The organism is Chitinophaga sp. RCC_12 (assembly GCF_041360695.1).
Taxonomy (GTDB): Bacteria; Bacteroidota; Bacteroidia; order Chitinophagales; family Chitinophagaceae; genus Chitinophaga.
Genome location: NZ_JBFUPS010000001.1, coordinates 1 through 922,746 on the forward strand (window position 1 = coordinate 1; position 922,746 = coordinate 922,746).

At 46.7% G+C, this 922,746-nt stretch carries 727 protein-coding genes, 8 tRNA genes and 4 pseudogenes (1 of these 739 only partly in view); 296 read left to right on the forward strand and 443 right to left on the reverse strand.

Annotated elements, in window-relative coordinates; translation table 11 throughout:
* Positions 1–179: 179 nt before the first annotated feature.
* The 4 genes from AB6805_RS00005 to AB6805_RS00020 are packed head-to-tail and all read right to left on the reverse strand — an operon-like array spanning position 180 to position 6,660.
* A complete protein-coding gene (locus AB6805_RS00005) occupies positions 180–932 on the reverse strand; it encodes a class I SAM-dependent methyltransferase (RefSeq protein ID WP_370907402.1) in 753 nt (250 codons plus the stop codon).
* Between the two features lie 16 nt (positions 933–948).
* Positions 949–4,122 (reverse strand): efflux RND transporter permease subunit, encoded by a 3,174-nt coding sequence (locus AB6805_RS00010; RefSeq protein ID WP_370907403.1) that lies wholly within the window; start codon positions 4,120–4,122, stop codon positions 949–951.
* Between the two features lie 21 nt (positions 4,123–4,143).
* Complete coding sequence (locus tag AB6805_RS00015) at positions 4,144–5,277, reverse strand: efflux RND transporter periplasmic adaptor subunit (protein ID WP_370907404.1); 1,134 nt, start codon at positions 5,275–5,277, stop codon at positions 4,144–4,146.
* A 36-nt stretch (positions 5,278–5,313) separates the two neighbouring features.
* Positions 5,314–6,660, reverse strand: a complete 1,347-nt coding sequence (locus AB6805_RS00020; protein WP_370907405.1) for a TolC family protein — start codon at positions 6,658–6,660, stop codon at positions 5,314–5,316.
* A 174-nt stretch (positions 6,661–6,834) separates the two neighbouring features.
* Between AB6805_RS00020 and AB6805_RS00025 the strand changes: the two genes are divergently transcribed.
* Together AB6805_RS00025 and AB6805_RS00030 are read left to right on the forward strand one after the other, a co-directional pair.
* Positions 6,835–7,539 (forward strand): TMEM175 family protein, encoded by a 705-nt coding sequence (locus AB6805_RS00025; RefSeq protein WP_370907406.1) that lies wholly within the window; start codon positions 6,835–6,837, stop codon positions 7,537–7,539.
* 11 nt (positions 7,540–7,550) lie between these two features.
* Positions 7,551–8,591, forward strand: a complete 1,041-nt coding sequence (locus AB6805_RS00030; protein ID WP_370907407.1) for a hypothetical protein — start codon at positions 7,551–7,553, stop codon at positions 8,589–8,591.
* 78 nt (positions 8,592–8,669) lie between these two features.
* On the opposite strand, the gene AB6805_RS00035 is transcribed toward AB6805_RS00030, so the two are convergent.
* Positions 8,670–9,644 (reverse strand): hypothetical protein, encoded by a 975-nt coding sequence (locus AB6805_RS00035; protein WP_370907408.1) that lies wholly within the window; start codon positions 9,642–9,644, stop codon positions 8,670–8,672.
* A gap of 205 nt (positions 9,645–9,849) precedes the next feature.
* Complete coding sequence (idi, locus tag AB6805_RS00040) at positions 9,850–10,383, reverse strand: isopentenyl-diphosphate Delta-isomerase (RefSeq protein WP_370907409.1); 534 nt, start codon at positions 10,381–10,383, stop codon at positions 9,850–9,852.
* Positions 10,384–10,562: 179 nt separating this feature from the next.
* Between idi and AB6805_RS00045 the strand changes: the two genes are divergently transcribed.
* Entirely contained in the window at positions 10,563–11,033 is a 471-nt protein-coding gene (locus tag AB6805_RS00045; protein WP_370907410.1) for a GAF domain-containing protein, read from the forward strand.
* A gap of 47 nt (positions 11,034–11,080) precedes the next feature.
* The gene (locus AB6805_RS00050) at positions 11,081–11,821 is read left to right on the forward strand and encodes a tyrosine-protein phosphatase (protein ID WP_370907411.1); all 741 of its coding nucleotides are present in this window, start codon (positions 11,081–11,083) and stop codon (positions 11,819–11,821) included.
* 2 nt (positions 11,822–11,823) lie between these two features.
* On the opposite strand, the gene AB6805_RS00055 is transcribed toward AB6805_RS00050, so the two are convergent.
* From AB6805_RS00055 to AB6805_RS00170, 24 genes are all read right to left on the reverse strand, one after another.
* Positions 11,824–13,449, reverse strand: coding sequence for a gliding motility-associated C-terminal domain-containing protein (locus AB6805_RS00055; protein ID WP_370907412.1), 1,626 nt, complete (start codon positions 13,447–13,449; stop codon positions 11,824–11,826).
* Between the two features lie 180 nt (positions 13,450–13,629).
* Positions 13,630–14,166 carry a hypothetical protein gene (locus AB6805_RS00060; protein ID WP_370907413.1) on the reverse strand — a complete coding sequence of 179 codons (537 nt, stop codon included), beginning with the start codon at positions 14,164–14,166 and terminating at the stop codon, positions 13,630–13,632.
* Between the two features lie 2 nt (positions 14,167–14,168).
* On the reverse strand, positions 14,169–15,116 hold the full coding sequence (locus AB6805_RS00065; RefSeq protein ID WP_370907414.1) for a glycosyltransferase family 4 protein: 948 nt from the start codon (positions 15,114–15,116) through the stop codon (positions 14,169–14,171).
* The gene (locus tag AB6805_RS00070; protein WP_370907415.1) at positions 15,113–16,033 is read right to left on the reverse strand and encodes an NAD-dependent epimerase/dehydratase family protein; all 921 of its coding nucleotides are present in this window, start codon (positions 16,031–16,033) and stop codon (positions 15,113–15,115) included. The genes AB6805_RS00065 and AB6805_RS00070 overlap by 4 nt, the downstream gene beginning before the upstream one ends.
* Positions 16,023–17,252 carry a glycosyltransferase family 4 protein gene (locus AB6805_RS00075; RefSeq protein ID WP_370907416.1) on the reverse strand — a complete coding sequence of 410 codons (1,230 nt, stop codon included), beginning with the start codon at positions 17,250–17,252 and terminating at the stop codon, positions 16,023–16,025. Before AB6805_RS00075 ends, AB6805_RS00070 begins: the two co-directional genes overlap by 11 nt.
* A complete protein-coding gene (gene wecB, locus AB6805_RS00080; RefSeq protein WP_370907417.1) occupies positions 17,252–18,403 on the reverse strand; it encodes a non-hydrolyzing UDP-N-acetylglucosamine 2-epimerase in 1,152 nt (383 codons plus the stop codon). The genes AB6805_RS00075 and wecB overlap by 1 nt, the downstream gene beginning before the upstream one ends.
* 24 nt (positions 18,404–18,427) lie before the next feature.
* Positions 18,428–19,546, reverse strand: a complete 1,119-nt coding sequence (locus AB6805_RS00085; protein ID WP_370907418.1) for an NAD-dependent epimerase/dehydratase family protein — start codon at positions 19,544–19,546, stop codon at positions 18,428–18,430.
* A 41-nt stretch (positions 19,547–19,587) separates the two neighbouring features.
* The gene (locus tag AB6805_RS00090; RefSeq protein WP_370907419.1) at positions 19,588–20,028 is read right to left on the reverse strand and encodes a WxcM-like domain-containing protein; all 441 of its coding nucleotides are present in this window, start codon (positions 20,026–20,028) and stop codon (positions 19,588–19,590) included.
* Between the two features lie 26 nt (positions 20,029–20,054).
* On the reverse strand, positions 20,055–21,203 hold the full coding sequence (locus AB6805_RS00095) for a right-handed parallel beta-helix repeat-containing protein (RefSeq protein ID WP_370907420.1): 1,149 nt from the start codon (positions 21,201–21,203) through the stop codon (positions 20,055–20,057).
* A gap of 38 nt (positions 21,204–21,241) precedes the next feature.
* Positions 21,242–22,285, reverse strand: a complete 1,044-nt coding sequence (locus AB6805_RS00100; protein WP_370907421.1) for a polysaccharide biosynthesis protein — start codon at positions 22,283–22,285, stop codon at positions 21,242–21,244.
* A gap of 1 nt (position 22,286) precedes the next feature.
* Positions 22,287–23,180: a glycosyltransferase family 2 protein gene (locus AB6805_RS00105; protein ID WP_370907422.1), complete on the reverse strand. Its 894-nt coding sequence runs from the start codon at positions 23,178–23,180 to the stop codon at positions 22,287–22,289.
* A 1-nt stretch (position 23,181) separates the two neighbouring features.
* Complete coding sequence (locus AB6805_RS00110; protein WP_370907423.1) at positions 23,182–23,775, reverse strand: DapH/DapD/GlmU-related protein; 594 nt, start codon at positions 23,773–23,775, stop codon at positions 23,182–23,184.
* Positions 23,762–24,874, reverse strand: coding sequence for a glycosyltransferase (locus AB6805_RS00115; protein WP_370907424.1), 1,113 nt, complete (start codon positions 24,872–24,874; stop codon positions 23,762–23,764). Before AB6805_RS00115 ends, AB6805_RS00110 begins: the two co-directional genes overlap by 14 nt.
* Positions 24,852–26,294 (reverse strand): O-antigen polysaccharide polymerase Wzy, encoded by a 1,443-nt coding sequence (wzy, locus tag AB6805_RS00120; RefSeq protein ID WP_370907425.1) that lies wholly within the window; start codon positions 26,292–26,294, stop codon positions 24,852–24,854. The genes AB6805_RS00115 and wzy overlap by 23 nt, the downstream gene beginning before the upstream one ends.
* A gap of 49 nt (positions 26,295–26,343) precedes the next feature.
* Positions 26,344–27,858 carry a lipopolysaccharide biosynthesis protein gene (locus tag AB6805_RS00125; protein WP_370907426.1) on the reverse strand — a complete coding sequence of 505 codons (1,515 nt, stop codon included), beginning with the start codon at positions 27,856–27,858 and terminating at the stop codon, positions 26,344–26,346.
* A gap of 147 nt (positions 27,859–28,005) precedes the next feature.
* Positions 28,006–29,043, reverse strand: a complete 1,038-nt coding sequence (locus AB6805_RS00130) for an SDR family oxidoreductase (protein ID WP_370907427.1) — start codon at positions 29,041–29,043, stop codon at positions 28,006–28,008.
* A 103-nt stretch (positions 29,044–29,146) separates the two neighbouring features.
* Positions 29,147–30,454: a nucleotide sugar dehydrogenase gene (locus AB6805_RS00135; RefSeq protein WP_370907428.1), complete on the reverse strand. Its 1,308-nt coding sequence runs from the start codon at positions 30,452–30,454 to the stop codon at positions 29,147–29,149.
* Between the two features lie 33 nt (positions 30,455–30,487).
* A complete protein-coding gene (locus AB6805_RS00140; RefSeq protein ID WP_370907429.1) occupies positions 30,488–32,890 on the reverse strand; it encodes a GumC family protein in 2,403 nt (800 codons plus the stop codon).
* A 3-nt stretch (positions 32,891–32,893) separates the two neighbouring features.
* Complete coding sequence (locus AB6805_RS00145; protein ID WP_370907430.1) at positions 32,894–33,652, reverse strand: polysaccharide biosynthesis/export family protein; 759 nt, start codon at positions 33,650–33,652, stop codon at positions 32,894–32,896.
* Positions 33,653–33,785: 133 nt separating this feature from the next.
* Positions 33,786–35,573: a polysaccharide biosynthesis protein gene (locus tag AB6805_RS00150; RefSeq protein WP_370907431.1), complete on the reverse strand. Its 1,788-nt coding sequence runs from the start codon at positions 35,571–35,573 to the stop codon at positions 33,786–33,788.
* A gap of 982 nt (positions 35,574–36,555) precedes the next feature.
* Positions 36,556–37,128, reverse strand: coding sequence for a lactate utilization protein C (locus AB6805_RS00155; protein ID WP_370907432.1), 573 nt, complete (start codon positions 37,126–37,128; stop codon positions 36,556–36,558).
* Complete coding sequence (locus AB6805_RS00160; RefSeq protein ID WP_370907433.1) at positions 37,125–38,501, reverse strand: lactate utilization protein B; 1,377 nt, start codon at positions 38,499–38,501, stop codon at positions 37,125–37,127. Before AB6805_RS00160 ends, AB6805_RS00155 begins: the two co-directional genes overlap by 4 nt.
* Positions 38,482–39,237, reverse strand: a complete 756-nt coding sequence (locus AB6805_RS00165) for a (Fe-S)-binding protein (RefSeq protein WP_370907434.1) — start codon at positions 39,235–39,237, stop codon at positions 38,482–38,484. The genes AB6805_RS00160 and AB6805_RS00165 overlap by 20 nt, the downstream gene beginning before the upstream one ends.
* 368 nt (positions 39,238–39,605) lie before the next feature.
* A complete protein-coding gene (locus AB6805_RS00170; RefSeq protein ID WP_370907435.1) occupies positions 39,606–41,846 on the reverse strand; it encodes a helix-turn-helix domain-containing protein in 2,241 nt (746 codons plus the stop codon).
* 120 nt (positions 41,847–41,966) lie between these two features.
* Here AB6805_RS00170 and AB6805_RS00175 point away from each other — a divergent pair, with 120 nt between their 5' ends.
* Positions 41,967–42,920 carry a nitrilase family protein gene (locus AB6805_RS00175; RefSeq protein WP_370907436.1) on the forward strand — a complete coding sequence of 318 codons (954 nt, stop codon included), beginning with the start codon at positions 41,967–41,969 and terminating at the stop codon, positions 42,918–42,920.
* Positions 42,921–43,378: 458 nt separating this feature from the next.
* Here the strand turns inward: AB6805_RS00175 and AB6805_RS00180 are convergent, their stop codons facing one another.
* Positions 43,379–44,098, reverse strand: a complete 720-nt coding sequence (locus AB6805_RS00180; protein ID WP_370907437.1) for a hypothetical protein — start codon at positions 44,096–44,098, stop codon at positions 43,379–43,381.
* 199 nt (positions 44,099–44,297) lie between these two features.
* A complete protein-coding gene (locus tag AB6805_RS00185) occupies positions 44,298–44,489 on the reverse strand; it encodes a cold-shock protein (protein ID WP_079472790.1) in 192 nt (63 codons plus the stop codon).
* Between the two features lie 261 nt (positions 44,490–44,750).
* Here AB6805_RS00185 and AB6805_RS00190 point away from each other — a divergent pair, with 261 nt between their 5' ends.
* Positions 44,751–46,034 (forward strand): MFS transporter, encoded by a 1,284-nt coding sequence (locus AB6805_RS00190; protein ID WP_370907438.1) that lies wholly within the window; start codon positions 44,751–44,753, stop codon positions 46,032–46,034.
* Here AB6805_RS00190 and rpiA read toward each other — a convergent pair.
* From rpiA to AB6805_RS00215, 5 genes are read right to left on the reverse strand one after another with little or no spacing between them, the layout of a single operon-like run.
* Positions 46,000–46,701 carry a ribose-5-phosphate isomerase RpiA gene (gene rpiA, locus AB6805_RS00195; RefSeq protein ID WP_370907439.1) on the reverse strand — a complete coding sequence of 234 codons (702 nt, stop codon included), beginning with the start codon at positions 46,699–46,701 and terminating at the stop codon, positions 46,000–46,002. The genes AB6805_RS00190 and rpiA overlap by 35 nt on opposite strands.
* A 27-nt stretch (positions 46,702–46,728) precedes the next feature.
* Positions 46,729–47,973: an NAD(P)/FAD-dependent oxidoreductase gene (locus AB6805_RS00200; RefSeq protein ID WP_370907440.1), complete on the reverse strand. Its 1,245-nt coding sequence runs from the start codon at positions 47,971–47,973 to the stop codon at positions 46,729–46,731.
* An 11-nt stretch (positions 47,974–47,984) separates the two neighbouring features.
* Positions 47,985–48,986, reverse strand: a complete 1,002-nt coding sequence (locus AB6805_RS00205) for a 4-hydroxyproline epimerase (protein ID WP_370907441.1) — start codon at positions 48,984–48,986, stop codon at positions 47,985–47,987.
* Positions 48,987–49,000: 14 nt separating this feature from the next.
* Complete coding sequence (locus tag AB6805_RS00210) at positions 49,001–50,590, reverse strand: aldehyde dehydrogenase (NADP(+)) (RefSeq protein WP_370907442.1); 1,590 nt, start codon at positions 50,588–50,590, stop codon at positions 49,001–49,003.
* Positions 50,587–51,510 (reverse strand): dihydrodipicolinate synthase family protein, encoded by a 924-nt coding sequence (locus AB6805_RS00215; protein WP_370907443.1) that lies wholly within the window; start codon positions 51,508–51,510, stop codon positions 50,587–50,589. The genes AB6805_RS00210 and AB6805_RS00215 overlap by 4 nt, the downstream gene beginning before the upstream one ends.
* A gap of 205 nt (positions 51,511–51,715) precedes the next feature.
* Here AB6805_RS00215 and AB6805_RS00220 point away from each other — a divergent pair, with 205 nt between their 5' ends.
* The gene (locus tag AB6805_RS00220) at positions 51,716–53,335 is read left to right on the forward strand and encodes a M28 family metallopeptidase (RefSeq protein WP_370907444.1); all 1,620 of its coding nucleotides are present in this window, start codon (positions 51,716–51,718) and stop codon (positions 53,333–53,335) included.
* 29 nt (positions 53,336–53,364) lie between these two features.
* Positions 53,365–54,126 (forward strand): zinc-dependent peptidase, encoded by a 762-nt coding sequence (locus AB6805_RS00225; protein WP_370907445.1) that lies wholly within the window; start codon positions 53,365–53,367, stop codon positions 54,124–54,126.
* Between the two features lie 1,322 nt (positions 54,127–55,448).
* Here the strand turns inward: AB6805_RS00225 and AB6805_RS00230 are convergent.
* From AB6805_RS00230 to AB6805_RS00240, 3 genes are all read right to left on the reverse strand, one after another.
* Complete coding sequence (locus AB6805_RS00230; RefSeq protein ID WP_370907446.1) at positions 55,449–56,033, reverse strand: hypothetical protein; 585 nt, start codon at positions 56,031–56,033, stop codon at positions 55,449–55,451.
* 2 nt (positions 56,034–56,035) lie between these two features.
* Positions 56,036–60,256 carry a DUF6443 domain-containing protein gene (locus AB6805_RS00235; RefSeq protein WP_370907447.1) on the reverse strand — a complete coding sequence of 1,407 codons (4,221 nt, stop codon included), beginning with the start codon at positions 60,254–60,256 and terminating at the stop codon, positions 56,036–56,038.
* A 337-nt stretch (positions 60,257–60,593) separates the two neighbouring features.
* Complete coding sequence (locus tag AB6805_RS00240; RefSeq protein WP_370907448.1) at positions 60,594–63,653, reverse strand: hypothetical protein; 3,060 nt, start codon at positions 63,651–63,653, stop codon at positions 60,594–60,596.
* Here AB6805_RS00240 and AB6805_RS00245 point away from each other — a divergent pair.
* On the forward strand, positions 63,652–63,780 hold the full coding sequence (locus tag AB6805_RS00245) for a hypothetical protein (protein WP_370907449.1): 129 nt from the start codon (positions 63,652–63,654) through the stop codon (positions 63,778–63,780). The genes AB6805_RS00240 and AB6805_RS00245 overlap by 2 nt on opposite strands.
* Positions 63,781–63,975: 195 nt before the next feature.
* On the opposite strand, the gene AB6805_RS00250 is transcribed toward AB6805_RS00245, so the two are convergent.
* The 10 genes from AB6805_RS00250 to AB6805_RS00295 form a co-directional block, all read right to left on the reverse strand.
* The gene (locus AB6805_RS00250; RefSeq protein WP_370907450.1) at positions 63,976–65,064 is read right to left on the reverse strand and encodes a hypothetical protein; all 1,089 of its coding nucleotides are present in this window, start codon (positions 65,062–65,064) and stop codon (positions 63,976–63,978) included.
* Between the two features lie 136 nt (positions 65,065–65,200).
* Positions 65,201–66,622, reverse strand: a complete 1,422-nt coding sequence (locus AB6805_RS00255) for a hypothetical protein (RefSeq protein ID WP_370907451.1) — start codon at positions 66,620–66,622, stop codon at positions 65,201–65,203.
* A gap of 14 nt (positions 66,623–66,636) precedes the next feature.
* Complete coding sequence (locus AB6805_RS00260) at positions 66,637–67,686, reverse strand: hypothetical protein (RefSeq protein WP_370907452.1); 1,050 nt, start codon at positions 67,684–67,686, stop codon at positions 66,637–66,639.
* A gap of 296 nt (positions 67,687–67,982) precedes the next feature.
* Entirely contained in the window at positions 67,983–71,339 is a 3,357-nt protein-coding gene (locus AB6805_RS00265; RefSeq protein ID WP_370907453.1) for a DUF1080 domain-containing protein, read from the reverse strand.
* Between the two features lie 19 nt (positions 71,340–71,358).
* Complete coding sequence (locus tag AB6805_RS00270) at positions 71,359–72,636, reverse strand: Gfo/Idh/MocA family oxidoreductase (RefSeq protein WP_370907454.1); 1,278 nt, start codon at positions 72,634–72,636, stop codon at positions 71,359–71,361.
* A 165-nt stretch (positions 72,637–72,801) separates the two neighbouring features.
* Complete coding sequence (locus AB6805_RS00275; protein WP_370907455.1) at positions 72,802–74,400, reverse strand: RagB/SusD family nutrient uptake outer membrane protein; 1,599 nt, start codon at positions 74,398–74,400, stop codon at positions 72,802–72,804.
* Positions 74,401–74,417: 17 nt separating this feature from the next.
* A complete protein-coding gene (locus AB6805_RS00280; protein ID WP_370907456.1) occupies positions 74,418–77,690 on the reverse strand; it encodes a TonB-dependent receptor in 3,273 nt (1,090 codons plus the stop codon).
* Positions 77,691–77,810: 120 nt separating this feature from the next.
* A complete protein-coding gene (locus tag AB6805_RS00285; RefSeq protein WP_370907457.1) occupies positions 77,811–78,932 on the reverse strand; it encodes a FecR family protein in 1,122 nt (373 codons plus the stop codon).
* Positions 78,933–79,003: 71 nt separating this feature from the next.
* Entirely contained in the window at positions 79,004–79,621 is a 618-nt protein-coding gene (locus AB6805_RS00290; RefSeq protein WP_370907458.1) for an RNA polymerase sigma factor, read from the reverse strand.
* A 200-nt stretch (positions 79,622–79,821) separates the two neighbouring features.
* Positions 79,822–80,700, reverse strand: coding sequence for an ROK family protein (locus AB6805_RS00295; RefSeq protein WP_370907459.1), 879 nt, complete (start codon positions 80,698–80,700; stop codon positions 79,822–79,824).
* 516 nt (positions 80,701–81,216) lie between these two features.
* Here AB6805_RS00295 and AB6805_RS00300 point away from each other — a divergent pair.
* Both AB6805_RS00300 and AB6805_RS00305 read left to right on the forward strand, forming a co-directional pair.
* A complete protein-coding gene (locus tag AB6805_RS00300) occupies positions 81,217–83,127 on the forward strand; it encodes an SPFH domain-containing protein (RefSeq protein WP_370907460.1) in 1,911 nt (636 codons plus the stop codon).
* A 130-nt stretch (positions 83,128–83,257) separates the two neighbouring features.
* The gene (locus AB6805_RS00305; RefSeq protein WP_370907461.1) at positions 83,258–83,662 is read left to right on the forward strand and encodes a winged helix-turn-helix transcriptional regulator; all 405 of its coding nucleotides are present in this window, start codon (positions 83,258–83,260) and stop codon (positions 83,660–83,662) included.
* Here AB6805_RS00305 and AB6805_RS00310 read toward each other — a convergent pair.
* Positions 83,659–84,546: an NAD(P)-dependent oxidoreductase gene (locus AB6805_RS00310; protein WP_370907462.1), complete on the reverse strand. Its 888-nt coding sequence runs from the start codon at positions 84,544–84,546 to the stop codon at positions 83,659–83,661. The two genes, AB6805_RS00305 and AB6805_RS00310, sit on opposite strands and share 4 nt — an antisense overlap.
* 137 nt (positions 84,547–84,683) lie before the next feature.
* On the opposite strand from AB6805_RS00310, the gene AB6805_RS00315 reads away from it, so the two are divergent.
* Both AB6805_RS00315 and AB6805_RS00320 read left to right on the forward strand, forming a co-directional pair.
* Entirely contained in the window at positions 84,684–90,437 is a 5,754-nt protein-coding gene (locus AB6805_RS00315; RefSeq protein ID WP_370907463.1) for an alpha-2-macroglobulin family protein, read from the forward strand.
* Between the two features lie 65 nt (positions 90,438–90,502).
* Positions 90,503–90,964 carry a DUF962 domain-containing protein gene (locus tag AB6805_RS00320; protein ID WP_370907464.1) on the forward strand — a complete coding sequence of 154 codons (462 nt, stop codon included), beginning with the start codon at positions 90,503–90,505 and terminating at the stop codon, positions 90,962–90,964.
* A gap of 5 nt (positions 90,965–90,969) precedes the next feature.
* Here the strand turns inward: AB6805_RS00320 and AB6805_RS00325 are convergent, their stop codons facing one another.
* The 5 genes from AB6805_RS00325 to AB6805_RS00345 form a co-directional block, all read right to left on the reverse strand.
* Entirely contained in the window at positions 90,970–91,542 is a 573-nt protein-coding gene (locus tag AB6805_RS00325) for a hypothetical protein (protein ID WP_370907465.1), read from the reverse strand.
* Between the two features lie 136 nt (positions 91,543–91,678).
* Positions 91,679–93,256, reverse strand: coding sequence for a DHA2 family efflux MFS transporter permease subunit (locus AB6805_RS00330; RefSeq protein ID WP_370907466.1), 1,578 nt, complete (start codon positions 93,254–93,256; stop codon positions 91,679–91,681).
* A gap of 174 nt (positions 93,257–93,430) precedes the next feature.
* Positions 93,431–94,519 carry an HlyD family secretion protein gene (locus AB6805_RS00335; RefSeq protein WP_370907467.1) on the reverse strand — a complete coding sequence of 363 codons (1,089 nt, stop codon included), beginning with the start codon at positions 94,517–94,519 and terminating at the stop codon, positions 93,431–93,433.
* Positions 94,520–94,589: 70 nt separating this feature from the next.
* Positions 94,590–95,951, reverse strand: a complete 1,362-nt coding sequence (locus AB6805_RS00340; protein ID WP_370907468.1) for a TolC family protein — start codon at positions 95,949–95,951, stop codon at positions 94,590–94,592.
* Positions 95,941–96,573 carry a TetR/AcrR family transcriptional regulator gene (locus tag AB6805_RS00345; protein ID WP_370907469.1) on the reverse strand — a complete coding sequence of 211 codons (633 nt, stop codon included), beginning with the start codon at positions 96,571–96,573 and terminating at the stop codon, positions 95,941–95,943. Before AB6805_RS00345 ends, AB6805_RS00340 begins: the two co-directional genes overlap by 11 nt.
* A gap of 274 nt (positions 96,574–96,847) precedes the next feature.
* Here AB6805_RS00345 and AB6805_RS00350 point away from each other — a divergent pair, with 274 nt between their 5' ends.
* A complete protein-coding gene (locus AB6805_RS00350; RefSeq protein WP_370907470.1) occupies positions 96,848–97,315 on the forward strand; it encodes a hypothetical protein in 468 nt (155 codons plus the stop codon).
* A 32-nt stretch (positions 97,316–97,347) separates the two neighbouring features.
* On the opposite strand, the gene AB6805_RS00355 is transcribed toward AB6805_RS00350, so the two are convergent.
* A complete protein-coding gene (locus tag AB6805_RS00355; protein ID WP_370907471.1) occupies positions 97,348–98,265 on the reverse strand; it encodes a hypothetical protein in 918 nt (305 codons plus the stop codon).
* Between the two features lie 199 nt (positions 98,266–98,464).
* Between AB6805_RS00355 and AB6805_RS00360 the strand changes: the two genes are divergently transcribed.
* Both AB6805_RS00360 and AB6805_RS00365 read left to right on the forward strand, forming a co-directional pair.
* Entirely contained in the window at positions 98,465–99,895 is a 1,431-nt protein-coding gene (locus AB6805_RS00360; RefSeq protein WP_370907472.1) for a sensor histidine kinase, read from the forward strand.
* A 4-nt stretch (positions 99,896–99,899) separates the two neighbouring features.
* Positions 99,900–100,592, forward strand: a complete 693-nt coding sequence (locus AB6805_RS00365) for a response regulator transcription factor (RefSeq protein WP_370907473.1) — start codon at positions 99,900–99,902, stop codon at positions 100,590–100,592.
* A 412-nt stretch (positions 100,593–101,004) separates the two neighbouring features.
* Here the strand turns inward: AB6805_RS00365 and AB6805_RS00370 are convergent, their stop codons facing one another.
* Positions 101,005–102,948 (reverse strand): hypothetical protein, encoded by a 1,944-nt coding sequence (locus AB6805_RS00370; protein ID WP_370907474.1) that lies wholly within the window; start codon positions 102,946–102,948, stop codon positions 101,005–101,007.
* A gap of 21 nt (positions 102,949–102,969) precedes the next feature.
* Positions 102,970–104,829: a family 16 glycoside hydrolase gene (locus tag AB6805_RS00375; RefSeq protein ID WP_370907475.1), complete on the reverse strand. Its 1,860-nt coding sequence runs from the start codon at positions 104,827–104,829 to the stop codon at positions 102,970–102,972.
* 99 nt (positions 104,830–104,928) lie between these two features.
* Here AB6805_RS00375 and AB6805_RS00380 point away from each other — a divergent pair, with 99 nt between their 5' ends.
* Positions 104,929–105,129: a hypothetical protein gene (locus tag AB6805_RS00380; protein ID WP_370907476.1), complete on the forward strand. Its 201-nt coding sequence runs from the start codon at positions 104,929–104,931 to the stop codon at positions 105,127–105,129.
* A gap of 294 nt (positions 105,130–105,423) precedes the next feature.
* On the opposite strand, the gene AB6805_RS00385 is transcribed toward AB6805_RS00380, so the two are convergent.
* Both AB6805_RS00385 and AB6805_RS00390 read right to left on the reverse strand, forming a co-directional pair.
* Positions 105,424–106,044, reverse strand: a complete 621-nt coding sequence (locus AB6805_RS00385) for an HAD family hydrolase (protein ID WP_370907477.1) — start codon at positions 106,042–106,044, stop codon at positions 105,424–105,426.
* 416 nt (positions 106,045–106,460) lie between these two features.
* Positions 106,461–106,982, reverse strand: a complete 522-nt coding sequence (locus tag AB6805_RS00390; RefSeq protein ID WP_370907478.1) for a DUF4251 domain-containing protein — start codon at positions 106,980–106,982, stop codon at positions 106,461–106,463.
* Between the two features lie 135 nt (positions 106,983–107,117).
* On the opposite strand from AB6805_RS00390, the gene AB6805_RS00395 reads away from it, so the two are divergent.
* From AB6805_RS00395 to AB6805_RS00415, 5 genes are all read left to right on the forward strand, one after another.
* Positions 107,118–108,878 carry an ABC transporter ATP-binding protein gene (locus AB6805_RS00395; RefSeq protein WP_370907479.1) on the forward strand — a complete coding sequence of 587 codons (1,761 nt, stop codon included), beginning with the start codon at positions 107,118–107,120 and terminating at the stop codon, positions 108,876–108,878.
* 91 nt (positions 108,879–108,969) lie between these two features.
* Positions 108,970–109,806 carry an ankyrin repeat domain-containing protein gene (locus AB6805_RS00400; RefSeq protein WP_370907480.1) on the forward strand — a complete coding sequence of 279 codons (837 nt, stop codon included), beginning with the start codon at positions 108,970–108,972 and terminating at the stop codon, positions 109,804–109,806.
* 71 nt (positions 109,807–109,877) lie between these two features.
* Complete coding sequence (locus tag AB6805_RS00405; protein ID WP_370907481.1) at positions 109,878–110,780, forward strand: NAD(P)/FAD-dependent oxidoreductase; 903 nt, start codon at positions 109,878–109,880, stop codon at positions 110,778–110,780.
* Between the two features lie 95 nt (positions 110,781–110,875).
* Positions 110,876–111,187 carry a hypothetical protein gene (locus tag AB6805_RS00410; RefSeq protein ID WP_370907482.1) on the forward strand — a complete coding sequence of 104 codons (312 nt, stop codon included), beginning with the start codon at positions 110,876–110,878 and terminating at the stop codon, positions 111,185–111,187.
* A 330-nt stretch (positions 111,188–111,517) separates the two neighbouring features.
* Positions 111,518–111,925 carry a contact-dependent growth inhibition system immunity protein gene (locus AB6805_RS00415; protein ID WP_370907483.1) on the forward strand — a complete coding sequence of 136 codons (408 nt, stop codon included), beginning with the start codon at positions 111,518–111,520 and terminating at the stop codon, positions 111,923–111,925.
* Between the two features lie 21 nt (positions 111,926–111,946).
* Here AB6805_RS00415 and dinB read toward each other — a convergent pair whose 3' ends face one another.
* Positions 111,947–113,065, reverse strand: coding sequence for a DNA polymerase IV (gene dinB / locus AB6805_RS00420; protein ID WP_370907484.1), 1,119 nt, complete (start codon positions 113,063–113,065; stop codon positions 111,947–111,949).
* Positions 113,066–113,188: 123 nt separating this feature from the next.
* Here dinB and AB6805_RS00425 point away from each other — a divergent pair, with 123 nt between their 5' ends.
* The 6 genes from AB6805_RS00425 to AB6805_RS00450 all read left to right on the forward strand — a co-directional run bounded on the left by AB6805_RS00425 (position 113,189) and on the right by AB6805_RS00450 (position 121,870).
* On the forward strand, positions 113,189–113,773 hold the full coding sequence (locus AB6805_RS00425; protein ID WP_370907485.1) for a pentapeptide repeat-containing protein: 585 nt from the start codon (positions 113,189–113,191) through the stop codon (positions 113,771–113,773).
* Positions 113,774–114,303: 530 nt separating this feature from the next.
* Positions 114,304–115,185 (forward strand): helix-turn-helix domain-containing protein, encoded by an 882-nt coding sequence (locus AB6805_RS00430; protein WP_370907486.1) that lies wholly within the window; start codon positions 114,304–114,306, stop codon positions 115,183–115,185.
* 76 nt (positions 115,186–115,261) lie between these two features.
* Positions 115,262–118,000 (forward strand): DUF1553 domain-containing protein, encoded by a 2,739-nt coding sequence (locus tag AB6805_RS00435; protein WP_370907487.1) that lies wholly within the window; start codon positions 115,262–115,264, stop codon positions 117,998–118,000.
* Positions 118,001–118,006: 6 nt separating this feature from the next.
* Complete coding sequence (locus AB6805_RS00440) at positions 118,007–119,494, forward strand: DUF1501 domain-containing protein (RefSeq protein ID WP_370907488.1); 1,488 nt, start codon at positions 118,007–118,009, stop codon at positions 119,492–119,494.
* Between the two features lie 7 nt (positions 119,495–119,501).
* Complete coding sequence (locus AB6805_RS00445) at positions 119,502–120,434, forward strand: sugar phosphate isomerase/epimerase family protein (protein ID WP_370907489.1); 933 nt, start codon at positions 119,502–119,504, stop codon at positions 120,432–120,434.
* Positions 120,431–121,870, forward strand: coding sequence for a c-type cytochrome domain-containing protein (locus tag AB6805_RS00450; RefSeq protein ID WP_370907490.1), 1,440 nt, complete (start codon positions 120,431–120,433; stop codon positions 121,868–121,870). Before AB6805_RS00445 ends, AB6805_RS00450 begins: the two co-directional genes overlap by 4 nt.
* Before the next feature lie 21 nt (positions 121,871–121,891).
* On the opposite strand, the gene AB6805_RS00455 is transcribed toward AB6805_RS00450, so the two are convergent.
* Positions 121,892–122,902, reverse strand: a complete 1,011-nt coding sequence (locus tag AB6805_RS00455) for a helix-turn-helix transcriptional regulator (RefSeq protein WP_370907491.1) — start codon at positions 122,900–122,902, stop codon at positions 121,892–121,894.
* 241 nt (positions 122,903–123,143) lie between these two features.
* On the opposite strand from AB6805_RS00455, the gene AB6805_RS00460 reads away from it, so the two are divergent.
* From AB6805_RS00460 to AB6805_RS00470, 3 genes are all read left to right on the forward strand, one after another.
* Positions 123,144–123,260, forward strand: a tRNA-OTHER gene (locus AB6805_RS00460).
* Between the two features lie 78 nt (positions 123,261–123,338).
* Complete coding sequence (locus tag AB6805_RS00465) at positions 123,339–125,567, forward strand: hypothetical protein (protein ID WP_370907492.1); 2,229 nt, start codon at positions 123,339–123,341, stop codon at positions 125,565–125,567.
* A gap of 133 nt (positions 125,568–125,700) precedes the next feature.
* Positions 125,701–126,855, forward strand: a complete 1,155-nt coding sequence (locus AB6805_RS00470; RefSeq protein WP_370907493.1) for a BamA/TamA family outer membrane protein — start codon at positions 125,701–125,703, stop codon at positions 126,853–126,855.
* 191 nt (positions 126,856–127,046) lie between these two features.
* Here the strand turns inward: AB6805_RS00470 and xseB are convergent, their stop codons facing one another.
* Positions 127,047–127,250 (reverse strand): exodeoxyribonuclease VII small subunit, encoded by a 204-nt coding sequence (xseB, locus tag AB6805_RS00475; protein WP_370907494.1) that lies wholly within the window; start codon positions 127,248–127,250, stop codon positions 127,047–127,049.
* Positions 127,228–128,667 carry an exodeoxyribonuclease VII large subunit gene (gene xseA, locus AB6805_RS00480; protein ID WP_370907495.1) on the reverse strand — a complete coding sequence of 480 codons (1,440 nt, stop codon included), beginning with the start codon at positions 128,665–128,667 and terminating at the stop codon, positions 127,228–127,230. Before xseA ends, xseB begins: the two co-directional genes overlap by 23 nt.
* A 166-nt stretch (positions 128,668–128,833) precedes the next feature.
* On the opposite strand from xseA, the gene AB6805_RS00485 reads away from it, so the two are divergent.
* From AB6805_RS00485 to AB6805_RS00505, 5 genes are all read left to right on the forward strand, one after another.
* Complete coding sequence (locus tag AB6805_RS00485) at positions 128,834–129,427, forward strand: RNA polymerase sigma-70 factor (RefSeq protein WP_370907496.1); 594 nt, start codon at positions 128,834–128,836, stop codon at positions 129,425–129,427.
* Between the two features lie 116 nt (positions 129,428–129,543).
* The gene (locus AB6805_RS00490; RefSeq protein WP_370907497.1) at positions 129,544–130,608 is read left to right on the forward strand and encodes a FecR family protein; all 1,065 of its coding nucleotides are present in this window, start codon (positions 129,544–129,546) and stop codon (positions 130,606–130,608) included.
* Between the two features lie 255 nt (positions 130,609–130,863).
* Positions 130,864–134,334, forward strand: coding sequence for a SusC/RagA family TonB-linked outer membrane protein (locus AB6805_RS00495; RefSeq protein ID WP_370907498.1), 3,471 nt, complete (start codon positions 130,864–130,866; stop codon positions 134,332–134,334).
* A gap of 24 nt (positions 134,335–134,358) precedes the next feature.
* Positions 134,359–136,155, forward strand: coding sequence for a RagB/SusD family nutrient uptake outer membrane protein (locus AB6805_RS00500; RefSeq protein ID WP_370907499.1), 1,797 nt, complete (start codon positions 134,359–134,361; stop codon positions 136,153–136,155).
* Positions 136,156–136,163: 8 nt separating this feature from the next.
* Positions 136,164–137,057, forward strand: a complete 894-nt coding sequence (locus AB6805_RS00505) for a metallophosphoesterase (RefSeq protein WP_370907500.1) — start codon at positions 136,164–136,166, stop codon at positions 137,055–137,057.
* Positions 137,058–137,111: 54 nt separating this feature from the next.
* Here the strand turns inward: AB6805_RS00505 and AB6805_RS00510 are convergent, their stop codons facing one another.
* From AB6805_RS00510 to lgt, 3 genes are read right to left on the reverse strand one after another with little or no spacing between them, the layout of a single operon-like run.
* Positions 137,112–137,984, reverse strand: coding sequence for a DUF4846 domain-containing protein (locus tag AB6805_RS00510; protein ID WP_370907501.1), 873 nt, complete (start codon positions 137,982–137,984; stop codon positions 137,112–137,114).
* Between the two features lie 46 nt (positions 137,985–138,030).
* Entirely contained in the window at positions 138,031–138,972 is a 942-nt protein-coding gene (locus AB6805_RS00515; protein ID WP_370907502.1) for a GTP-binding protein, read from the reverse strand.
* A complete protein-coding gene (gene lgt / locus AB6805_RS00520) occupies positions 138,965–139,795 on the reverse strand; it encodes a prolipoprotein diacylglyceryl transferase (RefSeq protein ID WP_370907503.1) in 831 nt (276 codons plus the stop codon). Before lgt ends, AB6805_RS00515 begins: the two co-directional genes overlap by 8 nt.
* Positions 139,796–139,897: 102 nt before the next feature.
* Between lgt and AB6805_RS00525 the strand changes: the two genes are divergently transcribed.
* The 4 genes from AB6805_RS00525 to AB6805_RS00540 all read left to right on the forward strand — a co-directional run bounded on the left by AB6805_RS00525 (position 139,898) and on the right by AB6805_RS00540 (position 142,760).
* Positions 139,898–140,698 (forward strand): MBL fold metallo-hydrolase, encoded by an 801-nt coding sequence (locus tag AB6805_RS00525; protein WP_370907504.1) that lies wholly within the window; start codon positions 139,898–139,900, stop codon positions 140,696–140,698.
* Positions 140,699–140,830: 132 nt separating this feature from the next.
* The gene (locus AB6805_RS00530) at positions 140,831–141,292 is read left to right on the forward strand and encodes a PA2169 family four-helix-bundle protein (protein ID WP_370907505.1); all 462 of its coding nucleotides are present in this window, start codon (positions 140,831–140,833) and stop codon (positions 141,290–141,292) included.
* Positions 141,293–141,400: 108 nt separating this feature from the next.
* Positions 141,401–142,009, forward strand: a complete 609-nt coding sequence (locus AB6805_RS00535) for a Crp/Fnr family transcriptional regulator (RefSeq protein WP_370907506.1) — start codon at positions 141,401–141,403, stop codon at positions 142,007–142,009.
* Positions 142,010–142,070: 61 nt separating this feature from the next.
* Positions 142,071–142,760, forward strand: coding sequence for an alpha/beta fold hydrolase (locus AB6805_RS00540; RefSeq protein ID WP_370907507.1), 690 nt, complete (start codon positions 142,071–142,073; stop codon positions 142,758–142,760).
* Here the strand turns inward: AB6805_RS00540 and AB6805_RS00545 are convergent.
* Positions 142,757–143,623 carry a DUF4349 domain-containing protein gene (locus AB6805_RS00545; RefSeq protein WP_370907508.1) on the reverse strand — a complete coding sequence of 289 codons (867 nt, stop codon included), beginning with the start codon at positions 143,621–143,623 and terminating at the stop codon, positions 142,757–142,759. The genes AB6805_RS00540 and AB6805_RS00545 overlap by 4 nt on opposite strands.
* 123 nt (positions 143,624–143,746) lie before the next feature.
* Here AB6805_RS00545 and AB6805_RS00550 point away from each other — a divergent pair, with 123 nt between their 5' ends.
* On the forward strand, positions 143,747–144,157 hold the full coding sequence (locus AB6805_RS00550) for a helix-turn-helix domain-containing protein (protein ID WP_370907509.1): 411 nt from the start codon (positions 143,747–143,749) through the stop codon (positions 144,155–144,157).
* Here AB6805_RS00550 and AB6805_RS00555 read toward each other — a convergent pair.
* The 5 genes from AB6805_RS00555 to AB6805_RS00575 form a co-directional block, all read right to left on the reverse strand.
* Complete coding sequence (locus tag AB6805_RS00555) at positions 144,125–144,610, reverse strand: hypothetical protein (RefSeq protein WP_370907510.1); 486 nt, start codon at positions 144,608–144,610, stop codon at positions 144,125–144,127. The two genes, AB6805_RS00550 and AB6805_RS00555, sit on opposite strands and share 33 nt — an antisense overlap.
* Before the next feature lie 212 nt (positions 144,611–144,822).
* Positions 144,823–145,632: a hypothetical protein gene (locus tag AB6805_RS00560; protein WP_370907511.1), complete on the reverse strand. Its 810-nt coding sequence runs from the start codon at positions 145,630–145,632 to the stop codon at positions 144,823–144,825.
* 14 nt (positions 145,633–145,646) lie between these two features.
* Positions 145,647–146,732 (reverse strand): Gfo/Idh/MocA family protein, encoded by a 1,086-nt coding sequence (locus tag AB6805_RS00565; RefSeq protein WP_370907512.1) that lies wholly within the window; start codon positions 146,730–146,732, stop codon positions 145,647–145,649.
* 69 nt (positions 146,733–146,801) lie between these two features.
* Entirely contained in the window at positions 146,802–147,260 is a 459-nt protein-coding gene (locus tag AB6805_RS00570) for a YhcH/YjgK/YiaL family protein (RefSeq protein ID WP_370907513.1), read from the reverse strand.
* Positions 147,261–147,331: 71 nt separating this feature from the next.
* Positions 147,332–147,997 (reverse strand): GDSL-type esterase/lipase family protein, encoded by a 666-nt coding sequence (locus AB6805_RS00575; RefSeq protein ID WP_370907514.1) that lies wholly within the window; start codon positions 147,995–147,997, stop codon positions 147,332–147,334.
* Positions 147,998–148,063: 66 nt separating this feature from the next.
* Between AB6805_RS00575 and AB6805_RS00580 the strand changes: the two genes are divergently transcribed.
* Positions 148,064–148,471, forward strand: coding sequence for a YrdB family protein (locus tag AB6805_RS00580; RefSeq protein ID WP_370907515.1), 408 nt, complete (start codon positions 148,064–148,066; stop codon positions 148,469–148,471).
* On the opposite strand, the gene AB6805_RS00585 is transcribed toward AB6805_RS00580, so the two are convergent.
* The 5 genes from AB6805_RS00585 to AB6805_RS00605 form a co-directional block, all read right to left on the reverse strand.
* Positions 148,468–149,451 carry an ABC transporter ATP-binding protein gene (locus AB6805_RS00585; RefSeq protein WP_370907516.1) on the reverse strand — a complete coding sequence of 328 codons (984 nt, stop codon included), beginning with the start codon at positions 149,449–149,451 and terminating at the stop codon, positions 148,468–148,470. The two genes, AB6805_RS00580 and AB6805_RS00585, sit on opposite strands and share 4 nt — an antisense overlap.
* 249 nt (positions 149,452–149,700) lie before the next feature.
* Positions 149,701–150,774: a dipeptidase gene (locus AB6805_RS00590; protein WP_370907517.1), complete on the reverse strand. Its 1,074-nt coding sequence runs from the start codon at positions 150,772–150,774 to the stop codon at positions 149,701–149,703.
* A 21-nt stretch (positions 150,775–150,795) separates the two neighbouring features.
* The gene (locus tag AB6805_RS00595; RefSeq protein WP_370907518.1) at positions 150,796–151,266 is read right to left on the reverse strand and encodes a RidA family protein; all 471 of its coding nucleotides are present in this window, start codon (positions 151,264–151,266) and stop codon (positions 150,796–150,798) included.
* 132 nt (positions 151,267–151,398) lie between these two features.
* A complete protein-coding gene (locus AB6805_RS00600; RefSeq protein ID WP_142688030.1) occupies positions 151,399–151,611 on the reverse strand; it encodes a hypothetical protein in 213 nt (70 codons plus the stop codon).
* A 14-nt stretch (positions 151,612–151,625) separates the two neighbouring features.
* Positions 151,626–152,114: a DinB family protein gene (locus AB6805_RS00605; RefSeq protein ID WP_370907519.1), complete on the reverse strand. Its 489-nt coding sequence runs from the start codon at positions 152,112–152,114 to the stop codon at positions 151,626–151,628.
* Between the two features lie 143 nt (positions 152,115–152,257).
* Here AB6805_RS00605 and AB6805_RS00610 point away from each other — a divergent pair, with 143 nt between their 5' ends.
* Positions 152,258–153,232: a GlxA family transcriptional regulator gene (locus AB6805_RS00610; protein WP_370907520.1), complete on the forward strand. Its 975-nt coding sequence runs from the start codon at positions 152,258–152,260 to the stop codon at positions 153,230–153,232.
* Here AB6805_RS00610 and AB6805_RS00615 read toward each other — a convergent pair.
* The 8 genes from AB6805_RS00615 to AB6805_RS00650 form a co-directional block, all read right to left on the reverse strand.
* Positions 153,227–153,754, reverse strand: a complete 528-nt coding sequence (locus AB6805_RS00615) for a DinB family protein (protein ID WP_370907521.1) — start codon at positions 153,752–153,754, stop codon at positions 153,227–153,229. The genes AB6805_RS00610 and AB6805_RS00615 overlap by 6 nt on opposite strands.
* 105 nt (positions 153,755–153,859) lie before the next feature.
* Positions 153,860–155,263, reverse strand: coding sequence for a glucuronate isomerase (gene uxaC, locus AB6805_RS00620; protein WP_370907522.1), 1,404 nt, complete (start codon positions 155,261–155,263; stop codon positions 153,860–153,862).
* A gap of 19 nt (positions 155,264–155,282) precedes the next feature.
* Complete coding sequence (locus tag AB6805_RS00625; protein ID WP_370907523.1) at positions 155,283–156,938, reverse strand: UxaA family hydrolase; 1,656 nt, start codon at positions 156,936–156,938, stop codon at positions 155,283–155,285.
* 17 nt (positions 156,939–156,955) lie between these two features.
* Positions 156,956–158,419 carry a tagaturonate reductase gene (locus AB6805_RS00630; protein ID WP_370907524.1) on the reverse strand — a complete coding sequence of 488 codons (1,464 nt, stop codon included), beginning with the start codon at positions 158,417–158,419 and terminating at the stop codon, positions 156,956–156,958.
* Positions 158,420–158,426: 7 nt separating this feature from the next.
* Positions 158,427–159,599 carry a glycoside hydrolase family 105 protein gene (locus tag AB6805_RS00635; protein ID WP_370907525.1) on the reverse strand — a complete coding sequence of 391 codons (1,173 nt, stop codon included), beginning with the start codon at positions 159,597–159,599 and terminating at the stop codon, positions 158,427–158,429.
* Positions 159,589–161,820 (reverse strand): glycosyl hydrolase family 28 protein, encoded by a 2,232-nt coding sequence (locus AB6805_RS00640; protein ID WP_370907526.1) that lies wholly within the window; start codon positions 161,818–161,820, stop codon positions 159,589–159,591. The genes AB6805_RS00635 and AB6805_RS00640 overlap by 11 nt, the downstream gene beginning before the upstream one ends.
* A complete protein-coding gene (locus AB6805_RS00645; protein ID WP_370907527.1) occupies positions 161,820–163,460 on the reverse strand; it encodes a RagB/SusD family nutrient uptake outer membrane protein in 1,641 nt (546 codons plus the stop codon). The genes AB6805_RS00640 and AB6805_RS00645 overlap by 1 nt, the downstream gene beginning before the upstream one ends.
* An 18-nt stretch (positions 163,461–163,478) precedes the next feature.
* The gene (locus tag AB6805_RS00650; protein ID WP_370907528.1) at positions 163,479–166,436 is read right to left on the reverse strand and encodes a SusC/RagA family TonB-linked outer membrane protein; all 2,958 of its coding nucleotides are present in this window, start codon (positions 166,434–166,436) and stop codon (positions 163,479–163,481) included.
* A 223-nt stretch (positions 166,437–166,659) separates the two neighbouring features.
* Here AB6805_RS00650 and AB6805_RS00655 point away from each other — a divergent pair, with 223 nt between their 5' ends.
* Entirely contained in the window at positions 166,660–167,679 is a 1,020-nt protein-coding gene (locus AB6805_RS00655; protein ID WP_370907529.1) for a LacI family DNA-binding transcriptional regulator, read from the forward strand.
* 6 nt (positions 167,680–167,685) lie between these two features.
* On the opposite strand, the gene AB6805_RS00660 is transcribed toward AB6805_RS00655, so the two are convergent.
* Positions 167,686–169,299 (reverse strand): glycoside hydrolase 43 family protein, encoded by a 1,614-nt coding sequence (locus tag AB6805_RS00660; RefSeq protein WP_370907530.1) that lies wholly within the window; start codon positions 169,297–169,299, stop codon positions 167,686–167,688.
* 145 nt (positions 169,300–169,444) lie between these two features.
* On the opposite strand from AB6805_RS00660, the gene AB6805_RS00665 reads away from it, so the two are divergent.
* Together AB6805_RS00665 and AB6805_RS00670 are read left to right on the forward strand one after the other, a co-directional pair.
* Complete coding sequence (locus AB6805_RS00665; RefSeq protein ID WP_370907531.1) at positions 169,445–169,906, forward strand: GNAT family N-acetyltransferase; 462 nt, start codon at positions 169,445–169,447, stop codon at positions 169,904–169,906.
* A 66-nt stretch (positions 169,907–169,972) separates the two neighbouring features.
* Positions 169,973–170,440 (forward strand): hypothetical protein, encoded by a 468-nt coding sequence (locus AB6805_RS00670; RefSeq protein ID WP_370907532.1) that lies wholly within the window; start codon positions 169,973–169,975, stop codon positions 170,438–170,440.
* 89 nt (positions 170,441–170,529) lie between these two features.
* On the opposite strand, the gene AB6805_RS00675 is transcribed toward AB6805_RS00670, so the two are convergent.
* A complete protein-coding gene (locus tag AB6805_RS00675; protein WP_370907533.1) occupies positions 170,530–170,895 on the reverse strand; it encodes a winged helix-turn-helix transcriptional regulator in 366 nt (121 codons plus the stop codon).
* A 98-nt stretch (positions 170,896–170,993) separates the two neighbouring features.
* Here AB6805_RS00675 and AB6805_RS00680 point away from each other — a divergent pair, with 98 nt between their 5' ends.
* Both AB6805_RS00680 and AB6805_RS00685 read left to right on the forward strand, forming a co-directional pair.
* A complete protein-coding gene (locus tag AB6805_RS00680) occupies positions 170,994–171,662 on the forward strand; it encodes an NAD(P)H-dependent oxidoreductase (RefSeq protein ID WP_370907534.1) in 669 nt (222 codons plus the stop codon).
* A gap of 2 nt (positions 171,663–171,664) precedes the next feature.
* Complete coding sequence (locus AB6805_RS00685; RefSeq protein WP_370907535.1) at positions 171,665–172,267, forward strand: short chain dehydrogenase; 603 nt, start codon at positions 171,665–171,667, stop codon at positions 172,265–172,267.
* Positions 172,268–172,270: 3 nt separating this feature from the next.
* Here the strand turns inward: AB6805_RS00685 and AB6805_RS00690 are convergent, their stop codons facing one another.
* Positions 172,271–172,651, reverse strand: coding sequence for a winged helix-turn-helix transcriptional regulator (locus AB6805_RS00690; protein WP_370907536.1), 381 nt, complete (start codon positions 172,649–172,651; stop codon positions 172,271–172,273).
* A gap of 78 nt (positions 172,652–172,729) precedes the next feature.
* On the opposite strand from AB6805_RS00690, the gene AB6805_RS00695 reads away from it, so the two are divergent.
* Both AB6805_RS00695 and AB6805_RS00700 read left to right on the forward strand, forming a co-directional pair.
* Positions 172,730–173,773: a zinc-binding alcohol dehydrogenase family protein gene (locus tag AB6805_RS00695; protein WP_370907537.1), complete on the forward strand. Its 1,044-nt coding sequence runs from the start codon at positions 172,730–172,732 to the stop codon at positions 173,771–173,773.
* Between the two features lie 27 nt (positions 173,774–173,800).
* Complete coding sequence (locus AB6805_RS00700) at positions 173,801–174,889, forward strand: mechanosensitive ion channel family protein (protein ID WP_370907538.1); 1,089 nt, start codon at positions 173,801–173,803, stop codon at positions 174,887–174,889.
* Here AB6805_RS00700 and AB6805_RS00705 read toward each other — a convergent pair.
* The 4 genes from AB6805_RS00705 to AB6805_RS00720 form a co-directional block, all read right to left on the reverse strand.
* The gene (locus AB6805_RS00705; protein ID WP_370907539.1) at positions 174,881–175,354 is read right to left on the reverse strand and encodes a GNAT family N-acetyltransferase; all 474 of its coding nucleotides are present in this window, start codon (positions 175,352–175,354) and stop codon (positions 174,881–174,883) included. The genes AB6805_RS00700 and AB6805_RS00705 overlap by 9 nt on opposite strands.
* A 156-nt stretch (positions 175,355–175,510) precedes the next feature.
* Entirely contained in the window at positions 175,511–178,135 is a 2,625-nt protein-coding gene (locus AB6805_RS00710; RefSeq protein WP_370907540.1) for a glycoside hydrolase family 2 TIM barrel-domain containing protein, read from the reverse strand.
* A 163-nt stretch (positions 178,136–178,298) separates the two neighbouring features.
* Positions 178,299–178,742: an SRPBCC domain-containing protein gene (locus AB6805_RS00715; RefSeq protein ID WP_370907541.1), complete on the reverse strand. Its 444-nt coding sequence runs from the start codon at positions 178,740–178,742 to the stop codon at positions 178,299–178,301.
* A 2-nt stretch (positions 178,743–178,744) separates the two neighbouring features.
* Complete coding sequence (locus AB6805_RS00720; protein WP_370907542.1) at positions 178,745–179,737, reverse strand: GlxA family transcriptional regulator; 993 nt, start codon at positions 179,735–179,737, stop codon at positions 178,745–178,747.
* Between the two features lie 122 nt (positions 179,738–179,859).
* On the opposite strand from AB6805_RS00720, the gene AB6805_RS00725 reads away from it, so the two are divergent.
* Complete coding sequence (locus AB6805_RS00725) at positions 179,860–180,279, forward strand: VOC family protein (protein ID WP_370907543.1); 420 nt, start codon at positions 179,860–179,862, stop codon at positions 180,277–180,279.
* A gap of 4 nt (positions 180,280–180,283) precedes the next feature.
* On the opposite strand, the gene AB6805_RS00730 is transcribed toward AB6805_RS00725, so the two are convergent.
* A complete protein-coding gene (locus AB6805_RS00730) occupies positions 180,284–180,760 on the reverse strand; it encodes a VOC family protein (RefSeq protein WP_370907544.1) in 477 nt (158 codons plus the stop codon).
* A gap of 321 nt (positions 180,761–181,081) precedes the next feature.
* The gene (locus AB6805_RS00735) at positions 181,082–182,239 is read right to left on the reverse strand and encodes an MFS transporter (RefSeq protein WP_370907545.1); all 1,158 of its coding nucleotides are present in this window, start codon (positions 182,237–182,239) and stop codon (positions 181,082–181,084) included.
* Between the two features lie 118 nt (positions 182,240–182,357).
* Here AB6805_RS00735 and AB6805_RS00740 point away from each other — a divergent pair, with 118 nt between their 5' ends.
* Together AB6805_RS00740 and AB6805_RS00745 are read left to right on the forward strand one after the other, a co-directional pair.
* On the forward strand, positions 182,358–183,245 hold the full coding sequence (locus tag AB6805_RS00740) for a LysR family transcriptional regulator (protein WP_370907546.1): 888 nt from the start codon (positions 182,358–182,360) through the stop codon (positions 183,243–183,245).
* 54 nt (positions 183,246–183,299) lie between these two features.
* On the forward strand, positions 183,300–184,133 hold the full coding sequence (locus tag AB6805_RS00745; protein WP_370907547.1) for a ThuA domain-containing protein: 834 nt from the start codon (positions 183,300–183,302) through the stop codon (positions 184,131–184,133).
* Between the two features lie 40 nt (positions 184,134–184,173).
* Here the strand turns inward: AB6805_RS00745 and AB6805_RS00750 are convergent, their stop codons facing one another.
* Positions 184,174–185,340 carry a hypothetical protein gene (locus tag AB6805_RS00750; RefSeq protein WP_370907548.1) on the reverse strand — a complete coding sequence of 389 codons (1,167 nt, stop codon included), beginning with the start codon at positions 185,338–185,340 and terminating at the stop codon, positions 184,174–184,176.
* A 771-nt stretch (positions 185,341–186,111) separates the two neighbouring features.
* Positions 186,112–188,493 carry a glycoside hydrolase family 2 protein gene (locus AB6805_RS00755; RefSeq protein ID WP_370907549.1) on the reverse strand — a complete coding sequence of 794 codons (2,382 nt, stop codon included), beginning with the start codon at positions 188,491–188,493 and terminating at the stop codon, positions 186,112–186,114.
* Between the two features lie 306 nt (positions 188,494–188,799).
* Between AB6805_RS00755 and AB6805_RS00760 the strand changes: the two genes are divergently transcribed.
* The 4 genes from AB6805_RS00760 (at position 188,800) to AB6805_RS00775 (ending at position 193,615) form a co-directional block, all read left to right on the forward strand.
* Complete coding sequence (locus tag AB6805_RS00760; protein WP_370907550.1) at positions 188,800–190,248, forward strand: circularly permuted type 2 ATP-grasp protein; 1,449 nt, start codon at positions 188,800–188,802, stop codon at positions 190,246–190,248.
* Between the two features lie 16 nt (positions 190,249–190,264).
* Positions 190,265–191,200, forward strand: a complete 936-nt coding sequence (locus tag AB6805_RS00765) for an alpha-E domain-containing protein (RefSeq protein ID WP_370907551.1) — start codon at positions 190,265–190,267, stop codon at positions 191,198–191,200.
* A gap of 13 nt (positions 191,201–191,213) precedes the next feature.
* The gene (locus AB6805_RS00770; protein ID WP_370907552.1) at positions 191,214–192,197 is read left to right on the forward strand and encodes a transglutaminase domain-containing protein; all 984 of its coding nucleotides are present in this window, start codon (positions 191,214–191,216) and stop codon (positions 192,195–192,197) included.
* Positions 192,198–192,394: 197 nt separating this feature from the next.
* Positions 192,395–193,615: a glycosyltransferase family 87 protein gene (locus AB6805_RS00775; RefSeq protein ID WP_370907553.1), complete on the forward strand. Its 1,221-nt coding sequence runs from the start codon at positions 192,395–192,397 to the stop codon at positions 193,613–193,615.
* A 39-nt stretch (positions 193,616–193,654) separates the two neighbouring features.
* Here the strand turns inward: AB6805_RS00775 and AB6805_RS00780 are convergent, their stop codons facing one another.
* The 3 genes from AB6805_RS00780 to AB6805_RS00790 form a co-directional block, all read right to left on the reverse strand.
* Positions 193,655–194,239 (reverse strand): PhnA domain-containing protein, encoded by a 585-nt coding sequence (locus tag AB6805_RS00780; protein WP_370907554.1) that lies wholly within the window; start codon positions 194,237–194,239, stop codon positions 193,655–193,657.
* Between the two features lie 95 nt (positions 194,240–194,334).
* Entirely contained in the window at positions 194,335–195,273 is a 939-nt protein-coding gene (locus tag AB6805_RS00785; protein ID WP_370907555.1) for an alpha/beta hydrolase, read from the reverse strand.
* Positions 195,274–195,374: 101 nt separating this feature from the next.
* On the reverse strand, positions 195,375–196,481 hold the full coding sequence (locus AB6805_RS00790; RefSeq protein ID WP_370907556.1) for a calcium:proton antiporter: 1,107 nt from the start codon (positions 196,479–196,481) through the stop codon (positions 195,375–195,377).
* A gap of 121 nt (positions 196,482–196,602) precedes the next feature.
* Between AB6805_RS00790 and AB6805_RS00795 the strand changes: the two genes are divergently transcribed.
* Positions 196,603–197,589 carry a metallophosphoesterase gene (locus AB6805_RS00795; RefSeq protein WP_370907557.1) on the forward strand — a complete coding sequence of 329 codons (987 nt, stop codon included), beginning with the start codon at positions 196,603–196,605 and terminating at the stop codon, positions 197,587–197,589.
* Positions 197,590–197,634: 45 nt separating this feature from the next.
* Here AB6805_RS00795 and AB6805_RS00800 read toward each other — a convergent pair whose 3' ends face one another.
* From AB6805_RS00800 to AB6805_RS00830, 7 genes are all read right to left on the reverse strand, one after another.
* Positions 197,635–197,997 carry a response regulator gene (locus AB6805_RS00800; RefSeq protein WP_370907558.1) on the reverse strand — a complete coding sequence of 121 codons (363 nt, stop codon included), beginning with the start codon at positions 197,995–197,997 and terminating at the stop codon, positions 197,635–197,637.
* A 126-nt stretch (positions 197,998–198,123) separates the two neighbouring features.
* The gene (locus AB6805_RS00805) at positions 198,124–202,635 is read right to left on the reverse strand and encodes a CheR family methyltransferase (RefSeq protein WP_370907559.1); all 4,512 of its coding nucleotides are present in this window, start codon (positions 202,633–202,635) and stop codon (positions 198,124–198,126) included.
* Positions 202,636–202,749: 114 nt separating this feature from the next.
* Entirely contained in the window at positions 202,750–203,802 is a 1,053-nt protein-coding gene (locus AB6805_RS00810) for a chemotaxis protein CheB (RefSeq protein ID WP_370907560.1), read from the reverse strand.
* Between the two features lie 110 nt (positions 203,803–203,912).
* The gene (locus AB6805_RS00815) at positions 203,913–204,647 is read right to left on the reverse strand and encodes a hypothetical protein (RefSeq protein ID WP_370907561.1); all 735 of its coding nucleotides are present in this window, start codon (positions 204,645–204,647) and stop codon (positions 203,913–203,915) included.
* A gap of 10 nt (positions 204,648–204,657) precedes the next feature.
* A complete protein-coding gene (locus AB6805_RS00820; protein ID WP_370907562.1) occupies positions 204,658–205,632 on the reverse strand; it encodes a hypothetical protein in 975 nt (324 codons plus the stop codon).
* A gap of 64 nt (positions 205,633–205,696) precedes the next feature.
* Positions 205,697–206,020, reverse strand: coding sequence for a S24 family peptidase (locus AB6805_RS00825; RefSeq protein WP_370907563.1), 324 nt, complete (start codon positions 206,018–206,020; stop codon positions 205,697–205,699).
* Positions 206,021–206,367: 347 nt separating this feature from the next.
* Positions 206,368–207,339: a DUF1080 domain-containing protein gene (locus AB6805_RS00830; RefSeq protein WP_370907564.1), complete on the reverse strand. Its 972-nt coding sequence runs from the start codon at positions 207,337–207,339 to the stop codon at positions 206,368–206,370.
* A gap of 163 nt (positions 207,340–207,502) precedes the next feature.
* Here AB6805_RS00830 and AB6805_RS00835 point away from each other — a divergent pair, with 163 nt between their 5' ends.
* Positions 207,503–208,768: an LVIVD repeat-containing protein gene (locus tag AB6805_RS00835; protein WP_370907565.1), complete on the forward strand. Its 1,266-nt coding sequence runs from the start codon at positions 207,503–207,505 to the stop codon at positions 208,766–208,768.
* 14 nt (positions 208,769–208,782) lie between these two features.
* On the opposite strand, the gene AB6805_RS00840 is transcribed toward AB6805_RS00835, so the two are convergent.
* Positions 208,783–209,685 (reverse strand): hypothetical protein, encoded by a 903-nt coding sequence (locus AB6805_RS00840; RefSeq protein ID WP_370907566.1) that lies wholly within the window; start codon positions 209,683–209,685, stop codon positions 208,783–208,785.
* Positions 209,686–209,717: 32 nt separating this feature from the next.
* Positions 209,718–210,056 carry a winged helix-turn-helix transcriptional regulator gene (locus AB6805_RS00845; RefSeq protein WP_370907567.1) on the reverse strand — a complete coding sequence of 113 codons (339 nt, stop codon included), beginning with the start codon at positions 210,054–210,056 and terminating at the stop codon, positions 209,718–209,720.
* A gap of 137 nt (positions 210,057–210,193) precedes the next feature.
* Here AB6805_RS00845 and AB6805_RS00850 point away from each other — a divergent pair, with 137 nt between their 5' ends.
* The gene (locus AB6805_RS00850; protein WP_370907568.1) at positions 210,194–210,625 is read left to right on the forward strand and encodes a hypothetical protein; all 432 of its coding nucleotides are present in this window, start codon (positions 210,194–210,196) and stop codon (positions 210,623–210,625) included.
* Here the strand turns inward: AB6805_RS00850 and AB6805_RS00855 are convergent.
* Positions 210,603–211,274 carry a class I SAM-dependent methyltransferase gene (locus tag AB6805_RS00855; protein ID WP_370907569.1) on the reverse strand — a complete coding sequence of 224 codons (672 nt, stop codon included), beginning with the start codon at positions 211,272–211,274 and terminating at the stop codon, positions 210,603–210,605. The genes AB6805_RS00850 and AB6805_RS00855 overlap by 23 nt on opposite strands.
* A gap of 328 nt (positions 211,275–211,602) precedes the next feature.
* Here AB6805_RS00855 and AB6805_RS00860 point away from each other — a divergent pair, with 328 nt between their 5' ends.
* Together AB6805_RS00860 and AB6805_RS00865 are read left to right on the forward strand one after the other, a co-directional pair.
* Complete coding sequence (locus AB6805_RS00860) at positions 211,603–211,980, forward strand: hypothetical protein (protein WP_370907570.1); 378 nt, start codon at positions 211,603–211,605, stop codon at positions 211,978–211,980.
* 236 nt (positions 211,981–212,216) lie between these two features.
* On the forward strand, positions 212,217–212,972 hold the full coding sequence (locus AB6805_RS00865) for a hypothetical protein (RefSeq protein WP_370907571.1): 756 nt from the start codon (positions 212,217–212,219) through the stop codon (positions 212,970–212,972).
* A gap of 100 nt (positions 212,973–213,072) precedes the next feature.
* On the opposite strand, the gene AB6805_RS00870 is transcribed toward AB6805_RS00865, so the two are convergent.
* The 3 genes from AB6805_RS00870 to AB6805_RS00880 form a co-directional block, all read right to left on the reverse strand.
* Positions 213,073–213,744 carry a succinate dehydrogenase cytochrome b subunit gene (locus tag AB6805_RS00870; RefSeq protein ID WP_370907572.1) on the reverse strand — a complete coding sequence of 224 codons (672 nt, stop codon included), beginning with the start codon at positions 213,742–213,744 and terminating at the stop codon, positions 213,073–213,075.
* A 30-nt stretch (positions 213,745–213,774) separates the two neighbouring features.
* Positions 213,775–214,782, reverse strand: a complete 1,008-nt coding sequence (locus AB6805_RS00875; protein WP_370907573.1) for a bestrophin family protein — start codon at positions 214,780–214,782, stop codon at positions 213,775–213,777.
* Positions 214,783–214,875: 93 nt separating this feature from the next.
* Entirely contained in the window at positions 214,876–215,052 is a 177-nt protein-coding gene (locus tag AB6805_RS00880) for a hypothetical protein (protein ID WP_370907574.1), read from the reverse strand.
* A gap of 285 nt (positions 215,053–215,337) precedes the next feature.
* On the opposite strand from AB6805_RS00880, the gene AB6805_RS00885 reads away from it, so the two are divergent.
* Together AB6805_RS00885 and ppsA are read left to right on the forward strand one after the other, a co-directional pair.
* Positions 215,338–215,793, forward strand: a complete 456-nt coding sequence (locus AB6805_RS00885; protein WP_370907575.1) for a MarR family winged helix-turn-helix transcriptional regulator — start codon at positions 215,338–215,340, stop codon at positions 215,791–215,793.
* Between the two features lie 6 nt (positions 215,794–215,799).
* On the forward strand, positions 215,800–218,412 hold the full coding sequence (gene ppsA / locus AB6805_RS00890; RefSeq protein ID WP_370907576.1) for a phosphoenolpyruvate synthase: 2,613 nt from the start codon (positions 215,800–215,802) through the stop codon (positions 218,410–218,412).
* A gap of 41 nt (positions 218,413–218,453) precedes the next feature.
* Here the strand turns inward: ppsA and AB6805_RS00895 are convergent, their stop codons facing one another.
* Positions 218,454–218,963, reverse strand: coding sequence for a dihydrofolate reductase family protein (locus AB6805_RS00895; protein WP_370907577.1), 510 nt, complete (start codon positions 218,961–218,963; stop codon positions 218,454–218,456).
* A gap of 223 nt (positions 218,964–219,186) precedes the next feature.
* On the opposite strand from AB6805_RS00895, the gene AB6805_RS00900 reads away from it, so the two are divergent.
* From AB6805_RS00900 to AB6805_RS00925, 6 genes are all read left to right on the forward strand, one after another.
* Entirely contained in the window at positions 219,187–220,047 is an 861-nt protein-coding gene (locus tag AB6805_RS00900) for an alpha/beta fold hydrolase (protein ID WP_370907578.1), read from the forward strand.
* A 12-nt stretch (positions 220,048–220,059) separates the two neighbouring features.
* Positions 220,060–220,446: a hypothetical protein gene (locus tag AB6805_RS00905; protein WP_370907579.1), complete on the forward strand. Its 387-nt coding sequence runs from the start codon at positions 220,060–220,062 to the stop codon at positions 220,444–220,446.
* 255 nt (positions 220,447–220,701) lie between these two features.
* Complete coding sequence (locus tag AB6805_RS00910; protein ID WP_370907580.1) at positions 220,702–221,886, forward strand: epoxide hydrolase family protein; 1,185 nt, start codon at positions 220,702–220,704, stop codon at positions 221,884–221,886.
* Between the two features lie 68 nt (positions 221,887–221,954).
* On the forward strand, positions 221,955–224,861 hold the full coding sequence (locus AB6805_RS00915) for a glycosyl hydrolase 115 family protein (protein WP_370907581.1): 2,907 nt from the start codon (positions 221,955–221,957) through the stop codon (positions 224,859–224,861).
* 90 nt (positions 224,862–224,951) lie between these two features.
* Positions 224,952–225,518 (forward strand): DUF4256 domain-containing protein, encoded by a 567-nt coding sequence (locus AB6805_RS00920; protein WP_370907582.1) that lies wholly within the window; start codon positions 224,952–224,954, stop codon positions 225,516–225,518.
* A gap of 176 nt (positions 225,519–225,694) precedes the next feature.
* Positions 225,695–226,081: a VOC family protein gene (locus tag AB6805_RS00925; RefSeq protein ID WP_370907583.1), complete on the forward strand. Its 387-nt coding sequence runs from the start codon at positions 225,695–225,697 to the stop codon at positions 226,079–226,081.
* A 108-nt stretch (positions 226,082–226,189) separates the two neighbouring features.
* Here AB6805_RS00925 and AB6805_RS00930 read toward each other — a convergent pair whose 3' ends face one another.
* From AB6805_RS00930 to AB6805_RS00945, 4 genes are all read right to left on the reverse strand, one after another.
* Entirely contained in the window at positions 226,190–226,717 is a 528-nt protein-coding gene (locus AB6805_RS00930) for a hypothetical protein (RefSeq protein WP_370907584.1), read from the reverse strand.
* 159 nt (positions 226,718–226,876) lie between these two features.
* A complete protein-coding gene (locus AB6805_RS00935) occupies positions 226,877–227,470 on the reverse strand; it encodes a dihydrofolate reductase family protein (RefSeq protein ID WP_370907585.1) in 594 nt (197 codons plus the stop codon).
* Between the two features lie 62 nt (positions 227,471–227,532).
* On the reverse strand, positions 227,533–228,348 hold the full coding sequence (locus tag AB6805_RS00940; protein WP_370907586.1) for an alpha/beta fold hydrolase: 816 nt from the start codon (positions 228,346–228,348) through the stop codon (positions 227,533–227,535).
* A gap of 234 nt (positions 228,349–228,582) precedes the next feature.
* Positions 228,583–229,149, reverse strand: coding sequence for a DinB family protein (locus AB6805_RS00945; RefSeq protein ID WP_370907587.1), 567 nt, complete (start codon positions 229,147–229,149; stop codon positions 228,583–228,585).
* A 121-nt stretch (positions 229,150–229,270) separates the two neighbouring features.
* Between AB6805_RS00945 and AB6805_RS00950 the strand changes: the two genes are divergently transcribed.
* Positions 229,271–229,825: a hypothetical protein gene (locus tag AB6805_RS00950; protein ID WP_370907588.1), complete on the forward strand. Its 555-nt coding sequence runs from the start codon at positions 229,271–229,273 to the stop codon at positions 229,823–229,825.
* 162 nt (positions 229,826–229,987) lie between these two features.
* Here the strand turns inward: AB6805_RS00950 and AB6805_RS00955 are convergent, their stop codons facing one another.
* The 3 genes from AB6805_RS00955 to AB6805_RS00965 form a co-directional block, all read right to left on the reverse strand.
* A complete protein-coding gene (locus AB6805_RS00955) occupies positions 229,988–230,827 on the reverse strand; it encodes a haloalkane dehalogenase (RefSeq protein WP_370907589.1) in 840 nt (279 codons plus the stop codon).
* Positions 230,828–230,984: 157 nt separating this feature from the next.
* On the reverse strand, positions 230,985–232,634 hold the full coding sequence (locus AB6805_RS00960) for a RagB/SusD family nutrient uptake outer membrane protein (protein ID WP_370907590.1): 1,650 nt from the start codon (positions 232,632–232,634) through the stop codon (positions 230,985–230,987).
* 27 nt (positions 232,635–232,661) lie between these two features.
* Entirely contained in the window at positions 232,662–235,673 is a 3,012-nt protein-coding gene (locus AB6805_RS00965) for a SusC/RagA family TonB-linked outer membrane protein (RefSeq protein ID WP_370907591.1), read from the reverse strand.
* Between the two features lie 1,163 nt (positions 235,674–236,836).
* Between AB6805_RS00965 and AB6805_RS00970 the strand changes: the two genes are divergently transcribed.
* Entirely contained in the window at positions 236,837–237,100 is a 264-nt protein-coding gene (locus AB6805_RS00970) for a hypothetical protein (RefSeq protein ID WP_370907592.1), read from the forward strand.
* Between the two features lie 210 nt (positions 237,101–237,310).
* Here the strand turns inward: AB6805_RS00970 and AB6805_RS00975 are convergent, their stop codons facing one another.
* The 3 genes from AB6805_RS00975 to AB6805_RS00985 all read right to left on the reverse strand — a co-directional run bounded on the left by AB6805_RS00975 (position 237,311) and on the right by AB6805_RS00985 (position 241,755).
* Positions 237,311–239,710 (reverse strand): ABC transporter permease, encoded by a 2,400-nt coding sequence (locus AB6805_RS00975; RefSeq protein ID WP_370907593.1) that lies wholly within the window; start codon positions 239,708–239,710, stop codon positions 237,311–237,313.
* Between the two features lie 239 nt (positions 239,711–239,949).
* Positions 239,950–240,621 carry a hypothetical protein gene (locus tag AB6805_RS00980; RefSeq protein WP_370907594.1) on the reverse strand — a complete coding sequence of 224 codons (672 nt, stop codon included), beginning with the start codon at positions 240,619–240,621 and terminating at the stop codon, positions 239,950–239,952.
* Between the two features lie 162 nt (positions 240,622–240,783).
* Positions 240,784–241,755 carry a GlxA family transcriptional regulator gene (locus tag AB6805_RS00985; RefSeq protein WP_370907595.1) on the reverse strand — a complete coding sequence of 324 codons (972 nt, stop codon included), beginning with the start codon at positions 241,753–241,755 and terminating at the stop codon, positions 240,784–240,786.
* A 96-nt stretch (positions 241,756–241,851) separates the two neighbouring features.
* Here AB6805_RS00985 and AB6805_RS00990 point away from each other — a divergent pair, with 96 nt between their 5' ends.
* From AB6805_RS00990 to AB6805_RS01000, 3 genes are read left to right on the forward strand one after another with little or no spacing between them, the layout of a single operon-like run.
* The gene (locus AB6805_RS00990; RefSeq protein WP_370907596.1) at positions 241,852–242,772 is read left to right on the forward strand and encodes an NmrA family NAD(P)-binding protein; all 921 of its coding nucleotides are present in this window, start codon (positions 241,852–241,854) and stop codon (positions 242,770–242,772) included.
* 6 nt (positions 242,773–242,778) lie between these two features.
* Complete coding sequence (locus AB6805_RS00995; RefSeq protein WP_370907597.1) at positions 242,779–243,084, forward strand: antibiotic biosynthesis monooxygenase; 306 nt, start codon at positions 242,779–242,781, stop codon at positions 243,082–243,084.
* Complete coding sequence (locus tag AB6805_RS01000) at positions 243,081–243,635, forward strand: dihydrofolate reductase family protein (protein ID WP_370907598.1); 555 nt, start codon at positions 243,081–243,083, stop codon at positions 243,633–243,635. The genes AB6805_RS00995 and AB6805_RS01000 overlap by 4 nt, the downstream gene beginning before the upstream one ends.
* Here AB6805_RS01000 and AB6805_RS01005 read toward each other — a convergent pair.
* Positions 243,621–246,302, reverse strand: a complete 2,682-nt coding sequence (locus tag AB6805_RS01005; RefSeq protein WP_370907599.1) for a glycosyl hydrolase-related protein — start codon at positions 246,300–246,302, stop codon at positions 243,621–243,623. The genes AB6805_RS01000 and AB6805_RS01005 overlap by 15 nt on opposite strands.
* 187 nt (positions 246,303–246,489) lie before the next feature.
* Positions 246,490–247,185, reverse strand: a complete 696-nt coding sequence (locus tag AB6805_RS01010; protein WP_370907600.1) for a hypothetical protein — start codon at positions 247,183–247,185, stop codon at positions 246,490–246,492.
* A 453-nt stretch (positions 247,186–247,638) separates the two neighbouring features.
* On the opposite strand from AB6805_RS01010, the gene AB6805_RS01015 reads away from it, so the two are divergent.
* Together AB6805_RS01015 and AB6805_RS01020 are read left to right on the forward strand one after the other, a co-directional pair.
* The gene (locus AB6805_RS01015; RefSeq protein ID WP_370907601.1) at positions 247,639–248,124 is read left to right on the forward strand and encodes a hypothetical protein; all 486 of its coding nucleotides are present in this window, start codon (positions 247,639–247,641) and stop codon (positions 248,122–248,124) included.
* Positions 248,125–248,259: 135 nt separating this feature from the next.
* Positions 248,260–248,742, forward strand: a complete 483-nt coding sequence (locus AB6805_RS01020; RefSeq protein ID WP_370907602.1) for a hypothetical protein — start codon at positions 248,260–248,262, stop codon at positions 248,740–248,742.
* A gap of 92 nt (positions 248,743–248,834) precedes the next feature.
* Here the strand turns inward: AB6805_RS01020 and AB6805_RS01025 are convergent, their stop codons facing one another.
* Positions 248,835–249,569 carry a hypothetical protein gene (locus AB6805_RS01025; protein ID WP_370907603.1) on the reverse strand — a complete coding sequence of 245 codons (735 nt, stop codon included), beginning with the start codon at positions 249,567–249,569 and terminating at the stop codon, positions 248,835–248,837.
* A gap of 201 nt (positions 249,570–249,770) precedes the next feature.
* On the opposite strand from AB6805_RS01025, the gene AB6805_RS01030 reads away from it, so the two are divergent.
* Together AB6805_RS01030 and AB6805_RS01035 are read left to right on the forward strand one after the other, a co-directional pair.
* A complete protein-coding gene (locus tag AB6805_RS01030) occupies positions 249,771–250,046 on the forward strand; it encodes a hypothetical protein (RefSeq protein WP_370907604.1) in 276 nt (91 codons plus the stop codon).
* Positions 250,046–250,189, forward strand: a complete 144-nt coding sequence (locus tag AB6805_RS01035; protein ID WP_370907605.1) for a hypothetical protein — start codon at positions 250,046–250,048, stop codon at positions 250,187–250,189. The genes AB6805_RS01030 and AB6805_RS01035 overlap by 1 nt, the downstream gene beginning before the upstream one ends.
* Positions 250,190–250,355: 166 nt before the next feature.
* On the opposite strand, the gene AB6805_RS01040 is transcribed toward AB6805_RS01035, so the two are convergent.
* From AB6805_RS01040 to AB6805_RS01060, 5 genes are all read right to left on the reverse strand, one after another.
* Positions 250,356–251,168: an alpha/beta fold hydrolase gene (locus AB6805_RS01040; RefSeq protein ID WP_370907606.1), complete on the reverse strand. Its 813-nt coding sequence runs from the start codon at positions 251,166–251,168 to the stop codon at positions 250,356–250,358.
* Between the two features lie 316 nt (positions 251,169–251,484).
* Positions 251,485–251,904, reverse strand: coding sequence for a hypothetical protein (locus AB6805_RS01045; RefSeq protein ID WP_370907607.1), 420 nt, complete (start codon positions 251,902–251,904; stop codon positions 251,485–251,487).
* Between the two features lie 157 nt (positions 251,905–252,061).
* The gene (locus AB6805_RS01050) at positions 252,062–252,607 is read right to left on the reverse strand and encodes a hypothetical protein (protein ID WP_370907608.1); all 546 of its coding nucleotides are present in this window, start codon (positions 252,605–252,607) and stop codon (positions 252,062–252,064) included.
* Positions 252,608–252,620: 13 nt separating this feature from the next.
* Positions 252,621–252,812, reverse strand: a complete 192-nt coding sequence (locus AB6805_RS01055; protein WP_370907609.1) for a hypothetical protein — start codon at positions 252,810–252,812, stop codon at positions 252,621–252,623.
* Between the two features lie 358 nt (positions 252,813–253,170).
* A complete protein-coding gene (locus AB6805_RS01060) occupies positions 253,171–254,343 on the reverse strand; it encodes an FAD-dependent monooxygenase (protein ID WP_370907610.1) in 1,173 nt (390 codons plus the stop codon).
* An 87-nt stretch (positions 254,344–254,430) separates the two neighbouring features.
* Here AB6805_RS01060 and AB6805_RS01065 point away from each other — a divergent pair, with 87 nt between their 5' ends.
* The 13 genes from AB6805_RS01065 (at position 254,431) to AB6805_RS01125 (ending at position 264,133) form a co-directional block, all read left to right on the forward strand.
* Entirely contained in the window at positions 254,431–255,393 is a 963-nt protein-coding gene (locus AB6805_RS01065; protein ID WP_370907611.1) for a helix-turn-helix transcriptional regulator, read from the forward strand.
* Positions 255,394–255,664: 271 nt separating this feature from the next.
* On the forward strand, positions 255,665–256,072 hold the full coding sequence (locus AB6805_RS01070; RefSeq protein WP_370907612.1) for a 4-oxalocrotonate tautomerase family protein: 408 nt from the start codon (positions 255,665–255,667) through the stop codon (positions 256,070–256,072).
* A gap of 218 nt (positions 256,073–256,290) precedes the next feature.
* The gene (locus AB6805_RS01075; protein WP_370907613.1) at positions 256,291–256,815 is read left to right on the forward strand and encodes a cupin domain-containing protein; all 525 of its coding nucleotides are present in this window, start codon (positions 256,291–256,293) and stop codon (positions 256,813–256,815) included.
* 52 nt (positions 256,816–256,867) lie between these two features.
* Complete coding sequence (locus AB6805_RS01080) at positions 256,868–257,038, forward strand: hypothetical protein (RefSeq protein ID WP_370907614.1); 171 nt, start codon at positions 256,868–256,870, stop codon at positions 257,036–257,038.
* On the forward strand, positions 257,031–257,258 hold the full coding sequence (locus AB6805_RS01085; protein WP_370907615.1) for a hypothetical protein: 228 nt from the start codon (positions 257,031–257,033) through the stop codon (positions 257,256–257,258). Before AB6805_RS01080 ends, AB6805_RS01085 begins: the two co-directional genes overlap by 8 nt.
* A gap of 62 nt (positions 257,259–257,320) precedes the next feature.
* Complete coding sequence (locus tag AB6805_RS01090; RefSeq protein WP_370907616.1) at positions 257,321–257,788, forward strand: SDR family oxidoreductase; 468 nt, start codon at positions 257,321–257,323, stop codon at positions 257,786–257,788.
* A complete protein-coding gene (locus tag AB6805_RS01095; protein ID WP_370907617.1) occupies positions 257,701–258,162 on the forward strand; it encodes an SDR family oxidoreductase in 462 nt (153 codons plus the stop codon). The genes AB6805_RS01090 and AB6805_RS01095 overlap by 88 nt, the downstream gene beginning before the upstream one ends.
* Before the next feature lie 55 nt (positions 258,163–258,217).
* Positions 258,218–258,364 (forward strand): hypothetical protein, encoded by a 147-nt coding sequence (locus AB6805_RS01100; protein WP_370907618.1) that lies wholly within the window; start codon positions 258,218–258,220, stop codon positions 258,362–258,364.
* 70 nt (positions 258,365–258,434) lie between these two features.
* Positions 258,435–259,406, forward strand: coding sequence for a helix-turn-helix domain-containing protein (locus AB6805_RS01105; protein ID WP_370907619.1), 972 nt, complete (start codon positions 258,435–258,437; stop codon positions 259,404–259,406).
* A 25-nt stretch (positions 259,407–259,431) separates the two neighbouring features.
* Entirely contained in the window at positions 259,432–260,337 is a 906-nt protein-coding gene (locus tag AB6805_RS01110) for an alpha/beta hydrolase (RefSeq protein ID WP_370907620.1), read from the forward strand.
* Positions 260,338–260,735: 398 nt separating this feature from the next.
* Positions 260,736–263,105, forward strand: coding sequence for an ABC transporter permease (locus AB6805_RS01115; RefSeq protein ID WP_370907621.1), 2,370 nt, complete (start codon positions 260,736–260,738; stop codon positions 263,103–263,105).
* Positions 263,106–263,240: 135 nt separating this feature from the next.
* On the forward strand, positions 263,241–263,507 hold the full coding sequence (locus tag AB6805_RS01120; RefSeq protein ID WP_370907622.1) for a thioesterase domain-containing protein: 267 nt from the start codon (positions 263,241–263,243) through the stop codon (positions 263,505–263,507).
* 152 nt (positions 263,508–263,659) lie between these two features.
* Positions 263,660–264,133, forward strand: a complete 474-nt coding sequence (locus tag AB6805_RS01125) for a tetratricopeptide repeat protein (RefSeq protein ID WP_370907623.1) — start codon at positions 263,660–263,662, stop codon at positions 264,131–264,133.
* Between the two features lie 330 nt (positions 264,134–264,463).
* Here AB6805_RS01125 and AB6805_RS01130 read toward each other — a convergent pair.
* Positions 264,464–264,536 (reverse strand) — tRNA-Lys (locus AB6805_RS01130).
* Between the two features lie 114 nt (positions 264,537–264,650).
* Here AB6805_RS01130 and AB6805_RS01135 point away from each other — a divergent pair.
* Positions 264,651–265,229, forward strand: coding sequence for a YdeI family protein (locus AB6805_RS01135; RefSeq protein WP_370907624.1), 579 nt, complete (start codon positions 264,651–264,653; stop codon positions 265,227–265,229).
* 24 nt (positions 265,230–265,253) lie between these two features.
* Here AB6805_RS01135 and AB6805_RS01140 read toward each other — a convergent pair whose 3' ends face one another.
* The 3 genes from AB6805_RS01140 to AB6805_RS01150 form a co-directional block, all read right to left on the reverse strand.
* The gene (locus tag AB6805_RS01140; RefSeq protein ID WP_370907625.1) at positions 265,254–265,928 is read right to left on the reverse strand and encodes a nuclear transport factor 2 family protein; all 675 of its coding nucleotides are present in this window, start codon (positions 265,926–265,928) and stop codon (positions 265,254–265,256) included.
* Between the two features lie 245 nt (positions 265,929–266,173).
* Positions 266,174–266,374 (reverse strand): hypothetical protein, encoded by a 201-nt coding sequence (locus tag AB6805_RS01145; RefSeq protein WP_079472574.1) that lies wholly within the window; start codon positions 266,372–266,374, stop codon positions 266,174–266,176.
* A 63-nt stretch (positions 266,375–266,437) separates the two neighbouring features.
* Entirely contained in the window at positions 266,438–266,806 is a 369-nt protein-coding gene (locus tag AB6805_RS01150) for a YccF domain-containing protein (RefSeq protein WP_370907626.1), read from the reverse strand.
* A 135-nt stretch (positions 266,807–266,941) separates the two neighbouring features.
* On the opposite strand from AB6805_RS01150, the gene AB6805_RS01155 reads away from it, so the two are divergent.
* From AB6805_RS01155 to AB6805_RS01195, 9 genes are all read left to right on the forward strand, one after another.
* The gene (locus AB6805_RS01155; protein ID WP_370907627.1) at positions 266,942–267,535 is read left to right on the forward strand and encodes a 2OG-Fe(II) oxygenase; all 594 of its coding nucleotides are present in this window, start codon (positions 266,942–266,944) and stop codon (positions 267,533–267,535) included.
* 552 nt (positions 267,536–268,087) lie between these two features.
* Complete coding sequence (locus AB6805_RS01160) at positions 268,088–269,377, forward strand: hypothetical protein (protein ID WP_370907628.1); 1,290 nt, start codon at positions 268,088–268,090, stop codon at positions 269,375–269,377.
* A 45-nt stretch (positions 269,378–269,422) separates the two neighbouring features.
* A complete protein-coding gene (urtA, locus tag AB6805_RS01165) occupies positions 269,423–270,730 on the forward strand; it encodes an urea ABC transporter substrate-binding protein (RefSeq protein WP_370907629.1) in 1,308 nt (435 codons plus the stop codon).
* Positions 270,731–270,779: 49 nt separating this feature from the next.
* On the forward strand, positions 270,780–272,423 hold the full coding sequence (urtB, locus tag AB6805_RS01170) for an urea ABC transporter permease subunit UrtB (RefSeq protein ID WP_370907630.1): 1,644 nt from the start codon (positions 270,780–270,782) through the stop codon (positions 272,421–272,423).
* Positions 272,424–272,434: 11 nt separating this feature from the next.
* A complete protein-coding gene (gene urtC, locus AB6805_RS01175) occupies positions 272,435–273,514 on the forward strand; it encodes an urea ABC transporter permease subunit UrtC (protein ID WP_370907631.1) in 1,080 nt (359 codons plus the stop codon).
* A 1-nt stretch (position 273,515) separates the two neighbouring features.
* A complete protein-coding gene (gene urtD / locus AB6805_RS01180; RefSeq protein WP_370907632.1) occupies positions 273,516–274,271 on the forward strand; it encodes an urea ABC transporter ATP-binding protein UrtD in 756 nt (251 codons plus the stop codon).
* A complete protein-coding gene (urtE, locus tag AB6805_RS01185) occupies positions 274,268–274,981 on the forward strand; it encodes an urea ABC transporter ATP-binding subunit UrtE (RefSeq protein ID WP_370907633.1) in 714 nt (237 codons plus the stop codon). Before urtD ends, urtE begins: the two co-directional genes overlap by 4 nt.
* Before the next feature lie 36 nt (positions 274,982–275,017).
* The gene (locus AB6805_RS01190) at positions 275,018–276,418 is read left to right on the forward strand and encodes an ATP-binding protein (RefSeq protein WP_370907634.1); all 1,401 of its coding nucleotides are present in this window, start codon (positions 275,018–275,020) and stop codon (positions 276,416–276,418) included.
* A 2-nt stretch (positions 276,419–276,420) separates the two neighbouring features.
* Positions 276,421–277,080, forward strand: coding sequence for a response regulator (locus tag AB6805_RS01195; protein ID WP_370907635.1), 660 nt, complete (start codon positions 276,421–276,423; stop codon positions 277,078–277,080).
* A gap of 31 nt (positions 277,081–277,111) precedes the next feature.
* Here the strand turns inward: AB6805_RS01195 and AB6805_RS01200 are convergent, their stop codons facing one another.
* Entirely contained in the window at positions 277,112–278,986 is a 1,875-nt protein-coding gene (locus tag AB6805_RS01200) for a M1 family metallopeptidase (protein WP_370907636.1), read from the reverse strand.
* A gap of 186 nt (positions 278,987–279,172) precedes the next feature.
* Here AB6805_RS01200 and AB6805_RS01205 point away from each other — a divergent pair, with 186 nt between their 5' ends.
* Entirely contained in the window at positions 279,173–281,542 is a 2,370-nt protein-coding gene (locus tag AB6805_RS01205) for an ABC transporter permease (protein ID WP_370907637.1), read from the forward strand.
* Positions 281,543–281,545: 3 nt separating this feature from the next.
* Here the strand turns inward: AB6805_RS01205 and AB6805_RS01210 are convergent, their stop codons facing one another.
* Positions 281,546–282,529, reverse strand: a complete 984-nt coding sequence (locus AB6805_RS01210; protein ID WP_370907638.1) for a GlxA family transcriptional regulator — start codon at positions 282,527–282,529, stop codon at positions 281,546–281,548.
* 133 nt (positions 282,530–282,662) lie between these two features.
* On the opposite strand from AB6805_RS01210, the gene AB6805_RS01215 reads away from it, so the two are divergent.
* Entirely contained in the window at positions 282,663–283,508 is an 846-nt protein-coding gene (locus AB6805_RS01215; RefSeq protein ID WP_370907639.1) for a DUF899 domain-containing protein, read from the forward strand.
* The gene (locus tag AB6805_RS01220; protein ID WP_370907640.1) at positions 283,505–283,828 is read left to right on the forward strand and encodes a hypothetical protein; all 324 of its coding nucleotides are present in this window, start codon (positions 283,505–283,507) and stop codon (positions 283,826–283,828) included. Before AB6805_RS01215 ends, AB6805_RS01220 begins: the two co-directional genes overlap by 4 nt.
* Here the strand turns inward: AB6805_RS01220 and AB6805_RS01225 are convergent.
* Entirely contained in the window at positions 283,817–284,335 is a 519-nt protein-coding gene (locus AB6805_RS01225; RefSeq protein WP_370907641.1) for a GNAT family N-acetyltransferase, read from the reverse strand. The genes AB6805_RS01220 and AB6805_RS01225 overlap by 12 nt on opposite strands.
* A gap of 183 nt (positions 284,336–284,518) precedes the next feature.
* Between AB6805_RS01225 and AB6805_RS01230 the strand changes: the two genes are divergently transcribed.
* A complete protein-coding gene (locus AB6805_RS01230; protein WP_370907642.1) occupies positions 284,519–285,676 on the forward strand; it encodes a BamA/TamA family outer membrane protein in 1,158 nt (385 codons plus the stop codon).
* On the opposite strand, the gene AB6805_RS01235 is transcribed toward AB6805_RS01230, so the two are convergent.
* From AB6805_RS01235 to AB6805_RS01265, 7 genes are all read right to left on the reverse strand, one after another.
* Positions 285,673–286,155 carry a hypothetical protein gene (locus AB6805_RS01235; protein ID WP_370907643.1) on the reverse strand — a complete coding sequence of 161 codons (483 nt, stop codon included), beginning with the start codon at positions 286,153–286,155 and terminating at the stop codon, positions 285,673–285,675. The two genes, AB6805_RS01230 and AB6805_RS01235, sit on opposite strands and share 4 nt — an antisense overlap.
* A 33-nt stretch (positions 286,156–286,188) precedes the next feature.
* Positions 286,189–287,280: an AI-2E family transporter gene (locus AB6805_RS01240; protein ID WP_370907644.1), complete on the reverse strand. Its 1,092-nt coding sequence runs from the start codon at positions 287,278–287,280 to the stop codon at positions 286,189–286,191.
* Between the two features lie 47 nt (positions 287,281–287,327).
* The gene (locus tag AB6805_RS01245; RefSeq protein ID WP_370907645.1) at positions 287,328–287,705 is read right to left on the reverse strand and encodes a hypothetical protein; all 378 of its coding nucleotides are present in this window, start codon (positions 287,703–287,705) and stop codon (positions 287,328–287,330) included.
* A 77-nt stretch (positions 287,706–287,782) separates the two neighbouring features.
* Entirely contained in the window at positions 287,783–288,733 is a 951-nt protein-coding gene (locus tag AB6805_RS01250; RefSeq protein WP_370907646.1) for a hypothetical protein, read from the reverse strand.
* A 292-nt stretch (positions 288,734–289,025) separates the two neighbouring features.
* Positions 289,026–289,238: a hypothetical protein gene (locus tag AB6805_RS01255; RefSeq protein ID WP_370907647.1), complete on the reverse strand. Its 213-nt coding sequence runs from the start codon at positions 289,236–289,238 to the stop codon at positions 289,026–289,028.
* Between the two features lie 96 nt (positions 289,239–289,334).
* Positions 289,335–291,698, reverse strand: a complete 2,364-nt coding sequence (locus AB6805_RS01260) for an ABC transporter permease (protein ID WP_370907648.1) — start codon at positions 291,696–291,698, stop codon at positions 289,335–289,337.
* Between the two features lie 164 nt (positions 291,699–291,862).
* A complete protein-coding gene (locus AB6805_RS01265) occupies positions 291,863–293,287 on the reverse strand; it encodes an arabinose isomerase (RefSeq protein WP_370907649.1) in 1,425 nt (474 codons plus the stop codon).
* Between the two features lie 172 nt (positions 293,288–293,459).
* Between AB6805_RS01265 and AB6805_RS01270 the strand changes: the two genes are divergently transcribed.
* Both AB6805_RS01270 and AB6805_RS01275 read left to right on the forward strand, forming a co-directional pair.
* Positions 293,460–294,344: an AraC family transcriptional regulator gene (locus AB6805_RS01270; RefSeq protein ID WP_370907650.1), complete on the forward strand. Its 885-nt coding sequence runs from the start codon at positions 293,460–293,462 to the stop codon at positions 294,342–294,344.
* A gap of 16 nt (positions 294,345–294,360) precedes the next feature.
* Entirely contained in the window at positions 294,361–295,857 is a 1,497-nt protein-coding gene (locus tag AB6805_RS01275; protein WP_370907651.1) for a family 43 glycosylhydrolase, read from the forward strand.
* On the opposite strand, the gene AB6805_RS01280 is transcribed toward AB6805_RS01275, so the two are convergent.
* Positions 295,835–296,650 (reverse strand): trans-aconitate 2-methyltransferase, encoded by an 816-nt coding sequence (locus AB6805_RS01280; protein ID WP_370907652.1) that lies wholly within the window; start codon positions 296,648–296,650, stop codon positions 295,835–295,837. The genes AB6805_RS01275 and AB6805_RS01280 overlap by 23 nt on opposite strands.
* A gap of 130 nt (positions 296,651–296,780) precedes the next feature.
* Here AB6805_RS01280 and AB6805_RS01285 point away from each other — a divergent pair, with 130 nt between their 5' ends.
* From AB6805_RS01285 to AB6805_RS01295, 3 genes are all read left to right on the forward strand, one after another.
* On the forward strand, positions 296,781–297,725 hold the full coding sequence (locus AB6805_RS01285) for a hypothetical protein (protein WP_370907653.1): 945 nt from the start codon (positions 296,781–296,783) through the stop codon (positions 297,723–297,725).
* Between the two features lie 115 nt (positions 297,726–297,840).
* A complete protein-coding gene (locus AB6805_RS01290; protein ID WP_370907654.1) occupies positions 297,841–298,554 on the forward strand; it encodes a hypothetical protein in 714 nt (237 codons plus the stop codon).
* Between the two features lie 93 nt (positions 298,555–298,647).
* The gene (locus tag AB6805_RS01295; RefSeq protein WP_370907655.1) at positions 298,648–299,211 is read left to right on the forward strand and encodes a hypothetical protein; all 564 of its coding nucleotides are present in this window, start codon (positions 298,648–298,650) and stop codon (positions 299,209–299,211) included.
* Here the strand turns inward: AB6805_RS01295 and AB6805_RS01300 are convergent.
* Positions 299,208–299,843, reverse strand: a complete 636-nt coding sequence (locus tag AB6805_RS01300; RefSeq protein WP_370907656.1) for a MarR family winged helix-turn-helix transcriptional regulator — start codon at positions 299,841–299,843, stop codon at positions 299,208–299,210. The two genes, AB6805_RS01295 and AB6805_RS01300, sit on opposite strands and share 4 nt — an antisense overlap.
* A 122-nt stretch (positions 299,844–299,965) precedes the next feature.
* Here AB6805_RS01300 and AB6805_RS01305 point away from each other — a divergent pair, with 122 nt between their 5' ends.
* Positions 299,966–300,430: a hypothetical protein gene (locus AB6805_RS01305; RefSeq protein WP_370907657.1), complete on the forward strand. Its 465-nt coding sequence runs from the start codon at positions 299,966–299,968 to the stop codon at positions 300,428–300,430.
* Between the two features lie 14 nt (positions 300,431–300,444).
* Positions 300,445–300,822 (forward strand): DoxX family protein, encoded by a 378-nt coding sequence (locus AB6805_RS01310; protein ID WP_370907658.1) that lies wholly within the window; start codon positions 300,445–300,447, stop codon positions 300,820–300,822.
* Positions 300,823–300,878: 56 nt separating this feature from the next.
* Here the strand turns inward: AB6805_RS01310 and AB6805_RS01315 are convergent, their stop codons facing one another.
* Positions 300,879–301,565, reverse strand: a complete 687-nt coding sequence (locus AB6805_RS01315; protein ID WP_370907659.1) for a type 1 glutamine amidotransferase domain-containing protein — start codon at positions 301,563–301,565, stop codon at positions 300,879–300,881.
* 203 nt (positions 301,566–301,768) lie between these two features.
* Between AB6805_RS01315 and AB6805_RS01320 the strand changes: the two genes are divergently transcribed.
* From AB6805_RS01320 to AB6805_RS01335, 4 genes are all read left to right on the forward strand, one after another.
* On the forward strand, positions 301,769–302,335 hold the full coding sequence (locus tag AB6805_RS01320; RefSeq protein ID WP_370907660.1) for a Crp/Fnr family transcriptional regulator: 567 nt from the start codon (positions 301,769–301,771) through the stop codon (positions 302,333–302,335).
* Positions 302,336–302,406: 71 nt separating this feature from the next.
* A complete protein-coding gene (locus AB6805_RS01325) occupies positions 302,407–302,844 on the forward strand; it encodes a MarR family winged helix-turn-helix transcriptional regulator (protein WP_370907661.1) in 438 nt (145 codons plus the stop codon).
* A 15-nt stretch (positions 302,845–302,859) separates the two neighbouring features.
* Entirely contained in the window at positions 302,860–304,089 is a 1,230-nt protein-coding gene (locus AB6805_RS01330) for an MFS transporter (RefSeq protein WP_370907662.1), read from the forward strand.
* Between the two features lie 36 nt (positions 304,090–304,125).
* Complete coding sequence (locus tag AB6805_RS01335; protein ID WP_370907663.1) at positions 304,126–305,019, forward strand: hypothetical protein; 894 nt, start codon at positions 304,126–304,128, stop codon at positions 305,017–305,019.
* Between the two features lie 40 nt (positions 305,020–305,059).
* Here the strand turns inward: AB6805_RS01335 and AB6805_RS01340 are convergent, their stop codons facing one another.
* A complete protein-coding gene (locus AB6805_RS01340) occupies positions 305,060–306,514 on the reverse strand; it encodes an aminoacyl-histidine dipeptidase (RefSeq protein WP_370907664.1) in 1,455 nt (484 codons plus the stop codon).
* Positions 306,515–306,627: 113 nt separating this feature from the next.
* On the opposite strand from AB6805_RS01340, the gene AB6805_RS01345 reads away from it, so the two are divergent.
* Together AB6805_RS01345 and AB6805_RS01350 are read left to right on the forward strand one after the other, a co-directional pair.
* On the forward strand, positions 306,628–307,011 hold the full coding sequence (locus AB6805_RS01345) for a response regulator (protein ID WP_370907665.1): 384 nt from the start codon (positions 306,628–306,630) through the stop codon (positions 307,009–307,011).
* A 140-nt stretch (positions 307,012–307,151) separates the two neighbouring features.
* Entirely contained in the window at positions 307,152–307,628 is a 477-nt protein-coding gene (locus AB6805_RS01350) for a group II truncated hemoglobin (RefSeq protein WP_370907666.1), read from the forward strand.
* Here AB6805_RS01350 and AB6805_RS01355 read toward each other — a convergent pair.
* From AB6805_RS01355 to AB6805_RS01365, 3 genes are read right to left on the reverse strand one after another with little or no spacing between them, the layout of a single operon-like run.
* On the reverse strand, positions 307,625–308,104 hold the full coding sequence (locus AB6805_RS01355) for a hypothetical protein (protein WP_370907667.1): 480 nt from the start codon (positions 308,102–308,104) through the stop codon (positions 307,625–307,627). The two genes, AB6805_RS01350 and AB6805_RS01355, sit on opposite strands and share 4 nt — an antisense overlap.
* A gap of 42 nt (positions 308,105–308,146) precedes the next feature.
* Complete coding sequence (locus AB6805_RS01360; RefSeq protein WP_370907668.1) at positions 308,147–308,776, reverse strand: trans-aconitate 2-methyltransferase; 630 nt, start codon at positions 308,774–308,776, stop codon at positions 308,147–308,149.
* A 45-nt stretch (positions 308,777–308,821) separates the two neighbouring features.
* Positions 308,822–309,523 (reverse strand): DUF2461 domain-containing protein, encoded by a 702-nt coding sequence (locus AB6805_RS01365; RefSeq protein ID WP_370907669.1) that lies wholly within the window; start codon positions 309,521–309,523, stop codon positions 308,822–308,824.
* 146 nt (positions 309,524–309,669) lie between these two features.
* Here AB6805_RS01365 and xth point away from each other — a divergent pair, with 146 nt between their 5' ends.
* The 5 genes from xth (at position 309,670) to AB6805_RS01390 (ending at position 313,846) form a co-directional block, all read left to right on the forward strand.
* The gene (xth, locus tag AB6805_RS01370) at positions 309,670–310,446 is read left to right on the forward strand and encodes an exodeoxyribonuclease III (protein WP_370907670.1); all 777 of its coding nucleotides are present in this window, start codon (positions 309,670–309,672) and stop codon (positions 310,444–310,446) included.
* 56 nt (positions 310,447–310,502) lie between these two features.
* Complete coding sequence (locus AB6805_RS01375; RefSeq protein ID WP_370907671.1) at positions 310,503–310,751, forward strand: DUF4342 domain-containing protein; 249 nt, start codon at positions 310,503–310,505, stop codon at positions 310,749–310,751.
* Positions 310,752–310,833: 82 nt separating this feature from the next.
* Positions 310,834–312,135 carry an esterase-like activity of phytase family protein gene (locus AB6805_RS01380; RefSeq protein ID WP_370907672.1) on the forward strand — a complete coding sequence of 434 codons (1,302 nt, stop codon included), beginning with the start codon at positions 310,834–310,836 and terminating at the stop codon, positions 312,133–312,135.
* A 167-nt stretch (positions 312,136–312,302) separates the two neighbouring features.
* Entirely contained in the window at positions 312,303–313,073 is a 771-nt protein-coding gene (locus AB6805_RS01385) for a carbonic anhydrase family protein (protein ID WP_370907673.1), read from the forward strand.
* A 23-nt stretch (positions 313,074–313,096) separates the two neighbouring features.
* On the forward strand, positions 313,097–313,846 hold the full coding sequence (locus AB6805_RS01390) for an AAA family ATPase (RefSeq protein WP_370907674.1): 750 nt from the start codon (positions 313,097–313,099) through the stop codon (positions 313,844–313,846).
* On the opposite strand, the gene AB6805_RS01395 is transcribed toward AB6805_RS01390, so the two are convergent.
* On the reverse strand, positions 313,843–316,089 hold the full coding sequence (locus tag AB6805_RS01395) for a DUF2961 domain-containing protein (protein WP_370907675.1): 2,247 nt from the start codon (positions 316,087–316,089) through the stop codon (positions 313,843–313,845). The genes AB6805_RS01390 and AB6805_RS01395 overlap by 4 nt on opposite strands.
* A gap of 34 nt (positions 316,090–316,123) precedes the next feature.
* Here AB6805_RS01395 and AB6805_RS01400 point away from each other — a divergent pair, with 34 nt between their 5' ends.
* Positions 316,124–317,002 carry an AraC family transcriptional regulator gene (locus tag AB6805_RS01400; protein WP_370907676.1) on the forward strand — a complete coding sequence of 293 codons (879 nt, stop codon included), beginning with the start codon at positions 316,124–316,126 and terminating at the stop codon, positions 317,000–317,002.
* Here the strand turns inward: AB6805_RS01400 and hisD are convergent.
* The 14 genes from hisD to AB6805_RS01470 form a co-directional block, all read right to left on the reverse strand.
* A complete protein-coding gene (gene hisD / locus AB6805_RS01405) occupies positions 316,999–318,276 on the reverse strand; it encodes a histidinol dehydrogenase (protein WP_370907677.1) in 1,278 nt (425 codons plus the stop codon). The two genes, AB6805_RS01400 and hisD, sit on opposite strands and share 4 nt — an antisense overlap.
* 5 nt (positions 318,277–318,281) lie before the next feature.
* On the reverse strand, positions 318,282–319,331 hold the full coding sequence (locus tag AB6805_RS01410) for a family 43 glycosylhydrolase (RefSeq protein ID WP_370907678.1): 1,050 nt from the start codon (positions 319,329–319,331) through the stop codon (positions 318,282–318,284).
* A gap of 27 nt (positions 319,332–319,358) precedes the next feature.
* Positions 319,359–320,513: a glycoside hydrolase family 172 protein gene (locus AB6805_RS01415; RefSeq protein ID WP_370907679.1), complete on the reverse strand. Its 1,155-nt coding sequence runs from the start codon at positions 320,511–320,513 to the stop codon at positions 319,359–319,361.
* Positions 320,514–320,523: 10 nt separating this feature from the next.
* Positions 320,524–321,927: a sialate O-acetylesterase gene (locus AB6805_RS01420; protein ID WP_370907680.1), complete on the reverse strand. Its 1,404-nt coding sequence runs from the start codon at positions 321,925–321,927 to the stop codon at positions 320,524–320,526.
* A gap of 4 nt (positions 321,928–321,931) precedes the next feature.
* Positions 321,932–324,067, reverse strand: a complete 2,136-nt coding sequence (locus AB6805_RS01425; RefSeq protein WP_370907681.1) for a hypothetical protein — start codon at positions 324,065–324,067, stop codon at positions 321,932–321,934.
* Entirely contained in the window at positions 324,064–325,275 is a 1,212-nt protein-coding gene (locus AB6805_RS01430; RefSeq protein ID WP_370907682.1) for a hypothetical protein, read from the reverse strand. The genes AB6805_RS01425 and AB6805_RS01430 overlap by 4 nt, the downstream gene beginning before the upstream one ends.
* Positions 325,275–326,093, reverse strand: a complete 819-nt coding sequence (locus AB6805_RS01435) for a glutamine amidotransferase (protein WP_370907683.1) — start codon at positions 326,091–326,093, stop codon at positions 325,275–325,277. The genes AB6805_RS01430 and AB6805_RS01435 overlap by 1 nt, the downstream gene beginning before the upstream one ends.
* A gap of 10 nt (positions 326,094–326,103) precedes the next feature.
* Positions 326,104–327,933 (reverse strand): hypothetical protein, encoded by a 1,830-nt coding sequence (locus AB6805_RS01440; protein WP_370907684.1) that lies wholly within the window; start codon positions 327,931–327,933, stop codon positions 326,104–326,106.
* Between the two features lie 5 nt (positions 327,934–327,938).
* Positions 327,939–329,138: a glycoside hydrolase family 172 protein gene (locus AB6805_RS01445; protein WP_370907685.1), complete on the reverse strand. Its 1,200-nt coding sequence runs from the start codon at positions 329,136–329,138 to the stop codon at positions 327,939–327,941.
* A gap of 13 nt (positions 329,139–329,151) precedes the next feature.
* The gene (locus tag AB6805_RS01450) at positions 329,152–330,957 is read right to left on the reverse strand and encodes a RagB/SusD family nutrient uptake outer membrane protein (RefSeq protein WP_370907686.1); all 1,806 of its coding nucleotides are present in this window, start codon (positions 330,955–330,957) and stop codon (positions 329,152–329,154) included.
* An 18-nt stretch (positions 330,958–330,975) separates the two neighbouring features.
* A complete protein-coding gene (locus AB6805_RS01455; protein ID WP_370907687.1) occupies positions 330,976–334,314 on the reverse strand; it encodes a TonB-dependent receptor in 3,339 nt (1,112 codons plus the stop codon).
* A gap of 199 nt (positions 334,315–334,513) precedes the next feature.
* A complete protein-coding gene (locus tag AB6805_RS01460; RefSeq protein ID WP_370907688.1) occupies positions 334,514–335,707 on the reverse strand; it encodes a FecR domain-containing protein in 1,194 nt (397 codons plus the stop codon).
* A 168-nt stretch (positions 335,708–335,875) separates the two neighbouring features.
* Positions 335,876–336,475: an RNA polymerase sigma factor gene (locus AB6805_RS01465; RefSeq protein WP_370907689.1), complete on the reverse strand. Its 600-nt coding sequence runs from the start codon at positions 336,473–336,475 to the stop codon at positions 335,876–335,878.
* 176 nt (positions 336,476–336,651) lie between these two features.
* The gene (locus AB6805_RS01470; protein WP_370907690.1) at positions 336,652–336,909 is read right to left on the reverse strand and encodes a hypothetical protein; all 258 of its coding nucleotides are present in this window, start codon (positions 336,907–336,909) and stop codon (positions 336,652–336,654) included.
* Between the two features lie 141 nt (positions 336,910–337,050).
* Here AB6805_RS01470 and AB6805_RS01475 point away from each other — a divergent pair, with 141 nt between their 5' ends.
* The gene (locus AB6805_RS01475; RefSeq protein WP_370907691.1) at positions 337,051–338,139 is read left to right on the forward strand and encodes an acyltransferase family protein; all 1,089 of its coding nucleotides are present in this window, start codon (positions 337,051–337,053) and stop codon (positions 338,137–338,139) included.
* A gap of 11 nt (positions 338,140–338,150) precedes the next feature.
* Here AB6805_RS01475 and AB6805_RS01480 read toward each other — a convergent pair whose 3' ends face one another.
* A complete protein-coding gene (locus AB6805_RS01480; RefSeq protein ID WP_370907692.1) occupies positions 338,151–339,302 on the reverse strand; it encodes an epoxide hydrolase family protein in 1,152 nt (383 codons plus the stop codon).
* Between AB6805_RS01480 and AB6805_RS01485 the strand changes: the two genes are divergently transcribed.
* Positions 339,285–339,740 carry a helix-turn-helix domain-containing protein gene (locus tag AB6805_RS01485; RefSeq protein WP_370907693.1) on the forward strand — a complete coding sequence of 152 codons (456 nt, stop codon included), beginning with the start codon at positions 339,285–339,287 and terminating at the stop codon, positions 339,738–339,740. The genes AB6805_RS01480 and AB6805_RS01485 overlap by 18 nt on opposite strands.
* A gap of 202 nt (positions 339,741–339,942) precedes the next feature.
* Positions 339,943–340,314, forward strand: coding sequence for a hypothetical protein (locus AB6805_RS01490; protein ID WP_370907694.1), 372 nt, complete (start codon positions 339,943–339,945; stop codon positions 340,312–340,314).
* A gap of 95 nt (positions 340,315–340,409) precedes the next feature.
* On the opposite strand, the gene AB6805_RS01495 is transcribed toward AB6805_RS01490, so the two are convergent.
* The 12 genes from AB6805_RS01495 to AB6805_RS01550 all read right to left on the reverse strand — a co-directional run bounded on the left by AB6805_RS01495 (position 340,410) and on the right by AB6805_RS01550 (position 366,097).
* Positions 340,410–342,686, reverse strand: a complete 2,277-nt coding sequence (locus AB6805_RS01495; protein WP_370907695.1) for an FAD-dependent oxidoreductase — start codon at positions 342,684–342,686, stop codon at positions 340,410–340,412.
* Between the two features lie 32 nt (positions 342,687–342,718).
* Entirely contained in the window at positions 342,719–344,677 is a 1,959-nt protein-coding gene (locus tag AB6805_RS01500) for a glycoside hydrolase family 2 protein (protein ID WP_370907696.1), read from the reverse strand.
* Positions 344,678–344,679: 2 nt separating this feature from the next.
* Positions 344,680–346,365, reverse strand: a complete 1,686-nt coding sequence (locus AB6805_RS01505; RefSeq protein WP_370907697.1) for a hypothetical protein — start codon at positions 346,363–346,365, stop codon at positions 344,680–344,682.
* 2 nt (positions 346,366–346,367) lie between these two features.
* Entirely contained in the window at positions 346,368–349,208 is a 2,841-nt protein-coding gene (locus AB6805_RS01510; protein WP_370907698.1) for a hypothetical protein, read from the reverse strand.
* Positions 349,195–351,066, reverse strand: coding sequence for a glycoside hydrolase family 97 catalytic domain-containing protein (locus AB6805_RS01515; RefSeq protein ID WP_370907699.1), 1,872 nt, complete (start codon positions 351,064–351,066; stop codon positions 349,195–349,197). The genes AB6805_RS01510 and AB6805_RS01515 overlap by 14 nt, the downstream gene beginning before the upstream one ends.
* Before the next feature lie 153 nt (positions 351,067–351,219).
* Positions 351,220–352,632, reverse strand: a complete 1,413-nt coding sequence (locus tag AB6805_RS01520) for an SGNH/GDSL hydrolase family protein (protein ID WP_370907700.1) — start codon at positions 352,630–352,632, stop codon at positions 351,220–351,222.
* A 7-nt stretch (positions 352,633–352,639) separates the two neighbouring features.
* Entirely contained in the window at positions 352,640–356,041 is a 3,402-nt protein-coding gene (locus tag AB6805_RS01525; RefSeq protein ID WP_370907701.1) for a hypothetical protein, read from the reverse strand.
* Positions 356,022–358,625 carry a glycerophosphoryl diester phosphodiesterase gene (locus AB6805_RS01530; RefSeq protein ID WP_370907702.1) on the reverse strand — a complete coding sequence of 868 codons (2,604 nt, stop codon included), beginning with the start codon at positions 358,623–358,625 and terminating at the stop codon, positions 356,022–356,024. The genes AB6805_RS01525 and AB6805_RS01530 overlap by 20 nt, the downstream gene beginning before the upstream one ends.
* 12 nt (positions 358,626–358,637) lie before the next feature.
* Complete coding sequence (locus tag AB6805_RS01535) at positions 358,638–360,356, reverse strand: sodium:solute symporter family protein (protein ID WP_370907703.1); 1,719 nt, start codon at positions 360,354–360,356, stop codon at positions 358,638–358,640.
* Between the two features lie 30 nt (positions 360,357–360,386).
* Positions 360,387–361,277: a DUF5017 domain-containing protein gene (locus tag AB6805_RS01540; RefSeq protein WP_370907704.1), complete on the reverse strand. Its 891-nt coding sequence runs from the start codon at positions 361,275–361,277 to the stop codon at positions 360,387–360,389.
* A gap of 23 nt (positions 361,278–361,300) precedes the next feature.
* The gene (locus AB6805_RS01545) at positions 361,301–362,908 is read right to left on the reverse strand and encodes a RagB/SusD family nutrient uptake outer membrane protein (RefSeq protein ID WP_370907705.1); all 1,608 of its coding nucleotides are present in this window, start codon (positions 362,906–362,908) and stop codon (positions 361,301–361,303) included.
* Positions 362,909–362,929: 21 nt separating this feature from the next.
* Positions 362,930–366,097, reverse strand: coding sequence for a SusC/RagA family TonB-linked outer membrane protein (locus AB6805_RS01550; protein ID WP_370907706.1), 3,168 nt, complete (start codon positions 366,095–366,097; stop codon positions 362,930–362,932).
* A 335-nt stretch (positions 366,098–366,432) separates the two neighbouring features.
* Here AB6805_RS01550 and AB6805_RS01555 point away from each other — a divergent pair, with 335 nt between their 5' ends.
* Entirely contained in the window at positions 366,433–367,446 is a 1,014-nt protein-coding gene (locus AB6805_RS01555; protein WP_370907707.1) for a LacI family DNA-binding transcriptional regulator, read from the forward strand.
* A 7-nt stretch (positions 367,447–367,453) separates the two neighbouring features.
* Here AB6805_RS01555 and AB6805_RS01560 read toward each other — a convergent pair whose 3' ends face one another.
* The 10 genes from AB6805_RS01560 to AB6805_RS01605 form a co-directional block, all read right to left on the reverse strand.
* Entirely contained in the window at positions 367,454–368,404 is a 951-nt protein-coding gene (locus AB6805_RS01560; protein WP_370907708.1) for a sugar phosphate isomerase/epimerase family protein, read from the reverse strand.
* 299 nt (positions 368,405–368,703) lie between these two features.
* A complete protein-coding gene (locus AB6805_RS01565; protein WP_370907709.1) occupies positions 368,704–369,168 on the reverse strand; it encodes an LEA type 2 family protein in 465 nt (154 codons plus the stop codon).
* A 7-nt stretch (positions 369,169–369,175) separates the two neighbouring features.
* Positions 369,176–370,153, reverse strand: coding sequence for a thioredoxin-like domain-containing protein (locus AB6805_RS01570; RefSeq protein ID WP_370907710.1), 978 nt, complete (start codon positions 370,151–370,153; stop codon positions 369,176–369,178).
* 101 nt (positions 370,154–370,254) lie between these two features.
* Positions 370,255–371,412 carry a redoxin family protein gene (locus AB6805_RS01575; protein WP_370907711.1) on the reverse strand — a complete coding sequence of 386 codons (1,158 nt, stop codon included), beginning with the start codon at positions 371,410–371,412 and terminating at the stop codon, positions 370,255–370,257.
* A gap of 68 nt (positions 371,413–371,480) precedes the next feature.
* The gene (locus tag AB6805_RS01580; protein ID WP_370907712.1) at positions 371,481–373,613 is read right to left on the reverse strand and encodes a carboxy terminal-processing peptidase; all 2,133 of its coding nucleotides are present in this window, start codon (positions 373,611–373,613) and stop codon (positions 371,481–371,483) included.
* Positions 373,614–373,656: 43 nt separating this feature from the next.
* Positions 373,657–374,472, reverse strand: a complete 816-nt coding sequence (locus tag AB6805_RS01585; protein WP_370907713.1) for a hypothetical protein — start codon at positions 374,470–374,472, stop codon at positions 373,657–373,659.
* Between the two features lie 26 nt (positions 374,473–374,498).
* A complete protein-coding gene (locus AB6805_RS01590; RefSeq protein ID WP_370907714.1) occupies positions 374,499–375,989 on the reverse strand; it encodes a RagB/SusD family nutrient uptake outer membrane protein in 1,491 nt (496 codons plus the stop codon).
* Positions 375,990–376,013: 24 nt separating this feature from the next.
* A complete protein-coding gene (locus tag AB6805_RS01595) occupies positions 376,014–379,658 on the reverse strand; it encodes a SusC/RagA family TonB-linked outer membrane protein (protein ID WP_370907715.1) in 3,645 nt (1,214 codons plus the stop codon).
* A 75-nt stretch (positions 379,659–379,733) separates the two neighbouring features.
* Positions 379,734–380,843 (reverse strand): FecR family protein, encoded by a 1,110-nt coding sequence (locus AB6805_RS01600; RefSeq protein ID WP_370907716.1) that lies wholly within the window; start codon positions 380,841–380,843, stop codon positions 379,734–379,736.
* 48 nt (positions 380,844–380,891) lie between these two features.
* A complete protein-coding gene (locus AB6805_RS01605; RefSeq protein ID WP_370907717.1) occupies positions 380,892–381,443 on the reverse strand; it encodes an RNA polymerase sigma-70 factor in 552 nt (183 codons plus the stop codon).
* Between the two features lie 326 nt (positions 381,444–381,769).
* Between AB6805_RS01605 and AB6805_RS01610 the strand changes: the two genes are divergently transcribed.
* Together AB6805_RS01610 and AB6805_RS01615 are read left to right on the forward strand one after the other, a co-directional pair.
* Positions 381,770–382,612, forward strand: a complete 843-nt coding sequence (locus AB6805_RS01610) for an SDR family NAD(P)-dependent oxidoreductase (protein ID WP_370907718.1) — start codon at positions 381,770–381,772, stop codon at positions 382,610–382,612.
* A gap of 12 nt (positions 382,613–382,624) precedes the next feature.
* On the forward strand, positions 382,625–383,425 hold the full coding sequence (locus tag AB6805_RS01615) for a helix-turn-helix domain-containing protein (RefSeq protein WP_370907719.1): 801 nt from the start codon (positions 382,625–382,627) through the stop codon (positions 383,423–383,425).
* Here the strand turns inward: AB6805_RS01615 and AB6805_RS01620 are convergent.
* The 19 genes from AB6805_RS01620 to AB6805_RS01710 form a co-directional block, all read right to left on the reverse strand.
* Complete coding sequence (locus tag AB6805_RS01620; protein WP_370907720.1) at positions 383,422–384,195, reverse strand: hypothetical protein; 774 nt, start codon at positions 384,193–384,195, stop codon at positions 383,422–383,424. The two genes, AB6805_RS01615 and AB6805_RS01620, sit on opposite strands and share 4 nt — an antisense overlap.
* Before the next feature lie 91 nt (positions 384,196–384,286).
* Positions 384,287–385,282 carry a S41 family peptidase gene (locus tag AB6805_RS01625; protein ID WP_370907721.1) on the reverse strand — a complete coding sequence of 332 codons (996 nt, stop codon included), beginning with the start codon at positions 385,280–385,282 and terminating at the stop codon, positions 384,287–384,289.
* Positions 385,279–386,022, reverse strand: a complete 744-nt coding sequence (locus AB6805_RS01630) for a hypothetical protein (RefSeq protein WP_370907722.1) — start codon at positions 386,020–386,022, stop codon at positions 385,279–385,281. The genes AB6805_RS01625 and AB6805_RS01630 overlap by 4 nt, the downstream gene beginning before the upstream one ends.
* 61 nt (positions 386,023–386,083) lie before the next feature.
* Positions 386,084–387,487, reverse strand: coding sequence for a hypothetical protein (locus AB6805_RS01635; RefSeq protein WP_370907723.1), 1,404 nt, complete (start codon positions 387,485–387,487; stop codon positions 386,084–386,086).
* 91 nt (positions 387,488–387,578) lie between these two features.
* On the reverse strand, positions 387,579–389,012 hold the full coding sequence (locus tag AB6805_RS01640; RefSeq protein WP_370907724.1) for a hypothetical protein: 1,434 nt from the start codon (positions 389,010–389,012) through the stop codon (positions 387,579–387,581).
* A gap of 188 nt (positions 389,013–389,200) precedes the next feature.
* On the reverse strand, positions 389,201–392,494 hold the full coding sequence (locus tag AB6805_RS01645; RefSeq protein WP_370907725.1) for a TonB-dependent receptor domain-containing protein: 3,294 nt from the start codon (positions 392,492–392,494) through the stop codon (positions 389,201–389,203).
* 27 nt (positions 392,495–392,521) lie between these two features.
* Complete coding sequence (locus AB6805_RS01650; protein ID WP_370907726.1) at positions 392,522–393,514, reverse strand: FecR family protein; 993 nt, start codon at positions 393,512–393,514, stop codon at positions 392,522–392,524.
* A gap of 87 nt (positions 393,515–393,601) precedes the next feature.
* Entirely contained in the window at positions 393,602–394,150 is a 549-nt protein-coding gene (locus tag AB6805_RS01655) for an RNA polymerase sigma factor (RefSeq protein WP_370907727.1), read from the reverse strand.
* Positions 394,151–394,317: 167 nt separating this feature from the next.
* A complete protein-coding gene (locus tag AB6805_RS01660; protein ID WP_370907728.1) occupies positions 394,318–394,836 on the reverse strand; it encodes a hypothetical protein in 519 nt (172 codons plus the stop codon).
* A 478-nt stretch (positions 394,837–395,314) separates the two neighbouring features.
* Positions 395,315–395,806, reverse strand: coding sequence for a hypothetical protein (locus AB6805_RS01665; protein ID WP_370907729.1), 492 nt, complete (start codon positions 395,804–395,806; stop codon positions 395,315–395,317).
* Positions 395,807–395,932: 126 nt separating this feature from the next.
* On the reverse strand, positions 395,933–396,436 hold the full coding sequence (locus AB6805_RS01670; RefSeq protein WP_370907730.1) for a DinB family protein: 504 nt from the start codon (positions 396,434–396,436) through the stop codon (positions 395,933–395,935).
* An 18-nt stretch (positions 396,437–396,454) separates the two neighbouring features.
* Positions 396,455–397,426 (reverse strand): peptidoglycan DD-metalloendopeptidase family protein, encoded by a 972-nt coding sequence (locus tag AB6805_RS01675; protein ID WP_370907731.1) that lies wholly within the window; start codon positions 397,424–397,426, stop codon positions 396,455–396,457.
* Positions 397,427–397,544: 118 nt separating this feature from the next.
* Positions 397,545–401,618, reverse strand: a complete 4,074-nt coding sequence (locus tag AB6805_RS01680) for a DUF5977 domain-containing protein (RefSeq protein ID WP_370907732.1) — start codon at positions 401,616–401,618, stop codon at positions 397,545–397,547.
* 63 nt (positions 401,619–401,681) lie between these two features.
* Positions 401,682–402,248, reverse strand: a complete 567-nt coding sequence (locus AB6805_RS01685) for a hypothetical protein (protein ID WP_370907733.1) — start codon at positions 402,246–402,248, stop codon at positions 401,682–401,684.
* A gap of 11 nt (positions 402,249–402,259) precedes the next feature.
* On the reverse strand, positions 402,260–406,675 hold the full coding sequence (locus AB6805_RS01690; protein WP_370907734.1) for a DUF6443 domain-containing protein: 4,416 nt from the start codon (positions 406,673–406,675) through the stop codon (positions 402,260–402,262).
* 133 nt (positions 406,676–406,808) lie between these two features.
* Positions 406,809–408,260: a hypothetical protein gene (locus tag AB6805_RS01695; protein WP_370907735.1), complete on the reverse strand. Its 1,452-nt coding sequence runs from the start codon at positions 408,258–408,260 to the stop codon at positions 406,809–406,811.
* Between the two features lie 541 nt (positions 408,261–408,801).
* Positions 408,802–410,607 carry an OmpA family protein gene (locus tag AB6805_RS01700; protein ID WP_370907736.1) on the reverse strand — a complete coding sequence of 602 codons (1,806 nt, stop codon included), beginning with the start codon at positions 410,605–410,607 and terminating at the stop codon, positions 408,802–408,804.
* 18 nt (positions 410,608–410,625) lie between these two features.
* Positions 410,626–411,627: a type IX secretion system membrane protein PorP/SprF gene (locus AB6805_RS01705; protein WP_370907737.1), complete on the reverse strand. Its 1,002-nt coding sequence runs from the start codon at positions 411,625–411,627 to the stop codon at positions 410,626–410,628.
* A 37-nt stretch (positions 411,628–411,664) separates the two neighbouring features.
* Positions 411,665–437,809, reverse strand: coding sequence for a Calx-beta domain-containing protein (locus AB6805_RS01710; RefSeq protein WP_370907738.1), 26,145 nt, complete (start codon positions 437,807–437,809; stop codon positions 411,665–411,667).
* Positions 437,810–438,671: 862 nt separating this feature from the next.
* On the opposite strand from AB6805_RS01710, the gene AB6805_RS01715 reads away from it, so the two are divergent.
* Positions 438,672–439,313, forward strand: coding sequence for a response regulator (locus AB6805_RS01715; RefSeq protein WP_370907739.1), 642 nt, complete (start codon positions 438,672–438,674; stop codon positions 439,311–439,313).
* Here the strand turns inward: AB6805_RS01715 and AB6805_RS01720 are convergent.
* The 8 genes from AB6805_RS01720 to AB6805_RS01755 form a co-directional block, all read right to left on the reverse strand.
* Entirely contained in the window at positions 439,303–442,350 is a 3,048-nt protein-coding gene (locus AB6805_RS01720; protein ID WP_370907740.1) for a two-component regulator propeller domain-containing protein, read from the reverse strand. The genes AB6805_RS01715 and AB6805_RS01720 overlap by 11 nt on opposite strands.
* A gap of 217 nt (positions 442,351–442,567) precedes the next feature.
* A complete protein-coding gene (locus tag AB6805_RS01725; protein WP_370907741.1) occupies positions 442,568–443,506 on the reverse strand; it encodes an alpha/beta fold hydrolase in 939 nt (312 codons plus the stop codon).
* Between the two features lie 160 nt (positions 443,507–443,666).
* The gene (locus tag AB6805_RS01730) at positions 443,667–445,490 is read right to left on the reverse strand and encodes a RagB/SusD family nutrient uptake outer membrane protein (protein WP_370907742.1); all 1,824 of its coding nucleotides are present in this window, start codon (positions 445,488–445,490) and stop codon (positions 443,667–443,669) included.
* 12 nt (positions 445,491–445,502) lie between these two features.
* Entirely contained in the window at positions 445,503–448,901 is a 3,399-nt protein-coding gene (locus tag AB6805_RS01735; RefSeq protein WP_370907743.1) for a SusC/RagA family TonB-linked outer membrane protein, read from the reverse strand.
* Positions 448,902–449,074: 173 nt separating this feature from the next.
* A complete protein-coding gene (locus AB6805_RS01740) occupies positions 449,075–450,064 on the reverse strand; it encodes a FecR family protein (RefSeq protein ID WP_370907744.1) in 990 nt (329 codons plus the stop codon).
* A 94-nt stretch (positions 450,065–450,158) separates the two neighbouring features.
* Positions 450,159–450,749 (reverse strand): RNA polymerase sigma-70 factor, encoded by a 591-nt coding sequence (locus tag AB6805_RS01745; protein WP_370907745.1) that lies wholly within the window; start codon positions 450,747–450,749, stop codon positions 450,159–450,161.
* A gap of 148 nt (positions 450,750–450,897) precedes the next feature.
* Positions 450,898–451,815 carry an AraC family transcriptional regulator gene (locus AB6805_RS01750; RefSeq protein ID WP_370907746.1) on the reverse strand — a complete coding sequence of 306 codons (918 nt, stop codon included), beginning with the start codon at positions 451,813–451,815 and terminating at the stop codon, positions 450,898–450,900.
* 71 nt (positions 451,816–451,886) lie between these two features.
* Positions 451,887–452,660: an SDR family NAD(P)-dependent oxidoreductase gene (locus AB6805_RS01755; RefSeq protein ID WP_370907747.1), complete on the reverse strand. Its 774-nt coding sequence runs from the start codon at positions 452,658–452,660 to the stop codon at positions 451,887–451,889.
* 223 nt (positions 452,661–452,883) lie between these two features.
* Here AB6805_RS01755 and AB6805_RS01760 point away from each other — a divergent pair, with 223 nt between their 5' ends.
* Together AB6805_RS01760 and AB6805_RS01765 are read left to right on the forward strand one after the other, a co-directional pair.
* Positions 452,884–453,342: a hypothetical protein gene (locus tag AB6805_RS01760; protein WP_370907748.1), complete on the forward strand. Its 459-nt coding sequence runs from the start codon at positions 452,884–452,886 to the stop codon at positions 453,340–453,342.
* Between the two features lie 179 nt (positions 453,343–453,521).
* On the forward strand, positions 453,522–453,851 hold the full coding sequence (locus tag AB6805_RS01765; RefSeq protein ID WP_370907749.1) for a hypothetical protein: 330 nt from the start codon (positions 453,522–453,524) through the stop codon (positions 453,849–453,851).
* A 10-nt stretch (positions 453,852–453,861) separates the two neighbouring features.
* Here AB6805_RS01765 and AB6805_RS01770 read toward each other — a convergent pair whose 3' ends face one another.
* A complete protein-coding gene (locus AB6805_RS01770) occupies positions 453,862–454,221 on the reverse strand; it encodes a VOC family protein (RefSeq protein WP_370907750.1) in 360 nt (119 codons plus the stop codon).
* A gap of 85 nt (positions 454,222–454,306) precedes the next feature.
* Positions 454,307–454,933 (reverse strand): hypothetical protein, encoded by a 627-nt coding sequence (locus tag AB6805_RS01775; protein WP_370907751.1) that lies wholly within the window; start codon positions 454,931–454,933, stop codon positions 454,307–454,309.
* A gap of 255 nt (positions 454,934–455,188) precedes the next feature.
* Between AB6805_RS01775 and AB6805_RS01780 the strand changes: the two genes are divergently transcribed.
* Positions 455,189–456,736, forward strand: a complete 1,548-nt coding sequence (locus AB6805_RS01780; RefSeq protein WP_370907752.1) for a glycoside hydrolase 43 family protein — start codon at positions 455,189–455,191, stop codon at positions 456,734–456,736.
* A 129-nt stretch (positions 456,737–456,865) separates the two neighbouring features.
* Positions 456,866–459,337 carry a hypothetical protein gene (locus AB6805_RS01785; protein ID WP_370907753.1) on the forward strand — a complete coding sequence of 824 codons (2,472 nt, stop codon included), beginning with the start codon at positions 456,866–456,868 and terminating at the stop codon, positions 459,335–459,337.
* Between the two features lie 14 nt (positions 459,338–459,351).
* Here the strand turns inward: AB6805_RS01785 and AB6805_RS01790 are convergent, their stop codons facing one another.
* The gene (locus AB6805_RS01790; protein WP_370907754.1) at positions 459,352–460,224 is read right to left on the reverse strand and encodes an AraC family transcriptional regulator; all 873 of its coding nucleotides are present in this window, start codon (positions 460,222–460,224) and stop codon (positions 459,352–459,354) included.
* 196 nt (positions 460,225–460,420) lie between these two features.
* Between AB6805_RS01790 and AB6805_RS01795 the strand changes: the two genes are divergently transcribed.
* From AB6805_RS01795 to AB6805_RS01810, 4 genes are read left to right on the forward strand one after another with little or no spacing between them, the layout of a single operon-like run.
* Positions 460,421–461,539 (forward strand): alcohol dehydrogenase catalytic domain-containing protein, encoded by a 1,119-nt coding sequence (locus tag AB6805_RS01795; protein WP_370907755.1) that lies wholly within the window; start codon positions 460,421–460,423, stop codon positions 461,537–461,539.
* Positions 461,540–461,549: 10 nt separating this feature from the next.
* Positions 461,550–462,389, forward strand: coding sequence for an alpha/beta hydrolase (locus AB6805_RS01800; RefSeq protein WP_370907756.1), 840 nt, complete (start codon positions 461,550–461,552; stop codon positions 462,387–462,389).
* Positions 462,390–462,403: 14 nt separating this feature from the next.
* On the forward strand, positions 462,404–463,834 hold the full coding sequence (locus AB6805_RS01805; protein ID WP_370907757.1) for a hypothetical protein: 1,431 nt from the start codon (positions 462,404–462,406) through the stop codon (positions 463,832–463,834).
* A 21-nt stretch (positions 463,835–463,855) separates the two neighbouring features.
* Positions 463,856–464,905: an FAD-binding oxidoreductase gene (locus tag AB6805_RS01810; RefSeq protein WP_370907758.1), complete on the forward strand. Its 1,050-nt coding sequence runs from the start codon at positions 463,856–463,858 to the stop codon at positions 464,903–464,905.
* 4 nt (positions 464,906–464,909) lie between these two features.
* Here the strand turns inward: AB6805_RS01810 and AB6805_RS01815 are convergent, their stop codons facing one another.
* The 5 genes from AB6805_RS01815 to AB6805_RS01835 all read right to left on the reverse strand — a co-directional run bounded on the left by AB6805_RS01815 (position 464,910) and on the right by AB6805_RS01835 (position 469,998).
* On the reverse strand, positions 464,910–467,042 hold the full coding sequence (locus AB6805_RS01815; protein WP_370907759.1) for a hypothetical protein: 2,133 nt from the start codon (positions 467,040–467,042) through the stop codon (positions 464,910–464,912).
* A gap of 273 nt (positions 467,043–467,315) precedes the next feature.
* Complete coding sequence (locus AB6805_RS01820; protein ID WP_370907760.1) at positions 467,316–467,987, reverse strand: response regulator; 672 nt, start codon at positions 467,985–467,987, stop codon at positions 467,316–467,318.
* A gap of 11 nt (positions 467,988–467,998) precedes the next feature.
* Entirely contained in the window at positions 467,999–468,793 is a 795-nt protein-coding gene (locus tag AB6805_RS01825; protein WP_370907761.1) for a sensor histidine kinase, read from the reverse strand.
* On the reverse strand, positions 468,772–469,419 hold the full coding sequence (locus AB6805_RS01830) for a hypothetical protein (RefSeq protein ID WP_370907762.1): 648 nt from the start codon (positions 469,417–469,419) through the stop codon (positions 468,772–468,774). Before AB6805_RS01830 ends, AB6805_RS01825 begins: the two co-directional genes overlap by 22 nt.
* Before the next feature lie 3 nt (positions 469,420–469,422).
* Entirely contained in the window at positions 469,423–469,998 is a 576-nt protein-coding gene (locus AB6805_RS01835; protein ID WP_370907763.1) for a hypothetical protein, read from the reverse strand.
* Positions 469,999–470,319: 321 nt separating this feature from the next.
* On the opposite strand from AB6805_RS01835, the gene AB6805_RS01840 reads away from it, so the two are divergent.
* The 6 genes from AB6805_RS01840 (at position 470,320) to AB6805_RS01865 (ending at position 473,985) form a co-directional block, all read left to right on the forward strand.
* Positions 470,320–470,712, forward strand: a complete 393-nt coding sequence (locus tag AB6805_RS01840) for an ACT domain-containing protein (RefSeq protein WP_370907764.1) — start codon at positions 470,320–470,322, stop codon at positions 470,710–470,712.
* Between the two features lie 205 nt (positions 470,713–470,917).
* Entirely contained in the window at positions 470,918–471,487 is a 570-nt protein-coding gene (locus tag AB6805_RS01845; RefSeq protein WP_370907765.1) for a Crp/Fnr family transcriptional regulator, read from the forward strand.
* 78 nt (positions 471,488–471,565) lie between these two features.
* Positions 471,566–472,072: a cupin domain-containing protein gene (locus AB6805_RS01850; protein ID WP_370907766.1), complete on the forward strand. Its 507-nt coding sequence runs from the start codon at positions 471,566–471,568 to the stop codon at positions 472,070–472,072.
* 639 nt (positions 472,073–472,711) lie between these two features.
* Positions 472,712–472,915, forward strand: coding sequence for a hypothetical protein (locus AB6805_RS01855; RefSeq protein WP_370907767.1), 204 nt, complete (start codon positions 472,712–472,714; stop codon positions 472,913–472,915).
* Positions 472,916–473,083: 168 nt separating this feature from the next.
* Positions 473,084–473,587, forward strand: coding sequence for a DUF1016 N-terminal domain-containing protein (locus tag AB6805_RS01860; RefSeq protein WP_370907768.1), 504 nt, complete (start codon positions 473,084–473,086; stop codon positions 473,585–473,587).
* Entirely contained in the window at positions 473,572–473,985 is a 414-nt protein-coding gene (locus AB6805_RS01865) for a PDDEXK nuclease domain-containing protein (RefSeq protein ID WP_370907769.1), read from the forward strand. Before AB6805_RS01860 ends, AB6805_RS01865 begins: the two co-directional genes overlap by 16 nt.
* A 140-nt stretch (positions 473,986–474,125) precedes the next feature.
* On the opposite strand, the gene AB6805_RS01870 is transcribed toward AB6805_RS01865, so the two are convergent.
* The 3 genes from AB6805_RS01870 to AB6805_RS01880 all read right to left on the reverse strand — a co-directional run bounded on the left by AB6805_RS01870 (position 474,126) and on the right by AB6805_RS01880 (position 477,877).
* A tRNA-Lys gene (locus AB6805_RS01870) sits at positions 474,126–474,201 on the reverse strand.
* A gap of 81 nt (positions 474,202–474,282) precedes the next feature.
* Entirely contained in the window at positions 474,283–476,709 is a 2,427-nt protein-coding gene (locus AB6805_RS01875) for a penicillin acylase family protein (RefSeq protein ID WP_370907770.1), read from the reverse strand.
* Positions 476,710–476,761: 52 nt separating this feature from the next.
* The gene (locus AB6805_RS01880; RefSeq protein ID WP_370907771.1) at positions 476,762–477,877 is read right to left on the reverse strand and encodes an aminotransferase class I/II-fold pyridoxal phosphate-dependent enzyme; all 1,116 of its coding nucleotides are present in this window, start codon (positions 477,875–477,877) and stop codon (positions 476,762–476,764) included.
* 78 nt (positions 477,878–477,955) lie between these two features.
* On the opposite strand from AB6805_RS01880, the gene AB6805_RS01885 reads away from it, so the two are divergent.
* Positions 477,956–478,552, forward strand: coding sequence for a tRNA-(ms[2]io[6]A)-hydroxylase (locus AB6805_RS01885; RefSeq protein WP_370907772.1), 597 nt, complete (start codon positions 477,956–477,958; stop codon positions 478,550–478,552).
* A 221-nt stretch (positions 478,553–478,773) separates the two neighbouring features.
* Here AB6805_RS01885 and AB6805_RS01890 read toward each other — a convergent pair whose 3' ends face one another.
* Positions 478,774–481,044 (reverse strand): patatin-like phospholipase family protein, encoded by a 2,271-nt coding sequence (locus AB6805_RS01890; RefSeq protein ID WP_370907773.1) that lies wholly within the window; start codon positions 481,042–481,044, stop codon positions 478,774–478,776.
* A 161-nt stretch (positions 481,045–481,205) separates the two neighbouring features.
* Here AB6805_RS01890 and AB6805_RS01895 point away from each other — a divergent pair, with 161 nt between their 5' ends.
* Positions 481,206–482,666: an MFS transporter gene (locus AB6805_RS01895; protein ID WP_370907774.1), complete on the forward strand. Its 1,461-nt coding sequence runs from the start codon at positions 481,206–481,208 to the stop codon at positions 482,664–482,666.
* A 35-nt stretch (positions 482,667–482,701) separates the two neighbouring features.
* On the opposite strand, the gene AB6805_RS01900 is transcribed toward AB6805_RS01895, so the two are convergent.
* The 12 genes from AB6805_RS01900 to AB6805_RS01955 all read right to left on the reverse strand — a co-directional run bounded on the left by AB6805_RS01900 (position 482,702) and on the right by AB6805_RS01955 (position 491,966).
* Entirely contained in the window at positions 482,702–483,673 is a 972-nt protein-coding gene (locus AB6805_RS01900; protein ID WP_370907775.1) for a GSCFA domain-containing protein, read from the reverse strand.
* A gap of 9 nt (positions 483,674–483,682) precedes the next feature.
* Complete coding sequence (locus AB6805_RS01905) at positions 483,683–484,534, reverse strand: hydroxymethylglutaryl-CoA lyase (protein WP_370907776.1); 852 nt, start codon at positions 484,532–484,534, stop codon at positions 483,683–483,685.
* 37 nt (positions 484,535–484,571) lie between these two features.
* Positions 484,572–485,393, reverse strand: coding sequence for a 23S rRNA (guanosine(2251)-2'-O)-methyltransferase RlmB (gene rlmB, locus AB6805_RS01910; RefSeq protein WP_370907777.1), 822 nt, complete (start codon positions 485,391–485,393; stop codon positions 484,572–484,574).
* A 20-nt stretch (positions 485,394–485,413) separates the two neighbouring features.
* Positions 485,414–485,980: an NUDIX domain-containing protein gene (locus tag AB6805_RS01915; RefSeq protein ID WP_370907778.1), complete on the reverse strand. Its 567-nt coding sequence runs from the start codon at positions 485,978–485,980 to the stop codon at positions 485,414–485,416.
* A 328-nt stretch (positions 485,981–486,308) separates the two neighbouring features.
* A complete protein-coding gene (locus AB6805_RS01920) occupies positions 486,309–486,749 on the reverse strand; it encodes a GNAT family N-acetyltransferase (RefSeq protein ID WP_370907779.1) in 441 nt (146 codons plus the stop codon).
* Positions 486,750–486,878: 129 nt separating this feature from the next.
* Positions 486,879–487,799: an EamA family transporter gene (locus AB6805_RS01925; protein WP_370907780.1), complete on the reverse strand. Its 921-nt coding sequence runs from the start codon at positions 487,797–487,799 to the stop codon at positions 486,879–486,881.
* Positions 487,792–489,210 (reverse strand): aspartate aminotransferase family protein, encoded by a 1,419-nt coding sequence (locus AB6805_RS01930; RefSeq protein WP_370907781.1) that lies wholly within the window; start codon positions 489,208–489,210, stop codon positions 487,792–487,794. The genes AB6805_RS01925 and AB6805_RS01930 overlap by 8 nt, the downstream gene beginning before the upstream one ends.
* Positions 489,211–489,321: 111 nt before the next feature.
* Positions 489,322–489,807: a methylated-DNA--[protein]-cysteine S-methyltransferase gene (locus tag AB6805_RS01935; RefSeq protein ID WP_370907782.1), complete on the reverse strand. Its 486-nt coding sequence runs from the start codon at positions 489,805–489,807 to the stop codon at positions 489,322–489,324.
* A 9-nt stretch (positions 489,808–489,816) separates the two neighbouring features.
* Positions 489,817–490,725 (reverse strand): DNA-3-methyladenine glycosylase, encoded by a 909-nt coding sequence (locus tag AB6805_RS01940; protein ID WP_370907783.1) that lies wholly within the window; start codon positions 490,723–490,725, stop codon positions 489,817–489,819.
* A 59-nt stretch (positions 490,726–490,784) separates the two neighbouring features.
* Entirely contained in the window at positions 490,785–491,057 is a 273-nt protein-coding gene (locus tag AB6805_RS01945) for a hypothetical protein (protein ID WP_370907784.1), read from the reverse strand.
* Between the two features lie 98 nt (positions 491,058–491,155).
* Positions 491,156–491,596 (reverse strand): carboxymuconolactone decarboxylase family protein, encoded by a 441-nt coding sequence (locus AB6805_RS01950; RefSeq protein ID WP_370907785.1) that lies wholly within the window; start codon positions 491,594–491,596, stop codon positions 491,156–491,158.
* 22 nt (positions 491,597–491,618) lie between these two features.
* Positions 491,619–491,966, reverse strand: a complete 348-nt coding sequence (locus tag AB6805_RS01955) for a SnoaL-like domain-containing protein (protein WP_370907786.1) — start codon at positions 491,964–491,966, stop codon at positions 491,619–491,621.
* Positions 491,967–492,063: 97 nt separating this feature from the next.
* Between AB6805_RS01955 and AB6805_RS01960 the strand changes: the two genes are divergently transcribed.
* On the forward strand, positions 492,064–493,485 hold the full coding sequence (locus tag AB6805_RS01960; RefSeq protein WP_370907787.1) for a PLP-dependent aminotransferase family protein: 1,422 nt from the start codon (positions 492,064–492,066) through the stop codon (positions 493,483–493,485).
* Between the two features lie 287 nt (positions 493,486–493,772).
* Complete coding sequence (locus AB6805_RS01965) at positions 493,773–495,200, forward strand: PLP-dependent aminotransferase family protein (protein ID WP_370907788.1); 1,428 nt, start codon at positions 493,773–493,775, stop codon at positions 495,198–495,200.
* A gap of 420 nt (positions 495,201–495,620) precedes the next feature.
* Here the strand turns inward: AB6805_RS01965 and AB6805_RS01970 are convergent, their stop codons facing one another.
* The 4 genes from AB6805_RS01970 to AB6805_RS01985 all read right to left on the reverse strand — a co-directional run bounded on the left by AB6805_RS01970 (position 495,621) and on the right by AB6805_RS01985 (position 498,497).
* A complete protein-coding gene (locus tag AB6805_RS01970; protein ID WP_370907789.1) occupies positions 495,621–496,370 on the reverse strand; it encodes an SDR family oxidoreductase in 750 nt (249 codons plus the stop codon).
* 19 nt (positions 496,371–496,389) lie between these two features.
* Positions 496,390–497,145: a glucose 1-dehydrogenase gene (locus tag AB6805_RS01975; protein WP_370907790.1), complete on the reverse strand. Its 756-nt coding sequence runs from the start codon at positions 497,143–497,145 to the stop codon at positions 496,390–496,392.
* A 152-nt stretch (positions 497,146–497,297) separates the two neighbouring features.
* Complete coding sequence (locus tag AB6805_RS01980; protein WP_079473476.1) at positions 497,298–497,567, reverse strand: helix-turn-helix transcriptional regulator; 270 nt, start codon at positions 497,565–497,567, stop codon at positions 497,298–497,300.
* A 15-nt stretch (positions 497,568–497,582) separates the two neighbouring features.
* A complete protein-coding gene (locus tag AB6805_RS01985) occupies positions 497,583–498,497 on the reverse strand; it encodes a helix-turn-helix domain-containing protein (RefSeq protein WP_370907791.1) in 915 nt (304 codons plus the stop codon).
* Between the two features lie 370 nt (positions 498,498–498,867).
* Here AB6805_RS01985 and AB6805_RS01990 point away from each other — a divergent pair, with 370 nt between their 5' ends.
* The gene (locus tag AB6805_RS01990) at positions 498,868–499,338 is read left to right on the forward strand and encodes a hypothetical protein (protein WP_370907792.1); all 471 of its coding nucleotides are present in this window, start codon (positions 498,868–498,870) and stop codon (positions 499,336–499,338) included.
* A gap of 42 nt (positions 499,339–499,380) precedes the next feature.
* On the opposite strand, the gene bla is transcribed toward AB6805_RS01990, so the two are convergent.
* The gene (bla, locus tag AB6805_RS01995) at positions 499,381–500,280 is read right to left on the reverse strand and encodes a class A beta-lactamase (protein WP_370907793.1); all 900 of its coding nucleotides are present in this window, start codon (positions 500,278–500,280) and stop codon (positions 499,381–499,383) included.
* A gap of 117 nt (positions 500,281–500,397) precedes the next feature.
* Here bla and proB point away from each other — a divergent pair, with 117 nt between their 5' ends.
* A complete protein-coding gene (gene proB / locus AB6805_RS02000) occupies positions 500,398–501,432 on the forward strand; it encodes a glutamate 5-kinase (RefSeq protein WP_370907794.1) in 1,035 nt (344 codons plus the stop codon).
* A 12-nt stretch (positions 501,433–501,444) separates the two neighbouring features.
* Positions 501,445–502,692 carry a glutamate-5-semialdehyde dehydrogenase gene (locus tag AB6805_RS02005; RefSeq protein WP_370907795.1) on the forward strand — a complete coding sequence of 416 codons (1,248 nt, stop codon included), beginning with the start codon at positions 501,445–501,447 and terminating at the stop codon, positions 502,690–502,692.
* 28 nt (positions 502,693–502,720) lie between these two features.
* Here AB6805_RS02005 and AB6805_RS02010 read toward each other — a convergent pair whose 3' ends face one another.
* Both AB6805_RS02010 and AB6805_RS02015 read right to left on the reverse strand, forming a co-directional pair.
* The gene (locus AB6805_RS02010; protein ID WP_370907796.1) at positions 502,721–503,794 is read right to left on the reverse strand and encodes a class I fructose-bisphosphate aldolase; all 1,074 of its coding nucleotides are present in this window, start codon (positions 503,792–503,794) and stop codon (positions 502,721–502,723) included.
* Between the two features lie 64 nt (positions 503,795–503,858).
* Positions 503,859–504,026, reverse strand: coding sequence for a hypothetical protein (locus AB6805_RS02015; protein WP_370907797.1), 168 nt, complete (start codon positions 504,024–504,026; stop codon positions 503,859–503,861).
* A 273-nt stretch (positions 504,027–504,299) separates the two neighbouring features.
* On the opposite strand from AB6805_RS02015, the gene AB6805_RS02020 reads away from it, so the two are divergent.
* Positions 504,300–506,036: an ATP-binding protein gene (locus AB6805_RS02020; protein ID WP_370907798.1), complete on the forward strand. Its 1,737-nt coding sequence runs from the start codon at positions 504,300–504,302 to the stop codon at positions 506,034–506,036.
* Positions 506,037–506,049: 13 nt separating this feature from the next.
* Here the strand turns inward: AB6805_RS02020 and AB6805_RS02025 are convergent, their stop codons facing one another.
* Positions 506,050–507,183, reverse strand: a complete 1,134-nt coding sequence (locus AB6805_RS02025; protein ID WP_370907799.1) for a hypothetical protein — start codon at positions 507,181–507,183, stop codon at positions 506,050–506,052.
* A 242-nt stretch (positions 507,184–507,425) separates the two neighbouring features.
* Between AB6805_RS02025 and AB6805_RS02030 the strand changes: the two genes are divergently transcribed.
* The 5 genes from AB6805_RS02030 (at position 507,426) to AB6805_RS02050 (ending at position 511,600) form a co-directional block, all read left to right on the forward strand.
* Positions 507,426–508,001, forward strand: a complete 576-nt coding sequence (locus tag AB6805_RS02030) for a histidine phosphatase family protein (protein ID WP_370907800.1) — start codon at positions 507,426–507,428, stop codon at positions 507,999–508,001.
* Between the two features lie 17 nt (positions 508,002–508,018).
* Complete coding sequence (locus tag AB6805_RS02035; protein ID WP_370907801.1) at positions 508,019–508,735, forward strand: response regulator transcription factor; 717 nt, start codon at positions 508,019–508,021, stop codon at positions 508,733–508,735.
* A complete protein-coding gene (locus tag AB6805_RS02040) occupies positions 508,719–510,077 on the forward strand; it encodes a sensor histidine kinase (protein ID WP_370907802.1) in 1,359 nt (452 codons plus the stop codon). Before AB6805_RS02035 ends, AB6805_RS02040 begins: the two co-directional genes overlap by 17 nt.
* Before the next feature lie 110 nt (positions 510,078–510,187).
* Positions 510,188–510,673 (forward strand): hypothetical protein, encoded by a 486-nt coding sequence (locus AB6805_RS02045; RefSeq protein WP_370907803.1) that lies wholly within the window; start codon positions 510,188–510,190, stop codon positions 510,671–510,673.
* A gap of 12 nt (positions 510,674–510,685) precedes the next feature.
* On the forward strand, positions 510,686–511,600 hold the full coding sequence (locus AB6805_RS02050) for a bestrophin family protein (protein ID WP_370907804.1): 915 nt from the start codon (positions 510,686–510,688) through the stop codon (positions 511,598–511,600).
* An 89-nt stretch (positions 511,601–511,689) separates the two neighbouring features.
* Here AB6805_RS02050 and AB6805_RS02055 read toward each other — a convergent pair whose 3' ends face one another.
* Positions 511,690–512,367, reverse strand: a complete 678-nt coding sequence (locus AB6805_RS02055; protein ID WP_370907805.1) for a tetratricopeptide repeat protein — start codon at positions 512,365–512,367, stop codon at positions 511,690–511,692.
* 165 nt (positions 512,368–512,532) lie between these two features.
* Between AB6805_RS02055 and AB6805_RS02060 the strand changes: the two genes are divergently transcribed.
* The 5 genes from AB6805_RS02060 to AB6805_RS02080 all read left to right on the forward strand — a co-directional run bounded on the left by AB6805_RS02060 (position 512,533) and on the right by AB6805_RS02080 (position 518,619).
* On the forward strand, positions 512,533–512,820 hold the full coding sequence (locus AB6805_RS02060; RefSeq protein ID WP_370908396.1) for a DUF2459 domain-containing protein: 288 nt from the start codon (positions 512,533–512,535) through the stop codon (positions 512,818–512,820).
* A gap of 112 nt (positions 512,821–512,932) precedes the next feature.
* On the forward strand, positions 512,933–513,781 hold the full coding sequence (locus AB6805_RS02065) for a helix-turn-helix domain-containing protein (RefSeq protein WP_370907806.1): 849 nt from the start codon (positions 512,933–512,935) through the stop codon (positions 513,779–513,781).
* 82 nt (positions 513,782–513,863) lie between these two features.
* Positions 513,864–514,769, forward strand: coding sequence for an AEC family transporter (locus AB6805_RS02070; RefSeq protein ID WP_370908397.1), 906 nt, complete (start codon positions 513,864–513,866; stop codon positions 514,767–514,769).
* Between the two features lie 168 nt (positions 514,770–514,937).
* Positions 514,938–516,455 (forward strand): glycoside hydrolase family 43 protein, encoded by a 1,518-nt coding sequence (locus tag AB6805_RS02075; protein ID WP_370907807.1) that lies wholly within the window; start codon positions 514,938–514,940, stop codon positions 516,453–516,455.
* Positions 516,456–516,471: 16 nt separating this feature from the next.
* The gene (locus AB6805_RS02080; protein ID WP_370907808.1) at positions 516,472–518,619 is read left to right on the forward strand and encodes a GH92 family glycosyl hydrolase; all 2,148 of its coding nucleotides are present in this window, start codon (positions 516,472–516,474) and stop codon (positions 518,617–518,619) included.
* Between the two features lie 58 nt (positions 518,620–518,677).
* Here AB6805_RS02080 and AB6805_RS02085 read toward each other — a convergent pair whose 3' ends face one another.
* The 3 genes from AB6805_RS02085 to AB6805_RS02095 all read right to left on the reverse strand — a co-directional run bounded on the left by AB6805_RS02085 (position 518,678) and on the right by AB6805_RS02095 (position 521,151).
* A complete protein-coding gene (locus tag AB6805_RS02085; protein ID WP_370907809.1) occupies positions 518,678–519,286 on the reverse strand; it encodes a sugar O-acetyltransferase in 609 nt (202 codons plus the stop codon).
* A 25-nt stretch (positions 519,287–519,311) separates the two neighbouring features.
* Complete coding sequence (locus tag AB6805_RS02090; protein ID WP_370907810.1) at positions 519,312–519,989, reverse strand: terpene synthase family protein; 678 nt, start codon at positions 519,987–519,989, stop codon at positions 519,312–519,314.
* A gap of 511 nt (positions 519,990–520,500) precedes the next feature.
* Entirely contained in the window at positions 520,501–521,151 is a 651-nt protein-coding gene (locus AB6805_RS02095; RefSeq protein ID WP_370907811.1) for a DUF2306 domain-containing protein, read from the reverse strand.
* 134 nt (positions 521,152–521,285) lie between these two features.
* Between AB6805_RS02095 and AB6805_RS02100 the strand changes: the two genes are divergently transcribed.
* Positions 521,286–521,651 carry a winged helix-turn-helix transcriptional regulator gene (locus AB6805_RS02100; protein WP_370907812.1) on the forward strand — a complete coding sequence of 122 codons (366 nt, stop codon included), beginning with the start codon at positions 521,286–521,288 and terminating at the stop codon, positions 521,649–521,651.
* Positions 521,652–521,704: 53 nt separating this feature from the next.
* Here AB6805_RS02100 and AB6805_RS02105 read toward each other — a convergent pair whose 3' ends face one another.
* Together AB6805_RS02105 and AB6805_RS02110 are read right to left on the reverse strand one after the other, a co-directional pair.
* Complete coding sequence (locus tag AB6805_RS02105) at positions 521,705–522,727, reverse strand: LLM class flavin-dependent oxidoreductase (RefSeq protein ID WP_370907813.1); 1,023 nt, start codon at positions 522,725–522,727, stop codon at positions 521,705–521,707.
* 152 nt (positions 522,728–522,879) lie between these two features.
* Positions 522,880–523,482 (reverse strand): FMN-dependent NADH-azoreductase, encoded by a 603-nt coding sequence (locus tag AB6805_RS02110; RefSeq protein WP_370907814.1) that lies wholly within the window; start codon positions 523,480–523,482, stop codon positions 522,880–522,882.
* Between the two features lie 188 nt (positions 523,483–523,670).
* Here AB6805_RS02110 and AB6805_RS02115 point away from each other — a divergent pair, with 188 nt between their 5' ends.
* A complete protein-coding gene (locus tag AB6805_RS02115; RefSeq protein ID WP_370907815.1) occupies positions 523,671–524,048 on the forward strand; it encodes a winged helix-turn-helix transcriptional regulator in 378 nt (125 codons plus the stop codon).
* A 42-nt stretch (positions 524,049–524,090) separates the two neighbouring features.
* Here the strand turns inward: AB6805_RS02115 and AB6805_RS02120 are convergent, their stop codons facing one another.
* The 5 genes from AB6805_RS02120 to AB6805_RS02140 form a co-directional block, all read right to left on the reverse strand.
* Positions 524,091–525,248: a serine hydrolase domain-containing protein gene (locus AB6805_RS02120; protein WP_370907816.1), complete on the reverse strand. Its 1,158-nt coding sequence runs from the start codon at positions 525,246–525,248 to the stop codon at positions 524,091–524,093.
* A gap of 238 nt (positions 525,249–525,486) precedes the next feature.
* Entirely contained in the window at positions 525,487–526,056 is a 570-nt protein-coding gene (locus AB6805_RS02125) for a dihydrofolate reductase family protein (RefSeq protein WP_370907817.1), read from the reverse strand.
* A gap of 88 nt (positions 526,057–526,144) precedes the next feature.
* Complete coding sequence (locus AB6805_RS02130) at positions 526,145–526,999, reverse strand: alpha/beta fold hydrolase (RefSeq protein ID WP_370907818.1); 855 nt, start codon at positions 526,997–526,999, stop codon at positions 526,145–526,147.
* Between the two features lie 60 nt (positions 527,000–527,059).
* Positions 527,060–527,647, reverse strand: a complete 588-nt coding sequence (locus AB6805_RS02135; RefSeq protein ID WP_370907819.1) for a TetR/AcrR family transcriptional regulator — start codon at positions 527,645–527,647, stop codon at positions 527,060–527,062.
* Between the two features lie 247 nt (positions 527,648–527,894).
* Positions 527,895–527,979 (reverse strand) — tRNA-Ser (locus AB6805_RS02140).
* 190 nt (positions 527,980–528,169) lie between these two features.
* Here AB6805_RS02140 and AB6805_RS02145 point away from each other — a divergent pair.
* Positions 528,170–528,604 (forward strand): thioesterase family protein, encoded by a 435-nt coding sequence (locus AB6805_RS02145; RefSeq protein WP_111579096.1) that lies wholly within the window; start codon positions 528,170–528,172, stop codon positions 528,602–528,604.
* A 149-nt stretch (positions 528,605–528,753) separates the two neighbouring features.
* Here the strand turns inward: AB6805_RS02145 and AB6805_RS02150 are convergent, their stop codons facing one another.
* The 6 genes from AB6805_RS02150 to AB6805_RS02175 all read right to left on the reverse strand — a co-directional run bounded on the left by AB6805_RS02150 (position 528,754) and on the right by AB6805_RS02175 (position 534,797).
* Positions 528,754–529,269, reverse strand: a complete 516-nt coding sequence (locus AB6805_RS02150; RefSeq protein ID WP_370907820.1) for a hypothetical protein — start codon at positions 529,267–529,269, stop codon at positions 528,754–528,756.
* A gap of 252 nt (positions 529,270–529,521) precedes the next feature.
* The gene (locus tag AB6805_RS02155) at positions 529,522–529,788 is read right to left on the reverse strand and encodes a hypothetical protein (RefSeq protein WP_370907821.1); all 267 of its coding nucleotides are present in this window, start codon (positions 529,786–529,788) and stop codon (positions 529,522–529,524) included.
* Positions 529,789–529,892: 104 nt separating this feature from the next.
* Complete coding sequence (locus AB6805_RS02160) at positions 529,893–530,342, reverse strand: VOC family protein (RefSeq protein WP_370907822.1); 450 nt, start codon at positions 530,340–530,342, stop codon at positions 529,893–529,895.
* 69 nt (positions 530,343–530,411) lie between these two features.
* Positions 530,412–531,221: a DUF6597 domain-containing transcriptional factor gene (locus AB6805_RS02165; RefSeq protein ID WP_370907823.1), complete on the reverse strand. Its 810-nt coding sequence runs from the start codon at positions 531,219–531,221 to the stop codon at positions 530,412–530,414.
* A 20-nt stretch (positions 531,222–531,241) separates the two neighbouring features.
* Positions 531,242–532,018: a GLPGLI family protein gene (locus AB6805_RS02170; protein ID WP_370907824.1), complete on the reverse strand. Its 777-nt coding sequence runs from the start codon at positions 532,016–532,018 to the stop codon at positions 531,242–531,244.
* A gap of 4 nt (positions 532,019–532,022) precedes the next feature.
* The gene (locus AB6805_RS02175) at positions 532,023–534,797 is read right to left on the reverse strand and encodes an outer membrane beta-barrel protein (RefSeq protein WP_370907825.1); all 2,775 of its coding nucleotides are present in this window, start codon (positions 534,795–534,797) and stop codon (positions 532,023–532,025) included.
* Positions 534,798–535,025: 228 nt separating this feature from the next.
* On the opposite strand from AB6805_RS02175, the gene AB6805_RS02180 reads away from it, so the two are divergent.
* Both AB6805_RS02180 and AB6805_RS02185 read left to right on the forward strand, forming a co-directional pair.
* Positions 535,026–536,744, forward strand: a complete 1,719-nt coding sequence (locus AB6805_RS02180; RefSeq protein WP_370907826.1) for an IlvD/Edd family dehydratase — start codon at positions 535,026–535,028, stop codon at positions 536,742–536,744.
* 10 nt (positions 536,745–536,754) lie between these two features.
* Entirely contained in the window at positions 536,755–537,513 is a 759-nt protein-coding gene (locus AB6805_RS02185; protein ID WP_370907827.1) for an SDR family NAD(P)-dependent oxidoreductase, read from the forward strand.
* A 1-nt stretch (position 537,514) separates the two neighbouring features.
* Here AB6805_RS02185 and AB6805_RS02190 read toward each other — a convergent pair whose 3' ends face one another.
* Entirely contained in the window at positions 537,515–541,540 is a 4,026-nt protein-coding gene (locus AB6805_RS02190) for a DEAD/DEAH box helicase (RefSeq protein ID WP_370907828.1), read from the reverse strand.
* Between the two features lie 158 nt (positions 541,541–541,698).
* Here AB6805_RS02190 and AB6805_RS02195 point away from each other — a divergent pair, with 158 nt between their 5' ends.
* Positions 541,699–542,583 (forward strand): hypothetical protein, encoded by an 885-nt coding sequence (locus AB6805_RS02195; protein ID WP_370907829.1) that lies wholly within the window; start codon positions 541,699–541,701, stop codon positions 542,581–542,583.
* A gap of 87 nt (positions 542,584–542,670) precedes the next feature.
* Here the strand turns inward: AB6805_RS02195 and AB6805_RS02200 are convergent, their stop codons facing one another.
* Positions 542,671–543,402 (reverse strand): GntR family transcriptional regulator, encoded by a 732-nt coding sequence (locus AB6805_RS02200; RefSeq protein WP_079473525.1) that lies wholly within the window; start codon positions 543,400–543,402, stop codon positions 542,671–542,673.
* Between the two features lie 246 nt (positions 543,403–543,648).
* Between AB6805_RS02200 and AB6805_RS02205 the strand changes: the two genes are divergently transcribed.
* From AB6805_RS02205 to AB6805_RS02245, 9 genes are all read left to right on the forward strand, one after another.
* Entirely contained in the window at positions 543,649–544,959 is a 1,311-nt protein-coding gene (locus tag AB6805_RS02205; protein WP_370907830.1) for a hypothetical protein, read from the forward strand.
* A 183-nt stretch (positions 544,960–545,142) separates the two neighbouring features.
* The gene (locus AB6805_RS02210; RefSeq protein WP_370907831.1) at positions 545,143–548,211 is read left to right on the forward strand and encodes a SusC/RagA family TonB-linked outer membrane protein; all 3,069 of its coding nucleotides are present in this window, start codon (positions 545,143–545,145) and stop codon (positions 548,209–548,211) included.
* 56 nt (positions 548,212–548,267) lie between these two features.
* The gene (locus tag AB6805_RS02215; RefSeq protein ID WP_370907832.1) at positions 548,268–549,770 is read left to right on the forward strand and encodes a RagB/SusD family nutrient uptake outer membrane protein; all 1,503 of its coding nucleotides are present in this window, start codon (positions 548,268–548,270) and stop codon (positions 549,768–549,770) included.
* A gap of 104 nt (positions 549,771–549,874) precedes the next feature.
* Positions 549,875–552,838 (forward strand): glycoside hydrolase family 38 C-terminal domain-containing protein, encoded by a 2,964-nt coding sequence (locus AB6805_RS02220; protein ID WP_370907833.1) that lies wholly within the window; start codon positions 549,875–549,877, stop codon positions 552,836–552,838.
* A 4-nt stretch (positions 552,839–552,842) separates the two neighbouring features.
* A complete protein-coding gene (locus tag AB6805_RS02225; protein WP_370907834.1) occupies positions 552,843–554,639 on the forward strand; it encodes a class I mannose-6-phosphate isomerase in 1,797 nt (598 codons plus the stop codon).
* A gap of 2 nt (positions 554,640–554,641) precedes the next feature.
* Complete coding sequence (locus AB6805_RS02230; protein WP_370907835.1) at positions 554,642–555,931, forward strand: MFS transporter; 1,290 nt, start codon at positions 554,642–554,644, stop codon at positions 555,929–555,931.
* A gap of 179 nt (positions 555,932–556,110) precedes the next feature.
* On the forward strand, positions 556,111–556,482 hold the full coding sequence (locus AB6805_RS02235) for a hypothetical protein (protein WP_370907836.1): 372 nt from the start codon (positions 556,111–556,113) through the stop codon (positions 556,480–556,482).
* A 10-nt stretch (positions 556,483–556,492) separates the two neighbouring features.
* The gene (locus tag AB6805_RS02240) at positions 556,493–558,694 is read left to right on the forward strand and encodes a hypothetical protein (protein ID WP_370907837.1); all 2,202 of its coding nucleotides are present in this window, start codon (positions 556,493–556,495) and stop codon (positions 558,692–558,694) included.
* A gap of 22 nt (positions 558,695–558,716) precedes the next feature.
* Positions 558,717–559,490, forward strand: coding sequence for an SDR family oxidoreductase (locus AB6805_RS02245; protein WP_370907838.1), 774 nt, complete (start codon positions 558,717–558,719; stop codon positions 559,488–559,490).
* Positions 559,491–559,547: 57 nt separating this feature from the next.
* Here the strand turns inward: AB6805_RS02245 and AB6805_RS02250 are convergent, their stop codons facing one another.
* Positions 559,548–559,787: a hypothetical protein gene (locus tag AB6805_RS02250; RefSeq protein ID WP_332003899.1), complete on the reverse strand. Its 240-nt coding sequence runs from the start codon at positions 559,785–559,787 to the stop codon at positions 559,548–559,550.
* Between the two features lie 393 nt (positions 559,788–560,180).
* Here AB6805_RS02250 and AB6805_RS02255 point away from each other — a divergent pair, with 393 nt between their 5' ends.
* Positions 560,181–560,570, forward strand: coding sequence for a DUF6766 family protein (locus AB6805_RS02255; protein WP_370907839.1), 390 nt, complete (start codon positions 560,181–560,183; stop codon positions 560,568–560,570).
* 15 nt (positions 560,571–560,585) lie between these two features.
* Here AB6805_RS02255 and AB6805_RS02260 read toward each other — a convergent pair whose 3' ends face one another.
* The 3 genes from AB6805_RS02260 to AB6805_RS02270 all read right to left on the reverse strand — a co-directional run bounded on the left by AB6805_RS02260 (position 560,586) and on the right by AB6805_RS02270 (position 564,550).
* Positions 560,586–561,290, reverse strand: coding sequence for a DsbA family protein (locus AB6805_RS02260; protein ID WP_370907840.1), 705 nt, complete (start codon positions 561,288–561,290; stop codon positions 560,586–560,588).
* Positions 561,259–562,248 (reverse strand): manganese catalase family protein, encoded by a 990-nt coding sequence (locus AB6805_RS02265; protein ID WP_370907841.1) that lies wholly within the window; start codon positions 562,246–562,248, stop codon positions 561,259–561,261. The genes AB6805_RS02260 and AB6805_RS02265 overlap by 32 nt, the downstream gene beginning before the upstream one ends.
* 244 nt (positions 562,249–562,492) lie before the next feature.
* The gene (locus tag AB6805_RS02270; protein ID WP_370907842.1) at positions 562,493–564,550 is read right to left on the reverse strand and encodes an endonuclease/exonuclease/phosphatase family protein; all 2,058 of its coding nucleotides are present in this window, start codon (positions 564,548–564,550) and stop codon (positions 562,493–562,495) included.
* A 126-nt stretch (positions 564,551–564,676) separates the two neighbouring features.
* On the opposite strand from AB6805_RS02270, the gene AB6805_RS02275 reads away from it, so the two are divergent.
* Entirely contained in the window at positions 564,677–565,639 is a 963-nt protein-coding gene (locus AB6805_RS02275) for an MBL fold metallo-hydrolase (RefSeq protein WP_370907843.1), read from the forward strand.
* Here AB6805_RS02275 and AB6805_RS02280 read toward each other — a convergent pair.
* Positions 565,617–565,967 carry a DUF1264 domain-containing protein gene (locus tag AB6805_RS02280; protein ID WP_370907844.1) on the reverse strand — a complete coding sequence of 117 codons (351 nt, stop codon included), beginning with the start codon at positions 565,965–565,967 and terminating at the stop codon, positions 565,617–565,619. The genes AB6805_RS02275 and AB6805_RS02280 overlap by 23 nt on opposite strands.
* Before the next feature lie 54 nt (positions 565,968–566,021).
* On the opposite strand from AB6805_RS02280, the gene AB6805_RS02285 reads away from it, so the two are divergent.
* The 3 genes from AB6805_RS02285 to AB6805_RS02295 all read left to right on the forward strand — a co-directional run bounded on the left by AB6805_RS02285 (position 566,022) and on the right by AB6805_RS02295 (position 568,064).
* Positions 566,022–566,609 (forward strand): DUF4142 domain-containing protein, encoded by a 588-nt coding sequence (locus AB6805_RS02285; protein ID WP_370907845.1) that lies wholly within the window; start codon positions 566,022–566,024, stop codon positions 566,607–566,609.
* Between the two features lie 66 nt (positions 566,610–566,675).
* Positions 566,676–567,365 carry a DUF421 domain-containing protein gene (locus AB6805_RS02290; protein WP_370907846.1) on the forward strand — a complete coding sequence of 230 codons (690 nt, stop codon included), beginning with the start codon at positions 566,676–566,678 and terminating at the stop codon, positions 567,363–567,365.
* A 9-nt stretch (positions 567,366–567,374) separates the two neighbouring features.
* Entirely contained in the window at positions 567,375–568,064 is a 690-nt protein-coding gene (locus AB6805_RS02295) for a DUF421 domain-containing protein (RefSeq protein WP_370907847.1), read from the forward strand.
* 1 nt (position 568,065) lies between these two features.
* Here AB6805_RS02295 and AB6805_RS02300 read toward each other — a convergent pair whose 3' ends face one another.
* The 3 genes from AB6805_RS02300 to AB6805_RS02310 form a co-directional block, all read right to left on the reverse strand.
* Positions 568,066–568,599, reverse strand: coding sequence for a DUF4142 domain-containing protein (locus tag AB6805_RS02300; protein ID WP_370907848.1), 534 nt, complete (start codon positions 568,597–568,599; stop codon positions 568,066–568,068).
* A 133-nt stretch (positions 568,600–568,732) separates the two neighbouring features.
* Positions 568,733–569,077 (reverse strand): nuclear transport factor 2 family protein, encoded by a 345-nt coding sequence (locus AB6805_RS02305; protein WP_370907849.1) that lies wholly within the window; start codon positions 569,075–569,077, stop codon positions 568,733–568,735.
* Between the two features lie 91 nt (positions 569,078–569,168).
* On the reverse strand, positions 569,169–569,732 hold the full coding sequence (locus AB6805_RS02310) for a Crp/Fnr family transcriptional regulator (RefSeq protein WP_370907850.1): 564 nt from the start codon (positions 569,730–569,732) through the stop codon (positions 569,169–569,171).
* Positions 569,733–569,962: 230 nt separating this feature from the next.
* On the opposite strand from AB6805_RS02310, the gene AB6805_RS02315 reads away from it, so the two are divergent.
* The 4 genes from AB6805_RS02315 (at position 569,963) to AB6805_RS02330 (ending at position 572,741) form a co-directional block, all read left to right on the forward strand.
* A complete protein-coding gene (locus AB6805_RS02315; protein WP_370907851.1) occupies positions 569,963–570,412 on the forward strand; it encodes an Hsp20/alpha crystallin family protein in 450 nt (149 codons plus the stop codon).
* Between the two features lie 161 nt (positions 570,413–570,573).
* Entirely contained in the window at positions 570,574–570,972 is a 399-nt protein-coding gene (locus AB6805_RS02320) for a hypothetical protein (RefSeq protein WP_370907852.1), read from the forward strand.
* Between the two features lie 183 nt (positions 570,973–571,155).
* Positions 571,156–571,863 carry a hypothetical protein gene (locus AB6805_RS02325; RefSeq protein ID WP_370907853.1) on the forward strand — a complete coding sequence of 236 codons (708 nt, stop codon included), beginning with the start codon at positions 571,156–571,158 and terminating at the stop codon, positions 571,861–571,863.
* A gap of 200 nt (positions 571,864–572,063) precedes the next feature.
* Complete coding sequence (locus tag AB6805_RS02330; RefSeq protein WP_370907854.1) at positions 572,064–572,741, forward strand: DUF2625 domain-containing protein; 678 nt, start codon at positions 572,064–572,066, stop codon at positions 572,739–572,741.
* Between the two features lie 122 nt (positions 572,742–572,863).
* On the opposite strand, the gene AB6805_RS02335 is transcribed toward AB6805_RS02330, so the two are convergent.
* Both AB6805_RS02335 and AB6805_RS02340 read right to left on the reverse strand, forming a co-directional pair.
* A complete protein-coding gene (locus AB6805_RS02335) occupies positions 572,864–573,409 on the reverse strand; it encodes a dihydrofolate reductase family protein (RefSeq protein WP_370907855.1) in 546 nt (181 codons plus the stop codon).
* Positions 573,410–573,474: 65 nt separating this feature from the next.
* Positions 573,475–574,209 (reverse strand): DUF6597 domain-containing transcriptional factor, encoded by a 735-nt coding sequence (locus AB6805_RS02340; protein WP_370907856.1) that lies wholly within the window; start codon positions 574,207–574,209, stop codon positions 573,475–573,477.
* Positions 574,210–574,388: 179 nt separating this feature from the next.
* Between AB6805_RS02340 and AB6805_RS02345 the strand changes: the two genes are divergently transcribed.
* Genes AB6805_RS02345 through AB6805_RS02355 form a run of 3 tightly spaced genes read left to right on the forward strand, consistent with a single transcriptional unit; the run spans position 574,389 to position 577,150 of the window.
* A complete protein-coding gene (locus tag AB6805_RS02345; RefSeq protein ID WP_370907857.1) occupies positions 574,389–575,279 on the forward strand; it encodes an SDR family oxidoreductase in 891 nt (296 codons plus the stop codon).
* A gap of 6 nt (positions 575,280–575,285) precedes the next feature.
* Entirely contained in the window at positions 575,286–576,212 is a 927-nt protein-coding gene (locus AB6805_RS02350; RefSeq protein ID WP_370907858.1) for an NAD(P)H-binding protein, read from the forward strand.
* Positions 576,213–576,229: 17 nt separating this feature from the next.
* On the forward strand, positions 576,230–577,150 hold the full coding sequence (locus tag AB6805_RS02355) for a helix-turn-helix domain-containing protein (protein ID WP_370907859.1): 921 nt from the start codon (positions 576,230–576,232) through the stop codon (positions 577,148–577,150).
* A gap of 56 nt (positions 577,151–577,206) precedes the next feature.
* Here the strand turns inward: AB6805_RS02355 and AB6805_RS02360 are convergent, their stop codons facing one another.
* The 3 genes from AB6805_RS02360 to AB6805_RS02370 all read right to left on the reverse strand — a co-directional run bounded on the left by AB6805_RS02360 (position 577,207) and on the right by AB6805_RS02370 (position 579,295).
* Entirely contained in the window at positions 577,207–577,755 is a 549-nt protein-coding gene (locus AB6805_RS02360) for a dihydrofolate reductase family protein (protein ID WP_370907860.1), read from the reverse strand.
* A gap of 159 nt (positions 577,756–577,914) precedes the next feature.
* Entirely contained in the window at positions 577,915–578,478 is a 564-nt protein-coding gene (locus AB6805_RS02365; RefSeq protein WP_370907861.1) for a T6SS immunity protein Tdi1 domain-containing protein, read from the reverse strand.
* 82 nt (positions 578,479–578,560) lie between these two features.
* Positions 578,561–579,295 carry a hypothetical protein gene (locus tag AB6805_RS02370; protein ID WP_370907862.1) on the reverse strand — a complete coding sequence of 245 codons (735 nt, stop codon included), beginning with the start codon at positions 579,293–579,295 and terminating at the stop codon, positions 578,561–578,563.
* A gap of 615 nt (positions 579,296–579,910) precedes the next feature.
* Between AB6805_RS02370 and AB6805_RS02375 the strand changes: the two genes are divergently transcribed.
* From AB6805_RS02375 to AB6805_RS02410, 8 genes are all read left to right on the forward strand, one after another.
* Positions 579,911–580,054, forward strand: coding sequence for a hypothetical protein (locus tag AB6805_RS02375; protein WP_370907863.1), 144 nt, complete (start codon positions 579,911–579,913; stop codon positions 580,052–580,054).
* 108 nt (positions 580,055–580,162) lie between these two features.
* Positions 580,163–581,839, forward strand: coding sequence for a tetratricopeptide repeat protein (locus AB6805_RS02380; protein WP_370907864.1), 1,677 nt, complete (start codon positions 580,163–580,165; stop codon positions 581,837–581,839).
* Positions 581,836–582,501 carry a response regulator gene (locus AB6805_RS02385; RefSeq protein ID WP_370907865.1) on the forward strand — a complete coding sequence of 222 codons (666 nt, stop codon included), beginning with the start codon at positions 581,836–581,838 and terminating at the stop codon, positions 582,499–582,501. The genes AB6805_RS02380 and AB6805_RS02385 overlap by 4 nt, the downstream gene beginning before the upstream one ends.
* 102 nt (positions 582,502–582,603) lie before the next feature.
* Positions 582,604–582,813, forward strand: coding sequence for a hypothetical protein (locus AB6805_RS02390; protein WP_370907866.1), 210 nt, complete (start codon positions 582,604–582,606; stop codon positions 582,811–582,813).
* 284 nt (positions 582,814–583,097) lie between these two features.
* On the forward strand, positions 583,098–583,499 hold the full coding sequence (locus AB6805_RS02395) for a hypothetical protein (protein WP_370907867.1): 402 nt from the start codon (positions 583,098–583,100) through the stop codon (positions 583,497–583,499).
* A gap of 8 nt (positions 583,500–583,507) precedes the next feature.
* Positions 583,508–584,071: a hypothetical protein gene (locus AB6805_RS02400; RefSeq protein ID WP_370907868.1), complete on the forward strand. Its 564-nt coding sequence runs from the start codon at positions 583,508–583,510 to the stop codon at positions 584,069–584,071.
* An 11-nt stretch (positions 584,072–584,082) separates the two neighbouring features.
* Positions 584,083–585,075, forward strand: coding sequence for a DUF4407 domain-containing protein (locus AB6805_RS02405; protein ID WP_370907869.1), 993 nt, complete (start codon positions 584,083–584,085; stop codon positions 585,073–585,075).
* A gap of 32 nt (positions 585,076–585,107) precedes the next feature.
* Positions 585,108–586,193 (forward strand): type I restriction endonuclease, encoded by a 1,086-nt coding sequence (locus tag AB6805_RS02410; protein ID WP_370907870.1) that lies wholly within the window; start codon positions 585,108–585,110, stop codon positions 586,191–586,193.
* Positions 586,194–586,292: 99 nt separating this feature from the next.
* On the opposite strand, the gene AB6805_RS02415 is transcribed toward AB6805_RS02410, so the two are convergent.
* The 6 genes from AB6805_RS02415 to AB6805_RS02440 all read right to left on the reverse strand — a co-directional run bounded on the left by AB6805_RS02415 (position 586,293) and on the right by AB6805_RS02440 (position 595,413).
* On the reverse strand, positions 586,293–587,525 hold the full coding sequence (locus AB6805_RS02415) for a TlpA family protein disulfide reductase (protein ID WP_370907871.1): 1,233 nt from the start codon (positions 587,523–587,525) through the stop codon (positions 586,293–586,295).
* 33 nt (positions 587,526–587,558) lie between these two features.
* Positions 587,559–588,890: a RagB/SusD family nutrient uptake outer membrane protein gene (locus AB6805_RS02420; RefSeq protein ID WP_370907872.1), complete on the reverse strand. Its 1,332-nt coding sequence runs from the start codon at positions 588,888–588,890 to the stop codon at positions 587,559–587,561.
* Between the two features lie 10 nt (positions 588,891–588,900).
* A complete protein-coding gene (locus AB6805_RS02425; RefSeq protein ID WP_370907873.1) occupies positions 588,901–592,464 on the reverse strand; it encodes a SusC/RagA family TonB-linked outer membrane protein in 3,564 nt (1,187 codons plus the stop codon).
* Between the two features lie 233 nt (positions 592,465–592,697).
* A complete protein-coding gene (locus tag AB6805_RS02430; protein ID WP_370907874.1) occupies positions 592,698–593,861 on the reverse strand; it encodes a FecR family protein in 1,164 nt (387 codons plus the stop codon).
* Positions 593,862–593,983: 122 nt separating this feature from the next.
* Entirely contained in the window at positions 593,984–594,577 is a 594-nt protein-coding gene (locus tag AB6805_RS02435; protein ID WP_370907875.1) for an RNA polymerase sigma factor, read from the reverse strand.
* Positions 594,578–595,056: 479 nt separating this feature from the next.
* The gene (locus AB6805_RS02440) at positions 595,057–595,413 is read right to left on the reverse strand and encodes a winged helix-turn-helix transcriptional regulator (RefSeq protein WP_370907876.1); all 357 of its coding nucleotides are present in this window, start codon (positions 595,411–595,413) and stop codon (positions 595,057–595,059) included.
* A 106-nt stretch (positions 595,414–595,519) separates the two neighbouring features.
* Here AB6805_RS02440 and AB6805_RS02445 point away from each other — a divergent pair, with 106 nt between their 5' ends.
* Complete coding sequence (locus tag AB6805_RS02445; RefSeq protein ID WP_370907877.1) at positions 595,520–596,278, forward strand: SDR family NAD(P)-dependent oxidoreductase; 759 nt, start codon at positions 595,520–595,522, stop codon at positions 596,276–596,278.
* Between the two features lie 46 nt (positions 596,279–596,324).
* On the opposite strand, the gene AB6805_RS02450 is transcribed toward AB6805_RS02445, so the two are convergent.
* From AB6805_RS02450 to AB6805_RS02460, 3 genes are all read right to left on the reverse strand, one after another.
* Positions 596,325–597,230, reverse strand: a complete 906-nt coding sequence (locus tag AB6805_RS02450) for a helix-turn-helix domain-containing protein (protein ID WP_370907878.1) — start codon at positions 597,228–597,230, stop codon at positions 596,325–596,327.
* Between the two features lie 20 nt (positions 597,231–597,250).
* Positions 597,251–598,021, reverse strand: a complete 771-nt coding sequence (locus tag AB6805_RS02455; RefSeq protein ID WP_370907879.1) for an SDR family oxidoreductase — start codon at positions 598,019–598,021, stop codon at positions 597,251–597,253.
* Positions 598,022–598,137: 116 nt separating this feature from the next.
* Positions 598,138–599,925, reverse strand: coding sequence for a hypothetical protein (locus AB6805_RS02460; protein ID WP_370907880.1), 1,788 nt, complete (start codon positions 599,923–599,925; stop codon positions 598,138–598,140).
* 302 nt (positions 599,926–600,227) lie between these two features.
* Here AB6805_RS02460 and AB6805_RS02465 point away from each other — a divergent pair, with 302 nt between their 5' ends.
* Positions 600,228–601,745: a DUF5060 domain-containing protein gene (locus AB6805_RS02465; RefSeq protein WP_370907881.1), complete on the forward strand. Its 1,518-nt coding sequence runs from the start codon at positions 600,228–600,230 to the stop codon at positions 601,743–601,745.
* An 86-nt stretch (positions 601,746–601,831) separates the two neighbouring features.
* Here the strand turns inward: AB6805_RS02465 and AB6805_RS02470 are convergent, their stop codons facing one another.
* The 9 genes from AB6805_RS02470 to AB6805_RS02510 form a co-directional block, all read right to left on the reverse strand.
* Positions 601,832–602,455 carry a YdeI family protein gene (locus AB6805_RS02470; RefSeq protein ID WP_370907882.1) on the reverse strand — a complete coding sequence of 208 codons (624 nt, stop codon included), beginning with the start codon at positions 602,453–602,455 and terminating at the stop codon, positions 601,832–601,834.
* A 10-nt stretch (positions 602,456–602,465) separates the two neighbouring features.
* Positions 602,466–602,873 carry a VOC family protein gene (locus tag AB6805_RS02475; protein WP_370907883.1) on the reverse strand — a complete coding sequence of 136 codons (408 nt, stop codon included), beginning with the start codon at positions 602,871–602,873 and terminating at the stop codon, positions 602,466–602,468.
* Positions 602,874–602,956: 83 nt separating this feature from the next.
* Entirely contained in the window at positions 602,957–603,850 is an 894-nt protein-coding gene (locus AB6805_RS02480; protein ID WP_370907884.1) for a helix-turn-helix domain-containing protein, read from the reverse strand.
* Between the two features lie 477 nt (positions 603,851–604,327).
* Positions 604,328–604,412: transfer RNA gene (locus tag AB6805_RS02485), tRNA-Ser, on the reverse strand.
* Positions 604,413–604,629: 217 nt separating this feature from the next.
* Entirely contained in the window at positions 604,630–606,051 is a 1,422-nt protein-coding gene (locus AB6805_RS02490; RefSeq protein WP_370907885.1) for an efflux transporter outer membrane subunit, read from the reverse strand.
* 42 nt (positions 606,052–606,093) lie between these two features.
* Positions 606,094–609,258 carry an efflux RND transporter permease subunit gene (locus tag AB6805_RS02495; RefSeq protein ID WP_370907886.1) on the reverse strand — a complete coding sequence of 1,055 codons (3,165 nt, stop codon included), beginning with the start codon at positions 609,256–609,258 and terminating at the stop codon, positions 606,094–606,096.
* A 139-nt stretch (positions 609,259–609,397) separates the two neighbouring features.
* Positions 609,398–610,591 (reverse strand): efflux RND transporter periplasmic adaptor subunit, encoded by a 1,194-nt coding sequence (locus tag AB6805_RS02500; protein WP_370907887.1) that lies wholly within the window; start codon positions 610,589–610,591, stop codon positions 609,398–609,400.
* A 345-nt stretch (positions 610,592–610,936) separates the two neighbouring features.
* Complete coding sequence (locus AB6805_RS02505; protein WP_370907888.1) at positions 610,937–611,821, reverse strand: helix-turn-helix domain-containing protein; 885 nt, start codon at positions 611,819–611,821, stop codon at positions 610,937–610,939.
* Between the two features lie 125 nt (positions 611,822–611,946).
* A complete protein-coding gene (locus AB6805_RS02510; RefSeq protein WP_370907889.1) occupies positions 611,947–614,067 on the reverse strand; it encodes an endonuclease MutS2 in 2,121 nt (706 codons plus the stop codon).
* A gap of 431 nt (positions 614,068–614,498) precedes the next feature.
* On the opposite strand from AB6805_RS02510, the gene msrA reads away from it, so the two are divergent.
* From msrA to ygiD, 4 genes are all read left to right on the forward strand, one after another.
* Positions 614,499–615,146, forward strand: a complete 648-nt coding sequence (gene msrA, locus AB6805_RS02515; protein ID WP_370907890.1) for a peptide-methionine (S)-S-oxide reductase MsrA — start codon at positions 614,499–614,501, stop codon at positions 615,144–615,146.
* Between the two features lie 235 nt (positions 615,147–615,381).
* Positions 615,382–615,801, forward strand: a complete 420-nt coding sequence (locus tag AB6805_RS02520; protein WP_370907891.1) for a hypothetical protein — start codon at positions 615,382–615,384, stop codon at positions 615,799–615,801.
* A 57-nt stretch (positions 615,802–615,858) separates the two neighbouring features.
* Positions 615,859–616,269, forward strand: a complete 411-nt coding sequence (locus tag AB6805_RS02525) for an Rrf2 family transcriptional regulator (RefSeq protein WP_370907892.1) — start codon at positions 615,859–615,861, stop codon at positions 616,267–616,269.
* Between the two features lie 41 nt (positions 616,270–616,310).
* On the forward strand, positions 616,311–617,132 hold the full coding sequence (ygiD, locus tag AB6805_RS02530) for a 4,5-DOPA dioxygenase extradiol (protein WP_370907893.1): 822 nt from the start codon (positions 616,311–616,313) through the stop codon (positions 617,130–617,132).
* Positions 617,133–617,173: 41 nt separating this feature from the next.
* On the opposite strand, the gene AB6805_RS02535 is transcribed toward ygiD, so the two are convergent.
* Complete coding sequence (locus tag AB6805_RS02535) at positions 617,174–619,567, reverse strand: ABC transporter permease (protein WP_370907894.1); 2,394 nt, start codon at positions 619,565–619,567, stop codon at positions 617,174–617,176.
* A gap of 155 nt (positions 619,568–619,722) precedes the next feature.
* Positions 619,723–624,354, reverse strand: coding sequence for a DUF3320 domain-containing protein (locus AB6805_RS02540; RefSeq protein WP_370907895.1), 4,632 nt, complete (start codon positions 624,352–624,354; stop codon positions 619,723–619,725).
* 326 nt (positions 624,355–624,680) lie between these two features.
* Between AB6805_RS02540 and AB6805_RS02545 the strand changes: the two genes are divergently transcribed.
* The 3 genes from AB6805_RS02545 to AB6805_RS02555 are packed head-to-tail and all read left to right on the forward strand — an operon-like array spanning position 624,681 to position 627,950.
* A complete protein-coding gene (locus AB6805_RS02545) occupies positions 624,681–625,778 on the forward strand; it encodes a hypothetical protein (protein WP_370907896.1) in 1,098 nt (365 codons plus the stop codon).
* A complete protein-coding gene (locus AB6805_RS02550; RefSeq protein WP_370907897.1) occupies positions 625,775–626,872 on the forward strand; it encodes a S8 family serine peptidase in 1,098 nt (365 codons plus the stop codon). Before AB6805_RS02545 ends, AB6805_RS02550 begins: the two co-directional genes overlap by 4 nt.
* A gap of 4 nt (positions 626,873–626,876) precedes the next feature.
* Complete coding sequence (locus tag AB6805_RS02555) at positions 626,877–627,950, forward strand: hypothetical protein (RefSeq protein WP_370907898.1); 1,074 nt, start codon at positions 626,877–626,879, stop codon at positions 627,948–627,950.
* 57 nt (positions 627,951–628,007) lie between these two features.
* Here the strand turns inward: AB6805_RS02555 and AB6805_RS02560 are convergent.
* Positions 628,008–628,081: transfer RNA gene (locus tag AB6805_RS02560), tRNA-Arg, on the reverse strand.
* A gap of 135 nt (positions 628,082–628,216) precedes the next feature.
* On the opposite strand from AB6805_RS02560, the gene ung reads away from it, so the two are divergent.
* Together ung and AB6805_RS02570 are read left to right on the forward strand one after the other, a co-directional pair.
* On the forward strand, positions 628,217–628,888 hold the full coding sequence (gene ung, locus AB6805_RS02565) for a uracil-DNA glycosylase (RefSeq protein ID WP_370907899.1): 672 nt from the start codon (positions 628,217–628,219) through the stop codon (positions 628,886–628,888).
* A gap of 11 nt (positions 628,889–628,899) precedes the next feature.
* Positions 628,900–629,643 carry a lysophospholipid acyltransferase family protein gene (locus tag AB6805_RS02570; RefSeq protein WP_370907900.1) on the forward strand — a complete coding sequence of 248 codons (744 nt, stop codon included), beginning with the start codon at positions 628,900–628,902 and terminating at the stop codon, positions 629,641–629,643.
* Positions 629,644–629,685: 42 nt separating this feature from the next.
* Here AB6805_RS02570 and AB6805_RS02575 read toward each other — a convergent pair whose 3' ends face one another.
* Positions 629,686–632,394, reverse strand: coding sequence for a putative LPS assembly protein LptD (locus AB6805_RS02575; protein ID WP_370907901.1), 2,709 nt, complete (start codon positions 632,392–632,394; stop codon positions 629,686–629,688).
* 248 nt (positions 632,395–632,642) lie between these two features.
* Between AB6805_RS02575 and AB6805_RS02580 the strand changes: the two genes are divergently transcribed.
* The 8 genes from AB6805_RS02580 (at position 632,643) to AB6805_RS02615 (ending at position 644,062) form a co-directional block, all read left to right on the forward strand.
* A complete protein-coding gene (locus AB6805_RS02580) occupies positions 632,643–633,875 on the forward strand; it encodes an N-acetylmuramoyl-L-alanine amidase (RefSeq protein ID WP_370907902.1) in 1,233 nt (410 codons plus the stop codon).
* Between the two features lie 125 nt (positions 633,876–634,000).
* Entirely contained in the window at positions 634,001–634,999 is a 999-nt protein-coding gene (locus tag AB6805_RS02585; protein WP_370907903.1) for an MlaD family protein, read from the forward strand.
* 9 nt (positions 635,000–635,008) lie between these two features.
* Positions 635,009–636,892: an OstA-like protein gene (locus AB6805_RS02590; RefSeq protein WP_370907904.1), complete on the forward strand. Its 1,884-nt coding sequence runs from the start codon at positions 635,009–635,011 to the stop codon at positions 636,890–636,892.
* Between the two features lie 88 nt (positions 636,893–636,980).
* Positions 636,981–638,192, forward strand: a complete 1,212-nt coding sequence (nhaA, locus tag AB6805_RS02595; protein WP_370907905.1) for a Na+/H+ antiporter NhaA — start codon at positions 636,981–636,983, stop codon at positions 638,190–638,192.
* A gap of 84 nt (positions 638,193–638,276) precedes the next feature.
* Positions 638,277–638,804 (forward strand): hypothetical protein, encoded by a 528-nt coding sequence (locus tag AB6805_RS02600; protein WP_370907906.1) that lies wholly within the window; start codon positions 638,277–638,279, stop codon positions 638,802–638,804.
* Positions 638,805–638,903: 99 nt separating this feature from the next.
* Positions 638,904–640,421 carry an NAD(P)H-hydrate dehydratase gene (locus AB6805_RS02605; protein ID WP_370907907.1) on the forward strand — a complete coding sequence of 506 codons (1,518 nt, stop codon included), beginning with the start codon at positions 638,904–638,906 and terminating at the stop codon, positions 640,419–640,421.
* Positions 640,422–640,601: 180 nt separating this feature from the next.
* Positions 640,602–642,815: a sodium-translocating pyrophosphatase gene (locus AB6805_RS02610; RefSeq protein WP_370907908.1), complete on the forward strand. Its 2,214-nt coding sequence runs from the start codon at positions 640,602–640,604 to the stop codon at positions 642,813–642,815.
* Between the two features lie 617 nt (positions 642,816–643,432).
* Positions 643,433–644,062: an NAD(P)-dependent oxidoreductase gene (locus tag AB6805_RS02615; RefSeq protein ID WP_370907909.1), complete on the forward strand. Its 630-nt coding sequence runs from the start codon at positions 643,433–643,435 to the stop codon at positions 644,060–644,062.
* 48 nt (positions 644,063–644,110) lie between these two features.
* On the opposite strand, the gene AB6805_RS02620 is transcribed toward AB6805_RS02615, so the two are convergent.
* Positions 644,111–645,109 carry a helix-turn-helix transcriptional regulator gene (locus AB6805_RS02620; RefSeq protein WP_370907910.1) on the reverse strand — a complete coding sequence of 333 codons (999 nt, stop codon included), beginning with the start codon at positions 645,107–645,109 and terminating at the stop codon, positions 644,111–644,113.
* 108 nt (positions 645,110–645,217) lie between these two features.
* Between AB6805_RS02620 and AB6805_RS02625 the strand changes: the two genes are divergently transcribed.
* The 7 genes from AB6805_RS02625 to AB6805_RS02655 all read left to right on the forward strand — a co-directional run bounded on the left by AB6805_RS02625 (position 645,218) and on the right by AB6805_RS02655 (position 654,056).
* Positions 645,218–645,430: a hypothetical protein gene (locus AB6805_RS02625; protein ID WP_079473379.1), complete on the forward strand. Its 213-nt coding sequence runs from the start codon at positions 645,218–645,220 to the stop codon at positions 645,428–645,430.
* A gap of 183 nt (positions 645,431–645,613) precedes the next feature.
* Positions 645,614–647,995, forward strand: coding sequence for a carboxypeptidase-like regulatory domain-containing protein (locus tag AB6805_RS02630; RefSeq protein ID WP_370907911.1), 2,382 nt, complete (start codon positions 645,614–645,616; stop codon positions 647,993–647,995).
* A gap of 21 nt (positions 647,996–648,016) precedes the next feature.
* Positions 648,017–648,880, forward strand: a complete 864-nt coding sequence (locus AB6805_RS02635) for a DUF4249 domain-containing protein (RefSeq protein ID WP_370907912.1) — start codon at positions 648,017–648,019, stop codon at positions 648,878–648,880.
* Between the two features lie 120 nt (positions 648,881–649,000).
* Positions 649,001–649,864 (forward strand): sterol desaturase family protein, encoded by an 864-nt coding sequence (locus AB6805_RS02640; RefSeq protein WP_370907913.1) that lies wholly within the window; start codon positions 649,001–649,003, stop codon positions 649,862–649,864.
* A gap of 303 nt (positions 649,865–650,167) precedes the next feature.
* Positions 650,168–650,557, forward strand: coding sequence for a BlaI/MecI/CopY family transcriptional regulator (locus tag AB6805_RS02645; RefSeq protein ID WP_370907914.1), 390 nt, complete (start codon positions 650,168–650,170; stop codon positions 650,555–650,557).
* A gap of 10 nt (positions 650,558–650,567) precedes the next feature.
* The gene (locus tag AB6805_RS02650; protein ID WP_370907915.1) at positions 650,568–652,811 is read left to right on the forward strand and encodes a M56 family metallopeptidase; all 2,244 of its coding nucleotides are present in this window, start codon (positions 650,568–650,570) and stop codon (positions 652,809–652,811) included.
* Positions 652,812–652,925: 114 nt separating this feature from the next.
* Entirely contained in the window at positions 652,926–654,056 is a 1,131-nt protein-coding gene (locus tag AB6805_RS02655) for a C1 family peptidase (RefSeq protein ID WP_370907916.1), read from the forward strand.
* 157 nt (positions 654,057–654,213) lie between these two features.
* Here the strand turns inward: AB6805_RS02655 and AB6805_RS02660 are convergent, their stop codons facing one another.
* The 15 genes from AB6805_RS02660 to AB6805_RS02730 all read right to left on the reverse strand — a co-directional run bounded on the left by AB6805_RS02660 (position 654,214) and on the right by AB6805_RS02730 (position 668,181).
* On the reverse strand, positions 654,214–654,501 hold the full coding sequence (locus AB6805_RS02660) for an acylphosphatase (RefSeq protein ID WP_370907917.1): 288 nt from the start codon (positions 654,499–654,501) through the stop codon (positions 654,214–654,216).
* Between the two features lie 449 nt (positions 654,502–654,950).
* On the reverse strand, positions 654,951–655,550 hold the full coding sequence (locus tag AB6805_RS02665; RefSeq protein ID WP_079473373.1) for a 2'-5' RNA ligase family protein: 600 nt from the start codon (positions 655,548–655,550) through the stop codon (positions 654,951–654,953).
* 131 nt (positions 655,551–655,681) lie between these two features.
* Positions 655,682–656,443: a triose-phosphate isomerase gene (gene tpiA / locus AB6805_RS02670; protein WP_370907918.1), complete on the reverse strand. Its 762-nt coding sequence runs from the start codon at positions 656,441–656,443 to the stop codon at positions 655,682–655,684.
* 9 nt (positions 656,444–656,452) lie between these two features.
* Positions 656,453–657,631 (reverse strand): putative sugar nucleotidyl transferase, encoded by a 1,179-nt coding sequence (locus tag AB6805_RS02675; RefSeq protein WP_370907919.1) that lies wholly within the window; start codon positions 657,629–657,631, stop codon positions 656,453–656,455.
* A 70-nt stretch (positions 657,632–657,701) separates the two neighbouring features.
* Positions 657,702–657,953 carry a type B 50S ribosomal protein L31 gene (locus AB6805_RS02680; protein WP_079473370.1) on the reverse strand — a complete coding sequence of 84 codons (252 nt, stop codon included), beginning with the start codon at positions 657,951–657,953 and terminating at the stop codon, positions 657,702–657,704.
* Positions 657,954–658,027: 74 nt separating this feature from the next.
* A complete protein-coding gene (locus tag AB6805_RS02685; RefSeq protein ID WP_370907920.1) occupies positions 658,028–658,519 on the reverse strand; it encodes a YajQ family cyclic di-GMP-binding protein in 492 nt (163 codons plus the stop codon).
* A 93-nt stretch (positions 658,520–658,612) separates the two neighbouring features.
* The gene (locus AB6805_RS02690) at positions 658,613–659,347 is read right to left on the reverse strand and encodes a head GIN domain-containing protein (RefSeq protein WP_370907921.1); all 735 of its coding nucleotides are present in this window, start codon (positions 659,345–659,347) and stop codon (positions 658,613–658,615) included.
* 47 nt (positions 659,348–659,394) lie between these two features.
* A complete protein-coding gene (locus AB6805_RS02695; protein WP_370907922.1) occupies positions 659,395–660,477 on the reverse strand; it encodes a hypothetical protein in 1,083 nt (360 codons plus the stop codon).
* A complete protein-coding gene (locus AB6805_RS02700; protein WP_370907923.1) occupies positions 660,461–661,018 on the reverse strand; it encodes a hypothetical protein in 558 nt (185 codons plus the stop codon). Before AB6805_RS02700 ends, AB6805_RS02695 begins: the two co-directional genes overlap by 17 nt.
* Positions 661,018–661,584, reverse strand: a complete 567-nt coding sequence (locus tag AB6805_RS02705) for an RNA polymerase sigma factor (RefSeq protein WP_370907924.1) — start codon at positions 661,582–661,584, stop codon at positions 661,018–661,020. The genes AB6805_RS02700 and AB6805_RS02705 overlap by 1 nt, the downstream gene beginning before the upstream one ends.
* A 338-nt stretch (positions 661,585–661,922) precedes the next feature.
* Complete coding sequence (locus tag AB6805_RS02710; protein ID WP_370907925.1) at positions 661,923–664,400, reverse strand: TonB-dependent receptor domain-containing protein; 2,478 nt, start codon at positions 664,398–664,400, stop codon at positions 661,923–661,925.
* A gap of 388 nt (positions 664,401–664,788) precedes the next feature.
* Positions 664,789–665,724 (reverse strand): DUF2167 domain-containing protein, encoded by a 936-nt coding sequence (locus AB6805_RS02715; RefSeq protein ID WP_370907926.1) that lies wholly within the window; start codon positions 665,722–665,724, stop codon positions 664,789–664,791.
* Positions 665,725–665,895: 171 nt separating this feature from the next.
* Positions 665,896–666,327 (reverse strand): hemerythrin domain-containing protein, encoded by a 432-nt coding sequence (locus tag AB6805_RS02720; RefSeq protein ID WP_370907927.1) that lies wholly within the window; start codon positions 666,325–666,327, stop codon positions 665,896–665,898.
* A gap of 9 nt (positions 666,328–666,336) precedes the next feature.
* Positions 666,337–667,551: a prolipoprotein diacylglyceryl transferase family protein gene (locus AB6805_RS02725; protein ID WP_370907928.1), complete on the reverse strand. Its 1,215-nt coding sequence runs from the start codon at positions 667,549–667,551 to the stop codon at positions 666,337–666,339.
* A gap of 216 nt (positions 667,552–667,767) precedes the next feature.
* Positions 667,768–668,181 (reverse strand): BrxA/BrxB family bacilliredoxin, encoded by a 414-nt coding sequence (locus AB6805_RS02730; RefSeq protein WP_370907929.1) that lies wholly within the window; start codon positions 668,179–668,181, stop codon positions 667,768–667,770.
* A gap of 242 nt (positions 668,182–668,423) precedes the next feature.
* Here AB6805_RS02730 and AB6805_RS02735 point away from each other — a divergent pair, with 242 nt between their 5' ends.
* Both AB6805_RS02735 and AB6805_RS02740 read left to right on the forward strand, forming a co-directional pair.
* Positions 668,424–668,876, forward strand: a complete 453-nt coding sequence (locus AB6805_RS02735) for an Hsp20/alpha crystallin family protein (protein WP_370907930.1) — start codon at positions 668,424–668,426, stop codon at positions 668,874–668,876.
* 159 nt (positions 668,877–669,035) lie between these two features.
* Positions 669,036–669,869 carry a hypothetical protein gene (locus AB6805_RS02740; RefSeq protein ID WP_370907931.1) on the forward strand — a complete coding sequence of 278 codons (834 nt, stop codon included), beginning with the start codon at positions 669,036–669,038 and terminating at the stop codon, positions 669,867–669,869.
* Positions 669,870–670,250: 381 nt separating this feature from the next.
* Here the strand turns inward: AB6805_RS02740 and AB6805_RS02745 are convergent, their stop codons facing one another.
* Together AB6805_RS02745 and AB6805_RS02750 are read right to left on the reverse strand one after the other, a co-directional pair.
* Positions 670,251–671,651, reverse strand: coding sequence for an arginine decarboxylase (locus tag AB6805_RS02745; protein WP_370907932.1), 1,401 nt, complete (start codon positions 671,649–671,651; stop codon positions 670,251–670,253).
* 261 nt (positions 671,652–671,912) lie between these two features.
* The gene (locus tag AB6805_RS02750; protein ID WP_370907933.1) at positions 671,913–672,539 is read right to left on the reverse strand and encodes a WbqC family protein; all 627 of its coding nucleotides are present in this window, start codon (positions 672,537–672,539) and stop codon (positions 671,913–671,915) included.
* Between the two features lie 416 nt (positions 672,540–672,955).
* Between AB6805_RS02750 and AB6805_RS02755 the strand changes: the two genes are divergently transcribed.
* Positions 672,956–673,411, forward strand: coding sequence for an LEA type 2 family protein (locus tag AB6805_RS02755; protein ID WP_079473358.1), 456 nt, complete (start codon positions 672,956–672,958; stop codon positions 673,409–673,411).
* Between the two features lie 329 nt (positions 673,412–673,740).
* On the opposite strand, the gene AB6805_RS02760 is transcribed toward AB6805_RS02755, so the two are convergent.
* Positions 673,741–674,115, reverse strand: coding sequence for a heavy-metal-associated domain-containing protein (locus AB6805_RS02760; RefSeq protein WP_370907934.1), 375 nt, complete (start codon positions 674,113–674,115; stop codon positions 673,741–673,743).
* A gap of 52 nt (positions 674,116–674,167) precedes the next feature.
* A complete protein-coding gene (gene pyrE / locus AB6805_RS02765; RefSeq protein ID WP_370907935.1) occupies positions 674,168–674,803 on the reverse strand; it encodes an orotate phosphoribosyltransferase in 636 nt (211 codons plus the stop codon).
* A 135-nt stretch (positions 674,804–674,938) separates the two neighbouring features.
* Here pyrE and AB6805_RS02770 point away from each other — a divergent pair, with 135 nt between their 5' ends.
* Entirely contained in the window at positions 674,939–675,559 is a 621-nt protein-coding gene (locus AB6805_RS02770) for an NUDIX hydrolase (protein WP_370907936.1), read from the forward strand.
* Positions 675,560–675,609: 50 nt separating this feature from the next.
* Here the strand turns inward: AB6805_RS02770 and AB6805_RS02775 are convergent, their stop codons facing one another.
* The 4 genes from AB6805_RS02775 to AB6805_RS02790 are packed head-to-tail and all read right to left on the reverse strand — an operon-like array spanning position 675,610 to position 677,980.
* Complete coding sequence (locus tag AB6805_RS02775) at positions 675,610–676,041, reverse strand: hotdog fold thioesterase (RefSeq protein ID WP_370907937.1); 432 nt, start codon at positions 676,039–676,041, stop codon at positions 675,610–675,612.
* 18 nt (positions 676,042–676,059) lie between these two features.
* Positions 676,060–676,536 carry a pantetheine-phosphate adenylyltransferase gene (gene coaD, locus AB6805_RS02780; RefSeq protein ID WP_370907938.1) on the reverse strand — a complete coding sequence of 159 codons (477 nt, stop codon included), beginning with the start codon at positions 676,534–676,536 and terminating at the stop codon, positions 676,060–676,062.
* 29 nt (positions 676,537–676,565) lie between these two features.
* On the reverse strand, positions 676,566–677,120 hold the full coding sequence (locus AB6805_RS02785) for an RsmD family RNA methyltransferase (protein ID WP_370907939.1): 555 nt from the start codon (positions 677,118–677,120) through the stop codon (positions 676,566–676,568).
* The gene (locus AB6805_RS02790; RefSeq protein WP_370907940.1) at positions 677,111–677,980 is read right to left on the reverse strand and encodes a DUF3822 family protein; all 870 of its coding nucleotides are present in this window, start codon (positions 677,978–677,980) and stop codon (positions 677,111–677,113) included. Before AB6805_RS02790 ends, AB6805_RS02785 begins: the two co-directional genes overlap by 10 nt.
* Positions 677,981–678,120: 140 nt before the next feature.
* Here AB6805_RS02790 and AB6805_RS02795 point away from each other — a divergent pair, with 140 nt between their 5' ends.
* The gene (locus AB6805_RS02795; RefSeq protein WP_370907941.1) at positions 678,121–679,452 is read left to right on the forward strand and encodes an MATE family efflux transporter; all 1,332 of its coding nucleotides are present in this window, start codon (positions 678,121–678,123) and stop codon (positions 679,450–679,452) included.
* A gap of 88 nt (positions 679,453–679,540) precedes the next feature.
* Here AB6805_RS02795 and AB6805_RS02800 read toward each other — a convergent pair whose 3' ends face one another.
* The 5 genes from AB6805_RS02800 to AB6805_RS02820 all read right to left on the reverse strand — a co-directional run bounded on the left by AB6805_RS02800 (position 679,541) and on the right by AB6805_RS02820 (position 683,653).
* Complete coding sequence (locus AB6805_RS02800; protein ID WP_370907942.1) at positions 679,541–680,296, reverse strand: hypothetical protein; 756 nt, start codon at positions 680,294–680,296, stop codon at positions 679,541–679,543.
* 88 nt (positions 680,297–680,384) lie between these two features.
* Positions 680,385–680,735, reverse strand: a complete 351-nt coding sequence (gene folB / locus AB6805_RS02805) for a dihydroneopterin aldolase (RefSeq protein WP_079473347.1) — start codon at positions 680,733–680,735, stop codon at positions 680,385–680,387.
* Positions 680,736–680,813: 78 nt separating this feature from the next.
* The gene (gene trxB / locus AB6805_RS02810; RefSeq protein ID WP_370907943.1) at positions 680,814–681,764 is read right to left on the reverse strand and encodes a thioredoxin-disulfide reductase; all 951 of its coding nucleotides are present in this window, start codon (positions 681,762–681,764) and stop codon (positions 680,814–680,816) included.
* Between the two features lie 20 nt (positions 681,765–681,784).
* Positions 681,785–682,660: a DUF4249 domain-containing protein gene (locus AB6805_RS02815; RefSeq protein WP_370907944.1), complete on the reverse strand. Its 876-nt coding sequence runs from the start codon at positions 682,658–682,660 to the stop codon at positions 681,785–681,787.
* 135 nt (positions 682,661–682,795) lie between these two features.
* A complete protein-coding gene (locus tag AB6805_RS02820; protein ID WP_012793808.1) occupies positions 682,796–683,653 on the reverse strand; it encodes an RNA polymerase sigma factor RpoD/SigA in 858 nt (285 codons plus the stop codon).
* 328 nt (positions 683,654–683,981) lie between these two features.
* Between AB6805_RS02820 and AB6805_RS02825 the strand changes: the two genes are divergently transcribed.
* The 3 genes from AB6805_RS02825 to AB6805_RS02835 all read left to right on the forward strand — a co-directional run bounded on the left by AB6805_RS02825 (position 683,982) and on the right by AB6805_RS02835 (position 688,260).
* Complete coding sequence (locus tag AB6805_RS02825) at positions 683,982–684,998, forward strand: low specificity L-threonine aldolase (RefSeq protein WP_370907945.1); 1,017 nt, start codon at positions 683,982–683,984, stop codon at positions 684,996–684,998.
* Between the two features lie 83 nt (positions 684,999–685,081).
* Complete coding sequence (locus AB6805_RS02830) at positions 685,082–687,733, forward strand: valine--tRNA ligase (protein ID WP_370907946.1); 2,652 nt, start codon at positions 685,082–685,084, stop codon at positions 687,731–687,733.
* Between the two features lie 59 nt (positions 687,734–687,792).
* Positions 687,793–688,260 carry a hypothetical protein gene (locus AB6805_RS02835; RefSeq protein ID WP_370907947.1) on the forward strand — a complete coding sequence of 156 codons (468 nt, stop codon included), beginning with the start codon at positions 687,793–687,795 and terminating at the stop codon, positions 688,258–688,260.
* A 9-nt stretch (positions 688,261–688,269) separates the two neighbouring features.
* On the opposite strand, the gene AB6805_RS02840 is transcribed toward AB6805_RS02835, so the two are convergent.
* From AB6805_RS02840 to groES, 6 genes are all read right to left on the reverse strand, one after another.
* Complete coding sequence (locus AB6805_RS02840) at positions 688,270–691,080, reverse strand: hypothetical protein (RefSeq protein ID WP_370907948.1); 2,811 nt, start codon at positions 691,078–691,080, stop codon at positions 688,270–688,272.
* Between the two features lie 130 nt (positions 691,081–691,210).
* On the reverse strand, positions 691,211–692,638 hold the full coding sequence (locus AB6805_RS02845) for an L-serine ammonia-lyase (RefSeq protein WP_370907949.1): 1,428 nt from the start codon (positions 692,636–692,638) through the stop codon (positions 691,211–691,213).
* 104 nt (positions 692,639–692,742) lie between these two features.
* Positions 692,743–693,219 (reverse strand): FKBP-type peptidyl-prolyl cis-trans isomerase, encoded by a 477-nt coding sequence (locus AB6805_RS02850; RefSeq protein WP_370907950.1) that lies wholly within the window; start codon positions 693,217–693,219, stop codon positions 692,743–692,745.
* Between the two features lie 65 nt (positions 693,220–693,284).
* Positions 693,285–693,764 (reverse strand): FKBP-type peptidyl-prolyl cis-trans isomerase, encoded by a 480-nt coding sequence (locus AB6805_RS02855; protein WP_370907951.1) that lies wholly within the window; start codon positions 693,762–693,764, stop codon positions 693,285–693,287.
* Positions 693,765–693,890: 126 nt separating this feature from the next.
* The gene (gene groL / locus AB6805_RS02860; RefSeq protein WP_370907952.1) at positions 693,891–695,528 is read right to left on the reverse strand and encodes a chaperonin GroEL; all 1,638 of its coding nucleotides are present in this window, start codon (positions 695,526–695,528) and stop codon (positions 693,891–693,893) included.
* 50 nt (positions 695,529–695,578) lie between these two features.
* Positions 695,579–695,860, reverse strand: coding sequence for a co-chaperone GroES (gene groES / locus AB6805_RS02865; RefSeq protein WP_079473337.1), 282 nt, complete (start codon positions 695,858–695,860; stop codon positions 695,579–695,581).
* 458 nt (positions 695,861–696,318) lie between these two features.
* Between groES and nusB the strand changes: the two genes are divergently transcribed.
* From nusB to AB6805_RS02890, 5 genes are all read left to right on the forward strand, one after another.
* Positions 696,319–697,248 (forward strand): transcription antitermination factor NusB, encoded by a 930-nt coding sequence (gene nusB / locus AB6805_RS02870; RefSeq protein ID WP_370907953.1) that lies wholly within the window; start codon positions 696,319–696,321, stop codon positions 697,246–697,248.
* Positions 697,249–697,285: 37 nt separating this feature from the next.
* A complete protein-coding gene (locus tag AB6805_RS02875; RefSeq protein ID WP_370907954.1) occupies positions 697,286–697,726 on the forward strand; it encodes a DUF1573 domain-containing protein in 441 nt (146 codons plus the stop codon).
* Between the two features lie 31 nt (positions 697,727–697,757).
* Positions 697,758–698,102 carry a preprotein translocase subunit YajC gene (gene yajC, locus AB6805_RS02880; protein WP_079473333.1) on the forward strand — a complete coding sequence of 115 codons (345 nt, stop codon included), beginning with the start codon at positions 697,758–697,760 and terminating at the stop codon, positions 698,100–698,102.
* A gap of 131 nt (positions 698,103–698,233) precedes the next feature.
* The gene (gene coaE / locus AB6805_RS02885) at positions 698,234–698,830 is read left to right on the forward strand and encodes a dephospho-CoA kinase (RefSeq protein ID WP_370907955.1); all 597 of its coding nucleotides are present in this window, start codon (positions 698,234–698,236) and stop codon (positions 698,828–698,830) included.
* Between the two features lie 152 nt (positions 698,831–698,982).
* A complete protein-coding gene (locus AB6805_RS02890; RefSeq protein ID WP_370907956.1) occupies positions 698,983–699,285 on the forward strand; it encodes a HesB/IscA family protein in 303 nt (100 codons plus the stop codon).
* Between the two features lie 91 nt (positions 699,286–699,376).
* Here AB6805_RS02890 and secDF read toward each other — a convergent pair whose 3' ends face one another.
* Entirely contained in the window at positions 699,377–702,526 is a 3,150-nt protein-coding gene (secDF, locus tag AB6805_RS02895) for a protein translocase subunit SecDF (RefSeq protein WP_370907957.1), read from the reverse strand.
* Positions 702,527–702,739: 213 nt separating this feature from the next.
* Between secDF and AB6805_RS02900 the strand changes: the two genes are divergently transcribed.
* The 4 genes from AB6805_RS02900 to AB6805_RS02915 all read left to right on the forward strand — a co-directional run bounded on the left by AB6805_RS02900 (position 702,740) and on the right by AB6805_RS02915 (position 706,729).
* Positions 702,740–703,957, forward strand: a complete 1,218-nt coding sequence (locus AB6805_RS02900) for a serine hydrolase (protein ID WP_370907958.1) — start codon at positions 702,740–702,742, stop codon at positions 703,955–703,957.
* A gap of 24 nt (positions 703,958–703,981) precedes the next feature.
* A complete protein-coding gene (locus AB6805_RS02905) occupies positions 703,982–704,707 on the forward strand; it encodes a DUF4397 domain-containing protein (RefSeq protein WP_370907959.1) in 726 nt (241 codons plus the stop codon).
* 154 nt (positions 704,708–704,861) lie between these two features.
* A complete protein-coding gene (locus AB6805_RS02910) occupies positions 704,862–706,055 on the forward strand; it encodes a pyridoxal phosphate-dependent aminotransferase (protein WP_370907960.1) in 1,194 nt (397 codons plus the stop codon).
* Between the two features lie 140 nt (positions 706,056–706,195).
* A complete protein-coding gene (locus AB6805_RS02915) occupies positions 706,196–706,729 on the forward strand; it encodes a hypothetical protein (RefSeq protein ID WP_370907961.1) in 534 nt (177 codons plus the stop codon).
* Here the strand turns inward: AB6805_RS02915 and AB6805_RS02920 are convergent, their stop codons facing one another.
* Entirely contained in the window at positions 706,730–707,713 is a 984-nt protein-coding gene (locus AB6805_RS02920) for a M23 family metallopeptidase (protein WP_370907962.1), read from the reverse strand.
* Between the two features lie 22 nt (positions 707,714–707,735).
* On the opposite strand from AB6805_RS02920, the gene AB6805_RS02925 reads away from it, so the two are divergent.
* Both AB6805_RS02925 and AB6805_RS02930 read left to right on the forward strand, forming a co-directional pair.
* Positions 707,736–709,283, forward strand: a complete 1,548-nt coding sequence (locus tag AB6805_RS02925) for a methylmalonyl-CoA mutase (protein WP_370907963.1) — start codon at positions 707,736–707,738, stop codon at positions 709,281–709,283.
* A 25-nt stretch (positions 709,284–709,308) separates the two neighbouring features.
* Positions 709,309–710,202, forward strand: coding sequence for a class I SAM-dependent methyltransferase (locus AB6805_RS02930; RefSeq protein WP_370907964.1), 894 nt, complete (start codon positions 709,309–709,311; stop codon positions 710,200–710,202).
* A gap of 195 nt (positions 710,203–710,397) precedes the next feature.
* On the opposite strand, the gene AB6805_RS02935 is transcribed toward AB6805_RS02930, so the two are convergent.
* Positions 710,398–712,560, reverse strand: a complete 2,163-nt coding sequence (locus tag AB6805_RS02935; protein WP_370907965.1) for a S46 family peptidase — start codon at positions 712,558–712,560, stop codon at positions 710,398–710,400.
* A 66-nt stretch (positions 712,561–712,626) separates the two neighbouring features.
* On the opposite strand from AB6805_RS02935, the gene AB6805_RS02940 reads away from it, so the two are divergent.
* Positions 712,627–713,820, forward strand: a complete 1,194-nt coding sequence (locus AB6805_RS02940; RefSeq protein ID WP_370907966.1) for a sensor histidine kinase — start codon at positions 712,627–712,629, stop codon at positions 713,818–713,820.
* A 3-nt stretch (positions 713,821–713,823) separates the two neighbouring features.
* The gene (locus AB6805_RS02945) at positions 713,824–714,531 is read left to right on the forward strand and encodes a LytR/AlgR family response regulator transcription factor (protein ID WP_370907967.1); all 708 of its coding nucleotides are present in this window, start codon (positions 713,824–713,826) and stop codon (positions 714,529–714,531) included.
* Between the two features lie 104 nt (positions 714,532–714,635).
* Here AB6805_RS02945 and AB6805_RS02950 read toward each other — a convergent pair whose 3' ends face one another.
* From AB6805_RS02950 to AB6805_RS02960, 3 genes are all read right to left on the reverse strand, one after another.
* A complete protein-coding gene (locus AB6805_RS02950) occupies positions 714,636–715,127 on the reverse strand; it encodes a hypothetical protein (protein WP_370907968.1) in 492 nt (163 codons plus the stop codon).
* Position 715,128: 1 nt separating this feature from the next.
* Entirely contained in the window at positions 715,129–715,842 is a 714-nt protein-coding gene (locus AB6805_RS02955; RefSeq protein ID WP_370907969.1) for an intradiol ring-cleavage dioxygenase, read from the reverse strand.
* Positions 715,843–715,997: 155 nt separating this feature from the next.
* The gene (locus AB6805_RS02960) at positions 715,998–716,822 is read right to left on the reverse strand and encodes a M57 family metalloprotease (protein WP_370907970.1); all 825 of its coding nucleotides are present in this window, start codon (positions 716,820–716,822) and stop codon (positions 715,998–716,000) included.
* 618 nt (positions 716,823–717,440) lie between these two features.
* Here AB6805_RS02960 and AB6805_RS02965 point away from each other — a divergent pair.
* The gene (locus AB6805_RS02965; protein ID WP_370907971.1) at positions 717,441–720,218 is read left to right on the forward strand and encodes a S8 family serine peptidase; all 2,778 of its coding nucleotides are present in this window, start codon (positions 717,441–717,443) and stop codon (positions 720,216–720,218) included.
* Between the two features lie 98 nt (positions 720,219–720,316).
* Here AB6805_RS02965 and lpdA read toward each other — a convergent pair whose 3' ends face one another.
* The 7 genes from lpdA to AB6805_RS03000 form a co-directional block, all read right to left on the reverse strand.
* Entirely contained in the window at positions 720,317–721,723 is a 1,407-nt protein-coding gene (gene lpdA / locus AB6805_RS02970) for a dihydrolipoyl dehydrogenase (RefSeq protein ID WP_370907972.1), read from the reverse strand.
* Positions 721,724–721,881: 158 nt separating this feature from the next.
* Positions 721,882–722,541, reverse strand: a complete 660-nt coding sequence (locus AB6805_RS02975) for an outer membrane lipoprotein carrier protein LolA (RefSeq protein ID WP_370907973.1) — start codon at positions 722,539–722,541, stop codon at positions 721,882–721,884.
* A 132-nt stretch (positions 722,542–722,673) separates the two neighbouring features.
* Positions 722,674–725,307 carry a DNA translocase FtsK gene (locus AB6805_RS02980; protein ID WP_370907974.1) on the reverse strand — a complete coding sequence of 878 codons (2,634 nt, stop codon included), beginning with the start codon at positions 725,305–725,307 and terminating at the stop codon, positions 722,674–722,676.
* Positions 725,308–725,328: 21 nt separating this feature from the next.
* Positions 725,329–726,753: an alpha/beta hydrolase family protein gene (locus AB6805_RS02985; protein ID WP_370907975.1), complete on the reverse strand. Its 1,425-nt coding sequence runs from the start codon at positions 726,751–726,753 to the stop codon at positions 725,329–725,331.
* 13 nt (positions 726,754–726,766) lie between these two features.
* On the reverse strand, positions 726,767–727,159 hold the full coding sequence (locus AB6805_RS02990; RefSeq protein ID WP_370907976.1) for a DUF423 domain-containing protein: 393 nt from the start codon (positions 727,157–727,159) through the stop codon (positions 726,767–726,769).
* Between the two features lies 1 nt (position 727,160).
* Positions 727,161–727,655 carry a shikimate kinase gene (locus AB6805_RS02995; protein ID WP_370907977.1) on the reverse strand — a complete coding sequence of 165 codons (495 nt, stop codon included), beginning with the start codon at positions 727,653–727,655 and terminating at the stop codon, positions 727,161–727,163.
* Between the two features lie 33 nt (positions 727,656–727,688).
* A complete protein-coding gene (locus tag AB6805_RS03000; protein WP_370907978.1) occupies positions 727,689–728,309 on the reverse strand; it encodes a 4'-phosphopantetheinyl transferase superfamily protein in 621 nt (206 codons plus the stop codon).
* Positions 728,310–728,433: 124 nt separating this feature from the next.
* Between AB6805_RS03000 and dcd the strand changes: the two genes are divergently transcribed.
* The gene (dcd, locus tag AB6805_RS03005; protein WP_370907979.1) at positions 728,434–728,970 is read left to right on the forward strand and encodes a dCTP deaminase; all 537 of its coding nucleotides are present in this window, start codon (positions 728,434–728,436) and stop codon (positions 728,968–728,970) included.
* A 29-nt stretch (positions 728,971–728,999) separates the two neighbouring features.
* Here dcd and AB6805_RS03010 read toward each other — a convergent pair whose 3' ends face one another.
* Positions 729,000–730,124: an AAA family ATPase gene (locus tag AB6805_RS03010; protein WP_370907980.1), complete on the reverse strand. Its 1,125-nt coding sequence runs from the start codon at positions 730,122–730,124 to the stop codon at positions 729,000–729,002.
* Complete coding sequence (locus AB6805_RS03015) at positions 730,093–730,803, reverse strand: RNA ligase family protein (RefSeq protein ID WP_370907981.1); 711 nt, start codon at positions 730,801–730,803, stop codon at positions 730,093–730,095. Before AB6805_RS03015 ends, AB6805_RS03010 begins: the two co-directional genes overlap by 32 nt.
* Positions 730,804–731,002: 199 nt before the next feature.
* Between AB6805_RS03015 and AB6805_RS03020 the strand changes: the two genes are divergently transcribed.
* Complete coding sequence (locus AB6805_RS03020; RefSeq protein WP_370907982.1) at positions 731,003–732,757, forward strand: DUF885 domain-containing protein; 1,755 nt, start codon at positions 731,003–731,005, stop codon at positions 732,755–732,757.
* 241 nt (positions 732,758–732,998) lie between these two features.
* Here the strand turns inward: AB6805_RS03020 and AB6805_RS03025 are convergent, their stop codons facing one another.
* Positions 732,999–734,219: a DUF4272 domain-containing protein gene (locus AB6805_RS03025; RefSeq protein WP_370907983.1), complete on the reverse strand. Its 1,221-nt coding sequence runs from the start codon at positions 734,217–734,219 to the stop codon at positions 732,999–733,001.
* Positions 734,220–734,449: 230 nt separating this feature from the next.
* Entirely contained in the window at positions 734,450–735,304 is an 855-nt protein-coding gene (locus AB6805_RS03030) for a DUF1080 domain-containing protein (protein ID WP_370907984.1), read from the reverse strand.
* 101 nt (positions 735,305–735,405) lie between these two features.
* On the opposite strand from AB6805_RS03030, the gene AB6805_RS03035 reads away from it, so the two are divergent.
* Both AB6805_RS03035 and AB6805_RS03040 read left to right on the forward strand, forming a co-directional pair.
* The gene (locus tag AB6805_RS03035) at positions 735,406–736,044 is read left to right on the forward strand and encodes a hypothetical protein (RefSeq protein ID WP_370907985.1); all 639 of its coding nucleotides are present in this window, start codon (positions 735,406–735,408) and stop codon (positions 736,042–736,044) included.
* A 167-nt stretch (positions 736,045–736,211) separates the two neighbouring features.
* Positions 736,212–736,943, forward strand: a complete 732-nt coding sequence (locus AB6805_RS03040; RefSeq protein ID WP_370907986.1) for an SRPBCC family protein — start codon at positions 736,212–736,214, stop codon at positions 736,941–736,943.
* 72 nt (positions 736,944–737,015) lie between these two features.
* Here AB6805_RS03040 and AB6805_RS03045 read toward each other — a convergent pair whose 3' ends face one another.
* From AB6805_RS03045 to AB6805_RS03060, 4 genes are all read right to left on the reverse strand, one after another.
* The gene (locus AB6805_RS03045) at positions 737,016–737,318 is read right to left on the reverse strand and encodes a YtxH domain-containing protein (RefSeq protein ID WP_370907987.1); all 303 of its coding nucleotides are present in this window, start codon (positions 737,316–737,318) and stop codon (positions 737,016–737,018) included.
* 658 nt (positions 737,319–737,976) lie between these two features.
* Positions 737,977–739,233, reverse strand: a complete 1,257-nt coding sequence (locus AB6805_RS03050; RefSeq protein ID WP_370907988.1) for a TlpA disulfide reductase family protein — start codon at positions 739,231–739,233, stop codon at positions 737,977–737,979.
* Between the two features lie 4 nt (positions 739,234–739,237).
* Complete coding sequence (locus AB6805_RS03055; RefSeq protein WP_370907989.1) at positions 739,238–739,927, reverse strand: YggS family pyridoxal phosphate-dependent enzyme; 690 nt, start codon at positions 739,925–739,927, stop codon at positions 739,238–739,240.
* Positions 739,928–740,145: 218 nt separating this feature from the next.
* On the reverse strand, positions 740,146–741,285 hold the full coding sequence (locus AB6805_RS03060) for an acyl-CoA dehydrogenase (RefSeq protein WP_370907990.1): 1,140 nt from the start codon (positions 741,283–741,285) through the stop codon (positions 740,146–740,148).
* 237 nt (positions 741,286–741,522) lie between these two features.
* Between AB6805_RS03060 and AB6805_RS03065 the strand changes: the two genes are divergently transcribed.
* The gene (locus AB6805_RS03065) at positions 741,523–742,470 is read left to right on the forward strand and encodes an arginase (RefSeq protein WP_079473296.1); all 948 of its coding nucleotides are present in this window, start codon (positions 741,523–741,525) and stop codon (positions 742,468–742,470) included.
* Between the two features lie 6 nt (positions 742,471–742,476).
* Here AB6805_RS03065 and AB6805_RS03070 read toward each other — a convergent pair whose 3' ends face one another.
* The gene (locus AB6805_RS03070) at positions 742,477–743,559 is read right to left on the reverse strand and encodes a DUF3810 domain-containing protein (RefSeq protein WP_370907991.1); all 1,083 of its coding nucleotides are present in this window, start codon (positions 743,557–743,559) and stop codon (positions 742,477–742,479) included.
* 15 nt (positions 743,560–743,574) lie between these two features.
* Between AB6805_RS03070 and AB6805_RS03075 the strand changes: the two genes are divergently transcribed.
* Complete coding sequence (locus AB6805_RS03075; RefSeq protein ID WP_370907992.1) at positions 743,575–744,453, forward strand: fructosamine kinase family protein; 879 nt, start codon at positions 743,575–743,577, stop codon at positions 744,451–744,453.
* On the opposite strand, the gene AB6805_RS03080 is transcribed toward AB6805_RS03075, so the two are convergent.
* The gene (locus tag AB6805_RS03080) at positions 744,454–746,868 is read right to left on the reverse strand and encodes a PAS domain S-box protein (protein ID WP_370907993.1); all 2,415 of its coding nucleotides are present in this window, start codon (positions 746,866–746,868) and stop codon (positions 744,454–744,456) included.
* Between the two features lie 245 nt (positions 746,869–747,113).
* Between AB6805_RS03080 and AB6805_RS03085 the strand changes: the two genes are divergently transcribed.
* Genes AB6805_RS03085 through plsX form a run of 3 tightly spaced genes read left to right on the forward strand, consistent with a single transcriptional unit; the run spans position 747,114 to position 748,878 of the window.
* A complete protein-coding gene (locus tag AB6805_RS03085; protein WP_370907994.1) occupies positions 747,114–747,656 on the forward strand; it encodes a DUF177 domain-containing protein in 543 nt (180 codons plus the stop codon).
* Between the two features lie 12 nt (positions 747,657–747,668).
* Positions 747,669–747,863 (forward strand): 50S ribosomal protein L32, encoded by a 195-nt coding sequence (gene rpmF / locus AB6805_RS03090; RefSeq protein WP_079473289.1) that lies wholly within the window; start codon positions 747,669–747,671, stop codon positions 747,861–747,863.
* Between the two features lie 52 nt (positions 747,864–747,915).
* The gene (gene plsX, locus AB6805_RS03095) at positions 747,916–748,878 is read left to right on the forward strand and encodes a phosphate acyltransferase PlsX (RefSeq protein ID WP_370907995.1); all 963 of its coding nucleotides are present in this window, start codon (positions 747,916–747,918) and stop codon (positions 748,876–748,878) included.
* Positions 748,879–749,250: 372 nt separating this feature from the next.
* Here plsX and AB6805_RS03100 read toward each other — a convergent pair whose 3' ends face one another.
* Together AB6805_RS03100 and mazG are read right to left on the reverse strand one after the other, a co-directional pair.
* Positions 749,251–753,066: an ATP-binding protein gene (locus AB6805_RS03100; protein WP_370907996.1), complete on the reverse strand. Its 3,816-nt coding sequence runs from the start codon at positions 753,064–753,066 to the stop codon at positions 749,251–749,253.
* Between the two features lie 22 nt (positions 753,067–753,088).
* Positions 753,089–753,859 (reverse strand): nucleoside triphosphate pyrophosphohydrolase, encoded by a 771-nt coding sequence (gene mazG, locus AB6805_RS03105; protein WP_370907997.1) that lies wholly within the window; start codon positions 753,857–753,859, stop codon positions 753,089–753,091.
* Positions 753,860–754,111: 252 nt separating this feature from the next.
* On the opposite strand from mazG, the gene AB6805_RS03110 reads away from it, so the two are divergent.
* On the forward strand, positions 754,112–756,397 hold the full coding sequence (locus AB6805_RS03110) for a Tex family protein (protein ID WP_370907998.1): 2,286 nt from the start codon (positions 754,112–754,114) through the stop codon (positions 756,395–756,397).
* A 41-nt stretch (positions 756,398–756,438) separates the two neighbouring features.
* On the opposite strand, the gene AB6805_RS03115 is transcribed toward AB6805_RS03110, so the two are convergent.
* The 3 genes from AB6805_RS03115 to AB6805_RS03125 all read right to left on the reverse strand — a co-directional run bounded on the left by AB6805_RS03115 (position 756,439) and on the right by AB6805_RS03125 (position 758,874).
* Positions 756,439–756,963 (reverse strand): hypothetical protein, encoded by a 525-nt coding sequence (locus AB6805_RS03115; protein ID WP_370907999.1) that lies wholly within the window; start codon positions 756,961–756,963, stop codon positions 756,439–756,441.
* 141 nt (positions 756,964–757,104) lie between these two features.
* Positions 757,105–757,884 (reverse strand): enoyl-CoA hydratase-related protein, encoded by a 780-nt coding sequence (locus AB6805_RS03120; protein ID WP_370908000.1) that lies wholly within the window; start codon positions 757,882–757,884, stop codon positions 757,105–757,107.
* Positions 757,885–757,893: 9 nt separating this feature from the next.
* The gene (locus tag AB6805_RS03125) at positions 757,894–758,874 is read right to left on the reverse strand and encodes a DUF3667 domain-containing protein (RefSeq protein ID WP_370908001.1); all 981 of its coding nucleotides are present in this window, start codon (positions 758,872–758,874) and stop codon (positions 757,894–757,896) included.
* A gap of 143 nt (positions 758,875–759,017) precedes the next feature.
* Here AB6805_RS03125 and AB6805_RS03130 point away from each other — a divergent pair, with 143 nt between their 5' ends.
* The 4 genes from AB6805_RS03130 (at position 759,018) to AB6805_RS03145 (ending at position 761,089) form a co-directional block, all read left to right on the forward strand.
* Positions 759,018–759,851, forward strand: a complete 834-nt coding sequence (locus AB6805_RS03130; protein WP_370908002.1) for an RHS repeat domain-containing protein — start codon at positions 759,018–759,020, stop codon at positions 759,849–759,851.
* 116 nt (positions 759,852–759,967) lie between these two features.
* Positions 759,968–760,040 (forward strand) — tRNA-Gly (locus tag AB6805_RS03135).
* A gap of 17 nt (positions 760,041–760,057) precedes the next feature.
* A tRNA-Leu gene (locus tag AB6805_RS03140) sits at positions 760,058–760,143 on the forward strand.
* A gap of 121 nt (positions 760,144–760,264) precedes the next feature.
* Positions 760,265–761,089: a Fic family protein gene (locus AB6805_RS03145; RefSeq protein WP_370908003.1), complete on the forward strand. Its 825-nt coding sequence runs from the start codon at positions 760,265–760,267 to the stop codon at positions 761,087–761,089.
* Between the two features lie 753 nt (positions 761,090–761,842).
* Here the strand turns inward: AB6805_RS03145 and AB6805_RS03150 are convergent.
* The 4 genes from AB6805_RS03150 to AB6805_RS03165 form a co-directional block, all read right to left on the reverse strand.
* Positions 761,843–762,229 (reverse strand): hypothetical protein, encoded by a 387-nt coding sequence (locus AB6805_RS03150; RefSeq protein ID WP_370908004.1) that lies wholly within the window; start codon positions 762,227–762,229, stop codon positions 761,843–761,845.
* On the reverse strand, positions 762,189–762,644 hold the full coding sequence (locus AB6805_RS03155) for a hypothetical protein (RefSeq protein ID WP_370908005.1): 456 nt from the start codon (positions 762,642–762,644) through the stop codon (positions 762,189–762,191). Before AB6805_RS03155 ends, AB6805_RS03150 begins: the two co-directional genes overlap by 41 nt.
* Positions 762,645–762,801: 157 nt before the next feature.
* On the reverse strand, positions 762,802–763,635 hold the full coding sequence (locus tag AB6805_RS03160; protein WP_370908006.1) for a hypothetical protein: 834 nt from the start codon (positions 763,633–763,635) through the stop codon (positions 762,802–762,804).
* Positions 763,636–763,645: 10 nt separating this feature from the next.
* Complete coding sequence (locus tag AB6805_RS03165) at positions 763,646–764,164, reverse strand: hypothetical protein (protein ID WP_370908007.1); 519 nt, start codon at positions 764,162–764,164, stop codon at positions 763,646–763,648.
* 317 nt (positions 764,165–764,481) lie between these two features.
* Between AB6805_RS03165 and AB6805_RS03170 the strand changes: the two genes are divergently transcribed.
* The 7 genes from AB6805_RS03170 to AB6805_RS03200 all read left to right on the forward strand — a co-directional run bounded on the left by AB6805_RS03170 (position 764,482) and on the right by AB6805_RS03200 (position 776,284).
* Positions 764,482–765,081, forward strand: coding sequence for an RNA polymerase sigma factor (locus AB6805_RS03170; protein ID WP_370908008.1), 600 nt, complete (start codon positions 764,482–764,484; stop codon positions 765,079–765,081).
* An 84-nt stretch (positions 765,082–765,165) separates the two neighbouring features.
* Positions 765,166–766,407 (forward strand): FecR domain-containing protein, encoded by a 1,242-nt coding sequence (locus AB6805_RS03175; protein ID WP_370908009.1) that lies wholly within the window; start codon positions 765,166–765,168, stop codon positions 766,405–766,407.
* Positions 766,408–766,749: 342 nt separating this feature from the next.
* Complete coding sequence (locus AB6805_RS03180) at positions 766,750–770,058, forward strand: SusC/RagA family TonB-linked outer membrane protein (protein WP_370908010.1); 3,309 nt, start codon at positions 766,750–766,752, stop codon at positions 770,056–770,058.
* Positions 770,059–770,069: 11 nt separating this feature from the next.
* Entirely contained in the window at positions 770,070–771,473 is a 1,404-nt protein-coding gene (locus AB6805_RS03185; protein ID WP_370908011.1) for a RagB/SusD family nutrient uptake outer membrane protein, read from the forward strand.
* Positions 771,474–771,494: 21 nt separating this feature from the next.
* The gene (locus AB6805_RS03190; protein WP_370908012.1) at positions 771,495–773,660 is read left to right on the forward strand and encodes a redoxin domain-containing protein; all 2,166 of its coding nucleotides are present in this window, start codon (positions 771,495–771,497) and stop codon (positions 773,658–773,660) included.
* A 226-nt stretch (positions 773,661–773,886) separates the two neighbouring features.
* Positions 773,887–775,653, forward strand: coding sequence for an ATP-binding protein (locus AB6805_RS03195; RefSeq protein WP_370908013.1), 1,767 nt, complete (start codon positions 773,887–773,889; stop codon positions 775,651–775,653).
* Positions 775,643–776,284 (forward strand): response regulator, encoded by a 642-nt coding sequence (locus tag AB6805_RS03200; RefSeq protein WP_370908014.1) that lies wholly within the window; start codon positions 775,643–775,645, stop codon positions 776,282–776,284. Before AB6805_RS03195 ends, AB6805_RS03200 begins: the two co-directional genes overlap by 11 nt.
* Here AB6805_RS03200 and AB6805_RS03205 read toward each other — a convergent pair.
* Entirely contained in the window at positions 776,273–776,494 is a 222-nt protein-coding gene (locus AB6805_RS03205) for a hypothetical protein (RefSeq protein ID WP_370908401.1), read from the reverse strand. The two genes, AB6805_RS03200 and AB6805_RS03205, sit on opposite strands and share 12 nt — an antisense overlap.
* On the opposite strand from AB6805_RS03205, the gene AB6805_RS03210 reads away from it, so the two are divergent.
* Genes AB6805_RS03210 through AB6805_RS03220 form a run of 3 tightly spaced genes read left to right on the forward strand, consistent with a single transcriptional unit; the run spans position 776,390 to position 777,787 of the window.
* Positions 776,390–776,713 carry a zinc-ribbon domain-containing protein gene (locus AB6805_RS03210; RefSeq protein ID WP_370908398.1) on the forward strand — a complete coding sequence of 108 codons (324 nt, stop codon included), beginning with the start codon at positions 776,390–776,392 and terminating at the stop codon, positions 776,711–776,713. The genes AB6805_RS03205 and AB6805_RS03210 overlap by 105 nt on opposite strands.
* A 5-nt stretch (positions 776,714–776,718) precedes the next feature.
* Positions 776,719–777,144: a hypothetical protein gene (locus AB6805_RS03215; protein ID WP_370908015.1), complete on the forward strand. Its 426-nt coding sequence runs from the start codon at positions 776,719–776,721 to the stop codon at positions 777,142–777,144.
* Between the two features lie 34 nt (positions 777,145–777,178).
* On the forward strand, positions 777,179–777,787 hold the full coding sequence (locus AB6805_RS03220; protein ID WP_370908016.1) for an SIMPL domain-containing protein: 609 nt from the start codon (positions 777,179–777,181) through the stop codon (positions 777,785–777,787).
* A 262-nt stretch (positions 777,788–778,049) separates the two neighbouring features.
* Here AB6805_RS03220 and AB6805_RS03225 read toward each other — a convergent pair whose 3' ends face one another.
* From AB6805_RS03225 to AB6805_RS03345, 25 genes are all read right to left on the reverse strand, one after another.
* Positions 778,050–781,253 (reverse strand): carboxypeptidase regulatory-like domain-containing protein, encoded by a 3,204-nt coding sequence (locus AB6805_RS03225; protein WP_370908017.1) that lies wholly within the window; start codon positions 781,251–781,253, stop codon positions 778,050–778,052.
* Between the two features lie 173 nt (positions 781,254–781,426).
* Complete coding sequence (locus tag AB6805_RS03230; RefSeq protein WP_370908018.1) at positions 781,427–782,893, reverse strand: redoxin domain-containing protein; 1,467 nt, start codon at positions 782,891–782,893, stop codon at positions 781,427–781,429.
* A gap of 22 nt (positions 782,894–782,915) precedes the next feature.
* A complete protein-coding gene (locus AB6805_RS03235; protein ID WP_370908019.1) occupies positions 782,916–784,349 on the reverse strand; it encodes a RagB/SusD family nutrient uptake outer membrane protein in 1,434 nt (477 codons plus the stop codon).
* Positions 784,350–784,362: 13 nt separating this feature from the next.
* Positions 784,363–787,695, reverse strand: a complete 3,333-nt coding sequence (locus tag AB6805_RS03240; protein WP_370908020.1) for a TonB-dependent receptor — start codon at positions 787,693–787,695, stop codon at positions 784,363–784,365.
* Between the two features lie 120 nt (positions 787,696–787,815).
* Positions 787,816–788,949 carry a FecR family protein gene (locus AB6805_RS03245; protein ID WP_370908021.1) on the reverse strand — a complete coding sequence of 378 codons (1,134 nt, stop codon included), beginning with the start codon at positions 788,947–788,949 and terminating at the stop codon, positions 787,816–787,818.
* Between the two features lie 81 nt (positions 788,950–789,030).
* The gene (locus tag AB6805_RS03250) at positions 789,031–789,621 is read right to left on the reverse strand and encodes an RNA polymerase sigma-70 factor (RefSeq protein WP_370908022.1); all 591 of its coding nucleotides are present in this window, start codon (positions 789,619–789,621) and stop codon (positions 789,031–789,033) included.
* A gap of 141 nt (positions 789,622–789,762) precedes the next feature.
* Positions 789,763–792,663 (reverse strand): discoidin domain-containing protein, encoded by a 2,901-nt coding sequence (locus AB6805_RS03255; protein ID WP_370908023.1) that lies wholly within the window; start codon positions 792,661–792,663, stop codon positions 789,763–789,765.
* A 9-nt stretch (positions 792,664–792,672) separates the two neighbouring features.
* The gene (locus tag AB6805_RS03260; protein WP_370908024.1) at positions 792,673–794,073 is read right to left on the reverse strand and encodes a DUF5005 domain-containing protein; all 1,401 of its coding nucleotides are present in this window, start codon (positions 794,071–794,073) and stop codon (positions 792,673–792,675) included.
* Between the two features lie 6 nt (positions 794,074–794,079).
* The gene (locus AB6805_RS03265; RefSeq protein ID WP_370908025.1) at positions 794,080–797,142 is read right to left on the reverse strand and encodes a SusC/RagA family TonB-linked outer membrane protein; all 3,063 of its coding nucleotides are present in this window, start codon (positions 797,140–797,142) and stop codon (positions 794,080–794,082) included.
* Positions 797,143–797,178: 36 nt separating this feature from the next.
* The gene (locus AB6805_RS03270) at positions 797,179–798,885 is read right to left on the reverse strand and encodes a RagB/SusD family nutrient uptake outer membrane protein (protein ID WP_370908026.1); all 1,707 of its coding nucleotides are present in this window, start codon (positions 798,883–798,885) and stop codon (positions 797,179–797,181) included.
* 22 nt (positions 798,886–798,907) lie between these two features.
* Positions 798,908–801,988, reverse strand: coding sequence for a SusC/RagA family TonB-linked outer membrane protein (locus AB6805_RS03275; protein ID WP_370908027.1), 3,081 nt, complete (start codon positions 801,986–801,988; stop codon positions 798,908–798,910).
* Positions 801,989–801,990: 2 nt separating this feature from the next.
* Entirely contained in the window at positions 801,991–802,950 is a 960-nt protein-coding gene (locus tag AB6805_RS03280) for a DUF4961 domain-containing protein (RefSeq protein WP_370908028.1), read from the reverse strand.
* Positions 802,951–802,971: 21 nt separating this feature from the next.
* Positions 802,972–803,409: a DUF5004 domain-containing protein gene (locus AB6805_RS03285; protein ID WP_370908029.1), complete on the reverse strand. Its 438-nt coding sequence runs from the start codon at positions 803,407–803,409 to the stop codon at positions 802,972–802,974.
* Between the two features lie 11 nt (positions 803,410–803,420).
* The gene (locus AB6805_RS03290; protein WP_370908030.1) at positions 803,421–805,130 is read right to left on the reverse strand and encodes a RagB/SusD family nutrient uptake outer membrane protein; all 1,710 of its coding nucleotides are present in this window, start codon (positions 805,128–805,130) and stop codon (positions 803,421–803,423) included.
* Between the two features lie 186 nt (positions 805,131–805,316).
* Positions 805,317–807,629, reverse strand: a complete 2,313-nt coding sequence (locus AB6805_RS03295; protein WP_370908031.1) for a GH92 family glycosyl hydrolase — start codon at positions 807,627–807,629, stop codon at positions 805,317–805,319.
* Positions 807,630–807,631: 2 nt separating this feature from the next.
* Positions 807,632–809,008: an SGNH/GDSL hydrolase family protein gene (locus AB6805_RS03300; protein WP_370908032.1), complete on the reverse strand. Its 1,377-nt coding sequence runs from the start codon at positions 809,006–809,008 to the stop codon at positions 807,632–807,634.
* Between the two features lie 8 nt (positions 809,009–809,016).
* Positions 809,017–811,473, reverse strand: coding sequence for a glycoside hydrolase family 38 C-terminal domain-containing protein (locus tag AB6805_RS03305; protein ID WP_370908033.1), 2,457 nt, complete (start codon positions 811,471–811,473; stop codon positions 809,017–809,019).
* Positions 811,474–811,480: 7 nt separating this feature from the next.
* Complete coding sequence (locus AB6805_RS03310; RefSeq protein WP_370908034.1) at positions 811,481–812,965, reverse strand: RagB/SusD family nutrient uptake outer membrane protein; 1,485 nt, start codon at positions 812,963–812,965, stop codon at positions 811,481–811,483.
* Between the two features lie 16 nt (positions 812,966–812,981).
* Entirely contained in the window at positions 812,982–816,308 is a 3,327-nt protein-coding gene (locus tag AB6805_RS03315; RefSeq protein WP_370908035.1) for a TonB-dependent receptor, read from the reverse strand.
* Positions 816,309–816,347: 39 nt separating this feature from the next.
* Positions 816,348–817,331 carry a FecR family protein gene (locus tag AB6805_RS03320; RefSeq protein ID WP_370908036.1) on the reverse strand — a complete coding sequence of 328 codons (984 nt, stop codon included), beginning with the start codon at positions 817,329–817,331 and terminating at the stop codon, positions 816,348–816,350.
* Positions 817,332–817,380: 49 nt separating this feature from the next.
* The gene (locus AB6805_RS03325) at positions 817,381–818,001 is read right to left on the reverse strand and encodes an RNA polymerase sigma-70 factor (RefSeq protein ID WP_370908037.1); all 621 of its coding nucleotides are present in this window, start codon (positions 817,999–818,001) and stop codon (positions 817,381–817,383) included.
* Between the two features lie 85 nt (positions 818,002–818,086).
* The gene (locus AB6805_RS03330; RefSeq protein ID WP_370908038.1) at positions 818,087–820,426 is read right to left on the reverse strand and encodes a GH92 family glycosyl hydrolase; all 2,340 of its coding nucleotides are present in this window, start codon (positions 820,424–820,426) and stop codon (positions 818,087–818,089) included.
* A gap of 76 nt (positions 820,427–820,502) precedes the next feature.
* Positions 820,503–821,222 (reverse strand): hypothetical protein, encoded by a 720-nt coding sequence (locus AB6805_RS03335; protein ID WP_370908039.1) that lies wholly within the window; start codon positions 821,220–821,222, stop codon positions 820,503–820,505.
* A 79-nt stretch (positions 821,223–821,301) separates the two neighbouring features.
* Positions 821,302–822,159 (reverse strand): helix-turn-helix domain-containing protein, encoded by an 858-nt coding sequence (locus AB6805_RS03340; protein WP_370908040.1) that lies wholly within the window; start codon positions 822,157–822,159, stop codon positions 821,302–821,304.
* 65 nt (positions 822,160–822,224) lie between these two features.
* Positions 822,225–822,509, reverse strand: a complete 285-nt coding sequence (locus AB6805_RS03345; RefSeq protein ID WP_370908041.1) for a DUF3817 domain-containing protein — start codon at positions 822,507–822,509, stop codon at positions 822,225–822,227.
* A 446-nt stretch (positions 822,510–822,955) separates the two neighbouring features.
* On the opposite strand from AB6805_RS03345, the gene AB6805_RS03350 reads away from it, so the two are divergent.
* Positions 822,956–823,690: a M48 family metallopeptidase gene (locus tag AB6805_RS03350; RefSeq protein WP_370908042.1), complete on the forward strand. Its 735-nt coding sequence runs from the start codon at positions 822,956–822,958 to the stop codon at positions 823,688–823,690.
* Positions 823,691–823,745: 55 nt separating this feature from the next.
* On the opposite strand, the gene AB6805_RS03355 is transcribed toward AB6805_RS03350, so the two are convergent.
* Both AB6805_RS03355 and AB6805_RS03360 read right to left on the reverse strand, forming a co-directional pair.
* Positions 823,746–824,615: an SDR family NAD(P)-dependent oxidoreductase gene (locus AB6805_RS03355; protein WP_370908043.1), complete on the reverse strand. Its 870-nt coding sequence runs from the start codon at positions 824,613–824,615 to the stop codon at positions 823,746–823,748.
* A gap of 70 nt (positions 824,616–824,685) precedes the next feature.
* Positions 824,686–825,546 (reverse strand): helix-turn-helix domain-containing protein, encoded by an 861-nt coding sequence (locus AB6805_RS03360; RefSeq protein WP_370908044.1) that lies wholly within the window; start codon positions 825,544–825,546, stop codon positions 824,686–824,688.
* Positions 825,547–825,783: 237 nt separating this feature from the next.
* Here AB6805_RS03360 and AB6805_RS03365 point away from each other — a divergent pair, with 237 nt between their 5' ends.
* The gene (locus AB6805_RS03365; RefSeq protein ID WP_370908045.1) at positions 825,784–826,497 is read left to right on the forward strand and encodes a 3-keto-5-aminohexanoate cleavage protein; all 714 of its coding nucleotides are present in this window, start codon (positions 825,784–825,786) and stop codon (positions 826,495–826,497) included.
* Here the strand turns inward: AB6805_RS03365 and AB6805_RS03370 are convergent, their stop codons facing one another.
* From AB6805_RS03370 to AB6805_RS03380, 3 genes are all read right to left on the reverse strand, one after another.
* Positions 826,498–826,992 carry a PPC domain-containing DNA-binding protein gene (locus tag AB6805_RS03370; RefSeq protein ID WP_370908046.1) on the reverse strand — a complete coding sequence of 165 codons (495 nt, stop codon included), beginning with the start codon at positions 826,990–826,992 and terminating at the stop codon, positions 826,498–826,500. It abuts the gene before it with no gap.
* A 17-nt stretch (positions 826,993–827,009) separates the two neighbouring features.
* On the reverse strand, positions 827,010–827,900 hold the full coding sequence (locus AB6805_RS03375) for a glycoside hydrolase family 43 protein (RefSeq protein ID WP_370908047.1): 891 nt from the start codon (positions 827,898–827,900) through the stop codon (positions 827,010–827,012).
* Between the two features lie 77 nt (positions 827,901–827,977).
* Complete coding sequence (locus tag AB6805_RS03380; RefSeq protein WP_370908048.1) at positions 827,978–828,544, reverse strand: hypothetical protein; 567 nt, start codon at positions 828,542–828,544, stop codon at positions 827,978–827,980.
* An 808-nt stretch (positions 828,545–829,352) separates the two neighbouring features.
* On the opposite strand from AB6805_RS03380, the gene AB6805_RS03385 reads away from it, so the two are divergent.
* Positions 829,353–830,786, forward strand: coding sequence for an amino acid permease (locus AB6805_RS03385; RefSeq protein ID WP_370908049.1), 1,434 nt, complete (start codon positions 829,353–829,355; stop codon positions 830,784–830,786).
* Between the two features lie 8 nt (positions 830,787–830,794).
* Here AB6805_RS03385 and AB6805_RS03390 read toward each other — a convergent pair whose 3' ends face one another.
* Positions 830,795–831,979, reverse strand: coding sequence for a hypothetical protein (locus tag AB6805_RS03390; protein WP_370908050.1), 1,185 nt, complete (start codon positions 831,977–831,979; stop codon positions 830,795–830,797).
* A 23-nt stretch (positions 831,980–832,002) separates the two neighbouring features.
* On the reverse strand, positions 832,003–832,440 hold the full coding sequence (locus AB6805_RS03395; protein ID WP_370908051.1) for a hypothetical protein: 438 nt from the start codon (positions 832,438–832,440) through the stop codon (positions 832,003–832,005).
* A 153-nt stretch (positions 832,441–832,593) separates the two neighbouring features.
* Here AB6805_RS03395 and AB6805_RS03400 point away from each other — a divergent pair, with 153 nt between their 5' ends.
* Positions 832,594–833,007 carry a VOC family protein gene (locus AB6805_RS03400; RefSeq protein ID WP_370908052.1) on the forward strand — a complete coding sequence of 138 codons (414 nt, stop codon included), beginning with the start codon at positions 832,594–832,596 and terminating at the stop codon, positions 833,005–833,007.
* A 43-nt stretch (positions 833,008–833,050) separates the two neighbouring features.
* On the opposite strand, the gene AB6805_RS03405 is transcribed toward AB6805_RS03400, so the two are convergent.
* Complete coding sequence (locus tag AB6805_RS03405; RefSeq protein ID WP_370908053.1) at positions 833,051–834,421, reverse strand: glycoside hydrolase family 140 protein; 1,371 nt, start codon at positions 834,419–834,421, stop codon at positions 833,051–833,053.
* 87 nt (positions 834,422–834,508) lie between these two features.
* A complete protein-coding gene (locus AB6805_RS03410; RefSeq protein WP_370908054.1) occupies positions 834,509–835,948 on the reverse strand; it encodes a hypothetical protein in 1,440 nt (479 codons plus the stop codon).
* Positions 835,949–836,066: 118 nt separating this feature from the next.
* On the opposite strand from AB6805_RS03410, the gene AB6805_RS03415 reads away from it, so the two are divergent.
* The 4 genes from AB6805_RS03415 (at position 836,067) to AB6805_RS03430 (ending at position 839,432) form a co-directional block, all read left to right on the forward strand.
* Positions 836,067–837,203, forward strand: a complete 1,137-nt coding sequence (locus AB6805_RS03415) for a hypothetical protein (protein WP_370908055.1) — start codon at positions 836,067–836,069, stop codon at positions 837,201–837,203.
* Between the two features lie 172 nt (positions 837,204–837,375).
* Entirely contained in the window at positions 837,376–838,173 is a 798-nt protein-coding gene (locus AB6805_RS03420; RefSeq protein ID WP_370908056.1) for a hypothetical protein, read from the forward strand.
* A gap of 10 nt (positions 838,174–838,183) precedes the next feature.
* Positions 838,184–839,083 carry a LysR substrate-binding domain-containing protein gene (locus tag AB6805_RS03425; RefSeq protein ID WP_370908057.1) on the forward strand — a complete coding sequence of 300 codons (900 nt, stop codon included), beginning with the start codon at positions 838,184–838,186 and terminating at the stop codon, positions 839,081–839,083.
* 79 nt (positions 839,084–839,162) lie between these two features.
* A complete protein-coding gene (locus AB6805_RS03430) occupies positions 839,163–839,432 on the forward strand; it encodes a hypothetical protein (RefSeq protein ID WP_370908058.1) in 270 nt (89 codons plus the stop codon).
* 43 nt (positions 839,433–839,475) lie between these two features.
* On the opposite strand, the gene AB6805_RS03435 is transcribed toward AB6805_RS03430, so the two are convergent.
* The 13 genes from AB6805_RS03435 to AB6805_RS03495 form a co-directional block, all read right to left on the reverse strand.
* Positions 839,476–840,552 carry an NADH:flavin oxidoreductase gene (locus AB6805_RS03435; protein ID WP_370908059.1) on the reverse strand — a complete coding sequence of 359 codons (1,077 nt, stop codon included), beginning with the start codon at positions 840,550–840,552 and terminating at the stop codon, positions 839,476–839,478.
* Positions 840,553–840,617: 65 nt separating this feature from the next.
* Positions 840,618–841,196, reverse strand: coding sequence for a Crp/Fnr family transcriptional regulator (locus tag AB6805_RS03440; protein ID WP_370908060.1), 579 nt, complete (start codon positions 841,194–841,196; stop codon positions 840,618–840,620).
* 64 nt (positions 841,197–841,260) lie between these two features.
* The gene (locus tag AB6805_RS03445) at positions 841,261–843,807 is read right to left on the reverse strand and encodes an outer membrane beta-barrel protein (RefSeq protein WP_370908061.1); all 2,547 of its coding nucleotides are present in this window, start codon (positions 843,805–843,807) and stop codon (positions 841,261–841,263) included.
* Positions 843,764–846,574 carry a M16 family metallopeptidase gene (locus AB6805_RS03450; RefSeq protein ID WP_370908062.1) on the reverse strand — a complete coding sequence of 937 codons (2,811 nt, stop codon included), beginning with the start codon at positions 846,572–846,574 and terminating at the stop codon, positions 843,764–843,766. Before AB6805_RS03450 ends, AB6805_RS03445 begins: the two co-directional genes overlap by 44 nt.
* A 28-nt stretch (positions 846,575–846,602) precedes the next feature.
* The gene (locus tag AB6805_RS03455; protein ID WP_370908063.1) at positions 846,603–848,225 is read right to left on the reverse strand and encodes a SusD/RagB family nutrient-binding outer membrane lipoprotein; all 1,623 of its coding nucleotides are present in this window, start codon (positions 848,223–848,225) and stop codon (positions 846,603–846,605) included.
* Positions 848,226–848,243: 18 nt separating this feature from the next.
* The gene (locus AB6805_RS03460) at positions 848,244–851,702 is read right to left on the reverse strand and encodes a SusC/RagA family TonB-linked outer membrane protein (RefSeq protein WP_370908064.1); all 3,459 of its coding nucleotides are present in this window, start codon (positions 851,700–851,702) and stop codon (positions 848,244–848,246) included.
* Positions 851,703–851,888: 186 nt separating this feature from the next.
* Positions 851,889–853,064, reverse strand: coding sequence for a FecR family protein (locus AB6805_RS03465; protein WP_370908065.1), 1,176 nt, complete (start codon positions 853,062–853,064; stop codon positions 851,889–851,891).
* An 83-nt stretch (positions 853,065–853,147) separates the two neighbouring features.
* Positions 853,148–853,753: an RNA polymerase sigma factor gene (locus tag AB6805_RS03470; protein ID WP_370908066.1), complete on the reverse strand. Its 606-nt coding sequence runs from the start codon at positions 853,751–853,753 to the stop codon at positions 853,148–853,150.
* 83 nt (positions 853,754–853,836) lie between these two features.
* The gene (locus AB6805_RS03475; RefSeq protein WP_370908067.1) at positions 853,837–855,429 is read right to left on the reverse strand and encodes a hypothetical protein; all 1,593 of its coding nucleotides are present in this window, start codon (positions 855,427–855,429) and stop codon (positions 853,837–853,839) included.
* 27 nt (positions 855,430–855,456) lie between these two features.
* Positions 855,457–856,476 carry a type IX secretion system membrane protein PorP/SprF gene (locus AB6805_RS03480; RefSeq protein ID WP_370908068.1) on the reverse strand — a complete coding sequence of 340 codons (1,020 nt, stop codon included), beginning with the start codon at positions 856,474–856,476 and terminating at the stop codon, positions 855,457–855,459.
* A gap of 379 nt (positions 856,477–856,855) precedes the next feature.
* Positions 856,856–857,572 (reverse strand): TIGR00297 family protein, encoded by a 717-nt coding sequence (locus tag AB6805_RS03485; RefSeq protein WP_370908069.1) that lies wholly within the window; start codon positions 857,570–857,572, stop codon positions 856,856–856,858.
* 41 nt (positions 857,573–857,613) lie between these two features.
* Positions 857,614–858,102 carry a DUF5946 family protein gene (locus AB6805_RS03490; protein ID WP_370908070.1) on the reverse strand — a complete coding sequence of 163 codons (489 nt, stop codon included), beginning with the start codon at positions 858,100–858,102 and terminating at the stop codon, positions 857,614–857,616.
* Positions 858,103–858,193: 91 nt separating this feature from the next.
* Positions 858,194–858,949, reverse strand: a complete 756-nt coding sequence (locus tag AB6805_RS03495; protein ID WP_370908071.1) for an MBL fold metallo-hydrolase — start codon at positions 858,947–858,949, stop codon at positions 858,194–858,196.
* A 94-nt stretch (positions 858,950–859,043) separates the two neighbouring features.
* Here AB6805_RS03495 and AB6805_RS03500 point away from each other — a divergent pair, with 94 nt between their 5' ends.
* Positions 859,044–859,877 carry a phosphatase PAP2 family protein gene (locus AB6805_RS03500; RefSeq protein WP_370908072.1) on the forward strand — a complete coding sequence of 278 codons (834 nt, stop codon included), beginning with the start codon at positions 859,044–859,046 and terminating at the stop codon, positions 859,875–859,877.
* A 65-nt stretch (positions 859,878–859,942) separates the two neighbouring features.
* On the opposite strand, the gene AB6805_RS03505 is transcribed toward AB6805_RS03500, so the two are convergent.
* Genes AB6805_RS03505 through AB6805_RS03515 form a run of 3 tightly spaced genes read right to left on the reverse strand, consistent with a single transcriptional unit; the run spans position 859,943 to position 865,932 of the window.
* Entirely contained in the window at positions 859,943–861,277 is a 1,335-nt protein-coding gene (locus AB6805_RS03505) for a sulfatase (RefSeq protein ID WP_370908073.1), read from the reverse strand.
* Positions 861,278–861,286: 9 nt separating this feature from the next.
* A complete protein-coding gene (locus AB6805_RS03510; RefSeq protein ID WP_370908074.1) occupies positions 861,287–862,864 on the reverse strand; it encodes a RagB/SusD family nutrient uptake outer membrane protein in 1,578 nt (525 codons plus the stop codon).
* Between the two features lie 20 nt (positions 862,865–862,884).
* Positions 862,885–865,932, reverse strand: a complete 3,048-nt coding sequence (locus AB6805_RS03515; protein WP_370908075.1) for a SusC/RagA family TonB-linked outer membrane protein — start codon at positions 865,930–865,932, stop codon at positions 862,885–862,887.
* Between the two features lie 490 nt (positions 865,933–866,422).
* Between AB6805_RS03515 and AB6805_RS03520 the strand changes: the two genes are divergently transcribed.
* Both AB6805_RS03520 and AB6805_RS03525 read left to right on the forward strand, forming a co-directional pair.
* A complete protein-coding gene (locus AB6805_RS03520) occupies positions 866,423–867,166 on the forward strand; it encodes a hypothetical protein (RefSeq protein WP_370908076.1) in 744 nt (247 codons plus the stop codon).
* Positions 867,144–867,962 carry an SUMF1/EgtB/PvdO family nonheme iron enzyme gene (locus tag AB6805_RS03525; protein WP_370908077.1) on the forward strand — a complete coding sequence of 273 codons (819 nt, stop codon included), beginning with the start codon at positions 867,144–867,146 and terminating at the stop codon, positions 867,960–867,962. Before AB6805_RS03520 ends, AB6805_RS03525 begins: the two co-directional genes overlap by 23 nt.
* Here AB6805_RS03525 and AB6805_RS03530 read toward each other — a convergent pair whose 3' ends face one another.
* Positions 867,963–869,789, reverse strand: coding sequence for a hypothetical protein (locus AB6805_RS03530; protein ID WP_370908078.1), 1,827 nt, complete (start codon positions 869,787–869,789; stop codon positions 867,963–867,965).
* Positions 869,790–869,834: 45 nt separating this feature from the next.
* Positions 869,835–871,094 carry an NRAMP family divalent metal transporter gene (locus tag AB6805_RS03535; RefSeq protein WP_370908079.1) on the reverse strand — a complete coding sequence of 420 codons (1,260 nt, stop codon included), beginning with the start codon at positions 871,092–871,094 and terminating at the stop codon, positions 869,835–869,837.
* A gap of 89 nt (positions 871,095–871,183) precedes the next feature.
* Between AB6805_RS03535 and AB6805_RS03540 the strand changes: the two genes are divergently transcribed.
* The 3 genes from AB6805_RS03540 to AB6805_RS03550 all read left to right on the forward strand — a co-directional run bounded on the left by AB6805_RS03540 (position 871,184) and on the right by AB6805_RS03550 (position 876,683).
* Positions 871,184–871,480, forward strand: a complete 297-nt coding sequence (locus tag AB6805_RS03540; protein WP_370908080.1) for a hypothetical protein — start codon at positions 871,184–871,186, stop codon at positions 871,478–871,480.
* A 546-nt stretch (positions 871,481–872,026) separates the two neighbouring features.
* Positions 872,027–875,179 carry a SusC/RagA family TonB-linked outer membrane protein gene (locus AB6805_RS03545; RefSeq protein ID WP_370908081.1) on the forward strand — a complete coding sequence of 1,051 codons (3,153 nt, stop codon included), beginning with the start codon at positions 872,027–872,029 and terminating at the stop codon, positions 875,177–875,179.
* A 25-nt stretch (positions 875,180–875,204) separates the two neighbouring features.
* Complete coding sequence (locus AB6805_RS03550; protein WP_370908082.1) at positions 875,205–876,683, forward strand: RagB/SusD family nutrient uptake outer membrane protein; 1,479 nt, start codon at positions 875,205–875,207, stop codon at positions 876,681–876,683.
* 72 nt (positions 876,684–876,755) lie between these two features.
* Here AB6805_RS03550 and AB6805_RS03555 read toward each other — a convergent pair whose 3' ends face one another.
* The 12 genes from AB6805_RS03555 to AB6805_RS03610 all read right to left on the reverse strand — a co-directional run bounded on the left by AB6805_RS03555 (position 876,756) and on the right by AB6805_RS03610 (position 898,200).
* The gene (locus AB6805_RS03555) at positions 876,756–878,909 is read right to left on the reverse strand and encodes an IPT/TIG domain-containing protein (protein ID WP_370908083.1); all 2,154 of its coding nucleotides are present in this window, start codon (positions 878,907–878,909) and stop codon (positions 876,756–876,758) included.
* 20 nt (positions 878,910–878,929) lie between these two features.
* The gene (locus tag AB6805_RS03560) at positions 878,930–882,166 is read right to left on the reverse strand and encodes a carboxypeptidase regulatory-like domain-containing protein (protein WP_370908084.1); all 3,237 of its coding nucleotides are present in this window, start codon (positions 882,164–882,166) and stop codon (positions 878,930–878,932) included.
* Positions 882,167–882,168: 2 nt separating this feature from the next.
* On the reverse strand, positions 882,169–883,146 hold the full coding sequence (locus tag AB6805_RS03565) for a fasciclin domain-containing protein (protein WP_370908085.1): 978 nt from the start codon (positions 883,144–883,146) through the stop codon (positions 882,169–882,171).
* A gap of 13 nt (positions 883,147–883,159) precedes the next feature.
* On the reverse strand, positions 883,160–884,353 hold the full coding sequence (locus AB6805_RS03570) for a fasciclin domain-containing protein (protein ID WP_370908086.1): 1,194 nt from the start codon (positions 884,351–884,353) through the stop codon (positions 883,160–883,162).
* A 10-nt stretch (positions 884,354–884,363) separates the two neighbouring features.
* Positions 884,364–885,425 carry a fasciclin domain-containing protein gene (locus AB6805_RS03575; RefSeq protein ID WP_370908087.1) on the reverse strand — a complete coding sequence of 354 codons (1,062 nt, stop codon included), beginning with the start codon at positions 885,423–885,425 and terminating at the stop codon, positions 884,364–884,366.
* A 50-nt stretch (positions 885,426–885,475) separates the two neighbouring features.
* Positions 885,476–886,654: a hypothetical protein gene (locus AB6805_RS03580; RefSeq protein ID WP_370908088.1), complete on the reverse strand. Its 1,179-nt coding sequence runs from the start codon at positions 886,652–886,654 to the stop codon at positions 885,476–885,478.
* 7 nt (positions 886,655–886,661) lie between these two features.
* The gene (locus AB6805_RS03585; protein ID WP_370908089.1) at positions 886,662–888,371 is read right to left on the reverse strand and encodes a hypothetical protein; all 1,710 of its coding nucleotides are present in this window, start codon (positions 888,369–888,371) and stop codon (positions 886,662–886,664) included.
* Positions 888,372–888,387: 16 nt separating this feature from the next.
* Positions 888,388–891,831 carry a TonB-dependent receptor domain-containing protein gene (locus tag AB6805_RS03590; protein ID WP_370908090.1) on the reverse strand — a complete coding sequence of 1,148 codons (3,444 nt, stop codon included), beginning with the start codon at positions 891,829–891,831 and terminating at the stop codon, positions 888,388–888,390.
* A gap of 79 nt (positions 891,832–891,910) precedes the next feature.
* Positions 891,911–892,819 carry a FecR family protein gene (locus AB6805_RS03595; RefSeq protein WP_370908091.1) on the reverse strand — a complete coding sequence of 303 codons (909 nt, stop codon included), beginning with the start codon at positions 892,817–892,819 and terminating at the stop codon, positions 891,911–891,913.
* A 71-nt stretch (positions 892,820–892,890) separates the two neighbouring features.
* Positions 892,891–893,451, reverse strand: a complete 561-nt coding sequence (locus AB6805_RS03600) for an RNA polymerase sigma factor (protein WP_370908092.1) — start codon at positions 893,449–893,451, stop codon at positions 892,891–892,893.
* An 803-nt stretch (positions 893,452–894,254) separates the two neighbouring features.
* Complete coding sequence (locus AB6805_RS03605) at positions 894,255–895,265, reverse strand: IS256 family transposase (protein ID WP_370908093.1); 1,011 nt, start codon at positions 895,263–895,265, stop codon at positions 894,255–894,257.
* A gap of 271 nt (positions 895,266–895,536) precedes the next feature.
* Complete coding sequence (locus AB6805_RS03610; RefSeq protein WP_370908094.1) at positions 895,537–898,200, reverse strand: outer membrane beta-barrel protein; 2,664 nt, start codon at positions 898,198–898,200, stop codon at positions 895,537–895,539.
* A gap of 750 nt (positions 898,201–898,950) precedes the next feature.
* Here AB6805_RS03610 and AB6805_RS03615 point away from each other — a divergent pair.
* The 4 genes and pseudogenes from AB6805_RS03615 (at position 898,951) to AB6805_RS03630 (ending at position 902,791) form a co-directional block, all read left to right on the forward strand.
* Positions 898,951–900,534, forward strand: coding sequence for a hypothetical protein (locus AB6805_RS03615; protein WP_370908095.1), 1,584 nt, complete (start codon positions 898,951–898,953; stop codon positions 900,532–900,534).
* Positions 900,535–900,568: 34 nt separating this feature from the next.
* Positions 900,569–901,111, forward strand: a complete 543-nt coding sequence (locus AB6805_RS03620) for a TlpA family protein disulfide reductase (RefSeq protein WP_370908096.1) — start codon at positions 900,569–900,571, stop codon at positions 901,109–901,111.
* Between the two features lie 142 nt (positions 901,112–901,253).
* Positions 901,254–901,514: a hypothetical protein gene (locus tag AB6805_RS03625; protein WP_370908097.1), complete on the forward strand. Its 261-nt coding sequence runs from the start codon at positions 901,254–901,256 to the stop codon at positions 901,512–901,514.
* 362 nt (positions 901,515–901,876) lie between these two features.
* Positions 901,877–902,791, forward strand: a pseudogene (locus AB6805_RS03630) (IS481 family transposase).
* Positions 902,792–902,917: 126 nt separating this feature from the next.
* Here AB6805_RS03630 and AB6805_RS03635 read toward each other — a convergent pair.
* Positions 902,918–903,172 (reverse strand): annotated as a pseudogene (locus tag AB6805_RS03635) (transposase); the annotation flags it as partial.
* 1,415 nt (positions 903,173–904,587) lie between these two features.
* Here AB6805_RS03635 and AB6805_RS03640 point away from each other — a divergent pair.
* Positions 904,588–905,685 (forward strand): annotated as a pseudogene (locus AB6805_RS03640) (transposase).
* Between the two features lie 197 nt (positions 905,686–905,882).
* Positions 905,883–906,083 (forward strand): transposase, encoded by a 201-nt coding sequence (locus tag AB6805_RS03645; RefSeq protein WP_370908098.1) that lies wholly within the window; start codon positions 905,883–905,885, stop codon positions 906,081–906,083.
* A 126-nt stretch (positions 906,084–906,209) separates the two neighbouring features.
* Here AB6805_RS03645 and AB6805_RS03650 read toward each other — a convergent pair.
* From AB6805_RS03650 to AB6805_RS03665, 4 genes and pseudogenes are all read right to left on the reverse strand, one after another.
* Positions 906,210–907,124, reverse strand: a pseudogene (locus AB6805_RS03650) (IS481 family transposase).
* A gap of 362 nt (positions 907,125–907,486) precedes the next feature.
* Positions 907,487–907,747 (reverse strand): hypothetical protein, encoded by a 261-nt coding sequence (locus AB6805_RS03655; protein WP_370908097.1) that lies wholly within the window; start codon positions 907,745–907,747, stop codon positions 907,487–907,489.
* Between the two features lie 142 nt (positions 907,748–907,889).
* Complete coding sequence (locus AB6805_RS03660; protein ID WP_370908096.1) at positions 907,890–908,432, reverse strand: TlpA family protein disulfide reductase; 543 nt, start codon at positions 908,430–908,432, stop codon at positions 907,890–907,892.
* Positions 908,433–908,466: 34 nt separating this feature from the next.
* Positions 908,467–910,050, reverse strand: a complete 1,584-nt coding sequence (locus AB6805_RS03665) for a hypothetical protein (RefSeq protein WP_370908095.1) — start codon at positions 910,048–910,050, stop codon at positions 908,467–908,469.
* A gap of 750 nt (positions 910,051–910,800) precedes the next feature.
* Between AB6805_RS03665 and AB6805_RS03670 the strand changes: the two genes are divergently transcribed.
* On the forward strand, positions 910,801–913,464 hold the full coding sequence (locus AB6805_RS03670; protein WP_370908094.1) for an outer membrane beta-barrel protein: 2,664 nt from the start codon (positions 910,801–910,803) through the stop codon (positions 913,462–913,464).
* Between the two features lie 271 nt (positions 913,465–913,735).
* A complete protein-coding gene (locus AB6805_RS03675; RefSeq protein ID WP_370908099.1) occupies positions 913,736–914,176 on the forward strand; it encodes a transposase in 441 nt (146 codons plus the stop codon).
* 270 nt (positions 914,177–914,446) lie between these two features.
* Here AB6805_RS03675 and AB6805_RS03680 read toward each other — a convergent pair whose 3' ends face one another.
* Positions 914,447–917,191 (reverse strand): alpha/beta hydrolase family protein, encoded by a 2,745-nt coding sequence (locus tag AB6805_RS03680; protein ID WP_370908100.1) that lies wholly within the window; start codon positions 917,189–917,191, stop codon positions 914,447–914,449.
* A gap of 357 nt (positions 917,192–917,548) precedes the next feature.
* Between AB6805_RS03680 and AB6805_RS03685 the strand changes: the two genes are divergently transcribed.
* From AB6805_RS03685 to AB6805_RS03695, 3 genes are all read left to right on the forward strand, one after another.
* Positions 917,549–920,884, forward strand: coding sequence for a SusC/RagA family TonB-linked outer membrane protein (locus AB6805_RS03685; protein ID WP_370908101.1), 3,336 nt, complete (start codon positions 917,549–917,551; stop codon positions 920,882–920,884).
* Positions 920,885–920,911: 27 nt separating this feature from the next.
* Entirely contained in the window at positions 920,912–922,357 is a 1,446-nt protein-coding gene (locus AB6805_RS03690) for a RagB/SusD family nutrient uptake outer membrane protein (RefSeq protein ID WP_370908102.1), read from the forward strand.
* Between the two features lie 81 nt (positions 922,358–922,438).
* A protein-coding gene (locus AB6805_RS03695; protein WP_370908103.1) for a sugar-binding domain-containing protein crosses the window boundary here: on the forward strand, positions 922,439–922,746 show its beginning. It continues 2,371 nt past the right edge of the window; the window shows 308 of its 2,679 coding nt (coding positions 1–308); its start codon is at positions 922,439–922,441; the stop codon falls past the right edge of the window.

Here is a 922,746-nt window from a genome sequence, read left to right on the forward strand (position 1 = left end):
TTAAATGGCTTGAGTCCAATACAATATCGAACTCAAGCCGCCTAATCAAAAAAGTCTAAACTTTGGGGAGCAGTACATATATCCGCTTCTATCTCCCATAATCCTTTATAAAATCAAAAAAGTAAAAATCCAGGTAATCAGTATAATCAGCGTAATCCTGAGCCAAGACAAAATCCGCGTTATACCCGTCCCACATAAAGTTTCGTTTCGTAGTGGAATTTCACCATCCCCTGCTCCTTGTATTTTCCGAAGAGGTCTTCGAATGCTCGCATCATGGGGATATGCGACGGGTGGTCTTGTTCGGGGACGTAGGAGGAGGAGAGTAATCTTCCTTTGAGGGCAGGGAAATCGAATAGCTGGGCGTTCTGAAATACTTTTTCCTGCATGGTGCCGGGCTGAAAAAAGCCTGCTAACTGCGACGCCCCAACGTTTCTGTGCTGCATATCTTTATAGTCGGTGCCGTATTGATGGAGGAGTTTTTCATAACCTTTTTCAAACGGCAGGTCGGCCTGGCGTACATTCCACATCAGTACTACCTTTGTATTTTCGCGGCCGATGCGGCGGAATTCTGCGACGGCGGCCTGCTGATCAAACCAATGAAAAGCGGTGCCGGCCACCACCAGGTCTACCGAGGCATCCGGGAGGGTGGTATGTTCTGCGCTGCCGTTAATGGCGGTGAAATTCGGATACCGGTTCAGCAATCTTTCAGCGGCCTCCCTCATTTCTTTGTTGGGTTCCACGGCGTATACCTTGTTGCCATTGTCGAGGAATGGCTGCGCAGAAATGCCGGTACCCGCACCGATGTCGGCCACAATAGTATGGCGTGTTAAGCCGGTTTCGGCTTCGAGATAAGGGATAATGGCCACAGGATAATGTGGCCGGTATTTGATATAGTTATCTACGCGGGTGCTGAAGCGTTCAGTATTTTTCATCGTAATGAAGTTAGGGTTATTCTCCTAATCCTTTTGGCTTTTTCTCTTCATTACCATGGGCTTCGAGGTCAGCCAGTTTCTTTTTACCGTAAGATAATTTCGTGATCAGCACATACAAAACGGGTACGGTAAAAATTCCCAATAAGGTAGCAGCAAGCATCCCTCCCACTACGGTAAAGCCTATATTAACACGGGAAGCCGCGCCGGCGCCCTGTGCCAAACACAATGGCAACACCCCTAGTATGAATGCGAAGGAAGTCATCAGGATTGGACGTAAACGCAGTTTTACGGCCTCCAGTGTGGCGTCTAACAATGGCATGCCCCTGTCTACACGCTCTTTACAGAACTCTACGATCAGGATGGCATTTTTTGCCGCCAAACCGATCAGGGTGATCAAACCAATCTGGGAGTATACGCTATTGGATTGTTTCGTTAACGACAGCGCCAGGATAGACCCGAACAACGCGATGGGTACAGCCAGCAATACGGAGAACGGCACCGACCAGCTCTCATACAGCGCGGTGAGCAACAGGAATACAAACAGGATAGACAATCCAAAGATGAGCACACTACTGTTACCCGCTTCAATTTCCTGCAGGGATACGTTCGCCCATTCGAAAGAGAAGTTCTCCGGCAGCACCTGTGCAGCCACTTCTTTCAGCGCATTGATACCATCACCGCTGCTGTAACCGGGCTTGGTGTCACCGTTGATTTCAACGGAGCGGTACAGGTTAAAGTGGTTGATTACCGGGGCGCCGGATGCTTTCTTGGTGGTGATCAGTGCGCTGAGCGGCACCATCTGCCCCGTGGCATTGCGGACATAATAAGTGTTAAGATTATTGATGCTGGTACGGTAGGTAGAATCTGCCTGCAGTACTACGCGGAAGCTCCTGCTGAATTTGGTGAAGTCGTTTACATACAATCCTCCGAGGAAAGTTTGCAATGCATTGAACACATCGCTGACGGCTACACCGAGTTGTTTACATTTGTCGCGGTCCACCTCCACGTTGAATTGCGGGGTGTTGGCGCTGAAGAAAGCATATGCCCTCGCTATTTCCGGCCGCTGGTTGGCAGCCATCAGGAACTGTCCCATTACCTGCAGGAACTGGTTGATATCGGGATTCGTCCGCTGCTCCAGCATAAAGGAGAACCCACCGGTATTACCTAATCCACGCAGTGTGGGTGAAGGGATACAGATGATATTGGCCCCGATGATACGACTGGTCGCCATTTGAATTCTTCCCAATACGGTCCCCATATTATCCCCGTGCTTGTATCGCTCATCCCATGGGCGGAGGCTCACGAAGAAGGTGCCGGAGTTAGGCTTGGTGGCATTCGCCACGAAGTTGATCCCTGTTATACCAAAAAAGTGCAGCACGGCACTGTCCTTCAGCAGGATATCGCTGATCTGTGCCACCACTTCTTTTGTTCGCTGGGAAGAAGACGCTTCCGGCAGTTCCAGTGCAATGAACATGGCGCCCATATCTTCCTGGGGAACAAAGGTGGTGGGTGTTTTCTTAAAGAGATAAAATGCCGCGGCAAACAATACGGCCATAATCACCAGTACTGCCGGCGTTTTACGGATGCTGAACATCACGCCTTTACCGTAGCGGTTAGTAAATCTTTCAAACCATTGGTTAAATTTGAAGAAGAGTTTATTCAGTCCTGTTGACTTCTGGGTAAGATGCGCGGGCCTCAAAAGAATAGCCGTGAGTGCAGGCGTTAACGTTAGTGCCAGGAATGCCGACAACAACACCGAAAAGGCGATGGTTAAGGCAAACTGCTGGTATAGCCGTCCGCTTACACCGGGAATAAAGGCTACCGGCACAAACACCGCTGCCAGGATGAGGGCGATGGCAATTACCGGTCCCTGTACTTCCGACATCGCTTTGAAAGTGGCTTCACGCGGCGACATCAGGTTTGCATCGATATGATGCTGCACGGCCTCCACCACCACAATAGCATCATCCACCACAATACCGATGGCCAGTACAAAACCGAACAGCGTGAGGGTATTGATGGAGAAGCCAAGTAACTGGAAAAATATAAAGGTACCTATCAGTGAAATCGGGATTACCAGGATGGGGATGATGGTGGCCCGCCAGTTCTGCAGGAATACAAATACCACGATCACCACCAGTATCAGGGCTTCTACAAAGGTTTCTATTACTTCTTCGATAGAAATTTTAACGAAAGAGGTAGATTCAAACGGCACCAGCCATTTCACATCTTCCGGGAAACGTTTGGACATTTCCTCCATTTTGGCCATTACCAGGTCGTTTACGTCCAGTGCATTTGCACCAGGCGCCAGGTAAATAGCCATACCACTGCCGGTTTTACCATCTGCTTTTGCTTCGATGGCATAGGTAAACGAGCCGAGGTCGATCCTGGCTACATCACGGAGACGAACAAGGCTACCATTCTGACTGGTAGCTACTACCACGTTGCCAAATTCTTCGGTGGTAGCCAAACGGCCTTTTACACTCACCGTATATTCAAAAGCCTGCGTACTGCGCATAGGTGCGGCGCCTACACTACCAGCCGGCACCTGTTGGTTCTGTTCTGTGATGGCCCGGGCAATATCGCCGGCGGTTAATCCGAGGGCGGCCATTTTATCCGGGTTCAGCCAGATACGCATACTATAATCCTGGGAAAAGGCATTTACGTCACCTACACCGGACACACGGGCCAGCTCGGGTTTCAGGTAAATATTCAGGTAGTTATCGAGGAATTCGCGCGAGTGTTTTCCTTTGGGAGAGTTCAGCGCGATTACCATCAACATATCATTGGAACGTTTCTTAACGGTTACCCCTACACGACGTACTTCATCCGGGGTGCTTGGCAGCGCGAGACTTACCCGGTTCTGCACATCCAGGGTAGCGATATCCGGGTTGGTACCCAGTTTAAAGCTGACGGTAATACTCATGGAACCATCATTTGCACTTACGGATTGTATGTACATGGCGCCTGGTGTACCATTCACCTGGTTTTCTATGGGGGTGGTCACTGTTTCCTCTACCGTTGTGGAGTTGGCTCCCACGTAGTTGGCCCTTACATCCGTTACCGGCGGTGCAATATCCGGCAGCTGTGCAATCGGGAGGTTAAACATACAGATGAGCCCTACAATCACAATAATGATAGCAATTACGATCGTAGTATTCTTTCGCTCTATAAATGTTTTTGAGATCATACTGTGATGGTGATTTAGGATTTATTGTTTTGCCCCTGCTCCTGCTCCGGCGATATTCACGGTATCTCCCGGTTTCACCCGCTGGATGCCGTCCACCACGACCCTGTCGCCGGCTTTCAGTCCGCTGGTAACCAGCTGCATGGTATCTGTAACCGGGCCGGGAACAATGTCCGTAGCGCCAACTACATTGTCTTTTGAAATAGTATATACACTGGTTTCCGACAGGTTCTGGATAATTGCTTTAGCCGGAATTGCCAGCTGGGTGGCGGGAGTGCCGTATTGCATTACAATGACGATGCTCATACCCGACTTCAGCATATTTTCCTTGTTTTCAAAAACGAGTCGTACCCGTACGGTACCGGTTTGCGGATCCACAATATTATTGATGGTTAACACTTTGCCTGCTTCGCCGTAGCGGGTGCCATCACCGAACTGGATGTAAAATTTCTGATCACCGCCTTTGCCTTGCTGAATGCGCAGGAATTCCGGCAGGCGGGCCTGTGGAACGTCCATATCCGCAAACATGGGGTGTTCATTTACGATGGTGTTGATGAGGGTTTGACCGGCATTAATCACGTCTCCCACTTTTATTTGTGCGATACCGATTTTGCCGGTTACGGGCGCCCGCACCACGGCATGGTTTACATCGGTACCGGCCCTTGCCACGGAAGCTTTTGCCGCAGCCACATTGGCCTGGGCGGTTAACATAGCCGTGTAAGCCTGATCTACCGTTTGTTTGGAGATCGCATCATGGTCCAGGAGGGATTTATATCTTTCGTAGTCGCGTTGCCGTTGTGCCAGGTCGGCTTCGGCCTGTTGCTGGGTAGCGGCTACCTGTCCGTAGGCGGCGGCATAGCGGCTTCTGTCAATATCATACAGGGGCTGGCCTTTTGTTACATTACTGCCGTCGGCCACCCGGATGGCTTCCAGGTAACCGGAAACATCCGGCTTCAGCTGCACAACATCATGGGCCATGAGGGTAGCAGGGAATTTCTCCGACACGGTATATACGGCCGGTACTACTTCAACAGCTACCACCGTTGGCTTCATCTTCCCCATCATAGCAGCCTGTTGTTGCTTTTTGCTGTTGCCACAGGCCACACAGAGTATCATTCCTGCCACATAAAAGGTCCGCTTGTAATTTATTAGATACATATGAGAAATTGATTGCGAATTACGAATGCTGATACTTTATTTGATTTTGCCCATGGCTTTATCCAGTTCTGTTTTGCTGATCAGGGTGTTTAACAGGGCCTGCACATAATCTACTTGTGCCTGTTTCAGTTCACTTTCTGCGGAGATCACATCAAGACTGCTGGCTACTCCCTGTTCAAATTTGAGCACAATACGTTCATAAATGCCCTGGGTGAGTCCCATATTTGTTTTCTGGGTAACGAACCTGGACTTGTTATTAAGGTATTGCGTATTGGCGTTGGTAACTTCCAGTTTAATCTGCTGGGACAGGTAACTGAGGTCGTTCTCTGATTTCTCTAAAGTAATTTTGTTCTGCCTGATCTGGTGTATTCTTTCCGTACCAGTAAAAATGGGCCATGCGAGGGTAAGTCCGAGAGCCGAGGCGCCGAAACCGGTTTTATACAAATCCCCGAAATCCGAGGAGAAATAGTTCCAGCCATAGTTCACAAAACCATTTAATGATGGCAGGAAGCTCATCTTTTTACTTTTCAGGTTCAGTTCATTCAATGCAATCTGGGTGGTTTGTATCCCGTATTCTACGCGGTCCTGTACCTGGTAATCAACGGTATCACTGATAAACGATTCCACGTTGAGGTCCTGAACGGTTTGTGTAAGATCCAGTTTTGCTTCCTGGGGCATGCCCATCTGGAACTTTAATAACTGGGTCGTATATACGAGTAAACGGATCTGGGTTTCGATATCGGTTACCACATTATTGTAAGACACCTGGATCCTGTCTACATCTACTCTTTCTGCCACACCTACATCATAGCGGGCCCGGGTATCTTTCAGGGTTTTCTCCAGCTGGTCCATATTGGCTTTGGAGAGGCGGATACTTTCTTCGTTGGCCAGCACGGCGTAGTAGGCTTTTGTAATAGCCACGCGGGTGTCGATCTCCGTTCTTTTATAGGATTTCTCTGCCAGGCCGCCATATACTTTTGCGGCTTTCAGCCCGAGGAAGTAGTCGCTGTTAAAAATGGTCTGGTTTACCTGTCCTGTTACAGCAGAGGCAAACCGGGTTCCAAACTGAACGGGGATTCTTACACCGGAAGTCGGGTTGGTCAGATCGGGTATCAAAGAGGTGGCCAGTTTCAGGTTATCTGTAAAGCTGGCATTGACATCTGCGTGGGGTAACAGCTTCCCGGTGGCTTCCTTGATCTGTTCCTGGGAGAAATTGATATCCAGCCGGGCATTTACGACATCGTTCTGATGAGCCAGGCCGTACTGTATGCAATTCGCCAGATTAAAAGCAAAGGGTCCCTGCTGCGCTGTATCTGTTTGCCCGTAAGCTCTTGTTATCCCTGAAAGTAAAACAAAGGTGAATAGAAAAAGACGACAATGCATACGTATTACTTTGAAAGTATATGATGATTGATAAATACTTAACAACAAACAGGTAAAAAGGTTCTGTTGACGAGCCGGCTATTACAAGGCTCCGGAAAATGAACAACATGCCTAATAACTGCCGGCTAAAAGCTATTTTCGTATCTTTCGGAAAAGTTATTGTTAACTATGTCTATGTCTGTTATAAAAGAACCCAAACCGTTTCATCGTGAGTTTGAGCTGGATCGATTGATGTTTTTCAGTGATGCGGTGTTTGCCGTTGCCATTACTTTACTGATCATCGGAATAAAACTGCCTGCCCTTCCGGGAAAAATGCCTGCCAACGGTTACTGGGATTTTTTTGAGCCTACTGCTATTGAGTTTTTAACTTTCGTAGTGAGTTTTGTGTTTATTGGAAACTTCTGGGTACGGCATCTTCAATTATGCCGGTTTCTCCAAAATTACAATGAAGGATTGATTCATCGTCATCTTTTCTTTTTATTTTTTATTGTGACGTTTCCTTTTTCTACTTCTGCCTTGCTGCATACGAGTTCCCACTTTATGCTTCCTTTCTTTATCTACCTGTGTAACCTGGCGGGTTGCCTGGCGGCTTTGTTCTGGATCAGCTATTATGTATTCCAGAAAAATCCGGACCTGGCCATTGCCGGTCATCATACGGAAAAAGAACTGTTATACCAGCGGTTTAAATACGGGTTTCTCACTATGGCAACTGGTTTCACCTGTATAGCGATGACTTATTTCCTGTATCCGGAAAATACGGCGTACCAGCGTGTCAGTTATATGCTGATACCTGCGCTGGCTTTGTTTAATTATTTCCGTTTAAAGATAAAAAAACGTAATACGCTCCGCCTGGTACACAAAATGGGGGCAAACAACTGAAAAAGCGGCCTATGTTAGAACTAGACAAAAAGGAAGCACAGATAGTACAACGGGCGATTCAGTCGTGGCAGCGCGACCGGCTCATCAGCGATGAGCAGGCCGGCGAGCTGCAGAAAAGCTACAAGGTGGTGAACACCGACTGGCAAACGCTTACGCTTTATATTTTTATTGCGGCCATATCCTGTGCGCTGATGGCGTTTGGATCGCTGGTGCTGGATGAGAAGTGGATAGAGATTATCCGGAAGAAGTTTTCGCTGACCGATAGCGTGATTGCCCTGGTATTTGGTGCGCTGACCATTTTTCTTTGTTATGAAGGCTGGCGGCGCAATAAACATCAGCCGCTGTTTTCGTTTAACCGGGAGCTTTTCTGGCTGCTGCCGGTGCTTAGTATAGGCGTGAGCGTGGTTTACCTGGGTAAAAGCGTTAACTACCTGGAAGGTAATTATGGCGCGTTCTGGTTGCTGGCTACGGCCTGCTACGGCGTGCTGGGCATTACGCTTCACTCCCGCCTGTTATGGATTGCCACCCTGCTTTGCCTGATCCCGGCTTATGTAAAGCTCACTTATTTCCTTACCGGCGATGCCGCTTATTTCCTGGGCATGAATCTTCCCTGCCGCATGGCCCTGCTGGGGGTGCTGCTCACGGGCGTGGCCTGGATACTCCGTCAATTCAAAGTATATGCGCCCATCAAAGACATTACGTGGAGCGGAGGCTGGCTGCTGCTGCTTATTTCCGGCTGGCTGATCTCTATTTTTGGGAATTGTGGTACCTGGGACGAATGGCAGCAATTGCGGCAGGTTCATCTGTTGCAATGGGTAATCGTTTACACCGCGCTGTGTGCAGGTGTATTGCTGCTGGGGCTGCGGTTAAAAGACGACCTGCTGCGCGACCTGGGTGTTGCCTTTCTGTTGCTGGACCTGTATACCCGCTACTTTGAATACCTCTGGGACTTCACCAACAAAGGACTCTTCTTCGGCATCCTGGCGTTATCCTTCTGGTGGGTAGGGCGGCTCATTGAAAAACGGATGAAACAGGGAACTGAACGAAAATAAAAAAGGCCTGCGGCAGTATACTTCTTTCTGAAAAAACAGATGCTTCTTTCTGAAAAAGCAAATGCCGCAGGCGCTCTTCTAGGCTGCTACTACCTCTCCTACGGCCATACCATACCGGCCGGTATCTTTCACACTCCAGTCGTAATTTCCTGTAATCCAGGACCGGAGCACCGACACGTACCGCAACAGTTCATAATCGGTTTCCATACCTTTCAGGGGAAGGAGTTTTTCCAGGGTAACAAAAATGGCTACTTCTTCATTGTGCATCCGGACCGCTTCGTTAATTGCCTCCTGGAGGCTGCATTGCCGGGCATGTTGTAATACCAGCACCAGGTTGTGCACGTCGCCCTGCTTCGCTTCCTTCGTACAGGAAAACAGGTCGTTTGCCCAGCAAACAATATTGTTGCAGGCCTGGATCATGCGCTGGATCAGGGGTTGTTCGACCACTTCCCGGCTGAGATACACTTTTTCGATGATTTCTATGGCTTCAATATCCGCCAGGAGTGCGCCGGTAAAGGGCCGCATGTGCACATAATCCGCCACAGAGGGAACAATACCGGCTTCCCGGTTTTCGGCTTCCCAGATACAGGACGTAAAATAATCGTCCATGCTGCGGATAAAACGAAGGCGCCAGGCGGGGCTGCTGATGGCGCGCATGCGCTCCCATATGCTGCTCAGGGCCGCCGGCAGCGGGCCACCGGCTTCCGGGGTTACCACGCGGTTGTGATGCAGGATGTCCATTAATCCCGCCATCATGCTTTTGAGATAGTCGGCTTTGCGGCCCATGGAGGCTTCGTCGCACTGATCATCAAGGATAAACAGCCAGGTGTTGAAATCCGCGATGATGCAAAGCTCGTGCAAAGCGGCATCAGGAAAAGCCCTGGCAGCCAGCCAGGCGAACCGGGCTTTCTCAAAGCGCCGCCAGGCCAGCTCAGAAGTGATCAGACCATAAGCTTGTACCCAGGAAACAATGTGTTGCTGGGCTTCATCTGCGTGTTGGTTAACGCCGGAAGGGAAAGGGTAACTGACAGTTGGCATTTGGATGGTTGTCATGTGTCTTTGGATTTAATAGTTAACTATGGTGGGTAATAAAAACGACGTTGGCATTACCGGGCGGGAATCCCGGAAAAAGTGTGAAGGAGCGGGCACAGGGAAGCAACCGCTACTTAAAGCAGTAAATAAGGCAGGTAGGTGCTATCATCTTTTAATTAAATGATCCGGTTAACAGCAAAATTGGCATAGTAAAATAAAAGTTTAATTATACAGCGCTGATCGGCGTACCCAGGTATTGTAATACCATTGGCAGTGCACGATGAAACCAGATGGTAAATGCAGCCGGTTCTTTTTTCATTAATTCCAGTATCTCGCCGGGAGACAGGTAGCGGTAATCACACACTTCGGATGCTTCGGGAAATATGTTGCCGTTATAGGTACCCAGCAATACATGATCAAATTCGTGTTCGGTTAACCCGTTATCAAAACCGGTTCTGTAAGTAAAAGAAAAAATCTCCTGCAGATCGCAATCGAAACCCATTTCTTCCCGTAAACGCCGGTGCGCGGCAACAGCAGTATCTTCACCTGGATACGGGTGGCTACAACAGGCGTTGGTCCATAGTCCGGCAGAATGATATTTCTCCAGCGCCCTGCGCTGCAATAAAATCTCGCCTGCATCATTGATGATAAATACAGAAAAAGCGCGATGAAGTAATCCTTTCTCGTGGGCTTCCATCTTCTCCATCGTTCCAATAGCCTCATCCTGTTCGTTCACTAATATTACGTCCGGTGATTTCATAGACTGTCAAAGATATTTGATTTACGCTTCCGGCAGATAAAAAATAGGACAAAGAATCAAAAAACTATGCTTAAACAAATAATAATTGGTTGAGTGGTTAACAGCAATACTTTAACGGTTACTTAGATAAATATAATATAAATTTTCCGGACTTTTGCAATATTAACAACCACAAAAAAATGGCAGAAGACTTACAAATCATCAAAGGAAATAAAGCGGAGCAATACACTTCCCTTCTTCCCCAGATAAAAGGATTACTGGACGGGGAAACCGATCTGGTGGCCAATATGGCCAATGTAGCCGCTGCGCTGAAAGAGCAGTTTGGATGGCTTTGGGTAGGTTTTTACCTGGTAAAAGAAGATGAACTGGTACTCGGTCCGTTTCAGGGCCCGGTAGCGTGTACCCGTATCCGTAAGAACCGGGGTGTTTGCGGCAGCAGCTGGGCACAGGCCAGAACACTCATTGTACCTGATGTGGAAGCCTTCCCCGGGCACATTGCCTGCAGCAGCTTATCGAAATCTGAGATCGTGGTGCCACTGATCCGTAACGGCGAAGTAACGGCCATACTGGATGCAGACAGTGAGCATCTTTCTCATTTTGATGTTACTGACCAGCAATACCTGGAGGAAATTGTGGCACTGATTGTGTGATAGCAAAGCGGATTTTCGTATCATCGCTTTATTGAGGGACCATTATTATGCTTTTCTTCAGAAAAAAAAATACCGAAACAACGCCGCCTGCAGACCTGCTGGCGTTCATGGCTACAGATATCCACTCCCACCTGGTGCCGGGAGTGGATGATGGCGTACCTGACGTGGCTACGTCGTTACATTTTATTGAACAGCTGCAGGCGATGGGGATCCGGAAAATTATCACTACCCCGCATATTATGATGGACCGGTACCCTAATTCCGCCGGTACATTAACCGATCCATATCAACAGGTACAACAGGAGTTGCTCCGGAAAAATAGTCCCCTTCCTTTTCACTTTGCTGCAGAATACTATCTTGATGAACAGTTTGTGCCGCTGATGCAGCAACCTTTGCTCACCATCTCCGGGAACAGGGTGCTGGTGGAAATATCGTTTATGTCGGCCCCGCCGCAACTGGCGCAATGGCTGTTTGATATACAGGCCGCCGGCTATCAGCCCGTGCTGGCCCACCCCGAGAGATATGGCTACTATCACGCAAACATACCGCAGTACGAACAACTGAAACAACAGGGCTGCCTGTTGCAGCTTAACCTGCTGTCGCTCACCGGTTACTACGGAAAACATGTACAGCAGGCCGCTGAAAAGCTGATGGCGGCTGGTTTACTTGATCTTATCGGTACCGATCTTCATCATGAAAAACACCTTCGTGCCATTGCCGGCATAGCCAAAAATACGAAGCTCCGCAAGGCATTGGAAGCCTATCCCTTTGGCAACGCCGCATTATAATATCATTGGATCAGCATCACCGTACCGGTTTGCTTTCTCGCCTGTTGCTTGCTATCAGTATACAAAAGTACCCACACATAAGCGGCCGTAGGTAACATTTTCCCTTTGAAAAGGCCGTCCCATGCGCCATCGGGACTATTGGTACTGAATACTGTTTGTCCCCAGCGGGTATATACTTCCAGCTTGTAGTCAGTTACATCGTCGTGTACTTTTGCACGGAACAGGTCATTCTGGCCGTCGCCGTTGGGGGAGAATGCGGTGGGAACGAAAACGGCGCACTGGCGGATGTTTTTATCAACATCTGCAGATCCTTTCACCTCACAGTCGTTTTTATCTTTTACCTGAAAATAATACCTGCCTTTGTCAAGGTGTCCAAGTATACTGTCCATCTGCCATTCAGTGCCTTCCAAACGATACGCATAGGGCTGGGTACCACCGTTTGCCTGTAAAAAGATCCTGCCATCAGTTGTTTCGCTGCAACTGGCTGCTTTCGTGGTAACGCTCAACAGTTGCAGTTTCGGTGGTTCTTTCAAATCTATTTTTTCATACGGATCTTCACATCCCTGTTCATCCTTTACCATCACGCGGTAAGTACCGGGATGCAGCTGATTAAATGCAGGTGTGTAACTGGGTTGCGTATCGTCATTTAAATAATAACGGTAAGGAGGAACCCCGCCGCTGGTTGTGAGCGCAATTCCATTTTCGTTATCCCCGTTACATTTTGAGATGATGGTGTTTACAACGCTTTTCAGATCCGTTTCTTTAATGACCACATCTACAGTAACCGAAGCGCCATTAAGCGCAGTAACGGTCAACTTATAAGTGCCGGCAGACAAGCCACTGACATGAGAGGTCGTTTGCCCGCCAGGCATCCATAAATAGGTGACCGGATTATGGGCACTGAGCAGCTTCACGGATGCTTCGCCGGTACCGGCATTTTTACAGGTGGTGGTAGTGGTTACTGATACCTGTGGCACCTCGCGGATAGTAGGAGAGAAATTATCCACCAATACAGCCGCATAACTTCTCTCTTTACATTTAAATATTGAATTAGGTCCGAAAATGATCTGCCGGTAATCTTTTTTAGGCGTAAAAACCGGAGCGTAACGTTTCCAGGTGGTGTGATTAAAATTACCGGACTCCCAGAGCAATTCGGGTTGTTCGCCGGGATTACATCCATAAATAGCGAAAGAGCCATTACAAATATCTCTCGTATAAAATGTGGTAGAAGCAAGGTCTACTGAAAGCGTATATGTTTTACCTGCTTTTAGCGGACTGCGAAGATTTTGTCCAAAAAGTTCCTGCCAATCATTTGTAAGCACTGCGCCAATATAAAAATCTCCGGCTGACGCAGGAAAAGAAAAACCGGCAATTCCCGGTTGCTGATCCGGCGATTGGCTTATCACCAGCCAGGGTTTGGGTAAACGTCCTGACACCGTTACTTTTCCTTCCAATGAGGGATTATCTATTACAATATCCTGTGCAGCAGTATCAAAGGCGGATGTTAAGAAAAGGGAAAGGAAAGTTGCCACACAAACAACTTTCCTTAATAAGCTATTGCTTATTAAAGAAGTGTCTGCACGGGCTTTCAATAATGCGATATGCACTATACAGGATATGGTCTTCATAGATAATACTAATTTCAAAAACAGGATACTGATCACATGTACATTCTCCCGGTTGAGGGAATAACGGTTGAAAAGTATTTATATTATCCACCATGACTAATGTAACGAATACTTCATTGATATCCGTGCAGTTTTTTTCCAGCGTACACAGTGGTATAAGGATTCAGCATAAAAACAGGATTAATCACCTACCACTGTTAGTGGTGGTACCACATCGCCCTGTGCAATAACGGTATTTCTCATTATAACGGCACCCTGGCCTATCAGTGCGCCATTACCAATAACAGCGCCTCCGCCTATATAGGCATTACCTGCAATATGAACATAGTCACCTATCACCGCGTCGTGATCCACAACAGCCCCGGCATTGATGATGGAGTGATTTCCAATAACACTGTTGGCCTGCACTACCGCATTGGCCAGTACAACACTGCCTTCACCCACCACCGCATTGCCGGCTACATAAGCAGCCGGATGCACTAAAGCGGTAAAACGGTGCGATACCTTTTCAGATAAATGCCGCCGGACTTCGTTATTACCAATCCCCAATACAAGCGGCGCCTCCGGAAAAAGTGAAGGCTGATATGCCTGTATCAGGGGGCTTTCACCTGTTGCCTGATCCGTGAACATTACGGGAACGGATCCGCCTGACAACATGACCAGATCAGCCAGTACATTTGCATGGCCACCAGCACCATAAATAAGACACGACTCCATTGTTAAACAGTTTTATGCATCAGTTTTGATTTTGCAATAACATATACCAGCACAAGCGGCAAACATACCACTAAGATATTTACCATCAGGTTAGTGGCATTGCCGATTACAAAAAAATTAACCAGCAACTGGGCCGCTGCATATAAAGACGTTACTACCAGGTGTGGTATTTTTCTTTCATTAGCCAGTATCTGGTAAAAATGCAAACGGTGTGCTTTAAAAATATTCTGGCGTAATGACAACCGGTGAATGATCGTTAAAATAGTATCCACCCCATATACAGAAAGGAACAGAAGATACTTCCAGTCGCCGGTAGTAAATATCAGTTTCAGCAACATGGTAACGATCCAGAAGGCAATGGTAACGCTTCCTACATCGCCGGCGAAACATGCTGCTTTTTTTCTGAAATTAAAGAACAGAAACACAACGCATGCCAATGCCGGTAACCAGATAAGATCTTCACTGATAAAAGCCTGTTGCCGGATATTTACATACTGCATCGCCGCCAGTACTACCAGGCTGTATAAGCCGGTGATACCATTGATGCCGTCCATAAAGTTATAGGCATTAATAATACCTATAACAAGGATATACAACAGGACCACCATAAAAATATTTACGTTGGCGAATACCTGCAGGTAGTACAGCATCATGGTTACGGCGGCCACCTGGAATATCATCCGGACGCGGTTAGGAAGGCTGTTGATATCATCCAGGAAACTAACGGTACCAATAATCAGCATACCCAGTACGGGCAGCCAGTATTCATCAAAGTGCCACACCAGCGCTGTCAGGGCGGCCACAACAAAGATGATACCACCACCCCGGATAGTAAGGGTGGTATGGGAACTGCGTTCGTTTGGTTTGTCGATAATGTTATAATGCGCGGCTATTTTAAAATATACTTTAATAGTAAGAAAGAAAACCAGCGCTAAAACAAGGTAGATCATACAACAAATCGTATTTTTTCTGCAACCGGCGATGGCCTCCAGTTAAGCGAAGATTTCGCCCTGGCGTCATCAAATGTCAGCGTTGCTGTTATTTTTTTTAATTTATCCGTATTAATAGGAAATCTGTCTCCCATTACATCTCCGGCTAGAGCCAGCAGTTTTGCCAGTGGAAGCGGAATTGTCAGCGGAGCTTTTCTACCCAGGCCTTCGGCTATTTTATATTCCAGCTCCCTGAAGGAAGGATGCCGGCTATCGGTCAGATTATAGATACCTCCCCTTTGCGCAACTGCAGGTATAACCATTGCCACATCGTATGCCCATACCATGCTTTTGCGGGCATCTGCCTTACCGATGCTCAGGTACCGACCAGTACGGATGCCATTTATCATTGCCTGAAGGTTGCCGGGAGGAGTAGGTCCCGCTATCAGCGGCAGTCGTAATATGCCCAGTTTAACGTTGTTAACGGCCGCCCATTCCTGCAGGTATTCTTCTGCCATAATTTTACTCTTTGCATACGGACTGGTGCCGTCCAACGGATCATCCTCGCTGATAAGCACTCCTTCTTCTTTCCCGTAAACTGCCACCGTACTGATAAAAATAAAGGACCGGGGAACTTTACCTTCCTGTTGCAGCGACTGACACAAGTTTACTGTTCCGCGATAATTTACCTGGAAGAAGCTTTCCTTTTCCTCTTCCGTTTTTGGCACACTATGGGCCTTCCCTGCACAATGAATTACACAATCAACATCAGGCAGGCCGGTAATCAGTTCCTTTGAAAAATCGGCGGTCAGATGCCCGCCGTTTGCTACAGCAGGTCCTCTTCCCACAGTGGTAATGAGGTGCTGCGAAGAAAGAACCTCGTATATCACCTTTCCAAGAAAACCGGATGCCCCGGTCAATAGAATATCAGTTTTCACTCATTGTCAGTTTTACATATTTATCCAAAATGATGTCCTGTGCATATTTATTAACTGCCAGGGTTCTTGCATTCTTACCTTTCTGTGTAAGCTGTGCTACATCAGTAACGGATAATCCATTGAAAAAATCAAGCAGGGCCGCTGATTCAGACACATCAAAAGTCCACCCTACATTGTGTTCATTTATCATGAGTGAAATCTCGCTGTTGGCATTGCCAATAAACAATATGGGCTTGCCTGCAGCCAGAATATTATATGACTTCGACGGTACTCCCAATCCGGCCATTCCTTCCTGTAAAGACACGATACCAACATCAGTTGCGTTCAGAAACTCCTGCTGTTTGCTCCTGGAGAAAGAATCCAGCATAGATACGTTACTCAATTGATGCGTTGCTATAAACTGCAGCATTTCCTTTTTTACGGCGCCTTCGCCTATAAATATAAAATGCAGCAACGGATTCCGGATATCTTTGATGATATGACATAATTCCATTAATCCTTGTACCCTGCCCAGGTTACCGGCAAACTGGAAAATGATCTTATCGGCAACACCCAGTTTCCTGATGACAGGGTTTTCATCTTTCGCTGTTGGAGCAATAGATACCGTATCCGCCCAGTTCTCTACAATCTTTATAACAGGTTGCTTTTTATACCCCTGCAATTTGGATTCAAACACCGCTTTCATATCCCTGCCGAGCACAAATAGCACCGCCATATTACTATAAGCCTTGTTAAAAACTGATTTCAACAGACGATATGGCAAGCTTCCCGGCTTCATTATTTTTGCCGCCACCAGGTTCTCCGGAAACACATCATGTACAATGGTAAAGCACTTCAGGGATTTCCACCTGCACACCCATGTTACCAGTGGCACTACGGGAGCGGGATTGGTTACGATCAGCACGTTGTCGCCTCTACCGGCTTTTCTCCATAATTTATACGTTAACTGAATACTTAGCAATGCCATCCGCAACGCACGTTGCAACAATTTATCTTTATTCAGCCCGGGCGTTTTCACCCGCGTAATTGTTATGTTAGCGTTAAGCGCTTCCGTGGCTACCAGGTTTGACTTCTGATAGGCAGCCGGCCCGCATATAACATGTACTTCCGTATCCCTGGCAAAATGCTCGCTGATCTTTGTCATGATATACGCGGTGGAAGTTTCTTCCGGGAAAAACAACTCAGTAACTACCCATAATTTCCGTTTGTCTTTTTTCATTAGTCGTTTATTTTCCAGACAGTCCTTCTCACATAATCCACATAAGAAATAATGATTCTGACTACTTTATCGGAAACATTTGGCATGGAATAGTCGCTTACCTCCCTGAAGTTCCTGCGATCACCCCGTTCCTGGTATTCAAGCTGCTGAAGACCCTGCAATATCCTTTCCGGATTCAATCCTACCATCATAACAGACGCTTCTTCCATAGCTTCCGGTCTTTCGTGCGCTTCGCGCAGGTTCAGCGCGGGGAAATTAAGGATGGAAGATTCTTCAGAGATAGTGCCGCTATCCGACAATACCGCTTTGGCCTGCATTTGTAAGGAGATATAATCACTGAGTCCGTATGGTTTCATGAGTTTTACCAGGGGGTTAAACGTCACTCCTTTTGCCTCTATCATTTTGCGGGTGCGTGGGTGCGCACTTACAATCACCGGCACATTAAATACTTCTGCAATGCTGTTCAGGGAAGTTACCAGGTGGTTAAAGTTGCGTTCCGAATTGATATTCTCCTCGCGGTGTGCAGACACCACGAAATATTGGCCAGGCTGCAGCTTCAGCTCCTCCAGGATGGTAGCGGCTTTTATCTTCGGCATGTAGTGATGCAGCACCTCATACATCGGACTGCCTGTTTTAATGATACGGTCTGCCGGCAACCCTTCCCTTAGTAAATATTCCCTGGCAATATCTGAATAGGTTAAATTGATATCACTGATATGATCTACTATTTTCCGGTTTGTTTCCTCGGGTACCCGCTGGTCGAAGCACCGGTTACCTGCTTCCATGTGGAAGATCGGGATCTTTCTCTTTTTTGCGGGTATAGCGCATAAACAACTGTTCGTATCTCCCAGTACGAGGAAGGCGTCTGGTTGTATGGTTTCCAGGAGAGGATCGATTTTAATCAGGATCTGCCCGATGGTTTCGGTGGCTGTTTTCCCGGCGGCCTCCAGGAAATGATCCGGCTTCCGCAAACCAAGATCTTCAAAGAAAATCTGGTTCAGCTCATAGTCGTAGTTCTGACCGGTATGCACTAAAATATGCTCAATTGCTGCCGATTCATCCAGCTTCGCCAATACCCTTGATAAGCGTATGATCTCAGGTCTGGTGCCTACTACCGTTAATACTTTTAATTTCTTCGTAACCGTGCTCATAAAAATTATATGATTAATTAGTTGCTATACCGTTTCAAAATAAGTATCGGGGTCCTGTTGATCAAAGAATTCATTGATCCAGAATACTGTGTACAGTTCTTCTGTACCGGTATTTTTAATATTATGTGTATACCAAACGGGCATATCTACATAGGAAGGCGTATCTCCATCCAGTTCGAAATCCAGCACTTCATCTGTATTATATTTCCTCAGCTGGATAAGTGCCTTCCCTTTAATCACCAGGAAACGTTCTATTTTCCTGGTATGAAAGTGATTTCCCCTGGTGATTCCCGGGTGTGTGGTAGAGAAAGACACCTGCCCTCCTACTTCGAGGCGGATCATTTCCACAAATACACCGCGGTTATCTGCGTGTTTTTTTAGGGGGAAAGGAAAATAGTTTTTATGGTCTATATAACTACGGAATGTATTAAACAGCTGGATGGTGAATTGATCTTTCATTTCAGGAAAAACGCCTTGTTCCAGGTATAATTCCCTGAAGGTATTCAGTTTTGCCAGGATTTCAGACACGTATATTTCACTGGTGGGTGCTACTTCATATACGCCGTCGTTGTTGCCGGTTTCCACTGCATGGATGATAGCCGTGGCCAGTTCATCTACATAAATCAGTTTCAGAAAACCATCCTGATCTATTTTGGGTATTTGATTATTACAGAGCTGATGGCAGAAGGTAGCCACCACGGAATTATAAAACGGTTTCCCAAATGGCCCGAATACATTGGGGATTACCATCCCGGTAAATTTGGCTCCGCTGGTAGCAGCCCATTGCTGTAATAATTCGCGGCCGGCTTTCTTTGATTTTCCATAAAGATTATCCCGTTCTTCCTGTGTGGAAGAAGAAAAGATGACATGCGGTTTATTGCCCGTTTTCTTTAATGCATTTACCAGTTGCTGTGCAAGACCCAGATTGGTATCATGGATCACCTGCTGATCCGGATGCCGGTTCAGGCCGGCGAGATGAACGATAACGTCACATTGCCCTGCCCAGTTTTCCAGGGCTTCGGCGGTATCAAAGAAGGATCTGTCGAACGGCACCAATGTAAATGTTTCCTTTAACAGCGAACACCTGTTAAACAAATAAGATCCTACAAATCCATTCTGTCCGGTAATACCAATTTTTTTCATTTATAAACTACTTGATTTATGATAATAGTTATGCGGTCTGTTTACAACCTGGCATGCTGCCAATCGAACCACTGATCTTCCGGGAATGACCACCTGTCGGCAGCCGATTCCTCCAGGGTCAGATCACTGTAAACCATCAGCACCGATCCGGGTATAAGTGCCTTGATACCATTGGCATATCCGGCGGGCACACTCAATACTACCGGCTCATCTTCATTTAATATCACATGGTCTGCCTTCAGTCCGGGAGAGGGTTTGTCCCAATCGTCTATTTTCACCCATGCCAGTACAAAAGCTCCTTTTACCACGTAAAAATATTTCTGCTCCACCCGGTGCCCCTGCCATGCGCGTACAACAGAGATATCATGATGTAACATCTGGTAAAACCTTTTTACGTCCGGGAAAGAGAAATCATTGACAAATTTCAGCGTTCCCCTGTGATCAGTGAAGGATGCTCCTTTTATGAGTGTTACTTCTTTCATTCAATGTTATTGTTTCCTGTTTATTACTAATGTACAAACTGAAGGTCCGTTTTTTTACTAACGGAGTTGATGATTAAGTTCCGGGTCTGACTGGAATCCAATACCCTCCTGTTGGCGGAGGATATTTTAACACCGGAGAAATTCAGCTTCAGGTTCTTTTCATATACACCCATGGCGTCAAGGGCTCTTTTTGAGTTGCTGTTCCAGTGTGGATTAATAACCGAGATATTCCCACCAAGATTACCGCCGTTGCCAGGCTGCAGCCGATAGGCAACCACCCTTAGCCCTCCGGCGGAATAATTATCATTATGGTTTTGCACGGTTACATCTACCAGGTTGTTCCCCCCGCCATATAAGCGGGTAATGTTCATCAGGATACCATAGCTTTCGTTTTTTTCCGTTACCGCATCTGTGATACGGATGCGCTTTAGTACATTTTTTGCATTGTTAGGCTCTACGTCGATACCGCACATAGGAGATTGGCCGTTCGTATATCCCGCATAGGGCGATATCAGCTGAAGACCGTCCACACTCACCACAGAAATGCCGTTTCTCCGGTTATTCCTGCAATAGGCGCCGGAAATCAGAATGTCCCGGCTTTCCCTACCCAGTTTCATATCTTCCCCGATATAAATACCATCTCCCCAGCAATCGTATACCTTTGGGTTTTTGATAGTAATATTATTGCCCGAATAAATGCCAATTCCTGCACCCCATTGACCGCCTGTTCCGAGATGCTGCTTCCGGTCGCCATAGATCACCGGATTTACAATGGTAACATTACTCACATCACGCATCCTTAATATCGCATACGACCCAGCGGTGGTTGGCTTTAACATAATTTTCGCCCCACTCTCAAAAGTAATATGCTTATTGCTGCCAATGATCAGGCCCTTATCATTTACCAATACCGGAAAACCAGGGAAGATGATTACATCATGCGTATCAATGGCCTTTTGTATTACATCCGTATAATCGACAGAACCATCTTTCACATAGCCCGGTGGCAAAGCATCTTTTATATTAAAAGCGGCGGATTGATCCGGTGTACCTGGTGCAGTACCCACACTATATATTGCTGTTTCCCGGCAATGGCTATCAACGGCGGAATTTACATCCGGAGATGCAAAAACCAGACTAAAGGCAACCAGCGGATATAATGGCAAGTGGATCATTCCTTTGCTTTTTAATATTGAACGTTCGTGTTTCTCTCCTATGATGCTATATTGGCCACGGCTTCCTTGCTGTTCATCAGTTCCGCCTTCACGAGCGGTTGTTTCGCCAACAGCTTCTTCATAGCCTCCACATCCAGTTGTTCCGCATTATGGGAATGATAATCATCTACAGTGGCTACATTCACTTCTCCTTCGGAGAAATACTGGCTGTAGTTCAGGTTCCTGTTATCAGCAGGAATACGGTAGAAATCTCCCATATCCTCTGCCTTCACCATTTCTTCGCGGGTGCAAAGGGTTTCATATAATTTTTCACCATGACGGGTACCTATTATTTTTATTTCGTTGTCCGCATGGCATAATTCTTTTAAAGCAGCTGCCAGGTCACCAATGGTACCAGCCGGCGCTTTATTTACAAAGAGATCGCCCTGGTTACCGTTTTCAAAAGCAAACAATACCAGGTCCACTGCTTCTTCCAGCGACATGAGGAAACGGGTCATATTCGGATCTGTGATCGTTAAACTTTCACCGTTTCTGATCTGTTTAAGAAACAAAGGAATAACAGAGCCCCTGGACCCCATTACGTTACCGTAGCGGGTAAGACATACCCTGGTGGCGTTTTCGGGAATATTGCGGGAAGCTGCAATGGCTACCTTTTCCATCAGGGCCTTTGAAATACCCATGGCATTAATGGGATAAGCAGCCTTATCTGTACTAAGACAAATAATCTTCGATACATTATTTGCTACTGCCGCATCGATAGCGTTCTGCGTTCCAAACACGTTTGTTTTGGTGGCTTCTATCGGAAAGAACTCGCAGGAAGGCACCTGTTTCAGCGCCGCCGCATGAAATACGTAGTCAACGCCGCGCATGGCCTTTTCGATGCTGTTATAATCCCGCACATCGCCGATATAAAACTTGAGCTTCCCGTTTTTCAACTGGTTGCGCATATCGTCCTGTTTCTTCTCATCCCGGCTAAAAATCCGGATCTCCCTGAAATGATCCGTATGAAGAAACTTATTCAGAACAGCGTTTCCGAATGAACCTGTTCCACCTGTGATCAGTAATACCTTATCTTTAAACATATCAGTTCTTATAGTTTAATGAATACATTTTTAAAATCAAATAGGGCGTCAGGTAAACTACCTTTGACATAAATTCCAGTGTTTTCCTGTTCTTAATAAAATATTTCTCTGTAAAATCAATCAGCGAGCTGCCTGCCTTACAAAATTTATAACTGAACCTTACGCCCGGCTTTAGCGTTTGCAATTCCGGTTTAATAGCGTTGTTATTATTAAAGAGCGTCCAGAGCTGCGCCTTGGACTTTATCTGTACCCTGGCCCGCAGCGCTGCATTGGCGCCTCTCAGCCGCACCCTGGTAAGAGATGCAGGAATAGCCAGCAACGGAAACAATCTTGCCATCATGATCCACAAATACCAGTCCTGTCCGTGTCTCATAACATTTGAAAATCTGCATGCGGGGTTCTCTTTCAGGTATTTTGCCCGGATCATCACACAAGGAGTGGCAATGGGCGTAGAAAGTAAACCCCTCTTAAATACTTCGCCGCTGAAGTCAGAAATGTCTACCAGTTTATAATCGGCTTCACTGCCATCGTAAAACGATGTATAGCTGGTATGCGACCACACTGCGTTCTCCGCAATCATGGCATTCAGCTGCACTTCCAGCTTCTCCGGCATCCAAAGATCATCTGAATCCAGGAATGCGATATATTCTCCCTCTGCCATTTCTATGCCCAGGTTCCTGGCGCTGGCAGGGCCTGCATTCTTTGTTTTTATGTATTTGATCTTAGTTTCATACTGCATCAAAAAATAGGTATCATCTTCCGGTGATCCATCATTGATGACCAGTATTTCATAATGCGGATAAGTTTGGGCCAATACACTGTCAATCGCCTGAGCCAGCCAGTCAACATTCGTATAAAACGGAATGATTACACTTATTTTCGCCTGATTCACCATACTATTCAACTGCTGTTTTATGTTTGATTAATTTAGCCGGCGCGCCCCCCACAATGCTATTGCCGGGAACGGGTTTTGTTACGATAGCACCGGCGGCAATCACTACATTATCTCCTATTTCATAAACATTCGACAGGATCATGGCATTCAGTCCCACCCACACATTTTTCCCGATCACCAGTTTCTTCCCCTCCGGTTTACTCCTGGGATCCAATCCATGATCATGAGATTGGATGATAACACCTTCTGATAATAAAGTACCTTCTCCTATATGTATGTCCCCGCTAAAATCGATCCTGCAATTCCGGCCAATCACCACGTGATCATCCAGTCTGATTTGTCCTGCAGGTATTTCTGAGGAGAAGATGACATTCATACCTATTGTTACATTGTTTCCCAGGGAAATATTGCCGGGATTTCTGTATTTGAATCCCCTGAGAATAGTAACTCCTTTTCCAACGCTGCCAAGGTTCTTTTGTACCAGGACGCCACCCAGCTTATCTTTGAACTGCTCAACACAGCGGGAAGCCACCAACATTACCAGTCCTCCCACGCCACTTATCCTGTTATTCCAAAAACCGCTAAGCCTTGCCATTACTAATCATTTTTACTTCGTCCAAAACAATATCCAGGTGGGATTTGCTATTCTCCTCCAGATATCTTTTTATGGTAGCGGTGCCGTTTACCGCCACCTGTGCGTGTTTTTTATAATTATTAAAAAAGGGCAACATCTTCGCATACAGATCTGCGCCGTTTTTAGGCTGTATTTCATAACAGTTCTCCTGATCTTTCATCACGTATGAAATACTCCCTACAAACGTGGTAATGATAGGTGTACCAAAGATCATCGCTTCATAGAGTACCCTCGGGAATCCTTCATGATGCGTGGGCAGCAGGAATACATCTGCCTGCAGGTAAAAGTCCCTGATACGGTCTTTATCATATACCGGGCCATGCAGGATTACTTTGTCAGCCAGCACGCTGCCTTGCAGCATTTGCTTTACGGCCTCCATATCGGCTCCTTCCCCTGCCACATCCACTACAAAATTGGTGATGCCGCTTTCCAGTAGTTTATTGAACGCTTCTATCAGCTCGTAAATACCTTTGTCGCGCTCCACCCTTCCTATAAACAGAAACCGCAGTACCGGCTTTGCTTCATAAGTTCTGTCCGTTACGATATCCCCGGCCCCAAACCCCATCATGGGTTTGATGGTATATGACTGGTCGCAGAACGGCTTTGTATTGTTGGTAAACCGCGGAGACACTGTAGCTATAAAAGCCGCACGTTTAAATAAAAAAGTGGATGGCCAGCTGCTAATCCCCTTCTCTCCTCTCACATACAAGCCAAAAGGTTTTCTTAGTATCACTGCTGCAAATCCCAGTAAAAAGAAACTATTGGGATAAAACAGATAAAGGAAATCATTGCTCATTAACCGTTTTAAACCGGTGGTATAAGCCACTACATAAGACAGTACCTTGCTTTTCCTGATCTTTAATGCCGTTAACTGTATTTGCGTTTCTTTCAGATTGTAATTGGCCATGGCGTCATTCCCGTTGAAAGGACGCTTATAATGAAAGTTCTCTATCTGGAAAACATGATTCAATTCATTCAGAAATTTTCCTGTTTCCTTATAGATATATAGCCCCTTACTATCTTCAAACATCGCGTTACTATTGATAACTAATATCTTCATGGAATATCAATTTTGTTGTTGTCCTTTGACGCTTATAGGTCATGAACCTGATGATGGCCAGCAAAATAATGGGCCATAAAATATTACGGAACGCAGAGAAATAGGATGCTCTCGGATAATAAATCGCGAACGACATGGAGATCACATAAGCGATCACATAATTAATATCCTGTGAATAAAGCATCTTCTGCTGAAATCTTGTATGTATATATCCGAAAAACAACATGAATGCCACCACTCCCAGCACACCAAACGACAGGTAAATATCTCCTATCAGGTTGGTTCCTACCCCCCATGTGGCATCATCGCCGATGGTGAGTTTATTGATAATCCTTCCTGAAGACATCTCATCTTCCGTCATCCCAAGCACCGACAAAACAACAGGTTGTAAACCAGGTACGATCCCTACTACCTGGGTGATCATGGTTTTGCCATAGTTGATGCCGTTCTTGTCGGCATAATCCACCGCTACATACAGGTTCCTGTTGTTCATCGTCAGGTCCATTCCCAAATCAAAAATGGAGTTGAATTTCATATTGCTCGAACCCCGCTCAAGAAATCCCCCGATGGAGTTGCTGTCGTTAAAACCGGATGTTCTGGTTACGCGGGCGGAAGAAATAAACAGCATGAGGAACATGCCAAGAGAAGCTCCGAGCAGGAATACTTTTAGCTTCACTTTTTTTACGTACACGGCATACAGCGTTACCAGGATCAGGAATACCTGCAACGCAGGTCCCCTGTCGCCGATAAAAAAGAACAACAATATGAACAGGAACATAAATCCTAAAAAAACCTTATCGAACTGCCCAACGAATTTCCAGAAGGTTATCTTTTCGGAAGACCTGTAATAGCCGGTATAGCATACCACTGTTACTGTTAGTGCAACCAGTGACTGAAACCCGATGAGGAAATAATTGGAACTGGAGGTGCCGGAGTTGAAGATACCGGAGAAGAAGTCGCGCCCCACAAAAGCCAGGAACAAACCAAAAAAGGCATATGTGAGCAGTTTCAGAATCCCGGTAAACCGGGCAAACTGCATTGGGCGGTAGTTCGCTTCAAACGTATAATCTGATTTTATTCTCAACATGGCCGCGCCAAGTGTGTAGGCACTTGATCCCAGCATAGCGAGCGCGGTAGACTTAGAGATCAGGTTCTCGTTAAAATCGTAATTAAATACAGGGAAATAATACTTATCTACAGGAAATAAAAAGACAGGGTATACAAAATTCACAAAAAAGTAGCTGATCAGGAACAGCACGTGAAAATTGAAATAATTTCCATTGGACCGCTTCCGGATCACCCAAAGCGATGAAACCAGGAATACCACGAATGTAAGCACGCAATAGTCGTATGAATACACACCGGGTGCAAACATGTATATAACAATTGATACCAGTAACAGGATGATTTCAACAATCATTTATTACAATCTTTATGATTATCCAAATAAATACCTATAGCCATTGCTGTTATTTTTTTGTTTTATATATCGTCAATACCTGTTTACCCTCCTTGACAATATCGGACACCCTGAAAACACGGAGCAGCACAAAGTAAGTAACCGCAAACACCGGTGTTAAAAGCAACAACAGCGGTCCTTTCAGGTTTATGTAGTTAAACAGCAGGCCCCAGGCGAGTGTATTAAAGGCGGCTATCACAATGATCTTTGCCACTACGATCAGTTCATACGCCGAAACACTTCCAAGTATTTTACGGGAATAGTAGAAGTTGATCAGGTAACTGATAGCTGATGTAATAACAAAGCCCACGAGCATAATATGCAGGTCCCGGTAAAACACTCCTATCACAAGGCTGACGCAGAGTATCGCCTTTTTAACAAGTTCAAGATGCAGTATGGTCCTGGTTCTGTTAAACACCTTGAAAATATTCCGGTTCATGGTTTCCTGGAGAAAAAAGAAGGAGCCCAGTGTCAGCATCTGGATGAAATAAGTAGAGTCTGACCATTTAGCCCCAAACAGGAATACAATTATTTCCTTTGAAAAAAGGAAGGTAACTGATGTTATTAATCCCATGAGCACGGTAAACAACAGGATGATTTTATTATAGGCACGGGAAAACTGTTCCTTATCATTCTGTAATTGTGATAAAGAAGAAAACAGGGCTCCCTGTATGGTTAAGTTTAACACGTTACCGGGAACATCCTGTAATTTTTTTGCCTGGTAGTATAATCCGACCTGCATAATTGAAAAATACTTTCCTATTATTATCTGGTAAATATTATCAAAGGCGGTGTTGAGAATAGATGCCAGCGTGGTATTTACGCCATAAGCATATAAATCCTTAAACGACGCCCTGCTAAAGATCCATTTGCGTACCGGTCCTTCATAGTACCATAACAGTATGGTCAGGAAGAGGGAAGAAAGGATCTGGATTAATACCATAGCCCATACACCGGCCCCCTTCCATGCTGCAATAATACCTATGACCGAAGCCAGTGCAATGGCAACAAAATTGAAAACTGACTTTCTTTTGAAGGAAAGTTCTTTAACCAGTTTTGCGTTCTGTACCATTTGAAACGCATTAATAACCAGTACAGTGCTCAGTACCATTAATATGCGTTTCAATGACGGATCTTTATAAAAAGCAGCAATGGTTCCTGCAAACAGGATCAGCAATAAGCAAAGCGCTACGCTTACAACAAGATTAAAGATGAATACCGTTGAAAAATCTGTTTCACTGGCATCACTTTTTCTTACCAGCGCGCCGCTTAATCCGCTTTCCGTGAGCACATTTGCGATCACGATAAAGAACATCACAATACCCACCTGCCCGAATTCATAAGGGGATAATATCCTGGACATAATGATGTTGGTAATCAACATCACTCCTACGTAAGCAACTTGTCCGAACATTGACCAAAAAGTACCTGTAAGTACTTTATATCTAAGTGCTGTCATTAAAAAAGAATACGGTACGTAGTTTTTACTTAAAATATGGAAAGGATTTCTGTTGGTGTACCGCATCACCGGCACACTCCGGGAGAAGTGGCGATGATGGTTTCAATAAAGACATGGTATCAACAGAATGAATCAGGAAGCGCAAAAACTGATAATCTTCCTGGTTCTCCTATTACTCAAAAATATGGTTATACAATAATATTATACTTCTTCTTACTGACGGCTGTCCCAGTACCAGTTACAAGCCAGTTTCAGTCCATCGCGCACAGAAAATTCCGGACGGTATCCAAGAACTGTTCCTGCCTTGTTTATAGAAGCCAGCGAATGAGGAATATCCCCGTTCCTATTACTTCCGTGTTTAAACTCCGCCTGGCTGATAGCCGGGTCAAAAGCAGACAGGTTATCTTTTAAAATCTGTGCCAGTTCCAGTAAAGTGGTTCTTTCGCCAAATGCTACATTAAACACTTCTGATATTGCTTTACCAGCGGTATATGATTCGCCTATCCCTTCGTAATACCGTGCCAGATCCTGTTTCAATGCCGCAGATGGTTTAGCGGCCGCCAGCAGGTTCGCCTGTATTACGTTATCTATGTAAGTAAAATCCCTTGAATAGGAGCCATCGCCATTGATAACGATCTGCTCCCCGTTGATCAGGGAAGAAACAAACTTGGGTATCACTGCAGCGTAGGCCCCGTTGGGGTCTTGCCTTCTGCCGAATACATTAAAGTACCGCAAACCTATTGTTTCAATACCATAGATATCGGAGAAATTTTTTGCAAATAACTCGTCTACATATTTTGTGATGGCATAGGGCGACAGTGCATTTCCAATTTTATGTTCCACTTTTGGTAAATCAGGATGATCACCATAAGTAGAGGAACTGGCGGCATATACCACCCGTTTAACACCCGCTTCCTTTGCTGCATGGAGCACTTTTACAAAACCACCGATATTTACATCTGTGGTAGTCATGGGATCAATGATAGAACGGGGTACAGAGCCCAGGGCTGCCTGGTGAAAAACGAATTCGCAACCTTCCGCTGCTTTTACGCAGGTTTCATAATCGCGGATATCGCCCTCCAGGAGTGTAAAACCGGGCTGTTGCTCCGCAGGTTCCAGGTTAGTTTTTTTCCCGGTAGCGAAGTTGTCCAAACAGATCACGGTGTTGTTCTGTGCCAGTAGCTGGTCAATCAGATTGGAACCGATAAAACCTGCTCCCCCTGTTACTAATATTTTACTATTACTGATCATCTCGTAAATACTATCTTTTCTGCTTTAATGATAAAATTCCTGCCTGATGAATATAATGTATGTACAATGGCGGCAGGCATTGCCGAACCGCCATTGACGGTTATTACAATCTGGCATCAATGCTGTTTACATTCAATACCCCTTTCACATCATAGATCACTTTATTTTCCTTGCAAAGCTTACCCAGATCCAGTGTTTTGAAATCGTCGTGGGATACAGCAAGGATCACCGCATCAAATTGTTGTAAATTTTTCAGTTCTGTAACAGACTCCCATCCGTATTCATGTGCCACTTCTGCCGGGTTTGCCCACGGATCATAAATGGTGATATTGGTATCGTAGCCTTTAAGTGTTTGCAGGATATCAACCACTTTTGTATTGCGAACATCCGGGCAGTTTTCCTTGAAGGTGATACCAAGTACAAGGATGTTGGAATTTCTGACAGCGATGTCTTTCTTTACCATCAGTTTTACCACTTCATGCGCCACATATTCTCCCATTCCGTCGTTCAGGCGACGGCCAGCCAGGATAATTTCCGGATGGTAACCTACTTCCTGTGCCTTTTGCGCCAGATAGTAAGGATCTACACCGATACAGTGGCCGCCTACCAATCCGGGTTTGAAGTTCAGGAAGTTCCATTTGGTGCCGGCAGCTTTCAGTACATCGTCGGTATCGATGCCTAAACGGTTAAATATTTTTGCAAGTTCATTTACAAATGCGATGTTGATATCGCGCTGTGCATTTTCGATTACCTTGGCTGCTTCCGCTACTTTAATACAGGTAGCTTTATGCGTACCGGCAGTGATAACGGAGTTATATAGCTGGTCTACCTTATCTGCTATTTCAGGGGTTGAGCCTGAAGTAACTTTCTTTATTTTAGCAACCGTATGTTCTTTATCTCCGGGATTGATACGTTCAGGTGAGTATCCTGCAAAAAAGTCAACGTTGAATTTAAGTCCGGATACCTTTTCCAGCACCGGAACACATTCATCTTCCGTTACACCTGGATATACGGTGGACTCATACACTACGATATCTCCTTTCTTCAGCACCTTACCCACTGTTTCACTTGCTTTATACAAGGGGGTGAGATCCGGCCTGTTATATTTGTCTACCGGGGTGGGTACTGTAATGATATAATAATTGCAGCTGCGGATATCCTCCAGGGTACTGGAACAGTAAAGTCCGGCCGGAGCATTGTTGTCTGCAGTAAGTACATTTTTCAGATCTGCTGAGGTAACTTCCAGTGTTCTGTCTGTTCCTTCGTTGAGTTCCTTTACCCGGCTGCTGTTGATATCGAAGCCTATAGTTTTGTACTTCTTTGAAAATTCAACCGCCAGCGGTAATCCTACGTAACCTAGTCCTATTAGGGCTATCCTGGCATCCTTTACGGATGGAGCATTATTGTTCATATCCAATTTAATTACTGTTTATGTCCTTGTTTATTAGCTTCGTGAAATAGATTTTCCTATTCTTTTAAAGATGCCTTTTTTGTTTTCTTCCTCATATCCGTAGCCATAGCCATACCCGTATCCGTAGCCATAACCATAGGTGCTGCCGCTTTTAACGTCATTGATAATGAGATTAAGTTTAGGCATTTTTCTATGAAGATATAATTCCCTGCTGATCTGGAGCTGATCTTTGAAAGTATAGCCCTGCCGGACCAGGTAGAGGGTGGCATCTGCCCATTTGGCCAGCAACTGTGCATCAGTTACCATGCCTATCGGGGCGGTATCAACAACAATATAGTCAAAGTTTTCTTTCAGCTCCTTGAAAAGCGATTCTGTTTTATCCAGCAGCATTAATTCTGCGGGATTTGGGGGTATCGGGCCGGAAGGTATAACATAAAGGCCTTCATGTAACCCTGATGGCTGGATAATAACATCCATCAGTGATTTTCCGATAGCATAAGTGCTGAATCCTGCCTGGTTACTGAGTCCCAGCATGGTGGATATTTTGGGTTTTCTCAGATCCATTTCCATCAGGACCACTTTTTTGCCGGAGAGGGCCAGCATAGTTGCCAGGTTGGTGGCAACAAAGGACTTGCCTTCGCCACTCATACTGGAGGTAAGCAGGATCACTTTGTCGTTCGCGCCGGACAATACAAACTGCAGGTTAGTGCGTAACGCCCGGAACTGTTCTGCCAGCGGGGTTCTTGTATTGTTACTGATCACAGCTTCGTGTTTATCACTGTGTCCGATCTCTGATAAGATAGGCACCGGTGTGTTATTGGTAATATCTCCCCTGGAGCGGATACGCCTGCTGAGCATTTCTTTCAGGTATAATATCAAGGCAGGAAGACCGGCGCCTAATATTAAACCCAGCGCAAATATAAGGAGCTTTTTCGGTGAAAACGGCAAGGCGTCGCTCTTTGCGGGGTCTACTACCTGGGCAATGGCCAGGTTGGATGCCTTTGAAATAGCCGATTCCTCGCGTTTCTTCAGCAGAAACAGGTACAGTTCCTGTTTCAGCGCCTGTTGCCTGGAGTAATCCAGGAATACTCTTTCCTTTGCCGGCACCTGGCGGATCTGCTGGTTGGCGGCATCTGCGTTCCTCTTCAGCTCCCGGATACTTACCTCCACATTACGTTTAAAGGACGACAGGTTGCTGCTCAGATCTGTCCGTAATCCGCTTAATTGCTGATCTATATTACGGATCATCGGGTTTGATTCGGTACTCGACAGCAACATCCGCTCCCTTTCCAGCTGCAGGTTGTTATACTTTTCTACCAGTGAGGCAAAGGTAGGATCTTCCATTACCAGGGCAGAAGGTACAATACGTTTATTGTTCTTGTCGTCCTGCACATACTGGTTCAGTGATTCTATTATATTCAGGCGTACCTGCTGATCTATCAGTTGCTTGGCAAAATCATTGGTATTGGAGAATAATAATTTGGATTGTTCCGTCAGATCTGCCAGTTCATTCGTTTGTTTAAATTCCTGGATGTCTTTCTCCACCCCGCTTAGCTCGCGGCTTACCACCGACAGGCGGTTATCCACAAAAGCAATCGTACTGTCTACTATCCTGTTTTTGTCCTCCACGCTGTTATGCAGGTATACGTCAATCAGTTTATCCAGGATCTTTTCTCCTTTACCGGGAACGGAGCTGGTAATGCTGAGATCTACCGTACTTACCTGCTTATTGGCCACACTCACATTTAATACCTTCTGGTAATCGGCCACTGTTTTGTCTACCGAACGGATTTTAACAAGGTATGCATCTTCATTCAGCGGTACAGACGCCATTCTTGTTACCTGTAAGATTCCTTCCCGGGTATGTAAAGTATCGTTCCATTTCAGTTTCCTTGCCTGGCCATCTTCCCTGGTGATCCGGAAAGCGGTTTCTGATTCGGGGATCAGCGAATAATTTACTTCTTTGTTAAGCGTATCCCGGAGCGTGATCCAATGAAATGCAAAGGGAACATTATTGAATTGTTCGCTTTTCTTTACCCTTCCTTCCACATAATATTCAACATTCAGCTGCATATCCTTTACCACCCGTTCCATCAGGCTGCGGGATTTGAGGATTTCAGCTTCATTATCCACATTACTTTTGCTGTCAAATATTTCCAATTGTTCCAGGATTTCTCCTCCCGGGATGCTGGGTCCCTTCTGATCGTCTCTTACGAGAATCTTCGCACTTATTTTATAAGTTGGTGTGGCATATCTCAGGTACAGGTAGGCACCGAACACACAAACCAGGGTACTGATGAGAAACCAGTACCAATAGTGCCACACCCAATCCACAATTTGCCTCAGTTCGAAACCGTTTTCCTTTGGCTCCTCTGAAGGTATAAACCCATTGGGAGGCATTTTCCCGTTCCCGTTAGTATAAAATGTTTCTCTCATTTTCTAAAAATTAACCCTGGTCGCAATTACTATCAACAAGGAAAGTACAGATGCTAAAATTGAAATACGTTTTACCTGTGCCATATCTGTGGAGGCTGATTTAGCCTTGTTTGGTTCCACATATACAATATCTCCCTGGTGCAGAAACAGGTAGGGAGAAGTAAATAGCTTACTGTCATTGAGATTAAAACGTATAAACTCTTTCTTCCCGTTGGTTTCCCTGATCAGCAACACATTTTCCCTCTTGCCATAAATGGTCAGATCGCCGGCTATACCTATTGCATCCATGATCGTTACCTTTTCATTGGGCATTACATAGGACGATGGCCTGGCTACTTCCCCCAGTACGGTTACTTTAAAATTTGCGAAGCGTACATTTACTACCGGATCTTTATAGTAGGTGCTTACTTTACCTGTTATTTCATTCCTTACACTGTCTGTTGTTTTATCTTTTGCCAGGATCCTGCCTACCAGTGGTAACGTAATATATCCATCCTTATCTACTACATATCCGCTTACTCCCGGACCTGCATTGGAAAGCCCTGCAGCGCTACCGGTTCCTACCACCGGCCACTGTGCGGTGTTCTGCTGGTTAAGCAATGTGGAAGCAGCCGGGTCCAGTGTTTGAATAGTTACCTGCAAAATATCATCTGTCTGGATGAGGGGCATGGAATAAGCCGCCATATCTACCAGTTGCCGCTTTACAGAATCCGGAACATCCCTGAAGTAGGTAATATTTTTAGGTCCGGAACAGGAACTCACACAAAAGCTAAATACACTCAATAACAATACAGCCAGAGCTGGAACACGTCGGGCCGAATGTTTACCCTGATAGATTATACTCATTTTAAGACAGACTAATTAAAAATATGTTTTGGTATTATTCCCTGATGAATCAGGTAGTTATTTTTCCCTTATCTAATTCTTCGTAAGCAGAGTTTTTACTGATGAACTCTGGTACCAGCGCCTTCATCCTGGCAACAGTGGGCGTCAGGTAGTGCTCTTTTGCTGTAGCTATCAACTGATTGATCTGCTCATTTACTTCTGTAAAATCAGATGCCCTTACTTTGGCGATCATGATCTTTTCGTGGTAAGTGGGCAATGTATTTTCTGCATTGTTCAATAGTTCTTCGTAGAGTTTTTCCCCGGGACGTAAGCCGGTGTATACGATCTGGATATCCTTTCCGGGCTCCTTACCTGTCATACAGATCATTTTCCGGGCCAGTTCTGCAATCTTCATGGGTTTGCCCATATCAAACACAAATATTTCCCCGCCTTGTCCCATTGCTCCCGCTTCCAGCACCAGTTGACATGCCTCTGGTATGGTCATGAAATACCGGGTGATATCGGGATGCGTAACCGTCAGCGGCCCGCCTTTTTCCAGTTGTTGTTTAAATCGTGGAATTACAGATCCATTGGAACCAAGTACATTACCAAAACGCGTAGTGATAAAACGTGTTGGTGGTGTGCCGTACACCGGGCCCAGTTTCTGGTATTTTTCGTTCAGGTGGTTATTAAAGGATTGGGAGAAGATTTCCGCAATTCTTTTGGAAGCTCCCATTACATTAGTAGGGTTCACCGCCTTATCGGTAGATACCATTACAAATTTCTCTGCACCATACTCTACTGATAACTCCGCCACAATTTTTGTTCCCAGTACATTGTTCATCACTGCCACGGATGGATTTTTTTCCATCATCGGAACATGTTTATATGCTGCTGCGTGATACACGATGGAAGGAGCATAAATTTCAAACAGTTGTTGCATACGCACCTTATCACATACATCTCCGATGAATGGGATGATGGGTACGCTCACTGCTTTTTCTGACATTTCCAGCTCCAGCTCATGGAGCGGGGATTCCGCCTTATCGCATAACACAATCACAGAGGGTTCATAACTCACCAGTTGTCTTACTATCTCACTGCCAATAGAACCGGCAGCCCCCGTTACCAAAATGCTTTTACCTTTCAGCTCTTTGCTGAGCTGTTGATTTTTAATGCTGATAACAGATCTATCAAGCAGATCTTCAATGTTGATGTCTTTCAATTGAATACTGTTATTGTTAGAACCTTCTGTCCACTGACTCACGGGAATAATTTTTTGCACTCTTATATTCAATGCAATACATTCTTCTACGAGTTCATTCAGATGCGCTGCATCCAGGTGATCATCAGGAATGAGCAACAACGAAATTTTGCCCTCTTTTACCATCTTAAAGAGTTGTCCCTTACGGGAAGCATACACTGGCAGCCCTTCAATTGATTTGCCAGCATGGGCATTGGTATCGGCCAGGAACGCCGTTATCCTCACATCCGATTCAGGGTTGTCGCTGATGGCCTTGCGCAGCATAAGACTGGTATGCCCGGTATAATAAATAGCGGCGCGCGTCCGGCTTTGGCTCCTGAAATTGTTGTAGTACTTAAACGTCCACTTTACCAGCAGGCGATAAGATAATAAACAGAAGGAGCTGATAAAGAAATTAATCAGGATTACTGAAATGGGAAAGAGGTTCTGTTGCTGATCCATCACATGACTATAGCCAATGGTGAAAAGGATGAGGCAACTCACAATATTCAATCCTGCTATGCGGCCAATATCCGTGAGGCTTGTAAATCTTACAATACCGCGATAAGTACGCAAAAATAAGGAGAGGAAAAGGTTTACACCTAAAACAAGCATTCCGATTTTTCCCAGAGGAAATGCTGCATATAACTCAGCATCAAAGTTCAGCCTGAGAAGAAATGCTAAATTGATTGCGATGACAGAGCACCCCAGGTCTAATAGCAAGATTAGCCACGACGGGGTAATCCATGATGAATTACGCACCATAGGTTCAATAATAAGATATGGTTATTAAATATAAGCTCGCCTGTTCAACTAAGGTCGCGCAAGTTTCAAGGTTTTCATAGAGGCGCTTAGTTAAAATACAGGACGGAGAATTAAACGATTACGATCTTTCTTTCGGTTTTCAAAGTTAGCGCAAGATAAGTACTAAAAGTGAAAAGTTCTGTTATGAAAAAGTAAACTGTTGAAAAAAATTTCCAGCTGCTACTCTTCTGAAAGATCAACAACACACGCATTCCCCAACCACTCTAACAAAGCGGTTATGACAACCATTTTTTCCTATGGATTATTTGCTCAAACACTGATCAGTTGGCACATAACGGCAAATAACCCCGTCGGTTAAACGAAAAATGCGGATCAGCCAATCATGCTGTCCATTTTGCATACTATTAAAGAGATTTCTCCCGTGATGCTACATTGGTGGTGATGCACCTGGATCTTTTGCTGTAACGACGTGTTCTGATGCCGCTCTAAAGTGTTAAGTAGATGAAACATGGTCTTTCTTTTTTTCTGGTTAACGCAGCTACTAAAAAATATGGCTATAAATACTATGGTTAAAAAATCACTGCGCTATCGATTCTTGCAACGCACGCAATTGAACAAACACCATACCAACTTCGGGGGATCTATTTAATTTCCCGGCCTAAAGTTAGTGAAGTATTTATTATACTGCTTCAATTATTGAAAAATAACGAAAATATTCTGTAGATAATTTTAGCATTCCCATCCAGAAGATTTCACTACAGAAACGGCCTCACCGGTTACTGGTGAGGCCGTTTCCACAAAGTGTAACGTACTTGTGTATACGTAAAAGATATTATGCTGCTGTAATAAATACGACCAGGCTTTTAGCCCCATGCGCGCCCAGTACCAGCGATTGCTCGATATCCGCGGTTTTGGAAGGACCCGCAATAAATACCCCGAAACCCGTTTGCGGAGCGCCTATCTTTTCATAAGCTTCATGCATAGTAGGAAGTAGCTTATCCGCAGGCAACACAATTGCCAGGTGTTGACATATAAAAGGCAGCACCCTTACCGGTATTTCCGCCTCTGTAAGCCATATGGCGCCATTCTCCGCTACTCCCCACTGACCGGGCACAACCGCCATATCCACATCCTCCAGCAAATGCGGATCTTCGTTTACCCATGCACGTTGTTCACCGCCTACCCTGATAATACGTTGCAGATGCGGATAATGTTCCGCCAGTAACGCCGGTATCTCATTTTCATCCTTTATCTCGAACAAACTACCACCTAATCCTTCCAGCACTTTGCGGTAAGCTTCCAGCGTACCTGGCATATTGCCGGACAACCCTTCCAGGGAGGGTAATACGGATGCCTCCGGCTGATTTTGCTTAACGGCGGCTAATATCTGGTCCCTGCTGCTCATGACTTTTTATTTTTTTCATACCACTGGGAGAATGATTGCGCCGGCGGGGCAGGCATCTCCCTTTGTTTATACCAGGGGTTTAAACGGTTATTTACCATACCGGGGAATGCACGCATTACCCAGCGCCCCATTTTGCCCGCTGTACGATAAACACGGGGAGTAGATAATACACCGCTCATAGCCTTCATACTGGCTGTTTTTGCGGCCGTAGTATACCCCTCCTTTACCAATACCTGCCGCCACTTATACAACTGCTGATGAATATCTATTTTCACGGGACATACGTTGGAGCAGGAGCCGCACAGCGTTGATGCAAAGGGCAGGTCGGCATAATCCTTCATATCCAGGTTAGGCGCCAGGATAGCGCCAATAGGTCCCGCTACAGCGGTATGATAACTATGCCCGCCACTGCGGCGATATACGGGGCAGGTATTCATGCAGGCGCCACAGCGGATACATTTTAATGAATTGCGGAAATCTTCCCTGCCCAACTGCCTGGAACGGCCATTATCCACCAGTACAATATGCAGCTCCTGGCCAGGCCGGGGCTTTCTGAAATGACTGGAATAGGTGGTAATGGGCTGCCCGGTGGCGCTGCGCGCCAGTAAGCGCAGGAATACGCCCAGGTGCTTACGTTGCGGGATTATTTTTTCGATGCCCATACAGGCAATATGCACATCGGCCAGGTGGGCGCCCATATCGGCGTTTCCTTCGTTGGTACACACCACCATTTCACCGGTTTCCGCTACCGCGAAGTTCACGCCGGTGATAGCCGCTTTGGCCTGCAGGAACTCCTTGCGCAGGTGTTGCCTGGCGGCGGCGGTAAGAAACTGCGGGTCTGCGTTCCCGGCGGGCGTTCCCAGGTGTTCGTGGAACAGCTCTCCTATCTCTTCTTTCTTTTTATGGATACAGGGCAGTACAATATGACTGGGCGGCTCTTTGGCGAGTTGCACAATCCGTTCGCCCAGATCGGTATCAATAACATCAATGCCATTGGCGATGAGATGGGGATTCAGGTGGCATTCTTCCGTGAGCATGGACTTACTTTTCACGAGGTGGTGTACCCCATGTTTCTTTAATATGTCTGTCACGATCCGGTTATGCTCCGCTGCATCCGCGGCCCAATGAACAGTGGCGCCATTTTGTATGGCCTGTTGTTCAAACTGTACGAGATAATCATGCAGGTTGCCCAGGGCGTTCAGCTTAATGCGGGAAGCGGCTTCCCGCAGCTGTTCCCATTCGGGGATGGTCCAGGCCATCTTATCCCTTTTGGCGCGTACCCACCAAAGGGTTTGGTCGTGCCAGTCGACCCGCGGCTCATTCTCGTTGAACTTATCTGCCAGCGTGGCGTGATCAGCTGTTTGCCTGTTCATGGATATTCTGATTGAGAATTTCTGCAATATGCATCACTTTTACGCCTGCATGCTGCCGGCGTAAGATACCTTCCATGTGCATGAGGCAACTCACATCTGTTCCGGTGATCACCTCTGCGCCATGTTTAACGTGATCGGCTACACGATCTTTACCCATTTTTACAGATACCGCTTCTTCGGTCACACAGAAGGTACCGCCAAAGCCGCAGCACTCATCCTGCCTGTCGAGCGGTACCAGCTCCACTCCTTCCACCATGCGCAGCAGCTTTTCCGGTTTGGAGAAAGGCGCCGCCACCAGCTCACTCATCTGGGCGAGGGCGAGGCCGCGCTGCCCGTGGCAGCTCTGATGCAGTCCTACCTTACAGGGGAAACGTGCCGGCAGGTTTTCCACTTTGAGTACATCCGTCAGGAATTCGGTGAGTTCGTAGATCCGTTCACGGATATGTGTGGCAGCTGTTTCTGCTGCCGGATCATGCAGATGATCTTTGATATGTAACACACAACTGCCGGAGGGGCCTACGATGTAGTCGTAGTCAGCAAAATTTTTTATGAACAGGCTATTGCACTGGTGCGTAAGATGTTCGTATCCTGAGTTGGCCATTGGCTGGCCGCAGCAGGTTTGCCCCTGCGGGTATTCCACTTCACAACCCAGCTTTTGCAGCAGTTGCAGGGTGGCAACGCCTACCTGCGGGTAGAACTGGTCAATATAACATGGTATAAATAATCCTACTTTCACGGGTGAAGTAATTTAAATGATCATTGCTGACCTGCAAATTTAGCGGGCAACGCGACAGTAATCCTCCCTCTTTTTTACCGGTTACTGGCTTATTTTTCACTGATACAAATTAAAGCAGTGTTTGGAGAGTGGCAACCCGGTCTGTCCTGTTGCGCGCCTTCGGCGCGGTGCGGAGGTTGTCTTACTCAGGATTACGCTGATTTTGCTGATTTATTTGATTTTACTTTTTGGATTTTTGAATGATTTTAAAAGATTATGGGAGATATGAGCGAAAATATCCGCTTATATCTCCCATAATCATTTATAAATCCAAAAAGTAAAATCAAATAAATCAGCAAAATCAGCGTAATCCTGAGTAAGACAACCTCCTAGTCGTTCATAATCTGTTCTTCCTGTTTCTTTTTGAGGTACCACTGGACCACGCGGATTTCAGCGAAGGTGGCGGCATCGCCAACCCTTTCCTTGATGGGTCCTGCGGCGGTAGCGCCTAATTCGCCGATGTGGCGGAGGATAAGGCGCATGGTGCCTTCTGTAACGAAGCGGTTGATGTCCATTTCGCCGGCTTCCACGCATTGGGCCAGGTGGCTTTCAATGGTGCTGACAGCGAGTTGGCGTGTGGTGGCGATGTCGGGGATAGATTTACCGGCGAGATATAGTTCCAGGGTGCCCCGACGGCTGCTGCCCTTTTCTACTTTGCCTTTGGCGGCTTTTTCCTTTGCGGCGGCAACGGGTGCTGCTGCGGCGGCGGCATCTGCGTCTCTGAGTTTGGTATAGTCTTTCAGGCCGGTGGTAAAATCCAGGTCTGCATAGGATACTTCCCAAACGTGACGCAGCTTGTTCCAGCAATCGGCTTCAAGCGCCATGAGCTGGAGAAGATATTTTTTCGACTTTGCTTTCTTCACATCAGCGATGTGCGCCTGCAAAGGCTGGATGAGGTCTTCGTAAATGCTTTGGGTAAAGTAGCCGATGGCTTTATTTACGCGTTGCTTCAGCTGTTCCATTTCGCCTGTTTGCACGGCGGTGTCCAGCAGTTGGTGCAGCTGTGTCACAAACCTGGCTGCTACTTCCTGCTGCTGTTCTACTTTGGCAGACATGGCGCGGCTGAGTTTAATGGCGGCGTCGAAGTCGGGGATCTTTTTGTCCTGGATCCAAACGGCGTGGCTTCGGATGGTGGCCTGCATACGGTACCAGTCGAACAGCTGCAGCAGGGACGTAGCCTGGAACTTCTTCTTTTCCATTTCCAGCAGCACTACCAGTTCATTGGCTTCGTTTTCCTTTTCTGCAAATTCTATTACCTGGCGGTCTGTTCTGATGCTGCCGTGCCCGATGCGGGAATGCAGTACCAGTCCGTCCAGCGAAGTACAGCGGCTCAGCGCCACGTATACCTGTCCGGGTGCAAAGGCGTATCCTGCGTCGATGATGGCGCGTTCAAAGGTAAGTCCCTGGCTTTTGTGGATGGTGATGGCCCATGCCAGCCGTATCGGGAACTGGGTGAAGCTGCCGATTTCTTCTTCCTCGATGCTGTTCTCGTCCTGGTTGTAGGAATAGCGGATGTTGCGCCAGGTTTCCTTTCCCAGTTTAAGTTCTTCATGGGAGCCTGCCAGCACCAGTACAATTTCTTCGTCGTTGATTTCCTTTACGGTGGCAATTTTGCCGTTGTAATAGCGGCGTGGTTGTGCCAGGTCGTTTTTGAGGAACATTACCTGCGCGCCTATTTTCAGTTGCAGCAGTAGTTCCGTGGGCAATGCCTTGTCGCTGAAATCCCCTTCTATCTTTCCTTCAAAGCGATATACTTTTCCGGGCATATCTGCCAGGCGCCTGGCATTGATTTCATCGGCCTTCCGGTTATGAGTGGTGAGTACGATGTATTCTTCATCCTGTCCCGTAAAATTCGGCTGATAATGTTCATTCAGCAGCTGCAGGTCTTCGTGCAGCACTTCATTATTGCGGATCCTGTTCAGCACATCAATAAAATGCTGCTCATTCTGCCGGTAAATTTTCTTCAGTTCGATATACAGTGGCGGCGCCTGTTCTATTACTTTGGCCGCAAAGAAAAAGGTGCTGTTGTAATATTCCGAGAGCATCCGCCATTCCGCGTCGGGCACTACCGGCGGGAGCTGGTACAGATCCCCGATAAACAATACCTGCACACCGCCAAAAGGCAGCAGTGGTTTATTACGGAAATGGCGGAGGATAACATCGATAGCATCGAGCATATCGCAGCGCACCATGCTTACCTCATCGATGATGAGGAGTTCCATTTCCTGTAGCAATACTTTTTTATCGTTGGTAAAACGAATATTGCGGAACAGGCCGTGTTTATCTGTACTGCTGATTTCATCCATTCCAAATCCTCTTTTAGTGCCAGGGATAAAGGGTCCGAAGGGCAACTGGAAAAAGGAGTGCATGGTAACACCACCGGCGTTGATAGCGGCTACTCCTGTAGGCGCTACTACTACCGTGTTTTTACGCGTATGTTCTTTGATGTATTTCAGGAACGTAGTTTTCCCTGTACCGGCTTTACCGGTAAGGAAGATATGGCGGTGTGTGTGGTTTATGAAATCTGCCGCCAGGTGAAAGATAGTATTTGTATTATCCGGTTGGGGCATTTGCTGTTAAATTGAAAGGGCGAATATACAGAAAAAGCGGCGAAAATAGCGGAGATATTGCGTGTAACCAAATGTAAAGTATCTTCGTTTTACTTTCTGCCAACAAAAAAATTTTCTTATATGAACGATCTGAAAATTGCTACCGCGCAATTTGAAAACAGGAGTAATGATAAAGCGTATAACCTGGGGGTTATCCGGGAGTTATCGCGGCACGCTGCCGCTGATGGTGCAGATGCAGTGGCCTTTCACGAGTGTTCAGTGACAGGATATACTTTTGCCAGGAGTTTATCGCGGGAGCAGATGCTGGAGCTGGCGGAAATAATCCCTGATGGCCCGTCTATCAAGGTATTGCAGGATATTGCCGCTGAAAATAATATTGCCGTGCTGGCGGGGTTATTTGAAAAAGATGCGGACGACAACCTGTTCAAAGCCTACGTATGTGTAGATAAAAACGGGCTGGTGGCGAAGTACCGCAAGCTGCATCCGTTTATCAATCCGCATCTGAAGCCGGGAAATGAATATGTGATTTTTGACCTGAAGGGATGGAAGTGCAGCATATTGATTTGTTACGATAATAATATTACGGAGAATGTACGCGCAACGGCCCTGCTGGGCGCAGAAATCATTTTCATGCCGCATGTAACTATGTGTACGCCATCTACGCGGCCCGGCGCTGGGTTCGTGGATCCGGCGCTATGGGAAAAACGCCGGGAGGATCCTACTTCGCTGCGATTGGAATTTGACGGCATGAAGGGCCGTTCCTGGCTGATGAAGTGGCTGCCGGCGCGTGCGTACGACAATGCGGTATATGCTGTTTTCTCCAATCCTATCGGTATGGACGACGACCAGTTGAAAAACGGCTGTTCCATGATCATTGATCCGTTTGGCGATGTGATAGCAGAATGCCGGAAACTGGACAATGATGTAGTAACGGCTACGCTTACACGAAATAAGCTGACCGACGCGGGCGGGTACCGGTACCGGCTGGCACGCCGTCCTGATTTATATGGGGAGGTGATTGCGGCAGCGCATACGCCGGTGCAAAAAGTAGTATGGCTCCAGGAAAAACAGTGAAGGCGCGACTGATAAGCGTTCCGGAGCGGCCTTCCCCGGACTTGATAATTTAAACTAAATTATCATACAAATAAAAAAACACGATTGGTTGCGGGTTTTGGCTGACCGGCCATAAATAAAAGCGGCAAATCCGGCTGACCGGTTATCTTTGCAACTTATTTACACCGTTTACAAAGCTTTAAGATAACCCGTTTTTTAGCTTCTTGTATAAGAGAACCGTTCCCTTGTGGAGCGGTTTTTTATTTCCCGGAACTGCGACTGGCCGGGATTGCCGGGCGCCTTCGGCGCTTTTAAATTGTCTTTCTGCCTGATTACGCTGATTATACTGATTTTTCGGATTTGATTATTCCGGCCAGAGAGGGCTGTTATTGGATATACATGGTTATAACAGGGATATTACGTGGCGATGGGATAGGAAATACAGTGGGAATGGGGATGACATGGAGTAAAAGCGGAGTTCACGTGGAGGTGACGTGGACTTGATCAGGAACTGTACTGGCAGTAGGGGTTTTGACGGTTTTTTGTTTGACGGTTATGGCGGGTACCACCTGCATGATATCGGCGGCCGAACTGCGGCGGTTCGCCAATATAGCGCCGTCGTTGGAGGTAATTATTTGTAAAACGTGCAGCAGGGCGCCGTTGCCCCGGAGGTGGTTATCCAGTATTGTGCCGTTGAAAGGCTTATGGAGGTCGATGGTGACGGTACTGGTACGGCTGCTGATGATGCGCCGTTGTATAAAGCTGATGCGGACAGCGATGGCGGTGAGATGGAGGTGTGTGGCACTCCCCTGGGGAAGCAGCTCCTGTGCGGGTATATCCCAGCTTCCTGCGGGCGTTAGCTGCGGTTGCCGGCAAAAAAATTGTGACACCGGGGTGTGCCTGTTGAAGCGAAACCCTTCGAGATCCTGCAGGCGGTTATTACCGGCCTTGATCAGTGCTTTATTGAGGCGGTTTACGCAAGTATTGTCCGGTATCATATCCAGCAGCGGACTGATGGCATGCCGGATCAGCCTTCCTTTTTGGCTGGCCATGCCAAACTCCCGGGCAGACCGCCTGGTAGCGCTGGTTTGCCGCACTGTTTGCGCCATTGCGCGGATAAAATAATTGCCATTTCTCCGGTAACCTACCTGGTTTTCCAGCTTACCGGTAAAAAGGACGATTCCTGTTTGTTTTGCCATCGTTTAATACACCTGTGTTTTTAAAAATTGTTTCCTTAAAAATACGAAAACAGGCTGGATGGCGGGACACTGAAAGAAGAGTGAACAAAATGAACAAGGAGGATGCTGTTCATTCCTGTTTTATGCGTAAAAGTTTATGCATAAAAAAAACCGCCCTGGCAAAGCCAGCGCGGTTTATAAAGAACTATTATAAAATAAATTATGCCAGTCTTACGTTAACAGCATTCGGGCCTTTTCTACCTTCTTCCACGTCAAAAACTACGCGGTCATTTTCGCCGATGCTTTCTTTGATACCAGATACGTGAACAAAAATTTCTTGTCCTGAACCTTCGATTTTAATGAATCCAAAACCTTTAGCTTCATTAAAAAATTTTACTACACCTGTTTGCATTATATTTAATATTTAATTGTGAACGTGTTCTCGCCATTATTTTTACAGCAGGCGGCTACCTGGGCAACTAGAAGAAAGACTGTAAAAAAAAGCTGAATGTGAGAGGTGATCTACCAACAGAATTGAAATACATTATCCTTAAGAAGCAATACGAAGATAGGTGTTTTCCAGAATACAACCCTAATTTTTTTTCAACTTTTTCTTCGCCACCATGGCCTCCTGGCTCATAATTCCGTATTAAAATATATTTTCGCATTCTATATGAAACATCCTGACGCATGGCGAATTAAAGCCATATTAACCGGGTCTGCCGGCAACCTCGTAGAATGGTACGATTGGTACATTTACGCCACGTTTTCCCTTTATTTTGCGCCGGTATTTTTTCCGAAGGGCAGTTATACGGCACAGCTGCTTAATACGGCGGCCATATTTGCGGTGGGATTCCTGATGCGGCCTATCGGCGGCTGGATGTTTGGCCGTATTGCTGATAAACAGGGGCGTAAAGCCTCTATGACGCTGTCGGTGCTCCTGATGTCGCTGGGTTCCCTGCTGATTGCATTTACCCCTTCCTATAACAGCATTGGCCTGGCGGCGCCCGCACTGTTGCTGATAGCGCGCCTGTTACAGGGCCTCAGCGTAGGCGGTGAATACGGCACTTCCGCTACTTATCTCAGTGAAGTTGCCACAAAGGACCTGCGGGGCTTTTATTCCAGTTTCCAGTATGTAACGCTCATAGGCGGGCAACTGGTAGCGCTTGGCGTGCAGATGTTGCTGCAAAAGGTATTCCTTACCCCTGAGCAGCTGCATGAATGGGGATGGCGTATTCCGTTTGTGATCGGGGCCGCGCTGGCATTTTTTGCGCTGTACCTACGCCGGCATATGCAGGAATCAACTTCTTTCGAAAAAATAAAAGCAACAAAAGACAAAGGCTCCCTGAAGCTGCTGTTTAAAAAGCATCCGCGGGCAGTGATGACAGTGGTAGGCTTAACGATGGGCGGTACCCTGGCCTTTTATACCTACACCACTTATATGCAGAAGTTCCTGGTAAACACCGTACATCTCACAATAGAACACGCTACTACCCTCACCTTTTTCCTCATGCTTATTTTCGCGGTTTTGCAACCGCTTTTCGGCTGGATTTCAGACATCTATGGCCGGAAGCCGTTACTGATTGGCTTTGGCGTGTTAGGAACGCTGTTTACCGTTCCTATTCTTACGGGGATTAGTCATGCGGCCTCCGAGTGGACAGCCTTCTGGCTTATTTTAATGGCGCTGCTGATCGTAAGCGGGTATACTTCTATCAACGCCGTGGTAAAAGCGGAAATGTTCCCCGCAGAGGTGCGGGCATTAGGTGTTGGATTTCCCTATGCCATTACAGTGGCGCTTTTTGGCGGCACTGCAGAACCTATTGCGCTGTACTTTAAAAAGATTGGGTATGAACCGCTGTACTATTGGTATGTAACCATCTGCATCTTTATTTCGCTGCTGGTATACGCCACTTCGCGGGATACTAAAAAGACGTCTTTGCTTGATAAGGATGCGTGATCTCCCTGACGGTGCCATCGGCGTTACCGATGATGAGCCGGCTGGCGTAGTGGAGAAATAAACCATTTTCCACTACGCCGGGAATATTATTCAGCTGTGTATGCAGCGCAGCTGCATTGTGTATTTTCTGGTAATGACAATCGAGGATATAATTACCGTTGTCTGTTACAAAGCGGTTGTTATCCTTTAAACGCAGCACAGGATGGGCTCCCAGCGCTGCCAGTTGTTTGAAGGTAAGCTCCCATCCAAACGTGGCTACTTCTACCGGTAAAGGAAATTTGCCCAGGTGTTTCACGAATTTTTTTTCGTCTATCACCACCAGCATTTCTTTGGAAGCTGCTGCAATAATTTTTTCCCGCAGCAATGCGCCGCCGCCTCCTTTGATCAGTTGCAACTGAGCATCGGCTTCATCTGCCCCATCTATATCAATATCTATCTTTTCAATTTTTTCAAAATCCACCAGGGGGATCTGCTGTTCAACAGCCAGCTGCTCCGACTGTGCAGAAGTAGCTACTGCTTTTATTTCAAGACCGGCCCTAACTAACTCGCCTATACGCAGAATTGTATAATATGCGGTGCTCCCGGTACCCAAACCAACGGTCATACCAGGCTTAATATACTCAGCGGCTTTTTCGCCTGCTGCTTTTTTTCCGATATCTGTTTGCATGGAACAAATATAACTATTAGCTGTTAGCTAACGATATCTTGCGGGAGAAAATGCGGCAATATCCATACTGGTATTGGCGTTATTGGCCAGTTCCGCCAACAGCTTGCCCGTAGCGGGTCCCAGGCTGAGGCCCATCATGGCATGACCGGTACCCATCAGCAGATTAGTATGGGAGGGCGCATAACCGATATAGGGCAGGCCATCCGGTGAACAGGGACGGCAACCGCTCCATACCTGGTTTTTGTTAGGTATTTGTATAGGGAGATTTGTAAAATAACGGTTCACGGAATCCACGATCCCCGCCACACGGTTCATATTTACCTGGTCGTTCACCGGTGCTACTTCCATAGTGCCGCCATAACGCAAACGGTTACCCATTGGCGTTAGTGCTACTCTTGCCTCGCAAAGGATGGCCGGAATATTTAAATTTACGGACGGCGCTTCCAGGGTAACGGAATATCCCTTGCCGGGCATCATGGGCAGCCGTTCACCTGCCAGCTGTGCTACAGCAGGGCTCCAGGAGCCGGTTGCCAGTACAAACACATCTGCAGTATGGGTTTCCTGCCCGGTTATGACCGCTGTTACTTTATTGCCATTGGTTTTGATCTTTGTTACTTCTCGCTGCGGCAGGAACTGCACTTGTTTTTGTTCCAGGTATTGTTTCAGTTGCTGCATCAGGTCGTTGGGATTGAGATGGCTATCGCAGCGATAATGCACGCCACCCAATACATCCAGCTCCACCTGTGGCTCCAGCGCCTGCAGGGCAGCTTTATCCAGCACTACAGCGTCCAGTCCCATGGTATTGGCCTGGGCTGCGAGGTGCGCTTCCTCTTCTGCAACGGCTGCTGTTTTATAGTACATGATAATGCCTTTCCGTTCCAGTCCGAAGTTAAACCCGGGCTGTTGCGCCAGCGATGTGTACAGCGAGCGGCTGAGTAAATTAATATCCCGCAGCGGCTGCGCGGAGGCTTCTACATGCTTTGCGGTAGCGCTTTTCATGAATTTGAGGCCCCAGCTGACCAGTTGTTTGTTCAGTGAAGGCTTCACGTAAAAAGGGCTTTTGCTGCTAAACATCCACCGGATTCCCTGTGAGATAATGCCTGGTGCTGCCAGTGGTACAAAATGGCTAGGTACAATCATGCCCATATTTCCATAGGAGCAGTTGTTACTGAAATCTCCTTTATCGAGTACGGTTACATCCCAACCGCTTTCGTTCAGGTAATAGGCGGTACAAAGACCAATAATTCCACCACCGATGACGATTGCTTTCATGTTTTAATAAGTTAGATCACCTGGAATCCGTGTACATACGGGTCGTCGTCATCCAGTATAATAGTGTTATAGCCGGTAACCATTGCCCAGCCTTCGATACCCGGTACAATAGCGGGTTTGCCACCGATGGTGGTTTCTGCTTCAATGGTGCCGGTGAATTGTGAGCCGATGATGCTTTCATGGATAAAGCGGTCGCCTGCTTTCAGTTTTCCTTTGGCGTGCCACTGTGCCATCCTTGCGGATGTGCCGGTGCCACAGGGTGAGCGGTCGATGGCTTTATCGCCGTAAAACACCGCATTGCGCGCGGTTGCCTCCGGGCTGATAGTAGCGCCGGTCCAGAGGATATGGCTTAATCCTTTGATGTGCTCATTTTCCGGATGCACAAAGGAATAGTTTTCGTTTAGTCTTTTCCGTAATTCCCGGCTCCAGGATACCAGTTGATCCGCAGTATGATTTTCCAGTCCTTTGAAGTTTTCCTGCGGATCTACTATTGCGTAGAAGTTACCGCCGTAGGCCACATCTACTTTCAGCATGCCGAGATCAGGGCACATTACTTCCAGGTTTTCTGCAGCAAGAAAGGATTTTACGTTGGTGAGCTTTACTGACTTCACTTTCTTTCCTTCCTGTACGTAGCTGACCAGTACCAGTCCTGCCGGCGTTTCCAGTCGCAGCTGTCCGGGGACTTTCGGGATGATCAGGCCCTGTTCAATGGCGATGGTAACGGTGCCGATGGTACCATGGCCGCACATGGGCAGGCAGCCGCTGGTTTCAATATATAATACGCCTGTATCGTTTGCTTCATCAGTGGGTGGATACAGGATACTGCCGCTCATCATATCATGGCCACGGGGCTCAAACATGAGCCCTTTACGGATCCAGTCGAACTCCTGCAGGAAATGCAGTCGTTTTTCCATCATGTTGTTACCCTTCAACACCGGGCCGCCGCCGGCAACCAGTCGAACCGGATTGCCGCAGGTATGCGCATCTATACAAAAAAAAGTCTTGGTCGACATAAGCATTTAATATTTTAACGACTAACGGTGTCCTTTGTCAGCTGACCATCTATTTTTCTCCAGATACCTAAGGGATTCTCATCTTTCAGGGCATCCGGTAGCAGCTGCTGTGGCCAGTCCTGGAAACATAGCGGTCGTGCAAAACGGATGATCGCCGATGCGCCCACAGAGGTACTTCGTATATCCGTGGTAGCAGGGAACGGGCCACCGTGATGCATGGCGTAACCGGGTTCCACGCCGGTAGGCACATTATTTAAAATAACGCGGCCTACTTTCTGGCACAGGGTTTCAACGGCTTCTTCATATGCTAACAAGTCTGTAGGCGTAGCCATTACAGTACCGGTTAGCTGACCGTGTAAATGTAATAACAACTTTGTCAGTTCCGTAGCATCTTTACATACTACCAGTAATGACGCGGGCCCAAACACTTCCTGTTGCAGTTCTTCATTGGTTATAAAATCCTGCGCCGCTACGCGGTAAAGCGCCGGAGAGCCTTTGGTAGCGTCTTTTTCCGGCTTGCCGGCATACAGGGTTTGCACTCCTTTGCGACGCGACAGCTGGTCCCTGTTTTCATAATAGTGATAACAGATACCGGGATTGAGCATGGTTCCGGCATTGATGGAAGCCAACTCCTTTTGCAATGCCACCACGAATTGTTCCGTGGCATCGCCGGCCAGTGCTACCAGGAGACCGGGGTTAGTGCAGAACTGCCCTGTGCCCAGCGTGATAGATTGCGCATACTGTTGCGCTGTTTGTTGCGCGGATTCCGCCAGTTTGCCGGGTAACAGCAGTACAGGGTTAATGCTGCCCATTTCCGCGTACACGGGGATAGGCTCGGCCCTTTGATTCACGGCATCAAAGATAGCGGTGCCTGCCTTGAAGGAGCCGGTGAAGCCGATGGCTTTAATGCCGGGATGTTTTACGAGTTGTTGTCCCAGTAAAGCGCCTGGGCCATTCAGGCTGGAAAATACGCCATCGGGCATACCGCAGGATTGGGCTGCTTTCTGTATTGCGAAGGCCACCAGTTCGTTGGTGCCTAAATGTGATTCATGGGCTTTGACAATAACGGGGTTACCGGCAGCCAGTGCGGATGCGGTATCGCCTCCGGCAGTAGAGAATGCCAGCGGGAAGTTGCTGGCAGGGAATACGAGTACGGGGCCCAATGGCACCAGCATTTTTCGTATATCCGCCCGCGGTAGCGGGGTGCGTTCCGGTTGGGCCGGATCGATGATGGCTTCTACCCAGGAGCCCTCGCGCAGCACGGCTGCGAAGAGGCGGAGCTGGTTCACGGTGCGCATACGTTCGCCGGTGATGCGGGCCAGCGGGAGCCCGGATTCCGCTACGGCCCTTTCCAGCAGCGGATCGCCGATGGCCAGTATTTCCGTTGCGATGGCTTCGAGGAATACGGCCCGTTGTTCCGGGGAAGTTTGGCGGTATGTTTTAAAAGCTGTGGCAGCTTTTTCTACTGCCAGGTTTACTTCTTCTGTTGTTGCTGTTGCGAACATTTCCGGCAGGGCGGCATTGCTAACGGGATCGTATGCACGAAGTGTATCCGTTCCCGTAGCAGCTGCCGTGAAGCCGATAATATTTTTGCCTGTTATCATGCAGGGAGTTTTAAATAATCCGGTAGTTGCGGGCGTACGGCCAATGCTGTTGCTATTACGTTTTCCGCGTAGGCGAGGTCGGCGCCCTGTGGTATGAGTCGTGGTGCGCGTACATTCGTAGTGCCGATACCTGTAGCAGTGGCTGCCAGTTTAATATATTGCACCAGTTTAGGATCGATGTCCAGTTCCAGCAGTGGCATAAACCAGCGGTAGATGGCCAGTGCTTCCGCGATGCGGCCGGCTTTCACGAGGCGATAGATAGCAACTGTTTCGCGGGGGAAGGCGTCTACCAATCCGGCTACCCAACCATTAGAACCCAGTACCAGGCATTCCAGCGCCAGTGTATCCACGCCGCAGAGGATACTGAAACGGTCACCGAAGCGGTTGATCATGCGGGTTACGTTGGTAGTATCGCGGGTAGATTCTTTCACTGCCTGGATGTTTGGCGCTTTCGACAATTCTTCAAACATATCCAGTGTGACGAGGATCTTATAATCCACCGGGTTGTTGTAGATCATAATTGGCAAAGCGGTGCTGCCTGCAATGGCGAGGAAGTAGGCCACTGTTTCGCGGTCGTCTGCCTTGTAGCGCATGGGGGGCAGGAGCATCAGTCCTGCTGCACCGGCTTCCTCTGCGGCTTTCGCACAGGCGATACCTGCAGCAGTAGTTTGTTCTGCAATATTCATCACTACCGGTACTTTACCAGCCAGAAAAGCCACCGCGTGTTTCACGAGCGCATACTTTTCTTCGTTCAGTAAACTACTGGCTTCTCCCAGCGAGCCGCCGAGGATAATACCATTAACACCTGCATCGATCTGCGTCTGCAGGTTTTTGTCGAACATCTCATAATCAATATGATCATCCGCAGTAAAAGGGGTGAGCAGTGCGGGAAATACGCCTTGCCAGTTAATTGCTGCCATTTTTTCCTATCTTTTTTATGTCAACAAAAATAGCCGTGGAGGCCCGATAGCACGCTGCTGTAATTAATCAATACTACGCAGATTTTAACCGAAAAAACTCATCTTCTACCGAAATTTAAAAAATATCCGCATATTATCAACTCACCTATTTTTTGGAATTCTAGCTTAAGTCCGCTAATTTTTGCCCTGAATAAACCGTAAAACATTGAAAGTACCTATCATACTGGCGCTTGCGGCGCTTTTCCCCGGTATTGGGCTGAAAGCGCAGGATTCAACGGCCATCAAAGCTATTAACCCGGCAGATTTTGCACGGCACATCAGCGTACTTGCATCCGACGCCTTTGAGGGCCGCAAGCCCTTTACCCGCGGGGAAGACAGCTCCATTCAATACCTGGCGGCGCAGTTTAAGCTGCTGGGGTTAAAGCCTGGTAATGGCAACAGCTATTTCCAGGAAGTACCGATGGTGTCTATCAGTTCTAAGCCCGCCGGCAACCTGGTAATAAAAGGTGCGGGCGGTGAAGTATCGCTGCAATACCTCAAAGACTTTGTGGCCGCCACCCGCCGCATGCAGGAGCAGATAACCATTCCCACCAGCGAACTGGTGTTTGCCGGCTATGGCATTGTAGCGCCGGAATATAACTGGAATGATTATAAAGGGCTGGATGTAAAAGGCAAGACGGTGATTGTAATGATCAACGACCCCGGCTTCGCCGACAGCACGCTGTTTAAAGGTCGCATTATGACCTACTACGGCCGCTGGACCTATAAATTTGAAGAGGCATCGCGGCAGGGTGCTGCCGGCGTAATCATCATCCATGAAACCGCCGCCGCCAGCTATCCCTGGAAGGTGGTGCGCAGCGGCTGGTCAAACTCCAAGCTGCACCTGCAAACCGCCAACAACAACATGCATCGTACCGCGCTGGAAGGATGGATCACACTCGATGCTGCAAAGAAGATCTTTCAACTGGCCGGCCTAACACCTGATATTATGCAGCAGGCCAGGACAAAAGGTTTCAAGCCGGTAGACCTCCACCTGCAAACATCTCTCGTTATAAATAATACTATTAAAAAATCTACCTCGCATAATGTGCTGGCCGTATTGCCGGGCGCCAAACGCCCGCAGGAATGCGTCGTATATTCGGCCCACTGGGATCATTTTGGTATAGGCGAGCCCGTTAAAGGAGATTCCATCTACAATGGCGCAGTAGACAATGCCACCGGCACCGCGGGACTGCTGGAGCTGGCCACGGCCTTCACCAGGCTGCCACAGCGCCCGGCACGCTCTCTCCTGTTTCTTTCCGTTACCGGCGAAGAACAAGGGCTGCTGGGATCGGAATACTACGCGGCGCATCCCGTGTTCCCGATGGAGAAGACCGTAGCAGATATTAATCTTGATGTACTCAATACGTTTGGCCGTACCCGCGACATCACGGTGATAGGTTTTGGTCAATCGGAACTGGACGAATACGCGCTGCGCGCCGCCCGGAAACAAGGCCGCGTCACCGTGCCTGAAGCCAATCCTGAAGGTGGCTGGTTTTTCCGCTCCGACCATTTCAACTTCGCCAAAAAAGGTGTGCCGGGATTGTATATCGGCCCGGGCAACGATGCCATCGGCCATGAAGCCGGCTGGGGGAAAGAACAGACAGCTGCGTATAACCGCTTACGTTACCACTCCCCTGCCGATGAATTTAATGCCGCCACCTGGAACATGGACGGCATGGTAGAAGATATCCGCCTCTTATTCGACGTAGGCTACCACCTCAGCAATGAAAGCAGTTTCCCTGCATGGAAGAAAGGTTCAGAGTTTAAAGCATACAGAAAATAACTACAGACATGGTTTTATTCGGATTGATAATGATAGGACTCATCCTGTTCCTGTACTTTCAAAATATGTACGGCCGCAGGAAAGGTAAGAAAACGGCGGTACCTGAAGGGTACCAGTCGTTGTTAGAAGAACATGTACGCTACTACCAGCAGCTGCAACCAGCAGAGAAGACGCGCTTTGAAGGCATGCTGCAACGCTTCCTCAAAAGAACCAGCATAGAAGGCGTAGGCACCGAAGTAGAACCGCTGGACCGTGTGCTGGTAGCCGCCAGCGCCATCATCCCCATCTTCGGATTCAAAGACTGGGAATATTTCAATCTTACCAACGTAATCCTCTACCCCGACACCTTCGACGAAACCTACCAGTATGAAGGCAATCGCCGTAACATCCTCGGCATGGTAGGCAGCGGCACACTGAACGGACAGATGATCCTTTCCCGCTCCGCCCTACGGGAAGGCTTCTCCAATGTAACCGATAAAAACAATACCGCCATTCATGAATTTGTGCACCTCCTGGATAAAACCGATGGCGTCATTGACGGCTTCCCGAGCAAATTACTGGATCACAGCTATAGCATCCCGTGGATGAAACTGGTGCATCAAACGATCCAGGAGATTTCAGAAGGGCATACGGATATCAATCCTTATGGCGCGATGAATGAAGCGGAGTTTTTTGCGGTGATATCGGAGTACTTTTTTGAACGGCCGGATTTGCTGGCGGAGAAGCACCCGGAGTTGTATGGGATGCTGGTAAGGATATTCAGGCAGGATCCGGTTGATCTTATGCGATGAGTTTGTATAGAAAGATATACACAAGACAGATTACTACACTTAAAATCAACAGGCTTTTAAATGGTAGTATTTTTCTACACCAATAATAGTTGAGGATTAAATGAATGAAAACCAGTGCGGTATAGAGAACCATAAGCTGGATAGGATACCTATCCGGATTAGAGGCATATCCAGATGCAAAGGCAAGAGCTGTAAATGAAATGATGGTGATGATAAGTGATAGTAGGTTGATTAAGACTGGTTTGATGAACATAGAGGATAGATTGTGTCAAAAGGGACTATTTCAATAAGTGTGTAAACTTAAAAATCGGGACACTATCTCATAAACTGTGTAAGTCATAAAAATCGAGGTCAAATACCCCGATTTTTATGACTTACACAGTTTATGAGATAGTGTCTGTCAAAAATTACTTACGTTTTCTGTTCTCATATAATCCGATATAGAATTTAATTATTACAGAATCAGGCTTATATGTAAGGGGGATAGGAGGCTTAATTCCAGAAATTTTCACTAATGCAGTTATCTTACTCTGATAAACGCTTATCCCTTTAAATCTCATATCATTTGAGATACGACCGTCATTTAAACTATCTAAAAGGAATGATAAAAATGTAGTATCATTCACTTCTCCAATTTTATAACTAGCTAGTATATAATCGGTTGGCAAATTCGTTGATGTCAATCGGGAAATATCACTATTAGCAGTGCAACTTATAATACTCAAACCAATTCCTATTAAAATTATATATAGTCTCATTATAATAACTGTCAGCTAACTTCAACGTGCATTCGAACTTATTCTGCTATCGTCAACCCAAACGGATAGTAATGGGCTTCTTCTGTAATAATATTCACTGCTGTCTTAAATACTTATCATCCAACTTAAACTTTCGTTTGTTCATGACAATATAATTTCTAATGGGAATATCAGTCAATACAGTAAGTGCTATCTTTCTTTCATTGGGTTTATCGGCAATCCATTCTGACGAGTGGTTCTTTCGGACCTCATATCAATTTTCTGCTTCTTATCAGTCAGATTACACCCACTGAGGCAAACTAGCACAACTAAAATCCATTCCATTCTTTAGTCTTCTCAAATAAACTGACCATTCCTGTTTATAATTATATAATCTGACCTGCCCTGAGTTACAACAATATTGAAATATCCAGATCCTAGTTTTCTAGTTGTCTTCCATAATTTGCCACCATCTGTCTAACTGTGGATCAGGGTTTCTTTAAACCGCATCATATTGATTCAAATCTGGATCCGTTGTATGCTCTATCCCGTTAAATTCGTTTCTATCCTTCGTATAATTCGTTCCTACGATTCTTTTCGCCACATCGGTTTTTGTTCCATGTATTTATGCAGAAATTGATTCTTCAACAAACTTAAATATCCTGACAATAACGAATCATCCATTGAATTTCTATTCACTCTTATCTTTGAATTAAAGGCCAACAAATAGGTCGGTCCATCAAAAGCGCTATTTTCATCATCCCGAACAGGTCTGGTATTCAGAATTTCAGTTGCAGCTCTCACTGTACTGCTCCAGGTAGCAGTATCAATACTAAAGCTAAATCCTTCAAAAAATTGGGGGCTTTTCTGATTTCCTCTAAGGTTTCCACCATTCCGATAATAAGGTGGTGCCACTTGATAAACAACAACTTTGATTCTATCTGCATCTTTCTTAAAAGATACTAACAGAGTAGTATCAAATCTTTTTTCGTAATAAAAAATCAACTGATTACTGTCAGCTAACATTTTATCATTTGCCAATGAGAATTTCTCTACCAGAGACTCTAGTAAATATTGAGTAGAATCAGTGTTGGTTTGTTTGGCGGAATGTTCCTGACGTTGGCAGGAAATCATCAGGCATGTTGATATTATCAATATTAATATTCTCATCGTTACCTTTTGAGACTTTTATAAAGTAAAAAACTGTTGTTCGATGGATTCACTTGATTTTCAACGGTTAAAGAATTTCCGTATGTTGTCCTGCTGGAACTTGTTCCTGTCCCATAGATGGTCACCCCGTACGAAGTTGGTATGAGTGCAGGAGATTGTCCTTTTGCAGAAGCACTTCCGCTCCTATATAATCCAGGTTGATAGTCATTGGGATCAGTAGGATCACCTAAAAATTTCTGCATAGTCATTGGAGCTCCATCGCCATACAAAAGGCCATTCATCAACCCTTTGTAATGGGTATGTCCCAAAAGAAATAAATCTGCCTGTTGCTCCTTTGAATAATTTTGATCTAGTTGACTAAGAAGATTAACTGATGCGGTGTTATTATTCCCGTCTACTTTCATAGCTGTTAGCCGTATTTCTTTATCACTACCAATACTACCAACAAAGCCCAGTTCTTTGTTGAGTTTATCAGATTGATTGGATATCGCTTGCATATCAGCGGCAGTCTTCTCACCCATAAATGCTACAGACGCTCCCCTCATTTCTTTCGCAAGCTTTTTTGCCTCTTTCGCAGTTAGGCTACTTGCATCGAAGGGTTTTGTTTTAGTATTGTTATTATTCATAAAATGTACTTGATTTGCCAGCCTGTCATTAATAATTCCAAGATATTGGCCAGCAGTACCAAAAACCCAGGTAGTATCACCTCCTGGATCAGAATACAATATTGGATTATTAGCCATAGCAGCATAAGGCGCAAGCATTTCATTAGGTTTAGGGTCTATTTGCCACCATCTCCCTATCTGTGGATCAAGATTTCTATAAAATGCATCATACTGATTTAGATCTAAATCGGTCGTATGCTCTATCCCGTTAAACTCTTTCTTGTTCGTTGAGTAATTACTCCCCTTCAACGCATTCGAACTAATCCCACTCATGGTGAGTCCAAACGGATAATAATGCGTCTCTTCCAACAACGGCCCACTTGCCTGAGCCACTAACACATTATCAAAGAACACCTCCTGCGGGCTTTCATTACTTGTGTAAACATACAGAAATCCACTTTTCTCCATCACCATTTTATCCTGGGCCAATGTCTGCAATTGATCCGGTTCTGCTTTTACCTGCTTAACGCCGCTGTTTCCGTCTACTAATTTAAACTGATCATCGAACAAAACAAAATTAAGGTATGCTTTAGGGCTGTCTGTGTTTGGCTGATCAGGTTCCTTTTCCTTCAGGCGCTGGTAATCATTGTTATAAAAACTGCTATTAAACGGCGTAGCCTGTTGGGAGGAAGCAACACCGTGAGTAGCATCTGAAGAAGCGGCGCCACCAAATACCTGTACCAGGTCAGCCAGCATACTTTCAGCAGGTGCCGGTGAGTTATTCTTATTCTGCGGTCCTGTGGATTTATAGAAAGCTTTTGCGCCAATCTGGATCGTATCACCTGCCATGACCTTCAGTACAAGAGAAGGGCCTATTTTTTTACCACCGCTGGTTGCTGTCAATTTCGACACGGAGGCATTAGTGCCTGCACTCTCATCTGATGGGTATCCTGCCGGCTTAGCTGAACGGGTGTTATCAATATTACTGAACAAAGCCGTTTCTGTTGCAGCTGCGGAGGTTTCCATGGTGGCAGCATACATGGAGAAATCTGATTGCTCGGTCAGCACCATTCGTATATTTCCCAGATGGTCCTTTACGAAGTAATCGTATTTAAAAGCTGGCGATTGGCCCGATTGAAAAACGGCGCGCACGCGTCCTTCCTCATGACTTAAAAACTGCAAGGTATCGTTCTGATAAACAAACCCATTAATATAGTCCGTCGTGGTTGTTCTTGCAGGGGCAAGGGTGTTATCTATAACAATCTTTCTTAGTTTATTACCTGCAGCATCATACTGATATTTAATAATGCCTTTACTGGTTATAGCTATACTATCCGGTAGATTAAGATGATTATAACGAATGGCGGCTATATTTTTATTTGCGTCTTTAGTAAGATTACCATTGGTATCATACGTATAATCCGCTGTTTCATTGTTATTGATCTCCTTAAAATCACCCAGCTGGCTTTGCGTGTTATTTTTTCTATCTGTTACAAATGATAATTTGTTACTTGTAGCAAGATAACCATACTTCAAGCTGTCAATGGTTTGCACTACTGCGCCATTTAACCCTTTCTGGTTCATGTACAGGATATTACCGTTGGCATCGTATGATAACCCGCTTACAGAAAAGTTTGCCAAATTATCAGTCCAGTTGGAACTACCGGTGTTCTGTTGGGTAAAATCCGCTACGGTCAGGCGATTAGCCTTATCATAACTATATCCATAGGCGCGTGCAATACCATTATTGCGGCTTTTCCATTTCGCGCCTGCAATGTTTCCATTGAATTGAGGCGTGGAGAAACCATAATCATAATTAAGCTCCTGTCCAAACCAGTTTGTTGTGCTTCCTACTGCAGGAATAAAATCCTTGTTAATTCCCCTCAGCCAGCCACGGATATTATAATCGTAATTCAAAGTTTCCAGTTGAGTACTGGCTCCGGTGATGCCTAAACGCTTCTTCTTTAACTGACCAAGTTCATCATACTCATTTACGGCTACTGTCCTTTCAAGATTTACGTCATTATTCAGCCGTTTCCTGATATTAAGCAGGCGACCACCGGCATCATATGCCAACATGGTTAATACCTCGGTTTGAGGAATAGTCCCACTACGCTGATTTCTGTGACGAAGATAGGTGCTCAGTAATTTCCCGTTAAAATCATACAGGTTAGTGCTCACATCTTGTCCTCCGCTGACATTGTCCGATATCGTTTGGATCAACCGTCCTTTGTCGTTGTAATAGTTGGTGGTGGTCAACCATTGGTCGGTACCCAGCACTTTTACTTTGGTACCCGTAACCAGTCCTTTTATCATAGTGCTGGCAACGGCAGGTAGTGCTTCCGCATTTAAGTTGCTACCGGCTTGTGGTTTGGTGATATCTGTACTGGCGTAATTTTCCTTATCAGCAAACCCGTAACTCTCGTAAAAGGTATAAGTCAGCGGTGTTAGGGCACTGATGGGTATATTAGGCAGCGGATTGGTAACAGTAATATTGGCATTACCATTAGTAGCCGCCGCATTGATTTCAGCGATCACTTCTGTTCCTGTTCCGGTGTCAAAACCATCTGTTAGTGTAATACTATTAGTAGCTACGTAAGAAGTGCTTCCATTATGGGATGCCAGTACCAGGTCCGCTGTTCCAGGAAAGTTATACGACAGGCTCTGCGTATTGCTGATTGCTGCGTTCATAGTTCCCTGCAATGTGAGCCGGTCGGTAGCAAGGTTGTAAAGAGCGGTCATCGTAGGCCGGTTCAGCCCATCATAAAAAGTAACCAGCCAGCTTTTGTCTTTCATATTGCCGTCACGCGAAAAAGCCAACCTGTCGCGTACATCATAAACCATTTCTGTGGAGTCGGCACCCGGCACTTTTTTTACGATCATGCGGTTGCGCCCATCATAACGGTACATAAAACAGAGCTCGGCTGCAATAGCAGGGCTGATCGTCCAGTTACTGATAATGGCTTCCACCGCTTTGGGTGGAATTACAAAACGCAGGTTTCCCAGATCGTCATATGCATAATAAGTACAAAGCCAACCTATGTGACCAGTACCAGGATTTGTACCCAGTTGTACTTTTTTAAGAATGACCTTCCCTTCCTTATCCTTGTATTCAACTAGCTGATTATTGGCCTCATCGATTGATACATTTTTATACAGCTGGCCAGCGGCATATATACGCCCTGCTACACTGGTAGGAATAGTAGCTCCGGCAATAAAATCCCAGATACGCACTGAATCTGCAAGGGCGTTTATCAGGTATTGATTCTGGACTGGATGATTCCCTCCCCTTTCCACTGTTGATGGGTCGTTTTTTGCCCAGCTATTACCTGGCGCATAGGTTTTTAAAATCCTGTTTAAAGGCGATGCTTCATAATCAATACGACTATAATACACACTTTCCCCACTGGCCCCAGGCACCTGTGTCTGGTAGAAACTTTTTTGCGCGTTAAATGGATCTGTTTTGAACTTGCCATCTTTCACGTTTTGCGGAACATAAGGAAGATATTTAGTTTGTTCTCTTCCAAATTGATCATAAACAATGGGAGATACGATATCGTTACCACCAAAGCTCATGGCTTTTGACACCGTTTGTAACGGCCGGCCAAGTCCATCCACGTAGGCTGTTGTTTGCCTCACCTCCGCAACTGATCGACTGGCGGATGCCACATAGGCGGTGTCAGTAGTTGGCAATGCGGGCTCCCAGGTACGAACGTAATTGATTACCGGGTTGGTATATGCGGAAGGTAAGCCAACAGGGGTGGCTGCTGGCAATTGTGTTCCGCTGGGTGTTTGAGCCTCAAGGTTAGCCACAGTCAGAAACAGGGAGATATAAGGTATTATTTTCAGCGTATGGATTGACAGATGAAACATGAAAATTTATTTTACTCGTAATTATTGAAACCAATGCAAAAATCAATCAGGTTGAACCAAAGAGCTTGTTATTATTTTTCATTTACTGACTAATCGATTTTTGATATTGATAATCGTATTGTTTCAATATTTTGCCATTCTGATCCAATATCACTTTTAATCTATTTAAATCATCATACTGATAATACGATGTTTTTCCGGTAGGATCAGTGACACTGGTAATACCTATCATAGGCGCATAGGTATAAGTGGTAACCATCACAGATTCCGCCAACAATTTGGTGCGAATCAAATTTAACTCGTCGCGTAATTGTTGTTCTACAGGATCTTTAAGTAGGGCAGGTCTTATATATGACAAGGCTTTGGTATAATCACAACCCGTAATTTCTGCCACCGGGTAATTGTTATTATACCCCCAAATAAAAGAATGAACTACCCCGTCTTTACCGTAGCATTCCAGTAGATTACCTTTTTCATCATATTTTGTATACACAATTTCCGTATCAAGACTATTGCTATACAACGCCTGCTGAACACTTGACAGAGCTAAAATATCTGCTGAAGTCCGTGTATAATTCGTCTGTTTTCGAAGTAGTATCTTATTACCCGTGTTATTAAACTGAGTTTGTTGAATAACAGGTGTAATGATATTACGAGCTACCATGGTATCGTATACCGCAGTACCCTTATAATCATTGGGATAATTATTGAGGGTACTTACCTGCTCATTTTTACTATTAGCCGCTTTCACCTCTGTTGGTTGCAAACTCAACCCGTTCTTGTATTTATAGGAAGTAGTTGTTTTTAACTGGTCGGCAGAACTGGGTGAAAATTGCGTAACAACCGAGGAATCCAGATGAAGCCAGGCAGAGATATAATGATAGTCATTAAAATCAAAACGTGGCGGCTTTACAGTTGCCCCTACTGACATTTCAGGTACGATTTCACGGACAGTAACACCAATACCCTTTAAATGTGCCGGCGGTTCCGGCACGTTATACATCAAACGCCAGTATACCGAATCCGGTCCTACGCCATATTTATTTTCTGTAGTTTGAAGCAATTTATAAGTACCATCGGCTTTTTTAATAAAGTCGTCCTGTTTCAAGAGTGAGCCACATAGCCAGTCGAAATTGCTGGAAGGAACAAATGGGTATCCATAGTATCCCCCCACATTGGCTGCATAAGAAAAATTATACACTGTTTTACCATTAGCACCATTATCCCCATTATATACAGTTACCGATGGGTAGAAAATATGTCCATGGTCATTCCAGAGTGGCAATAAACTATTGGCCGATTGTACTGCTACCAGGCAGGACTGTTCTATAATCTCCGGCCCCGAAAACTCCCCTGTTCCTGGAATTATTTTGCGCAAAGTGAGGTTACGAAGATATTCATACTGTGGTTTTGATGCCGGCAATGTACCACTTGAATGTAACGGAACTATATCCGGTATTGCATAGGAATAATTATACACCTTATCCCCTGCAGGAGTAAATGGATCTTTATATGCCAGCCTCTTTATCCTCCAGCCGCCTACAATTTTGTTGCCGGTATAATATGAAGTATCGTACTTCTCATATTTCAGTTCAAAAAAAGATCTTGAATTATCGCCGTAAGTATCTACCACAACTGTGTACTGACCAGGTCCCCAGTTAACAGCTTCTCCATTTGGATTTGAATTACTGCCTAAATAGTCTATGGGTGGCAATCCATTAGGTCTTATCACTGTTATATTACAGGTTCCTTCGTCTTCTCCTGGAGGATCTTCTATTCCACCACCACCTCCTCCCGTTGAAGGAGGGGAGGCATAAGTGTTATAAAAGATTTTCTTTGATTGCGCTCCAGGAGGAATCGTAAAGGTCCGCTCCTTACGCGTAAAAGGCGTACCGTATACACCTTCTGTTACAGCACTATATGTAATCGTTTGCTCATTCTCCACCCAAACGTCATTGGGCTCATAAGTAAAATCAGTACTTCCACCTGTGGGATATTGCAGCCTTGTCATAATACCAGCTTTTGATTTACTGGTATCTTGTTCCCTGTTTGCCGATACCGGATCTAACGGCCAATAAATATCATTTTTGGGCAAGCGGGTACTTCCCCCACTGCTGTTTGCATAACCCCAATGATCCTGTCCGTTACTAAGTCTTGAGGGTAAAGCAGTAGGATCATAAAAAAACTTGTATGGTGCTACCTTCATCCCGTTTTTCCCTTCCTCATAAACTTCTGATAACCACAATCGGCAAAAATCCGGTCTAGTTGAATCTCCCCGGTATTCCTGTTTCAGTACAAACTTTTTAATAAAGCCTGTTTTATAATAAAGAGAAATATCCTTTAAAGCATTTGTTCCCGGCAAATCCTTACGGCCAGTTGTGAGGTAAGAAAAATTCACATTCATACCATTTGTGCAGTTAATCGCCTTAATCCGCCATCCTGTTACCCGTACACTATCATAGCTGTTTAGGTGCGCAATCACATCTCCTGCCTGTGCAAGCAATTCAGGACTATTAACCCCGGATATAAATTTCACACGGGACTCACCAAAATAACTTTTATAAGTATAATTGCTGGCTTCATAAACATAGTCAACCGTGTCTTTTGATGGTGTAATGATACGGGTCAGATAATAATTATCGTTTGCCGATCCGGCCGCAGTTGCATAGCTGATTTCACGTTTACTGAAATAATAAACAACCCCTTTTTCGCTGACTATTTTAATTCCATCTCCATCATAAAGTTTCACTTTCACTGGTTGTACAGGAACTATATGAGCAGCCCCTTCCAATCCGAGAAAAAATTTACCGCTAATGCCTGGCGCGTTAAAATTAAACATATCGGGTTCGGGGTCCGAAAGCCCTGCAGCAATATCTCTACACCATAAGAATGAAACACCACCTTCGGATTGGTTTATATCGTACTGCCCATGTCCTGCATAAATCTGATCGGTAATAGGCAAATACCCAGGATAGCCATTACTCAGATCATCGCGTCCACGTATCATGGCGTTCACACTTCCTCCAGCAGATAAGGTCCAGTTCATTCCAACGGTGGATGCTACCTCATCTATCTTTATCCCTCCGGTGTGATATTGCAATGTAACAGGAATCGTCAGGTCCTTTAGCTTTATCTCAAACATGGAGATACTCACATTAGGTAACCCAGTGTACAATGTTACCGGCAATTCACTGAATTTAAACAGTGAAGCCACTTCCGGGGAAGGAGGAACAGGCCTGGGAGGCGTTATTTTAGAATCCGCTGATTGAGCTAACAATGGCATTACACAAACACAGCACAGGGCAATCTGTAAACAAATCTGGCGAATGATACTACGCCTTGGAAACGAACATTTCATTCTTAACAAAAGTATAGGTCTTTAATACTAATTCTATCTCTAAAAAATTATACCCCGGCCTCACCTTTACCGGGTCTGTCCGTGGCAAATGCTGGTTGTACAAAATTTAAAACACGGCATTTCTGCAATTGCCCGGATCTGGTAATTTACTAATCCTCTCCTTCAACATCTCCAACTCCCTCCGCTGTTCCACACTTTCCTTCTTGAGATCAATAATATACAACGTCAACTCCTCAATCTTCTGCAACAGCTTCTTATCCATCTCTCCCACATCCAGTCCTTCTTTCTCAATCTCCTTCTCAGATGGAATTTGCGGTAAATGCTTATTGGTCTTAATAAAACGTTCTACTTCCTGTAATGATGGCAGCTCATAATCCGGATGAAATACAAAATCCGCCCAGCCACTTTGTGTAACCTTCACTTTCTGGGCAACAATATCTCCCTTCACTGCCAGTTTTGCCTGGGGGGCATTCGTCCCTATTCCGACGTTACCGTCACCTCTTACGTATAACAGTGGCTTACCTCCGCCAGCAGCACCGGAGCCATCTGTATTAGCATTGTTAAAAACGGCAAATGAATAGTTGGCAGCTGTTCCATTCAGCGTACCTACCGCGGCACCATAGTACTCTCCCCACAGGTAAGCAGATGCTTTAGCAGTATTACCTTTTGCAACCGTATGCAGCACATATCCCGGCACCGTACCTATCCCCATCTTCCCCATATTCGTGGTATTTCCCTGAACATCTTCATAGGACAACTGATAATACTGATTATTATCGAAATCGCACTTCAGGCCATAGGTACTGGTATTTGCGACAAAGCCGGTCGGGGCTGTGGTGGTTTGTTCGAAAGGTGCTGTATTTATAGGGCTGTTTGGCAGATAGTCAATAGTGCGATAGTAAATACTCCCCCATAGGCAATTGGATTTTACCCATAAAGCGTCATTAAAAACATAAAAGGTAGCTGCGGATGGATTCCCGGAAATAGAGCGAATTTCCAATCCATCAAATCTACCGGTGGTAATTTCATATTTGTCGATACGGATACGGTAGGTACCTTGCAAGTTATAGTAATTGGCATCTCCCTGTATATCCAATTCAATGGTAGTGCCATACCGGTGTGCGTCACTATTAATTTTGGCTACTTTATAATAGTAAAAATTGTAGGGAGATACATTGGTATTTGTATTCCCCATTACAAGCCAATCTCCCGGTCCCGTTACACAGACGGCTTTTGTACTTAAGCTGGAAATAATTAAAATGATACAGGTTAAAAAACGGTACGGGTTAAAAAAAGAACGCATTTCAAAAACATTTTGGTTAACAAAAAAATTAAAAATTATACCCCAGCCTCACCTTCACCGGATCCGTCCGCGGCACATGCTGGTTATACAAAAAGTCAAACAACACCATCATATTACCTTTCAGCTTACTATTGATCTTGTACTTCTTACTGATCCCAATCAACCCGCTCTGTGTCCACTTCTGCCCTACTCCTTCCGGTACCCCTGCGTAATCCGGTTGATAATTCTGCTCATAGCCGCCATTCAGGAAAAAGGTGCCTTTCAGTTTCCAGTCGATGAAGGAACGGATGCCCATACCCTGACCGGAGAAATGAATGTTATCAAAGCCGGTACCCATGCCCAGTTTGTATGAAAGACCAAGACCTGCGCTTCCATTCTTATGGAATTTATAGGCTGCTTGTCCGGCGAGGTCGCCGGTAGTGGGGAAGAATTTATTGCTGCGCTGAAACTGGATATTGCTGCCAAACTCCAATCGCTGCAGGAAGCTTTTTGTTTTCATTTCCTTTGGCTTGAAATCGGGCATCTCCGCGGCGTTGTCAAGATCTGGGAACTTGCTTTTCAGTTCGTCGAATTTGCTGCGGGCTTCTGCCATTTGCTGGCTTACGGCCGCACTGGCATTGGGGCCGCTGCCTAAGCGCTGCTGGATCAGCTGTTCTACCTGGTTGCGGGTTTGCAGTCCTTCAAGGTTGGGGGCTGATGCACTCCCGCCTTGTATATTAAACAGGCTGGCGAGCTGAGAATGTTTTTGCATGAAGTCATTGAAAGCGGGGATCTTCTTAATCACTTCCATTGCTTTTTGCTCTGCTTTCTTTTTATCTTTAAAAACCTCTTTGTATTCTTTCAGTTGCTGCGCATAATAGTAGGCTTCTTTATTCATCTTCTGCAGATCTTTGGTGAAGCCGGTATACTGACTTAACTGTTCTTTCAGCAGCTGTTTACGCTCACGGATGTACGCTTTGATCTGCTCTGCCTGGGCCAGTTTATCTTTCAGGTTATCGACTGACTTTAACGAGCCATTCAATTTATCGGTAACACCCTTGGACTTTTCCAGTAAACCTTTGGAATCTTTTAGAAAGGACAATGAATTGCTAAGGCTATCAAGATAAGGACCACCGGATTGGGTTAAGGCACCGGAATACTTTCCCAGCTTACCTTTCATACGGGATTTCAGGCTCCCGAGGGAATCGATGGAATGTGCAAAAAGATTATTGGCTTTGAGGGAATCAATGCGGCCCAGCCGGCGTTTCAGCTTTTCCTCCTGTTTCATAAACCGGCTCAGGGCTTTTTCGCTGCGCTGGGTGATCTGCCGCTCCATTTTATCTGACTTTTGTTTTACCTGCGACAGGTACTTACCCGGAATGGCGTTGGCTTTCTGCAGCAGGCTGTCCTGCGCCTGTGCGGTGCACAGGCAGACGAACAATAGTAAGGTCAGTTGATAAATAGTTTTCATGGCAAATCCGGGGGTTATTTAGTCGCGATCTTCTGTTTAAGCACTTCTACTTCTTTAGAAAGAGTAGCCAGCTGCTTATTCATCTCTATAATATACAACATTTGCTCCTCTACTTTCTGCAATAACTGCTTATTCATCTCTCCTACATCCACTCCGTCTTTTTCTATTTCACTGGCAGATGGAATACCAGGAAGATGTTGATTCTTTACAACAAACTGCTCTACTTCAGACAGGGCTGGCAATTTGTAATCTGCGTGAAAAACGAAATCCGGCCAGTTGACATAGGTTTTCACCACTACCCTTGTAAAGATGCCGCTGCCGTTTACGGCCAGCTTATAGCCTTTGGTATCTGCGGTTCCTATGGCTACGCTGCCATTGGCTTTTACCAACATGAGGTTTACGCCGGCACTGTTGACCGCCAGTACGTTACCGATTGCCAGCCTCGCACCTGTTTTATTTCTGCTGTCAAGTATTATTCCTCCATAGGCAATATCAGAAGCAGGGAGTACATCCTCCACTTCTGCAGTAAGATAAAGACCTAATGACCGGCCTGGCGCATAACTGCGTCCCTTTATATGAGGAATATAACTCGACAGGGTATCAGTGGCACTCATGAAGCTCAGTGCGCCATCTCCCACAGCAACATTTTTTTGTGTAAATCTGGCAAATACAGTTCCAGGTGAACCGGCAACATGCAGCCTGGCAGACGGTGAGGTTTCTCCAATTCCCACAAATCCATTATTTACAATCCTCATTGCTTCAAATTCACCACCACTGCCTCTCACAAAAAATTTCATAGCAGACATTCTTCCTGAAGCGTCAGTTCTCTCCACTTCCAGTTTTCCCAGGTCAGAACCAGCCATATTAAATTTGAGCGCACCTACCACTCCTAAAACGTCGGAGGGATGGGTCAGTTTTATGTTTGATAAACCCGCGGAGTAAATTTCCAGCTTTTCTGTGGGCGAAGTGGTGCCGATACCTGCATTACCGGTGGCTTCCAGTTTATTCTGGGCGTAGCTGCTCAACGCAACAAAAGAAAGAAGCAGGGAACAAGAATATTTCATAAATAAAGGATAAAATAATAAAACCAACTTATCAGGTATACAACTATGACTTACTATCAGGGTAAACAGTTACATTCTTACTGGGTTGAACACTACAGTTAATTCTGACGCAAAATAGTAAAAATCAGTTAAATCCGGGCCAAAAGTAATTAACTTATTATTAACCGGATCATCCCACATTCGTGGGATTTTATCTTATACTATCCAGGGCCCGGAAGGAAGAAATATTGACCGGTACAGCCATAAAAAAACCGCTCCTACTTGCGCAGGAACGGTTCTATATCTCAAACAAAAAACTACAGCGTTTTCACCCTGATATTCCTGAACCTCACAATTGATCCATGTCCGAGGAAACCGATATGACCAGTTTCCCTGTTCAGGCCAGGATGCTTCTTATGATCCAGTGTACCGTTTTTACGGGCGTCTGCAATGTCGCCGTCGAGGATAACGGTGCCATTCAGTATTATTTTGACATGCGTGCCATCTACAATGGCTTCTTCTGTATTCCACTCTCCAACAGGTTTCAGGAAGCCACGTTTGGCAGGGATTACACCGTATACGGAGCCATGATATTGATATACCTGCAGGTCTTTATAGATGTCTGCTTCGTTATCGAGGATCTGTAACTCCATACCTTCATAGGCGGCATCGCCTTCCAGTGGTGCGCGGATACCAAGACCATTGTTAGCGCCAGGTGTCAGCTGGAATTCGAAACGGAAAGAGAAGTTTTTATATTCATCTTTCGTATAGAGATTACCATGACCACCATTCGTTGGATAGATCACCAGGTTGCCGTTATCGATTACATAGTCTTTGGTGTTGCCTGTCCATTCGTGCATGTTGGTGCCATCGAACAACATTTTGTAGCCGGCTTTCTTTTCTTCATCGCTCAGCACGTAAGGCTTCGGACGGGGAATTTCACGGATGTACAGGTCGCGGTACGCTACGTAGGTGCCATGCGCCTGTAGCTCAATCTGCTCTTCCGGGAAGATCGGCAATCCGCGGTTCCAGTAGTTTTCCAGGATGGTGTTGTCAGTAACAAGTTCTCCGTTGAGATATACTGTTACGCGATCGCCCTGCATGAGGATGCGGAAATGATTCCATTCGCCGATAGCGTTGTCTGCTAATTTAAGTGGCTTGCTTTCATGCTGCTGATTATTGTATAAACCGCCGGATCCTACCTGTGCGCCCACATCGGTACGGGAGGTGTCCCAGATCTGTACCTGCGGGGAACCACGGAGATAAATACCGGCATCGCCCTGGGAGGTGATCTTCCAGTCTACCAGCATTTCAAAATCGCCATATTTCTTTTCGGTGCAGAGGTTATCGCCACTGCCGCTAAACACCAGCAGGCCGTCTTTTGCAGACCAGCCCTTGCGCATGTTGTCGTTTGCTTTGTCCTGCGCTTTGCCGAGTGCTTTGGCATCCATTTTACCGCGTGCTACCGGGTTCTCTACAAGTCCTTTCCAACCGGTAAGGTCTTTACCGTTGAAGAGCGGAACGAATCCTTCACCGGCGGGCATTTCAGCGAGGTATTTGCGGATCGACTGCCGTTGGTAATCGGCATCGGGGCCGTTCAGCACCTTTGCTGTTTTCTCTAACAGGGAACGCACGATGGCGCCATTGTAACTTTTATCCGCCAGCGCGATATTCATTACGGCATTAGCAGCGGCCTGTTGTACCGGTGCATTGTCGAGGTAGTTGCCGGCAAATAACAATGCAGGCAATGTTTTGCAGCGCTCTACACCTTCCAGTACTTTTTGCTGTATCGCCGTTGAGGGCGACAGCTCCATGGCGTTGCGGAACATCAGCAGCTGCTGATCGGCAGGCAAAGCGGAGCGGCGGATAAGCGCTATATAGCCTGCAAGTGCTTCATCACGATAGGTAGCATCTTCGCGCGCAATTTTTAAGAGCGCAGGGGTAGCGGCCATATCTTTCCAGGAAGACAATGCCCTTACTGCTGCTTTTTTCGTAGCGGCGTCTCCGTTATTAAAAGAGGTAACTACCGGTACCAGGGCATCTTTTTCACCGATACCCGCCAATACAGGAAGATAGCGGGATTGCTGTCCGGCAGGCGCCTGCTTCATTTGTGCAAGCACATCGCTGCTGGTGGCGCCGGCACTGATGAGCGCAGCCTGTATGCTGGCGATATCCGTTTCGCTGGTGGTGTTATTGAGTAAGGTAAATAATTCGGGAAGATTTGCCTTTGTAGCCACATCCTTCAATGCGGCAATGGCCGCACTGCGGGTACCGGCATCTGTGCTGGCGGTCAGTGGCAGTACATCATTTACGCGGTTGTCTGCTTTACGTGCGGCCAGTACCGTTAGTAAGGCTGGTTGCGCTGCAGCCGGCATGATAGCCAGCGAAGCGCCGGATTGTGCAGCTACTTCGTCGCCGGGCATAACCAGGAGCGCCTGCTTTACGGCTTCCACGGTAACTGCATCGCCGGTTTTCATGGTTTGCAGCAGGGTGGGTAAGGCAGCGGCGCCGCCGGTTTGGCCGGCCGCTTTGACAGCAGCAAGTTTTACGCCTTCATATTTGCTACCCAGTAACTTCTGGAGCGCAGGTAAAGCAGCGGCCACTTTATTATCTCCCAACATACCTATCACGGCGGCTTTATTGGCATTATCGGAACCCGACAGCTTCTTCAGCCACAAAGCGTTGCCGGCAAGGCCGTATTGACCTGCAAATTTCAGTGCAGCATCACGATATTCCGCATTCTTATCATCAGCGGCGGCCAGCAGCAGCGGCATATTCTTTTCACCGCGGATGGCGGTGAGCAGTTTTAATGCTGCCGTGCGCGTATGTACCTGCGCGTCTGTTTTTGTTTGCTTCAGCAGGTTCTCTGCTATTTTCGCGGCGGCTGTTTTATCGGTGATATTATTAGCGTAGTACAGGTAAGAAGCCGTTGCGTCGGTCACATCATAGGAGTAACCGCTGTTGGCAGCGGCGGTAGCCAATACAGGGGCAGAAGCCGGCGCACCGATCTGCGCCAGCGCATACAGCGCTACTTTAGCGAGTTTCTTATCGGCACTGGTGGCCAGTGGTGCAATAGCGGCGGCAGCAGCGGTATAACGGCTATCTCCCAACGCTTCTGTAAGGGTGATACGGCTATCGCCGGAAGCGGTGCTGAGCGCCTGTAACAGGGCCTGTTGCGCGGCGGGTGTGTTAACCTTTACCAATGCGCGGGCAGCAGGATCGCACAAACGGTTGTCTGTGAGGTACGATTGTAACGTGCCTGTGGCATTATCATCTGCCAGGGTTTCCAGCTGGGTGATCAGGAAAAACTTATTTTCCGGCTCCGCTGTTTTGGCCAATGCTTTGCAAAGCGCCGCAGAAGCCTGTTTACGGGCTGCTTCTTTTCCGGGTTGCGTAACATAATAAGCATATCCGGCCAGTGCATATTCCAGCTGCGTATTATTCCCTTTTCCGGGCGCTGCCAGCATACCGGCAATGGTAGTAAGCCCTTCTTCCCCCAGCGCCGCAATCGACTCCATATTGGTGTTAAACTGCGTTTTATTGGGGGCTGGCATCAACGCCAGCACATCGGCTATTTTAGTATGAAACGCACGCTGATCTGATGGCCCCTGTGCGGAAACCAGGCTACTCCAGCCAACCAGTAATGCAACGAGTAAGTATTGTATCTTTTTCATAATTCGTTTACTTGATGGTTTAGATAGTCCACGGTCCGCGCATTGGCTGATAGATCAGCGCATTGGCGCCTGCATCCTCTATAAATTCCTGTTTCACCGGATCGAATTTCAGCGAGCGGTTCAGGCGCAGGGCAATCTTACCCATGTTCACCAGGGTAGCGGAGCGATGACCATTTTCTTCGTTCAACGCAAACTTCCGGCGGTTCTTTACAGCGTCCACAAAATCTGTTTGTTGTGGCGCGGGGTCAGGGAATGCCGCCAGTTTCTTTTCCAGGTCCTGGATATCTGAGCGGAAACCCGGGTAGAGTTTTCCTTTGGGTCCTTCTATATAAGCGGCCTTTTCATCGGCGCCATCGCCATCGAGGATGATCTGGCAACCATCTGCATAGGTGTAGGTAATTCTTCTCCAGGTGCCCACTGCATCAGGATGCTGTTGTGGCGCATCTACTTCCACACTTACCGGGCTGGTGTCATCTTTACCCAGGAAATACTGGATAGGATCCAGGTAATGCTGGCCCATATCTCCCAAACCACCTCCATCATAGTCCCAGTAACCACGGAAGGTTTGGTGCACCCGGTGGGGGTTATACGGACGGTAAGGCGCCGGCCCCAGCCACATATCATAATCCAGTTCTTTCGGTACCGGCATGGCTTCCAGGTTGGTTTTACCTACCCAATAGAATTTCCAGTCGAAACCCGTATGCTTGCTCACGGTAACTTTCAGCGGCCAGCCAAGCAGGCCGCTGTCTACCAGTTTTTTAATCGGCTTCACCGTAGTGCCCATTCCATAAAAACGGTCTTCAAAGCGGAACCAGGTATTCAGGCGGAAGATCCTTCCATGTTGCTGTACTGCTTCCACGAGACGTTTGCCTTCGCCAATGGTGGCTGTCATCGGTTTTTCACACCAGATGTCTTTACCGGCGCGTGCGGCGTCTGCGGCAATGATACCATGCCAGTGCGGCGGCGTGGCCACGTGTACAATATCTACCTCCGGCAGGGTGATCACTTCGCGGTAGTCGCTAAAGGTTTTTACACCTTTACTTTTATCTCCCAGCTGGTCCATTGCCAGTTTCAGGTGACTGCGGTCTACATCGCAGAGCGCCACTACCCGGGTGCCGGCGTAGCCAAAGTGGCCGCGTCCCATGCCACCGGTGCCTATAACGGCTTTGGTCAGCTGGTCGCTGGGCGCCAGGTAACCGCGGCCCAGCACATGCCTGGGCACAATTGTAAATGCAGCAAGCGCTCCCAGGGAATTTTTGAGAAATGCCCGCCTTGAATCGCTGTTTTGTTTCGCCATAATTCAGTTTAATTGAATGCCTGGATTTGTTTTGATTGATAGTATTAGTTCACTGTATGATGATATATTCACTGTATTGTCACATCGTGGTTGTATGAATGGTAAGATATAATCTAACAAGATGATATGCAAGTACAGTAATGAAAATTTGATAAACGGTAAAAATTAATACCCGGTGTTCTGCGTCATTTCCGGGTTAGACAACATTTCCTTTTCCGGTATGGGCCAAAGGTAATCCCGGTCGGTATACGAACGGTCCTGCACCTTTACGGCCACACCTGTTTCGGGATTGGTAGCGCCAAATACCTGCCCGTTCATCACCTGCTTAACAATGCCCCATCTCCGGATATCAAAATACCGTTGTCCTTCAAATGCCAGCTCCGCCTGCCGTTCCCGGCGCACCAGCTGCCGCAGCATGGCTGCACTATTGTAGCGCTGCTGGTCAACCACCGGCATACCGGCCCTGGTACGAACATCATTCAAATATTGTATGATCAGCGGATCCTGCCAGTCGCCCAGCTCAATCATGGCTTCTGCATAGGATAACAAGATCTCACTGTAACGGATATACATAAAATCGAGGGAACCTTTCCTGCCCTGCCGGTCGCGCGGATCGAGGTATTTCCGGATCCAGTAACCGGTGGCAGTGGATTTCTGCACACCTATTTTATCGGTGTTGCTGGTAGCATTATCAAAGGGAGAAAGAATATAATTGGCGTCCAGGTAAGATTGACCGGGATACAGGACAGATGCGGCCAGGCGGGGATCACGGTTATTTTTATAGTTAGGATCCTTGCGGTATAATGCCATGGAATCAGGTCCCAGCTCCGCCGGGGTTTTACCCTGTTTTGTTTCAAAGTTATCTACTACCTGCGCAGTGGGCGATACATAGGTTTCTCCGCCAATGCCATAAGGCGCAAAGGTGGTCCATGCGTTATCGCAGCCATTGGCTTTGAAAAAAATACGCTCTTTGTTTAATTCACCGGTGTAGCTGAACAATTCAGCATAACTGTTCACGCCAGCTTTTTCACTGCGGTGCAATTTATATACGCCTGTGCCAATGATCTTTGCCGCTGCATCCCTGGCCACATCATAGTGATGGAAAAACAACGCCAGCCGCACAATCAGCGCATTACAGGCCCCTGCGGAAATACGCCATGTTTCATCGCTGTCATATTCTTTCGGTAAGTTCTCCGCACAGTCCTTTAACTCGCTCAGGATAAATTCATACACCTTTTCCGCAGGATCTCTTTTGAGGCGGTTCTCCAGCGGGGTAACCGACTTCGTTACAATGGGAATGTCACCAAAAAAAAGCATGATCTCCATATGATAAAAGGCACGTAATGCACGGGCTTCATACTTCATACGGGTGCGCAGCTCGTCGTCCATAAAACATTTATCTACGTTTTCCAGAAAACGGCAGGCACGGCGTACATCTATATAATCATCCCGCCAGATCCATTCGGCCACATCCCAGGTAGGATTTTGCAATCCGCGGGTATAAATATCGTAGTTGCCCCGGAAGTCGCCGCGGCAAACGGCTTCGTCGCTCAGGCCCGACCAGAACATTACATTCCTGCCGCTGGAACCTGCCGGCACCCCGGCATAAATAGAACCCAGCGCATTATAGGCGTGAGTCTCCGTTTTCCACCACTCCAGGTCGGTAACACCGGAGGGATTATCGTGGGTGAGAAATTTTTTGCAGCCCGGTGAACACAGTAATACCAGGCCCAGTATCATCGTTATGTTGAATTTCATTTTCATCGCGAAAAGTTGAATGGTTATAGTTGAATACTTACCCCTGCGGTATACATTTTCATAATGCCATACGTCCATTGGTTGCCCTGGCTTTCGGGGTCTACCAGTTTCATGGAAGTGAATACAAACGGATTTTGCGCATTCAGGTATATCCTGGCACCGTTAACGCCTATACGTTTTAACGTAGTGCTGCTGAAATTATAACCCAGCTGGATGTATTTCATCCTGATATATGCGCCGTTCTGGATCCAGAAATCGGACGACAGCTTATTGATATCCGGTGTGGTTGTTAAGCGCGGAAAGCGGGCATTGGTGCGTTCCGGCGTCCAGTAGTTATCGGCGTAATACTTCGTTGGAACGCCGCCATCGGACGACATATCCAACGGGTAAGCCAGCATGCCGCTTAATACTGCATCGCTTTTGCTCACGCCCTGCAACAGCATTTCCAGCTCCCATTTTTTATAGGTAATGCGAAAGTTGGCGAAGAAGTCGGCCTGCGGTGTGGGATTACCAATCACCGTTTGATCATTCCCATCAATGATATTATCCCCGTTCTGATCCAGGTAGCGGATATCTCCTGGTTTGGCATTGGCCATAACAGGCACCAGCGGCGTACCATCCGGCTTGAAATCGGACGATTGGAGCAGGCCGCTTGTTTTATAGCCATACAAACTTCTCAGTGCGTATCCTTCTTTGTTAATGTTCCTGCCACTGATATAAGGACCGCCCAACACTGTAAGGAAGGTGTTATTATTATAAGAAACACCGGGACGTATAGAAAGAGTGATATCCTTACCTATGCGACCATTATAGTTTAGCGACAACTCCACTCCCCTGTTCCGCAGTTTACCCGCATTGATAGGAGGAGTGCCCATACCGCCTACATAGGATACCGGTGGCTTGAGGATAATACCATTGGTGGTTTTGTTGTAGAAATCAAAAGTAAATTCCAGTTTGCTTTGAAACAAAGCCAGGTCCAGCCCAAGGTCCAGCATGTCTACTGTTTCCCAGGTAATGTCCGGGTTACCAAAAATTGACTCCACACCATCTGTGGCGCTGATCATATTCTGATATTGATAAGGGTCTATATTCTCATTGCCCAGCCGGCCGAAGGAAGCGCGGAGTTTCATGTTATTAATGAAAGACACCGGCGTCATAAAATGTTCTTTATGCACATTCCAGCCCAGTGCTACGGAAGGAAAAGTGCCGTATTTATGACCGGGACCAAAACGCGATGAACCATCTGTACGAATGGCTCCTTCCAACAGGTATTTATCTTTATAAGAGTAATTTACTTTACCGTAAAACGATAACAGGGAATTTACATCCCAGAATTTACTATTATTCTCTTCCTGTGAATAGCCACCCATCAAGTAAAAATGATGATCTTTCAGGTCATAGGTATAGTCCGCGGTAACACCTGCATAATAATAAGTAGTCCTATCCATTTCGGCAGATCGCTGCACACCCCATGTTTGTACCAGTTTGCCGGTATAATAATCAAAGAAGTAATAATTATCGCGGGAAGCGCGGGTTACATCACTGTTGAGCCGGAAGCTGAACTGACCGCGGAGATTCAGACCGGGCAACACCTCCCACTTTGGCTGCAGGTTGATACTGGATTGCCCGTACTCGTTAGCAGCCTTACCACCATGTTCGGCGTAAGCCACGGGGTTCACGATATCCACATAGCGGCCGTATATTACCGGTGCACCATCTTTAGCCGGGTATTTGGGAAGAATAGTGGGCGGCACACGGAAAATATCTTCCAGTATCCTGTTTCCGTTACTGCCATTGGGACGGTTAGGATAAAAAGTATTCCGTTTGATGGCCAGCATGTCCATATAAACCAGGAACTTTTTGTTGAGGGTAATGGAAGTATTGGCGCGGATATTATATTTATTGGAGTGATTGAGCGGGATCATCCCCTGCTGGTTCTGGTAGTTGGCCGTTAAGGCAAAACGTGCGAGGCTGTTACCACCGCTCACTCCCACCGAGTGACTGGTAATAGGCGCTGCGCGGTTCAGGATTTCCTTCTGCCAGTCGGTGTTCGGATATTTTACCGGGTCGTCGCCGGCCTCAGTGTGTTGAATATCTTCTTCGGAATAGAATGGCGCGTTGCCGGCATTCACCTGTGCTTCGTTAAACATGCGCATATATTGCGGCGCTTCCACCAGCGCCGGCATGGAGGAGGGCGACTGCACACCATAATAACCATCGTAGGTAACGGCTACCCTTCCGGCTACGCCGCGTTTGGTAGTTACCAGTATAACACCGTTAGCGGCGCGGGCGCCGTACACAGCGGCAGCGGCAGCATCCTTCAGGATGGTAACGCTTTCCACGGTAACGGGATCAATATAGTTCATGTCCATTGGCACGCCATCCACCATCACCAATGGATTGGAGGCGTTCGTTGTGCTGATGCCACGGATCTTTATTATGGCGGCATCGCCGCCGGGCAGACCAGAACTTTGCGTTACCTGTAGACCGGTAACGCCTCCCTGTAATGCCTGCGATAATGCGGTAATGGGCTTACCATTGGTTTGCTGCGCAATATTTACAGAGCTGATGGAGCTGGCAATATGTTTCCGTTGCTGCTCCGAAAGGCCCACCACTACTACTTCATCGAGGGCGGCTACGTTTTCTTTCAGGGAAATGTTCAATGCATTGTGGCTGCGGATAATGGTATACTCCTGCGCGAGGTATCCCATTTGCGTAAAAACAAGCACCGCATTTTTTTTAGCGCGGAAGGTGAAGTAACCATCGGCGTCGGTAGTGGTACCAAGACTGTTATTGTCTTTTACCCGTATCGTCACTCCCGGTAGCGCCTGCGGAGGTTCATGCGTATCGTATACCCGTCCGCGTATAAGATAGGTACTGTCTTCCGACGGCGAGGCGGCTGACAGGCGTTGCTCCGGCTTACTTTTTTCCTTCGGAATGATGGCGACCTGGTTGCGCATGATACGGTAGCTGAGACCTGTATTTAGCAGGGCTTTGTCCAGTACTTCGTTGATCTTTTTGTCCTGCAGATCAAGCGTCAGCGGTTGTTCCCTGTTTACCAGTTCATCTTTATAAAAGATACGCCAGCGGCTTTGCGACTGGATCTGGTTAAACAGCTGGGGTAAGGTTCCCTGGTGCAGTTTGATGTTGAGGTGTTCGTCCTGCGACTTGCCGGTAGCAGAAACCCCAAGGATAGCGATGAACAGTAAAATTACAGTCAGTTTCATTGTTCTCAGGAGTTTAATGGCAAAAACATTGCCTGGCGGTACCCGCCATTGTGCATAGATTTTTTTCATAACTTCACTACAGTTTTTTTAGTTAAACAAAAAGACAAGCCCGTCCCCGCTTCGGCGGGGCTGTGCAACCGGAAGATGTCCCACCATCTTCCGGTTTTTTTTTGGTGATATGTATGGTAATTAGTCTTTCTCTTTCAGTACGATGCGTTGTCCCTGGCGCTCATAGCGCAGTGAGTTGGTAGCGCATATCACGTCAAGTACGTTTTCAAGATGATCTTCCAGGTCAAGGTTGCCGGAACAGGTTTCCAGTCCGGGTTGTGTTGATGCAAGGTCCAGCTGTATATTATAGTAACGCGTTAATTTTTTCAGGATTTCTTTCAGCGGTGTACTGTAAAACAGCAGGCGTCCGTCTTTCCAGGCGGTATAGGTAGCTACGTTCACGGTGCTTACCTGCAGGTTTTCGCTTTCCATGCCTACCGTAGCCATTTCGTTGGGTTGCAGCTGACGGGAATGTTTCCCGAAGCGGCGCTGTGAAGGCAGGTGGAGGCGCACACTTCCCGATGCCAGCACCAGGCTTTGCTGGTGGTCGTCCGGATAAGCGCTGATATTAAAGGAGGTGCCGAGCACTTCTGTTTCTATACGTGAAGCATATACGAAAAATGGCGATCCGGCATTGGGGGCTACCTCAAAAAAGGCTTCCCCTTCCAGGTATACTTCCCGTTTTTTCCGGTGAAAGGTAGTGGGATAAACAAGGCGGGAGCCGGCATTCAGCAGCACGATGGTGCCATCTTCCAGCTGGAGGCGGGCGCGGCGGCCGTAAGGTACCAACAGGGTATTGTATGGGGCTGTAGACGACAGGGTGCTATCCGCGTTGATGGTTACGCTTTTACCTCCATATACCAGTGATGCGTTTTTTCCTTTTACCACGATCGCGGGTTGCTGCCCGAGGATCAAGCGGGTATCGGTGGCGCGTTCCAGGTGTTGCTGCTGAGCAAACTGTACCAGTGAGTGCGGAGCCTGGGGCCAGAACAACCAGGTGGCCACGGACAACAACAGCAGGACGGCAGCGGCGATTTTGAGGAACAGGTATCTGTGCACAAATGGTTTGGCTACTAACCCCGCGGCGATATCCTGCCACAACAGGGCTTTATCGGCCGGGTCCCATGTTTCTGTGGCGGCGTTTGTGATCATGCGTTGCACGGCATCTGCCATTTGTTGTTGCACGGGATCATCGCTTTGTGCAGGCGGCTCCTGGTCATTACCAAGCAGGTCTTCCAGTTTCAGGTGTTTCTTATCAGGCATCTTACGGCATCTTTGCTATATAGAGCAACAAACAAACAGGATATAGACTACGGAACGAAACTTTTTTTTATTCAGGGATGTTCCCGGGAAATCCAGGACATTAAGAGGATCATTAACGGCAGCACCGGTACCTTTTCCATGTTGGCGCGCAGTTGCCGGAACGCCCTGTAGGCGAGGGTGCGACAGGTAGGTACACTTATTTTCATGATTCCTGCCACTTCTTCGTACGACAGGCTGCAGTTGAATTTGAGGAAAAGGACTTCTTTCTGCCGGGCGGGTAATTCGTTGAGTTCACGGGCCAGCAGCCGGAGCATTTCCTGTTGCTGCTCCGCTGCAATCAGCAGCTGTTCTGCATCCGGCTCATAGACAATCGAGAAATAGTCTTCCGGATTGGCGGTATGCAGCATAGTAGCATTCTTTTTTACGGCCTGGTGGATTTTCCTGCGGAATGACCGGAGCAGGTAAAACCGGATGTTCACGTCATGCGCCAGGTTATTCCTGTAGTGATAAAGACTGGTAAAAAGCTCCTGGATACAGTCTTTTATCGTACTGGTATCTTTTATATATCTTAAGCCATACCGGAAAAGCACATCCGCATACATCTCATACAACTCCCTGTAGGCTTGCTGATCCCCCAGGATGACATTGTTCCACAAAATATTATCAGCTCCAATTAGGCGGTCTTTCAAACAGTAAATATTTAGAAGTGGTTGATGCCCCTAATATAAAGGAAAAAGCAGAAAGGTGAAAGCAATAAACAAAAAGCTACTGGCACAGGCACCGGAGCGGATATTTTTTCCGGAGATGAATATGCTCCGGGAACTTACCTGCTTTGGTCATTGCGCCAATAGCTTCTTATTATTTTATGCTTTTGCTGAACGGGTGGTGCTTATGCTTCCTGGAAGGCATACCATAAGCTGGCTGCGCCGATCAGTGCTGCGGCTTCGCCGAGGGTAGCCGTAACTACCGGGATGGTGATCTGTTGTTTTTCCAGTTCTTTTTTCAGTTGGGGAAGAAACAGGTCAGCCGCATTGGCGATATTTCCGCCGATCACTACAATTTCAGGTTGTTCTTCTTTAATAAAGCTGGTAAGGAAAGTACCGAGGTTTACCGCAAACTCATTGAACAGCTGCAATATCCTATCGTCAACGCCTATACGTGCTACCAACGCTTTTACATCTGCTACTGCTTCGGCGCTTATTTCTTCATAGCGTTTTACAAACCAGCGGGTAGAGAGATAGTCTTCCGCCATACCCTCTTTAAAGGGAGCGCACCAGCGGTTGGCATCGTTGGCTGTTCCGTCGCGATAGATGGCGGAACCCAGTCCGGTGCCCAGTGTCAGGCCAATTACCTGTTGGTGGTTCCTGCCGGCGCCGCTGAATACTTCGCCCTGCAGGAAGCAGCCGGCATCATTGATAAAGCGGATTTGCTGCGGGGAAATGCCGAGGCGCGCTGCCAGTAATTCCTTTACGTTCAGGTTGTATAAAGCGTCATATTTGTGTTGCCCTTTCATGAGACTGATCCCATGTTCATAATCGAACGGACCAGGCATCCCGATGCCGATGTGCCGTACATCTGCGGAAGCGTGCGTGAATACTTCACTGATAACAGCCGCCCAGCCATCGATGATATCTGCTACTTCGCCCTGTGAGTTAATACGTGTGCGGTTCCATGAACTTTCTATGATGGATCTTGTGCCAAGATCTACCAGTGCTGCGGTAATGTGAGAGCCGCCGATATCTATTCCTAACGCCGTGGAATTTGTCATAAATTCAATAATAGAATGTTTTGCTAAATCGTTAAAGCTATACAAATATAAAAAACTATTTGGTTGACATGCTTGGAAAAATCGTTTTAGCAGAGTGAATAATGGTTAAACTGCTCCCAATATAGGGCGTTTTTCCAAAAATCAAAAAAAACGGACAAATTTTCAACGGATATCAAAAAAAACTGCCCGGCGTTATCTGAAACAGTTTGCAAAAATGATCCGGAACAACTTATCTGAAAATCCAGGCTAAAGGAACTATCGTTTGCCCGGAATTATTTTGACAGATGAAAAATAATCATCACTTTTACATCGTAATTCATTCTTCAATGGAATCTGATCATTGCTCCGGCAACAACATCCTGATATCTTATATCGCTACGAACTTCAACACTTCGCCCCCACTTTTCTGAAACATACCTGCATGGCCCAAACCTTGATCTGACAAGTCCGTCAGCAGTATCGCCGTGCCGTTAAATTCATCTTACACAAATACATACCTTAACAACAACCCTACAAATGGAAAACACATTTCTCAGATGGGCTTTGCTTATCGGCCTGCCCATTCTTTGCCTTGTACTGTACAAAGTCATTCTTCGTATATGCTTTGGCGTAGTAATCGTACCGGAAGACCGTATTGGTCTGGTTACTAAAAAATTTGTACTGATCGGTAAACAGGAACTGCCGGAAGGCCGCATCCTCGCGACCAACGGCGAAGCTGGCTTCCAGGCGCAAACACTCGCTCCCGGCGTATACTTCTGGAAATGGATCTGGCAGTACAGCGTTACCTTCCAGCCATTTACCATCATCCCTACCGGTAAAATAGGACTGGTACTGGCCAAAGACGGTTCAGAACTGGAAACAGGTGCTATCCTGGCCCGCAAGGTTCCCTGCGACTCCTTCCAGGACGCGGTGGCCTTCCTCCAGAATGGTGGCCGCAAAGGCCGGCAAACTGCTATTATCACGCCTGGATCTTATCGTATCAATACCTTCCTGTTTGAAGTGGAAATCACGGACATGCTGTCCATCCCCGACAATGCCGTGGGAATTGTGACCACCCTCGAAGGACAAGCCATTGAAACCGGCTCCATTGCGGGTAAAACCATCGACAAACACAACAACTTCCAGGATGTGGATGCCTTCCTCGAAAAAGGCGGTTACAAAGGCTTGCAGGAACAGGTGATCCTGGCCGGCTCCTACTTTATTAACCCCTGGTTTGCCAAACTGGAAATGGTTCGCATGACGGAAATCGCCATCGGCCATGTAGGCGTGGTCATTTCCTTCGTGGGTAATGATGGCGTGGATCTCAGCGGCGCAGAATTCAAACACGGTAATATTGTGGCCAAAGGCACCAAAGGCGTATGGGCAGAACCACTGGGACCCGGTAAGTATCCCGTTAATCCCTATATCATGAAAGTAGAACTGGTACCTACCACCAACCTGGTGCTGAACTGGGCCACCGCCAGAAGTGAAGCCCACCAGCTGGATAAGAACCTCTCTACCATCACCGTGAGGAGCCGCGACGGTTTTACTTTTAACCTCGACGTGGCACAGATCATCCACATCCCTACTACCGAAGCCCCTAAAGTAATTGCCCGCTTTGGTAATATGAGCAACCTGGTCACCCAGGTGCTGGAACCCACCATCGGTAACTACTTCCGTAACTCCGCCCAGGGATCAGATGTGATCAGTTTCCTCACCAGCCGTAAGGAACGGCAAACCTCCGCGAAGGAGCACATCGGCCAGGTACTGGACCAGTATAATGTGTTCGGGGTAGATACCCTCATCGGCGACATTGTGCCACCGGAAACACTGATGAAAACACTGACCGACCGTAAAATTGCAGAAGAACAGAAAATCACCTACGACACAGAACGACTGGCTCAGGAAACCCGCCAGTCGCTGGAAAAAGAAACCGCCATTGCAGAAATGCAAAAGGAAATTGTAAAAGCCGACCAGGGTGTTTGGATTGCGGAAAGACATGCAGACGCCTCCGTGAAAAAAGCGACTGGTGACGCTAACAGCGTGCGGTTGCAAGCCAACGCGGAAAGCGACCGGATGAAATTACTGGCCGGTGGTGAAGCAGAAAAAGTACGCCTGCTGGCCAAAGCAGAAGCGGAACGTACCGAGTGGATTGCAAAAGCGGATGCAGAAAAAATTGCCCTCACTGGTAAAGCAGAAGCAGAAAAGATCCTGGCTATTGGTCAGTCCAGCGCGGAATCATACAAACTGGCGGTAGAAGCAATGGGTGGCAACAACTTTACCCAACTGAAAGTGATGGAAGCCATCGGCACACAGCAGATCCGTATCATGCCCGATGTACTCATCAACGGCGGAGATGGCGCCAACGGCCCGATCAGCGGACTACTCGGACTCAGATTGCTGGAAGATGTGGCAAAGAAAAACGAAGCCGGCAAACAGGCAGAATAGCTGCTGCTGTAAGTATAACAAGAAGGGAAGGCCGTAATGCCTTCCCTTCTTGTTTAATAAGCTCCCCGGAACAGGGTTCCACTATAGCAGCGCATTGCGTATCTTTATACCAGAAAGAAAAAATGAACGTATGCGAAAAGAAAATTCCTCCAATGCCATCAACGGAAAGCAGCTGCGCGGCGACTGCGGCACAGCATATACCCTGTCGTTGATCGGCGGACGCTGGAAACCCAGCATACTGTGGCGATTGCTGGATGGTAAACTACGCTATAACGAACTGAAAAAGTCGATCACCGGCATTTCGGAAAGAGTGCTGGTATTACAGTTAAGGGAACTGGAAAACGACCACCTCGTTAAGCGGATCGTGTACCCGGAAGTACCCCCGCGGGTGGAATATGAACTCACTCCGCTGGGATGGAGCATGGAAAGCATGTTACAGCATATCTCCGACTGGGGAAACATGCACCGGGAAGATGCCATAGCGCGCCAGGCGTCTAAAGAGAAGACCGTAGCGGCTATGGCCGATAAAGGTTAAACAGTAAGTCCGGCGTCTTCCAGCGCACCGGAAGCCAGCGCGGTCCAGTCGGCATCATGTATATCCTTCGCAAGGATGGTTGTGAGCCGGTTCTGCACCAGGTTAGCCAGCGGCATCGGCGTATGCGATTTCCGCGCTGTTTGCAATACCAGGTCCATATCTTTCAACCCTAATTCCGCACTGAAAGAAGGATTACCGGTAAATTTACGGTCAAGGATCATGGCTCCATAATTCCTGAAGATGGGACCCGAAAATAAAGTAGTCGTGAGCATTTCATATGCCTCCCTGGGATCTACCCCGTTTTTCTCCGCCAGCGCAAAAGCTTCTGCCATCAGTTCCAACGCCCCGGCAATCATAAAATTACCGATCAGCTTCAGCACATTGGCGCTACCCGCGTCTTCTCCTAGATCAAAAATATTGCGGGCAAATCCAGCCTCCAATAAAGGACGGATCCTTTCTTTAGCCTTAGCCGGACCGGAAATTACCGAATTACCCGCCTTCGCGGTCGCCGCTTCCGGACGCGCAAATACCGGCGCCCCTACAAATAACACCCCGTGCTTCGCATGACCCGCCGACAACTCCCTGGAAATATCCGGTGATACCGTACTCATAGACACATGGATACCACCTTCACCAAGGGCCTGCACCAGCGTATCGGTAGCTATTGCTTCCAGCGCCTTGTCGTCCGCTACCAGGCTCAGTACAATTCCTCCTTTAACAGCAGTTTCCTCCGGGCTGCCCACCAGTATAGCGCCCAGCTGCTCCAGCGGCAACGCCTTCTCCCTCGTACGGTTATAAATTCTTAAAGTGTATCCTGCCTTCAGCAGGTTCTCTGCAATGGGATAGCCTAAATGGCCAGTGCCGATAAATCCAATGGTTTCCATAATACTTCAGTTAATGACTTCCTGATTCAAATCTATCAATTCAAAACGATAATAGGAACATATTTGGATATTGCTTTGTTAGCGGGGATTTTTAGTTTCCCTTCTTTTCCTTAAATTCAACACACAATCCTTATACCTTGAAAAGAATTTCATTGTTTCTGCTGTGCATATGTAGCATCACAGCCAGCGCCCAGCAATACATCTCCCAAAGTAAAACTACCAGTGAAAGAAATAACATCTATAAGATAACAGACCAGGAGGCCCTCCGGATATTTAAGCTCGGCAAGGCATTCAAACCCTGGGCAGATGAAAAATACCTGCACACCGCAGCAGGGACTTATCCGTTTAACGCCAGCTTCCCTGCGGGTACCGCCCCCGGTAATTATGTGGTCGTAACAGCCCTGCAAAATAAGCTGGCGTACGAATACAACCCCGTACAGAATGTGATACTGAAGGTAGTCAGCAATAACTACGACCTGGCACTGCTGGTACATGATAAAAACGGGAAGCCGGTTTCCAATGCCAGCGTGATGGTCAACCGACGAACCATTCCCTGGGACGCCCGCACACAAACCTATCGCATTCCACGCTACAAAAAGGGCGGCATCATACAGGTGTACCATCAACAGGTGCTGAACCTTTTTGACCTGGAAGCTCCCAGCCGCAAAGGCAGGCTCCCTTTCTGGAAAAAGCTGTCCCTCCGCAGGAAAAGTTATTACTACAATCCACCCAGGTTTTCCCAGTCTACCTCCACTGAAAAAAAGTACAAAGGCTTCATGGCCTTCAGCAAAGCGAAATACAGGCCCGGCGACACCCTGCGGATGAAAGCATTCATTATTAACAGCCATACCAAACCGGTAAACGAACCGCTGTTACTACGCCTTTACAGCAGAGACATGGACATCGATACCATCCTCACCACTATCCGCCCTTACCGGCCGGGTGGCTATGACTACGAAATGGTGCTGAATGACAGTCTCGATCTCGACCTGGACAGCGACTACCTCTTTACCCTTGAAACCCAGGACAGCAGGAAGTACACCTCCGATAACAACGAAACCGACCTGGATGATGAGGAATACTTCGCCAGGCGGAAAGTATTGATGCGCGGCACCTTTGAATATGAAGAGTATGAGCTGAAGTCGATCCGTTTTACCGCCCGCACCGATGTGAAAGAACATACCCGGGGCACGCCGGTATCCCTGTTCCTGAAAGCCACCGATGAAAACGACCTGCCGGTAATGGATGGCCGTGTAACCATCACCGTTACACCCGGTAATGTTTCACAATATCACGCGCCGGTCGTATTTATACCCCATCAGTTATGGGAGCATGAAGTAACGCTGGATATGACCGGCGAAACCAAAGTAACGCTGCCCGATAGTATTTTCCCGGCTGCTTCTTTCTCCTATAATATCGCCACACATTTCCTGAATAGCAACAATGAAAGCCAAAGCAGCAACCTTTCCCAGCAATATTATTATGACACTGATGAAATCACTGTCACCCCACAGGGCGATAGTTTATCTGTTGACCTTAAACGGTCCGGCCATGCCATTCCCGCGCAGGCAACGCTGCTATTACTGAATGCGCAATATGATACTGTTGCCCTTTCCCCTATTTCATTACCAGCCGTATTGCCGCTGCATCCTTACGTGAACACCTACCAGGTAACGACGGGTAACATCACCAAAAGCTACCTGCCAGCCGGCCAAAATGGTGCGGTACAGTGTAATGCCAGCCGAACCCGTGATTCCGTATTTGCAGACATTGTGAATCCAAAGAAATTGCATTTCTGGTATAGCATCTTTGCCGGCAACAAGCTGGTTGCACAGGGCTATGATCAGCAGCTGTCATGGAAAGCCGCTTCTACCACTCGCGGGTATTATTTTGTTTCCCTGCAGTATATCTGGAATGATAAAGTGAAAGATGAACAATTCATTATCCCTTACCTCGAAAAACAATTACAGGTAACTATCAATAACCCTATAGCTGTTTATCCAGGGCAAACGGCCCGTATAGGCATCACCGTTACCGACGCAGCAGGCCGGCGGGTAAAGGATGCAGATGTTACCGCTTATGCCATGACCGCCAGGTTTAATTATAATATGCCTTACTTACCCAATCTTGATAAAAGCCATCCTATGCGGAAGATGTATAGCCGGCAGGGGTTAGGCGACAAAAAAATAGACCCCGGCAAACAATCGATGAACTGGGGCCGGTGGAAAAACGAAATGACGCTGGACAGTAATGCCTACTATCGCTTCCTGCACCCCGATGGCATACGGTACAGTACAGAACCTGCGAAAAATAATATCACACAGGTATCTCCGTTTGTTACAGAAAATGGCGCTGTACAGTTTATCAGTCATGTGAAGATAGATGAGCAACCGGTGTTCTTTGCCAATACAGACCTCCGGCCCGCCTATAGCTTTGCAGTACGCCCCGGCAAGCACAAACTGGAAATCCGTACTTTCAACAAAGAAATTATTATAGACAGCATCTATGCAGCAGAAGGACTTAAAACCTTTATCAGCATCGCGGCCGATAAACCCGGTGAACAGGTACACATTACCAAAATGCCAACGAAACTTATCCCCCTGGAAGTTAATCTGCGTAAACGTTACCTGGTACCGTTTCTTACGGATAACAATGACGGGTATACGTATATTAACCAGAATGGAAATATACAATGGTTTAATCCCGGCAGTGGTTATTCCCAGAGCATCCAGCTGGCGGGGCCGCTGAAAAACGACTATGCCGACTACATCGTAAAAGGCGCATTTATCCAACCTTTTGAACCTGAACCTGGCTATACCTTTGAGATACGGCCAGGGTTAGTGAAAGAAAAGAGTGTCGACAACGGGTGGCCATTCGGGCTCACCCTGTTAAAGGAAGTGGATCAGCCACGATTATACGATCATGTAGTCACCGAAACTGAAATAGACAGTATCTGGAGTGATCACCTGGATGGCCTGCAAATTAATCAGGACCTATACTCGAATGCAAAATCCGATCAAAACGCCTGCAGTATTATCATCCAGCCGGATACTGCGTTCAATACAGAGGCGGTTCGGCAACTGTTCCTTTACCGTTATGATGACCCTAACTATATCCGTATTTATCGTGGAGAAACCACTGAGCTTTATAACCTGGAACCAGGTAATTACCGGCTGCTGGTATTACTGAGAAAAAATAGATACTACGTGGTTGATAGCCTGAAAGCCAATGCCGGTGGCAATACTTATTACCACTTACATGCCCGCAAAGTATTGGAAAAGGATTCTGTCAGTGCTGCGTTATCAAAGGCGATACTGAACTGGAGAGGCCGTGAAAAGCAACAGATGCCGTTTAACGCCGTAGCCGACTTTACCACACCTTTCAACAATCAATACCTGGATACATCCAACTTCACCCGGCGCATTTCCGGGGTGATAACGGATGCAAACGGACCTGTACCCGGAGCCACGATCCTCCTAAAGGGAACCAAATACGGCACCCTTAGCAATGCACAGGGACGCTTTTCCTTGCCTATTACCGAAAAAGGGCAACTCTCGGTTAGCGCTATCGGATATGACCAAGAAACCGTTACTTTAAACAACGAGGATTTTATTGAGATAAAATTAAAACCGGCGGTACAATCCCTGAATGAAACAATAGTGGTAGCTTATGGCAGGCAATCCAAAGCACTCGTGGCCAGCGCCGTATCAAATAGCTTTTCTAACGCCATGAGTGGCAGGGTGGCAGGCATTATGGTCCGGGGCATCAACAGCACTAAGGCACCCCCACTGATTATTATTGATGGTATTCCCTATGAAGGATCCCTGGAAAGTATAGACCCCTCTCTTATTAAAAATATCTCGGTGCTGAAAGATGCCGCCGCCACTGCCATATATGGCGCCCGGGCTGTCAATGGCGTAATCCTTATCACCAGCAGCAAGGCAGGTCTTTTAACAGCGACCGGCCAGGAACCTTTATCCGCAGAAGCCAATAGCCTCCGCAGTAACTTCCGCGATGATGCATTCTGGCAACCACGGTTACGTACCAACGAAAACGGCGAAGCTTCTTTTAAGGTAACTTTCCCGGATGATATCACCAACTGGAAAACCTATGCGCTGGCCTTCACGGAACAGGGACAAACCGGCAGCGCACAGGTGCAGATCAAATCGTATAAACCATTGAGCGCAAATTTATCGCTCCCGGTGTTTGCCGTTGAAGGCGATAGCGTAAATATTATAGGCAAGGTGCTGAACTATGGCAACGACAGCGTTACCATCAGCCGCAGCTTTTACACCAACCGGGTACTCACCAACACCCGCTCCATGGGCGTCCGTAACAGCCTGATCGACACTTTCCCCGTACATGTTCCTTTATCCGGCGACAGCATCTCCTTTAAATATACCATCACCGGTAACCAGGATTACTTCGACGGTGAATACCGCGCTATTCCCGTCTTTAAAAAAGGAGTAACTGAAACCAATGGTTTCTTTGTTCCGCTACCAGTGGATACCAGCTTCTCGCTGTCTTTTGCGGATGATACAGCGGCTGTTCACCTGTATGCCTGCACCGGCCTGTTGCCGGTACTGCTGGATGAGATAGATTATCTCCGGCGTTATGAATACCTCTGCAATGAACAACTGGCCTCTAAACTCACCGGCCTGTTGCTGGAAAAACAAGCCCGCAAATTCCTGGGACAACCGTTTAAAGATCTGAAGAAGATCCCTGAGCTGATCCGTAAGCTGGAACAGAATAAAAATAAAGATGGCGGCTGGGGCTGGTGGGATAAAAGCACCTCCGTATACTGGATTTCGCAACACGTGGTAAGGGCGTTGCTGATGGCGGAAAAAGAGGGATTCCAGCCCAACCTCGACAAGGCAGCGTTGATCAACTACTATGTATTCCAGTTAAACAGTGCCGCATACACCGATAAATTAACCCTGCTGGAAACGTTGTACGAACTGGATGCCAAAGTTAATTTCCCGGCTTACCTCGATACCATCCCTGCCAATAGCGGCAGTAAATATGACCAGTTCCGGTTGTTGTACCTGAAACAACGGACAGGTATACACGTAACTACAGACCCGCTTATGACCAGCCGGCAAACTACCATGATGGGAAATAGTTACTGGGGGGAAAACAGCTATCACCTGTTTGACAACGAAGTACAACTCACCCTGCTGGTCTATAAAATATTACGGACCGAGGGCGGGCATGATGCATTGTTACGCACTATCCGCGACTGGTTCATGGAAAAGCGGCGCGGCGGCAACTGGCGCAACACCTATGAATCTGCCGCTATCCTTGCTACCATTTTGCCCGAGACGCTGCAAACTGCCGAGACGCAACCACCAGTACTCCGTATTAACGGCGAGCGGGTAAGCACCTTCCCCTACAGCCATACTTTTGCAGGCGGTAAGTCGTTGAGTATTGTCAAACAAGGCGGCTCAACGGTATACTTTACCGGTTGGCAACAGCACTGGAATCCGGCGCCGCAACCTGCTGAACACCAGTTCAGCGTGAGCAGCCGGTTTCTGCAGCAGGATACGGCTGTGAACTTTCTTACTGCGGGCCGCATCGTTACCCTGGAAGTAACAGTGGAAGTAAAAGCAGATGCGGATTACGTGATGGTGGAAATACCGGTACCAGCAGGTTGCTCCTATGAAGATAAAAGCAGTCAGTGGCAGAACAATGAAGTACACCGCGAGTACTTTAAAAACAAGGTAAGCATCTTCAGTAATCATTTAAACAAAGGCAAATACCGTTTTACCGTATCCTTAATGCCGCGTTATACCGGTTATTACCATCTGAACCCGGCAAAGGCAGAAATGATGTATTTCCCGGTATTCTTTGGCAGGGAGGGCATGAAAAAGGTGGTGATCAGGGGTAAATAAAATCATCATTCATTTTCGCTTATTTAACGTATTTTAATACCAGCACTTTATAAACCGCCACCGCTATGAGAACAATCCATCAATGGCTGGACGAGTACGGCAGCAGCCACCGTAACCATACCAACAAACTGATTCACTGGATTTGTGTACCCGCAATTTTTTTCAGTATTGTCGGATTTTTATATGCCATCCCGTTGCCCATTGGTGGCGTGCGTTCCTACATTTCGGTAGCGCATGTGGTATTGCTGTTACTGATCATTTACTATTTGCGCCTCTCTCCTTCCCTGGCGGCTGGCATGTTGCTCATCGGGGTGATCTGCTTATGGCTATGGCGCCTCATAGCAGCCACTCAGCTCGTGATCTGGCAGGTGGCGCTGTTTATTTTTGTAGCGGCCTGGATCGGGCAGTTTATCGGCCATAAAATAGAAGGCGCAAAACCTTCCTTCTTCAAGGACCTTCAATTTCTGCTCATCGGGCCAGCATGGCTGCTGAGTTTCATCTATAAAAAAGTGGGCATCCGCCTGTAAATGCCTCATGTAGCGGCCGACAAATAAAGCCGTAATACATAACTCATCTCGTATAAGATAAATAAAATAACCAGCGCCCCATGAAAGGTCCGGTTACTGATCCTGATGGCCAGCAGGCAGAGGACAATGTGCGTGATATTACGGATCGGGTATTCTATCCCGAAATGATGAAAGTAATCGTGTCCTTTTATCAGCGTATCTATCACATCTGCAATAAATGAAAACGCCAGTACCCCAAAGAACCACTTTCGTCGCGAGTAAAAATAATCCTGGTATCCTTTATAATCTTTCAGATCGTCGGGATACAATAGTGCACAGAGCAGGAAAAAGGTGGTAATAAAGGAGATGATAAAGATATATTCCGGGAAAGTCCATTTCTTCAGTGCATGCAACGGCATTTCCCACCACCAGAAATGCACCAGCATCACAAAGATGTAGGCTACCCATGAAAGGTGTATCCAGTAAGGCTTTTCCCGGTTGGGATGCTGGATGAATTTGGCAGTGCCTTTGAGCAGATGTGCAATGCTGAGGCTCAGGATAAATCCTATCACCATTCTTACATGGCCGAATGTTTCCATAGCGGGGTATTTCTATGAATTTAATTCATTGCTCCTGAAAAAACAAAAGCCCCGATTAAAATCGGGGCTTATTTACCTAAACCTACAACTGTTACACTGTTATTGCAACAATATTTTATCTTGAAAACTGTTTCCGTTAGTGCATAGCAGACGGATCGAGTTTCGCAGCTTTCTTAGCTTTTACCATGAGTACAAACGGTACGCAAATGAGGAATATCAGGCCCAGGTACAGGAACACATCCATATAAGATAATATGGCGGCCTGTTTCGTAACACTAAAATCAAGTAATTTATAACCTGTATTCAGTGCCTGGTGCGGGTCCATTCCCTTCGCGCCAAAACTTTGCTGTAAGCCGTTTACCCGGTTAATCACATCAGGGTTATTGGTATCAAGTTTTGATACCAGGTCGCTCCGGTGCAGCATATTCTGGCGGGCCATAAAGGTAGTGATCAAAGCCACCCCAAATGAACCTCCCAGCTGACGCATCATACCGGTAAAGGCTGCTCCCTGGCCGATCTGCTGCCCTTTCAAACCAGACAGTGACAACGTGGTGATAGGAATAAAGAGTAATCCCATACCTATACCGCGAACGATCAGCATCCAGAAGAAGGCATCTGAGCCGGTATCTGCCGGTGTGATAATTTTATATCCCCAGAAACAGAAAACAAAGAAGAGGAACATACCACTTGCCACCATGTACTGTTGCGGAATACCTTTCTCCAGCATTTTACCAATCAGCGGCATCATTACCGCGGTAGTCAATGCTGCGGGGATCATCAGCATACCCGACTGGGTAGCGGTCCACCCCAGCGAACCCTGTGTGTACAGCGGGATGATAAAGGTAGATCCGTATAATCCAAAGCCCATGATGAAAGAGAGAATGGTACCCGCCCGGAGGTTCCCGTTTTTGAGCACCCTCAGCTCCACGATAGGGTTCTTATAGGTAAGCTCACGCCATACAAAGAAGAACAGGGCCAATGCACTTGTAACGGTGAGAGCCGTAATAGTGGAGTCATTGAACCAGTCGTCTTCCTGCCCACGTTCCAGCACAAACTGCAAACTTCCTACCATCACCGCCAGGAGTCCTATACCGAGGAAATCTATCTCCGACATCGCTCTTTTCGCTCCGTACTTCGGGCTGCGCACAAACTGCAAAGTAAGCAGGGTAGCGATTACGCCGATAGGAATGTTGATGTAAAAGATATAAGGCCAGGAATAGTTATCGGTAATAAAACCACCTAACGGAGGACCTAATGTTGGGCCGATGATTACACCCAACCCGTAAATGGCCTGGGCGATACCGCGTTTTTCAGGCGGATAACTTTCTGTGATAATCGTTTGGGAAGTTACCAGCAAAGCACCTCCACCCAAACCCTGTATGAAGCGGAATATGATCAGCTCCCACATGGCAGTTGCGTTACCGCAGAGGAAAGAGGAAACGGTGAATATAATAATAGACGCCGCGAAGTAGTTACGACGACCAAACTGCTGTGATAACCAGCTGGTCATCGGTACTATGATTACGTTACCGATAGCGTATGCGGTGATGACCCATCCGATTTCACTGAGCGTAGCGCCCATGTTACCACGCATGTCATTCAACGCCACATTTACGATAGTGGTATCCACTATCTCCAGCAAAGCGCAGAATATAGCGGTGATCGTAATGATCACCCTGCGTGAGCCGTATTCTATCAATGATTCTTGTTGCATGCAGCAATTATATTTTGAATGAGAACAACCTTACCCGGAGTTAATAATTAATGACGAACATGACCTTTCTGTTGATGATCTGTTGTTAGAGCTAATCGATTACGCCTGTCTGTTAATTATTGCATGGTTCCCACTAATTATTAACTCCGGATACGTTGCTATTCATGTATATGATTAGTTGAGATGCACGTCTACCAGTACGTTCATACCCGGACGCAACTGTTTTACCAGTTCATCGTTAGGGTTATCGAACTCGATTTTTACCGGTAAGCGCTGCACTACTTTTACGAAGTTACCAGAGGCATTATCCGCAGGCAGCAGGGCGAATTTAGAGCCGGTTGCCGGAGAAAAGGAAGTTACTTTTGCTTCCAGTCCTTTTTCAGGATAAGCGTCGATATGCACGGTTACTTTCTGACCCAGTTTCATTTTATCCAGCTGTGTTTCCTTGAAGTTGGCCACTACCCATGGAGTAGTGCTCAGTACCACGCTGAATAAAGACTGACCAGCAGTAACAAACTGTCCAGGCTGTACGAAGATTTTTGATAATACGCCATCTTCCGGAGCGAGGATTACGGAATAAGAGAGGTTCAGCTTTGCATCTTCCACATCTGTTTCACGTTGTTTGATACCTGCATTGGCTACGTTGATCTGCTTGGAGGTAGCACCGCTCTGGGAGCTAACTACGTTTGTCTGGCGGCTGGCGGCAGCTTTTTGCCTGGCCAGTACGTCGAGCTGACGTTCAGCAGTTTGCTTGGCAGCAGAAGCCTGTTCAAATTCCTGTTGGGTGATTGAATGATCTTTGATCAGGTTGGCGTAGCGGTCGTAATCCTGGCTGGCTCTCCAGAGGTTTACTTTTGCTGCTTCTATCTGTGCATCAATGGTTCCTACCTGTGCCTGTGCGGTACTGATACCGGCTTCAGCAGCGGCGGTGGTAGCCTGTGCGGCGCCCAGGTTAGCCTGTGCGGCATAGAGGGCGTTTTCAGCCTGCTGCACTTTAATAGCCAGGTCGCGGTCGTCCAGGATCACTAACGTATCTCCTTTCTTCACCACCTGGTTATCTTTCACCCTTACTTCTTTCACATAACCGGATACACGGGGTATAACCGGGCTCACATTAGCATCGATCTGCGCGTTATCAGTTTCTTCATGATGCTGACCATGAACATACTTGGTGATACCAAATGCGCCGCCACCCAGCACCAGCACTGCCAGCACTATGACGAACCCTTTGCTTTTCTTTTTAGGGGCGGTTGTTTCCTGCATGTTTATATTGTTAGTAGGTTTTGTTTGAGTTTGCGTTTCCACGGCTTTGATATTTATTGGTTTGTTGGTATTATTTATTGTTGGATTCCAGTATACCTGCAGACTGTAACAGTTTGTTATATGCTACCAGTGCATCTGCCTTCGCGTACGCATAGTTGAGATGCGCCTGCAGATTTGCAACGTCGGCATCGAGCAGGTCTGTTGTGGTAGCCAGGTTGTTATCATGCTTGTTCTTCGTAATCCGGTAATTTTCTTCCGACTGTTCTATCGCTTTGATATAAGTATCCATCTTCTTGTGGCTCAGGAGGTAGTTTTCGTAAGATTGATATACGTCCAGGTGAATACCATCCACGAGCTTCGCCTCATTGGCCTGTACTTCTGCCAGCTGCGCCTTTGCATTACTTACTTTTGATCCTGTTTTCCAAAGGGAAGAAAGATTGTATTTCAGTCCTACGCCTGCATTTACCGCATTGGTAATGGTGATTACATTAGGAATGTAAGCTGCCACATATCCGCCGGTTACTGCGAGTGACGGGAAATAATCTGCTTTCGCTCCTTTGATTCCTGCATTGGCGGCTTTTTCACGTGCGCTGAGAGAAGCTGCATCTTTACGGTTCTGGTAAGCCAGTTGCTCAAACTCTGCCACTCCGCGGCCATCTACTTTATCATCTACTTTGAATACGGTGCTGTCTACCTGGATCACGGTGTTATCCGGCAGGCCCAGCATGATATCCATATTCAGATTGGCAATTTTCAGGTTGTTTTCAGCGTCCATCAGTGCCAGCTGGTAATTGGATTGCTGTAACTCTGCTTTTAAAAGATCGTTACGGGCAAGGAGACCATTCTTTTCCTTGTTGGAAAATTCCTTCACTCTTTCATCCGACTGCCGGATGTTTTCCTGTACCAGTGCTACTGCGGCTTTTGCCTTATAAAGATTGCTGTAGGCGGCAATGGTATTCTGAATTACATCTTCACGGTCTTTGTCCACATCCAGCCGTGCAGCTTCTGCCAGGTAACGGGCAGATTCTTTACCGCTCTGTATCAATCCACCTGAAAAGATGGGAAGGGATACACTGGCGATACCATAAGCTGCCGAATTCACTTTGGGGCTTTCACTTTTGGCGCCACCATTACTATCATCTCCCAGCTTAAGTTTCATGTCGATGTTAGGCTGTGCAAGCCTCAAATAAGAACCGGAAACACTTACATCCGGTAACTGGCGTTCATGGGCTTCTTTCAGTGAGGCAGTAGCCTGATCTACTTTAGCGTGACTCACCTTTAATTGTTTGCTGTTTTGTATACTCAGCGATATGGCTTCATTTAACGAAAGCGGTTTTACGCTCTGTTGTGCGGATGCTGTCTGAAAGAAAAAAGTCAGCAGTATTCCCGATGCAAGCGCATATAATCGTGTGTATATGCTTTTAGAATTCATGTGTTAGGATTGCTTTGAACAATTTTTTTAAATGTGTACCTACTCTGTTTTTCAAATACTCCCTGTATTCATCGTCATTCAAATCTTTCGCTTCAGGGTTTGTTCTCAATATATGTTTGGCAGGTATTACCTGATGAATAGTCCCGAATAAAGAAGTCATCAGCATCTCCACGTCTACATCTTTATAAAAGATGCCTGCTTCCTGGGCATTTGTAACGATGGGGCGCATCAGACCGAGCATTTCTCCTTTCAGTTGCCAGATAAGGTCCCTGATGGGGCTTTGCTGGCTGTTCAATTGTTCGCGGCTCATAATGCACTGGAAGTATTGCTCCCCGAGCATTTTATTGATGAACCGGTCAATCAGACTGTTTATTTTCTGCAGTGGCTCCATCGTATCGTTCTCCAATAATTCATTGATGAACTTACGGGAAGTCTCCATTCTATATTTGAAAATAGATTCCAGCAATTTGTCCTTTGAACCGAAATAATAGGAGATCATGGCGATATTCACATCTGCCTCCTGGGCTATATCTCTTACCGATGTGCCATGAAAGCCCTGATCGGCAAATAGCCGCTCCGCAACCGTTAAAATTGAGAGCTGTTTTTCACTATACTCTTCCATGTTCCTTTTTTAAATTTGACATCACAAAGTTAAACAAACGTTTAATTTAAACAAGCGTTTATTTAACTCTTTGTTTAAATTTTGATTTATTAAACTTATATATAGTTGATTATCAATAAAATCATCTGAAATTTTAAGCTGTTTTTAATATTTCTTAATAATCTATTAATAAAAGCGGTGAAAATCTTACCAATGGCGAGGTTTTTATAGTAAAATTTTTTAATTTAAGAGATGTAGTCACACTATCCTGTTTTACCATATAAAAACAAATCACATGCGTCCTGTTTCCTCGTTCCCGGGAACTGTTTTACTGGCCGGCCTTATTGCCGGTACCCTGGACATTCTTTCTGCATTTGTACATTTTTTTATTGTTACCCATGGTCAGCCGGTCACCAGGATACTGGTATACATCAGCAGCGGTGTATTTGGTAAAGCGGCCTTTAGCGGGGAGCCGGCCATGATGTGGTGGGGGTTATTGTTTCATTATCTGATTGCACTCACCTGGTCGTTTGTTTTCTTCCTCATTTATCCGAAGATCCCGGGGTTGCGTAAGCACCCGGTGGCAACAGGACTCGCTTACGGGTTACTGGTATGGTGCGTGATGAACCTGGTGGTATTGCCGTTAAGCCAGGTACCGCATGGGCCGCTGCGTTTAGTCAACTCCGTTATTAATATTCTCATATTGATGGTCATGATCGGATTACCACTTTCCTTTATGGCGCGTAAATATTATACACGCTGAAAGCGGAGGGAAATTTCCCTCCGCTTCTGATTTTAATATTTTACACCGGGAAATTCCTTTTGCGCCTGCAGGAACTCTTCCTCCCAATTGGCGGGCCAGCCGAAAGCAATAGTGGCCTGCGGCTTCAGGTTTACGCCTGCAGCGCCGCTCCAGAAATGTATGAACTCTCCCCAGTTCATATCGCGCGTGTAGCCATTACCGTTACGGGGAAAGTTGGCGGCCAGTAGTGTAAAGAAATTGTTCAATACTTTGGCGCCGCCATACTGATGATAAACCGGGTAAAACCAGTTTTTAAACCACTGTGTACCCGGCCGTGGAAAATTATCTGTATTCTTCATCTGGGTATCAAACCATCGCTGCGCTTCCGCATCCCAGCCCAATGCGCGGTATACATCATATTGATAGATCTCCATCCACTTGCTGTCTTTCCATATCGGGAAGGCCGGCGAGCCATGCACTCCTTTGGCGGCGCCCTCCACAATATGCCCCACCTCATGCACAGCAGCATCCAGGTTCCAGCCGGTATTACTCACCCAATCACCTTCATGTCCTACATCAATCACGTTGCGGTAGTCGTGACTGCCGTCGAAATAGGTAGACGGATGACCACCACCATATTTGCCGGTATGCAGCAGCACAAACAGGCGGTTATCCTTACCAAAGGCGCCATAAGTTTTAGTAGTGTAGTTCCATACCTTCGTTAACAACGTGTCCGGCCAGGTAATGCTTTCAGGCGTTTCTTTGTCGTAATACACCGTCACCGACGAGTTGCTGAATACCCGGCGCATCACCTGCGCATGCTCAAACCAATGCTCTTTCCAGGTAAGCGGCGGCATGGCGGTAGTATCCTTCACCACGGGCGCCATCCATCCTGCATTTTTTGCGGCAAAAGCGGCAAGGGCAAAAAGACTGCAACCAGCTAATAACACATTACATAAATATCTCTTCATACAGGGATTTTATAAAAAATGCTAAATCGATTTTCTGATATCAAAAAAGTAGTATCTTAATGGTGAAAATAGCCAACAGGAATCGAATCAATTTTAAAAAATCCCTAACGGATTGTAAATAAAACTTAAAAGCATCAGGAGCGGACGTCGTTATCAAGTGAAGAACAGGAAAAGTCAACCAAAAGTAATAAAGCGAAGCATGAGGCATTCTATCAAGCTGTATATCCTGACAGCTGTTATCTGTATTATCGCGTTGGCTATTGTACAGTTTTTCCTGATATATAATACCTATCAGTTGCTGGACAGCCGTTTTAACTACGTGGAAAAAGGAAGGATCGGCGAAGCCTATAACCTGGCCATTGCCAATGATAAGCTGTTCCCGGGAGGGCAACCGTTGCTGGACAGTATCATTGTGCCGCAGTACCCTTACCTGGAACAACTGTATAACACCAACCGCCACGGCTTCGACACCGCCGCACAACACCTCGTGAACCGCATCATCCGGGAACTGGTAAAGCATGAGAACACCGATAGCATGCTGAAAGCCATCAAGGCCAACGACGGGATCAAAGATTCCCTCCTGTTTGCTTTATGCATTCACCGGCTGGATATCAAGTTCAAAGACAGTCAGTATGTAAACGTATACAACCGCTTTAAAAAATACCCGCTCATCCCGGCCGACAGGCAAAAGGAAATGGGACTCTTTATTTGCGGCAACCTGCCGAAGCTCAATGAGAACAGCGCGGCATCTTCGCTGGTGGCCAATTCGCCCCTGCCCTACTCCTATTCCCTGTCGTTCTCATTTTATGCAGATCCCTATAACCGCCGCACCCTGGTGCTCCGGCAAATGAAATATACCATCCTGCCCGGCCTGCTTACCCTGCTGGCGGTGATCACATTGTTTGCCATCACACTCTTCAAATGGATCCGGCAAAAGCATCTGTCAGATATGAAATCTGATTTTATCAATAACATTACGCACGAGTTTAACACGCCCATCACCGCTATCATCGTTGCCAATAAAAATATCCAGAATGAAAAAACGCTGGATAACAAACAAAGCGTTACCGCGCTGTCCGAAATCATCCACCGCCAGGCAGAACGCCTGAAACTACTGGTAGAAAAAGTGATCAATATTGCCGCCACGGAGAAACTGGCGCTCAAAACCACCACCACCGACCTCAATGAACTGATCAGCGGGATACTGGCAGTGTATAGTCTTAATACCATGAAACAGCCTGTCCGCTTCCATTTTCACAACAGCGGCCAACCGGTAGTGATTGAAGCAGACACCTTTCATTTTACCACCCTGCTGCAAAATATCCTGGATAATGCCGTGAAGTACAACGACCAGGCAGAGAAGGTCATTACCATTACCACGCTGCAGGAAAAAGAATCCATCGCACTGATCATACAAGACAATGGTATCGGCATGAACGCTGCTACCCTCCGCCATATCTTCGAAAAATTCTACCGGCATCAGCCTAACCTGTCCAGGCCTACCAAAGGCCTGGGGCTGGGCCTCTATTATGTAAAACAATGCGTGGATGCGCATGGATGGACGATTAAGGTGAGCAGTGAACCCGGTGCTGGCAGTACTTTCGTAATTAACATACCTTCAAAAATATAACGCTATGAAACATCACATTCTGCTGGTAGAAGATGAAACGGACCTCGGTAACGTTGTAAAGCAATACCTGGAGCTGATGGACTTTACCGTCGACTGGCAACAAAGCGGGCGATCGGCGTTGGAGGCGTTTACCGCTACTCCTACTGCCTGGCACATTATTCTGATAGACATCAACCTTCCCGAAATGGACGGCTTCGAACTGGCGCAGGAGCTGGTGAAAATACAACCCAGCGTTCCGTTCCTCTTCCTCACCGCGCGTGGTGAAAAGAAGGACCGCCTATACGGCCTGAAGATCGGGGCAGACGATTACATTGTAAAACCATTTGATGTAGATGAACTGGTGCTCCGCATAAAAAACATCCTGAAAAGAAACCAGATCGTAAACAGCATCGCCACCAGCAATGCCATTGAGCTTGGGGGCATGCGCTTTCATAAAGACTCCCTGAAGCTCATTGGTAATGGCAAGGAAACTATTCTCACCCCGCTGGAAAGCGACCTGCTGCTGCACTTCTATCACAACAGCAATAAGGTAATCCGCCGGGAAGATATCCTGCACGAGGTATGGGGAGCAAATGATTATTTTGTTGGAAGAAGTTTAGATGTGTTTGTATCCCGCTTCCGCAAATATTTCCAGGGGAATGAAAATATCAGTATCCGGAATATTTATGGGATTGGGTTTATGTTCAGTCTTACTTAATAAAAAAGGGCGGGCGCTACATCGCTTAAGGGCCCGCCCCTGCACATCTCTTACAAGATGTTGTGCCTGTTTATCAACCGTATCTTCATCATTTCAGTAAAATCGTGCAAGGGAAAAACATATACAGGAGGGCATTGCCGCTATAGGTGTTTTTCATAGTGATACATAGTTAACAGGGATAACGGAAAAAAGTTCAGCGGGTGCAGCGAATTTTGTCTTTCTCAGGATTACGCTGATTTTACTGATTTTCACTTTTGGATTTTTTTTGATTTTTAGATTAATAATTATGGGAGATAAGAGCGAATATATCCGCTTCTATCTCCCATAATCCTTTATAAAATCCCAAAAGTAAAAATCCAGCTAATCAGTAAAATCAGCGTAATCCTGAGAAAGACAAAATCCGCTGCATTAATTATTTCAGTGAATTGATCCACGTAGCAATTTTCGTGGCATCCGCCTGCGGCACCTGCGGGAACGGAGGCATTGGCGTAGCATAGCCAGGCCAGTTCTCCGCCTGTGGGTTTTTAATCAGCGACAGGATCTTGGCAACAGAATAATTTCTTTTTGCTACATCACGGAAACCAGGTCCCACCTGCTTTTTATCAGGATTGTGGCAGGATGAACAGGTGTACTTGTTCAGCAACGGCTTGATCTGCTCGTAGGTCAGCGTCTTTGCAGGAGCTGGTTTAGCTGCTGTGGAAGCTGCTTTTGCATCTGCCACCTTAGTAGCCGTAGTAGCCGGTTTGGCAGCAGAGTTTTTAGTGCTCAGTGCAGCAACTGCCAGCTTTGCACCATCAGGAATGTTATTCAGGGTGTAGTACACGTCAGGATGTACCAGTGAATAAGAATTTTCCTGGGTACGGATACCATTCAGCGACAGCTTATGGATGTAGTACTGGCGCAGCCCGTCGATCACGAGGCGAACCTTCATACCATCGGGAGATACCTGTACACCTTTGATGGTCAGCTTTTCTGAATTAACAGTAGGACTGCCATATACCGGGTGATACTTATAGATAAAGCTCTCTACATTGTAAGAAGCGATATCTTCTGCATACTTTTTATCTACCGGTAAAGTGAACGTAATTTCAAAACCATCGGGCATGGCGCTTACCGTTCTCATTTCAAACGGCACTTTGTTGTTCCATACCAGGCGTTGCAGGCCCTGGTTGGCATCACCGGCAGAACCCCATCCACGGTTGGTTTCACCTACAAAGAGAGAACCGTCTTTACCCCAGGCGAGGCGCAGTACGCCCGACTGGAAGCCGCTTCTGAAATCCCAGGCAGCGCCCTGGTATTCACCTTTTACTTTCTCCAGGAATACACGTACAATTTTGCTCTGTCCCTGATCGCCGATCAGCACCTGTTTGGCAAGCGGACCAAAGGCTCCTTCGGGAATCGTGGTCAGCTGTGCATTGGAAATACCTAAAATACCGTGTGGCAGCCAAACAGCGGGCACTTGTACTTCAGGGAAATATTTCTTCATATCAAACAGCGTCACAAACTTTTCGTTCTCTACGTTTTCAGGCTTGATAGCACGACCATTCGCATCTCTGCGGAAACGCGGATCTACTTTGCTGTAAAGTTCTTCCGTGGTGAGTTTCACCGGGGAATTGGGCAGATTGGTCCAGCGTAAGCCCGCGGGATGTCCAACAAAACTTCCCTTCTTCACGTGGGTTAAACCACCGGACCCCATCCAGTCGCCCTGGTTTTCTGTGTAGAACAGTTCTCCATCGATCATACCAAGTCCGCACGGAGAGCGGAAGCCGGTCGCAAATGGTTCCATTTTACCGTCTTCAGTAATATGCATCATCCAGCCTCTCCAGGGTACCTTGCTTTCACCACGCCACCATTCTTCATCGCCGAAGGCAACGTTGCCGGAAACAAAGAAGGAGCCGTCTGTGCCCAGAACCGGACCAAAGCTGTACTCATGATAGTGACCGGATAAAGGCCAGGAGTATACGGTTTCAAACAGGTCCATTTTACCGTCCATGTTGGTATCGGTCATTTTGGTAAGTTCACCGCGTTGTGCGCAGTAGAGGGAACCGTTTTTGTAAGCCAGTCCCAGTACTTCATGCAGCCCGGAAGCTACTTTCCTGAAGTAGGGTGTTTTGCTGGTAGGATTCTCTACTATAAATATATCGCCGCGGCGGGTAGCTACACCCAGGTCGCCATTGGGAAGAGTGCATAAACCACCTACTTCCAGCAGGGTGCCTTCGGGTGAGCTGATACGCGCAATGCGGAAAAAGTCCTCTTCCTTCGGGGACTCCTGTGCTTTTACAGGCGTGATGGCCGTTGTCATCAGGAACATACCTGCGGCTATTCCTGCTGTAATTCTTTTATAATTCAGTTTCATAATAGTCATTAGTGTTGCTGCTTAGAAGATAACCGCATAACCTGTTTTCGCCTGTACCGGCACTATCAGCTCCGCGCGGCCGTTCTGGTTGCGGATAATAGGATTCGCTTTGGCATCATCCATCTTCACATAATAAGATTTGTCGCCGATCACATATAATCCGGGAGACACCTGCTCAATACTATCGCCTTCGGCTATACGCAGATACAGGTCGGATGCAGGTTGCTGCACCGTAACGGTACGGTGAATACCCTGGTTTTCCGGGAGCACGCTGATATCGTCTGTTACCGCAGTACCATAGATATTGTAGCGGAAAGTAGGCTTGCCGCTTTCATCGAGTGAATAGCCGGTTGGACGGAAGCCGGTACCGGCAGTATCCGCGATCCAGGCAGTTTCTTTGTTGGCCAGTTTACCAATGGCCAGCGCAGGTTGATTCGTAATCACCTGCACAGTACCCAGCGGACGGGAAGAACCATCGCCGCGGTCGTGCCACATAGGCGTAGTGTTCAGGAATTCGCCGCGCCATACCTGGAAGGGTAAGCCATTGTCCATATCGTAGGTGTAATGCACTTTGGCAGGACTGCCCACAGATACGGCGTGTACCACGCGTTTACCACCAGGTACATCCATGAAACTGCGCAACACGGTGTTTTCGTTGGCTATTACCAGGATAGGATCAGTAGGATCATCCACCGGTACGTTGGCATCGCTGATCACAAATTCGCGGATACCGGCTTCGCTCACGGATAAAGTGATGGACGGTTTTGCCCAGTCGGTATTTTTGACGTACAGCACTTCCACCGGGTAACTGCCGGGTTGTAATTCAATGCTGCCGTGGCCATCCCAGCCCCGTGGTGTGACAACAGGCTGGTTATTTACCTTCAATACGCCGCCACCGCCGGAGGTATGCAGGTTAAAGTTGTATTTACCAGCGGTTTTAATGGAGATGGTAGTGGTGTAGCGCACCAGGAAGTCGTTGTCCGGTAAACCTGCAATGTTGGAGGTCAGCAGCGCGGAAGTTCCGGTAGTTAAGGGCTTCAGGGTAGCAAAGTCGGGTTCTTTATCAAAACCTCCTTTGTACACGCTGTATTTTACGCCTTCCAGTGTTGGTCTGGGAGCGCTATAGTTATTGATCACGATGTTCCTGAAAGCCACGGTGCCGTGGTCTCCCTGGATACGGAGCGGGCCGGAAGCCACTTCATTATTTTGTACGGCGCCGCGGGTAGGTCCGGAAAGCACTACGTTTTCCTGGATGGTTACGCCGTTCAGTTCCAGCTTCAGGATAACGGCATCGGCGGTTTTATTGCCGGCGGCATCAAAGCGGGGCGCCTGGAATGAAATTTTCATGTGCTGCCATAAGCCTGGCGCGCGGCTAACATTCTGACGGGGAGCATGACCGTCGTAGCCTTGCTGTCCTTCCGGTTTGCTGTCGTTCCAGCGTTCGTAGATACCTCCGTTGTCGGAGGCGCGGGGAGCTGAGGTACCCCAGCTGTCGAGCAGCTGGATTTCATATCTTCCCTGTAAATAAATACCTGAATTAGAGCCTTTGGACATCATGTAGTCCAGTTCGAGATCCAGGTCGCCGTGTTGCAATGTGCTGAAAAGGTCCTGTCCATGTGCATTCTTTTCAGGCAGGTTTACCAGGATGCCTGTACCTGCAGTTGTTTGCAGCAGGTTGTTCTGTTGCAGGTCTGCTTTAACGCCTCCGGCTAAACGCCAGTTGGCTGCGGGCTGCTGAAATGCAGATAAATCTGTTAATGGCAATTTGTTCTGTGCCATCATCTGTTGACAACTGCCAATACTTAAAATCAATACCAAAGTTCTCCGGTCGTACACACGTAACTGTTTCAACTTTGGACGGAACTTGTTCCATCTAAGCATAGATCTGGATTTTTTTAAAAAGTTTACATTGATTGCTAAATGCATTTAGCTCTATAGCCAATACATCATTATTTTCTATATAGGCAACCCCAATTGTTAATGAAATTTAAATTCTCAACTATCGCTAAACGTGGGACTGGACTAATTTTGATCACGGGTGCCAAAATAGAAATTAATTACAAGAAAGTAGTCAGTGGGGGCAAAAAAATTACACCAGCGGTAAAAAACCTGGCGGATTTTGTCTTTCTCAGGATTACGCTGATTATGCTGATTTTTACTTTTGGATTTTTTTTGATTTAATTATTAGGGGAGATATAAGCGGATTTTGTCTTTCTCAGGATTACGCTGATTATACTGATTTTACTTTTGGATTTTATAAAGAATTAAGGGAGATAAAAGCGAATTTTGTCTTTCTCGCTGATTACGCTGATTATACTGATTTTACTTTTAGATTTTATAAAGGATTAAGGGAGATAAAAGCGAATTTGTCCGCTTATATCTCCCTTAATTATTAAATCTAAAAATCCAAAAAAAATCCAAAGTAAAAATCAGTATAATCAGCGTAATCCTGAGAAAGACAAAATCCGCGACAATCTACAACGCCAATCCGAAAGCCGCCAGTTTTTTCACGGTGCTTTCATAGTCCGTATGGCAAACGCCGTTGATACCAAGACCCGCAGCTACATCGATGAACATGGAGCGGTCTTCCACATACACTACTTCTGCAGGTTTAACCTGTGCAATATCGAGTGCTATCTTATAGATATCTGCATCGGGTTTGCGGAAATGTACAAAGCAGGAAGAAATGTAAAAGTCGACAAAACGGCTGATATTAAAATGATGGATCCGATGTTCGTTCAGCTCCCTGCCTTCATTATTAACGATAGCAATTTTCAGTTTGTATTTTTCTTTCAGCTGTGGAATCAGCTCCAGCATCTCCGGGTATGGCGCTGACTGGGCAAACATAAACTCGCGGAAATCCTGGCGGCTAAAGGATCTGTCTTCATAAAACACTACGCGGCTCAGGTATTCATCCAGCGTAAGTTTACCTTCTTCGTAAGTATCAAAGGTAAGGTGATGCCGTTCTTCCGTTTCCAATGCATCCAGCCCGAAAGTTTGTATAGCCAGTTTACGCGCGGCCCTGTCCCATCCATTGGTTAATAATACGCCACCTATGTCGAGGAACAGCGTCGTAATCTTTACATGGTTGTCCATCTGCAGAAAAATTTATTGCTACGCTAATGTAAGGATTTGTGCGGAGGTTGTCTTACTCAGGATTAAACTTATTTCATTGATTACGCTGATTTGATCACTTTGTGATTTTAAAAGATTTGGGGAGATAGAAGCGGGTTTTGTCTTACCCAGGATTAAACTTATTTCATTGATTACGCTGATTTGATCATTTTGGATTTTAAAAGATTTGGGGAGATAGAAGCGGATATTTTCGCTCCTATCTCCCCAATCATTTAAAATCCTTTATAAAATCTAAAAGTAAAAATCAGTAAAATCAGCGTAATCAGCGAGAAAGACAAAATCCGCGTCTCCCCAAATCTATTAAAATCACAAAATGATCAAATCAGCGTAATCAATGAAATAAGTTTAATCCTGAGTAAGACAACCTCCGCTCTGCGTTATTTCTTCTTTTTAACTTTTCTTTCTGTTATATACCCGTTAAAACTGATCGGCGACCTGTCGCTGCTGGTTACCTGGAGCGATGCATAGCCTTCGCTGGAAATACTCAGGTTCATCGATTGTACCGATCTGTGATCTTTGGGCTTAATGGTAATATTCCAGCCATCCTTTTTGCCGGGTGTGGCGTTATAGTCGAAAGATTTGGTTTTGAAATCCAGTGGCGACCTGGTGGCGCCATAGTCCACCGATGTGTAGGCACGGCCAAAATAAGGGAGGTAGCTGATTACGGAGTCGGCCGCTACTATTACGTTGTACTCCGATGTAAGATTACGCATGCGGCCACTCATGGGCAGGGCATTCTGTGCTACAAAAACGTAATCCTGCGAGTCAATCAGGGATTTGATCTTAGCTACTTTATCCGCTTTTTGCTGCGCTTTTGTTTCCTGTGCAAAAAGGCCGGTGGATATAACGGCTCCCATCAGCAGGAGCACCATTGTTTTTAATACAAAGAACCTTTTCATATGGTAAGTTTTTACGTAAGAGGAAGTGCTAATATCGTACCATAACAGCAAGGAACTCCGTTTTGTTCATCGCCATAGCGATACAAATTGAGCGTAAAACATTACTTTTAAGGGCCAATGATTAAACCCGGAAACATGCCCAACCCATATGTCTCGTTACTGAAAACCGCCTGGAAATATGCCCGGAAAGAGCGTAAGAAATATCTGCTGGTCTATTTCCTTTTCCTGATGGCCAATGTGATCTTTTCCCTGAACCCCGTGCTGTTCGGCTGGTTTATCGGGAGCATACAACGCGACAGCCCCCATCTGCCCCGCTATACAATGATCTTTGGCGCCTCCTACTTCGGACTTAAACTCCTGGAATGGTGCTTTCATGGCCCCGCCCGCGTAATGGAGCGCCACCTGGCATTTAACCTGAGCCGGAACTTCCTGCAGGAACGCTATCACCAGGCCCTCCATCTTCCTGTAAAATGGCACCAGGATAACCATAGCGGCGCCGTGATCAACCGTATCAGAAAAGCATACGAAGCCCTGAAAGAGTTCTTTGAACGTGGCTTTATGTACCTCCACGCGATCTGTAAACTCCTGTTTTCCATGATCGCCATGCTGTATTTTTCTCCCCTCTATGGAAGTATCGGCATTGCGCTGGGCGTGCTATGTATATGGATTGTGCTGCGGTTCGACCGCCCCTTTATCAGAACACTCAATGAAATAAATGAAGGCGAACACGTAGTATCTGCCACGCTGTTCGACAGCCTTTCCAATATCATGACCGTTATTACCCTGCGGCTGGAAAAGAGCATGGAAAACGGTTTACTGGCAAAGATAAAACGCATATGGCCACCCTTCCGGAAAAACACCGTGATCAACGAATGGAAATGGTTTGTAGCAGAAATGATGATTTCACTTATTTACTGTGTTATTGCTATAGGTTATGTTTTCCAGCATTGGGTACCGGGAGAAATATTCTATGTAGCGGGACTCGTCACCTTGCTGGGCTATGTAAATCAGTTCACCAGCGTGTTCCAGGATGTTGCCTGGCAATATACCGACGTAGTGCAATACAATACCGCGGTGGATACCGCCGGCAATATCAGCGACGCCTATACGCAGCACCACCGGGCAGACGCTGCACCGGAACTGCCGGCCGACTGGCAGCAGATTTCCATCAGCTCCCTGAGCTTTTCGCACACGGCTACCTATGAGGATAACGCAGCGCCGCAACGGCTACACGACCTCCATATCCTGGTGGAGAAAGGAAAAAAGATTGCTTTAATTGGGGAAAGCGGCAGTGGAAAAAGTACGTTGCTGGCTATTTTACGCGGACTCTATGAGCCTGAACCCGGCGTGATGATACAGGTAAACGGAGCCGCATTACCGTTGGCTACCGTGAATGAAAGCGTCACCCTGTTCCCGCAGGAACCCGAAATCTTTGAAAATACCATCGAATATAATATTACGCTCGGTCTGCCGTTTCAGCCGGATGAAATCATGGCTGTGTGCAGCAGCGCCCACTTTTCAGAGGTGGTGGAAATGCTGCCACAGGGACTGGCTTCCGATATCCGTGAAAAAGGCGTGAACCTTTCCGGCGGACAAAAACAACGGCTGGCGCTTGCCCGTGGCATTCTCGCAGCACGCAACAGCCAGGTGATCCTCCTGGATGAACCTACCAGCAGCGTAGATCCCAAAACCGAAGCCATGATCTACGAAAAAATGTTCCAGGCATTTTCCGATAAAGCCATTATTTCAGCCATGCATAGGCTCCACCTGCTCCCGCAGTTCGATTATATCTACGTGCTGGACCAGGGCCGCATTGTATCCGAAGGTACTTTCCATTACCTGCGCGCCAATAGTGCCGCTTTCCAGGAGCTTTGGAGACACCAGGAAAACAAATGACTTTTTTTGATAATATTGCAGTATCATTGCAGCCACGTTTTCATCCTACGTAATGGTTCTCTCCCAGCTGATATTACACTATGAAAACGCTATGCAAAAAATTTCACTGTACGACCTGAAACGTAAGCTAAGAAACAGTCAGGAGCCAGATGAAATGATCACCCTCCTTGGATATAATCTTTCGTTTTTTTCACGGGAGGAACGGTCACAACTACTATGCGATTTATTGGAATACCAGGAAATATTTTTTGAGGCAGCCGAACTGCTGATTGAAGAAGGCGGGGCCGACATCCATTATAAAAAGGAAGGTATTATTCCAATCATTTTCTGTGCAGTAGGCGCTAATAAGCCGCAGGCAGTACAATACCTGCTGAAAAAAGGCGCCTCCCTGCACGTCAGCAACGCCGATTACCTGTTTGCCATTGCTTATATCTTCAAACATCACCGGCTGGCGGCCATCACCGATATACTGCTGATCCTCATCGAGCACAACATCCACTTCAATTTTGTACTGGCCAGTATGGATACCCCTTTGCTGCTGGCTACCCGTCATAATAATAACCGGGAGATAGTGCAGTTTTTGTTGTCGGAAGATGTGAATAAATACGTGTATGATGAAGATGGGTTTACCGCTATCCATTATGTTCCGTTTGCCAAAGCCACTCACCTGTATAAAGATATGATCACCTGTATGGCGGATATCCAGGTGAAAACGAAGTTTGCCACCAGCATGGAGCCCGTGTTTGAATGCGTGATCAAAGTGAGTGAACACCATACTTTTGAAGAGTTTATTTATGAAGCCCTGAACGCCTTCCTGGAAAACAGGCACCGCATGTACGATGATATCTTTGAAAAATACTATTACCGCCTTCACCTTATAGCAGAACATATTTCCACCATCCGCGCCAACGCCGGCGATAACGTATGACGCATTTTAATTTTGCAACAAAGTTGCAATATCTTATTTTTGTCTTCTTACATCATATTAAATACCACCATATGCAAACATACGATGTGATCATTGCCGGGGGCAGCTATGCGGGCTTGTCGGCCGCCATGGCCCTGGGACGCGCACGCCGGCAGGTACTGATAGTAGACAGCGGCAAACCCTGCAACCGGCAAACGCCGCATTCCCACAACTTTCTCACCCAGGACGGCGCTACGCCCGCTGCCATAGCGGCTACTGCCAAAGCCCAGGTATTGCAATACTCAGGCGTACGTTTCCAGGAAGGAGCAATCACCGGCGCCACTCCCACCACGGAAGGCTTTACAGTTACCACCGCTGCAGGCGAACAGTTTACCGCTAAAAGACTCCTGTTTGCTACCGGCGTAAAAGATGAAATGCCCGCTATTAAAGGATTTGCAGAATGCTGGGGGATTTCCGCACTGCATTGCCCCTATTGCCATGGCTATGAAATAAAAGACACCCCCACCGGTATCCTGGCCAATGGCGACGGCGCTTTTGAATATGCTAAAATGATCCGCAACTGGACCAATCAGCTGACTATATTCACCAATGGCCCATCCACACTCACCGCGGAACAACTCGGAAAACTACAGAAACACCGGATCGCGGTGGATGAAAAAGAAATCACGGAAATTAAACAGGCAGGCGGACAAATAAGTGAACTCCTTTTTAAAGATGGCAGCACCCAGGCGCTGAATGCTTTATATCATAAACCTGCTTTCCGGCAACACTGCAACGTTCCGGAGGTGCTGGGATGCGAACTTACGCCGGAAGGGTATCTTGTAGTGAACGAATTCCAGGCCAGCACGGTAGCAGGCGTATACGCAGCCGGCGATGCCACTAATCCTTTCAGGAGTGTTGCCATATCAGTAGCGGCAGGAACCCTGGCCGGCGCGATGATCAGCCGGGAACTCATCATCAGTGAATTTGAATAAAGCAGGCAGGGTGTTGTGCGCAACCATTTGTACATGTGGAAATAATTCTATATTTTAGGACAAGTGATTATTTTCCATTACCTAAATTAACCAGAATGCTCACAACACTTACTGTCTTAGCCGCCCTATTCTTCCTGGCCCACGTTTATCTCCTGTTTACCTCATTTGGAAAAAAAGGATTTCAAAAACAAAAATACCTGTGGTCGCATATTACCCTGTGGATTACAGGAGGCCTGGCCTGTGTCATTGCCATCCTTTTTGCCGGTAAAAATGTTTCCGGCGTAATCGATGTATTTGATACCCCCGGTAAAGCATCCCTGCTTGTCCTGATAGCACTGGTATTGTCGGCCGCAGCGCATAGCATCGTGAAACTGCTGGTGCTGCCAAAATACCAACGGGCTGTATAATAACGGAACAGATTATACGAAAATCCCCGGCTGCGTGGTCAGGGGATTTTTATATAAATCATACCTGCACGACCATTTATGTTCATTTAACGGCCCGTTTTGTTACATAAAATGTTAAAGGTGGAAAATTTTCTTTCGCCATCAACAATATTCATTATATTTATACCTGTTGATCCTGGTTTCTTATAACCGCCGGCGCTGACTGGCTACCGCAACACCTGCAATACTCCGCAGGTTCTGACAGATGATCACCATCAAAAGAAAAAATTGCGCGTTGAAATCATCTTCATAATTAATTATTTTATAGCACGAAAAGAGAGACACATTTTTATGAATAAGAAAGATATCTGGAGATATAAATCTTTGGAGCAGTTGGAGAATAAGAGTTGGGCACCGGCCACAGATCAAGATTCGGGAATAGTTCAGAAATGTCTTGCCTTAGTTAAAGTACCAGTAGTAAAATTAGCCGCAAGCGAATTGCGGATCTTAATCGGACAATCCTTTAATCCTTCCTACCTGGTTCCTTTAGCACTGGAGATATTACAAAACGATGTACTGGTAACTGCCGGTATGTATCCCGGCGACCTGCTGAAAGCTGTACTCGACGTTCCTGCTGCTTTCTGGGAAGAACATCCCGACCTTCACAAAAACCTGCTCGACCTGATGCAGGAACGAAGCGAAGAAATTGAAACAGAAATAGACTTACCTGAATTCTGGCGTAACAACCTCGTCATGTAGCCATGGCTGTTTTCACATTCGCTATTCATCAAAATTGAACAACGAAAGCTGTCCTGACGGAGGAAGTTTCTCCTGGTTCATCGGCGCATCATTGAAATTAGACAGGGTAATGCCCAACAGGCGGATTCGCTTATCTTCCGGATAAGTAGCTGCCAGCAATTGCTTTGCCGTGTCTACAATGATATCGTAATCTCCCACCGGAAACGGAAAGGATTGATTCCGCGTGATCTGTTTAAAATCACTGTATTTTATTTTCAGGGTAATAGTGCGGCCTTTCAGGTTATAGCGCTGCAGCCGGTCGTATACGGTTTTCCCGATCTTCTCCAGCTCTGCTTCCATATCAGCGATCACGGTAAGATCGTAGGGGAACGTATCCTCCGCGCCAAGCGATTTGGTTTCCCGGTGTGGCTGCACCTCGCGGTCATCTATGCCCCGCACAATCCGGTAGTAAAAGCTGCCCACCTTGCCAAAATGGGTTTTCAGGTCCTGCTCCGACAACTTCTTCAGGTCAGCCCCGGTGAAGAGTCCCATCCTTTTCATCTTATCTGCCGTCACCTTTCCCACGCCATGAAATTTCTCTACCACCAGCGTTTCCATAAACGATTCAATAGACGATGGCCCGATAAACGTAAGCCCGTCCGGCTTATTGAGGTCCGACGCTATTTTAGCCACAAACTTATTGACAGACACGCCCGCCGACGCAGTCAGCTGCAACTCATCCCGGATGGCCTGCTTGATCAGTTTGGCAATTTCAATGGCAGAGCCGATACCCTGCTTGTCTTCCGTCACATCCAAATAAGCTTCATCAAGCGATAAAGGTTCTATCAGATCGGTATAACGGGAAAATATTTCCCGGATATGCCGCGAAGCCTCCTTGTAAGCATCAAACCGGGGGCGCACAAAAATCAACTCCGGACATAACTGCAACGCTCTTTTGGAAGGCATCGCGGAACGTACGCCAAATTTGCGCGCCTCATAGCTGGCAGTGGCCACTACTCCACCCCGGCCTTCCGGCGAACCGCCCACCGCAATGGCTTTGCCGCGGTAGATGGGGTTATCGCGCTGCTCTACAGACGCGTAAAACGCATCCATATCAATATGAATAATTTTTCGTTGTATGCTGTTTGAACGGTTCTCCATTTCTACATCCCGGAAGCAAACGTAAAGATATTCAGTATTTAGCTATTCAGGCTCACAAAATGATTTTTTTACGCCTTCACGGCTAAAACATAATCCCTACCTTCACACCTTAAACTTTTCACCGTGTCCGGCTACGATCAGGAAATTTCACACGAACATAAAAAATTTGAGAATATCATCTGGGAAGGCAAAACCATCTCGGGCAGGGAGTTCTACGATTGTCACTTTTATAAATGCAGTCTGAAGGAATGCGTTTTTGAAGAATGTACTTTTGATAAATGCACCTTTGAAGAATGCGATTTATCATTGATACAATTCAAACAAACTTCTTTCAACAAAGTGATCCTGCAACATACCAAAGCCATTGGTATTGCCTGGCATAATGCCCGCAACTCACTTACCGTAGAATTTCACCACAGCCGCCTGAGCTACTGCAGTTTTTCTGGCAAGAACCTGAAAAAAGGAATCTTCCTTCACTGCCAGGCAGATGAAGCCGATTTTTCCGGCTGCAATTTATCGCAGGCGGATTTCCGCGGCACCGATCTGGCGGGAGCCCGCTTTTCCGACACAGACCTCACCCAGGCTAACTTTGTGGGCGCACAACGGTATGCCATTGATGTACACACCAATAAAATAAGAAAGGCGAAGTTCAGTTTGCCGAATGCGTTGTCACTGCTGGATGGGCTGGGTGTGGAGATTGTAGAATAAAGCGTAGGTTGTCTTACTCAGGATTAAACTTATTTCACTGATTACGCTGATTTGATCACTTTGGATTTTTTATATGATTTGGGGAGATAAAAGCGGAGACGCGGATTTTGTCTTTCTCACTGATTACGCTGATTTTACTGATTTTTACTTTTAGATTTTATAAAGGATTTTAAATGATTGGGGAGATATAAGCGAAATTATCGCTTATATCTCCCCAAATCTTTTAAAATCAAAAAGTGATCAAATCAGCGTAATCAGTGAAATAAGTTTAATCCTGAGTAAGACAAAACCCGCTTTTATCTCCCAAATCATATAAAATCCCAAAGTGATCAAATCAGCGTAATCAATGAAATAAGTTTAATCCTGAGTAAGACAAAACCCGCTTTTATCTCCCCAATCTTTTAAAATCAAAAAGTGATCAAATCAGCGTAATCAATGAAATAAGTTTAATCCTGAGTAAGACAACCTCCGCTACCGAATATTGTTATAAAAATGGATTTTCTTACTTTGGGAAGAAAACCGGCTGCGTTATGATCAGGAAGAAAGAAGGCTTTCAGGGCCAGCGGATGATCGTGATACCGCGTAATATCCTGAGCAGGAAATGTGCCCGGGAAGCGGCGCTCACCCCCTTGCACCTCACCGATATCGGTTATTATCCGAAGGCATTGTTCCACCACCGCAAAAGAGCGCAGGGGGCAGAGCAGCACATCCTGATTTATTGTGTGGAGGGTAAAGGCAGTATCACGCTGAAAAAAGAGGTATATGCTATCCAGGCGGGCGATTGCTTCCTGCTGCCCCGCAAATGGGCGCATGAATACAGCGCAGATGAAAGTGATCCCTGGACCATCTACTGGGCGCATTTCCAGGGTACCAGCGCAGATGGGATCGTACAATCGGCGGTCAGGGAATGGAATGGCAACCGGGTATTCCTTCCCCATTCCCCCGAAAGGATCCAGCTGTTTGAGCGGATCTACCACCAGCTGCAGCGGGGTTACCGCGATGAAAACCTGGTGTGGTCCAACATGAATTTCTGGTCGTTCCTGTCGTCCTGCATTTACCCGGACTTCACGCAGCCCGGGAAGCCCACCCAGCAACACGATGCCATTGACCAGTGCATCGATTATATGAATAAGCACCTCGATCAGATGCTTACCCTGCAACAAATGGCTCAGGCGGTAAACCTCTCCCAATCACACTTCTCCTATCTCTTTAAAACCAATACGGGCTTCTCTCCCATCGAATACTTCAACCAGCTGAAAGTCCAGAAGGCTTGCCAGTACCTGCTCTTCACACAATCACGTATCAAGGAAATAGCCGCGCAGCTTGGCATGGAAGACCCCTATTACTTTTCCCGGATGTTTACCAAGGTGATGGGTGTATCCCCCAATCAGTACCGGGAAAGGAAGTTCTGACCGTAAGATAATCCATCATAATCAGCATATCATCTAGCCACTATTCGATGGCCCCGGCTTATTTTTACGGACGTCAATGAAAAAAACAATGTTCCATTTCTCCACGTTGAGGATTACAGTGAGCCTCACCATAACAGTGGGGGCAGGCCTGCTGTTTGCCGCCTGCCATACCGATAAAAAAGTAGACTTCAGTACCGAGGTAAAACCAGTGCTTAACAAGCATTGTATCAGTTGCCACGGAGGAGTAAAACAAAATGGCGGATTCAGTGTGCTGTTCCGGGAAGAAGCCCTGGGCATTACCAAATCCGGCAAGCCCGCCATCATTCCCGGTCATCCCGAAAAAAGCGAATTTATCCGCCGCCTTACCTGCAAAGATCCAAAAGAACGGATGCCGCAGAAAGGAGAACCACTCACCAGCGCAGAAATAGATATCCTCACCCGCTGGGTGAAACAGGGCGCGGAATGGGGAGAACACTGGGCGTATATATCTCCCAAAAATGTTCCGGTACCTGATATTACTATTACCAACGGCAACGAAATAGACCACTTCATACAGGAAAAACTGAAACAGGAAGGATTGAAGCCCTCCCCGGAAGCAGATAAAATGACCCTGCTCCGCCGCGTAAGCCTCGATCTTACCGGCCTGCCGCCAACACCTGAAATGGCACAGCAGTTTGCCGCCAGCACCGACGAACACGCCTATGAAAAAATAGTGGACAGCCTCCTGCAATCGCCACACTACGGTGAACGCTGGGCCGCCATGTGGCTCGACCTCGCCCGCTACTCCGATACCAAAGGTTATGAAAGGGACGACAGCCGGAAAATATGGCGGTACCGCGATTGGGTGATCGACGCATTTAACAACGATATGCCGTACGACAGCTTCACCATCGAACAACTGGCCGGCGACCTGCTCCCGGATCCTACCCGCGACCAGCTCATCGCTACGGCATTTAACCGCAATACCATGACCAACGACGAGGGCGGTACCCAGGATGAAGAATTTCGCACCGCCGCCGTAATGGACCGCGTAAGCACCACCATGGATGTATTCCAGGGCGTTACCATTGCCTGCGTGCAATGCCACAGTCACCCTTACGACCCCTTCCGCTTTGAAGATTATTATAAACTGATGGCCTTCCTCAATAATACCCGTGATGAAGATACCCACATGGAACATCCTAAACTTCGTTTGTACGACAGCGTTAGTACGGCAGAAGTAAAAAAGGTAAGCGACTGGGTAGCGCAAAACGGTACCACCCAACAGGCAAAAGATATACAGGAATTCCTGAAAGTACTGGAACCAAAAGTACACGCCCACGTTGCCGATAACTATATCAACGGCGCCCTGCTGGATACCAAATACATGGGCATCCGGAATAACGGCAGCTGCCGCCTTCCCAAACAAAACCTGGAAGGCAAAACACAACTGCTCATGAACTACTGGACCGGCAGCAAAGGCGGCTCCGTAGAATTCAGACTCGACAGCTTAAATGGCCGCACCATTATTAAACATACACTGGCCCCCACCAACGGGCGGCTCGCCATCAGTATGCCACTGCCACCGGTAACAGGCACACATGATCTTTACCTCATTTTCCGCAACCCTTCCCTCAACCCCGCAGATGCGGTGTGCAGCGTGGAATGGTTCGCCTACCGCGACGACATTCCCGGTAAAGGGAAACCAGGTTATGATCAGATCAACAACACCTGGTTAACACTCATTAACCAAAATCCCGACGACGTACCGGTGATGATAGAAAATCCGCCGGTAATGGCACGCATTACCAACGTGTTTGAACGCGGCAACTGGATGGTAAAAGGAAAAGCAGTTACACCGGATGTACCACACTCGCTGAACCCATTCCCCGCAAAAGCGCCACGCAACCGGCTTGGTTTCGCCATGTGGCTCACCGATACAAAAAATCCGCTCACGGCCCGCGTAATGGTAAACCGTTTATGGGAACAGATCTTTGGCACCGGCATCGTGGAAACCATAGAAGACTTTGGCACACAGGGTTTCACACCATCGCATCCCGAACTGCTCGATTACCTGGCCTACCAGTTTATGCACAAATACAAATGGCATGTAAAACCAATGCTGCGTGAAATCGTATTATCGGCCGCTTATAAACAATCCTCTGCCAGCACACCGGAACTGCAGGAAAAAGATCCGGCTAACCGCCTGCTCGCCAGAGGCCCGCATTTCAGGCTTACAGCTGAAGAAGTAAGAGACCAGGCACTCACTGTGAGCGGTCTCCTGAACCGCCAGCTGCACGGCCCCAGCATCATGCCATACCAACCAGATAACATCTGGCAATCCGTTTGGAGCGGCGCCTACTGGAAAACTGCCGACGACGGCAACCAGTACCGCCGGGCAGTATATGTTTTCCAAAAACGTACCAGCCCCTATCCGTCCATGCTCTCCTTCGACGGCAGCAGCCGCGAAGTATGCCTGCAACGGCGCATCCGCACCAACACACCACTACAGGCACTGGTTACCCTCAACGACCCGGTATATGTGGAAACGGCCGCCTCACTGGCCAGGCATATGCTGAAAAATGGCGGCAACGACGCCACTGCGGGTATCCGTTGGGGTTATCAAACCGCGATGTATAAACCATTACCTGAAAATAAACTGAAAGTATTGCAAACACTGTATAATCAGGCGCTCGCGGAATACAAACAAAAACCCGCGGAAGCCGACAAACTGTTGCAACACAAAGATAATACACCACAAAAAGCGGAACTGGCAGCACTCACCGTAGTAGCCAACGCTATTATGAACCTGGATGAATTCCTGACTAAATCCTGATCCGGTATGACTAAGCATGCACGACTGATAAAGGAAGCAAACGATCAAACACTGCGGTATTTCACCCGCCGCCACTTCCTCACGGACTGTGTGAAAGGCCTGGGCGCAGCCGCCTTCAGCTCTTTCCTGGCCAGCTGCGGCAGCAGCACCAAAACCTTGCTGGACCTCGCGGGCAACCCCATGGCGCCACGTGTACCACAGTTTCCCGCACGGGCAAAAGCCGTGATCTACCTCCACATGGCAGGCGCACCCTCCCAGCTGGAACTGTTCGACTATAAACCGGCCTTGCAAAAATTACATAATCAACTATGTCCTCCCTCCCTGCTGGAAGGTAAAAAGTTTGCCTTCATCCGCGGCGTTCCCAAAATGCTGGGACCACAGGCCGTCTTCTCCCAACACGGGGAATCACGCGCCTGGGTATCCGACCACCTGCCACATTTCGCTACCATGGCAGATGATGTAAGCTTTTTGAAAGCCGTGCAAACAGACCAGTTTAACCACGGCCCCGCCCAGCTGCTCATGCAAACCGGCAGCGCGCGGCTGGGACGCCCCAGCATCGGCTCATGGGTAACTTACGGCCTCGGCTCCGAAAACGATAACCTCCCCGGCTTTGTAGTACTTACCTCCGGCGGTAAAACCCCCGACGCCGGCAAAAGCGTATGGGGCAGCGGTTTCCTCCCCTCCGTATACCAGGGCGTGCAATGCCGTACCAAAGGAGAACCCGTACTGTACCTCACTGATCCGGAAGGCATGAGCAGGGATCTGCGCAAGGAATCTATCAATGCCATCAATGAAATCAACAAACAGGAATACACCACCTTTGGCGATCCGGAAACCCTGTCGCGCATCTCACAGTACGAGCTCGCCTATAAAATGCAGATCTCCGTACCGGAAGTAATGAACATCAACACGGAACCGGATTATATTCATGAAATGTATGGTACACAGCCAGGCAAGGAATCATTTGCCAACAACTGCCTCCTGGCCCGCAAGCTCGTGGAGAAAGGCGTACGGTTTGTACAGCTGTACGACTGGGGCTGGGATAGCCATGGCACAGATGAAAACCTGGCCATCGACTACGGCTTCCGTAATAAATGCCGCGAAATTGACCGTCCCATTACCGCACTGCTGCAGGACCTGAAACAACGCGGCTTGCTGGATGAAACCCTGGTTGTATGGGGTGGCGAATTTGGCAGAACACCTATGCAGGAAAACAGGGACGGCAAAGACATGCCCTTCCTGGGCCGCGATCACCACGTAGAAGCCTTCACCATGTGGATGGCAGGCGCCGGTATCAAAAAAGGATTTTCCTACGGAGAAACCGATGAAATAGGCTACGCCGCCGTGAAAGGGAAAGTAGCCATCAACGATATTCACGCCACCATCCTGCAACAGCTGGGCTTCGATCATGAAAAGCTCACCTACCAGTTCCAGGGCCGGCCCTTCCGTCTTACAGACACCGGCGGAAAAGTAATTACACCCATACTAAGCTAAACCGTACATGAACAGTAACAGGAGAAATTTTATCAAACAATCAGCCATACTGGGTTCCGCATTATGTATCCCTTCCCTGCCGGCATTTGCCACAGGAACAGCCGCCGCCGCAAAAGACGGATACCGCCTTATTGTACTGGCCACCAACTGGGGCTACAACGGCAGCATCAACGACTTTTGCGCACAGGCAAAAAAGGCAGGATACGACGGACTCGAAATCTGGTGGCCCAACGAAACCGCCGCCCAACAGGAACTATTTGCCGCAGTGGAACAACACGGACTGGAAGTAGGCTATTTATGCGCGGGCTACGATAGCGACTATACGAAACACGCGCAGCAATTTGAAACCATGCTGAAAGCAGCTACCGGCAATAATAAAGTCAAACCGCTGTATATCAACTGCCACTCCGGAAGGGATTACTTCTCCTTCGAACAAAACAGTGCATTAATAGACATGACCAACCGGATATCTAAACAAACAGGCATTCCGGTATACCATGAAACACATCGCTCACGCATGTTGTTTGCCGCACATATTGCCGGTAAATTCATCGATGCAAAACCAGACCTGCGCCTTACCCTCGATATTTCACACTGGTGCAATGTACACGAAACCTTATTGCAGGATCAGCAGGCTACAGTAGCCAAAGCATTGGCACGCGCAGGCCATATACACGCCCGCATCGGGCATCCCGAAGGACCGCAGGTGAACGATCCCCGCGCGCCGGAATGGGCCACTGCAGTGAAAGCACACTTCAGCTGGTGGGATCAGATCGTGCAACGGCACCAGGCCGCCGGCAAACCGCTTACCTTCCTCACTGAGTTCGGCCCGGCCGATTACCTGCCTACCCTGCCCTATACCCGGCAGCCGGTAGCCGATCAATGGGATATTAATGTATTTATGATGAACCAGCTAAAACAACGTTACAGCAAACCATGAGATTATTGATCAGTAGCGGCAGCTGGAGTATGTTTATTGGACGTTCACATCCTTTACTGGTACACCTGCCTATCGGCATTTTAATTATTGCATTTATATTAACACTGCTGGCGCGCAGGGAAAAGTGGCGGCATGTACAAACAGCCCTGCCGGCAGTATTGCTGGCGGCTGCCTTGTCGGCCATACTCAGCTGCATCACCGGCTACCTCCTTTCTCTCAATGGAGGCTATGAAGAAACATTACTGCAAACGCATAAATATCTCGGTATAGGCGTAGCCGTTATCAGCACCGGGCTGTACCTGCTGGAAAGAAACAAACACCGCTTTCCCCGCCTGCAACTGCCTGCCGCATTGCTGATGGTGTTGCTGCTGGGCGCCGCCGGGCATTACGGCGGTAGTCTTACCCACGGCGATGACTACCTCACCCAGGCCATGCCCGCCCCGTTGCAGCGGATCACCGGCATGAATAAAGCAGTGGCTAACGCCGCCACCTATACGAATATTGGCGATGCCCGGTTGTATGAAGACCTGGTGCGGCCGGTACTTACCAACCGTTGCTATGGCTGTCATAATGAACAGAAGCTGAAAGGCGGCCTGCGGCTGGAATCCATTGCCCTCATCCGTAAAGGCGGAGAACACGGACCAGTGCTGAAGGACAGTCTCCCGGAAGAAAGCGAATTATTCAAACGGCTGATACTCCCTGAAGAAGACGAACACCGGATGCCGCCAAAAGGCAAACCATCCGTAACGCCGCAGGAACTGGAACTGTTGCACTGGTGGATAGCGGAAGGCGCGCCCGCGGGCAAAACAGTAAAAGAACTGGAAAAAACGCCCCGGATCATGGCGGTGCTGGAAGGAATGCAGCCCGCTACTCCACTGGATAAGCAGGAATTTGTTCCGGAAGAAAATACCGGTGCGCCCAGTGAACAAAAAATGGCTGCCCTGGAAGCACTAAAAGTAAAAGTAATGCCGGTGGGCGCTGGTAGTCATTATCTCACTGTAGACGCCATCAATGCCGCCGGCTTCAGCAACCATGATATGCAGTTATTACTGGGCTTAAAGGACCAACTGATCTGGCTGGACCTTTCCGGTACGGCCATCACCGACAGCGCGTTTGCCGTGCTCGGTCAGCTGAAGAAGCTCACCCGACTCGATCTGAGGAATACTGCCATTAAAGGCAATGGCTTAAAAGAGCTGGGCAACTGCAGGGAACTGCGGTATCTGAATCTCGCCGGAACGGCGGTAAATGCAGAAGGATTATTATCGCTGCAGCAAAATAAAAAACTGCAACAGTTATATGTATACCAGGCAGGCTTTACACCTGCGGCGCTCCGGCAGCTGCAGCAAGCTTTACCCAAACTGAAACTGGATACCGGCGGTTACCGTTTACAACAGCTGGCTTCTGATACAGTTATTTATCATAAAGTCAGCGGGTAAATTATCGTGCAGGCGTACGCGTTATTCGTACTCCTGCGCGGCCTGTGCCAGTCGCAATGCAATTTTTTTAGCCAGGGATTTGGGGGACAATACCTTTATTTGTTCCCCGAATCCCAGGATTTCCCGCTCCAGTTCAAAGTTCAGCACCACGTCGATACTCACGATGGTGGCCTGTTCATCTTCCTTTAATATTTCCTGCGAATGATGCAGCGGCTTTGTGAGCACATAAGGCGCATGCTTGTTATCAATTTGCAGCACTACTTTATGTGCAGGATCTTTTTCCGTTTTGGTAACGCCAATGAGGTTATCATAATATTCATCAAAGGGCATTCCGTCCCAGGCCATAAATTGCTCTTTCGGTAGTTCCTGTATGCTGATGATCCTGTCCAGCGCGAGGGTAACCAGCTGCGGGGTTCGTTTATTCCTCGTGATAAGGAACCAGCGGTTGCGGTATTCTTTCAGCAGGTAGGGATAACAGATAAACTCCTGCGCCTTGCTGGCTTTAAAAGATTTATATTCTACCAGGAGGGCTTTCTTATGCAGTATTGCCTGGTAAAGCGGGTTGATATGCGATAAGCCCAGCAGGCGATGATTATTCTCCAGCTGGATGCAATTGAGATGTGCATCGGTGGATTTATACAGGTTGTTTTCCAGCCGGGCAATCATGTCGCTCATATCATCGAAATAACTGAAGCCGTTAAACTGTTTCAGCACGGCTACTATTTCTTTCATCTTATCTACATCTGCATTGTTAATGGGCGCATTAGTAATGCTGTAGGCCGCATCACTGTAAGCATAATACTTACGGTCCTTTACAATAATAGGTGCATTATAACCCAGTTTATCGCTGCGCATCAGCTGAATATCCGCCTGTATGGTGCGTTTACTCACCCCGCTGCTGATGCCTTCCAGATCATACAACACTGCTGCTACTTTTTCAATGAGATCTTCCAGCGTCCATTTACGATAGCGGTTACGCAGGCACTCATCAATGGCTTTGTACCGGATCAAAGCCAGTTTATTGATGGACATACTAATAATTTGTACAAAGAAACAAAAATACTGCGCATTATACCTGCGTAGTATTTTTTATTTTTAGAAAGAAGGAAATACAAACCGCAGATAACCAGACCTTTAAAATTATTTTTCAATAAATATTTAAGTGCGCAGGTATACTGCGCAGATACATGCGCATCTTTGTGTCATCCGAAGCGGTCAAATAAATGTTACTTCACGAACCTAAAGCACATTTATAATTAACGCAGAAGATGGGAAAGCAGTAGTTCAATGGTTGAACACCGGTCGCTAGTTTTAAAATTACCAGAGGGTCAATTGAAACTTACTTCCAGACTCCAATCCGGAGTTGCTGGTTCGAATCCAGCCTGCTTTACGAATCGAGGTCAATTGTTGCTTACTTCATTTTTGGATAAACAGCAGCAAAATTATCTGATTATTAATTACCATTACAATGAACACTTTATTAAGAACAGGATTAAGACAACAGGCGATTTACATTCCACAAACAGTGGTAGATGAAAACACCTCGCATATCACCCCTGCAACCGGCCTGCTGGTGGCCAATCTCGCTAAACTGGGATTCGGCGTAACGGAAGATCTCCTGCATGCCCTGAACCATACCACACCGGCTTACCAGGCTACTATCCTGGAAACATTCCGGGAAGTGATGGGCGTAAACACCAACTGGACCCCGCTGATAAAAAACTGGCAAGTGCCTACCAATGAATCATTCGTTGATCACCTGGTCACTTATTTCACTAATATATTTAACGGTCCTGGTACTACACTTCCATGCGGCCATATTATTCCTCCCAATACTTTTCCGCTGGAAAGATATAACGGCTGTCCTTACTGCGGGACCCCGTTTGAATTCGGCGAACTGGAAAACATGGGCCAGGGAAGCAAGATCCGTGTGCTGAAACGCTGGGACGACCAACTGGCGGCCAAATACCTGGAAGATCTGCTGACCTCCAAAACCGCACTGGATGCTACACAGGTGGAAAGCCTGAAAGCATTGATGCATATCTTCCCGCTACCGGCAGTAAAAATCGGGATGAAAGAAACCATAATGGCCGTAATAGATGTGCTGATCGAAAAAGATGAAGCGGAACAGGCAGGAAAACTGTTTACTACGCCAACGGATATACTCCGTTACCTGTGGTACAAACATACCGGGTTCCTCCAGCTGATCAAACCCGGTGTGATCATTAAACGGAAAACCAAAAACCAGCGGCAGGTCCGCCCGGATATTTACCCTACGGTACAAACGGCATCAGCGGCTGCGGCCCTGAAACTGAAATACAACCGTCAGCAGGGACTGATAGCCGCGCGCTGGCTGAACAGCCTGGAAATGGAGGTAACCACCATGTGCGAAACCATGCACCCGCAACGTGGAATGTGGGTACGCTTCATCCGCGCCCTGCGCCTGGCGGAGTTCAGCAAACGTGAAGGGTTTGGTAAATTGCGTGAACTGATGGACCGGTTCTACCGCCAGGATTATACCGTATGGCAGGAACGCGTGAACTACTACCGTTTGCGCTATGATGAAGCTACCACGCTGCAGCTACTGAAACAACGTCCGGGTCTTTTTGCCCGCTCGCTGTTTGCCAACATGCTGTGGTTCGGACCGGAAGCGGTAACCGCCGCCTTTGCGGAAATTACGGATAAAGTGCCGGCCCGGCTGTTGCTGACCTTGCAGATGTACGCAGGGTATTATTTTGATAAATCCACCACCCGTGCAGTGAAGCCACTGGGAGGTATTGGGAAAAGCATCCCGGCCAACCGGCAGCTGAACATCTATGAAGAAGAGCAGTTGCTGGAAATGCAACAGGCCGTAACGGACCTTTGCATCTCCGCCATGAAGAAACGCTTTGCCGCCGTGGCCACCACTGCCAAAAGCATCTACATTGCACCGGAGCTGTATAAAATACCGGTGGCCATCGGCGACCGCAGCGAACAGGTACAAGACCTGCCGGGCGCGTTAATGGGTACCAGGTTTAAGGTGGAAGGCGATAAAATCATCCTGTTCATGCAATGGGGTAAAGGGTTAGCCGCCCAACACCTGGATATGGACCTGAGCTGCCGTATTGCCTACGAAAACAACCGTACAGATACCTGCTCCTTCCAATATCTGAAAACAACCGGGTGTATCCATAGCGGCGATATCCGCTCCATACCGGAAAAAGTGGGTACAGCGGAATACATTGAAATAGACATTCCTGCATTGGCCAAGGCCGGCGCACAGTATGTTACTTTCACCTGCAATGCCTACAGCCAGGGCGCCATCGCCGTGAACCTGGTACTGGGATGGATGAACAGCAAGCACCCAATGAAGGTATCGCCTAAAGGGGTAGCCTACGACCCATCCTGCGTGGATCACATGGTGCGCGTCACCGGCGGATTAACCAAAGGACTCGTATTCGGTGTGCTGGACGTGGCCGCACGGGAAATCATCTGGCTGGAAATGGCTTTTGATGGCCAGATGATACAGGACCTCAGCACCGCCAATGTACAGGCTATCCTGAAAAAACTGGACAGCAAACTAAGCATTGGCCAGCTGTTAGCCGCTAAAGCGGAGGCCCAGCAGTTGCAACTAACCAGCGACACAAACGCCGACGAAGTGTATACCATGCAATGGGCCCTGAATACCGCCGCTGTGACACAATTGCTCATCGATTAATTTGTTTCCCCCCTATAAAACAACAGCAGCCGGGCCAGCCCGTGCTGCTGTCCGTTATATGTTTTAACACACTTTTTGCATACCCCCACGTCAATTTTCTGAAAATCGTCCTATATTCATTCCATTGTCATACATGGAAAGAAAGATTTTACTACTACTGCTACTGGTTACACCTGCTGTAGGGTATGCCCAGCAGGAAAGCACGGCAGACTCAACAGCCACCATCTCAGCGCCCAAAGGTTTTTTTGATAACATCAAGTATTACCTCCAGCATACCAACGTAGAAAAGAAAAAGAAAAAAGTAGACCTCAGCTTCATCGGCGGCCCCGTATACACCCCCGAAACCAGCTTCGGACTGGCCGTAATGATGGCCGCACAATACAAAACAGATAGAACCGACTCCCTGCTGCCCGTTTCCAACGCCGCCGTATACGCCTCCGGCGCCCTCACCGGCTTTTATGGAATCGGCATCAGCAACACCACTATATTTCCGCACGACCGGTTCCGGCTCGCATTAAAGGCCTCCTTCAGCTCCCGGCCCAATAAATACTGGGGCATCGGCTATGAAGCCGGCAGCCGCAAAGATGACTATACAGAATACGTGCAGCTCACAGAAAAACTCCAGGCCGACTTCAGCATCAACGTGAATGGAAACCTGTTCGTGGGCCTCTGCACACAAATCCAGAACGTACAAACCAAAAAACTGGATACTGCCGGCGGCAAACCCCTGATGGTTCCCGGAAAGGTTCTCGGCATCGGGGCCGGCCCGTTTATTGTATACGACACCCGCGACTTTATTCCCAATGCCTACAAAGGCATGTATATACGGTTGGGATACCGTTTCTTCCCCTCGATGCTGGGCAATAAAGCCGTATTTTCGCAACTGGATCTGCAGTTCGACTGGTACAAACAACTATGGAAAGGCGCCGTGCTGGCCACCGATCTGTATGCAGAAGAACGCAGTGGCGATGTTCCCTGGAGCCTGCTCGGTGAAGCCGGTGGCTCCAGCCGTCTCCGGGGCTATTACGAAGGCCGGTTCCGCGACAAAAACTACGTGGCCGCCCAGGTGGAACTCCGCCAGAAGATCTACAACCGCAGTGGTCTGGCCCTATGGGTAGGTGGTGGCAACGTGTTTCCCCGCTTCAATGAGTTTGAATTCCGCCAGTCACTGGTCAGCTATGGCATCGGTTACCGGTGGGAGTTTAAAAAAAGAGTCAATATCCGGCTGGATTATGGCAGGGGAAAAGATCAGCAGGGTTTTTACTTTGGCATTAACGAGGTTTTCTAGGGAGAAGACAGCTTTTCTGTCTAAACACCATCGCTTCACTGGCCTCAAATCCTTTACAGCAGAAGGTTCCCGGATCAAGTCCACGTCACCTCCACATCACCTCCGTGTTTCCTCCATGAATAAGGCATGCGCCAGGTATGTCCTAAGCCACTGCGAAGCAGGTTTGCCCCCATGGCTACCTGGTAAGGAGCTTACTTATTCCCCTCCATCTGTTTAATAATATTATTCACCTCCGTTTCGGTGGCGCGTAATTTTTGCTGGCAAAATTCAATAAGAATAGCCGCCCGTTTTACCTTTTCTGCCAGCAGATCTACCGAAACAGCTTCATTCTCTATTTCTTCAGCGATCAGCTGCAATTCATTATAGGCAGCTTCATATGTTAGTTCCTGGCTCATGTACAGTATTTTTTTCAGTAATAGTTGCTTCCAGCGATGCATCCTGCAACAGCACCGTGATATGACTTCCGGGCTGAAGGGAGGTGGCATCGGGAAGAATGTGCCCGTCCTGGTATACAATGGCAAAGCCGCGTTTCAGGATACTAGCAGGACTCATCAGTTTGAACAGGGAGTCGTAATGCGCTACCTGTCCCCTTTTGCTTTGAATAAATAACCTGCTGAAAGAACGGAAACGACCCACCATATTGTCAAGGTCATTCAGCCGGTTGGAAACAATGATCCGCGGTTTAGATAACACCGCGTTGGATACAGTCATCAGCTCCCGGTGGCGGTTCAGCAATATCGACTTCGAAGTATGCAACACCACGTTATTACGCGCATGCAACGCTTCTTTATGATTGGCCAGCAGTGTCCGCGACTGGTTAATGATCGCATTGTTGAGATAAGATAATGCCTGGAAATGCGCGGAAAACAACTGCTGCGAACGGATAATAATATGCTGTTGCATATTGACCACCGCTTCTTCAAACAACCGGTTGTGCGCAATGATCAGCTCCGCCGCTTTGGTAGGCGTTTTGGTGGCGGTATGCGCCATCATATCCGTGATGGTTTCATTTTTCTGATGCCCTATCCCGGTGATTACGGGGATAGGGAACTTTGCCACCGCCCTGCCCAGGATAAAAGTATCGAAGATCAGGAAGTCGGTTTGCGCACCGCCCCCACGGATAATTACCACGGCATCGTATGGCACCCCGCGCTGGTAGATGTCTATCAGCCGCTGTTGCACCAGCTCCGCTTTTGTTTCCCCCTGTACTACGGTGAAATAGTTGTCGATTTTAAAGGTATACCCGAAATGATTGTGCTCCAGTGTGTGCCGGAAATCCTGGTACCCGGCGGAGTTGCCGGATGTAATCACCGCCAGCCGCTGGATCACAGCAGGCAACGGCAACTGGTTGTTGCGGGTAATATAGCGGTCGCCCGACTTACGGATATAATCGGCGCATTCAGTGGTAAGCCGCAACAGGGTTTGCTGCTTCTGCTGCTCCAGCAATCCCACCGTAAAACTGGTATCTATATCCAGCAGCGTAATCTGCAATCCATGCACCTGATGGTATCCTACAGATACCTTTACCAATACGTGAATATCGTTCTTAAACTGCTGCCCGGTAACAATTTCAAATTCCTTTATCCGGATAGCGCCATTTCCCCAGGCAACCGCCGAAACTTTGGCCACAATACCGCCCGCATGTTCTTCTTTTTCCACCAGGTCGAAATAATGATATCCCTTTTGCTGGTAGTAAGAATGATTGGTGATATCTGCCACTACCCAATAAGTTTGCTCCGCAAACACCTGTTGAAGCGCCTGCTGGATTTTCCCGGTAAGAACGGATAACTTTATGGATGGAGAATCGGTCATGCTAATAGGTAAAGATAAGTAAAACGTTTATTATGAACCCTCTCATGGAATACCGGGGGAAATGTATATATTGCTGTCCATTGAATTATGAAAAGAATGCCGGATCAACCAAAACCGTAACAAACACTTAATAACAGACTTATTCCGATTTATATATTTTTGCGCCATGAGAGAAAATGAGCAGATAAAAGGGCTTTTTGAAAGGGTCTGCTATGACAACAGTATCCAGGCGTACAATGAATTATACATAGCATTATGTGCCCGGCTGATACACTTTTCTGCATCCATTGTTTCATCATTCCATCTGGCAGAAGAAATTGTGTCGGATGTATTTCTTTCATTGTGGCAAAAGCGAAATGATTTGTCGCATGTACAAAACCCGGTGGTATATCTGTATGTAAGCACCAAAAATCTTTCCCTGAACACGCTCCGCCAACAGAAAAGACATCAGCATCATTCACTGGATGCATTGAATACAGACATGCTCGCCATTGCCCCCGATGCAGAGAACGGAATGGTATCCGCCGAAGTATCTCAAAAAATAGAAAGAGCTATCCGCAGCCTGCCGTCCCGCTGCCAGCTGATTTTCCGCTTAATAAAACAAGACCGCCTCAGCTACCGCGAAGTAGCAGAGCTACTGAATATTTCCACTAAGACGGTAGACGCACAACTCACCATCGCCGTTAAAAAAATATCCCAGGCCATCCGCTTCGACCTCTCCGACGAAACCGCCCAAACCTACCTCCGGCTGGACTCATAATTTTTTTTTGATTTCCTTTAGGGAACTTTCACTGTTTAGTTTGTCCTTCTTATAGATGCAGGAACAAAATTGCCTCCTACACTAAAACAGGCGCCTTTTTGTTCTTCACTGACACTATGGATCAGGAAAAACTTTATGCGTTGCTGGCCCGCGAAATGGCCGGCGAATTAACTGAAAAAGAAGCTGCTGCATTGGAACAATTGCTGCAGCAATACCCGGATGCCAGCTACATTCGGGAAGTGTTTGCACAAAACTGGGCACCGGCAGGTAAAGTATACACACCAATGCAGGTGCAGCTGCAACTGGAAAAACACCAGCAACGCCTGCAAAACCTGCCCGACACTACGCCCTATGAGGAAACGCCCGCAGGGGGACGCAGATGGTTGCTGTACAGCGGCATCGCAGCAGGACTTCTCCTGCTCTTCGCCCTGGGCGGATATTGGCAGTACACACAAAAAGCAAAACTGCCACCGGCTTTATCACAGCTGGTTACCGACAAACGCATGCGCTCACAGGTGCTGTTACCCGATGGTAGCAGGGTATGGCTCAATGCCGGCAGTAAACTGGACTATCCCCAACAATTCGCCGCACATCAGCCACGGGAAGTTACCCTGGAAGGAGAAGCCTTTTTCATGGTAACCGCCGATGCGGAACGCCCCTTCCGCGTTCATACGAAAGCCTTTAATGTAAGGGTGCTCGGTACCTCCTTTAATGTAAGGGCCTATCCGCAGGAAGACAGTGCAGTAGCGTCTCTCGTGCAAGGCTCCGTGGAAGTGGTGCTGAATGACGCTTCCAGCCAGGTAGTATCGCTGAAGCCCAACGAAAAATTAACAGTGCCAGTACACCCGGCAACAGCCGTAACAACAGAAAACACCACCACAGTAAATATCCCTGTCGTTGTATATAAAACAAAACTCACCACATTAAGAGATAGCATCATTCCGGAAACGGCCTGGGTACAAAACAAACTGGCCTTTAAACATATGCAGCTCGACAGAGTAGTAAATATGCTGGAACAGTGGTATGGAGCGGAGATCAACTTTAGCGACAACCGTAAAAAACAACTCTACTTTACCGGTGTTTTCGAATCAGAAAGCCTGGAAGAAGTATTGAATGCACTGGAGACAACCTTATCGTTTTCCTGGCATAAAGATGCAGAAGGCAAAATATGGATTGACTAACATTTCTTTCACCTGTAAAAAAATCAAACTGACAGTCTGAACAACGAGTAATTACTAATTTATCAAGGACCGCTTAAAACCGAAAAAAAACGGGAAATGTTCGCACCATTCCCCGTGTAAATATCGGTTAACAGCTTTGTATTGGGTAAACTTTCCATCAACAAATTAATTAACCAACAAAACAAATGTATGAAAAAAAGTACAGTGGACAATTGGCTTCCGCCCGGCCGGAGGTTGTATAAACTGTTAATTTTTATGAAGCTTTCTATGCTGCTTGTCACCGTTGCCTGTTTACACGTAAGCGCAAAGGTACATTCTCAATCCACCATAACAGTGAAGCTCACGCAGGTGCAGTTGGATAAAGCCCTCACCCTGCTGGAGAAGAACAGCCATTACAGGTTTGTTTATAACGATGATAATCTTCCGTTAAACCATAAAATATCCATCGATGCAAAAGATTGGTCTATCGACAAAGTATTGAACGAAATCCTCAGCAATACCTCCCTTCACTTCCGGAAAATGTCCGACAAACTGATCGTGATTGCCCCGGAGGCGGTGGTGAGTAAAGACAACCTGGTAAAAGGACATGTAGTAAATCCTACCGGCGAGGTATTGCCGGGCGTAAGCGTAAGGCTTAAAAACACGTCCATAGGCACTGTTACAGATGCAAAAGGCGACTTTGAATTAAAGGTGCCTGAAAATGCCATCCTCGTGCTTACCTATGTAGGCTTCGATCAGCAGGAAGTATCGCTCAGCGGCCGGGAAACCCTCACCATCACCATGGAACCGTCAAAAAATTCTATGGAAGAAGTGATTGTGGTAGGTTATGGTACGCAGAAAAAGTTGAACGTAACCGGCGCCATCGACCAGATCTCCGGTAAACAACTGGCTGCCCGCCCCATTGCCAATGTGATGCAGGGCTTGCAGGGTCTCAGTCCCGGGCTGAATATCAGCTACCCCGGCGGCCGGCCCGGACAAACGCCTACCATCAATATCAGGGGGGTGGCCAGTATCGCTTCTTCTAATGGTAATATTGCTCCGCTCATCGTTATTGATGGTATTGCCGCAGTAATGGATGACCTCTTACGTATTAACCCCGCAGATATCGCCTCTATCTCCGTTTTACGCGATGCCGCTTCTGCCGCCATTTACGGCGCACGCGCGGCCTACGGCGTTATTCTCATCACCACCAAACAAGGCACCACCGGCGGCAAACAAACCGTCAGCTATAGTAACTACTTCGCCATGTCGCGCCGCACCATTATGCCGGACGCTATCACCGATCCCTATATTTACTCACGCGTATTGGAAACAGCTACCGATAATACGCCGTGGGACTATGTAAACTATTCCGACGAGTATTATAAATGGGCAAAAGAAAGATCCGAAAACCCTTCCCTGCCCGATACCCGCGTTGATCCGAGCGATCCTACCAAATGGGCGTACATGGGCAGCAACAACTGGAATGATTACTTCTTCAGTAAAAATAATTTTTCCCAGTATCACGCTATTTCCCTCAGCGGAAGCGCAGAAACAGCGAAGAAATTACCCATCAGCTACCTGCTCTCTGCCGACTATACCAAAGAAAACGGGTTGAATAAACTGGCAAAAGACGACTGGGGACGTTACGGACTGCGTGGAAAAATCAGCCTTAAACCCATCAAATGGTTACAGGTAGATAATAACATGAACATCTACCAGACAAAAGCCGACGCACCGGCTTATAACATCACGGATGTATACTACCTGCAACCCACCCAGGTAGCCGTGAACCCGGACGGCACCTGGGCTAACACCCCCGCAGGAAATTTAGCTGCCAAACTGGTAGACGGAGGCCGCAACACCCAAACCCGTTTTGGTTTCCAGGATATCATCCGCGGCGTAGCTTCTTTCCTTAACAATGAACTCACCATCACCGGCGACGCCAGCATCAAAAGAGAGCTCTGGAAATACCACATCGACCAGAAAAAATATAAGATCGGCTACGGACCAGACGATGTCCGCCAGGAAGGTGGTAACGGCGCGGTGACGGAGAATAACGGCACGATCAGTCATGATGTAATAGATCTCTTTGCCAATTACCACAAAACCCTCGGTAAAGTACACAACATCACTTTACTGGCCGGTTACAACCAGGAAAGCTATGAATGGCAGCTGATCAATGCCTCCAAGCAAAACCTGATCTCTTCCTCCCTCCCCTACATCGCGCTTACCAGTGGTGATCCGGCGGTAGGTACGGAATATTATTCGTATGCCATCCGGAGTTTTTTCGGGAGAATTAATTACACTTTTAAAGACCGCTATATCATAGAAGCAAATGGACGGTACGACGGGTCTTCCCGCTTCCCTTCCAGCAACCGCTGGGGAATGTTCCCTTCTGTATCTGCGGCCTGGATCGCCAGCGAAGAGAGCTTTATGCGGAATACGCTGCCGGTAATTTCCACCCTCAAATTCAGGGGATCTTATGGTAGTTTGGGTAATCAGAGCGTAGCTTATTTTGGCTATCTGCAAACGCTGAAAACCCAAAAATCAGACTATCTGATAGGTGGCAATGCTGGTCAAACCGTCATCACCGGCGCACCTTCCCTGCAGGTAGACCCAGCCAACTACACCTGGGAAAAAGTAACCACCACCAACGTGGGTACCGATATGGGCTTTGTGCAGAATAAATTCCAGGCCAGCTTCGACTACTTTATCCGTAACACCACCGGCATGCTGGCGGCAGGCCAGGAATTACCCGCCGTACTGGGCACCCGCGCTCCCAACCAAAACGTGGCCGATCTGTCCACCCGCGGATGGGAGCTAAGCCTTGGTTACCGCAACGACTTTAACGTCGCTTCCAAACCATTGGGCTTCGGAATAAAGGTTATTTTATCAGATGATAAAACAAAAATCACCCGCTTTAAGAACGACCAGCAACTGTTTGGCTCAAAGTATTGGGAAGGTCAAACCTATGGCGAAATATGGGGACTCACCAACGACGGCTATTTCAAAAATAAAGATGAGATCAATAAACTGGATCAATCTGCCATCATCCCCTGGGGCGCCCTCGAAATCGTAGAAGGATGGCCTAAGTACAAAGACCTGGATGGCAACGGCAAAATTGAACAGGGTATTTCTGCCAAAGATCCCAAAGACCTGAAGGTGATCGGTAACACCAGCCCGCATTACCGCTTTGGCGTAAACCTGGACATGAACTGGAATGGCATCGATCTTTCTGTTTTCCTCCAGGGCATCGGGAAAATGGACTATTACCCGCATCACTATTTATTCTGGGGGCCGTACCAACAGCCATACGCCAGCATTTACCCCTGGAACCTCGACTACTACCGGGCTACCGCCGACAACGAAGCTACCCGCGCTCAGCACAGCGAATCCTATATCAAAGCAGGATTGGCAGATGCCAATACCAATTCTTACTTCCCGGTGTTACAGTCGTGGCTCGCAGATAACAATGATAAAAAAGGGCTGGATATTCCGCAATCTAAATACATGCTGAATGCAGCATACCTGCGTATCAAAAATGTCACACTGGGTTACACCCTGCCAGCATCGCTCACCAGGCGTTATCACATCAATCGCTTACGCATCTACGTAACGGGTGAAAACATCTTTGAATTCTCCTCCATCAAAAAGTACCTGGATCCGGAATCCATTATTGATGGCTATGGATGGGCATATCCTTACCAGCGCAAATATGCAGTAGGATTAAATCTTGACCTGTAAAACCGGAACGTTAAACATTGCAACATGAAAAAATTTACGAGCTATATAATTATCGGGGTAATGGTGATCAGCGCTTCCTGCAAAAAGGATTTCCTCGATCGATATCCGCAGGATGCTATTTCTCCTGAACTGTTCTTTAAAACCGAAGAAGACCTTTCCCTCTATATGAACGGACTTCTTAACCAGGCAGGCACCGATGAATACCTCGGGGATCAGAACAGCGACAACGCCGCTACTACTGCTGCTGTGGAAATAAAAAATATCATGATCGGTTCTCCCAGCTCCCAAACCATTACCAGCGGCTGGGAGTGGAACAGGCTCCGTGATGTGAATTACTTCCTCGACAATTACAACAAGGCCGCTGTTACCCAGGACATCAAAGATCATTATGCCGGGCTGGCCAGGTTTTACCGCGCCCGGTTTTACTTTAATAAAATCGCCCGCTATTCAGATGTTCCCTGGTATGGCCGGACATTGAATCCCGGCGATGCTGACCTGCTCAAAGCCCGCGATCCCCGCACCATGGTGGTAGACAGTATGATGGCCGACCTGGTATTTGCCACTACGCACATCCGCGCGAGCGTACCTGCCGGCACACCAGGACTGTGGGCCGCTAAAATGCTCTACGCCCGTATCGCCCTGTTTGAAGGGACTTACCGTAAATATCACCCGGAACTAAACCTCGCAGGCACCGCCGCACGCTTCCTCGACAGCGCACGGGTACAGGCGCAGGATATTATCAACTCCGGCAACTTTACCATTTACAACACCGGTAAACCCGACCAGGATTATGCTGCCCTGTTTTCCAGCCAGGACCTCCTGCTGAACAAGGAAGTGATCCTCACCAATATTTACGATTTGAACAAAGGGCGTGGCGGCAATATCAACGGGAACGTTTTCGGGGATTATGAACAATCCGTTTCCCGCGACCTGGTGCAAACCTACCTGATGAAAGATGGTAAACGCTTCACCGATATCCCCGGTTATGATAAGCTGACTTTTGTAGCCGAGTTCCAGAACCGGGACCCACGCATGCGCCAAACCCTCGCAGGACCCGGCTTCGCCCGCGTCAGCGATACCAGGCCGTATATTCAGCGGCTGAATAAAAACTTCACCGGCTACCATCAGCTAAAGGGATATGTCAACAGCAACGACAATGTGATTGCCAACAGCGTTGACTTCCCCATATACCGCTACGCGGAAGCCCTGCTTACCCTTGCAGAAGCCAAAGCGGAACTAAATACACTCACGCAAACCGATCTCGATCAGTCCGTAAACCTGCTGCGTGCCCGCGCCGGCATGCCTGCCCTGAACCTGGCCGCCAGCAATGCAGCCCCCGATCCCGTACAGGCCGCAAAATACCCGGATGTAACCGGCGCCATGAAAGGCGTGCTGCTGGAAATACGTCGCGAAAAAAGAATCGAGTTTGCTATGGAAGGCTACCGCTATGACGACCTTATGAGATGGCATGCTGGTAAACTGCTGGAGAAAATCCCGGAAGGTATGTACTTCCCCGGCTTAGGCAAATTTGACCTTACCGGCGATGGCGTGGAAGATATTATCCTGATAGATAAAAGCACAGATATTCCTGCCGAAGATAAAAAGGAAAAGAACTCCCTTGGTATCACGCTGGTTTACTATAAAGCCGGCAGCATCGGGGAAAACGTAACCGTATATCTGAAAAATGGCGTTGCAGGTGGCACCCTGGTAACGGAAACCAACCTGCGCAAGTTCACGGAACCCAAGTATTACTACCGCCCGGTACCCTATACGCAGGTAGCGCTGAATCCTGCACTGAAACAGATTTTCGACTGGCAATAAACATGATTATGAACAGAAGAGATATCCTCAAACACACCGGGCTCCTGGCAGCCGGCACCCTGCTGGGACCGGCCGCCGTGAAAGCGGCTGCAAGCGGCAAACGTACACCGGTTCTAACCGTGGCGCATATAACGGATGTGCATATACGTGAAGACCTCAACGCACCCGCAAGATTTAAAAAATGCCTGGAGGAAATAAAAACCAAAAAGGTGGATTTCTTTCTCAATGGCGGCGACTCTATCTTCGACGCCTCCTACGATACCGTAAAAAGGGAAAGGGTTACACAACTCTGGCAGATCTGGGATGAATGCATCAGCAGCCTGAAATCATATGATCTCTACAGCTGTATCGGCAATCATGATACCTGGTGGAAGGCGCCCTCCAAAGACGACAGCATGTATGGGAAAGACTATGTAGTAAAGCGGCTCAATATTCCGCACCGCTATTACAGCTTCACCCGCAAAGGATGGCACTTCATTATCCTGGATGGCAACAATGAAAAAATTGCACTGGACGAAGAACAGTACCAGTGGCTGGAACAGGAGCTCCAAAAGCTGCCTGCCGGAACGCCTACGCTGCTGATGTCGCACTACCCGATCCTTGGAATTACCCCCATCCTTGTAGGCGGCGGCCACTCCGATCATCAGCGGTTGAAAGCCCTCTTTTTCAAACACCGCGATAAAGTAAAGGTATGCCTCAGCGGGCATAATCATCTTTCCGACAACGCAGTGTACAATGGCGTACGCTATTGCTGCAATGGCGCCATGAGCGGCTTCTGGTGGGAAAAGGGCGATAAGGAATCTGCCGGTGAAGGTTATTACTTTGAAACGCCTCCCGGTTACGCTATCCTGAAATTATATGCAGATGGTGAAGTGGAAAACGAATATTTCCCACATACCTGACCAGGTTAAATAAGTGTATGCCTGTTTACAAGCTTTGTAAACAGGCATACTTTTTTACCGAAACTGTGCCAGCTCCCCGGCATCGAACACCCATTCCGGTGTCAGCAGTTTTCCCGTAAATCCGGCCGGGTACCAGGGCGTGGCACCACCCGGATTTTTCAGTACATGGATATTCTGCGCAGGCATATAACTCTGCGCCAGCAGGAAAATCCTTTCCCCGGCGGCATTTTCCGCCACATCCATTACAATCACCGCATGACCGGGCGAACCACCTTTAATAAACACATTTCCCGGCAGTATTTTACGTGTATCCTTTACCGGTAGTAGTTCCTTGCTGAGTGATAAGGTACCGGCCCAGGAGAATACGGTTTCGAGGTAGTTGCTGAAACAGGCCGGCCCGCTGCATGCCGCAGCCTTTCTTACTTTCACCAGGCGGTTCTGTTTTAATACAAACCGGTCGCCTTGCATCCAGCTGTTGTAATCCATCAGCGTACCATCGGTGGCATGAAAAGCAATCTTTCCCAACTGTTTGGTTTGATACAGGTATTCCGCATACAGGCGGATCACGGCATCCGCGCATTGCTGCAGGTCCTTGTTGCCGGTAGAAATATCCAGTACAGCATATTGTGCCTGTTGATTACCCTTTAAATGCCCGTTATAAAGATATACTTTGTTATCCCCCTTCAGGGGCATGGACCGCAGCCAGGCGCCAAAACTGCCGGCCGGTTGCGGCACACGTGTAAATCCCGCCGGAAGCGGCAAACCGCCTACAGACGCAGGAGGCATTGCTCCATTGGAAAACCGAAGCTCAGGGATAGTTGCCGACAGTACGGACAATCCGCTTCCCAACGGCCAGGCATATACGAAGGTGGCTGGTAAAGTAAGGGTAGCTATCAATAATGTGGTAAAACCGCGGGCGCTGATCATAACAATGAATTTCAGGAAAGATGCCGTTACCGGATTTTTCCATAAATTATTTTCTCAGCGCCGGTGTGAGTATCCGGTGGATAGTAGGTGTTTTTAATTCTTTCCCGATAAATACCAGTGTGGAAGATGGAGTGGCAGTACCCCACTCTCCTGCCGGTTGTATGTGCAGGTATTTCCCGGTAGATTGTACCAGCATTTTTTCAGGCGTATCCTTTACCCGGATATACCCTTTGATACGGTATAGCTGGTCCGGGTAAGCATTGAAATGAAAATCCAGTACAAATACCAGCATGTTCAGGTCAAAGGCTTCCGGCGATTCAAACAGTACCGTGTTCACTTTATGCGGATGCTTCACCGGCGCAACAGCCGAAACAGCGGCGCCTACCGGCTTCTCCGGGAATTGCAATTCCTTCAGGGCAACAGACCCATCTTCTGAAGTGGTGATAAACGCCAGCGGGTTCATTTGCTCCAGCTGTTGGGAAAGATAAATCAGTTGCGGTACCGCCAGCTGCTTTATTTTATTGATGATGATAACGTCTGCACAGGAAAGTTGTTTACCGGCTTCCGGCACCTGTTGCAATCTTTCAAAAATATTTTCCGCATCCACCACGCAAACGGTGCTCGCAAGCGCGTAATGCCGCTGCACGTCCGGCATGTGGAACATACCGATGATGTTGCCCACATCGGCAATACCGGTGGTTTCAATAAACACATGATCCGGCCGTTCTTCTTTTTGCAGGATGTTTCCCAACACCTCCAGCAGATCGTTATCCAGTGAGCAGCAAATGCAGCCGCTGGTGAGTTCATACAGCTGGTCTATTTTTTCGGTGATCAGGCCGGCATCTATATTCACCTTTCCAAACTCATTTTCGATCACAATATTATTATACCCGGTGAACTGCCGCAACAAACTATTCAGCACAGTGGTTTTGCCCGCTCCAAGGAACCCGGTCAATATATACACCTTTATACGCTCATCCCTATCCATATCTCTGCTTATAAAAAATTAAAAAATAAATACCCAACACAATCAGCGGGAGGCTCAGTAACTGTCCCATATCCAGCAGGTGGCCGGCTTCAAAAGCCACCTGGTTTTCTTTCACAAATTCGATCAGGAAGCGGGCGCTGAATACCCCCGTCAGCAGCCAGCCAAACAATTTACCAGGCTCCGGGCGATGCCGGTATAAAAACCACAGCCATCCGAAAATGAGCAGATATGCCAGCGCCTCGTACAGTTGGGCCGGATGACGCGGTATATCATCTACCCTGGTAAATACCACAGCCCAGGGCAGCGTGGCCGGCGTACCGATAATTTCGGAATTAAAGAAGTTGCCAGTCCTGATCAGCGCGCCTGCCAGCGGCACTACCAGCGCCAGGTGATCCAGCAGCCACATAAGCGGCACCCGGAAACGGTAGCTGAAAAGCACGGAAGCCAATACAATCCCGATGGCCGCGCCATGACTGGCCAGTCCTTGGTAGCCCGTAAAAGTAAACTGGCCACCCGAAAAGGTAAATGGCAGGATGATCTCCCAAAGATGTTCCCGGTAATATGCCCAGTCGTAGAACAAACAATGCCCCAGGCGCGCGCCCAGCAACGTACCGGTGATGATATATACCAGCAACCGGTTCAGCATTTCGCGCGACTGCCGCTCCCGCCGGAATACATACCGCAATATCATATACGAGGCCACAAAAGCCAGCATAAAGCCCAAACTGTAGTACCGCAGCGCAAAACCGCCGATACGGAAAATTTCGGGGGAAACACCCCAGTGTAAAAAGAGCATCAGGATCAGGTTCGTTATATCCTGCAAACATAATAAAACAAATATAACAAATAAAATAATCTGCAACATCGTTGCATATTAAAATACCCATCTCAGCAAATCTCGACTTGAAATTTTACCTTTGCCCACATGTCGCTATTTATTACATCATTGAATTCGGGAAGCAACGGAAACTGTTATTACATCGGGAACGACAGTGAAGCCGTGCTGGTAGACGCAGGGATTTCGTGCAGGGAAACCGAAAAACGGATGGCCCGCCTGGGACTTACCATGAACAAGGTAAAAGCGATATTTATTTCACATGAACACATCGACCATATCCGGGGCGTAACCGTGCTGGCAAAAAAATACCGCCTGCCGGTATATATTACCAACATGACAATGGTACATGGCGGCCTCACCCTGGAAGAACAGCTGGTGATGACGTTTAACCCTTACGAACCGGTACAGATTGGTACCCTGTCGGTGACTGCCTTCCCCAAACATCACGACGCCTCCGAGCCCCATAGTTTTATTGTAGCCGGCAATGCCGTGACCATCGGGATCTTTACGGATATCGGCGCTCCCTGCGAGCATGTGATCCGTCATTTTCAACAATGTCATGCCGCTTTCCTGGAAGCGAACTACGACGAAGAGATGCTGGACAAAGGCAGATATCCTTATTACCTGAAAAAGCGTATCCGGGGTGGGAAAGGACATTTATCCAATAAACAGGCCCTGGAAATATTTACTACCTACCGCCCTCCTTTTATGAGCCATCTCCTGCTGGCCCATCTTTCCCGGGATAATAACAGTCCCGCGCTGGTACAGGAACTTTTTGACCAGCACGCTAACGGTACGCAGATCGTGGTAGCTTCCCGTTTTGAGGAAACGGCCGTGTACCACATTTCCGTCCGCAATACCTGCGAAGTTCTGCCACAGAATGATTAAACGCTTCTACACTTCTTTTTTTACTTTATAAAAGCACCTTACCGCTTCTCCCTTGCCAGTAGCATCATTCCACTGCCCGCCGGTACTGGTATGCTTTATGGTGGATACCTGGTACATCTAAAAAAAATTACCATGGAAACTATCACACCAACTGCCACTAACGAGGTATTGAACGACCTGATTGCTATCAACAACGATCGCATTGCAGGTTATGAAAAAGCGCTGAAAGAACTGGAAGAAGGTAATGCCGATCTGAGACCTCTTTTTACCGATATGATTGCGGAAAGTCACCAGCTCAGAAATGCACTCGGTAATGAAGTACAGGCCAACGGCGGAACAATGGACTCCGGTACCACAGCCAGCGGTAAAATTTATCGCGCCTGGATGGATGTAAAAGCAGTATTCACCGGCCATGACCGTAAAACAGTGCTCTCCAATTGCGAAGCCGGGGAAGACGCTGCACAGCGGGCCTATAAAGATGCGATAGAACATGAAACGCTGCCCGCTTACATCAAGGAACTCCTGACACAACAAAAAGCAGAGCTGAGACGCTCGCACGACCAGATAAAAGCATTACGGGACCAGGCTAAGTAAGACAACTAGTATATCATCAACCTGCAGCAGGGGACATATCCCTGCTGCTTTTTTATTTGGAGAGAAAAATAACGGTGAATTATTATCTTGCAGGCAAACAATGCCGCTATGGATCATGTATTGCCCGCCTGGTATGACCGGCTCATGAAAAAATACCCGGTAGTAACCCAGGCAGAGTGGCAGCTGCTGGATAACATTGCCACCGTAAAACACATAAAAAAAGGAGACGCCTTCCTGAGGTACGGCAAAGTAGCCCGCTACTCTGCTTTTGTTATATCCGGCATGTTCAAATTCGCTATCCTGGATGAAGAAGGAAATGAGAAGATCGTAAAATTCGGCTTCGCAGATGATTTTCTCGCCAACTGTGAAAGCTATAATAGAAAAGCGCCTTCCGCTATCAGCATTATTGCCGTGGAAGACGCCGTAATATTGAGAATAAATATCAAAAAGCTGCAGCCCCTGTACGACCTGCACATGAACCTGCTGCATGTAAACCTGCAGCTGTACCAGGAACTGCTGGAACAGCAGTCCGAACACCAGTACATCCTTTCTTTAAAAAGTCCGCTGCAGCGTTACCGGTTCCTGCTGGAACGGCGCCCCGCCATCATACAAAAAGTATCACTCACCAATATTGCACGGTACCTGTATATCAGCCGGGAAGCGCTGAGCAGGGCACGGTTATTCCTGCTGGACCGGACCCGTAACTTTTGTGACTGAGATCACGGCCGCCCAATTTTTCCCGTAATAGTTTTGTATCAAAAAAGATATGAAGCAAAGCATGATCTTATTGCACGGACTTTTCGGCGGACTTAGCAACTGGGAAGGCGTTGTTACACGTTTTCAGCCGCATTACGATATACACATTCCACCTCTTCCGATTTACGGGGCGCAGGCCGGCGATCAGCTGGGATACCTCGTCGATTTTCTTGATCAATACATCCGGGAGGCCGGGCTCGAAAACGTAATCCTGGTGGGCAATTCACTGGGGGGGCATGTAGCCATCCTGTACACGCACCGCTTTCCTGAACGGGTAGCCAGGTTGATTCTTACGGGCAGCTCCGGTTTGTATGAAAATACCAGCATGGGTAGTTATCCTAAGCGGGGCAATTATGCATATATAAAAGAACGGGTGGCCTACACTTTTTACGATCCCGCAGTTGCTACCGATGCCTTGGTGGCAGAAGTATTTCAAACTACTACTGATGCACAGAAATGCATCTGCATTGTAAGGATGGCGAAATCTGCCAACCGTAATTATGTAGCGGCGCTACTACCGGAAATTCGGGTGCAAACATTATTGATCTGGGGAACGGAAGATAAAATTACTCCGCCGGAAGTAGCCCTGGAATTCAGGCGTTACCTGCCGCATGCCACCCTGGTAATGATAGACAAGTGTGGTCATGCACCCATGATGGAACAACCGGCGGAGTTCAATAAAATACTGGAAACGTTTCTTGCTGAAGGCTAATGCTTACGTAATAATAATTTGCGGTAGGCCAGCCAGCCCAATGCACCTGCCAGCAGGAAAGGCCATAACTGTATAAAGAAAAGCAGGATGTTGCGGAAAATTTCAGCGCCGTTGCGCAGGGCCACCAACAGCTCTGTACCAAAACCGGCGCGGGTTACACGGTCGGGATTAATCACCACCTGCTCGTCGGTTACCTGTGGCTGGAACAATTGCACCGTAAAAGTGGAATAAGCCACATCATCGAGGATCACGAGGTTATCCATCTGCCGGTCGATGGCGGCAGCGGCTTTCTGGTCTTTGTACTCCACCACATCCAGCGTGGTACCTTTCTTTGCAGGTGTAACCTTACTCAGCTGCGCTTCCTGTGTTTCCTGTTGCTCATTCTTTAACGCATTGGCCAGGTATTTCAGGGTCATATCCTGGTCTTTCACCACGCGGTGATCAATAAACCCTGCGATGGCAGTGAGTGAATACACTACTGAGTCGAGGTGTTCCACCGGCACTTTCAGTGTGAGGTTGGCAGTGGGCGTGTACAGCTGAACACTCTTCACCGAGTCGGTGGAATAAGGCACGCTGAAATGTTGTACGGATTCATTCTGCAGGTTGCTTTCCACTACAATTCCGCCCAGGCGCGTTACCAGTTGCTCCATACGGGAGGTAGCCTGGAACACGTCACTGACGCGGCACCGCACATCGGCGGACTTTACTCTTTTGCGGGAAGCGGAATTCAATTTTGTGATGTCGTTGGAGAAAGACGTAGAATCAGCAGTAGCTGCATAGTCTCTCATTTCTTTGTTCATACCTCCCTGGCAGGCACACAGAGCCAGCAGGGGTATACCCAGGTAATAGAGTGAAAGGCGCATAACAGGAGAATTTAACCTTTATACAACGGACGCAGAAAAGGTAACCTTTCAGAAATGTTAAAGTGGTTGTGATGGGTTACATGATAACCTGATTTAGTATCTTTAGGTAAGATATAAAATACCATGCCCGTACTTCCTCAGAAATATCAGACCAGGAAAGCAGCAATCACTGCTGACTTTATTGCTGCGGTGAATGAACACATCGACCAGGTGATGGATGGCCGCATAGACCAGATGTATCATATCAAAGATTTTGCGCGCCAGTTGTATATTCACCCGGTGCATCTCAGCAATACTATTAAGTTACACACCGGTCATGCACCGTGCTACTTTTTTGAAATGAGATTAATGGAAGAAGCCAGGAAGATGTTACAGAATCCATCGCTCACGGTGACGGAAATTGCCACGAAGCTAACATTCGACAATTCCAATTTTACTAAATTTTTTAAACGGTTTGAAGGCGTTACGCCGTCCCAATACAGGCTACAGCATGCGGCTGCCTCAGAGGTAGCGTTGCAGGTAAATGGGCTTTAAGAAGTAATAATTATTCAGGGGTTTGTTATCGAACAGGTCGCCGTCATCAAAATAAAACCCGTTGGTGAACTCTGTTTTGGAGTTGAGTTGTATTTTACCCGTGTTGTGCTCTACGATAAAATACACGGGGATGATCACATGATACTTACCACTTTTCCCGGTAAATTTATTCCATTTAATATCCAGTTCTTCCAGCCTGAAAAGGCGTGGTTTCAGGTTTCCGGCTACATTGGTGGAGCAATCCAGCTTGGTGATCACACCATGATCCACTTCTGCTTTCAGTGAAAAAGCGAGGCTGGTAGCACCGCCCTTCATGGGCACGAGGGCTGAATCCATAAACCGGCTTAGCTGCTGATAAGTGTCGTTGAAAGAAGGGGTTTGGGCTTTGGAGCTGATACCGGAAAAAAGAATACCTATGTGGAGGAAAATGATATAGAAACAGTTAAATCTCATAATATCAGTTTTTCATCTGGAATAACGTTCACGCCTATCCTGTTTTTACTGCATAGTTAAGTTACGATTTCTTCCGGCTAAAAAGATCGCAGGCGTAGAAAAAATTCAATATAATTGAAAGGCACGAGGTTGCATATGGCAGGTAAATATTATTTAAGAGCCGTTGTCTTTCTCCCGGCGGAGCTGAAGGAGAAAGACAACAACAGAGATGTTTACACACTGGCCGGCTGCGGTATTGCCGCCTTCAGCTTTTTACGGTGCAGGTAATGCGCCATTCCTATCTCCAGGCAGGGTATAGCGAGGATGAGCAGGAAAGTGATCAATACGCCTTTTTGTAATCCTTTCAGGAAATGATCTACCTGGATAAGGGCAATATTGATAAACAGGCCTCCGTTGATGATGGCAGTAATTTTTGTTTCCATAAGATCCGCACTGACGCCCTCTTCGAGTCCTATTTTTTCCGAGAGCATTTTGCGGATGTATTTTTTCATGGTGTAGGCAATGCCCGCACCTTTGGTGGTGCGCAGCATAAAGGCAGCCAGTTTGCCCTGTACGCCTTCTTTGGCAGCCTGCTGCTCCAGCGTAGTGCCGTATACGTTATAGATCAGGGTGCCGGCGGTGTCAATCAGCTCGTTGGTGGTGAGCTTTGATAGATCAGCGGGGCTCCCGTCCGGATTGCGGAACAGGGATTGTATGGCTGCGGATGCCTGTTCATCAAATACTGCCGGTACATGCTTTGAATATATGCCGGCATGCATTTTTACATCTTTACGAAGACTATTAAAAAAGCCCCATTTAAAAGCAAAGAACCCTGCCAGCAGCGGCAGCACAAAAAACCAGCAGTAAGCAATGATGCGGAGCGCTTTATTGGAACGTGGCACCAGTATAAATTTCCGCAATACAATCACCAGTACTACAGCGATAATAAAGGCAGTGAGGCCGGCCAAAAAGGCTCCCCACATAAATTTTCCGGGGTTGGTAAATTCTCCGATGAGGTTAAAATAGTTAACAACAGATTTCATGGGGTTAATTTTTATCAGAATTTAATAGTCTTCCCTGTGCGGACCGACTCGCGGGCAGCCGCCAGGATACGCACTACCATTACATTATTGGCCGGTGCATACAATCCGTCCGCCGGCATGGTTACTTTACCATTCAGCACATCTATCAGGTAGTTGAACGGATCCTCATACACTGGTATATCCGTTGCCGTTATACGGCGTGTGATGGCGGGCGACCGTTCACTATTGCGTTGAATAAGGGTATTCTTATCGGCGGCAATGAGATAGCCTTTGTCGCCATATACTTCCATATCCTTCCGGCTGAAGCTCCAGTTCCACGACGCCTGGATGGTACACTGCGTATCGCCATAGTCCACCAGGATAGTGGCATCATCTTCCACTTTTGGATACACCTGTGGTTTAAAATGACGCGCCACCGCGGTAACGGATACGGGCAAACGATTTTTCATGAGATGGGTCATGAGGTTGGCGCCGTAACAGCCGAAGTCCATGAGTGCCCCGCCGCCGTTCAGCACCGGGTCGGTGAGCCAGTTTAGGAATTCCGGGCCGCAGCCAATTTCTTTAGGTCCCTGGTGGCCGTCATTTACCGTCACCTTTCTCACTTTGCCGGCGTAGCTGCTATCTTCCAGCAACTGGAAGGTTTTGGCTACGGACGGATACCAGCTCGTTTCATAATCGGTGAGCAGCTGTACCTTGTACCGGCGGGCCAGCGAGTCCATATACACCGCGTCGGCCACGGTAGTGGCCAACGGCTTTTCCACCATAATATGAATATGCCGGGGTGCGGCCGCCTCCACCACTTCCCGGTGGGCCTTGATGGAGCCAAATGCCAGCACTGCAGCGGGCTTCACTGCATCCAGCATTTTACCGAGATCCGTATAAAAAATATTCTCAGGAAGATGATATTGCCTGGCCCTCAATTTAGCGACGGCCGTATCAGGCTCATAGATACCGGCAATCTGGATGTCCCCTTTGTCAGGGCGACCAAGAATAAAAGCCGCATGCCCATGTGATACACCGGCAACGGCTACACGCAGTGGCTGGGCTATGATGCAGCCAAACACATGCATCAGCAGGAAAGTAAAAATAACAGAACGCATCCCTAAATCTAGGAAATATGTGCAGCTTTTAATAATAGAATAGATAAACGGTCAATGACCATCAGAAAATTACAGGCTCACCGCTATTTTAATGACCACTTTCTTTACCGGCATAGGCGTGCTTACCTTGATGTTGGGCATATGCAGGTCGGTAGGAAAGAAAATGGCAAACATGCCTTTTTCCAACCGGGAGAAAAACATCGGATGCTCTGCAAACAACTGGTAGTCCGCGGTTTCATCATATGTTTTGGAAGGCGCCTGTTCACGCAGGAAGTCGTGGCCAATCAGTTCAGAACCTGACACCATATACTGGATATCGATGTACTTCTTATGCGCCTCCATTTGCTCTGTGGAAGCGTCTACGGTATCATATTCGTTTACAATAGCGAAGATATTACTTCCATCGATTTCGTACTTTCCCTTTTCCAGGCCTGCCAGGTCTGTTTGTGCCAGGTACTCAAAAGCCTTGATAAATTTAACCCCCAGGCGGTAGTAAAGATGGGCATTCTGCAGTGTATCCAGTATCATGTTTTGTAAAAAGGTGTTAATAAGGCGGCAAGATACTTTTTTTTCTATATACCAAACCTTCCGGCACTCATCTACTTCTTTAACAGGTGAGGCTGAACAGCTTTCTCCCAGATGGCATATCCCTTTTTGTTCATGTGCAGCATATCATTGAGAAACAGCTCCTCGCGCGACTTCCCCGTTTTGTCGAGCATCAGCGAAAAGATATCGACGTATACGATATGTTTTTCTTTGGAGATGTAATCTTTGATCAGTGCATTCGACTGCTTCACTTTGTCCACGTACTTCACCCGGGAAGGACTGGGTTTCATTGAAATATACACCAGCGGTGTTTCCGGCAGTTTGCTTCTGATAGTTGTATATAGCACTTTAAATCTTTGTAGCAGGGAATCTGCGGTGGCTTTCTCATCTACTATATCATTTTCTCCCACATAGATCACTACCTGGCGTGGATGATAGGGAAAGATAATATCGTTGGCAAAATAGGTGACATCGTTGGTGATAGCGCCGCCCACTCCCCTGTTCAGCACTACATAGCTGCTGAAATTCCTTTCCAGGTCGTCCCATTTCCTGATGGAAGAACTGCCCACAAACAGGATCGGATGTTCCGGAGGCGCATACATCTTATCAAATTCTTTGATGGTATTAACATCCTTCGCAAAACGCATGGGTGATTGGGCAAACAGGGACCCGGTTACGTGGAGCAAGGTAAAACCCAGCAGGAACAAATATCTTCTCATAACGATTTAATTTTTCAGCGAGCTTTAAGATAAACGAAAAATATTTAATTTAGAACAAACTATTACATGAATACCCATCCTGTCAACTTAGCCGTACGTTTTCTGCTGGAAATTTTAATGCTCGTGATATTGGGTTACTGGGGCTGGCGCCTGGGTAACGGATGGTGGTCGTATGTACTGGTGGTGGCCTTTCCACTCACCGCTGCAGTACTGTGGGGCGTATTCCGCATCCCTAACGATCCAAAGGCTGCGCCGGTAGCTATTCCCGGTGTAGCGCGACTGCTACTCGAACTTTTACTGTTTGGATTGGCGGCGTGGGCATTACACTCATTGGGTTATCTGCGCGAAAGCATTGCGCTGGCAGTAGTGGTGATTATACACTACGCCGTATCCTGGGACAGGACCTGGGTCATGCTGCAAAACAAGCCCTACAACGGGTTTGCGGGCAAGAAGATCATGGGAATAAAACCTTAGATATACCAAACGGTTTCGGGCGCTACGCTTATATTCACCGCTGCGCCTTTTTTCAGGCCGGCATCCGTGGTTTTGATGGTCACCACTTCATTTCCCAGCGCCACTTCGGCTTCAAAGAAACTGCCATAGTAAGCGATATCACGGATCTTGCCGGGCACGGCATCTTTTTTTGCACGAACAATTCTGAAGTCCTCCGGGCGGATAAAGATGCTTTTACCATTCAGTGTAATGCCTGGCAATCCGTCCAGCACAGCGGCTTTCCCCGGGGAAAGGAGATTATATTTTCCAAATAACCCGGCTACATATTCATTCACCGGCTGGTTATAGATTTGTTGCGGAGATCCCTGCTGTACAATTTCCCCGTCTTTCATCACCAGTATTTCATCTGCCCAGGGCAGGATATCCATCGGATCGTGGGAAATTAGCATCACGGTGATACCGAGCTTATCGCCTATATCACTGATCACTTTTTTCAGGATGCTTTTATGGATCATGTCCAGGTTGGAATAAGGCTCATCCAGCAAAAACAGCCTGGGAGAAGAAATGAGGAGTCTTGCCATGGCAATGCGCTGCTTTTCACCACCCGACAGCTGATCTGTTTTTCTTTTGAGCAGATGTGAAATCCGGCAGATGTCGTAGATCTCTGCGGCTTCTTCATCGGTGAGCTTATTAGCATAGGATAGAATTTCTTCCACCCGGTAGTTATTTCTCAGTTCAAAATGCTGGGAAAGATAAGCCGTGCCGGGATGTCCTGGAATCAATACTTCCAGCGCCCCTTTCACACGTTTGCCTTCAAACATCACCGTACCGGCATCTGCCTGGGCCATGCCGCCAACAATTTTCATCAGGGTGCTTTTACCGGAGCCGGTTTCGCCCGCGATCACTATTTTCTGAAATGCGTGTTGTGTGAAGCTGACATTCTTTAAAATATAAGCGCCGTGCAGTTCCTTGCTGATGTTTGAGACTTCGAGAAAATTCATTCGCGCAAATTAGTAAAAATAGCGGAGTTTGTCTTTCTCAGGATTACGCTGATTTTACTGATTAGCTGGATTTTTACTTTTGGATTTTTTTTGGAGTTTTTGATTAATAATATTTAAGGGAGATAAAAAGGCGAATATATCCGCTTTTATCTCCCGTAATCCTTTATAAAATCCAAAAGTAAAAATCCAAAAGTAAAAATCCAGCTAATCAGTAAAATCAGCGTAATCCTGAGAAAGACAAACTCCGCGCTAATCGCGCCACGCATCCCGCAGGAAACGCAGCCAGTTGCCATGCATTACATTGTCGATGTCTTCATCGCTGTAGCCTCTTTTAGTGAGGAGTGCGGGTAGTTGCTGCATATCGGCGATTGTTTCGAGGTCGTAAGGGCATTGCTCTTTACCGAAGGCGCCGTCGAGGTCGGTGCCAATGCCTACGTGGAGTGAGTTACCGGCGATCTGGCAGATATGATCCATGTGATCGATCATTTTTTCCAGGTTACAGCCCATGCTTTCGGGTGTGGAGGTACCACGAACCCATCCGGGTACCATCATCCAGGCGTCGAGGGCGCCACCGATAACTGCGCCTTTCTGAATGAGTGTTTTGATCATGTCGTCGCTGAACTGGCGGTTATGATTTACCAGGGCGCGGCAGTTATTATGACTGGCCCATACCGCTCCGTTAAACAATTCCATGGCATCCCAAAAGGCATCATCGCACAAATGCGTGGCGTCGAGGATCATATGAAGCCGTTCCATTTCACGGATCAGCTGTTTACCTTGTTCATTAAGCCGGCCCGTGGCATCGGTGCCGTTGGCATAACGCCCCGGGCCGTAGTGTGCAGGACCAATGGCGCGTAATCCTTTATTGTAGGCCTGTTCGAGGTACTTCAGATTTACGATAGAGTCGGCTCCTTCGAGGCTGAGGATGTAGCCAATGGGCTTTTTGTCGTTGGGCGTACCATCGTTCCACAATAGCAGGTGTTGTTCCAGTCCTTGTTTATCTTTGATCATCACCATTTCTCCGGCGTCTTCCATCGCTTTATACCAGGCCAGCTGCCCCTGCGTTTGCGCCCAGGCCTGTTCAGGAGAGTGCCATCCCGGCAACGGATTGTCCGGTGCCACATAGCGGCCTATCTGGGTGGCTACTACCAACCCGATGTTACCTTTCCGTAGTTCAGGGAATGCCACCACTCCTTTGCCACGGTCGGGTTTATCGTTCATGCCGGCTTCTCTCGCACGGATGGCGGTTACCGGCTGTTGCAGGTCCCTGTTCCATTCCAGCGCATTCATGCTGAGATCTAAATGTGCATCTATTATAAACATAGTTCGCAGATATCCAAATGTTTAATACAGTTCAAACAAAGCTTCTATTTCCACGGGGATATTATCCGGCAGGGAGCCAAAGCCCACGGCACTCCTCACTCCTACACCATTTTCTTCTCCCCACACCGCAGCAAATAATTCGCTGCAGCCATTGATGATGTAGGGATGCCGCTCAAAGTCGGGTGTACAGTTGACCATGCCCAGCACCTTGATCACCCTTTTTACTTTATTCAAACTGCCCACATGTGTTTTAATAGTAGAGAGCATGGTTAATCCTACCTGTCTTGCTGCCAGTTTGCCTTGCTCCATATCCAGTGCATCTCCTATCCGTCCGATGATCAGTGATTTATCATGCTGCACAGGACCATGACCGGAGAGATACAGGTATTTGCCATCGATGAGGAAAGGCTTATAAACACCCAAAGGCGACGGAGCTGGTGGCAGTTCCAGTCCCAGGGCCGCTAATTTCTCTTCTGCATGATTGTTTTCCATAATTGCTGTTTTAATCTGCTTATAAATGTAATATTGTTTCCATGACCAGCAATGATAAGAAAAACCTTACAATCCTCACAAAGTAGAAATTTGTTGCTTACAAAAGAAAAAGCCGCCTGTTAAGACGGCTCCTTAATCTTCCATTACCTGACACTGGAATCCATTTTCATTTACCAGCATCATTATTTTTCCGGGATGAAAATTCTCTCCTTCCACCCGTAACACTTTATCACAGTCTTCAAGATCAAAATTGATTTTACTATCCGGAAAATTACGGAGCAGCAGCGCTACTATTTCTTTCGCAGCTGCTACCCGTTTTACATTCGTTACGAATACTTCTACCATTGTAATAATTTTGATTACATATATTTCATCGGCTCGTATTTCAACAGCCGCCTCCACAAGGCAATTTGCCCGATACAATTGGCTTCCCGGTAAATATTAAAAGTGAGCAGGTCCCAGAGCGACATTTTCATGCCGGGAAATTCCAGCACATGATCCAGTTGTTCATCCGTTACATTTACCAGTGCTGTTTTTAACAAAGGGGAAATTTTCTGCCAGTCTTTTTTAAAAATTTCGAGAGATGGATACTGCTGTGAGTCCTTTATTCCCTGGAAATCTTTGAAAAGATCATTTGCTGTAGATGTGGCTTCCACTTTTAGCAAACCGGCCAGTTCAAACCGCTGCTGTACCAGGCTGCCGGTGAGCCATGCAACGTGGTTGGCGGGTGTGTCCAGCCTTTTATGCGCATCTTCATCAGTAATTCCATCCAGTACCTTTGGAAAAAATTCTGTGTGCAGGTCAAATAGTGGAAGGATGCCCTGCATCCGGGTGCTTACAGTTGTCATATAATATTATTTTTTTTGGTTCTCAAACTAACGGTAAGGTACCTCTTAATTTTTGTCCGGATAGATGCTGATAGAGTCAATATTAGGGGGTATTTGCGCCAAATTCGTTATGTTTGAGTAGATAACTAAAAACTGAAAACCATATGCTACAGATTGGGATCCTGCTTATACGCCACTACAAGCTTTTAAGCCTGGCTGCCATAACAGATGTACTGGACACCGTCAATAAGATTTACTATAAGAACGGTGAGCCTGCACCTTTCAGAATAACATTGGTACATACTCCGGAAACGGAACACCTGGCAGCAGCCTTTCCGGATTATGCGTCGCAACATACAGATGCAGCGGGTGCTTTCAACCTGGTGCTGGTACCCTCTTTTACTACGGATGATATCCGCCAGTCGATCATAGAAAACCGGGCTTATCTTCCCTGGATGCAACAACAATACAAAAACGGCGCTGAAATCGCCAGCTTTTGTACCGGCGCATTTTTATTGGGGGCTTCCGGTTTACTGGATGGCAAAATAGCCACCACCCATGTAGATGCCTGCAGGGAGTTTTCCGTTTCTTTCCCGGCAGTGAACCTGTTATCGGATAAAACAGTTACCCATGATTCCGGCATTTACACGAGCGGTGGCGCCACTTCTACCTTCCACCTGCTGCTTCACCTGCTGGAAGTTCATTGCGGCATTGAAATAGCGATAAAGACCGCTAAAATTTTTGCGGTGGATATGGGCCGCGACAAACAATCCTATTTCAGCACGTTTCAGCCTGCCCGTAATCACCACGACGATCTCGTAGCCTCTGCGCAACAAAGAATTGAAACCAGCTACCAGGATGTGGGTACAATTGAAGAAATGATCAGGGACATCCCTTCCAGCAGGAGAAATATTGTAAGAAGATTTAAACAGGTAACCGGTATAACCCCTATTGAATACCTGCAATTTACCCGGATTGAAGCCGCCAAAAAACTGCTGGAGCAAACCGGCCAGCAAATGGCGGAAGTCATCTTTAACTCGGGCTACAACGATCCCAAGGCATTCAGAAAGGTTTTCCGCAAAACGGTGGGAATGACCCCTTCTGAATACCGGGAAAAGTTTAACGCGGCCAGATCATAAATTCTGATCCCTGTCCCAGAAAGCCGGAGGCTCTATGCCGAGGGCGCGGAGATATACATACCCCTGTCCGCGGTGATGAATTTCATTGTCGAAAATGTAAAACAGGATGCTGATGGATTTACCTTCATACTGTCCAAAGGCAGTGATCTCTTTTTGAAATGCTTCCACCGGTATTTTAGGCCACCATTCGTTGAGTTTCTCTGTAATCACGTCCCAGAGTTGCAGCAGCTCCGCTTTGGTGGTAGGGGCCACCGACACGCCGGCGTCTTTCAGCAATACATCGATACCCAGCCATTCGTCGGTGACAACGCCATATACGGACGGAAAAGCCATTCCGCAAAACTCCATTACCAAAACAGAAAAGGGTCGCATACCGCCCACGCTGAAGGTGAACAGCTGATCTTCCGGGAATGCTTCAATCATCCGGCGGGTCAATGCGCGGTGGCCCTGCCAGTGTTTCAGTAACTGATCAGGCGTAATAACGGCGGTAGTAGTTGCGGCAGATAAGGTGTTGTTTTCCATGAGTGTTGTATTTTTTTGTTTACAATACAAAGGAAACACAGGGTTGTGACAACCCTATGTCAGTAGCCTTAAAAAAAAGTCTGCCTACAATACAACGCCTTTACATCACCAGCCAAAATACGCTTTGGCATTGCCGTAACAGATGTCCTGTATGATCTTTCCTACGGCATCGATATCATCTGGGATCTCGCCGCGCTCTATTTCTTCACCGAAGAGATCACAGAGCAGGCGGCGGAAGTACTCGTGCCGCGGGTAGGAAAGGAAGCTGCGGGAATCCGTAAGCATGCCCACAAACCGGGAAATAAGTCCCATATTGGAGAGCGCATTCATTTGTCTCGTCATACCATCTTTCTGATCCAGGAACCACCAGGCGGCGCCGAACTGTATTTTCCCCGCTACAGAACCGTCGTTGAAGTTGCCGGTCATGGTAGCCATGAGTTCATTATCGGCGGGGTTCAGGTTGTAAATAATCGTTTTTGCCAGTTTATCCTGGCTATCCAGTTTATCGAGGAATTTAGCCAGGGCACGTGCCTGGGAGAAATCACCAATGGAGTCCCAGCCGGTATCGGGCCCTAGCAGCCGCATCATGCGGGAATTATTATTCCGCAGGGCGCCAAGATGATATTGCTGCACCCACCCTGCTTTCCAGTCCATGAGCGCCAGTTCCAGCAGCAACGCCGATTTAAACTGCCGGATTTCGGTATAGGTGAGCGACTGACCACCGCGTATCTTCAAAAAGATCTGCCGGATATCTTTCTCCAGAAAATCATCTGCATATATTTCCTCAATACCGTGATCAGATACTTTACAGCCATGCGCGGCAAATACATCATGCCGGCTTTTCAAGGTCTGTAACAGGTCGTCATAGGTGTTGATGTTGCAATTTGCTGCCTGCTCCAGTTTTTCGAGGTAGCGGTTATATACTTCCGGCACTTCTACATTCATGGCCTGGTCGGGGCGGAAAGCAGGTATAACGGGTATTTCAAAACCCTCCTGTTTCAGCTGCCGGTGATACTGCAGGTTGTCGGCCGGATCATCGGTAGTGCAAACGATCGATACGTTCCTGCTGCGCAGCAGGTTTTGTACGCTGTATTCCGGCGTTTGCAACAGTTGATTGCAGGTATCATAGATCTGCCTTGCGGAGGCCGGATTCAGTATATCAGTGACCCCGAAATAGCGTTGCAGTTCCAGGTGTGTCCAGTGGTATAAAGGGTTACGCAAAGTATGCGGCACGGTGGCGGCCCATTGTTCAAACTTCTCCCAGTCCGTATTATTGCCGGTGCAGTAACTTTCCGGTACGCCGTTGGTGCGCATGGCGCGCCATTTATAATGATCTCCGTATAGCCATGCCTGTGTGATATTCTCAAACCTTGTGTCCGCGGCTATCTGCGCGGGCGGCAGGTGACAGTGGTAATCGATGATGGGCATATCCCTGGCGTAGTCGTGATAGAGCCTTTCTGCCGCATCGCTATTCAGGAGGAAATTTTCATCCATGAATTTTTTTCTCATCCGTAAAAATATTTAAGTATTACAATGACACCCCTCTTTTCCAGGGAATAAAATCATCCTGGCCGTTAAGGACAGATTTTGCAGTAATGGCGCCGCTGGCCACCTGTATAACGTAGTCGAGTATACGTTCTCCTGCTTCAGCAATGGTTTCTTCACCATCTATAATAGTACCGGTATTAATATCAATGATATCATTCATTCGCTGATACAGCTTTGTGTTGCTGGACAGTTTAATCACGGGTGCAATAGGGTTGCCGGTAGGCGTTCCCAGTCCCGTGGTAAACAGTACCACGTTAGCGCCGCTGCCCACTTCCGCCGTAGTGGATTCTACGTCGTTACCGGGCGTACAAAGCAGGTTTAATCCCGGCAGCTGCACTTTTTCGGGGTAATCCAGTACAGCAGCCACAGGAGAAGTGCCTCCCTTTTTGGCTGCCCCCGCCGATTTTATGGCATCGGTAATCAGGCCGTCTTTAATATTTCCGGGAGATGGATTCATATCAAATCCGGAGCCTGCTTCTTCTGCACGCTGCTGATAGGTACGCATCAACCGGATAAACCTGGTAGCGTCTTCCACGCTGCGGCACCGGTCGCTCATTTCCTGTTCTACTCCGCAGAGTTCGGGGAACTCAGCGAGGATAACGGAGCCACCAAGGGCGGTCAGCAGATCGGACGCATAGCCGATAGCAGGGTTGGCAGAGATACCGGAGAAGCCATCCGAGCCGCCGCACTCCAGCCCGATGCATAACTTGCTTAATGGCGCCGGCTGGCGGGTACATTGATTGGCGATCATCAGGCCGGCAAACGTTTGACGGATCGCATCCGTGATCAGCTGGCTCTCTGCTCCTGTTTGCTGCTGATCGAGTATATACAGTGGCTTTGAAAAGCCGGGGTCGCGCTTATTGATTTCGTCCTGCAACATGCTGATCTGTGCATTCTGGCAACCCAGGCTCAGCACCGTAGCACCGGCAACGTTAGCATGGGTAATGTATCCTGCGAGCAGGCCGCACAGCGTTTGCGCGTCCTGCCGGATACCGCCGCACCCACCATCATGTGTCAGGAATTTAATGCCATCTACATTTTCAAATACGCGGCTATGCTGCGCCCCCGACGCTTCTTCTGTGTACACCGTTTCGAGGATCTGCGAAGGGCCTGCGCCCGCCCGTTGTTTTGCAGCAAGCGAACGTGTGAAGGCAGCATACTTACCCGGACGGGCATATCCCAGTTCCGGCAGCAACGCTTCTTTCAATACTTCCACATTCCTGTTTTCACAAAACACCAATGGAATCACCAGCCAGTAATTAGCCGTACCTACGCTTCCATCGGCACGGTGATACCCCATGAAAGTCTTTTGCAGCCAGCGGGAAACATCCGGTGGCTGCCAGGTGGTTTTCCGCTGGGCAGCCAGTTCATAGCCATTGGCTGCGTGATGCACATTTTCCACGGCAATCCTGCTGCCCGCGCTGATGCTGCGTTGCGCGCGCCCTACCAGCACGCCATACATGTAAATTGCATCTCCTTCCTTCAGGGATGCCACCGCAAATTTATGCTTGGCAGGAATCTTTTCCTGCATCGTATATACGGCGCCGTTATACTCCACCGTTTCTTCCTTTTCCAGATCCTGCAGTGCTACCAGCACATTATCGTGTGGATGCACCTTTAATACTTTCTGCTTCATTTATCTGTCCTTATTTTTTACGATACCGTTATTTCTCCTGCTATCTTTTCAAGATAAACAGCTACACCCTGTTCCATTAACGCTTTCAGCATCGTAGTTACCAACTGTGCGAAGCCGGGAATGACAGTGAGGTTACAGCCCCATATCGCCTCGTTGCTGAAGGAATTTTTCACCACTTCCTCCGACGTATGCTGCTGCCATTGCGCCGCATACCAGGCGGCATGTTCATCCGTGATGGTATAGCTACTGCCGCCACGCATAAATAACGCATGCGCAGCAAAGCCCAGCGCTATCAACGCAGGCACATGTTCTGTACGCCGGTGATATTGCAACAGCACCGGCAGTACCCGCATTTTCAATTTCGCCGTATACTGACTGCAAATGCTTAACCACCGGTGTTCGATAGCCGGGTTGCGGAAGCGGTCCAGTACAGCGCCGGCAAAACGGATGGCCGCATCATTTCGTATATGGATATCTGTTATAGCAGGTATAATTTCATGCATCATCAGTCCTTCCATATAGGCAGCCATTGCCTCATCATTCATGGCCGCCTTCACCGTGTCGTGACCAGCCAGGAAGGCCAGTCCGCAGCTAAGCGTATGTGTGCCATTGAGCAGCCGGAGCTTCAGTTCGCGGAATACATTGATGTCGGGCGACAGTACCACCCCGGCATCTGCCTCACTGAAGGATAATATCTTCTTCACATGATCAGTGCTGGTTTCAATGGCCCATAAGCGGTATACTTCTGTCATGATCAGGAGATCATCTTCATAACCGGTCGACAGGTAGGCGGCACCAGGTACAATGCAATCCACCAATGAATTACAACAGTAGTTACTGTTAACAAGCCAGTGTACAAATCCTTCTTCCAGCTGGTTAAAGGCGCTCAGCTGCAACAGTATTTCCCGGAGCCTGCTGCCGTTATCCGGTATCAGTTCTGTAGGAATAATCACCATTCCTTTGGTGGCATCTCCCTTAAAATGGTGATAACGGCGATGCAGGAAGGCCAGCAATTTACCGGGGAAGGATGCCGGCGGCGTTGCATGAATACTTTCTTCCACATACACAATACCTACTTCGGTGGTATTGGATATTACTACCTGCATATGCGGACTGGCAGCGCAGTCCATAATATCGTTCCACTGGGTAGCGGCGGTGAGCACCCTGCTGATGCTGGCGTTGATAATATTTTCCGATACCGCTTTACCGCCATCAATGCCCCGGATACACTGTGTATAAAGATTATCCTGTTCGTCGAAAGCAGCGGTACTGCCTTTATCTGTTGACTTCACCACCACTACCCTGCCATTAAACAATCCCTGTTTATTGGCTTTATCTATGAAGAAACCGGGCAGTCCTCTCAGCAATACGCCTGTTCCAAATTGCAGCACCTTTTCCGGCAGCGTAAAATATTCTTCCGCCGGAACCTGCAGCCCGTCATTTTCGTGCAGCCGTGCCAGTAATTCTTTAGAAAGTTTCATATCCACATTATTTAGTCATCATTTCCATTTCGTTGGCAGCTAAAATGTACGCGCCTACGCCTTTAGGATCATTATCAATTACTTTTTCGCTGAGATAATAGGCATAGCTGCCATCCCGGTAGGGATCTCCGCCAAGTCCTGCTACGCTCACCGTACCGCTCAGGGTGATGTCTCCTTCCGGATTTTTACGGATAAACTGTTTCAGGATTCCCTTGTATCCTTTCTCCGCTACGCCGCGATAAGTAGCCGGCAGGTAGCCCAAACGCATACCCTTCGCCAACGCATATACGAACATGCAGGAGGCAGAGGCTTCTACGTAGTTTCCTGTGCTGTCGCCTTTGTCCAGCACCTGGTACCAGCAACCGGTTTTAGCATCCTGGTATTTTTTTACGGCGGCGGCAGTGCGGTTTAAAATGGCAACGAGACTGTCTTTGCCAGGATCACCGGCCGGATAATATTCCAGCGCATCTACCAGCGCCATGGCATACCAACCCATTGCGCGGCCCCAGAAGTGTGGCGACTGCCCCGTGGTTTTATTGGCCCAGCGCTGTTCCTTTGATTCGTCCCAGGCATGATATAATAAGCCCGTACGCGAATCGCGTGCATGCTGCTCCATCAGTACAAACTGGCGGGTAATATCACGGAAGGCGCTGTTTTCACCGGTAAGCACGGCATACTCTGCATAAAAAGGTTCTCCCATGTAAAGCCCGTCCAGCCACATCTGGTAAGGATAGCGCTTCTTATGCCAGAAGCCGCCGTTATTCGTGCGTGGCTGTCCGCGTAGCTGCTCCCGCAGGTGATCTGCAGCAATCTTATACTTATTGTCCTTAGTGGCTTTATACAGTGTTAGCAGTATCCGGCCGTTCTTAACGTTATCAATGTTGTAATCCGTCAGCTGGTACGTATGGATGTTACCGTTAGCATCCACAAAATGATCCATGCTCTTTTGTATGTACCGGAAATATTCCTGGTTGCCTGTTCTTTTCCACAGGCCGGTAAATCCTTCGAGGATCACGCCCTGGTCGTACGACCACCTAACCGGCCTGCCGGGCTGCATTTCCAGTGAGTCTTTCCATATACGCATGACCGTAGCCGCCATGCCGGCTGCGCCGGTTTGGGCCTGTGTAAGTGTAGCAGTGAGCAACAGTGTGGCGAATAGTATTGATGTTTTAAAACGCATGGTCTTCTGTTGATTTGGTTTTAGTATCGCGGTAACGGCAACTGTCCGTTGTAATATTTTTTGTATTGCGGGTATCCAGCACCGCTTTGCCGGAAGCGGTAAGGAGATACACATTCTTGAAATGTATATTTTCGGCTTCCTGGCACTGTATGCCTTCATCGGCTTTGATCACCAGGTTACTGAGGTGGATATTGCTGACCGGCATTTCCGGCAGGCCGCGTATGAACACCGCTTTCTTTGCCCCATTGCAGGTTACGTTATCAATATAAAAATTGCGGAACCGCGGTGTTGCTTCGGTAACCGGCAGCGTTTCCAGGCGCGGAGCCACTCTCTTTTCCCCTGCCAGCGGCACCGGGTCTTTTGCAGCGTAGTACATATCAAACAGGATGGCTTCCCCTGGGATATCTTTCATGTTGATATTGGCCGCATAAATATCTTCCACGATGCCACCGCGGCCACGGGCGGTTTTAAAACGTAACCCGATATCGGTACCCAGGAACGAACAGTCGGATACATAAATATTCCGGGCTCCGCCAGACATTTCGCTGCCTATTACAAAGCCGCCATGCGCATGGTATACGGTAGAGTTTTGTATCACTACATTTTCAGTGGGCTTGCCTCTTTTACGTCCCTGCTCATCACGGCCGGATTTAATACAAATGCCGTCATCGCCCACATCAAAGGTGCAGTCGAGGATTTGTGCGCCACTGCATGATTCGAGGTCTACCCCGTCGCCGTTTTGTGCATACCAGGGATTTTTGGCATAGATACCACGCAGGGTAATATTCTCGCAAAGCAACGGATGCAGGCACCATGCCGGTGAGTTCTGGAAGGTAACCCCTTCCAGCAATACATTTTTACAGGAGGCAATACTCACCATGTTGGGCCGGAGAAAATCTTTGATACCGGCGTAGTCTTCAATTTTACTGCCTGGCTTGATTACGCCTGGCAGGCTGGCTTTCGCTCCCAGGTAAGATGACCGGGTAGGATACCAGGTAGCACTGTCCTCTCCTACCAGTCCGCCGGAAGCAACCAGTTTTTCCCATTGCGTGGCAGTGAGCTTTCCCTTCTTCACCATGCGCCAGGCATCGCCGCCGCCATCAAGAATGCCACTACCGGTAATGGCTATATTTTCCTGGTTATTCGCTGAAACCGGCGGCTGGCAACGTACCGCCGCAAGCCCTTCATAAGTAGTGCTGATAAGCGGATATTGGTCGAAGTCGGTGGTAAACTGTAGCACCGCGTTCTTCGCTAAGTGGAGGTTTACATTATTTTTGAGCACCACCGGCCCGGTGAGCCACAGCCCGGATGGTATTAACACTACCCCGCCGCCTTTATTGCTGCAGGTGGTAATAGCTTCGTTGATAGCGTTACTGTTGAGCGTAATACCATCTGCTTTAGCACCAAAAGAAGTGATGGTAAAAGTATCTTTCCTGAAATGCGGTTCATAAACTACCGGCAGCTCATAGCGGTATTTCCCTTCAAAAGGCGTTGTTTCCAGGTAAGCGGCCAGCGGGAATTTCTTCTCCCGGATTTCACCGGCTACGAGAGCGGCTATCTTTGCAGCGCCATATGCAGAAAAATGGGTATTGTCTGTAATCCCGTCCGGCAGCGTATTGTAATGTCCCGGAGGGGTGGTGCGGAACATTTTCTGAGAGGCTGCTTCCCCTTCTTTTACCAGCAACGCAGCACTGCTTTTTTGCAGATCTACCAGCGGCACCTGCATCGCATTCGCTACGGACCTTACCACCGCAGGATAAGCGCCGTGGGTATCTTCCAAAACGCCATGCGTAAACTTACGGCGCGCCACCGGTGTAATCAGCAGCGGATGTGCGCCTTTGGCACGGGCTTCCGTTACAAAGCGCTCCAGGTTGGTTTTATACGCGCCTTCCGGGGCAGCATAGCGGGTTGAATCACTGATCTTCCCGTCGTTGTGACCAAACTGGATCATTACCCAGTCGCCGGGTTTTAATTGCGCTAACACGCTATCCCAGCGACGTTCGTCAATAAAGCTTTTAGTGCTTCTTCCGTTGACCGCATAGTTTTTAATGACGATATCTTTTTCAAAGCATTGCGGGAACAATTGTCCCCAGCCGCGCTCAGGATTATCTTCCAGTGGCTTGTTGGCCATCGTGGAATCGCCGATCATGAATATAGTAGGTTTGGGACCGGCTGGCGCCAGTCCCAATAATGATAATAAAAGTATCTGGAGAATTTTCATTAGTTATATTTATCGTTCTGCTTAAACTCCTCTTTATTAGTTACGGCATCAATCTGATCCTGCGGGATAGGCCGCACGGTATGAAACGACTGGAAATATGCATTGGCATCCGGGTTATGCAAGGCAATCCGCTCGCCGAGCTTACCGGTACGTTTCAGGTCAAACCAGCGCAGTTGTTCACCGGCCAGCTCCCGCGCCCTTTCATCAAGGATAAAGTCGAGGCTCATATCTGCGGCTGTTACCACCATCTCTGCTTCATGTCCCGGGATGGCGGCACGTTTGCGGATCACGTTGATATATTCCGCCGCCTTAGCTGAATTGTTCAGTTTGAACTGCGCTTCTGCTGCAATGAGATACATTTCCGCGAGACGGATGATAAATGCATCCCGTGCGCTTTGTTCTTCGTTCATGGATGCCCGTGTGGGATCATCAAATTTATCCAGGGATACATAACGGGTGCGGTCTTTTCCTCCGCCATTTTCTGTGTACACTGCATTCCTGTCGTATATCCGGTATTTGGTAGAAGCGGGCAGCACATATTTGCTGCAATAGATGGCCGTATCACCCAGCTTCATACCTGCAGGCGCTGTTTTGAGATTATTGCAATACCACACCTGTTTGAAAGAACCTTCATAGCGTGCATCTGCAGTTTCATTGAAAAGATTCAACAGGAACAACGTAGGCATGTAACGGTTAAATGGCCGCTGGTTCAGGATATCACGCTGCATACCCGGCAGGTCGTCGTACTTCATGGCAAACATCATGTGTGCATTATTGGCGCCGCGTGAGTGTCCGTTAGGAAACAGGGTAGCATCGGTGCGGTCATCAAACACGAGGTTCTTCATATAATTTACCGCCCAGATCACTTCTTTATTCTGCAGGTTATCCATACGCCAGAGATCTGCATATTTGGGCAACAGCGTATAGCCGTAACTGCTGATCACCTTTTCTGCCAGGTCGGCGGCTTGTTGGTTCATGCCACGGGTTAGATACATCCTGGCGAGAAAAGCTTCTGCAGCGGGCTTAGTTACACGGCCGTAGTCAGACGTGGTAGCAGGGAGGTTATTCACCGCCTCGCCCAGGTCGCGGAAAATCTGTGCATAGAAGGTATCCACCGGTGTACGGTTGGCGGTAGTTACTACGCCTGATGTTTCGGTAAGGGTAAAATGGACAGGCCCCCATGTTTCTACAATATGCCAGTAATAAAAGGCACGGAGGAAATGTAACTCAGCGCTGCGCACGGCTCTTCTTTCCGGCGTTAACCCGGCGCCATCTATACGTGTGATCCCTGCATTACATAAGTTAATAGCGGCATACAGCTGTTTCCATAAAACGCTCATCACGGAATTGCTGGCCTGCAGGTTGTTGTAGTTGGTCATATCCGGGTACTTATCGCCAGTGCCGCTGGTCCAGATATCGGTCCCCATTTCGGACATGCTGTATCCTTCTTCTTTTCCATACCACCAACGGTTATAGGTATACGCTGCATTTACCAGCGTTTCAAACCCTTCGGGTGTGGAATATACGGCATCGGTGGTAGTACCGCCGGGATTGTATTCTTCCAGTTGCTTGTTGCAGCCGGCAAGACTTCCGGCCGCAAGGCACAATATGATGAGGTACTTATTTATATTGGGTGTCATTGTTACGTTTTTTAAAATTTAGAACTCAACATTTATTCCTGCCACATACATCTTCGTGAGCGGATTGCTCAGATCTCCTCCCCTTTCCGGGTCATAATCTTTTACCTTGCTGAAGGTGAAGAGGTTTTTACCGGTAACGTATAAACGAAGACTGCTCAGGTGCAGCGCCTTTAAAGCATCGGCGGAGAAAGTGTAACCGAGTGAAAGGTTACGGATTTTCACGAACGAACCATCTTTATACCCCAGTGTTTTGATAAAAGGCGTACCATCTTTCGAAAGACTGGCATTAGGCCGGGGATAATCGTTGGATGGATTTTCCGGTGTCCAGTAATTTACAGGCGCACTGTTTTCCAATCCCTGCGGATCATATTTTGCTGCATATTCGGAGTTGATCCACTGACCAATGCGGGCGAAAACATAAATGTTGAGATCAAAGTTCTTGTAACGGAAATCGTTATTGAAACCGCCGCTCCATTTAGGCACCTGCGCACCAAGTATCACGCGGTCGGATGTATTGATGGTTCCTTTTCCGTCCTGGTCCTTCACTTTGATATCGCCTGGTTTGTAACCAAACTTCGTGGCTTCCGCAGCTTCTGCTGTTTGCCAGATACCAATTTTTTCATAGTCGTAATACACTTTTACCGGCGAGCCGATAAACCAGCCATTGGCCACATCGTTGGTGCTGCCATCTGCCAGCGCCACAATTTCTTCTTTATTGCGGGAGTATACGATGTTGGACGTCCACCGGAAGTCGCTGGTTGAAATGTTAGTGGTGTTGATTCCTACTTCAATACCCCTGTTACGGGTTTTACCGATGTTCTGTACTACAGTGCTCACACCGGAAGAAGTAGGCAGGGTGCGTTGCAGCAGCAGGTCTTTTGTTTGCGTGTCATAATAATCAATGCTACCGGTGATCCTGTTGTTGATGATACCGAAATCGAGTGCTATATTTTTGGTGGCAGACAGTTCCCATTTAAGTCCCTTGTTACCAGCCTGGTCGCCAATGGTGTAGGCCATGGCTGCATTTGTATCATCCCATGAAAAAGGTATTTTACTCAGATAGCTCATCGTGGAATAAGGATCTACCGCATCGTTACCGGCAATACCATAGCTCACCCGTAGTTTCAGATCACTGAAAAAGGTTTGCGACTTCATGAACGTTTCATCGCTGATGCGCCATGCAGCGGCTGCTGAGGGAAAGAAAGCCCATTTGTTGCCCGGCGAAAGCTTCGAGGATCCATCCGAACGGCCGGTGAGCGACAACAGGTATTTTCCTTTGTACGCATAATTCAGGCGGCCGGTAAAGGAAATGAGTTTGCTGGACTGGTACATGCTGCGTGCAGCGATGCCACTTACGTTATTCTGCATGGCATAGTATAACTGCGACGGGAGCAGCTGTCCTTCGCCCTGCATAAGTGAGGAATCGCGCTGGTCCGACAATACGCTGGCTACGCCTGTGATGCCAAAGGAGTGATCGCCGATTGTTTTATTATAGGTAGCCACGTTTTCCCAGCTGAGGTACCTGCGGGTGCTGCCGTTCGACTGCGACCGCGAAGTAGAAGCGGTAGAACGGTCGATAGAGCTTTTGGAAGCAAACACGCCCTGTTTCGCATTTTCCAGTGTTACGCCAAAGTTGGAGCGGAACATGAAACCACTGAAGGGTGTCAGTTCCAGGTAAGCATTGATAAATGTACGCGTAGTGCGGGTATTATTCTGGTAAGCATTCGGCTGCTCATCCGCCAGCGGATTGATAGCCGAGCCGCTGTTAGGGAATAATACCAGGTTGCCGGCAGAATCGTATGGTATGGCCAGCGGTATATACTTATTCGCCTGGTTGAGCGGATCGCGGCGGGCGCTCTGCTCATAGTAAGTGATCTGGCTTTGCGCGCCTATTTTAATGGCATCGTTGATCGTTTGATCAATGTTGAGACGGGTGGAATAACGTTTGAGATCATCCAGTTTCAATAATCCTTTTTCATTAAAATAATCAAAGGAGAAATACACTTTTGTTTTTTCTGATCCTCCGGAGATGCCTGCCTGGTAATCCTGCTGTAAGCCGTTATGCAACAGCAGATCGGCATAGTCGGCCCACAGGTTATGTTGTATTTCATTCAGTTCAAAAGCGTTAAATATTTTTGGATCATCCGCCTCAGTAGCCCATCTGCCGGTGGTACGGTTAGCTTCCCTTTTCAGGGCGGTATATTCGGGTCCGTTGCTCATACGCGGATAGCCGTTTACTTCAGACGATCCAACATAGGAACTGATATTTACGCGGGGTTTACCGCTGGTACCGCGTTTGGTGGTAACCATAATTACGCCGTTGGCGCCGCGGGAACCATAGATAGCGGTGGAAGACGCATCTTTCAGTACTTCCATCGACTGAATATCATTCGGATTGATGTCCTGTATATTTTCATACTGTACGCCGTCTACAATGTATAAGGGACCGTTGCTGGCTTTGATGGAGCGGTTACCTCTCACCGTTACATTCACTTTTGCACCTGCTGCGCCGCTGCTGCGGGTGATATCCACACCGGGCAGTTTTCCCTGTACAGATTCCATCACGTTGGTAGAGGGTACTTTTTTCAGTTCTTCTCCTTTTACGGAAACCACCGATCCGGTAAGATCCCGTTTTTTTACCATGCCGTAACCCACTACCACAATTTCATCCAGCTTCTTGTTGTTGGGTTCCATTTTGATTGTCATGGCGACATTATCCGCGGTGAGTGTCATCGCTGTATAGCCTATATAGCTGAATAACAGCTCAGTTTTTTTCCCTTCCGGTACCTGGAGGCTAAAATTCCCATGTGTATCTGTTTGGGTACCAGTAGTAGTGCCTTTGACCTGAACACTTACCAGCGGCAGTGGATCGCCGGTAGTAGCGTCTGTCACCTTCCCTTTCACGGTACGGGTCTGTGCAATCGCCCAACTGCTGAAACCCAACAGCAGTAAGCAAATGAAGTAAATTCTTTTCATAACGTTTGGCGTGAGTTAAATGGCAAATAAAAGTTGTGCTATAGTAAGCGTTGATTAACGTGGTGATTAATTGGTCGAAACAGGAGCTCTTTCTTCCGTATTGTACTGTTACAAGTCTACAGAACAATTTGTTAATGGTGAAGTTTATTTACGCAATCGTTCCCGGAAAAATCAGTACTTTCACCATAACAAGAATACCGGAAAACATAGTCCGGAAGCCGTTATGAAGTATAGAGCAGCAACCATAAAAGATATTGCGCAGGCGCTTCGCCTGTCCACTTCCACTGTGTCGCGCGCGTTGCGTGACAGCCATGAAATCAGTGCCGCCACCAAGCAGCTGGTGTTGGAACATGCAGCAAGACTGAACTATCATCCCAACCCGATTGCACTGAGTTTGAAAGAAAAGAAAAGCAGGTCAATCGGCGTGATCGTATCAGAAATTGCCAACAGTTTTTTTTCACAAACAATTAATGGCATTGAATCCGTAGCTAACGAGAAGGGCTATACGGTAATTATTTCGCAGAGCCATGAATCATTTGAGAAAGAAGTGAGAACACTGCAATACCTGGCGTCCCGGTCGATCGATGGGTTGCTGATTTCGGTGTCCAGTGCCACGAAAGACCTCACCCATCTCAAGGCGCTGCACCAGTTTGGATTCCCGATTGTATTCTTCGACAGGATCATAGAAGACATTGCCACGCACAAGGTGATGGTGGATAATTTCCAGGGCGCCTACAACGCCACGATGCACCTGCTTCAACAGGGATACCGGCATATTGCCTGTATTACCAACTCCGCACATCTCTCCATTACGCGGGAGCGGGTGGCAGGATATATGGCGGCACTGGAGAAGCATGGCATTCAGCCGCAACCGGCGTTGATCAAATATTGTTTTCATGGTGGCATGCTGCTTCCCGAAGTAACGGATGCAGTTAACCAGCTGATTAAATTAAAACATAAACCGGATGCTATTTTTGCCACCTCGGATAAGCTGACCACAGGTTGCATGCGTGCCCTGAAAAAGGCGAAGGTGGCTATTCCCAAAGAAATGGCGCTGACAGGATTCTCCAATTCAGACCTGATAGAACTGTTGCATGCACCTATTCCGGTTGTGCGGCAACCAGCTTTTGAAATGGGGCAGGTAGCTACCGAATTATTGCTGCAACTGATAGAAAGCAAGCGACCCGTTAAAGAATTTGAAACCAGGGTGCTGCACTCTGAGTTACTGATACCGTCGAAGTAACGGGGTTTATTCCACCCGCCACCAATCTATATCTGCCCAGCCGGCATCGTTTGTTTTTACGTCCCGGCTGCAGCACAATCCCATCTTGGCGCCTATCCATCTGCCGGTAGTGGCGGTAAATGGCTCACCCGTGGTATGGAAAGTTTTCCCATCTGTGCTGTAACTGAAGCGGCATATACCTCCTGCCCCTACTTCTACCCTGAAAAATATATCCGTTGACGTTATCTCTGTTATAGCGGTGGCTGTTTCACGGGAGCCCTTGTCAGCCTGTGTACAGGTGAAGTACGACAAATAAATACCGTTCGCTTTTTTCACCAGCGACAATCCCGCATAGTTTGCTCCCATCACCAGGAAGCTAACACGATCCCCGTTTTGCCGTGGTTTAAAACTCAGCTTTGTGGTAGCCCGGAATACGGGCGCCGGGAATTTCTGCAGGAGTACATGGGGTACTTCCCAGAGATTACGGGCGCTATCGGGTATCTGTGCGGCAAACAGGCGCAGGCTGCCTTTTGCTACAGATGGAAACGCCCAGCCGGCGGCCGGGTTGGCCTGCCATTGCCATTGCAAGCCTAAAGTGCTGGCATTAAACTCATCTGATTCCTGCGGCGTGGCAACCGGGTAACCCGCACCGGTAACCGGTTTGCGGAAGGTCAGCACTGGTTCTCCTTTCCCATCGTTGTCGTCGTCTGTTCCTATCACCGGCCAGTTGTTCACCCATTTCATTGGCTGCAGGTGCACTACCCTGCCGTAAGCTTCCAGGTCCTGGAAGTGTAGAAACCAATCCTCTCCCTTGGGTGTTTGCACCCACGCGCCCTGGTGCGGCCCGTTGACAGGCGTACGCCCCTGGTCCATTACGATTTTACTTTCGTAAGGGCCATACACGTTCTTTGAGCGCATCACCAGTTGCCAGCCGGTAGCGACTCCACCTGCGGGTGCGAAAATGTAATAGTAGCCGTTGCGTTTATAAAACTTCGGTCCTTCGAGCGTGGGGTGTTCATCGTGCCCGTCAAATACCAGCACGCCTTCATCCGTGGCTTTTGTACCGGTGGCATCCAGCTTTTTCACCACGATAATACTTTTAATACCGGCGCGGCTGCCGGCATATGCGTGCACCATATATACGTCACCGTTATCATCCCAAAGCGGGCATGGGTCTATCAATCCTTTGCCGGCTACCACCAGTTGCGGTGTGCTCCATGGGCCGGTGATCTGTTTTGATTTCACCACGTAGATCCCGAAGTCGGGGTCCGGGTAGTAAATGTAGAATTCGTTGTTGTGATAGCGTATAGCCGGCGCCCAAACACCATTGCCGTGTTGTGGCGCGGAAAAATGATCGTAAGGAGGCTGGCGCAGCAAGGCATGGCCGATGATGCGCCAGTTCACCAGGTCGCGGGAATGCAGGATAGGCAGACCGGGAATCGCATCAAAGCTGGAGGCAACGAGGTAATAGTCTTCTCCCACGCGGATGGCATCGGGGTCAGAGTAATCCGCATACAGCACCGGGTTTTTATAAGTGCCGTCTCCTTTATCGGATACCCATACTTTGGAAATATCTGCGGTCGATTGTGCGATAGCGGTGGTAGCAGTTAGCAGGCATAACACACCGGTGATTATCTGCATAAAGAACTTTAATGGTTTCATAACGTGCTGACAATGTGCCGGTCAAATTAGTAAATGGCCTGCAAAAGCAGGACGTTATTTACGCAATCGTTCCCGTTAAACAGAAAATAACTGATATTTGTAAGAATCAGTTAGCCAGAGAACCATGCAAGAAATTATTATCCGTAAAGCCACTGCTGCAGATTTGCCTGTATTGCTGGAGTTTGAGCAAGGTGTTATTACTGCAGAACGCCCTTTTGATCCCACCTTGAAAGAGGGCATTATACATTATTACGACATAGCGGCCATGATCACCGCTTCGCATATTGAGCTGCTGGTGGCAGAAGCAGCCGGCCAGCTGATTGGCTCCGGTTATGCCCGTATAGAAGATGCAAAGCCCTATGTCAGGTTTGCGCAATATGCTTACCTGGGATTTATGTACGTGGTGCCATCCTGGCGGGGTAAAGGGGTGAATAAGCTGATCATTGAAGGTCTGAAGGCATGGGCACAATCGCGGAATATAATAGAAATGCGTCTGGAGGTATACCATGAAAATACGCCTGCTATTAAAGCTTATGAGAAAACCGGCTTCAGCAAGCACATGCTGGAAATGCGGCTACCCATCTAAGTTTCCGGGATTCCATAAAAAAGTGGCACAATTTTCGACAGGTGGCTGGGTAAAGAACTTAAAACCATGAAACAGATACTCGTAGCCTTAGCTGCAGCAGTCGTTTTCTTTTCCTGCAAAAGTAACGCTGATAATGCTGCCGCTATTGAAAGTGCAAAGAAAGCCACCATCGATTCGATGAATAATGTGAGTGCCATCAAACAGCAGGTAGTAGATTCCATGAATGCGTTGAAAAGCAACCGTTCACACGGCCGCGAAAACGTAGCTGGTACCCAATATAACAATGAAACCGCTCCTGTGGTAGCCAATACAGAAGCTCCCGCGCCTGCCCCTGCAAAGAAAAAGGGCTGGAAATCGTGGAGCCATACCGCTAAAGGTGCTGTAGTAGGCGCCGGCGCCGGTGCAGTAACTGGTGCTATCGTGAACAAAGACCGCGTGAAAGGCGCTGCCATCGGTACCCTGATCGGGGCTGGTGTAGGTGCAGGTACAGGTGCAATTGTAGATCACAAGAAGAAACAAACCGCACAACAGTAACAGGTAATAATAATGAAGAAACGGCGTATCCTCACGGGTACGCCGTTTTTTTATGATATCAATCAGCAGATAACGGTAACGCCACTACGCTATTGGTGTAGCCGGCTATCGCGGTGCTGAAATCCCCACTCGTTCAACTGATCCCATACAGGAATAAGCCGCGCAGCGATTTCAGTCAGCTGGTATTCCACTCTCGGCGGTACTTCCGCGTATACGGTCCGGGTTACAAGCCCGTCCGCTTCCAGCTCCTGCAGGTGCAGGGTTAGCATACGATCGGTGATATTGGGAATGTGTTCTTTCAACTCACCGAAGCGCAGCGTTCTGTTCACCAGCTTGTACAGGATATATAACTTCCACCTCCCCGCCAGGATATCAATGGCATAGGCCACCCCGCACACACCTGAGATCTGTTCGCGGTTCAAATGATTGGTAGACGTTTCCTTGCGCTTTGCCATTACTTACATTTTTGTGTGTTGCATACAATAGGCTTCAAAAATACAAATGTAAAGTTCGTGGAATAATTTTGTCCGCAGTTATTTAAAAAACAACTTTTATGAAGATATTAATAGTTTATGCGCACCCGGAACCCAAAAGTATGAACGGCGCTATGTTCAACACTGCAGTGACCACACTGCTGGAAGCAGGCCATGAAGTGCAAACCTCCGACCTCTATGCCATGCAGTTTAACCCAATTTCCGATCGTAAAAATTTCACCACGGTATACAACGATGCTTTTTTCAAACAACAACTGGAAGAACAGCACGCCTCCCGCGTACATGGCTTTGCAGCAGACATTGCAGCCGAACAGGAAAAAATAGCCTGGTGCGATGTAATGATCTGGCAATTCCCTTTGTGGTGGTTCAGCATACCCGCCATCCTCAAAGGTTGGGTAGACCGCGTATTTGCAATGGGCACCTCCTACGGGAACAGCCACATTTATGAAACCGGCATTTACACCGGGAAAAAAGCAATGCTTTCGCTCACCATCGGCGGACCGGAAGATGCGTATATTAGCGGTGGCCTTCACGGCGATCTGGAAAACATGTTGAAACCCATTCACCGGGGCATCTTCCAATTCACGGGCTTTTCCGTGCTGGAGCCATTTGTAATACATGGCCCCGCCAGAATGTCGCCGGAAGAACGCGCACTGGCACTGGAAGACTGGATCGCCAGGCTAAAACAGATTGCACAAGAAACCACTATTGAAGTAACCAATTATTAATAATGAAGATACTTATCATAGGCACTACCGGCGCCATTGGCAGTAAAGTAAAAGAGGCGTTGGCGGCAAAACATGAAGTGATCAGCGCAGGCCGCAGCAGCGGCGATATCCAGGTGGATCTTACCGATGCCGCTTCCATTGAAAACATCTACAGATCCACACCCGGTATAGATGCGGTGATTGTTACGGCCGGCTCTTCCGGCATGGAAAGCTTTCAAACCCTTTCCGAAAAAAGTTTGCTGCCAGGCATCCAATCCAAACTACTCGGACAAGTAAATGTAGTATTGATTGGCCAGCATTACCTGAATGAAGGCGGCTCTTTCACGCTCACGTCCGGCATACTGGCCGATGAACCCGCCCGGGATGCCGCTGCAGGCTCGCTGGTGAGCGGCGCTGTGAATAGTTTTACAATAGCAGCGGCCACTGAGTTGAAAAGGAACTTGCGGATCAATGCCGTGAGCCCGGGATTGGCAGCCGATTCTGCGGATGCGATTGCGCATTTGTTTCCCGGCTTTAACCCGGTGCCCATGCAGAAGCTGGTAAACGCTTACCTCAAAAGTGTGGAAGGAGTAGTAACCGGGCAAATTATCCGGGTACATGAGTAAGCGCTATGCAGATATCGCCGATTTTACTTTTTCACGGTGACAAAGCCCCCACGCTACCAGGTTTTCTGCCACGGGGAGAATAGTTTGTCCGTATGGTGTAATGGCATACGCCACGGTTACCGGTTTGGTGGCCAGCACCGTACGGGTCACCAGGAAATTGATCTCCAGTAGCTTTAGCTCCTTCGATAACATTCGTGCAGAGATGCCATTGATTTCCCGCAGCATTTTTTTAAAGTGATTGCTTTGCTCCGTGCGGTTGGCCAGGTACCGCAGTAACTGCAGTTTCCATTTGCCGCTGAACAGTTCAATGCTGTCGCGCATGGCCGTGAGTTCTTCCTCACAGGTGGCTTCCCGTATCTGCCCTTTGATGTTGATTGTTGCCATATAGGTTATCCTCATGTAACCGGTTACCTCCGGTATACCTATAGCAAAGGTAACCCAACATAGTAATAATTTTGCGGGATGAAACATCAAATGCAGGCAATCATATTAAACGATTTCGGCGGTGTAGAGAATTTCTCCATGACTACCATGCCGGTACCTCAGCCAGGCGATGATGCCGTGCTGGTGCAAATTGCAGCTACTGCCTTTAACCCGATTGATTACCAGATCAGGCAAGGCGCTACAGAACGCAAACGCATGCACTCCCCGGTGCTGGGCCGCGAATTTTCAGGTGTGGTCGTGAAAACAGGCAAAGATGTTACACAATTCAGTCCTGGCGACGCCGTAATGGCGGCATCCGGCAGCATGGGCTCCAATGGCACTTACGCGGAATATATCAGCGTGCCGCAGCACATACTGGCGCATAAACCGGCGGATATTCCCTTTGCAACAGCCGCTGCTATTCCAACGGGCTCCCTTACGGCATTGCAATGCATAAACAGGCTCGGACTTCCTCCGCAGGCAGCTGTTTTGATCACCGGCGCAGCCGGAGGCGTAGGACTGGTACTGGTAAAACTGTTGCTGCACGCAGGTTTTACGCGACTGCTGGCCACCGCGGGTAACGAAGAAAGTACGCAACAGCTGATCAACGCCGGACTACCCATCTCCCAAATTATCAATTACCGGCAAAGCGGATTATTGCAGGCAATACTGCATCAACAGGAAGGAAAACTGTTTGACGCATGTATTGATCTCGTAGGCGGGCAGATGTCTGAAACAGGGGCAGCACTGCTTGCTACCAATGGCATTTACCAGGACGTAACAGCGCTTACCACGGCAGCAGCCAGGGAAACCTTGTTCAACAAAGGCGCAGTAATCATGAATATTTCCAACTATGCATATTCGCTTACCGGGAATTTTAAATATTATGGAGATGGCCTCCGGCAGATAACCACGTTATTGGAAACCGGCGCCCTGTTACCTTCACCCGTATGGATCACCGGCGGATTTAGCGTGGATACCGTACAGCAGTCGCACCAACTGCTGGAACTCAACCAGAGCAAGGGCCGCAAGCTGGTGATGACTGTATTTTCTAATGATAACTTAATGACGGAAGGGATATAACGGCATCATGTTTGAGGCAAGGCGCGCATGTGGAATCAACTTATTGAAAATGCGGACCACCTGCCTAATTTCCTATGGAACCTTATACTGGCGGGGATTGCAGTCATCACAGGATGGCTGATCAAATATCTGTTATCGATTTTTTTACGTCAATCTGTACGAACACAGCAGGACTTCTCTTTAATACATACTATCCTTTTCCGTCTTGGAAAAGCGTTCAACTATTTCCTGCCGTTGTTGCTGCTCAACATGGCAATCCCACTGATGCGGGTACACCAGCAATATGTGCCAACGCTGAGTAAAATAGCAGAAATAGCGCTCACGCTTTCTTTTGCAGCCCTGGTGATCGGCGCCATCAAAGTGCTGGAGGACTATGTATACCATACCTACGACCTGAAGAAAGTGAACAACCTGAAAGAGCGTAAAATACGCACCCAGCTGCAGTTTATCCGTAAGGTATCTATTGCGCTGATATTGATACTGACGGCCTGTATTATTTTACTGAGCTTCGACAGCATGCGTAAACTCGGCGCAGGACTCCTCACTGGTGTGGGTGTGGGCGGTATCATCATTGGTTTTGCCGCACAGAAATCACTGGGCAACCTGCTGGCCGGCTTCCAGCTGGCATTTACACAACCTATCCGGATAGATGATGTGCTGGTGGTAGAAGGCGAATGGGGACGTGTGGAAGAAATTACCCTCACCTACGTGGTATTGAATATCTGGGATCAGCGTAAACTGATTTTACCGATTAATTATTTTATAGAGAAGCCTTTCCAGAACTGGACCCGCACCGGTTCAGAAATATTGGGCACCGCGTTCTTTTACCTTGACTATACCGTACCAGTGGACCAGGTGAGGGCCGAGTTTGAAAGGCTCCTGGATACCTCCCCGCTGTGGGACAAACGCGCAAAGGCCCTGCAGGTAACCAACACCAGCGAACGCACCATTGAAGTAAGGGCGCTGATGAGTGCTGCCAGTTCAGGCGAAGCCTTTGACCTGCGGTGTTATATCCGCGAAAATCTCGTTAAGTATATAAGAGAGCATCACCCTGACAGCCTCCCTAAAACCAGGGCCTATATTGAAAATAAGGACGACCGGCCTTTGTCAGTATAGCGATTTTTCCAACACGATCAGGTGCTTGCATTGAATACCATTTTCATAGATGGGCTCCGGGTAATGCGTGGTGAAATAGTTTTTCTTAATGGCTGTTATTTCAAATCCCTGGCGCTGGTATAAGTACAATTGAGCAATGCTGGAGTTGCCCGTGCCAATACAAAGCTTTTTAGAACCCCCTGCCCTGGCGCGTTGTGCAGCATCCTGCAGCAGGATTTTTCCCAGCCCCTTTCCCTGCCAGGCGGGGTTTACGGCAATGTTCTTAATTTCCAGTTCGTCGTTATCTTTCAACAATACATAGGCGCCAATCACCTGTTTCTTTGTTTCCAGCACATATACATCGCTGAAAGGGAGGTAACTGTTGATCATCGTTACAGATGGATCAGCCAGCAATAACAGGTCATAGGGCATCTTCTCGTTTGTGGCTAATTTCCGGATAGTTGTTTCTTCCTGCAGGGAGGTCATCGATAATTATTTTGTTGCTATAAATTGGAATAATAGGTATTTTCTTACAAACCGGTCCCGGGCAACAGCTACAAATAGGTTCAGGGAACAGATTAACAAAATGAATATACAAAAAAAACAGGCATCTGTTTACACAGATGCCTGCAATATGTTTGATTATTGAATAACGATATACTGGCGTTTTACATTCTGACCATAAATTTCTACCAGCGCATCCTTACTGGTGGCGGTTGCGCCGCCGCTGATGCTGATCGTTTTCTGTTCGCCTGGTAATACAGAAATATAATTATCGCTGTAAAATACCGGCAAGATCCTTTTCTTGTTCTGTGCATTTACCAGTGATACGCGGTTGAAAAATGCCACAGGGCCTCCTGCCGGGTTGCTGATGGTTACATCGATACTGTCGGCTCCCACTTTCACGGCCGTTACCTTCACGCCTGCTGCCGGCATTTGTGCTAACCCGGAATAATTTCCTTTGGCATCCGGCAACCAGTAAAGGTTTTCATCAACCACCTGCTGCGCGGCGTTGAGCAAACGCAAAGAGAAGAACAACCCCTGCTGCGCTTTTAATTTATCCAGGAGCGGTTTCATATTCATGAATGGCTGCACCGTGGTGGGCCCTACCTCTACAAATACCTGTGTGAGCAGGCTATCGTTGCCCTGCATGTCGTATGCTTTTAATTCCAGCATCAGGTCGCGGGCGTATTGAAAGGTGTTATTCACGGCCATCACCATCCCCTCTTCCGGGTTATACATCACATGCAGCGGGGTGGCTCCTTTGCGGGTACCATACAGGCAGGCATTCGGGTCGAGGTAGTAATCATACATCTGTCCGCGCAGGGCCGTCCAGGGGTTTTGTGTTTTCCAGATGATCACACCGGTATACCAATCCCACATATGTGAACTGAAGCCTTCCATTAAACCGCGGTACTGGTCGTAGTTTACCAGCTGTGCTTTGTTGGCCCACTCTCTTAAGTCATTTGTTTTCCCATAGGGATCCACAGCTTTGTTATAAGCGATATACTTATGGTAATCCCATACGGCGTCGGTTTTACCGGTTTGCGGATCAGGCGGCACCAGGTTTTCCGTGGGTAAAAATCTTTCCAGTGACTCATAATCGCCGGTGCCTACCGAACCTACTTCAGAGTTAAACGGAAAGGTGCGCGTGCTCCAGAAGGTAGACAATGGCTGAATACCGTAAGGACCGTCGCCGTTACCACCCAGCGTGTTGTGCGACATGCTGTCTGAATTGGAGTAGTCGAAGAAATAGCGGGTGCCGTCCAGTGACGGAATAATAGAATCCTTCATAGCGGCGAACAAATCCGCCGGAGGCGTAATTTCATTTCCTCCGCACCAGAAAGCCAGCGAGGCATGGTTGCGTAACATTTTCACCTGGTCGGCTACACTTTCGAGGAACAGGGAATGATTGTCGGGGTATTTGCGGCGGGTCCACTGGTCATCCTTTTTCATGGGGTCCTGCCATCTGCCGTTACAGTCGCCCGAGATCCAGAAGTCCTGGAACACCAGCAGGCCGTACTTATCACAGGCTTCATAGAACTCCGGTCTTTCCGTAAGACTGCCGCCCCAGATCCTGATGAGGTTCAGGTTCATATCGCGGTGGAAGCGCACTTCCGCGTCGTATCTTTCTTTCGTGAAGCGGAACATGGCATCGGAAGTGATCCAGTTGCCGCCTTTAATAAATATCTTCTGACCGTTGACCGCCACTTCCCTGCTGCCGGTGTGTGCATTCCAGTACGTTTGAATTTCACGCACGCCGAATGCTACATCTTCCAGGTCATCCGTTTTCCCGTTGTTTACAAATTGTAGCTGTAGCTGGTAGAGCGATTGCGGGCCATAGCCGGCGGGCCACCATAACAGTGGTTGTTTCAGCAACAAGCCAGGTAATTGCACGATAGCAGTAGCATGTGGCTGCAAGGCTACTTTCTTTGTGATGCGGTTCCCTGCGAGGGTGTATTGCAAAGTGCCCGTAACAACCCTGGCGGTAGCATTTTCCAGCGTGGCGCCCACTTGCAGGGTAGCCGGCGCCTGCGGGCCCTGTGACTGGCGGACGCCGGGTACGCGGGTAATGATGTGCGGGTCTTTAATCCTTACGGCGCCGGTTTTTTCAATGGTCACTTTATCCCATATGCCGGTGTTGCGGTCGCGCATGGGTTGGATCCAGTCCCACCCCGCAGTATACTGCGGACCGTTATTCTTTGCGATGGTACCATCGCCTCCCTGCCCGCCGTTGGGGTTACCCGGAAACTGGGGCGGGTACACGATTACGGCGAGACGGTTTTTACCGTTCTTCGCCAGGAAAGGAGTAATGTTATATGTTTGGCGGAGATAGGCGCCATAATGAGTGGTTTTATTTACGCGATGCCCGTTCAGATAAATATCGCAGCCATCGTTTACAGCCCTGAAGTGCAGCCATACCTGGGCGTCGCCGGTGGCCGGCTGTTCTGTAAAGTCCTTTACAAACCAGTAGGTGTAATGATCGCGGCCAACGTGATAGATATCCGGAATCTTTTCATTGTTCATGCCGTACATCGGATCGGGCACCTGTTTATTATCCAGCATCGTGGTGAGCACCGTGCCTGGTACGGTGGCCGGCGTCCAGCCGGAGAGTGTATAGCCTGGATCTGAGAGCTGCTGACCGGTAACTTTTACACCAGCAATATTGCTGCATTGCCATCCGCTGTTGAGTTCATATTTTTCCTGCGCTGATAATCTTAAAAAAGACAACATCAGCAGGCAGGAGATCGTTGATTTCCGAAACATAGTGCTTTTTATTTTTACGGCCCGTAGTTACCTGATACAATAACCGCAAAGATAGCACAACCGTATTCCGGATCAAAGCATGTTCACTTTTTTGGGCAGAAAACAGGAAACCCCTTCGCCTGCCGCTGCCGGCCGGCGAAGGGGAATATTAGTTGATAACAGCTTACTGCTGCTCTGATAATTCCTTTACTTTATCCAGTGCCAATGGCCATGCTTTATTGAAATAGTCCTTAAACTCGTCAGCCAGGTCCATTTCTACCAGTAACTCCGTTTTGCCGTTGACGTTAGTCAGCGTATAATTTTCATATGCGCCGGCCCAGGCTTTTACTTTGTCGCTGGTGAGGTCTTCCACGCCGTTATAAACTTCGCCCAGGTGTTGGAACGACATAAATTCATTAGGCACTTTATCCGCGATCCTAGCCACCATACCGCTGTTGCTTTTGCTATCGAGGAATAATACCTTACTGCCTTTTTCCCAGTTCGTTTCCACTTTGGAGCCTTCAGCAAAAGGAGCTGTCCATTGCGGATAAGAATTATCGCCCCAAAGTACTTCCCATACTTTTTCGCGTGGCGCATTGATGGTAGCTTTAAACGTTGTTTTTTCCATAACTATTCATTTACAGGGTTCATAATTTGTTTATTGTATTTGTTCCGGTATTCCAGTGGGGTAAGTCCTGTTACCTTTTTAAACATGGTCCTGAATGTTTTTGTATCGATATATCCTACATCGTAGATGACTTCGTTGACATTTTTTGTACTGGTTTCAAAATCGCGTTTGGCTGCTTCTATCTTTATCCGCTGAATATATTCTATCACCGTGTTACCGGTCGATTTTTTAAATCTTCTTTCAAAAGTCCTTCTCCCTATAGCCGACATATCAGACAGCTGTTCTACCGTGATCTTGTCCTGGTAACTGGATTCAATAAATTCCTGCGCTTTACGGATAGGTTCGTCGTTATGAGCTTTTTGTCCTTCGAAAATGATGAAAGGCGACTGGCTCTGGCGGTCTATATCAATGGCATATGCTTTGGCGGTAAGGATCGCAATATCCCTGCCGGCGTACTTCTCCACCAGGTAAAGGATGAGGTTGAGATAAGAATAGGCGCCGCCGCTGGTATAAATACGTTCTTCTTCCGTGATGATCCGGTTATCCATCAGGTTTACATCCGGGTACATGGTTCTGAACTCCCGGGCCATTTTCCAGTGCGTAGCACATTGTTTGCCTTTAAGGAGACCGGTAGCGGCGAGGAAAAAAGCGCCCAGGCATAAACTGGCCACGGATGCACCCTGCTCGTATTGCTGCCTGATCCAGGGAATAAAATCCTGGTTCATGGCGGCTGCGCGCGATTGATCCCCGTGCAGGGAAGGAATGATGATGAGGTCAGTTTTCTTTATATCGTTTATCAGCACCTCCGGGGAGATGGTAAATAAACGGTTACGCTGGCTTACTTCGGCGGTGATTCCAACCAGCTGTACCTGGAACATGGGCTCCCGGCCTTTTTCAGCGAGGAAGTTATTGATATCCGTTAAAATCTGGTAGCTGCCTTCGATGTTAACTAAACTGGTATGCCCGAGGGGAACCAGGATGGAAATATGTATCATACGCTGCAATTATAATAGTTTATGCCGCAATTACCCTGAGAATTGTCGCTTTACACCCCTGTTACTTCCCGTAACCCTTCCGATTTTTGCATTATAGTTTTCACACAAAAATCCGGTTAAAAATGACCATGATCCATACCTACCTTACTTTTAACGGTAACTGCCGGGAGGCAATGACTTTCTACAAAGATTGTCTGGGTGGAGAGCTGATGCTTCAAACCATCGGAGAATCGCCTGTTTCAGCAGAAATACCCGCTTTTATGAAGCCGTTTATATTACATTCCAGTCTTACCAAAGGCAGCCTGGTACTCACTGCATCCGACATGGTGCCTGACGCGGGACTTACGGCCGGCAATACCGTTTCTCTATTATTAAACTGCAACAGTGAAAACGAGGCCCGGACTTTTTATGCCCGTCTTTCCACGGATGGTATTCCTACACATCCGCTGGAAAGTACTTTCTGGGGGGCTTTATTCGGTGGGCTTACTGATAAGTTTGGTCTTCACTGGCTCATTAATTTTGAAGGTAACAGCCGGCAATAATTATTTACTTCCCGTTAAACGCTTTTTCCAGTGCTGCGATATCCAGCTTCACCATTTTCATCATGGCCTGCATCGCTCTGCCGGATTTTTCTTTATCAGGATCAGTCAACAATTTAGTCATGATGGTAGGCGTGATCTGCCAGGATAAGCCAAATTTATCTTTCAGCCAGCCGCATTGCACTTCGCTTCCGCCATCTGCAGTAAGCTTCGACCAGTAATAATCTACTTCTTCCTGGGTTTCGCAATATACCGTAAAGGAAACAGCTTCTGTAAACGGAAATTGCGGTCCGGCGTTAATCGCCAGGAACTCCTGTCCTTCCAGGCGAAAGGTAGCTGCAAGCAGTGTACCGGCAGGAATTCCCATTCCTTCCTGGTAATATGACTTATCGGTCACTTTTGAATTTTTGAAGACAGATGAGTAGAAGCTGATCGCCTCTTCCGCATTCATATTAAACCATAATGATGGGGTGATCTTTTGCATAACGATAGATTAGAATTTTACAGATTTTCATTTCGTTACAAAGATACCCGTCGTCTTTCTCTTATTGAAGGTGCAAAAGCGACATTCTTTGGGGGCACTTGCGACAATTGCGCGCGCGGAGGTTGTCTTACTCAGGATTCCCCGGATTTTACTGATTAGCTGGATTTTTACTTTTGGATTTTTTTGGATTTTTAGATTTAAAAAAATTAAGAGAGATGAAAGCGGATACATTCGCTTTATCTCCCTTAACTATATTATTAAAATATATTGTCAGGAAAATCTAAAAAAATCCAAAAGTAAAAATCCAGCTAATCAGTAAAATCAGCGTAATCCTGAGAAAGATAACCTCCGCGCTGTCAGCACTTCTTTGAGTCCCATCATGAGCAGGGAGCCGGCGCCGAAGAGCAGCATCACCCAGGGAGCATTATGGATGCCCTGCGAGGTGATGATCCAGCCGCTGACGGCCGTTCCCAGGGTAACGCCCATGTTGCCGAAAGAGATAGATAGGCTGGTGGCAAATCCCGGTGCTTCGGGCGCAGCGGCCACCATGTAGGCTTGCGCTGTAATAAAGCAGGGTGTGTGCAGGAAACCCCATACAATAACGAGTGGTACTGCAAACAGCGGCAGGTAGTAAATACCTATGGACACCAGCGTGATGGCGATGAGAGAGGCGGCCATTGTGCCGGTTACGCTTTTACTCAGCAGTTTACCGGCCAGGAAGTTGCCGGGCACGCCGGCGGCGCCAAACAGGAGCAGCATTACGCCCACCTCGCCGGTGGACATATGATTTACTTTCCCGAGATAGTCCGCAAAATAGCTGTAGGTGGAAAACATGGCCGACACCATAAACACGTTCATAATACTGCTGGCCAGGAAGGCGGGTTTGGTGAGTATTTTCAGCTGCGCGCCATAAGATGGTTTTTCTGTGGCCGGCATCGATGGCAGAAAAGCAAGGATGGCTATCAGCGCAATCGCACTTACAATGGTTTGCACTACAAACGATAACTGCCAGCTGTTATAGATCCCTGCCAGCCAGGTAGCAAACGGGATAGTCGTTACCGTTGCAATGGCAATCCCGCTCATCACGATGGCCATCATTTTATGCGTGTGCTTTTTATCGGCCGCACCGGTAGCTGCAGCGATAGCCGTGGAAATATATACCGGCTGCAGGAATGCCGGCAACATCCGCACCACCAGTAACAGCCAGAAGGGAGGTGATAAGGATGATACCACCCCTGTTATGAGAAAAATGGAAATGCTGACAGCCATCAGGGTTTTACGGTTACATCCCGATAACCAGAGCGTCATCAGGGGGCCTCCTAATGCAATAACCAGCGCGAATGCGCTTAACAGCGTTCCTGCCTGGTCGATAGAAATGTTGTAATACGCCGCCAGTTGCGGGAGTATACCAATAACACCAAATTCGGTGGTGATGATGCCGAGTAAACCAAGACTTCCGATATATGCGATTCTTTTCATTTGCTTTCTGTTGAATAATGCCGGACTTTTTTTTGCTGGTACAAAAGTGAGGATGTAAATCATATAAAGAAAATAATATGATTTATCAATCGTCATAAAAATATTTATAACTTGCGGGATGGTTAATCTGGAGTGGTACAGAACATTTAAAGCCGTATATCAAACCGGCTCACTGACGGCGGCATCAAAGATGCTGTTTATTTCGCAGCCGAATGTAAGTCAGCATTTATCCGCGCTGGAAGCGCATATCGGGAAACAGCTATTTGAGCGCAAACCCAAACTGGTGCCTACCGATTATGGTAAGTTATTTTATACGCAGGTAGTGGAGCCGCTGGAAAAGCTGGAGAATGTGGAAGCGGATTTCCGTTATTTCTGCATCACCAAACAGTTGCCGAATATCCACATCGGCGCCGTAAAAGAATATTTCCAGGCAGTAGTAGCCAAACGCATCAGCGAGGTGCCGGCGAATATTATCATTGAGTTTGGCCTGACCAAAGACCTGCTGCGGCGGCTGCAGAAAGGCGATCTTGATTTCCTCATTGCCACGCAGCTGATAGAAGAAAAGAACATCATCTACGAGCCCATTCTCCGGGAGCAGTTCCTGATTGTATCCCACCCGGATCTTGATACCAAACCATTTAAAAACTCCCTGAAGAAGAAATCACTGGATGAGGCAGAGTCGTGGCTGCTGAAACAGCCATGGTTTGCCTATAGCAGCGATCTGCCCGTGATACGGCGTTTCTGGCTGGAAAACTTCCGCAAGCGTCCCGCTATCAAACCACAGTTTATTATCCCGGATATGCAAACGATCCTGCAGGCGATCAGCTGCGGTAATGGGCTTACTATCACTGCGGATTACATGGTAAAAGAAGGCATTAAAAAAGGAGAACTGAAAGAAGTATGGCGGGGCAATGTACCCGCCAGCAATACGCTGTACCTTGCCTACGACAATACCCGGATGGCTACCGACCGGGTAAAAATTGTACGGGATCTGCTGCAGCTTTAACCCCTACTTAAAGAAATAGTTTATTTTGTAGTACTGAACGATCATTTACTATTTATGAAGCTAAGATTCCACCTAAGCACCCTTTGGCTTATTTTAAGCCTGTTTGGCAGCACCATGAGCCAGGCGCAATCCACTCCTCTCCGGTTCCGGATTATCGCCTTTTATACGGCTAAAAACGACCAGGCGCACATCAGTTTTGTACATGAAGCCAATAAGTGGTTCCCGGAGATGGCCGCCAAATATCATTTCAGCTATGACTCCACCAACAACTGGCAAAACCTGAACACGGCCTTCCTCTCTAAGTACCAGGTAGTGATTTTCCTGGATACACGCCCGGAAGACCCGGCGCAACGCGCCGCATTTCAGCAATACATGGAACATGGGGGTGGCTGGATAGGCTTTCACTTTGCGGCGTTTGCGCTCACCCCTTCGGATGTGCCTCAAAACTGGGACTGGTACCACAACACCTTCCTGGGTTCGGGTTCCTATGGCAGCAATACCTGGCGCCCTACCTCCGCTGTGCTGCGTGTGGAAGATCACCGGCATCCGGCCACCAAAAACCTGCCGGATACTTTCTCTGCCGCACCCAATGAATGGTACCGCTGGAGCAACGACCTGCGTAAAAACCCGGACATCAGCATACTGCTGTCGGTAGATTCCAGCAGCTTCCCGCTGGGCACCGGGCCAAAGCAGCACGAGATCTGGCACAGCGGCTATTATCCCGTTGTATGGACTAACAAAAAATATAAGATGCTATACCTGAATATGGGGCATAACGATATCGACTATGAACATCATACCAATAAGGAATTATCTTCCACGTTTGCGAATGAAACGCAGAACAGGCTGATACTGGATGCGCTGGAATGGATGGGGAGGAAGCAATAAAAGGCTACGCACCGGATGTATACTGGTGCGCAGCTTACAATTATTTAGCCTGCAAAGTGGCGATAGTTTGCTGTTGTGCTGCTACCTGTTTATTTAAGCGTTCTACGTTTTTGTTCAGCTGTATAATATACAGGGTGAGTTCTTCTACTTTTTTAAGCAACTGCTGATCAAATTCCCCCAGATCCAATCCTTTTTCAAGTACTTCTTTTTCGGAAGGAATGCCTTCCAGGTGTTTTTCGGTTGTTACAAAATGCTCTACCTCCTGCAGGGATGGCAACTCATACTCCGGATGAAATACATAATCAGCCCAGGCGCCTTGCTGTACCTTCACACGGCGTGCGCCAAGCGTGCCTTCTACCGTGAGTTTGTAGTTGGCAACCGGATTAGGACCTCCAATACTCATGTTGCCGGTATTTCCGTCAGCTACTAGAAAATAATTAGCCACGCCACTTCCGTCGGAGTTCATATTTGAAAAATACAAATTTGCACCGGAGGCGCCCAGGCCAAATGACCTTGAGGTGCTTGCAAACTCAATGGCGGCTGCATTATATAACTTTATTGATTTGCGCCAACCGTGGGTAGTCCAGGTTGGGCCTCCATCTATATCAAGCTTTGCAGCTGAGCTGAAAGTCCCCAGACTGAGATTCCCCTGTATTGCTATTGGGTCAGTTGCGGTAAATAACGCTACACTTGTCACATCATCATCTTTTACCATCAACAAGGATTCTCCACTCGCATAACCCGTAAATGAAAAGCCTAACATAGCATAGCTGTTAGCTATTTCAGCTGCCAGATAACTTTTCCCATTATAGACAAGCGTTACCAATCTTGCTATTTCGTTGTAGCTGATAATAGATCCTTTATTGGTGTTATTGGCTGTGGCAGTATTTACTTCAACCGTCCATCTCCTGTAATATGCTACAGTTCCTCCCCTTATACCGGTAATCTTTCCCATTACATGCATATCTACCATCGGGGTTCCTGTATAAATTTCATGCAGCAATATATAGGTAATCCCTTGCGAATCCTGCGACTGCCCAACAATAGGGCGGTTCACATAATAGTTACGGCCGTTATCAGATACCTGCAACTTACTTACAGGATTAAGCGTACCTATGCCTACATTGCCGGTAGTACCAATCACATTGGTCTGGGCCTTTACACTTGTAAAAGCGAATACAAAAAGTACAGGGAGTAATTTTTTCATGAGATTTTATTTTTCAGATATAGATTCCGGGCGGAGCAGAAAGCAAGACAAGGCTATGTTGCGAGTCAGGGATGCTACAATAACTGAAGGGTAACGGGTTAACCATTCTGTACACTTTCCGTCCGGGAACAAAGGAAAGGAGAAAGAACAAAAGTATTGCTCACACCTTTGTGTTAGTTAATCTATGCGAAGGTTGTCTTATTCAGGATTACTTTGATTATACTGATTACTTTGATTTTATTTTTTCTTTGGAGATGGGTATTTAAAAATATGGCGTGAAGATGGGATGGCCTATACTTCACACATGCCTTACACATGCTTTGCATTTACTTTATATGTGCTTTTGACCTGCTCTTGATGTGGAGATGACGTGGACTTGATCGGTAATGTATTGTTTATCAATACGCTATAGTGGGTTTTGAAATATTCTTTAGACGGGGTTCATCAGAGAAACAAACTGGATATCAATGCTTTAGCCACATTATAAAGATAAACATAATCAGGCAAAAAGACAACGGCCGCATTTTTTTAAATTTAAAAGATGGGGAAGATAAAAGCGGAGACGCGGATTTTGTCTTTCTCGCTGATTACGCTGATTATACTGATTACTTTGATTTTACTTTTTGGATTTTATAAGGATTTTAAAGGATTTGGGGAGATAAAAAGCGGATATATCCGCTAACATCTCCCCAAATCCTTTAAAATCAAAAAGTGATCAAATCAGCGTAATCAGTATAATCAGCGTAATCCTGAGAAAGACAAAATCCGCTCTTAATTCATAAACGCCTCTATCTTTTTCTTCTCATCCAATTTCACAAACTGGCCATATTTATCCAGGTACTCCCGTGCTACTGTTTTGAACCCGGCCTTATCCTGTTTATTGAGCAGATAGATGGTTTTTGCCCGCAGGTATATTTCCTCGCCGGGCGCGCCGTAGGGCTTTACAGCAGCATAAATGGCGGCCCAGTCGGGGTTAGCGCCATTATCCGGTACAGCGGGTGCAATCAGGTCCTGGTAAATAAGGTTCATCATTTTTACGGCCGATTGCCTGGCGCCCATAGCTTTATCGATGGCTTCCATGTTATCGCGGATAATGGAGAAGCCGGTGTCGCGGGTGCTGCCGGTTACCTGCATTACATAACGAAGGTCTTCTTCCGAATACGGCTGTTTCATTACCGCGAAATAGTCGGCTCCTGCCAGGGCGGCGCCGTCTTTATCGCCGGCCTGCACGGCCAGCATGGCCAGCTTTCTCAAAAATTCCGGATCTTTTTTACCATCAATGTACTCCTGCAACATGGCGCTGTAAATAGCGGTAGGTTCTGTGAGATCGGCGTCCTGCGCAGCGACTGCGGGAATGGCGCCCATGTCTTTATTGAGGGGCGCATGGATTTTTCTTATTTCGGCAAACGGAATTTTCACTACTTCACGGTCGTAGGTGAGCAGTCCGTTTTGTTCTCCTTCCACATCAAAGGGTTGGGTATAGATGCTGGCAGATAAGCCTTGCCGTTCCAGTAATTGCAGGTGCTGGTTCATGACGGCGTATTTCGATTTCAGTGCGCCTGGCTTTTCCTGGATGTATCCCCAGGCGGTATTGGTATTCCACTGATGATCGGCGATGAATACGCCGATGCCTCCGAATTCACCCAATACGCGGGCCTTTCCGGGCATTTTAATAGCGTTCATGGGATTGGGATAACTGTGTACATCGGTCAGATCGGCGCCAACGTATGCATCCGGACTCGGACTTCGGAGTTTTTCATTTACATACAGGTATTCGCCGGAGTGGCCGTTGACGAGGCGGGAAGGATCGCTGCGTTTGATCCATTCCGTTAAACGCTGCTGATCAAACTGTCCCCATTTTTCGTTGAACAATACCCAGGTAGTAACGCAGGGGTAGTTGTGCAGTTGAGCCAGCGTTTCTTTGCATTGCTGTTCAAAGGCGGCTTTGGCGCCTTCCGGCAAGCTGTGATTGGGACTTACCATATCCTGCCATACCAGCATGCCGAGCTTATCTGCCCAATAGTACCAGCGGTCCGGCTCCACTTTAATATGTTTACGGATGGTATTAAAGCCCATTGCTTTGATGGCTTTGATATCAAATGCCAGCGCTTCGTCGGTAGGCGCAGTGTATAAACCATCGGGCCAGAAACCCTGATCCAGTGTGCCAAGGTTGAAGTAAGGTTTGTTGTTGAGGAAAATGCGGTCCACTCCTTTTTCATCTTTTGCGATGGATACTTTGCGCATACCGAAATAACTTTTCACTTCATCTTTAACGGTATTGCCTTTCAGCAATTTCACGGAAAGGTCGTACAGGAAAGGGTTGCCGGGCGACCACAACGTGGGATTTTCCAGCTTCAGCAGCAGTGGTGCGCCGCTTTTGCCTTTCACTTTGCCTGCGGGCTTACCGTTGGCAGAGGCGATGGCTTCTACGGTGTATCCGGCAGGTGCGCTTACGGTGAGGTTCAGTTGTTGCTTGTCTATATCCGGCGTGAAATTTAACCCGGAGATATAATCTGTTGGCACTTTCTCCAGCCATACGGTTTGCCAGATACCGGAGCTGGGGGTATAATAAATATTAGCGGGGTTGAGTACCTGCTTACCGGAAGGGCCTACGCCCCTGTCGGATGGATCGTAGATCTTCAGCACCAGGATGTTTTCGCCATTCTTTACGGCATTAGTGATATCGATGGTAAACGACGTATAGCCGCCGGTGTGACCACCCACTTCTTTCCCGTTGAGATATACTTTGCTTTGCCAGTCGACCGCACCAAAATGCAGCAGTGTTCTTTCGCCGGCAGCCTGGCTGATATCAATTTTGCGGCGGTACCACAGTCGTTGTTCGGGAAGCAATGTTTTCTTTACGCCCGACAAGGCCGATTCCAGGGGATAAGGCACGAGTATTTGTCCTTCGAAGTTGTATGGCGCCGCTTCATCAGCGCCGGTGATGGCATATTCCCAGAGGCCATTAAGGTTTTGCCAGTTGCCCCGTTCCAGCTGTGGACGCGGATAAGCGGTGAGTGCATTTTGCGGGCTCACTTCTTTAGCCCACCTGGATTGAATAGCAACGGGCTTCATTTTATACGTGGTTTGTGCCTGTAGCGGGCAAAGGCCGGATAATAGCAGCGCAGCGGCCAGTAATGGTGTTCTCATCATGGAGTTACTTATTTCTTTGTGGTTAAATTGAGTGGTTGACAGGGTTGTGATCTTCAGTTCATCTTAATGGCTAAAACAGGTAAGGCAGCAAAATATACATAATTCCCGACGAATAAACGGACTTAACTTTTAAGGTTTGTTAATCTGTATATTTTGCATTTTCATTAATATTATATTTTACAATAATGTTATATAATCATCTCTATAATTAAAAAATAAACAACCTCTCTTTATTATAATTAATATTTTATTCATAAATTATACAAAAACAATCTCATCCCATGGCATAATTAAAATATTACTAAAATGAATACTATAAACCTCAACCGCTATGATCACATCTCCGATACCTGGGATGAAATGTACATCGCCGATAATCACCTCCGGGAACAATACCACCGGATTATCAGCTACCTGGAGAATGAATCTGCCAACGACCTCAATAAAAAAGAAGAACTGGCGAAACGGCTGTTTATGAGCCAGGGGATTACCTTTACGGTATACGACAGCGGAGAAGGGATTGAAAAAATCTTTCCGTTTGATATCATCCCCCGCATCATCACCTGCGCCGAATGGACCTTTATTGAAAAAGGCATTAAACAACGCCTGAAGGCACTGAACCTTTTTCTGAAAGATGTATATAATAACCAGTTTATTATCCGCGATGGCGTGATCCCCGCTTCACTGATCTACTCCTGCCCCCATTTCCTGCGGGAAATGCACCAGCTGAATGTACCTTACGACATCTACATCCATATTGCGGGGATAGACCTTATCCGGGATTACGACGGCACCTTTTATGTACTGGAAGATAACCTCCGCACGCCTTCCGGCGTAAGCTATATGCTGGAGAACCGCGAAATCACCAAGCGGCTTTTCCCCGATCTCCTGCCCCAATGCAAAGTGCGCAGCGTAACGGAATACCCGTCTATTCTCTATAAAAACCTGCTGTCACTGTCGCCGCGGGCTGTCGCTAATCCTACCATCGTTTTGCTCAGCCCGGGTATGTACAACTCCGCCTACTATGAACACACCACGCTGGCCCGTCTCATGGGTGTGGAACTGGTGGAAGGCCGCGACCTGGTAGTGCGTGATCAGAAGGTATACATGAAAACCACCACCGGTCTGCAACAGGTAGATGTGATCTACCGGCGTGTGGATGATGAGTTCATAGATCCGCTGGTGTTCAACCCTAAAAGTGTGCTCGGCGTGGCCGGCCTCATGAGCGCCTACCGCAAAGGCAATGTAGCCATCATCAACGCCACCGGCAACGGCGTAGCCGATGATAAAGCCGTATACAGCTATGTGCCGGACATGATCAAATATTACCTGAATGAAACTCCGCTGCTGCAAAACGTACCTACCTATAGTTTGGGTAACCCGGAACATAAGGAATACGTCTTCCAGAACATGCATAAAATGGTGATCAAAAAAACCAACGGAAGCGGCGGCTACGGCATGTTAATGGGGCATGCGGCCTCGGAATCAGAAATAGAAAATTATAAAAAAGAAATACTGAAAGATCCCCGCAATTTCATCGCACAGCCCACTATCAGCCTGTCTACCGCCCCTTGTTACCTCGATGGTATGCTGCAACCACGCCGGGTGGACCTGAGACCTTATGCCCTCGTTGGGCCGGACGGCATCTCTATTGTTCCCGGCGGATTAACCAGGGTAGCCCTGAAAGAAGGCTCCCTCGTAGTAAACAGCTCACAGGGTGGCGGCAGTAAAGACACCTGGGTACTGGCATCATAAACTAAAACACAAGCCTATGTTAAGCAGAGTAGCCTCCAGTTTATATTGGTTGAGCAGGTATGTAGAAAGAAGCGATGGTATTTTAAGAATGCTGAAAATAAACTACGCATCTTCACAGGACACCATCCAGGAATTCACCTGGACGCCGGTGATCCGTATTTCTTCCGGCAGAAATGAAGCTGAAATATCTTCTATCAAAAATGATAGCCGGTCGGTGATCGAGTACCTGCTCTTTAACCGCGACAATCCCAATTCTATCATCAACATGATCACGCTGGCCCGTGAAAATGCCCGGAGCGTGCAGGAACACATTGCGAAAGACCTCTGGCAGTGCCTCAATGAATACTACCATACCGTAAAAGATCCAAAGCTGCTCTGGTATGTACAAAAAGATGATCCTGTTACCGCGCTGGATATCCTTATCAAACAGGTAATGCTTTATTACGGCACCGCAGGCAGTATCATGGAAAGAGGTGAAAGCAGGAGCTTTATGAGCATTGGTAAATATTTGGAGAGAAGTATACAGTCCGTCGATATCCTGGACATCAAGTTTATCTCTATCTCCAATAATCCCGACCTGCTCACGGATACCTCTTACTGGCAACACTTGCTTTTATCGCTGGGCGGTTATGAGCTTTACCTGAAAACCTACCGTAAAGGCTTTGAAGCGGAAAACGTGCTGGAACTGGTCATGCTCAACAACGATTTTCCCCGGTCGGCAAAATATTCGGTCAATAATATTTACCGGTATTTCGAACGATTGAAAAGCGATAAAAATATTGAACACTATAATAAATTGTCGTTTAATATCGGGCGACTGAACAGTACCATCACCTACAGCTCCGTAAACAGTATGAAAGCGGAAGGGCTGCATCCCTATCTTGTTAAAATCAGGAGTGAGCTGTATGGCATCGGGAACCTGCTGAATGAATACTATTTCGCAAACGCTTAACCATCTCATTATTATGCCTGTTTTCAGAATAAAACATATCACGCATTACACGTATGAAACACCGGTGCGGGACAGTGCCAACCAGATCATTTTGTATCCTGTAAAAGACGATTACCAGAGAGTGATCAAACATGATCTGAGTATCTCCCGTCACCCGGAAGTGGAAACGTTCAAAGATTATTATGGCAATGAAGTAGGTATTTTCACCCAAACGGATCCGCATCATGAATTAAAAATTTTCTCGGCCATTGTTGTGGAAACCATTCCGCGGCCGCTGCCCGCCGATGTGCTCCTTCCTGCTACCCAATGGCAGATGCTCGAGGACATCCGCTACGACGTAGCATTCATTGATTATCTCAAACAGGAATTTTTTGAAAGCGTGGCCTCTTTACGGCAAATTTCGCTGGACCTGAAGGAAGACACCGATACGCCGTTCAAAACAGCGGTGCGTTTCTGCGATTATGTATACACGCATTTCGATTATATCAAAGGCGTTACCACCGTCGACAGTACCCTTGATGAGATCCTGCTGTTACAGGCAGGCGTATGCCAGGATTTTGCGCATCTGTTAACCGCGATGCTGCGGTTCACTCAAATTCCGGCGAGGTATGTGAGCGGGTATATTTGCCCGAATAAAAACGGTATGCGGGGCGAGGGCGCCACCCATGCCTGGGCGGAAGTGTACATTCCCGAGTATGGCTGGCTGGGGCTGGATCCCACCAACAATTGCATCGCGGGGGAGAACCATGTAAAGCTGGCAGTAGGGCGTAACTTCAGCGACTGCTCACCGGTGAAGGGCGTATACAGCGGCGGCGCAGGCCATACCCTGGATGTAACGGTATCAGTGGGTTACGACGACCAGGACCAGTTTGATCCTGAGCCATTTTTTCCTGCCCAGCCTGCCATGAGCAGTACTGTTGCGGCCGAGCCTGTAAAAAATAGTTATCAGCGCCACCTGGAAGAAATGATGATACAGCAACAGCAACAACAGCAATGAATTCCCGGATTACACCGGCCAATGGCGGGATATCGTCTGCCGGGCCCGCCGGCGCCGGTTTGGCCCGCTAAAGCAATATTCTCATTTATATCTTAAAACAATTTGATAATTCACAAATAAAGAAAAATTTATATAGTTTTGCCTTGACCCTTTATGGGAGAACGATCACTACAACTGTCACAACTTAAAAGAGTACAATGCAAAGCTTAGCCATAAAAGGCCGCTGGGATGCTTTCTGTAATACCATCAGCAAAATTCCGCCGAAATACCTGTATGCTTTATTTTTATTAATGGCGGTAGGCATCTCCTTTCATTCCTGGTATTCTTCGCAGGACATGGAAAGATGGACCCGTTATAATAACTTCCTGATCTTTAAACACGCATTCGCGCACCTGGTACACAACCAGGATCTGTACGTATTATACGAATCTCAGTATTACGACCTGTATAAATACAGTCCGTCATTTGCCCTGTGGATGGGCGCTTTCGCCTGGATGCCGGACGTGCCTGCGTTGATTTGCTGGAATATTATGAATGTGGTGGTATTTATTATCGCTATCAGAACACTACCGGTAAAGAAAGAAAAGCAATCGATCCTGCTGTTATTTTTGGCTATAGAGATGATGATTGCGCTCACCAGCTCCCAGATCAACGTATTTATCACAGGCTTTTTCATCCTGGCATGGCATAGCATGGAAAATAAAAAGATCTGGCTGGCAGCATTGCTGCTGGTAGTGACCGTATACATCAAATTATTTGGCATCGTGGCCATGTCGCTGTTCCTGTTGTATCCTGACCGCTGGAAAGCAGCGTTATACACGGTGTTCTGGACTATTGTCATTGCGGTGATGCCTTTGCTCGTAATTTCCTGGGATCAGCTGCTGTTTCTTTACAAAAGCTGGGGACACCTGCTGGCCAACGACTACTCCGCTTCCTACGGCGTGTCTGTGATGGGATGGTGGCATACCTGGTTTGATATGGATATCTCCAAACAGCTGTTCATGCTTTCAGCGGCGGCCGTATTCATGTTGCCGTTCATCCCCATTCTTTACAACCGGGAATCGAAATTTAACCTGAGTATGCTGGCTTCTGTGCTGATATGGGTGGTGATCTTTAACCATAAGGGAGAATCCCCCACTTATATTATTGCGCTCACCGGTGTGGCGATCTGGTACTTTACGCAGGAGCGGCCTTCCACATTAAATACAGTACTGGCGGTGCTTACGCTGGTATTCACCTCCTTCTCTTCTACCGATCTGATTACGCCTTACTGGATTGCCAGAACTTATGTAGAACCTTATGCTGTGAAAGCGGTATTCTGTTCGATAGTATGGCTGAAAATAGTGCTGGAACCATTTTTTGCTACTTCCCCGGAGCCGGGAACGATTGCCGCAGAAAAGCTGCAGCGCGCAGTATAAAGATAAAACGAAAGGGAAGGCCATCCAGCCTTCCCTTTTTTATGCGTTTTGTTTTCTTACGTATTTGGTGAGGATCACGATGAGTTGTCCTTCTATCTTTCCTTCTATTTGTTCTGTATTATCCGGCACGAGACGGATATTCTTTACCACGGTACCCATTTTTGCATTTAAGGTAGAACCTTTCACATCGAGGGATTTGGTAAGAATAACGGTGTCGCCGTTTTGCAGGATGGCGCCATTGCTATCCCTGTGCAGGTCCACCGCGCCATCGTTTTCATGATCGCCGGTAGCTTTCGCCCAGGCCAGCGCTTCATCGTTCAGGTAAATCATTTCCAGGTTATCTGCCGCCCAGCTTTCCTGTTTTAAGCGGTTCAACATGCGCCAGGAAACAGTCTGTACACCCGGAATTTCGCTCCACATTGATTCGGTTAAGCAATGCCAGTGGGTACTATCCAGCTCTGCTTTTTTCTCAATCTGCGACTGACATTTCTCACAGATGAAGATACAATTATCCTGATCACTGTAGGTCTGAGGAGGCACTTCATATACATTCAGCGGCTCTTCTGATTTGCATAGTTCGCACTTGTTTTCACTCCTTGTTAGTAATAGTTCGTTCAGCTTCATAATATCCTTTATAAAAAAATGTGCACGAAGGTAACGTTTTTTGTCCCGGGAAATGCCCATTTTCTTATTTGCCTGGAGTGATTTAACCTACCCGGCTAAAAATGTTTGCGGATAAAAGCGGCTGTTTCGTTTATTGCCATTTTTCCTTCTTCTATCATACCCCCCATTTGAAAGAAGCCATGGATCATGCCTTTATACAGGGTTTCCTGAACCGGTACCCCGCTTTTGCGAAGCGCTGCGGCATAGGCTATTCCTTCATCTCGCAAGGGATCATATTCTGCTGTAATAACCAGTGCAGGCGGCAGTGCTGTGAGATCCTGCGCCAGTAGTGGCGCAGCATCCGGGTATTGCCGGTTTTTCGGATTGGGAATATATAAAGACCACGCCAGCTCCGCCCCCGCCAGATCAAGGTTCAACCCTTCCGCAAACTCTTTCCACGATGGGGTTTGCAGCGAAGCATCGGTAACCGGGTAAATCAGGGCCTGGAACCGCAGCGCCGGACCACCGTGTTCCTTTGCGTGGTGGGCAATTACGGCAGCAAGTGCTGCCCCGGCACTATCACCGGCTACGCCTATACGATTTGCATCCACCGCTAATTCCCCTGCATGATCTGCGATCCACTGCACCACGGCAATGCCCTGTTTCAGTCCCCGGGGAAAAGGATGTTCCGGCGCCAGGGCATAGTCCACCGATACCACCACACAATCTGCTGCATTAGTCAATGCACGCAGGGGCGTATCGTGTGTATCCAGGCTGCCCATATAAAACCATCCCCCATGAAAATAAACGGTTACCGGAAGGCCGGCCTTATCCGATGGCCTGTAAATGCGCACGTTTACCAGGCCTTCAGTGGTATGCAGTGTACAGTTTTCCACCACTTTCACAGCTGCGGGTGTGCCGGCCATCGGTATAAAGCGGTGGTAAAAATCGCGGGCAGCCGTAACAGGATCTGTTTGTGCAGGAGCAGCGGGGATATGATTGATATAGTCTAATGCCGCTTGTACGGCGGGTTTAAATGCCAGGTCTGTGATCATGTGATGTACTTATTTGTTTTATGATCACAAAACTGGCATTCCTATAGCTATAAAGAAAATAATATAGTTTATTGTTAGCTATAAGAATATTTATATAGCAATTACGGCACTACAGTAATAAATAAATAAGTAGCCAATATCACCAGCAGCACAATTCCCTGCAGGATATTGGTTTTTCCCGCGTTAAAAGAAATGCTGATGGTAAAAAGTGAGAGGATAAGCAGCAGCGTGGATTTAGCATCGATACCGAGCGTAATTTTGAAGCCCAGCGTATAAGAGACGATGGCTACAGCCGGAATGGTGAGACCAATACTCGCGAGTGCGGAACCCAGCGCCAGGTTCAAACTTGTTTGCAGCCGGTTTTGTGAAGCCGCCCTGATAGCTGCCAGCCCCTCCGGCAGCAGGATAACCGCTGCAATGATAACGCCTACCAGGGTTTTCGGCGCACCCAGGTTTACGACAATGGTTTCAATAACAGGCGATAATTTCTTCGACAGTAACACGACTACTGCCAGCGCGATTAATAAAAATACCAGGCTCACGGTAGTAGTGAGTCCGGAAGGCGGAGCAGCATGTATATCTTCATCACCCGGCGGCGCATCTTTAGGCAGGAAATAGTCGCGGTGCCGGACGGTTTGCACAGCCACAAAACCACCATACAACACCAGGGAAATGATGGCCACAAATATCAGCTGGCTGTTTGAATAAACAGGCCCCGCTTCGGTAGTCGTATAATTTGGTAAGACGAGGGTTAAGACGGCGATCGCCGTTAACGCGACCAATGCGGCGCTGACACCGGCTTTTATAAACGCCTGCTCTTTGAAACGATAGCCACCTATAAACAACGACATGCCGATGATACCGGAAAGGATCAGCATAATGGCGGCGAACACGGTATCTCTTGCGAGCGTTGAGCCCTGGTCCGCTTTATTCAACATGATGGATACAATCAGTGATACTTCTATCACTGTAATTGCCAGTGCCAGGATGAGCGTACCATAAGGCTCTCCTACCTTATGCGCTACTACTTCCGCATGATGCACGGCAGATAATACCACAGCGATAAGGGATAGTCCCATCACCGCCGATAAAACGCCATTTTGCTCTCCTGCGAATCCTAATAATACCAACCCGATTAGAGGACTGATAAGACACCATAACGGGAGCGTAATTTTCCATTTCCTGTAGAGAAAGTGATTGAATGCCATTTGTTTAATTTACAAAACTTTAGGCACATGGCCGCATTCAGCAACGGAGAGAATTTGCAGGCAAATGATTTATGCTCCTAAGAATATCCTATCTTCCTAAAGTTTAGTAAAAACAGTGAACATGTTGAAACGTAGAAATTTCATCAAAAACTTAGGCCTGTCCGGAACCGGATTGCTACTGGCCTCCCGCACATTATCCATGCCCGTTAGTGCACCTGCAGCCGGGAATAAACTGCTCCGCTTCGGCGTTATTTCTGATCTGCATCACCTGCAGTTCGGGAAATCGGAAGAGTCACGGTTGAAATCCTTTATGGATGCGGTAATGAAAGCTGATCCGGATTTTATCATACAATGCGGAGATTTTTGCCGTCCGGCAAAATCAGAAGGTATCATGACTGAATGGAACCGGTTCAGTGGGCCCAAATATCACGTGCTGGGCAATCATGATATGGATGTATGTGACAAAGCCACAATCATGAAGTTATGGGGCATGGAAAAACCTTATTACTCGTTTGATCAGGGCGGTTATCATTTTGTGGTGATGGACCGGAATTTTTTGCTGAAAGAAGATAAAACACTGGAAGATTACAATAACAGTAACTGGGGACCACTCCCTTCTCCGCTGCGGAGTTTCACCGACGCCCCGCAACTGGCGTGGCTGAAACACGACCTGGCAGCAGCGGAATATCCTGTTATTGTTTTTATGCATCAACCGGTTTTCCTGAGCGACTTTTTCCAGGAGCTCGGAAATGCAGATGAAATCCTGGGCATTTTTGATGAAGCGAACCTCACAGCAAAACAACAGGGTAAAAATTCCCGGGTAACTGCCGTGTTTATGGGTCATGATCACGACGACCGGTATGGAGAAAGAAATGGTGTACATTATATCCTGCTGAACAGTGCTACGTATGTGTACACCGATTCAGGCGCTCATTTTTACGCCGACTCACTCTATGCTTTTGTAACCCTTGATCCGTCGGGATGGATGCGTATTGAAGGCCGGACTACCCGTTATCGCGATGAGGTACCCGAAAAAATAAAAGCGCAGTTTCCCACCAGTATCAGCGATCACGCTATCCGGTTATTTTCACGGAAAGAGAAGCCGTGACAACAAGGCGCATTTTTAAACCGACGCCGGAAACGTTTTCAGCCATCAGCCTGTAGGCAACAGGCTGTACACTACCTCATACAGTTCGTTAATGCGGAAAGGTTTTGCTAACAAACTATCGGCTTTACATTGGCTGATGGATTCTTCAGGATAGTTCCTGGCGGAGAAAAGGATAACCGGCAACTTTGCTTCGTCAGGCGAAGTTTTAATTTCCCTGCATAAATTCCGCCCGTCATAATTGCCCATGGCAATATCCATCAGCAGCAGGTCAGGAGCGAACTGCGTGATACTCTGATGAAGCTTTGCAGGGTCTTCCAGGGTCATAACGTCCATGTTCTTTCTGGAAAGGACGAGGGATACTGCTTCAAGGATATCAGGATTGTCATCTACAACCAGAATTTTCCACATGTGGATTGTTTTATTTCATGAACATTCACATCGGGAACGCGTTGGTCATGCCTCCCACAGATCAGATTGTAAAGGTAAAACTGTTTTTCCTTTAAAATATTGGCACAGCACACCTTTTCTTTCAATTTACTTGGACGGGCTCCCGTTATAAGGCAGCATGAAGGTAAATACCGCGCCTTTTCCATTCTCGCTTTCTACCTCAATGGTCCCGCCGTGACGATGGATGATGCCGGCGGAAATATACAGCCCCAGCCCCATTCCCGGGAAGGTATGCATTTTTAGATGTTGCACCCTGAAAAGCCGGTCAAATACATGCTTTATCTGGTTTTGCGGAATACCAATGCCCTGGTCGCTCACGCTTACTTTTACGCCCTCCCCGTTATGGTTGGTCGTGATCTTTATCTCCCCTCCGTCCGGTGAGTATTTAACAGCATTTGAAATGAGGTTGACCAACACTTCCGTAATACGGCCACGGTCGGCTGTAACGGGTTTTACGGCTTCATCCGGTATAAATACAAGCTGATGTCTCCTGGATAAACGCTGCATATCTTCCACCTCTTCTTTGATAAGATGGTTAATATCAAAAAGCGTTGTATTCAAGGATAACAATCCCTCTGATACCTGCGCGGAATCGAGCATCCGGTGAATGAGATCCGTAAGCCGGTCAATCTGGAGATCCAGTTTTTGTATCAGGTTAACGTTCTCCACATCATTGGTTTCCCTGAATTTTTCCTGTAATACTTCCGCGTATGCTTTAATACTGGTAACCGGCGTTTTCAGCTCGTGGCTGGCAATACCGATAAACTCATCTTTTTGTTTCTCCATGTTCTTCCGGGCGGTGATATTCATGATGAAAACAGCCACCCTTTGTTGTTGCGGCCGGCCTATCCGCTGCATATAAATATCGTACCATCCCTTTAACGGCTCATTCTTAATTTCCATTTCAAACCGGACATGTTGCCCGCTGACAGCCACTTTCGCGTGAATATCCAGCCAAATCTCCGGTATATCAGGCAAAATTTCCCGGAAGGTTTTTCCCAGGATCTCCTGTAAGCCGGTATTTTTATATAACGCAGGATTCACCTGCTGGAACCTGAAATCATTTATTTTTTCATTCTTATCAGTCAACGGTTCCACGATATAGAATCCTTCATCCATCGAGGTGAGCAGGGTACGGTAATTTTCCTCCGACTGCCTCACTGCTTCCTCGCTTTGTACCCTTTGCAGGCACATGTAAATACGGGGGGCCAATTCTTCCAGCAACGCAGTTTCATCCGGGCGCCAGCAATAGGCTTTCTCCTTTTGCATAATAATGATAAACGTGAGATGGCCATCCGCAACAAAAGGCGCTATTAGTTGTGCCCCTACGCTTTTTGTTTTGAACATTCCTTTCTGGGAAGCGATATGCGGATCGGTAGCGATATCGTTGGCCACCACCAGGTTCCCTTTTTTCAGGGTCCGCAGGAAGTCGGTGGTGATAAAGGCGTGTAAGCTTTGTTCTCCCATGAGGCTTACCAAACCGGGCTCCTTCTTTTCATAAATGGTAGTAATAGCACCGGCTTGTTCATCGGCATAGGAAAAAGTGACCCGTGACAGCCCAAAATGCCGGGTGATCCTTTCTCCGGCAGATTCCATTATATCTTCCACCTTATTCATCACCACCATATCGCCCGCAATGCCGGCAAGTAATACGCTGTTCAGCTCCCGGTATTTACGGTCCGTGATATCATCGTATACCACGGCAATCACCCTGCTGTTCTCGCCGCCAATACGGGAGGCATAAATACTATACCAACGGCCGCCAGCGGATACGCTTCCTTCAAAACGGCTGCTGTTACCGGTAGCTGCAACGGCGCCAAAATATTCCAGCCACGCCGGGTGCACATCGAGTTGCAATTCCCTGGCCGTTTTGCCCGTTACATCGGAAACATTGTTCTGCCGTTTAAATTCAGCATTTGCTTCAAGTATCCTGTAATCAATAGCTTTATCTTTCTCATCAAATATTACTTCACTAATACAAAATCCCTCATCAATAGACTCAAATAAGTTCCTGAATTTTTCTTCTGAATCAACCAATCCCTGTTCTGCAAATTTCCTGGAGGTAATATCTATAAACGTAACCACCACCCCATTGATATGATCTTCTGCGGTACGGTATGGCAACACCCGCATAATAAATACTTTACCGGAGGTGGCTTTTACTTCCCGTTCAATTACGTAAAGCTTCTCCAGTACCAGTTCTGCATCATTTAAAAGATGATGATACTCGAGATGATGGGTAATATCAGACAGCGGCCTGCCCAGATCTGCCGGGATAAGATTGAATATTTCCCTGATAGCCGGGGTAAACAAAGCAACGCGGAAACCACGGTCGAGGAAGATAGTACCTATGCTGGCAGAGTTGATGAGGTTTTGCAGGTTATTACCGGCAAGACTTGTTTCCTCTATCTTTACTTTCAACTCCTGGTTCACGGTCCGGAGTTCTTCATTGATCGACTGTAGTTCTTCCTTGCTTGTTTCCAGCTCTTCTGCGGCCGAACGCAGTTCTTCGTTCATGGCCTGCAGTTCTTCATTGGAAGCTTTCAGTTCTTCCGCATTGAATTCATGTTGTTCGTTAGACGCCCTGAGCTGTGCCTTCAGGTTTACCAATTCGGCTTCCAGCTGCCGGGCTACCGGCTCTTCAGTGGTCAGGATCACATCCTTTCCCGGCTTCTCTTCTGTCACTTTTTCAAACAACACGAGGATGTATCCGCGTACCACCTCTTTGCCTTGTAATACCGGCCGTATATGAATATTGATGGTTTCAATTTTATCATTGACCGTTACTTTCAATCCTCTTGCTTCCACGGCGGTTTTACGCTGCACGGCCTGGTATAATGCAGAACGCAGCTCCAGCCTTAGCTCCTGCCGGATCAGTTTCAGCAGGTTCTGTGACGGTTCGCCGCCGGATATCTGGAGATAACGGCCGGCCCTGTCGGATATATGTGCAATTTCATATTCTTCATTAATCAGTATGGATGGCGGCGCGTATTCTTCCAGCAGGCGTTGATGCAGTTCCCCGAAGGAAATCCGTTCGAGCGCCCTGTTTTCTCTTTCAACAGTGGCCGGCGCCAACCGGGGCTGTTCAATTTTCAGGGAAGGAACAGATTCCGGTACCGGGAAAGGACGGAGCATTTTCTTACGGCTTTTAAAAATATGAAATTCCCTGTTGAAAGGCAGGAACAAATCGCTCCAGCTATCGGCCGACTCTGATGACCCGAGGAGTAGGAATCCGCCCTGGTTCAATGCAAAGTGAAAAGTATCCATTGCTCTTTCCTGGGCCGTGCGGTTCAGATAGATCAGCACATTCCGGCAGCTAACAATATCCAGGTGGGAAAAAGGTGGATCTTTCAAAAAATTATGGTTGGCAAAAAGGATCATTTCCCTTATTTCCCTTCTGATGCGATAGGATTCGCCTTCCTTATTGAAGAAGCGCCGCAGCCTTTCAGGGGAAATATCTGCGGCATCGTTCAAGGTATAAAGCCCCTCCCTTGCATGATTAATCGCCGCTTCGTCGATATCTGTGGCGAAGATCTGTATTTTCGGGGCTTCCAGCTCGTTGTGCAGCAATTCTGCACATAAAATTGCAATGGAATAGGCTTCCTCTCCGGTGGCGCAACCGGCTACCCAGATCCTCAGTTGTTGTTCCGCTGTTTTTTCTTTTATCACCAATGGCAATACCTGTTGCTCTAATATTTCAAAGGCTTTCTTATCTCTGAAAAAATTAGTAACTGATATCAGCAGGTCTTTCAGCAATGCCACCACTTCTTCCGGGTTATCCTGCAGGAATGTCGCATAAGAAGGCAGATCGGGCAGGTTCCTGATATTGATCCGGCGTTCAATCCTGCGTAACAGCGTTGGCCGTTTGTAATTTGAAAAATCATGTCCTGTTCTTACCCTCAATTGTGTAAAGATCTCCCGCAGCGCCTGTTGCTGGCTTTCCGGTCTTTTTTCCGGTCCAAGTGGTATACGGACCGTGCCGATGCTATTCCTGTAATCGATGATTTTTTGTGGAATTTCTGCCACGGGCAGCACTTCATCCACCAGGTCGGTAATGATCGCGTTCCTTGGCATTTCGTTAAACTCCGACTCCCGGGGATTTTGTACAAAAGCGGCGCCTCCCAGTTCCTTAATGCGTTTCAGGCCCATGGATCCATTGGCGCCGGTACCTGAAAGGATCACACATACGGCGCTCGCACCATGTGATTCCGCCAGCGACCGGAAGAAAATATCCACAGGAGCGCGACGCTCCTCCACCTGAATATTAGGGGATACCAGGATATATCCATCTTCCATAGTAAGATGCTTATTGGGAGGTATCACATAAACATGATCTGGTTCTACTAATACTTTTTCCTTTACCTGGCTCACGGGGATATGGGAAACAGCCTGTAGTACCTGGGCTAATTTACTATCATGATCAGGAGAGAGATGAAGAATAACTACGTAGGCCATCCCGGAATCTGCCGGAACATGCTCAAAAAAAACCTGCATTGCCTGAATACCCCCGGATGAGGCCCCAATACCTATTATCAGAAAGTCTTTTTTCTGCTGCTCACTTTCTTCACCAGGAGCAAACGTTGAATTAGGAGATTCCATGTTATGTTTTGTAAATGATACGGATATGGCAGATAGATAACTGCCATGGTATCCACTGTCGCAATTTAAATATTATGTATGTATATTTTGCTATTCTCTGGTTTAAAGCCTTTTCTATTTAGGGTGAAGCTGCCTTTTAAAAGGTGTGGCTGTTTCCCGTTTTATAAGATCGGCGTTGAGTGTTTCCATTTCCTGCAGCATCGTCCGGATTTGCTCATTAAAGCCGGTGGCGTCTTTTGCTTTTTTAAAATACATGGCAGCGAGTGCAGGCTGATTTATTTCCGCAAAATGATCTCCCATATGATTGAGCAGGTTCACACTTTCCTCCAGGCCGCGTGTAGTATTCCACAAATTATTTTCTATATCCTCTGTAATGGCCGACAGCAGGCTGCTTTCAGAGAACGCATGCCCGGTGTGGCACCGGTATCGCAGCCGCCCACCTTCATGCAGCGCGGCCAGCACGCCATGACATTCGGGACAGGAAAACGCCGTTAAATCGCCAAAAATAATTCCGGCCTCCGGCAGCTTCTCATGTACAGCTATCTCAATTTCTTTCCTGACTGCTTCGTTATTATCTTTCTCGTCGCTATGGTCGGGCAGCGGTTCAGCAGTTAGCTTCACCAGCAGCCCGGCAATGTCCGATACCGGCACTACATGGTCAACTGCAACTTCCTGTATGGCATGTTGCGGCATGGAAGGCACTTCTGCATCTTCCGGCGTTTGCACAATGGTGAGGCCGCCACGTTGTTTGACAGACCATAGTCCTGCCGTGCCATCGTCGAGCGCGCCGCTGAGTATGATCCCAATGACACGGGAGCCATACGCATAGGCGGCCGAGCGGAAAAGCGGATCTACAGCAGGCCGGAAGCGATTTTCCTTGGGCCCGCGCGTTACACGCATACATCCTCTTTCCAGGATAAGGTGCCTGTCGGGTGGCGCCACATAAATGTGCCCTAACTTAACCGGCTCTTTATCCACTGCATTAATGGCGGGTAATCTTTTTTGCTTATTGATAATACGGGGCAGCACCCCTGTTACATCTGCTGATATATGCCACACAATGAAAATGGCGGCGGGGAAATCCGGCGGCAGGCCGGATGTAATCGTTTTAATGGCCTCAAAGCCACCTGCAGAAGCACCTATCACTATAATGTTTCTTGTTTGCATAACCTGAGATTTACAGATCCGTTCTTTACCCTGTTTCCCAAAAGCCTGATCACTAAAATCAGGCCGTTATGCCAATTATACTGCCGTGCTTCCTTTATATAACTACTTATCTACTCCCTGTAATAATCTTTCAGGCTGCCATTTGGGGTGAAGCTGATAAAATACCGCTCCCGGCTGCCATTGATGGACTGTGGATACCAGCTGATACTGTTTCCGCCAAAAATGCCGTAAATATGTTCAAGGGGTTTTGCGCCGGCAATATCTGTAGCCTTACGTTGATAGTTCCTGTATACGGCAGCGACGCTGGCAAAACTGATCTCATCAAGATTAACCAGTGATTTGCTGATATCATCGCGCACAGACATCTGCACTGGTTTGGGTTCTTCCCATTTGCCGTTGTTATAGTTGTATTCGTCAATATAGGCGGCATTCTGCGGATGCTGAACAGTCACATTTATTCGTCCGTCGTTATAAAAATGAATGGATCTGTAGAGATGGATACTTTTACCTGCAAAGGCCGGCAATTCCCGCAGCGCGTGTTCGGCAGCATTCAGCTTTGCGGCATTACTAAGAAAATCATGGTCGTGGGATGTTGTAGTGGAGTTGTGTATAATCGTGGTGCCATTGCGATGTTCCACAACAGTAGTGCTGGTGCTGGTACTCAGGTGTGCACTGGTGCTGGAACTGGTGGTGGTGGTGGTTTCGTCCTGGGTAGCCGGAAGATCTTTGTAGCTGCTGTCCGTATTGCTACCATACAGGGTATCGTGTATGGATTCCCGGAACTGGTTACAGGACATACACATCATCACTACTACTATAATGCCGGTCATCTTTTGTAAACGCATCTTCATAATTTTAATCAGCTATATCACTGGCAAATATTACCTGCCCGGGATTTTCTTTCAGATAAAAAACCGGGACAGACGCCTGCCTGGTCATGCCCAGATCCAGGAGCGGCACTATTTTTTTTAACGAAGCAGTATGGGTTTTTCCTGCATCATCCTGGTAGCGCAACTCAAAGCGTACCTGGGGTTGCTCATTAATATAAGTGCCTGTTTGCTCCGCAGAAACTATCTGTGCATCTGTACGCAAGCCATAATATTTTAACTGCAGTGCATTACCTGGCGTGCCTGTAAAAAGTTTTATTAACCAGCCTAACCCGATTCCGCTCACCAGCATAATCAACGGACATAAAATAAGCGGATGATAGAAGGCCATAAAGCGCCAGCCCCGTCCGTGGTTCTCTAACATATAGGAATATACGTAGTAGCCGGCTATTGCGGCAACAACCAGCAACCAGGCAAGGCACATCATGATGATCCGGCCTGCTTTTATTCCCACTGTTACACCGTCAAGGGTTAAATGCGGCACTGCTTTAAGCTTATCATCAATCACCAGCGGAACGGTTTTACCCACCTCATAACGGTGCAGTTCCGGCTTGGTATCGTTTACCTGTAACTGTTCAGTGATTTCGGTGCCGCAGAAATTTTCAAGAGAGCAGGTGATTTCCCGGGTAACAACATCCTTACCTTCAGCGGGTAATTCCTTGCTGGTTAACACACGCGCATTCTTTCTCACACCTTCTTTTAAAAGACGCAGGATATTTTTCCTCATGATAAAAGGCAATACAATCCATTTTCTGAACCAGCGCTGGATCAATATCCCCCACAGTATTACAGACAGTGCCAACCAGGTGAGCGCCAGCCAGGGCTGCGTACCACCATCCCCGTCACTTACGCCATACCCGGTATTGTAATAGATGAGCATGGGAAAAGGGATTGCAAAGAAAAGCATGTAAATGAACCAGAAGTAACTCCAAAAACCTTTCATTCAGCTAATTTAATTATTAAATTTAAGGGAAAGATGCTTACCACCTGTAAAAGACACTACGGGTTCAATCTTTTTTATAGATCACCTTATTTTCATATTCACCGAGAATCACTCGGCCATAGATCACCTTCGTCCAGCCATTTTCAAAACCGTGATTATTGGCTATGAGGTAACCTTTGTTGGTGTCTTTTTTGATCACCTTGTGCGCGTCGATGTAGCGGCCTTTTACCTTGCAAAACACGATATCGCCAATGGCGTATTCCGCTTGCTTTATGAAGGTGAGCAGGGTGCCGCTTTTTAAAATGGGTAACATAGAGGAGCCAAAGGCTTTCATTTTTCCTGTGCCGGTGGTTTCCAATCCGGACTTTAATCTTTCGTACTTGTTCATGTTGTTTTAAATTGATTGAATAAAAATGGATGACCATATAGTAAATGATCCTAGTGCAGGCGTATGGAGTTACTGAAGCCAATATGCGGGAACGGTTAACTGAAGCGGGCAAATTCAATTATAAGCATGATGGTGAAACACTGTTGGGCTACACAAGATAGGCGGGTATAACAAATGGTATGCTGTGAAATAACAAAACCTGCGGGCAGCGCAGGTATCAAACTATTTGGGGATACTGCCGGGGCATTTTCTATAAAGAACAACTGTCGCAAAAGTAATAAAATTTCTATTCTCCGGGATAAAAAAAACGTGATACTTAAATCGTATCACGTTTTTTTTATGCTTTTTTATTTTGCAGGGGTAATGACGATGTTCCTGAATTCAATAGGACCGTGATCTCCCTGGAAATAGATGGGGCCGGGTTCACCTTCATTGCTATCCAGTGCACCGCCGGTAATACCGGGAATGGCGGCGTTGCATATGATGGTTTTGCCATTGGCAACAACCGTTACCAGGCGACCTACCAGGGTAATATCAAAAGTTTGCCATTGACCGGGGCCAAGTACCACCATGTCGTTTGGCACCAGGAATCCGTATACGCCACCAAACAGGTGACTGGATGGCGGATCTGTTTTAGGATTGTCGATGATCTGTGTTTCGTAGCGGCCCCTCAGGTAAACACCGCTATTGCTACCTGCCTGGTAGCGGAATTCCACATGCAGCTTAAAGTCGGTGAACTTCTGTTCAGAGATCAGGTTAGCGCCGGAATGCGGACTGGTAAGGATACCGTCCTTAACGATCCATTGGTTCTGACCCAGGGCTTTCCAGCCGGTGAGGTCCTTCCCGTTAAACAGTTTTACTGGTTTACCCCAGGTTGGTGCTGCCGTTCTTTTCAGATCCGGCGCTTTTACACCGGTGAAAGCATAGGACTGTCCGTCGCTGGTATGAATTGTACCGCTTATTCCGGCATCGGTTACGGTGCCTTCCAGCGTCAGGTCACGGTCTTCCTTTTCCCATTGTGGCGGGATGGAGAAGCTGAACCTGCCGTTGTCAAAATTTACTTTAGAGATAGGCCTGGCGCTTCCGCCGGTGCTTACGAAGCGACCTACCAGGGTTTTAAAACCGGAAAGCTCCACTTCCAGCCAGGAGGGCTTATCTACTCCATTTTCGCTGACCTTGATATCCCAGGCGCCAATCAGGGCCCCGCCTTTAACAGCTTCGTTCTTAATGGCTGATACCTGTGCCATAACACCGGAAGGATGAGTTAATCCCAGCCCCATGCAGCATATCAGACCTGCGATAATACTTTTTCTATTCATGTTCATGTCCATGTTTATTGAAGAAAGCTATAAAGATAAATATTTGATCCTGCTTCTTATAGCACTTTATCGGGTTTATCTATAATTATCGTGATGCTTACCGGTATATCCCTCCTGTAACATTTATTCCTGGGCCCGCGTTAAACAATCAAAGCTCTTCCCCATGCATATTTCTACCTATATTAAATTCCCGTTTATTCTCGCGGTTATCCTGGTACTGGGCGGATGCACAAAGGACAAGTGCACCAAAATGATCCAAACCAAAATAAATATTCCCGTTATGATGGCGCTGACCGACTATTGGGCCTCCATCAAATCGGAAGCGCCAAAGGAGATTGACCGTACGGGCAAGATCTATGTGAAAGACCAGTATATTTTTGTGAATGAACCCTACACCGGCATCCACATTATAGATAACAGTAACCCGTCGTCTCCTCAGAAAGTTTCTTTTATCAATGTGATGGGAAATATCGATATCGCTATAAAAGGGGACTTCCTGTATGCCGACAGCTATACTGACCTGATTGTATTCAACATCCGCGATCCGCGCAACATCAGGTTTGTTAAACGTGTGCCGGAAGCCACCAGTTTGCCGGCCAACGCAAACGGCCTGCTGGTAGGATGGCCCTATAACCGTGACAGCATCGTGATTGGTTATACCACCAGGGATACCAGTTATTGTGATTGCGATCCGGATCCCAACATACAATATCTTGCCAGCGCAGAAGTGGCCTCCTCTTATAAAAATCTGTCTGGTACCGGCAAAGGCGGATCCATGGCCCGGTTTACCATCGCCAAAGATTACCTCTATACGGTTAACTACTCGCAGTTAAAAACATTTGATCTCTCGGATGCCGCTAACCCCGTGTTTAAAAGCCTCCAAACCTTTAATGCCTTTATTGAAACCATATTTCCTTATGGCGAATATCTTTTTATTGGCAGCCAGAACGCCATGTTCATTTATGACATCGCCAATCCGGCGGCACCGTCCAAACGCTCTATGGTAACACATTTCAGGGCATGCGACCCAGTAGTGGTAGAAGGCAACAGGGCATATGTAACCATCAGAAGCGGTGCAGCCTGCGCAGGCAATTTCAATCAACTGCAGGTATTTGATGTGAGCAATGTGGATCATCCCATAAAATTGAGCACTACCGAAATGAGCAACCCACACGGTTTAGGTATTGACAACGGGAAGCTTTTCATTTGTGAGGGCCAGTACGGACTTCGCTTCATGGACGCCACAAATGTTACTAATATCACCACTGCAAAGCTGGTAACAGGGCCGGAGACATACGACGTAATTCCTTTTGAAGGCCAGCACCGCCTGCTGGTGAGCGCAAGGGATGGCATTTATCAATACAACTACAGTTCCATCGCCAACCCGCAGCTGTTAAGCAAAATAAACGTAAAGGGTAATCCATATTAACAGGGACTTTCCTGTTAATAACTATTAAAAACAGCCAGTTTATACATATTATTATCCGCTGGTGTGGCAACATACAACCAGCTTTCCAATGCTACGTGGGAAGTACAGGGTCCGTAGGTAATGAGCCTGATTTTTCTCTTTACCGATTCTTTTTGCAGGATCGATAAAACCTCCTGCAGGATTTCGCCTTTGAATGGAGTAAACATAAAAAACACGGTTCCTTCAGCATAGTCGGCTTCCCGCGCATCCACATTTATAAATGTAACAGCCGGCAGATGGAGTGCGGCAGCGCAGGCTGCTGCATAATCGCAGAAGGCCGGTTCAAATTCTATTCCCCTGGTGGCGATGCCGGTGAGTAGATGTACGAGGATAGCTACCTGTCCCAGGCCGGCGCCAATATCAAAAAAGACATCTTCTTTTGTGAAAGGAACTTTCTCTACCAGTTCGAACACGATCCTCGCCGGTGTTTTCTGATAATAAACCATTTCAGGTTCAAGGTCCCTGGTCTGCTCCGGCATTGTTTGCAGCGGGGATAATCCATTGATAAAAATATCGAGGTTATCATACCCTGCTTCTTCCCGGTGCCCGTTATCATCCGGGTTAATATCCACGTATTTATTCACCAGGTGTTTGAACCCGTTCATTGTAAATAAGGTTGTACGGATCGTTCGCTGAAGTTGCTGAAACAGGTTAACATCAATTCCTTCCAGCCTGGATTTTACTTTCTCAGCGCGGTTCCTGAGCAACAGTAGTGGATCCGGTTGGGGCGCGTTCAACAGGAGTTCGTTAATCCGCTCAATCACCTGGAAGTCGATGAAGTCAATGACCTCCATACGCAGATCAAATTCCCGCTCCTGGTAGAGCACCGGATTTTTCTCTGCTTCCTCAATATACAGTTGTAGCTCAAAAATGGTCATCTTTGCAGGATCGCTGTTATATTTAAGAGGAGTTACTTTCCTATCACCTGTTTTCTATGTTCCAATCCCCAGTTATACAATGAGTCCAGCACTTTTTCGATAGATGTTCCATGCCGGGTGATGGAATATTCAACAGTAGGCGGAAAGGTATTATGTACTTCTCTTTTTATCAGTTTATTCGCTTCCAGCGTTTTTAATTCCTTCGACAGCGTTTTATCTGTAATACCGCCCACGTCCTTTGATATTTGTTTAAAGCGCTTGTTTCCTGTGGACAAAGAAAGCATAATAAGCAGCTTCCATTTGCCTTCCAGGGCGTCCAGCGCGTCTTTTATTGCAAGTACATTATGGGGGCATCCTTCTCGTGTCAGCATTTTTTTTCTTTTATTTCAACCGATGTTTCCCGTTACTATCCCGATGGATAGCGCTATCCGATGGGATAGTACTATCAGCTGTATAGCAAATGTAGATACTTTTGCCGCATAATTATTAACAGCCTTAAAAAATAACGATGACAGTCAAAACGAAGCGTATCCTATCTACGGTGCTGATGGCCATTCCTGCCATAGTACTTGTTATGGGCGGAGTAATGAAACTAATGGGAGCGGAACCTGCATCAGTAATGCAATTCCTGAACAAATCGGGATTTGGCAATTATATAAAAGCACTTGGCATCACAGAACTAATCATTGCTGCGCTGCTGCTTTACCCGGTAACAAATAAAACCGGGTTTCTGTTAGCCAGCTGTTATTTCGGCGGCGCCCTATGCCTGGAAATATCCGGTGCGCAGCCCTTTGCTTCCGCTGTGTTCCTGGTCATACTCTGGATTGCCATGTTTTTAAGGTCCAGGGAGATGTTTCTGCCGTTATCTATGGTGATAGCCAATAACGTAACAGCGAACGATCCGGAAAATGAAAGCACTATGTCTTCAGTACAAAAATAATGGATACAGGGCTTTGGCTTTGAGGATGCAATGGTTCTTCAATATCCCGGATTGTTAACCCTGCTTCGCTGAACAGCGACGCCCATTCGCCCAATGTTCTGAAATACCATTCATAGGGCTGCTGAAAATCTCTTTTCAAACCTTTCCAACTCCCTTCCTTCCAACCGGAAACATAAGGTTCCTGCTGCGCAATCGCGGATGGATGCAATGTTTGAATGAACACCAGGCCGCCGGGCACAATGAGTTTATTGATATTTTTCAACAGTGCATCCGAATCTGTTTTATCCAGCAGCGCAAAATTAATGACCGCTGCTCCGGGCTTGTTTCCTATTGTATATTTACCGGTGGCCAGGTCATTGAAACTGGCTACTGCATAATGCTCTCCACCTTTTTCAATGGCATTTTCTATCAATGCGCTTACAGCATCCACACCAAAAGCCGTTTTTCCTTTGCTTTGCAAACAACGGGTGAGCCATCCCTCGCCGCAGCCGATATCTATTATTGATTGAATATTGTGGGAACAAATGGTGTTTACAATGGCATCATTAGTCGCCAGTATTCTCGATTCAATTTCAGCATTATCAATGGACGCAATCCAGTTGTCGGCATTGGCATGCCAGGAGGTAGTTATTTTTGTTGATTGATCCATGATTTAATTTTGATGGTGTGATAATTACTTAAGCGCTCTCTGCACGGGAGGCTATTTTCCGGGTATTTATTTCTATAAATACCTTATACTAACAAATTACGAAATATAACGTTTCAGTCCACTTTTGCCGGCTGAATTACATCCATAGCAAGAACATACTTACCCATTTTGTGTATGGGCTCACACAACTGCCGTTTCCCCTGCATGACCCCGCAAACCCAATGATAGTCTGATACATAGAAGAACCTGCTCCGTTGAAAAGCGCTTCTGGTATGTTAATTGCATTTTTGGATTTTAAATCTTTATTGAATAACCAAAAAAACAGTTTATGAAATCGATTCTTAGCGTCATTGGTGTGTTATTGTTATCGGCCATCCTTTTTGCTTCTTGCAGTAAGGACACCGACCCTGCAGACACTGATATCTTTGCTGGTACATTCAGGGGAAAGATCGGGTATGTTGACTCGGAAAAAAACATCAGCCAGGACAATGGCAGCGTTTTCGTTACAAAGGTGGGTACCCGGTATGACTTCAGATTTTCCGACGGCATTCCAGACCTTACCGGTGTTCAGTTTGAGCGGAAGGACGATAACACAATGGTCAGTGTGGGATCTTCAGGTACCGGTCTTATTACGATCAATAAGGACAAGCTCATGATAGGTTTTGCAAGGGACGGCCGGTCCTGGACAGCTGACTGCGGCAGATAGTATGATGTAAATAACCATGCAACGTTACACGTTATAAGCGACCTACATCTGTCCGGGCTTAACTTTTTTCTATTTCTGTAATCAATTTAAAAACGATTTATTACAAGGTGCACAAAGAAGTGCCTTAAGGTCCCGGGACCGGAGGATGCAGCAGTGTGTCCGCTGGTTCCGGGATTCTGCTGATTTTGATCATTATTTTGTATATATTCGTCGTAATCTAGAATACAAAATACTTTATGAGAAGATACGCTTTAATCATTCTTTTGCTCGCTTCATTTTCCGGGTATGCCCAGAGCACAATTAATAATTACAAATACGTGGTGATACCGGAAAGGTTCAATTTCTCCCGGGAAGATAACCAGTATGGGTTAAACACAGTCGCTAAATCGTTGCTGGAAGAAAAAGGATTTACCGTTTATTTCGACAATTCAGAAATACCAAGAGAACTGGCCGGCAACAGGTGCAATGCTCTGAATGCGGATGTGGTGCAGAAAAAAGGACTGTTTGTCACCAACCTTACGCTTTTATTAAAAGACTGCAAAGGCAATGTCATTTTTAAAAGTAAAGAAGGCAAAAGCCGGGAAAAAGAATTTGCAGCTTCCTATAATCTTGCTTTAAGAGATGCCTTTACGTCCCTGAATGACGTACCATATGCGTATGACGGCACCACCGCTGAAGCGCCTCAGCAGGCCGTTGCGCCCACCGTGGCTCCTGCCCCGGTTCCCGCACCTGCCAACACACCTGCACCCGCGGTAGCAGAAACAAAAGAAGCCGCTGGTACTTTATATGCCCAGCCAACAGCAAACGGGTTCCAGTTAATTGACACCTCTCCGAAAAAAGTGCTAACGCTGCTGAAAACCTCCGTGCAGGATTATTTTATTGCCGATAATGACGCATCTCATGGAATAGTGCTGAAGAAAAACGGAGACTGGTATTTCGAGTACTATAAAGATAATAAGCTCATTTCTGAAAAGCTGCTGATTAAGTTTTAAAGCGGCAGTTGCTTTCATTAGAAAAGCCTTCAGGTTTAATGACCTGAAGGCTTTTTCTTTTGTGAAATAACATCTTTAAAAGATGTCTTAATCAAAACGCTTACCTTATCCAGTGCAGGTAAATAGACACCGGCATCATGGCCAGTATAAACGGTACAATAACGGCAAATGCAGTACCGGAGTAATTGATGAGCGCATTATACTTCACATGATTTAATCCCAGCGATTGAAAAGCGCTTTTAAATCCATGCAGCAGGTGCCAGAAAAGCGAAAAGCAGCCAACAAGATATATGATCACTTCTACCGGATGCTGAAATTTTTCCAGCATCATTTCATACAACGGCAACTCCTCCCCATGTAAAAACTGGTTGGTCCGGTTCGGAATCCAGAAATTAGAAGTATGCACCACCAGGAACAATAGAATGATCGTTCCCAGCAACGCCATGCTCCTGCTATACCAGGTGCTGTTGGCGCCGGGCTTGTTTACCAGGTATTTTACCGGGCGGGCATCCCGGTTGGTTTTCCATAACCACAAGCCCTGTACGATGTGCGCAATAAAAGCAAGCACCAATACGATCTCAATCGTCCGGATAACCACGTTGGTGGCCATAAAATGCGCCCAGATGGTAAAGGTTTTACCCCCGTCATTATAAAAGATGGCCGCATTAACCAAACAATGTACCACCAGAAAACTGATTAAAAACAGCCCCGTTGTTGCCACAAGGAATTTTTTTCCGATAGAACTTGAGAAAAATCTTATAAACCAATTCATGATAAAGAATATTTTTGACTGCAAAAGCAGTTACAGCAGGATATTATTCTGAGGATACAATTTAGGAGGAAGATCTTTTTCTTCCAACAATTCGCGCAATTCTATTTCAATGTCGCGGCATATTTTGGTCAGCGGTACATCGTTCGCGCTGCCTTCAAAAGGATTCTCGGTGCTTTCCCCGATTTGTTCCAGCGACGTATACATCCAGGAAATCATGATGCTGAACGGAACCACCAACCACACCATGTGTCCTTTCATCACTCCATCCACTAACTCATTGAACTGATCGAAATCCTTCAGCAATCCAAACGGCAGCAGCAGGCAAAATAGCCTGATAAAAAAACGGTTAACGATGGCGTATTGCCGCGGATACGGACTGTTTTTCAACTGCTCGCTTTTAGCCTGGCTGATATAAAACTCTTTCAGCCCCTTCTCCATTTCGAGAAACTGCGCAATCTGCATCTGCTGCTCATCATAGCATATTCGCAGCAGCTTGCCCTGGTTCGACAAAATACGGGCGGTAATACTACTGGCAGCCAACACCTCCTGCAGTTCTTCGTTGGAAATATATTTTCCCAGCTCGGCTTCCAATGGTGTTTCCCTTTCTGCCACGCGAAAAAGTCGCTGGTACTCTGTATTGTGCTTTTTATCGACCGTTTCCCAGGGACGTGGCGACCGCATCTCATACCGCAATGCCGTTAACCAGGCCATATGGCGGTAGATCAGTTCCTTTGTGGTAGCCGGGCTACTAAAAAAATCCCTGCTGAATATTCCCCACGACCTGCTGAGACTTACGATAGAGGTCCAAACCTGTTGTGCTTCATTCGTGCGGTTATAGGTCTGCGTATTTTTGAAACCCACCGTAAACGCTGTGGCAGTACCTAATAAAGCCACTACCGTCCAGGGAATACTGATCCATTCCAGGCCGCATGTTTCGTACAGCACCACGGGCACAATGCTCAAAACCAGCAAAACATATACCTTCCTCCGTGTCCAGAAGAGAAATTCCCCGAATTTGTATGATTTACCTACATGCATATTTCCGACTTTCAGTTTTTGTATTGTTCAATGACCATCCCGTCACTGTTCCCGGGGGGCCAGCGTTGAATTAAAGGTAACAGGCGCACATTATTACGCTTCCGGTGCGGATGGTACATCCTCCATGCGGATGGCGTCGTCCAGGAATTCCCCGCCTTCTGCGGTATTCTCATTGTGATAAGGCAATATCACTTCAGGTTCCTTCGGTTCAGTATGACCGTCAGGAGTGTGTGTTGTGCCAGGGTGCAGCAGATGTGAGAAGATGTTCATGTTATTATCATTTTAAAAGATGAAAAACAGGACGGTTGCCCGTCATGCTGAAAACGCTTCAGCAGAGGCAATCGATGGGCCAGGCATATAATTCATTAAAAATCAGATGATTAATTCCTAACCGGCAAAAGAAATCACACGATATTTCGTCATTTCACTTGCACACACACGAAATACAGTGAATCATCGGCGGTCGCTGGTCCCCGCTTTTCCCACAAAACTATTTGCATACGTCACATTTAATATTATCTTTGCAACTAAGATAATTAGTCAATAAGATATAAAATGGATACCGAGGTAATCAAAAGAATAAGAAAATTGAACCAGCAACATTCATACACCTCTATTCAGATGCATGAAGCAGTTGCCCGGAAGGCCGGCCTTTCCGGAACGGATCATAAATATTTAGGGTTCTTACTGGAGAGAGGGCAAATGACTGCCGGCGAACTTTCCAACATCACCGGCTTAACCACAGGTGCAGTTACCGGCCTGATAGACCGGTTTGAAAAGAAAAAACTGGTAAAAAGACGATTTGCGGAAGATGACCGGCGTAAGGTGATCATTGAGCCCATCACCCCTAATATAATGGCATTGCTGGCGCCGCTTTATAAAGAATTCAGAAGCAAGTCAGAAATGCTGATTGCTTCCTTTTCTGAAAAAGAAATCAAAGTGATTGAAGCCTACTTTTTAAAGGCAATTGAAATAATGAATGAAACAACCGATAAGCTCAACAAAAAATAATTGAATATGGGAGTTAGCATACTGGGTTTTCACGAAATCGATAAAACAAAACTCGCAATGGCGGGCGGCAAAGGCGCCAACCTGGGAGAACTATCCCGGATGGAGGGGATACAGGTACCCGGCGGCTTTTGCATTACCACGGATGTATATAAAGAAGTTACAGCGAATAATGAAGCGTTTAATTCATTGCTGGATCAGCTGTCCGTGTTAAAAGCGGATAACAGGAAAGCTATCAGCGATACCGCTGCAAAAATCCGGAAGGTAATGGAAGAAATAGTCATTCCGGACGATATTCAACAGGAGATCACCCGCCATCTTCAAAAATTGGGGGAGGGACATGCGTATGCGGTACGTTCCAGCGCCACTGCAGAGGATCTTCCTACCGCTTCCTTTGCGGGGCAGCAGGATACCTATCTGAACATTACCGGCAAAGAAGCTATCCTGGCGCATATCAGCAAGTGCTGGGCATCGTTGTTCACCGACAGGGCGGTCACTTACCGTTTGCAAAATGGATTTGATCATAGGAAAGTGTATTTGTCTGTTGTGATTCAGCAAATGATTTTCCCAGATGCCGCAGGGATTATGTTTACAGCAGACCCGGTTACCTCCAACAGGAAGGTGGTGTCTATTGACGCCAGTTTTGGATTGGGAGAAGCATTGGTTTCGGGAATCGTAAATGCTGATAATTATAAAGTCCGGGAGGGCAGGATTATTGACAGGAAAATTTCTGCAAAAAAAATGGCAGTTCTTGCCTCAGTGGAGGGCGGCACAAAACAGCAGGAGATGGGGCCGGAACAACAAAGTGCGCCAACGCTTACCAATAAAGAGGTAAGAACGCTTGAACGGATTGGAAGAAAAATTGAAGCCTGTTTCGGTAGTCCCCAGGATATTGAATGGTGCCTGCATAAAGGTAAGTTCTATATTGTACAGAGCCGGCCCATCACTACTTTATATCCCATCCCTGAAGCAAACGACTCCGAAAATCACGTTTATATATCCGTGGGCCATCAGCAAATGATGACCGACGCCATGAAACCGTTGGGATTATCTTTCTTCCTGTTAACAACAGGTGGCGCCATGCACAAAGCCGGCGGAAGATTATTTGCTGACATAGCAGCCGCCCTGGCTTCTCCCGCCAGCAGAAAAAAAATCATATCGGTCGTGGGACAATCCCATCCGCTCATAAAAGACGCACTCATGACCATCGTAAAGCGAAAGGGTTTTATTAAATCGTTGCCGGATGACAAAAAAGCGGCGGATCAGCGTAGCCGTAATAAAGTAATGTCGTGGACCTTTCCGCCCCAATTCGAAAACAACCCCGCCATTGCTGCCGATTTAATCAAAGCCAGCCAGGCATCCATTGAAGCGTTAAAACAGCAAATACAAACTAAGTCGGGCCCAGACCTGTTTGATTTTATTCCGGAAGATATCCAGGAATTAAAGAAAGTATCATTTAACCCCAAAAGTTTGGATATAATCATGATGGCGATGCATGCCGCCACCTGGATTAACCAAAACATGATGAAGTGGCTGGGTGAAAAAAACGTGGCTGATACGCTTTCACTGTCTGTATCCAACAATATTACGGCAGAAATGGGGCTGGAACTATTGGATGTGGCAGATGTGATCCGTCCCTACCCGGAAGTAGTGGCGTATTTACAGCAGGCGAAAGATGATAACTTCCTGGAAGGGCTGGTGAAGCTGAAGGGCGGACAGGAAGCCCGGGACGCTATTAATGCTTATCTCAACAAATACGGCATGCGGTGCGCCGGGGAAATTGATATTACCAAAACCCGCTGGAGTGAAAAACCCACTATCCTTGTTCCGATGATCCTCAGCCATGTCAGGAACTTTGAGCCGGGTGCCAGCCGTTTGAAGTTTGAGCAGGGACAACAGGCCGCGCTGAAAAAGGAACAGGAATTATTAGACCGGCTGAGGCAATTACCTGGAGGCAAACGGAAAGCCGCTGAAGCAAAGCAAATGATCAGCCTGATTCGGAACTTTGCCGGGTACCGTGAATATCCAAAATACGGGGTGATTAACCGTTACTTCGTGTATAGGCAGGCGTTACTGAAAGAAGCGGAACAACTGGTACGAGCCAACGTTATTCATGAAAAAGAGGATATCTACTATCTTTCTTTTGAAGAATTACGTGAAGTGGTACGCACCAATAAACTGGATTACCAGGTCATCAACAAACGGAAAGACGAATACAAACTATATGATAAGCTAACTCCCCCACCCGTTATCACCTCCGATGGTGAGATCGTTACAGGTGAGTACAAGCACGAAAACATGCCGGCTGGGGCTATTCCGGGCCTGGCTGTCTCTTCCGGCGTTGTAGAAGGACGGGCACGCGTTATCCTGAACATGGAAGATGCAGATATAGAAGAGGGCGACATACTAATTACCACCTTTACAGACCCCAGCTGGACGCCCTTGTTTGTATCCATAAAAGGCCTGGTCACCGAAGTGGGCGGACTGATGACCCACGGTGCAGTTATTGCCCGGGAATATGGCTTACCGGCCGTTGTTGGCGTAGACAAGGCCACCAGGCTGATCAAAGACGGAGAAAGAATCCGGGTGAATGGAACAGACGGATATATAGAAATACTGTGAGAGGAGGGTAAAAAGACCTGCGTAACGTGCAGGTCTTTTTACTATAACAATTTATAGTGCACCTGGACGGTGTTATTATTCAATTTCTTTACATCGAGTAACTCCAGGCGGTTTTCAAACTCCACGCCGCTGACAAGAGGTAATCCGCTCCCAAATAACACGGGTTCTACCACCAGGATTATTTCATCCACCAATCCTGCTTCCACAAACGCGCTTACTATTTGTGTACCACCAATGATCACCGCTTCAGTATGTCCCTTAGCATCGAGCTGCGCTACGATCTTCTCCGGGCTATCGCCGGTAAACAGCACATTGGATTGAGCCGGTGTGGCGCTGGTATCGTGCGTTAACACCACCAGCGAGCCTTCTTTAATCGGCAGGTAATTGGGCGCCAGGATGTTGTAGGTGGTTTTTCCCATAATCACCGCCTGTGTACGTTGACATATCGCCATAAACCCTTCCCCGTACTCCGGCGACAACCAATCCGGTACATTTCTTTTATTACTGATCATTCCATTCGCAGAAGCAGCGAGATAAATAATGATTTTCATTTCCTAAGCTTTATTGTAATGAATTAAAATATTACATCACAAAAATACGCTGATCATATGGGTTGCGCCTCCCCTTCAAACGACAATTTAAGGGGGCATTTGCGACAGATTGACAAATCCCAAAATGTCAGCACCGGAGCACCTGATGAAGCCGGGTTTTTCAATTATCAATTATCTTTGGTATTCATTCAAGCGCTGTTTTTTGATCAAAAATATTAGCAATATGAGCAGGCAAATTTTTAACAGGTCAGTTAAAGTTGATGGGATTGATATTTTCTACCGGGAAGCCGGAGACAAAAAACACCCGTCCATATTGCTGTTGCACGGATTCCCAAGCTCATCTGTGATGTTTAAAAACCTGATGGTAGCCTTATCAGACAGGTTTCATCTCGTTGCCCCCGACTACCCGGGATTTGGCTTTAGTAGTTTTCCGGACAAAGATCTTTTTGAATATTCCTTCAGTAACATATCAGCGTATATCAATAAATTTACGGATGAAATAAACCTGAAGTTGTTCACTATCTACCTCCACGACTATGGTTGTCCGATCGGACTGCGGCTATGCGTTAACCACCCTGAAAAGATAGCGAAGATAATTGTGCAGAACGGCAACGCCTATGATGAAGGTATTGGCCCGCAGTGGGATGAAACGATTGACTATTGGCAAAACCCCACCCCTGGGAAGAAAGCGAAAGTTTCGGCGTTCTTAAGTGAAGAAGGTGTAAAAATGCAATATACCGCAGGATTGCCGGAGGAACTGCTACCCACGATTAGTCCTGAGTTGTGGCAGCTCGACTGGGACCGTATGAAGCGGCCTGGTAATATTGATATGCAGTTTGATCTGAATTGTGATTTTGAGAATAACATTAAGATGTTCCCGGTTTTCCAGGAATATTTCCGCACTCATCAGCCTCCTGCTTTGGTTATATGGGGAAAGTATGATGCTTTTTTCAGTGTAGATGAGGCCCATTGTTACAAGAGGGACTTACCCGGCGCCCAGGTCCATATTGTTGATGGCGGCCATATGGCGCTGGAAACAAATTTTGATGAAGTGTTAAAGCTGATGATTAATTTTCTGGATTAAAATAGAAAAACTATGTGGTCGCACCTTTACTGGTACTATGAAATAAGAGGCAACGAAACTTACAGCCAGCAACTATTAACTAACGATGTTCTCAGCGTTTTGGAAAATACCGGGAAGTTAAAAGCCAAAGGGAACCGGGAGTTCTGTAACATGGAAGGGCTCCCGTGGATCAGCGTTACTGCCATTAATTCGCACAATGGCAGTTATGGCAGGGCCGAAGATTTCAACAGCGAATGGGTGAATTTAATTGCCATCATCGGATCAAAATCTACATCTGAAAATGAAAATTTTTACATCAGTTTATTAACTGACATTGCTGAAAAAATAAACTGGGAATTAATACTGGAGGAAGACGACAACGATAATGAAAACGTTGTTTTAAGGGAAAAGACACCATAGCTGTCAATTACATGAGGCCTTATTAATAACGCATAAAATTGTATATCCCTCTATACCTGATGAGGATAATCCAATAAAAAGAAAAATAAGAAAAAATCCATCACTCCCTCCCCACAAATAAGGTTTAAAAAAGTGTCAACCCGACATTTTATTTACCCTTATAATCAATTATATTTTTTATTTTAGTGTCTATCTACAACTGACATACTGTTGTCACAACCCGTTTATAACTTTGTTTCAACAAACATCCAACACATGAAACAAACTATTCTTGTACTGGTCATCGCAATGACAGCCCTGACTTCCCACGCACAATCCAAAAAAAGCAACAATATGTTTACTGTAAAGCCCTTCCAAATCGATGTACAACAAACTGTACTGGACGACCTCCAAACCCGTCTCCGCCAAACCCGCTGGCCAGATGCGCCTGAAAACATTGGCTGGAAATACGGCACGGACCCCGAATTTCTTAAAAGCCTCGTCGCCTACTGGCAAAACGGGTACGACTGGCGCAAGCAGGAAGCCGCGCTTAACAAATTTCCACAGTTTACAGTGGAAATAGATGGTGTCTCCATTCATTTCCTGCACATCAAGAGTAAAAACCCCAATGCCCGGCCCCTGCTGCTCATACACGGATGGCCTGATTGTTTCTATCGCTTTTACAAAGCCATTCCGCTGTTAACGGACGACTACGATGTGATAGTGCCTTCCATTCCCGGTTTCGGCTTCTCAGGCCATGTATCCATGACCGACGACGGTTCTGCAAAAATTTTCGCCACGCTGATGAAAGACGTACTCGGCTACAACAGCTTCCTGGTGGCCGGCGGAGACGTAGGCAGCGGCATCGCCAAATCCATCGCCAATCTCTATCCGGAAAACGTACCAGCCATTCACCTCTCGGATGTAGGGTATCCTAACGGCTCGGAAGACTGGAGTACTATGTCCAAAGCCGAACAGGAGTTTGGACAATTCATACAGCAATGGTGGTACCGGGAAGGGGCATATTCCATGCTCCACGCCACGAAGCCGCAAACGCAGGCGTTCGGCCTGAACGACTCCCCTGCGGGCCTGGCTTCCTGGATCGTTGAAAAATTTAATACCTGGGGTTCACCCGGTGGCACTATTGAAGAACATTTCACAAAGGACGAGTTGCTCACCAATATCATGATCTATTGGGTGAGTCAAACCATTAACTCCTCCATGCGCACTTATGCCGAAGGCGCTTATCAGCAACTTGCTTCGGGCCAGAAGGTGAATACTCCTACCGGCGTCGCGGTATTTCCCGGAGATGCGCCAACACCACGGGAATGGGCGGAAAGAAAAACAAATGTAAAACGGTTTACCGTCATGGAAAAAGGTGGCCACTTCGCTGCATTGGAAGCCCCGGAATTGTGGGTAAATGAAGTGAATTCGTTTTTCAAAAGTAACCCGGGAAAATAAAACCATAGCAATTCAAGATTATAAAAATGGGGGTATGAAAATACCCCCTATGCTTTTGAAAAACCATCATGATCAGTACTGTAAACATGAAAAAAGTAACCATCACTTTACTAACCCTGTTTAGTTTTTACAGCCACGCATGGGCACAGGAATTTGATATTGTTTCGCTTCAAAATAAGGTGTCTATTTGTTATGATGCGACCAGTAAGTTAGATTCCATTACTGCCCATCTTCTTGCGTCGGATATTGAACAGATTAGTGGCTTCCGGCCTTCCACTTCAGCAGGTATTGATCATGTAAGCGGAAATGTGATTGTTATTGGAAACATTCATGCTGAAATCATTGCCCAATTCCGCAATAAGATAAACCTCGACACTTTAAACGGTAAATGGGAAAGTTATGGCTACCGACTGCTGAAAGCCCCGACAAAAAATATTAAAAATGCACTCCTCATTTGCGGAAGCGACCCCAGAGGTACGGCTTATGGCGTGTTTGACTTATCTGCCCGCTTGGGTGTTTCACCCTGGTACTGGTGGGCCGATGTTAAGCCGGTAAAAAGAAAAAATATTTCCATCGATATAAAAGACTATACCTCCACCCCTCCCTCCGTAAAATACAGGGGAATTTTTATCAACGATGAAGACTGGGGCCTGCAGCCGTGGGCGGCTAAAACCTTTGAACCCGGAACAGGCGATATTGGCCCGAAAACATACGCCAAGGTATTTGAACTGCTTCTTCGTTTAAAAGCAAACCTGATATGGCCCGCCATGCACCCTTCTACCAAAGCATTCTTTCATTTCCCCGGTAATATAAAAACCGCGGAAGATTATCAGATCATTATTGGTTCTTCTCACGCGGAGCCAATGCTGAGAAATAATGTAGGCGAGTGGGATGAAAAAACGATGGGCCGGTTTAATTACTTCACCAACAAAGAAAAGATTTACAGTTATTGGGAAAACCGCATCCGGGAAAGCCGTGGCATTAATGCCATTTACACCCTCGGCATGAGGGGTGTGCATGATGGCCAGATGGAAGGTATTAAAGACCTCAGGGACGCTGTTCCCGTAGTGGAGAAAATTATCGGGGATGAACGGGAGATGCTCGCCAGGTACATCAACAAAGATGTAACGGCGGTACCACAGGTACTAACTCCTTACAAAGAAGTATTGGAAATATATGATGCTGGCATGAAGGTTCCCGATGATGTAACCATTGTATGGCCTGATGATAACTACGGCTATATACACCGCCTCAATAATAAAACAGAGCAGGAACGCAGCGGTGGATCCGGTGTTTATTACCACGCCTCTTATTGGGGCCGCCCTCATGACTATCTTTGGCTTAGTTCCACACATCCCGGATTGATCCGCGAAGAAATGCTGAAAGCCTTCGAAACGGGCGCCGACAGGTTGTGGGTACTCAATGTGGGAGATATCAAGCCCCTTGAGTACAATATAACGTTGTTCCTGGATATGGCATATAACGTAAAACCATTCAGGGACAGCAGGTATGTCAAAAAAGATCACCTGACGAATTGGGCAGGGTCCATATTTGGGACAACGCATGCCCGGAAAATTAGTGACATGCTATGGGGATACTATCAACTGGCGTTTGAAAGAAGGCCCGAGTTTATGGGATGGAGCCAAACCGAACCGACTACCCCAACAAGTTATACCGGCTATAATCATTTTTTCTTTGGAGATGAGGCCCGGCGCCGGATAGACAAATACAGCAGGCTGGAGACAGAGATGAGAAGTATCCGGTCGCAGATCAACGTTAAGGACACAGATGCGTTTTATCAGTTGGTGTATTATCCCATCGTGTGTGCCTCGCTGATGAATAAAAAATTTCTTTACAGGGATAAAAGCTATTTATACGCCAAACAAAACAGGTTAAGTGCATACGATTATGCCCAACTATCTTCTGATGCTTATGAAAGTATAGTACAGGAAACCGCCTACTATAACACAACGCTGGCAGGCGGTAAGTGGAAACATATGATGTCGATGGCGCCGAGAAGTCTCCCTGTGTACCAGGCGCCCGTTATACCGCCCGTCCATATCGACAGTATAAACAGTTGGGATATCGCTCCCGAAGGCTTCGTCACCAAAGATTCTTCCCTGTTAAGCACAACCGGATCGAAGTCGCTGCCGGTTTTTGATGTATTTAATAAGCAGAAATATTTTATTGACATCTTCTTAAGTAAAAATCAGCCGGTAGAATGGAAAGCAACCACCTCTGATAACTGGATCCGGTTGTCCAGCAGCAGTGGTTTGTTAACTACAGAACCTGGTAAAAAAGACATACGAATATGGGTTGACATTGACTGGAACAAATTTACTGGCAATGAAAAAATGACCGGTCACATAACGTTCCTGGGAGCTGGCAGGCAGATGCAGGTAAACATCCAGGGAATTAAACGAAATATACCGGCGCTTTCAGGCTATAAGGGTAAAATTGAAAACTGTGGGTTTGTTTCCATACAGGCATCTCATTTTTCCCGGCAAGTGAAAAGAGGGCTGCAGCATTGGAATTTTGTAGAAGGACTGGGATATAAAGACACGGTGCTGCAGGCTTTGCCAGTGACAATAGCCGATGAATTGCCGACAGACCCTGATGTTATTAAAAGCAACCACTCTTATGTTGAATATGATTTCTATACCTTCTCCTCCGCAGATCCGGGCATTACTATCTTCACATTACCCATCCACCCGCTAAATAACCGTTATAACCTGCGTTATGCTGTTTCCATCGATGATGGACCACTGAAAATAGTTGACTATAAAACCGTTGGCAGAAGTGAAGAGTGGAAACAAAATGTGTTGCGCAACAGGGCTGAAAAGAAAATTGATATGCCGCATTTAAGCGCCGGAAAGCACCAGTTACAAATATACTGCATGGATCCGGGCGTTATATTAGATGAAATCCGGATTGACCTTGGAGGATTGAAAAAGGCGTATAGTGCCATTCCGTAATTAAGGCCTCATATCGATAGAAAGCACTGTGAATCACACAAACTAAATTTCTTATTTTTGCGGGAAATAAAAGCGCTAAATTACCACCATATGAAAAACGCTAAAAGAAAGTTGTCACCCGAACAATCACAGGAACTCCTCAGCGTATTGAAAACCCGTTTTGAAAAGAATAAGCACCGTCACAAAGGGCTCGACTGGGCCAAAGTACAGGCAAAGCTGGAAGCGAACCCGGGGAAGTTGTGGTCGCTCGATGAAATGGAACTGACCGGCGGCGAACCGGATGTGGTGGGCTATGATAAAAATAAGGACGAATACATTTTCTTTGATTGTTCAGCTGAAAGCCCCAAGGGCCGCAGAAGTATCTGTTATGACCATGAAGCGCTGGAGTCGAGGAAAGAACACAAACCGGAAAACAGCGCCATTGAAATGGCTGCGGATATGGGTATCGAAGTTTTAACGGAGGCGCAGTACCACGACTTACAGCAACTTGGCAATTTTGATTTGAAAACATCGAGTTGGATCGTAACGCCCCCTGCAATAAGAAAACTTGGCGGAGCGCTCTTCTGTGATCGTCGTTATGATCATGTTTTTGTGTATCATAATGGTGCGGAATCTTACTATGCCGCCAGGGGCTTTCGCGGATCGTTAAGGGTATAAGTTTCATTTATACAGTGAGAATGGCAGAAATAGCCCCCCAAAATCTCCCAAACAACCATCGTGCTTAATAAGCTTAAGGACTATCTTTGAAACTGATTTGGAACACGGATGAACATTTCAGCAGTATCCAAATCTGTATCGAAAATAAAAACTATTAACTATAAAACCTTTAGTTTATGAAAGCAAAAAAAATCTGGGCGAATTTCAGTGTCAGTGATTTAGAACGAACCACTAAGTTCTATAAACAACTTGGATTTAAGCCAAATGGAGCGTCGGACCAACTCACCAGCTTCTTCTTTGGCGGGGAAGATTTTATCATCCATTTCTTTTTGAAGGATATACTTGAACCTGCTATGAAGGGACAACTAATAGACACCAAATCCGGCAATGAAATTATTTTCACCCTTTCTGTTGAAACTAAGGAAGAGGTTAATGCCTGGGCAAAAGAAGTAGAGCACGCCGGGGGAACAATAGTTTCACAGCCAGAGGAATTTGGAAAGGGTTATTATGGTTTCGTGTTTGCTGATCCCGATGGTCATAAGTTTAATATATTTCAAATGTAGTAGCGTTGATGAGCGACTGGAAATATTAGTTCAAGAAAAGGGTGCTGTAGAGAGCACCTTTTTTTCTTATGTCTTATTAATGTGAGTACTGATGGGCGTCTGCATCTATTAATGCTTCCACGCTAACCCAACATCTTTCGTCAACAACAACAGTCTGGACAAACCGGCATATCCTTTCTTTGAAAAACCATATAAATATAATTCCCCCTTCTTTATGTTGTCTTGTTCCTTTATCCCTGGATAAGCTGTTAGCTGGTTACATTTAAAACTTAAGCTTACATAGCTGTGTACTTCGCTTTTTGTATTTATTATCAGGAGCGCATATTCTGTAAAAAAGCAAGCCGAGTATCCGTTACCATAAGTATCCGGAGACTTCATCAGCCTGACTACTTGTTGTGCGGTATCCGGCGATATATCGCGTATATAATCAAAACAGCGGCTCAGCTTTCCATCGTACATAATGGTTTCACCTTTGACCTGATCGCATGAATGGCCTACATTAAACTTGTATAACTTCATCGTGTATTCCTTCCGGAATATGAGTTCTTTATCCAGATTCTCTATTAAAGACTCCTGCGCCACCGCGGCAAGGGATGTTGCCATGGTCAGGAAAATAGTAAATAAACAAGCTTTCATATAATTTTTTGTTTGCCCTAAGCGGTTATTTTGTCACCTCTAAGTTACTGTTGCTTTTCGACACAGCATTACTAAGATATATCTAACTAATCTAACTTCGTTGCTTGAAAAGTCGGGATAGCTCCTAAGAAACATCCCGATAATTAAACTAACTGCAACTCAAGGCCCAACATCACCTGTCACAACATTCCCGGCCCGTTTGTAATTGGCTATAATAACCCCTTTGGAAGTCACCTGGCTTTCTGTCAATGTAAATGCTGCCGGGATCCCGCCGTTCTCGAAGAGCTTTTTTCCTTCACCAAGAATCAACGGATAAATTTTGAGCCGGAGTTCATCCACCAGGTCGTGTTTAAGCAACAGTTGAACAAGCTTTCTGCTACCCCATACCTGAATATCAGCACCCTCCGAATTCTTCAACTTTTCGATATCTGCCGGAGTTTTGAGGAAAATGGTATTTTTCCAATCTGATTTTTCCATGGTCTGCGACAGTACGTATTTGGCACCATCATTGATGCCAGGCCAAAAGTCAGCATGTTGAGGCCAATAAGATGCAAAAATCTCAAATGTTTTTCTGCCCAAAATATAATCTGCCGGTTTCAGCTCTTCCATCATGATCTTGCCAAAAAGCTCGTCACCATAAGATGAAGTCCAGCCGCCATATTTGAAGCCGCCTGAAGTGTCTTCCTGCGGACCACCAGGTGCCTGCACAACGCCATCCAGTGTAATCATTGAAAAAACAGTTATTTTTCTCATTTTACTTTCTTTTTTACAATTAAGATAAAAGTTGTTATTTTTTGATATTCAGATCTACCGGGTTACTTTAAAAAATTGTTCAGGTAGTTCAATATTGTTGTTGTCTGCATCATCAGGGTAACATGTCCTTGTGAGGGAACGATGGCCAATTGCGATTTGGGCATTGTTCCCAGATCAGCACTAACAGCACCTCCCAATAATTGATATGTTTTTATCAACTCAATTTTATCCAGTCCATCATTATCACCGGATATGATTAAAACAGGCGCAGTAATTTTCGAAATATTGGCCTCCCCGAAGTTGAATGGCACCGCAGCGTAAGCAATCATCTGCTCCAGGAACTTTGTCCACTTTGTTTTATCAGGCGCCACGGCATCATAGGCGGTTTTCATAGGAGTGTTCGTAAAAAATTCCGGCTTCATTTTTTTAAACGCATCGCCTACTACGGGCAGCCAGCCGGTACTTTTATAGGTAGCCGAAATGATGACCAGATTTCTTAAACGTTTAGGACTTTGTATAGCAAATTCGTAAGCTATAGCACCGCCAAAACTAAATCCAGCTACATCTGCACTGTCAATTTTCAGATAATCCATTACTCCTTCCACATCGCGTGCTAAAGCAGCATGCGATAATTCCCTGTCGGAATACGGTGTATGTCCGTGTCCCTGCAATTCGATGGCAATTACCTTCCTGGTTTTTGACAGCTCGGGGATCAATTGGCCCCAGTTGGTATTAATTGTCATAAAAGCACCGTGCAGTAAAATGATAGGCCTGCCCTCACCATATACTTCATAATAAACTTTGATGCCATTAACCGGTGCGTAGCCGCTTCCGGAAGGTTTCGCTTGCTGTCCGCTTGATTGGGATGCTATAGCCATAATTGCAATTAACAGTATTGATTTAAGAAGATGACGTGTTTTGAATGGATTTTTCATATCGCTGTTTGAATGTTAGTTTGAATGTTATTGACAATACAAAACTATCATTCTCTTCAGGATCCGACATGGGGTGAAAGCGACAACTTAGGGGTAGAATTCCGACAAAACAAGTCTGTTGTGCAGATTTTATCAAAAAAGGCTATCAGGCCAGGGGGAAGACCGGTAACTCCTCCTTTACTTTTCATTAACTGTTGCGGGGGGAACTATGCCACACATCCTGAGATAAATGGCCATCTGGCCATAGTGTTCATTTGCATGGGTAAGCGCGTAAAATGCAAGATCAAGCCGGGGAAGTTTGCGCCACCTGAAATCAATCATGTCCATCGCATTTTGATCTGTTAGCGTTGAAATGGCCTGTCTCCCGGTTTTGAATGAAGCTTTGAGGTAGTCCAGAATGTCTTTCTTAGTGGTGATACTTTTAGGGCCATTTACATCTTCAATATCCGGACCTATAGAATCGCCGGTAATGGCACTCCAAATAAGAATATTGTCAGTGGCCAGGTGCATGATCTGGCCACCAAATGTCCGTGCGCCTTTAAAAACACTATTTTTTATATGGAGGTTCTCAGGTGTAAAATTATACTTACTCTCCGGCATTGCCTCGGCAGCTGTCAGGATATCATTCTCAATTTTATCAAATTGTCTTTCTATGGCAGCAGTAATTGATTGCTGACCAACACAGGCCGTCGCAATAATAAGATGGAAAATAAGAAAGGTTACTATCTTCGGAAGCGATACCATTTGATAATTAATTATTAGGAATAAGTTACGATAAATATAGAAAACTATCAATACTCAGGTAACCGGTACCGAAGTATACGTCACATTCTGCACACTGTGGAAATGCATTAAATAGCATCTCTTGAAAATAATTATTATATTGATTGATATTATTGATCCATCTGGTATAACAAACATTGCTATGCGCATCCTCTTTTCAACCATCTTATTTAGTTTACTTTTCCTCCATGCTCCGCACAGACTTTATTCGCAAGATAATGATGCAAAGAAAGCCAGAGCGGATTTAGTCAGGATATTAGACAGAAATGTAAGATGGCCGATGGTATTGGCAGATAAGAAAATATCCGCCGTTTTTTCTCTCCGTATCAACTTCTCAGCGTCAGACTCAATAACGAAAATTGAAGTTTCGAGTTTTTTTCCAAAAGAAATGGCGCCTTATCTCACGAATCCTGATATTTATAAAGGAATTAACTGGCAAGCGATTTTTGGTAAAGCGATAAAAGAAGAACATTCACTTATAATTCCATTCGTTGCTTATGATCCTATGGAAAACAACGCCACATTTTATGAATATACCGTGGAGGATCTATTTGTTTACCCGGGAGAAGAAAAGAGCTTTGTGAATGCAATAATCATGCAAACATATCCCCTGAAATACAGGCCGGGAATGAAATGAGCTTTATACAGCCTCTGTGGTGATAACAGTTCCTTAAGGAATTCGAATAAAAAGCAACTTTAGTTTCTGAAAACCTATCGGAATGCCAACATACATGACATCAAAGCATGCAACCTTGTATTTGATTGTATACGTAATTCAATTAGTCAACACTGACTGATTTTACTTCAGTTGCTTCAACCATTTAGCAATAGCCTCTCCGATCTGCTCCGGTGAATCCTCCTGTAAGTGATGGTGACCAGTAACCGTTATATGAGTTTCGTTGGGCCACTTACTACAAATCTCTTTTTCTTCTTGTGACAAAGTTCCCGGAATGGCCTCAATAAACAACTTAGGGATAGTGCTTTTTGATAAATACGCGTCGTTGTCTTCGATAATTTTTTCTACGTTTGCGGGTTCTCCGTTTATAGGCAATTGCCTTACCCAACTTAGCATGGCCCTGCGTGCTTCCCCTGGAGAGGTGAAGGGGCGGCGATATTCATCCAACTCCGCTACTGTTATCGGCCGCAAAATTGATTCCGGCAGGATAAGTTCAATGAACAAATTTTGTTGTAATACCATCTCTTCTCCTTTTTCTGACCGGAGGTCCTTAAACAATGGAAGCATTTCTTTCCAGGTGCGCGGAGCCACAACCGCTTCCATGTGCACAATTCCTCTGACAGCCTCAGAATGACGCCAGACCCAGTCGAAAGCCAATTGAGCTCCCCAGTCATGCCCAACAAATACAACGTTTTTGCGGACATTTAAGATATCCAACAAAGCATCCACGTATTGCTGGTTTTGGGCAAGTGTATAAGACGCGCTGTCTGAAAATTTATCTGAATCTCCCATCCCCATCAAATCAGGGGCGATACAGCGGCCTAAACCTTCTACATATGGAATAATATTCCTCCAGATAAAGGATGAAGTAGGATTACCATGTAGAAAAATAATCGGGTCCCCTTTCCCGGTTTCATAGTAGGCCATTTTAAATCCGTTGATAGACTGGAATTGCTTTTGCATTGCCTTTATTTTTTGAGAGTTTAAGAGAACTGAGTTTCCTGGAATATCATAATAATAAAAATATTAGAGCGGCTTTTATTAAACCAGAAGCTGGCTGTTAATAAATGTAGCGAAGATTACATTTACTAACTGCCAGCTGCTAAAAGCCAAGAGCTACCTAGTATCCCGGGTTAGGCACCAGGTTAGGATTGAGGGCCAGCTCTATGGCAGGAATAGGGAATACACGGCGGGACACATTGTTATCGGCCGGCTTAAAGCCCCACTTACTTTCAAATTTACCGAAGCGGATCAGGTCATTTCTTCTCCAGGCTTCCCAGGCAAATTCGCGGGCACGTTCTTCCAGGAGCATAGGCAAGGAAGTACCCACCCATGGCGTGGTACCAGCACGTGTGCGGATTTTATTCACCAGCACGTCCGCGGTTTGCAGCTCTCCTTTTACAACAGTAGGTGTTGCACCACGAAGAATGGCTTCTGCCTTCATCATGATCACATCTGCCAGACGGAGTACCGGTAAGTCGGTGTTTTGGAAGCGGGTAGAAGTATTTACGTTTTTGTCAGGATAGTACTTGATGGAACGTACACCTTTCAGTTGTCCTTTCAGGTCGTTACCTACGTCCAGTTTCGCTTCACCGCCGGGTTTCAGGGCAAGATCAGGGAATATTTCCACCCACCAGTCGATCGGTGTATCAGGACCGGTAGAAGAAGCATCCAGGGTTTTGGTAGTGGTATGTACAATGTTTTGCGTGCCGTCTTTGTTATACTGCTTACCAGCCAGCCAGGTGCCGTTGCGCACATCATTAGGCTGATTAAAGTAAGCATAAAAATCGGGTATGGTGCTTAAAGCCACGCTAGGACCAAATGCATCCGGCAGGTCGAAACGCGCTTTCAGGAAGGGATGCAGGCAAAAACGTGTAAAGTGGCAACCCGGAACCAGGTTGGCGTCATAAGGAATGGCGAAGATCGTTTCCTTGATCTGCGGACCATTATCCGGTTTGAAGATGGAAGTATAGTCGGCATCCAGTGAATAAGGAGCGTTGATGAGGATACTGTCTGCCATGGCTACGGCATCGGCATAACGTGGTGTACCGGTATAGTACTCGGCATTGAGATACATTTTTTCCAGCAGGGCAAATGCCAGCCATTTTGTTGCACGGCCGTAAGTGCTTCCATCTACTTTGGTGGTGAGATCGGGCAATGCTGATTTCAACGTGTTTTCAATAAATGCAAATACTTCTTTACGTTGCTTGGTGGCTGGTGGCGTAGTTACAGGGAAGGTATCCAGCACCGGGATATTGCCATACAGGTCCATCATAAAGAAATAGAACAGGGAGCGCATGGCTTTCAGCTCTGCTAATGACGAAGTTTTATAAGCGCCGGCAGGTAGGGCGTTCATTAAGTTGATGGCGTTATTCGCGATGTTGATACCCCCAAATCCCCATTGCCAGGAACTGATTACATACGGATGACTGCTACCCCAGGTATGTAGATGCATAAAGCGGTATTTACCCCCATCGTCATAGTTACCATCGCGGGCAGGGATGATGGCTTCATCTGTAGAAAATTCCTGCAACATCCAGTAGTCTACTCCATAGCTAAAGCCGGTACCATTCATCCAGTAGGTTGCGTCACCTGATTTAGTGTTGGCCAGCTGTGCATATACGGCGCCAATAGCGGCGGCATAGGAGCTGTTATTAGAAGGAAAGTTTGAAGGCGTATATTTTGATTCCACACCCACATCCAGCTTGCTGCATGCTGCCAACGCCGTTACGGCAAGCAGGAAAATGCAAAAGATCTTTTTAGCTCTCATATCTTGATATTTAAACAAACTGATTGATTAGAAAATAGCATTCAGACCAAAGATGAAGGACCGGGTTTTAGGATAATAATTCCTGGCGTCAATACCTGGTGTAAGGCCACCGAGGTCCATTTCGGGATCTATGCCGGTGTATTTGGTGATAGTAAATACGTTATTCACGTTGCCGTATATACGTAGTTTGCTGATGTAATTACTCCTGGTTTTGAACGTATATCCCAGGGTAAGGTTATCCATACGCAGGTAGGAACCATTTTCCAGGAACCTGTCAGAGATCATGAAGGAGTTCTTATCATTATAAGACTCACCTGCAGTGAACTTCAGGATGTTAGTCATCTTGGCATCTGTTGGGGTATTCAATGCTGCCTTGGTAGCATTCAGGATCTTATTACCGGTTACGCCGCGGATAAATACATTCAGGTCAAATCCTTTCCAGGTGAAGGTATTGCTCCATCCGTAGGTAAGTGTAGGTTGTGCGTTACCCGCGCGCATCAGGTCACCGATGGCGGGAGAAGTAGTTACAGTACCATCCGCTTTCTGGTAAGAGGAAACACCGTCTTTGTCTTTACCCAGGTAATGGAACAGGGTGAAAGTACCGATAGGCTGGCCTTCAAGTATTTTCTGGCTCCAGTTACCGGATTGGCCTTTACCGCCGAGGATAGCAGTAGGGATATCTTTCAGTGTAAAGCGACCGTTGGATAAAGAGCTGATGCTATTGGTATTGTGAGAAACGTTGGCGGATGTTTTCCAGGAGAAATTTTTGGTGTGTACCGGTTCTGCATTCAGTACTACTTCCACTCCTTTGTTACTCACTTTTCCTACGTTGGCCAGCAAGGTAGTAGTGATATATTGCGTAGTGGTTACCGGGTAGTTCCAGATAAGGTCAGAAGTTTGCTTGTCGTAGTAGTCTACCGCACCGCTTAGTCGCCCGTTGAAGATAGCGAAGTCGATACCGGCGTTCAGCATACCAGTGCGTTCCCATTTCAGGTCGGGGTTTGCATTCTGTACGGGTGCGATGGCGTTAATCAGGTTACCATTATCGTAGTAACGGCCGGTGGTACTGTATTGCAACTGTGCAGCCAGTGGATCGAAGCCGAGTGAGTTACCGGAACTTCCGTAGCTGACACGCAGTTTCAGATCATCGAAGATACCATTTGCCTTCAGGAAAGGCTCCTGGCTGATACGCCAGCCTGCTGATACAGCGGGGAAATAACCCCAGCGGTTATTTTTACCAAATGCGGAAGAACCATCATTACGCAGGGACACCAGGAAATAATATTTATCTGCATACTGGTAGTTGATCCTGCCGTAGTAAGAGATAAGGCGCAGTGTAGTGAGGGTAGTAGAACCGGAGTTATCAAATACCACCGTACCGGGAGGTGGGTTGCTCAGCGCCAGGTTATTCCAGGTGAGGGCGTCGCTACCGAATCCCTGGGTAGTAACACCGAAGCCATCGCCATTGTGGTCTTCCTGCCAGGAGTACCCGGCCAGCACTTTGAAGTTATGTTTACCTACTGTTTTATCGTAGTTAAAATAAGATTCAATGATATTGCGGGTATTGGTCCAGGCAAGGCGGGTAGCTTTACCGTTCAATCCTTTTGCCAGCACGGACAGGCTGTTATAGTATACGTTCCTGGTTACCTGGTCCCGCTGGGTGGTAAGACTCAGCGTATAAGTGAGGCCAGGCAGAATTTTCACTTCTGCCAGTCCGTTGGCGAGAAACTTATTGATTTTCGTTTCGTCATTGTTGTTGGCAATCAGCGAAACAGGGTTGTTACTTCCACGGATATTACCGGCATAATCTTCTGTGTAGGTACCATCAGGGCGGGTAACCAGCACGGTTGGCAGGTAGTTGAGCATGTTGCCGAATACCGCATCGGGTACGTTGTTCTGTGTGGTAGACGTATTAAATAGATTTAAAGAGAGGCGGAGGCGGTCATCAAACGCACGTTGATCGATGTTAGCCCTCACTCCCAGCCTGTTCAGCGATGAAGTTTTGATAATACCGGGGTTATTGAGATAATTTAAGCTGAAGCCATAGGTAGTATTCTTGGCGCCGCCCATTAACGAGAGGTTATGATTATGGGAAACGGCATCGCGCTGTACTTCCTTCTGCCAGTCGGTGTTTACGGGCGTGGTAGTACCCGGATACACATCGTTGTTGGCGGCGGCCAGTACCTGGCCATTGTCAGCGAGGTATTTACGTAATTCGTCCCCCGTGAGTACTTCCAGGCGTTTCGCTACTTTTTCCAGTCCTACGTAAGCATTGTAAGCAATACGCAGTTGATCTGCTTTAGGGCGGCGGGTGGTTACCATGATTACGCCGTTCGCTGCCCTGGCGCCATAGATAGCAGTAGAAGCACCATCTTTAAGTACGTCTATGCTGGCAATATCATCCGGCGCCACCATATCGATGGGCGCACCGGGAACGCCGTCGACTACGTAGAACGGTTCCTGGGCGCCACTACGCAAGGTAGAAGGTCCTCTTAATATTACTGTTGGATTTTGGTTGGGGTTACCACTTTTAGTGATGGTTAAACCGGGTACCTTGCCCTGCAGCAGCATAGAAGGGGAAGCGATAACGCCTTGAGTAAATTCACCGGAATTTACGGAGCTGATGGCACCAATGACATTCTTTTTACTGGTTTTTCCATATCCGGTAATCACCACGTCGTTGAGCTGTTTTAACTGTGGGAGCAGCGATATGTTAAGTGTATGGGAGCCGTTTACGGAAATTTCTTTGCTTTCATAACCCACAAATGCGATGTGCAATATGCTGTTACTACCGGCAACGTCTAAACGATACTTACCTTCTGCATCAGTTACTACACCACTACGGGTGCCGGCTTCAGAGATACTCACGCCGGGAATTGGTTGATTTTTGTCGTCGGTAACTATGCCCTGGATCCTGAATTTATCCTGCGCCTGCACTGGCGACAGGGCCAAACAAAGGCAGGTAATCCAGCACAGGATAGCTGGCAGCAGTTTTACAGGGAACCGCAATAAAAACCTACATTGATAGATTTTGTTCATAAAGCAATCTTTAAGTGGCTTGTTTGTTTTAAATGTTAGTGGCTGCTGTTCTTGAATGGAAGATGCATTAGCTTACAATTCGCCAGACGTAAAGCATTCGGTGCAGTTTTAATGAATACATTCATGTTTGATCGATAAGAAGTATTTACGCCATAAAACTAAATATGATGCTGTTGAATTAATAACAGATCGTGTTATCAGATTATTATCTTAATATCATTTGGTTGAATTTGCCTACCTGTAGTACTTTCCGGACAAACGTATACCACACAGCGGACTTTCCGGTGCACACTGGCAATATACTTACCACGACTTATTTCTGAGGCAGAAGTATTCGCTATACTCCACCACAGCAACAGATTCCATCGAAACAGATGACTACTGAAATTTATTTCTCAAAAAAATAACTGTAACTGCTGGCTGATATTTTTTGACAAGGGTGTTCCAAATGCACAATGCCGGATATAGAAATTGGTGTTTATGTACAGCAGGTTACGTCGATATCGCACACGGCAGAAAGGCCTGTCAGCCATCATTTCAGCCTAAGCTTTAAATGATCATTATCTGTTCTACACCGCTCTGCAAGTTGACCGATACGGTAAAAAGATATTAATTCCTCATAACGCAAATAGGATTTCTTTTTGACGAAAAGGTACGTGGAACCAGCTATGACCAAATTAGTATTTTCACTTGGAAGAAAGAAAAAAAATTTTTGCTTTCTAAAAGATCCAATGGTATAAAATATTGCGCCTTTAGGCCATACAGGCTCACGAAATCGGTTTCGTAATATGCAGTAAAACGGTATGGCTATTGTTATTCTGTATCGCTATTTTCTGTTTGAAATAAATACTTGTGCCAACATGGATTTGGGGAGGACTTTGTCTATACGAATTACTTCGGTGGGTCTGACATGCGGAAAAACTGATAAGTACCTGCCATTAACCAACAACTCCATTAAGATTACTATTATATCTATTCTTTTCTGCTGCCTTAGGTGGGAACCGGTTACTGTAAGGTTTGCAGTAACATAAATCCTTAGTAATACTTTTCTTATTTCTATCGTATAACCCATACGCATTTACTCAGGTTAATTTTGATACCAGCGTCTGCTATAAGAATCCCGAAATCGCCTTATTTTTGTGGGACGATTAAAAAGTTATGTTATGGGAGAGATTACTTTAGATCTGTTGTTGAACCAGGTGCCTTACCTGGTAAAAGTAGTGCCGTTTCCATTTAATGCAGAAACACGCTTCCGAGTAAGTTACAATGATAGCCCGGAATATATTTTCGCCTGGGACTCTGCCGTTAGACAGTTTGTTTCTATTGGAGATGATTCTTCGACTATCCCTAATGAGCTTGAAGAAGCTATAGCGGTCCAGTTGCTGCAAATAGCAACGGATGGTAGAGGTGATGCCATGCAAGAATAATTTACTATTATATATAGGTCAAACAGTTTCCCGACCCAAGAGGGAAGCACTAAAAAGCGCGGTTGTATCACAGCCGAATATCTTGCAGGTTCAAGCGAAGCAGGGAATATGACAACAAACTCCTAAGGTCACTGGATTTAGAACTGGCGATCTTCTTTCTTATGCCAGCTACCAACCTTCGGGAACAAAAGTTCATGGATCAAAAGAAACCTATTCGCTCCTAAGACTTTTAACAGGATTCGCTAATGCGGCCTTTACGGCCTGGAAGCTAACAGTACACATGGCGATCAGCAGCACCAGCATTCCGGCCCAGCCAAATAAAGACCAACCCATGGTGATCCTGTAAGGATAATTCTCCAGCCATTTTACGCCAGCCAGCCATGCCAGTGGAATTGCTATTACCAGTGCGATTATCACCAGCTTCACAAATTCTAAAGACAACGCTGCCGCTATATTCTGGACCGATGCGCCTAATACTTTCCGAATACCTATCTCCTTAGTACGCTTCTCCGCAGAAAGAACAGAAAGACCAAATAATCCTATACAACTTATAAAGATGGTAAGAACAGCGCCAAAGAAAATAATCTGTTTCCATCTGGCTTCTGATTCATAATTCCGCTGATTCAGTTCATTCTTAAATACATAGGTATACGGACTGAAAGGGAAAAAACTTCTGAACTTCGTTTCTATATATTTAAGGCTGCGGGTAGCTGTGTTGGGGCGTATCTTAATATAAAAAGTTCCGTAAGGATTTGAATTGCTCATTGTAAACAACTGGGCCCTTATTTTTTCATTAAGGGTAGTAAAATGATGATCTTTTACCACACCGATTACTTTATATGTTTTATTATTCTGAAAGTTGAAAACAACTGATTTACCAATAGGATCTTTCCATCCGGCCTCCTTTACAAAAGTTTCATTAACCAGGACAGAATGGACAGAATCACCCGGGTAATCAACTGAAAAATTTCTACCTTTTACCAAAGGGATCTTTAAGGTGTGCAAATAAGATTCATCTACTGTTTCCCATGCAAAGTTGATAGATGAGTCGTTGTCCAATTTAGCGGCAGTGCCCCAATAACCTCCGTTTTTAGGTGCTACGTATGCAATATCCGGATAGCTAAGCAGTTCGTGTTTAAAGACTGCAGCTTCCTGGTGCGACATATTATCCTTGTTAACTATTATGATGTCACGATCATCATATCCCAACTCCGCTTTTGTAAGATAATTGAACTGGGAATAGATAGTAAAAGTAGCTATAATTAAAAAGGCAGCAAGCGTGAATTGAAAAACCACGAGCGACTTCTGCAAGCCCCCATTACCTTTCAGCGTAAATCTGCTGTAGAGGGTTTCAACAGGTTTATATCCTGATAGTATAATGGCGGGATAGAATCCTGCGAGTAAACCTGTAAGCAGGAAAAGTGCAAAATAACCTGCCAGCAGCTTGAAATCGAACAGGTAACTAATTGCCAGTTTTTTACTTGATAAATCATTAAATAGTGGAAGGGCCAGTTGTGCCAGGATAATTGCCAAAGCAAAAGCTATTGCACACAATACAAACGATTCTCCCAAGAATTGTATAATAAGTTGTCTCCTGTCACTTCCTATGGCCTTACGTATCCCGATTTCCTTTGCACGCCTCACAGAACGGGAAACAGTAAGATTTACGAAATTTATATTTGCAATCAGGAGCACAAAAAGTGCAATGCCGGAAAGAATATAAGCATAAACAGGATTGCTGGCTTTCTGCAGGCCATTCTGCGCTGAAAGGTCTTTGCTCAAATGTATATTGAGGAACGGCTGAAGGGAATAAGTTTCCAGACGGGAATTGTCGGGTTGTCCGAATCTGGCATTCATAGCTTTCAGTGTTGCGCTTGCATCTTTCACATAAAACCGTTGCATTTGTTGAGCAACGGAATTCGGATCAGCATTATCATTGAGTTCAACAAAAGTATTAAGGTAATAAGAAAACCAGTTCTCATTGTTATTTAAATCTGCTTGGGTTTCCCTGATAGGTAGGAGGATCTTAAATTCAATGGTGGAGTTTTGCGGGCAATTTTCTGTAACAGCAGTTACCTGGTACGGCACAAATTTCTCATTCTCCCTTAACATAAGAATTTTACCAACTGCGTTCTCCGTACCAAATTGTTTCTTCGCTTCTTCCTTTGTAAGTACAACAGAATGCGGGTCTTTCAAACAGGATTGTGCATCTCCGTCAATCAAAGGAAAGGTAAATACTGACAAGAAGTTAGCATCTACAAAAAGGAGGTCTCTGCTTTCTACTTCAGCACCCTTTTTAAGATCTGCCCGGCCATCCTGAACGCGCACAAATGATTTGATCCCGCTTACATTCCGCGTAAACCTGGGTCCCTGTAATAAGCCTGTACTCGAAAATCTCTGCTCTGTGCCATTGACAACTACCCTTGAAACTATTCTGTAAATGCTGGCACTCTTCTTATGAAAACGGTCAAAGCTCACTTCATCCTTTACATAAAGCAGTATCAGCATAGCGCAGGTAAGACCAATAGTTAGTCCTGCAATATTGATTAGAGAGTAAATTTTATTTTGCGCAAGTGTGCGAATTGCAATCTTCAGGTAGTTTCTAAGCATATAGGCAATATAAGCTCCCTGAGCATTTCAATGCCTATGCCAAAATGCAAGCATCTGATTAATAATTATTTATATAAGTCCAAATCCAGCAAAATGTCCGATTAAGAACATGAAGTGTACGTCAACGGGCAGCCAAAAACTTAGGGCACCTTAGATTCGAACGGATTAGCAGCACCCATGAGTTGTTATTGCATGTGCCGGGGCCTAATACTTAAATAGCACCACCAGATTGGAAATTGTTAATCGAGTTTATGTATGCTCACATCTGTAAAATATCCAAGCGTTCCCGGACCAATCCAAAGGCCTATGCTTCCACGCAGATCTTTGCCCTGCTTCAGGTCATTGACAATCAAAGTAGGTTGTTCGGCACCGTTAACATAGAATTTGGCCGTTTCATCTTTTACTTCAATTTTCACTTTGATCCATTCAGCCGGCATCATATCGGCATAGGCCTCGTATTTTCCAGGTGTTTCTTCCCGTGATCTATCCCAAGGGTAGCCCGGCAACGAAACATACTGAGTCGAATGATTCCTCCGTACCTGGTCATTTGCCCGGCCGTTGGTTGGACGAATGTAAAACAACTCCATTTTGGAGGTATCCTTACTTACACGAAAGGCAATGCCAATAAACCCACGTGCGCCTTCCCCGGCATTCACCTGTGGTTGTCCTGAAATGGTTGCTTCAATGGTACCATTATGAAAATCGGTATTTTTGAGCAAGGCAACTGTCTTTTCGTTAATGGCGGTGTTCGTCATTTGCAAAGCCAGCGCGTTTTTGCCTTTATAATCTGATTGCCTAACAGTTACCTGATAAGGAATGACGTTATCAGGAACAAGGGAAAGATGCTGTGCCTGAGACGATGCAAATAAAAATGCACTCATTCCCAAAGTAATCAATAAAACTTTTTTCATTGGAACTGATTTTAGTAGATATTTCAATGCGCGCGGCCATCCGGACATTGGATTTCAAACGCTCATGCATCCCAAACTGTAATATTCGATAAGAAGATGACGTCCTCACCAGATTCCATAAATTCAAATGAAAAATATACAAGCCCCCTGGTTCATTCATAACTAAGCTACCTTATTAAATTTGTTACGATAATCACCCGGCGTCATGCCGACTACTTTTTTAAAGATTTGCCGGAACGCTTTGACGTCACCATAACCCACCTCGTACATTACTTCCAGGATTTGTTTACTTGTTGATTCAAAGCTCCGTTTGGCCGCCTCTACTTTAACACGCTGAATATAATCTGCCGGAGAAAGCTGTGTAGCCTTTTTAAAGCGGCGGGTGAAGTTAATCCGGTCCATAAAACAATGTTTTGCCAACTGCTCTACTGTTAACCGGTCACCGATGTGCTGCTCTATATATTCCTGCACGTTTCGTATCATCTGGTCCTTATGATCCTTCAATCCATTAAACAGGATAAAAGGTGATTGGGAGTTGCGATCAATATCGAGCTGCAGTACTTTTGAACAGTAAAGCGCGACTTCGCGGCCGCTATATTTTTCAACAAGATAAAGTACCAGGTTTAAACTGGAATGACCACCTCCTGCCGTATATAGCCCCTGATGTTCTGTAATGATCCTGCTGGTCTGCAGGTCCAGTTCAGGAAATAATGCACGAAAATGCGCTGCAGCCTGCCAATGTGTTGCACAGGGTGTATGCCTGAGCAATCCTGTGGCGGCTAAAAGGAAAGTACCTGTACACAAGCTGGCCACTTCGGTTCCCCTGCGATATTGTTGTGTTACCCAATCCAGCATTTTTGCGCTTTTCTGTATGCCGAAGTCGTACTCATGATCGAAGCTGGGCAGCAGGATCAGATCTGTTTTAGTAATATTTTCGAACGGTGTGATATTTAACTGGAAAGTTCCGTTCAATAACTTCTGCCGAAGGTCGGTACCTGCCAGTTGGATATGATAATAAGGCGGTTTACCCTGCGCCAGGTAGAACTGGTTAGCTTTCTCGAATACTTCGATCGCTCCGAAAAGGGTACTTGGTTTTAGTACGCCATCAGCTATTAAGATCGTTACACTTTTCATATTATAAAGGTAAACCACTCTATATGCACAAACAACCCCTTAAATTGCTAAATGTACACCCCCTCGGAGTCCCCGGTGCACTCTAATTTTGCTTTCATGAAAAAGACAAATATTCTTGTGAGCGGAGCAGCAGGGCAAAGCGGCGGTTTAATTCTGCGGGAACTGGCTTCGCGACAACAACCGGTCCGGGCCCTGGCACGCAATATAGCAAGCGCAAAAAACGGGACTGATATTCCCCTAATTGAATGGATCGAAGGCGATATGTTGGCAAAAGATACCCTAAGGCCAGCCCTGGAGGGTGTGGAGCGCACTATCCTGATCTCATCGGCAAATGATCGCATGGTGGAAACACAATGCACCTTTATCGACGCCTGTAAAGAGGCCGGTGTAAACCATGTCATTAAATTTTCCGGTGAAGAATCACAGGAAGGATACGATGCGCAACAATTTCGTTTTACCCGCGAACATGAGCAGATCGAGGATTATCTGGAAAAATCCGGCATTAAATGGACACACCTGCGCCCCAGCCAGTTTATGCAGGTATACCTGCGGGAGACGGCAGCCATCAGCAGGCATGGTGCATTGCGCCTGCCTTTAGCGTCAATCCAAATGTCGCCCGTCGATCTGCGCGATGTAGCGAAGATTGCCGCTTCTTTACTAATTGAAGGTGGATACCATGGCCGGTCTCTTCGCATTACAGGACCAGAGGCGCTATCTATATCTGAGATTGCCCGGATATTATCTGACACCACCGGTAAAGAGATTCTTTATGTCCCTGTAAGCTGGGAGGAACGAAAAACAGCATTGGCAGCTACAGGCATGCCGGGTTACTTTCTTGATGCGCTTGCAGAACAGACTGCCGAAAGGGTAAGCAAGCCGCAAGCTTTTATTGATATCAGCACACATCAATTATTTGATATAACGCCAACTACCTTTGCACAATTTGCAGAACAACACAAACACATTTTTAACCAGCAAATTCTAATGCAGGTATCCAAAAGCACATTTAACAACTAAAATATTATGAAAAGCACACAGATAAGCTATTCCGTAAAGCCGGAAAAAACCGGTGAACACATCGACCTGATATGCGGCGTATTTGAGGAACTGGATCGCAGTCATCTGACAGAGGTATCCTATAGTTGTTTTCAAACAGGTGAACATACCTTTATACATATCGCACAGTTTGGCAGTGAGGCTGCACATCAGGCATTCACCAACCTGCCTTCATTTAAGGCGTTCAGTAAAAACTCAGGCGATCGGATTGTCAACAAGCCCGTTTCAATTGATATGAAGGAAATAGGTGATTACAAAAATAGACTAGCATGAGAAAATTAATTGTAAGCAGCTTTGTCTCCCTTGACGGCGTTGTAGATAAACCCTGGGAGTGGGTCGGGTCTTTTTTTGATCAGGAGCATAAGCAGGACTCATTAACGAAGCTTAAAGATGTCGACCTGTTTTTGTTAAGCCGTCCTACTTATGAACATTTTGCATCGCTATGGCCGAATATTAAGGGGGAGGCTTATTTCGATCACATGAATGCGTTGCCAAAGCTTGTGGCGTCTAAGACCATCAAGGAAGCCGGATGGAATGCGACAGTCATCAATGGGGAAGTAACCGAAGAAATTGCCAGGCTAAAGCAAGGACCGGGTAAGCATATTCTTAAATACGGATTTGGTGACCTTGACAGGACGCTGATGTTGCATCATCTCATTGATGAACTTCAGCTTTGTATTATTCCTGTTGCAGTTGGCAAAGGCCGCCGTATTTTTGAAGGTATGGACCCTGACCAAGTCAAACTCACATTGACGGATATCCGTAATTTTGAGAATGGTGCAGCGATATTAACCTATGTCCCATCCGGTTCAAAAAAGCAATAAGAATGAAGCGGGAGAATACTTATTTAAGTTAAAATCAAAGGCTCCGTTCTTTACATTGATCGTTTCTCCCTGTATGTTTCCCCGCAAATCAATTGGTTGAACCTCTTTAACTTTATACCCATCAGGGAGCTGTACGGTACAATTACCGGATATACCTGCCTGCTCCCACAATCGCAAAATGGTTCCGCTACTGTCAGGATTTTCGCCGAATGCCGTTACTAAAACACCGGTTCTTGAAATAGATATGCCCTTCCTTTTTAAAGGTTGGTTTCCGGAGGCTCCTTCTGCTACTCCTGTCAGTAATGGCACCCGGGCTTCCCAGGATTTTTGTATTAGATTGGGTACAGTTTCCGTGTGTTGATCTGTCGCCCATATCCGGACTCTTTCGCTCCATGTACCATCCTGCCAAAGAGGGTAATTAGTGTTCCACATGTTATTGTAAAGATTAACAAATACCGATGATCTTCTGGGCATATCATCTAAAGAGAATTTCCATAGCCCGGGCTCCCCCAAACTGATAAGGGGAGCATCTATCGGCGCAAGCGCCACTCCTGATTTGTTTGCAGCCGTAATGGCAACACCTGAATTTACCGCCATCAAATACCTGTTACTGCCGGAAATAATATCTGTTGCCGGATTTATCGCCCCTCCCAGGCGGCCAACCGTGAACGCAGGTTTATCAACGGCAAATGGGAAACAAAGCCACCCTCCTTCAGGTTGTTTGTCTGGGGTTTTAGATGCTACAAACCATTCAACATCCACATATGCTTCCTGCCGGGGGAAAGTAAAAACAATAGTGTAACTTTTTGCATAACCTTTTGTCTCAGTTGTCGATAAAACAGCGACATCGGTTGTTGGGGTATGATGCACAGATAATTTCCAGTCTTCAGGAGTAAAAGACAGATAAGGGATTTTGTCTGCCGGCGGCATACCCGGTTTACCTAAATCATCCAACCCCCACCCCTCTTTAATCCTGCTGTATGCATTAAACCATTTATCCACTTCATTAGCACTAAAGCGTTCATGCAAAAACTGTCCCATTACATAGGCAGAAGAACTATCTACCAGTTCACGACCAGTACTTTTTTCTTTTAAAGATGATATCCCACCTCTTTTTAAATCGAAAATAGCGGTAAAGCACGGTGTGCTTACTGTGGTCTTTTCATCAGACAATGTGGTTTCATTTTTCAGTTCTTTTCCGGATATGGCGACATACCCGCCCGCAGGAACATCTTTCACGAAAATGGTTTTACCTTTTTCCCAGGGTACTTCCACTATTCCTGAACGTTTCCAGGATAGCGGATTATATACTACGAAACGCTTTCCTGCTATATTTATCGATTTTGCCAATGCGTTTAACCGGGATGTCAGTTCCTTTGTTACGATGTTGTTTGTATTTTGAATATACTGGCGCTTTTCGTCATAAGATTTTAACCATTTTGTTTTGCTTCCTATTTTGGTGTTTTCCGCATCGCTATTGGGCAACCCGGAATAGTCCCCATTCAGGGGAACAGGTTCGGCTTTTGCTTCTTCCAACCATTTCTTCCAGTCATCGCCATAGCTATACCGGGGACCATATCCGGCATTCATACCCCATGTATGCTCACTGTATAAAAGGCTTTGCTCATATGATTTCGCCAGGCTTTGTGCAACTGACTGATTAGATACGCCCCAGATGTTCATTTGTGTTGAAAGTCCATCCAGTACAGATTCCAACGGACGGATATTCCTGGCAATCTTTGATTCCTGCGGGTTTGCCATCAGGCCATGTATCCATGTATCCGGCATATCTCCGGTAACAGTTGGCAAATCTGGTTTTTCGGCGATAAGCGCATTGGCAAAATCATCGAGGGTCCCGAAATGGACTTTAATCCCCGGCATTTCCTTCCTGGCATAGGCTAAAAGATTCGCTATATCTTTTTCCGAAGGTGGTCCGGCATTGTCATTCGTCATTTGCATCGCCAGATAATTTTTACATGGCCAGTTTTCAGTTGGCTTGATATCGGAGCCGTACAAAGCGGTATAATTACAAAGTATTTTTGAACCATCAGGGCCTTGCCACCAAAACAATTCAGGCAGACGGGGATACTGGCTGGCAGGATTACAACCCAGCTGCAGAAACTTAATACCGGCATGATTCAACAAGGTTGGTAAAACCCAGGAATGACTCGGCACATCTGTCATTTTTGCACTAATGGTCATTGGTAGTCCGTACTTCCGGGTGACGGCAGACGAATAATAAAGGCCACGAACCAGCTCCTCATAATCGAGCGACTCCGTTTGCATTGTAAAAGGAAGCCCGTGTACTACAATCCGGCCATCCCTGATACTTTTTTCAATTCTTGCCTTCCTTTCAGGAGTTTGCAGAGGGCCAAGTATCTGTGCCTGTAAAGGCCAGCCCGGAACTGTCCAGGCGAATCGGTGATCTTGTGATTGAGTGGAATTTTTTTCTATTATTTCCAATGCCTTATCCATCATTTCTGTGCGATAACGCTTGAAAACATTCTGTGGTAAATCGGTAAATCCTAAGTCAAAATGGGTCTTAAATACCACCCATACGTCTGTTACTTTCGAAATATGGGGATTAGCTGTTATTCGATCTTGTGCACCTGTTCTTATTATGACTAATAAAATAACAACAATTAATATGTTAATTCTTTTTATCATAAATAGCATAGCTTTTCATATCAGAGGCTGACCAATCCCCGGATTTTGAATACAGGAAGACATCAACCAACAATTCTCTTCCGTAATTCATGCGGGAACGGTGCGCTAAGCTAAATGATATATCCCGGTAACATACCGTCAAAATTGACATTATCCTATGTTATTTTGCCCCTTCAAAGCTGATTTTCTATTTTATTTTAGGCGGATACATTATATATGTTCCTTCGGGCAATTGGTAAAACGACGCAGGCTTTTCCAGCTTCACAACGCTTTCTGCCATCATCCCTCTTATTTCGCCGTAGCCTCTGTCGCTGTAAACCAACAAAGCCATACCGGGTATTTTTTGCAGATATTCAAACGAGGGCAAATAAAACCGGGGCAGTTCCGGGCAGTACCACACCGTTGTTTCCAGCTTTGTATCACCCGGCCTTACTGCATCCGGGGTATAATTGATTACTGCACGTTTACAGAGATAGCCGGCTACAGTCATTGTATCATTGGTTAGTGTAATACCACCGTGCTTTTTCCACCGCTCCGGAAAACCCTCACCAGCATGATAAACATTGGTTTTCATAAATTCATCAAAATTCATCGGAAGCGCCATTTTGCCCCGCAATTCCATCAGTCTTTTGATTTTATATTCTATCTGCCAGATTGTTTTATCGCCGTTGGGCAAAATATCCTCTGCATACAAATACCCGGGATGAGCATAAACTACCAAAGGTTTCCAACCGGCCTTTTCTATCCGTTCCTGCTCCACGTGCATCGGCACTTCAGATGGGCTGCTGGTATCTGTTGCCTTCATGTAAAAGCCAAAATCTACTTTATAAATGTCTAACAACCGGTTGTTTTTTGCTTGGGCATTGCCGTTTGTAAATGTCATAATTGCTGATAACAAGAGCAATAACTGAAAGATTGGTTGTGGGCTCATATTCCAAAAATAGACATTATGGCGCTGACAAATATCCCTGGATACAGGTATTTTATTCCTTGTATTACTGAGTATCTTTGTAATGTGAAAGAACTATAAAAGTTTTGTTGCCTGCCCCAAACATCAATATTGCTATAAAAATTATGAAGTTGCAAATTACACCCTTCGCTATTATTTCGATAATAGCACTGATAGCTACCATTTATTATTTACAAGGTATACAAAACATACCCAAAGGCAGGTATGGGGGCTATGTCGTCTTGCTAACAGGGCTTTTATTTGTGATTACATTGGTATTAGATGTAATTTTCAGGTTTACCATCAAAAGCCTCCCAACAATTTGGATTGTAGAAGCAGTATTGGCTTTTATTGGCCTCGTTGTCCTTTGGGTTTGACACAGAAAATATGAAACAGATCATTATATCCGGACTTTTAATATTATCAATTCCATGTATTGGACAGACAGTAACCAAGACATTAAAGTATGGAGGAACTTACAGTTATGGAGACAATGTTGAGAAAGGTCGTATCGGAACAATTTATATTTATCCCGAGACAGACAGCACTATTCTGTTTTATATTGACTTAAATCGCGGGGCTCCTTCATACAACACGGGGTATTTATATGGACGAGTGATTATTAAAAATGACAACGGGACATTTTATACTAAAATTGACCCCGCAGAGAATGGATGTAAATTGATTTTTAAGTTTTCAAGAAGCAAGTTGACAATACAGTCAATTGAGGTTAACTGTGGCTTTGGTGGTTTAGTATATGCAGACGGAGAATTTAAAAAAATATCAAAAAAGCCATTGGACTATTTTGAGGATGTGGAAGGAAAAAAGGTTTATTTTAAAACTACAAAACCTGAAGAATACAATAAAGATTAAAGTATACAAAGCGTTGCCATAAAAGGAAAGACACTATTTTAATAGCATTTGCTCAGTAAAGAAAGATATTGCCATAGTATGAAAACATCGCCATCAAATATCTTGATATTTCTTTTCTTTCTAAACACCTCCGCTATGGCACAAGCAGATACTTCTTTTAACCAATTCGAAAAAACCTATATCGCGTTTGTTGATAACAGCACGCCCCTTGCCTCTTTTTTGGTAAAAAAACTAAGTCGAGAGGAATGGAAAAATTCGAACACAAAAACTGCGGATAACAAAAACACCTTAATCACACCTGTATCAAACGGAGCTACCACATTAACCGGAATAAGAGTTGTGGAAGAGATTTATACAACTGCACCAAGGGGCAAAGGAGAACGTGTAGGGCAAACCATCGCCACCAACCTGCAATTTAAGGGACAATATTACGGAATAAAAAGATTGCTTGAGATAAGGATAACGGAATGGAAACCGGCGGAGGTTAAGCTGGTATCATACAGCGAACTATGGCTGAAAGTAAAATTGCTATACCCGAATGATAATGGCGATAAGGTTATTGAAAAAAGTACTTACGATTATATCAGGCTAATACTCCCATTTGATGATAAGCAATAGAAAAACAATCCACATCCATATCATTTGGCCATACATTCTACGCCACAGCCCTTTTTCGTCTGCTTTGTAATATTCTATCACTTTTTCTGAATTTATGGACGCTTATATTTTAGTAAATCGGCCTGTTGCTTGTCCTCTTCCGAAAGTGGTCGTCCTGTTCTTCCTGTGATGGTAAGCAATTCCAAATTTGGCAAAACGATGTTTACATAATCGGAGTCATACGTGACCTCTGAGCCTTTGGGTAAGCGGTAGCCTAGTAAAATGTAATCGTCGGCCAGCGTTCCCCTGATAAATGTGCTATCGGCGCCAATCATCACCTCCCCAATACAGGGCCAGCCAAATACCAGTTGTTGGTGGGTAAGCGTAACGTTCCATTCATTATGCAAGCCAACCCTGATAATATCCTTTACCTGTAAATTGAAAAAACGGGCAGGTTTCGATAAATGAACGGAGTCAATATCGTTCAATTGTGCCTCTTTCCTGGAGTTCATATCAAACTCCGTAGCATAAAAAACGGTATCTCCGGCCGAAAGTGCAATGCCGGCTGTAGTTTCGGGCTGCTTCAAGATATAAGTATGTAGCATTTTTTGTGGCCTTACCTCCCGTTTATTGATTCCATTATTTATTGATCCGCCCGGATCCCATACCATTACCACCATCGGAAATAACAGCACAGTGGCGCCAATACCCGAAATCCATCTTATACCCGGTCTGTTATTTCTGTGGAGGCAAGCCCAGAGCAGTAAAAAAGCTATGGGTACAGTAATGTACCAATAATAAAAGGTGTAAAACAGGTACTTCCCAAAAGGGTCGAAGTTAAAATCCATAATTTATCAGTTTATTGCAGTTGCAATAGCGGGATAGGGCACTATTACGCTAGCCGTTCCCTATGGTACAGAAATCGAATTTCCTTTTGCTAAATTTAAAGCAAATAGGTAACTTAAGCTGATTAAACCTATTGTCATATAAAAATAGTTTTAATCGCCCTCAGGGTGCTGTTACCACATAATTAAAATTTTGATTTAACAATGAATAGTATTCGCACCACTTTTCTGGATCAGATAGACAATGAAATTATCGAGAAAAAAGAAGCTTTGGATTTATTTATAAATTTGAATGATAATGATTTAGCGTATTCTAACACAGGTTATTTTCAATTGAAAATATCAGATGAAAGCAACATCATACTACATTTCTCCATTCTAATAAAGAAACCATATCATTCAGATATGACGAAAATATACCCAATAGCAGGGATGGTGATTCCTGGTATACCTCAAACGAAAACGACGATTCTAAAATAATGGATGCAGGTGATGAAAATTATGTTCCTGAAAACTCTTTTTTACCTTTACCTCTTTCTTTAGAACTCATAACTGCCTTTTTTAATAATCCAAAGGAGAAGCCTGATATTGTGAATTGGAATGATGTGAATAATTTTAAGTAATGCCAGCAAAAAAACAATCGCCATTCATAAAGATAGCTCTCTGTAAATCTCCTAAATGCTATCGCTCTACTCAATCATTCGGTGATCGATTTCTCGTCACAGATTAGTAGTCTGGGTTAGCTTAAAAAATTATTAATGAGATCCAATACCTCATCAAAATTTGTTTCTAATACCTTGTGACCGCCATCAAGGACATGAATCTGGGCATCAGGTAAGTCTCTTTTATAACAAGGGCTTCCTCTACGCTGAAATATATATCATACTTGCCCCATATAATCAAGGCTGGAGGCTGGTAGGCACGGAAATACTCCTGAAAGACAGGAAACATTTCGATGTGATTTTTTAAATCACAATTCAGCTCAAACTGCATATCAATATTGCCGGGTCTCTTCATAAGCTCCCAGTCAAGCATCCGTAATTCAGGACTGACCCTGGATAATAATTTCTCCGGCAATCCCCCCTCATATTGAGTCTTTATACCTTCCTCGCTCAGGAAGCCAGCAACTTTCGCCTTCTTTTCGGAAGTGGGGTTATGCCAATAGTCTAATATTTCATCCCACTGCGGGCCGATGCCTTCATCATATGCACTACCGTCCTGAACAATTATCCGCTCTATTTTTTCGGGATGATCTACACATAAGCGTAAGCCAACAACAGAGCCGTAGTCATGAAGATAAATTGTGAAGGTCTTTAGTCCAAGTATATCCGTGAACTTATTTATATACCTGGCTATGTTGCCAAAGGTGTACTCAAAATGCTCTTTGTCTGGAAAAGCACTAAAACCAAATCCGGGATAATCAGGGGCCACAAGATAGAATCTATCCGAAAGTGCAATCATCAAATTTTTAAACATTACAGATGCGCCTGGAAGGTCTCCATGTAAAAGTAATAGTGCAGGGTTCTTTCTGTCTCCGGCCTCGCGATAGAAAATATCAATGCCGTCAACGGTTGCCGTTTTATTAAAAATTTGCCTGCTCATGCTTGTAGTATTTAAATAATCGAAAAATGAGCTTCAGTCAATTCCGCTCCTCTGGTTAGTTGCGATAGTATAAAGGCGTGGTTCAACAAAGATTGCGCCCACTTTTTATTGTCCTGGCCGCCAAGATGGAAGTTTGAGATATCAACCTAACTGTAAAAGTATACACAAGGGAGAAATTTTCAGAATAAATAAATTAATTCAATCCTTTTTACAGGTAATCAAACAATGAGATGAAGCCTTTTATTGAGGCCGCTATAGGAAAATTAAAAATATACTTCAATAATCCTTGTATTCTGATAGGAAAGTATATTCTCTCTCACGATATTTCATTGACCATAAAATGTTTTACACTTTCCAGATCCCCATCTATAAAAGTAAGGGGGCGAATGTCTTGAATATTATTAGCACTTTTGTCAGTAATCAAAGGGCTTATTGGTTTGGCTTTCAAATAATATCCAAAATAAAAATAATCACCTAATACCATTTTATCAAAATAATAAAATCCTCTGGAGGCCATAAAATATAAATCTCTTAGGCATGCTGCTTTTTGCTTCTCATTATAATTATCTATTAATCTTCTTCTTAATTTGTCCATATCCGAAGAGACGGATTCTGGCAGCAAACCTCCCCCAGAAGCCACAACGGCGATCTGCCCCTTGTTATCCAGAAAATACCAATCCGTATCAATACCAGATTCATTCACTGCTTTCTCTTTTACTCTTTCTTCTGAATACATTTTAATCGATTTTAAATATTGCTCTACAATTATTACATGGTATTATCACCTCTATTATACGAGGTTTAATAGCTGGAGTAAATTTTATGTATGTTGGTTGTAACGCTCTATTATTTAACATCAATTACCTTTTTAAGCAGCCGGAAAAATACTGACATCATCTGAGATAATCCGAGTCTAATCCTTTTAACCAGCTTGCCACGTCCCTTACTATTGTATCATCTAACTCAAACAATCGAAATTCAGGATATTTGACTCTTTGATGTTCAGGATGTACAAGAACAATCAATCTATCTTGGTTAACGATTAAAAAGTCATAACAAAACCTTATAAGGTAGCCTATAGAGTCATTAGCTAAGCCGGTTGTTTCTACAACAACAACTTCATGATTATCCAACTCATTTAAGATTACAAAGACAATTTGCTCATAGAAGCTGCTATCACTCAAGGACAGATCCGGAAGATTAAATCTCTGCCTCAGATAATCGATTCCAGTAAAATTGAACTTCTTTCGACTTATATAGGCAGACACTTTTGTAGCTCCCTGAAAAAAAGAGTTAATATAAGAAACTGGCGGTTGTGAGGTAGAGAATAATTGACGCTGGATTCCAGGAATAGATGTTAATATCATATACAGAGACCCAAAGTTCAACTGATTTTTCACTCTATACTCATAATTTTCTATTAATAAACCTCGTATCATTTTTTGGCCTTTACTAGAGATTATATACTTTTATATCATTCTCTGCAGGACTTGCACATGTAAAATTATCATTTTGGATCAGTAATTGCGCAAACGTATTATCTCCTGTTTCTAATGTATATTGGATATCTGCATTCTTCCTGTGATTTCCATCTGTAATGTCTGTCTTTCCTTTGAAACCCGCAGCTCCTTGTTCTATTGCCATCCACTAATTCAAACTGATCGTCGAATAATACAAGATTAAGATAAGCTTTGGGCCTATTATTATCCGGCTGATCGGGCTCTTTTTCTTTCATCAGAAATCAGCGTTCTCTTTTTTCCTGGTCACTGTAATCTCTGTTCCCCGGTTCGCCTGATGATCCGCTTTCGCGCATTTTACCCCATTTAAACAATGATTCACCAGTCTTGATCCCCATATCCACGGGCGTTGAAGCCTTCCTACAGGAGGCTTTCGTTCATTTTTCAAGGCACGCTTCATGAGAAAATTTTCTCACTGCATATGTTCTTCTTAAACAGTCATGGACAAAAACGGAGGATCTCTGATATCTACTCAGAAAAATATTTTACTTAATTGTGAAATTCAATTGATCTTCTGTCAATATCAGTTGTTCGGTCATCATTTTACTAACTTCTTCATCAGATGCATTTTTAAACAAACTACCGAACCGGATTAAATCTGCTTCATTCTTTGGGATAAAGGACTTAGCGTTGTTTCTTGCATTTTCCTGAAACTTTTTTCTTATCGGCTGCATCAATTCATTGTATCTGTCAAGCGAAATTGCAAGGTTGTCCGGTGACTGTGCAAGAAAATGCGACAAGGCCTTTGCTCCATAGATCGACAATGACGCTCCCATGCCAGATAGAGCCGTAGGACAATAGCCTGCATCCCCCAATAAAACAACATTTCCTTCAACAAGGTTCGGCGCCTCCACCATGCCCATTTTATCAACAAACATGAGACCTTCTTTTATAAATTCTTCAATTAAGTGCTGAACTTCCGAATTGTAATTTTTAAACGTTTTCCTTAAAAGTTGATTGGCATTGGAGTGTATATCGGCTATATCGCCGGTACTATAAATATAGCACTGAATCGCTACCTCTTCATTGTTAACAGGATAAACAGAAAGCATTTTGTTCACATCAAGATACGTCCTGATCGTGCCAACCTTATAAGGATGCTTTTCTTTGAGCCTACCGCCCATATACAGTAGATTGAAATCTTCCAGTCGACTTTCGGTAAAGTATTTTGTTCTGGTAGAAGACCGCAAGCCTTCGGATACCACAACGAGATCAGCGTCCATTTCCTGTCCGTCAGAAAGCTTGACGTGAACGATTTTTCCATCCTGTTGCAGGTCGGCAATTGTCTTACCAAAAATTATTTTTACATCGTGCTTAACATGTTCGTATATCACGTGATGAAGACCGCCTCGCGTAATAAGGATCGACTGACTGGTATTCTGGTTTACTGTTTTATAACTGACATCCCGAATCATATCGCCATTGGAATCAAGCCAGTGCATAAATTCTGAAGAGGTAGATTCTTTAATCAGATTATCAACAAGACCCATTTCCTCCATTATTCTTACGCCAAAGCTTTTTAGTGAGACCAAAAAACCAGCATTATTGAATTGACTTGCTTTGTCTACCACTACGATCTCATGCCCCTGTTCTGCTAATAGTTTGGCAGCGCTTAGTCCCGCAATACCGCCACCTGAAATAATAATCCGCTTTCTCATAATGATGATCCTATTTTATAATACTGTAAAATTGTTCGTATTTTTGCGTATAAAATAACCCATAAACTAATAATAATAGTCCAAAACATGGATCACGAGGAAAATAAACGGACAATGGTTCAACTAGCAGCTAAAATGGGAATCCCTATCACAGAGAAAATTGAGCAGCTTGCTTTACTAAAATTTCACGAAGTAAAAATCATCGACTTACTGCCGGAAATGATGATCATGATCCGTTCGCTGTTTTCGGAAGGAGAATATACTTACCATCGAAAACCCATTACTGTCATAGAAAACGGACTGCTCATTTCTTTTCAGAATGTGTTCAATGACGGAAACGAAGATGACGGGAAGAAAGGGCATGCCAATAACTTTGAACATGAGCGCGCCCATGTCCGTATTGTTCCTTTACACCTGGAAAGTGAGGTAAGGTTTTCAAAACAATCACATATAAAACAGATTACGATATTGATAGAGGCAGCATGTCTAAAGCAATTTCTTGGAAAAGAGCAAAAGAAATTCATCGACCTTTTTGTTATAGAAAAGACATTTTGGATTGATGACTTTATGTCTCCCGAAATGGCAGTGCTGGTCGACAAAATTGTCAATTTTTCTTCTGAAATTCCTTTGCCGGACTTTTACTATCGGTTGAAATCGCTGGAATTGCTGTATCTCTTGTTTAAAAATCTCTCGAAAAGGGAAACCGTGTCACAGCACAATATGACCAGCAAGGATATTGAGGCAATCTACAGGGTACGAAATGCTATGGTCGCTTCACTTGACAAGCCATTACCAGTTAAAGAGTTGGTTCAATTATCAGGAATGAACGAATTAAAGCTGCGTAAATTTTTTGAACAGGTTTTTGGCAAGGGACTGTATTCCTATTTTCAACATATTCGTATGCAGGAAGCGGCAAGATTACTGAAAGAAGAGCAACTCTCAGTTTCTGAAGCGGGTTACAAGTTGGGGTTTAGTAACCTTAGCCACTTTGGAAGGTTATTTGAAGCGCACGTCGGGGTAAAACCTAAAAAATGGAGCAGCAAGACCTGAAGTGAGTGTTCTGCTCATAAAAATACATAGCGGAGACATTCTTTATGAGGAAGTGTAAACGGGAAACCTCATTTTTAAAGCATTCGGCTGCTAAAAGGCTGGAAAGTGTATTGCAATTATATCCGGGAATCGAACAGCGTGTTTCACAATACCATATTGCTTCCTATTTAGGTGTAAAGCCTGAATCCCTGAGCCGGATCAAACTCTTAACATACATCAATAAATAACAGCCGTTTTAAACGGAATTTTGTACTTCATTAAATATTGAAGTATGCCAATAATCGATTTAAAAGTAAGCGGTCAGGAAGACCCAGCTTTAGCACAACAACTCGCCACGGGGATCAGCCGTCTTACAAAAGAAGTTTTAAAGAAAAAACCGGAGGTTACCGTAGTAACTATATCATTCGTCCCGGATTACCTTTGGTTCGTTAATTCAGTATCTCTGGCGGAGTTAAAAACAAAAAGTTTCCATCTCAATATCAAAATATCGGATTCTACCAACCTTAAGGTTGATAAGGCTGATTATATTAAGGCTGTTCACAAGTCCTTAAGCACCTTGCTTGGAGATATCCATCCCGTAAGTTATACTGCCATCCAGGAAATGAAAGCAGACGCTTATGGCTACGAAGGATTAACCATAGAGTATAAATATATTAACAATCAAAGGAAAAATGATTAGCGATGACTTGTTATAATTTATAATGAGAAATAGTAGCTACAAATAAGATATCCATAAGTCAACAAGTGCCTTTTCTGTTAATTGTAACACAAAACGCAGTTGTGCTGGTATTATGATCTTCCGCAACACACAAGTCCGATTGGACTATTTAATTGTCCAATCGGAACATTTTTTACAGCCAAGTACCCCGAACTTTGTTTTACATCTAATGATATATTATGGAAAACCCAAAAAAGAGTCCTATCACTGTAGGAGCGACAGAAGGTAAAGCCTTCTCCGTGGTCGGAGATACTTACCGTATCCTGGTCGGTGGCGCTGAAACCAATGGCGCATTTGCAGCCATAGATATGTTGATACCACCCGGCGGTGGTCCGGGCCCTCATGAACATTCACAAATCGAGGAGTCATTTTACGTCATTGACGGGGAAATTGAAGTCAAATCAGAATTTGGTGAATACATTGCCACGAAAGGATCATTTGTCAATATCCCCAAAGGCGGCGTTGTTCATGGGTTCAAAAACAAAACCGATAAAATAGCCCATCTTCTTTGTATTGTAGTTCCGTCAGGCCTGGAAACTTTTTTTGAAGAAATTGGCAAGCCAGTTGGTTATGACGAGTTTCTACCCCCGCCGCCGATGGATCCTGAATCAGTAAAAAAGTTGCTGGCTATTGCCGAAAAACACGGACAAAAAGTTTATCCCCCGAACTACCTCGATAAAATTGATAAACCAGAACATTCTTAAGGGCTGGTTTTTAAAAGTCAGTTAGCCCATTAATGTAGTAAAAACCAAAATTATGAAGCATTTCAAAAAAGAAGATACCATCATGCTGTTGATAGATCACCAGGTTGGCACACTTAATTTTGCCGTTAGCCGACCAAAAGAAATGATCGTTAACCGTGCAAAGGTGCTCGCCATGATCGCCCAACGATGTATACATCGTTTATCCGTCCATATCTATGGTTGAGGAAGGTTATGATGTGCAGGTGGTTATAGATGCCGGTGGATCTCCAACTGAAATTGCTGACGATATCACCAGGAGAACATGGGAAAATGCAGGGGTTAGAACTACGGCCATTAGCCAGCTAATTGCAGACCTGACAGAGCGATGGGACACCGAAGACGGCGGAATACTTGTGAAAATTTTAGCTAAAGAAATTATTCCAACTTTTGGACAATTTGAGTAAAAATAAAGGTCGGACAAAAAGTGTATCCGCCGGACTACCCCGATAAATTCAGTAAAACCATCATGAAAATACTAATGATCGGCGCCACCGGGAAATTTGCCGGGCTGGTTTTGCCGCAATTAAAAAAACAAGCCCACCATGTGACCGCACTGGTACAGGATGGGAATAAAGGCCAACAAGCCATTACTCATGGTGCAGATGAATTTGTGACCGGAGATCTTTATGATCCCGTTACGCTTAAAAAAGCAGCCGAAGGCATTGATGGTATATTCCACATTATACCGGCATTTAACCGGGAGGTGGAAGCGGGTTTGAACATGGTTATAGCCGCGCAGGAGGCTGGCGTTAGCAAATTCGTTTCTCCAGCGTCTATCACACTTCCCTGTCCTTATCCAACCATGCGGAAAAGCGGCCAACGGAAGAGGCACTTTACCACTCTGGCATGGATTACACCATTTTACAGCCTGCCATGTATATGCAGATGCTGCAGCAAAGCTGGCAGGCCGCCAAAGATAGCGGCGAAATTGTGATGCCTTATTCAAAAGATTCTAAAATGGCTTATGTGGATTACAGGGAAGTTGCTGAAGCTGCGGCTTTAGCGATGACCGACAAGCGTTTATCCTACGGTACCTTCGAGCTGGCATCGCCGGGCATGTTCAGCCGGGTAGACCTGGCTGAGTTAATGAGCAAAAAGTTGGGCAAAATGATCGTAGCGAAAGATATGCCGGTGGATGAATGGGCTAAACAGGTAAAGATTCCACCCGGGGAACTGCGCGAAGGGCTCATCACGATGAATAAAGAATATGACCAATACGGGTTCTCCGGCGGAAACTCCTTAATTCTCGATACTATATTGGGCCGCCCGTCGCGTACGGTGCAACAGTTTATTGACGAATTACAATAATTTCATGATCATGGAAAATATATTATTGACGCCGTACGACAGGAACGGATTAAAATTGAAGAACCACTTAGTGATGGCACCCATGACAAGAAGCAGGGCCATCGACAATATACCTAACGATCTGATGGCCGGATATTACGGGCAGAGCAGCAGCGCGGGATTGATTATTACCGAAGCACCTCTCCAACGCCCGAAAGTTTAGGCTACCCGCGTATCCCCCATCAATTCAAATCTATGAAATTAGCCTTAAGTCAACCTGTTAAGAAAACATCATGGCCGTTACTTTTGAATTTGTTATTGAAAAAGGGTTCCACTTTGCCGAAGCATTTGGTAAAAGGTTTGGAATGCCTGTTACCGAAAACCGGGTTTATTTGCCGGAATCTTTAGGAGACGGCTATATACAGGAAATACAGTTAAGACAAGGCCTGAGCCTGTGCATGCATCGCTACATCCTTAAAGAAGAGTTTTCATTAAAACGCCTGGAATCAGCCGGCCCGTCTAAGATGCTGACGCTTAGGTTCGACAGCAGGAAGGTTGTTTGGGAAACCGGACAGCAGGCAACCCACCTGTTTGCTCCGGGATGCGAAGCCGAACTGGGCACGGGCAATTTTTTTACCGAGATATTCTTTCCCGCACAGCAAGAGATATACTTTTTGGTTATCAATGTGGCGCGTGAGCTTTTGGTAGAATTGCTTCATTTATCAGTAGAGGAAGCCACGTTGCGCAACCGGCTTTTAACCAACCCATCGTTCGTCGTCAATGTATTAATGTCGGGTGAGATGGAAAGCACGCTGAAGGATTTCAGTAGCATAACCTTAGGCTCACCATTTTATTTATTGCGCTACCAGGTAAAAGCGCTTGAATTAATTTATCTGTTGTTCGCTAAAATAACCGAAAGGGTTAATGAGGCCGAAGTTGCCATCAGCAGAGCCGATGCAGACAAGTTGTTCAAGGCTAGATCTATTATCCTTAAGGATTTGTCGGTAGCGCCGCAGTTAATCGATCTGTCCAAAAAGATCGCCATGAGCCCGACCAAAATGAAAATGCTTTTCCGCCAGATATTCGGCGATTCTATTTACAATTATTTTCAACGTGCAAGGATGAATGAAGCCGCCAAACTGCTTAAGAATTTTTCCGTATCAGAAACAGGTTATCGCCTTGGCTTTACCAATATGAGTCATTTCTCCCGTTTGTTTGAAAAGTATTTTAAGACAAAGCCCAAAAAATTCAAGGATGACTTATAAAACTAATTTTTAAAAGCAAAAAAACATGGCGTTATCAAAAGAAGTTTTAGATACGATAGCTTTTTCAAAGCAACACGGATTTGACAAATTAAAACTTGCTTCCCCGGAAGAAACGAGAAAAGCAATGGCGAAGGCTATGCCGGATCCCGGCCCCACTGCTGTGGCAAATGTGATCAGTAAAAACATTACGCATCATTCTATCCCTGTCCGCATTTATATACCTTATGGCGAAGGCCCGTTCCCATTGATCTGCTATTATCACGGTGGTGGGTTTGTTTTGATGGGATTGGAAACGCATGATGAGATTTGCCGGCAGATCTGTAAAAACACAGGCTGTATTGTCATGTCGGTGGCTTATAAACTTGCTCCTGAACACCCCTATCCTCAAGGGCCGGAAAGCAGCGTTGCAGCCGTTGTCTGGCTCCATGAACATGCTGCGGAATATAACGGCTCAAGTGAAAGCATGGCAGTAGCCGGTGACAGTGCGGGTGGTTATATGACGCTGTACGTTGCCCGGATGTTAACAAAGCAAGGCATGGCGCTGAAAGCACAGTTTGCAACATACCCTGTAACAGATCATTATAGCGCCAATCATCCGTCATACCAGGAAAACGGGAAGGACTATGTGCTTACCGCAGAAATCATGAAATGGTTTTGGGACAATTATGTACCTGATCCCACCCTGTTCGAAGAGGCTTCGATCCTCCGGGCGGGCGATTTTTCAGGCCTGCCCCCGGCCATGATCTTTACCTGCAACTACGACCCGTTGAGAGACGAGGGAAAAGCCTATGCAGACAAGTTACAAAAGGCAGGCGTACCAACAGTTTATAAAAATTACGAAAATATACACGGATTCTTCGGGACAGGTGCGATGGGAGAACAAGCGATGCAGGAAGCCAGCGCCTTTTTAAAAGATAAATTAAACGGTTAGTTAGGTTACAAATACTTTAGTAGAAGATGACCATAGCTAATGTGGTGACCTCCGCCGGATCTGTAAGATGTGCGGCATCGTACAAAAAGTTGTCCGTTTTCGTACAGTTGTTTCGGATATAATATTATTAAGTCATTTGTTTAGAATGATTTATATAATTGGCATCTCTATTGAGACTTTCCCATGATTCTATTTCTTAAAAGATAAAAAAGGTGCATCTATGATTTGAAATAAAAGTATGTTGCCTTTATCTACAAAATCTACATTCGGCTTATCTCTTTAATTGTCGTTTCGAGGATATTCAGATCAATAATACGGTTCTTTATTCATATGCTATCTCTTCAATCCGTGCTCTGAAACAATAGGGAGAGTAAATATCAATCATAATCTATTCATACATGTTGCAAACTTATATCAAAATTGCCTGGCGGAATCTTACCAAAAATAAGACCTTTTCACTAATCAATATTATTGGTTTATCCATTGGTATGGCTGGTGCTATACTCATCCTAACATGGATACAACATGAAGTAGGCTTTGATCGATTTCACAAAAAAGGAGATCGTCTGTACGAAGTATATAAGCAGACAAACATTAATGGGAACATTCAGACAACAGCCAGCACACCTGAGCCTATGGGACAGGCCCTTAAGACAGAATTTGCCGAGGTAGAGGCTAGCAGCCGATATAACTCCGCAAATTTCACCTTACAAATTGGTAACTCGCCGGTTGCCTGTCAGGCAATGTTTATTGATCAGGATTTTTTCTCTATGTTCAGCTTCCCCTTTATTACGGGGAATCCCAAAAGCTCTTTCCAGCAGCCTAATTCGGTTGTTTTAACCCAATCTGCAGCTAAGAAATTTTTTGGTAATGGACAAGCAATTGGTAAAACTTTTTTGCTTAATAGTGAAAAAAATGTAATTGTCACCGTAACTGGTATTCTTGCCGACTTTCCCGTCAATACAAGGTTTAGCGGTGATGCTTTACTCAATTGGAGCACTTATGAAACTTTGGGTTATAAAGACGCATCGCCTCATCCCTGGACCAATGGGATGGTAAAGACATTTGTACTTCTGAAGCCCAAAATGGATCTTGATGCGTTTAACGTCAAAATAAAAAACATTGCACATAAAAAAGACGCCAGAACATCGTCTGAAATGTTTCTCTACCCTTCTTCACAATGGCATCTGTACGGCACCTTTGAAAATGGGAAGGTGTCAGGAGGCAGAGTTGATCGTGTTTATATGTTTGGAACAATTGCTGCATTCATATTGCTTATTGCCTGCATTAATTTTATGAATTTAAGTACCGCACGAAGTGAAAAACGCGCACGGGAAGTGGGGGTACGTAAAGTAGCCGGTGCTAGTCGGGGCATACTGGCTGGCCAGTTTATTATAGAGTCAGTTGTATTGGCACTTATAGCAGGGATAATAGCCTTAATGCTTGTTTCGCTTCTTTTAAAGTCATTTGAAAACATGTTAGGACAAGTTCTTCAAGTTCCATACAGCGAACCATGGCTATGGTTATCTGTTCTTATTTTCATCTTATTAACAGGCATTATGGCCGGCAGCTATCCTGCTTTCTTTCTTTCTTCCATTAAGCCCATAGGGGTACTTAAAGGCTCTTACGTTGATTCACATCGGGGCATTAATCTGCGAAAGGCTTTAGTAGTGCTGCAATTTACTTTTGCTATAGGTCTTATTGCATGTACTGTAATTGTAAGGCAACAAATTAAATACGCCGAAAACCGCGATACCGGCTATCAGAAAGACCAATTGGTGTCTATTCCACTTAATGATATTCCTGACAATAAAATAGAAATCATACGTCAAGAGATTTTAAATACTGGCGCTGCGGTTTCAATAACCAAAACGATGTTCCCGATGACCTATAGTTACAACAGTTCCTCGGGGATTAATTGGGAGCAAAAAGATCCGAATGCAGAGATCCGGTTGAACAGATATTCGGTTGATGCCGATTGGGTAAAAACAACTTGTGTACGACTAATTGAGGGCCGGGATATTGACATTCATAAGTTTCCTGCAGATTCTACTGCTGTTCTACTCAATGAAGCTGCCGTGAAAGCTATGGGCATTACCAATCCTATTGGCAAAAAGGTGGAAGATAATAATATCTCCTGGACAGTAGTAGGTGTCGTGAAGAATTTTGTTTTTAATTCTCCATATGATGAAGTATTACCTATGATAGTTGAGGGGCCAAAATCCCAGATGAACATGATGACATTACGCCTTAACGGAAACAGGAAGGCATCTGAGAATATAAACCAAATAGAATCTATTTTTAAAAAAGAAAGTCCTGAAAACATTTTTACATACCAGTTTGCCGATGACGGATATGCTGCGCAATTTGGCGAAGAAAAGCGAACTGCAATGCTAAGTGGCGTTTTTTCCACGCTAGCTATTATAATTTCCTGTCTGGGTTTATTAGGGCTTGCTACTTGTATGGTTGAACAACGAAGTAAGGAAATTGGTATTCGAAAAGTTTTAGGCGCTTCAATAAGAAATATAGTAGTGCTTATCTCGACAGATTTTGTAAAACTGGTAGCTATCGCGTTCCTATTGGCTGCACCACTTGCTTATTATATTATGAACCGCTGGCTCCAGGGCTTTGCATTAAGAGTTAATATCAGTTTATGGGTTTTCATTTCAGCGGGAATTGCTGCGATGACGATTGCGCTGTTTACAGTCTGCACACAGGCAATCAAAGCAGCATTGACAAATCCGGTAATATCATTAAAAAGTGAATAGATATCATTTTCTTTGAGAAAATTTCCTCTTTTTAATGTTGGATAGATAGTACAATAGTAATTACCAAACGAAATTTTATAGAAATGAATAGAATAGAATTTTGATAGCAGCAAAGTCAGATGAAAGCCGACAGGCATGGGCGCCTACCCGGCACTCGCAGTTACGCAGCTGCTGGAAAAACATCTTCAACCACCTGCATTTCTTTTTACCAGTGGTAATGCCGGATTAGGCATTCGAAACAACACGGACTGGCTCCTGTTTGATGACCATGATTTTATCGAAAAGCTGACTGCACCTGGCGGTATACCACCAGAGTTCCTGGAAGATGAAGACCCGATGAACTACTACCTACCAGCTATTATCAATGCATATTACAACAGCATCATTTTTGCTGTTAAATAAATTTATCTTAGAACTGCGAATTGAATGCAAATAAGCAGTAATTATATATAACAGTATAAATAATTACTAAAAAAACTAAAACCGGATATTCTAATGATGAACAAGCATACTTTATACACTATTCTAATACAGGCTATCATGTTGTGTACCGTATGAAAAACCATGCCGGACCGGATTTGAAATGGGACTTCAAAACCTACAATGAAGAAGATCACTTTTCAATGCCATTGAGAGCGATGTACGACGGACTACGGTTCATTTATGCTAACTGGTATGTAAATATTGACGACGCGACCAATCTGTCGGACTATCAGTCTATTGTTAACCACTTCAAAAAATTATCCACGGAATTCGGCTATGACATTATGCCTGGCGAAGATTTTGTAAATTCCTGTGGATACAAACAACTGGAGTTGAATAACATAGACAATGCGATCGATATTTTCAGTCACAATGTCAAAAATTATCCGCGATCAGCCAACGCATATGATAGTATGGGAGAAGCATATGCTATTAAAGGCAATAAACAATTAGCCATTGAATGCTATCAGAAGTCCCTGGCCCTGAACCCTGGCAATAAAAAAGGAATGGAGATACTCAAAACCCTCGAAAACAGTAAAAAATAAATACCCGGCAGGTGCAGAAGAGGAAAGCTAATAACTAGTGCGTGCTGTTTAACCATTGTAAGGTGCAGCGAAAGTACAAAGGTTATACAATCTGAACCCGGCTAAAAAGCAAAACCCGAGCCGGGTAGAGGTTTGATTAGTTTATGATACCGCTAGAATCATAATTAGGAACGAATACTGTGAATTAAAATCTAAATATTGTAAATTAGTATTGACAAGTCAACTCAAATAAAACTAAGTAAACCGAAAAGCAATTTCGCATTTTGATAGACCGCCAAATAGATCCAAAACAAAAAACCCACGCAGCGCGCAGGTTTCAAGTTTCTCCAGTGATCCCCTTGGGACTCGAACCCAAGACCCATACATTAAAAGTGTATTGCTCTACCAACTGAGCTAGGGAATCGTTTCATTTAATGGGAGTGCAAAAGTAGGAATTAATTTAAAACTTCCAAATAATTCTTAAAAAAAGTGCTAACCCCCATGCATACACGCACATCAATTCCCTATCTTTATACCTATGGCAACTCCTAAAGAACTACCTGAACTTTTCTTCGAAACCCAGCAGCAGTGGGAGAAATGGCTCGCAAAAAATCATGCCCAGGAAGACGGCGTATGGCTGCGCATGTATAAAAAAGATACCAAAATCCCTTCTATTAATTATGCCCAGGCACTGGAAGAAGCGCTGTGCTACGGGTGGATCGACGGCCAGTCGAAGTCCGTTGATGAAAAATCCTTTATACAGAAATTTACACCGCGGCGGGCTAAGAGCATCTGGTCGGAGAGGAATACAAAACATATAGAGCGCCTTACGGCGGAAGGAAAGATGAAGCCTGCGGGCATTCACCAGGTGGAGCTGGCAAAGGCCGATGGCCGATGGGAGAAGGCCTATGCTACGCAGAGTGAGGCAACGGTGCCGGACGATTTTATGGCGGCATTAAAGAAGAATAAAAAGGCTGCTGCTTTCTTTGAAACGCTGAACAAGCAAAATAAATTCGCTATTTACTTCCGGTTGCAAAATGCGAAGAAGGCGGAAACAAGGGCGAAACGTATTGTCGATTTCATCGCAAAGCTGGAACGGCACGAAAAGTTTCACTGACCGGCCATTCCAGCTGTAAAAACACTATATCATTCCGTTATTATGCGGCAGCTTTACGGGAATAGCCTGCGCTACCCGCCAGTGTTCGGCCAGTAATCCTTCATGTAGCCGGTATATATCGTAACAAACAACATCTGCAGTGGAACATTGCGCCATTACAAAGTTCCCCTCTCCTATGATGCGGTGAATGCGGCAACCTTCCAGTGCAGGACTACCCACATCATGCGAGTGATAATCCGGCGATAGCAGCGCGGCATCCCGCTCCCGGAGGTATCGTTCCACAATGGCCTTGTTAGCGGTGGTGAGATGCCCGTCGGTGATGGCAGTAGCGCCTTCCGTTATAGACGCATTCTGCGGCTGTTCCTGCGTGGCATCCCAATGTTCTGCCAACTTCCCCTCTTCGAGGCGATAAAGATCCACAACTGCCACGTTTTTGCCCATAAAAGCCACATCCATATGCAGCATTACGTAATCGCCATCTTCAATGGTGCGCACTACGGGCGATTTTGTCTCCGCAGGAGCGGGTTGCTGCTTCAGGTACGCCAGCGCCTCCAGCAAACCGGCCTTGCCGTCTTTTACCATAGGACTGTGCTGGATGTAGGAATCATGAAGATAAGTATCTATTACACCGGTGTTGCGCTCCCCGATGAGGTGCTTGAATGCGGCCAGTACAATGGCCTTATTGGATATTGATGACATGTAATTACCTGGTTAAATGTGCCCGTAAGCACCTGTTTGCATTAAAATAGTGTGGAAATATTAAAGAAAGGAAACCCTGTCCCTTTCCGGGAGAAACCGGTTTTTGGTAACCGGGAGGAGATATGTGGTGAAAACAATGATGCCGTAAACCTACTATTTTCCCGGCGAATCAATTGCATTTAATTTCGACTGGATAAAAAAAAGCGCGCCCCGTGGCGGGACGCGCTTTCAAAAAGTTATCTGGTTTACCCCATTGCGTTACTATAAATTCCATTGGCCTCTGCCTTTGCTTTACGCACATAATCACGCATAGTGCCGGCGGATTTCTTTACGGAATCTTTGGCGTCTTCGAGTAAATCCTGTCCCTGTTGACGTTTTCTGAGATATAAGATAACCAGGGAGGCTGCAGTACCTACAGCTGCTGCTGCAAACAATATCTTTTTCATATTTCAGTTTTTAGTCCGGAAACAGAAATCCAATAGTCATGCCAATAGCGGCACACACAACCGTCAGAAAATTTCTTTTCCAAAAGGCGTAAAACTCAGGCTCATCAGCTTAAAGTGCTGCCTGCCCCAGGGAATGCCGATAATGGTGATACTGAGCAGCAGGCCAAAAACCAGGTGCGTGAGCGCTATCCATACACCGCCGATCAGGATCCAGATGATGTTGAAGATCGTGGCCAGGCAACCCGTTTGCCCCGGAACATCTCTTACCTGCCGGCCAAATGGAAACAAGGTGAAGAAACCGATCTTAAAACATTGCAATCCGAACGGAATACCGATAATCGTCAGGCAAAGGAGAAAGCCGCTGACCATATACTGTATAAATGCAAAAAAGCCCCCAAAGATGAGCCAGATGATGTTACCAATTAAGTTCATCTTTCAAATGTAAAAAGGTTAAAGGATATTTACGAAGAAATAGCTGGTAATGAAAAAATATTAATATCAAATCTGTTTATTCCCGCTACCTTCACCGGAATGGGAATAATTCTGTTCCTATAAGCACCCCCCTTTTTGCAACAGGCCTTTGACACATTAATTAACAGCTTCATTGAAAGCAAGGTAGGTATCTCAGAAAATTTTTTAAGCAGTCAGCTTTCCAACGACTTAAAAGAAAACCTGTTTCATCTTCACTCCGGAAAAAGCATGCTGTCGGCAGGTACCGGCAATCAGTTGCTGGTGAACCAGGACAAATCCGTTCGCGGGGATGTTATTTACTGGCTCGACAGGCAACACAACAACGCGCATGAAAATGCCTTTTTTGATGTAATGGACGCCTTCGTGGCTTACCTGAACCAGTCGTGCTACACCGGCATTACGGGGTATGAGTTTCATTACACCTTGTATGAAACCGGCAGCTTTTACAAGAAACACCTGGATCAGTTCCGCAATAACGACAGCCGTCAATATTCCATGATCATTTACCTCAATACCGGCTGGTTGCCCGCCGATGGAGGACAGCTATCTATTTACCATGCCAATGGCGATGCACAACAGGTAGATCCCAGCAGCGGCAAAACTGTTTTCTTCAAAAGCAGTGAACTGGAACATGAAGTGCAGCTCACCCATAAACCCAGGATGAGTATCACCGGCTGGCTGAAACGCTAAGGCTACTTTCTATTCTTATTTCATTTCCCCCTGCATGGCAGGCCCTCCTGGTCCTGTGTGTAAAGCTCATGCTGGTATCCAATCATGCTTATTCAAAGTATACCCATAGTTTACTTACGCATAAGCCATAGATAAGCCGTATCTATAAGATATGAATTATCTATGGATTATCTAAAAATCGGGGTAGCGACACCACTGCCTGGGACCTCGTCCGGAAGTACGGTACTTTTCACCCTTCTATTACATATGTAATATTTATAATATTATAAAGTGAAGAACCCTACCCAAAAGCGCGGGCTTTCCTTCTCTTTCTATATTATATTATAACACGCTATAAATCAAGTTACTTAATCAAGTAATAAATGACACTTATGCTTATATTATAATAAAATATATATACGTTTATTATCAGCAACTCACGTAATTTTTAATCATTTTTAGAAAAATTCTATGAATTAAGTAAATTAATCTTCTACTTTTATACTTAAGTATACTGATCGATCAACCAAAAAAGTACTTAAGTACATTATCTAATTTTTAATTACTTATTTTATGAAATTGTCAGCCACATTTATCTTCATACTTGCCACTGCTCCATTTATTGCGAAAGCCGAAAACAACGATCCCCCAAAAAAGAAAAAGAGAGGCGGTTACTTAATTGAACTGCCCGCTTCTTTAAATACCAGCAACGACAGCGCAAAGGCTATCACCCTTTTCCAGGCTTCGGACCTGCCCTTTAAACCTTCTATCCAGGTAGGCGCCATTGTGCATATGTTCGCCTCCGGCGAGCAAACAGGCTTTGGCACACCCAGTAACGATAAAACGGCGAAAGACTGGAACAAGGGCTTTTCCATTTACCGCGCCAGGGTACTCGTTGGCGGCCAGCTTACGAAAAAGGCCAGCTTCTTTATGGAAACGGAAATCCCTTCTCCCATCGGCATACAATCCAACGGCGAGAAAAATGTAAAGGTGTCGCCCATCATACTGGATGCGCAACTGGAATATACTTTCACCAACGCCTTCCAGCTGGTGGCAGGGATGCAACTCGTTTCCAACAACCGTAACGGCTTACAGGGCGCCGCCGGTTTAATGGCAAACGACTTCACCTACTTCCAGTACCCTTATAACCTGTTTGCCAACAGCCCGCTGCAGGGAAACTTTGGCCGCGATCTCGGAATCAATGCCCGCGGCTTCCTTGCCAACGATAAACTGGAATACCGGCTGGGAGTTTTCACCGGCCGTAATGTAGATGGCGGCGCGCCACTCCGTACCGTAGGCCGTGTTGCCTACAACTTCCTCGATGCGGAAAAGGACTATTACTATGCCGGCACCAAACTGGGCAATGGTAAAACCCTCGCATGGGCCGCAGGATTTGATGCACAGGCCACCTACTACAATCTCAGCACGGATGTATTCTTTGACCACCCGCTGGGAAACGCAGGCTCCATTACGGTAAATGCAGCCTTCCAGTACATGACCGGCGGCACCAAACTGGATTCCAAATACTCCTTTGCCACCCTCATTCCTAAACAAACCGTTCAGTTCCTGGAACTCGGCTATTACTTCAAAAAAACAAAACTGCAACCCTGGATCCGGTACGAAAACCAGGACGTAAGCGCCGAAGCCGCACAAGCCGGCACCGTAAAGCCTGCCAACTTTGATAAGATGAACTCCAGCACTGTAATGGGCGGAGGACTAAACTACTTCTTCAATGGCACCGGTACTAACCTGCGCCTCTCCTACACTACCCGTACCTACAACGTGGCAACTGCTACCGCCGACGACTACACGAAAAAAACATTCGGACAACTCTGGCTGCAGGCTCAATTCTTCATTTTCTAAAGGACATACGCATTCATTCATCTTCTTTATAAAATAATACAACACATGAGAAACGCTTTCCTGAAACAACTACCCATCCTGCTCCTCGGCGCCACCGCGCTCTTTTCTTCCTGTAACAACAGCGCCGGGAAAGCCGGCAGCAGCGACTCTGCCACTTCCAAAGAAACGGTTAAAATAGGCGTGCTCCACTCCCTCAGCGGCACCATGGCCATCTCTGAAGTATCTTTAAGAGATGCGGTGCAAATGGCAGTAGATGAAATCAACGCCAAAGGCGGCGTACTCGGCAAACAAATAGAACCGGTGATCGTAGACCCGGCATCCGACTGGGACCTGTTTGCAGAAAAAGCCAAAGAACTGCTGATCGATAAAAAAGTATCTGCAGTATTTGGCTGCTGGACTTCCGTATCCCGCAAATCCGTGCTGCCGGTTTTTGAACAGAACAACGGCCTCCTCTTTTACCCCGTACAATACGAAGGAGAAGAATGCTCCAACAGCGTAATCTATACTGGCGCTACCCCCAATCAACAGCTGATTCCAGCCGCGGAATACCTCATGAGCGAAAAAGGCGGCGGTTATAAAAAGTTTTACCTGCTGGGAACAGATTACGTATTTCCCCGCACTGCCAACAAAATCCTGAAAGCATACCTGCTCTCCAAAGGCATCCCGAAAGAAAATATCATTGAAGAATATACGCCGTTCCATCACCAGGATTACCAAACCATTATCTCTAAAGTAAAACGCTTTGCAGCAGATGGTAAAGCCTGTATCCTTTCTACTATCAACGGCGATTCCAATGTGCCTTTCTATAAAGAATTTGCCAACCAGGGCCTTTCTGCCGCTACCTGCCCCATCATGGCATTTTCTGTGGCAGAAGATGAACTCCGCTCTATGGACACAGAATTCCTGGTAGGACACCTCGCGGCATGGAACTACTTCCAGTCGAACGACCTGCCCGAAAACAAAAAGTTTGTGGCCGACTTCAAAGCCTTCTGCGCCAAAAAAGGATTACCCGGCGGCGATAAAAGAGTAACAGATGATCCTATCTGCTGGGCTTACACCGGTGTTTATCTCTGGGCAAAAGCCGCTGAAAAAGCAGGTTCCTTCGATGTATCAAAAGTGCGCAACGCCCTGTACGGGCTGGATTACCCTTCTCCCGACGGACTGGTTAAAATGGACCCCAGGAATCATCACCTGGCAAAACCAGTTGTGATCGGCGAAATAAAACCCGACGGACAATTTGATATCATCTGGAAATCCGAAGGACTCGTGGATCCGCAACCATGGTCGCCGTTAACGTCTCCCGATAAAGACTGCGACTGGGTGAACCACAACGGTACTTACGCCAAAAAATAAGCGGGTACTTAAAAAGACAGGCTATTTCCAAATTATCAAATACGATGCGATGAAAATCTCCCTACGGATGCTGATGTGCTGCTTACTGCTGCTACCCCTGAAAGTAGCGGCACAGGACAGCGCCTCCATCTACACCGCACAGCTGCTGCAACCAACCAACGACTCCGTGCGAACGCAGGCTATTGGCAGACTGGCCGCCCTCCGGATACCGGCCACCTTTCCTTTGCTGATGGCGATCAATGATAAAAAGCTGTACCTGCTGGATCATAAGGCGGTAACGGTGGACAGCAAACCTACCGGAGAGGGAACCTACCGGCTTTACTCGCTTTATCCCGATAACAGACTCCTTACCAACAGCAGCGGGCAACCGCTGCTGTTACCCTTGTCTGCCCTCCAAACGGTAGACATTCCCCGCGCCGACCGGCTGCAACTGGCGGGGATAGCCCCGCTGATGAACCTGTTCAGCAACGATGCGCAAAAACGTATCCTCGCTTATACCCAGCTGAAAAACGCGGGCGACAGCGCCACCCTTCCCATCCTGCAGGCCGCACTGGCAAAAGAAACCAATGCGGATGCGCGGCGCACTGGTAAAGATGTGTTGTACGCCGCCCGCTTATACAGCGCTACCAGCACCGCCACCGCCAAAGCGTATATCGACAGTATCGGCGACAACTGGAGCGACAACGCCCCCGTGCTGCTGAGAAACTATGCAAAAGCCGGGTTCTTAAACCAGGAAACAGCCCACTATGCCGCAGCCAAGGCCATCAGCCTGGAGAAACGCTACGACAGCCTGCAAAGAATACAGAACTTCTTTAGCGGTCTAAGTCTTGGCAGCATCCTTATACTGATTGCCCTTGGGCTTTCCATTGTATACGGACTCGCAGGGATCATTAACATGGCGCATGGCGAGTTTATGATGATAGGCGCCTACACTACTTATTGCACACAGGTATTTTTCACCCACACACTGGGCATTCCGCAAACAGATCTTTTCTTCCTCGCCGCACTGCCCCTTTCTTTTATGGTAGCCGGCGCAATGGGATGGATACTGGAACGGCTGGTCATCCGCCACCTGTACGCCAAGCCGCTGGAAAGCCTGCTGGCTACCTGGGGCGTGAGCTTAATACTGATACAAACCGCCCGTTTGTTATTCGGAGATCTTACAGCGGTGAAAACGCCGCAACTGTTATCCGGCGGATGGCAAGTATCGCCACATCTCACCTTACCCTATAACCGCATTTTTATTATTGTACTCACCCTGCTGATGGTAGTATTCACTTACCTGATGTTGTACCGCAGCAGGCTGGGGTTACAGATCAGGGCCGTTACACAAAACCGGCAGATGAGCGCCTGCCTGGGCATAGAAACCCGGCGTGTGGCATCCATTACTTTCTTTATCGGATCCGGGCTGGCCGGCCTCGCTGGTTGCGCCATTACGCTGATTGGCAACGTGGTGCCAGATATGGGACAAACTTATATCGTAGATTCTTTCCTGGTAGTAGTAACAGGCGGTGTGGGCAAACTCGCCGGCACTATCTTCTCCGGGCTGGGCATTGGCTTCTTCACCAAAATATCAGAATCCTTTTTCCAGGCAGTATACGGCAAAGTGTTTATCCTGGTGTTTATTATGCTGTTCATGCAGTATAAACCCAAAGGCTTATTTCCTGACAAAGGCCGCGTTGCGGAAGATTAAAAACCGGGCATATGAAAACGAAAAACAATCCACTGTATTATATACTGTTCATCGCAATTTTTGCGATCCTGCTGCCGGCGGGTTACCTGTCGGGGCTCCTCTCCGTGAATACCATTTCTGTATGGGGGCGGTATTTCTGCTTTGCCATAGCAGCGCTGGGTATTGATCTCATCTGGGGGTATACCGGCATCCTTTCCATGTGCCAGGCCTTCTTCTTTTGTTTAGGCAGCTATGGTATTGCCATGCACCTGCTGCTAAAGAAAACAGTAGCGGCGGGCGCGGTATTGCCCGATTTTATGGCGTGGAATAAAATAGATACGTTGCCGTTATTCTGGCAACCATTTCATTCGTTTGGCTGGTCGCTGGCGCTATGCCTGCTAATCCCCGCCCTCTTTGCCTTTGTGGTGGGCTTTGTGTTGTTCCGGAGCCGGATCAAAGGCGTGTATATGGCTATCATCACGCAGGCGCTTACGCTGGCGATGTGGCTCATCTTTTTGCGGAATGAAACCAATCTTGGTGGTACCAATGGTCTTACCGATTTCAACACCCTGCTGGGTTACAACCTTTCTTCATCTTCCGTAAAACTTGCGCTGTACATGATCTCCTTTGCGGTATTGTGTGCTGCTTATTTTTTCTGCTACCGGATCACCAACTCCAAGTTCGGGAAAGTATTGCAGGCGATCCGCGACAGTGAATCGCGTATCAGCTATGCCGCCTACAAAGTGGTAGATTACAAGCTGGCTGTTTTCGTAGTGGCGGCACTGTTAGCCGCCGTGGGCGGTATGTTATACCTGCCGCAAACAGGTATTATCACACCTGGCCGTATGGATGTAAAAGCATCGGTGGAAATGGTGATGTGGGTGGCGCTCGGTGGCCGGAGCAACCTGAAAGGCGCAGTGCTGGGGGCTTTACTGGTGAACTTCCTGTATAGCATCTGCACCAGTTTATTCCCGGATTCATGGTTGTTTATACTGGGCTTCCTGTTTGTGATCACGGTATTATATTTTGATAAAGGATTTATGGGCCTGCTGGAGACTATCAAACAAAAGATCTCCGCTGCCCGGTTTAAAACACCTCAAACTACCCACTGATATGCTACTCAACGTAAACAACCTGGCGGTATCATTTGGCGGTGTGCATGCACTGAACCTGGATCATTTCAGTTTGCGCGATAAAGAATTACGTGTGATCATTGGTCCGAATGGAGCGGGCAAGTCCACCTTCCTCGATATCATCTGCGGAAAAACAAAAGCCGACAAAGGCGAAGTATTTTTCAATGGCAAATCCATCCTGGGGAAAACCGAAGTAAAGATCGCGGAATCCGGCATAGGCCGGAAATTCCAGAAGCCCTCTGTTTTCCCGGGATTAACGGTGCACGACAACCTGTTGCTGGCGGCCAAAATGAAGAAGGACATCTTTTCTTCCCTCTTCTTCAAATCCACACCAGCACTGGCAGAGAGGATACACAGCGTGGCCGCGAAGCTCTCGCTCACCAACGTAATGTATAAACTGGCCGGCGACCTTTCGCACGGACAAAAGCAGTGGCTGGAAATTGCCATCGTGGTATTGCAGGACCCTACCCTGATGCTCATAGATGAACCTGCCGCGGGCATGAGTGATGAAGAAACGGAGAAAACCGGCGCGCTGTTGCTGGAGTTATCCAAAGCGCACAGCATTATTGTGATTGAACATGATATGAAATTTGTAGAACAGATAGCCAACGAACTGGTGACGGTACTGGTTCGCGGCAAACGACTGATGGAAGGCACTTTTGCGGAAGTTAAGAATGACCAGCGGGTAATAGATTGCTATTTAGGCCGTACTAACGCTCAACTTGAAACATTATGATCAGCACACCTGTATTGACCATCAACAATATCTCTGCCGCATACGGACAGAGCATCATTTTGCGCGGCACCACCCTTGCCGTAAAAAAAGGCGCCGTTACCACCGTGATGGGCCGCAATGGCGTAGGGAAAACCACCTTGCTCAAAACTATTATGGGACTGCTGCCCGCGCAGGAAGGCAGTATTGTTTTCAACAATGAAAACATTACAGCATTGCCGCCGCATAAAAAAGCAAAGGCCGGCATTGCCTACGTACCGCAGGGCCGGGAAATTATACCGAAACTATCGGTATACGAAAACCTGCTGCTGGGACTGGAAGCGCATCCCAACCGGAAAGCAAAGATCCCGGAAGAAGAGATCTACAGCCTGTTTCCCATCCTGAAAGATTTCCGTAAACGCGCGGGCGGTAACCTGAGCGGCGGGCAGCAGCAACAGCTGTCTATTGCCAGGGCGCTGGTAAGCAACCCTTCACTCCTGTTGCTCGATGAGCCTACAGAAGGGATACAGCCTTCCATTGCGCAGGAAATTGGCAATATCCTGCAACAGCTGGTACAACAAAAGGGACTGTCGGTGTTATTGGTGGAGCAGAAAATAGATTTCGCCAACCAGGTAACGGATCATTACTATTTCATGGACCGTGGCCGGATGGTGCTGGATGGCACCGCGGAAGAGCTGAAGCACTCGGAACTGGAAAAACATATTGCGGTGTGATGCTACCAGGCGCGGGTTTTATTTATCTTTAACATTATGCATCCTGTATCCGAAGACAGAAGTATTTTTAAGATCTTCACCATCCTCTACGCGGTGGCGCTCACCACTATTGCATTGTTGTCTGTATTTAGCCAGATAAAGATCCAGCAGGCGCTGAACCACCAGATGAATGATTCGCACGTGATCAACTTTGCGGGAAAGCTGCGAACGTACAGTCAAACGCTGAGTAAACTGGCGCTGCTACTGGAATCCGGCAGGGATATAGATGATAACCGGAAAGAATTTATCAATACGTTGAAGCAATGGCAGAAATCGCACGAAGGCTTACAGGCCGGCAGTAACTTTCTCAACTTACCGGCAAATGACCAGGATGAGCTGAAACAGATGTTCGAGATTATCCGCAACCCCCACCAGGAAATATGGGATGCCGCCAGTAAAATGATTACGGTATTGTACAGCGACAGTGCCTTTAAACCGGAGCGCATCCGGCCGTATGTGCAAACGATACTGGCCTATGAAAAGTCGTACCTGCTGGGCATGGAGCTGATTGTATTCGACTACGACCGCTTTTCCAAAGAACGCATCCGCAACCTGAAGGAAATTGAATACATCGTGCTGGGACTGGTGCTGTTTACGCTGATGCTGGAAGCAGGGGTGATCTTCTACCCGTTATCTACCCGCATCCGGAAAATTATCCGCGGGCTGGTAGATGCAGAAGAGCGCGCACGCAAGTTAACAGAGCAGGTGCAGCTGGCCAACCAGGAGAAATTACTGCGCCAGGAAACGGAGCAGCGTATACGTTCCTATTCCATTATCAACGGGCAGGAGAAAGAGCGTAAGCGGGTGGCCGCTGAAATACACGATGGCATCGGGCAGATGCTCACCAGCCTGCGTATGAAGCTGGAACAGATAGAAGACCGGAGTATGCAGCACGATCCTGAAATTGCTATGGTGAATACCATGATGTACAGCATCATCAATGAAACCAAACGGATTTGCGCCGACCTGCTGCCCAGCGTGTTGGAAGATTTCGGGTTGCGGGCAGCCATTGATGAACTGATTAAACTTTGCCGGCAAACGGCCCCGGGTATAGACTTCCAGCTGGAAGACACCTTAGCGGCGGCGCCGCTGCCAAAGGAAGTAAAGACAGGCGTTTACCGTATCTTGCAGGAGGCATTGAACAATGCCATCAAGCATGCAGATGCAGATACCATTGAAATAGATATTGACGGTACGGCCAATTTCCTGCAGCTGACCGTGAGGGATAATGGCAACGGTTTCCATTTCGACAGCCAGCAGCTTTACTCTTCCGAGCAGGCCAAAAAAGTGAATGGCATCCGTAATATGAAAGAGCGGGCGGAATTGCTGGGCGGTACGCTTCAAATCAATTCAACACCCAACACCGGAACAATTGTACAGTTGGCAATAACTTTTTAGCAATGAAAAAAATAGGCGTTTTTTTAGTAGATGATCATGAAATATTCCGGAACGGTCTTAAACAGCTCATCAACAGCGAAGCCGACATGGAAGTGACGGGAGAAGCCAGCAGCGGTGAAGATGCGTTGCAACGGTTAACTGTTATCCAACCGGATGTTATTATCATGGATATCCGCATGCCGGGTATAAACGGACTGGAAACCAGTACCCGCCTGCTGGAAAAAAATCCCCGCGGCAGGATCCTTTTCTTTAGCCTTTTTGATGAACCCGACTACGTAGCAGCAGCCCTTGAAATGGGCGCCAGCGGTTATATTTTGAAAGATACGAGCAATAAAATATTCCTCAGTGCGATCCGCACCATCCACCGGGGGAAATATTATTTTATCGGGGAAGTCAGTGATGTTCTCGTAAAAAAATATCTTGATGCCAGGCAAACGCCCGGCAACAGCGGCACACAGGAGATCTCCCTTTCCCGCCGCGAGGAGCAGATCATGCGGATGATCAGCCAGGGACTTAATAATAAAGACATTGCGGAATCGCTGAACATCAGCATCCGCACCATTGAAGCGCATCGTATGAACATCCTGCGCAAGTTCCAGGTAAACAGTATTGAAGAAGCCGTGGAGTATTGTAAAATAAACGGCTTACTGAAAGAGGAATAAGGGAATCGCGCGATGCGATCCCCTCCTGTTATTATTTTTTCCAGCTATTATCTTTTGCATTGGCATCCATAAACAGGTTGCCTTCCAGCCGCACAGTGGTTACTTCTTTCTTTACCGCCAGATCCAGCACAGTAGCTTTGGTATTGGCTTTCCACACTGCCGGTGTTTGATGCCAGGTAGCTGTACTGCCGTCGGCAAAAGTAGCTATCACATCAAACGGGATAGCGAAACCACCCGTATTGTCTATCTTCACTTTTATACTTTTCTTCTCTTGTTTTACTTCCGATAAAGTAAGATCGATGTAGTTATAACTGAAGAACCAGTTATTCCAGAACCAGTCGAGGTTTTCACCGGCCGCCGTATTGAAGGAATAAAAGTAATCCCAGGGGATGGGATGTTTTCCATGCCAGTTGTCCATATAAGCATGCAGGCACTTTTTAAACCGCTCATCGCCCAGCAGGTCTTTTACCGCGAGGTAGGACAAGGATGCTTTGCCGTAGGAGTTATTGCTGTAGCCCATTCCGCTTACCTGGTTGGACATGGAAATGATCGGCTGGTCTTCTTCCGTGGAAGGATCAAAGATATACTTGGTGACCCTGAATTTTTTATAGAAGTTATCGGCTACTTCCTTCCCTTTTTCCGCAATGCCAATAAGGTATTCAAAAGTGGTGGCCCAGCCTTCATCCATAAAGGCGTAGCGGCTTTCGTTGATGCCCATGTAAAAAGGAAAATAGGTATGCGCTATTTCATGGTCCTGCACTAATTGGGCAAAGCTGAGGTCGTGCCCGGCCGAACCATCATTTACCATCATGGGGTATTCCATATCTGCAAAGCCTTGTACGGCTGTCATTACGGAAAACGGATACGGCACGCCCGGCCATTGGTGCGAGAACCAGCCCAGTGCATTTTGCGAAAATGCTACCGAGTGATGGAAGTCGGTGGATGTATCGTTAAACGCTGCCTGTACACTGGCGCGGCGCATGGTGCTGCTGTCCACGATTACACTGGCGGCGTCCCATACGTAATGGTTGCTTGCTGCAAAGGTAACGTCTGCGATGTGGTTGGCTTTAAACTTCCAGGTGTTCGTATTGTTCTGGCGGGTAACCACTTTCCGCTGCATTTCATCAAGCGTAGCAATGTGCATGACGCTATCAGCGGTATAAGATTGCTGAAGACGCTTTGCAAACCCTGGCTGCAGCACTTCGGACGCATTTTGCAGGTCACCGGTACCCCACACCACGAAGTTTTTTGGTACGGTAACCGATACGTTGTAGTCGTTGAAGTCGCTGTAAAACTCTACCCGGTCGGTATGATCCAGTCCGTCCCAGCCATTGTAATCATCGTATACACATACGCGGGGATATGCGTAGGCCATGAAAACCGACGTACTGTCCAGCATGCCTTCCCGGCCGCTTTGCACGGAGAGGTCGTAGTGCCAGGCGATTTGCAGCTGTAGGCTGTCTTTCGGCTGCAAAGGCGTTGGCAATACTACATACGAGAGCGTGCCTACATCATTATTAACTTTTAGCTTCACGCCATTCACCAGCAGTGTATCGATGGTGATGCCATCCGTTAAAAAGTTTTTGCTCACATATCCTGAGCGGGGCGCCTGGTATTTATGCAGGTTAACGATGAGGCGGAGTACTAGGTGTTTTAATGCATTGGGGCTGTTGTTCACGTAGCTGATTGTTTCGCTGCCGGTTACTTTACGGTCGGGCGGGTTTACTGCCAGCCGGATATCGTACACGCCTTTGTTCTGCCAGTAATGCTTACCGGGTGCGCCGCTTTTGTCGCGGGTTCCGTTTACATATGCCTGTTTAATATTGCGGGGCATATACAATTCCTGTGCTGATGCGATGGTGTTTACTCCCATCAGCAACAGCAGGCTAAAGATAATTCTGTTCATACGCATCTGCCAATTTGAAAACGCTAAAATTAGGGAAAGATAACGAGAAAGGTTGTTTTCAAAACCGGCCGCCGCCTGTATTGAAAACGGACACATTAGAATATCTGTAAAAGTATAAATTTGTTATTTATAAAAGAATCCGGTTCCGGCATTATTTTTCCGGCATCCGTTGAAAATAGCGTCTGCATGCAATTGTTTAAATTTACCTTCCGTCATCTTATAAAAAATAAAAGTTACACTGCGATCAATATTATTGGTTTGGCTACCGGTATGGCAGTTACGCTGCTGATAGGGTTATGGATATGGGACGAAGTGTCATTTAATCACTGGCATGAACATCATAACCGGTTGGCGCAGGTAATGGATGTACAAACCATCAACGGTGAAACCACTACCGGTGAAGCTATTGCCATTCCACTCGCAGATGAACTCCGGAATAATTATGCAGGCGATTTCAAACGGGTGGCTATTGTTTATCCCAACTTCACCCATACGATTGCCGTGGGTGATAAAAAGTTATCGCAATCGGGTGTGTGGGCAGGCCCGGATTTGCCTGAGATGCTGACGCTCAAAATGATTCACGGCAAAAGGGATGCGTTGAAAACACCCACCGCAGTGTTGATTAACCAGTCGCTGGCCACTTCCCTGTTTGGCAGTTCCGATCCCACCGGGAAGGCCATCCGCATGGATAACCGCACTGATCTGCAGGTGGCGGGTGTGTATGAAGATCTCCCGCAAAGCACGGCTTTTTATGGCACACAGCTGTTCCTTCCGTGGGACCGGGCCGTGACTACCATTCCGTGGCTGAAAGACGAAGTATCCAATTGGGATACCCATTACTGGAAATTATACGTGGAGCTGAATGACGGCATTGACATGGATAAGGCCAGTGCAAAGATCAGCGGCGTTGTGCAACAGCATGTAAAGACGGGCAAAGAAATGCTGTTGCTGCATCCTATGAACAAATGGCATTTATATAATGAGTTTAAGAACGGGCAGGTAAGCGGCGGGCGTATCCGCCTCGTGTGGTTGTTTGGTGTTATAGGTGCGTTGGTGTTGCTGCTGGCCTGTATCAATTTCATGAACCTGTCTACCGCCAGAAGCGCCAAACGCGCCAAAGAAACAGGTATCCGCAAAGCCATCGGCGCTACGCGGGGACGTCTTGTCCGGCAGTTCCTCGCCGAATCGCTGCTGCTCTCCTTTTTATCCTTTATAGTGGCGGTGGGCATGGTGTGGCTTTTATTGCCGCTGTTTAACCGGATCACTGAAAAACAGATCACGATTCCATTTAACGCGCCGGTGCTATGGTTGGCAGGATCAGGGTTTGCGGTGTTTACCGGCCTGCTGGCGGGTAGTTATCCTGCATTTTATTTATCCTCTTTTCAGCCGGTAAAAATATTAAAAGGCGGTTTTACTACCGGCCGTTTTTCATTGCTCCCCCGCAACGCCCTGATGGTAGTACAGTTCAGCGTATCCATTGCCTTGATCATAGGTACTGTAATTGTGTACCAGCAAATTCAATATGCCAAAAGCCGTCCGGTGGGCTACAGCCGGGAGGGGTTGATTAACCTCACCATGAACACTCCTGAAATGTTTGGCGCCCCTTACAATGAATTGAGGGCTGCTTTACTGGAAAGCGGTGCGGTGGCGGATATGGCGAAGGCGTCGCATCCTACCACGGAGAATCCCGGCAATAGTGACGACCTGAGTTGGGAAGGTAAAGTACCCGGTGTTGCAGCGCCTTTGGGTTTTGTAACGGTATCGCATGATTACGGCCATACTATTGGCTGGCAAATAAAAGAGGGCCGCGACTTTTCCCGGAGCTTCCCTACTGATACCGGCGCACTGATCTTAAATGAAGCGGCGGTGAAGCTAACGGGGTTTAAACATCCTGTCGGGCAAATTATACAGGCGGGTGGCGAGCCGCACATGATCATTGGCGTAGTGAAAGACATGGTAATGGAATCGCCTTATGCACCGGTGCAGCCGGTGGTTTTTTGCCTGGAATATGGCGTATATAATGCGTTAACTGTTCGCGTGAATCCTGCAATGCCCATGCGGACAGCCTTATCCGGGATTGCCGGCGTATTTAAAAAGTTTAACCCCGAGGGCCCCTTTGATTTTACTTTTACAGATGAGGTTTATGCGAAGAAGTTTTCTGATGAAGAGCGCATTGCGCGGCTGACCACTGTATTTGCCGTGCTTGCGATTTTTATTTCCTGCCTGGGTATACTTGGACTGGCTGCTTTCATGGCAGAACAACGCACCAAAGAAATCGGGATACGCAAAGTGATGGGCGCTACGGTGTCTGGTATTTTGTTGCTGCTGTCGAAAGATTTTGTGAAGCCGGTGATCATTGCTTTGCTGGTGGCTACTCCCCTTACCTGGTACTTTATGCAGATGTGGCTGAATCACTATGCATATCATACACCCGTATCGATCTGGCTTTTTATAGCCATTGGCGCCGGTACGATCGTCATTACGCTGCTAACGGTCAGTTACCAGTCGGCCAAAGCGGCGCTGATGAATCCTGTAAAAAGTTTGCGGACGGAATAATGCTTAATTCATTTCCACACCGCCGCGGGAGTACTTTCTACGGTATTCCTGCGGGGTTAAACCGGTATACCGTTTAAATATCTGCCGGAATGCTTTCTGGTCGTTGTACCCGGCGTTGTACATCAGTGTGCTGATATTGATGGCATTTTTTTCCAGTTCTTTTTTGGCGGATTCTATTTTTACGCGTTGCAGGTATTCCATGGGCGTATTGTGTGTGGCGAGTTTAAAGCGTCGAACAAAATTACGTTTACTCATGTTAGCCTGGCTGGCGATCTGTTCTACAGAGATCTGCTGATCGTAGTTTTGTTCGATGTAGGCCTGCGCTTTGAGGATGTCTTCATCTTCATGACGGCGTTGTCCCTGGAACACGGCGAAATGGGCCTGGTTAAAGCGGTCCATATCTATCGAAAACATTTTACTCACCCAGATACTTGTATCACGGCCACTGAATTTCTCTATCAGGTACAATACCAGGTTCAATGAAATGAAGGCGCCGCCGCTGGTATAAACGCCATCGTCGTCGGTCATTACCTTATCCGGCAGGATGTTGATATCCGGGTAGCGCCTGCGCATATCGTCGAGCGCTGCCCAGTGGGAAGTACAGGACTTGCCGGAGAGCAGTCCTGCTTCGGCCAGAAAATAGCTTCCAAAGCAAAGGCTGGCCACTTCAGTGCCGCCGGCATGCATGTTACGGATCCAGTTCACCAGCGCCTTATTCTTCTCCAGCACCGTATCCGGCGGGCCTTCAAAGGCCGGCGCCAGGATAAGGTCCGGATGTTGTACTTCGTCGATGGTTTTATAGCAGATAAACTGCGCAGGACTATGCAGTTGGATGTTCTTCATCTTTTCGCTGACCAGCTCCAGTTTAAAGGCAGGTTCCTTTCCGGCTCCAACCAGAAAGCGGTTAGCGCCCAGCAGGATATCTATCACGCTGGATACGGAAGATAAAATGGCATCTTCATAAATAAGCAAAGAAACAGTCTTCATGGCAGTTTGTGTCTGTTACAACACGAATTTACTACTTTCCGGTGGCACAATCACCCCCTAAATAAGTCGCATTCACCCATCTACATTTACATATTAACTCCGGAGATTTGTAAGACATTAAAATCACAAAATCATGAGTACTCCTGTAACGACTGGTTTTAAAGATAGTGCTGTTAAACCCGGTCCCCCGCACAAAGTTGTATCCTCTGAAGAGTGGCTGGAAGCCAGGAAGAAGTTTTTGCAGAAAGAAAAGGAATATACCCGTTTGCGGGATGAGCTTAGCCGTGAGCGCATGGCATTGCCATGGGAAAAGGTAGAGAAGAACTATATATTTGATGGTCCGGAAGGTAAGGTCACCCTTTCTGACCTTTTTGAAGGCCGCAGCCAGCTGATCATCCAGCATTTTATGTTTGGTCCCCATGAAAAAGAAGGTTGTGTGGGTTGCTCATTTGCAGCAGATTCCATTAACGGAGTATTGCCTCACCTGGAGCATCATGATGTGTCCGTTGCAGTGATATCACGCGCACCGTTGCCTGCGCTGGAGGCGTTCCGTAAGCGTATGGACTGGCACTTTAAATGGGTATCTTCTGAAAGCAGTGATTTCAACTACGACTACCACGTGTCTTTCCGTAAAGAGGACCTGGAAAGCGGGAAGGTGTATTATAACTATGATATCGTGGAAGGATTGCCGCATCATTTGGAAGACCTGCAGGGCATCAGCGTTTTTTATAAAGATGAAGCAGGCGATATTTATCACACCTATTCCACGTATGGCCGTGGTGGCGAATTACAGCTCGCTACTTACAACTACCTGGATATAGCACCGCTGGGACGTAATGAAATCAATGAACGGGGCGATTTAACATCGTGGGTACGGCACCACGACAAATACGAAGAGAAAGGACATGTAGATAATACCGGCAGGTATCACAAAGAGAAAACGCCGGGTTCCTGTTGTTCAGAAGACGAAGTATTATGAAAACACATTGTTCCTGCGGCGCCGCTACGGGCAGCGGCGCCCGCAAAACAACCGCTGCGCAAACCACCGGTCCGCTTACTTTGAGGCAACGCTTTGTAAAAGGCGTACGATGGCTGATACCGGGCATCACCCTCGTACTGCTGCCAAAGTGCCCCATTTGTTTCGCTGCCTATGTAGCCCTGGGAACAGGAATCGGGTTGTCTGTAACCGCTGCTACATGGCTGAGATCAGGACTGGTGGTGTTGTGTGTGGGGTCGTTGCTTTACCTGGCGGGAAGCAGGATGATGGCCTACCGGAAACGGCGGCAGTCAGCTTCCTAATTCAAGATCAAATAACATCAGTTCTTCCGCTTCTCCGGGTGGAAGGATGGTGCCCTGCCGGGTAAATCCTGACCGCTCCAGTAAACGAACTGACCGGTGATTATCCGGTTGGGTAATGGCAAACAGCCTTGTAAACGGCAATTGCTGCCGGGAATAGGTGATGGTGCCCGTAGCCGCTTCGTAAGCATACCCCAGGCCTTCAAAGGCTGGTAAAAAAGCAAATCCCAGGTCGGGCTGGTCAAGGTACTTTCTCTTAAATAATCCGCAGATACCGATAGGATTCCTTGTTTCCTTCAGCACTACTACCCATGCGCCATAGCCTTGCTCTGCGTATAGCTTCAACAGGTTATTCATGATATAGCGTTGTGCATCTGCAAGGGTCCGGATCTGCCGGTCGCCGATGTATTGCAGCCAGGAGGGCGTGTTCAGCAATTCCAGGACGAATGCGTCATCTGTAGCGGCAAAAGTGCGGACCTGCAGCCGCGGCGTTTCAAATAGAATTTTCATGCCTTCATTTTAAAGCCTCTTTAATTCATCAACACCCTCCAAAATAAAATTTTCCTGTGAAGGCAACAAACCTGATTTAACCGGTTTATTGAACAAAAGCCATGAATGGTACGTTTAATGAATACACAAGACCACCGGCTTATCGCGGTGGTCTTGCTGTATCATCCTGTAAATGTATACTGCATGCTTACTGCGCCATATCGCCCCATACTCATAACGATGCTGTTGTTATGCAGTTATTCGTTGGCCCTGGCTCAAACAGATACTTCACACATCCCGGCGGATACCACGAAAAAGAAAATATCGAAGTTTGATCAATTTAATAAAAAGGCCGAAGCACTGTTCAAGATCATCCCGGTGCCGCTCTACTCCTACACTACAGAGGCCGGGCATATTTTCGGGCTGGCAAAATACAACCTGTTGCATTTCTCCAGGAAAGATACCATTTCAAAACCCTCCAAATTATCGGAAGTGTTCACCATTTCCAGCAATGGCAGGATTAATGCGTCTGTATCTACCGAAATGATCTTAAAAGAAAACAGGTACGTGATCATGAGCTATGTTAATTATAAAAAACAGCCGGAATATATTTACGGGATCGGAAATGATATTTCGAAAGACAGCATACAGGAAGTAGAATACAGCCGGTTTCAGTTTTCCGCTACTGCATTGCGGCAGTGGTTTAAAAATTTCTATGGCGGTGTAGCCGTTACCGTATCGGATTATTTTAGTGTGAAGCCCGACAGTAACAGTTTCCTGGTAAAGGAAAACTATCCTGGCCTGGAAGGTGGCTTCAGCACAGGTATTGGGCTGAGCACCGCGTACGACAGCCGTGATAACCGCTATAATCCCTATAAAGGTGCTTATGCCATTGGTACAGTTATCTGGCATCCTGATTTCCTGGGGAGTGTATACCAATATACCCGGGTGGATATTGATCTCCGCAAGTACTTCAATCCCTGGCTGAAACATGTGGTGGCATTACAGGCTACCACTACATTTACCAGCGGGGATGTACCGTTTTATGAACTCGCACAAATGGGTGGCGATAGTAAAATGCGGGGATACTATATGGGCGCTTACCGGGATAACGTGCTGGTAGACGCACAGGTGGAGTACCGCGCGCCTATATGGAATATTTTTGGTGCGGCTGCATGGGTGGGCACCGGCCGGGTAGCAGATAGCTATAGTGACCTGTCGCTGGAAGGGTTTCACCTCAGCTATGGGCTGGGATTCCGGATAAGGGTAGACTCGAAGAACAATACCAACCTGCGGTTTGATATGGGTTTTGGGCCGGGCAACTGGCAGGGCTTTTATATTAATTTCGCTGAAGCATTTTAGTCCTCCCCGGTAAGCCGTTTCAGCTGCCGGAGATAATCATACTGCAGGTCTTCATGCAGTGTAGACACTATTTTGGTGATCTTTTTCACCTGTTGTTCGTAGAGGTTATTTAACTGAACACTATAGGAAGATAATAAACCGGACAGTTTCATTTTTGTACAGAAATAGATCAGCAGTTCTGCTTCGGCGGTTTTGGAACCGGTATATCGTATATGCTTGTTCGTTATCCGCAGGATTTTCCTCAGCCTTTTTTTGGCGTGGTATAATTTATCCCCGGCCATTTCAATAAACCCTTTGTCGATTTCTTCCTTCACGGCGGCGATATACCCTTCTTCGTTGTGGGCTTCAAACAGCAGGTAGGTAAGCAGTTCCTTGTTATCGTTCTTGAATTTGGCCAGCCGCAAACACAGGGCCGACAGTTCTGCCGGAGGCAGGGTAGTTAATTCTTTTTTTATATCGCTGATACTTGCCGCTTTCATAATTCATCTGGTGCTTGTGGGCGAAGATACTACCTATTCCGCAGCATGTGAAGCGTGGGCGGCGTCTTTACGCAACAGCCAGGAATTAAATACGGTATAGAATACGGCTACAATGATAGCGCCCTTGAACATGCCGGTGAATCCCCATGCAGCCATACCGCCAATGACCCCGAGGAATAATACCAGGAAAGGCAGTTTGCCGCTTTTAGCGATGAGCAGCGGTTTCAGGATGGCTTCCCCTATCAGGATGCCGGTACCGTAAATAGCCAGAAAGAGCGTCATACCGGGATGACCTTGTGTAGCCATCCAGATGGTTAATGGGATCCAAACCACGAGCGGGCCTATCTGGATCACTACCAGGAAAAAGATGAAAGCAGACAAACCAAGCGCAAAGGGGATACCTGCAATTTTAAGCCCGATAAACGCCACCACCGCCGTAATGAAAGCCGTGCCCATTACACCGATAGACACACCCTTGATCGCCATTGTGGTAGCGTTCAACAGATCGGCGCCGTCTTTACGTCCCAGCAGGTGCTGTGCGGTAGCCCTGATAGGGCGTACTGCTTTTTCACCGCTTACCAGGAAAAATGCGGATATGATGATGCCGAGTATGAGCTGTCCCGCTGCACCGAGAATACCTGCGCCGCTGGTGATAATATGATGCAGCACCACTCTTACCTGTTGTTCATGTACGCTGGTGGATAAAGTTTCACGGGGACTTTCCTGCAAATGCTCCCAGAAGTCCACGATATCGCTGCCAACATAGGGCATGGTAACTACCCATTCGGGCAGCGCCGGCAATCCGTTTTCCTTTACGTTACCAATCCAGTGCAATGCTTCCCGGATATGTGAACTCAGCGCGGCTATGAAATAAGTAACCGGCAGGGCTATGATGGCTACTAACGCCACCGCATATATGGTGGCGGCCAGTTTACGGCGGCCTTTAAACCAAACAACCATGCGCTCAAACAGGTGATGGAAAGAAACGGAAAAGATCAGTGCAAACGTGAGAATACCAAAAAACAGCCTCAACACATCATACAGTGCCAACAACAAAGCCAGCAACAGCAACAGCACCAGGATGGATTCAATCATATTTTTAGAGGCAGGGCGGTGGTGATTCATATGACAGTATTTTATACAGGTTTCTTCCTAAATATACTTAAAACCGGTTATAACAGCGACAGGCACATAAACTGTTGTACCTCTTCATTAATATCTTCCGGGAGATACATACGGAAATGATGATTAAACTGCCGGTTATCGCCCGGTACCTGCGCAATTTTCTGAAAGCATAAATTGTCGGAATACGCCTTTTCAAAAGGGAATACGATGTGCACAAAATTCTTTCCCAACTGTGTGATCCATGCCACCCGCCTGTCGCCAAAGCCGATACCTATCATGGATTTGGTGGGATACAGGTATATCTTTCCCAGTTTTTCATATTGTGAGACAAAGTGCTGTAACAACGCCAATGCGGGATCTGATTTACCGGCAATGAAAGTTTTGAGCAGCGGATCGTTGCTTTGATCCAACAAGGATGTCGACATCTTCCAGGTTTTATCCTGCAATATAACAAATAAGCCGGCCACGGGGCCGGCTGCAGGTATCGAAAATCCGTTGTTATTTACAGCAAGCTGTAAATAGTATTAAAGTAACTATTGGTACTGAAAGAAGTAGCGGTGGGATTAGTGGCCCAGGAGGGTGTAACCATATTCAGACTGCCGCCATCGCCATTCCACGCCCATCCCAATACGGTCCATCCTTTGGATTTGGCATAATTCGTTAAACCGGACCAGTTGGCGCTGCCGGAGCCGGTGCCGAACTCTCCTACCATACAAGGGCGTCCGGAAGTAGCCAATTCATCGAGATCGGCATTGATGAGAGTGCGGTTTCTGCCCTGATTCCATGCGCCGGGATAAATGTGTGTAGACAGGATAATGTTCACATCATTTATTTTGGTACCATTTGTTCCTTTAACGGCTTCGGCGGCGGTACGGGTTTCCTGTCCCCAGCCGGGAATATCAATAATAATAGCACCACTGTAAACCTGCCGTACCAGCGCAATAGCAGAATTATACGCAGCAGCGTATGCATTGGAACTGATGTTATGACTGCCCCATTCATTCATCAGGTTTACGGTAAATGATCCCGCCTGGCTCAATGCAGCGTAGTTATTCTTCCACCAGTTGGCGGCCGCAGTAAGTTCGCTGGTATTGTCGCTTCCCAGTACACTCGCTTTATGATAAGTGGCGATCACCGCAAAGCCGTTGTTCTTTGCCTGCTGAATCCAGGATTTCGCCAACGTAATACTTACGGTTGGTTCAATTTCAATGCGCACGGTTTTGATCTTTGTTTGCTGTTTCATCAGCGCCCATGCGAAGTTTACATTACCACCGTTGTAGTAGGAAGGCTGCAGGTTTACGCCATTCCCGATACCGTTGGTTAGTTCGGTGGTTACCGGACGCGGAGTCGCTTCCGGTGTTACTGCCGCTTCTTTGCGGGAGCAGGCTGCCAATAGCAGCAGCATTAATGTTCCTGTAATCATGTAGTTCCGGGTGATTGTTTGTTTGTTCATTAGTGGAATTTTTATGGTTGAAAAGACGGGAAATGCTACGCAGACATAAAGGTTCCTTTACCTGTTGATGCAGCGCATACAGGAATTATTGTGTTGCTGTAAATGTTGAATAAAAAGGGCTTCGATATTTCGCCGGCGGTAGTATAAAATTATTGCAGGGAGTTAGAATAAAAGCATACTTTTTTATCTGATTACGATGAATTACCACACTTTTTTGGCAGGCGTACCCCAAATGCAGAAATGAGCACCCGGGGAGGCACTCATTTCTGCATATAGTCGTTATTGTTATTAATCAGTCTCTCCGTTTACCCGATACCACCAGTACCACACCTACAATGGCTACGATACCGCCGGCATAGGTAGGCCAGCCTATCCATCTGTTTTCTTTCTTATTAATTTCAACAGGACCAATGTCTACCACTTTCTTTTCTGTTTGAACAGAGAAGCCCCTGATAACGATCATTGCAATACCAGCAATAATGAGGATGATGCCAAGTACTTTCATAATGTTGCGTTTATGAATATACCGGCAATCCACATGCCATTACTATGACAGCATTTTTAGCGGTATAATGGGGAAATAGCACCCCAATAAGTAGGATTATTCCGTTTTCAGGCTTTTCATGGGATTCATGGCCGCCGCCCGGATGCTTTGGAAGCTGACCGTGACTAAAGCCACTATGATGGTGATGAGCCCCGCCCCGCCAAAGATCCACCACTCAAGGTTTACTTTATACGCGAAGTGATTCAGCCACTGGTTCATGGCGTACCAGGCCAGCGGGAAGGCAATGAGCATTCCTATAAATACCGGCTTCAGGAAGCCGGCCGACAGCAACAGGAAAATACTGGATTCGGAAGCGCCGAGCACTTTTCTCACGCCTATTTCTTTAGTACGTTGCGCCGCGGTGAACATGGCCAGTCCGAATAAACCGAGACAGGAAATGAATACAGCGAGGCAGGCGAAGTAGTTGCACAGCTGACTTACCATCTGTTCACTTTTATAAAGCTTGGTATATTCTTCATCGGAGAACTGGTAAGTAAAGGGGAAGTTAGGATTTAAGTTTTTGCAGATTCCTGCAAGTCCGGCCAGCACGGGTGTTGTTTTACCTCCGGCGACCCTTACCAGGATATTGCCCCACTTAGGTTTTTCGTCCAGGCGGATTACCAGCGGCTCTATAGCATCGTGCATGGAGTTGAAGTGGAAATCCTTTAGCACGCCCACGATGGTGCCGGAAACATTTCCGAGTGTGAATGGCTGTCCTACCGGATGCTGGTAACCAATCCTTTTTACGGCGCTTTCATTCAGGATATAACTCCCTGAATCATTCCCGAATGCACGCGAAAAGTCGCGGCCCTCCAGTAAGGTGAGGCCCATGGTTTTTATAAAGTCGTATCCCACTGCCGCATCCGCAAAAGAGGCGTCATCATTGGGATCTTTGCCAGACCAGCTGATACCTCCTTTGTGATGTTCTATCACCGTTGGCGACTCTTTCATTTTAGAAATAGCCAGCACGCCGGGCAGGTTGGTTGCCGCTTCCCTGAATACATCGTATTTGGAAATCAGTTCGCCTTCGATAGGAATATAGATAAGGTTCTGCCGGTTGTAGCCCAGGTTCTTTGTTTGCACGTAATCCATTTGGCGGTAAATCACAAACATGCCTATCATTAACAGGATGGACAACGTGAATTGAAACACCACCAGGCCCTTCCGGAAATTAGTAGCGCCGGAGCCAAATTTAAGGCTGCCTTTGAGCACCCTTACCGGGTTCAGGGATGACAGGAACAGCGCCGGGTAACTGCCGGCCACGAAGCCGGTGAGTACCGTAAGGCCCAGTAAAGTAGCCCAGAATACCGGTTGTGAAACGGGTAATGCCAATTGTTTTCCACTGAGCTGGTTAAATGCGGGCAGCAATAATATTACCACCAACAGAGCGATTACCAATGAAAAGAATGCCAGCAGCATGGCTTCCCCGATAAACTGGATGATAAGGGAAGAGCGCAGGGCGCCTACTACTTTTCTCACCCCTACTTCCTTTGCTCTTTTTACCGACCGCGCCGTAGCGAGGTTCATAAAATTGATGCAGGCAATGAGCATAATGAATATGGCCAGCAGCGTAAAGAGGCGCACGTATTCAATACGTCCGCCGTCGGGTACGCCGTTGCTGAATACGCCGTGCAGGTATTTTTCGCTGTAGGGCTGTAAACCCAGTTCAATATAGGAATCGTTATTGCGTTGCTGATAATTATAAACGAAGTCTTTTATTTTGGCGGCTACTTTATCTGCATCGGCATTGTCACGGAGACGGATATACGTCAGTGGGTTAAAGCTGCCCCAATTTCTTGCCCAGGCATTGTCCCTGGTGAAATCCTCCCAGTTGCGGAGGTACTCAAATTGTTGTGATGAGTTGGCCGGCACCTCGTACACCGCAGTCACAGAGAGACTTACCGTGTCTTCATAACGCAGTGTTTTCCCCAGCGCCTGTTCCGGGCTGCCGAAAAATAATTCCGCGAGGTGTTTGGAAATAGCGATGGTGCCTGGTTTATCGATGGCCGATGCTTTTGTGCCCTGCAATACCGGGTAACTGAACATCTGCAAAAAATCAGCGCCTGCATAGGCGCCGGTGATCTTCATTACTTTATCATCTACCCGTAATGTTACCGGCAGAAAAACCTCGAAGCCGCTGGCGTATTCTACTTCAGGCACTTCTTTTTTCAGTTCTGCTGCCAGCGGCCCCTGTGTGAGATAGCCGGCGTTCACTTTACCACCGGATGACTGGCGCACATATACCTGGTATAGTTTATCACTGTTGGCATGAAATCCATCCATGCTTTTTTCATCCTGTACCCACAGGATCATGAGAAGGCTGCAGGCCAGTCCGAGTGCCAGCCCCAGGATATTGATAAAAGAAAATGCTTTATTGCGGACGAGGTTGCGCCATGCAATCCTGAAGTAGTTGCTTATCATGATAGTCGGTATCAGTTACAGCACCTGTTGAAAAAACATGCCATACCAAAAGTTACGTACGTTACAATAGTTTAAAAAGTTATTTTTTAAATAATATGTCCGCTTTTGATACAGCAGGTGACCGCTTGTAAAACTTGAATAAATATACAGCGATTATTGCGGTGTTAGCAGACCTGCACCGCCTCCACTCCCAACAACTCCGCCAGCTTTTTTATCCTTGACGCGATATGCCCCTTGCCTACGGCGCAATGATGCGCCGGTCCGTGCGCATTCCAGGCTTCCACGAAATTCCTGGCGCCAGCAGGAAAACGGTAACGGCTGTTGGTGTTACCGATTTCAAGGATAGGTCCCGCTTCGGACATTCCTTCCGCCAGGAGGAACTGCAGTTTCCCATCGGCTGTTTCCACTACAGACAGTAAGGTTACCGGGCCGTGTACCACCGACATTTCCACGGATAGTCCTTTCCCTACTTTTCCATGATATACCTGTAGTGGTTTCAGTTTTATTTTACCGGCGGCGATTACAGGATGGCAGGGTCCATCATGTCCCATGAGCACGATGTCATCTTTGTAGTCCATGGCATAGTACTCTGTGAAGGAACCACCTGCACCAAAGCTGTCCATGATTTTCATGGCCTGCGCGTTTTTCACTTCGTACTCCCCCGCTACAGGGATGCCTTGCGCCGTTAAGAGGGAGGTGCCCATGATCACGGAGCTCATGGTATCCTCATTGATAGCGTTGCCGCTTCCTTTATGGTAGTACGCCAGGGAACCCAGTTGGTGCTTTGCTACCAGTTTATCCAAAGCCACCGCTGTTTTGGCCGCGCGGTGCAATTCTTCCGGTGAGCAATCGGGCTGTATGTCAAACACCTGTTGCGCCTCCCGGAGCTTGGCGGCAATTTCCGCTTCGCTGACCGTATTCCGGAGTCCTGATAATTCATCTACCTCAATGATTTCCATATGCCCGCCCAACACGGCTGCATGCAGGGTAAGATTAGCGTAAATATCCAACATGCCGCCGTAGTAGTTACCCATCAGGCCCAGCCTGTTGTGATACAGGGTGTGCGCTACATTTGCGGCGGCGATCCATTCTTCCATTTCCTTCCACACCACGGGATCATCCTGCAACATACCTGTTACCTGGTAAAAAGGGATGTGTGCGCGTTTGAATACGCTGGCTATTTCCGGCACCGGGCAGGCGGCGCAGAAGGCGAGCCATTCGCCGGTCATGGTGGTGCGGTCCGGCAGCTGATTAAATGTGGCATAGTCGATGGCCGCGGCCGGAGAGAGATTTAATACGATCACCGGTACTTTTGCGCGTTTTACCACCGGTAAAACCGTGGAAGATAACGCGTAGGTGGTTACGTATAAAAAGATCAGGTCTACCTCTTCTTTGCGGAAACGGCTGCCCGCTTTAAAGGCTTTCTCCGGCGTGTCTATCAGGCCGAGGTGAACGATATCGGCGCCGTAGTGCTGCAACTGCTGATGCACAATATCAATATACCCCGACAACCGCTGCTGCAGTCCTTCGAACTGTTCCCAATAGGCAGCGAGGCCTATACCAAACAGGCCCACTTTTAATGTATTCATGACGCAATTTTTTGAATGGTAACCGGATCTGTGATAAAGCTAGTTGCGGTGTGATGAATTATTTGATATTTCGGTTGTACTTTATGATACAATCCCGGCGGGTGGCGGAAATTCTTATTACTTTCCGGAACCTTTCCGGCTTTTTATATTTTTATATAAAGAAGAACGCGTTATGATGAACTATTACAAGTATCTACCCGTGAGCAGGGAAGATGAGAGCTGGGGTCTTTGGGTACTGAATACCGGTTGTACGCAGGTGGCAGCAGCAGACATTTACCCGGGTAAAGATCATCCGGCGCATCATCATTTCAACTGGAAGAAAGGAAGGGTATTGAATGAATACCAGGTTATTTATATCACCGGCGGCAAAGGCATTTTTGAGTCCGACAGCTGCCGGCAGCAGGAAATAAAAGGCGGTACCATTATCCTGCTGTTCCCGGGAGAAAGGCACCGCTACCGGCCACTCGCCGAAACCGGCTGGGATGAATACTGGGTAGGCATGAAAGGCCCTGTGCTCGACAACCTGCTGAAGGAAAATTTTTTCACCAGGGAAAAGCCCTGTTTATATATCGGTTACCAGGAAGGTACCCTGCAGTTGTTTCATCTTATTATAGAAAAAACAAAACAGGAGCACCCCGGCTACCAGCCGCTCATTGCCGGCGCGGCGCTTCACCTGATGGGAAACATTCACTATCTCGTGAAGCAACAGGCAAGCGGGAATAAAGAGAGAGAAGAACTGATGAACAAAGCACGGCTGTTATTCCGCGCCAACATCTCCCGGCATTATTCCCCGGAGCAGGCGGCAGAAGAGTTACAGGTGGGCTACTCCTGGTTCAGGAAAGCGTTTAAGCAATATACGGGGCTATCTCCGTTTCAATATTATATCCAACTTAAAATAGAGAAAGCGAGGGAACTATTGAATGATCCCGCTGTATCTGTAAAAGAAATTGCGTATGATCTCAGGTTTGATTCTTCGTTTTACTTCTCCAGGATCTTTAAAGAGAAGACCGGATTTACGCCCACGGAATACCGGAAAAGGGCGCAGGGCGACGTTTAACATAGTTTGCTGCCTGTTGTTATTAACGTATAACGTGCATGCGCAAACGAATTCGTCGCTTGTTAACTTCAACCCGCAGCAACAACAAACTATCCGCTTCAGTACTGCCGGCGCGGCTATTGATGCGCACGACGGTGAAATAGCTTATTTCAACGGCACCTATTACCTTTATGGTACCAGCTATGGCTGTGGATTTGAATGGGGCAGAAAAGAGGCCCCCTTTTGTGGATTTAAAGTATATACTTCTACAGATCTTCAGCAGTGGACCGACAAAGGCTTTTTATTTAACGCCCGCACACCGGTATGGCAAACACGCTGCAACGGCAGTACCTACGGCTGTTTCAGGCCGCATGTGATCTACAATAAAAAAACAAAACAGTATGTACTGTGGATCAATGTATATGATAACCGTACCGGCTTCCGCGTATTTACCAGCCAGCAACCCACAGGTCCGTTTACAGAAGTGGCGGAGCCCCGGATGGCAGTGAACAGCAATGGCGCCATTGCCGGGTTGAACAATGGTGATCATGATACCTTTGTAGATGAAGATGGCACCGCTTATATTGCGTATACCGACTGGCAAACAAAAGGCACCATTGTAATTGAAAAGCTCAGCGCTGATTATCTGACTGGCAGCGGGGAGCATGTAAAAGCAGTGACAAAAGGGAATACCGAAGCGCCGGCGCTCTTCCGGCGCAATGGCAGTTACTACCTGTTGTACTCCGATCCTAATTGTGGCTATTGTGCAGGTACTGGCACTTCTTATCGCCGTGCGGCGTCGCCGCTGGGCCCATGGTCTGATGGAATAAAGATCAGCGATCGATCCTGCGGTGGACAACCTTCTTTTGTATCGCTTATTAAACTCAACGGCGACAGCGTTTTCCTGTATGGCAGTGATCTGTGGAACAATGCAGCAAAAAATGAAGCGCTGGCTAATTACTATTGGGCGCCGCTTTCCTTTGCAGCAGACGGCGCTATTGAACCTATTGTTTGTAAAGACAGCATACAGCTGCCCTTGCGCGCTGCTTCGACTCCTGTTATGAAAGTGAAGCCCGACAACAGCAGCGGGCAGGAAGGATTCCGGTTCCAGTGCGACATTAACGGATGTATACAGCGTTCGCAAAGCTTCACTCCTACCCGGTCAGGCGTGCTTACGGCTGTAAGCATCACTGCTTTTAAAAGTGGCTATCCGGACGATGACCTGCATATCAGCATTTACCCGGCAAATGACAAGGGATTACCGGCAACAGGAAAAGCGCTGTATGAGGGGGCCATTCCCCGCGACAGCCTGAGCTGGTCACCGGCGCCGGTTACCATACAACCGCGTATAACGGTAGCGGCCAAACGCAGTTATGTGATGGTGATCCGGTCGTCCACGGCCAGCGGTTGTTATGGCATCACTTATAAGGACGAAGCCCGCGGTGGTGTTTCCGCTTACAGCGCCGACTGCGGACAGGCATTTACTATTGAAAAGGACCGGGTGCTGAAGTTTAGTACGTATGTAGGGGAGTAATCCGGGCCTGCACGTCTTTCAGTTTCATCACCATCTTTTGCGCTGATTCCGCGATCCATGCCTGGTAATCTGTAATGGCACGGGTGCGCTCCTCTTCTGTGATAAAACCACTTTCCACCATCTGCGGGCCTCTGAGTTCCGCTACTTTGGACCAGATGCCTGCTTTTTCTGCGAAGTTGCTTTCGCCGCGGGTGTATATTTCATCGGCGTTCAACACGGTGATGTGATGAAAGCCCAATGCTTCAAAATGCCCGGAGAGGTGATCCCCAATTTCATTATCCATGCCTGCATCTGCACGCCAGGCAAGGAATGCCTTGTAAAAATGCTGCATACTTTCCGGTGGCGCAGGCGTCCATTCCAGCTGGTGATGGTTGTAGTCTAAAATAGAAATATAGCCATCCGGGTTTAGCAGGGATCTAAATTTCAGCAGTGCTTCGCGTGGATTACTTAACCATTGCAGCACACGGGCAGAAACGATGAGGTCAAATTTTTCTGCCGGATTGTAGGCGAACAGGTCGGCCTCCAGCAGTGTTAAGTTAGAAAGATCCGTATGATCCGTGTTTCCTTTAGCGATCAGGTGCGCGCTGCTGTCGATGCCCACAACGCTTCCTGTTTTACCCACTGCGCCGGCAATACCGGCAGATATGGCGCCGGTACCACAGCCAACATCCAGCACCCTAATGCCTTCCCTGAGCAATGGCACCAGCGTGGCGTAGCTGTTCTGCAAACTCCTGCTGTCTAAAACGCTGCTATCTTTTGGCATGGCGGCTCTTTCATTTGCGGTATTACTCATGGAGGATCTGTTGTTTGGTCAGGAAAAGATGAATTTAAATATAACATTTTGTAAACAGAAATAAGTGATACTTCAGGACTATATAAACCATTTAGCGGGTTGTTTGTAGTGTATGATGAAAAACGCCTGCATGAAAACACGCCGTTTCCCTTTGCTTTTTGCCAGCATGGTGCTGCTACTGTTGTACGCCTGTAAAACCTCCCGGGTGATCAACAGTACTGAGCTGACGATTACCGGCAACTACTGCGCGCCGGCGGCCGCCTTCAGCAACAGCCAGGATACTATTCCCCTGAAGAATACCGATTCACTGATCAAAGCGAATCCCGATTTACCGGTACACGAAGTATTGATGGCTAATGCTACCGGCACCCTGTTCCTGATCCGGCAAATGAAGGGCATAGCCGGAGATACCTCTCTGGAAGGGATGATGCGAAGAGCTGAGCTCCGCTCGAAGATTCAGCACCGTTTACTGCTTGCCACCATGGAAATTGCCGGTGTGGCTGCGGAGCTGGACTGTGAAGGCGAAAAAGCCGACCAGCTGGCCAAATATCTCGACAACTTCAATAGTAAAAGAAATACCCGCTTAACGGTTGCCTCTATCATTACCGGCGCGCTGACTACTATTGCGACGGTTGCTATCAGGGAACAGGGTCCGCAGAATGTGGTGGCCATTGGCGGGGGTCTGCTGTCCGCCGGTTTGGGTGCATTAACCATCAATGCAGCGGGAAAGAAAATCAGGTTTGCGCATCTCCGGAATGTGTTGTCAGACATTTGGTATATGCCGGATACTTCTGCCATTTATCCTCCTTTTACCTGGTATGTGCTGAATGAAAAACATTTCAGTAACAGCGGACAGATATCGTTGGCGGCTAATGTCAAAAAGAGATGGGAGCGGTTTGATCTTGGAGGTGATGTCAGCACCTCAGACAAACAATTATTTTTTGGCGAGGGCGGCGTATATAAAGCGGATGATCTGCATACCCGTGCGGCCATGGTGAATGAGCTGCAATCTACCGTCCGGTCGGTAAACCAGGATCTGCAGCGGCTCCTGCATTATCTCATTACTATAGAATAGCGCCTGATTTTTCCCGATTGCGTAAATAATATTCCCTTTTCGCTTACCGGCCGAGCCTCTACGGGCATAGCTTTGCCGCATTGCAGATGATGCGCCATTTATAAATTAAGATATAATGAAGAAATTCCTGTTTTCTGTTATTTTATGCTGTAGCCTTCAGTCACTTTTTGCCCATGCTATCTGGATCGAAACCGTTACTACCGGGAAGATCGGGCAGGCACAGGAAGTGAAAGTTTTCCTGGGAGAATATGCCGATAACGAGCGCGATTCTATTCAGCACTGGTTCAGTAATATGAAAGATTTTACCCTGTACCTGGTAAAACCCGACGGACAAAAAGAAAAACTGACCTGTACCGCCAACGGCAATTACTTTACCGCCACCTTTACGCCTGCTGTTGCCGGTACGCACCTGTTAGCGATTGATCATACCGTGCAGGAAGTATACAGCGGCAGTAAGATCCATTATTATGCGATGGGGCTGGTGAAAGTCAACAATACTTTAACCGGCGCAGACAACGCAAAAGAACATACGGATTTCTCCTTACTAACGAATCTCAAAAAAGCAAACAAGCTGCATCAGCCGGCTACCGTGCAGTTAAGCTATAAGAAGGCTGTTCCTGCGGCCGGTGAAGTAACCGTACAGTCGCCGGAGGGATGGACTAAGAAATTCAAAGCCGGTCAGGCTGGTGACGTTACTTTTTCACCCGCATGGGCAGGCCGCTACCTGCTGGAAGGTACTTTTACCGAAGAGGCCAGCGGACAACATGAAGGCAAGGATTTTAATAAAGTATGGCATTGTGTTACTTACTGCATGGATGTAGATAAGTAAACGTAAAATGACTTGGAAGGGCTGGCAATTTTTGCCGGCCCTTCCCGTTTTATTTTGAGAATATCCTAATTTCATATCCTCTTAATAAGACCCATGAAACAACTGTTCTGTATAGCGCTTCTTTCCTTTTCCCTGTTTAGTATTCACTGCGGCCGGGGAACCGTGATCCCTCCTTCCTCCATTCCGGATACGCTGCCCTCCATCACACAGGAAGGTAAAAATACTATTGGCAGCCTGGTAAACGGGAAGGTGTTCATTCCACGCGGAAGTGTAGGCCTGCCCAATCCCTCCGCATATTATGACCCTACTACCAGGAACGGAAGTTTTAATGTATCCATGACCCGGTTCGACTTTGGCGACTCCGTGCAGCGGAGTTTCCAGATCATCGCCACCAACTTAAATAAAACGGGAACTTATCCTGTTACCACGCCTGCGGCGGATGTAGCCTTTGTATATACCCGGCTGCTAATGCGCACCCATACCGGTTGTGAGTATATTGGAATGGATGCGGCAAAGGTGCAACAGGAAGGGCAGCTGGTTATCACGAAGCTGGACACCGGGCAAAAAATCATTGCCGGCACCTTTACCTGTACGCTGATAACCGCAGGTTGTGATACCGTTCATATGACAGACGGGCGGTTTGATATGAAGTACTAACCTTTATCCGTTATGATCTCCGCATAGATCTCTTCAAAATCTTTTCCTTTGTGCGATTGCCAGATACCGGCGAATTTTGTTTCCACGCCTTTCAGGAGCTGCACGCATAACTTACGGTCATCGTCGGTCATGTCGTGGAACATTACTTCCGCGAGCTGGCTGATCCGCCGCCTGCATTGGATCAGTACTTTTTCTCCTTTGGGCGTTACTTTTAACCGTTTGGAGCGCTTGTCTTCTTTATCGTCATATTCGGTGAGGTAGCCCAGTTTTTTCAGCCGGTTTAACTTATCCGTGCCGGTAGACAGCTCCTGCAGCGCCGCGTAGATCGCTTCTGTTTTCCGGGGTTCTTTTAACTGTGCAACCGTATTGAGCAATGAATATTCGTCGATCGTGTTGATACCGGTGCCATCCAGCGCCGCCACCGTGTAAATGGTGTGTAGTTTAAAGATTCTTCCTATTACCCGCATTAATACACCATCGCTTTGTACCGGCAGAAACTTCCCTTCCGGCGGAACCGGTTTCCGGGTTTGCTTGCTTGCCAGGTAATGCCTGCAAAATTCTTCAATGCTGCTTTCCGGATGCTGATCATCAAAAGCTCCCCATTCAGTCATCAGTTCTACGGCTTTATTCATACCAGATATTTTATTTCCGAAGCAATAATAGAAAAAATACTTCGGATTTTTTGTTTTTACTGTATTTCCGTTATACATTTACTAATATTATTTCGATTCTGTCATATAAAAATCATAGTCAGATGTCAACACAGTTTATTTTCCAGGGCTTCGTTGTGCTCCATCTCATAGGATTTCTTCTCTTCGCCGGTACTTCGGTAGCGGATTTTGTAGGCTTCCGGCAGTTCTGGAAGCAGTACGACGTGGATAAAAGCAAAGCCGCCACGGTGATGCAGGCCATCTCTGTTTTCCCGGTGTTAATGAGAGTAGGAATAGGGCTGATCATTCTTTCCGGCATAGGCATCATGTACATGACGCATGGCGTTTTTGGCGAACAGTTGTGGTTCCGGATAAAGTTCGGCCTGGTGATCGTTATTATCCTCAACACCTTCCTTTTCGGACAACGGCAGAAAAAGCAGTTAAAGAAATCTTTTGAAACGTCTGCCGGCACCGTTCAAAAGATCAGGGGCAACATCCGTTTGTTCCACACAGTACAATTACTTTTCGTTTTCATCATCATCCTGTTGAGTGTTTACAAATTCAACTGATCAAACTGAACATCATGAAAAAAGATAAAATCATTTACTGGACGGCCACGCTTATCCTTACCGGCGTAATGTTATGGAGCGCCTTTAATTTTGCTTTCAATCCTGAAATGAAAGGCGCCTTTGCTCACCTGGGGCTGCCCAATTGGTTCCGGATAGAACTTACCATTGCCAAGGTGCTGGGCTCACTGGCGCTGCTATTGCCCTTTACGCCGCCGAAGCTCCGGGAGTTCGCCTATTTTGGGTTTGGTATAACCCTGATTTCGGCGGCGGTGGCGCATTTATCAAGCGGCGACAGTGTATTGCTGGAAATAGGTCATACTTCATTTTTTGTAAGCCTGGTGGTTTCCTATGCTTACTATCACAAACTGCATCCTCCCGTGGTGGTTGCTTAAAAAAATAAAGCCTTCAGACCGGGTATGTCTGAAGGCTTTCTATTACTATTGTTATATTATTTCGCGCCCAGGGCTGCGATTACTTTTTCGCCTGTTAACTGTGCGGAAGCAGGGTTCTGCCCGGTGATAAGGTTCCCATCGGTTACTGCAAAGGGCTGCCAGTCGGCCCCTTTCACATAGTTTGCTCCACGCTCCTTCAGCATATCTTCCAAAGAAAAAGGTACTTCAGCGGTAGTTTGTCCGGCTACTTCTTCACTGTTGGTGAATGCCGATATTTTTTTTCCTTTTACCAAAGGCGCGCCATTCTTATCCTTTACATTTTTCAGTGCAGCAGGTGCATGGCATACCAGTGCCACGGGTTTTCCGGCGGCATAAAATGTTTCTATCAGCTGCGCGGAGGTGGCATTATCTGACAAGTCCCACATGGGGCCATGTCCGCCGGGATAAAACACGGCATCATAATCCGCTGCCTTCACGTCTTTCAACAAAACGGTATGATTTAATCTTTCCTGGGCTGCCGGATCATTGAAAAATCTTTTTACTGATGCCGTGCTATAATCGGGTGCGGTGCTTTTTGGATCAATGGGCGCCTTTCCACCTGCGGGTGACGCAATGGTTACCTGGAACCCCTTATCGGTAAACAGGTAGTAGGGTGTGGCAAATTCTTCTATCCAGGTACCGGTTTTATGCCCGGTGCTTTTTACTTCACTGAAGGAAGTCACTACAATAAGTATTTTTTTCATAGACTGATGATTAATTTTTTTTGTGTGCTGGCTATATGCCTGAAAAGCCAGAAAGGGCAACAGTAACAGCAATAAGCCCGTTTTTTTAGTTTTCATTTACCTGATTTTTGCACAAAGTTGGTACTTATAAATATGCGGCGAAAGGAAACAGATCACCATTTAATTGTGATACAGGTCACAGCTTTTATGTTAATTTGTATCTTATGAATAATGCGCTAAGGCAACATATTGAAGTAATCTCCCCACTCACCGATACGGAATTCGATCATATACAGTCGTACTTCACCGAAAAGAAATTACGTAAGCACCAGTTCCTGGTGCAGGAGGGCAACCTGGTGGGACATGAATATTTTGTGGTAAGCGGCCTGTTAAAAGCGGCATATTTTAATGAAGCCGGTAAAGAACATATTATCCAGTTCGCGATGGAAAACTGGTGGATCACCGATTACCATGCGTACGTAAACCAAACAACTGCAAAGCTGAATATTGATTGTATTGAAGCATCTACCCTGCTGTGTTTATCTTTCGAAAATAAAAAGAAGCTCTGTGAAGCTTCCCATAAAATGGAGCATTTTTTCCGGGTAAAAGCCACTTCCGGCTATGTGGCGTCGCAGCAGCGGATCCTATCGCTGCTCAACAATGATGCACGGTCGCGCTACGAACAATTGCTGGCACAATACCCGGCGCTTTTTCAACGGGTTCCCAAAACACTGATTGCCGCCTATCTTGGCGTATCGCGTGAAACGCTGAGCCGTTTCTCAGGGAAGTAACTATTCCTTTTATTATCTCCGGAAATAATTTACTATATTTGTAAGGTAAACTTATAATCTTACCTTACTATATGGCTTCCGGAAATCCGCATCAACTTGCCGCACAACTCCGTCCACTTCTTGCCAGGCTGGTGAGAAAGCTGCGAAAGCTATCGCCGGCAAATGAGCAGCTATCACAGAGTGAGCGCTCAGTGCTGGTATTACTGGACCAGCACGATTACCTGCTGTCGGCAGAACTGGCAGTAATGGAGAAAATGACGCCGCAATCAATGGGACAATTACTCCAGCATCTTTTCCAGCTGAATTTAATCAACAGGACGGCCTCTCCCGACGACAAGCGGAAGATTCATATTTCCTTATCGGCAGCAGGCAAAGCGCGGATCGAGCGGGTACGGAAAGAACGGGACGAATGGTTAGGCAAGGCGATCAGCGAGGTTTGCACGAAAGAAGAGCAGGCGACCCTGCTGGCAGCCATCGGGCCTTTGTCAAAATTGGTGGAGTACGAATAAAAGCGGGGAACTATCATGAACATCAGCACTTTTAATGCTTTCAAGAGTCGTAATTACCGGTTATATTTCAGTGGTCAGTCTATATCGCTGATAGGCACCTGGATGCAGAAAACTGCGGTCAGCTGGGTGATCTATTCGCAAACACATTCCAAGTTCATGCTGGGGCTCACCCTTTTTGCGAGCATGTTTCCTTCCTTTGTTTTTTCTTTCCTGGGCGGTGTGGCTTCTGACCGGTATAACCGGTACAAGCTGTTGCTGATAACCCAGTTTGCATCTATGTTCCAGGCAGTTTTATTAACGGTGCTGATCTACTTTAAGCACTACGAGGTGTGGCAGATCATTGGACTAAGCGCTTTCCTGGGGCTCATCAACGCATTTGATGTACCTGCGCGGCAATCGCTGGTTTATGAAATGGTGGAGAACAAAGCGGACCTCCCCAATGCGCTGGCGCTGAATTCCTCGATGGTGAATTTGTCGAGGCTCATTGGCCCCGGCATCGCCGGGCTGGCACTTGAAAAATTCGGAGAAGACATTTGTTTTGGTATAAACGCCATCAGCTTTATTGCCGTAATAGGATCGTTGCTGTGTATGAAGCTGCCGGCGTACACCGCGAAAGTGCGTACTACCAATATGCTGGGAGAGCTGAAAGAAGGGTTTGCCTATATCAAAGCAACACCCGCTATTTCACTGATATTGGTTACCCTGGCATCTGTAAGCCTGCTGGTATTGCCTTACAGCACGTTGATGCCGGTATATGCCAAAGATATTTTCAAGGGCAATGCGTCCACCTTTGGAGTGATAGACAGCGCCATCGGGATGGGCGCATTTTGCGGCGCACTTTTCCTGGCTTCCCTGAAACCAGGGAAAAACCTGCGGAAGATCCTGGCGTTTAACACGCTGGTATTCGGCGCAGGCCTTGTGCTATTCTCCCACTCCACTATTTATCCGGTTGCACTGATATTTGCCACGGTAGCTGGTTTTGGCATGATGTCGCAAATCACGATCAGCAACACCCTGATCCAGACGACCGTAGACCCCGCGATGCGCGGCCGGGTGATCAGCTTTTATGCGATGGCATTTTTCGGCATGCAGCCACTCGGCGGACTGCTGGTAGGCGCTATTTCCCAATGGATAGGCACGCCCAATACCGTGTTGCTGCAAGGCCTGGTGACCATCGTTATCGGCGGGCTCCTTTTCCGGCAACAACGGTTACAACCAGTAACCGCATTGCCGGCGCATGCGTAGAAACCTTATCTTTAAGGCCATATGTTAACCAACCGGATGAAAATAATATTGTTGACCTGCTGCGGACTCCTGCTGTTTGCCACACTCCGTGCACAAAACCTTGAAGGCATATGGAAAGGCTACGCTGCCGCCGAATCACAGGGATGGTTTTATGGCACCGGCAGTTACATTATGGATATAAAACAAACCGCAGCCGGGAAATACACCGGCACTGCCTGGTTTTACGAAACGCCGCAACTGTATGGCGAACTAACGGTGACCGGCCAACGAAACGACAGCGCCGACAACTGGCGTTTTGAAGAGATAAAATTCAATCAGCTCACCATCCCTAAAAATCATAGCGCCCGGCTGGCAGTCATGAGCCTGAAGTTGTTTGATATTGATGGAGAAATAGTGCTGCAGGGAAGCATGATCAGCTATTCAAAGTACACCGGGAAAGTGCATACGAAGAGGGTGCTGCGGTTATCGAAGCTCAGCGGGGCGGCAATTGCTGCCCTGGAAATTCCCGGCAGCGGGAAAAGATTTCCTCCATCGGAGGCTACTCCTCCTCCTAAACCAGACACAGTACCGCTTGTGCCAGCACGCAGAAACCGGCTACAGGGTAGCTATGATATCAGCAGTCCGGGTATAGATATCAGCCTGTATGATTACGGCACCGTTGATCACGATACCGTAACCGTATTTTTCAACGGCGCAAAAGTGGCCGACCGGCAGGAACTTACCGGCAGCCCGCTGCGCATTCATCTTACAGCTGATACCACGCAGGAATACCAGGAGCTGGTATTACATGCCAATAACCTCGGCGATATTCCGCCTAACACCTCTAAAATGATTATTTTAACCAGCGACAAGCGCTATGAATTAAAAGTTACTTCTTCAGAAACAGAAAATGCGATGATCCGTTTCCGTTATGTGCAGAAGGGAAAGTGATTGCCCGGAAGCGGACAACCACAACATTTATTCTTCACATTTATTTAACCGGTATTTCCCGGAGAATATGCAGCAGGTAATCGTAGAATTTTCCAACGGAAGAGATCTGTACCTTTTCATCCGGGGAATGCGCGCCGCGGATGGTAGGACCGAAAGAGATCATATCCGGGTTGCCGAGGTGTGCACCCAGGATACCGCATTCGAGGCCGGCATGACAGGCCCCTACGTTAGGCGTATGGCTGAAATGATCTTTATACAAGGCCAGTAATAACCGGAGTATTGCAGAATCAGCATCGGGTTTCCATCCGGGGTAGTCGCCACCCTGGTTTATTTCGCAGCCGATGATTTCGAATGCGGCGCTTACGGCAGTGGCTACATCGCTTTTGGTACTTTCCACGCTGCTGCGTTGCAGCGACTGTGTGATAAAAACACCTTCTTTGGCCTGTACCCTGGCGAGGTTGGAAGACGCTTCCACCAGTCCGGCGATATCAGGGCTCATGCGGAACACGCCGTTGGGCACTGCGTAGATGGCACGCAGCAGCTGCGGGAGATAGGCAGGGTCCATTACCAGCGCAGGCATCGCCGTTTCCTTACATTCCAGTACGAAGGAGGGCTCTATGGTTTTGTACTCTTCTTTTATAGTGGCTTCGAATTCACTGATAACGTTCATGAATTTATCCTTATCCGCAGCCGGAATAGCTACAACGGCCTGTGATTCACGTGGGATGGCATTCCGGAGGCTTCCGCCGTCTAAACTGGCCAGCTGGATATTTACCTGCCCTGCGGCTTTATACAGTAACCGGTTCATTACTTTATTAGCATTGGCCCTGCCCTTATGAATTTCCATACCGGAGTGGCCGCCCAGTAATCCTTTAATGCTGATGTGAAATGCGATGGCATTTTTACCTGCGGGCACTTCCTTATAAACGCCTTTTGTGTTGGTATCGATGCCGCCGGCGCAACCGATGGTCAGCTCATCTTCCTCCTCTGTATCGAGGTTCAGGAGGATCTTCCCGGAGAAGTTAACGGGGTCCAGTTGCTTGGCGCCGGTCATGCCCGTTTCCTCATCGATCGTAAACATAGCCTCAATGGCGGGGTGCGGGATATCCTTTGCCGCCAGTACGGACATGATAGCCGCTACACCGATGCCATTATCTGCACCCAGTGTGGTACCACGGGCTTTCACCCAGTCGTTGTCCACGTACATATCGATGCCCTGGATACCAAAGTCAAATACCGTATCGCTGTTTTTCTGATGAACCATATCGAGGTGCGACTGGAGGATAACCGTTTGCCGGTTTTCCATGCCGGGGGTTGAGGGCTTTTTGATGACTACGTTACCGATGGCGTCTTTTGTGGTTTCCAGGCCAAGACGTTTTCCGAAATCCATCATAAAAGCGATCACCCTTTCTTCCTTTTTGGAAGCGCGGGGAACGGCGTTCAGTTCAGCAAAATGCTGCCATAAGTGTTTTGGTGATAAATCTTTTATTTCCATTGAAATATTTTAACCGTTGATGAAGGTATTTGTAAAGATAATTCATCCCCGGTTGCTTTGGTACGGTTTTTAAACTTTTATCCCGCGTCAACAATCACATTTAAACCAATTTTATGGAACATAATCTTACGAACACCACGCCCAAACAGAAGCTCCTGATAGTGGAAGATGAAGGGGAAATGTGTTTACTCATCAATTTATTGCTCGACGGGAAAGAGATGGAGATAGAGCATGTACAAACAATTTCCGATGCTGTGGAATATTTTCAACAGCAGCCACCAGCCATTGTATTGCTGGATAACCGGCTCCCGGATGGGTACGGACTGGACTTTATCAGTTATATCAAGGAAAAATATCCGGCCACCAGGATCATCATGATTTCAGGAATGGATGCGGCTGCAAAGGATGTGGCGCTGGCCAATGGTGCAGATCTGTTCCTGGAGAAACCTTTTAATAAAACAATGCTGTACAACTCTATTGAAAAACTGTTGAATTAAAATAACCTCACCCGGCGCTGCTTCATCCCAACACCGGGTGAATAACCCCGCCTACTTTTTGGTAGGCGCTTGTTTTGCATTGTTACTCCTGCTAACTTGGCTGCTTAATTATTATCTTTAGCATAATCAAGCATCCGGTAATGACTTCAGAGAAAAAAATTCCCACACTATACGAATGGGCCGGCGGTATGCCCGTATTTGAAAAGCTGATGAATGCCTTTTACGACAAGGTATTGCAGGATGAATTGTTAGCGCCGGTATTCCGGCATATGTCGCCTGCGCATCAATTGCATGTAGCGCATTTTATTGCGGAAGTTTTCGGCGGACCAAAAATGTATAGTGAAGAAGATGGCTCTCATTTTAAGATGATCCAAAAACACCTCGGAAAACACCTTACAGAGCAGCACCGGAAAAGATGGGTGCAACTGCTGATAGAAACGGCCGACACGCTGAACCTGCCGGATGATCCCGAATTCAGGTCTGCTTTTGTGGCGTATATCGAATGGGGAACACGTATAGCCGTGATCAACTCCAGCGAAACGGAGGTACCCCTGAAGCCGGATGAACCGATGCCTAAGTGGGGATGGGGAGAACCCGGCGGACCTTATATTCCCTAAGGCCGGCCCCTGCCCTTTTCCCAGTCCGTCCTGATTTTTAGCAGGATGACGAGATAAGGGATTTCAATTGCTAACCAGGAGATGTTTGTGACCATTACAATGAGATTCATACCTCCGTAAGCTACGATGATATAGGCCGAGTAACACCATGCCAGCATGGAAACCGAAGTGGCGATCAGGGCTAACAGTACGGCATACTTCTTCTCCAGCAAAATTAAAAGGTTAGGCACAAACCTCATTATGGGAAATAATATAGTACTGCCAATGGAAAAAAGAACGGTGGTGCTGAATTCATCCCATTGGTACGCATCGCGGAATCTTCTGGACACAAAGTAACTGCTCAGCACTGAAAACAGGGATAACACGAGATAGGCCCACGCATATATTTTGAGCGCCAGTGGTGCTATATCGCGACGGCGTACACCTGATTCGTCGGAAAAATCTTTGTCAAAAATGGTGGAAGTCTCGTCGGCCATAGGGATAATTTAAGGACTAATATATAAATTCTTTCACAAAGGTTATACTCCTGCAATAATGATCAGATCCGTGGTAATACTTCCATCAGCGGCGGGGTATTGCTTCCGTTGGAGATCCATTATCTTAAACCCGTTTTCTTCCAAAGCATTTACCAGGTAGTCCGCCTGATGATAGTACATATACAGCTCATCGCCCGCACTGGAGCGCTGAATGCCGGATCTGGCATAATCATCTTCCATCGTGCTGATATAAAACACGCCACCCGGCGCCAGCAAGCGGGCGGTATCCCCGATCATTTTCACGGCCTCTTCCCGGCTGAGATAGGGCAGGCAAAACCCGCACATGATCCCGTCGAATAGTTTGTTTAGCTGGAGGATATCCCTGGCATCCATCAGCAGAAACTCCGCGGGCGGATTATTGCTGCGTGCCAGCTCCAGCATATTGGGCGCCAGGTCAATTCCCAGCACGTGAATGTCCGGCCGCTGCTGCAGCAGGTATCTGGTGATATTGCCGGGACCACAGGCGATTTCCAAAACAGCCGCCTCGTGTTTGGGAATATTGTTGCAGAAAAGATCAAATGAATCGTGGTATAATGCCACGTCCATAAACTTATCCTGGTATTGGACCGCACGTTTATCAAAAACGTTGATGGCCTGCTGTAGCTTGTCCATACCTGAATGTATGAAAATAACAGGCAACTGCCTCAACGAGGGCAATTACGCTGTAAGACCATTGGGATCCATTGTAAGCGCTTCGCTCATGTAATCTAAAAACGGGCGCATGGCTTTAAAGGTGAGGTTTACTTCTTTCAGAAAATCTGCACTCAACACCTCCTTATCAGTAAACTTCCTTACCAGTACAAACTGTTTATGACGCAGCAGGTCGATCGCTTCATGATCCGGGGCAAAACCTTTCGGCGCAGTTTTCAACTGTTCTCCCTCCAGTGTTTTAAAATAGGTTTTGAAAGATTTACTGTTGAGGATCTTTCTCAGCGGTGCCGGATCAAACGCGATTTCTTCCCGGATCCGCTTCAGGTCTTCCGGAACGGGGCCCCAGAATCCGCCTGCAACGAAGCTGTTACCTTCTTCTATATGAAAATAATATCCGCCCCTGCGGAATTTGGTGGCGCGCCGGAAGCTGCCGCTCCAATGAGTTTTATAAGGGGTTTTATCGTTGGAGAAGCGGGTATCCCTGTAAATGCGGAACAGGCTTTTTTTCCCGGAGGGCGTTTCTATCAGGTCATGCACCGAAAGTTCGGCCAGCAGCGCTTCTGCAAATTCTTCTACCAGGCCCAGCTCTTGCTGATAAGTTGTTTTGTGGGTATTAAACCAGTCCCTGTTGTTGTTCTCTTTTAATTTACTTAAAAAATGAAAGCCCGACTGGTGTATGTGTGGTTGTGATGTGTTCTTCTTTGCCATGATGTTCCGTTATTTGTAACAGGTTACAAAAGTAAGTTTTTTCCCTTTGCGGCGACAAACGGAAACAGATAATTGCCTATATTCACAAAGCACATGGCAGCGTGATTGTGTTGCTAATTACGAACCCAAATGAATAAACAGCATCCATGAAAATAGCCACTTATAATGTTAACGGCGTCAACGGGCGTCTTCCGGTATTACTTCGCTGGTTAAAGGAAACGGCGCCTGATGTGGCCTGTTTACAGGAATTAAAAGCACCTCCTGAAAAATTCCCGGAGCAAGCCATCCGCGATGCGGGCTACTCCCCCATCTGGCACGGACAAAAAAGCTGGAACGGCGTAGCCATCCTTTCCCGGATAGGTGAACCCAAAGAAATAAGAAGAGCGCTTCCCGGGGATCCCGAGGATATCCACAGCCGTTATATAGAAGCCGAAATTAATAACATCACCATTGGTTGTCTTTATTTGCCAAATGGCAACCCCGCTCCCGGTCCCAAGTTCGATTATAAGTTAAGCTGGTTCAAACGTCTCACGGCGCATGCCAAAGAGCTGCTGGCGGCCAAAACGCCGGTGGTACTTACGGGCGACTATAACGTAATGCCCACGGAACAGGATGTATACAAGCCGGAACGTTGGGTAGATGATGCCCTCTTCCGCCCCGAAACGCGCGAAGCATTCAGGAACCTGAGAGATCAGGGCTGGACAGATGCCATACGGAAACTATACCCTGATGAAAAGATCTATACCTTCTGGGATTATTTCCGCAATGCATATGGCCGCGATGCAGGCCTGCGTATCGATCACTTTTTACTGAGCCCGCAACTGGATAGCCGTCTCGTTGCCGGTGGTGTGGACCGCCATGTGCGTGGTTGGGAAAAGAGCAGTGATCATGCGCCGGTGTGGATAGAGCTTACGGATGTATGAACATCACCGTTATCCCGCCAAATATTAGTACCTTAAAAGACAAATACCTGTAGACTATGACCACAAAAGAAACTTTCACCCTTCACGGCGAAAACCTGTTAAAAAAGATCAAAGAGCTGATTGCAGAAGGGAATGTACGGAAGATTACCATTACAGATAAAGAAGGAAAAGAACTGATGACTTTCCCGCTGACCATTGGCGTAGTGGGTGCATTACTGGCGCCCGTTTTTGCAGCAGTTGGCGCACTGGCGGCACTGATCGGCGAGTGCAGCATTACCGTGGAAAGAGAGCCCAAAAAAGAATAGCAATTTCACGATTTGATAATATTGCGGTAACACAGTCTTCATACGGAAAGGGCACATTTGCGCCTTAAACGTATCAACCACTATGACTGTAGTACGCTACTTTGCTCCATTAGGATTTGTGTTCCTTTTTGCCTGTCAGAAAAACGACACCCCTCCTGATAACAACAATACGTCTTATCCTGCCAAAGCCACCCTGGCTGGTGCGGTAGTAATGACCACCAACACAGCCGGTGTAAAAGTTTACAATGGCGGTTATGGATCTTCTATTGCAAACGTGCCCGGGCAGCCTGGTTATTTTTACCTGATGACCGACCGCGGCCCGAATGCGGATGGCACCATCAAGGACTCCAAAGTATTTGCCGTACCGGGATTTAATCCGCAGATCGGAAAATTCAAGCTGAATGGCGACTCGCTCGTACTGGTAGAAACCATTCATATCAAGTCTGCTGCAAACGTACCGGTAACGGGGCTTCCCAATCCTGCAGGATCAGGCGGTACCGGGGAAACGGCGTTGGACAAAGATGGTAAAACACTTCCTGTAGATGCAGAAGGCATCGACTGTGAAGGGCTTACGGTAGCAGCTGACGGTACTTTCTGGTTGAGTGACGAATACGGTCCGCACCTGGTGCATCTCGACAGAAGCGGCAAAACACTGGAAAGGATCAATCCTTTTGGTACCGGCACCGGCGGCAGGAAGATCCCTAAAGTATTTGCGATGCGCCGCGCCAACCGTGGCATGGAAGGGCTTACCATCACCCCTGACGGCAAAACACTGGTAGGCATTATGCAGTCGCCCTTATACAATCCTACCAAAGATGCGGTGAAAAACTCCCTGTTTACCCGCATCCTCACCTATGATATCGCCTCCGGTCAAACTAAACAATACCTCTATAAACTGGAGAATAAAAATACCGCTAACAGTGAAATCACCGTAATCAGCAACAATACCTTCCTGGTGTTGGAGCGCGATGGTGAGTTCCCCGGCGATCCGGTTAAACCATCGCTGATTAAAAGGATCTATAAAATCGACCTGTCGGCAGCTACTGATATTTCTGATGCCGGCGACGGTGCAGGCGGGAAGCTGGTGAATGGCAAAACAGTGGAAGTGCTGACCGATGAAGAACTGCAGGCAGCAGGTATCAAAACCGTTTCCAAATCGCTGGTGGTTGACCTGTTGAAAGATATCGCCGGCTACCCGCATGATAAACCGGAAGGTATTGTACTGGTGAACAGCACTACCCTGGCAGTGAGCAACGATGATGACTTTGGCATCGTTCCCCCCGATCCGGTTAACAATACCTATATCCAGAAAATACTGCCGCTTACCGGCAAAACAGATTTTAATACTGTTTATTTTATTAAACTGGCTACTCCGTTGTTTTAACGATACATTACCATAACCTACAACGCCTGCGCCAAGCGCGGGCGTTGTATTTTTATATAAGGCTGTGATCATTATTCGCTTATCTTTCCGGAAAATAAAACAATGTTATTTGCCGGATTGTTAGCTTGTACATGCCAAGTCTTCCGTTAATCATTTAAAAAAAATTTATGAAGATACCTGCAAGATTATCTGTTATCACATTCCTCCTGTTGGTATACGCCTGTGGCAACCCGGGCAAGAAAAAAGGGTTACAACAAGACAGCGATACCAGCAGTACAAAAAAGGAGGTTGCTGTAGACAGCACCGATGTGCTGGAAAATAAAGTACTGTCGTCCAACGAACAGCAGTCATTGACACCGGAAAGAGTGCTTGATATTTTAAAAGAGGGAAATGAGGACTTTGTAAATGACCGCTTAACGATCAGGAATACTTCTTCCAGGGTAAGGGCAGCGGCACTGAGCCAGTTTCCCAAGGCAGTGATCTTGTCTTGCCTGGATTCAAGGGTACCCGTGGAAGATGTTTTTCACAGGGGAATCGGCGATGTGTTTGTGGCGCGTGTGGCGGGGAATATTGTGAATGAAGATATGCTGGGTAGTATTGAATACGGTTGCAAAGTATCCGGCGCAAAGGTAATCCTGGTGTTGGGCCACGAGCATTGCGGCGCGATTAAGTCGGCCATCGATAATGTAAAACTGGGCAATATTACCGCGCTGCTGTCAAAAATACGGCCGGCAGTTACCAGCATTAAGGAGTTTAAGGGAGATATGAACAGCAAAAATGAGTTGTATGTACATGCTGTTTGCGAGCAAAACGTAAGGCTAACGGTAGAGAATATACGTAAAAACAGCCCTATCATTGCAGAAATGGAAAAAAAGAAGCAACTGATCATTACAGGCGGCGTTTACGATATGAACAGCGGAAAGGTTACTTTCTTTTAACAGCTACACTAACAGGCAAGGCTATGCTTACACAAAGGGGATTAACGGCCATTACACTCAACAGGGAAAAGATCACTGCTCCGGGGGAATATCCTTTTAATATACCCGCGTTGAAAAACTTTTCGACCCTGCAGCTGCATCCGAAGGTTACCTACCTTTCCGGTGAAAACGGCATGGGAAAATCCACCCTGATAGAAGCCATTGCGGTGGCCTGCGGTTTTAACCCCGAAGGCGGATCATTGAACTTCACATTTTCCACGCGTGCTTCCCATTCCGTATTACATCAGTATATCCGGGTAGCCAGGGCGGCAATACGGGCAAAGGATGGCTTTTTCCTGCGAGGGGAGAGCTTTTTCAACGTGGGTACCAACATTGAAGAACTGGACCGGGAAGGTATGGGCCGGCGGGTGATTGACAGTTACGGCGGCGTGTCCCTGCACGAGCAATCACACGGGGAGGCGTTCTGGTCTTTGCTGGTGCATCGCTTTTCCGGTAATGGCCTGTACATACTGGATGAGCCGGAAGCCGCGCTTTCCCCTACGCGGCAAATGGCCATGCTCACAAGGATGCACCAGCTGATCGGGCAGCAGTCGCAGTTTATCATTGCCACGCATTCCCCTATTGTAATGGCTTATCCCGATGCCCTTATTTACCAGCTGACAGAAAACGGGATCCAAAAAACCAGTTATACCGCCACAGAAAATTATAAGATCTCTCACCAGTTTATCAATAATTACAAAAACATGGTGAAAATCCTGCTGGAAGATGTTTAATCTTTAAAATCAGGCACCACATAGCTATAGGCGGCATAACGCAGTTCACTCCATGCGTTTTTCCCCGGGAATTTAAGTCCCGGGTATAGTTCCTGTGCTACCGGCATAAATACGATCCTTACCCTGATGCGGCTGCGTCCTTTTGTAAGGGCGGCTGGTATCAACCATTCATCATCGCGGAAGCGGCGGTTACTGGTTTGCACTTCATACACCCTTTTATCCAGTTCCTTTGGCGGATTGCTATGCATGCAGGTATTGGCGCCGGCCAGGTACCAGGTGCCGGCGGACTTCCATTTACGATGGGTGGTGTCTCCGTTGTCGTCTGCGATATATATTGCTGCCTTTTGATTAGGGTGACTGTAATCCAGTGTACGCCGCAGCAGCGCACCAACGTTGGCGGGATCGAGGCGGATGGTGAATTCCGACACGCCGGTGGTATAACGGCCATCTTCTGTGTGTACCGGGTAGATTTCCTTTCTGCCCTGTCCTTTAATGGTAAGCGAATCAACACCCAGTTCGTAACGGGAAACAATGGTTGCTACCGGAGATGCCTGCGGCGAATGATAGCCATGTTGTTGTTCACTGCCCGGATCACCGATATCCAGTTCATCTGTTTTTATCAAAGAAGGGGCGGGCAGTCCATACCAGTAGGTAACGGATTCATAGTGTTCGGTGGAGCGGTTGTCCACACCGTGTTCCAGCTGGATGCGGGCATTACGTCCAAAGGGCATGAGGTCGGCGAGGAGAAAACGGTAAGCCGAGTGGATGAGGTCTTTTTTTTCTTTTGCCTGTTCCTTCCGGGCTACGCCGCAGGGATGCCCCGCAAGGGGAAGCGACATATTCCTCCCGCCCCAGTAATCGCCGCCACCGCCCCACTCTTCCGTACCGGTGCCCTGTGCCTGCGGCGTTTGGCTGTCGTCGAAGAAAAAACGTGGATCCCCTTCCAGCGTGCCGAGATCGCCGCTATGCGTAAAAATAAAAGAGGTGCCAACAAAGTTACCTGACCACTCGGGTTTACCTTCCATTCCACGTGTATCCAGCAACGTTAGATCTTCTCCCAATTCCGGCGATGGGAAATCGCGGTAAGTAGCATGGAAATAGCTGCTGAATGCGGGTCGCAATTGCTGTTGCCGGTAGCGGATCTCATAGTTAATGGAAGTTTCGCCTGGTGTGATACCGGCCAGTTCAAACTTTGCCGCTTTAAAGAACGGCATCGGATAATAGCAGGCCAGCACTACATTCTGCCGGATACTATCATAACGGATATTGATGGGGAAGCCTTTTACAAGGTACTCCCGGGCGCCCGCGTTGTGCAGGGTACCTGCGCCAAAGAACAGGCTGAGTGGTGCATCTATGGAAGGAAGGGATGCATCGTCCCAGGTAACCAGCAGGCGGAGTCTTTCCAGTTTTTCCGCGTCTGCCAGCGGAATAGTGAATTTAAGGGCCCTTACTACCGCCATACCGCGTATATCCGTCAGCGTTACCTTTTCCTGGTTGAGCGCTACCGTTCCCTGGCGGGTTGGTATATGTACCGATGCAATATCCTGCCCTGCTTTACTGAGCAGCGCTACCACGTCTTTATCGGGTGCTTTTTCTATATCCCAGCTGTTGATGCGTTGTGAAAGATTGCGGGGGTTGGCAAACAACTGGTAAATGTAGTACCCTGTGCCATAGTGTGTGCGGGAATACGCGATGCGTAGGGATTGCCGGAATGGAATGGGTGTCCAGATGAGGTCTGCTCCTTTGGTGTCGCCCCAGGTCCAGGCCAGCGGGCGGGGAAACGGCGCAGCCGGGATGAAGGCGCTTGCTTTAATGTTCCGGAGGGCGTTTACAGGATCTTCGGTAGCGGTTTCCTTTACGGTATGTTCCTGTCCGTCTGTAGTGAAATGCCAGGGACTTCCGTGCCAGTGGTTGGTACGAAAAAAATAAAGTATACCCGTTCCCGTTACATCCAATGTAACATTATCCGTTTCGCCGTTCATAAAAAGATAGTGGCTGGCGTCGGCCGCTTCATTGCTGCCGGAGCGGTCGTAGGTGCTTCTCATATAAGTTCGCATTCCGAACCGTTGGGAAGGCCATTTGTCCCACATCCGGTATGCATCGGCGCCGGCAGGTATCACGGGGAGGCGCTGGGCCTGAAGCGGCAGCACGGATTTACAGAGGACAAGCACCAGCAGGCAGGTATACCGTAAATACGTTGTCACGCATGATTTCAGCGGGTGTATGTGTTTTGCAACTATCATAAATTGTATTAGCTTCATTATATAATTCCGTTGTATGAAACCGATTCTGCGTAAGGTTGACACCGGCCATAACTATTCGTTCAGCATCCGGGAAGACATCTACCCTTACCTTTATAATCACTGGCATTACCACCCGGAAATTGAACTTACGCTGATCCGCAAGGGCAGTGGTATGCGGCTGGTGGGCGACAGTATGGAAAGATTTGAAGATGGCGACCTGGTGCTGCTGGGCAGTGAACTTCCGCACATGTGGCGGAGCGATGCCATTTACTTCCAGGATCAACCCGGGTTGCAGATAGAAGCCATTGCCATACATTTCGGGGACCACTTCTGGGGCGCCGGTTTCCTGGACCTGCCGGAACTGACAGCAATAAAAGAACTGCTTGCAAAAGCCAGGCACGGCATCCGGATACACGGCGTTACCCGTGAACTGATCAGCCGGGAAATGGAGAACATCCTCAAAGCCGGGCAGGTACAAAGGATCACCTCCCTGCTCAACATACTGGACACCATCGCCGGTTCAAAAGACTGTACCCTGCTGTCGAGCATCGGTTTCGCCAGTTCCTACAATATCATCAACACCGATAACATCAACAAGATCTATCATTATACCTTCAATAATTTCCGTAACAAAATTACCCTCAAAGAAGTGGCTGCGGCGGCCAATGTAAGCCCCAATTCGTTTTGCCGGTATTTCAAATCCAGGACACTGAAAACGTACTGGCAGTTTTTAATGGAAGTACGCATTGGCTATGCCTGTAAACTGCTAATAGAAAACAACCTGCCCATGTCGCAGGTAGGCTATACGTGTGGATTCAACAACCTCTCCAATTTCAACCGGCAGTTCAAACTGCTCACACACAAAACGCCGCTGCAATACCAGAAGGTATACGTGCAGGCCAAAACGGGCTAGTTTTTTCCATAACGCTTTACGCGCAGGGCAGCCTGTGCTTTATGTCCTGCAAATCCTTCCAATTCACACAGCCGCATGGCATATTCGCCAATCATAGCGCTGGCCTCCGGCGTACAACGCTGATAGGTACAATTTTTCAGGAACTTACCTACCCATAGTCCGCCGGTATACTTTGCCGCTTTACGGGTGGGCAGTGTATGATTGGTGCCAATCACTTTGTCGCCGTAAGCTACATTGGTTTCAGGACCGAGGAACAAGGCGCCGTAGTTGGTCATTTTTTCCAGGAATACGCCGGGGTTGCGGGTGAGCACTTCCACGTGTTCACTGGCCAGTTCATCTGCTACAGCGATGGCTTCCGCCTCGTCTTTTACCAATATCACGGCACCATTATTTTCCCAGGCCACCCTGGCGATGTCCGCAGTGGAAAGAAAGGCGAGCTGTCTTTCTATCTCCACCAGGGTTTCACGGGCCAGCTGTTCAGAAGTGGTGATGAGCACACCGGGAGAGGTGGGGCCATGTTCTGCCTGCCCTAATAAATCGCAGGCCACCATTTCAGCATCGGCGGTTTCATCTGCAATCACCAGTATTTCCGTGGGACCGGCAAACAGATCAATGCCCACCCTGCCATAGAGTTGCCGTTTGGCTTCTGCTACATAGGCATTTCCCGGCCCTACAATCATGTCCACCGGGGTAATGGACCCAGTGCCTATTGCCATGGCGCACAGCGCAGGCACGCCGCCTAAAATGTAGATTTCATCGGCTCCTGCGAGGTGCATGGCACAAACAGTGGCTTCCGGCACCTGGCCGTTGATCGGTGGCGTGCAGGCGATGACCCGTTTTACACCGGCTACTTTTGCGGTGAGGATACTCATGTGCGAAGAGGCCACCATCGGGTATCTCCCACCGGGGATATAACACCCTACGCTGTTGACCGGGATATTTTTATGCCCCAGGAAGATGCCCGGCAGTGTTTCTATTTCGATATCGTGGATGGAAGCGCGTTGCTGCTCCGCAAAAAAACGGATCTGCTGTTGCGCAAACCGGATATCGCGGATCACCTGGTCTGGTGTGCGCGCCATAATTTCCCGGATAGCTTCGGCCGATAACAGGAAGGCTGCCGGCGACCAGCGATCCAGGGAAGCGGAATACTTCACCACGGCAGCGTCGCCGTGCTGTTCTATCTCACTGATCATTTTCTCCACCGTCTCCTTTACCTGTGCATCAGTGGCTTTTAATGCCGCTTCACTCTTTCCTTCTTTTAAAAAAACAGCCATAATAGTTATTCCCCTGAGGGCTTTTTGAGTTTATAATAAGGATTCAGGGCTTCTCCAAAATCGGGAGTGCCATCGGCGCGCCAGGTAAACGGCTGGATACGCGGACTCCGTGCGCCGCCGCAGCCCTGGCCTGCATGAGGATTTGCATGATAAATGATCCAGTCTTCTTTCCCGTCTTTCGATTTAAAGAAGCCATTGTGACCGGGACCAAACACACTGTTGGCAATGCTCTTCGTAAACACCGGCTGGCTGGCTTTGGTCCAGTGTGCAGGATTGAGCGGGTCACCGTCTTTTTTCAGGCGCAGCAGACCGAGTGCATAATCATCGGTACCGCAACTGCTGGCAGAGTAGATCAGTATGAGCTGTCCATCGGGGCCCTTCAGTATTTCAGGTCCTTCATTTACCGGCGAACCGTGTTTTTCCCAGTCATAATCCGGCATGGAAATCTGTACCCTGCCTGTTTTGAGGGTCCAGGGGTTTTCCATTTCGGCGATGTAGATACGTTGTGTGATGTCTTTCCCGGAGATCTGACCACTCCAGATAAAATAGTTTTTGTTGTTGTAAGTCAGCACCGTACCATCGATAGCAAAAAAGTCCGCCTGCGGATCGCCTATTTTTCCTTTGTCTTTCCAAACACCCTCCAATGGTTCCGTAGCCTCATTTTCCAGCACAAACAAACGTTGCGTAGCCAGGTCGGATGTAGCGCCGGCTGTATAATACAGATACCATTTGCCCTGTAGGCGATGCAGTTCCGGCGCCCAGATATTTCTTGAATTAGCGCCGGTGGCAGGAGGCGTCCATACCACTTTGGGAATGGCATTTCTCAACTCCGACATGGCGGCGGTTTTACGGATGGTAATATTTCCGCCATTGGTACAAAGGAAGTAATAAGCATTGCCGTTTTTATACACCCAGGGATCCGCACCGCCGTCCAGCAGCGGATTGGAGAAGGTGGTATCCGCAGGCGCCGGCGGCGGCGCCACGGTGGAGTCTTTTGCTTTGCCTGTACAAGACATGCTAAAAAACAGCAGTAATAACCAGGATATATTTTTCATGTAGTAAGAGGTATGATGATGAAATAGTTAGTTCCATAACTTCGGATCCTTGCCCCTGTTTTTCCGCCACTCATTGCGCCAGCGGTGGATATCGTATGAGTTGATTGCGGGCATGGGCCTGCGGGCTTTGGCATCCGGGATGTCCGGCACCGGCAACGCTTCCTTTGTATACCAATAGGCCACACTGGCAAGATCGAGTGTCATCTCGTTGTTATGACCATGTTCGATGGTAAACTTCAGCGACTTATTAAAATAGATAGGATCGGTGATGTGAAAACGATAGAGATGCGTGCGGCCAAGTGTGCCGATATCGTTGTTCACCCTTGCATACCCGAAATATGGATGCGTATATAATACTTTGGGACCCCAGGCAGTATTAAAGTAATCTTCCGTACCGGTACCATTGAGGGATGGTATTGTTTCTCCATCTATAAAAATCATATCATCCCCTTCTCCATACCATAAAGGTGTAGGCGATTGCACATAGTAATTTATGCCGACGAAATGCCCTTCGCCTTTGATATCTGCTATTACATAATTATTGCGGCCATCGGTATTTTGTCCTTCGGGTCCAAAGATCCAATGCTCATTTTCTATGCTATCCTGCGATCCCATGAGCTGTTTGTTGTACCAGGCATGAAAGCGGCCGGTATTGGCGGGCAGTTTGGGCATTTCCACATAGTCCACGCAAAAATAAAAAGGTTGTATTTCCGTGCCAGACTGGTTCTCTATTTCTATTCTTGCCCCGTTGGAAAAAGGCATCGAAAAATAGCTCACCAGGCTGGTGCCGTCCATAGGGGCAGCGGCCAGCGGCAACGATGTAAAAGGGTAAGATTCGTTCCAGCCTTGTCCGAAAAAGGGACCGATGGGCGATATCACGGAAGGATATGGTTTCCCGTCCCAATACATGCGGATGATCACATCGTTGCGGCTCAGTTTATCCGGGGCGGGCCACATCGTGATCCAGATATGGTTAATAATGCCGGCGCCCTTGATATCCACGAGGGTTCTTTTACCGCCGTTTTCAATGTGTTGCAGGTTGTCGTTCGGACCACCGGCCTTGTCGTAACTGCTGATCCGTTTTGTGGTAACGTGCTCTTTAATGAGTGTGAGACCGGCGAGGTCCTGCGCCTGTAAACCAGCGAATGATATCATGAGTAATAAAAAGACAAAATGTTTCATGCGGATAAATTTATTTTGTTGGCACCTCCCAGTGATCGGTGCGGAAAGGCGCTACGGGCAAACCGTTTTTACTGAACAGGTTACCGATAGCAGTGTTACTGAAAGCGTAGCGCACAGCCACGGGTTGTTTCACTTTATTGTTCCACACCATCAGTGTGTTTTTTTTTACTATAGCCCTGGCGGGGTGAAACTGCCGGTCGTTTCCTGCAATAAATAACTCCGTCAGGCTATCCCCCCTTATTGATAGTTCCTCTTGCACATTTTCAAAGGAGATGATCACTTTATCTTTCTTTATCATCATCTCTTTAAACAAAGGATTTTTGTAGATAAATCCCCGGCGGCGATAAGTTTCGCCCAGCGCCCAGTCGGCCAGCCGGTAGCCTACATCATGCTTATTAGCCGGATGCACATCGTATACGTTGCCGGTAATATCGGTGGTGACGACCATGCCGGTATTAGGATGTTGCATACTTTGTTGTTGCGCTTCCCTGAGCAGTGCGCCGGTATTTTTTTCGCGGTAATTGAACGGGGCTATCTGCACAAAATAAAAGGGCAGCAACTGCTGCCATGCATTACGCCATGCATCTATCATGGAAGTAAATAAAAGGCGGTAAGTGGCGGCGGTGCCGGTATTATTTTCTCCCTGGTACCAGATAACGCCGGCAATGGCATAGCGTGTAACCGGCGCCAGCATGGCATTCCAGGCCACACCCGGCAAATGCGGGCACATGCCGTTGGGCAATATATGCGCAGCCGCCTCTTTTAACACCGGGTTGTTGCCTACAATGCTGTCCGGTGTCCATACTTCCGCAGCGGTACCGCCCCAGCTGGCATCTATGAGCCCGATGGGCACCTTTAACTGCTCATTTAATTTTCTCCCAAAGAAATAGCCGACAGCGCTGAAAGTATTCAGTGCGGCGCTGTCGCACGCCACCCATTGCGCGGTCAGGTGATCCTGTGGATGTGCGGCGGTGGCTTTGGCTATTTTAAAGAACCGGATGTTGTTGTTACCAGCAGCCGGCTGAATGGCTTTGATGTCTTTCAGTCCCCAGTTTCCGCACATTTCCATATTACTTTGCCCGGAACAGACCCATACTTCACCCAACAGGATATTTTGCAGCGTGATGGTATTATTTCCTTTCAGCGTAATGGTAAAAGGGCCACCTGCCGCCGGCGTGGTAATAGTCGCTACCCAGGCGGCATCGCCGGCTGTGGTAACAGTGTATACCTGCTGATCCCATGAGGTGGTAATGGAGATGCGTTCACCCGGATCGGCCCAGCCCCATAACTTTACGGGGCTTTGCTGTTGCAGCACCATGTTACTGCTGAGCACCTCCGGTAAACGGATGTTTGCCCGGCAGGATAATGCACAACCGGTGAGGCACCACAACAGCAAAGATATTTTCATCTTCATACAACTATTTAAGCATGGTATTGATCAATGATTTTGCGGGTTCGCTGATCGCTGACTTTTGCGTTACTTCCCAGTAACTCTGCTGTTGTTCTATCAGGATTTGTGAGGTGACGATCCAGCTTTGTATCCAGCCGCTCAGCGTACACCAGGCGCCCCAGCCTGCATCTGAATTGGAGGCCCAGTAGTCCCACCGCCCGTAGTCGAATGCACGGAACCAGGCGCCATCGAGATCTTTATGTTTACTGCTTTGCACCTGTATACGGGTAAGATAGGCCGACAATTTTCCGGCGGCTTCCTGGTACTTTTTATTGCCTGTTGCGCGCGCGGCTTCATTCAAACTAAACAATGCGAAATTGCAGGTGTACAACTGACAGGATACCTTCTCCCCGTTTTTAAAAATGAGGGAGCCTTCATCGGAACCGTAGGCAGAATTGGTGTTCAGCGGGTTGAACATTCCTTTCCCTTTTACGCCCAGCTCTTCCCTGATAGCGCCGCTTTCATCCTGGTACTTCATGATTTCGGTCACCATTTTGTCGAGCCACTGCCGGTGTTCCGGCGTATCTTCCACTCTTACCAGCCAGGCTAGAGGAAGGATCATGCGTGCGCGTTGTGTTTGCATGCTGCTGCCCCAGCGCCAGTTGCCGGGATAACTTTCCATGGTCACGCGGATCGCATTTTTTGTTTTGGTCAGCAGCGGTTCGTACTTCGTTTTGTTATAAAGCCACAGGTACAGCGCCCACATCCACGATTCAAAATGCGGGGACGGATGTACGAAGGAACGGTTGCTGTAAAACTGCCAGCCGTTTTTAATGATATCTTTTTCTTCCAGCCGTTCGCCGCGGAAGCCATCTTTGCCCGTGGTTCTGAAGTTAGCCAGTATGGCGGCAGCCATTTCCTGGTCCCACTGGTGGGTATTCATGTAAGCGGAGGCGCCGATAATGCCGAGGATGGCCCTTGAATTATCATCTCCGTAAAAGGTGGTGGGGTTAGGCGTTGCCCAGCCTATGAGGCCGTAGGCGGGACTGTTGGGATCGCGCTTAGGCCCGGCCCTCATATTGGAGGTTTTCAACGTATAGTTAATAAGATTTACGGCGTTCTGCTGATAGCTTTTAATATTCAGCAACCTGCCTGCGGCAGAAAGGGCCATGCTTACTTCTCCCTGCACATCTGCGCGCATCCAGTAGCGGTATTGCTGGGTACCATCGTAATTGATGGTGGAGGTATGTCCTTCCATGATACCGAGCGAGCCGTCGCCATCGGGCTTGTCGGCGCTTATTGGCGGGCCTGTTGGCATTTCACGGGAGTTGTATTCTTCCCATTCTTTTTGCCAGGCCGGATGCACAAAGAAGCGGCCATGAAAGAACCAGGCGGTTCCCTTCCGGATGGCGTTGAGCCTTGCGCTGGCGGGTAATGGCGCATTGCGGCCATACATGGGCTTTACATCCATGGGCCAGTGCTTTATGGCGAGGTGTGGGTTGCCGGTCATACGGGCAAGGATATACGTCCACACCTGTTTCATGGAAGCCGCGGGACCGTATCGTCCGCGCTCGAAGTTACTCAGTGCAGTGGTGGCAATAAAAGCGCCGTCCTGTTTGAACAGCAGCGGATATGATTTGGTACTGTCCAGGCCATATTCTGCTTTGTCGAATCCCACTACTTTGGCCAGTACAATCAACGGATCCTTGGCACTCACCGGCAGGATATAACAGTTATGGATACCCAGTATGCTCATGGGCTGTAATGGCGCGCCGAAATCGCCGGTAGTTACCACGCCGCGTTCCAGCCTCGTTTCCAGCGGTTTTGCAGGGATATCGAGGCCCGGGAATGCAGCGGGGTATTCAACATATAGCTGCAGGTGTTTTTGTTTGGCGGCAGCCAGCAACGCTTCTGTGATACGCTTTTCCGGGTCAATTACCGGGTAGGTATCTGATACGATGAATACCGCTGCGCCATCGGTAGCAGCAGTAATGGCAACAGCGGGAGTGCTGAACTGTTTCAGTTTATATCCTTCCTGTGTTAAAAGGAGATAGAGACCGTTTTTATTGCTGCCGCAGAACAACAGCGTTTTATCTTTCGCATATACCTGTATGCAGCTGTACAACAGGCATACCAGGGCACTCAGCAGTATTTTCTTTTTCATGTGTTGCTTTTTAACTGATTCAGCAGGCGGAGGGCGGTGGCCTGTAATATAGCAGCGGCCCCGGTTTCCAGGAATGACCACTTACCGGGTCCGGCTTCATATCCTCCTTCAGCGAATCCTTTTATGTCGGGAATATAGCCAATGGTATTTTCGGCATATGCCGCCACGAGTGTATGCGGAAATGGAGACGCGCTTTCTATTTCCAATGCGGTAGTGGTGAATGGTTCACCCGGGAGAAAGACGATGGCCAGCTCTCCGATGGCGATCACATTTACCCTGGCGTGCGCATCTTCTTTGTTGATGACGACAGCAGCACGTATTCCAAAAGTGATTTCATCATGTGCGAACAATAGCCTATTGCCTTCCAGCGATTCGCGGCCGGTATCCTGTTGCACCACTGCGGCCAGTGCGGCGCCATGTTGCTTTGCAGTGGCGGGCCCGCCGGATACGGTAGGCGGATTGATATCGCCGGCGGCGCCATTGATAAACATCACCATGCCATTATTGCCGGTGGCTTCCAGCGCGTTGCAGAGCTCCCCCGGGAAATCGGGCGATACATGCGGCAGGCACATTTCATGCACAGGGTGACAAACCGCATGTACCACTGTTGCGATGATCCCGTTCGCCCCGGTAAACCGGAGCGTATGTACGCGACGGTCTGCCGGTTCGCGGCGCATCAGGTCCGGTGTAACAGGCTGCATGGAATCGGACATCACGATGCCCTGCGGCGTGGGTATGCGGCGTTGCAGCGAGAATCCTTCCAGCATGCCGCTACTGATGCTGATGGTACATGCACGCGCGTCTTTCAGCGCTGTATGAATAGCATTACGTATTTGCTGCTGTACTTCGTGTAGCCATGCACGGTACACCGGTGTTAAATACAGTTGTGATAAGGCTACCGATTCCGGTGCATTGTGTGTATGCGTGCAGGTTATAATAATGTGCTCCGGCAATATTTCATCCGACAATCCCTGCTTGAATGCTTTCCACCCGCCGGTAGCGGTATCGCTTAACCCTAACAGGTCCAGCGATACCAGTGCGACGGTAGTGGTTGTGGTGGTGAGCGCCAGCACCCTGGCTTTCAGCGGCAACCGCACTGCCGTAAACGGATCGTAACGCCCTTCTACCGAAGAGGTAAGCAATCCGGCTTCCAGCGGCGGGGTGATATCAGCTACAGCTGTTCCTGCGCGTAATATGGAACGGTTCATCAATTACTTGTTTGTTTCTTTACCCATTGCAATGATTGCTGCCAGAAGGCATCATATCCTTCCCATAATTCAAAGTTGATTCCCCAGTGCGGAGCGGGATCAGACATGTAGGTCAACACCCTGCCTTTTCCATAGCTGCCGGCCACCACCAGCGGGTGACCGGTTTCTTTTACACGCACCAGCACTTCCCCGGTACCAACGGCACTTACTTCATTGTAACCAAATATGGGCGGAAACGTATGCCATGGCAAGCCTTTCACCGCGGGATGATCAGGCGCTAATACCTCCGCGGTAAACCCTGCGGAGGACTCTACCAGGTCTTCAGTAACGAGGCATTTCACGGGCAACGCATCCGTAAGTGTACACCTGCCCCACCCTGATTTGCCCTGCACACCGCTGAACGACAACCATCCGCCGAGCATCATCAGTCCGCCGCCATCATTGATCCATTCTTTAATAAGGGTAAGCCTGTCGGGGAATGTAACCACTTTATTTTCCCGCCGGGAGCGGTCGAAAAAGCTGGGGTAAAGATGGAAACATTTTGCTTCCACATCGCTGATAATGAGACTTACAGATTCCTCCAGGAAGGCTTCCAGCTTACCTGGCGCAAGGCGGTACAGCTCCCAGTTGGCAAGCGTGGTAACATCCGCCACATGTTCCAGTGCTGCTGTTAAGCGCTCGCCATAGAAATGCAGATCTGCGTCTTTTGTTTCTGTGCCAAACGGCGTTTCTATAAACGTAGGGCCCAGGTGAAATACCCAATCGCCCAGGTATAGTACGTGTTCTTCTTTTGTCCTGACTTCTTTTCTAACAGACATAATTATTTTTTTATACTTTTTGAGATAAAGATTCGAAGGATTGCTGCTCCAGTACAGCCCTGCTCACGGTTGCCCTGGCGGCCAGCCACGACAGGTACCTGTTGGCCATCTTTCTAAAAACAAAAAATAGCACCAGCGAACCGGACAACAGCCAGGCACATGGCCCGTAACGTGCAAACCATGCCTGTGTTAACCCTGTGATCAGCATAGCCGTTGCTCCAAAACCAATTACGGCAATACCCATTCCGCGCACAATAGGTTGTATCATATTGCCGCTGTGTTGCTTCCACCAACCGAGTGGACGCGCGCGTTCATAAAATGAATGCAGCAGTTCAGCCGGATCGGGTGGTGTGATCAACGCAACTGTAACCCACACTGCAGTAGTAAGCGCCATCACTACCAATGTTTGCCACCACCAGGGCAGCACCAGTTGCGGCGCCCAGGGAACGTGCAGGTATATTAATAGTTTAGGGCCCAATACCACCATACAAAAAATAGCAGCGCCACCGAAGGATGCAGCGATACGTGCCGCCCCGTTGAAACGCCACCACCACCATTGCGCCCAGTTAGCCGGCAGTTCCGCCGCACTGAGTTGCAACATAAAAATGGCCACATCGGTGATAATACTCACGTTGAATACGACTGCCACTGCCAACGACAGGATCAGCGCCATTCCCAGTTTCCCGACGAGCATGTAGTGCTTTTCGCTGGCCTTTTTTACAAACCAGCGGCGGTAAATATCACTTACCAGCACCTGGCTCCCGAAATTGAGATTATCGCCAACGGTAGACATGGTAGCCGCCATCATCGCAGCTACCAGCAATCCCATAGCGCCGGCAGGCAGCATTGTTTTCATCAGCTTTCCATATACCAGTTCCCGGTCGGCGCCTTCCACGCGCAGTTCGGGCCATATAACGGCAGCGGATATACTGGGAAGCGTAACCAGCAGCAGCAGCAGGAACATGCTGATGGCAGTTACCACGTACATGGTAAGCGCTTCAGCCGGTGTGCGGGTAGACAGTATCCGTTGTCCTTCCATTGCACCGCCCATTGGCGCCGCATCACCACCGTAACCAATACTTTGTCCCACCATCCAGGCCATCGCGGCAGCCAGTGGAAATACCGGGTGTTCACCGGGTGGCATCAGTTGCAATACTTCCGGATGTGTGCCATTGAAAGCATGACCCAGTGCGGCCGTCATGGCGGCAGCGCCGCCGAAATGCGCGAGTGTGAGCGCTGCCAGTGTAAGCGTGCCTGCAAAAAATATCACCATCTGGATCAGGTTGGAAATCACTACTCCCTTGTATCCTGAAAAGAAAACAAACAGGAAAGAGATGGGCACTACCAGGTACAGTGTTTCTGCCTTTGTAAGCCCGAATGCAGGACCCATTATTTTGTACGCCGCCAGTAAAGTGATGCCTGTCCAGGCCGGCATGGCTATCATAGAAGTTCGGATGGCTATCCATAAGCGCATGGCCGCTGCCGCACGCGGGGGAAAACGAAGATCATAAAACTCCAGCGTGGTGAAGAGGTTTAGCCGTCGCCAGAAAACCGCAAACAATACGCCGCCAAAAAACAAGGCGAGTCCAAACCTGCTCAGGTACCACCAGGAAATAAAAGCGCCTGTTACCACGGCGAGGCCGCCATAACCTGTAGCAGCATCCGGGCTTACCAAGGCAGCCGTATAGGAAATTCCATTCAACCAGCCGGGTATTTTCCGGCCGCCAAGGAAAAAGTTTTCCAGGTTGGAGCCCGAGAAACGCCGGTGCCACAAAGACATTCCCAGCATGAGCAATAAATAACTGATGACTATCCACAGATCCAGTTGGTTCCAGTTCATAATATTCATTTACCTGTTGGTGACAGTATACCCGCCAAACGTTCCTTCAACGGCGCCAGCGCTGGCAGGTTATTTTCCGGTTTATCGAGATAGAAATAAGCGGTAGCGGAATAATTATCCAACCGGTAAAAATTAACCCAGCCGTTGGGGAATTTTTCATCGAAGAGATCCGGGTAGCCCGGTTCCTCGAGGATTTTAACCAGGGTGGCCGGTGTAGTAACGGTTACCACTTTTAAACGCGCACCGGCTTTTACAATTTCCCGCAGCTGATCTCTCCCCCCACCACCCATTTGTTGTATCACCACGCGGCAACCACTATGGAAATAAACCGGATCCGGAATATGATAACGGTAAAAGGCGAATTGTTTTTTTGCCGCATCTGCAATGGGACAGCCCTGGTACAGGTGTGCAAACACACCCTGTCCCCAGCCGGTGCCTATATAATCTTCTGTGCCGGTACCGGCCAGTGTAGGATACTGCGTATCATCATCCAGGTACATTTTCACTTCGCCTTCACCAAACCAGGTGTTGCCATATGCAGTATCCGCTATTACGCTCATATTGCTGCCCAGGTAACGGCCCTTCCCTTTGATGGCAGGCAGTATTTCAAAATCCTGTCCCAGTTTGGTTTGTTGATTACTGCTCCAGTAAGCATGAAAATACAGCAGGTCTTTTTGCGGCTGCTTCAGCGCGGTGATGTTCACATCATAAAACAACAGGTGTGTTTCCTTTGATTCATTTACCAGCACTATCCTTGCATGTTTATTAAAAGGCATAGGGATATAGCTGTTAAATGACCGTCCTTCGGGATCAGAAAACAGGGCGCACTGGAACGGCGTTCTACGTGCCAGCCCGATGCCGAAGAAATCGCCCAAAGGAACGGATACCGCGGGTTTGGATGCACCTTCCCAATACATATCAATATGAATGGACCGCAGCGCTTCCGGTTTATGGGAAGTGGTGAGCCATATCCTGTTAATGATTCCGGCGCCGGCGTAATCCAGTAAGGTTACACTCCCACCTGCTTTCAGCGTATCGCATGCATGTCCTTTGGCGCCCTTGTTTTCTATTCCTGCCTTTCCTTTGGCGCCGGAGCGGTTCTCAAAGCTGATCCAACGGGTATCTGCATCCGCAGGGAACTTATATAGCTCCTGTGCCGCCACGTTCAGTGGCAGGAGGATTAACATCATCAGTATTATTTTCATCCGGTTTATTTTATTACCATCCTGGGTTTTGAAGTAGATTAGGATTTTTATCAGTTTCAGATTTCAGCATTGGCCACAGGTAATGTTTCTTTTCAAAAACCCGGCGTTCAAAAACGGTTCTTTTAAAGAAAGCAGGATCTGTTTTTGATTCTCCTGCATAGATATTTAATCCATACATGTTGGCGTTATCTGTTGTTTCAGAAATCTTCCAGCGGTGGCAGTCGAAATACCGGTGCGATTCAAACGCCATCTCTATTTGTCTTTCATGATGAATACGTTCGCGCATTTCGTCCTTGCCTAATCCGCCTGGCAGGGCGGGCAGCCCCGAGCGGTTCCTGATCAGGTTTACATATTTATACACATCGGCCACCGGACCCTGTGCTTCATTCAGCGCTTCTGCGTAGTTGAGGTATTGTTCTCCCAGCCTGAAGAAGATCCAGGTGCGCAGCGTTCTTTTCTCCTGTGGTTTAAAAACAAAGTTCGGGTCAGATAATTTCTTCAGCAGGTAACCTGTTACGCTGTAATTACCTCCGCCCGCACGTTGCTTTCCGTCGGCTCCCTTAAACCAGAATTCCAGTCCGCCGGTACGCGTTTTCCACACCGACCCCGAGAAGTTAATACTGGCGTAAAACCGTGGTTCACGGCCTACATACATATTGCTGGTGCCGGCTACATACAGGTTATCCGGTCCGGGCGTATCGGTAAAGCCGGTTTCCGTATAACCCGACAGCGGGTTGATGATGGGCGAATGATCACCGGTGTAGCCGGTGATAGGTCGTTGTCCGTTTGCCATTTCATACTGGTCTACGATATCCTGGGTAGGCGCATGCAGGGTAAATCCGGCGAGACTAAGCGGTTCGTTATAAACATCCAGGCCATCGTAGGTGCCATCATTATAGGCAAAGAATACTTCCTGGTTGTTGTTCATGTAAAATATTTCCTGGTAGTTTTTCACCGGGTTATTACCGGGAGAAGTATAGAGCGCATACCCGGCGGCCTGTGTCTGATCGATACAGGCTTTTGCGGCATCTGCAGCTGCCTGCCAGCGGCTGGCATCATAAGCCGGGAACAGCGATACGCCTTCATGGTCTTTTACATTCACGTAGTCGGGATTACCATTGAACAACGGGCTTGCCATGTACAGCAGCATTCTTGCTTTCAGCGCCAGCGCAGCAGATTTGGCGGGCCGTCCGTATTCTGTTTCGGAGGTAATACGTGATGGCAGCAGTGCAGCTGCCTGATCGCATTGTGATACAATGTATGCCACGCATTTTTCCAGGGGTTGCCGCCGGATGCTCTTGAAATCGGTATCCAGTGAAATGCTGCTGTCGGCGATGGGTACCGGGCCGTATAATCTTACCAGCAGGAAATGATAGAATGCGCGCAGGAAAATAGCTTCTCCTTTCTGGCGGTCACGCGCTTCCTTTGTATAGAATTGATCCAGCGGTACTTTGTCGATATTTTCAATAAAGATATTTGCTTTGCGCAGCCCAGCATAATTCCTGGCCCAGGGATTAATCACCGTGGAATTAGGATCCCATGCGCCGGACGTCATGCTGTTGCAGAACGATGGCGGGTAGAACTGTTTCAGTTCATCGGCGGCGCCGTGAAAGGGATTATCTTTATTATCTGCCCATACCATTTCATCCGGCAGGTGTGAGTATACGTTGGTGAGATAGTTGTTGGCGTAATCGCGGTTAGAGAATACGTCGGCAATAGTGAGATCATCATCCGGCGCTTTATCCAGGAAGTCTTTCTTACAGGACACGGCTGCCAGGAGAAGGAACAGGAACGTACAATATGTTGTGATCGTTTTCATCCTAATGATTTTAATGCTTTAAAAATTTACCTGTACACCTGCATTGATGCTGCTTTGCAGCGGGTAGAGACTTTCCCCGTTATCAATTTCAGGATTCGCTATTTTGATATGATCCCATACGGCGAGGTTGGTGCCGTTGATAAATGCGCGAACGCTGCTGATACCGACCCTTTTGGTGAGGGTTTTGGTGAATGTATACCCTATCTCTGCAGATTTCAGGCGCAGGTAGTTGCCGTTTTTCATGTAGAGGGTGCTGGTTACATAGTTGTTGGTATTGTTGATATCAATCACCGTAGGATATTTGGCGTTGGTGTTATCTGCACCCGGTATCCAACGGTTGTCGTATACTTCGCGCATCACGTTGTAATTCCCTACTCCGCCTGAAAACGCATAGGAACTGCGGCCGCTGAGCAGGTAACTTGTTTTCGCTGCGCCGGTAAAAAATATGCTCATGTCTACTCCTTTCCACGCCACCGTGCCACCAAAGCCATACATGATTTCCGGGTTACGTGCGTAACCGAAATAGGTTCTGTCGTCGGGTGTTATTTTGCCATCTCCGTTGAGGTCGCGGTATTTGATATCACCTGGGCGTATCACCGATTGCAGCGTTGATTGCGAAGGGCTTTTGTCGATATCTGCCTGGTCCTTGAACAGGCCGAGGGCTTCATAGCCGAAGGGGCGGTCGATGCTTTGCCCGCGGCTGTTCTGGTAGGCCAGTGGTCTCAGAGGTGAATCATCTTCTACTATTTCATTGTGGGCGTAGGTGAAGTTACCCTGGATGGAATAGTAGAAGCCTGATTTTGTTTTGTTTTTTATTTCGATGTTGCCATCTACACCTTTATTGTTCACTATTCCGAGGTTAGCATAGGGTATGATCCCTGACGGATAACCTGCTGATATGGGTATTTGTTGCCGTGCGATGAGGATACCATTTCTCCGTTCCTTGAACGCATCTACGGTGAGGGTAATTTTTCCGTTGAGCAATTCCATATCTACCCCGATATTTCCTTTGGTAGCTACTTCCCAGGTCACATTCTGATTACCGATGCGGCTTTCCATGAAAGCGCCTGTCTGGTAGGTTTGATTAGCGCCGAACATATAGTACGGATCAAACCAGGTATGGCCGGGGGCTTTATCGATGGTTGTCTGGAACAGGAACCTGGCGCCGCCTATCTGGTCGTTACCTACCTGTCCGTAGGAGCCTCTTATTTTCAGGAAGCTGATGATATTTTTATTCCAGAAGTTTTCGTTGGACACGAGCCAACCGGCAGCTGCGGAGGGAAAGAAGCCGTATCGTTTTCCTTTGGGGAAATTCTCCGAGCCATTGTATCCCACGTTAAACTCCAGCAGGTATTTGGAGTTATAATCGTAGGTAATGCGGCCGGCGAGTCCTTGTCGCCTGAAAGGGATATTGCCGATAGAGCTTCCTGCGAGCAGGTCTACATATTCACGCCGGTTACCTAATATAAGCCCTCCTATCCGGTGATCGCCAAAGCTGCGATCGTAGTTGGCAGATACTTCCAGGTAGGCGGCGCGGTTGGCGCCGGAGTTGGTATAGTACCCGAGTGCCTGCTCTGTTTTGATCAGCTGATACTGGTCTACACCGTTGGCATCCGGGCCAAGGTATTGGTAAGACGCCGGGCTTTTCACGCGCACGGTGGTCATGGCGCCGTAGTAATCGTATGCAAAGAGTCCTCTCAGTTTAAGTCCTTTTGTAACCAGCGACGACAAGTCCCAGGTAGCGCCGAGCGAGCTTTGAATGGTATTCCGGAACCTTTTCTGATAGCCCGTTTGCGTACTTTTCGTAAATGGGTTTTCATTCAAAAAAGTGCCTAATCCGGGGATGGATCCGTTTGGATTTTTTATGGGGTAAGCGTTGTTGGGCGTCCATCTCAGTGCATCGAATAATTCGGGAGCCCCGCCTTGCAGGCCGGGAGCGTTGCCGTTTTCAATGATGCCGCCAAGACTGAGGTCCATCGTAAGATTTTTGGAGAGATTGGCATCTACATTGGATCTGAAGTTGTAGCGTTTTAAGCTGGTATTTGTTTTATAGGGAACGGATTTATCTTCTTTATAAAGACCATCAACAAACGTATAACCTACATTGGTGTAGTAGCGGAATGTTTGGTTACCGCCTCTTACGCTGAGGTTATTAATGGTTTGTATGGTATGTTTCTTCAGAACCACATCTATCCAGTCTACATCCGGGTACAGGTAAGGATCTGAATGATCTTTGTATTTCTGTACCTGTTCATCTGAATAAAAAGGCGGCTTGCCGATATTCTTCATGGCTTCATTCGCCAGGATCGCGTATTCGTAGCTGTTGATGTAACTGGGAAAGCGCATACCCGTGAGGCGGGCGGTTTCTGTACGGAAAGAAACGATGGGCCGGCCTTCTGCGCCGCGTTTTGTGTTGATGAGGATTACGCCGTTGGCGCCGCGGATCCCATAAACAGCGGTAGCTGAGGCATCTTTCAACACTGAGAAGGTTTCTATTTCCTGTACGTTCAGGTTGTTCATATCGCGTTCGATACCATCTACCAGGATGAGCGGCGACTTGTTGCCGGTGAAGGTGCCGAGGCCGCGGATAAATACGCTGGCGGCGTCAAAACCCGGTTCCGCGGAATTCTGGCGGGTGATGATACCGGGAAGGCGCCCACCGATGGTGTTCGACAGGGAGGCGGTGGAAGACTGCTGCAGTTCGCTCACCTTCACGGTGGATACAGCGCCTGTAACCGATATTTTTTTCTGCGTACCAAAACCTACGATCACAACGTCGTTGAGTTTTTGGTTTTCGAGGTCAGGCAATAATTTTACGACGATCGTTTTCTGATTGCCGGGGTGTATGATCTGTGTTTTATAACCGATGAAGGTAACCGACAGGGAATCATTTTCGCTGCCGATTTCCACCAGGAATTTTCCAAACACGTCCGTTACTACGCCTTTGGGGGTACCCAACACCTTGATGGTAGCGCCGGGCAGGGCTTCTTCTTTTTCGTTGATCACCTTCCCCGACAGTACCCAGCTGATAACTGCCGTTGGTGCGACCGTTTTTTCTTCTGTCTTTTTTCTTCTTACAATAATGGTGCGGTCCAGCATTTCGTAGGTAAAGGGCTGGCCTGCGAAGCAGGCGTCCAGGGCTTTATCTACCGGCGTGTTGGTGATATCAAGGTTGATACGTTTGGCTTCGTTGAGATAACGGGCATCGTAAAAAAAGGTGTAACCGCTTTGTTTGCTGATCTGCTGCAATACCTTTTTTAGCGGCGCGTTTCTCTCTGATAAGGTGACCTCCTGTGACCAGGCCGTTGCACTGACCTGCAGGCAGATACCTGTTAAGAGTAAAGCAGTTAGTTTCATAACCAGGAGTACTTTGGAATGGTTGATAAAGCAATTCCCTGGCACCGGTTTGGATAGGCGCAGATGGTCCTTGCGATGAATGATAAAATTCATACATTTGCGATGTTAAGGTTGAAGGATTTTATTGATACGAAGTCCCCATTAGCCTGACGATAACCGGCAGCGTTCCCGCGCTTCCGGTTTTTTGTCTTTTGCTTGCTTATTTTGTCATGTAGATATTCCTGTCGTTTATTTTATAGTGGATATTACTGGTGAGTTCCATCATCTTTAATACTTTCGAAAGACTTACATTCCTTGATATTTCGCCGTTGAAGCGGTAGTCTTCCATACCGGCATAGTCGATATTTACATCGTACCAGCGTTCCAGCTGGCTCACAACTGTTTTAAGTGAGGCGTCGTCAAAAATGAATTTGCCATTCCGCCAGGCGAGTACTTCATCCATGTTTACGCCGGTGGCCAGCCGGATATTGCTATTCGCGCCGGTGTTCACGAGCGATTGCTGGCCGGGCTGCAGCACTTTGGTATATTTACCGGCTGCGATGCGGATACTTCCCTGGATTAATGTAGTGGTGATATCTTCTTCTTTCGGATAGGAATGGATATTGAATTTTGTTCCGAGTACTTCCACCGAGTGTTTGCCGGAAACAACGATGAAAGGCGCTTTTTCATTTTTTACTATTTCGAGATAGGCTTCCCCGTTAATTTCCACCTTACGGGTATTGCCGGTGAATGCTGCCGGGAAACGGATCGCCGAAGCGGCATTCAGCCAAACGTGCGAGCCATCAGGCAGTATTACTTCGTATTCGCCACCATTTGGTGTGGTAATGGTGTTGTAAGTTATTTCTGTAGTAACGGATGCGGATGCGTCGTATACCAGTTGGCCATTACCCGATTTTTTGATCACAGTTTTGCCCTGGTTGGCGATTACGCCGTTTTGCGCATCGTCGAGGATAATGGTAGCGCCGTTGCCCAGTTTCAGCGTGGCTTTGCGGCTACCAGGCGCCACATCGGTGTTATGGATGGCCCCTATTGGTTTACTTTTCTCTTTTGCCAGCTGCAGGCTGGCGGTGCCGGCCACAGCAAGAACAAGTGCGGCAGCGGCCCATCTCCAGGTTCTCCACTTACTTATATATATACGTGCTGGTCCGGGTTTAATGCCGGTGGCCAGGTATACTCTTTCAACAGATGCCTGCAGGTTAGCCGGATCGGCTTCGTTGCGCGTGATGGCTTCCAGATCCTGGCTGGAAAGCTCCCGGAACAGCTGCCTGTTTTGCTCACTGGCGGCCAGCCAGTTGTCCAGCGTTTCCTGTTCCGCTTCATCCAGTTCCCCCGATCGCTGCCGGTAAATAAGTCCGGCGATATGTAATAGCTGTTGTACGTCTTTTTCTTCCATAGAAAATAATAGTATGCAGCCATGACCACTGCGACCACACATTACAGGGCCACGGGCTGCACATCTTTGCTGAGAAAAAATTAATGCCGTTATATAGTGGATACACTGCCCGGATCATTTCGGGTTAGTGGGGGAGAAAGTTTTTTTTATTTTTTTTGAAGACGGGGATTAATCTTTGTGAAATGCCGCCAATATTATTAATGCAAAGGGAAGGATATCTTTTCCCTGGAGTTTTCCCTTTACCAGTTCCAGTGCGCGGAATTTCTGCGCCTTAACGGTATTAACAGATATCTGCAGTTCTTCCGCAATTTTGCGGTTGGGCAAGCCTTCGAGGAAGCCGAGCTGGAATACTCTTTTCATTTTTACGGGTAAACTGTTCACTGCTCTTAATATCTCTGCTTTTACTTCTGCGCGGATAATTTCGTTGGCCACGAAATCGGCTTCGCCGGTCATGCTGGCGGCATAGGCATGATGGCGGTATTGCAGGTTTTTCTCTTTTCTCAATTCATTAAAACAGGCATTCCTGGCGGCGATGTACAGAAACGCCTTTATAGATTGAAAGGAACCGACCTTTGCATGATCGTTCCATAATTTTATAAATGTTTCTTCTGCTACATCTTCTGCGATAGCATGATTCACTACAATCCTCTTCGCAAAATTGGTGATGACCGCAAAATACCGGTCCATAATATAACGGAAAGCCACCTCGTCGCCCTGTTGCAGGCGGATGGCATAACATTCTTCGCTGATGATTTCAGTTGTTTTCATTAAATGACCTCACTTTAAAACCACCCTGTGGGAACGGGAATACAGTGAGATCAAATTATAATATCATTTGCTAAAAAATTCAAAGTGATTAGCAAATTTTGATACTATATTGGCATCTGATCATTTCTATGGCTGAGACCGGAGAGAAGTATGTGGCAAACGCGCCACATACCGTTTCATGGTTTCATCTTGTCAATGATCTCCTGCCAGATAAGCCGCGCAATCTGCTCCTGCTCTACCGTATGCAGCCGCTCTTTCAGGGTCACTTCCCCGTCTTCGTTAAACTGCAGGTGTAGCGGCATAAAATCGAGTTTTTCACTGTGCTCCTCATCGGTGGATACCCGGTAAGTGGTTTTGTCATTCTCGTAATCCACATCAATGTGAAAACGGTAAGGCTTATTGTCGATATAAACGGTGATATCTGTTGTTTCCATACTATATATTTTATAGTATCCCCGTTCACAAAAGGCACACCAGCTTTGATTGTTAGGAAATTTAGAAATAATGTCATTTATTTACCGCCCTTTAGCGGCTGTAAAGCAGCCAATCATCTATATTATATATAACAGTATTTAATGAACGTGAACAAATTGAACCCGGACCTGCTAAGAACCAAACAGCATTTTGAAATATTGGATGGATTAAGAGGACTAGCCGCTTTAACGGTAGTTGTTTTTCATTTTATGGAAGTAGTGTATACCGATTACAGTAAGAACTTCGTGGGACATGGTTTCCTGGCGGTCGACTTCTTTTTCTGCTTATCCGGGTTTGTGATTGGATACGCCTATGATAACCGCATTAGCAAAATGGGGGTCAGGGAGTTCTTTAAATCGAGGATCATCAGGTTACACCCCCTGGTTATTTTCGGGTCTGTATTGGGGCTGCTGGGCTTTCTTTTCGATCCGTTCGGCGGTCACCCGGAATTATATGGATTTGGCAAAATCGCGTTGCTGTTTCTTACCAGTATCTTCCTGATTCCCTATCCGGTGATGGCGGAACGCTGGTTTAACCTGTTCAGTTTTAATGCGCCCGCGTGGTCGCTGTTCTGGGAATATGTTGCCAATATGCTGTATGCGCTTATCCTCGTTAAACTAAGCCGGCGCTACCTGGTCGTATTAGCCCTGCTGGCTGCTGCGGGTATTGTCGTAGTCGGTTATCATGCGGGAAACCTGATGGGTGGCTGGGGAAAAGATAACTTCTGGGATGGCGCTGCGCGCATTTCCTATTCCTTTCTGGCCGGACTGCTGGTATTCCGTTTCAACTGGATGATAAAGAACCGGCTGGGCTTCATCGGGCTATCGGCATTATTGATGTTGCCGTTCCTGATGCCTCATTTTCAATGGAACTGGCTGGTGGAAGTGCTGGTGGTATTGTTTTATTTCCCCTTACTCATTGCACTCGGAACCGGCGCGAGGCTTACTTCCGGATTAAAAAACTTATGTGTTTTTTCCGGGAAGATATCTTATCCGCTTTATATGACACATTATGCGGGCATATGGATCTTTGCCAATTATTATGCGGCGTATAAACCTGGCACCATGCAGCTGGCATTTATCATCACGGCCGGCACCCTCCTTTTGGTGGGCTTCTCCTACCTGGTGATGGTGTTATACGATATTCCAGTGCGGAAATATTTAAATGCCAGGAGAAAAATGAGTACCTAAAGTATATACTGCTACTTTGATAAAATAGTATTCGCAAATGCGCTTACATCCTGTGCAAAAAGTTCGGGCTGTTCCATGGCGGCAAAATGTCCCCCTGTTGGCATCTCTCTCCAATAGCAAACATGATATCCTCTTTCAACATATTTCCGCACAGGAAAACTGACGGGATAAGGATAGTGTGCAATGCCAACAGGTACTTTTATGAAATCATTTTCTCCGAACACCAGCGGTTCATTCCGGATCTCATGGTATAAACGCATAGAAGAATGGATCGTTTGCGTGATCCAGAACAGGGTAACATTCGACAGCAGTTCATCTCTTGAAAATAACTGCTCCAGCGCTGTGCCGGGATCCGAAAAGCTGCGGAAGATCTGGAGTATCCATGCACACAGTCCTACCGGAGAATCATGGAGACCATATGAAAGCGTGAGCGGTTTTGTTGTTTGTACCTGGGCATAAGCGCCTTCCGCCTGGAAAAACTGAGCGTTTTTTTGCTGCGCAGCTGTTTCCTCTGCGGTCAGTTTTTCGCCGGGCGGTACAAATGGCTTATAGTTAAACGGAATATAGTTCATGTGCAGCCCGGTTAGCCTATCCGGGTACCGCATGGCGATATGCGTAGCGATAATGGCGCCGAAATTGCCTCCCTGTGCCATAAATTTATCATAGCCCAGCCCTTCCATCAGCTTCACCCAGAGGTTCGCCATCAATGAGGCGTTTATCCCTTCTCTTGCCGGCTTATCTGAAAATCCAAACCCCAGGAGCGACGGCACCACTACATCGAATGGCGGTGTTTTATTATCCGTGAGATAAGAAATGGTTTTCAGCATTTCCAGGAAAGAACCTGGCCAGCCGTGGGAAATGATGATAGGAATGGCATCCGGGTATTTACTTTTTATGTGGAGGTAATGAATTTTATAGCCATCAATTTCTATGATAAAATTGGGCCAGGCATTAATGGCGTCTTCGGTTTTTCTCCAGTCGAAATCATTGGCCCAGTAAGTAGCCAGCTCTTTCATGTAGGAAAGGCTCATTCCGTATTCCCAGCCGGCTGGATTTATTGCGGATAGTGGAGGATTTCCAGACAAAGTTTTGTTTCGTTTATTTCGTTTACGTATCTTTGTATACGTATCAACAATAATTGCATTATGGAAGCCATTACACAAAAAACTACGAAATCGGATCAGGAAATAGCCAGGTATTTTATTAATGAGATGTATGAGATTTCCAGGAAAATATTACAAACCAAGAGTAAAAGTATTGCTATTACAATAGACAATACCAAGAAAACGAGGGCGATTCCCGCAAAGGCATTTAAGTTACTATACACGATACTCGACAATATGGCAGATGGAAAATCAATTACCTTACTTCCCAGCGACGCGGAAATCAGTACTCAACAGGCGGCCGACATATTAAACGTATCAAGACCTCATGTGGTGAGCCTTTTGAATAAGGGAGAAATTCCATTTACTAAGGTAGGTACACACCGGAGAATCCTGTTAAACGATATTATTGCTTATGATAAACAGCTACAAAAGAACCGGACCAATAAACTCAACTTTTTAGCTAAGCAATCACAGAAACTTAATATGGGATACTGATGATCAATTCGACCGGATTGGTAGCTGTGTTAGACGCAAATGTGTTATACCCTGCTCCTTTGCGAGATATTTTATTAAGCCTCGCAGATATTAAACTATACAGGCCCAAATGGACGAATCAGATACAGGAAGAATGGATGAGGAACCTGTTAATAAATAAACCTGAAATATCATTTAAGCGTTAAAAAGTTTACGGGCTGCCATGGATAGCGCATTTCCGGATGCCCGTATATCAGCCTATCAGCAGCTTATAAACAATATAAAACTGCCAGATCCGGATGACCGGCATGTACTGGCAGCAGCTATTAAAGGCGATGCGAAATTAATTATAACTAATAACCTGAAAGATTTTCCTTCAAAACGGTTACAATGTTATCAGCTGGAAGCGCAAACACCTGACAAATTTATCAAAAGCCTGATAACCCTGGATGAAACCAGGGTGCTGAAAGCATTCCACGCACAGGTAAACAGGTTAATAAATCCTCCGCAATCAGCGGAGCAGGTACTGGCTACACTGGAAAGATGCGGCCTCACGGTCAGCGTGAATATATTAAGGTCCATGCTCAAACATTAAGGACTCATCTCCATTCCGATCATAAATAAGCCTCCAAATCCTGCGATCCGAAGGCCTCTCCATACTTATACTATAGGAATAAAACGGACATCCCATTAATAACAACGCACCGCAAACAATGCCGCCGGCACATTGGCAGACGGATGTTCCAGTTCAATCACCAGCGTATCCGTTATTACAGGTTGCTGTAATTGAATACGGTTGTGCGTCTGGTAATTACCTGTTTTCTCCGCCACTATATTTCCAGCTGCATCTTTAATCCTGTAGTGCCTTACACAAAAAGGCATCACCGTTTCGGGATGCGACATCAATACTGATTCCATCGGATGATCATAATCTGTATCGAGGAACAGATCGATGACACTGATCTGTTGCGGCGCATTCCATTTCAGCGTTAGCCGGGGTTGCGGATCGTTCCAGTCGGCTACCCAGGCATTGGGCGTGGATGTAGGCCGGTCGGTTCCGTTGCGGATATTTTCTGCTTTGAACAAATTTATACCCTGGTGATATTTTAAATCGATATTATGCCCTTCCGGCCGGCGTTGCGGACACCAGAACTCAAATGCTTCCATCCCAATATCTTCGGGCGGTGTTTGTTTGCCGTAGTTGGAAACAGCTTTGTTTACGCTGTTGAACACCGACAGTATCCCCGTCACTCTCTTCTCTGTAAAATGCAATTGCACCAACGGATTTTTCATGAAAGTAACGAATGCGTAGGCCGTATTTTCTAAAGATGCATTAAAGCGAAGGTCCACACAGTTTCTACCAGGATGTAACGGAATGGTTTGTTTTGCCAGGGTGATATCCGGCGTATAGTTGCCGGGCTTACTGCTCACGCGTAGTTCCACTTCTATTTCGGTATCGCTGGTAGCATCTGCATGAAAAATAAAAGGCGCCACCTCTCCTTTTTGTAAAGGCAGCATCTGTGCAACCGAGAGGGTTAAAGGTTTCAGGAGCGGCTTGCCGGGAAACTCTTTAAACACCAGCTCGCTGGATGCGGCGATCACGGCCGATTGTACCAGGTCTTCGTGATCCTTCAGCGTTAATCCCGGAATATATTGCCCCGTTTTAAGTAAGCGTTGCTGTAAAATGGTGATGTGCCCTTTATTAAAAATGTCTGCCGGTAAAATATGTTGCTCTTTACAAACTGCGGCAGCCACTCCAACGGCCTGCGATACATATGCTGCGGTAGCCATTACACGGGTAGAGGCAAAGGCCACATGTGATGCACTGATGATGCGTCCTGCCAGAAAGAGGTTCGTGATATTTTTGCTATACAGGCTCCGGTATGGAATCTGGTAGATGCCTTTGCTATGCCACTGATTACAGCCAGGCTTCTCACTAAAAACGCCGTCGGCGGGGTGCAGGTCCACCGACCAGCCGCCGAAAGCTACTGCATCTTCATGGGTACGCTGCTCAATCACATCCTGCTGTTTCATCATGTAGTCCCCTTCGAAGCGGCGGCTTTCCCTTTTACCGGGAATAGCGCCCACCCATTCGAGGGTAAGTGTGGCTGCTTCCGGGAAATTGCCGGAGTTCTTGATATAATCCCATACGCCGTATATCACCTTCCACAGCTCCCATTTGATGTCTTCTGTATCGTGAACGGTATCAAGCCGGCCGCCATACTCCACCCACCAGAGGCGGCAGCCGAAATCCTTTGCATTGAATGTTTTAAAACGCGGGATCTTTGTAATGTCTTTCAGGGCAAACTCAGGAGGGATGAATGTTACAGGCTTGCCGGTATCTTTGCTATAGAAATACAGGGTATGTCCGAGTAGTTCTCCATATGTGGCGGAAGGAGCAAATTTTTCACCGAATTCTTCGCTGCTTTCTGCGCCCATGCGAAAAGCGGCGCCTGAAAGGAAGCCTACTACCCCATCGCCGGAGGCATCGCAAAATAAAGGAGCGCTTAACAAATATTCCTTTTGGTTCTGGCTGCAAAAAGCTTTCACCGAACTAATGGTAGTGGCATCCTTTTTTTCCACTGCATATACGGCGGTATTTAATAACAAGGTGATATTGGGTTCTTTCTTCACTTTATCCAGCAGCACCATATCAAATATAACGGGATTACCCTCCGGGTTACGGTAGGTGTTTTCTACCAGGATCTCATCTACCAAACCACCTTCTCTCGCCCAACGGTTGTTGTTGCCCATATGTGAGGTGGCGCCAAGTATCCATAAACGGATTTCACTGCTTGAATTTCCTCCCAGTACCGGCCTGTCCTGCACCAGTACTACTTTTAGTCCCTGCCTGGCCGCTGTAATGGCACTGCACACGCCTGAAAGGCCGCCACCGGTGATAACCAGGTCCGCGTTAAGCGCTATGCCGGGAAAAGAGCGACTGTTTGTTTCTCCAGATTGTATCATGATTGTACGGTTATAATTTTATTGATCGTGTATTATTCCTTTATACTTTTTGCGACTACCACAAATCCTCCGGGTTTCACCAATGCCACCGTGAGTGCCTTACCGGTAACGGGTATGGTCACCTCCTGGCTTTCACCCGGTTTCAGCGTCCGCAGCTCCAGTGAATTGTTACCATACCTGAGCTGGTAATTGCGTAGTACATAAGAAGGAAAGTCAACACGGGCAGTGATCTTAACAATGGCTTTATCTTCATTCATCTTTACCAGTTCAATAACAGCCGGAGAAAATTCCTCCTGCCATACAGGATACACCGCACGCAGTGTCCTGTCGGGCGCCACCAATCCCCATGCACGGTAACCGTTTGCATCTGTTCCGGGATACCGGCTCAGATAATCATTAAACGTCCATACAGAAGCCCCTATGAGATAATCGCATTGGCGGAAGATCTGCATGGCCCTTCTGAAATAAGCGATACGGTCTTCTTCTTTTCCACTTTGCGGCAGCCGCATACCAAATTCACTGATATAAACCGGCTTGTTGGGATATATTTCATGAATATGCTGAAGATGTGGCAGCTGATCGTTGCCATAAATATTAGTACTGATAAAGTCCACATACAGGGATGCTTCATCTTCCGGACGTTTTACAAATTCGCGCCATACATTAAAGCTGGCAAACGTAACCAGCCGACTGGCATCCAGTGATTTTACGAAAACGCCCATATCTTTCACCCAGGAAATACCTTCCGGTGTTTGCGATTGAAATTCATTTCCCAGGCTGTAGGCGATCACGCTGGGATGATTCCAGTCGCGCTCCACCATTTCTTTCAACTGCGACTGATACTTTGCCCGCATCAGCGGATCGGCCATCTGGCGTGGCGTCATTTGCCAGTTACCGGCTTCGCTGATGATAAGGAGACCATGCTTATCAGCCCAGTCGAGCATACTTTCAGATACCGGGTAATGACTGATCCTCGACAGTTCCATACTACCACTTTTGATCAGCTGCAAGTCCTTCTCCAGCACTGTATCCGGATCAATGGAACCGTATCCCGGGTAATCCAGCGGCCGGTTACAGCCGCCCATGCGGACAGGCTCACCATTCAGCAGCAGTTGCGTGCCTTTAATTTCCAGCCGCCGGATACCGAATGTTTTCCGCATGGTATCTGCGCCCGCAATCACTTCTGCTTCGTAGAGATTAGGCGCATCCTGGTTCCATAACTTCGCAGATGACAGCACGCCTTCCAGTGTTACTTGCGAAGCATTGGCAGATATTTGTTTAAAGCGGATATTATTTTTATTACCGGATTGATAGATGTTCACCTTTACATTGGGCGACAGGTAATCTTTCAGCGAAGCGATTACCTGTATACGGGCATTCCCTTTTTTCAGATCCGGTTCGGCCACTACCTTTATATTTTGTATAAAGGCTGCGGGCCGTGTAATAAGATGCACCGGCCTGGTGATGCCGCCATAATTCATCCAGGCATATAGCTGGGTGGCATTTGGCGCTTCTTTGGCGTCGCTGGCCTTAGCCCCGGGAATAGTGGTAGTATCCCACGCATTATTCACCGATACGGCGAGTGTATTTTTATCTTTTAGTAAGCCGGTTACCTCTATTTCAAAAGGCGTATAGCCGCTCTCGTGCCCGCCGGCCACCTGCCCGTTCAGCCAGATCTTTGCTTTATAAAACACGGCATCAAACTGCAGGAAGGTGCGTTCGTTTTTCTGCACAACAGGCGCATTGAACTTCTTAAAATACCAGGCCGTTCCGGTATAAAAAAAATAGCGCTTATCCACTGAAAAGCTATGTGGCACCTGTACTTTATCAAAGCCTGCTGAAGCAAAATCCGCAGCGTACCATTTATCCTGTATGCCCCTGCTCATGGGGTCTAACACAAACGTCCATACGCCACTGAGCGGCGCCTTTGAAGTACCCTGCGCCTTCAACAGGAAAGGGCTCAACAATAACACGAATAGAATATTCTTCATCTTCATTGTTCAGTATTATTTTCAAAGATCACCTGGCCGGTGTTACTATTGTTTACTTTATAAGATTGATTCACCGAGATGAAATGATTATTGGTAATTTTCAGCACCTCAATACCACTGGCATTAATGCCGATAAGTGCGTTGGAAAAAGAACAATGATCAAACTGTATGGTTCCTATTGCCATTGCTTCCGTGCCGCTGTTGCCAATCCCCACCAATCCCGTTTTACCAATGCGCGACACCCATCCGCTGGCGTTAAAGCTGCATTCCCGGATCATCACATCTTGCGGAAAAGTGGCTTCATTATGCGTGGTAATTTCCGTGCCCAGCACCAACGCAGGGTACATAATATGATCGTAGGAAACCTGCTGCAGCATAGCTTTGGTGCATTTGATAACACCCGCGCACCCGGCGATGTTCCTGAAGGTGCTGTGCGATAACCGGTAGTCATCAATGTCCCACTCGTACACCGTGACAAGCGTTCCCGCCTGTACAAAATCAGGCAGTGAATCCTGCAGGGTGATGATGCCGTAGATACCGCCGTCTCCCGCTGGTTCCAGCTGCCAGCTCACCGGCATCTTACTGACAGCATTATTTCCATTCCAAAACCCGATGCTGTCGTTTAAGAAAGGCGCTACGCCGGTATATCTTTTCCACACCCTTATTTTATTATATGCGAGCCGTTCCTTCACCTGGAAGAAGGAGCTGTGTACATTCTGCCCGTCCCAGCGCACCCCTTCCACATACATACTGTCTATTGCTACCAGCCCGTTGCAGCTGTTTATTTTCCAGGCGTCACGCGGACCTACCGCCAGTTGCCGGCCGGTGGCTTTAAATACGACCTGTTGCCCGGTGATATTTTTGCAGGCGTAAGTATGGATACCAAATCCCGCGATGTTAAACATCGAGATATTTCGGAGGACAAGATCATTGCAGTTGTTTATCGCCAGCTGGAACATGGTTTGCCCGCCAAAGTGCCATGATACTACATCTCCAACGGCAAGCCGTGATGCAAAGGCAGCGTTGTTCATCCGCATATAATTCTTTTGCTCCCTTGTTTCCAGTTGCCAGTAAAGTTGCTGCGTGGCTATCTCATCAACGAAAGTAAGACTGGGCACTTGTTTCAACATACGTGTCGCACTGTCCCATATGTTAGCAGTATAGCAACCCATTCCGTTTACAGCCGGCAATCCATCAAACACCTGCACCACTACATGCGAAGTATCTTTCTCCACCACTGTTCCCGCGGAAGCATACTGCGGATCGTTATCGAATACCAGGTTCTCCATCACGAGGTTATTGCACTGGTCGAAACGCATATGCGGCGGCAGTATCGTGTTATTCTGCTGCGGATTCTTCTTCACCAGCCACGTAGCCGGCGTATGATCCGCTGCTGCAGCTCCCTGTAAATGCAGCCCTGCATATTCCTTCAGACCAGTGTAAGCGTTCAATGCAGTGGCGCTTACCTGTAGCAGATCGTACCGGCCGCTGTCAAATAATATGGTAGGAATGTTATTTGTCTTTGCATAATTCAGTGCGTCCTGTATGCCTTTGGCATCATCCAAGCCATCGTTGGGGATGGCATGAAAATCTTTTACGTGTACGGATTGAGCGGACACGTGGATGCTCGCAGCCAGTAAGATGGCTGCTGTGGTCCTGAAAATTTTCTGTGCCGGTGTATTGTACATAATTATTCTTTTTCTCCCAGTACAACTGTTTTGCTTTCTGTTAACTTTCCGTCTATACCGGTTACGGCTAAACGGAATTTCACCGGTTGTTGTTCCGGTAACGGTACCGTAAACTCAAACGGGTAGGTGGTATCCGTGATTTTTGCTTCTTTCCCGGTATTACTGGTATAATACAGGGAGACATTTTTCAGCTTGGTATCATCGTCTTCCAGGTAGATATACAGGCGCCTGCCGCAACTGCCGAACTTAAACAGCATCGCGTGTGCGTTGCCGGTGCTGAGCCTGGTATAATCCCGGCTGCGGTTATTGGTACCCGATAATATTTGTTGCTGAAATCCTTTACCCGCATAGGTTACATCCGGAAGCGCCACGGCGGCTATGCCGTTGGCGGGTACGGTAACAACAAAGGTGCTGTCCTTGGTTTGTTGCGGCGCCGCACCGGTGTATGAAATCACTTTACTTCCGGCGGCTGGTTTTACCAATGCAGGGTTTACGGTTACCGTAGCGGTAACGGGTTGCGCCGACTGATTGGTAAATGCCAGCAATAGTTTACGATCCTTCCTGGCGGCGATGTAATTCAGCTCTGTATTGCTGATGCGCAGTAATCTTGCAGGCATCCATAGCTGCACGTTCTTATCCTGGTAAAAAGATCCTTTCTGCATACCATACATATTACTTTGCACATAGGCGTATCCTTCAATATACGCTGCGGGAAAATGAATACTTCCTTTGCTACGTATATAGGTGTCTGTTACCAGGTAGTCGAGCAGCATGGAAGCCATAGGCAGGATATGATTATAATGAAAAGAATTTACGCTCTGTTCTTTATGTTCATGCAGCGGGAAATCTGCTTTTTCATAAGCTGTAGTTCGCGCAGTGTTGATATGATACCCGGGGAAGTTCCTGTAGCGGCCTATCACGGCCGCTTTGGCTACATGGATGAGAAAGCTGTCTTTCGCATAATACCCGAGGCGCAACATCCACGGGGCATAGTTGGCCATGAAAATAGCACGGTGCCCTGTGGCGGTACCGGATGATTCCGGCGTCAGGCCTGTTTCCGAAAGCCGCCAGGCCGGTGCATTTTCCTCGGGGTAATACATGGGCTGATGTCCTTTGGATTGCAGGTACCAATACATGGGCGCCTTCCCCCCTTTATTCACGGTGATCAGGCTGTCAGGCACTGCTGGACACATCCAGGTAAACATGGTATAATTCCGGGCTCCCTGCACTGCTGCATCGAGGAATATTTTATTGCCGGTGAGTTCATACAGCTGTAAAAGCTCTATCCACCTGTTGGTATAAGTGGGCCAGAAAAAGAAGCTGCCGGAGAACGGATCATCAAAAGCAGTTTGTGGCTGGTACACCCGTTGTTCCAGGTATTGCTTTGCTTTTGTTACCGCGGCATCCAGGTATTTTTTATTGCCGGTGGCACGGTACAGGTGCATCGCGTTAATCCAGTTGTTGCCTTTTTCTTTTACATCCAGGTTGCGTATGCGGTCGTTGTTATATTCCCGCTGCATCATCTCCAGGTAAAAATCATTGGTGCTTCCTGAAAGCTCATAGAGGGCGGCTAACTCCGACAATGGCGCTACCGGACCTTTTAACCTGCGGGAAGGACTCTGGATCTTCTGGGTGCTGTCAAGGCTGAAAAGAAACTTCTCCCTTGACAACATAAACTCCATCAGCGGATACGCCCTCTTTTCAAACATCGCGGTGTCATCTCTTACCAGCGCCAGTTCCAGCGGGTTAAGACTGGAAACATTTTTTACGGCGCCCGGTACATCTGTGGAGTAAGCGCAGCCTTTGAGGCTGTCGATGAACCAGGCGTAGCCGGACATGGCATAATCCACCATATTATCCAGCGTAGCATTAAGCGAAGAAATATCATTATGCCGGTAATCGCGGAAGCCGAATACTTTTTCCGCAATCCGTTCATAAGTATTGTTGATGGCAAGTGGTTCCGCTACCAGCTGAAGTCCGAACCGGAATGTTTGCCCGGCATTCATGCGGGAGCCGTAACCTCCCGGTATAGGTGCATATACCTGTGGCTGCAATTGTTGCTGCGGGTTGAGCAGTGCAATACCAAACTGGCTGTTAGCCAGTACAGGCAACGGCTGAAAAGGAAGGTACTCCGGTGCGGCCAGCACACCAATGGTAGCAGCGCCGTCGTATACCATAGTAGTAGGCAACGTAGCCATAAATGCCGGTGTAAGGTAGGCGGCATCCGGGATCCGCTTTTCCTGCCAGATCAGTGGTTGCCATATGGCAGTGGCCTTCTCTTTTGCAGATGCCGGCGCGCCGGTATAACCAATGCTGTAATAGCCGTCCTGCAAAGGCTGGAAGCTGTACTGCAATACGGGGTAAGGTTTGGCGGAGGTGATAACATAAGCCGTTAACCGGAATTTTTGGGAAGATGGGAAACGGAAGAAAACCGTGTCTTTCTTTTGTTCAATGCTATCTGCGAGGATCTCTGTTCTTTCCCCGGCGTTAAATATATTCGCGGTTCTGTATTCTTTTTTGCTGCGCAGTATCCTGTCGTCGAAGCCGTCGCCCGCAACCGAAGCATTTATTTTCTTTTGTTTGAAGTCGGCCTTTGCGCTATCGGCTACTTTCCAGGTAAGTACATTGTATTCAACTTTTTTAATACCGGCGGGCTTTAGCGCCATACCGGGATCCGTGGCGTTATATAATACCACAAATGACGGAGCAAATGCGTACGGCCGGCCGGCAGTGGTGATAACAATATCCTGTTGGTTTACAGACACCTGGCTTTGTGCATTCACCATGTTAGCGGCTATGCACAACAATCCGATATGACCATATAGTTTTTTAGTCGTTTTCATTATTATGTGCTGCTAACCATAAAACCAAACCGCCTGTTGCGGGTATCATTATTTTCCTGTAATATTTTGTATTGATCTCCGGAGATGTGGATACAAAAGCGTTGCCATCAGGCGTATCTGTGATCAGTGTTGCTGTATATGTTATTTTTTTACTGAGAAAAGATGGTTGCAGGGTAAATGTGCTGGCACTATCAGTTCCGTTAATCACGGCTACGTACCAATCGTGCCCCTTCCTCCGGGCGAAAGCGGCCATCCTGCCTATATCGCTGCCAGGCAGCACAATGGTTTCATCCCAGGTTACCGGCAAAGTTTTCAGCAGGGGAAGAATGGGTTTATAAATATCATTATCCAGCAGAGCGACCGGGTTTTCCGCGATGCATTGAAACGGCGAATTAAACAGGTACAGCAGTGCCAGTTGATGGGTATTGGTCGTATGCCCCCGGTTGCTGAAAAAGCCGGGCGTATAATCGCCGTGCCCGCAGAGGAACCGGGTGAAAGGCAACGCCGCATTATGCCACGCCGGGATCGGTTCTTTCATAATATTCAGTTCCATGCCGCGGATACCTTCGCGGGTCATTTCGTTGGGGTAAGTTTTGCTTTCTCCGGTAGGCGCCTGGCAGCCGTGGAAGTTAACCATCAGTTTCCTGGCGGCCGTTGCTTTTAGCAAGCCCTCTTCAAATGCGATGAGTGTTTGGGCTTCGCTGTTCATGAAGTCGGTTTTAATGCCTGCCGCACCCGCCATCACTACGCTGTCGAGGAAAGCATCCCGCTGCGCGGTGTCTCTTATCTCTTTAGAGTTTTTCCATACCCATATACGTACCCCTTTCTTTGCTGCATCGCTGCACAGCGTTTTCAGCTGTTCCCATTTATGGGGCCATTTGGTTTCCCAGCCTTCATCCAGCAACGAATATTCAAAGCCCAGGACAGCAGCGGCGTTTATAAACCGCATCTCTTCTGCAGGCTCCATATAATGTTCATCTCTTGTAATCCAGCTCCATACGCTTTTACCGGGCTTTATGTAGGTGATATCGGCAAATAAACGGCTGTCGGGCTGCGGATTCAGATTTTCAATCACCTGGTTATTTACCAATGCGTTGAGGTTATCTGCATACAGGATGGTTCTCCATGGGGTGACTAATGTACCTTTCACTACAAAGCCGGTATCGCCTTCTGTGAAGTTCACCTGCAAACTGCCATTGGCGGAGGCTTTGAGCCGCATGCCGCTATAATTGTACAACGCCGCTTCAGTAATCACTGCATATTTTTTTTGCGGCAGTTCAATCACCAGCGGCTTTCCCTGGATGGGGCCTTGCGCTGACACAGTGGATAACTGACTGATGGTAGTGCGTTGCCACAACCCTGCGTACGACTGGAGTTTCCAGCTGTTGTTCCGTTCAAAATACCATACACCGTATGAAGCCGGCACAGTAAAAGCAGTTAATTCTTCCTGCACGTGTTTATCTGCTGTTCCATCTATTATATAACGAAAGGCGCAGCCGTTATCAAACATCCTGCATTCAATGGTATAGGTGGTACCAGGCTCCTTTATGGCGATCGTATAGGCAATGCCTTCCTGTGTAGCTACGGCTGCATTGAGCCGCGTAGGATGGGTTTCCCGGATCATCTCTCTTTTGGAGATGGTTATTTGCTGCACATGGACGCCGGTGGTTTTGTTGTTTACCCTGATGCCCAGTCGCGATGGCATGATCACCCACTGTTTGCCGGCCTGCAGCTGGTACAGGAGAGCGCCGTGTGCTGTAAAAAGTTTTGTGCACAGTGTTTTATGCGGACTTTGCAGCAACAGGGTATCAGTTGCCTGTACAATCTGAACAGGCAATAATAAAAGTATGATTAACAAGCACCGCATATGAACGTGAAATAATTAATACCGTATCAGTTTTTAATCCTTCAAATTAACAGCCTGCGCATCGTAACTTCAAAATATAGGGCCGCTAAAAAAGTTGGGAACATTCCCATTTCGCGGGAATGTTCCCATAAAAAGTTGCTGCTGTTACAGGGGCTTTCCCCTTAAAAGGATCTTCCCGATATACACCGTGGTTTTATCGTACTTAGCGGGGTTCCTGGTAATATCTTCCAGTTGTTTATCTCCCAGGATTTTTACTTTATCTACTTTTTCGGAAGATAGCCGGATGGTGACAGTATGAATACCGGGCGTCAGGGAGATGAACTCGTATTGACCCCGGTACCGGTTATTACAAAAGTTATTGAACCGGTTAATCAGGTTACTGCCATTGGGATCTGTTGCGTTCACTATCTTTAGCTGGCGGGCGCCTTTTACACCGGCGTCGGCGAGCCTGGCCGGCTTACCATCCACGATTACCTCCAGCTGCCCCATTTCGGGACCACCGATATCAAAAATGCCAAACATGCTGCCGTTGAATTTAAAGGTAAAGGAAGCGCCTGGCTGCGTTGCTTTCATGATATAGGGGAACCAGCCTGTAAACTGTTTTTGCGGGGAATTAGCAGTATTAACGCGGCTCCAACCGGCGCTGAATGCAGCAATATCCTGCGGCGCATACATGCCAGCATCTTCCCAGTTATTCGCTATCAGTGGTGCGGGTAATGCGGTGGAAGAAATGGCGGTGTGCTGCTTCAACTTGTTCATGCCTCTTGCAATAGCCGCTGCATACAGGTTACCGCCGGCTGTTATCGGGTGTATACCATCGCGGGAAAAAATAATTTTGCCCGGTATAGCCGTGCTGTCACTCTTCCACTCCACCTTCCCTTCTTTTACCAGTACGGATATTTCCATACCAAGATGTATGGATGGCAGCTGGTAATGATCCGCTATTTTCTCAAGGCCCTGGATGTTTTCAGGGATGCTGCCTTCCAGGTAGATTTTCGTATGTTCGTTATGGATCGTATAAATAAAGCAGATGTCGATAGTGGGATCATATTTTCGTATCTGTCTCACAATACCTTCCATTCCATCTGTATAGGCGCCGTTCACCGCAAATTCCACAAATACCAGGTCGGGGTGATATTGCAGCAACTGATCCCGGAGACGGCAGGCGCCCAGGTCAGTGCCTGTGCCGGATACGCCGGCGTTGATGCCTTTCATGGTTACCGATGGATACATTGCTTGAATATAACGGGTGGCCTGTGGACGGTAGCATTGGTTGCCCTGCGTAATGCTTCCTCCTATAAACCCGATCGTCACCGGTTTTCCAGAGGATACTTTTTGAAAGAAATGAGGCGCTCCGTTGCGCACGGTGCATTCTGCCGGGTTGTTGAAGTTGCCGGGGGCTATTAATGGCACAGTATCAGCCGGGTAAAAATATAAAGGTGAGGCGCCTGCCTGTGAAAGGGCAACGAGCTTAGCTCTTTCCGCTTCTTCTTTATGCTGTGCAGCTATTTCCAACGACATTCCCATACATAGTACCAGGATAAAATAATGCTTCATATTGCGATCAGTTGTTATCAAATGTGACAGTCCCCTCTTTCACCTGCCCGTTTCCGGTGGTGACCTTTACTTTCAGCACCGCTTCTGCTGATATTTTCACGGGATAAAACGAGCTTTCATAAGGATAGGCAGTAATAACACGGCTTTCTCCATTCAGTTGGAAGCTTGCCTGCAAGCCCACTTCTGGCGGCGATTCCAGGTAAGTGTATATGGCATCCCATCCAAACGACGACCGTATCCTGAAGGCATAACATTTGCCAATGCCGGCGCCCAGATCCAACACTTGCATGCCGTTCTTTACCGGCGGTATACTTGTCATTTCATTCTTTATCTTCAACGGGAAAGAGATAGCAGAAAATCCTTTGCCGGTGACGGACACACGCAGTTTTCGGTTGTTCACGGGAATAGTGGCTGGCGAAGCTGCGGCAGTGGTGTAGTAAGCAGCAGCCACGTTATCCTGCACAGCGACTTCCTTTCCAAGAAGGATGTCAGCGGCTACTTTCTCGTGCGATTCATTGAGTAAAAACAACCAGAAGTGGTTGTGAGAAATAGCGGTGACATAATTTACAGCCGGGTTGTTTATTTGTACCAGTCCTCTTTTCATCCAGAGGCGCACTCCTTCATCATCAAATACTTTGCCGCTGCCGCCGCCAAATATCCGGTTGTTAAACCATACGAAGCCGTCCTGCTTGCCATAGGGAAAATTCACTTTCCCCTGGGAACGCTGCATTGCTTCGGTGAGGAGGAAATCCAGTGTAAACGCCAGATGCGGCGGAATATGATGGTAATAAACAGAGCTTACATCCGGACCTTTATAAGGAAAATCCGGCTGCATCGTAATATCCGTAAACCCGGTGGCATAGTAGCCGGGATAGTTTGAAAAGCGTCCTATCACTGCATTGCGTGCATAGGTTTCAAAAATCGTCCGGTTATCTTCAGCAAATAAACGTAACAGGTGAGGCGCCCAGCTGCTCATGAATACCGGCCGCACCAGCTTGCCCGGGTCAAAGAATGTAAAGGGTTGCTCAAATCCGAGTCCTACGGGGGATACAAGGCTTTGCGGCACCTGTTTCTCCGGCGCATCGCCTTTCTTTCTTGGAAAGCCGAGGCGGTATTTCTCTCCGCCTTTCCACCACAACGTAGTGTTACCATCATAGGTACTGCCCGGATGAATCGTTTGCAGCTGCTCCTTTACTTCCGGGTACACCCTTACTCCCGCCAGCGTTTGAAAAGCAGTAGTTTCCGCAGCGCGCAGGAGGAACGTATCTTTTGTGATGTCATAAAGGTCTGTGAGATCCCACCAATAGGCGTAGAAAGATGCATTATAAAAAGGCTGCTTGCCTAATGGTGTGGTTTTAGTGCCATATACTTCCGTTGCAATGTACTCCTTCGCATGTTTCATTGCAGCCTCCAACCAGCTTTTATCTTTGGTGAAACGGTAAGCTGCCAGTTCCTGTGTCCAGGCGGGAATGTTCACTGAATAGCCTTTTGCGGGCCTGATGTTATTTCCGGGAAGCGCCACTTCCTTTAGCCAGGGATTGGCTTCGCCGAGCAATTGATGCAAGCCCTCGTAGTATGCCGTGGTAAATTGCGAGTGATAAGGACTCAGCACCAGCGACTGTTTATCTTTGTTGAACGGTGTGCCGGCAATGCCCCTCGACCAGCGGAACCCGCTGCGGGACAGTGTATACTCAATAGTGGGCAATGCCCTGCTGATGTAAAACGCTTCGTCCTTTTCCAGCACTGCCGCTGAAACCACTGCCAATGGCGCAGCCTGCACAACGGTAGGCGTCACTTTCGGATCTGCTTCGATATCGTAAAACCCCTTCAGTTCCGGCGCCCAGCCGGCGGCAGTATCGTTCCGGATCAGGTCTGTAATATTGAAAACAGTTTCTGTAAGAGAAACGGGACCTTGTATGCGATAGTCCTTTACTTTATAAATGCTGTCTGATATATACGCCAGTGCATCGTTCCAGCCAGAGGGTAATGCACCCAATGCAAATTCACGGGTGACAACCTGACCGGCAGCACGCCTGGAATCATCCAGTCCCAGCACCGGCGATAACGCTACCGGCTGTACGTTATTCTCTTTATTCTTAATGGTAAACCCCATCGGCGAAGTACTTGCTTCTCCCCAATCCAATGGAAAATTAGCCGGTGTTCCGGAAACAAAAACAGCGATCCCCTCTTTCGTTTCCATAATGGCCAGCGGCTGCGGCATCATGGCGGAAGGCAGCATCACCGGGTGATCCGGGATGCGCTGGTATTGGAACATGGGAGGCAACTGTATGGCGGATACCTCTTCTTTTTTTACTCCTTCAAAACCGGTAACAGCCAGGCTGTAATATCCCGCCTGCTTTGGTATATACGTTAACGTTAGCAGTAAATGATTACTGCCGGGCGCCAGCTGCCAGGCACCTTTCAGCGTATCTCCTGTGGCAGTCTGATAGGCAACTTCCAGTTCTTTGTCAGATAACTGCTTCACGGCAACGGGCAGGCATTCCTGTAGTGTGCCTGCAAGAAAGGGATTGGTAAGACTTTCAGACGCCAGTACCGTGAACGTTTTGCCGCGGCTTTGGAAACTACCGGAAGCTGCCGGTCCGTTCCAGGAAGGGAAGAAACTGCCAAAGCTGATCTGCGGATCTTTGGCGGTAAGCAGGAATATTTTACTTCCATCGCCCTGCGTTTGCATATCGATCCACTGATCGCCTTTCCGGATACTGTTGCTTGCTACTATCTGCCGACCGGTTGTTTGCAGGAATTGCAGGCGGAGTTTACCGTTGCTAATACCAGCGATAACAGTGCCTTGCCCGGAAATATTTTTCACACCAACTGCCGGTGTAACCGGAGCAGGTGGTATATACTTCACCGTTAGTGGCCTTATTTTAAAACGCTGGAGTGATGCCAGCGATTCTGTATTTGGATCAAAGCTGGCAGTGGCCAGGAAGATGGCATCACATCTTCCAAAATTACCCTTTGTATCCTGTAGCGCCATTACATTTTCGCCGGCATCAAGGGTAGCAGTACCGGCATTTTCCCAGTAGTAGCCCTCTTTGCCATGCTGCCCCGGTTCTTTTTCCAGCGGATGTTCGTTGATGGCTACCTGGAACAAACGCGTGCCGGGTTTATTGGCGGGATAATCCGGGGTACGTACCCAAACCGTAAATGTGCCGGCAGCTTTGCTGTTGATCACAGTAAGCGCATCCGCGGCTTTTACTTTACCGGAAAAAACGCGGAGGATAGTATTACCGGACACTTGTTCGCCCGGCACCTTTTCCACCTGCCAGCCGCCTTTGAACTGGAAATCTTCTGCTTCCAACAAGTAGCCGGTTTGCGCCTGTACTGATAATACGCTGCACAGGCATCCTATTGCAGCCAGGAATAAATATCTACTTAGCCAACAGCTCATAATTTATTTCTATTACACTCAATCCATAAGGCGCTATGTCTTCCTGGAATGATGGCGTTATTTCAGTGGCTTTTTTACTGCCATTTTTACTGATCCGGTAGCAGGCAACCGGCTTTATGGTTTTACCGGGCAGTACTTTGGTGTAATCAATGTCTATCGAACACTTTAGCGGATCGTCGTCGCTGTTCAGCAATAGCAGGAACAGCTTATGCTCTTCAGGATTAATAGCGCAATAGTAATCGAGGTAAGGGTTATCTGTTTTCAGCAATCCATCTTTCAACAACAAATCCGCACTGGTACCATACACTTTCCCGGCGGCAAAACCATAGGTTTGATGCGGCCCTACTTTCGGTGTAATAAATCCTCTCGGGAATTGAACTTTCCCGGATGAGCGCATCTCCATTTCTGCCAGCAGGTAATCGGTGATCCATCCCACCTGCCACCAGGCGTGGTGCGGATAGGGACCGGCGCCCTTATTCATTACATCCCAGTAGTAAGACGCTACGCTGGTCGCGCTGTCTACAAACGCATCTCTTCCCAAAACTGCGGCACGGGCCATGTTCAGGAACAGGGAATCGCCGGTGAGGGTGAACATGCGCACAAACATACCGGCATGACTAGCCAACAAAATGGGACCACGGTGATTGGCAGAACCAAGGATACCACCATGCTCGAAGCTGAGCCCCGCCTGGCTTATCTCCCAGTCCTGCCGTAATACACCGTTCACCTTTTTACTTTTGGTGGAAGGAACAGGGTGAGTATAAATAGAAGTTGTGTACAATTGCGCGGTACGCACGGCGGCCTGCAAATACTTGCGATCTTTTGTGATATCGTAAAGATCCAGCAGTGCCTGGGCGCTTTGCCCGGTTGCAAAATCGGGCGCAAAACGGGCATCGCCGCAAACGCCGAGGAAATGTCCTTTCGCGGTGGCATGCCGGATGAACCAGTCGGCGCCACGTTTAGCAGCATCAAGGTATTTTTTATCTTTCAATATTTTCCAGGCTACTATCAGCCCGTAAAAAGTAGGACGCAGGTCTTCCACTTCCGTAAACATTTCCTTTTGCGAAGCATGGTCGTAAGCCACTGCCCATTTCCCTTCGGGCGCCATCCAGGCCAGCAGCTTGTCGGCCGCAGATTGCAGCTCCTTCTTTAATACCGTATCGCCGGGATTAAACAGCAGGATATTCCCCATGTCCATCATCATGTAATAGGTAAGGCCAATGGGTTCTACATACGGTCCCCATTCTTCTGTAAATCTTTTACTTTTTGTGAGGTAGTATTGTCCTGCTGCTGCGCCGTGGAAAAAGCCGGGCGTGTGATCCTGTTGCTGCAATTTAAAGTTGCGCGCATAAGGCAGGCGGGTTTGCTGCAGTACGCTGTCGCCGGTGATGCCGGCCAGCATCCACATAGCGCCATAATCGGAATTCTTCATGGCATCCTTTTCCGATCCATACACACCCCCCAGGTAAGATTGTGCGCCGATATCGATTCCTTTATAATTTTCGATGTTCCATAATGATGTCTTATTATTCACTACATATTTGTGCATGGACAAGATGCGGCTGGTGAGTGATTGCCGCGTTTTTTTCAGCGCCAGGAAATCGTTGAAATGGTAGATATCGTTCACGGCGTGCTTGAACACCGTGTACCAGCCCGCCTTCTGCAGCGAGTACCTGAAAGAAAAAGTTACCTTCTCCCCTCTTTTCAGGAGGGAGCCTTTTTCTCCCAGCACCGGGTGATAGAGTGTAGGTGTAAGCGATGCCTTCCTGTTCATAAGGGAAAGGCCAAGCAGCCAGTCGCTCTGCGTATTCGTGTCATTTTCCCAGGGATCCCTTCCGGTACCGGGGGCGGGTATTACCGCCAGCGTGAGGTTATTTTTGGTTTGGATGAAAGGCGACAGGGTAGCTGCCGTTCTCTCGCGGACAATCACCGGTTTATCGGGGATGCCCTGCATATAGGCGTATGCTTTTATAATATCTTTCTCCACCGCATTACTTTGAAAGTATCCCGGTATGCCTCCCCAGGCCAGTTCGTTTTCCGGAACGGTAGCCAGCGTGGGGGTTGCCAGGGAATAGTAGCCGTCTTCCTTTGCCTGCAATGATATTTCCACCAGGATATCTGTTTTAAAGACTTTATCCAGTTGCCAGGAGGAAGTAACCGTAGCCTTATTATTTTCCCCCGTGAAAACCAGCTCCCCGTTATTTTTTTTAACGGAAGAAGGATAGAAATAGATGGCCTCGCCGGCAGTATTCATGGGAACGGGTTTCAGGGCCGCTTCCCATAAAGGAACAATGTATTTGTATTGCGGCTCCAGGAAGCTGCTCTTCTTACCCGACTTATCATATATTGTGATGGGCGTGTTTCCGGGCTTCTCTTTCGCATACAGCAGGGTGTATTCGCCACTGGTGTGCGGCAGGGATTGCCCGTGAACGGCCACCTCTTTAATATGCCATTCCCCGTTTTTGCTGGTCCAGGAAAGCCGCAGCGCGTTATTGGCCAATGCGGTTTGTTGCTGTGCCGGTGCAGGTATACAGCAAACACACACTGCATAAAATAAGATACCGGCTGATAATATTTTTCTCAAAGGATCTGCTTTTTAATTTACCAAATGTGCTGACGTTGAGGTTACCGGGTCTACTTTCACCTTGCGGGATGCCCGTAGCGGAATGGCTGCTGTTAACAGGATCACCGTGGCGATACCAGCTACCAGCGTAGCACTCTTCCCGGAAAAGAAACACAGTCCGAATAACAGCAATGCAATAAATGAAAGCGAAAAAGCGATTACTTTCAGGCCGAATTTGTTTTGCTTTCTTATCTCCAGTTCTTCTTTCTCATCTATTTCACGAACGGTTTCCCTGCGTTGTGTTCTCAGTGCTTTGAGCTGTATATATTCGTTGCTGGTGAGTCCTTTATAATAAGCGTATGCTTCGTACAGCGCCAGCATTACAAAGGGCAACCCTACTCCCAGCAGCATTTCGTTGGCGCGGCTTAAACCGGTGCCATATACCAGTGGAAGGATGATCTTAAATACAAGATTGGTAGCCAGGCTGATGCCGGTGATATATAGTGTAGCCTTTCCCGTTAGCCGCTTCGAAAACAGCGCCCATATAGGCGGCGCCAGCAACGGGCCACCGGTTACAGCGCCTATGCTCAGCGTAAATTCAACGATGCCGCCGATATAAGGCACAATTAAGGCGATGCATATCATACCAAGTCCGAAGAACCAGGAGGATATGCGGGCAACACTCATCAGTTTTTTATCAGATGCTTTTGGGTTGATGGAACCTTTGTAGATGTCATTCGTAAAAACGGCCGACACCACATTCAGTGCGGTATTGGCAGATGCAGACGTAGAAAAGTACATGCCCGTGAGAATGAGCCCCATGAGGCCCGCCGGCAATACATGCTGGCACATCATCAGGTAGGCATTTTCTGTTTCCAGTCCCTGCAAACCGGGGTTGATACTCTTATACAACATGGGCGGCAGCATCCATAGTACGGGGCTGATGATATACAGTCCTGCGAAAAGATACGCCACCTTGGATGCGGACCTGGGAACATCCACGCTGGTATAGCGTTGCACAAAGGTCCAGTTGCCGCCGATATAAAAAACGTGGTACAATGCGAAGGCCAGGATAAAGCCCCAGGTATATTCCCCATTCACTACGCTGAAAAAACCTTCGGGTGAAAAGTGCAGGAAGTGCTGCACACCACCGGCGGCATCAAAGGCCAGGGGGATAATAATCAATATAGCCGCCGTGAGGATTACAAACTGCAATATATCTGTTACCATTACTGCCCATAGTCCGCCAACGGCGGTATAAGCAATCATGAACAGGCCCAGCACCACGGTAGACGGCATCAGTGGCAGCCCCAGTGAAGCGCTTACCAGCCTGGCCACGGAATACAGCACAGAACCTTTGATCAGTAAAGACACCACCATAAAGATGTAGATATAAATCTTCTGTACATCTACTCCCAGGCGTTCCCGGATAAACTCCGCCGCGGTAAGATTGCCGGTGGCCTTCCACCGGGGCGCCAGGTACAGCCCTGTTACGAGTCCGCCGATACACATGGTCCATTGTATGGTAATGGCTACCCATCCGTATTTATAGGCGATAGATCCCCATGCCACGAAGGTGCCTGCGGAAAAGAAGCTCATGAAAAGTGAGAGCCCCCCAATGAACCAGGGCACTGATTCACCTGCGGCAAAAAACGACTTGAGGTTTCTTCCTGTCCTGGAAAAGGAAAAACCTACCAGCATAATAAATAAGGAAAATACAATAATGACTGACGTATCGATTACAGTGTTCATCAAATGTTTCCGTTTAACCCCGCTTTTCAGCTATGGGGTGATAGTTAAAGTAAGTTCTTTTGTTATTCTCTTTTCTCCATTATAACGTACCGCGGATGCATCAAATACTACTTTGTAAGTACCCGGTTTAGTGTAAACGTATTTATACGAAGGCAGTACGGTACTGATATTTTTCAGTGCAACACCCGCGTCCGGCTTAATATAAAAAGGATCCAGCCCTTTGGTGATCACCCAGTCTTCGTTATCATCCACATTCTTATCACCGCCAAACATCAACAGCTGCGCGGTGGTAACCGTCCACACGGATGCCGGGTTTTTAAAATCGAATGCTTTCCATCCTCCGCTGGATAGTACCGCCACCGGCGATACTACGCCATCTGCTGAAATATTGTTCGCTTCAAAGGTCCGGACTACCCAGCGGTTTTGTCCCAGTGTTTTTTTATAGTCCGTGTATTTAAAAGCAACGTAAATGCGGGCGGCTGTATTTTTCGGGTCCGCAAAATCTTTCAGGCTGATAGTCCCTGACGGGGTATTGTCCTGCCCGGTGGAAAAAACGGCGCGGTCAGAAATATCTGTCCAGGTAGCGGCCCTTACACTGGTGGTATCGGCTACACCGGAATAGTTGTTAGACACCAACAACTGCAGATTTTTATAGATCAGCCCGAACTGCACCCATGTCTTGAAATTTATCTGCAGATCATTTTCTGCGGTGGTACGGTCTCTGAATGCATAGTTGTGGCCGGGTTCGCCGGAATAGAAAGTAATATTATCCGGGTTGCCGGTAAAGTTAAAGGTAACGGTATCTCCTGCTTTATAAGTAAGTGAAGAAGTAGTTATTTCCAGCGACGGTGTGACTACTTTCTCCTTTGCACAGGAGATAAATATAATAACAATGATCAACAGGTATAATGAATTTCGCATATTAAGTACTTTTTAGCGCGGCGTTACCAACCCTTGTTCTGTTCTGCCAGGTGATTAATGGTGGTTTCTGTAGTAGGAATAGGCAGCAGCAAGTTCCTGGCTGTTGTATTCTTTGCCGCGTTCCCTGAATATTTCCATGCGGAGGGCGCCGTTGCTGCTACTTCAGCCGCCAGCGATTGCATTTTAGACAGGAATAATCCCCAGCGGATCAGGTCGTGCTTACGTGCCCCTTCAAAGCTAAGTTCCCGCGCCCGTTCATCCTGCAGTGCTTCGAGGAATGCGTCTTTCCCTAAACCGGCGGGCAGGTCAACGGTGGCATCCGGCGTTGCCGGAGCTTTGCCGTAGCCCCTTCTTCTTACCATGTTAATGGCTTCATAAGCTGCTGCTACCGGCCCGTTCACCGCATTTTCCGCTTCGGCCTTCATCAGCAGCACGTCCGCATAACGGATCACCGGGAAGTTGGTAGAATTGTACGACCTGTTCTTAGGTGTCTGCGTTTCATATTCACGGCGCCATTTGCCGGCGGTGCGTTCATAAATCTGCGTAGTGGTATAAGCCACTTTGGTAACAACGCCATTCACGAGGGAATATTTGTACGGTGCGATGCTCCAGTCCCTCCGCTTGTCGGCGGCGTCATACAGGTTGAACAGCCTCGCGCTGGGATGTACGGGTCCGTTTGAATAACCGACGTTATCATCCGGTGATTCCACGCCGTTTTCAATACCTATGCCGCCTGCCAGCTGGGTGGATCCCTGCTGGTTGCCATACATGCCTATTTCCCAGAGGCATTCTTTCGGCTCGTTAATATCTTTGGAGTGATTGATAAAGATGGCGCTGTAATCAGGATTCAGGGAGTGTTTACCGGAGGCGATCACTTTGTCCACATAAGTTAATGCGTCGGCATATTTTGATACATCTTTCAGCGGCTCCCCGGCCATTGTGAGGTACACCTTTGCCAGTATGGCCTGCACGGTGGTGGTGGTTACCCTTTCATTATTGGTGTAGGTGCTGATATCGTTCACCAGCGGCTCCGCAGCTTTCATATCGTTGAGGATCGCTGCATACACATCCGCCACGGAAGAGCGGGGCAGCGCGACTTCTACAGGTGATTTGGTAGACGACAATTTCAGGGGCACGCCGCCGAAATTATCTACCAGGATAAAATAATAGTAAGCTCTCAGGAAAAGCGCCTGCCCTTTAATAGCCGCCCGCTTTTTTTCATCCATCTTTGGCTTGTCTACATTTTCGAGTAACAGGTTGGCGCGGTCGATGCCCTGGTAGGCAACTTCCCAGAGTTTGCCTACATCCAGCTGACCAGCGTCAAAATCCATCACCTTTAAATTATTCACGGTAATATTCTTGTAGAAAAAATCATCGCTGATGGCCAGGAAGCTGTATAGTCCGCGTGAGTACATTCTTCCGAAATTATCTATCAGCCTGTTGTATACGCCGTTCAGGGCTCTTTCGAGATCAGCCTCTGTGTTAAAATAATTTTCCGGTGTTACAAAATCTTCCGGCTTTGTATCCAGGAATTTGTTGCAGGCGCTGAAGGTGCTGCCGGCCAGGATGCACAGCAGGAAGAGCTTTGTTATTTTTCTAACGGGAGATAATCTGATGTTGTTTGCTTTCATAATCACAGCTTTTTAGTTTCGTTAAAAGGTCACATCCAGTCCGAAAGTGATGGTTCTTGCCTTCGGATACGCGGACCAGTCGAAGCCCGGTGTTAAAGCCGATTGCCTTACAGAAACTTCAGGATCCAGTCCTGAGTAATTGGTCCAGGTAATAAGATTTTGTGCGGAAGCATACACCCGCAGCGCTTTTATCCTGGCCTGTTTCAGCAGCGGCGCCGGTAAATTATAACCCAGTGCCACCGTTTTGAGACGCAGATAAGAGCCATCTTCAATGGTGCGGGACGAATATACCAGTGGTCCCTGTCCGCCTACTTTATACAATTTGTTGTTTTGATTTTCCGGTGTCCAGCGATCGGCGTAGCTGGCGAACATATTCAGGAAAGACCTGGTGACGTCGCCGTTTTCAAATTCTATGCGGTTGGCATTCAGGATATCGTTGCCATAGCTCCACTGGAAAAATACGTTCAGGTCGAAGTTCTTGTACGTAAAATTATTAGAGATCCCACCGGTATGTATGGGATTAGGATTACCGATGATGGTGAGATCGTTGTTATCTACCTGTCCGTCGCCGTTGATATCTTTAAACTTAATGTATCCCGGTTGGATGCTGCTTCTTGGATTACCATTATTCGGCACTTTATCTTTCAGCACATAAGTACCGTTGGATTGATCAAAGTCGCTGTACTGGTAGACGCCATCAAAAATAAATCCATAAAACGATGCGATCGGATGTCCCGGTATAGCGATATACGGATAAGCGTTATTAAAATTACCCCAGGTGATGCGGGAAGCGTAACTGGGTTCGCCTTCGTTCAGCTGTATTACTTTATTGCGGTTGAATGAAATGTTGAAACTGGTAGACCAGGTGAATTTTTTATGTTGCACGTTCATGCTGTTCACAGAAAATTCCAATCCTTCGTTAGACACTTTACCGATATTCCGGATACCGCTCAGGTAACCCAAAGAGGGCGCCAGCGTTGCATTTAACAACAGGTCTTTTGTATTCTTCTTATAATAATCGGCGGTAAACGTGATCCTGTTTTTCAGGAATCCCAGGTCTATCCCGATATCTGTTTGCGCGGTAGTTTCCCATTTCAGCTTAGGATATCCCAGGTTGCTGGGAATAGTACCCTGCGCAGGCGAGTTACCAAAGCTGTAACCAGAGTAAGGGAACAGCTGCAGGGAAGTGAGATAGGCAAAGTCGCCCACCCGGTTATTCCCGGTGGTACCGAATCCTGCCCGTATTTTGGCATCCGACAGGAAAGATAAATTTTTCATGAAAGATTCTTCGATGATCCTCCACGCCACGGCGCCGGAAGGGAAATAGGCCCAACGGTTGTTAACAGGAAACTTGGAAGAGCCATCAGCACGGAACGACAGTGTAAGCAGGTAGCGTGATTTATAGCCGTAGTTAACGCGGCCGAGGAAAGACATCAACGCATTAGATGATTTTGCCGTGGGCGCGGTATTGATAGTCCCTTCGTCCAGGCCGCTCATACCCAGCGATTCGTTTGGCACCTGGCTGGCGGAGAAACCATAACTGTAGTAGGCCGACTTCTGCATGGTGAAACCACCCAGTACATTCAGGTTATGATCTTTGTTGATCACCCGGGCATAGGTGAGTGTGTTTTCATTGAGCCAGTTGGTTCTTTCGAGGTTGCTTACCGAGCCATTGATGCCCAGTACGCTGCTCTTTGGATTTCCGAGGCGGGTATTGGAATTATTGAATATTTCTTTCCGTTGCGCTTCTTTGGTTATACCACCGGCTACTCTTAATGTAAAATATTTTGCAGGTTGGTATTCCACATACGCGTTGGTGATAAGGGTGTTATTGAACAGTGGGTTATATTCATTCCTGGTAGAAATGATCGGGTTCATGCGGTATTCATTCAGCGGGTCCACATCCGGATCAAAGGGTTGATCGATGAGGGAGGCGTCGCTGGCGGAATCACCGGTTACCGGCCGGTAGCCCCAAACGCTGTACATCAGGCTGGAGGTTGGACCGTTGGGTGTTGGCGAAGCTACAGCGCCATATGTTTTGGTAGCTGTATAGTTAACGTTGATGCCGGCTTTCACTTTATCATTCAGCCGCTGATCTACCACTGCCCTTCCCTGGTACCGTTTAAAGCCGCTGTTGATGATGATACCGTTCTGGTCCAGCAGTGAGCCGGAAAGGGAGTAGGTTGTTTTATCGTTACCACCTCTCAGGGAGAGGCTGTGATTTTGCATAAATGCTTTTCTGAAGATTTGATCCTGCCAGTCGATTCCCTTTACGTTCTTATAGTCGTCGAGTGTTTTATCTTCGCCGAGGTAGATGGGCGTGTAAAAAGCTGAATTTTGTTCCAGTTGGTATTTCACAAATTCGTAGGGGCTCATCATCTCCTGTTTCTTGATATTTTCCTGTAAGCCCATCCAGGTTTGATAGGTAACGGTTGGTGCGCCGGCTTTACCTTTTTTGGTGGTGATGAGGATAACGCCATTGGCGCCCCTGGCGCCGTAGATAGCCGTCGCGGAGGCATCCTTCAGTACTTCGATGGAGGCTATTTCTTCAGGATTGAAAATGTTGTTGGACGGATTTTCCATCGGGAATCCGTCTACCACGTACAGCGGGGAGTTTTCCTGTGTTACGGAGTTGTTGCCGCGGATAACGATGTTCAAAGAGGATCCGGGCTGACCATCGCTGGCAGACACCTGTACCCCTGCCACCCGGCCTCCCAGGGCTTCTTCGAAGGAAGGTACCGGTGCTTTTGCCAGGTCGGCTATTTTAAATTCTCCTACTGATCCGGTGACATCCTTTCTTTTTACAGTTCCATAACCGATTACTACCACATCGTTCAAACCCTTTATGGAAGGTTCCAGCACGATGTTATATACACTTCTTCCGCTGGTTAGTTTTACTTCCCTGCTCAGAAATCCTACATAGCTGAATACGAGTGTGGTACCGGGTGCATTACTGGCGGAGATGTGATAGATCCCATCTTCATTAGTGATGGCGGAGGTTTTGTCATTTTTCACGCGGACCGTTACCCCTACCAGGCCGGTGCCTGCGGCTTCTGTAACTTTTCCGGTAACTGATATTTTATCGGCAGGCCCCGTGGCAGGCTGCTGTGCTGCTACATCCGTAGCAGGGAAGATGATAAATAGCAGGAGCAATAAATACCCTGCTGATAAGAACCCATTTTTATGCATACCCCCAAACGTGTTTTAGATTTTAATCTGTTTAATTCATTTTTATTTTATCGAGTGCCGGTTCAATCGCCGGGCGCAGGAATTTACTCCATGTAATCGTGTAACAGGTGTAATGCGGATGATTGGCATAAGGCGACAGGTACAGGCACGGTTGGTGCAAAAGAGGTTGAGCGCAACAGTTCTTTCATATCGTGAGAATTTATGTGTCCAAAGATTATAACTAACTGTTACCCGATGGTAAAAAAAATGATGATTTTGCCATTGGGAACATTCCCATAAATTGGGAATGTTCCCATTTTTGATATAATTATGTTTCTTTACAAGAAAAAAACCTGATGAAGCGACACCAGATCACCATTGTTGACATTGCGAAGGAGCTTAATCTTTCTAAATCAACCGTATCGCGGGCTTTAACAGGGCACCCCAGCGTGAACGCAGTAACAAGGCAGGCCGTGCTGGACCTGGCGGAAAAACTCGACTACCAGCGTAACATGCTGGCGATCAGCCTGGTTACCCGGAAAACAAATACTATCGGCATCATCGTTCCGGAATTTACCAGTTCTTACTTCCCGAATATTACCATCGGCGCGCAGGAAGTGGCCAGCAAAGCCGGCTATAATACCGTCATTTGTCAATCCAACGAAACGTATGAAACGGAAGTAGCCAACACCAAAGTGATGCTGGCCAACCAGGTAGATGGTGTATTGGTATCGATCACTAAAGAAACAAAGAACTTTGATCATTTAAAGATATTCCAGCGTAAGGGGATTCCCATCGTATTTTTCAACCGGGTATGTGATGAAATGGATGTGCCCAAAGTAATTGTTGATGATTATGACGGCGCATTCCGTGCGGTGAATCATTTGATTGAAAGAGGCAAGAGAAGGATCGCACATTTATCCGGCCCGCCTTCTCTCAAAATAAGTGAAAAAAGACTGAACGGCTATAAGGCTGCTTTAAGAAAAAACAATATTGAACTGGATGAAGACCTGGTAATTCCGTATGACCTGAACCTCGATAAGGTGCATATTTATGTGAATCATCTTTTAAACCTTCCTCATCCGCCGGACGCGATTTTTGCGATCAGCGATCCTACTGCCATTGAGATTATACAGGTGGTGAAGAAAAGAGGTTTGCGGGTACCGGAAGATATTGCGGTGGTGGGATTCAGTAACGACTTTGCATCGGGGCTTATTCATCCTTCTTTAACCACGGTATCGCAGCCGGTAAAGGAAATTGGCGGCACTGCCGCACAGCTGCTCATAGACCAGATCAGCCGCGATGTATCGGAATGGAAGAGTATTATCAGGGTGTTGAAAACGGAACTGATTGTGCGGGAATCCAGTTAAGATTTCCTTATATCCCCGCCGTCGCCGCTTTCATTTTCGCCAGGCCGGTTTTCGCTACCAGCAAAGCATCCTGCTGATAATAATTGTTGTTAAAAACCTCCAGTGAAATAATCACCGGTTTCCCGGGGTGCTTAATATGTTGCAGCATCTGCTTCAGCGGTGCAATGCCATCTCCCGGGTAAATACGATCCGGCTCAGAAATTTTATCCGGCGTGATCCCCGCCGGGTAGTCGTTTATATGGAAAATATCCACGGCATCCTTACCCACAAACGCCATGCTGTCGGGGTTTGAGCCACCTTTGAAAATATGGAAGGTATCCATCAGCACACGGGCATCTTTATGGCCGCTTTCTGTGATCACATACAGCACCTGGCTTATTTTTTTCAGATTCGGAGATCCGCCCCACATTTCGAGGATGGGCATTACACCAGTGTTCTTTCCCATTTCAAGGATAGTAAGATATCTTTCCGTTACCACGTTCAGGTCAATTAACGGTGCATTGCTGCTGTTAGCGCCCATTGGCGGCGCCGCTATCCGCTTACAGCCAATTTGCGCCAGCTGCTCCATTTCCCGCTGCAGCTGTTCCAGCCCAGCTTTGCGGGTGGCTTCATCATCCACAATCCATTTGGCAAATCCAATCGCATTCTCTACTTCAATGCCTAAATCATGAATGATCCTTCTGGCTTCCGTTACCGAGCCCCCTTGCTGCAGATACCCCTGAAAAGTATCTATCCATATCTCCACCGAGCTAAACCCTGCTTTGGACGCCGTTTCCAGCTCTTTGATAAATCCTAATTTCTGCCCCCGGATGGTACTCATGTTCAGTGAATACTTAAAAGCAGGCGAAGGCTTTTCAACAGGCGCCTTTGCTGATGCCGGTAATTTTAGCAATGCAGCGCCGGCTGATAAGGTGAACGCTTTTAAGGCTGTTCTGCGATTAAAGGAAAGGTCAGTCATTGTGTCCGAAGCTTTTAGCATAGCGTTAAAATATACATTAGATATCGTAAATGCAACCTGCCGTGAAATTATGAATAAATGACAAAAGCCGTCACATTAATAATGCAACGGCTTCTCCCAATTCCAAATGCTGCCTTTAATCAGGCATCATGTATTTCTTTCTGTAGATAACAATCTCTTCTTCCATTTCCGGCTTTTCAAAGCCGGCTTTTATCAATAATTGCTGCGAAGGCAGGTTATCCTGATGCGTACGGGCAATCACCTTCTCAACTTCCGCTACTGAAACGCCTTACATAGTATCAGTTCATGATCAGGTCCAGGTAATGCCGGCCATCATACGCGATGTTGATCGTTTTGGAGAACCAGCCCACACCGCCTTTCATGGTACCCTTGAAGGAAATATGCACAGAGTCCTCCAGGTTAATGCCCGTTTGACCCAGTTTATTAAAATCCGGTTTCACTGTCACGGGGATAGTGAACAACGCATTTGCCGGCACATTTATCAGGGTATCGATGTGCACATGCCCCAACAGGAACGTATCCAGCATCAGGTCCAGGTCGCCGCCTTTAAACGTGAATCCGAAACTGTTAGGGTTATAGTAGATCCCTTCTATTTTCAATGCCGCCTGCTGTGGCGTGATATTGAAAACCCTGACAGCCAGTTTTTTTGGAAGCCGTGGTTCAGGCGTTTTAAATGCCGTACACCCGGAGAAAAATATCGCGGCAGCAATTGCCAGCAACAGTGGTAATTTTTTGATGATCATATTCTTGTTATTGCACCAGTTTATCCAATTCTTTTTCCAGCTGGTCTTTTTTATAAAAGTCCAGTGATTGGGCAATCTTTCCGTCTTTTCCCACTATCACCACATGCGGTATGGAGGTGATATTAAAATGCTGTTGCACACCTATGCCTGCTTTAAAGCCGCCTTCCGTAAGGCCCTGCAGCCACTCCATTTTAGTTTCGTTCACAGCGGTCAGCCATTTGGCTTTGTCGTCATCAACAGACACCGCGACAAATACGACCCCCTTCTCTTTAAACTTGTTATAATGATTACGCATTTGTGGAATGTAAGCGCGGCAGGGAGCGCACCAGGATGCCCAGAAATCGAGTACCACTACTTTTCCTGCCATGTCTTTGATGGAAAACGCATGACCATCAGGATCTGTCAGTTTTAATTCCGGCAATGCTGCGCCGGCGCCGGTGCGTTTAAATGATTCAATCTTTGCCAGCAATGCTTTTCCATGCCAGGTACTTCTGCCGGCGGGAGCCAGGAGCGCATACCCTTGCTCCGCTTTATCAGCTGTGGATGCGTTTCTCAGAGCAAGCCAGGCGGAGAGTTCCAGTTCCGGGTTATCTTTCACATATTCCATTTGCGGCTTACTATACTGCTGATACGCATAAAACTGGTCGTTCATCCGGCCGCCTTTAAAAGAACTGCCGGTCAGTGAGTCCAGGCTGGATTCAACTGTATAGGTAGTGTTTTCCAGGAATAGCTGCACTGTTTTTGTGCTCACTTTAAGCTGTATCAATTCGGGATGATCCAGCTTACCGGAAAAAGTAAACTCTCCGTTGATGATACGTACTCTTGGTGGCAGCACTGCCGGCTTCCCGGCTTCATCCACATGTTCAAGAATGGCCACGTATCCGCTGATGATGCCCGTTACTTTTCCTTTGATTACAAACCCTTCTTCTGCCAGGCTGTATAAAGGCAGCAGCAGGAAGATGATTATTTTAATGACAGGACGCATAAAGTTGATATCTTTTTTATGTAAACAAAAAAGGGCAACAGCACAGCGGTAGTGTGCCGTTGCCCTGGCGGAAGTTATGCTGAGGTATTACCGCAAACAACCTATTTGATTGTTTCCATTAATTTTTTATCCAATGCCTCGCCATAGAGATCCCTGGCAATAATTTTTCCATCTGGTCCGATCAATACGTTGGAAGGAATATAGCCGGCGCCATAAGCCGCTGCGGCGGTGTCGCCCCAACCTTTGAGACTGGAGAGATTGAGCCAGTTCAGTTCATGTTTTTCCATGGCTTTTACCCAGGCTTCTTTTTTGGAATCCAGTGAGATGCCCACCATCACGAAGTTCTTATCTTTGAATTTGTCATTCGCCGCTTTCAGGTAAGGGATCTGTGGTTTGCAGGGACCGCACCAGCTGGCCCAGAAATCCACCAGTACATACTTACCTTTAAAATCTCCCAGCGACACCACTTTGCCGTTTACATCGGGGATACTGAAAGCTGGCGCAGCGTCGCCGATCTTCACCTGGCCAGGTTTACCGGGTACTTCTCCTTCTTCATTCATCTTTAAAGAGAGGGGAGATGGATCTACTTTACCTGGATTTTTCCAGCGTTGCAGTATCCTGGAAGCTTTTGCATGTTCACCAAGACCATCATAAAGCGCCTCCATTTCTTTCGTATTCTTACTAAAATATACCGTGATAATATAACCGGTAACGCCCGAATTCGGATGGGCCAGTACCCACTTCCGGAGTGCATCCTTCTGTCGCTGTTCCACTTCGGCGCCCTGTTTATTGTATGCGTCCGCAGCATCTTCATCTCCTATTTCAATCGCTTTGCGGTGTTTCTGTTCCAGCTCCGCAAACAGCTTACCATCGCCTTTCTCCGGGGAAGTCATTTCCATTACTTCCTGCCATTCCTTTACCCAGGAATCGCCGGAAAAAGTGGCGTCGTTAAAATATCCGCCTTTTCCTTTGATGTTCATTTTCCCTTTCTCCAGGTACACCAATGCGCCTCCCAGTTCCGGATTACTGCCTATCTGCATAATATATACGCTTCCTCCTTTGGCTATCGGCATCGTTAGCCTGAACTGGTGATTCTTAATGACGGCGGTGGCGGTATCACCGGAATAGGGCTCGTACAGGTTCACTAAGGTATCATTCGGGGATTTATCCAGTTTGGCCGTAATGATGGCCACATTCTCCTGCGCATACGCAGCAAAGCTTCCCATGCAAAAAGTGAATGCAAACAGTTTTCTCATCATGATTAAGTGCGTTTAAGTATTAGGCAATCATTACCGCAAAACGGGTGAAGCCTGTTGTTAATTAATTATCATTTTTTCGGCGAGGCCGGGTTAGTCAGCATATCTTCCAGCACCGATACTGTTTCCGCGAGGTATATATCTTTCCCCAGTTTCTCCAGCCATTCTTTGTAAGAGGCAGTATTAACGGCATCATTCTTTTGCATGGCCGGATTGATGTTCCGCAGCATCGATGGCAGTACGGTCAGCACTTCCTTCCCTTTCAGTTCTTTGGCTTGTTGTATATTCTTCTCACAGCCGGATGTTTGCTTATAAACTGCGCCGAACGACGACAGTTCAAGTGGTGTGGGTTGCTCCTGCAATGCTTTTAACTGGCGGATGTTGGCAGTGATAGCGGCAAAGGAAGGGTGCTGCTGAACCCGCAAGCGGGCCTGCTGCACTACTTTCTGATAATCGAAACCAAAGGTAAGCCGCTGATAAGGTGGCAGTCCAACGGTATCGCATACGAGGGCAGACGAGAAGTCCTTTTCCATAACGGATTGTAAACTCATTCTATCCTGCAGTACAATATCGGGGATCACGCCCTGCAACTGTGTGGATGATCCGTTAATGCGGTAGAATTTCTCCGTAGTAACCCGCATGGTGCCATAGTTTACATCGGCAATACCTTTCGCAGCATCACCCATTTTACCGATGTTGATATTCACCTGTGCAGTGCCTTTTCCAAAAGAAGAGGAAGTGCCTACAATAAGCCCCCTGCCACGATCCTGCATAGCGGCGGCGAATATTTCAGACGCAGAAGCGCTGCCTTCATCCACCAATACAGTAAGCGGCCCATCATACAGTGGTTCCACCATCGGAGAGGAATACATCCGGATACTGTCTTTTCCGCGGAGCCAGGTAATAGGTCCGGAGGGTACAAAGCAATAGCCCATGGTGACTACTTCATCAAGAGAGCCGCCGCCGTTGCCGCGCAGATCCACTACGATGCCATCTACTTCCTGTTCCTTGAGCTTTTCTACTTCCCGGGCTACATCGTTGGCAGAGCCGTTTATTTTGGTACCGGAAGGATCCATGTAAAAGAGGGGCAGGAAGATATATCCAAAACGTTTTCCATTCTTTTCAATCACGGCGCTTTTCGCCCTGTTTTCCAGGTCAATTACTTCATCTCTTTTTACGGTCACCGTTCTTTCTTTTTCACCTGGCTGTTGCAAGCGCATGGTAACGGAGGTTCCTTTTTCACCGCGGATCAAGCCGGCTACTTCGTTGGCGGGAAGCCCGTTTACCGGCAGCATCTCTCCTTTGCTGTCGGCAACGGCAATGATATTGTCGTTCTCTTTTACCTGCCCGCTGCGGTAAGCGGTACCACCCGGCAGTAATCTTTTGATATAGTAATCGGATTCTTTTACGCCCAGCTCTATGCCCAGTCCGAAGTAACGTTTATTCAGCTGTTCATTCATGAACCGGTCCTGTGGCGCCGCATAGGTTGTATGCGGATCAATTTCAAACATAGCGGCACTTACATACTGCGCAAATTTGTCTTCCGCTCCGCGTTGCCCGGTCGTCTGACGGAAATAATCGCTGTACCATTTGCGTACTTTTTCCCGGGCTTTAGCTTCCAGTGCCGGGTCCACAGCTGCGAGGTGTTTGGCAGTGTCGCCTTTGGCGGCGCTCATTTCCATATAATGCCGCAGGGTGTAATATTTCAGGAGCTTGCGCCACAGTTCTTCGCGCGTTTGTTTACTGGTGCAGAAGGGAAGATCCTTCCTAAAGGCCATTACGGTTTCTTTCTTTTTCAGATCGAAAGGAGTAGCCAGGATCTGTTGGCAAAGCTGGCTGGCTTCATTAGCGCGTTTTTCATATATCGCGTAAGCGGCATCAAAAAAAGTGGTAGCGCCCGTGTTCAGCTGATCGTCGACCTGCGTTTTATACACCGCCAGGGCAGCCACATCTTCCTGGAGAAACAGGTTACTGTTAGGGTCCAGGGTGTGCAAGAACCGGTTCCATACTGCCTCGGAATAGGCGTCGTCAATCGGCCTTGGATGGTAATGTTTTTTCGTGACCTTATTGATAGCAGCAGTGATAACGGCGCTGTGGTACGACGGCTGCATAGCGTTAGCAGCGGGCGTTTGGGCTTTAACCGTAAACCCGGCAATGGCCAACACGCCTGATAGCAGAAGTTGCGCTCCTTTCAATGTTTTCATACAAAAAATATTAATGCGAAGAATATTAATGGCTCCGTACAGGTTATGGCCTGTTGCCGATCGCCTGGAGATCTACCTGGTACCTGTTGAGAAATGTGCTGACAACAACATCGTATTTCTTTCTTATCAATCCCTTTACATCCACCTGGCTGCGCAGCACTCCCGCTTCCAGTTCATCTTTGGTATGACTGGTAATCAATTGAATAAATGCCAGGAAATCAGTGGCCACATTCAGCTGGTTGTTGTATGGCTCCACGATGCCTTCTTCCAGCAGTTTGGCAGGCAATACCTGTCCGTAGGAAGGCGGCGCCAGGGCTTTGAATGCGTCAGGAACAATAGTGCCGTCTGTCCGAACGACGCGTTCCATATAGCTCCTATGCAGCCAGCCACGCATCTGCTTGCGCTCTGCCGGCGTTTTTTTCGACAGCGTACTATCGGCCCAGCCGATAGCCAGCATACTGCTGGTGGCGGAAAACCCGGTTGCTGAACGGGTATTCCCTGCGCCGATATAGGAGGCGAGTAAAATTTTGTAAGGGATTGTCGTCTTTAAAAAAGCCTCCGGGTATACGTCCAGTAATTCCTCTCTTATATACTGTAACATTGCTGCTATATAAGCGGGATTGGCATTAAAGGCACTATCTGTTTTCTTATCGGAGTAGTTATAAGCATAATCCAGCTGTGTAAATTTATACAGGACAAAAGTGTTGTATTTTTTATACCAGGCTACTATCGTATCATCGTAATCATGATTACCCTGTGGAAGCGTATATAAGGGCTGGACAGGATCCGGTGTTAATGCGGCCTCTTTATTACAGGCTATTCCTACTAACAGCAACATTATCAGGAAATATAATCTCATAAATGATTATTTACAGTTGAAAGAAATTATTCGGGTAAACGCTTACCTGCGAATAAAGGATTTTGTGTCAGTGCCGGGTTCCGTGATAATACATCGGTAGGTATCGGCATTACATACTGCGGGTCGCGCGCCGGCAACCGGAACACCTGCACCGTTACCTGGTTGGGTGTAAAGATGTGTTTGATCGATGGCATGCCGTAGCGTCTCAGGTCAAACCAGCGATGCGCTTCTTCGCGGTATAGTTCCCGGCGGCGTTCTGTTCTGCACATTTGCAGCAATACATCTCCCGGTTTTACGATCCAGGGGGTGAAAGAGGCCCGGTCAATTCTATTGGCGCGCAGGGTATTCAGGCTTACCAGTGCCTGTGCGGCGGCGTTACCATCGCCTGTTTTCCTGTATTTCTGGATGTAGGCTTCTGCACGGTTCAGGTAAGCTTCCGAACTTCTCCACGAATTAGATAATTCGGCGGTAGGCACCAAAGCGGTCGGGACATTCTTCATCTGCGAAAAATCGGGCGTCAGGAATTCTTTCATAAATTCCGGGTTTGTATAAAATCCCGTTTGCTTGCGCAGGTCATTCTCTTCAAAACAGTTCACCAGGTCGTAAGAAATATCATATGCCTCTGAATAAGCGTATGGCAGCTGTTCTTCCCCCTGTCCATAGTTCCAGATACTTTCAACATTAGTCGGTCCTATCAGCATTTTATGATCTACATCGGGCATCCCTCCCCAGGTGTTCAGGTCCATTAACTGCGGGTGATAACGCAGCACTTCGTCGGCATGACTGATCGCTTTGTCCCAGTCTTCCATATAAAGGAAAACCCTGCTGGCCAGCAGATGCGCTGCCACATGGGAAACCCGGTAGTATTCTCGGTTAGCTTTGTATTTATCCAGCAAATAAATACCGCTATCAAGGTCACTCACGATCTGGCTGTACACCTCTTTCACGGTGTTCCTGTGGAGAAAAGCATCCGACAGGTCGGCGGTTTTCCTGATGGGCACACCCGGGCTTTTATCGGGCGTTGTGAGAGAATCATTATATGGTTTTGCATAGATATTCACCAGCATAAAGTGATAAAATGCCCGTAGTGTATAGGCTTCTCCTTTAAACTGGTCTTTGTCGGCCTGCAAGCCGGTTGAATTATCCATATACTGAAGCGCCACATTTACACCCAGCAGCAACTTGTAATAGGTGCTCCAGGTATTGAAATTGATGGCATTACCGGTAGCGGCAGTGGCGGGCTCCATGTCTGGTTGCCACTGAAAGATAGGAGCCGGCAGGAGTGGCGCATTTGAGTGGGCCATGAGCGGTCCTGTATAGCACTGGGTATCGTCATCCAGGAACACCATCCAGGGCTGCAGCAATGTGGAAGCGGTAGGATATCCATCATAATATAATATTTCCCCGAAATCATGAGTAGATTTAGGTATTACATCTGTTGGAGAATATTCCTGCAGGAACTTCTTACAGGACACTAAACACAAGGCGCCTATGATTACAAGCAACGATTTCTTCATGCTGTATTATTGAAATTAGTTACATTAAAAAGTAGCATTCAGGCTGAAAGCATATTGCCGGGTAAGCGGCAATGCACTGGTGCCGATTCCGTCAATTTCAGGATCCTGTCCTTTTAGTTTCCTGTTGGCAACCGTAAAAACATTATTTACGGCGGCGCCAACGCTTAAATTCTTAATCCCGCTTCCCTTCAGCTTAACAGCAGGGATGGTGTAGGTAAGATTCAGGTTGCTGCATCGTACATAGTTGTTACTGACGGTTCTTAAATCGGACATATTATAAGCCTGGAACGGATTTTCAGATATTTCTCCGGCGTTTACATAAGTACGGTTACTGAGCACTTTGTACGGTATAATGAGCCTGTCGTTATTGCCCAGGTGGTCTGTCATTACAGGAATATCCGTATGTAATTCATCCCCTGGTTTGCGCCAGCGATCAAAATAATTTTTGCTGAGATTGGTGAATGGCGCAGGTACCCCGTTCAGGGTGTTAGTCTTCTGAAAGGGGTCATTGAGCCGTTTGCTGCTGCCAATACTCACGTAAAATAACATCACCGCTGAAAAGGATTTGTACCGGAACACCGGCTGAATACTCCCGGTAAAAGAAGGTTGAAGTTGCCCGGAATATACCAGGAAATCATCCGGGTTGGTGGTTTTTTCCTTGAGATCTAAATTCCTGAACATCGGCAAACCGCTGTTATGATTCAGACCATTATAAATATAAGAGTAGAAACCACTCACGGGTTTTCCGCGTAAGTGTCCGCTGCCATTAAAAAAGGAATTGTAATCATTGGGAATAACTTCATCAGATACCCGGTTGCTGTTCCTGCTGGTAGTCAACGTAAAGGAGAGCGATGTGTTCCGCGACCTGATGGCATCTACATTGATCATCGCTTCCCATCCCTGGTTATATAACTCGCTTCCGTTCCTGTACATCACATCCATACCGTATTCGAAAGGAATCTTTATCATATCCAGCACATCTGTTGTTTTCTTCGAGTAATAATCCACATTCACCCGGAGGCGGCTATTGAACATGGCTACCTGGGTGCCCAGATTCCACTGGTGGGTTTTTTCCCAGCGTAACTCGGGGTAAGGCATGGTTTTTATATGCAGGTAAGGTTTACCGGTAATGGGACTTGTTTCTCCCACTACAGGCGAATAGGTGGCTACCAGGTTAGGACCCACTGCGCTCACCACATTTCCCTGCGTGCCATACGAACCTCTCACCTGCCAGTCGCTGATCAGGGAGCTTACAGGAAACCAGTTTTCTGAAGAAGCATTCCAGCGGGCCGCAATACTGTAATTAGGTAAGAACCTGGAGTTGGAATACTGGCCAAACCTGTTGGAGCCATCCGTCCGGATGGTACCGCTCAATACATAGCGGTTCATCATGCTGTAAGCGGCCGTACTGTAATAAGAAACGGAATTGTCGATGGCTTCGTTGATCGTTTCTGAACTATATAATTTCCTGCCCATTACAGTCGGAAAGAATGACTTTCCCCTGTCCGGAAAGTATCCAGGTTCCCTGGATGTAAGGCCATTGGCAGTTTCACTTCTCACCTCGTTACCCAACGTAAAATTAAACTGGTCGCGATCCTTCCGCACACCTGTATTGTAATCTATACTGTTCCTCATTCCGAGCGACATGCTCTTCTGGTTCATCATATAGGCCATACCGCCTGTAGGTAGCGCCGTCAGCATCATCTCCTGCGTAGGCAACACTTCCGGGCTCCATCCGCGTTCAACCGCAATAGCATATGTTTGCTCATCGGCTGCGGTTAACCCATCGGCTCCGCTCACAATAACATTGGAAGAGTGGCGAAAAAACAATCCTTTCGTAATCTTATAATCCAACGATAAATTCAAGCTGGAAGAATGTGTGCTGCTGTTGTTTTCCGAGTGGCTGATTTCATTTTGTATGTTATACACATATGGCGGCCATACTAACTGCACGGGCTCATTCAGCTTCAGGTTACCCGGCGCGCGCACCGGGTAAAAATCGTCCGGACTGTAAATACGGCTCGTTTGCAACGCATAGGTCAACGGGTTTACCGACTGGTAATACCCGGTGGATTTTATATAATTGCTTTGCATCGACAGGTCCAGGTTCAACCGTTTACCAATCTGCGTGCGCACACTTACATTCGCCGAATATGTTTTCTTGCCATCCTCTTTCGCTGCGCCGTTAAAGCCGCCATAGCTCAGGGAAGCGTAATAGGTGGTTTTGCCGGCGCCACCACTCATGCTGAGGGCATGCTGCATGCTCATCTGGTTCCTGAACAACACCTTAAACCAATCCGTATTCCGGGTTTCAATAGTGCCTACTCCTGCCCTGAATTCTGCTTCCGTAATTTGCCTGGCATACAGTTGTCTTAATAATCCTTCATACGAAAAACGTTCTTCGAAACCACTTTCACTTCCGTTAAAGACCACGCCATCTTCTATCAATGATTTTGAGAAAGCCACCCGTTCCTTGGAATTCATCAGGTTCAGCTGGTTGTAGGAAGGACGCGCCTGGAAAGATATATTTGAATTGTAGGTTACTTCCACGGGACCCGCCTTTCCTCTTTTAGTGGTTACCACGATTACGCCGTTAGCCGCTCGGGTACCATAAATAGAAGTAGCGGCGGCATCTCTTAAAAACGTGATGCTTTCAATATCATAGGGGTTCAAACCACTGATGGCGTTTCCCATCAGCTCATAATTGGATTGGGAAGGACCGCTGAGTACATTATTCAACAGTGCGGAGGAGATATTAACGGGGTCGGGGCGTATCATGCCGTCAATCACCCAAAGCGGGGCAGCGTTGCCAATTAAGGTGGAGGTACCGCGGATACGCATAGTAGGCTTTGCGTTCACGCCACCGGAGGTGTTGATTATCATCAGCCCCGGCACTTTGCCCTGCAACATCCGGTCTACAGATGGCTGACCGGGCTGTAAGATATCGGCTGCATTGAGTTTTAATACGGAGCCCGTGGCTAAACGGGGATCTATTTTCTGATACCCGTTCACCACAACTTCCTGGATTTCCCGGGCAATGGTATCCATTTTAAAAGGGATCAGCGGGTCGTCTGACACCTTCACTTTGTACAGCAGCGTTTTCATTCCTACCAGGGAAAGGCTTACCTGTTCCTGTTCCCGGGCTACCAGCATAAACATCCCGTCGGGCTGTGTTACGGTCATTTCTTTTGAGGTAAGCCCTTTGATGCTCACCCCGGCCAGCGGGGAACCCTGGGGGTCGGTTACCCTTCCCCTGAGAATCACCGACTGGCTGGTTGCCTTTTCTACAGGCACCTCCTGTTCGTAGATAATGATCCCGCCCATTTCCACCATAAATTGCAGGCCGGTATTAAGCAGCAGTTTTTTGAGTAACGATTCCAGGGACACCGCATTTACTTTCACGGTAACCGGTGGCTGGCGCCGGATTAGCTCACTGTTATAGGTAAAGCGTATATGCATCTTTGTACGCAGATCCTTCAGCACTTTGCTTAAAGATGATTTATTGGCCTCGTAAGAAATCTTTCTCGATAATATTTCCTGTTGTATACTATCCTGCGCCAACGCTCCATTGCCGGTAAGGAGCAGCAAAAGCAACAACTGGTAAGGTAACCGCATGACATAGCGCCGCGCTTCCTTCCAGGCGAAGGACAAGCCCAATAAATTTCTCATTCTGGTTTGGTATTATGGTTTAAGCAGTAACCGGTGGCTACTGGCAATCTGATTGACTCCGGTTGATATTTTTAACTATTGACGTTTCATGATGTGCACTGTTTTGCCTTCCACCCGGAACCTTAAATTACCCATGCTATGGCTGATCTGGTTCAGTACATCCTGTAAAACCGCCGGGCGGCGCATATCTAAAGTAAAACTTATTTTCCCGAGCGTTGGATCTTCAAAAACAAAAACGTAATCATAATTCCGGGCCAGGTAGCTGGTAATATCCAGCAGCGTGGCGTCTTCAAAAAAGAGATCGCCTTCCATCCAGGCGGTAAACACCCTGGCTTCCACGGTCCTTTTTTGCAGCGAACCGTTTTTATCATTATAAACGGCCTGCTCATCGGGCGCCAGTACAGTACGCTCCTGACCGGCGGTGACCAGCAGCTTTCCACTGCTTAAAGTGGTTTGTATATCCGGTCCGTAGGTGTTTACGTTAAAGGCAGTACCCAGTACTTTCATGGTCACTTTGCCTGTATGCACCAGGAACGGGCGTTCTATATCGGCGGCCACATCGAAGTAGGCTTCTCCCTGCACATATACTTCCCGTGACGGGCCGTTAAAGGCAGCAGGATAGATCAGCCGGGAACCGGCGTTGAGCCATACCCTGGTGCTGTCGGCCAGCCGGAGGGTGAATTGTAAGCCGCGGGGCACTTCCAGTGTATCCATCGCCGTTACTACTGCACGATTGGCGCCGGCGTCGTATACCAGGGACGACTGACCTGCTTTAATAGCGGCGATGCCGTTGTTTTGAATAACCTGTGTGTCGCCGCCAAGCGTTATTTCATGACCGTCGGATAACTTCAGACGCACTTTGCCCACGGGCATTTCGTTGGCCAGCTGCGGTGTGCGCTGCCTGGGCAGGAAAGTCCATAATGCTGCCCCGATGGCCAGTACCAGTATGGCTGCAGCGGCCAGCTTCACCAGTGTGAAACGGCGGGCCTGCCTGCGGTCCCTGGCCTGTACAAAACTTTGCCATCCCTCTTCTTCCGGGAATTTTTCTGCACCCAGCCTCGACTGCATCTCTTTGGCTGCAGCCAGCATTGCCAGCTCTTCCTCCGTCAGGGTGTCCCCCGTTCTGTTCCCATCCATCAGGTCCAGCAGCTTATCCCAGTCTATTTCTTTATCTTTTTCATTCATAACTTCGGTAATAAGGGCAAACAATTATGAAAAAAGGGTGAATGCGGGTCAGTTATTTTTTAAGAAAAAAAGGAAAGCGATGAAAATATTCATCCACCGGCATTCTTTCCGTAAAAACTGCAGTGCCAGTTTTATCTGCGTTTTCACCGTATTAATGGAGATACCGAGCGTTTCTGCGATATCCTTATATTTCAGTCCATCCCGGTTGCTTAGCAGGAATATCCGGCGGCGCTGCTCCGGCAGCCTGGCCACAGCCGCCCACAGCGCTGCATTGCGGTCGGCTTCCGCTTCATTATCTTCCAGCGGAAAATGCTGCGTCATGTTTTCAATGACGGCTATTTCCTCCAGCGAGGTTTTCCCTGATTTCTTTAAATAGTTCAGTGAAGCGTTGCGGATGGCGCGAACGGCATAACTCTTAAAATCGTGGGTAATACGGATGACATGCCGCTTACTCCAGCAATAAAGGAAAAAATCCTGCACGATATCCCTGGCCGCATCCTCGTCTTCCACCACATAGTACGCGGCAGTGCACAGGAAGGTGTAGTGAAGTTTGAACTGTTCTTCGAAAGAAACTACTTCACCTGATTTTGGTTGGTACATAAACCACTTTGTAACTTCATTGTTATCCGCACAAAGTATAATAAAATCCGGATTTATTTCCATCATCTGTTGTCCCGCATTATGCTGTTGCTGTTTTTTGCAGATAACCAACGGCCGGCTGCCTCATTTAAATCACCACTATCATCATAGGCAACTGAAAAGTGAAAAAGGGTGAAGGAGGAGGGAAATTTTTCTAGGGAGATGTGATCCCGGCCATCAACAGGAGACGCCTGTATTTATTAATCTGAACTTTTTAACAAAGCAGTTTGCACGTTTCAGCAAACCGGTCTTACCCGGTTAATCCGACCTTTGATAAAACTAAAATTATGTCCCGCGTTTGGTTTATTACTGGCAGCTCCCGCGGATTGGGAAGGAGCCTTACAGCAGCTGTACTGGCGGATGGCGACAAGGTAGCGGCCACCGCCCGGCATCCCGGCCTGTTAAAAGATCTTGCAACGAAGTATCCGGACAATATATATCCGCTGCAGCTGGACGTTACCAACAACGCACAGATCATCGCCGCCATTGAAAATACCATTCAACATTTTGGCCGGATAGATGTGCTGGTCAATAACGCAGGCGCCGGCATCTTAGGCGCCGCCGAGGCTTACAGCGATGAGCAGGTACTCAGCCAGCTGGAAACGAACCTGTATGCACCTATCGCCATCACCCGTGCAGTGTTGCCATATATGCGCAGGCAACGCTCCGGCAGGATACTGCAAATCAGCTCCGTAGGCGGCAGGGTGGGTAGCCCCGGCCTCACCATATATCAGGCCGCGAAGTTTGGATTAAGCGGTTTCAGCGAGGCCCTGGCTAAAGAAGTAAGGCCGCTGGGCATACTGGTGACAAGTATTGAACCGGGCGGCTTCCGCACCGGCATGACGGCCTCTTTGCCCTGCACGCAGGAGATAGCGGGCTATGAAAAGACAGTGGGCACCCGGATAACACTGTTTAAAAATAGTAACTTTAATCCCCCAGGCGCGCCTGACAAAGCTGCGGAAGCAATCATTAACCTGGTTAAGCATCCTGCGCCCCCGGTACACCTGGTACTTGGAAGCGATGCCATATACCGGATTAAGGAAGCCAATGCGGAAAGAAATGAGGAAATGGAAAAGTGGCTGCCGGTAAGCGTCTCCACAGATGCAGTGAGTTTTACACAAACGGATTAATACAATTGAATAATGCCTTCACTCAATAAACAGCCATCCCCTATCGCGTATTCCTGCTACACCACCAGTACCCGGGAGGGAGAACAGTTTATACCGGACTATGTATTCAGCTACCAGGTGTCGGGAACAATGATCATGAATGATGGCAACAAAGCATATATTTTTAAACCCGGAGATGTCAGACTCGGCAGGCGGAACCGGCTGATGAAGTTCAACAAGCTACCGCCCGAAGGCGGCGAGTTTAAATCGTTTTCCGTTCACTTCGATCAGCCCTTCCTGCGGGAGTTTAGTATGGAAGCCGGGTATAAAGCGGAAAAGCAAGTGAATGGCAACGCTGTCATTGCCCTGGAGCCCCATCCTTTGTATAAAAACTATTTTGATTCACTACCGCCCTACATGCAACTGAACGGGGAAGATGATTCCGCGCTGGTTACATTGAAATTAAGAGAAGCAGTGCTGCTGTTGTTAAAAGTAAATCCCGGCATGAAAGATATATTATTCGATTTCAGTGAGCCGGGGAAAATAGATCTCGAAGCTTTTATGAATAAGAATTTTCATTTTAACGTGGACCTTAACCGGTTTGCCTACCTGACCGGCAGGAGCCTGGCTACTTTCAAGCGCGATTTCGAAAAGCTGTTTCACTTAACCCCCAGCCGCTGGCTGCAGCAGCGGAGATTACAGGAAGCATATTATCTTATTAAAGAAAAAGGTAAAACGCCTTCCGATATTTACCTGGACCTTGGCTTCGAGGACCTCTCTCATTTTTCATTTGCTTTCAAGAAGCAGTTCGGGGCAGCCCCCACAAAAATTTAACGGGTGCGTGCCCGTCTGTCCGTAAGCATCCGGAAATACCCCAGCATCCCGGCAGATAACACCAGGCAGAAAAAAGTACATACTACCACCGCCCACACCGGCATATCGGGCCGGAGTCCCATGAAATATTGCACTACCGCGTATCCCATGCCGCCTAACATAAACAGCATGGCTAAAGGTATAATGAAATACAGCAGCAGGATCATCCCGGAATTAAAGAAAGAGGTCATCCGCCAGCCCATTGCATATAAAATGCCTCCTATTGCAAAATACCCCATCACCAGTAACATCACAGCCGCTCCACTCATTAGCAGGTATTTACTTGTGGAGAACTCGCCAGCGGCAGACATACCGGGTTCATAGCCCACGGTAATCACCTCGCCGATATCCGGCTTGCCGGAGGAGGATACATCGGTTTCCATTTCCACCGGTGTGCCGTCTTTCGTTGTGAAGGCTACCGTGGAGCGATACATGATAGTGCTTTTATTTTTACTGTCCTTCGATACATAAGAGGAAAAACTGACCACCTTCGCTTTGTACCGCGGCAGGGTAAACGCATTCACCACAAAGTCGCCCAATACGCCTGTAAGCATGGCAGAGAGACTAAGCAGGCAAAATACCACCAGCGAAACATAACCTATCCCCATGCAGCCCGGTTTGCCGCCCGGGTTGTTTCGCTTTAATATTTTAACCGCTAACAGTACAGACAATACTACAATCGCAATGGCCGCCCAGCCATAGCTGGTTATACGCAATAAGATGATCAACATAGATTTATTCCGGTAAACACCCATTCTTTTTGGGGTAAACAATAATTTTCAACTTGTAATATAAGAAGGCATTTCTAATATTTAAGTTAAACTATTGCAGGTGTTCCAATGCAAATTTAAAAATGGCATCCCTCCCGTTACTTTCATCATCCAAACTATTGGATACAAAATAATCCGGGGCAATCCCTCCTTCTATATTCGTTCCTTCAACAGAAACGGCCATAGAAGCAGCGTATTTCAGCACCCAGCCATTGGGCAGCTCATAATCAAACGGGGTGCCGCTTCCACCACCCGTTTGGTCTCCAATTATAACAGCGTTTGGTAATTCCGACATATACAGCACAAAATCATTGCACGAACTGAAACATCTCCTGTTTGTTAATATCAACAATGGCTTGCCCGCCAAAACAGGATGCCTGGGCGCCAGGTATTTGGCCTCCGGCGGATAGAAGTCATCATGGCCTGGTCCACGCTTATAAATATCATACTTCAGCAACATCTTTTCCGGGATCAGCTTCTCCACGATCCTGTCGACTTTTAAAGAACCGCCGCCTCCATTATCCCTCACATCAATGATCAGCCCCTGTACATCTGCCAACTGCTCAAACACCCGGTCGATATCCGCTAAAGTTAATTCCTCCCCAAAGGAAGGAATGTGCAGATATCCAAACTGTTCCATAAAAGCATAGGCCAATATGCCCTGGTAGTTAATACCCGGCAGGTACTTTTCCTTCAACAGGCCGAAATTAAAATTGTGGGGATATGAATTGTAATAACCGGTGTAGGTGTACTTTTGATCTCCGTTGATAAGGGCCACATGGCCGTCCATCAGCTGATCAAGCATAGCTGTGCAAATATCAAACAATTCCCCGGTGCTGGTTTTATCAGATACCATCGGCCGGTATTTCCGGTAGGCTTCTTTCCAATCTACTTTCTTATAGCTGAACAGTGCATACCTGGTATCCATCGCATGCCAGAGGCTTTCAAAAACAGCAACAGGGTTTTGTTTATCTTCTTTTATAATCGCCTTTTCACAGGAAACGATAAATAGCATCATCACCATGCATATGCGGACAACATTCCTCATAATAAAAAAAAGTAGTTGATGGTTAAACTATGCATAGCTGATTGTACCTCGCTCACCTCTTTAATCCGGTAATACTCCCATTGATAGTGCAAAGAGAGGCCGCTGCCTTTGCGCATCCTCACCTTTATGCCGGTATTCCAGTAAAACCGGTTAAGCCCATTCCAGCTTGTCAGCTTAATATCCCGGGTAATGGTCCGCAATGAGGACGTATGCAAGCCGGCTTGTCCTTCGTATGCCGAATACGCTGTTGACAGCGCAGCACCCACCGGGCAAAAGATGCGGGTGTTTACTTCCCAGTTTTTGCCGGCCTGTTTACCTCGCCATGAAAATATATAGCTGTACCTGGCAGTGGGGCCAATGGAACTGATACACTCATAGTAATCGCGGTTATTCACATAATGCAGCTGTTCCCTCAGATGGAGATAATTATCCAGGGTAGCGCCCAATTCAAAACGGGTCCTGCCTGTTTTTCGTAGCGTAAATAAAATACTGTAGTCAAACCCGAAAACTTTTGATTGCATGGCGCCGGATCCTTTGCTGCCATATAATTTCCCGAATGCTCCACGGACGCCAACCTCCTGTGTTACCCGGCCGGTATGCGAAAAACGGGCGGCCATACCGGGATATGTTCCCTGGTAAACAAGGGCAGACATCCCGGCGTCTTTCACCGTTTGCCTGGATAAAAACACGCCCATTGAGACCATCTGCTGCGCCGGGCTACGATGGCACCATAATATCATGAAAAGGCAAAAACAAAAGCCCATTTTACGACCCGGTATGTTCAAACAGCTGTTGATTGCCTTAATATTTAATGGTAAAAGGATAAAAATCTGTCCAGTTTTGCATCCAGTTTTCAGTTCCGAAAGCGCCTACATAAGTTACTTTCTTAAAGAATCCCTGGAAAGGCTCCCCGCTGAAATCGGCGCCCGTTAAAGCTGCCGCACCGGTGGTGGGCAATAGTTCTGGCAGCGCAAATTTGAATGGGTTGGTAAGACCGATTTCTTCCGGCTTAACGTACATTTTGTTATGATGATTTACCGCGTAATCCGTAACACCGGCTGCATCTATTGAATAAACAGCCCCGGGATCTACGGTAAAAGCATCTGTTGAAATATTACTATGCACCAGGTTGGTGGAAAATTCGGAGGTGCCGTCCATTAAGCGTTGTGCGGCGATATCGTCGCTGAATTTAATTCCGCCTTTTGGCATTCCCATCAAAATAGAATTCCTTAAAACAAACGCCCCGCTATAACTTACATTCAAGGCAGCGTTCCAGGGTAAAGCGCTATTGTAGCCAGGGTTGTTATACGGGCCCACAGCGGTAACGTTTGACAATACCGGGCGTGTATCCGGCGCTACCGGGTATCCCTTGGTATCGTTCAGCACCAGTAAAGCATCGCAGGTGCTGATAAAAGGTCCGGGTGCAGCAAAATAAGGATGTTTATAACTCACTATAAACTGCTGCATGCCGGTATAGCCATTTGAATAAACAAATCCTGCCACCCGGTTATTAAATGCCACCAGGTGCTTTGCATTCACGGTTCCGCCAAAGAAGCCAAACCCTGAAGTTTGTGTATAGCTGGTTTGCACATTTTCGATAGTGGTGCCTGACCCTACGCCAACACAGGCCAGTCCGTATGATTCAGCAGATCCCACTCCTGCAAATTCGATGCGCACATACCTGAGCACACCGGAATTATCCCTGGGATCATTTCCGCCGCCGGAAGGTAAAAGTGCGCCTAACCCGGTCAGGGTCATTTCTGTACCGGCGCCACCGGTATTTTCATCATAGGCGCTGACAGGCGCTTTGCCAAAAATATACAGTCCACCCCAGTCGCCATGCTGCTGGAACCCGGAAGGTGTGCCGGAAGTAAATACGATCGGCTTCTCCGCAGTGCCTTCAGCCATAATTTTCGCACCTCTTTCTATAGCAATATAACCGGATCTTCCGGCGCCAGCTGCTACGCTCCTGCTTTTAATAACGGTGCCCGGCTCAATAGTGAGTACGGCATTGTTTGTTACATTCACGGATACCGCAAAGGTGTAAATGGTATCGCTTTTCAGGGTGCGGTTTGCACTGATTTTTTCCGGCAGGGCCACCACTGGCTTTTGGGTTTCTAACTTATTATCATCCTTCTTACATGACAACAAACAAATGGATAGAAAGGCACTGAGCATCATCGGCAGGCAATAGTTTCTGTTCATTTGGCTTATATTATTTTGACGGTGGTATATTACAAAGGTGAGACTGGCATAAAATGCCAATCTCACCATCATTAAATGTGCTGAAAATTGCTTAGAATCTTGTCCATCCGAGAGATCCTGATCTTACAGTCGCCCAGTTTGCACCACCTGAAACAGGGAATGCACCACGGTAAGCAACTGAACTGAATCCAGTTGAGAATGCACCGGTGAAATCAGCACCTGTAGCAGGAGCAGCACCGGAAGTGAGGAAGAACTGAGTGGAGTTAACGCTGCTCAGGTTAAACGGATTAACCAGGCCGGCGCCGCTCACAGCAGCCAGTTCAACATTTGCATTGGTAGCGTTTGTCAGGAAGGTCTTTAAAGTTGCATCTGTGTAGGAAGTAGTTCCTGAAGCAACTGCAAAGGCTTTTCCTGAAGTATTGGAATGAACGAAGTTCTTCCTGAATTCTGACGCACCGTTAGTCAGGGAATCTGCAGTAACGTTTCCGTCAACCAGTAAACCAGCGGCCGGGAAGCCCAGGAAAATGGAGTTACGTACAGACAAGCCGGTGTTTCTGCGGAAATGCGCACCAGCCTGGAATGATCCGTCAACACCAGTGGCCGAAGTTACAGGGAAATCAGGGTTAGAATCAGCCACACCGTTGTTACCCAGTACGGTTAAGTTAGAAATGATCGGATGTGTGCGTGGTACGTTGGTGGCTACGCCGGTATTGTCGTTATCACATTCGATACCATTAGACTTAGACTGGTCATTAACTTCAGGATCGCGTAAAGCAACCAGGAATTGTAATCTGCCACTGTAACCGAAATCAAAATCAAAGTCATCATCAATTGCACGATAAGAGATCAGGTGGGTAGGGTTTACTGTACCACCAAAGAACTCAAAGGAATCATCGCCGCTATAGCTTACCTGTACGTGATTAATCACAGTACCGGAACCAACGCCGCCTAAAGTCAGACCATTTACTTCATTGTTATTTCCGAGTGCACCCTGGAAAACACCACCAGCATACTCAATACGTGTATAAGTGATAGTACCGCTGTTATCTGCAGGCGTTGTACCACCGTACTGGGCATCTGATGTGTTAGGAATACCTTCGATGAAAGTAGTAGCTGGTTTATTGGTTGGCGCCTGGCCGAGAATAATGATACCACCCCAATCGCCGTTGGTAGGAGTAGCTTTAATAGAGGTAAAAATAACCGGGTTGTTCAATGTACCGTTTGCATTTAATTTACCGCCTTTAGCTACTAACAGTACGCCTTTCTCTCCAGCAACATCATAACCTTTGATGGTTGTTCCGGCTGGAATATTCAGGATCGCTCCGCTTTTTACGGTTACCAGGCCTTTTAAAATGTAAGTTTTGGTTGCGAGTAAATTTACAGTACCTACAACATTTCCTTTAATGGTGTCAACGTTGGGATCTGGGCCGGATACTACGTCACGTTCAATGTTTCCGTCTTTTTTGCACGCTGCAAAAGATGCCGTCAGGGCTGCGATAGTTAACAGTTTACTGATCGTTTTCATTTTTGTTGAAATTTTTAATGATAAAGTGGGTTTCATAAAATGGACATCAGCGCCTTTACAAGGGTTAAGACAAGGCATGCCCACCAGCAACTGTGTTTAGCAATTGCCGTTGTTTGCAGTACAAAAATCAATTACGGTTTTACCAGCTTGTGCGCGCACACATCAAAAAACCGTTTTCTTTCTCCGTGCTACTTTTTAAAATTGTAAGAAATTGTGAATGTGTAATTACTGAATGATTTTCTTGAAAAAGTTGTTCCGTCAAAAGTGTTCCCTGAATACTTGCCGTTCAAATCAAAATCCTGGTATTGTATGTACCTGTCGTTCAGCAAATTGGCTGCATTCAACCTGAGTTCCAGTCGTTGTTTCAAAAACTTTTGCGAAAGTTGTACATCCAGCTGGTTACGAGGGTTCTCATATATATCAGGATAGGCCCCGATTTCAGACCTGTCTTCAGCAGTGGTTCCAACAACAACAATGCGCCGGCCGGTACGATTAATTGCTGCTGAAAAGCTGAAAGTATTTTTAAATGCGTTAACAAGCAACCCTGCATTGAGCAGATAAGGCGACTGCCCCATTAATGGCCTTTCCCGTAATTTCTGTGTAACCTCCAATCCGGAGCCTGCGGTTTCTCCCATTATTTTGGAATGTATCCGGGAATAATTACCAAAGATGATAATGTTACGGAGCCATTCAGGACCGGTTCCAAAATAGAGGCTTTTACGCAGCTCAAATTCAAGTCCCCATACCAATGCCTCATCCACATTCCTGTACGTGCGTACAAACCTCGTTGTGGATGTTGTTGCCTGCGTAGTGAGTTCCACCGGATCATGCAAATTCTTTTTGAATATAGATGCCGAAATAATTTCAGCGGCAGAAGGAAACCATTCTACCCGGAAATCGAGATTCTGTATCGTTCCCCTGTTAAGCTCCGGATTACCAATGGTCATATACCCGCTTACAAAATCAAAGTAATTATAGGGGCTTATTTCCCGGAACTCGGGCCTTGTCAGTGTTTTTGAATAGGCCGCCCGCACGTTCATAGATGTAATGGGGCTGTAAATGATGGTCGCCGAGGGCAATACATCCGTATTATAACGGATATAATCTATTGGCGCCTGGTCATCTCCTGTTCCACCGCTTCCGGGTAATTTGCGGTTCAGCTCTTTATTCGTGCTGAGGCTCATGGCATAAAACTCTACCCTTGCGCCATAGATCAGTTTAAGATTGTCCAGCAGCTGGCTCTCCACATTTACAAAAGCCGATGCCAGGTTAGCCCCGCCGGTGTATTGGTTTGCAGGCAACTCATAATTTACCGCTACCAATCCGCCGGGCCTGAAGTTTTCAGGGCTGAGTATTTTATCGATTGGCTGTCCGAAATTGACAGCAGAATCACTTGGGAACCCTTGTGTATCATTGCCGGTGGTTAAGCCGCGGGCGGCGTCAAAATATCCAAGATTATAGGTGATATATTCCCGCTTCCGGAATTGTGTAAAAGCGCCTGCTTTGATAATCTGCGGTTGCCCTGCCACCTTAAACGGAGTGGATACTGCAAAATTGATATTGTAAGCATCTTCCTTTAAATCGGAATACAGTTTACTTGAATTTTCAACAGAACCAAATTCCGGTACAAAGTAATCCTGGTCTTTATATCTCACCGTATCTGCGCGGTAGAGGTTTACGTAACCTAACCGCACCTGGTTGGGCTCATACTTCCTGATTTTATTATAAGAAACATTCCAGGTAAACGTAACCGGTGCTTCGATCCCTAACCGGTGCTCACCCTGGAGCTGTGCCCCCAGTAAGGTTTTCTGCGTAGGGTGCATATCCACTACCCTGCTGTTTACAATATCGCCAATTCCTTCTCCTAATGTTTTCTCGCCATTTTTGATGGTGGTCACTGTTTCAAAGTCCTGGTTGAACATGCTTTTAATGCCTATTTTGTTCTTTCCAAACTGGTAGGTGACATTCAGCAAAGCTCCCGTATTCACCAGGTACCGGTAGGCTTCTTCATTAAAATAGGACCGCATAAACTTTACCGTATCTCCCGGGCCGGCTGTGCCCTCGTATTTACTATACCGTGCAAGATCATACCGTTCCACCTGGTCAATGGTTTGGTCTTTGCGGTAATTTGCCAGCGCTACGATGCCGAACTTCGTGTCGTTTTTGAAGTTAAAGGTTTTGCCATAGCCAATCTGTACCTGTTGTATGGGTTCTGCTTTCCCGCTGCTTACCGGCTCCCAGCCTTTGCTCAGCGCATTGCTGATCCGGAACCTTTCTTCCGGATAGAGCTGGGCCAACTCGCTGGCTTTCATTTTAAATTCATCCGGGACCGCGCGTTTACCATCATCAAAGCCTATCCAGTCATTCTTACCACTGCGGTCCTTGAAAAATGCTTTCCCTGTTTGCCCGTCATAAAAGCCGGTTCCGAGCGACAGTGTAATAAAATCCTTATCCGGAAAATCTTTCGTGTTCACCTGTACCACGCCACCGGCAAATTCACCAGGCAAATCCGCGGTCGCTGTTTTTGTTACTACAATGCTTTCAACAGCCAGCGCAGGAACCAGGTCCAGGCTGAAAGTGCGCCTGTCGGGCTCCGTGCTGGGAAGCAGCCCTCCGTTTAACAGCGTATAATTGTAGCGGTCTGCAAGTCCCCTTACCACCGCATATTTCCCGTCGAGCACACTTACTCCTGTTACCCGCTTAATCGCATCTCCGGCGTTCCTGTCGGGTGTTCTGCGGATCAGCTCCGAAGAAATCCCATCGGTGATGGCCGTACTTCTTTTCTGAAGGGCATACAATGCTGATTGCGATTCCCGGCGATACGAGCTGGTGATTACCACATCTTTCAGCCGCTGGGAGGCTTGCTGCAAAACAATATCTAAAGAAGTGGTTCCGTTTTCTTTCACCATCACCTCTGTGATCACCTTCGCCTGGTAGCCGATGTACCTGAACTCCAGCTTATATTGTCCGGGCTGTAATTTCAGCACATAGTTCCCCTGGATATCTGTACTGCCGTAAGAGGATCCCCCGGAAGCGATGATGGTTACACCCGGAATGGCCTCACCGGTTTTCCCATCTGTTACCTTGCCCGATACACGTCCTGGTTCCGCGCGTTGGTTCCGTTTATTATTATCTAAACTGATAAGAATATTGTTATTAACAACGTGATAAGAAAAATCTGTTTTCTCCAGCATCCTGTTCAATATTACATCCAGCGGCGTATCCCTGAACGACATGGCGGCAATGCGGGTTTCTTTAAAAAGATCTTTATTATATGCAAAATATAAACCGGTCAATTCTTTCAGTTTCTCAATACCAGTCGCTAATTTCTGGTGCTCAAAATTAACCGTCAGTTTGGTATCAGAAAGTTTCTGCGCCCTCACATCCGCTGCGCCAAGCAGGATGCCGGCATTGAGAATGTAAAGGAAACACAATACGGAAATACGTAAAAATCGCTCTAAAGATGCTACAGTTATTTTCATTCGTTTAAACAGGATTACACCGGGTTATTAATACATTACGATTGTCTTGTCGGTAATAGAAAACTTGGTTTTATTAATGGAGCTCAGGAGTTTCATCACATCTTCAATACGGTCTGTTTTTTTGATGGTTGCCGAAAAATGAAGATGATTTAAATCCCGTTTGCCTGTTTTCAATACGTAGTTATAATTATTAAAAAGAATTGCCTGAAGGCTCTCAAAGTCAACATAATCAAGCACAATAATGCCTGTCCGCCAGGAGCTCACCGCTTTTCCATCGCTGGTGGATTTGATAGATTTATTCAACAGCAGTTTATATTGAATCTCTTCGTTAGGGGTTAAAAATCCAATCACTTCCTTGCCACGGTTCACGCCAACCTTACCGGTGGCTACTGATATTCTCACACATTTAGAGAAATTATAGGCGTCAATATTAAAAGAAGTGCCCAGCACCTGTGTGCTCAGGCCCTTGCTGTGCACAATAAACGGCCGGTTAGTTTCGTGCGCCACATCAAAGAAAGCTTCACCTTCCAGCAGGGTAACTTCTCTTGTTTTCTCTGAAAACTGCTTCGGGTAACTGAATTTCGTGGCTGCATTCAACCATATTTTAGTACCGTCCGACAGCTCCACCAGCTTCATTTTACCTTCGGCCACTTCAATCGTATTCGTGGCAGCCGAATCTATAACAGCAGCCAGTTGTTGTTTACCACCTGGTTTGCTAAGAAAGAAAGTGAGTCCTGCTGAAATCAAAACAAGTCCTACTGCCGCTGCTATTTTTATCCTATTGCCCATCCTTCTTACCGGTGTTCTTTGCGGCTGGGAATTTATTTTACCATGAATACCTTTTAAAATGGCGCGATGCGCTTCTTCCTCTTCCTTTTCAGTAGAAAATGCTGGTGAAGCAGGATCGCTGATATCATAAGATGAATACCATGCCTCTACCTGTTCGCTCTCCTCTGGCGATAGTGTACCATTCAAATACTGACCTAGCAGCTCCCTGATTTTTTTTTCGTTTAGATCCACAAGTTTGCCTTTATACTATCTACTTCTCTTTAAACAGGGTGAAGTACCATGAGGCAGGTGGGAGATAACAATTCCTTAATGTGCGGATCAGAGAATATTAGCATTTTCCAGCGACTCCCTCAATCTTTTGAGTGCCATAGAGATCTGGTTTTTAACAGTTTGGGAAGATATAGAGAGTTGTTTGGCAATTTCATCATTGGGGAGGTAATGTTTCCTGCTCAGCAGGAAAACCTGTTTCATTTTCACCGGTAAATTATCGATCTCATTATTTAAGAACGTTTCAAGTTCTTTGGCGAGCAGGGGATCATGGCTCTCCTTTATAAAATCAATTTCGCCGATATCGGTTAAGGATAAGTGTGCATTACTTTTGTTCTTATAAATGGCGTCTATCACCTTGTACTTGAGCGACTTGAACAGATATGGCCGGAGTGATAGGTTTTCGTCGAGGTTTTCTGCATTGTTCCAGATGGAAATAAAAATATCCTGGATAATGTCCTGCACATCATCTTTAGAAAGGAGTCTTTTATAGGCGGCATCATAAAGCTCTTTACAATAACGAGAATAGAGCTCATTAAATGCAGGGATATTTTGGTTTTTGAGCAGCGAGATTAGGGTCTTTTCCGAAAACGTTCTCACATTTTTCTGTGTTTAGAAGATGTATGCAAACATAGTACGGAGGGGTTATGTTGAAATGAAAGTAATATTAAAATAATGTTAACAATGACCATATTCCGGACACAGCGCGGGTTTTCATGAATCTGTCCACTTGGGTACAACGGTCTTTTCACCTGGATTACAGGCGCTTATAAATCGTTTGCTTTATTGAATTTTTCAAGGGCCTCCTGGAGCGCTGCTCTTTTTTCATTCCTTACTCCGGACATCGTCAGTTTTTCTTTTTGCAGCAATAATAGTTTGTCCTGCGCATTCTCTATCGGGTCTGCATTGACTTGGTGTATGGCTTGTTGGGCTGCAATTATCCTGCGGTCAAATACCTGCAAATCTTTAACGGACACGTAATAGTTTATGGCAGCTGTTTTTAATGCGGTACCTTCGCTGATCCCTTCTGCCGGTAATGCGGTTATCTCCCGGATGATACTGTCAAATGCCTGCTCCTGTTTGTCTACCGCACGCAGGGCTCCACTGAAATCGTTATTTACCAGGCATATCAACTTCTCTTCCTCGGGGCCTTTTTTGCCTACCAAAATCTGGAATGCAGTCCTCTCCTTTTGAGTAATTGCTTCTCTGAATTCCGTTGCCTTCTTCGATTTACAGGAAACCAGGCTTATCATCAAAAAAATAATAATAAAAATATGCCGCTTCATGTTTAATTTCTTTTAGTTTTGATTAACCTGTTACCTGTTATAAATATAAAAAAGTTATCCAACACCCGAAAAATTGCAAAGGATCAGTTACGCCAGGAAGTACAACACAAAAATATTCACAGAAGGGAACAGAAAAAAACAAATATGCCGCTTTTGCCGCTTTTTGCCGGATTATGCCGGAATCGGGCGACCCGGAAACGGCCATAGTGTATGGGGAATGTATGACAAGTGTATCATGAGAGTATTATTAGAGTATGGGAACAGTATAAGAACAGTATGGGGACTATAGGGGGAGTACAGGCGGACTATATGGGGAGTATATGGGGACTATAACATATACACGACTCCTAAGTATCTGAGAAGTATCGGAGAAGTATCGGAGAAGTATCGGAGAAGTAACCCCCTGGTTTGTCACAAAAAAAAGGAACGCCCATGTAAGGCGTTCCCTGGATTTATTGACGTCAACCGCAATGAAAAATTATTTTGCTACGTAAGTATATTCTTTGTTATAAGATTGACTGGCAGCAGTCGCCACATTTTGTACATTCGTTTCCACCTGACCATCTACTTCGGCCTTATAACTGATCGTTACCGCGCCGGGAGCCTGGGCGTTATTCACGACACCTACACTTAACCCACTAAAATTATACGGCTTAACGGTTTCAACTACATATGTTTTTACGCCTCCCACAAAATTATCAATATCGAGTATCATCACATTTTCATTTCCCTGGGTAACCCCGTTTATTTTCCAAACAGGCGACCCATACTGGCTGGCATCATGATTCCCTGCGGATACGCGAACATCCACCTGATCCTGATTATCAGCGCCTGCTACAGTAATGGTAAATTTAAAGGTTGCTTTTTTATTATCAGGTGCAGGATCGTCTTTACCGCCGCAGCCTGTAAATGCCAGACCTGCCACCATTACCAGGCACAAACTAAAAAAAATCCGTGTTGTCCTTTTCATCTCTTTGCGTGTATTGGGTTAATTAATACCGCAAAGTTATGCTGGTTGAATACCCCCGGCAATACCTGGAAACAAGTATTTTATCATCCTGATTGCCAGGTATGTTAATTTATAATGGCTGCTGCTTTAAAGTGCTAAATTTGCTTTTGTTGCGGATACCCAATCCGGTGCATCTTTTACCTCTTGCCGCAATAACAGGTTCAGTTGCGCGGTATGGTGCTGCACATGACGCATATTGTAAATTAGTATTTCCAATATACTATAATCCTTGTACTCACTAACAAACCGCTTCGTTAAAATCTCTTCAGCAGTTAACCTTGTCAGCAGATTCCGTAACTTCTCACGCCCAAACCGGAGGTATGTCAGCAATTCCGTTTTATCGTATACCCGTTCGGGCATCCCTGTGCCAAATTCAGATAACGTAAATGGCGCCGGTGGTAAAAAGTCCTTTTCCATCGGTGTTTCATCAGACAAATAAAAATCCAGGAAAAACAAAGTATGATACCCTATATACCAGAATTTAGCAGGGGTATCCCATAGTTCATCCGGGCAAAAAGTTAACGCATTTTCGAGCATATCAATAGATGCGCCGAACTGATGCCACAATGTTATTTTTAATGAAGAATCCATAAGAATTATTTTTATAGATTACCTGGTTTCGCTTATCTTATCACCCTTAATGGGTGAATAATCTGTTTTTACAACGCCGTTTACGTCGAGCTTTTCAAAATAGCATTTTACACCGGTTGCCTGGTTGGTGTTCTCCACATTCTGAAGGTGAAAATGCAAATGAGGTTCAGAGGAATTTCCTGAGTTACCGCATAGTCCAATTAACTGCCCTTGTTTTATTACATCGCCTTGTTTTACCTTTATTGAATGCTGCTTAAAGTGTGCAAAGAAAACATACTCTTTGTTTTTGGTTTTCAGCAAAACAGTATTGCCCGAAACAAACATGGGGTTTAACTCTCCCGGCACATTATCTTTAACGCCGTCTACCACTAAAACCACCTCCCCATCACATGGCGCAATGAGGGGTTGTCCAAATGCATAGTAGTCCTCATTTGTTTTCCCATTGGTTTTAAAACTCTTCCCTTCCGGGTTATTAATTACGATATCAAATGCATTCTTCTGGAATTTAACCGCTACGTGATAGTTTAATTCTTTTGTATCCCCGCCCCAGAACACCGTCCATTCTCCTTTAAAAGGCAGGTGCATGGCGGTGATATTCCGCGGCAATACCGGTAATGTATCCGGCACATATGGCTTCGCATATAACCCGTTAATAGCGCTATCCTTGTCGGCTGAAATGTTAAGAAGAATGACTCCTTTATCAAACGCTGTTTTGTATACTGCAAATGAAGACTGGTATTCCAAAAATGTGCGCTTTATGATATTCCCGTAGTTGCTTTTCAAATTGGTGAGAAATGCCTTTGTCTTATCTAACGGCAAAGCGGTTTTTGTTTGTTCAGAAAATGTAGCAAAAATGCTATCAAACTGACCGTTGTTGTAATACTTTTCAAACTTTGCCGATATATACCTGCTTCCCGGGCTTTCTGTTTGGGAAAAGGCGGCGCTTAAAGTTAAAGACAGCAGTATTGTAAGAAGGGATTGTAGTTTCATTTTTCAGCGTTTGCATTATTAGTTGCTGAAAGTATTCAAAATATTACACATTGGCGTAAATAATAAAAGGGGGGCAACCACGGATACCCTGGCTGCCCCCCTTTTATTATTTACGTGATTATGGAAAAGTAAAGCTGACGTTTGCCGAGCTTATCCCGGAGGGAAAGTTGGTTCCTCCTGCGGTGATAGAGAATATCCATGTTTTACCCTTTGCGATGTCGCCTGTAAAGCTGGTAGAGCCCAGGGGAACAACAAATGGCCTATCGTTGTATGGCCTTCCGGTAACGGGATCTTTAGCAAAAAGATTGATAAAGAAGTTCATACCGGGAGGGCAGGTAAAGTTGACGGTAAACGTAGTTCCAGGCCCGTTTACAATACTTGTAATGGCCAGTCCAACATCGCAGGTTCCATTGGTATTGGCATTTGACTGCCCCTGCAAATCGATTTCCGCCTGAGCCAGGGCATTTGCTTCTTCAGGGGATCCTGCTGTATATTTTCCTGCCGGAACAGTATAGGGCACCAGCGACCCTTCACCGGTGGTACACTGTTTATAAAAGTTTTGCGTAATGGCTACATTGGGATAGGTGGTAGAATTATCCTGACCTAAAGTAGCGGAATAGGCGTAGTTGAAGGTTTTCATCACATAACCATCCTGGTCGCGGATCACGGATAACCGGTTATACGCGTCGTAGCTATAAAAGGAAGTATTACCGGAGGGCGTAATAATGCTGCTGATTCCTACCAATGGCAAATAAGTGTAGGTAGTCATTTCTCCGTCCTGCGGATAGATGCGGATATCATCCACTACACCCGATAAAGACTGCCCGGTATATGGTTGATCTATATGTTCCCAGACAGTTCCATTCTGTTTGAAATAAGAAAGGCGGTAAGTTCTGCCTGCTGTGGTGGCTGAAAACTGGCTGGCAAGCATAATGGATCCGTTGTAACCGCCTTTTCCCGTGTGTGCCGTGCTGGTATTGGAGACAAGCGGGCCGTTCCCCTCAAAATCTTCATAATAAAACTGCGAAGGAACTGCATTTTTACATTCTGCTACCGGGTACATCTTATTGTAGCCCCATTTATAGCCTATGCTGATATTGTTATTTGATTTGGAATAATTGAGGTTTCCTTTTGCATCATAGTCCAGTTGTCCGGCGGATTTATATTCGGCCGGCAATGTACCGGAAGGCGCAATAAAGGCCACCGTTGCCGGGGTTAATGTTTCCGCAGCAAATACCTCATTGGGGGTTACAATATTATCATGCAGCGCAAATGTTTTATAGGTTCCTTCCACCAGTTTACCATTTACCTGGGTCACCGCTTCAACGGGCATACTGATCATATTGCGGGTTTTTAACTCCCCTATCCAACCGGTAGTCGCCGTAAAATCGCCGGGATACCGGTAGTGTTTAACAACCGGTGTTCCATCGCTGCGTGTCAGTTGTTCCGATTGAAGAAAAGCGCGGTCGTTATACTCAAAAGTTTTGCTGGTAGTGATACCGGGCGTATTCACATTATCGTACATCGTTTCCGTACTGGTGGCAGTGAGCAGCTTGCCTGTCTGAATAGGATAAAAGGACAAGTGCAGGTACATGTCAAAGTTTGCCGTATTAACCGTTTGTGAATTCATTTGCTTACGTTGTTTGAAAGCCCAAAAGGTTTGGGTCTTTTTTACCACTGCCGTGTTGGATACTGATTTCACTAACCTGTTAGCATTATCATAGAAGTTCACTGTTTTCAGGAACCCATTTTCCAGGCTGGGGATAGGAGGAGTGCCGGGAATAAGATCAAGGTTCGACAAATGCGGATATTTATCCGGGATCACGTTGTATAGATATTCTGTTCTGCCCAATGCTTCTCCTGTAAAATTCTCTTTTACTTTACCATAACCAACAGGACTTCCATTTGCAGAAAATGAGTAAGGTTGACGTGGGCTGGCATAAAGTGTGTGCGTGATATATTCATCTATTACCGGAACTTCCGTGCCCGGCAGCAAATCCGTCTGTTGGTTTTTCAGGCCACTGTAATAAGTAGGAAAATGCATCATCATGCCCTGTTCGTAAGTATACAATTTCTTCGATGTAATTTTGCTTACGGGATCAAATCTGCTGCTGGAAGTTAAACGCAGTCCGCCTCCTATTCCATAGGGAGCCACATTTGTAGTAACAGGAATTTTAAGGGAGATATAAGCCATTTTCTGACCCGGCGCCCCTACCTTATTGTCGGGGTAGTTAGCCGTTAATTTATATCTGCCGGCTGTAAAGTATTGATTGGTTAATACAAAATTGCCGCTTTGATTTCTCACAATATCTTTGGAAAAATCATATTCCCATTCCGTGGGGCTCACCGCGCCGGTGGCCGGGTCCACCCTTTCTATCGTCACCCACATCGCATTTTGCATATTAAGGGGGCTGCAGGGCGGGAATATGCAGGAACAGTCCCAACCTGTGCCTGTTGGATTTGCGTCTGCAGGCTGATTACAGAACAGGTTCACGGTTATATCCACATAACAGTTCGCTGCTATGTCCACCGTGGTGGCAGTAACGCCTGTTGTGGTATTTAATGCGCCCACGTTGTTATAGTTAACAATGATATCTGCTGGTGCATTGTTAAATTCATGAAGGCCGTATTCAAACTCCGCCAACCCTTTGGTAGGATACATGATTTTCTTCAGCATCCCTTCCTGTGCCTGTGGAAATTTTGCGTCGCGGTTAGCGCCTATCCAGCTCCTTAGCACCTGCGGAATGGCAGCCAGGAAATTATATCGCTTAAAATCCGGTACCAGTGTGGTATTTGAAGCTGCCCCGTTATAATATCCCCAATAATCCTGTTCAAAGGAACTTTTGTAGGGTAATGTAAATCCGTCGGCGCCTTCGTAATAATAACATTTATATACTTCTCCCTTTACCGTTACACCTTTCAGCTTTAATCTTTTCCGGCGGTAAGACTCATCATAGGGCAATTTTATTCCCGGCCGTGTGCTCGGGGTAGTATACGATTCGTTCCCCTGCCGGGCGGTGAAATAATCATAGTCAAACCCCGCTGTCATCACAGCGCTACCGGCTTTATTAAAAACAGTGATCCCATTCAGCTTTACGCCAAACAAATCTTTCCGGCTGTCTGGTATAAACTGCACAGCGCCATTTTCAAAAAGGACACTATCCAGGAAAAGCGTTCTGATGGTAGAGGTGCTGAAAGTGCTGTTCAGGCCGCCATTGGTGGGCATGCCCATTGGCCCCCGCATGGAAACAGCCTGGTATTGGATATACTCTTCAGAGAGGTCGGGCATTTGAGTTACATAGTCCACGTTGGTGAATGCACTGGAAATACCGGTATAATCCGTGCTATGGCCGGCGCCCGTTGCAGGATAAACGTACTCGCGGAACGTTTTATATTTCAGCGTAAGAATACGATTAGCCGGACTGGTGATTTTTGTGAGATAGTAAGCCGTTTTAGTAGGCCCGGCCGCCGTCATCGACATTTCTATCGCCATAAATTCGTACCGGAAACCCTCCGGATCGGTGGCGATAATTCCACCGCCTGATTTTTCAAACCGGATATTGTTGCCACTGACATCCACCACTTCAGCAGTAGAAAACCCGGTGAATTTACCTGTATATTTCCCGAAATTGTAAACATACAGATCCGGCTCACCATCAATATCTCCGGGGCAAAAGAAAGGGCAAAGCTCCGGCTTCGTATAAGCCTGACCATTCGCTTTATATAGCAGGTTAAATTCCAACATAAAATTCCGTGCCTGGGCGCCGGCCTGATAGGTGTTTCCCAATGCGTCCGGATAGTATTGCTTAAACGTTTTATTGGACACCAGGTCATCATCCGCTCCTTTTATCTGCCTGGAAATAACTCCACCCACATTTAACGTCCACCCCAGGCCTACCCAGCTGGCCTCTTCAGACACCCTGATGCCGCCTCCGTTGTAGCTCAAACTGATAGGGAACTCCAGGTCTCCCGTACGGATAGTATAAATGGGAATAGATACTTCCGGCCTCCCATTGAAATAGGTAACGGGAAACTCTGCTGCCTTAGTCAGCGACGCCACATCCGGAGAAGTAATCGGAATTTTCCGCATTTCATCAAAGGCCGTATTCTGTGAGGATACGATGTGCGGATAGAGTATCCCGCATACAATAAGGGCATAGCAGGATCTGATTAGTTTAAGACAGCCAGGCATAAGGAAAATTCTTTTATAGATACTCAGGATTATTATTTAACACTGAAAATGATTAGCGGTATGTTATTCAGACTCAAAACCGAAAGCATACTTAACCAATACGCCCTTATTCAGAATACATTTAATGTAATACTGGTATTGATTGTATCGCTTTACAAACCCTGATTTCTGATTCAGAACATATACGAGGCGCTCAGTATTACCAGTTATATCGGTTTTATAATTATTGCCTAATATTTTCACAATCTCTTCCCTCGTTATACCCAGGCGTATTTTGCGGGAAGTAACAAAACACTGGTCGCTAGTCACTACAGCCAGTTTCGGCGCTTTGTAAGCACCGTCGATATATGATATTTCAAATTCATCTACCGCGTTTTTACTTCCCCCGTAGTGAAAAAACAAACGGAGTACCTCTGTTTTAGATTTATTTATCAGCTCAATCCTGGGTAAAGAGCGTCCTTGTTCAAACTGTTTATTCCAAATACTCTTCCCTAACACACGTTCGGTGGTGCTGTAATCGTTCAGGTATATACCGTTAACAGCGGTATCAGGTGCAAAGCGTACTGGTTGTTGGCCGTTGCTACGCTGTATTGATAAAACCAGGATGGCTATTATAAGTATGTTTTTCATCTTTCTGAATTTTATTCCCCGTTGTCTCTCCCCCTTCGACCACGGCCATTGTTATTGGGATTATTCAGGATATTTATATTCACCCTGATATTATCGTGAGTCCGAAGATACTGGTTCATGGTACTTTTAAACTGAAGCAACCTGTCGGCATTTTCCTGTAACCCTATGCATCCCTGTGTTCCAACCACCTTTCCTCCATCAGGATGAATCCTTAATAAGGTTCTGTTAGTAGTGAATTGCGGATTTAAATTCAGACTAAAGCCAACGCCATCTCTTGTCATCCCTGGATTTGGGTTGCCACTCCTGGGACCTCTGTTTTGCAAATTATCTGCCGTATACGCTCCGTTTTCGGGAGATCCGTTACCCCAGGGGCCTCCAATGGCCTGATAGCTTGCTAAGGTGAGATGTCCTCCGTCATCAAACATCTGATTAACATTTAAGTTGCCATTTCCTTCCGCCGGGTTAGTAGCATTCGCCTGGCCGGCAAACTCCAGTCTAGTTTCTCCAGTGGTGAATGAAATAAGGTTCGTCCCTATTTTTGAATCGAAAGTAGAAAGCACATTATTAAATGCTGAAACAAACTGATTTGCATTCTCCTGTTTGGAAAGATCATATCCGCCAGCTAAAGCCGCGCCCTGTGCTGCAATATACGCCAGCGCATCCACTCTTACATTCTGCATGGCGCCGGCATTATTTACCGTACCAAGAACAGCGCCATTGGATATATTATAGTAAACGGTTGTATCGCCCAGGAAGTCGGTATTAAAGACAGGACCATTTTTCATAGCAACATACGGGCTTTCACCTTCAATTGCTTTAGGATCTATCTGCCTCCATCTTCCCAATTGAGGATCGTAATTTCTATAAAATGCATCATACTGATTCAGGTCAAAATCATTGGTATGCTCTATCCCGTTAAACTTCAGTTTATTTGCCGGATAAGCCGTCCCTTTTATTGCATTAGCGCTTATCCCTGCCATTGTCAACCCAAACGGATAATAATGTGTTTCTTCTATCAGTGGCCCCTGGATATGGTTCACTGCCAGGTTATCAAAGAACGCGGCAATATTGCTTTCGTTGCTGGTATAAATATAAACATATCCGCTCTGCAATACCGGAATGGCATTCCCGTTCGCGTCGAGCCTTGTATAGGTTTTATAGGCATCGGCGGCGCCCAGCGGTTCAGCACCGCTGCCATTGGTGCTGGTATAGGCAAACTGTTCATTGAGGAAAATCCAGTTCAGGTATGCTTTGGGCTTTGTGGTTTGCGCCGGGTTGCTATTACTCATAAATCCTGTGACCGCCGGGTTGAAAAAGCTGCCGTTGGTACCTGTTTGTGGTAAAGTTATTTTACCGGCTCCTGGTCCGCTTGTAATGGTGGTTGCGAGGATAGATAAAATATCTGCCAGCGGACTTTGCTGTGTTGCACCGGTGGCAGATCCCCGCCACCACATATCACAACGGAGTTCAATTTTATCGCCGGCCATTACTTTCAGTAATATTCCGGGACCAACTTTCCGGTCGCCGGCCACACTGCTTAGCTTGGTCCAGTAGTTATTCGGATTCGTGGTGCCGTTGGCAGGAGGATTTGAAGTGTTTGATTTCAATTCACGCACGGAAGGCGTTACGGTATAATCCGTGTTGGAATAATAGGGTATATAGTTATTGGGATCCGCCAGGTTATTCTTGTCGGTTACGTTTTCCATGCCTGCTATCGGATAATTAATCCGTTTCACTTCTTCCGTAAGTACCATCCGCACATTTCCCAGATGATCTTTCAGAAAATAATCAAATGCCAGGGTGGTTCCACCTGTGGGAATAGTATTACGGATGCGGCCTTCTTCATGACCCATGGATTGCAGCACCAGCGGGCCTGTTCCTTTCTGCTCATATACTGCTCCATTTATATAGTAGGTATTGGTAATGGTGCTGCCTTCTGTCACACTTTTCTTCCATTTATTTCCGGAGGCGTCGTAGGTATAAGTGATGGTTCCTTTTCCTGCTACCGGTATTGCAGCCGGGAGATTGAGATGATTGTAAGAGATGGCGCTGGTAATCCCTTTATTTTTATCGATGGTAAGATTACCGTTGCCGTCGTACGCATAGTCGGTGGTAGTTTTCGTAGATGCGTTGTACTTAAAATCACCCAGCGTACTGGTATTATCGTTAAATACGTCTGTAACTGCCTGTATACGGTTTGTATTGGGAAGATAGGTATAAGACAGGTCGTCGAGCTGACTGCTGGCATTTAATTTTAGTCCCCATTGTTGCATGCGGAGAATGTTACCGTTGGCGTCGTAGGCGGTAGCCGGGTCTGCACCGGTGCTTCCCATTTTAACGGTATAATTGACCAGGCTGTTGTTCCAGGTGCCATCGCTGTTTCGCTGCTCAAAGCCGGCCGACAGCAGGCGGCTGAGGGGATCGTAGCTGAAATCATATTTCCGGGGAATGCCATCTCCGGCAGTACGCCAAATAGTTCCACTGATGTTACCATTTAATTGTTGGCCCAGGTAATTCCTGGCGGATGCGTTTGTAAGCTTATCGTATCCCAGGTCAAAGCCAAACCAGTTACCTGATCCCGGTGTTGATGGTGTGGCCGGGTTGGTAAATTCCCTGTTTACGCCCAATAGCCACCCCCTGATGTTATACGTTGACTGCTGCGTTTCCAGTGGTGTGGATGCACCTGGCTGTATGCCTATCTTTTTACTTTTTATCTGCCCCAGCGCATCGTAGGCCATTTCCGAAATAGTTTTGTAGGCTGTCATGGCCCCGCTATTCACGGTGGTATTGCTGATAGCCTTCTCCACTTTTACAAGCCTGCTCAGATCGTCGTAGGTGAGTTTAGTTAACACAATGGTGGTTTGCGCACCGGCGCCGGCGATTATCTGCCGTTGTACAGTGATCAGCGGCTGATTGTTAAATATATATTGGGTAGTCGCTATATCAAGGCCGCCGGTCACATTCTTACTTTGCACCTGTATGGTTCTTCCATCGTTATCATAGTAGGTAGCCGTATAAAGCCAGGTAGCGGTTCCAAGTACCTTTACCCTTCCCCCGGTAATCATTCCCTGTGTGGCGGTTGTTGAAGTTACGGCCTGTGGATAGGGCCAGGCGGTATTGCTGGCTGCAGAAAAATAACTGTTATCTCCTGTAAAGAAACCTGTATTCAATCCATGCCCGGCATAAGCGGTGGCGGTCAGAAAATCGTAGTTGTCGTAAAAGGTGCTGCTTAGCTCTTCGAGGCCGGAGGTTCCTGCCGCGGGATAATTAGCAGCGGTTCCACCCGGGATGAGCGCGGCTGCGGTAATGTGAGCTGCAAAAGTAGTAGCGGTGGTCCAGATACCGCTGGCAACCGGTCTGTTGCGGCTGTCGTACTGGAAATATTCCCATTTCCCGCTTCCCAGGATGGCATCCTGCCGGAGCACCAACCTATCGCGACTGTCATATACCAGGTATTGCGCGCCTGCGCCGGGCATCTTTTTTATTATCTGTCGCCTCTTTGCATCGTATTCATACCGGAAGCACTGTTCTGCCAATATGGTAACATCCGTCAGTAACCAGTTGGGAGAGATCTGTTCTACCCCCTTGGGTTGTATAACGCAGCGCAGCATTTTAAAATCATCATAGATGTAATAGGTGTTCAGCCAACCGGCATGACCACTTCCCGTTCCCGCATCGGATGCCGTAAGCTGCACTTTTTTCAGCACTACTTTACCTTCTTTGTCTTTGAATTCAATAACCTGCTTGCCATGTTCATTTATCCGGATCGTTTTGAATAGGCTTCCCGGAGGATATGTAGTTGAAGTGGCGTATGTGCTCAGTCCTCCCACCGGCGCTATTGTTACGGTCCAGTATCTGACAGCATCGGTCACTGTATTTACCAGGTACCTGGTGGTTATGTTTTTCTTTGTGGTAGATTCTGTACCAACCCAGTTATTCCCTGGCGCATACACCTCCGTAGTGTGGCTCAGGGGAGATGCTTCAAAATTCGTTTTACCATAAAAATAGGTTTCTCCCGGGTACATTGCCTGGGAAAAGATGGCCTGCTGTTCAAATGGATTTTTTTTGAAGTTTCCATCGGAAACAGAAGTATTGCCGTTCGTATTATTGGCAGCAAAAGGCAAAAAGGAATATACTTCTCTTCCATACACGTCATATGTTCTGGCGGTCACCAGGTCTACGGCGGCGGTGGAAGACAGCGGACTGGCAGGGTCCGTGATGAGAGACGCTTTCTTCTGCACCAATTCAAATGGCCGGCCAAGGCCGTCGATATACTGCGTTGCGACTTTGGCATCTCTCAGCGGAAGCGTATTCAGAATAGTGGGATTCGTTTGGGGAGAAGTTGCCGTGACAGTATAAATAGTATTCCCATCCTGTACGGTATAGGGGGCGGGTGCTTGTGCCAGCGCTTCTTTTGTAGGGATCATTATTAATAATCCCGTCAGAAGGCCGAGGCATGTTTTGAATACGTTCATCAATACAACTTTTATTAATTTCAAATCGGTATGGGCGATATAGCTCCAGGGATGTGTTCCTGCTTTTTGATCTTTATGATTCCTGTCAGAAGTTGTATCCCCACCGGAATACAACTGCGCGATTTCCGGCAGGCTGTAGAAAATCCCACAGCAGCTGCAGTTTCGCCGTCTTCTTCTGGTATTGGATCTTTTTAGCTACTCCTATCAAACCTGATGTTTGCCAGGTGAGACTTCTCAGTTCCGCTATGTTCTCAAAACGTGACCAATGGTTTTGTTCAATACCACCGCTGATCCAGAGATTACCCAACAATGCGGTCTTTCCTTTGCCGGGCGCCGCAAGCTTCCAGTCCAGGTAGCTGCGCAAGCCGATCCCATCATGAGTGAAGTTTATTTTGTTCCATGCTTCGCCCATACTAAATTTATAGGCCACGCCAATACCTGTAACCAGACGGTCGTTCAACCGGTACCCCAGTGAAACAGCCAGGTCATTGCTGGCCGGAAACTGATAAGCACTCCGCTTGCCGGTTTGCAGATCAAATCCATATTCCAGTCTTTTGAGAAAGGGTTTTATACGCTGATCATTTTTTTTAAAGGCAGGCATTGCAGATGCTTCATCACCGGACATTCCTGCTGACCTCAGTGAGGTTATTTTATTCCGGATATCTGTGAAGCCTGTGCCTTGCGCCACTGCCTGACTGGCCAGCTGCTGTTCCAGGTTTCCGGCCGCGGGGCCAAGCCGCTGTTGTAATAATGTTTGCACAGTAGCGCGGGTTTGCATCCCGTTTACAGCTACTGCCGCTATATCCGGGCCCCCGTTGGACTGCATACCAAACAAGGATGACAACTGACTGTTTTCCCGTAAAAATTGCTGGAATACCGGAACTTTACCAAGTGTCTTCAAGGCCGTAGCTTCCCAGTCTGCGGGGGTATTCAGTTCCTCTTTCCATTGATCGAGGCGGCGCTTATAATAGAAAAGCTCCTTTGAGTACTTCGCCGCGGCGCCTTTGATGCCCTTTAACTGCGGGAATTTCTCCCGTAAACTATTTAACATCGTAGCCCTTTCTGCCAGGAAACTTTTTACACTTTCTCCCCTTAGCCAGTCGCCTTTTAGCCCGTCTATACTTTTTAAGGCTTTATTTAAATGATCTTTCCCTTCCGCTGTGGCACCTAAAAAGTTTACCAGGCAATGAAGAGAATCCAGACGCGGAATATATGGGCTCTGCCCTTCTTCTTTTGTACCATTCAATTTCCCCAGCAGGGTTGCATAGGCGTCCTTTGTTTGTTGCAGGTAGGTCATAGCTGCGATGGTATCCACTTCTTTTAACCGCCGGCCGGCTTTGCCTTCCATTAGCTGCAGTTTTGCGATCAGCTTCAGTTGCCGGCGCTTTAGCCTGTCAGACATGTCCCCTTGCCCTTCTATAGTTTTAGCTATGCGATGGTGAGTTTTCTGCGGGAGTGCAGCAGCAGTGTCCATCCTTTGGCCATAGGCAGGGAGCCCCCATAATAAAATCAATAACCATTTTATCCGTATCATCATAACGGGAGTGGGTAAAGGGTAAAATATGGTTTAATCGTTGTGGGACGACTAAACTTTTTATATAGGGCAAACGACATCTACAATAACCATACAATCAAGTACCAGTAAATATTGTAATCATTATAAGTGTTTAACTGACGATTAAAAAAATTCCGATATTTTTTCCAATCTAAATTCCAAACTTCAAAAAAAACGAATTGAAAACTGCAGAAGGCTTCAGACAAAGGTTCAGGACACGTTTGTTATGATCGGGGAATATCAGGGATAACACTTGCTACGGTACAAATTCCCTCATAACACAACAAATGAAAGATTAATTTTTCATATTTACAACACCTTGCCCAAGGATTTCCTGCAATAGTTATCAAGATGCTGCAGATCAGGGAAAATCTGTTTATACGCAAGGGTAGTGCTATCCGGAACTTTATTGCCTGAAAGGACCCCGGTACCTGCCTGCCGACAAAATACCATACAAAAAAGCCTTCAAACCGAGATGATTTGAAGGCTTTAAAATATTTACTATTATAAGTTCAGCGAAGTGCTACCATTTGATCCGCAGCTCGGAACGCCTGTTCTGCTTATAGTCTTCTTCCTTACATGGCACGCCATCCTTACAGCCGTTCACAGGATTGTTCTCCCCGTTATTGGTGTAGTAGAGGCGTTTGGAATCGATCCCTTTATTAACGAGGTAATCTATTACCGCATAACAACGTAACGCCGACAAATCAGTGTTATATTGGTCAGAGCCGCGGTTATCAGCAAAAGACGCAATGACGATCTTCCAGTCGGGGTGACGTTTCAGTACCGCCGCCACCTGGTCCAGGATCCTGCGGGATTCGCTGAGCAGTGATGCGCTGTTATAATCATAGAAGAACTTCAGTTCTTCCAGCTTCTTTCTATCCTCTTCTTCTTCCGGCGTATGTCCTTTCTTTCCTCCACCAGGCTGATCGCCTGTTACAGGAGGGGCCGTATGATCTGTTATCACCGGCGGGTTTTCCCTTTGGTTGATCCGGGTAAAGTATTCGGCGTCTGAGAAATAATAGATATCATCTTTACCCATGCTGCCTGGTTTGTTGGACGCCAGGTAACCTTCATAGCCGTTACGTTTCAAAATCAGCCCTAAATCGTCGCCGCCGGAGTTGAAAGGTACTTTCATGTTCTCCGGTATTTCCCAACTGGATTTGCCGCCTTTTACACGGTAAATGTCATAACCACCCATTCCTGCATATCCCCTGCTGGAGAAATAAAGAATACCGTCTTCGTTAACGGTGGGGAAGGTTTCTGCTGCCACGGTATTTACCTGGCTGCCACAGTTGACCGGCGCGCCCCAGGAACCGTCCGCCTGTTTTTCGGCGTACCAGATATCTGTTTGTCCTTGTCCGCCGGGGCGGTCAGATACGAAATACAATATATCGCCGCCGCTGCTTAATACCGCGTGACTGGAAGAATATCCTGTTACATTGATGCCGGGCATCAGTACCGGTGCTTCCCATTTGCCATTCTTTTTTACAGATTGATAGATCTGCAGCTGGCGGACACCATTTACCAGTCCTTTACCAGTAACGGGAACCCCTTTGCCCTGTATGTTGATGGTGGCATAGAGCGTGTCTTCTGTGGTGTTCAAACATACCGGGCCAATATGATAATCGTATTTGGCCAGCAGTGCAGGCGCCAGTTCTTCCAGGAACATATCGTGGTTGCCGCCGGCATATTGCTGGTAAACGTATGCTTTATAATAAGGTTGTTCCGTGCGTTTATCGATCGGAGGTTTTGCCTGCGCCCCGTTATTAAGCGCCATAGAGCGGTACCCGTTTGACATCAGCAGCAAACCTTTCTGTACCACGCCGGTTACCAGGTCGGAGCCTTGTGTGTTCAGCTCTTTCACCGGCTTTAACTGTATAGGTGCTGCCTGTTTAAGCCATACAACGGCGCTGTCGCAACCCTGCAGTGCTATCTCTTTTAGCTTAAGACTGTCGGCATTGGAGGTGGTGAACAACGCATACTGCTGCTTTGCGGCATCATATTGCTCCAGTTGCCGGAGCGCTTCGCCATATGCAAAATAGGCAGACGAAGGCCGGTCGGCACGCTCCGTGATTTCCTTGTATACATCCGAAGCTTCCTTAAAGTAGCCGATCTCCTGGTAGCTATGGGCCATCTTCATCAGCTGATCTACCGGCATCTTACTTCCCTTGCTGCGGGCAATCCTGTTATAAAGCGCTCCTGCCTCTGCATACTCCTGCCGTGCATAGGCTGCTTCAGCCATTTGCGACATGCTTTTCTGCTCCTGGCTGTACAGGTTGAAGGCAATAAGAAACAGCGGGATGGTAATTATAGTGCGACGTATCATACGGGTAGTAAACTATGGTTAAAAATACCTGGGATTCTTTACAGTGAAATTTTTCGAAGGAATTAAGAAGCCTAGTGATATTTCATGCGATCCTCCCTGGTAACCTGCCATTTTATTAATACTCAGGTCGTAGGAGTACCCGATGCGCAGCGTTTCTGTAGCGTAGAATTCCACCATCACGCTGGCTGCGTCCAGCTCACTCAGGTCCTTCTGCAGGTTGGTTTTGTTCCACACGCCTACACCGGTGCGATAAGAGACGCCCGTCCACAGCTTTTCACCAATCAGCAGGAAAGCGTTAATGTCTACGTTGGTAGGTCCTTTAAAATCTTCCTTGATCAGGATCGAAGGCTTCAGCTGGAGGTTGTCGCCCAGCGGAAACATAGCACCCGTGGTAACATACAGGTGCTGTGTTTTGCGGATCGTAGAATAGTTGTTTCCTTTCCAGCTATAGCGGGTTGCATCGGTATAGAGCGAAAACAGGTCCATGATGGAGGCGCCTGCATAAAAGCGCGGCGTGTAATAATAAACCCCGAAGCGGGCGTCCGGTACCCATACACTTTTCTTTCCCAACGGAAGGGCCGCATCATCGTTATCGATGTATTGCAGGGCCGAACCGTCGATAGAGTACTGGGTAACGCCTCCCCCGAGTCCGAAACAAAGCCGGCGCGTATCCTCATCATCCAGCGGAATCCGGTAGGAGTAAGAACCGTAAAGCGACAAGGCATCCTGCGGGCCGAGTTTATCAAACAACATCTGCAGTCCCAGCCCCACCTTGTTATCACTGGCCGGCGTCACCCCGTCTATCGACACGCCGCCCGTACGGGGAGCGCCGGGGAAACCGGCCCACTGATGGCGGTATACGGCGTTCACATACAGGTCTTCTTTATAGCCTGCATAGGCAGGGTTAACGCTTAACCCGTTGAACACGTATTGGCTGAACTGTATGTTCTGTTGCGCTGCTCCACGCATTCCTATCGCCAGCAGCATCACCATTATTCCTGCTCTGAGTACTGTTTGCATCTTTTACTTTTTTTGTAGCAGATAATATTTTTGTCTTTTACCGCAGTATTGTTATCCAGCCTTTATACTTTTTGATTCCACTCTCCTTCTTCACTTCCAGTATATAGTAGTAGGTACTTTCGTTCAGGTTAGCACCGTTCCAGTCGTTACGGTAATCCTTCGACTGGTACACCTGTCCGCCCCAGCGGTTGAAGATGTACAGCGATGAACCCGGATATTTCTCCAGCCCGCCGATGATGAACCTTTCGTTCTTACCATCGCCATTTGGCGTGATCACATTCGGGAAGGATAAGTCTGAACCTTCTATTCCTACTGCAGATACCCCTACGTTATTAGTACTGTCGGCGTCCGGCATGTTTGTACTGTAAGCAGTTGCTTCGTTGATCAGCTGTCCGCCTTCTATTACACGGGCTGTCAGCGTCATTTGTACGGAAGCTCCCACTGCCAGGTCACCGATGTTCCATTCTATCAGCTTAGTGGCTGGTGTTACTACTACCTCTCCTCTTTCTGCGGAAGTATGACTAGGCACATCCAGCTGTACCGGTAAGCGGTCTTCTGCTTTCACGGCGGTTACCGGGATATTACCTGCGTTCCTTACGGTGATGCGGTAGGTCAGGTTCTGACCCATGCGGTAAGGACCAACTGCCGGTGTCACGATCTCTTTGGTAACCACCAGGTCGCCCGCCAGTTTATCGGTGTCGGTGATCGTAACCGTAGCGTCGCTCGCCGCGCCTTTTGTGAAGGTGTAGCTGGCTGATTGTCCGCCGGTGAGCATGAACACCACTGTTTCCGGTGTTTCTACTTCACTGTCGTCCAGTACACTCACTGGTATGGTTACACTGCTGGCGCCGGCCGGGATAGTGATTGTTCCGGTTATGGCGGTGTAGTCAGCATCCGGTGTAGCGGTACCACCTATCATGTATTGTATAGTGATCGGTTCAGCTGTGCGCTTGCCGCTGGCCAGGCTGATCGTGAACGCTCCGTTAACATTCGGTTCAGTAGCATCCGGTTTGCTGGCGGTAACGAGCAGGTTCAGGTTAGCGTGATCGTCGTCTGCAATGTTTACAGTGGCAGTACTGCTGGTACCTACTGTGTAGTTAATGCTGGCCGATTTACCACCTGTGATGGTGAGTACCACTGTTTCTGCTGGTTCTATCAGATCGTCGTCTGTTACATTTACCGGTACTATTACACTGCTCTGGCCTGCAGGGATTACTGCGGTGCCGGTGAGGGCGGTGTAGTCGGCGCCTGCGGTGCCACTACCAGTTACGGTGTAGGTAACGGTAATGTCTTCCACAGGTAATTTGCCGCTTGCCAGGCTGATCGTAAACGCTCCTGGTGTAGCTGGTTCTGCCGCATTTGGTGTAGTGGCATTTACAACCAGGTCCAGGCCTGTGTTATCATCATCTGCTATGTTTACGGTAACGGTGTTATTGGTACCCGGTGAGAACACAAGGCCGTTGGCGGTGCCGCCGGCTACTGTGATGATCACCGTTTCATTTCCTTCAATCAGCTGGTCGTCGGTTACGGTTACCGGTATGGCAACGCTGTTCTGGCCTGCCGGGATGACTACTGTACCGGTGAGGGTGGTGTAGTCGGCGCCGCCTTTAGCCGTACCTGCAATGGTGTAAGTGGCAGTGATATCCACAGCTGCGGTAACACCGGCTGGTAAACCAATGGTGAAGCCACCGTTGGTAGCTGGTTCTGCGCCATCTGCATTTTTGGTGACGTTCAGTACCAGGTTGCTTTCATCATCGGTAATATTTACGGTAGCACTACCGGTACCTGTGAGGGTAAAGTTGGCAGATGTGCCACCGTTCAGTGTCAGGATCACCGTTTCTGTACCTTCTATGATCTGGTCGTCTGATACGGTTACCGGTACATTCACGCTGTTCTGACCGGCAGGGATCACTACCGTACCTGTAAGGGTGGTGTAATCTGCATTCGGCGTTGCGGTACCGGCTATGGTATAGTTCACTGTGATAGCTTCTGATGAAGTAATACCAGCAGGGAGACTGATAACAAAGTGGCCGTTAGTGGCAGGTTCTGCACCGTCTGCACCTTTAGCGACAGTCAGCGCCAGGCTGGCTGGTGTGCTGCTTTCATTATCGGTGATATTTACAGTAGCGTTACCATTTCCGGTGAAGGTGAAGTTAGCAGAAGTACCGCCGGTGAGGGTGGCTATTACTGTTTCTGTTACTTCTATGATCTGGTCATCTGCAACAACCACGGGAACGGCTACACTGTTCTGACCTGCCGGGATGATCACGGTGCCGGTGAGGGCGGTATAATCTGCGCCGGCGGTGGCAGTACCTGTTACGGTATAATTCACCGTGATGTCTTCAGATGAAGTGATACCTGCTGGCAGGCTCACCTTAAAGCCGCCATTAGTAGCCGGTTCAGCGCCATCTGTATCTTTGGTGATGGTCAGCGCCATGCTGGCTGGTGTGCTGCTTTCATCGTCGGTGATGTTTACAGTAGCATTACCGTTACCAGTGAAGGTGAAGCTGGTGGAAGTTCCGCCATTGAGCGTCATGATCACAGTTTCAGTTACTTCTATGATCTGGTCGTCTGCCACGGTTACGGGAATGGCTACACTATTCTGGCCGGCCGGGATGGTGATCGTTCCGGTGATGGCGGTATAATCTGCCCCACTGGTAGCCGTACCACTTATCGTATAATTCACGGTGATATCTTCGGAAGAAGCGATGCCTGATGGCAGGCTGATCGCAAACGCACCGTTAGTGCCTGGCTCAGCTGCGTCTGTTGTTTTCACAACGTTCAGTACCAGGTTTGCAGGTATGTTTTCATCATCTGTAATATTCACGGTAGCATTACCTGTACCGGTGAAGGTGAAGCTGGTGGATGTTCCGCCGTTCAGTGTCATGATCACGGTTTCCGTGTTTTCAATCAACTGATCATCCAGTACTGTTACCGGTACACTCACGCTGTTCTGACCTGCCGGGATAATTACGGTGCCGGTGAGGGCGGTATAATCTGTACCACTGGCAGCAGTACCGGTGATGGTGTAGTTCACAGTAACATCTTCAGAAGAAGCAACACCTGAAGGCAGGCTGATGGTAAACGCTCCATTAGTGCCCGGTTCTGCTGCGTCGGTAGTTTTCACTACGCTCAGCACTTTATTGGCCGGATCACTTTCATCGTCGGTGATGTTCACGGTGGCGTTGCCGGTGCCGGTGAAGGTGAAGCTGGCAGATGTTCCGCCGTTCAGTGTCATGATCACGGTTTCTGTATTTTCTATCAGCTGATCATCTATTACTGTTACCGGTACGCTCACGCTGTTCTGACCTGCAGGGATGGTGATGGTTCCTGTGATAGCGGTATAATCTGTACCGCTGGTGGCCGTACCGCTGATCGTATAGTTAACGGTGATATCTTCAGAAGAAGTGATACCGGCAGGCAGGCTGATGTTAAAGCCGCCGTTGGTAGCTGGTTCTGATCCATCTGTTGCTTTTGTTGCCGTGAGCACCAGGTTAGCCGGTATGTTTTCATCATCTGTAATATTCACGGTAGCATTACCTGTACCAGTGAATACGAAGCTGGCAGCGTTACCACCGTTCAATGTCAGGATCACCGTTTCTGTATTTTCTATTACCTGGTCGTTCATTACAGTAACCGGTACATTTACGCTGTTCTGACCGGCAGGGATGGTGATCGTTCCGGTGATAGCGTTATAATCTGCACCACTGGTAGCGGTACCACTAATCGTGTAGTTAACGGTGATAGCTTCAGATGAAGCGATGCCGGCAGGCAGGCTGATGTTAAATCCGCCGTTGGTAGCTGGTTCAGCTGCATCTGTTACTTTGGTGACTGTCAGCACACGGTTACCCGCTGTGTTTTCGTCGTCCGTAATATTCACAGTAGCATTACCTGTACCGGTGAACGTGAAGCTGGAAGAAGTGCCGCCGTTCAGTGTCATGATCACGGTTTCAGTGTTCTCAATCAGCTTGTCGTCGATCACGGTTACCGGTACGCTCACGCTATTCTGACCGGCAGGGATGGTGATGGTTCCTGTGATGGCCGCATAATCTGTACCGGTGGTGGCGGTGCCGCCGATGGTATAGTTTATGTTAATGGCTTCGGAGGTAATAATGCCCGCCGGGAGACTGATCGTGAAGCTGCCGTTGGTAGATGGTTCTGCGCCATCAGCTGTTTTCACAATGCGGAGTGTACGGTTAGCTGCGGTGTTCTCATCATCTATGATGTTCACGGTTGCGGCGCCGCCTCCGGTGAAGGCGAAGCTGGTAGATGTACCAGCTGTGATGGTCATTGCTACCGTCTCGGTATTTTCCAGGATCAGGTCATTGATCACCGGTACCGGTATTGTAACGTTATTCTGACCAGCAGGGATTACCACGGTGCCGGTGAGGGCGGTATAGTCTGATCCGCTGGTGGCGGTACCATTGATAGTATAAGTTACTGTGATGGCTTCTGATGAAGTAATGCCTGAAGGCAGGCCGATGGTAAATTCGCCATCTGTACCTGGTTCTGCAGCATTTTTAGTAGCAGTTACCTGGAGTACACGGTTAGCCGCGGTGTTGTCGTCATCCAGTATGTTCACAGTGGCGCTGGCAGTGCCGGTGAAAGTAAAGCTGGCAGAAGAACCACCATTCAGTGTCATCAGCACTGTTTCTGTATTTTCTATCAGCTTGTCGTCGATCACCGGTACCTGAACGGTAACGCTGTTCTGACCGGCAGGGATCACTACTGAAGTGCTCAGCGTACTGTAATCCGTACCTGCGGTAGCGGTACCACCGATGGTATAATTGACGGTTACATTTTCGGATGCAGTAATGCCGGTTGGCAGGCTGATCGTGAATGTGCCGGCTGTAGACGGTTCTGATGCGTCGGCAGTTTTTACCACGGTGAGTGTCCGGTTAGCCGGTGTGTTATCATTATCGGCAATGTTCACAGTAGCATTGCCGGTGGCGCCGCCTGCGGTGAATGTAAAGTTGGTAGATGTTCCACCGGTGAGCGTCAACAGCACGGTTTCAACAGGCTCAATCACCTGGTCATCTGTTACGGTAACTGGTACGGCTACACTGTTCTGACCGGCAGGGATGGTGATCGTTCCGGTGATGGCAGTATAATCTGTACCGGCAGTAGCAGTACCTGCGATGGTATAGCTAACGGCGATATCTTCCGCTGAAGTTATTCCTGCAGGCAAACCGATATTAAAGCTGCCGTTTGTACCTGGTTCTGCTGCATCAGCTGTATTGGTTACCACCAATACGCGGTTGATAGCTGTGTTATCGTCGTCCGCAATGTTTACGGTAGCATTACCGCTGGTAGTGCTGGCCGTGAAGGCAAAGCTGGCAGACGCTCCGTTGGTCAGGGTCATGATCACCGTTTCGGTGCCTTCAATGATCTGATCGTCGGTGACTGTCACTGGTACGGCTACACTATTCTGACCGGCAGGTATTACTACTGAACCGGCAAGGTTTGCATAATCGGTACCATTCGCCGCGGTGCCTGTAATGGCATAGTTCACGGTGATGTTTTCTGCGGCTGTTATACCGGCAGGCAGACTTACATTAAAGCTTCCGTTGGTGCCTGGTTCAGCGCCGTCTGCGGTTCTGGCTACCATCAGTACACGGTTTGCAGCGGTATTATCGTCGTCATTAATATTTACCGTAGCATTACCATTGGTAGTGCTGGCAGTGAAGGTGAAGCTGGTGCTTGTACCACCTGTAAGCGTGAGGATCACGGTTTCATTGTTTTCAATGATCAGGTCATTGATCACACTCACTGGTACGCTTACACTATCCTGTCCGGCAGGGATCACCACTGTACCGCTAAGGGTATTGTAGTCGGTGCCGCTGGTGGCTGTACCGCTGATGGTATAATTCACCGTAATATCTTCGGCCGAGGTTACTCCGCCAGGCAAGCCGATCTTAAAGCTGCCGTTTGTAGACGGCTCTGTTGCATCGCCTGCATTACTTACGCCCAGTACCAGGTTAGCCGGTGTGTTATCGTCATCTGTGATATTCACGGTAGCATTTCCGCTGGTGCTGCTTGCCACGAGAGTAAAGCTGGTAGAAGTAGCCCCCGTAGCCGTTAATATTACTGTTTCTGTATTTTCTATGATCTTGTCGTCGGTTACGTTTACAGTTACCGGTACGCTGTTCTGACCGGCAGGGATTACCACGGTTCCGCCCAGGGTAGCGTAATCAGTGCCACCTGTAGCAGTACCGCCTATGGTGTAGCTGACAGTGATATCTTCAGATGCGGTGTATCCTGTTGGCAATCCAACTGTAAAGCTGCCATTGGTAGCTGGTTCTGCACCGTTTACAGGGTTGGTTACTTCGATCACCAGGTTAGCCGGGATATTATCATCATCTGCAATATTCACGGTAGCATTACCACTGGTAGTGCTGGCAGTGAAGGCGAAGCTGGTGCTTGCACCATTTGTAAGCGTGAGGATCACGGTTTCGGTAGTTTCAATCACCTTTTCGTCGATCACCGGCACCGTTACCGTTACGCTATTCTGACCGGCAGGAATGATTACCGAGCCACTCAGCGCTGTATAATCTGTTGCGCTGGTTGCAGTACCGCTGGTAGTATAATTCACAGTAATGTCTTCATCTGCTGCCACTCCGAGCGGCAGGCTGATGGTAAACACGCCATTGGTAGCTGGTTCGGCGGCGTCGGTTGTTTTCACCACACTCAGTACGCGATTGCCCGCGGTGTTGTCGTTGTCTGTGATATTCACGGTAGCGTTGCTATTAGTGGTGCTGGCTGTAAGCGTGAAGCTGGTGGAAGAACCGCCGGTAAGCGTCATGATCACGGTTTCCGTGTTTTCAATCAGCTGATCATCTATTACAGGCACTGAAACGGCCACACTGTTTTGTCCCGCAGGGATCACTGCTGTACCTGAAAGTGCAGTATAGTCTGTGCCGCTGATTGCGGTACCTGCTGTTGTATAAGTAACAGTGATATCTTCCGCTGCGGTATAACCTGCAGGCAAACTGATACTGAAGGTACCGCTGGTACCTGGTTCAGCTGCATCTCCTGTTTTGGCAACAGCCAGTACCAGGTTAGCCGGTGTGTTATCGTCATCTGCAATATTCACAGTTGCGCTACCGGTGCCGGTGAAAGTAAAGCTGGCAGATGCTCCACCCGCGAGGGTTGTTATCACGGTTTCTGTGTTCTCAATAATCTTATCGTCTGCTACAGTTACCGGTAAAGACACACCGTTCTGACCTGCCGGGATCACTACTGTACCGCTTAAGGTAGTGTAATCAGCAGCAGTGGTAGCTGTACCTGCTACGGTATAATTCACGGTAATGTCTTCCGCTGCGGTGATACCTGTAGGCAGGTTTATGCTGAAGTCGCCGTTGGTGGCCGGTTCAGCTGCATCCGTAGTTTTGCTGATACCGAGTACCAGGTTAGCCGGGGTGCTGGCCTCGTCGTCTGTAATGTCTGCGCTAGCGCTGCCGTTGCTGCCACTTGCCACCAGGTTGAAGTTGGTGCTGTTACCACCTGTTAATGTTACCACCACCGTTTCTGTGTTCTCTATGATCTTATCATCTGTTACGGTTACCGGCAGGCTGATACTGTTCTGACCCGCAGGCAGTACAATAGAAGTGCCGAGAGACACATAGTCATCGCCGCTGGTAGCAGTACCGGCTACGGTATAGTTAACCGTAATGTCCTCAGAAGCGGTATATCCGGCAGGCAGACTAATTGTGAATGCCGCATTAGTGGATGGTTCTGCTCCGTCTGTGTTTTTAACGATGTTCAGTACAAGACCGGTCGGCGTATTGTCGTTGTCGTCAATATTCATGGAAGCATTACCGCTGGTAGTGCTGGCCGTGAAGTTGAAGTTTGTGCTGGCGCCGTTGATCAGTGTCATGATCGCAGTTTCAGTGCTTTCAATGATCTGGTCATCGGTTACCACCAGCGGTACCACCACACTGTTCTGGTTAGCCGGGATCACCACTGTGCCGCCAAGGTTCGTATAATCCGTGCCATTCGCTGCAGTACCGGTGAGGGTATAGTTCACTGTCACATTTTCGGCAACGGTAACACCTGTTGGCAGGCTAATTCTGAATTCACCATTCGCAGAAGGTTCTGCGGCATCTGAAGTTCTGATCACGCTCAGCACCAGGTTGTCCGGTGTGTTGTCGTCGTCAGCAATGTTCAGGGTAGCATCACCATTGGTAGTGCTGGCAGTATAAGTGAAGCTGCCGGAGGTACCACCGCTAAGGGTCATGATCACCGTTTCTGTATTCTCAATAACCTGGTCGTCTGTTACATTCACGGGCACAGATACACCGTTTTGTCCGGCTGGTATGGTTGCTGTACCACTCAGGGCAGTATAGTCACCACCGGCGGTGGCAGTACCTGTGATGTTATAATTTACAACAACAGGCGCTGATGCGGTGTAAGTTGCGGGCAGGCTGATACGGAACGCGCCGTTAGTACCCGGTTCAGCCGCATCTGTTGTTTTAGCTACACTCAGTACCAGGTTGGCGGCCACACCATCATCGTCTGTGATATTTGCAGTAGCATTACCACTGGTAGTGCTGGCAGTGAACACAAAGGCCGGTGAAGCGCCACCTGTAACCGTAGCTATTACGGTTTCAGTTCCTTCTATAATCTTATCATCTTTAACAGTCAGCGGTAAAGGCACACTATTCTGACCGGCAGGTAATACAATGGAGCCGGAGAGTGTAGTGTAATCTGTTCCGTTCACAGCGGTACCTGCAATCGTATAGTTTACAGTAACCGGTTGCGCGGAGGTTACACTGCCAGGCAGGCTGATCGTGAATGCGCCATTGGTAGCCGGTTCCGCAGCATCTGTTGTTTTCGTAATGCTGATCACCTGGTTAGCCGTGGTGTTGTCGTTATCAGCGATGTTCACGGTAGCTGTACTGTTGCCGCTTGCAGGCGTAAAGTTAAAGCTGGTGCTCACACCACCCGTAAGCGTAAGGGCTACAGTTTCTGTACCTTCTATGATCTGGTCATCGGTTACATCTACAGGTATCTTCACGCTGTTCTGACCAGCAGGTATCTGCACGGTGCCGGACAGGGCTGCATAATCGCTGCCCGCAGTGGCCGTACCGGCTATGGTATAGCTTACGGTGATGTCTTCTGATGAAGTATAGCTTGCAGGCAGACTGATAGTGAATTCTCCGTCTGTTGCCGGCTCTGCACCATCAGCGCTGTTTGTTACCAGCAGTACTTTATTCGTGTTGGTATTATCATCATCTGCAATATTCACCGTTGCATTGTTGCTGGTTGCATCTGCAGAGTATGTGAATGAGTTGCCATCTGTACCACCTGTAAGGTTCAGTATAGCTGTTTCTGTATTTTCAATGATCTTGTCATCTATTACTCTCAGCGGTATAGTGATGCTGTTGGTATAAGCCGGCAGGGTAATGGTACTAACCGTATAGTCGGTATTACGGGTTGCGGTACCGGCGATGTTATAGTTCAGCGTGATATTGGCAGCAGAAGTATAACCGGCAGGCAGGCTTACCGTATAGGCGCCGTTGGTACCCGGTTCTGCGGCGTCAGTGGTTTTTACCACCTTCAGTACCTGGTTGGCAGCAATGGCATCGTCATCTGCGATGTTCACAGTAATGTCATCGTTGGCCGGATCAGGCGGGAAGATAAAGGCGTTACCACCACCGTCTGTAGCGCTGCCCGACAAGAGCGTGAACGTCATTGTTTCGACAGGCTCAATGATCTGGTCGTCCAATACATTGAGGTTAACCGTTACGCTGTTGGTATTGGCGGGGATCACAACTGTGCCCAGTGCCTGGTAGTCCACACCGGATACCGCTGTACCTGATACCGTATATCCTACTGTAACAGGCCATGCAGAAGTGGCCACACCTGCCAGCTTCACGGTGAAGCTACCGTTGGTGGCTGGTTCTGCGGCATTGGTGCCGGTAATTACCTGCACCGGTGTGCTGCTGGCCGCATTGGCATCTATAATATTTACTACCGCGCCGTTACCTGCAGGGTCTATCGTAAACGGATAACTGCTGGAGGCTGCGCTGGTAAGGGTCAGCACCACTGTTTCAGGTCCCTCAATGACACCGTCGTTACCGGCGTCTACATCTATGAACACTTCGTTGGCGCCTGCCGGTATCACAATATTACCGGCGGACAGTCCCAGCAAATTATAGTCAATTGTATTACCGGCTGTTCCTCCCATAGGGGTAGCAAAGGTCACTACCACATCTTCAGAGCTGGTAACGCCCGGTGGCAGGGAAATTCTGTACTGACCATTCGTACCGCCTTCCAGGGCGTCGGATACTTTGGTGAGCAGCACAATGTTGCTGTTGGCTGCATGATCGTTATCGGTGATCGTTACAGTAGCTGTGCCGCCGCCACTTGCAATGGTATAAGTAAACTGTGTATCGGTACCTCCGGTGATATTCAGGATCACGGTTTCATCCGGCTCAATCACGGTATTGTCTATTACATTCACGGGAACGGATACACTATTCTGACCCGCAGGTATGGTAATGGTACCGGTAATAGTCTGGTAATCTGTACCAGGAGTAGCGGTACCGGCGCCGATGGTATAAGTTACCTGGATGTCGCGGGCCGCGGTGATACCTGTGGGCAGGGCTATTTTGAAGCTGCCATTGGTAGATGGTTCTGCCGCATCCGCCGTTTTGGTAACAGCGAGCACCTGGTTGGCAGCGGTGTTATCATCGTCTGCCACGTTCACGGTAGCATTACCATTGGTAGTACTGGCGGTATATGTAAAGCCGCTGCTGCTACCGCCGCTAACAGTAAGGATCACTGTTTCTGTACCTTCTATGATCTGGTCATTAGTAACAACTACGGGAACGGTTACACTATTCTGGCCAGCGAGGATGGTAGCAGTGCCTGTAAGCGCGGCATAATCGGTGCCACCTGTGGCTGTACCGCCAATAGTGTAGGTGACGTCGATGTCTTCTGACGGCAATATGCCGGCAGGCAGGCTAATAGTGAACTCTCCATTAGTGCCTGGTTCGGACGCGTTGCCGGTGTTGGTAACACTCAGCACACGGTTAGCCGGTGCGTTTTCATCATCTGTAATATTTACAGTAGCATCACTGTTTGTTGTGCTAACGGTATACGTAAAGCCAGTGCTGGCGCCGCCGGTGAGGGTCAGTATTACCGTTTCCGTGTTTTCCACGAACTGGTCGTTGATCACACTTACCGGTACAGACACGCTGTTTTGTCCGGCAGGCAGGGTTACCGTGCCTGTCAGCGCGGTGTAATCCACACCGCTTCCGGCGGTACCCGCTACTGTATAGTTTACCGTAATTGGCAATGCTGAAGTATAAGTAGCAGGCAGGCTGATGGTGAAGGAGCCATTGGTGCCTGGTTCTGACGCATCGCCGCCGTTCACCACGCTCAATACCTGGTTTGCGGCGATGTTATCGTCGTCCAGGATGTTAGCGGTTGCACTGCCGTTGGTAGTGCTGGCAGTGAAGGCGAAGCTGGTGCTGGCGCCGTTTGTAATAGTGGCAGTCAGCGTTTCTGTACCTTCTATAATCTGGTCGTCTGTTACGTTTGCAGGAATCACCACGCTGTTCTGACCTGCCGGCAGGATCACGCTGCCACTTAATGTGGCATAGTCTGTACCGTTGGTGCCGGTGCCGGTAACCGTATAGTTAACTGTTACGGGCTCAGATGAGAGTATAGTGGAAGGCAGGCTAACCTTAAAGCCGCCGTTGGTGGCAGGTTCTTCAAGGTCTGACAGTTTCACGATACTGAGCACGCGGTTGGTAGTGGTGTTATCGTTATCTGCAATGCTCATGGTTTCCGCACCGGCCGTTGGACTGGCAGTGAAAGTAAGGCTGCCTGCGGTTCCACCGGTGATGGTTACTATTACTGTTTCGTTATTTTCAATGAGGTTGTCATCGATCACATTCACCGGCAGCGTAACACTATTTGCACCGGCAGGAATGATAGCCGTACCATTAAGGTTAGCGTAATCGGTACCAGCAGTGGCCGTGCCGCTCACCGTATAATTCACGGTAACAGGCTGGGCAATCGTTACGCCTGTTGGCAGGCTAATTTTGAAAGTATTGTTGGTGGCCGGTTCGGCTGCATCGCCGGTTTTGGTGATGCTGAGCACACGGTTGGCCGGCGTATCATCGTTATCAATAATATTCGCCGTAGCGTTGCCTTCAACCGGATCAGGCGTAAAGGTAAAGCTGCTGGAAGAGGCGCTGGTAATGGTAAGCACCACCGTTTCAGTGCCTTCTATTATTTGATCATCCACTATGGTACCAGCTGTGGCAGTGCCGGTGCTTCCGGCTGAAATAACGGCTGTTCCGGTGAAATGTCCAGCGGATAAACCGTTAAAGTCTGTACCCAATATTGCGGTACCTCCTATTGAATATTTTATGGTTACAGCTTCAGAAACGGTAACGCCCGGAGCAAGCAGGAAGTTAAACCTTATAGTGCTGCCACCTTCAGCTCCATCACGAAATGCCTGTACCCTTACCGCGAGATTAGCCGGGGTATTGTCATCATCCGTAATATTTACGGTAGCAGTTTTAGCTGTTGCTGATGCCGTAAAGCTGAAGCTACCACCTGTTCCACTGTTGACAGTCATAATCACTGTTTCAGTTGGTTCAATGATATTATCATTGATAACCGTAACCGGTACGGCTACACTATTCTGGCCAGCTGGTATTGTTACCGTACCAATAGCGTTATAATCGGTACCCGAAACGGCCGTTCCCGCCACGGAATAAGCTACTGTAATTGGTTGAGATGAAGTGATTCCCGCGGGCAGGCTTACCGTGAAGCTGCCGGCAGTACCGGGTTCTGCTGCGTTGCCGCTATTACTGATGCTCAGCACACGGTTGGTAGCAGTGTTATCATCATCGGTAATATTTGCAGAAGCGTTAGCACTTGTAGTGCTGGCAGTGTAAGCAAAGCTGGTGGAAGTGCCGCCGGTGAGTGTTACTATCACTGTTTCTGTACTTTCTATTTCCTGGTCGTTTATAACAGCTACAGGAAGCACAACACTGTTCTGTCCTGCCGGGATGGTCGCCGTACCCGTTAACGCCGTATAGTCGTTACCGCTGGTAGCGGTACCGGCTATGGTATAATTCACGGTAACATCTTCTGAAGGCAAAACACCTGCAGGCAAACTGATTTTGAACGCGGCGTTGGTAGCCGGTTCTGCTGCATCAATAGTTTTAGTAATGCTCAGTACACGGTTGGCCGGCGTGTTATCCTCATCGTTAATATTCACAGTAGCATTACCATCGGTAGTGCTGGCGGTGAAACTAAAGCTGGTGCTGGCGCCGCTGTTGAGCGTCATAATAACCGTTTCGGTATTTTCTAGCAGTTGATCATCGATAACCGTTACCGGCACCAATACGCTATCCTGGCCGGCGGGTATTACCACTGTACCGGTAAGCGTAGTATAGTCGCTACCGCCGGTGGCAGTACCTCCTATTGTATAAGTTACTGTGATAGGTTCTGAAGAAGTAATACCTGTTGGCAGGCCAATCTTAAATGCTCCGTTTGTGTTTGGCTCGGTAGCATCGCCGGCATTTCTCACACCTAAAACGCGGTTAGCGGCGGTGTTGTCATCATCGGCAATGTTTACTGTAGCGCTGCCGCTGGTGCTGCTGGCCGTGAAGGTAAAGCTGGTGCTGGTACCGCCGGTCACCGTTGCAATAACGGTTTCTGTGTTCTCAATGATCTGGTCATTGGCAACGGTGAGCGGTAAGGAGACACTATTTTGTCCTGCAGGCAGCAGAACAGTTGTTCCCAGGGCGGTGTAATCTGTGCCACTGGCGGCAGTACCGGTAGGTATATAGGCTATGGTAATATCTTCTGACGCAGTGATACCAGCTGGCAAACTGAGCGTGAACTCGCCGTTGGTAGACGGTTCCGCTGCATCCGTGTTTTTGGTGATGCTCAGTATGCGGTTGGTAGTAGTATTATCATCATCAGCAATAGAAACAGCGGCGTTACCATTGGTAGTACTGGCTGTATAGGTAAAGCCGGCGCTGCTACCTCCGGTGAGCGTTACAATTACTGTTTCGGTATTTTCAATTACCTGATCGTTCACTATGGTAACGGGCAGGGCTACACTGGGTTGACCGGCAGGTATAGTAACCGTACCTGTGAGCGCGGTATAATCGGGCCCACCTGTGGCTGTACCACCGATGTTATAGCTGACGGTGATGTCCTGACTAGGCAGGATACCTGTTGGCAAACTGATCGTAAAGCTGCCATTAGTAGCAGGTTCTGACCCATCGGCAGTTTTGGCGATGCTCAGTACCATATTGGCCGGCGTATTCTCATCATCTATTACATTCACGGTGGCATTGCCGGCAGCTGTGTTTGGCGTAAGTGTAAAGTTGGTGGAGGTACCGCCGGTCACCGTTAACAATACTGTTTCTGCGGTTTCCACGAGCTGGTCGTCGGTTACGATAACCGGCACTGCTGCCCCGTTCTGGCCTGCAGGGATGATGACTGATCCGCTCAGTACACCATAATCTGCGCCAGGTGTGGCAGTACCGCCCGTGCTGTAGCTCACGGTAATATCTTCGGATGCGGTAACACCAGCCGGCAGGTTCACATTGAAGGCGCCGTTGATAGACGGCTCTTTTGCATCGCTGCTCCAGGTTACGCCTACTATTGTTTTAGCAGGATCATTACTGTCGTTATCGGCAATGTTCAGAGAAGCGGCTGCCTGTGTGCTGGCGATATTATAAGCGTTGCCGCTGGTAGCGCCGACGGCGTTGTTCAGCGTAACAGTCACTCCTTCTGTTATTTCAAGGATGTTATCGTCGGTAACTGTTACCGGCAAGGCTACACTGTTACTTCCTGCAGGGAAGGTAACGGTGCCGGTCAGCGACGTATAGTCGACGCCGTTAGCAGCTGTACCTGTTACGGTATAATTCACCGTGATATCTTCCGTAGCCGTTACAGATGTAGGCAGGTTGATATTAAAGGAACCGTTCTGTGTACCTTCTGTACCGTCCTGTCCTTTGGTGATGGTCAGCACTTCTTTGACAGTCGTTAAAGCGCCAAAGGTGGAGAAGTTCTGAATACCGCTGAATTCAACGTATTCCACGCCATCCTGCTGACCGGTACCGGACGGGGTGATCTCTGTAATATTAGCCAGTCCCTGAGGAGCCAGGTCGGCGAGGGTGGCGGTAAAATCACCACTGTGTTTGAACCATGTCCACCGTTGCGTGCCTGTTACACCGCGGGTACCGGAGAGCATATTTTCTGCATTGGTTCTTTCCGCAGGATTCCAGAAGAGACGCAGGGTGATACCGCCGTTCTGTGTCAGGTTGGCGCCGGTGTAATTAATATGTACCAGCCTGCGCATTAACTGTGTACCATAGTCGGTACCGCTGTTTTTGCCCAGCGCTGCGTTCATATCCCTGTTCACATCCACCACAGCAGACAGTTTGGTAACGTCCATGGTGTTGCCGTTCAGGGCAATGGAAGCAATGTATTTGTTAGGATCGGAAGGATCAATGAAATAAAGTGTGCCATTATCAATACAGGTAGCGGCTACTGTTCTTACCGTAGCATCCGGCACCAGGTTGGCGGTGCGTTCAGGATGACTGGTAATGAGGGTGAACACTACACCATTTGTGAGTGCATTTACATTTTCGAAGCTCACAACGCCCCCGTTGAAGCTGGTGGCAGGGATTTCAGTCACTGTACCGGTAGCGAAGTTACCGTCGCCGTCCTGGTCAATCATGATCGTGAAATCTTCTGCTGCACTACCTGCCACGGTGATGCCGTTCAGATCGAACTGCAGACTGAGTGGCTGGGTATTGATATCATAATTGGTGAACTGCGTTTTCCATTCCTGGGTAAGGCGTTCAGCGATACAGCTGCCAACCGGCAGATCAGTACCACTCACCGTAAGGGCCTGGCTGTTGCTGCCGAGTAAGAGATAGCTTTTATCTGCACCAAAAGTACTGGTATTGTCGGCATTGGTAGCGGCGATGGAGCGGATACCGGCAGTGAGGATAGAGCCGGTGTGCACGCTGCGGGATTGCTTCTGTACAAGCGCTTCTGCGTCGTCGCGACCAATACCAAAGATGTTGTTTTTATAAGTGCTGTTCGCGGTAGCGTTCCAGATCACTGAGCCATCGGTGGCCAGGTAATTCTGTGCGGCAGACTGGTCGAGTGTAACACCGTATTTGACACCGAGGTAGGATTCCACCTGCTGCGCCTGTGTTGGCGTGAGCGCGGATTTATATACGATCACTTCGGGGATCTTACCGTTGAAGATCCTGTTGTCAAATGAAGCGTCATCTCCTGTACGGCCACCCAGTTCAAAGAACGGACCATCTGCTCCCGGTGCACAATTGGTGCCGAGGGCGCCCTGTTTGCCGTTCAGCCAGGTAGTTCCGTTCAACGCATTTGCAGCGTTTACATAAACACCCCTGGCAATGATTGGTCCGGCATAAGCAGGAGTAGATTGTGCGACAATGCATCCTGCGCCGTCAAGTCCATAAGTACCTGCGGTTTGCAGAAGAAGTCCCCTTCCTGTAAATCCTGTTGTAACCCAGCTTCCGTTGGTAGAGAAAACGCCAGCCAAACCAGCCGTGATAGCGGCTTCAGGTTTATTTACAGAGAAGATAGACAGGTTGGCCGATGTATTCCAGTTAATGCCGGCACTTCCTTTCAGGGATTTACCCACTGCGCCAGTGAAGTCGATCGCCGGGTTGAAGTTGATGCCGTTTGGAACCTGAACGATATCTGCCGATGCAGTAATAGGGTCAGTATGTGCAGGCAGTGCTGCACGCAGTTCCGTTACCATAGGACCGCTTTGGTTGCGCCATTGCTCCACCTGGTTGCTTCCGTTCACCTGCACATCCTTATCCGCTTTCACCCACAGCATTTCACCCGGCACACCGCCCGGTGAAGTAACGAAGCTGGCGAAAGTGAAGTATTGGCCATTAGTAAGATCAAGCGTGGTTGAATAGCTGGAAACACCGTTCACATCGGCGTCTGACAGTTGTATAAACTGGTCTGCTCCATCAAAAGTAGCATCACTGCTGATTACCAGGTAAGGCCTGTTGGCACTTAACGGCAGTTGATCTTTCGGAATCGAAAGCGCCACCGAACCAACGGTACCGGTTTCCTGCACTTTCCATATCCTCGCCATGCGGGTGCTCACAGCAGGGTTGCCGGTGATGGCAGTGGTAAATGAAGTGCTGGCGCCATCGTCGCCCCAAACCAGGTATGATTTATCTGTTGTGAAAGTATTGGTATTCGCAAGATTGCTTTCGGCAATGCCGCCCAGGCCCACTATGGGCTGGAGGCCTGCATTGATGTTCCGGGATTGTTTCTGTACAAGCCCTTCTGCATCATCCCGGCCGATACCGGTAATATTATTTTTATAGGTGGCGTTGCCGGTGGCATCCCATACTTTGGTGGTGCCGTCGGTAGCCAGGTAATCAGTAGCAGCAGTCTGATCTATCGTATAGCCGTACTTGATAGCCAGGTAAGTAGATACACGTTGACGTTCAGTAGCGGTTAACGCGGCAGGATATACAATCACATCTCCCAAAGTACCTTTCCACGACTGGGCAATATCCCATGGAGCGCTACCTATCTGCGCGCCGCCGGTACCGGTATTCCATGCCTTAGCAACCGGTCCGCCCAACAGCTTCATTTTGCTATAGAGGGCGGCATTGCCGCCATTACCGGCCCACACACCCACCATTTCATTAAACACGCCTGTCTGCCAGTTGCCCGCAGGGCTTACCACGTCATTAGCATATCCCACAAAATCGGCTGTACCGTTTCCGCCTACTATCGCAATACCAACTGCTGTGCTGGTAGCTGCTGCGCCGTATCCGAGGATATATCCGTTGCTGGTCATGTTAGATGAACTACCAGTACCGAAGAATGTTCTGGCACTGGTACCTAAAGGCAGCTTGGTGATATCCAGGTTCAGAAAATCTGCACCGTCAAATTTCACTACCGGGTTAAAGTTAGCATTGCTTGTTGTGTTGTTCAGATAGAACGGCTGACTGGCCGGTGTAGCTGTTTGTGTAGCATTGTTCAGTTCTGATGCGTAGTCTGTCCAGCCACTGATAGCCGTGTTGTCTGTAGTGCTGGAAGTACCCGCATCGGCACGCAGCCATAAGCTGGTTCCTACCACTCCACCCGGCGCTTTGATAGATGCACCGTAGGTGAAGTACTGTCCATTGGTTAGGTCCACATTGGCGGCATACTGTTTCACGCCGTTGAGGGTAGTTGCGGTAACAGGGATAAATTGGTCCGTTCCGTCGAAGGTAGCGTCGTTACTGATGATGAGATAAGTTTGTGCGGCATTGGGCAGCGCATCATATGGCACTGCCACCTGCACGCTTCCAACAGTACCGGTTTCCTGCACTCTCCATACCCTCGCCATGCGGTAGTTGGCCACAGGGTGACCTGTGAGCGGGGTTTTAAAGAGGCTGCTGCCGGCATTGTCGCCCCATATCATATAGGATTTGTCCGCCGCAAATGCATTGGCATTTCCCGTATTCGTTTCAGCCAGGCGGTTTAAGCCGATAGCCAGTTGTATACCGTCTGCTGTATTCCGGGATTGTTTCTGGTTAAGATCTTCCGCATCGTCACGGCCAATACCGGTGATATAATTTTTGTAAGCACTGTTTGCCGTAGCATCCCATATGATGCTGCTGTTGGTAGCCAGGTAGTTGGAGTTACCATTATTCAATGAGATACCGTACTTAATGGCCATGTAGGTGTTCACGCGCTGCTGCTCTACCGGCGTAAGCGCATTGGTATAAACGATCAGATCGCCCATACGACCATTGTAGGAGGTGGTGTTAGCGCCCAGCTGGAAGATGCTGTTGTTACCACTAAAAGTACTGGTGTTATTACCGGTAGCCACACTTAAGCCATTCTTGTAAATAGCCTGCTTGTTGGCAGCGAGACTAATATCATCTGTAGCAGTCCAGAGAACAACCTGGTTGTTGACATTTCCTGCATTGTAGGTAAGACGGTTACTGATATAAGGAGGATCCCAATAAACAATATTATCGCCCCAGGTAGCATGCAGCGTAAACTGCGTACCGGTGCCTGCTTGTTCCGTAAAAATAACGGTGTTAGCAGCAGTTGTCTGACTGGCCGCAAAGAAAGCGTTAGCAGCGGTATAGGTGCCTGTCTTCAGGAACGATTTACCTGTCATGGAATGCGGAGCGCCATTAAACCTCACCACGGGGTTAAAGTTCATGTTGTTGGCAGCATTGTTATAATACAATGGCTGATTGGCAGGCGTTGCCTGTGACAGGTCATTCCCGTTAGGGCTATAGTCGTTCCAGCTGCTGATCGGCGTGCTGTCTGCGGCAGCGGAAGTTCCCAAATCCGCGCGCAGCCAAACGAGACTACCACTGTTTACACCGCCTGGATATTTAACCGCGGCGCCGAAGGTGAAATAAATACCATCGGTCATCAGGCTGGAGTTGAGCGTGATGATTTTACTTGCATTCAGCGGCAGTTCCTGGTTGATGGTAGCAAAAGTAGGATCGGTACTGATCAGGAGGAATACGTTCGTTCCGTTCGCATCCGCTTTCAGGGTGATAGGCTGGTCTGTCCAGTTGGTTTTATCCACCTTCCAAACGCGGGCCATGCGACGGGTAGCGGTTGTTCCGTTTACAACAGTGCCATAAGAGCTGGCAGATTGCCCATTATCTCCAAATACAAAGAAAGATTTATCGTTGGTGATGGTGTTAGTATTCTGTTCGTTGGTAATAGCAATATTATTACCCAGGGAGAGTGTTACAAAACCGGTGTCTACACTGAGTGACTGTTTGGTATTCAGTGAAGTGGCATCATCTCTTCCTATACCGGTAATGCGGGATTTATAAACAGGATCGGCGGTCCAGTATTTTGAACCATCGGTGGCCAGGTAATCAGTGGCGCCGTTGCCTATTGTAATACCATATTTAATACCCAGGTAAGATTCTACCGACTGGCGTTCCACATCTGACAATACGCGGTCATAGGCGATCACCTCTCCCATTTTGCCATTCCAGTAAAGTCCCCTGGCGGCAATGGTACGGGAGCCGATAGAAACAAAATTGGTAGTGAGTGGTGCTAAATTAATAGCTCCCTGGTTGTCGAGCGTGTAGTCCTGAAACACACGTACGCCGTTGGGGGTATTATTTAACTGGGCACCGCTAAAAATATATGATGTACCGTTCTGGAAAGAATTATTACCGGTGATGGCCACCACTGCTGCGGCATTTTCCAGGTACTGCAGTTTTCCTGAAACGATCCGGAACTCCATTCCATGGGAGGCACCCACATCGCCGCTACTAATCAGATCTCCTGCATTCGTATATGCGGAACTGTTACCCACTGCAAAAACAGTGGCCGTAGCAGGATTTATACGCGTAGTGGTCATATCCAGGAAGTCGTCTGTACCATCGAACACCAGGCCGTAGTTGAAGTTGAGGGCCTTCGCATCTGTGATCGGCTGACTGCCCACTACACCTTGTAAAGCATTATTGCCATAGTTGCTATAGTCATTCCATTTGTTACCGCCAGACATGCCATCATCTGCACGCAGCCAGAAATTAATACCATCTTTTACACCATTCGGCCCGGTGATCATCCTGGCGAAGGTGAAGTATGCGCCATCAGGCAACAGGTTGCTGTTAATAGTAACGGCACCGTCGGCATTCAATACATAGGTCGCATCACCTGCGCCAAAAGTAGCATCGGTGCTTACGAGCAGATAAGTACGTGCATTGCCGCCTGACAGTTTGAGTGTTATGTTCTGGTCGGCCCAGTTATTTTTCTGTGCTTTGAAGATGCGGGCCATGCGGTTGTTAACACTGCTGATACCGGTAACCGATGTCAGGTAAGTGGTAGCGCCGGCGTTGTCGCCAAAGGTGAAGAAGGAAAGGTCGTTAGTAATAGCCGTTGCGTTAGCCTTGTTGGAAGCAGCAATAGCGCCGCCGGCAGCAATGGTAACGATGCCGGTATCTGCACTAACAGATTGTTTCTGGTACAACATGCCCCTGTCGTCGCGGCCTATACCCGTGATATGTTTGGCATAGCTGCCGCCAGTAGCTGCTTTCCACATGGTAGTGGTACCATCACTGGCGAGGTAATCCACCGGTGTATCTATTCCCAATGTAAGACCGTATCGCAGCGCCATGTAGGATTGTACCTGCTGGCGTTCTACAGCGCTCAGCTTGCGGGAATATAATATTACTTCAGATATATCGCCGTTGAATACCGCATTATGACCGGCTCCGATGTAATCCTTACCGGTTGCTGGCGAAAGGAAGCTCACCGCGTTCACATTGGCCGTGAACAATACCTTGCCGTCGATACCGGCGGCCCAGTCATTGGTAGCGCTCCAGATATTCAGCATATGCGCATTGCGCACATTTACGGATGCCGGGTAGAAAAAGCCCCTGCGTGCGGTGCCAGAACCAAAATAACTATTGTGACTATTATTACTCCAGGTATAAAGCGCTTGATTGCTGGCATAAGTACCACCAAATTCGAAAGGATAGCTTATAACCGATGAGGTGTTATCAGTATTTGACAGTTGTACAGAGAATATTTCCCCGGCCGTAAATGCGTTCGCAAGCTCATTCCTTGGGAAATAATTGGCGCCGCCAAAACCGATGCCCGGGTTAAAGTTGAAGGATGCTTCCTTCCAGGGCATCGCTGTTGCATTCGATGGTCCCCATACTCTGCGCGACGGGCTTAACTCTGTCCATTGTGTAGCATTGTTGCCACCTGCAACTCCACTATCTGCCCTCACCCATACTTCCAGGCCAGCGGCTATACCTGCCGGAGCAGCCTGCGCATTTGCAAAAGTGAAATAAGCGCCATCGGGCAGCAGATCACTGTCGAGCGTCAGCTTTCCATTTGCATCCAGTACATATGCTTTATCTCCTGTGCCAAAAGTTTCGTCGTTACTCACCAACAGGTAGTTGGTATTATTACCACCTGTGAGCGACAGCGTGATGGGACTCTTCGCCCAATTGGTACGATCTGTTTTATAGATCCGTGCCATGCGCAGCGTAATATTGCCCAGGCCATTTACTGCCTGGCTATACGTAGCTGCCTGCCCATTATCACTGAAAGTAAAGAAGGAAAGATCGTTAGCGATATTAGTAACATTATCTCCATTGGATGCTGCCAGATCACTGCCTGCGGCAATGGTCACATTGGCTCCGTCGAGCTGCGACAAGCTTTGCTTCTGCAGCAAAGTACCATTATCATCCCTGCCGAGGCCGGTGATGCGTTCGCCGTAGCCGGTATTTTTGGAGGCGGTCCACATCCGGGTAGTGCCATTGCTGCCGAGGTAATCGGTTATGGCGCCGGCAGCGGTTTTCAAAGTGAGTCCGTATTTCAGGGCCAGGTAACTATTTACCTGTGCGCGCTCGGTGGCGCTCAGCTGCCTGTTATAGAGAATCACCTCAGAAATGCGGCCGTTGAAATTGGAGAAATGCCCGGCACCGATGGCGACGTTAATCGCGGCGGTTCCTCTTGAGAAGGTAACCGGGAAAGTAGTGCTGCTGCCTATTGTTTTACCGTCAAAATTCAGCGACCAGCTACCCGGAGCGCTCCAGTTATTTAATAAATGGGGCTGCTGTATATTGATACCTGTTAACGCGTAACCGGGACGGGTGCTGGTACCGAAGTGCGTATAGTGGGCCCCGTTATACACGTAGAATGGCTGGCCACCAGCCGCAGTTGGGTCGCCACCAAATTCAAACGGGAAGGTAGCGGCTGTAGAAGTAGCTGGCAGGTTAGATAATTGTACAGAAAATATTTCTCCTGCTGTATAGCTTTCGGTGAATTTCGGTACGCTGAAATAGTTATTCGCCAGGAAATTGATACCGGGGTTATAATTAATGGTATTCTTCTGCCAGCTAAGGGGCGCATTGGCAAGGGCCAAAGGCCATTCTCTCTGCACCGCCTGATCGGCCCATTTAATAATATTGCCATCAACTACCGTTGCACCGGCATCTGCTTTCACCCATGTTTGCAGGTTAGTGGCTACTCCACCGGGAGACCGCTGCTGCTGACCAAAGGTAAAGAAAGCGCCGTTGGCCAGGTCTGCGCTGGAAAGGGTGACGGTACCAGTGCTGCTCAGTTTCAACTCTTTGCTGATAGTACCGAAGGCAGCGTCTGTGCTGATGAGGAGGTAATTATTTTCTGTACCACCGTCCAGCTTCAGGGTTACCTGCTGACTGTTACCCCAGCTGGCAGTTTTCTGTACTTTCCAAACACGACCCATACGCTGTGTGGCGTTTGTGCTGGTTACCGCGGTAAAGAAATTGGTAGTGCCATTGTTATCGCCGAACACCAGGAATGATTTATCCTGTGTGAAAGTATTTGTATTGGCGGCATTGGAAAGGGTCAATGCATTTCCCAATGCAATGGTTACAATACCGGTATCCTGACTCAACGATTGTTTTTGATTCAGCATACTGCAATCATCGCGGCCAATGCCGGTGATGCGCGTGCCGTAACCGGTGTTGGAAGCTGCGGTCCATATCTGCACCGCGCCGTCGCTGGTTACATAATCTGTTGCACCGGCGTTGAGTGTGATACCATATTTCAGCGCCATGTATGATTCAATGCGTTGAATTTCCACCGGGGTAAGATCACGGTTGTAGATGAATACTTCGGGAATCAATACTTTTGAGAATTCCCCATATGCAGCGCCGCCCACATCCAGTGTCCATACAGTGGCATCAGAAGTAGCCCCGTTTTTCAACATAGCGCCGTTGCCTTTAAATTCGTAGGCGCCGGTGGCCGCTCTTTCAAAGGAATAGAGCTTGCCTTTTGCGGTTACCGCGTTACCGGTATTCAACCAACCTTCTACGTACAGCCGGTTTTCCATTGAAGCGTGCCAGCCGAATAATTTATTACCAGTGGAACTGGTGAATACGCGGCCGGTTTGTGAACCTTCCACGAGGCCCATACCCATCATGGAATATGCGCCCGTTACGCCTGCCGAAGCGGGCACTACGTGCGCATCGTTGCCGTCGTAATAAATAGCAGGGTTGAAGTTAACCATGCCGGTGGTATTATCCGGATCGCCGGTCACAATCATGTGATTGGCATTTCCGGAAATATCGCCCCAATTGGCGCCGTTCACCGCCTGGTCGGCCCGGTACCATGCAAGAATCCCGTTGTTTACACAAGCGGGGCCCTGAAAGGTCATCGGTATGCTGTTACCAAACTCGGATGTACCGCAATCGTTGGCGGGTATACGAAGCGTGGCAGTCCAGAAACCGAGGCCGGTAGCGCCTGGGCCTGCATTGTAAGTAATGGTTTGTGTAGAAGTGCCGGCGGCTATTCCTGTTAATGTCGTAACATAATATTGCCCGCTCGTTTTGCTCGTAGCGGGATCGTTGGCATAAATATCTACTGTGTATTGTGCACCAGCAGTTATATTAGGTATGGTGAGCTGCAGCTGGTACTTCCCTCCTCCCTGTGGGGTAGATGAAACAAGTACCGGCGTTTTTCCCGCGGCGGCCGTATACGTACAGTTACCGGCGGGCAACGAGATGCCCAAACCGGTATTATTATAAATAGCGTTATCGGTAATGACGACTTTGTTTGGCGCAGCATTAATAATACCTGCGCCACCGTTATCATGTACCACGCAACCGGTCACCTGTGCGTCTGTTATACCTGCACCGCCATAAAACCAGATACCGTGACTGATGTTATTCGCTACGGTATCTCCCTTCAGATCCACATCCGTTACCGCGTTGGCGCCGTTTACGACTATACCCGACCGCCGCTGCTTATAGAAAGATGAGTTAACAATATCTACATTACTTCTTGCCGCATTTGCAGAAAATTCAATGCCATCAACGCTATTGGTAAACTTTGAATTGCTTAACTGGAAATTGGTGGCTGCAGCGGTTACACTAATACCATCCGCCTCAAAGCCATCAAAAGCAACGTTATCGATCACTACCCCGGTAGCATTTCCCACAAATAAAACACCCACATCGGCATCATCTGTATTGGCAAGTTTATCTCCGTTCAACACGGAATTAGTTAGATTCAAACCGTTTACCGTGCTTTCAAACCTGATAAAACTATTCGTCCCATATAGTCCCGGGACACGGTTCTCCATCAGCGCCTTATTGATCGTAATATTACTGGCAGCGCCATTGAACCAAACGTTATGGATATCATTTTCATTTATATTGATAGTGTCCAGCGTGACGTTGTTCGTGGTATTGTCGAAGCGGATGGCATAGTCCCCATCATCATCCTGCCCTATCACGTCCATATCTACCGTGGTCCTGTTAATTTCAAAATTAGTGGTAACAAAGTCGCAATAAATTCCCAGCGACACCCCGCTCCACAAGCTGTCTATGGTCACATTCCTGAACATCACATTATTCGCTGTTTCCACAGCGCCGGCAGTATTGTCGAGTATAATTGCATTCTGGAAGCCGCTCACATTACTATTGGTCAGCGTAAGCCCGTTCACCGCTGCATCCCTGAACACGATACCTTCCCCACCGCGCACATTGCCCGCCGTGCTGAGTTGGATATTATCCATCACCAGGTTGGTCTGCATACCGTTTGTAAAATAAAAAGCCCGCCCAACATGTGGGGGTAGTGACGAGGAACCGGCAGGCTCTACATCCGTGGAATAAATATTCTTCACCGTCAGACCGGTAGACGCCCCCTGCACCCTCAGAAATGCATTCAGGAAGTTACCCACCGTGCTGAACGACCGTATATTGTCGATCATGATGCCCGTCCTGTTCGGAAAAATGTCCACATTAATGTCCCCGTTGTTCTGTATCGTAAAATTCCGGATGGTCACACTGTCCGCATTAATCACGAAGGGATTAATCACGGAATTGGTGCCAGTGGAATACAACACGATCTTATTCTGCCCGTCGATGGTCAGCTTCTTTGCTGTAATCGTAGGCATGGAAGCCGCCAGCGTAATCTGCCCGTGTACATTGAACACGATGTCGTGCGGCCCTGCGCCCGCTGCGTTTGCATCCAGGATGGCTTGTCTGAACGAACCAGGCCCCGCGTCATTAGTATTAGTGACGGGGAAGGTGTTGGCCGTTGCAGCAACGGTCACCATCATGCCAAACAGAGCCAGCAACAAACGCTTACAGCTTTTGCTGAAAAATCTTGAATCGGGATTCGGAACATTAAAGAGGGACATAATGCAATAAACTTTGGGTAATGAGGGACCCTTACCACTATGTTAAACATAGCGATAAGAGAAAGATTCCCGGGGGAACCTTTGCATACGCGTATTCAGATATGGTTGCTCGTTATGACTGGCAAACAGCCCTTTTCAGGCAGCACCGGTCAGACACATATAGCATCACAGGTTTAATAATCGACGGGATTTGTGCCAGCACAAAATGTAAGGCCCGCATGTTGCGGTAATTGGGTAAAGCTCTCCATAGGAAAATGTAATGTTAAGATCACAAAAAAAGGATACGGGTATCGTTAGTACGTCCTGAAAAACTGAGAAGTGTTCACATGACTCAACGGAACAAATCTTCAAAGCAAAAGTAGACAAACAATATATACGCTGCTGTCACTATAGTTCAATACCCATGTAGTATTTACACTACACGCCCTTCGCTTCTATCTGAAACAAAATCCCGGGAACGCTGTACCATGGCGCTCCCGGGCAATCTACTGTCCGTTGGAGTGCTTTGCACTCATCTTTTATTGATTCCCTATCCTATGAAAATCCTTTGTAGTATCCGGGTTGTAAAACCTGTTCCGGTTTTTATCTTGTTCTTTCAATCCTTTCTGATGGAAAGGATGAGGCTCCTGCCGTCACATTTTAGTGTCATACCGACACTTTAAATTACCGGTCTTTTCTTATCAAGTCCTTACGCACGCTGATTTTCAAATATAGTGCAGTCATCCCCCTTTTGTTGTAGTAGTTCTCTTAACGTTATATAGTATAAAAAATTACGGCACTGTCACATATATACGAAGAAAAAAATGTTAATTTAGAGCCGGCAAACAATAATACCTCCTATGAGCCCTAACCTAAACCAGCAATGAAAAATGTACTAATAGCAGATGATCACTCGATCGTAAGGCTTGGCATGAAACAGATTATTTGCTCACTACCGGGCGCCATGCTTGTTACCGAGGCTAAAACATTTGATGAAGCCATTTTCCTTATTGAAGCCCAAAATATCGACCTCCTGATCCTGGACATTAATATGCCTGGCGGAAACAACCGGCAAATGATTTACGCCGTGAAACTCCGGCAACCTGGTATTAAAATACTGGTTTTTTCTGCCTACGATGAAATACTGTATGCCCTTAACTATCTCCAGGCAGGTGCAGATGGCTATATTGAAAAAAACTCCCCGGATGAAGAATTCAGAGTGGCCATCACTGCGATTCTTAGCGGTGAAAAGTATATCAGCAGGGCAGTCAGGGAACAGCTGATAGGTAAATTTACAGGGCAGCAGGAACATTCCTCTAACCCCTTTTCAGTGCTTTCCCCCAGGGAAATTGAAGTAATGAACCTTTTAACAAAAGGGCTCCCTCTCATAAAAATTGCGGAAACGCTCCATTTGCAGCTGACCACCGTCAGCACTTACAAAACGCGTATTTTTGAAAAAGTAGGGGTAAAAAATGTAATCGCCCTGATTGAAAAAGCGCAGATGTACCAGGTAACTAGTCATTAAGCGGAAGTTGCAGGGAAACCTTAGTGCCTCCGTTAACACCCGGATAGGCAAACAACCTCCCGTTTATCACTGTCAGCAATTCCTTTACGAGGATCAGTCCTATGCCGCTGCCCCCGATCTGAGCCGGACCGGTATTTTCTATGTGATTGATCCAGTCCCTTACTTCCGCCGGTATACCATATCCTGTATCGGATAAATGTATGGTTAGAACGCCCTCCCCACTCTCTGCACTTAATTCTACAACGCCTTTGGTGGTATATTTTATGGCATTATCCAACAGGTTATGTAGAATAACAGCCAGCAACAATTTATTCACGACCACCGTTACGCCCGGCGAAATATGATTAATGAGCTGTATTCCTTTTGAGGCGGATACCGGACTAAAAATCTCCATCTTTTCTTCCACCAGTTGGTGGACGTCAACAGTGTCTTCAGAGAATGCGCCCGTCAGGAAGGAGATCCGCATGTAATGGATGAGGTTATCCACCAGGTGGTGCATGCGATAAAGACTATCGTAAGTAACCGTTTTTATTTCCTTCTCCTGCAACACACCGGATAATGGTTCCTCTTTATTAACCCTCAACAAAAACTTCAGCGGTGTTTTAATATCATGGGTGATAGCAGCAAGCAAACGCTTATGCATAAAACTTTGTTTACGCAGTTGTTCATCAGATTCCTGGAGTATGGTCATCATTTCTTCCAACTCCCGGGTGCGGCTCATTACCTTTAGTTCCAACAACCGGTTTTTCCGGGCAATACTCCTGATGCGTATCTTATACAACAAAATTATCAGGCAGATCAGAATGGTTAATACCGCCAGCCCGAACCACAATCTTTCATAAAAAGCTTTCTGTACGTTGATGACGAGCACCTTTTCGATATACTGATCTCTTCCAAACCCTTTCAGTTTGCGGATACGGATACGATAATCACCGGATGGCAAAGAGGAAAAAGTGATTGTTCTGTCGCTGTTCACCGGCAACCATATCTGTTCTTCCGGCCAATCATCTTTCTCCAAGGAATAATAAAACTGCAGGTTCCTGGAATCACCAAAATAGGGAGAGCTGATGTGTAACCGGAAGCTTTGAAAATTACTGGGCAGGTTAAATTGTTCTGATGCTTTTGTTGGTTTCAGGTTATGTTCCACCCAATCGACATATATGCCTTTATCCGGCATTTCCATCCTGATGGAAGACGGCGTGAACTGTACCAGGCCATCCAGCGAGGGCAAAGAAATATCGCCGTCGTCATATTTTAAGGCACATGGCTCACAGCCGCCGTTAAACTCGTTCGTATTAAAACCCTGTTCCTTCCCGAAATAATAATAGTAAAGGTCGCGCTGCCTTCCGTCAGCGAAATCGAGCGCATCCTGCCGCCGGATCCTGAATAACCCTTTGTTTGTAGTTAGCCAGAAATAACCCTGTTCATCTTCGGTAATACAATGTGTGGTGGCCATATACCGCTGGCGATCCTGCGGCAGGGCTACCAGGCGCTCATTCCTGTAAAGGAAAACGCCCCGGTTATAGGTGGAGATCCAGACTTCTCCTTCTTTAGGGACATAGATACTTCTTATACGCCCATCTTCCAGCCCCTTGATGGTATCGGTACGCCCTGATGGCAGATGCACCCTGTATAATCCCTTGTCTGTACCTATCCATAAGATTCCCGGCTTTCCATTCTTTATAAAGCTAACCTCGTTTACTTTGGCCGGAAGAAACTGCAATGCCAGGCTGGAATCTGCTGTTTTAATATAGTATAACCCTGGAAATCTTCCACCTATCCATAAATTTCCCTCCGGGTCCGCGAATACCTGGCCAATGAGGAAAGGCAATTCAATTTTGTGCAATACCTGGCTGAAATCCGGCGATACACCCACCAACGTAGTCCCATTTCTTCCCCAATACCTTCCCTGCTGATCACGGGCCAACGTATATTTTTCCATCGCACTTTCCCTGTTGAACGACAAAGGCAGCCAACTGTATCCTCCTGTCTTGTTAAACGCAAGCCCCGATGGCGTCACCACCACGTTTCCGGGGGAAGCCACCTGTGCATAAAATACTTCATCCCCTGAAACATCCGATTTACGTACATTGAATTGCTGCCTGGTACAAACATAAAGGCCCTTTGTAGAACTTCCGAGGAACACCCGCCTTTCTGACTCATCATAATAAATAGAAGAAATGTAGTTCCGGTGAAAATCAAAATCCCGGAGTACAACCGAACTACGTATGCCAACCCCCGGTTCTACCTGTAACTGGTAACAATTTTTATCGGTATAAAGAAAAACCTGGTTTGCAGCCAGGTTCCAGTACAATTCCATCTTATTTTTACTAAATGCGGGATCAGACACTACTGCCCCGATAAGCGGTACTTTTACCGGTTGTCCCCTCTCCCATCCCGTTATGTGTCCATCCCTGTTAAGGTAGAAAAGCCTGCTGCCGCAAACAAACAAACGCGATACATCCAGCCCGGGCTGGGTTACCCGGTACTCCAACCTTCCCTGCTTTATAAAAGAAATCGTATCACGATAGGCAGCAAAATAACTGTCCGTACCCAGCGGTATCACAACAGGACGTTCTTTTCCAAAACGTGCTGCCTGATCGTCAGGCCATCCCCTGATGGGATAGTAATCATTGCTGCTGGCTTTATATCGTTGGTAGTTATATCCTAACAGCTCCTCCCCGATGTGCTTTACCGTACTCTCTGTAACCGTTAATATCTCCCCGATATCCGTTTCTACTGCTATGGCCGTATCGTTGGGATAAATCCTGGACATCCTGCTGCTTTTCAAACCGGGGACGTTATCGCTGCTGAAATTGAGAAAGTAATTGCCGTCAAACCTGGCTAAGCCGTTTTCTGTGGCCAGCCATAAAAAGCCATTCCTGTCAGGCGCTATAAATTTTACGCTGTTTTGCGGCAAACCATCTTCATCAGTAAAGCGCCTGACAAAGTAATGCACGGTGGTGTCCATTGAAACAACGGGCCCGGTCGGCATGAAGTTGGATAAAAACAGGTTGAGACAAAAGATAAGGTTCATCTTGGCAATAAAAACACTGACTACACGACAATACAATATCACAATACAACATCGTCGGCAAAATGCGCTTTGTTTGGATATCCGGTAAAGATATAAAATATTTAGTTGCAGGCCACCCTTCAGGTCGCCGGATGAGGACAACTAACGGGATTGCCTGTTGTATTTGTTTTTATTGCCACCTGTAATTACGTACATAAGTCAACGTTAGTCCGCATTTCTAAAAAGTGGGTGGAGCCGCATTCAGGTCGGAATCCAGGAAATCGGTGATCATGGGTATCAGCCAATCGGTGCGCTGCATCATCCCTATGTGCGTGGTACCCGGCAAGATGGCAAGGCGGGATTGAGGCAGTCCGTGTATGTCTCCCATTTTTCCGCCGCCTTTGGCGCGAAACAGTGCCAATGCATGCTCATACCGTATACCGTCGGCATCGCCGATGGCCATGAATAACGGAGCCTTTATGTTTTTTACTTCTTTCGACCAGTCGTAAGGCTTCATATCTATACTGATGACCTTCTTTACAAATTCCGGGAAATGGGCAGGATCGTTACCAAGACTGTCATATTGTTTTTGCATAGGTGAGCCTTTGAACATATTTGCGTCGATGGTAGCATACATAGCTTCCACATCCGGCCACCATCCGTCGTGGGTATAGGAACCCGATAGCACCACGAGCCTGCGTAGCTGTTCAGGATGGCGTATAGCGAACTGGAACGCGATGCCACCTCCCATACTATATCCCAGTATGTCGGCGCTGTCTGTTTTGAGATGCCGGAGCAGCCCGGATACATCGTCTGCCATGCCTTCGTAACTAAGTTCGCGCGGGATATCCCTTGTGCGGCCATGACCCTGCATTTCCGCTACTATTACTTTCCGGTTGCCGGCTAACAGGGGGATGATATGCGACCAATTCAAAGGTATGGTCATATAAGATCCGTGCAATAGTACGATAGGTTTACCTTCACCATATACTTCGTAGTACATTTTCAGCCCGTTCACATCTGCATAGCCGCTTTCAACCGGCTTCACCGGCTTGTTAACAGGCGTGTCTTCCGGCTTAGCGGGAACATTCTGTTGATCCTTCGGGCCAGGCTGACAGGAGGTTGCTACCGCCATTACTGTAGCCACCAGGAAAAAGGTGATCATATTCTTATTCATACCGTGTGTTTTTGTTTACGATACAAATTTCGGCATCCCAATTTTTTCACCTGCAGGGGATATGCGACAATCATGGAGCCAAAAGCGACATCCGATGACAGCAAAAAAAAGAGCCGGCTCCAGGAGCCAGCTCTTTTAAAGCACGTTCATCATCGCTGCATTAATATCCGGGGAACTGTACCAGTTTTTTATTCCGGTCGATTTCACTTTGCGGTACGGGATAAAAATAAAATTTGTTATCCCATTGCGCCCTGGTGAAAGCCACAATCCTTTTATGAAATTCGGGATCAGACAGGAAAGATCCTTTTTCAATGTTCATCCCATGGAATTGCCCGCCCTGGTGCTGATCCGGCGTGTTCGCCACTTTCCAGCGGCGTACATCCCAATAACGGTGGCCTTCAAACATCAGTTCTACCTGGCGTTCCAGGTGAATTTGCTTACGCATTTCCGCCTGGCTGGCGCCGGCCACCAGGTCAGCAAGCCCGCCCCGGTTACGGATCTTGTTAAGGTATTTTAAGATATCAGGATTTCCCGGATCGTATTCATTCAAGGCTTCTGCATAGTTCAGGTAAATTTCACCAAGACGGATCATCATCGCCGGGCGGGAAAAACTGCGGCCGCTTCTGAAATCTGTATTGGGATGAATATTTTTACGGGCCGTGTAGCCTGTAGTAGGCCAATCCCTGGGGGCGCCGTTTTTACCCGAATTGCCGGTAAAGAAAAACTCCACTCTTGATTGCCCGTTTTCCGGAACCACCGGGATTACTGATCCGTTAAAAGTAACATCTACATAAAACCGGGGTTCTCTTCCATGATACATATTGGAGGTACCACTTACATAATACGGGGTAGCGGCATCGGTAAACCCGGTTTCCGTATAGCCGCTGCTGTTATCCGTAATCGCTTTGCCATCAGCCGTACGGAAAACGTCCACCATTTCCTGGGTTACAGCAATGCCGTTCCAGCCGGAGCCGTTGGCGCACCTGGGAGAACAATGCCGTTCCCAGTTACCCACATGATCGGAGTAGGTACGGATCCAGATCGCTTCTTTTTGCCAGCCGTCAAAGAATAAATTCCGGCAGGAAAGGAAAGCTGCCCGGAACGGATCTGCATCTGCTACGGTATATAATTCCCACCTGTTAAGATCTATTACAGCTTTAGCGGCATCGGCTGCCTTCTTCCACTTTTCTTTGTCGAAAGATGCGTTAAATAATGCGGCGCCATCCTGGTTTTTAAAGTTGCTCATCTCGGTGTTGCCATTGAACAAGGGGCTGGCACTATATAACAATATCTGCGACTTCACCGCCAGGATAATGGGCTTTGTGATGCGACCTGTTTGTGTAACGTCCGGCTGTGTGGGATCAACAGGGTTCATATGCAGTACCGGCACATCCGGCATTGCTTTATCCATTTCAGATAGTACATAGTTTACGCAGTCATCCCACGGACTTCTTGGTATCTGGAAATCGTCTTCCGGAGCTTTGGGTTCTTCTCCCATTAATACTACCGGTCCGTATTGCCGCATGAGCAACCAATAGTAGTAGGCCCTTAAAAAGCGGGCTTCTGCTTTATATTGCTTCAGCAGCTGTTCACCACCGGGTTGTGCGAGGATCTCCTTGTTCTGATCTGCATTTTGCAGGAAGATGGCCGCCTGCCGGATGGTCTGGTAGTAACTGTTCCAATAGGATGGATTGGCGTTATCCGCAGTGATGGCGCCTGAGTTCATACCGGGTTGTACCCATGCATAGTCTACTTCGTCGCACTGGCCTGTCCACGGAATACTGTAAGGCTGGTTCCACATATCCGGCATCGGGTTGTAGATGCGCGCCAGCCATTGTTCTGTCATCGACCTGTTTGTAAATACATCTTTCAGCGTGGTGATATTATCCGGTACTGTATTGAGGAATCCTTTCTTACAACCGGCTGTAAACAGTAACAGCAGCGCCAGTAAAAGGATATTTTTTTGGAAGATATGATGCGTCATAGTGGTGCTGTTTTATTTGAAGTTAGCGCGGATACCAAAATTGAAGGAAGTCATGTTGGGATAAGCGGTACCCCTGCCATCGCCCAGTTCCGGGTCCCATATTTTCCAGGGCGAAATGGTAAACAGGTTTGTTCCGTTCACATACGTGCGTACACTTTTCAATCCATAGCGCTGAAGATTACTGCTGCTGAATGTATAGCCCAGTTCAGCGCTTTTCAAACGGATATAGTCTGCCCGTTTCTGCCACCAGGTACTTTCGTAGTAATTGGTGGTGATATCCTGGCGGGTTGACATTCTTGGATAGAAAGGCCGGCCATCTGTTTTTTCGGGTGTCCAGCGGTCTTTTACTGCGGTATACAGGTTACCGATTGTAGGTCCTTCGTAAAAAGGATTGGTAGCATGACCGCCGCTGTACATAAAATCTACCATTGCCACACCCTGGAAAAACAGGCTTAGGTCAAATCCTTTTGCACCTACACTGAAATTGACGCCATACACAATTCGTGGTACGGAGCCATAACCTATTGCCTGCTGGTCATAGCTGTTAATGATACCGTCTTCATTCAGGTCTTTATATTTGATATCTCCGGGACGCACATCTCCGGCCTGTTTGGGAGATCTTGTAATCTCAGAGGAGTCGGTGAACAAGCCAAGGGCTACATAACCAAAACGCTGATCGATCGGATGGCCCGTGCGGTTCAGCCAGGGATACTGCCAGGGTGGTAACCCGTCATACACATCTTTGTTGATATTGAAGTTGAAATTTCCACGGAAGCCAAACCAATAATTACCGGAAAATGATTTATTATAATCGAGGGTTACATCTATTCCTTTATTCTCTGTAATACCTATATTCCTGTAGGGAATATTATCGGTGGTATAACCGGAAGCGTACGGGATATCATATTGCCTGAGCAGGATACCTGTTCTGCGCTCTTTAAATAACTCCACGATCAACGACAGGTCGTCATGCAGCGCTTTTACCTCAATACCCAGGTTTTGCCGTTTTCCTGTTTCCCAGCTCACCTCGGAACCGATCTGGTCTTCCTCCAACCCGCCATAGCCGGTGGTGTTGCCCGGTACGCCAAAAGTATAGCCAAGATTGCCATCGCTCTTTATCCTTGTGAGAAACAGGAACCGGGAGCCGGTATTACTGTTCCCGGATAAACCATAGGTATAGCGGAGTTTTAAATAGCTGATCACGTTAGTTACCGGGGCAAAAAAACTTTCATTGGACACTACCCAGCCTACGCCATAAGAAGGGAATAAACCGTACCGTTTATTAGGTGTAAAGTTTTCGGAACCATTATACCCGAAATTTACTTCGGCAAAATAGCGGTTCTTATAACCATAAGTACCTCTTCCACTCAGCCCCCTGATGCGGTAGGGAATAGAGGAAATAAGGGTACCGGCATCGGCGTCAATATAATCGGATTGATTATATAACAGCAATCCGGAAACATCGTGATCACCGAATTTGTTAGCGTAGTTTAACGCGGTTTCCGTATAAAACCGGCGGTTGCCACCTCTTGATACTTCGAATCCCAATACGTTGGACCCCGGGTCTACAATCTTTGTAAGAAGATTCCCTGATGAATCGCGCCCGGTGGCATAGTAGGTTTGTACTTCTCTTTTCCGGTTAAGATTATTCCAGCCATAAGCATCAAAAGCAAACATGCTGGTAAGTGATAACCCTTTAAGAATGAAATCGAAGTTTTGCCGGAGCCTGATATTGGAACGGATGGTGTTACGGTATTCTGTGGCATACCCGGATTGCGTAAGGTTACGGTATGGGCTGGGATAGCTGCCACCAGGGATTTTAGGCCACTGCCCGTTGGAATACTGCGGCGGTATCAGGTGAGGCGGCACCTGTGTAGCCAGGTCAAAAAGTGCGCCGGTACCAATACCCGGATAATTACTGTTAATGATAAAACCGTTTACGCCTAATTCAAGTTTGGTTGTTTTGGTGATATTGGCATCTACGTTGGTGGTAAAATTGTATCGATCCAGTTTTATATCTGAATTATAGGACTGTACATGATCGCGTTTCAGCAAACCCACTTCTGAATAATAACCGGCAGAAATATAATAGGTAGCAAATTCGGATCCTCCGCGTACGTTCAGGTTCGCTCTTCTGCTCTGTCCCCATTTATTAAACAGTACTTTGAACCAGTCAACATTGGGATACAGGTCCGGGTCCTCGCCGGAAACATGTTGTTGTATCCGCTCTTCTGAGTAAAGCGGTGTCCTTCCTCTCATCTCCAAACCTTCGTTATATAGTCTCATAAAAGTAGGGGCGTCCACAAACTCAGGCAGCTGTGTAAATTTTGTGATGGCCTGGTTGAGTTCCACGTTGATTTGCGGCTTTCCGGGCTTACCTGTTTTGGTATTTACCAGGATAACGCCGTTAGCGCCACGGGTACCATATACGGCGGTAGCGGAAGCATCTTTCAGCACCGTAAAGCTGGCGATATCTTCGGGGTCAAGGTCATTGATACTACGATCCGGTACACCATCTACGATCACGAGCGGGCCTCGCGGACTGGACCCAAAGGTGGAGATACCGCGTATCCAGATATCAGAGCCATCGTAGCCCGGTTCGCCGCTCCTTTGCACAGCTACGATCCCCGCCAGGCGGCCACCCAACGCATTCGTCAGGCTTCTCACCGGCAGCTTCAGCTCTTCCGGTTTGATGGTGGACTGCGCACCTACCAGGCTTATTTTCTTTTGTGCACCAAACCCTACCACCACTACTTCATTCAATCCGCCTTCCTTGGCCAGCATTTCCACGTTGATATCTACTTTATTCCTGACGGGGATTTGCTGCGACTGGTAACCGATGTAAGAAAATTCAAGGACATCGGTGGGTTCCACATCCAGTTCATAGTAGCCTTTATCGTTGGTGGTAGTACCTGTTGGTGTGCCAAGGATTTTCACGGTTACTCCTACCAATGCCGCACCCAGTTTATCTTTTACGGTACCGGATACTTTCAGCTTCACCACCGGTTTACGCACCGCAACATGATTCTCCGCCGATGTAATCACGTACTGTGAAGGGCCTATTGCATCCAGCTTAAGGCTATGCCCCTGTAACATTTTCTGCAAAAACGGCACTACCTTTTCGGCATCCATTTTTAATACTTTGTCAGAGAGATAAATATCTTTCGCATACTTGTCGTTTAGTGCAATCCTGAGCTGATACTTTGTATAAATTTTTTCCAGCACATCCTTCAGCAATATCATTTGCGACCTGGCCGGATCGGAGGGGCTGTATCTGCTGCGTTCCTGCCGGGTTTGCTCCTGGATGCCGGCCATGGCATCCTGCGCGCGCAGAGACGAAGTTATCGCACTCAGTACAAGGCACAGGCCAGTCGCTCCCTTCAGGCAATGCCGTAGAGATCCAAATTTCATAACGGAAAAATTTTGGTTAAAGACTACATATTGGTTTAAAAAACTACTTCATTAAAATGGGAATGAGATTGCCGTGCTACACGTCGTTGCTGTTCAATTTGTTCCTGTTCAATATGGTTACAAAAAACGTATCTGTTCTGATAACGGAGGTGATACATCCTCTTTCACGATGCTTATTTTGGTTGAATAATAATCCGCTGGCCATCTTTCCGCACGTCTGCTTCCAGCATGGCTCCCAGCGCCTTACATAAACTTATGTCATCTGTTATCAGCACACGTCCGCTGATCCGGGTGCCCCGGAATTTTTTTGGTTGTAATATTTCTACCTGGTATCCATAGTTCGCGTACAATAGTTCTTTTATTTCATCTATAGTGGTGTTTTCAAATTTATAATCACCGTCTTTCCAGGCGGCATATAACTGCGGGTTGATATGATCCATCTGTATCTGGCTGTCGATCACCATCCCTCTTTCCCCTGGATGCAGCAGTAATTCCCGGTTAAAGGCGGCTGCTTTGATCAGCCCGGTGTTTACCACTACCGCCGTATGACGTTTATCCTCGTTTACGGTGAAAGAAGTTCCCAGTACCGTTACTGTCATGCCTGGCACATGCACCCTGAATGGTGTTTGCGCTTTCTTCACCACTTCAAAATAAGCGCTGCCTTCCAGCCATACTTCGCGTCCGTCTTCCTCTTTTATATCCCGCATCTTCACCTGTCCGCCGGGCTTTACCCATATACGAGTGCTGTCTGGCAGCAGCACCATTTGTACCGATGCTTTTTTATGCACCAATGTTACCAGGGCCGCGGGCCGGGAGCCGGTATGCATAAGCAGGTAAACTCCTGCACCTCCTGCCAGGACCAGTAGCAGGATTGCCGCCGCATACTTCAGCCAGCTAAGTTTCTTCACAGGCGTCGCCGGCTGCTCTGCTGCCAACAACTGTGCTGCTACGCGCTGCCAGCTTTGATCGGCATCAGCGGTCGTAATTTTAGCCGCCAATTCCTGGTCGAGGATGTCTTTTACCTGGAAATACAACGCCTGGTTGCCGGGGGAAGCCTTCAGCCAGGCGACTATTACCTCAGTTTCCTCAGGGCTTGCCTTCCCTTCAATAAACCTTATTAAGATCGTATAATCCAATTCGTTTGTATTATGATGTAGTGACATGTCATTTAATTAGACGACAAGGAGATAATTTCTACGTACTCTTTTTTTTAATTTTTTTTCAGAAAGAAGAAAAGAGGGGGACCGGGATTACAGGCTATAATAAAATAAAAGAAAACAGGTAGTTCACTTTCCTGACGATTCCTCTGAGTTGCTTAATCGCCTTATATAATTGTGTTTCTACCGTGCGGGAAGAGATGCCCATGACAGCAGAGATTTCGCCGGTTTTAAGTCCTTGCAGGTAACGTAGCGTTACCACTTCCCGGCATTTAGGCGGCAATTCCTGTATGGCCCGCCACACACTGGCTTCAAGGTTGTCCTGCTCCAGGAGGCTTTGCCGGGGGCTATCCGGGTTAAAATAGTCCAGTTCAGCGGCCGTAAGACCGGGTAAGGCGGCATTCACATAGCGCTGATGCACCGCCTGGTGTTTAATATAATCCAGGCAACTGTTATGAATACTGCGAAACAGGTAACTTTTGATATTGGAGGTTAATTGGAGGGAGGCGCTTTTCCGGTGTATTTGTACAAAAACATCCTGTACGATGTCTTCAGCGGTTTCGCGCAACACGAATTTACAGGCATACGCCAGGAGAACTGCATAGCACTCTTTAAATACCAGCTCCAGATCGGTAACTTCCGGCTGTACTAACGTGGTGGCTTTTTGCCCTTCCTCTACAGGCTCCCCCATGGCTTGACAAAAGTGTTTTGAAACAATTCATCCAAGATAATGATAATAATATTAAAATACAATACCGGTAACCGGGCGGATACCTTCCCGTGTTTGCATAGAAATGCACGTTGCGCCTTGCGTTTTTTTCTTGAAATACGGCCGCTTATTAATTAAACGTTTGCCGGAACTCCAGCGGCGACAGCTTCGTTTTCATTTTAAATAAGCGGCTGAATGATTGAGGATGCTCAAAGCCCAACTCATAGGCCACTTCACTGATGGTGAGGTTTGTTGTGGATAACAGCTCTTTGGACCTTTCGATGAGTTTTTGATGAATATGTTGTTGTGCATTCAGTCCGGTAAGTGACCGGAGCATATCGCTGAGATAATTCGGTGTAAAGTTAAGTTGCTCAGAGAGGTATTTAACAGTGGGTATGCCATCACTGGCCGGCTTGTCCTGCTCAAAATAAGTATTGAGCAGTTCTTCCAGTTGCTGAAGCAGATCATTCGTAACAACCTTCCGCGTCAGGAACTGGCGGTTGTAAAATCGTTTAGCGTAGCTCAACAGCAGCTCAATCTGCGCGATAACTACCTCATGGCTGAATTCATCGATCCTGCTGTTCAGCTCTTCCCCGATAATGTTATAAATAGCATGCACAGTCGACTTCTCCTGCTCAGAAAGGTGCAATGCTTCGTTGATAGCATAAGAGAAAAAGCCGTAGTTTTTGATCTTCGTGGCCAATGGATAGCCTTGCAGGAAATCCGGATGGATGATCAGCGAATAACTTTTATTACCCTGGTAATTGTTTGTAGCACCAACAACCTGGTTTGGTGCAGTGAATAAGAGACTACCTTCGTCGAAATCATAATAGCCCTGTCCGTACCGGAACTTTCCTTTCAGTTCGGTGATAAAGGAGATCTTATAGAAACCTGAGATATAACCGCCTGGAAGCCGGCTCATATCGATTTCACCGTTTGTGGCATCCAATAAACTAATGATAGGATGCCGTGGACCGGGAAGCCCCAGCTGGCGGTGAAGTTCCGCTATGGAGTCCAGCTTGGGGAGTTTGGGCTGTTCGTTTTTCATAATTAAAGATAATAACTTTAACCGGTGACTATTTCTGTCACCGGTCATTAATTAATTTTATTGTGCTGCAATTACCACGGCGAAGGGCCATCCGGACCGGTAAAGCTGGCGGTTGGACCATCGGTGTCAAGTGCCACCCGTATCGGTTCACGTGAGCCTACTTCAACGGAGTCAGTGCCCTGGAAGTTATTCAGTGCGGTGGCTGTATAGCCGGGGCTTGTTGCATTGACTTTAATGTTTTCCTTTTCCAGTTCGATGGCGAAGGCCAGCGTAACAGCATTGAGGGCCGTTTTAGAGGCAGCGTAAACAACGTTAAAATGATCCCTTGCCCAGCAAGTGGGGTCAGCGATCCAGGTAAGGGAACCCAATACGCTGGATACATTGACAATGCGTGCGGCAGCTGACTTCCGGAGCAAAGGCAGCATGGCCTGGCTAACAGCAATGACGCCGAATACATTGGTTTCCCATACGGTGCGGATTTCATCCAGTGAGGCCGTGGTAGCACGGCCATTTTCCATTATCTCCTCCAGCGTCCGGCCCGGCTTTCCGGCATGAGATATACCCGCATTGTTAACCAGCAGGTCCAGGCGTCCCTGTTCCTTTTCAATACGTTCTGCCGCTGCACTGATTGTTGCCTGCAGGGTAACATCAAGTTGAATAGCATACGCATTGCCACCAATTTCGGCCGCTGCTTTTTCTCCGTTGCTTTGATTACGTGAGCCTACATATACGGTATAGCCGTTGGCAGCAAGCGCTTTAGCGATCTGAAACCCAACTCCCTGGTTGGCGCCTGTTACAAGCGCTACAAGTTGATTGTTTGCTGACGATCTGATTTGATTTTCCATAATATTGATAATTAATAAACAAAGCAAAACTCAGGAATCATTATCTTTCTATGATAACCGAATCAAGGATATCCGTAACCGAAATGAAAGAGTTCCTTATATTCGTGCGCTGTGCAACATCTTATCATCTTAACGATAGTAATCAATGCGGAAAGTCCTGATTTTAATTTTCATCGTAATCATCACCATTGCCTGTACTTACGCCCTCATTTATTACGTTGGGATGCAAGGTTTTGCATTTGCCTGGGCGCTTAATTTCCTGTTGATGGGCTGCGTGCTTTTCTTTACGGAAACATTGAAAGCCCCGCTTACCTCCCCTTACTATAACGAAAAGCCATGGGAACAGGGAGGGAAAATATATCAGTCTCTTGGAATAAATGTTTTCAGGAAATTATTGGTTTGGGTTGGCTGGGAAAAACTAAACAAAAAATCCAGCCCGGTGGAAAAGAATACCACAGCTTTAATGCATCTGCATTACCGGACAAAACAATCTGAATTAGGGCATATCATTATTTTGATGATAGTTTTGGGGGTTAATATTTTCGTGGCATTTAAATTCGGAATCCTCAAGTCGTTGTGGTTGTTAGTACTGAATATATTATTCAATCTATACCCTATTTTGCTTCAACGATATAACCGGCCACGAATTGAAAGGGTCATGAATATGAGTACACATAGATAAAGTGCCCGCATAATGTCAGTTGGAGAATATAGCCGCTGTTGTCAAGTCCAAAATTTCACGCATTTAAAATATCTTCTCTATACTATGTAGTTAATTATGCTGAGAAAATAAATGATCAATGACCAATATTTATTCCATCTCAGTTTTCTGCTGTACTTTTAAATACGGATACTTAAAAAATGGACGCAAAAAATATTTTCATCGCATGTAGTTACTACGCAGGTCGGATTAAGTGGGTGATGATAAAAGGCAATGAATGGAACTACATTGGAGTTGGTGATGATTATAATGAAGCTAAAGTAAATAAACTTATCGAGCGGCATTTTAGCGATTTGGAAATATACCTGATAATAGATCGGCATAATTCATTTCCAATTCAAACAAAAATCGCGGCTCAATCTATCCGGGGGCTACTAAATAAGAATGATCTTACACTCAGTAACAAGGACTTTACAAGAATGATAGTATTTAATAGAATAGGAGTTGTAAAATATGGCGAGCGCCTCTAATTTATGTTTTTCATTTATTCTTTTCTTCGGTAAGTTCAATTTTCCTTCCATCAAAATCTTGTACAATAGCTGTATATCCCCATTCTGTTTGGGCAGGCTCCGAAATAATTTTAATACCTTTATGTGTGAGGTGTTGAATTGTCAGGTTTAGATTTTCAACAATAAATCCTAATCTAGTTGTATGATCGGGTGTTATGACACCTTTGGGCAGAGGATAAATTTCCAACACGGCATTTCCGCCGATGCTGGCATAATGATAAGGTCCATTACCGTGCCTATGATAATCAAATTGAAAGCCCAGGTCTGAATAGAACTCAGATTGCTCTTGTAGCTTATCCGTTTTGATTACGATTAAATTTAAATTTACCATCCATTTAAAACTATTGCATAAAGCTAATAAAAGTTGCGATAACCCCAACGCTGCAAAAATGCTTCTTCTTATATAGGTAATAGAACTACCGCTCCCGGTTATTCCGTTGTACGTCCCTTTCGGCTAAAAATTTCGCTTTCTTATCTCCAAATTGATCCATAAGAAAAGAGTGAGGTTCCTCTACACAATGACCACTATCCAGAAAGAATCTTTTAAGCAAATCATATACTTCAAAATCTGCTCGAAGTCGTTGTACACCGGTTGTCATATGCTTACAGCTTAAACAGACGTTTAAAACGGAAACTATTTTACCCGTTGAATCATAAAAAATTATTCCATCCCGATAATAGGGAGCACAAAGAAAATCCAAACACTCAATTACCTCCATTTGCATGATTCGCTTCAAACGCATAACTTCAGGATCATCCATTTGAAAGGTAGCTATTTTCTCACAGGAACGATGAAAGGTCCCTCTATCGTCAACCAATAGCTCGAATCCGTTATACAGTCTATCTAGCTCCTCAAGCCTCGCCATCTCAGTCGCAGGCAATCTATCAAGTCGCCTCCGTTCAAACAATTCGTTATACTCAACCTTGAGAAGTGGATTCAGTCGATTGAAGGAATAAGTTTCCATATAGTCAAAGTTCAATTCTTTGATATAGTCTTCTGAAAGTATCCATGGCGTATAGTCGGGAGGTATTAAATTGAGCATGGGAAAGTATTACACTCAGTAAATATAGTATTTTCATAATAAAATACGATTTAAGTCTTTATACCTGTTAAGAAATCGCGGCATTACCCGCTCTCTTATACAACGCTTAATTTGACCATTACCAATGCTATTTTTGCAGGGGCAGCATCTGTCATAAATTCCACGTGAACATCGATTGTTTTAATATAATTTCGCCGTGAACATGAACGCAATACCGGGGAAATAACATTACCGGAAAAACAAATACAGTGATCGATGAAAAAAATCTTAGTATTATTTACATTGCTATGGCATTTCACTACCGCCTCCTCACAAACTACAAAAAGCTGGACACCGGATCTGGGCAATGGATATTTCACTAATCCGCTCATGTGGGGCGACTGGCCCGACCCGGACATTATCCGGGTGGACGATAAATTCTATTTCATTTCCACCAGCATGCATTATGTACCCGGCTGCCCTATTGCGGTTTCTAAGGATTTAGTAAACTGGGAGATGGGAGGCTATGCCGTTTCAAGGTATGAGGAAGATCCCCGTTATGACATGAAGGGGGGAGATATGTATCTGAGCGGCTCCTGGGCTGCCACCATCCGTTATCACGACGGCACCTTTTATGTGGGATTCTGCACACCTAAGATGGAAACAAAGGAAGGGCATTTTTCCATCTGTACTGCCAAAAGTATAAACGGCCCGTGGACAAGAACAATATTCAACGAGTACCTGTATGATCCGGGACTTTTTTTTGATGATAACGGCAAAGTATATGTTGTGCATGGACAGCAGGCACTTTATATTACAGCGCTAAATAGTGACGCGAAGTCCGTGAAAGTTCCGCAGCGGAAGATCTACGACAATCCTGCTTTTCCCTATCTCGAAGGATCGCATCTATACAAAGTCAATAACAAATATTATATACTAGGTTCTACTGGTGGCACGCGGGGGCGGGAGGTTTGTTTGCGCTCAGATAGCATATATGGTCCCTATGAATCGAAAGTAATCATGCAGGATGATCATACTTATCCCGGCAATGGCTTACATCAGGGTGGCATGGTACAATTGAAAGACGGCTCCTGGTGGGCTATTATTATGCAGGATCGTGGTCCTATCGGGCGTGTGCCAAACCTGGAACCGGTTACCTGGGAAGATGGCTGGCCGGTATTTGGTAAAAAAGGAATAGGGGTAGATACATTCCCCAAACCAGTTACAGGAATCTCCTCCCCGATTACTGTTCCTGCCAGCTCTGATGAATTCGACGCTGCTTCATTGGCATTGCAATGGCAATGGAACCACAATCCTGATAATAGTAAATGGTCATTGACTGAGCGACCGGGGTATCTCCGCTTAAAAGCGGGCAAAGCCTCAAACTTGTTTCATGCCGTCAACACTTTGACTCAGCGGGTAGAAGGCCCATATTCCGAAGGAACAATAGAAATGGATATCAGTGGAATGAAAGATAATGACATCGCCGGTTTGGGTGTATTCCAGGTTCCCTATGCTTATGTGGCCGTCCGGCAAACTGCAGGCAGAAAAGAAATTATAATGGCAATGAATGATAGTACTCTATCAGTTATTAATATAAAGCAGCCTAAAATTTGGTTTAAAACCGTTATAAGAGAAAAAGGCTTTGTTGCTACTTTTTCCTACAGTACTAATGGTAAGGATTTTTCTCCTATTGGAAGCGAATTAAAAATGGGGCTGGGACTCGATTGGACGGCCAACCGATTTGCATTATTTAATTACAACACCAGTCCATCAACACTTGCGGCTAGCGGACATGTAGATATCAATTGGTTCCGGCGGTAACCTTAAAATCCAACACCAGTAAATAAAACGGCAAAAAATGATGAAAATACATTAGTATACAAGAAGCAGAATGAACAATTTGCGACCGGTATGAAAAACGCGCTCCCTACACTCATCTAAAATATTGAAATGAAAAAGAGAAGTCTCATCAAGCACCTGGTTCCAATCCTGGCTGTTCTGGCAGGCATGGCCGTTTTGCCGGTTACCGCACAGGTAAATTTCAAAACGAAGCAGTGGAGTATCCAGCTGGACAATTCCGGGAAGGTGACCAGTATGAAGAGCCTTGCGCTGCAAAAAGAATTCATATTTGCAGATAAGGCGACTGCGCTCATGAGCATAAAGAAAGAAGGCCATATCCTTGCTCCGGGGAGTTGTGCCTGGAACGCAAAAAATTCAGAACTGTTATTATCTTATCCGCAGGCAGGCGTAGAAGCAAAAGTAAAAGTGCAGCGTAACGATCGTTACATTAGTTTTGAACTGACCCAACTAACCCCTTCTGAAAATATTGAGTTGATATTATGGGGGCCATATCCCGTTACCATCGCAGATACAGTAGGCGAAGTAGTAGGCGTAGTACGGAACAAGGAGTTTGCTATCGGCATCCAGGCGCTGAATGTAAAAACACTTGGAGGATACCCGAACGAAGAAAGCGATATTGAACCATCCTATGACGTGTTTGAAGGCCACAACAAGGTAGATGTAAAGGAAGATGACATGAACAAGCAGTCATTCAGAGGAGACGTTGCCCGTCCTACTGATTATGGGGCGGTATTGCAGGCGTATTGCCGCAACCGGGACAAGGACCGGGTTATTGAAAACTGGGGGCATAGCGCTTACCTCGCCCCTGCCTTCAAAGATGGCGGTGTTACAGGCAGCAAGATCGCGCTTTTCGGAGTAGCGAATGCTGATGTGCTACCCACTATTTCGCAGATTGAACTCAAAGAAGGATTACCGCATCCGCTGCTGGATGGTGAATGGGGAAAACAGGCTTTGCACGCCTCTGAATCATACCTGATCATGGATTTCGGCATCGATAACCTGCAGGAAGCAATAGCGGTTACCAAACAGGCGGGCCTTCGCTATCTTTATCATGGCGATCCTTTTGATAACTGGGGTCATTTTAAGCTGCATGCGAAAGAATTTCCGGAGAACTGGACCACTATGAAGCAGTGTGTTGAAACCGCAAAAGCGAAGGGGGTGCGGCTAGGCATCCATACGTTATCCAATTTCATCACCACCAACGATCCCTATGTAACCCCGGTACCCGACCCGCGGTTGGCAAAAGTAGGTTATTCACAACTCAGCGCAGCCATTGATGCCAACGCAAAAGAAATCGGGATCAGGGACCCGGTTTACTTCAATCAGTTTCAAAACAATACGCTAAAGTCAGTTGTCATAGGCAATGAAATTATCCGTTATGGAACCGTATCCACCTCTGCTCCCTGGAAACTGCTTGATTGCCAGCGCGGCTCCTTTGGCACCAATGCTGCGGCCCATTCTGCAAATGATACTATTGGTAAACTGATGGATCATCCGTACAAAGTATTCCTTACCGATTACGCGCTGCAGGAAGAAATGGCGAAAACCCTTGCACGGTTATTTAATGAAACGGGCCTGATGCAGATATCTTTCGATGGACTTGAAGGCTGCTGGTCTTCCGGTATGGGTCAGTATGCGAAGCAGTTGTTTACAAAAACCTGGTACGATAACCTGACACCCGAATTGAAAGGAAAAGTGATCAATGATGCCAGTATGCCCGGCCACTACTTCTGGCATATTTACACCAGGATGAACTGGGGTGAGCCCTGGTACGCCGGCTTCAGAGAAAGCCAATTGCAATTGCGCCTCAAGAATCAGCAATTTTTCCGCCGCAACCTGATGCCCTCCATGCTGGGCTGGTTCAGCCTGCGCCCGGAAACCACCCCGGAAGATATAGAATGGATGCTGACCCTTGGCGCCGGGTATAATGCAGGCTTTGGACTGGCTACCAGCCTCGAAACATTGCGAAAACACGGAAAGAAAGACGAGTTGCTGGGATTGATAAAGACCTGGGAACAGGCCCGTATGGAGAATATTTTCAGCGAAGCCCAGAAAGAGCAGATGCGAAGTTTAAAGCACGAATTTCACCTGGAGATGACAGGCAATAGTCAATATAAGTTAACTCCGGTATATAACGCGTATTTTAAACATACGCAACAAATGAAACAACCCGGAGAGCCGGTTTTTTCCACATTGACGTTTAATAACCCGGCGGCTTCCCAACCGGTGTCTTTTATTATCACACTCGCTGCCAGCAAAGAGTCTGATCCGGATGTAACTTTTGATCAGATATCAATAGGCATTAATCACCAGGATGCGTTGATATTGCCGGTAAGTCTGAAGAGAAACCAATTCCTGAAATGTGATGGCAAAATAGTACAGGTATACAACCGGCAATGGCAATTGCTGCAAACCCTAGATCTGAATAAACCGCTGCCGGTTTTATCCAGTGGCACGAATGAAATTACTTTCGACGGGAAATATTCAGGTGAAAACGGGGCAGACGTGAAGTTGGAAATCCGTTCCAATGGCCAGCCTGAGCTGATTCAAAAACGGCACTGATAAAACAATTGTCATTATGGGATATATGGGTTAGGGGTTTTCTGAAATTCGGCCCTGTATTTTTGTGGGGAGCAGGATTTAAACTTTTTAAACTGGCGGTAAAAGAAAGGAAAGCTTTCATATCCTGCAGCATAACCCACCTGGTTGGCATTCATATCTGTTTCAATAAGCAATTTACAGGCAACATTAATCCGGTATTCATTCAAAAACGCGAAGAAGGTTTTTTTCATCACCTTACTAAAAAACCTGGAAAAATATTGTTCGGTCATATTTACCTCCGCTGCAATAGCTTTCAGCGTAATTTTCTTATTGTAATTCAACCTTACATACTGATAAACGGTATTGATCCGCTCGTTTTCTGTATAATTCAGGTTATAGGAAAACCCTTCTTCACATAATAGGTCATATTGATCTGTTTGGGCTAAATCGTTGAGAATTTGCAGCACCGATATTAGTTTTTCAAACGGCGGCATCGCCGCGATATTCAGTAGCCTTGCTTTTACGCCTTGTGCAATATTTTCGTGAAACCTGATGCCTTTACCCGCCAGCTGGTGCAATTTCTTAATCCATCTGAATTCTTTATTATCCAGCCAGCCATTACCCAATAAATCTTCGTTCCACTGTATCACAATAGCAGATGCCACATCCTGCTGATCTTCCGAATTCCTCCAGCAATGCGGCAGATGAGGCCCTAAAAGCACAAAGTCATCTTCCCGGAAATAGCCAAAATGATTGCCTACGTATCGCATACCGCGACTGGAAAGTATATAGGTCAATTCATATTCAGGATGATAATGAAAGGGGTAATCAAACTCCTTTTTTTCCTGGATATGGAAATTCAGGGAGGTGGTTTCCTGCTGGGCAATAGCCTCAAACTGTGCTTTCATTTCGTGTGCTTTGGTTTACAAAAAGAGAGATCTGTACCCGGTGACAAAATAAGGTAATAATTGATCAAAATCAGCACTTAAATCAAAGGGACGATAGGATATTTTTGCTAAAACCAGTTTAAAATGCTTTTCACGTTCCTGGTGCTTTTGGGCAAGCCTCCTCTTTTATTGTAATCAAACTAATAAATAGTCAAATATGTCAATTAAATGTAAAGCTGCACTTACAAAGGGGGACGGAACTTTAATGATTGATGAAATTGAAATTCATGAACCGGAAGCTGATGAGGTAGTAGTTAGAATAAAAGCCGCCGGTATATGTCACACGGACTATGATTCCCTGAAATGGGGTAAGCCCATGGTCATTGGCCACGAAGGAGCGGGTACTGTGGTTAAATGCGGTGCAGCGGTTACTGATATTGCGGCAGGAGATAATGTGGTACTCAATTGGGCTACTCCCTGCGGCCACTGTTTTCAGTGCCTGGAGGGCAATCAGAATATCTGTGAAAACAACTCACCCGTAACCGCCGGCGGCAAAGTATATTCCGGCGGCCATGCACATGCTGCGGGCACAACCTGGAAAGGAGTCCCTATTGAGCGGTCATTTAACCTTGGCACCTTTTCCGAATACACCCTGGTGAAATCTTCTGCGATTGTAAAAAACTATTCCAGGGATATGTCTTTCCAGGCCGCCAGTATTATCGGCTGTGGGGTTATGACCGGCTACGGGTCTGTGGTGAATGCGGCCAAAGTGAAACCAGGCACTTCAGTGGTGGTACTGGGAACAGGTGGCGTTGGCCTGAGTGTGATTCAAGGGGCAAGAATAGCCGGTGCAGCAAAAATTATTGCTATTGATATCAATGAAAAAAGACTGAGCATGGCTGTGAATTTTGGCGCCACCCATACAATTACGGCGAGTAAAGAGGACTTAGGACTGCTACAGGCTTCCATAGCCGTAAAAGCATTAACGAATGGACGGGGTGCAGACTACGCATTTGAATGTACCGCTGTCCCTGAGTTAGGGGCTGCCCCATTGGCAATGATTCGCAACGGAGGCACCGCGGTTCAGGTCAGTGGTATTGAGCAGGAAATTACTGTAGACATGACCCTGTTTGAATGGGATAAAACCTATATCAATCCACTTTACGGAAAATGCCGTCCGGAAATTGATTTCCCTAAGCTCATCGACTTATACGACTGTGGCCAGTTATTACTCGAAGAAATGATTACGAAAACATATGATTTAGAAAACCTGGAAGCTGCTTTCCAGGATATGTTGCAAGGAAAAAATGCGAAAGGAGTTATTCTGCTCGGCTAAAGATATGACCATGTCAAAGTTCAGAACCATAGAAATTTCAGACCCGCGATATGAATCAGCCAACCTGCGGTTCATGACTGTTAAATCAGAACATTTGAGGGGACGTGGTGACATCTGCATATTTGTACCACCGGGTATCAGTGCTTCAGAGGTACTCCCGGTTGTAATACTGCTGCATGGCGTTTATGGAAGCGCCTGGGCCTGGACGCATAGTGCCGGGGTACACCTGCAGGTAATGGAAATGATACGTTCCGGAGAAATCCCTCCCATGGTGCTGGCCATGCCTTCCGATGGGCTTTGGGGGGACGGATCTGTTTACCTTCCGCATAACGGGTATGATTTTGAAAAATGGATTGCGGAGGACGTGGTGGCTGCACTGTCTGAAAAGATTGCAGGTGTGACCGAAGCATCCCCGTTATTTATAACCGGACTTTCAATGGGTGGTTTTGGTGCGTTACGCATTGGCGCTAAAAATGGCAGCCTTTTCCGGGGCATGTCCGGCCATTCTTCCATCACCTCCCTGGAACAGATGTCATTGTTTGTAGAAGAAGAACTATCGAACTACCGGCAATTATCCGCGGCCGATGAGCATGTTTTTCAGACAATAGACCAACACCGGTACCATTTGCCGGCCATGCGGTTTGATTGTGGCTGCGATGACGCGCTGATTGAATATAACCGGCAATTGCACCAGCAACTCGAGGCAGCCGGCATTGCCCATGAATATGATGAATTTCCGGGTGGACATGAGTGGCCGTACTGGACAGCGCATATTGGAAAGTCCCTTAAATTTTTCGCACAACAATTAAGGCACGCGCCAAAAGATAATAACAATTCAATTAAACCATAAAACCAGATAACATCATGCTTGCAGAAAATTATATTGGTTATAAGGGCCTACCTGAACTGGTAGGACTGCATGAAATGAAAGATGCCATTACCAAAGGGCTAACGGTGACCGAAAGTGTAGCCAGGCTGAAACGCTATCATTGGACGGCCAAAAGGCTCGGTCTTATATTTACCAGCCGCATAGCTTCTATGCCAGTCTATGAATTGAAAATGGCTTTTTCATTACATGCCCATTACCTCGCAGAACATGTTGAACCATTTTTCAACAGGGTACGCGAGATGCGGCAACCTCCATATGGCATGGACACAACACCTCACGAAACACTGGATATCCTATTGGATGAAGTACAATATGCACCCACCACGGAGGCTTTGGTATGGGGAATTTATGGTGTTATCATCCCTTCGCTGGTTCGCGGACTGGAACGTCATATTGCGGAGAATAACCGGCTCTTTGATCATCCCACTTTCAGGATCTGCCGCCTGGCGCTGGCAGACATAAAAGATATTGACGCATATGGTCAAAAAGCTGTGAGCGCACTTATCGATGAAAATGCCAGGGAAGCATACGGTGAATGGATTAATTTATTAACCGGCTGTCTGGCAACCATAGGCGATCTTGACGGCACCCAGACTTGTATTGAAAAGCCGGTCAAAAAGATGTATTCACTACAGCCTGCTGAAATCTCCCTTGTACCCAGGAGAGATGAACGCTTTAAGGATGTATACAATATGCGGGTAAACGCGGAGTCGTTCTTACTGGATCCGCAATTTCCACCGCTTCCCAAAACGATCATGCTCTACTTCAAGCGAATGAGGGAAATAGATGTTCCCGAAATGATGTCCAGTATTGTGTATGAAACGAAAGATAAGCCCTGGAACTATTATAAAGATATGATCCGGCAGATATGGGATGAAGCCCGGCATGCCATGATGGGAGAAGTAGGATTTACTTCACTGGATATCGACTGGAAAACTATTCCCTTCAATATCACCTGGTCTTATCTGTTGAACACAAAAATGACCAGTAAGGAGCGTCATTCCATTTTGTACTTTATTGAACAGGGATTAATGCCGGCCAAAACAGGTAAAAAATATGAATGGGATGTGGCAGTAGCCACCGCCAACCGGTTGACCGAATTAATCCAGGATTATGACTGGGCCGATGAAGTGTTACATGCCAAAATAGGCAGGGATTGGATTGTTCCGGAATTAGGTGGACAGAATGAGGCAATGGAATATGGTAACAAAGCATGGAGCAAAGCATTAATGGATGCTTATGATAAATTTCTCGAAGCAGGTTTAACAGCACATCAGAACTGGTGGCCGGATATTTATAAGAAGGCATGCCAGCATTGGGGTATTGAGCCAGATCCAACAGTGCTTGCCTATGATATGAATTATCGCGACATACGTGCGGACAGACAGGAGGTCGCCGCAGATTAGAATTATTTAAAGGCAATATGTATGACATCGTACAAGCAATTTGAAGTTATTAAAAAAGTGTTTGAAAGTAAGGACGTTGTATCCCTGTATATGAAGCCGGTAAATTCGCCGGATCTTCCGGTCTTCCGGCCGGGACAGCATTTAATGTTCAAATTCCATATTCCGGGGCAAGAGATACCTGCTTTCCGGTACTATAGTTTTTCTGACCACTATAACAATGGGTATTACCGTATCTCTGTTAAAAAAGAACGCATCCTGGACCAGGGTGTTGTAAGAGCGGGCTTATGCTCTTCCTACATATTCGATATTGTAAAGGAAGGTGATTACCTGGAAGCGAAGGGGCCGGCGGGGGAATTTTATATTAATGCAGAAGAGATGCACCCGCTTGTTCTCATTGCGGGAGGTATTGGCATCACGCCGTTGCTCAGCATGTTGAAAACTATTGCCAAAGTCAATCCGCAAAGAGAGGTTTATTTTTTTTATGGCGTTAATCAACAAGATGAACACAGCTTTTTGGAAGAGCTATCCCAGCTGAAAAAAACACCTGCTAATTTCAACATCTATACCTTTTACAACCACGTACTCCCGGGTTGTATAGAAGGGCTACATTATGATTATACAGGATTTATTACAGTAGAGAAAATGTTTGCATTGTTGTCCGATATTCATATGGACTATTATATCTGCGGCCCTGCTGCTATGATGCAATCCATCACAGGAGCCCTGGAGAAGGCAGGTGTATCTGCCTTAAATATTCATACCGAATCCTTTAGCACAATTGCTGGGGTTCCTGAACAGAACAACCGGGAATCCAGTGAATGGATAATAGAATTTACTAAATCGGGGAAAAAACTACTTTGGGATCAGCGCTACCGGTCTATCCTGGAATTTGCGGAGGCCAATGATATTGATATCTCCTCAGGTTGTCTCTTTGGAGATTGCGGAACCTGCCTTACAAAATTGCAGCAAGGCGAAATTAAATATATCCATCCTACCATGGTTCAACCGGGCAAAGATAACTGTTTGCCTTGCAGTTGTGTACCTTCCAGTCACCTTGTGCTGGATGCCTGATTTTTTATAACCTGGCTCTCAATTGTATTGGCGGTGATTTGATTCCCCCGGTAACTTCATACAATCTCCAGGTATTTTTGTCGTTCCCAGCTTCCAACTTCCAGCTTTTAGCAGGATCGGCCAGCTGTATCTTTACCTGGCGGGGAAACGCATTGGCAGCGCGTGCATCCTCCCAGGTCCGGATAACTTGAAATATGGCATCTTTCTGCGGGCAACTTTCTACATCTTTCTGGTTCAGCCGCATACTGTAGGTAGTACCCAGCCCCACAGAAATGGCTTGTATATGCTCGTACTGCTCCACCGTTGATTTAGCTGTAATAGGAAAGTTACCGCCCATGCCCACCGGGAAGAAATTGGCGTAGGTTACATCACGCAGATCTTTCCCCTGGCTGGTAGTACTCCCCCACTCCCTGGTATCAACGTCATACAGGTTTTTTCCTCCGCCAACATTCCAGATACTCTGGTAATGCCAGGAGCCTTCCGACAACGTGGCACCGGTGAAACGGATATATGGCACGCCAACTGTGCGGGCATATTCAAACATTTTGCGGAAGAATCGTTTGGCGGAATAATAACCATGCCCGTTATTGAACAGAAATTCCTGTCCGTCGAAATCATAGTAAGCCAAACCATTGATCTTACACACCTCTCCATAATATTTTGCTATCTCATCCTGTAGTTGCATGTTTGGAATCACACCATCATATCCGTAATTAACAGTCACCTGCAGTTTGTAAACAATAGCCCCTTCTTCATGGCTTGCCGGAACAGTATTCCAGTACCCGCGCTTCACATTCAGTAACCGGTATGGCGGCTGATCCGACACACCCAGGTAATGTATTAGCTCCTTGCCGATTTTTATCATATTCAGGTCTTCGCAATGTCCCTCCCAACTGGCAATTTCATCCATGTATTTTGGATCATTTACAATGATAACCGTATCCGTAGGACTAAGCTTGCGGATAAGCAAACGCTTTTGCTGATAGCACAGGCTGTCGCTCGGAACAGGACTGGCATCCATGGTGCCAGGCGCCAGCGAATTGGTGATAGGCGTTCTACCGATCAGAATTCCCTGCCGGGCAGCCAGTGCTGCAAACTCCTTGTGCGATTTGTTACCGGCCGTCATTTTTATCGGCTTCCTTTCAAATCTGCTACCATCTATATATCCGTTAGTTCCCCTGTCGGGTCTCAAAAATCCCTGGTCGTATAAACTAATCGCCTTAAATCCCAGGCGGGCGGTATAAGATATGATGCTGTCGTATAAACCACCGTCGGTAAGAGCGTCCGGCACAAAAGAGGCTGGGTCTTTTATCCACTTTCCATTAATAACAGGATGAGGTAATTTCTCGGATATAACGATTCCCTGGAGCACGTCCAGGAGAGCCGTACTATCCGGGCTGCCCCACAAGGCTACGGAAGAACCAATATAATCAACTCCGGCTAAAGGCTGCACCTCAATATGATTGGGCTTATTTGCGGCCATATGCGGGATCAGTGAAAACAAAATTCCCCGTTTGCGGGAGCGATCCCGGGATTGATAAGAAACAGCAATACGTCCCTGTTCATCTACCTGTGCTGCATCACCATACATAATACGGTACCACGGTTCCTTGTGCGCATAAAACGCCACATCGCTGATGCCATTTCCACCCAAACTAAATACCTGTCCTTCATGCAGGGTATCCGGCAACGGGAATCGCTTTGTATCCGGTGTATGAATGATATATTGAAACGGCGCTGCGTCTCCCACAGTTGCGATGGTACCACCCAGGGTGTTATCATTCAGCGCCAGCATGCCTATCGCGTAGTTTACGGCGGCCGTGGTATCTCTTGCAACACCAATGATCTCTCCTAAAAGGTTGCTGATATTTGTGTGATATGCGCCCCATTGAATGCCTTCAATATTATTTTTGGAAGACAGGGACAGCAGGGTAAGTTTCAGGTACTTCGCATGCTGCGTAAGGCGCACCTGCGCTATTGACCCATTGGAATAAGTCAGTGAAAACAATTTATCCGATGGTTGGTAGGATGCCGTTACCGGTTCATAATATTGCCTGCCATCGTACAGCTGCATCAGCGGCGATGGCTTATCTGCCGGGCTAAATTCCCGGTACGGCCTCACCGTAATGTTCTTCATACTGGTGATAAAGCCCCGCTTATCAATATGAATCTTAAAATAGCCGGTTCGAAAATCCCACTGTGCGTACAGGCTACAGCTATATAATGTTACCAGCAAAACAAAAAATATCTTCTTATTCATCATCGTTACTTTATTCTCTCCGGAACAATCAGTAAAGATTAAAAATTAATAATGGTGTAACAAGCAGGATTTTGACAAGATCTGCTGTTATTTTTGCAGTTGAGGATCTGATTGTAGTGATGCGGTGACTCACGAACGTAAATGACAATATTATTTCAACGATACGATATTATTCCGGATGGCATACAACACCAAACCGGTAACATTCCGTGAACCTGTTTTCTGCAGCAGGTTATTCCGGTGACCATTAACCGTTTTTACACTAATAAAAAGTTCCTGCGCAATCTCCTCTGCGGTATATTGTCTGCATACCAGCTGCAAAATCTCTTCCTCTCTTTTGGTGATGGAGAGGTTCTGTGGCTTGCTCCTGACAGCTCGCACCGTTCTGAGTTGCAAGGCCTTTAACGCGCGCTCATTGATATAAGATCCTTTGGTGTACACCGCAATGATGGCTTCCTGTACTTCCTGTGGGGCACTGTCTTTCACCAGGTAACCATGCGCACCGCATTGAATTAACTGGTTAATAAAATTCTCATCGTCATGGACCGACAGGATAAGGATCTTCATTTCAGGATAGGTAACCGCGAGCTCCTGGGTAACGTGCTGACCGCTGTATTCTTTGTCGCCATCCGGTGGCAGGGAAAGATCTACCAGCATCACATCCGGGAGAACAGTCGCCTGGCGCAGTTTATCCTGCACGGAGTAACCATCAGCAGATTCAAATATCACCCTCATATCCTGCCAGGTATTAATAATCGCTTTCATTCCCTCTCTGAAAAGCACCTGGTCTTCCACTAATCCTATGTTGATCTCTTTTTTCATATGGTAACGTATTATGCAGGTAATGTTAATCGGACAATGGCGTAGTATCCGCCTGATTCCTGGTTGCCCATTTCCAGTTTTCCACCGAGCGAATTCACCCGGCCCTCAATACTCTTAAGGCCCAGTCCCTTGCTGGTATTACCATCCGACAGTCCTCTCCCATCATCTGTATAATAACATACCAGTTCCTGGCCGTGCCGGAAAAGATCTACTCTTATCGATCTGGCGCCAGCATGTTTGAGCGTATTATTAATCATTTCCATGATGATGCGGAACAGGCCAAGGTTTACCAGCCAGTGCAGGCCGTCCATAGGGGCTTCACAGCCCAGTTCGATCTTTATTTCACCAGCCCTGTTGATCTGTTCCGTTACCGACTCCAATGCGGCCTTTAACCCGAAAGATTCCAGCTGTGGCGGCATCAGGCGGTGGCTGATACTTCTCACACTTGCGAGCGCCGTTTCTGACAATTGACGAACATACTGCAAGGGCGCCTGTAATTGCTTTGTGCCATCAGCACTTTGCTGTTCGAGTACCATGAGATGCATGCGCATAATAGACATCACCGCTCCTAGTTCATCGTGCAGGTCTTGTGCAATACGTTTCCGCTCTTCTTCCTGCGCATGAATATTCGAGCGAAGCAGGTCCTGTTGATAACTACTTTTCAATGCCTCCTGCCTGAGTTTCTGCACAGACAAATTCTTTTGAAAATGCAGGTTCAGGAACACTACCCCAATACCGATGATGAACACAATCACCGCCAGTGGCAGCAATGCATTTAAAAAACTCAGGTCTTTGATCGTTTCCATAGGCCGATAAAAAAACAGGTGTACATAACAATGGAAAAGAATGAGTGAAATATCCAGGTGTACAAATTCAGGCTCCTGCTGAAAGCAGTGATAACAGCGCCAAAATAAAATATCAGTATACTGGAAGAATAATAGATAAACAATCCTGAATTGATCCAGTTAAGACTGCTGATATTCCGGCCGCTTGTTTCTTTTACAATATCACTCAGAAAGAACCGGTAAGTGAACAATGCCAGGATCACAATGAGAATAGCCTCCACCGTTAATGCGATAGAATTGAAAGTATGAACAGGCTGAATGAACAAAGAGTTGATGGTTGTAAAGAGCAAGAATAATATGGCGATGGACCATATTATTCTTGCATCTATGAATCCATTGAGCAAGGTGTTATAGAACCATGCCAGGCAAAGGAATCCTGCCGCCACGTATATGTGTAGCAACGGCATATTGTTTTTGCTGACGAACCAGAAAGCCAGGGAAGTGAATTGTATAACGCCCGACAGGAAAATAAACCAGGAGAACACTTTCAGCTCACGGGGCAATTTGCTGTAGTGCAGGGCAGCATATACTACAGTGAGTAAAACAGGTACATGTGATAACAGTATTATCGTTTCTGAGAAGCTCATATATCAGCGGTAAACTTTAAGGGGGCCTGGCTGTGGGCAGGTATTCGGACAAGGGGCGTTGAGATCCAATACGTACTGGTCGTAAGCAGCTGTTCCTGTTGAATCAATATTTGCGAGAATGGGATTTGCACCTTTGTCGAGTATAACATCCATCCCGGCGTTCCATTTGCTGGGATCCTTGCCTTTCAGGCAGGCATTATCTACCGGTACGAGGTACAACTTGAACCCTACCTTTTCCTGAAACCCAAGATACACCCGGATGTGTTTGAACCTGCATATAGACGAATCGGCGAGTTCCGGAGGCAGCCCCATGGCAGCCAGGAGGTCTACCGCACGGATGGTATAGGATTCTACTGGTGCGGTGCCTTTCCAGTGGATGCGGCAAAGGCTGTCGTATGATTGAATGCTCTGACGGGCTGTTACGAGGTTTACCAGTACACGTCCTACACTGTCTGTGATCTGGTTGCAATCATTTGCCGAAGTGGTTCCTGGTTTCGCTGTGCCTGCGGACGGCTGATTTTTACATCCTGCGGTGGAGAGGCCCAGCACCAGGATAAGAGGAAAGAGGTGTTGCTTCATTTTAAGTGTGTTTTATAGGATTTGGTTGATAGTGTACGACAAAGATGCTGTAATGTAATTACAAAAAATGTAGCTGGTACCGGGAGGGCCGCAAAAACAGGTATAAATACCTGCATCTTTTCCTAAAACAGATAATAATGCCTGTTTTCAAAAGTACTCATTTCTTCTGAGTCTGAGGTAAAAGTCCGTATTGGAGGTTAGGGTAAAGGGTGCGATCTTTACTCACAAAAAATGAAGTTTATAAGGAACTGAAGTTGAAGTAATTCTATCTTTCTTGGTTTATTGTTTATAATTTTGATAACTGGAATTAAACCATATATAATGAAAGGGGAAAAAGATTTAAATATATTACTGAAAAGCATGAAGCCGAAACACAATATTGGCGACTACGTTTTTTGCGTTGTTAATGACTTAACGAAAATTAATATTGATGACATTATATTATTTTTCAAAGAAAAAGAAGGAACCACCATCATCATAAAGAAGGAACTGGCTGACCATTTGAAACTTGACTACTCGTATATTTCCGCTTGGATTACGTTGACAGTTCATTCATCACTAGAGGCCGTTGGTTTGACCGCTGCCTTTTCTGCAGCCCTTTCTGAAGCGGGAATCAGTTGCAATGTTGTGGCCGCGTTTTACCACGACCATATTTTTGTACCCAAGGAGAGTACAGAAAAAGCAATTGAAGTGCTAAACAGGTTTTCAGCATAAGACATTGTTGTTTTCACTACACCGCAAACGCTTTATATTACATATATTGCAAATTCCGTAAAATATAACCGTATGAGCTGGAATTACAGCGTAATGAAGAGAAAAAACGAATCCGGCGAATATGACTTTGGAAACTATGAAGTATATTATGACAAGAACGGTAATATCGAAAGTTGGATAGACTCAGCTTATTAAATTTACGCTCATGAACAACTTTTGGAAAAAAGTGACCATGTATCATCCGCTGTCAGATGAAAGCCAACAGGCTTGGGCGAATATCATTAAAAGGCGTACCTACAAACGCCATGAAACATTGGTAATGGAAGGCCAGGTTCCACGGCTGGTGGCCTATGTCGTGAAAGGACTGCTCTCGCAGTACTATACAGCGCCGAATGGAGATGTGGTTATTAAACGTTTTTTTCCGGAAACATTTCTGGCAGCCTCACTGAGTGCGATGTTGACCCAAAGTCCCAGCCAGTTTACGATCCGCGCGCTGGAAAACACCACGGTATTAGAATATGATTTCGATGAATTTAAAAAGCTGACAATGCTTTGTCCTGATATGGCCGCGTCGTATATCCGTTACCTGGAGATACATTGGGTTGTGGAAAAAGAGCCACAGGAAATATCACTACGCTATGACACTGCCAAAAGCCGTTATACTGCCTTCCTGCAACAATTCCCGACGTTAGAACGCCGCCTGAAGCAGCATGAAGTCGCTTCCTATCTTGGTATTACACCTACTCAACTGAGCCGCATACGTGCCGGGTTATAATTTTATTTGAAGTATCAACATTTGTAAATGTTTTTTAGGTTGGCATGTCGGAATTTTGTCTTCATAAAAATGAAATTTATGAAGAAGATAGACTATCTGGAAGATCAGCTCGCCAACAAGGCTACCATACATCATCCCGGGGAAGGAGAGCGTTTGGAAGTGGGAGAAGCATCCATTGTTTTCAAAGTGACCAGCGAAATGTCGAACAGCCACCTGGGAGTATATGAGATCACACTGCCACCACATACCATCGGTGCCAGGTTGCATTACCACCGTTTTATGGATGAAACTTTTATTGTAGGCAAAGGTACCCTCACTGTATACGCTGGTGAAAAGACACATCACCTATTGCCCGGATCTGTTGTGTATGTACCACGTTTCACGCCACATGGCTTCGCCAATGATACGGATAAACAGGTAGTACTCACACTCATTTTCAATCCGGCAGAGAAAAGAGAAGGCTTCTTCCGAGCGCTGGTGGATATACTCGGCGAACAACCCATTGACCCTGCCAAATATCTGAAACTGTATAATAAGTACGACAGCTTCCCCGTGGATATTAATAATATGTTGCCGGTGAAGTGACTAAAACGGTGGAATCGGACTATAACTATCCTTCGGCGCTTTCCATTGTACCTACCCTCCTGCCTGACAACGGGATTTAAAAGGTACTCTTAAAGCTTGCAGCTCATGGAGCAGTGCTTTTATTAAATCGTACGATTTGATGGGATAACTGATCGTTCTCCTGGCTGTTTCATGGGCTATGATGTTGTTCCGTTCAATTGTTCTCTTTCATGAAGATGGTGGATGGTTTTGAACAGTCAGGCCTATGGGTACTTGAACCTTGTATATATCTGACAATAGCGGACTAACATTATAGGCGAAAAATCAGCAAAAATATCGAACGCAAAAAAGCCTTCAAATCTTCCGACTTGAAGGCTTTTGCATTTTTCGTGATTCCTATAGTACAGAAATCGAACTTTCTCCTACACTGTATGCAAGCATTACCGTCTCTAGGTCATTAAATCCTCAGCGCTGATACATCGAAGCACACCTATTCCTAATCCAATAAAAAAAAACATTCTAATACGCCAAAATGTTATCAGGTCGTTAATCCTCTTTCATTCTGTTGATTGATTCACCTCTACATGCCCGTTCTTTTAACTTATCAGCCAATGATAACGGTATAATGACCATTATTTAACGGCAATAATAAAGAAATTTATGAATGAAAAGGCTTACAAAGATTGGCTATTAGAAATAAAAAACAAAGTACGACAAGCTCAACTAAAAGCGGTTGCCAATTTCAATATTGCTTTAATTAAGCTTTATTGGGAACCAGGGAAAGAAATTGTCCTACGACAAACCAAATCAAAAATCCCATCATTTCAATCCATGCTTTTCAAACATCACTATAATAACAAATAGCACTCATTTACATCAAATTAAGACACTGTATTAACATCCTTAAAGTATATTTGCTCTGCAACTTTTTCATATGGAACTACTGGAAGAAAAATATAAACAGCTTGTTTCTGGAATAGGACAATTGTTAGCCTCCGGAAGGAAAGCGCAGCTCAACAAATAAATACCATTTTGGTATATACCTATTGGGAAATCGGGCGATATATTGTAGAGTATGAACAAAAAGGGAACGAGAAATCCGAATACGGAAGCCAGTTATTTGACAAGCTATCCAAAGACCTCACCGCGTCCTATGGCAAAGGATTCAGCAGATCCAACCTGCTATACATGAGGAAATTATATAATAATTTCCCAAAACGTGAGACACTGTCTCACAAATTGACATGGAGCCATTATTTTGAGATCCTCAAATCAGATTCAGATCTGGAAATTAGCTTCTACGCCAAACAATCTGAAAAAGAAAAATGGAGCGTAAGAGAACTAAAACGGCAAATGAAAAGTATGCTATTTCATAGACTTGCTTTAAGTACCGACAAAGAAGGAATTTTAAGACTGGCCAATGAAGGGCACGAAGTACAGCAAGCAGAAGATTTACTGAAAGATTCATTTGTATTGGAGTTCCTAATATTCCTGAACAACACCTATATCTTGAAAACGAATTGGAAGAAAAGCTGATTAATAACCTTCAGCATTTCTTATTGGAACTAGGGAAAGGATTTGCGTTTATTGGCCGGCAATACCGCATGAGTATTGGTGGCAAACATTTCAGACTTGATCTATTGTTTTATCACAGAATATTGAAGTGCTTTGTTTTAATTGATTTAAAAAGAGGAGAAATTGATCATACAGATATTGGTCAGATGAATCTATATCTCAACTATTTTAAAAAGGAAGAAGCATCTGAAGGAGATAACGAACCTGTGGGAATATTATTAGGGGCATATAAAGATCATATCCTGGTTGAATATGCAACAAGTAGTATAACGAACAAAGTATTATTAGCTAAATATCAATTATACCTACCAGATAAGAAACAGTTAGAAAACGCATTGAGCAAATTACTTGATCATTAGTGACGGTTAACACTATTTAATAAAGTCCTGCTAACCACAACGCTATCTTTTCACATCTTTACCACTAAAAGCAAAAAAACCTTGTAGAATCAGCTTCTACAAGGTTTTAATTACGTAAGAGTATTTAGTTTTACTCCTGATGGTGATCCCCTTGGGACTCGAACCCAAGACCCATACATTAAAAGTGTATTGCTCTACCAACTGAGCTAGGGAATCTTTTACCCCGTCTTTTTGTTTAACGGAGTGCAAAGATAGGAATTATTTATTTCCAGCCAAATTTTCCTGAAATTATTTTTATTACTTCCCTGTAAACACAAGCTTGTAGCGGATTACAGGATCATCTTTTTCCTCGGCACTGAAAATATGCAGCATATAATATTTGCCCGATACCCAGTCATTTACACTATTATCATAAAACGGACTACCCGGATTTCCGCTTTGTCCGCCGGGGTAAATACCATATGCTTCCGTTTTATCTGATAGCTGTACCACCATACGCCAGGACGGACCATGTGTTTGCTTGGTGGCATTCACAATATGCTGTCCACCGCCCGTATTCAGGTGTAACGCGCTGAAAGCAGGAATGCCGCGGGAAAGGTGATTGATATCTGTACCACGCGCTTTTCCCAGCTCCAGCCTGCCCGCTTTATTCAACTCAGAAAGTTCAGTGACGGTTTGTGCAAATGCGCCTTGCAACAGCTGGGATAACGTTTCTTTTTGTGGTGTATTAATGTTGTCGATAAAATGGAAAGCGGTGTCGCGCAGCAGCAATTGCAATGTGGTGATAGACTGCGGATAGGTCAGGATGGTAGTATCTTTGGGATGCAGTTCATCCTGCCAGATGGTATCTTCCAGGTGCGCCCACAGCGTATTGAAGATGCTGGCTGCTTTGCTGTCGGGTGTGGCCATAAAATCCCAGGAAGTTAACAGCTGCCAGTAGGGCTGCTGTTGCGCAGTGAGTGAACTGGTATCGATATGCTTCCTGATCATAGGCATGGCTGCAGCGGCGAACAGGTTCTTGTCATCATTTTGCAACTGCATCATATCCTGTGTGGTGATGGCGCTCATGGCGGATAACCTTTCATTAATACGCTTGCCACGGAAAAGGTCATATTCGCCATACAGGGCATATGGATAGGTGCTGTCGGTCGGACGTTGATTGGCAGAACTCACAAATCCCCTTTCCGGATTTTTTATATGCGGCAATTCCTCATGAGGAATAAATCCCTGCCAGGCATAGGTGCTGTCGCTGCCAGGCATGATCCATTTGCCCTGATCCTTCCACCGGAGTGGATACTGACCGTTATGCCAGATGGCGATATCGCCGGCTTTATCGGCAAATACAAAGTTTTGTGCAGGGCAGGTATACCTGTTCAGTGCATCCAGATAATCGTCGTAATTACGGGCTTTATTGAGCTTGTTGAAAGTAGCCAGTTCATTGGACGGGTCCAGCGCTTTCCAGCGCATGGCCAGGAAGGTTTGTCCGGCTGTTTTATCGGGGAAAGTATTATCAAAGATAACCGGGCCAAATACCGTGTAGGCAACGGTATCGCGAACGGTGGCGCCGCCTCTTACCTTAATTTTTTCTATGCGCAGGTCTGCTTTACGGTAACTGCCATCGTACAGGTATTCGCTGCGGCCGTTACGGAACTGCATGCTGTAATAATCCTTCACATCTTCTTCTCCGTTGGTAACTCCCCAGGCGATGTGGTCGTTGAAACCGATGATCACGCCGGGTGCGCCGGGAAGGGAAGCGCCGTACACATTCATGCCAGGTGTATGGATCTGTACTTCGTACCAGAGTGAAGGCAGCGACAGGCCAAGATGCGGGTCACTGCAAAGGATAGGCGCACCGGAGCGGGTTTTGCTGCCGCCTACTGCCCAGTTGTTGCTGCCATTATCCGGATCTGGTTTGTCCGTTTTAAACTTCATATATGCTGCGGCGACGGCCAGCACACTGTCTGGCGGAGTAGCAGGTTTTATGGTGGCGGCCGGATAAGTAGTCCCTTTCGGTATGATGGGGTCCGTAGCTTCGTGGAAATCAGGATACATCAGGTCAAAGTCCTGCAAAGAAAATAAACGGCGCGCATTGGTGAACTCGAGGTCATTGGCGAATCCCGCGAGGTCATGCGCCATATACTTCAGCAACAGCGCCGATTTGATGATATCCCATCTCTCAGGCTTATAATCCAGTATTTTATATTCTACGGGGTAAGTGGCAGGCGTAAGGGTAGCGATAAAGGCATTCACGCCGGCAGCATAGGAGGTTACAGCCACTTTGGTAGCCGGATCTGCCAGCATTTCTTTTACCGTCCCTTCTGCAGCGTATACCATCCCAAGGCGGCGTTGCCTCCGGTCGTACTGCACCAGTTTAGGACCCAGTATTTCCGATAAACGGCCAGCAGCGGCGTAGGTTTGCAATTCCATCTGCCAGAGACGGTCCCGCGCTGTTACATATCCCTGCACATAATAAGCATCCGCTTCATTTTCCGCAAAAATATGCGGCACCATACGGTCGTCATACCAAACCTCCGTTTTACCGGACAATCCCGGTAATACCAGTTGTTCACGTGGAAATTCACCAATAGATTCAGCATTCTGCCAGAAGCCCGTTTGCGGACTTAACAGCTTTCCCAGTGGGGGTATCTGTCCCAGTTTATGACTGAAAGCGTATGTAAGCGATAAGGTAATGGCTGCGGTGATAACTGCGGGGATGATTCTCATATTACATATCGGATGTAATATGTAAAATACATCAAATTTGATTCATAACCGCTTATGCCTGTAATACTTTTATAAGATGGTCCACCTCTTCCGGCGTATTAAAACTATGCAATACAATGCGAAGGCGCTCCGCTCCCCTGGGTACCGTGGGATGCAGGATGGGCCGCACATCCAGTCCGGCCGACTGTAACCGCTCCGCAATGCCGCGGGTATGTTCATTACCGCGTGTCAGCACTGCCTGTATGGGTGTGGTGCCCGGCAATAATTCCGCATTGACAATGCCCGCGCGGAATTGCGCAATCAACGCCGACAGTTTTTCTCTTTCTGCCTGCATGTACGGAAATGCGGCATAACCCGCCTCTATGGCAGCCAGTGCAGCGGGTGGTAAGGAAGTTGTATAGATAAAGGACCGGGAGAAGTTGATCAGGTAATCGCGTAATATCTCCGAACCCAGCACCACGGCGCCATGACAGCCAACTGCTTTTCCAAAAGTATGAATACGTGCAAAACAGTCGGCCGTTAATCCGAGATGCTGCACCAGTCCTTCTCCCCTGTTGCCGATGATGCCGGTAGCATGCGCTTCATCTACTATCAGGTGTGCATTATATTGCCCGCAAATGGCTGCAATAGCTGCCAGTGGAGCCAAATCGCCATCCATGGAATACACCGACTCTACCGCAACAAAAATATTCCCCGTGGCATGTTTCAGTTTCTTTTCCAGGTCAGCAACATCGCTGTGCACAAATGAAAACGACTGTGCTGCCGATAAACGCACGCCATCACGGATAGAGGCATGTATCAGCTGATCGTAAATGATAGTATTTCCCTTGCGGCCCAGGCAGGAAAACACGCCCAGGTTGGCATCATAACCTGAGTTATAGATCAGGCCTGCTGCCGCCTCGTGAAAATCTGCCAGGTCGCGTTCCACAGAAACAATCCACTCATAATTACCCGCCAGCAGCCTTGATCCGGTGCTGCCATGCGCCGGGTGCCTTTCCTCCATCAACGTATGTATATACTCCCTTACTGTTGCATTGCTGGCCAGTCCGAGGTAATCATTGGAACAAAAATCCACTTTATCCCCCGGCAGCCGCAATTCGCGGAACGACTGCTGTTTCCTGCGCTCATCCAGCAACTGCGCTAAAAAAGAAGTACTGTCTTTACTCATGATCTGTGTTTATCGATGCACAATTTAAACTTTGCCGTTATCTTCGCAAAAAAGCCGCAGGCTAACCGCTATTTTCATATGAGCAAAGTATCAATACTCGGACTAAAACTGCCTACCGATCCACGATGGGTGAATCTGGCTGCCATTTCATTACAGGACATTCTTACGGATCACGCCTATTGCGAACAAAAAGCGGCATCTTCCGCTATTTCGCTGATCCAGCGCAACCCCGAAAGAACAAGGATGGTAGAGGAACTGGCGCCCATTGTTACCGAAGAATGGGGACACTTCCGGCAGGTGCTTGCTGAAATGAAAAAACGCGGCCTCTCTTTAGGCCGGCAGCGGAAAGATGATTATGTAAATGCCTTGATGGATAACCGGGTGAAAGGTGGTCATGCAGACGATAGCTTCCTCGACGCCCTGTTGATCTTTGCACTGATTGAAGCCCGCAGCTGCGAGCGTTTCCGCCTGCTGAGCGAAGGCCTGGAAGATGAATATATGCGCGAATTCTACCGCAAATTCATGATCTCCGAAGCAGGACACTACCGCCTCTTTATTGACCTGGCCAACGAATATTTCCCGGAAGAAAAAGTGCGCAACCGCTGGCAGGAGTGGCTGAAAATGGAAGCGGAAATACTGCAAAACATCGATGTCCGCGGCGACCGGATGCACTAGCGCGGATTTTGTCTTGGCTCAGGATTACGCTGATTTTAAGGATTACCTGGATTTTTACTTTTGGATTTTTTTTAGATTTTTAGATTTCTTAAAATATTAATTAAGGGAGATAAAAGCGAATATATCCGCTGCTATCTCCCTTAATCCTTTATAAAATCCAAAAGTAAAAATCCAGCTAATCCTTAAAATCAGCGTAATCCTGAGCCAAGACAAAATCCGCGTTAAAAATTAAACCCGAGGTTCACGTAAAACTTCAGCCGGCCCGACTGATCATTGTACATCACCGTGGCCTCTACGGGTCCCAAACGGCTGCTGTAGCCTCCACCCAGGCCGTAACCGGCGAGGTACTGGTATTTTCCGCCGCCGGAAATTTCCCCGTCATATACGGCTGCGCCAACCCTTGGAATAGCAAAGATATTGCGCAGCACTTCGTACTGCCAGGCTACCTGCACCGCACTGACTTTTGACGTAATTACCTCCCCCTCGTATATCCCCACGAAAGGCACCTGGTTGCGGGTGATGTTGGTCATACCGCCAACGACAAATGCATTAACCACCGATTCTTTATAATTAAGATTATACCCGATATTACCATCCAGCTCTATGGCCGATTTGCGGCCCAGCGGGATATAATATTTCAGGTTCAGCGCCAGGCGCTGATAATCGTGGAAGCTTACACCAAGCGTATCATAGTCCTGTTCCACCCCCTGGGAGCTCACTTTAATGCCCGGATGCTGGTTATAGATATGCCCCGCTTCCAGGTCCAACAACAATCCCCTGGTAGGATATATTTTCTGGTTGAGGGAATTGATACCGAAATTAATATAGGTATTCAGCTGGTTGGTACTACCCCGTACCTCCATGAAATTGGACAGCTGCGGCTTGTATTTGATGTACTCCCAGCGTGTTCCTGCACCCACCGACATATTCCGGTTGAAGGTATACTGCATATCCACGTTCACGTTCGCATACTTGCTGCGATAAGGTTGTAGCTTATTAAAATCAATATCGTAAAAGGTAAGGCCGTTATTCTCGTAATAAGTGCTCAGTCCAAAACCGAAATTACGGCTGCGGCCCAGGTATTTGAAATATTCTGCCTCCAGCCGGGGATTTTCACTGATCACCGCTGTTACAAACGAGCGGGAGTTAGGCACAATGAAATTCCGCTGGGTTAAATTGATGATAGCATTGGCGCCTGTAAAAGTGTTATAGTTCAGCGCAAATTTCACGTAGGTAAGCGGATTTTCCTCTACCTGTATATCCATCCGGCTTTTACCATATCCTTCCGGCACGAGGTTATATGTAATCAGTTTATAAAAGCGGGTGCCGTACACATTCAGGATGGCATTTCGCAGCTGTGCCGGCGTATAACAGCCGCCGGGCTTGAGATGCAGCCGTTGTAAAAAGAATTTCTGATCGGAGTGAACGAGGCCGTTCACCTGCACGCCGCTCAACTCTATATCGGTGGCAAACGGGAGCCGGTCGGCTACAAAAGGAGGCTGCGGGTATAAAGCATTCAGTGAATCTGCGAGGTGTTTGAAAACAGGATACATCTCCCTTCCTTTCCTGCGGCCCGCTTCGATAATAGAGTCCACGCTGCCGAAGCTCGCGGCGGAATAGTTCTCCAGCTCCTTGTTCATCGGCACATAAATATCACATTGTTTAATGGCTTTGATGAAATCGTCTGCATCTTTGTAAAATCCCAGCTGGTAAAGGATATCAAAAGGAGTCACCAATTGGTCCGCTCTACGCAAACCACCGCTTACATTGGCCCCAATTACAATATCTGCGCCCATTTCCTTGGCAGTGATAACGGGGAAGTTACGGACTACCCCTCCATCCACCAGCTTACGGTCGCCGATTTTTACAGCCGTGAAAATAGAAGGAATGGCCATACTGGCACGCAAACAGGTCACAATTTCCCCGCTGTCGAGTGTTACAATATCGCCGGTAGATACATCGGTAGCAATACATTTAAAAGGAATATTAAAGTCTTCAAAGTTCTTGATGTCCTTCACCGGCCAGCAGAGTTTTGCCAGTTCCAGCCACAGCGCTTCACCGGAAATTACGCCGGAAGCCAGCTTGGGCTTACCATATTCGAAAGGTATTTCAATGATGTATTTGTTGTACTCCCGTTTTTCTTCATAGGAAATATCTGTAAGAACGGGTTGATTGGAGAACAGACTGTTCCAGTTCAGCTTACGGGCGGCCTCTTCTATTTTGTTACCGGAATATCCCATCGCATACAGCGACCCAACGATACTTCCCATACTGGTCCCCGTTACAATGTCGACCTTCAGCCCTGCGCTGTCTATTGCCTCCAGGATACCAATGTGCGCCAGGCCACGGGCGCCGCCGCCGCTGAGCGTTAATCCTATTTTAGGTCTGTTACTGATCGTTTGCTGAGCCTTCACGGTATAGTGACACGTAATAAAAGCTAACAACAATAAACTGATAACCCGGGTGATGTGAGCTTTTGATCCCTGCTTCATTGTAAATAATTGGCCCTTATTAAAGATAAGGCTTTATAAACATTCCCGGATGTTAAGCGCAAGAGATTTTTAGTTGGACATTTGCTCTCATTGTAAATATTCATTATCTTATTCCCCGCAAAAAGCTCAGTACAAAAAGCTGGCGTTTACAATTAACACGTATGAAGAACTCGCTCCCCTCGCAAAACATCTGGCAGGTTATCATGGCCTCGTCGGCTGGTACGCTCATTGAATGGTACGACTTTTACATCTTTGGCAGCTTATCCGCCATCATTGCTGAAAAGTTTTTCCCACCCAGTAATCCGCAGCTGGCCTACATCGCCACGCTGGCTACCTTCGCGGTGGGCTTTATTGTGCGTCCCTTTGGTGCCATTGTATTTGGCCGTCTCGGCGATATGGTAGGACGTAAATACACGTTCCTGCTCACGCTGCTCATCATGGGCGGCTCTACCTTCGCTATCGGCCTCATTCCCAGCTACCATACCATTGGTATACTGGCGCCCATACTGGTACTGATACTCCGCCTCGCGCAAGGCCTGGCCCTGGGTGGTGAATATGGCGGCGCCGCTACTTACGTGGCAGAGCATTCGCCCGACAACCGCCGCGGCTACTACACCAGCTTTATACAAACCACCGCCACACTGGGCCTGTTTGTATCGCTGGGCGTAATCCTGGTAACCCGTATGCTCATGACACCCGATGATTTCAATAACTACGGCTGGCGGATACCCTTCCTCCTCTCGGTGCTATTGGTCATTATGTCCTATTACATACGGATACGCCTGCACGAATCCCCCCTGTTTGCCCAGATGAAGAAAGAAGGTAAAACCTCTTCCAACCCCATCAAGGAAAGCTTTGCCAATAAGGAAAACCTGAAACTGGTCATGATAGCGCTGTTTGGCGCCGCGATGGGTCAGGGCGTGGTTTGGTACACCGGACAGTTCTATGCGCTTTCCTTTCTCCAGAAAACCATGAACATAGAATTTGTGCAATCCAATATCATCATTGCCATTGCACTGCTGCTGGCTACACCGTTCTTTATTTACTTCGGCTCCCTGTCCGACCGCATAGGCCGTAAAAAAATCATGCTCACAGGCATGCTCCTGGCGGCTCTTGCCTACTACCCCATCTATAAAGCGATGGATAATATCGGCAATGTGCAGTTGAAACAGGAACAAACAGAGCTGTTCAGGATAGAAAGTAATTCTTCCAAAAGTGAATCCGGGGAACTGGTACTCAAAAGCACCCGTATCCATAGCTATACCGATGGCAGCATCCTGAAGGAAACAGCCGACAAAAAGGAACTGACCGTAAGCCGTATGAATATCATGTGGCTGGTGATCCTCATATTCATCCAGGTACTGTTTGTAACCATGGTATATGCGCCTATTGCGGCTTTCCTGGTGGAACTGTTCCCAACGCGCATCCGGTATACCTCCATGTCGCTGCCCTACCATATTGGTAACGGCGTTTTCGGCGGACTGTTACCCACCATTTCCACCATCCTGGTAACCAATACCGGCAACCACCTGGCAGGATTGATTTACCCGATCGGTATTGCAGTCATCTGTTTTGTAGTAGGTATTATTTATCTGAAAGATAAAAGAGGCATTCCGTTGTAAACGGGGTAAAGCGGAGGGACATCCCCTCCGCTTTACTATTGAAAACGCTGCAGCAGATCATCCAGCTTCAGTTGCGGATGAGCCGCCATCAGTTGCTGTACCTTTGCGGCATAATGCGCCAGGAACTGCCGGTGCTGGGCACTTTCGGGGTTAAAAGGCCGGTGATTGGCCGCCCGGTTTATTTCGGCAATACTATGCAGCAATTCCTGGCTGGCAGGACTGATACCCGCCTTCACCACCTGCTCCCAAACATAGTTAACCGCCAGTTCATTGGGATGCACCATATCTTCTTTATAAAAACGATAATCGCGCAAATCATCTATTACCAGCTCATATGCCGGGAAATAAAACAGCCGGTTAAACTTGTTCACCAGGTGATGAACCGCCTGTAGTAATATGGCTTTGCTGAGATTATTTTCCACCACCCCATCACGGATGTAGCGCACCGGGCTAACGGTAAAGAGTATATTAATTTTCTTATTACGGAAAAACAGGCGATGCATTACATTATCCAGCGCGGTTACTATTTCATCTACCGTGAGCAGCCGTTTGTAGAAGTTTCCGGCCGGCACCTTATGACAGTTACCCACCAGGCGGTTATTTTCTTTCAAGATGTAAGCATGCGCAGACCCCAGCGTAATGATGAGCCAATCGGCGTTGTCAATAGCATGCGTGGCGGCCGCCTGCATCCGGTGAATGTTTTCCAGCGTGGCTTCCGCCGTAAGGCCGGAGAAACGGCTGTGATGATCCCAGCTGTTCCAGAGATCATTGTGCTGGAAAAGATCTCCGGCGGTATATACTTTCCCGTCGAGATAGGAAGTCAGGGCTTTTGTAATGCTAAGCGGATTGTATAAAATACCGTGAGGGTTCAACACGGTATTAAAGCGGTGCTCCTGCAGCTTTTCGCCTATTTCTTCCGCAAAGCAGGACCCCATCAGCAACAGCTCATGATCGTACTGAATGGCTGAAGACAATGGCGCTACCGGAAAGCTTAAATGAAATTGCATGTAATACAGTTAATCTTTAAAAACAGCATCTGCCAGTCGCTGTGTGCCTCTCAATGCCGTCATATCCAGTGTGAGCGGCTCTTTCCGCTGATGACAAAAAGCGATGAGGTTCTCCGTAGCCAGGTTGCCTACCAGCTCATCTTTGGCCATAGGGCAACCGCCGATTCCTTTAATGGAGCTGTCGAACCGTTTGCAACCCTGCTCATAGGCGGCCAGCACTTTATCTTCCCAGTTGTGCGGCGCCGCGTGAAAATGTGCGCCGAATTCCACGTCGGAGTAGGCCGGTATGAGGTGTTTGAACAAGCCGGTAATAGTAGCAGGATCTGCAACACCTACCGTATCTGCGAGGGAAATAATGCCGATTTCCATCTTCACCATTTCCTCTACCCACTGTAATACAATTTCCGGGCTGTAAGGGTCGCCATAAGGATTACCAAAGCCCATGGAAATATAAATCACCAGCTCTTTCCTGTTTTTAATGCACAGTTCCTGCATGGAATGTACCTGTTCCAGGGATTCCGCAATTGTTTTATTCGTATTTCTGAGCTGGAAAGTTTCTGATATGGAGAAGGGAAAACCCAGGTAATTGATTTCATCAAATACCACCGCTTCTTCTGCTCCCCGCAGGTTAGCCACAATGGCCAGCAGCCTACTTTTGGAACCAGACAGCTGCAGCCGGGGAATCACCTCTTTCGTGTCTGCCATCTGAGGGATGGCTTTGGGAGATACAAAGCTGCCAAAATCGATGGTATCAAAACCTACTTTTAACAGGGAATTGAGGTACTGCACTTTTTCATCCGTACTGATCATTCTGTGCCAGCCCTGCATGGCATCACGAGGGCATTCAACTAGTTTTAGCATAGTAAACCATTTTCTTTGCGGGTTCCCGCGGGTCCGCTTAAATATTTACCGTTCTTTGTTTCAGTGCTTCATACAAAATGATACCGGCCGCCACAGATACATTGAAAGATTCGAAGTTACCAGCCATCGGAATACGGAACAATACATCGGAAGCCTTTATCAGCGCAGGATACACGCCTTTATCTTCCGAACCCATGATCACTGCCACCGGCTCCCTGAGATCGCAATCGTACAATTTTATTTCTGTTTCCATTTCACTGGCCATCACCTTGATACCATTGAGATGCAGGGTATCAATGGCTTTGTTCAGGCTGTTGACCCGGCAAACCGCGATACTTTCCAATGCACCGGCAGAAGATTTCACAGCTTCTTCATTCAGCGCAGCAATACCTTTATCAGGAATAATGATGGCCTGTGCGCCGCAACATACCGCACTGCGGGCAATAGCGCCTATATTACGCACATCTGTAATACCATCCAGTATGAGGAACAACGGGGTTTCTCCCTTTTCTGTAACATGCGAAATCACATCCTGCAGATCCAGGTAAGTAACGTTGCCGGCAATGGCTACCACTCCCTGGTGATTGGCCTGGGTAAGCCCGTTGAGCTTCTCCACCGGAACATAATTAACGGGAATATTATTGGTTTGGGCCAGCTCCCTTATTTGAGGTATAATGTCGCCGGTAGCGGTGCGCAGCATAAAGATGCGCTCAATCGACTTCCCCGTGCTCAGGGCTTCCAATAACGGCTGACGGCCAATAATCATGGTAGATTGCTTTGGCCGCTGCGTTGCATATTTTTTCGGGCCACGTTGCCCGTCTTTTCTTTCACCTTTGAAAGCGTTAAATTTCCTTTCCATTTGCTGCAAAGGTAACGGGTTTATTTGTTTAATAAGCCTTCATAGCCCATTAGCTTTACTTTTTGTATAGCCGCTACCGATAAGGAATCCGTGATTTCAAAGTCATTTACCATCCGGTAGGCTTCTTCAAAAGGCACTTTTTTAACGATCAGCTGCTCCGTTTCTTCCGGCTCAGCCACCCGTTGCTCCAGCCCCCGGGCCAGGAACACCACCCCTTCTTCATCAGAAACTGAATTGGAGAGCGCCATGCGCGTAATCACTTCCCAACGAGATGCCACCAGGCCGGTTTCTTCCAGCAATTCCCTTTTGGCGGTATCCAGCGCCGTTTCCTTTCCCAACGGAGCGCCCCCTTCAGGAATTTCCCAACAAAACCGCTTTAACGGGAAACGGTATTGTCCCACGAGGTAAATATTCATCTCATCATCCAGCGCCACCACCCCTACAGCGAGGTTTTTGAAATGTACGACGCCATAAATACCGGCGCCACCGGCGGGATTCAACCCCTCGTGATGCCAAATGCTGATCCAGTTGTTGTCATATCTCATTTCCCTGGAGTGAATGGTCCAGGGGTTCTTGGTTGTATCCATCGCTTTGTGGTGCGGGGATCGACCGCCTTCGGCGATGCGGATTTTGTCTTGAGCACTGATTACGCTGATTATGCTGATTTGCTTGATTTTGTCTTTTTTGATTTTTCTTCGGATTTCCCTTTTGATTTTTCTTTTTGACTTTTATACTTAATCAGGGAAGCAATTATACTAGCTTACATTTTACTTCTTACTAATGAATATGTCAATAAAAAAATAAAAGAAAATCCGAAGAAAAATCAAAAAAGACAAAATCAAGCAAATCAGCATAATCAGCGTAATCAGTGCTCAAGACAAAATCCGCATCGCCGAAGGCGATCTCCCCGCGTTTTTAAAGTGCCTTATAATAGTAGTAGGAGTTCGTGTCTTTCCTGAACCCTTCTTTTTCGTAGAGTTTCTGCGCCCCGGTGTTGGCGATGTAGGTTTGCAGCATCAGCCACGCCGCGTTGGTGGACTTACCGTATTCCGCTGCTTTATCCAGCAAGGCTTTACCGGCGCCCATGCCGCGGTGTTCTTCCAATACGTATAGGTCGTTGAGCAGCCAGCCTCTTTTCATGCCCAGGGAAGTGAAGATGGGATACAGCTGTGTGAAACCAATTATTTCGGCATCCAGCATCACCACAAATATTACACTGTCTTTTTGCGCAATCCTTTCAGTAATAAAACCAAGTGCGCCTTTGAAGTCGGGCGCCTGATCATAATAACTACGGTAGGCATCAAACAATACCGCCACTTCATTCGTATGTAACTCCGTTGCCTGAATAACATCCATAAGATAACAGATTTAAAAATCCATCTCAATTTAATTCATTTCCATAACAAAAGAAAAGATGCTCCGTCCGGTAAACACCGGGGTGAGCATCTGTCTATTAACTTCTACCTTAAAAAATTATAGCTATTACTATTTTGCAGTCGCTGCAAGACTTTTCTTACTTTTATTCACCGCACTGTTCACCAGGTACACGCCGCCAATGGTGATCAGGGAGCACACACCCGTTAACCAGGTAAGGCTTTCATGCAGGATGAGCCATCCCAGCAACACCGCTACTACCGGGTTGATGTAAGCATAAATAGATACCTGTGCAGGCGGAAGATTATTCAACGCAAACACATAAGCAGAATACGAAAACACCGAACCTACCAGCACCAGGTACAACAGGCTTTCCCACAATTCAGTCGTAAAACTTTCTACTTCCACGCGCTGTCCCAGGAAAAAAGTTGCTACCAGCAACATGATGATTCCGCTGAAAAACATCTGGAATCCCGCGCCATACAGGTAATTTACACCCAGTGACCACTTGGCGGTAAGTACAGATCCCAATGCCCAGAATATACAGGAAATGAAACCAATGATGATTCCGAACTGGAAGTCCGGGTTCATAAGGCTTGATAAATAATTATAAAAGATGCCCGCTACACCGCCAAAGCCCAGGATCATACCAATAATCAGCTGCAAACTAAGCCGGGTACGTTGTACCAGGAAATAGCTGGCAATGGTGATCCAGATAGGAATGGTAGCCGCAATAATCGCTCCCAATCCGCTGGGAATATACCTCAGCGCCCAGGTAAGCAAACCGTTACCACCGCATAACATGAGTGTACCAATGACAAATAATTTCGACAACACTATTTTTCCCGGTAACTTATATCCCTTCAGTAAAAAAAATCCGGTGATCAGGAATCCGGCTGCCGCCTGTCTTATGCCTGCCAGCATCACCCCGTGCATGTGTCTTACGCCCACGCTGGATGCCAGGTAAGTGGTTCCCCAGAAAATACTTACAATGGCAAGCGCGATGTAAGCATTTGTATTTGATTTACGCATAAGTATATTTATTCACTATTTTCTCCGCCAGTACCTTCATGGTATCATAAGCCATCAATACATCTTTTCCGCTGGTGCGCCAGTTCACCAATGCCGCGCGGATAGCCTGCCTGCCGGCATACGATGTGGCCGTCATACATACCACCCCGCTGTCGTTCAGCGCATCCAGGAATTCCTGTACCGCTTCTGCTTCTACTTCCGGCGCAACTTCCAGCGTGAAGCAAACCACGCAAAGCCTTACCGGCGACAACAACACAAAATTCGGATCTGTCTCCAGCAGGCTGCCCAGTTGTTTGGCCAGTGAAATATTATTTTCAACGAGCCAGCGGTAGCCTTCCTTTCCGTAGGCCATCAAAGAAAACCATGCCGGTAAAGCGCGCTGGCGGCGCGAGTTTTCAGGAATATGATTAATGAAATTAAATTGGGTTGCCGGATCGCCTAAGTAAGCGGCGCCCGCATTCTGAAACACAGCCGATTGCAACTGCGGGTGCCTGCAAAAGATCATCGCGGCATCGTATGGTACATTCAGCCATTTATGCGCGTCGATGGTGATACTGTCTGCCTCTTCCCACCCGTTCAGCAGGTATTTCCACTGATCGCTGCAGGCGGCGAATCCGCCGAAAGCGGCATCCACATGCAGCCAGAAGCCATATTCCTTTTTCAGTTGCACCAGTGCCGCGATATCATCAAAATCAACGGTATTCACGGTGCCTGCGTTGGCCACATAAATAATGGGAGTTCCTTTGTGCGCTTCGAGGTATTCTTTCAGCGCCGCAATGTCTGCACTTTCACGACCAGGCAATGCGGGAACACGCTCCAGGTGATTGCGTCCTATGCCCATCATAGAGATGGCTTTACCAATACTGGAATGTGGCACGGCAGATACCACTTTTAATCCGGGGAGCGCGGCAATGCCATCCGCGGCAACGTCAACCCCATGCTGCAATCCCACCCATTGCCGGCCGGTAGCCAGGCCGGTGAAGTTGGACATGGTAGCGCCGGAAACAAAGCATCCCAAAAATGCTTCCGGTAGTCCGAATAGTTCTTTCAGTAAAGCAATGGTTTCCGTTTCAATATAATATGCAACTGAACTTTTATCAGAAGAATTAAGATCCATCGCAGCGGCCAGCCAATCGCCCATCAGTGCGGCAGGCGTAACGCCGCCGGTTACAAAGCCCCAGTAGCGCGGCCCCGCGGCTGCGGTAATACTGTTGCCATATTGTTGCCGGAAAGCTTCCAATGCAGCCGCCCCACCTAACCCTGTACCGGGAACGGATACACGGCTATTGATCTCCACCTTTTTATCGGCTGCCAGTTTATCTATTGCGGATAAAAACCTGCTGCTGAAATCTTTGGTTAACTGCAATAACTGATCTGTATGTTTAAGGTCTTCCTGCAATTTCAATTCCATGATTACTCGTTGTTGATGAGAATTTTCGGGTGGTAATGCAGGAACAAAATTGAGATAAATTATTATCTGAAAACAGATCCAGTTTTAGAAATATCGACCATATCAGATTTATCAGAACAAACCGGTAAATAAATCAGTGCGCTCATGCTCCAGGAGCCAGCGTTTACGCCACAGGCCACCGGCATAACCCGTGAGTGTGCCGTTGCTGCCAATTACGCGGTGACAGGGCACAATAATGGCCAGTTTGTTTTTGCCGTTGGTAGTGCCCACTGCGCGGATGCTTTTGGGATTATGTATTCTGCGGGCGAGTTGCTGGTAAGAAATGGTTTGTCCGAATGGAATAGCAGTTAGTTGTTGCCACACCGTTTGTTGAAACGCAGTTCCTTCCTGGGCAATAGGCAGGTCAAAAACTTTGCGGTCGCCCGCGAAATATTCATACAGCTGTTGCGCGCAATCCAGCAGTAGTGCGGGCGCCTGGGGAAAATCCACGGCGGGTTGATCTGTAAAAGAAACAGCAGTTATAACGCTTGCGGTACCACTAATCAGCAGCGGCCCAACGGGGGAGTCTATACGTAGATGATACAATCCGTCTTCCATGAAATTAATCTATTGGGGTAATAATGATCTCCACAAATAAAAAGTGGCATACGCTGCATGCTCCTTCCACGGTTTTGTATACTCCTGTAATGCTGGCATAGAAGGCTTGGCTTCCAAATTTAATCTATTTTTTATTGCATTCTGCAATCCAACATCTTCCAATAAAACAGATTGCGGAAAACGGCGGTACTTCATCAACGCATAGTTGGCCGACCAGTTGCCGATTCCCTTCATCGCTACCAGGCTTTCACGCGCGGCTTCATAGCTCATGGTATCCAGCTTAGCTTCACTGAGCGCGCCGCTGGCCATTTGCCTGGCGGTTTCCACCAGGTATAATGCTTTGCTACGCGAAAACTGCATAGGCGTAAGCTGGTCAGGAGTTAATGCAGCTATCACCTTTGGATGCGGGTATAAATAAAAATCGGTGTTGTCTACTACCACATGATAGCCAAACTGCCGGATAAAGCGCTGCCGCAGCGTATAGGCGAAGGCGAGGTTAATCTGCTGACCTATTACCGGCCATGTGATGGCTTCAAAAAGGTCTGGCATACCTATGAGGCGCAGGCCATTGTATTTTTCTGCGAGCCCTTTTAAGAGCGGGTCTGTTTGTGTATACTGGTAAAACGGTTGCAGATTGGCATCCAGGTGCCACCAATGCGTGATATACCTGATAATGGGCGCTTCCGCCACTGCTTCGCCGGCAGGCGCCAGTATGGTTGCTTCCAGGAAGTCTTTCTTTGAACCAGGCGCAATTTCCACTACTACGGGCTCCCCTTCCGACAACAACATGCGCCGCACCTTTCCCTGGTGTATATAATGCAAACATTCTTTATCCGATCTTCCCAGGAAACGCAGGCATTCTTCGAAGGAGAAATGCGCCGGGTCATTGATGGGAATCTTTATTTTCTGCAAAGCCATGTCGCGAAAATACGGAAAGCGGGCATCTTTGATTTACGGATTCTTGCGGATTTGCGGGACTAAGCCAGATATACCAGCGCTCCCGGCAACATACCTATGATACCGCCAATAATGCTGGCCACCGCGTCCATTACGTCGTAGTGCCCTTTACCGGTAATTAATGAAAACAACTCAAAGCCGTAGCTGATAACGATGATCATTGCCAGGGCCACAAGGGCTGCCAGTAGCGGGCTGCCCGGGAACATCATTGCCGAAGCCACTTCAAGCACAGCCCCCATGGGGATACCAACGAAAAAATGCTTCCATTTATCAGGCGCTATCTTATTAAACATATCCAATATAAAATTACCCGCCAGGAAGATAATATATATTCACGAAGGCGCCTCCAACTAATGCTTCAGCCGGAGGCTCCTGGTAATGACGGGTACAATCAGCCCTGTGGCAATGTCCTGGAAGTGATCGCAATGCGGTTCCAGGAATTAATGGCCACAATAGCCATCGTGATCGTGGCAATTTCCTGTTGCGTAAAAACCGCCTGTGCAGCTTTGTATACTTCATCCGGTACACGGGAAGTACTTATCAGCGTAACCGCTTCCGTAAGTGCGAGGGCCGCACGCTCCTTTTCTGTATAGTAAGGTGATTCCTCCCAGGCGGGAAGCGCATAAATGCGTTGCTCCGTTTCTCCCATCTGGCGGGCTTCCCTGGTATGCATATTCAGGCAAAAAGCGCAGCCATTGATCTGTGAGGCGCGGATTTTAATCAGTTCTGTGAGGGTTTTATCAAGACCGCTTTCATTAACAAATGTCTGTAATCCCATCATGGCGTTAAATGCGCCGGGCAGGAGTTTGTACACGTCCATTCTCGCTTCCATAATTATATTTTTTTAAGATGATTTAGTAAAAGAACTGCTCGCTGATAATTTTACCGTCGCGTACTTTATAGATGCAAAGTTCATTTCTCATGCGACGGCCAACGCCATTGACCGTTACATCCATCAGTAACTGTATGGCGAAATAATCATCAGCCACAACCGGATCGGAGATCTCCAGCAGGTGCCTTTCCGAGATGCTGTCGAGGAACGCCTGTTCCTTTGCCATGATAGCCGGTAACCCGGTGGTGGTGCGGCCATCCGGCTCCAGGTTCACCGCGTTTTCGTGAAACAGGGTGGCCTGCGCTTCCGGAAACTGCCATGCCCTGCAAAGTTGTACCAGCGTTTGTGCAATTTGTTTAACAACAGTCATGCTTATCAGTTTAAGGGTACAAATTAACGGCAAAAAACACCACCAAAACAGATACAGAATTATCGATATTAAACCATAACAGATTAACTTTGGAGAGATGAAAAAGAACAACGGGTTTATATATCTTCTGCTGGCGGAGAAGATCCAGCATATGATCAGTGAAGGCGTATATGCGGTAGGCGACAAACTCCCATCTGTAAGATCCCTGCACCAGGAGCATGGCATCAGCATCAGTACTGCCCTGCAGGTATACAGCCACCTGGAGAAAAAGGGCTGGGTGGCCTCCCGGGAAAAATCTGGATACTTTGTACACTATTCAAAAAAGCTGCGTCCTGAACTGCCGCCGGTAACAGATCCAGTACCTACTGCGCTGAAAGTGGAGATCAATGAAAAGCTGGCCATGTTCCGGAAAACCAGCGAATCGCATAAAACCATTTCGCTGATAGGCGCCCTGCCGGATGTATCGCTGCTGCCGGATGTGAAGCTAAAGAAAGCGCTGCAGCTGGTAGCGCGGGAACTGGATCCTTCCTACATTCCATACGGTGATGTTTATGGTCATGAACCTTTCCGGAAACACATTGCCAGGCATTGCCTCAACTGGGGCCGGGCCGTATCGCCGCAGGATATTATTGTTACCAACGGCGCTATGGAAGCCGCCAGTCTTTGCCTGCGCGCTGTAGCCAAAGCCGGCGACACTATTGCCATTGAATCGCCTACATTCTTCGGGCTGCTGATGGCCATTGAAAGCCTGGGCATGAAAGCGCTGGAAATACCCACCGACCCGGTAACCGGTGTAAGTCTCGATAAACTCGAAGACGCTTTTAAGCAAAAGAAGGTACAGGCCTGTCTTTTTGTAAGCAACTACAACAACCCCATGGGCTGTTGTATCCCCGACAACAGCAAGGAACAACTGGCAAAACTCCTGAAAAAATACCAGGTGCCACTCATAGAAGATGATGTGTACGGCGATCTGCATTTTGCACCGGAGCGGCCAAGAACCGTAAAATCATACGATGAAGAAGGACTGGTGCTTTACTGTTCATCCTTTTCAAAGTCCATTGCTGCAGGCCTCCGCATAGGCTGGGTGATTGGCGGCCGTTACCAGGAAAAAATCGCACAGCTGAAGTTCATTGCTTCCGGCGGCACCAGCATGTTGCCGCAATTAGTACTGAGCAAATTCCTGGACCAGCAGCGACTGGACCTGCACCTGAAATCACTGCGGCAATCGCTGAACATGCAAACCATGCAGATCACAAAAGCAATACAGGAATATTTCCCGGAAGATACACAACTGACGCGCCCTAACGGCGGTATCAGTTTATGGGTGGTACTGTCACCCAAAATCAACACCTGGAAGCTGCACGAAGAGGCCGTGGAGCAAGGGATCACCTTCACACCCGGCGCCCTCTTTTCAAGCCAGGACCGTTACCAGAACTGCCTCCGCCTTACCAACTCCAACCCCTGGAGCGACGACCAGGAGTGGGCTATCCAAACACTCGGCCGGCTGATGCGGAGGTAGGATCACAGCGGATTTTGTCTTGGCTCAGGATTACGCTGATTATACTGATTAGCTGGATTTTTACTTTTGGATTTTTTTTGGATTTTTTGATTTATAATAAGTAAGGGAGATAAAAGCGAATATCACCGCTGCTATCTCCCTTAATCCTTTATAAAATCCAAAAGTAAAAATCCAGCTAATCAGTATAATCAGCGTAATCCTGAGCCAAGACAAAACCCGCCTGAGCCAAGACAAAATCCGCACAGATTTAATTTTTGTACTTTTGACCAGATCAGATTAACATTGCCATGATAAAAACTGCCGATCACCTGTACCTGCAGGTAGCTGATAATATTGAACAGCTGATAGAAAAAGATGTGATGAAAATCGGGGAAAAACTCCCGTCTGTGCGGATGCTCAGCAAGCAGCAGGGAATCAGTTTAACCACGGCTTTCCAGGCGTACTATCACCTGGAGGCCAAAGGGCTGATTGAGTCCAGGCCAAAATCCGGTTACTATATCCGCTTTAATTCCAGGCGTATGCCTGCGATGCCGGGTACCTGTTTGCCGGTAAAGAAAGCCAGCGAAGCTACTGTGAGCGATATGGTGATGGAAGTGTTCAGTCATATGCGGAACCCGAACATCCTGAACTTTTCGGTGGCTACGCCCCCGCCGGGATTGATGCCAGCGGCTAAAATGGCGAAGGCAGTGGTGCATGCGCTGCGGAACCTTCCCAACAACGGGATCGGATACGAGGAGTTACAGGGTAATAAGCTGCTGCGCGGACAAATAGCCCGGATGTCGCTTGCCTGGGGCGGCGCCTATACGGAAGATGATATTATCACTACGAGTGGCTGTATGGATGCGCTGACTTTGTGCCTGTCGGCCGTAACACGCCCCGGCGATACCATTGCCATTGAAAGCCCTGCGTATTATGGGTCTATGCAGCTGGCGGAAAGTCTTGGGTTAAAAGTGCTGGAAGTGCCTACGCACCCCGTTTCCGGCATTGATCTCGATTACCTCGACAAAGCCATTCCGCGTCATAAGATCAAAGCCTGCCTGTTTGTAACCAACTACAACAACCCGCTGGGTTCCTGTATGCCGGACAAAAATAAAAAGGCGCTGGTAGACATGATGGTGAAGTATGATATAGCGTTGATAGAAGATGATATTTACGGCGACCTGTACTTTACGAAACAGCGCCCTGCAAACTGCAAAACGTTTGATAAATACGGTCATGTATTGCTGTGCAATTCCTTTTCCAAATCGCTGGCGCCGGGCTACCGCGTTGGCTGGACGTTGCCCGGAAAATACAAGGAAAAGGTGCTGCTGATGAAACAGAATCACTCTATTGCCTGCGCATCGCTGCCACAGGCCGCGGTAGGGCATTTCCTGGAGATAGGCCGGTACGAATTCCACCTCCGCAATTTGCGGAAGGTGCTGCACACCCAGTGTTTACGGTATTCCCAGGCTATCAGCGAATACTTCCCGGAAAGTACCCGTATATCCCGGCCGCAGGGTGGCTGCGTGCTGTGGGTAGAACTGGACGAATCCATTAATACATTTGAATTATTCCAGCAGGCGCTGAAACATAAGATCAGCTTCTGCCCCGGCAGAATCTTTTCTTTACAGAATAAATACAACAACTGTTTACGTATCAGTTTTGGTCCGGTATGGAGCAAGCAGGTAGATGACGGATTGAAAACGCTGGGGAAACTGATCCGGAAGATGAGCTAAAAAAGCGAAGACCGGAATAAGATTATTCCGGCCGCTGTTAAACCTACAACTTAAAGTTTTTAAAGTTGCTGCCAGATACCCGTATAGCAAGCGGTATCCGGCAGGCAACCAATGGGGTTCGCAAACATCCTAAACAACCGTTAACTGTAAATCAACAAGAATTTTGTCTTAAAAGAGGATTTTGTCTTGGGACGCTGATTACACTGATTATGCTGATTTTCGGGATGTTATTTTTTCGATTTTTATACTGATTTAATTATATACTAGTACCTGTCTATATCTTCCTTCTTCTAAAAAATAAAATCAAAAAAGATAATCAGTATAATCAGCGTAATCAGTGTTCCAAGACAAAATCCGCTGGTCCTTGCTGCCGGTGCAGCATTTACACAATGCTGCACACTGCAACGCCAGGATCATTTATTAAGCGATCAACGGGTGAACCATAAGGCCGCCGTCTACATTGTATTCTGCACCTGTAATAAACGAAGCATCGTCGGATGCCAGGAAAGTAACCAGGCTGGCAATATCTTCCGGCTGCCCTAATCTGCCCAGGGGTGTGATACTGCTCAGGTGTGTTCTGGCTTCATCCGGTAATCCTGCTTTTTCTAATAGTGGCGTACTGATAATACCGGGGTTCACCGTGTTAACCCGTATTTTCCTTGCCGCCAGTTCCCTCGATAATGTTCTGCCCAATGAGTTCAGCGCTGCTTTACTGGCAGATAGTACGGTGGCATTGGGTGTTCCTGAATATGCATTCAGGGCCGACAGCAGCGTGATAGTGCCACCATCGCTGATGAGGGGAAGTAATTGCTGGATGGTGAAATAAGCACCTTTGAAGTTAATGTTCATTAATTCATCATATAGTGCCTCTGTTACCGTTTCAAACGGTGCTAATTTCGCCACGCCAGCATTTACAAATAAGGAATCTATTTTCCCGAAACGGCCCTGCAGGTAATCATACAGGCGCCGTATATCATTCATGTCTGACTGATCTGCTTTAAATCCTTCTGCAGGGTGGCCCAGTGCGTGTACGGCCTTTTGTACCGCACCAGGCTGACGACCTGTTATCAAAACCTTTGCTCCTTTTGCTAAAAATGCCTTTGCTGTTGCGTATCCTATGCCGCTGTTACCGCCTGTGATAACAACTATTTTATCCTTCAGAGATGACATGAATGATGTTTGTTTGAGGTTAACCGATTAATGGATGAACACTGATACCTCCGTCGATATTGTACTCTGCACCTGTGATAAATGATGCGTCGTCTGATGCGAGGAAGGAAACCAGTTTTGCAATTTCTTCCGGTTGTCCAATTCTGCCTATCGGTAATGCTTTAGCCATTTGTTCTTCATTGACCGCTTCTTTCGGAATACCTGACTTTTCAAAGATAGGCGTAGCCACGGGGCCGGGGTTTACAATATTTACCCGGATCTTCCTGGAAGCCAGTTCTCTTGATAAGGTGCGTCCCAATGAGTTTAAACCTGCCTTGCTGGCGCTGTACACGGATGCTCCCGGCATACCGGAGTAAGCATTTACGGAAGACAATAAAATGATGGTACCACCGTCGTTAACCAGCGGCAGTAAATGCTGCACGGTGAAGAAGGCGCCCTTCAGGTTAATGTTCATTATCGTGTCAAAAGAGGCTTCCGATACATCGGCAACTGACTCGAATGCCGCTACTCCTGCATTTACAAACAGGATATCTATTTTGCCATAACGGTCACGCACATACTCCGCTAATTTTTGTGAATCGGTGGTGACGCCCTGGTCTGCGATGAAACTATCTATCTCTCCTCCTAATGCTGTGGCGGCCTGCTGTACGGCCTCCGGCTTGCGTCCTGTTATTAATACTTTTGCTCCTTTCGCCAAAAAATCTGCTGCTGTTGCATATCCTATACCGCTGTTACCGCCCGTGATGACAGCTGTTTTATTTCGTAACTGGTCCATTCTATTGATTTATTTAAGTTTATCAATGTTTAATCTCCAAAAAAAAGAGAAAATCTTTCTCTATCAATCCATTAATTTAAAAGTATCAATATATATAAGTATAAAAAAAGCTGTTGGTTACCCGCCCGGTAGCACCTCAGCCCGTTTTGTACCTAACTTAATTGTAAAAAGAACATAGACAACTGTTTCATCATCTCTTTATTGAGCGTGAGCTCCAGTGATCTTCCATTTTTCACAGAATGCAGTACGCCACTATCAACCAGGATCTTAACGTGATGCGACACCGTAGGTTGCGACAAACACGTAAACCCGCACACATCACCACAAACCAGCTTTCCCTTCTTAACAACCTCCATTATAATAGATAATCGATGTTTGTCGGCGATGGCATTTGCTGCTTTCTCTATAACTGCTAAATCCATGACACAAAAGTAAGACTATTTTTGAAATATCGAAATATTTCGATGAATATTTTTTTCCGCCCCTTCATTTTTGGCCTGGATTTGCCCTTTCCGGTAAGCCGCCGGGGTAACCCCGTAATACTTTTTAAAGAGCCGGCTCATATGGCTTTCGTCTGTAAAGCCCAGCTCATCGGCGATTTCCGAAATGGTGAGGTCGCTATAGCTCACCCGCAGCTGTACCAGGTTAAGTTTGTGATGAATGATGAACTGCTGCAGGCTCTCCCCCGTTTGCTTCCGGAAAAACTCCCCGATATAGTGCGGGGAAAGATTGAATTGTTTCGCCAGGTGCTCCTGCTTCAGCCTATCGGGGTAATAAATATGCTGCCGGATATACCCTATCATCCGGCTGATCAAAGGAGTAGCGTTGTCAGTGCCATCTATATTTATATCTTCCGCCACATTCCGCGCTACTATGTTCAACAACAAACTTACGTAATGCTGCAGGTTTTGCTGGTAATAAGGCGGCTTCTTCTCATATTCGTCCATCATATTACAGATGAGCGCCATGATCATTTTGCAATCATTCTCCTGGCTGATCAGTAACTGCTCCTGCCGGTTGTGATAAAAAAACAGGTACTCCAGTTGCCGGAGCCATTCTCCCAGCCGTGCTTTTTCAGGCGCGGAATGAGACATGCCTACAAACATCTCGGAAAAGCGGACCGATACAAACTTCGTTGGCGTTTCTTCCTCGAATCCGCGGCAATCACGTGGCGTAAATAAAAACAGGCTGCCTTTATTATAAGGGAACCGGTTGTCGTTCACCGTACGGAACCCGCTGCCTTCGCGGATATGAATGAGCTCAAAAAAGAAATACACCTTCGGCTGCGGGTCCCAGTCCGACATATCTGCCTGGAACAATTCAAACGGCGTATATAAATTTCTTTCTCCCATAACCTGCAAAATTACAATAATCACCCCGGATTCTACCTGTTCCATGTTTACACGCACACTAATTTTGTGCTATAAAAAAGATAGCAATGAAATTACTGGAACCGCACCGGGTAGGTATCCGCTTCTCTCCTTTGCGGCACACAATAACCTACCATTATACGATGAAAAAACAGCTACTCACTTGTACCTGATCCCGAAACTAAACCAGATGGATATACGCTATATTCATCTCTCTGATCAATCTACCAACGGGACTTATAGATTATCCATGTATGAACATATCGCAATAGTTGCATGGGGTATATTTTATACTATCTTTATGCCATTACACTGCTGTAAGGTGTAACAAATATGCCAAACAACTATTGCTATGAAAACCATGAAAAACTACCTTATCTTATCTGCAGCGCTTTTTACTTTTTACGCCTGTCACGAAAGTAAAATACCGGAAGAAAAAGTTTCAACAGCTGCGGCGCCACTTGTGCAAACCGTAACAGAAAGTGACAGCCAGATTACACGCCCCTGCGCTATACTTCATACGCCAGATAGCATTCAACTGGAACAGCTGAAAAAAGATAACGGGGAAGAAGCATTTTATACCATCAATGAAGATTACCAGAGTTACATGACCGATGCACGCGCTTTCCTGGAAGGAAAAGGTGTAAAAATTATTGAACCTGCCGGCGGCAAAATCAGTTTTCATTCTGCCAAAGGAAATCCGGCCACGCTCAATTTAAGTGATGTTAAATACAACTGGGAAATGTGGTTATTTGATGGCGATCAACTCCACAAAATAGATGTGATGGATATTGAAAACGAGTATAAAAAATATATGAAATAATTTCCGGCAGGCAGTTTCGTTTTTGAAACTGCCTGCTTCCTTTTATTTGTTCCAGTGATCGTATGCCGCCTTTGCAATTTTAGCAATGGTGCCCTCCCGCTCTTCTTCGCTTGCTTTTGCATCAGACACAAATACTGTAATAGCCAGATGATGTCCGTTTGGCAAGCTAATAATACCCGCATCATTAGTGGCACGGGTTAACCCGTTTGTAGTCCACGAAGTACCGGTTTTATGCGCCACCACCGTGCCCGCCGGCAGCAACCCTTTTAATCTTTTAGCACCGGGTCTGGAGGTCACCATCAGGTGCATCAGGTAGTTCCTGCTGCTGTCGGACAACACAGGATCCCGGTAAAATATTTTCAGCAGCTGTGTCATGGCCATGGGTGTGGACCAGTTCTTATACTGGATCATTTCACTGGGCACCTGCACTTTTTCCGTGGTGGCAATGGCGATCTGTTTTACGCCAAGGCGGTGCACATACGCATTTGCTTTGCCGGTGCCGCCCAATAAGCGCAGCAGTACATCACAGGCGCTGCCGTCGCTGGCGCGGATATTATAATCGATCAGTTCTGCCAGCGGCATATCAAAATTCCCTTCAGGATGCTGATCCCGCACCGGGCTTACTCCTCTTGGTCCAATCAGGTCGTCTTTTGTTACGGGTATGGGCTGATCCAGCCGGAATTTGTGCTGGTCTACCTGGTGGAGCATCGCCATCGCGATCGGAAATTTATACACACTCTGCATAGGGAAATGCTGATCACGGTTAAAGGAAACAGTGTCCCCGGTTTCCAGGATTTCCGCGTATACGCCAACTTTTCCAGAGATATTTCCGGCGATACCGGCAATTTGCTGACGGAGTGTTTGCTGGCCGTTGGCCGTTGGGAGATAGACAACAGAAACAGCCATAGTGGCTGTTATAAACATGGCGACAAACTTTATCATATAGCGAGTTAAATCAATGTAAGGAGTCAAATTAAGGCTTTTCCGGTATCCGGAATAAATTATGCATTTAGAATTTCGCCACCTTAATATTATTTTAGGCTCCAAATAGAGCAGAAATTGAGTAAACCGATATTAGTTATAAAATTTGGAACAGCGTCGATCACCCATCAGAACGGTGACCTCGACGAAACCGTGATTGCCGGTATAGCGCGGCAGGTAGCAGAGTTACATGCAGATTATCATATTGTACTGGTGTCGTCCGGCGCTGTGGCCGCGGGCAAACAGTTCTTACGTCATTACAACGGGACTATCAGTGAGCGCAAAGCCGCGGCAGCCGTGGGTAATCCGTTATTATTGAATAAATACAGCCGTTATTTTGCCCCTTATAGTATTGCGGTAGCGCAGAGCCTTTGTGAACGCCAGCATTTTTCCGACAGGGACCAGTTCCTCCAGTTAAAGCGTACCTATGAGGAACTATGGGCGAGCAACATCATCCCCATTGCGAATGAAAACGATGTGGTGAGCAGCCTGGAGCTGAAATTTTCCGACAACGACGAGCTGGCCACGCTGATAGCCGTGGGTTTTGGCGCATCGCTGCTGTTGTTCAGCACCTCTGTAGCCGGCGTATTGGACAGGTCCGGGCAGGTAGTACCACAGATAGATGTTATTGACAAGGCAGCCCTGGGGCTGGCCGATAAAGAAAAATCCAGTCTCGGCTTAGGCGGCATGGTATCCAAGCTCACCTTCGCCCGCCTCGCCACCCGGATGGGCATCAGGGTCGTTATCTTTGGTATCCGCACAGAAGATGGCATTCTCAATGCCATTGCCGGCAAAACAGGTACCTTGTGCCTGCCACAGCCCTGCAGCATGCCTGCCCGCAAGAAATGGCTGGCCAGCGGCAGCCTGGTTACCGGCCGGATCCGGATTGACGCCGGCGCACAACAGGCGCTGGAAAAGCGTCACAGCCTCCTCGCCGTAGGCGTGCAGGCCGTACTGGAGAAATTTGAATGCGGGGAAGTCATTGAAATTGTGAACGAAGACAATATCGCCATCGCCGTAGGCAGGGCTAAAGTTGCTTCAGACACCCTCGATACCCAACACAAGGCACAGAACATAGAAGTGGCCCATGCCGATGACATCGTGCTGTTATAAAGAAAAACAATCATGCAAACGATACAACCATTACTGGAAAAAGCGCAGCAGGCAGGCGTTTCTATACGTACCCTCCCTGATGCACAGAAACAGGCATTGCTGCTCAAACTGGCATCCGTGATCCTGATCCGGTCGGAAGACATTATCACAGAAAATAAGAAAGACCTCGACCGCATGCCGGACGACGACCCCAAAAAGGACCGGCTGCTGCTGACGGATGCGCGCATCCGCGATCTCGCCTCCAGCCTGGAAGATATTGCCGGCTTGCCTGATCCCGCCAATGTGCTGGTACTGGAAAGAACCCTCGACAACGGCCTGCTCGTGCAAAAGAAAACCGTGCCGCTCGGCGTAGTGGGCGTGATCTATGAATCGAGACCAAATGTAACCGTTGATGTAGCCGCCCTCTGTATCCGCTCTGGCAACGTATGCGTGCTGCGTGGCGGCACCGATGCCTTTTATACCAACACTATTCTGGTATCGCTGATCCAGGACGTATTAAAGCAATTCGAGGTAGATGAACATGCAGTGCAACTACTGCCTGTTGACCGCAGCTTTGTGATGGAAATGCTTACTGCCGTAAAGTATATCGATATCATCATACCGCGTGGATCCGAACAACTGATCGAATTTGTCCGCACCAACTCCAGGGTACCGGTAATTGAAACCGGCGCTGGTGTATGTCATACCTACGTGGAAAAAACCGCGGACCTCCAACAGGCCGCTGCCATTGTTACCAATGCTAAAGTTTCCCGCCCGTCGGTATGCAATTCATTGGACACGGTGCTGGTGGACGAAGCCGTAGCTGCCGGTTTCCTGGCATTACTGGCGCCGCAGCTGCAGCATTATACAGTCGACATATATGCGGACCCGTTAGCATTCGATATCCTGCAAAAGAATAATTATCCGCATCTCTTCGCGGCGCAACCGGAAGATTTCGGCAGGGAATTCCTTTCGCTCAAGTGTTCCGTGAAAGTAGTACCCGACACGAATGCCGCACTGTCGCATATTCAAAAATATTCTTCGCGCCACTCAGAAGCCATCATTTCAGGCGATACCGCCATCAGCGAGCGTTTCCTCAATGAAGTAGACGCCGCAGCCGTATACGTGAACGCCTCTACGCGGTTCACAGACGGAGGCGTGTTTGGCCTGGGTGCCGAAATAGGGATCTCCACGCAGAAACTGCATGCACGCGGCCCCTTTGCATTGGAAAAACTGGTAACGGAAAAATGGTTTGTACGTGGCAATGGCCAGGTGAGGTGAGCAGAGGAACTTTCCTCCGCTCCCACTGCTACGCTATCGTTATCTGTTCATTCAGATATACGTCCTGGATCGCATTCAGCAACGCTGCTCCTTCCACCATCGGGCGCTGAAAGGCTTTGCGCCCGGAGATCAGCCCTACGCCGCCGGCCCTTTTATTAATAACCGCGGTGCGTACTGCTTCTGCCAGATCAGCTTCTCCTTCAGAAGCGCCACCGGAATTGATCAGTCCCATGCGCCCCATATAACAATTAGCTACCTGGTAGCGGCACAGGTCAATGGGATTATCAGACGTGAGTGTAGTATAAATACGTTCATCCAGTTTACCATAGGAAGACGCTCCTGTATTCAATGCCTTATAACCGCCGTTCACGACCGGTAATTTCTGCTTGATAATATCCGCCTGGATAGTTACCCCGAGGTGATTAGCCTGCCCGGTAAGATCCGCTGAGAGGTGGTAATCCACATCTTTCTTAAACGCATCGTTCCGCAGGTAGCACCAGAGAATAGTAGCCATGCCCAGTTCATGCGCCCTCGCAAAGGCACGCGACACTTCCACAATTTGCCGGTCGGACTGCTCAGAGCCAAAGTAGATGGTGGCTCCAACGGCCACTGCACCGAGGTTCCAGGCTTCTTCCACGGTACCATACATCACCTGGTCCGCCCTGTTGGGATAAGTAAGCAGTTCGTTATGATTGAGCTTGACAATAAAAGGAATACGGTGTGCATAGCTGCGCGATACCGACGACAATACGCCAAAAGTAGAAGCTACTGCATTACAGCCGCCTTCAATAGCCAGCTTCACAATATTTTCAGGATCAAAATAAGCCGGGTATTTGGCGAAAGAAGCGCCGGCACTGTGTTCCACGCCCTGATCTACAGGGAGTATGGACATGTAGCCCGTGCCTCCGAGACGCCCGTGCTGAAACAGCTGGCCCAAACTGCGCAATACCTGCGGGTTACGGCTGGAAGGTTGGTAAATTTTATTGACGGTATCCGGTCCGGGCAGATGCAGCAGGTCTTTACTGATAGTTTTGCTTTCGTGCTGCAACAGGGTATCGCTTTCTTTGCCTAATAATTCGCCGATTTTTTCCAAGGATAACATAAGCATGACTTTTTTGATACACCTAATTTAAGGATTTAATACCGCACCGGCATGCGGTAGTAATTCAGTAAGGAGTAGGCGCATTAGGGCGGGGTTGTTCTTCCCGCTCTTCGGTTACCATTTCCGTGCCTTCAAATGCGCCTCCCGAACCATCGTGAATAACAGGTTCCGGCTTTACTTCGTCTTCCTTTTTGACTGGTTTTTCTTCGTTGGGATTGATACTCATTTCCATAATAACAAATGTACTGATTACTTATAAATCGTTATTTGAGTATGATATGAAAAAAATGAAATGAATTTAAGTTTAGGAATAAATACTATAACTTTGGTTGCCGGCGTTCATACCCCATAAAGAGGACACCGGAAGAATTATCAATAGGATAATACCCTCAGAAGATCATTAGGTTTCTATGAAAAGATTTTTTACCTGCAACACAAACTGTTATCGCCCTGTTGTTTAGGGTCATCCCGAGCTTAACTTTACTTAAACCCTACGATGCTTAACATGACTATTAAAATTATTAAACGGATTCAACAAGCAGTAAAATCAATTACAAGAGCAGGTACACAGGGACAAACAGATGATGAATTAATATCCAGGATTATACTTGTTAATACACTAAGCCTGGTGCTTGCCTCCTTAATTCTGCTCGTAGGATCCATATTTATAGTATTTACAAGAGAATTATCTATTCTTATACCTGCTTCCATAGAATTCATCCTCACGATTTCGGCGATCTACCTGAACCACAGGGGATATCACAGAATGGCGGGTGCCAGCACTTTTCTGGTACAATGTTTTGCCTCCATCTACTTTGGAATATTGCTCAGTAATATTATTGAACTGCAGGCAATGATCATCTTCCTGATCTCCATTATATACCTGATATTTCCTGACAGAACATCGAGAAGAATATCACTGGTGGTGGCCGTAGGCATTCTTCTGCTGCTGGAAACCTATTACCATTATCATTTTACAGAAGCGATACACCTTCAGAAAGACGTGGCATTTATTTTCCGCATCTCGGCGATGGCAGGTGTTTTAACACTTATCATTGTGGTAAGCAAACCTTATGTTCACAGTAATGATGTCAATAAACAGTTAAAGAGAAGTAATCACTTTAAAAAGATATTTGTATACCAGGTGTCACATGAGCTGAGAACGCCGCTGAATGCAATCTTTGGTGTGGGACAGTTATTAAAGCGGGAGATAAAATTAAATGATCAGCTCAGGGGGATAGAGCCATTGGTTGATCAATTATTACTGGCAAGCAACCATACCCGTAACATTGTAAATGATGTGCTGGATATGGCACAAATAGAATCAGGAAATTCAGATGTGCTGAACAGCGAAGCTTTTGAAATAAAACCATTTATTGAAAAATTAGTGGACATAAACAGGATAATAGCAAAAACCAGGAATATCAAGATTAAACTCAGTATCGGTGAAATACCTCCTGTGATTATTGCAGACACCTTGAAACTCAATCAGGTTATAACAAATTTGTTAGGGAATGCCATTAAATACTCTAACAAAGGAACTACCATTAACTGTTACATTGCAGCCAGCAAAAATACCTGGTCGATCCATATTGTGAATATGGGCGACCACATCACGGATGATAAATTGAAAACGATATTCGATCCATTTATTACAGATAAAAGAAAGTATACAGAAGGTGCGGGGCTGGGGCTTTATATTGTACAGAATAAAGTTAATTCCATGAATGGCATTATTACTGCGGAAAGCAGCCCTACCGGGATAAACAGTTTCAAAGTAGTGCTTCCGCTGGTACCGGGCCAATCTGATGATATCAAACCAGACAACAATGACGAAGAGGAGATGACGGACCTGAGTGACATTCATGTAGTAGTTGCCGAGGATAATGAAATGAGTGCCCTGCTGATATCCAGGTTTCTTACCCAAACCGGCTGCTCTATTTGTCTGACCGCTAACGGGGCGGAAGTATTGGAGGAAAGCAGGAAACGTATACCGGATATCATCATCATGGATTACCATATGGACATAATGGATGGGAAAGATACCTTAGTCAGCCTGAAAAAGGATCCAATATTGAAACATATACCTGTTATTATCGCCACCGGGGATGCCTTTTTAGAGTCGCGCGAGCTAATGATGGCAGCTGGCGCCAGTGCCTTTATTGAAAAACCCATTGATTATAAGTTTCTGATAAAAGTACTTAGTCAGCAACTGCATCCACTCAGTGGCGAATTACAATAATAATTTAATGCGTTTAAACTGCCTCAGCAATAGCCGGCACTAATTGCGTTTCCTTCCAGATAGAATTTGGCCGTTTATAACGTTTGGTATGAATCTGCCACACCCAACTGGCTTGTACACATCGTTCCAGACCCGCAATATGTGCATCCAGCTTATCTACCATTTCTGAGTTGGCAGGCAATTGCTGATAACTCCTGTTCCTCACACTCTTCACCAGTAAAGCAAACTCCAATAGCAATTGTTGTACAATGGCGGCAGCCTTTAAAATAATTTCCTCCAGTGGAAGACCGGGGTCATTTAATGCCAGGATCATCAGCAGATTTGAGTCTGAACTATTGTCGATCACCTCTTTCTCAAAGGAAAAAAGATCATTCATCAAACAGCCAATGGCAGCCGTAACATACTGCAGGCGCTGCATATCAGTTTTAACACCTGCTGTTTCCATCCATTTCCAGTCAAGAAACTGTCCGTCGCTATACTCTATCAGCTGGATGGTATGATGCATCCCGGAAATATGCCCCCTCATGTCAATATACGCTTCCACTGTAGGAATATGTCCCAGGGAATTAGTGTTGCAATCCAGGTGCGTTACATCAATATGGTAGTTGTACATTTTTTTAAATTCCCTGAACCAATGAGCCGGCGAAGTATGATAAATATCCAGCAGCATTTCTGCGTTGGCCATTTCCACGCCATGAGCCCCCGGTGCGTTTTCAAAAGGATAATCCATGCTTCCGATACGTTGCCTGATAGCATTGCTGCGTTCCTGTTCGCTGGCACTCAGGTGGGTAAAAACCTCCCGCCCCATTGTATCATTCAGAAAAAAATCTACGGTACAGTTCTTAAGAATATTATTCATGCGGTACAAATTGGCGGTAGGGAACAGGTATATGGCGCAAGTGACATAATGCTCGGCATTTTCAAGCCAGATACCATACCGCTCGCAAAATTCCTGCGCTCCCCGTTTAAGCTGACGGGAATAAGGGTGAGGCCTGAATGACTGACAAAATTCATCCAGTCTGAATTCTTCCTGGTTAAATAATTGAAATAAAGAAAAAGGTGCTACACCCTCCCTCATCATAACAGCATATTCTTTTTGCATTTTTTGCATACTGGCATGAGCCAGCATCTGAACATTGTGTTTCATAAATGTTAATTTTTGAGTAAGAAATAAGGAAACTGTATTAATTGGATCCGGTTATAGGGCATGTTGATATCACAGGAACAAACAGCCAGGGATGAAAGTAGTATTGGGCGACACTCCGAACAAATATATTATACTTTTAATATACAAAAACCCGCTGAATTCTACCTGCGCCGGGAATTTTAACTATTAACCCCGCGGCGTTTTATATATATTTGTCCCCCGGAATGATTAAAAGACCCAATATGACCCAGATCGCTATTATCCGTCACGGTACCACTTCCTGGAATAAAGCAGGCAAATTGCAAGGCCATTCAGACATCCCGCTGGATGAAGAAGGCATCACGCAAGCCCTGAAACTGGGACAACGGCTCGCCGGCGAAACCTGGGACCTCATTTATTCCAGTCACCTGCTCCGCGCCCGGCAAACAGCGGCCATCATTGCACAAGAGCTTAACCTGGATAGTGTAATTGAAGATAAACGTATCGGGGAAGCCGGCGGCGGCCTCATTGAAGGTACTACCGAGGAAGAACGCATCCTCCGCTGGGGTCCGAGCTGGAAACTGATGGACCTCGGCATGGAAAGCAATGAGTCCGTAGTAACAAGAGGCCTCTCCTTTATGCAGGACCTCCTCTCCGAAAATACCGGTAAAAAAATACTGCTGGTAAGTCATGGCAGCTTTATCCGGCAAATGCTGGATGCCCTCCTGCCACAAATGCATCCTACCCCGGCCATGAAAAATACTTCCATCACAAGGCTCCAGTTCTCCGACGAAAATTGGAACTGCGAACTGTTTAATTGCGTGAGCCACCTCGAATAGAATTATATTTGTTGTTCATGAAACTATTACTGATAGAAGATGAACCTGCTGTAGTATCTGTTATTACCCGCGGCCTCGCAGAAGCAGGCTACGAAGTAAGCGTGGCCCCCGATGGTACCAGCGGACTGCAAATGGCGCTCAATAACCCATCATTCCGGCTGATTATACTGGATGTAATGCTGCCCGGTATGAACGGCATAGAAGTATGCCGCTCCCTCCGCAACGCAAAGCTGGAAGTGCCCATACTCATGCTCACCGCCCTGGGGACAACAGAAAATATTGTAATGGGCCTCGATAGCGGCGCCGACGATTACCTGGTGAAGCCATTTAAACTACAGGAACTGGAAGCCCGCATCCGCAGCCTTATGCGGAGAAAAGCGCCGGTAGATACACCCGTTCCCGTTACCTCCGCCGCTGTACTCAGCATGGCCGACCTGGAACTGGATACCGACACCAAATCCGCCAGCAGGAATGGAAGAAATATTCAGCTCACCGCCACAGAATACCGGCTGCTGGAATATTTGCTGAAAAATCCGAGGAAAGTACTGTCCAGGCTGGAAATACTGGAACAGGTGTGGGGCATCGACTTTAATATGAACACCAAAGTGGTGGATGTTTATATTAACTATCTCCGGAAAAAAATTAATAAATATAACCCTACAGAACTGATACATACCGTAGTGGGACTGGGTTATATGATCAAAGAAAATAAGGCCGATGAAGATACGCACTAAGATATTGCTGTTGTTTGCCGGGTTAACGATTTCTACCATCCTCGTGATGACCGGGCTGGTGTATTATTTTGCCAACCAGCACTCGTTCGAAGACTTCTACAAACGCCTGGAAATACGCGCCTATCTTACTGCAAAAGCTACCCTGCCCTATTATGAATCCGACTCGGTGATCTATAACGAAATCCGGGAAGAACACCTCGAAAAACTGCCTGCTGAAAAAGAATATTTCCTGCAGGTAGCCAGCGATGGTACCGTTCATAAAGATGAACAACTCACCCTCCCCAGCTCCTTCTACGAACAGGTGCACCGCGAAAGCAAAGCCACCTACCGCGAAGGCGACCGCTTCTATGAAGGGGTGTTGTATAAAAGCAAACAGGGATTGTATATCGTGATCGTATCCGCCATTAATCAATACAGCGTGGAATACCTGGGCTGGCTGCGCAAAATCCTCATCATCTGCGCCGTGGCCTCCAGCGTCATCCTGGTAGGCGCCGGAATTTTCTTCTCCAGGTATATTCTAAAACCCATCCGGCACATGATGCTGCAGGTAAAAAGCATCAGTTCCCGCAACCTCCACCTGCGGCTAAATGTAGACGACAGCGGCGATGAAATCAACGACCTGGCCAATACCTTTAATAATATGCTGGACCGGCTGGAAACTGCCTTTGAAACGCAAAATAATTTTGTCAGCAACGCTTCCCATGAGCTGAGTACCCCGCTCACCGCTATTATCGGTGAGGCCGAACTGGCGCTTAATAAGGACCGTACCCAGGATAAATATGTGTACTCCCTGAAAAATATCCTTCATGAAGCAGGGCGACTGGAACATATCACCAAAAGCCTGCTGCACCTCGCCCAAACCGGCTTTGATGGCAAGAAACAGGAATGGGGACAGATCCGCAGTGATGAACTGCTGTTCACCGTAAAAAATACCATCGATAAACTGCACCCCGGTAATAAAGTGGAAATAGATTACAGCCTGTTCCCCGAAGAAGAAGAAAAATTAATCATCCCCGGTAACGAACAACTGCTGGAACTGGCCCTCAGCAACATTGTGATGAACGCAGTGAAATATTCCAACAACGAACCGGTGTCTATTGCACTCGCCGCTACAGAAAAGAAAAATATCATTATCGTGAAAGACCAGGGCATCGGCATTCCCCGGGAAGATCTGCCCTATATCTTCTCTCCCTTCTTCCGCGCCTCTAATACCGGCCGTTTCAAAGGATATGGTATCGGCCTGCCATTGGCCATGAATATTATCCGGATGCATAAGGGAGACATCATTGTAAACAGCCGTGTAAACTACGGAACCGAGATCAGGGTTGAACTTCCATTGTAGCGGCTGCTTTTCTTACCAAATTCTTACCACATTCTTACTATCTTTTAACGCTGCTCTTACTGGTTACTTATTTCACAACAATAATTTTGTTGTTATAAAAGCTACCAGATATGAAAAATATACTCATACCCACAGATTTCTCTATCCGCTCACTCAGTTATGTCCATAACATTGTAGCGCAACACCCAGGCGAGCAGGTAAACATCATATTAATGCACGCGCTGGAAATGCCGGACTCTTTGTTTGACCTGATGACTTACACCCGCAACAGCAGGCACCTGGAACTCATCTCGTCCGACTTCCAGGATGGGTGTGAAATAATCCGTAACAAATATTCGTCTGCCATTAACCAGCTGAAGATTGAATTCTTCCATGGCAACACCCGTGCGGCATTACGCAATTTTCTGCTGGCACAAAACATCGACCTGATCATTCAACCCGCCGATCATGAATTTAATGCGCCTTCCAAAAGAAGCTATGATCCGCAGAAACTGATCAGCAAATGCAATTATCCAAAGATGAAAATTCAACTCCAGAAACGGAAATATGTGGCAGACAAGTCTACCATCTCAGCACTATTGCTGGCAACTGAATAAAAAAGCAAGGTTATGTTACTGAAAAATAATATCCCCTTAAATTATGTTTTTGGTAAGATAAAGATAGAGATCCTGCTGGTAACCGTTTATTCGCTGGCTATTAATATTCTTTACTACCAATATGATTTCACCAACCTGGTTATTCCTATAGCTGTACCAATGGTGCTGGGAACGGTGTTGTCATTATTACTCGCATTCCGCTCCAACCAGGCTTACGACCGCTGGTGGGAAGCCAGAACCATATGGGGCGCGATTGTAAATGATTCACGCTCACTGACAAGACAGGTACTAAGCCTGATGGATACTACGTATCAATCGGACGACCTCACGCTTTTCCAGGAGCGCTTTGTAAAGCGACAGGCAGCATGGTGCTATAGTTTGGGACAATCGTTACGTAAGACTGATCCGCTCAAAGGTGTAGACAGATTATTATCAAGAAGGGAATTAAACTATGTGATGAGATATGATAATGTGCCGGCTGCCTTGTTGCTTTTACATGCAAAAGACCTGAAACATGCAATGGAACAGGGTTGGATAAACCAATACCAGCAAATTGCCCTGGACCAGACGCTGACCAGGCTCTGCGACGCAATGGGTAAATGTGAACGTATTAAAAATACCGTGTTTCCGGCTACTTACAGTCTTTACACCCATTTCACCGTGATCTTCTTTATACTGTTATTGCCGTTTGCCTTAATAGATGTCCTCGGCTTTATGGAAATACCACTCGTGGTAGCCATTGCGTCATCGTTCCTGCTGATCGAAAAAATGGCGATCAACCTGCAGGATCCGTTTGAAAATAAACCTACAGATACACCGGTAACTACCATTGCCAGGAAAATTGAAAAAGATCTCCGGCAAATGTTGCACGAACAGGACAACGTGCCGGAAGAGCAGGAGGAAACACCCGCTTACTATGTACTTTAAAACTGATTTGTGTTTAAGGTGCCCTCTCCTAATGGGCCGTAATTTATAGCGTTAAGACAAAGGCTCCGGTATCCACCGGAGCCTTTTCTTTATAATGTAGCCAATTCTTTTTTTGATAACCATACCCATTTGCGGATCGTTCGCCTCACATAGCGGGGATGCAGATCAATTTCCTGTCCCGTTTTTTGAAATTGTGCCCGGGCTTCGCCTGTCCGGCCCTGCTTTTTCAGCAGTAACCCATAATAATACATCGCCTCCAGTGAATGATGCACCCGGATTATTTTCTGGTACTCCTCTTCCGCCCTGGCGGTTTCCATGGTTTGCTCCAGCGCACGCGCATACATCAGCTCATCTTCTGCCTTGCTCATCCGCACGCCTTTAAAAGTATTCATTTTATCAAAGCTCACAATACTTGCCGCATACTGCCCGTTCAGAAATTGAAGCCGCGCCAGTTGCAGGATAATACCCGGATCTTTGGTAAAAGTGTTGGCACACTCCTGTGTCAGCGCAATGGCTTTATCGTATTGCTTTTGCTGTGCATAAGCATCTGCCAGCTGCATTTTGTTGGTAACTGTATCGGATATACGTACCCTTTTCTCCCACTCCCGGATACGTCCGTTTGGCCATAAAGTACGTAACAGGTTCTCACCGAAACTGCCGTTGGTAATATCCGGCAATATTTCGCGGATAAAATAAACCACCACGCCTATCACCGGGATAAACAGGATAAAAAATAACCACTCCCTGCTCCTCCCCGATTTCAGCACATGCACCACACATATAATCTGCAGAATAATAACTAGATAATAATAGTCACTCCAAAATGGGAACATAGCAATATCAACAACCAGGGTTAAGAAAACTGATTCCCGGCAAAAATAATAAAATAAGCTAATTTGTAACACTGAACTAAATGGATATTATTGAAGAAGATGTTAAAAATTACCGGTTATTCCCTGTTAGCCCTGGTACTGCTGATCAGCATTTACCTGTTGGCCGCCTATACGCTTTCACGCATGAGCACCAACAGGGAAATAGTGTCCGATGCGGATATCGCTATTTATATCCCCACCAACGGGGTACACACCGACCTGGTATTACCAGTGCGCACCGCACAAATAGACTGGAGCACACGCATCCCCTTCAGCAATACCACCGGCAAAGACACCACCGCACAATGGCTGGCCTTTGGCTGGGGCGACAAAACACCTGGCCAATAACGGGCTGAAAAGCTGCGGGCAAAAAGCCTGCAGGTGGACCATCTTCGATACCGGCATCTTTTATCATTACCACAAATAAAAATGCAGGTATATTGTAAATTTGAACCGGACTATGAAAGATTTTATTCCGCGGCAGGAATTGCTGGAAACCAACCCGGTTCACCTGATCAGCATGAACCAATATGTGCATGAGCTATCTACGGTAGCGCACCGGCACGATCATTACATGATCATGTGGATCACCAAAGGACATGGTACCCAAATGATCGACGGGCAGGAACACCAGATGCTGACCAACAGGGTGTTTTTCTTTCATCCCGGGCAGGTGCATAAAATGAATGATTTTGAACGCGACGGCTGGATGGTGATCTTTGATGAACCGATCTATAAGCTGTTCACCCGTTTTCATCCGCAGGAAGAATTAAACGGCATGATGCAGCAAGGGGGCCACGAACCCTTTGTGGACCTGGATGAAGACACCGCGGTACTTTATGAACATATCACCGCAATGATTCAAAAAGAGCTGTTAAAGTCGCCGAAAAACTTTAATATGCTTATTCACTTTGTATCCCTGTTGCTGCTGGCAGGAAATAAACAGCACGAACAAAAGCATACGCTGGAACTTAAAAATAAAAACAGCTCCAAACAGCTGATACGTAGCCTCACCCTGCTAATTGAAGAACATTTTAAAAAAGGAAAGCCGGTTTCTTTTTATGCAGACGCCCTGAACCTGCAATCCCGGAATCTCAACCGGATAGTAAAAACCAAATTAGGCTATACCGTCCACGACCTGCTGCAGGAAAGACTTCTCACGGAAAGTAAAATCCTGCTGGCATCTTCCCCGCTTACTATTAAAGAGATCAGTTATAATCTTGGTTTTGCAGATCCTTCCTATTTTAACCGCTTTTTTAAAAAGAATACCCACGTTACGCCCGCTGCCTTCAGAGCAAAAGGCGTTTAAACCGGCTGCAAAAAAGTACCATGGTACTACCAGAAAGTACAATTAACCCTTCTTCCTGATCACTAGCTTTGCTGGTATTATGATGAATTTTATAATGATAGCAGTCTGTATCACGGCTGGTATGATCATGAAGGCTGCCCGCATCATTCATCCGGATGCGCACAAAGGAATCAACACCTGGATATTATACATCGCCTTACCCGCGGTATCTTTCAAATACCTGCCCAAGGTAACCTGGTCGCCCGCCATGATCCTGCCAGTGGTAAGCGCCGTGGTGGTGGTAGCTGGAAGCTGGTGCTTCATGAATATCTATTGCCGTCACAAACAATACTCAAAACGCACCCGTGCTACCCTGGAACTGGCGGGCGGATACAGTAATACCTCCTTCATTGGCTTTCCGTTGATTATCGCCTATTTTGGCGAGCAATTTATAAGCATCGCTATCATTTGTGACCAGATGACGTTCCTGATCTTATCTACCTTTGGTATTATTACTGCCCTGAAAGGTGGCGCCAATAATGCCTCCGTGAGCGCCCGCTTTCTAATTAAAAAGCTCCTGACCTTTCCTCCGTTCCTGGGTTGCGTGCTGGCGCTTTTACTCAGCAGGTTAACCGACCTTTCTGTAGCGGAGCCGTTCTTCGACAAACTGGCGGCCACCGTAGCGCCGCTGGCATTATTTTCCATCGGCCTCCAGTTAAAATTTAATGGCTGGAGAAAAGAGATTTCCCAGGTATCGGTGGTGCTGTTGTACAAGCTTTTGCTGGCGCCTGCGCTGGTCCTGGTGGCAGCCCTGTTGTTTAAAGAACGGAGCGACATCGCCCGGATCAGTATTTTTGAGGCAGCGATGCCTACATTGGTCACCTCCGGCGTAATAGCCGAACAGTTCAGGCTGAACACGAGGGTGATAAACTTAATTATCGGTATCAGCATCCTGGTGGGCTTTTTGACCACTGCCGCCTGGTTTGAAATACTCACACGTTTTTTTTAACTATCCGGCCGTTTTCAGGCATAACCAGGATAAGTTTTGACCTCACAATGAGACTTTACAAGGAAGGAATGAGATGTTTTAACGAAAAAACATCCATATAACCTTCTATTTTTGTTCCCACCGGGTTTCCAATCCACCTTACCCGGCTATCCATAAATAATCATACAGATGAGATTTAAACTTCTTGCACTGGCTATTTCCATCCTTCTGGCGGGTGTTCGCCCGTCAATGGCCCAGCAGGTGCGGGCAAACATCCCGGGCGACTTTGCAGATCCTTCCATTATCCGGAAGGGCAACAGCTTTTATGCTATCGGCACCTCCAGCGAATGGGGGCCGCATTTTCCCATCTTCCGGTCAAATAACCTGCAGCAATGGGAACAGACAGGTTTCTTATTTGACAAAGCTCCCTCCTGGACCTCCTCGTCCTTCTGGGCGCCCGAATTCTTCTATCATCACAATACCTATTACGTTTATTATACGGCTAAAAGAAAAACGGATGGCGTTTCCTGCATAGGTGTGGCCACCTCCGCATACCCCGATCATGGCTTCAAAGATCATGGTATCATCATCGAATACGGTAAAGAGGCGATTGACGCATTTGTGTACAACGACAACGGCCAGTTATATATTACCTGGAAAGCCTATGGCCTGGACGACAGACCAATTGAGATCCTCGGAAGTAAACTCTCCGACGACGGGCTTTCCCTCACGGGTAATCCCTTCACCCTGTTAAAAGATAATGTCCGTTCAGGCATGGAAGGACAAAGCATTATAAAAAAAGGTAACTACTATTACCTCTTTTACTCCGCAGGCAACTGTTGTGGCGTATCCTGCAGCTACCTGGTGAATGTAGCCCGGGCAACCGCTATCACCGGACCGTATGAAGAAGATACCAACAATCCTGTGCTGTCTGACAATGGCACCTGGAAATGCCCCGGACATGGCACCTTTGTAAAGGATACCGCCGGCAACGACTTCTATATCTACCATGCCTATAACAAAGCGAGCAATGTGTTTACCGGCAGAGAAGCATTAATTGCTGCATTGTCGTGGAAACCAAACCAGTGGCCGGAGCTGAAGCCCGTTCCGGTAGAACCGAAAAGCAAAGAGAACATTCATCTTCATTATAACTTTGCCAAACCAACGGGGAAAATTTTCTGGCAGTGGGATTTTAGAAATATGAAGCCGGTATTCCGGCAAACAGGGGCGCAATTGCAGCTGTCGGGGTTATACAACAGCGACCATCCGGCCGGCATAGCGCTCACCCTCAGACCTTATGCAGCCGCTTATGAAATCAGTACCGCCGTATTGAATAGTAATAAGGCCGGCAAAGGATTAATTATTTATGGAGATGTATCTGCCGCCGTTGGCATTGCTGTTCGCCAGGATAAAGTGGAGTTCTGGGTAGTGAAGGATGGAAAAAGAAATGTACTGGGCGAACAAAAAATCACGGATACCGGTAAGCCGGTATACCTGAAAATGGCCATGCTCCCAGATTTTACCTGTAAGGTTTATTGGAAACAACAGGCAAACTGGGAAGAGCTTACACCGGGTAAAAAAGCATACCCTATTGGATTTCTCCCACCGTGGGATCGCAGTCCGCGGCCGGGGCTGAATTTCCAGGGCACCCCGGATGAAAATGCTGCATTCAGCTTCTTTGATATCAGGTACACCGGCGAACAATAATAATAAACACATCCGAATGAGAAAACAAACGATCCATCATTTAAGCAGCTTACTGTTAATACTTTTTACTTCCGTTACAGGTAGCAGTCAAACCTATACAAAATACGTAAATACTTTCATCGGCACTGCGCCCATGACGGACCCTAAAATCCTTGGCTATAAATTGCCGGATGGCTGGAGATCATGGGCCGGACTCACCTTCCCCGGCAGCTCTTTGCCCAACGCAATGGTGCAGTTGAGTCCTATGACAGAATATGGATCCGGCGCGGGCTATGAGTATGAAGACTCCGTGATTTACGGCTTTACCCACACCAATAAAGGACACTGGAACCTCTGTAATATTCCTGTGCTGCCGGTTTCAAATCCCGGTGAAAAATTCGGCTCCCACTTCTCCCATAAAAAAGAAAGTGCAGCACCGGGATTCTACCAGGTGTACCTGGACGATTATAATGTGAACGTAAGTCTTACTTCCACCCTGAGATGCGGATATCACCGGTATGAATATAAAAATAACACGAACCGGCAAATCCTTTTTGACCTTGCCAGGGCCAACAATAAGGTGAATGGCTGGAACATTGAGCAGGTAGGCGCTTCCGCGTTGCAGGGCTACCAACAGGCAGGCGGCAGGATTTACTTCTATGCGGTCCTCAACACCAATATTGAGCAACTGGAAAAGAAAGACGAAGGCAAAAGCAATGGCTTTGCCCTGGTTCATTTAGCCAACGGTAGCACAGGTCCGGTGGAACTGAAAATAGGAATATCGTTTGTAAGTACGGAGAACGCTAAGGAAAATCTGGAGAAAGAAATCGGCCACAAATCTTATGATGATATCCGGAAAGAAGCTACCCAAAAGTGGGAAACGCTCCTATCGTCTATCCAGGTAAAAGGCGGCACCACCAAACAAAAGGAAATGTTATACTCCTGCCTGTACCGCTCCTTTCTGTGGCCCGCCCTGCGCAGCGATGTAAACGGTCAGTATACCGATGCAAAACACCAGGTGGCCAAAGCTGATTTCAACTATTATACCGAGCCTTCATTGTGGGACACTTACCGGAATAAAGATGTACTGCTGGGGCTTATTTCCCCGCAGGTAACGCTGGATGTTATTAAATCTATGAAAGATGTGGGAGATAAAACCGGGTTTATACCTACGTTTTTTCATGGCGATCACGGCTCCTCCTCTATTGCAGGGGCTTACCTGAGAGGCATCGATGATTTCGATATCAAAGGCGCCTACCAGATACTGCTGAAAAACGCCACCGTTGAAGGCGGAGCGCGGCCGTACATCAAAGAATATATGGAAAAGGGATTCATCAGCGATCCTGATGTAACTAACCCGCACGTAGAAACGAAAGGAAAAGCAGGCGTATCCAAAACGCTGGAGTACTCCTACGACGACTACTCAGTAGCGCAGATTGCAAAAAAACTTGGCGACACGGCTAACTACAACATGCTGATGGCAAGGTCTAAGAACTACAAAAACATGTTTGATCCGTCTACCCGCTTTATGAGGGGGAAACTGGAGAACGGAGAATGGATTAAAAATTTCAATCCACAGTACCCTTACTATGAATACATGTACCGCGAGGCCAACGCATGGCAGGTGTCTTTCTTTGCACCACATGATATGCCCGGCCTGATAGCCCTGTATGGCGGCGCCAAAGGATTTGAATCCAAACTGGATTCCCTGTTTACCGTGCCCTGGAACCCCAGTTACATTGCAAGAAATGTGGAAACGATGATAGGCCAGTACTGCCACGGCAATCAGCCCGATCATGAAGCACCTTTTGCATACTATTTTATCGGGAAACCGGAAAAATCGCAAAAAATCATCGACACTATTTTAAATACTTTATACGGCATCGGCGATGAGGGGCTTGCGCTTTGTGGAATGGATGATGCCGGTGAAATGTCGTCGTGGTACGTATTCAGTGCATTAGGACTTTATACTTTTTCTGCTACCGATCCGGAATACCTTGTTACCGTTCCGCTGTTTGATGAAGTAAAATGGAGAACCAGCAACGGCAAGTTGCTGACTATCTCCAAACCGGGCAAAGGCCGGAACTTAACTGCCATTAAAGTAAATGGCAGGGAGCACAAAGGATACTTTGTGCCGCACGACCTGTTTAAACAGGGAGGGAAGATAGAAATCATTACAAAATAAGCTATTGATCATATTCCTGCCGGCCACCTGTTTTTTCCAGGCGGCCGGCAGCTCTCCATCAATAATCCTCCACATCAAATTTCCTGTCTTTATAATAAAAGTGCCTGTCTTCTTCTGTAATGGTGCGCACCACCCGGCAGGGGTTTCCCACTGCAACAACGTTATCGGGAATATCTTTGGTAACAACGCTACCCGATCCTATTACCGCATTGTTGCCGATATTAACACCGGGATTTACGACCGTATGCCCGCCAATCCACACGTTGTTGCCAATCGTGATACCGATTCCATATTCATAACCGGAGTTTCTTGAATCGGGATGTACAGGATGTCCTGCAGTGAACAGGGAAACATTGGGACCAAACATAACGTTATCGCCAATACGCACTTTTGCCACATCCAGGATCACGCAGTTATAGTTGGCTACAAAGTTATCCCCTACTTCAATATGCTTACCATAGTCACAGTGAAATGGAGCCAGCACCAATACGTTTTTACCTGCCTTTCCAAAAATACTCCTGATGTATTGTTCTATTTTTTTGGTTTCATGCGGCGGGCATTGATTGAAGTGATAGATCTTCATTTTATTCTCCAGCTGCTCTTCTGCCAGTCCATCCATCCATGCCTTGTAAGGCAGGCCTGCCAGCATTCTTTCTTTGTGGTTCATACTTAAGTTCTTTTATTGAATAAGCTTAACTGTATCTGACCTGATACCGTTTGCTGTACTTGTTCCATATATATATCCCGGCAACGAAATGGAGCAGGTTTTTCCCGATATCCGTACGATGTACCAGGTCGATTGTATGAAGCTTATTGATTAAATCATATGTTTTGTCCAGCGTTTGCCCAAATTGCGCTGTATACACCTCTTTGAATGCTTCCCCGGTTCTCCGGCACCTTATAATAATCCAGTTTCCCGGATCTTCATCTTCTATTTCTTTCCAGACAGAAAGATGATCATTCATTAATACGCCCCATTCATCAATATCGCGCAGTATATTGAATGTCAAATCGAATTCCTTACGCCCAAACCTGTCCTCCACTATCCATAGTGCATATGTATACATCCTCAAAAGGATCACGTCCCTTCTGTTCTCGAGGTATTGATCGTAGGGTAATGACCACCGGTCGATCGCATGTTCCACCTGGCACCCTTTGAAGAAATCAACCATGATCTCCAGGTAACGGTCCTTTACGTAATCATCTACCCCGGATAGAAACCGGATCATCGTCTTTATAAATTCGAGAACACTTACGGGCAGGCTGGGATCAGGGTTTAGTGTCTCAAGACAATTGATAGCGAAATCTGTCATGAAAGTCCTGTCGTCCTGGGATGTATCATCTATATCAATCAGTGTTACGGTTAACACGAAATTTAAAAATAATTTATCATAATTCCTGCTCGTCGGGAAAAAATAAATCGGGACATAAGCCAGATCTTCGTGGCATCTGGGGCTCGTTTTTTCATACTGCTTGAACCACTTCAAAAACCGGCTTCTTAAAGGCATGTGATAGGGGTTTATCCTAAAATATTCCGTCAAAACTACCTCAACATGGTCTTCTGATAATGGATCGAAACTTTTAACTTCATGCCGGGTCAGCTGCCGCAGCTGTTCAAAAAAAAGAGAGGTCGAAAGCGTGTCGTTGTTTCCGGGTTGCATAAGAGGGAAATGTTTAAATGATTATTATATGAGGTTTCAAGTCAGGGTTACTGATTTGTAATGACACCAGCCAATGGAATAGCTGGCGTTTGCAACGATGGGAACTTAGTCATTGCAATGGGTTATCAGAACTTTATACGCTAAACTAATAAATTATTCAGATAAAAAGAAAATTTCGTGGGCTCAGAAGTGGCAAAAACCGGTCTTAAAAAATAAATTATTAATGGCTTGTTTTGCTGCTTTTTATAATTTCATAAATGAACAAAGGTACCGACCAGCCCATCCAAAATAGTGGGCTTTGTATGTCTTCTGTTTTTCCGAGCTCTTGTATGAAATGGATTTTCAAGGCAAATCCTGATATCAGAAACCCGAGGGTAATGATATAGCTTCTTACCATCCACTCGTGATGCAGCTTAAACCGTTTTTTTACTGCCATGTAATAAGCTATGATGGTAGCGGATAACCACACCCCTGCCCAAATTTGCAAGGTAAATGCAACTGCCCAACTTACCTCGTACGTTGTAGTAAATGCTAATATTAAGGCACAGGTACTACTCACCAATACTGCCAACAGATATATGAAACCGACAATACGGTGCAGTTTCCAACTGAATGTTCTGAGTTTTTTCCAAAATTGTATTATCCCAAAAATCAATGTACCTCCACCTGCGGTAATATGCGCAATGATTATCCATTTGAAATCATAATATTTTCCTAATGCTTCGGGGGTTAATGCTAAAAAATGGTCAACTCCATGCATAAACAACCAGGTCATAAAAAATATAGCAGCGAAAATCAGCAGCGGCAAAAAATCTGTTTTATTGAGTTGAAAAGTCCTGTCTGCTGTGGATGTATTTTTATTCCTATTCATTTTAAACGTTTTATCTTTATGACAAATTTCCCTGACAAACGTTTTCTAAACAATAACCGAAAAAAGATTCGGTATACATGACCTCCTTTTTAAGCGGTTAAGCGCGTAAATTTGTAACTCGAAACACAAAACTTATGTATACAAAAAAGATAGAGGAAGATTTGGACTGCGGATTACGGATCGCGGGTAAGGTGTTTGGTGGTAAATGGAAATGTTGCATTTTAGATGCGATCAGCAAGGGCATCAACCGGCCTGCTGACATCAATAGGTATATAGGGGAAGCATCACTACGGGTTATCGAAATGCAAATAGCCGAATTACTTTTTTATGGTGTTGTTGAAAAGTGTTCGGAAAAAGTTTATCCTAAAAAATCGGAATATAAATTGACGGCTTTCGGCGAAAGTATTCTTCCTGTTCTGGTAGTGATGGATGAATGGGGCTTGAAGCACTCACAGCTGGTAAAGGACAGGCAAAGCGAGTTACTGGATGCCGAAGGATGATATATACCGGGAGTATCTGGCAGACACTCCCGGTATTCTCCGTCGATTAAAATTTAACGCCACCCCAATCCAGGGGCCACATGCTTTAAAATAGAGGACAGTACATGCACATTGTAATCAACTCCCAATGTATTGGGTATTGTCAACAGAATCGTATCTGCCTCCTGAATCGCTTCATCCTCCGCCAACTCCTTTATGAGTTGATCCGGCTCCGCGGCATAACTTCTTCCGAAAATGGCGCGCTTCTCCGGTTCAATCATTCCTATTTTATCAACCCGGTTGGTTTCCTGTCCAAAGAAATAGCGATCCTGATCGTTTACCAATGCGAAAATAGACCGGCTCACCGAAACCCGCGGTTCGCGCTGGTGCCCGGCTTTTTTCCAGGCATCTTTGTACAGCCTGATCTGCTCGGCCTGTTGTATATGGAAAGGCTTGCCGCTTTCATCGTACTTCAAGGTAGAACTTTGAAGGTACATGCCGTTTTCGGCGGCCCAAACAGCAGTAGCATTAGAAGCGGCTCCCCACCAAATACGTTCCCGCAATCCTTCCGAGTGTGGCTCCAGGCGCAGCAAGCCCGGCGGATTCGGAAACATCGGGTTCGGATTAGGCCGGGCAAATCCAACACCTTTTAATTTATCCAGGAATTCCAACGCTTTACGGCGCCCCATATCTGCGTCAGTTTCTCCTTCGGCCAGTTCATATCCAAAATAGCGCCACCCATCTATTACCTGTTCCGGTGAACCCCTGCTGATACCCAATTGTAGTCGCCCCTCCGAGATTAAATCCGCCGCGCCGGCATCTTCCACCATATACAGTGGGTTTTCATACCGCATATCAATTACACCCGTTCCTATCTCTATTTTGCTGGTTTTGGCGCCGATAGCCGAAAGCAACGGAAAGGGTGATGCCAGCTGCGCTGCAAAATGATGCACACGAAAATAGGCGCCATCTAAACCAATTTCCTCTGCAGCAACAGCCAAATCAATAGATTGAAGTAACGTGTCACTCGCTGTACGGGTCTTATAGGCAGGGTGGTTAGACCAATGCCCAAACGATAAAAATCCTATCTTCTTCATAAATTCTTTTTCGTCCTGAAAAATAAGCCATTATTATCAAACAATTTTCTTTCCTGCTATTCTTTTCAAATGCAAATATCGTTTTGGAAGATGTGATACGGCTTATTTTTCCAGCCGACAATAAATTAGCTACCTGTTATTAAAAGAAGATTTTAATCAATTGCTATGCTGTCAATTGCTTTCTGCATGGCTTGCTCCTTCACTCCCGGTACTTTTAATCCTTCAGCCCGGAATACCGTCAGATCTGTCATGCCTAAAAAGCCAAGAAAAGCACTCAGATAAGGAGCTACAAAGTCGTTGGCTTTGCCAGGCCCCTCTGAATAAATGCCTCCGGAAGACATTGCGACATACACTTTTTTTCCTGCAACCTTTCCAACAGGACCATTTTCACCATACCCAAAAGTGATTCCTGCCCTCGTTATATGATCAATCCAGGCCTTTAACGCGGTATGAATAGTGAAGTTATAAAGCGGTGCACCAATCACAATGATGTCTGCAGCCAATAATTGTTTAACCATCTCATCAGAAAAACGGACGGATTCTTTTTCTTGTTCTGTCAGCTGCTCTCCGGGAATAAAGAATGTGCGAAGGACAGCAGGCGTAAGATGTGGAATTTCGATATTGACCAGGTTTACTTCTTCAGGTATACTGCCCGGATACTTTTCCTGAATTTTTTCGACGATAGCGCGACCCAGCTGAATGCTGTGCGATCCATTCTCTTGTAGACTTGATATTAAATGAAGGATACGTTTCATAAAAATTTACCTGTTTAATAATTATCAACTTTAAATTCATTAACCACCGATATCTTTTTATGTTAACGGTGAAACAATTCTTTCGTTCGGATTATCAATGGCAAAATTATGTTTACCAGGTGGTCAAAAGAGGCTACTTACCCAAAGGGAAGCGGTTACATTTAGGTAATGTAATTACATTTGTATCCATGGAGATGATTATAAATGAACCCCTTCCGGACAACGACGCATGTGCAGGATCGCTCAAAAACGTCCTTGATGCACTATCTGTTATCAATGGGAAATGGAAGCTGGCTTTGATTCTTTGCCTGGTGCAATCATCAAAACGCTTCAATGAAATTCAGCATGAAATTCCCGGTATTTCTTCCAGGATACTGGCTAAGGAGCTAAAAGACCTGGAATTGAACGACTTTGTCAGACGTAATGTATATCCGACCACGCCGGTTAGCATTGTTTATGAAGCGACTGACTATAGCCGGACTTTAAAAAACCTGATAGGCGAACTAAGTGCCTGGGGAGGACAACATAGGGAAAAGATCAGGCAAAGCATGCGGAAGCAGTCATGAGTATAGACCGGCTCCATACGACAAAACGATACCCTCGCTTATTTACTGATACCTTACCATCAATTGCTGCAACTGTTCCCATATTGGGATTACGCCATTTTCAGTATTTGCCAACAGGATGATTTTCGTTTTGCTTTTCGGGATGTACAACATAATCGAATTAAAACCTGCAATACCGCCGGTATGCCAAACGATAGGCGTACCATATATCTCAGTCAATGTAAATCCAAGGCCGTAACCATATCGTTTCAGGTAAGCAGGCGGTGGCGGCGGCACAAAGTTATTGGGAAAGAACATGGCCTCATCAACAGGTTTGCCACTACTTGTAAGGGCATACGTTGTCATTTTTTGAAGGCTGCTCTTTTTGATGATCTTCCCGCTATAAAGCGCATCCAGGAATTTGATCAGATCAGCAGAAGTACTTCGGAGTGAGCCTGCCGTATATGGCATTGTATAGTTGGTCGGTTCCTTAAAGGTGGTATCATTTATTTTCTGATAACCCTTTGCCCAGGTATCGTCCAGGTCATGGCCCTCGTCCCATAAGGTTTGGTGCATTCCTGCTTTGCTTAATACATGTGCCTTTAGATAATCCATATAGGGAAGCCCGCTCACCAGCTCAATGATTTCTCCGAGTAGCACATATCCCGAATTGGAATAGGAATGTTTTGTGCCAGGCTCGAAAAGAAATGGTTTCTTCATTGCCTGCAGGTACAAGTGCGGATTTTTACACATAGGAAAGTTAGCTGGCGTATTGGCGGGCGTTTCGCCTTCCCACCAGTTCGGAATACCGGATGTATGTGACAGTAGTTGGTAAATGGTGATACTATCACCTTTCGGGTAATCTTTGAAATACTTTGAGAGCTTATCGTACAAACCTATTTTACCTTGTTCAACAAGGGTCATCAATGCAACGGCCGTAAACGGTTTAGTGATCGATGCAATGCGGAATTCACTCGCTACGTTCACTGGTTTTCCGGTGGCAAGGTCCGCAATGCCGTATGCTTTTATAAAAGGCTGCTGGTGATCATTTTCTATGCCCAGCATAAAGCCCGCTGTTTGCTTATTGGTGATCAGCGTTTGTACGAGGCTGTCGATGCTATTGGTAATAGCAGCATTCACCGGCGAAACTTCAGCCGACTGACCTGAGGCCTTGCCGGCAAATAAAATAGTGCAAAATGTCAGGACGATAAGATATCTCATTAGATTATTGCTAACTGGTTGATCAACAATTGCTATTTGTGCGCCAAATTTATAAACTATTGATTGTGAACAAAACTTGTAAATTCTTATATAAATTATTGTTCAATATCGAACGGCGTATGTGCGCTGGCAGACAGTGATCAAAGAATAATTATGAGATAAGGCGATCCTAATGGTCTCCATATATTCACCCATCATACGGATATGAATGAATTATCCGTGCCATCCCGGCAAAAGATTATTTCTTCAGCGAGCCAACGTGCTTATACGTGTTGACAAGCAAACCGGTGGGTGTGGCCTTAGAGTCAACAAAAGCAAGTTCCCGGGCGTCAATACTGTCCGACAATAAGCGTTTACCCCGGCCGAGCAAAACCGGGTAGGTAATGAGCACAACTTCGTCAGCCAGTCCCTGGTCGAGCAGCAAGGACGTTAATGTTGAACTTCCCACAACGATCAGGTCGCGGCCTTCTGTTGACTTGAGATGGCGAATCGCCGCTGTAATATCTCCTCCCAAATGCTTTACCGGTCCCCATTCCAGGCTATCGGGCCTGTGGGTTACGATGTATTTCGTTGCAGCATTTATAGCATTTGCCATAGGGAAATCGCCGGCATTAGGCCAAAAGCCACTAAATATATCGTAGGTGTGGCGGCCAAGCAGCAGGTCAAAGTCCGGCCCGTATGCCTCAAAGAGCATCGCCGCCCCAGCAGGGCTTCGATAGGGTGTAGTCCAGGCGCCATAGGTGTAGTCTCCATCATGTTCTATCACGCCATCCAGCGAAATATGTTCGAAAATTCTGATCTTTCTCATTTTATTTGTTTTAGTTTGATTGTTGTCCAAAGTTAAAGAGGACAAGGTACACAGGTGAGGTGCAATTGCGACAATATGAGGGTGTTTTTTAACCATTTGCATTTGTATCAATACCTTGTGGTTTGGACAGGAGAAAGGTTGCCAGCAACATCGCAAAAGCCTTTGGATGGGTGATGAAGCCATTGTGCCCTCCCGGAAATATTGTTATTTCTTTCCTTAAAAATTCAGCGATACTTATAGTACATTGATGGGCCAGGTTTTCTCCGGAAGTAGCACCGGCCGCTAAAAAAACCTTATCTGCCACCTGTTGTAATTCACCGGGGTTAAGCCGGTATTTCCGGACGGCAGGTGCATCATTCTGAAGAAAGAAAGCAAGATTGGCAGTTCGTTGAGGTGTTGGCTTCGGGAACTCTGCATCGGGTTCCTTGTCTTTAAAATTGATACCCGCCAGCGCTGCAAATTTTTGCATGGCCTCAGCAATGCTCCCCTGTTGAAAAGCATTTTCGATTTCCTCCTGCTGTTCCGCCGCTTTAATAGCCGCCGTTTTATCCAGGAATTGCGTGAGCGGGGGTTCATGTGCTACCAGTAAGCGCACCTGTTGCGGATAACGAACGAGAAAATCTATTCCAAGCAACGCCCCGATGCTGGTGCCAAAAATATATACCGGTTCCGTGGTAAGATGGAGAAGCAAATGATGAATGTCATCTGTATGTACCTGTAATGTAGGCTCCTCAGAAGGGCTTGTCAGACTGCTTTGTGACAGGCCACGACGGTCATAAGAGATGATTGTAAAATGCTCTTTCAGACTACCGGCGATTCCTTTTGTGCCGTCCGCATCTCCATCACCTCCCTGAAGTAAGAGTAACCAAGGGCCCTTTCCAGTTATTTCATAGTGTAGCCTGGCTCCGGGAACCTCCAAAAAATAAGAAGTTGTTGTGTTCATAAAAGCTGTTTTATATAGTAGTTAATAGTAAGTAATTACTTACTATTTGGTGAAAAAAAATCAGTGCAAAAGTCCTTTAAGCATTTTTTTGAACGTCTGATCCAACAGTTTATTCGTCAGCTTAAATTTTTTATCGGTCGACTGGCTTTCATTATGTAATTGAATGAGGCTATGTAAGGGTGAAAAAGCAAGCGACCAAAACACCTCCAGGGGTAACGCGTCAATTTCTTTGTTCCGGATGGCATTTTGAAGAAACGCTTCCATGGTTTTCTGAAACTTTTGGATAGTGCCCCCGAAAATTATTTTACGATAGGTGGAATGCCGCAGTAGATCCAGGAAACGAACGCTTGTTTCGTTATCGAGCATATAGTGTGCTCTCGCTTTCCACATCCATTCCAGCCCTTTCTCAATAGACCAGGACGCATCGAATCCATCCAACAGCATTTCTTCCATTTTCTTAGCCTCTTCCTTTGCAATACGAACGATGAGATCATCACTGTCTTTATAATAGATATAAAGTGTCCTGACGGAAATATGGCATTCCCGTGCGATCCTATTCACACTGAAACCCTCAAGACCCTCCCTGACAAGAAGTTCCATTGTCTTCTGCTTAACCAAAGCTTCCTTATGCTGATCTCTTAGCCGCATGGTTAAAAGTAAGTATTTATTTACTTTTGACAAAAAAAATGCAAATCCTGAATAAACATTTTCACCTTCTTACTGATATGAAAGCGGGAACTTGTAAACTGGTGTCCGACAGCAATTTTTACTATTTGGATGAGGTTATAGCACCCTGCAGTGCTTGAAATGTCTTTCTCATAATTATCAGCAAGTGGGAGAAAAGAAGGTGCTGATTGACGAAAAAGAGGGATAGCTTTTCAGCTATCCCTCACAGCGGAGAGTCAGGGATTCGAACCCCGGGACCTGTTACAGTCAACAGTTTTCAAGACTGCCGCAATCGACCGCTCTGCCAACTCTCCAGGCTGCGAAAGTATAAAAGGAATTCATTCTAAAAAAATTTGTTTTGCTTTTTTTATTAGAAAAATTTCATTAAGACGCAATCCCCTGGCAGACATCAGGCTACCGTTCTGATTTACGTATAGCCATCACAGATATAATGTCCACTCGTTGGACCCCGGCTTTTTACACCACTTTTCCGTAAATTTAAGTATGAACATATTCTTTGAAGGACCAGTATTATGGTCACAGATAGACGCTAATATGCACCTGCGCCACTCGGCCTATGCCGACTTTGCCGCACAGGCCAGGCTTAGTCTCCTTGAACAGGTAGGACTTACCGCGGTTCATTTTATACAGCAACAGCTGGGCCCCATCCTTTTCCGGGAAGAGCTGTTCTACCACCGGGAAATCAGCCCTAACGACAAAGTGCGCGTAAGCTGTGAAATGACCAAATGCCGGGCAGATGGCTCCCGCTGGTCCATTAAGCACGAAATTTTCCGGGGCGATGGCACCAAATCCGCCACCGTATTAGTAGACGGCGCCTGGATAGACACCCGTAAACGCAAACTCACAGGACTTCCCCCTGAACTCATGGAGAAGTTCAAAGCCATACCGCGAAGCGAGGATTTCGTGGAAGAAGCGTAGGTTGTCTTACTCAGGATTACGCTGATTATACTGATTAATTTTTTTTAGATTTTATTAAATTGATTAAACAGGATACCTTTTAATCTTAAAAAAATCATAAAGAAAATTAATCAGTATAATCAGCGTAATCCTGAGTAAGACAAAATCCGCTATCTCGCCGTCAGCGGTTTCGCCAGTTTATCAGATTCCAGCTCTTTTATAAAAGGCAACTGGTTCTGAAGGTACGCCCTCGTCGATTGTTCCAGGTAATTGTCCAGCTGAAAGAACTTGGCCGCCCTGGTAGCGCCCAGCAGCTTGTTAAACTTCCGGAAATAACGCATCTGCAAACGCCCGAACTCCAGATCGTTGTTAATGAACTGCCTGGTGAGAGAATTCATCTTCTTTTCATCAATAGAGGAAAACTCCTCATTGTACATCTTCAACAAGGCAATACGCTCCGTTAACCACGGACTCTTCTCCGTTTCATACTCAAGAAATGCCGATTGAAACGCCCTTTCTTCCAAAGGCGAAATTCTTAGAAAGTCATTCAACAATGACTCTTTGTTTTTGCCAAAGATTTGCGTTACAAGATCCTCAGTTGGCAAAACGACTGCAGCTGGCGTAATTTGAGCAGTTAATTGCCAGCCGGCGCCCAGGATCATGAACAGACAGATAAGCTTTTTCATGCACTGAAAATTTAGGATTAATGGCAGGTTCAGCCACAAGCCTATGTATTCAGGGGGTAACGAACACCAGCTTGGTATGGTGTAGTAAAAATAAGAAGCAGGTGTAGTGCCCACTACATTATGGCAGTGAATCCACCGTCTTATTAAAACAATAATCGGGGAGAAATGGTTGCAAACAGTATCAAATAATAACAAAGCAGCCTGAAAGCGATTACTTTCAGGCTGTCTTTATCGAAAAATGGTGAAATGGGACTAGTTCATGGATTGCTGATTAGATTTCATAAAGGCGTCATATGCTTCTTTTGTCCAATGCTGATAATCTTCCAGGTTGATGCCCAGTCGCTCATCCCGCTCTACTTCTTTATATTCCCGGCTGTCCCAATAACCTTTCGCCAATGACTGAATATTCTGGGAAACCGTGGCAGGTGCTACTTCGTAATCATCAGGATAACTTTTGTAGTTGCCAATTGCCAATACCTGGATTTCTTGTTTTACTGTGTCCTTGCTTTGCTTTGCCATGGTTAAAATTTTTTGGTTAACCCCTGTAAAACAAAAATGGTTCCTGTATGATACCAATCAGCGCCCTTTTAAGATTATATTAACTTAAAATTATGTTAATGGCATCAGGGATGGGAATAAGTCACCAGGTCAATACCCACGCCATTCGGGTCTTGTATGGCGAAATGCCGGTCGCCCCACGGCTCATTGCGGATCGCTATTTTAATGTCCACACCCTTCGCTTTAATAACCTCATATACCTTGTCCACATCGGCTACCTCGATGGTCAAATACACGCCCTTTCCATTAAAAGCAGTTCTAAACAATGGTTGCTGCGATGCATGCTCCGGTAACAAAAAACTAATCTCCGCCTGCTTATCCGGTGTATGCAGCAACAGGTAAAATTCGTTTTCAAAAGACACCCCGAATCCCAATATCTCTGTATAAAATTTTTTACTCTCCGCTAATTTAGCCGTAATAATTCCTGCGTTCAGTTTCATTTTACCTGGTTTTACCTGTGAATAAATATTAGATACAGAAAAAAAGAAAATAATCAGTAACAACCATCTTTTCATATCCTGCTAAGTTTTATAACAGCAAAACTAAGATAGCGGGAAGAAGAAAAATTGTAAAAAACGGACAACTTATTTACCAAACACTTTAGCCGGGGTAAGGCCATAAAGCGTTTTAAACTCCCTGATAAAATGAGCCTGGTCGTAGTACCCGGCGTCGAGGTAAGATCTGTTCCTCCGGATGTATTCCGGAGAATGGGTAAATTGTAATATCTTCTGGAAACGCACCACCTTACTGAATGCCTTGGGCGTGTCGCCAATATAAAATTCAAACAGGCGCCTCAACTGACGGGAGCTAATCCCGGGAGGGAGCTCCTTTTCAATACTGATGATGCCCGAATGCCAGACAATCAGATCTACCGCTTCCAGCAGGCGGTTATCTGCAGGCAGCACCTTTGGGGCAATGTGGTCACGTAAAAAAGCATCCAGCAGGGGTTTCAACTGCTGTTCGCTCATTTCTGCATGAAAGCAATCCTGCAAAAAACGGGTAACCGCCGGCGCCACATCCTCCAATGAGATCACCTGCTTACTTATTTCCGCAGCATTCAACCGGAACAACCGGGGAAACATACCCGGCAAAAAACGGATGCCCACATAATTAAAGCTTCCTTCCAGCGGAAAACTGGTATAGGCATCGCTGAATCCCATGACAAAACTCTGCCTGGGATCATGCAGCTCAAAAAAAATATCCATGCAACCATCGGCTACCACCCGGTAATGAAAAGGCGCGGTAAGCGGCCGGGTGGTTTTAAGCTGCCAGTAACAATAAATGTATTCCTCTAACGCCGGGTCCGGCAAAAACTCCCGGTATACCACCGCTTCCTCCGGCTGCTTTACAAACGGCTGTACAGGCGTGTATATGTGGGAATTACTTTTCATCATACGTCCGGATTGTTCTGCAATTATAACATAATTGCCCTGATATATGCACTCCCATAATTCCCCCACTTACCTAGTATTTTTGAAACGGATTCGAAGATCCCTTTATTGTCTACCGGTTTTCCTTTTACAGGAGGTTTCAGCGCATCTTCTTTTATATCATCTATCAACACTTTGGTGGCAAACCAGGTAATATGCTCGTGCGGCAGGGCCACACCGAGGATCATACCAGGCAAACCGCTAAACGACTCCGGACCACCAGGGGTAACAATGGCATCGGTATAAAAAGCCACCACGTAAATAGAGTCCATAATAATAGCATTGGCCCGCCGGCAATCGAACCCGGCGATCTTACGGGTTTCATCCGTGATTTTCCAGCGGATCCGGCGCACCGTGTCCTTCACCAGGTACATCTGCTCAAATACCTGCTTCTGCGAAATACTTTGCATACTATCGAGCCGGGAATATACCACGTTCACCTCGGCCGGTGCGGATTCCCATATGGGCTTTTTATTATCAGGATTATCCCTTCCCGGTTTATACAGGGACGTTTGACGGGAGAATGAATAATCGAAATAAGTGACCTGGTATTGCGACATCCCTTTTTTCAACATATCCGTCCATGAATTATCCTGCCCCTTACTCAGTTCATCCATGCGGGCAAACAGGTTCACCCGTTTCTCGAATTCTATCCTTCCCTCCTGCAAAAAAGTAGTGTGCTGTGCCAATGCCGGGAAAACAGCTATCACCACTAATATAACGGTCAGGATTACACGGATCTTTGCAATGATATTTTTCATAACACTATTCTTTTGGAGCCGCCGCACCCAGTTTGTTAAAGTTCCAGATAAAAGACAACAAGCCATAACGCCCAATGGTACTGTAAGTCCGCTGACTGATCGTATTGGTAGACACGGACCTGTTGAAGCCGATATTCTGATTCAGGATATCACTCATAGACAAATTGATCTGTACCAGCTCTTTCTTGCCAAACTTCTTTGCCACATAAGCATTCAGGATAGCAGCATTGTTGTTGGTAGCAAACACCGCTGTTTTCTGCCGGATGTTATAGTTCAGATCCGCATGCAATACAAATTTAAGTGGCAGGAAAAAACTCACGTTAGGTGAAATATTATACGTCCAGTATTGCGTCCGTAAAGATTTATCCACAGAAGATACGCTGTTGTTAAAATTCGCCTCTCCCTCCAGGGAATATTCATACTTTTTGTCTTTGTACTTACCCAGGTTGATTCCCAGCCCTGCATTGGAAGAATTCGTGGTATTCAATAACCCGTTCACATAATTTACATTCCTGTTCAAACCACCGTTTGCCCTCCCTCCCACTCTCAGGTCCCATGGATTAATCTTCCAGCCTATATATAAATTGAACTGTGCGCTCCGGTTTCCATTTACATTCACAGCCTGACTGGTACTTACTCCTGAAGTATCTATCACGGTCCGGTCGCTGATGGCATTGGTAGTGGATCCATACCTCAAAGATGCCCAGATACTTCGATTGGTCATCACTTTGAAATCATTAAAATTAATACTGAAGTTATTATTAAAAGATGGCTTCAGTGCAGGGTTTCCAATCTGCAGGTGGAGCGGATCATCATTCACGCGGATAGGCTGCAGGTCGTCGATGCCAGGCTGACTGGTATACCCATTATACTCAACAGTAAGGCGACGTTGCTGCGAAAAACTATACCGGAACATCGCCCGCGGATACCAGTTAACAAAGTCGCGCTCTACTTTAGTGTTCCGGAACATATCTTTCTGGCTGAAGCTGGTGAGACCTACATTGCCGCCTATGTTAATACGGATCTTATTTTTCGTATAACCATAACGGATACCTCCCTTATGCGTTAAAATATTAAACGCGTAGTCGTTACTGTATAACGAATCCAGGGCGGTATACTTACCATCGGTCTGTTGGTTATAGGAATTCCTGTTGGAATGATTGTTATCGATATTAATGCCATAGTTAAAAAGCAGCGAAGAGGCCACAGACAATGGTTCAGTGTAAGTAAAATTACTTACGATACTGATGCTTTCATTGTTGGTGGTTTTAAGCTGATCCGTATTTTGTACCGAATCCAGCTTACCCTGCTTGTAGTATTCCGTATAGGCATCCAGCATTCCTTCGCCGTTAGTGCGGGTATAATTCTCCGCGAGGTTCAGCGATATGGTACGTCCTTTTTTCTTTAGTTTTTTACGCCATAAAAAGTTGGCATTCATACTGCCAATGTCCGATACATTGGAGGTTTTACGCTCTCCCTGGTTCACGGTTATATCATTCAGCTCCATTCCGCTGCTGCTGAGCCGATTGGATATTTTATGATCGAGACCGCCATCTATTTGTAATTTGACGGATGAACTGGAGTCGAGCTGCCGCTCATAGCTGCCACTAACACGGTTCCGGAGAATATTATTATTGAAATGCTCTTTAGAATGATTATAGTAAATAGTATCTGGTAAGATATTCTGCGACATGCTTTCACTGTTCCCGTCGATATACAATTTCATCAGTTTATAGTTGGCATTCAGGTTCTGCCGGTCCCGGTCCCACTTATCCGAATAATGTAATCCCCCGGTTTGTACCAGTGGATAACCATCGCCGCCGTAGCGGCCATCCCAGCTGTCAAGATCATCACCCCGGAAATTAAGTTCCACATCACCATCATCGTTAAAAGAGAATTCACCGCTGCCGGAGCCGAACTTCTCCCGTTCGCCCCAGTCGAGGCCTACCTTGCCGGTGTTAGACACAATGCCAAAAGCAGCCAGTTTTTTCTTTCCGCGGAATACATTCAACATGGCCTGGCTATCGTGAAAGCCATTGTCGCCGGCGCCTACGGCCACTTTGCCAAAGTAGCCGCGCTTCTTATCTTCCTTCAGCTGGATGTTAATTGTTTTCGATCTTTCTCCATCATCGATACCCGTAAAGGCCGCCTGATCACTTTTCTTATCGTACAACTGTACTTTATCCACCATATCCGCACGCAGATTTTTGGTGACCAGGGTGGGATCATCTCCAAAAAATTCTTCGCCATCTACCAGTACTTTCTTTACTGTTTCGCCCTGCGCGGTAATCTGTCCTTTGCCGTTTACCTGTATACCCGGCAGCTTTTTCAACAACTCTTCCACAGAAGCATTTGCCGCGGTTTCATAGCTGCCGGCATTGAATTCCGTGGTATCTCCTTTCATCTTTATGGCAGCTACTTTTTGCTGTATCACTACTTCCTGCAGCAATCGCGATTTAAGCGTCAGCATAATATTATCCAGTTGCACAGCAGAAGTATCTGATAACGTTAAAGGCTCTACGTAATCTGCAAAGGCAGGATAACTTATCAGCAGGAGGTATTTCCCGGATTGCAGGTGCGTTAATTCAAAATGTCCTTTTTCATCACTCCGCGTGAATTTATATAAGATAGAATCTTTCGCCTGAAGCAGTGCCACTACGGTATTGGATAACTGCACATGATTAAGTGTGTCTGATACAATACCCTTCACCGTGGCTTGTTGCGCCAGGCAGCAGTGGGTAAGGACCATGCCGAGGATCAATCCGGATAGTTTCTTCATTTGTGGATTATACAGGTTATCGTACAGATGCTATGAAATTAAAATTCCATAATAAAAATTGAACTTTTGTTGCCATGAGTGATAAACATCTGTTAAATGGATAACCTACTTATCATGTAGAGAAAGAAGATTAATAAAAAGATAACGGACTATATGATAACAAAATCTATCCCTGTTCATTTTTGAAATCCATAATTTATTGTATCTTTTAAAATATCCACTCCCGTTATGAAGCAAGAAAATTCACTGAGAAGCGCTAACTGGTTTGCCCGCGGAGGCAAAGATGGTTTTATTTACCGTGCCTGGCTAAAGAAGCAGGGTATCCCCTCACATGAGCTGGAAGGCAAGCCAATAATAGGTATTTGCAACACCTGGTCGGAGCTCACACCGTGCAATTCCCATTTCCGGGAACTGGCAGAAGCCGTGAAACGCGGGGTACTGGAAGCCGGTGGTTACCCGCTGGAATTCCCGGTAATGTCGTTGGGTGAAACACTTATCAAGCCTACTGCTATGTTATACCGCAACCTCGTCAGCATGGACGTGGAAGAATCTATCCGCGCCAACCCCATCGACGGGGTAGTGCTGCTATGCGGTTGTGATAAAACCACCCCGGCATTGGTAATGGGCGCCTGCAGTGTAAACATTCCCACTATTGTGGTATCGGGCGGCGCTATGCTCACCGGCAGGCACCGGGGCAACAGCATCGGTACCAGCGATATCTGGCGGTTTAGTGAAGATGTAAGGGCCGGCAGGATGACCAACGAAGAACTCGCTATGGCAGAAGCCGGCATGTGCCGCAGTGATGGCCACTGCGCTGTAATGGGTACCGCCTCTACCATGGCCTGCATGGTGGAATCCCTTGGACTTTCCCTTCCGCAGAACGCCGCTATTCCCGCGCCCGATGCCGCCCGCAAAATACTGGCACAGCTGTCCGGCAACGAGATCGTGAAAATGGTCAGGGAAAACAGGCGCTTAACGGATATCCTGACAAGAGAAGCCTTTGAAAATGCCATCCGGGTGAACGCAGCCATTGGCGGCTCCACCAATTTTGTGATCCATTTACTGGCCATTGCAGGCCGCATAGGCGTGGAACTGAACCTGCAGGACATGGATACCTTTTCTGCCAATATCCCTCTGATTGCCAATCTGCAGCCCTCCGGCAGTTATTTCATGGAAGATCTTTATTATGCCGGCGGACTCCCGGCTGTGATCAATGCCCTGCTGGAGCATCTTCACACCGATTGTATTACGGCCAATGGCAAAACGATCGGCGCTAATTACGCTGACGCTGTCAGCTATAATAAAGATGTAATTTCATCAATAGCAGCTCCCTTTAATACGGTATCAGGCATCGTGGTATTAAAAGGAAATATCTGCGAGGAGGGCGCGGTGATCAAGCCATCTGCCGCAAGTGCTCACCTGATGCAGCATACAGGCAAGGCGGTTGTGTTTGAGGATATCGACGATTACAAAAAACGGATTGATGACCCTGCGCTTGATGTAGATGAAAACAGTGTGCTGGTGCTTAAAAACGTGGGGCCAAAAGGTTATCCGGGGATGCCTGAAGTAGGTAATCTCGGCTTGCCCGCAAAACTGCTGGCCAAAGGAATTACAGATATGGTACGCATTTCCGACGGCCGGATGAGCGGTACCGGATTCGGTACCGTAGTGCTGCACATATCGCCCGAAGCCGCTGCCGGCGGCAATCTCGCCATTCTCCGCGATGGCGATGTAATTACGCTGGATGTACACCAGCGCCGGCTGGAGGCAGCTATTTCTCCCGAAGAAATTGCGCGCAGAAAAGCCGCGTGGAAACCGGTGTATCCACAGTCCACACGGGGGTATGTACAACTCTACCAGCAACACGTGGAGCAGGCGCATCTCGGCGCGGACCTCGGCTTTCTGAAAGGCAGCTCCGGCAGCGAAGTAACCAGGGACTCACACTAAAAAACGGCTCATGACATTTGAAAAGAAAGTAGCGATTGTTACCGGCGCCGGTCAGGGCATCGGTTTTGAGATAAGCAAACAACTGGCGCTGAAAGGCGCTACGGTTATACTGAATGATATTGATGCACAGCTGGCGCAACAGGCTGCCGGCGCTATTACCGCGGCAAAGGGGCAGTGCATAGCCTTGCCCGGCGACTCCGGCGATATTGCCTTTATTCAGCAAATGGTGAACACGGCGGTTACACAATTCGGCCGGCTGGACATTGTGATTGCCAACGCCGGTATTACTTTGTTTGGCAACTTCTTTACTTACACACCGGAAGCATTTAACCGCGTTATGCAGGTAAACCTGGGCGGTACTTTTTTCCTGGCGCAAACCGCCGCCAATCAAATGAAGCAACAGCCACAGGGCGGCGCTATTCTGTTCACCTCTTCTGTAACCGGCCACCAGGCGCACAAAGATCTTGCGGCCTACGGTATGAGTAAAGCGGCGCTGGAAATGCTGGCAAAAAATTTAGTGATTGAATTATCTCCTTTTAAAATTACGGTCAACACCATTGCTCCCGGCGCTACCCTCACGGAACGTACGCTGGACGATCCTTCCTATGAACAGATCTGGTCCAGCCTCACACCGATGGGACGCCCTGCTTATACGCAGGATATCGCCGATGCTGCGCTGTTCCTGGTTTCCGATCATGCGAGGCATATTACAGGCCAAAGCCTTATCATCGATGGCGGGTGGACCAGTATCAGTCCTTCGCCGTTCTGAGCTATCTTTCTGCGATCAGTTCCAGCAATTCCCGGGCGTTGAGCTTACCGGCCTGGTCGCTGCCTTCCAGCAGCTGATCGGCCAGATCCCGTTTGCTGTTATGCAATGCAATGATCTTTTCTTCAATAGTATATTGCGCTACCAGCCGGTAAATAGTTACCGGCCTGGTTTGCCCGATCCGGTGCGCCCTGTCGGACGCCTGTTCTTCAATTGCCGGGTTCCACCACGGATCCATATGGATCACGTAATCAGCGGCAGTTAAATTAAGTCCCAATCCGCCCGCTTTCAGGCTGATGAGGAACAACTGCCCCGTGCCTGCCTGGAAATCTTTCACCAGCTTATCCCGTTGTGATATCGGCGTACTTCCGTCGAGATAGAGATAGGTAATTCCCAGTTGATGCAGGGCCTCCCTTACCAGGTCGAGATGCTTTACAAACTGGCTGAACACCAATGCACGGTGGTTGTTGGACACCAGTTCTTCCACTATTTCCCGGAATACCATTAATTTGGAAGATGGGATATCGGCTTCAGCATCCACCAGCTGCGGATTACAGGCCGCCATCCTCAGCCGGCTGATTTCTGCCAGTGCCCGGATGTGTTGCTGCGCCATACTGCCTTCCTGCGCCCTGATATTTTCCAGCGCCTTTCTTCGCAGTGCTTCATAAAACGACGCTTCTTCCTGTGATAAGCTCACCAGCTTTACAATCTCGGTCTTGGGCGGCAATTCATCCAGCACGCCTGTTTTGGTACGTCGCAATATAAAAGGCGTGATCAGTTTTTTCAGGTGTTGCTTCACCGTACTCTCGGGGTTCCTTAGAGACGGGAAAACAAATTGTTTATTGAAATGATCCAGTGTACCCAGCAATCCCGGGTTAAGGAAGTTAAACAGGTTCCAGATCTCGCCCATGTGATTTTGTATAGGCGTTCCCGTTAGCATGAGCTTAAATCCGGCCTGCAGCGACATGGCCGCTTTGGAAGTTTTTGTCTGGAAATTTTTGATTGTATGCGCCTCGTCGAGTACCAGCGTAGGCCACTTCACAGCGGCCAGCAGTGTTTCTTCTGATTGGAGTAAACCATAAGTGGTTACTACCACGTCAAAAGCGCCGGCGCCTTTTATCAGGTTGGCACGGTGACCGTTATGCAGGAACACCACGTTCAGGGAAGGTGCAAAGCGGCTGATCTCATTGCTCCAGTTATTTACCACGGAAGCCGGACAAATAACCAACGCGGGGCCGTCCGGGGCGCGATGCAGCAACAAGGCAATCGCCTGGATGGTTTTACCCAGGCCCATGTCATCTGCGAGGCAGGCGCCGGCTCCCCAGGCCGCCAGGTGCGTCATCCAGCGGAATCCTTCCTCCTGGTATGGGCGTAAGGTGGTTTGGAGTGTAACCGGCACCGTTACGGCCAGTTCCATCGCGTTGGTACGTTTACGTGAGAAAGTTTTCCACGCTGCATCAGTAGTAACGCTGCCAGCCTGCTCCAATAATTCGTCCAGTACTGGTGCGGCATAGGGCTGAATGCTTACATTGTTACGGTCAATATTTGCCACGCTGGCCATTTCGTTTAGCCGGCGGCGTAAGTCGCTTGTCAGCGCCAGGTATTCTCCATTCTGTAAAGCAACAAATCGCTTCTTTACGGTACGCGTAGTATCCAGCAGGTCCTTTAATGCAAGTACCGTGGTTTCATCCACTTTTAATTCACCGGTACACATAAACCAGTGGTCCTTTTCCTTCAATGAAATGCTCAGGTGCGCAAAGCCTGCCTGTTGCTTCACTTTGTAACGCTCCCCCTCCGGCCACTCTGCCCTCACCAGTTCGGGATGCTGGTGGATAATTTCCAGCAGTTGCAGGCAGTCGAGCGGATCTTCAAAAATGATGGTATCATCAGAAAGGTCCTGTTCTATTGCTCCCTGGATGAGGTTCAGCAGGGCAGTTACATTACTCTTTTCTTTTGCCAGGTCCCGGATCGCCTGCCAGCGTTCCCCGTTGCTGATACCGATAATATTATGCGCACCAATGCCCGGCTTGCAATACGGCGGGTCACTGGTAAATGGTTTTACATAAATACCGGCTTTCAATCCATCGCCCAAAGGCAGCAGTTGTATCACAATACGGCTGTCGCCGGGCCGGCGGCTGATATTGGCGGCCATATCGCCCACATCCGCATGGATGGTCAGGTGCGCGCCAATGCTCTTCAACACCTGGATCAGCTTGTCTTTTCCGGCGGCCGGCACCACGGGGATCTGCTGCAATGTTTGCAGCAGCCGCCGCTGCTGTGCGGTGAGGTGGATGATCTTCAGGCGGGTGTTGGTTTCCTTTACAAACACGGTTTCACTGATATAATCATCCACGTTGGCACTGAAAGTATACCCTTGCCCGGACCTGTTAACGCTCAGCTCCGGTTGGGCTTTTACTATTTCTACGGAAACAGTGATATCATCTGCAGAAAATAATAATGGATGGCCGGCAATTTCCTCCCATACTGTTTCAGCAAAGGAATAAGATTCCCCGTCGTAGTTATAATAATGATCTTTCTGTACCGTAGCGCCTATCCTGAAATCCTGTTCTGCCATGGCTTCCGCCTTCCCTTCCTTCAGTTTCTTTAATGCTACGTTACGGCCGCTGCTCCAGGTGTTGTTGCCCTGGGAGGTTTGCAACACCGGCTGGATTTTGTACCGGTCAAAATCTATCAGGTAAATTAACCGGGAGGCTACTACATTTTTTTCTTTTTTTGTAAGATGTGTATCTGCGCCGAGCAGTGTATTTAATAGCCGCTCCCAGTCGGGCGTTTGTTCCATCTGCGAAAATACCGGCGGGTGCACGGCAATGGCGCCGGCTTCCATGAACATACTTTCATATCCCTGGTAATCATCTCCCTTAAATAAATATAAATATTCGTAGGTCAGTAACCGGTAGTGACGCTCCATGCCCAATGCCAGCAATCTTGCAACGGTGGTGCTAAAAGTGCGTAACAATTTACTTTTGGGATGCAGCAGCTGCAAACACAATACAGACAGATAGCTCAGCAGGTTGCTCTCTCCTCCTTCCAGTATCAGCAGTAACAACTGCTCGCCCTTCTCCTTCCGGCCCGCATGAAAATGCAGCAAACAAACGGCCGGGGTAATAGCCGGGAACAGCTTGCGTTCATAAGCCGCTACAATTTTAGCGATCAGCGGATTCGTTTGCTCACCGGGCAACACCGCCAGGGTGAATGCATAATAAAACGCAAACAGCGGCGACAGCGGCAGGGTGTTCTTTTTATCGTACTGCCGTTGACGTTTGATCCCTTTTTCAAAGCATGTCAGTGCTTTTGCCGGTTGCCCGCTGTACAGTAATATCACCGCCTGTGCATACAGGTCATCTGCTGTTTTATCTGCCGGAGGCAAATCAAGATGCCCCTGTAACAGTGACAACTCAGGAAAATCCGCGCCATACTGCCGGCGAAAACGCTCCAATTCTTCCACCGGCGGCATTTTCAGCAGGTTATATTTTAAGGCAAAAGATACCATCCGGTCGAGACTTTCCTGGCTGAAAAAAGGTAACAGTTCTGCATAGGCCGGGAAGTACAGCAGGTAGGATAAATAAGGCTGATACTCATCCAGCTCCATTTCCAGTTTCCTTACAGGAGGCGATAATAAAAAGCGGTCGCCTGTAAAATAAGCGGTAAGCAATTGCTGCAGGTCCTGCAACCGGGCGCTCATGCTGTAAAACGCATGCACTGCGTGTTGCGTTCTTTGGAGCAGCACCGAATAAGCAGGTTGCTTTATATTTACCGGGAACAGCAGAAAGTTCATTTCCGGTACCAGGGAATAATTGCCCGTTACATTTTTAATGGCCAGTCCGGCTGCAACCAGGTGCTTCAATATTTCGCTGACCCTGGTGCCTTTCATTTCTCCCACACGGTTCACAGCGTCTGTAATGGTAAATGTTTCCAGGGGATACAGGTATACAGACATGACGTCCATTACAAGCCGGGTATCCCTTTCCTGTGATTCATATTGCTCTGAATAGAAACGCTCATTGACCATAGCAACAAAAATAGCTGAAAATATTTTGCGGGGGAGACAACCTTTTTACTGTTTTTATCGAATACGCATAGGTACGGATTACCGAAACAGGTTGTTACTGACCAACAACCCGCAATAGCGTATTGATTATTTCAAATTTCAAAAAAAATTTTAACAGCATGAACTCCGTAAAAAACACCCTGCTTTCATTGATAGCCTTGTCTGGTATCGTTTTCTTCAGCGCCTGCGGCGGAAACGATGACAATCCCGACACTCCTGCGCCTAAACCTTTGGTACAACTCAGTGCCAGCGCCACTTTGGGAAATCACCTGACAGATGTGGACGGTAATTCCCTTTATTATTTCTCCAACGACTTTGATGGCAAAAACAACTGTGGCGGTGGATGCGCAGCAGTATGGCCTCTTTATTATGCCGGTGATAACCTTGCCCAGACTGCACTCGGCACTGGCCTTGATATCAAAGACTTCACCACCATCACTACTGTCGATGGCAAAAAACAAACTGCTTACAAAGGATGGCCCCTGTATTACTTTGCGCCTGCTGTGGGTGGCGTAAATGTGCGTGAAGCACCCGGCAAGACGGATGGGGAAGGCGTTAATAATGTCTGGTATGTAGCTAAACCCGACTATACCATACAGTTGATCAATGCGCAGCTGGTAGGCGCCGATGGTAAAAACTACCTGGAAAATCATACCGAGGGTACCGCTAAAACGACGTATTTCAGTGATGGTAAGGGTCTTACACTGTACTCTTTCGTTAAAGACAGTTTTAATATCAACAAGTTCACCAAACCTGATTTTTCCAACAACGCGGTATGGCCTATTTATGAAACAGACCAGATCGTAGTACCATCTACTCTCGATAAAACACTATTTGGCAGCATTACCGTTGCCGGTAAAAAACAATTAACCTACAAAGGCTGGCCGCTGTATTACTTCGGACAGGATGCAGGCGTAAGAGGCGCTAACAAGGGCGTAAGCTACCCTGCACCAGGTGTATGGCCGGTAGTTACAAAAAACGTGGCAGCCGCTCCTAAGCTATAAACAGTGCCCGTTACCGTAAAACTGAACGGCTCAGTATTAATACCTGTGTATTAATGCTGAGCCGTTGTATTTTGATGAAAGATTAAACTATTCTCTTCTGCTTTCCACGGTATACACGAAGCTATCGGCCCGGTAATAACCCAGGTTATATTCAATCGGACGTTCGCCTTGGTCGTATACAAACCGTTTCCTTACAAGGATGGGGTGGCCCGGCTCCAGTTCCAGCTTAGCTGCAATAAATTTGTCCGCTGATCTGGCGCTGATTTCCTCTTTGGATAAAGTAGCTACCGTCATGTAATCCTTCTCCAGGATGTCATACAAAGGACGTTTGAAATCCTCCTCACCGGTTAACCCTACCCGTGGATGGAAATAGGAAATGAAATATACGAAAGGGCCTTCTGCCTTCCCTCTCAGGCGTTCCAGTTTGAGGACTTTTTTAGTTGGACTGATCTCAAAAAAATTGGCGATGGTTTCATCCGGTAATACCCAGGTAACATGCAGCTCAAAATTTTTGATGATGATGCCGCGCGCGGTCATTTCCTGTGTAAAGCTCAGCCAGTTCTTGGATTTAGAGCTGATGGCAGCTTCCGCCACTTTGGTGCCTACTCCTTTTTTCCGGGTCAGCAATCCTTCGTATACAAGTTTGTTTAAAGCATGACGTAAAGTAGATCGGGAGATAGCCAGCTGTTTTGCTAACTGGACTTCGTTGGGTAAAAACTTTCCACCGGCGTACTGTGGATCTTTTATCATATTCCTCAACAGGTTTTCCGCCTGTATATGAAGTGGTAAAGGATTTTTATGATCTATACTCAAATTCATGCCTGCAAAGCAACTGGAAATAAACAAGAAAAACAATTTTAGCCCCCCTTATTTTGAACGTATGTATGTTCCGGAGAAAAAAACGGGATCGCTGCGCGGGACCGGCACAAAACCATTCAACACCACATAGTAAACAGATAATCAATATCTTATAAAGCCAGCCACCTGTTATAGCTATGTTAAAAACTTTTCTTGCAATAATTAAATTATGTTTATATGTTTGTACATAATATCCGGGGCCACATTATGAAAAAAACTTTTTCTATAATTCCGTTTATTGCTGGCATCACTGCTCCTGTATTCCTTTCGGGAAACGCGACTGCCCAGGATAACACCAGGACCCTGGCGGCAGCTGTTTTGGCAGACAGCCGGCTGGATACTGTACAGGCCCGCGCATTAAGACTACTCACCGGTTTCTCTGCCGGCACTTCCTACGGAGAAGTATGGATCAGGGATTTCAATACTTTCATTAATGGCTCGCTGCAGGTATTACCTCATGATCAGGTAAAGGAAATGCTGTTGCTGTTTTTCCGTATGCAAGGCGCAGATGGAGATATACCCGACGGCGTTATTCCACGCGAAAAGGCAAATGTGGGCTACCAGTACCGGTATTCCGACCTGGCTTCCCAATGGGCCGCTCATAAGAATACCGTGGAAACCGACCAGGAGTCTTCCCTGATACAGGCGGTTAGAAAATATGTGGCTGTTACCGGCGATAAGGCCCTCCTTTTTTTGGTCATAAATGATAAAACGATTTTGCAACGGATGGAAGCCTCTATGGCCTATCTGCTGAAAGAGCGCTGGTCAGAAAAATACGGATTGATTAAAGGCGCCACGACCATCGACTGGGGCGACGTGCAACCCGAAACCGGCTGGGGCGTGGCCATCAATGAAAAAACAAAATGGGCGGTCGATATTTATGATAATGCCATGTTTGTGATGGCGATACAGGATTTCCTGGCAATCAAACCAGCAAACTACCAGGCACAAAGGGATTGGAGCAAAATAGCAACCGATATCCGGAAAAATGTACGTAAACATTTATGGGACAACAGGGCACAGAAATACATACCACATCTTTATTTGAACGGAAGCCCGTTTTCCCCCTCATTCAACGAAAAAGAGATCCTCTGCACCGGGGGCAGTGCCTGCGCAATACTGGCAGGATTTCATACACCAAAAGAAATAGCGGCTATTAACCGGCAAATGACTCAGGCCGCCGCCAAAGAAAAGTTCGCAACCATAGGGATCACGGTGTATCCTCCTTACCCGGCAAAGGAGTTCCCGAATATGCATCCTTATGTGTATCAGAATGCCGGCGACTGGACCTGGTTCGGCGGACGCATGATCCAGGCGCTTATTATAAACGGATTTATACAGGAAGCCGTAGCAGAGCTTAAACCCATGACCGACCGCGTCATTGCTCAAAATGGCTTTTTTGAATGGTATGACGTTCAGACTGGCACGCCAAAAGGATCGGGAAATTTTCGTGGAGAAGCAGGTGTTTTATCAGATGCCATTACACTTTTAAAAAAGTGGGCAATTAATCAGCAGTAGAATAAACAATTGGGCCTGCTCAGTTATTATTTATTCGTCAACCGGATCTTATTAGAAAACATAGTATTACCATAATCTTAAAACCTAATCTCACTTGTTATCACAGGAACTTCCACGTATAGCTCCTGTGACTACTATCAACTGAAACACCGGCTAATATTACCTCATCACTAAAGACTTGTTATGAAAGCAAAACTATTTTATGTGCTTGCATGCCTCCTATTTTCCATGCATGCAATGGCCCAGATCAAAATAAGCGGTAAAGTCACCAGTGCCGCTGACGGGACCGTCATTCCAAACACTACGGTGGCCATTAAAGGCACTTCCAGCGGAACCATCGCCAATGTAGACGGCGTATACTCCCTGTCGGTGCCCAACGAAAACGCTGTGCTGGTGTTCTCCTTCACCGGATTCGGCACCAAGGAGGTCAGGGTTGGTAATCAAACCACCATCAATGTAGCATTGGAAGTACAGGTGAGTACCTTAAGCGACCTCGTGGTAATTGGTTACGGATCGGTAAAAAAATCTGACCTCACGGGCGCTGTGGCGTCCCTTAAAGGCGAGCAGGTAATGGATAAGCCTGTTCCCAACATTTCACAGGCACTGCAGGGCAAGGTAGCCGGCGTGGACGTAAACATTAACAGCAGCGCCCCCGGCCAGGCAGCTAAGGTGCGTATCCGTGGTATCGGTTCTATCAACTCTTTTGTGGATCCCTTGTATGTAGTAGATGGAGTGGCGGGTGTTGATGCGAATGCGCTCAACCCCAATGATATCGCTTCCATCGAAGTATTGAAAGATGCCTCCTCCACTGCTATTTATGGTGCGAGAGGCGCCAACGGTGTAATTATGATCACTACCAAACGTGGTAAGGCCGGTCCCACCCAGGTAAGCTACCAGGGCGACGTAAACGTAAGTACACTGGCCAGTCATCTTCCCACCTTAAATTCAGAGCAATTTGTAAAAGTATATAACGAATCATTTGCCAATGCCACCAAGTTCGATCCGGACCACGGCACCTGGACACCCACCGCAATCCTGGATCATGAACATTTCCCGCTGCTGTTTGACGAGAACGACAAACCGCTGTACAACACCAACTGGGAAAAAGAAACCTATAAACCGGCCGTGTCTACCAGTCACCAGGTGAACTTCCAGGGCGGTACTGATAAATTGCTCTACAGCGCGTCCCTTGGTTACCTGGATCAGAATGGTTTAATGATAGAATCATGGTTCAGAAGATATTCTGCCAGGGCCACTTTCGATGACCAGGTAAAAGACTGGCTGAAAATTGGTGGTAGCCTGAATATCGTATCCAGCACGCAAAGAGTCGTATCTGATGGTAACGGTTCCTTAAACGTACCGAGAATGGTAACGGAAGAAGTGCCTATTGTACCGGTAAGATACCCCGACGGCTCCTGGGCAGGCAACTATGATATTGACGGTCTTGAAGGAGGCCCAAATCCTGTACAGATCGCGCAGAACAGGTATACCCTCAATAACCAGGTGCATACACTGGGCAATTTTTATATGCAGTTCCAGATCAACAAGGACCTGAATTTTAAAACCGACTTTGGTTACGACCAGATCAGTAATAAGGCCAATTTCTATTCCACCGGTGACCTTCCCCACCTGTCAGCCGATCAGGGAGGCGTGGCCAGGATCACTACTAACTATAACAAGTACTGGCAATCTGAAAACTACCTTACTTACAATAAGCAGTTTAAAAATAATAACAGTTTAAACGCGGTAGTCGGTATTTCCTTCCTGCAATTCAGTAATGAAAATGCCCTGGCAGAAACACAGAATTTCCTGTCGGATTACTTCCAGTGGAATTCCCTGGCTGCAGGATCGGTACGTAACAACATTACTTCAGAAACACAGCCCTGGTCAATGAACTCCTACTATGGCCGTGTTAATTACAACCTGAAGAACAAGTATCTTTTTACCGCTACTGCGAGGTATGACGGATCTTCCAAATTCAGTAAAGACAACCAGTTCGCCTTCTTCCCTTCTGTAGCGGCCGCATGGCGTGTTTCTGAGGAAGACTTCCTGAAAGGCAGTAAAACCATCAATAACCTGAAGATCCGCGCCAGCTACGGTACTTCCGGTAACCAGGAAATTGGTCAGTTCCAGTACTCTCCACAGTACCGTCCCGATCAAACCGTAATAGGCGGCGCCAACCAGCCAACACTTGTACCCGGGTATATTGGTAACTCCGATCTCAAATGGGAACGTTCCAACCAGATAGACGCCGGTGTGGAACTGGGGATGTGGGATAACCGCATTAACCTGAACGTGGATTACTATAACCGTAAAACATCAGACCTCCTGCTGGCAACACCTATTCCGTGGTCTGCCGGTATGTTCACCCCCAATGTGTATAAAAATATAGGTGAAGTAAGAAACACCGGTCTGGAAGTAAACCTGAATACGGTAAACATTCAGAAACCAAACTTTACCTGGTCCACTACCTTCGTTTTTGCTACCAATAAAAATAAAATTCTCACGCTCAACGATGGTAACGCAGATATCTTCCCTGGTCCCAATTTCCTGGGGCAAACCAATATCCTGCGTGTAGGTGAGCCTATCGGTTCTTTCTACGGAATGAAAAGGTTAGGTACCTATGGTACGGATGAAGCAGCAGAAGCAGCCAAACACTCCCTGCTGCCGGGTGACAGGAAATACGAATACGATTCTGCCGGCAATGCGGTGTATGATATCATAGGCCGCGCCTATCCAAAATGGACCGGTACCTTCAGCAGCACCATCAAATACAAAGGATGGGATTTTACTTTTGATATCCGTTTTGTACAGGGCGTAAATACAGCTGCTGCATTCAAACACTCTGTGGAAGACCGTCAGACGCTGGCTAACAGCCTGGCCACCGTATTGAATGCCTGGACACCGGAAAATCAGAACACACATATTGCCCAGGTGCGCAGTTATAAATTTACACAGGATTCCCACTTTGATACCTGGTGGGTAGAAGACGGTTCCTATATCCGGGGACAGAACTTTACCCTGGGTTACACCTTCCCTGAATCCTGGATGCAAAGAAGCCATATTCGCAGGTTCCGCATCTATGGCAGCGTGCAAAATCTTTTCCTCATTACCAAATACACCGGTTATGACCCTGAAGTAGACACCTTTAACTTTGGTTATGGCTCCAACACCGGATTCTCACAGAACATCGACTTCTTCCCTTATCCCCGCCCGCGCGTGTGGAACCTGGGTGTGAATCTTGATTTCTGATGAAATCGTGTACCCGTTGATGTGATAACCTTTTTTGTGATTAAAAAAATATGAAAATGAAAACGACTAAACATATTATACTCGCGTTGCTGGTGTTGCTCAGTTGCTCCTGCAAAAAATTCCTGGAACAAAAGCCCACGAATTTTCTTCCGCCGGATGCAGACCTCTCTGATCCAAAAGTAGCACGCGCGCTGGCAAACGGATCGTACCAATACCTGCAAGGTTTCTTACAGGGACAACCATCTTCCTATGGCGGTAACACTTATAACCTGATGGAATTCATGACAGGTAAGGCCAACAGTGATCTCGGGCAAACCGGGTTTGCCACCTTTCAGAACCTCAGTTATAACGCTACTTCCTTTTATGTGGATACCTGGTGGCAACGTTTATACATGGGCGTAGGCGCCTGTAACCTGGCCATTGAAAAGCTGCCACAGGCCGCAGTGTCGGATGCAGATAAAACCAACATGCTGGCAGAAGCGCATACGCTGCGTGCGCTTTATTATTTTCACCTGGTAAGATTATACGGCGCCGTTCCCAAAGTGACCGAAGTTCCCAAAGATCTCAACCTAAACCTGCCCCGTACAGAAGCGAAAGCGATTTATGATGAGATCATTATCCCGGATCTGCTCACTGCGGCAAAATCCACACTGCCCTGGTCAGATAAAACGGGCAAAGTATCAATGGGACTTGTTCAATCACTGCTCGCTGATGTGTACCTGACATATGCCGGTGCGGCCATCAATGGCGGTAATCAATACTACGCCCTGTCCGCAGCTGCCTCCAAGTCGGTGATTGCAAACGGCGGCTATTTCCTGTTCCCGGAATACACGAATATGATCAACCCCGCCAATAAAAATCTCGGGGAGTTCATTTTCCAGGTGCAGTATGCCGCTTCAGTACCAAGCATCAATCCGCTTACGCCGCTTACCATTCCAAACTACGCGGGTATTTCAAAGTACTCTGATGAATATGGATCTGTATATCCTACTCCGCAGTTTATTGCTTCATTCCCCGCCGGTGATAAAAGGGTACAGGAAAGACAATTCTTTTATACCAAGTACAAGAGGAAGGACCCTGGTACAGATACGGTTACTTTTAAGGGCCGCTACATCTACAAGTGGTTTGATTCTTTAGCAGTGGTAAGCACAGCTAAATCGGATCTTAACTATACGCTTTACCGCCTGGCAGATGTGTACCTGATGTATGCAGAAGCCTCTAACCGTGCGGAAGGCGGACCTAATGCAGATGCTCTTCGTTATGTAAACGCCATCCGTGCCCGTGCTAAGCTGGCGCCGCTGGGCGCGCTGTCACAAGCTGCTTTTGAGCGCGAAGTATGGCTTCAACGGTATTTTGAACTGTGCTTCGAAAATAAAATGTGGTTCGATATGATACGGACCCGGAAAGTTCATAACGATGTAACCGGTAACTGGGACGACTTCGTAGGACATAAAACCGTATTCGGCGCTACATTCGCCGCGAAACAACTACTATTCCCTGTTCCTAAACAGGAGAGCGATGTAAACCCGAAATTATTACCAAATAATCCGGGTTTCTAATAGACAACATTACGTTTTTTCAGGGGCTGACCAAAGTATGGTCAGCCCTTTTTTTAGCCCTATATCCTTTCCGAATATTGAAATATGTCCGTATGTTTGTACATATGAAGCATATAATTGCAAAACTCCTGTTGTGTAGCTGCTTTCCGGCTGCCCATGCCAACGCATGGAACCTGGAATTTCCCGGTTCACATAGCGGGGATTTAGCCCTTTCTCCTGCCGGCATCGAAATATCACAGCAGCTAGCATCCTTTACCAGCATTGAACTGCAACCCACTATCGCTTACCTGAATCATCACGGCACTCCCGCCCGGATGGTAAGAATGCGCTTTCACGGCGGCAAAAGCTATCAGCCCGCAATGGTGTATATGTACTTTAATGGCCATGAAGACAGTCTCCCGCTGCCGGCCAGCCCCGATGGCATCGCCGACTATGAGCTGCCGCTGCCCGGCGAGGCAGTAGACAAAGACACCGAGCTGTTTGTTCGCCTGCTCAGTGCCGGGCAAACCTATACGGCCCGCTGCATTGTTTCACCCACCCGGCAATGGAACGTATACCTCATGCCTCACTCGCATGTAGATGTAGGCTATACCAACGTACAGGCAAAGGTACTGGCCATTCATATGAACAACATCGATGAAGCCATTAAAATAGCTGCCCGTACGGCAGGCTATCCGCCGGAAGCCCGGTTCAAATGGAATACGGAAGCGCTTTGGGTGGTAGATAAATACCTCGCCGCTGCCAGCGATGAAAAGAAACAAACATTCCGCGAAGCGGTGAAAAAAGGCTGGATCAACCTCGACGGGACTTATGCCAACACCAATACCAGCGCCACTTCATCCGCACAATTGCTGCAACTGTTTTCTTTTGGGGCCCGGCTAGCAAAAGATTACGGCATTACCATCAACACCATGTTCCAGGGGGATGTTCCAGGCGCCTCGTGGGGATTGATCAGTCAATCGGCTATTACCGGCATGAAGTACTTCCTCAGCGCACCCAATGCCAACGACCGCATCGGCAGTTCGGGACAATGGCGCGATAAACCCTTCTATTGGCGGGATGCCTCCGGGAAACAACAGGTGCTCTTCTGGCAGTCGTCGCCCTACTCTATCGGCTATACGCTGAAAGGAAGTAAAATACCCAACTTCTTTACCGTAGAAGACCCCAAGCCTTATTACACCGGCAAACCCACTGAAAATTTCCTCAACCCCTATCTTTTTGATTATCTCTCCCAGCTGGAGCACAACCACTTTCCCTATAACATGACGCTCCTCACCTGGGCTATGAGCGACAATGCGCCTATAGACCCTGAGCTGCCGGACGCAGTAAAGGCATGGAACGAGCGGTATACATCTCCCAAACTGATTATTACCTCGGTAAAGCAATTTTTCCACGACTTTGAAGCGGGGTGGAAAGACAAAATTCCTGTGTTCACCGGCGACTATACCGAATACTGGACAGATGGCATCGCCTCTGCTGCAAAAGAAACCGCCATTAACCGGAACACATCTGACCGGCTGCAACAGGCCGGCGCTATCTGGGCTATCAGGGGAAAAACCGGTTACCCGGCCGATTCCTTCCGTAACACCTGGACGGACCTCATCATGTTCAACGAACATACCTGGGGCGCATTCAACAGCGTGTCTGATCCGAAGGACCTTAAAGCCATTGCCCAATGGCAGTTTAAACAGGGCTTTGCATTGAATGCCCGGGACCGGTCCGAAGCGCTGCTGCGCAGCAGCACTAACGGCAACGGATATACCAGCAAAACCATCACATCCGCTATAGACGTTTACAATACCCTGGGACATTCCCGCACCGCATTGGTGCGCATACCCGCTGCCCTCAGCACCTCCGGCGACATTGTAAAAGATCTTAACGGCAGGAAATTGCCCTCCCAGCGGCTCAGCACCGGCGAACTCGCCTTCCTGGCAACCGCGCTGCCTCCTTTCTCTAAACAACGCTTTACGATTCATCCCGGCGCCGGAGCGCCGTTTAAAAAAGCGACAGTTACGGATAGTAGCCTCGATAACGGCATTTATTCCATCCGGGTGGATCCCAAGACAGGCAACATCATCCAGCTGCTTAAAAAAGGCTATAACGGCAACTTTGCCGACTCCGCAGGATTGAACCAATACACCTACATGCCTGGTGACTCCGCTGAAAGAATACAATACAGCGGACAGGCAAACATCCAGGTAAAAGAAAAAGGCCCGCTGGTGGTTAGCCTGCTGATCACCACACCCGCGTCCGGCCTGCGTTCCCTCACCCGTGAAATACAACTCGCGGCAGGCGCCGACCAGGTGATGCTGACTAACACGATTGATAAAACCGCCATTGGCGACAAGGAAAGCGTGCACTTTGTATTTCCGTTCCGTATCCCTGGTGCACAGGTACGTTATAGCATCCCCTGGGGAAATATAAGCGCTGAAGCAGATCAGTTGCCTCATACTAACAGGAACTGGTATACGCAGCAACGTTGGGTAGATGTATCCGGGAAAAATACCGGCGTTACCTGGTCGGCGCCCGATGCGCCACTGTTTGAAATAGGCCAGTACCCTACAGCGGGGCTACTCGGCGGACTGCACAACTCTTCCCGCTGGATTTCCTTTATGGAGCAACAGCCCCTCATTTCTTCCTGGGTAATGAATAACCTGTGGCATACCAATTTCCGGAGGGACCAGGAAGGGATCGCTGTCTTTCATTACTACCTGCAGGTGCACGGCCAGTTTGATGCTGCCACGGTTAACAAAACCGGGTTGGAAAATCACCAGCCACCAGTTGTTGCCGCCGCAAACGGCGCTCCTTCGGAAAGCCTGTTCTTTAACATCAGCGGGGAAAATGTTTTTGTGGAAAACCTCTATCCTGCGGCAGACGGCAATGGCGTATTGCTGCAACTGGTAAATGCCTCCGCTCATACGGCCACGGCTACACTAACATCAAAGAATAAATCCACTGCTTTAAATATTTCGGAAAGCGATATACTGGAAACAAACAAGCACACACTTCCGGAAAGTTTCTCCATTCCCGGCAAAGGAGTAATAATGATCCGTGTGGAAAAAAAATAAGATTATGATCTGGCGAGAATCAGCACAACCCTTGCTGCCGGAACATGCAGCCACCCCACTACCGGGTACCTATAGCAGATACCCGGCCCATCCGCTCGGCAATGGTAAGATACAGACAGGATACGAATCACTGGCCAAATGGATGGTACAGCACCCGCTGGTGCTGATAGACGGCTATGCTGGTATTTTCTGGGATAAGATCCGCGCTGCCCTGCAAGCGGAATTTACACGTATAGGCGTAAACGTTAAATGGCATGATACGCATTGCCTGCTAAAAAACAGCGATAGCATTCAGGAGCTGGTCGATCCCTTTATTGGCAGCGAAGGTGATGTATGGGGCAGAAAAACTTCTTTACAGATCACCGATTTCTTTGATGAGGAGAAACCGGGGGCATTGTCATTCGATGGCCGTTATGACCTTCACATTGTATCAGGCGTGGGCGCTGCACTCACCGATGCTGCTGCGCCGCTGATATACCTGGACATACCCAAAAATGAATTACAGTACCGCATGCGTGCAGGCACTATTACCAACCTGGGCTGCCTCACCGCCGGCGGCAGTACGGAAATGTATAAACGGTTTTACTTTGTGGATTGGGTAGTACTCAATCGTTATAAGCAAACCCTGCTGCCACGCATCCACATCATGGCAGATACACAATGGCCGGATCATATTGCCTGGGCATTCAGTAAAGATCTGCAGGCGGGCATTGAGCAGCTGGTTCATTCCACGTTCCGGGTGCGGCCCTGGTTTGAAGCCGGCGCCTGGGGCGGGCAGTGGCTAAAAACACATATCAATGGTATCAACACGGAAGAAGTAAATTACGCGTGGTCTTTTGAGTTGATTGTTCCGGAAAACGGGGTGCTTTTTGAAAGCGATGGCTACCTGATGGAAATTCCCTTCGAATGGCTGATGTATGCGCAGCACAGGGCTATCCTCGGCAATCATGCTCCGATCTTCAAATATGAATTCCCCATCCGGTTCGACTTCCTCGACACCTTCGACGGCGGCAACTTATCCATTCAATGCCATCCTTCCATGGATTATATCCGCACACATTTCGGTGAAACGTTTACACAGGATGAAACTTACTATATCCTGGACTGTAAAGCCGGCGCCACTGTGTACCTGGGTTTCCAGGATGGGGTTGATCCCGGTGTATTCAAAACCAAACTGAAAAACAGCCGGGATCTTGGTATTCCGGTAGAAATAACGGATTTTGTACAGCAACATACAGCAGATAAACATACCTTGTTCCTGGTACCCAACGGAACTGTACATAGCGCCGGCGCCAATAACCTGGTACTGGAAATCAGCGCCACCCCGTACATTTTTACGTTTAAAATGTACGATTGGCTGCGGCCCGGCCTGGACGGAAAACCAAGGGCCATCAATATAGAACATGCATTTCATAACCTGGATTTCAGCAGGCAGGGCAAGGCAGTAAAAGAGCAACTCATTGCTGCCCCCGTGACAATAGAACAAGGGGCAGACTACCGGCTGGTGCACCTGCCTACACATGCAGTGCATTTTTACGATGTGCACCGGCTGGAATTCAGCAACAGCGTTAATATAACTACTGATGGCAACTGCCTGGTGATGATGCTCGTAGAAGGCAGTGCAGTAAGGGTTACTACCACCAACGGGCATACGAATATATATCACTATGCTGAAACTTTTGTGATACCGGCAGCGGCGATAGACTGCCGGATTACCAGCAATAACGGGGAACCGGTGAAACTGATCAAAGCTTTTTTAAAACCATCGCATCCGGTTTATCAACAAATAGCATCCACCTGAACATGCAGCAACGCGGTCAACATCTCACCTTTATTACGCTGGTAGCCTCCCTGGGTGGCTTCCTCTTTGGTTTTGACATGGCCGTAGTATCCGGCATCCTGCCTTTCGTGGAGCACCGGTTTTCTTTGTCGCCCGCACAACTGGGCTGGTTTGTTTCGTCGGCGCTGGCAGGCTGTATTGCCGGGGTCATTTTTGCCGGTGACATCAGCGACCGGCTTGGCAGAAAAAAGTTGTTGTTCCTGTCGGCAGCCCTGTTTGTACTTACGGCGCTGGGCTGCACTTTTATCCCCGTATTTTCCTGGCTCATTGCAGCACGCATACTTGGCGGCATGGCGGTAGGTATCGCCTCCAGCGTGGTGCCGCTCTATCTCTCCGAAATTGCCCCCGACCCCCTGCGTGGCCGGCTGGTTACCTATTACCAGCTGGCTGTTACCATCGGTATTTTCAGCGCCTATGGCAGCAATGCGCTGCTCCTGAAATATGCCGCCACACCAGCCCAAAGCGGATGGCTGCTGATCACCGGGCTGGAGGTATGGCGCAAAATGTTTGGCGTAGGCATTTTCCCGGCATTGCTTTTTTTACTGGGTATCGCTTTTATTCCGGAAAGTCCGCGCTGGCTGAAGCTCAGGCATACTACAACAAAAGATAACGCCGCCGGTTATACGCAATTACTGGCACCACGCTTCCGCCGTGCTTTGCTGATCGCCATCCTGCTGCCATTATTCTCGCAGTTCAGCGGGATCAACGCCATTATTTACTATGGCCCTACAATCCTGCACCAATCCGGGCTTACGCTGGACAGCTCCCTCATCAGCCAGCTGTTTTTTGGCGCAGCAAACGTGCTCTTTACGTTTATTGCGATCTGGAAAGTCGACAGTCTTGGCAGGCGCCCCTTATATCTCTGGGGAACAGCCGGCGCGGCAGTGAGCCTGCTGCTGACCGGCATCTGTTTCTACGTTGGCGCGGTTAATGGCATCTATCTCCTTCTGTGCGTATTGGCTTTCCTTGCTTGCTTCGCCTTTTCCATCGGCCCGTTGAAATTTGTGATTGCAGCCGAAATATTCCCCGACAGCATACGCGCGAAGGCGCTGTCACTCAGCATTATGGTAATGTGGACCGCCGACGCCATCATGGGACAATTAACGCCTGTTATGCTGGCGTCTGCAGGAACACCACAAACATTCTGGTGCTTTGCGTTGTGCTGTGTATTCGCTTTCATAACGGTATATAAACTGGTGCCGGAAACCAAAGGTCAATCGATGGAAGCCATTCAGAACCACTGGCTCCATTAATATGAAAGCCCTGTAAAACATTGTACAATCTGTCCCTCTCCTAAATATCAGTCCGTGGCTTTTCATCCACGTTTATAATGCCTGCGTGTGCTATGTAACAGGCTTTTTATTGTCTTCCTGTCTGACCTCCTGACTGGTACGGATTTTTATGCGGTGTTTAATAATCAACGTGAAAGTGCATGACGCAAATACTTGAAACAGTGTTATGGATACAGGGAGTTTATTTCCTGGTTACAGGCATCTGGCCGCTGGTGTATTATAGCAGCTTTGAAACAATCACCGGTCCCAAAACGGATGTATGGCTCGTGAAAACAGTAGGTGCACTCCTGGCCGTAACAGGATGTACTTTATTAAACGCGGCCTTACACCCAGGGGCTGCTACCATGGGAACATTGATTATTGGCGCAGGCACAGCACTTGTATTACTACTCGTGGATCTGATATATGTATCCAAAGCAGTGATATCAAAAATATACCTGCTGGATGCCTGTATACAACTCTTGCTGATCACCTTGTGGTGTCTGCATATTTTAACCCTGGAGCATGCTTAAATAATGATTTATGGAAGGAATTTCACCTCATGCAACGGCCATTAATGAGATATTCAATAACCCTGAATTAAAAGAGATCTTTTACCAGCAATCCGGCGACTGTCATTACTACGTATACTGTTCAGGAGACGCCCTATGGATGTTGGCCGAATGGCCGGAAGGCGCCCGGGTTACTTTCAGGGCGGTATACGCCCCGCACGACAAGATCGTGATCAAACACACTGTCAAGAAAAAGAACCAGGCTGTTTTTCATCTGCAAACGCTGGCGGCTTCCTATGTAGTAACGCTGGACCTTTATAATAACGGACACCCGGCTATCCGGTGTAAAACAACCGTTACACCAGTTGCCCCGCTCATCTTTCACTACTGGCCGCGTGATATTATGCCCCTGAAACGAAGCGGGTACAAGGGCATCCCGGAAGGTGACATACATCTTTCACAAAATGGCTCACGTACAGGAATGATCTATTTCAGTATAAAGGAACCTGGTTCGGGATCTGTACTTTATCTTCAAAACCTTACCTCGCTGGATAAATACTGTGAACAAACAAAAACATCCGTCAGTAATTCCGTGGGTGGGACATGGCCCGATATAGGCTTTATGCTGCCTGTATCGGATAGACAGTCTTTAAAGGCTGGTAAAACCTACACCATCAGCGACACGTTTGTAGTAATGGACGACAAAACGCCCGCTGATGAAATAGCCCTGTCAAAGCAATTTATGGACCTGCTGGCAGAAATATATCTCCATCTCCCAAAACCAGCAACACAATATCACCACTGGCCGGAAATACTGGATAAAACATGGCACGACCTGGAACACAGCGCCGGCAGCTGGTGCCAGGTAAATGGTCATGCTTTTCTGAACGCCTATGTATGCGATTATAAAACACCCCCTGAACTGATGGTGCAGCTGAGTGTTTTACTTCCCCTGATGGATTACCAGCAATGGAGCAGGCGGGATATGCAGATGATAAGGGATCTTGTAGCGGTAATACCGGATTTCTATGATAAAAAACATAAAACATTGGTCCGGTGGCTCCCCGCAGCACAGGACAGGCTGGATAAATCGGAAGAGCATAAAACTCCGCTGGTCATGGACAGCTGGTACCTTCATCACCCGTTAATGAACCTGGTAAGGTTGATGAAACAGGGACATGAAAGTATCAGGGAAATGCTTTTCGATTCGCTGGATTTCGCGATAAAAGTTGCCCATCATTTCAATTATAAATGGCCGGTGTTTTATAACATGGAAACATTGGAAGTGGTAAAAGCGGAAACGGCACCAGGCAAAGGCGGAGAAAAAGATGTAGCCGGTATTTATGCAAAAGTGATGTTGCTGGCATGGGAGCTTACACAAAAAGAAATATATCTGCAGGAAGCAAAAGCAGCATGTCTTTCGCTACAGGGAGAAGGATTCCAGGTTTTCTACCAGGCTAACAATACGGCTTTCTCTGCTTTTACCGCGTTGAAGTTATATACCCTTACAAAGGAAGAAGTATTCCTGAATATCAGCTATCTCTGCCTGGCTAATATGTTTAAAAACGTATGGCTTTGGGACTGCAATTATGGTTATGCGAAAGATTACCCTACTTTTTTCGCGCTTTTTCCTCTGCCGGACGCGCCGTATACAGCAGTTTACGAAGAAACTGAATGTTTCTCTGCTTTCGGGGATTATCTTTTGATGTCGGAAAACATACCTATACCTGAATCAATGAGGTTACTGCTTAGCGAATATATACGCTATTATATTTACCGCGCAGTCTATTATTATCCACCTATGTTACCGGAAGATTGCCTGTCGGAAAACACCAAAACCGGGGAAGTGGCGAAGCAGTTGTGGATACCCGTGGAAGATTTGCAGGAGGGATGGAATAAGTCGGGGACCGTAGGCCAGGAAGTATATGGTTCCGGACTTGCCTTTGCTTTGGTTCCCCGCCACTATTACACGGTTCCCGGCGAATCGCTGCTCATTTTCATCGACTATCCCACAAGCAACTTTACTATAAAAGGGAAAACGGCCACCTTCCGGGTATTGGGTCATAAAAAGGGAGTCTGTTATATGCGTATTATAGCCATAAAGAAACGTACTGCCCTGCCCCGGATCAAAGTAACAGATGAGAAAACGGAAATAAACGGCACTCCGTGTGACAATGGACATCTTGAATTTAAACTCAAAGGAAACCAGCAGATTACTATCTCCTGGAAATAAACCATTTAAAAAGTATATTCTTATGCAGCAAACAAATTTTTCATCAATCGGTAAATATGAACCGGAAGAACTAACAGGAAAAAAAATCCTGATCACTGGTGGCACCACCGGAATTGGCAGATCTACCGCCCTCCTGCTGGCCTCGTACGGCGCAAAGGTGATGGTTTTCGGCAGACATCAGCCCGAGCTGAGCGATACCATTCAGGCGTTTAAAGACGCTGGCATGGAAGGAAAGGTGCATGGGTTTACAGCAGATATTGCAGAGAAAAAAGGAATTGAAGAAACATTTAAACAGGTAGATGAACACTTTGAGGGTCTCGACATCCTGATCAACAACGCCGCGGTGCCATTCAAAGGTATAGAGGAAGGCACCTACGACGATTGGCAATATGTACTCAACACCAACCTGTTGTCGTACCTGGCCTGCTCGCATGAGGCGGTGAAGCGTATGAAAGAAAAAGGCGGGGGACAGATTGTGTTCATCGGCTCCCTCAGCGCAGATGTAAGATCGGCCAACAGCTCGGTGTATACCGCCACCAAAGCCGGTATCCAGGCCTTTTCAGAAGCCCTGCGAAAAGAGGTACAGTCATCAAACATCAAGGTGTCGCTTATTGAACCCGGGTTGGTGGGCACCGACCTGCTGGATATGCCCGCAGAAAAGAAACTGGAAATGCAGCAGAAAGAAGAAATGCTGATTCCGGAGGATATCGCCTCGCTGGTGCTGTTCCTGCTGCGGCAACCCTGGCGTTGCAATTTAATGACCAGCAGTTTACTTCCAGTCCAGCAATCCATCTAAAAAAAAGCAAGCGCCACAAAGGCGCCTGCTTTTTTCACCTCTTCATTCACCATGTAACTAATCGTTACCCTCTACCTTAACTATCTTATTATAAACACCGAATAGCAGGAAGGGCGCTGCCCATTGACCAATGAAAAGGCTGACATGTTTTTTGCCTAAACATTGCAGCGCCAGCGACAATCCCATCGCACCTATAGATGCCCACAAAAAAGTATCGGACGGCAGTTTGGCCGTTTGATTTTCTATCGCCTTTGCTACCTTTCCTTCATCACGTTGTTGGTTCAGAATGTTTTCCATAATAACCTGATTTAAGAATGAGTAATATGGTTTATTTCTTCCTGAAATACACTTACAAAATCATGCCACCAATATCAGCAAACGCAGCAACAACAAGCACTTCAGGCAACACACATGGCATAATTAATGAAGGAATACCAAAAACCATTTACTATGTTAGTACCATTAATAGCATTGATTGTAGTGATTATTGCCGTTGCCGTTTACCTGGGAATGCAATCCAGCCGTAAAACGAAAGACACCGGTAATAAGTAACCACATCGTTCAGACAAACTGTTTCACTATTTCCTCAGAAATTGCGCTGGAAGCTAATATACAGCCGGTATAAGGTCTGGCTTGATTTTGTTACTTATTTACCTGTAAAATTCTTATTCACTGTTTACACTACAGGTTATGAAAACAAATCAAAAAAGCCCCTCTTACCTGAAGCGAAAAGCCTACTTCTGGGTAACGCTTTTACTGTTCCTTGCTTCCGTAGCATTACATTGGTATTTTGGATGGAAAGATTATGTGAATGAGCAGATGGCACATTCGCAGCCTGCAGAAGTTCCGGAATATGCTGTACAAATGATGCGGGAAACAATGGAAAACTGGCAGTCGGAATTCCTTCAGCTTATCTGGCAGGTAGTAGGATTATCCTTCCTGTGGTACTGTGGATCTCCCCAATCAAAAGAAGGTGACGACCGGCGGGAAGAAAAACTTGATTTTATTATTAAACACCTGGAACCAGGTAAAGCAGAAGAATTACTGGAACAATGGAAAATAAAATATCCGGATAAATAATCCGGATATTTTATTTTACTTAGTAACTAATTGGTCGATACACGATGTAATAGCCTCAAATGGCCTGTTTCCTGTGAGCAGTAAGCTTTTCCCCGTATCCCGTACCTGCAGTAATAACGAAGGGAAACGATGGATGCCCCTGTACTTTGTTTCCTGCATATCCACCCTGAACGCATCGATAGCTTGCTGGCTTGCTAACTGCGTGGCGAATTTCCCCACATCAAACAACGGGTTCTCTTTCGCCAGTTCTTCTGCCGTGGAGATCAGCACTTCCTTTCGCGCAATATTTTTTGCTTTGAGCATCACTGCTGTCCGCAACTTAAAAAGATATTGCGCAGCTAACTGCTCCGATTGCAGGGCAGCACATTTTACCGCTACGCAGGCCGGATAAGAAGATGCCGGCGGATCTGTGAACCAGATGGTATCGTTCAACGCTACGCCGGTCAGTTGTTTTGCCTGCAACCACACCGGCCCCATTTGTATGGGCCGGCTAACCGCATGCAGCGTATCATGATAGTTGTTCCACCCCGATAACATACCACCCATGCAATAGCGGATCGACAACCGTTTCCCATACTCATTAACAAGCCGTTGAATTACCGGTTCAAACGCCCAACTCCAGCAACAAAGCGGATCAGTATAATAAACCACTTCAAGGTGGTACCCGGTATCTGTTGCCTTACTTTTTTTATTTCTTTTTAGTGTGGCTTGTCTTTCCATTACTCTTTTTTTGTAGGCCGTCGGCATGTTCACTCCATGATTGTTCTCCAATCGGTACTGCCATGTTTATTTCTTCGCTTCGCTGCAGACTTAAACTCTTGTCTATTTCATCTACACCCTGCAGGGTTCTGCTGGTGCCGGTTGGTTCTACATCCAGCAATCCGTTTGTTTGCAATACGTAGCTAACAGGATCTTCAATAAACTGCCATGTTTCGCCAAGCTGGGAAGATTCACCCTCATTCCATGCTCCACGGATATCGGCACCACTGGACATATTGAAATAGAGGTTGCTGTACCGCGGATCAGACTGCAATACGCCCGGAGGGAAGTTGGGCTGTATGGAATCCAGTGCTGCTTCAAACATCTGGAAGTGCGCCACTTCACGTGTCATCAGGAAGTTAAGGGTTTCTTTTACATATGGATCGTCAGTAAACTGGAGCAGGTATTCGTAAGTGATTTTTGCGCGTGATTCCGCTGCCATATCAGAGCGGAGATCTACTGTAAGATCACCGTTACAATCGCCATTGATATAGGAAGCCGACCATGGAACACCCTGGCTATTGGTATATGCCGGACCGCCGCCGGAAGATACCAGGAGTTGCGGCGCTACAATCGCTTTATGAATAAACTCTTCCTTTGCCTTTTTCCCATCCAGTAATTGCATGATCTCCGACTCTTCTGCCGCTTTTTTCAAATCTCCATTGATGCCCTGTAACAGCATCTGGATAGTGGCGCCCACTATTTCGAGGTGGCTGAATTCTTCTGTGGCTATATCCATCAGCAGGTCGTACTTATCCGGAAATGGATTCCTGGCGCCAAATGCCTGTCCGAAGTACCTGAGCGCAGCGGCCAATTCACCGTTTGCACCGCCGAACTGCTCCAGTAATAAAGTAGCAAATGCCGGATCCGGTTTTGATACCCGGGCATTAAACTGCAGGTCTTTTACATGATAGAACATACTTCATCATTTTTGAGTGAACAATACTTTCGTATTTCATTCGCAAATGTGAATCCATACCAATGTTATCATTGCACATAAAGCAGCCTGATACAGCGAACTTCGCTCCTGTGCTGTTTTCTGCCAACACAGCTGTTAACAGCCATTTATGTAAGTTCCCCAGGATGGGATTACTATGAGAAAAGGATTACACATTACTGAGACGGTTCTCCTCAAACGTGCGGCAGTGACCGATTTCGCCTTGCTATCTTATATCAAATATGGTAAGTACCGCAGCATGATCGGAAGGCCACACGTCGTCTATCTCCGGCGATGTCCGGATAATTTTAGAAGCGATTGCTTTAATGCCTGAACCCTTGTAATAAATAAAGTCGATCCGCGAAGTTTGCAGGTGCCCGTAAATCACCGCAAATGTGCCTGCCGGATGTGTCACTTCATTTGGTTGCAGCTCCCGGTAACTATCGCGGTAACCCCGTTCCAGCATAAACCTGGAAGCCGGTAATAATACCGGACCATATCCATAGTGTAAAAACGCAGCCCTGGCGGTCCAGTCGAGGTGACTACCCGAATTAAAATCTCCCGCCAAAATCACCGGCAATGAGGTATCTGCCGCTGCAACCGGGTCTATATCCTGATCCAGGTTTTTCCGGGCATCCGTTACCGCCAGCTCACTGTCTTCCCTGATCCAGTCGTTAGTATCCAATCCCGGAATGGGATAAAAATCGGTGTACTCATGCTTACTGGCATATCTCAGCCACCAGTTGCCGATCAATACTTTCCGGTGGCCCGGCAGCAGCACCGTTGCGGTATTGGATTTAAAGTGATCATTAGATGCATGCTGCTCCAAAGGGTAACGGCTGAACAGCGCCAGGTTGGCGCCCGGGGCGGATGTTTGCAAATGAAACCCCAGCGCATCGTTCAGGAACTGTTGTGTACCATAGGCTTCCTGCATACTGATAATATCGGCATTGGTCCGCAGCAGCAATTCCTTGATCCGGCCGGGACCATTATTTCCCACATGCACGCCGCCATGCCAGATATTCCATTGCAGCAGCTTCACCGTATGTGCATTGGTAGCAGAAGACGGGACTACTGTTTTCACAATATTGGTGGGTGCTGCTTCCGGCGTATAGGCGGTGCCGTTTAAAGCAAATGAAGCGACATCTGCATACAAGGTATCTCCTGGCACCGCATTCTTTTTCACATCGAAGGTTACCAGGAAATAATTTACCCCGTCTTGCAAGGCATATCTATCTGCCGAAGGCAAAACTAATTTCATTTTTTTCTCCGGGGTATTACCTGTTCCAAACAACTCCTTCCTGCTGTTGGAGCGCGGCGCCTGACCGGCAGCATATACATGCACTGCCGTAATATCGGATAGCCGGGTATTGCGCGATAAATCCAGCTGCAAAGCAGTGAGCTTCAGCGGTTCCTTACTACGGTTGGCCACTATACGTAGTTTAAGTACCGCGTCGTTAGTACTCCCCTGGTCTGCGTCCCATTCGCTTTGGATAGTTACCGCATTAAACAGTTGTTGCTTCGTATGCGGTGTTACAAATGAGGGATTGTTATTTTCCACGAGCACTGCCAACGGCCATGTTCCTTTATACTTTTTCCGTGTATTCCGCATATGATATGCCTGGTGGCCTTTCCCCACCAGGTTAAGACATACATCGTCCTGCATATCATCGAAGGTATAATAGCCTTTCAGGGCCTGGAAGTCAGGGTGCGAAGGGCCCAACGGCTGATACATCCACCGGCGGAGGGTGGCGGGAGCCAGTGCGGTAGTCCATATCCGTACTTCATCGATACAACCGCCAAAGGTACTAGAGTCCATATCGTTGGTGCCTATGGCGCCGGGCAAAATATCCACCGCACCTTTTGAGCGGCCCACTTCTTTTCCATCCAGGTAAAGTTTGGTTTCTATGCCGTTGCAGGTAGCGGCTACATGATGCCAGTTACTGTCCAGTATCCCGCGTGCGGTTATATTCGCTTTTTTGCTGTGTAAATGACCGTTTTTGATCATCAAAGGGAGATTGTCGATGTGGGGATAGGCTGTGTATTCACCGCCGCCTATAATAGCTTCGCATTCTTTCCAGACTTTATCGTTTCCTTTGATCCAGGCTTCCACGGTCCAATGCTTCCGGATGATATCCATACCAATACAGGGGTTGTTATCATTGCCATCCAGCAGGAGCGCCTGGTTAGTCTTTTGTGCATTTGAGGTAAGGCAGCCTGCAAGCAGGAAAATGCCTGTCAGGTATGCTTTTTTCCCGCGGCGGAAGAGCAGGTTGATTTTCATTGTTCGCTATTTTTGTCCCTTCTGCCGCAAAATAAATAACCCGTTTGAGATAACCGTTTTTATTTTTCCGGAGACAGGGGCATTCGGAGGGAACAGTAATTGCTGTATGGAAGGAAAACAACCGGTATGGAAAACATTACGTTAATCGAAGAGAAACTTTATAAGAAATGGTTTGCGGTGGCGCCCGGCGTGTGGGGTATACACGACGTATTTGTGAATATGTACCTCATTCATGAGCCAGCCAATAATTCCTGGGTACTGGTCGATGCCGGACTGCAGACCTCCGCCCATAAAATTATGCAGGTGGCCAAACATCTCTTCTGGCCGCAGGCAACACCATCGGCTATCATTCTTACCCACGGTCACTTTGATCATACCGGCGCACTTCCGGCGCTGCTATCGGAATGGGATGTGCCGGTGTATGCGCACTACCTGGAGGCCCCTTATCTTACCGGCAGGTCTGCCTATCCACCTCCCGACCCATCTGCCGGCGGCGGTATGATGACGTTACTGTCGTGGACATTCCCCAAACAGGGGATTAATCTGAACGGCCATTTGCTCATGCTTCCCGAAGACGGATCCGTACCCGGACTGGAAGGATGGCGATATATTCATACGCCCGGTCATACACCGGGACATATCAGTCTTTACCGCGAATACGACGGTGTACTGCTTGCGGGAGATGCCTTTGTAACCACCCAGGCAGAGTCGCTGTCTCATGTGATCACCCAATCGAAAAAAGTATCTGGTCCTCCTAAATATTTCACACCTGACTGGATTTCTGCAGAGAGCAGTGTAAAAAAACTGGCGGCGCTGCAACCTCAAACGGTGGCTACAGGCCATGGGAAACCGTTAACCGGACAGGAAATGCAGCAACAGCTGCAATCCCTGGCAGATAATTTCAAAGCATCCGCCAGGCCGCATTCCGGCAGGTATGTAAACGAAGCGGCTGTTGCCGGGGTGAACGGCGTGGAATATATTCCGCCTGCCGGCAATACCCGTTGGTGGCTGCTGGCAGGCGCTGTAGCATTAGCTGCCGTTGGTATCTGGTATACCCGCAAGCGGGTTAATGCTTCATCTCGTGTTTAAGCAGGACCGAATCCGGGCTTGAAGAAATGGTAAACTGCCGGATAATTCCCTGCTCCCAGGCATTGGCGCCGGGAACTATGGCTGGCACCCGGATATCAGCCCTTCGCTTACGGATATCGGCCGTGGAAATATTAAATCGTTTATCCCTTTCCGATAGTAGCCCGGGATGCAGTTGACCGTCTTTGGTAAAACCCATCATAATCATAGGGGCGCCTACAGGTAATGTCCGATCCTGATCCGTGTGCCAGGTATGAATCGTTTTCCCGTAGGTGCCAACCAGCTTTTCCATCAGCTCATGCTCTGCCACTGCGGGAATGCCAGGTGCCACAATTCCGATTCCATCATGGCGCTCTTTTTGATATCCATTTTAAAAACTGTGATGATGAAAACATATCCTGTTTTAACATTGGCTGTGGCTGTTTTGCTAGCCTGCGGACAGCAAAAAAAACCGGAACAGCAAACAGAAAAAGACAGTACCCAGGCGATGAAAGAAAGTATGGATCATCTGCCACAGGCTACTGTTAATTTTATTACCACCGCTGCTGCAGCTAACTTAAAAGAAATAAGGCTTGGGCAACTCGCAAAAAACAAGGCCCGGGATGAACGCGTGAGACAGTACGGCGCTATAATGGAGAAAGATCATACGGCGGCCAATGAACAATTACAGGCTATCGCCAATAAAACAGGCGTTACCATGCCAGCGGATCTTACTGACGATGCCAAAGCAACAGAACAAACGCTGACAGATATCAAGAAAGAAGACTTTGACAGGGCCTATATTAAACAAATGATCGATGATCATAAAAAGACGCTCTTTGAATTTAACAATGCAACCGCTTTTAAAGACACTGCTATCAGTACTTATGCCAGGGATATGGTACCCAAATTAAATACACATTTTGAGGAGGCCAATACTATCCTGGAAAACATGCGTAAACTAATCAACAAGAGAGATATTTCCCATAACTAGTGGATGTTTGAATAAGGTAAAAGCCATTCTTACAGGAATGGCTTTTTTTGATTAATCTTTATAAAAATGGACAAGTCAACAATCAGGTTGGATGACCTTAGCAGGATTTTATTAGGTAATGCACCGGTTGAATTTATGATAGAAGTGCTCATCCGTACCATTATCATTTATATTTTCTTACTGTTCATCGTAAAATGGTTCGGGAAAAGAATGTCCGGGCAACTCACCATACTGGAGCTGGGTATCATGATTATGCTGGGTGCAATTGTGTCACCCGTAACAGCTTCCCCCGAACGGGGAATTGCCGCCGGCATGTTCACCCTGCTCCTGATCCTGATATATCAGCGCAGTCTTACGCTATGGGGTATAAGGAATCCCCGGATCGAAAAACTCACACAAAGTACGCTCACCATATGTGTTAAAGACGGAGTTATCCAGGTAGATGAAATTAAAAGAACAGGGATTCCACGTTCGCAACTTTTCACAGTGCTCAGGGAAAAAAATATTTATAACCTGGGAAAAGTAAAACGCATATACCTGGAAGCATGCGGGTTATTCAGCATATACCAATATAAAGAAGACCAGCCGGGGTTATCTGTACTCCCTGTGAAAGACGCTGAAATACACACCATACAGACATTGGCAAACAATGATATAATGTCCTGCACGAATTGCGGAAATACTAAAAAAATATCCGGCAGTGCAGAAATTTGTACGCACTGTGGAACAAGTCATTGGGAAAAAGCAACACTTTAACTACGCACCATGGAAGCATATCAGATAAATTTGAGCGACTGGCAGCGGATACTGCAGGGCGAAGTACCGCTGGTCTTTTATGTGGAACTGGTTTTCCGCGTAACTTTTATTTACCTCCTTATCATTGTTTGTATGCGGATGATGGGCAAGAGAATGGCTTCACAATTGACCCGTAATGAACTTGCCGCTTTGTCGTCTTTAGCAGCAGCTATCGGGTTGCCTATCCTAAGCCCCGAGAGGGGACTCTTACCGGCAACTATTGTAGCATTTACGGTAGTAGGCGGTCAGCGGCTGATGGCATATATCTCTACCAGGAATGAATCTTTTAACCGTTGGTCGCAGGGAGAAACAGATATACTTGTTGAGAACGGCTGCCTGCAACTGAAGCAAATGAAAAAGACAAGGATATCACGTGAACGTTTATACGCACAGCTCCGCACACACGGGGTTTTGCATCTGGGCGTTGTTAAGCGCATGTACTTTGAAGCAAACGGTACATTCATCCTGATCCGGCAGCAGGAACCCAGACCTGGGTTGACCATACTGCCGGAAAAAGACGATGCGTTTGAAAACGAGCAATCGTACGATGAATCAGATTATGTTTGCTCCAACTGTGGCAAATCAACAGGAGGAACTATTCGTTCCAGCTGTGATAATTGCCACCAGAAACATTTTATCAGACCGGTAAAATCCGGATGATTTACTTCTTTAAAACACCGGCGATACTATCTGCCATCATTAAATGCATTTTGATAGCGGGCAGGTATTTGCTGGCATAAGCTTTCAGATTCACTTGCTGCCCGCTATCCAGTTCGGCCTGGAACAAAGCAACCGTCGCCTGGTGATCCATGATTTGTGCATTCATATACGCAGTGTCAAAGGAGTATCCGGAAAGGCTAAGTAAGTATTGCTTCTTTGCCACATGGACAGAATCAGGCGTTTCTGGCAATCCAATGTTCCAGTTGTTGGCCAGGCTGGCAAGATCTGCATATGCGTTTTGGTGATCAACGACCATTTTGGCGCCAAACGCCCTCACCAGTGAATCTCTTCCCATAGTTGATGCGGCACTGCCGGCATCCACTTCGGCTTTGTTTCCATAAGCCGCTTTTACCATAAAATTGCGGTCCATTGAGTTCAAACCCGGGCCCGGGTTTACATCATCATCATCGCTGCAGGCGCTTAACCATGTCGCCCCGGCGACCGCTGCCGTCAAAACAAATTTACCCACTTTCATATTGCACGTTTTTAATGAAGAAATAATAACATGATGTGTTAACAAGATCATGTTTTATTTATCACAAAACCATGCCAGCAGACCAGCAAACGCAGCAGGGGCAAACATCTTAACCAATCACATAGCCGGGTAACTATTTCGCCGTTTCCAGCAATGGCCGCGGGTCAAATACCACCTGGAACGAACGGATACGATCATCCTGCAACTGATACCAGCCGCAGCTTAATATGGGTTTCCCATCCATAATCACATCGTACCAGAGGCATACGTCGCTGCCGTCCGCAAACACCTTCCGGATGTTATATTTCAGCTTCATCCGTTCCATATCCTTGAAATAGGTATCAGCGCCGTTACGGGTTCCCATTACACCGTTAAACGTAAGATCATCGGTCACACAGTCGCGTGCCGTGGTAAAGTCTTCTTCATTTAATGAATTAATGAAGCGAAGTACGGTTTCTGTTGATTGTGTTGCATTCATACTTTCTGTTGTTAAATGGTTTTAAATTAATGGTGTAAAGATCCACGGATCCAACCATTTTAACCTGTGACAATCGTCACAAACAGGGTGCCTATCTCCTGCTGCGGATGCGGCTTAATGTTTCCCTGGCTACGCCAAGGTAGGAAGACAACTGTGTAAGCGACACCCGTTGCAACAGGCCGGGGTCCTGCTCCTCCAGGAATTCGTAACGTTCCTGCGGACTCATTAATTTAAACATGGCGGCATGCTTTTCCTGTTTCGCCGCAATCTGCTGAAGGCATTTCCGGCCCAGCGCTTCTATAGCAGGGTCCAGCAGGGATACTTCGCGCAGCTTCTTTACATCAAAGCGAATGACCGTCACCGGCTCCATTGCCTGGATGGAGAACGCCGACTTTTCACCGGTAGCCAGGCTGTTGATATTGGTAGCGATATCATTCTCAAAAAAGAAAGCGGTATTAATATCCTGCCCATCCTTGTTATAGAAGGCCCTGCAGTACCCGCTGCTCACAAAAAACAACGCGTCACAAACTTTACCGGCCTGTAACAGGTATTCATCTTTGGAGAACGCCACCGTTGTTAAGGCCGGAGTAAGCGCACACCAGTTGTCGGGTGTAAAGTTGGTGAGAGAATGGATATACTTCAATAAATTTTCCATACTCAAACTTAACATGATTCTTTAAGATATCCAGCCTTCTTCATGAAGTTAAAGGGCGGGCTGACAGGATAACCTTTCCCCTCCTATTAAGAGGGTAAATAATGTCAGTTTTCCTGAAAAAAAATCAGTTTTTTGGCGATGGCATATGGATTGTGAAGTTTTTGAGGCTGGCCAGCCAATTAAAATGAGATCATTATTTATTGCTCACTTATTTAAAAATGGAGGTTAATATGTCACTTATTAAAAGGAACGGGAATCAGTTCCCCGCATTCCCGGCTTTGTTCGATGACTTCTTTGGCCGCGAACTTTTTAATTGGGGAAACAATAACTATTCATCCACCAGTACTACCGTTCCCGCAGTAAATATCCGGGAAACGGACGATAACTTTGAAGTAGAAGTAGCCGCTCCCGGCATGGATAAAAAAGATTTTAAGATCACACTTGATGGCAACCTGCTCACTATTTCTTCTGCCAAACAACATACAGAAGAAACCAAGGAAAAAAATTACAGCCGCAGGGAGTTCAGCTATCAATCATTTCAGCGCAGCTTCGAACTTCAAAAGGATGTAGTGGATGAAGAAAAAATAAATGCCCGTTACGAAAACGGCCTGCTGTTGCTTACTATTCCGAAGAAAGAAGAAGCAAAGCAAAAAGCACCCAGAACAATTGAAATCGGATAAGATCCTCCGTATTAAAAATGGATCTGCGGAAGCTGCTGATACGGGCCAGCAGCTTTTTTTTTATCAAGTACCCACGATTTTTTACCGGGAATCCAACTTGTCGTCTTTATACTATCCTTTAATAGTAAGGAAGGCTAATTTCATTGCCTAAATACTATTTTATGGAAAATAAAAGAAAACGATGTTTAAAATGGAATGCAGCCGCTAAAACAGTTGCGGTACTTTTAATCGTATTAGCGGGATCATTATCGGTTCACTCTCAAACGCTTCCTCCCCCAAACCCTAATCCGACGGGACCTGTACTTTCTGAGTATGAACGCGAATACAATTACGGTTACGCCGAAGGTGAAAAATTTGCCGGCAGAAGGGACCGCGCGAATTTTGAGTATTTCCTCAGGAGATATTACGACGGAATAAGAATGTACCCGGAAAATGACACTTTCTACCGCGCAAGGTTTGAGGGCCTTACCTATGGCTGGATGGATAACCAACCGGATCCCGATTGGACACTGTATAATAAATTCAAGAAGGCACTGGAGCACGATCACATGGAACCTTGAGTTGATTGGTTCAATTATAACAATGAGCTAAAAGATATCTGGTCGGATATTTTAGCTCATTGCTATTTTGTTGATAGCCAACCTTTCGCATATCCGTGACTAAGAGTGCGGAAGATATCTATATAAGTTATGGAATAATTTTTGTCGCGCATCTGTATCAAAAACACCATGTACACAAGGATTATGTTTTCATTTGCACTCTTATTTACCTCGTGTTTGCGCGGTCCCGCTCCTGTCAGTCACTTTAATACAAAAGAATTTGTTCTGGAAGATACCACCGGCCCTGCAAACGAATATCTGCAATCGTTCGGCGATGATGCATTTCCTATTTATTACATTGGACCATGGAAAGATACAATCCGTACCGGAAGCCGATCCTGGCTACGACAAGAAAGGAGGTTCAAAGAGTATCCAAAACTTTGCATATTTAGGTATTCAAAATCTCATATATCGGTACAGGTGGATACCTCGTCTCCCGTATGTGAAGCAATGGAATACCTTAATAAGGACGGTTCAATTAACCATTACTGTGATTCAAACCGTTACTATCATGCCTCAATGATCATTATACGTAATAAGTCAGATACGGCGGTATCATTGGGGATTACCCTCAGTGTTTTCCAGATGCACCGGGAAATGCTGAACAGCCGGGGACAATGGGTAAAGACAAGTGAAAAATTGTGTAAGGATTGGTTTTGCGGCACCGGACAGCCCAACATATATTTAATGCCTGGTGAGTTAATCGTATCGAAAATCAGCCATTTTAGCGGAAAACACGCTGTACACTGCCGCCTGGCATTAGGTTGTTGTGATGATATTCCTCAGATATACTCCAATATCTTCAGGGAATACATAACCGATGAACTATTCTACATCGTTGAGAAAGGCTGATATGGGTTGTTATATAGGGTCAGCTGGATAATCTAAAACCGATCATGAGTTATATTTGCGTTATCCGGCTAGTCACTGCGCTTTTTTGTTAGATAGCCGGAAAAACAATAGCTTGCGATACCTACACAAAGGTTATGATACGATATTTAACAATAGTGTTGCTGACCTTGTATACCTTATCAACGACAGCCCAAAATAAAATGAGACAAGTTGAAGAGCTAATCAACAAAACTGATCCAGGGTGGATATTTGTAGATGAGTGGATTAAATCCGCAAAAAACAAAGTTGAGATATTATCGGTTGATACAACAAAAGCAAAAGATGCATTGTACAAAACCCAGGTGACAACGCGGTCTCCGATGGGTGCAATTATTTATATGACAGGTGGACTTTTAATAGACGATGGCTGGATCAGGATTCTTGGTTCAGGCAGCTCAAAAATTAACCGGTCACTTCCTGATTGGAATAAAGGGAAATCTTTTAAAGAGTTCGGTGAAAGTCCATCATTTCTGTTAATTGCCGACGATGCTATTGGAGGCTTTTACCTTCTAAATGGCGGAGGGCTTGGCAAAGACTTAGGAAACGTTTATTATTTTTCGCCGGATAATTTGGAGTATGAACAAATGGACCTTACTTATAGCCAATTCCTGCACTTCTGTTTCAACAATGACTTAGATAAATTTTATGAGGGCAGCAGGTGGACAAATTGGCGGGACGAAGTTTCAAAGTTGAACGGCGATAAAGTCTTTAACTTTTATCCTTTTCTTTGGACAAAGGAAGGAAAAGACATAAATAAAAACTCACGGAGAGCCATTTCGATTGAGGAACAATATGATTTTAACCTTGACATGAGGAAACAACTTGGGCTAGACAACTGAGACGACTGTTTACATAGTATTGCCCCAAAGTGGGCTGAAAGTTAAATCGAATAAAAAACGCCTTCGATAACTTGAAGGCGTTTCAATTTATACTGTCTTTTGTAAAGTAAACGCTCCGGCATCTATTTCCCCGGCTCATAGGTAAGTTGCACCACACCCGACTTGAAAACATTGGTTTCAATCAACCTTAAACCTATTCGTTCTTTCAAATCTTCAAACAATGGTTTGCCAGCTCCCAAAACTACCGGATGCACTGATACTTTATAGACGTCAATAAGACCTGCATTTATAAATGTTTTAATAAGACTTGCCCCGCCATATAACCAAATGTCTTTACCTCCTTGTCGCTTGATTTCAGCAACCCGGTTTGCTATGTCGGAGGTTATGAAGGTAGCTTTGCTATCTTGCCTGCTCTGGCTTGAGAAAACAAATTTATTTTTTGAGTGTATTCCCTCCCACATTTCTTTTTCCGCAGGACTGGTAGTTGCATCAGGTTGGAAATTGCCCCAGGCATCATAGCTCACCCTGCCGTAAAATATGGTGTCGATGCTTGCTATAAAACTTCCAAAGTCCATATCGTCGTCCATAATGCACCAATCAATTTCACCATTTGGCCCCTCAATAAACCCGTCTAAGCTGACAGCTAAATTCAAAATTACTTTTTTCATTTAAAATCCTTTTACGCAAAATTAAGTACCTTACCTGGTTTATCTTTTGGAAAAAAGCGACAAAATCAAAATTGGGAAGGCGTAAGTCCTGTGTGTTGCTTTATTTCATTGGTAAGATGTGCGTGGTCATAGAAGCCGCATTCAAACGCTATATCTGACAAGCTTTTCTTTGGGCTGATGTCACTCATCATAGAAAAAGCCGATTGGAAGCGAATGATCTTTACATACTCCTTAGGGGTTAGACCAATATGGGCTTTAAAAATCCGCTCCAATTGCCTGACAGTTATAAAATTGTTTTTTGCCATTTCAGAGATGCTTAACATTCCTTTAGAAATATGGATATCGTTTAAAACAGGCTGAAGCAACTGGTTGATATTTCTTTTCCTGTCTAAAAAATATCTGTTGAGATAAACATGGGGATCATTATTTATCTTATCAACATCAAATGAACGTGCTAAGTCAAATTCAACAGTATGATCCGTCAATTCATTTTGTGGCGCATAGTTATAAAAAGACGAAAACATGGCTGGTTTCAGGCACACTCCCATTAGATGGGTGTTGCTGTCGATAAAACTATCTTTAAAAGAAGTCATTGCTCCTACCACGTATGTTTTCCCGTGATCCATGGTAGCCAGGCCGTTGTCGGTTTTGCAGGATCCTCCTAAATTTATAATTATCCCGGGGCAGCCATCAGGAAATATCCGTTCCCATTGGTGGTCGCTGTCATCGCCTTTCAATTCCCAGAAAGAATGAATATAGCTTGATAATGCCAGGCAGGGTTTAACCTCGTTATGTTTCATTGCTAAAACTAAATTGGTTGTTTATAATCTGTGCGTACAAAACCCCGGATTTTACAACCGGATATCAAAATTAGTTAATTACACAATTCTTTCCCTGTTTTAGCTAAATCAAACGCAGTTTTGGATAAATCAACCTCACTAAAGCAGCTCATCTTTGTGTCTACAAAAGAAAAACAATCATGCGTGTATTCGTTACAGGAGCTACAGGCTTCGTCGGTACTGCCATTGTGCAGGAATTATTAGCTGCCGGCCACCAGGTATTAGGGCTGGCCCGTTCAGATGCCTCAGCTCAAAAGCTTATGGAAGCAGGTGCGGAAGTCCATCGTGGCGACCTCGAAGACCTGGAAAGCCTCCGGAGCGGCGCCGCTCAGTCAGATGGCGTGATCCATGCCGGCTTTATCCACGACTTTACCCGGTTTAAGGAAGTATGCGAAGTGGATAAAACAGCGATTGAAACCATCGGCGATGTGCTGGCCGGTTCTGACCGTCCTTTGATCGTTACTTCCGGTACAGCCCTGGTCAGTCCGGGCAAGCTGGCTACCGAAGATATCATTCCTCCATTCAACCCGGCCTGGCCCAGGGCTTCTGAACAAGCCGCAGATAAAGTAGCCGCGCTGGGTGTGCGTACAGCAGTGATCCGTTTATCTCCATCGGTACATGGCGACGATGATGAACATGGTTTCGTACCCATTCTGGTCAATATCGCCAGAGAAAAAGGAGTATCGGCTTATACCGGCGACGGACAAAATCGCTGGAACGCTGTACACCGGCTGGATGCTGCCCATTTGTACAGATTGGCTTTGGAAAACGCGGAATCAGGAGCCCGCTATCATGCCTCAGCCGAAGAAGCTATTACGGTTAAAACGATAGCTGAAGCCATCGGTAAACAACTGAATTTCCAGGTAGTTTCGGTAATGCCGGAAGCAGCCGCTGAACATTTTGGCTGGTTCTCACAGATGGCCGCTATCGACTGTCCCGCATCGAGCGTTTGGACACAGGAGAATTTAAAATGGCGCCCAACGCACGCACCCTTGCTTACCGATATTGAGAACAGTATTTATACCAAATAACCAGCGATGAAAATTATTGTTACAGGTTCCTTAGGGAACATCAGCCTGCCGCTGACAGAAATATTGATCGCCCGGGGACATGCGGTAACCGTTATCAGCAGCGATGCCCAAAAGCGGGCAGCTATCGAAAAAACAGGTGCTATCCCTGCTATTGGCTCGATCTCCGATGTCCGGTTTCTGACTGATACTTTCAACGGGGCAGATGCCGTTTATGCAATGATTCCCCTCAGTTTTACGGAACCTGATATGGGAGCTTACCTGCGCAGGATGGCGCAAAACTATGTTCAGGCACTTAAAGAAGCCGGCACCAAACGGGTTGTACTCCTGAGCGGTTGGGCAGCAGACCTGGTGAAAGCCGAAAACGCAGAGCATGTATTTGACGGACTTAACGCCTCCATTACCATCATGCGGCCTGCGGCCTTTTATACCAACTTCTATCAGTCCATCGACCTGATCAGAGGCAAGGGCCTTATGGGCAAAATGCTGGCGCTGCGTTATTACGGCCTTGGGGCGCTGCTGACTGGCAAGACCGGCCTGCTCATGGGCAACTACGGAGGAGACGACCGGATCATTTTTGTATCGCCAAAAGATATTGCGGATGCCGTTGCGGAGGAACTGTTATTATTACCCAAAGAAAAAACCATCCGTTATGTAGGCAGCGAGGAAATGACCTGCAATGAAGCAGCAAAGATCATCGGAAGCGCAGTAGGCAAGCCCTGGTTAAAATGGGTGCTGCTCTCCGAAAAGCAAATGCTGCAGGGATTGAAGATGGCTAAAGTGCCGGAAAAGTTGGCGGAGACCCTGGTGGAAATGCAGGCGGTTATGCACAGTGGCAAAACCCTGGAGAACTTTCACCGGAACCAGCCGAAAATGGGGAAGGTTAAACTTGCCGATTTCGCTCAGGAGTTTGCCCGGGCTTACCATAAAAAATAACGAACTTTATCAAAGCTATGAATAAGCAGATTTTTCATTTTCATACAATTACCGAATATCACCGGGCTGCGGGCCTGCCCAAGCCCGCGCACCCGCTGATCAGCCTGGTACGGATGGACGACCTGAGCAGGCCCCTTGCCGAAGGCAAGTTCAGTTTGATCTATGATTTCTATACAATATCCATGAAAAGGGTAAAGAATGCCAAATTCAAATACGGCCAGCAGGCCAGCGATTTTGATGAAGGAGTACTGTTCTTTATGGCACCCGGCCAGGTCTTTGGAGTGGAAATTGAAAATGGTGGTATGATGCACCGTCCGGAGGGCTGGATGGTCCTGATCCATCCGGATTTTTTATGGAACACGCCGCTGGCTAAAACCATCAAGCAATACGAATTCTTCAACTACTCCGTTTACGAGGCGCTTTATTTATCAGACAAAGAAGAAACGATGCTCGCATCTATTGCGCAAAATATAGAGCAGGAGTACAATGCTAATATCGACCGGTTCAGTCAAAGCGTGATCATTGCCCAACTGGAACTATTACTGACTTATTCAGAGCGGTTCTACCAGCGCCAGTTCATAACCCGCAAGATCGCCAGCCATGAGATCCTCACCAAACTGGAAGATCTGCTCACCAATTATTTTAACAGCGGCATGCTTGCTCAAAAAGGCCTGCCCACCGTTGCCTACATTGCCGAAAACTTAAATATCTCACCAGGCTACCTGAGCGGCTTACTGAAATCCCTTACCGGCCAGAATACCCAGCAGCATCTGCACAACAAGCTGATAGAAGTGGCTAAAGAAAAACTATCGACCACCAATCTCTCTGTCAGCGAGATCGCCTACGAGCTGGGGTTTGAACACCTGCAATCCTTTAGTAAATTGTTCAAGACAAAGACCAACCTGTCGCCGATGGCGTTCCGTCAGTCGTTTAATTAAATTATATTGAATAGTTTGAGACCGGTACCAGCACTTTCACCGGAATACCCGCGTTATCATTGTTTCACGTAATGAAGCGCTATAGCTCCTGATGGAAGCGTTCTCGAGTCTGCCAGTTTTAAATCCCGCTGAGCCGGGCCGGTACCATCCAGCAACCGTCTCCCCTCACCTGCAATGATGGGGTGAACGAGAAAATAATATTCATCCACCAGGCCAAGTCTGATTAATTCTGCGGGCAGGCTTATACCTCCAATTGAAATATTTTTGCCGGATTCCTGTTTCAGTTTTAAGATTTCTTCTGCGAGGTTCTCACGAATAATCCTCGTATTACCTTCAACCTTGTCTAACGACCGGGAACAAACAATTTTATCAATGGCGTCAAATGTTTTCGCAAATTCGATCTCCGATTTCGTCCCGGATTGTTTTTTTGCGACGTCAGGCCAGTAAGGAACCATCAACTCGTAGGTTTTACGTCCGTAGATGATCAGGTCAACATCCCGCATGAGGTCCGTGAAATACTCATGGATTTCCGGGCCGCCACTTAACTGGGTATGATCGCAGCAACCATCTGCAGTCAGATTGATTCCGTAGATTATATTTCTCATCTGATCGGTTTTAGTATTTAATTTTTTATGCTGGTTTCAGATACAGTTCAAAAATAAATACTATAGTTATCACCGTAAAGGCCATCTGCGACAAAAGAAGGGGCATTTAGGCCATTCGGGGAAAGGGAAAAAGCAATTTTGCCTCATCCACTGTTTTCACTATTCAATCTTACCCATTGTTTGGGCAATTAAGGAAATGTGTTCCTTTATTTTTACTTTCTGAAGATTATCCACTTTTTCTTTCCCTCCTAATCCTAACAGAGGGATATATCCATAGCACTCATCATATTCCGGTTCCCCCAACCTTTCTTTTGCGATGAGATAATTGGTATCATTTAAGTTATCTCTTAAGAAACCCTTGTCCGCTAAATCCATATTAAAAAACCATTCCATGTCATCCCCACTTTCGATAATGGAATCGCCACCATTTTTGAAGTAAACTGCGCGTATCGCATCTCCCGTCCAGGTCAGGAAATCGCCAAGACCGGTAACCGCAAAAACAATTTCGTAGTCCTTATTATTATAGGCTTCATCAAAAACCGATTGATACTCCGATGGATCAACCAATTTCAGGTAACCATTCATAAATGTTCCAAATCCGTAAGCGTTCAAAAATTGGATGAGCTGAACCGGCAGCTTGCCAATATACTCATCCACGTTATCGCTCTTCGGTTTTTGGATAATACGGTAGTCCGGATATTTTTTAAAAAATGTATCAAACACGGCTTTAGGGTTCTTTGATGTTAATTGCTAAGTAGTAGGAATTAAGATAAGTATTTTTGGGGATTTGAAGAAGGGCAACCTTTCACTCATTCATTCCACGGATATACTTATCGATAATATAGATAGTAATTGGCTTCAGCTGACGGCCAAAGACCACCGGGTGCTCTCCTCCCGCTGTATAGTATTCTATCTTGTCGTTAATTTTAGAATACCAAACCTTTCCTATGGCCTGGTAGGTAATGGTATCCGGCCTGGTTATCTTCCTGAAATTTTTCAACTTCATTGTATCTGCCGCTATGACCCTCCCATTAGCTATTTTCTGGTTACAGGCTACAGGCTCGTAATGATCTTCCTGCCAATACATGCAGTTACCACCGGGGCCCGGATTATCTTTCCACCACCACATACCACCTGTTCCCAGCGCCAGCGATAATATAACCGCGGCCGCCAATGTCTTCGTGGATCTCCCTCTCAATATTTTTTGATTACTGGTTGCTGCGACTTTAACACCCGCGCCTTCCTTTTCCTTTAAGCCATGCATCAGGAATGGAATTGGCGGATTTTCCGGAATTACCGGATTTCCGGTTGATTCATCACTTCCAGCTACAGGCGGGGTAGCCGGGGAACCTGATGCCGTTTCCTGGTCCCCTGCTGCCGGGTTGGCCTCATTTAACGCAGGAGTTCCATTTTCATCATCATCACCGGAGTACGTTTTCCCCAATTCCCAGGGCCTGCCAGGAAAGTCAATCAGCCAGGCCAGGAGCTCGATGTTCTTCTCATCTGTACTTTCAGACCTCCCTCTCAGATAATTTACCAATGGTCTGAATTTATCAGTATCGCATCGCTGAATGATCGCATGACAGCTTTTCGATTTATTCAAATCCCCACAGAAGTCCCTGACGACCTTTTCATCCCGCCCATTTAGATCTATTGTGCATCTTTTCAAGCATTCCTCTTTGAGGTTTGCGGGTGTAAGGTGCATCAAGCCATGAGGTAGCGTACTGTTTTTCTTCATTCGTTCAAACGCCCGCATGACGAGTTGCCGGTAATCAGGATAATGTGTCGCCATAAATAAAATTATAGAACTGAATAATCGGAATCAGACCCGCATTCCCGGAACTATAAATGGAATACCAGGAATTAACGGAATTATTGGAATTGTTTGTAAATCAACCACTTACATCGATCTATCTTTGTTTTGCAATCGGGTAAATGCCTCCTTAGCTAAGAGGCACTCTGTACAGAACCTATTCACACCCCGGGCAAAGAAAGCGGAGGCCGGTTACCGGCTTGGGAAGCGACAATCAGCTTCCGTGATCCACGCCCACACTTCCCAAAAAAAGAAGAAGCGCTTCTTCAACCACTCGAAACCCCGCTGCCGGATGCCCGGCAACCGGCAGCCTATTGCTTAAACATTTTAAAAACTAAAACAATGTTTCAGATCATATTAAGCTTTTTCCTGGCATTCCTGAGCCCATGCCATCCCAATAACAGCAACCATAACAATGGCGAACAGGTCACTACTTTGGACGATACCGGCGGCGAAACCGGAACAATTCCTCCAAGGAAACCCTGATGTATCATCTCCGTGAGGCAAGAAGTTCTTGCCTCACTTTTTTAGCGTCCACCAATAATAATTCCTCAAAATTGAGAAATTCGATACTTTTAAGAGAAATAATTCTTAGTGCGCCCCTCAAACATTATCCTGACCCTACTCCTCAGCGGTTTTTTAGCCTGTACTTCCAACCAGGAACCCCCGCAACCGATTTCTGCACCCACGCTGGAAAAAGGAGAGTCTTTTTTCAATAACAACAACAACGATTCTGCCTTTTATTATTTTAATCTCGTTGCCACCGGGGCCACAGACAGTTTGGAAATTGCAATGGCCTACACTTATATGGGTATCATCCAGGCATATGAGGGAGACCATTACGGAGGACAGGAAAGCCTGTTGAAATCCCTTACTTATCTTGATGAACACAAAAAGGAAGACCAGGAATGCCTCAGCTCAATTTACCATGAGTTGGGCAATATCTGCCTTAACCTTAAAAACTATGACGCAGCTATCGACTACTATCGCAAGGCACTCAAATATATAAAACATCCGAAGGCCAGGACCATTGCCCTTAACAGCATAGCCCTTACTTACCAGAAAAAAGGCGACTATGACCAGGCTATCGATTTATACAGATCCCTGCTGGCTGAGAGTAAAAACAAAAAAGAATATGCCCGGGTACTTTCCAACTATGCCAAAACTAAATGGCTGAAAAACGCTGCATACTCCGCCGGCCCTGAGCTGCAACGTGCATTGCAAATCCGTAAGGATTCAAACGATATCAGGGGACTCAATGCCAGTTACGCGCATCTGTCAGACTATTATTCGCTCTCTCTCCCTGATTCAGCGCTTCATTATGCTGTGAGAAGGTACGAAATTGCCAGGGAAATGAACAGTCCTGACGACGAAGTCGAAGCACTTTCAAAACTTATTACCCTCAGCCCCACCAACCTGCTGAAACCATATTTTATCCGCTACCAACACCTGACGGATAGTATCCAAACGGCCCAGAACGCCGCGAAGAACCAATTCGCGTTAATCCGGTACGAAGCCGCAAAAAACAAAGCCGACAATCTTCAGCTGCAAAAGGATAATGCACAAAAGAAAACCCAGCTGGTGGTACAGCGGTTCATACTGGCGCTCACCATCCTGCTCTTCATTATCGCCGGAATCGCTTTAGTCCTTCGGTACCGCCGGCGCCGGCAACAGATTGAACTTGCATCCCGGCAGGCAATACAGGAATATCAGCTGAAAACCTCCCAGAAAGTGCATGACGTGGTAGCAAATGGCTTGTACCGCATCATGACGGAACTTGAGCACAAAGCGTCTGTAGATCAGGAGGAATTAATAGATAAGATCGAGGTGCTGTATGAGCAGTCCCGCGATATCTCCTACGAAAACCCCACTATCTCAAAGATCCCCTTTCATATTAAAATTGACAACCTGCTGGAATCTTTTGGCTCCGAACAAATCAAGGTCCTGATCTTCGGCAACGGTCCTGTGCTCTGGAGCCGGATCAGTGCGCAGATACAGCATGAAGTTGAACATATCCTGCAGGAATTAATGATCAATATGAAAAAACATAGCCAGGCTGATTCCGTGATGATAAAATTCGAATGTCAAAACAACCAGCTTCAGATTCTCTATACCGATAATGGCATCGGTATTTCCCCGCAAGTTAAGTATGGGAACGGACTGCAGAATACGGGAAACCGTATTAAAAGAATTGACGGGCAATATACATTTGAGCATCCTGCTAAAGGATTAAAAATTCACATTTCCATTCCAATAGCTCAATCCTTATGATTAAAAAGGTACTTATTGCTGAAGATATCGAAAGCGCCAATATTTCTCTGCAGAAAACACTGGAAGATCTAGCTATCACAGATATAGCACATTCCTATTATTGCGATGATGCCTTGTATAAGATCACACAGGCAGTTAAAGCCGGAAACTCCTTCGATCTCCTGATTACAGATTTATCATTCATTCAGGATGATCATAAGCAGGTATTATCTGGTGGTATAGCGCTAATTGCCGCTGCCCGGGAAGTACAACCCGATCTGAATATCCTGGTCTTCTCATTGGAAAACAAGCCGGCTGTTATTGACCAACTTTACAACAAGTACGACATAGACGGTTTTGTCGCAAAAGGCCGAAACGACATCCGGTCGCTGAAAGAAGCCATCAATGAAATAGCCCAGCACCGGCGTTATTTGCCATATCATATCAGGCAGTCGATCGACAAAAAGAACGCCTACTCATTCTCAGAATTTGATATCCTGATCATAACGCTGCTTGCACAGGGAATGCTGCAGAAAGACATACCCGCGCACCTTCAACGCAACGGGATAAAACCATCCGGCCTAAGCAGCGTAGAAAAGAAACTTAATCAGATGAAAGACGCACTTGGCTTTACCAAAAATGAACAGCTGGTGGCTCACTGCAAGGATTTAGGTGCTATATAAGCATCTTAAAAAAATTCCGGAAGAAAATAGCAGATTACGGTTTCCCATAAAAAAAGGAGTTGGATGGAATATACTTTTGTTTCATAAATTAAAAATGACACTATGAAACAGAACTATTACGTAAACAACAACGCCCAGCTCAACGGCGATCATGAAGTTCACGTCAGCACCTGCGAATACTTTCCCATGATGTATAACCGGACTTATCTGGGAGGATTTGAAACCTGCCAGGAGGCGGTTCGTGAAGCAACAAAACGCTACAAAAAAGCGAATGGCTGTATTCACTGTTGCAGGCTTTGCCATACAACTTAAACAATAATGCCAGTTCTTTTGCGCCCCTTGTCTTCAGAACCGATCGAACCATGAAACTCCTATATACCTGGCTGCTCATAAGCTATACTCATTGTAACCAAATAACGGTGTATATCTGCGACAGCAAAAGTGCTACAAAGTATCATTATAAACCGAATTGCCGTGGGTTAAGTAATTGTAAGCACCGAATCATCAGCATACCCCTTGAAAAAGCGATGGCAACCAGAACCCTTTGCAAGTGGGAGCAATAAATTATATTTCAATAAACTCCAACCTGTACTATTATGACAACTCCAAACGATGCGCCGTATAAATATTTGCAGTTTAAGGGAGACCAATTTTATCGCAGATATATTGAGGAAGATATTCCTGCGAAGTCGCCTCCGGCAACACCTCAAAAGCAGGACCTCCTGAACGTTAAATCGCATGGCAGTTATGGCGCCCTTCTATTTCACCCCAACTGGAAGGCAAGACGAAAAGAAATACTACACCGCGATATGCATCGTTGTGTGCATTGCCGTAGCGACAAAGACTTGCAGGTACATCACCGGCAATACCAGTTTATAGCAAGCGAGCAGAAGTTCCGCCTTCCCTGGGAGTACCCCGATCGCTTGCTCATTACGCTTTGCGAATCCTGTCATAATAAAGGGCATAATAAATATAAGGTACCGACCATCACTATTTAATAAAACATATGAGCCTCTTCAATATTTTCAACCGGCAACGCCAAAATGGTCACAACCATCATCTGGCAATTGAAAACGCAATACCCGATATCCCGGAAACTACTTTCATTGAAAAGGATGCACCGGGAGGCCAGCCTGACGGGAAAGCTGCTACACCACTCAATGGAGGACTACATCTTTTATACGATTTCCTCGACAAGAATTATGAATCCAAAGGGTATAATGATGCTTTGATAAATCCGGACTTCACTCATTTGGATCAAAATGTGATCGCGTTGAAGAATGACCTGGAAAGATCTATCCGGAAGGTAAAAACGTTTTACGACGACTTTATCCGGCAAATCAATTTCCACATCTCCAGCAGGAGCAGAAGCGGAATGATAGATACGGTGGAAGAGCTTACCGTGAAAAAAGAAATTGCCGAAAGCCACATCAGGCAGGTCAAAGAAATCGAAGAGCAGGCAAAGCTTAACGAGGGAGTCGGGCATGGCATCATTATCAGCTATACCCGCGGATTCAGGAATGGCCTTGCCGCAATTTCCAGTCACATCATCCTGAACAAAAACCTTTAAAACCCTGCACTATGAAACATCTCTGGATCCGTTTCGGCTGCTTCCTCACCGGATACAACTATAGTATCCTGCGGAACTGCAGCGAAGCCGCATTCAAATCCGTGAAGAAGTATACCGCAGCCATGCTGATCGTTTGCATTCTGTGGTTCTTTATTGGTTTTACTTTTGCCCACCGTTACCTGTCACTCAGTTTGCCGGGTTGCATACTGGCGGGGCTTCTCTCCATCGTCATCATTGTACAGGTTGAAAAGCAAATCATCTTATCCATCCATCCGAGCTGGCTACTACGATTTTTCAGATGCTGCCTGGCGCTAATTATGTCTGTTCTGGGCGCGGTGATCATCGATCAGATAATATTCGAAAAAGATATTGAAATAGAGAAGATTTCCTACGTTTCGAATAAGGTTGACAGTATACTACCCTCGAAAACCGAAGAATTAAGAAAGCAGATTGCGGCGCTGGACACGACGATTAATAAAAAAGAACAGGAAAAAGATAATTACATCGCAGATATCAGTAAACATACCACCACAACTGCCACAACTACGCAAACGGCAACCAGACGGGTACCCGTGGCAACAGTTACATCTTCAGGCAGGGATACCACCACCTGGAAAACGATAAGTGATATTACTGTCGGGACTACGCTGGTGCCAAATCCCAAAATAGCATTGCTCCCGTCCCTTGACTCCACCATTGGCGCTATGCGGCAACAAAGAGCACAAAAGGAAAACGATTTACTCCACATCAAGCCTGCACTTGAAAAAGAAATGAAAGCGAATACAGGATTCCTGGATGAGTTAACGATCATGATGCATATGTTGTCCGCATCTTCCGTTGCATTGGCTTTCTGGTGCCTGTGGATCCTGTTTTTCCTGTTTATAGAGATGCTGGTACTTTTCAGTAAGGCGAGCGACAAATCCAATGATTACGAAAAGGTGGTGCTGCACCACATGAACTTACAGATACGACGGCTCGAGGCCCTCGGAAAAGCAGTTCAGTAATAGAATTTCCATCAACATTAATAAAAAAACAAATGGATTTTAAAGATGAAATTAAACTCTTCGGCGACAAAGTCGAAAAGCTTAAAAACCAGATTCAAACAGAAGAGGCTACTAAAAATGCTTTTATCATGCCCTTCATTAAAGTACTGGGCTACGATGTATTTGACCCATTTGAAGTAATGCCGGAATTCATCGCAGATATCGGGATCAAGAAAGGCGAAAAAGTCGATTATGCAATCCTGAAAGAAGGTAAGCCTTCCATACTCATCGAGTGTAAGCATTGGGGAGAAAGCCTGGATCCGCACAACTCCCAGCTTTTCCGGTACTTCCACACTACAGCTGCTAAGTTCGGGCTATTGTCCAATGGAATAATTTACCGGTTTTATACAGATCTGGCAGAGCAGAATAAAATGGATGAAAAACCATTCTTTGAATTTAATGTTACGGATATAAAAGACAATCAGATTGAAGAACTAAAAAAATTCCACAAGTCATATTTCAACATAGAAAGCATTCAAACGACTGCAAGCGAGCTAAAATATATGAATGAGCTCAAAACGCTGATAAATGTTGAATTTCAAAATCCTTCTGAAGGGTTGATCAAGCTCTTTGCCAAACAGATATATAAGGGGATGTTAACTTCAAAAATTGTTGAGCAGCTGGGTACGCTTACCAAAAGATCAATACAACAATACATCAATGATCTGATAACTGAAAGGCTTAAATCTGCACTGAAAAAGGAAAATGAGGCTGCGCCATCTGATGCTGAAAAAGAATTAGCAACAACAAATGTAGAAGAAAAGGCCCCGGTGATTGAAACCACCGAAGAGGAAAAGGAAGGCTACATGATTGTAAAGACGATGCTCCGTCAAAAGATAAAACCGGCCAGGATAGCATATCGCGATGCTCAATCTTATTTCGCCATACTGCTGGATGATAATAATCGAAAAACGATATGCAGACTCTATTTTAACGGTGTACGAAAATACATTGGCACTTTTGACGAACAAAAAAAGGAAACGAGGACAGAGATTTTAACTATCGATGACCTTTTTAAATTCGAAGAGCTACTTCATAAGACAGTTGATTGGTATGATTCAGAAAAAGTTCAGGTGTAAACATGCTAAGTATATAACAGGATAAAAAAATGGAGCTAACGATAATGTTAGCCCCATTTTTTTTATCTGACGCTTCCGGATACGCCGGAACTTAAAATACTACATCAGCAGCCGATCAAACTGAGTCCTTAATTCCGGATCGGAAGGTCTCTTTGCATCACCGTCCACTATTTTCCCTTTGGGATCAATCAGGATAAACCTCGGGATGGAATTGATGTTGAATTTTTTAATAAACTCAGAGTTGAAGTCCTTATCAGCCATTAACTGTATCCCACCCAGTTGATTGTCTTTCACATAACTGCTCCATTTAGCTTTGTCATCTTTTTTGTCCACCGATAAGCTTACAAAATGGATATTTTTACCTTCATAATCATGTTCTACTTTTTGCAGAAACGGGATTTCAGCTTTGCAGGGTGCGCACCAGGTTGCCCATACATCAATATAAACGTACTTACCTCTCAACGATTTCAATGGCACTGTTTTACCACTGACGTCTACATACACAAATTCCGGTGAAGGGCCATTTCCTGTCATCATCTTGTAGTTTGCATATATGGCTTCGATCTCCTTCTTATGCGCTGCATTTTTGGAACTGCTCATAAAGTTATTGTAAGCATTTTCCTTGGCAGCGCTGTCTTTAACCATTTTAAGGATTTCGGTGGTATACTGATAATTCAATTGGTCCTGTACAAATCCTGCGGGAATTTCTGCTTTCACTACCTTCAGTTTTACAATAGGCATACCAGCGTAACCGAGGGTGGTGTCCTGCATGTATTTACGATTTCTCAGGTAGGTGATGTAGTCGCCCATCCAGTTACGATAAGCTGCAGATCTCTTGAACAGCGCTTCGTTATCCAGGTCCGGGTTTTCATACACCTTTTCCATTAACGCTTTCCGTTCCTCCTGTGGCAGGCTTTTTACAAAGGCTTTTTCCTGTGCTTTTGTTATGAGTGCTATAAAGTTTGTATCACCCTTTTTGGTAGTTACCACTTTTTCCAGCTCTGCCATACCCAAAGAGTCCATACCATAAAGGCTAACAAACCAGCTCATGGCTACTTTAGCGTGGTAGTCCACATCTTTGCGGGCCAGGGTTTGCAGCGCCGGTGTTTTTTGTTTGGCAATTTCAGGTTCCATCGCTTTCCGGTAGGCCAGCAGCTGTTGTTCTACTTCCGCAACCGGCATGACATAGAGTTTGTAAAGGTATGTGCCGTTGTCCATAGGCAGATAATTAGCCAGGGCTTTGTCTTTGCCTGGTACAAGGTCATCTGTAAGACCCGACTTATTTGTCTGCGCAAAGCCTGCAAGACTAAATGCTGCTAAGGCTAAACTCATGATTGTTGTTTTCATATATTTTCGTCTGTAATTTTATTTGTGATTTAATTCCATGCCGGGGTTAAATGCGCTGACACGGATAGGTATTTCAAATGTATATTTGGGACTATGTGGTGACAATGATGCTTCAACAACCTGTGTAGTGGGGTTTATCCGTTTCACTTCGGGCATCCTTCCCTGCTGGTCGAGGCGTTTCATGTCGTACCACCGAAGGCCGCTATATGCCAGTTCCCGCCGGCGTTCAGCAAGCACTTTTACCAGTGCATCTTCAGCCGATGTAGCTGATTGATCTACGTAACCGGCTGTTCTGATCCTGTTTTTCCGGAGCAGGTTAACCACACTCATCGCATCATCAAACTTCCCTTCTCTTGCCAGCAGCTCTGCCCTGGTCAGGTACATTTCCGGAAACGTAATCCCGAAATTATATTCACCCGGTAAAGATGAACGCCCTAACCCATTATTATTCGTTACCGTTAAAAATTCATAACGAATGTCTGCATCATCAAAATAAGTCTTCAGGTCGGCAGAATACAGCATAAAAATAGGCGATCCGCTCTCCGCAGCCCGCTGCCAGAGCACTTCCGGGTTAAGATCATAAACAGGCATCAAGTCGCTGTTAGCATATGTATTATAATTCAACAAGGCATGTGGCGCCTGCAAAGCCATATCCGTATATTTTTTTGCATTCACATAATCGGCCATGTACAGGTAAATCCTGGACAACAGGCCATAGGCTATATATTTTGTTACCCGGTAGCGGTTTACATTACTGGTGGGCAAGGCATCAATGGCCGTAGTTACGTCATTGATCATTGTATCCAGTGTGTTTTTTAACGACGATCTGGCCGGCGCCTTGTCGTTCACATCTGTACTGGTTACAAGCGGCAATCCGGGATCTGAGGCTGCGGTGGCCGGATCATAGGCCTTTGCAAACACCGTAAGCAGGTCCATGTAACAATTGGCCCGTATCACCAGCGCTTCCCCATATACGCTTTGCTTTTGTGCCGCTGTGCCATCAATTGCTGTCTTCACCCCGCTAATAATAACATTGGCAGAATAAATACTGCGATACAGCGGGCCCCAAACATCCGGGCTTACCTTTTCATTCATCGTTAAAATGGAACGCCAGTAGTAGCCGTTGGCGGTTGACGACTGCGCCGTAGCATCGAAAGTATTGAGGTTATCATCGGCAAAATCGAGCAGGTTTATGGGAAATGTTTGGGTCATGCTGGGCGCATTCAGCAGCCCCTCGTAGTCCGCCACATTTTCCGGTATGATGATCCCTTTGGGCGTTACATCCAGGAATTTTTTACAGGAGGATGCCGCAACAGCAATGAAGAATAGTAAGATATATTTATTTCTCATGATGATCATACTAAAAGTTTGTAGAAAAAGTAAAACTATATAATGGCTGGGTTTCCAGTCTGCGGATTCCCGACAGCCGGTCAATCGCATCCGGGTCAATGTCATTTCCACTAAAAGTATAACGGAAAGGATTTTGTGCCTGGAAACGCAGCTGTGCATTTCTCAGCCCGGCATTTTCCAGGAACTTCGCCTTGGCGCGGTAGGTAACGATCAGGTCCCTCAAACGTATGTAGTCTGCTTTACGCACAAATCGGGCGGCATATTGATAACCGTACAATGCGGTAGATTGATAATATCCGGGCGCACTGCTATTCGATTCTGTATATCCCGGAATAATAGTTTTGTTTTCATCTCCGGCTGTTTTCCAGAAATTGGTGGAACCCTGGAGCGGAAATGCCGACCAGGAGTCGATATTATTGGGATTGGGCTGCTCTACCCGCATCACATGTCCGCCATAATACATCAGCAAAAAGGACACATCAAAAGCACCAATACTAAACTGGTTATTGAATCCCATTACATATTTGGGCGTTGTTGTTCCGCTATAGATCAGATCTTCTTTAGTCACATCTACAACGCCGTTGCCAAAACTATACAGCGTAAGCACTTTCTGGTTGCCGTTTCTGTCCAGTACATAAGGTTGCCCCATCTTGTTCAGGCCACCATAATTGTAGCTGTAGATGGCGCCAAGCGGAAGTCCCTTTACCGGGGTAGTGGCGCTTGTAATGAGTTGCGAATTGGCAAACTCCGTGGCTTTCACGGCTAAAACCTTGTTGTTGTTAAACGATGCAGTAAGCTGCGTGCGCCAGGTAAACTTGTGCCGCCTTATGTTCAGGCTGTTGATAAGAATTTCCAGCCCCTTGTTTTCGATGGATGCCGTGTTAGCATTGTATTGATTAAATCCGGTGGTAGGATCAGCATCAAACTGCCCGAATACGTCCTTTGTTCTCTTTATGTAATAATCTACTGAGCCTGAAATCCTGCTTTTGAAAAAACTATAATCTATGCCCAGGTTATAGTTTTGCGTGGTTTCCCATCTCAGCGACCGGTTTTTCGGCGACTGCACTTCATTATAAGCCAATGGTGTGTTAAGACTTGTATTCAAAGCCGAGTTGAGTATTAAAAATGCACCATTGTTGCTGGTCGGTACATTTCCGTTGAACCCTGTTGCCGCCCTCAGTTGTAACTCGTCAATCCACTGGTGTTGCTTAATAAATTCTTCTTCTCCAAGCCGCCAGTTTAGCCCTGCGGACCATAAAGGTTTATTCCTATATTTCGGATCAACACCAAACAGGTTTGACTGGTCTATTCTGAAACTTCCCGTGGCCACATATTTCGACTTATAGATGTAAGTTCCCTGTCCGTAATAAGACATAAACCGCCTGTCTGATGAAGTTTCACCAAAATAATAGTTGCTGTAGAACCTGGTACCGCCACCGAATGTGCTAAACATAAATGCCGGCGTAACAGTAGCGTTGAGCGCCCCCATGTTTATGGGCTTCACAATCAGGGATTGACCATCGTAACCAAAAAAAGTCGTGGTATAACCATCATTAGTGGTCTTTTTTTGCTCCACTCCCAGTATTCCGGACAAACTGTGGTCTCCCCCGCTAAAACTATGATTGAAGTTTAACTGGCCCCTTACTGTATAATTGCTCAGTTTTTGTGAATTTCTTGTCAGGATATTGCCCCGGGGCATATTTGTAAAAAGTGCTTTTCCGGTAACCGGGTCCTTCAATGCCATCGAGTTAATCAGCTGTCGTGCACGGAAAGCATCATCGGTTTGCAGCTGATCGTTAAGCATATTCTGATTTTCATAATTTCCGCCAAGGTCTACATTAAGCCAGTTGGTGATCTTAGAATTTAATCTTCCCTGGAACCTGACCGCGGAAGTTTTAAAGGTATTCCTGTTACTGCTTAATTCACGGTAAGGGTAATACAACATATCGTAAAGACCTGCTGCTTTGATGCTTTCATTATAAGCAGTGGTGATGGCGGCTGAAAGATAGTCACGGCCCGGCCCCAGGGCAACCGGCATGGCGTTACCCTTGTCATCTGTTAAATGTTCATAAGGAAAAAAATCGTTGTAACCCGGCGTCACAGCGTTTTTATCTGTACTATTTGTATAAGTACCCTTGAAGTCAAAACTGAACCTTTTGGAAATTTTAATGGTGTTGGCCAGGTTAAGGTTAAACTGTTCGTTATTCGAATTCCTGTTTACCGGTGTTTCACCAATGTAATTGATGCCAATCATATAAGTACTGACATCAGTACCGCCACTCACATCCAGGTTTACATTTTTCACCTGCCGTTGCTGATAAAACAGGCGTTCATAATCGGCGAGGTTGTCGTACGAGCCCAGTGCAGCCAGCTGCTGATCCACCTGCGCCTGGGTTAGCGCCGGGTTGGTTACGTCCGCTCCGGGTCCCTTAAACAGGATCTCCTCCGCAGGATTCATTTTGAAATATCCATAGTCATAAAGAAAGCGGGAAGGCTTTGAGATATAAAAATTTTCACGCTGCAACTGAACAAACTCATCTGCATGGATATACTTCAGGTAACTAAAATCAGGTTTGGCCTGGATGGCCAACGAGCTGTTGAAGCTAAACGTTGGCTTGCCGGATTTTCCACGCCTTGTTTCTACAATGATCACCCCGTTAGAAGCCCTTGCCCCATAAATAGATGCCGCCGCGGCATCCCGCAATACAGAAACGGAAATGATATCGTTCGGGTTAATTGTTCTCAGGTCTATTTCCGTAGGAAAGCCGTCCAGCACAATTAGCGGCTGTTTAACCGCGTCAAAGGTAGACACCCCGCGAATGGTCAACTCACCTGTTTGCCCGTTGTAAACAAGCCCTGGAACCTTTCCCTCCAGGCTTTCCAGGAAGTTGCCCGTAATGGCTTCCCGCTGATGGTAATCCGCCTCGCTTACCGTGGAGGCCGCGCCGGTTAACTGATCACGCTTGATTTTCTGATAACCGGTATTGATGATAACATTGACTTCATCAAGCTTACTGGTAGTCCGTTCCATTGTTATAACGGCCGATGCAGCGCCCGCCTTCACTTCTTTCTCCTTGTATCCCAGGTAGGTAATTAACAGTATCGCATTTTCATCCACTTTGGGAAAATAGAATTCGCCTTTTTCATTGGCCACAGCAACCCTCGTTGTTCCTTTTAACCGGATGACAGCACCGATAAGCGCCTCTCCTTTTTCGCCGAGCACCTGCCCCTTCACATCAATCTCCTTAGCGGCAGTTATCAGCTTATCAATGAACGAAGGTGATTTTTCCTTAATCAATACCGACTTGTCTTCAATCACAAATTCAAAAGGCTGGTTTTCCTGTAACTTCTCCAGCACTGCTCTCAGCGCAGCATTCCTGATATCAATACTAACAGGTTTTGCTTTCTTAAGCATGGCGTCCGAAACGAAAAAATCATAGCCACTTTGCGTGCTGATTTTGTTGAACACGGCTTCTAGCGTGGTATTCCTTTCAGACAAAGTGATGCTTTGCGCATACGAACTTGCGCTTACCTGCAAAATGGCCACAAATAATATGACGGTGGTTAGCCTCATAGTCAGGAATAATTTACGCACAAGGCACGGAGGAGCCCATAGTTTTTGGTTGTAAAAACTGTACATTTGTTTGGTTGGTTTTTGCATTTGTCTTTTTCATTTTCGAGATGGCTAAAGACAAAAAGCGATGAATTGATATAAAATTTGATTTTGGTAGACCAACTTTAAGCAGGTACCGTTTCAAACCGGTACCTGTTTTATTCCGGGCCAATGAGACCCTTATGCAGCTATTCTTATCTGATAACGATTACCCTCCTTCCTTCTACTTTAAATTTGATTGATTGCCCAGCCTCCATTAATTGGAGTACCTGGTTTATATGCTTGGACCGGGAGATCCGTCCGGTAAATTTCTCCTCTGGCAACCCCGACTCATATGATACCTCTATATCATACCATCGTGATAATTTCTGCATGATACTTTGAATACTCTCATGATTAAATTGAAAGTAACCACTTTTCCAGGCCACCATGGCTTCCGGATCTACGTCCGTGATTTTCATTTTGTCGTTGTTTAAAACGGCATACTGGTTTGGCTTTAACCTATAGCGTGATGAAGTTTTCTGCGCATGATGTGCTTCGGTGGCATAAATGTCAACGCTGCCTTCCAGTAAAGTAGTTTCTACCGTTGGCTCATCTTTGTAGGCTTTGATGTTAAAATGGGTACCCAGCACTTCAAGTTCCTGCCCCCTGCTTTCAACGATGAAGGGGCGCGCTTTATCCTTGGCCACTTCAAAATAGGCTTCACCTTCCAGTTTAACCCTGCGTTGCCGCAGTTCATTCAGGTTTCCGGTATAAGTTAAACCCGAAGCAGCATTAAGCCATACTTTAGTCCCGTCAGATAAAGTGACCTGGTAGGTGCCACCACGGGGAGTGCTCAGTGTCATCTCAACAGCGCGCAACGACCGGAGATCTGCTGCATTCGCCCGGGAGGACGGGTCTGCTCCCGGGGCAACAGCCGTATGATCGTTATAGGTCAAACTATCCCCAACAACAATTCCCGTTTTGGAACTACTGAGCGTAATGGCTTTACCGTTAGCAAATGTTAATGTTGCAGTAGCTTTTCCCGGGGCAATGTCGTTTCTATACCTCGTTTCATTCTGAACTTGTTCCCGGAGGGCGGTATGGCTGTTAAAGAACCAAACACCAATTAATATTCCCCCGATAGCCGCGGCAACAGCAGTAATACGCGGCCAGATCCTTCTCGTTTTTGTATATGATTTAAGCGGAAGCCTTGCTTTTAAAAAATCATAACTTTCCTTTAACTGTTCATCACTAAGGGAATCTTTAGATGCTGCCGAGGCAGAGAGGTACCATTGGTTCAGACGCAACTGTTCCTCAGCACTTAGTTCACCTTTTTCATATTTGTCCAGGAATGCTTTTGCCTTCTTTTTATTCACGGTATTTGATAAAGGGATTTGCCCCCTATTATAAATGACAGCTGTGTAGGCACTTTGACATAGATCATTCTAAAAAAAACTTTTTCTTAGGACCTGCAATGGTGGCATCAAGTCTAAAAAGATCACAGGAAGGGGAACGGGAAAGGGGGAAAGATGGACAGGTAAGTATTGATTTTGGACTTTAAAACCTTTAAGGCATTGTACACCTGTTGTCGGGCAGTACGGTCTGTAATGCCCAACCGGTCGGCAATTTCTTTATAGCTCAAGTCTTCTATCTTGTATAGGATAAACACTTCCCGCATTTTTTCGGGCAGGGCCCTGATCTCCTTTTCAATCAATGCCGACAGCTCCTTTTCATATATTCTATCATCTGAATCGGTATGTGTGCCCTCCATACAGGCAACGATAGCATCGGCATAGCGCTCTACAATTTTCTGGTGCGACTTCTGATTAAATATCCTGTTGCGGGTAGCGGTATAGAGGTAAGCACCCAATGAGACAGTCAGGTTCAGGCTTTCCCTTTTCTGCCACAGGTTAAACAATACATCCTGTACCACATCATTAGCGGCGTCATGATCAGCCAATAGTTTATAGGCGTGCGCCACCAGCATCATCGAATAACGCTCAAAAATTTCGGTATAGGCCCCCTCGTCACCCTTTGACAACAGGGCAGCGAGACGCAAATCAGTTAATTCTTTGTAGATTCTGGTTGGCATTTCTCTACTATGTAGGTTTAAATCATTCGGCGATGTTCGCGTCAAACCGACTAAGGCGCCCGTAACAGATAAGTACGAAACTAATAAATTTCTAAAATGTATGTTTCACTGACAGTGTTTCTTCGTTGATTTTGGTCAAAGTGTAAATCCTGGTTACACGATCTGTTATGCTGTAAACGCCTGAACTTTTAATGGAAATATTCCCGCACCCACTTGTTTAATGATCAGCTAATTTATGAATTTAGTGCTAATTAAACTTTATATTATTAATAACTGTCCCGGAAATCATATTGCCATCCACCGTAAAACTCAATGCTGGTCGACATATAACCAGCCCGGCAGCATTTTTAGCAATGTATTCACTTATTAATTAATTTAAGTGTCACTTATACAATAAAAAAATAACTACATATATAAAGATCGTCCCTGGCAACCAGCGACAGATTATACAAAATGATTATTTCAGTGGATTGAATTTATTATTTCCCGACAATTTTCTTCCGGTGTACAATGCCCCAATCTGTCAGATTGCTGATGATGGTTTGTAGCGTATCACCGTGTTCCGTAAGCTCATATTGAACCGTTATGGGTTGGGTATCTAAAACGGTTCGCTTTACCAACTGGTTTACTTCTAATTCCTTTAACTCTTTGCTCAACATCCTGTTGGAAATTCCTTCTACATCATTCAAAATATCTGAAAACCGTCTTTTGCCGTAACAGCAAATAGAAGAGATGATAGCAATCTTCCATTTCCCATTCAGCACGTCCATTGAATCCTGAACAGCTTTCATTCTTTTCTTTTGTTCCTGTTGGAACTCTTCTATTTTACACCCCATAATGTTACTTTGTTACATCTATGTTACTGTTACTTTTCAGCACGAAGTTACTAATAATAACTTACCAGTCCTACCTTTGTTACTCAAGCATTAAAAAAAAGAAACAATGAGTAGGTTAAAGAACAAAATAGCGGTGGTTACAGGTGCTTCAAAAGGAATAGGCGCATCTATTGCCAAATATTTTGCGGCAGAAGGCGCAAAGGTAGTTGTGAATTATGCCACAAGTAAAGAAGGCGCAGATAGCGTGGTTAAGGAGATAACTGACAATGGAGGCATCGCCATTTCAGTACAGGCCGATGTATCGAAAGAAGCGGATGTAACCAGGCTGTTTGAAGAAACAAAAAAGGCTTTCGGCGCGTTGGACATTTTGGTAAACAACGCGGCCTTTCAAGGATACACGCCTATTGAACTGGTATCAGCGGAAAGCTTTCATCAGCATTTCAACACCAACGTTTTGGGAGCTATACTTACTATCCAGGCATCTTTGAAACTGTTTAGCGGTAAAGGCGGCAATATCATCAACATCAGTTCGGGCGCCAGCAAAATGCCGCTTCCTGCAGCCTCGTTGTACTCTGCAACCAAAGCGGCATTAGATGCCATAACGATTTCCTTGTCGAAAGAACTGGGCGCAAAAAACATCCGTATCAATTCCATTTTGCCGGGCGCTACGGAAACGGAAGGAGCACGTAGCGCCGGCGTCACGACTGGCAGTGAGTATGAAACAATGTTTATTGCCAATACGCCGCTTGGCCGTAGAGGCCAGCCTGAAGATATTGCGAAAGCCGCCGTATTTCTTGCGTCAGACGATGCAGCCTGGATTACGGGAGAGCAGATTTCTGTTTCGGGTGGTATGTATGGTTTTTAAGTTGCTTTCAAATCCCTGCTTCCGGATGAAGCAGGGATTTTCTTTGCTAATTGAAAGATTGCCTGAACTTGTTTGGTGAAAGAGCAGTATTTCGTTTAAATAATTTATTGAAGGATTGTGGGTGTTCAAAACCCAATTGGTAGGCGATTTCGGCAATATTCATACGGGTAGTTGTCAGCATCACCTTAGCCCTTTCTATTAACCGGTCATGAATATGCTGCTGTGTGCTTTGCCCTGTTAGTGTTTTGAGCATATCCGTCAGATATCTGGGCGAAACGTTGAGATGCCGGGCAACCTCCTGGACAGTAGGTATTCCATCTATGTGGTCTGTGAAGCGAATAGCCAGGAAGCTATTCATTTGACTGATCAGGTCATTATTGACAGCTTTCCGGGTAAGGAACTGACGGTTATAAAACCGGTTACTGTAATTAAGCAGCAATTCAATCTGTGAAACCAACACGTCCTGGCTAAAAGCGTCAGTATTATTATCCAGTTCGGTGGCAATACTTTCAAACAGGGTACCAATTACTTTCTTCTCTTTATCAGAAAGAAACAAGGCTTCATTTACTGCGTAAGCGAAGAAACCATATTGATCCATGTTTTTGCCTAATGGATAATTGCGGATAAGATCAGCATGAAAATACAGCGTATAGCCCTCGTAGCTGCTTTCATCGCCAGTCATAGTAACCAGTTGATTGGGCGCTAAAAAAGCCAGGCCGCCTTCTTCAAAGTCATAATAGCCCTGCCCGTATTTAACCTGACCTCTGAAATTTTGTTTAAAGGAGATCTTATAAAAGTCGATCAAAAAACTTCTTCCTGCGTTTTCACGGCTGATCCTGGTAGCATCGTAATTGACTACAGCCACCAAAGGATGCAGGGGTTTGGGCATACCCATTCCCCTCATCAATTCAGAAATGCTTTTAAATACAATGGGTTGCTGTGCAGGTTTCATGATTCATGCTAAATTAAGTTTTAATCCTGTACACTTGGCCGGACAACAATATCTCCCACCTCCACATTACCCGGCTGACTAATGGCGTAGATCACCGCAGCTGCTATTGCATCAGGAGTGATCGCGATTTGTGCTGCCTTTTCCTTAACAGCTAATCTGGCTGCTTCGTCTTTGATATGATCTGTCAGTTCTGTATTAACAAAACCAGGTGAGATCCCGGTTACACGGTATAGCCCATTTGACTCCTGGCGCAGGGCCTCGGTGATAGTACGCACTGCATTCTTGGTACCGGCGTACACACCCTGCAGGGGCACAATTTTTATACCGGAAGTTGATATGATATTGATGATATGACCAAAACCTTGTTTTAAAAAAATCGGCAAGGCAGCTGCGATACCATACAGGGTTCCTTTGAGATTGACATCAATCATTTCCTCCCAATCGCTGACCTGGACATCGTCGACCCTCGACAGACGGGCAATTCCAGCGTTATTCACAATCACATCCAAACGTCCGAAAGTTACACTGGCTACATGAACCAATTGCACTAAATCATCGCGGTGTTTGATATCAGTCACCGAATAGACAGCTTCGCCACCTGCCGCTTTGATCCGCCCAACCAAATCTTCTAATCGATCTTTACGACGGGCGCCTAAAACTACTTTTGCACCCTGCGCTGCCAGCATAATTGCTGTTGCTTCACCAATTCCGCTGCTGGCGCCTGTTATAGCGACTACTTTTCCTTTAATATTGTTTTCCATTGTACAAAGGTCGCCAAAGGCATTGGTCATAGCTTAGCCTAAAGGGTCAAATGTGTAGCCTGAATCCCGATATGCGGCCTATCTTAGGTAAAGATAGAGCGAAACGCTTTACTGTAGCAGCTAAAACAAAGATATGGCGATCGTCATCAAATCTTTCTTAAACTGTCAACCAGCTCTCCTATGCTTCCGTTTCGTTGATTTCTAAAAGCCAAATCGGTATAAAGGGTAGCACAATATTTACTGGATAATTTTAAAGCCTTCCATTCCGACCATAAAAGATCGTAACGGTTAATGGCCTGCTTAATCACCATTATATTGAAACTGCCGTTCCGTTCTGCCATGCCGTTTTCAATCATCAATATCCACATTTGCTCAATCAGTTCATATTTTATCCGGCCATAAGTGCATGACACTTCAATAGATTCCTGATCTGCTGCATTGTTTACATGAATTTGTTTCGACAACGCTTCGATCTGTCTCCATATGGCTGAAGCTTCCGCTTTTTCAGCCAATACTTCTCTTTCTTTTCTTTTGCTAATGATTTCACTAACTATATCTTTGTTTTCTGCCGCTGAAAAATATTGATCACGACTCCACCAAACGTCATTAGCGGTATAACTGTTCAATTGTCCTTTCCGAACGCCCTCTATAGTCAATAGATTTAATTGCCTGAACAGATCGGCTTCATAACCAGTTAATCCAAGCTTGCGTGCAAACTCATAAAAAATTGTTTCTTCGGACTTTTCGGGATGCTGTGCGTATTGCGAAAGGACGTATGTATTCAAATCTGTCCATAATTCATTAATGATATACGGTCCGTCCCATCCGCCTCCATTTGACCATGTCATCACTCCTTTTAATAATCCTTTACTTAAGATATCTTTTATTCCCCGCGGGTTGTCAGGATCGTTCAGTTTTCCGTTGAATTCATGTCGCCCGAAAATAATTTCGTATTTCGTCTCCGGCCAGCCATCTATTACGCCTTTTGCCGTATAATAGGGATGCGCACCTTTTCCGTAAGCTTCCATCCTTGATTGTGCCTCCACTATTTGCGTATGGTTACCGATAGCGAGGGTGGGATTAAATGGTGTCATCCGGTGAAAATCGTCTTGCTGATATTTAATGACGAAAATTAAATTTGGATGCGGTTTTATTTGATTGGTAACAGCCAGATAATAATCGGGGTTGTTATGGAAATTATATCCAAAATCCCAGGTACGATAAAACAGCTTCTTGTTGCGCTTTACACATATCTCATCCCGTAAAAGGTTTATCAGCGTCACATGATCTTCTATACCGCTCTTACCGTCACGTATAGGCCCTCCTCCCATATGGTAGGGGGCATCCTGCAAATATGTTTCGCCAAAGCGAAGCGTTAAACCGTCCAGTTGAGGAAACCGCTCAAATATGCCGGCTATTTGTGCACGAAGCATATCCTGGGTCCTTTTGCTTTGCATATCGGGCTTTCTTGATCGTTCGTCCATGCCTCCGGTACCGGCTACCTTGCCTTTACCTGTTATTTCATTACCATATTTTCCCCATAAAGACTTTGGAAAAACAATGAAATCGGTAAATGGATACACACACATACCGGCCTTCTTACAGGCCATCAGCTTTTTATCGATATCCGCTGCTTTCGCCATAATCCATTCCCGCTCTTTACTATTTTCAGGGACAATGCCTTTTTCATAGTTATCGTAAGTGATGGCGCAATTAACAAACCAATGGGTTACCATTCCATTAAAACCCTGCGATTTCATGTAAACCGGATCATTATACTTTGTTACATAAGGTGCTTCTCCGGGATTATTATGCACCATGTCCAGGATGTATGGAAGTGGCTGAACGGTCGACTGTGCAAATGCCTGTCCGGTTATTAAGGACAGGCATGCGCTTAGTGCCAGATAGCTAATTTTTACCTTAAAATTATTCATTTAAGCTGCTTTTTTTAAAAATGCTGTGATAAACATTGATAACATGATTTCAACTACCATAGAAGCACTTTCTGATATCGCAATATCGAAGGGGGGAACTATTGACAATCGCTCACGCGCGTTCAGCGGCATTTCCATCTTGGTTTGCGTTGTTAATGGTATTCTTTTTTTGAATTCCGGCGGCGTACATTTGTTGATTTTTCGTATGTCGATGCTAAATTTACATTTTTAATTGAAATATCGGCACTTATCCAACTGGCACCGTGTAGGGTACTTTTTTCAATGACACTAAAATTACACGTATGAAAATTCAAAATATTTTTTTCTTGCTGCTTATTTGCAATTGCTCACTTTATGCGCAGCATACTACTGAAAAATGGAAAGTCTTTGAATTAACACTTAATGGGTCAACTGAAGGAAATCCATTTACAGATGTGAACCTAACAGGCAGATTTATTAAGAACAAGGATACTATTTCTGTTCCAGGTTTTTACGACGGCGATGGCATTTATAAAATCAGGTTCATGCCTCCAAACGAAGGAAAATGGAACTATGTAACTTTAAGCAATGTCAAAAACCTCACTAATAAAAAAGGAAGCTTTGTATGTACCCCTGCGCAAAAAGATAATCATGGTCCTGTAGCAGTAAAAGACAGTTTCTATTTTGCATATGCCGACGGTACCCCGCATTATTCGTTTGGAACCACCTGCTACGGCTGGGTACACCAGGGTGATAGTTTGGCCGAAGTAACGCTCCAAACATTATCGAAGGGGTATTTTAATAAAATGCGCATGTGCATTTTTCCAAAGAGCTATGACTGGAACAATAATGAACCTGTGTATTATCCCTTTGAGGGATCACCGCTAAAAAACTGGAACTATAACAAATTAAACCCTGCCTTTTTCAGGAACATCGAAGAAAGAATAAAGCAGCTCGATTCACTAGGCATTGAAGCAGACCTTATTGTTTTCCATCCTTACGACCGTTGGGGATTTAGTTCGCTCGACAGAGCAACCGAAGACCTTTATATCAATTACATCATTGCACGATTCGCAGCTTTCAAGAATGTTTGGTGGAGCATGGCCAACGAGTATGATTTTATGCAGAATAAGAAAATGAGTGACTGGGACTATTATATTGAGCAATTCGCTACCAAAGATAAGTTTCACCACCTCCTTAGTATTCATAATGGTGTTCAGTTCTATGATCATACCAATCCCTACATTACGCATGTAAGCATTCAGGAAGAAAACACTTATAAGGCAAAAGAGTACAGGACAAAGTATAAAAAGCCTGTTATTTTTGATGAATGCAGATATGAAGGAAACATACCGTGGTCGTGGGGTAATTTAACTGCTCCATCCATGACTGAAAAGTTTTGGAGAGGTTTCACCAATGGAGGATTTGTAGGACATGGAGAAACTTATGTTACTGAAGATCCTATCCGGCTTCCTGGTGAATCATCCGATATTTTATGGTGGTCGAAAGGTGGTGTGATGATAGGAAAAAGCCCCCAGCGGATCAAGTTCCTCCGCCAGATTATTGAAGCGGCCCCCGAGGAATTAAAACCCATTCCTTTATTTACGTGGGCACCATTTTCATGCGTCGGCATTGAACATGAATACTATTTGGGGTATTTGAATGATGCACAACCGCGAAGCATTGTTATTGATCTTCCTGCAGACGCATCCTACAATGTTGAAGTGATTGACACATGGAATATGACCATCACACCATTGGAAAAGAAATTTTCAGGACACAGCTTAATCGGGTTACCGGGAAAACCATATATGGCTGTGAGAATTGTAAGAAATAAGTAGGATAGCAGTCAGATTTCCCCGAAAGCCCGTGATATCTGAAATTACAGGGAGAATGTTGTATGCAAAAAAGGTGGAACCCAATGGGTTTATTTCTGATGCTTCCAGAACCGGCCCTTGCCATCAGCTATCCATTCCAGGGCTTCATCTATCCTTTTTTGCCGGGTCTGATCGGTCTTAGCATCACTTATCCAGATGATGTATTCCTTACGGAACGAATTTGACTTGCTTTCAAAGACCTGTTTAGCCTTTGGGCTGCCTTCCAGCGCATCATGGAAATAGCCGGGCGTTTCCAATACCCTGGGCTTTTCTGCTAACGGTTTTTCCCTTTGGATCTTTACGCCCTTTTCGTTCAGCTGTACCGCTTGTTTAATCATCGCGATAAATTCCGGATCAGGAAGCAGTTCGCTGAACCTGGTTATCTTGCCCAGCAGCCGCTTGACTGGCTTGAGGTCTTTCGCCGCTTTCAAACGCGGATCGTCCATTAGTTCACCTTTTAAAAAGGTAAAAGAGCAGTGAGCCTTATGTGCGGCCATCACGCACATATGATCTCCCTTATAATCAAAATGGGGAATGCCCCATTTGATAGCCTCTTCCACATCCGGGCAGTTTTCATGAATGAGCCTGCGCCAGTGTTCAAGGATAGGCCTGGCAAAATTTTCCGCCTTTGCGATATAAACATCTATGGCCGGATCGTATTTCATGTTATCCATATCTAAATGTTTAAGACTGGCCGAACTGATTCATGTCCATATATACTAATTCCCATTTGTGACCGTCCAAATCGGCAAAACTATGCTGGTACATAAAACCGTGGTCTTTGGGCTCAGCGTAAATCCTGCCGCCTAAAGACTGGGCCTTGCTGACAAATTCCTTTACCTCATCCACTGAGTTTACATCCAATGCGATCAGCACCTCAGTCTGCAGATTGGCATCACAGAGACCAGTATCGATAAAGGTTTTAAAATAGCTTTCGGTAAGCAACATCACAAAAATGCTGTCAGTGACCACCATGCAACCAGCCTTATCATCGCTGAACTGTGGATTGAATAGAAAACCCAGGTTTGTGAAAAACTCCTGAGATCTGCCCAAGTCCTTCACAGGCAGATTAATAAATACTTTACTCGGCATAAGATTAAAATTTGATAGCGCAAATAAAGGCAGATTTGAACAAAAAATATCGATTCAAATCTTGGATTTACTGGTCAATTTAATTACCTGTGCTGCCTGCGGAAAGCTGAAGGAGAAAGTCCGGTGTGTTTCTTAAAGAACTTACCAAAACTGGTCGGGTCAGAAAACTCCAGCTGGTAAGCGATCCTGGAGATCTCCATATCGGTGTACCGGACAAGAGATCTGGCCTCAGCGGCCACACGTTCTGTAATAAAACTCAGCGCATTGCGCCCCGAAGCTTGTTTAACACATTGGGAAAGGTAATTGGCCGTGACTGAAAGCAAGTCCGCATACTCTTTGACGCTTCGTTTATGGATATAGTTGCTTTCGATCAGCTGGATAAAGTCCCGCATCAATAGCTGTTGCCTGCCAGTGGGCAGCACCTTTTGGTTCCTTTCCAGTGCAAATCCCTCCAGATGGCACAGCAGACCCAGTAGTTTCAGCCGCGCTTCCAGGTGTTTGTCTCTGACAGATTGTTCGTAAGCAGAAAAAACAGCTTCAAAATGCGGGGCTAGTTGACTAAAGGTAGCATGATCGAACCTGAACAGGTTTGTGCGGAACTGGTCAAAGAGTGTAAACTGCTGGTGGAACCCTGGCCGGAAAAAAGAGAATGCCTCGGGCTTAAAATAGATAATATAGCCTTTCAGTGCATTATTGTGCGCGAAACTATAGACCAGGTTTGGCGAATGAAACACCAAATAGGAATCCGGATTTTCAACCTCCTCTTCACCATAACTGACATTCACCTTTCCTGAATTGAACAGCAGCGCAAAAAAGTAAAAGGCGCGCTTGAAGGGCGGCCGGTATACCGACACCTGCGGCTCTTCCAGAGGACATAACCTCAGACAATAGAAATCAGGGTTCTCTGTTCTGCCTGGCCAGGGAATCGAGGCCAGAAAATCATTAATTTCCGTGTAAAAGGGAAGCGTTGGTCTCATTTTTTTTATAATCCGTGCAAAACGATTGACCGAAAATAGCCTTTTTAAATATTATCCAGTCCGTAATGAAAAGGATGGTAAATTATTCATCCCGGTTCCAGATTCACAATCCTGGTATCGTATATCACGGATGATCTGGTTGTTGAAGGAATTAAGGGTAAATCGTTCGAAGCCTCCAACATTACTTTGCAGTTTCCTTTTTTTTATCCAACGTCATCTGAGTCCGGTATCGCTGCATCCAAATTATTATTATAAAGTGGTAACCAGTAAACAACTGTAGGAACACAGTTCATTTTACAATATCGTTTGCTCTTTTGCAAGTGCAAATCTTTAGATTATTGATAAGAAATAAATTAATCGGGGTTCGAATCCCTTACACACTATCGAACATACCTTTCAAATCGCAAACACCCGCTACCTCATCTTAAAATGAAAAAGCGACACAAAATCCATTATTGAATTTTGTGTCGCTTTTTGCGGAGAGTCAGGGATTCGAACCCCGGGACCTGTTACAGTCAACAGTTTTCAAGACTGCCGCAATCGACCGCTCTGCCAACTCTCCAGGGACGCAAAAGTATAAAAGAAATTGAAAATAAAAAAAAATTCGGCTATTATTTTTTAAACCCGCCAGCAGCAAGCCTTCCGGAAATAAAAATCCCGGTTTACAACGCGTAAACCGGGATGGTATGATAAAAATGACGGACCTAAGCGATCTGTTTCGGGTAGTGATTCAAAAACTCAGCTGATGGTCTTTCGCTTTGATCCGTCATTTGCAGTGGCTATTTCCAACCGCCGCCCAAAGAACGGTACAGGTCTACCATCGCATTGAGGCGCTGGCGGTCTATATCGGCCTGGGCCAGTTCGGCCTGCAGGGAACGTGATTGGGCAGTAATTACTTCGAGGTAGTTAGCCATACCGCTGCGGAACAGCAGCTGGGCCTGTTGTACTGCCAGTTGCGAAGTATTTACCTGGCGAACAGCAATTTCCTGCTGCACCTTTACTTTGTCCAGCTTTACCAACGCATCACTTACCTCTCCTACTGCTGTAAGAGCAGATTGCTTAAACTGGATCACCGCTTGTTCACGTTGAATTTTAGCTACTTCCAGTTGTGTTTTTAACTGGCGGCGCTGGAAGATGGGCTGTGCCACACTTCCCGCTACTGTACCAAACAGGGAGGCAGGAAGATTAAACCAGGTGCTGGCTTTGAAGGCATTTAATCCGCCACTGCCGGTAATAGTGAGCGTAGGATACATACTACCCTGCGCTACGCCTACCTGTGCATTGGCAGCTACCAGTCCCATTTCGCTGGCGCGTACATCCGGGCGGCGGCTAATCATGGCCGCAGGAATACCTGCCGGCAATGAGTCCAATACCTGGAAGTCGCTCAGTTTGCTGCTACGTGTAATCGTTGACGGTAGCTCACCGGTTAAAATGCGCAACGCATTTTCCTGGATGGCAATACCCTGTTCCAGCTGTGGGATCAGCAGTTCCGCAGTTTGTTGCTGCGAAATAGCCTGTTGCACACCCAGCTCTGTTACATCACCGGCGGCTTTCTGCAAACGGATCATCTTTACGATGGTATCGCTGAGCGCCAGGTTTCTGCGGGCCACACTGAGCTGGTTGTCCAGCATCAGCAGGTTGAAGTAACTGTTGGCAATAGCTGCCACCAGCCCGGTTTGCACGGCGCGCTCGCCTTCGTACGACTGCAGATAGGTAGCCAGTGCGGCTTCTTTCTGACGTTTTATCTTACCCCAGATATCAATTTCCCACGACATGCCCACACCGATATTAAAATCTTCGATATGGTCGCCGAGGTTATTAACAGCAAGGTTCAATCCATTGAAACTATTCTTGGAAGGGAAGTTGGTACTGCCCGATGCGGTAGCTGTAAAAGCCGGCAACCAGGCCACTTTAGCCTGTTTCAGGTAAGCCTGCGCCGTTTCCACTCTTTTCACCGCCAGCTGCAGATCATAGTTGCCGGTAAGGGCCTGGCTGATCAACTGCTGTAAGGTGGCATCTGTAAAAAACTTTTTCCATTCTATTTCTGCTATGCTGCTGGTGTCTGAAGGCGCAGTGTCATTATTGAACTGCTGCGGCAGCGCCACCGGGGGCCGCTCGTAATTGCGGCCTACCCGGCATGCTGCTAACCCTACAACTAAGGAGAACAACAAAAAGTAAAATGAGCTATATCTTGTTTTCATTTGTCTTTTTTCTGAATCTGATAATATATTTTTCTGCCGCTATTAATGAACCAGCTTTGCCTGATGTTCTGCTTCCACTGCCACTATCGGCTTGCGGCTGATTTTCTCTTGCAGGAACTGGAAAATTACAAACAGCACAGGTATGATGAATACCCCCAGGACCACCCCGGTAAGCATGCCACCTACAGTACTCCAACCGATCGAATGATTGCCTTTGGCAGATGCACCTTGTGTAAAGATTAATGGCAACATACCAACAATAAAGGCAAAGGAAGTCATCAATATTGGACGAAGACGAAGCTGTGCTGCTTCCAACGCCGCCTCAACAAGCTCATAACCCGCCCTTCGCCGTTGTAGGGCAAACTCCACAATCAGGATCGCATTTTTTGCCAATAATCCAATCAGCATGATCATACCTATTTGTACGTAGATATTGCCCTCTATGCCGCTAAAGCCAATGAAACTATATACACCTAATATACCCGTAGGTACAGTAAGGATTACTGCCAGTGGCAGGATATAGCTTTCATACTGTGCAGCCAGCAGGAAGAATACGAACAATACACTCAATAAAAACACGAACGCAGTTTGGTTCCCGGCTCTTATCTCTTCCCTCGTAATACCCGTAAACTCATAGGCATATCCTTGTGGCAATGCCTTTTTCGATACTTCTCCAATGGCTTTAATTACATCACCGGTACTATAACCTGGTTTGGGTGTAGCATTAATGGTAACAGCACTATACAGGTTGTTTCGTGTAACTGTTTCCGGGCCATATACACGTGTGAATTTGGCCACTGTACTTACCGGTACCATCGTACCCAGGTTGTTCTTTACATAAATAGCATCCAACGAACTTTTATCCATCCGGTATGAAACATCGGCCTGCGCCATTACGCGGCTATATTTCCCGAAACGGTTAAAGTCTGAAACGAAGCTACTACCATAATACGTTTGCAGCGTATTCAACAAATCACCAACAGATACACCCAATTGTTTCACTTTTATATCATCTATATCAATGGTGTATTGTGGATTCCCCGTATTAAAAGTAGTGAACGCACTTGCCACTTCCGGCCGCTGACTTAACGCACCAATAAAACCCCATGCCGTTCCTGCTAATTTCTCCAGCGATCCGTTTGTTCTGTCCTGCAACATCATTTCTACCCCGCTCACATTACCAAAACCCTGTATTGTTGGAAAACCAACAAAGAAAGTCAGGGCATCATGTACTTGCATTGATTTGCCTAACAAACCGCCAGCAATAGCAGTCGGGTCTTTTACAGCACCTCTCTCCTTACGATCTTTTAACCGTACAAATATCGCAGCATTAGGGGAAGCGTTCGCATTTGTTACGAAGTTCATCCCATTTGCAGCCCATACATCGCTCACACCCGCATCTTGCATCGTAATTTTACTGATCTGGCTCGTTGCATTCTCCGTTCTGCTAAGTGAACTACCGGGAGGTGTTTGGGTAATACCAACTACAAACCCCTGATCCTCATCCGGAATAAACCCGGTAGGTGTTGTTTTAATCAGCAAAACTGTAGCAACCACCACAAGCAATAATCCGGTAATGGCCACCCATCTGTTCCTCAGCAGGAATTTGATGCTCCGTATATATCTTGCCGTCATTGCATTAAAAGCGGTATTAAACGCATCGAAAAAGCGGGCACCAAAACCTTTTTTCTCTCCACCTTCGCCTATATGCTGATTCTTTAAGAATAATGCACACAACGCCGGACTTAGCGTTAACGCATTCACCGCAGAAATAACGATAGCAATGGCCAGTGTAAAGGCGAATTGTTTATAGAATACGCCTGCAGGACCTTGCACAAAGCTCACTGGTACAAACACTGCTGCCATTACCAATGTGATCGAAACAATCGCACCGGATATCTCACTCATCGTTTTAACTGTTGCCTCTCTTGCCGGTAAATGCTCACGTTCCATCGTTGAGTGTACGGCCTCCACAACCACAATCGCATCATCCACTACAATACCAATAGCCAGTACCAGTGCGAACAATGTAAGCAGGTTAATACTAAAGCCAAATAATTGTAAGAAGAAGAAGGTACCTATAATCGAAACAGGAACAGCAATTACCGGGATCAATGTAGAGCGCAGATCTTGCAGGAAAATGAAAACCACAATGGCCACCAGGATGAATGCAATGATCAGTGTTTCTTTTACCTGGTCGATAGATGCATCCAAAAACTCCTTCGAGTTGTACATGATCTTAAACTTCATACCATCGGGTAACGCCTTATCAAATTCTCCGATCTGGCGTTCCAGTTCGGTAAGAATTTCATTGGCATTGGAACCCGGTGTTTGCAAAATACCAAAACCAGTAGCCGGTTTGCCGTCAAGCAAATTCGAGGCAGTATAAGTATAACCACCAAGTTCAACCCGGGCCAAATCTTTAAGGCGAAGAACAGAACCATCGTTATTTGCCTTAATCACCATGTTTTCATACTCTTCAGGCTTGTTCAACTTTCCCTTGTACTTAATAATATACTCGAAAGATTCTTTACTACTTTGTCCCAAACGCCCTGGTGCAGCTTCTACGTTCTGATCTTTGATCGCATTCATCACCTCTGTTGTAGAAAGATTATTAGCAACAAGCCTATCGGGTTTCAACCAGACACGCATCGAATAATCTTTTGAACCAAATGGCTGTACCTGTGCCACCCCTGGTATACGTTGCAACTGAGGGATGATATTAATTCTTGCATAGTTATTTAAGAACAGTTCGTTGTACTTAACGCTATCCTCGCTATATATCGCCACAAACATCAGGAAGCTGCTCTGCACTTTCTGTGTAGAAAGCCCGGCCTGTAATACTTCGGGAGGCAGCTGGCTATTAGCTTTAGATACGCGGTTTTGTACGTTTACCGCCGCAATATCAGGATCCGTTCCTTGTTTAAAATAAACTGTCAAGGTGTAGCTACCATCGTTGTTGGAATTGGAGGTCATGTACGTCATGTTCTCCACACCATTTACCGATTCTTCTATGGGGGTAGCAACTGTACGGGCTATCACCTCCCCGTTGGCACCAGGGTAGTTGGCAATAACCTGTACCGATGGTGGCGCAATCTCAGGGAATAAGGCCGTAGGCAGGGAGAATAAAGACAACGCTCCCAGTATAACCAATATGATAGAAATAACCGTTGATAACACCGGTCTTTCAATAAATCGTTTTAACATAAATAACAATTATGGGTTGCGGTATGTCCGCACGAACACAAACAGTGCATGTGTGTGTAACAACACTGCCTGCGTCACAATTTGAATAATGTTTTGTGTAAACGTTCTTAACACTGGCGTGTTTTCACGCTTAACTATTTTAAAGCAGCGGCTTTGCTTTCAACAGACTATCTATAGATACCATCTGTGGCTGAATAACAACACCATCTTTTAAACCACCCATCATCATGGTAGATTGAGAAGATAATACAATCTTATCTCCCACCTTTACGCCGTCAGTAACAAAATAATAATTAGACGTTTTGCCAGAAATGGTTAGTGGTTTTGTAACGATTTTATTACTATCGGCCACTGTATAAACAAACACTTTGTCCTGCAATTCAAACGTGGCTTCCTGAGGAATTACCAATGCAGAAGCATGTAAAGTAGGTACTCTTACTTTACCGGTACTACCACTTCTAAGTACTCCCTGTGCATTAGGAAAGCTGGCACGTAAACTAATTGCACCAATAGTTTTGTCAAACTGCCCTTCCACTATTTCAACTTTTCCTTTTTCAGGATAAACACTTCCATCTGCCAGGATTAATTCTACCGGTGGCATTCCTTTTACTTTTTCAGCAACACTGTTACCTGGATATTTTTCCTTGAATTTGAGGAAATCGGTTTCACTCAAAGAAAAATAAACACGCATATCCTTTACTTCAGAAATAGTAGTCAATGCGCCTGTCATTCCTCTGCTAATAAGGCTTCCGGTTTTAAACGGAATACTACCTACATAACCATCGCTGGGTGCGCTGATATTTGTGAACCCAAGATTGATACGGGCGGCTTCTACCTGGGCCTGTGCCTGGGCAACATTAGCTTTCGCTGAATTGTAACTTGCTTCGGCCGATTTTAATTGAACATCCGATACCACATTATTACTAAGCAGCGGTTTCAATTTATCAACATTGATTTGCGCATTCTCTAATGCCGCTTTTGCAGCTTGCAAATTTGCAGTGGCATTGTTGAGTTGCTCTGCATAAGGTCTGCTGTCGATCGTGAAAAGTGTTTGACCTTTTCTAACGTAAGCGCCTTCATCTACTGAAATATTCGTTAAATAGCCATCTACCTGTGGTCTTATTTCCACATCACGGGTTCCTTCTACCGAAGCAGGGAAATCCTGAAATGTTGTAGCAGGTAATGTAACTGCTTTAATTACAGGTAAAGATGCTGGTGGCGGTGCCTCATTCTTTGCCTGCGATGTGCTGCAGGCAGACAATACGGAAAGAACAAAAAAGCTATAAAGTAAGCCTGCCGGCAAATTTGTAAACGTTGATTTAAATGGTTTCATACTACTTTGTTTTAAACGACTAACAATAAAATTCCCCGGTACGATCAAGGCCAATAAAAGGTAGCCTTGCTTCGCAGCAATCAATATCAGTGACAGCAATCGGGTTGTGAAATACAGGTAGGTAGCCCCGCAACACTCAGACACCTATAATGTTACAGCACATTATACGTTTGAGCACAGCAATTTGTTACTACTGTAAAAAAGAAAATTGAAGGTTTGCGGTCGGCCGCTAAAAAATTCTCATCGGTTTTCAAAATTTAGAATGATGCACGGGCGACATCATTATTTTAAACACAATGCAAAAATAGATATTTAAAGTTAACGCACGTTTAAATTATTACGGGTTTAATTGTACTTTTCACGGATACTCTTTTGAAATGATGCAGGCGTGAATCCGGAATGCTTCTTAAAGAAACGGTTAAAATAGGCATCATCTTCAAAATTCAACTGCGCAGCAATCTGCTTAATAGAGTGCTCACCCCAGTACAGCAGGCGTTTTGCTTCCATAATCCGCTTCTCGTCAATGATGAATTTAGCATTCCTTCCCAGCAATGCCTTCACCGTGTCATTTAAATGTCCCGGTGAAACGTACAACATTTCTGCATAATCCGATACCTGCGCTTTCTCATGAAAATGCTGATCTACCAGCATCTTAAACTGCCGCGCCATATTATATTGCGAACTCTCTGCATTCATCCAGTTACCGGAAGGTTCAGAAATACGCCCGCACGCTATAATAAAAGCGTTCAACAGGTTACGGATGATGGCATCCTTGCGTAATTTGTTGCTGTTATACTCTTTCCTGATCAAATCTGCATAAGACAATACTTCCTCCAGCTGCTCTTCGTTCAGCGGAACCATACCGGAACTGAATACACAGCGCCAGCAGCTCACCACTCCCTGCATTTCGGGCACCAGGAAGTCGTTGGTGAAGTAAAGATTAATGAGCTCCGCATCAGGATCCATCTCATGCTGATGCACCTGGTTAGGTTCCATCAGCATGAGCGCCGGCGCTTCCATCTCGTATTTTTTAAAATCAATCACCTGCGTTATGCGGCCCTTGATCAATATATCTATACTATATCCATTGTGACGATGCGGAATGTTCAGATCACCTGCGCACTCATAACCATTCCACTCCCCCATGAAAAAGTTGGCCCCTTCTGCGTAATCACAGTTATAAACCTGTACATCCGAATTGCGTGTTACAACACGTTCTAATACTTCCATTGGTTTAATATTTTACGGTAACCAAGATTTGAATTTTGACGCGGTAAAGATAGTTTATTAAATAACCTTGCTCCAACTATACGGCCTATAGATAATCTCTATATCACCTCCGGACATCCGTTATATCATTTCCCCTCCTCCACCTTTTCGGCAGGTTTTTCCTGCACCAGCACAAGATCGCTCAGTTTCACATTGATAGGAATATTGCCAATTTTTACGATGGCACGCTTATCCCGGATCTCCAATACCTTGCCCACCTGCCTGTTGGTAACAATTTTCACCTGGGTGCCTACCTCTATCTGGCCTTTGATCTCCTCAAATTTGTCCTGTACTTTTTTATTAAGTTGTTCAGTATGCTGCTTTTCACGGCGGCGGAATAACAGGATTTCTGCCTGCTTCATTACTTTCTCCTTATCATCGGCACGTTTCCACTCTATCACGATCTGCTTCAGCTTCCGCTCCATATCCTTCAGATACTGCAGGTCATCTTCCTTGATCTGGTTCTGTAACTTCAGTAAAGCATATTGCTGCTGCTTACGCTCTTTGTCGGCCAGCACTTCATATTCCTTCTTCAGGCGCTCGTTTTCCTTCAATAACTTCTGCAGTTCCTTTTCTTTGCTTTCTACTTTCTGCAGATCCTGTTCGGCTTTGTTCAGCAGCTTATCCAGCTGGAAATGCCCCTCATCCACCAGTTTCTTGGCGCGCGCAATCAGCGACGGATGCAACCCGATCCTTTCAGCAATAGAGAAGGTATACGAGCTGCCGGGCTTCCCCACCATCAGCTTATACATGGGCATCAGGGTTTGTTCATCGAAGCCCATGGCCCCGTTAACGATCCCCTTTACCTTGTTGGCCATCACTTTCAGGTTCAGATAGTGCGTGGTAACGATGCCGTACGCATGTTTCTTGGCCAGTTCCTCCATGATCACTTCCGCAAAAGCACCGCCCAGGTTAGGATCCGACCCGCTTCCCAGTTCATCTATAAAGAAAAGCGTTCTGCCGTTGGCGTTTTCCATGAAATATTTCATGTTTTTGAGATGAGAACTGTACGTGCTCAGCTCAAACTCCAGCGACTGGGTATCCCCGATATGGATCATCAGTTGTTTGAAGATCCCGATCTGGGAGGACGGGTGTACCGGCACCAGCAGCCCCGATTGCAGCATCAGCTGAATAAGCCCGATGGTTTTCAGGGTCACCGTTTTACCACCGGCATTGGGTCCGCTGATCACCAGGATATGCGCATCTTTATCCAGGTTGATGCTTACCGGGATGGTAGGCTTCTGGTTTTTCCTGTTATAAAGCAGCAGCAGCGGGTGATAAGCCTGTATAAGATTAAGCTGTGCATGCGGCAGCAGCATGGGATAGTTTGCGTCCATATCCAGCGCCAGCTTGGCTTTTGCCCGGATAAAATCGAAAGTACCCAGGATTTCGTGGTAGCCGTTCAGCAAAAACGAAAAACCGCTTAATGCGGCCGTCATCGCTTTGAGAATGCGGTATACCTCGCGTCCTTCTTCCCTTTCGAGCGACTGGATATCATTATTCAGCTCAATGGTTTCTTCCGGTTCCAGGAAGGAAGTCTTCCGCGTATCGGATTCACCATGAATAATCCCCTTTACCATACGTTTATTCTCCGCGTAAATAGCCACTACCCTGCGTCCATTGAGGAAAGCCTCTTCCTGGTCGGCCAGGTAATTGAGCTTTTGCAGCTTTTGCAGGATACGGTCAAACACGCGGCGCAGCTCTGTACGTTTGCGGTACAGCGAAATACGGATGCGGGCCAGTTCCGGGGAAGCGTTGTCCCTTACCTGTCCCAGTTCGTCCAGCACTTCATCGATGGTAGCAGTGATCTTTTTCTCATAATGGGTTTCTTTGATCACTTCATACAACGCAGAGTACTGGGTACGGCGGTCGTGATCAAAGAAACGGACAATGCTATGCATGCTTTCTGCCAGTTTACGCAGCAGCATGGCCTGTTCCCCGGTTAGTACAGCGCCTTCAATAGACAGCAGGCGGAGTTCTCTTTTAAGGTTCAGGATGAAATCGTTCGGAAAATTTTCCTGTAACAGGGTGAGTTGTTTATATTCATGTGCCTGTTGCAGGGCGGTTTTTACGTAATCTATATGCGTGTGCAGGCGGAGCGCTGCGGCCATTTCCTTGCCGAGCTCTGTTTTGCAATGCTCTTGCAGCAATGCCTGTACTTTGTCGAATTCCAACTGCATCAACGCAGATTCAGGAAAATATTTCAAGTGTTATTTATTTAAAGTAAGAAGGCACCAACAATCAGGTATTGTTCGTGTCTGCGTAAAAGGTTTACGTTCATGTGCGCGTAAAAGCGCTGCCAACATGGTGGCGGAGAAAGCTGATCCGGGAAAATTATTAATTCTTGTTCATCTTTGTTGTCATTATGCTATCAAACGTTATCCGGCAATTCTGGCTTATACTATCGGTTCCTGCTGCTGCTGACGTATGCTTTTGGGCGGTTTTCAGGGCGCTCCTGGGTTCCTGGAAACTGCAAAAGAATGTTAAAGTTACTTAACTTGTCGCTCTCCTCCATCATATATTACGTAAATTATAGAAAGGAAAGGCCTTTTAAAGATGCCGGGAATGGCTGCAATCCCTTAACAGCATTACATTCCGGACATATAAAAAAAGCTGCATCTTTGAAATTTTTATTTTTATGAGAAAATATTCAATATTCATTTGCCTGATTGCAATGGCGTTTTCTGCCTGTGCCCAGCAAAAAAAAGACAAAGTGCCCGGAGATATGGAAGTAACCAACAATGGAAAAACGGCTACCGCTACCTTTGGAGGCGGCTGCTTCTGGTGTACAGAAGCTCAGTTTCAATACCTGGACGGTGTAACGAAAGTAGAATCCGGCTATGCCGGCGGTGATGTACCCAACCCCACCTACGAGCAGGTATGTACCGGTACTACCGGCCATGCGGAAGTAATCCGCGTTACCTACGATACGTCAAAGATCAGCTACGAAGAACTGCTGCAGGCTTTCTGGCTGAGTCACGACCCCACCCAGCTGAACAGGCAGGGCAACGACGTAGGTACCCAGTACCGCAGCGTGATCTTCTACAATAACGAGGACCAGAAAGAGAAAGCAGCCTTTTATAAGAAGAAACTGCAGGAATCCGGCGCGTACGACAAACCCATTGTAACGGAAATTGCGCCGCTCACGACTTTTTATGAGGCGGAAGATTATCACCAGAACTATTATAACCAGAACGGGTCACAGCCATATTGCACCTTTGTGATCAAACCCAAACTGGAGAAGTTCAAAAAAGCATTTGCCGGACACCTGAAAAAGCAACCTTAAGGAGAGATAGTGCATGGGGAGTGCATTGATAGTGCATTGGAAGTGCATCAGCAGTGCATCAGAACAGTATTCATAGTGCATGGGGTAGGCATGGCTTACCCATGCATCAGGCATCTGAGAAGTATTGGTGAAGTAACAGACAAACATCGTCGACCTCCCCTCTACCGCATTTATTGCTGAATCCTAAAAAACTTTTATTAACTTATGCAGCAGTTAATAAAAAGTTCCACCATTAATGAGCACTGTACAAGTATGTCCCTGGTGTGGGAGCACGGATCTTATCCGTACCATACCGGAAAAAGACCCATTTCACGTACTGTTTATCTGCCAAAGCTGTCAAAAGGTAGTGAACGACCAAACAACCCCGGAAAACCGGAAAAACATCATTTCTAAACGTACCATCGAGGAAAAAGCGATACAACTGAGCCTGCATTCCGGAAAATTGCATGCCGTTAAATACTACCTGACAGAAATGAACAAGCTCCCCGGCACCAATATTGGCCTGCTGGAAGCTAAAGAGGCCGTGGAGGCGCTTATCGGCGCCCGTGGGGTAGCCAGTGCAGTGAAGCAACCCAGCCGGAATGGCTGCGTGATTGCCCTTATCGTACTGGTTCTCATCATTGCCAGCGTAGTTTACTTCTATACCCACAGATAAATTTTTCCATTCTCCCCTATTATCGTACTTTTGTACTGTAATAAAGTCGATTACAGAATGAACAACGGAAGATTTCCCATATCACTGCATATACTCACGCTGATGGCCAGCGCGGAAGGGGAACTGTTGTCGTCCGACTATATTGCCGGCAGCATTAACATCAACCCGGTACTGGTTCGAAAAGAAATCAGCAACCTCCGGAACCATGGGCTCATAGAAAGTAAGGAAGGTAAAAACGGAGGCGCCACCCTGGCCAAACCAGCCGATAAGATCCGGCTCTCTGAAGTATACCACGCCGTACAACAGGCATCCCTGCTGGGAAATAGCAAAAATAAGCCCAACCCCGACTGCCCTGTAGGGAAACAGATTAACCAGCATCTGGACAGCCTCTACGAGGAAATTGAAGGCGCACTGCTGCTTAAACTGGACAAAACAAGCCTGGCGGACTTCTTACGCCAGTTCGCATAAATTTTATCATCAACGGCATTGCTGCCATCAGGAGGAATAGCATGCAACTCAACGATCTCAGGAATATTACCGGCGAATTTAAAAACAGCGCCCGCATGCCCGTTATGTTTATCGGGCATGGTAACCCCATGAACGGTATCATGGACAATCCCTTTACACGTGCCCTCAGCAGCATGGGAAAGGACTTGCCTCAAAAACCCAGCGCCATCCTGGTAATATCCGCCCACTGGCTCACCAAAGGCACCCACGTGCTGGTAGCCCCGCAACCGGAAACCATCCACGACTTCGGCGGATTCCCGGAAGCACTCTACGCGGTACAATACCCCGCACCCGGCGCACCGGAACTGGCCAGGGAAACCAAACAGCTCATCACTTCCACTAATGTTATAGAAGATGACCACTGGGGCCTCGATCACGGATCTTGGACGGTACTGAAACATATGTACCCTATGGCCGATATCCCCGTATTCCAGCTGAGCATCGATTATCACCAGCCACCGGAATACCACTTCAAACTGGCGGCAGAACTGAAAACACTACGGGATAAAGGGGTACTCATCATGGGCAGTGGCAACATTGTGCACAATCTCCGGCAGGTAGTGTTTACAGACAATGCCAAACCGTTCGACTGGGCCCTTTCCTTCGATGAAACGGTGAAACAAAAACTGGAACAGGGCGCCTTCGCCGACCTGGTAAATTATCATACCCTCGGCAGGGAAGCGCAATTGTCCATCCCAACCAACGATCACTATCTCCCAATGATCTATACACTGGGACTGGTAAATAAAAACGAGGAAATAAAATTCACGTACGAAGAAATACAGAACGGAAGTATCAGTATGCGGTGTTTCAAAACCGCTTAATATAATGCAGCGCCGGGCAATTACTTACCCGGCGCCTTCTTTTAATCAGCCCGCAAACTCTTAACAGGATTGGCCATTGCAGCTTTCACCGCATGAAAACTCACCGTTGCCAACGCAATTACTACCACCGCGCTGCCCGTAATCACAAACACCCATATGCTGATACCCGCATGGTAAGCGAAATTATTCAGCCACCGGTCCATAATCCACCAGGTAACCGGGAATGCTACCGCAGCGGCAATAAGCAATAACTGCAGGAAATCTTTCGATAATAATTTTACAATATTTCCGGTGGAAGCTCCCAGCGTTTTGCGTACCCCTATTTCCTTTGTTCGCTGTACCGCCGTGAAAGCCGCCAGCCCAAAGAGTCCCAGACAGGCAATAAATAATGCCAGCATCGCAAACAACATAAATATCGTTTCCTGCTTCTGCTCACCGGCATACTGCCTGGCGAAATTCTGATCTATAAAACTATAATCGAACTGATGCCCGGGATCAAAGGAATGAAACACTTTTTCAATATAGGCAACTGCAGCCGGCACATTGGACCTGCTCACCTTCACATATACATTGTCCTGCGCACCCGGGAACGGCGGCATCTCCAGCACCAGCGGCGCTATTTTATGCTGCAGGGAATAGATGTGAAAATCTTTTACCACGCCTACCACTACACGCTCGGTACGATTTCCTTCGGCATCAATCTTAAATTGCACCCGCTTGCCCAATGGCTGATCCCAGTTGAGCGTTTTCACAAGGGTTTCATTGATCAGCACAGCATGATGCATATCCGATTCACCGGTATCTGAAAAATTACGCCCGCTTTGCAGCGTGATGCCCATCGTTTTCAGGTAATCCGCGTCCACCATATAATTCTGCGCAACTACAGATGCCTCGGAAATACTGCCGTTCTGCTCAAAGAAAAAGCCGTGACCACCGATATTATTCCTGCCTATTGGATTACTGGCTGCAGCCACATGCTGCACCAGCGGATTCCGCAATAGCTGGTCTTTCAGCACCACCATTTTACTCCGCATCTGCTGGTCAGGTATATGAAAAGACAACACCTGGTCTTTGTCGAAACCCAGGTTTTTATGCATCATATACTGCAGCTGGTCATACGCCACCATAGTGCTTCCTGTTAAAATAATCGCAATGATAAACTGGAAGGTAACAAGCCCCTTCCGGAAGCCAGCGTGGCCGCTGTTTCCCAGCTTCCCTTTCAGTGAATTGATCACTTTAAAACCAGACATAAACACCGCCGGGTAAATACCCGCCAACAGACCGGTGAGTAAAGCCAGCATTATAATAACGACGATGGTTTTTGCCAGTCCGAACTGCCATAACTGTACCTGCGAACCGGTGAAAGCATTAAACCAGGGCAGCAATACCGCTACCATTCCCACAGCAACCAGGGCGGCAAAGAAAGTAAGCAACATGGATTCTGTCAGGAACAGGCGCGCAATTTCTTCCCTGCCCGATCCCATACTTTTACGCACCCCTACTTCTTTTATGCGCGCGCTGGCGCGGGCCGTAGCCAGGTTCATATAGTTAATACAGGCAATCAGCAACGTCAGCAAACCAATACAAAGAAAAATATAGATGTACAGCATGTTGCCGTTTGGCGATATTTCATAATCGAGGTGGGAATGCAGGTGGATATCTGTCACCGGCTGCAGTTCCATTTTATACGTTACTTCTCCCATACGCGGTTTTAAATACCGCTCAAAAAACGCCGGCAGCTTACTTTCCAGCGATTTTGCATCCGCATCTTTCTGCAATAACAGGTAAGTATATACGTCGAAGTTCTGCCAGCCGTTAGCGTTATAGTCCGGCGGCATTACGCGCAATGCGCTGAAAGAGAGATGGGAATTGGAGGGCACATCTTCCATTACTGCGCTCACAGTATAAGCAGTGCTGTCATCTGTGAGGATGGTTTTTCCTATCGCCTCCTCAGGGCTGCCGATGAGTTTTTGAGCAAGACTCCGGGTCAGCACCAGCGAATTGGGTTGGGCCAGGGCGGAAGAAGCATCCCCTGCGGCTATCGGGAAATTGAACACGCTAAAAAAGGTGCTGTCCACAAAAAACATATCCCCTACTTCCAGTTTCTTTTCGCCATATTTCAATGCGGCGCCGCCATCGGCTTCTACTCTTGTTATCTGTTCTATTTCGGGGTAGTCTTTCTTCAATACCGCGGCAAATGGGGCGGAAGTAGTAGCCAGGTGCAAATTACCGCCTGTCCACGTAGCATGATTAACAGCCCGGTAAATACGATCCGCCTGCGGATAAAAATTATCATAACTGGTTTCCCGGTGTACATACAGCAGCAATAACCAGCAGGCGGCCAGGCCAATAGACAAACCGGCAATATTGATCAGGGAATAATATTTAAACCGGACCAGGTTACGCCATGCTATCAGGAGATGATTTTGAAACATCGGGAGAAATTTAAAGTTGATAACTATCTCACATTATTCTCTTCTCCACACCTGAAAAGCAAAAACATGCCATCCCGGATGTATCCTAAATACCAACGCTAAACAGATATTATTAATTTAAATTTGTCCGGTTTCAGTACAGCGCCTGTACGGTATCATGCCTTCAGCAGTTCGCCTTCCCGTTGTACCTGGTTATTTTCAATGCTGAGATCAATGGCTTTCAGGATCTCTTCTTTCATTTCTTCGGTTACACGGCTGTAGCCGAACATCCTGGCAATGAAAGGCACGGCATCTTCGCGTTGTATGGCCACCGCATCCTTCACCACTTTTTCCAGGGCTACGCCTATTTCTTCTGCTGCTATGTAGTTGATTTTCCTGGCGGCGGCCGGCAGTTGGCTGCGGTTGCGCACCACGGGCGTAGGCAATGAAGTATGCCAAAGGAATTGTCCTTTAATTTTTATGCGTTTGCCGGCATCGGAATGGCGTACCGCATGACGCAGTATTTCCCGGATACGGGGTCCCACCCTGGTAATACCTGCTGCTTCTACCATCCGCCGGGCTAACTCATCAAAATGAACCGGGCTTTCCACTGTTACTACCTGTTCTATCCAGTTACATAGTTTACCAATGGGAGACAGATGAAATTCCTGCGCCCGGATTTCATCCGGTAATACTGCGGTTTCATATGCCGGCACTTCTTCTTCGGTTGCTTCCACTGCTTCCCGGGTCAGTACCTGCGGGGATTCTTTCTTCGCATCTTCGGCTACCTGGTCGTCGATCGCAACAGCGGCTTTTGCTTTTTCAATAGCAGCCACCAGGCGGTTCAGCTCCCGCTCCGGATTACGGAACCAATCGGTGCTCCACACCCGGTGGATCTTCCAGCCAACGGCTTCCAGTACCTGCTGCCGCAAACGGTCACGGTCACGGGCGGAACGGGCAGAATGATAAGCGGCACCGTCGCACTCGATCCCCAGTATATAACGGCCCGGATTTTCTGCATCTACAATAGCCAGGTCAATATAAAATCCTTTTGACCCTACCTGCTTGCGTACAATATATCCCAGCGATTCCAGTTTAAACGCCACATTTTCTTCAAACGGACTATCTGCCGGAAGCCCTGTTTCGGCGGTCATGTACAGCTTACCATGCTGTGCGAAATACAGGAAATTTTTCAGCGATTGTATACCATAGCTCTTGGTCCTGTTCACATCAATATCATCGGCGGTAATATTGGTAAATACTTCGCAACGTGTTTTCGCCCGCGTGATCAGTACATTGAGCCTTCTTTCCCCGCCTTCGTTATTCAGCGGCCCAAAAGACATGGCCACATATCCTTCCTCCGTACGTCCGTAACCGATAGAAATAAATATTACATCCCTTTCATCTCCCTGCACGTTTTCCAGGTTCTTCACAAAGAAAGGTTCGTCCTGGTGCGCCATGAAATATGATTCCAGCTCAGGTGATTTACGGCGCCGCAATTCCAGCGCATCACTGATCGCCTGCCGCTGCGAGGTGCTAAACGCTACCACTCCTAAACTCATTCCGGGATTTTTACGGGCATGTTCCATTACCGCATCTGCTACAATTTCCGCTTCCTTAGGGTTGGTGCGGGTTTTACCACGGTCGTATGCCGTATCTTTCAGGTGATGAAATACCAGTCCTTTTCTTTCTTTATCACCGGGACTCGGAAATATCACCAGTTTATTCTCATAAAATTCATGATTCGACAACGTGATCAGCGATTCATGCCGGCTCCTGTAATGCCAGCGCAACATACGTTGTGGCGCACCCTGTGCATCGCACAAACCGAGGATGCTCTGCATATCTGCGGTAACATTTTCTTCATCATCGGTTTCCCGGGTAAGGGAATCAAAGAAGCTGGTAGGTGGCAATTGTTTATTATCTCCTACTACCACCAGTTGTTTACCGCGCAAAATAGCGCCCAGCGCTTCTACCGGCTTCACCTGGCTGGCTTCATCGAAAATAACGAGGTCAAATTCCAATGTGGCCGGCGGTAAAAAATTAGCGATAGACAATGGGCTCATCATAAATACCGGCTTAATAGCCTGTATCGCCAAACCCGCTTCCTGCATCAGTTTCCGGATAGGCATATGCCGCGCCTTTTTGTTAAACTCCGTGCGGAGGATGTTTACCTGTCCGCCGGCATCAGCGCGCGGCATTTGCTCCCAGTGCTGTAAAGCAGCACGGGCGCGGTTATACTGAAGATTCAATACATCCAGCTTACGGAACTGCTGCACCATTTCTTCATGGCCTGCACGCTCAAATTTACGCAAGGCAGGCTGCGATTTCACGGCTGTTTCCACCAGGTATTCATACCATGTTTTTTCCAGCGCTGTTCTCAGTAATCTTGCACCGCCTTCCCATTCCTGCACCGGTGTGAGCAGGCATCCCAGCTGTTCCTGTATAGCCGTTTCCGTTATATTGTTCCACGCAATGAGGTGATGTATTTCGGGTAGTTTATCTGTCCATGTTTGTAACTGCCATTGCTGTACATCCAGCAGCACAGGAAATTGTCCGGGCGGCATTTCCAGCTTCTCCAGCACGGCAGTGTTGCGTTGCTGCTGCGCTGCCAGCAATTGCGTAAGCTGCTGCTGATCAGCAAGGGCATCGGCGGCGTTGCGGTGAGTGTGTAACCATTGAGCTACCTGCGCAGGACAGCTACCTGCTGAAATACGTGTATGCAACTCCGTTAGATAGGCCGTTGCTTCTTCCAGCGCTGGCCAGTCGGTATGTGATTTCTGCCAGCGGCTGCCGAACAAGGTGCCGGCTAAAGCAGCATGTTCTTTCAGCAGGGTATCCTGCCGGCGGAACTCCATGATCGCATCCACATACTGCAATTTTTCATCCTTGTCGTCCGGCAATGCATGTTTGCATAAAGCCGCCAGTTGCCGGTTACTTTTTTTGTACGCGCCAATCAGGAACTTGTACCATTTGTGTCCATGTGCCAGCAGGTTTTCCCGGATTTCCATTACGTTTTGCTCCCATGCCTCGGGAATAAAGATTTCCTGGTACTGCTGCTGAACGGCAGTAGCGGCTACACCTGCGGTCAGCCATTCCGCGATATCCTGCTTTTGCAATACCCACGCTTTATTGGCAACGTCTATTTCATGCAGATCCGGTTGACGCGCCAGCAGCGCGCAAATATCAATAAGCGTATGTACCGCGTTAATATCTTTGGGAGATGGGATACCCATTTTTCCTGCGATCGCGGAAGTCGTTTGCACCAGTGCTTCCTGGGCGGCCAATGCATCTGCCAGCATCCGGGCAAAAGCAGTTTGTTCATGTGGCAGCAACACCGTGAGCCGGCTGCCGCGGAAAGCGAGATTGGCCGGCACACCTGTTTCCTGCAAACAGGCCTGTATCCGCAACGCCATTGCGGTAGCCTTGTTCATTGCAGCAGCATCCCAGCGGGCGATATCCGGCAATTGTATATGTGGTAATGTGATACCTGCAGTTTCTTCGTTTAGCCGTAGCAGGTAACCTATTACCTGGTGGGCAGTTAAACCGCTTCTTTCAATAGCGCCATTCACTGCAAGACAGTAATCATTCAATTCTTTCTTGTAATTATCCAGGAGTAATACTTCTTCCTGTAACTTCTGGATAGACGGGCGCCCCAGTTCCAGCACCTTTCTCAGTTCCTGGTGCAGTTCTTTTTTATTGGCTTTATGACTGTGCAATTCCAGGCAGGCTTCTCCCAGCTGGATATTATCCAACCGGCGCTTCACCACTTCCAGTGCGGCCATTTTCTCTGCTACAAATAACACTTTTTTACCGCGGCCAATAGCGTCTGCAATGATGTTGGTAATGGTTTGTGATTTGCCTGTTCCCGGCGGGCCCTGTATCACCAGGTTACGGCCTTCCTGCACGCTCAGCATGGCCATGATCTGGGAACTGTCGGCATCCACTACCTGGAACAGTTCATGCGCATTGGTATCGTTGTCGATGAACACATCATCCGGCAGTTGCGGAACAGTGTCTGAAAATCCGCCACCAAAAAGACTTTGAATTACCGGGTGCGTAATCATATCATCCTCCTGCTGCCATTTGGAAGCATCCAGGTCGTTATAGATCAGGAATTTGCCAAAGGAGAAAAAGCCCAGTTCCACTGTATCGGCGGCCACTTTCCATCCCGGCATGGGCTCCACTGCGGCAGCCACTTCCGCCAGGTAGGCGTTTACATCAAAGTCTTCCGCATCCGGCAAATCAGGGATATGTATATTAAAGTCGGCCTTCATTTTTGCCTGCAGGGAAATGTTGGCGCCTACTTCCTCGAGGGAGTATTTCAGCCGGAAACGTTCTCTCGCGCTGGACCTGTCCAGCAGCACCGGCACCATGATCAGCGGTGCAAACCGCGCTTCTTCGCTGCCAGCGACCTCATACCACTGCAACATCCCCAGGGAAATATAAAGAATGTTTACCCCCTGCTCTTCCATGCTCATCCGGGCGGCATAGTAGGTGTTGAGCAGCCGGGAATGCAGGGTTACCTGGTTTTCATTGGTTTGTAAACGGGTATCGGTTAACGCATCTTTCAATACCGGTTCATTATACTGCACGGCTTCTTCTTCCTGCTTTTTTTCGGGCCGGCCGAGGAACGACATGGTTTTACCTTCCCGCACCAGTATATCATAAATGGCAGCAGATTGTTCTTCTACAATATGTAAACCTTTGCCGGCTGGCAACTTGTAATTCAACAATGGATTCCTGAGACCTAAATCCAGTAACTCTTTCCTGGAAGATTCAAGCCTGGTTAATATAGATGCGATCATAATGGCAAAATAAAACGCTACAAATATAATTTTAATAAACGGTGAAGAAGGAGAAGAAGTATACAAAAGAAGAAAATCCTGCGTCATCACCTAAACGCCTTCAGGCTCAACGATCTCACCAAAAAAAATAATTTTTTTATCCCGAAAGTTTTATAACTTCGGTTCATCTAGCTATTTTTTGTAATAAATAGTAATCAGAAGTACCCCGGATTGTGTAAATGCCCCAATAGTTTTCTGGATATTTTATAGATATAACCTCAGTCACAGAAGATATTTTTCTAAAGGAATTGTTATGCTTTTTTTGTAATCCCTATAACCCACATGCTATGTTTAATAGTATTGCCCTTGACGTAGTCATTGGACTAACATTTGTATTCCTGTTATACAGCTTGTTCGCCTCCATCTTACAGGAAATAATAGCAAAATATTTACAACTGCGTGCATTGATGCTCCAAAAGGCACTCCGGCGGCTCTTGCAGGATAGTGAGTTTACAGATAAGCGGAACCTCGCCATGCGCCTGCTCGCCGGCAAAAAAACATTAAAAGAGAAAGAAGATTTCGTACATCATTTCCTGGAATATCCCACCATCAAATACCTGGGAGAAGGCTCCTTCTTTCGAAGGCCCGCCTATATCAAACCCGAAACATATGCGGAGGTGCTGGTCCGCATCCTGCGTGGAGCCAACTATACCGGGCTTGAAAACCAGATGCAGCTGATTAAAGACAACCTGGCTGTAGACACAGGGGTGCCCGTCAAGGATAACGATAATAAGGACAAGCACCTTAAAATAGATACAGAAACACATAACATGCTCGTACAAATGATGTACGAGAGCAGCAACGATATTGACAAGTTCAAATCCAGGCTGGTGGCATCATTTAACGAGATGATGGAACGCGCGGAAGGCTGGTATAAAAAGCAGACCAGGCTGCTGTTATCTATCATTGGCTTTGTATTGGCGGCCTCTTTTAATGTAGATACCATCCAGATTACAAAAGTTTTAATCGACAATAAGCAGGTGCGCGATAACGTGGTAAATACTACAGTCGCGAACTTTGACAAAGTTAAGCAACTGGTTGGAAAAGACACTTCTTCGCCCTATACCCAGGATGATCTGAAAAATATATCCGGTCAGATTACTTCACTCAACAACATATTAGGCTCAAAGAAGATGGCGGAAGAAAACCTGGTTAACATACATATTTTCGGTTGGGGCATCACTTTGCCCAATTATCTATCCATCATCGGCTGGCTCATCACTGCCTTCGCCATCTCACTGGGCGCTACTTTCTGGTTTGATTTATTACAAAGATTAATCAGCATCCGGCAGGCAGGTGTAAAGCCGGAAGAGAAGCAGGCTAAGAACGACGGCCAATCAACAGCCTCCACTATTGTTGAAAATAAAAAATTGCGTGTAGGATGATAGTCACCGCCAATAAAGCCGTTAATACACGCCTGGGATTCCCGCATACTTCCGCCACCAATCCAACTTACATCGAAGACGGCCACGAGCTCGATATCGTTGCTAAAGTATATGGCGAAACCCTTGAAGGCAACAATGAATGGTATCAGACCATCATCGATGAATACTATTGGAGCGGTGGTTTTCATACAACACCGGAAGCATTAGCGTTACCTGTTACACAGCAATCCACATTGTTTGATGAATGGCGGATAACAGACTTCTGGAAAAAAGGAATAACAGGTACGAAAACAAAAGTAGCCATCATCGATATGGGCTTTAATCCAAAGAATGATGCCATCGCCCATCTCTTTGGTCAGCATAACAGCACACAAATGCAATTCCCGGACACAGGCCACGGTACTTATATGTCATCCATCATTGGTGGTAATGATGCCAAAAATGGTTTCCTCGGAATTGCTCCGGAGGCGGAGATTTTCATAAAAGAATTAAACATCACCAGTAATTCATTTCGCATGTCTGCACTGATGGACCTGCTGGAAACGCTGCATGATTTTGATGTCATTTCTATGAGCTTTGCCTTTACCGGCGGTTTAAACGACACTGCGAATACCATTACCAGGTTCAATAGCATTACCAGTAAATTGGTGACTAGTGGTACAACCATTTGTATTGCTGCCGCCGGTAACGAAGCACTTACCAACATCAAATATTATCCCGCGGCCTATAACCAGGTAAACGCCGTCGCCGGCACAGATGCTACGGATAATATTTTGTCCGGTTTAAGTAATATCTGGCCAGGTGTACAATTAGTTGCACCTTATCGCGGCTATTTCGACAAAGTAGATGCCGACAGGTTCGGCAAATATTTTAATACTAACAAAATCAATGGAACCTCCTCTGCAACTGCATTTACGGCTGGCATTATTGCGTTGATCAAATCTTATCATAACCAAAGAAACCTGCCCTTTACCAATAAAGATTTGCAGGATAAATACTTAACACAAACATCGGTACACAGACCTGATCAGCCCAATAGCCCCTTCCAGTCAAATACGATCAATAAAGAAATGTTTTTCTCACTCTTAAAATAGCATTATGAAACATTTAGTACTGTTTATCTCCCTGCTGCTTGCAGGTGGCCTTACCTATGGACAAAAGCCGGTTGAACTTGACTTAAGTAATAAAATAGGAAGTGATAAAACCATAGGACTGAAAACCACCGGCGTCAAGCTCCTGAACATGTCGTTGCAATACAATTACAAAATCAAAATTACCGTAAGAGAAGAAGCAGATAATGCTTCGCAGAACGGGGGTGAAATGGGCAGCGACGCCTGCCATGAAGCTAACCCGAAGTTCGTTGGCTTCCTGGCATCTTTGCAAAATGAAAAAGATGAAGCAAAAGTAAAAGACCTGATTGATTCAGTAAATAAGGTTCTGAAAGATATTAAAGCAAGTGATTGTAAAAATACATTACAGAAAGAGGCTGATGCGGTAATTGAAAAAACAAAACGGGAATATTCCTTTGAATCATTGACGGCTAACTTTACATTAAAGAATAACCAGGATATCATTGTTACAATAGAAGCATACAGCGCTGAAGGCACCAAGGCTGATAAAGCATGGCAGTTCATCCTCCGCACGCCGCGCAGCGTAAGCTATCTCACTCATTTCGGCTTCACCTTTTCTCCTAATTTCATCAAAGAACCTGATCGCTTCTTCAGCAAGGCATCCGGTAATAGTATATTAAGTCCAACCACAGATTCCTTCACCATCAAAAGGAAAAGTAATAATGGTACTGATTTCTGGAAGGACTTATCCATCACTGCTAACTTTATTATGCCGGTAAAATTCAATCGTAAACAGGAGCAGTCCAATATGTTCAACTTCGCCTGGTCAGCCGGTTTTGGTGTAGGCGGAGATGCCCGTTTTACGGTGTTTACGGGTCCTGCCTTATTAGTGTCTGATTTCTTTGCGGTGAGCCTGGCCGGTGGCGTAAGCTATGCTTATAAGTTGAAAGGTGAGTATGAAGAAGGGCAGGGCTTAATGCAAAGTCTCGACTTTGATCAGCTACACGACAGAGGTATACGTCCAAATATACTGTTGTCCTTTAGCTTCCGTCTCTCTAAAGATGAACTCTCCAAGGCGATAGAAAAAGTAGGGGGCAAATAATTTTGGGAAAGAAATAAAAAAGGACAAATCGATAAATAACCGATTTGTCCTTTTCCGTGTCCTGGATTGGATTCGAACCAATGGCCTACTGCTTAGAAGGCAGTTGCTCTATCCAGCTGAGCTACCAAGACTTATGTGTTTGTTTTCCCTTGAAATGTGAAATAAATTACTATATTTAACTCGCATTTTGGGAGTGCAAATTTATGTAAATTTCTCCCAATAAATCAAATTTAATTTATTTTTCTTTAAATATCGACGTGAACACTATGGATGTACAAATAGAATCAAGCTGGAAGGAAGCGCTGAAAGATGAATTTCATAAGTCTTATTTCGATCAGATCGTCATGTTTCTTAAACATGAAAAGGCATTGGGTAAAGTAATTTATCCTGCCGGAAACCTGATCTTTAATGCCTTTGATAAAACACCGATAGATAAAGTAAAAGTAGTGATTCTTGGTCAGGATCCTTATCACGGTGCAGGACAGGCGCATGGACTCAGCTTTTCCGTACCGGATGGCGTAAAACCTCCTCCTTCGCTTGTGAATATTTACAAGGAAATGAAAACAGATCTCGGGCTGGAAATACCTACCAGCGGCAATCTTACCAAATGGGCGGAACACGGTGTACTGTTATTAAACGCCTTTCTTACTGTAAGAGCTGGTGAACCCGCCTCCCATAGTAAAATAGGTTGGGGCGATTTTACTGATGCCGTGATCCGCAAAATTTCCGATCAGCGGAGCGATGTGGTATTCCTGCTCTGGGGCCGCTTTGCACAGGATAAACAATACCTGATAGACGCTACCAGACATCATATATTGCAGGCCGCACACCCCTCTCCTTTCAGCGCTGATAAAGGATTTTTCGGATGCAGGCATTTTTCAAGAACAAATGAAATACTCGGAAAGGCAGGAATAGCACCGGTAGACTGGAGACTGTAAAAAACAACCCTATGTTTAAAAATATCTTCGGCAGAATATTCGCAGCATGGATGTTAGTGATGTTCGCACTAACAATGCTGGTAATATTCATCCCGGTATGGATTATTTCTTACCTGCCGGAACCGCGTAGAACAAAAGGATTTCTGCTCTTTGGCAGGATATGGATGAAAGTTTATCAGCCACTGATTGGCTGCCCGGTACGTAAAAAAGGCCTGGAATATTTTGCACCCGGACAAACCTATGTAGTAGTCTGTAATCACAACTCCCTGATCGATGTGCCGGTAACATCTGCAGAAATTCCCGGTATCAATAAAACACTCGCAAAAGCATCTCTCGGCAAAGTGCCGCTGTTTGGTGTGCTGTACCGTATAGGTGGTATCCTGGTAGACCGCAGCAGTGAAGCCAGCCGCAAACAAAGCATCGTTGAAATGAAACATGCCCTCAGTTTAGGCATACACATCCTGCTTTACCCAGAAGGCACACGCAACCGCACAGATCAGCCCTTAAAGGATTTTTATGACGGCGCCTTTGCATTAGCGATAGATACCCAGGCGCCATTGATGCCGTCGTTACTCTTTCACACCAAAAAAATATTACCAGTAGGAAAGAAATTTTTCGCATGGCCGCATCGCATCGATTATCATTTCCTGCCTCCCCTGCCTACTACAGGACTGACAAGAGATGACCTCCCTGCTTTTAAAGAAAAAGTATTCCGCCTGATGTGGGATTATTACCTCGCCAACAATACAAAGTAATATAACGAAAGTGGGGATTGCCAATGGCAATCCCCGCTTTCGTTATAAATCCTGGAACTGTCTCGATCGGTTTATCCGCAGATCACGCAAAATACCCGCTTTCGGATTAATGGTGATACTAAACTGCCGGAACGTACCAAACGGAATCAGGTTGATCGACATCTGCCAGCAGTGCAGATCGCGCGAGATATACATATTCGTATAGGCCACCTGCATATTGGTAAAGTCGAAACCACTGTTCAAACCAATCTTCCATTTTGGCGTGAGACTGAAGTCGCCGTTAAAACTTACATATTGGGTAATACGTTTCACCACACCCCCGGAATCGGGAATAACGGTATTGGTATAAGATAAGCTATAGGAAAGATCCACACGCCACGGAATATCGAAATCCACGTACTCGCCGGGATTGTTACGCACCATCTGCAGCTGCCGCTGTTGCGCGGCAAAAGCGGCGTCTGCGCCCTGTACATTCTCCATGGAATCGATCTTCTGTTCTTTCTCCTGGCTCTTTTTATCTTTCGACTGGAACGAGGTACTCATGGAAATGCTGGCATTGGTTAAACGACCCAGGCTGATTTTTCCCTGCTGCCATACGTATTTATCAAGGCGGTGGCCGCGGGCATCTACCTGGTAGGGGTCGATATTACCGCTGGCGGAGATATTCAGCTTATCGAACAGGTTGGTACGGGCGTATAAGCTGAAAGTAGACAACTTAAAGGAGTCTGCCACCAGGTTGTAGCTGCCGTTGATCCCAAAACCATCCAGCAGTTTTATTTTCTTTTCATGGTTGCCCGTGGTATCTTTTTTAGAGAACACCTTCATCTCCAGGTTATTGTCCAGCCCAAAGTTCAGGCCTCCAAACGCGCCAGGGGAAGGCACGCCGATGATGGCTCCGTCAAAGTCGGATACCATTTGTTTATCGCCCTCCTTGTTGTATTGCAGCTCATGGTAATATTTGCTGGACAGATCGGGGCGGTAACTGGCACTCAGCGTGGGGCGCATCACATGGCGGATGGCTTTGATCTTTGAATCTTTTTTAAACGTGTACATACCGTATATGGCGGTAGACAACGACATGCTGGCGCTGATATCGCGGGCACTGTAAAATCCGGGAATGTAGGTGGTATCGATGGCACCAAGCGTATCCAGCCCCGGGTTCCATTTGTTCGGATCCCATTTACGGGCAAATTTCTTCGTATACCAGTATTCGGTATAGTTGATCCCTGGGGATAACGTAAAGGTTTTAAACACCGGGATAGAAAACGAGATCGGGATATTATGCTGCATGCCGGTTTGCATGGCGTCAAACATCGCCTGTTTACCAAACAGGGAATCCTTGAAGTTAGCCTGGTTGCGCAGGATAGTATTGTAGGAAACCCCAATCTTTTCGTACCATTTTGGCGTGCCCACCATTTCCTTTGGCTGGAAAGGATAGATCGTATTTACCGTGAAAGTGGCGTCCGGGAAGGAAATAGACACATCACGGGTGCTCAGGTTCTGCGAGTGGTTCAACCCCATGGTGAGGTTGTAGGGCTTCCCCTGCCAGGTTTTGGAGAACGTGATAGACGATCCGATGTTATTATTTACACGTGTATTGTAGTCATACACGTTGTACTTGTTATAGGAAGAGGTTCCAAAGTTCACGGCAGCGCCAAAGTTCACGCCGGGGCGCGCCTTGCTGTCCATGCTATGGTTCCAGGTGACCCTGAAATCCTTTGAGGTGCTGAACTCTGATTTTACGGCCGGATCCCCGAAGCGGGTATTGGCAAAGCTCAGATTAAGCCCGCCGTTGTACTTATATCGCTTCCGGTAGGTAGGGCTGGCCGTGAGACTCCAGCTGCCATAAGAATACACGTCCCCGCGCATGGTCAGGTCGAAATGGTCCCCTAAACCGATATAGTACCCGCCGTTTTCCAGGCCTATCCCTTTCTGCTGGTTCACCACGTACTGTGGCGGCAGTATACCCGAGCGCTGACCCTGGGTGATGGGAAAAATGGCAAAAGGTATATACAGTGGTGTGGGAATGCCTTCTATTTCCAGGTTAGCCGGGCCGGAGATCACCAGTTTATCGGGGATCACCTTTATTTTACGGGCCCGGAAGCTAAAGTGCGGTGTATCCAGGTTACAGGTAGTGTACCCGTTTTTAAAGCCGAAAATGGTATTATCTGCCGCCTTTTTGGTTTGCTGGCTGTGAATATAGCCTTCTCCGTACTGGGAGCGGGTATTATAAATCTTCGCTTTCTGGGAGGTAAAGTTATATTTGAGGGTATCCGATTCAAAGCTTTGTCCGCCGTCGTTCATCACCGGGCCGCCAAACAGCTTGCCGGCCGTATCTTTGGCGTTGGTAGCCTCCAGGATGCCGGTTTCCTGGTCGAAATTCATTTTTTCGGCAGAAAGGTCAATCGTTTTGTACTTTGTGTTGGCGGTACCATATAAATAGAAGCGTTTATCGGGTACCATCAGGATGATAGAATCCTTTGCTTTATAATTTACCGGTGCATCCAGCGTGTCTTTTGATATCTTTGGTACGAACAAGGTATCTACGGTCGTTTCACCGCTGGTGTCCACACCTTTGGTTAATTGGGTGGAATCGGCTGTGACAGGGGAAACAGGTACCGGTTTTGGTAATTTGCCGGTATCTTTCCGTATCAGCGGAGTGGTATCTGCCAAACTTTTGTTAAAATAAGTAACAACTTGTGGCCTTTCACCCGCAACTGCATCTATAATAAAGGGAATGGCGACGAACATACCGGCAAAAACCAGGTATGTATGCCGAAAAAACTTTTTATAATTATTTTTGTAGCTAGCGTTCATGTGTTATGGCGGCAAACCTACAAGATTTTATACAATTTATTACAAATGGTAACTTGTAATGTTTGTAAGGTAATATAACGAAAGGTAGCGGAAACTCGCGTGGAACAAGCGGATTATTAATTTAACAGATAAACTTATTTTTTTATTTTTTGTGAAAAACAGCACCCATTAAAATGAGAATCATGCGCTGGAACCGATTTTGGATTTTAGGACTGGGAACACTACTCACCTGTACCTTATTTATTCAGGCCAAAACAAATCCCGTTTCCGATAAACAGGACAAGCCTATACGAACTATTGTTATTGATGCCGGCCACGGCGGTGAAGATCCCGGCGCAAAAGGCAGCTATTCCACGGAGAAACAGGTAACACTGGAAGTGGCACTGAAACTGGGAAAGATCCTGGAAGAAAACATGCCCGATGTAAAGGTAGTGTATACACGAAAAAGTGACCGCTTCGACGATCCCCGCAAAAAAGCCCAGATTGCCAACGACAATAAAGGGGAACTTTTTGTATCCATCCACTGCAATTCTACCGGCAAAATCCGCAAGGTAACCGGTTACAAAACCACCTACCGCAAGAAAGGAAAGAAAAAGATCCCGGTAAAAACACCGATATACGCCTACTACCCCAGCAATGCAAAAGGTACGGAAACGTATATATGGGCTACCAGCAAAAACAACGCTAAGATGGAGTCCCTGAAACAAAACTCCGTTATCGTACTCGATGCCAACTCAGAAGAAACCCAGCAGCTGATGAGCGACGATCCTGAAACCTTCATCCTGCTCAATACCCTGAGAAATGCCTACTTCGACCAGAGCCTCCGCCTCTCTACCCTCATCGAGGATGAATTTACCCGGGTAGGACGTATCAGCCGCGGCGCCAGGCAAAGAAATGAAAAAGGTATCTGGGTACTGTCTGCCACCGCCATGCCAAGCGTGCTGGTGGAACTGGGCTTTATCAGCAACCCCGAAGAAGAAGACTATCTCAACTCCAACAACGGACAACAGGAACTGGCCAATTGCATTTATAAAGCCATTAAGCGTTACCGTGAGGAACTCGACAGGTTTACCAATAACCGCAACACCCAGCCGGCTACCACCAAAGTATCGGCTAAAAGCAATAACACGACCGCATTGCTAAACACCAGCAACAGGAGCAGCAACAATAAGTCTGCCCCCGTACCCGGCGACAGCTACTGCGTACAACTCATGATCACCGACAAATTTTATAAACCGGGAGCTTCCATTTTCAGGAAGCTCCACGGTGACGTGAACCGCCAACGCATCGTGATGAATAAAAAAAAACTGAACAAATATATCCTGGGCCGCTTCAGGACCGATGAACAAGCCTCCGGCGAGATGCGCAAAGCCCGCAAACTGGGTTTCAAAGATGCTTTCGTAACTTCCTGCTAATCACACTGCCTCCTCCCTCCCCCCTTCTTATTACCCCGCTTTCCTCTTTTTTATTACTAACATTTTCGTACGACCACTTCCGTGCATGCTTTTTGATTATTTTTGCGTGAACGTATACGAATCTCATGCTCAAATTATCTAACGAAACCAAAGTAGGTGTATTAACTGTGCTGGGTATAACCTTACTTGTGCTGGGCTTTAATCTGCTGAAAGGAAAAAGCCTGTTTTCTCATAATAAAACCATTTATGCCGTGTACCACCAGGTAAATGGTTTACAACCAGCCAACGCGGTACAGGTAAATGGCCTGGTAGTCGGTAACGTAGCTAACCTGGAAGTAATGGACAAAGATGCCTCCCGTATCCTGGTAGCCATCACCATTACCAAAAAAATTGATATCCCCCGTAACTCTGTGGCCCGTATCAGCAGCGACCTGCTGGGTACCAAAACAGTACAGCTCGACCTGGGTAACGCCGGCGAATATCTGAAAAGTGGCGACACCATCTACGCAGCCGTAGACGGCTCCATGACAGACGCCCTGAAAGAACAGCTTAACCCGCTGGTAAAAAAACTGGAAGGCACCCTGTCTAATATCGATTCCGTACTGATGTCGGTAAATGCCATTCTCGATACCACCGCAAAAGGCAACCTCCAGGACGCCATCCGCAACCTCAATACCACCATGCGTAACTTTACGCATACCTCCGCATCCCTTAACAGTATGCTGGATCCCAACAACGGTAACATCCAGAAAACATTCGATAACCTGGCCGCCGTTACCGGTAACCTGAAAGAGAATAACAGTAAAATTACCGGTATCCTCGATAATGCCCAGAAAGCCACCGGTGCGCTGGCTAACGGCAACATCGATAAAACACTGGCGCAATTACAACAAACCGTGACCAGCCTTAACCAGACCATCAATAAACTGAATACCACCGATGGCACTGCAGGCATGCTGCTGAACGATAAAAAAGTGTACAACAACCTCCAGTACTCATTGGGTAACCTGAATAAGCTGCTGGAAGACCTCCGCGTCAATCCAAAACGCTATGTACACTTCTCCCTGTTTGGCAAAAAAGATAAAACGAAACCGTTACCTTCTGACACAATAGCGGTACAATAAAAAGAATCAATGCATCGATACATAAAATCAGGGATTTTTCTGGCCGTCATCTGCCTGCTGGCAGCTACGGCCAACGCCCAGTTTCCGGCTCAACAAGCGCCGAAAGCCGGGTCGGTAATTGAAATTATTCACGCGGACTCACTGATCATGAATGACAAAGATTCTGTCAGCGTTACCCGCTTCATCGGCAACGCCCTCTTTAAACAAGGTACCACCCTGTTTAACTGCGACAGTGCCGTGAAAGATAATAAAACCAATATCATCGACGCATACGGCCATATACATATTAACCAGGCCGACAGCGTTCATATCTACGGTAATTACCTGAACTACGATGCCAATACCCGCCTTGCTCTCCTCAGGGAAGATGCAAAACTGACAGACGGTAAAGTAACCATCACCGGCCCCGAACTACAATATGACATGAACGCCAAAATAGGCTCCTATGTCAAAACCGGTAAACTCGTAAATGGTAAAAGCGTACTCACCAGCGATGAAGGATACTATTACACCGATACCAAGGAAATGCACTTCATGCGGAATGTATTACTGGTAGATCCGGAATACACCCTCAGCACAGATGAACTGTTGTATAATACCGGTACCAAAATAGCCACCATCGTTGCGCCTACCACCATCAACAATAACGACAAAAGCGTGATGTACGCCACCAGCGGTTATTATGACACGGAAAAAGGCTATGGTAATTTTGGGAACCGGCCTACCATCGAAGACAGTACCGGCACCATCACCGCCGATAACATAGAAATGGACAAACTTTCCGGTATGGCCTATGCCACCGGTAACATGGTATATAAGGACACCGCCCGCAAAATGTCGCTGCTGGCCAACAGGGGCATCGTAAACCAACGCGAAAAAACGATCCTCGCCACCCAGAAGCCGCTGCTCATCATGGAAAAAAATAAAGATACCCTGTATATGGCCGCTGATACCCTGTTTTCAGGCGTGATCAGACCAGACGACAGCTTATCTATTCCCTCTGTAGCCGGACTGAAACGCATCCCGGATTCTCCCACAAAAAACCTGAAAAGCATCCGGAATATACGACCGCCGGAGAAATTTACCGCTACCATATCCCCCATCACCCGGGGCGATTCCATCGCCCGGCGACAACAGGATAGTGTAGCCGCCAACGTTATGATGTTCATCGCCGACAGCACCCTCGCCAAAACCAGGCAGAAACTGGATTCGGCTGTGACAAACATCAAGGTGGCGCCCATACCGGACGTGGTCCTGCACGATTCCCTGCCGGGTATCAAGCACCATGCAGACAGTATGGCGCTCACCGCACCTAAAGATACCAGTGAGCAACGTTATATCCTCGCCTACCATCATGTGAAAATATTCTCCGACTCCCTCCAGGGTGTAGCAGACAGCGTATACTATTCGTCGAAGGATTCTATCTTCCGCTTCTATGGCACCCCGGTGCTTTGGTCTAATAACACCACCCAGCTAAGCGGCGATACCATCCTCATGTTCACCAAAAACCAGACAGCAGATAAAATGCTGCTCAAAAACAACGGCTTTATTATTAATGAAGCCGGACCGGGCATGTTTAACCAGATTAAAGGCAATGTGATTACCGGTTATGTACTGGGTGAAACCCTCGACTGGATGCACGTGGAAGGAAATGCGGAAACGATCAATTATATTAAAGACAAGGCCGGCGCCTATATGAGCGTCAACAAAGCCCAGTGCGCCATTATTAATATCTTCTTTAAAAAAGGAGAAGTAGATAAAGTGGTACTGATCAAAGATCCGGAAGGAACCGTGTATCCGTTTACACAACGCCCTAAAGAACAGCTCCTGCTGGAAAACTTTAAGTGGGATATAAAACGGCAGCCCAAAACGAAATACGAGCTAATGCAATAATTTTCGTTGAAACAATACCTGGAAATGGCTGCTTCAACGCAGCCATTTCCAATATCATCTTTCCTGAATATTTTTAATAAAAAAGATTGTGATTAAGAACTCTATTAACATCATCCGGAAAACACTGATATCCCCTATCCACACTTTCCTGAAAGATAGTCGCGCGGTAGGAATTGTACTCATTGTATGCACCGTCATATCAATGGTACTGGCTAACACTGGCGCCCATGAAGATTATATAGGATTCTGGAATACGTTATTTGATCCCGCAGGCGGCCACCATTACCAATACCGGTCGTTGCACCTGCCCAACTCCTACCTGTTATGGATAAACGACGGCATGATGGTACTGTTCTTTTTTCTCGTAGGCATGGAAATAAAAAGAGAACTCACCGTAGGAGAATTATCTTCAGTACGCAAATCCATTTTGCCTGTACTGGCCGCCATAGGCGGCATGCTGTTTCCCGCGCTGATCTTCGTCCTCTTTAATAAAAATACCGCCTATGCACATGGCTGGGGTATTCCGATGGCCACCGATATTGCTTTTTCACTGGGCATTTTATCCCTGCTGGGTAGACGCGTACCGGTAGCACTCAAGATCTTCCTGATGGCGCTGGCCATCATCGACGACCTGGGCGCCATATTAACCATTGCTATCTTCTACACCCCACACCTCGACGTAAAATATTTACTGATCGGCGGCGGCGTTTTACTCATACCACTGTTGCTGAATTTCCTGAAAGTGCAGCGCCTGATCTTTTATTATATTCCTGGTATTGTACTCTGGTATTGCCTTTTCAATTCAGGCGTGCATGCCACAATTGCAGGCGTATTGCTGGCGTTTTGTATTCCGCAGGAGCGTATAGCCGGACTGGTGCATAGTTTACACGACCCGGTGAATTTTATTATCATGCCCGTATTTGCGCTTGCCAATACCGCGATCCTGTTACCGGCAGATATCAGCGGCGCGCTCCATAATAACATCAGTTATGGCATCATTGCCGGGCTGGTATTGGGAAAACCACTGGGCATATTTACACTTTCCTTTGCTGCCGTAAAACTCAAACTGGCTACCCTGCCTTCAAAATCGGGCTGGTTACAGCTTGCCGGCGTCGGACTTATTGCCGGCATTGGTTTTACCATGTCTATTTTCATTTCTTCACTGGCTTATCAAGAGAGGGAAATGCAGATTATAGCCATCATGTCAGTGATTGTTGCCTCTCTTGCAGCAGGTATCGCGGGATTCATTTTTCTACGCCTGATCAAACCGGTTGGCACTGTTCTTGCAAAGCAACCGTGAATTAATTTCGTCGTGTATATACTTTAGAGAACAAGCCAACGTTTCTCAACGTATATTTTTAAGTTTCATTCAAACAACACATCTATGAAAAAAGTCGTGTTACTTTTCAGCCTTATTGCTGTAATTGCGATCCAGGCAAACGCGCAGAAGAAAAAAAGCTATCAGAGCAGCGATCCATCCAACTACGAAACTGCACTGGGTATCCGCCTCAATCCGTGGGTAGTGGGCTTTACCATTAAGCACTTTATTACAGGTCCACACGCCATCGAAGGACTGGTAACCACCAATCACTCACACAAAACAAATGTTACTTTTACCGGATTGTATGAATACAACTGGAACATAGGTATGCCTGAACTGAACATGTATGCCGGTGGTGGTGCGCACGTAGGTTTCTACGACCGTCGCGATTACGACTGGGACCGTTATGTGGAAAAAGGCAAGGGTACTTATGTGTCTCCCGGTCTGGATGCCATCATTGGTATCGAATATACTTTCAAGAAAATTCCTTTGAACATCAGTGCTGATCTGAAACCTTACGTACAGTTTGTTGGACCCACCAACTATCTTGGTGAGGAGATCGGCGGTGTGTCTGCCCGATATACTTTTTAATCCCGGCGACCACTTCATTACAAACGGATCATGAGGCAAGCATGGTCCGTTTTTTTATGTTCCTTATTTTGGAGTAATTTTAATGTTCAACTTTCCGACATGAAAATCTTCTCCGCTGCACAGATCAGGGAGGCAGATGCCTTCACCATTGCTCATGAACCCATCAGCAGTACACACCTGATGGAAAGGGCGGCCGGACAATGTGCAGCCTGGCTGGAAGATCATTATTCTCCCTCCCATCCTATTTATATTTTTTGCGGAAAAGGAAATAACGGGGGAGATGGACTGGTCATCGCCCGTTTAATGCTCGGACATGGCTACGAAGTACATACCGGCATATTGCAGCATAGCAGCAAAGCAAGCCCCGACCACGAACATCAGCTGCATATCCTGCAACAGCAATACCCCGCCGGAATTTATACCATCGGCGATATATCCGACTTCCCGGAACTTCCTCCCAACGCTATTATCATTGACGCTATTTTTGGTACAGGCATGAGCCGGCCGGTTGACGGATGGGTAGCAGGTATTATACACCTTATCAACGACCAGCGCCACAAACATCCCATTATAGCCATAGATATGCCCTCCGGGCTGATGGCCGATGAAAGCAGTGTGCATAATCCTGTTGTACAGGCGCATACCACCCTGAGCTTCGAATTTTATAAACTGGCTTTCCTGTTACCCGAAAATGCGCCCTACGCAGGAGATGTACATATCCTGCCAATTGGGCTGCACCCGGAATATATAACGCAAACGCCTGCACGATATCACCTGTCCGATCGCGAAATGATGCGTACCATTTACCGGCCGCGTGATCCCTTTGCACATAAAGGCACCTACGGCCACGCATTACTCATTGCCGGCAGCTATGGAAAAATGGGCGCAGCAGTATTGAGTGCCCGTGCCTGTTTACGCGCCGGAGTAGGGCTGCTTACCTGTCATGTTCCCCAGTGCGGCACCCAGATCTTGCAGATCAGCGAACCGGCGGCTATGTGCATCACTGATGAAGACGCCCACTACAGCACCCATTTTCATAAAGGAATCAGTTCTGCCGGTTACAAAGCCATCGGTATTGGTCCGGGTATCGATAAACAGCCCGGAACCGCCAAATCGTTCGAAGCGCTGATGGACGCCTGGCAACGCCCGATGGTGATAGACGCCGACGCCCTCAACCTGCTTTCCGTATATTCCTACCTGTTATACAAAGTGCCTAAGGGATCCCTGCTTACCCCACATCCGAAAGAATTTGAGCGGTTATTCGGCAAAACGGCCAACGATGTGGCACGGCTGGAATTACTATCAAAAAAAGCCGTAGACCTGCAGCTGTATATTTTATTGAAAGGACGGTATACTGCGATTGCCTGTCCTGATGGCGCCGTATATTTTAACCACACCGGCAACCCCGGTATGGCTACCGGTGGCAGCGGGGATGTGCTCACGGGGATCTTAACCGGTTTGCTGGCGCAGGACTATACCCCAAAAGCCGCTATGCTGCTAGGCGTGTGGCTGCACGGTTATGCCGGCGATCTGGCAGCAGCGCAGCTCTCGCAGGAAGCCATGACTGCCTCCGACATTATCGCCTCACTGGGCAATGCCTTCCGGGAAGGCATCTGAGCGCTTTATTTTTTTTCGCCTGAAATACTTACCCATGGCCCATGTGTACAATAATTTTATTTACCGGGTACACAATTAATAATTTATGTTTTATATTCATTTGAATATTTTTTTTTGGAATCCTATTTTTTTTAATTACTAAACTTTTTTGTCAACCACGTATTTGTAAATTTCGCTTACATGAATATAGTTTACCTCGTTCCATGTTTTGGATTATTGGCTTTGTTGTATACGGCTGTTAAAAGCTCCTGGGTTACACGCCAGGATGCTGGAAACGACAAGATGAAAGAGATAGCCCAGCATATCGCTGAAGGCGCTATGGCATTTCTGAAAGCTGAGTATAAAGTCCTTATTTATTTTGTGATTATTGCCGCCCTGCTATTGGGATACATGGGAGCTACACATGAAAACTCCCACTGGTCCATCGCGCTGGCTTTCGTGATTGGCGCAGTGTTCTCTGCCACCGCGGGGTTCATAGGCATGAAAATAGCCACCAAAGCCAATGTGCGTACTGCGCATGCGGCACGTACCAGTCTTGCTAAAGCGCTGCAGGTGTCTTTTACCGGCGGTTCGGTAATGGGAATGGGTGTTGCCGGTTTGGCTGTTCTCGGATTAGGCTCCTTATTTATTATACTGAAATCATATTTCGGGGCGGAAGCGAATACTGCTGAAATGATCAAAACCATTGAAGTGCTCACTGGTTTTTCATTAGGCGCAGAAAGTATTGCCCTGTTTGCCCGCGTGGGTGGCGGTATTTACACCAAAGCAGCCGATGTGGGCGCTGACCTGGTGGGTAAAGTGGAAGCCGGCATCCCGGAAGACGATCCCCGGAACCCTGCCACCATTGCCGATAACGTAGGCGACAACGTAGGCGACGTAGCCGGTATGGGCGCCGACCTGTTCGGTTCTTATGTAGCTACCGTATTAGCCACGATGGTACTCGGTTCTGAAACCGTTTCCCATGACGCATTCGGCGGCATCGCTCCTATCCTGCTGCCAATGATCATCGCCGGCGCAGGCATCATCTTCTCTATGATCGGTACCCTGTTTGTACGCATCGGCGAAGGCTCCGGCCTGAATACCGGCGTGGTACAAAAAGCGCTGAACATGGGAAACTGGGGTTCTATTATATTAACAGCCATCGTTTCCTACTTCCTGGTAAACTGGATCCTCCCGGAAAGTGCCATGACCTTGCGCGGTCATGAATTCACCCGCGGACAGGTATTTGGCGCCATCATGGTAGGACTGGCCGTAGGTACGCTGATCAGCATCATCACAGAATATTATACCGCGATGGGTAAACGTCCGGTAAAATCAATTATCCGTCAATCTGCTACCGGCGCCGCCACCAATATTATCGGTGGGTTGTCTGTTGGTATGGAATCCACTACCCTGCCCATCCTGGTGCTGGCTGCAGGTATTGCCGGTTCCTTCCACCTGGCGGGATTATACGGTGTGGCCATTGCGGCCGCTGGTATGATGGCTACTACGGCCATGCAGCTGGCTATCGACGCCTTCGGCCCCATTGCCGATAACGCCGGTGGTATTGCTGAAATGAGCGAGCTTCCAAAAGAAGTAAGAGAAAAAACAGATATCCTCGATGCAGTAGGTAACACCACCGCCGCTACCGGTAAGGGTTTTGCCATCGCCTCTGCTGCCTTAACGGCACTGGCGCTGTTTGCCGCCTTTGTAGGTGTAGCCGGTATCCAGGGTATCGATATTTATAAAGCGAATGTACTGGCAGGTTTGTTTGTGGGTGGGATGATCCCGTTCATCTTCTCCTCCCTGGCTATTGCGGCGGTAGGCCGTGCAGCTATGGCGATGGTGGAAGAAGTACGCCGCCAGTTCCGTGAAATCCCCGGCATCATGGAAGGTACCGGCAAACCGGAATACGATAAATGTGTGGCTATTTCCACGCAGGCATCTATCCGTGAAATGATGCTGCCTGGCGCTATCGCCCTGATTTCACCTTTACTGGTAGGCTTTATAGCCGGTCCGGAAGTATTGGGTGGGTTCCTCGCCGGCGCTACAGTTAGCGGCGTGCTGATGGGAATTTTCCAGAACAACGCCGGTGGCGCCTGGGACAATGCAAAAAAATCTTTCGAGAAAGGCGTTGAAATCAATGGCGAAACCTATTACAAAAAGTCTGAGCCACATAAAGCATCCGTAACCGGTGATACCGTAGGTGATCCGTTCAAAGATACTTCCGGCCCAAGTATGAACATCCTCATCAAACTGATGTCTATCGTATCGTTGGTGATTGCGCCCACGCTGGCCGAAATGTTTCATACCAAGCAGCCACCGGTTCCTCCTACTGTTAAAACAGAAACCGTGCAGCCGGCCGCCAAAAAGGTGAGCAGCAAGGCTACGGCCTACCTCTTGGAAAAGAGATAGCGGAGGTTGTCTTTCTCAGGATTACGCTGATTTTACTGATTTAAAGGATTTTACTTTTTGGATTTTATAAAGGATTTGGGGAGATGTAAGCGGATATTTTCGCTTGTATCTCCCCAAATTATTTATAAAATTATCTGAAAATAAAATCAAAGAAATCAGTATAATCAGCGAGAAAGACAACCTCCGCTTACATCTCCCCAAATCCTTTAAAATCCAACATGGTCAAATCCCCTAAATCAGTAAAATCAGCGTAATCCTGAGAAAGACAAAATCCGCTTACATCTCCCCAAATCCCTTAAAATCCAACGCGATCAAATCCCCTGAATCAGTAAAATCAGCGTAATCCTGAGAAAGACAAAATCCGCTTACATCTCCCCAAATCCTTTAAAATCCAACATGATCAAATCCCCTGAATCAGTATAATCAGCGTAATCAGCGAGAAAGACAAAATTCGCTTGGTAATTAAAATATCTTCCCTATCTTTGTACTGTAATTATTTTTATTACAGATCAGAGGATCTGTTTTTTTATCCTCTAAACTGTAATATTTTTTCTAACAATTAGAACAATCAGCACGGGCAGGCTGTATTATTTAGTCACTACAAAAAAATTAACATCATGAAAGTTGCCATCATCGGAGCATCCGGATTTATAGGATCAGCCATTTTAAATGAAGCGCTGAGCAGAGGACATGAAGTAACGGCCATCGTTCGTCACCCGGAAAAGATAACCGTTACCAACGCACATCTTACTGTAAAGAAAGGAGACGCCACCAACGAAGCAGAAATCACTCCGCTGCTGGCCGGCAATGAAGCTGTGATCAGCGCTTACAGCGCCCACGACTCCGCTACTTACGTAAAAGCTATCAACGCCATTATTAATGCTACCAAAAAGTCCGGTATCAAAAGACTCATCGCCGTTAGTGGTGCAGGCAGCCTGGAAATAGCCCCTGGTGTACAATTGCTGGATACCCCCGAATTCCCCGCAGAGTGGAAAGGCGGCGCCACTGCCACCCGCGACGCATTCAATGTGATTAAACAGTCCACAGACCTCGACTGGACCGTAATAAGCCCGGCTATGATGATAGAACCAGGTGAACGTACCGGTAAATTCCGTTTGGGCACCAACCAGGTAGTGTTCAATGATAAAGGAGAGAGTAAAATTTCTTCAGCCGACTACGCAGTAGCCCTAGTGGATGAACTGGAACAACCAAAACATATCAAACAACGCTTTACACTGGCGTATTAATACTAAAAAGGACAGGAGCAACCAACGGTTGCTCCTGTCCTTTTTTATTTAACCCCTGACTTTCCCGGGACTCACCCCGAATTTCTTACGGAAAGCAGTACTGAAGTGCTGGGGAGAGGAATATCCGGCCTGCTCTGCGATGAGCGCCATGGGCAAATCTCCGCCCATTATCAGTTTCCTGGCCAGCTCCAGGCGGTGGTCGTTCAAATAACCAAATACCGTATTATCAAAAATGGCTTTAAAGCCTGATTTCAACTTAAACTCATTCAACCCTGCTTTGCGCGATAACTCCTCCAGGCTTAACGGCTCCTGGATATGCTGCAATACCAGGTCCCTCGCATAATACAGCTTCTCTACATCCTGTGAAGTAATTTTATTACGCAAAGGCGTACCGGACGATTGCGCCACTTCCATCTGCTCACATTGCAGGGCAAGCAGCTCCATGGCTTTCGACTGCAAAAACAGCTTTTTCAAACCTCCCTGGAATTTACACTGCCGCACTTCCTCCATCGCCATGCGCATACGAGGCGTAATCCGGGGATTATACTTATCGGCCAGCGTCACGGATTTATTCCCCGCCACGTTATTGGCCAGTTGATCCAGCACGCGCCCATTGTTTTCCGCCAGCTCCAGGAACCGCGCCGGCGTAAAGCTCATACCTAAAAAGAGAATGTCCCGCTGCTTCTTTACGCCCACAGTCTCCAGTTGCTCGGGACTAAACATGAGATTATGTTCCTGTGTGGAAAACCTGAAATTGTCCGAAATCCCCCCAAGGGTTGTAGTAATGTCTCCCTGCTCCATGAATAACATCATGACACGGGGCTCCATAAAATCTGAAGAAACATGGATATTCTCGTACACCTCCGCCTTGCAACAGGCAATACTGGTGCCCTCGAAATTATATTCGTGCACAGTTGCGGAGCCAAAATCCTTATGCAGTTCCTGGGTTTCTTCAATCATTCCCCTGGAACGGATCTTATGGTAATCGAAAGGAATTTCTTCCACTAGCAATACCTGGTTGGCATCATCTGTAATAACTACGCCCATAAAAAAATCCGTTTCGTATAATTGATAATCCGTCTCGTGTAACAGCTATATGGGATAACAGTAGCAAATTTGCATAAAAATATTCCGAATCAAAAAAAATTATCATCTATGTTGGGAATATTCCGTACCAATATTACAACTGTTCAGGATAGAAACAATGTTATTGACGCCATTTCAGCACAATTTACCGTAAATGCCTGTAGCGTAGACCTGGAAGACTGTGACAAAGTATTACGTATTGTAAGCCCTCAATCACTAGCAGAACAAACAATTATAGATTTTGTAACCCGGCTCGGGTTTAACTGTGCCATCCTGGACTGACAGGGCTTCGTATTTTATTGGAAAAGGAAGGCCCGGGCCTTCCTTTTTTCGTTAAATCATGTTGTAACACAATTATGATTTAAAAAAATAATTTATCGCCGTAGGGGTATCATATTTTTGCGACGTCTTATATGCATGCTACAAAAATGCAACAGACATTATATAAAACTGCATCTGACTTTTATGAAAACTAAGGTAACCATGTTGCTGTCTCTGCTCATTTTAATTCTCGCAGGACAATCAACAACCGCACAGCAGCAACGATATACCGTGAGCGGCTATGTAAAGGATAAGAAGAACGGGGAAAGCCTGGTAGGCATCTCTATTGGTAAAAGCGGCACCAGTCTGGGTACGGTGAGCAACCAATACGGATTTTACTCCCTCACGCTTCCGGCCGGAGAACACGAACTGCAGTTCTCCTATATGGGCTACGGTACCTATAAAACTACTGTTAACCTGAAAAAGAACGTAACGCTCGACGTAAGCATGGAAGCCACCAGCAGCCAGCTGAACGTAGTTACCGTTAACGGCCAGAAACAGGAAAGGACCGTCAATACCCTGAATACCAGCATCAATAAACTGGATATACAGCAAATGAAAAAGATGCCCACCTTCATGGGTGAGGTAGATGTACTGCGGGCCATTCAAACCCTGCCCGGTGTGAACACCGTGGGTGAAGGCGCTTCCGGCTTTAACGTACGCGGTGGTAACAGCGACGAAAACCTCATTCTCCTGGATGAAGCGCCTGTATACAACTCCACCCACATGCTCGGCTTCTTCTCTGTATTCAACCCCGATGCCGTTAAAAGTCTCAACCTGATCAAAGGCGGATTTCCCGCTGAATACGGTGGCAGAACCTCTTCTGTACTGGATATCCGTATGAAAGACGGTAACAACCAGGACTTCAACGTAAACGGTGGTATTGGTAACATTTTCAGCCGTTTGTCGGTAGAAGGCCCGCTGGTAAAGGATAAATCTTCCTTTATAGTGGCTGCCAGAAGATCTTATATAGATATCCTGATGAAACCTTTTGTAAAAGGTGATATGAAAGATACCAAGCTCAATTTCTATGATCTCACTGCTAAAGCCAACTACAAGTTCAATAAAAATAACTCCTTGTTTGTAAGCGGTTACTTCGGCAGGGACGTTTTTGGTTTTGGAAAAGACATCAACATGAACTGGGGCAACAGTACCGCCACCGTAAGATGGAACCACGTATTCACCAACCGCCTGTTCATGAACTTTACTACTTATTATAGTAAGTATGATTACAGCCTGAAATTCAGCAACGACTCAAAGAAAGCAAACGGGGAAGAATCACAGGGTTACGACTGGACATCCAACATCATTAACTATGGCGTAAAACCTTCCTTCACCTACTACATCAATGCCGCTAACAGCCTGCATTTTGGAGTACAGGGCATCTATTATACCTTTAAACCAGGTACAGGTACCAGCACAGAAGGTGCATTGCAACACGTTAAACAAATTAACGATCAGCACGCACTGGAGTCAGCCGTATACCTGGATCACGAATTTAAACCCACAAAGAAATTTGGTATCCAGTACGGTGGCCGCTTATCTGCCTATCAATTCATCGGTAAAGGAACTGCTTATTATTTTGCCGATACAACACCAGGCATACGCAAAAGATTGATCAGCAGTAAAGACTTCGACGCCAATGACCGGATCAAAGGCTACTATTACTTTGAACCCAGGATCAGCGCCCGGTACGCGTTTACAGACCAACACGCTGTAAAGCTGGCCTATAGCAGAACTACACAGTTCATGCACCAGCTGTCTAATACCGCATCCCCTACTCCCCTGGATATCTGGACACCCAGCACCAACAATATTAAACCAATGGTGTCTGACCAATATACTGCGGGCTACTTCTACAATGCGCCTAACGACGCCTACGAACTGTCGGCCGAAGTGTTTTATAAAACAACCGACAACCAGCTGGATTATATCGACAATGCCAACCTGCAGCTGAACCCGCTCATCGAAGCAGATCTGCTGCCTTCGCAGGGACGCGCATACGGACTGGAACTTTACGTGAAAAAAGATATCGGCAAAACTACCGGTTGGGTAAGCTACACCCTGTCACGCACAGAAAGGAAAACCATCGGCATCAGTATGGATGAATGGTTCCTGAACCGCTACGACCGCACCCATAACCTGAACCTGGTGTTAACGCATACTTTCACCAAACGTACTTCCCTCTCAGCCAACTGGGTGTTCGCCTCCGGCACACCAGGCACCTTTGCCGACAACAGGCTGGAATTCCAGGACTGGGACATTCCTTACAACAGTACAGAGAAACGCAATAACTACCGCCTGCCAGCGTATCACAGACTGGATCTGTCTATGACACTGAAAGGCAAACAGCTGAAACGCTGGAAAGGAGAATGGGTGTTCTCACTGTATAACGTATATGCCCGCAGAAATGCTTACACCATTTACTTTAAGCAAAACGACGATGATCCTACCAAACGGGAAGCAGTACGCATGTCTATCATAGGCTCTATCATTCCTGGTATCACATATAACTTCAAGTTCTAATTGTCCAAAATTCAAGATCAGATGAAAAAGTCATTATTCCTCATATTGTTTGCTGTTGCTGCGGGTTTTACGGCCTGCGAAGACAAGATCGACCTGGACATTGCGAAAGGAAAATCCTATCCGGTACTGGATGCGTGGATTACCAATGAAACCGGGATACAAACCATTAAGTTCACCATGTCGGTACCTTATACAGATAACAGCCCGGCGCCCATCATCGACGATGCAAAGATCACCCTGTTTGACCTGACCAGCGGCGAGTCTTATCCATTCCTGTTCAAAGACAACAAATACACCTACGATGCGTCTGCTAAAGCTATCGGCATTATAGGCCATGGATACAAGCTGCACGTGGAGCTGAAAGGTGAAATATTTGAAGCCTTCGACAGTATCAAAAGAGTTACCACGGTTGATTCCATCTCTTATGAATTCAAAACAAAAGAAGAATCAATCAGTGGCAAAGAAGGCTACTATGCCAAGTTCCACGCCAGGGACCTGTCTGGCGCAACCGACTATTACTGGATCCGCTCTTACCGCAATGATACACTGAAACGCCTGGAAGATAACTTCTCCATTGATGGTTCCTATGATGAAGGCGTTTCCGATGGCAACACTTTCATTTTACCGATAAGAGAAGGTATTACAGATTACGATAAACCTTTCCAGGCAAATGAAAAGGCCATTGTAAGAATGCTTTCCCTTACCCACCCCAGCTACGATTTCCTCACCCAGGTAAATAACCAGGTAAATTCCGGCGGATTGTTTGCCAAAGTATTGGAAAACGTAAAAAGCAATGTACATAACACCACTCCTTCCGGTAAAACGAGGATCCTTGGCTGGTTTGGTACATCTGCTGTAAGCCGCGCAGAGAGAACATTTAAATAGTGCCTGTTTTTTAAATATTAAATGCAGCGGGGAAGCTTTTTCTCCGCTGCATTTTTGCTTTAGTTACCCCGGGAAGCCCCGCAAAAATTCGTTAACTTCCGTAACAGAAAGTTACCACATATGCCTCCCGACCTGATAACATATGCCATTCCCGGATTTGTGCTGCTGATACTGCTGGAAATCATTTTCACAGCGATCGACAAAAAGAACATGTACGAACCGAAAGATGCGCTCAGCAGCATTGCGATGGGCCTCGGCAATGTGTTTATCGGGATCTTCACCAAAGCCGTTATTTTCGGCATCTATCTTTTCCTTTACCAGTTCCGGCTGTTTACCCTGGGCTTTACCTGGTGGGCATGGGTGTTATGTTTTTTTGCAGATGATTTCAGTTACTACTGGTTTCATCGGAGCAGTCATAGTATCCGTTTTTTCTGGGCCTCACATGTCATCCATCATTCGTCTGAAAAATACAACCTCGCCACGGCCGTGCGCCAAACATGGACCGGCAACTTAACCGGCACCTTTACTTTCTGGCTCTGGATGCCGCTCGTTGGGTTCCATCCGGTGATGATAATGAGTATGCAGGCGATCAGCCTGATCTACCAGTTCTGGATTCATACAGAGGTGATCCATAAATTACCGGCCCCCATAGAGTATATATTCAATACCCCCTCTCATCACCGCGTGCATCATGGCTCCGACATCGATTACCTGGACCGCAACCATGCAGGCATCCTCATTATCTGGGATCGCATGTTTGGCACCTTCACACCGGAAAAGCAGCGACCGGTATATGGCCTCACCAAAAATATACACACCTATAATCCCTTCCGTATTGCCACCCATGAATGGCTGGATATCTGGCGGGATGTACGACATGCCCGCTCCTTACGCGAGGCAGCCCATTATATTTTTGACGCTCCCGGCTGGAGCGCGGATGGCAGCCGGCGAACCACGCGCCAGCTGCGGCGTGGGGAGACCTGAGCGGAGGTTGTCTTTCTCGCTGATTACGCTGATTATACTGATTTGTTTGATTTTACTTTTAGGATTTTTTAAAGGATTTAATGGATTGGGAGAATAAACAAATACATCCGCTTTTATCTCCCCAAATCCTTTAAAATCAAAAAGTGATCAAATCCTTAAAATCAGTATAATCAGCGTAATCAGCGAGAAAGACAACCTCCGCGAAAAAAAATTTCGCCCAATATTTTGCAATTACGAAAACTATCGTACATTTGTTTACGAAGATATTCGTACAACAATAATCATCATCCATAAATCATTGCTTTGAAACAGATCCGGCCTACAGAAAGTGAATTGGAAATTTTGGGCGTTCTTTGGGAAAAAGGCCCCAGCACCGTTCGTGAGATACATGAGATCTTATCTCAAACGAAAGATGCCGGCTACACCACTACCCTCAAACTGATGCAGATCATGCATGAAAAAGAGCTGTTGCAGCGCGATACCAGCAGCAAAACTCATGTATACACTGCCGCCATTTCACAGCAGAAAACACAGCAACAATTACTGGACAAAATGATAGATACCGTTTTTGGCGGTTCCGCTTCACAACTGGTAATGCAGGCCCTCGGCCACCATCAGTCGTCTGGAGAAGAACTGGAAAAGATCCGGCAATATCTTACTACAATAGAAAAACAACAAAAGGAAAACAGGTAAATCTAGTACTATGAATGTATTACCTATTACGGGCGACTTTGTACGCGCCCTGGGTTGGACAATCCTTCATTCCATGTGGCAGGCGTTCTTCATTTACGCATGTTTACGGATAGTATTAAAACTCTGGCCCCAGGCCGGCGCACGGATAAAATACAACCTGTCGCTGCTCTCGCTCTCGGGCATTTTTACCTGGTTCCTCGCTACGTTGTATATGCATATACAACGGCTGCAGGAAGCAAGAGAAGCAGTACAACACTTCAGTGGCACCCTTACCTTACAGGAGCCGGTTCATCTTACTGCTGTGTATCCCAGCCAGGACCCGCTGATATGGCTGTTTCCCAACCTTGAGCTTTGTTTTCCTTTCGTGGTAACACTATATATTGCGGGCATGACCGGCATGATCATTAAACTGCTGTCCGATCTGTTTCAACTCCGTAAAATCCGCACAACCCGCATAGAGCCAATGGGCGACGCATGGGATAAACACCTGGATAAACTCGCTGCAAGATTGCAGATTCCCCGTAAGGTGAAACTGCTTATCTCCAGGCATGTACAGGTGCCTGTGATGCTGGGATTTATAAAACCCCTCATCCTCTTACCGGTGGCAATGGTGAATAACCTTACGGAAGCTCAGCTGGAAGCAGTGCTGCTGCACGAGCTGGCGCATATCAAACGCAATGATTATCTGTTGAATATCTTCCAATCAATTGTTGAAACAATTCTTTTCTTTAATCCTTTTGTATGGCTGATTTCCAAAATCATCCGTATGGAAAGGGAACATTGTTGCGACGACCTGGTAATAGCCAGCACCGCCCAACCACTGCAGTATGCGCACGCACTGGTAGCGTTGGAGGAATACCGCCTTACCGCCAACCGGCTTACCATGGCTGCTGCAGACAGTAAACAACATCTGTTTCACCGCATTAAACGCATCATGGAAATGAAAACTAAACATCTTAATTATAGCCAGAAATTTTTAGCCGTACTCATCATCGCTACCGGTCTTATATCCATCGCATGGCTCAACCCTGCTAAAGGAAAAGATCAGAACGACCAGCAGCAACCGGCAAAAGTAAAGACCGTAAAAGAAAGCACCCAGCAGAAAAAACTGGCTGCCCTTGAACCGGATGAAACTACCCGCAAATTCCGTGAACAACTGGAATCTGCTACTACGGATACCGTTGTGCCGGCGCCACCCACACCTCCATCTGCGCCCGCCGCACCCGCTCCTGAACCGGCACACACACCCGCACCAGCACCTGTTCCAACGCCATTAACACCGGTAGCACCACTGGCGCCATTAAAAGGCGATCTGTCGGTAGATGTTTCAGATATCCAGGTAACAAACCAGAGCAACGTTTCCACCAATGTAAATACACAGGTAAACGTAAATAACAAACATACAGCAACCACCAATAAAACACAGGTATATAAATTCGACTACCAATTCAATAAGGACGAAGTGCGCCAGCAAATTAAAGAAGCGCAAAAAAGCGTCCAGCAGGCCATGCAGCAGCTGAACCAGGTGGATATGAAGAAAGTACAGGCAGATATAGCCGAAGCCACCAAAAATATCAAATGGGATGAAGTATCTGCTGAAGCCCGTAAAGCCCAGGAAGAAAGCGTAAAAGCCCTGAAAAATATCGACTGGAGCAAAATCAGCGCGGCCCAGAAAGAAGCTGCTGAAGCCCTGAACAGCATTGATTTTGCAGCACTCAACAAAAATCTGCAAGCTGCATACGCCAGCGTAAACACAAAGGAATTTTACGATAAGATAAGCAAGGAAACAAAGGCCGGTCTTAAAGCAGCCAGCCTGGCAACACAAACTGCTACCGCCTCCCTGGAAGAAGTCCGCAGAAACAGGGCTGAAGCGCTCGCTAATGCTGCCAGAGTGCGGGAAAATATCGCCCGTGACAGAGAAAATGCCAAAAGAACCCGGGAAGGGGAAATGAGAGCGAAAGAAGGCGCTGAAAGAGCCAAAGAAGGTGAAAGAAGGGCAAAAGAAGGTGCAGAAAGAGCGAAGGAAGGAGAAAAAAGAGCCGCCTTTTATAAAGAAATGATCTCCCAAATGGAGGCTGACAAGCTGCTCGACGCCCAAAAAGGCTACAAGATTGAAAAAAATGAAAACGGGCTGTTCATCAATGATGTTAAACAACCCGACAATGTGGAGGCCAAATACCAGAAATACCTGCAAACAAAACGGCTTACCATAAAAGGTTCTGCAAATTCATATCATTCCGATATACAAAACTGATTTACTGCCATTCTATTGCAGATTGCATCCGTACCATTACCGTTCATACGGTAATGGTATTTTTTATTATACGGGTTCACTTATCTTTAGGTTAATAATTTAACGAGATCGTATATGAAAGCATTTTGTTTAACCCTTGCCCTGTTCACCGCCTTCGCAGCGGGTGCACAGGAAAAGGGCGTTGTAATCAGCAATCTGGAAAATGGTAAAATCAATGCAGCCACCCCGGTTAAAAATCAGGGTATGACCGGCACCTGCTGGTCATTCTCCTCTACTTCCATGGTAGAATCGGAGTGTTTACGCAAAGGCCTGCCTGAACTGGATCTCTCTGAAATGTTTACCGCCCGCAATATTTATATCGAAAAAGCCAAAAACTATGTGCGCCGACAGGGCTTCGCCCGTTTCGATGAAGGCGGACTGGCCCACGATGTAATCCATTCCATTGCCGCTTACGGCATAGAACCGGAAAGCGTTTACAGCGGTTTAAAAGGCAATGCCACCGTTCACAACCACTCAGAAATGGTGGTAACCATGAAAAAATACCTCGACAGTATCATCAAAGTATCCCCCGTGCCGGATAACTGGATATCACAGTTCACCGGTATCCTCGATCAATACATGGGAGCGCCGCCGGCCACCTTTGACTATAATGGTAAAACATATACCCCGCAAAGCTTTGCGAAGGAAGTGGTAAAATTCAATGAAGACGACTATGTTTTCCTGACCTCCTTTACACACCATCCTTTTTACAAACCTTTCATCATTGAAGTACCAGACAACTTCTCCAATGGCGCCTATTATAATGTGCCCGTAAAAGAACTGACCGGTATTACCGAGGCAGCCCTCCAAAAAGGCTACACCGTATTATGGGATGCAGATGTAAGCAACCGCGGGTTCGCCAGCAGCAAAGGCTTTGCGTTGCTTACCTCACCGGAAATCACGTTAAAAAAAGATAGTATCGATCCGGATATGACTGAACCCGTTTATACACAGGACTCACGTCAAAAGCTATATGAAGAGTTGATTACACAGGATGATCACCTGATGCACATTACGGGGATCGAAAAATCGCCAAAGGGTAAAACGTTCTTCCTGGTAAAAAATTCATGGGGTAAAAATTCCAGTCCGTTTGGTGGCTATGTAAATGTATCCGAAGCTTACTTCGCTGTAAATACCATCACCATCGTTGTTCCAAAAGCCGCACTGGATAAATCTTTCCAAAAGAAATACACCAGTACTAACTAAATATGCATGACAAAAGCGCAAAGAAATTTTCACGGTTGTATTCAGTTGCGTTGCCCCGTAAAATTTCTTTGCGCCTGTTGTCTGCCGGTCACGGATAGCTTTATCTGCGATTAATTGGCATAGGTAACGAAGCACCTGCTGTTACCGGACCAGGGATTTATGAATAAAGGATAGTAAACCCTTTGATATGTTGTACATCACCATCGGTGATTTCCAGTTCCTTCACTGCAGCCATAGCAGGCCCAGACCTGCACCATGCAATAAAGTCTTCCATTTCTTCCGCTGTTCCCTCTGCCAGTATCCACACACTTCCGTCCAGCAGATTTTTAACTTGTCCATGTATATGCATTGAATCGGCTACACGCTTTGCATTAGCTCTGAATCCTACTCCCTGCACACGGCCCTTCACAATAATTTCTTTGTGTACAACTGTTCTGGTTGCCATAAATTTATAACGATTTACCCTGTAATGGTCTTCTTCGGATGGGGTTATATCACATGAATACAGCTCCCACTCAAAACATACTAAATATTCGTCAAAGATACAAACAACCGGAAAACTAATTACAGGCAGGGACCTTCAGGGCATACCAGAAAAAGAAGAATTGGTTATACAAACAACTATCTGAACCAGGATTTACCGGATTTATGGATACGCAGCAACGTATGAAAATGTGTGCCTACGGATCAAATAACTACCGCAATTCCACGGCCAACCTGTGACAGCAGGCGAAAAACTGCAATAGCAACAGTACGAAAGGATGGTTAACTTGAGGGTAACAAACATTGATGAAAATTGATATAGGGGATAACAAATTATTTTATCCGTAACATCTTCACCAATCCTGCGAATCTACCATCCGGTAATTCCTGCATCAGATTATAGTGTACTGCTTATGCAGCAGCATAATTAAACAATGAACCTACCATGTGTTCAATATCTCCAAAGACAAAGTCTTTCACCCGCTCATACTTACCGCCGGACGCTGGCCTTTTCAGCAGGCTAAAACAATGACAGTTAAAGCTGCGTACAAAAATCTGCTGCGCCAGTAATGGCATAATCATATTTACCTCCGCATCCTGCAAGCCTCTCGCCAGCATAATATGCGGCTTGAATGTTTGTGGCTTCAACTCAAAAGTTTGCATGATACTGCGGTGCAAATCGATCAACGGCTTGGGATTGGCCACATTGATGAAAACACTGTTGTGCCCATCCGCATGCCTCAGGGCATCAATCTTTGCCGTATAGATGGCAAAACCAGCCTGTTTACGCGCTACCTCTTCCAGCATATCGACAAAGTCGTCCTGGAAACGTTCAGGAAAAGCAGACCTGAACAAAGCCACATGAACCGGTGCGGCAGACATCATCGTATCGCTTAACTCAGTTGCTACAAACTGACGGATACGGGTCACATCTTTCGCAACCAATGCATCCGGATTCACTACCACTAAATAATCAAATACCTCTTCCGAAATTTCATAATTCGTATTCATAACCTGATATTTTAATTCTCCCTGTTAGAATGACAATACGAATATACAACCTTTTTTCAGAAATACTAATATTTTTAGCATTATTTACTAAAAAAATACGCAGCCTTTATAACTGCGTATTCCTCAATTACTTAAGATAACTTTTCAATAATCGCCACAAAGTCGGCTGCCACCAGGGAAGCCCCGCCAATCAAACCACCGTCTACATCCGGGCTGGCAAACAGTTCTGCCGCATTTCCCGGCTTCGCGCTACCACCATATAAAATAGAAGTATGCAAGGCTGCCTCACGGCCAAATTTATTAGCAATTTGCGAACGGATAAAAGCATGCATGTCCTGCGCTTGCGCAGAACTGGCTGTTAAACCGGTACCGATGGCCCAGATAGGCTCATACGCAATCACCACATTCTTCAGCTGCTCTTCTGTAAGATGAAACAAACTTTCTTCCAGCTGCTTTGCCACGTAGGCATTCTGCGTTTCTGCCTGTCTTATTTCCAGCGGTTCGCCACAGCAGAAAATAGGCTTTAAACCGTTAGCCAGCACCTGGTCTATCTTCTTAGCCAGCATAGCATTGCTTTCCTGGAAATATTCCCTTCTTTCAGAGTGACCCAGAATAACATAATCAACACCTATTGATTGCAGCATTTCCGCAGATACCTCACCGGTATACGCACCGGATTTTTCACTGTAACAGTTCTGTGCCGCCACATAAAAACCAGGATAGCTTTTCAGTAACGATTTCGCTTTCTGCAAATAAGGAAACGGTGTAGCCACAATTACTTCCTGTCCCTCTTTCAGTTTCAGTCCTGCCTGCAGGATATCATTGATCAGCTGCTCACCCTGTGCCAGCGTAAGGTTCATTTTCCAGTTACCTGCAACAATTTTCTTTCTCATACTGTGATATTAAGTTTTAAGGTCTTTCTGATTTATTTGCGCATATAATGCTTCCAATACCTGCTTATCCTTTTCCGTAAGCTCCTTCCCCTTCAAAGCCATCCAGTTACCGGCATCCTTCACGGCTTCTGCCAAACGGTAGGCGCCCTGGTCCCCCCAGCTGAATGAACCCACAAATTTGGGCGGAAAATGCCCGCCAAACACGTTGCACGACACCCCGATCACAGTACCGGTATTCAGCATGGTATTAATACCGCACCTGCTGTAATCACCCATCAGCAATCCACATTTTTTACCGGCAGATACCGCCTCTCCCTGCGCCTCCATCCATACTTTCACCTCAGACACATTATTCTTCAGGTTGGAACCGGATGTATTGGCTCCCAGGTTACACCATTCCCCTATCACCGCATCGCCCAGGTAACCGTCATGGCCTTTGTTGGAATAACCAAACATCACACTGTTCTTGATCTCACCCCCACCTGTACAATACGGGCCTAATGTTGTAGCGCCATATATTTTACTCCCCATTTTCAATACAGCTCCCTCTCCCATTGCAAAGGGCCCCCTGATCATACAGCCTTCCATCACTTCTGCATCCTTCCCTATATAAATCGGGCCGGTAGCAGCGTTCAGTATACTGTACTCTACCTTCGCGCCTGGTTCCACGAAAATGTCCGTATGATTGATCTGTTGATTGGTGTGTGATAAGATAACAGATTTCCTGCCTGCTGCAAGCAGCTGATAATCTGCCCTGATTGCTTTATCGTTGAGCGCAAAGATATCCCAAGGCTTATAAATTCCCATTACTTCCCCCGGATAATTTTTCCTGGCGCCCGGAGCCAGCAAAGAAGCGCCATCCCCTTGTACCACTTTAGCCAGTAACTGGTTGTCTTTATACAACTCCTCTTCCGGCTGTAACTCAAGAATAGCAGCTACCAGCCCGGCGTCCGGCAGTATATGTCCACTCAGTAAGATGTTAACGGTTTGGTTGTCTTTGTACAACAGGGAGAATTTGTCCTGCAGATGCGGTACGGTGAAATGACTAGTACCCGTACCCAGCCAGTGCTCCCACTTCTCCTGTATAGTGAGTATCCCTACTCTGCAGGCTGCAATGGGTCTTGTATGCGTAAAGGGGTATAACAGTTCACGTACGGGCGTGTCAAAAAGAATATAGTTACGCTCCATAGGGGGCTAAAATAGAAAATCCCATCGATAAGCCGATGGGATTCTTCTAAAAAAATATTTTACTTAGAAACTATGCTTTCTTAGCGTAGCGTTTGTTGAATTTGTCAATACGTCCTGCAGTATCCACCAACACATTCTTACCAGTATAAAAAGGGTGAGAAGTATTGGAAATTTCCAACTTAATCAACGGATACTCATTACCATCTTCCCACTTTGCAGTTTCTTTGGAAGGAGCGGTAGAGCGGCTTAAAAAGCTCTCGCCGTTTGACATATCTTTAAATATCACAAATCTGTAACTTTCTGGATGGATTCCCTGTTTCATATCAAAATTATTGTAAATACAGGGTGCAAAGTTAACTAATTTTCTTTAACACCCAAAGATTATTCGTAAAAAAATCAGGATTTCATGTTAATATACTGCAAAGGTATACCCAGGTTGGATTCCTTCGCCTTTTGTATAACCTCCTGTAAGTCATCAATCTTCTTCCCTGTTACCCGTATAATATCATCCATAATGGCTGCCTGCACCTTTAAACCAGCATCCTTGATCATCTTCACTATCTTCTTGGCATCTTCCTGCTTAATACCATTACGTACAGGTATTTCTTTCTTAAATACCTTCCCGCTCTGGTAAGGCTCCTTGCTCAGGTCGTAAATACTGGCGTCCAGCCCCTGGCGCATGGTCCTGCTTACCAGCACATCCAGTACCTGGCCCAGCTTCATATCGCTTTCTACCTCTATATTCAGCACCAGTTCTTTCTTATTCAGCTCAATCTCCACATGTGAACCCTTGAAATCAAACCTGTTGGTGATCTCTTTCTTCACCGTGTTAATAGCATTATCCAGTGTCTGTAAATCTACTTTGCTAACAATATCAAAGGATGGCATAACTTAAAATTTTATATTCGAACAACAAATATAAAAAAGAAAAAGCAGGTAGAGAACTACCTGCTCGTTATATACTCTAAATCTAACTTGTTATTATATCTTGCTGATCTTACCCATTCCGGATACAGACTGGGTAACATTCGGTTCTCCTTTATATTTTACCTTTCCCATCCCGGAAATACCTATCTCCAGTTTCTTCTGCACAAATACATCTGCCTTACCGGTACCGGAAATACCAATCTTTGCATCATCAGTAGCCAGATCCAGCGCTGAAATATCAGCAGAGCCTGAAATACCATAATCAGCCTTGTCTGTATTGCCCTTCAGGACAATATTACTGGCCCCGGAAACTCCTACCTTCAGTTCATGGGTACGGATGTCCAGATCGGCACCAGCCGCGCCACTAAACCTCAGCTGGATGCGGTCGCTGGTAAGCTTTCCCTTGCTCGTAAAACCACCTGCGCCGCTGGCCGACAACTTATCTACCTTCTGCAGCGTGATGTATACTTTGATTTCTTTGGTAGGCTGAATGTTATACCCCTTCTTGGTATGGATCGTTAACTCGTCGCCGGCGATATCTGTCTGGATATAAGGCAGCAGGTTATCTTCTGCCTCTACCCGGATACTGTGGGTATTTCCCTGTTCTATAATCACCTTATACACACCGGAAGTGCTGATATCTGTAAACGCAGACGCATTCCGGGATTCTCCTTTCACATTCCCGTTTCCCGTTATTCTTTGATCGCTCTGGTGCGAAAAGGAAACAAGTACACTGGCAGTGAGCAACAATGGCAAAGCAACCAGGAAGTAAGCAGCAATTCGTTTCATAGTGTAGTATTATTTTAAAAAGATTTTAGAATGGCGTTCTGATCTGTTTAATATGTACCCAGGTTTACATCGGTGTTTACACCGCGTATTTTTATATAGGGAGATGAATCATTTCCTCCCCCCGCATGTGCAGAATAACGCAGGGTCGAATTCGTTTTATTGGACACCACATTCTTCAGCTCCAGCCCGCCGGTATCCAGATCCCCGTTTACCAGGTTTGCTTCTATCGACAATGGCTGCCTCGCTCCGAATCGGATATCCAGGTCCGAATAGGTGAGTTGAAAATCTGCCTGCTTGAATCCACTGCCCACTTTCTCTATCTTCACATCTCCATACGTCATGTTTAAATCAACAGACTGCTGCAGTTCCTTTAACCGCACATCCGAATAAGTACCCCGGCCAGACACTGTACCCACTGCATCTATTTTATAATCATCGTAGTTGGAAGAAATTTTCAGGTTGCCTACCCGGCCGAACACATACTCACTGTAATTGGAATTGGCATTAAGTGATTCCAGTTGCCCGCCCCGGATGGCGGAATAATTCCCCTTCACTGTTACATTACCTGCTTTGCCAACCTTGCCCTTATCACAATAATTTATTTTGAAGAGAAGGTCCTGCGCCTCGCGGATATCAAAGGTGCAATAGTTCATTTCCAGCGTCACAGGAAAACTAAATTTATCCGCAATCATGTCGCCAAACTGGTTCTTCACCAGTAAATTCTGCAGGCTTTGCGGAATATAAATATCGTAGTCAATGTTCACGTAGTCTTTGGAATCCATTTTTCCTCCCCATGAAAACCAACCGGAATTGTTTTTCGACGGGCTGTAATAAGTGTTCAGCGACACGCTGTTATTACTCTGGTTGGTGTTCACTTCCACCATTTCTGCAATGGCTTTGGCCTGTTCATCATTCTTACCGAAACCGGTAACAGTGATGGTGGCTTTGATTTCATTTTTGTTCGATGTGTGAAAAATGATTTTGCCGTACTTATTGGAAAGGTTCAACGTGGCGTTATCATTTACAGTAAACTCCTTTACAATAGTTCTTTTATAAGCCGTAGCTCCATTGTGGGCCTGCGCCAGTAATGGCAGCAGCAGGAATAACAAGCATTTAAATTTCAGCTTCATAATGTTTTTTTGTTTGACCGGGAGCTACATGTTTATTGTGCAACTCTTCCAAAATTTTATCCAACAGATCCAGCTTCAGCTGGTAATAGCGGACCATAGCAGCGCGGATTCTTTCATTGCCCGGATTATTTTTTAATTCTTTCTCCAGTGCTTTATAAGTATCGTTGCGAAGTTCCAGTTCCTTACGGGCAGCGCTATCCAGCCCCAGCGCTGAATCGGGATAAGCATCAATCAACTGCAGTTTTTCGTTTATGCGCGACGTATAGTAAACGCCCGCTTCCTGGATGTCAGGCGCTAACACGGCAAGTTCCTGCTGCTGCGGCTGACGGTTTTTGGTGAAGTAAAACAGCGCGCCGGCATTGGCCAGCAAAACTGCGATCACGGCTGCTTTAAACCAGTTTTTCTGTAAAAGGGAAATCACCTTTCCTTTGCGCCTGCCCGTCAGCTCCTGCTCCAGTGCGCTCCAAACCCTCGGTGAAGGGCCCTGTTCCTCAAATTCGTCCCGGTGCTGGCGGATAAAACCTTCAAAATTGTCTGGCATTAACGAGTTACATTTTGCTGTTTTACAATTTGTCTTACTTTCTCCTTTGCACGCATATACTGCGTTTTCACAGTGGATTCGGTGATACCCAGCATCTCTGCTATTTCCCGGTGCGAATACTCTTCAAAAAGATAGAGATTCAATACGGTACGGTATCCCTGTGGTAAACTATGAATGGCAGACTTTACTGCGGCTACGGTCCAGGTAAACTGGGCCTCATCAATCCCCTCTTCTGTCAATACTTCCACTTCATCCACGTCTTCAAAATACACCTTCTTTTTACGCAGTGTATTCAAACAATGATTTACCACAATCCGCTTGATCCAGGCACTGATACTGGCCTCACGCTCCAGCTTATGAATGCTTTTATGCACCTGGATGAAAGCCTCCTGCAAAGTGTCTTCCGCATCACTCACGTTATTGGTCATACGCAGGCAAATGTTGTACATCGCAGCCGAATAGGCTTCGTACAATTCACGAAATGCACGGACATCTCCTTTTTTGCAGCGTTCTACTATATATGCTGCGAGTGGCGTCTGATTCAAGTTAGTGGCTGATGCTTTCATTATAAAGACAGTAATTGTAAAAAAGGTTGCATGATGCTGACGGGGAAATTTCCGGTTTGGTGAGACTTTGTCCGTTTAATTACCAGCAAAAATTTGTTATCTGATTAATTATTAATTATTTATAGAGAATGGATGAAAGTGATATCCGGTAAAAAATTTCTTCAAAATTATTGCAAACACCCTCTCTTCTATGTCAAATTATACCAAACTGCCGTTTCCTGTGATGAAACCGGCACATCTGTATACCGGCGAAATTGGTAAGGAAAACGCAGCCCGGTAAAGGGCCACGTTTTTCCATCCTTATATACCTAAAAAACCATCTTCCCAAACAGGCTGGCCTAGTTGCCGCCCTGTTTTACACGATTTTGTTCCGCTTCCAGTCCGGTTTGACGGCTGCGGGCTGCTTTTACATTAGTATTCCCAAAACGGTAGTTGAAGGTCAGGCGAAACTGCTGCGCATCCCATTTGCTGGAAACAGCAGTATATCTGCCCGCATTATCAAAGTCCCCGCGGAAATAATTAGTTTTAAACACATCCGTTACATTGAGTTTCACAGATCCTTTTCCTTTCAGTACTTTCTGGGAAACACCCAGATCCAGGGAGCACATAGATTTCATCTTGAACAGGCCATCTTCGGTCACCTGCGGAGATACGTAAAAGAACACTGCTTCTGCAGACAAGTCCTTGCTCAGGGTGAATGTTTGCTGGGTGCGTCCGAAGAACCCGGCAGACGACAGTTTCACCTGGTGATCATTTACCACGGTTTCAAACATCGCATAAGATACTGACACCGTGGTAAGGCTCATCCACCACTTGGTAATGGGCATCGGTACCGTTACGTTCAGGTTAAAGTTGTCGGCCTTAGCTACGTTCAGGTATTTGTACCGCAGAATGGAAGTATCCCCGGTCGCCTTATCCACATCAGACTCCAGTATCTGGGTCATCAGGTCCTTTGTATGCGCGTATCCTACGGAAGTGATCAGGAAATCCTTAAAGGTATGCGTGATCTCAAAGTTGTTGGAATACTGTGGCTTCAGGTTAGGATTACCAGACTCCTTTGTATACCTGTCCAGGTAAAATTCAAACGGATTCAGATCTTCATAGCTCGGACGCTGAATACGGCGGCTATAGGTCAGTCCAAGCGTATTATCCTTATTCAGTTTATATGTCAATGCCATGCTGGGAAACAGGTTAAAGTAAGTAGAATCGTTCTTCACTTCCATCTGCTGCTGGTTCTTCATCGACACTGATGTACCCGTGATATGCGTTTGCTCACCGCGTAATCCTACCTGCACATTTACCTTCTTAAATTGTTTGTTGAAATTGATATACGCCGCGTTTACATTTTCCTTGTAGATAAAGTGGTTGGAGCGGTTTTCATCCAGCACCCAGTTACCCATTCTCAGGGAATCGAAACGCGCATCATTATCGGTTTTCACAAAGCTCACCTTTACGCCGGCTTCAAATTTTGTCTGGTTCTTCAGCGGATGTATGTAATCAATTTTTGCAGTTTTGATGTCGATGCTGGAGGGCTGATTGTTCCGGGAAGTATCGCTGCCCAGGAAACCTTTTTCAGCCCCATCGCGGGATACTGCATATATAGTAGCATGCTGCGCATCTTTATTTTTTGCGTAATCCAGGTCAATATTCAATTCCTTACCGGTAGTATCCAGGATGCCGCGGTAGTTTAAATTGAAGGCATTCCGGGTCCAGGTTTTAGCGTCGTTGGTATTGGTTTTCAGGATGGAGTCCACCTGTCGGCCATTGCCAATACGGGTGGTGGCATAGCTGGGGATCTTGCGGTCGCCGCCGGATATATCTGCCATTACACCAATTGTATGCCCTTTACTGATAAAGTAATCTGCTCCTATTTTACCGGCTTTGTAATTGGATTTTGTGTGCATGTTGTTTACCTGGTCGTATACACTCAGCTGGTTATTTTCTGTGAGGGAGCGGTACAAACCCAGGTCCTGCTGTTGTTCACGGTGACTGTAATTACCAGAACCATATATATTGAATTTTTCGTTGCGGTGATTAAGGTTTAGCGCGCCGTTCCAGCGGGGCCAGAAGCCATAGCCACCACCCACGGTTACATTACCGTTGGTACCATAGCTGGTGTTTTTCTTCAGTTTAAGGTTAATGATTCCCGCGTTGCCGGCTGCATCATACTTGGCGGAAGGATTAGCGATCAGCTCAATCTGATCAACATTGGTGGCTGGCATGCTTTTCAGCAGCTCGGCAACATCCTGGGAAGTCATATTGGTTGGTTTGCCATCTATCATGATTTGTACGCCACTCTTGCCTTTCATGGAAATATTACCGTCTTTGTCTACGGTTACCGTAGGCGACTTTTCCAATACCTCCATAGCAGAACCACCCGATGCAGTGATGCTGCTTTCCACATTCACTATCATCTTATCAGCTTTCTGCTCTACAAAAGGCCGGCGGGCAGTTACGTCTACACCCTTTAAGGTTTTGGAGGCGGCTTCCAGTGTTACAGCCGGCGCTTTTATGGAGCTGGCGGCTACTTCAAAAGCGGGGCTGTAACGTTTGGTCATACCAACTGAAACCGCGGCAACCAGGTATTTACCCTGTTTTACCTGCTCAAATTCATATTTACCATCTATATCTGCGATGGCTCCTTTCACCAAAGAGGAGTCTTTTGCTTTTAATAAGGTTACGGTAGCGAACGCTACAGGCTGGTTACCTACCTGGATTATTTGTCCGGCTACTTTGGGGGCATTCTGCGCAAACGAGGTCAAAGCAGTCACTAACATACTCATTGTTAATGTTATAGCTTTAAAACTTGCTTTCATATGAGGTGATTTAGAGTTTAAACGTTGTCGATTTAGATTTCTTTAGTTCCTTGGTTTGTATACTACAGTAGTTAAACCACTACAGTAGATCAACTACTACAATGTAAAAGTAGGTATTATGTATTACACAGTACATAGCATTACACAAACGGCATATAGACAGTGACGAATGGTAAAAAACCAGGGAACGATTAAAAAGACGACTGGCGCAAAGGAAAGTTGCAAGGGAGCTGCAGCTATTTAAAATAGCGGTGTTAATGGAGGATGACCGGTATTATATAAGGACGGTGGCTGTTTTTACAAACAGGGAATAAGGCCATTGGCTCGTAACCAGGGTAACAGTAAATAATTATATGTCAGGAAGATGGAAAACGGCGTGGTCCCTTTCTCAATTCAGGCGCTCATCCACCTTCATGATTTTCCGGTAACCGGACCTGCGGCGGTGATGATAGTAGTTCATACCATAAACAAACAATACCATACAAAGTATTACCAACAACATGGAAAGCGTACTTCTGATTCCAAGTAAAAGATTATCAATCGATAGCATTCTGCCAGCCACGGATTCGGTGGCTGGCACCCAACGGGCTGACTGATCTGTACGCGGATTATAATCGGCGTAACCGTTTCCCGGAGCAAAACGCGCAGCAGCAGCTACAATGGCTAATTGCTGCTTAATCTGCTCCAGCTCCGTTACTTTACCGATAGCCGTAAAACAGAGTGCCCCCTTTCTTCCTAATAATCTTAACTCGTAATTCAGCATGGAAGGCTCATTTTTACCAAAATGTAAAACGCGGGCCCAATGCAGGGAATGATTGTCTTTATTATAATAAGGAGTAAAGGCCCAGTCCATGCCGGAGATCTGCCCCGCCCCTTTGCCGCTGCGTAGCAGGTTATCGTTTTTCAACTCTTCTTTCATCTCCGTCAGCAACTTCGTGTAATCAATCTGGCGGATCGCCGCTTCCTCCATATAACCCGAAGGCTCAAAAGAAATCACAAAACCATGGAAATCTTTATCCATAGGTCCCATCCTCGCCGGCAACAGCACGCCCAGTGTATTCGGGTTTTCCGGGTTGCCCCATAAATGCTCCACCAGCACACGGCTCTGCGCACCATCGAGCAGGCGGTACCCTTCTGGTACATTTAATATTGTACCCTCACCTAACGATTGTTCACCTGCTTTATAATAAAAGGAAGCAGCCACCATTTCAGAAGAATCCAGCTTGTCGTACCTGCTAAGACTGTCTTCCCTGGATAGGCCCAGGACATTGAGGCTGACAGTTAAGCAACTAAACACAACTACACTGTAAAAAAACGCACGCATAACTCTAATTGAATAGCCCAGGTAAAATTTACCAGTCTAACAAACAAGGATAAATTGCAATAAGGTATACAGATAATTATTGAGGCAATATTACAGATACATAATGCTGCTATAACTCCAGTGAAAAATTAATGTTTAAATCAAAACCTGGCAATAACACGTTAAATACATTTATGGATTTTCCAGTTTGAGGTTATCGAGGATATGTGGAAGTTCCAGTTGCAGCAGCTCAAAGAATTCCCGCTCTTCCTTGCGGATATGCGCTTCCAGGCTGCACGCCAGCACATCCATTGCGGCATCCATATCATTGCTGTCTGTGAGAGTGCTATACATACGGGAAATGATCAGGTGTTCTTCCTGCAGCTCTCTGATCATCCTGTCAATCGCTTCATGCCGGCCTGCACATTTCTCAAAAAGATATTCTTCCTTTTGAATATGCGGTACCATCAGCTCCTGGAATATTTTTATGATATACTCAAATCTCGCCTGTGTTTCCAATGGGAAGCCCTCGTATGGCGCAGCATCTTTTTTCAGGTAGCGGCATACAAATAAAAGGCGCTTGTGCTCGTGCGACAAGGGCACTAATGAAGAGTGACGTTGCATATACTATAATCAGGAAAGCTTATTTGCAGCAGTATTATTTTTACGATAGATGCCAATCAGTATAATACCACCAATTACCAGGAGCGTGGAAATGATTTCTGCCTGGGTGGGATGAAAGCCAAAAATATCATATCTCGTATCTACCCTGATCTTCTCTATAAAAAATCTTTCCACCCCATTTAATATCAGGTAGATGCCAAAAATTACACCCGGGATCTTTATTCTTTTGCGGATCGCCCAGAGAATACCGAACAAAACCAGGCAAACAATAATTTCATATAACGGTGTGGGATATACGGCAATAGGTAATACTTTACAATAAGGACCATCACAACCAGCGATCTGCACTCCTTCTTTGATAACGTTGTGCGGGTAACCGTAGGCAAACAACCAATCCGGTAAAAAGCCCAGTGCCGCCGGTTTTTCAAAAGCAGCATGCGGGATTTTTTCTACTGATGAATATTGCTGCTGAAAGAAACCTGCATTCTTTTGAACAATGTCCTGGAATGTGGCGGGCGCCATTTTTACAGCGTGACCGGTATTGGTATCCACTCCATAAGCGCTGTTGTAAATACCCCAGTCGCCATCTCCGGAAAAATGACAACCCATTCTCCCGATAGCATAGGCCAGCATCAACGCAGGCGCAGCGCTGTCGATCAACGCACGGATATTGAATTGTTTTTTACGGGCATAACTGATGATCACAATCGCAGCTACAATCAGGCCGCCGTAAAAGGTAAGTCCGCTGAAAGACAGCAACGCCCCGATGGGGTCCTGCACAAAGTCGTTCCAGTTTTCAAGATTGTGAAATATTTTAGCGCCGAGTAATCCGGCAATAGCCGCCATTACAATAATATCCGGTACGCGGTGGTGTGGCATCACCAGCACCGTTTCTTCTTTTGGCTTAGGGAGTGCCTGTTTCTTTTTGGTGTAATATTTATATCCCGCCATAGCTGCGGCTACCAGGATACCGGCAAAAAGACTGCCTTGTCCCGAAAATACAAACGACTGTAAATCCTGTGAAGCGGTGTCCCACTGAAAAAAGATCCCCAGGATCTTGTATCCTATAATAAATCCTACTACGGCATTTCCAATCAATTCACCCTGCGAAGCCGGAAGCCCGGTTACTACTTTTTCAGGGATGCCTTTCAGCAACCCCAGTGCTTCATAGCGTTTCAGTTCACGCGTTAAGATATAGGCGCCGGCCAGAAAGGCTATTGCCACAAAAAAACCAAACGTCTGGAAAATCTTTAAAAACGGAATCTCTAAGCCAAGCAGATCTCTGAACGCGTAATATAAATTAGGATACATAGCCGTAAAAAAATTGGTGATCTGAATCTTCCTATGAACAAAGCCGAATTTAATCAAAAGGAAAATCAAACCACCAAAGTACGATGCAATTTCGAATTTCTAAATTGGAATTTAGAAAAAATCGAATATTTAGCAATACTGTTCAAATGCGTCAGCCAGGTTCGCAGCAATCATTTGCGCGGAACGGCCTTCGATCATGTGGCGCTCAATAAAGTGCACCAACTCGCCATTTTTAAACAGCGCTATCGCCGGAGAAGAAGGAGGATAAGGCATCAGGTGCGAACGGATTTGTCTTACCGCTTCACCATCAAAACCTGCAAAGCTGGTTGTCAGCCTGTCTGGCTTCTTTTCGCTGTGCGCTACTGCCAGCAATACACCCGGACGGGCGGTACCTGCAGAGCAACCACATACAGAATTGATTACCACCAGGGTAGTTCCTTCTTTCTGTAAAGTATTATCCACGCTCTCTGGTGTCAGCAATTCTTCAAATCCGTTATCTGTTAATTCCGCCTTCATTGGCATTACTAGTTCCGCTGGATACATATAATAAGAGTTTTTTCTGTTTATATTTTTTACAAAGTTAGTTATATGTACCCAGAAAGTAAAAAAATGGATAGCAATATAGACTTTTTGACACAGAACATACAATCATAATGACATATTGTCATAATCTGTAACCTTTTTACTAACAAAATAGCAGTTTTTATGGCATGGTATCCCATTTGATCTGTACCAGCTATCAAACAATAAAAATTGATTTCACACTAAAAAAATTTATAGGAACTATGACACACATTAAATTTAACCACAGCCCGCTTCCCAAATCATTTGGTGGATTAGTAGAAGACATTCTCAATGGAGGATTAAATAAGTATGTAAAAGATGATTTTCTGACCAACGATTACTTTACCACCCATCCTCCGGTAAATATCGTGGAAACGCCGGAAGCCTTCCTGCTCGACGTAGTAGCTCCCGGTTTCTCCAAAGAAGATTTCAAAATCAGTGCAGATGATAAAGCAATTACCATCAGCGCGGAAAAGAAAGCAGAAACAAAGAATGAAGGCGACAAACAGGTACGCCGTGAGTTCACCTTCAAATCTTTCAAACGCTCCTTCACCATCAGCGAACTGGTAGATGCAGGTAAGATTAATGCGAAATATGATAACGGAGTCCTGAAAGTAACCTTGGGCAAAAAGGAAAACAAACAGGATGCCCCTAAAGAAATAGTAGTGGAATAAGGGAAGCAGGGCTTCCTGTAAAAAGGAGGCCCGCTGTAGTAACATGAGGGTTTAAAAGGGATGCCTGTAAAGGCGTCCCTTTTTTTGTGTATAATTCACACGAACGTTGAATCTGCTATTGTTTATTATGCAATAATTTGCCTCTCTAAGCACGCACTCATGGCAAAGCTCTTCCCGAAAGGCTGGTTACTCATAAAAAGCATTTACCTGAACACTGAAAAAGCAGTGATAGGCAGCATGCTTCTTCATACAGAGAATTCATACGAACAAGCGAAGATCAAACTGATCTTTGATTATGCTTTCTTCTATATTATGCTGCTCCTGAGCTTCCTCTTTGTAAATATGCTCAGCCAGAATACCGTGAATATCATCATCATTCCTGTGATCATTCTCGATCTGGCCATTTGCCTTTTACTGCTGAAAAAAGGAATGAGCGCTAAAACAGTTGGCCTGTTTGCCTCTTTATCCACACTCATTCTTCCTATTTTTTCGTCCCTGCTGAACAACCAGGACCTCGGCCCCAAATACACGCTGATATGGGTAATGAGTATCCTCGTTTGCTATATTACCGTCAACCTGTTCACCGCCCTCATCTGGAGCCTGATCCTTTGTACCTACCTGATGGCCGTTGCCTGGATCAAGATCAATAATGTGATGATATTCGTTTCACCTGGTTATTCATCTGCTTTCCAATACCTGGCTAACCCGTTTACGGTAGGCATGTATGTATTGTTCTTCATCAGGGCGCTGGGGCAATACTACCGCAACCTCATTTCTATGGAACAAATGAGAACCGCTGAAAAGCAAAAGCAACATTTATCGCTGATCAATCAACACCTGACCAAGCAGTTTTTACTGGTAAAAGGATTTTCGGCCTCAGGGAAAACAGCCGTTTTGAAAGGGGAAACAGAGTTACTGGAAAGTTGTTTTGAAGAAATTGAAAAGCATTGCGGCTCCGCTGTCGACTACCTCAATGATTCTCAGGCGAAATGATACCTACACATCTGTGTTATAAAAGAATGCTTCCATATTAATATTATTCCTGCTATACTAATATGTAAATATTACCGTTTGCAGCGTTTTCGAACATTATGATAATAAATTCATCATTCTTACTGTATTCGGGGTAAAAACAGATTAGAAAAAATTACAACTTTTAGGGCTTACTGATACCTCCCGATAACACTATCTTTGTAAGATCAAATATTCATCTCCTATTTTCCTTATGCCGGATGAATATCATCTAACCTATGCCATGATAGGGCTTTCAGTAAAATGAAAGCCTTTTTTTATCAAACTGAGAGAAAAAAAATGAAAAAAAATAAGCCCCCCGAATAATCGGGGGGCTTTCAGTAGGATTACTAACCCATTTTTTTAATAACCCAAAATCTTCAGCATGCTCTGGGCGGTTTGCTCCTTGGCATATAACCAATCTTTCAACTGCCCGTTCTTGTCGTATCCTACAATCACATGTTTGGGTGAAGGAATAAGACAATGCTTGATGCCTCCGTATCCGCTCAGCTGGTCCTGATAGGCCCCTGTATGGAAAAATCCGATGTACAGCGGCTCTCCGGATGCCTGTTGCTTTGGCAGGAACACGGCGTTAATATGTTCTTCAGATGTGTAAAAATCGTAGCCGTCACAGGTAAGTCCACCGAGATGCACCTCCTGGTATTCCTGGTCCCATTTATTAATAGGTAACATCAGGAACTTTTCACCAATGCCCCATGTATCAGGTAACGTAGTAATGAAAGAACTATCGATCATGTACCAGGACTCCCTGTCATTCTGCATTTTTTCACCTATCACACTATAGATTACCGCGCCGCTTTCGCCTACGGTAAAGGAACCAAACTCCGTGTAAATATTCGGTACAGGCACCTTATTCTTTTTACACATACTCTTAATGTTGGCCACAATCTCGTTTACGATATAGTTGTAATCATAATCGAAGCCCAAAGAGTGCTTGATCGGGAATCCGCCTCCAATATTGATACTGTCCAGTTCAGGGCAGATCTTCTTCAGCTGGCAATAGAGATTTATTACACGGTTAAACTGGCTCCAGTAATAAATATCGTCTTTAATCCCTTTATTCATGAAGAAGTGCAGCATTTTCAGCTCAAACTTCTCATTACCTTTTATTTTATCTACATAATATTCAAGGATATCACGCGGAGGAATGCCCAGCCTGGAGGTATAAAAGTCGAAACTTGGCTCCTCTTCCGCTGCTACCCTCAATCCCAGTTTCACCTTATCCTTACTCCTGATATTCCGCTTATAATCTTCCAGCTCTTCCTTATTATCCAGGATCGGCAGCACATTTTTAAACCCGCTGTTGATCAGTCGCGCTATGGCCCTGGTATATGCTTTGGTCTTAAAACCATTACAAATCACATAGGTCTCCTTATTTATCTTCTTGCGCTCATATAATTTATTGACGATATCAATATCATATGCAAAAGAAGTTTCAATATGTACCCCATGCTTCAGGGTCTCCTCCATAATAAAGGAGAAATGCGAACTTTTAGTACAATAGCAGTAAAAATACTCACCTTCGTACCTGTTCTTCTTAATGGCGTCATGGAACATTTTCTTCGCCTTATTAATCTGCATCCCGATTTTGGGCAGGAAGGTCAGTTTAAAGGGTGTTCCATATTTGTCTATCAATGCCTTTATATCCAAACCATTAAATTCCAGGTAGTTGTCTTTTACTTCAAAGCCCTCCTGGGGAAATTCAAAGGTCTGTTTTACCAGGTCTGTGTAGGTGTTGTTCATTTAGTACTGCAAATGAATTTTAGGAATTAGTAATAGAAAAAAATAACAGGATAACAATCCTTTTTTCCCTCACTGGGAAACTCCTGGTTTACACACCTACGTCAGTTCGAACCCCAGCAAAATAGGTTGCAAATCTAAAGATTTTGTTGATTGCCACCTCAATTTTTTTCGGGAGGTATTCCTCGGAAAAGCGCAAATACCCGGGCAAATATACAAACAATTACAAGCCAACAAGTTAAATAATATTATTTGCTATTCCATTCAACCCTTTTTCAGGATCTCCAACGATTGCTTTCCCTCACAAAAAAGAAGATCCAGGATACTCAGTCCGGGTATGAAGCCGGTACGCTCCTGGAACACCTGCGTATAGCCGGGCTCGCTTTTCGTAACCGGGCCCGGCAGTATGCTTTCGCGCGCATCTGTTATACCGGACACTTCCTTTTCATAACTTTCGGTATAGATAATGGGCACCTCAATGCCGAGCTTGCTATTCACCCATTCAAAACATGCCAGGTTCCAATCCATTAAAAATTGAAACGGCTTTTCAAATAAAACCTGCAGGTCCGCCTCGTAATATTCAAACCAGGGCGACCGCCTGTAAGCAGACACCAGCGTTTTCCAATGCAAACCCTGCCATTTTTCCTCATTACTGATCCTTACGTCCTTCATCACGGTCCGTTGATTCTTCCCCCGCGCCAACGGCACACTTAAAATCATCCGGCCGTTTGGCCCGGCAACATAACAACGGTTCCTGTAACTGAGCTTTTGATAGTGCTCATATTTCTCAATCTTTAATATGTCGTGCTTTATTAAAGTCTTATATGAATCAATTGGCGGAAAATATTGAGATTCAATTAACAATACCTTCTCTTTTACATTCTCTGTCATAATGTCAAAATTTTGCATGCAGGTGTTGGAATTCCGTTCGTTTCACCTGACAATCACTTATACCTAAATACTTAACAATTAACTTTAAGTAAATGATAAACAATTCATAGAATTATTAATCATATGCTAAATAAATTAGCATAACCTACTTTCAGCAAATGATTACCGAAATGCAAAAATACTAAAGAAATTAGTGGCTTTTTTGTTCAATTTTAGCGAACTCAGGAAGGATCACGAAGATAGCATATTTCTTTAAAACAAGCTTTTATTTATATGTGTTTTATGCATTAATTATCTAAGCAGCCTCCCCCGTTTTCAGAACCTCCCCCGTTAAAAGTTTCCCAAATCCCACCCGATTTTTTGATAACTAAAAGCTTTGCAGTAGGTTTACATAAACTAAAATACCTGGTCAACTGATGAAAGTGTTCCGATTATTAGCCGCTGTTTTTCTGATCTGGGGAGTAGCAAGCTCCTGCGAAAAAAACAAGGATATTCAATTTGTGAGAGTAGCCGGTATCAGTATGGATGAGCTAGGTATGTCCAAAAGTATTGTACGGATGACCCTGGCATATTACAATCCGAACAACTATCGCCTCCAGTTAAAAGATGCCAACTTCGACCTGTTTTTTGATGACACCCAGGTAGGTCACTCCCTCCAGGATACCACCATTTCCATTCCGGCAAGGGACACTTTTTACTTCCCCGTGAAATTGGAAGTGAACATGGCCAACGTATTCAAAAATGCATTAAGCGCTTTCGCCAATAAAGAAGTAACCATCAAAGCCACCGGAAATTGTAAAGTAGGTAAGGCGGGTATTTTTCTTCCTTTCCCGATAAAATGCGAAACCAAACAAGCGCTGAATTTCTTTTAATCCGGCTATAAACGGCGTTCCAATAAGACAATAATTTCTAGAATATGCCCGCTTTCAGCAGTGCTTCTGAGCGCAGACAACCGTAAGCTGTGAACCTCCCCAGGGAAAGCAGGCGCATATTTATTTCAGCAGGATCGGATTGGAAAGCGTTTGCTGGCATGCGGAAAGATGATGCTTCAGCGGATTAAACAGTATCGGAATAACGGTAAGCTTTAAAGGATGGAGCTTTTCAGGTAATGCGGATACGGCTGGCAGAAAGCCACGCCAGAAAACAGCTCAGCCTTCAGTAAACCGACAAACCGCCGGACACCAAAGGCTGAACAAGTTGATTAATGTTTTTTCGGGTCCATACCACCGCCATCTTCCGGCTTCTTGCAGCAGGTAGGCAATTTGGCGTAAGATTCCGGGTTGGCTGTTACATTATCGGCATCATACCCCGCATTGGCAATACCCGTTTTGACATTCTCAATGTTGGTACGGTCGGTATAGTACTTCACCGTTGTAATATGCTTCTTGAAATCCACTTTTACTGATTGTACACCCTCTTCATGTGACATATACCGCTCAATACGGTTTTTGCACGACTCACACTGTACGGTTGGCGTACTGATCTTCGCTGTTTCCACAGCTTTCTGCTTTTGCTGTGCCATTGCCACGCCAACGCCGGCAAACAGGAACAACACTACTAATTTTAGGATACGCATAGTTGTAATATTAATACCCGAATATACAAAATAAGTGATATACAATTTTCAGCTACTTACCCCACTGGTCCGGTGCACTTCTCCAGGCCTGCAGCGTAGCTATTTCGTCGGCAGATACAATGCCCTTTTCCTCGGCCAGGGCAATCATAGCGGAATAATTGCTCAATGAATAAAACGGCACACCCGCTGTTTCAAAAGCTTTTACTGCTATATCAAAACCATAGTTGAAGATAGATACCATCCCGATCACTTCCCCACCAGCCGCACGAATGGCCTGCACTGCTTCCAGGCTGCTTTTGCCCGTAGAAATCAGGTCTTCAATCACCACCACCGGCTGTCCGGGTTGCAATACCCCTTCAATCTGGTTCCCCATACCATGTTCTTTCGGCTTGGATCTTACATAAATAAACGGCAGCTTCAGCTGATCCGCTACCAGCGCGCCATGTGGAATACCAGCAGTAGCTACTCCGGCAATCACGGCTGCATCAGGGAAGGTTTCAAACACCAGGTTGCACAACTCTGATTTAATATAGTCACGCACATAAGGGAAAGATAAGATCTTCCTGTTATCGCAATAGATCGGCGATTTCCAGCCGGAAGCCCATGTAAAAGGCTGTGCAGGGCTTAACTTCACGGCCTGCACCTGCAGTAACTTTTCTGCAACTTGTTTTTCGCTTACTTTATTCATACAACCGCCAAAAGTACTATCATTTTATTCAATTTACGAATTACAATAAACGAATTTGCAGAGAGCGCCGGGAATAGGTTTCTATCTTCCTAAATTCTCAATTTGTATTTCATAATTGATAATTACATTTGCGGCATGCAAGCAAATATTACGATCTATCTCAACGAGCGCCCACTCCTGCTGAGTGCCGATACCACTACCATCCCGGCCCACTTTAACGGCGCCAAAGTATACGATAACCCGGATACAAAAAAGATGGAAAATGTATTGCAGAAACTGGAAGATGGGAAAAAAGAGGCAGCAGTGTTTATTGCACCGGATGTAAAACAACTTTTCAAGAAAGTATCGCTGCATTTTACTACCCTCGTGGCTGCCGGGGGATTAATCACCAATCCCGACGGTGAAGTGCTCATGATGTTCCGCCGCGGCAAATGGGACCTGCCTAAAGGCAAACAGGACCCGGGGGAAGACCTCGAAACCTGCGCGCTACGGGAAGTAGCGGAAGAAACCGGCCTGCACAACGTTTCTCTGGAACATAAAATCACAGAAACGTTTCACTACTATCCCATGAAAAATAAAAAAGTATTAAAACATACCTACTGGTACCGGATGTTGTTTACCGGCACAGAATTAACGGTACCACAAATAGAAGAAGACATCCAGGACCTGCAATGGATCAAACCTGGCAACGTGGAAAAATACCTGAAATACTCTTACGAAAATATCAGGGAAGTGTTCAGGGCCGCAAATATCTAGTTTTGTTTTGTTTAGTTCCGCATCCTGGTTATGCGGAACTAAATACCTCTCTACCTTTTCGCCAGTATCGCCACCGTAAGGCGGCTTACGCACACCAGCTTGTGATGATCATCGGTAATACGGATGTCCCATACATGGCTGGTGCTCCCGATATGCAACGGCCGGGCGCAGGCATGCACATAACCTTCTTTCACTCCTCTTATATGGTTGGCATTGATTTCCATGCCCACACAGATCTGCTTCTCCGGGTCTATGATCAATCCGGATGCCATACTGCCTACCGTTTCTGCCAGCGCCGCGGATGCGCCGCCATGCAGTAACCCATAGGGCTGTATGGTTCTGTGATCAACCGGCATCATCATTTTAAGATAATCCGGACCTATTTCCGTAAACTCCATCCCTAGACAGGTAGCCATGGTAGTGCCACCCATCTCATTCAACTGGTCCAGTGAGATCTTAGTATTATGCCAGATCGTTTTCATATTATCTGCTTTATAAAATTATTTCTTCGTGCGTTTAATGCCTTCCAGCACGGCGGGCGGCAGGAAAGGCGACACATCTCCACCGTATTTGTAAATATCCCTCACCAGGGTAGATGCAATACTGGAGTACTGTGGAACAGTCGTTAAAAAGATCGTTTCAATGCCCGGCGCCACGGTACGGTTTACATCAGCGATCGCCTTTTCATATTCAAAATCACTTACGTAACGGATACCGCGCAAAATAAAACGGGCGTCCAGTTGCTTACAGAAGTCAATGGTGAGTCCCGAATACGAAGCCACTTCCACCCGCGGATCATCTTTATAGATCTCCCTGATCCAGCTCATCCGCTCTTCCAGTGCAAACATAGGGGTTTTACTGCTGTTTACCCCGATCCCGATCACGAGGCGGTCAAACAGATCAAGCCCGCGGTTAATGACGTCCGTATGTCCCAGCGTTATAGGGTCAAATGTACCTGGGAATAAACAAGTTCTCATAAGGGTGCGATTGATTGATAGATAAACGGTCAGCGTTTTAATTCCTCCCGGTTAATAAAAATGGAGAACACCGTTGCGCCATAGTTCCTTTCAGAACGGTACCAGGAATAATCCTGGAACTTCTTATGCTGGGTATGTTCCACCACCAGCCAGCCTTCCGGGTTCAGTAATTCCTTTTCAAATATCAGTCCCGGTAACTGATCCAGTGTTGCCATCATATATGGCGGATCAGCAAAAATGAAATCAAATTTTTCTGTGCATTGCTGGAGGTATTTGAAAACGTCCATTTTTACCGTTTTCAGGTTTTCAATCCCCAACGACAAAGCCGTTTTACTGATAAAAGCAGCCATTGCCGGGTCTTTCTCCACCACAGTCATATCAGTGGCGCCCCTGGAAGCCAGCTCAAAGCTGATACTGCCGGTGCCGCCAAAAATATCCAGTGTTTTTAAAGATGGAATATCCAGGTTGTTTTCGATAATATTAAACAATCCGCCTTTTGCAATATCTGTAGTTGGCCGGGTATGCGGCATTTTTGCAGGCGGTTGTATCTTTCGTCCCCCACTCGTTCCTCCGATTATACGCATAATGCTAACGCATATAAGTTATGAAAATAATAGCCCGGGATTTCCTGCATTTTTGTAATGTAACTGAAACCCGGGATTCGTTGTATCCATTCCAGGTGTGGTATAAACTTATACATCTCCTTGTATACGCCGGCATCCGTAGCCACCACTCCTCCCAGCTTTACTTTCACCAGCTGCTCATTCAGCTCCAGCTGACGAAGCACGTTCACCAGGGCATACACCACATCCAACCCGGTTTGGTAATCGCTTTCCTGTTGAATCAGGAGCTTACCGCCGGCATAAACCGTCATCGTAAAGCGGTGCTGATCCACCTCTATAAAGGCCACGCCGTCCTTTGCCTTGAAATCCAGGTCCGTCGGGTAAGATTGCAACAGGGCCGAATGGGCATGTATCACCAGGTCCGTGGAAAACTCCTTGCGTAAAAACCCAAGCAGGTCTTTATCCACGCTGTAAACATTTACCATTGGCAGGGCCGGCAGCAAATCCGACAGGATGGCCTCCTGCATTTTCTCCGGGGCGCCCAGGTGCAGAAAGTCCTTCTTCAGCGAGGGCGAATAGTACGTATGCGGTACCAGCACACCTCCACCGGTATTAAAAGCCAGCAAAATAGATTTAAAGGCAGTAAACAACAGTTTGTCGGTATCAAACACCTGTTCTATCATCTCCAGATCGGCCAGGGCCAGCTTCCGGGGGGTAAAATGATAGGACTTCAACGCCAGGAATTTCTTTGCAACCGGATCAAACACTACATAGCTGAATGTTCCGCTTCCTACCAGTACCAGTAAATTACAGGCAGTGAGATCAGTTTCCAGCAGGGTTTCATCGTCTACTGTAAATGCAGGATGGATGTTATAAGCCACGGGCATATTTAACCTTTCAAATGAATTACAATAATACTCTTTTTAGTTAATTGGTGAGGGCGTTTTGTTGTTTTATATAAGGGAGATGATCAACAGATAGCCATATCTTTGTTGCTATACCCATAATCGGCTAAAGATTCATGCAACTGGAAGTCACCACCCGGCAAATTATCAAAATAGCAGGCCCCATCTGCCTGGCGCTCATTATTCCGCAGATCAACCACATCACCAATACCGCCTTCGTAGGGCGCCTGGGCGAATTTGAACTGGCCGCCAACGGGATCGCCGGTATCTACTACCTGGTGATGTACATGATTGCCTATGGCCTTAACAACGGCATGCAGGTGCTCATTGCCCGCAGGGCCGGCCAGCAGCAGTTTTCCGGCATCGGGCAACTGTTCTCCAATGGCATACAGGTTGGACTCTTTTTCTCCGGGATCGCTATTTTACTCACCCTGCTGGCAGCGCCCTGGTTCTTTTCCAAAAGCCTGCACGATAACCATATCATTGCTGCAGCCGTTTCGTTTATCCGTATCCGTATATGGGGCCTTCCTTTTCTCATGCTGCTGAATATGGCCAACGCATTTTATATTGGCAGCGGCCACTCCAGGGTGCTGGCGGTTACCTCGCTTTTCCAGGAAATGATGAACATTTTCTTCGATTATACGCTCATCTTCGGTAAACTGGGATTCCCGGCGATGGGGCTCAACGGCGCCGCCACGGCCTCCGTGATTGCGGAAGTTACCGGTTGCGGGGTCGCTTTCAGCATCCTCTTCGGGAAGCGTTATCACCTGCAATACAGCCTGTTCAGCTATTTGCGGCTCAACTGGAGCATTGTCCGCAACATCCTCAACGTATCCGCACCACTGATTGTGCAGTTCCTTTTCAGCATCGGCGGATGGTTCGTATTCTTTATTTTCATCGAGCACCTGGGCGAACGCCCGCTCGCCGTATCCAATATGCTCCGCAGTATTTTTGGCTTCTTTGGCATCTTCACCTGGGCGCTGGCGGCGGCCTGTAATACCATGGTGAGCAATATCATCGGGCAGGGGCGGCCAGAACAGGTTTTCCCTATCATCCGGAAAATTGTGGCGCTCAGCGCAGGATGTGCTATTGCCATGTGCGTGGTGGTTAACCTCTTCCCCTATACGTTGCTGCACATTTACACCAACAGTGCCGACCTGATCACCATGGCCATTCCTTCCATCCGGATCATTACGCTAAGCACCATCCTGATGGCGATAGCAGCGGTAGTAATGAGCGGCGTGGTGGGTACCGGCAATACGAAAATCAACCTGGTAACGGAAATTATCGCCGTTATCGGCTACCTGGTATACTGCAATATTGTAATTGAAAGAATGCGCAGTGCGCTGCACTGGGCCTGGGGAGCAGACTTTATCTACTGGATCATTATCTTCGGAATAAGTTACTGGTACCTGCGCAGCGGCAAATGGAAAGGAAAAGAAATCTAAAAGTCGCTTCTATAATCTAAAAATCATAACAACATCAATCAACGAAATCAATAAAATCACCGTTAATCCTGGGAAAGACAACCTTCGCTTACTGCAAATCATCCAGCATTTTCCTACAATCCACTTTGATCCCGGCATCATCCTGGGTGATATTGCGCAGGGTGAGCGCTTTCTTCAGCACTTCAATGGCTTTTTCCTGCTGGTCATCGGCTTTATAGGCGCGGGCCAGTTCATAATAATTGAGGATAAAAGCGGGGTCCAGCTGCCGGCACTTTTCATAATTGCTGATAGCATTTGCCAGTGAGCCATCCGGCAATCCGCCAAAAAGCATTTTGGCTGCGCCTCTTTCAAAGGCGTTCAGGTTGGCTACTTCATAATTCCATTTACCTAAAACGTGATAGCCCTGTGCGAGGGAAGGGTTAAACTTCACCGACAGTTCCGCATATTTCTTTACTTCTTTGGAAGCGGCAACTTTATCTTTTGCACCGGAGATCAGCGCCATACGCCCCATTGCAATAGCCATCGATAAATTGGATTCTGGACTATTGGGATTTACCTTAAGCGCTTGCTCCGCATAGCTTTTAGCGAGATTAAAATAACTGATCTTATCGTCTTTACTTTTCTGCCGGTTGCCAATGCGGGAACATAACTGGCTAGCCTGGTTCAATGCGTCCAGTTCCGACGGTTGTATTTTGAGGATGTCCTTATCTTTTTCAAATGCTTCGCTTTCCTTCATCTGTTTCTCCAGCTGCCTGGCTTCTTCTACCATTTCACTGACACTCTGGGCCTGTACAAACAGTACCGCTGATAATAAAAAGCAAACTGCCATGATCCGTTTCAACATAGGACAGGTTTTTACAGCGTAAGAATTTGTTGATTAACTTATAGCTATAAATTTACGGAAACATCATATATATCCCAAAAAATACTAACTAGTAATCCTTCTCCAGGGAAACCAGCGAGTTGCGCACAGTAGCGCCCATGGGCGGATTCATTTTGCGGAGGGTAACAGTGCTGTGCTGGATACCGGGATACCGTTGCTTGAGTGCGTCGGTTAATTCATACACCACTTCTTCCAGTAATGGGCGGGGAACGGCCATCACGGCCTTTGCTATTTCATAGATGCCCTGGTAGTTAACCGTTTCAGACAAATCATCTACGGGCACGGTGCCGGGTATACGAACTGCCACATCCAATACAAAATGATTACCGATGATGGTTTCTTCCGGGTATAAGCCGTGGTAAGCGTAGAAAGTAGCCTGTTCGAGGGCGATGGTAAGCATAAGCGGAAATTACGGACAACAAATAACGGATTTACAGGAATGTTCTCCCTGTAAATCCATTATTCATTATCCTGTTTATTATTGGTGGTGTTCTTTTGCTGATAAATATCTTTCTGCATCCAGGGCGGCCATACATCCGCTGCCGGCGGCAGTTACCGCCTGGCGGTAAATTTTATCCTGTACATCACCGCAGGCAAACACCCCTTCCACGCTGGTACGGCTGGTGCCTGGTTCTGTAACAATATATTCCTGGTCGTCCAGTGTCAGATAGTCTTTAAAGATACCGGAGTTGGGCTGGTGACCAATAGCTACAAAGAATGCGCTTACCGGTATTTCCTTCTTTTCACCGGTTTTGTTATTTAGGATGCGCAGTCCTTCTACTTTCTTATCTCCCAGTACTTCGTCTGTTTCGGAATTCCAGTATACGATGATATTGGAAGTTTTCAGTACGCGGTCCTGCATTACTTTGGAAGCGCGCATTTCATGACGGCGCACCAGCATATGCACAGTGCTGCACATTTTAGAAAGATAAAGTGCTTCTTCAGCAGCGGTATCACCGGCGCCTACAATAGCCACTTCTTTACCACGGAAGAAGAATCCGTCGCAAACAGCGCAGGCGCTTACGCCGCTGCCGTTCAAACGTTGCTCGGAAGGAAGTCCCAGCCATTTGGCAGAGGCGCCGGTGGCGATAATGATCGCATCGGCAGTAATTTCCTTCTCTTCGTCGATCGTTACTTTATAAGGTTGTTTACTGAAATCCACGGAAGTAGCCAAACCATAACGGATGTCGGCACCCATGCGGGCCGCCTGTTTTTCAAAATCCACCATCATTTCCGGTCCCTGAATACCTTCCGGATAACCAGGATAGTTTTCAACTTCAGTGGTGATGGTTAATTGTCCGCCGGGCTGAATGCCCTGGTATAATACTGGTTTAAGGTTGGCTCTTGCAGCATAAATTGCAGCGGTATAACCGGCAGGGCCGGAACCGATGATCAATAAGTGTACATGCTCTTGTTGCTTGTTTTCCATTTTGTTTGCTGTATGTATAATTACCTGCTAATAATAATTGTTTTATAGGTTACTGTATACCCGCCCCAGTAGCCTAATGCGCCGGGTACATTTCCAAGTATCTTCGTGGGCGATGAAAATGGATTGCCATTACTGTTATAGGCAAAATCAAGCGTTCGCCAGAAATCCCAGGTTGCTTTGTCAATATTACAAAACTTCAGGGTAACGGTATCCCCCGGTTCAAAGAACTCATCGGGCCTGTCATCCGGATCCAGGTTCTTATTAACGCCGGCGTCCACAGGAATTTCAAATGTTGTGCCGTTCACCAGCTGGTCATCCAGCACAGAATTCAGTCCGGGTAAATAGGGCTCACTGTTTCGCCGGGTAAAGTACCTCGCATAGTTCCCAAACGCAGGAGCATCCGTGATCTTCACCCACAGGCGGGCTTTCGTGGAGTCATCCACGGTCACCAATGTCCACCAGACCGAGTCCAGTTTCATGCCGCGCTGCGGTATAGTTGTCACAGATTCGTATGCCTTATTGTCAGCGTTGATACGTAAAGTATAGGTGCCCGGCACATTTCCGGTGAAGTTGTTTGCAGGCTGCGTAAGGTCCGGCAGGTATACAAAGAACTTCATGTTGCCGGTATCTATTGTCCGTTCCTTTAGTGTCATGGTTTTGCTGCCATTGGAAACGGTGACGGTGGCGTTATGAACAAAGGCATTCGTTAATACTGCCGGATCTATCTGTGAAAAATAGTTAAGGCTGTGTGTGAGAATTACCACCGGGTAGGAGCCGCTTTCAAATCTGCCTTCCACCACCAGTTGTGGTTCCTGTTGTGGCAGGTTAACACTGATATCTTTCTCGCAGGCGGCAAAGATCAGTATAACCAGGAGTAAGAAAAGCGGCATACGCATGAGTGCAAAAATAAGGGGTGTTCACTAAATAAGAACACCGGCCATGTATTTACAAGGCCGGTGTTCTTATAGAATAAAGAGGATTAGTAGATTTATCCTTTCGTTAATGTTAACTAACTAATGAATAAAGGTATTTTATCCCAGGTATGATTTCAGGGCGCCACTATAGCGGGCTTTCTGCAGCCTTTTGATAGCACGTTCTTTAATCTGCCTGATTCTTTCTTTAGTCAGATCGTATTTCTGACCGATTTGTTCGATTGTTGCGCCATTTTCACCATCCAGACCAAAATAAGCATTCACAATTTCAGCTTCGCGTGGGCTCAGGGATTTTAATACCCGGCGTATTTCCTCGCGGAGTGAATCTCTCATCACGTCGTCATCAGTAATATCTCCACCTTCCAGCAGGTCGCCCATTGCTACATCTTCTGCTTCGTGCACGGGTGCATCCAGAGACATGTGACGGGTGTTGCTTTGGAAGATATTGTTAATTTCTGATTCAGACATCTCCAGGATTTCTGCGAGCTCCTCGGTAGAAGGCTCACGCTCGTTTTCCTGCTCAAATGCCATGTAAGCTTTGTTAGCTTTATTATAGGTGCCAATTTTGTTTTGCGGAAGACGAACAAGACGACCCTGTTCAGCCAGCGCCTGCAGAATGGATTGGCGAATCCACCATACTGCATAAGAGATGAATTTGAAACCTTTCGTTTCATCGAAACGTTGTGCCGCCTTGATCAAGCCGAGATTACCTTCATTAATCAGGTCACTCAGGCTAAGGCCCTGGTGCTGATACTGCTTCGCAACAGAAACAACGAAACGTAAGTTTCCTGTAGTCAATCTTTCAAGAGCCTTTTGATCGCCCATTTTAATGCGTTGCGCCAAAACGGTCTCTTCCTCAGGTGTTAACAAAGGGATCTTCGAGATTTCCTGCAGGTACTTTTCTACCGCCTGCGAATCACGATTGGTGATCTGGGTGGCAATTTTAAGTTGCCTCATATGAAAAATTGTATTGGTTTATAAATAAATAACAGCGAAAGAAATTTTTTGTTCGAAACTTTTAAAATTATTAACTTACAAAGTTTCCCGCGCTTTATTGTTTTGTTTCAAAATAAGTCTGCAAAGATCGTGCTAACCAACCACTCTACCAAATCCTTCTTATATTTGCCAGCCATATAACAAAGTACAGTTTTATAACGGAATTTTATAGTGCTTTAGTCCCTGTACAGCGTTGGTTTATACAAATTTTAACAATTGATAAAGAATCATATTTAAATTAACATCTTAACTAATTTATTCGTTAAGCCGTTGCAAATTTTTCAATAAAATGATTGACTTTAGAAGCGACACTTTTACACGTCCCGGCCCTGGCATGTTACAGGCTATGCTGCAGGCAGAAACCGGTGATGACGTTTTCGGTGAAGATCCCAGCATCAACAAACTGGAAGCCATGATGGCAGAGTATTTTGGCAAACCGGCAGCCTTGTACTGCCCTTCCGGCACTATGAGTAACCAGGTTGCCATTAAAGTACATACGTTGCCCGGGGATGAAGTGGTTTGCAGTAATCTCGCTCACGTATATATTTATGAAGGAGGCGGCATCGCTTTCAACTCCGGCGCCCAGGTACACGCCCTCATCGGCGACCGTGGCATGATCCGCGCTACCCAGGTGGAAGCAGCCATTAACCCCGACGATGTGCATAAAGCCCGCACCAGCCTCGTTTGCCTCGAAAACACCTCCAACCGCGGCGGCGGATGCTGCTACGATTGGGAAGAAATGGTGAAAATAGGCGACGTGTGTAAAAAACATGGTCTCGCACTGCACCTCGACGGCGCCCGTCTCTTCAACGCGCTCGTGGCCACCGGCCAGGACCCCAAAACATACGGACAGCTATTCGACAGCATCTCCGTTTGCCTTAATAAAGGAATGGGATGCCCCATGGGCTCCGTACTGCTCGGCAGCGAAACATTTATCAAAGCCGCCAGGCGTATCCGCAAAAAACTCGGCGGCGGCCTCCGGCAAGCCGGATTTATGGCAGCTACCGGCATCTACGCCATGGAAAATAATATCGCCCGGCTGGCTGAAGACCACCACCACGCCAAACAACTGGCGCAGGCCCTCCTGGAAAAATCCTTCACCGGTCACATGCTCCCCGTGGAAACCAATATCCTCATCTTTGAAGTAACAGGCGACTGGACTCCGCAGCTCTTCGCAGATTACCTCAAAAAACAGGGTATCCTCGTAATGGCCATCTCACCAACGCAGGTAAGAATAGTCACCCACCTCGATGTTACACCGGAAATGATTGCACAAACCTGCGAAATCATCGCAGAGATGGCATAACGGAAAGGGCAACTATTACTGTCCTTTAAATTTCCATCTCTCCTTAATCTCCGTTATTTTTGCAACCTTATATTATGAATAGCATGGAACTTTCGAAAAATTACCTGCCTGCAACGGTTGAAGAAAAATGGTACCAACAATGGATGGATAAAGGCTACTTCCGCTCTAAACCGGATGGCCGCCAACCCTATACTGTCGTCATCCCCCCTCCAAACGTCACCGGGGTCCTCCATCTGGGCCATACCCTCAACGAAACCGTACAGGATATCCTGGTACGCCGGGCTCGTATGAGCGGCTTCAACGCCTGCTGGGTTCCAGGCTCCGACCACGCCTCCATCGCCACAGAAGCAAAAGTGGTAAATATGCTCAAACAGGAGAAAGGCATCGAAAAATCCCAGCTCACCCGCCAAGAATTTCTCAAATATGCCTTCGAATGGAAAGATAAATATGGAGATATCATCTACCACCAGATAAAAAAACTCGGCTGCAGCTGCGACTGGGATCGTGTAACCTTTACAATGGACGACCACTACTACAAAGCAGTGATCACCGTTTTCATTGACCTCTATAAGAAAGGAGTGATCTATCGCGGCGCCCGCATGATCAACTGGGATCCAAAAGCTAAAACAGCCCTGAGCGACGAGGAAGTTGAATATAAAGACCTCCAGGGTAAGCTCTATCATGTGAAATACGCCATCACGGACGCCACCGGCACGCCAACCGGCGAATATATCACCATCGCCACACAGCGCCCGGAAACCATCATGGGCGATACCGCCATCTGCGTAAATCCGGAAGATGAAAGATATGCCCACCTGAAAGGTCACTTTGCTACCGTACCACTGGTCAACCGCCGTGTTCCGGTAATATTTGATACCTACGTAGATAAAGAATTCGGTACCGGCGCCCTGAAAGTGACTCCTGCACACGATATCAACGACTATAACCTGGGCCTGAAACATAACCTCGAAATCGTTGATACCCTCAACGACGATGGCACGCTCAGCGCCGCCGCCGTTGTTTTTGTAGGGGAAGACCGCTTCGTTGCCCGTAAAAAAGTAGTAGCCGCCCTCGCGGAAGAAGGCCTGCTCGTAAAAGAGCAGGAATATACCACCCGCCTCGGTTACAGTCAGCGTAACCCCGATACGGTAGTGGAACCCCGCATCTCCACCCAGTGGTTTGTGAAAATGGCAGAAATGGCCAAACCTGCCCTGGATGCGGTAGTAAACGGTGATGTAAAAATCCATCCCGGCGACCGGTTCCTGGCAACCTACAAATACTGGATGGAAAATGTAAAGGACTGGTGCATCTCCCGCCAACTCTGGTGGGGACAGCAAATTCCTGCCTGGTACGCGCCGGACGGCTCCTTTGAAGTAGCCGCCACCGCTGCTGAAGCGGTGCAGCAGTTTGCCGCCCGCAGCATTACCGTCAAAGCAGCCGAACTCACTCAGGACCAGGATTGCCTGGATACCTGGTTCAGCTCCTGGCTCTGGCCAATGGAAGTATTCAACGGCATCTCCCAACCGGGTAATGAGGATATCAATTACTATTACCCTACTTCGGTACTTGTAACAGGACAGGATATCATCTTCTTCTGGGTAGCCCGTATGATCATGGCCGGACTGGAATTCAAAGAAGTGAAACCCTTCAGCGACGTATACTTCACCGGAATGGTACGCGACAAACAAGGCCGTAAAATGAGTAAGCAACTGGGCAACTCCCCCGATCTGCTGGAACTCATCCATGCCTTTGGCGCCGATGCCGTTCGCTTTGGTATCATGATTTCTTCACCTGCCGGTAACGATCTCCTGTACGATGACTCCAGCTGTGAACAGGGCCGTAACTTCTGTAATAAAATATGGAATGCCCTTAAACTGGTGAAAATGTGGGAACAACGCCAGGAAGATGACAGCGCCACCAACGCCGCAGCAGATAACTTCGCCGTGAAATGGTTTGAAAGCAGGTTGAATGAAGTACAACTGGAAGTAGCCGCCCTGCATAAAGACTTCCGCCTGAGCGAAGGCCTCAAAGCCATCTACAGCCTTGTATGGGACGATTTCTGCAGCTGGTACCTCGAATGGGCAAAACCTGGTTTTGAACAACCGATCCCTGCTTCTATCTACCATAAAACAGTTTACTTCTTCGAACAACTGATGCAACTGCTGCACCCGTATATGCCTTTTATTACAGAAGAAATATACCAGCAACTCGCAGTGCGCGCAGAGGATGATTCCCTGATGATAAAACAGTTTATCACCCCGCAGGCGCCGGTACACGCCACCCTGCTGGAAGGTTCGCTGGCAAAAGAAGTGATCAGCAGCATCCGCGATGCACGTAACAAACACCAGATAAAACCAAAAGATCCGATCGTACTGCACATAGAAACCAAACACGATAACGCATTCAAACAAATTGAAGGCATGCTCGCCAAACAGGTGAATGCAAAAGCCATTCACTATGTACAAGAACCCGTGCCAGGCTGCATTACCCTCGTAATACAGAAAGATAAATTCTATCTCGGTACAGAAATTGCACTGGATACCACCGCACAAAAAGCAGCGCTCACAAAAGACCTCGAATACCTGAAAGGATTCCTGGTATCTGTTGAAAAGAAACTCAGCAATGAGCGCTTCGTACAAAACGCAAAAGCAGAAGCCGTAGACGCAGAACGTCAGAAGAAAGCAGATGCCGAAGCAAAGATTGCGGTCATCGAGGAAAGTTTAAAGTCCTTATAATTTTTAGGATCGCCCGGTCGTTACTATACCGGGCGATTTTTTTATATCCCGGTACTATCATGCAAAAACATCTGTTACTTAGTTTCTTATTAGCCACTGCTGTTACACCGGTCATTGCACAATCCGCAAAAAAAACGGCGACTGCCGTAACCAGCAAAAGACCCATGAAACTCCGCAGCAGCTGGGGCATCTACCTGAGCGACACGCTACCAAAAAGTGAAGTCATTAAATTACTGGACTCCGCGTTGATTGTGCGGGACGAAAAGAATATCAAATACCCGGTGCTCTCCTTTGCTTTTACTTTTGAAAAACATGAGCCTTATCTGAACGATACTACCGGGCAACCTGCGGTGTACAAAGATTTTACAGGAGATAATTTCAAAGCAGCTTCCCTCCCCGCCGCCTGGAGCAAAAACCTGAAGGAAACCCTCCAAACCGGTGATGTCTTGTACTTCGACGACATCATCATCAAATATGCAGAAGAAAAATTCTACAAAGCTCCTTCCCTTCAGATCAACGTTAAGTAATCCATCTTCCTAATAATTAAACAACTGCTGGATCGGTATAATAAAATCAAACCGGTTCTGCGCATTGTCTACGGGGTCCTGGTCAAACAGGTGACTGAAACGCACGCCAAACGTAAAAGGCAGCGCATTACCTATGCGCGTATCAAAAAACAATTCGGTACCGGCAGAAGTATAACGGGTATTGATATCCACATTGTTACGGGAGAAATTAGCCATGCTGTAATCGTAAAACAAATTAGCCCGGATACGGTTGAAATACAGGATCTGCGCAAAGCCCCAGTCGGGATATACCAATGGCAGATGATAGTTAGCTCCCAGCTTATAAATACGCGTATACGACGGCGTATTATACCCTCTCGCATATACGAAATTATCTGTGAAAGTATAATTAAACGCATTATCACGTTGCTGATAAGCGGCCTGCAATACCAGGTTATGATTTTGCCATAATCCCGGCAAATACTGATCCAGCCGTGCATACAACTGTTCGGCATACAAGCCCGACACAGAACTGTTATACTGCACCGCGAGGTATTGCCCGAAATGTGTGTAAATGTTTTGTACTGCCTTGATCCGCTGGTTGTTAAAGATGATGGTGTTGGTCAGGAACTGCAGATCGTTTCCCTTGTACTTGCTGTCCAGGTAACGGTGACGGATATTGTAATTACTACCGAAAGATACACTGCGGCTGTAAAGTCCCGACGACAGGTTCAACGGGATACTGAAGCCCACATGCGCAGTGGCCTCATTCCAGTACACCCGCTGCCGGTTCTGATCCAGTCCATTACGGTTAATGGTATAGTCGGCTCCTACTGATAACACCGGGAACCATCCCCCGAAAGTAAAGCCTGCCGCGAAATCCGAGCTACCCTCATTCCGGTTGTACGTATAGCCGATACTGGTAGATGTAGTGCTCAATATATTTTCACCGATCAGTGAAATACTGTAATCCGGGTCATTAAAAGACGGTACCCAGCTGTGGAAGTTAAACGGACGGGTGAACTGCGGATACTTCTTCACCGGCAGGGAATCATGCGGCGCCAGCTCCAGTATATTACCACCTTCTTTAAAATGAGGCTGCAGCCAGGCGCTGCGCCCGTCTTTACTCACGTCGGCCGGTTCCCAGGCGGCTTTGTTCAATGCAGCGTGATACAGCTTGTATCCTTTCACGGTGAATTCACTGAAAACGAGACTGTCGCCTGCCGGATCCACTGCCATATGCAGCGCACTGTTCCCCCTGTCGGTGACTTCATACGTTTTTCTATCTGCTAACGTAATCGCATATACGTTGTTTACATCTTTCAGGCCACTGGTGAAATAAACCGTATCCCCGCTCACAACCGGTATACCCATTACGGTATAACTGAAAGGTGTAAGCACGGTGCTTTCGCCCGTAACGAGCGACTGCTCAACCAGCGCCATCTCTCCCTTACTATTTCTTACTGCACTGATCACGGCCTGTTCACCGGCAGCAAAACGCGGATAGGTATAATACCAGTTTTCCGGGTTGGGCAACTGCTTTTCCACCGATGCTGTGCGCGTATTGATCAACTGCAGGCTGTATTTCATTTCAGTAGTAGTAGCCACTGCTATTACCTTCTCCCCATTTTCACTGATATCCGGGGAGAAGAATTTCCCCTTTGGGGAAACAGTTTTCGTATGCCCGGTAGTGTTATCCCACACCCGGATCACGGAAAAATTCTTCCAGCCCCACCGCGCATCGAAACGGGCAGCAGCCCATACCACGCGGCCATTACGGTAACTGAAAAAGTCATCGTATAAAATACCGGGACGCACCAGCAAACGTTCTTTACCGGAAGCATTCAACCGGTAAATACCGGGCACTTTATTCCAGGCATTCTTTAATATCACCCATTCATTATTACCTGCACTGTATACGTAGTTGTAGTTGGTAACTGGCTTGGCAACCGGCAGCAAAGGCTGCGCCGGCGTAGTATCCGGCCGGGCCGCATAATTATTCCACAGCGGCTGGTATTCTTTCAGCACGGCATTATAAAAGCCGGTTACATTCATACCTGTTCTCTTCTTCAGGCTATGCGACAATGGGTAAAACACACCGCGGAAACGAACAGCATCACTGGTAACGTCTCTCCAGAATGTGTGCCCGTAATGTTCCCGGCCATAACTGGTCATCATATATCCGAGCGGGTAATGATCCGGTACATAATCTACATAGGAACCATTACGGATTTTCATATAGGCGTAATGTTTACCCGCCAGCGAAAGGCCACGGAAGCCATCAAAGAAACCAGGAAGCCGTCCCCTGCCCTGCGGCGTTAACACAGTTTCCATTACCACGGCATCACCTTCCCAGAACCAGTTGGGTACTGCGATATTGGTTACCGCCGCTTGCCCGAGCTGCCCGCCAAGAATAGAAAATACTTTGGATACCCCCTGCCGGAAGTTCATGTTCTGCAATACGTGCCGGTACTCGTGTACAGCCAGCTGGTCAACCCAGTTAAGAGAGCCCAGGTCGAGCGAGTTAGGAGGCGGTGTCAGGTAAAATTCAGAGCGGAAGGGACCGAGTTGTACATATCCGTTAGATTGCAGCGTTTGATTCTGCAATACAATACTTACTTTTTTTTGAAGACTACCTATAGAAGACCGGGTATAGCGGTTAAGATAGTGAACCAGGTTAGCGACCCGCTCACCTTGCCCGGTCATACCATGAGGGAAAATCACCCGTACTGTATCCGTGTTGATCTGTTGCCATTTCAGCGACGGCGGATTACCTCCGAATTGCTGCGCCGATAAAGGAAGGGAAAAGGAAAGAAGAGTAATGGCAAGGATAACACGCATAAAAAATAACGAATTACGGATCTAAGCAGATGATGATAACGTATAAACGAAAATATGGTTCTTTCCTTATATTATAACCGATATTCGCCGTAATCTGCTTTTAAATCTGTAATTCGTTACCTGGTATCTTTTAACATTCCGGCAGGCTGATAGGAATATTTACGGCCAGTCCTCCGTCGGAAGTTTCCTTATATTTTGAATTCATATCCTGTGCTGTTTCCCACATGGTTTTCACTACCGCATCAAGGGAAACCTTTGCCAGCTCAGGATTGCTTTGTAGCGCCAGTTGTGATGCCGTAATCGCTTTGATGGCGCCCATTGTATTCCGTTCTATACAAGGTATCTGTACCAGTCCGCCGATAGGATCGCAGGTGAGGCCAAGGTGATGTTCCATCGCTATCTCCGCCGCCATCAGTACCTGGCGCTGGGAACCTCCCATGCACTCGGTAAGGGCTGCCGCCGCCATGGCAGAAGATACACCTATCTCTGCCTGGCACCCGCCCATGGCTGCTGAAATGGTGGAGCGTTTTTTAAAGATGCTCCCTATTTCAGAAGCGGTAAGCAGGAACTGCTGGATCTTTTCTTCCTGGAAACCATCACAGAAAGCAATGAAATATTGTAAAACTGCCGGGATAACGCCTGCAGCGCCATTGGTGGGCGCCGTTACTACTCTTCCGAACGATGCATTTTCTTCGTTTACGGCCAGCGCAAAACAGCTAACCCAGTCGAGCGTATAGCTGAAATGCTCTCCCCCCGCCCTGATGGCGTCAATCCAGGAGGCATAATCAGTATAGGCACGGCCCTTTAATAATTTTTTGTTGAGTACTGCCGCACGGCGGCCAACTTTCAGTCCGCCGGGTAACTCTCCACCGGTATGACAACCACGGAAGGTACATTCCTGCATCACGCGCCAGATGTTCAGCAACCCTTGCCGGGTTTGTTCTTCCGGTCGCCAGGCGTGTTCATTTTCCATCACCAGTTCAGAAATGCTATACCCGGTTTTAATGCACCACTGCAGCAGCTGACGGGCAGTATCTATCGGGAAGGGCAGATCCACTTGCTGGGCGCCACCGCCTGCGTCCCCCTCCTGTACCACAAAACCACCACCGATGGAATACCAGGTGGAAGCCAGCTGTTCGCCATCCATCAGGGTCACCAGGAAAGTAAGGGCATTAGGGTGAAACGGCAGGGATTCTTCAAAAAGGAAATCAATATCTTCAACAGGATCAAAATCTATTTCATACTTACCCGCTATCTTCATCCGGCGGCTGCGGCGGATATCATCCATTTTAGGATTGATCTGGTTCACGTCAAAAGTTACCGGATCATCCCCGCAGAGGCCCAGCTGTACCGCAATGTCGGTGCCGTGCCCATGACCTGTTTTGGCAAGGGAGCCATATAATAATACCTGTACTTTATTAACAGCCGCCAGTTTGCCAGCCTGCTCCAACTGATCCAGGAAACGCAATGCTGCGCGCCACGGGCCTAAGGTATGGGAACTGGAAGGGCCAACGCCTATCTTAAAAATGTCAAATACGGAAATACATTCGTGTGCCACTAATTTTTATTTATCTGTAAAATTAACGGAAAGCGGGGGAATAATACAAATGCAAAAGCGGTACCGGTTCTGCCGGTACCGCTTTCACGTTATTTCTTTCTCCATTATTTATTCACATAATCTTTCAGCTTCACGTTGAATACCAATACGGAATTCGCCGGAATTTTAGAATAGGCAGTCGGGCCGTAAGCATAAATAGAAGGAATAATCAGGTTGATTTCTCCACCCTTCCGGATTTTAGGAATACCGATCGTCCATCCGGTGATCACTTTATCGAGGTCAAACCTGGCGCTGTCGCTGCTGTCAAAAACCGTTTTATCCAGCAACTGGCCTTTGTAGGATACCCATACATTCGCAGCGGCATTAACAGAATCGCCGGTTCCTTTTGTTATAATCTGGTAAAAAAGGCCACGGGGATCATGTTGTACATTGGTGAGATTATTGGCGGCGATATACGCTACAATTTTTGCGGAGTCAGCATCATATTGTGCAATAGCGTTATAGGCAGGTGCATCATCTTTTTTTGAACAGGCGGCAAGCACTAACAGGAATAATCCTCCCAACAGAAAAACTTTCTTCATACAGTTACGGTTTCAGTTTTAGTATAATTAAAAGGTGAAAATACAATTGGTATAAGATAATACATCTACCGGATACTTACCAGTTCCAGGTCAGAAATAAGAATGGCGTTGGGCGGGATAACACCGTTAACGCCCACAGAGCCATAGGCGAGGGCGGATGGGATATACAACCTGATCTTTCCTCCCTGGGAAATCTTCTGCAGCCCTATCTGCCAGCCAGGAATATGGTTTTTAAGCATCCTGTGATCGAAATCGGTGGGTCCTACGGAGGTACCTACCACTTCGCCCGTAACTAAATAATTGGTATAAATAACGGTGGGGATAGAAGTCGCTTTCACGAAATGGGTACTGTCTCCCGGAGCGTCTACGCGGTAATAAAGCCCGGAAACGTCCCGGATCGCGGTTTCATTATGCTCGTGCAGGTACTGCTGGATGGCGTTTTCCGCGACTCCATCCATCATGAGTTCTTCTGAGCTGCTCTTCTTTGAGCAGGCGCCCAGTATCAAAAGCAGGCTTGCGCAAATTATTTTTACAACTGTATTCATCCGCTGCTGTTTACTATCTCGTTATTAAACGGAAATCTTATGATAAAGTTACAGCGGAAAGGTGATCCGCATAAAAAAACTCCTGCGAGGCCATGCCTGCAGGAGTTTTTATGATTATCCTTGATATTAGTAGTCCATGCCCATACCGTGGCCACCACCGCCCATAGCTGGAGCAGCAGATTTAGGTTCCGGTTTGTCTGCGATTACACATTCGGTAGTCAGCAGCATAGAAGCGATAGACGCAGCGTTTTCCAGTGCAATACGGGTAACTTTAGTTGGATCGATAACGCCGGCAGCCAGTAAGTTTTCGAAAACTTCTGTACGTGCGTTGAAACCGAAATCAGCTTTACCTTCTTTCACTTTCTGTACTACGATAGAACCTTCGATACCTGCGTTGGCAGTGATCTGACGTAATGGTTCTTCGATAGCGCGTTTAACGATGGCGATACCGGTCTGTTCGTCGTTGTTAGCACCTTTCAGTGAATCCAGGGCTTCGATAGCGCGGATGTAAGCAACACCACCACCAGGAACGATACCTTCTTCAACGGCAGCGCGGGTAGCGTGTAATGCATCGTCTACGCGATCTTTCTTTTCTTTCATTTCTACTTCGGTAGCAGCACCAACGTACAGTACAGCCACACCACCGCTTAATTTAGCCAGGCGTTCCTGTAATTTTTCGCGGTCGTAGTCAGAAGTAGTTACTTCGATCTGCGCTTTGATCTGTCCGATACGGGACTGGATCGCTTCTTTTTCGCCTTTACCACCTACAACAGTAGTATTGTCTTTATCGATAGTGATAGATTCTGCTTTACCGAGGTAAGTCAGGTCAGCATTTTCCAGTTTGTAACCTTGTTCTTCGCTGATAACGATACCACCGGTGAGGGTAGCGATGTCCTGCAGCATATCCTTTCTTCTGTCGCCAAAGCCAGGAGCCTTAACAGCAGCAACTTTCAGGGTACCACGCAGTTTGTTTACCACCAGGGTAGCCAGTGCTTCACCTTCCAGATCTTCGGAGATGATTACCAGCGGAGCGCCCTGCTGGGCTACTTTTTCCAGGATGTGCAGGATATCCTTCATAGTGCTGATCTTTTTATCGTAGATCAGGATATAAGGGTTAGCCAGTTCAGCCTGCATTTTTTCGCTGTTGGTAATGAAGTAAGGAGACAGGTAACCACGGTCGAACTGCATACCTTCTACTACTTCAACAGTAGTGTCGGTACCTTTTGCTTCTTCTACAGTGATAACACCGTCTTTGGTTACTTTCTGCATTGCCTGGGCAATCAGTTTACCAATTTCGCTGTCGTTGTTGGCAGAGATGGAAGCAACCTGCTCGATCTTCTGTGTATCGTTACCAACTTTTTCGGACTGTTTTTTCAGGTTTTCAACTACTGCTTTCACAGCTTTGTCGATACCACGTTTCAGATCCATTGGGTTAGCACCGGCAGCTACGTTTTTCAAACCGTCGCCGATGATAGCCTGTGCCAGAACAGTAGCAGTAGTAGTACCATCACCTGCCAGATCAGCAGTTTTGGAAGCTACTTCTTTCACCATCTGCGCACCCATATTTTCGATTGCGTCTTCGAGTTCAATTTCTTTTGCAACGGTAACACCATCTTTAGTTACACCCGGAGCGCCGAATTTTTTCTCGATCACTACGTTACGGCCTTTAGGGCCCAGGGTTACTTTAACAGCATCAGCCAGGGTGTCAACGCCTTTCTTCATCTTGTTGCGGGCGTCTATATTGAAGAAAATTTGTTTTGCCATAATACTTTGAGATTTTTCTTTTAGGAATTAATTCATATCGCAGACAGCTCTTAAACGATCGCCAGGATATCAGATTCACGCATGATTAAGTAATCTTCGCCTTCGATAGGGAGTTCCTGACCAGAGTATTTACCATAGAGTACAGTATCACCTACCTTTACAGTGATCGGTTCATCTTTTTTACCAGGACCGGCAGCCACCACGGTGCCTCTCACAGGTTTTTCTTTTGCAGTATCGGGGATAATGATACCACCAGCTGTCTTCTCTTCTGCTGCTGCAGGTTTCACGATTACCCTGTCAGCTAAAGGTTTAATACTTAATTGTTTAGCCATAGTAGTTTTTATTTAAAAAAGATGTTTGTGATTGTTCCTTCCGTCCACGAGAATTGTGCCAAGGCGGTTTTCGGGTCAAATTTACAGGTCACGAAGGTATCGACTTGCTTCCACACTGACAAATCATGACAAACAACCCGAAAAAATGACAGCTAGGCGGATTTTGAGCGGAGCTTGTCGCGGATTTTGTCTTTCCCGCTGATTCCCCTGATTATGCTGATTAAAAGGATATTTTTTAAGCGAAGATTGTCTTTTGCCCTGATTCTTCTGACATTATTAAGGCGCATAAATACATCTTTCTAAAAATCATTAAAAAAATACAAAAAAACAATTAATCAGTATAATCAGGGGAATCAGCGGGAAAGACAAAATCCGCGGCAAGCTCCGCGACAACCTCCGCGTCGAATATGGAAATTTTTCTCTACTTTTGCGCCCTTATACCAGTTCTTTTTTATAAGATGATCAGTAGAAGAAATATCCGGGTTAAAGTAATGCAAACACTTTATGCCCTGGAAACGATGGAGCAAAGCAGTATTAAGCCAGGCACGGCCACCAGACTTTTAAACGAAAAGCTGGACCAAACCTGTCAGATCTTTACCTACTTACTTAACTCAGTGGTACAGGTAGCACAATACGCCGAAATTGATGCGCACGCCCGTGCTTCCAAACACTTACCCTCTGCCGAGGACCTGCAGGTGAACACCAAAATTGCAGGAAATGAGTTTATTTACCAGATAACCAGCGACAAAGGCTTCCAGGTAAACCTGGACCAATGGAAAATGAAGCTGCAAACAGATGATGATCTGCTCAGAAAGCTTTATAATCAATTGGTAGCCACAGATACCTACAAAGCCTACGCGGCTGAAGGTAGCCGCACCAAAGCCGGTGAAAAGGAGATACTGGAATTCATCTATAAAGAAATACTGGCGAAAAGCGAGCCGTTCCTTCAACACATGGAAGATACCTTCCTTCACTGGGGCGACGACGAAGAAATGATGGGCATTCTGATCAATAACTATTTCAATAAGCCGCATCTCTTCAATTTCCTGCAGCTGATCAGTAAAGAAAAACTGGATTATGCAAAGGAACTTCTGCTCACAGTAATCGACAAAAAGGAATACTGCCTCGAACTGATCAAGCCCAAATTACAAAACTGGGATTCTGAACGTATCGCTGCAGTAGATATGTTACTGATGGAAATGGGTGTATGCGAGTTTCTCTACTTCCCCACCATTCCTACTAAAGTAACTATCAACGAATATATAGACCTGGCGAAAGCCTATAGCACACCTCAGAGCGGCCAGTTTATCAACGGTATCCTGGATAACATCCTGAAAGACCTGGAAAAAGAACAGCTGGTACAGAAGCAGGACCGTCCGAAAAAGTAAGTGGGAAAAGTTATTTTTACCGTAAAATAGCAATGCCATGAAAAAACTGTTCTGTTTACTCGCCTGTGGAAGCCTGCTGATGGCGGCTTGTAACAATAGTGCAAAAAATAATACCGCTGCTGAGGCAGCCGGTAACGGACAAAAAATCGAAACTGGTCAATCCTCCGCGCTTACCTTTGAAGAAAAGGTGCATAACTTTGGAGAAATTGTAGCAGGTGAAAAAGTAGAGTATTCCTTTAAATTCACCAATACAGGCACCAGCCCGCTGCTCATCGAAGATGCCATCTCCAGCTGCGGTTGTACCGTACCGGAATGGCCAAAAGAACCCATCAAACCCGGTCAGTCCGGCTACATGAAGGTTATTTTCGACAGCCACGGAAAATCAGGCTATACCGAGAAAGAAATTTCTGTTAAAATCAACAATAAAGACGGTTATGTGGTAGGACCTAAGATCCAATGCAATATCATTACCAAATAGTCCGGACTAAACTATTAAATCAATTATAGAGATGAACATCCTGAACATTTTATTAATGGCGCCTCAGGGCGGTGCCCAAGGCGGTGGTAACTCCTGGGTTTCTTTCCTGTTTTTTGGCGGTATGATTGTCGTTATGTGGCTTTTCATGATTAGGCCTCAAACTAAAAAAGCAAAACTGCAGAAACAATTTATCGATAACCTGAAAGAAGGTGATAAAATCGTCACTATCGCCGGTATCCACGGTAAAGTGAAGAAAATGAACGACAACAACACCGTTCTGATGGAAGTTAGCCCAGGCACCAGCTTCACTATCGAACGCTCTGCTATCAGCATGGAATACACCACAGCTCAGCAAAAAGCAGCTGAAACTAAATAAGCATTACGAATCAGAGTAATTACTGTTTACGGAGTTACAGGCAGATGATTTTCGCGGATCTATTTCCCCGGCATCTGCCCGTAACTCCGTAATTCATATGGGTAATTCGTATTTTTTTATAAATTGGGGCTATGTTAAAGATTGGAATCACCGGAGGCATTGGCTCCGGCAAAAGCACCGTTAGTAGAATATTCGAATTATTGGGCGTTCCCGTGTACTACGCGGACGACCGGGCCAAAGATATTATGGTCCGCGACCCCGAACTGGCTGCACAGGTAAAACACCACTTCGGCGAAGAAATGTACGATGCCCATGGCGCCTTAAACCGCAAACTCCTGGGAAATATCGTTTTCAACGACAAAGACAAGCTGGCTCTTCTCAACTCCCTCGTACATCCGGCTACCATACGGGATTCCGACAACTGGGCCCAGCAACAACACACTCCCTACGTACTGAAAGAGGCCGCTCTCCTCTTTGAAACAGAATCCTTCCACCACCTCGATCAGGTAATCGCCGTTTTCGCCCCCCAGCCACTGCGCATACACCGCGTCATGAAACGCGACAACGTAACCCGTAATGAAGTACTGGCACGTATGTACAAGCAAATCGACGAAACCATCAAAATGCGCCTCAGCGACCACGTAATCTATAACGATGAGCAGCATATGGTGATTCCGCAGGTGCTCGACCTCCATAAAAAGTTCCTGGAACTGGCCACAGCAAAGTAATTGCGCTTCAAGTCCACCTCAAAGGCGTACATGCCCCCGGTTTAGGCCGTGTTTAAAGCGTTTTTGCGTTAACTACACCCACCACTTACCTCGGGTATACCAGCAAGCAAAACCGCCCCTGGTTTTCCCTAACTTTGAAAAAAATACGGATAATGGATAACGTGAACAGGTCTCCCATTCAACTTACGGCCAGTGCTGCTGAAGTAGTGAAACAATTGTTACAGGGGAATACGGAAGCCCCCTACCTGCGGGTAGGCGTAAAAGGCGGAGGTTGTTCCGGTGTTGCCTATATGCTCGGCTTCGATGCCCGCATGGAAGACGATGACCTCTTTGAGATATCCGGCATCCCTGTGATCATGAAAAAAGCGCATGGCATGTACCTCATGGGCATGGAAATAGACTACCAGCAGGGAAGCGAAGCCGCCGGGTTTGTATTCAGGCAGCCGGCCGGCTGATAAATATCTCCCAAAAATATACTGCATAAAAAAACCTCCTGGCAAGCCAGGAGGTTTTTATTTATCAAACATTATTTCAGTAAGATCTTACTTATTTAGCAGCAGGAGCCGTTTTCTTGGCCACCACTTCCACTGACTCACTTTCGTTGGCCAGCTGATTTTTCTTGTCGAAGTCAACCAGTACCGGCGCCGCAACAAAGATAGAAGAGTAAGTACCGGTGATCACACCAATCAGCATCGCGAAAGCGAAACCACGGGTAACTTCGCCACCAAATACAAACAGGATCAGGATGGTCAGGAACACTGTCAGCGACGTCATAATGGTACGGCTCAGGGTATCGTTGATCGCTTTATTGATCACGGTATCCCTGTCGCGGCCATGAGCGCCGGTCCTGAAGTACTCGCGGATACGGTCAAACACAATCACGGTATCGTTCATGGAGAAACCAATCACCGTCAGGATCGCAGCAATAAAGTGCTGGTCAATTTCCAGTGTAAACGGTACAAAGGATCTGCACCAGGAGAATACTGCCAGCGTAACCAGTACGTCGTGCAGCAAAGAGAAGATAGTACCGATAGAGTACTGCCACTTGCTGAAACGTAACAGGATGTACAGGAAGATCACCACAATAGACAGGATCGTTGCCTTCACCGCACCTGCACGCAGGTCATCGGAAATGGTAGGCGATACTGTTTGCGAACCTACAATGTAACGGGAGGTAAATACGTCAGGCGTTACAGAAGCGTCATAGAACTTCTTCAGGCCATTATACAACTTATCAGCCACTTCTTTATCCACCGCCAGGCTCTGCTGCTCAATTTTGTAAGCAGTAGTGATGCTCAGCTGGTTGGTGCTGCCGATAGTTTTAACAAATACTTCTGAGTCAAATTCTTTCTTCAGTACATCTGCCACTTCTTCGCGGTTCATCGGGTGCTCAAAGCGAACAGTATAGCTGCGGCCGCCGGAGAAATCGATACCGTGGTCGAAGCCATGGAAGAAGGAAGAAACACCTGCCACCATTACAAAGGCGGAGATGATATAAGCATATTTACGTTTGCCTACGAAATCAAAAGCGGCATGTTTAAATACTTTACGGGAAATAGGTGTGAAGTATTCAAAATGTCTTTTTCTCTTCATCCAGAAATCAGTTACCATACGGGAAACCAGGATACCGCAGAACAGCGACAGGAACAAACCTATGATCTGTGTGGTAGCGAAGCCCAGTACCGGACCTAAACCGAAGTAGAACAGGATGAAGGCGGTGAGCAGGGAGGTAACGTGACCATCGAGTACTGGTGCATAAGAGCGTTTGTAACCCTCTGCCACGGCATCGTGGTAAGATTTACCATGCGTCAGCTCGTCCTTGATCCTTTCAAAGATGATTACGTTGGTATCCACCGCCATACCGATGGTGAGTACCATACCGGCAATACCGGCCATTGTTAACGTAGCACCCATAGAAGCCAGGATACCGAAGGTAAACAGCAGGTTCAGTACCAGTGCAATGTTAGCTACCCAGCCGGCTGAGTTGTAGTACACCAGCATGAGTACGAAGATGATTCCGAAGGAGATCATAAAGGATTTCGCACCGGCGGCAATAGATTCAGCGCCGAGGGTTGGTCCTACAATCTGTTCCTGTACAATTTGTGCAGGAGCCGGCATCTTACCGGATTTCAGGATGTTGGCGAGGTCATTCGCTTCTTCAATGGTAAAGCTACCACTGATAGAGGAACGGCCACCGGCAATTTCACCCTGTATAGAAGGAGCAGAGTAAACGATGTTATCGAGCACTACTGCTACATAATTAAAGGTAGCGGGATCTTTTGGATTGGTAGGAGCCAGTTCACCGGTCAGTTTTTTCCACTGGTGGGCGCCTTCATTATCCATGGTCATGCTGATTTCCGGCTGGTTGTTCTGGTCCATGTCCTGACGGGCATCAACGATGCTTGCGCCACCAACACGGGGTTCAGGGCTGGCCGGGTTCACTTTCAGCGCATATACCGCTAAAGGTCCGTGTTTATCTTCTTTATTTTCAGCACCAAATGCAAATACCAGGTCTTTCGGCAGGATCGACTTTACAGCCGGCAGTTCCATATAGCGGTTGAAAATAGCGGTATCTTTTGGTAAAATCCTTCCGATAGACGGACCCGGGTAAACTGAACCGGATTGTGGGTCTACGTTAGGGAATAATACCATGAACAGCGGGTTTTGCGCCTGTTGTTCTTTCAGTTGCAGTTCTTTGCTGGCATTTTTGCTGGTATCTTTTTTAGACAGATAATCTGTCAGGCTGGCATCTTTACCGGTGTCCTTTGCGGCAGCGGTGGTAGCAGCAGCAGCTGAATCCGGTGTAGCGGCAGGAGCAGCGGTAACTGCGGCCTTAGCGTTCCTGACAGCATCGTTCACCGGGGATAATACATTCTGGATAAACTCCGGAGAGTTCTTGTATACTTCCCTGAATTCGAGGTTGGCAGTTGCCTGCAGGTATTTGTGTACACGGGCGGCGTTATCAACACCGGCGAGTTCCACGGAGATCAGTCCTTTGTTTTCATCCAGGCTGATATTAGGTTGTGCCACACCAAATTTATCAATACGTTTTTGCAGTACGATATAGGTATTCTTAATGGCAACACGTGATTCCTTGCGGATCATGTCCAGCACCTGCTGATTGGAGGAATTGAAGGTGATATCCTTCTGGTAGGCATTTGCAAAAATAGAAGCCAGTTTACCCTGTGGTGCTACCTCGGCGTATGCTTGTCCGAATAAAGTAACAAAATCGGCCTGGTTAGTTTTCTTCAGCTCATTTGCCCTTTCCAGCGCTTTGTTAAAAGCAGCATCCTTGGATTGACCGGATAACGCGCGGATAACATCTTCCACGCTTACTTCCAGTACTACGTTCATACCACCTACCAGGTCCAGACCGAGATTCAGTTCTTTCTCTTTGGCCTTGGTATAGGTGACATTCCATGGAAAGCCTGCAATTTTTGTGCTGCTGGTACTGTCCACAATCTCTTGTCTCCTCTGTTTAATAAACCCTTTGAGGGTATCTGAGTAGAAGCCCTGCAGTTCCGAACTGCCTGGATATTTCTTTTCAGGTGTAGGGTATTGCTTGGCCACATCGTTCTCGGCCTGCTGCTCTATCTTCTTCTCATAGTTCCGCACCAAAAACGTGAAGGACAATTGGTACAAAGAGATAAGGATCAGTGCGATGGCAAAAAATCTTACCAGTCCTTTAAGTTGCATACTGTTTGTTTCGGGTTTATAAAAAAAAATTTTAAGAGTTGCAAAGATAGAATTTAAATCGATATATTAAAGTCCTTGTTAAAAGACACGCAAAATCAATATGCGCCTGCCTTTGCAGGTTGGTTGGCACACTTTTTTTAAATCTGCAGCTCCCGGATTCTGGTCTTTTTAAATATATTCCTTTGCTTTACAATCCATAACAACGACAAATATATGCAAACCCAACATTATCCGGCAACAGATAATTTTCTGGAAGCTTTGCTGAAAAGTCAAAAAAGCCGGTTAGGCGCTGTGTTCAGCGACCCTTCCACTTACCGTTTACAGGTGATTTTTACCCGCATAGACCGGGACGGGCAGCAGCGGCCTCACTTCACCGACTATTATTATGGTGTGTCGCCGGATACCTACTTCTATCCCGCCTCCACGGTAAAACTGCCGGCAGTGGCGCTGGCACTGGAAAAGCTGAACGATCTGCAGATCCCCGGCCTCGACCGCAACACGCCCTTTTTTACAGCGCCGCTCCCGGATGTGAATACCGGCGTGCGCCACGACCATTCCGCGGCTTCCGGCCTCCCGTCGGTAGCCCATTATATAAAAAAAATATTCCTTATCAGCGACAACGACGCCTATAACCGCCTTTATGAGTTTATAGGTCAGGAGCCTTTTAACCGCCGGTTATGGGAAATGGGATATTCCCAGGCCCAGATCCGCCACCGGGTGGGACTTCCCCTTTACGAGGAAGCCAACAGGCATACCAATGCCGTCAGCTTCCGCGAAGGGAACAGGATCCTTTACCAGCAACCCGCGGGCTGCAGCCACCTGGAGTTTTCCCCGCGGGAAGACTTTGCCGGGAACGCCTGGTACAATCACCTCGACCACCTCGAGCACCAACCCATGAACTTCTCCCACCGGAATAAACTGCCCCTCTCCGACCTGCATAATATCCTGCGCAGCATAATTTTTCCGGAAGCTGTAACAAATCGTCAACGTTTCCGTTTAACAGGGAAAGATTACCTTTTTTTGTACAGATGTATGTCCCAGCACCCGGAGGAATCAACAGATCCGGCGTATGACCCGGAACAATACTATCAGGCATATACCAGGTTTTTGCTTTTTGGAGGTGACCGGAACAGCCGGATACCTGAACACATCAGGATTTTCAACAAACCAGGATGGGCATACGGATTTCTGACCGATACAGCATATATTGTTGATTTTACCAGTAAAACAGAATTTCTGCTGTCTGCCAGTGTTTTTGTAAATACCACTGGTGTATTGGGAGATGATCAACCGGCTTTTGAAAAAACAGGCAAACCTTTTCTCAAAGCACTGGGAGAAATAATTTATGAATCGGAAGTCCAACGTAAAAAGAGCATTTTACCGGACCTGTCCCGTTTTGAACCAAACGATAAAAAAACAACCGATCAATAACACAATTTAAAAACTGAGAGCAAAATGCTAACCAAGAAAAATCGCGTATGGGCAGTTGTGGCCCTGTTGACAGGAATCATCGGATTATCTTCCTGCCTGAAGAACGATAACAATTACACACCACCAAGACCACAGGCACAGATTTCAATTCTGAACAGTTCCACCAGTATGATCGCAGGTACTTTCTTCGATAATGATCAGAAAGTAACTGAAACTGATTTCACTTTTAATTTCTACGCCCGGTACGCCGTTTATGGAGGCCTGCACAAATTTGACCTGAAGAAGAAAGGAGGCGACAGCTTGCTGGTCACCACTACTTACAATTTCGACTCCACACAGTATTATACTTACCTGATCTGGGATAAAAGCCCCATGAGATCTGCTATTATCAAAACAGATCAAACCAACTACAGCCGCGATAAAATCGGTATCCGTTTCCTGAACCTGAGCGCAAACGCAGGTCCGGTAGATGTATTCATCGGTACTGAAAAAATCGACAGCAACCGCGTTTACTTTAACGGCGATGTATCTTCTGCCAGCGCTTTCAAACTGTTCAATAGCTTCAGCGTAAACAATGCCATCACCATCAAGGAAGCTGGTACAAGTACTGTACTTGCCACGGCAAGCAGCACTGATCTGCGTGTCGGCAGTTTCAACGCAGGTAACTTCTACACCATTTACATCGTAGGCGTTAAAGGCAGCACCGGTACCGACAAACTAGTTACCAACGCTATGTTCAGTTTATACTAACAATATTGCATTGCTGTAAAAAGCAGTAACATAAAACGCAGAACGGGCCGGTTATCCGGCCCGTTCTGCGTTTGTACAGCAGCCGGGAATGATCTTTCCATGTATTATCTGGTTTTTTTCTGTACGTTTGTTCCGGTCAATTCAATGTAATGATATGAATCAACTAGCAGACAGGCTGTCACGGATTTCCGAGCCGCAAACAATTAAAATGGCTAAACTCGGCCGCGAGTTGAAAGCCCAGGGGATAGATATTGTAGACCTCAGCATCGGAGAACCGGACTTTGACACCCCGGCACACATCCGCGAAGCCGCCAAAAAAGCAATCGACGAAGGGTTTACACACTATACACCCGTGGCTGGCTATGCAGACGTAAGACAGGCAGTAGTACACAAATTAAAGAGAGATAACGGTCTTGACTATACGCCGGAACAAATTGTAGTATCCACAGGAGCCAAACAATGCCTGGCCAATGCAGTGCTCAGCATTGTAAACCCCGGCGATGAAGTGATCATCCCCACCCCTTACTGGGTTACCTATTCAGAACAGGTGAGCCTCTGCCAGGGTGAAGTGGTATTTGTTCCCTGCAGCATCGAAAGCAATTATAAAATTACACCGGAACAACTCGAAGCAGCAATCACACCAAAAACAAAGCTGTTCATGTTCTCCTCTCCTTGTAATCCTACCGGTTCCGTATATTCCAAAAAAGAACTGGAAGGACTGGCTGCCATATTCGCCAAACACCCACAGATCTTCATCATCTCCGACGAAATATATGAATACATCAACTACGAAGGCAAACATGAAAGCATCGCGCAGTTCGGAGATCTGATCAACCGCACGGTCATCATCAACGGCCTGAGTAAAGGCTTTGCCATGACCGGCTGGCGTTTGGGCTACCTCGCCGCACCACTGGACATTGCCAAAGCCTGTGATAAGATCCAGAGCCAGTTCACCTCGGCCACCTGCTCTATCACCCAGCGCGCCGCCATCACGGCCCTCACCGGCGAACTGACCACCGCCGTGGAAATGGTCGCTGAATTCAAAAAACGCCGCGCCTACATTCATGAAGCCCTGAAAACCATCCCCGGTTTAAAGGTAAATGACCCGGAAGGCGCATTCTATATGTTCCCGGATGTAAGCGCATTCTTCAACAAATCATTTGAAGACTCGCACATTAAAAACGCAGACGACCTTTGCATGTACCTCCTGCATAAAGCCCACGTGTCTACTGTTACCGGTGGCGCTTTCCAGCAACCCAACTGTATCCGCCTGTCTTATGCCACCGGCATGGACAAACTGGAGAAAGGGGTGGAAAGAATGAAAACCTGGCTGGGGAAACTCGCTTAACAAACGATCATCGTTGTGATGAATATGATTACCGGCGGATGTTATAAAGTCTACATCTCCCGGTAATCCTTTTTATTTTAAACCGGTATCCTACAATATATAAATATCTTTATATATATTTGTGCACATAAAGTAATATGATGGGCAGTCTTGACTTGAATACACTATTATACATCGCACTCGCAATTGGAGCAGTGGCAATCGTATACCCAACGGTAAGAGATCTTTTTAAGAAAAATAAAACAGCAGATCCCACAACTGACAACAAAGAACAGCCGGTAAATGCAGCTGTGCTTCCCTTACAGCTGCAGGCCTACGAGAGAATGGCGCTTTATGTAGACCGCATCACGCCGCAAAGCCTGATAGGACGCACTTATCAGCCGGGCTTAACCGCCGTGGATATGCAGATTGCGATGGTACAGCAAATCAAGGCAGAATACGAACATAACGTTACCCAACAGATCTACGTGTCGGCCATGACATGGGAAGCGGTGAAAACATTAAAGGAACAAACCATCTCCGTGATCAACCAGGTAGCCGTGCAACTGCCACCGGATGCACCCGCTATGGAACTGAACAAACAAATACTGGCGGTATTTTTACAGGCCGGCGAATCTCCTGCCGAACTCACTTCCCAGATCATCAATGCGGAAGCAAAAAGATTGATGCGGTAATCACTTCGCGTTAATCACCTCATTCAACAGGTAACTTTTTCCATTAAATGAGATATACAACGGCTTTCCCTGGTACCAGGGAATGCCAGCCTTTTTAGCATGCACCTGGATATGCAGGTGAGGTTCTGAGCTAAAGCCTGAATTGCCCACGCAGCCGAGCGGGTCGCCCCGCTTTACATACTGCCCTTCCCGTACCACCACGCTTCCCATTTTCAGGTGCGCCATAAACACGTAATACCCGGGCGTTTCCAGTAATACCTGGTTGGTGTTTTTAGGCCCACGGTTCATGGCAGGCGGTATATTATCCGGGTTATTGCTGTACGCCCTCATCACCAGCCCGTCGCAAGGCGCATACACCGTGTCGCCGAAAATCACATAGTCTTCCAGCTTACGGGAAAATATTTTCCCTGCCCGCCCGCCATAGTTGTTCAGTTTCACGATATCCATCGCATAAACAGCCCCCCGCAGGCTAAAGTGGAACACGTTGGTAGGTAGTCCTTTACCGCCCTGCAACACAAAGTATTTACCCGGCTTAAACGGAAATGCCAGCGCTACCCGCTCCGGTTTACCGGTAGTACCGGTAAAGTACAGCACAGACATTACGACAAAAATAAAGGTAAGAATGCCGTTGCTGACCTGTTTCCACCGCGGCGTAGGCTTAGCCGCATGATCGTGCTTACGCACTGCATAAGCGGCCATGTTCAGCAATAAAAGTCCGCCAAAAACATACTTGGCATAAATGGAAAGGTACACCCAGGTGCCATACAAATACAGGAACCAGCCCAGCGAAAGCCCCAGCAGCAAATAGCTGTAAGTGGCTGCCAGCCGGCGGCTTCCTGCTTTCCAGACAAGATATAAACTATACAACGCCAGCGCGATCGTTGCGCCTAATAAACAGTAAATGATCATAGTATCCTGCCAAACTTTCACACAAAATATCAATATTTTTCTCAGCGGCGAAGTACCATAATAATTATGTAACATTGCAACGCTAGTTTTAGATACTATGGAAAAAACCATTCAAACCGATTCAGGCATTGTAATAGCACCGGTATACACACAGCCGGTGCCTATGGACGAGCAGCCCGGCGACTTTCCTTACACCCGTGGCATACACGCCACCATGTACCGCGATAAACTGTGGACCATGCGGCAATACGCGGGTTTCAGCACGGCGGAAGAATCGAATAAAAGGTATCATTACCTGCTTGGACAGGGCGTTATGGGACTGAGCGTGGCCTTCGACCTGCCTACACAAATCGGCTACGATTCGGATCACCCGATGTCGGAAGGTGAAGTGGGAAAAGTAGGCGTAGCCATAGATTCCCTGGAAGATATGGAAATACTGTTCAAAGATATTTCACTGGAGCAGATCTCCACCTCTATGACCATCAACGCCACGGGGTTTATCCTGCTGGCTTTTTATATTGCACTTGCCAAACGGCAGGGCGCCGACCTGAAAAAGATTTCCGGCACCATCCAGAACGATATCCTGAAAGAATACGCTGCCAGGGGCACCTTCATTTATCCGCCAAAGCCCTCCATGCGGCTCATTACCGATATTTTTGCTTATTGCAGCAGAGAAGTGCCTAAGTGGAATACCATTTCTATTTCCGGTTATCATATCCGGGAAGCCGGCGCCAACGCTGTGCAGGAGCTGGCTTTCACGCTGGCTAACGGGAAGGCCTATCTGAAAGCAGCATTGGACACAGGACTGGATATCAATGTATTTGCCAAGCGGTTGTCTTTCTTTTTTAATGCACATAATCATCTCTTTGAAGAAGTAGCCAAATTCCGCGCCGCACGCCGCATGTGGGCGCATATCACCCAATCGCTGGGCGCTACCGATCCGAAAGCACAGATGCTGCGGTTCCATACACAAACAGGCGGCAGCACCCTCACGGCACAACAGCCACATAATAATATTGTACGTGTAGCCATTCAAACGCTGGCCGCTACAATGGGCGGTACACAATCGCTGCACACCAACGGCTATGATGAAGCCTTGTCGTTACCCACCGAAGCAGCGGCACGCATCGCGCTCCGCACCCAACAGATTGTTGGTTATGAAAGCGGCGTGGCAGATACCGTAGATCCGCTGGCAGGTTCTTTTTATGTGGAAGCGCTTACCAACGAAGTAGAAGCCAAAGCCTGGGAACTGATTCATAAAATTGATGCAATGGGCGGCGCTGTAAGCGCCATAGAACAGGGTTTCATCCAGGATGAAATAGCAAAGAGCGCATACAGGTACCAGCAGGAAATTGAAAATAATGAGAAAATAATCATCGGTGTCAATAAATTTACAGCATCAGACCAGGTAACACCGGAAGTATTCCGCATCGACGACAGCATCCGTACCTTACAGTCGGAACGCCTGAAATCCTTGCGGGAACGCCGCGATAATGCAGCCGTGCAAAACGCACTGGCACAGATCCGGCTGGCCGCCGGCACCGATGAAAACCTGATGCCCCTTGTAGTAACCGCAGTGGAACACTTATGTACCCTCGGAGAAATTGCAGATGTACTGCGGGAAGTTTGGGGAGAGTATAAATAATTATATAAGCGTATTCAATAGTCCAATGAGTTTAATCTATTACAACAACTGTCCGCTTTGTGGTTCGTCACAGATACATGAAGCGCTTACCGCCAAAGATTACACCGTATCGAAAGAAACATTCAACATCTTCCATTGCGGAGGCTGTGGCGGCCGCTTTACACAAAATGTGCCCGATAGCGCCCACATAGGTCGCTACTATCAGTCGCAGGAATATATTTCCCACTCTGAAACAAAGCAGGGACTCATTAACCGTTTATATCACAGTGTCAGGAAAATTACGTTGCGCTCCAAACAAAACTGGGTGCGCAATGCCTGCGGTATAAAAACAGGCACCCTGCTGGATATAGGCAGCGGCACCGGGGCATTCCTGCATTATATGCAAACCGGCGGCTGGACCGTCACCGGCCTGGAACCCGATGAAAATGCACGCCGCAACGCCAAAGAAATTTATAAAGTGGAGGCACTGCCCATTGAACAGCTGTATGCTTTACCTGCGCAGCAATTTGATGCCATCACCATGTGGCATGTACTGGAACACGTACACGACCTGCACCGCTACCTGGATCACATCCGCACCCTGCTGAAACCCGGAGGCGCGCTGCTGATCGCCGTTCCCAACTACACCTCCTCCGACGCCGACTATTATAAGGAATACTGGGCCGCCTATGACGTGCCCCGGCATCTCTATCATTTCTCGCCGGACTCCATGGAAAAACTGCTGACACAGCATCATATCAAACTGGCCAAAAAACACCCGATGGTATTCGACGGGTTCTATGTAAGCCTGCTCAGCGAAAAATATAAAACCGGCAAAAGCCGGCTCCTGCAAGGCTTCTTCCATGGCTTCCGCTCCTATCGCAAAGGCCTGAAAACCGTTGACCGCTGTAGCTCTATCGTTTACGAATGCAAGGTTTAGAGCGGATTTTGTCTTTCTCGCTGATTACGCTGATTTTAATGATTTAGGGGATTTGAACTTTGGGGATTTTAAAAAGATTTGGGGAGATATGAGCGGATACATCCACTTATATCTCCCCAAAATCATTAAAATCAAAAATGATCAAATCTGCTAAATCATTAAAATCAGCGTAATCAGCGAGAAAGACAAAATCCGCTACAATAATTTCATCTCGTCGATCAACCGCGTACAGCCCGCGTATTTGTCCACAATAAACAGCACATAGCGGATATCCACCATAATATTCCGGCAAATGGAAGGATCGAAGTTAATATCGCTCATCGTACCTTCCCAGGTGCGGTCGAAGTTCAGCCCGATCAGGTGGCCATAGGCATCCAGCGCAGGGCTGCCGGAATTACCACCGGTGGTATGATTGGAAGCAATGAAACACACCGGCATCTTGCCATTGGCGCCGTAACGGCCATAGTCTTTCTTCTTATAAAGTTCTATTAACCGGGCAGGCACATCAAATTCATAATCTCCCGGAACATATTTTTCCATCACACCATCCAGGTAGGTATAGAAATCGTAGTGAATAGCATCGCGGGGATTATAGCCATCTACTTTTCCATAAGTAACCCGCAGCGTGCTGTTGGCGTCGGGATAGAAGCTTTTTTTGCTGCCCATTACATCCATTTGCGCCTGCATATAAGTGCGTTGCAGGTTGTTGATGTTCGACTGCAGATCCGCCAGCGGGCGGCTTACATTATCCACGTAACCTTTGCGCATAGCCATTACCAGCCTGGTAGCCGGATCTTTCCACATCTGCGCCACCACCGTATTATAGGGTTGTTGTACAAAAGCGGTTAGTTTATCGATAGAGGTTAATCCGGATATTGCATATAGTTTGTCAGTTAATGCGCGGCTATCTTTATTGTTTTCCTGCCAGATCTGTGCAAACTCCGCCCCTGCAAATTGCGTCGGAACGCCTTTGGCATACAAGGCAATCAGGCTCACCGCTACGTCATGATCTACCTTCGCATTGTAATTCTGATAAAACCCCTGCATGGATGCGAGGAACTGCTGCCGCATGGTTTCATACTGCGCTTCTCCCCTTTCATGCACATCGTTGAGGAAGGTGATGAGGCGGTCGCCGACGGTGAACAGCTCCACATTTTTTACCAGTTCACTGTAATAGTCGCGGGCCTGTGCATAAGGCTGCACCTGCTGATAGTATCCGTTGAGCGAATCCAGTACGCCGTTGTACTTTTGTTTCCATACCGTGTTGCTTTCCAGCTGCTGCCGGTAAACATCTTCATACTGTAATTTTTTACCTACGCCGTTGGTTTGCTTTACGCCCTGCATTTCTCCCATCCACTTCTTCCAGTAGTTGGCGGTGCCGGCAAATTTAGCTGCATACTGGATTTTTATCTGCGGGTCTTTCCGCATGTAGTTATCCATGATTTTAAGGGCAGCATCGCGCATTTCCACTTTGGCGGCATCGAGTATCTCCACGGTTTGCTTTACCCCTTCGGAGGGCAGGTATTCGGTGGTGCGGCCGGGAAAACCCATCACCATAGTGAAATCATTTTGTTTCACTCCCTTCAGGGAAATGGTGAGGGCATATTTAGGCTTTAAAGGCACATTATCCTTTGAGTAAGGCGCCGGGCGGCCATCCTTACCGGCGTAGATGCGAAACATCGAAAAATCGCCTGTATGACGCGGCCAAACCCAATTGTCGGTGTCTGATCCGAACTTACCAATGGAAGACGGCGGAGCGCCAACCAGGCGAACGTCGCGGTAAGTTTCCGTTACAAACAGGAAATACTGGTTGCCTTCATAAAAAGGCTTTATCATGGTTTCCTGCCAGCTTTCCCTGCGGGCATTCTGGCGGATTTCGTTCAAACGCTTGTCGATAGCCGACTGCCGCTCTCTTTCGCTCATACCGGGCGTTACATCCTGCAGGGCGGCTTTGGTCACGTCGTCAATGCGTACAATGAAGGTGGCAAATAAACCGGGGTTAGGCAGTTCTTCTACCGCCGACTTTGCCCAGAACCCGTTTTCCAGAAAGTTGTTTTGTAAGGAAGAGTGCTTCTGAATGGCATCATAACCGCAGTGGTGATTGGTGAGCAGCAATCCCTGCTCAGAGATCACTTCTGCCGTACAGAAACCGCCAAAGCTCACGATGGCATCTTTCAGGCTGCCTTTGTTAATATTGTAAATATCCGCGGCAGTGATTTTCATGCCCATTCCCTTCATCTCTTTTTCATTAAGACCGGAAAGCAGCTGTGGCAGCCACATTCCCTCGGTGGCATAAGTGTGCCCGCCAAGTACCAGGAGTACCAATAACAGCACCGGTTTCACGATTCGTTGCAACATATCTGATATTCTTTTTATAAAAGAGGCAATTTACTATAATTCGGGGAGCAGTGAAAAGATAACCCCATGTTTCCGATCATTCATCGACATAAACCAGCGATTTACAGAGAAGACAGCTATTATCCGGCTGGAAAGTCAGAATTTCAGCCCTATATCTATCTGTCGCAAATGTTCCGGTTAAAATCTTCGGTAGTAATAGCACACATTACAGGGTGGCTGATATGCCTGAGTTTACCCCTGCTGTTTGTCAGTGGGCAAACGGGCGACCGCAAAGCGCTCTCTATCTTATTCTCAACAGATTACCTGGTATTCCTGGTAACGTATGTAGCACTGTTCTATTTTCATACCACCTTCCTGTTTCCCAGGCTGTACTTCCGGAAACAATATATTCTTTATTTCCTGTCTGTTTTATTGTTGCTGATCATGGTCAACTATATGCGGCCCTATGATCACCTGTTTTCCGGGCTGTCGCATCCGCGTGGGGAAATGCCATGGCGCCAGCAAATGCCGCCCGGGGCTGCACCAGGCCCGCGGCCGGAAGGAATGCGGCCACCCGGCAGACCACACAGGCCCATCGACATTGTAAGCGATTTCCTTTTCCTGCTCACCATTGCGCTGAGTATCGCCATCGAAACCACACGCCGCTGGCGGCAAACCGAAAAAAGAGCACTGTACGCAGAAACCCGCAAAACCCAGGCAGAATTATCCTTTCTGAAAGCCCAGATCAATCCGCATTTCCTGTTTAATACCCTTAACAATATTTACTCCCTCGCTATCACACGCAGCGATAACACCGCCATGAGCATCATGAAGCTGTCTAATATGCTGCGCTATGTAACCGAGGATACGAGAGATGATTATGTACTGCTGGAAAGCGAAATTGATTGCCTTCGGGATTATATTGATCTCCAGAAACTCCGGCTCACCACTAAAACGAAAGTCAATTTCGCGGTTACAGGCAGCCCCGGCATTAAGTGCATTGCCCCGCTGGTACTGCTGCCCTTCCTTGAAAACGCGTTTAAGTATGGCGTCAGTAATCACGAACCGTCTGAAATTACCATCCTGCTGCAAACATCTGAAAACAGGATCCACTTTTACTGCAGCAACAAATTATTCAGAATGGCGCCGGACACAAGTCGCACGGGCATTGGCATTTCCAACACACGGCAAAGACTGGAACACCTCTATCCCGATAAATACGAACTGCAGATCAGTGAAGATAACGGCGCATATTCTATTTCCTTACAATTACAGGTATAAGCGATGGAGATTAAATTTATTGTGATAGACGACGAACCGCCCGCCTTACAGGTGATCAAAACCTATGCACAGGAATTTCCCTGGCTGAAATTACAGCATACTTTTACAGATGCCATTTCCGCAGCGGAATACCTGCGGCATGGCCAGGTAGATCTGATCTTCCTGGATATCCACATGCCTGATATCAACGGGCTGGATCTCGCCAGGGGACTTACCCACCGGCCGATGATCATTTTCACCACCGCGTATAAACAGTATGCATTCGATGGGTTTGAACTGGATGCCATCGATTACCTGTTGAAGCCTATTCCATTTCAGCGCTTTGAAAAAGCCGTGCAGAAAGCACAGCTGCAGCAACAGCAGCAACTGCTGCCGGCGGCTACGGAAAGCCTGCTGGTGCATTCTTCCTATCATATGGTGAAGATACCCTTACACGAAATTATTTATATAGAAAGCCTGGAGGATTATATCCGGATCCACCTTACCCAACAGGCGCCCGTGCTCACCTTGATGACAATGAAAAAAATGCAGGAGAAGCTGCCGGCGGCGCGCTTCAGGCGGATCCACCGCAGTTATATTGTGTCGGTGGATAAAGTCCGGTCGGTGCTTAACCGGAAAGTGACACTCAGCTCATCGGCGGAATTGCCGGTGAGCGATAGTTACAGCGATTTTATCCGCGAGTGGAAGAGCGGAGGTTGTCTTTCTCACTGATTACGCTGATTATACTGATTACCTTGATTTTGTTCTTTTTGATTCTTTTGATTTTGTTTTTGGTGATGTTTGTTGGCTTTACTTTTTTCGGGAGATGTGAAACTTCATGATTCCTCACTGTAATGGCAGATCGACAGGTCGTCGTCCAGTTTTAAAGTGAACGTATCAGTGGTATCATTAAATCCCAGCAAAAGATAGTCCCCTATTATTTTGTGGAGCAGTAAAGGCGCAGTATAATACAGCACCGCTACTTTGTGGAGCTGCCGGTCGTGAATACAGGAAGTGATAATTTTAAACTGGTGCCGTTCAAACGACAACTGGATATTACCCAGCATATCCCAGGCGCCGGGTACCAGGTTGGCGAGGGACTGCACATACAACCCCACCGCAAAACCTGTTTTATAATGCAGGGAGTTGGCTTTGGGCTGGTGTTCCACCATTTCGGCGAAAGTGGAAAATGCTTCGTTGGGATTATATGCCTGCGATTGCAGCAGGAACTCTGCATAAGAATCGCGAAATACATTTTTGGCAAATGTTCCCGTGGAAGATGCGTCTATCACCTGCCGGATAGCCAGCTTTATCATCGTTTTGCCCATATTACCCGGCGATATAAATATTGTGAACAAGATCGTAACTACTGGTTTCGCTGGCGGTTACCGTGGCTAGTTCGGCCGATAACGAATCGCTGAAAACCATGTCTGCGCTGTTTTTAGTAACACTGGTATTTTGCCCGTGGGCGGCATATAAAGCAGTGTTATACACTGCGGCATTAATATCATCAGGAAAAGCAATCTGCGTAGTTCCTTTCAGTTTATCATTCACGTATACCTGTGCATGAATATGCGTTACCCGGCCTTCGTACCAGCCAGGATAAATGGAAGTAAATTTAACCTGTCCGGCTGTATCCGAATACTGCAATCCCCTGCAGAAAACCAGCGCAGTATTATCCTGTGTGCCGAGGTATCCCCGGTTGCTGTAGCCGGAATAATAACCATCCTTATCGCAATGCCAGATATCTACCCTCGCGTTGGCAAGCGGCTTGCAGCTGTTGTTGGTGTTCAGAATGTTAATGGTAATGTGCAACGGGGTGCCTGTTTTGCCATCGGTGATATCCACGCGCTGAATGGAGGAGCCCCTGCTATTGTAGAGTGGGTAGGGGCCATCTGTTTCTTCCGGGGAAACGGTGCAGGCGCCGCTGCTATCTATTCCGGGATCGGCAGCATCACTTTTCTTACAGGCTTCAATCAGCACCGGCACGGCGGTAGCGCTGATAAACAGTTGTTTCAGGAATTGTTTACGGGAGTTTTCCATCTCATCATTTTTGATCTGTTATAAAGGTTTCGATTATGTAACAGATTTACAAAAAAGATAGATGAACCAGCTCAATGTACCGGAGAATAGCATTTCCGGAGCGGGAATAAAATCCCGGCTCCGGAAATGTTTTAACAGATTAGCTCATGCAACGATTAGTGATACAGATAATTAAGCGCAATGATATCATTGGCATTAAATGTACGGTTGCCGCCATTGGAGCAGGCCAGCATCCAGGAGTTGGCATCCGGTGCAGAAGGAGTGCCCGGAATATATACTGCACCTACGTTGCTTGCGCCTTCGTTGGTGGCAGTACCGCCGCAGCTGTAGGAACGGTCCATGTAATCGGTATGACGCATACCAATGCAGTGACCAATTTCATGCTGGATAACAGAACCTACATACAATACGTTGGGATTAGATCCGTAGGCGTACTGGTTGGTGTTCATCTTAATGGTGCCATACGGATTGCCGCCACTGGTAGGAAACCCGGAAGAACCGAGTGTGATGTAACCACCGCTTGGTCCCTGGTTAAATCCTCTGATGGTAATGTCAGCGGCGCCGCTGGTTACGCGCTGAAAGGTCATGCGCAACCCCAGCCTATTGTAACGTGCAATGGCAGTATCCGTGCCTGCGATAAAGGCAGTACCTAAGCTGGTCACCTTAATTCTGATAACGCGGGGTAATGCGGTAACCAGGTAATTAGTGCGGTACTGTTCTGTTTTGGCCACCCGTAAAACAGGGCTCGTAACGGTTTCTTTCAGCTGTGCAGCTGTAAGCAGGATGTCACCTTCCACAAGGTAGCCATCTTCGGTTTTTACCACGTTCTCTGTGCTAAAGCCATTTGCTTTAATCTGGGCTAACACTTCTGCTGACACGGGATCGGGCTGCGCTTCTTTTTGTGCGCCGTTCTTCTGACAGGACGCAAAGAGGAAAGCCGCTGCCATGCAGCAGAGCACAGGAATTGATTGTGTTCTCATAATTCAGATTTTTGGTTTTGGTTTAGAAAAAAAAGTTCAGATTTTTGGTTTAGATTTAAAAAAAAGATATCCCTGTCGCCTGTTCTTTCAAACAGGCCACTGTTAACAACACTAAATGCCCCCGCTGATCTGCAGCTGAATAAGACGTGGAATAAAAACAATTGCGTACTAAAAGCACGTTGCTTTTTTTCTTCTTATTGCCGCAAACGCGATCGCCTAGCCTGATTATCTTCCGGAAACTGCAGTTGTGATACTGTGCTCTCGTTTTCGGATACATACAACAGCTAATATGCCCTGCTATGGCATAGCATCAGTTTTTAATGGGTTGGTAGTGATTCAGTAATGCCGGTTATTTCCGGTGACTAAGATTTGCTCTATAAATTAAGAAACTGTGTAACAGATTCAGATCGTTGTTCAGATTTAGTTGAATTTTATATTAGGTTTTCCTCTTTCAATATTACAACATTCGTTTAATTTAAAAAAAATATTTTGTTTTAGTATTGACAAAAAATTGTGTTGAAAATCTAAATACAGTAGCTTTAGGTAGCAACACTAAACCAAAATCACTTACCCGTTGCCAACACCTGCATGCGGATAATACCCTCTAAAATATGGCCCTTGCTGTTTTTGCAGCTTTGTTATTTTTACTATGCTGCTGCACAGCAACCACACTATCCGGACAGCCTGGTGCAACGATATGCTACCGATACATTTTCATTGCAACGGAAAGGTGGTCCTTTCCTGGTGAAGTTTGCAAAACTACCAAATGAGTCAAAGCTACAGCAATGGGGACTTGTACAGCCTCTCTCCCGCTATCATTACATATTACAACACGTACCGGAAGATAGTACGCTCGTATATTGTTACAGTGCAGGTTATAATTTTAAAGCAAGCATTCCGCTGCTGCAACAACTGGAACAAACATCCACGCAGGATAGCATCACTATACAGGTGTCGTGCCACCCGGCAGAAAAGCAATTAATGTATGCCCGCGTGCAGTCGTACTCCACGCAGTACCACGTAGCCAGGGCAAAGGTTAAAAAGCAGGACTGGCCCCTGTTTATCAGTCAGCCGGCCATACAGTTCGCAGACCTTATCCGGCGACCAACCCCTGAAATTATTATCAATACCGGCAACCTCGCAGTGAACCGGATTCCTTTCGCACAACAGCAATTTCCCCTTATCACTGGAAAACGTGTAGCCGTTTCCGTTAAGGAGGATTTATTTGATACCACTGATATCGATTTACAGGGACGATATATTCCTTCTTCCTATAATTCCTCCCTCCAAACTGCGCATGCTTTGATAATGGCTACGCTGATTGGCGGCGCGGGCAACAGCGGTGCAGGCGGCAAAGGCGTGGCGCCTGAAGTAAAGCTGAGTTCTGCAGACTACAACAGCAGCCTGCTCCCCGATGATGATGCCTATTATCAACAATCCGGCATCACGGTACAAAATCATTCCTATGGTACCGGCATCGAAAATTATTATGGCGCCGAAGCCGTGGCCTATGATCAGCAGATTTATGAAGCAGATACTTTGGTGCATATCTATTCTTCCGGTAACATTGGCACATCGCCGGCCTCCGGGGGGCGTTACCAGGGCATTACAGGGTATGCTAATTTATCCGGCAATTTTAAACAGGCTAAAAATATTATTGTCAGCGGTGGTACAGATGGCGCCGCACAGCTGATCGCACTCAGTTCCAAAGGCCCCGCTTACGATGGCCGCATCCTGCCACACGTAACCGCTTATGGCGAAGATGGTACCTCCGGCGCAGCAGCGCTTACCAGCGGTGTGGTGGCATTACTCCAGGATGCCTGGCGTATGCTGCACAACACGCCCGTTTCCGCCGCCCTCATCAAAGCCGTTATCATCAACAGCGCCTTCCGGCCGGCAGGCGTACACCCATCATTTGGCAGCGGATATGGCAACCTGCATGCATATGCCGCTATCAAAACCATACAGGACAACCACCTCTTCCGGGGTAATGCCGGCAACCATACGGCTACGTCCTTCAACATCGCTGTTCCGGAGGGCATACAGGAGGTGAAAGTAACCCTGTGCTGGAATGATCCACCGGCTACTGTTAATGCCGTTAAAGCGCTTATAAACGACCTCGACATAATAGCCACCACCGCCGACGGCAAAACCTGGCTGCCCTGGACGCTGAGCACCTATCCGTTAATTGATTCATTATTGCTACCCGCAAAGCGTGGCAGGGATAGCCTCAACAATACAGAACAAATCAGTATTGAAAATCCGGTGCCCGGCAATATGCGGGTACTGGTATCCGGCGCACAGGTTACTGCCGGCACACAGCCGTTCTACCTGGCTTATGAACTGGTGCCGGCAAAAAATTTCCAGTGGCAAAACCCCGCCGCAGGCACTACGGCAGCCGCAGGACAGGCATTGCCGCTGCAATGGCAAACTACGTATATTGGTAACAGTGAGCTTTCCTACAGCACCGACAGCGGCCGCACCTGGTTGCCCATTGCACAAAACATCCCGGTGGAAAACGGGCTGTATAACTGGAACGTACCGGATATTTTCAGCCCGGTGATCCTGAAACTAACGTTAACGGACACCTCGTTTATCAGCAACCCTTTTTACATTTCGCCGATACTCACCATGCACACGGGATTCAACTGCACCGATACGGTACTGCTGTACTGGAACGGACAGCCGGGCGCCACTGCGTACCAGTTATACACGATGAGCAATACGGCGCTAATTCCGTATAGCCAGGTACGTGATACTTTTGTTTTTATCCCTAAGGCTACGGCGGCATCGTTGTATTTTGCAGTAAGCCCTGTTGCCGCCGGTGGCTGGACCGGCATCCGCAGCTATGCAGTTAATTACACGCAACAGGGTGTAGGCTGCTATGTACAAAACCTGCTGGCCGATCCTACTACCGACAATAAAGTAGCCCTGTCGCTCACGCTGGGTAGTACCTGGCAACTCCAAACTGTTTACTGGGAACGGTTTACACGGGAAGGCTGGATAACGCTGCAACAACAGCCCGTAGGCGACGCCATGAACTTTAACTACCTCGATGACACCGCACCGGAAGGACTACTCCGCTACCGGGTGAAATTGCTCACCTCCAACGGGCAGTATATTTATGCCGACCCGGTTACCGTTACCATCATTGCAGGCAATCATATCTTACTTTTCCCCAACCCCGTAAGCAGCCAGTTCACCGTTTTGGATGGCACCCCACGCAGCCGCCAGCTGGTAATTACAGATATGAGCGGACGGATAGTATTACAGCGGAATCTTGAGGATATCCAGGAAACTGTGGAAGTACAGCGCCTGGCAAATGGCATTTATAACTGTAGTATTTATGCAGATAATAAGCGGATCTATTCCGCACAGTTTGTAAAGCAGCAATAGTTGCTACACAATGCCGGGTTATGATGAGCTTCCCGCTAAACAAAACAGCTGCTCCGGTAAACCGGAACAGCTGTTATTATACTTACAATAAGATAAGACTACAGGTGAATTGCTTCGCCGTAAGCTACTTCTATGGCGTCTTTTACAGATTCGCTCATAGTTGGATGCGGGTGGATGGAATCCAGCACTTCCTGGTAAGTAGTTTCCAGTTTACGCGCTACCACTGTTTCTGCGATGATTTCAGTAACGTTGGCGCCGATCATGTGGGTACCTAACCATTCGCCGTATTTGGCGTCGAAGATCACTTTTACGAAACCTTCAGTGGCGCCGGCTGCAGAAGCTTTACCGGAAGCAGAGAATGGGAATTTACCCACTTTCACTTCATAACCGGCTTCTTTTGCTGCCTTTTCAGTATAACCTACAGAAGCAATTTCAGGTGCGCAATAAGTACAGCCCGGAATGTTCATGTAGTCAATTGGTTCTGGTTTGTGCGCATATTTCTTTTCATTGTATGCGATAGCTTCCACGCAGATGATACCTTCTTTGGAGGCAACGTGTGCGAGGGCCTGACCAGGCACCATATCTCCGATAGCGTAAACGCCCGGGATATTTGTCTGGTAATATTTATCAACCAATACACGGCCTTTGTCGGTTTTGATACCCATTCCTTCCAGGCCGAGATTTTCGATATTGGCAGCGATACCCACCGCGCTCAGTACCACATCTGCTTCCAGGGTGATTTCGCCGGTTTGGGTTTTCACTTTTGCTTTCACACCGTTACCACTTGCTTCAACAGCTTCTACAGAAGCGTTGGTCATGATTTCGATGCCTTTCTTTTTATATATCTTTTCCAGTTCTTTGGAGATGTCTTCATCTTCCACTGGTACAATGCGCGGGAGGAACTCAACGATGGTTACTTTAGTACCCAGGGTTGCGTAGAAGTAGGCAAATTCAACACCTATAGCGCCGGAACCCACAACGATCATGGATTTAGGCTGCTGAGGGAGGGTCATTGCTTCACGGTAGCCGATTACATTCTTACCATCAATCTTCAGGTTTGGCAGCTCACGTGCACGTGCGCCGGTAGCCAGGATGATATGTTTTGCGTCGTGTACAGTGGCCTTACCGTCTTTATCGGTTACTTCCACCTGGCCTTTGGATTTTACCTTTCCATTGCCCATTAACACGTCGATCTTATTTTTTTTCATGAGGAACTGAACGCCCCTGCTCATTTTATCAGCAACACCGCGACTACGTTTGATCACCGCCTCGAAATCCACTTTTGCATCACCGATCGTGATACCATAGTCTTTTGAATGCTGTGTATATTCAAAAACCTGTGCAGTTTTTAACAAAGCCTTCGTTGGAATACAGCCCCAGTTTAAACAGATACCACCCAGACTCTCTCTTTCCACTACTGCAGTTTTAAATCCCAGCTGAGAAGCACGGATAGCAGCCACATATCCGCCGGGCCCACTACCAATTACGATTACGTCGTATGCCATATTGTTTAATTTTTAAATTGAACTTGCCAAAGGTAAATAAATAAGCAGAAAGCACAAAGCCTATTGCAAAAAGCCACCGGAGCGGAGATTACGGGGATGTTTTGCAACATTTACCGCTGTAATCCGCGCTCCGGTGGTTTTTATACTAAAATCTTATACTATCGGAGATCTACTACTTCCACGCCAGGGTAGTTTTTGGCATCGAAAGTAAAGGTAGCATCGCTCAGGTTGGTATTTGGTGTAAAATTGGTGATTTCGTAAGTATAATGGTTACCATTCTTCTCAAACACCTTCATCTTTGCAATGCTCTGGTTCTTCTTATCTACAGAAACGATTACCTTGAATATTGTCTTCGATTTGTCTGTAGGTGTCAGTTCCACATTCTGGAGCACCTTACCTTTTTCCTTGGTTTCTGCTTCCAGTTTGTACAGGTAATCTTTATCATAGAAGTTGGTGAACAGCTTGGCCGGTGTCATGGCGCCGCTGCTCTGATCCACGTTATTAATAGTTACTTCATTCACATCTTTGGCGTATGTCCAGGAAGTTTTGTTATCGCTGATGATTTCCTGTCCGGGCAGCGTTACTTTATATTTAGCTCCCTTCAGGTAAACAGTACCTTTTTTGGAATCAGACACGCTGTTATTAGCGCCTTCTACTTTTAATATAAAATTAGCGACTACTGTTTTTAATGATTTAAATTTATTACTAACACCATCCAGAACGGTTTTCGCCTTTGGGTCGGAAGCGCCCTTAGATTGTGCCATGCCGCTGAAAATGATACCACTCAACAACATTCCGGTTAATACAAATTTCTTCATCGTAGTTTTTTTTAGTTTGTGCTATCCAACAAAGACAAATGCCATGCCGGTATAGCCGTGTAGGTTTTTACAGGGTGCAAAATTCATTATAATTCCTGAAAAAGGGTAATAAATTCCGACCGCCTTAACATATTATAACAAATTATTAAGGATTTCATTCAGCTCGCTTTCTGTTTTCACCAGCACATCCCTGGCTTTGCTTCCCATATTGGGGCCTACGATGTTGGCAGCTTCCAGCTGGTCCATCAGACGCCCTGCACGGTTGTAGCCCAGCTTCATCCTGCGTTGCAGGAGGGAGGTGGATCCCTGTTGGGTGGTGACAATCACCTGGGCAGCCTCTTCAAACAGCGGATCCCGGTCGGCGATACTCAGTTCGCGGCCATCCGGATCCTTGTCATCCACGTATTCCGGCAGCAGGAAAGCATCGGGGTAGCCTTTCTGGTTACCAATGAATTCAGCCACGTTTTCCACTTCCGGCGTATCCACGAAGGCACATTGCAGACGTACCAGTTCCCCGTTGAAGGAAACCAGCATGTCCCCCTGTCCTATCAGCTGTTCAGCGCCGCCGATATCCAGGATGGTACGGGAATCTATTTTTGAAGATACCTTAAAGGCCACGCGAGCCGGGAAGTTTGCTTTAATGGTACCGGTAATGATGTTTACAGAAGGGCGCTGGGTGGCAATGATCAGGTGAATACCTACTGCGCGGGCCAGCTGGGCCAAACGGGCAATCGGCATTTCCACTTCCTTGCCGGCTGTCATGATCAGATCCGCAAACTCATCTACCACCAGCACGATGAACGGCAGGTAGCGGTGGCCTTTCAGCGGATTGAGACGGCGTTGCGTAAACTTACCATTGTACTCACGGATGTTGCGGGTACCGGCTTCTTTCAGCAGGTCGTACCGCAGGTCCATTTCAATACACAGGGCATTGAGCGTGTGGATCACCTTTTTGGTATCGGTAATGATCGCATCATCTTCACCGGGTAACTTGGCCAGGAAGTGTTTCTCAATGAGTTTGTATAACGACAGCTCCACTTTTTTCGGATCTACCAATACAAACTTCAACTGGGAAGGATGCTTTTTATACAGCAATGATACCAGCAAGGTGTTGATACCAACGGATTTACCCTGACCCGTAGCACCTGCCATCAGCAGGTGGGGCATCTTGGCCAGATCGGCAATGAAGTTTTCGTTGTCGATCTTTTTACCAATGGCAATAGGCAGATCCATGGTGCTGGTCTGGAATTTTTCCGAGGCCAGCATATTTTTAAGAGATACGATGGTTTTCTTCACATTGGGTACTTCAATACCAATGGTACCCTTTCCCGGAATAGGCGCAATGATACGGATACCGAGCGCCGACAGGCTTAACGCAATGTCATCTTCCAGGTTTTTAATACGGGAGATACGAACGCCCGCAGCCGGCACAATTTCGTACAGGGTAACGGTTGGTCCTACTGTGGCACTGATCTTCTGAATGGAAATATCATAGTTCTTGAGGGTATCAATGATCTGGTTCTTATTCTTTTCCAGTTCAGCGGTATCCTGCACAATCACTTTGTCTGCATTATGATTTTCCAGCAGATCCAGGGTCGGGAACTTATAATCTCTCAGATCCAGGGACGGATCGTAAGGATCTACCGGTTCCACAGGCCGTGTGGGCGCTATCTCTTCCACTTCGTCTTCCTCGTCCTGGTAAGTGGGTTTTATTTCGAAGGCCACTTCTACCGGTTCCCCTTTCTTTTTGCTGACAGGGGCAAGCGGTTGTTCGGGCGTTTCTTCTATGTACAATAGTGGTCCCGGATCTTCTTCTTCCTCCTCTTCCTCCTCCTCTGCAGACTGCCCGCTTTCGTAAGCAGGTTCGGCAGGCAGGTAAGCTGCATGGGCAGAAGGGATCACGGTGATGTCTTCCCTTTCCACCAACTGCATAGGTGGCAGGTCTTCCTCGTCTTCTTCCGGTTCCGCATGCGGCGGGATTACCATTACGCCGCCTTCGTCGCGGAGACCATTTTTACGTGCGTCTTCTTTCGCCGAGGCGGCGGGTGTAGCCGCGGTGGTTTGCATTACGGGGGCAACCGGTGCTGCGGCGGGTATGGGTTTAGGTGCTTTTACTTTTTTCTCCGGCCATTTGAAGTCGAAGTTGAATTTCCAGATAAGCCAGGAGAAGCCAACAACCAGCAACAGCAGGGCGGTTCCTGTTTTGCCTACGAAGCCGGTGGTCCATTTATTCAGGGCATCGCCCAGGGCGCCGCCCCAGGGGAAATCGCCGCCGCCGATAGCAAAGGCCATTGTCATGCTGATAAAGAGCACACCAAACAGGATATATTTTATACTGCGCCAGATACGGAATACCCGGCGGCCAACGATGAAATTTACACCGATGATAAAAAAGAAGTAGCAGAACAGGTAGGCGGCAATCCCTACGCCATAAAAGAAGAAGTTATGCGATACATAAGCACCCAGGCGGCCGAGCAGGTTATCAACTTTTACATCTCCAAAAAATAATTCCCTGGTAGAATAATGGAAGATTTTATCCTGGTCATCTTCCCAGGTAAAAAGATAGGAAGTGAAAGCAATAAAGCAGTAAACAGACAATAAAAGAAAGAACACGCCCAGTACCTTGTGGGTGCGCTCATCTTTTACCAGCTCTTTTACCTTCACCTCGGGCTCCTTGTCTTTCTTCAATACATCCGGGTTCGGTGCGGGGCCTTTCGGTGGTTTCTTGCTTTCCGGTTTTTCGGTTTTCAGTTTATTCTTGGACATATTATAATTTCAGATTTGGGACTACCTGTCCGCCGACGGTGGCAACTGTAAGATCCAGTGTGCCATAAACTCGGGAACCAGGGGATCAATGGTTTGCTCCAGCTCTCCGTATTCGTTCACTTCACATGTTTTGCAGCGCTGAAACAAATGGTTTAATCCATCAAACTTACGGATTGTTGTGAGCAGATTACCATTTTCGTTCAATGCGCGTTCAATTTCTTTCAGATTGGCGGTGGCATCCACCTGTATATCCGCGGTGCCGTTGATCGCCATAAACGGACATTTGATCTGTTTCAGGTAGGTCAGCGGCTTATATCTTAATAACGAAATAGTTTCCGGACTCATATTAGCTCTCCGTATTAATTCATCCTCTGTTTGTACCTTCTTAACGTCTTCGCTTGAATTACGGTATATATTCCGGAGAATTTCCTGCGCCTTTGGCGTAATGGCGGTAATATCGCTGTCGCTTGCCAGGAGGTCCCAGTAAGGCTTCATGCGCGCCTGTTCTGCCAGGATCAGGCTATCCGGTTTGCCGGCCACTTTCCCTTTGGCGAAAGCTTGCTGATCGATCAGTTCCCTGCCGCTTACGCCCACCCCTGCCATGGATATTACAAAGGCCACGCCCGGATTGTTTGCGGCCACTATTTGCGCTACAATAGCGCCCTCACTATGTCCAAGCACTCCCATACGCGAAACATCCACATCCTTCCTGGCTTTCAGGTATTTCAGCGCGGTGAGCGCATCGTGCGAAAAATCGTAGATATCGGATGTATAAAAATCGCCGGTGGAGGCGCCAAATCCCCTGTCGTCGTACCGCAGGGTAGCAATACCGTTACGGGCAAAATAGTCGGCCAGCACCAGGAACAGTTTATGCCCTGCTATTTCCTCGTTCCGGTCCTGTGGCCCGGAGCCGGAGAGCAATAACACTACAGGATATTTACCTTGTGCTGCCGGGCGGGTGAACGTTCCGGCGAGTGTTACACTGTCTTTTATGTTATTAAACCTCACCTGTTCCGTGTAATACGGGAAAGGCGGCTTTGGTTCCTGTGGTCTTTTGTACATGTCGGCGGCAGTGATCTCTTTCCGGCCAAGGTCAGCATGACTTTGATCATCGCCCAACCCGGTAATGCCCCTGAACTGCTTCGCAGCCGGGTCCCACACACCGGTAAAAGAAAACCGCATCCCGTCTATACGCAGCAACAGGGTGTCCCTGCGATACACGACTGTTTCAATCTCAAACTGGTCGTCCTCCGACATTTCGGGCAGCTCGAGCGTTCCTTTATAGCCCGCGCCATCTTTCTCCAGGTTTACGATCATACGGTATTTATCACCGTAGTAAAGTTTAAAGGTGCCGTACCATTTACCGGCAATATTTGCATTATCCTGCGCCATTCCCACTGACCCTGTCAGTAAACTCACGATCAACACCCAAAAACCTCTGTACATATATGAGAATGCTTTATGCTTTTAATTTTAAGACTCCTGCCAGCAGGCAGATCCAGCCGGCAATAAAAAACACGCCGCCAACAGGCGTAATGATGCCGATGCCTTTCAGGCCTACGTTGCCGGTAGTTTTGAGCAGCGTCATCAGATACAGTGAACCGGAGAACAGGATGATCCCGATAATGAAGCACCTGCCAGCCCATATTAACTGATTGCCGGGCACATGAGCAAATAAGATGCCGGTAGCGATTAATGCAAATACGTGATAGAACTGATAAGTAACGCCTGTCTGAAAAGTAGATACGGTTTCAGGAGGCACCAGCTCTTTTAGTTTATGTGCGCCGAATGCGCCTAAAACTACTGCCAATGCACCTAATACCGCCGCCCAAACTAAAAAACTCTTATGCATATTAGAAATTTTGCGTAAAGGTATCCAATGAAATATTATCAGATGTAATTATATGCTTCGATTGCTGGTAAAAAGGGAGACGCTCCGCCATTTTCTTCTCTACAAACCCGGTCAGGTCTTCATCTTCCAGACCGGCAATCAACGGCCGTTTGAATTTTTTACGTTGCAGGCGTTCCACCATTACATCTACAGAAGGGTTGATCCAGATGGTAGTGCCATGTTCGTTCATAAAATCCATGTTCTCCTGGAAACAGGGCGTGCCCCCGCCGCAGGAGATCAGGAAGTTTTCCTGCTGGGATAACTCCCGGAGCAGCTGACTTTCCTTTTCACGGAAATAATCTTCGCCCTTGCTGGAAAAAATATCAGCAATGGTCATCTCCTCTGCTTCCACAATTACTTCATCCAGATCGTAGTAAGGCAGTTGCCAGTGATCCGCCAGTTGTTTACCCCAATAGGATTTTCCGGCACCCATAAAACCGAGTAAATAAATCTTCATAAATAACGCGACAGTGCTTAATAAATTCGTTCCTCACGCAGGATGAGTCCATGCCAGGCATAGGTCATTTTCCATAATATATTGCAAATATAACCGGGTATTTGTATCCTGTTTGTTAAAATCGGCGGTGATGAAACCAGCCTGTTGAAAAATAAAGGGATGCAGTTTCATATTCTCCTTAAAATCAACGCTTCCCCGGCCATACCATTTAAACATCGCTTCTTTGGCGCTCCAGCAGATGGTTTTATGCGACAGTTCCTGTTGGGGATCGATAAACGCCCGTTCTGAAGGCGACAGGAACTTGTGAGACACCAGTTCTATTTTAGGTTTTACCTCTTCAATGTCTATCCCCACCGCTGCTTTGGTACTAACGATAGCGGCAGCATAATCGCCGCAATGTGAAATGGAGAAATGGTGGCTATCACCTGCCAGTACCGGTTTACGGGTATGCGTCACCATAATTTCCTGAATGGGGAATTCCGGGAAAAGCGTCACCAGCAGGTATCTGCCCGCAAAATGCTGTAAGCGTTTATGCGGATGGTGAATAGCCCGGCTGATGCTTACCTTTTCCTGGAAAAAATTTTCCGTTTCTGTTATCTTCCATACACCCAGCTTCGTTTCCGGATCAATTTGTATCGTTCGTATTAATGGCATATCTTGCCAAATTAAAGCAAAAAAGCAGAAAAAACAGCTTTTGGCAGCAGCTCTTTCACTAAATGCCAACCGCTGAAAAATAAAAGCTAACAATACAGCTCACTAAAACTAAACGAACCTAAGCATGATTCTGTCAGACAAACGGATATTGGAGGAAATTGAAAAAGGCACTATCGTTATTGCTCCCTATGACCGGAAATTCCTGGGTACCAATTCTTATGATGTGCACCTGGGGAAATACCTGGCCACCTACAAAGACCGTGTACTGGATGCGCGCAAACACAATGAAATTGATCATTTTGAAATTCCGGAGGAAGGGTTTGTGTTACAACCCGGCACCCTTTACCTCGGCGTAACAGAAGAGTATACCGAAACGCATGCACATGTGCCGTTCCTGGAGGGCAAGTCCAGCACCGGCCGCCTCGGGATCGATATCCATGCCACCGCTGGTAAGGGTGATGTAGGATTCTGCAACACCTGGACCCTGGAAATTTCCTGCGCACAACCTGTACGCATATACGCAGGAATGCCCATTGGCCAGCTCATCTACTTTATGGTAGAAGGTGAAGTAGAAACGCTCTATAACAAAAAAGGAAATGCCAAATATAATGGTCGCACCATAAAACCGGTGGAGAGCATGATGTGGCGGAATGAATTTTAAATAAGTAAGCAGTCAGCAGCAGCCAATGGCTAACTGCTGACTGCTATTTTCAGCTCATGCGCTTCTGTAATGGTGGGCACTTCCAGCTTCCTGATTAACCGTTCCATGGCTGCCGCCGGCACTACTTCCTCCCGCTGCCGGTTTTGCTGTAACAGCTTCGCTGCCGGCACTTCCACATACACAATTGTTACCGCTGCTTCATACGTTGTAAAAAGACTGATCACCTGTTCCCTCATCTGCCGTGTAATGTTGGTGGCGTTCCATACAAAGGATTTTTTTTCCCGGAGACAGATCCTGGCTTGTTCTTTCGCTGCCTGGATCACTACACCATTGCCGCTTTTATCAGTAGGACTTATTTTCATGGTTTGCCGGATATGATCCAGGGAGATGACCGGCAGGTGTTTATAATGCCGCTGTATGTACGTGTCTTTCCCCGCGCCAGGTAATCCGCTCATGAGTATGACCGGTGTTTGCGGCGTTTCAAAAGGCACGTAGTCCGGTGAGCTGCCGGTTTTGAACAGGTATTCCATGCGCGCCCGCGGTGTGGCGAACGGGCGTGGTTGTCCCCAGCAGTTATTTTCCCTGCACAGTTCTTCGAAGCAATCCAGCCGGTAGAGCAGGTCTGCCTGATCGGTACAGCTGCGTCCAAGCGCATCGGCGCGGGCCAGCAATGCCAGCAGCTGTGTATTCACTTCCAGGCTGGCGGTGATCAGCGCTTTCTGCGGATCCGGCTTTTCAAAGATCCATAGCGGCAGGCCGTGGTACCTCACCAGTTTGGCGATTTGCTCGCGGACAAGGAAGGGCGCCGGCACATCCCTGTAAAGGATTTGCCGGGCCCGCGCTTCTCCTTTGCGGGCATGGCCCGCAGAAGTGATGCGACCATCCGGTTCAATAACCGTAGTGCTGTATTTTTCCACGTCGTGCAGCAGTGCGGCTGCCCACAACAGTTCCTGGTCTGCCGCCGGCAACTGCCGGTAGCCGGGTAATTGCTGCAAGGCTGCCAGTACCATCTGCGTATGTACGGCCACGTTACCTTCTGCGTGGTGCCGCGCGTCCTGCGGAACTTCCTGCATCACGCGTACCCATTCAAATGTATGTTCCAGGTGCGACCAGTTTTTATTTTCACTGAGCTGCCACATAGTTACCTCCTTCATTATTTAACCTGGCACGGCGCCAATGGCGGGTCCAGTGCTGGTCTGTTTTTACATGTCCCTTGCGGACATACTTAAACACGTTGTCTGCAAAATCGCTTACCGCATACCCGTTGGCATTGCGGGATACAATACCTTCCATGGTAGCGGGTTTACCGGTATGCACGTCGTGCGGATCAAAGGCGCCTGGACCGTTTACCAGTCCCAGTATATCACGTTCAAACTCCTGGCGTGTAGCCGGCGGCGTTATACGCTTTATTTCCGGCACCACCGGCAGGCCGAGCATTGCGGCGTAGAATTGGGTTTCCTCCCAACTGAGCCACTGCTGGCCTTCCCGGATGCCGAATATATAAAAGTGATGATCCAGGTTCCGGTATTCAATAGAATGTACTGCATAAAGATTTTCGAGGAAAATCTCCAGGTCACCCAGGTCGTTCTTTATGCTTTGCCAGTAACGGCGGATGCTTTCAGTCCACGGCGAAGTAGTGGGCGCTGCATGTGAGCGCGCAAATACCCCGTACCGGGATAAGCAGTTATTTTCTCCGTCCAGTTTTTCCGTGTGGATCAGCACCGGTATCTGCTGCAACGATTGCCAGTATTCATATTGAATACGGTCGTCGCTCGTAGTGCCGGGCGAAAACGGATAATGCCAGGTACGGCCATATTTCTGAGAAATTGCCATGTCATCAGGGTTTAAGTTAAACAATAGTTTCACAGGCCGGTTCCGGGATGGAACGGCGAAAGGAATGATTTAATATGCCTGTGAAATTACATGGCTCAAGTGTTTGCAGTTTTTAATCTAGTACGCCGCAAAAGTAAAGAAAATAATTAAATAGTATATTACACAGGCTTTTGAAAACAACAACAATCATCTTCTGCAAATGAAAAAATTCCTTCTTTGCGCAACCGCCGCAGCTGCCCTGGCAGCCTGTAACAACGGCAGCAGCAGCAATCAAACCAAGGGTACCGACAGTACGCTGAATAATGCTTTCAGCGCCTACCAGGCACATTTTATTGACGCCCTCTGGAAAGAAAACCCCGACTGGGCTACCAGTGTAGGCTATCATAAATACGACTCGGTGCTGGTAGTGCCGGACAGCGCGGCTGCCGCAGCGCGACTCGCATTTGCGCAGCAACAACTGGATTCCCTGAAATCCTACGATCCTGCTGCGTTGAATGACGCCAATAAAATTGATTACCAGCTGATACAGAACTACCTGGAATCGGTACAATGGGGTATTAAGGAGCAGAAAAGCAACGAATGGGATCCATCTTCCTATAACGTTAGTAACACGTTTGCCTTTATCTTAAACGAAAACTACGCGCCACTGGAAACCAGGCTACGCAGCTTTGGCAGCAGGTTGAAAAATATCCCGGCTTATTACGAAGCCGCTAAAAAACAGATCAAAGATCCCGTACCGGAACTTACTTCGCTGGCAATAGACCAGAACAACGGGGGCATATCGGTATTTGAAAAAGACTTTGCAGATTCGCTGAAGAAAACGGGCATCCCGGCAGCAGAGCAGGCCGCCATGCTGGCCAGCGCCCAAACTGCCACGAAAGCAATCCGTGATTACGCCGCGTGGCTAAAGGCATTGAAGCCGGAGCGTCCGCGCAGCTTCCGTTTGGGTAAAACGTTGTACGATCAGAAGTTTAAATTTGATATCCAGTCGTCCTTTACTGCCGCGCAGATCTATGATTCCGCGATAGCACGCAAAGCTTTTGTGCATAGTGAAATGACAAAGATCAGCCGCCAGTTGTGGCCGAAATATTTTGGCAATACACCGATGCCATCCGACTCGCTGGAACTTATAGGCCGTATGATTGATACGCTTTCTGTAAAGCATGTGAAGCCGGAAGAGTTCCAGTCGGCCATAGAAAAGCAGCTCCCTTCGCTGATTGCGTTTATCAAAGAAAAAGACCTGTTGTATATTGATCCGTCCAAACCATTGGTAGTACGTAAAGAGCCGGCTTATATGGCAGGCGTGGCAGGCGCCTCCATCAGTGCGCCCGGCCCCTACGACAAAGGCGGCAACACCTATTACAACGTTGGCAGCCTGGAAGGATGGCCAAAAGATAAAGCAGAAAGTTATTTGCGTGAATACAATCAATACATCCTCCAGATACTGGATATTCACGAAGCTATACCGGGGCACTATACCCAACTAGTGTATGCCAACCAATCCCCCAGCCTCATTAAATCGCTCATGAGCAATGGCGCCATGATTGAAGGATGGGCCGTATATACCGAGCAGATGATGCTGGAAAACGGCTATGGCAATAACGAACCGGAAATGTGGCTGATGTGGTATAAGTGGAACCTGCGCACCGTATGTAATACCATTTTGGATTACAGCGTACATGTGAAGGATATGAGCAAGGAAGATGCGATTCATTTGCTCACCAAAGAAGCGTTCCAGCAGGCAGCAGAAGCAGCAGGTAAATGGAAACGGGTGAGCGTATCCAGCGTGCAGCTGACCAGCTATTTCACCGGTTACAAAGAGATCATTGACCTCCGCGAAGCTTACAAACAGCAGCAGGGCAAGGATTACAACCTGAAAGCGTTTAACGAGAAATTCCTGAGCTATGGCAGTGCGCCGGTGAAGTATATTCGCCAGCTGATGCTGGCTCATTAGCGGATGTTGTCTTTCTCAGGATTACGCTGATTTTATTGATTTTAAGGATTTGAACACTTTGGATTTTAAATGATTTGGGGAGATCTGAGTAGATAATTTAAGATAAATAAGCGGATAAAAGATTTGGGGAGATATGAGCGGGTATATCCGCTTATATCTCCCCAAATCTTTTAAAATCCAAAGTGTTCAAATCCTTAAAATCAATAAAATCAGCGTAATCCTGAGAAAGACAACCTCCGCGTCAGGTGTCGCAAGTAACATCGTCCCAGAACTGGTTCCTATAGTTGGTGAGCCAGTTGAGGGCGTAATGCCGTTCGTATACGATGCCGGGATGCAGCGGTTCTTTTTCGCCTTTTAAGCGGGCATCTACACAGGCCCAGTTGGCGCGGTAGTAGAGGTCGTTGGCGTCGAGGATTTCTGTGGCGCTGCGCAATTCCGTGGCGCCGGCCAGGAATGCGGCGGGATCGGAGGCAGGGCCGCGGAAGGGGAAGGCTTCTTCCGGCACCATATCGAGGTTGCAGAGGGCGTCCATTTCGCCGAGAGACGGTACTTTTTTCAATGCCCAGAGCAATACCCAGATGTCTTCACACTTCCAGGTTTCCCGTGTTTTGGCGTCTTCCTGCGGATCTTCCAGGAAAGCTCTTTCGGCGGGTGTGGTTTTATCCCAGAGCTGATGTTGTTGCAGGTAGCTGATAACGGCGGGACTTTCGAGGTATCCGAAGGCCACGGTGTTTACGGCGGCGAGTACGGCTACCCGTTGGGCAGTTTCTGCGGCGGTACGCAGCACCACTTCCTGCTCATCCCGGATAACAGGAAGGTTGACGGTTGTTTTCACCTGCATTTCCTGCAGGAGCTGTATGTTCCGTTGTTTTCTTTCTGTTGCGGCGGAGGAAGGCGTGTCCTGGTTATCGAAATACCGTGCGTTGATATTTACGGTGAGATTGGTAGCGGTAGAATGACCGTTTACATCGAGCAGCAGTGCGCCGGTTTTATCCCAGAAGCCTTGTACTTCGGTGTTGAAGATGAAGTTATTTTCGCAGAAGAAGATGCCATCCAGTTCGTCGGCCAGGTCCATGATGGCGGCCCGGAGGTCGCCGTTGAATGAAGGCGTGGCGAGGATAACGATTTCCGTATTGAGCGTGGCTACTTTTGCGAGCAGCAGTTCTTTCAGGGCCGGGTTTTCTGCCGGCAGCTGCTGTACAAAGCCGTGCATACCGAGCAGGTTGGTGGTTACCGGGTCGTCGTTACGTACCAGCTGGTAGCCGGGTGTGGCACGCTGCCGGTAGTTGATGGTGAGAGTATGACCTTTTCGCAGCAGTTTTTTCCCTGATGTGATGGTCAGCTGTTCCCAACGGTTTGCCGGTCCGTTTACTTTCACTGCCTGATCTCCAAAATGTGCCCTCATACGGGTCAACACTTTCTCCATTTCCACCTCATGCGTATAGAGCGTACAATTTTCCATGCTATTTCTTTCGAGGGGGCAAAGGTAGCTTAAAGCGGTTAAAGATGGTACCGGATTTGCCTTGTTACAGAAAAACGGACCACATACGCATATTTATTCCAAGCATAAACATTTTCATATGAGTAAGCGATCATTTCCTGTAGTGGCTACCTTCCTGTTGTTTATAGCTGCCAGCTGTGTGCCGCCGAGACGTCCCCGGCCGCCTAAACCACCCCGCCCCCGTGTTCAGGTTATTTTGCCTTTTTCGCTCCCGGCCGGTTCTGCAACAGGTGGAGGATTTTATTCAGCTTAACCGGGTCGTTGATGTAAGGCGACAGGTCGAACAGTTCTACCTTGCGGAAGGCCACCGGGTGACTTTCGCTTTGCAGGGAGATAGAGCCTTCGGATAGCAGTTTACCATCCTTTAACAATCCGGGTTGCGGATGGGAAACATTGCCCCCGCCCATTTGCGGTTTATTGTATACAATAACAGTATCGCCTTCTACAATGTGTTTAATAACGGAGTCGCGCAGTACCAGTGCTTCCGCGCGTACCCAAACATCGCCCTGGTATGTTTTGGAGGTGGAACTGATGCAATGGTCTTTGATAAGTTTTCCATTCATTACCACGTTGGTGCCGGGCGTACACAGGTTGGCCGTAGAGCGGGGATCGGTGCCGTTACCGCCCAGCAATTGTTCTTCCAGCGAAATGGGGAAGTCCTGGTCTTTGGTCATGCTGGCGGCAGTTTGTCCGTGCAGCATGATACCACTGTTACGGAAAGCCCATCCAGGCCCACCTTTTACCTGGTCGCCGGTAAATTTATATTCTACTACCACCAGGTAAGCAGAAAAATTCTTTTTATAGAAGATGTGTCCATATTGTTCCCTGAACTCGTCATAATTTTCGTAGCTCACTTTCAGCATGCCGCTGTCTACCCGGAAGGTATTCCCGAAATTATCGTTCAGGTCATGCCCGGTTATTTTAACGTCCCAGTCTTTCAGGTCCTTGCCATTAAAGAGTTTCAGCCATTTATTGGGTGCAATTTCCTTCTGTGCTGAGCTATGGAGGCCGGCCAGCAGTAATAGCGCGGTGAGTGCTTTTTTCATGTGTTCTTTTATTTACCGGGTTAAGATAGCCTATCGCTGAGAGAAATGCAAGAATGTGGTTGGCATATAATTCGTGCTGCCACAATCATATTTACTTTCTTATGAGAACACTGTTACGTATACTTTTTCCTTTGGGAGTACTGATTAGTTCCGCTGCTTACGGACAGGAAAACGGCAACTGGCAAAACGTGCTGGAGCAGCAATTACAGGTATTGGCCACTGCGGCGCCGAAGGACTGGCCACCGCGGATAGATACACTTACCGCATTGGCGGAGGCGCATCCGGAGGAATGGCTGCTGCAGTATTATGCAGGGTGGTCGGCTACGCAGTTATCGTTTAAGTCGGATAAAGCGGCGGCCGACGCGTTGTGTGAAAGGGCAGCACCTTTTGTGAAGAAGGCGCTTTCCATGCAGCCGGGCAATACGGAAACGCTGACATTGATGGGGTATTGGCTGTCTGCGAGGATCAATGCTACTCCTTCCCGAGGGGTTTCCCTGGGCAGCCAGAGCAGGAGTTATGCGGAGAAGGCTATTGCGGCTGATTCTTCGAATCCGCGGGCATGGCTGGTAAAAGCGTTGAATATTTACTATACACCCGCTATTTTTGGCGGCGGTAAACAGCGGGCCAAGCCGACAGTAGATATTGTGGCGGCCAAGTTCGCCGCATTCCGGCCGGATAATGCGCTGGCGCCTAACTGGGGTCAGCAGATTTTTGATGCGTTGATGGCTTCCTACCAGTAAGTACGTTTCCCCTTGTGAGCGGTAGTGTGTAAGAAATTACGCACCGTATCGGATGTGCCACAGGAACATAAGGGAAGTCATCATATCTATCTTACTAAATATCAACAAATTAGCTCATTTACCACAAAAGTGCAGGGTTTTAGCTGTAAGTTCCCCAAACTGTATATATGAGTTCCTTAACACAACAACTTAGTTTTCAAGATCCACAACAACCAAAAGCAGGGTCCATATATGATAGCTCCAATATCATCAATGTTACACCCGAAGGCCGGATTGTCTCTATTTTTTCCGGTGCATGGCTGCTCGGCAGCGCCATCAGTAAAGTAGATAAATCGCCTGTATCCAGTCTTTTAAAACTCCTGGGAGCCGGTTACCTGTTATACAGAGGTATCAGCGGTAATGACCTGGTAAATGGATTTCTGGGTAAACGGAAACCCGATAAGCATACTGCGTCTGTAAATATCAGGACTACTATCTCTATTGATAATCCGAAGGAGGAGGTGTATTATTTCTGGCGGCAGCTGAACAATCTTCCGGTGTTTATGAAGCATTTGCAGTCGGTAGAAGAAACGGATCCATTCCACTCGCATTGGGTGGTAAAGGGGCCTGGTGGTATTGGTACATTGGAGTGGGATGCTGAAATTGTGAAAGAGGTACCGGGAGAACTGATTGGCTGGCGATCTTTGCCGGGGTCCTCTATTGCTACGGCAGGCAGGGTTACCTTCCGGGAAACCTTTAACGGGGGGACTGAAATTGATGTGATGATCACTTACCGGCCACCGGCCGGATATGTAGGCTCCGGGCTGGCCTGGTTGCTGAATCCGGCGTTTGAAAATATGCTGGTAAAAGACATCAAACGCTTCAAAAATTATATGGAAACCGGCGAGATATTAAAGTAGTTTTACTCAATAAAAAAGCGGAGATAATGAACCATCTGTTTGTTATCTCCGCTTTTTTTATGTGAACTATCATTACGACAATGCTTCTCTTCTGAACCTGTTGTAAACGCCCTGACTTTTATTAATCAGTTTCAGCACTCTTTGGCGGGCGTCGTCCTGCAGGCCGGTTATTTCGTGTTCGAATACTTCTTTCAGATCCGACAGATCTTCTCCGCCTTTTCCTACCAGGCCATTGATCTTATGGCGCCAATCATCTGCTGTTGTTTTGATTTTTTTGCGGGTTTTATCGCCGCTATCAGGGGCTGTTAATAATCCAATTACTAAACCGGTAGTTAGGCCGGCTATAGCACCTGCAAGAAATTTCGTTGTAGACATAATTTCTGGATTTTTATGGTTTAACAAATGATTTGTGTGCATGGTTCATTCACACGGTAACCAGAAATTTTCAAATATCAGGCCAGTAAAAGTAAGTAGAGAAGATCCGATCTTAAAGAAATGTTATTGTGTAAAATAAAGGGAAGAAAAACCACCTGCTAAGAGAGAGTAAATGTACCAGTATCAAAATCGTGAAAATTCGAAGGAACGCTATCCAGGACAACATCAGAGTTGACATTGTCCCGGCAGGTGGATAAGATAAGCGTATTAGATAATGGAATTTATAAAAGTCAAACGGAGCAGTAAAATAATTACATTCTGGTATTTTTCAAACCTTTTTGAAAGAAATGAAATAATAAATTTTATTAAAAAGTAAATCCTCCCCGGAAAGTAAATACCAGAGAGGATTTGTGTGTTCCGGCACAATATTATACAATAGTCTTATATCTTCGGTATAATACCTTTTTAGCTTGAATATCTGAAAAGCACCAGGTATGAAAACGGAATGTTAACGGGAAGATAACCCTTGCGTATACCTTAAGAATACCTCCATTATGCTTTGACTACGCTTTAAACACGCTTCATCCATGCTTTATCCACGCCTTTGAGGTGGACTTGATGTGGACTTGATACGGACATGAGGTGGACTTGATCCGGTCTACTTTGCATCCAGCATATTGGAAACCAGGCGGTTAAAGTCGGCCTGGAATTGTTCATAATGCTCACCTGTTCCGGGACCGGAAAAGCCGGTATGAACCTCCTGCACGTTCCCTTTTTTATCGATAAAGATAGTGGTAGGGAAGCCTTTGATGCCAGTGAGCTGTGGGAGCGTTTTCTCTCCTTTCTCAGGATCGGCGGGCGTTACGCCGGTGATCAGTACCGGGTAGTGCACATCAAAACGTTTCAGGAAGCCTTCCAGCGCATGTTTCGACTTTTCGAAGTCGGTGGTGCGTTCGTAGGCCAGCCCGATCACTTCCACGCCGCGGTCTTTGTTTTTCTCATACCATTTGCTGAGGAAGCCGGTTTCGTCCATGCAATTAGGGCACCAGGAACCCATCAGGGTGATGATCACCACCTTATTTTTGAAGCGGTCGTCTTTGATACTCACCTTGTTGCCGTTGAGATCGGGGAAAGTGAAATCCAGTTGTTGCTGACCAGGTTTCATGGTGGCGATGGTTCTTTCGTCCGGGAGCTTGGCGGTATCATTTTTCACGGCCGACCAGTACTCGAGCCCGTCGCCGATACCGGCGAAGAAGCGGCCGTCTGTGATGCTGTCTTTTCCCACGCGGGCCGTAAACAGGTAGGCGTGGGAGCCGTCGAAGGTAGAGAGGCGCAGGGTATCGCCGTCCACCACGCCATCCAGGAAGCGGTAGTCGCCGGTGGTGGTAAGGAACGTGCCATGCACAGTGTTACCGGATTGTTTAAACTCACCAATGGCGGTGGAAGGGGCTTTGTCTTTATCTTTTGCAGATACGAACTGTGTTACCCAGCGGCCGGATACGTTGGCGGTGGCCGGTGTATTTACGGCGAAGCGTTGTGCCTTGCCTGCGACGGCAGAGAAAGGAATGCTTACGTCCTTATCAGCGAGGTGCCTGATCCAAAGTCCTTCTGCGGCACTATCGGAGGTGAGCTTCGCTTTGAATTCCGAGTCGAAGAAGGGCATTTTAATCAGCAGGGAGTCGCCGGTTACAGACACTTCATCCACCAGTAATTTATCTGTTGCATTCAGCACGTACAGGACCTTTTTACCGGCGGTAGTATCTTTTACTTCAAAGTTGAAAACGATGTCTGCTCCGTCGGTGCGGTGCAGTTTTGCCTGCCACACACCATTGGCAAGGTTTTTAGTGGACTGACCGGTATTGCAGGCGGTGAAAGCCAGGCTTATACCTGCCAGGAAGATGCTTAATTTTTTCATGAGACTACATTTGTGAATAGTTCCTTTCGCCAAAGAGCAGGCTGCCAATACGCACCAGGGTACTCCCTTCCTGCAGGGCGAGGTGATAGTCGGCGCTCATGCCAATGGACAATTCTTTAAAGTACGCTTCGTTGTTAAAGTAAGTGGTTTTAACGGATCCGAATAACTCGCGGAGCTGGTGGAACTCTTCCCGGATCTGTGTTTCATTGGAAGTGTTGGTAGCCATGCCCATCATGCCGGCAATGCGTACCTGTGAAAAAGCGGATGGACCGGCCTGGTATGTTTGCAGCAGTTGCTGTAATTCCTGCGTATCCATACCAAATTTCGTTTCTTCTGCTGCAATGTGCACCTGTAACAGGCAATGAATGATACGCTGATGTTTAGCGGCCTGTTTATTGATTTCCTGCAACAGTTTAAGACTATCCACTGCATGAATTGTATGTACAAATGGCGCAATGAATTTCACCTTATTGGATTGCAGGTGACCAATAAAATGCCATTCTATATCTGCTGGTAAAAGTGTTTGTTTTTCTGTTAGTTCCTGTACGTAATTTTCGCCGAAGATCCTTTGTCCTGCTGCATAAAACGCAGCGATATCTTCCACTGGCTTCGTTTTGGAAACGGCTACCAGCCGGGCGTGATGAGGATGAAGCCGGTCGAGTACTTCGTGGTATGCTGCTAAATTGATTGCCATCGCGCAAAGATAGTGCGAATTTTGTCTTTCTCAGGATTACGCTGATTTTACTGATTTTACTTTTTGGATTTTTGGATTTTATAACTGATTAAAATATTAGGGAGATATGAGCGAATATATCCGCTTATATCTCCCTGATCTTTTTAAAATCCAAAAAATCCAAAAAGTAAAATCAGTAAAATCAGCGTAATCCTGAGAAAGACAACCTCCGCGGCAATCTACGCTAAGATGCTCCGGCTGATAACGATGCGTTGTACTTCTGAGGTGCCTTCATAGATCTGGGTGATCTTGGCGTCGCGCATGAGCCGTTCCACGTGGTATTCTTTAACGTAGCCGTAACCGCCGTGAACCTGTACGGCTTCGGTGGTTACCCACATGGCGGTTTCAGAGGCAAAAACTTTGGCCATAGAGCTGCTGAGAGTATAGTCCTGGTCCTGGTCTTTATCCCAGGCGGCTTTGAGGCATAACAGGCGGGCGCCTTCTATGCGGGTGGCCATGTCTGCCAGCTTAAACTGGATGGCCTGGTGCTGGGATATTTCTTTACCAAATGCTTTTCTTTCCTTGGAATATTTCAGAGCCAGTTCGTACGCGCCGCTGGCGATGCCGAGTGCCTGGGAGGCGATGCCGATACGGCCGCCGGCGAGGGTTTTCATGGCAAATTTAAACCCGAAGCCGTCCTCTCCTATCCTGTTTTCCTTTGGCACTTTTACGTCCTGGAACATCACGCTGTGGGTATCGCTACCGCGAATGCCGAGTTTATTTTCCTTGGCGCCGATAGTGATACCGGGCATTTCTTTTTCCACGATGAGGGCGTTGATACCTTTACTTCCCTTTTCAGGATGGGTTTGCGCCATCACCAGGTATACGCTGGCGGAGTTACCGTTGGTGATCCAGTTTTTGGTACCGTTGAGCAGGTAATGATCTCCTTTATCTTCTGCGATGGTACGCTGGGAGGTAGCATCAGAACCGGCTTCAGGCTCACTCAGCATAAATGCGCCTATTATCTGCCCGGAAGCCAGGGGCACCAGGTATTTCTGTTTTTGTTCTTCTGTACCAAAAGCTTCGAGGCCCCAGCAAACAAGGGAATTATTCACACTCATGACCACGGAGGCAGAGGCATCTATCTTTGAGATTTCTTCCATTGCCAATACATATGAGATTGCGTCCAGTCCTGCCCCACCATACTTCGGGCTCACCATCATGCCCAGGAAGCCGAGTTCCCCCAGTTTTTTGATCTGTTCAGCAGGGAACTTCTGGTGTTCATCCCTTTCTATCACACCCGGCAGTAATTCCGCGACAGCAAAGTCGCGTGCTGCCTTTTGTATCATCAGATGCTCTTCCGTCAATTGAAAGTCCATGGTTGTAATTTTATATGGTAATCCACTCAAATTATTTATAAATCATCAGCTAAAAAAATAGCCCGATTAAAATTCAACGTTGTCAACCAGAACAGGCGAAATATTGAACAAATCGCTACAATAACGCTACTGTATTGGATTTGATTCAGATATTATATACAAGTTTTTCACCATTACACGTTCTGCTGCTTTGGGCGTTCACATAAAATCCTGTAGCTTGCCTGTAATGCTATTTTTATGAAGAATATTAAAATAATAGAAGTAAAATCGGAAATAGGAGCAGGTACGCGTGGCGCCAGTTTGGGTGTAGATGCTATTAAGATTGCCGCGCTGGACTTTATGAGCAACTTTTTTGTACACTTCCCCACCGAGGCCATTGAAACGGAAAATAAGCTATTGTTTGAACCTATTGAGTCGCCCTATGCCAAAAGGATCAAAGGTACTTTTAACATGTACGAGCGCATCAGCAAAAGCGTATGTGAAACGGTGAAAGCCAACTGGTTCCCGGTATTGCTTTCCGGCGATCACAGTACTGCCGGCGCAACGATTGCAGGCCTGAAGATGGCGCATCCCAAAGCCAAGCTGGGCGTGATCTGGATAGATGCGCATGCGGATCTGCATACGCCTTATACCACCCCTTCCGGTAATATGCATGGTATGCCGCTGGCTACGGCTATTGCGGAAGATAACATGGACTGCAAGGTGCATGACCTGGATGAGAATACTGCCAAAATGTGGAATGCTTTGAAAAACATTGGCAAAATAGCGCCGAAGGTGCTTCCGGAGGATATTGTATTTATTTCCCTGCGGGATTATGAGAAAGAAGAAGATTACCTGATCAAGCAATATGGTATGAAGGTGATCACTACCAGTGAAGTACGCCGGAAGGGACCGGAAAATATTTCCCGTTCCGTGTTCCGTTACCTGAGTGATTGTGAGTACATCTATGTTTCTTTTGATGTGGATAGTCTTGATGCTTCTATTTCCAAGGGTACTGGCACGCCGGTAAGTAATGGACTGAGGGAGCGGGAAGCGGAGGATCTGATTGCCAAGTTCATGCAGCACCGTAAGATCTGTTGTTTTGAAATCACTGAAGTAAACCCTACACTTGACCGTGAAAACCTGATGGCGGAAATTGCCTTTAATATTTTGCAGCGCAGTGTAAATGTGCTGATGATGAACTGATATTTGTTATAATTTAAAGTAGGCAATCAGCCAGCCGGTAACTTCGCTGTAGCTGCGGATCCCTTTCTCTTGTTTATTGGCTTTGAGGTAGCGGTCGTACAGCAGGGAGGAATACGCATCTACTTTCCCAGTATAGGGTTCATAAAAATCAATGATAGCTTTATAGTCGGCTTTCACGCCGGGGAGCGCTCTTTTCCAGATGTTGCGGGCGAGGGTGGTATCGCGGAGTGCGAGCTGGCGGACGCTATAAAGGAACATATCAAAATTGGCGGCATAACGAAAATGGCTATCCGGAATGCTCGTTGCTGCCAGGTAACCTACAAAGTTCGCTTCTTCTTCCGGTGCATACCCTATCTGGTGTGCAATTTCATGACAGGAAACAAATGGCAGCAATACATCCGGAACGGTGGTATTTACCTGTGCTTCGTTGGTAAAAGGGTTAAGGTAGCCGGTAACGCCGGGGTAGTTCAGCCAGTGGCCGAACATAGCAGGTTTTATGCTGGGTGCTTTATAACGCAGGGCTGGCCAGGTTTTGGCGGCTGCGTCGTAAGCAGCGACGGCTCTTTCAAAAACAGGTTTGCCGGTGGTATCTGTTTTCATAATGCCGGTGGTATCGCCGGTGTTGGCTTTTTCCAGGTTTACCAGTTGCAGTAATGTATCCGATAACTGATAAAGCTGTTGCGTATTATAAGTGCCGGTAACAAGGTGTGTATCGCGGGTGAGTGAGTTGCGTTCGTAGTTAAAGCCCCATAGCACGAGGAAGGCGAGATACACACTCAGCAGGAATTGAACACCGCGGAGCAGTTGAAAACCCAGGGCTTCCCAGCGTGCGCGGATGAGTTTATAACATAGTTTTAACAAATAGAGTATTCCTCCGATAATCCAGGCAGTATATATTACATCGCCAATACTGAATGGAACTATACCTGTTACTTGTCTGAACGCCACACTACTCCAACCGTACCACCTATGGAAGTAGAAATCGCCGAAGCGGTTACTCCAGGCGAATAATCCTTTTAACAATAGTATAGCCGTAAGTGTTAGTACAATACGGACGATTTTCTTTTTAATCCGGACTTTTGTCTCCATATAATGTGGCGGAACATGATAGATGAAATTCTACAAAAACAGTTAAGCGCAGCACTTTCCGAACATTTGAAAGTAAAAATACATATTAATGATGCAAAAAGCGTGCATGGTGGCGATATTAACGAATCTTTTCGTATAGGCACCAACGAGGGGTATTTTTTTATCAAGATGAACGATGCGGGAAAGTACCCGGATATGTTTAAGCAGGAGTATGCGGGATTACTGGAGTTGCAGGCTGCCAAAGCGCTGCATACGCCCAGACCGCTGGGTTACGGGAGTGTGAACGGAAGGGCTTACCTGTTGCAGGAGTTTTTGACGAAGGGGCAGGCTGTAGCTGATTTCTGGGACGACTTTGCCGTTTCGCTGGCGAAGCAGCATCGTGTAACGCGGCCTCATTACGGGTATGCGGGTACCAACTATATAGGAAGTTTGAAACAGTATAATACGCCGTACAGTAGCTGGCCGGTGTTTTATGCGTTTAACCGCTTATTGCCACTGATCCGAATGGCTTATGACCAGCAGCTGGTAGACCGGCAGCTGGTGCAGCAGGTAGAGCGGTTGTGCCGGCGGTTGCCGCAGATATTCCCGGCAGAGGCGCCGGCGTTGCTGCATGGTGATTTGTGGTCCGGTAATTTTATGGTGGGGAGTAACGGGCGGGCCAGTGTTTTTGATCCGGCGGTGTATTATGGTCACAGGGAAATAGACCTGGCGATGGCGCGGCTTTTCGGTGGTTTTGACACGCGGTTTTATTATGCGTACCAGGCCGCTTTTCCATTGCAGCCGGGGTGGCAGCAGCGGATAGGCATTTGCCAGTTATACCCGTTGATGGTACATTTCATCTTATTTGGCGGCAGTTATTACAACAGCATGAAAGAGGTGCTGCAATCATATTGATTATTCGCCGGGGGAATCGATAAAATCGCGCATTTTGCCATATTCTTCTTCCACGAGCGGATAGTAGCGGTTTACATCTTCCCGAATTTCATCAAAAAGCCGGCAGATTTCTGTGCTGTGCAGTTCCTGGTTGACGCGCAGATAATTTTCCAGTTCCTGCATTTTGGCGCTGATCCAGGTGAGGCCTACCATAGCAAAATTCGGTTTTAGTTTATGTACCTGGAATTTCATGGCTTCCCATTCGTGGTTATCCACCATTACCTGTAGTTTGGTGATTTCATCCCGGATGGTTCTGATAAAAATTTCAAAGAGGTCTGCGGCATAGGAAATATTGCTCTCATAGAGATCTGTGAGATACTTGACATCCAAATCGTTGTTAAACTCAAATCCGCTTAAGTTCTGCACTTCTTCCATTATTAGTTCTGTTTCGTCTTCGTTGAGATATTTATTAAAAATCTGTAATAGCTGATCCGGTGTATAGGGTTTGGTGAGTATATCTGTTATTCCGGCGGCCCTTGCCATGGTGGCGGTGCTTTCCATTGCCACGGCGGTGGTGGCGATTACCGGCGTGGCCACATTCGGTTGTTCCTCATCTCCCCTTATTTTTTGTGCCAGTTCCATGCCATTCATGCCGGGGATACGGATATCCATGAGGATAAGGTCGTATTGCCTTGATTCGAGGAACCAGGTGGCATCCGGGCCATTTGTGGCGAGCTGGTAGTTGATCTTATATTTTTCCAGCAGGCTCATGATATAGCGCAGGTTCATCTGGTTATCTTCCACTACCAGTACCCTGGCATCTTCAAATGAGCGTTGCAATAATTTCCTGCTCAGTTTACCGGCATTTGCCGTGAGTGGCCGGCGGCTATCCAGGAAGGGGATATTGAAGCTAAAGCAGGTGTTAAAGCCGGGGAGTTCTTCCACGGTGATGGTACCGCCCTGAATTTCAACCAGTTGTTTAACGATGGCGAGTCCCAGGCCTGTGCCGCCGTATTTCTCGCGGATATCGCCTTCTGCCTGTTTGTAGCTCCGGAAGATGAGTTCCAGTTTATCCTTTTTGATGCCGATGCCGGTATCAGATACCCGGAAGCGTATCCAGAGTTTATTTTCCTGCCAGCTTTCCTGGGTAGCGGTAATGGCGATGATACCTTCGTTGGTGAACTTCTCTGCATTACCTAACAAATTGATTAGTATTTGGTTCAGTAGTACATCGTCGCCAATGAGCCAGGTATCGAGTGCGGCGTCCAGTTCGGCGGTTATTTTAACGGGGCGGCGTCCCAGTTTGAGTTCAAAAGTGTTGCGTAATGACTGGATCAGTTCACGGAGGTTGAATTCGCGTTGGTTAACCTGTATTTCGCGGGCTTCTATGCGTGAAATATCGAGAATATCGCTGACAATGCCCAGCAGTATGCCGGAGGAATTTTTGAGGATATTGACGTATTCCTGTTGTTGCGGGTCCAGGTGGGTTTCTTCCAGCAGGTGTGCCATGCCGATGATGGCATTGAGCGGTGTGCGGATTTCGTGGCTCATGCTGGCGAGAAAATCTTTCTGGGCGCGCTGGGCTTCTTCTGCCTGGCGGCGGGCTGTTTCCAGTTCCTGCTGCAGTTTTTTCTGATCGGTGATATCCATGTGGATACCTGCCCCGCCGGTGATGTTGCCGTGGCGGTCGTAAATATTGGTGGAACTGGCGAGGATCCAGCGGTTGGAGCCATCTTTCAGCTTTATTTCCATGTCGTATACGAGGGGGACGTTTTCATCGAGGCGTTTTTTGCGGAGGGCACGGGCAAAGGCGCGGTTGTTTTCCGGTACAAAAACGTCGGTGATGTTCCTGCCGATGAGTTCCTGTTCGTTATAGCCGGAGAGGCGGCAAAAGCTTTCATATACGCGGGTAATATTGCCTTTTACGTCGGTTTCGCACATGGCGGCGTTGAGATTATTGAGGATGACCCTGAATTTCTCCTCATTGCGTTTTATTTCTTCCTGGACATTGTGGCGGCGGGTGATATCGACGGCCTGCCAGATGCTGCCGCTGAAGATTTCGCCGTTAAATACGGGGAGGTAGTTAATTTCCCAGATGTGGCCGTTGCGGAAGGGCACTTCCCAGCCGAACCAGGGCTTTTTTTCCCGGCGGAGGGATTTCATTTTGGCTTCAAGCGGCACATAATCGGCTACCATTGGTTTGAGGTAGCGGATCAGTTCAGGGTATGAGCAGTTCAGGGGAATATTTCCATCCATATACCGGCTGAATATGTCATTTACCCATATGCAGCGGTGCTTTTCGTTGGTCACGAGCAGGCCGGCGCTGGTGCTGTTGAGCCAGGCGGTTATGGGCAGGGAAAAGAGGTCCGGTGCGCCATTTAATGGCATGCCGGTACTACCAGTTATTTTCTTACTGTATTTTCCTGTGGCCTTCATCGTTTTGATGGAATGGGGATACGGGTTTTCAATAAATTCGTTGAATTGTGAAAATCAGGTATAAGATAAAAGCTAATTACGTACCTTTGCGCCTCACGCCTGGATGCCACAACATCAATATGGCTGATATTTTATGATATAAATATATATATAAATAAGATATCGTTGGTGAACAAATTTATGAAATTTTTGCAATTGCAAATATTTAATTACCTTTGCATCCCTCTAAAAGTGAGGATATTGATATGAAACCACTCCGCGAATTTGATATAGCCTTTGTTGGATTAAACCCAGGGGAACATTCATTTCACTATGCTATCGGGGAGCGTTTCTTTGATAATTTCGAGGAGCCGAGGGATTTCAGTGATTGTGAGGTGAGTGTAAATCTCACTTTAGATAAGAAGAGTAACTTCTTCTTACTGAAATTTGCGATAGGTGGTAAGGTAACAGTTACCTGCGACCGGTGTGGAGAGCCCTTTGAGATGCAGCTATGGGATGATTTTAACCAGATAGTAAAGCTGGTGGAGAATCCGGAAGAGCTGGCAAGTGGAGAAGAAGATCCGGATGTATCGTATATACTGAAGACAGAGAGCCATTTGAACGTGGCAGAATTTATATACGAGTTCATCCATCTGAGCATTCCAATGCAACGTATACATCCCGACAATGCGGACGGCAAAAGCGGGTGTAATCCGAAAGTGATTGAAATGCTGGAGCAAATGAACCAGCAGGCAAAAGAAAACGATAACCCAATCTGGAAAGGATTGGATAAATTTAAGGACAATTAAAAATTAAATAAAATGCCAAATCCTAAACGCAGACATTCTCAGCAAAGATCAGCAAAGAGAAGAACGCATTATAAGGCGGTAGCGGATACATTAAGCACAGACAGCGCAACCGGTGAAGTGCACCTGAGACACCGTGCTCATTGGGTGGAAAACAAACTGTACTACAGAGGAAAAGTAGTGTTGGAAAAACAGAGCGCAGCTAAATAATAAATTATTTTACTATTTTTACCCGAGCTAACAAGAACAAACCTTGAGTTACATGAGAATCGGGCTTGATATGATGGGTGGCGATTTCGCTCCCACGGAAGCAGTAAAAGGAGTAAAATTATATTTAGACACTGTTGCATCTGAGGTGCATCTGGTTTTAATTGGAGACGAACAACAGTTAGCTCCTTTAATTGCAGCCGCACAGCTGGACCAATCAAAATATTCAGTTGTTCATTCATCCCAGGTAATCGGGATGGATGAACACCCTACCAAGGCGCTGAAAGAGAAGCCACAATCCTCCATCTCTATCGGTTTTCATTTATTGAAGAATGAAAAAATAGATGCTTTCATCAGCGCAGGTAATACCGGCGCCATGATGGTGGGCACCTATTATTCCATTAAAGCCATAGAGGGAGTGCAACGTCCTACTATATCTACTCTGGTACCCCGTGAAAACGGCACGTACGGCCTCTTGCTTGACGTAGGTATCAACGCCGACTGCAAACCTGAAAACCTGGCACAATTTGCCCTTCTCGGATCCCTATATTCCAAACATATTCTTCAGGTACCCAATCCTAAAGTTGGTTTACTGAATATCGGCGAAGAAGAAGGCAAAGGCAACCTGCTTGCGCAGGCAACTTACCCGCTGTTAAAAGAAAGCAAACAAATTAATTTCGTCGGCAACATTGAAGGAAGGGATATCCTCTCCGAAAAAGCAGATGTAATTGTATGCGAAGGCTTTACCGGAAACATCGTACTTAAGATGGCCGAATCATTCCATGAAATTGCGCTGAGACGTAATATCCAGGATGACTACATGAAGAAATTTGACTCTGAATCATATGGCGGTACTCCCGTTTTAGGCGTTTCCAAACCAGTAATTATTGGTCATGGTATTTCCCAGGAAACAGCCTTTAAAAACATGATACAACTGTCGCAGCAAATGATCGAAAGTAAACTGCTGGAAAAAATTAAAGAAAGCTTTGTAGCAAAAGACGACGCACAACAGCAGTAAACAGCAAGAAATTATTTTGAAGACGCTCTGGTATTCCAGGGCGTCTTTTTTTTGCGGATGCGGATCGTCGATCGCCTTCGGCGATCATAAATTGTCTTGGAGCAGGATTACGCTGATTATACTGATGGCGCTGATTTGATTATGTTTGATTTTACTTTGAGTTTTGTAGATAGAAGCGGGTTTTGTCTTTCCCACTGATTACGCTGATTTTACTGATTTTACTTTTTGGATTTTATAACTGATTAAAATATTCAAGGAGATATGAGCGAATATATCCGCTTACATCTCCCCAAATCATTTAAAATCAAAAATGGTCAATCCAAAAAATCAATAAAATCAGCGTAATCAGCGGGAAAGACAAAATTCGCTGCATTAGCGCAGCGGCAGCTTTACGTAGAACGTAGTGCCTTCGTTCAGCTTTGTTTCGAACCAGATCTCTCCTCTCGCCTGTTCGGCGATATTTTTACACATGGCCAGTCCCAGGCCGGTGCCGGACGACTTGGTGGTGAAGTTGGGAACGAAAATGCGGGATTGGATTTCTGTGGAAATGCCTTCGCCGTTGTCGGATACGCTCACGATCACGTGACTGTCGGACGTCATTTGCAGCCGTACCACGATCTGTCCTTTACGGTCGTCGGGGATGGCCTGGATGGCGTTCAGCAACAGGTTGGTGAACAGCCTGTTCATCTGGGTTTTATCTGCAAATACATAAAAATCGTGTGCGGGTTGAATGTAGGTAACTTCACAATCTTCATGCCCCTGGTACAAGGAGGTGAGGGAATACAATACTTCATTGAGCAGGAATTCTTCATTGTTGGGCTCCCCTATGCGGGCAAAGGCCGAGAAGTCGGACGCAATATTAGACAGGTGTTCAATCTGTTCCACCAGTGTGCCGGCTACTTTGCGCGACAGCTCCTTTACATTGGGAGAATCGCCGGCGATAGCGCGTTGCAGGTATTGAATGCTCAGCTTCATGGGCGTGAGCGGGTTCTTGATTTCATGGGCTACCTGCCGCGCCATTTCACGCCAGGCCCCTTCCCTTTCGCTTTTAGCCAGGCGTACCGCACTCACTTCCAGCTTGCGCACCATTTTATTGTATTCTTTTACTAACGCGCCGATCTCATCATCCTTATCCCATTCTATTTCATCGTTGCGCTGCCCCAGATTTACGTGCCGGAGCTTTTCTGTTACCAGCGAGAACGAGCGGGTGATGGAATTGGTGATCAGCAACGCCACCATTCCCGCAATGAGGAAAATGAAGGCGTTGAAATTGATGAGGGCCACGAGGAAGTTGGAGATCTGCTGGTTCAGTTCCGTTTGTGTGGCAAAATAAGGAACGTTCAGGTAAGCGATCACTTCATGTGTATCATGATTGCGCAACGGCATGTAACCCGACAGGAACGGCATCACCCCAATGTATTCTGTATGGATAAACTGGATCTGTTCCAACCGGTATAAGCTGTAGAAGGCCTGCGGATCTATCTTCGTGGAGATCAAACCTTTATCGGTCATCATCGGCTGCGTGGTTTGCTGCAGGTTGCCGTCGCGGTCGTAGATATTAATATCCAGGGCTCTTTCATTGGCGATATCCGAGAGGGAGGCCGACAGCTTTTTCATCAGTTCTGAATCATACATATCCCCTACCTGGTCCAGGTCGCGTTGGTTTTCCAATACCTTTTCCACATCTTTCGCTACCTCCCTCATGGTTTTGCTGAGCCTTTCCCGGTTCTGCATTTCCGAGCGGTAAATAAAGAATTTGATGGTGGTGATACCTAATATCAGGAAAGAGAAAATAACAACAAAGATGATGGTGCCATGTACTTTTTTGCGGATGCTGATGTTGATCAGTGCCCGGAGGTTGCTGATCCGCATTCTTGCTTTGATGAGCAGGTCGAATGCTTTATATACGGCGATGATGAGCAGGAACAGGCAGAACATGTAGGCGAACAGGGTGATGAATTCCACGAACATCCTGTTTTCCTTTACCACTATCACTACTTTTTCGGGGGTGGCGCGGTAGATCAGTTCTGAATAACCTTTGATGGATTTTACGGTAACATCTGCGGCTGGCAGTTCATGCGCATATAAACGGACCGGGAACGGGAAGTCATTGTTATTGCTTACGAGAATGCCTTTATCATACACGGCGAATGAATAAGCGCCTGCGTATTCGCGGCCCGGATCGCTCATATCCCCTTCCACCAGCAGTTCCGGATAAAGCCGTTCGCTGCTCACCGGTTTTGGCGCCAGTGTGTATACCAGCCAGCCGGTAACTTCCCCGTTGGCGTTGTGAAACTCTTTTTTTGCGATATAGCTGTAGTCGTTGAAGCTGCGTTCATAATAATACAGGTCGTTGCCGGGCACCAGTGCAGGAGAGGCTTCCGATTCGGTAAATATCTGCCGGTTAAAAGTTAACAAGCTAACGGTATCCGAAGAAAACAGGGAGGCGCCGTTTTCGTCATATGCATAAATGTTCACCCGGAAGCGGCTCAGGTAGCCCTGGAAGTATTTGGGCAGGAGGAGGGTGTCGAACGCCGACTTACGGTGGATCCTGCTGCTGCGGTCCTGGAAAAAAAACTGGATGGCCTCATCATGTTCTATCTTTTTACCGATATCATTCAGCAGCATTTCCAGGTAAGGGTCCTTTTGTTTGGACAGGTCTTCTGCGAGCTTCTGACGGGCATACAGCTCCTTATGATTGTTATAATGCACCAGTGCACCGGAGGTGGTGATGGTGAGCAGGAAGAGCCAGAAGAGAAAGGGTACGGTGGCCATACTGCTTTCAAAGCGATCGGCGAGGAAGTCGAGCAGCACGATGTAAATCAGCAGCCAGATCACCATTGTAACCGAAAACGGCAGTTCGGGGTTGTGGATACGGAACAGCAGCCAGATGATCCCTACTGCCGCCAGCCAAATGTATTTGGTGCGGTACTGGAAATTGGTGAGTTCATTCAGCAGGTAGTTGATGATCTGGGAGAAGAACAAAAAGCTGAAAGATATAAAGCCCAGTACCATGAAGCCGATGATGCTGTAGATGATACTGTATTCTGTAAGACTGAAGGGGTTGGTAACATCGAATGAGATCTTGGAATCTATTACAAGGCTCTGGATGAGGTCTGCCAGGAATTGCTCCACGATATAGAGGATCAGGCTGGCGATGATGATCACCACGCTTTGCGCCCATCTTTTTTTGAGCACCGGCGGGTTGATGGTTTTTACGTGTTCCCGGAAGAAGAGGACCATCCAGAAGGTGAGTAATACGTTGATCAGCAGATCACCGAGTGAGTAAAAGATTTCATCTTTTGCATAGATCCTGGGATCAAAGATATTGAGTTCCTTCAGGTTAAACGGAAACGGGTATACGTAGCTGAGCACCCGCATTCCGAACACGATAAGGAACAGGAACAGGAAGCCATACAGCGGGTTGGTGCTTTTTGCCAACAGGGTAGCAAAGAGGTTGAGGAATATCAGTACGCAGATACAGCCCAGTACCCGCAGCAATATGCTCAGGTTGTTGGAGGGATGTACGTGCATACCGGTGTTGTAATCGAGGAAGAACAGCGTTTGTCCCTGCCCGTTATTTACCGGCAGGATAATATGTTCCGGTACCACCAGGGCGGGTTGTTCCCGCAGGATGCTGTACTCCTCTCCCAGTTCTTCCTTGTCATAAAAGTGATTGACGAGGTAGTTGTTCTTAATGGCATATTCCATGCGGACGGGAATGGCTGCCACCAGGTATTGTGCATGGCCCGGGGCTGATTTCACCCTCCGGGTGATGACTTCGTAATAGCCATTTTTCAGCTTCATGAACCGCTGGCCGTTTTCCAGTGACGCTTGCAATTCATCCGGCTGTACCTGGCTGGTATTCCAGAACGTAAGCCAGATGCCGGTGTTATTGGAATCGTAGGCAAAGAGGTAGTACTCCATGCCGGTGAGTTTATCCAGTGTTTTCTGGTCGTAGCTGCGCCGGAGGAGGGAGCCGGTGAGGCCGGTATCTTTAACGAGTTTTTCGAATGTTTTTTCGCGTTGGTGGATACTCTTTTCCATGCTGCGCTTCACGCCTTGCGGGGACGAGTAGTACGACCAGTAGTTACTGAACAGGAAGGCGAAGGTAAACAACCAGGCTGCAATGATCAGGAGATAGCCATGTCGCAGGAAAAAAAGCCGTATTTCTTTAGTATCGATCAATGCGGGTGTATTAAGGAACGATTTATAATTGCTCTGTGGCTTTCACCTTATTCCAGAGTGTATCCATTTCCGTTAAGGTCATATCGTTGAGGGTACGGCCTTGTTCCAGTGCCAGTACTTCCATTGCCTGGAACCGGCGCTGGAACTTTTTATTGGTACGCTCGAGGGCATTTTCCGCGTCGATATTGAGGAACCTGGAATAGTTCACCAAAGAGAACATCACGTCGCCGAATTCATCTTCCATATCATTTATATTCCCGCTGCCCACTGCTGCTTCCAGTTCATTTACTTCTTCTTTTACCTTATCCCATACCTGTGCGGTATTATCCCATTCGAAGCCGGTTTGTTTGGCTTTTTCCTGGAGGCGCATGGCTTTAACAAGGGCGGGGAGCGACAGCGGAACGCCACTGAGCACGGATTTTTTTCCTTCTTTCAGTTTAAGTTTTTCCCAGTTTTGCTTTACCTGGTCTTCCGTATCGGCTTTTACATCGCCATAAATGTGCGGATGGCGGTGGATGAGTTTATCGCATACGCCGTTTATCACGTCGTTTATATCAAATTTTTGCTGTTCCGAGCCTATTTTGGCGTAGAACACGATATGGAGGAGGATATCCCCGAGTTCTTCTTTGATGGACTTCCAGTCTTCATCGGTGATGGCATCGGCCAGCTCATAGGTTTCCTCGATGGTGAGCTGACGAAGCGTTTGAATGGTTTGCTTGCGGTCCCAGGGGCACTTTTCCCTTAAATCGTCCATGATCTGCAGGAGGCGATCAAATGTAGCTGTCTTTTCCATATTTTGTAAAAATAGGGATCATTTGGGGATTTTGATATTCATAGATGATTCCGGGCAGGAACGGGTCGGGAGAACCAAATGCAGACGTGTAAAAATGGGGAATACTTTTTCTTGGTAAAAAGGCCATTTTAGTTACATTTGCGAGCTATTAAATGGTAGCGATTTCATGGTTTGGAGATGCTAATTTTTGTAACTATTGTGATTACAAAACCTGGCATCTGGCAATCAAAAAATCCCAAAATGTATTGATTTATGAATCCGAAACACATTGCGCTTATTTCATCGGAGTTGGGTATTTCCGGTAAACAGGCAGAAAACACCATGGCCCTGTTATCTGAAGGCTCAACGGTTCCATTCATCAGTCGTTACCGTAAAGAGGTAACGGGAAGTCTGGATGAGGTGCAGATAGGCCGTATTGAAGACCTGCAGAAGCGTTACAAGGAGGTGGATGACCGTCGTGATTTTATTATCAAAACGATCACTGAGCAGGAAAAAATGACGCCTGAATTATTATCCAAAATAGAAAACACCTGGGTGCTGGCAGAGCTGGAAGACATTTACCTGCCTTACAAGCCTAAGCGTAAAACCCGTGCCACAGTGGCCATTGAAAAAGGCCTGGAACCGTTGGCTACCCTGCTGTTTGAGCAACAGGACGGTGATATTTCGGCGGCGGAAACATTTATCAATGAGCAGGTAGCTACGTCTGAAGAGGCGTTGAAAGGTGCGCGTGATATTATTGCGGAGTGGATCAATGAAAATGCGGAGTGCCGTGATAAGCTACGTAAATTATTTGCCAATACCGGCAAGCTTACGTCTAAAGTAGTAGAAGGAAAAGAAGCCGAAGGCGATAAATATAAAGACTATTTCGAGTTTTCAGAAGATCTGCGGGAGATGCCTTCCCACCGGGTGCTGGCGATATTACGTGCGGAGCACGAGGGTATCCTGTTCAGCTCTATTGCGCCGGTAGAGGAAGATGCCAATGCGCTGATCAGCAAACAATTTGTGACCGGTAAAGGCAAGGCCGCAGAGCAGGTAACCAAAGCGGCGGCAGATGCTTACAAGCGTTTGCTGCGTCCTTCCCTGGAGAATGAGTTCCGGACGGCTGCAAAAGAAAAAGCGGACCAGGAAGCGATTGAAGTATTTGCGGAAAACCTCCGTCAGCTGTTGCTGGCAGCGCCGCTGGGGCCTAAGGGCGTTATTGCCATTGACCCGGGTTACAGAACAGGTTGTAAAATAGTAGCGTTGGATAACCAAGGCAATATGCTGGACAACGATGTTATTTTCCCGCTGGAAAAAAATTACAAGAGAGATGATGCAGAAGCCCTGCTGAAGAAGTGGGCAGCTAAATATGATACAGAAGCTATTGCCGTGGGCAATGGTACGGCGGGCCGTGAAACAGAGGAGTTTGTAAAGAAGATTGATTTTGGCAAAAAGATCAATGTGTTTATGGTGAATGAAAGTGGCGCATCTGTATATTCTGCTTCAGAAGTGGCCCGTGAGGAGTTCCCGGAACATGATGTAACGGTGCGTGGCGCTATTTCTATTGGCCGCAGGCTGATAGATCCGCTGGCCGAACTGGTGAAGATAGATCCGAAAGCTATTGGTGTGGGACAGTACCAGCATGATGTGAACCAGTCGTCGTTGAAACAGAGCCTGGACCGTGTGGTGGTGAGCTGTGTGAATAATGTGGGTGTGAACCTGAACACGGCATCCAAGCACCTGCTGGCGTATATTTCCGGTTTGGGCCCTTCCCTTGCGGAGAACATTGTAAAGTACCGTAAAGAAAACGGCGCATTCAGCAACCGTATGCAGCTGAAGAAAGTGCACCGTTTGGGAGATAAGGCGTTTGAGCAGTGCGCGGGCTTTTTGCGTATTGAGAATGGCGATAACCCGTTGGATAATTCAGCGGTACATCCGGAGCGTTATGACCTGATCAGGGAAATGGCGGCCAAACAACACAGTACTGTACAGGATCTGATGGGCAAAGAAGAGCTGCGTAAGCAAATTAACCCAAAGGATTATGTGAGTGCCGAAGTAGGTTTACTGACTTTGGAAGATATCCTGAAGGAGCTGGCCAAGCCTAGCCGTGATCCGCGCGACGAGATCTCTATTTTTGAATATGCCGAAGGCATTCATAAGATGGAAGATGTGAAGCCGGGGATGGTATTGCCGGGCGTGGTGACCAACATTACTGCTTTTGGTGCATTTGTGGATATTGGTGTAAAGCAGGATGGGCTGGTGCATATTTCCCATCTCTCCAATAAATTTATCAGCAATCCTAATGAAGCGGTTAAACTGAATCAGAAGGTGCAGGTAACGGTGCTGGAAATTGATGTGGCGCGTAAGCGTATTTCACTATCGATGAAAGACAACGAGAAAGGCGGTGGCGGCGGTTCCCAGCAGCAGGGAGCCAGAAGGGAGCCCCGTGGCGAGCAGCCGCATCAGCAGAAGAAAGTGAATAAGCCGGCGGCTAAAGAGGCGCCGCTGAACGACTTCCAGGCGAAGCTGGCCGCGTTGAAGAATAAGTTTGATAATTAAGATAAAGAAAGAAGGAAGGCCGGTGGTCTTCCTTCTTTCTTTCAGCGTTCATATTTCTGCATCCATTGCAGGAATTTTTCCGGGTAGTCGGTATCTCCTTTTTCGCTGAAGAGCATGAGACTTCTGTTCACGGTGAAGCCGATATAAATGATGTCCCGGTCCATATCTATGGCAATAACAGCTTCATCGTAGCCTGATTTTCCGGGCATATATCCTTCGTTAAAAAGTATTTTATTTTCCACTTCTATGGGTGGCGTTACTTTTAATCTTTCAAAAAAAGATTTGCGGGCTTTACCTATCAGTGCGTTAAGCCTGCTTTTCAGTGGCTCGGCTTCAAAAAGACCGCTTTCCATGGCGTATTTGCCATCGAATTGCAGGAAACTGTTCCAGGAAGCGACCATGTCTGTCTGGATAGTATCGCCACCAGCGATCATGGTATCGGTTGGTGGCAGGTTAGACTGGTCGGCCAGTACAATCGCCCTTACTTTCTGGGCGGGGCTATTACATGCAAACGCGCAGATAGTGAGCGATAAAAGTGATGCAACAGGAATCCTTCTCGCACTCATGGTTAAATTTTTTTTGTGATACTAAAGGGGGCGAACAACAACTACCGGGTACCACTTTTCCCGGCAGTTAACAGCATTATTTATCAGTGGAAGGTTAACAAGTCACATATTAAAAATAATGGTTTTCAATAAAGTTCAGGGCTATTTGCCCTTAAATACAGGAGGTCTTTTTTCAATAAACGCCTGCATGCCTTCCTTCTGATCTTCAGATGCAAAGAGAAGATAAAAATTTTTACGTTCAAAATGTAATCCTTCTTCCAGGCTGGTGTCAAAAGTTTTTAAAACGGCTTCTTTGGCCATTTTAAGGGCTACCGGGCTCATGGCGGCTGTTTCCGCGGCCAGTTTTATGGCTTCCTGCAGGAACAGTTCCACGGGCACGATACGGTTAATAAGTCCGGCCCGGAGTGCTTCTTCCGCCGTAATAAAGCGGCCGGTGAGCACCATTTCCATGGCGAGGGCTTTTCCCACAGCGCGGGTTAGGCGCTGGGTACCGCCGGCGCCAGGCATTACGCCGAGTTTTATTTCCGGTTGTCCGAAGCGGGCTGTTTCGCTGGCTACGATCATATCGCAGAGCATCATGAGTTCGCAGCCGCCACCCAGGGCGAAGCCGCTAACGGCGGCTATAATGGGTTTCTTTATTTTTTTGATAGTGTCCCAGGTGCTGAACTGATCGATATTATACATGTCTATGGCCGATTTCCCGGCCATTTGTTTAATATCGGCGCCTGCGGCGAAAGCTTTTTCGTTACCGCTGAGAACGATTACCCGCACTTCATCGTCCGCATCCAGGGCTTTGAGGGCGTCTCTTAGTTCGCTCATGAGTTGCAGGTTTAATGCATTCAGTTCTTTTGGGCGGTTTAATTGGATGTGGGCAACATAGGGCGCCACTTGCTGGTGTATGATAATAAATTCCGGTTGCATCTTTTAAAGTTAAAGAAATATCATAAACATCAGTAAAATGTAGATGAGGAATACGATGCCTGTTGACATGCCATAAGCTATGCTCAGTACAATACCTTTCAGCAGGGATTTCCTGAAGCTTTGCCGGTAGTTATTCCACAGCGCCAGCACCAGGTAAATAAAGATGATCCACCAGCCTATGGTCATAAAGATATCGTTATGGAAAATAAATTCCAGGAGAAGCCCGGTGAGGCCGATAATAAAGCTAAAGGAATGCAGGTGGATGGCAAAAATGGCGTGGTCGGCATACAGCCATTTTTTCTGTTTGCGGTACATCCATGTCATGAACAGGGCAAAAAGCGGCAGCAGGACAAACATCAACTTGGGCACATTATGGTTGAACATTTCAATAATGGCCTTTTTGGAGTCTTCTCCATATTTCTGGCGCACACCGATAATCCGCCGGTATACCGACTTTTCTGCGCCGTGAAGGCGTGCCGAGTCCGGCAATTGCCGTTGCGCCGCATCAAATTCTTCCACGGTATGATAGCGGTTCATATTCTTCTTTATACTGGTGGGAGAAGAATCAGAGAGGGCCTGGTCCAGGGTTTCAATGCCTGTTTTTACGTTATCGCCGTTGTTTACCTGGGCCAGGGGGCGTTCCGTAACGAATTCGCCGGATTCCTTTTCGTTGCCGTGTTGCAATGTAAACAGGCCAAAAAAGAAAACGAAGGATATAAAGACGTATAATTTTATCGGGTTGACGTAGCGTACTCTTTTGCCAGCCATATATTCCCGGGAAAGGAATCCTGGTCTGAAAAGCAGGTATTTGAGGGTGGTGAGGAACTGGGAATCGTAATGAAAGATATCTGCCACGAAGTGTTTAACGAGGTGGGTGAATGTTTCATGTGGTACGGTATTTTCCTGTCCGCAGTGCGTGCAATACCGTTCAGGGACTTCTGTGCCGCAGTTCAGGCAATTTTTCTCCTTACGTAAAGGTTGTGATTTCAAGAGATTTAGATATTTTTGGTTGTAACAGCAGGCAAGATAAAAAAGAAATGACGAATTATAGCCGGATAAGGTCCGGTTAAAAAATTTTAATATGATTTTTGCGTTTTACCTTTGAACATTCAAAAATCAGCGATTTTACGGGCATGAAGAAAACGATCCTACTGGCACTGAGTATACTGGCATTTGTGGCCAGGGGTTTTAGTCAATATTACTTCCAGGACATTTACAACACGCAGCAAACGGTAGCGACTATGGCGCTGCTAAAGGGAAACAAGGTAAAAACGCAGCAGGTGCTGACGCTGGATGCAGATATGCAGCCGGACCGGGACTTCCGTTGTGAACGCAACCTGAATCCCACGTACCGGCAGATGAGGGCGCAGACTCAGTCCAGCTCCACCGGTTATTCGGCTATGATTTCTACGTTTTCTGCCAAGGGGCAGCTGACCAAAACCCTGGACAGTTCCGGTGCGAGTGTGACTACCACGCAGTACCGTTACGACGAAGGTGGGCGGCTGCAATATATCAGCAGCACTTCTATTGCGCGCGACAGCAAGCTTCGTTTTGATGAAAGCCGGACGTACCGTTATGATACGGCGGGACGGTTACAAGAGCTGATACAGCGTAAGGGTGGGGACTCCACGGTGGTAGCGTTTAAAACCGACAGTGCGGGGAATGTGATTGAAGAGCTGGATACACGTCGTGGCACGAAGATCTACTATAACTACGACAAGGCGGGGCGGCTCACAGATGTGTACCGTTATCAGCCTGCGAAGAAGCGTATGTTACCGGACTATATTTTTGAGTATAATGCGCAGGGAAAGCTGGTGAAGATGACTACCGTTAACGCACAAACGTCGTCGTATACAATCTGGCAGTATGAATATCAGCCGAATGGATTACCTTTGAGTGAAACGTGCTATGGCAAAGGGAAAGAGTTGTTAGGGATGGTGAAATACGGCTATGAGCTGAATCCTTGATGCAGTTTAAAAAAAAGGCATTCGTAAAATATTTTAATTCAACGTTAAAAAAATTTTGCAGCTTCAAAAAGATTCCTATCTTTGCAATCCCAACAAAAAAAGTTCTTATTAATAATGCGAAAGTAGCTCATTTGGTAGAGCACGACCTTGCCAAGGTCGGGGTGGCCGGTTCGAGCCCGGTCTTTCGCTCTGATTATTCCCTACAGACCCTGGTGGTGGAATTGGTAGACACGCGGGACTTAAAATCCCGTTCGCAGCAATGCGAGTGACGGTTCAACTCCGTTCCGGGGTACAATGCATCAAGGCTAAATTCAAGAAAGCCGCTCCTATAAGAGCGGCTTTTTTGTTTGTAGTAGAATCGCTATATTCAAACTATTACAAATCTGATTTTATTTAACCATTCTTTACATCACATGAATACTTACCAGCTTCAAATATTAAAAGGTGATTTATTGGAGAGTTTCAGTAAAGAAATTGATGCAAAGGTATTGTCGGATGCTTTTTCAAGGCTAGAAGATGCAGAATTATCCACATCTGATTTCAGTTTTTATACCTCGGTAGCATCTGTATATTCAAGTAAAATAGAAGGAGAAACCATCGAGCTGGACTCATATATCAAACACAAAAGATTTGGCATTGAATTTTCGCCAGATTATACAAGAAAGATTGATGACCTGTATCTCGCCTACCAGTTTGCCAAAGAAAGTATTCCTGACAAAGAAAATATTCCCAAAGCTCATACTATACTAGCCAAACACATTGTAGCTAAAAGCTGGCTGGGACGCTTCAGAAATCAAAACATGTATGTCACGACTGATGAGGGCAGGATTGAATATGTAGCGGCATCTCCTTTTCTCGTTAATTCCGAAATGGACAAGTTATACGAGGACATTTCTACCCTTTTACAGCACCAACTTGATATATCGGCTGCATTTTATTTCGCGAGCATGATTCACCTTGTATTTGTAAAAATACACCCCTGGAATGACGGTAATGGCAGAAGCGGGAGATTACTTGAAAAATGGTTTCTTGCTCAGCACCTTGGTCCCAAGGCATGGTTTATACAATCAGAAAAGTACTACTACCAGCATCACCAGGAATACTACAGCAACATTAGATTACTGGGACTTGAATATGATGAATTGGATTATGGCGCAGCGTTACCATTTTTGGAAATGTTGAGTAAGGCTGTTTTACACTATTTACCCCCTCTGCAACCGGCTCCGGATTTAAAATAAATTGTTTCTCTTTCTCATTATAATCCACACGGAGGTATCCGCCCACCCTCCCAATCTGATTTGAAACAAGAAAATCATTGCCTTTGCCTGTCGTAATGTTATCATAGATAATGGTCATGACATTGCCTGTGGGCGTCTCAATATTTTCGAAATTAAGTGTTTGAAAGATTTTATTATTCCCCTTATTTACGATTTTCAATGCACGCATGTGTGCCTCGGTAGATTTGCTCTTTTTAACATAAATGCCGATAAAATAGTAATGCTTCAAAGATGGAAACTGAAGGATCTCGATATTATCAAACTCCTCATCTGACAGATCACTCAGTTTGTCCACAAGCTGGAGATCAACCTTCAATTTACTTTTTCCATTGCTCCAGGTGCCCGCTAATTTTTGAGTTGAAAAATTGAGTTGAAAAGTAGCAGAAACCTTGTCATTAGGCCTAATTTCATACATTTGAACCGCTTTAGTGTTTTCGTCAAAAATTCCCTCAAGTCTTATAGGAGTATTAACGTTATTGTATTTATAAACCCCGATAATATTATAGCTTTTTCTTGCAGGCTCACCAAAATACCCATCTTTAACCTGAAACGATAAAGTAACCGGATATCTGTCAATAAACCCTGTATAATTGTAGGTACGATACCAGCCAGCAAAGGTTTTCACCGAGGTTAAGATAAGGATAGCCACAAATACAATAAGCTTTGCTTTCATGTTTAATTTATTTGATTTTCTCTTTTACCATGCAAAGGACACTATTTAATCAGATAGATCTTCTTATCATTATTGGTAAACAGTGCATACTGTAATCTTTCATTTGAATAATACATGTAGCCATTAATCCTTTCTACCGGTTGTTCCCTATTTTTAGAAAGCGCACCAATGTTTTTTCCATCTATCTCAACATTCGAGGTATGCCATTCTTCATTGAGGTACATAAACTCTTTCAGCCTGAGCGTATCTTTTTTAAAAACCACATCCGTATATAGGTTTCCCTGAAAGAGCATTTCCGAATGGCCAGCGGCATTGCCACCTCCGCCCGAAAAACGAACTTTTCCCTGTTTTATTTTTTGAAAGTACCGGTATTTGATGCACGGTGTTTTAATGACCAGTAACCACCTGGGTAGTTTGCAGGGCTTCACCAACTGCTTTTTGAGGTGCAGGAGCGTTATATTTATAATCTATACAGACCGCTTTTGATTTTTCAGCTATTTCAACAAGCTGTTTTCTTTGCTTTTCTGTATCCCATTTAAAATCAGCATTCTGACCGGTAATTTCAACAGGTGATTTACTACTGTTAAAGCTCCATTTATAGTATCGGTTCATCTCTTTATCTATAATGAACCCCTTTAAAAATGCAATATCCTCAGGGCGGGCATTTATTTTTAACGAATCAGTTACATGACCTGCCGGGCTGATCTTAAAAAAGTCTTTCTCTTTTTTGTCTGGAACGGTGGAAATAATAACGTTGCTTTCGGGTGTTAAACAAAACTCAATATTTTCTGTACTTTCAAACAACAAGCTCATTGTCGCCCCTCCACTATTAATTGATTTCAAGCTATCAAAAGGTTAGTATTGCACAAATCTTTTTGGGAGTTCATTCTCCGCTCCGGCGCTGTTATCTGATATCACATAGTACAGCAAAAACAGTATCGCGGCAACAGGAATTATATAAATAATTTTCATGCTGGTCAGAATTGAATTACCATAGCTACTATTCTCTCTTTAGTAAAAACTGATACACCTCATCTTTTGACAGATCCCATTCATAAGGAGCATCAGGGATGTCCGCTAATTGCGTTTTCAATAACAGGTGATCGATTTCAACATTCATCAGTCCCTGCCCATTTCTGATCTTTTCAATCAATCTGATTTCATATGGAATATAATTTAACGAAAGGATCTCAGAGAATTTATCTTTTAAATCCAATGAGCTGTAGATATGAAAATCACAAAGCTCCAAAAGCAATCCGCTTAATGGCTTTTCATCTGTTGTTGACCAATTATCCAAAAACTTTTTATAAATATTCTCTTCCGGCAAAGCTGCATACAGCTGCTGGTTGATTTCTTTTGTTTTGTTTAAATCATACAAGATCGCCATGAATAAATGATGCGTTTCCTTTTGCTCATATTTTTCCTTATCCTCTTCAAAAAGCAATTGGAAATAGTCTCTTGAGCGCTTCGCAAGATCGTTCATATTCCAAAGAACCGCTAAGCCGATAATTGGCCCTACTGACCTTGACGTTACTTCTTTATAAGAAAAAAGTTTTTGTAAAATGTGCTGCTGCCACAACAGATAACGGGTGATAAACATCCATCCTTCTTTTCTATCATTCAAGATCAAATGTTTAGGATATTCGCCGGAATGCACTCCAATTCCTATTGTGAGATTCCGTGCAATTGTTTCCTTAAAACCGTCTTTGATATCGTCCTGGATGCTTTGCTTTATCAGATCATAATATTGATGGATTTCGTCCTGACTTACTCCTTCTTTTTTCGTTTTATCTATCTGCCTTTTAAAACTGCTTATTATTATTCTCTGCTCCATATGCCAGATCTTATATTTTATAATAATCAACCTTTCCAACAGCCACCGTCCAAAAATATCCTGACTTTTCCAGATCCTGATCCATTACCTCTTTTGCTGCTTCATATGAGCCATCTGCTTTCATTTCAGCAATAGCAGCTGCTATATCAGTGGGAACTGTTGCTCTCCAAACTCCAACAGAAATTTCTAAAAAAGAATAACTATATGGTACTTCAAAGTCATCAATTTCTCCGTCATTTTTATTTGTTAGCAAAGTTACAAGCTCATTAGCCGGAAGTTTAAAAGGGTTGATACCATAAATATTGAATTCGGAATTTTCAGAATAGGGTCCCTGACATTCGATAAATTCCAGTAAACCATTCTTATCAAGATCAAATCTAACATCCAAATTATTATAAAAAATCTGATTTTCTTCCTCGTAATCCGGGTTACCAAGTAACCTTATAAGATCATTCTTTGTTTGACCAAAGCTTATCTTACTTTCATTTATTATAACTCCGTCTAATGGTTTCAATGTAATTCTGTTCATAGCTTTTTGCAAAATAGACTCTATTTTAACATTAAAATTTTATTTAAGCATTTAAAGTTTTTACCAAACATCCCCCGCAGCCTCGTTTCCCCGATAGAAGATAATGACCAATCTAAAAATTATTAACTATTTTCGTTCACTAAGTCGTGTGCTCGCATATTAAGCGATAGTAAAAATTATAATCCGGCGCATTACCCGGAAGAAACCGGCATCTGAATTATTGCGTCAAAGAACTGTTCAGACATTTTTGATATACCCTCCTTCGAAAGCTCATATTTTCAAAATTATTTTTTAAGACGAACTGTTAACGGTATAGATTGAGCAACAATAATTTAAATACGGAACCGGATGAGCGGGAGACACTGAAACTGGTTGCACTGGGGGATGAACGGGCATTCAACCGCATCGTCAGAAAGTATTCCCAGGTAATCTATCCCTACCTGCTTTATTGGCTTAAATCGCCTCAACTGGCCGAAGAGGTGGCCCAGGATGTTTTCCTGCGCCTCTGGAAAAACAGGCACAAATTACCGGATATCAGCAATTTCTCAGGCTATGTATATGTGGTTGCCCGGAACTGCGTCAACTCCCAGTTTGAACGCGGATTATTAGAAACAGCTGCTCCGGATGTGGCTCAAATCGATCAGGCGCTGACCAATCCTCAAACAGACCTGGAGACTAAAGAGCTGGCCACCATCATGGCGCAGGCCATTGAATCCCTTCCGCCACGACGCAAAGAAGTATTCCTGTTAAGCCGCAATGAACAGTTAACATATGAGGAAATTGCCGCGCGGTTAGGGATCTCGAGAAGCACGGTGAGAGAGCATATGGTGGAGGCACTGGTTTTCCTGCGAACTTATTTAAGAAGAAATGCCGGGATCATTATCACCCTGCTATGGGCGTTAATTAACCTGTTGTAAAGAGATGATTAAATAGTTACCAGATTTTTTTTATTCCCGACCCGTCCTACCTCCCTTTAAACCGGGTCTTTATTACTGATTACAATGACTGAAGAGCAACTGACATATTATTTTGACAGATACGCCCAGGGAAACCTGAGCAAAGAGGAGCGTATTGTTTTCGCTGACCTGCTCAAAGATCCGGCTAATAAGGACATGGTAGCGCGGATGCTGGACCAGGATTGGCCACTATGGGAGAACAATCAACAGGATTTTTCGCAGGAAATTGCCCGTATTGAACAGGCGGTAACCGCCAGGATTTATGCTGACCAATCCCTCCCAGATGCGCGTCCTGTACCTCGTATGCATTCCCTGAAGAAATGGGGCTGGGCCGCTGCGGTATTGATTCTGTTTGGGGCCGGTACTTATCTTTATACGACCTCCAAAAAGACGGCAGGGGATTTCGTAAAAGGAAAAACAATGCCCGCTCCTGATATTTTACCCGGATCAAATAAAGCACTGCTTACTTTATCAGATGGAACCGCTATTACACTAGATAGCGCTGCCAGGGGCGCCATTGCCCAACAGGGTAATTCTTCGGTTGTTAAAACAGCCAATGGCGAAATTATGTACGATGTTAAGGGCCACTCCGAAGGCAAAGTGATGATGAATACCATGTCCACCCCGCGCGGCGGGCAATACCGCCTCACGCTTCCTGATGGGACAACCGTATGGCTTAACGCGGCAAGTGCTATTACCTTCCCGGCTGCATTTACAGGGAATGAGCGAAAAGTAAAAGTAAAAGGGGAAGTGTATATGGAAGTGGCGAAAAACGCCAAAATGCCTTTCATCGTGGATGTTGACGGGAAAACCACCGTTGAAGTGTTAGGCACCAGTTTCAACATCAATGCTTATACCAACGAAGGCACCATTGCCACCACGCTGGTGGAGGGTAAGGTCAGGGTGTTGGCGGGTAATATAGCAGCTGCTGCTGCATCATCCGACCAGCAGCTTACGCACCAGGCGGTAACGCTGCGTCCTGGTCAGCAAGCCTTACAGCCGGATAACACCACCACCATCACCATTAATTCCGGCGCCGACCTGGAACACGTGCTGGCCTGGAAGAAAGGCATTTTCAACTTCACGGGCAGGTCGTTTCAATCCATCATGAAAGACATTGAACGATGGTACGATATTGAGGTTAAATATGAAGGAGCTATTCCAACAAGGAAATTGAAAGGAGAAATGGACAGGGGCGTTCAATTAACTGATTTGATTCGCTTTCTGCAGGGATTCGGCCTGCATGTGGAACTGAAGAACAGAACATTGGTCATAGGAGAAAAGTAAATAAATCCCTGTCAGCCGAAATATGATATATACTTTGCCGGCAGCCAACCACCGGAACAGATCCGTGTATGCATTGATCTGCTTTCCGGACGATGAATATATTGAACAATTATCCCGGCAATTCCCTCTTAAAAGGGCCAGCATATACAATTCCTTACTCAAAACGAAAAGCCAATGATGGGGAAACATCATTGGCCGGGTAGTTTAGGTAACATTCAAAACAAAGTCTGCACAGACTGCTTATTAAGCACCTAAAACAGTTCCAAAGGTATGACAAAAACTGCTTTTTGTGGATGGCCCTCCCGTGGGGGTATCCGTCAAGTCACCAAAATCTTGTTAGTAATGAAACTAACTGCATTTTTTCTTACAGCCGCTTTTCTCAACGTATCGGCCATTGGATTTTCTCAAAATGTAAACTTCTCGGGCAAAAATGTATCGCTCGAAAAAATTTTCTCTGTTGTAAAACAACAGACCGGCTACCTGTTTTTATACCAGGAAACTGATCTATCAGCAGCCAAACCTGTTACCGTTACGGCCAATAACGAGCCGCTGTTACAGTTCCTTGAAGAGGTGTTCCGGAACCAGCCTTTAAAGTACCTGATTAGCAGCAAAACCATTAGCATATATCCGGTTGCAGCGCAGCCCACCGGAAATAAGGTTACAACGGTTGGTGAGCTTGCGACATTTCCTTTCAGCGGCGTTATTCTTAACCGCGACGGGGAAGCGCTCCCCGGCGCCAGCATCGTTATCAAAGGCACCAGAACGGGTACTGCAACAAAGACTGATGGCTCGTTTACCATCAACGTTAATGCAGGCGATGTTTTAGTGATCAGCAGGATTGGATATGGTAGTATAGAATTAAAAATGACCTCCGCCACCAATGCTGTTGTAGTGTCTTACCCCGCTGGCAAAACTGACGGCACTGCTCTTAAAACCGGTCAATCCATCTCTTCCGGTTCAGGCGGTTTTAATTTAATACTCCCTCCTTCTGTTTCTAAATTGGATGAAGTGCAGGTTATTGCTTACGGCACCACCACACAACGTTTTAATACAGGCAGTGTTAGCAGTGTGAAAGCGGAAGACATTGAGCGGCAGCCTGTAAGTAACGTGCTCGAAGCATTGCAGGGGAATGTACCAGGACTTTTCATCACGCGTTCCAGTGGTAACGCTGGCAGCCAGATGAATATTTCCATCCGTCAACAGCAATCCATCCCGCTACCCACCGGCAACAAAAGTATGCCGCTATTCATTATCGACGGAGTGCCATTCGTGGAAACGCCATTTGCCAGTGCAGGAGCCTCCGGTGACATAGACCCTATGAACTCCATCAATCCTGCCGATATCGCTGAGATATCTGTATTGAAAGATGCCGACGCTACTGCTATCTATGGTTCCAGGGGCGCCAATGGTGTTATCCTCGTGACCACAAAGAAAGGCAAGACCTCCGAACCACATTTCGATTTCAATATTTATACAGGCGCCGGTAAAGTCACCAACTATTTACCGATGCTGAATCTTTCCGATTACCTGGCTATGCGGAGAACCGCTTTCGCCAATGATAAAATAACACCCGGTTTTTCAAACGCTCCCGATCTCACTATCTGGGATACAACCAAATCCAGGAATTTCCAGAAAGATTATATCGGCAATACCGCCAATCAAACAGAGGTTACCGGCGCATTTTCAGGTGGCAGTCAATATTTGCGTTACCGCTTTTCCAATACCTTCCGGCGTGAAACGACGGTATTTCCCGGCGACTGGGGATACAACCGCTATTCATCCCACCTGAGTATAGACAATACGTCGCGCAATGGTAAATTCACGCTGGGCGCTTCGGCCATGTATACCAAAGAATCCAATAACCAGGTGGCCAGCGACATTACCCGGTCGGTGTACATATTACCGCCCAACTATCCCGTGCATAACCCGGATGGCAGTTTAAACTGGACAGGAGGATTCACCAATCCTGATTCCTACCTGTTGCAATCGGCCAGGTTCAAGTCGGATAACCTTTTGGCGAATGCCACTTTACGATATACGATACTCGCAGGATTAGACGCAAAAGTGAGTCTTGGGTATAATAAAATAGCCCAAACAAACGAAACATATCTTCCTAAAACCTCTCTGGACCCGAACAGCGGCTCAGGTGAATCAGCCGCTACGTACACATCCGACTATATTGAAACCTATATCGTGGAGCCACAACTAACTTACAACAGATCGCTGGGTGAGGGTACACTGAACGTGCTGGTGGGTGGTACCTGGCAACAATCCAGCTTTGCAGAGCCATATTATGTAAGGGCCACCGGCTTCTCTAACGATAAGCTGATGAGCTCCTGGACAGCAGCTTCTGATATCACCTTCAAAAGCAGCAGCTTTAAAGAATACAAATACGTTTCCGCATTTGGACGCATCAACTATGTACTGAAAGATCGGTATCTGTTCAACCTCACCGGCCGCAGGGATGGCTCCTCCCGTTTTGGTCCGAACCGTCAATTTGGTAATTTCGGCTCCGTTGGTGCAGGGTGGATTTTCAGCAGTGAGCAGTGGATAAAAACAGCCATTCCATGGTTAAGCTACGGTAAACTCAGGGCCAGCTATGGAACAACGGGCAATGACCAGATCCCGGACTACGGATACCTGTCGTCCTATGGCAATCTTTTTTATCAATATGGCAGCGCAGGAATTTATCCTTTGCGAAGCGCCAATCCCAATTATGGATGGGAGTCCAACCGCAAATTGGACATTGGCTTAGAAACCGGATTCATAGAGGATCAGCTCTTCCTTTCGGCTTCCTGGTTCTCCAGCCGTACTGATAACCAGTTGGTGACTGCTCCCCTCTCTTCCCAATCGGGATTTTCTTCCTTTATCGGTAATATGCCGGCATTGCTGCAAAGCTCCGGATGGGAATTTGAGTTGAAAACAAAGAATATCAACCATAAAAAATTCTCCTGGAGCAGTTCTTTTAATATTACCATCCCCCGCAATAAACTCATTTCCTTCCCGGGTTTAAAAACAACCGCCTATGCTTATGTGTTTATTGAGGGACAGCCCATCAACACTTATAACGGCTATCATTATACTGGCCTGAAAGATGGAATTGCTACCATCGCAGATCTCAACAAGGATGGGAAATTTACAACCGGTTTATTAGAAACAGCTAATGGAGACTACCAGATTATATCGGCCAGTATTCCCGATTTCTATGGCGGGTTCAGTAACTCGCTCAAACTCGGCAGGTTTCAGCTGGATATCCTGTTACAGTTCGTGAAACAAATTAAATCTTCCGTTCGCTCCGCAGTAGGAATGCAACCGGGTGGATTGTCCAACCAGGACGACAAAATCATTACTGATGGCTTCAAGCCATCTACGTTGTCTGGCAGTGACGCTACTTATGCCTATAAAAATTACTACCTGTTTTCCGATGGAAACTATTCAGACGCCAGTTTTATAAGACTTAAAAACCTGAACCTTTCTTACGAGCTTCCAGGTTCCTGGACAAAGGCGATCCGGTTAAAATCGGCCGGGGCATTTATCAGGGCGCAAAACCTGTTTACCATCACCCGTTACCTGGGATTTGATCCTGAAACCGCCGGGGCAGTATTGCCGCCGTTAAGACAAATTGCCGCTGGTATCCATTGCTCACTTTAAACAATAGGGAAATGAAAAAACTACGCTTTTTATATACTTGTATCGTGTTATTGGCCGCATCGCTCCTGAATGGTTGTAAGAAACTGATCGAGATAGGGCCGCCCAAAGACCAGCTGGCTTCCAACAGTGTATTCCTGGATTCAACTACGGCGGAAGCAGCCATGATAGGGTTATATGCCAGTGTGGCGAATCCGAATCCTGGCAATGATTTGGGTACTTCCGTTACCGTGTTCAATAGCATGTCGGCCGATGAAACGTACGCATATGCCATGAATTATTACGATGATTTTACGAATAACTCCTTAACTCCGATGATCTACTACGTAGATGGTTTGTGGAGTACCATGTATAAAAATGTGTACATCGCCAATTCTGTTATCACCGGGATGGCTGAATCGCCCCTATCTGAATCATACAAACAAAGGGCTGCCGGTGAGGCCAGGTTCCTGCGGGCATTGTGTTACTTTTACCTGGTGAATGAATATGGCGCCGTGCCATTAGTGTTGTCTACTGATGTAAACAGTACCACCACGCAACCCCGCGATAACGTGGATGCCGTTTATGACCAGATAGAAAGGGATCTTACAGATGCGCAAAAAGTATTGCCTGCTACCTTAGATATCTATGGCGGCATGCGTATACGCGCTACTACCTGGGCTGCCAATGCTTTGCTGGCCAGGGTATATCTTTACAGGGGGAAATGGCAACTGGCTGAAAGCATGGCTACTGCCGTCATTAACAACCCGGGATTGTTTGGTATGAACGACTCCCTCAACCAGGTGTTCTTAGCCAATAACAAAGAAGGCATCCTTCAATTTGTAAATGGTATCAGCAGTTCCTGGATCGCCAACAACTTCGTTCCTTCTTCATTCAGTACAACGCCTAAATTTGTAATCAACGACAGCCTCTATAATAATTTTGAACCCGGTGACAGGCGAAAAACCAGCTGGGTTGGCTATAAAGGCTATGGGGGTATTAACTATCCCTACCCTGCAAAATACAGGTATATGGCAGGTGTTGGCGCAGTGGAATATAACCAGGTATTGCGTTTGACGGAGCAGTTTTTAATCCGCGCTGAAGCCCGTACACAACAATCCAATTACCTACAGGCAGCAGCCGATCTTAATAGCGTCCGGTTAAGAGCAGGTTTATCCAACACGAAGGCCAGCGACAAAGCCACGCTGATGGCGGCTATTGAACATGAGCGCCGCGTTGAATTCTTCTGCGAATGGGGACATCGCTGGTTAGATCTGAAAAGATTACCCGGCATCAATAACCCTGCTATCTCCAGGGCGGATGAAGTATTATCGCAGCTCAAAGGAGGTCAGTGGCAGTCGACAGATGTGCTTTATCCCATTCCGCAATCTGCCATTAATTCTAATCGAAACCTGGATCAAAACAAAGGATATTTCTAGCGCCAGGTAAAAACCAAACATATGATGCGTTATCAATTATTCAGGCAATGGCTGCCTGCTGCCCTGCTCATGACCGGAACGGTCGTAGCAAAGGCACAATCCGGACAAGCAAAGCCGTTCATACTAAAGGGGCAGATAACCGCCCCGCAGTACCCTGTCAAACTTTATCTTCAATACGAGTTGAATGATAAAGAGCGGGCAACTGATTCCGCTACGCTGCAAAGGGATGGACATTTCACCTTCAGCGGCAAGTTGAGCAGGCCGGTATCTGCAAAGCTGTACATGATGCCACCGGGTGGCAAGTATGTTTCACGAAATTTCTACCTGCAACCCGGAACAGTAGACATCCACACAACCGGTTCCCTGGATTCAGCTACTGTGAAAGGCAGCCCCAATACCGCTGTCCTGGATGAATTTGTTCAACATGGAAATAAGTATGCAAAAACTTTTACCTCCCTGAATACAAGAGCTTATTTCAACCGTGGACTGAAAGATTCCCTGCTGGCTATTAATGCGGAGCAGGAACAGGTAAGGAAGAAATTTGATGAGGAAGTAGCGGGTATCATCAGGCAGCATCCGGACGCCTATGCCTCCTGGGACATGGTTTATAGTTACCGTATAGCTTTAGATCCTGAAACGGTTACTCCCTTATTCGAAGCGCTCAGCCCAGGGTTTAAAAATTCGGCAGATGGAAAAGCTTTGGCAAAACAGATCGCTAATGTCAGGAAAATAATGGTGGGTTCGCCCGCTCCGGATTTTACGCAGGCAGATACAGATGGCAATGCCATCAAACTCTCCTCCTTCCGGGGTAAATATCTGCTGGTTGACTTCTGGGCCAGCTGGTGCGGGATCTGCCGTGCAGAAAATCCCAACGTACTGCGTGCCTACAATGCCTACAAAGATAAAGGCTTCACCGTATTGGGCGTATCGATGGACGATTCGCTGCACCGCCCTCAATGGATACAAGCCATCCGGGATGATAATATGCCCTGGCAACAGGTGTCTGACCTGAAAGGAAGAAATAATGAGGCTGCCATTCAATATGGTATCAAGGGAATCCCGCAGAATGTACTCATAGATCCTGATGGTAAAATAATCGCCAAAAACAAACGCAACAGGGACCTGATGAACACCCTGATGGAAATCTTTGACCAGGGACACAATATGCGAATGGATGGAGAGATAAAAGGTGAGAACGACAGCATCATTGTTTTTAAATATTACAACCACAATAGTTACCAAAACGATACGGTGTCTATCCACAACGGCAAATTCACCTGGCTCGCTGAAATGCCCGAGCCACAGCGGGTGAACGCCACCATCCTGCCAAAAGGTGAACAGCTTAGCTTCTTCTCCGATATCGGGTACCTGCAGTTATCAGCTAATATCGATTCGTTGCCAAATTTCACATTAGAGGGCTCCGATATCCAGGATGAAGCCAATGCCTTTTATGCAACTACCAGGGAACTTAGTCCGCGGCAAAAGGAATTGCTGCAACAACTCACGGATGCCTCACAAGAGGAAAGGCCCAAAATAGGAGAACAACTGCTTACCCTGGCAAGAAGCCGGTATACGGCGAGTGTTAAGGACTACGTAGAGAAACATCCTCTCAGTTTATTTTCCCTGCAACTGGTAAAGGATATGGCGGAAGATATGACGGGTCCCAAATATAATACCGTTTACCCGCTTTATGCATCGCTGCCGGAAATAATCCGTGGAACGCCCAGTGGCAAAAGAATAGCAGGGATGTTACCATTGATGAAAAGAAGTGCCGAAGGCGCCATGATTGCAGATTTATCTCAAGCCGATAGCAGCGGACAGGAAATTTCCCTTTCCGGTTTCAAAGGAAAATATGTACTGATAGATTTCTGGGCGAGCTGGTGCGGGCCTTGTCGCGCCGAGAATCCTAATTTGCTGAAAGCATACAATAGTTACCAATCCAAAGGGTTTACAATCGTAGGCATCTCCCTGGATACTGATGCCGGCAAGTGGAAGAAGGCCATCAAAGATGATCAATTGCCATGGACGCAGTTGTCTGATCTGAAAGGCAGGGAAAATGCCATTGCAAAATATTACAACGTGCGGGGCATCCCCTGGAATATCCTGGTTGACCGCGATGGCAGGATCGTTGCCAAGGATTTAAGGGGATTAGCCTTGCAGGAGAAACTGCGGGAGTTGATCAGGTAGATGACCGGTTTAATTGCCTTCTGTCTTCAAAAAATGAATTATTTAATTATATTATTACCTTCATGTATGAAACAAAACCCAACGGTATTATATCAGCATGAAGCGAATGAATAAAAGGGAGCTGCTTTTTATATGTCTTCTTATAATTTCTTTTTCCTGCGTGGCGCAAAGCCAGGGAGGCTTTGTGGGGTTTGGTCAACTTCCTGTAAAAACCCCGGATTCGCTATTGCAGCGACTAAGGCATGCCGGTGATATTAAAGCAAAAATGCTTGCCACGGAGCCTTTAACAGCATTTCATGCTGCTCATGGAACTACAGACTCGGTTATCTTTTATTCCCAACAGATGATCGACGCGCTAAACAATAGTGATATAAAGGCCCGTGACAAGCTCGCCTATCAATCCACCCTGTACCACACCTTAGCGAAAGCTTACAGCGAAAAGGGGTTGTATGATGAGGCGCTACGCTATTACCTTGAAGGCATCCGGTATGCAGAAGCATTGAACAACAGTGCTGCTGTCAACGAAAATAAACTGGGTATCGCAAATGTATATTTTGCCCGGAATGAACACAACAAAGCCATTGAGGCATATAACGACCTGCTGAGTACCTCCCATGATGAGCAACTGATACATATTGCGTATCAACAACTGGGCATCATCTACCTGGAGAGAAAAGATCTCGTGAAGGCAAAAGCCTATGCAGAGAAGGCGATCGTATTTTTCCGGCAGGCACACCAGTTAAAAAACGAGCTTCAAACAAAATTGATCCTGGGTATTGTTGCGGAGCTTAGTCAGCATACAGAAGAAGCATTTTCTATATACAACGAAGTAAAAAACCACGCAGCCGCCAACCAGTTTTTTGATCTATATATTAACGCAGGTCAAAGATTGGGTGATCTTCTTATTGCTGAGAAAGAATATGAAGATGCCAAAAGATTACTTTCCATGGTATATGCAAATGCCATTCAATGGAACGACATGAAGGCGCAGCTAAAAGTGTTGAATAGCCTGCGAGCTGTGCACGCAGCCACTGGCGACTATAAAAATGCCTATGCCATCATGACGCAGTACATGGGTATTTCCAGGGAAATACTGGATCTGCAAAATAAAAAAGAGATCAATGAGCTGGAAATAAAATATCAGACCGTTCAGAAAGAAAAAGAGATTTTAAATAAAGAAAATGAACTGCAACATCAAAAAACAATAAAATATAGCCTGTTAATAGGATTCCTGGTGATCCTGTTACCTGTTATCGGCCTGCTGTATATGTATTACCAGAAGTTGCAGGCGCAAAGCAAGCTGAATGCCACCATGGATGAAGTGAATCAGCAAAAGATAGCGGTACTGTTAAAAGATAAGGAACTGGCGTTGCTGAAAGCCTCTGTGAGCGGGCAGGAAAAAGAACGGAAACGTATTGCGGAAGAACTGCATGACAGCATTGGCGGTAACCTTGCCGCCATTAAGCTTCGCCTTGCCAATCAAAATAATGTGACCGGGATAAAAGAGGTGATAAAACAGATTGACGACACCTATCACCAGGTGCGTGATCTTTCGCATGATCTCATTCCGCAGAAGTTCAATAATACCGGGTTTACAGAACTGATTGCCGGTTATCTCAGGCAATTTGATGTTCCGGGGAACGCCAAAATATCTTTCCAGGCTTATCCCAGGGAAGAAATAGACCTGATTGGCACCACATTGAAAGTGGAAATCTATAAGATCATGCAGGAGCTGATCACCAATACCCAAAAGCATAGCCAGGCGTCGAAAGTTGAAATACAACTGACAAAGATGGATGGTTTGCTAAAGCTGCTGTTTGAAGACAATGGCAAAGGTTTTCCTGTAGAAACCACCAAATATGGTATTGGGTTTCAGAATATACGGGAGCGGTTAAAATTATTTGATGGGGTGCTTTCTATTGACTCCTTTCCGTCGAAGGGCACCGTAATAGATATTGAAATATCCTTAAAACCAGAATGGTATGAAGCATAATATTATTCTAGCAGATGATCACAAATTATTCCTGGAAGGTCTTATCAGGCTGATAGAAAAGGACGAAAACCTGCATATCCTGTATTATGCGCATAATGGCAAGCTGGTGATGAATTACCTGGACCAGCATCCGGATGAACAGGTAGACCTGGTAATCACAGATATCAGCATGCCGGATGTGGATGGCATCACGCTGAATAATCATATTAAAGAAACACGGCCGGAAATCTGCACACTGGTGGTGAGCATGCACACCGACAATAATATGATTGATGCCCTTATTCAGCACCATGTGGATGGTTTCCTATCAAAAAATGCAGATTCCGATGAATTTCTTAAAGCGATAAAGATGATCCTGAAAGGTGAAAAGTACTTTTCAGACGCTGTAAAACAGGGTTACCTCAACAGTGCTTTCTACAAGGAAAAAGAAACCCTTGAAATGCTGACCTCGCGGGAAAAGGATGTGCTGAAATTAATTGCAGAAGAATACACCACCCAGGAAATTGCCGATAAACTCTTTTTAAGCAAGCATACCATTGAAAGCTACCGCAAAACACTTATCCTGAAATTAAAAGTACGCAACCTGGCAGGCCTCACCAGGTATGCTGTAAAGCTGGGACTACTCAGCTAACCCCCTGAAAACAGGGTATTGATTTTCACTGAAAACCATGTTGTTGCCCGGCATGTGCCGGTATACCTTTGTTTCAAATAAAACGGGATGATAGTTTTTTTTGGAATGAGGGAAAAAAAGATCGGCCTGCAGCCAGTGTATCAGCACTCCTGCAATCATTGTTCGCAGCGGAAAAGTCTGCACATACAAACGAACTGCGTTTACCTTCATGTGTTCTGGATACCTGTCTTCCCCATTTATAAAAAAACTTACAGTATTTGCAGCACTTGCCGGCAGGTATTAGCCAGCAACGCCATGCCTCCGGACTTACATACAAAAGCCCGCGAACTAAAAAAACAGGCCAAGATTCCCTGGTACCTGTTTACCGGTTCGGGCCTGGTAATGCTGTTCATCATTTTTGCAATTTTCATTTCTAATACTAAAAATTAATCACCATGATTTACGGAATCTCTCTGATCTTATTAAGCATCATTGCTGTCCCTTCCCTGATACTATCCAGGAAACCCAATGCAAAGGAACTGCTGGAAAAAGTAGAACCCTACCAGGGATGGATAGGCATTATTTTCTGCTTCTGGGGGATCTGGGGTGTAGTAACCGCCGTACTCCATATGGGCTGGCTTACCGCCGCGCCTATTTGGTGGACCACATTGACAGCTGGCAGCCTGGTAGAAGCCTGCTTAGGTTTTTTACTCGGATACCCGCTCATCACCAAATTATTCCTCTCCAAAAGTGAAAAGGCGATGGAAAAAGCGGTGCAGATCCGGGCGAAAATTGCTCCCAAACAAGGCAAGCTCGGCATATTGGGCATTATTGTAGGCGTATGGATGATTGCTGCCTCTTTGATCTTTACGATAGCGTAGGAAGTTATTCTCCGGTAATTCAAAAATAAAACCAATGAAAAAAATATTATTGGCCGCAATGATGCTATTTGCAGCATTGAACAGCCATTCACAGGGAAAAGAGAGTTCCATTGAAGTCAGGGGCGTTGCCAAAATAGACAGGGAGATTGAATCCTACCTGGTAGATTTTGCAATAGCAGCCGAATATGGAGAAGGGGAAGGGAAAAAAGCTTTTGAAGATCTTAAGAACGCTTTTTTGGCCAAAGCCAAAGCGGCAGGCTTTGAAGAAAGCCGGTTCAAAGAAGATAAGATGGGATACCAGGCGTTGCAATATTACAGGGAAGGCAGCTTATACACATTTGAAACCCGTAACAAAGAAGAGCTTCTAAAAGTTGTTAAGCTGGCAAATGGAGTGGTGGTGACTATCGTAAGCACCCGATTAAAATATAAGCCTGTTAAAGACAGCGAAAAACTGTATGCTACTGCCTTCAGCGACAGCAAAGAAAAGGCTGCCACCATTGCGAAGGCCATCAATAAAAAAATAGGCGCGGCCATTACCGTGACAGATCTTACCTCACCTGAATCCATATCTGAAGAAAACTTCTACTATAAGCCGGTAACAGATCAATATTACTACCTGTCTGTTAAATTTCTGATAGAGTAATAGTGACTTGCTACCGGCCGGACATTCATTGTTATTACCCCAAAATAAAAGTAAGCGTTGAAGTTTCTCTTATTAAAGTGCGTTGTTTTTTAGCTAAAAAACAACGCACTTTTTATTGAATAATTTGGGATTTTAGGTTCAAAAGGTATCCTGATAAAGCTCAAAACACCCCAATTTTGAGCTACAAATAAGCTTTCGATGAGCTAGAAGAATAAATATCTCCGCAAGAATAATAACCTGCGGACTATATCAATATACTCCGCTAAAATATAAAACGCAACCCCAGCTGTGTTTGCCAGCGGCTTAACAAATCCGGACTGGCAATAAACGTTTCTTTCAAAGAAGGATCGAACTGGTAAGTAGGCACGCCATTGGTTACGCCGGTTACGGATATTGGCTGGAAATAACCAGAGTTGCTGGCATACTTCCGGACACCCCATTTGCTGCTGATCAGGTTACCGAGGTTAACTACATCCAGGCTAATCTGAACGGTCCGGATTTTCTCTCCGCTCTTAAAGTAAAAGTCCTGTAATACGCGCATATCCACCTGGCTGAACCAGGGGCTTACTCCTGCATATTTTTCTGTGTACATGCCTCTCCGGCTCCGGAGGTAATGATCTTGCTCGATGAATGCTTTATACGCCGCTTTCTGGGCGGCTGCATTCTGTACTACCCCGTTTACGTCTGTAAGCGGTGCAAACTGCATTAAGTCGATTTCGCTGTTCTTGGGAACGTAGAGCAGGTCGTTGCTGGTAGTGCCGTCGTTGTTGATGTCGCCTCCATAAATATAGGCAAAGCGGTTACCGCTGCTCCAGTTACCGAAGAGGGAAACGGTTGTTGCATATTTACCTTTTCCGTAGTTGAACTTTTTGCTGGCAGCCACTACGAAGCGGTGAGTATTTCCATAAAGGGAAGGTGTATTCCTGGCTTCGTTGGCATTATTGAGAATGGGGTTCCGGTCGAATGCGTCACCGCTGATTTCTGCTGAAATGGAGCTTGCATCGCGCGACACGAGGTAATTATAGGCGCCGTATAAAAACAGGTTATTGGCGAACGTTTTTTGAACGGTGAAGCTGGTGTTGAACTGATCGCCTGTTTTTGTATTGGTGAAAATATACGCATTCACGGCTCCTTTATCGGTGTCTTTGTATACGCTTCGCGTATCACCGATGCCACTGTTCAATGAGCCAGTAGGCGTACCCAGCTTATAGTTCCTTACCATCATGGCATTTACATCTTTAGAATAGGCTACGTCTACGCTGAAAATAGTTCCCAGTCCGGCCCTGATATCGGCACCGATATTGGTGCGCCAGATCTGCGGCCATTTAAAATCGCGGTCGGTGGCGCAATAAAAACCGGAGGTGGGGTTGCCGATCTGGTTACCGATCCAAACAAATGGGAAACGGCCGGTAAAGAGGCCGGAACCGCCTCTCAGCTGCAGGCTTTTGTCGGCTTTCACATCCCAGTTGAAACCGATCCTCGGGGAGAACAGGGGTTTGGAGGAAGGAAGCCGGGTATTGTCCAGTTGTTTTCCCTGGCCGTTTGTAACCCGTTCTCCGTGTTCATCGAAGAGGGTGAGGTCATCGTTATTGGGGATGGTAGGAGAAGTTTTTTTGCCATCCGGCGATTGAAAGGAGGAATTCATATAAAGCGGAATATCCATCCGGAGGCCGAAGGTAACGCGCAGGTTATCGGTGGCTTTCCATTCATCCTGCAGATATGTTGATAACTGTGCCACAGTGATATAATACCAGTTCCATTTATCGGCGGCGCCTGCGGCTCTTGCTGCTGCTACATCCACATCCAGCGGGTATGCACCAAAAACATATTTGCCGCTGGCCGGAACACTGTCTTTGAAAACCTGGATATCCGCGTCGCTGAAAAGGGTGGCGCCATAGCCGGTGAGGTTAAACGAATTTCCGAATTTAAAGGACTCATAAGACCCTCCTACGGTAATAGTATGTTTGGGAAGGATGATGTTGAAATTGTCTGTTACCTGGAAGGCATCCTGGTTCAGCCGGTTGTTGATAGAAAATGGCTCATGCCCGGCCACAATGTACATAGTACCGTATTTGGTGATATTCAGTACAGGAAAGGGCTCCGAGAAAGGCGTCCGTTTGTCCTTGAAGGTGGTATATACGGCCCTCAGCTTATTGGCGTAATGGTTGCCGAAACTGGATTTTAACTCCGCGCCGAAAGATTGCAATCTGTTTTCGATCTCATAGCCGGAATTTCTGAATTGTAAAGTCTGGTAATCAGGACCACGGTCGCGGATGGCGTTGGGGTGCGCAGGTTTTTCTTTAGTTGCCTGCAGTCCATTGTAGGTAAAAGACAAGCTGTGATTTTCGTTGATCACCCAATCGAGTTTTGCTAACCATTTATAATTTTTTTGCTTGAGATTAAAGCCTTGCCAGGGACCGGTTTCATAGTTGAACTTGTCCCGCAGGATATCGCTTACAGCTACCAGGTCTGATTCCAATACGCGGGAAGTATTATTGTTGTCGCCGTTGCTGGCGGTACGTGCCACGTAGCTGCTGGCAGCATCATCTCGTTGTTCCGTTTCAAAGTTGGCGAAATAGAATAGTTTGTTTTTAACAATGGCGCCTCCCACTGCAAAGCCAGCCTGTAGCTGTGTGAGATCAGGTACAGCGATTTTGTTACCGTCCACTTTTTTGCCGGTCATGCCCTGGTTGCGGTAAAAACCGTACACCGTGCCACCGAAAGTATTCGTACCGGACTTGGTAACGGTATTAACGCCGGCGCCGGTGAAGCCCGCCTGGGTTACATCGTAGGGCGCCAGGTTTACCTGTATCTGGTCGATCGCATCCAGGGAAATGGGTTGAGCGCCTGTTTGTCCGCCGGGTGTAGGTGCATCCAGGCCAAATGGATTATTAAATACGGCGCCATCGAGCGAATAGTTATTGTATTGCCCGTTGCGGCCGGCGAAAGAGGTGCCGTTGATCGTCGCGGAGGCGGAAGGTGTCAGCCGGGTAAAATCATCCGCGGAGCGGGAGATGGTTGGCAATTGACGTAACTGCCGCGAACTGATATTGGAAGAGGCCCCGGTACGCTGGTTATCGAAAATTTTGGAGCGGCCCGTAACGGTGATGCCCGACAGGTTAGCGGAGCTGAGTTCCAGCTGTAAGTCCAGGGCCGTGTTTTGTCCCAGCTCCAGGAAGATGTTCTCTTCCGATTTTTCTGAATAACCGACGAAAGTAGCCGTCACTTTGTAAGGACCGCCCACCCGAAGGTTTGGCACCTGGAAGGAGCCATTATTCTGGGTGATGATTACTTTACTGATACCGGCTTCCCGGTATTCGATTTTCACGGTGGCACCGGCTAATGGTTTGCCTTCCTTACTTTGGATGGTGCCGCTCAGGGTGGCAGTGGTTACCTGTGCATAGGTTATTAGACTGGTGAACAGGCATAACAGGATAAGGCATCCGGTAAGAACTGGATTTCTCATAGCAGCAGTTGATTTTGGTTGACTATGAATATATCAATTTTCCGTAACCTTTTGTTAACAAATTTTACACAAGGATATTATGTGTTTTCATCAATACTCATTTCAGTAATAAAATAAAAACAGCGAAGTGATGCCACTCCGCTGTTTTTATTTTATTTAAAGTAACTGTTCTGCTACTGTTGATTCGCCAGGGTGATCATGGCTGATACTTCTGCCACAGCGGCATCGTCGCCCCCGCTGAAGCCGGTGAAACGGAAGCGGATGTTACCTCTGCCATCAATAACAAACTTGGTGGGAATGCCTTTTACCTTATAGCTGTCTACTACTTTGTTTACACCGGTTGCAGGATCTTTGAGGTCCATTAACACTTCAAAAGGAAAGTTATTGCCGGTAACATATTTCTTCGCGTTCGCAGTTGCATCTGCTTCTTTTTCCCAGGTATGCACGAACAGGAATTTCACGTTCGGATCGTTTTTGTACTTGTCCATTGCTTTCTTCATGGCAGGAAATGAGGCCTTGCAGGGGCCGCACCAGGTGGCCCAGAAGTCCAGTACAATCGTTTTTCCTTTGTAATCTGCCAGTGATACAGTATTTCCATCAACATCTTTCAGGGTGAAGCCAGGAGCCGGTTCCGTGATGATCTGTTTTGCGAATTCTTCCTGCATTTTTTTATCCAGCCCACTTTTCAATGAATCGATATATCCCTGCAGGTTGTTATCGCCGCGTACTTTGGCATAGGCGGTAGTCAACAGTTCTTTATTGTTGTCATTCAGTTTGCCCTGTGCGGCAATTTCAGTCATGCGTTTGAATACTTCTTTATATTCTCCTTTTGCCAGGAGTACTTTTGCAAACATCTCGTTTACCTGCGGTCTTACAGGTGTTTCGGCCTCTTCTGCGCGTTTAAGGTACACCAGTGCGGAGTCATATTCTTTATCGTTGTAAAGCAGCTGTGCATAGGTACTCAGATAACCCGCATAGCCTATCGCTGCAAACTGGGCTCCCATTTCATTCTTACGGGTTGTTCTGAATTCCCAGGCGTCATCAATGGCTTTTTTCAGCAGCACTTTTGCTTCCGCGGTGTGTCCTTTTTTAATAATGCGCTCAGCAGTTCCTACCCACCCCTGCCCTTTCCAGAAAGGGGATTCTATACTGTTGGCATATTCCAGTGCTTTCGGCAAATTATCAGCCTGCGCATAGGCAGTGCCTACACTATTGCGGACATAGTCATAAACGATCACATCGTTGTCCAGTTTGCCCTGCGGAAATTTCTTCATCCATGCTTTATAGAGCGCTTCTTTCTTCACCGGGTCATTTTCGTCGTAGATAGGTTGTACCTGCTTATCGCGGACCGTGATTCCGGCAGGAAATTTTTTCTCGGCTGCCTGGCGGATAGAGTCGGACACATTTACCTGCTTCAGCTGGTAAAAGAAACCGGATGCCGTAAGCCAGTCGGATTCCTTTTTACTTTTGGTGAGCGCATATAGTTTATTCACCAGCAGTGCTTTATCGGCATCGCTGCCTTTAGCGAGCTGCGTATAATATCTCATCAGGGAGTCCTGGCTAACTTTTGCCTGTCCGTTTGATTGCAGGGCGGCGGTAAGGAGACTACCACTCAGCAAAATCGGGAGTACTTTTTTCATATTGTGCATGGTTGGTTTATGATTAGTTGGTGTATCCCGGGTTTTGAGTTAATGCCGGGTTAGCAACACGCTGTGCATCGGGAATTGGATAGAGTATGTCGGTGCTTGTCCAGGTGGCAGGGCGCATGCCGCCTATCACCTCATCTGCACGGGTTTTACCGCCTCCGGAAATTCCCGGTGTACGTTTAAGGTCAAACCACCGGTGTCCCCATTCCCCGAACAATTCCGCTTTTCTTTCATTTTCGATGGCCAGCAGCAGGCTAGGCTGGGTGATGTTGTTGTCCAGCATCGGAAGCCCTGCTTTAGCGCGGATGGTATCCACGTCGGCGATGGCGCCGGTGAGGTTGCCCTGTTGGGCGCGTGCTTCTGCTCTTATCAGGTACTGTTCGGCCAGGCGTAACATCACGTTAAACTCATTGCCAGTGGTGGTACCTGCGGCGAGCACCCGCAATTTATATTTTGTGATCACTTTATAGTTGGTGCCCCCGATATCGGTTGCTGTTATCCAGCTGGTTTTCCGTTTATCGCCTGCTTCCAGTGAATTATAGAGTGTATCCGTTAGCGTTACTGCCGGAACGGAACCTGTTGCTGCAGCATAGCTGCCTCCATTGGCACTCCTGTTGGTAGTATAGGTGGATAAGCCGGTAAGCGTAGCCAGTTGCCATATCACTTCATTACTGGTATTGCTGAAGGTAGTGTTCAGGTCTTTATTCAGACTGTAAATACCGGAGTTGATCACAGTGCTGGCGGCTGATTCTGCATTGGCCCATTGCTTCTGGTACAGGTAAGCCCTTGCCAGCAGGGCGTTCGCCGTTTGCCGGTTAATCCTGGTTCTCAGTGTGGCGGGGTATGCATCTGTGAGTATACTTTGTGCTTCTGTAAGATCCTTTATGATCTGCTCCCATACCTGTGCTGCCGGAGTACGCGCCAGTGTGGCATTTGCCAGCGGATCGTCTGTAACCGGCATTGGCACGTCGCCAAACATATTTACCTGGTACATATTGATGAAGGCCCTCCATACTTTGGTTTCTCCCAGTAACTGGTTCTTCACGGGAGCAGACAAGGTAGTGCTGCGGGAAATACCATCCATCATGGCATTGGCCTGTGCAATGGTGGAGTAAGAATATCCCCAGAGTACGAAGTTAATCACGCTGTTGGTGATGGTGATGCTGTTTGTTTTAAACTCATCGAAAGCGGGACTGGAAATATTGTTCTGCAGTTCATTGGCAGAAAGTCCCGGCATTTCACTCAAAGGGAAAAGCACATCCCGTGTAAAGCTGGCATTATAAACCCCCAGCACTGCGCTGGTGGCAGTTGCATCGGATGCAAAGGCCTGGTCGAGGCCCACCTGCGTTGTAGGCGGACCAATTTCCACCAGTTTTTTGCAGGAAGAAAAAGCAATTCCTGTCAGTAATATTGCTGCGGTTACCCTTTTATTTATTTTGAAGCAAGACATCGGAATTCAGATTTTAGAATGAACAGTTAATACCAAATACAATGGTCCTCAACGGTGGCATGGCAATCATACCGGTACCCAATCCCGGAGGACCTCCTGAAACACTCGTTTCGGGATCGTAGATGTATTTATTCTTCGCCCAGGTAAACAGGTTCTGTCCTTCTGCATATACTTTCAGGTTACTGATCTTTGCTTTTGTAATCCATGCCCTCGGGAATGAATAGGAAAGAGAAGCAGATCTCAGTTTCAGATAGCTTGCATCTCCCCACCATGCGGTAGAACTGTAATACGGCGTATAGCCGAGATAGATAGGCGTGCCGGAAGTAGAGGTAGCTGCCGGATAGGCTGCTTTATCGCCTGGTTGACGCCACCTGTCGAGCAGAGATGTGTTCTGGTTATTTGTGCTGCTGCCAATGGGTATATCGAAAGTATTGGTAGCTCCCTTCCTGTGGTTATATTGCAGGAAAAAGCTCAGGTCCCAGTTCTTATAGCTGAAACTATTGTTCAATCCTCCGAAGAAAGGCGTACCAGGTTTGATGATCTGACGGTCATTGTTAAAATCAACACTTCCATCTTTGTTCACATCCACATATTGCGGGATTCCTGTATTAGGATCATACCCGGTGTAAATATATTTTCTGACAAGATCAATAGGCTGACCTACAAGATAGCTGCTGGCATAAAAGGATTTCTCAATCCCTGGAAATTCCACCAGTTTATTTTGGTAGAAGGTTACGTTGACAGATGACCTCCAGCCGAAATTCCATGTTTTAAGATTAAGGGTATTCAGCTCCAGTTCCACCCCACTGTTTTGTACAAGGGCTGGTACATTTACGGTATAGCTGTTGTATCCCGACTGGGTAGCCAGTGCGGCTGACAGGAGCTGATCGGCGGAGCGGTTACGGTAGTAACTACCGGTAAATGCGATCCTGTCGTCCAGGGCGCCCAGCTCCAGGCCAAACTCCAGCTTGCGGGTGGTTTCCCATTTCACACCCGGGTTCGGCAGCGTTCCCCGGAGCAGTGCGGAAGCCCCCTGGTAAGTACCTGCGGATGACAACAAAGGCAGGTAGATGTAGTTATTGATCTGGTCATTACCAGTGGTACCATAGCTGGCTCTCAGCTTACCGAGACTAAGCCAGGGAAGTGCGTCTTTAATAAAATCTTCTTCAGAGAACAACCAGGCAGCGCCCACTGCGCCGAAATTGGCCAGGATATTATCCGGTCCAAACCTGGAGGAAGCGTCGCGGCGGAAGGTTACATTCAGCAGGTATTTTTGTTGGTAGTCGTAGTTGATACGGCCAAACAAAGATGCGTAACGGTAATCGAAGTAATTGCTGGAATTCAGCACAATAGTACCTGCACCAACCAGGGACCCCAACAAGGCTTCGTTGCTGTAATTCCGGCCGTCTACACTCTGACCGGAAGTGAGGGTCCGCTGATACGAACTTCCTACCAACAGGTTCAGTCTGCCCTGCTTCATATCTATACTGTAATCAAGGGTTGGCTCTACGATATAATTCTGCGACCGTGTGTTCGCAAAAGTGGCGGACGACTGCGGATTGTTGACCGGATTCTGCGTAGATGCCGGCAGTGGATTCACCTGATCCAGGGTGGTATTGGTATAACCAAGATTTACTTTGAAGTTGAGATTTTTAATGATGGTATAACGCAGGTTGGCGTTTGTCATCAGGTTAGTTGTTGTATTGGTATAGCGGCGTTGCAGGAGCGCAAGCGGGTTATCGAAACGACCAGTCCATGCAAGCTTGCCGGTGCTGTCGTACAAAGGCATGTTAGGTGGCAGGTTGTACAGGGAAATAACATCTGATGCCGGCAGAACGGTTTTATCATTGGAATAGTTGGTGGTAAAAGCCGCATAAAATTTATTGTTGGCAGAGGTATGGTCAACAGATAAACGACCGGTGAGGCGCTGGCTGTTGAAGTTACCAGGGTACACAGTAGTTTCCTTATGATAGCCGCCGCTGAACATAAAATGCGTTTTGGTATCCCCTCCTGAAACAGACGCCTGTGCATCGGTGGATCTGGCCGTTCCTCCTACCAGGAGTTTCTGCCAGTCGGTGTAAGCATGCTGGTCCCATACGGTTAATTCCGGCGCATTCGCCGTATTTGGTGTGAGGCCATCATTTTTAAAGGCCTCTTTTCTCAGGTCCAGGTATTGCTGTGTGTTCATCATAGGGATGAAGTGGTTTACTTTTCCCGATCCTGTATAGGCATTGAGGTTCACCCTTGTTTTGCCGGATTTGCCTTTCTTCGTGGTGATGAGGATCACGCCGTTAGCGCCCCTGGCACCGTAGATGGCCGTTGCATCAGCATCTTTCAGGATATCCATCCGTTCAATATCATCCGGGTTGATCATACTGAAAGGGCTGATACCACCGTTGGCGCCACTGGCACCAAAGGAGTTGAGGTTATCCGTAGGAGGAAAAGAGCCGTTGTAATTGGTGAAAGGAACGCCATCAATCACATATAAAGGAAGGGTGCCTGAGTTCAAAGAGCCCTGGCCCCTGATCTGTACCACGGCAGCGCTACCCGGCAAACCATTCTGCTGGGTGATCTGTACACCCGGGATACGTCCGGGTAGAGCGGCCAGTGGGTTGGAGATAGGTTGCGTTTCGATATCCTTTGCAGTAATGCTGCTCACCGAACCGGTATTCAATCTTTTAGTAGTAGTTCCATACCCGATCACTACTGTTTCTGTCAATGAATTTACCTGCTCCTTTAGAACAAAGTCAAAAGTGGTACGTCCTTTAACAGCGACACGTTGTGTTTCGTAGGAAAGATAGGATACTACCAGCTGTGCTTCCGCCGGCGCCCTGTTGATGACATATTCCCCGTTTTCATTCGTCATTGCGCCGAAAGGAGTGCCGGGAATCACCACAGATACCGCAGGAATGGGATTTCCTTTCTCATCTGTTATTTTCCCGCGGATAGTAATTCCGTTATCTGCCGGTTTAGCTTCAGTGCCCGGGGCTTTTTTCACCCTGATGGCAATAAATTTTCCCGACAGCGAATAAGCGAATGGTTGGTTATTGAAAAGTAATTTCAGCACATCTGCCAGCTCCTGATCTTTTACATCAATGTTTACGGGCGCTGCCTGGCTGAGTTGGTTCTTCCCATAAATAAAGCTGTATCCTGTTTGTTTTTCGATTTCCCTGAACGCTTTTTCCAGGGAACCTGATTTCATGTTCATAGATACTTTCTGTGCGAAAGTCTGGGTGGCCAATAGCAGGCATCCCATGAGTAAATAAGTCCTGAGGTAGTTGGCACCTGGCTTTTTCTCTCCTGATTTCGAAAGGCATAAAGCGCTCATCAGCTTTTTTACAAGCATAGCTTCTGGTTGATTTTTGATGAACAATACCGCTGTGCGGATAAACTAAAATCGACAACATTTCTCCCGCCGGTAAGGTGGCCTGCCTTACCCGATCGGATGATTGAGCTGGTGTATGTACTATTTTATCACAGTAATTTTCCGTCCTTCAATTTTGAAATGAACGAGATCGGTCATCTCCAACAAGTTCAGCAACTGAGATACGGGGACATCCCTCGGAATTCTGGCGACAAAAGCATCTTTAACATCGGTCTGAAAGTCGACGTCTACATTATAATATCGTTGCAGCTCTGACATAATAGTGGCGATGTCAGCGCCATTAAAAACAAATAATCCTTCTTTCCAGGCAGTTACCTGCTGCAGATCGGCGTTGGTGAGCAGTTGTATAGCACTCCCTGCTGTTGCCGCCTGTTCGCCCGGATGCAGCAGTTGTGAAGCAGCGGCGGTATTTACTTTTACGGTGCCGCTGACAAGGGTGACCTTCATTTTTTCTTCGTCCCGGAAGGAACGGAGATTGAAAGCGGTTCCCAATACTTCAATGGTGGTTTTATTGGTGGTAGATTTTACAATGAAAGGCTGGTGGCTGTTTTGTGCAACCTCAAAATAAACCTGTCCCGTTGCGGATACTTCGCGTTTACCGCCACTGAAGGCAGCCGGATAGGTAAGTGTAGAACCTGCATCTATCCAGACTTTGGTGCCGTCGCCCAATACGATCGCGAGCGCCTTGCTTCCATTTGGAACCTGGATAGTATTAAAACTAACGTCGTTACCAGCGCTGTTATAAACGATCTGGCCATTCGCGTTTTTGGAAACGCTGGTTTGTCCCTGCATGGCAAGCGTGCCATTGCCCGCTGTATCCAGCAGGATCTGTTGCCCGTTGCCCAATGTAAGTACGGCATGATTACCGGCCGGGGCCACAATATCATTCTTAAAACGGACCGCCTGGGGCGCCAGCGGTTGCTGACGCTGTTGCTGATAGAAATAATAGCCGGTACCCAGTACCAGCGTTACTGTTGCTGCTGCGGCCCACCTGTACCACCTGACCACTTTCCTTTTGGGCTTGCGGTCGAGTACAGGCTGTAAGCGCAGGCGGATCGCATCCTCCAGCAGCTGTTTATTGCCCAGCAGGTGTTCATCCCAGCCTTCCTGCTGCTGAAAAGCATTGAACAGCTGGTTGTATTGCAGCAGCTCTTCATCCGTAGCGGTGCCGGATACAACTTTTTCCGTTAATAATATTGCCTCTTCTCGTGTCATGCGTAACCTATCATATACATAGGCAATTGTAAAAGGACATACCCTTAAAAGAGTCTCAAATTTTTTTTTGAGCCGGGTATCTTAATGGTAATGGGTCATCACCGGGAGTAATAACAAGGCGAGCAGGTGAGGATCTACTGCTGCGCGGATACGTTTCAGTGCTATTGTTTTCTGTGCCTCGACTGTTTTTATGGAAATATTCAATAAGTCTGCAATCTGTTGATTCGTCAGTTGCCCGTCCCTGCTCAGGAGAAATATCTCGCGGCACTTTTCCGGCAAACTATGGATCACCTGCCCGATAATCGACTTCAGGTCGCTCAGCTCCATAAAGTCCTGCGGGCCCGGTGTTTCCGGTAAAGACAACCCCGCCAGTTCCGTATAGAACTCCTCCCTCACCTTACCGGAGCGGATATAGTTGGCCACCTTAAACCTGACAGCGCTTCGCAGATAGGATGGCACCGCCTGTATATCCAGTTGCTCCCGCTTCTCCCACAACCATGCAAAAATGTCCTGTATGATATCCATACAGGCGCCCTGGTCGCGCAACAGGTAATATGCCGCCTGGTACATACCGGACCAATGACGGGCATAAAGCAGATCGAACGCTGTCACATCCCCTCTCTTCAGCATAGTTATCAGTTCCAGGTCACTATAGGAGTTATCCCTTATCAAATTCGCTCATTTTCTGCCACTAAATTAAAGAAAGCAAGGTAGATTCAGCATACATATGCTATAATCGATATATAAATACCCCCATAAAAAAAGCCTTTACCTGGTCAGGCAAAGGCTTTTCTATTCAATAATACCAGCGTATTAATGATTATAGGGAGTCACCAGGAGTTTATATTTTCCATCTTTCAATAATTCTTTTTCAAACATAATCTCCACCCGCTTCTGCTCTCCTTTTAACAACGTAAAATAGTTATCATTCATCACTGCGGGCAACACGCGCTCGTTATTATCTGCCCTTAACAGCTGCACATGTACGGCAAATGCAGGGGCAGATGAGGGATTTGTGATGGTGGCAATGATACGGGTACTGTCGCCGTGCTGTTCCAGTTTGGAGGAAGTTTTCAACTGCACCGGGGGCAGTTGATCCAGCGCGGTATAATCTGCCATGCGACTACTTCTCCAGTAGAAATTTTCAGACTGTAATCTGCCTCGTCCATCTTTCAGCAACAAGCGGATGAATTGTACATCCGTCAACGCCTTGCTGCGTTTGCCGTACACCTCCATGTCATACAGGGAATAGCCCCATTCTGTGGCGCGTTTGCGGCCAAGCATGCGTACGTAACGGGCTTTTACGGGTTTAATATTAATGGTTTCAATTCCCCCGTTGCCGGAGTCTGTGGCGTATACATCCTGCCAGGATTTTGCATCGCCGGACACCTGGAGGCTATAGGCACGGGCGTAAGCACTTTCCCAATGCAGCATCACGCTGCTGATCTCCTGTACAGCATCCAGGTCCACATAAACCCATTCATTGTCGGCGTAGTTGCTGCTCCATCTTGAACCGGTGCTGCCATCCGCCACGGCCCCCGCTCCGGCGCTTTCCGGCGAGGAAGAAGACGCCACTGCTGACTTTTTAAACGCCAGGTTATCGATATTGAAGTTAAGGTCGAAACACGGTGTGGCTGTATTGGAGGCAGCATCTACGATTGCTTTCCGGCCGAACGTCGGCGCCGGCCTTCCATCCATGTTGTAAACGATGGCTTCCGCCTGCAAACCGTGGTAGTTATCCAATGTGGTGTTGATCACTTTCACGGAATTATCAGCCGCGCTCCATTGAATATGCAATGGCTCACAGGCTTTTTTAACGCCCCAGTATGCGCCGGTAAGGTCGTAGTAATAGTCGTAGGTTTGCCACACCAGGCTTGGATAGGCGCTTTGGCTCATCCAGGTCATTACACCGGAGGCATCGTTCCACATATGGTGCAGCCAGCCTTCGTATAATGCCTTGTTGGTTTCTATATTTAACAACTGCGCTTTGCGGCAATAATCTTCGATGCCGGTGGCCTTACCATAACTTTTATTAATAGCGCCGTCGTAGCGGTCGGGGCCTGCGTTTGCAGCAGAGGGACCGAAGAAGTGCAGATCCCACATTTTATTGCGGGGCCACCAGCTGCTGTCGGGCATAAATTGTTTAAAGCTTTCGAAAGAGGTGAAAACGGCAGTACCTATTTCTGTGCGCATTCCCCATCCGGGTGTTCCTCCAAAGCCACCGGGATATTTTGTGAAATACCAGGCGGGCATGAAATTGGCCCAGGGGCCGCTGCCGGTTAATCCGTCCGAGTGGGAATTAGATTGATAAAGGCGGTCATTGCCATCGTAGGTGCTCACATCTTCCTTTAACCAACCATTCAGCGGTGGTAAAGGATAACCCTCATTGTCGCCGCACCAAACCGCTATGCTGGGATGATTACGCAGGCGTTTTATTTTTTCCACGGCGTTCCTGTTAAAGGCAAAAACATCTTTTGGCAGGTTAGGATGTGAGTTCAGCCAGAAATCGTCCCATACAAGCATCCCATACTTATCGCAGGCATCATAAAACTCTTCATCGGTAACACTGCCTATCCAGTTGCGGATCATGTTAAAGTTCATTTCCTTATGCAACCGCACCTTCGTGCTGTATTCTTCGCCGCGACAGCGCAGCATGTATTCAGACATGCCCCAGTTACCGCCTTTTATAAATATACGTTTGCCGTTCACGCTGATGTGCAGCACACCGCCGAGGGTATCATAGCTGTATTGCTTTACGCCGAAGGTTACCTGTTTGCTGTCGGATGATTTTCCACCGGATACAAACTGCAGCTGGCAGGTGTACAGCGGCTGACTACCATATCCATTGGGCCACCACAACTGCGGATGTGCTATTTCAGGATGAAACATTACCTGCTCTGATTGTCCTGCGGGTAGTTTTATTTTTTTAGAGAAACGGATATTGCCGGGCTGAATAATACCGGATACTTCTCCTTCCTGTATGCCGGCCGAATGATTATCCAGGTCCATACTGATGCTGAGCTTTGCGCGCGATGAATCCGGCAAAACAGTGCGGATCCAGGGATCTGCAATTGTTACCTGGCCGGAGCTGCCAAGATATACATCGTCCGTAATGCCCATGTTAAGGCCGGGCACATAAGGCATCCAATCCCAGCTGGCACTTGAAATGTAGGTAGGACTGGAATAATTCACGATAGGCGTACCGGGCCAATGCACCAATAACAGGAGTACATTAGGCCGGTCATATCTCAATATATCCGTTACATCAAATTTACCACGGTCCATAAAACCATCCAGTGCACCAATACGCTGACCATTCAAGTATACTTCCGCTTTGCGGTTCACACCTTCGAAATTCAGCCACTGCTTTTCAGCAGTATTACGTACAGGCGTAAACGTGGCCCGGTACCAGAAGTCGCGGTCATATTTTGTTTTATCTACCTGGTAAATATTATCCCCAAAGTTGGGATCTTTCTCCAATCCTGCTGCTACAAATGCGCCGAATACCGTACCCGGCACTACGCCGGTTACCCAATTATGATCGTTATAGTCCGGGGCATGGATAGCAGGCTCCTGGCCCACTTCGGCTGCCGCTTTTATTTTCCAGTGTACGGCTTTATTACTGCTGTTTAAGCTGAACGTCTTTTCCTGTGCTTTCATTGCCAGCCCTGAGATCATCAGCAGGGCCAGCAATTTTTTTCCTTTGTTGAACATGATTATTTGCTATTGCCAATTGAATACCCGTACAAAATACGGCCTGTACCTGTCGGCACTACCGGGACTGTTGAAGTTGGTGGAAAAATCAGTAGGGTTGATATTGTAAGAAATCACCAGCTCCCCTTCCCTGCTTAGTGCATGATGCACAAATGAATTATAGCTGATGAAACCTACGCTGTATTGATCCGGGATATGGTACAGTGTCCGTTTATTCGTCCACGGCCCTACCGGCGTAGTTGATTCCAGAATATAGATATCCAGTCCGAAAATAATTTGCTGCGATACGAGGTAATATTTACCATTCTTATAAAACACGTTCGGCTGGCTGATGTCATTACAAACATTGTATTTCACCGGTGTGGTACTCCACCCGGTTCCATTGTAATATTCCCAGGCTCCGTTAAGATCATGATTTGCTGCGCGGGCCACATACATAGAAGAGGTGAGAAAACCATTTTCCGTGCTGTACATATACGTATAGCCATCGGGTGCTTTCATGCTACCGGCGCTGTAGTTACTGAGTGTATCTTTATCCTGGATCAACTGGTTCAGCTGCATGGAGGGCAAATCGAAGATGGCGAGGTCTGTGCTTACGTGTGCAAAATCCCAGGTACCGCTGCCGGTTTTCTTCACATGACTTAACAGCATCTGTACTTTGTTATTATACACCTGTCCGGCGCCGGGCCAGTACCAGTCCTGGTCTTCGGGTGCGTTGCCGTATTTGATCCAGGTTTGACTGGCACTCCCTGAACCGGGGTTTAGTTGCACAAAGCTTTGCAAAGAAGTATCCAGTTGCAGGTGTGCAGCGTTGCGCAGCATTACGTTGTTGGTGCGGTTACGATCGGCACTTACCTGCCCGAAGAAACTATCCTGGAATGACCATAGCAGGCGGCCGTCCGGCAGTAACACCGAATAGCAGCCGTCGCCGCCGTTCCAGCCCTGGTAGCGGGTAAGATAATCGTTGTAATCAAGATCGCTGTATACTCTTACTGCCGGGTTCCACTGACCATTGTTTGGCAGCAGCTGCAAACGCGGACCGGCAGCTGCTGTCTTTTTCATGATGCGTACATACCAGTACTTTTGCTCCCCGGATTCGGAAGTGACACGGTAAGCATAACGATTGTTATTGGAAGAGAAATCCACCTTTACTCCCGGGGCTGGCAGCACGGTGGCGTTTTTGGACACCATCACCAAAGGGCTCACGGCACTCAGGTCCACATCATCTTCTACCCATACCGTAACGGTGGCGGAATCTGTTCCGTTTATGATCTCTGAAGTACCCACCTGGCCTTCGGGTAACCGGAAGGAAATGATGGCGCGTTCCTGGCTTTGATAATCACTGAGCGGGTTCTTTACACAGGAAGTAAAAATGCCGCCGGTAATCAATAGCAATAGCATTTTGTTCATAAGATATTATTTAAAGCTGATTTGGAGACCCAGGTTGATCACGCGCTGATTGATGTAGGCATCCCCTGCAGAGTTGCTGGCTACTTCGGGATCCTGCTGGTACTTATCGTAGTTGGTCCACGTAAGCAGGTTATACGCGCTCAGATACACACGTGTATTATTCAACCGGCCCGGCAGCCAGCGGCTGGGCAGCTGATAGCCCAGGTCCACTGTTTTCAGCCGCACATAGCGCGCATCTATCAGCCAGAAATCCGACATATACGTACGCGCACTGTTTACCGTGGTTGGATTGCTCGTGAGCCGCGGGAACTGCGCCTTGTCGGCATTCTCGAGCGTCCATCTCTGCTGGTGAATAGGCTGGAACTGGCTCTGGAAAGTTTCAATACCGGTGCCTACTACGCTGAAGCTGTATCCGAAGGAGCCCTGGAAGAGCAGGTTAATACTGAAGCCTTTGTAGTTGGCGCCGAGTGTAAGTCCCAATACCGTGCTGGCCAGGTTGGGTTTTCCAATGGGGCCCTGGTCGTTGTTATCGATCACGCCGTCGCCGTTGATATCTTTGTATTTGAGATCGCCGGCCTGGATGGGATACTCGCTGAGTGGTGCAGCGGGTTTATCATGTGTATTGGCCTGGATCTTCTGGATATCTTCCGGTGTGTAGAACCCGATAAAGGTGTATCCGAATGGCTGATCGATGGGCAGTCCCGTTTCCCGCAGCCAGGGATAGGCGGGTTGCGCTTCGTCTTTAAACAGTACTTTATTTTTGAAATACTGGAATACGAGGCTGGTATTAAAATTTACCTGGCGGATATTCCCCCGGTAGTTGATCTGCCCGTCGAAGCCCTGGTTGCTGGTTCTGGCTACGTTGGTAGGACTGTAACCAATTCCAATCATGTTGGGCACAGAGCCTTTCCGTACCAGCTGATCGAAGCGGATATCGTGAAAATAATCTACCGTAAAAGATAGTTTGTCTTTAAAGAGATTTACATCGACCCCTACGTCTGCTTTTTTTGCTTTTTCCCAGCTTACATCCATGTTGCCAAGATCGCCTTCGTAGATGGAGCCGGATTGCGTATCATTCTCTCCAAAAGAATAACCGCCGCCATTGAGATATTCCTGGCGGTACAGGTAACGGTTGCCTGATGTAACGTCGGAACCTACTACACCGTATGATCCACGCACTTTCAGAAGGCTTACAAAGCTATTGTTACGTTTGAAGAATGGTTCTTCCGAAATGCTCCAGCCTACGCCCACGGCAGGAAAGAAGCCATTCCGTTTCTTCGCCTGGAACCTGTCGGAGCCATTGTACGCGCCGTTGAAATCGAGCAGGTATTTCTGTTTATAGTTGTAGCCTGCCTTGAAGGAAAAGCCCCTGAAGTTGGCAGGAATATCTGCCTTCGACGTATAGCTTTGCCTGTTATACAGCGCCAACCCATTGAGTGTATGATCACCGAAAATACGGTTATAGCTAAGGAAAGCCTGTGTATTTACATTCCGGCTGTAGAGGTCTGTGTTACCTGTTACCCTGTATTTCTGCAGGCGGTAGTTGCCGCGCGGATCGAGGGTGTACGACTGATCGGCCGGATTATAATAATACGATGGCGGTTCTGCTTCGCGGAATAAATTTCTTGCATACTGTTCGATGCCACCGTATGCAATACGGCCTGTGAGCGACAGCCCCTTCGTGAGGAAATCCAGCTGCTGCGTGATATCGTAAAGCACATCAAAGTCTGTTCTTTTAGTGCGGCTGTAGCCACCGTTAGCCAGCCGTGCGTTGAGCGTAGGCAATGCATCCTTTGTATCCACGGCATAGGCGTAGCTGCCGTTGGGATTCATTAAAGGCGCGGAGTAGGGATGTATTTTTTCAAAGTTGTATACTTCCGATACCACGTTGGCCGACCGGGGCTGGTTAATATCACCGAAACGGGTAGTGAGATTGAGCCGCATGGTTAACGTTTTGGTAGCGCGCATGTCGAGGTTGGAGCGGAAATTATACCTGCGGAAGAAGTAGTTGGTATTCACTTCATTCCTGGGATCGGAGAAATCTTTTACCAGGCCGTTCTGGGTGAGGAATCCGCCGGAGATAAAATATTTCACAGCTTCTGTACCACCGGAAATATCCACGTTGGTATTGGCCTGGTAAGCGTGTTTTTTGAATACCGCATCATACCAGTTGATATCCGGGTGTCCGTAAGGATCGGCGCCGCTGCGGAAAAGTTCCAGGTCCTGGGAGGTAAACTTCGGCGCCAGCCCATCGTTTTTGTAAGCTTCATTTACAAGGGTGGCCGCATCATAGGAGTTCAAAAATTTGGGTGTTTTCACCGGCGACTGCTGGCCTGATTCCACGCGGAGGTTTACCTGCGGAAGTCCCACCTTACCGCGGCGGGTAGCCACCACCAGTACGCCGTTGGCGCCTTTGATACCATATATCGCCGTGGTGGACGCATCCTTCAGGATAGAGATACTTTCGATTTCATTCACATTGATCTGTTGCAGCTGATCATAGGAATATTCGATGTCATCTACAATGATCAGTGGTTTATTTCCATCGCTGTTCAGCGAGCTAACACCACGGATAAAGAAATCGGAAGCATCCTTTCCTGGCTGACCGGAGCGTTGCTGTGAAACGAATCCCGGCAGTTTTCCCATCAAGGCATTCTGCACATTAGCGGTGGGTACGTTCCTGATTTCAGCGCCGGTAATAGCACTTACCGCGCCGGTGCTGGTGATACGTTTGGCGGTGTTGAAGCCTACCACCACTACTTCGTCGATGCCCTGGGTAGAAGATTGCAGCACTACGTCAATCGCATCGCGACCGGCTATGTCAACTTCCTGTGCGGAAAACCCGATCAGCTTTACGATCAGTGTATGGGAACTGCCTTTCAGGGCGAGTTTGAACCGGCCGTTGGCATCAGCTATCACGCCATTGGTGGGCACGCCTTTTTCCGAAATGGAAGCGCCGGGCAGTACCCCATTTACGTCTTTTACCGTACCACTTATATTTTTTTGCTGGGCTGTTGCCACAAATGGTGCGGCAACCAACAGCAGGAGAAACAGTATAATATTTTTCATCTTCAGTCAGTTAAATTTCTTGTAAGGAATATGACTTTACCAGCCCGGATTTTGGCGCATGTTATCGTTCTTCACCACTTCATCATATGGAATGGGATACAGGTACATTTTGGGCGCGATAAACACTGGTTTAAATACTTCCGCTATGTTGTAGACAAAGGCTGGTCCTTCCTTGATGATGCTCATACCATGCAATGCCTTTCCATACACCTGCTGCGCAATTTTCCAGCGGCGGATATCCCAGAAGCGGTGTTCTTCAAAGGCCAGCTCTATCCTTCTTTCGTTACGCACTACATTGCGCATTTCATCTGCTGTCATATTTTCCTTCAGGCCATACATACCGTTATCGCCGGCTGCAATCCCTGCACGGGCGCGCAGGTCTTTCAGCACCTGGTATACTTCTGCCGTGGGGCCGTTGGATTCATTTTCTGCTTCGGCAAAATTGAGCAGTACTTCCGTGTAGCGCAGGATGATCCAGTCGTGGCTCGTGTTGCTGTACTGCGTCGCATTTTCAAAGTTGCCCATGAACTTGCGCATATAGTAAGATGTTTTCGTACCAGGTTCTGCGCCGCCGGGCCGGTGCTGACCGCCCTCAAATGTTTGCAGTTCGGTATTCAGCCAGCGGGCGCCATTGTACAGGATACTCATGGCCAGGCGCGGATCGCGGCGGGCATAGGGTTCATTGGAGTTATAGCCTGATGCCGGATCGGTGATGGCCAGCCCGGCATTGGTAGGGAAGGCATCCACCAGTTCCTGGGTGGGATTGGTGCGCCCTCTCGCTACCGCGGCAAAACCTACCGGTCCGTTGGTACTTTCAATTTCCGTAGTGTTTCCCCCCTGGCGGAAGAAGATAACCTCACTGTTGTTTTGGGTGATGAATACATCTTTGAAATTGGGTACCAGCGTGAAAGTCTTTTCATTGATCAGTTCCCGGGCGGCATCTGCTGCCAGCTTCCAGCGTGCTTTATCATAACTGCTGTAACCTGTCAGCGGATTACCGGCCTCGATATTTTGCCCGTTGAACAAGGGACTGGCTGCATACAGCAACACCCGTGCTTTTAAAGCCAGTGCAGCGCCCCTGGTGGCACGGTGGCTGTTCAATTCCGGCGCCACGATGGGATTAGGACGCAGGCTGTCTTTGATAGCGTTACATTCGTTTACAATATAGTTTACGCAATCAGCGAAAGAGCTGCGCGGTATCTGCACATCATCTCCCAGCTCTCTTACTTTATCTCCCATAAGCGGTATACCACCATAACGTTTCAGCAGTTCAAAATAAAACAGGGCCCTGATAAAACGGGCTTCTGCTTTCCATGCGTAGCGGATAGAGGCGCCGTTGGGTAATTTTTCCTTTACGGGCGACACGTCGATGTTGGAAACAAAAAGACTGGCAGCACGGATGGCGGCGTAACAATTGTTCCAGGGCGATTCGTCTGTGATGGGTGCATAGGAAGTGAATGCACCTGTGGCAAGTTGTGATACTGCGGAGGTACCTACCAGTCCGGAGATGGCATCGTCTGACGCTGCATCGAGCAGATCGCCGCCTACACGGTTGTATCCACCGGGCAATTTGGAATAGATGCTGTTGAGAAATTTGTTGGCATAGGTACCCAGTGAATCATCCTGGTCAAATACATACTCGATGGTTACTTTTTCGAGTGGAATAACTTCGTAATCTTTTCTGCAGCTGATGATGACTGTCATACAGCCGGCCAGGAAGATCAATATGCGGACATGTTTCATGGTGCGTTGTTTAGATGGCTGACTAGAATTTTATGTTGATACCGGTGTTCAGTACCCGCTGGATGGGATAGGCTCCCACTCCTACTTCGGGGTCAACGAAATCGTATGCAGCATGTGTAAACAGATTCTGTGCATTGGCAAATACCTTTACGCTGCCCAGCCTCACGCGGCTTGTCCAGCGGTAAGGGAGATTGTAAGCAACATTTATATTTTTCAGCCGGAAGTAATTACCATTACGTACCCAAAAAGAGGAGCTGAATTTATTGTAGTTGTTGTTCGCGTCGGCAGTCAAACGCGGATAGGTAGCCGTACCCGCTGTTTCCGGTGTCCAGCGGCCGGTGATCTGTTCATACGCCTGGCCGTAAGTAAAGTTTTGAAACTGGAAACCTGCTTCGGTGGCAAAATTATCTACATAATTAATCCTGTTACCCACACCCTGTAACAATGCGCTGGCTTCTATTCCTTTCCAGGAAAAACCGATGTTAACGCCATAATAAATACGAGGCTTATGCGTACCGATGGGCGCTTCATCAAACTGGTTAATGACGCCGTCGCCGTTCAGGTCTTTATAGCGTATGTCGCCTGCCAGCGGTTTGTAACCGGCGATGGTAGCGCTGCCGGCCGCTTCTTCCGCTGATGCAAAAAAGCCATCTGCTATATAACCGAAGCGCATGCCTACCGGCTGTCCTGTTCTTTTGTTCCAGTCGTAGTCGCGGCGCTGTTCATCCATAAACACCACTTTGGTTCCTTCGATACTTCCATTGGCAGTAACGAAATAGTTAAAATCCTTTATTCTGCCCTGGTAGGTTACCGTAAGTTCTCCGCCCTGGTAGAGGTTAATACCGATATTTTCCGGGGGATAAGCGGCGCCGGAGAGGGCGATACTTTTTCCGCGTATCTGCAGGAGATTTTCGTAACGGTCGTGGTAATAATCGGCCGTTACCTGCAATTTGTTATTGAATAACGAGAGGTCCATTCCTACATCCATTTTCCGTGCGGTTTCCCAGGAGATATTCACGTTGGCCAGGCCATTCTCCTTAAAGCCGGAACCTGCGGATCGCGCCGTTCCCTGGGAGTATATACCGCCACCAATACCATTATCTTCGCTGAAGTCCTGGCGCCAGATATAATAGCCGGAATTATCGATACCGTTGCCGGTGTGTGCATAGGTACCTCTTAGTTTCAGCTGGTTTAACCAATCGTTGTTTTCTTTGAGAAAGCTTTCCTGTGCAAGGTCCCAGCCGATGCCTCCGGCGAAGAAAGTGCCATATTGTTTACCGGGCAGGTAGCGGTTATAGCCGCTCCTGTTGAGGGCGCCTTCTATGAAATATTTGCCCGCGTAGTTGTAAGCCACTTTACCTGATATGTTGGTAGATTTACCGGGCAGATCATAGTTAAAGATGGTTTGCCTCGTATCGGCCAGCACTACGGCATTCACACCATGCGGACCAAACTGCCGGTCGTAGTTCAGTGATGCCTGTCCAAAGAAATACTGCGCATTAAAAACGGAGATGAAATTATTCTGCTGTGCCACTGCATTCCCTGCTTTGGTATACAGCGTGTCTTCATCTGTTATTGATACCCGGTATACCAGGTCACTTTTACTGCGGTCTATTGCATTGGCTGATTGTATAGACAGGTTACCTTTCCCTTTTAAAGACAAGCCGGGCAGCCAGTCGCCGAGATTATACTGCAAATTTACATTTGCCATCACATCTTTGCTGTTATCCTGTATATAGCCGCTGTTAATGGTTTGCGACAGGAGGTTGCTGGTGAGGTTACTGGTACCGCCCCAGCTGCCATTGGGATTGTAAACGGGGTAAGCGCCATTCGGTGTTCCGAGGAGGTTTCCCAATATGTTATTCGTTCCGGCGCCTGGCTGCGTTCCTTCCTGCAGGCGGCCAAAGAGCTGCATGCCTACATTGAAGTTACGTGTAACGTCAATGTCTACGTCGGTATTGATCAGGTAACGCTTTAATCCTGCGTTGGTGTTATAGTTATTATCAGAAGAAGTTTTGAATATACCCTGCTGACCGGTATAATTCAGTGACACGGAATACCGGGCTACATTACCGCCGCCGTTGATGTTGAGGTTGTAGCGGGACATAGGCGCGTTATCGCGCAGGATGGTGTTGTACCAATTCACATCCGGGTTGGTGTAAGGTTTTGTATGATCGCGAAAGGCGATAAAGTCGGATTCCTTGTACAGCGGCGCTTTACCATCGTTCTGCAGGGCTTCGTTCAGCAGGTAAGCATACTGCCACGCCGGTAAGGGCTTTGGCTGACTGAGAGATTGCTGGATGCCTGTTTGCGCCGTGAAGGATACGCGCGGTTTGCCAGCGCGCGCGCGTTTGGTGGTGACCAGCAATACGCCGCGGGAGCTGCGCTGACCGAGCATGATGGTAGACAAGCCATCTTTCAGCACTGAAATCGATTCTATATTTTCAGGATCGATGGAAAACACATCCCGCTGTATTCCGTCTACTATTGTTACCGGTACCTGCCCGCGCAATGATAAATTCATTTCAGTATTATCATTGGGTTCCGATGCGCCTGGCCGGGGAATATTCCCGATGAAGATATCTACATCGAAGTTGTTACCCGTGCCCGGGTTCCGGAAGCCGCTTACCTGTTGGGTATACAATCCTGCCAATCGGCCTGGTAATGCGTAGGCAAACAGGGTAGCCGGTGTGGTAGACAATTGATTGGTGTATACCGTACCGATGGCGCCTACCGAACTTTTTGGAGAGGCTTCTCCATAGAGTACGGGAATCCGTTGTGGTAAAGGGATAAATAGTTCATCCATGCGCAGTGTGAGCGCCGTGGTATCGCGTATTTTTTGTTCTATTGCCTTGTAACCGGGATACTGGATGACCAGCGTGCTGTTCAGGGCTGCATGGATACTGAATGCGCCGTTGGTGTTGCTGCTGGCAGTGTCGCCGGTATTTTTTACAGAGATGGCCGCCCCTGCAAGTGGCTGGCCATAGTTATCTATCAGCCGGCCGGAGATGATACCGGTTTGCTGTGCCTGTGCATTTGCGCAAACCGCAAGTACACAACAGGCAAGGGCTGAAATATATTTATTGATGTAGCTGTGAGCCATTGTTATTGACATTTGAAGGTGTACACAAAAGGGGCGGTGGTATTGCTGAATCCTACTTTCACCGTGCCGGTAGCATCTGTAAAAAAGTATTCGATCTTCTCCAGCGTTTGTCCTTCCTGCATGTTAAAATATGCCCGGGGCCAGATGGTGATCGCTGATTTATTACCGGTATAGCTTTTCAGTTTTGAGCTTTCCGTTTGCGTGCAGGCTTCGAGGATATGTCCATCGCTGGTATATCCTTTTGCGCAGAGATAAATGTTGCTTACGCCATTGAGCGCTGTAGACACTACATCCGGGTCGAAGCTGAGGGTGAGGAAGTCATTGTCGGTGGCCACGCCGGGGCTTACTGCCGCTATCTGGGGATTGCAGAAGTCGATGAGATCGCCCTGACCATCAGTAATGGAGAAGCAATCTTTGAACATGCTTTTGTATACGTTATTGGAACCGAATACATCGCTGAGTCCATCACTGCTGGTGCCGAGGAAGTAGCCGGTTTTAAACTGTATATTTTCCGGACCTGGTTTGATCACCATGGTTACATCGATCTTGTCTTTTACGCCTTGTGGTACATTATAGGCCTGATCTGTCCAGAACACTACCCATTCGAGGTTGTCTGTCATATAGTTGCCGCCCATGCCGAACCTGTTTTTCAATGCCGCCGGCCATGACAGGCCGCCGACGAGAACAGACGAAGGCACCGGCACCATTTTACCGTTGCCATAGGAAGTGGTGGTATAGGTAATCGTTGAATTGGCTGCTGCTGCCCAGTTTTTAGGCGCCAGGAAACCAATGATCAGTCTTACGCCGGTGCGGCCGCCATCGGCTACATCGATCCGGTTATGCATGGTGATGGTAATGTTCTCGCCTGCTTTAGCAGCAGAGGGCTCGTCTACCCCGTCGAGGAATACGCAACCAGCCAGCAGTAAGAGGAACAGGATGATACCGTATGTATATTTTTTCATAACGTGTTATGTTGTGTTGGATCAGGGATGCAATCTTTCGAGTGTGTAGTCGTATGTGTTGGCGGTGCAGCCGGGACTGAACGAAAAGTTGATGTTCCGTTTTCCGTTAACCACCGGGTAAGTGAAGGTGGTGCTGACCGGGCTGCCGGTACCCGTTTGACTGAAGCTGATCCGGAAAGGATATTTGGGATCATCCAGTGCATAGCTGCCGTTTTTGCTGACCACGAAAGGCAATGGATTTTCAATGGTGTATTGAAGATCGGCGGTAAAGCGTATCCTGAACTTTGTGAAGTCTGCCAGGGTGGTTATATCCACGCCATTGCGCACGGCTTTAACGATGCGCCATTCGCCTGCAATATCTTTCACCGGCTCTGGCACCAGTATTTCGCTGCGGTGACAGGAGTTGATGATGAGTACCAGTATTGGCATCAGTAAACATATCTGGAATCTTGATTTCATAATGTTGCTTTTTACCAGGATGGATTTTGTTTTAACTCAGGCGATTTCGCGGTTTCTCCCTGCGGGATGGCCCACAGGTACATGGCTTCGCGGAAATTGTGTTTACGTACGGGGAAGATGGTATAAGTAACGTTCGCGCCATTGCGTTTCACTTCCATGCCGGTCATTTGTTTATTTTCCGTTTGCGGGGCGATTTTCCATCTTCTTACATCCCAGAAGCGGTGGCCTTCAAACGCCAGCTCCACTCTCCTTTCCGCGTGGATGGCCTCTCTCATTTGCTCTTTTGTAAGCGCTGCCGGTAATTCATACGGTGATAATCCTGCACGTTTACGCACCAGTTCCACCGCGTTGTATACTTCCTGCACCGGGCCTGCATATTCGTTTTGTGCTTCCGCGAAGTTGAGCAGAACTTCTGCATAGCGCATCAGCGGGAAACAGCGTTGCGAGCCGTGTATAAAGTTGGCGGCGATATTTTCGTCGAGCATTTTATTGGTGTAGTAACCGGTGGGTGTTCCGGCATGTACCGCATCCTGGCTTACGCCTTTGCCATCGGGGCCGAGAAAGATATTGACCGGTTCTTTCAGGCCGGTGTTTTGTATCAGCGGCGTTTGGTCGCGGATGACGGAATAGGCCAGTCGTGGATCGCGGTTGCTGTATGGATCGGCTGCGTTATAACCTGATGAAGGATCCGTAATAGCTTTACCGTTTGCCATGCCGAAGGCGTCTACAAATCCCTGGTAAGGGAAACCTCCCTGGGCGCCGTTCCGCGATGGTGGCTGCCAGGCGCTTTCGAGTTCACGGTTGCCGCCCTGCATCCTGGCGAAGATATATTCCGGGTTCACCCGAAGGGTAAACAATTTATAAAAGCCATAACCGGGAGCAGTGGTATTATCTTCATTCAAAGAATAAGCGGCGGTATTGATTACGGCAGCTGCTGCATCGGCGGCGAGCTTCCAGCGTCCCGGAACATTGTCGGGGTACCCTGTAGGCGCCTCCTGCGGATTGATACCACCACCATTGAAGAGCGGGCTGGCGGCATAGAGCAGTACTCTTGCTTTCAGCGCCATAGCAGCGCCTCCGCTGGCGCGGCCGTAGTCTTCGCGGATCCGCACGAGTGGTAGCACAGCGGCGGCGGCATCGCATTCAGCTATGATGTAGTCCACGCACTCTTTATAGGAGTTGCGCACTGCGGGGATCTTATCTTCTACTTTATACACAGAGTCGCCGAGCAGCGGAACGCCTCCATAGTGTTTCAGCAGATCGGCATAATACCAGGCTCTCAGGAAGCGTGCTTCTGCGGCCATCACGTTGCGGATAAACGACGGGATGGGCGAGCCGGGCAGGTGCTTCAGCAGCTGGTTTACCCTGCGGATATTGGTATAGGGCAGGTTCCAGGCGTCGGCGCTGATGATGGAGGGATTGACGGTGCCGGTGGCAAACTGAATGGAGGTGGTCACCGTGGCGGATTTCTGTGGTTCCGCTTCATCACAGGAGGCATCGAGGCCGCCGTTGCCGAAGCGGGTAGCGTTTTCCGCAAAGCCAATATCTACATAAATGTTGGTGAGGAAAGCGACGGTGCGGGCGCTGTCGGCAAATACCGTTTGCTCGTTCAGGTTAGTCGTTTCCGTCTGATCCAGGAAGTTTTTTTTACCGCAGGAAGCGAGGGTAAAAATTCCTATGCACAGGCATACAGGAGCAGTGAACGCAAATTTCATTTTCATAACGTTAATACGTGTTAGCATCCAGCTTTTGGTGATAAAAATTTACATACGTGGCATGACATCGCCTGTTCTGTAAAAGCAGTCTTCTACAGTGGCCTATGATGCGGGATCTTTTTTGATTGGTTACGGTTTGTCCCTATGGTATGACACCTTAAAAAGACCCTACCGCCATTCTTCCATTAATTTTTATTTAATTCCCCAGTTTTTTGCCGGCTGGTTACCCATTTCCAGTACCAGTGTTCCGCCGGCGGTGATATCGGCGTGGTTGATATAACAGTGGGCGTATGGTTTTCCGTTTAGCCAGGCGCGCTGGATGTAGCGGTTGGCAGACGAATTATTGCGGGCGCTGATAGTAAACTGTTTGCCTTTGGCATAAGCCGGATCCAGGGCGATGCTAATGTTATCAAACACCGGGCTGGTAATTTCATACCGGGTGCTGCCGGGGCATACCGGATGCAGTCCGCTGGCCGCCAGTACGTACCAGGCAGACATCTGCCCTACATCTTCATTACCTACCAATCCTTCCACAGAATTATGATACGCGCGGGCGCAGATTTCGCGGGTCCATTTCTGGGTAAGCCAGGGGGCGCCCAGGCGGTTGAATAAAAACGGAACGTGATGAACCGGTTCGTTGGCATGGTTGTAATAATCGTTCCACATCATGTTTTGCGGTACTTTATCAAAGAATGTGGTCAGATCTGCCAGTACCTTTTCTTTTCCACCCATGAGGGCTACCATGCCGGGCACATCATGCGGAACAAACCAGCCCTGCTGATAAGGGCTGCTTTCAATAGTGCCGTATCCCTGCTGCATGCGGCCCTGTTCCGGCCAGTGTTGCCAGCTGCCATCGTTGTTGCGCGGGCGGAACCAGGCTTTGGCGGTGTCAAATACATTCTTATAATTGGCGCCACGGGCCAGGTATTTTTTCGCATCGTCCTTCTTGCCGAGTGCGCCGGCCAGTTTGCCGAGGCACCAGTCGAAATATGCGTATTCCAGCGTGAGCGACACACTTAGTCCGCCGGTGGAATATCCTTTACTCCCGTTCCCGAATTTCTCTACGGAGTTTTTGGCGAAGGCATAGCCTTTACTGATATCAAAACCACGTATTCCTTTTGCCCACGCATCTGCCATTACCGATACGGCGGGATTGCCGATCATGCAACCGCTGTAGGCATTCAGGAATTCCCAGCGTTCCAGGTAGTGGTTGCCGCTTTCATCTGCCAGGGTTACCAGTGAATTCACTATGTCGTTTACCACGCGGGGATTGATGATGCTTTGGAGGGGCATCTGGCTGCGAAATACGTCCCAGCCGCTGAAGATGGTGCGTTTGGTAAAGTTTTTCACCGCGTGAACCTTCCCATCTCCCCCGATATATTTTCCATCTGCATCAGAAAAATTGCGCGGGTCTATCATAGTATGATACAGGGCGGTATAGAATATTTTCTTTTCTTCTTCTGAGCCTCCTGCTACCGTTATTTTTCCCAGCGCTTTATTCCAGGAGTGGAAGGTTTGTTGCCTGATGCCATCAAAGTTCCAGTCTTTGATCTCTGTTTCCAGGTTATTCCTGGCGCCATCGATGCTCACGAAGGAAATGCCTGCTTTCATCAGTACTGCTTCCTTTTCAGTGGTAGCAAATTCTGTATAGAAGCCGAGATGTTTGCCTGCTTTTTCTTTAACGCCGGGTATCACTGTTGCCTTTGCGATCTGTTGCTGGTAGCGGGCGCTTTCAATGTCTTCCCGTTTGCGTGACCATCCATCAGGGATGTCTGCACTCCAGACACCGTATTTTGAAAGTGGTTTACTGAATTGTGCATAAAAGTATACCGTGTATTTACCTTTACCATCGCCGTTTCCCCAGCCGCCGCCTTCCGGTGTGCACTGCATGTACCCTGCGATGGTGCTGTCGTTGATCACTTTTACTTCCTGCCAGGTGGAGGTGCCGCCTACCCTGCGGGCCAGGTCGATTTGTATGCGTGATTGCTGATTGGCGGGAAATGTAAAGCGCATGATGCCGCTGTGCGGAGCGGCGGTCATTTCTGCTTTGATATTATTTTCTGTGAGCTGAACAGAGTAATACCCTGCGGTAGCCTTCTCTTCTTTTTTTGAGTAGGTAGAACGATACCCTTCTTCCGGATGTTGCCGGCTGCCGGCAGCAGTTTGCAGGGGACCGGTGACGGGCATCACCAGGAAGTTACCAAGATCTCCATACCAGCCGATGCCGCTCATTTGCGTAAAGGCGAAGCCTTCTATGGTGGTATGTTCATAACTGTATCCCGAGCCGTTGTCGCCACCGGTAATAGTATTGGGGCTGAGCTGCACCATGCCAAAAGGCGTGGCTGCACCGGGAAACGTTTTGCCGAGGCCGTGGTAGCTGCCGGCTGCATCTTCACTGGTGCTGGCGCCGATGAAAGGATTTACATAAGCAGCGGGTCCCTGGGCCTTGCCAACCGTTGCAACCAGGAAGAATGCGGAAACGAATATAGAAGCAGTGATTTTCATCTTTAAATTTTAACGATCTCAATTTTATGAAGCACCGGTTTGTTGATCGTATAGATCAGTTTAACGATGGTATCGATCTCATTCAGCCAGGCCGTGCGCAGTTCTTTGTACATGGCTGTTTCATAATTTCCTTCGTGGAAGCGCAGCATACCATCTGTTTTTGCGGCGGTGCGCACACTGTCCAGTGCTGCGGCATCATCCTGCAATAATAATTTTCTTTTATCAAAAAAGTTGCCCTGCACCCAGTAGTAACTGCGCAAATGGCCTTCCAGCTCCGCACGGCGGAGATTGAGCTGCATGATAGAATACGCCTGTTTGTATTGCGGCGTTTCCGGCAGTGTGGCGAGATTAATACCTTCGGCCAATGCGGTAGCAGACCATTTGCCCATGACGTGACCGTCTATCAGCAGTGTATAATCTCCGGACGATAATCCATCTACCTGTAACATTTCCCGGTTAAAATCTTCTGTAAAAGGAATCCAGTTCAATGCATCAGATTGTTTCTGGTTATTGCCCCATATGCGGGACACCGTATCTATGGGAAATGGTAATGATGCGGCCAGGTAGCCGAAACTTACTTTATTGCCGGAAGCTGTCAGTTGGCTGATATTACAATTCACCGCCTGCTGCAATTTACCGGTGCCCGCATTAATCCTTATTGCTGCAACAGGTTTGCCGTTCAGTCCCTGGCTTTTCAGGAAGAGGGAAGCCATTACCAAATGTCCTGCATTACCGGGATGGATCCTGTCGGGGCCAATCATGGTAAAAGTGGAATCCTTTTGCTGCAGTTGTTCATTCAGCGCTTTCATAGGCCGGAACAGGTCAGTAAAAGGCCAGTTATTTTTCTGTGCCGCCTGTTCCTGGAATTTTATTATTTCCAGCATGGCCTGTTGCTTGCCGGGAAAATAATTTCCCGGGATCTTCGCGGTTTCATCGTATGGCGGCGACGACATCATTACTTTTTGTATGGCCGGTAGTTTGAGCAGCCGTTGTTCTATTTGCTCATAACTGCTGCGGGACGCGGCAATCCGTTCAGCGGCGGTTTTAGCGGCATCGCTGCTGTTAAATTCAAAGTAGCCGGTGTCGTTCATGCCGAATGTGAGCACCAGTACCGTGGGCTTTTTAGCCAGGATGTCATAATCCAGGCGGCGGTATATATCCGATGCTTTGTCGCCGCCAATGCCGCCGTTGAGGATCACCAGTTTTTTGCCGGGAAAGTGGGTCATGTAATAGAGATAAATATACGAGACATAGGCCCCTGCTTCGGTGATACTGTTGCCTACAAAAATCACGCGGTCGTTTTGCTGAAAGGGTTTTACCTGCGCCTGCGTGAACAAGGTGGCGAGGCATAACCCGATGGAATACACGAACTTTTTCATATGGTGGTTTAGTTATTTACAATTACATTTTTCAGCCGGATGGTGCGGATACCGAAACGTGGTATCGCCAGGCGGATGATTGTTTTGCCGGCAGACTGCCGGCGTTGCAGGGTTCCCACTGCCTGTCCGTCCAGTTGTTCTATCACAGCCTGTGCCGCTTTACCGTTGAAAGACAGTTGCTGCTGACTGCTATTGCCACCCGCATTGTACAACCTGATGAGCAAATCTTTTCCATCAATCTGCAGGGTGGATACCTGCCAATGATCATCCGCTACTGCCAGCAGGGAAAAATCTTTTCCACCGGTGGCAGGTAATACCTGCAGCGGTTCGCACCAGCGTGCTTCCTCATTGGGGATGGCGCCCGTTTCCCAATTGCCTTTATGCGGAACGATGGCATAATTCACTTCTGTAGGGCCGGTAATATTATAATTACGTCCCCAGAGCGCCCTGCCCGCATATTGCAATGTAAGGCCCAGCGGGTAATCCTTTCCATGCACATAACTGGTTGTATGATCGGTAAACAGGGCCAGTCCTGCATTGCCATCGGTTACATCCGCCCAGTGGAGAATGACATTATTTTTAATGCTGTCCCAGCTGCTGAAGAAAGTATTTTCCAGCCGGCTATCCGTTACATCAAACGGTGCATCTTTACTGAGTTTTTGTTGAGAGAGACGGAGTGGGAACAGTACCTGCAGTTTGCAGCTATCGTTATAAAATGCTTTATGATATGACTCCGTGCTATAGTTATTGTCCTGGGAATAGGCGCCAATACCGGGATTACCCTTCCAGTTGATGGTCACCCTCATATCTATTCTTCGTTGACCATTAGTAAGTGTAAGCTGTTGTGTAAACGGGTGACCGGCAATAAAACCGTTGATTTCCGCCGACACGCGGGCTTTGTTATTTTCAGTAATGCGGATAACCGCTACCGTATCCATGCTGGAGCGCCAGGCGCCTTCCTGGTAAAAGTATCCCCTGAGTTCATTGAACCCGCGATTGCTTTTTGTGTCCACCATTTCCTTGCCGGTGGCTTTAACGACCAGGCTGGTGATAACGCCGCCTTTGGCGGGGTCTATTTCTACGCGGTATAAGTCTGTTTCCAGCAGACAGCGCCCCGTTTCCGGGTGGGTATCCTTTTCTGTACCTTTTATTTGCTGCAACCTGTAAACGCTGAATCCCATTGGCGATACGGAAACTTTAACGGTTCCCTGCGCTGTTTGCACCTGTCTTCCTTTACTGTCTGTTACTTTCCAATGACCACCCGGTAAATCAATCCATTCTTCGCGGCGGAATGCCGTAGTGTTTAACACGCGTATAAAAGTGGCGCCCTTGTTATTTTGTTGCAGGATACTTTCGCTGACGGCGATAGTGTTATCTGTCCAATGTTGTACTTTATCAATCCAGGTATCCCCTTTGCTGCCATTGTACGGCACAATCCAGCAGTCGTGGTGCTGGGCCAGCAGCAGTGATTTCCAGGCGGTATCCAGTTGTTGCTGCGGCCATGGAACCTGATCATATAGTGTGGCGATGGCGGCATATTTTTCTGCTGCTATCAGTTTATTTTCTGCTGCTCTCACCTGCTGTGCAATACGCTGTAATACCTGCGCGCCCCATACCAGGCTTACCTGGATGTCTTCCTGGCTAAGGCGCCATGAGGGCACATTTATCTTCCCCGCCACGCTGCCGATATAATTCCGCCACGTTTCATACTGGGCATTATCTTTCAGCCAGGGGCCGTTGCGCCAGCCGGCATCCTGCAGGCACATGCCCACGGGATTGGCGATGCCGGCGGCCCTTGCGGATGCTAAATATTCTTTGCTGTTATTCCAGGCAGTAGTTTGCCAGGTAGAATTGGGTAACAAGGCCTCCGAACTATATCGCGGCACGGTTAGCAGCCGGCTGCCATCGGGCCCCTCCCAGTTAACCAACTCACCACCAAATGCGCGGGTGTAGCCTCCCCAGCAGGTATTCGGATTTTTCAGGGATGCATATTTAAATCCGAACGAGCGGAGTACCTGTGGCAGGGCGCTGGTAAAGCAGGGTTCTTCACTTGAATAAGTAGTGAACCGGGCGCCGGGAAAATGTTCCCTTACTTTTTGTATGCCATAGCTGAACTGGCGGATCATACTTTCACCGGAGCCGGTGTAGAGATAACTCTGACCATATGCCGGGTTCACATATTCTATGCGGCCATTGTTGGATTGATCGGCAAATAATTGTTGGAAAACCGTATACGCTTCCGGTTCACGGGTCTTCACCATATCCCAGGTTTCCGGTTCTATTTCCAGGTTAATTTTCCAGTTAGGATTTGCCTGCAGCTGGCTGTTTATAAACCGGGTGTATCCTGCGGGATAGTGCCCGTAAACGCCGCCGTGATAGCCATCAATAAAGTAAGGCTGCTGGGCAAAAGATTCCTGTGCCGCAGCGGTGAGTAAAACCGCCAGGCAAATAGTCATTCGTTTCATGCTGTTGTTAAAGGGCCAAGTCCGGGTTTTTCTGAACTTCAGCTAATGGTAATGGAAATTGAAAATCAGTTTCTTCGAAGCTCCGCAGGTGGTTGGGGGCTTTGTATCCAACGAGGTTGGTCATGCTGCCGCGCGCCACATCAAAGGCTTTGCGGGTGCGCAACATATCGTACCAGGTCTGGAATTCAAAACACAGTTCCCAATATCTTTCCTTTAGAATATCATCTGTTGTTAAAGCAGCGGGTTTAGGCGCTGCCGGAAATGCCCGGTGGCGCACCGAATACCAGGCGTCGATAGCCGCGGCATCCGATGTAGTACCGCCGTCGATTACACTTTTTGCTTCTGCACATAAAAGCAAAATATCCGCATAACGTATCAGGGGAAAGTTAGCCCCTGAGCGGCCGGTTTTTTCTGCTTCCTCATCCCAGAATTTGAAGATATAAGGTTCGGAGAAAAAGATGGTTTCGGCCGGGTTGCCATAACGCGGGTATTTCGTGTAGAAGAAAGCCTTTTCCTGTTTACGTCCGTCGTCTGCTGCATACGAATCATAAAACGCCGGCGCCGGCGCCATGGCTCCGCCATAGGCGGGTTGTATAGAAACCGGCTGACCGGGATATGGAAGGTATGCCCAGTGAATGTTGCTCACCGCCACTGTTGGGTGGCACTGCAGCATAAAAATATGCTCCCGGGTATTTTGCACCGCAGGGTTACGCAAATCGCTGTATTGTTCAAACAGGGAAAACTGGTGGCTGTCGATTACTTCCATTGCCTTGTCATAGGCCTTCTGGTAATAAGGCATTCCTTTCTGCAAGGGATAACCGGCCATGGTGATGTATACTTTTGCCAACAAAGATTTTACGGCGCCCAGGCTTACATGTCCACTCTGATCCGTCCAGGGGAGACCGGCATTTTCTGCCACGGTAAGGTCTTTCACAATCTGCTCATACACGGCTGCTTTCGGCGAGCGGCGGATTCTTACATCATTAATATCTTTTGTGGTGGTGAGTTTCAGGGGAATGTCGCCAAAAAGCCGTACTGCCTGGAAGTAATACCATGCCCGCAGGAAATGCGCTTCACCGAGGTAACGCTGCTTGGTTAATTCATCTACCACCAGTGTTACGCTTACGTTTTCAATCACGCTGTTACAGTTTTCCACCGGGTAATAAGTAGCGTTCCACCATCCCTGTAATTTTGAGTTTGCATTATCGAGCCGGTCTAACCGCAGGAACTGGTCATCTTCAAAACCTGATGGCCGTGGCCGGCGGCTGTACCCCGTGATATACTCGAGTGAATACACCGGGCTAACGGCTACGCCTATATTTGCCACGAAGGGAGTAGCGAGGCCGTCGTAGGTACCGTTTACCGCAGCGCTCACCTGTTCAGGTGTTTTGTAGTAGTGTGTGAGGCTGAGAGAACCCGAGGGTTCCTCTTCCAGGAATTTGTTGCAGGAAGTAATCAATATGATCATTCCCAACAGCACCAGTTGTTTCATATTTCAATTCCTTTATTCAGAATGTAACATTTAATGTGAACGCCAGCGTTTTTGCTTTCGGGTATTGATACATATCCACTCCCTGGTTAAAGTCGCCATCGAATGAAGATGCTTCCGGATCATATCCTTTATATTTTGTGAACAGGAAATAGTTTTCTGCGCTGACGCTGATGGCGGCTGACTTTATATGATACCGCGCGAGCCAGTCTTCCTTCAGCCTGTATGCCAGTGCGATATTGCGGATGCGCAGGAACGTTCCTTTTTCTATGTAATAGCTATCCATCTCATTATCGAGTCCGTCCTGCGGCAGTCGCAGCGCCGGGTTCATACCGCCCTGCCGTTCCGGTGTCCAGGCATTGAGCAGGCTGCGGTAGCTGTTGATGGTGGGGGCTGCGTTTTCCATGAGCATCCTGGTAAAGTTTGCCAGGCTGTGACCATAGATCGTTTGCACATCTACCAACAGCGAAAAATTTTTATAGGTAAACGTGTTACTCAGGCTTGCTTCAAAATCGGGCATACCGTTGCCAAGTACCGTCCGGTCGTTGGCATCTTTCACTTTATTATTATTCCCGTCTGCATATTTCAGATCACCTGGCTTTTTGCCATAGGCAGCAGCTTCCAATGCTTCATCTGTACCCCAGGTGCCCAGGCGGCGGTAGCCATAAAACTCATTCAACGGGCGTCCTTCCATGATGCGGCCGCCCCAGGGATACATGATATCGCCATTCAGTTCCAGTACGCGGGAGCGGTTCATGGAATAGATCAGGGAAGTATTCCAGGAGAATTGTTTGCGCCGGATATTGTTGGTAACAAGCGACAGTTCAACGCCCCTGTTACGGATAGAACCGATATTGTCAAACACGCCCTCATAGCCGGTGGTAGCCGGCATCAGCCGGTAATACAGCAAATCTTTTGTTACGCGGTTATAAACGTCGCCGGTAAATTGTATCCTGTTGTCCAGCAGTGAAACATCGACCCCGATATTCAGCTGATGAGCTTTTTCCCATTTAAGATTTTTGTTGCCCAACGCTTCCAGCATAACTGCGGGCGCCGCCTGGCCATTGAATGCCACCTGGCCGCTCCGCAGCCTGTCCTGCGTTACATAATCGCCGATATCCGCATTGCCTACAATGCCGTAGCTGCCACGTATCTTCAGGTCGTTGATGCTGCGCACATCCCGGAGGAAAGGCTCCGACGACAACCGCCACGCGCCTGAGAAGCTGGGAAAATATCCATACACATTGTTGGCGCCGAAGCGCGAAGATCCATCTGCACGGAAAGAAAATCCCAGCAGGTAACGGCTGTCGTAGTCGTAATTGAACCGCATATAATACGAGTTCATTGCTGTATTGCTTGTTCCCGACTGCGGCCGTTGTGGTACCAGTCCTGTTTGCAGGCTGTTATAGGAAAAGAAATCATCGAAGAAGCCTTCGCTTCCTGCCTGCGTGTTCATGTTCCCGAAATAGTACCAGCTGGCGCCTGCCACGGCAGTAACTTTATGTTTGCCAAACTGGTTGTTCCAGGTCAGGTAATCTTCCGAAGTCCAGGAGCCGGAATTACCATTTGCCCGTGTGGCTACGCCCTGTTGCGTATCCGAATATCCGCGGATATCCCGGCCGGAATAATACAGGTTGTAGGTGGCGCCTGTTTGCCCGCTCAAACCCGCTGTGATATGCAGTTTGCTGTTCAGCCGGATGGTGGTGATCAGGTTGCCCATTGTATACGTGCGGCCGGCCACCGACTTAACTTCCTGCATAAGTCTCACCGGGTTTTCAGAATCCTCTGCACCGGGATAATCTCCTTTGCGCGAATAGGTGCCATCTGCATAGCGTACCGGCAGGAAGGGCAGAAATTCATATATCTGGCGTACGGCATTTAATCCGAATGTATTGATGTCGACATTATTCTGCTTGGCTGCCCCGCTGTTGATGACCGCCTGTACGTGCAACCATTTTGTAACGTCCCAGCCGAGGTTGATAAAGCCATTGATCTGCCGGGAGTAGCTGTTGATCAGGATTCCCTGCTGGTCGTTGTAAGACAGGTTGACCAGGGCGGAGAAGCCATCCTTTCCCGCAGACAGCGACAATGAATGTTCGTGGGACACTGCCAGACGGCTTGCTTCCTCCTGCCAGTCCGTGTGATATTTAGGCGAACCGTCTGCATTAAAAAGTTCATCCTTCCGCGGAAACTGACGGGTAGGATCGAGATGCGGTGCGGTGCGGCCAGGCAGGTATTCATACTCCCGCTTAAACATCTCCAGTGCTTCTTCTGCATTCATCAGCTGTACTTTGCGGGCCAGTGAGCCAAAGCTGAGGGTGTTGCGGAATGAAATAGCCGGGCTGTTTTTTGTGCCTTTCCGGGTGGTGATCACGATCACGCCATTAGATCCTCTTGCACCGTAAATGGCGGAGGCAGCGGCATCTTTGAGCACATCTACCGAAGCCACAATATTCGGATCAAGGATCAGGGGATCTGCGCCCACAATGCCGTCTACCACATACAGCGGACCGTTGTACGCGTTGATGGAACCGGTACCCCTGATTTTTACGATAGGATTACCGCCGGGTTTTCCGGAGTTCATCATCACGCTGACGCCGGCTACTTTTCCTGCCAGTCCCTGCATGAGGTTCATAGTGGTAGCGCGTTCCTTTAATACGTCGCCGCTCACGGTGCCTACCGCTGTGGTAAGCTTTTCCTTACTGGAAGTACCATAACCGATCACCACTACTTCTTTGAGTGATGAATATTTCGCCAGCATGGAAACATAGAGCATATTGGCCCGTTCCACGGGTACTTCCTGTTCGCCAAAGCCGGGAAGACTGAAGCGCAGGGTATCCCCCGGATCCGCATGTATGCTGAAGGAGCCGTCCGGCTCTGTTACGATACGCGGCGGTGAACCTTTCTTCATAACATATACGCCCGGCAAGGGGTTGCCGTTGGTATCCGTCACCTTTCCTGTTAATACCGAAGCCTGGTTCAGTAGCGGCGCTTCCTTCCGGGTGATCAGGAGGTTCCTTCCACGCAGTTCATATTGCAATACGGATGGCAATAATTTCAGCACCTGTTCCACCGGAATATTCTTTTTATTGATCGTTACTCTTCCACTTTTTGCAATTTCCGACGGATTATATACAAACCGGAACGTGGTGGAGGCTTCCACCTGTTCAAACACTTTGTCGAGTGTTTCATTCACAACGTGTATATCTACCGTGGTTTGTTTCAACTCTATTGTTGTTCCGGATTGGGCCATTATCCGCGGCGGGTACAGGCAACACAATGCCAGCACCAGGCAGGCAAGCCACCTGGGCGTCATGTGCACGCACTCCGCTGTTTTCACTTTCATAACTTGAAATTATCACGCCACATGGCTGATCCTTCCGGATTATTTAGTTGGTTGACTTTTTTTGTAAACCAGGTATTCGTTTTTGCCCGGCGTTTGCCGGTAGCTAAACCCATAAATATCACACAGCATGCCCAGTACGTTTTTAAACGGTACGTTGGCATCGAACCGGGCGGTGAGCAATGAGCTGGCAATTTGTTCGCTGGCAAACCGGATACGTATGTCGTACCGGCGTTCCAGTTTTTGTGCAATATCGCGGAACAGCGCTTTCTTAAATATCAGCTGACCTTGTGTCCAGGCGCTGACGTCTGCCGCAGCGACGTTGCTTGTTTCCAGCTGATCTTCCGCAGCATGGTATATGGCCTGCTGATTGGCCGCCAGCGTGGCATGGTTGCGCTGATTGTCTCCAATAGCAACCTTTCCGCTGGCTACTGTTACCGTTACTTTTGCATCCGGCGTGTAGGCGTCGATGTTAAAGCTGGTACCAAGTACATTGATATGAAGCGTGCCGGCATGCACCAGGAAGGGGGCGCCTTGTTTGGGCGCTACTTCAAAGTAGCCTTCTCCTTCCAGCCAGATCTCCCGGCCTTTTGTTTCTTCATACCGGAGTTTACTGTCTATATTCAGCCATACAATGCTGCTATCCGGCAGGCTGATCTTTTTGATGCCTTTTTTACCGGTTTGTGCTGTCACACTTGCAATGGGTATTCCCTGCTGAACCGGTTGTTTGCGGGTCAGGAAGAAGGCGCCGGCGGTAATGAGCAAAGCCACCGCAGCGGCTGCGGCCCACCAACGAACAGACCGGTAGCTCACCCGTGGCTCCGCTGCTTCCACCTGGCGGCTGATGCGCAGGAAGATCAGCTGCTCCAGCGCGGTGCGCTGCTCCGGGCTGAATTGCGTGGTGAAGGCCGGATCATTTTCGAAAGACCTGTACCAATTGTCCACCTCACTGATTTCAACATCAGTGGCTGTACCGTCCAGGTATTTATCCAATAATTCTTTTAACCGGGTGTTGTTCATATCCATAGTCTCTCTAACATTAGACACCTGAAAAATGGCTTACCGCCATCACGATTCAAAATAGTTTGACATTTGCACTCCACAGCAGCAACAGCGATACCAGGCACCAGAACAGGATGTAATGATATTGTTTCAGGTGGGCGCGCAATATTTTCAGCGCTTTCACCATATGTTTCTCTACGGTGTTCACCGAGATATTCATTTGCCGGGCGATGTGCTGGTACGACAACTGCTCCCTCCTGCTCAGGTAAAATACTTCCCGGCATTTTTCGGGCATGCTGGCGCAGGATTCATCTATATGCCGCTGCAGTTCTTTTAATTGTAGCGTGCTGGCGGCGTCCGACTGATAAAGACCGCTATCATTCAGTACATGCTGCTGATAGGTGTTGCGCACCAATTGTGAACGGATGGTATTCAGTATCCGGTTTTTCAGTGAGGTGTGCAGGTAATTGCGGAGCGATGTGTTAAGAGAAATGGTTTCCCTTTTCAGGTACAGGTCTACCAGCAGGCTTTGCACCAGCTCCATGGCCGCTTCCTGTACTTTTACGCGCCGGTAAGCGGCATCCAGTAACTCCTGCCAGAAGCGCCTGTACACATCCTCAAACGCTTCCTTGTGTCCCTGTTTTACAAACAGGAACAACTCTTCATCTGTATACGTGGAAAAATCTTTTCGCATCGACATGAATTCGAACTACGGGCTAATTTAATCGTTTCAGCACGAAATTCTTCATGTCGGTACGAAAATATCGACAGCCATATTTTCACCGGCTGCTTAGCGAGAAAGGTTTGTCCGCATCGGCAATACCCCGGTTGACAGCCGGTTTGTTGCCCATTTCCAGCAGCAGCACACCGCCATTAACGATATCTGCATGCCGGAGCCAGTTGTGCGGCCACGGTTTACCATTGAGAACCGCCGACTGGATATATACATTCTCCGGGCTGTTGTTATGGGCTTCCACCACAAACTGCTTCCCGTTTTCCAATGTTATTGTCACTTTCGGGAACAGCGGACTGCCGATCACGTATTGATCCGTGCCGGGGCATACGCTGTAAAAGCCCATAGCGCTCATTACGTACCAGGAGGACATCTGCCCCTGGTCTTCATCCCCGGGATACCCGTTTTCTCCTGCATTGTATAGTTGGTCCATTACTTTCCGCACATGCGCCTGTGTTTTCCAGGGCTGGCCGGCATAGTTATAGAGATAGATCATATGTTGTACCGGCTGGTTACCGTGTGCATACTGACCCATGTTGGCGTTTACCATTTCTGTCATTTCGTGGATCGTTTGTTTGTAAACGCCTACGTTCACTTTATTGGGGGCGCTGAAAACCGAATCCAGTTTTGTGATGAAGGGCGTATTTCCTCCCATCAGGTTAATCAGGCCCTGTACATCATGAAATACGGACCATTGCCAGTGCCAGGCATTCCCTTCCGTATAGGGGCCGCCCCATTCATACGGATCAAAGTTCTCCTGCCAGTTGCCATCCAGTTTACGGCCGCGCATAAACCCGGAGAGGCTGTCGTACTGATTTTTATAATTATACATGGTGCGGTCAAAAACGTACTGATAAAAATTGTTGCCGGTCAGCTTCGCCAGTTGATAGCCGCAAAAATCATCGTATGCATATTCCAGTGTTTGCGAGGTGCTACCCTGTGATTCCGGGAAGCTGACATATCCCAGCTGATAGTATTCTTTCCAACCGGCGCGTCCGTTGGCGCCGCCCCAGGGGCCTTTGTTCATGGCTTCGTGATAATAGGCGTCCAGCGCTTGTTTGGGATCGAAGGTGCGGATCCCTTTCACCCATGCGTCTGTCAGTAGAGAGATGGCGTGATTGCCGAGCATGCCACCTGTTTCGCCGGGGAACGACCAGGCAGGGAGCCAGCCGCATTGTTGCTGCGCGTCCAGCAGCGCCTGCATGTAGCGGCCTTCCATGGTGGGGTGCAGGATGGTGTTTAGCGGGAACTGCGCGCGAAAGGTGTCCCAGAAGCCGTTGTCGGTGTACATGTACCCGTTGTGTATCTTTCCATCGTACGGACTGAAATAATAAGGTGCTCCTTCGCTGTTGTATTCAAAAAAGGTATGTGAAAAAAGATTGGCGCGGAAAAGGCAGGAATAAAAAGTGGCTTTGTCTTTTTCCGTTCCGCCTTCCACCCGTACCCTGGCAAAGAGCGTGTTCCATATTTTGGCGGCCGCTGCTTTTGTTTGTTCCAGCCTGGTGAAGGGTTTGAGTTCCTGTTGCCAGGTGAGTTCCGCCTGTCCGGCGCTGATATAGGAAGAAGCCACCCTGGCCTGTACCACCGCACCATTCTTAAAGCGGACAAATGCGCCTACGCCTTTCCCTTCGGCCGACAGCGTATCGGCAAAGATCCTGTTGTTGGTATTTTCCCAGGTGCCGCTGGCTTCGAAGGGCTGGTCGAACACGATCACAAAATAGTTGCGGAAGCCTTTGGGGATAAAGCGCCCGTTGGTGACGTACCCGGTAATTTTTCTTTCTGCCGGAAAAATTTGCACGCCACTCAGGGCATTATAGCCATCCAGCACAATGTAGGCGGGTTTCTTCGCCGGAAAAGAAAAGCGCAGGTGCGCACCTCTTTCAGTAGGTGATAATTCCGTGGTGATGTTATTGGCGAAAGTTACCTTGTAGTAGTCGGGGCGGGCTACTTCATCCGCATGACTGAAAGCTGTAGCGCGCTCCTCTTCTCCTACTGCCAGTTTGCCTGTTACCGGCATCAGGCTGAATACGGCGTAGTCGCCCACCCAGGGGCTGCACTGGTGCGTTTGCTGGAAGCCGCGGATGGTGGTAGCTTTGTACTGGTACTTCCAGCCGTCGCCATTCTTGCCTGTTTGGGCAGACCAGGCATGCATACCAAAAGGCAGCGCCGTGGAAGGATGGGTATTGCCATTACTGAGTGAGAACTCCGAATTGGTACCCTGTAGAGTGTTGGCGTAGGCCACCAATTCTTTTTGCTGCGCTGTGGTGGCGAGGGAGAAACTGCAAAGTAAACCGGTGAAAAACCGGCGTGTGTTTTTTATACGTGGTAGCTGCATTGCGTGGTAACGGCTTTTAGAGTAGACACGCAATGGAACAGTTACCGCCATTTAATACTTATTTTTTTGAGGAAACATTTTTAATGTAGCAGCGGAAAACTGCTTCCATGTAGTAAATGTTCTGGAATTACAAACCCGTTTTCCCTTCCAGCCAGAAACCGGCTGTAAATATTCTGCCGCTGATATTGTTATTTTTCAGCATTCTTCTAAAAGTTTGAACTGATTTTACATTTCCGGTAAGAATGTAATTGGCAGTGAACCAACCGGCTGCTTTAAAAACCGCCAGGTCGTTTATCCACTCCTCGTTCCTGAAGTGATTGTTTTTAGGAAATACCGTGTAGTTCTCCAACCCCAACAACCGCGGTACCTGTTCGTTCGCTTCATCCAGTTCAAAATAAAACTGAAACTCGTGATTGTTCTTTTTCAGGTAAGGTTGAAAAGACACCGCCAGGCCCAACGATGTTTCATCGCCAAACAACAACTGCTTTTCCACTGCCGGATCATATTGCTTTTGCCCTCTTGGCATGCTGACCCTTACCTGGTCACCAGCGGTTAGGCGATCCATAAAAAGACATCCTGGTGCAGCACCGTGCAGGTGAAAAATGATTTCCAGGATACCATTTTCAACATCGCTGAATGATACCGAGTAATTTCTGTATTCCGTATCACTTACCCTGATTATAACGGCATAGCCTAACTGGAAATTCATCCCTGAAAGATTCCCTTTAAACCGTATCTTTTTTATGTTCGGATTGATATAATTTGTTTCCATCACTTTCATTAATGGAAACCTGGATCCCAGCAAGCCTTCCATTGCGTCGCCTAACCATTTTGCTGTTCTTGGCATTTTACACAGTTTATTATAACCTGCAAAGCAAGGCTATATTTCTGCCGGCAACAATGGCAATACAAGCGTAGTTGTTGGACTATTCGAGGTTTTTTTTCCGGAAAGCTATCGCCGTCATTCCCGTTACTTTTGTAAAAAATCGTGAAAAGTAGGCATAGTCGTTGTACCCCAGTTCGGTGGCAATTTCTTTAACAGACTTGCCGGAATGGCAAATCAGGCGTTTTGCCTCCAGTATAACGCGTTGCTGGATATGGTATGAAACGGGAAAGCCGGTGGCATTCCGGACACATTCATTCAGGTAAGGGGTGGAAATATTTAATGCGGTCGCATAATCGGAAGGCCGTTTGACCCCGGCGAAATCGCGCTCCAGTAATAACTTGAATGCCTTTGTAATGGTATCGAAGCGTGAAAGTTTGCCGGCTGAAGCCGACTGCTCCAGGTATTGCGAAATAATCAGGGCTACCAGTGTATTGCAGGCGCCTTTAAGCAAAGACGGGTATAACTTATCCTGTTTTCTTTCAAAAATATTTATACATAGCCATATTGCCTGGCTTACAATTGAAAAGATATTTTTGGTCAGTGACAAAGGTTGTGCAGGAACAATTTGCTCCAGCAACTCCAGGTTCTGGGAAGTCAGGTTTTCGTTAGTGATCCCCAGCAGGTAAAGGTCTGTTTTCCCAGATTTTACAACCCGGTGCACCTGGTTAGGATGGACATATAACACATGAGATGCCTTGATATGATACTTTTCCAGGTCAATTTCGATATGCGCCGTTCCTTTTTCCACCAACAGGAAAAAATGTCCATCGTGCCTGTGCGGCTTGTGGGCCGCCTGGTAGGACAACAAACTGCCGGACGATATCTTTCCCACGACAACTCCGGGGTCTAATGCGGCGGCAAACGGATTTACAGGAATTGATTTTACTTTCTTACCCATTATTTTTAAATTTTACCGGGTAAAGATGATTATGCCGGTTTGGAGCCACCGGAACCGGGCCTCCATCAGGCGTCGTATTCTTCCTTCAGCTTCTTTTCAAATATAAACGGCACAAACGGCAGGAGCGATCCCACGAAGAAGCCGGCCACCCTCATGATACTCCACCTGTACTTAATCCAGCAGGAAAGCAGGAGTACAATAAACAGGATAAATAATACGCCATGCAGCCACCCGAAGTACTTTACCGGTTCAGGAACAGAGAAAATGTATTTCATGGGCATGGCCACAAACAATAATATCAGGTAAGATACTGCTTCGATTAACGCTGTTTTACGATATATGTTTATCATCTTAAAAATTTCAAAAGATCAATTAAGTGAGGGCAAAGATAAGTGAAGATCAGATCCGGTTAATGTTATTATCGATTCGGATGTATCGGGGGCCAATATCCAGGTTATTTCCCTGATGCTTCATCAATGCCTCAGCCCTGCGTATGTCATGGACTATCCATGCACTCCTCATGCACTTCTCATGGACTCCTCATGCACTCACCATACACTCACCATACACTTACCTCGTCTCCCTAATATTAATATATTTTAAAAACACTCCTTTTACGGGGCTAAAATTGTTTGTAAGAGATCATAACAATATTTATCTTCGCGCCGTAACCTTGAATGCAATCATTAGTATTTAACCCTTTTCAACAATAAAAACCTTTATTATGTCTGTTTACGCACGATTCGGTTTCGTATGCGCTTTGGCGATGTCATTTGCGTTAGCCTCAAATGCTCAATTGAAATTAAACACAAAAACACTGGGCGCCGGCGCCAAAGCAGTGAAAGCAGCCACCCTCACAGATGATGATGTGATCAGGTATACCAAAGAGTATATCCAGTGGATGGATGAGCACAACCCCGTTGCACCTTCAGATGATCCGATGGCACAGCGCCTGAAAAAGTTAACCGACCACGTTACCGGTTACGAAGGCATGAACCTTAACTTTAAGGTGTACCTGGTAAGGGATATCAACGCCTTTGCCTGTGCAGATGGCAGTGTGCGTGTATGCGCCGGGTTATTACAAACCATGACAGACGACGAAGTAATGGGCGTAATAGGCCATGAAATCGGGCATGTAAAAAACAAGGATTCCAAAGATGCGTTCAAAACAGCGCTGATGACCTCCGCGTTGAAAGACGGTGTTTCTTCACAGGGCGGTGCTGCCGGTACCCTGAGCGATTCACAGCTCGGCGAGTTGGGAGAAGCGGTTGCTAATTCTGCGTATTCCCGCAACCAGGAAAGCCAGGCCGACAACTACGGTTACGAATTTCTGAAAGCGGCCAAGCTCAATCCGTGGGGCATGTCTATGGCTTTCGAAAAATTGTGGAAGGCATCACAGGAAAGCAGCGGTGATAAAAAGAAAGGCTCACAATTATTCTCTTCCCACCCTGATACAGAAAAAAGAATGAATACGATGGCGGAGAAAGCGAAGAAAGACGGGTTTGAAAAACCTGTTGTAGCAGCGAAGTAATTATCTTTTAAGAAGATATAGCCGGAGGGGATTTAGTGAATCCCTTCCGGCTATATTAAAGTTCAGGATGTTGCAGTTCCCGCTGCATGGCGTTCTTAGTTGCGCTGTCGATCAGCTTTTCAGGCAGCAGCGATATCAGAAAAGTTTGTATGGCATGAGGCCAATAAGGCATAATACTTTTTCTGCCACAACCCACAATAGCCAGTACGTGCTTTGCATAGGTGGCCGCGGCCGGCCGCATAAAGGTGACGGGCTTTTTGTTTGTCCCGGTATTTACACTACCGGTTATCAATGAAATCACTTCCATATTTTCTAATTCACGCGCCAGCGAAATGGAAAAGGCATTGTTATATGCCTTTGAGCCTGCATAAACCGCTAAATAAGGTGGTGGAAACAAACCCGCATACGAAGAAACATTTAATATAAGCCCGGGGTTTCCCAGTTGTGGCAGCAAGCTACGGGTAAGCTGTGAAGGGAAGGCCATGTTGAGCGTAATTGTTTCATCAATTTCACCGGCGGAAAAATCAGCCAGTGCATTCATCGGCCCTATTCCTACGTTATTCACCAGTACTGTTATGGGCAAATGCTCAATTTCTTCCACATTTACCCGGCTTTTCCTGCTACCGTCATGTAACAGCAGCACTACCTCGCACTGCGGGTGATCCGCTTCAATGCCCATTTTCACTGCCTCTAATTTTGCTTCATTCCGGCCATGTAAAACGATATTAAATCCTTTCTCCGCCAGTGCCACGGCGATGGCTTTCCCGATCCCATCAGTTGCGCCGGTAACCAGCGCAAAGGCGCCCGGCTTCCTGTATTTTTCAAGATCCGAGCGACGGATATAAGGATAAATGAATTTTATCGTCCTGTATAAAAGCCATAACAGGCATATTATTCCAACCGTAAAAATGATATGATTGCCCATCTGTTATTTTCCTGCAAAGTTAGCGGCAGCTGTTTACCAGTAAAATGGATGGATAAGGGGAACCATTGGATTATTTGCGGCAGTTGCAGCGGAACTGCAGTGGCGACTGCCCTTCTGTATGGGAAAAATAGCGGGTAAAGTAAGCGTGGTCCGCAAAACCCAACTGGCTGGCTATTTCCTTAACGGATGCATTGGTAGCGTATAATAGTCTTTTTGCTTCCATGATAATAGTTTGTTGTATCCAGAAACTTACGGTAAGTCCTGTTGTCTGTTTTACGGCATCGTTCAGGTATGCGGGGGTTATATTTAATGAGGTAGCGTAGGCGGAAGTAGTTTTATGTGTTTTAAACTGTTGCAAAAGCAACCGTTTAAATTGCTGTGTTAACAGATGTGTGCGTGATAAAGGGGCCTCCTTATTTTCCTGCCGGCGATAGGCAGAAGCGAACATCCCAACACAAGCGCTGATCAATGAATGTACTACCTGTGGTATAAAATTCAACGGATGGCGGTTGCGCACTATGGCCGCCAGTAATTCAATACCATTATTCAGTGAAGTACTTTCTAAAGCGGATACGGTGATGGGTATATTCTGAAAATAGTAATCATCAAAAATTCTCCTGTAATCTTCTTCTACAAAACTAGTATCCAACGTAATCAGCCAGGCTTCCGTGTCATTGTTTGCCGTAATGCCATAATGAATTTGTCCTAGTAGTACGCATAATACCGCGCTTTCAACTAACACCACTTCCTTAAAATCGATTATGATCGTACTTCTGCCCTTTTTTTGAAAGATAAACAGGTAATGGTCATCCCGGCGGTGTGGGGCCTTTTTGTAAAAATCCTCCTTATGCTGCGTTCCAATAAACTTGTTAATGCTGATCTCCTGGTCTGTAATATCTTTCAGCGATTGTATCAGAATATTCCCGGTCATTGGAAGCTTTTTCCGGCTAAAGCTATAATAAAAAAACGCAACCGGCAGGTTAAAAATAATGACGAAAGAAGACGAACCCTACCACAGCCTAATACCCACTTCAGGGAAAAAATCCTGCAATCTGCTCAACCTGTTCCACAACACAGCATCCCATGCTTTTGGCTGGTAGTGCCGGAAAAGCTGGTGATTACAACACAGGTATCATTTATGCAGTGACCCTCAAAAAAGCCAGGAAGTATGTTTATAAAAGCAGCATTAAATGGTTCCAGGTCCAAAGCAGACCATCCAAACGTTCCGGTTACAACAGATGAACTGGTGGAAGCCGCTAAAAGCGCCGTTCTTGCCGGGGCTGATGCCATCCATTTTCATGTACGTGACCGCAGCGGTAAAGAAACCCTGGAGCCGCAATTTGTAAATGAACAGGTAAAAGCAGTAAAGGCAGCCGTGCCTGATACTCCTGTGGGCATCAGTACCGGCGCCTGGATGGTACCGGATATCGAAAAGCGGCTTGCATATATCCGCGAGTGGGAAGAACTACCCAACTTTGTATCTGTGAATGGGCATGAAGCCGGTTTTGAACGCATTATACAGGCCATCTTGGACAAGAAAATCGGGGTGGAAGCGGGACTTAATTCCGCGCAGGCAGCGGCGAACTTTAGCGGCAGCGGATTATTGAACGAATGTTTCCGCCTGTTAATTGAACCGCAGGAGCAGGACCTCAACGCAGCGCTGGCAACGGTGAAAGCCATTGAAGATAAACTGACCGGAAGGCAGCCACATCAGACTGTGGTGCTGCATGGTGTCGACAGTACCTGTTGGGAGTTATTGAAAGTAGCTAAGTACAAAGGATATGACCTGAGAATAGGATTTGAAGATACCCTGCTGGACCCATCCAGGGCTATTGCAGAAAGCAATGAAGCACTGGTAAAGGCAGCATTTCACTATAGTTGATTATTTCTTTTCCAGGCTCAGCACGTTGGCGCCCAATGGTTCTTCAAACACGCGTTCCAGTTGCTGCGGATGCACTATAACAGTGATCTCCAGCGATCCGGTGCCAACGGTGCCACCTAACATATGTCCGCCGAAGGCGTTAAAATTTCTATCCGTAACCGTGCCGTGCGTATGCAGCGAAACCTTCCCTTTCTGCCACGCAATAGACCCGTTCATGCCGGACAGTTCCATATTACTGAATTCTTTGGGTTCGTACTTTTTCGTTTCCCTGTTAAAATAACCAAAGGTGGCATCTACAAATCCGAAGCCGGTGAAACTGGCGGAGGGAATCTTTTCCTTTTCGGCAAAGGCTTCCAGTTGCTTAAAGATATCATCGCCCTGCCGTAATACCATGAGGTAGCCGGTGCTGGTTTTGATATAGCGGGCGGTATCCTGCGCGGTAGCTGTAGCCATGAGGAATAAGTTGATGATGAGTAAGGTGTATATTGTTTTCATAATAACAGGCATTGCATTTAATATGCCATCTGTACACCTTCGGAGGTCATCACCACCCGCTTCATGGTATCATCGGGATTATAATAGAGGTAGTCGATGCACACCGAGCGCCGGTGGCTTCCTCCGTTTTTCAGTCCGCCGTTGTGGTAAATAAAATAAGACCTGCCGTTAAAATCCAATATCGCTGGTCTGTTAGTTTCGCAATTTCCTGCCAGCTCATTTAATATTCCCTTAAACTCCCACGGCCCCTCCATGCTGCGGCTCATGGCATAAGCCACTCTTTCCGGCATCCCGTAGCCATAGGACAGGTAGTACCAGCCATTGCGTTTATGCAGGTGCGCGCCTTCTTCAAATCCTGGCAGGTCTAATGTTTTAATCGGTCCATCCAGTTCCGTGAGGTTGGCTTTCAGCTTTGCATAAAAGCATTTGCCATTACCCCAGAAAATATATGCCTGCCCGTTGTCGTCTATCATCACCGTTGGATCGAGGTTGGCTTTTTCGTGCACACCAGATGGCAGCATATCGATAGTAACCAGTGATGATCCGCGGGCATCTTTAAACGGACCCGCCGGATTTGTGGCCTCTGCCACGCCAATCGCCGAGCCCTTGATAGTGGCGTGTGCAGTGGCTACATACCAGTAAAATTTATTATTGTGCGCTATTACTTTTGAAGCGTAAGCATTGCCGCTGGCCCATGAAAAATCTGTTGCTTTCAATGGTACAGGATGTTCTGTCCATTCCGTGAGGTTGATAGATGAGAAGCAGAGCCACTCATTCATTACATAGGCTTCCGTACCTACCGGCGCTTCGTCGTGGCCGGTGTACAGGTATATGGTATCATTGTGGACCAATGCCGTGGGATCGGCAGTGAATTTATGCCGGATTATCGGGTTTTGATGAGGTAGCATGATCTGCGGATTTGTTTTTCAGCAGATTTGGTATCGATAACTGTGCCATGGGAAACTTATATTGGACCTGAAAAGAGCTAAAGATGATACGTTTTTACCCGTTCCTTTAATCTTTCATAAATTCCTTTTAAATGGAGAGACAAAATATCAATATCAACAGATATTGTGAAGACTTTATTTTCGGACCAGGTAAAATAATCGGCAAGGTCATCCACGAACTGTACCAAAATACCCTGCTCACAAAGAGCCAACAATCTTTCATCATTAATTTGCTTTGAATAATCCTCCACAATCCCCAATGTGTGATAAATGGATTTAAACAATTCAAGATCATTTAAATCAGTAATATCCTTTGACAAAACATCAAAAGATATTACCGCATATGATTCGTTAATACCATTAATCTCTCTGGCCCATTCCTGTAACGCTTCATTATCAAAAAAAGAATTATTTTTTTTAATTAAAGATAATAACTCCACAGGCGTAGAGAAGAGAAGCAAACTGCCGTCAGCATTAACTAACAACTTATCTATGTCGTTATCTGAAATATCTGCACCAAATACTGTATAATATTTCTGCTCTGCAAATACAATTTCTAATAAAAACTTGCAATACTTTTCTGAGATGTCATTAATGTATTTCATATTCGTTACCCGATCATAAGACTACTATCTTTTTTATTGAACTCTCTATTGAGTATAAGAAATATTATCAACGGAATAATATTAATTCCGATCCTTAAGTCATGCAGACTGCTGTCATAGGATAAATTAAGCTTAATATTAAAAATAGCGTATTTAATTCCCAATTCAACCTTCTCGCTATATAAAAAGAAAGGTGCAACTTCCATTCCGATTACCATTTTGTATGAAACGCTTAATAATGTCAATTGAACAATTTGGATAAAGTTTACCCAGATGTTCAACTGCAAATGGCTCTTCCTGATTTTTCTTTTAAACAGTATACAAAAATTCGTATATAAATAGTAGATCAAAAAAACGCTTATCAGTACTGCAACGAATAATTGCCCATTTGTCATATCCTGGTATTGAGATAGAGTTGTCCGAGTAAACAAAAACAAACTGACAATACCGATTGTTATTTGATAAAGACTTACGAAAATTAACATCCTGTGTTATTATTTGGAACTGGATTTATATTTCACGGATTTAGAGATACACATAAACTATCGGGTCACATTATCTATTCTTCCAACCCAAATTATAACAAATATTCTAAGAATGGTAAATTAAAGTATCTCAAAACAGTCATCACCGCCGCATGATCCGACTGGAAACATAACCGGGTGATAATCTATCACCCTCGATTCAATTGGAGAACACTCAAAGTGCAATCTATACCGTTGAACCAGGCATCTACGTCGGAAATAAATCAAAGTTTCAATTTTGCCGAAATTACCTCAACTTGCAGCCTTATCCAGCACTATAAACATTGGACTCAGCAAACGAAAAAACCCTTAAAAGGGGATTACAGAACAGGCATATCCAGCTGATCGCCCTGGGCGGCGCCATCGGAACAGGTTTATTCCTTGGCATAGGTCCGGCGGCGGTACTAGCGGGGCCTTCTGTTATTTTGGGTTATGCCCTGGCCGGTATTATTGCTTTCTTTATTATGCGCCAGCTGGGCGAAATGGTAGTGGAAGAACCGGTATCAGGTAGTTTTAGTCATTTTGCTTATAAATACTGGGGCTCATTTGCCGGCTTTTCTTCCGGGTGGAATTACTGGATCCTTTATATCCTGGTGAGTATGTCGGAGCTGACTGCCATTGGCGTGTATGTACATTTCTGGTGGCCGGAGATCCCGTTATGGTCTTCCAGTCTTTTTTTCTTCATTGCTATTAATGCGTTAAACCTGAGCTCTGTAAAAGTATACGGAGAAGCAGAGTTTTGGTTTTCCATCATAAAAGTAGTGGCTATTATAGCCATGATCGTTTTTGGTATCTATTTGCTGATAAGCGGAAGTGGCGGCGCGCAGGCCAACATCCGGAATCTCTGGAACGATGGCGGATTTTTCCCGCGTGGATTATTGCATGCCGATGGTAAAGGTGGTTTCCAGGGATTGTTTGCCGCCATTGCCCTGATCATGTTTTCCTTTGGCGGGCTTGAATTGATTGGTATCACTGCTGCAGAAGCAGACCAGCCGGAAAAAACAATCCCGAAGGCCACCAACCAGGTGATTTACCGTATCCTGATCTTCTATGTAGGCGCGCTTGTGATCCTGTTTTCTTTATCGCCCTGGAAAAGTATTACTACAGACAGCAGCCCGTTTGTAATGGTATTTCAAAGCTTAAAAGGATTCCAGTTTTCTTTTTTAGGTAAAACCATCTATTTCACCAGCCTGATTGCAAATGTGTTAAACCTGATTGTTTTAACGGCGGCACTTTCCGTTTACAACAGTTGCGTATACAGTAACAGCAGGATGTTGTATGGCTTGTCGAAGCAAGGCAATGCACCCGCTTTCCTATCTCAGCTAAATAAAAACCATGTACCTGTAAAAGCAATCCTGGTATCCGGGTTATTTGCTGCGATTTGTATTGTGGTAAATAAAGTGATTCCCGAAAAAGCGCTGGAAGTACTGATGTCGCTGGTGGTATCTTCATTGATCATTAACTGGCTGATGATCACCATCGTGCATCTTAAATTCAAAAAAAGCAAACGCGAAGCGCAGATCCTGACAAAGTTCCCTTCCTTTATTTACCCGGTGTCCAATTACATTTGCCTGGTGTTCCTGGTGGGCATCCTGATCCTGATGTGGATTACGGGGATGAAGCTGCCGGTAGAACTGATCCCGGCATGGGTGGTGTTTTTGTATGTGTGCTTTTTACTGGTGAAGAGGAATAAGGTTAGTAAGGTAATCCCATCCTGACCCCACCCCTACTTCATCACCTGGTTAAATCCATACCGCAAATTTATGCTTGCTATAAAAGCGCTGAAAGGATCTTTCTCTTTCAGGTAGTTATCAATGCCTGCTTCGGCCACAATCCATATACTTTTAGCAACCCTGAATTCAGTACCAAAGTTGAACAGCAGGGACTTGTCAAGGTTATCATAGTTCTGATACTTAAACTGTGTTTCCGCAAATCCCCTGAAGCCGGAGGTACCCAGGTAGTAGCGGACATTCACTGTAGCATTGATGAAAGTGCTGTCTTTAAATTCAGAGCGGGGTAAGCTGAAACTACCGCCCAGCAGCAGCTGGCTGCTTTTCCCGATGCCCAGTGCCCAGGTGACCCAGGTATTGAAGGAGGCGAAGCCGGCGTTTTTAATCAAGGAATCACGGGATTGTCCTACCCACGCAATGGCGCCATCCAGGCGGGTGGCGTTCCAATGTTCACTTTTAAATTGCTCTATCAGGTCGTCTACTGCCGCATAATATTTCTTTTTATCGGTGTCGTATCCTTTTTTAAAGGCGTTGTAGCTGGCCTGCAAGGTTGTATCTGGGTTTTCCCTGAGATATTCTTCTGCTTTGTTTTCCGCGAAATCCCAGAACTCTTTATCATGTTCTGCGCCATATTGCGCGCGCTCTGCAGGCGGCACTTCCTTATGCACAATAATGATCCAGTTATTTTTAAATTCCCGGAGTGCCAGCTGCGCCTGCTGTTGTGCAAGAAAAACCGCTCTTCTTTTTGCGGCATTCAGTAACAGGTCATCTTTCTTCCTCACAATAGAAAACCGGTAGCCAACAGCCAGTTTGGAGGATACATTCCCCGAATCAACGATTGCCCCGATGCTGAAGGAGGAGTTATACCAGAACTTCCTTTTGCCATAATCTTCCAGCGTCCAGTTTTTGCTGGCCAGCTTCCCCGGGGAAAATTCCACGGCGAAATTACGCGGGATAACGCCCTGGCCGTTTGAATAAAACGGCGATAAGCTGAGCGCAAACTTTTGAATATCCGAAGGACGCAGCAGGTTGGAAGGATCTGCTCCCAGCGCTTTAAACGCCGGCATGTCCGGCACAGAAAAGTTTAACAGGTAATGCTCGGTGCTGTCTGTTTTAAACTGCGCAGATGTCCGGAAAGAAATAAGAGATAACAGAATGAAAATTATTTTCCGTGCTGACATACATGTATTTTAAATAGGGGTAATCAATCCTGTTTTACGGTTAACTGCAGTAAAATATCTTCCTGTTTGCCGGTAACATCGGTACCTAAAGTAGCAGTAGTGCCATAACCAATCTGGCTGCTGCCTATTACTTTGGCCGTATTAAAATCATCGCCCTGCAATACGCTTACCCTTAATTTATAACCATTGTCGTCCTCATACTTCCTTACCCTGAAAGAAATATCCAGCACTCTTTTGTCGAAATTGATTAATGGTTCACCGGGTTTATAATCGTTTTGAATAAGATAGTAATCCGGTTGGGGCAGCTCATTGCTGTTTTGCCGGAGGGGCTTTGTTAATATAGGATGTTCATCGGCGGTAGCCGCCCACATCTGGTAGATGTAAGTAATAAAATAAATGCCGGTCATATCTATCCTTATCCACAGTTTTCCACCATTAGGGTCATAGGCCACCTTTTTCATGATATACAGATTAAGACATAAAAATAGATATTTAAAATTTATAACTATATTCAGAAATATTCTGCCTTTCTTTTTTGCTGTTGACATAGGGTTGTCATACCCGCCTGCTACTTTTACATCAGACAATAAAAATTTCATCCTAAAACAAACCAAATGAGCAACACAAACATTTTAAGAGGATTTGCCACATTGAGCTTCTATGCAGCAGATCACGAGGCGGCAAAAAAATGGTATACGGAGTTAACCGGTATTCCTCCTTACTTTGAAAGGCCCGGCTATGCGGAGTTCCGCCTGGGCGACTACCAGCATGAACTGGGTATTATCGATAGTAAGTATGCGCCAAAATCGCTGGGCAGCGGACCCGGCGGTGCTATTATTTACTGGCATGTAGACGATATCCAGGCGGGGTTGGAAAAATTGCTGCAACTGGGAGCTACTGTTTTAGAACCCGTTACAGAACGGGGACATGGATTTGTTACTGCCTCCGTAATTGATCCTTTCGGCAACGTACTGGGCATTATGTACAATCCTCATTATGTGGAAGTGCTGAAAGCCAATGAAAAGTAATAACACCACCGGTTGGAGCATGCTTTGCCAACCGGCTTTTTTGTTACGGGTGCGCCTCTACCACCAGCACCCAATCATTGCCCACGCCGGTAGCCGGGGGTACCAATGTAACAGCAGAGGTTTGTTTCACCATCCCGATGCTTGTTCTTTCCGCATTCCGCGGATTAAACCACCAACAATTTAGTTGTGCGGATTTTATCACAGCAGTGTTCACCTGCAGCGATTTTCCTATGGGCAGATATACCATCAGGTAAGTACCCGCCGCATCCCGGAAAGCTTCCATATGGCCTCCTCCTTCCCCCTGACCCGATAAGATCAGCGAGAGATCCGGTAGGCGGTTTAGTGCGCCATGTATGGCTATGAGCCGGCGAAGATAACCCGCCTGGAAAGCGCCGGGCCGGTCCAGTGCATTCATCCAGCCACGATCAGGATAGTTAACGGCTTCCTCCCGCGCACTCATAAACTGCCACACGGCATGATGACCGTAAGTTACCCCACATGCGCCGGCAAATACAGAACGGTACAGTTGCTTACGTACATCGTAGTCCCTGAAATAACCATTGTCGGGGTTCCATTTAGGCCAGGGATTCACGGGATGGTCTTCATAATTAGGTTCGGCATCAAGGGTAGGTTTGGCCGGTAAATATTGCCGGTCCCTCCGCACCAGCTCCCAGCATGCTACATCATGGCCGCTGCCATGACCGCTCTGGAACATGTGGATATCCAGCCAGCTTTCCTGCTGCAGCCATTGCGACGTGGAGTTAGTCCCTCCGGAAGGATGGTAAGCAATGATGCATTGCCCGGCAGTGCCTTCCTTTATACCCCTTGCCATTGCCCGCCAGATGGGACGCCAGTCGCCGCTGTCGTTAACCGCCGGGCGATCGCCACCCAGTATCCAGATGATGTTTTTATGATTACGATACCTGTTCCCGATCCATTTCCCATATCCGTAAGCGTTAGTGGTGTCAAACACCACAGGGCCTTCGCCCCATAACTTTGTCACCTTATCGCCCCAGGTAGGCAGCAGCCCGATGTACATTCCGCGCTGCATGGCCCAGCTGATGGTGCTGTCTATTAACGTGAAATAAGCGTTGTTCGGGGTGGCGGGGTTTTCATTCAGCAACGGAAGTTGTCCGTAGCGGTTGGGTTTGCGAAGACCATCAAATTCCGCCAGCACTACTGCCTGAATTACGGTAAATCCTTTGCGGGCGCGGTTACCAAGGTAGTATTTAATTTCCGCGGTGTCCAGCCGATGAAACAATTCCCAGCCGGTATCGCCCAGCCAGAAAAAGGGTTGCCCGTTGGCATATTGAAGATAGTGGCCATCCGCGGTAACCTGTAAACGCTCCGGCAACTGCGCCCGGGTACATAAACAGTAGAGGAGGCTGCTGAGAAACCATAACTTACTTTTCATAACGGGAATATGTTCCAAAGAAAAATAAAGCTTTTTAGGAATAAAGCAGCAGTAATTGTTTTCCGGGAGATGAATAGGCAGCAGCTATTATTGTAATGCAATCACGGTGCTATCTTTCGTAAAGCGGGTGTCCTTCACTGCGCCGGTGCCATTGAACCGGTATTGCACCCCGACGATGCCGGAAGGCGGATTGGAAAATGTGAGTTCCGCAGCAGCGCTGTCGTTCACAAAAAACTGCAGGTGCCGGTCTTTCGCCACTACGCGGAGTTTTACCCATTTTGCCAGGTCGGCGCCAAATTTCGACAGGTCAGTATTCCGGCTGTTGAGGGCAACGCCGGCGGCAAACAGCGAGAGGTCTCCCACGCATCCGGGCGCACACAACGGGATGGAGATCAAATCATTTTTACACAGGAGCAACACCTCTACCCGCTGACAGGCAGCGGTGCCAAGTTGAAAACCACTCTTCAGCGTGGTTTCAAAAGTAAAGTGATCCGTTTGCAGGTCGCCAAGGGGCTGTACATTGTAAAAGCGTAAGGCGGGAGGAACGGGTTGCAGCGGAACATGATATGCCGACAACAACGCTTCATTCACTTCCAGGCCGTTTCCTTTTATGACTTCATTCTTCCGGAAATACAGTGGTGTGCCAGGCTCCTGTTCTATCATGGCCAGCCAGCCACCGGAGCTGATCATCAGTTCGTGTTCTTTTACGATCTGTTTACCCACCATCAGTTTCGCCTTGAAATAACCCGGCTCATAATAAATAGCAGTGTATGTTTTTTCTTTGGCAGATACCGGCATTTTCCGCCTGGTATCCCAGGTTTGCGCAATGAACACAGAATCCTTCCCTGCTGCGACAGCGTTATAACTGAAAATAACAGAATTAGGCACGCCATCCATAACTACTTTATTGGAGCTGAACGAAAATGCGGTTGTGTCAATTGGTTTGCCTGGTTTGGTGTTGGATAACAGTAAGGCATATACGAGGATTCCTACTGGTACCAGGGCGAGCAGCCAGTAAGTCCATTTACTGCGTTTTGGTGGCGTTGCTGCGGGCGAATGAGTGGCAGTGGTTGCACCATTGCCTGTTATGTTAGCAGATACTGTCTGATCCCGGGTTGCATCACTGCCTGTTGCATAACCGGATGCTGTCTCACTGACAGGAATTTCCCCCGTTGTGGTATTTACAGGTGCGGCATCATCACCTGACAAAGGCCCAACCATCGTTTCATGGCTGGTTGCCGCAGGCAGCAAGGTGGCAAGGCGTTTAAACTCCCGCCAGTCGGCATACCCGGCAAATTGTGCCAGGGTATTCAGCGTAGTGGTGGCGGGCATATTGGTGTACTTCAGTTTTCCCCACAGCCGTTTCAGGGTGGTAACGCTCAATATCACCCCCGTAGCTTCTTCTATGGCGGTACTTAGTTTTTCAAAATCATAGCTTGTCCACTCGCTGGCGTCACCACGGTTCAACCGGGCTTCTGCCAGCTCGAGGCATTTTCGTATGTAATTAATCTCAAAACTATTATTCATTCCCTGGTAGTCTATTACAAGCTTGCACGGATTTGCACACACTTGATGCGCCAATGATTCGCCCTGAAATTAGTTATTATTCAGATTTGCTGCAGCATTTAAATTAAAAACACTGGTCATGACAAAAATCCGCACCGCGTGCTTATTCCTATTGCTCCCATTATGCGCAGCAGCACAAAAAAAGAAAACCGGTCACCCCGGCAGTCAGGATATTATCAAGGTCCCCCTGGAAGCCGGACACTGGTCGTTTCAACCCGGCACGGTGGAATTTATCACGTATAAATCGGTACCGGCGATGAAGCTGTTGAACCGGAACGACACCGTAGTGCTGAAGGACCTTGACTTTACAAACGGCACCATCGAATACGATGTACAACCTGTTTCTACTTTCACATCGTTTTATTTCAGGCGCGCCAGCCGGAAAGAGAACGAATGCTTTTATTTCCGTACGCCTTCTTCCGGTAAAGGCGACGCGGTGCAGTATGCACCGCATATCGATGGCGTTAACCTCTGGGATATGCTGGACCAGTACCAGGCCGCCGCCTGGATTTCCAAAGACGACTGGAACCATGTGAAGCTGGTTATTTCCGGCAGGCAAATGCGGGTGTACGTGAACGATACCTCCCGGCCGGTACTGGAAGTGCCGCGACTGGAAAGCAATACCTGGCATGGCGGCCTTGCATTCGACGGGCAGGCGGTCATTGCCAACCTGGTGGTGAAACCGGATCAAACGGAAGGACTGCCTTCCTCTGAAGGCATCGACATCACCAACAATGACGCAGCTTATCTCCGCACCTGGCAAATCACCCAGCCAATGGCTACCCCTGATCAAATTGATTTCAGCAAAGCATGGATACCCGGAAAAGAAACACCATGGGAAACCATCCGCGCCGAAAGGCGGGGACTGATCAACGTAACCCGCAAATTTGGCGGCGCTGAAAACCGCACCCGGCGCATCGTGTGGCTGAAAACAAATATCCGTTCTGCTGTGGCGCAAACACGACAACTGCACCTCGGCTTCAGCGACGAAGTATGGGTATTTGTGAACGATAAATTTGTGTACGTAGACAAAAACCTCTACTCCTACCCGCTGATGAAACAACCGGATGGCCGCTGCACCGTGGATAATGCGTCTTTCTCCCTTCCGTTGGTAGCTGGCGACAATGAAATACTGATCGCCCTGGCCAACGACTTTTATGGATGGGGCATCATGGCAAAACTGGATAAGTTTGAAAACATGACGTTCGACAAATAACCCCTCCTTCCGCCAGGCAGCTCCCGTGAGGGCTGCCTGGCTTTACCGGGATTACCGCACTTCCATCTCTCCCGGAAAAAAATACCCGGAAAACACCACTCCAAAAAATATCATGCAGAAATAAGTACTTAAATAGTGGAAGTTTATTTTGTTTCCAATAACTTTAGGTACCATGAAACAAACATTGGCAGATACTGAGCTGACCGGGCCGGTACAGCAAATGAAATATGCTACCACAGACCCCGATGGCAAATATTACGGGTATGAACTCTCTTTTTTCGATGAAAAAGGATTACTGCTCAGATGGGAGGATTATACCTCCACCCACCAACTGGATAAAACCCTTACCTATACTTTCGATGAACAGGGGAACCTGCTGGAAAAAGCGCTGACCTCCGCAGCAAAGGGGCCCATCTACAAAAACCGCTACTTTGAAAACGGGGCGCTGAAAGAATGTACCGAATATTATGGGGAAGATACCTTTTACACCCGGTACGATGAAGCCGGCAACGTGCTGGAACAACTGGAAAACAACGATCCACTGCCTGTAGAAGAAGATCCGTACAACGAGCAATGGGAAACCAACACCAGCACTGATGACGACGGCTGCCGGATAGAAATTACCCGCTACTACTCTTTTGGCGCCTTGCAGGAAATCACCAAAAGTAAATACAACAGCCGGCAGCAGCTACTGGAGGAATACAAATTCCAGGACACTGATGGTTTTGACAGCAACCAGGCAGTGGAAACTATTATTTGCCAGTACAATGAGCAGGGACATCTAACTGCGAAGATATCCGACAGGGTTACCACCACCGATGCAGTGGAAAGAACCGTGTACCGGTACGAATTTACCTACGACCTTCATCATAACTGGATAGAAAAAGTGGAAATCATGAATAACAGGGTAACGGATTATAAAGACAAGGTCCGTTTTATCCGCCGGAGAGAAATTTTATACGCTCCATAAATTTGCGCACATGCTATCTAACCGACACCAGATCTTTATGGAAGTAGCCCATCAGAAAAGCTTTTCAAAGGCCAGCCAGGCATTGTTTATTTCCCAGCCGGCAGTAAGCACACATATCAAAGGGTTGGAAGAACAGTATAAAACCAAATTATTTGAAAGAAAAGGTTTGCAGATAGAGTTGACAGAAGCCGGTCAGCTGCTGTACAACCGCCTGCTCACCGTACGTCATATACAACAGGAAACCGAGTTCGACATTTCTGTGATCCACGACCAGCAACAGGCCACGGGCATGCTTAATCTGGGCGCCAGTACCACCGCTGCGCTGTATATACTACCCAAGGTAATGTCAGCCTTTCACCGCGAATACCCGCTGGTGGATATTTCCCTGCTCAACCGGAACAGTGAAATTGTATTGCAGGCACTGCTCGACAAAGAAATTAATATAGGCGTTACCGAAGAAAAAGGACAACTCAGCAATATTACCTACCAGTCATTTCTGAAAGACCAGATCGTAGCGGTATGCAGCCGCGACAATCCCCTTGCCCGTAAAAAGAACTACGCGCTGAAAGATATCCTGCAGATGCCTGTAGCTATCCGCGAACGTGGCAGCGGCACCCTGGAAGCGCTCAAGAAGGGACTGCAGAAAAGCAGGATCCGCCTCAACGACCTGAAAATAAAAGTCAGGCTGGGAGGCACCGAGGCGCTGAAGAATTTCCTCCTGGAATCCGGTTGCGTAGGATTCCTCTCTACCCGCTCCATTGCTAAAGAGCTGCAACACGGCGAATTAACGATCCTTTCCTTTGAAGGCCTGCGGATAGAACGCAGTTTTTACTTCATTCAACGTAAAGGCGAAACCAGCGATCTCAACAAACGTTTCATCAAAATGGCCAGATCCATTTATAATTATTAATTATAGGTCATAATATTTTCATATAGCCAGGATTATAACCGATGGGCTACATTTGAGCCATACAAAATAACCTGTTGACATGAACATGCTTTTTTATTACGACGAACTATATAAAGCGGCTGTAGAAAGAATTAACAAGCTGGTAGATATTTCTGTTTCCCAGAAAAATGCGTTAATCCAGCGGCTGAAAAGCCAGGCGCCGTTTCTTGCCACCACTACAGAAGATATCGACCTGGTTGCCCAAAGGATGATGAATTCCCTGGGAATGGTATTATGCCCGGATGCTGCTGCAGATTTTGCCGGCGGCAGCAAGCTCCTCGAAATGGAGATGCTGAATAATGGCGAATAACGGGCCGTTTATGGAGAGGTGAATAACCCGCTGCTCCCGGATTTTACTGTACCGGCGGAAAAGGCTCCGCCATTCCCCGCTCAAAAGGAGTGAACGGCTCTCCTGTAGCCACGCGTGCCGGCCAGTTTGGATTGGCGAGTGCCGCCTTTCCCAGCGAAATGAGATCCGCATGCCCTTCCGTTAAGGCCCTTCCGGCCACGGCCAGTTCTTCCATACCGCCGTTGGCAATTACCGGCCGCTGCACAATGCGTTTAGCCATACCCGTGAGCGTTTCCCCATGTGCGTAAGCACCCAGTTTTTCCCAGGTGCTGCCTTCCCCTGAAATATGGATATAATCCGGAGATACCTTTCTTACTTCTTCAAGTAGTGCTGTTGCTGTAATAGCGCCATCGGGCCAGCGATAGGTGAAATTATTCACTTTTCCTTCGGACAGGCGCAACCCGATAATAAAATGCGCGGGCACCGCCTGCCTGATAGCGGTAATGATTTCCGCGATAATACGGAAGCGGTTCTCAACAGACCCGCCATATTCATCGTTCCGCAGATTGGTATACTCCGTTAAAAACTGATCCGGCAGGTAACCATTGGCAGCATGCACTTCTATTCCATCGAAACCGGCGACTACGGCATTAACCGCCGCGGCGGCATATCCTGCCACTGCGATGGCAATATCATTGCGCGTCATGGCAGCCGGAACCGGGAAGGGACCATCGCCGCCACCATAAGAGCGCAGCTTGCGGCCCAGCGGCGTTACCACGGAAGGCGCCAGCGTATGCGGCAAGTGCTGCGATAAGGCGCCGGCATGCATCAGCTGTGCAATAAATAAGCTGCCATGCGTTTTTACTTTCCCCGCCAGCTCCTGCCAGCCGGCCACCTGCTGTGATGTGACCAGTCCTGGTTGATGCGGATACGCCTGGCTGGCTACTGCATCGGTATATAATCCCTCGGTGATAATGATCCCAAAACCGCCGAGGGCAAAACGTTCATAGTAAGCGTGCATAGCTGCGGTGGGGATGCCCTGCAATGTAGCGCTGGCGCGACTCATAGGCGCCAGTACCACCCTGTTCTTAACAAATTGCTGCGCCAGTGTAACAGGCGCCAATACCGGGTGTGTGGTCATATATAAAACTTTAGCACAAAGTTGTACACTTCGCCGTACCAAAACAATGACAAATGATAAGAAATCTAAAACGGCTCCTTTGCTATTTTTCGACGTAAACGGCTCAACGATTCGGGGGTAATGCCCAGGTAAGCCGCCACCTGGTGCTGGGGCAGCCGTGTTTCGAGGAAAGGGTAGCAACTTACAAACCCGCGGTACCGCTCTGTGGCAGGCTTCTGCAGCGACAGGATACGGCGTTGTAACGCGATGTAGCCCCGCTGGGAAATAATGCGGTAATACCGCTCCACCGCCGGGATATCGTTAAATAGTTGTTCCAGTTGCTGCCGGGTGATCCGCAGCACCTCTCCTCCTTCCAGCACATCAATGTTAAACTGGGATGGCCGACCAGATAGCATGCTGTCGAGGTCCGTGATCCACCAGCCTTCCACGCTGAACTGCAGCACATTCTCTTTGCCGGTGGCATCTTTTTCATACTGGCGGCAACAACCTTTCAGCACAAAAAACTCGTAGCGGCAAACGTCGCCTTCCCGCAACAGGAACTGCCGGCGGCGGGTACGCACCGGTTCAAAATAGCCGGGAATACGTTTGATATCCGCATCGCGCAGCGGTACATGTTGAAGGATACTATCTGTCAGCAATTTCATGCTCCTGAAAATAATAGTTATTTTTCAAAGATAGCCCTGTGCAGGAACCCTTCAAAGAATATTCTTATTGCGGTCCCATCTTGCCGAAAAAATACTGGAAAGTGATCATGACATAACGCTGTAAAGCATTTACCTGCTTTGTTTCGGTATAGGTAGCTGTTGTTACGCTAGATATATTGGTGTTGTTATTAAAAAGATCGTTTATCCTGCATTTCAGTTTCAGCTGCTCCTTCTTTCCAAAACTATAAGCTACCGCGCTGTTACAAATAAAATAACGGCGTTGATCCGGCGCCGTTACCTGCGAATTATAATTGTACGCCATATCGCCCGACAACTCCAGGCGCTTAACAGGAACCAGCTGCCATTGCAGGTTAAAGCGTTGTGTGGTATAGTTAACATTGTCAATACCGGGTAGCGAATAAACGGTATTGTTCACATCTATGTTTACAGCAGGTGATATCGTCAGCAATTCTTTATAAATAACGGAAAAATAAACACCGGCGCCGGCGGTCCACCCGTTGGAGACATTTTCCTCACCCGCCACCAGGCCAATACTCCTGTTCCTGTTCACATTCACGTTAAAGCCGTTGTTAAATGTCCAGCTGTTCTTTTTTTTCTGGAGATTGATATTTCCCTGTACCATCATTCTCCACGTACCATTCACATTCTGAAAGGTACTGATTTGTCTGCCCAGGGAATCATACCGCTGATCCGCTACAATTTCATTACGGACCACTGCCCCGTTGGCGCCGAGATTGAAACTAAACCCTTTCCCCGGCTGATAAATGTAAAACATCAGCGCAACGTTTTGGGTAAAAGTGCCTTTCAGCAAAGGGTTGCCGACCTTCATGAACAACGGGTTAGTGTTATCCACTACGGGCGACAACTGCTCTGCCGAAGGGGCGGAAGAAGAAATGGAATAGTTGGTGAACAATCGTCCGTATTTGCTGAGGGAATAATTCAGTTGCAGGTTAGGCGCAAATTGCTGCTGATGAATCTTAATCACGGAGTCCAGCCACAGCAGGCGGTTTTCCTGTTGCAGGATCCGCATACCGGTGTTCAGTGCTACACTCAGGCGATCATTTTTCCAGGCCAGCTGCACAGATGGTGTATGGGTAAAACTGGTATTTCTACTACTGCCGGACAAAGCGCTGTCCCGCATGCCGTATTTACCGGACACGGGATCTTCTTTAAATACTTCCCGGAGCTGCCTGTTGTACATGGTACCCAGCGTATAGTCTAACGCCACCACAAAGCCATGTCCTATTGAAGCCGATAAATTAAATGTAAAGTTATTATTAAAACTGTTTTCAGCAGCGCTGATATACTGATTTACAGAATCACGGTGACTAACACTATTATCTGTATAAAAGTTATTTACTGAATTATTATATTCGGTTTCTTTTTTACTGCCGGCGTCAAACTTCCAGGTGGTATTAAGGTTGAGCTTGCGGTTACGGCTGGTTTTATTAAAATTTATTTCGCTGCCGCCATTACGCGTATGTGCGTCACCGTTACTCCGGGAAGAAAGTGTGTTCAGTAAATCGCCGCCGGAGGTTTCCGACAGGGAATACATTTGCAAAGTGTTGCTGCTTTTTCCTATACCCGCGTTACTCCTGAACGTCCAGGTGGTGAGGGAATCTTTTTCATAAACAAGATTGGTATACAGCTGATGCTGACTGTTCCCGGCTATGGCATCACTATTGGTTTGATTATGGAAGCTGTTATCCGGCAATAAATTGAGCCGGTCGGTGATGGTTGCCTGATTATTTTTGGTATTGTTATAGTTATAGTTCACATCCAGTGTGAATTTCTTACCTGGTTTTGTGTTGATGTTGATACTGCCGTTGTTGTATTCCGGCAGTCCTCCTCCGCCACCGCCCATGCCGGATGGCGACATCATTATAACGCCGGCCGTTTCATCTGTAACATTCTTTGCCGCCGCCATCACACTAATGCGGGTTGGATTGCGCATGGAGCTGATCATTCCATCTGCAAGGTAACGTTGACGGCTACCCGCACCGGCAGTGATGTTTCCCATGATGCCGGTATTTTTATCTTTTTTAAGGACGAGGTTAACGGTAACATCTTCAGCCGGCGCTTTCACGGCAAGGGAGCGCTGGGCGGCGAGGTCTTTGGTAGCGGTTACTTCTATCTTATCAATGATGTCTGCAGGCAGGTATTTGGTAGCGGCCTCTTTATTATCTCCAAAAAATTCCCTGCCATCTACTTTAATCTTCGTTACCGGTTTTCCGTTTACAGTAATGCTGCCATCACTGCCTATCACTACGCCGGGCAGTTTTTTCAGCAGCTGCAATACGCTGGCATTTGCAGCCAGCCTGATGGCCGAAGCATCAAATTCCAGGGTGTCGTTACGAAGTGTAAAAGGCGGTTTGGCAACGATTACCTCCACTGTTTTAAGTCCAATGATTTTGGGATGGGCAGTATCGGCTTTAGTTGCCGGCAGGCTGTCCGTAGCCCGCCCCTGTGCCGTGGCGCAGGGGGCGGTTACGAAATATCCGGCAAGGAAAAATGCAATCCCGGCGTATAGTGCTTTCACGTTTTGTTTAATTACTTTCCGGTACCAGTATGGCGCGGATATAGTTAGCATTGTTAAAATATTTTACAGCCGTTTGCTGTAAAGTTTCCGGGGTGATTTTCTGGAGCCGGGCTTTTATATCCGGTTGTTGTAAAGGATCCCCGTTAAACAGGGCGGAAATAATATAATTCAGCCAGAAGCCGTTTTCTTTAAATGCCCGCTCCACACTGCTTTTATAGCCTGCCTTATATTTTACCACATCGTCGTCTGCCACGCCAGTTGTTTTCAGTTTCATGATTTCACTGTTAACGCTGAGAATCAGGGATTCCACGTTGCGTGGATCGCAAATAAAATTAATGCCAAACATATACTCTCCGGAAGGCACCTTGCGGGTATTGGCATTTACGTTAACGCTGTATACGCCGGCTTCCTGCTCGCGGAGCCTTTCTGTAAGACGAATATTGAGTACGCCTGCCAGTGCTTTCATCTGGTCGCTGGTGGCAGCATCATACGGAAATGAACCACTGAAAGCAAGGGTAACAATTGCCTGCGGTTCTTTACCGGCTATCACTTTTTTCACTACCCTGCCCTGCGGATAATTCAGCTGAAGATCCTTCACTTCCTCCCGGCGATGTAAAGCCGGCAATGATCCCAGGTACCTGGCCAGCAACGGTTTGATGCTATCCGTATTAAAGTTCCCGACGAAGGTGAAGGTAAAGCCGGCGGCATCTGCAAAACGGTTTTTATAGATAGCCAGTGCCTGATCTGCATCAAGCAGGTTCAGTTGTTGCTCCGGCATCTGCATCTTACGGAAATGGTAATTGGCCATTACAGCGCTGAGGGTATCGCTGTAAAGTTGCCGCGGCGCTTTGTTTGCATTGGCGTACGACAACCGCGCCTGTTCTGTCATATTGCTGAACATCACCGGGTCTTTACGCGGACTGGTAAAATACAGGTATACCAGTTGCAGCGCGGTTTCCAGGTCTTCATCCGCGGAACCGCCGGAAATACCTTCCGATGTTTCGCTGATGAACGGCGCCACTGATACATTTTTCCCGGTGAGCAATTTGCGCAATTCCGCCTGGGTCATATCCGATACGCCGCTGGCGCTTACGAGTGATGCTGCGATGCTGGCGTTATAAAAGTCAGCGTCGCTTACCTGTGATAAGCCTCCAGGGTTGAAACCATTAAATAAGATTTCATCTTTCTTAAAGGTGGTTGGTTTCAGCAATACTTTTAGGCCGTTGCTGAATTCCAGGGAAGTAATGCCCAGGTCTTTAATCACTTTCTCGCTGGTAATCACGCCGGGTTGCGGCACATTGTCGAGCAACGTGGTGCGCAGTACTTTTTTATCCTCATAAGCGGCGATAGGCGCCACGGCGGCTTCGTTCATCCATTGCAGTACCATGGCTTCCGAAGGAAGGGAGTCTTTCTGTTTATCGTTGGCTACGAGGATAAGATCGCGGTCGGTATCCTTAAAGTAAGATTGTATAATAGCATTAAAACCCTGTAGCGTAAGCGTATCGGCGCTGGCTTTATACAAGGCTGTTTCATATGCGTTACCCGGACTTGCTTCGCCTTCCAGGAAGTGCCTTACATATTCTTTTACATATGATTCAGACGGGGTTTTGTCCCGTTCCTTATAGCTCAGGGAAATACTGCTGAGGAATGATGTTTTCGCCCGTTGCAATTCACCCGCGGTGAAGCCATAGTTCTTTATCCGTTGCAGTTCCGTCCACCATGCTTTGATGCCTTTTTCCGTTTCACCGGGTTTGAGTACTACCCTGCCGTTAAGCCCGCTGAGATTGGCCATCATTTTGCTGAATCCTGCGCTACCGCTGAGGAATGGCGCATTTTTTTGCCGCGCTACCTCATTTAAACGATCGCTGACCATGCTATTGAACAGTGATTGGATGAGGGTATTGCTGAAATCCGTTTTTGTTTTAATGATGTTACCCCGTTGTTTGATGGAGAGTTCCAGCCGCGTGGTAGCCACTTCCGGATCTGTTACCACCAGGAACTGGTTTTTCCCGGTGAGCGGGATGGTAGTGTACTTACGTTCTTTCGGCTGTGCGGGCGAGCGCAAATCGGAGAACATAGCGCGGATCGACTTCTCTATCTGCGCTACATTTACATCTCCCACTACTATCAGCGCCTGTAGGTCGGGCCGGTACCAGTCTTTATAAAAAGCACGGATTTGTTCATGCCTGAAATTTTTCAGTACTTCTTCCGTGCCTATCGGGAGACGGGAGGCGTACAGCGATTGATTCACCGACAGTGGCATCACTTTATCCTGTATGCGTTGTGCGGATCCCAAATGTTGTCTTTTTTCTTCCAGGATCACGCCTCTTTCATTATCTATTTCCTCATCGCTGAGCGTGAGTTCCTGTGCCCAGTCGCGCATGATCTGCATGGCATTACGGAAAACGGTTTTATCTTCCGTAGATACGGGCAATTGGTATACTGTTTCATCGAAACCCGTGTAAGCGTTGAGATCAGCGCCAAAACGCACGCCTGATTTCTGGAGATAATTTACCAGTTCATTTTTGGGATAATGGGTAGTGCCGTTAAACGCCATGTGCTCCAGGAAATGCGCCAGCCCGCGCTGTTCGTCTGTTTCCAGGATAGACCCGGCTTTGTTTACCAGGTACATTACCGCTCTTTTTTCCGGTGTGGTATTTTTCCGGATATAATAGGTAAACCCGTTAGGGAGTTTACCTATTGTTACTTCCGGGTCCATGGGCACTGCCTCACCGGTTTGTTGTGCATGGGCTACGCTGCCGGTAAATACAGACAATAGCATCCCCCATGCTGCAATGCTGCAACAAAATTTTATCATGATAACTGTTATTTTTTTAAAAAGATGATTATGGCATCCACCAGATTTTGCTGGTGAAGATGTCGATAGGTCCCTGCGCCAGGAGGTTTTCCTTATTCTGCACCATTTCTGATAGCGGATAAGGGCACCGGATCGGCATGGTATTACCTATCCTGGCCGGATCGTAAGACAGTGGAATGTCCGGGAACGCGCCGTTGCGGCGGTAATCCACCCATGTTTCAAAAGGTTCAATACCATTAAAGGCCATGTATTTCTGGAACATCAGCAGTTTGTATTTATCCGGCGCTGCGGCCCAGCTCACCTTTGGGTTGGTGGCTTCCGCCTGGTACCAGTTGTTGAAAGCATCATCCGACAGGGAAGGCACCGTGGTGTTGCCACCTACATTAAGCCACCGGAAGGATTCCTTTACCGCATTTTTATAGGCCGTTTCGGGATCACCGGGCAACCAGCCGCGCTGAATGGCTTCTGCCTGGAGGAATGCGCTTTCTATGCTGGTGATGATCCAGCAGGGCATGTCATAGCCCTTTATGATACCGGTTGACAAAGGCGATACGGCCGTACGGAAAGTGCGTACACCGCCCACCTGCGATACATACTCGGTGCGGTTATAAGGAAACTGCTGTTCATCTACCGGCAGGCCGAATTTATTCCCCCTGTATTCCTGCGGACCGGGTTGTGCAAAAGGCTCCGGCGCATTGGCAGGTAATGGCACACGGGCAGGCGAATAAAAGAAACCAAGACGGGGATCGTGGTTCTCTTTCAGCATATTCATGGCGGTTACATTTGCGGATGCAATCTGCCAGTTAGGAATAGATTTATTACCTGCTAACCCATAATAGCGGACATACACATCATACTGCGAATATTTAGCGTAGTATTTGGAAGGTTTCATATCGGTAAAGCCAGGATTTACACTGGCATCTTCCCCGCTGTTTAAGAAGCCGGAACCTTGTGCCGTAATCTTTGCTATTTCACCTTTGATATAATTTTCCCTGCCAGGCTTATTCGCCTGATGTATCAGCATGCGCAACTTGAGGGTATTGATAAACCGGAACCACTTTTGTTTTTCGCCATGGAACATAATATCTGCAATGGAGATACGGAGCGCTTTGTCCTGCGGGGCATCGCGGATGAGGATGATGGCCGAATCCAGCTGCGTCATCAGGTCTTCATAAATAAACTCCCCGGTATCATACTTAGGTTTCCGGATACTGGTATTATTGGCCTCACTATAAGGCATGTTGTTATTGTTATCTACCGCGCGGCTCCATTGCAGCGCCCGGATCGCTTTCGCAATTCCTATGTAATAGGGCTGGTCATGCAACCTGGCATTGGCTTCCCAAAGGAGAATGGTCGGATCGGGGGAACTGGTGCCGAAAGAACCGTCATTTAACTGGTAATAAGTAAGTTCAGTGACGCCGGTGGCATATTCCGCATATGTCCAATAGCCCATCCATTGTGCTTCCAGCTGATTCTCCACGCCGGATATACTGTTGAACAACATATCGGGTAACATGAGATCCGGTGTGGCATTGTTCTCTGTAAGCTGCAGCGGATTGTAGTTAATGTCTATCCAGCCTTTTTTACAACCTGCCATAAAAGTGGCGGCAGTTAGTAAGGCTCCCGCTAAAATGTGATATCTTTTGCGCATCAGTTTAATTTTTTGTTGTTAAAAACTCACGGTAGTGATTACGCCGTATTGCGCCACACCCGGAACGGTTGAAACACCGGACGCAGATCCGGAAAGATTGTCGGGAATGGTACGGTACCCCCTGTCGCCAGGACCTTTGATCAATTGCGGATCTCCTGTTTTGTTTTTCTTTGTGTAGAAGTTAAACACGTTCCTACCGTATACACTTAAATTGAGTTTCTTAATTGTTTTTGTTTTGAAGAACCTTTCGTAGCCTATCACCACCTCCCGTATTTTGAAGAAGTCGGCTTTGGTCAGGTAGCTGGCAGAAGCGTTCTGGAAGTGACTGTATAATTCCTGATTAGCACTTTTCGTATATACATCTGTGTTAGGGACCAGTTTCCCGGTACCATCGTCATATACGGAATTCGGATAAATAAAAGGTTTACGATCGTTGTACACAGTGAGCACGCTGAACCCGTACTGCACGTCGTATTGCATAAGGTCAGAGTAATGCATGGCGCCGGTATTGAATTCTCCCAGTACGGCCAGCGTAAATCCTTTAAAGGCGAAGTTCAGGTTCATTCCACCGGAATATTTGGGTAAGGTGCGTCCGCCGTAGATCGGATTATTAATGTCCGCGTCCGGCATACCGGTTTCTTTATTTACGATCACCCTGCCTTCGGCATCTTTCTTCAGATCATACACCTGGTATTCAAATGCACGCTGCCCGGTGCGGGCCACTACCCCGTACATGCTTCCGTAATAAGGTGTTCTCAGCGGGAACAGTCCATCATAGGCATCGCTGATAGAGATCACTTTATTATCGTTCATGGCTACACGTATATCTGCACTGAAGGTAAATCCGCTCCTGGTTTTAATGATGGGGTCCAGTTTCAGATCGGCTTCCCAGCCATAGTTGCGCATGATGCCCAGGTTATCGATGGTGCTGCCACCGCTCAGCCACGGGATCTTTACTTTCATGATCACACCGTTATTCCGTTGGGTATACCAGGTGAAATCCAGCGCTACCCTGTTCTTCCAAAAGCCTGCGCTGACGCCGTATTCCTGGCTGAGGATCTTTTCCGGTTTCAGAAAAGGATTGGGATTACCCTGCATATAGTTATAAGCAATGATGCCTTCATCGGATGTGCCGGGGTAAGGGAAGCCGTTAGAATAGGCCATTGAAAGGGTCCGTTCCGACTGGTAGGGTTCAATGTTCATATTGGCCGTGGTATTTACCGCGGCACGTAACTGCAGGCGCGATAACCAGGTATAATTTTTCAGGGAAGAAATAACTTCATTCAGGATCACGGAAGTATTACCGCCCACGTAGAGATCTTTTCCCCTGCCGGCTTTTGCGCGCTTGGAGTCCCAGTCGTTGCGCGCCATCAGTTCCACAAACACTTTGTCTTTGTACCCAATGCCTGACGTACCGAAGAAGGAATAGTTGCGGGTGAGCAATGATTCCTCGGCACCATATGGCAGATCGCGGGAAAACGCGAGGTTGAATACCGGGATGATGGGATTACCGCTGCCGGAAACTTTCTTATAATAATTCTCTTTTACGGAGCTACCTAACGTAGTGCGGAAATTAAAATTGCCTGCGTGGTTTAATGCAGTGATCAGCAGGTCGTTGTTAAGCGTGGTATTGGAGCGGGACTCCTCTCCCAACTGTGTAAGCCGGTCGCGGAAGCGGTTATAGCCGCCATATTGTTTGGCAAAATCAGAAAAGTTCATTGGCTGCGAAACGATTTTTTCGTAAAAGCCATCATACACCACGCTGGGTTTGTCTGTTACCGTTAGCCACGGCAGTACTTTTGCGGTTAGTATCAAACCCGTCACCAATGCGTTATCTGTACTTTTCTTTCTCCGGTCTGCCGCCTGCTGATACGGACTCATTACGTCGTTATCATTCCAGTAGTGGTTTATATCTGCCCACTTATTGTTCTCATAATCTTTGTAACTGAGGATAGGGATATAAGTAGGTGTGCTCAGCATATCGTCGAACGTAGGACCTTTATCAGCGGTGGTACGGGAGTAGTTGAGGTTCAGTTGTACATTCAGTTTGCCCAGTTTACGTCCGGCGCTGAAGAAAAGGTTTACGCCGTCCTGTTTATCGCCCGGTATCATGCCTGTTTGATTGACAGCGTTAAGGCCGAGATAGAAATCGGAGATGGCATCTGACTGGGAAATGGATAAATTATTCTGGATGGTGCGACCTACGTTGAAGAAGCGCCTTGCATCCTTTTTATCGGAGTAGGTCACCATCTGGTAGTCGCCGTTTTCATCGGCTCTTCCGATGGGTACCAGCCGGCCGTCGTAGGCGGGGCCCCAGCCGCTTTTATCCAGGCTGCTATAGATACCGTTTCCTTTGTCGTCTACCAGGCCGCTACCGGTACCGAAGCGTCGTTGTTTACTGTTGTCATTCCGGAAATCAAGGCGGGAAAAATTTACGCTGTTGCGGAAATTGATCGCAGGTTTGCCTTTTTGTCCTTTTTTTGTGGTGATGATGATCACGCCATTCACACCTTCCGGTCCGTATAAAGCCGTACCGTTGGCGCCTTTCAGCACGGTTACATTTTCAATATCCGCAGGGTTGATGTTATTGATAAAGTCCATGATCATGGCGGCGGAGTTAATGTCCGACCCAAAAGATAACGGCGTGCCATTGAGGATGAACAACGGCTGGTTATTGCTGGTGGTACTGAAAGAGCGGATACCGCGGATCAGCACCCGCATTTGCGGGTTCATGTCGGCGCTTTGTATAGCGATATTTAAACCGGATACTTTACCGGCCAGCCCCTGGAGCAGGTTGCCGGAATTGGCGCGGTTGATATCCGCCCCGCTCACTTTGGCGACGCTATAGCCTACTTCTTTCGAACTTTTTTCTATCCCAAAAGCCGTCACCACTGTTTCATCCAGTTTAGATACACCGGGGTTCATCATTACGGTGAGGAAGGGTTGGTTGGGAATGATCTTCACTTCCTGTGTTTCATATTGCAGGGAGGTGATGATCAGCACATTGCCGGGCTCGGCATTCAGGCGGAAGTTGCCTTCTCCATCGGTAATCGCTCCCCTGTTCTTTCCTTTTATTTTTACAGATGCCGACATGATTGGTTCTTTCGTGGTGGCATTCAGTACTTTACCATTCACTTCAATAAAAGCGCTTGTGATAAAAGGTAGCTTTCCTTCCAGTGGCGGTGGCTTTTCCGCGAACGTAATCACTTTGCCGGTGATGGTATAATTCAACGGCTGATCTTTGAAAGCCGTTTCCAGGAAGGCTGTCAATGGCATATCTTCCGCTGTTACCGTGACCGGTTTCGCTGTTTTCAGCAATTCACTGTTGTAGAAAACTACATAACCTGTTTGCTGTTCAATAGCAGCAAAAATTTTCTTCAGGGAAAGATCTTTACCTGAAAGTGTAACACTTTGTGAAAAAGTTGACGCATGCACACTTAGAAAAGTAATAGTCAGCAGTAAAAAGGTAAGCCTCATTACGAACAAGATTTTGGTAATGTAACGATGCCTCCACCATGACAGGTGGCCACAATAAGCATTTTTTTGCATAAATTGCATTTGGTTTGGTTGATAATAGATTCTCTTACGGAAAATTTAAAACGACTGAACTACTAACCGGAAGTGGGTCCAAGCACTTTCGGTTTTCGTTTTTTAATGATTGGTTTATTTAGGTTGTATGATCAATTTTCCTCCCGGCTCCAGTCTGAAGTGAATGCCGGCATCGGTCAATATTTTCAGTAATTGAGTAAGGCTTACATTCCGCACTATTTTGCCGCCGAACACTACATCCGGTACTTCCTGGTCGTACACCACCTCTATGTTATACCATCTGGCCAGCTGCCGCATTACCTCGCGGAGGTGTTGTCCTTCAAAATTAAACAGGCCGCTGCGCCACGCCATTACAGCGCTGGTATCTACTCCATTCACCACCTGCGGTGTTTGTGCACCGGTTGTTAAAACAGCCTGCTGGCCCGGCGATAATACCACCGTCTCTCCTGCGCTGAAGCGGATACGCCCTTCCAGCAAGGTGGAACGGATGGCTGCTTCATCGGGGTAGGCGTTTACATTAAAGTGGGTTCCCAGTACATCAATATAGTTTTCCTGGTTGCTGATCTTTACCCGGAAGGGTTTGTGTGCATCCTTTGCCACTTCAAAGTAGGCTTCCCCGCTCACTTCCACCAGTCGTTCTTTGCCGGTAAAAGCAGTGGGATAACTAAGTGAGGAGGCGGCGTTCAGCCATACTTTGGTGCCATCGGGCAGTACTACCTGGAACTGGCCGCCACGGGGCGTTGTGAGTACATTTATGCCGGCCGCTTCCCCGTTGGAGGAAGGTGCATAATTCAACTGGCCGTTTACCTGCTGGGCAGTGGCGTTGCCCAGCTGTATTTGCCGTTTGGCTACGCTGTCGAGTGTTATCACGGAGCCATCGGCCAATTTTAATACGGCTTTACTGCCACCGGGCGCCACATCGTATTTCGTTGCCAGCTGTTGTTTAACGGATGGTTGCTGCCAGCGCAAAATACCGGTAGCCACGAGTAACAGCAGCGATGCCGCCGCCGCCCACCAGGCATACTGCCGGTAATTTAAGCGGCGTGGTGTTTTACCGGTTGCTTTTAGTGGAGTGACCGGTATAATATTGGCATACATTTCCCTCAGGGGGGCATCCTGCCCGAATGCCGAGTGATCGGTTTCGGCCAGTGCAGCCAGCAAACTTTCCAGCCTGGCGGTGTTACGTTCATCCAGCAGCATCACCCGCCATCGCCGGAATTCTTCCGGTGTCATGGTATCTTCCGTGTACTTGCGGAACAGTTCATCAAATTCCTTATCGGCAGGTTGCATGCATTAAAATAATAATGGTTGATGTTGTTATTACCCCTTGCTACTATAGACGTAAATACATCCCGGGGGTAATGCATACTTTCTTAAAAAAAAGCAGAAAATAATGGCGTCAGGTATAAAAGGGCTACCAGTGCTATTTCCGGGAAGTTTTCTTCCAGGTATTTACGGATAATGGCCAGTGCCCGTACCAGATGACTTTTAGAGGTAATGGGTGAAATATTCATGCGTTGTGCGATTTCCGTATGGGTTAAACCCTGGAAACGACTCAGCATAAAAGCGGTTTTTAATTGAGGGGAAAGTTGGTCCACGGCCTGTAAAATGGCTCCTTCCAGCTGTTTCAGCGCCAGTTGTTCTTCTACGGAAGGGGTTGTATCGGTAAAAAAACTGGTCAGGTATTCTTCCTGTTCCGGAGCAGCTACTTTTTTTCGCAGGTAATCCATCGCCATGTTGCGGGTGATGGTATTGAGCCAGGGTCTGAATTGCTGTACAGTGAACAGTTGTGATCTTTTTACCCATATTCTTACAAAAACTTCCTGGGTAAGATCCTGTGCAATCTCCGGTGATTTCATCAGGCGCAGGGCGAGTCCATACACATGCCTGGCATAATGTTCATAAAGTATACTGAATGCCTCCTGATCGGCGTCGGCTACCTTCCGGAGCAATTCCTTCTCATCTTCTAACTGGTGCATTCCATAAAAATCTAGGCGCGGAGAGATCGGTATTTTGATTGATGTCGTAAAAATAGAAAAAAAGCTGTCATTCGTGCTTCTTTTTATTTACAGATATCTTTTCTCAACACTTCTCCGTCCTTCATGCCGCGTGTATTAAACTCAATGGTTTCCACGCGTCTGCCACCCGGGTAGTGGAGGCGGATTTCATAGTCGGTATCTTTTTCCAGTGTCAGGTTAATTTCCCTGCCGGCTTCCCCGATAAAGCACCAGCCGATTTGCCGTTGTTTGTTATAGATATAAATACAAGCGCCTGCCAACGATGGACATACCGTACCGGTGAATGGGATCACGAGTGCCGGCGGTAATTGGGTGAGCGTATATATGGGAGGTGTAGTAATGGAATAAATATCATCACTTCCTTTGCCGCCGGTGCGGTTGGAGGCGAAATAGGTATTTCCGTTAGCTGCGGCTACAAAATAAAAATCGTCTCCTGCAGAATTGGTAGGATAGCGGAGGTTTTCCGGTATACTCCATTGGGCTTTACTGCCGGAAGTATGGAAAATATCGAATCCTCCCATACCGGTCCATCCTTTACTGGAAAAGTACAGGCTGCCATCGGGAGCAATGGTCGGGAATTCTTCTTCTTCCATCGTATTAATACCCGGACCACCGTTGACCGGTGCGCCCCATTTGCCATCACTTTGCTTTTCGCTGTACCAGATGTCTGTGGCTCCTTGTCCGCCGGGCATGTTGGCCGCAAAATAAAGGGTGTTGCCGTCGTTGCTGATGGCGGCGTGTCCCAGGGAATATTCGTCGGGTTTATTATAGGGGAATGCGATTAGTTCGCTCCATTTGCCATTTGCCTCTTTTTGGGTGGAGAATAACTCCAGCCGGCGGTAGCCATACTTCACTTTATCTTCTTTTACGGCAGGAATGCGGCGGTCGGGGTTCGTCATAGTTACATAGGCCGTGCGGTAATCCTTATCAAAAACAACCGGGCCAACATGGTATTTCGACCAGTTAAATGCCGGCGAGAAATCTTTGATGTATATATTCCCATAGTTGGCAGTATCGCCCATATAAAGACCCTGAAAGTCGGTACGGGTACGGCCATATACATTCCTGTTAAAGTGGCTGCCGTTTTCCAGCTGGTTACGGTATAGTGAGTCGGACACGAATACGATGCCGCCGGGATAATAGGTAGCGCCCCAGTCGGATCCAACGGTGTTAAGTCTTTCTACATTACGGATCGTAACAGGTGTGGGGTTTTGTATCCATTCCTGTGCCGCATCGCAGCCGGCGATCCTGTTTTTTACCCGTTCGGGGTTACCGGTTTGCGCGTATTGTGTGTAAGCAGCTTTTGCTTCGGCATATTTACCTAGACTTTTCAGCATATCGCCATAGTATAAACGGGCATCAGCAGGAGCATCGGGGCGGGTCAGCAATTTGGCGTACCAACCGGCTGATGCCGCATAATCATTGGTATGCCGGTAGGAATCTGCCAGTCGTTCCAGCAGGGAGGTTGTTGTTTTATCCTTTCGCTTTGCGGCGATCCGTTCATACAGGGAAGCCGCTTTTGCGTAGTCGTATTTGGCGTAGTAAATGGCGGCCTGTTGATCCAGTGACAATTGTTCCTGTGCCTGTAAAAACTGTACCGATAAGATGAGTAGAATTATACCTGCATATTTTTTCATAGTGTGTGTTTAAATGAATACCCTGGATTAGAAATATCTCGGACTGATCACCCTGGCTTTCTTGCCGGGGAATAAAAAACCGATGGATATTTCATGCGATCCGCTCTGGAAAGAAGACATTTTGCTGACGGTAAGATCATACGCGTATCCCAATCTGAATTGATTGGTGATATTAAACTGTACCAGTACGCTGGCGGCATCCAGTTGTTCCAGGTTTTTATCCAGTGCGGGTTTACTCCAGATTCTCACGCCGGTGCGGTAAGAGCCGCCCACCCAAAGCCGGTCGGCAATGAAGAATAAAGCGGTAAGATCTGCATTGGTGGGTCCTTTAAAGTCTTCTTTTATGAGGATAGAGGGTTTGAACTTGACGGTTTCAGACAAGTCGAACATCATGCCGGCGTTCACATACAGGTGCTGTGTTTTACGGATGGTTTTATACTGGTATCCTTTCCAGTAATAACGCGAGGCATCCGTGTAAAGGGAAAAGAGGTCCATTACAGATGCGCCTGCGTAAAATTTAGAGGTGAAGTAGTAGATCCCGAACCGTGCATCCGGTACCCAGGTAGATGCCCTGCCCATAGGAATGGTTGGATCATTATCATCGTTGTATACGAGGGCGTTACCATCAATGGCATATTGGGTAACCCCGGCCCCTACCCCCAGGCATAAACGTTTGTCGCCGTCTTCATTCAGCGGAATACGGTAGGAGTACATCCCGTAAATGGAGGTAGCGTCCTGGGGACCCAGTTTATCGTACATCACCTGCAGTCCCAATCCCACGCGGTTATCGCGGGAGGCGTTCAGGGCGCCGTCTACCGACACGCCCCCGGTTTGGGGGCCACCGGGGAAATTAACCCATTGCTTTCTGTAGATGGCATTGGCAAATAAATCTTCTTTGTAACCTGCGTAGGCCGGGTTTACGCTCAGCATATTAAAAACATACTGGCTGAACTGGAGGTTTTGCTGCGCCTGTGTGGTTACCGGCTTATACAGCAGTCCGGAACACGCTAACAGCAGCATTAAGGTTGATTGCTTGGTTATGCTCATACGAGATCCTTTAAAGATGTCAATAAGTAATGATTACCGAAGTAATTTAACCTCCCCGTTAAATTCCTGCTAACCCATGCTGTACATCAATTCAGTATGTAGAAGTAAATATCTTTATTGAGGTCTTTTCACAAAACAGTCGCCGTCCGGGGTACAATAAACACTATTATCTTATTCACATTGCGTGGTGGTAACAGGCTACAGCGCCGTATAAAGGATATGTCAACATCAGAACCGAACAGACAAAAGCAACCAGAAGGGTATCTTCCAGCCTTTAACAACAATAAAAATGGTAAAAGGTTTACTGAAATTTATCATTTGTGGAAGAATAACATATGTTGCTACATAGGAATCCTATCTACAAGACAGGGGGATAACGTTACAACAGGTACAGCACCATCGCCGTAATCGCTCCAAACAACGTATTGCTGAAGTTCACCGCATCATTACTAATGATATGTTTTCGCTCCAGGGTGGCGCCCAGCAGGGAGTCTGCCAGGTTACCGGCGATACCGGCGATGGCTACAAACCATACCGTTTCGTCCATACCAAAGCTGATACCGTACAGCAAAGCGAGGATACCTGCGCCCATGGCGCCCAACAGGGTACCTTCCAGGCTGATAACGCCATCCAGTCCCCGGGTATCTTTTTTAAAGGTGAGGATATTATAAAAGTTGCGGCCGTATACCATTCCCAGTTCGGACGACAGTGTATCGGCAGTAGCAGCAGCCAGGCTGGCGGCCAGCATCATTTGGTACATATCGTCGATGTCGGGATGCATGAGTGCCAGCAATGCCATGAAAGCGGCTACTCCGCCATTGGCAAATACCTGGCCGGCCGTGCGTTGTCCGGGGTGATTTTCTCCGGGAAAAATTTTCAGATGCTTTTTATGCGAGGTGGCGGTTACGCCCATGATAAAAAATGCGCCGAGCAATAATAGTCCGCCGTAGCCGGCGCCTGCTGCTACCAGCAGCGCTACTGCCGCTGCCATTACGCCACCGCCCGGGGTAAGCTTACGTTTTATTACACATAGCACCGCAATGGCGATGACCGCCACCGGTACCATAATCAGTTCAGGGAAAGAAGATAGTTGCATAACAAGCCGCAAAACTATACAAATATCCCGTTCCTGGTCTTTTAAATGTAATGGGCGGTCTTTTCTTTGATAAAGGAATGGTGTGCGCTCCAGCTATCCCATACTGCCTGTGCCCATTTTTTCATGGCGGCGTATAGTTCCTCCTCGGTGGTTGCTTTGAGTACATCCTTAACGGTGAGAGCGCCGGTGGTAGCGGGAGGTTCCAGCTTCTCCCATGACTGCTGCGGGATAATGCTGTGCACATGTTGTACCTGCCGCCCGGTGTAATTTTTTTCCAGCGCCAGATACAGCCCTATCAACGCGTAGGCGGTGATGATGTTCCGGCTCACACCACCGGCATGCTGGGCGCCGTAGGCATCTACAGACAACTGATGATGAAAATCCGGGTGCTGAAAAGCAAAGGTGCGGTCGGCGAGCTGATTGAAGAGATCCAGGCATTCACCGGATGCATTATATCTTTCTGAAGGGGCAAATTGCTGGTACGCAAGATGTAGTTTACAGCCCGGGCAAATGATATTGTTTTCTGTCATGTGCTGCTGAAATTAAATGCTGGTGTAAATACTAAATTTAAGGATTTTACACCAGCATTCGGGCTATTCTTCCGGCAATAAATTGTAGTTGTTATTTCGCGTACCAGTCGCGCAACCTTACTTCAATTCCCTTGTTACCTGCGTCTACCAGGCTTTTGAACTTATTCACATCCGCCAGTCCGCCTTTACCACGGTAGTGATAAGGGTACACTATTTTTGGGGCGAAGGCCAGCACTGCATCTGCGGCTTCGGTTACATCCATCGTATATGGCAGGTTCATGCAAACGAAAGCTACATCGATATTTTTCAGCGCCCTCATTTCCGGAATACCCTGGGTATCGCCGGAGATATAAACCGACTTATCTCCTACCTTCAACACATATCCGTTGCCCCTGCCTTTGGTATGCATAGCGGTGGCGCTTTCGGGCAGGTTGTACATGGGAATGGCATGGATGGAAATTCCTGCTACGGTTTTGGACTCGCCGTTTTTCAGGGTCACGATCTGCGCGACTGGTATCCCTTCCAGTTTAGCTGTTACTACTTCCGGGGCAATAATAATAGTACGCGCCGTTTTAACCGCGTTGATGGTAGCGGGGTCAAAGTGGTCGCCATGAATATCCGTTACCAGAATGATATCCGGCGCTGCCAGTCCTTTATGCGGTTCGGCACCGCCAGCAGGGTCCACATAAATGGTTTTGCCTGCCACCGATAACAGGAGGTCGGCATGGTTAATGGGCTGGATAGTAAGATTTCCTTTGGAGGTAGAAATCACATCCGGTGTAACTCTTTGTGCAATGGCATTGCCCGTGGCAAAAAGCAGGAAAAGTGCAAGGAAACAGTTTCTCATAATTGCTGATTAATGTGATCGTAAAGTTAACAATTCCCGCGCTGCTTCTCCTTAAAAATACTACTTTCGTGCTCGCTCCAAAGTATTTAAACAGATGGGATTCAGGCTTATATTTCTTTTACTGGTTATTTTTTCTCCCCGCATACAGGCCCAATCGGACAGCAGCCTGCCCGTGGTGGCTGACAGCATCCGCCCGGTGATCAACGCCAGCGATACCCTAATACGGTACCGCATAAACGGCGCTTACCTGGGCAGTATCTGGCAGGACCTGAAATATACGGTAGCGCGGCCCGCCCACTGGGAGAAAAAGGATTATATCCGGCTGGGCGTAATTACCGGTGTGACAGGCATCCTGCTGGGAGGGGATTACGGCGTAAAACAATTCTTTGTACGTCACCAGTCGAATTTTGTTACCAGCGTAACCGACCAGATAGAACCCTTTGGCAATGCTTATTCCCCGTACATTGTAGCCGGCATGTATGTAGTGGGAGTGATTGCAAAGGACCGCAACCTGGAACACGGCGGACTGATGGCCGCCAAATCCCTGATCATTTCCACCGCCATTTATGCCACGCTTAAAAGTGTGATAAGACGTGGACGTCCTACCTACTACGATTCCCCGTTTAACTTTGATCCTCCTTTCAGTAAGGATAAAAAGCATACCTCATTCCCTTCGGGACATAGCCTCACCGTCATGACAGTAGCCACCGCTTTTGCGGAGCTGTATGGAAAAGATCATCCATGGGTGCCGTGGGTATCCTATGGCATTGCCGGTCTTACCGGCGCCACCCGCCTGTATGAAAACCGGCACTGGAGCAGCGATGTATGGGTAGGCCTTGCCCTCGGGCATTTTGTAACGAAAAGCGTTTTCCGTCATCACCGGGAACTGGAGCACAAAAAGGCCATGCGATTAATGATGGCGCCGTGATCCTTTAATTTGCAAGGAATTAAAGCAGCGAAGAAAGCCTTCGCTGCTTTTTTATTATAGCAAGATCAATTCGCTGTATTACCATTGTACTGGTCCAACAACTGCGCCAATGCGCTCACTTTATCAGGATATTCCTGCGCTACGTTGGTACGTTCCCGTACATCAGATCCAAGGTTAAACAGCTCTATGTTTTTAGTGCCTGTTTTAGGATCGGTGATTCTACGCAGTTTCCAGTCGCCCACACGGATCGCTTCCGGCGTACCATTGTTCACGTAATAAATAGGAGAATGAGAGATGTGCTCTTTTTTACCGGTGAGCAGATCCAGTACGGATTCCCCATCCAGTTTTCTGCCCGCAGGAAGCGGTGCATTTACCCAGGCCGCCAGCGTAGGCAGTACATCCATACTGGTAAAAGCATCCGTAATGGTTTTGTGCACCGGTACATGGTTTTTCCAGTACACGATAAACGGAACGCGATGACCACCTTCATAGGTTTCTCCTTTTTTTCCACGGAAAATACCGGTGCTGCCCACGTCCCAGGGTTTGATCACATTATCCGCCGACATGCGCGCCGGAAAATCTATCCAGGGACCGTTATCACTGCTGAAAATGAAAATGGTGTTATCCGCGAGGCCCTGCTGCTCTACTGCTTTCCAGAGGTCTGCTAAGTTAGCGTCTATCTCTTCAATCACATCGCCATACAAACCACCGGGCGACTGTCCCCTGAACTTCTTAGAAGCGGCTACCGGCAGATGTGGCATGTTATGCGCCAGGTACAGGAAGAAAGGTTTGTCTTTTCGCTGTTGCTTCACATATTTAATCGCTTCCTTTGTATACAGCTCCGTAAGGGAAGTATCTGCAGGACGGAAGATTTCAGGTGTTCTGTCGCGGTAAATCTTCAGCACCGTATCCGTTTTTACGTAGGGGAAGCGGTAATCGTGGCTATACAATAAACCAAAGTAATGATCAAAGCCCTGCGCTACGGGGAAATTGTAAGGCTGGATATCCCCCAGGTGCCACTTGCCTATCATGCAGGTATTATATCCTACTCCTTTCAGCATTTCAGCAATGGTCACATCTTCATCAGGCAGGCCGATCTTATACCCCGGAGGGATCGGGAAGTTAAGCTGTGAGCGGGTTGGATAGCGGCCTGTTAAAAGGCTTACCCTGGAGGGGGTACAGGAAGGAGAGGTAACCATATAACCGGTTGACTTTACACCCTGCTCCGCCACATGATCCAGGAAAGGCGTACGGATCTGCGGGTTGCCGTAACAACCGAGGTCACTGTATCCCATGTCATCAGTTAATACAAAAATGATATTGGGCCGCTGCTGTGCATACACGGCAGGCACGGTGCCAAAGGAAAGTCCTGCCAGTAAACAATAGATATATCGCTTCATAAATAATAATTACCAGTTTGGATTTTGTGACAGTGCCGGGTCCAGGTCGCGCTCTTTCTGCGGCACCGGCCAAAGGTAGTGTCTCGATTTATCAAATGCACGGTTAAATGATACTACCTGCACGACTGTACGCTGACCATTGTTATTCCACGTAATACCATACACGGGGCCTGTCATTACTTTCTCCGCTGTTTTCCAGCGGCGGATATCGTAGAGGCGCAATCCTTCAAAGGCCAGTTCCACGGTACGTTCATACCGCACCGCATCGCGCAGCTGGCTTTGGGTAAGACCAGCAGGTAAAGCGGGCATATTTACATCTGCCCGCCGGCGAACGGTATTAATGGCATTGTACACGCTCTGGTCCAGCTGATTCAGTTCTATTTTGGCTTCTGCATAAGTCAACAATACTTCCGCATAACGCAGCAGGATCATGTTAATACCACTGTTTGCCGGATTAGCATAGTCTTCCGGGTTGATGTATTTTTTCAGGTTGTACCCGGTAGTGGATGCGATGTAAGTGCTGCCAATGGCATCTGCCGTACCACTGTTGGGCGCGGGATGAAATACGGTACCGGAGGGCAGCACATCGCCATCTACAAACAGGCTGTATCTAAGGCGCGGGTCCCTATTATCGTAGGGATGATCTTCATCAAAAGTGCTGCCCGGCGCGTGGATATCTTTTCCGTCGGCCGTCTGGTAGGTATCCGCCAATACTTTGGTGGGCACATAGGAGCTGTTACCGTTCTTCTGGCTGTAAGGCGCCATCATGCTGAACACGTTGTTGGGGTAGTTATCTTTAATAAACTGTTTATCAAGTATCGCTTCTTTGTTATTCTCTGCGGCATAACTGAATAATTTCTGGTAGGAGTCATACAGCGTGTAGCCAAGACCGTTTACTTCCGTTGCTGCATCGGCAGCGAGCTGATAGCGGCCGGCGAACAAGTCGGCGCGGGCTTTCAGCGCCCAGGCAGCACCGCGGGCAATACGTCCTTTATCGGCTGCATTGGCGTAAGCAGCAGGTAACAGTGCCGCCGCTTCCGTTAGTTCCTTGTCAATGAAATCGTAGATCCGGGCGACCGGTGTTCTTTGCAGGGCCCGTGCCTGTTCCAGGGTAATAGAGGTGGTAACCAGTGGTACATCTCCATATAAACCTGCCAGCTTTATATACTGGTAAGCGCGGAGTGTTTTTGCTTCTCCCTTGAACTGGTTGATCAGCGCTGGCGTGGAGGAAGTTACCTTATCCACATTTTCCAGGAAATAGTTGGCAGCATGAATGCCTTTATACGCGTTCTTCCATTCACCGTATACTTTGGCGCTGGATTGATCGTAGGTACCCAGTTCAATATAAGCCTGCACATCAAAGTTCTGGTTGGTATGCCCGATATCGGTGAGCGCATCCAGCGAGAGGATGTTGGTACTGTCGAGATCGAGATACAGCGCGTTTACTGCGAGTTTGGCATCAGCTTCCGTATTCCAGAATACATCCACTGCGAGGCGGTCTGTAGGCGCGGTATCCAGCAGGTCTTTATTGCAGGAGGCCAGCAGGACGATCAGGAAAAGATAAATACTTTTATGGATTGAGTTCATAACAATTCGTTTTTGCAACATTAAAACTGCAGATTAAGGCCAACGGTGAACAGGGAGGTTTGCGGATAGTATACTGCCCTGCCGGATTCTGCTTCTGGATCGAGGTTCCATTCATTCAGCTTGGAAATGGTGAACAGGTTGGTAGCGGATACATATACCGTGGACCTGCTGATCAGCGCTTTTTTGGTAATATATTCCGGCAGGTGATACGACAGCTGAATATTTTTCAGGCGGATATAAGAGCCGTCGATTACCAGCCTGTCGGATGTAGCTACGTTACGCAGATCGTACTTAATGGGACGTGGGAAACGGGCATCGGTATGCTGTGGCGTCCAGTAATTGTTCGCATAGATCTCGTGCGTAAATCCTTCCTGGTTCCCCATTTCCGCCAGTGCGCCGGATAAGCGGGTATCCACTTTTGCCGCACCCTGGATCAGGACATTCAGTTCAAATTCTTTGTACTGAAGCCCTGCGTTCAGTCCGAAAGTGTATTTCGGAAATGACAGGCCGATGTTCGTCATATCGTTAGCATCTATTTTACCATCGTTGTTACGGTCTACATATTTCACATCACCGGGTTGGGTATTGGATGCCAGCGTAGGATATTTGCTGATTTCTTCCGCGGTCTGGAACAGGCCATCTGTCTGGTATCCCCAAAGGGTGTTGATTGGCAATCCTTTCTTGATAATATAACGGGGATCGATATCCGAACCGGTGATATACGGACCGGTGCCTTTCAGGTCTGTTACCTTATTTTCATTATAGCTGAAATTGGCGCCGATGGTATACCGGAAATGGCTGTTTTGTTTACTGTTGTAGTTCACCGCTATTTCCACCCCTTTATTTTCTACAGCCCCGGCATTCTGGGGCGGTGCGTTCAAACCTACAGTAGCAGGGATATCCAGGTTGAGCAGGATATCGGAAGTAAGTTTACGGTAGTAATCAGCAGTTATGTTCAGCCGCCGGTCGAGGAAGGCCGCATCCAGACCGAGATCCAGCTGCGTTGTGCTTTCCCAGCCAAGGTCTGTATTGGCCAGCGTGGTTTGGCGATAGCCTGGTACCGGCACACCGTTGAAGGTGTAACTAGTGGCAGTGAGTGCGTCGTAATAGCTGTAAAGGTCAACCGACTGGTTACCCGTTTTTCCATAAGAACCTCTTAATTTCAGATCGTTTACAATGGGTAGCAGCGGTGCAAAGAACTGTTCTTTGGCGATACGCCATCCCGCAGAAAAGGATGGGAAGAAGCTGTAACGTTTGCCATCTGCGAAGCGGGAAGATCCATCGTAGCGGCCATTTACCTCCAGGAGGTATTTGCCGGCATAGGCGTAGTTGATCCTGCCAAAATAGGAACGCAGTCCGTATTCCGCATCGCTGCCACTGTTGCTTTTGGTGCCGTCATTTGCACCCTGACCTATGGAAGTGATATCGTTGTTATAAAACCTTTCGCGGTAGGCGCTGAGGAAGGTTTGTTTATTATCTATCTGTGAATAACCAGCCAGCGCTTTCAGATCGTGTTTACCAAACGAGTGTTCGTAGGTAAGAAGGTTATTCCAGGTATATTCCCGCAAGGTATTACGCACTTCTGTTAAACTGTTGTTGGCCACCGTTTTGGTGATGTTTGTATTTTTATCGGTGTTGGTATAAGAATTCGTAAAGTTTTTCTGTTGTGTATACATCACCCGCGTACCGAATTGTGAGGAGAAACGGAGTCCCGGCAGCAAATCCACATCTCCCCTGACATTACCCAGAAAATAATCGATCCCCTGTTTCGACAGGCCACCGATTTCATCAAACATCAGGGGGTTGTTGCCCTGTGTGCTGAGGCCATAGGTGCCGTCGGGATATTTGGGTACCGCCCACAGCGAGCCGTGGAACATATTATTAAAGGGTTCTACGGTTGGTTTGGTATTGGAATTATTGCGGTAATTGATATCGCCGGCAAAATGCACGCGGCTATTGAGCGGACTGTAGTCGGCATTCATGCGTACTTCACTGAGCTTGTCGCTGTAATTTTCCACGATCCCCTGCTGGTCCTGGTAACGTACGCTCATCCGGGTTTTCACCACTTCGTTGCCTCCGGACAGCGACAGCACATGACTTTGCTGTGGTGATGTTTTGAGCATGGTGTTGAACCAGGTGTTGGGCATGGGGTATTTATAGCGATCCGTTGCATTTACATACTGCTGGATGGATTCTTCTGAGAACCGCGCCGGCACGGCCACTCCGGCGTTGGTGTAAGCTACTACCTGTTCCCGCATATAGGATTCTATGTCCATCATTTGCGGTTTGTTTACACTTTTCTGCCAGGCGTAGTACCCGTTGTAGTTCACGGTTAGTTTCCCTGATTTGCCTCTTTTCGTGGTGATGAGGATTACGCCGTTGGTAGCGCGGGATCCATAGATGGCAGTGGAAGCGGCGTCTTTCAGCACAGAGAGGGATTCAATATCTTCGGGGTTGATGTCCTGCATCCGTTGTTCTATTCCGTCTATAATTACCAGCGCATCATTTTTGCCCAGGTCGTACCCGCTGGTACTGCTGCTGTTGATATTGAAAGTGGTAATTCCTCTTACACGGATGGTAGCGTTGGATACGCCGGGAGCGCCGCCCCTGTCGAGCACCGTAACGCCGGGCGCCAATCCCTGCAATGCCTGCTGGATATTGGATACCGGGCGACGGGTAATATCGGCGCCTTTAATTTGCGCCACGGAATTGGTAAGGTCACTCTTCTTTTGGGTGCCATAGCCCACCACCACTACTTCGCCGAGAGCGGTTTCATCATCTGCGAGCCGCAGATCCAGCTGTGATTTTCCATTCACCGGCACCTCCAGTTTTTTATATCCGATGCCGGAAACCAGCAGCGTATCCCCGGGCGCCACAGTGAGCGCGAAACGCCCCTCTGCATCCGTTACGGTTCCTTTACCGGAATGTTTTACCTGGATATTGATGCCCGGCAATTTCTCGCCTTTACCGGATCTTACCTGGCCGGCTGTTTTCAGCACTTGCTGCGCTGACGCAGCAAGCGTTAACAGCATGGCGATGCCATACATGAAAAGTGATCGCTTTTTCATTCAGTTATTTATATTAGTGTGTTAGCTTTTATCAGCCGGAAGTGATGTTGGTCTTGTACTTTTTCATTGACAGGGACAAAAATATATGTTATAGTCTACAAATCCTATAGGGTATTAATATTTTTTCCAAAGTACGCGGATTTTGTCTTGGCTCAGGATTACGCTGATTTTACTGATTAGCTGGATTTTTACTTTTGGATTTTATAAAGGATTTGGGGAGATAGAAGCGGATTTTGTCTTTCTCGCTGATTACGCTGATTTTGCTGATTAGTTTGATTTTTACTTTTGGATTTTATAAAGGATTAAGGAAGATAACAGCGGATATATTCGCTGTTATCTTCCTTAATTATATCAATTTTTAAGAAAATCAAAAAAATCCAAAAGTAAAAATCAAACTAATCAGCAAAATCAGCGTAATCAGCGAGAAAGACAAAATCCGCATTTGGCAAATACCCCCGCCTGCTTTATCTTCCCGTAAATTTTGAGTTGCATGAAAAAGATGGTAGCAGTTCTTTTATCTGTATTTGCTTACAGCGTTTGTTTTGCCCAGGAAGATGAAACATGGGTGGAGCCCAGCAAGGAAAGCCAGGCTTATCACGAGTACCGCCTGAAAATAAGCCGGCCGCCGGATGGATTGGAGAAAGTGCTGGCGCTGATTGCGAAAGCCGGTCATGATGACGACGAGAACACCTCGTTGCCCCAAAAGGAATACATGGCGTTATCCATGCGCGAAAAGCTTACTTATCACCTCATTCATGCGGAATCGTATAGCCAGAACTGTGATGCCATGCCGCCGGTGCCGGATGAACATAAAAAGATCTTTGCGCAATTGCCCGATGCATTCGGTGAATACAGCTGGAGCCAGCGGCAGTCGAATTTCATGACCGCTAACCGCGACTCGGCTATCGCGTTAATGAGCGCTTCCATCCAGCGCAGTAACCGGATCGGTGTTAACTATAAAAAAGCGATCATCGACATTAATGGCCGGGAAATGATCCCTTTGCTGATCAGCACTTACAACCGCGATCATAAAGATCATGATATACTCACCCTGCTGATGATATTGATGAAGAATAATGAATACGCACCTTTCTTATCTTCTGCTTCCTACAAAAAGTTGTATGCCGATGAACCAACCAGTTACCAGGCATACCTGAATTTCAATAGTGCCAACGAAGCATTGATCATTGAACGGGCTACTGCATTTTACAATGGGCTTCCTAAAAAAGGTTAGTACTGCATTGCTGTTGCTGGGTGGCTATGCCGGCTCTGCACAAACGCCCGGCGGGTACGTATTGGTACCCGCCGGCAGCTACCATATAGGTGGGCATCTGCATACACTTAACCCTGAAAGAAAAGTAAGCGTCGATAGTTTTAACATTGCAATATATGAAACCACCAACCGGCAGTTTGCTGCATTTGTAGCAGCCACCGGTTATATAACTGATGCAGAACAACGGCACGATGCGTTGGTATTTGCACCAGGGTTACGCGAGTTTGAATGGAACAATGATTCCACTGCCTGCTGGCGCTTCCCCAACGGCGTGCGTGCCGGCGGTATTGAAAACAAAATGGAGCACCCGGTTACCTGTATCAGTTATAAGGATGCGCAGGCATACTGCCACTGGGCGGGGGTAAGGCTCCCTACGCTGGAAGAATGGGAAATTGCTTCCCGTGCAGGCGCCCGCACCACTTATTTTTTTGGAGATAAAAAAAAGCTCATTGGCCGCTATGCCAATATCTGGCACGGAAAGGATCACCTGCAGGCAGATAGTTCAGACGGATACATGTATACTGCCCCTGTTGGCAGTTTTCAACCTAATGCCTGGGGCCTATATGATATGTATGGCAACGTTTTTGAATTCTGTTCCGGCCATATAAAGCCCGGCGAAAGCCCTACGCTGGCGCATGCCCGCGGCGGATCGTGGTGGTGCAGCCAGCGATCCTGTTCCTTCTTTAACTCGGTAGATATTGGCCGCGTTCACCAGCGTGCTTCCTTCAGCAACCAGGGTTTCCGGACCGTAAAATAATTACGGCTTTACAGTTACCGGCAGATCTGTTTTGATGGCTTTGTCCGTCATGCTTTGCAGCAATACAAGCGGCTTAAAAGGCACCTGCCATTCATTTCCGGTTACCTTTACGCCCTCACAACCGGTAAGCCGGAAAGCGGGCCGTTCTGCGCCCTGTGGCAAATAGTCCTTCATCCAGGAAATACGGTTACGGTTAAACGATAAGTTGCCCGTGCTGCGGGCGGTTAACACCGGGTAGTCGTAGATACGAAATTCATTACCGGCTATCCGGATATTATGATGTACCATAAACCCTTTCAGCAGCTGATGATTTTCCGGCGCTATCGCAATTACGTAATTGTTATCCGGCGCCAGGTTATACCCGCAACCTTCAAAGGTGTTGCCGCTGATCAGCACATCCTGTACCGGCCCGGATTCGAACCAGCTGGCGGCATCATCGGCAATAAGGATGGCATGCATGCCTGTTCTGTAGAACCGGTTATGTTCTATCACTACTTTTTTACGGGTGGTTACCAGCAGCCCTCTTGTATTCACAGCCTCGAACACGCAGTTACGCACGGTGAGCGACGGTACCCACGTGATGTTTTCGAGGCAGTCGCCGGCAATGATCCCATCGGGTACATCGCCGCTGAGCGCTACTTCCATCTCCTTTTCATTGATCATACGGGCAGCGGTGATGCGGCCGTTTGCATACCCCTGTAACGTGGCAGCATGTACGAAAGTGATACTGTCTCCGGCAAAGAAAGCCTGGAACCCATACGTTTGATGATGCATAAACCGCAATTTCAGTACCCGTGGCGCCACTTTCCCCATGATCACCAGGTGCGTGCCGTGTACATTCACCGGATCGTCGTGCAGACCTTTAAAATGCGATTCTGTAATGATGATGTTTCCTTTGCAGCCGGAGAAATGCATGCCATCAGCAAAAGTGGCCATTACGCGGCCGCTTTTTTCATCCGGCATAATCTGTATATGGCTGTAGTGAAGCTCTTCGGAGAACTGCGATACAATGCCGAGGCCGTGCATGTAACGCATGTTGATATGATCCAGCTGTACATTACGGCAATGCTGGATAAACGCGCCTGCCTGGTCGCGGATGCCATCCCTCACGGTAAACACGTTTCCCGGCTCACCTTTGAAGCCGGAGAAATCACCGGTAAACTGTACCGTGTTAGGCGCAATGGTGGCGGCCCTGCTTTTCAGGAACGGCGTCCAGGAGGAATAGGTGTATATACCCTTGGCGGTATCCGCCAGCACCGCATGGAATATGTTCATGCCCCACCTGGGACCATGCCATTCGAGGCGTCCATCAATGATGGTGTATTTGGAATCGGGATGTATGGCAGCGACCACCATTTGCGGCGTCACCGTTTTCAGCGTCATTTCCGACATGGAAGGTCGTTCCGTATCTATGGTCACATGACGCATGGTAATGTTCTCGCACCGGTCAAAAACCCAGGTGGTCATCTTCCCATGAAAAACAAATTCCGCTCCATTCCCTTCGATAACAAGGTCTTTAAAGTTTTCAAAAAACAGTCCGATGGTTTTTGTTTTGTCCGGCACTTCTGTTTCACTGGAGGTGTTGGAAATAAAATATACTTTCTTCACAGCGCTGTCGGGGTAAAAGTCATAACGGCCGGGAGCAAATTCCAATACCGCGCCGGGCTTATCCTTACAGGCGGCAATGGCCTGCTGTACCCTGGTAGTGGCATCTGTGAAGGTATTGGGCGCAAGTCCGAAACTATTTACGTGTATGCGTTCCTGTGCGGCAACCGTGAAAGAAAAAACGATGCCGGCGCCGGTAAGTATCTTCCTGAAAATATTCATTTGCTGAGGATGCTTAAAAATTCTTTACGTGGAAAAATGATGAACTCAGAACAGGAACCAGATCATAGCCACTGCCGCAGCAGTCATCAGTAATAGTGTGAGTCCGCCCAGAATATTGGATAACTTCGAATTCGTGTGCTCTTTCATGATCTTCTTATTATTGCCGATATGTATGATCATCACAATCATTACCGGCGCGGTAAGACCATAGGCAATGGCCGTGTACAGCAGCGCTTTAATAGGACTCACGCCGAGGAAGTCGAGCGATAAACCAACGATCAGCGAAATGATGATAGAGATATAAAACGGTTTGGCCTGGGAGAACTTCTTATCCAGCCCGGCCTCCCACCCGAGCGTTTCAGCAAGCATATACGACTGGGAACCTGCCAGTACCGGGATGGCCAGCAGCCCCGTTCCCAATACGCCCGTAGCAAAAATCAGGTAGGTCAGTTTTCCTGCCAGCGGCTCCAGCGCTTTAGCTGCCTGGTCTACGGTATCTATCTGTTTCACACCGGCGGGAAACAGCACGCTGCCCGCCGTGAGGATGATAAAGAACATCACAATATTTGAGAACAACATTCCCGTGTTTACATCTGTTTTCATTTCACTCAACACTCTTTTATCCACCACAATTCCTTTACCGTTATGCGCCTGGTCTTCCGCCTCCATCGTGGTTTGCCAGAAAAAAAGATAAGGCGAAATAGTGGTACCCAGTATGGCGACAATGATAGAGAAGAAATCTTTATTGTACTGAATGGTGGGAATAAAAGTATGCCTTGCGATATCGCCCCAGTTTTGCTTTATCATAAAGGGCACTAAAATATACAGCAGCAGCGACATGCAAAGCCACTTCAGAATCATGGCAATTTTTTCATAAGAGAAGCGGATGATCACGAACATCATTATCGCGGTGACGCCTACACAAAAAACGGATACAGGTACTGCGGGAAAGATCATATGGCACACCGCTCCCATGCCCTGGATATCTGCACCTATGTTCAGCGTAATGGCCGGAAAACTGAATAACAACATGAGGTAAAGCACCGGCCTGGGATAGTTCTTCTTTAAAGTAACCGTCAGGCCCTGGCTGGTGACCAGCCCAATGCGGGCACACATGCCCTGGATAGCCGCCATCAGCGGGAAGGTGAGCAACGACGTCCATAACGTTGCCAACCCGAACTGTGCGCCGGCCTGCGAATACGTAGCAATACCGGATGGATCATCATCGCTGGCGCCGGTAATTAATCCCGGGCCCAGTTTTTTAAAAAACGTGGCGAGCTTATTGGGAGAGCGTTGCTTATCCATGAACCTGATCATTAATGGGTATATGGTAAGTTAGTGGAAATCCGGGATATATCGGGTTACCTTTGCAACCCTTCATCCGGATAAGGTATGTGATAGTATTCTTTGACCGCAAGGCGCTGCGTTTTGGGCACCAGAAAATCAACCTGCATGAAAAAGGCAGGGAAATAGATCCCAAAGCGCTTACACCCACTATGGGATCGGCGGATCTCTGCTTTGTTGCAGATACGCCGGTGGAAGAAATCCTGGTGGAATTAACGACGCTGAAAATAAACATCCTGGAAGGCGGAATCGTAGAAAGGACCGGCGCTACCGGCAGGATCCGATCTATCTATTTCAGGGACCCCGACGGCAACCTGCTGGAGGTAAGTAATTATATTTCAAAATAAACATCCCGGGGAATATTGTTTTTGTGCGAAAAACAGTATATTTTTATGCCGCTAATGAGAATCATCCTGTTTTGTTTTCAGCCTTGACCCGCTGTAACCTGACATGGACCCTATAACCAAAATTTGAACATGCTGTACTGATTGTTTTTTGTTATTACTATTTGCTTATTGAGGACGTATTTTAATTCCAACTAGTTCTGGAAGCGTAGGTATCATTGGTTGTAGTGTTGCCAACTACAAGCGGATCCCGCATTTAGCCTTTTATATAGCAAATTTGTGCACCGGATTTAGTCCGTCCGGGGAAGTATGGTCTGTAAACAACAAAATTAGCATAATGCTATAAGCCTTACCAGGCTTTAGATTCCTATAGAAAATAATAGTTGATCCATCAGAATAAATTGACTTCATCTTTAAACCAAAATCTGTATAACTATGAACAAGGCAGGCGACTGCGATTGGCAATAACCCGATGAATTAAACCAAAATCTGACACAAGGCCGCCCGCCCGCAACATTTTCTTATATATCTAAACCAAATTGAAACCGTATGAAAAAAGGTTTACTACTATGGCTTTTACTAGCCATCGGTGTGGTGCATTCCTATGCCCAGACCCGAACGATTACTGGTAAGGTAACAGACGCACAGGACGGTCAGGACCTGCCCGGCGTATCTGTAATCATCAAGGGTACCAAAACAGGTGTTGTATCTGGCCCCGACGGTAAGTTTACCATCCAGGCAGATGCCAATACCATCTTACTGTTTTCTTTTGTTGGCTATGAAACGAAAGAAGAGAAACCCGGCAACCGCCAAAACATTAGTGTTGCCTTATCCGGCAGCAATAAAGTACTGAATGAAATACTTGTAACCGGTTATGGAGAGCTGAAAAGAAAAGATGTGACTTCGTCTGTGAGTCATGTATCAGCCGGACTTGTCAATAACCGCCCCGCCACCAGCTTTGACCAGGCGTTAACTGGCCGCGCTGCCGGTGTGAACATCAGTACCAACTCCGGTGTACTGGGCGACAACGTAAACATCCGCATCAGGGGTATTAACTCCATTACCAACAGCTCGCAGCCACTGGTAATAGTGGATGGTATCCCGGTAAACTCCCTCACTAACCTGAACGTTTTCAACAGTGGTAACGGCACCCGTTATAACCCGCTTGCAGACATCAACCCCAACGACATTGAATCGGTGGATGTGCTGAAAGATGCCGCTGCCAGTGCATTGTACGGTTCCCGTGCTGCTGCCGGCGTAATTATCATTACCACCAAAAGAGGAAAAAACGGTACTATCAATGTAAACTACAACGGATATGTGGGTATGAGCAAAGCCGTGAGGTTACCCAAACTGCTGAATGGCGATGACTTCACTATTATCCAGAATGAAAAAGCAAAGAACGCTACTAAAACAGGCGGCGTTACTCCTATCCTGGCAAAAGACGTTGATATAAACGGCGATGGCAAACCAGACAGAACGGACTGGCTGGATGAAGTGTTCCGCACGGGCGTTATCCAGAATCACCAGTTATCACTCAGCGGCGGCACGGAGAAAGCGAAATTCTATGCATCCGGTGAATATGCCGATCAGCAGGGCATGGTGCTTGTTAACCGTTTACGCAGAGGTAGCATCCGTATGAACCTGGATGTAACCCCTAAAAAATGGTTGAAATCAGGTATCTCTTTATACAGTTCCAAGTCTTTGAATAACGGCGTATTGTCCGACGGATACCTCGCAGGTTCCACCTTCTCTGCATACAACGCGATGCCGAACGTACCGGTGTATGACAAAAACGGAAACCTGTATATCAAATCCAGCAACGGAGATCTGGCAGATGGTAATAACATCACGACCAATAAACTGAACCGTTTCTTCCACCCGCTGTCCAACTTACAGTTTGGAAGAAATGATAATACCGCCACCCGCGTATTATCCAGCGCTTACATAGAAATTGAGCCTATCGCCGGTTTGAAAATAACTTCCCGGTTTGGCGTTGACCTGGTACAGAACTTTGAAGACCAGTACAGCGGGCCGTTACAGGCAGGTTTGGGATTAGGCAACAATGGCCTGGTGCAGGAAAACCTCTTCCGCCAGAACCTGTGGAACTGGTCTAACTTCGCCACCTATACGAAATCTATCAACAACCTGCATTTCATCAGTGCTACCATAGGTCAGGAATCCCAACATACTGAACAGAAACAGTTATATACCGGACAGGGCAACCTGGCAGATTCTTATTTTAAAGAAATCTATGACGGTTTATTTGCCGGTTCTGAAAACAGTTATACCGGTGGTGGCCGCATTGCCAACTCATTCGAGTCTTATTTCGGTAAGGTAGGGTATAACTACGGATCGAAATACTATTTTGACGCAACCCTGAGAGCAGATGCTTATTCTGACTTTGGTTCCAACAACCGCCGTGGTTATTTCCCCGGTGTATCTGTAGGATGGAGAATTTCTGAAGAAGGCTTCTTCAAAGATAATATTTCCCTGATCAGCGACCTGAAACTCAGGGCCAGCTATGGCATGGTGGGTAACTCCAACATCCGTGCATACGCGTTCCGTTCCCTGTATGGCGGCGGGCAGTACGGCGATATCAACGGATTTGGCGTTTCACAGATTGGTGATCCCAACCTGCAGTGGGAAAAATCAAAGAAACTGGATATAGGCGTAGACGTTACCCTGCTGAAAAATAAGATCACTTTTGTGGCCGACTACTTCCACAGCAATATCGATCACCTGATCCTGGATGCACCTATCCTGGCTACCGTGGGTACGCCGTGGGACCCTGTTACCGGTGCAGTGGGTTCTATCCTCACTACCAACATCGGTACCATGTGGAATAAGGGACTGGAATTGACATTAAATACCCAGAACATTGCTACCAGGGACTTCAGCTGGAATTCCAGCATCAACTTCACCATTATTAAAAACAGGGTGACGGCCACTGCTGATGGCTCCGATATCATCAAAGGAAACAACCGTGTCAGCGTTGGCAAGACCCTCGGCGTGTTCAAGCTGATCGAATGGGGCGGCGTAAACCCGGACAATGGTAATCCAATGTACTACAACGCCAAAGGCGAACTGGTGATGTACAACTTAGATCCTAACGTACCTACTGCCAGGAAATGGACTTCTCCGGACGGTACCAAGCCAATGAGCGCTGTTACAGGCTCTGACGCGCAGTACCAGGATAAATCCGGTTACCCAACCTGGTATGGCGGTTTCAATAACACTTTCAATTATAAAGGCATTGACCTGAGTATCCTGCTTCAGTACAGTGGCGGCAACTATGTATACAATTCCACCAGGGCTGCCCTGATGAGCAACTATTTCCAGAACAACCTGCAAGAAATCAAAAACAGATGGACTCCCGAAAATAAAAACACGGATGTTCCCAAGCTGGTACTCTCTGACGCGCCAACCAACCAGGCATCCACCCGCTGGATGGAAAAAGGCGATTTCCTGAGAGGTCGTGAAATCAGCCTCGGTTATACTTTCCCTGGTATCAAAGATCAAATCGGTTTGAACAGCCTGCGTGTTTACGCCCTCGTTCAGAATGCCTTTATTATTACCAAATATAAAGGCGCCGATCCTGAAATCAATACCAACCGTGATAGCAATATCAACTATGGAACAGATAACAGGGGTATGCCTTTGCCAAGAGTATTCATGCTGGGCTTAAATGTTGGATTCTAATTGTTAGCGATTAAAAAACTGAATTATGGAATTAAAATATAAAACGAACTCCCGGAAAAAAACAAGCATCGGTTTGGCCATTGGCGCAGTGGCGATAGCATCTTCGATGCTGTTTTCCTGCTCCAAAGTAAACGACCAGATCCCCTTTTCCAAACTGACGCCGGAGGAAGCCTTCAGTACACCGGAAAGGATTGAAAAGTCAGCTATCGGTATGTACGACGCCCTGCAGAATGGCGAATTCCTGGGTGGCCGTGTACTGATTTACTCGGACGTAAGATCAGTGGATGTAAATATCTCCTCCTACTTTGGGAACGTACCTACCTTTAATATGCTTTCCAACAATGTGTATGCGTTCAACTGCTGGTCGGGTGGATACAGGACCATTTTTGAAAGCAATTACTTTTCGCAGAACCTGAAAGATCATGAAAGTGTAGTTGGCGCAGAGGTAGCAGCAGGCTATTACGCAGAGGCAAAATTTATCCGTGCCCTCACGTATTTCTTCCTGGTAAATACCTATGCACAAACCTATACTTACCAGGCTGATGCCGGGCATATGGGCGTGCCGTTGATACTCACCGCTGCAAAGGATGGTGGCGAAGCCATTGATCCGAAGAATAAAGTTCCCCGCAACACGGTGAAGGAAGTTTATGACCAAATGATCAAAGATCTCACTGAAGCAGCAGCCGTACTTCCCGTTACTACCGGTGATGATTACAATGACCGCAGCCGTGCCACCAAAGGCGCCGCCCATGCACTGCTTTCCCGCATCTACCTGTATGAAGGCAACTGGGCCAAAGCCCGTGACTACGCAGACAGCGTACTGCTGTCGTCCTTTGGTTACGACCTCGACGCCACGCCGGCTGATGTATGGTCTTCCGCAAACTACCAGACTTCCCTGGAACGCATTTTCTCTGTAGCCATGAGCTCCGGTGATAACCCTAACACGAATAACGCCATCGGCCAGCATTATGGCAGTTCAGGCAGGGGTGACATCACCATCAGCCAGACCTACCTGACGCTCCCCAATTTCGATCGTTTCACCGATCTGCGGGCGAAACCACTGTTTACTTATACCATCAGTGGTGGCGATACCACCGCATTTTATACCAAGAAGTTTTTTGGCGCCAGCACCGTAGATGCCTGGGTGCCCGTTGTACGCCTGGCAGAAGTGATGCTCACCAAGGCAGAAGCATTGGCCAGGTTAACTCCCGGCGTTGCTAATCCCGAAGCTATCACCCTCCTGAATGCCATCAGGACAAGGGCTAAGGCTAAAGTACTGGCCCCGTTAACACAGGCAGCACTGATCAATGATATCCTCACCGAACGCAGAATAGAACTGGCTTTCGAAGGACATGGCGAATTCGACTTCCTGAGAACACACCGTGCAATTCCTGCCCACGGCGGTGTTGATGCACAGGAGTGGAATGATGATGCAGTGGTATTCCCGCTGCCAAACGCGGAAGTAGAACGTAATCCAAACATGAAACAGAATCCTGGCTACTAAGCCATAACACTTATTCACAACGAAGGGGCTGTCCAGATTACTGGTCAGCCCCTTTGTTTTCTTTCTAAAAAATTACTGCAGGATAATTTTTCTTACTGCCTTTCCAAACCGCTCTACTACATAAATATTTCCTTCCTTATCTGTGCAAATACCATTGATGCTGTTAAAGGTAGCCTGGTTCAATGTTCCGTCATCGTTCCCTGCTACCGGGCTGCTACCGCCTTTCCAGCCGGTGATGCGTGTTACCTGGTCGTTGGCGATTAAACGGATGGCATTGTTATCTGCCACATACATTTCGCCGGTTACGGCATTACGGGCCAAGCCGGAGATAATGCTGAACTGCGCGCCGGTAAGCGATCCATCGCCGTAGCCATACTGGCCGCCGGCATACAGCGTTTTAATGCCACCTGTAATTTTGGAAACAAACGGGTTATCCGGATCGCCGCCAAAGAACAGGGTTCCACTATTATCTACTACCATTGTGCCCGGTGCGCTCTGGTATACATTCGGCGCCAGCGGGCTGGCATTGCCAGCACCATCGAGGCGGTATACGCCCGAATACTGCGCACCTACGTATACCGTTCCATTCTTATCAATACCTACACCAATGGGCGTAAATGCCACACGGGCGAACGTTGTTACATTGCCGGCCGGCGTAATTTTGCGGATGCTTTTGTTATTCTGATCACATACATAAAGATTATCCTGCGCGTCTATTACGCAAGCCACCGGGTAATTGAATGCCGCAGCTGTTCCGTTTCCATCCACATTCCCTGTGGAGCCATCTGTTTTCCCTGCAAAAATACTCACCGTTCCACTGGCCGTTACTTTCTTTATCACGTTCAGATCCAGCACGAATATATTCCCGCGGGAATCCACTGCTACGCCTTTCGGCTCATCGAAAACGGTTTGCGACGGGCCTCCTGCAACCGTGATCACTCCTGCCCTGCGGAAAAGCGGGCCTGTGGCATCCAGCGTACCTACTTTTACTTTCAGCGCACCGGTACTAACGCCAACGGGTGCGGCTACACGCAGTGTGCTGTCGGTGGCCGCGGTTACCGGCACCTCTACCCCATTGAAGGTAACGATGTTCTCTGCCGCACTGGTGCTGAAGCCAATCCCTTTTATGGTTACTTCCGTACCTGCGAGACCGTTATCCGGTAATAATTGTAAAATGCCCAGCGACTGTTCTTTGAACAGCGGGCCTTCCGATTGCTGCCCGTTCACGATGAGCTGCATTTTCCCCGCGCCTGCTCCGGCAGGTACCTTTACGCTTATGCGCTTATCAGTTGTGGCCGTAACAATAGCGGCATGCCCGTTAAAGGACACCGTTACTTCATCGGGGAGCGTGCTGAAGTAATCGCCCGCAATATCCACAGCAGCACCAGCCGGCGCGCTCAGGGGCGTAACTGTTCTGATTACCGGTTTAGGAACTACGGTAAATACCTGGCCAATAGTTTTCTGCCCGTTGATGCTTACCACTACCGGTCCTGTAGCTACGCCTTCCGGCGCTGTAACCACCAGTTTACCGGCAGCGGCGCTTATGACCGCAGCCGCTTTACCATTGAACGTAACGCTGTTGCCGGCGGCCAGGGTGTTAAATCCTTCCCCGTTAATGGTTACCGCCGTGCCGCTACCACCCTTCAGCGGTTTAATACTGCTGATAAACTGGAAAGAGAAATCAGGGCCGCTTACTTCTTTTCCATCTACCATTACCACTACTTTGCCGGTGCCTGCGCCTTCCGGCACAGCCGCTACCAGTAACGTATCGGATGCACTGGTGATCAGCGCGTCCTTGCCATTGATGGTTACCTTTGCCGGCGCTTCCATACTGCTGAAGCCTGCGCCACGGATAGAAATATTCGTACCTGCGGGACCGTTAGCCGGACTGATACCATGCAGGCTCAGTGCCTGGTAAGTGTAGGTGCCAAGTTCCATTTTACGGTCGCCGGACTTTACCGCAAGTAAGCCGGTGCTGCCATTATCCGGCGCCAGCACTATCAGCACGGAATCGCGTGCATCCAGCACCCTGGCCTCCGTACCGTTAAAGCTTACCTGTACATCTTTGGTGAGTCCCTGTCCCTGCAGGGTAACAATGGTACCTGCATTTCCACTATTAGGCCAGAACGTTTTTACATTCATTGCCACCGTGCTATTATCCCGGTCTTTTTTGCAGCCTGCCACCAGTAATAAAATTACCGGTAGCAGGTATAAAGCATATTTCATTGTTGGATGATTAACATTGATTAAAAAGAATATCTTAATCCCAGCTGCACCTGCGCCCTGGAGTTGAGGAAATCAACTGAGTAAGGCTTACCCGGATTTTCGAAAGTATACACCGGGTATCCGCCAGGGTTTTGCCCTGCCGGAAATACCGGTGTTAAACCGGTGCTGGCAGTGGAGTTAAAGGTATTGGGAGAGAAATATACCGTGCCCCAGTTGCTGTTGATCAGGTGCGTTAGATTCACTACATCCGCAGTAAAAGTGATAAACTGCTTTCCGCCAAAATGATACTCCTGTGCAAAGTGCAGATCCGCCTGCACATTCCACGGCGTGCGGCCGGCATTACGCCCTGTGAACTGCCCGCGACGGCCGCGCAGGTATTTATCGCCATCTATATAAGCGTTAAAAGCAGCTGCCTGCTGTTCGGCAGAAATGCCTTTCCCGCGGAAGTAATTAATGGCTTCCTCTGCATAGGGGATATATAACAAGCTTACCTGTTGTGGTAACCCCTGGATGCTGTTGTTAACCACACCGTAGGTAAAAGGACTGCCGGATTGCGCGGTGGCGAATATAGTAACGGTGGTTACCCAGCTGTTGCTCCAGGCTTTGTGGTAAGTAACGTTACCGACTATACGGTGACGTACATCAAAGTTGGACCATGCCAGTCCCGGGTTATTGGGACTGAGCGCCTGGTTCAGCTGCCAGTTGCTTTCCATAGAGTTACGGATACCGTTGGAGATATCTTTGGAACCGCCGTAGGTATATGCCAGCGACGCCTGGATACCTGAAGGAAAGCTACGGTTGACGCTGCCGGTGAAACTGTAGCGGTAGCCTTTCTTTGTATTGCTCAGCAAATAAGCGTTAGAGAAATGCGGGTCTGTGGTGCCGTTGTAAATGGGTTGCTGCCGGTCTTTATCATAGGGATAATACTTCGGATCATCCTTGATGTTCACCTGCTGAAACAGCACATCTTTCAGGGTTTTGGTGTACATCGCTTCCACGGTGTATTTAAATCCTGCGGGACTCACATAATCCAATCCCAGGCTACTGCGCCATACCTGCGGCATCACGAAGTTATTATCAATTACATCTACCTGTGTTTTACCTGCATTCCGGTTGTTCATCTGTGCGCCGTTTTGCTCAATAAACTGCGCGATACCGTTAGGATTGGGTTGCAGCGGATCGCTGCCGGGCACAAATACCTTTGTATCTGCTTTCTGATCAAAGGAGCCGTAGTTGATGCCGTTGTTATAGTAGGCATAGGCGATCCAGGCAAATGGGATACGGCCGGTGAACAGGCCGGTACCACCGCGGAGGATAAGGCTTTGATCGTTTTTCCAATCGTAGCGGAAGCCGAGGCGGGGCGACAACTGCACTTTGCCCAGGTAGCCATTATTGATACGGTTCAGCGGCGTATAGGCGTAGGTGTTACCAAAAGAACCATCGGTATAGGCGTTCTGTGTTTTATCACTCAGGGTGGGTTTCTCCGGCAGCCAGGTATAATCAGCACGTATACCGGGGATCACTTTTAGCTTGTCTGTTACCTGTATTTCATCCTGTGCGTATATGCTGTGCATGTTTATATTAAACTGCGCTTCCGGGTGTGCAAGGATATACTCGCGGCTGTTATTGGTATAGTTGTAACTGCCACGAACACGGTAAGGATTGTTGTTAAGATAATCTTCAATACTCAGGTAATCCACTCTCCCATTCCAGCTATTCACAAAGCCATAGTCGATATGATACAGTTCATTGTGGGTGCCGAGTAATATGGTATGTTTTCCTTTTCTGAAGGTAAGGTTATCGGAGATCTCGATGGTACGTTGTTTCATATCGAAGATGCTCGCCTCCCGGTCTGTACCCAGGTAGATGGTGGTGCCCGGTGTGCGGCCGGCGATCTGCACCTGTGGCAGTGACGGATCTGAACCGGGGTTGCGCTTGTCGTGTACTACGCTGAATCCTGCGATGAAACTGTTGGACCAGCGGTTATTGAACCGCGACTTCACTTCCATTACGGTGGAGCTCTGGTTATTTGCCTGTTGATAGGCCATGCTGCTGAACCGGAAATCCTGCTGATCCCGGTCCATGTTCATGGCTTTGGAGAGAATGGTATTGCTGCGGAAGGAAAGTTGATGTTTATCGTTGATGTTCCAGTCGATGCGGTTAAAGAACTTCTGCGAGCGGGAGTAAGCCGTGTAATTACCGGCAGTACCCGGATCAAAGCCCTGTCCATAGCGGTTCAGCGTAGCGTTGCGGATATCGTCCGCATCTTTAACGCTGAGGATCTGCGCGGTTTCCGGTTGCCCTGCAAGCAGCTGCGCAGGGTCCTGGCGGGAAGTAATTTCTTCGTTGGTAAAAAAGAACAGTTTATTTTTTATGAGTGGAAATCCGAGCCGGACGCCGGCCTGGTAATCATAGAAGTCGCTGTTCATTTTGCCATTGGGGCCTTTACCGGTGAGGGCTGCGTTGCGGCCAAAGCCGTATACCGATCCTGTTACAGTATTGGTACCACTGCGCGTAACCGCGTTGATGCTGCCGCCGGTGAAGTTCCCGATCTTCACATCGAAGGGGGCCAGGTATACCTGCATGTCTTCAATCGCATCCAGCGACACTGCGTTGGTGCGGGTACTGGAGCCGGGCATACCGGAGCTGCCGGTAATGCCGCCTGCAGAGGGGCTGAAGCCAATAGCATCGTTGTTGATGGCGCCATCGATGGTTACGTTGTTATAGCGGAAGTTGGTACCTGCAAAGGAGTTATCGCGACTGCCCTGCGGAACCATTTTAGTTATATCCTGGAGGCTGCGGGAAATGGTAGGCATGTTTGCCAGTTGTGTGCGGCTGATATTTTGCCCTGCACCGGTAGTGTTGGCGGAGGCGCCTTTCTTTGTGCCTTTGATGGTTACTGCAGAAAGATCCTTACCGGCAACGGCCATTACGATGTTGAGTTGTACGGGCTCGCCGAGACGGATATTCAGCTGCTCCCTTTTCTGCGGTTGCATGCCCATCATGGTGATGCTTACCGAGTAAGGGCCGCCGATACGCAGGCCCGGCAAATAATAGCGGCCATCGGCGGTGGTGATTACGCCATACTTTGTACCCGAAGGCTCGTGGATGGCCAGTACTGTAACGCCGATGAGCGGTTCGTTTTTATCGCTGGTAATCTTTCCGCTTAGTGTACCGTTTGTTTCCTGTGCGTATGCCAGGTGGCCGGCGGCCAGCAGTACGGTGAACAAGTAAGCTATGTATAAAATTTTCTTCATCACTACTGATCTTCTTTTAATACCTGGTCTATGATGTGGAGTACCCCGTTGCCGGCCATCACATTGGCTTTCTTTACCTGTGCGGCGGCGGTATTGCCGGGGCCGGCGATGTTGATACCGGTGTATTTTATGCCTGATTTCAGCAGGGTGATCTTCACGTTATTACCGTTGAGCATGGCCTGTTCTGTTTGACCGGATTCGCCGGTGGTGAGCACATAATCGTATATAAACTTCCTGCCGGAGAAAAGATGGTATTGCAATAACTCCCGCAGTATGGTGGGATCTGTTGCGCTGATACTATCTGCAGCATAAAAACCTGCGCTGCGGAAAGCCGTGTTGGAAGGTGCAAAAAACGTGTAGGTGTTACCGGTAGTGAGCAGTTGTTTCATCCCTGCCTGCTGAAGCGCTACATTCAGGAAGGTGAGGGTAGTATCTGCAGCAATGGCGTCTGACAGTGTTTTATGTACCAGTGGCTGCAACACATTGTCCAGCACCTGTATTACGCCATTGCTGGCGGGCAGGTTGTATGCGAGTAATGGCGTGCCGTTGATGGTGAGGAGCGTGTCTGTTCCTTTTACCCAGCGGGTGACGAACATCTTAGCGCCGGTGATGGCGGTAATTTCCTGGTTGAATTTGAACGGCAGCTTATTCAGTTCCCATACACCATTTACGATGTGATAGGCGACGAGGTTGCTGAGAATGGTACCGTCTTCTACGAGCACCGACTGGTCTGTGCTGTAGCCTGCTTTTGAAAAGGCGTTGTTATCCGGTATCATCACGGTATAGGGACCAGGGCCCGCCAACGTAGTGCGGTAGCCGGTTCTGCCCAGGGCGGTGCTGAAAGCAGAGAAGTTAAATTTATTATCATCGATGATGTAGGTGAGGCGGTTGGTTTCGTTTGTACCGTCCACTTTATCATCATCTTTTGTACAGGCCGACAGTAGCATTAACAATACGCCGGTATACTTCAATATTTTCATGGGTACGTTTTGTTTAGTTGGGCAATTTGAAGAGCTCCTCTACTTCGTGGATCACGCCGTTGAGCACCCGGATATCTTTTGTTTTCAGACTGATGAAGGGTGTGTTTACGCCCTGTCTTTTTACGCCGGGTTGGCCGTTGTTGCTGATAAAATCGAGACTGATATATACCGGCGGACCGCTGTATAGCTGTCCTTTCTGGATCATTAGTCCGCTGAGTTGATGTGCATTATCAGCGAGATCATTGGAGAAGTATACCGGTCCTATCCTGGCGCCTCCGGTCAGTTGCAGGGCGGCATATACTTCCAGCCCGTGTGCAAAAAGAATAGAATCGATGGCTATCACCGGCTGCTGGTAGTACATATTTTCATCATAGTCGCCGGGTGGCAGTGGCCAGGAGCGCAGGCAATAGTTCAGGATATCCTCGGCATTATGAAAACCATTCTTTATAAATGCGTTGTTATTAGGTGCGTACAGGGTGAACTGTCCTATTGTTTCCGATGATTTCAGCATGGTCATTACGCCGGGATCCATCCATACAGAGCTATAGAGGCTATCGCAGATACGCAGCGCCTCCCGGTAGAGACTGAAGCGGGGTTCGGCGTTTATGTATTCCCACATGGTTTGTTGTGGTTTGACAAGGCAGTGTTCTACCGGGTAAATGAGGCCGTTGGTGGCTTCCTGGTATTGCCCCCATTTGGCCTGGGGGATACCGTTTACGAGGAGGCTGTCGCCATGTTTACCGAGGAACAGGAAATCGATATAATTTTTGCTGTACCAGTTGTCCCTGCCGGCCATTGACCGCTCCGACAGTGTAGCGCCGGGGGTGTTGCCCGGAATGTCCCCAATGTTTTCCGGTGTGAGGCGGGCGGGCATTACGTATATGCATAACAGTTGGTCCAGTTCTTCTTTGGTGGCTGCCTTTATTTTCGCGGTGGTCCACCCGGCTTCGTCGAAAGCTTTATCTGTGGGTACCAGCACGGTGTGAAAACCGGCGCCGGATTGCTTTACTTTTTCCTCCATACCTGATAGCTGCCAGGCATCACGGAAACGGGCATACGGAGAAGCGGCCAATAGTTGTTGCCAGGTTTTATCCGGGCCCGCTTCGTGCGGCACCGGGTCACCTACCGGTTCCGGTTCGATATCCTGTTTGCGGCAACCGCCCAACACCAGTAAGGTTAATAAGAGTATATGTATCTGTAATTTCATCTGGTTCATTTTATTGCTTCATTAAATCGGGATTAAACACCAGGTCGTCTATGATATGGACAATGCCGTTGCTGCACAGGTGATCGGCATTTGTGAGGCCGCCTTTATATTGTACCACTGCCGGTCCTTCTTCATTTGCGCCCCAGTTTGGACCTGTTCTTTTCCCGATGTAGACGGCCGACTCCTCTGTGCCGAGGTAGTTGTTCCGCATATAGGAAGGGCCGATACTGTAGGTGTCGTTGAAGTAAATCATATTGGCGCCATATACGTTTGTACCGGACAGGATATAGCCATCAACGGAAAAGATATGCATGGGCCGCATCATGAGGGTGTAGATGCCGAAAGCGAGTGGTTGGTAATCCGCGGGCTTCAGGGTGGCGATTTTTTCTGCTGTTAATCCGTATTTCAGGAAGGCTGCGTTATCCGGTACGAATAAGGTGAGCGGATCTTTTGTTTCCAGGTCGTTCCAGAGATGGAACTGTTTCATGACAGCGGCGAAGAGTACAAGGCTGGTATCTTTGGAGATATAGTCCTGTACCGTTTCTTTTTTATACTGCAAGGGTTTGGCGAGGATGTGGATTACGCCGTTGGCCAGTGCGATATTGCGTTTGGCGCCGGTCATGATGTAGGCGCCGTTTACAAAGGTGAAGATGTCGTCTTTGATAAATTGTTCCTGTTTATCTACAGACACATAGAGCGCATCGCCGGTGAGGGAAAGGTATTTATTATCCATCTGTTTCGGGAAGGTGGTAATAAAATACCGGTTGCGGATCATGTGATACCGCAGCATAAACCGCAGGCTGTCCACGTTCATACGGTCTATTTCTGCGGGTGTGCTGATACCTATCCTGTTAAAGGCTGCGTTGTCCGGTGCAAAAAGTGTGATGGCTCCCGGCTGGTTGAGTGAATCCAGCAGGCCGGTTTTTTTGAGGGCTGCGCTTAACAGGCTCAGGTCGTAGTTATTTTCAATAAACACACCCATGTTACGGGGCACGGTGGTTTTATCTACCGGGGGAACCAGGTCATCTTTACTGCACCCTGCCATCAGTAACACTAACAGCAGTCCCATCATCTCCCTACATTTTTTAAAAGTTATATTCAGCATATTCATACAATAAGATATTAATAAACAGGTGGCGCAAACTTCCGCTGGATGGTGGTTACATAAAATTTGCGGTTGATGTATTCAATGGTATTTACCGTAGCAAAAGAGCGCGGGTTGGCCGTACCGGAATGAATACTGACGATGAGTCCTGTGCGCAGGTCTGTTCTTATTTTGAAAGGCAGGTAAGAAGTTTTGCCGGCATCCCCGTAGTCGCCGAGGATCAGACCTGCATAGGCGCCTACCGGCAGGAAGTCGGGATAGCCGAGGTTTTCCGGGGAAAATCCTGTTCCAAAAAATCCGAACTGCTGGCTCATGTTACCGGTAAAGATTTTATTGCCGCTGGTATCTGCAAACAGCGGGAAGCTGTAATACGGCGCCACACGGGGTTCCAGGGAATGTATGATTTGTCCCATGGGCACGCCTTTGTAGCCGGGTAAAGGGGTGAGGACAGCGCCGTTTCTTTTGTTGAGTGAATAATACACCTGCATGGTATCCTGCAGCTTGGTGCTTACCAGGTATTGGTTGGTAATTTCATCAGGGGCCAGCTGGTACCAGTTTTTTGAGCTGAGGTTATAAAAGTTCACATACACCATCGAATCCGCAAACGGTTGTTTGGTAAAGGTTTCCTGGCGCAGGTACATAAACGGCTGCTGACTGGCATATTCCGCGATGAGTGCATGCATGGTATATACTTCGCCGGCAGTAAGATCGATGGTGGTGTCGATCAATGTAACGCCTCTTTCCAGTTTATCGAGGTTGAAGTAAGGCGTGTTGTTCAGCGGCCGGGTGCGGAAAACAATGTGGTGCTTCCCGGAGGGCACCTGTGCCCAGCTGGACAAATCATATCCATTTAAGATGGGACCTGCCAGCACTCTTTTGGTGCCGGGAAATTCCTTTTGCCAGATCACATTGCTGGCGGCATCCGGATAAGGCATGGCCCATTCGCTGCGGACATCGAGGAAATCGCCGGTGATAGCAGCGCTTACCGGCACACCGGCATCGTCCATCACGGGATCTACGAGGAATGCGAGGAAAGGCACCGGCACATCCTTATTATCGAGCGTGGCGTTGTACTCCAGGCAGTTGAATACGCGGAGATATGCCGGGCTGTTGATGGTGGCATAATCCGTTTTGCGGCAGCTGTTAAAGAGCAGGGCGGTTGCGAATAAAAACAGCCATAAATATTTCGACTTCATACTTAACTCAGTTGTTGTGTTTCACAATAATCATCCGGGCTTTTTCCGTGGCGGTGGCGGATGTGCTGCCAATGAGCGCTACGGTATAGATGCCGGGTTCACTTTGCGGCAGTTCCGGTGTTTTATAAAGCTCCGGGCGGGCAATAAACTGCCGGCTCTTCAGCGGGGTGATGGTGCGGATCCAATCGCCGGGCAGGATGCCGGGCGCCGATGCATATGCCAGGACCCTTTGCGGGAAATTGACCCACATCATTACATAAGGATTGTCTGTTACCGGCGTTCCCAAAGCGATGTGCTGCGCCGCTGCGTTAGGGATGTTTACCAGATTTGGGAAAGGAAGACCATTGTCTGTGGTGAAAGTCATTTCCTCCAGGTCGGGGCAGAAGTTCATGAAGCGGATCCAGAACGGGTAGCTGTCTTTGAACATACCGTAGGTGCCGTTGTCGGTAGACGTACCTCCGTAGAATTTCCCGCTAAGGTTATTGGCGGTGAAGGTGATAGCGGCGGCGCCGTCTTTACGCTGATAGTACCAGAGGGCAATATTATCGCCTGGCTGCAGCGGCAGCGGGCGTTCTGCCAGCACCTGTCCTTTTTCGTCTATTGCTTTTACTATATGCGTGCCCGTTATATACCGGCTATAGGTGGTTTGCTGGGTGAATTCCAGTGCGGCGCCCATCGGTTGCCCATCTACCTGCCAGGATATTTTCCTGCCGGCAGCTACATTGATGCCTTGTAAGCGGGCATAGGTCATATTTACCGGTTCTGGTATATCGGCGATGATGCGGAAGGAATTATTTTCTGTTGAAGTGGTTTCCCCGTTCGGGTTGCCGGTGGGAATCTTTGTATCGTTGTTACATCCTACAACGATGGTATAGATACCGCCGGGCTGGAATGTTTTCAGTGGTGCATAGGTGAGCCAGGTATCTTTACTGCCGCCGATGCCGGGTGTTCCCTGCTGGTCCATTAATGTGCCGGTAGCAGGATTGAGTAAATTATAACCACCACTTGCCGGCACTTCCTTTCCTTCGCTGTTGAGCACTTTAAACTGGTAAGTACCGTAAGGCAGTTCCACATAATTGGAATAAGCGCCGGGCGCGATGTTGGAGAGGCCGGGTACGGCAGTACCATCTGCCAGTGTGAGTGTCATTGGGCCGTGGCGGAAAAGGCCCGGCAGGGAACTACCGTCTGGCAAGGCGCTGAGATTGAGCAGGCGCACTTTGAAGCCTGCAGGATCTGACGCCGGCGAAATGGCGCGGGGTATGCGGAACAGCGAGTCTGTGAAACCGGTGGCATTGGGGCGGAAGCGTACGAAATAATAATCCGAAGGATTGTTCACGTCTTCCTGCACACTGAAAGGACGCGGCGGCGGCACCCCTAACTTCACAGACAGGCTGCTGAAGAGGATACTATCTGCATGGCCGTTTTTCAGCAGTTGCGCGGGAATGGTAAACGTGGCGCCGAGGCGGCCGTTTTCCGGGAACCAGCGGGTAGCACGGGTTTCATTGAGACCATAATTCCCTTCGTAGTCCGGCGGGATAAAGCTGGTGAGTGGCTGCCCGCCGATTGCCAGTTCCGTAGCGCCTACCAGGTTCACCAGGCGAACAGTGGACGGGGTGAGCGGCTGCTGGATAAAGCGGTTGTCGTAGGTGTAATCGAGTTTCTTGCTGCAGGCGCTGAACAAGAGCGCAACAGCTATCCCTATATATGTATTTTTCATTTTCATCATTCAGGTTTTACAGGTTGTAAGTCAGGCCCAGCATAAATTCTGTTCCCCGGTAAAAACTTCTGCGTACATACTTTTTGCCGTAGAACTTACCACCGGTGCCGGGGTTCGCGTATACTTCCTCTACGGGCCTGTCCAGGATATTTTTGGCGAAGCCTTTTAAGATGAGGCGTTTCAGCAGCTTTTGCGAGCCTACGAAATCCAGTACGGGATTGGGGCGCGAGTAGAGGTCCGGCGTGCCATCGAGATTTACCTGGATGAGCCGCTCTCCTACCATGTTAAATGTGGCGGTGAAATCGGTGCCTGATTTAGTGTTGTTATAGTTAATAAATACATTCACGGAATACGGCGCCTGTTCAAACAGCGGGCTGTTGGCCGGTGCGCGGCGATCGATGGCGCGGGAAGATTCCAGGCGTTCCGGTGTTTTTTTGATTTCGCTTTGCGCGAGCAGCAGGTTGGAACCCAGGAAGAAGTTTTTCATGGGCAGCCACAGCAGCCCGAGATTTTTCACTACTTCCAGTTCTATTCCATACACGCGTCCTTTGTTGGGATCGTTCTGAAATTCTATCGCGGGAAATTCGGGGAACCGTGCTTCCAGCCCGGACGAATTTTGTTTAAACACCTTTGTTAACTGGTTATCTATCTCCTTATAAAAAACGGAAGCAGACAATACCTCCCCTGGTGCGGGGAACCATTCCCAGCGGAAATCGTAGTTAGTGGTTTGTTGATTTTTTAGATTCGGATTACCTACCACCAGTGCAAACTGGAAAGGATCAAAATCAAATACGTTCGTGAGTTCCCTCAGCTCCGGCCGGGCCAGCGTGGTGTTGAAGCCGAAGCGGAAGTTCATGTTTTTGTTCAGGGTGTAGGTAAGATTTGCAGAGTAGTATGGTTCGTAATCCGTTTTATAAACCGTATTGGGTTCTGTGTATACCAGGTTCACTTTATTGCCGGCAGCATCGGTAGCGGTAATACTTGGATCAAGGAAAACATTGGCGGTATCTACCGCTGCGCGGATGTCGGTCATTTCAAAACGCACGCCACCGGTGATGCGCAGCTGTTCTGTAAGATGCAGGTCGAGCATACCGTAGAACGCGCGTGTTTCGTAGTAGCCTTTATAATTGTTGGGGGATTTCTGGATATTATACAGGTAGCCACCATTGCGGGGAGCGCCTTCTTCGTTGTACGACGACTGTGGGCGGATGCCGATGCGGTCGTAGCCGATGAGCTGATCGAGGTTGCCACTTACTTCGTATAAAGGCAGCGCGCCGTTGGCGGAGTAATTTGATCCGGGGAGATAGAGTACATTTTCATTAAAACTTCTCCTGCGATGCAGGTAGTTGACCCCGGTTTTAAATTCCTGTTTCTTGTTGCGCACTTTAAACGGCAGGGTAAGATCTGCTTTATAGTTATAATTATTTTCGTTGAGATGACGGAAGCGGCGGCCGTTGGGATCGGCCTGGATAATGCCGTAGGGGCCGTATCCATTTACATAGCCTGACACCAGTGAATACAGGCTGGGCGAGTACATTGCCGGTGGCACTCCGCCTGGCTTATCCGGTACACCGGGATAGCTGGTACCGCCATTGATGCGGTAATCGGCCAGGTTTACAAAGCGGTAATCCGGATCGTCCTGTGCTGAGGAAGAGGTAGCGAGGTTATAACTCAGCTTGGGGGCATATTCCTTTTTTGTGAACTTATGCTCTCCCTGTAAGTTAAAGGTATTGAGGGTGCGATAGCTTTGGCGCAGGGAATACACGAGGTTATACACTTTTCCCGGGAGGCCGGTGTATTCGTAGGCGCCGTGCAGGTTGCTGGCGCGTGTTTCCGCACCCCGGCTGCCCAGGTACTGCATACTTATTTCGTGCTGCGGGCTGAAGCGGTATGTGAGTCCACCCAAAAATCCATAGTTGAGTGTTTGTGTGCCGGTATTTTCCTTATAATTTAAGTACTTCCCCAGGTTGATATTGTTGGGAGTAATGTAGTTAGGAATTATGCGGGGACTGTACAATGCGCTGTTGCCTGTTAACACGCCCTGGTATACACTGTACTGGGTGAGCTGGCCGTCGTAAATATCGTTGGTGCGGTTATAATAATTGGCGCCGGCTATTAATCCTACCTGGTGTTTCTTAAATACCGTATAGCTGTTACCGTAGGTAACCGCATAGATCTGGTTCAGCGGCGCCGATTTATACTTTGTGGTGAGCACGGGATCGAAGCCGTGCATGATACCGCTGATGCGGTTGGCTTCCGCCAGCAGGGCCGGATCGTTGCGGCTGTTGGCGATTTTACGCTGGATATCGCCTAAGCCGTTTGGGTACTGTTTGGACAATTCCTGGAATTCCGGTGACAGTCCTTTTGATTTTACCTTTTGCCCGAGGAAGCCCATGTCGCTGTTGTAGAAGCTGTTCACTTTGCTGCCGGTTTGGGAGTTCATGCCGGTTTGCACCGTGATGGTGAGCATTTCCCGGTCGGGTACCGACTTAGTTTTGAGCTCCACGATACCGGCAGCGGCATCGGCAGGTTTATCGGAGGTAGTGGTTTTGTAGATGGTGATATTATCCAGCAGGCCGGCGGGCACGAGGTCCAGCGGGATAGCGCTCCTGTCGGGATCGGAAGAAGCCAGGCGGATGCCATTGAGCTGGCCGATCACGGAGCGGTCGCCCAGGCCGCGGATGGCTACATACTTATCGTCTGTAACCGTTACACCTGATACGCGTTGCAGGGCCTGTGTGGTGGTAATGCTGGCTGTTTTTTCGATGTTCTGGGCAGAGATACCATCGGAGATCATGGCCGAGTTTTTACGGTCGTTCAGCAGCATTACTTCCGTATTGGAGCGGCGGCGGGCATCTACCGTTACGCCGCTCAGGGTTTTGCTATCGGCTTTCAGTTGTACTGACAGCACCGGTGCGCTGCCGGCTTTGATCATTTTGGTAGCATAGCCTACATAATAGATCACCAGCACATCCGAGGTATCTTTTACTTCCACGGAGAAGCGCCCGGATTCATCGGCCATTACCACGCTGCCGGTGCTTTGGGCCATGATTTCCGCGCGGGCGATGGGTATGTTTTTGGCAGCATCCGTGATCATGCCGCTGATGGTGCGTTTGCGGGGCGCTGTTGATTGTTTGACGATGATTTTGCGCACCACTACCTTCCTGCCATCTACCGCTTCAAATTCCAGCCCGGTATTCTGCAATAACCAGGTGATCACTTCTGCTACGGTTTTGTTATTGAGATCGGCCGTATATTTTTTATCCACCGCTTTCATATCGGCAGGATTGTAGAAGAAGGTAACGCCGCCCTTCTGCTGCACGGTCATGAAACATTTTGCGATGGGCTCATTCCTGAAACTGATGCTGATCTTTTTCTGCAGGAAGCTTTCCTGGGCCGTTGCCGGCAAGGTAAAGCAGAGCAGGATCCACATACATCCGTGTAAAATTTTTTCCTTCATTCGTTTGTGATTTAAAAAAGAAGATCCGTTACCAGCAGCTGTACGCTGATGGTTGTTAGCATTTCCGCTGTGCGAGCTGCTACCTGATTACGATGACGCCGTTTTTGTTTTTGTGAATAGTTAGCCGGTACGACAGGGATATCACTTTCAGGATATCGTTCATGGTGTCGGTTTCCTCGAATGCGCCGGTGAATTTCAGGTTGCTGATACCTGGCGTAGCTTTTATTTTTACGCCGTACAGCATTTCTATCTCCCTGAAAACATCGTTCAGCGCTGATTCATTGAACATCAGCTTTTTGCTGGTCCACCCGGTGTTTACTTCCGTTTGTTTATAGATATAGATGGTTTCCTTGTCATATACCAATTCCTCATTCTCCGTGAGCTGTTGTACGGCGGTACCGGCCGTAACCGCTACCCTGCCTGTTTTCACGCTTACCTTTGGCTTTTCGATACTGCTACTATCCGCCACTACGAAGCTGGTACCCAATACCTTTACGCTTACATGCGGGCCGGTGATGAGGAAGGGGGCCGTTTGCGGTGTGACATCGAAGAATGCTTCCCCGTTCACGGTGATGTTTCTTTGTTTACCACGGAAGTATTGGGGATAGGTGAGCGTGGTACCTCCATTGAGGATGGCCACGGAGCTATCCGGCAGGATTACCTTTTTTACCTGGTATTTCAATGCGGTGATGCTTTGCATGGGAATAGGATCCAGCCAGTCCTGCAGAGCGAGGCGGTAGGTGTAAGTGGCCCCGGCGGCAATTAGGATTAACGCTGTAGCCGCATACCGCCATACCTTTATCCGTGGCGGCGTGATTTCCTTTTCCAGTTTATTCCATACTTCCTGTCGCTGCAGCTCCACATCGTCCGGCACCTGTTTTTCCTGCCAGGCCTTATCGAGGTAGTGGTTCAGCAATGCAGCTTCCCTGCTGGTGGCATTGCCCGACAGGTAGTTACTGACCAATTTTTTAAACTGTGTGATATTCATCCGGAACATTCTTCTATAGATATGTTCCTTCAGCCGAGGTGCTTGTCCCGAAGAAGTACGTTAAGGAATTATTAACTCATCATTTCTGCGAGGATCAGGGCGGCGGCGATATGGTGTCTTAACGCCTTGAGCGCTATGTGCAGCTGGTTTCTTACTGTTTTTTCGGAGAGGTTTAATTTCCCGGCAATTTCCGTGATGGATAAATGGTGCCGGCGGCTCAGGAGGAATATTTCGCGTGTTTTTTCCGGCAGCGTGGTTAGCTGGGTATCGATTTCTTTAAATACATCGGCGGTTTCCATCTTTTCCCAGATATCGTTTAACACCGGCATGATATACTCCTGCACACGGTCCAGCTCCTCCGGCCGATTCATGATTTCCTTCAGCTTCTTAATAGACTGGAAGCGGACGGCCTGGTGGAGATAGTTTTCCAGCGGACCGTTCAGGTTCAGTTTTTCCTTCCGTGCCCACAGGGAGATGTATACGCCCTGTACTACGTCTTTGGCATCGTCTTTATTGCCGAGGATTTTTAGCGCGAAGGCATAAAGGGCAGGCCAGTGCTGATTGAAACACCTTTCGAATGCTTTTGGATCACCGGTACGGATAAGCGCTATATCATCATGAGCATGCAGCATGGCAGAGGTTTGAGCAACGGGGCGAAAATAGGGGATTTTGTTGGGGAGGTGGTTTAAGGTATTGTTATGTTTTCTGAGTGTGGCGGGAAAAAGTGTCAATCGCTGAGAAATTAATGCAGCTAGGAAGCCTATATTTACAGCAAATCATTAGAAAAATAAGCACAGTACTCTCCTTAATGTTAGAATATTATTACTACATCAATAAAATTATATCACTATGAAAAAAGCCAAATTTCTATTAACTTTAATTATAGTCATTTCTACATTTTGCGGAATATTGGCATTCAAAGCCAATAAGCTCCTCAGAACATTTTACTCACTTGGATCCACTACAATAAATGGACAAGGAACCAAAGGATGTGTTGTACCAGTCGATCTAAACCTAACACCCAACCCTGGTGGCTTTGTCACTCCATATTCAAGTACATTTAATGCTCCTACAACTACCTGCACTTGCAGAGTCATAAATAGTTAATAACCTCATTTCATCATTGAAACACAGATTCTACTCCAAAACATCGATAAAATCCACTATACAGTGGTGCTATTCAAATACCCTAGGACATGCTTGATTCATAATCTACACATTCATACTCTAGTTCACAGATAAAAAACTCTCTTAAAACCTTAGAACTACATTCAATTTGCAGAAGCGAGTTTGCAAATTCAGAATATGAATTAATGATGATAATATAGACACTATCTCATAAACTCTGTAAGTCATAAAAATCGGGGAATCAGGATAATAATTAGATCCTCACCCTTTTGTCAAAAATAGTTAAAAACTGATTTAGGATCATGCCCTAGTTTCTAATGGGCATGGTCCACTTTTTTGATACTTCCCTTAAAGCCAGGTATACAGATTTAAGCACCGCTTCGTCTGTAGGGAAGGATAGCTTGTTTTTGGTATATTTTCTGATTTTACCATTCAGGTTTTCGATGAGATTTGTTGTGTAGATGATCTGCCTTATCTCCAGGGGGAAGTCAAAAAAGACAGTCAGTTCTTCCCAGTTTTCACGCCAGCTTTTGATGGCGTATGCATACTTTGCACTCCATTTGGCATCCACGGCATCCAGAGTCGCCATGGCAGCCTGTCTATTGGGGGCCGCATAGACATCTTTCATGTCAATTGTAAACTCCTTTTTATCTTTCCAGACTACATAGCGGCAGCTGTTACGTATCTGATGCACTACACAAACCTGGGTGGCAGACTGCGGAAACACAGATCTTATGGTCTGAGTGAAGCCATTCAGATTATCTGTGGTCGTTATCAAGATATCTTCCAGGCCACGGGCCTTCAGGTCTGTAAGCACAGTCATCCAATAGGCAGCTGCTTCATTCTTACCCAGCCACATTCCCAACACTTCTTTGAGACCATCCCGCTTTAGGCCTACTGCGATATAGAAGGTTTTATTCACCACTTTGCTGTTCTCCCGAACCTTGAACACAATGCCATCCATCCAGACTATGAGATAAACTGGTTCTAATGGCCGGTTTTGCCAGGCGACAATATCTTCCGCCACGCGGCTGGTTATAAGGCTGATTGTGGCCGTGGAAACATCAAATTTATATACTTCCCTTATTTGCTCTTCTATGTCTGATACGCTCATACCCTTGGCATAAAAGGACACAATTACCTCTTCCAAACCTTGAGCCATTCCTTCTCGTTTAGGTACAATCATGGGGTTAAAACTGGCATCACGATCTCTGGGCACCCTAATTTCAGATTCCCCGTAACTGGTCTTAATCTTCTTTTTCCCGTAACCGTTACGGCTATTGCTACTTTCATTGTGTTCATGCTTATCATAACCCAAAATGGCTATCTAGCTCTCCTTCCAACATCTTTTCAATGCCCCGCTTCTGAATCTGGGCAAGAAAATCGTTTTAACTGATCTGCTGTTTTAAACTGCTTCAGAAAGTCGTCTGATAAAAAATCTTCTGTCTTCATAAAACTGTATATGCTTTAAAATTAAAAAATCGAGGTCAAATACCCCGATTTTTATGACTTACACAGTTTATGAGATAGTATCAAGACGAAGTATGAATTGATTTTAATTTTAATTATATTATTGGAACGAAGTCTATTTATTTATTCTTGCCTAAGAAATAGGAAAACCCAATAGTGAAAAAGCGTTCCAATCCATTAGTGTTAGTATCTTCAATATAGTTGTCTTGAATGATGCGATTATAACTTATATTTTGTTTTAGTACATCAAACCCTTGGATTTTTATAAGTCCTTGTCTGTTATTGAATATTGATTTGCTAATCGAGGTATTTAACATTAGTGGACTCCCATTGTATCCCTCCATTCTTCCAGTTGTCCATGCAACTATAAGATTAGAGTTCAAATTTATTCCGTATGGGAGATTTAGACGGTTCGCAAGCGATAGGCCACTACTAATATAATTTTCCTTAAGTTCCTTATTGTTATTGTAGCTTAGATTGTTATAGTTTATGCTAGCTGTTATTGCGCATTCGTAAATTTTTCGAGTATATCGGAAATTTATCACTTGAGTTAGGGATGTTTGATTACTTATAGATTCCTTTCCATTTACAACACTTAGAGACCTTTTCAGGCTGCCTTTTGTATTTAGATTAACGCCAAAGTGTTGCTTCTTGAATGGTAGATAGTTATTAATGTTTAGTTCAAGAAGATAGTTGCCATTTAAATTGACTGGTTTAGTAGTTTGACGACCAATGGAATCAAAGGTTGAGAGATTGATTATCTGATTGATTATGAATTTTCCACTTGCAGCAATGGTGAGTGTTCGCAATGTGGAAATGTTAATAGAGTTATAGTTGAATTGCAAATCGTGGAAAGTGATGGGTTTTAACATTGGATTTCCACGTTTTATATTTAAAGGGTCGCTATAATCTGGAGTTTGCTGTAATTGAGATGCTTGCGGGAATTCGATACTTTTTCTATATAAGAACTTTAATTTTCGATTATTCATCGGTATGAAGTTGATAGTTGCTTCTGGTAGTAAGGCAAGAACATTAGTCGAATAAATGTTACTTACACTATTATCTTTATTCTCCATACTGAAGTATAGTGCAGCTAGGGATACAGAGTAGTCGAATTTTTCTTTTTTGACCAGCCAATTTAACTTGGCGTAATGGTGAATTGGAACAGTGACGAATATATTGCTTAGACTGTCATTTGCTTTATCATATAGTTTTGTCATATTATTGTAGTCTAATATTGTTTTATTTAATGAGCCTTTTACCCGATCTTCACCAATCATAAAACTTATGGCTCCATAGTTGTGTAAGGGTTCAGTATAAGTAGCCATGACAAATAGTTGTTCGTTTTGTGTGTTGATAATAGAACGTTGATCAAGCGTGTCCGAGATAGTTTCTCCGCTATTTGGATAGTAGAGGCTATTTGATATGTTGTATCCAATCTGCTTTGATACGCTTTTACTATAACTTATACTAATATTAAGGAGACGTCTGTTTTTATTAAATTTCTTTTCATAGTTTAGGCCTGTAAACGTTGTTATGGTATTATTTTCGTCCATAGTCTTAAAAGTTCCGTTGCCTAGTACTTGAGCATAATTCCCCAGTGAATTAAATCTATTAGTGAAGTTATTATCTGTTTTAAAAAGTGTGAGTTGATTTGAGATAATTATATTTTGTAGACTGTCAATTTGGTATTCTATTTGTGTTGTTAGTGCTTGATTTCTATCTTTATTATTGCTGCTTGATTTCTGTTGAATTAGCAAGCTTGTATCGCTTACTATATTTTTTCTTGCACTGTTCCGTTGAGTTTCGCTTATATTGTTATTCGCTATATAGCTTGCGCTTATTGTCGTATTCTTGTTGATTCTGCTACTATAGTTCCCAGCTCCACTCCAATTCTCTTGAATGCCCCCAACACTAGTCGTTTGGGTCTCTATAGCACCGTTGGTGTTGTCGCCGTTACCTAGCAATAGAAGCTGCTCTTCACCTTTGAATCGACTAAGACTTAGCTTGGTGGAGAATCGGTTGGCCGTGCCGTAAGCGCCTGAAATCTCTCCAGAGATTAAATTTTGTTTGCTTTTCTTAATTGTAAGATTAATTACTTTATCTGGTTGATTGGAACTCAAACCATTGAAATCTTGTCTGTTTGTTTTCCTATCTATTAGTTGGACCCTATCGATTAAGTCTGCTTGCAAGTTCTTACTAATAATTCTATTATCACCACCACTGAAAATGGGTCGGCCGTTTATCATAATGCTTTTCACAGGCTCTCCATTCACACTAATTGTACCGTCTTTGTCGATCTGTACGCCAGGTAATAATCTAAATAGATCTTCGACCAACGCATTGTCTTTGGTTTCAAAATAATTTGCATTATATTCCATTGTATCCCTTGAAATTCGTAGAGGTATTCTAGCTTCTACAATCTTAACTTCTGTTAATGTTAGCCCAGTTCGTTTTATTCCAATTGTCCCTATGTTTATAAGAGTGTCAGTGGATGAGGCATGCAATGAATATAATAATTTTTCGTATCCAATAAATGATACGAGCAGTATAAAGTTCGTAGGTGTAAGGCTATCAATTATAAAAAATCCCTCTTTATTAGTGAATGATAGGCCTGCTTTGGAGGAATCCTTAGCGTACAGTAATGTTATTGTTGCAGACGACAGATTGTCTTGGGTTTCCTTGTCAGTTATGCGACCTTTAATTACTAATTGATGAGGTTTTTGTGCCGAAGAATGTAAGGTTGACACAACTATTAATAATAGCATTATTAACTGCTTCATAATGGGGATTTCCAATATCATGTAAGATGAATATTTTGAATGCATCTGTATTGCAGTATTTATATAGGTCTTTGTTTGTCGTTTAGAGGAGATGAATTTTTTAAGAAAAATGTTTCGCTGTATGGAGATAGCAGTGGTTGGATTTAATTTTGATTTGACTAATGATAAGTAAGTAGCTCTATCCAATTCAATGTAGTTTTATTATTGTTAGTTATGAGTAATTGAATCGAACCCTCAAATAAATTATACCATGTCGGTAATAACTTCTTTTTTTTACAATCCGGATGGAGAAAATGAAACGCCAATTCCCTGCTAGAATTGATCTTGAATTGTAGTGCTTTGCCCTGTTGTCTAGCTCTCTTTTTTTTCTATGAACTCCGTTGTATTATATGTACACAGGTTAATACGGAATTAGCTCAAACTATATTTGTGCCGACACTCTATTAATTATCTTTTTAATCATTGTACCTCCGTTTATCTTTTAGGTCTACTTAAATTGAAAATTGATGTTGGTTTTTACAATAAGGTCTAGTTTCTATGTAACTAAAGTGGTTATCTTTCACTTATATTTAAGTGAAAGAACTACGAATTATAAGTGAAGATTTACAATGCATTTATGTGTCCTCCGCATAAAAATGGTTTAGGGCATGATTTAGAAATTATGTGGAGGTAACATTATAGCCGATGTTAAAGATTGTTATATCAACTGATAATATTTGTAGGGAATTGTTGTAATAAATTATATCGAAAATGTTAGTTAATAGTGTAAGCACAGGTGAAACACAAATGAATGGTAATGTCGATGCTAAGTTACAACTTAGTATGTTTGAGTATATTTTCAAACATCCCAAAAATAGGTGGTTTGCTAGAATTGCTATCCCTATTGTTGTTGTCCAATTCGTTGCTTTCAAGTTCTTTTATCCATTTGCGGGATTTATAAATGGAGACTCTTATATATATATTGAGACAGCATACCATAATTTTACCGTAAATACTTATCCCATTGGTTATTCTAAATTTCTTAGGTTAATAAGCGTTTTTACTCATTCAGATTTAGCGGTTGTTGGGCTGCAATATCTACTCTTGCAATGTGCTAGCCTCGGACTTGTGTTTACCATGTTTTATTTTTATGAACCATCTAGATTTACAAAGATTTCTTTGTTCGTATTCATGTTGGTTAATCCTGTCTACCTTTATCTTGCGAATTACATTTCAAGTGATGCTTTCTTTCTTTCATTAAGTCTAATTTGGTTTACTTTGTTAATTTGGATAATGAATAGACCTACTAATAGGTTAATCATTATAAATTCACTAGTTCTTTTTGTCGCATTCACCGTACGATATAATGCACTGTTTTATCCTGCTGTTGGAGTGATATCGCTACTATTAACTAGGAGAAGAATGATAATGAATATTGTTGGATTCTGTATAAGTCTTCTCCTTATAGGATTTTTTATACAAGTCACAAGCGTAAAGTATAAAGCAATTAGCGGATTTAGACAATTTACGCCATTTACCGGATGGCAGATGGCAAATAATGCGTTATATGCATACAGATATGTCGATAGCGCAGATAGGAGAGACGTACCTGTATCTCTCCGTATGTTGGATAATATGGTTCGACACTATTTTGATTCCAGTAGAGATATACGGACACACCCATCAGAAGCATTGATTGCGAGCACTGTTTACATGTGGGATCCTAATTCACCACTTTCCAAGTATATGGAAAGTCAGTTTAAGAATGATTCCACGGCATCTGCGTTAAAGAAGTGGGCAACTCTTGCACCAATAATGAAAGAGTACGGTTCGTTTTTGATTAAATCTTATCCTTATGAGTTTGCCAAGTATTATTTAGTGCCAAATGCTATAAAATATTATGCGCCACCAGTTGAATTTCTTGATCATTATAGTACTGGCGTAGATAGCGTTAATCAAGCTGCAAAGGTTTGGTTTGACTATAAAAGCACTAAACTGAAATGTCATTTTAAGGATTTTAAGGTAAATACATTGGATTTCTATCCCGTTTTAGTAGGTACTATGAATGTTGTTCTTGTAATGAGTACAATAAGTTTTATATTATTAGGAGGTTATAAGCAACATTTTCAATTGAAAAGAGGGCTAATACTTGTGGTGACTTTATGGATAATTAATTTTGGTTTTAGTGTTTTTGCATCGCCCATAGCTCTTAGGTTTCAGTTGTTTCCTATTCTGGTCTCATTGTCGTATACTTTTTTGTTGGTTGACTATTTAGTGAAAGCTGCTAAGAGTATATCTGTCGTACAGGAAGAATATTTGACAGAGACTACAAAGCCGGAAAATCTTACTGTATAGTACTATATCGATTTGAGTAATTTAAGTAATTATCATGAAACGAATGTATGTTATTGTTGCGGCGATGCTTCTAGTGGGGCTATCTTTATATATGAGTCTGGGGGGATATTCACTGATAAATAATCGGAAAAGAGGCTATGCGAAATCAGTTATAACTGGACGAGAGGGCGAGTTACTGCCAAGTATAAGTATACTGCTTTCTGATAGTATAACTAAGATCAATCTTTCGTCAATTCCCAACGGAAAGCCTACAGTGCTGTTCTATTTCAGTCCATATTGCCCTTATTGTCAGTCTGAAATGGATACTATTATAAATAATATAACGAGGCTTAAACATATTCAATTTTATTTAGTAACTCCTTATAGCCATAGAGAAATGAAATTGTTTTATAATAAGAATCATCTCGAAAGATATGAGAACATTATAGTTGGGTTGGACTATGATATTCGGTTTTCTGAATACTTTAGAATAGTACAGGTGCCCTTTATTGCCATTTATGATAAAGGTAAAAGATTAAATGCCGGTTTTTTCGGCGGGGTGGCGTCTGATCAGCTAAGACAAGTTAGTCAAGAGTAAATTTTTGCGCAAAATAGGCCGATTGAATACTTGCAAGAGAAATCGACCAAAAAATGGCGAAGCCGAAAACCATTATAAACGAGTAGGCATTTTTCATAAAAAGCAAAGTTTAGCTTTTTGATTTTAAAAAGCATCTATCATTATGAAACAAGCAAAATTCGCATTAACAGCTGTTGCTCTTCTCGCAGTTATAGGTGGTGCATTAGCATTCAAAGCTAATAGGCAATTGAAAACTTTCTATTCACTTGGTACCACTGTGATTCAGGGTGAAGAAGTTGCAGGTTGTGTTATTCCTGTACAATTGTTACGTACTCCGGCAGCTGCAGGAGCAATCACTCCATACTCATCAACATTTAACTCTGCTACCACAACTTGTACAGTTAGAGTTAACGTTAATGATTAATTGAGAAGTGATCTATGAGGATTATTTGCATTAATGATTTCATTAGATCTCTTAGTTATGTTTATTAACTAATAATTTATAAGAGCCGTCTTATTGTTTGCGAAAGCAATGGGATGGCTCTTCTGCGGTAATAATGTTCGAATTTAGTAAGCATTGGTAAGGGAGATGTGATAGTCTCTATGATGGTTTAAATTGGGGGTTGAGTTGCGCGGACTGATTAAAGTATACTAAGTGTTAACCTTTGGATTTTTGGGACTATTTCAATAAGTGTGTAAACTTAAAAATCGGGGAATCAGGATAATAATTTATGGAAATCATGACTTTGGTTGACAGTTTTTATCTTGTCAATCAAATGTCTATATATGAGTCCAAAGGAACTATCAGATATTCGTAGAAAGCTTAGAATAATTCAACATGGCCAAGCGTCAGGGAATGTATCAAAAACCTGTCGATACTTTGGTATATCCAGGGAAACCTACTATAAATGGAAGAAAGACTATGAAAGTGAAGGAGAAAGCACCTTAGTTAATAGTAAACCCTGTCCTGAAAATCCGAAGCTACGTATTGCAGCTGATATTGAAGCTCAGATTATACACTTAAGAACCACCTATCATTTGGGACAATTACGGATATCATGGTATATGAAACGTTACCATGATATTGCTGTTTCTCCTGCAGGAGTATATAATGTTCTTAAAAGAAATGGGCTTAATAAATTGCCGCAAAATCAGCGGAAAAGATCCATGGAACAATTTAAAAGATACGAAAAACAGGTGCCGGGACATAGAATCCAGGTCGATGTTAAATTTTTATCTTTTACTGATAAGTCCTCTGGGAAGGAAGTTAAGCGCTTCCAATATACGGCGATTGATGACGCAACAAGAGCTCGGGCTCTGAAAATATATAGTAAACATAATCAGAGCTGCGCAATTCAATTTGTAGACTACATACGGAACAAATTTCCATTCCGGATTCATACTATTCAAACCGATAACGGGCATGAATTTCAGGCGCAATTTCATTGGCATTGCGAAGATTTAGGCATTCAACATGTGTATATCAGGAAAGCTAGTCCACATTTAAACGGAAAAGTAGAACGGTCCCATTTGACCGATCAACAAGAGTTTTACCAACTGCTTGACTACACAGATGACATCGACATCAATAAGAAATAACAGGAGTGGGAGAATTTCTATAACTGCCATAGACCTAATGCTGCACTGAAGGGCAAAACACCCTACGAAATACTTAGAGAACGACTACAATCTAAAACGTAGCCATTGTTTGAAACCCCTGCCGGGATGGGGTAAGGGGAATGGCGCGGCAGCAGCGCCTTCCCCTTAAAACAGATTTAAAATTCAGTTCAAAATGTATATTTGCTCTGTCAACCGTAGTCCTAGTATTCACACATAAAAGGACACAATTACCTCTTCCAAACCTTGAGCCATCCCTTCTCGTTTAGGTACAATCATGGGGTTAAAACTGGCATCACGATCTCTGGGCACCCTAATTTCAGATTCCCCGTAACTGGTCTTAATCTTCTTTTTCCCGTAACCGTTACGGCTATTGCTACTTTCATTGTGTTCATGCTTATCATAACCCAAATGGCTATCTAGCTCTCCTTCCAACATCTTTTCAATGCCCCGCTTCTGAATCTGGGCAAGAAAATCGTTTTAACTGATCTGCTGTTTTAAACTGCTTCAGAAAGTCGTCTGATAAAAAATCTTCTGTCTTCATAAAACTGTATATGCTTTAAAATTAAAAAATCGAGGTCAAATACCCCGATTTTTATAACTTACACAGTTTATGAGATAGTGTCGGATTTTTCTTCTTACTAGAGAATTGTTTGCAATGAAAGCTTTATACGAGTTAGGTGTACCCGTATAAAGATCGACAGCATCGAGCCCTTTTATTTAATTAGCTTAACTCGATCAACCATTGATTAGTACCACAGCTGTACAAAGTGTCGTTGGATAGTTGACGGTACTTGAATAAGAGGTGTAGAATCCTCCTGGATTTGGTGTTAGATATAATAGTTGAGTTACGACACATCCATTAATTTGTTCTCCTCCGATAGTCGTAGTTCCTAGTGAGTAAAAGGCTCTTAATTGCCTATTGGCTTTGAACGCGAGAGTTCCTCCGATTATGGAGAATGTAATCAAAACGGTTAATGCAAATTTGGCTTTTTTCATGGCAATATATTTTTATTATCTTGATAGATTTTACTTTATTGAAACTCTGTTAAAAATATAATTTGTTGCTGATTTTTAGCGTATGTTGTTGTGTATTATACGTAGTGGGTTTCGCTATTTTTGTTATCTTCTTACCACTAAAGAAAATAGTAGGAAATTTTTAGTGAAAATATTGAATGATGACGATTAATATTTTCTTTTGTTTCGTTATCCTTTCTATTGAATAGTTGATACCTTTTTGTTTTTCCACGTGGAGTCCGGGTGAATAGATACACTTGTAGTTGAAAGGATTTGGAATCGGTGTTACGATTCTAGTTTTGTGAGGCCTGGTGAGATGATCCCTTCAATATTGCTTAGTTCATCCAAGGTTTAAAGACTTTTGTCATGTGCTAATTGTTGTAATTTCATATCGATTACAATTTCTAGGTTATTATTGGTAGGGGCTGTATTGTACATATTTAAAGACAAGATGGGCCATAAATGATAAAGTTTCGGGGATAATTGTGAGGGGTATCATTGTAGCTGACATTATTTTTTTTCATAATTGATAAAGTTTATAAGAAGAGGAGAATGTTTTCTTGCTATTGTATCTTTACCGGGCTTGTTAAATGAATGTAGTCACATAAATATATGTTTTTCGCCTGCGGTTGGTTCTCCGTAGCTGATGCTAAATCCCATCTTTATAATCATTGATCGTCAAGAACTACCAATTAAGGATTCGGAAGTAGAGTAGCGGTATAATTTTCCTTTACTAAAAATTGAATGAAGTTATATCCGGTGGCTCTGATAGTTACAAAGAGAATCGGTAATTCTTCAACTTTGAGACTATTACATAAAGTGTGTCAGTAAAAAGTTTTTTAACTTTAAACTGATAATACAATATGGAAAAGCAAAACTTTGATTTCGAAGCCTTCAAAAAACAAGCGGCAAGCCGTTTGAAGAACGGAGATACGCTTTTAGGTAAAGACGGTGTACTAACGCCGTTGTTAAAAGAGTTGCTTGAAGGTGCCCTTGATGGGGAGTTGGAAGCGCATATTGAGGACGAAGGAGAGGCCAACCGCAAAAACGGTAAAGGTCGTAAGCAGGTGAAAACCGCCATTGGGTCGGTAGATATTAACCCTCCGCGTGATCGTAATGGGACATTTGAGCCTGAAATTATTGCCAAACGACGTAAGACCCTCGGTGTAGATCTTGACCGCCAGATCATTGCCTTATATGCCCGGGGGCGAGTTACAGCGACATAAGAGATCACCTGATGGATATGTATGGTCTGGAGGCCTCCACTGCTACTATAAGCCGTGTCACGGATAAAATCCTACCCTTGATACAGGAATGGCGCAGTCGGCTGCTGGAGCGGGTTTACCCGTTTGTCTGGCTGGATGCCATACATTATAAAATCCGCCACGAAGGACGAGTTGTCAGCCGTGCTGTTTATTGTATTATAGGCCTTAATCAGGAGGGATACAAAGAGTTATTGGGTATGTACGTAGGAGAAAATGAAGGTGCTAAAAACAGAAGTACAACTCTGCATCGTCCATCAGATACATAATTCTCAAAAATATCTCTCGTACAAAGATGTCAAGCCATTTATGAAAGATCTTCAAGGGGTTTATAAAGCCAGTACAGTTGACCAGGCAGAACGAAGCCTTGATCAGCTGGAATCTAATTGGGGGACACGATACCCTAAAGTAATCGAATCCTGGCGAAAAAACTGGCCCAGACTAAGTAGTTATTTTCAGTACAACAAAGACATCCGCCGAATCATGTATACAACTAATATTATAGAAGGCTTCCACAAGCAGCTTCGCGCCGTTACCAAATCAAAAGGCGCCTTCCAGTCGGAAGACGCCTTAATGAAGCTTTTATTTCTTGTACAAGAGAATATTTGTGCCAAATGGAATAAACCTGTATATAACTGGAACCAAACACTGGGACAGCTATCAATTATATTTAGTGACAGATTAAAACTTAATCTTTGAAAATTTGACACACTTTATGTAATGCTACCCTCGATTTTTTAATTTTAAAGCATATACAGTTTTATGAAGACAGAAGATTTTTTATCAGACGACTTTCTGAAGCAGTTTAAAACAGCAGATCAGTTAAAACGATTTTCTTGCCCAGATTCAGAAGCGGGGCATTGAAAAGATGTTGGAAGGAGAGCTAGATAGCCATTTTGGGTTATGATAAGCATGAACACAATGAAAGTAGCAATAGCCGTAACGGTTACGGGAAAAAGAAGATTAAGACCAGTTACGGGGAATCTGAAATTAGGGTGCCCAGAGATCGTGATGCCAGTTTTAACCCCATGATTGTACCTAAACGAGAAGGAATGGCTCAAGGTTTGGAAGAGGTAATTGTGTCCTTTTATGTGTGAATACTAGGACTACGGTTGACAGAGCAAATATACATTTTGAACTGAATTTTAAATCTGTTTTAAGGGGAAGGCGCTGCTGCCGCGCCATTCCCCTTACCCCATCCCGGCAGGGGTTTCAAACAATGGCTACGTTTTAGATTGTAGTCGTTCTCTAAGTATTTCGTAGGGTGTTTTGCCCTTCAGTGCAGCATTAGGTCTATGGCAGTTATAGAAATTCTCCCACTCCTGTTATTTCTTATTGATGTCGATGTCATCTGTGTAGTCAAGCAGTTGGTAAAACTCTTGTTGATCGGTCAAATGGGACCGTTCTACTTTTCCGTTTAAATGTGGACTAGCTTTCCTGATATACACATGTTGAATGCCTAAATCTTCGCAATGCCAATGAAATTGCGCCTGAAATTCATGCCCGTTATCGGTTTGAATAGTATGAATCCGGAATGGAAATTTGTTCCGTATGTAGTCTACAAATTGAATTGCGCAGCTCTGATTATGTTTACTATATATTTTCAGAGCCCGAGCTCTTGTTGCGTCATCAATCGCCGTATATTGGAAGCGCTTAACTTCCTTCCCAGAGGACTTATCAGTAAAAGATAAAAATTTAACATCGACCTGGATTCTATGTCCCGGCACCTGTTTTTCGTATCTTTTAAATTGTTCCATGGATCTTTTCCGCTGATTTTGCGGCAATTTATTAAGCCCATTTCTTTTAAGAACATTATATACTCCTGCAGGAGAAACAGCAATATCATGGTAACGTTTCATATACCATGATATCCGTAATTGTCCCAAATGATAGGTGGTTCTTAAGTGTATAATCTGAGCTTCAATATCAGCTGCAATACGTAGCTTCGGATTTTCAGGACAGGGTTTACTATTAACTAAGGTGCTTTCTCCTTCACTTTCATAGTCTTTCTTCCATTTATAGTAGGTTTCCCTGGATATACCAAAGTATCGACAGGTTTTTGATACATTCCCTGACGCTTGGCCATGTTGAATTATTCTAAGCTTTCTACGAATATCTGATAGTTCCTTTGGACTCATATATAGACATTTGATTGACAAGATAAAAACTGTCAACCAAAGTCATGATTTCCATAAATTATTATCCTGATTCCCCGATTTTTAAGTTTACACACTTATTGAAATAGTCCCAAAAATCCAAAGGTTAACACTTAGTATACTTTAATCAGTCCGCGCAACTCAACCCCCAATTTAAACCATCATAGAGACTATCACATCTCCCTTACCAATGCTTACTAAATTCGAACATTATTACCGCAGAAGAGCCATCCCATTGCTTTCGCAAACAATAAGACGGCTCTTATAAATTATTAGTTAATAAACATAACTAAGAGATCTAATGAAATCATTAATGCAAATAATCCTCATAGATCACTTCTCAATTAATCATTAACGTTAACTCTAACTGTACAAGTTGTGGTAGCAGAGTTAAATGTTGATGAGTATGGAGTGATTGCTCCTGCAGCTGCCGGAGTACGTAACAATTGTACAGGAATAACACAACCTGCAACTTCTTCACCCTGAATCACAGTGGTACCAAGTGAATAGAAAGTTTTCAATTGCCTATTAGCTTTGAATGCTAATGCACCACCTATAACTGCGAGAAGAGCAACAGCTGTTAATGCGAATTTTGCTTGTTTCATAATGATAGATGCTTTTTAAAATCAAAAAGCTAAACTTTGCTTTTTATGAAAAATGCCTACTCGTTTATAATGGTTTTCGGCTTCGCCATTTTTTGGTCGATTTCTCTTGCAAGTATTCAATCGGCCTATTTTGCGCAAAAATTTACTCTTGACTAACTTGTCTTAGCTGATCAGACGCCACCCCGCCGAAAAAACCGGCATTTAATCTTTTACCTTTATCATAAATGGCAATAAAGGGCACCTGTACTATTCTAAAGTATTCAGAAAACCGAATATCATAGTCCAACCCAACTATAATGTTCTCATATCTTTCGAGATGATTCTTATTATAAAACAATTTCATTTCTCTATGGCTATAAGGAGTTACTAAATAAAATTGAATATGTTTAAGCCTCGTTATATTATTTATAATAGTATCCATTTCAGACTGACAATAAGGGCAATATGGACTGAAATAGAACAGCACTGTAGGCTTTCCGTTGGGAATTGACGAAAGATTGATCTTAGTTATACTATCAGAAAGCAGTATACTTATACTTGGCAGTAACTCGCCCTCTCGTCCAGTTATAACTGATTTCGCATAGCCTCTTTTCCGATTATTTATCAGTGAATATCCCCCCAGACTCATATATAAAGATAGCCCCACTAGAAGCATCGCCGCAACAATAACATACATTCGTTTCATGATAATTACTTAAATTACTCAAATCGATATAGTACTATACAGTAAGATTTTCCGGCTTTGTAGTCTCTGTCAAATATTCTTCCTGTACGACAGATATACTCTTAGCAGCTTTCACTAAATAGTCAACCAACAAAAAAGTATACGACAATGAGACCAGAATAGGAAACAACTGAAACCTAAGAGCTATGGGCGATGCAAAAACACTAAAACCAAAATTAATTATCCATAAAGTCACCACAAGTATTAGCCCTCTTTTCAATTGAAAATGTTGCTTATAACCTCCTAATAATATAAAACTTATTGTACTCATTACAAGAACAACATTCATAGTACCTACTAAAACGGGATAGAAATCCAATGTATTTACCTTAAAATCCTTAAAATGACATTTCAGTTTAGTGCTTTTATAGTCAAACCAAACCTTTGCAGCTTGATTAACGCTATCTACGCCAGTACTATAATGATCAAGAAATTCAACTGGTGGCGCATAATATTTTATAGCATTTGGCACTAAATAATACTTGGCAAACTCATAAGGATAAGATTTAATCAAAAACGAACCGTACTCTTTCATTATTGGTGCAAGAGTTGCCCACTTCTTTAACGCAGATGCCGTGGAATCATTCTTAAACTGACTTTCCATATACTTGGAAAGTGGTGAATTAGGATCCCACATGTAAACAGTGCTCGCAATCAATGCTTCTGATGGGTGTGTCCGTATATCTCTACTGGAATCAAAATAGTGTCGAACCATATTATCCAACATACGGAGAGATACAGGTACGTCTCTCCTATCTGCGCTATCGACATATCTGTATGCATATAACGCATTATTTGCCATCTGCCATCCGGTAAATGGCGTAAATTGTCTAAATCCGCTAATTGCTTTATACTTTACGCTTGTGACTTGTATAAAAAATCCTATAAGGAGAAGACTTATACAGAATCCAACAATATTCATTATCATTCTTCTCCTAGTTAATAGTAGCGATATCACTCCAACAGCAGGATAAAACAGTGCATTATATCGTACGGTGAATGCGACAAAAAGAACTAGTGAATTTATAATGATTAACCTATTAGTAGGTCTATTCATTATCCAAATTAACAAAGTAAACCAAATTAGACTTAATGAAAGAAAGAAAGCATCACTTGAAATGTAATTCGCAAGATAAAGGTAGACAGGATTAACCAACATGAATACGAACAAAGAAATCTTTGTAAATCTAGATGGTTCATAAAAATAAAACATGGTAAACACAAGTCCGAGGCTAGCACATTGCAAGAGTAGATATTGCAGCCCAACAACCGCTAAATCTGAATGAGTAAAAACGCTTATTAACCTAAGAAATTTAGAATAACCAATGGGATAAGTATTTACGGTAAAATTATGGTATGCTGTCTCAATATATATATAAGAGTCTCCATTTATAAATCCCGCAAATGGATAAAAGAACTTGAAAGCAACGAATTGGACAACAACAATAGGGATAGCAATTCTAGCAAACCACCTATTTTTGGGATGTTTGAAAATATACTCAAACATACTAAGTTGTAACTTAGCATCGACATTACCATTCATTTGTGTTTCACCTGTGCTTACACTATTAACTAACATTTTCGATATAATTTATTACAACAATTCCCTACAAATATTATCAGTTGATATAACAATCTTTAACATCGGCTATAATGTTACCTCCACATAATTTCTAAATCATGCCCTAAACCATTTTTATGCGGAGGACACATAAATGCATTGTAAATCTTCACTTATAATTCGTAGTTCTTTCACTTAAATATAAGTGAAAGATAACCACTTTAGTTACATAGAAACTAGACCTTATTGTAAAAACCAACATCAATTTTCAATTTAAGTAGACCTAAAAGATAAACGGAGGTACAATGATTAAAAAGATAATTAATAGAGTGTCGGCACAAATATAGTTTGAGCTAATTCCGTATTAACCTGTGTACATATAATACAACGGAGTTCATAGAAAAAAAAGAGAGCTAGACAACAGGGCAAAGCACTACAATTCAAGATCAATTCTAGCAGGGAATTGGCGTTTCATTTTCTCCATCCGGATTGTAAAAAAAAGAAGTTATTACCGACATGGTATAATTTATTTGAGGGTTCGATTCAATTACTCATAACTAACAATAATAAAACTACATTGAATTGGATAGAGCTACTTACTTATCATTAGTCAAATCAAAATTAAATCCAACCACTGCTATCTCCATACAGCGAAACATTTTTCTTAAAAAATTCATCTCCTCTAAACGACAAACAAAGACCTATATAAATACTGCAATACAGATGCATTCAAAATATTCATCTTACATGATATTGGAAATCCCCATTATGAAGCAGTTAATAATGCTATTATTAATAGTTGTGTCAACCTTACATTCTTCGGCACAAAAACCTCATCAATTAGTAATTAAAGGTCGCATAACTGACAAGGAAACCCAAGACAATCTGTCGTCTGCAACAATAACATTACTGTACGCTAAGGATTCCTCCAAAGCAGGCCTATCATTCACTAATAAAGAGGGATTTTTTATAATTGATAGCCTTACACCTACGAACTTTATACTGCTCGTATCATTTATTGGATACGAAAAATTATTATATTCATTGCATGCCTCATCCACTGACACTCTTATAAACATAGGGACAATTGGAATAAAACGAACTGGGCTAACATTAACAGAAGTTAAGATTGTAGAAGCTAGAATACCTCTACGAATTTCAAGGGATACAATGGAATATAATGCAAATTATTTTGAAACCAAAGACAATGCGTTGGTCGAAGATCTATTTAGATTATTACCTGGCGTACAGATCGACAAAGACGGTACAATTAGTGTGAATGGAGAGCCTGTGAAAAGCATTATGATAAACGGCCGACCCATTTTCAGTGGTGGTGATAATAGAATTATTAGTAAGAACTTGCAAGCAGACTTAATCGATAGGGTCCAACTAATAGATAGGAAAACAAACAGACAAGATTTCAATGGTTTGAGTTCCAATCAACCAGATAAAGTAATTAATCTTACAATTAAGAAAAGCAAACAAAATTTAATCTCTGGAGAGATTTCAGGCGCTTACGGCACGGCCAACCGATTCTCCACCAAGCTAAGTCTTAGTCGATTCAAAGGTGAAGAGCAGCTTCTATTGCTAGGTAACGGCGACAACACCAACGGTGCTATAGAGACCCAAACGACTAGTGTTGGGGGCATTCAAGAGAATTGGAGTGGAGCTGGGAACTATAGTAGCAGAATCAACAAGAATACGACAATAAGCGCAAGCTATATAGCGAATAACAATATAAGCGAAACTCAACGGAACAGTGCAAGAAAAAATATAGTAAGCGATACAAGCTTGCTAATTCAACAGAAATCAAGCAGCAATAATAAAGATAGAAATCAAGCACTAACAACACAAATAGAATACCAAATTGACAGTCTACAAAATATAATTATCTCAAATCAACTCACACTTTTTAAAACAGATAATAACTTCACTAATAGATTTAATTCACTGGGGAATTATGCTCAAGTACTAGGCAACGGAACTTTTAAGACTATGGACGAAAATAATACCATAACAACGTTTACAGGCCTAAACTATGAAAAGAAATTTAATAAAAACAGACGTCTCCTTAATATTAGTATAAGTTATAGTAAAAGCGTATCAAAGCAGATTGGATACAACATATCAAATAGCCTCTACTATCCAAATAGCGGAGAAACTATCTCGGACACGCTTGATCAACGTTCTATTATCAACACACAAAACGAACAACTATTTGTCATGGCTACTTATACTGAACCCTTACACAACTATGGAGCCATAAGTTTTATGATTGGTGAAGATCGGGTAAAAGGCTCATTAAATAAAACAATATTAGACTACAATAATATGACAAAACTATATGATAAAGCAAATGACAGTCTAAGCAATATATTCGTCACTGTTCCAATTCACCATTACGCCAAGTTAAATTGGCTGGTCAAAAAAGAAAAATTCGACTACTCTGTATCCCTAGCTGCACTATACTTCAGTATGGAGAATAAAGATAATAGTGTAAGTAACATTTATTCGACTAATGTTCTTGCCTTACTACCAGAAGCAACTATCAACTTCATACCGATGAATAATCGAAAATTAAAGTTCTTATATAGAAAAAGTATCGAATTCCCGCAAGCATCTCAATTACAGCAAACTCCAGATTATAGCGACCCTTTAAATATAAAACGTGGAAATCCAATGTTAAAACCCATCACTTTCCACGATTTGCAATTCAACTATAACTCTATTAACATTTCCACATTGCGAACACTCACCATTGCTGCAAGTGGAAAATTCATAATCAATCAGATAATCAATCTCTCAACCTTTGATTCCATTGGTCGTCAAACTACTAAACCAGTCAATTTAAATGGCAACTATCTTCTTGAACTAAACATTAATAACTATCTACCATTCAAGAAGCAACACTTTGGCGTTAATCTAAATACAAAAGGCAGCCTGAAAAGGTCTCTAAGTGTTGTAAATGGAAAGGAATCTATAAGTAATCAAACATCCCTAACTCAAGTGATAAATTTCCGATATACTCGAAAAATTTACGAATGCGCAATAACAGCTAGCATAAACTATAACAATCTAAGCTACAATAACAATAAGGAACTTAAGGAAAATTATATTAGTAGTGGCCTATCGCTTGCGAACCGTCTAAATCTCCCATACGGAATAAATTTGAACTCTAATCTTATAGTTGCATGGACAACTGGAAGAATGGAGGGATACAATGGGAGTCCACTAATGTTAAATACCTCGATTAGCAAATCAATATTCAATAACAGACAAGGACTTATAAAAATCCAAGGGTTTGATGTACTAAAACAAAATATAAGTTATAATCGCATCATTCAAGACAACTATATTGAAGATACTAACACTAATGGATTGGAACGCTTTTTCACTATTGGGTTTTCCTATTTCTTAGGCAAGAATAAATAAATAGACTTCGTTCCAATAATATAATTAAAATTAAAATCAATTCATACTTCGTCTTGATACTATCTCATAAACTGTGTAAGTCATAAAAATCGGGGTATTTGACCTCGATTCTTTAATTTTAAAGCATATACAGTTTTATGAAGACAGAAGATTTTTTATCAGACGACTTTCTGAAGCAGTTTAAAACAGCAGATCAGTTAAAACGATTTTCTTGCCCAGATTCAGAAGCGGGGCATTGAAAAGATGTTGGAAGGAGAGCTAGATAGCCATTTTGGGTTATGATAAGCATGAACACAATGAAAGTAGCAATAGCCGTAACGGTTACGGGAAAAAGAAGATTAAGACCAGTTACGGGGAATCTGAAATTAGGGTGCCCAGAGATCGTGATGCCAGTTTTAACCCCATGATTGTACCTAAACGAGAAGGAATGGCTCAAGGTTTGGAAGAGGTAATTGTGTCCTTTTATGCCAAGGGTATGAGCGTATCAGACATAGAAGAGCAAATAAGGGAAGTATATAAATTTGATGTTTCCACGGCCACAAATCAGAAAATATACCAAAAACAAGCTATCCTTCCCTACAGACGAAGCGGTGCTAAATCTGTATACCTGGCTTTAAGGGAAGTATCAAAAAAAAGGACCATGCCCATTAGAAACTGGGGCATGATCCTAAATCAGTTTTTAACTATTTTTGATAAAAGGGTGAGAATCTAATTATTATCCTGATTCCCCGATTTTTAAGTTTACACACTTATTGAATAGTCCCTTCGTCTCCAATACTAACTTCTAAGTCTTCACAAACTTTTTTCTCAGCAAGCCAACTTAATAACATCATTATTAAGGCCCCTCATATAAACGCACAACATTCAAAAAACATTTGCGTCTACTTTTTCTAAAGCTTTACAATCAAGATCTCAAAGCCTAATATCATCGGCCAAAAGTTGAAAAGTTTATGTCGATACATCTTGATTATAGTTTCAAATTTTATCTATGCAGATCAATTAACAACCCATTTCCAGGAGTCTTTATATTTAGATCCAATTTATATGGATCTTCTTTCCCCCTGTTTTTTGCAGGCACACCCTTTGTCATCCATTTCGGGGCAGCTTTGCCCTTTAAATAGTGATCGAAAAATTGAGATAAGCGTATACTAAAGTCCTGAGCAGCCTCTCCCAGTACTCCGTGATTAGCATCGGTATATTCTAATAGCCACACCTTCTTTCCTAGACGACGTAAGGCAGTAAACAATTCAATCGCCTGAGAAAATGAGCTAATGCCGTCATCACTAGTGTGCATCAGTAATAATGGAGTAGTTACCTTATCAGCATTGAAAATTGAAGAGTTTTTAATATACTGCTCAGGTTTTTGCCATAGAGTCCCCCCCATTCTACCTTGGCCAGCCTCAAAATAATTCTGTAAACTAATATATCTACCTGGAACATCCCCATAGGCACTAATCATATCCGACATCGAGGAGGAAGAATAGGCCGCTGCAAACAGACTAGTATGTGTAACTAAATAATTAGTTTGTATACCACCAAAACTACAACCTCCAATTCCCATTTTCTGGGCGTCAACAAAGGGCAAAGTTGACAAATAGTTCGCCGCGGAAACAACTGCATCATATGTGCCTTGCATCGGATCGCCAATAGCATAGTCAATATCTGGAGTAAAAACCAAATAGCCATTACTAACGAAAGTGGGTATATTCATATTACAGCAACCCGATATATTCTCAGGAATTAAATAGGCATTTAGTGCAAAAGATTTTTTTTCATAGTAATAAAATATAACTGGATATTTCAAACCGGGGTTAAAATTATCAGGTTTATATAATACCCCTTGAATTGAAGAACCATCCGCTTTCTTCCAACTATGTAATTCTGTCGTGTACCAATTATACGACTTCTCAGGACGAATTGCACTTTGAGAAATAAAGGATCTAAAATCTGAAGTGAAGAAATAATTGGGAGACTCCGCAGCCCTCATTCGCATGACAATGTATTTACTTGCATTCCTTGCTTTAATAGGAGCAACACCATTATTCTCAACGTAGGGATTATCAATTAATTGGTAAATGCAGTCCCCCATTGTTAATTTTTCCGGATCTCCCTTACTGCCTATTATTTTTTTGAAAAACCCGTTCTTCTTACTATATATATCCAGTGCATTCAGAATTAATGTATCCTTGGCTGTATAAGCAGCTCCTGGAAAGGCAGAGAGTCCCATATAATAAATAATACCATGCTTCAACCCATAACCGTTAGTTAGATTTACAGAAGGATTCTTTCCCAGTGGATCAATCATCCAAATATCATACTTATCATAAACTAATATCGCAGAATCTCTCTCCAACCAACCTAAAATACCTCTCGGAGTCTTAATTAAATCTTCCTTGAACGAATTAATCCAGGAGACATCCAAACCTGCAGTTATATTACGATATATTCCAGTCGACATTTCATAACTAAAATAGCTTGCCGAATCACTATCATAGTAAACCACAAATCGGCCCTCATCCGACAAATTAATAGTTACCACGCCTTTAGGCCTCAGAAGAGTGTTAGTATTTCTCTGAATAGACCTCACGTAATAAGAAATCTGAGCAGCGGTATTCCATTTCCATTCGTAACTATCAGCATCTCCCGACATATGCTGCACTAAAAACGTATTATCATCTAAACTCTTGTTTAAAATCCATTCATTCTCATGACCGATCTGAATAATACTCTTATCCACCAAGCTCACTGCAAACAAAAATTCAGCAGTTTCTTTGCCATCCACAATCTGAGCCGACTGTAGCTTCTCATCCAAATAACTCCAAACATGCACTGTCGAGTTTGTCATTCTACTTACATCTATATTCTCGATTTTTTTTACCGTAAAGAAAACGTATTTACCATCCTTACTTAAACCTGACAAACTATTTATAACAAACGACCTGTCACCTCCAATCGAGTCGACATCAACCACGAACGTTGGTGATAAGGCGCCCTTCTTATAATACATTATAGACTTACCTTTCCCATTTTCATCTGATAGCATAAACGCTAATTGAGTAGCAGATGAATTTAATACTAACTTAGATAGCCCTTTTCCTTTCCATATCCTCATAATACCACCATCCATTACCTGTACCACCCGCAATGCTTCCGAAAAACCACTACTATCCCTTTCAATACTCTCTAGGATCAATACTTTCCCGTCCTCACTAAAGAAATAGTTCCTTACCGAATCAAAAGGTCTTGTATCGCCACTTTTAAGATTACGCAGCACTACCGATTTCTGTGAAGCATTTCCATACGCGATCCATTCCCCATTCTTTACGGAAGGTACCTTAACAGATTTGACAAAAGGTATCTTCTCAAAGTAAGAATGCCCCAATTTTATCATGCATAAGGTGTCATTAAAAACAAAGAAAGCCATCCTACTATCTCCTGTAAATTGAATGCTTCTAATACCTTGAATTCTAATTTCCCAACTACCTTTGCATTCTTTCAAAATTGTAATGTCGTTAAACTTGATATCGTTTCTAATAAAATAGGACATAAACTTACCATCATCAGTGATCTTTGCGCCATCGACAAAAGTCCACTTATTATAGGCCATAGAATCTATGACAGGTTTATCATTAGAGGAAGGATGATCCTTCTTTTCTAACGGAACAGTCTGTCCATAATTAATTAGTGAAGAAAAAACAAAAACTATAGCTAAGAAAATTCCTCTCATATAAACATTTTTCTATTTACTAATTAATAATATATAATAAGATGGTTTCACACTAAATGAAATTAATGGAATAAACCAAGTTAAATTAGCACTTGACAATGTGATATAATTGCAGCCCGCATACGGCATATATGATATTAGATTAAAATGACCTGTTTGTCTAAAGTGAACTCCAAACAATATAGCATACTCTATACACGAGTTAATATCTAAAGTACTATCTGCCTTTAGAATATATTATATTAAAAAATATATTTTCAATACAAATATGACTGGCCTGAATAGTACGACTATAACAATTTGCGTGTAATATTTAATACAAGAGCAAATTCCAAACCTGGTATCAAACTATACTGTATGACTAAAATGCATTTAGGAGTGTTGACATCAAAACTTCCCTTGATAATCGCAATACTAACCGGTATTTGTTATTCAACCTCGACAATGGGCGAAGGGGAACGTCAAATATCTAAAGTGACGTTATCAGCCAATAATATCCCTCTTGAAAAGGCATTTAAGAAAATTCAAAAACAAACTGGAATCAAGATATATAATAATGTTCACGAGACATTCCTAAATGAACAAAAAAAAGTTACAGTTAACTTCAAGCAGGCGGACATAAGAGAAGTAATGACCTTTTTGTTAATTGATAAAGAAAATCTCTTCTTCACTCTAAACAATAACGAAATTCATATTCTTAGAGAAAGATCAAATTTATCGATAAATAAATTTGATACAATACCAAACATATTTCAATTGATTGGTAAAATACTAGACAAGGATGGTAATCCAATACCTGGGGTGTCGATAAAGCTAAAGAGTAATAATCAAGGTACGATTTCAAACTCTGATGGAACATTCCGGCTACCTAAAGTTGACAAAGGAAGTGTTATTGTAATAACTTCTATTGGATTTGAATCAAAAGAAATCGTAATTATTAAGAATAATATCTTAGTTCAACTCAATACATACACAAATCTACTTGATGAAAAGGTTGTCATTGCTTATGGGAGTACAACTAAGAGATTAAATACAGGAAACATAAGTAGTTTGAAAGCAACTGACATAGAAAGACAACCAGTTGGCAACCCATTAAATGCCCTCCAAGGACGTGTCCCCGGCATTTATATACAACAATCAAATGGATTACCTGGATCAGGAGTAACTGTTCGTATCCAGGGAGTAAATAGCATCTCAAGCGGCAATGATCCTTTCTATGTTGTTGATGGGGTGCCATATGTATCCCAATTGCTTCCTATTTATAATACTATAACTGGTGGATCAGGTGTAAACGGTGTTTCGGGCAATCCTTTAAGTTACTTAAACTCCGCCGATATTGAAAGTATTGAAATACTAAAAGACGCAGACGCCACAGCAATATATGGATCCAGAGCTGCAAACGGAGCAGTGTTGATAACAACCAAAAAAGGAAAATCCGGTCCTACAAGAATAAATATTATGTTTCAAAGTGGATGGGCAAAAGTGTCAAAAAGAATAGACCTCTTAGATACTGAAGATTATCTTGCGATGAGACGAGAAGCAATAAAAAATGACGGTAACACCATTTCTCCATTTGACTACGATCTAAATGGGACTTGGGATACAATGCGCAATGTAAATTGGCAAAAAGAACTCATTGGAAAATCCGCGCAATATACTGACGCGCAATTAAATATATCCGGAGGTAATGCTTTAACTCAATTTCTATTGGGAGGAGGATACCATAGAGAGACAACTGTCTATCCAGGCTCTTTCTCTGACACAAAAGCGTCGCTTCACTTAAATTTAAGCGGTAATTCTCTCAATCAAAAATTCAAAATTCAGTTCACTGGTTCCTTTATTTTCGATGACAATAAATTGCCTTTAAATGACTTGACTACAAGCGCGATCACATTAGCTCCCAATGCCCCTAAGCCATATAATTCAGACGGAACTATCAACTGGATGCCAACTGCGACTGGAGCCAGTTCTTTTTCAGCAAATCCATTTGCTTCGACAGCACTAAACAGTACCAACAAAACATCAAATCTAATTGGGAACGCTGTTCTTAGTTATGAATTGCTTCCTGGTTTGATAATTAAAAGTAGTTTTGGTTTTAACAATCTATTAACTGATGAAATAACCAAAAGCCCGAATTCAATTTACCAGCCGGAGTATCAACCAGATATTTCAAATGCATCAGTTTTTATAAAGAATAAAATTAGTTCCTGGATCGTAGAGCCACAAATAGAATACAAAACGAAGATAAGTAAAGGCATCTTAAACATTCTAATTGGCAGCTCACTAACACAACAAAATAGCGACCAACAAAATGTCTTAGCACTTGGGTTCAGCAATGAACTTGTAATGGAGGATTTAAGTTCCGCCACAAGCTTAACAGGAAGTAGCATCAACGCCGTATACAAATATAACGCCATATATAGTAGAGTCACTTATAATTGGCTCGATAAATACATACTTAATCTTACATCAAGACGTGACGGTAGTTCTCGATTTGGACCAGAAAATCAATTTCATAATTTCGGGGCTGTGGGTGCAGCCTGGATCTTCTCCCAAGAACCTTTCATACAATCTAAAATCCCATTTTTAAGCTTTGGAAAACTAAGAGGTAGCTTTGGTAGCACTGGAAATGATCAAATAGGTGATTATAGATTCATGGACATATATCAGCCACTTTATGTGACAGGAAATGCGTATCAAAATATAATTGGACTTTCTCCTAGCAGAATAACGAATCCATACCTGCAATGGGAGAAAACTAGGAAACTTCAAATTGGGATGGAACTTGGTCTTTCAAAAGATAGGATTCTACTTACTGTAAATTACAATCAAAATCGCTCCAATAATCAGTTAACACAAGCACGTCTACCAAGCATTACTGGCTTTACCGGAATAACCCGCAATTTTCCAGCTGTAATACAAAACACCGGTTGGGAATTATCACTCACCACAACCAATATAAAAAAGGATCATTTCTATTGGACTTCAAATTTTAACATAACGATTCCAAAGAATCAGTTGCGTTCATACTACGGAAGAGACAAAAACAATTCGATATATATTGGAAAGCCCCTATCGACTATCGCATATTATAATTATGCAGGATTAAATGACACCACAGGCGTCTATCAATTCATAGATACAAAGGGAAATATAACGATAAGCCCTTCAGATCCAATTGATAAAACTGTTGCACTAAATACGGATCCAAAATTATATGGTGGCTTGCAAAATAGCTTTAATTATAAAGGATTTACCATGGATATCTTCTTAATGTTTGCGAAAAGAACAACTATAGACGATGTTACTTATGGTTTAAGAAACATCGCTTATCCAGGTACATTCAATGGAGGCGCCGGTAACCAATCAACTACCGTTCTAAATCGTTGGCAAAAGACTGGTGACAAAGCTCAAATACAGCCTTATAGCGCGGAGCATTACGAGAACTTAGATTACATAAAGTATAGCAGTGCTATTCTAACAGACGCATCCTTTATTAGCCTCAGAAACATCTCTATTTCATGGCAATTCCCTGACCATTTGAACAGAATTCTACATATTATTAATGCAAAAGTGTTTCTAAATGCTCAAAATATCCTTACCGTCACAAACTATAAAGGATTCAATCCTGAAAGCGGATTATCGCTCCCACCATTAAGAACAGTTACTATAGGAGCACAAATAACACTCTAATCTATCCTCACCATAAAATACAAGAAGATGTATTCAATGCTAAATCCCATTAACAAAGCGACATTTTTATTTCTCCTTTCAGCCCATATAATGATCATTATAACTCAAACGAGTTGTCAAAAATTGATCGAAGTCGATGCGCCAACCACCAGCATAACTGCAGATAACGTATACACTAATAATCTCACAGCGTCAGCCGTTTTAACAGGCATTTATTCTAGAATTAGTATGAATAGCATAACGGGAAATGATCTATCAGCAATTGGATTAATAACAGGACTAGCTGGAGATGAGCTAACTCTATATGCTGGTGCCAAAGATGTACGATTGAGAGCATACTATCAAAACAATCTGGCTACCATTACCTCACGAATAGATTTTTGGGCCAATATCTATAACGAAATATATATTGCAAATTTATCAATTGAGAGGCTAAATAACTCCTTTTCGCTAACACCTGGGGTTAGACAGCAACTATTAGGGGAAGCAAAATTCATAAGAGCATTTTGCAATTTTTATTTAGTAAATCTATACGGCGATATTCCATTAGTGACAACTTCCAATTATGCTGTAAATAGTACCTTACCGCGTGCCCCAATATCGCAAGTATGGATGCAAATTATATCAGATCTTAAAGATGCCAAAATTTTGCTTTCTAATGATTATGTCGATGGTACTCTACTAAAAAAAAGTATTGAACGTATTAGACCAAATAAATGGGCCGCTACCGCACTATTAGCAAGAAGTTATTTATATACAAACGACTGGGTAAATGCGGAAATAGAATCCACTGAAATCATAAACAATACAACATTATACAATTTAGACTCTTTGAACAATACATTCCTAATGAATAGTCGCGAAGCAATTTGGCAATTACAACCAGTCAATTTTGCTTCAAACACGGAGGATGCTAAAGTTTATATACTTCCACGTAGTGGACCATCTTCATCTAGGCCAGTATATCTCAGCCCACAACTATTAAATAGCTTTGAAGCCAATGACCGAAGAAAAACGTTATGGATTGATTCTGTATTAATTACTGGCATGCCCTATCACTTTGTATTCAAGTACAAATCTGGCGCTCTTAATGCTCCGTTAACAGAGTACAATACAATATTCCGTCTAGGAGAACAATATCTTATAAGAGCAGAAGCACGAGCACAACAAAACAAGATCGCCGGTTCACGTGCTGACTTAAATATCATTCGTATAAGAGCTTGGCTAGATGAATCAAAATTAAATCAAAAATCTGCATTACTCTCCAGCATTTATCATGAGAGGCAGGTAGAGCTATTTACTGAATGGGGACATAGGTGGCTAGATATGAAGAGGATTCATATTGTGGATACCGTAATGAGGAATGTGACTCCATTGAAAGGAGGATCATGGAATCTAAACTGGGAATTGTTCCCTATTCCATCAAACGATATACTTACAAATGGAAATCTATCTCAAAATACAGGATATTAATATGCCACCCGTGTAGTACACTTAAAATTTAAAAATAGACTGTATTCACATACTTACAATTTCTGGATAAATTATTGACTGATGAGAAAAAAAAATTTTATAGCCGGACTCCTGATTTTAATCTCTTCACCCTGCTATACTCAGGATAAAACACCCATATCTACTAGCTATCAAATGTCTCCTATCCACATGCAAACTAGGTGGGCAAAAGAAGTGAACCCGAATAATGTATTGAAAGAATATCCTAGGCCTTTACTTAAACGTCGAAAATGGCAGAACTTAAATGGACTTTGGGAATACTCCATTACAGACTCAACAACAACTTTGCCTGCCAATTTTGAAGGAAGAATATTGGTACCCTATCCTGTCGAATCTGCCCTTTCAGGTGT

Excerpts from the sequence above, each read along its gene's own strand:
- AB6805_RS00005 (WP_370907402.1), bottom strand. The coding sequence starts at position 932 with ATGAAAAATACTGAACGCTTCAGCACCCGCGTAGATAACTATATCAAA.
- AB6805_RS00010 (WP_370907403.1), bottom strand. The coding sequence starts at position 4,122 with ATGATCTCAAAAACATTTATAGAGCGAAAGAATACTACGATCGTAATT.
- AB6805_RS00015 (WP_370907404.1), bottom strand. The coding sequence starts at position 5,277 with ATGTATCTAATAAATTACAAGCGGACCTTTTATGTGGCAGGAATGATA.
- AB6805_RS00020 (WP_370907405.1), bottom strand. The coding sequence starts at position 6,660 with ATGCATTGTCGTCTTTTTCTATTCACCTTTGTTTTACTTTCAGGGATA.
- AB6805_RS00025 (WP_370907406.1), top strand. The coding sequence starts at position 6,835 with ATGTCTGTTATAAAAGAACCCAAACCGTTTCATCGTGAGTTTGAGCTG.
- AB6805_RS00030 (WP_370907407.1), top strand. The coding sequence starts at position 7,551 with ATGTTAGAACTAGACAAAAAGGAAGCACAGATAGTACAACGGGCGATT.
- AB6805_RS00035 (WP_370907408.1), bottom strand. The coding sequence starts at position 9,644 with ATGACAACCATCCAAATGCCAACTGTCAGTTACCCTTTCCCTTCCGGC.
- idi (WP_370907409.1), bottom strand. The coding sequence starts at position 10,383 with ATGAAATCACCGGACGTAATATTAGTGAACGAACAGGATGAGGCTATT.
- AB6805_RS00045 (WP_370907410.1), top strand. The coding sequence starts at position 10,563 with ATGGCAGAAGACTTACAAATCATCAAAGGAAATAAAGCGGAGCAATAC.
- AB6805_RS00050 (WP_370907411.1), top strand. The coding sequence starts at position 11,081 with ATGCTTTTCTTCAGAAAAAAAAATACCGAAACAACGCCGCCTGCAGAC.
- AB6805_RS00055 (WP_370907412.1), bottom strand. The coding sequence starts at position 13,449 with ATGAAGACCATATCCTGTATAGTGCATATCGCATTATTGAAAGCCCGT.
- AB6805_RS00060 (WP_370907413.1), bottom strand. The coding sequence starts at position 14,166 with ATGGAGTCGTGTCTTATTTATGGTGCTGGTGGCCATGCAAATGTACTG.
- AB6805_RS00065 (WP_370907414.1), bottom strand. The coding sequence starts at position 15,116 with ATGATCTACCTTGTTTTAGCGCTGGTTTTCTTTCTTACTATTAAAGTA.
- AB6805_RS00075 (WP_370907416.1), bottom strand. The coding sequence starts at position 17,252 with ATGAAAAAAGACAAACGGAAATTATGGGTAGTTACTGAGTTGTTTTTC.
- wecB (WP_370907417.1), bottom strand. The coding sequence starts at position 18,403 with ATGAGCACGGTTACGAAGAAATTAAAAGTATTAACGGTAGTAGGCACC.
- AB6805_RS00085 (WP_370907418.1), bottom strand. The coding sequence starts at position 19,546 with ATGAAAAAAATTGGTATTACCGGACAGAATGGATTTGTAGGATCTTAT.
- AB6805_RS00090 (WP_370907419.1), bottom strand. The coding sequence starts at position 20,028 with ATGAAAGAAGTAACACTCATAAAAGGAGCATCCTTCACTGATCACAGG.
- AB6805_RS00095 (WP_370907420.1), bottom strand. The coding sequence starts at position 21,203 with ATGATCCACTTGCCATTATATCCGCTGGTTGCCTTTAGTCTGGTTTTT.
- AB6805_RS00100 (WP_370907421.1), bottom strand. The coding sequence starts at position 22,285 with ATGTTTAAAGATAAGGTATTACTGATCACAGGTGGAACAGGTTCATTC.
- AB6805_RS00105 (WP_370907422.1), bottom strand. The coding sequence starts at position 23,180 with ATGGTGAATCAGGCGAAAATAAGTGTAATCATTCCGTTTTATACGAAT.
- AB6805_RS00110 (WP_370907423.1), bottom strand. The coding sequence starts at position 23,775 with ATGGCAAGGCTTAGCGGTTTTTGGAATAACAGGATAAGTGGCGTGGGA.
- AB6805_RS00115 (WP_370907424.1), bottom strand. The coding sequence starts at position 24,874 with ATGAAGATATTAGTTATCAATAGTAACGCGATGTTTGAAGATAGTAAG.
- wzy (WP_370907425.1), bottom strand. The coding sequence starts at position 26,294 with ATGATTGTTGAAATCATCCTGTTACTGGTATCAATTGTTATATACATG.
- AB6805_RS00125 (WP_370907426.1), bottom strand. The coding sequence starts at position 27,858 with ATGCGGTACACCAACAGAAATCCTTTCCATATTTTAAGTAAAAACTAC.
- AB6805_RS00130 (WP_370907427.1), bottom strand. The coding sequence starts at position 29,043 with ATGATCAGTAATAGTAAAATATTAGTAACAGGGGGAGCAGGTTTTATC.
- AB6805_RS00135 (WP_370907428.1), bottom strand. The coding sequence starts at position 30,454 with ATGAACAATAATGCTCCATCCGTAAAGGATGCCAGGATAGCCCTAATA.
- AB6805_RS00140 (WP_370907429.1), bottom strand. The coding sequence starts at position 32,890 with ATGAGAGAAACATTTTATACTAACGGGAACGGGAAAATGCCTCCCAAT.
- AB6805_RS00150 (WP_370907431.1), bottom strand. The coding sequence starts at position 35,573 with ATGCTTGTTTTAGGTGTAAACCTTTTCCTCTCCTTATTTTTGCGTACT.
- AB6805_RS00155 (WP_370907432.1), bottom strand. The coding sequence starts at position 37,128 with ATGAGCAGCAGGGACCAGATATTAGCCGCCGTTAAGCAAAATCAGCCG.
- AB6805_RS00160 (WP_370907433.1), bottom strand. The coding sequence starts at position 38,501 with ATGAACAGGCAAACAGCTGATCACGCCACGCTGGCAGATAAGTTCAAC.
- AB6805_RS00170 (WP_370907435.1), bottom strand. The coding sequence starts at position 41,846 with ATGCCCCAACCGGATAATACAAATACTATCTTTCACCTGGCGGCAGAT.
- AB6805_RS00175 (WP_370907436.1), top strand. The coding sequence starts at position 41,967 with ATGAACGATCTGAAAATTGCTACCGCGCAATTTGAAAACAGGAGTAAT.
- AB6805_RS00180 (WP_370907437.1), bottom strand. The coding sequence starts at position 44,098 with ATGGCAAAACAAACAGGAATCGTCCTTTTTACCGGTAAGCTGGAAAAC.
- AB6805_RS00185 (WP_079472790.1), bottom strand. The coding sequence starts at position 44,489 with ATGCAAACAGGTGTAGTAAAATTTTTTAATGAAGCTAAAGGTTTTGGA.
- AB6805_RS00190 (WP_370907438.1), top strand. The coding sequence starts at position 44,751 with ATGAAACATCCTGACGCATGGCGAATTAAAGCCATATTAACCGGGTCT.
- rpiA (WP_370907439.1), bottom strand. The coding sequence starts at position 46,701 with ATGCAAACAGATATCGGAAAAAAAGCAGCAGGCGAAAAAGCCGCTGAG.
- AB6805_RS00200 (WP_370907440.1), bottom strand. The coding sequence starts at position 47,973 with ATGAAAGCAATCGTCATCGGTGGTGGAATTATTGGTCTTTGTACCGCC.
- AB6805_RS00205 (WP_370907441.1), bottom strand. The coding sequence starts at position 48,986 with ATGTCGACCAAGACTTTTTTTTGTATAGATGCGCATACCTGCGGCAAT.
- AB6805_RS00210 (WP_370907442.1), bottom strand. The coding sequence starts at position 50,590 with ATGATAACAGGCAAAAATATTATCGGCTTCACGGCAGCTGCTACGGGA.
- AB6805_RS00215 (WP_370907443.1), bottom strand. The coding sequence starts at position 51,510 with ATGGCAGCAATTAACTGGCAAGGCGTATTTCCCGCACTGCTCACCCCT.
- AB6805_RS00225 (WP_370907445.1), top strand. The coding sequence starts at position 53,365 with ATGATAGGACTCATCCTGTTCCTGTACTTTCAAAATATGTACGGCCGC.
- AB6805_RS00230 (WP_370907446.1), bottom strand. The coding sequence starts at position 56,033 with ATGAGAATATTAATATTGATAATATCAACATGCCTGATGATTTCCTGC.
- AB6805_RS00245 (WP_370907449.1), top strand. The coding sequence starts at position 63,652 with ATGGAGATACTCACATTAGGTAACCCAGTGTACAATGTTACCGGCAAT.
- AB6805_RS00240 (WP_370907448.1), bottom strand. The coding sequence starts at position 63,653 with ATGTTTGAGATAAAGCTAAAGGACCTGACGATTCCTGTTACATTGCAA.
- AB6805_RS00250 (WP_370907450.1), bottom strand. The coding sequence starts at position 65,064 with ATGGGGAATACAAATACCAATGTATCTCCCTACAATTTTTACTATTAT.
- AB6805_RS00255 (WP_370907451.1), bottom strand. The coding sequence starts at position 66,622 with ATGAAAACTATTTATCAACTGACCTTACTATTGTTCGTCTGCCTGTGC.
- AB6805_RS00260 (WP_370907452.1), bottom strand. The coding sequence starts at position 67,686 with ATGAAATATTCTTGTTCCCTGCTTCTTTCTTTTGTTGCGTTGAGCAGC.
- AB6805_RS00265 (WP_370907453.1), bottom strand. The coding sequence starts at position 71,339 with ATGAAAAAGATACAATACTTACTCGTTGCATTACTGGTTGGCTGGAGT.
- AB6805_RS00270 (WP_370907454.1), bottom strand. The coding sequence starts at position 72,636 with ATGGCGAAACAAAACAGCGATTCAAGGCGGGCATTTCTCAAAAATTCC.
- AB6805_RS00275 (WP_370907455.1), bottom strand. The coding sequence starts at position 74,400 with ATGAAAATGAAATTCAACATAACGATGATACTGGGCCTGGTATTACTG.
- AB6805_RS00280 (WP_370907456.1), bottom strand. The coding sequence starts at position 77,690 with ATGAAAAAAATCTATGCACAATGGCGGGTACCGCCAGGCAATGTTTTT.
- AB6805_RS00285 (WP_370907457.1), bottom strand. The coding sequence starts at position 78,932 with ATGCCTGATAAGAAACACCTGAAACTGGAAGACCTGCTTGGTAATGAC.
- AB6805_RS00295 (WP_370907459.1), bottom strand. The coding sequence starts at position 80,700 with ATGACAAATTCCACGGCGTTAGGAATAGATATCGGCGGCTCTCACATT.
- AB6805_RS00300 (WP_370907460.1), top strand. The coding sequence starts at position 81,217 with ATGGAAAACACATTTCTCAGATGGGCTTTGCTTATCGGCCTGCCCATT.
- AB6805_RS00305 (WP_370907461.1), top strand. The coding sequence starts at position 83,258 with ATGCGAAAAGAAAATTCCTCCAATGCCATCAACGGAAAGCAGCTGCGC.
- AB6805_RS00310 (WP_370907462.1), bottom strand. The coding sequence starts at position 84,546 with ATGGAAACCATTGGATTTATCGGCACTGGCCATTTAGGCTATCCCATT.
- AB6805_RS00320 (WP_370907464.1), top strand. The coding sequence starts at position 90,503 with ATGAGAACAATCCATCAATGGCTGGACGAGTACGGCAGCAGCCACCGT.
- AB6805_RS00325 (WP_370907465.1), bottom strand. The coding sequence starts at position 91,542 with ATGGAAACATTCGGCCATGTAAGAATGGTGATAGGATTTATCCTGAGC.
- AB6805_RS00330 (WP_370907466.1), bottom strand. The coding sequence starts at position 93,256 with ATGCAACAAGAATCATTGATAGAATACGGCTCACGCAGGGTGATCATT.
- AB6805_RS00335 (WP_370907467.1), bottom strand. The coding sequence starts at position 94,519 with ATGCAGGAAACAACCGCCCCTAAAAAGAAAAGCAAAGGGTTCGTCATA.
- AB6805_RS00340 (WP_370907468.1), bottom strand. The coding sequence starts at position 95,951 with ATGAATTCTAAAAGCATATACACACGATTATATGCGCTTGCATCGGGA.
- AB6805_RS00345 (WP_370907469.1), bottom strand. The coding sequence starts at position 96,573 with ATGGAAGAGTATAGTGAAAAACAGCTCTCAATTTTAACGGTTGCGGAG.
- AB6805_RS00350 (WP_370907470.1), top strand. The coding sequence starts at position 96,848 with ATGCGTCCTGTTTCCTCGTTCCCGGGAACTGTTTTACTGGCCGGCCTT.
- AB6805_RS00355 (WP_370907471.1), bottom strand. The coding sequence starts at position 98,265 with ATGAAGAGATATTTATGTAATGTGTTATTAGCTGGTTGCAGTCTTTTT.
- AB6805_RS00360 (WP_370907472.1), top strand. The coding sequence starts at position 98,465 with ATGAGGCATTCTATCAAGCTGTATATCCTGACAGCTGTTATCTGTATT.
- AB6805_RS00365 (WP_370907473.1), top strand. The coding sequence starts at position 99,900 with ATGAAACATCACATTCTGCTGGTAGAAGATGAAACGGACCTCGGTAAC.
- AB6805_RS00370 (WP_370907474.1), bottom strand. The coding sequence starts at position 102,948 with ATGAAACTGAATTATAAAAGAATTACAGCAGGAATAGCCGCAGGTATG.
- AB6805_RS00375 (WP_370907475.1), bottom strand. The coding sequence starts at position 104,829 with ATGCTTAGATGGAACAAGTTCCGTCCAAAGTTGAAACAGTTACGTGTG.
- AB6805_RS00380 (WP_370907476.1), top strand. The coding sequence starts at position 104,929 with ATGAAATTTAAATTCTCAACTATCGCTAAACGTGGGACTGGACTAATT.
- AB6805_RS00385 (WP_370907477.1), bottom strand. The coding sequence starts at position 106,044 with ATGGACAACCATGTAAAGATTACGACGCTGTTCCTCGACATAGGTGGC.
- AB6805_RS00390 (WP_370907478.1), bottom strand. The coding sequence starts at position 106,982 with ATGAAAAGGTTCTTTGTATTAAAAACAATGGTGCTCCTGCTGATGGGA.
- AB6805_RS00395 (WP_370907479.1), top strand. The coding sequence starts at position 107,118 with ATGCCCAACCCATATGTCTCGTTACTGAAAACCGCCTGGAAATATGCC.
- AB6805_RS00400 (WP_370907480.1), top strand. The coding sequence starts at position 108,970 with ATGCAAAAAATTTCACTGTACGACCTGAAACGTAAGCTAAGAAACAGT.
- AB6805_RS00405 (WP_370907481.1), top strand. The coding sequence starts at position 109,878 with ATGCAAACATACGATGTGATCATTGCCGGGGGCAGCTATGCGGGCTTG.
- AB6805_RS00410 (WP_370907482.1), top strand. The coding sequence starts at position 110,876 with ATGCTCACAACACTTACTGTCTTAGCCGCCCTATTCTTCCTGGCCCAC.
- AB6805_RS00415 (WP_370907483.1), top strand. The coding sequence starts at position 111,518 with ATGAATAAGAAAGATATCTGGAGATATAAATCTTTGGAGCAGTTGGAG.
- dinB (WP_370907484.1), bottom strand. The coding sequence starts at position 113,065 with ATGGAGAACCGTTCAAACAGCATACAACGAAAAATTATTCATATTGAT.
- AB6805_RS00430 (WP_370907486.1), top strand. The coding sequence starts at position 114,304 with ATGATCAGGAAGAAAGAAGGCTTTCAGGGCCAGCGGATGATCGTGATA.
- AB6805_RS00435 (WP_370907487.1), top strand. The coding sequence starts at position 115,262 with ATGAAAAAAACAATGTTCCATTTCTCCACGTTGAGGATTACAGTGAGC.
- AB6805_RS00440 (WP_370907488.1), top strand. The coding sequence starts at position 118,007 with ATGACTAAGCATGCACGACTGATAAAGGAAGCAAACGATCAAACACTG.
- AB6805_RS00445 (WP_370907489.1), top strand. The coding sequence starts at position 119,502 with ATGAACAGTAACAGGAGAAATTTTATCAAACAATCAGCCATACTGGGT.
- AB6805_RS00450 (WP_370907490.1), top strand. The coding sequence starts at position 120,431 with ATGAGATTATTGATCAGTAGCGGCAGCTGGAGTATGTTTATTGGACGT.
- AB6805_RS00455 (WP_370907491.1), bottom strand. The coding sequence starts at position 122,902 with ATGTCCATCAATAAACTGGCTTTGATCCGGTACAAAGCCATTGATGAG.
- AB6805_RS00465 (WP_370907492.1), top strand. The coding sequence starts at position 123,339 with ATGAACACTTTATTAAGAACAGGATTAAGACAACAGGCGATTTACATT.
- AB6805_RS00470 (WP_370907493.1), top strand. The coding sequence starts at position 125,701 with ATGGAAAGAAAGATTTTACTACTACTGCTACTGGTTACACCTGCTGTA.
- xseB (WP_370907494.1), bottom strand. The coding sequence starts at position 127,250 with ATGAGCCAGGAACTAACATATGAAGCTGCCTATAATGAATTGCAGCTG.
- xseA (WP_370907495.1), bottom strand. The coding sequence starts at position 128,667 with ATGACCGATTCTCCATCCATAAAGTTATCCGTTCTTACCGGGAAAATC.
- AB6805_RS00485 (WP_370907496.1), top strand. The coding sequence starts at position 128,834 with ATGAGAGAAAATGAGCAGATAAAAGGGCTTTTTGAAAGGGTCTGCTAT.
- AB6805_RS00490 (WP_370907497.1), top strand. The coding sequence starts at position 129,544 with ATGGATCAGGAAAAACTTTATGCGTTGCTGGCCCGCGAAATGGCCGGC.
- AB6805_RS00495 (WP_370907498.1), top strand. The coding sequence starts at position 130,864 with ATGAAGCTTTCTATGCTGCTTGTCACCGTTGCCTGTTTACACGTAAGC.
- AB6805_RS00500 (WP_370907499.1), top strand. The coding sequence starts at position 134,359 with ATGAAAAAATTTACGAGCTATATAATTATCGGGGTAATGGTGATCAGC.
- AB6805_RS00505 (WP_370907500.1), top strand. The coding sequence starts at position 136,164 with ATGAACAGAAGAGATATCCTCAAACACACCGGGCTCCTGGCAGCCGGC.
- AB6805_RS00510 (WP_370907501.1), bottom strand. The coding sequence starts at position 137,984 with ATGATCAGCGCCCGCGGTTTTACCACATTATTGATAGCTACCCTTACT.
- AB6805_RS00515 (WP_370907502.1), bottom strand. The coding sequence starts at position 138,972 with ATGGATAGGGATGAGCGTATAAAGGTGTATATATTGACCGGGTTCCTT.
- AB6805_RS00525 (WP_370907504.1), top strand. The coding sequence starts at position 139,898 with ATGTCGCTATTTATTACATCATTGAATTCGGGAAGCAACGGAAACTGT.
- AB6805_RS00530 (WP_370907505.1), top strand. The coding sequence starts at position 140,831 with ATGGAAACTATCACACCAACTGCCACTAACGAGGTATTGAACGACCTG.
- AB6805_RS00535 (WP_370907506.1), top strand. The coding sequence starts at position 141,401 with ATGGATCATGTATTGCCCGCCTGGTATGACCGGCTCATGAAAAAATAC.
- AB6805_RS00540 (WP_370907507.1), top strand. The coding sequence starts at position 142,071 with ATGATCTTATTGCACGGACTTTTCGGCGGACTTAGCAACTGGGAAGGC.
- AB6805_RS00545 (WP_370907508.1), bottom strand. The coding sequence starts at position 143,623 with ATGCGCCTTTCACTCTATTACCTGGGTATACCCCTGCTGGCTCTGTGT.
- AB6805_RS00550 (WP_370907509.1), top strand. The coding sequence starts at position 143,747 with ATGCCCGTACTTCCTCAGAAATATCAGACCAGGAAAGCAGCAATCACT.
- AB6805_RS00555 (WP_370907510.1), bottom strand. The coding sequence starts at position 144,610 with ATGAGATTTAACTGTTTCTATATCATTTTCCTCCACATAGGTATTCTT.
- AB6805_RS00560 (WP_370907511.1), bottom strand. The coding sequence starts at position 145,632 with ATGAAATCTGTTGTTAACTATTTTAACCTCATCGGAGAATTTACCAAC.
- AB6805_RS00565 (WP_370907512.1), bottom strand. The coding sequence starts at position 146,732 with ATGCGTTCTGTTATTTTTACTTTCCTGCTGATGCATGTGTTTGGCTGC.
- AB6805_RS00570 (WP_370907513.1), bottom strand. The coding sequence starts at position 147,260 with ATGATACTGGATACACTGCAGAATGCCCATCTTTACTACCGCCTGGGG.
- AB6805_RS00575 (WP_370907514.1), bottom strand. The coding sequence starts at position 147,997 with ATGAGAAGATATTTGTTCCTGCTGGGTTTTACCTTGCTCCACGTAACC.
- AB6805_RS00580 (WP_370907515.1), top strand. The coding sequence starts at position 148,064 with ATGAATACCCATCCTGTCAACTTAGCCGTACGTTTTCTGCTGGAAATT.
- AB6805_RS00585 (WP_370907516.1), bottom strand. The coding sequence starts at position 149,451 with ATGAATTTTCTCGAAGTCTCAAACATCAGCAAGGAACTGCACGGCGCT.
- AB6805_RS00590 (WP_370907517.1), bottom strand. The coding sequence starts at position 150,774 with ATGTTTATAATAGATGCACATTTAGATCTCAGCATGAATGCGCTGGAA.
- AB6805_RS00595 (WP_370907518.1), bottom strand. The coding sequence starts at position 151,266 with ATGGAAAACAATCATGCAGAAGAGAAATTAGCGGCCCTGGGACTGGAA.
- AB6805_RS00600 (WP_142688030.1), bottom strand. The coding sequence starts at position 151,611 with ATGGTAGAAGTATTCGTAACGAATGTAAAACGGGTAGCAGCTGCGAAA.
- AB6805_RS00605 (WP_370907519.1), bottom strand. The coding sequence starts at position 152,114 with ATGACAACTGTAAGCACCCGGATGCAGGGCATCCTTCCACTATTTGAC.
- AB6805_RS00610 (WP_370907520.1), top strand. The coding sequence starts at position 152,258 with ATGCTACAGATTGGGATCCTGCTTATACGCCACTACAAGCTTTTAAGC.
- AB6805_RS00615 (WP_370907521.1), bottom strand. The coding sequence starts at position 153,754 with ATGGAAAACAACACCTTATCTGCCGCAACTACTACCGCCGTTATTACG.
- uxaC (WP_370907522.1), bottom strand. The coding sequence starts at position 155,263 with ATGAGAAAAAAATTCATGGATGAAAATTTCCTCCTGAATAGCGATGCG.
- AB6805_RS00625 (WP_370907523.1), bottom strand. The coding sequence starts at position 156,938 with ATGAAGCAGAAAGTATTAAAGGTGCATCCACACGATAATGTGCTGGTA.
- AB6805_RS00630 (WP_370907524.1), bottom strand. The coding sequence starts at position 158,419 with ATGAAACTTTCTAAAGAATTACTGGCACGGCTGCACGAAAATGACGGG.
- AB6805_RS00635 (WP_370907525.1), bottom strand. The coding sequence starts at position 159,599 with ATGCGTTTTAAAACATCAATACTATTCGCCACACTGTTGCTCACTGCT.
- AB6805_RS00640 (WP_370907526.1), bottom strand. The coding sequence starts at position 161,820 with ATGAAAATTCTCCAGATACTTTTATTATCATTATTGGGACTGGCGCCA.
- AB6805_RS00645 (WP_370907527.1), bottom strand. The coding sequence starts at position 163,460 with ATGACACCCAATATAAATAAGTACCTCATCATATTGTGCCTTGCGGCC.
- AB6805_RS00650 (WP_370907528.1), bottom strand. The coding sequence starts at position 166,436 with ATGAAAAGAATTTACTTCATTTGCTTACTGCTGTTGGGTTTCAGCAGT.
- AB6805_RS00655 (WP_370907529.1), top strand. The coding sequence starts at position 166,660 with ATGAAGTATAGAGCAGCAACCATAAAAGATATTGCGCAGGCGCTTCGC.
- AB6805_RS00660 (WP_370907530.1), bottom strand. The coding sequence starts at position 169,299 with ATGCAGATAATCACCGGTGTGTTATGCCTGCTAACTGCTACCACCGCT.
- AB6805_RS00665 (WP_370907531.1), top strand. The coding sequence starts at position 169,445 with ATGCAAGAAATTATTATCCGTAAAGCCACTGCTGCAGATTTGCCTGTA.
- AB6805_RS00670 (WP_370907532.1), top strand. The coding sequence starts at position 169,973 with ATGAAACAGATACTCGTAGCCTTAGCTGCAGCAGTCGTTTTCTTTTCC.
- AB6805_RS00675 (WP_370907533.1), bottom strand. The coding sequence starts at position 170,895 with ATGGCAAAGCGCAAGGAAACGTCTACCAATCATTTGAACCGCGAACAG.
- AB6805_RS00680 (WP_370907534.1), top strand. The coding sequence starts at position 170,994 with ATGAAGATATTAATAGTTTATGCGCACCCGGAACCCAAAAGTATGAAC.
- AB6805_RS00685 (WP_370907535.1), top strand. The coding sequence starts at position 171,665 with ATGAAGATACTTATCATAGGCACTACCGGCGCCATTGGCAGTAAAGTA.
- AB6805_RS00690 (WP_370907536.1), bottom strand. The coding sequence starts at position 172,651 with ATGGCAACAATCAACATCAAAGGGCAGATACGGGAAGCCACCTGTGAG.
- AB6805_RS00695 (WP_370907537.1), top strand. The coding sequence starts at position 172,730 with ATGAAACATCAAATGCAGGCAATCATATTAAACGATTTCGGCGGTGTA.
- AB6805_RS00700 (WP_370907538.1), top strand. The coding sequence starts at position 173,801 with ATGTGGAATCAACTTATTGAAAATGCGGACCACCTGCCTAATTTCCTA.
- AB6805_RS00705 (WP_370907539.1), bottom strand. The coding sequence starts at position 175,354 with ATGACCTCCCTGCAGGAAGAAACAACTATCCGGAAATTAGCCACAAAC.
- AB6805_RS00710 (WP_370907540.1), bottom strand. The coding sequence starts at position 178,135 with ATGTTTCGGAAATCAACGATCTCCTGCCTGCTGATGTTGTCTTTTTTA.
- AB6805_RS00715 (WP_370907541.1), bottom strand. The coding sequence starts at position 178,742 with ATGGAAAAAACAACGTTTAAAGCTACCATCAATGCGCCACGCGAAAAA.
- AB6805_RS00720 (WP_370907542.1), bottom strand. The coding sequence starts at position 179,737 with ATGATACATATTTCCATCCTGGTTCCCCTCGGGCATACCAGTTTAGTT.
- AB6805_RS00725 (WP_370907543.1), top strand. The coding sequence starts at position 179,860 with ATGACCATGATCCATACCTACCTTACTTTTAACGGTAACTGCCGGGAG.
- AB6805_RS00730 (WP_370907544.1), bottom strand. The coding sequence starts at position 180,760 with ATGCAAAAGATCACCCCATCATTATGGTTTAATATGAATGCGGAAGAG.
- AB6805_RS00735 (WP_370907545.1), bottom strand. The coding sequence starts at position 182,239 with ATGAAAAGAATCGCATATATCGGAAGTCTTGGTTTACTCGGCATCATC.
- AB6805_RS00740 (WP_370907546.1), top strand. The coding sequence starts at position 182,358 with ATGGTTAATCTGGAGTGGTACAGAACATTTAAAGCCGTATATCAAACC.
- AB6805_RS00745 (WP_370907547.1), top strand. The coding sequence starts at position 183,300 with ATGAAGCTAAGATTCCACCTAAGCACCCTTTGGCTTATTTTAAGCCTG.
- AB6805_RS00750 (WP_370907548.1), bottom strand. The coding sequence starts at position 185,340 with ATGAAAAAATTACTCCCTGTACTTTTTGTATTCGCTTTTACAAGTGTA.
- AB6805_RS00755 (WP_370907549.1), bottom strand. The coding sequence starts at position 188,493 with ATGATGAGAACACCATTACTGGCCGCTGCGCTGCTATTATCCGGCCTT.
- AB6805_RS00760 (WP_370907550.1), top strand. The coding sequence starts at position 188,800 with ATGAATACTATAAACCTCAACCGCTATGATCACATCTCCGATACCTGG.
- AB6805_RS00765 (WP_370907551.1), top strand. The coding sequence starts at position 190,265 with ATGTTAAGCAGAGTAGCCTCCAGTTTATATTGGTTGAGCAGGTATGTA.
- AB6805_RS00770 (WP_370907552.1), top strand. The coding sequence starts at position 191,214 with ATGCCTGTTTTCAGAATAAAACATATCACGCATTACACGTATGAAACA.
- AB6805_RS00775 (WP_370907553.1), top strand. The coding sequence starts at position 192,395 with ATGCAAAGCTTAGCCATAAAAGGCCGCTGGGATGCTTTCTGTAATACC.
- AB6805_RS00780 (WP_370907554.1), bottom strand. The coding sequence starts at position 194,239 with ATGAAGCTGAACGAACTATTACTAACAAGGAGTGAAAACAAGTGCGAA.
- AB6805_RS00785 (WP_370907555.1), bottom strand. The coding sequence starts at position 195,273 with ATGATCACAGACCTGGCATTTAAACCCGCCGTACAAGCGGCATTAGAC.
- AB6805_RS00790 (WP_370907556.1), bottom strand. The coding sequence starts at position 196,481 with ATGGCATTCAATCACTTTCTCTACAGGAAATGGAAAATTACGCTCCCG.
- AB6805_RS00795 (WP_370907557.1), top strand. The coding sequence starts at position 196,603 with ATGTTGAAACGTAGAAATTTCATCAAAAACTTAGGCCTGTCCGGAACC.
- AB6805_RS00800 (WP_370907558.1), bottom strand. The coding sequence starts at position 197,997 with ATGTGGAAAATTCTGGTTGTAGATGACAATCCTGATATCCTTGAAGCA.
- AB6805_RS00805 (WP_370907559.1), bottom strand. The coding sequence starts at position 202,635 with ATGGAATCTCCTAATTCAACGTTTGCTCCTGGTGAAGAAAGTGAGCAG.
- AB6805_RS00810 (WP_370907560.1), bottom strand. The coding sequence starts at position 203,802 with ATGCAAACAAGAAACATTATAGTGATAGGTGCTTCTGCAGGTGGCTTT.
- AB6805_RS00815 (WP_370907561.1), bottom strand. The coding sequence starts at position 204,647 with ATGCGTTTACAAAAGATGACCGGCATTATAGTAGTAGTGATGATGTGT.
- AB6805_RS00820 (WP_370907562.1), bottom strand. The coding sequence starts at position 205,632 with ATGAAAGGTTTTTGGAGTTACTTCTGGTTCATTTACATGCTTTTCTTT.
- AB6805_RS00825 (WP_370907563.1), bottom strand. The coding sequence starts at position 206,020 with ATGAACAAGTACGAAAGATTAAAGTCCGGATTGGAAACCACCGGCACA.
- AB6805_RS00830 (WP_370907564.1), bottom strand. The coding sequence starts at position 207,339 with ATGAATAGAAAAAGTATTATCGCAGGTCTGATATGCTGCATGGGGCTG.
- AB6805_RS00835 (WP_370907565.1), top strand. The coding sequence starts at position 207,503 with ATGCATATTTCTACCTATATTAAATTCCCGTTTATTCTCGCGGTTATC.
- AB6805_RS00840 (WP_370907566.1), bottom strand. The coding sequence starts at position 209,685 with ATGACCATTTTTGAGCTACAACTGTATATTGAGGAAGCAGAGAAAAAT.
- AB6805_RS00845 (WP_370907567.1), bottom strand. The coding sequence starts at position 210,056 with ATGCTGACACGAGAAGGATGCCCCCATAATGTACTTGCAATAAAAGAC.
- AB6805_RS00850 (WP_370907568.1), top strand. The coding sequence starts at position 210,194 with ATGACAGTCAAAACGAAGCGTATCCTATCTACGGTGCTGATGGCCATT.
- AB6805_RS00855 (WP_370907569.1), bottom strand. The coding sequence starts at position 211,274 with ATGGATCAATCAACAAAAATAACTACCTCCTGGCATGCCAATGCCGAC.
- AB6805_RS00860 (WP_370907570.1), top strand. The coding sequence starts at position 211,603 with ATGAAATCGATTCTTAGCGTCATTGGTGTGTTATTGTTATCGGCCATC.
- AB6805_RS00865 (WP_370907571.1), top strand. The coding sequence starts at position 212,217 with ATGAGAAGATACGCTTTAATCATTCTTTTGCTCGCTTCATTTTCCGGG.
- AB6805_RS00870 (WP_370907572.1), bottom strand. The coding sequence starts at position 213,744 with ATGAATTGGTTTATAAGATTTTTCTCAAGTTCTATCGGAAAAAAATTC.
- AB6805_RS00875 (WP_370907573.1), bottom strand. The coding sequence starts at position 214,782 with ATGCATGTAGGTAAATCATACAAATTCGGGGAATTTCTCTTCTGGACA.
- AB6805_RS00880 (WP_370907574.1), bottom strand. The coding sequence starts at position 215,052 with ATGAACATCTTCTCACATCTGCTGCACCCTGGCACAACACACACTCCT.
- AB6805_RS00885 (WP_370907575.1), top strand. The coding sequence starts at position 215,338 with ATGGATACCGAGGTAATCAAAAGAATAAGAAAATTGAACCAGCAACAT.
- ppsA (WP_370907576.1), top strand. The coding sequence starts at position 215,800 with ATGGGAGTTAGCATACTGGGTTTTCACGAAATCGATAAAACAAAACTC.
- AB6805_RS00895 (WP_370907577.1), bottom strand. The coding sequence starts at position 218,963 with ATGAAAATCATTATTTATCTCGCTGCTTCTGCGAATGGAATGATCAGT.
- AB6805_RS00900 (WP_370907578.1), top strand. The coding sequence starts at position 219,187 with ATGAGCAGGCAAATTTTTAACAGGTCAGTTAAAGTTGATGGGATTGAT.
- AB6805_RS00905 (WP_370907579.1), top strand. The coding sequence starts at position 220,060 with ATGTGGTCGCACCTTTACTGGTACTATGAAATAAGAGGCAACGAAACT.
- AB6805_RS00910 (WP_370907580.1), top strand. The coding sequence starts at position 220,702 with ATGAAACAAACTATTCTTGTACTGGTCATCGCAATGACAGCCCTGACT.
- AB6805_RS00915 (WP_370907581.1), top strand. The coding sequence starts at position 221,955 with ATGATCAGTACTGTAAACATGAAAAAAGTAACCATCACTTTACTAACC.
- AB6805_RS00920 (WP_370907582.1), top strand. The coding sequence starts at position 224,952 with ATGAAAAACGCTAAAAGAAAGTTGTCACCCGAACAATCACAGGAACTC.
- AB6805_RS00925 (WP_370907583.1), top strand. The coding sequence starts at position 225,695 with ATGAAAGCAAAAAAAATCTGGGCGAATTTCAGTGTCAGTGATTTAGAA.
- AB6805_RS00930 (WP_370907584.1), bottom strand. The coding sequence starts at position 226,717 with ATGAAAGCTTGTTTATTTACTATTTTCCTGACCATGGCAACATCCCTT.
- AB6805_RS00935 (WP_370907585.1), bottom strand. The coding sequence starts at position 227,470 with ATGAGAAAAATAACTGTTTTTTCAATGATTACACTGGATGGCGTTGTG.
- AB6805_RS00940 (WP_370907586.1), bottom strand. The coding sequence starts at position 228,348 with ATGGCTATAGCATCCCAATCAAGCGGACAGCAAGCGAAACCTTCCGGA.
- AB6805_RS00945 (WP_370907587.1), bottom strand. The coding sequence starts at position 229,149 with ATGGTATCGCTTCCGAAGATAGTAACCTTTCTTATTTTCCATCTTATT.
- AB6805_RS00955 (WP_370907589.1), bottom strand. The coding sequence starts at position 230,827 with ATGCAAAAGCAATTCCAGTCTATCAACGGATTTAAAATGGCCTACTAT.
- AB6805_RS00960 (WP_370907590.1), bottom strand. The coding sequence starts at position 232,634 with ATGAGAGCTAAAAAGATCTTTTGCATTTTCCTGCTTGCCGTAACGGCG.
- AB6805_RS00965 (WP_370907591.1), bottom strand. The coding sequence starts at position 235,673 with ATGAACAAAATCTATCAATGTAGGTTTTTATTGCGGTTCCCTGTAAAA.
- AB6805_RS00970 (WP_370907592.1), top strand. The coding sequence starts at position 236,837 with ATGGGAGAGATTACTTTAGATCTGTTGTTGAACCAGGTGCCTTACCTG.
- AB6805_RS00975 (WP_370907593.1), bottom strand. The coding sequence starts at position 239,710 with ATGCTTAGAAACTACCTGAAGATTGCAATTCGCACACTTGCGCAAAAT.
- AB6805_RS00980 (WP_370907594.1), bottom strand. The coding sequence starts at position 240,621 with ATGAAAAAAGTTTTATTGATTACTTTGGGAATGAGTGCATTTTTATTT.
- AB6805_RS00985 (WP_370907595.1), bottom strand. The coding sequence starts at position 241,755 with ATGAAAAGTGTAACGATCTTAATAGCTGATGGCGTACTAAAACCAAGT.
- AB6805_RS00990 (WP_370907596.1), top strand. The coding sequence starts at position 241,852 with ATGAAAAAGACAAATATTCTTGTGAGCGGAGCAGCAGGGCAAAGCGGC.
- AB6805_RS00995 (WP_370907597.1), top strand. The coding sequence starts at position 242,779 with ATGAAAAGCACACAGATAAGCTATTCCGTAAAGCCGGAAAAAACCGGT.
- AB6805_RS01000 (WP_370907598.1), top strand. The coding sequence starts at position 243,081 with ATGAGAAAATTAATTGTAAGCAGCTTTGTCTCCCTTGACGGCGTTGTA.
- AB6805_RS01005 (WP_370907599.1), bottom strand. The coding sequence starts at position 246,302 with ATGATAAAAAGAATTAACATATTAATTGTTGTTATTTTATTAGTCATA.
- AB6805_RS01010 (WP_370907600.1), bottom strand. The coding sequence starts at position 247,185 with ATGACATTTACAAACGGCAATGCCCAAGCAAAAAACAACCGGTTGTTA.
- AB6805_RS01015 (WP_370907601.1), top strand. The coding sequence starts at position 247,639 with ATGAAACAGATCATTATATCCGGACTTTTAATATTATCAATTCCATGT.
- AB6805_RS01020 (WP_370907602.1), top strand. The coding sequence starts at position 248,260 with ATGGCACAAGCAGATACTTCTTTTAACCAATTCGAAAAAACCTATATC.
- AB6805_RS01025 (WP_370907603.1), bottom strand. The coding sequence starts at position 249,569 with ATGGATTTTAACTTCGACCCTTTTGGGAAGTACCTGTTTTACACCTTT.
- AB6805_RS01030 (WP_370907604.1), top strand. The coding sequence starts at position 249,771 with ATGAATAGTATTCGCACCACTTTTCTGGATCAGATAGACAATGAAATT.
- AB6805_RS01035 (WP_370907605.1), top strand. The coding sequence starts at position 250,046 with ATGGATGCAGGTGATGAAAATTATGTTCCTGAAAACTCTTTTTTACCT.
- AB6805_RS01040 (WP_370907606.1), bottom strand. The coding sequence starts at position 251,168 with ATGAGCAGGCAAATTTTTAATAAAACGGCAACCGTTGACGGCATTGAT.
- AB6805_RS01045 (WP_370907607.1), bottom strand. The coding sequence starts at position 251,904 with ATGTATTCAGAAGAAAGAGTAAAAGAGAAAGCAGTGAATGAATCTGGT.
- AB6805_RS01050 (WP_370907608.1), bottom strand. The coding sequence starts at position 252,607 with ATGATACGAGGTTTATTAATAGAAAATTATGAGTATAGAGTGAAAAAT.
- AB6805_RS01055 (WP_370907609.1), bottom strand. The coding sequence starts at position 252,812 with ATGGCAATAGAACAAGGAGCTGCGGGTTTCAAAGGAAAGACAGACATT.
- AB6805_RS01060 (WP_370907610.1), bottom strand. The coding sequence starts at position 254,343 with ATGAGAAAGCGGATTATTATTTCAGGTGGCGGTATTGCGGGACTAAGC.
- AB6805_RS01065 (WP_370907611.1), top strand. The coding sequence starts at position 254,431 with ATGGATCACGAGGAAAATAAACGGACAATGGTTCAACTAGCAGCTAAA.
- AB6805_RS01070 (WP_370907612.1), top strand. The coding sequence starts at position 255,665 with ATGCCAATAATCGATTTAAAAGTAAGCGGTCAGGAAGACCCAGCTTTA.
- AB6805_RS01075 (WP_370907613.1), top strand. The coding sequence starts at position 256,291 with ATGGAAAACCCAAAAAAGAGTCCTATCACTGTAGGAGCGACAGAAGGT.
- AB6805_RS01080 (WP_370907614.1), top strand. The coding sequence starts at position 256,868 with ATGAAGCATTTCAAAAAAGAAGATACCATCATGCTGTTGATAGATCAC.
- AB6805_RS01085 (WP_370907615.1), top strand. The coding sequence starts at position 257,031 with ATGGTTGAGGAAGGTTATGATGTGCAGGTGGTTATAGATGCCGGTGGA.
- AB6805_RS01090 (WP_370907616.1), top strand. The coding sequence starts at position 257,321 with ATGAAAATACTAATGATCGGCGCCACCGGGAAATTTGCCGGGCTGGTT.
- AB6805_RS01095 (WP_370907617.1), top strand. The coding sequence starts at position 257,701 with ATGGATTACACCATTTTACAGCCTGCCATGTATATGCAGATGCTGCAG.
- AB6805_RS01105 (WP_370907619.1), top strand. The coding sequence starts at position 258,435 with ATGGCCGTTACTTTTGAATTTGTTATTGAAAAAGGGTTCCACTTTGCC.
- AB6805_RS01110 (WP_370907620.1), top strand. The coding sequence starts at position 259,432 with ATGGCGTTATCAAAAGAAGTTTTAGATACGATAGCTTTTTCAAAGCAA.
- AB6805_RS01115 (WP_370907621.1), top strand. The coding sequence starts at position 260,736 with ATGTTGCAAACTTATATCAAAATTGCCTGGCGGAATCTTACCAAAAAT.
- AB6805_RS01120 (WP_370907622.1), top strand. The coding sequence starts at position 263,241 with ATGGGCGCCTACCCGGCACTCGCAGTTACGCAGCTGCTGGAAAAACAT.
- AB6805_RS01125 (WP_370907623.1), top strand. The coding sequence starts at position 263,660 with ATGAAAAACCATGCCGGACCGGATTTGAAATGGGACTTCAAAACCTAC.
- AB6805_RS01135 (WP_370907624.1), top strand. The coding sequence starts at position 264,651 with ATGGCAACTCCTAAAGAACTACCTGAACTTTTCTTCGAAACCCAGCAG.
- AB6805_RS01140 (WP_370907625.1), bottom strand. The coding sequence starts at position 265,928 with ATGTCATCAATATCCAATAAGGCCATTGTACTGGCCGCATTCAAGCAC.
- AB6805_RS01145 (WP_079472574.1), bottom strand. The coding sequence starts at position 266,374 with ATGAAAAAGATATTGTTTGCAGCAGCAGCTGTAGGTACTGCAGCCTCC.
- AB6805_RS01150 (WP_370907626.1), bottom strand. The coding sequence starts at position 266,806 with ATGAACTTAATTGGTAACATCATCTGGCTCATCTTTGGGGGCTTTTTT.
- AB6805_RS01160 (WP_370907628.1), top strand. The coding sequence starts at position 268,088 with ATGAAATTGTCAGCCACATTTATCTTCATACTTGCCACTGCTCCATTT.
- urtA (WP_370907629.1), top strand. The coding sequence starts at position 269,423 with ATGAGAAACGCTTTCCTGAAACAACTACCCATCCTGCTCCTCGGCGCC.
- urtB (WP_370907630.1), top strand. The coding sequence starts at position 270,780 with ATGAAAATCTCCCTACGGATGCTGATGTGCTGCTTACTGCTGCTACCC.
- urtC (WP_370907631.1), top strand. The coding sequence starts at position 272,435 with ATGAAAACGAAAAACAATCCACTGTATTATATACTGTTCATCGCAATT.
- urtD (WP_370907632.1), top strand. The coding sequence starts at position 273,516 with ATGCTACTCAACGTAAACAACCTGGCGGTATCATTTGGCGGTGTGCAT.
- urtE (WP_370907633.1), top strand. The coding sequence starts at position 274,268 with ATGATCAGCACACCTGTATTGACCATCAACAATATCTCTGCCGCATAC.
- AB6805_RS01190 (WP_370907634.1), top strand. The coding sequence starts at position 275,018 with ATGCATCCTGTATCCGAAGACAGAAGTATTTTTAAGATCTTCACCATC.
- AB6805_RS01195 (WP_370907635.1), top strand. The coding sequence starts at position 276,421 with ATGAAAAAAATAGGCGTTTTTTTAGTAGATGATCATGAAATATTCCGG.
- AB6805_RS01200 (WP_370907636.1), bottom strand. The coding sequence starts at position 278,986 with ATGAACAGAATTATCTTTAGCCTGCTGTTGCTGATGGGAGTAAACACC.
- AB6805_RS01205 (WP_370907637.1), top strand. The coding sequence starts at position 279,173 with ATGCAATTGTTTAAATTTACCTTCCGTCATCTTATAAAAAATAAAAGT.
- AB6805_RS01210 (WP_370907638.1), bottom strand. The coding sequence starts at position 282,529 with ATGAAGACTGTTTCTTTGCTTATTTATGAAGATGCCATTTTATCTTCC.
- AB6805_RS01215 (WP_370907639.1), top strand. The coding sequence starts at position 282,663 with ATGAGTACTCCTGTAACGACTGGTTTTAAAGATAGTGCTGTTAAACCC.
- AB6805_RS01220 (WP_370907640.1), top strand. The coding sequence starts at position 283,505 with ATGAAAACACATTGTTCCTGCGGCGCCGCTACGGGCAGCGGCGCCCGC.
- AB6805_RS01225 (WP_370907641.1), bottom strand. The coding sequence starts at position 284,335 with ATGAAAATTCTATTTGAAACGCCGCGGCTGCAGGTCCGCACTTTTGCC.
- AB6805_RS01230 (WP_370907642.1), top strand. The coding sequence starts at position 284,519 with ATGCTTACTGCGCCATATCGCCCCATACTCATAACGATGCTGTTGTTA.
- AB6805_RS01235 (WP_370907643.1), bottom strand. The coding sequence starts at position 286,155 with ATGAAAGCGGCAAGTATCAGCGATATAAAAAAAGAATTAACTACCCTG.
- AB6805_RS01240 (WP_370907644.1), bottom strand. The coding sequence starts at position 287,280 with ATGAATCACCACCGCCCTGCCTCTAAAAATATGATTGAATCCATCCTG.
- AB6805_RS01245 (WP_370907645.1), bottom strand. The coding sequence starts at position 287,705 with ATGTCGACATCCTTGTTGGATCAAAGCAACGATCCGCTGCTCAAAACT.
- AB6805_RS01250 (WP_370907646.1), bottom strand. The coding sequence starts at position 288,733 with ATGAACAAACAAACAATCACCCGGAACTACATGATTACAGGAACATTA.
- AB6805_RS01255 (WP_370907647.1), bottom strand. The coding sequence starts at position 289,238 with ATGAAAGTACTTGGCATCATCCTCATTATTGCTGGTATTGCAATGATC.
- AB6805_RS01260 (WP_370907648.1), bottom strand. The coding sequence starts at position 291,698 with ATGATAAGCAACTACTTCAGGATTGCATGGCGCAACCTCGTCCGCAAT.
- AB6805_RS01265 (WP_370907649.1), bottom strand. The coding sequence starts at position 293,287 with ATGAATACATTAAAAGTGGGCCTGTTTGGTATAGGCCTCGCTGCCTAT.
- AB6805_RS01270 (WP_370907650.1), top strand. The coding sequence starts at position 293,460 with ATGATGAACTATTACAAGTATCTACCCGTGAGCAGGGAAGATGAGAGC.
- AB6805_RS01280 (WP_370907652.1), bottom strand. The coding sequence starts at position 296,650 with ATGAGTAATACCGCAAATGAAAGAGCCGCCATGCCAAAAGATAGCAGC.
- AB6805_RS01285 (WP_370907653.1), top strand. The coding sequence starts at position 296,781 with ATGAAAACACGCCGTTTCCCTTTGCTTTTTGCCAGCATGGTGCTGCTA.
- AB6805_RS01290 (WP_370907654.1), top strand. The coding sequence starts at position 297,841 with ATGAAGAAATTCCTGTTTTCTGTTATTTTATGCTGTAGCCTTCAGTCA.
- AB6805_RS01295 (WP_370907655.1), top strand. The coding sequence starts at position 298,648 with ATGAAACAACTGTTCTGTATAGCGCTTCTTTCCTTTTCCCTGTTTAGT.
- AB6805_RS01300 (WP_370907656.1), bottom strand. The coding sequence starts at position 299,843 with ATGAATAAAGCCGTAGAACTGATGACTGAATGGGGAGCTTTTGATGAT.
- AB6805_RS01305 (WP_370907657.1), top strand. The coding sequence starts at position 299,966 with ATGTCAACACAGTTTATTTTCCAGGGCTTCGTTGTGCTCCATCTCATA.
- AB6805_RS01310 (WP_370907658.1), top strand. The coding sequence starts at position 300,445 with ATGAAAAAAGATAAAATCATTTACTGGACGGCCACGCTTATCCTTACC.
- AB6805_RS01315 (WP_370907659.1), bottom strand. The coding sequence starts at position 301,565 with ATGAAAAAAATACTTATTGTAGTGACTTCCTTCAGTGAAGTAAAAAGC.
- AB6805_RS01320 (WP_370907660.1), top strand. The coding sequence starts at position 301,769 with ATGAATAATGCGCTAAGGCAACATATTGAAGTAATCTCCCCACTCACC.
- AB6805_RS01325 (WP_370907661.1), top strand. The coding sequence starts at position 302,407 with ATGGCTTCCGGAAATCCGCATCAACTTGCCGCACAACTCCGTCCACTT.
- AB6805_RS01330 (WP_370907662.1), top strand. The coding sequence starts at position 302,860 with ATGAACATCAGCACTTTTAATGCTTTCAAGAGTCGTAATTACCGGTTA.
- AB6805_RS01335 (WP_370907663.1), top strand. The coding sequence starts at position 304,126 with ATGAAAATAATATTGTTGACCTGCTGCGGACTCCTGCTGTTTGCCACA.
- AB6805_RS01340 (WP_370907664.1), bottom strand. The coding sequence starts at position 306,514 with ATGGAAATAAAAGATTTATCACCAAAACACTTATGGCAGCATTTTGCT.
- AB6805_RS01345 (WP_370907665.1), top strand. The coding sequence starts at position 306,628 with ATGGAACATAATCTTACGAACACCACGCCCAAACAGAAGCTCCTGATA.
- AB6805_RS01350 (WP_370907666.1), top strand. The coding sequence starts at position 307,152 with ATGACTTCAGAGAAAAAAATTCCCACACTATACGAATGGGCCGGCGGT.
- AB6805_RS01355 (WP_370907667.1), bottom strand. The coding sequence starts at position 308,104 with ATGGCCGACGAGACTTCCACCATTTTTGACAAAGATTTTTCCGACGAA.
- AB6805_RS01360 (WP_370907668.1), bottom strand. The coding sequence starts at position 308,776 with ATGGACAAGCTACAGCAGGCCATCAACGTTTTTGATAAACGTGCGGTC.
- AB6805_RS01365 (WP_370907669.1), bottom strand. The coding sequence starts at position 309,523 with ATGGCAAAGAAGAACACATCACAACCACACATACACCAGTCGGGCTTT.
- xth (WP_370907670.1), top strand. The coding sequence starts at position 309,670 with ATGAAAATAGCCACTTATAATGTTAACGGCGTCAACGGGCGTCTTCCG.
- AB6805_RS01375 (WP_370907671.1), top strand. The coding sequence starts at position 310,503 with ATGACCACAAAAGAAACTTTCACCCTTCACGGCGAAAACCTGTTAAAA.
- AB6805_RS01380 (WP_370907672.1), top strand. The coding sequence starts at position 310,834 with ATGACTGTAGTACGCTACTTTGCTCCATTAGGATTTGTGTTCCTTTTT.
- AB6805_RS01385 (WP_370907673.1), top strand. The coding sequence starts at position 312,303 with ATGAAGATACCTGCAAGATTATCTGTTATCACATTCCTCCTGTTGGTA.
- AB6805_RS01390 (WP_370907674.1), top strand. The coding sequence starts at position 313,097 with ATGCTTACACAAAGGGGATTAACGGCCATTACACTCAACAGGGAAAAG.
- AB6805_RS01395 (WP_370907675.1), bottom strand. The coding sequence starts at position 316,089 with ATGATAGTTGCAAAACACATACACCCGCTGAAATCATGCGTGACAACG.
- AB6805_RS01400 (WP_370907676.1), top strand. The coding sequence starts at position 316,124 with ATGAAACCGATTCTGCGTAAGGTTGACACCGGCCATAACTATTCGTTC.
- hisD (WP_370907677.1), bottom strand. The coding sequence starts at position 318,276 with ATGGCTGTTTTTTTAAAAGAAGGAAAGAGTGAAGCGGCATTAAAAGCC.
- AB6805_RS01410 (WP_370907678.1), bottom strand. The coding sequence starts at position 319,331 with ATGAAAAATATATCCTGGTTATTACTGCTGTTTTTTAGCATGTCTTGT.
- AB6805_RS01415 (WP_370907679.1), bottom strand. The coding sequence starts at position 320,513 with ATGAAACATTTTGTCTTTTTATTACTCATGATATCATTCGCTGGTTTA.
- AB6805_RS01420 (WP_370907680.1), bottom strand. The coding sequence starts at position 321,927 with ATGAAGATGAAAATATCTTTGCTGTTGTGGTGCCTCACCGGTTGTGCA.
- AB6805_RS01425 (WP_370907681.1), bottom strand. The coding sequence starts at position 324,067 with ATGAAAAAGAAAATACTGCTGAGTGCCCTGGTATGCCTGTTGTACAGC.
- AB6805_RS01430 (WP_370907682.1), bottom strand. The coding sequence starts at position 325,275 with ATGAACCGTTCCATATTACGCGCAGGAACAGCTGTAGCTGATATCACC.
- AB6805_RS01435 (WP_370907683.1), bottom strand. The coding sequence starts at position 326,093 with ATGTCTGTTAGAAAAGAAGTCAGGACAAAAGAAGAACACGTACTATAC.
- AB6805_RS01440 (WP_370907684.1), bottom strand. The coding sequence starts at position 327,933 with ATGAACTGGAACCAACTGGATCTGTGGATAGTCATCAGTTATTTATTG.
- AB6805_RS01445 (WP_370907685.1), bottom strand. The coding sequence starts at position 329,138 with ATGAAAATAATACTGATGATGTTAATCCTCCTGCCACTGAACGTGGCG.
- AB6805_RS01450 (WP_370907686.1), bottom strand. The coding sequence starts at position 330,957 with ATGAAAACGATCACAACATATTGTACGTTCCTGTTCCTTCTCCTGGCA.
- AB6805_RS01455 (WP_370907687.1), bottom strand. The coding sequence starts at position 334,314 with ATGAAACTAACTGCTTTACTCTTAACAGGTATCTGCCTGCAGGTCAGT.
- AB6805_RS01460 (WP_370907688.1), bottom strand. The coding sequence starts at position 335,707 with ATGGAAGAAAAAGACGTACAACAGCTATTACATATCGCCGGACTTATT.
- AB6805_RS01465 (WP_370907689.1), bottom strand. The coding sequence starts at position 336,475 with ATGAAAACAACTGAAATCATCAGCGAAGAATGTTATGCCATCCGCCTG.
- AB6805_RS01470 (WP_370907690.1), bottom strand. The coding sequence starts at position 336,909 with ATGGAAACAACAGATATCACCGTTTATATCGACAATAAGCCTTACCGT.
- AB6805_RS01475 (WP_370907691.1), top strand. The coding sequence starts at position 337,051 with ATGAACGTGAACAAATTGAACCCGGACCTGCTAAGAACCAAACAGCAT.
- AB6805_RS01485 (WP_370907693.1), top strand. The coding sequence starts at position 339,285 with ATGGAAGCCATTACACAAAAAACTACGAAATCGGATCAGGAAATAGCC.
- AB6805_RS01490 (WP_370907694.1), top strand. The coding sequence starts at position 339,943 with ATGGATAGCGCATTTCCGGATGCCCGTATATCAGCCTATCAGCAGCTT.
- AB6805_RS01495 (WP_370907695.1), bottom strand. The coding sequence starts at position 342,686 with ATGATACAATCTGGAGAAACAAACAGTCGCTCTTTTCCCGGCATAGCG.
- AB6805_RS01500 (WP_370907696.1), bottom strand. The coding sequence starts at position 344,677 with ATGAAGAATATTCTATTCGTGTTATTGTTGAGCCCTTTCCTGTTGAAG.
- AB6805_RS01505 (WP_370907697.1), bottom strand. The coding sequence starts at position 346,365 with ATGTACAATACACCGGCACAGAAAATTTTCAGGACCACAGCAGCCATC.
- AB6805_RS01510 (WP_370907698.1), bottom strand. The coding sequence starts at position 349,208 with ATGAAAACGACTAAAAAACTATATGGTCATATCGGATTGTTGTGCATA.
- AB6805_RS01520 (WP_370907700.1), bottom strand. The coding sequence starts at position 352,632 with ATGAAGCATTATTTTATCCTGGTACTATGTATGGGAATGTCGTTGGAA.
- AB6805_RS01525 (WP_370907701.1), bottom strand. The coding sequence starts at position 356,041 with ATGAGCTGTTGGCTAAGTAGATATTTATTCCTGGCTGCAATAGGATGC.
- AB6805_RS01535 (WP_370907703.1), bottom strand. The coding sequence starts at position 360,356 with ATGAACACTGTAATCGATACGTCAGTCATTATTGTATTTTCCTTATTT.
- AB6805_RS01540 (WP_370907704.1), bottom strand. The coding sequence starts at position 361,277 with ATGCGAAATTCATTATACCTGTTGATCATTGTTATTATATTTATCTCC.
- AB6805_RS01545 (WP_370907705.1), bottom strand. The coding sequence starts at position 362,908 with ATGAAAGCAAACAACATCAGATTATCTCCCGTTAGAAAAATAACAAAG.
- AB6805_RS01550 (WP_370907706.1), bottom strand. The coding sequence starts at position 366,097 with ATGCATAAAAATGGGTTCTTATCAGCAGGGTATTTATTGCTCCTGCTA.
- AB6805_RS01555 (WP_370907707.1), top strand. The coding sequence starts at position 366,433 with ATGAAGCGACACCAGATCACCATTGTTGACATTGCGAAGGAGCTTAAT.
- AB6805_RS01560 (WP_370907708.1), bottom strand. The coding sequence starts at position 368,404 with ATGACTGACCTTTCCTTTAATCGCAGAACAGCCTTAAAAGCGTTCACC.
- AB6805_RS01565 (WP_370907709.1), bottom strand. The coding sequence starts at position 369,168 with ATGATCATCAAAAAATTACCACTGTTGCTGGCAATTGCTGCCGCGATA.
- AB6805_RS01570 (WP_370907710.1), bottom strand. The coding sequence starts at position 370,153 with ATGCGTCCTGTCATTAAAATAATCATCTTCCTGCTGCTGCCTTTATAC.
- AB6805_RS01575 (WP_370907711.1), bottom strand. The coding sequence starts at position 371,412 with ATGATGAGAAAACTGTTTGCATTCACTTTTTGCATGGGAAGCTTTGCT.
- AB6805_RS01580 (WP_370907712.1), bottom strand. The coding sequence starts at position 373,613 with ATGAAAACATTGAAAGGAGCGCAACTTCTGCTATCAGGCGTGTTGGCC.
- AB6805_RS01585 (WP_370907713.1), bottom strand. The coding sequence starts at position 374,472 with ATGAGATTATATTTCCTGATAATGTTGCTGTTAGTAGGAATAGCCTGT.
- AB6805_RS01590 (WP_370907714.1), bottom strand. The coding sequence starts at position 375,989 with ATGAAGAAATCGTTGCTTGTAATCATAGGCGCCTTGTGTTTAGTGTCC.
- AB6805_RS01595 (WP_370907715.1), bottom strand. The coding sequence starts at position 379,658 with ATGAGAAATTTATTGGGCTTGTCCTTCGCCTGGAAGGAAGCGCGGCGC.
- AB6805_RS01600 (WP_370907716.1), bottom strand. The coding sequence starts at position 380,843 with ATGAATGAAAAAGATAAAGAAATAGACTGGGATAAGCTGCTGGACCTG.
- AB6805_RS01605 (WP_370907717.1), bottom strand. The coding sequence starts at position 381,443 with ATGTACCAACCAAAATCAGGTGAAGTAGTTTCTTTCGAAGAACAGTTC.
- AB6805_RS01610 (WP_370907718.1), top strand. The coding sequence starts at position 381,770 with ATGTCCCGCGTTTGGTTTATTACTGGCAGCTCCCGCGGATTGGGAAGG.
- AB6805_RS01615 (WP_370907719.1), top strand. The coding sequence starts at position 382,625 with ATGCCTTCACTCAATAAACAGCCATCCCCTATCGCGTATTCCTGCTAC.
- AB6805_RS01620 (WP_370907720.1), bottom strand. The coding sequence starts at position 384,195 with ATGTTGATCATCTTATTGCGTATAACCAGCTATGGCTGGGCGGCCATT.
- AB6805_RS01625 (WP_370907721.1), bottom strand. The coding sequence starts at position 385,282 with ATGAGGAATGTTGTCCGCATATGCATGGTGATGATGCTATTTATCGTT.
- AB6805_RS01630 (WP_370907722.1), bottom strand. The coding sequence starts at position 386,022 with ATGATATTATGGTGCCATCGTAGCCCGGCGCAGCAGATGGTCTCAATG.
- AB6805_RS01635 (WP_370907723.1), bottom strand. The coding sequence starts at position 387,487 with ATGAACAGAAACTATTGCCTGCCGATGATGCTCAGTGCCTTTCTATCC.
- AB6805_RS01640 (WP_370907724.1), bottom strand. The coding sequence starts at position 389,012 with ATGAAAACGATCAGTAAACTGTTAACTATCGCAGCCCTGACGGCATCT.
- AB6805_RS01645 (WP_370907725.1), bottom strand. The coding sequence starts at position 392,494 with ATGAAAATAACTGTAGCATCTTTAGAGCGATTTTTACGTATTTCCGTA.
- AB6805_RS01660 (WP_370907728.1), bottom strand. The coding sequence starts at position 394,836 with ATGAAGCGGCATATTTTTATTATTATTTTTTTGATGATAAGCCTGGTT.
- AB6805_RS01665 (WP_370907729.1), bottom strand. The coding sequence starts at position 395,806 with ATGAAAAGGACAACACGGATTTTTTTTAGTTTGTGCCTGGTAATGGTG.
- AB6805_RS01670 (WP_370907730.1), bottom strand. The coding sequence starts at position 396,436 with ATGGATTCTTCATTAAAAATAACATTGTGGCATCAGTTCGGCGCATCT.
- AB6805_RS01675 (WP_370907731.1), bottom strand. The coding sequence starts at position 397,426 with ATGAAACTACAATCCCTTCTTACAATACTGCTGTCTTTAACTTTAAGC.
- AB6805_RS01680 (WP_370907732.1), bottom strand. The coding sequence starts at position 401,618 with ATGCCTGGCTGTCTTAAACTAATCAGATCCTGCTATGCCCTTATTGTA.
- AB6805_RS01685 (WP_370907733.1), bottom strand. The coding sequence starts at position 402,248 with ATGAAAAACATACTTATAATAGCCATCCTGGTTTTATCAATACAGCGT.
- AB6805_RS01690 (WP_370907734.1), bottom strand. The coding sequence starts at position 406,675 with ATGATCCCTACAAAAGAAGCGCTGGCACAAGCACCCGCCCCCTATACC.
- AB6805_RS01695 (WP_370907735.1), bottom strand. The coding sequence starts at position 408,260 with ATGATGATACGGATAAAATGGTTATTGATTTTATTATGGGGGCTCCCT.
- AB6805_RS01700 (WP_370907736.1), bottom strand. The coding sequence starts at position 410,607 with ATGATACGTCGCACTATAATTACCATCCCGCTGTTTCTTATTGCCTTC.
- AB6805_RS01705 (WP_370907737.1), bottom strand. The coding sequence starts at position 411,627 with ATGCAAACAGTACTCAGAGCAGGAATAATGGTGATGCTGCTGGCGATA.
- AB6805_RS01710 (WP_370907738.1), bottom strand. The coding sequence starts at position 437,809 with ATGTCCCTCTTTAATGTTCCGAATCCCGATTCAAGATTTTTCAGCAAA.
- AB6805_RS01715 (WP_370907739.1), top strand. The coding sequence starts at position 438,672 with ATGAAAAATGTACTAATAGCAGATGATCACTCGATCGTAAGGCTTGGC.
- AB6805_RS01720 (WP_370907740.1), bottom strand. The coding sequence starts at position 442,350 with ATGAACCTTATCTTTTGTCTCAACCTGTTTTTATCCAACTTCATGCCG.
- AB6805_RS01725 (WP_370907741.1), bottom strand. The coding sequence starts at position 443,506 with ATGAATAAGAATATGATCACCTTTTTCCTGGTGGCTACAGTAATGGCG.
- AB6805_RS01730 (WP_370907742.1), bottom strand. The coding sequence starts at position 445,490 with ATGACGCATCATATCTTCCAAAAAAATATCCTTTTACTGGCGCTGCTG.
- AB6805_RS01735 (WP_370907743.1), bottom strand. The coding sequence starts at position 448,901 with ATGAAATTTGGATCTCTACGGCATTGCCTGAAGGGAGCGACTGGCCTG.
- AB6805_RS01740 (WP_370907744.1), bottom strand. The coding sequence starts at position 450,064 with ATGTCACTACATCATAATACAAACGAATTGGATTATACGATCTTAATA.
- AB6805_RS01745 (WP_370907745.1), bottom strand. The coding sequence starts at position 450,749 with ATGGGGGAGCCTGTAGAGGAAGGGCAAAAAGCCACCACGTTAGTACAG.
- AB6805_RS01750 (WP_370907746.1), bottom strand. The coding sequence starts at position 451,815 with ATGAAAAACGAACAGCCCAAACTCCCCAAGCTGGACTCCATAGCGGAA.
- AB6805_RS01755 (WP_370907747.1), bottom strand. The coding sequence starts at position 452,660 with ATGGAAAATCAAATCAGATCGTCAGCAAACAATCAACTTGTAGCGCTT.
- AB6805_RS01760 (WP_370907748.1), top strand. The coding sequence starts at position 452,884 with ATGCAAGGTTTTGCATTTGCCTGGGCGCTTAATTTCCTGTTGATGGGC.
- AB6805_RS01765 (WP_370907749.1), top strand. The coding sequence starts at position 453,522 with ATGGACGCAAAAAATATTTTCATCGCATGTAGTTACTACGCAGGTCGG.
- AB6805_RS01770 (WP_370907750.1), bottom strand. The coding sequence starts at position 454,221 with ATGGTAAATTTAAATTTAATCGTAATCAAAACGGATAAGCTACAAGAG.
- AB6805_RS01775 (WP_370907751.1), bottom strand. The coding sequence starts at position 454,933 with ATGCTCAATTTAATACCTCCCGACTATACGCCATGGATACTTTCAGAA.
- AB6805_RS01780 (WP_370907752.1), top strand. The coding sequence starts at position 455,189 with ATGAAAAAAATCTTAGTATTATTTACATTGCTATGGCATTTCACTACC.
- AB6805_RS01785 (WP_370907753.1), top strand. The coding sequence starts at position 456,866 with ATGAAAAAGAGAAGTCTCATCAAGCACCTGGTTCCAATCCTGGCTGTT.
- AB6805_RS01790 (WP_370907754.1), bottom strand. The coding sequence starts at position 460,224 with ATGAAAGCACAGTTTGAGGCTATTGCCCAGCAGGAAACCACCTCCCTG.
- AB6805_RS01795 (WP_370907755.1), top strand. The coding sequence starts at position 460,421 with ATGTCAATTAAATGTAAAGCTGCACTTACAAAGGGGGACGGAACTTTA.
- AB6805_RS01800 (WP_370907756.1), top strand. The coding sequence starts at position 461,550 with ATGTCAAAGTTCAGAACCATAGAAATTTCAGACCCGCGATATGAATCA.
- AB6805_RS01805 (WP_370907757.1), top strand. The coding sequence starts at position 462,404 with ATGCTTGCAGAAAATTATATTGGTTATAAGGGCCTACCTGAACTGGTA.
- AB6805_RS01810 (WP_370907758.1), top strand. The coding sequence starts at position 463,856 with ATGACATCGTACAAGCAATTTGAAGTTATTAAAAAAGTGTTTGAAAGT.
- AB6805_RS01815 (WP_370907759.1), bottom strand. The coding sequence starts at position 467,042 with ATGAAGAACATTACGGTGAGGCCGTACCGGGAATTTAGCCCGGCAGAT.
- AB6805_RS01820 (WP_370907760.1), bottom strand. The coding sequence starts at position 467,987 with ATGAAAAAAGAGATCAACATAGGATTAGTGGAAGACCAGGTGCTTTTC.
- AB6805_RS01825 (WP_370907761.1), bottom strand. The coding sequence starts at position 468,793 with ATGGAAACGATCAAAGACCTGAGTTTTTTAAATGCATTGCTGCCACTG.
- AB6805_RS01830 (WP_370907762.1), bottom strand. The coding sequence starts at position 469,419 with ATGAGCTTCTCAGAAACGATAATACTGTTATCACATGTACCTGTTTTA.
- AB6805_RS01835 (WP_370907763.1), bottom strand. The coding sequence starts at position 469,998 with ATGAAGCAACACCTCTTTCCTCTTATCCTGGTGCTGGGCCTCTCCACC.
- AB6805_RS01840 (WP_370907764.1), top strand. The coding sequence starts at position 470,320 with ATGAAAGGGGAAAAAGATTTAAATATATTACTGAAAAGCATGAAGCCG.
- AB6805_RS01845 (WP_370907765.1), top strand. The coding sequence starts at position 470,918 with ATGAACAACTTTTGGAAAAAAGTGACCATGTATCATCCGCTGTCAGAT.
- AB6805_RS01850 (WP_370907766.1), top strand. The coding sequence starts at position 471,566 with ATGAAGAAGATAGACTATCTGGAAGATCAGCTCGCCAACAAGGCTACC.
- AB6805_RS01855 (WP_370907767.1), top strand. The coding sequence starts at position 472,712 with ATGAATGAAAAGGCTTACAAAGATTGGCTATTAGAAATAAAAAACAAA.
- AB6805_RS01875 (WP_370907770.1), bottom strand. The coding sequence starts at position 476,709 with ATGAGAATCATCCCCGCAGTTATCACCGCAGCCATTACCTTATCGCTT.
- AB6805_RS01880 (WP_370907771.1), bottom strand. The coding sequence starts at position 477,877 with ATGAGTAAAGACAGTACTTCTTTTTTAGCGCAGTTGCTGGATGAGCGC.
- AB6805_RS01885 (WP_370907772.1), top strand. The coding sequence starts at position 477,956 with ATGAGCAAAGTATCAATACTCGGACTAAAACTGCCTACCGATCCACGA.
- AB6805_RS01890 (WP_370907773.1), bottom strand. The coding sequence starts at position 481,044 with ATGAAGCAGGGATCAAAAGCTCACATCACCCGGGTTATCAGTTTATTG.
- AB6805_RS01895 (WP_370907774.1), top strand. The coding sequence starts at position 481,206 with ATGAAGAACTCGCTCCCCTCGCAAAACATCTGGCAGGTTATCATGGCC.
- AB6805_RS01900 (WP_370907775.1), bottom strand. The coding sequence starts at position 483,673 with ATGCAATTTCATTTAAGCTTTCCGGTAGCGCCATTGTCTTCAGCCATT.
- AB6805_RS01905 (WP_370907776.1), bottom strand. The coding sequence starts at position 484,534 with ATGCTAAAACTAGTTGAATGCCCTCGTGATGCCATGCAGGGCTGGCAC.
- rlmB (WP_370907777.1), bottom strand. The coding sequence starts at position 485,393 with ATGGAAAGGAAATTTAACGCTTTCAAAGGTGAAAGAAAAGACGGGCAA.
- AB6805_RS01915 (WP_370907778.1), bottom strand. The coding sequence starts at position 485,980 with ATGGATACAACCAAGAACCCCTGGACCATTCACTCCAGGGAAATGAGA.
- AB6805_RS01920 (WP_370907779.1), bottom strand. The coding sequence starts at position 486,749 with ATGGATGTTATTCAGGCAACGGAGTTACATACGAATGAAGTGGCGGTA.
- AB6805_RS01925 (WP_370907780.1), bottom strand. The coding sequence starts at position 487,799 with ATGCGTAAATCAAATACAAATGCTTACATCGCGCTTGCCATTGTAAGT.
- AB6805_RS01930 (WP_370907781.1), bottom strand. The coding sequence starts at position 489,210 with ATGGAATTGAAATTGCAGGAAGACCTTAAACATACAGATCAGTTATTG.
- AB6805_RS01935 (WP_370907782.1), bottom strand. The coding sequence starts at position 489,807 with ATGGAAGACGGATTGTATCATCTACGTATAGACTCCCCCGTTGGGCCG.
- AB6805_RS01940 (WP_370907783.1), bottom strand. The coding sequence starts at position 490,725 with ATGGCTTTGCAGAAAATAAAGATTCCCATCAATGACCCGGCGCATTTC.
- AB6805_RS01945 (WP_370907784.1), bottom strand. The coding sequence starts at position 491,057 with ATGTTTAATAAGATAGCGCCTGATAAATGGAAGCATTTTTTCGTTGGT.
- AB6805_RS01950 (WP_370907785.1), bottom strand. The coding sequence starts at position 491,596 with ATGGAAGCGAGAATGGACGTGTACAAACTCCTGCCCGGCGCATTTAAC.
- AB6805_RS01955 (WP_370907786.1), bottom strand. The coding sequence starts at position 491,966 with ATGACTGTTGTTAAACAAATTGCACAAACGCTGGTACAACTTTGCAGG.
- AB6805_RS01960 (WP_370907787.1), top strand. The coding sequence starts at position 492,064 with ATGAAAAAGAACAACGGGTTTATATATCTTCTGCTGGCGGAGAAGATC.
- AB6805_RS01965 (WP_370907788.1), top strand. The coding sequence starts at position 493,773 with ATGATAAAAACTGCCGATCACCTGTACCTGCAGGTAGCTGATAATATT.
- AB6805_RS01970 (WP_370907789.1), bottom strand. The coding sequence starts at position 496,370 with ATGTCATCTCTGAAGGATAAAATAGTTGTTATCACAGGCGGTAACAGC.
- AB6805_RS01975 (WP_370907790.1), bottom strand. The coding sequence starts at position 497,145 with ATGGACCAGTTACGAAATAAAACAGCTGTCATCACGGGCGGTAACAGC.
- AB6805_RS01980 (WP_079473476.1), bottom strand. The coding sequence starts at position 497,567 with ATGGATTTAGCAGTTATAGAGAAAGCAGCAAATGCCATCGCCGACAAA.
- AB6805_RS01985 (WP_370907791.1), bottom strand. The coding sequence starts at position 498,497 with ATGGGAGAAAGAAATTTATATACGCCGTTTGAATTGTTCCAGGCAGAT.
- AB6805_RS01990 (WP_370907792.1), top strand. The coding sequence starts at position 498,868 with ATGAAAACCATGAAAAACTACCTTATCTTATCTGCAGCGCTTTTTACT.
- bla (WP_370907793.1), bottom strand. The coding sequence starts at position 500,280 with ATGATAAAGTTTGTCGCCATGTTTATAACAGCCACTATGGCTGTTTCT.
- AB6805_RS02005 (WP_370907795.1), top strand. The coding sequence starts at position 501,445 with ATGCAAACGATACAACCATTACTGGAAAAAGCGCAGCAGGCAGGCGTT.
- AB6805_RS02010 (WP_370907796.1), bottom strand. The coding sequence starts at position 503,794 with ATGTTATCCTTGGAAAAAATCGGCGAATTATTAGGCAAAGAAAGCGAT.
- AB6805_RS02015 (WP_370907797.1), bottom strand. The coding sequence starts at position 504,026 with ATGGAAATGAGTATCAATCCCAACGAAGAAAAACCAGTCAAAAAGGAA.
- AB6805_RS02020 (WP_370907798.1), top strand. The coding sequence starts at position 504,300 with ATGACTATTAAAATTATTAAACGGATTCAACAAGCAGTAAAATCAATT.
- AB6805_RS02025 (WP_370907799.1), bottom strand. The coding sequence starts at position 507,183 with ATGAAACACAATGTTCAGATGCTGGCTCATGCCAGTATGCAAAAAATG.
- AB6805_RS02030 (WP_370907800.1), top strand. The coding sequence starts at position 507,426 with ATGACCCAGATCGCTATTATCCGTCACGGTACCACTTCCTGGAATAAA.
- AB6805_RS02035 (WP_370907801.1), top strand. The coding sequence starts at position 508,019 with ATGAAACTATTACTGATAGAAGATGAACCTGCTGTAGTATCTGTTATT.
- AB6805_RS02040 (WP_370907802.1), top strand. The coding sequence starts at position 508,719 with ATGAAGATACGCACTAAGATATTGCTGTTGTTTGCCGGGTTAACGATT.
- AB6805_RS02045 (WP_370907803.1), top strand. The coding sequence starts at position 510,188 with ATGAAAAATATACTCATACCCACAGATTTCTCTATCCGCTCACTCAGT.
- AB6805_RS02050 (WP_370907804.1), top strand. The coding sequence starts at position 510,686 with ATGTTACTGAAAAATAATATCCCCTTAAATTATGTTTTTGGTAAGATA.
- AB6805_RS02060 (WP_370908396.1), top strand. The coding sequence starts at position 512,533 with ATGTTAAAAATTACCGGTTATTCCCTGTTAGCCCTGGTACTGCTGATC.
- AB6805_RS02065 (WP_370907806.1), top strand. The coding sequence starts at position 512,933 with ATGAAAGATTTTATTCCGCGGCAGGAATTGCTGGAAACCAACCCGGTT.
- AB6805_RS02070 (WP_370908397.1), top strand. The coding sequence starts at position 513,864 with ATGAATTTTATAATGATAGCAGTCTGTATCACGGCTGGTATGATCATG.
- AB6805_RS02075 (WP_370907807.1), top strand. The coding sequence starts at position 514,938 with ATGAGATTTAAACTTCTTGCACTGGCTATTTCCATCCTTCTGGCGGGT.
- AB6805_RS02080 (WP_370907808.1), top strand. The coding sequence starts at position 516,472 with ATGAGAAAACAAACGATCCATCATTTAAGCAGCTTACTGTTAATACTT.
- AB6805_RS02085 (WP_370907809.1), bottom strand. The coding sequence starts at position 519,286 with ATGAACCACAAAGAAAGAATGCTGGCAGGCCTGCCTTACAAGGCATGG.
- AB6805_RS02095 (WP_370907811.1), bottom strand. The coding sequence starts at position 521,151 with ATGAATAGGAATAAAAATACATCCACAGCAGACAGGACTTTTCAACTC.
- AB6805_RS02100 (WP_370907812.1), top strand. The coding sequence starts at position 521,286 with ATGTATACAAAAAAGATAGAGGAAGATTTGGACTGCGGATTACGGATC.
- AB6805_RS02105 (WP_370907813.1), bottom strand. The coding sequence starts at position 522,727 with ATGAAGAAGATAGGATTTTTATCGTTTGGGCATTGGTCTAACCACCCT.
- AB6805_RS02110 (WP_370907814.1), bottom strand. The coding sequence starts at position 523,482 with ATGAAACGTATCCTTCATTTAATATCAAGTCTACAAGAGAATGGATCG.
- AB6805_RS02115 (WP_370907815.1), top strand. The coding sequence starts at position 523,671 with ATGGAGATGATTATAAATGAACCCCTTCCGGACAACGACGCATGTGCA.
- AB6805_RS02120 (WP_370907816.1), bottom strand. The coding sequence starts at position 525,248 with ATGAGATATCTTATCGTCCTGACATTTTGCACTATTTTATTTGCCGGC.
- AB6805_RS02125 (WP_370907817.1), bottom strand. The coding sequence starts at position 526,056 with ATGAGAAAGATCAGAATTTTCGAACATATTTCGCTGGATGGCGTGATA.
- AB6805_RS02130 (WP_370907818.1), bottom strand. The coding sequence starts at position 526,999 with ATGAACACAACAACTTCTTATTTTTTGGAGGTTCCCGGAGCCAGGCTA.
- AB6805_RS02135 (WP_370907819.1), bottom strand. The coding sequence starts at position 527,647 with ATGCGGCTAAGAGATCAGCATAAGGAAGCTTTGGTTAAGCAGAAGACA.
- AB6805_RS02145 (WP_111579096.1), top strand. The coding sequence starts at position 528,170 with ATGAACATATTCTTTGAAGGACCAGTATTATGGTCACAGATAGACGCT.
- AB6805_RS02150 (WP_370907820.1), bottom strand. The coding sequence starts at position 529,269 with ATGAAAAAGCTTATCTGTCTGTTCATGATCCTGGGCGCCGGCTGGCAA.
- AB6805_RS02155 (WP_370907821.1), bottom strand. The coding sequence starts at position 529,788 with ATGGCAAAGCAAAGCAAGGACACAGTAAAACAAGAAATCCAGGTATTG.
- AB6805_RS02160 (WP_370907822.1), bottom strand. The coding sequence starts at position 530,342 with ATGAAAAGATGGTTGTTACTGATTATTTTCTTTTTTTCTGTATCTAAT.
- AB6805_RS02165 (WP_370907823.1), bottom strand. The coding sequence starts at position 531,221 with ATGATGAAAAGTAATTCCCACATATACACGCCTGTACAGCCGTTTGTA.
- AB6805_RS02170 (WP_370907824.1), bottom strand. The coding sequence starts at position 532,018 with ATGAAAAATATCATTGCAAAGATCCGTGTAATCCTGACCGTTATATTA.
- AB6805_RS02175 (WP_370907825.1), bottom strand. The coding sequence starts at position 534,797 with ATGAAGAAACTATCCGGATTGATCCTCGGCATGGTCCTTACCCACTGC.
- AB6805_RS02180 (WP_370907826.1), top strand. The coding sequence starts at position 535,026 with ATGAAGCAAGAAAATTCACTGAGAAGCGCTAACTGGTTTGCCCGCGGA.
- AB6805_RS02185 (WP_370907827.1), top strand. The coding sequence starts at position 536,755 with ATGACATTTGAAAAGAAAGTAGCGATTGTTACCGGCGCCGGTCAGGGC.
- AB6805_RS02190 (WP_370907828.1), bottom strand. The coding sequence starts at position 541,540 with ATGGTCAATGAGCGTTTCTATTCAGAGCAATATGAATCACAGGAAAGG.
- AB6805_RS02195 (WP_370907829.1), top strand. The coding sequence starts at position 541,699 with ATGAACTCCGTAAAAAACACCCTGCTTTCATTGATAGCCTTGTCTGGT.
- AB6805_RS02200 (WP_079473525.1), bottom strand. The coding sequence starts at position 543,402 with ATGAATTTGAGTATAGATCATAAAAATCCTTTACCACTTCATATACAG.
- AB6805_RS02205 (WP_370907830.1), top strand. The coding sequence starts at position 543,649 with ATGAAAAAAACTTTTTCTATAATTCCGTTTATTGCTGGCATCACTGCT.
- AB6805_RS02210 (WP_370907831.1), top strand. The coding sequence starts at position 545,143 with ATGAAAGCAAAACTATTTTATGTGCTTGCATGCCTCCTATTTTCCATG.
- AB6805_RS02215 (WP_370907832.1), top strand. The coding sequence starts at position 548,268 with ATGAAAACGACTAAACATATTATACTCGCGTTGCTGGTGTTGCTCAGT.
- AB6805_RS02220 (WP_370907833.1), top strand. The coding sequence starts at position 549,875 with ATGAAGCATATAATTGCAAAACTCCTGTTGTGTAGCTGCTTTCCGGCT.
- AB6805_RS02225 (WP_370907834.1), top strand. The coding sequence starts at position 552,843 with ATGATCTGGCGAGAATCAGCACAACCCTTGCTGCCGGAACATGCAGCC.
- AB6805_RS02230 (WP_370907835.1), top strand. The coding sequence starts at position 554,642 with ATGCAGCAACGCGGTCAACATCTCACCTTTATTACGCTGGTAGCCTCC.
- AB6805_RS02235 (WP_370907836.1), top strand. The coding sequence starts at position 556,111 with ATGACGCAAATACTTGAAACAGTGTTATGGATACAGGGAGTTTATTTC.
- AB6805_RS02240 (WP_370907837.1), top strand. The coding sequence starts at position 556,493 with ATGGAAGGAATTTCACCTCATGCAACGGCCATTAATGAGATATTCAAT.
- AB6805_RS02245 (WP_370907838.1), top strand. The coding sequence starts at position 558,717 with ATGCAGCAAACAAATTTTTCATCAATCGGTAAATATGAACCGGAAGAA.
- AB6805_RS02250 (WP_332003899.1), bottom strand. The coding sequence starts at position 559,787 with ATGGAAAACATTCTGAACCAACAACGTGATGAAGGAAAGGTAGCAAAG.
- AB6805_RS02255 (WP_370907839.1), top strand. The coding sequence starts at position 560,181 with ATGAAAACAAATCAAAAAAGCCCCTCTTACCTGAAGCGAAAAGCCTAC.
- AB6805_RS02260 (WP_370907840.1), bottom strand. The coding sequence starts at position 561,290 with ATGGAAAGACAAGCCACACTAAAAAGAAATAAAAAAAGTAAGGCAACA.
- AB6805_RS02265 (WP_370907841.1), bottom strand. The coding sequence starts at position 562,248 with ATGTTCTATCATGTAAAAGACCTGCAGTTTAATGCCCGGGTATCAAAA.
- AB6805_RS02270 (WP_370907842.1), bottom strand. The coding sequence starts at position 564,550 with ATGAAAATCAACCTGCTCTTCCGCCGCGGGAAAAAAGCATACCTGACA.
- AB6805_RS02275 (WP_370907843.1), top strand. The coding sequence starts at position 564,677 with ATGGAAAACATTACGTTAATCGAAGAGAAACTTTATAAGAAATGGTTT.
- AB6805_RS02285 (WP_370907845.1), top strand. The coding sequence starts at position 566,022 with ATGAAAACATATCCTGTTTTAACATTGGCTGTGGCTGTTTTGCTAGCC.
- AB6805_RS02290 (WP_370907846.1), top strand. The coding sequence starts at position 566,676 with ATGGACAAGTCAACAATCAGGTTGGATGACCTTAGCAGGATTTTATTA.
- AB6805_RS02295 (WP_370907847.1), top strand. The coding sequence starts at position 567,375 with ATGGAAGCATATCAGATAAATTTGAGCGACTGGCAGCGGATACTGCAG.
- AB6805_RS02300 (WP_370907848.1), bottom strand. The coding sequence starts at position 568,599 with ATGAAAGTGGGTAAATTTGTTTTGACGGCAGCGGTCGCCGGGGCGACA.
- AB6805_RS02305 (WP_370907849.1), bottom strand. The coding sequence starts at position 569,077 with ATGAATGCAACACAATCAACAGAAACCGTACTTCGCTTCATTAATTCA.
- AB6805_RS02310 (WP_370907850.1), bottom strand. The coding sequence starts at position 569,732 with ATGGAAAATTTATTGAAGTATATCCATTCTCTCACCAACTTTACACCC.
- AB6805_RS02315 (WP_370907851.1), top strand. The coding sequence starts at position 569,963 with ATGTCACTTATTAAAAGGAACGGGAATCAGTTCCCCGCATTCCCGGCT.
- AB6805_RS02320 (WP_370907852.1), top strand. The coding sequence starts at position 570,574 with ATGGAAAATAAAAGAAAACGATGTTTAAAATGGAATGCAGCCGCTAAA.
- AB6805_RS02325 (WP_370907853.1), top strand. The coding sequence starts at position 571,156 with ATGTTTTCATTTGCACTCTTATTTACCTCGTGTTTGCGCGGTCCCGCT.
- AB6805_RS02330 (WP_370907854.1), top strand. The coding sequence starts at position 572,064 with ATGAGACAAGTTGAAGAGCTAATCAACAAAACTGATCCAGGGTGGATA.
- AB6805_RS02335 (WP_370907855.1), bottom strand. The coding sequence starts at position 573,409 with ATGAAAAAAGTAATTTTGAATTTAGCTGTCAGCTTAGACGGGTTTATT.
- AB6805_RS02340 (WP_370907856.1), bottom strand. The coding sequence starts at position 574,209 with ATGAAACATAACGAGGTTAAACCCTGCCTGGCATTATCAAGCTATATT.
- AB6805_RS02345 (WP_370907857.1), top strand. The coding sequence starts at position 574,389 with ATGCGTGTATTCGTTACAGGAGCTACAGGCTTCGTCGGTACTGCCATT.
- AB6805_RS02350 (WP_370907858.1), top strand. The coding sequence starts at position 575,286 with ATGAAAATTATTGTTACAGGTTCCTTAGGGAACATCAGCCTGCCGCTG.
- AB6805_RS02355 (WP_370907859.1), top strand. The coding sequence starts at position 576,230 with ATGAATAAGCAGATTTTTCATTTTCATACAATTACCGAATATCACCGG.
- AB6805_RS02360 (WP_370907860.1), bottom strand. The coding sequence starts at position 577,755 with ATGAGAAATATAATCTACGGAATCAATCTGACTGCAGATGGTTGCTGC.
- AB6805_RS02375 (WP_370907863.1), top strand. The coding sequence starts at position 579,911 with ATGTTTCAGATCATATTAAGCTTTTTCCTGGCATTCCTGAGCCCATGC.
- AB6805_RS02385 (WP_370907865.1), top strand. The coding sequence starts at position 581,836 with ATGATTAAAAAGGTACTTATTGCTGAAGATATCGAAAGCGCCAATATT.
- AB6805_RS02390 (WP_370907866.1), top strand. The coding sequence starts at position 582,604 with ATGAAACAGAACTATTACGTAAACAACAACGCCCAGCTCAACGGCGAT.
- AB6805_RS02395 (WP_370907867.1), top strand. The coding sequence starts at position 583,098 with ATGACAACTCCAAACGATGCGCCGTATAAATATTTGCAGTTTAAGGGA.
- AB6805_RS02400 (WP_370907868.1), top strand. The coding sequence starts at position 583,508 with ATGAGCCTCTTCAATATTTTCAACCGGCAACGCCAAAATGGTCACAAC.
- AB6805_RS02405 (WP_370907869.1), top strand. The coding sequence starts at position 584,083 with ATGAAACATCTCTGGATCCGTTTCGGCTGCTTCCTCACCGGATACAAC.
- AB6805_RS02410 (WP_370907870.1), top strand. The coding sequence starts at position 585,108 with ATGGATTTTAAAGATGAAATTAAACTCTTCGGCGACAAAGTCGAAAAG.
- AB6805_RS02415 (WP_370907871.1), bottom strand. The coding sequence starts at position 587,525 with ATGAGTTTAGCCTTAGCAGCATTTAGTCTTGCAGGCTTTGCGCAGACA.
- AB6805_RS02420 (WP_370907872.1), bottom strand. The coding sequence starts at position 588,890 with ATGAGAAATAAATATATCTTACTATTCTTCATTGCTGTTGCGGCATCC.
- AB6805_RS02425 (WP_370907873.1), bottom strand. The coding sequence starts at position 592,464 with ATGAGGCTAACCACCGTCATATTATTTGTGGCCATTTTGCAGGTAAGC.
- AB6805_RS02435 (WP_370907875.1), bottom strand. The coding sequence starts at position 594,577 with ATGCCAACCAGAATCTACAAAGAATTAACTGATTTGCGTCTCGCTGCC.
- AB6805_RS02440 (WP_370907876.1), bottom strand. The coding sequence starts at position 595,413 with ATGGGGTGTAAAATAGAAGAGTTCCAACAGGAACAAAAGAAAAGAATG.
- AB6805_RS02445 (WP_370907877.1), top strand. The coding sequence starts at position 595,520 with ATGAGTAGGTTAAAGAACAAAATAGCGGTGGTTACAGGTGCTTCAAAA.
- AB6805_RS02450 (WP_370907878.1), bottom strand. The coding sequence starts at position 597,230 with ATGAAACCTGCACAGCAACCCATTGTATTTAAAAGCATTTCTGAATTG.
- AB6805_RS02455 (WP_370907879.1), bottom strand. The coding sequence starts at position 598,021 with ATGACCAATGCCTTTGGCGACCTTTGTACAATGGAAAACAATATTAAA.
- AB6805_RS02460 (WP_370907880.1), bottom strand. The coding sequence starts at position 599,925 with ATGAATAATTTTAAGGTAAAAATTAGCTATCTGGCACTAAGCGCATGC.
- AB6805_RS02465 (WP_370907881.1), top strand. The coding sequence starts at position 600,228 with ATGAAAATTCAAAATATTTTTTTCTTGCTGCTTATTTGCAATTGCTCA.
- AB6805_RS02470 (WP_370907882.1), bottom strand. The coding sequence starts at position 602,455 with ATGGATAACATGAAATACGATCCGGCCATAGATGTTTATATCGCAAAG.
- AB6805_RS02475 (WP_370907883.1), bottom strand. The coding sequence starts at position 602,873 with ATGCCGAGTAAAGTATTTATTAATCTGCCTGTGAAGGACTTGGGCAGA.
- AB6805_RS02480 (WP_370907884.1), bottom strand. The coding sequence starts at position 603,850 with ATGAGACCAACGCTTCCCTTTTACACGGAAATTAATGATTTTCTGGCC.
- AB6805_RS02490 (WP_370907885.1), bottom strand. The coding sequence starts at position 606,051 with ATGAAAACAAGATATAGCTCATTTTACTTTTTGTTGTTCTCCTTAGTT.
- AB6805_RS02495 (WP_370907886.1), bottom strand. The coding sequence starts at position 609,258 with ATGTTAAAACGATTTATTGAAAGACCGGTGTTATCAACGGTTATTTCT.
- AB6805_RS02500 (WP_370907887.1), bottom strand. The coding sequence starts at position 610,591 with ATGAAACCATTTAAATCAACGTTTACAAATTTGCCGGCAGGCTTACTT.
- AB6805_RS02505 (WP_370907888.1), bottom strand. The coding sequence starts at position 611,821 with ATGGAAGTATTAGAACGTGTTGTAACACGCAATTCGGATGTACAGGTT.
- msrA (WP_370907890.1), top strand. The coding sequence starts at position 614,499 with ATGAGAAAATATTCAATATTCATTTGCCTGATTGCAATGGCGTTTTCT.
- AB6805_RS02520 (WP_370907891.1), top strand. The coding sequence starts at position 615,382 with ATGAGCACTGTACAAGTATGTCCCTGGTGTGGGAGCACGGATCTTATC.
- AB6805_RS02525 (WP_370907892.1), top strand. The coding sequence starts at position 615,859 with ATGAACAACGGAAGATTTCCCATATCACTGCATATACTCACGCTGATG.
- ygiD (WP_370907893.1), top strand. The coding sequence starts at position 616,311 with ATGCAACTCAACGATCTCAGGAATATTACCGGCGAATTTAAAAACAGC.
- AB6805_RS02535 (WP_370907894.1), bottom strand. The coding sequence starts at position 619,567 with ATGTTTCAAAATCATCTCCTGATAGCATGGCGTAACCTGGTCCGGTTT.
- AB6805_RS02540 (WP_370907895.1), bottom strand. The coding sequence starts at position 624,354 with ATGATCGCATCTATATTAACCAGGCTTGAATCTTCCAGGAAAGAGTTA.
- AB6805_RS02545 (WP_370907896.1), top strand. The coding sequence starts at position 624,681 with ATGTTTAATAGTATTGCCCTTGACGTAGTCATTGGACTAACATTTGTA.
- AB6805_RS02550 (WP_370907897.1), top strand. The coding sequence starts at position 625,775 with ATGATAGTCACCGCCAATAAAGCCGTTAATACACGCCTGGGATTCCCG.
- AB6805_RS02555 (WP_370907898.1), top strand. The coding sequence starts at position 626,877 with ATGAAACATTTAGTACTGTTTATCTCCCTGCTGCTTGCAGGTGGCCTT.
- ung (WP_370907899.1), top strand. The coding sequence starts at position 628,217 with ATGGATGTACAAATAGAATCAAGCTGGAAGGAAGCGCTGAAAGATGAA.
- AB6805_RS02570 (WP_370907900.1), top strand. The coding sequence starts at position 628,900 with ATGTTTAAAAATATCTTCGGCAGAATATTCGCAGCATGGATGTTAGTG.
- AB6805_RS02575 (WP_370907901.1), bottom strand. The coding sequence starts at position 632,394 with ATGTTCGTCGCCATTCCCTTTATTATAGATGCAGTTGCGGGTGAAAGG.
- AB6805_RS02580 (WP_370907902.1), top strand. The coding sequence starts at position 632,643 with ATGCGCTGGAACCGATTTTGGATTTTAGGACTGGGAACACTACTCACC.
- AB6805_RS02585 (WP_370907903.1), top strand. The coding sequence starts at position 634,001 with ATGCTCAAATTATCTAACGAAACCAAAGTAGGTGTATTAACTGTGCTG.
- AB6805_RS02590 (WP_370907904.1), top strand. The coding sequence starts at position 635,009 with ATGCATCGATACATAAAATCAGGGATTTTTCTGGCCGTCATCTGCCTG.
- AB6805_RS02600 (WP_370907906.1), top strand. The coding sequence starts at position 638,277 with ATGAAAAAAGTCGTGTTACTTTTCAGCCTTATTGCTGTAATTGCGATC.
- AB6805_RS02605 (WP_370907907.1), top strand. The coding sequence starts at position 638,904 with ATGAAAATCTTCTCCGCTGCACAGATCAGGGAGGCAGATGCCTTCACC.
- AB6805_RS02610 (WP_370907908.1), top strand. The coding sequence starts at position 640,602 with ATGAATATAGTTTACCTCGTTCCATGTTTTGGATTATTGGCTTTGTTG.
- AB6805_RS02615 (WP_370907909.1), top strand. The coding sequence starts at position 643,433 with ATGAAAGTTGCCATCATCGGAGCATCCGGATTTATAGGATCAGCCATT.
- AB6805_RS02620 (WP_370907910.1), bottom strand. The coding sequence starts at position 645,109 with ATGGGCGTAGTTATTACAGATGATGCCAACCAGGTATTGCTAGTGGAA.
- AB6805_RS02625 (WP_079473379.1), top strand. The coding sequence starts at position 645,218 with ATGTTGGGAATATTCCGTACCAATATTACAACTGTTCAGGATAGAAAC.
- AB6805_RS02630 (WP_370907911.1), top strand. The coding sequence starts at position 645,614 with ATGAAAACTAAGGTAACCATGTTGCTGTCTCTGCTCATTTTAATTCTC.
- AB6805_RS02635 (WP_370907912.1), top strand. The coding sequence starts at position 648,017 with ATGAAAAAGTCATTATTCCTCATATTGTTTGCTGTTGCTGCGGGTTTT.
- AB6805_RS02640 (WP_370907913.1), top strand. The coding sequence starts at position 649,001 with ATGCCTCCCGACCTGATAACATATGCCATTCCCGGATTTGTGCTGCTG.
- AB6805_RS02650 (WP_370907915.1), top strand. The coding sequence starts at position 650,568 with ATGAATGTATTACCTATTACGGGCGACTTTGTACGCGCCCTGGGTTGG.
- AB6805_RS02655 (WP_370907916.1), top strand. The coding sequence starts at position 652,926 with ATGAAAGCATTTTGTTTAACCCTTGCCCTGTTCACCGCCTTCGCAGCG.
- AB6805_RS02660 (WP_370907917.1), bottom strand. The coding sequence starts at position 654,501 with ATGGCAACCAGAACAGTTGTACACAAAGAAATTATTGTGAAGGGCCGT.
- AB6805_RS02665 (WP_079473373.1), bottom strand. The coding sequence starts at position 655,550 with ATGAATACGAATTATGAAATTTCGGAAGAGGTATTTGATTATTTAGTG.
- tpiA (WP_370907918.1), bottom strand. The coding sequence starts at position 656,443 with ATGAGAAAGAAAATTGTTGCAGGTAACTGGAAAATGAACCTTACGCTG.
- AB6805_RS02675 (WP_370907919.1), bottom strand. The coding sequence starts at position 657,631 with ATGGAGCGTAACTATATTCTTTTTGACACGCCCGTACGTGAACTGTTA.
- AB6805_RS02680 (WP_079473370.1), bottom strand. The coding sequence starts at position 657,953 with ATGAAACAGGGAATCCATCCAGAAAGTTACAGATTTGTGATATTTAAA.
- AB6805_RS02685 (WP_370907920.1), bottom strand. The coding sequence starts at position 658,519 with ATGCCATCCTTTGATATTGTTAGCAAAGTAGATTTACAGACACTGGAT.
- AB6805_RS02690 (WP_370907921.1), bottom strand. The coding sequence starts at position 659,347 with ATGAAACGAATTGCTGCTTACTTCCTGGTTGCTTTGCCATTGTTGCTC.
- AB6805_RS02695 (WP_370907922.1), bottom strand. The coding sequence starts at position 660,477 with ATGAAGCTGAAATTTAAATGCTTGTTATTCCTGCTGCTGCCATTACTG.
- AB6805_RS02700 (WP_370907923.1), bottom strand. The coding sequence starts at position 661,018 with ATGCCAGACAATTTTGAAGGTTTTATCCGCCAGCACCGGGACGAATTT.
- AB6805_RS02705 (WP_370907924.1), bottom strand. The coding sequence starts at position 661,584 with ATGAAAGCATCAGCCACTAACTTGAATCAGACGCCACTCGCAGCATAT.
- AB6805_RS02710 (WP_370907925.1), bottom strand. The coding sequence starts at position 664,400 with ATGAAAGCAAGTTTTAAAGCTATAACATTAACAATGAGTATGTTAGTG.
- AB6805_RS02715 (WP_370907926.1), bottom strand. The coding sequence starts at position 665,724 with ATGCGTGCGTTTTTTTACAGTGTAGTTGTGTTTAGTTGCTTAACTGTC.
- AB6805_RS02720 (WP_370907927.1), bottom strand. The coding sequence starts at position 666,327 with ATGCAACGTCACTCTTCATTAGTGCCCTTGTCGCACGAGCACAAGCGC.
- AB6805_RS02730 (WP_370907929.1), bottom strand. The coding sequence starts at position 668,181 with ATGTATCCAGCGGAACTAGTAATGCCAATGAAGGCGGAATTAACAGAT.
- AB6805_RS02735 (WP_370907930.1), top strand. The coding sequence starts at position 668,424 with ATGACACACATTAAATTTAACCACAGCCCGCTTCCCAAATCATTTGGT.
- AB6805_RS02740 (WP_370907931.1), top strand. The coding sequence starts at position 669,036 with ATGGCAAAGCTCTTCCCGAAAGGCTGGTTACTCATAAAAAGCATTTAC.
- AB6805_RS02745 (WP_370907932.1), bottom strand. The coding sequence starts at position 671,651 with ATGAACAACACCTACACAGACCTGGTAAAACAGACCTTTGAATTTCCC.
- AB6805_RS02750 (WP_370907933.1), bottom strand. The coding sequence starts at position 672,539 with ATGACAGAGAATGTAAAAGAGAAGGTATTGTTAATTGAATCTCAATAT.
- AB6805_RS02755 (WP_079473358.1), top strand. The coding sequence starts at position 672,956 with ATGAAAGTGTTCCGATTATTAGCCGCTGTTTTTCTGATCTGGGGAGTA.
- AB6805_RS02760 (WP_370907934.1), bottom strand. The coding sequence starts at position 674,115 with ATGCGTATCCTAAAATTAGTAGTGTTGTTCCTGTTTGCCGGCGTTGGC.
- pyrE (WP_370907935.1), bottom strand. The coding sequence starts at position 674,803 with ATGAATAAAGTAAGCGAAAAACAAGTTGCAGAAAAGTTACTGCAGGTG.
- AB6805_RS02770 (WP_370907936.1), top strand. The coding sequence starts at position 674,939 with ATGCAAGCAAATATTACGATCTATCTCAACGAGCGCCCACTCCTGCTG.
- AB6805_RS02775 (WP_370907937.1), bottom strand. The coding sequence starts at position 676,041 with ATGAAAACGATCTGGCATAATACTAAGATCTCACTGGACCAGTTGAAT.
- coaD (WP_370907938.1), bottom strand. The coding sequence starts at position 676,536 with ATGAGAACTTGTTTATTCCCAGGTACATTTGACCCTATAACGCTGGGA.
- AB6805_RS02785 (WP_370907939.1), bottom strand. The coding sequence starts at position 677,120 with ATGCGTATAATCGGAGGAACGAGTGGGGGACGAAAGATACAACCGCCT.
- AB6805_RS02795 (WP_370907941.1), top strand. The coding sequence starts at position 678,121 with ATGCAACTGGAAGTCACCACCCGGCAAATTATCAAAATAGCAGGCCCC.
- AB6805_RS02800 (WP_370907942.1), bottom strand. The coding sequence starts at position 680,296 with ATGTTGAAACGGATCATGGCAGTTTGCTTTTTATTATCAGCGGTACTG.
- folB (WP_079473347.1), bottom strand. The coding sequence starts at position 680,735 with ATGCTTACCATCGCCCTCGAACAGGCTACTTTCTACGCTTACCACGGC.
- trxB (WP_370907943.1), bottom strand. The coding sequence starts at position 681,764 with ATGGAAAACAAGCAACAAGAGCATGTACACTTATTGATCATCGGTTCC.
- AB6805_RS02815 (WP_370907944.1), bottom strand. The coding sequence starts at position 682,660 with ATGCGTATGCCGCTTTTCTTACTCCTGGTTATACTGATCTTTGCCGCC.
- AB6805_RS02820 (WP_012793808.1), bottom strand. The coding sequence starts at position 683,653 with ATGAGGCAACTTAAAATTGCCACCCAGATCACCAATCGTGATTCGCAG.
- AB6805_RS02825 (WP_370907945.1), top strand. The coding sequence starts at position 683,982 with ATGATTGACTTTAGAAGCGACACTTTTACACGTCCCGGCCCTGGCATG.
- AB6805_RS02830 (WP_370907946.1), top strand. The coding sequence starts at position 685,082 with ATGGAACTTTCGAAAAATTACCTGCCTGCAACGGTTGAAGAAAAATGG.
- AB6805_RS02835 (WP_370907947.1), top strand. The coding sequence starts at position 687,793 with ATGCAAAAACATCTGTTACTTAGTTTCTTATTAGCCACTGCTGTTACA.
- AB6805_RS02840 (WP_370907948.1), bottom strand. The coding sequence starts at position 691,080 with ATGCGTGTTATCCTTGCCATTACTCTTCTTTCCTTTTCCCTTCCTTTA.
- AB6805_RS02850 (WP_370907950.1), bottom strand. The coding sequence starts at position 693,219 with ATGAAGAAAGTTTTTCTGTTGGGAGGATTATTCCTGTTAGTGCTTGCC.
- AB6805_RS02855 (WP_370907951.1), bottom strand. The coding sequence starts at position 693,764 with ATGAATACAGTTGTAAAAATAATTTGCGCAAGCCTGCTTTTGATACTG.
- groL (WP_370907952.1), bottom strand. The coding sequence starts at position 695,528 with ATGGCAAAACAAATTTTCTTCAATATAGACGCCCGCAACAAGATGAAG.
- groES (WP_079473337.1), bottom strand. The coding sequence starts at position 695,860 with ATGGCTAAACAATTAAGTATTAAACCTTTAGCTGACAGGGTAATCGTG.
- nusB (WP_370907953.1), top strand. The coding sequence starts at position 696,319 with ATGATCAGTAGAAGAAATATCCGGGTTAAAGTAATGCAAACACTTTAT.
- AB6805_RS02875 (WP_370907954.1), top strand. The coding sequence starts at position 697,286 with ATGAAAAAACTGTTCTGTTTACTCGCCTGTGGAAGCCTGCTGATGGCG.
- yajC (WP_079473333.1), top strand. The coding sequence starts at position 697,758 with ATGAACATCCTGAACATTTTATTAATGGCGCCTCAGGGCGGTGCCCAA.
- coaE (WP_370907955.1), top strand. The coding sequence starts at position 698,234 with ATGTTAAAGATTGGAATCACCGGAGGCATTGGCTCCGGCAAAAGCACC.
- AB6805_RS02890 (WP_370907956.1), top strand. The coding sequence starts at position 698,983 with ATGGATAACGTGAACAGGTCTCCCATTCAACTTACGGCCAGTGCTGCT.
- secDF (WP_370907957.1), bottom strand. The coding sequence starts at position 702,526 with ATGCAACTTAAAGGACTGGTAAGATTTTTTGCCATCGCACTGATCCTT.
- AB6805_RS02900 (WP_370907958.1), top strand. The coding sequence starts at position 702,740 with ATGCAAACCCAACATTATCCGGCAACAGATAATTTTCTGGAAGCTTTG.
- AB6805_RS02905 (WP_370907959.1), top strand. The coding sequence starts at position 703,982 with ATGCTAACCAAGAAAAATCGCGTATGGGCAGTTGTGGCCCTGTTGACA.
- AB6805_RS02910 (WP_370907960.1), top strand. The coding sequence starts at position 704,862 with ATGAATCAACTAGCAGACAGGCTGTCACGGATTTCCGAGCCGCAAACA.
- AB6805_RS02915 (WP_370907961.1), top strand. The coding sequence starts at position 706,196 with ATGGGCAGTCTTGACTTGAATACACTATTATACATCGCACTCGCAATT.
- AB6805_RS02920 (WP_370907962.1), bottom strand. The coding sequence starts at position 707,713 with ATGTTACATAATTATTATGGTACTTCGCCGCTGAGAAAAATATTGATA.
- AB6805_RS02925 (WP_370907963.1), top strand. The coding sequence starts at position 707,736 with ATGGAAAAAACCATTCAAACCGATTCAGGCATTGTAATAGCACCGGTA.
- AB6805_RS02930 (WP_370907964.1), top strand. The coding sequence starts at position 709,309 with ATGAGTTTAATCTATTACAACAACTGTCCGCTTTGTGGTTCGTCACAG.
- AB6805_RS02935 (WP_370907965.1), bottom strand. The coding sequence starts at position 712,560 with ATGTTGCAACGAATCGTGAAACCGGTGCTGTTATTGGTACTCCTGGTA.
- AB6805_RS02940 (WP_370907966.1), top strand. The coding sequence starts at position 712,627 with ATGTTTCCGATCATTCATCGACATAAACCAGCGATTTACAGAGAAGAC.
- AB6805_RS02945 (WP_370907967.1), top strand. The coding sequence starts at position 713,824 with ATGGAGATTAAATTTATTGTGATAGACGACGAACCGCCCGCCTTACAG.
- AB6805_RS02950 (WP_370907968.1), bottom strand. The coding sequence starts at position 715,127 with ATGGGCAAAACGATGATAAAGCTGGCTATCCGGCAGGTGATAGACGCA.
- AB6805_RS02955 (WP_370907969.1), bottom strand. The coding sequence starts at position 715,842 with ATGGAAAACTCCCGTAAACAATTCCTGAAACAACTGTTTATCAGCGCT.
- AB6805_RS02960 (WP_370907970.1), bottom strand. The coding sequence starts at position 716,822 with ATGAGAACACAATCAATTCCTGTGCTCTGCTGCATGGCAGCGGCTTTC.
- lpdA (WP_370907972.1), bottom strand. The coding sequence starts at position 721,723 with ATGGCATACGACGTAATCGTAATTGGTAGTGGGCCCGGCGGATATGTG.
- AB6805_RS02975 (WP_370907973.1), bottom strand. The coding sequence starts at position 722,541 with ATGAAGAAATTTGTATTAACCGGAATGTTGTTGAGTGGTATCATTTTC.
- AB6805_RS02980 (WP_370907974.1), bottom strand. The coding sequence starts at position 725,307 with ATGTCCAAGAATAAACTGAAAACCGAAAAACCGGAAAGCAAGAAACCA.
- AB6805_RS02985 (WP_370907975.1), bottom strand. The coding sequence starts at position 726,753 with ATGTACAGAGGTTTTTGGGTGTTGATCGTGAGTTTACTGACAGGGTCA.
- AB6805_RS02990 (WP_370907976.1), bottom strand. The coding sequence starts at position 727,159 with ATGCATAAGAGTTTTTTAGTTTGGGCGGCGGTATTAGGTGCATTGGCA.
- AB6805_RS02995 (WP_370907977.1), bottom strand. The coding sequence starts at position 727,655 with ATGAAGATTTATTTACTCGGTTTTATGGGTGCCGGAAAATCCTATTGG.
- AB6805_RS03000 (WP_370907978.1), bottom strand. The coding sequence starts at position 728,309 with ATGCCATTAATACGAACGATACAAATTGATCCGGAAACGAAGCTGGGT.
- dcd (WP_370907979.1), top strand. The coding sequence starts at position 728,434 with ATGATTCTGTCAGACAAACGGATATTGGAGGAAATTGAAAAAGGCACT.
- AB6805_RS03010 (WP_370907980.1), bottom strand. The coding sequence starts at position 730,124 with ATGAAGGAGGTAACTATGTGGCAGCTCAGTGAAAATAAAAACTGGTCG.
- AB6805_RS03015 (WP_370907981.1), bottom strand. The coding sequence starts at position 730,803 with ATGGCAATTTCTCAGAAATATGGCCGTACCTGGCATTATCCGTTTTCG.
- AB6805_RS03020 (WP_370907982.1), top strand. The coding sequence starts at position 731,003 with ATGAAAAAATTCCTTCTTTGCGCAACCGCCGCAGCTGCCCTGGCAGCC.
- AB6805_RS03025 (WP_370907983.1), bottom strand. The coding sequence starts at position 734,219 with ATGGAAAATTGTACGCTCTATACGCATGAGGTGGAAATGGAGAAAGTG.
- AB6805_RS03030 (WP_370907984.1), bottom strand. The coding sequence starts at position 735,304 with ATGAAAAAAGCACTCACCGCGCTATTACTGCTGGCCGGCCTCCATAGC.
- AB6805_RS03035 (WP_370907985.1), top strand. The coding sequence starts at position 735,406 with ATGAGAACACTGTTACGTATACTTTTTCCTTTGGGAGTACTGATTAGT.
- AB6805_RS03040 (WP_370907986.1), top strand. The coding sequence starts at position 736,212 with ATGAGTTCCTTAACACAACAACTTAGTTTTCAAGATCCACAACAACCA.
- AB6805_RS03045 (WP_370907987.1), bottom strand. The coding sequence starts at position 737,318 with ATGTCTACAACGAAATTTCTTGCAGGTGCTATAGCCGGCCTAACTACC.
- AB6805_RS03050 (WP_370907988.1), bottom strand. The coding sequence starts at position 739,233 with ATGAAAAAATTAAGCATCTTCCTGGCAGGTATAAGCCTGGCTTTCACC.
- AB6805_RS03055 (WP_370907989.1), bottom strand. The coding sequence starts at position 739,927 with ATGGCAATCAATTTAGCAGCATACCACGAAGTACTCGACCGGCTTCAT.
- AB6805_RS03060 (WP_370907990.1), bottom strand. The coding sequence starts at position 741,285 with ATGGACTTTCAATTGACGGAAGAGCATCTGATGATACAAAAGGCAGCA.
- AB6805_RS03065 (WP_079473296.1), top strand. The coding sequence starts at position 741,523 with ATGAAGAATATTAAAATAATAGAAGTAAAATCGGAAATAGGAGCAGGT.
- AB6805_RS03070 (WP_370907991.1), bottom strand. The coding sequence starts at position 743,559 with ATGGAGACAAAAGTCCGGATTAAAAAGAAAATCGTCCGTATTGTACTA.
- AB6805_RS03075 (WP_370907992.1), top strand. The coding sequence starts at position 743,575 with ATGATAGATGAAATTCTACAAAAACAGTTAAGCGCAGCACTTTCCGAA.
- AB6805_RS03080 (WP_370907993.1), bottom strand. The coding sequence starts at position 746,868 with ATGAAGGCCACAGGAAAATACAGTAAGAAAATAACTGGTAGTACCGGC.
- AB6805_RS03085 (WP_370907994.1), top strand. The coding sequence starts at position 747,114 with ATGAAACCACTCCGCGAATTTGATATAGCCTTTGTTGGATTAAACCCA.
- rpmF (WP_079473289.1), top strand. The coding sequence starts at position 747,669 with ATGCCAAATCCTAAACGCAGACATTCTCAGCAAAGATCAGCAAAGAGA.
- plsX (WP_370907995.1), top strand. The coding sequence starts at position 747,916 with ATGAGAATCGGGCTTGATATGATGGGTGGCGATTTCGCTCCCACGGAA.
- mazG (WP_370907997.1), bottom strand. The coding sequence starts at position 753,859 with ATGGAAAAGACAGCTACATTTGATCGCCTCCTGCAGATCATGGACGAT.
- AB6805_RS03110 (WP_370907998.1), top strand. The coding sequence starts at position 754,112 with ATGAATCCGAAACACATTGCGCTTATTTCATCGGAGTTGGGTATTTCC.
- AB6805_RS03115 (WP_370907999.1), bottom strand. The coding sequence starts at position 756,963 with ATGAGTGCGAGAAGGATTCCTGTTGCATCACTTTTATCGCTCACTATC.
- AB6805_RS03120 (WP_370908000.1), bottom strand. The coding sequence starts at position 757,884 with ATGCAACCGGAATTTATTATCATACACCAGCAAGTGGCGCCCTATGTT.
- AB6805_RS03130 (WP_370908002.1), top strand. The coding sequence starts at position 759,018 with ATGAAGAAAACGATCCTACTGGCACTGAGTATACTGGCATTTGTGGCC.
- AB6805_RS03145 (WP_370908003.1), top strand. The coding sequence starts at position 760,265 with ATGAATACTTACCAGCTTCAAATATTAAAAGGTGATTTATTGGAGAGT.
- AB6805_RS03160 (WP_370908006.1), bottom strand. The coding sequence starts at position 763,635 with ATGGAGCAGAGAATAATAATAAGCAGTTTTAAAAGGCAGATAGATAAA.
- AB6805_RS03165 (WP_370908007.1), bottom strand. The coding sequence starts at position 764,164 with ATGAACAGAATTACATTGAAACCATTAGACGGAGTTATAATAAATGAA.
- AB6805_RS03175 (WP_370908009.1), top strand. The coding sequence starts at position 765,166 with ATGACTGAAGAGCAACTGACATATTATTTTGACAGATACGCCCAGGGA.
- AB6805_RS03180 (WP_370908010.1), top strand. The coding sequence starts at position 766,750 with ATGAAACTAACTGCATTTTTTCTTACAGCCGCTTTTCTCAACGTATCG.
- AB6805_RS03185 (WP_370908011.1), top strand. The coding sequence starts at position 770,070 with ATGAAAAAACTACGCTTTTTATATACTTGTATCGTGTTATTGGCCGCA.
- AB6805_RS03190 (WP_370908012.1), top strand. The coding sequence starts at position 771,495 with ATGATGCGTTATCAATTATTCAGGCAATGGCTGCCTGCTGCCCTGCTC.
- AB6805_RS03200 (WP_370908014.1), top strand. The coding sequence starts at position 775,643 with ATGAAGCATAATATTATTCTAGCAGATGATCACAAATTATTCCTGGAA.
- AB6805_RS03210 (WP_370908398.1), top strand. The coding sequence starts at position 776,390 with ATGAGGGAAAAAAAGATCGGCCTGCAGCCAGTGTATCAGCACTCCTGC.
- AB6805_RS03205 (WP_370908401.1), bottom strand. The coding sequence starts at position 776,494 with ATGAAGGTAAACGCAGTTCGTTTGTATGTGCAGACTTTTCCGCTGCGA.
- AB6805_RS03215 (WP_370908015.1), top strand. The coding sequence starts at position 776,719 with ATGATTTACGGAATCTCTCTGATCTTATTAAGCATCATTGCTGTCCCT.
- AB6805_RS03220 (WP_370908016.1), top strand. The coding sequence starts at position 777,179 with ATGAAAAAAATATTATTGGCCGCAATGATGCTATTTGCAGCATTGAAC.
- AB6805_RS03225 (WP_370908017.1), bottom strand. The coding sequence starts at position 781,253 with ATGAGAAATCCAGTTCTTACCGGATGCCTTATCCTGTTATGCCTGTTC.
- AB6805_RS03230 (WP_370908018.1), bottom strand. The coding sequence starts at position 782,893 with ATGAAAAAAGTACTCCCGATTTTGCTGAGTGGTAGTCTCCTTACCGCC.
- AB6805_RS03235 (WP_370908019.1), bottom strand. The coding sequence starts at position 784,349 with ATGTCTTGCTTCAAAATAAATAAAAGGGTAACCGCAGCAATATTACTG.
- AB6805_RS03240 (WP_370908020.1), bottom strand. The coding sequence starts at position 787,695 with ATGCTTGTAAAAAAGCTGATGAGCGCTTTATGCCTTTCGAAATCAGGA.
- AB6805_RS03245 (WP_370908021.1), bottom strand. The coding sequence starts at position 788,949 with ATGACACGAGAAGAGGCAATATTATTAACGGAAAAAGTTGTATCCGGC.
- AB6805_RS03255 (WP_370908023.1), bottom strand. The coding sequence starts at position 792,663 with ATGTTCAACAAAGGAAAAAAATTGCTGGCCCTGCTGATGATCTCAGGG.
- AB6805_RS03260 (WP_370908024.1), bottom strand. The coding sequence starts at position 794,073 with ATGAACAAAATGCTATTGCTATTGATTACCGGCGGCATTTTTACTTCC.
- AB6805_RS03265 (WP_370908025.1), bottom strand. The coding sequence starts at position 797,142 with ATGAAAAATATTATACTGTTTCTCCTGCTGTTGGTTGCCGCACCATTT.
- AB6805_RS03270 (WP_370908026.1), bottom strand. The coding sequence starts at position 798,885 with ATGAAACATGTCCGCATATTGATCTTCCTGGCCGGCTGTATGACAGTC.
- AB6805_RS03275 (WP_370908027.1), bottom strand. The coding sequence starts at position 801,988 with ATGGCTCACAGCTACATCAATAAATATATTTCAGCCCTTGCCTGTTGT.
- AB6805_RS03280 (WP_370908028.1), bottom strand. The coding sequence starts at position 802,950 with ATGAAAAAATATACATACGGTATCATCCTGTTCCTCTTACTGCTGGCT.
- AB6805_RS03285 (WP_370908029.1), bottom strand. The coding sequence starts at position 803,409 with ATGAAATCAAGATTCCAGATATGTTTACTGATGCCAATACTGGTACTC.
- AB6805_RS03290 (WP_370908030.1), bottom strand. The coding sequence starts at position 805,130 with ATGAAAATGAAATTTGCGTTCACTGCTCCTGTATGCCTGTGCATAGGA.
- AB6805_RS03295 (WP_370908031.1), bottom strand. The coding sequence starts at position 807,629 with ATGAAAATCACTGCTTCTATATTCGTTTCCGCATTCTTCCTGGTTGCA.
- AB6805_RS03300 (WP_370908032.1), bottom strand. The coding sequence starts at position 809,008 with ATGAAAAAGTTCGTGTATTCCATCGGGTTATGCCTCGCCACCTTGTTC.
- AB6805_RS03305 (WP_370908033.1), bottom strand. The coding sequence starts at position 811,473 with ATGAAACGAATGACTATTTGCCTGGCGGTTTTACTCACCGCTGCGGCA.
- AB6805_RS03310 (WP_370908034.1), bottom strand. The coding sequence starts at position 812,965 with ATGAAACAACTGGTGCTGTTGGGAATGATCATATTGATTACTTCCTGC.
- AB6805_RS03315 (WP_370908035.1), bottom strand. The coding sequence starts at position 816,308 with ATGAAAGTGAAAACAGCGGAGTGCGTGCACATGACGCCCAGGTGGCTT.
- AB6805_RS03320 (WP_370908036.1), bottom strand. The coding sequence starts at position 817,331 with ATGGATATGAACAACACCCGGTTAAAAGAATTATTGGATAAATACCTG.
- AB6805_RS03325 (WP_370908037.1), bottom strand. The coding sequence starts at position 818,001 with ATGCGAAAAGATTTTTCCACGTATACAGATGAAGAGTTGTTCCTGTTT.
- AB6805_RS03330 (WP_370908038.1), bottom strand. The coding sequence starts at position 820,426 with ATGGCGGTAACTGTTCCATTGCGTGTCTACTCTAAAAGCCGTTACCAC.
- AB6805_RS03335 (WP_370908039.1), bottom strand. The coding sequence starts at position 821,222 with ATGCCAAGAACAGCAAAATGGTTAGGCGACGCAATGGAAGGCTTGCTG.
- AB6805_RS03340 (WP_370908040.1), bottom strand. The coding sequence starts at position 822,159 with ATGGGTAAGAAAGTAAAATCAATTCCTGTAAATCCGTTTGCCGCCGCA.
- AB6805_RS03345 (WP_370908041.1), bottom strand. The coding sequence starts at position 822,509 with ATGATAAACATATATCGTAAAACAGCGTTAATCGAAGCAGTATCTTAC.
- AB6805_RS03355 (WP_370908043.1), bottom strand. The coding sequence starts at position 824,615 with ATGGGCAATCATATCATTTTTACGGTTGGAATAATATGCCTGTTATGG.
- AB6805_RS03360 (WP_370908044.1), bottom strand. The coding sequence starts at position 825,546 with ATGACCGGGAATATTCTGATACAATCGCTGAAAGATATTACAGACCAG.
- AB6805_RS03365 (WP_370908045.1), top strand. The coding sequence starts at position 825,784 with ATGTTTATAAAAGCAGCATTAAATGGTTCCAGGTCCAAAGCAGACCAT.
- AB6805_RS03370 (WP_370908046.1), bottom strand. The coding sequence starts at position 826,992 with ATGAAAACAATATACACCTTACTCATCATCAACTTATTCCTCATGGCT.
- AB6805_RS03375 (WP_370908047.1), bottom strand. The coding sequence starts at position 827,900 with ATGCTACCTCATCAAAACCCGATAATCCGGCATAAATTCACTGCCGAT.
- AB6805_RS03380 (WP_370908048.1), bottom strand. The coding sequence starts at position 828,544 with ATGAAATACATTAATGACATCTCAGAAAAGTATTGCAAGTTTTTATTA.
- AB6805_RS03390 (WP_370908050.1), bottom strand. The coding sequence starts at position 831,979 with ATGTCAGCACGGAAAATAATTTTCATTCTGTTATCTCTTATTTCTTTC.
- AB6805_RS03395 (WP_370908051.1), bottom strand. The coding sequence starts at position 832,440 with ATGAAAAAGGTGGCCTATGACCCTAATGGTGGAAAACTGTGGATAAGG.
- AB6805_RS03400 (WP_370908052.1), top strand. The coding sequence starts at position 832,594 with ATGAGCAACACAAACATTTTAAGAGGATTTGCCACATTGAGCTTCTAT.
- AB6805_RS03405 (WP_370908053.1), bottom strand. The coding sequence starts at position 834,421 with ATGAAAAGTAAGTTATGGTTTCTCAGCAGCCTCCTCTACTGTTTATGT.
- AB6805_RS03410 (WP_370908054.1), bottom strand. The coding sequence starts at position 835,948 with ATGAATAATAGTTTTGAGATTAATTACATACGAAAATGCCTCGAGCTG.
- AB6805_RS03415 (WP_370908055.1), top strand. The coding sequence starts at position 836,067 with ATGACAAAAATCCGCACCGCGTGCTTATTCCTATTGCTCCCATTATGC.
- AB6805_RS03420 (WP_370908056.1), top strand. The coding sequence starts at position 837,376 with ATGAAACAAACATTGGCAGATACTGAGCTGACCGGGCCGGTACAGCAA.
- AB6805_RS03425 (WP_370908057.1), top strand. The coding sequence starts at position 838,184 with ATGCTATCTAACCGACACCAGATCTTTATGGAAGTAGCCCATCAGAAA.
- AB6805_RS03430 (WP_370908058.1), top strand. The coding sequence starts at position 839,163 with ATGAACATGCTTTTTTATTACGACGAACTATATAAAGCGGCTGTAGAA.
- AB6805_RS03435 (WP_370908059.1), bottom strand. The coding sequence starts at position 840,552 with ATGACCACACACCCGGTATTGGCGCCTGTTACACTGGCGCAGCAATTT.
- AB6805_RS03440 (WP_370908060.1), bottom strand. The coding sequence starts at position 841,196 with ATGAAATTGCTGACAGATAGTATCCTTCAACATGTACCGCTGCGCGAT.
- AB6805_RS03445 (WP_370908061.1), bottom strand. The coding sequence starts at position 843,807 with ATGCTAACTATATCCGCGCCATACTGGTACCGGAAAGTAATTAAACAA.
- AB6805_RS03450 (WP_370908062.1), bottom strand. The coding sequence starts at position 846,574 with ATGATAAAATTTTGTTGCAGCATTGCAGCATGGGGGATGCTATTGTCT.
- AB6805_RS03455 (WP_370908063.1), bottom strand. The coding sequence starts at position 848,225 with ATGCGCAAAAGATATCACATTTTAGCGGGAGCCTTACTAACTGCCGCC.
- AB6805_RS03460 (WP_370908064.1), bottom strand. The coding sequence starts at position 851,702 with ATGAGGCTTACCTTTTTACTGCTGACTATTACTTTTCTAAGTGTGCAT.
- AB6805_RS03465 (WP_370908065.1), bottom strand. The coding sequence starts at position 853,064 with ATGCAACCTGCCGATAAGGAATTTGATGAACTGTTCCGCAAGTACACG.
- AB6805_RS03470 (WP_370908066.1), bottom strand. The coding sequence starts at position 853,753 with ATGCACCAGTTAGAAGATGAGAAGGAATTGCTCCGGAAGGTAGCCGAC.
- AB6805_RS03475 (WP_370908067.1), bottom strand. The coding sequence starts at position 855,429 with ATGAAAAAATATGCAGGTATAATTCTACTCATCTTATCGGTACAGTTT.
- AB6805_RS03480 (WP_370908068.1), bottom strand. The coding sequence starts at position 856,476 with ATGAGCATAACCAAGCAATCAACCTTAATGCTGCTGTTAGCGTGTTCC.
- AB6805_RS03485 (WP_370908069.1), bottom strand. The coding sequence starts at position 857,572 with ATGCAACTATCTTCTTTCCCTGAACTGATTATGGTACCGGTGGCGGTC.
- AB6805_RS03490 (WP_370908070.1), bottom strand. The coding sequence starts at position 858,102 with ATGACAGAAAACAATATCATTTGCCCGGGCTGTAAACTACATCTTGCG.
- AB6805_RS03495 (WP_370908071.1), bottom strand. The coding sequence starts at position 858,949 with ATGAGAAACTGTTTCCTTGCACTTTTCCTGCTTTTTGCCACGGGCAAT.
- AB6805_RS03500 (WP_370908072.1), top strand. The coding sequence starts at position 859,044 with ATGGGATTCAGGCTTATATTTCTTTTACTGGTTATTTTTTCTCCCCGC.
- AB6805_RS03505 (WP_370908073.1), bottom strand. The coding sequence starts at position 861,277 with ATGAAGCGATATATCTATTGTTTACTGGCAGGACTTTCCTTTGGCACC.
- AB6805_RS03510 (WP_370908074.1), bottom strand. The coding sequence starts at position 862,864 with ATGAACTCAATCCATAAAAGTATTTATCTTTTCCTGATCGTCCTGCTG.
- AB6805_RS03515 (WP_370908075.1), bottom strand. The coding sequence starts at position 865,932 with ATGAAAAAGCGATCACTTTTCATGTATGGCATCGCCATGCTGTTAACG.
- AB6805_RS03520 (WP_370908076.1), top strand. The coding sequence starts at position 866,423 with ATGAAAAAGATGGTAGCAGTTCTTTTATCTGTATTTGCTTACAGCGTT.
- AB6805_RS03525 (WP_370908077.1), top strand. The coding sequence starts at position 867,144 with ATGGGCTTCCTAAAAAAGGTTAGTACTGCATTGCTGTTGCTGGGTGGC.
- AB6805_RS03530 (WP_370908078.1), bottom strand. The coding sequence starts at position 869,789 with ATGAATATTTTCAGGAAGATACTTACCGGCGCCGGCATCGTTTTTTCT.
- AB6805_RS03535 (WP_370908079.1), bottom strand. The coding sequence starts at position 871,094 with ATGGATAAGCAACGCTCTCCCAATAAGCTCGCCACGTTTTTTAAAAAA.
- AB6805_RS03545 (WP_370908081.1), top strand. The coding sequence starts at position 872,027 with ATGAAAAAAGGTTTACTACTATGGCTTTTACTAGCCATCGGTGTGGTG.
- AB6805_RS03550 (WP_370908082.1), top strand. The coding sequence starts at position 875,205 with ATGGAATTAAAATATAAAACGAACTCCCGGAAAAAAACAAGCATCGGT.
- AB6805_RS03555 (WP_370908083.1), bottom strand. The coding sequence starts at position 878,909 with ATGAAATATGCTTTATACCTGCTACCGGTAATTTTATTACTGGTGGCA.
- AB6805_RS03560 (WP_370908084.1), bottom strand. The coding sequence starts at position 882,166 with ATGAAGAAAATTTTATACATAGCTTACTTGTTCACCGTACTGCTGGCC.
- AB6805_RS03565 (WP_370908085.1), bottom strand. The coding sequence starts at position 883,146 with ATGAAAATATTGAAGTATACCGGCGTATTGTTAATGCTACTGTCGGCC.
- AB6805_RS03570 (WP_370908086.1), bottom strand. The coding sequence starts at position 884,353 with ATGAAATTACAGATACATATACTCTTATTAACCTTACTGGTGTTGGGC.
- AB6805_RS03575 (WP_370908087.1), bottom strand. The coding sequence starts at position 885,425 with ATGATGGGACTGCTGTTAGTGTTACTGATGGCAGGGTGCAGTAAAGAT.
- AB6805_RS03580 (WP_370908088.1), bottom strand. The coding sequence starts at position 886,654 with ATGAAGTCGAAATATTTATGGCTGTTTTTATTCGCAACCGCCCTGCTC.
- AB6805_RS03585 (WP_370908089.1), bottom strand. The coding sequence starts at position 888,371 with ATGAAAAATACATATATAGGGATAGCTGTTGCGCTCTTGTTCAGCGCC.
- AB6805_RS03590 (WP_370908090.1), bottom strand. The coding sequence starts at position 891,831 with ATGAAGGAAAAAATTTTACACGGATGTATGTGGATCCTGCTCTGCTTT.
- AB6805_RS03595 (WP_370908091.1), bottom strand. The coding sequence starts at position 892,819 with ATGAATATCACACAGTTTAAAAAATTGGTCAGTAACTACCTGTCGGGC.
- AB6805_RS03600 (WP_370908092.1), bottom strand. The coding sequence starts at position 893,451 with ATGCTGCATGCTCATGATGATATAGCGCTTATCCGTACCGGTGATCCA.
- AB6805_RS03610 (WP_370908094.1), bottom strand. The coding sequence starts at position 898,200 with ATGAAGCAGTTAATAATGCTATTATTAATAGTTGTGTCAACCTTACAT.
- AB6805_RS03615 (WP_370908095.1), top strand. The coding sequence starts at position 898,951 with ATGTTAGTTAATAGTGTAAGCACAGGTGAAACACAAATGAATGGTAAT.
- AB6805_RS03620 (WP_370908096.1), top strand. The coding sequence starts at position 900,569 with ATGAAACGAATGTATGTTATTGTTGCGGCGATGCTTCTAGTGGGGCTA.
- AB6805_RS03625 (WP_370908097.1), top strand. The coding sequence starts at position 901,254 with ATGAAACAAGCAAAATTCGCATTAACAGCTGTTGCTCTTCTCGCAGTT.
- AB6805_RS03655 (WP_370908097.1), bottom strand. The coding sequence starts at position 907,747 with ATGAAACAAGCAAAATTCGCATTAACAGCTGTTGCTCTTCTCGCAGTT.
- AB6805_RS03660 (WP_370908096.1), bottom strand. The coding sequence starts at position 908,432 with ATGAAACGAATGTATGTTATTGTTGCGGCGATGCTTCTAGTGGGGCTA.
- AB6805_RS03665 (WP_370908095.1), bottom strand. The coding sequence starts at position 910,050 with ATGTTAGTTAATAGTGTAAGCACAGGTGAAACACAAATGAATGGTAAT.
- AB6805_RS03670 (WP_370908094.1), top strand. The coding sequence starts at position 910,801 with ATGAAGCAGTTAATAATGCTATTATTAATAGTTGTGTCAACCTTACAT.
- AB6805_RS03680 (WP_370908100.1), bottom strand. The coding sequence starts at position 917,191 with ATGAGAGGAATTTTCTTAGCTATAGTTTTTGTTTTTTCTTCACTAATT.
- AB6805_RS03685 (WP_370908101.1), top strand. The coding sequence starts at position 917,549 with ATGACTAAAATGCATTTAGGAGTGTTGACATCAAAACTTCCCTTGATA.
- AB6805_RS03690 (WP_370908102.1), top strand. The coding sequence starts at position 920,912 with ATGTATTCAATGCTAAATCCCATTAACAAAGCGACATTTTTATTTCTC.